The 922,746-nt window shown below is 51.0% G+C and carries 829 protein-coding genes, 3 tRNA genes, 1 other RNA gene, 11 pseudogenes, 2 riboswitches and 1 other annotated feature (2 of these 847 running past the window's edge); of the genes and pseudogenes, 678 read left to right on the plus strand and 166 right to left on the minus strand.

Going from position 1 to position 922,746, the window contains the following annotated elements; all coding sequences use genetic code 11:
• The 3 genes in view from MKY59_RS08820 to MKY59_RS08830 are tightly spaced (at most 3 nt apart) and all read left to right on the plus strand, a layout consistent with a single transcriptional unit that may run on beyond the window.
• Positions 1–125 carry the 3' portion of a lasso peptide biosynthesis B2 protein gene (locus tag MKY59_RS08820; protein WP_339277139.1) on the plus strand. Its footprint begins 361 nt before the window's first position, so the window shows 125 of its 486 coding nt (coding positions 362–486); its start codon lies beyond the left edge, outside the window; its stop codon occupies positions 123–125.
• Complete coding sequence (locus tag MKY59_RS08825; RefSeq protein WP_339277140.1) at positions 115–1,305, plus strand: nucleotidyltransferase family protein; 1,191 nt, start codon at positions 115–117, stop codon at positions 1,303–1,305. Before MKY59_RS08820 ends, MKY59_RS08825 begins: the two co-directional genes overlap by 11 nt.
• Before the next feature lie 3 nt (positions 1,306–1,308).
• Complete coding sequence (locus tag MKY59_RS08830) at positions 1,309–3,228, plus strand: ABC transporter ATP-binding protein (RefSeq protein ID WP_339277142.1); 1,920 nt, start codon at positions 1,309–1,311, stop codon at positions 3,226–3,228.
• 98 nt (positions 3,229–3,326) lie between these two features.
• Here MKY59_RS08830 and cysC read toward each other — a convergent pair whose 3' ends face one another.
• Entirely contained in the window at positions 3,327–3,965 is a 639-nt protein-coding gene (gene cysC, locus MKY59_RS08835; RefSeq protein WP_339277143.1) for an adenylyl-sulfate kinase, read from the minus strand.
• A gap of 225 nt (positions 3,966–4,190) precedes the next feature.
• Between cysC and pdaA the strand changes: the two genes are divergently transcribed.
• Positions 4,191–4,976 carry a delta-lactam-biosynthetic de-N-acetylase gene (pdaA, locus tag MKY59_RS08840; protein ID WP_339277145.1) on the plus strand — a complete coding sequence of 262 codons (786 nt, stop codon included), beginning with the start codon at positions 4,191–4,193 and terminating at the stop codon, positions 4,974–4,976.
• 70 nt (positions 4,977–5,046) lie between these two features.
• Here pdaA and MKY59_RS08845 read toward each other — a convergent pair whose 3' ends face one another.
• Both MKY59_RS08845 and MKY59_RS08850 read right to left on the minus strand, forming a co-directional pair.
• Positions 5,047–5,895, minus strand: a complete 849-nt coding sequence (locus MKY59_RS08845) for a DegV family protein (RefSeq protein ID WP_339277146.1) — start codon at positions 5,893–5,895, stop codon at positions 5,047–5,049.
• Positions 5,896–5,939: 44 nt separating this feature from the next.
• Entirely contained in the window at positions 5,940–6,374 is a 435-nt protein-coding gene (locus tag MKY59_RS08850; protein ID WP_339277147.1) for a hypothetical protein, read from the minus strand.
• 291 nt (positions 6,375–6,665) lie between these two features.
• On the opposite strand from MKY59_RS08850, the gene MKY59_RS08855 reads away from it, so the two are divergent.
• Entirely contained in the window at positions 6,666–7,052 is a 387-nt protein-coding gene (locus MKY59_RS08855) for a DUF423 domain-containing protein (protein WP_236421146.1), read from the plus strand.
• A gap of 70 nt (positions 7,053–7,122) precedes the next feature.
• Here the strand turns inward: MKY59_RS08855 and MKY59_RS08860 are convergent, their stop codons facing one another.
• The gene (locus tag MKY59_RS08860) at positions 7,123–7,632 is read right to left on the minus strand and encodes a hypothetical protein (RefSeq protein WP_236421147.1); all 510 of its coding nucleotides are present in this window, start codon (positions 7,630–7,632) and stop codon (positions 7,123–7,125) included.
• A 352-nt stretch (positions 7,633–7,984) separates the two neighbouring features.
• On the opposite strand from MKY59_RS08860, the gene MKY59_RS08865 reads away from it, so the two are divergent.
• From MKY59_RS08865 to ltrA, 3 genes are all read left to right on the plus strand, one after another.
• Positions 7,985–8,437, plus strand: a complete 453-nt coding sequence (locus MKY59_RS08865; protein WP_236421148.1) for an ATP-binding protein — start codon at positions 7,985–7,987, stop codon at positions 8,435–8,437.
• Positions 8,438–8,509: 72 nt separating this feature from the next.
• A complete protein-coding gene (locus tag MKY59_RS08870; RefSeq protein WP_236421149.1) occupies positions 8,510–8,752 on the plus strand; it encodes a hypothetical protein in 243 nt (80 codons plus the stop codon).
• 578 nt (positions 8,753–9,330) lie between these two features.
• Entirely contained in the window at positions 9,331–10,623 is a 1,293-nt protein-coding gene (gene ltrA / locus MKY59_RS08875; RefSeq protein ID WP_339277149.1) for a group II intron reverse transcriptase/maturase, read from the plus strand.
• 140 nt (positions 10,624–10,763) lie between these two features.
• Here the strand turns inward: ltrA and MKY59_RS08880 are convergent.
• Together MKY59_RS08880 and MKY59_RS08885 are read right to left on the minus strand one after the other, a co-directional pair.
• Positions 10,764–11,038: pseudogene (locus MKY59_RS08880) on the minus strand (hypothetical protein); the annotation flags it as partial.
• Positions 11,039–11,110: 72 nt separating this feature from the next.
• Complete coding sequence (locus MKY59_RS08885) at positions 11,111–11,797, minus strand: aquaporin (RefSeq protein WP_339277150.1); 687 nt, start codon at positions 11,795–11,797, stop codon at positions 11,111–11,113.
• A 214-nt stretch (positions 11,798–12,011) separates the two neighbouring features.
• On the opposite strand from MKY59_RS08885, the gene MKY59_RS08890 reads away from it, so the two are divergent.
• The 3 genes from MKY59_RS08890 (at position 12,012) to MKY59_RS08900 (ending at position 14,172) form a co-directional block, all read left to right on the plus strand.
• Positions 12,012–12,959, plus strand: a complete 948-nt coding sequence (locus MKY59_RS08890; RefSeq protein WP_339277152.1) for an SMI1/KNR4 family protein — start codon at positions 12,012–12,014, stop codon at positions 12,957–12,959.
• 74 nt (positions 12,960–13,033) lie between these two features.
• Positions 13,034–13,516, plus strand: coding sequence for a hypothetical protein (locus MKY59_RS08895; protein WP_339277153.1), 483 nt, complete (start codon positions 13,034–13,036; stop codon positions 13,514–13,516).
• Between the two features lie 353 nt (positions 13,517–13,869).
• Positions 13,870–14,172, plus strand: coding sequence for a DUF1805 domain-containing protein (locus MKY59_RS08900; protein WP_236421156.1), 303 nt, complete (start codon positions 13,870–13,872; stop codon positions 14,170–14,172).
• Between the two features lie 67 nt (positions 14,173–14,239).
• Here the strand turns inward: MKY59_RS08900 and mtnA are convergent, their stop codons facing one another.
• On the minus strand, positions 14,240–15,313 hold the full coding sequence (gene mtnA, locus MKY59_RS08905) for an S-methyl-5-thioribose-1-phosphate isomerase (protein WP_339277154.1): 1,074 nt from the start codon (positions 15,311–15,313) through the stop codon (positions 14,240–14,242).
• Between the two features lie 21 nt (positions 15,314–15,334).
• Positions 15,335–16,552, minus strand: coding sequence for an S-methyl-5-thioribose kinase (gene mtnK, locus MKY59_RS08910; RefSeq protein ID WP_339277155.1), 1,218 nt, complete (start codon positions 16,550–16,552; stop codon positions 15,335–15,337).
• Between the two features lie 274 nt (positions 16,553–16,826).
• On the opposite strand from mtnK, the gene MKY59_RS08915 reads away from it, so the two are divergent.
• From MKY59_RS08915 to MKY59_RS08950, 8 genes are all read left to right on the plus strand, one after another.
• Positions 16,827–17,288: a Dps family protein gene (locus MKY59_RS08915; RefSeq protein ID WP_236421159.1), complete on the plus strand. Its 462-nt coding sequence runs from the start codon at positions 16,827–16,829 to the stop codon at positions 17,286–17,288.
• Positions 17,289–17,393: 105 nt separating this feature from the next.
• The gene (locus MKY59_RS08920) at positions 17,394–17,972 is read left to right on the plus strand and encodes a DUF1802 family protein (protein ID WP_339277156.1); all 579 of its coding nucleotides are present in this window, start codon (positions 17,394–17,396) and stop codon (positions 17,970–17,972) included.
• Positions 17,973–18,339: 367 nt separating this feature from the next.
• Positions 18,340–19,122, plus strand: a complete 783-nt coding sequence (gene sufC, locus MKY59_RS08925) for a Fe-S cluster assembly ATPase SufC (RefSeq protein ID WP_339277157.1) — start codon at positions 18,340–18,342, stop codon at positions 19,120–19,122.
• A gap of 24 nt (positions 19,123–19,146) precedes the next feature.
• Positions 19,147–20,451, plus strand: coding sequence for a Fe-S cluster assembly protein SufD (gene sufD, locus MKY59_RS08930; RefSeq protein WP_236421162.1), 1,305 nt, complete (start codon positions 19,147–19,149; stop codon positions 20,449–20,451).
• Positions 20,448–21,668: a cysteine desulfurase gene (locus MKY59_RS08935; protein ID WP_339277158.1), complete on the plus strand. Its 1,221-nt coding sequence runs from the start codon at positions 20,448–20,450 to the stop codon at positions 21,666–21,668. The genes sufD and MKY59_RS08935 overlap by 4 nt, the downstream gene beginning before the upstream one ends.
• Entirely contained in the window at positions 21,658–22,089 is a 432-nt protein-coding gene (gene sufU / locus MKY59_RS08940) for a Fe-S cluster assembly sulfur transfer protein SufU (protein WP_236421164.1), read from the plus strand. Before MKY59_RS08935 ends, sufU begins: the two co-directional genes overlap by 11 nt.
• A gap of 20 nt (positions 22,090–22,109) precedes the next feature.
• Positions 22,110–23,507, plus strand: a complete 1,398-nt coding sequence (gene sufB, locus MKY59_RS08945; protein ID WP_339277159.1) for a Fe-S cluster assembly protein SufB — start codon at positions 22,110–22,112, stop codon at positions 23,505–23,507.
• 187 nt (positions 23,508–23,694) lie between these two features.
• Positions 23,695–24,417: a M23 family metallopeptidase gene (locus MKY59_RS08950; protein WP_339277160.1), complete on the plus strand. Its 723-nt coding sequence runs from the start codon at positions 23,695–23,697 to the stop codon at positions 24,415–24,417.
• A gap of 147 nt (positions 24,418–24,564) precedes the next feature.
• Here MKY59_RS08950 and MKY59_RS08955 read toward each other — a convergent pair whose 3' ends face one another.
• Both MKY59_RS08955 and MKY59_RS08960 read right to left on the minus strand, forming a co-directional pair.
• A complete protein-coding gene (locus MKY59_RS08955; RefSeq protein ID WP_236421166.1) occupies positions 24,565–25,614 on the minus strand; it encodes an HD-GYP domain-containing protein in 1,050 nt (349 codons plus the stop codon).
• Positions 25,615–25,730: 116 nt separating this feature from the next.
• Positions 25,731–26,486, minus strand: coding sequence for a molybdenum cofactor biosynthesis protein MoaE (locus tag MKY59_RS08960; protein WP_339277162.1), 756 nt, complete (start codon positions 26,484–26,486; stop codon positions 25,731–25,733).
• A 119-nt stretch (positions 26,487–26,605) separates the two neighbouring features.
• Between MKY59_RS08960 and MKY59_RS08965 the strand changes: the two genes are divergently transcribed.
• The 7 genes from MKY59_RS08965 to MKY59_RS08995 all read left to right on the plus strand — a co-directional run bounded on the left by MKY59_RS08965 (position 26,606) and on the right by MKY59_RS08995 (position 33,590).
• Positions 26,606–28,036 carry a bifunctional UDP-sugar hydrolase/5'-nucleotidase gene (locus tag MKY59_RS08965; protein ID WP_339278358.1) on the plus strand — a complete coding sequence of 477 codons (1,431 nt, stop codon included), beginning with the start codon at positions 26,606–26,608 and terminating at the stop codon, positions 28,034–28,036.
• Between the two features lie 104 nt (positions 28,037–28,140).
• Positions 28,141–29,223: an HD-GYP domain-containing protein gene (locus tag MKY59_RS08970; protein ID WP_339278359.1), complete on the plus strand. Its 1,083-nt coding sequence runs from the start codon at positions 28,141–28,143 to the stop codon at positions 29,221–29,223.
• A gap of 213 nt (positions 29,224–29,436) precedes the next feature.
• On the plus strand, positions 29,437–30,576 hold the full coding sequence (yfkAB, locus tag MKY59_RS08975) for a radical SAM/CxCxxxxC motif protein YfkAB (protein ID WP_236421167.1): 1,140 nt from the start codon (positions 29,437–29,439) through the stop codon (positions 30,574–30,576).
• A gap of 48 nt (positions 30,577–30,624) precedes the next feature.
• Entirely contained in the window at positions 30,625–32,010 is a 1,386-nt protein-coding gene (locus MKY59_RS08980; protein WP_339277163.1) for a hemolysin family protein, read from the plus strand.
• A gap of 273 nt (positions 32,011–32,283) precedes the next feature.
• Positions 32,284–32,523: a spore coat associated protein CotJA gene (locus MKY59_RS08985; protein WP_290371506.1), complete on the plus strand. Its 240-nt coding sequence runs from the start codon at positions 32,284–32,286 to the stop codon at positions 32,521–32,523.
• Entirely contained in the window at positions 32,513–32,788 is a 276-nt protein-coding gene (locus MKY59_RS08990; protein WP_236421169.1) for a spore coat protein CotJB, read from the plus strand. Before MKY59_RS08985 ends, MKY59_RS08990 begins: the two co-directional genes overlap by 11 nt.
• A 232-nt stretch (positions 32,789–33,020) precedes the next feature.
• A complete protein-coding gene (locus tag MKY59_RS08995; protein ID WP_236421170.1) occupies positions 33,021–33,590 on the plus strand; it encodes a manganese catalase family protein in 570 nt (189 codons plus the stop codon).
• 146 nt (positions 33,591–33,736) lie between these two features.
• Here the strand turns inward: MKY59_RS08995 and MKY59_RS09000 are convergent, their stop codons facing one another.
• From MKY59_RS09000 to MKY59_RS09015, 4 genes are all read right to left on the minus strand, one after another.
• Positions 33,737–34,729 (minus strand): 3-oxoacyl-[acyl-carrier-protein] synthase III C-terminal domain-containing protein, encoded by a 993-nt coding sequence (locus MKY59_RS09000; protein ID WP_339277165.1) that lies wholly within the window; start codon positions 34,727–34,729, stop codon positions 33,737–33,739.
• Positions 34,730–34,787: 58 nt separating this feature from the next.
• Positions 34,788–35,138, minus strand: a complete 351-nt coding sequence (locus tag MKY59_RS09005) for a hypothetical protein (protein WP_236421172.1) — start codon at positions 35,136–35,138, stop codon at positions 34,788–34,790.
• Between the two features lie 174 nt (positions 35,139–35,312).
• The gene (locus MKY59_RS09010) at positions 35,313–35,681 is read right to left on the minus strand and encodes a carboxymuconolactone decarboxylase family protein (RefSeq protein WP_339277166.1); all 369 of its coding nucleotides are present in this window, start codon (positions 35,679–35,681) and stop codon (positions 35,313–35,315) included.
• 11 nt (positions 35,682–35,692) lie between these two features.
• Positions 35,693–37,330: a thiamine pyrophosphate-binding protein gene (locus MKY59_RS09015; RefSeq protein WP_339277168.1), complete on the minus strand. Its 1,638-nt coding sequence runs from the start codon at positions 37,328–37,330 to the stop codon at positions 35,693–35,695.
• A gap of 408 nt (positions 37,331–37,738) precedes the next feature.
• On the opposite strand from MKY59_RS09015, the gene MKY59_RS09020 reads away from it, so the two are divergent.
• Together MKY59_RS09020 and MKY59_RS09025 are read left to right on the plus strand one after the other, a co-directional pair.
• On the plus strand, positions 37,739–38,710 hold the full coding sequence (locus MKY59_RS09020; RefSeq protein ID WP_339277169.1) for a Gfo/Idh/MocA family oxidoreductase: 972 nt from the start codon (positions 37,739–37,741) through the stop codon (positions 38,708–38,710).
• Positions 38,711–38,850: 140 nt separating this feature from the next.
• Positions 38,851–39,540: an HAD hydrolase-like protein gene (locus tag MKY59_RS09025; protein ID WP_236421176.1), complete on the plus strand. Its 690-nt coding sequence runs from the start codon at positions 38,851–38,853 to the stop codon at positions 39,538–39,540.
• A 177-nt stretch (positions 39,541–39,717) separates the two neighbouring features.
• Here the strand turns inward: MKY59_RS09025 and MKY59_RS09030 are convergent, their stop codons facing one another.
• Genes MKY59_RS09030 through MKY59_RS09050 form a run of 5 tightly spaced genes read right to left on the minus strand, consistent with a single transcriptional unit; the run spans position 39,718 to position 46,102 of the window.
• Positions 39,718–40,953 carry a YheC/YheD family protein gene (locus tag MKY59_RS09030; RefSeq protein ID WP_339277170.1) on the minus strand — a complete coding sequence of 412 codons (1,236 nt, stop codon included), beginning with the start codon at positions 40,951–40,953 and terminating at the stop codon, positions 39,718–39,720.
• Positions 40,954–40,991: 38 nt separating this feature from the next.
• Positions 40,992–42,095 (minus strand): YheC/YheD family protein, encoded by a 1,104-nt coding sequence (locus tag MKY59_RS09035; RefSeq protein ID WP_236421178.1) that lies wholly within the window; start codon positions 42,093–42,095, stop codon positions 40,992–40,994.
• Positions 42,095–43,468, minus strand: coding sequence for a YheC/YheD family protein (locus MKY59_RS09040; protein ID WP_236421179.1), 1,374 nt, complete (start codon positions 43,466–43,468; stop codon positions 42,095–42,097). Before MKY59_RS09040 ends, MKY59_RS09035 begins: the two co-directional genes overlap by 1 nt.
• 52 nt (positions 43,469–43,520) lie before the next feature.
• On the minus strand, positions 43,521–44,705 hold the full coding sequence (locus tag MKY59_RS09045; protein ID WP_339277173.1) for a YheC/YheD family protein: 1,185 nt from the start codon (positions 44,703–44,705) through the stop codon (positions 43,521–43,523).
• A gap of 29 nt (positions 44,706–44,734) precedes the next feature.
• Positions 44,735–46,102 (minus strand): YheC/YheD family protein, encoded by a 1,368-nt coding sequence (locus MKY59_RS09050; RefSeq protein WP_236421181.1) that lies wholly within the window; start codon positions 46,100–46,102, stop codon positions 44,735–44,737.
• 28 nt (positions 46,103–46,130) lie between these two features.
• Here MKY59_RS09050 and MKY59_RS09055 point away from each other — a divergent pair, with 28 nt between their 5' ends.
• The 4 genes from MKY59_RS09055 to MKY59_RS09070 all read left to right on the plus strand — a co-directional run bounded on the left by MKY59_RS09055 (position 46,131) and on the right by MKY59_RS09070 (position 48,631).
• Complete coding sequence (locus tag MKY59_RS09055; RefSeq protein WP_339277174.1) at positions 46,131–46,328, plus strand: hypothetical protein; 198 nt, start codon at positions 46,131–46,133, stop codon at positions 46,326–46,328.
• A gap of 46 nt (positions 46,329–46,374) precedes the next feature.
• A complete protein-coding gene (locus MKY59_RS09060; RefSeq protein WP_236421182.1) occupies positions 46,375–46,722 on the plus strand; it encodes a YlbF family regulator in 348 nt (115 codons plus the stop codon).
• A gap of 98 nt (positions 46,723–46,820) precedes the next feature.
• Positions 46,821–47,105 (plus strand): hypothetical protein, encoded by a 285-nt coding sequence (locus MKY59_RS09065; protein ID WP_236421183.1) that lies wholly within the window; start codon positions 46,821–46,823, stop codon positions 47,103–47,105.
• Between the two features lie 191 nt (positions 47,106–47,296).
• Positions 47,297–48,631: a DRTGG domain-containing protein gene (locus tag MKY59_RS09070; protein ID WP_236421184.1), complete on the plus strand. Its 1,335-nt coding sequence runs from the start codon at positions 47,297–47,299 to the stop codon at positions 48,629–48,631.
• A 124-nt stretch (positions 48,632–48,755) separates the two neighbouring features.
• Here the strand turns inward: MKY59_RS09070 and MKY59_RS09075 are convergent, their stop codons facing one another.
• The 3 genes from MKY59_RS09075 to MKY59_RS09085 all read right to left on the minus strand — a co-directional run bounded on the left by MKY59_RS09075 (position 48,756) and on the right by MKY59_RS09085 (position 50,027).
• The gene (locus MKY59_RS09075) at positions 48,756–49,085 is read right to left on the minus strand and encodes a YtpI family protein (protein ID WP_236421185.1); all 330 of its coding nucleotides are present in this window, start codon (positions 49,083–49,085) and stop codon (positions 48,756–48,758) included.
• A gap of 99 nt (positions 49,086–49,184) precedes the next feature.
• The gene (locus tag MKY59_RS09080; RefSeq protein ID WP_236421186.1) at positions 49,185–49,673 is read right to left on the minus strand and encodes a cytochrome b-c1 complex subunit 9; all 489 of its coding nucleotides are present in this window, start codon (positions 49,671–49,673) and stop codon (positions 49,185–49,187) included.
• Between the two features lie 27 nt (positions 49,674–49,700).
• Positions 49,701–50,027: a YtrH family sporulation protein gene (locus MKY59_RS09085; protein ID WP_236421187.1), complete on the minus strand. Its 327-nt coding sequence runs from the start codon at positions 50,025–50,027 to the stop codon at positions 49,701–49,703.
• A gap of 396 nt (positions 50,028–50,423) precedes the next feature.
• On the opposite strand from MKY59_RS09085, the gene MKY59_RS09090 reads away from it, so the two are divergent.
• The 8 genes from MKY59_RS09090 to MKY59_RS09125 all read left to right on the plus strand — a co-directional run bounded on the left by MKY59_RS09090 (position 50,424) and on the right by MKY59_RS09125 (position 60,189).
• The gene (locus MKY59_RS09090) at positions 50,424–54,149 is read left to right on the plus strand and encodes a DNA polymerase III subunit alpha (RefSeq protein ID WP_339277178.1); all 3,726 of its coding nucleotides are present in this window, start codon (positions 50,424–50,426) and stop codon (positions 54,147–54,149) included.
• 233 nt (positions 54,150–54,382) lie between these two features.
• A complete protein-coding gene (locus MKY59_RS09095) occupies positions 54,383–54,874 on the plus strand; it encodes a phosphatidylglycerophosphatase A (RefSeq protein WP_236421228.1) in 492 nt (163 codons plus the stop codon).
• Between the two features lie 252 nt (positions 54,875–55,126).
• Positions 55,127–55,315 carry a glutamate decarboxylase gene (locus MKY59_RS09100; protein ID WP_236421189.1) on the plus strand — a complete coding sequence of 63 codons (189 nt, stop codon included), beginning with the start codon at positions 55,127–55,129 and terminating at the stop codon, positions 55,313–55,315.
• Positions 55,316–55,733: 418 nt separating this feature from the next.
• Positions 55,734–56,627, plus strand: a complete 894-nt coding sequence (accD, locus tag MKY59_RS09105) for an acetyl-CoA carboxylase, carboxyltransferase subunit beta (RefSeq protein WP_236421190.1) — start codon at positions 55,734–55,736, stop codon at positions 56,625–56,627.
• Positions 56,628–57,659, plus strand: a complete 1,032-nt coding sequence (locus tag MKY59_RS09110) for an acetyl-CoA carboxylase carboxyltransferase subunit alpha (protein ID WP_339277181.1) — start codon at positions 56,628–56,630, stop codon at positions 57,657–57,659.
• Between the two features lie 105 nt (positions 57,660–57,764).
• Entirely contained in the window at positions 57,765–59,192 is a 1,428-nt protein-coding gene (gene pyk, locus MKY59_RS09115) for a pyruvate kinase (protein WP_236421192.1), read from the plus strand.
• 88 nt (positions 59,193–59,280) lie between these two features.
• On the plus strand, positions 59,281–59,787 hold the full coding sequence (locus MKY59_RS09120) for a thioesterase family protein (RefSeq protein ID WP_339277182.1): 507 nt from the start codon (positions 59,281–59,283) through the stop codon (positions 59,785–59,787).
• 6 nt (positions 59,788–59,793) lie between these two features.
• The gene (locus MKY59_RS09125) at positions 59,794–60,189 is read left to right on the plus strand and encodes an FxsA family protein (RefSeq protein WP_236421194.1); all 396 of its coding nucleotides are present in this window, start codon (positions 59,794–59,796) and stop codon (positions 60,187–60,189) included.
• Between the two features lie 84 nt (positions 60,190–60,273).
• Here MKY59_RS09125 and ytvI read toward each other — a convergent pair whose 3' ends face one another.
• A complete protein-coding gene (gene ytvI, locus MKY59_RS09130) occupies positions 60,274–61,392 on the minus strand; it encodes a sporulation integral membrane protein YtvI (protein ID WP_339277183.1) in 1,119 nt (372 codons plus the stop codon).
• 351 nt (positions 61,393–61,743) lie between these two features.
• Here ytvI and MKY59_RS09135 point away from each other — a divergent pair, with 351 nt between their 5' ends.
• From MKY59_RS09135 to MKY59_RS09155, 5 genes are all read left to right on the plus strand, one after another.
• On the plus strand, positions 61,744–62,082 hold the full coding sequence (locus MKY59_RS09135) for a DUF4064 domain-containing protein (RefSeq protein WP_290371507.1): 339 nt from the start codon (positions 61,744–61,746) through the stop codon (positions 62,080–62,082).
• Between the two features lie 727 nt (positions 62,083–62,809).
• Complete coding sequence (gene citZ / locus MKY59_RS09140; protein ID WP_236421196.1) at positions 62,810–63,922, plus strand: citrate synthase; 1,113 nt, start codon at positions 62,810–62,812, stop codon at positions 63,920–63,922.
• 156 nt (positions 63,923–64,078) lie between these two features.
• The gene (gene icd / locus MKY59_RS09145; protein WP_236421197.1) at positions 64,079–65,371 is read left to right on the plus strand and encodes an NADP-dependent isocitrate dehydrogenase; all 1,293 of its coding nucleotides are present in this window, start codon (positions 64,079–64,081) and stop codon (positions 65,369–65,371) included.
• 15 nt (positions 65,372–65,386) lie between these two features.
• Complete coding sequence (gene mdh, locus MKY59_RS09150) at positions 65,387–66,328, plus strand: malate dehydrogenase (RefSeq protein ID WP_339277185.1); 942 nt, start codon at positions 65,387–65,389, stop codon at positions 66,326–66,328.
• A 132-nt stretch (positions 66,329–66,460) separates the two neighbouring features.
• Positions 66,461–66,886, plus strand: coding sequence for a hypothetical protein (locus MKY59_RS09155; protein WP_236421199.1), 426 nt, complete (start codon positions 66,461–66,463; stop codon positions 66,884–66,886).
• Between the two features lie 238 nt (positions 66,887–67,124).
• Here the strand turns inward: MKY59_RS09155 and MKY59_RS09160 are convergent, their stop codons facing one another.
• Entirely contained in the window at positions 67,125–68,687 is a 1,563-nt protein-coding gene (locus tag MKY59_RS09160) for a histidine kinase N-terminal 7TM domain-containing protein (protein WP_339277187.1), read from the minus strand.
• Between the two features lie 361 nt (positions 68,688–69,048).
• Between MKY59_RS09160 and MKY59_RS09165 the strand changes: the two genes are divergently transcribed.
• The 12 genes from MKY59_RS09165 (at position 69,049) to MKY59_RS09220 (ending at position 82,216) form a co-directional block, all read left to right on the plus strand.
• A complete protein-coding gene (locus MKY59_RS09165) occupies positions 69,049–69,918 on the plus strand; it encodes an SDR family oxidoreductase (RefSeq protein ID WP_236421201.1) in 870 nt (289 codons plus the stop codon).
• A gap of 231 nt (positions 69,919–70,149) precedes the next feature.
• Positions 70,150–70,515 carry a cupin domain-containing protein gene (locus tag MKY59_RS09170; RefSeq protein ID WP_236421202.1) on the plus strand — a complete coding sequence of 122 codons (366 nt, stop codon included), beginning with the start codon at positions 70,150–70,152 and terminating at the stop codon, positions 70,513–70,515.
• 24 nt (positions 70,516–70,539) lie between these two features.
• Positions 70,540–72,369: an ATP-binding protein gene (locus MKY59_RS09175; RefSeq protein WP_236421203.1), complete on the plus strand. Its 1,830-nt coding sequence runs from the start codon at positions 70,540–70,542 to the stop codon at positions 72,367–72,369.
• Between the two features lie 118 nt (positions 72,370–72,487).
• Positions 72,488–73,216 (plus strand): response regulator transcription factor, encoded by a 729-nt coding sequence (locus tag MKY59_RS09180; protein ID WP_236421204.1) that lies wholly within the window; start codon positions 72,488–72,490, stop codon positions 73,214–73,216.
• Between the two features lie 164 nt (positions 73,217–73,380).
• The gene (locus MKY59_RS09185; RefSeq protein WP_339277190.1) at positions 73,381–74,583 is read left to right on the plus strand and encodes a methyl-accepting chemotaxis protein; all 1,203 of its coding nucleotides are present in this window, start codon (positions 73,381–73,383) and stop codon (positions 74,581–74,583) included.
• A 214-nt stretch (positions 74,584–74,797) separates the two neighbouring features.
• Positions 74,798–75,553 carry a phosphate ABC transporter ATP-binding protein PstB gene (pstB, locus tag MKY59_RS09190; RefSeq protein WP_236421206.1) on the plus strand — a complete coding sequence of 252 codons (756 nt, stop codon included), beginning with the start codon at positions 74,798–74,800 and terminating at the stop codon, positions 75,551–75,553.
• Between the two features lie 55 nt (positions 75,554–75,608).
• Complete coding sequence (phoU, locus tag MKY59_RS09195) at positions 75,609–76,268, plus strand: phosphate signaling complex protein PhoU (protein ID WP_236421207.1); 660 nt, start codon at positions 75,609–75,611, stop codon at positions 76,266–76,268.
• 256 nt (positions 76,269–76,524) lie between these two features.
• Positions 76,525–79,179: a DNA polymerase I gene (gene polA / locus MKY59_RS09200; protein ID WP_339277191.1), complete on the plus strand. Its 2,655-nt coding sequence runs from the start codon at positions 76,525–76,527 to the stop codon at positions 79,177–79,179.
• A gap of 115 nt (positions 79,180–79,294) precedes the next feature.
• Positions 79,295–80,125, plus strand: a complete 831-nt coding sequence (gene mutM, locus MKY59_RS09205) for a DNA-formamidopyrimidine glycosylase (RefSeq protein WP_236421209.1) — start codon at positions 79,295–79,297, stop codon at positions 80,123–80,125.
• 145 nt (positions 80,126–80,270) lie between these two features.
• Positions 80,271–81,050 (plus strand): MntP/YtaF family protein, encoded by a 780-nt coding sequence (locus tag MKY59_RS09210; RefSeq protein ID WP_339277193.1) that lies wholly within the window; start codon positions 80,271–80,273, stop codon positions 81,048–81,050.
• Positions 81,051–81,059: 9 nt separating this feature from the next.
• A complete protein-coding gene (coaE, locus tag MKY59_RS09215; protein WP_339277195.1) occupies positions 81,060–81,656 on the plus strand; it encodes a dephospho-CoA kinase in 597 nt (198 codons plus the stop codon).
• Positions 81,653–82,216, plus strand: a complete 564-nt coding sequence (locus MKY59_RS09220; RefSeq protein WP_339277197.1) for a lytic transglycosylase domain-containing protein — start codon at positions 81,653–81,655, stop codon at positions 82,214–82,216. Before coaE ends, MKY59_RS09220 begins: the two co-directional genes overlap by 4 nt.
• Positions 82,217–82,315: 99 nt before the next feature.
• On the opposite strand, the gene MKY59_RS09225 is transcribed toward MKY59_RS09220, so the two are convergent.
• The gene (locus MKY59_RS09225; RefSeq protein WP_236421213.1) at positions 82,316–82,534 is read right to left on the minus strand and encodes an alpha/beta-type small acid-soluble spore protein; all 219 of its coding nucleotides are present in this window, start codon (positions 82,532–82,534) and stop codon (positions 82,316–82,318) included.
• 113 nt (positions 82,535–82,647) lie between these two features.
• Here MKY59_RS09225 and nrdR point away from each other — a divergent pair, with 113 nt between their 5' ends.
• Both nrdR and MKY59_RS09235 read left to right on the plus strand, forming a co-directional pair.
• Positions 82,648–83,115 (plus strand): transcriptional regulator NrdR, encoded by a 468-nt coding sequence (nrdR, locus tag MKY59_RS09230; RefSeq protein ID WP_236421214.1) that lies wholly within the window; start codon positions 82,648–82,650, stop codon positions 83,113–83,115.
• 213 nt (positions 83,116–83,328) lie between these two features.
• Positions 83,329–83,401, plus strand: a tRNA-Ala gene (locus tag MKY59_RS09235).
• Positions 83,402–83,697: 296 nt separating this feature from the next.
• Here the strand turns inward: MKY59_RS09235 and MKY59_RS09240 are convergent.
• Entirely contained in the window at positions 83,698–84,174 is a 477-nt protein-coding gene (locus MKY59_RS09240) for a hypothetical protein (protein WP_339277200.1), read from the minus strand.
• Between the two features lie 212 nt (positions 84,175–84,386).
• Positions 84,387–84,797, minus strand: coding sequence for a hypothetical protein (locus MKY59_RS09245; protein WP_339277202.1), 411 nt, complete (start codon positions 84,795–84,797; stop codon positions 84,387–84,389).
• Between the two features lie 499 nt (positions 84,798–85,296).
• Between MKY59_RS09245 and MKY59_RS09250 the strand changes: the two genes are divergently transcribed.
• The 5 genes from MKY59_RS09250 to MKY59_RS09270 all read left to right on the plus strand — a co-directional run bounded on the left by MKY59_RS09250 (position 85,297) and on the right by MKY59_RS09270 (position 91,035).
• The gene (locus MKY59_RS09250) at positions 85,297–86,016 is read left to right on the plus strand and encodes an SDR family NAD(P)-dependent oxidoreductase (RefSeq protein WP_339277203.1); all 720 of its coding nucleotides are present in this window, start codon (positions 85,297–85,299) and stop codon (positions 86,014–86,016) included.
• A gap of 260 nt (positions 86,017–86,276) precedes the next feature.
• Positions 86,277–87,929: an AraC family transcriptional regulator gene (locus MKY59_RS09255; protein ID WP_339277205.1), complete on the plus strand. Its 1,653-nt coding sequence runs from the start codon at positions 86,277–86,279 to the stop codon at positions 87,927–87,929.
• A gap of 114 nt (positions 87,930–88,043) precedes the next feature.
• Complete coding sequence (locus tag MKY59_RS09260) at positions 88,044–89,006, plus strand: iron-hydroxamate ABC transporter substrate-binding protein (protein WP_339277207.1); 963 nt, start codon at positions 88,044–88,046, stop codon at positions 89,004–89,006.
• Between the two features lie 11 nt (positions 89,007–89,017).
• Positions 89,018–90,028 (plus strand): iron ABC transporter permease, encoded by a 1,011-nt coding sequence (locus MKY59_RS09265; protein WP_339277209.1) that lies wholly within the window; start codon positions 89,018–89,020, stop codon positions 90,026–90,028.
• Entirely contained in the window at positions 90,025–91,035 is a 1,011-nt protein-coding gene (locus tag MKY59_RS09270) for an iron ABC transporter permease (protein WP_339277210.1), read from the plus strand. Before MKY59_RS09265 ends, MKY59_RS09270 begins: the two co-directional genes overlap by 4 nt.
• 138 nt (positions 91,036–91,173) lie before the next feature.
• Here MKY59_RS09270 and MKY59_RS09275 read toward each other — a convergent pair whose 3' ends face one another.
• The 3 genes from MKY59_RS09275 to MKY59_RS09285 are packed head-to-tail and all read right to left on the minus strand — an operon-like array spanning position 91,174 to position 92,607.
• A complete protein-coding gene (locus tag MKY59_RS09275; protein ID WP_339277211.1) occupies positions 91,174–91,467 on the minus strand; it encodes a putative quinol monooxygenase in 294 nt (97 codons plus the stop codon).
• Positions 91,468–91,510: 43 nt separating this feature from the next.
• Positions 91,511–92,161 carry a nitroreductase family protein gene (locus MKY59_RS09280; RefSeq protein ID WP_236418441.1) on the minus strand — a complete coding sequence of 217 codons (651 nt, stop codon included), beginning with the start codon at positions 92,159–92,161 and terminating at the stop codon, positions 91,511–91,513.
• A 26-nt stretch (positions 92,162–92,187) separates the two neighbouring features.
• Complete coding sequence (locus MKY59_RS09285) at positions 92,188–92,607, minus strand: MarR family transcriptional regulator (RefSeq protein ID WP_236418431.1); 420 nt, start codon at positions 92,605–92,607, stop codon at positions 92,188–92,190.
• A 385-nt stretch (positions 92,608–92,992) separates the two neighbouring features.
• Between MKY59_RS09285 and MKY59_RS09290 the strand changes: the two genes are divergently transcribed.
• The 8 genes from MKY59_RS09290 to MKY59_RS09325 all read left to right on the plus strand — a co-directional run bounded on the left by MKY59_RS09290 (position 92,993) and on the right by MKY59_RS09325 (position 102,040).
• Positions 92,993–93,514: a TetR/AcrR family transcriptional regulator gene (locus MKY59_RS09290; RefSeq protein WP_339277212.1), complete on the plus strand. Its 522-nt coding sequence runs from the start codon at positions 92,993–92,995 to the stop codon at positions 93,512–93,514.
• A 117-nt stretch (positions 93,515–93,631) separates the two neighbouring features.
• The gene (locus MKY59_RS09295; RefSeq protein ID WP_339277213.1) at positions 93,632–94,588 is read left to right on the plus strand and encodes an SDR family NAD(P)-dependent oxidoreductase; all 957 of its coding nucleotides are present in this window, start codon (positions 93,632–93,634) and stop codon (positions 94,586–94,588) included.
• A 339-nt stretch (positions 94,589–94,927) separates the two neighbouring features.
• Positions 94,928–96,352, plus strand: a complete 1,425-nt coding sequence (locus MKY59_RS09300; protein ID WP_339277214.1) for an NAD(P)/FAD-dependent oxidoreductase — start codon at positions 94,928–94,930, stop codon at positions 96,350–96,352.
• A 216-nt stretch (positions 96,353–96,568) separates the two neighbouring features.
• Positions 96,569–97,042: a hypothetical protein gene (locus MKY59_RS09305; protein ID WP_339277215.1), complete on the plus strand. Its 474-nt coding sequence runs from the start codon at positions 96,569–96,571 to the stop codon at positions 97,040–97,042.
• A gap of 252 nt (positions 97,043–97,294) precedes the next feature.
• Positions 97,295–98,041: a DeoR/GlpR family DNA-binding transcription regulator gene (locus MKY59_RS09310; protein ID WP_236418414.1), complete on the plus strand. Its 747-nt coding sequence runs from the start codon at positions 97,295–97,297 to the stop codon at positions 98,039–98,041.
• 2 nt (positions 98,042–98,043) lie between these two features.
• Positions 98,044–98,961 (plus strand): 1-phosphofructokinase, encoded by a 918-nt coding sequence (pfkB, locus tag MKY59_RS09315; RefSeq protein ID WP_339277217.1) that lies wholly within the window; start codon positions 98,044–98,046, stop codon positions 98,959–98,961.
• Between the two features lie 80 nt (positions 98,962–99,041).
• A complete protein-coding gene (locus tag MKY59_RS09320) occupies positions 99,042–101,009 on the plus strand; it encodes a fructose-specific PTS transporter subunit EIIC (RefSeq protein ID WP_339277219.1) in 1,968 nt (655 codons plus the stop codon).
• A gap of 236 nt (positions 101,010–101,245) precedes the next feature.
• On the plus strand, positions 101,246–102,040 hold the full coding sequence (locus MKY59_RS09325) for a methyltransferase domain-containing protein (RefSeq protein WP_339277221.1): 795 nt from the start codon (positions 101,246–101,248) through the stop codon (positions 102,038–102,040).
• Between the two features lie 104 nt (positions 102,041–102,144).
• Here the strand turns inward: MKY59_RS09325 and MKY59_RS09330 are convergent, their stop codons facing one another.
• On the minus strand, positions 102,145–103,284 hold the full coding sequence (locus tag MKY59_RS09330; RefSeq protein WP_339277222.1) for a zinc-dependent alcohol dehydrogenase: 1,140 nt from the start codon (positions 103,282–103,284) through the stop codon (positions 102,145–102,147).
• A gap of 78 nt (positions 103,285–103,362) precedes the next feature.
• On the minus strand, positions 103,363–104,526 hold the full coding sequence (locus MKY59_RS09335) for an oxalate decarboxylase family bicupin (RefSeq protein WP_339277224.1): 1,164 nt from the start codon (positions 104,524–104,526) through the stop codon (positions 103,363–103,365).
• A gap of 287 nt (positions 104,527–104,813) precedes the next feature.
• On the opposite strand from MKY59_RS09335, the gene MKY59_RS09340 reads away from it, so the two are divergent.
• The 5 genes from MKY59_RS09340 (at position 104,814) to tet (ending at position 110,579) form a co-directional block, all read left to right on the plus strand.
• Positions 104,814–105,716: a LysR family transcriptional regulator gene (locus tag MKY59_RS09340; RefSeq protein ID WP_236418387.1), complete on the plus strand. Its 903-nt coding sequence runs from the start codon at positions 104,814–104,816 to the stop codon at positions 105,714–105,716.
• Positions 105,717–105,918: 202 nt separating this feature from the next.
• The gene (locus tag MKY59_RS09345) at positions 105,919–106,578 is read left to right on the plus strand and encodes a fused MFS/spermidine synthase (RefSeq protein WP_339277225.1); all 660 of its coding nucleotides are present in this window, start codon (positions 105,919–105,921) and stop codon (positions 106,576–106,578) included.
• Between the two features lie 146 nt (positions 106,579–106,724).
• Positions 106,725–108,341, plus strand: coding sequence for a sensor domain-containing diguanylate cyclase (locus MKY59_RS09350; RefSeq protein ID WP_339277227.1), 1,617 nt, complete (start codon positions 106,725–106,727; stop codon positions 108,339–108,341).
• A 241-nt stretch (positions 108,342–108,582) separates the two neighbouring features.
• Positions 108,583–109,044: a GNAT family N-acetyltransferase gene (locus MKY59_RS09355; protein WP_339277228.1), complete on the plus strand. Its 462-nt coding sequence runs from the start codon at positions 108,583–108,585 to the stop codon at positions 109,042–109,044.
• Positions 109,045–109,202: 158 nt separating this feature from the next.
• Positions 109,203–110,579: a Tet(L)/Tet(K)/Tet(45) family tetracycline efflux MFS transporter gene (tet, locus tag MKY59_RS09360; protein WP_339277229.1), complete on the plus strand. Its 1,377-nt coding sequence runs from the start codon at positions 109,203–109,205 to the stop codon at positions 110,577–110,579.
• A gap of 34 nt (positions 110,580–110,613) precedes the next feature.
• Here the strand turns inward: tet and MKY59_RS09365 are convergent, their stop codons facing one another.
• The gene (locus tag MKY59_RS09365) at positions 110,614–111,606 is read right to left on the minus strand and encodes a Gfo/Idh/MocA family oxidoreductase (RefSeq protein WP_339277231.1); all 993 of its coding nucleotides are present in this window, start codon (positions 111,604–111,606) and stop codon (positions 110,614–110,616) included.
• A 227-nt stretch (positions 111,607–111,833) separates the two neighbouring features.
• Between MKY59_RS09365 and MKY59_RS09370 the strand changes: the two genes are divergently transcribed.
• Positions 111,834–111,918 (plus strand) — tRNA-Leu (locus MKY59_RS09370).
• A 62-nt stretch (positions 111,919–111,980) separates the two neighbouring features.
• Here the strand turns inward: MKY59_RS09370 and MKY59_RS09375 are convergent.
• Positions 111,981–112,172 (minus strand): hypothetical protein, encoded by a 192-nt coding sequence (locus MKY59_RS09375; RefSeq protein ID WP_236418351.1) that lies wholly within the window; start codon positions 112,170–112,172, stop codon positions 111,981–111,983.
• A gap of 152 nt (positions 112,173–112,324) precedes the next feature.
• On the opposite strand from MKY59_RS09375, the gene MKY59_RS09380 reads away from it, so the two are divergent.
• The gene (locus MKY59_RS09380) at positions 112,325–113,473 is read left to right on the plus strand and encodes a sn-glycerol-1-phosphate dehydrogenase (protein WP_339277234.1); all 1,149 of its coding nucleotides are present in this window, start codon (positions 112,325–112,327) and stop codon (positions 113,471–113,473) included.
• 308 nt (positions 113,474–113,781) lie between these two features.
• Here MKY59_RS09380 and MKY59_RS09385 read toward each other — a convergent pair whose 3' ends face one another.
• Positions 113,782–114,378 carry a helix-turn-helix transcriptional regulator gene (locus MKY59_RS09385; RefSeq protein WP_236418347.1) on the minus strand — a complete coding sequence of 199 codons (597 nt, stop codon included), beginning with the start codon at positions 114,376–114,378 and terminating at the stop codon, positions 113,782–113,784.
• A 430-nt stretch (positions 114,379–114,808) separates the two neighbouring features.
• On the opposite strand from MKY59_RS09385, the pseudogene MKY59_RS09390 reads away from it, so the two are divergent.
• From MKY59_RS09390 to MKY59_RS09445, 12 genes and pseudogenes are all read left to right on the plus strand, one after another.
• Positions 114,809–115,210 (plus strand): annotated as a pseudogene (locus MKY59_RS09390) (phage holin family protein); the annotation flags it as partial.
• Between the two features lie 341 nt (positions 115,211–115,551).
• On the plus strand, positions 115,552–115,839 hold the full coding sequence (locus tag MKY59_RS09395; protein ID WP_236418340.1) for a Dabb family protein: 288 nt from the start codon (positions 115,552–115,554) through the stop codon (positions 115,837–115,839).
• Between the two features lie 174 nt (positions 115,840–116,013).
• Positions 116,014–116,463, plus strand: a complete 450-nt coding sequence (locus MKY59_RS09400) for a DUF86 domain-containing protein (protein ID WP_236418330.1) — start codon at positions 116,014–116,016, stop codon at positions 116,461–116,463.
• A 24-nt stretch (positions 116,464–116,487) separates the two neighbouring features.
• Entirely contained in the window at positions 116,488–117,426 is a 939-nt protein-coding gene (locus MKY59_RS09405) for a DUF4261 domain-containing protein (protein ID WP_236418327.1), read from the plus strand.
• Between the two features lie 152 nt (positions 117,427–117,578).
• On the plus strand, positions 117,579–117,974 hold the full coding sequence (locus MKY59_RS09410; RefSeq protein WP_339277236.1) for a YtxH domain-containing protein: 396 nt from the start codon (positions 117,579–117,581) through the stop codon (positions 117,972–117,974).
• Positions 117,975–118,199: 225 nt separating this feature from the next.
• On the plus strand, positions 118,200–119,009 hold the full coding sequence (racE, locus tag MKY59_RS09415; RefSeq protein WP_290371471.1) for a glutamate racemase: 810 nt from the start codon (positions 118,200–118,202) through the stop codon (positions 119,007–119,009).
• 282 nt (positions 119,010–119,291) lie between these two features.
• A complete protein-coding gene (locus tag MKY59_RS09420) occupies positions 119,292–120,518 on the plus strand; it encodes a M14 family metallopeptidase (RefSeq protein WP_339277238.1) in 1,227 nt (408 codons plus the stop codon).
• Positions 120,519–120,672: 154 nt separating this feature from the next.
• Positions 120,673–120,927 carry a hypothetical protein gene (locus MKY59_RS09425; protein WP_339277240.1) on the plus strand — a complete coding sequence of 85 codons (255 nt, stop codon included), beginning with the start codon at positions 120,673–120,675 and terminating at the stop codon, positions 120,925–120,927.
• A gap of 145 nt (positions 120,928–121,072) precedes the next feature.
• The gene (locus MKY59_RS09430; protein WP_236418301.1) at positions 121,073–121,375 is read left to right on the plus strand and encodes an iron-sulfur cluster assembly accessory protein; all 303 of its coding nucleotides are present in this window, start codon (positions 121,073–121,075) and stop codon (positions 121,373–121,375) included.
• Positions 121,376–121,395: 20 nt separating this feature from the next.
• Positions 121,396–121,617: a DUF1450 domain-containing protein gene (locus MKY59_RS09435; RefSeq protein ID WP_236418299.1), complete on the plus strand. Its 222-nt coding sequence runs from the start codon at positions 121,396–121,398 to the stop codon at positions 121,615–121,617.
• 89 nt (positions 121,618–121,706) lie between these two features.
• Complete coding sequence (locus MKY59_RS09440) at positions 121,707–121,988, plus strand: hypothetical protein (protein WP_236418297.1); 282 nt, start codon at positions 121,707–121,709, stop codon at positions 121,986–121,988.
• 131 nt (positions 121,989–122,119) lie between these two features.
• The gene (locus MKY59_RS09445) at positions 122,120–122,950 is read left to right on the plus strand and encodes an aldo/keto reductase (protein WP_236418288.1); all 831 of its coding nucleotides are present in this window, start codon (positions 122,120–122,122) and stop codon (positions 122,948–122,950) included.
• Positions 122,951–123,046: 96 nt separating this feature from the next.
• Here MKY59_RS09445 and MKY59_RS09450 read toward each other — a convergent pair whose 3' ends face one another.
• The 4 genes from MKY59_RS09450 to MKY59_RS09465 all read right to left on the minus strand — a co-directional run bounded on the left by MKY59_RS09450 (position 123,047) and on the right by MKY59_RS09465 (position 127,808).
• On the minus strand, positions 123,047–123,778 hold the full coding sequence (locus tag MKY59_RS09450) for a DsbA family oxidoreductase (protein ID WP_236418286.1): 732 nt from the start codon (positions 123,776–123,778) through the stop codon (positions 123,047–123,049).
• Between the two features lie 152 nt (positions 123,779–123,930).
• Complete coding sequence (locus MKY59_RS09455; protein ID WP_339278360.1) at positions 123,931–124,356, minus strand: cytidine deaminase; 426 nt, start codon at positions 124,354–124,356, stop codon at positions 123,931–123,933.
• A gap of 2 nt (positions 124,357–124,358) precedes the next feature.
• Entirely contained in the window at positions 124,359–126,350 is a 1,992-nt protein-coding gene (locus MKY59_RS09460) for an LTA synthase family protein (protein WP_339277243.1), read from the minus strand.
• Between the two features lie 309 nt (positions 126,351–126,659).
• A complete protein-coding gene (locus MKY59_RS09465; RefSeq protein ID WP_236418272.1) occupies positions 126,660–127,808 on the minus strand; it encodes a class I SAM-dependent RNA methyltransferase in 1,149 nt (382 codons plus the stop codon).
• 216 nt (positions 127,809–128,024) lie between these two features.
• On the opposite strand from MKY59_RS09465, the gene MKY59_RS09470 reads away from it, so the two are divergent.
• Positions 128,025–128,657 (plus strand): O-methyltransferase, encoded by a 633-nt coding sequence (locus MKY59_RS09470; RefSeq protein ID WP_339277245.1) that lies wholly within the window; start codon positions 128,025–128,027, stop codon positions 128,655–128,657.
• Positions 128,658–128,805: 148 nt separating this feature from the next.
• On the opposite strand, the gene MKY59_RS09475 is transcribed toward MKY59_RS09470, so the two are convergent.
• Positions 128,806–130,017 carry an asparaginase gene (locus tag MKY59_RS09475; RefSeq protein ID WP_236418267.1) on the minus strand — a complete coding sequence of 404 codons (1,212 nt, stop codon included), beginning with the start codon at positions 130,015–130,017 and terminating at the stop codon, positions 128,806–128,808.
• Positions 130,018–130,462: 445 nt separating this feature from the next.
• Complete coding sequence (locus MKY59_RS09480; RefSeq protein ID WP_339277247.1) at positions 130,463–131,701, minus strand: MFS transporter; 1,239 nt, start codon at positions 131,699–131,701, stop codon at positions 130,463–130,465.
• 169 nt (positions 131,702–131,870) lie between these two features.
• On the opposite strand from MKY59_RS09480, the gene hemE reads away from it, so the two are divergent.
• The 9 genes from hemE to MKY59_RS09525 all read left to right on the plus strand — a co-directional run bounded on the left by hemE (position 131,871) and on the right by MKY59_RS09525 (position 142,045).
• The gene (gene hemE, locus MKY59_RS09485) at positions 131,871–132,935 is read left to right on the plus strand and encodes a uroporphyrinogen decarboxylase (RefSeq protein ID WP_236418256.1); all 1,065 of its coding nucleotides are present in this window, start codon (positions 131,871–131,873) and stop codon (positions 132,933–132,935) included.
• Positions 132,928–133,878: a ferrochelatase gene (gene hemH, locus MKY59_RS09490; protein ID WP_339277248.1), complete on the plus strand. Its 951-nt coding sequence runs from the start codon at positions 132,928–132,930 to the stop codon at positions 133,876–133,878. Before hemE ends, hemH begins: the two co-directional genes overlap by 8 nt.
• A complete protein-coding gene (gene hemY / locus MKY59_RS09495) occupies positions 133,878–135,302 on the plus strand; it encodes a protoporphyrinogen oxidase (RefSeq protein ID WP_339277250.1) in 1,425 nt (474 codons plus the stop codon). Before hemH ends, hemY begins: the two co-directional genes overlap by 1 nt.
• A gap of 265 nt (positions 135,303–135,567) precedes the next feature.
• Positions 135,568–137,016, plus strand: coding sequence for a CapA family protein (locus tag MKY59_RS09500; protein WP_339277251.1), 1,449 nt, complete (start codon positions 135,568–135,570; stop codon positions 137,014–137,016).
• 23 nt (positions 137,017–137,039) lie between these two features.
• Positions 137,040–137,792 (plus strand): glycerophosphodiester phosphodiesterase family protein, encoded by a 753-nt coding sequence (locus MKY59_RS09505; RefSeq protein ID WP_339277253.1) that lies wholly within the window; start codon positions 137,040–137,042, stop codon positions 137,790–137,792.
• A 44-nt stretch (positions 137,793–137,836) separates the two neighbouring features.
• The gene (locus tag MKY59_RS09510) at positions 137,837–138,466 is read left to right on the plus strand and encodes a fumarylacetoacetate hydrolase family protein (RefSeq protein ID WP_236418207.1); all 630 of its coding nucleotides are present in this window, start codon (positions 137,837–137,839) and stop codon (positions 138,464–138,466) included.
• 196 nt (positions 138,467–138,662) lie between these two features.
• A complete protein-coding gene (locus MKY59_RS09515) occupies positions 138,663–139,472 on the plus strand; it encodes a DUF92 domain-containing protein (RefSeq protein ID WP_339277254.1) in 810 nt (269 codons plus the stop codon).
• Positions 139,473–139,485: 13 nt separating this feature from the next.
• Entirely contained in the window at positions 139,486–140,064 is a 579-nt protein-coding gene (locus MKY59_RS09520) for a TetR/AcrR family transcriptional regulator (RefSeq protein WP_339277256.1), read from the plus strand.
• Positions 140,065–140,113: 49 nt separating this feature from the next.
• Positions 140,114–142,045: an ABC-F family ATP-binding cassette domain-containing protein gene (locus MKY59_RS09525; RefSeq protein WP_339277258.1), complete on the plus strand. Its 1,932-nt coding sequence runs from the start codon at positions 140,114–140,116 to the stop codon at positions 142,043–142,045.
• Between the two features lie 337 nt (positions 142,046–142,382).
• Here the strand turns inward: MKY59_RS09525 and MKY59_RS09530 are convergent, their stop codons facing one another.
• The 5 genes from MKY59_RS09530 to MKY59_RS09550 all read right to left on the minus strand — a co-directional run bounded on the left by MKY59_RS09530 (position 142,383) and on the right by MKY59_RS09550 (position 146,502).
• On the minus strand, positions 142,383–143,423 hold the full coding sequence (locus MKY59_RS09530) for a M42 family metallopeptidase (RefSeq protein ID WP_339277260.1): 1,041 nt from the start codon (positions 143,421–143,423) through the stop codon (positions 142,383–142,385).
• 136 nt (positions 143,424–143,559) lie between these two features.
• Positions 143,560–143,916: a lipopolysaccharide assembly protein LapA domain-containing protein gene (locus tag MKY59_RS09535; RefSeq protein ID WP_339277262.1), complete on the minus strand. Its 357-nt coding sequence runs from the start codon at positions 143,914–143,916 to the stop codon at positions 143,560–143,562.
• Between the two features lie 167 nt (positions 143,917–144,083).
• Positions 144,084–145,874: an oligoendopeptidase F gene (gene pepF / locus MKY59_RS09540; protein ID WP_339277264.1), complete on the minus strand. Its 1,791-nt coding sequence runs from the start codon at positions 145,872–145,874 to the stop codon at positions 144,084–144,086.
• A 207-nt stretch (positions 145,875–146,081) separates the two neighbouring features.
• Positions 146,082–146,267, minus strand: coding sequence for a hypothetical protein (locus tag MKY59_RS09545; RefSeq protein ID WP_236418152.1), 186 nt, complete (start codon positions 146,265–146,267; stop codon positions 146,082–146,084).
• Between the two features lies 1 nt (position 146,268).
• Positions 146,269–146,502 (minus strand): hypothetical protein, encoded by a 234-nt coding sequence (locus tag MKY59_RS09550; RefSeq protein ID WP_236418150.1) that lies wholly within the window; start codon positions 146,500–146,502, stop codon positions 146,269–146,271.
• A 163-nt stretch (positions 146,503–146,665) separates the two neighbouring features.
• On the opposite strand from MKY59_RS09550, the gene MKY59_RS09555 reads away from it, so the two are divergent.
• Positions 146,666–146,863 carry a cold shock domain-containing protein gene (locus MKY59_RS09555; protein ID WP_236418149.1) on the plus strand — a complete coding sequence of 66 codons (198 nt, stop codon included), beginning with the start codon at positions 146,666–146,668 and terminating at the stop codon, positions 146,861–146,863.
• Between the two features lie 124 nt (positions 146,864–146,987).
• Here MKY59_RS09555 and MKY59_RS09560 read toward each other — a convergent pair whose 3' ends face one another.
• Together MKY59_RS09560 and MKY59_RS09565 are read right to left on the minus strand one after the other, a co-directional pair.
• A complete protein-coding gene (locus MKY59_RS09560) occupies positions 146,988–148,157 on the minus strand; it encodes an MFS transporter (RefSeq protein ID WP_339277267.1) in 1,170 nt (389 codons plus the stop codon).
• A 40-nt stretch (positions 148,158–148,197) separates the two neighbouring features.
• Complete coding sequence (locus MKY59_RS09565) at positions 148,198–149,535, minus strand: multi antimicrobial extrusion protein MatE (protein ID WP_339277268.1); 1,338 nt, start codon at positions 149,533–149,535, stop codon at positions 148,198–148,200.
• A 179-nt stretch (positions 149,536–149,714) separates the two neighbouring features.
• Between MKY59_RS09565 and MKY59_RS09570 the strand changes: the two genes are divergently transcribed.
• Positions 149,715–150,794 (plus strand): tetraprenyl-beta-curcumene synthase family protein, encoded by a 1,080-nt coding sequence (locus MKY59_RS09570; RefSeq protein WP_236418143.1) that lies wholly within the window; start codon positions 149,715–149,717, stop codon positions 150,792–150,794.
• A 55-nt stretch (positions 150,795–150,849) separates the two neighbouring features.
• The gene (gene pfkA, locus MKY59_RS09575) at positions 150,850–151,821 is read left to right on the plus strand and encodes a 6-phosphofructokinase (protein ID WP_236418134.1); all 972 of its coding nucleotides are present in this window, start codon (positions 150,850–150,852) and stop codon (positions 151,819–151,821) included.
• 86 nt (positions 151,822–151,907) lie between these two features.
• Here the strand turns inward: pfkA and MKY59_RS09580 are convergent, their stop codons facing one another.
• The 3 genes from MKY59_RS09580 to MKY59_RS09590 form a co-directional block, all read right to left on the minus strand.
• Entirely contained in the window at positions 151,908–153,278 is a 1,371-nt protein-coding gene (locus MKY59_RS09580; protein ID WP_236418526.1) for an MATE family efflux transporter, read from the minus strand.
• A gap of 165 nt (positions 153,279–153,443) precedes the next feature.
• The gene (locus MKY59_RS09585; RefSeq protein WP_236418123.1) at positions 153,444–153,632 is read right to left on the minus strand and encodes a hypothetical protein; all 189 of its coding nucleotides are present in this window, start codon (positions 153,630–153,632) and stop codon (positions 153,444–153,446) included.
• A 178-nt stretch (positions 153,633–153,810) separates the two neighbouring features.
• Entirely contained in the window at positions 153,811–154,632 is an 822-nt protein-coding gene (locus MKY59_RS09590; protein ID WP_236418121.1) for a YitT family protein, read from the minus strand.
• Positions 154,633–154,945: 313 nt separating this feature from the next.
• On the opposite strand from MKY59_RS09590, the gene MKY59_RS09595 reads away from it, so the two are divergent.
• The 4 genes from MKY59_RS09595 (at position 154,946) to MKY59_RS09610 (ending at position 158,361) form a co-directional block, all read left to right on the plus strand.
• The gene (locus tag MKY59_RS09595) at positions 154,946–156,511 is read left to right on the plus strand and encodes a DEAD/DEAH box helicase (RefSeq protein ID WP_339277272.1); all 1,566 of its coding nucleotides are present in this window, start codon (positions 154,946–154,948) and stop codon (positions 156,509–156,511) included.
• Positions 156,512–156,732: 221 nt separating this feature from the next.
• Positions 156,733–157,557, plus strand: coding sequence for a DUF624 domain-containing protein (locus MKY59_RS09600; protein WP_339277273.1), 825 nt, complete (start codon positions 156,733–156,735; stop codon positions 157,555–157,557).
• A 49-nt stretch (positions 157,558–157,606) separates the two neighbouring features.
• Positions 157,607–157,797: non-coding RNA, 6S RNA (ssrS, locus tag MKY59_RS09605), on the plus strand.
• 171 nt (positions 157,798–157,968) lie between these two features.
• Positions 157,969–158,361 carry a DUF1499 domain-containing protein gene (locus MKY59_RS09610; RefSeq protein ID WP_236418091.1) on the plus strand — a complete coding sequence of 131 codons (393 nt, stop codon included), beginning with the start codon at positions 157,969–157,971 and terminating at the stop codon, positions 158,359–158,361.
• Between the two features lie 76 nt (positions 158,362–158,437).
• Here the strand turns inward: MKY59_RS09610 and tpx are convergent, their stop codons facing one another.
• The gene (tpx, locus tag MKY59_RS09615) at positions 158,438–158,956 is read right to left on the minus strand and encodes a thiol peroxidase (protein WP_236418089.1); all 519 of its coding nucleotides are present in this window, start codon (positions 158,954–158,956) and stop codon (positions 158,438–158,440) included.
• 149 nt (positions 158,957–159,105) lie between these two features.
• On the opposite strand from tpx, the gene MKY59_RS09620 reads away from it, so the two are divergent.
• Together MKY59_RS09620 and MKY59_RS09625 are read left to right on the plus strand one after the other, a co-directional pair.
• Entirely contained in the window at positions 159,106–159,732 is a 627-nt protein-coding gene (locus tag MKY59_RS09620; RefSeq protein ID WP_236418087.1) for a rhomboid family intramembrane serine protease, read from the plus strand.
• 69 nt (positions 159,733–159,801) lie between these two features.
• A complete protein-coding gene (locus MKY59_RS09625; protein ID WP_236418077.1) occupies positions 159,802–160,710 on the plus strand; it encodes a LysR family transcriptional regulator in 909 nt (302 codons plus the stop codon).
• 44 nt (positions 160,711–160,754) lie between these two features.
• Here the strand turns inward: MKY59_RS09625 and MKY59_RS09630 are convergent, their stop codons facing one another.
• Both MKY59_RS09630 and MKY59_RS09635 read right to left on the minus strand, forming a co-directional pair.
• Positions 160,755–161,435 (minus strand): zinc metallopeptidase, encoded by a 681-nt coding sequence (locus MKY59_RS09630; protein ID WP_236418075.1) that lies wholly within the window; start codon positions 161,433–161,435, stop codon positions 160,755–160,757.
• A 29-nt stretch (positions 161,436–161,464) separates the two neighbouring features.
• The gene (locus MKY59_RS09635) at positions 161,465–161,893 is read right to left on the minus strand and encodes a MerR family transcriptional regulator (RefSeq protein ID WP_236418524.1); all 429 of its coding nucleotides are present in this window, start codon (positions 161,891–161,893) and stop codon (positions 161,465–161,467) included.
• Between the two features lie 349 nt (positions 161,894–162,242).
• On the opposite strand from MKY59_RS09635, the gene MKY59_RS09640 reads away from it, so the two are divergent.
• The 3 genes from MKY59_RS09640 to MKY59_RS09650 are packed head-to-tail and all read left to right on the plus strand — an operon-like array spanning position 162,243 to position 165,508.
• The gene (locus tag MKY59_RS09640) at positions 162,243–163,643 is read left to right on the plus strand and encodes an ammonium transporter (RefSeq protein WP_236418073.1); all 1,401 of its coding nucleotides are present in this window, start codon (positions 162,243–162,245) and stop codon (positions 163,641–163,643) included.
• Between the two features lie 42 nt (positions 163,644–163,685).
• Entirely contained in the window at positions 163,686–164,774 is a 1,089-nt protein-coding gene (locus tag MKY59_RS09645) for a DUF294 nucleotidyltransferase-like domain-containing protein (protein WP_339277274.1), read from the plus strand.
• Entirely contained in the window at positions 164,771–165,508 is a 738-nt protein-coding gene (locus tag MKY59_RS09650; protein WP_339277275.1) for an exonuclease domain-containing protein, read from the plus strand. The genes MKY59_RS09645 and MKY59_RS09650 overlap by 4 nt, the downstream gene beginning before the upstream one ends.
• Here MKY59_RS09650 and MKY59_RS09655 read toward each other — a convergent pair.
• Positions 165,494–165,982: a M67 family metallopeptidase gene (locus MKY59_RS09655; RefSeq protein WP_339277277.1), complete on the minus strand. Its 489-nt coding sequence runs from the start codon at positions 165,980–165,982 to the stop codon at positions 165,494–165,496. The genes MKY59_RS09650 and MKY59_RS09655 overlap by 15 nt on opposite strands.
• A 198-nt stretch (positions 165,983–166,180) precedes the next feature.
• On the opposite strand from MKY59_RS09655, the gene MKY59_RS09660 reads away from it, so the two are divergent.
• Positions 166,181–166,732, plus strand: coding sequence for a TlpA disulfide reductase family protein (locus MKY59_RS09660; RefSeq protein WP_236418058.1), 552 nt, complete (start codon positions 166,181–166,183; stop codon positions 166,730–166,732).
• A 98-nt stretch (positions 166,733–166,830) separates the two neighbouring features.
• Here the strand turns inward: MKY59_RS09660 and cimA are convergent, their stop codons facing one another.
• On the minus strand, positions 166,831–168,450 hold the full coding sequence (cimA, locus tag MKY59_RS09665) for a citramalate synthase (protein WP_236418056.1): 1,620 nt from the start codon (positions 168,448–168,450) through the stop codon (positions 166,831–166,833).
• A gap of 364 nt (positions 168,451–168,814) precedes the next feature.
• Here cimA and MKY59_RS09670 point away from each other — a divergent pair, with 364 nt between their 5' ends.
• From MKY59_RS09670 to MKY59_RS09680, 3 genes are all read left to right on the plus strand, one after another.
• Complete coding sequence (locus tag MKY59_RS09670) at positions 168,815–170,122, plus strand: DNA polymerase IV (protein WP_339277280.1); 1,308 nt, start codon at positions 168,815–168,817, stop codon at positions 170,120–170,122.
• Between the two features lie 117 nt (positions 170,123–170,239).
• Complete coding sequence (locus MKY59_RS09675) at positions 170,240–170,482, plus strand: ferredoxin (protein ID WP_236418054.1); 243 nt, start codon at positions 170,240–170,242, stop codon at positions 170,480–170,482.
• A 220-nt stretch (positions 170,483–170,702) separates the two neighbouring features.
• The gene (locus MKY59_RS09680; RefSeq protein WP_339277281.1) at positions 170,703–172,124 is read left to right on the plus strand and encodes a L,D-transpeptidase; all 1,422 of its coding nucleotides are present in this window, start codon (positions 170,703–170,705) and stop codon (positions 172,122–172,124) included.
• Positions 172,125–172,186: 62 nt separating this feature from the next.
• Here MKY59_RS09680 and MKY59_RS09685 read toward each other — a convergent pair whose 3' ends face one another.
• Complete coding sequence (locus tag MKY59_RS09685; RefSeq protein ID WP_236418049.1) at positions 172,187–172,324, minus strand: hypothetical protein; 138 nt, start codon at positions 172,322–172,324, stop codon at positions 172,187–172,189.
• Positions 172,325–172,600: 276 nt separating this feature from the next.
• Between MKY59_RS09685 and MKY59_RS09690 the strand changes: the two genes are divergently transcribed.
• From MKY59_RS09690 to MKY59_RS09700, 3 genes are all read left to right on the plus strand, one after another.
• Entirely contained in the window at positions 172,601–173,698 is a 1,098-nt protein-coding gene (locus MKY59_RS09690) for a quinone-dependent dihydroorotate dehydrogenase (protein ID WP_236418047.1), read from the plus strand.
• A 249-nt stretch (positions 173,699–173,947) separates the two neighbouring features.
• On the plus strand, positions 173,948–174,763 hold the full coding sequence (locus MKY59_RS09695; RefSeq protein WP_236418045.1) for a GTP pyrophosphokinase family protein: 816 nt from the start codon (positions 173,948–173,950) through the stop codon (positions 174,761–174,763).
• The gene (locus MKY59_RS09700) at positions 174,750–175,253 is read left to right on the plus strand and encodes a DUF309 domain-containing protein (protein WP_339277282.1); all 504 of its coding nucleotides are present in this window, start codon (positions 174,750–174,752) and stop codon (positions 175,251–175,253) included. The genes MKY59_RS09695 and MKY59_RS09700 overlap by 14 nt, the downstream gene beginning before the upstream one ends.
• Before the next feature lie 174 nt (positions 175,254–175,427).
• On the opposite strand, the gene MKY59_RS09705 is transcribed toward MKY59_RS09700, so the two are convergent.
• Positions 175,428–175,973: a thioredoxin family protein gene (locus MKY59_RS09705; protein WP_236418042.1), complete on the minus strand. Its 546-nt coding sequence runs from the start codon at positions 175,971–175,973 to the stop codon at positions 175,428–175,430.
• A gap of 218 nt (positions 175,974–176,191) precedes the next feature.
• Here MKY59_RS09705 and MKY59_RS09710 point away from each other — a divergent pair, with 218 nt between their 5' ends.
• The 4 genes from MKY59_RS09710 to MKY59_RS09725 all read left to right on the plus strand — a co-directional run bounded on the left by MKY59_RS09710 (position 176,192) and on the right by MKY59_RS09725 (position 180,095).
• The gene (locus MKY59_RS09710) at positions 176,192–177,817 is read left to right on the plus strand and encodes an RsmB/NOP family class I SAM-dependent RNA methyltransferase (RefSeq protein ID WP_339277284.1); all 1,626 of its coding nucleotides are present in this window, start codon (positions 176,192–176,194) and stop codon (positions 177,815–177,817) included.
• Positions 177,814–178,560 (plus strand): pseudouridine synthase, encoded by a 747-nt coding sequence (locus tag MKY59_RS09715; RefSeq protein WP_236418040.1) that lies wholly within the window; start codon positions 177,814–177,816, stop codon positions 178,558–178,560. The genes MKY59_RS09710 and MKY59_RS09715 overlap by 4 nt, the downstream gene beginning before the upstream one ends.
• Before the next feature lie 152 nt (positions 178,561–178,712).
• The gene (locus MKY59_RS09720) at positions 178,713–179,519 is read left to right on the plus strand and encodes a Cof-type HAD-IIB family hydrolase (protein WP_339277286.1); all 807 of its coding nucleotides are present in this window, start codon (positions 178,713–178,715) and stop codon (positions 179,517–179,519) included.
• A 21-nt stretch (positions 179,520–179,540) separates the two neighbouring features.
• Positions 179,541–180,095: a GNAT family N-acetyltransferase gene (locus MKY59_RS09725; RefSeq protein ID WP_236418037.1), complete on the plus strand. Its 555-nt coding sequence runs from the start codon at positions 179,541–179,543 to the stop codon at positions 180,093–180,095.
• Positions 180,096–180,247: 152 nt separating this feature from the next.
• On the opposite strand, the gene MKY59_RS09730 is transcribed toward MKY59_RS09725, so the two are convergent.
• Both MKY59_RS09730 and MKY59_RS09735 read right to left on the minus strand, forming a co-directional pair.
• Entirely contained in the window at positions 180,248–181,231 is a 984-nt protein-coding gene (locus MKY59_RS09730; RefSeq protein ID WP_339277287.1) for an MBL fold metallo-hydrolase, read from the minus strand.
• A gap of 90 nt (positions 181,232–181,321) precedes the next feature.
• Positions 181,322–182,722 carry an RsmB/NOP family class I SAM-dependent RNA methyltransferase gene (locus MKY59_RS09735; RefSeq protein WP_339277289.1) on the minus strand — a complete coding sequence of 467 codons (1,401 nt, stop codon included), beginning with the start codon at positions 182,720–182,722 and terminating at the stop codon, positions 181,322–181,324.
• 147 nt (positions 182,723–182,869) lie between these two features.
• Here MKY59_RS09735 and MKY59_RS09740 point away from each other — a divergent pair, with 147 nt between their 5' ends.
• Entirely contained in the window at positions 182,870–184,015 is a 1,146-nt protein-coding gene (locus tag MKY59_RS09740; protein ID WP_339277290.1) for a glycosyltransferase family 4 protein, read from the plus strand.
• A gap of 93 nt (positions 184,016–184,108) precedes the next feature.
• Here MKY59_RS09740 and MKY59_RS09745 read toward each other — a convergent pair whose 3' ends face one another.
• Positions 184,109–185,167 carry a hypothetical protein gene (locus MKY59_RS09745; RefSeq protein WP_339277292.1) on the minus strand — a complete coding sequence of 353 codons (1,059 nt, stop codon included), beginning with the start codon at positions 185,165–185,167 and terminating at the stop codon, positions 184,109–184,111.
• Between the two features lie 199 nt (positions 185,168–185,366).
• Here MKY59_RS09745 and MKY59_RS09750 point away from each other — a divergent pair, with 199 nt between their 5' ends.
• The 4 genes from MKY59_RS09750 (at position 185,367) to MKY59_RS09765 (ending at position 187,197) form a co-directional block, all read left to right on the plus strand.
• Entirely contained in the window at positions 185,367–185,948 is a 582-nt protein-coding gene (locus MKY59_RS09750; RefSeq protein WP_236418029.1) for a xanthine phosphoribosyltransferase, read from the plus strand.
• A 97-nt stretch (positions 185,949–186,045) separates the two neighbouring features.
• Positions 186,046–186,375 (plus strand): hypothetical protein, encoded by a 330-nt coding sequence (locus MKY59_RS09755; RefSeq protein ID WP_236418028.1) that lies wholly within the window; start codon positions 186,046–186,048, stop codon positions 186,373–186,375.
• Positions 186,376–186,518: 143 nt separating this feature from the next.
• A complete protein-coding gene (locus tag MKY59_RS09760) occupies positions 186,519–186,737 on the plus strand; it encodes a hypothetical protein (protein WP_236418027.1) in 219 nt (72 codons plus the stop codon).
• 130 nt (positions 186,738–186,867) lie between these two features.
• A complete protein-coding gene (locus MKY59_RS09765) occupies positions 186,868–187,197 on the plus strand; it encodes a carboxymuconolactone decarboxylase family protein (RefSeq protein WP_236418025.1) in 330 nt (109 codons plus the stop codon).
• 122 nt (positions 187,198–187,319) lie between these two features.
• Here MKY59_RS09765 and MKY59_RS09770 read toward each other — a convergent pair whose 3' ends face one another.
• Positions 187,320–187,784: a C40 family peptidase gene (locus tag MKY59_RS09770; RefSeq protein ID WP_236418023.1), complete on the minus strand. Its 465-nt coding sequence runs from the start codon at positions 187,782–187,784 to the stop codon at positions 187,320–187,322.
• Positions 187,785–187,790: 6 nt separating this feature from the next.
• Positions 187,791–187,922: riboswitch (cyclic di-AMP (ydaO/yuaA leader) on the minus strand.
• Positions 187,923–188,252: 330 nt separating this feature from the next.
• On the opposite strand from MKY59_RS09770, the gene MKY59_RS09775 reads away from it, so the two are divergent.
• The 4 genes from MKY59_RS09775 to MKY59_RS09790 all read left to right on the plus strand — a co-directional run bounded on the left by MKY59_RS09775 (position 188,253) and on the right by MKY59_RS09790 (position 192,933).
• A tRNA-Leu gene (locus tag MKY59_RS09775) sits at positions 188,253–188,337 on the plus strand.
• A gap of 293 nt (positions 188,338–188,630) precedes the next feature.
• Positions 188,631–190,238: an alkaline phosphatase family protein gene (locus tag MKY59_RS09780; protein WP_339277294.1), complete on the plus strand. Its 1,608-nt coding sequence runs from the start codon at positions 188,631–188,633 to the stop codon at positions 190,236–190,238.
• A gap of 702 nt (positions 190,239–190,940) precedes the next feature.
• Positions 190,941–191,768, plus strand: a complete 828-nt coding sequence (locus MKY59_RS09785) for a GNAT family N-acetyltransferase (RefSeq protein WP_339277296.1) — start codon at positions 190,941–190,943, stop codon at positions 191,766–191,768.
• Positions 191,769–191,997: 229 nt separating this feature from the next.
• A complete protein-coding gene (locus MKY59_RS09790; RefSeq protein ID WP_339277298.1) occupies positions 191,998–192,933 on the plus strand; it encodes a divergent polysaccharide deacetylase family protein in 936 nt (311 codons plus the stop codon).
• On the opposite strand, the gene MKY59_RS09795 is transcribed toward MKY59_RS09790, so the two are convergent.
• On the minus strand, positions 192,908–193,681 hold the full coding sequence (locus MKY59_RS09795) for an N-acetylmuramoyl-L-alanine amidase (RefSeq protein ID WP_339277300.1): 774 nt from the start codon (positions 193,679–193,681) through the stop codon (positions 192,908–192,910). The two genes, MKY59_RS09790 and MKY59_RS09795, sit on opposite strands and share 26 nt — an antisense overlap.
• Before the next feature lie 194 nt (positions 193,682–193,875).
• On the opposite strand from MKY59_RS09795, the gene MKY59_RS09800 reads away from it, so the two are divergent.
• The gene (locus tag MKY59_RS09800) at positions 193,876–194,052 is read left to right on the plus strand and encodes a YqzE family protein (RefSeq protein WP_236418013.1); all 177 of its coding nucleotides are present in this window, start codon (positions 193,876–193,878) and stop codon (positions 194,050–194,052) included.
• Positions 194,053–194,114: 62 nt separating this feature from the next.
• Here MKY59_RS09800 and MKY59_RS09805 read toward each other — a convergent pair whose 3' ends face one another.
• The 4 genes from MKY59_RS09805 to MKY59_RS09820 all read right to left on the minus strand — a co-directional run bounded on the left by MKY59_RS09805 (position 194,115) and on the right by MKY59_RS09820 (position 198,605).
• Positions 194,115–194,534, minus strand: a complete 420-nt coding sequence (locus MKY59_RS09805) for a hypothetical protein (protein ID WP_339277302.1) — start codon at positions 194,532–194,534, stop codon at positions 194,115–194,117.
• Positions 194,535–194,585: 51 nt separating this feature from the next.
• Positions 194,586–195,671 (minus strand): hypothetical protein, encoded by a 1,086-nt coding sequence (locus MKY59_RS09810; RefSeq protein WP_339277304.1) that lies wholly within the window; start codon positions 195,669–195,671, stop codon positions 194,586–194,588.
• A 148-nt stretch (positions 195,672–195,819) separates the two neighbouring features.
• Positions 195,820–196,851, minus strand: coding sequence for a YqhG family protein (locus MKY59_RS09815; RefSeq protein ID WP_339277305.1), 1,032 nt, complete (start codon positions 196,849–196,851; stop codon positions 195,820–195,822).
• Positions 196,848–198,605, minus strand: coding sequence for an SNF2-related protein (locus tag MKY59_RS09820; protein ID WP_339277306.1), 1,758 nt, complete (start codon positions 198,603–198,605; stop codon positions 196,848–196,850). Before MKY59_RS09820 ends, MKY59_RS09815 begins: the two co-directional genes overlap by 4 nt.
• Positions 198,606–199,324: 719 nt before the next feature.
• Between MKY59_RS09820 and MKY59_RS09825 the strand changes: the two genes are divergently transcribed.
• Positions 199,325–201,406: an acyltransferase family protein gene (locus MKY59_RS09825; protein ID WP_339277308.1), complete on the plus strand. Its 2,082-nt coding sequence runs from the start codon at positions 199,325–199,327 to the stop codon at positions 201,404–201,406.
• Positions 201,407–201,657: 251 nt separating this feature from the next.
• Positions 201,658–204,234, plus strand: a complete 2,577-nt coding sequence (locus tag MKY59_RS09830; protein ID WP_339278361.1) for a glycoside hydrolase family 2 protein — start codon at positions 201,658–201,660, stop codon at positions 204,232–204,234.
• Between the two features lie 93 nt (positions 204,235–204,327).
• Here MKY59_RS09830 and MKY59_RS09835 read toward each other — a convergent pair whose 3' ends face one another.
• Positions 204,328–205,443 (minus strand): FAD-dependent monooxygenase, encoded by a 1,116-nt coding sequence (locus MKY59_RS09835; RefSeq protein WP_339277310.1) that lies wholly within the window; start codon positions 205,441–205,443, stop codon positions 204,328–204,330.
• A 252-nt stretch (positions 205,444–205,695) separates the two neighbouring features.
• On the opposite strand from MKY59_RS09835, the gene MKY59_RS09840 reads away from it, so the two are divergent.
• A complete protein-coding gene (locus tag MKY59_RS09840; protein WP_236417995.1) occupies positions 205,696–206,178 on the plus strand; it encodes a MarR family transcriptional regulator in 483 nt (160 codons plus the stop codon).
• 133 nt (positions 206,179–206,311) lie between these two features.
• Here the strand turns inward: MKY59_RS09840 and MKY59_RS09845 are convergent, their stop codons facing one another.
• On the minus strand, positions 206,312–206,611 hold the full coding sequence (locus MKY59_RS09845; RefSeq protein ID WP_236417991.1) for a hypothetical protein: 300 nt from the start codon (positions 206,609–206,611) through the stop codon (positions 206,312–206,314).
• Positions 206,612–206,757: 146 nt separating this feature from the next.
• Here MKY59_RS09845 and MKY59_RS09850 point away from each other — a divergent pair, with 146 nt between their 5' ends.
• The 5 genes from MKY59_RS09850 (at position 206,758) to MKY59_RS09870 (ending at position 211,759) form a co-directional block, all read left to right on the plus strand.
• Complete coding sequence (locus MKY59_RS09850; protein WP_339277313.1) at positions 206,758–208,779, plus strand: Na+/H+ antiporter; 2,022 nt, start codon at positions 206,758–206,760, stop codon at positions 208,777–208,779.
• Between the two features lie 152 nt (positions 208,780–208,931).
• A complete protein-coding gene (locus MKY59_RS09855; protein ID WP_339277315.1) occupies positions 208,932–209,870 on the plus strand; it encodes an aldo/keto reductase in 939 nt (312 codons plus the stop codon).
• Positions 209,871–209,984: 114 nt separating this feature from the next.
• Positions 209,985–210,758 (plus strand): polysaccharide deacetylase family protein, encoded by a 774-nt coding sequence (locus MKY59_RS09860; protein WP_339277317.1) that lies wholly within the window; start codon positions 209,985–209,987, stop codon positions 210,756–210,758.
• A gap of 165 nt (positions 210,759–210,923) precedes the next feature.
• Complete coding sequence (locus MKY59_RS09865) at positions 210,924–211,130, plus strand: YwbE family protein (RefSeq protein ID WP_236417979.1); 207 nt, start codon at positions 210,924–210,926, stop codon at positions 211,128–211,130.
• Positions 211,127–211,759 carry a DUF4269 domain-containing protein gene (locus MKY59_RS09870; protein WP_339277320.1) on the plus strand — a complete coding sequence of 211 codons (633 nt, stop codon included), beginning with the start codon at positions 211,127–211,129 and terminating at the stop codon, positions 211,757–211,759. Before MKY59_RS09865 ends, MKY59_RS09870 begins: the two co-directional genes overlap by 4 nt.
• Here MKY59_RS09870 and MKY59_RS09875 read toward each other — a convergent pair.
• Positions 211,728–213,158, minus strand: coding sequence for a hypothetical protein (locus tag MKY59_RS09875; protein ID WP_339277322.1), 1,431 nt, complete (start codon positions 213,156–213,158; stop codon positions 211,728–211,730). The two genes, MKY59_RS09870 and MKY59_RS09875, sit on opposite strands and share 32 nt — an antisense overlap.
• Before the next feature lie 636 nt (positions 213,159–213,794).
• Here MKY59_RS09875 and MKY59_RS09880 point away from each other — a divergent pair.
• The 21 genes from MKY59_RS09880 (at position 213,795) to MKY59_RS09980 (ending at position 243,559) form a co-directional block, all read left to right on the plus strand.
• Complete coding sequence (locus MKY59_RS09880; protein WP_339277323.1) at positions 213,795–215,618, plus strand: sensor histidine kinase; 1,824 nt, start codon at positions 213,795–213,797, stop codon at positions 215,616–215,618.
• Positions 215,593–217,206 (plus strand): helix-turn-helix domain-containing protein, encoded by a 1,614-nt coding sequence (locus MKY59_RS09885; protein ID WP_236417974.1) that lies wholly within the window; start codon positions 215,593–215,595, stop codon positions 217,204–217,206. The genes MKY59_RS09880 and MKY59_RS09885 overlap by 26 nt, the downstream gene beginning before the upstream one ends.
• A gap of 174 nt (positions 217,207–217,380) precedes the next feature.
• Positions 217,381–218,367, plus strand: coding sequence for an ABC transporter permease subunit (locus tag MKY59_RS09890; RefSeq protein WP_236417972.1), 987 nt, complete (start codon positions 217,381–217,383; stop codon positions 218,365–218,367).
• Positions 218,368–218,385: 18 nt separating this feature from the next.
• Positions 218,386–219,294 carry a carbohydrate ABC transporter permease gene (locus MKY59_RS09895; protein WP_236417970.1) on the plus strand — a complete coding sequence of 303 codons (909 nt, stop codon included), beginning with the start codon at positions 218,386–218,388 and terminating at the stop codon, positions 219,292–219,294.
• A 191-nt stretch (positions 219,295–219,485) separates the two neighbouring features.
• Positions 219,486–221,015 carry an ABC transporter substrate-binding protein gene (locus MKY59_RS09900; RefSeq protein ID WP_236417968.1) on the plus strand — a complete coding sequence of 510 codons (1,530 nt, stop codon included), beginning with the start codon at positions 219,486–219,488 and terminating at the stop codon, positions 221,013–221,015.
• Positions 221,016–221,238: 223 nt separating this feature from the next.
• The gene (locus MKY59_RS09905; RefSeq protein ID WP_339277326.1) at positions 221,239–221,931 is read left to right on the plus strand and encodes a hypothetical protein; all 693 of its coding nucleotides are present in this window, start codon (positions 221,239–221,241) and stop codon (positions 221,929–221,931) included.
• A gap of 337 nt (positions 221,932–222,268) precedes the next feature.
• Entirely contained in the window at positions 222,269–224,053 is a 1,785-nt protein-coding gene (locus tag MKY59_RS09910; RefSeq protein WP_236417963.1) for a sensor histidine kinase, read from the plus strand.
• A gap of 42 nt (positions 224,054–224,095) precedes the next feature.
• On the plus strand, positions 224,096–225,715 hold the full coding sequence (locus tag MKY59_RS09915) for a response regulator (protein WP_339277329.1): 1,620 nt from the start codon (positions 224,096–224,098) through the stop codon (positions 225,713–225,715).
• 125 nt (positions 225,716–225,840) lie between these two features.
• Positions 225,841–227,526, plus strand: coding sequence for an extracellular solute-binding protein (locus tag MKY59_RS09920; RefSeq protein WP_339277331.1), 1,686 nt, complete (start codon positions 225,841–225,843; stop codon positions 227,524–227,526).
• A gap of 246 nt (positions 227,527–227,772) precedes the next feature.
• The gene (locus tag MKY59_RS09925; RefSeq protein ID WP_236417956.1) at positions 227,773–228,663 is read left to right on the plus strand and encodes an ABC transporter permease subunit; all 891 of its coding nucleotides are present in this window, start codon (positions 227,773–227,775) and stop codon (positions 228,661–228,663) included.
• A gap of 30 nt (positions 228,664–228,693) precedes the next feature.
• A complete protein-coding gene (locus MKY59_RS09930; RefSeq protein ID WP_236417954.1) occupies positions 228,694–229,572 on the plus strand; it encodes a carbohydrate ABC transporter permease in 879 nt (292 codons plus the stop codon).
• A 37-nt stretch (positions 229,573–229,609) separates the two neighbouring features.
• The gene (locus MKY59_RS09935; protein ID WP_339277333.1) at positions 229,610–230,686 is read left to right on the plus strand and encodes an arabinogalactan endo-1,4-beta-galactosidase; all 1,077 of its coding nucleotides are present in this window, start codon (positions 229,610–229,612) and stop codon (positions 230,684–230,686) included.
• 42 nt (positions 230,687–230,728) lie between these two features.
• A complete protein-coding gene (locus tag MKY59_RS09940; RefSeq protein WP_290371469.1) occupies positions 230,729–232,801 on the plus strand; it encodes a beta-galactosidase in 2,073 nt (690 codons plus the stop codon).
• Positions 232,802–232,973: 172 nt separating this feature from the next.
• Positions 232,974–234,416: an NAD-dependent malic enzyme gene (locus MKY59_RS09945; RefSeq protein WP_236417951.1), complete on the plus strand. Its 1,443-nt coding sequence runs from the start codon at positions 232,974–232,976 to the stop codon at positions 234,414–234,416.
• On the plus strand, positions 234,416–235,138 hold the full coding sequence (locus MKY59_RS09950) for an HD domain-containing protein (protein WP_339277335.1): 723 nt from the start codon (positions 234,416–234,418) through the stop codon (positions 235,136–235,138). The genes MKY59_RS09945 and MKY59_RS09950 overlap by 1 nt, the downstream gene beginning before the upstream one ends.
• Before the next feature lie 231 nt (positions 235,139–235,369).
• Positions 235,370–236,437, plus strand: coding sequence for an aromatic acid exporter family protein (locus tag MKY59_RS09955; RefSeq protein ID WP_236417947.1), 1,068 nt, complete (start codon positions 235,370–235,372; stop codon positions 236,435–236,437).
• 81 nt (positions 236,438–236,518) lie between these two features.
• Complete coding sequence (locus MKY59_RS09960; protein ID WP_339277336.1) at positions 236,519–236,980, plus strand: pyridoxamine 5'-phosphate oxidase family protein; 462 nt, start codon at positions 236,519–236,521, stop codon at positions 236,978–236,980.
• 292 nt (positions 236,981–237,272) lie between these two features.
• Complete coding sequence (gene helD, locus MKY59_RS09965) at positions 237,273–239,648, plus strand: RNA polymerase recycling motor HelD (protein WP_339277338.1); 2,376 nt, start codon at positions 237,273–237,275, stop codon at positions 239,646–239,648.
• Positions 239,649–239,823: 175 nt separating this feature from the next.
• On the plus strand, positions 239,824–240,183 hold the full coding sequence (locus tag MKY59_RS09970) for a hypothetical protein (protein ID WP_236417939.1): 360 nt from the start codon (positions 239,824–239,826) through the stop codon (positions 240,181–240,183).
• Positions 240,184–240,348: 165 nt separating this feature from the next.
• Complete coding sequence (locus MKY59_RS09975) at positions 240,349–242,190, plus strand: adenine deaminase C-terminal domain-containing protein (protein ID WP_339277341.1); 1,842 nt, start codon at positions 240,349–240,351, stop codon at positions 242,188–242,190.
• A gap of 439 nt (positions 242,191–242,629) precedes the next feature.
• Positions 242,630–243,559: a hypothetical protein gene (locus MKY59_RS09980; protein ID WP_339277342.1), complete on the plus strand. Its 930-nt coding sequence runs from the start codon at positions 242,630–242,632 to the stop codon at positions 243,557–243,559.
• 96 nt (positions 243,560–243,655) lie between these two features.
• Here MKY59_RS09980 and MKY59_RS09985 read toward each other — a convergent pair whose 3' ends face one another.
• Positions 243,656–244,570, minus strand: coding sequence for an AraC family transcriptional regulator (locus MKY59_RS09985; protein ID WP_339277343.1), 915 nt, complete (start codon positions 244,568–244,570; stop codon positions 243,656–243,658).
• 171 nt (positions 244,571–244,741) lie between these two features.
• Between MKY59_RS09985 and yicI the strand changes: the two genes are divergently transcribed.
• From yicI to MKY59_RS10005, 4 genes are all read left to right on the plus strand, one after another.
• Positions 244,742–247,060, plus strand: a complete 2,319-nt coding sequence (gene yicI, locus MKY59_RS09990) for an alpha-xylosidase (protein WP_339277345.1) — start codon at positions 244,742–244,744, stop codon at positions 247,058–247,060.
• A gap of 77 nt (positions 247,061–247,137) precedes the next feature.
• Positions 247,138–248,154 (plus strand): aminoglycoside phosphotransferase family protein, encoded by a 1,017-nt coding sequence (locus MKY59_RS09995; protein WP_339277347.1) that lies wholly within the window; start codon positions 247,138–247,140, stop codon positions 248,152–248,154.
• Positions 248,155–248,175: 21 nt separating this feature from the next.
• Positions 248,176–251,064, plus strand: coding sequence for a glycoside hydrolase family 3 C-terminal domain-containing protein (locus tag MKY59_RS10000; RefSeq protein ID WP_339277349.1), 2,889 nt, complete (start codon positions 248,176–248,178; stop codon positions 251,062–251,064).
• A 294-nt stretch (positions 251,065–251,358) separates the two neighbouring features.
• Positions 251,359–252,669, plus strand: a complete 1,311-nt coding sequence (locus tag MKY59_RS10005; protein ID WP_339277350.1) for an MFS transporter — start codon at positions 251,359–251,361, stop codon at positions 252,667–252,669.
• 89 nt (positions 252,670–252,758) lie between these two features.
• On the opposite strand, the gene MKY59_RS10010 is transcribed toward MKY59_RS10005, so the two are convergent.
• The gene (locus MKY59_RS10010) at positions 252,759–254,042 is read right to left on the minus strand and encodes an MFS transporter (protein ID WP_339277352.1); all 1,284 of its coding nucleotides are present in this window, start codon (positions 254,040–254,042) and stop codon (positions 252,759–252,761) included.
• Between the two features lie 6 nt (positions 254,043–254,048).
• Positions 254,049–254,495: a MarR family transcriptional regulator gene (locus MKY59_RS10015; protein WP_236417922.1), complete on the minus strand. Its 447-nt coding sequence runs from the start codon at positions 254,493–254,495 to the stop codon at positions 254,049–254,051.
• A gap of 248 nt (positions 254,496–254,743) precedes the next feature.
• Between MKY59_RS10015 and MKY59_RS10020 the strand changes: the two genes are divergently transcribed.
• From MKY59_RS10020 to MKY59_RS10030, 3 genes are all read left to right on the plus strand, one after another.
• Complete coding sequence (locus MKY59_RS10020) at positions 254,744–255,196, plus strand: RbsD/FucU domain-containing protein (RefSeq protein WP_339277355.1); 453 nt, start codon at positions 254,744–254,746, stop codon at positions 255,194–255,196.
• Between the two features lie 141 nt (positions 255,197–255,337).
• Complete coding sequence (locus MKY59_RS10025; RefSeq protein WP_339277357.1) at positions 255,338–255,808, plus strand: GNAT family N-acetyltransferase; 471 nt, start codon at positions 255,338–255,340, stop codon at positions 255,806–255,808.
• Between the two features lie 59 nt (positions 255,809–255,867).
• Complete coding sequence (locus tag MKY59_RS10030; RefSeq protein ID WP_339277359.1) at positions 255,868–256,488, plus strand: TraX family protein; 621 nt, start codon at positions 255,868–255,870, stop codon at positions 256,486–256,488.
• A 67-nt stretch (positions 256,489–256,555) separates the two neighbouring features.
• On the opposite strand, the gene MKY59_RS10035 is transcribed toward MKY59_RS10030, so the two are convergent.
• Together MKY59_RS10035 and MKY59_RS10040 are read right to left on the minus strand one after the other, a co-directional pair.
• Positions 256,556–260,263, minus strand: a complete 3,708-nt coding sequence (locus MKY59_RS10035; RefSeq protein ID WP_339277361.1) for an amino acid adenylation domain-containing protein — start codon at positions 260,261–260,263, stop codon at positions 256,556–256,558.
• Positions 260,264–260,310: 47 nt separating this feature from the next.
• Positions 260,311–262,050 carry a methyl-accepting chemotaxis protein gene (locus MKY59_RS10040; RefSeq protein ID WP_339278362.1) on the minus strand — a complete coding sequence of 580 codons (1,740 nt, stop codon included), beginning with the start codon at positions 262,048–262,050 and terminating at the stop codon, positions 260,311–260,313.
• A 530-nt stretch (positions 262,051–262,580) separates the two neighbouring features.
• Here MKY59_RS10040 and rpiA point away from each other — a divergent pair.
• The 10 genes from rpiA (at position 262,581) to MKY59_RS10090 (ending at position 272,732) form a co-directional block, all read left to right on the plus strand.
• Complete coding sequence (rpiA, locus tag MKY59_RS10045) at positions 262,581–263,252, plus strand: ribose-5-phosphate isomerase RpiA (RefSeq protein ID WP_339277363.1); 672 nt, start codon at positions 262,581–262,583, stop codon at positions 263,250–263,252.
• A 130-nt stretch (positions 263,253–263,382) separates the two neighbouring features.
• The gene (locus tag MKY59_RS10050) at positions 263,383–263,844 is read left to right on the plus strand and encodes a MarR family transcriptional regulator (protein ID WP_236417913.1); all 462 of its coding nucleotides are present in this window, start codon (positions 263,383–263,385) and stop codon (positions 263,842–263,844) included.
• A gap of 232 nt (positions 263,845–264,076) precedes the next feature.
• Positions 264,077–264,424: a hypothetical protein gene (locus MKY59_RS10055; RefSeq protein ID WP_236417912.1), complete on the plus strand. Its 348-nt coding sequence runs from the start codon at positions 264,077–264,079 to the stop codon at positions 264,422–264,424.
• Between the two features lie 14 nt (positions 264,425–264,438).
• Positions 264,439–265,152 carry a class I SAM-dependent methyltransferase gene (locus tag MKY59_RS10060; protein ID WP_339277365.1) on the plus strand — a complete coding sequence of 238 codons (714 nt, stop codon included), beginning with the start codon at positions 264,439–264,441 and terminating at the stop codon, positions 265,150–265,152.
• 161 nt (positions 265,153–265,313) lie between these two features.
• Complete coding sequence (locus MKY59_RS10065; protein ID WP_339277366.1) at positions 265,314–266,300, plus strand: BadF/BadG/BcrA/BcrD ATPase family protein; 987 nt, start codon at positions 265,314–265,316, stop codon at positions 266,298–266,300.
• Positions 266,301–266,379: 79 nt separating this feature from the next.
• Positions 266,380–266,814, plus strand: coding sequence for a GNAT family N-acetyltransferase (locus tag MKY59_RS10070; RefSeq protein ID WP_339277367.1), 435 nt, complete (start codon positions 266,380–266,382; stop codon positions 266,812–266,814).
• A 208-nt stretch (positions 266,815–267,022) separates the two neighbouring features.
• Positions 267,023–267,481: a MarR family transcriptional regulator gene (locus MKY59_RS10075; RefSeq protein ID WP_339277368.1), complete on the plus strand. Its 459-nt coding sequence runs from the start codon at positions 267,023–267,025 to the stop codon at positions 267,479–267,481.
• On the plus strand, positions 267,478–270,645 hold the full coding sequence (locus MKY59_RS10080; protein WP_339277370.1) for an MMPL family transporter: 3,168 nt from the start codon (positions 267,478–267,480) through the stop codon (positions 270,643–270,645). The genes MKY59_RS10075 and MKY59_RS10080 overlap by 4 nt, the downstream gene beginning before the upstream one ends.
• Positions 270,646–270,885: 240 nt before the next feature.
• The gene (locus MKY59_RS10085) at positions 270,886–271,512 is read left to right on the plus strand and encodes an SGNH/GDSL hydrolase family protein (RefSeq protein ID WP_339277372.1); all 627 of its coding nucleotides are present in this window, start codon (positions 270,886–270,888) and stop codon (positions 271,510–271,512) included.
• Between the two features lie 167 nt (positions 271,513–271,679).
• On the plus strand, positions 271,680–272,732 hold the full coding sequence (locus MKY59_RS10090) for a phosphotransferase (RefSeq protein WP_339277374.1): 1,053 nt from the start codon (positions 271,680–271,682) through the stop codon (positions 272,730–272,732).
• Between the two features lie 89 nt (positions 272,733–272,821).
• Here MKY59_RS10090 and MKY59_RS10095 read toward each other — a convergent pair whose 3' ends face one another.
• Both MKY59_RS10095 and MKY59_RS10100 read right to left on the minus strand, forming a co-directional pair.
• Positions 272,822–273,499, minus strand: a complete 678-nt coding sequence (locus MKY59_RS10095; RefSeq protein ID WP_339277375.1) for a tetratricopeptide repeat protein — start codon at positions 273,497–273,499, stop codon at positions 272,822–272,824.
• A 79-nt stretch (positions 273,500–273,578) separates the two neighbouring features.
• On the minus strand, positions 273,579–274,463 hold the full coding sequence (locus tag MKY59_RS10100) for an AraC family transcriptional regulator (protein ID WP_339277376.1): 885 nt from the start codon (positions 274,461–274,463) through the stop codon (positions 273,579–273,581).
• Between the two features lie 179 nt (positions 274,464–274,642).
• Here MKY59_RS10100 and MKY59_RS10105 point away from each other — a divergent pair, with 179 nt between their 5' ends.
• Together MKY59_RS10105 and MKY59_RS10110 are read left to right on the plus strand one after the other, a co-directional pair.
• On the plus strand, positions 274,643–276,163 hold the full coding sequence (locus tag MKY59_RS10105) for a tagaturonate reductase (protein ID WP_339277377.1): 1,521 nt from the start codon (positions 274,643–274,645) through the stop codon (positions 276,161–276,163).
• Positions 276,160–277,674, plus strand: a complete 1,515-nt coding sequence (locus tag MKY59_RS10110) for an altronate dehydratase family protein (RefSeq protein WP_339277379.1) — start codon at positions 276,160–276,162, stop codon at positions 277,672–277,674. Before MKY59_RS10105 ends, MKY59_RS10110 begins: the two co-directional genes overlap by 4 nt.
• 50 nt (positions 277,675–277,724) lie before the next feature.
• Here the strand turns inward: MKY59_RS10110 and MKY59_RS10115 are convergent, their stop codons facing one another.
• From MKY59_RS10115 to MKY59_RS10125, 3 genes are all read right to left on the minus strand, one after another.
• Entirely contained in the window at positions 277,725–278,408 is a 684-nt protein-coding gene (locus tag MKY59_RS10115) for a hypothetical protein (RefSeq protein WP_236417894.1), read from the minus strand.
• 19 nt (positions 278,409–278,427) lie between these two features.
• Complete coding sequence (locus MKY59_RS10120) at positions 278,428–279,399, minus strand: YafY family protein (protein ID WP_339277382.1); 972 nt, start codon at positions 279,397–279,399, stop codon at positions 278,428–278,430.
• Between the two features lie 404 nt (positions 279,400–279,803).
• Complete coding sequence (locus MKY59_RS10125) at positions 279,804–281,831, minus strand: beta-galactosidase (protein ID WP_339277384.1); 2,028 nt, start codon at positions 281,829–281,831, stop codon at positions 279,804–279,806.
• Positions 281,832–281,962: 131 nt separating this feature from the next.
• On the opposite strand from MKY59_RS10125, the gene MKY59_RS10130 reads away from it, so the two are divergent.
• The 20 genes and pseudogenes from MKY59_RS10130 to MKY59_RS10225 all read left to right on the plus strand — a co-directional run.
• On the plus strand, positions 281,963–282,796 hold the full coding sequence (locus tag MKY59_RS10130) for an AraC family transcriptional regulator (protein WP_236417891.1): 834 nt from the start codon (positions 281,963–281,965) through the stop codon (positions 282,794–282,796).
• A 201-nt stretch (positions 282,797–282,997) separates the two neighbouring features.
• Positions 282,998–283,786, plus strand: coding sequence for an alpha/beta hydrolase (locus MKY59_RS10135; protein ID WP_339277386.1), 789 nt, complete (start codon positions 282,998–283,000; stop codon positions 283,784–283,786).
• 58 nt (positions 283,787–283,844) lie between these two features.
• Positions 283,845–284,507 (plus strand): SGNH/GDSL hydrolase family protein, encoded by a 663-nt coding sequence (locus MKY59_RS10140; RefSeq protein ID WP_339277388.1) that lies wholly within the window; start codon positions 283,845–283,847, stop codon positions 284,505–284,507.
• A gap of 132 nt (positions 284,508–284,639) precedes the next feature.
• Positions 284,640–285,527, plus strand: a complete 888-nt coding sequence (locus MKY59_RS10145) for an SMP-30/gluconolactonase/LRE family protein (protein WP_339277389.1) — start codon at positions 284,640–284,642, stop codon at positions 285,525–285,527.
• A 552-nt stretch (positions 285,528–286,079) separates the two neighbouring features.
• Positions 286,080–289,163 (plus strand): X2-like carbohydrate binding domain-containing protein, encoded by a 3,084-nt coding sequence (locus MKY59_RS10150; protein WP_339277391.1) that lies wholly within the window; start codon positions 286,080–286,082, stop codon positions 289,161–289,163.
• A 503-nt stretch (positions 289,164–289,666) separates the two neighbouring features.
• Entirely contained in the window at positions 289,667–291,220 is a 1,554-nt protein-coding gene (locus MKY59_RS10155; RefSeq protein ID WP_236417883.1) for a response regulator transcription factor, read from the plus strand.
• A gap of 18 nt (positions 291,221–291,238) precedes the next feature.
• Positions 291,239–293,011 (plus strand): sensor histidine kinase, encoded by a 1,773-nt coding sequence (locus MKY59_RS10160; RefSeq protein ID WP_339277392.1) that lies wholly within the window; start codon positions 291,239–291,241, stop codon positions 293,009–293,011.
• Positions 293,012–293,397: 386 nt separating this feature from the next.
• Positions 293,398–294,687 carry an extracellular solute-binding protein gene (locus MKY59_RS10165; RefSeq protein WP_339278363.1) on the plus strand — a complete coding sequence of 430 codons (1,290 nt, stop codon included), beginning with the start codon at positions 293,398–293,400 and terminating at the stop codon, positions 294,685–294,687.
• A 145-nt stretch (positions 294,688–294,832) separates the two neighbouring features.
• The gene (locus tag MKY59_RS10170; protein WP_339278364.1) at positions 294,833–295,720 is read left to right on the plus strand and encodes a sugar ABC transporter permease; all 888 of its coding nucleotides are present in this window, start codon (positions 294,833–294,835) and stop codon (positions 295,718–295,720) included.
• A complete protein-coding gene (locus MKY59_RS10175) occupies positions 295,713–296,543 on the plus strand; it encodes a carbohydrate ABC transporter permease (protein WP_339277395.1) in 831 nt (276 codons plus the stop codon). Before MKY59_RS10170 ends, MKY59_RS10175 begins: the two co-directional genes overlap by 8 nt.
• A gap of 142 nt (positions 296,544–296,685) precedes the next feature.
• The gene (locus tag MKY59_RS10180) at positions 296,686–299,736 is read left to right on the plus strand and encodes a glycoside hydrolase family 2 TIM barrel-domain containing protein (protein WP_339277397.1); all 3,051 of its coding nucleotides are present in this window, start codon (positions 296,686–296,688) and stop codon (positions 299,734–299,736) included.
• A 275-nt stretch (positions 299,737–300,011) separates the two neighbouring features.
• A complete protein-coding gene (locus MKY59_RS10185) occupies positions 300,012–301,124 on the plus strand; it encodes a transposase (RefSeq protein WP_339278365.1) in 1,113 nt (370 codons plus the stop codon).
• Between the two features lie 211 nt (positions 301,125–301,335).
• Positions 301,336–301,629: a hypothetical protein gene (locus MKY59_RS10190; RefSeq protein WP_339277399.1), complete on the plus strand. Its 294-nt coding sequence runs from the start codon at positions 301,336–301,338 to the stop codon at positions 301,627–301,629.
• 99 nt (positions 301,630–301,728) lie between these two features.
• Entirely contained in the window at positions 301,729–302,064 is a 336-nt protein-coding gene (locus tag MKY59_RS10195; RefSeq protein WP_339277401.1) for an AraC family transcriptional regulator, read from the plus strand.
• Positions 302,065–302,110: 46 nt separating this feature from the next.
• The gene (locus MKY59_RS10200) at positions 302,111–302,986 is read left to right on the plus strand and encodes a methionyl aminopeptidase (protein WP_339277403.1); all 876 of its coding nucleotides are present in this window, start codon (positions 302,111–302,113) and stop codon (positions 302,984–302,986) included.
• Between the two features lie 255 nt (positions 302,987–303,241).
• Complete coding sequence (locus tag MKY59_RS10205; protein WP_339277405.1) at positions 303,242–304,177, plus strand: LytTR family transcriptional regulator DNA-binding domain-containing protein; 936 nt, start codon at positions 303,242–303,244, stop codon at positions 304,175–304,177.
• A gap of 179 nt (positions 304,178–304,356) precedes the next feature.
• Positions 304,357–305,202 carry an ABC transporter ATP-binding protein gene (locus MKY59_RS10210; RefSeq protein WP_339277406.1) on the plus strand — a complete coding sequence of 282 codons (846 nt, stop codon included), beginning with the start codon at positions 304,357–304,359 and terminating at the stop codon, positions 305,200–305,202.
• Positions 305,199–305,924, plus strand: a complete 726-nt coding sequence (locus tag MKY59_RS10215) for an ABC transporter permease (RefSeq protein WP_339277407.1) — start codon at positions 305,199–305,201, stop codon at positions 305,922–305,924. The genes MKY59_RS10210 and MKY59_RS10215 overlap by 4 nt, the downstream gene beginning before the upstream one ends.
• A gap of 41 nt (positions 305,925–305,965) precedes the next feature.
• Positions 305,966–308,254 (plus strand): DEAD/DEAH box helicase, encoded by a 2,289-nt coding sequence (locus MKY59_RS10220; protein WP_339277408.1) that lies wholly within the window; start codon positions 305,966–305,968, stop codon positions 308,252–308,254.
• 359 nt (positions 308,255–308,613) lie between these two features.
• A pseudogene (locus tag MKY59_RS10225) lies at positions 308,614–308,849 on the plus strand (SOS response-associated peptidase family protein); the annotation flags it as partial.
• A gap of 159 nt (positions 308,850–309,008) precedes the next feature.
• Here MKY59_RS10225 and MKY59_RS10230 read toward each other — a convergent pair.
• The 3 genes from MKY59_RS10230 to MKY59_RS10240 all read right to left on the minus strand — a co-directional run bounded on the left by MKY59_RS10230 (position 309,009) and on the right by MKY59_RS10240 (position 311,163).
• Positions 309,009–309,503 (minus strand): arsinothricin resistance N-acetyltransferase ArsN1 family A, encoded by a 495-nt coding sequence (locus MKY59_RS10230; protein ID WP_339277409.1) that lies wholly within the window; start codon positions 309,501–309,503, stop codon positions 309,009–309,011.
• Between the two features lie 20 nt (positions 309,504–309,523).
• Positions 309,524–310,324 (minus strand): arsenite methyltransferase, encoded by an 801-nt coding sequence (locus tag MKY59_RS10235; protein WP_339277410.1) that lies wholly within the window; start codon positions 310,322–310,324, stop codon positions 309,524–309,526.
• 389 nt (positions 310,325–310,713) lie between these two features.
• Entirely contained in the window at positions 310,714–311,163 is a 450-nt protein-coding gene (locus MKY59_RS10240) for a MarR family winged helix-turn-helix transcriptional regulator (protein WP_339277411.1), read from the minus strand.
• 137 nt (positions 311,164–311,300) lie between these two features.
• On the opposite strand from MKY59_RS10240, the gene MKY59_RS10245 reads away from it, so the two are divergent.
• From MKY59_RS10245 to coaD, 5 genes are all read left to right on the plus strand, one after another.
• Positions 311,301–311,627, plus strand: a complete 327-nt coding sequence (locus MKY59_RS10245) for a metalloregulator ArsR/SmtB family transcription factor (protein ID WP_339277412.1) — start codon at positions 311,301–311,303, stop codon at positions 311,625–311,627.
• 83 nt (positions 311,628–311,710) lie between these two features.
• Positions 311,711–313,006 (plus strand): arsenic transporter, encoded by a 1,296-nt coding sequence (locus MKY59_RS10250; protein ID WP_339277413.1) that lies wholly within the window; start codon positions 311,711–311,713, stop codon positions 313,004–313,006.
• A gap of 23 nt (positions 313,007–313,029) precedes the next feature.
• Positions 313,030–313,449: an arsenate reductase (thioredoxin) gene (gene arsC / locus MKY59_RS10255; protein ID WP_339278366.1), complete on the plus strand. Its 420-nt coding sequence runs from the start codon at positions 313,030–313,032 to the stop codon at positions 313,447–313,449.
• Between the two features lie 1,133 nt (positions 313,450–314,582).
• Positions 314,583–315,179 carry a 16S rRNA (guanine(966)-N(2))-methyltransferase RsmD gene (rsmD, locus tag MKY59_RS10260; RefSeq protein ID WP_339277414.1) on the plus strand — a complete coding sequence of 199 codons (597 nt, stop codon included), beginning with the start codon at positions 314,583–314,585 and terminating at the stop codon, positions 315,177–315,179.
• Positions 315,172–315,687 carry a pantetheine-phosphate adenylyltransferase gene (gene coaD, locus MKY59_RS10265; protein WP_236417856.1) on the plus strand — a complete coding sequence of 172 codons (516 nt, stop codon included), beginning with the start codon at positions 315,172–315,174 and terminating at the stop codon, positions 315,685–315,687. The genes rsmD and coaD overlap by 8 nt, the downstream gene beginning before the upstream one ends.
• Here the strand turns inward: coaD and MKY59_RS10270 are convergent.
• The gene (locus tag MKY59_RS10270) at positions 315,665–316,987 is read right to left on the minus strand and encodes a nucleoside recognition domain-containing protein (RefSeq protein WP_339277415.1); all 1,323 of its coding nucleotides are present in this window, start codon (positions 316,985–316,987) and stop codon (positions 315,665–315,667) included. The genes coaD and MKY59_RS10270 overlap by 23 nt on opposite strands.
• Before the next feature lie 208 nt (positions 316,988–317,195).
• Here MKY59_RS10270 and MKY59_RS10275 point away from each other — a divergent pair, with 208 nt between their 5' ends.
• A complete protein-coding gene (locus MKY59_RS10275) occupies positions 317,196–318,236 on the plus strand; it encodes a SepM family pheromone-processing serine protease (protein WP_339277416.1) in 1,041 nt (346 codons plus the stop codon).
• Between the two features lie 1,093 nt (positions 318,237–319,329).
• Here the strand turns inward: MKY59_RS10275 and MKY59_RS10280 are convergent.
• Entirely contained in the window at positions 319,330–320,562 is a 1,233-nt protein-coding gene (locus MKY59_RS10280; protein ID WP_339277417.1) for a nucleotidyltransferase, read from the minus strand.
• A gap of 167 nt (positions 320,563–320,729) precedes the next feature.
• Positions 320,730–321,968 carry an NO-inducible flavohemoprotein gene (hmpA, locus tag MKY59_RS10285; protein WP_339277418.1) on the minus strand — a complete coding sequence of 413 codons (1,239 nt, stop codon included), beginning with the start codon at positions 321,966–321,968 and terminating at the stop codon, positions 320,730–320,732.
• Between the two features lie 540 nt (positions 321,969–322,508).
• Between hmpA and MKY59_RS10290 the strand changes: the two genes are divergently transcribed.
• From MKY59_RS10290 to MKY59_RS10385, 20 genes are all read left to right on the plus strand, one after another.
• Positions 322,509–323,015: a DUF177 domain-containing protein gene (locus MKY59_RS10290; RefSeq protein ID WP_236417844.1), complete on the plus strand. Its 507-nt coding sequence runs from the start codon at positions 322,509–322,511 to the stop codon at positions 323,013–323,015.
• 66 nt (positions 323,016–323,081) lie between these two features.
• Entirely contained in the window at positions 323,082–323,255 is a 174-nt protein-coding gene (rpmF, locus tag MKY59_RS10295) for a 50S ribosomal protein L32 (protein WP_090923906.1), read from the plus strand.
• Positions 323,256–323,554: 299 nt separating this feature from the next.
• The gene (gene fapR, locus MKY59_RS10300; RefSeq protein WP_290371468.1) at positions 323,555–324,202 is read left to right on the plus strand and encodes a transcription factor FapR; all 648 of its coding nucleotides are present in this window, start codon (positions 323,555–323,557) and stop codon (positions 324,200–324,202) included.
• Positions 324,199–325,194 carry a phosphate acyltransferase PlsX gene (plsX, locus tag MKY59_RS10305; protein ID WP_339277419.1) on the plus strand — a complete coding sequence of 332 codons (996 nt, stop codon included), beginning with the start codon at positions 324,199–324,201 and terminating at the stop codon, positions 325,192–325,194. The genes fapR and plsX overlap by 4 nt, the downstream gene beginning before the upstream one ends.
• Before the next feature lie 8 nt (positions 325,195–325,202).
• Positions 325,203–326,192: a beta-ketoacyl-ACP synthase III gene (locus tag MKY59_RS10310; RefSeq protein ID WP_236417842.1), complete on the plus strand. Its 990-nt coding sequence runs from the start codon at positions 325,203–325,205 to the stop codon at positions 326,190–326,192.
• 27 nt (positions 326,193–326,219) lie between these two features.
• Positions 326,220–327,155, plus strand: a complete 936-nt coding sequence (gene fabD, locus MKY59_RS10315) for an ACP S-malonyltransferase (protein WP_339277420.1) — start codon at positions 326,220–326,222, stop codon at positions 327,153–327,155.
• Between the two features lie 34 nt (positions 327,156–327,189).
• On the plus strand, positions 327,190–327,939 hold the full coding sequence (gene fabG / locus MKY59_RS10320; protein WP_236417837.1) for a 3-oxoacyl-[acyl-carrier-protein] reductase: 750 nt from the start codon (positions 327,190–327,192) through the stop codon (positions 327,937–327,939).
• Between the two features lie 153 nt (positions 327,940–328,092).
• A complete protein-coding gene (gene acpP / locus MKY59_RS10325; RefSeq protein ID WP_024630176.1) occupies positions 328,093–328,326 on the plus strand; it encodes an acyl carrier protein in 234 nt (77 codons plus the stop codon).
• Positions 328,327–328,498: 172 nt separating this feature from the next.
• Positions 328,499–329,737 carry a beta-ketoacyl-ACP synthase II gene (fabF, locus tag MKY59_RS10330; protein ID WP_339277422.1) on the plus strand — a complete coding sequence of 413 codons (1,239 nt, stop codon included), beginning with the start codon at positions 328,499–328,501 and terminating at the stop codon, positions 329,735–329,737.
• A 13-nt stretch (positions 329,738–329,750) separates the two neighbouring features.
• Positions 329,751–330,449 (plus strand): ribonuclease III, encoded by a 699-nt coding sequence (rnc, locus tag MKY59_RS10335; protein WP_236417833.1) that lies wholly within the window; start codon positions 329,751–329,753, stop codon positions 330,447–330,449.
• 186 nt (positions 330,450–330,635) lie between these two features.
• Positions 330,636–334,205, plus strand: a complete 3,570-nt coding sequence (gene smc, locus MKY59_RS10340; RefSeq protein ID WP_339277424.1) for a chromosome segregation protein SMC — start codon at positions 330,636–330,638, stop codon at positions 334,203–334,205.
• 102 nt (positions 334,206–334,307) lie between these two features.
• Complete coding sequence (ftsY, locus tag MKY59_RS10345; protein ID WP_339277426.1) at positions 334,308–335,324, plus strand: signal recognition particle-docking protein FtsY; 1,017 nt, start codon at positions 334,308–334,310, stop codon at positions 335,322–335,324.
• A gap of 153 nt (positions 335,325–335,477) precedes the next feature.
• Complete coding sequence (locus tag MKY59_RS10350; protein WP_339277427.1) at positions 335,478–336,125, plus strand: hemolysin III family protein; 648 nt, start codon at positions 335,478–335,480, stop codon at positions 336,123–336,125.
• 172 nt (positions 336,126–336,297) lie between these two features.
• A complete protein-coding gene (locus tag MKY59_RS10355) occupies positions 336,298–336,648 on the plus strand; it encodes a putative DNA-binding protein (RefSeq protein WP_236417823.1) in 351 nt (116 codons plus the stop codon).
• Positions 336,649–336,710: 62 nt separating this feature from the next.
• Positions 336,711–338,087, plus strand: a complete 1,377-nt coding sequence (gene ffh, locus MKY59_RS10360; RefSeq protein ID WP_236417822.1) for a signal recognition particle protein — start codon at positions 336,711–336,713, stop codon at positions 338,085–338,087.
• A gap of 58 nt (positions 338,088–338,145) precedes the next feature.
• Positions 338,146–338,418: a 30S ribosomal protein S16 gene (gene rpsP / locus MKY59_RS10365; protein WP_236417820.1), complete on the plus strand. Its 273-nt coding sequence runs from the start codon at positions 338,146–338,148 to the stop codon at positions 338,416–338,418.
• Between the two features lie 23 nt (positions 338,419–338,441).
• Positions 338,442–338,672, plus strand: coding sequence for a KH domain-containing protein (locus MKY59_RS10370; protein WP_236417819.1), 231 nt, complete (start codon positions 338,442–338,444; stop codon positions 338,670–338,672).
• Positions 338,673–338,773: 101 nt separating this feature from the next.
• The gene (gene rimM, locus MKY59_RS10375) at positions 338,774–339,286 is read left to right on the plus strand and encodes a ribosome maturation factor RimM (RefSeq protein ID WP_236417817.1); all 513 of its coding nucleotides are present in this window, start codon (positions 338,774–338,776) and stop codon (positions 339,284–339,286) included.
• 1 nt (position 339,287) lies between these two features.
• On the plus strand, positions 339,288–340,055 hold the full coding sequence (gene trmD / locus MKY59_RS10380; RefSeq protein WP_236417808.1) for a tRNA (guanosine(37)-N1)-methyltransferase TrmD: 768 nt from the start codon (positions 339,288–339,290) through the stop codon (positions 340,053–340,055).
• A gap of 180 nt (positions 340,056–340,235) precedes the next feature.
• On the plus strand, positions 340,236–341,477 hold the full coding sequence (locus tag MKY59_RS10385; protein ID WP_339277432.1) for a hypothetical protein: 1,242 nt from the start codon (positions 340,236–340,238) through the stop codon (positions 341,475–341,477).
• Positions 341,478–341,559: 82 nt separating this feature from the next.
• Here the strand turns inward: MKY59_RS10385 and MKY59_RS10390 are convergent, their stop codons facing one another.
• Positions 341,560–342,495 (minus strand): polysaccharide deacetylase family protein, encoded by a 936-nt coding sequence (locus MKY59_RS10390; protein ID WP_339277433.1) that lies wholly within the window; start codon positions 342,493–342,495, stop codon positions 341,560–341,562.
• Between the two features lie 360 nt (positions 342,496–342,855).
• Here MKY59_RS10390 and rplS point away from each other — a divergent pair, with 360 nt between their 5' ends.
• The 8 genes from rplS to MKY59_RS10430 all read left to right on the plus strand — a co-directional run bounded on the left by rplS (position 342,856) and on the right by MKY59_RS10430 (position 349,819).
• Positions 342,856–343,197 (plus strand): 50S ribosomal protein L19, encoded by a 342-nt coding sequence (rplS, locus tag MKY59_RS10395; protein ID WP_236417803.1) that lies wholly within the window; start codon positions 342,856–342,858, stop codon positions 343,195–343,197.
• 316 nt (positions 343,198–343,513) lie between these two features.
• Positions 343,514–344,131, plus strand: a complete 618-nt coding sequence (gene lepB / locus MKY59_RS10400) for a signal peptidase I (protein ID WP_236417802.1) — start codon at positions 343,514–343,516, stop codon at positions 344,129–344,131.
• Positions 344,132–344,172: 41 nt separating this feature from the next.
• The gene (gene ylqF / locus MKY59_RS10405; RefSeq protein ID WP_236417801.1) at positions 344,173–345,036 is read left to right on the plus strand and encodes a ribosome biogenesis GTPase YlqF; all 864 of its coding nucleotides are present in this window, start codon (positions 344,173–344,175) and stop codon (positions 345,034–345,036) included.
• A gap of 506 nt (positions 345,037–345,542) precedes the next feature.
• Positions 345,543–346,244, plus strand: a complete 702-nt coding sequence (locus MKY59_RS10410; RefSeq protein ID WP_339277435.1) for a ribonuclease HII — start codon at positions 345,543–345,545, stop codon at positions 346,242–346,244.
• Between the two features lie 27 nt (positions 346,245–346,271).
• On the plus strand, positions 346,272–348,317 hold the full coding sequence (locus tag MKY59_RS10415; RefSeq protein ID WP_339277437.1) for a DNA ligase: 2,046 nt from the start codon (positions 346,272–346,274) through the stop codon (positions 348,315–348,317).
• Positions 348,314–348,622: an EscU/YscU/HrcU family type III secretion system export apparatus switch protein gene (locus tag MKY59_RS10420; RefSeq protein WP_339277439.1), complete on the plus strand. Its 309-nt coding sequence runs from the start codon at positions 348,314–348,316 to the stop codon at positions 348,620–348,622. The genes MKY59_RS10415 and MKY59_RS10420 overlap by 4 nt, the downstream gene beginning before the upstream one ends.
• Positions 348,616–349,017: a YraN family protein gene (locus MKY59_RS10425; protein ID WP_339277441.1), complete on the plus strand. Its 402-nt coding sequence runs from the start codon at positions 348,616–348,618 to the stop codon at positions 349,015–349,017. Before MKY59_RS10420 ends, MKY59_RS10425 begins: the two co-directional genes overlap by 7 nt.
• Before the next feature lie 250 nt (positions 349,018–349,267).
• Positions 349,268–349,819, plus strand: coding sequence for a nitroreductase (locus tag MKY59_RS10430; protein WP_339277443.1), 552 nt, complete (start codon positions 349,268–349,270; stop codon positions 349,817–349,819).
• Positions 349,820–349,994: 175 nt separating this feature from the next.
• Here the strand turns inward: MKY59_RS10430 and MKY59_RS10435 are convergent, their stop codons facing one another.
• Complete coding sequence (locus tag MKY59_RS10435) at positions 349,995–351,596, minus strand: YifB family Mg chelatase-like AAA ATPase (RefSeq protein WP_339277445.1); 1,602 nt, start codon at positions 351,594–351,596, stop codon at positions 349,995–349,997.
• Between the two features lie 243 nt (positions 351,597–351,839).
• Positions 351,840–352,268 carry an organic hydroperoxide resistance protein gene (locus MKY59_RS10440; protein ID WP_236417060.1) on the minus strand — a complete coding sequence of 143 codons (429 nt, stop codon included), beginning with the start codon at positions 352,266–352,268 and terminating at the stop codon, positions 351,840–351,842.
• Between the two features lie 192 nt (positions 352,269–352,460).
• Between MKY59_RS10440 and MKY59_RS10445 the strand changes: the two genes are divergently transcribed.
• From MKY59_RS10445 to MKY59_RS10960, 104 genes are all read left to right on the plus strand, one after another.
• Positions 352,461–352,916, plus strand: coding sequence for a MarR family transcriptional regulator (locus MKY59_RS10445; protein ID WP_236417061.1), 456 nt, complete (start codon positions 352,461–352,463; stop codon positions 352,914–352,916).
• A 245-nt stretch (positions 352,917–353,161) separates the two neighbouring features.
• Positions 353,162–354,322, plus strand: a complete 1,161-nt coding sequence (sucC, locus tag MKY59_RS10450; protein ID WP_236417064.1) for an ADP-forming succinate--CoA ligase subunit beta — start codon at positions 353,162–353,164, stop codon at positions 354,320–354,322.
• Between the two features lie 67 nt (positions 354,323–354,389).
• Complete coding sequence (gene sucD, locus MKY59_RS10455) at positions 354,390–355,319, plus strand: succinate--CoA ligase subunit alpha (RefSeq protein WP_339277448.1); 930 nt, start codon at positions 354,390–354,392, stop codon at positions 355,317–355,319.
• A gap of 247 nt (positions 355,320–355,566) precedes the next feature.
• Positions 355,567–356,697 carry a DNA-processing protein DprA gene (dprA, locus tag MKY59_RS10460; RefSeq protein WP_339277449.1) on the plus strand — a complete coding sequence of 377 codons (1,131 nt, stop codon included), beginning with the start codon at positions 355,567–355,569 and terminating at the stop codon, positions 356,695–356,697.
• A gap of 107 nt (positions 356,698–356,804) precedes the next feature.
• Positions 356,805–358,904, plus strand: a complete 2,100-nt coding sequence (gene topA, locus MKY59_RS10465) for a type I DNA topoisomerase (RefSeq protein WP_339277450.1) — start codon at positions 356,805–356,807, stop codon at positions 358,902–358,904.
• A gap of 21 nt (positions 358,905–358,925) precedes the next feature.
• A complete protein-coding gene (trmFO, locus tag MKY59_RS10470; RefSeq protein WP_236417070.1) occupies positions 358,926–360,263 on the plus strand; it encodes an FADH(2)-oxidizing methylenetetrahydrofolate--tRNA-(uracil(54)-C(5))-methyltransferase TrmFO in 1,338 nt (445 codons plus the stop codon).
• A gap of 23 nt (positions 360,264–360,286) precedes the next feature.
• On the plus strand, positions 360,287–360,829 hold the full coding sequence (gene hslV / locus MKY59_RS10475; RefSeq protein WP_236417071.1) for an ATP-dependent protease subunit HslV: 543 nt from the start codon (positions 360,287–360,289) through the stop codon (positions 360,827–360,829).
• A 125-nt stretch (positions 360,830–360,954) separates the two neighbouring features.
• Positions 360,955–362,355: an ATP-dependent protease ATPase subunit HslU gene (gene hslU / locus MKY59_RS10480; protein WP_236417072.1), complete on the plus strand. Its 1,401-nt coding sequence runs from the start codon at positions 360,955–360,957 to the stop codon at positions 362,353–362,355.
• 913 nt (positions 362,356–363,268) lie between these two features.
• A complete protein-coding gene (gene flgB / locus MKY59_RS10485; protein WP_339277453.1) occupies positions 363,269–363,679 on the plus strand; it encodes a flagellar basal body rod protein FlgB in 411 nt (136 codons plus the stop codon).
• A 5-nt stretch (positions 363,680–363,684) separates the two neighbouring features.
• Positions 363,685–364,137: a flagellar basal body rod protein FlgC gene (gene flgC / locus MKY59_RS10490; protein ID WP_236417074.1), complete on the plus strand. Its 453-nt coding sequence runs from the start codon at positions 363,685–363,687 to the stop codon at positions 364,135–364,137.
• Between the two features lie 60 nt (positions 364,138–364,197).
• Positions 364,198–364,509 carry a flagellar hook-basal body complex protein FliE gene (gene fliE, locus MKY59_RS10495; protein WP_236417075.1) on the plus strand — a complete coding sequence of 104 codons (312 nt, stop codon included), beginning with the start codon at positions 364,198–364,200 and terminating at the stop codon, positions 364,507–364,509.
• A gap of 145 nt (positions 364,510–364,654) precedes the next feature.
• Positions 364,655–366,241, plus strand: a complete 1,587-nt coding sequence (gene fliF, locus MKY59_RS10500) for a flagellar basal-body MS-ring/collar protein FliF (protein ID WP_236417076.1) — start codon at positions 364,655–364,657, stop codon at positions 366,239–366,241.
• 11 nt (positions 366,242–366,252) lie between these two features.
• Positions 366,253–367,269: a flagellar motor switch protein FliG gene (gene fliG, locus MKY59_RS10505; RefSeq protein WP_236417078.1), complete on the plus strand. Its 1,017-nt coding sequence runs from the start codon at positions 366,253–366,255 to the stop codon at positions 367,267–367,269.
• Positions 367,262–368,098: a FliH/SctL family protein gene (locus tag MKY59_RS10510; RefSeq protein WP_236417079.1), complete on the plus strand. Its 837-nt coding sequence runs from the start codon at positions 367,262–367,264 to the stop codon at positions 368,096–368,098. Before fliG ends, MKY59_RS10510 begins: the two co-directional genes overlap by 8 nt.
• A complete protein-coding gene (fliI, locus tag MKY59_RS10515) occupies positions 368,099–369,418 on the plus strand; it encodes a flagellar protein export ATPase FliI (RefSeq protein ID WP_236417080.1) in 1,320 nt (439 codons plus the stop codon).
• 11 nt (positions 369,419–369,429) lie between these two features.
• Positions 369,430–369,882: a flagellar export protein FliJ gene (gene fliJ, locus MKY59_RS10520; RefSeq protein WP_236417081.1), complete on the plus strand. Its 453-nt coding sequence runs from the start codon at positions 369,430–369,432 to the stop codon at positions 369,880–369,882.
• A 47-nt stretch (positions 369,883–369,929) separates the two neighbouring features.
• The gene (locus tag MKY59_RS10525; RefSeq protein WP_236417082.1) at positions 369,930–370,868 is read left to right on the plus strand and encodes a kinesin; all 939 of its coding nucleotides are present in this window, start codon (positions 369,930–369,932) and stop codon (positions 370,866–370,868) included.
• Positions 370,869–370,907: 39 nt separating this feature from the next.
• Positions 370,908–372,290 carry a flagellar hook-length control protein FliK gene (locus MKY59_RS10530; RefSeq protein ID WP_339277458.1) on the plus strand — a complete coding sequence of 461 codons (1,383 nt, stop codon included), beginning with the start codon at positions 370,908–370,910 and terminating at the stop codon, positions 372,288–372,290.
• Positions 372,291–372,309: 19 nt separating this feature from the next.
• Positions 372,310–372,876 carry a flagellar hook capping FlgD N-terminal domain-containing protein gene (locus MKY59_RS10535; protein ID WP_236417084.1) on the plus strand — a complete coding sequence of 189 codons (567 nt, stop codon included), beginning with the start codon at positions 372,310–372,312 and terminating at the stop codon, positions 372,874–372,876.
• On the plus strand, positions 372,873–373,256 hold the full coding sequence (locus MKY59_RS10540) for a TIGR02530 family flagellar biosynthesis protein (protein ID WP_339277460.1): 384 nt from the start codon (positions 372,873–372,875) through the stop codon (positions 373,254–373,256). Before MKY59_RS10535 ends, MKY59_RS10540 begins: the two co-directional genes overlap by 4 nt.
• A gap of 81 nt (positions 373,257–373,337) precedes the next feature.
• On the plus strand, positions 373,338–374,153 hold the full coding sequence (gene flgG / locus MKY59_RS10545; RefSeq protein ID WP_339277462.1) for a flagellar basal body rod protein FlgG: 816 nt from the start codon (positions 373,338–373,340) through the stop codon (positions 374,151–374,153).
• 68 nt (positions 374,154–374,221) lie between these two features.
• The gene (locus MKY59_RS10550; RefSeq protein ID WP_236417088.1) at positions 374,222–374,443 is read left to right on the plus strand and encodes a flagellar FlbD family protein; all 222 of its coding nucleotides are present in this window, start codon (positions 374,222–374,224) and stop codon (positions 374,441–374,443) included.
• Positions 374,443–374,895, plus strand: a complete 453-nt coding sequence (locus MKY59_RS10555; protein WP_339277465.1) for a flagellar basal body-associated FliL family protein — start codon at positions 374,443–374,445, stop codon at positions 374,893–374,895. The genes MKY59_RS10550 and MKY59_RS10555 overlap by 1 nt, the downstream gene beginning before the upstream one ends.
• Positions 374,896–374,940: 45 nt before the next feature.
• Positions 374,941–375,939 carry a flagellar motor switch protein FliM gene (gene fliM, locus MKY59_RS10560; protein ID WP_236417091.1) on the plus strand — a complete coding sequence of 333 codons (999 nt, stop codon included), beginning with the start codon at positions 374,941–374,943 and terminating at the stop codon, positions 375,937–375,939.
• Positions 375,929–377,185, plus strand: coding sequence for a flagellar motor switch phosphatase FliY (fliY, locus tag MKY59_RS10565; protein WP_236417092.1), 1,257 nt, complete (start codon positions 375,929–375,931; stop codon positions 377,183–377,185). Before fliM ends, fliY begins: the two co-directional genes overlap by 11 nt.
• Positions 377,186–377,213: 28 nt before the next feature.
• Positions 377,214–377,576, plus strand: coding sequence for a response regulator (locus MKY59_RS10570; RefSeq protein WP_236417093.1), 363 nt, complete (start codon positions 377,214–377,216; stop codon positions 377,574–377,576).
• Positions 377,577–377,584: 8 nt separating this feature from the next.
• Entirely contained in the window at positions 377,585–378,121 is a 537-nt protein-coding gene (locus MKY59_RS10575; protein ID WP_236417413.1) for a flagellar biosynthetic protein FliO, read from the plus strand.
• Positions 378,118–378,873, plus strand: a complete 756-nt coding sequence (gene fliP, locus MKY59_RS10580; protein ID WP_236417094.1) for a flagellar type III secretion system pore protein FliP — start codon at positions 378,118–378,120, stop codon at positions 378,871–378,873. The genes MKY59_RS10575 and fliP overlap by 4 nt, the downstream gene beginning before the upstream one ends.
• A gap of 25 nt (positions 378,874–378,898) precedes the next feature.
• Positions 378,899–379,168: a flagellar biosynthesis protein FliQ gene (gene fliQ, locus MKY59_RS10585; protein WP_236417095.1), complete on the plus strand. Its 270-nt coding sequence runs from the start codon at positions 378,899–378,901 to the stop codon at positions 379,166–379,168.
• Between the two features lie 10 nt (positions 379,169–379,178).
• Complete coding sequence (gene fliR, locus MKY59_RS10590; protein WP_339277468.1) at positions 379,179–379,967, plus strand: flagellar biosynthetic protein FliR; 789 nt, start codon at positions 379,179–379,181, stop codon at positions 379,965–379,967.
• Positions 379,968–379,990: 23 nt separating this feature from the next.
• Positions 379,991–381,073 (plus strand): flagellar biosynthesis protein FlhB, encoded by a 1,083-nt coding sequence (flhB, locus tag MKY59_RS10595; protein WP_236417097.1) that lies wholly within the window; start codon positions 379,991–379,993, stop codon positions 381,071–381,073.
• 24 nt (positions 381,074–381,097) lie between these two features.
• Positions 381,098–383,131: a flagellar biosynthesis protein FlhA gene (gene flhA / locus MKY59_RS10600; RefSeq protein WP_339277469.1), complete on the plus strand. Its 2,034-nt coding sequence runs from the start codon at positions 381,098–381,100 to the stop codon at positions 383,129–383,131.
• The gene (gene flhF / locus MKY59_RS10605; protein ID WP_339277471.1) at positions 383,128–384,489 is read left to right on the plus strand and encodes a flagellar biosynthesis protein FlhF; all 1,362 of its coding nucleotides are present in this window, start codon (positions 383,128–383,130) and stop codon (positions 384,487–384,489) included. Before flhA ends, flhF begins: the two co-directional genes overlap by 4 nt.
• Positions 384,486–385,373, plus strand: coding sequence for a MinD/ParA family protein (locus MKY59_RS10610; protein WP_236417103.1), 888 nt, complete (start codon positions 384,486–384,488; stop codon positions 385,371–385,373). The genes flhF and MKY59_RS10610 overlap by 4 nt, the downstream gene beginning before the upstream one ends.
• A 33-nt stretch (positions 385,374–385,406) precedes the next feature.
• Complete coding sequence (locus MKY59_RS10615) at positions 385,407–386,870, plus strand: chemotaxis protein CheB (RefSeq protein ID WP_339277473.1); 1,464 nt, start codon at positions 385,407–385,409, stop codon at positions 386,868–386,870.
• A gap of 33 nt (positions 386,871–386,903) precedes the next feature.
• Positions 386,904–389,012 carry a chemotaxis protein CheA gene (locus MKY59_RS10620; protein ID WP_339277475.1) on the plus strand — a complete coding sequence of 703 codons (2,109 nt, stop codon included), beginning with the start codon at positions 386,904–386,906 and terminating at the stop codon, positions 389,010–389,012.
• A 41-nt stretch (positions 389,013–389,053) separates the two neighbouring features.
• Complete coding sequence (locus MKY59_RS10625; protein ID WP_236417106.1) at positions 389,054–389,515, plus strand: chemotaxis protein CheW; 462 nt, start codon at positions 389,054–389,056, stop codon at positions 389,513–389,515.
• A 3-nt stretch (positions 389,516–389,518) separates the two neighbouring features.
• Positions 389,519–390,145, plus strand: coding sequence for a chemotaxis protein CheC (locus MKY59_RS10630; protein WP_236417107.1), 627 nt, complete (start codon positions 389,519–389,521; stop codon positions 390,143–390,145).
• Positions 390,138–390,635: a chemotaxis protein CheD gene (locus MKY59_RS10635; protein WP_236417108.1), complete on the plus strand. Its 498-nt coding sequence runs from the start codon at positions 390,138–390,140 to the stop codon at positions 390,633–390,635. The genes MKY59_RS10630 and MKY59_RS10635 overlap by 8 nt, the downstream gene beginning before the upstream one ends.
• Positions 390,636–390,639: 4 nt before the next feature.
• Entirely contained in the window at positions 390,640–391,080 is a 441-nt protein-coding gene (locus MKY59_RS10640) for a hypothetical protein (protein WP_339277478.1), read from the plus strand.
• Positions 391,081–391,095: 15 nt separating this feature from the next.
• Positions 391,096–391,884, plus strand: a complete 789-nt coding sequence (locus MKY59_RS10645) for a FliA/WhiG family RNA polymerase sigma factor (protein ID WP_236417110.1) — start codon at positions 391,096–391,098, stop codon at positions 391,882–391,884.
• A gap of 57 nt (positions 391,885–391,941) precedes the next feature.
• Entirely contained in the window at positions 391,942–393,351 is a 1,410-nt protein-coding gene (locus tag MKY59_RS10650; RefSeq protein WP_339277480.1) for a FapA family protein, read from the plus strand.
• A 51-nt stretch (positions 393,352–393,402) separates the two neighbouring features.
• Positions 393,403–393,720, plus strand: a complete 318-nt coding sequence (locus MKY59_RS10655) for a hypothetical protein (protein WP_236417114.1) — start codon at positions 393,403–393,405, stop codon at positions 393,718–393,720.
• 51 nt (positions 393,721–393,771) lie between these two features.
• Positions 393,772–394,326, plus strand: coding sequence for a hypothetical protein (locus MKY59_RS10660; protein ID WP_236417115.1), 555 nt, complete (start codon positions 393,772–393,774; stop codon positions 394,324–394,326).
• A 3-nt stretch (positions 394,327–394,329) separates the two neighbouring features.
• A complete protein-coding gene (locus MKY59_RS10665; RefSeq protein ID WP_339277482.1) occupies positions 394,330–394,953 on the plus strand; it encodes a peptidase in 624 nt (207 codons plus the stop codon).
• A gap of 227 nt (positions 394,954–395,180) precedes the next feature.
• On the plus strand, positions 395,181–395,879 hold the full coding sequence (gene rpsB, locus MKY59_RS10670) for a 30S ribosomal protein S2 (protein ID WP_236417117.1): 699 nt from the start codon (positions 395,181–395,183) through the stop codon (positions 395,877–395,879).
• A 116-nt stretch (positions 395,880–395,995) separates the two neighbouring features.
• Entirely contained in the window at positions 395,996–396,646 is a 651-nt protein-coding gene (tsf, locus tag MKY59_RS10675) for a translation elongation factor Ts (RefSeq protein ID WP_236417118.1), read from the plus strand.
• Between the two features lie 237 nt (positions 396,647–396,883).
• Positions 396,884–397,612 carry a UMP kinase gene (pyrH, locus tag MKY59_RS10680; protein ID WP_236417119.1) on the plus strand — a complete coding sequence of 243 codons (729 nt, stop codon included), beginning with the start codon at positions 396,884–396,886 and terminating at the stop codon, positions 397,610–397,612.
• Positions 397,612–398,166: a ribosome recycling factor gene (gene frr, locus MKY59_RS10685; RefSeq protein ID WP_236417120.1), complete on the plus strand. Its 555-nt coding sequence runs from the start codon at positions 397,612–397,614 to the stop codon at positions 398,164–398,166. The genes pyrH and frr overlap by 1 nt, the downstream gene beginning before the upstream one ends.
• Positions 398,167–398,255: 89 nt before the next feature.
• On the plus strand, positions 398,256–399,023 hold the full coding sequence (locus tag MKY59_RS10690) for an isoprenyl transferase (protein ID WP_236417121.1): 768 nt from the start codon (positions 398,256–398,258) through the stop codon (positions 399,021–399,023).
• Between the two features lie 16 nt (positions 399,024–399,039).
• Entirely contained in the window at positions 399,040–399,834 is a 795-nt protein-coding gene (locus MKY59_RS10695) for a phosphatidate cytidylyltransferase (RefSeq protein WP_339277485.1), read from the plus strand.
• Between the two features lie 68 nt (positions 399,835–399,902).
• Entirely contained in the window at positions 399,903–401,057 is a 1,155-nt protein-coding gene (locus MKY59_RS10700; protein ID WP_339277486.1) for a 1-deoxy-D-xylulose-5-phosphate reductoisomerase, read from the plus strand.
• A 492-nt stretch (positions 401,058–401,549) separates the two neighbouring features.
• On the plus strand, positions 401,550–401,825 hold the full coding sequence (locus tag MKY59_RS10705) for a DUF4135 domain-containing protein (protein ID WP_339277487.1): 276 nt from the start codon (positions 401,550–401,552) through the stop codon (positions 401,823–401,825).
• Positions 401,826–401,861: 36 nt separating this feature from the next.
• Positions 401,862–403,133 carry an RIP metalloprotease RseP gene (rseP, locus tag MKY59_RS10710; RefSeq protein ID WP_236417125.1) on the plus strand — a complete coding sequence of 424 codons (1,272 nt, stop codon included), beginning with the start codon at positions 401,862–401,864 and terminating at the stop codon, positions 403,131–403,133.
• A 62-nt stretch (positions 403,134–403,195) separates the two neighbouring features.
• Positions 403,196–404,650 carry a proline--tRNA ligase gene (gene proS / locus MKY59_RS10715; RefSeq protein WP_236417126.1) on the plus strand — a complete coding sequence of 485 codons (1,455 nt, stop codon included), beginning with the start codon at positions 403,196–403,198 and terminating at the stop codon, positions 404,648–404,650.
• Positions 404,651–404,796: 146 nt separating this feature from the next.
• Positions 404,797–409,119: a PolC-type DNA polymerase III gene (locus MKY59_RS10720; RefSeq protein ID WP_339277490.1), complete on the plus strand. Its 4,323-nt coding sequence runs from the start codon at positions 404,797–404,799 to the stop codon at positions 409,117–409,119.
• A gap of 189 nt (positions 409,120–409,308) precedes the next feature.
• Positions 409,309–409,770: a ribosome maturation factor RimP gene (gene rimP, locus MKY59_RS10725; protein ID WP_339277491.1), complete on the plus strand. Its 462-nt coding sequence runs from the start codon at positions 409,309–409,311 to the stop codon at positions 409,768–409,770.
• A gap of 124 nt (positions 409,771–409,894) precedes the next feature.
• Positions 409,895–410,992 carry a transcription termination factor NusA gene (gene nusA, locus MKY59_RS10730; protein WP_236417129.1) on the plus strand — a complete coding sequence of 366 codons (1,098 nt, stop codon included), beginning with the start codon at positions 409,895–409,897 and terminating at the stop codon, positions 410,990–410,992.
• A 27-nt stretch (positions 410,993–411,019) separates the two neighbouring features.
• A complete protein-coding gene (locus MKY59_RS10735; RefSeq protein WP_236417130.1) occupies positions 411,020–411,328 on the plus strand; it encodes a YlxR family protein in 309 nt (102 codons plus the stop codon).
• Entirely contained in the window at positions 411,321–411,650 is a 330-nt protein-coding gene (locus tag MKY59_RS10740) for a ribosomal L7Ae/L30e/S12e/Gadd45 family protein (RefSeq protein WP_236417131.1), read from the plus strand. Before MKY59_RS10735 ends, MKY59_RS10740 begins: the two co-directional genes overlap by 8 nt.
• Positions 411,643–414,282, plus strand: a complete 2,640-nt coding sequence (gene infB, locus MKY59_RS10745; RefSeq protein ID WP_339277493.1) for a translation initiation factor IF-2 — start codon at positions 411,643–411,645, stop codon at positions 414,280–414,282. Before MKY59_RS10740 ends, infB begins: the two co-directional genes overlap by 8 nt.
• 25 nt (positions 414,283–414,307) lie before the next feature.
• Entirely contained in the window at positions 414,308–414,667 is a 360-nt protein-coding gene (rbfA, locus tag MKY59_RS10750) for a 30S ribosome-binding factor RbfA (RefSeq protein ID WP_236417134.1), read from the plus strand.
• Positions 414,668–414,686: 19 nt separating this feature from the next.
• Positions 414,687–415,658 carry a bifunctional oligoribonuclease/PAP phosphatase NrnA gene (locus MKY59_RS10755; RefSeq protein WP_236417136.1) on the plus strand — a complete coding sequence of 324 codons (972 nt, stop codon included), beginning with the start codon at positions 414,687–414,689 and terminating at the stop codon, positions 415,656–415,658.
• Positions 415,658–416,581, plus strand: a complete 924-nt coding sequence (truB, locus tag MKY59_RS10760; RefSeq protein WP_339278367.1) for a tRNA pseudouridine(55) synthase TruB — start codon at positions 415,658–415,660, stop codon at positions 416,579–416,581. The genes MKY59_RS10755 and truB overlap by 1 nt, the downstream gene beginning before the upstream one ends.
• Positions 416,582–416,649: 68 nt before the next feature.
• Positions 416,650–417,588: a bifunctional riboflavin kinase/FAD synthetase gene (locus tag MKY59_RS10765; protein WP_339277495.1), complete on the plus strand. Its 939-nt coding sequence runs from the start codon at positions 416,650–416,652 to the stop codon at positions 417,586–417,588.
• A gap of 160 nt (positions 417,589–417,748) precedes the next feature.
• Positions 417,749–418,018 (plus strand): 30S ribosomal protein S15, encoded by a 270-nt coding sequence (rpsO, locus tag MKY59_RS10770; RefSeq protein ID WP_056700672.1) that lies wholly within the window; start codon positions 417,749–417,751, stop codon positions 418,016–418,018.
• A 234-nt stretch (positions 418,019–418,252) separates the two neighbouring features.
• Positions 418,253–420,355, plus strand: coding sequence for a polyribonucleotide nucleotidyltransferase (gene pnp, locus MKY59_RS10775; RefSeq protein ID WP_236417138.1), 2,103 nt, complete (start codon positions 418,253–418,255; stop codon positions 420,353–420,355).
• 201 nt (positions 420,356–420,556) lie between these two features.
• Positions 420,557–421,552, plus strand: coding sequence for a polysaccharide deacetylase family protein (locus MKY59_RS10780; RefSeq protein WP_339277496.1), 996 nt, complete (start codon positions 420,557–420,559; stop codon positions 421,550–421,552).
• 103 nt (positions 421,553–421,655) lie between these two features.
• Positions 421,656–422,939 carry a pitrilysin family protein gene (locus MKY59_RS10785; RefSeq protein ID WP_236417140.1) on the plus strand — a complete coding sequence of 428 codons (1,284 nt, stop codon included), beginning with the start codon at positions 421,656–421,658 and terminating at the stop codon, positions 422,937–422,939.
• The gene (gene dut / locus MKY59_RS10790) at positions 422,893–423,345 is read left to right on the plus strand and encodes a dUTP diphosphatase (RefSeq protein WP_236417141.1); all 453 of its coding nucleotides are present in this window, start codon (positions 422,893–422,895) and stop codon (positions 423,343–423,345) included. Before MKY59_RS10785 ends, dut begins: the two co-directional genes overlap by 47 nt.
• Before the next feature lie 197 nt (positions 423,346–423,542).
• Positions 423,543–424,442 carry a dipicolinate synthase subunit DpsA gene (dpsA, locus tag MKY59_RS10795; protein ID WP_236417142.1) on the plus strand — a complete coding sequence of 300 codons (900 nt, stop codon included), beginning with the start codon at positions 423,543–423,545 and terminating at the stop codon, positions 424,440–424,442.
• Positions 424,439–425,035 (plus strand): dipicolinate synthase subunit B, encoded by a 597-nt coding sequence (locus MKY59_RS10800; RefSeq protein ID WP_236417143.1) that lies wholly within the window; start codon positions 424,439–424,441, stop codon positions 425,033–425,035. Before dpsA ends, MKY59_RS10800 begins: the two co-directional genes overlap by 4 nt.
• A 433-nt stretch (positions 425,036–425,468) precedes the next feature.
• A complete protein-coding gene (gene dapG / locus MKY59_RS10805; RefSeq protein WP_339277498.1) occupies positions 425,469–426,686 on the plus strand; it encodes an aspartate kinase in 1,218 nt (405 codons plus the stop codon).
• Between the two features lie 49 nt (positions 426,687–426,735).
• The gene (dapA, locus tag MKY59_RS10810) at positions 426,736–427,611 is read left to right on the plus strand and encodes a 4-hydroxy-tetrahydrodipicolinate synthase (protein WP_339277500.1); all 876 of its coding nucleotides are present in this window, start codon (positions 426,736–426,738) and stop codon (positions 427,609–427,611) included.
• A 478-nt stretch (positions 427,612–428,089) separates the two neighbouring features.
• Entirely contained in the window at positions 428,090–429,769 is a 1,680-nt protein-coding gene (locus MKY59_RS10815) for a ribonuclease J (protein WP_236417146.1), read from the plus strand.
• 237 nt (positions 429,770–430,006) lie between these two features.
• Positions 430,007–430,744: an ATP-dependent Clp protease proteolytic subunit gene (locus tag MKY59_RS10820; RefSeq protein ID WP_290371462.1), complete on the plus strand. Its 738-nt coding sequence runs from the start codon at positions 430,007–430,009 to the stop codon at positions 430,742–430,744.
• Complete coding sequence (locus tag MKY59_RS10825) at positions 430,741–430,971, plus strand: YlzJ-like family protein (protein ID WP_339277502.1); 231 nt, start codon at positions 430,741–430,743, stop codon at positions 430,969–430,971. The genes MKY59_RS10820 and MKY59_RS10825 overlap by 4 nt, the downstream gene beginning before the upstream one ends.
• Positions 430,972–431,060: 89 nt before the next feature.
• Positions 431,061–433,790, plus strand: a complete 2,730-nt coding sequence (locus MKY59_RS10830; protein ID WP_339277504.1) for a DNA translocase FtsK — start codon at positions 431,061–431,063, stop codon at positions 433,788–433,790.
• Between the two features lie 185 nt (positions 433,791–433,975).
• The gene (sleB, locus tag MKY59_RS10835) at positions 433,976–434,809 is read left to right on the plus strand and encodes a spore cortex-lytic enzyme (RefSeq protein WP_236417149.1); all 834 of its coding nucleotides are present in this window, start codon (positions 433,976–433,978) and stop codon (positions 434,807–434,809) included.
• A 130-nt stretch (positions 434,810–434,939) separates the two neighbouring features.
• Positions 434,940–436,220, plus strand: a complete 1,281-nt coding sequence (locus MKY59_RS10840; RefSeq protein WP_339277506.1) for a pitrilysin family protein — start codon at positions 434,940–434,942, stop codon at positions 436,218–436,220.
• A gap of 2 nt (positions 436,221–436,222) precedes the next feature.
• Positions 436,223–437,503 carry a pitrilysin family protein gene (locus MKY59_RS10845; protein ID WP_339277508.1) on the plus strand — a complete coding sequence of 427 codons (1,281 nt, stop codon included), beginning with the start codon at positions 436,223–436,225 and terminating at the stop codon, positions 437,501–437,503.
• A gap of 39 nt (positions 437,504–437,542) precedes the next feature.
• Positions 437,543–438,274 (plus strand): SDR family oxidoreductase, encoded by a 732-nt coding sequence (locus MKY59_RS10850; protein WP_236417419.1) that lies wholly within the window; start codon positions 437,543–437,545, stop codon positions 438,272–438,274.
• 120 nt (positions 438,275–438,394) lie between these two features.
• Positions 438,395–438,658 carry a DUF3243 domain-containing protein gene (locus MKY59_RS10855; RefSeq protein WP_236417421.1) on the plus strand — a complete coding sequence of 88 codons (264 nt, stop codon included), beginning with the start codon at positions 438,395–438,397 and terminating at the stop codon, positions 438,656–438,658.
• Between the two features lie 186 nt (positions 438,659–438,844).
• Positions 438,845–439,612 carry a DUF3388 domain-containing protein gene (locus tag MKY59_RS10860; protein ID WP_236417154.1) on the plus strand — a complete coding sequence of 256 codons (768 nt, stop codon included), beginning with the start codon at positions 438,845–438,847 and terminating at the stop codon, positions 439,610–439,612.
• 63 nt (positions 439,613–439,675) lie between these two features.
• Positions 439,676–440,755 (plus strand): RodZ family helix-turn-helix domain-containing protein, encoded by a 1,080-nt coding sequence (locus tag MKY59_RS10865; protein ID WP_339277509.1) that lies wholly within the window; start codon positions 439,676–439,678, stop codon positions 440,753–440,755.
• 72 nt (positions 440,756–440,827) lie between these two features.
• A complete protein-coding gene (locus MKY59_RS10870; RefSeq protein ID WP_167666083.1) occupies positions 440,828–440,992 on the plus strand; it encodes a hypothetical protein in 165 nt (54 codons plus the stop codon).
• Positions 440,993–441,154: 162 nt separating this feature from the next.
• Positions 441,155–441,646, plus strand: a complete 492-nt coding sequence (locus MKY59_RS10875) for a YajQ family cyclic di-GMP-binding protein (RefSeq protein WP_339277513.1) — start codon at positions 441,155–441,157, stop codon at positions 441,644–441,646.
• Positions 441,647–441,944: 298 nt separating this feature from the next.
• Positions 441,945–442,532 (plus strand): CDP-diacylglycerol--glycerol-3-phosphate 3-phosphatidyltransferase, encoded by a 588-nt coding sequence (gene pgsA / locus MKY59_RS10880; protein ID WP_236417160.1) that lies wholly within the window; start codon positions 441,945–441,947, stop codon positions 442,530–442,532.
• Positions 442,533–442,641: 109 nt separating this feature from the next.
• Entirely contained in the window at positions 442,642–443,898 is a 1,257-nt protein-coding gene (locus MKY59_RS10885) for a competence/damage-inducible protein A (RefSeq protein WP_236417162.1), read from the plus strand.
• A gap of 241 nt (positions 443,899–444,139) precedes the next feature.
• Entirely contained in the window at positions 444,140–445,204 is a 1,065-nt protein-coding gene (gene recA / locus MKY59_RS10890) for a recombinase RecA (RefSeq protein WP_290371461.1), read from the plus strand.
• Positions 445,205–445,452: 248 nt separating this feature from the next.
• Positions 445,453–446,193: a regulatory protein RecX gene (locus MKY59_RS10895; protein ID WP_236417164.1), complete on the plus strand. Its 741-nt coding sequence runs from the start codon at positions 445,453–445,455 to the stop codon at positions 446,191–446,193.
• Between the two features lie 308 nt (positions 446,194–446,501).
• On the plus strand, positions 446,502–448,037 hold the full coding sequence (rny, locus tag MKY59_RS10900; protein ID WP_236417166.1) for a ribonuclease Y: 1,536 nt from the start codon (positions 446,502–446,504) through the stop codon (positions 448,035–448,037).
• Between the two features lie 123 nt (positions 448,038–448,160).
• Positions 448,161–448,955 (plus strand): TIGR00282 family metallophosphoesterase, encoded by a 795-nt coding sequence (locus MKY59_RS10905; RefSeq protein ID WP_236417168.1) that lies wholly within the window; start codon positions 448,161–448,163, stop codon positions 448,953–448,955.
• Positions 448,956–449,071: 116 nt separating this feature from the next.
• Entirely contained in the window at positions 449,072–449,332 is a 261-nt protein-coding gene (locus tag MKY59_RS10910; RefSeq protein WP_019005392.1) for a stage V sporulation protein S, read from the plus strand.
• A gap of 88 nt (positions 449,333–449,420) precedes the next feature.
• Positions 449,421–450,398, plus strand: coding sequence for a membrane dipeptidase (locus MKY59_RS10915; RefSeq protein WP_339277516.1), 978 nt, complete (start codon positions 449,421–449,423; stop codon positions 450,396–450,398).
• 118 nt (positions 450,399–450,516) lie between these two features.
• A complete protein-coding gene (locus MKY59_RS10920; protein ID WP_339277518.1) occupies positions 450,517–451,089 on the plus strand; it encodes a phosphate propanoyltransferase in 573 nt (190 codons plus the stop codon).
• 437 nt (positions 451,090–451,526) lie between these two features.
• Positions 451,527–453,083, plus strand: a complete 1,557-nt coding sequence (gene miaB / locus MKY59_RS10925; protein WP_236417173.1) for a tRNA (N6-isopentenyl adenosine(37)-C2)-methylthiotransferase MiaB — start codon at positions 451,527–451,529, stop codon at positions 453,081–453,083.
• A 235-nt stretch (positions 453,084–453,318) separates the two neighbouring features.
• Complete coding sequence (locus tag MKY59_RS10930) at positions 453,319–453,768, plus strand: YlbF family regulator (RefSeq protein WP_236417424.1); 450 nt, start codon at positions 453,319–453,321, stop codon at positions 453,766–453,768.
• A gap of 103 nt (positions 453,769–453,871) precedes the next feature.
• Positions 453,872–454,297, plus strand: a complete 426-nt coding sequence (locus MKY59_RS10935; RefSeq protein ID WP_236417175.1) for a PaaI family thioesterase — start codon at positions 453,872–453,874, stop codon at positions 454,295–454,297.
• Between the two features lie 58 nt (positions 454,298–454,355).
• The gene (locus MKY59_RS10940; RefSeq protein WP_236417178.1) at positions 454,356–455,159 is read left to right on the plus strand and encodes an NUDIX domain-containing protein; all 804 of its coding nucleotides are present in this window, start codon (positions 454,356–454,358) and stop codon (positions 455,157–455,159) included.
• Positions 455,160–455,223: 64 nt separating this feature from the next.
• A complete protein-coding gene (locus MKY59_RS10945) occupies positions 455,224–455,790 on the plus strand; it encodes an isochorismatase family cysteine hydrolase (RefSeq protein WP_339277521.1) in 567 nt (188 codons plus the stop codon).
• Positions 455,791–455,975: 185 nt separating this feature from the next.
• Positions 455,976–457,430: a nicotinate phosphoribosyltransferase gene (locus MKY59_RS10950; protein ID WP_236417181.1), complete on the plus strand. Its 1,455-nt coding sequence runs from the start codon at positions 455,976–455,978 to the stop codon at positions 457,428–457,430.
• A gap of 239 nt (positions 457,431–457,669) precedes the next feature.
• A complete protein-coding gene (locus tag MKY59_RS10955; protein WP_339277523.1) occupies positions 457,670–458,689 on the plus strand; it encodes an acryloyl-CoA reductase in 1,020 nt (339 codons plus the stop codon).
• A gap of 156 nt (positions 458,690–458,845) precedes the next feature.
• Positions 458,846–459,322, plus strand: a complete 477-nt coding sequence (locus MKY59_RS10960; protein ID WP_339277525.1) for a hypothetical protein — start codon at positions 458,846–458,848, stop codon at positions 459,320–459,322.
• A 44-nt stretch (positions 459,323–459,366) separates the two neighbouring features.
• Here MKY59_RS10960 and MKY59_RS10965 read toward each other — a convergent pair whose 3' ends face one another.
• Entirely contained in the window at positions 459,367–459,885 is a 519-nt protein-coding gene (locus tag MKY59_RS10965) for a molybdenum cofactor biosynthesis protein B (protein WP_236417186.1), read from the minus strand.
• 177 nt (positions 459,886–460,062) lie between these two features.
• Between MKY59_RS10965 and MKY59_RS10970 the strand changes: the two genes are divergently transcribed.
• The 6 genes from MKY59_RS10970 (at position 460,063) to MKY59_RS10995 (ending at position 466,420) form a co-directional block, all read left to right on the plus strand.
• A complete protein-coding gene (locus MKY59_RS10970) occupies positions 460,063–461,148 on the plus strand; it encodes a GTP-binding protein (protein ID WP_339277527.1) in 1,086 nt (361 codons plus the stop codon).
• 498 nt (positions 461,149–461,646) lie between these two features.
• Complete coding sequence (argS, locus tag MKY59_RS10975; RefSeq protein ID WP_339277529.1) at positions 461,647–463,368, plus strand: arginine--tRNA ligase; 1,722 nt, start codon at positions 461,647–461,649, stop codon at positions 463,366–463,368.
• Positions 463,369–463,380: 12 nt separating this feature from the next.
• A complete protein-coding gene (locus MKY59_RS10980) occupies positions 463,381–464,409 on the plus strand; it encodes an ABC transporter ATP-binding protein (RefSeq protein WP_339278368.1) in 1,029 nt (342 codons plus the stop codon).
• On the plus strand, positions 464,406–465,116 hold the full coding sequence (locus MKY59_RS10985) for a hypothetical protein (protein ID WP_236417191.1): 711 nt from the start codon (positions 464,406–464,408) through the stop codon (positions 465,114–465,116). The genes MKY59_RS10980 and MKY59_RS10985 overlap by 4 nt, the downstream gene beginning before the upstream one ends.
• Before the next feature lie 101 nt (positions 465,117–465,217).
• Positions 465,218–465,772, plus strand: coding sequence for a hypothetical protein (locus MKY59_RS10990; protein ID WP_339277531.1), 555 nt, complete (start codon positions 465,218–465,220; stop codon positions 465,770–465,772).
• A gap of 3 nt (positions 465,773–465,775) precedes the next feature.
• Positions 465,776–466,420 (plus strand): YdcF family protein, encoded by a 645-nt coding sequence (locus tag MKY59_RS10995; RefSeq protein WP_339277533.1) that lies wholly within the window; start codon positions 465,776–465,778, stop codon positions 466,418–466,420.
• A 98-nt stretch (positions 466,421–466,518) separates the two neighbouring features.
• On the opposite strand, the gene MKY59_RS11000 is transcribed toward MKY59_RS10995, so the two are convergent.
• Positions 466,519–468,618 (minus strand): ABC transporter ATP-binding protein, encoded by a 2,100-nt coding sequence (locus tag MKY59_RS11000; protein WP_339277535.1) that lies wholly within the window; start codon positions 468,616–468,618, stop codon positions 466,519–466,521.
• 11 nt (positions 468,619–468,629) lie between these two features.
• Positions 468,630–470,375: an ABC transporter transmembrane domain-containing protein gene (locus tag MKY59_RS11005; RefSeq protein WP_339277537.1), complete on the minus strand. Its 1,746-nt coding sequence runs from the start codon at positions 470,373–470,375 to the stop codon at positions 468,630–468,632.
• A gap of 487 nt (positions 470,376–470,862) precedes the next feature.
• Between MKY59_RS11005 and MKY59_RS11010 the strand changes: the two genes are divergently transcribed.
• Positions 470,863–471,159 (plus strand): HesB/YadR/YfhF family protein, encoded by a 297-nt coding sequence (locus MKY59_RS11010; RefSeq protein ID WP_236417196.1) that lies wholly within the window; start codon positions 470,863–470,865, stop codon positions 471,157–471,159.
• 49 nt (positions 471,160–471,208) lie between these two features.
• Entirely contained in the window at positions 471,209–471,655 is a 447-nt protein-coding gene (locus MKY59_RS11015) for an NUDIX domain-containing protein (protein ID WP_236417197.1), read from the plus strand.
• Between the two features lie 162 nt (positions 471,656–471,817).
• On the opposite strand, the gene MKY59_RS11020 is transcribed toward MKY59_RS11015, so the two are convergent.
• From MKY59_RS11020 to MKY59_RS11030, 3 genes are all read right to left on the minus strand, one after another.
• Entirely contained in the window at positions 471,818–472,330 is a 513-nt protein-coding gene (locus MKY59_RS11020) for an ADP-heptose synthase (RefSeq protein ID WP_236417198.1), read from the minus strand.
• 162 nt (positions 472,331–472,492) lie between these two features.
• Entirely contained in the window at positions 472,493–472,936 is a 444-nt protein-coding gene (locus MKY59_RS11025; protein ID WP_236417199.1) for a DUF441 domain-containing protein, read from the minus strand.
• Positions 472,937–472,941: 5 nt separating this feature from the next.
• Positions 472,942–473,940, minus strand: coding sequence for a YpdA family putative bacillithiol disulfide reductase (locus MKY59_RS11030; protein WP_236417200.1), 999 nt, complete (start codon positions 473,938–473,940; stop codon positions 472,942–472,944).
• 194 nt (positions 473,941–474,134) lie between these two features.
• Between MKY59_RS11030 and MKY59_RS11035 the strand changes: the two genes are divergently transcribed.
• The 5 genes from MKY59_RS11035 (at position 474,135) to MKY59_RS11055 (ending at position 477,607) form a co-directional block, all read left to right on the plus strand.
• Positions 474,135–474,728, plus strand: a complete 594-nt coding sequence (locus MKY59_RS11035) for a metalloregulator ArsR/SmtB family transcription factor (protein ID WP_236417201.1) — start codon at positions 474,135–474,137, stop codon at positions 474,726–474,728.
• A 453-nt stretch (positions 474,729–475,181) separates the two neighbouring features.
• A complete protein-coding gene (gene rsgA, locus MKY59_RS11040; RefSeq protein WP_236417202.1) occupies positions 475,182–476,264 on the plus strand; it encodes a ribosome small subunit-dependent GTPase A in 1,083 nt (360 codons plus the stop codon).
• A 74-nt stretch (positions 476,265–476,338) separates the two neighbouring features.
• The gene (locus MKY59_RS11045) at positions 476,339–476,677 is read left to right on the plus strand and encodes a L,D-transpeptidase (protein ID WP_339277539.1); all 339 of its coding nucleotides are present in this window, start codon (positions 476,339–476,341) and stop codon (positions 476,675–476,677) included.
• A gap of 87 nt (positions 476,678–476,764) precedes the next feature.
• Positions 476,765–477,325: a GNAT family N-acetyltransferase gene (locus MKY59_RS11050; RefSeq protein WP_339277540.1), complete on the plus strand. Its 561-nt coding sequence runs from the start codon at positions 476,765–476,767 to the stop codon at positions 477,323–477,325.
• 129 nt (positions 477,326–477,454) lie between these two features.
• On the plus strand, positions 477,455–477,607 hold the full coding sequence (locus MKY59_RS11055) for a hypothetical protein (protein ID WP_236417205.1): 153 nt from the start codon (positions 477,455–477,457) through the stop codon (positions 477,605–477,607).
• Positions 477,608–477,769: 162 nt separating this feature from the next.
• On the opposite strand, the gene MKY59_RS11060 is transcribed toward MKY59_RS11055, so the two are convergent.
• Entirely contained in the window at positions 477,770–478,009 is a 240-nt protein-coding gene (locus MKY59_RS11060) for a hypothetical protein (protein WP_236417207.1), read from the minus strand.
• 422 nt (positions 478,010–478,431) lie between these two features.
• Between MKY59_RS11060 and MKY59_RS11065 the strand changes: the two genes are divergently transcribed.
• The 18 genes from MKY59_RS11065 to MKY59_RS11150 all read left to right on the plus strand — a co-directional run bounded on the left by MKY59_RS11065 (position 478,432) and on the right by MKY59_RS11150 (position 499,963).
• Positions 478,432–478,752: a hypothetical protein gene (locus tag MKY59_RS11065; RefSeq protein WP_236417209.1), complete on the plus strand. Its 321-nt coding sequence runs from the start codon at positions 478,432–478,434 to the stop codon at positions 478,750–478,752.
• Between the two features lie 55 nt (positions 478,753–478,807).
• Complete coding sequence (gene essC, locus MKY59_RS11070) at positions 478,808–482,806, plus strand: type VII secretion protein EssC (protein WP_236417211.1); 3,999 nt, start codon at positions 478,808–478,810, stop codon at positions 482,804–482,806.
• 16 nt (positions 482,807–482,822) lie between these two features.
• Entirely contained in the window at positions 482,823–483,653 is an 831-nt protein-coding gene (locus tag MKY59_RS11075) for a hypothetical protein (protein ID WP_339277542.1), read from the plus strand.
• Between the two features lie 7 nt (positions 483,654–483,660).
• Entirely contained in the window at positions 483,661–484,209 is a 549-nt protein-coding gene (locus MKY59_RS11080; RefSeq protein ID WP_236417215.1) for a WXG100 family type VII secretion target, read from the plus strand.
• 196 nt (positions 484,210–484,405) lie between these two features.
• Positions 484,406–484,681 carry a WXG100 family type VII secretion target gene (locus MKY59_RS11085; RefSeq protein ID WP_236417217.1) on the plus strand — a complete coding sequence of 92 codons (276 nt, stop codon included), beginning with the start codon at positions 484,406–484,408 and terminating at the stop codon, positions 484,679–484,681.
• A gap of 125 nt (positions 484,682–484,806) precedes the next feature.
• Positions 484,807–486,903: a hypothetical protein gene (locus tag MKY59_RS11090; protein WP_339277544.1), complete on the plus strand. Its 2,097-nt coding sequence runs from the start codon at positions 484,807–484,809 to the stop codon at positions 486,901–486,903.
• Positions 486,904–486,935: 32 nt separating this feature from the next.
• Positions 486,936–487,688, plus strand: a complete 753-nt coding sequence (locus MKY59_RS11095) for a vWA domain-containing protein (protein ID WP_236417222.1) — start codon at positions 486,936–486,938, stop codon at positions 487,686–487,688.
• Positions 487,689–487,708: 20 nt separating this feature from the next.
• On the plus strand, positions 487,709–488,539 hold the full coding sequence (locus MKY59_RS11100) for a hypothetical protein (RefSeq protein ID WP_236417426.1): 831 nt from the start codon (positions 487,709–487,711) through the stop codon (positions 488,537–488,539).
• A 364-nt stretch (positions 488,540–488,903) separates the two neighbouring features.
• A complete protein-coding gene (locus MKY59_RS11105) occupies positions 488,904–489,710 on the plus strand; it encodes an SDR family NAD(P)-dependent oxidoreductase (RefSeq protein WP_236417225.1) in 807 nt (268 codons plus the stop codon).
• 361 nt (positions 489,711–490,071) lie between these two features.
• Positions 490,072–492,579, plus strand: a complete 2,508-nt coding sequence (hrpB, locus tag MKY59_RS11110) for an ATP-dependent helicase HrpB (protein WP_339278369.1) — start codon at positions 490,072–490,074, stop codon at positions 492,577–492,579.
• Positions 492,580–492,712: 133 nt separating this feature from the next.
• The gene (locus tag MKY59_RS11115) at positions 492,713–493,321 is read left to right on the plus strand and encodes a general stress protein (RefSeq protein WP_339277545.1); all 609 of its coding nucleotides are present in this window, start codon (positions 492,713–492,715) and stop codon (positions 493,319–493,321) included.
• Between the two features lie 397 nt (positions 493,322–493,718).
• Entirely contained in the window at positions 493,719–494,840 is a 1,122-nt protein-coding gene (locus tag MKY59_RS11120; RefSeq protein WP_339278370.1) for an acyltransferase, read from the plus strand.
• 406 nt (positions 494,841–495,246) lie between these two features.
• Positions 495,247–495,621 (plus strand): helix-turn-helix transcriptional regulator, encoded by a 375-nt coding sequence (locus MKY59_RS11125; protein WP_236417231.1) that lies wholly within the window; start codon positions 495,247–495,249, stop codon positions 495,619–495,621.
• A gap of 2 nt (positions 495,622–495,623) precedes the next feature.
• On the plus strand, positions 495,624–496,643 hold the full coding sequence (locus tag MKY59_RS11130) for a Gfo/Idh/MocA family oxidoreductase (protein WP_339277547.1): 1,020 nt from the start codon (positions 495,624–495,626) through the stop codon (positions 496,641–496,643).
• A 257-nt stretch (positions 496,644–496,900) separates the two neighbouring features.
• On the plus strand, positions 496,901–497,341 hold the full coding sequence (locus MKY59_RS11135; RefSeq protein WP_339277549.1) for a ribonuclease: 441 nt from the start codon (positions 496,901–496,903) through the stop codon (positions 497,339–497,341).
• A gap of 15 nt (positions 497,342–497,356) precedes the next feature.
• The gene (locus tag MKY59_RS11140; RefSeq protein ID WP_236417237.1) at positions 497,357–497,632 is read left to right on the plus strand and encodes a barstar family protein; all 276 of its coding nucleotides are present in this window, start codon (positions 497,357–497,359) and stop codon (positions 497,630–497,632) included.
• A gap of 244 nt (positions 497,633–497,876) precedes the next feature.
• Positions 497,877–499,163 carry an MFS transporter gene (locus tag MKY59_RS11145; RefSeq protein WP_339277552.1) on the plus strand — a complete coding sequence of 429 codons (1,287 nt, stop codon included), beginning with the start codon at positions 497,877–497,879 and terminating at the stop codon, positions 499,161–499,163.
• A 119-nt stretch (positions 499,164–499,282) separates the two neighbouring features.
• Positions 499,283–499,963, plus strand: coding sequence for a helix-turn-helix domain-containing protein (locus MKY59_RS11150; protein ID WP_339277554.1), 681 nt, complete (start codon positions 499,283–499,285; stop codon positions 499,961–499,963).
• Between the two features lie 223 nt (positions 499,964–500,186).
• On the opposite strand, the gene MKY59_RS11155 is transcribed toward MKY59_RS11150, so the two are convergent.
• Positions 500,187–500,753 carry a TraR/DksA C4-type zinc finger protein gene (locus MKY59_RS11155; RefSeq protein ID WP_339277555.1) on the minus strand — a complete coding sequence of 189 codons (567 nt, stop codon included), beginning with the start codon at positions 500,751–500,753 and terminating at the stop codon, positions 500,187–500,189.
• A gap of 233 nt (positions 500,754–500,986) precedes the next feature.
• Between MKY59_RS11155 and MKY59_RS11160 the strand changes: the two genes are divergently transcribed.
• The 11 genes from MKY59_RS11160 (at position 500,987) to MKY59_RS11210 (ending at position 509,024) form a co-directional block, all read left to right on the plus strand.
• Complete coding sequence (locus MKY59_RS11160; protein ID WP_236417245.1) at positions 500,987–501,364, plus strand: DivIVA domain-containing protein; 378 nt, start codon at positions 500,987–500,989, stop codon at positions 501,362–501,364.
• Positions 501,365–501,405: 41 nt separating this feature from the next.
• A complete protein-coding gene (locus tag MKY59_RS11165) occupies positions 501,406–501,831 on the plus strand; it encodes an Rrf2 family transcriptional regulator (RefSeq protein ID WP_236417247.1) in 426 nt (141 codons plus the stop codon).
• A 39-nt stretch (positions 501,832–501,870) separates the two neighbouring features.
• Positions 501,871–502,365, plus strand: a complete 495-nt coding sequence (locus tag MKY59_RS11170) for a metallophosphoesterase (protein WP_339277558.1) — start codon at positions 501,871–501,873, stop codon at positions 502,363–502,365.
• Positions 502,366–502,594: 229 nt separating this feature from the next.
• Entirely contained in the window at positions 502,595–503,518 is a 924-nt protein-coding gene (locus MKY59_RS11175) for a sugar phosphate isomerase/epimerase family protein (protein ID WP_339277559.1), read from the plus strand.
• Positions 503,515–504,687: a Gfo/Idh/MocA family oxidoreductase gene (locus MKY59_RS11180; protein WP_339277561.1), complete on the plus strand. Its 1,173-nt coding sequence runs from the start codon at positions 503,515–503,517 to the stop codon at positions 504,685–504,687. Before MKY59_RS11175 ends, MKY59_RS11180 begins: the two co-directional genes overlap by 4 nt.
• Before the next feature lie 49 nt (positions 504,688–504,736).
• Positions 504,737–505,834, plus strand: coding sequence for a Gfo/Idh/MocA family oxidoreductase (locus MKY59_RS11185; protein WP_339277563.1), 1,098 nt, complete (start codon positions 504,737–504,739; stop codon positions 505,832–505,834).
• 285 nt (positions 505,835–506,119) lie between these two features.
• Complete coding sequence (locus MKY59_RS11190; RefSeq protein ID WP_339278371.1) at positions 506,120–506,476, plus strand: VOC family protein; 357 nt, start codon at positions 506,120–506,122, stop codon at positions 506,474–506,476.
• Between the two features lie 81 nt (positions 506,477–506,557).
• Entirely contained in the window at positions 506,558–506,929 is a 372-nt protein-coding gene (locus tag MKY59_RS11195) for a VOC family protein (RefSeq protein WP_339277564.1), read from the plus strand.
• Positions 506,930–506,942: 13 nt separating this feature from the next.
• The gene (locus MKY59_RS11200) at positions 506,943–507,725 is read left to right on the plus strand and encodes an HAD family hydrolase (protein ID WP_339277566.1); all 783 of its coding nucleotides are present in this window, start codon (positions 506,943–506,945) and stop codon (positions 507,723–507,725) included.
• 62 nt (positions 507,726–507,787) lie between these two features.
• On the plus strand, positions 507,788–508,012 hold the full coding sequence (locus tag MKY59_RS11205) for a hypothetical protein (RefSeq protein ID WP_339277568.1): 225 nt from the start codon (positions 507,788–507,790) through the stop codon (positions 508,010–508,012).
• A 349-nt stretch (positions 508,013–508,361) separates the two neighbouring features.
• The gene (locus tag MKY59_RS11210) at positions 508,362–509,024 is read left to right on the plus strand and encodes a 3'-5' exonuclease (protein ID WP_339277570.1); all 663 of its coding nucleotides are present in this window, start codon (positions 508,362–508,364) and stop codon (positions 509,022–509,024) included.
• Positions 509,025–509,066: 42 nt separating this feature from the next.
• On the opposite strand, the pseudogene MKY59_RS11215 reads toward MKY59_RS11210, so the two are convergent.
• From MKY59_RS11215 to MKY59_RS11225, 3 genes and pseudogenes are all read right to left on the minus strand, one after another.
• Positions 509,067–509,267: pseudogene (locus MKY59_RS11215) on the minus strand (IS30 family transposase); the annotation flags it as partial.
• 432 nt (positions 509,268–509,699) lie between these two features.
• Positions 509,700–511,091 carry a serine hydrolase domain-containing protein gene (locus MKY59_RS11220; RefSeq protein ID WP_339277571.1) on the minus strand — a complete coding sequence of 464 codons (1,392 nt, stop codon included), beginning with the start codon at positions 511,089–511,091 and terminating at the stop codon, positions 509,700–509,702.
• A gap of 150 nt (positions 511,092–511,241) precedes the next feature.
• Complete coding sequence (locus tag MKY59_RS11225) at positions 511,242–512,030, minus strand: MerR family transcriptional regulator (protein ID WP_339277573.1); 789 nt, start codon at positions 512,028–512,030, stop codon at positions 511,242–511,244.
• 1,113 nt (positions 512,031–513,143) lie between these two features.
• Between MKY59_RS11225 and MKY59_RS11230 the strand changes: the two genes are divergently transcribed.
• The 21 genes and pseudogenes from MKY59_RS11230 to MKY59_RS11330 form a co-directional block, all read left to right on the plus strand.
• Positions 513,144–513,578, plus strand: coding sequence for a ParB N-terminal domain-containing protein (locus tag MKY59_RS11230; protein WP_339277575.1), 435 nt, complete (start codon positions 513,144–513,146; stop codon positions 513,576–513,578).
• A 31-nt stretch (positions 513,579–513,609) separates the two neighbouring features.
• On the plus strand, positions 513,610–514,389 hold the full coding sequence (locus MKY59_RS11235) for a phosphotransferase (protein WP_339277577.1): 780 nt from the start codon (positions 513,610–513,612) through the stop codon (positions 514,387–514,389).
• 165 nt (positions 514,390–514,554) lie between these two features.
• Positions 514,555–515,366, plus strand: a pseudogene (locus MKY59_RS11240) (serine hydrolase domain-containing protein).
• Between the two features lie 68 nt (positions 515,367–515,434).
• Positions 515,435–516,181 (plus strand): class I SAM-dependent methyltransferase, encoded by a 747-nt coding sequence (locus MKY59_RS11245; RefSeq protein ID WP_339277579.1) that lies wholly within the window; start codon positions 515,435–515,437, stop codon positions 516,179–516,181.
• Positions 516,182–516,301: 120 nt separating this feature from the next.
• Positions 516,302–516,766 carry a GNAT family protein gene (locus MKY59_RS11250; protein WP_339277581.1) on the plus strand — a complete coding sequence of 155 codons (465 nt, stop codon included), beginning with the start codon at positions 516,302–516,304 and terminating at the stop codon, positions 516,764–516,766.
• Between the two features lie 75 nt (positions 516,767–516,841).
• Complete coding sequence (locus MKY59_RS11255; RefSeq protein ID WP_339277582.1) at positions 516,842–517,375, plus strand: AAA family ATPase; 534 nt, start codon at positions 516,842–516,844, stop codon at positions 517,373–517,375.
• Positions 517,376–517,606: 231 nt separating this feature from the next.
• Positions 517,607–518,050, plus strand: a complete 444-nt coding sequence (locus MKY59_RS11260; RefSeq protein ID WP_339277583.1) for a GNAT family N-acetyltransferase — start codon at positions 517,607–517,609, stop codon at positions 518,048–518,050.
• A 395-nt stretch (positions 518,051–518,445) separates the two neighbouring features.
• The gene (locus MKY59_RS11265) at positions 518,446–518,919 is read left to right on the plus strand and encodes a hypothetical protein (protein ID WP_339277585.1); all 474 of its coding nucleotides are present in this window, start codon (positions 518,446–518,448) and stop codon (positions 518,917–518,919) included.
• A 200-nt stretch (positions 518,920–519,119) separates the two neighbouring features.
• Positions 519,120–519,602, plus strand: a complete 483-nt coding sequence (locus MKY59_RS11270) for an NUDIX hydrolase (protein WP_339277587.1) — start codon at positions 519,120–519,122, stop codon at positions 519,600–519,602.
• 25 nt (positions 519,603–519,627) lie between these two features.
• Positions 519,628–520,323, plus strand: a complete 696-nt coding sequence (gene uppS / locus MKY59_RS11275) for a polyprenyl diphosphate synthase (protein WP_339277589.1) — start codon at positions 519,628–519,630, stop codon at positions 520,321–520,323.
• A gap of 21 nt (positions 520,324–520,344) precedes the next feature.
• Positions 520,345–521,079 (plus strand): class I SAM-dependent methyltransferase, encoded by a 735-nt coding sequence (locus MKY59_RS11280; protein WP_339277591.1) that lies wholly within the window; start codon positions 520,345–520,347, stop codon positions 521,077–521,079.
• A gap of 33 nt (positions 521,080–521,112) precedes the next feature.
• Positions 521,113–521,610 (plus strand): GNAT family N-acetyltransferase, encoded by a 498-nt coding sequence (locus MKY59_RS11285; RefSeq protein WP_339277593.1) that lies wholly within the window; start codon positions 521,113–521,115, stop codon positions 521,608–521,610.
• Positions 521,611–521,674: 64 nt separating this feature from the next.
• Positions 521,675–522,205, plus strand: coding sequence for a GNAT family protein (locus MKY59_RS11290; protein ID WP_339277595.1), 531 nt, complete (start codon positions 521,675–521,677; stop codon positions 522,203–522,205).
• Positions 522,206–522,251: 46 nt separating this feature from the next.
• A pseudogene (locus tag MKY59_RS11295) lies at positions 522,252–522,449 on the plus strand (hypothetical protein); the annotation flags it as partial.
• A gap of 58 nt (positions 522,450–522,507) precedes the next feature.
• On the plus strand, positions 522,508–522,993 hold the full coding sequence (locus MKY59_RS11300) for an NUDIX hydrolase (protein WP_339277597.1): 486 nt from the start codon (positions 522,508–522,510) through the stop codon (positions 522,991–522,993).
• An 87-nt stretch (positions 522,994–523,080) separates the two neighbouring features.
• The gene (locus tag MKY59_RS11305) at positions 523,081–524,088 is read left to right on the plus strand and encodes a phosphotransferase (RefSeq protein WP_339277599.1); all 1,008 of its coding nucleotides are present in this window, start codon (positions 523,081–523,083) and stop codon (positions 524,086–524,088) included.
• Positions 524,089–524,135: 47 nt separating this feature from the next.
• The gene (locus MKY59_RS11310; protein ID WP_339277601.1) at positions 524,136–524,600 is read left to right on the plus strand and encodes an NUDIX domain-containing protein; all 465 of its coding nucleotides are present in this window, start codon (positions 524,136–524,138) and stop codon (positions 524,598–524,600) included.
• A 441-nt stretch (positions 524,601–525,041) separates the two neighbouring features.
• Positions 525,042–525,878 (plus strand): alpha/beta hydrolase, encoded by an 837-nt coding sequence (locus tag MKY59_RS11315; protein WP_339277603.1) that lies wholly within the window; start codon positions 525,042–525,044, stop codon positions 525,876–525,878.
• A gap of 109 nt (positions 525,879–525,987) precedes the next feature.
• Positions 525,988–526,563, plus strand: a complete 576-nt coding sequence (locus MKY59_RS11320) for a DinB family protein (RefSeq protein WP_339277605.1) — start codon at positions 525,988–525,990, stop codon at positions 526,561–526,563.
• 247 nt (positions 526,564–526,810) lie between these two features.
• Positions 526,811–527,206 carry a VOC family protein gene (locus MKY59_RS11325; protein ID WP_339277606.1) on the plus strand — a complete coding sequence of 132 codons (396 nt, stop codon included), beginning with the start codon at positions 526,811–526,813 and terminating at the stop codon, positions 527,204–527,206.
• 43 nt (positions 527,207–527,249) lie between these two features.
• Positions 527,250–527,465, plus strand: a pseudogene (locus MKY59_RS11330) (GNAT family N-acetyltransferase); the annotation flags it as partial.
• 58 nt (positions 527,466–527,523) lie between these two features.
• Here MKY59_RS11330 and MKY59_RS11335 read toward each other — a convergent pair.
• Positions 527,524–528,057, minus strand: a complete 534-nt coding sequence (locus MKY59_RS11335) for an HXXEE domain-containing protein (RefSeq protein WP_236417295.1) — start codon at positions 528,055–528,057, stop codon at positions 527,524–527,526.
• A 96-nt stretch (positions 528,058–528,153) separates the two neighbouring features.
• On the opposite strand from MKY59_RS11335, the gene MKY59_RS11340 reads away from it, so the two are divergent.
• The 9 genes from MKY59_RS11340 (at position 528,154) to MKY59_RS11380 (ending at position 534,552) form a co-directional block, all read left to right on the plus strand.
• Complete coding sequence (locus MKY59_RS11340) at positions 528,154–528,699, plus strand: hypothetical protein (protein WP_339277608.1); 546 nt, start codon at positions 528,154–528,156, stop codon at positions 528,697–528,699.
• Between the two features lie 47 nt (positions 528,700–528,746).
• Positions 528,747–529,379, plus strand: coding sequence for a bis(5'-nucleosyl)-tetraphosphatase (symmetrical) YqeK (yqeK, locus tag MKY59_RS11345; protein ID WP_236417297.1), 633 nt, complete (start codon positions 528,747–528,749; stop codon positions 529,377–529,379).
• Between the two features lie 37 nt (positions 529,380–529,416).
• On the plus strand, positions 529,417–529,746 hold the full coding sequence (locus MKY59_RS11350) for a hypothetical protein (RefSeq protein WP_339277611.1): 330 nt from the start codon (positions 529,417–529,419) through the stop codon (positions 529,744–529,746).
• A gap of 305 nt (positions 529,747–530,051) precedes the next feature.
• Positions 530,052–531,269 (plus strand): glycoside hydrolase family 5 protein, encoded by a 1,218-nt coding sequence (locus MKY59_RS11355; RefSeq protein WP_339277613.1) that lies wholly within the window; start codon positions 530,052–530,054, stop codon positions 531,267–531,269.
• A 179-nt stretch (positions 531,270–531,448) separates the two neighbouring features.
• A complete protein-coding gene (locus MKY59_RS11360; protein ID WP_339277615.1) occupies positions 531,449–531,976 on the plus strand; it encodes a GrpB family protein in 528 nt (175 codons plus the stop codon).
• Positions 531,977–532,116: 140 nt separating this feature from the next.
• On the plus strand, positions 532,117–532,764 hold the full coding sequence (locus MKY59_RS11365; RefSeq protein ID WP_339277617.1) for a creatininase family protein: 648 nt from the start codon (positions 532,117–532,119) through the stop codon (positions 532,762–532,764).
• 70 nt (positions 532,765–532,834) lie between these two features.
• A complete protein-coding gene (locus tag MKY59_RS11370; protein WP_339277619.1) occupies positions 532,835–533,371 on the plus strand; it encodes a histidine phosphatase family protein in 537 nt (178 codons plus the stop codon).
• A gap of 61 nt (positions 533,372–533,432) precedes the next feature.
• Positions 533,433–533,681, plus strand: coding sequence for a DUF6886 family protein (locus MKY59_RS11375; protein ID WP_339277621.1), 249 nt, complete (start codon positions 533,433–533,435; stop codon positions 533,679–533,681).
• Positions 533,682–533,730: 49 nt separating this feature from the next.
• On the plus strand, positions 533,731–534,552 hold the full coding sequence (locus MKY59_RS11380) for a hypothetical protein (protein WP_339277623.1): 822 nt from the start codon (positions 533,731–533,733) through the stop codon (positions 534,550–534,552).
• A gap of 96 nt (positions 534,553–534,648) precedes the next feature.
• On the opposite strand, the gene MKY59_RS11385 is transcribed toward MKY59_RS11380, so the two are convergent.
• Positions 534,649–535,578 (minus strand): ChbG/HpnK family deacetylase, encoded by a 930-nt coding sequence (locus MKY59_RS11385; protein ID WP_339277625.1) that lies wholly within the window; start codon positions 535,576–535,578, stop codon positions 534,649–534,651.
• 124 nt (positions 535,579–535,702) lie between these two features.
• Between MKY59_RS11385 and MKY59_RS11390 the strand changes: the two genes are divergently transcribed.
• From MKY59_RS11390 to MKY59_RS11520, 27 genes are all read left to right on the plus strand, one after another.
• Positions 535,703–536,440: a GNAT family N-acetyltransferase gene (locus MKY59_RS11390; protein ID WP_339278372.1), complete on the plus strand. Its 738-nt coding sequence runs from the start codon at positions 535,703–535,705 to the stop codon at positions 536,438–536,440.
• 96 nt (positions 536,441–536,536) lie between these two features.
• A complete protein-coding gene (locus tag MKY59_RS11395) occupies positions 536,537–536,884 on the plus strand; it encodes a VOC family protein (protein WP_236417307.1) in 348 nt (115 codons plus the stop codon).
• A 36-nt stretch (positions 536,885–536,920) separates the two neighbouring features.
• Complete coding sequence (locus MKY59_RS11400; protein WP_339277628.1) at positions 536,921–537,490, plus strand: DinB family protein; 570 nt, start codon at positions 536,921–536,923, stop codon at positions 537,488–537,490.
• Entirely contained in the window at positions 537,453–537,926 is a 474-nt protein-coding gene (locus tag MKY59_RS11405) for a GNAT family N-acetyltransferase (RefSeq protein WP_339277629.1), read from the plus strand. The genes MKY59_RS11400 and MKY59_RS11405 overlap by 38 nt, the downstream gene beginning before the upstream one ends.
• Positions 537,927–537,934: 8 nt before the next feature.
• The gene (locus tag MKY59_RS11410; RefSeq protein ID WP_236417430.1) at positions 537,935–538,162 is read left to right on the plus strand and encodes a DUF3977 family protein; all 228 of its coding nucleotides are present in this window, start codon (positions 537,935–537,937) and stop codon (positions 538,160–538,162) included.
• Between the two features lie 182 nt (positions 538,163–538,344).
• The gene (locus MKY59_RS11415; RefSeq protein ID WP_339277631.1) at positions 538,345–539,121 is read left to right on the plus strand and encodes a Cof-type HAD-IIB family hydrolase; all 777 of its coding nucleotides are present in this window, start codon (positions 538,345–538,347) and stop codon (positions 539,119–539,121) included.
• A gap of 220 nt (positions 539,122–539,341) precedes the next feature.
• The gene (locus tag MKY59_RS11420) at positions 539,342–539,623 is read left to right on the plus strand and encodes a hypothetical protein (protein WP_339277632.1); all 282 of its coding nucleotides are present in this window, start codon (positions 539,342–539,344) and stop codon (positions 539,621–539,623) included.
• Positions 539,624–539,651: 28 nt separating this feature from the next.
• Entirely contained in the window at positions 539,652–540,206 is a 555-nt protein-coding gene (locus MKY59_RS11425; RefSeq protein WP_339277634.1) for an HAD-IIIA family hydrolase, read from the plus strand.
• Between the two features lie 130 nt (positions 540,207–540,336).
• Complete coding sequence (locus tag MKY59_RS11430) at positions 540,337–540,861, plus strand: GNAT family N-acetyltransferase (RefSeq protein WP_339277636.1); 525 nt, start codon at positions 540,337–540,339, stop codon at positions 540,859–540,861.
• A gap of 166 nt (positions 540,862–541,027) precedes the next feature.
• On the plus strand, positions 541,028–541,567 hold the full coding sequence (locus MKY59_RS11435; protein WP_339277638.1) for an AAA family ATPase: 540 nt from the start codon (positions 541,028–541,030) through the stop codon (positions 541,565–541,567).
• 19 nt (positions 541,568–541,586) lie between these two features.
• Positions 541,587–542,009 (plus strand): GNAT family N-acetyltransferase, encoded by a 423-nt coding sequence (locus tag MKY59_RS11440; protein ID WP_339277640.1) that lies wholly within the window; start codon positions 541,587–541,589, stop codon positions 542,007–542,009.
• 84 nt (positions 542,010–542,093) lie between these two features.
• Positions 542,094–542,588 (plus strand): hypothetical protein, encoded by a 495-nt coding sequence (locus MKY59_RS11445; RefSeq protein ID WP_339277642.1) that lies wholly within the window; start codon positions 542,094–542,096, stop codon positions 542,586–542,588.
• A 152-nt stretch (positions 542,589–542,740) separates the two neighbouring features.
• Complete coding sequence (locus MKY59_RS11450) at positions 542,741–543,295, plus strand: DNA topology modulation protein (RefSeq protein ID WP_339277644.1); 555 nt, start codon at positions 542,741–542,743, stop codon at positions 543,293–543,295.
• Between the two features lie 210 nt (positions 543,296–543,505).
• Positions 543,506–544,384 (plus strand): class I SAM-dependent methyltransferase, encoded by an 879-nt coding sequence (locus tag MKY59_RS11455; RefSeq protein ID WP_339277646.1) that lies wholly within the window; start codon positions 543,506–543,508, stop codon positions 544,382–544,384.
• Positions 544,385–544,412: 28 nt separating this feature from the next.
• Positions 544,413–544,964 carry a hypothetical protein gene (locus MKY59_RS11460; protein WP_339277648.1) on the plus strand — a complete coding sequence of 184 codons (552 nt, stop codon included), beginning with the start codon at positions 544,413–544,415 and terminating at the stop codon, positions 544,962–544,964.
• Between the two features lie 213 nt (positions 544,965–545,177).
• Entirely contained in the window at positions 545,178–545,720 is a 543-nt protein-coding gene (locus MKY59_RS11465) for a GrpB family protein (protein ID WP_339277650.1), read from the plus strand.
• A 78-nt stretch (positions 545,721–545,798) separates the two neighbouring features.
• Entirely contained in the window at positions 545,799–546,269 is a 471-nt protein-coding gene (locus tag MKY59_RS11470; protein WP_339277651.1) for a hypothetical protein, read from the plus strand.
• Positions 546,270–546,284: 15 nt separating this feature from the next.
• Positions 546,285–546,824, plus strand: a complete 540-nt coding sequence (locus MKY59_RS11475; protein ID WP_236417329.1) for a GNAT family protein — start codon at positions 546,285–546,287, stop codon at positions 546,822–546,824.
• Between the two features lie 26 nt (positions 546,825–546,850).
• Positions 546,851–547,261 (plus strand): DUF6157 family protein, encoded by a 411-nt coding sequence (locus MKY59_RS11480; RefSeq protein WP_339277652.1) that lies wholly within the window; start codon positions 546,851–546,853, stop codon positions 547,259–547,261.
• A gap of 103 nt (positions 547,262–547,364) precedes the next feature.
• A complete protein-coding gene (locus MKY59_RS11485) occupies positions 547,365–547,874 on the plus strand; it encodes a hypothetical protein (RefSeq protein ID WP_339277654.1) in 510 nt (169 codons plus the stop codon).
• 125 nt (positions 547,875–547,999) lie between these two features.
• A complete protein-coding gene (locus tag MKY59_RS11490) occupies positions 548,000–548,551 on the plus strand; it encodes a glutathione peroxidase (RefSeq protein WP_339277656.1) in 552 nt (183 codons plus the stop codon).
• Between the two features lie 156 nt (positions 548,552–548,707).
• Positions 548,708–549,571 carry an AraC family transcriptional regulator gene (locus tag MKY59_RS11495; protein ID WP_236417337.1) on the plus strand — a complete coding sequence of 288 codons (864 nt, stop codon included), beginning with the start codon at positions 548,708–548,710 and terminating at the stop codon, positions 549,569–549,571.
• A 65-nt stretch (positions 549,572–549,636) separates the two neighbouring features.
• Entirely contained in the window at positions 549,637–550,395 is a 759-nt protein-coding gene (locus MKY59_RS11500; protein WP_339277659.1) for an acyl-ACP thioesterase domain-containing protein, read from the plus strand.
• A 111-nt stretch (positions 550,396–550,506) separates the two neighbouring features.
• Positions 550,507–550,746, plus strand: coding sequence for a hypothetical protein (locus tag MKY59_RS11505; protein WP_236417341.1), 240 nt, complete (start codon positions 550,507–550,509; stop codon positions 550,744–550,746).
• 126 nt (positions 550,747–550,872) lie between these two features.
• Complete coding sequence (locus tag MKY59_RS11510; RefSeq protein WP_236417343.1) at positions 550,873–551,499, plus strand: nitroreductase family protein; 627 nt, start codon at positions 550,873–550,875, stop codon at positions 551,497–551,499.
• 129 nt (positions 551,500–551,628) lie between these two features.
• Positions 551,629–553,269: an S-layer homology domain-containing protein gene (locus MKY59_RS11515; RefSeq protein ID WP_339277662.1), complete on the plus strand. Its 1,641-nt coding sequence runs from the start codon at positions 551,629–551,631 to the stop codon at positions 553,267–553,269.
• Positions 553,270–553,392: 123 nt separating this feature from the next.
• Positions 553,393–554,361: an NAD(P)/FAD-dependent oxidoreductase gene (locus MKY59_RS11520; RefSeq protein ID WP_339277663.1), complete on the plus strand. Its 969-nt coding sequence runs from the start codon at positions 553,393–553,395 to the stop codon at positions 554,359–554,361.
• Positions 554,362–554,477: 116 nt separating this feature from the next.
• Here MKY59_RS11520 and MKY59_RS11525 read toward each other — a convergent pair whose 3' ends face one another.
• A complete protein-coding gene (locus MKY59_RS11525; protein WP_339277664.1) occupies positions 554,478–555,035 on the minus strand; it encodes a hypothetical protein in 558 nt (185 codons plus the stop codon).
• A gap of 176 nt (positions 555,036–555,211) precedes the next feature.
• Positions 555,212–555,397, minus strand: coding sequence for a hypothetical protein (locus MKY59_RS11530; RefSeq protein ID WP_236417347.1), 186 nt, complete (start codon positions 555,395–555,397; stop codon positions 555,212–555,214).
• A gap of 95 nt (positions 555,398–555,492) precedes the next feature.
• On the opposite strand from MKY59_RS11530, the gene MKY59_RS11535 reads away from it, so the two are divergent.
• From MKY59_RS11535 to MKY59_RS11570, 8 genes are all read left to right on the plus strand, one after another.
• A complete protein-coding gene (locus MKY59_RS11535) occupies positions 555,493–556,968 on the plus strand; it encodes an FAD-binding oxidoreductase (protein ID WP_339277666.1) in 1,476 nt (491 codons plus the stop codon).
• Positions 556,965–557,507 (plus strand): MFS transporter, encoded by a 543-nt coding sequence (locus tag MKY59_RS11540; protein ID WP_236417349.1) that lies wholly within the window; start codon positions 556,965–556,967, stop codon positions 557,505–557,507. The genes MKY59_RS11535 and MKY59_RS11540 overlap by 4 nt, the downstream gene beginning before the upstream one ends.
• Before the next feature lie 124 nt (positions 557,508–557,631).
• Positions 557,632–557,976 carry a DUF3243 domain-containing protein gene (locus MKY59_RS11545; RefSeq protein ID WP_236417433.1) on the plus strand — a complete coding sequence of 115 codons (345 nt, stop codon included), beginning with the start codon at positions 557,632–557,634 and terminating at the stop codon, positions 557,974–557,976.
• A 176-nt stretch (positions 557,977–558,152) separates the two neighbouring features.
• Positions 558,153–558,719: a hypothetical protein gene (locus MKY59_RS11550; RefSeq protein ID WP_339277668.1), complete on the plus strand. Its 567-nt coding sequence runs from the start codon at positions 558,153–558,155 to the stop codon at positions 558,717–558,719.
• A 178-nt stretch (positions 558,720–558,897) separates the two neighbouring features.
• Positions 558,898–559,755: a heme o synthase gene (gene cyoE / locus MKY59_RS11555; protein WP_339277669.1), complete on the plus strand. Its 858-nt coding sequence runs from the start codon at positions 558,898–558,900 to the stop codon at positions 559,753–559,755.
• Positions 559,756–560,084: 329 nt separating this feature from the next.
• On the plus strand, positions 560,085–560,567 hold the full coding sequence (locus MKY59_RS11560) for a tetratricopeptide repeat protein (RefSeq protein WP_236417352.1): 483 nt from the start codon (positions 560,085–560,087) through the stop codon (positions 560,565–560,567).
• Between the two features lie 30 nt (positions 560,568–560,597).
• Positions 560,598–560,798: a hypothetical protein gene (locus MKY59_RS11565; protein ID WP_236417354.1), complete on the plus strand. Its 201-nt coding sequence runs from the start codon at positions 560,598–560,600 to the stop codon at positions 560,796–560,798.
• 15 nt (positions 560,799–560,813) lie between these two features.
• Positions 560,814–561,557 (plus strand): AAA family ATPase, encoded by a 744-nt coding sequence (locus tag MKY59_RS11570; RefSeq protein ID WP_339277672.1) that lies wholly within the window; start codon positions 560,814–560,816, stop codon positions 561,555–561,557.
• Here the strand turns inward: MKY59_RS11570 and MKY59_RS11575 are convergent.
• Positions 561,554–562,462: a LysR family transcriptional regulator gene (locus MKY59_RS11575; protein ID WP_339277674.1), complete on the minus strand. Its 909-nt coding sequence runs from the start codon at positions 562,460–562,462 to the stop codon at positions 561,554–561,556. The two genes, MKY59_RS11570 and MKY59_RS11575, sit on opposite strands and share 4 nt — an antisense overlap.
• A 131-nt stretch (positions 562,463–562,593) precedes the next feature.
• On the opposite strand from MKY59_RS11575, the gene MKY59_RS11580 reads away from it, so the two are divergent.
• The 3 genes from MKY59_RS11580 (at position 562,594) to MKY59_RS11590 (ending at position 567,446) form a co-directional block, all read left to right on the plus strand.
• Positions 562,594–563,526 (plus strand): DMT family transporter, encoded by a 933-nt coding sequence (locus tag MKY59_RS11580; protein WP_339277676.1) that lies wholly within the window; start codon positions 562,594–562,596, stop codon positions 563,524–563,526.
• Positions 563,527–563,707: 181 nt separating this feature from the next.
• A complete protein-coding gene (locus MKY59_RS11585) occupies positions 563,708–564,766 on the plus strand; it encodes a LacI family DNA-binding transcriptional regulator (RefSeq protein ID WP_236417360.1) in 1,059 nt (352 codons plus the stop codon).
• 121 nt (positions 564,767–564,887) lie between these two features.
• The gene (locus MKY59_RS11590) at positions 564,888–567,446 is read left to right on the plus strand and encodes a glycoside hydrolase family 2 protein (protein ID WP_339277678.1); all 2,559 of its coding nucleotides are present in this window, start codon (positions 564,888–564,890) and stop codon (positions 567,444–567,446) included.
• Positions 567,447–567,532: 86 nt separating this feature from the next.
• Here the strand turns inward: MKY59_RS11590 and MKY59_RS11595 are convergent, their stop codons facing one another.
• On the minus strand, positions 567,533–569,530 hold the full coding sequence (locus tag MKY59_RS11595; protein WP_339277680.1) for a beta-galactosidase: 1,998 nt from the start codon (positions 569,528–569,530) through the stop codon (positions 567,533–567,535).
• Between the two features lie 595 nt (positions 569,531–570,125).
• On the opposite strand from MKY59_RS11595, the gene MKY59_RS11600 reads away from it, so the two are divergent.
• The 19 genes from MKY59_RS11600 (at position 570,126) to MKY59_RS11690 (ending at position 592,920) form a co-directional block, all read left to right on the plus strand.
• Positions 570,126–571,277, plus strand: a complete 1,152-nt coding sequence (locus MKY59_RS11600) for a glycoside hydrolase family 88 protein (RefSeq protein ID WP_339277682.1) — start codon at positions 570,126–570,128, stop codon at positions 571,275–571,277.
• Positions 571,278–571,358: 81 nt separating this feature from the next.
• Positions 571,359–572,291, plus strand: a complete 933-nt coding sequence (locus MKY59_RS11605) for an AraC family transcriptional regulator (protein WP_339277684.1) — start codon at positions 571,359–571,361, stop codon at positions 572,289–572,291.
• Between the two features lie 174 nt (positions 572,292–572,465).
• Positions 572,466–573,446 (plus strand): sugar ABC transporter permease, encoded by a 981-nt coding sequence (locus MKY59_RS11610; protein ID WP_236417366.1) that lies wholly within the window; start codon positions 572,466–572,468, stop codon positions 573,444–573,446.
• Between the two features lie 26 nt (positions 573,447–573,472).
• Positions 573,473–574,342 (plus strand): carbohydrate ABC transporter permease, encoded by an 870-nt coding sequence (locus MKY59_RS11615; RefSeq protein WP_339277685.1) that lies wholly within the window; start codon positions 573,473–573,475, stop codon positions 574,340–574,342.
• 73 nt (positions 574,343–574,415) lie between these two features.
• Complete coding sequence (locus MKY59_RS11620; protein ID WP_339277686.1) at positions 574,416–575,963, plus strand: extracellular solute-binding protein; 1,548 nt, start codon at positions 574,416–574,418, stop codon at positions 575,961–575,963.
• A 114-nt stretch (positions 575,964–576,077) separates the two neighbouring features.
• Positions 576,078–577,511, plus strand: a complete 1,434-nt coding sequence (locus MKY59_RS11625; RefSeq protein WP_339277687.1) for a glycosyl hydrolase family 28 protein — start codon at positions 576,078–576,080, stop codon at positions 577,509–577,511.
• A gap of 49 nt (positions 577,512–577,560) precedes the next feature.
• Positions 577,561–579,222: an RICIN domain-containing protein gene (locus tag MKY59_RS11630; RefSeq protein WP_339277688.1), complete on the plus strand. Its 1,662-nt coding sequence runs from the start codon at positions 577,561–577,563 to the stop codon at positions 579,220–579,222.
• A gap of 120 nt (positions 579,223–579,342) precedes the next feature.
• Entirely contained in the window at positions 579,343–582,045 is a 2,703-nt protein-coding gene (locus tag MKY59_RS11635) for a putative Ig domain-containing protein (protein WP_339277690.1), read from the plus strand.
• Positions 582,046–582,160: 115 nt separating this feature from the next.
• A complete protein-coding gene (locus tag MKY59_RS11640; RefSeq protein ID WP_236417374.1) occupies positions 582,161–582,469 on the plus strand; it encodes a hypothetical protein in 309 nt (102 codons plus the stop codon).
• Between the two features lie 515 nt (positions 582,470–582,984).
• On the plus strand, positions 582,985–584,913 hold the full coding sequence (locus tag MKY59_RS11645) for a BglG family transcription antiterminator (RefSeq protein ID WP_339277691.1): 1,929 nt from the start codon (positions 582,985–582,987) through the stop codon (positions 584,911–584,913).
• A gap of 15 nt (positions 584,914–584,928) precedes the next feature.
• A complete protein-coding gene (locus tag MKY59_RS11650) occupies positions 584,929–585,267 on the plus strand; it encodes a PTS lactose/cellobiose transporter subunit IIA (RefSeq protein ID WP_236417377.1) in 339 nt (112 codons plus the stop codon).
• A 1-nt stretch (position 585,268) separates the two neighbouring features.
• Positions 585,269–585,574 carry a PTS sugar transporter subunit IIB gene (locus tag MKY59_RS11655; protein ID WP_339277693.1) on the plus strand — a complete coding sequence of 102 codons (306 nt, stop codon included), beginning with the start codon at positions 585,269–585,271 and terminating at the stop codon, positions 585,572–585,574.
• Between the two features lie 3 nt (positions 585,575–585,577).
• Positions 585,578–586,870, plus strand: a complete 1,293-nt coding sequence (locus tag MKY59_RS11660) for a PTS transporter subunit EIIC (protein ID WP_236417379.1) — start codon at positions 585,578–585,580, stop codon at positions 586,868–586,870.
• 132 nt (positions 586,871–587,002) lie between these two features.
• Positions 587,003–588,478, plus strand: coding sequence for a 6-phospho-beta-glucosidase (locus MKY59_RS11665; RefSeq protein WP_339277695.1), 1,476 nt, complete (start codon positions 587,003–587,005; stop codon positions 588,476–588,478).
• 91 nt (positions 588,479–588,569) lie between these two features.
• Complete coding sequence (locus MKY59_RS11670) at positions 588,570–589,244, plus strand: SOS response-associated peptidase (protein WP_236417381.1); 675 nt, start codon at positions 588,570–588,572, stop codon at positions 589,242–589,244.
• 471 nt (positions 589,245–589,715) lie between these two features.
• Entirely contained in the window at positions 589,716–590,840 is a 1,125-nt protein-coding gene (locus MKY59_RS11675) for an NADH-dependent flavin oxidoreductase (RefSeq protein ID WP_339277696.1), read from the plus strand.
• Positions 590,841–590,997: 157 nt separating this feature from the next.
• Positions 590,998–591,765: a DeoR/GlpR family DNA-binding transcription regulator gene (locus tag MKY59_RS11680; RefSeq protein ID WP_236417383.1), complete on the plus strand. Its 768-nt coding sequence runs from the start codon at positions 590,998–591,000 to the stop codon at positions 591,763–591,765.
• 45 nt (positions 591,766–591,810) lie between these two features.
• Positions 591,811–592,269 (plus strand): OsmC family protein, encoded by a 459-nt coding sequence (locus tag MKY59_RS11685; protein WP_236417384.1) that lies wholly within the window; start codon positions 591,811–591,813, stop codon positions 592,267–592,269.
• 60 nt (positions 592,270–592,329) lie between these two features.
• A complete protein-coding gene (locus tag MKY59_RS11690; protein ID WP_339277698.1) occupies positions 592,330–592,920 on the plus strand; it encodes a DUF2062 domain-containing protein in 591 nt (196 codons plus the stop codon).
• Here the strand turns inward: MKY59_RS11690 and MKY59_RS11695 are convergent.
• A complete protein-coding gene (locus tag MKY59_RS11695) occupies positions 592,898–593,827 on the minus strand; it encodes an AEC family transporter (RefSeq protein ID WP_339277700.1) in 930 nt (309 codons plus the stop codon). The genes MKY59_RS11690 and MKY59_RS11695 overlap by 23 nt on opposite strands.
• A gap of 176 nt (positions 593,828–594,003) precedes the next feature.
• Between MKY59_RS11695 and MKY59_RS11700 the strand changes: the two genes are divergently transcribed.
• The 16 genes from MKY59_RS11700 to MKY59_RS11775 all read left to right on the plus strand — a co-directional run bounded on the left by MKY59_RS11700 (position 594,004) and on the right by MKY59_RS11775 (position 611,092).
• Positions 594,004–595,086, plus strand: coding sequence for a lactonase family protein (locus MKY59_RS11700; RefSeq protein ID WP_236417390.1), 1,083 nt, complete (start codon positions 594,004–594,006; stop codon positions 595,084–595,086).
• Positions 595,087–595,339: 253 nt separating this feature from the next.
• Positions 595,340–595,870 (plus strand): pyruvate kinase, encoded by a 531-nt coding sequence (locus MKY59_RS11705; protein ID WP_339277702.1) that lies wholly within the window; start codon positions 595,340–595,342, stop codon positions 595,868–595,870.
• Between the two features lie 21 nt (positions 595,871–595,891).
• A complete protein-coding gene (locus MKY59_RS11710; RefSeq protein WP_339277703.1) occupies positions 595,892–596,377 on the plus strand; it encodes an NTF2 fold immunity protein in 486 nt (161 codons plus the stop codon).
• A gap of 99 nt (positions 596,378–596,476) precedes the next feature.
• Complete coding sequence (locus MKY59_RS11715; RefSeq protein WP_339277705.1) at positions 596,477–596,845, plus strand: hypothetical protein; 369 nt, start codon at positions 596,477–596,479, stop codon at positions 596,843–596,845.
• Positions 596,846–597,083: 238 nt separating this feature from the next.
• A complete protein-coding gene (gene hxlA, locus MKY59_RS11720; protein WP_236417399.1) occupies positions 597,084–597,716 on the plus strand; it encodes a 3-hexulose-6-phosphate synthase in 633 nt (210 codons plus the stop codon).
• Between the two features lie 5 nt (positions 597,717–597,721).
• Positions 597,722–598,285 carry a 6-phospho-3-hexuloisomerase gene (gene hxlB / locus MKY59_RS11725; RefSeq protein WP_339277707.1) on the plus strand — a complete coding sequence of 188 codons (564 nt, stop codon included), beginning with the start codon at positions 597,722–597,724 and terminating at the stop codon, positions 598,283–598,285.
• 170 nt (positions 598,286–598,455) lie between these two features.
• Positions 598,456–598,812 carry a helix-turn-helix domain-containing protein gene (locus MKY59_RS11730; RefSeq protein WP_236417404.1) on the plus strand — a complete coding sequence of 119 codons (357 nt, stop codon included), beginning with the start codon at positions 598,456–598,458 and terminating at the stop codon, positions 598,810–598,812.
• A gap of 221 nt (positions 598,813–599,033) precedes the next feature.
• On the plus strand, positions 599,034–600,839 hold the full coding sequence (gene pepF, locus MKY59_RS11735; RefSeq protein ID WP_339277709.1) for an oligoendopeptidase F: 1,806 nt from the start codon (positions 599,034–599,036) through the stop codon (positions 600,837–600,839).
• 45 nt (positions 600,840–600,884) lie between these two features.
• The gene (locus MKY59_RS11740; RefSeq protein WP_236417407.1) at positions 600,885–601,355 is read left to right on the plus strand and encodes a DUF2500 domain-containing protein; all 471 of its coding nucleotides are present in this window, start codon (positions 600,885–600,887) and stop codon (positions 601,353–601,355) included.
• 225 nt (positions 601,356–601,580) lie between these two features.
• The gene (locus MKY59_RS11745) at positions 601,581–603,074 is read left to right on the plus strand and encodes a rhamnulokinase family protein (RefSeq protein WP_339277710.1); all 1,494 of its coding nucleotides are present in this window, start codon (positions 601,581–601,583) and stop codon (positions 603,072–603,074) included.
• A gap of 2 nt (positions 603,075–603,076) precedes the next feature.
• Positions 603,077–603,838, plus strand: coding sequence for a DeoR/GlpR family DNA-binding transcription regulator (locus MKY59_RS11750; RefSeq protein ID WP_339277711.1), 762 nt, complete (start codon positions 603,077–603,079; stop codon positions 603,836–603,838).
• 44 nt (positions 603,839–603,882) lie between these two features.
• Entirely contained in the window at positions 603,883–604,611 is a 729-nt protein-coding gene (locus MKY59_RS11755; protein ID WP_236417410.1) for a (Fe-S)-binding protein, read from the plus strand.
• Positions 604,608–606,125 carry a LutB/LldF family L-lactate oxidation iron-sulfur protein gene (locus tag MKY59_RS11760; protein WP_339277713.1) on the plus strand — a complete coding sequence of 506 codons (1,518 nt, stop codon included), beginning with the start codon at positions 604,608–604,610 and terminating at the stop codon, positions 606,123–606,125. Before MKY59_RS11755 ends, MKY59_RS11760 begins: the two co-directional genes overlap by 4 nt.
• Positions 606,115–606,843, plus strand: coding sequence for a lactate utilization protein C (locus tag MKY59_RS11765; RefSeq protein WP_339277715.1), 729 nt, complete (start codon positions 606,115–606,117; stop codon positions 606,841–606,843). Before MKY59_RS11760 ends, MKY59_RS11765 begins: the two co-directional genes overlap by 11 nt.
• A 200-nt stretch (positions 606,844–607,043) precedes the next feature.
• Positions 607,044–607,604, plus strand: a complete 561-nt coding sequence (locus tag MKY59_RS11770; protein WP_339277717.1) for a glutathione peroxidase — start codon at positions 607,044–607,046, stop codon at positions 607,602–607,604.
• Between the two features lie 305 nt (positions 607,605–607,909).
• Positions 607,910–611,092, plus strand: a complete 3,183-nt coding sequence (locus tag MKY59_RS11775) for a bifunctional cytochrome P450/NADPH--P450 reductase (protein WP_339277719.1) — start codon at positions 607,910–607,912, stop codon at positions 611,090–611,092.
• A gap of 163 nt (positions 611,093–611,255) precedes the next feature.
• Here the strand turns inward: MKY59_RS11775 and MKY59_RS11780 are convergent, their stop codons facing one another.
• On the minus strand, positions 611,256–611,648 hold the full coding sequence (locus MKY59_RS11780) for a hypothetical protein (RefSeq protein WP_236418544.1): 393 nt from the start codon (positions 611,646–611,648) through the stop codon (positions 611,256–611,258).
• A gap of 210 nt (positions 611,649–611,858) precedes the next feature.
• On the minus strand, positions 611,859–613,148 hold the full coding sequence (locus tag MKY59_RS11785; protein ID WP_339277720.1) for a Gfo/Idh/MocA family oxidoreductase: 1,290 nt from the start codon (positions 613,146–613,148) through the stop codon (positions 611,859–611,861).
• A 139-nt stretch (positions 613,149–613,287) separates the two neighbouring features.
• On the opposite strand from MKY59_RS11785, the gene MKY59_RS11790 reads away from it, so the two are divergent.
• A complete protein-coding gene (locus tag MKY59_RS11790) occupies positions 613,288–614,166 on the plus strand; it encodes an AraC family transcriptional regulator (protein WP_339277722.1) in 879 nt (292 codons plus the stop codon).
• A gap of 88 nt (positions 614,167–614,254) precedes the next feature.
• Here the strand turns inward: MKY59_RS11790 and MKY59_RS11795 are convergent, their stop codons facing one another.
• The gene (locus MKY59_RS11795) at positions 614,255–615,199 is read right to left on the minus strand and encodes a glycosyl hydrolase (protein WP_339277724.1); all 945 of its coding nucleotides are present in this window, start codon (positions 615,197–615,199) and stop codon (positions 614,255–614,257) included.
• A gap of 218 nt (positions 615,200–615,417) precedes the next feature.
• On the opposite strand from MKY59_RS11795, the gene MKY59_RS11800 reads away from it, so the two are divergent.
• The 16 genes from MKY59_RS11800 (at position 615,418) to infC (ending at position 632,564) form a co-directional block, all read left to right on the plus strand.
• The gene (locus tag MKY59_RS11800) at positions 615,418–615,864 is read left to right on the plus strand and encodes a GNAT family N-acetyltransferase (RefSeq protein ID WP_339277725.1); all 447 of its coding nucleotides are present in this window, start codon (positions 615,418–615,420) and stop codon (positions 615,862–615,864) included.
• A 128-nt stretch (positions 615,865–615,992) separates the two neighbouring features.
• Entirely contained in the window at positions 615,993–616,439 is a 447-nt protein-coding gene (locus MKY59_RS11805; RefSeq protein WP_339277727.1) for a RidA family protein, read from the plus strand.
• A 7-nt stretch (positions 616,440–616,446) separates the two neighbouring features.
• Positions 616,447–617,040, plus strand: coding sequence for a GNAT family N-acetyltransferase (locus tag MKY59_RS11810; protein WP_236418608.1), 594 nt, complete (start codon positions 616,447–616,449; stop codon positions 617,038–617,040).
• A 28-nt stretch (positions 617,041–617,068) separates the two neighbouring features.
• Positions 617,069–617,878, plus strand: coding sequence for an aminoglycoside phosphotransferase family protein (locus MKY59_RS11815; protein ID WP_339277729.1), 810 nt, complete (start codon positions 617,069–617,071; stop codon positions 617,876–617,878).
• A 48-nt stretch (positions 617,879–617,926) separates the two neighbouring features.
• On the plus strand, positions 617,927–620,167 hold the full coding sequence (locus MKY59_RS11820; RefSeq protein WP_339277731.1) for a class I SAM-dependent methyltransferase: 2,241 nt from the start codon (positions 617,927–617,929) through the stop codon (positions 620,165–620,167).
• Positions 620,164–620,757, plus strand: coding sequence for a histidine phosphatase family protein (locus tag MKY59_RS11825; protein ID WP_339277733.1), 594 nt, complete (start codon positions 620,164–620,166; stop codon positions 620,755–620,757). Before MKY59_RS11820 ends, MKY59_RS11825 begins: the two co-directional genes overlap by 4 nt.
• Entirely contained in the window at positions 620,754–621,443 is a 690-nt protein-coding gene (locus MKY59_RS11830) for a 3'-5' exonuclease (protein WP_339277735.1), read from the plus strand. Before MKY59_RS11825 ends, MKY59_RS11830 begins: the two co-directional genes overlap by 4 nt.
• The gene (locus MKY59_RS11835) at positions 621,436–621,810 is read left to right on the plus strand and encodes a hypothetical protein (protein WP_339277737.1); all 375 of its coding nucleotides are present in this window, start codon (positions 621,436–621,438) and stop codon (positions 621,808–621,810) included. Before MKY59_RS11830 ends, MKY59_RS11835 begins: the two co-directional genes overlap by 8 nt.
• A gap of 187 nt (positions 621,811–621,997) precedes the next feature.
• Entirely contained in the window at positions 621,998–623,011 is a 1,014-nt protein-coding gene (locus MKY59_RS11840) for an ABC transporter substrate-binding protein (RefSeq protein ID WP_339277738.1), read from the plus strand.
• A gap of 105 nt (positions 623,012–623,116) precedes the next feature.
• The gene (locus MKY59_RS11845) at positions 623,117–624,751 is read left to right on the plus strand and encodes a helix-turn-helix domain-containing protein (protein ID WP_339277739.1); all 1,635 of its coding nucleotides are present in this window, start codon (positions 623,117–623,119) and stop codon (positions 624,749–624,751) included.
• Positions 624,752–625,003: 252 nt separating this feature from the next.
• Positions 625,004–626,962 (plus strand): putative PEP-binding protein, encoded by a 1,959-nt coding sequence (locus MKY59_RS11850; protein ID WP_339277740.1) that lies wholly within the window; start codon positions 625,004–625,006, stop codon positions 626,960–626,962.
• 130 nt (positions 626,963–627,092) lie between these two features.
• Positions 627,093–629,030, plus strand: a complete 1,938-nt coding sequence (locus MKY59_RS11855; protein WP_339277741.1) for an LTA synthase family protein — start codon at positions 627,093–627,095, stop codon at positions 629,028–629,030.
• Between the two features lie 165 nt (positions 629,031–629,195).
• On the plus strand, positions 629,196–630,203 hold the full coding sequence (locus MKY59_RS11860) for an LLM class flavin-dependent oxidoreductase (RefSeq protein ID WP_339277743.1): 1,008 nt from the start codon (positions 629,196–629,198) through the stop codon (positions 630,201–630,203).
• Between the two features lie 329 nt (positions 630,204–630,532).
• Positions 630,533–630,856, plus strand: a complete 324-nt coding sequence (locus MKY59_RS11865) for a (2Fe-2S) ferredoxin domain-containing protein (RefSeq protein ID WP_236419627.1) — start codon at positions 630,533–630,535, stop codon at positions 630,854–630,856.
• A 172-nt stretch (positions 630,857–631,028) separates the two neighbouring features.
• On the plus strand, positions 631,029–631,961 hold the full coding sequence (locus MKY59_RS11870) for a manganese-dependent inorganic pyrophosphatase (RefSeq protein ID WP_236418689.1): 933 nt from the start codon (positions 631,029–631,031) through the stop codon (positions 631,959–631,961).
• Positions 631,962–632,072: 111 nt separating this feature from the next.
• Positions 632,073–632,564 (plus strand): translation initiation factor IF-3, encoded by a 492-nt coding sequence (infC, locus tag MKY59_RS11875; protein WP_339277745.1) that lies wholly within the window; start codon positions 632,073–632,075, stop codon positions 632,562–632,564.
• A gap of 99 nt (positions 632,565–632,663) precedes the next feature.
• On the opposite strand, the gene MKY59_RS11880 is transcribed toward infC, so the two are convergent.
• The gene (locus MKY59_RS11880; protein WP_236418702.1) at positions 632,664–633,491 is read right to left on the minus strand and encodes a protein-glutamine gamma-glutamyltransferase; all 828 of its coding nucleotides are present in this window, start codon (positions 633,489–633,491) and stop codon (positions 632,664–632,666) included.
• Positions 633,492–633,655: 164 nt separating this feature from the next.
• Between MKY59_RS11880 and MKY59_RS11885 the strand changes: the two genes are divergently transcribed.
• Positions 633,656–636,163, plus strand: coding sequence for a PAS domain S-box protein (locus tag MKY59_RS11885; protein WP_339277748.1), 2,508 nt, complete (start codon positions 633,656–633,658; stop codon positions 636,161–636,163).
• 210 nt (positions 636,164–636,373) lie between these two features.
• Here the strand turns inward: MKY59_RS11885 and MKY59_RS11890 are convergent, their stop codons facing one another.
• Both MKY59_RS11890 and MKY59_RS11895 read right to left on the minus strand, forming a co-directional pair.
• Complete coding sequence (locus tag MKY59_RS11890) at positions 636,374–636,586, minus strand: hypothetical protein (RefSeq protein WP_236419223.1); 213 nt, start codon at positions 636,584–636,586, stop codon at positions 636,374–636,376.
• Between the two features lie 135 nt (positions 636,587–636,721).
• Positions 636,722–637,417: an LPXTG cell wall anchor domain-containing protein gene (locus MKY59_RS11895; protein WP_339277749.1), complete on the minus strand. Its 696-nt coding sequence runs from the start codon at positions 637,415–637,417 to the stop codon at positions 636,722–636,724.
• Here MKY59_RS11895 and MKY59_RS11900 point away from each other — a divergent pair.
• From MKY59_RS11900 to MKY59_RS11935, 8 genes are all read left to right on the plus strand, one after another.
• Positions 637,404–637,715, plus strand: a complete 312-nt coding sequence (locus MKY59_RS11900; RefSeq protein ID WP_339277750.1) for a hypothetical protein — start codon at positions 637,404–637,406, stop codon at positions 637,713–637,715. The two genes, MKY59_RS11895 and MKY59_RS11900, sit on opposite strands and share 14 nt — an antisense overlap.
• Before the next feature lie 433 nt (positions 637,716–638,148).
• Positions 638,149–639,843 carry a M3 family oligoendopeptidase gene (locus MKY59_RS11905; RefSeq protein WP_339277752.1) on the plus strand — a complete coding sequence of 565 codons (1,695 nt, stop codon included), beginning with the start codon at positions 638,149–638,151 and terminating at the stop codon, positions 639,841–639,843.
• Positions 639,844–640,003: 160 nt separating this feature from the next.
• On the plus strand, positions 640,004–640,864 hold the full coding sequence (locus MKY59_RS11910; RefSeq protein ID WP_339277754.1) for a GNAT family N-acetyltransferase: 861 nt from the start codon (positions 640,004–640,006) through the stop codon (positions 640,862–640,864).
• Positions 640,865–641,206: 342 nt separating this feature from the next.
• Positions 641,207–642,358: an iron-containing alcohol dehydrogenase gene (locus MKY59_RS11915; RefSeq protein ID WP_236419280.1), complete on the plus strand. Its 1,152-nt coding sequence runs from the start codon at positions 641,207–641,209 to the stop codon at positions 642,356–642,358.
• Positions 642,359–642,736 (plus strand): hypothetical protein, encoded by a 378-nt coding sequence (locus MKY59_RS11920; RefSeq protein ID WP_339277756.1) that lies wholly within the window; start codon positions 642,359–642,361, stop codon positions 642,734–642,736. It abuts the gene before it with no gap.
• Between the two features lie 130 nt (positions 642,737–642,866).
• A complete protein-coding gene (locus MKY59_RS11925; protein WP_339277758.1) occupies positions 642,867–644,030 on the plus strand; it encodes a glucose-1-phosphate adenylyltransferase in 1,164 nt (387 codons plus the stop codon).
• 26 nt (positions 644,031–644,056) lie between these two features.
• Complete coding sequence (gene glgD, locus MKY59_RS11930; protein ID WP_236419313.1) at positions 644,057–645,160, plus strand: glucose-1-phosphate adenylyltransferase subunit GlgD; 1,104 nt, start codon at positions 644,057–644,059, stop codon at positions 645,158–645,160.
• Positions 645,161–645,303: 143 nt separating this feature from the next.
• On the plus strand, positions 645,304–647,736 hold the full coding sequence (locus MKY59_RS11935) for a glycogen/starch/alpha-glucan phosphorylase (protein WP_339277759.1): 2,433 nt from the start codon (positions 645,304–645,306) through the stop codon (positions 647,734–647,736).
• A 295-nt stretch (positions 647,737–648,031) separates the two neighbouring features.
• On the opposite strand, the gene MKY59_RS11940 is transcribed toward MKY59_RS11935, so the two are convergent.
• Positions 648,032–648,733: a pentapeptide repeat-containing protein gene (locus MKY59_RS11940; protein ID WP_236419317.1), complete on the minus strand. Its 702-nt coding sequence runs from the start codon at positions 648,731–648,733 to the stop codon at positions 648,032–648,034.
• Positions 648,734–648,921: 188 nt separating this feature from the next.
• Between MKY59_RS11940 and MKY59_RS11945 the strand changes: the two genes are divergently transcribed.
• The 4 genes from MKY59_RS11945 (at position 648,922) to MKY59_RS11960 (ending at position 652,974) form a co-directional block, all read left to right on the plus strand.
• On the plus strand, positions 648,922–649,791 hold the full coding sequence (locus tag MKY59_RS11945) for an effector binding domain-containing protein (RefSeq protein WP_339277761.1): 870 nt from the start codon (positions 648,922–648,924) through the stop codon (positions 649,789–649,791).
• A gap of 43 nt (positions 649,792–649,834) precedes the next feature.
• Positions 649,835–650,290, plus strand: coding sequence for a VanZ family protein (locus MKY59_RS11950; RefSeq protein WP_339277763.1), 456 nt, complete (start codon positions 649,835–649,837; stop codon positions 650,288–650,290).
• Between the two features lie 159 nt (positions 650,291–650,449).
• A complete protein-coding gene (locus MKY59_RS11955; protein ID WP_236419323.1) occupies positions 650,450–652,144 on the plus strand; it encodes an alpha-glucosidase in 1,695 nt (564 codons plus the stop codon).
• Positions 652,145–652,281: 137 nt separating this feature from the next.
• Positions 652,282–652,974 (plus strand): metal-dependent hydrolase, encoded by a 693-nt coding sequence (locus tag MKY59_RS11960; protein ID WP_236419341.1) that lies wholly within the window; start codon positions 652,282–652,284, stop codon positions 652,972–652,974.
• Positions 652,975–653,195: 221 nt separating this feature from the next.
• On the opposite strand, the gene MKY59_RS11965 is transcribed toward MKY59_RS11960, so the two are convergent.
• Positions 653,196–655,025, minus strand: a complete 1,830-nt coding sequence (locus tag MKY59_RS11965; RefSeq protein ID WP_339277765.1) for an ABC transporter substrate-binding protein — start codon at positions 655,023–655,025, stop codon at positions 653,196–653,198.
• 143 nt (positions 655,026–655,168) lie between these two features.
• Between MKY59_RS11965 and MKY59_RS11970 the strand changes: the two genes are divergently transcribed.
• The 5 genes from MKY59_RS11970 to MKY59_RS11990 all read left to right on the plus strand — a co-directional run bounded on the left by MKY59_RS11970 (position 655,169) and on the right by MKY59_RS11990 (position 661,849).
• On the plus strand, positions 655,169–656,467 hold the full coding sequence (locus MKY59_RS11970; RefSeq protein WP_339277766.1) for an MFS transporter: 1,299 nt from the start codon (positions 655,169–655,171) through the stop codon (positions 656,465–656,467).
• A gap of 164 nt (positions 656,468–656,631) precedes the next feature.
• Positions 656,632–658,389: an alpha,alpha-phosphotrehalase gene (gene treC / locus MKY59_RS11975; protein WP_339277768.1), complete on the plus strand. Its 1,758-nt coding sequence runs from the start codon at positions 656,632–656,634 to the stop codon at positions 658,387–658,389.
• On the plus strand, positions 658,389–660,404 hold the full coding sequence (treP, locus tag MKY59_RS11980; protein ID WP_339277770.1) for a PTS system trehalose-specific EIIBC component: 2,016 nt from the start codon (positions 658,389–658,391) through the stop codon (positions 660,402–660,404). The genes treC and treP overlap by 1 nt, the downstream gene beginning before the upstream one ends.
• A 251-nt stretch (positions 660,405–660,655) precedes the next feature.
• Complete coding sequence (locus MKY59_RS11985) at positions 660,656–661,504, plus strand: chemotaxis protein (RefSeq protein ID WP_339277772.1); 849 nt, start codon at positions 660,656–660,658, stop codon at positions 661,502–661,504.
• Between the two features lie 81 nt (positions 661,505–661,585).
• On the plus strand, positions 661,586–661,849 hold the full coding sequence (locus MKY59_RS11990; RefSeq protein ID WP_236419388.1) for a YkgJ family cysteine cluster protein: 264 nt from the start codon (positions 661,586–661,588) through the stop codon (positions 661,847–661,849).
• A gap of 187 nt (positions 661,850–662,036) precedes the next feature.
• Here the strand turns inward: MKY59_RS11990 and MKY59_RS11995 are convergent, their stop codons facing one another.
• The gene (locus MKY59_RS11995; protein WP_339277773.1) at positions 662,037–663,359 is read right to left on the minus strand and encodes an MFS transporter; all 1,323 of its coding nucleotides are present in this window, start codon (positions 663,357–663,359) and stop codon (positions 662,037–662,039) included.
• 104 nt (positions 663,360–663,463) lie between these two features.
• A complete protein-coding gene (locus tag MKY59_RS12000; protein WP_236419407.1) occupies positions 663,464–664,150 on the minus strand; it encodes an O-methyltransferase in 687 nt (228 codons plus the stop codon).
• Between the two features lie 146 nt (positions 664,151–664,296).
• Between MKY59_RS12000 and MKY59_RS12005 the strand changes: the two genes are divergently transcribed.
• On the plus strand, positions 664,297–665,202 hold the full coding sequence (locus tag MKY59_RS12005; RefSeq protein ID WP_339277776.1) for a LysR family transcriptional regulator: 906 nt from the start codon (positions 664,297–664,299) through the stop codon (positions 665,200–665,202).
• 81 nt (positions 665,203–665,283) lie between these two features.
• Here the strand turns inward: MKY59_RS12005 and MKY59_RS12010 are convergent, their stop codons facing one another.
• Positions 665,284–666,003: a YoaK family protein gene (locus tag MKY59_RS12010; RefSeq protein ID WP_339277778.1), complete on the minus strand. Its 720-nt coding sequence runs from the start codon at positions 666,001–666,003 to the stop codon at positions 665,284–665,286.
• A gap of 254 nt (positions 666,004–666,257) precedes the next feature.
• Between MKY59_RS12010 and MKY59_RS12015 the strand changes: the two genes are divergently transcribed.
• The 11 genes from MKY59_RS12015 to MKY59_RS12065 all read left to right on the plus strand — a co-directional run bounded on the left by MKY59_RS12015 (position 666,258) and on the right by MKY59_RS12065 (position 678,771).
• A complete protein-coding gene (locus MKY59_RS12015; RefSeq protein WP_236419636.1) occupies positions 666,258–667,001 on the plus strand; it encodes a GTP pyrophosphokinase family protein in 744 nt (247 codons plus the stop codon).
• Positions 667,002–667,045: 44 nt separating this feature from the next.
• Positions 667,046–668,272: a multidrug effflux MFS transporter gene (locus MKY59_RS12020; RefSeq protein WP_339277780.1), complete on the plus strand. Its 1,227-nt coding sequence runs from the start codon at positions 667,046–667,048 to the stop codon at positions 668,270–668,272.
• A 328-nt stretch (positions 668,273–668,600) separates the two neighbouring features.
• Positions 668,601–669,617, plus strand: coding sequence for an iron-hydroxamate ABC transporter substrate-binding protein (locus MKY59_RS12025; RefSeq protein WP_339277781.1), 1,017 nt, complete (start codon positions 668,601–668,603; stop codon positions 669,615–669,617).
• A 144-nt stretch (positions 669,618–669,761) separates the two neighbouring features.
• Positions 669,762–670,385: a flavin reductase family protein gene (locus MKY59_RS12030; protein WP_236419431.1), complete on the plus strand. Its 624-nt coding sequence runs from the start codon at positions 669,762–669,764 to the stop codon at positions 670,383–670,385.
• Positions 670,386–670,818: 433 nt separating this feature from the next.
• The gene (locus MKY59_RS12035) at positions 670,819–671,973 is read left to right on the plus strand and encodes a type III polyketide synthase (protein WP_339277782.1); all 1,155 of its coding nucleotides are present in this window, start codon (positions 670,819–670,821) and stop codon (positions 671,971–671,973) included.
• Positions 671,960–672,715: a methyltransferase domain-containing protein gene (locus tag MKY59_RS12040; protein ID WP_339277784.1), complete on the plus strand. Its 756-nt coding sequence runs from the start codon at positions 671,960–671,962 to the stop codon at positions 672,713–672,715. The genes MKY59_RS12035 and MKY59_RS12040 overlap by 14 nt, the downstream gene beginning before the upstream one ends.
• Positions 672,716–672,737: 22 nt before the next feature.
• A complete protein-coding gene (locus MKY59_RS12045; RefSeq protein WP_339277786.1) occupies positions 672,738–673,949 on the plus strand; it encodes an FAD-dependent oxidoreductase in 1,212 nt (403 codons plus the stop codon).
• Positions 673,950–673,973: 24 nt separating this feature from the next.
• A complete protein-coding gene (locus tag MKY59_RS12050; protein ID WP_339277788.1) occupies positions 673,974–676,187 on the plus strand; it encodes an MMPL family transporter in 2,214 nt (737 codons plus the stop codon).
• 12 nt (positions 676,188–676,199) lie between these two features.
• Positions 676,200–676,508, plus strand: a complete 309-nt coding sequence (locus MKY59_RS12055) for a hypothetical protein (RefSeq protein WP_339277790.1) — start codon at positions 676,200–676,202, stop codon at positions 676,506–676,508.
• Between the two features lie 7 nt (positions 676,509–676,515).
• Positions 676,516–677,535, plus strand: coding sequence for an alpha/beta hydrolase family protein (locus MKY59_RS12060; RefSeq protein WP_339277792.1), 1,020 nt, complete (start codon positions 676,516–676,518; stop codon positions 677,533–677,535).
• A gap of 117 nt (positions 677,536–677,652) precedes the next feature.
• Positions 677,653–678,771 carry a GDSL-type esterase/lipase family protein gene (locus MKY59_RS12065; RefSeq protein ID WP_339278373.1) on the plus strand — a complete coding sequence of 373 codons (1,119 nt, stop codon included), beginning with the start codon at positions 677,653–677,655 and terminating at the stop codon, positions 678,769–678,771.
• A gap of 153 nt (positions 678,772–678,924) precedes the next feature.
• Here the strand turns inward: MKY59_RS12065 and MKY59_RS12070 are convergent, their stop codons facing one another.
• The 7 genes from MKY59_RS12070 to MKY59_RS12100 form a co-directional block, all read right to left on the minus strand.
• Positions 678,925–679,596: a metal-dependent hydrolase gene (locus tag MKY59_RS12070; RefSeq protein WP_339277794.1), complete on the minus strand. Its 672-nt coding sequence runs from the start codon at positions 679,594–679,596 to the stop codon at positions 678,925–678,927.
• Positions 679,597–679,709: 113 nt separating this feature from the next.
• On the minus strand, positions 679,710–680,102 hold the full coding sequence (gene mnhG, locus MKY59_RS12075) for a monovalent cation/H(+) antiporter subunit G (RefSeq protein ID WP_339277796.1): 393 nt from the start codon (positions 680,100–680,102) through the stop codon (positions 679,710–679,712).
• Positions 680,086–680,370 (minus strand): Na(+)/H(+) antiporter subunit F1, encoded by a 285-nt coding sequence (locus MKY59_RS12080; protein ID WP_339277798.1) that lies wholly within the window; start codon positions 680,368–680,370, stop codon positions 680,086–680,088. The genes mnhG and MKY59_RS12080 overlap by 17 nt, the downstream gene beginning before the upstream one ends.
• Positions 680,370–680,846: a Na+/H+ antiporter subunit E gene (locus MKY59_RS12085; RefSeq protein ID WP_339277799.1), complete on the minus strand. Its 477-nt coding sequence runs from the start codon at positions 680,844–680,846 to the stop codon at positions 680,370–680,372. Before MKY59_RS12085 ends, MKY59_RS12080 begins: the two co-directional genes overlap by 1 nt.
• A gap of 6 nt (positions 680,847–680,852) precedes the next feature.
• Positions 680,853–682,334 (minus strand): Na+/H+ antiporter subunit D, encoded by a 1,482-nt coding sequence (locus MKY59_RS12090; protein ID WP_339277801.1) that lies wholly within the window; start codon positions 682,332–682,334, stop codon positions 680,853–680,855.
• The gene (locus MKY59_RS12095) at positions 682,327–682,665 is read right to left on the minus strand and encodes a Na(+)/H(+) antiporter subunit C (RefSeq protein ID WP_236419454.1); all 339 of its coding nucleotides are present in this window, start codon (positions 682,663–682,665) and stop codon (positions 682,327–682,329) included. Before MKY59_RS12095 ends, MKY59_RS12090 begins: the two co-directional genes overlap by 8 nt.
• A 1-nt stretch (position 682,666) precedes the next feature.
• Positions 682,667–685,633 carry a Na+/H+ antiporter subunit A gene (locus MKY59_RS12100; protein ID WP_339277802.1) on the minus strand — a complete coding sequence of 989 codons (2,967 nt, stop codon included), beginning with the start codon at positions 685,631–685,633 and terminating at the stop codon, positions 682,667–682,669.
• Positions 685,634–685,857: 224 nt separating this feature from the next.
• Between MKY59_RS12100 and MKY59_RS12105 the strand changes: the two genes are divergently transcribed.
• Entirely contained in the window at positions 685,858–686,382 is a 525-nt protein-coding gene (locus MKY59_RS12105; RefSeq protein ID WP_236419470.1) for a hypothetical protein, read from the plus strand.
• 80 nt (positions 686,383–686,462) lie between these two features.
• Here the strand turns inward: MKY59_RS12105 and MKY59_RS12110 are convergent, their stop codons facing one another.
• The gene (locus MKY59_RS12110; RefSeq protein WP_236419472.1) at positions 686,463–687,587 is read right to left on the minus strand and encodes a diguanylate cyclase; all 1,125 of its coding nucleotides are present in this window, start codon (positions 687,585–687,587) and stop codon (positions 686,463–686,465) included.
• A 225-nt stretch (positions 687,588–687,812) separates the two neighbouring features.
• Between MKY59_RS12110 and MKY59_RS12115 the strand changes: the two genes are divergently transcribed.
• From MKY59_RS12115 to MKY59_RS12165, 11 genes are all read left to right on the plus strand, one after another.
• Entirely contained in the window at positions 687,813–694,526 is a 6,714-nt protein-coding gene (locus tag MKY59_RS12115) for a hypothetical protein (protein WP_339277804.1), read from the plus strand.
• Positions 694,523–696,214, plus strand: a complete 1,692-nt coding sequence (locus MKY59_RS12120; protein ID WP_339277806.1) for a DUF11 domain-containing protein — start codon at positions 694,523–694,525, stop codon at positions 696,212–696,214. Before MKY59_RS12115 ends, MKY59_RS12120 begins: the two co-directional genes overlap by 4 nt.
• A gap of 142 nt (positions 696,215–696,356) precedes the next feature.
• Positions 696,357–696,623: a YolD-like family protein gene (locus tag MKY59_RS12125; protein ID WP_236419478.1), complete on the plus strand. Its 267-nt coding sequence runs from the start codon at positions 696,357–696,359 to the stop codon at positions 696,621–696,623.
• A 117-nt stretch (positions 696,624–696,740) separates the two neighbouring features.
• Positions 696,741–696,860 (plus strand): YjcZ family sporulation protein, encoded by a 120-nt coding sequence (locus MKY59_RS12130; protein ID WP_236419480.1) that lies wholly within the window; start codon positions 696,741–696,743, stop codon positions 696,858–696,860.
• A 345-nt stretch (positions 696,861–697,205) separates the two neighbouring features.
• Entirely contained in the window at positions 697,206–698,270 is a 1,065-nt protein-coding gene (locus MKY59_RS12135; RefSeq protein WP_236419482.1) for a LacI family DNA-binding transcriptional regulator, read from the plus strand.
• A 305-nt stretch (positions 698,271–698,575) separates the two neighbouring features.
• Positions 698,576–699,493 (plus strand): ABC transporter permease subunit, encoded by a 918-nt coding sequence (locus tag MKY59_RS12140; protein ID WP_339278374.1) that lies wholly within the window; start codon positions 698,576–698,578, stop codon positions 699,491–699,493.
• A gap of 27 nt (positions 699,494–699,520) precedes the next feature.
• A complete protein-coding gene (locus tag MKY59_RS12145; RefSeq protein WP_236419484.1) occupies positions 699,521–700,432 on the plus strand; it encodes a carbohydrate ABC transporter permease in 912 nt (303 codons plus the stop codon).
• Between the two features lie 72 nt (positions 700,433–700,504).
• Positions 700,505–702,079 carry an ABC transporter substrate-binding protein gene (locus tag MKY59_RS12150; RefSeq protein ID WP_339277809.1) on the plus strand — a complete coding sequence of 525 codons (1,575 nt, stop codon included), beginning with the start codon at positions 700,505–700,507 and terminating at the stop codon, positions 702,077–702,079.
• A gap of 521 nt (positions 702,080–702,600) precedes the next feature.
• A complete protein-coding gene (locus tag MKY59_RS12155) occupies positions 702,601–703,104 on the plus strand; it encodes a ferritin (RefSeq protein WP_236419488.1) in 504 nt (167 codons plus the stop codon).
• A 608-nt stretch (positions 703,105–703,712) separates the two neighbouring features.
• The gene (locus tag MKY59_RS12160) at positions 703,713–704,450 is read left to right on the plus strand and encodes a polysaccharide deacetylase family protein (RefSeq protein WP_236419490.1); all 738 of its coding nucleotides are present in this window, start codon (positions 703,713–703,715) and stop codon (positions 704,448–704,450) included.
• 27 nt (positions 704,451–704,477) lie between these two features.
• Entirely contained in the window at positions 704,478–705,425 is a 948-nt protein-coding gene (locus MKY59_RS12165) for a hypothetical protein (protein ID WP_339277811.1), read from the plus strand.
• Positions 705,426–705,514: 89 nt separating this feature from the next.
• Here MKY59_RS12165 and MKY59_RS12170 read toward each other — a convergent pair whose 3' ends face one another.
• From MKY59_RS12170 to MKY59_RS12180, 3 genes are all read right to left on the minus strand, one after another.
• Positions 705,515–706,114 (minus strand): response regulator transcription factor, encoded by a 600-nt coding sequence (locus tag MKY59_RS12170; RefSeq protein WP_236419494.1) that lies wholly within the window; start codon positions 706,112–706,114, stop codon positions 705,515–705,517.
• On the minus strand, positions 706,111–707,259 hold the full coding sequence (locus tag MKY59_RS12175) for a sensor histidine kinase (RefSeq protein WP_339278375.1): 1,149 nt from the start codon (positions 707,257–707,259) through the stop codon (positions 706,111–706,113). Before MKY59_RS12175 ends, MKY59_RS12170 begins: the two co-directional genes overlap by 4 nt.
• Positions 707,260–707,363: 104 nt before the next feature.
• Positions 707,364–708,428 carry a fatty acid desaturase gene (locus tag MKY59_RS12180; protein WP_339277813.1) on the minus strand — a complete coding sequence of 355 codons (1,065 nt, stop codon included), beginning with the start codon at positions 708,426–708,428 and terminating at the stop codon, positions 707,364–707,366.
• A 301-nt stretch (positions 708,429–708,729) separates the two neighbouring features.
• Here MKY59_RS12180 and MKY59_RS12185 point away from each other — a divergent pair, with 301 nt between their 5' ends.
• Together MKY59_RS12185 and MKY59_RS12190 are read left to right on the plus strand one after the other, a co-directional pair.
• Positions 708,730–709,569, plus strand: a complete 840-nt coding sequence (locus MKY59_RS12185; RefSeq protein WP_236419495.1) for a YitT family protein — start codon at positions 708,730–708,732, stop codon at positions 709,567–709,569.
• Between the two features lie 434 nt (positions 709,570–710,003).
• Positions 710,004–711,692: a hypothetical protein gene (locus MKY59_RS12190; protein WP_339277815.1), complete on the plus strand. Its 1,689-nt coding sequence runs from the start codon at positions 710,004–710,006 to the stop codon at positions 711,690–711,692.
• A gap of 83 nt (positions 711,693–711,775) precedes the next feature.
• Here MKY59_RS12190 and MKY59_RS12195 read toward each other — a convergent pair whose 3' ends face one another.
• A complete protein-coding gene (locus MKY59_RS12195) occupies positions 711,776–712,360 on the minus strand; it encodes an AAA family ATPase (RefSeq protein WP_339277817.1) in 585 nt (194 codons plus the stop codon).
• A gap of 319 nt (positions 712,361–712,679) precedes the next feature.
• Here MKY59_RS12195 and MKY59_RS12200 point away from each other — a divergent pair, with 319 nt between their 5' ends.
• Both MKY59_RS12200 and MKY59_RS12205 read left to right on the plus strand, forming a co-directional pair.
• Positions 712,680–713,015, plus strand: a complete 336-nt coding sequence (locus MKY59_RS12200) for a helix-turn-helix transcriptional regulator (protein ID WP_339278376.1) — start codon at positions 712,680–712,682, stop codon at positions 713,013–713,015.
• Positions 713,012–714,370: an FtsW/RodA/SpoVE family cell cycle protein gene (locus MKY59_RS12205; RefSeq protein ID WP_339277818.1), complete on the plus strand. Its 1,359-nt coding sequence runs from the start codon at positions 713,012–713,014 to the stop codon at positions 714,368–714,370. The genes MKY59_RS12200 and MKY59_RS12205 overlap by 4 nt, the downstream gene beginning before the upstream one ends.
• A gap of 65 nt (positions 714,371–714,435) precedes the next feature.
• Here the strand turns inward: MKY59_RS12205 and MKY59_RS12210 are convergent, their stop codons facing one another.
• Positions 714,436–716,211 (minus strand): ABC transporter substrate-binding protein, encoded by a 1,776-nt coding sequence (locus MKY59_RS12210; RefSeq protein WP_339277819.1) that lies wholly within the window; start codon positions 716,209–716,211, stop codon positions 714,436–714,438.
• Between the two features lie 129 nt (positions 716,212–716,340).
• On the opposite strand from MKY59_RS12210, the gene MKY59_RS12215 reads away from it, so the two are divergent.
• The 3 genes from MKY59_RS12215 (at position 716,341) to yidC (ending at position 719,205) form a co-directional block, all read left to right on the plus strand.
• The gene (locus MKY59_RS12215) at positions 716,341–717,966 is read left to right on the plus strand and encodes a DUF4173 domain-containing protein (protein WP_339277821.1); all 1,626 of its coding nucleotides are present in this window, start codon (positions 716,341–716,343) and stop codon (positions 717,964–717,966) included.
• 82 nt (positions 717,967–718,048) lie between these two features.
• Positions 718,049–718,402, plus strand: coding sequence for a hypothetical protein (locus tag MKY59_RS12220; RefSeq protein WP_236419508.1), 354 nt, complete (start codon positions 718,049–718,051; stop codon positions 718,400–718,402).
• Positions 718,339–719,205 (plus strand): membrane protein insertase YidC, encoded by an 867-nt coding sequence (gene yidC / locus MKY59_RS12225; protein ID WP_236419511.1) that lies wholly within the window; start codon positions 718,339–718,341, stop codon positions 719,203–719,205. The genes MKY59_RS12220 and yidC overlap by 64 nt, the downstream gene beginning before the upstream one ends.
• A gap of 175 nt (positions 719,206–719,380) precedes the next feature.
• On the opposite strand, the gene MKY59_RS12230 is transcribed toward yidC, so the two are convergent.
• Complete coding sequence (locus MKY59_RS12230) at positions 719,381–720,457, minus strand: LuxR C-terminal-related transcriptional regulator (protein WP_339277823.1); 1,077 nt, start codon at positions 720,455–720,457, stop codon at positions 719,381–719,383.
• Positions 720,458–720,582: 125 nt separating this feature from the next.
• Between MKY59_RS12230 and MKY59_RS12235 the strand changes: the two genes are divergently transcribed.
• From MKY59_RS12235 to MKY59_RS12270, 8 genes are all read left to right on the plus strand, one after another.
• On the plus strand, positions 720,583–721,290 hold the full coding sequence (locus MKY59_RS12235; RefSeq protein ID WP_339277824.1) for a class I SAM-dependent methyltransferase: 708 nt from the start codon (positions 720,583–720,585) through the stop codon (positions 721,288–721,290).
• Complete coding sequence (locus tag MKY59_RS12240; protein ID WP_339277825.1) at positions 721,274–722,371, plus strand: saccharopine dehydrogenase NADP-binding domain-containing protein; 1,098 nt, start codon at positions 721,274–721,276, stop codon at positions 722,369–722,371. Before MKY59_RS12235 ends, MKY59_RS12240 begins: the two co-directional genes overlap by 17 nt.
• Before the next feature lie 73 nt (positions 722,372–722,444).
• Positions 722,445–722,738: a hypothetical protein gene (locus tag MKY59_RS12245; protein ID WP_339277826.1), complete on the plus strand. Its 294-nt coding sequence runs from the start codon at positions 722,445–722,447 to the stop codon at positions 722,736–722,738.
• A 71-nt stretch (positions 722,739–722,809) separates the two neighbouring features.
• Positions 722,810–724,102 (plus strand): amidohydrolase, encoded by a 1,293-nt coding sequence (locus tag MKY59_RS12250; protein ID WP_339277827.1) that lies wholly within the window; start codon positions 722,810–722,812, stop codon positions 724,100–724,102.
• 561 nt (positions 724,103–724,663) lie between these two features.
• Entirely contained in the window at positions 724,664–726,499 is a 1,836-nt protein-coding gene (locus MKY59_RS12255) for a UbiD family decarboxylase (RefSeq protein ID WP_339277828.1), read from the plus strand.
• Between the two features lie 249 nt (positions 726,500–726,748).
• Positions 726,749–727,828: an HD domain-containing phosphohydrolase gene (locus MKY59_RS12260; RefSeq protein WP_339277830.1), complete on the plus strand. Its 1,080-nt coding sequence runs from the start codon at positions 726,749–726,751 to the stop codon at positions 727,826–727,828.
• Positions 727,829–727,999: 171 nt separating this feature from the next.
• Positions 728,000–728,479 (plus strand): SRPBCC family protein, encoded by a 480-nt coding sequence (locus tag MKY59_RS12265; protein WP_339278377.1) that lies wholly within the window; start codon positions 728,000–728,002, stop codon positions 728,477–728,479.
• Between the two features lie 15 nt (positions 728,480–728,494).
• Positions 728,495–728,662 carry a hypothetical protein gene (locus MKY59_RS12270; protein ID WP_236419527.1) on the plus strand — a complete coding sequence of 56 codons (168 nt, stop codon included), beginning with the start codon at positions 728,495–728,497 and terminating at the stop codon, positions 728,660–728,662.
• A gap of 32 nt (positions 728,663–728,694) precedes the next feature.
• On the opposite strand, the gene MKY59_RS12275 is transcribed toward MKY59_RS12270, so the two are convergent.
• The gene (locus tag MKY59_RS12275; protein ID WP_339277831.1) at positions 728,695–729,906 is read right to left on the minus strand and encodes an MFS transporter; all 1,212 of its coding nucleotides are present in this window, start codon (positions 729,904–729,906) and stop codon (positions 728,695–728,697) included.
• 227 nt (positions 729,907–730,133) lie between these two features.
• Here MKY59_RS12275 and MKY59_RS12280 point away from each other — a divergent pair, with 227 nt between their 5' ends.
• The 3 genes from MKY59_RS12280 (at position 730,134) to MKY59_RS12290 (ending at position 732,186) form a co-directional block, all read left to right on the plus strand.
• Entirely contained in the window at positions 730,134–730,727 is a 594-nt protein-coding gene (locus MKY59_RS12280) for a TetR/AcrR family transcriptional regulator (RefSeq protein WP_339277832.1), read from the plus strand.
• Positions 730,724–731,809: a hypothetical protein gene (locus tag MKY59_RS12285; protein WP_339277834.1), complete on the plus strand. Its 1,086-nt coding sequence runs from the start codon at positions 730,724–730,726 to the stop codon at positions 731,807–731,809. Before MKY59_RS12280 ends, MKY59_RS12285 begins: the two co-directional genes overlap by 4 nt.
• Positions 731,810–731,922: 113 nt before the next feature.
• Positions 731,923–732,186 carry a hypothetical protein gene (locus MKY59_RS12290; protein WP_236419535.1) on the plus strand — a complete coding sequence of 88 codons (264 nt, stop codon included), beginning with the start codon at positions 731,923–731,925 and terminating at the stop codon, positions 732,184–732,186.
• Positions 732,187–732,470: 284 nt separating this feature from the next.
• Here the strand turns inward: MKY59_RS12290 and MKY59_RS12295 are convergent, their stop codons facing one another.
• On the minus strand, positions 732,471–733,499 hold the full coding sequence (locus tag MKY59_RS12295) for a LacI family DNA-binding transcriptional regulator (protein ID WP_236419537.1): 1,029 nt from the start codon (positions 733,497–733,499) through the stop codon (positions 732,471–732,473).
• Positions 733,500–733,811: 312 nt separating this feature from the next.
• Here MKY59_RS12295 and MKY59_RS12300 point away from each other — a divergent pair, with 312 nt between their 5' ends.
• The 9 genes from MKY59_RS12300 (at position 733,812) to MKY59_RS12340 (ending at position 745,310) form a co-directional block, all read left to right on the plus strand.
• Positions 733,812–734,861 (plus strand): 2,3-butanediol dehydrogenase, encoded by a 1,050-nt coding sequence (locus MKY59_RS12300; protein WP_236419539.1) that lies wholly within the window; start codon positions 733,812–733,814, stop codon positions 734,859–734,861.
• Between the two features lie 239 nt (positions 734,862–735,100).
• Positions 735,101–736,414, plus strand: coding sequence for a hypothetical protein (locus MKY59_RS12305; RefSeq protein ID WP_339277835.1), 1,314 nt, complete (start codon positions 735,101–735,103; stop codon positions 736,412–736,414).
• 338 nt (positions 736,415–736,752) lie between these two features.
• Positions 736,753–738,123, plus strand: coding sequence for a beta-N-acetylhexosaminidase (gene nagZ / locus MKY59_RS12310; protein ID WP_339278378.1), 1,371 nt, complete (start codon positions 736,753–736,755; stop codon positions 738,121–738,123).
• 403 nt (positions 738,124–738,526) lie between these two features.
• Positions 738,527–739,231, plus strand: coding sequence for a response regulator transcription factor (locus tag MKY59_RS12315; RefSeq protein WP_339277836.1), 705 nt, complete (start codon positions 738,527–738,529; stop codon positions 739,229–739,231).
• The gene (locus MKY59_RS12320) at positions 739,228–740,211 is read left to right on the plus strand and encodes a sensor histidine kinase (protein ID WP_339277838.1); all 984 of its coding nucleotides are present in this window, start codon (positions 739,228–739,230) and stop codon (positions 740,209–740,211) included. Before MKY59_RS12315 ends, MKY59_RS12320 begins: the two co-directional genes overlap by 4 nt.
• A 221-nt stretch (positions 740,212–740,432) precedes the next feature.
• Positions 740,433–741,203 carry an ABC transporter ATP-binding protein gene (locus MKY59_RS12325; RefSeq protein WP_339277839.1) on the plus strand — a complete coding sequence of 257 codons (771 nt, stop codon included), beginning with the start codon at positions 740,433–740,435 and terminating at the stop codon, positions 741,201–741,203.
• Positions 741,178–743,124, plus strand: a complete 1,947-nt coding sequence (locus MKY59_RS12330; RefSeq protein ID WP_339277841.1) for an ABC transporter permease — start codon at positions 741,178–741,180, stop codon at positions 743,122–743,124. The genes MKY59_RS12325 and MKY59_RS12330 overlap by 26 nt, the downstream gene beginning before the upstream one ends.
• A 678-nt stretch (positions 743,125–743,802) precedes the next feature.
• Positions 743,803–744,882, plus strand: a complete 1,080-nt coding sequence (locus tag MKY59_RS12335; protein WP_339277843.1) for an AI-2E family transporter — start codon at positions 743,803–743,805, stop codon at positions 744,880–744,882.
• Between the two features lie 23 nt (positions 744,883–744,905).
• Positions 744,906–745,310, plus strand: a complete 405-nt coding sequence (locus MKY59_RS12340) for an Asp23/Gls24 family envelope stress response protein (protein WP_236419553.1) — start codon at positions 744,906–744,908, stop codon at positions 745,308–745,310.
• 34 nt (positions 745,311–745,344) lie between these two features.
• On the opposite strand, the gene MKY59_RS12345 is transcribed toward MKY59_RS12340, so the two are convergent.
• Positions 745,345–746,226 carry an AraC family transcriptional regulator gene (locus MKY59_RS12345; protein ID WP_339277845.1) on the minus strand — a complete coding sequence of 294 codons (882 nt, stop codon included), beginning with the start codon at positions 746,224–746,226 and terminating at the stop codon, positions 745,345–745,347.
• A gap of 161 nt (positions 746,227–746,387) precedes the next feature.
• Here MKY59_RS12345 and MKY59_RS12350 point away from each other — a divergent pair, with 161 nt between their 5' ends.
• The 3 genes from MKY59_RS12350 (at position 746,388) to MKY59_RS12360 (ending at position 750,662) form a co-directional block, all read left to right on the plus strand.
• The gene (locus tag MKY59_RS12350; RefSeq protein WP_339277846.1) at positions 746,388–747,392 is read left to right on the plus strand and encodes an aldo/keto reductase; all 1,005 of its coding nucleotides are present in this window, start codon (positions 746,388–746,390) and stop codon (positions 747,390–747,392) included.
• A 298-nt stretch (positions 747,393–747,690) separates the two neighbouring features.
• Positions 747,691–749,283 (plus strand): AMP-binding protein, encoded by a 1,593-nt coding sequence (locus MKY59_RS12355; protein ID WP_339277847.1) that lies wholly within the window; start codon positions 747,691–747,693, stop codon positions 749,281–749,283.
• Between the two features lie 128 nt (positions 749,284–749,411).
• Positions 749,412–750,662, plus strand: a complete 1,251-nt coding sequence (locus MKY59_RS12360; RefSeq protein ID WP_339277848.1) for an aminopeptidase — start codon at positions 749,412–749,414, stop codon at positions 750,660–750,662.
• A 257-nt stretch (positions 750,663–750,919) separates the two neighbouring features.
• Here MKY59_RS12360 and MKY59_RS12365 read toward each other — a convergent pair whose 3' ends face one another.
• Complete coding sequence (locus MKY59_RS12365; protein WP_339277849.1) at positions 750,920–751,393, minus strand: GyrI-like domain-containing protein; 474 nt, start codon at positions 751,391–751,393, stop codon at positions 750,920–750,922.
• 147 nt (positions 751,394–751,540) lie between these two features.
• On the opposite strand from MKY59_RS12365, the gene MKY59_RS12370 reads away from it, so the two are divergent.
• A complete protein-coding gene (locus tag MKY59_RS12370) occupies positions 751,541–751,717 on the plus strand; it encodes a hypothetical protein (protein ID WP_339277850.1) in 177 nt (58 codons plus the stop codon).
• 52 nt (positions 751,718–751,769) lie between these two features.
• On the opposite strand, the gene MKY59_RS12375 is transcribed toward MKY59_RS12370, so the two are convergent.
• The gene (locus MKY59_RS12375) at positions 751,770–752,402 is read right to left on the minus strand and encodes a nitroreductase family protein (protein WP_339277851.1); all 633 of its coding nucleotides are present in this window, start codon (positions 752,400–752,402) and stop codon (positions 751,770–751,772) included.
• 127 nt (positions 752,403–752,529) lie between these two features.
• Here MKY59_RS12375 and MKY59_RS12380 point away from each other — a divergent pair, with 127 nt between their 5' ends.
• The gene (locus MKY59_RS12380; RefSeq protein ID WP_236419567.1) at positions 752,530–752,769 is read left to right on the plus strand and encodes a hypothetical protein; all 240 of its coding nucleotides are present in this window, start codon (positions 752,530–752,532) and stop codon (positions 752,767–752,769) included.
• Between the two features lie 156 nt (positions 752,770–752,925).
• Here MKY59_RS12380 and MKY59_RS12385 read toward each other — a convergent pair whose 3' ends face one another.
• Both MKY59_RS12385 and MKY59_RS12390 read right to left on the minus strand, forming a co-directional pair.
• Positions 752,926–753,711: a M15 family metallopeptidase gene (locus MKY59_RS12385; protein ID WP_339277852.1), complete on the minus strand. Its 786-nt coding sequence runs from the start codon at positions 753,709–753,711 to the stop codon at positions 752,926–752,928.
• Between the two features lie 173 nt (positions 753,712–753,884).
• Complete coding sequence (locus tag MKY59_RS12390) at positions 753,885–754,259, minus strand: iron-sulfur cluster biosynthesis family protein (RefSeq protein WP_236419572.1); 375 nt, start codon at positions 754,257–754,259, stop codon at positions 753,885–753,887.
• Between the two features lie 202 nt (positions 754,260–754,461).
• On the opposite strand from MKY59_RS12390, the gene MKY59_RS12395 reads away from it, so the two are divergent.
• Entirely contained in the window at positions 754,462–755,073 is a 612-nt protein-coding gene (locus MKY59_RS12395) for a DUF1349 domain-containing protein (RefSeq protein WP_339277853.1), read from the plus strand.
• 145 nt (positions 755,074–755,218) lie between these two features.
• Here MKY59_RS12395 and MKY59_RS12400 read toward each other — a convergent pair whose 3' ends face one another.
• Entirely contained in the window at positions 755,219–755,665 is a 447-nt protein-coding gene (locus tag MKY59_RS12400; protein WP_236419576.1) for an SET domain-containing protein, read from the minus strand.
• Positions 755,666–755,937: 272 nt separating this feature from the next.
• On the opposite strand from MKY59_RS12400, the gene MKY59_RS12405 reads away from it, so the two are divergent.
• The 7 genes from MKY59_RS12405 to MKY59_RS12435 all read left to right on the plus strand — a co-directional run bounded on the left by MKY59_RS12405 (position 755,938) and on the right by MKY59_RS12435 (position 769,105).
• On the plus strand, positions 755,938–757,494 hold the full coding sequence (locus MKY59_RS12405; RefSeq protein ID WP_236419650.1) for an ABC-F family ATP-binding cassette domain-containing protein: 1,557 nt from the start codon (positions 755,938–755,940) through the stop codon (positions 757,492–757,494).
• 489 nt (positions 757,495–757,983) lie between these two features.
• A complete protein-coding gene (locus tag MKY59_RS12410) occupies positions 757,984–763,206 on the plus strand; it encodes a fibronectin type III domain-containing protein (protein ID WP_339277854.1) in 5,223 nt (1,740 codons plus the stop codon).
• Between the two features lie 13 nt (positions 763,207–763,219).
• The gene (locus MKY59_RS12415) at positions 763,220–763,498 is read left to right on the plus strand and encodes a hypothetical protein (RefSeq protein ID WP_339277855.1); all 279 of its coding nucleotides are present in this window, start codon (positions 763,220–763,222) and stop codon (positions 763,496–763,498) included.
• The gene (locus MKY59_RS12420; protein ID WP_339277856.1) at positions 763,452–765,293 is read left to right on the plus strand and encodes an assimilatory sulfite reductase (NADPH) flavoprotein subunit; all 1,842 of its coding nucleotides are present in this window, start codon (positions 763,452–763,454) and stop codon (positions 765,291–765,293) included. Before MKY59_RS12415 ends, MKY59_RS12420 begins: the two co-directional genes overlap by 47 nt.
• Before the next feature lie 55 nt (positions 765,294–765,348).
• Positions 765,349–767,070, plus strand: a complete 1,722-nt coding sequence (cysI, locus tag MKY59_RS12425; protein WP_236419582.1) for an assimilatory sulfite reductase (NADPH) hemoprotein subunit — start codon at positions 765,349–765,351, stop codon at positions 767,068–767,070.
• Positions 767,071–767,443: 373 nt separating this feature from the next.
• The gene (locus MKY59_RS12430; protein WP_339277857.1) at positions 767,444–768,232 is read left to right on the plus strand and encodes an SDR family NAD(P)-dependent oxidoreductase; all 789 of its coding nucleotides are present in this window, start codon (positions 767,444–767,446) and stop codon (positions 768,230–768,232) included.
• Positions 768,233–768,385: 153 nt separating this feature from the next.
• Positions 768,386–769,105 carry a YebC/PmpR family DNA-binding transcriptional regulator gene (locus tag MKY59_RS12435; protein ID WP_236419653.1) on the plus strand — a complete coding sequence of 240 codons (720 nt, stop codon included), beginning with the start codon at positions 768,386–768,388 and terminating at the stop codon, positions 769,103–769,105.
• A 226-nt stretch (positions 769,106–769,331) separates the two neighbouring features.
• On the opposite strand, the gene MKY59_RS12440 is transcribed toward MKY59_RS12435, so the two are convergent.
• From MKY59_RS12440 to MKY59_RS12460, 5 genes are all read right to left on the minus strand, one after another.
• The gene (locus MKY59_RS12440; RefSeq protein ID WP_339278379.1) at positions 769,332–769,799 is read right to left on the minus strand and encodes a DinB family protein; all 468 of its coding nucleotides are present in this window, start codon (positions 769,797–769,799) and stop codon (positions 769,332–769,334) included.
• A gap of 289 nt (positions 769,800–770,088) precedes the next feature.
• Entirely contained in the window at positions 770,089–770,571 is a 483-nt protein-coding gene (locus MKY59_RS12445; RefSeq protein ID WP_339277858.1) for a DMT family transporter, read from the minus strand.
• 4 nt (positions 770,572–770,575) lie between these two features.
• Positions 770,576–771,280: a Crp/Fnr family transcriptional regulator gene (locus MKY59_RS12450; protein WP_236419588.1), complete on the minus strand. Its 705-nt coding sequence runs from the start codon at positions 771,278–771,280 to the stop codon at positions 770,576–770,578.
• A 38-nt stretch (positions 771,281–771,318) separates the two neighbouring features.
• Positions 771,319–771,744: a DMT family transporter gene (locus tag MKY59_RS12455; RefSeq protein WP_339277859.1), complete on the minus strand. Its 426-nt coding sequence runs from the start codon at positions 771,742–771,744 to the stop codon at positions 771,319–771,321.
• A 146-nt stretch (positions 771,745–771,890) separates the two neighbouring features.
• Positions 771,891–772,688 (minus strand): Nif3-like dinuclear metal center hexameric protein, encoded by a 798-nt coding sequence (locus MKY59_RS12460; RefSeq protein WP_339277860.1) that lies wholly within the window; start codon positions 772,686–772,688, stop codon positions 771,891–771,893.
• Between the two features lie 209 nt (positions 772,689–772,897).
• Here MKY59_RS12460 and MKY59_RS12465 point away from each other — a divergent pair, with 209 nt between their 5' ends.
• The 18 genes from MKY59_RS12465 (at position 772,898) to MKY59_RS12550 (ending at position 798,878) form a co-directional block, all read left to right on the plus strand.
• Positions 772,898–774,511: a TerB N-terminal domain-containing protein gene (locus tag MKY59_RS12465; protein WP_339277861.1), complete on the plus strand. Its 1,614-nt coding sequence runs from the start codon at positions 772,898–772,900 to the stop codon at positions 774,509–774,511.
• A gap of 6 nt (positions 774,512–774,517) precedes the next feature.
• Positions 774,518–775,861 (plus strand): ATP-binding protein, encoded by a 1,344-nt coding sequence (locus MKY59_RS12470; RefSeq protein ID WP_339277862.1) that lies wholly within the window; start codon positions 774,518–774,520, stop codon positions 775,859–775,861.
• On the plus strand, positions 775,858–778,074 hold the full coding sequence (locus tag MKY59_RS12475; protein ID WP_339277863.1) for a DEAD/DEAH box helicase: 2,217 nt from the start codon (positions 775,858–775,860) through the stop codon (positions 778,072–778,074). Before MKY59_RS12470 ends, MKY59_RS12475 begins: the two co-directional genes overlap by 4 nt.
• A gap of 210 nt (positions 778,075–778,284) precedes the next feature.
• Positions 778,285–778,395: riboswitch (purine riboswitch) on the plus strand.
• 76 nt (positions 778,396–778,471) lie between these two features.
• Positions 778,472–779,431 (plus strand): DMT family transporter, encoded by a 960-nt coding sequence (locus MKY59_RS12480; RefSeq protein WP_339277864.1) that lies wholly within the window; start codon positions 778,472–778,474, stop codon positions 779,429–779,431.
• 144 nt (positions 779,432–779,575) lie between these two features.
• Positions 779,576–779,998, plus strand: coding sequence for a cupredoxin domain-containing protein (locus MKY59_RS12485; RefSeq protein ID WP_339277865.1), 423 nt, complete (start codon positions 779,576–779,578; stop codon positions 779,996–779,998).
• Positions 779,999–780,109: 111 nt separating this feature from the next.
• Entirely contained in the window at positions 780,110–781,144 is a 1,035-nt protein-coding gene (locus MKY59_RS12490; protein WP_339277866.1) for an SDR family oxidoreductase, read from the plus strand.
• The gene (locus MKY59_RS12495; protein ID WP_339277867.1) at positions 781,141–781,797 is read left to right on the plus strand and encodes a prolyl oligopeptidase family serine peptidase; all 657 of its coding nucleotides are present in this window, start codon (positions 781,141–781,143) and stop codon (positions 781,795–781,797) included. The genes MKY59_RS12490 and MKY59_RS12495 overlap by 4 nt, the downstream gene beginning before the upstream one ends.
• Positions 781,798–782,055: 258 nt before the next feature.
• Complete coding sequence (locus MKY59_RS12500; protein WP_339277868.1) at positions 782,056–784,392, plus strand: beta-galactosidase; 2,337 nt, start codon at positions 782,056–782,058, stop codon at positions 784,390–784,392.
• Between the two features lie 192 nt (positions 784,393–784,584).
• The gene (locus MKY59_RS12505) at positions 784,585–785,373 is read left to right on the plus strand and encodes an N-acetyltransferase (RefSeq protein WP_236419609.1); all 789 of its coding nucleotides are present in this window, start codon (positions 784,585–784,587) and stop codon (positions 785,371–785,373) included.
• 154 nt (positions 785,374–785,527) lie between these two features.
• Positions 785,528–787,597 carry a bifunctional aldolase/short-chain dehydrogenase gene (locus MKY59_RS12510; RefSeq protein WP_339277869.1) on the plus strand — a complete coding sequence of 690 codons (2,070 nt, stop codon included), beginning with the start codon at positions 785,528–785,530 and terminating at the stop codon, positions 787,595–787,597.
• Positions 787,598–787,615: 18 nt separating this feature from the next.
• Positions 787,616–788,875: an L-rhamnose isomerase gene (rhaA, locus tag MKY59_RS12515; protein WP_339277870.1), complete on the plus strand. Its 1,260-nt coding sequence runs from the start codon at positions 787,616–787,618 to the stop codon at positions 788,873–788,875.
• A gap of 257 nt (positions 788,876–789,132) precedes the next feature.
• The gene (locus MKY59_RS12520) at positions 789,133–790,806 is read left to right on the plus strand and encodes a ribonuclease J (RefSeq protein ID WP_236419616.1); all 1,674 of its coding nucleotides are present in this window, start codon (positions 789,133–789,135) and stop codon (positions 790,804–790,806) included.
• Positions 790,807–791,045: 239 nt separating this feature from the next.
• Positions 791,046–792,629: a contractile injection system protein, VgrG/Pvc8 family gene (locus tag MKY59_RS12525; protein WP_339277871.1), complete on the plus strand. Its 1,584-nt coding sequence runs from the start codon at positions 791,046–791,048 to the stop codon at positions 792,627–792,629.
• Positions 792,630–792,647: 18 nt separating this feature from the next.
• On the plus strand, positions 792,648–793,787 hold the full coding sequence (locus MKY59_RS12530) for a pentapeptide repeat-containing protein (protein ID WP_236419619.1): 1,140 nt from the start codon (positions 792,648–792,650) through the stop codon (positions 793,785–793,787).
• 27 nt (positions 793,788–793,814) lie between these two features.
• Positions 793,815–794,333, plus strand: a complete 519-nt coding sequence (locus MKY59_RS12535) for a hypothetical protein (RefSeq protein WP_236419621.1) — start codon at positions 793,815–793,817, stop codon at positions 794,331–794,333.
• The gene (locus MKY59_RS12540; protein WP_236419623.1) at positions 794,334–795,035 is read left to right on the plus strand and encodes a PAAR-like protein; all 702 of its coding nucleotides are present in this window, start codon (positions 794,334–794,336) and stop codon (positions 795,033–795,035) included. It begins immediately after the preceding gene.
• A gap of 20 nt (positions 795,036–795,055) precedes the next feature.
• Complete coding sequence (locus MKY59_RS12545; protein WP_339277872.1) at positions 795,056–798,268, plus strand: contractile injection system protein, VgrG/Pvc8 family; 3,213 nt, start codon at positions 795,056–795,058, stop codon at positions 798,266–798,268.
• Between the two features lie 22 nt (positions 798,269–798,290).
• On the plus strand, positions 798,291–798,878 hold the full coding sequence (locus MKY59_RS12550) for a pentapeptide repeat-containing protein (protein WP_236421564.1): 588 nt from the start codon (positions 798,291–798,293) through the stop codon (positions 798,876–798,878).
• Positions 798,879–799,243: 365 nt separating this feature from the next.
• Here the strand turns inward: MKY59_RS12550 and MKY59_RS12555 are convergent, their stop codons facing one another.
• On the minus strand, positions 799,244–799,486 hold the full coding sequence (locus tag MKY59_RS12555) for a transposase (protein ID WP_339277873.1): 243 nt from the start codon (positions 799,484–799,486) through the stop codon (positions 799,244–799,246).
• A 230-nt stretch (positions 799,487–799,716) separates the two neighbouring features.
• Here MKY59_RS12555 and MKY59_RS12560 point away from each other — a divergent pair, with 230 nt between their 5' ends.
• The 11 genes and pseudogenes from MKY59_RS12560 to MKY59_RS12610 all read left to right on the plus strand — a co-directional run bounded on the left by MKY59_RS12560 (position 799,717) and on the right by MKY59_RS12610 (position 808,001).
• Entirely contained in the window at positions 799,717–800,652 is a 936-nt protein-coding gene (locus tag MKY59_RS12560; protein WP_339277874.1) for a nucleic acid/nucleotide deaminase domain-containing protein, read from the plus strand.
• A 23-nt stretch (positions 800,653–800,675) separates the two neighbouring features.
• A complete protein-coding gene (locus MKY59_RS12565; RefSeq protein WP_236421555.1) occupies positions 800,676–801,188 on the plus strand; it encodes an SUKH-4 family immunity protein in 513 nt (170 codons plus the stop codon).
• A 225-nt stretch (positions 801,189–801,413) separates the two neighbouring features.
• Positions 801,414–801,605: pseudogene (locus MKY59_RS12570) on the plus strand (hypothetical protein); the annotation flags it as partial.
• Between the two features lie 100 nt (positions 801,606–801,705).
• Positions 801,706–801,921 carry a hypothetical protein gene (locus tag MKY59_RS12575; RefSeq protein ID WP_339277875.1) on the plus strand — a complete coding sequence of 72 codons (216 nt, stop codon included), beginning with the start codon at positions 801,706–801,708 and terminating at the stop codon, positions 801,919–801,921.
• Entirely contained in the window at positions 801,902–802,222 is a 321-nt protein-coding gene (locus tag MKY59_RS12580; RefSeq protein ID WP_339277876.1) for a hypothetical protein, read from the plus strand. The genes MKY59_RS12575 and MKY59_RS12580 overlap by 20 nt, the downstream gene beginning before the upstream one ends.
• Positions 802,223–802,261: 39 nt before the next feature.
• Positions 802,262–802,555 (plus strand): annotated as a pseudogene (locus tag MKY59_RS12585) (deaminase domain-containing protein); the annotation flags it as partial.
• Positions 802,556–802,683: 128 nt separating this feature from the next.
• Positions 802,684–803,370, plus strand: coding sequence for an Imm3 family immunity protein (locus MKY59_RS12590; RefSeq protein WP_339277877.1), 687 nt, complete (start codon positions 802,684–802,686; stop codon positions 803,368–803,370).
• 323 nt (positions 803,371–803,693) lie between these two features.
• Complete coding sequence (locus tag MKY59_RS12595; protein WP_339277878.1) at positions 803,694–804,161, plus strand: DUF2004 domain-containing protein; 468 nt, start codon at positions 803,694–803,696, stop codon at positions 804,159–804,161.
• A 168-nt stretch (positions 804,162–804,329) separates the two neighbouring features.
• The gene (locus MKY59_RS12600; protein ID WP_339277879.1) at positions 804,330–806,003 is read left to right on the plus strand and encodes a molecular chaperone HscC; all 1,674 of its coding nucleotides are present in this window, start codon (positions 804,330–804,332) and stop codon (positions 806,001–806,003) included.
• Positions 805,997–807,277, plus strand: a complete 1,281-nt coding sequence (locus MKY59_RS12605) for a hypothetical protein (RefSeq protein WP_339277880.1) — start codon at positions 805,997–805,999, stop codon at positions 807,275–807,277. The genes MKY59_RS12600 and MKY59_RS12605 overlap by 7 nt, the downstream gene beginning before the upstream one ends.
• Position 807,278: 1 nt before the next feature.
• Complete coding sequence (locus tag MKY59_RS12610) at positions 807,279–808,001, plus strand: DUF1266 domain-containing protein (RefSeq protein ID WP_339277881.1); 723 nt, start codon at positions 807,279–807,281, stop codon at positions 807,999–808,001.
• A gap of 95 nt (positions 808,002–808,096) precedes the next feature.
• Here MKY59_RS12610 and MKY59_RS12615 read toward each other — a convergent pair whose 3' ends face one another.
• Positions 808,097–809,176 carry a bifunctional 3-deoxy-7-phosphoheptulonate synthase/chorismate mutase gene (locus MKY59_RS12615; RefSeq protein ID WP_236416751.1) on the minus strand — a complete coding sequence of 360 codons (1,080 nt, stop codon included), beginning with the start codon at positions 809,174–809,176 and terminating at the stop codon, positions 808,097–808,099.
• Between the two features lie 528 nt (positions 809,177–809,704).
• On the opposite strand from MKY59_RS12615, the gene MKY59_RS12620 reads away from it, so the two are divergent.
• The 3 genes from MKY59_RS12620 to MKY59_RS12630 all read left to right on the plus strand — a co-directional run bounded on the left by MKY59_RS12620 (position 809,705) and on the right by MKY59_RS12630 (position 814,369).
• Positions 809,705–810,688 (plus strand): LacI family DNA-binding transcriptional regulator, encoded by a 984-nt coding sequence (locus MKY59_RS12620; protein ID WP_339277882.1) that lies wholly within the window; start codon positions 809,705–809,707, stop codon positions 810,686–810,688.
• Positions 810,689–810,846: 158 nt separating this feature from the next.
• On the plus strand, positions 810,847–812,343 hold the full coding sequence (locus MKY59_RS12625) for a sucrose-6-phosphate hydrolase (protein ID WP_339277883.1): 1,497 nt from the start codon (positions 810,847–810,849) through the stop codon (positions 812,341–812,343).
• Between the two features lie 31 nt (positions 812,344–812,374).
• Positions 812,375–814,369 (plus strand): sucrose-specific PTS transporter subunit IIBC, encoded by a 1,995-nt coding sequence (locus tag MKY59_RS12630; protein ID WP_339277884.1) that lies wholly within the window; start codon positions 812,375–812,377, stop codon positions 814,367–814,369.
• A gap of 221 nt (positions 814,370–814,590) precedes the next feature.
• On the opposite strand, the gene MKY59_RS12635 is transcribed toward MKY59_RS12630, so the two are convergent.
• Together MKY59_RS12635 and MKY59_RS12640 are read right to left on the minus strand one after the other, a co-directional pair.
• Positions 814,591–815,490, minus strand: coding sequence for a manganese catalase family protein (locus MKY59_RS12635; RefSeq protein ID WP_339277885.1), 900 nt, complete (start codon positions 815,488–815,490; stop codon positions 814,591–814,593).
• 211 nt (positions 815,491–815,701) lie between these two features.
• Complete coding sequence (locus MKY59_RS12640) at positions 815,702–817,426, minus strand: cellulase family glycosylhydrolase (RefSeq protein ID WP_339277886.1); 1,725 nt, start codon at positions 817,424–817,426, stop codon at positions 815,702–815,704.
• Positions 817,427–817,789: 363 nt separating this feature from the next.
• On the opposite strand from MKY59_RS12640, the gene MKY59_RS12645 reads away from it, so the two are divergent.
• The 7 genes and pseudogenes from MKY59_RS12645 to MKY59_RS12675 all read left to right on the plus strand — a co-directional run bounded on the left by MKY59_RS12645 (position 817,790) and on the right by MKY59_RS12675 (position 829,078).
• The gene (locus tag MKY59_RS12645) at positions 817,790–819,229 is read left to right on the plus strand and encodes a 6-phospho-beta-glucosidase (protein WP_339277887.1); all 1,440 of its coding nucleotides are present in this window, start codon (positions 817,790–817,792) and stop codon (positions 819,227–819,229) included.
• 384 nt (positions 819,230–819,613) lie between these two features.
• Complete coding sequence (locus MKY59_RS12650) at positions 819,614–820,444, plus strand: PRD domain-containing protein (RefSeq protein WP_339277888.1); 831 nt, start codon at positions 819,614–819,616, stop codon at positions 820,442–820,444.
• Positions 820,445–820,656: 212 nt separating this feature from the next.
• Positions 820,657–822,543, plus strand: coding sequence for a beta-glucoside-specific PTS transporter subunit IIABC (locus tag MKY59_RS12655; RefSeq protein ID WP_339277889.1), 1,887 nt, complete (start codon positions 820,657–820,659; stop codon positions 822,541–822,543).
• Positions 822,544–822,741: 198 nt separating this feature from the next.
• Positions 822,742–823,830 (plus strand): annotated as a pseudogene (gene tnpB / locus MKY59_RS12660) (IS200/IS605 family element RNA-guided endonuclease TnpB).
• Positions 823,831–824,038: 208 nt separating this feature from the next.
• Entirely contained in the window at positions 824,039–824,665 is a 627-nt protein-coding gene (locus tag MKY59_RS12665) for an SMI1/KNR4 family protein (protein ID WP_236416763.1), read from the plus strand.
• Positions 824,666–825,111: 446 nt separating this feature from the next.
• Positions 825,112–826,569, plus strand: a complete 1,458-nt coding sequence (gene abc-f / locus MKY59_RS12670) for an ABC-F type ribosomal protection protein (RefSeq protein WP_339277890.1) — start codon at positions 825,112–825,114, stop codon at positions 826,567–826,569.
• Positions 826,570–826,807: 238 nt separating this feature from the next.
• A complete protein-coding gene (locus tag MKY59_RS12675) occupies positions 826,808–829,078 on the plus strand; it encodes an AraC family transcriptional regulator (protein WP_339277891.1) in 2,271 nt (756 codons plus the stop codon).
• 104 nt (positions 829,079–829,182) lie between these two features.
• On the opposite strand, the gene MKY59_RS12680 is transcribed toward MKY59_RS12675, so the two are convergent.
• The 3 genes from MKY59_RS12680 to MKY59_RS12690 are packed head-to-tail and all read right to left on the minus strand — an operon-like array spanning position 829,183 to position 832,570.
• Positions 829,183–830,691: an extracellular solute-binding protein gene (locus tag MKY59_RS12680; protein WP_339277892.1), complete on the minus strand. Its 1,509-nt coding sequence runs from the start codon at positions 830,689–830,691 to the stop codon at positions 829,183–829,185.
• A 54-nt stretch (positions 830,692–830,745) separates the two neighbouring features.
• Positions 830,746–831,627 carry a carbohydrate ABC transporter permease gene (locus MKY59_RS12685; RefSeq protein ID WP_339277893.1) on the minus strand — a complete coding sequence of 294 codons (882 nt, stop codon included), beginning with the start codon at positions 831,625–831,627 and terminating at the stop codon, positions 830,746–830,748.
• A gap of 19 nt (positions 831,628–831,646) precedes the next feature.
• The gene (locus MKY59_RS12690; protein WP_339278380.1) at positions 831,647–832,570 is read right to left on the minus strand and encodes a sugar ABC transporter permease; all 924 of its coding nucleotides are present in this window, start codon (positions 832,568–832,570) and stop codon (positions 831,647–831,649) included.
• 358 nt (positions 832,571–832,928) lie between these two features.
• On the opposite strand from MKY59_RS12690, the gene MKY59_RS12695 reads away from it, so the two are divergent.
• Together MKY59_RS12695 and MKY59_RS12700 are read left to right on the plus strand one after the other, a co-directional pair.
• Positions 832,929–833,225 carry a hypothetical protein gene (locus tag MKY59_RS12695; RefSeq protein WP_339277894.1) on the plus strand — a complete coding sequence of 99 codons (297 nt, stop codon included), beginning with the start codon at positions 832,929–832,931 and terminating at the stop codon, positions 833,223–833,225.
• Positions 833,226–833,423: 198 nt separating this feature from the next.
• On the plus strand, positions 833,424–834,293 hold the full coding sequence (locus tag MKY59_RS12700; RefSeq protein WP_339277895.1) for a DUF4085 family protein: 870 nt from the start codon (positions 833,424–833,426) through the stop codon (positions 834,291–834,293).
• Positions 834,294–834,368: 75 nt separating this feature from the next.
• On the opposite strand, the gene MKY59_RS12705 is transcribed toward MKY59_RS12700, so the two are convergent.
• Both MKY59_RS12705 and MKY59_RS12710 read right to left on the minus strand, forming a co-directional pair.
• Positions 834,369–835,886 carry an ATP-binding protein gene (locus tag MKY59_RS12705; RefSeq protein WP_339278381.1) on the minus strand — a complete coding sequence of 506 codons (1,518 nt, stop codon included), beginning with the start codon at positions 835,884–835,886 and terminating at the stop codon, positions 834,369–834,371.
• A 4-nt stretch (positions 835,887–835,890) separates the two neighbouring features.
• The gene (locus MKY59_RS12710) at positions 835,891–836,574 is read right to left on the minus strand and encodes a response regulator transcription factor (protein ID WP_339277896.1); all 684 of its coding nucleotides are present in this window, start codon (positions 836,572–836,574) and stop codon (positions 835,891–835,893) included.
• A 187-nt stretch (positions 836,575–836,761) separates the two neighbouring features.
• Between MKY59_RS12710 and MKY59_RS12715 the strand changes: the two genes are divergently transcribed.
• The 5 genes from MKY59_RS12715 to asd all read left to right on the plus strand — a co-directional run bounded on the left by MKY59_RS12715 (position 836,762) and on the right by asd (position 843,059).
• Positions 836,762–839,038: a glycosyltransferase family 39 protein gene (locus MKY59_RS12715; RefSeq protein ID WP_339277897.1), complete on the plus strand. Its 2,277-nt coding sequence runs from the start codon at positions 836,762–836,764 to the stop codon at positions 839,036–839,038.
• Positions 839,039–839,066: 28 nt separating this feature from the next.
• Positions 839,067–840,053, plus strand: a complete 987-nt coding sequence (locus MKY59_RS12720; protein ID WP_236416773.1) for a glycosyltransferase family 2 protein — start codon at positions 839,067–839,069, stop codon at positions 840,051–840,053.
• A complete protein-coding gene (locus tag MKY59_RS12725) occupies positions 840,046–840,480 on the plus strand; it encodes a GtrA family protein (RefSeq protein ID WP_339277898.1) in 435 nt (144 codons plus the stop codon). The genes MKY59_RS12720 and MKY59_RS12725 overlap by 8 nt, the downstream gene beginning before the upstream one ends.
• Before the next feature lie 3 nt (positions 840,481–840,483).
• On the plus strand, positions 840,484–841,365 hold the full coding sequence (galU, locus tag MKY59_RS12730) for a UTP--glucose-1-phosphate uridylyltransferase GalU (RefSeq protein WP_236416775.1): 882 nt from the start codon (positions 840,484–840,486) through the stop codon (positions 841,363–841,365).
• A gap of 81 nt (positions 841,366–841,446) precedes the next feature.
• Positions 841,447–841,729: a binding site (T-box leader), on the plus strand.
• 244 nt (positions 841,730–841,973) lie between these two features.
• Positions 841,974–843,059, plus strand: coding sequence for an aspartate-semialdehyde dehydrogenase (gene asd / locus MKY59_RS12735; protein WP_236416776.1), 1,086 nt, complete (start codon positions 841,974–841,976; stop codon positions 843,057–843,059).
• Between the two features lie 429 nt (positions 843,060–843,488).
• Here the strand turns inward: asd and MKY59_RS12740 are convergent, their stop codons facing one another.
• Positions 843,489–844,457 (minus strand): bile acid:sodium symporter family protein, encoded by a 969-nt coding sequence (locus MKY59_RS12740; RefSeq protein ID WP_339277899.1) that lies wholly within the window; start codon positions 844,455–844,457, stop codon positions 843,489–843,491.
• A 142-nt stretch (positions 844,458–844,599) separates the two neighbouring features.
• Between MKY59_RS12740 and MKY59_RS12745 the strand changes: the two genes are divergently transcribed.
• From MKY59_RS12745 to MKY59_RS12760, 4 genes are all read left to right on the plus strand, one after another.
• Positions 844,600–845,070: a DUF6376 family protein gene (locus tag MKY59_RS12745; RefSeq protein ID WP_339277900.1), complete on the plus strand. Its 471-nt coding sequence runs from the start codon at positions 844,600–844,602 to the stop codon at positions 845,068–845,070.
• Between the two features lie 200 nt (positions 845,071–845,270).
• Positions 845,271–847,685: a polyprenyl synthetase family protein gene (locus MKY59_RS12750; protein ID WP_339277901.1), complete on the plus strand. Its 2,415-nt coding sequence runs from the start codon at positions 845,271–845,273 to the stop codon at positions 847,683–847,685.
• A 527-nt stretch (positions 847,686–848,212) separates the two neighbouring features.
• Positions 848,213–849,958, plus strand: a complete 1,746-nt coding sequence (locus MKY59_RS12755) for an ABC transporter ATP-binding protein (RefSeq protein WP_236416780.1) — start codon at positions 848,213–848,215, stop codon at positions 849,956–849,958.
• Positions 849,955–851,724, plus strand: a complete 1,770-nt coding sequence (locus MKY59_RS12760; protein WP_339277902.1) for an ABC transporter ATP-binding protein — start codon at positions 849,955–849,957, stop codon at positions 851,722–851,724. The genes MKY59_RS12755 and MKY59_RS12760 overlap by 4 nt, the downstream gene beginning before the upstream one ends.
• A 114-nt stretch (positions 851,725–851,838) precedes the next feature.
• Here the strand turns inward: MKY59_RS12760 and cyoE (MKY59_RS12765) are convergent, their stop codons facing one another.
• Positions 851,839–852,768, minus strand: a complete 930-nt coding sequence (gene cyoE, locus MKY59_RS12765) for a heme o synthase (RefSeq protein WP_236416782.1) — start codon at positions 852,766–852,768, stop codon at positions 851,839–851,841.
• Between the two features lie 580 nt (positions 852,769–853,348).
• Between cyoE (MKY59_RS12765) and MKY59_RS12770 the strand changes: the two genes are divergently transcribed.
• From MKY59_RS12770 to MKY59_RS12780, 3 genes are all read left to right on the plus strand, one after another.
• A complete protein-coding gene (locus MKY59_RS12770; protein WP_236416783.1) occupies positions 853,349–854,269 on the plus strand; it encodes an NAD(P)/FAD-dependent oxidoreductase in 921 nt (306 codons plus the stop codon).
• Positions 854,270–854,517: 248 nt separating this feature from the next.
• Positions 854,518–855,108 carry a TetR/AcrR family transcriptional regulator gene (locus MKY59_RS12775; RefSeq protein ID WP_236416784.1) on the plus strand — a complete coding sequence of 197 codons (591 nt, stop codon included), beginning with the start codon at positions 854,518–854,520 and terminating at the stop codon, positions 855,106–855,108.
• 80 nt (positions 855,109–855,188) lie between these two features.
• Positions 855,189–856,652, plus strand: coding sequence for a DHA2 family efflux MFS transporter permease subunit (locus MKY59_RS12780; protein ID WP_236417043.1), 1,464 nt, complete (start codon positions 855,189–855,191; stop codon positions 856,650–856,652).
• A 171-nt stretch (positions 856,653–856,823) separates the two neighbouring features.
• Here the strand turns inward: MKY59_RS12780 and MKY59_RS12785 are convergent, their stop codons facing one another.
• The gene (locus tag MKY59_RS12785) at positions 856,824–859,229 is read right to left on the minus strand and encodes a family 43 glycosylhydrolase (RefSeq protein ID WP_236416785.1); all 2,406 of its coding nucleotides are present in this window, start codon (positions 859,227–859,229) and stop codon (positions 856,824–856,826) included.
• Between the two features lie 385 nt (positions 859,230–859,614).
• Here MKY59_RS12785 and MKY59_RS12790 point away from each other — a divergent pair, with 385 nt between their 5' ends.
• The 6 genes from MKY59_RS12790 (at position 859,615) to MKY59_RS12815 (ending at position 870,619) form a co-directional block, all read left to right on the plus strand.
• Entirely contained in the window at positions 859,615–863,373 is a 3,759-nt protein-coding gene (locus MKY59_RS12790) for an alpha-L-arabinofuranosidase C-terminal domain-containing protein (protein ID WP_339277903.1), read from the plus strand.
• A gap of 169 nt (positions 863,374–863,542) precedes the next feature.
• Positions 863,543–864,448, plus strand: coding sequence for an ABC transporter permease subunit (locus tag MKY59_RS12795; protein ID WP_236416787.1), 906 nt, complete (start codon positions 863,543–863,545; stop codon positions 864,446–864,448).
• A gap of 17 nt (positions 864,449–864,465) precedes the next feature.
• Positions 864,466–865,356: a carbohydrate ABC transporter permease gene (locus tag MKY59_RS12800; protein ID WP_339277904.1), complete on the plus strand. Its 891-nt coding sequence runs from the start codon at positions 864,466–864,468 to the stop codon at positions 865,354–865,356.
• Positions 865,357–865,433: 77 nt separating this feature from the next.
• The gene (locus MKY59_RS12805; RefSeq protein WP_339277905.1) at positions 865,434–867,212 is read left to right on the plus strand and encodes a histidine kinase; all 1,779 of its coding nucleotides are present in this window, start codon (positions 865,434–865,436) and stop codon (positions 867,210–867,212) included.
• Positions 867,187–868,842 carry a response regulator gene (locus tag MKY59_RS12810; RefSeq protein WP_339277906.1) on the plus strand — a complete coding sequence of 552 codons (1,656 nt, stop codon included), beginning with the start codon at positions 867,187–867,189 and terminating at the stop codon, positions 868,840–868,842. Before MKY59_RS12805 ends, MKY59_RS12810 begins: the two co-directional genes overlap by 26 nt.
• A gap of 133 nt (positions 868,843–868,975) precedes the next feature.
• Entirely contained in the window at positions 868,976–870,619 is a 1,644-nt protein-coding gene (locus MKY59_RS12815; RefSeq protein ID WP_339277907.1) for an extracellular solute-binding protein, read from the plus strand.
• Positions 870,620–870,690: 71 nt separating this feature from the next.
• Here MKY59_RS12815 and MKY59_RS12820 read toward each other — a convergent pair whose 3' ends face one another.
• Positions 870,691–870,819, minus strand: a complete 129-nt coding sequence (locus MKY59_RS12820) for a DUF4023 family protein (RefSeq protein ID WP_236416793.1) — start codon at positions 870,817–870,819, stop codon at positions 870,691–870,693.
• Between the two features lie 215 nt (positions 870,820–871,034).
• On the opposite strand from MKY59_RS12820, the gene MKY59_RS12825 reads away from it, so the two are divergent.
• Entirely contained in the window at positions 871,035–871,793 is a 759-nt protein-coding gene (locus tag MKY59_RS12825; RefSeq protein ID WP_339277908.1) for a helix-turn-helix domain-containing protein, read from the plus strand.
• A gap of 95 nt (positions 871,794–871,888) precedes the next feature.
• A complete protein-coding gene (locus MKY59_RS12830) occupies positions 871,889–873,052 on the plus strand; it encodes an MFS transporter (RefSeq protein WP_339277909.1) in 1,164 nt (387 codons plus the stop codon).
• Between the two features lie 216 nt (positions 873,053–873,268).
• On the opposite strand, the gene MKY59_RS12835 is transcribed toward MKY59_RS12830, so the two are convergent.
• On the minus strand, positions 873,269–874,720 hold the full coding sequence (locus MKY59_RS12835) for a glycoside hydrolase family 1 protein (RefSeq protein ID WP_236416801.1): 1,452 nt from the start codon (positions 874,718–874,720) through the stop codon (positions 873,269–873,271).
• Positions 874,721–874,888: 168 nt separating this feature from the next.
• On the opposite strand from MKY59_RS12835, the gene MKY59_RS12840 reads away from it, so the two are divergent.
• The 6 genes from MKY59_RS12840 (at position 874,889) to MKY59_RS12865 (ending at position 880,949) form a co-directional block, all read left to right on the plus strand.
• Positions 874,889–875,857, plus strand: coding sequence for a LacI family DNA-binding transcriptional regulator (locus MKY59_RS12840; protein WP_339277910.1), 969 nt, complete (start codon positions 874,889–874,891; stop codon positions 875,855–875,857).
• 168 nt (positions 875,858–876,025) lie between these two features.
• Positions 876,026–876,322, plus strand: coding sequence for a DUF3817 domain-containing protein (locus MKY59_RS12845; RefSeq protein ID WP_236416803.1), 297 nt, complete (start codon positions 876,026–876,028; stop codon positions 876,320–876,322).
• A gap of 467 nt (positions 876,323–876,789) precedes the next feature.
• Positions 876,790–877,395: a pentapeptide repeat-containing protein gene (locus tag MKY59_RS12850; protein ID WP_339277911.1), complete on the plus strand. Its 606-nt coding sequence runs from the start codon at positions 876,790–876,792 to the stop codon at positions 877,393–877,395.
• Between the two features lie 59 nt (positions 877,396–877,454).
• Positions 877,455–877,985 carry a hypothetical protein gene (locus MKY59_RS12855; protein WP_236416805.1) on the plus strand — a complete coding sequence of 177 codons (531 nt, stop codon included), beginning with the start codon at positions 877,455–877,457 and terminating at the stop codon, positions 877,983–877,985.
• A gap of 449 nt (positions 877,986–878,434) precedes the next feature.
• Positions 878,435–879,712 carry a cytosine permease gene (gene codB, locus MKY59_RS12860; protein WP_236416806.1) on the plus strand — a complete coding sequence of 426 codons (1,278 nt, stop codon included), beginning with the start codon at positions 878,435–878,437 and terminating at the stop codon, positions 879,710–879,712.
• Positions 879,681–880,949 carry a cytosine deaminase gene (locus tag MKY59_RS12865; protein ID WP_236416807.1) on the plus strand — a complete coding sequence of 423 codons (1,269 nt, stop codon included), beginning with the start codon at positions 879,681–879,683 and terminating at the stop codon, positions 880,947–880,949. Before codB ends, MKY59_RS12865 begins: the two co-directional genes overlap by 32 nt.
• A 177-nt stretch (positions 880,950–881,126) precedes the next feature.
• On the opposite strand, the gene MKY59_RS12870 is transcribed toward MKY59_RS12865, so the two are convergent.
• Both MKY59_RS12870 and MKY59_RS12875 read right to left on the minus strand, forming a co-directional pair.
• On the minus strand, positions 881,127–881,261 hold the full coding sequence (locus MKY59_RS12870) for a hypothetical protein (RefSeq protein ID WP_290371458.1): 135 nt from the start codon (positions 881,259–881,261) through the stop codon (positions 881,127–881,129).
• A gap of 110 nt (positions 881,262–881,371) precedes the next feature.
• Entirely contained in the window at positions 881,372–882,208 is an 837-nt protein-coding gene (locus MKY59_RS12875) for an AraC family transcriptional regulator (protein WP_339277912.1), read from the minus strand.
• A gap of 124 nt (positions 882,209–882,332) precedes the next feature.
• On the opposite strand from MKY59_RS12875, the gene MKY59_RS12880 reads away from it, so the two are divergent.
• Complete coding sequence (locus tag MKY59_RS12880; protein ID WP_339277913.1) at positions 882,333–883,793, plus strand: alpha-L-fucosidase; 1,461 nt, start codon at positions 882,333–882,335, stop codon at positions 883,791–883,793.
• 265 nt (positions 883,794–884,058) lie between these two features.
• On the opposite strand, the gene MKY59_RS12885 is transcribed toward MKY59_RS12880, so the two are convergent.
• From MKY59_RS12885 to MKY59_RS12895, 3 genes are read right to left on the minus strand one after another with little or no spacing between them, the layout of a single operon-like run.
• Complete coding sequence (locus MKY59_RS12885; RefSeq protein WP_339277914.1) at positions 884,059–884,670, minus strand: DedA family protein; 612 nt, start codon at positions 884,668–884,670, stop codon at positions 884,059–884,061.
• A 22-nt stretch (positions 884,671–884,692) separates the two neighbouring features.
• Positions 884,693–885,337 carry a hypothetical protein gene (locus tag MKY59_RS12890; RefSeq protein ID WP_339277915.1) on the minus strand — a complete coding sequence of 215 codons (645 nt, stop codon included), beginning with the start codon at positions 885,335–885,337 and terminating at the stop codon, positions 884,693–884,695.
• 17 nt (positions 885,338–885,354) lie between these two features.
• Positions 885,355–885,669, minus strand: coding sequence for a helix-turn-helix transcriptional regulator (locus tag MKY59_RS12895; RefSeq protein ID WP_236416816.1), 315 nt, complete (start codon positions 885,667–885,669; stop codon positions 885,355–885,357).
• A gap of 259 nt (positions 885,670–885,928) precedes the next feature.
• On the opposite strand from MKY59_RS12895, the gene MKY59_RS12900 reads away from it, so the two are divergent.
• From MKY59_RS12900 to MKY59_RS12985, 18 genes are all read left to right on the plus strand, one after another.
• Positions 885,929–886,873 carry a copper amine oxidase N-terminal domain-containing protein gene (locus tag MKY59_RS12900; protein WP_339277916.1) on the plus strand — a complete coding sequence of 315 codons (945 nt, stop codon included), beginning with the start codon at positions 885,929–885,931 and terminating at the stop codon, positions 886,871–886,873.
• 633 nt (positions 886,874–887,506) lie between these two features.
• A complete protein-coding gene (locus MKY59_RS12905) occupies positions 887,507–892,990 on the plus strand; it encodes a S8 family serine peptidase (RefSeq protein ID WP_339277917.1) in 5,484 nt (1,827 codons plus the stop codon).
• A 358-nt stretch (positions 892,991–893,348) separates the two neighbouring features.
• Positions 893,349–894,575 carry a PLP-dependent aspartate aminotransferase family protein gene (locus tag MKY59_RS12910; protein WP_339277918.1) on the plus strand — a complete coding sequence of 409 codons (1,227 nt, stop codon included), beginning with the start codon at positions 893,349–893,351 and terminating at the stop codon, positions 894,573–894,575.
• A gap of 169 nt (positions 894,576–894,744) precedes the next feature.
• Entirely contained in the window at positions 894,745–895,485 is a 741-nt protein-coding gene (locus MKY59_RS12915) for a FadR/GntR family transcriptional regulator (RefSeq protein ID WP_236416822.1), read from the plus strand.
• A gap of 6 nt (positions 895,486–895,491) precedes the next feature.
• Positions 895,492–896,685, plus strand: coding sequence for a M20 family metallopeptidase (locus MKY59_RS12920; RefSeq protein WP_339277919.1), 1,194 nt, complete (start codon positions 895,492–895,494; stop codon positions 896,683–896,685).
• A 15-nt stretch (positions 896,686–896,700) separates the two neighbouring features.
• On the plus strand, positions 896,701–898,269 hold the full coding sequence (locus MKY59_RS12925; RefSeq protein ID WP_339277920.1) for an ABC transporter substrate-binding protein: 1,569 nt from the start codon (positions 896,701–896,703) through the stop codon (positions 898,267–898,269).
• Positions 898,270–898,701: 432 nt separating this feature from the next.
• On the plus strand, positions 898,702–899,619 hold the full coding sequence (locus MKY59_RS12930) for an ABC transporter permease (RefSeq protein ID WP_236416825.1): 918 nt from the start codon (positions 898,702–898,704) through the stop codon (positions 899,617–899,619).
• A gap of 15 nt (positions 899,620–899,634) precedes the next feature.
• The gene (locus MKY59_RS12935; RefSeq protein ID WP_339277921.1) at positions 899,635–900,567 is read left to right on the plus strand and encodes an ABC transporter permease; all 933 of its coding nucleotides are present in this window, start codon (positions 899,635–899,637) and stop codon (positions 900,565–900,567) included.
• Between the two features lie 42 nt (positions 900,568–900,609).
• Positions 900,610–902,607 carry a S9 family peptidase gene (locus MKY59_RS12940; RefSeq protein ID WP_339277922.1) on the plus strand — a complete coding sequence of 666 codons (1,998 nt, stop codon included), beginning with the start codon at positions 900,610–900,612 and terminating at the stop codon, positions 902,605–902,607.
• Between the two features lie 18 nt (positions 902,608–902,625).
• Positions 902,626–903,084 (plus strand): hypothetical protein, encoded by a 459-nt coding sequence (locus MKY59_RS12945; protein ID WP_339277923.1) that lies wholly within the window; start codon positions 902,626–902,628, stop codon positions 903,082–903,084.
• Between the two features lie 187 nt (positions 903,085–903,271).
• Positions 903,272–903,652: a hypothetical protein gene (locus tag MKY59_RS12950; RefSeq protein ID WP_339277924.1), complete on the plus strand. Its 381-nt coding sequence runs from the start codon at positions 903,272–903,274 to the stop codon at positions 903,650–903,652.
• 132 nt (positions 903,653–903,784) lie between these two features.
• Positions 903,785–905,794, plus strand: a complete 2,010-nt coding sequence (locus tag MKY59_RS12955) for a glycosyl hydrolase 115 family protein (protein ID WP_339277925.1) — start codon at positions 903,785–903,787, stop codon at positions 905,792–905,794.
• Positions 905,795–906,202, plus strand: a complete 408-nt coding sequence (locus MKY59_RS12960) for a hypothetical protein (protein ID WP_339277926.1) — start codon at positions 905,795–905,797, stop codon at positions 906,200–906,202.
• Between the two features lie 221 nt (positions 906,203–906,423).
• Positions 906,424–907,101 carry a response regulator transcription factor gene (locus MKY59_RS12965; RefSeq protein WP_236416837.1) on the plus strand — a complete coding sequence of 226 codons (678 nt, stop codon included), beginning with the start codon at positions 906,424–906,426 and terminating at the stop codon, positions 907,099–907,101.
• Positions 907,098–908,108: a HAMP domain-containing sensor histidine kinase gene (locus MKY59_RS12970; protein WP_339277927.1), complete on the plus strand. Its 1,011-nt coding sequence runs from the start codon at positions 907,098–907,100 to the stop codon at positions 908,106–908,108. Before MKY59_RS12965 ends, MKY59_RS12970 begins: the two co-directional genes overlap by 4 nt.
• A 92-nt stretch (positions 908,109–908,200) precedes the next feature.
• Positions 908,201–908,914, plus strand: coding sequence for an ATP-binding cassette domain-containing protein (locus tag MKY59_RS12975; protein WP_339277928.1), 714 nt, complete (start codon positions 908,201–908,203; stop codon positions 908,912–908,914).
• Complete coding sequence (locus tag MKY59_RS12980) at positions 908,911–909,660, plus strand: ABC transporter permease (RefSeq protein ID WP_339277929.1); 750 nt, start codon at positions 908,911–908,913, stop codon at positions 909,658–909,660. Before MKY59_RS12975 ends, MKY59_RS12980 begins: the two co-directional genes overlap by 4 nt.
• The gene (locus tag MKY59_RS12985; RefSeq protein ID WP_339277930.1) at positions 909,657–910,415 is read left to right on the plus strand and encodes an ABC transporter permease; all 759 of its coding nucleotides are present in this window, start codon (positions 909,657–909,659) and stop codon (positions 910,413–910,415) included. The genes MKY59_RS12980 and MKY59_RS12985 overlap by 4 nt, the downstream gene beginning before the upstream one ends.
• 335 nt (positions 910,416–910,750) lie before the next feature.
• On the opposite strand, the gene MKY59_RS12990 is transcribed toward MKY59_RS12985, so the two are convergent.
• The gene (locus MKY59_RS12990) at positions 910,751–912,205 is read right to left on the minus strand and encodes a DHA2 family efflux MFS transporter permease subunit (protein ID WP_339278382.1); all 1,455 of its coding nucleotides are present in this window, start codon (positions 912,203–912,205) and stop codon (positions 910,751–910,753) included.
• A gap of 270 nt (positions 912,206–912,475) precedes the next feature.
• Here MKY59_RS12990 and MKY59_RS12995 point away from each other — a divergent pair, with 270 nt between their 5' ends.
• The 5 genes and pseudogenes from MKY59_RS12995 (at position 912,476) to MKY59_RS13015 (ending at position 919,328) form a co-directional block, all read left to right on the plus strand.
• Positions 912,476–913,087: a TetR/AcrR family transcriptional regulator C-terminal domain-containing protein gene (locus MKY59_RS12995; RefSeq protein WP_339277931.1), complete on the plus strand. Its 612-nt coding sequence runs from the start codon at positions 912,476–912,478 to the stop codon at positions 913,085–913,087.
• 93 nt (positions 913,088–913,180) lie between these two features.
• Positions 913,181–914,305: an FAD-binding oxidoreductase gene (locus tag MKY59_RS13000; RefSeq protein ID WP_339277932.1), complete on the plus strand. Its 1,125-nt coding sequence runs from the start codon at positions 913,181–913,183 to the stop codon at positions 914,303–914,305.
• Positions 914,306–914,399: 94 nt separating this feature from the next.
• Positions 914,400–916,643 carry a hypothetical protein gene (locus tag MKY59_RS13005; protein WP_339277933.1) on the plus strand — a complete coding sequence of 748 codons (2,244 nt, stop codon included), beginning with the start codon at positions 914,400–914,402 and terminating at the stop codon, positions 916,641–916,643.
• Between the two features lie 560 nt (positions 916,644–917,203).
• A pseudogene (locus MKY59_RS13010) lies at positions 917,204–918,305 on the plus strand (class I tRNA ligase family protein); the annotation flags it as partial.
• 351 nt (positions 918,306–918,656) lie between these two features.
• Positions 918,657–919,328, plus strand: a complete 672-nt coding sequence (locus tag MKY59_RS13015) for a hypothetical protein (protein ID WP_236416847.1) — start codon at positions 918,657–918,659, stop codon at positions 919,326–919,328.
• 69 nt (positions 919,329–919,397) lie between these two features.
• Here the strand turns inward: MKY59_RS13015 and MKY59_RS13020 are convergent, their stop codons facing one another.
• Positions 919,398–920,267: an AraC family transcriptional regulator gene (locus MKY59_RS13020; RefSeq protein ID WP_339277934.1), complete on the minus strand. Its 870-nt coding sequence runs from the start codon at positions 920,265–920,267 to the stop codon at positions 919,398–919,400.
• A 208-nt stretch (positions 920,268–920,475) separates the two neighbouring features.
• On the opposite strand from MKY59_RS13020, the gene MKY59_RS13025 reads away from it, so the two are divergent.
• The 3 genes from MKY59_RS13025 to MKY59_RS13035 form a co-directional block, all read left to right on the plus strand.
• Entirely contained in the window at positions 920,476–921,402 is a 927-nt protein-coding gene (locus tag MKY59_RS13025) for a helix-turn-helix domain-containing protein (RefSeq protein ID WP_236416851.1), read from the plus strand.
• Positions 921,403–921,437: 35 nt separating this feature from the next.
• Positions 921,438–922,277, plus strand: a complete 840-nt coding sequence (locus tag MKY59_RS13030) for an AraC family transcriptional regulator (protein ID WP_236416853.1) — start codon at positions 921,438–921,440, stop codon at positions 922,275–922,277.
• 175 nt (positions 922,278–922,452) lie between these two features.
• Positions 922,453–922,746: the start of a glycoside hydrolase family 43 protein gene (locus tag MKY59_RS13035; protein WP_339277935.1), read on the plus strand. The gene runs 690 nt beyond the window's last position; the window shows 294 of its 984 coding nt (coding positions 1–294); it begins with the start codon at positions 922,453–922,455; its stop codon lies off the right edge, out of view.

Genomic DNA, 922,746 nt, shown 5'->3' on the forward strand with positions numbered 1-922,746 from the left:
CCTGGCTGCGCAGCGGCAAACTGATCGTGACCGGTGCCGATACGATGGAACAGTATACGGTGGTAGGCGTGTTTGGCAAACATTGTTCGAAGAAGGAGTCTGGGGAGATTGTTTATGACACATGAATTTGAACGCTGCACTGCCGGTTTTCCACAGGAGCTCAAGCTCATGCTAAGCATGTTGAACGGAGATTTTCGGAAGCTCTCGTCCGAAGAGGGAAGGGAACGGCTGCAAGGCGTGGATTGGAATCTCTTTTTGCAGCTTGCGATGCACCATAGATTGTACGCCGTCCTTTATCTGAACATCACCGCGATGCATGACGTGCCATTTCCTCCGGCTGTTGTGGAAAGCCTGAAGCAGGAATATACGGCAAATACGTTTCGCATGCTGCATTTGACGGCAGAGATGGAACGGGTATGCGGAAGACTGACGCAAGCCGGGATCCGCAATATTACGATGAAGGGTCCTGCCTTGGCCCATGACCTGTATGGAGATGTTTCCCTGCGCACCTCCAAAGACCTGGATCTGTTAATCCCGTTTGACGATGTGGAACAGGCGGAAGCCGTGCTGCTGGATCTCGGTTACATATGCAAGGACGATAAAGGAAGACGAAGTGTAAGCAGCTGGAAGTGGCGCGAGCATCATATCTGTTACAAGCATCCGGTTCGAAAAACGCAGGTGGAGATTCATTGGCGACTAAATCCGGACACGGGCCGGGAAGCCGGTTTCGAAACGTTGTGGCAGAGGAGCAGGGTCAGCGCATATACCTCGACTCCGGTTCGCATGCTGGAGCGCGAGGATTTGTTTGCGTATTTGGTCACTCATGGGGCAAGACACGGCTGGTTCCGGCTGCGCTGGCTGTATGACATTGACCGTATGCTGCGAACGATGCCCCTTGACCTGGATGCTGCTTCCCGGCGAATGAAGCTCGAAGGACGCATGCCGATTGCCGGACAGGCGCTCATTCTCTCCGCAGCGTTGTTCAATACCCCTTTGCAGCGTTGTCAGGGGGAGCTGCAATCAAGTATGGAAGGAAAAGGAGAGCGGCTTGCCCGACAGGCGTTGTTGTTTATGCAAGGCATGCTGGCTGCGCCCGACGATCTCAAGATCTATCGTTCGTATCTGTTCGCTCTCCGAAGCCCTGGCCAGAAGCTTCTCTTTTTCAAAGAACGCTTGTATCCCAGCACCTGGGACGTAGCCCAACTGCCGCTGCCCAAGTCCCTGCATTTTCTATATTTTCCGTTACGTCCGTTTCTATGGTGTTGGCGCCGCATGAAACGCAGTACGATGACGGAAAGGGGGTAAGTCATGATTTCCGAGCTGCGATTTTATATGCGTAAACTGCATGAAATTACCGGACCGATTCTGTACTGGAACCTGATCGGCATGATATGCATCAGCCTGATGGAGGGTATCGGCATTTACATGCTTGTACCCATGCTCGGGTTGATCGGCGTTTTCGATCCTGGCAGCGCAGGCATTCAATTGCCGTGGGCTTCGGAATGGCTCGGCCGTTTCCCCGAACATACACGCCTGAATCTCGTGCTGCTTGCTTTTGTGCTGATCGTAGCCGGGCAGGCATGGTTGCAAAGACTGCAGACGGTGCGGAACACCCGCATACAGCAGCAATTCGTGCGGACGCTGCGTCTCGATACCTATCGTGCGTTGATCATGGCCAATTGGCCATTTTTTCTTCGGAAACGAAAAGCCGATTTCAGCCATGTGCTGACGACAGAGCTTGCCCGCGTAAGCCAGGGAACCGGCATTGTGCTGCAGATGGCAGCATCGATCATTTTTACGGCCATCCAGATCGGTCTGGCCTTCCTGTTATCGGTAAAGTTGACCTTGCTGGTGATTGTCTGCGGGCTGCTGCTGTTCGTTGCCCTGAAAAGGTTTGTCAAGCAGGCCAAACAAATCGGGGACCAGACGACGGAATATTCACAGCATTATTACAACGGGATTACGGAGCATTTCAACGGCATCAAGGATATCAAAAGCAACATGCTGGAATCGTCCCATATCAGCTGGTTCGAGCTGATGTGCAAACGGATTGAACAGAACGTGGTCCAGTTCATTCGTTTGAACAGCAGAACGCAGTTGATTCACCGGGTGTCTGCAGCCGTGATGATTGCTGCCTTTATTTATATTTCGCTGCGCGTTCTTGTCGTTCCGCCTACCAGCCTTTTGCTGATTATTCTTATTTTTTCCAGATTGTGGCCGCGATTTACGTCGATTCAGTCCAATCTGGAATACATCAGCTCCATGCTGCCTGCATTCCGGATCGTTCGCGAGCTGCAGGTGGAGACGGAGAACAGCCGGGAGATCAGCGATGGCATCACCGAAGGCACCTTGCAGAAGGAAGCTGGTGAGCGGGAGCCAACCATCCCTGGACCGCGGAAAAGCAGAGGCAAAGCGGACATGGCTTTCCAAAGCCATACAGCAACGGGCATGACATTTGACCAGGTACAGCCTCTGGAGTTGACGAGAAGCATCGAATGCCGCAATGTCAGTTACCGGTATGCAGGCAGTCCTTCGTACGCGCTGCATCAAGCAAACATTTCGATTCCGGCCAAAGGCATGACGGCGATCGTAGGCAAATCCGGAGCGGGGAAAAGCACGCTGATCGACCTGATCATGGGGCTGGTACGTCCCGAAGAGGGACAAATCGTGATCGACGACCTTCCGTTGTCGGAGGACCGGTTGCTGAAATGGCGGAGCTCGATTGGTTATGTGTCCCAGGACCCGTTCCTGTTTCACTCAAGCATTCGCGAAAATTTGCAGTTGGTCGATCCCCATGCAAGCGAGGAGCAGATGTGGCGGGCATTGCAATTTTCGTCTGCCGGAGCATTCGTCCGCAAGCTTCCTCAGGGCCTGGATACCGTCATAGGCGATCGCGGTGTTCGGTTGTCGGGCGGCGAGCGCCAACGGCTTGTTTTGGCCAGGGCAATGCTGCGCAATCCGTCCGTACTGGTACTGGATGAAGCAACGAGTGCTCTCGATAGTGAAAATGAACAGCATATTCATGCCGCGTTGGAACAATTGCGGGGACGCATAACCATTATCGTCATTGCGCATCGTTTGTCCACGATTCGTACGGCGGACCGGGTCATCGTTTTGGAGGAGGGCAAGGTCATTCAGCAGGGTGGCTACCAACAGCTCTCGGCGGATCCCGTTGGGACCTTCAGCAAACTGCTTAGCATGCAGACAGGCATGGCAGGACAAGGATAAGGATAAGGATAAGGATAAGGTGCGATAGGATTACGTTAAAAGCAGGCATGCGAAAGGCGCAGACTACAGCTGCGCCTTTGCATTTTGCGGAAATAAGTTCATGATGTTGTGCCGCTGACCGATGAGAGTGGCAAAGAAAGGGCCTGAATATGCTCCAAATGCTGCATGATTTGGTCCACGGCGTCCTCCAGCGGCAATAATTCCGTGTCAATGATGAGAGAAGGGTTAGAGGGAATGTCATAAGGGGCTGAAATGCCTGTAAAATGAGGGATTTCACCGTTGCGTGCCTTTTTGTACAGTCCTTTGGGATCGCGTCGTTCACATTCCTCGATCGAACAACGGACATAGATTTCAACAAAATCCCCGGGTTCAAACAGTTGCCTAACCATCTCCCGATCCTGCGCGTTGGGCGAGATAAATGCGGACAGTACCACCAACCCGGCATCCACCATGAGCTTCGAAACCTCGCCGATCCGTCTCAGATTTTCTTGCCGATCTTCGGCATTGAAACCCAGATCCTTGTTCAACCCATGCCGGACGTTATCTCCGTCCAATACGTAACAACGCAGGTCCTGCTGATGCATTCTTCGTTCCAGGGCAAAGGCCAGAGAAGACTTTCCCGCGCCGGACAACCCGGTAAACCATAAGGTGAGGCTGCGATGTCCATTACCGTGTTCCCGTTCCGTTCGACTTAAGCTTGAATGCTGCCAGGTAAGGTTGCGTTCTTGTGCAGACATTGGTATCCCCCTTGTTCCTACTCTGAATATATTATATTTTAACATATTTTCAATATTATAGCGATTTATTTCGTGAGATTGCTACCGTTATTTGGTGGAGGAAAAGGCTGGCTGCACCGTTACCCGTTACATATATTCGAAAGTCCTGTGGCATATTAGCTGTAGATGGTTGTACGTCTGTGTCGGAGAAGGACGCGCCTATACTCAGGAACAGGAGAGAATATGATGAAGCGATTTTTACTTTGCGCCAAATTGACCTTGCTGGCCATTGGCATGTTGGTGGGCACGGGACAAGTGGATGCATCGCCGATTAACGGGGCTTATCATTTTGGTTTCAAAAAAAGCGAGAACGGCCAGCTGCCGTCCATTGATCAAGAAGGCTTCAAAGCCATTTTGCAGCAGAATGATGCCATTTTTTTGGGAGATACGAAACAAAAGGAATTGTACCTCACGTTTGACAACGGGTATGAGAATGGATTTACGCCGGCGATTCTGGATGTTTTGCGTGACAAGAAGGTGCCTGCCGCGTTTTTCGTTACAGGGCATTATTTGAAGGATCAGCCGGAACTCGTGAAACGCATGGCAGCGGAAGGGCATGTCGTGGGGAATCATTCCTGGAGCCATCCGGACATGACTCGCATCTCCAATGAAAAAATAAAAACGGAGTTGGCACAGGTTCAAACGGAGATCCATCGTCTCACGGGCCAACAAACGTCCTATTTGCGCCCGCCGCGCGGCATTTTCAACAACCGTACATTGGCCGAGAGCCGTGCCCAAGGATATGTGAACGTTTTTTGGTCCGTAGCTTACAAGGATTGGGATACGAACGTTCAGCGGGGAACCGATTATGCGCGTCAGCAAGTGCTCAAGCAATTACATCCCGGGGCGGTCATCTTGCTTCATTCGGTGTCAAAGGATAATACGGAGGCGCTGGCATCCATTATCGACGAAGCGCGCAAGCAGGGATATGTATTCAAACATTTGAACGAGCTGAAGACGAAAAGTTATTGATTCATATCAAAAGGGCACCCTGTCCGGCGTACGACGTCCGCGTGCAGGAATGCCCTTTTTCGATGTTTGGTTAGACTACGGTATGATAAATGATGCCGATCGTTTTTGGACCACAATGGCTGCATATTACGCATCCGGCGGTCGTGATTTCTACGCGGGCCCCCGTTTGCTCCTGCAGCGTTTTTTGGAGAGCAAGCGCATCCTCCTTCGCCATGGTGTGCACAACGATGATCAGGTCTTTATCGATCTGCTCTTTATCGGCCAGACTGTTCTGGAGCATCTGATCCATCGCTTTTTCCCGTTTGCCGCGCACTTTGTAAGCCGGAGTCATTTTCCCGTCGGCCACACGAATGACCGGACGGATCTTCAACAGGCTGCCGATCAGATTTTGCATGCCGGAGCAGCGTCCGCCCTTATACAAATATTCCAGGGTGTCAATGACAAACTCTGTTCGCACATGGGGCCGCACGCTTTCCACCAGCTTGGTGACCTCAGCCAAGGTTTGCCCTTTTTCAGCCGCCTGCACCGCCTTCATGACGAGCAAACCAATCCCGGAAGACAGATTAAGGGAATCTACGACGGAAATTCGCCCCTCCGGGAATTCGGTGCTGGCAATTTTGGCGTTCTGATATGTGGAAGAAAGCTCGGAGGACAGGCTGATATACAGGATGTCGTCTCCCTGTTCTATGTAGGGTCTGAAAGCAGCCATGAAATCGGCAGGGGAGGGTGCAGCCGTTTTGGGCAGCCGTCCGTCCTGGTCCACTCGCGCATATAGTTGTTCAGGGGTGATTTCCACCCCATCCTTTAGCGATTCGTCCCCGAAAACGACGTAAAGGGGAATGACGCCGATGTCATAAGTCTGAATCCATTCGGGATTCAAATCGCTGGTGCTGTCCGAAAAAATTTTGATTCGTGGCATGTCGATCTCCTTTGTTCAATTGGAATGTTGAAGACGTTACATCATTAAAGTAGATAGATCCCGGCGAACACAAGAGCTGCGCAGGCCAGAATCATCAAGCCATTCAGCAGGGTTCCAATGACGGCGAATACTTTCCTGCGATTCCGTATGACCAGGCCGACGATCCCGACGATTAAGCCGGCCAGGTTAAGAATGATGCAGGCCAGCATCGAGACGGAGGCCAGGATGATGGCCGGGTGCAATGCAAGCTGTTCCACTTGCTCGGGAGTGAGCGCATGGCCCATGTAGCTGCTTATCGCGGCTGTCACCAGAACAAATATGACGATGTAGGCAAGCAGCGCCGTGATGCCGATCACGAAACTGGCGATTCCGGGACCGGAATGTTTTGTTTTTGGGTTAGATGATTGATCGTTTGCATGATAATCCTGGTTGGGGGATGCTTCAGGGAAGCCAAATTCATGCCCAGGCTTTTGATCCATAACGTAATGTCCCTCCTTATCCGTTATAGTAGGGTTTTAAACTTCATTTTCTTTCATTGACGGAGCTGCAATCCTTAGCTCGCTGCAATTTTACCTTATAACTTTTCCATAATTAACGATAAAAATCAAGGTTTTGTATGCATGCAGCATGTATACGAGATTAAGCCTCATCCGTGCCGGGAGGAAATGAACGGCGTCATTCTGCGCAACTGGCAAATGCCCCGGCATTTCGTTACAATAAACATGGTGCAGAGTGAAAGTGGGAAGACTGAATCAAGAGGAGAGAAGAACATGCAACGAAGATGGATGACGGTTGGTGCCGTATTGACGATGCTGTCTGTAGCCATAGGCGCATTTGGAGCGCATATGCTGAAGGAGTTCGTTGGGGCCGACGCCATCGCCGTATATGAAACCGGGGTGCAGTATCACATGATTCATGCCCTCGGTTTGCTGATCATCGGGCTGACGGCAGGGCAACTCGGTGAATCGGCCAAACTTCGCTGGGCGGCGAGGTTGTTGTTGATCGGCATTATCGTTTTTTCGGGAAGTTTGTATACACTCACCATAACAGGGGTCAAAATGTTGGGAGCCATCACGCCCATCGGAGGCGTAGCGTTCATTCTCGGATGGCTGCTGTTCGCGCTCGATTTGTGGCAGCGCGGAGCAAGCCGAAAATGAAGGAAAAAGCAGCTTACGGGGAAGTGATGACGTTTCCGGCGTAGGCTGCTTTCGTTTGTTTTTGGCGATATTATAAAAACTCATCGATTTCATTGGTTTTAAAAGAATAAACCTGTTTTTCATCCACATGATATACGCTGACCATATCGTTGTCCCGGTCAAAATTTAAAATTCGGCATGGAATGCTCTGATGTTTGCCTTTTTTGTTGTTCACAACGATCCGCGTCAGTCGTTTTTCCTTGATTAGCGTTTCAATCCATGCATCAAACGAATTGCCGGTAGGCGAACCGGTCTCTTTGGAAGCAGGAGCCTCCGGCGGAGCGGTCGGTTGTGCTTGTGCCTGCACTTGCACTTTTTTTCCTTGCCGTGCAATAATGGAGTCTTTTTTCGCTTGGATGGTCGCTTCGATAATTTTGCCAAGCTCGATGCCGGATTGGATCCGAAAATCCGCGATCGGTTCCCCTGCATTTAAGAGTTCCAAGAGGGACTGCATTGCCAAAGCGTTCGAGCGGCTCTTGATTAGAATATCGACGTTAAACAAATAGCCGACGTCTTCACTATTGGATAAGTTTTCTTTCATTGATCCCAGCCCCGTTAAAAGATATGTGTCGTCTGACATTGGCCTTGTACACGATTACATCCAGACATTGCCTTTGCCGAAACTTATGTAAATTGCACTGCGTAGGCAGGTGCCTTGACAAATGCAATGATGAACATCATTAACTATATCATTAAAATTGTAATAATCCTAGTGTTCAATACAGAGAAAATAGGGTGCGTATATGGGGTTTGAGCACACAGACACTAGCATTGAAAGGAGCACGTGATGAAAAAGACGATTTTGGGGACAGAATAAAAGGATACGAAATACAGCTTCAGGCAAGTTGATTGTGGAAAAGGAATCATATTTATTTTTCAAGGGATGAGTAAGCATGGAATGCGTCATTTTTATCGGGATTCAGGCTTCAGGGAAATCAACGTTTTACAGGGAGAGGTTTTTCCAAACACACATGAGGATTAATCTCGACATGTTGAGGACGAGAAATCGGGAGAACTTGTTTATACAAGCTTCGCTGGAGGCCAAGCAGCCTTTTGTCATCGACAACACCAATCCGACCATGGAAGAGCGGCAGAAATATATAGGCTGTGCCAAAGAACATCGATTTAAAGTCATCGGTTATTTTTTTGAGCCCGACTATGCCCTCTCGTTGGAAAGAAACGGGAAAAGGACGGGGGAAGAAAGAATTCCGGAAATCGGCATCAAGAGTACTTTGAAGAAAATGCAATCCCCATCATATCGTGAAGGATTTGACGAGTTATATACCGTTAGGTCGACGGGTGGACATTTCTTCGTTGAGAAAGCAGACCCCAAGCTAGTAGAGTAAACGTTTGTCTCTTATATTTTTTGTGGATTATACCGATGATATAATGACTGACGTAAAAAAAGGATGATCGGCATGCCACCTAGAGACAGCATTTTCGAGAAAATCATGAAATCAAAACGAAGCCAGCTCCCTAAACGGGCTCAGCCGGGCAGAGCTGCCCCGCCTCAGAAGCTTGGTGGTCAAGGACCTGTTGAAATGGATGCGCATCATTTGAATCTGGCGAACGAAGAGCAGACCCGCAAAACGGAACTTGAACGCATATTGGCCATTCGAAAGGAATTATCGGACATAAGGCATATGAAAAAAAAGCAGTAACCAAATTCCATGGGACCACTTCATGATGCTTGAAGTGGTTTTTTCGTTAGGCGCGTGCCCAGAGGCACGTATCTTCTAGCCGGTGAAAGTCCGGTCATGGGAGGGGCCAAGCCCCCATGTAGCTAGGATGCCTGCGTACGGCGAGAGCTTTGCGTAGAAGCGCATCGACAAAAGTCATGTCAGAGACAAGGCGAGCGACATACCAGGCCGTAACATCAAGTGAATCCTGCCGCGTCGTCAAAAAGGCCTCGCAAGAGGGACAAGAGGAAGCCGAACCTCGGCTTAATGGGTGAAGGCCACGGAAACTGTTACGAACTTGGAGCGGCAGTGAAGAATCCTCCGGCGTAAGGGGATCGGCATGGTATGAAAGAGGATACAGTGAACTGGGGAGACCCTCCCCTGCACGGTTTTTTTTTTTGAAACCGTAACGAAGTGGTCCATAAGTCCAAAAGATGAAATGATCAACTTGCAGGAAGGGAGTCCGAGGGGCTCATAGTACTGAGGAACGACAGGACAACACAACCTGTCGGAGGGAAGGAGCCCTGCTTTGTTCATGTTTCTTAAGGAGGTACGAGCTAGTGAATGCCGAAGGGCTAACAACACCAAAAGAAAACGTTCAACAACTCCAAGAGAAGCTAGGTCATGCGGCCAAGGAAAACAAGAAGCGAAGATTCCATGCTCTGTATGACAAGGTCTATAGAAGGGATATTCTGTGGGAAGCATGGAGGCGAGTGCGCGCGAACAAAGGTGCAGCGGGTGTGGATGAACAAACCCTTTCGGACATTGAGAGGCAAGGTGAATTTCAGTTCATAGAAGAGTGCCACCGACTGCTGAAAGAAGGAGACTACCACCCTTCGGCTGTTCGAAGGAAGTACATCCCCAAGAAGGATGGAAAGCAGAGGCCTCTCGGCATCCCAACCATTCGTGACCGGGTCATGCAAATGGCAACGAAGCTTGTCATTGAACCTATCTTTGAAGCAGATTTCCAAGAATGTTCGTTCGGTTTTCGCCCGAAACGGGGTGCCAAACAAGCGCTGGAACGAATCCGTAAAGCATGCAACCGCAAAGGAAACTGGGTGGTCGACGTCGACATCCAAGGCTACTTCGATAACATCAACCAAGAGAAACTAATGAAGCTGATCGCCATGCGAATCAGTGATCGTCGTATCTTGAAATTGGTGAGAAAGTGGCTTGTTGCGGGAGTTATGGAAGAAGGAAGTGTCCGGCGCTCGGATTTAGGCACGCCACAGGGCGGAGTGATTTCGCCTTTACTAGCAAACATCTATCTGAACTACTTCGATCTATTGTGGGAACGCCATGGGAAACAATGTGGAGAATTAACGCGATATGCAGATGACTTTGTGGTCGTATGCAAAACCAGAAAAGACGCTATGCGTGCCTACGAACTCATCCAGAGGATTATGGAACGATTGGAGCTAACCCTGCATCCGACCAAAACACGGATTGTTGGTTTATGGACAGGCGAAGAAGGCTTTGACTTTCTGGGGATGCATCACCGCAGAACGAAAACAGAAACGTCCAAAGCACGAGTGTATTATTCAACACAGCAATGGTTAACTTCAAAAGCGGAAGCGCGGATTCGCGAAGTGGTGAAGGAGCGCTTAGCGCCACCAAGTATGCGAAAGTACGCTTTCCAAGAACACGTTGCATGGCTGAACCCCAAGATCCAAGGTTGGCGAAATTACTACCATACGTTTTACGGTAAACGGATATTAGCCAAATTAGACTGGTATATTCTACAGCGGTTCACAAGATGGTATGCGAAGAAACGGCAACGAGCGAGATGGATAGGGTCCTATTCAGAGGTGAAGTATTTGGCAAAATTACATGGATTGAAGAAGCTCTTGTAGTCCGCACGCTCATGAATGACGAACATCGGAAAGCCGTATGAGGGAAAACCTCACGTACGGTTTGATGAGGAGGGGCTGGGAAGACCAGCCCTTTACTCTAGTACGTACATTTGGATATCGATTTTTAACTGTGTAACGCATCAAATCGTGAGTAAAGAAGATTTTTTTTCAATCACAGCTTTTATTGTTGAAACACTTTGTTCGATGGATTGATGGGTTGTGTCAACAATATTGGATTCATAGCAACCCAAATTGTTAAACTGCTCCCACATGTTCTCTACCAACTCAATGTTGGAGTTGTTGTCCGGTTTGGTGCGATTGATTGCTCTAAGAACCAAGGACCAACAATTCCATCTATAATGACATCGTACCCGCCACGTGCAAAACATTTTGCAGCTTCCAAAAAGGCTCTAACGCCAAATAGCCCCCACCAATTTTGAAAGGAGCGGGAGGGCTATGCGTCAAAAAATTGAAGAGCGTTGTGCCCTTACTTTCCCTTATGGGTGTTCAGACCCTGATACACAGCAACGGCCAATGCAGAACCGACAAGCGGGGCGATTAGAAACACCCATAATTGGGATAAGGCTTGTCCGCCGAGCAAAAGAGCTGGTCCCAAGCTTCTTGCAGGGTTGACGGACGTTCCCGTCAAGGCGATGCCAAGAATATGTACGAAAGCGAGCGTCAGTCCGATGACCAGACCGGTGATGTTTCCATTGCTTTCATTGGAGGTCACGCCCAGAATCGTGTAAATAAATACGAAGGTTAAAACGACCTCGACAATGACCGCCATGAACGCTGTAATCCCGATCCCGTAGCCAGGGCCGAAACCGTTTTGACCGAGCCCCGTCGTGGGCATGCCTGCGGAGACGATGATGGCGTACAGAAGGGCAGAGGCCGCGATCGCCCCAAGGATTTGCGAAATAACGTACCCGATAAAGTCGCTACCCTTTAATTTACGGCTCATGAACATGGCGAGTGAAACCGCCGGGTTGATATGGCATCCCGAAATCGGTCCGATCACGTAGGCCATCGCCACAATAGACAACCCGAATGCCAATGCAATGCCCAAATATCCAAGCTCTCCCCCTGCCGTTGCGGCACTGCCACAGCCGAATAGAACCAGAACAAAAGTTCCAATGAATTCAGCAGCATACTTCTTTAATGAAACGTTCATAACCTACCTCCAAAGAAATAAAAATCCTTTTTGATATTAAACGAAACGAGTATACAAAAACTGTACAAGAAAGAGGGTATGACCAGTTCTCGAAATGAAAAGGCAATCTTCACGGTTTTAAGACGACGGACGTTTGATATCGATCGCCTTTGTGGAGTGTGCAGCACCTAAATGATATAATTTCTACAAAGAATAGGATAGGGAGGCAAGGCCAATGAGAGATGAGCTCTTGGAACGGCTCGAAGCTTGGCATGAAGAGGATGAATTCGAAGAAATCGTGGATTCGATTACAGAGATCAAGGAGGAAGAGCGGGATTATGCCCTGGTCAGCCATCTGGGGAGAGCGCTGAATAATTTGGAGCGTTACGAAGAAGCAGTCGAGCAGTTCTTGTCGGTTGCGGAAGAGGGACAGGATGACCCGCTCTGGCATTATCGCATCGGTCTGGCTTATTATTATTTGGAGCAATATGAGCATGCCCGTGAAGCCTTTGAAAAGGCAGACCGACTGGATCCGGGAGATGAGGATACGCAAGAATTTCTGGAATGGATTCGGAGCAAAACCAAAACCGATGAGAAGGCTGTAGAGACAGCCCAATCTGCCGCCGGAACCCCAATCGAAACGGCAAGCATTGGCGAAGCGGAAATCGGGGATTTTTGGGATGATCACGCAGAAACCGCAGAACAATTTGTGTTGGCCCCGCCGACCGATGAGCAGATTGCTGCCGTGGAGGAACAATTGGTTTTCAAGCTGCCCACATCCTATATTAAAATGATGAAATTACATAATGGTGGAGTCCCCCGTTATCGGTATTTCCCTGTCAGCGATGCGGACGCTACCGAGAAGAGACGCATTGAGATTTCGGGCATGTTGGGCATTGGGCGGGAGAAGAAACACTCGCTGTGTGGAGAAGCCGGCAGCCGATTCATCATCGAGCAGGGAGGCTACCCGGAAATTGGCGTAGTGCTATGCGAGTGCCCGGCTGAGTCAGAGGTAGTGATGCTGGATTATCGGGCATCCGGGAATGCTGGCGAGCCCGAGGTTGTTCATATCGATAAAAACCAAGGTTACAAGATCACTTGGCTGGCTCCCGATGTTGACACCTTTATTCGGGGTTTGGTGAATGAGGAAAATCGTTCTCCCAACTTCCAAGGTTCACTTTAAGGAAACAGGCGAATCTTCAAAAAGCAGGTGATCGGATGAGGTTTAGCACTACGCCATACTTCAGCGTATTCCGGATGGCGCCGGTTCTGGCTCTGGTTCTCTTCATGACGGCGTGCACTTCGTACACCAAAGTGTCTTCGGAAGGGGTTAAAGCTTTCAGGCAGGATATCAAGCAGAATTTCCCACTTATCCAAAAGACGGAGGTTCGTTACTCTACTCCTAGGGTTGAAGTTACTTACAAGCTCAAAGAAGAACTTAATGAAGCAGAGGTGCAGCTTCTTTTTACGAAGACCCAAGCATTCATGACGAGTCCATCCTTTCAAAGCGAGGTGATTGATGGTCAGTACCGTATAAAGTATCCAAGTTGGGGCGACCCGGAGCTTGCAATTACTTTAACGGTTCGCGGAGAAGATGCTGCGGTCTACCGGTTCATCTGCATGCCAGAGAACGTCGAAACGGATAAAGATGAACCAGTGTACACTCACTGGTATGTATACACTGAGGATGATGCGGAAGGAAAGCCTTATCCCGATCAAAAAACGGAAATCAAAAAATGAAGGTGGCCTGAGCCTCTTAACAAGGGTTCAGGCTATTTGTTTTGTCCTAGAGTACTACGGGGGATGAGTCTGTTTCTATTTATACAGATAGTGTATGGGAAGCTGAATTTTACTCTTAGCATGAAACCAGCAGATGTCGCATTTCATATGATTATCCGTCTGGAACGACGAATCCGTATTCTTGAGGTTCGCTTCGAACCGTAGGTGCACAGTAAACCTATTAGATTAATGTTGATAAGTTAGGTTGCGGCCCATCATCGAGATCTTATTAAACCCGGGCAGATGTCCACACAGCCGCCCTGATTCAGGCATACACTTTATCGTGATCTGCGATGAAGAGGAGGAACGAACAGATGGTGACCATGGAACCGATCGTGGTGGAAGGGCATGTTCTGACAGGCGTGGAAGTGAAGCTGCCCAAAACCACTTTGCTGACGATAAATACGTCGAAGGGATACATCATGTGTGGTGCCTTGGACGTTGGGCTGCTGAATGAGAAGCTAGGGGACCGTAAAATCATTGCTGCCCGTGCGGTCGGCGTACGCACGTTGGATCAGCTGCTGCATGCGCCAATGGAATCGGTAACGACCGAAGCCGAAGCGATGGGCATTACCGTGGGCATGAGCGGCGTCGAAGCTCTATTGAAAATGATTTAATTTCGATTTAATTACGACATGATGACAGAAGGCTCCCGGAGGGGAGCCTTCTTTATTTTTATTAATATTAAGCCTGTTCGTCCGCAAACAATGCGGCAAGGTTTTCGTTAAACGGTGCGCGCACGACGCCTTTTTCCGTGATGATGGCCGTTACATATTCGTTCGGGGTCACGTCGAACGCAGGATTGAACACTTTGACGCCTTGCGGCGCCGTGCGTTTGCCAAATCCTTCGGTGACTTCCTCGGCTGCGCGTTCTTCGATCGGAATGAGATCGCCGGACGGCGTGGACAAGTCGATGGTGGACAGCGGGCTTGCCACATAGAACGGAATATTGTGGGCCTTCGCCAATACGGCGAGGCTGTACGTGCCGATTTTGTTGGCTACGTCGCCATTGGCCGCCACGCGGTCCGTACCAACGATAACGGCTTGAATCCATCCTTTGGACATGACCATGCCGGCCATGTTGTCGCATAGCAGCGTAACGTCGATGCCGGCTTGCTGCAGCTCGAATGCAGTCAGGCGTGCGCCTTGCAGCACGGGACGGGTTTCGTCCGCAAATACCTTGAGTTCGATGCCGCGTTCCTTGGCAAGGTACATCGGCGCGGTCGCCGTACCGTATTTGGCCGTAGCGAGTCCGCCGGCATTGCAGTGCGTCAGCACGCCCATGCCGTGCTCGAAGAGTGGCAGCGCATTTTCACCGATCATACGGCACACTTCCTCGTCCTCTTTTTGGATCAACAAGGCTTCCGCTTCCAAGGCGGCGCTGCCGTCATCGATGGAGGCTCCGGCTTGAGCCAATTCCTGCGCTTTGTTCAACATGCGATCCAGTGCCCAGAACAGGTTCACGGCTGTAGGACGCGATGTAGCCAGGTGGGCGCAGATCGATTTGACATGTTCCAGCCATCCTTCGATGGATGAGCCGTCATAAGCTTTGGCACCCAGCACCACGCCAAAGGCAGCAGCGATGCCAATGGCTGGCGCTCCGCGGACCTTCATGGAGTGGATGGATTCCCATACTTCTTCCGGCGTGTACAGCTTCAGCATAACGATGCTTTCGGGAAGCAGTCGCTGATCCAGCATTTCAAGCTTGTCCTGTTTCCATACAAGGGAAGACAGAGGTTGATAATCGGTTGTTGTCATGGTGTTCCCCCGTTCCTGTTTTTAGCGTTCCAGCGTGGATCCCGCCGCAGCCACGGTATCGAGCAGTTCGTCGATCGAATTCAAGCTGCGGTTACTTTTAATCAATGCTTTGCCGATGGCCAGCGATTTGCGTTGGGCCCGCTCGCGGGAAGCGGCATCCTTAATCGTGTCGATATCCGCGACGTGGGCAAGGCCGACGATGCGCCGGACCATTTTGGCGCCGGCAAAACCGGCAGTGTCACGCAGCAGTTTTTGTACATAATGATCCTCATAGCCCCGGGCTTTCGCCACAGGATCGAGCAAATGGGTTGTCCATAAGGCACGGAAACGGGATTCGAATTCGGTCCATACATCCCGTACCATGTCCAGCATTTCGATTTCGCGAGCCTTCCGGGCAGCGTCATCCTGAATCCACCCCGGCACGGCAGCGTAATGAAGCAGCAAATTGGCCAGCACCGCGCCGATATCGAAACCCATCGGTCCGTAATATGCAAATTCCGGGTCGATGACTTTGGTCGATTCCGGGGTAACGAAGATGCTTCCAGTGTGAAGGTCGCCGTGGATTAAAGCTTCGCCATGGGTCAAAAACTTTTCCCGCAGCAGCGCAACTTCAAGATGCAATGCTGCATCCGTGCGAAGGGCTTCGGCCTCATCCTCGATGGAGGCTTCATAGTTGTTTTTTTCCGCAATGCGGTAAGGTTCGTCGAAAATCAAGTCTTCCGTAATCTTGCACTGGTCAGGGTTGATGAAGCGGCCCTGTTTCTCTTTTTTCGATTTCTGATCCATGCCCAGGTCCGAGGTGAAAAACAGCGTCCGCGCCATGAATTCTCCGATATGGCGGGCGAAGAGCGGATAAGACATGCCGTCGATCAGGCCTTTGCGCATAATGGTGTGATCGCTCAAATCCTCCATCACCGTCAAAGCAAGAACGTCATCATAATGGTAGACCGCCGGGACCGATCCCGGACAAATGCGATATTGCTCCTGCAAAATTTCCCTTTCAATCCGGGCGCGCTCCAAGGAAAGGGGCCAAGACTCACCGACGACTTTCGCATAAGGGAGGGCTTGTTTGATAATGATACTTTTATCGGAGTTTCGGTCCGTGATGTGAAAAACCAAATTCAGGTTGCCGTCGCCGATCTCGCGGCATTCCAACTCGGAATCGGCCGTGAATGGACCGGGTATCGTTTTTGCGAGTTCCATCGCGTCTTGGGAAGTCAATGGATGATATTGAGTCAAGGATGCCACCTCCATGGTTAAGAAAACAGAAAACCCACTTCTCTGCTTGGTATAAGTGTCAGTATATCGGAAATACCCGCGTTTTTGTACTTTTTTTTGCTGCAGGGCGTTCAAGCTTGGTTCAACCCGGGGAAGCATGGGTAAAATCAGGATAGGCCCGACGGAGAAAGTGCCCGGGAGATCACGAATCATTGGTAAAGTCTCTGTGGTGCCCGCGCATGAACCCGGGAAGCATGGCATGACAGGCTAATTTTAGATAAAGGATGGGATATGCATGGCTACAACAAATAAAACCAATCAAGCAAAAACCGTTCAAGAAATACTGAATCGTCAGGTGGCCAACCTGAACGTTCTTTACGTGAAAATCCACAACTATCACTGGTACGTCAAAGGTCCGCATTTCTATACATTGCATGTGAAATTTGAGGAATTTTACAACGAAATTACGGCACAGATGGACGAAATCGCCGAGCGTTTGCTGACCCTGAAAGGCAGCCCTGCCGCTACGATGAAAGAGTATCTGGAGCTTTCCACCATTCAGGAGGCATCCGGAAAAGAAGATGCAAACGCGATGGTCCAGAATTTAATCGAGGATTTCGCAACGCTGTCGAACGAGTATCAGGAGGGCATTGACGCTGCAGAGGAAGCGGAGGATCAACCGACCTCGGACATGTTGACCGGCTTTAAGGCCGATCTGGAAAAACACATGTGGATGCTGCGGTCGTTCCTTGGATAATAAATACTCACCCGGCTTGAAGGTTCCTCTTCCGAAAGGATAAGTTGTCAGAAATGCGCCAAGCAACTATACTGCTGACAAAGACCGATTCGGGAGGGGAACGACATGTCACAACCAACGGCTCCGGCTCTGAAGGAATGGGCTTCTGCGATCAAAGAGCTGGAAAGCGGCCGTCAAATTTTGGTGATGCGCAAAGGCGGCATCGTGGAGGAAACGAGGCATTTCGAACTGAAAAGCCCTGCTTTCTATTTGTATCCGACCTATGAGCACCAACGCAAAGAATTGATCAAGCCGGCAGAACAACCGCGTGTAGATGAATCCATGGCGGGGTGGTCCCCGGATCTGCAGGCGATCCAATTGACGGCGTACGCCGAAGTGACGAAGGATCTTGAGATCCGGGATCAGGAAACGCTGGAGCGACTGCAAGAATTTCATATGTGGACTTCGGATTTTGCGGAAGCGCGTTTAAAATGGAAAAGAAAAGATCCGCTTCATGTGCTGCTGCTTCGCGTATATCGTCTGAATGAGCCGATGGAGATCCCTGTGCTGCCCGAATACAATGGCTGCAAATCTTGGATTTCCGTTCCTAATGGTCAGGTGCTGCGCGAAATGACGCCGGTGCTGGACGTTGCGGAATATGACAGACGGGTGAAGCGAATTGAAGAAGCGCTGCGAGCGGATTAACGCGGAAAGGACTTGTCCATAATCTGGATAAGTCCTTTTTTTGGCTTTACAAAGAAAGGGTCCAAGATGCCGTTTGTCAATTTCAGTGATTTTTCTCACTGTTCAATTGCCGCGGCACCGCATTCTAATTTGATTCAAGTCCCGATTTATTATAGAATCATGTAGAATAATGTTTGAAGGAAAGACATCCTTTCTTTAGGAAATGTCTTGATAATCAGTGAGAATCAGATTAGAATTATTCTAAAGTTCTATGCTGATGGTTGAAGACAACCGGAAATTCAGGGGAAGCCCTGTTCAGATACAATGATGGGTGCTTTTTCGTTTTGACAGCTAACATCAATTCTACCAATGGAGGGAAACAATACACATGGCTACGAATTTCGTCATCGAAGGTCTGAAAGCGGAGATCGAAGGCAAAGAAATCCTGAAAGGAATCAACCTGCAAATGAAAGGTGGAGAAATCCACGCGATCATGGGTCCGAACGGAACAGGTAAGTCCACGCTGGCTTCCGCATTGATGGGACATCCTAAATATGAAGTAACCGATGGAACCGTAACGCTGGACGGTGAAGACCTGCTGGAGATGGAAGTGGATGAGCGCGCACGCGCCGGTCTGTTCCTGGCCATGCAATATCCGAGCGAAATCGCAGGCGTAACCAACTCCGATTTCCTCCGCAGCGCAATCAATGCACGTCGCGGCGAGGGCAACGAGATCTCCCTGATCAAGTTCATTCGTCAAATGGAAGGCAAAATGAAAGATCTCGACATGAACCCGGAATTTGCGCATCGTTACCTGAACGAAGGTTTCTCGGGCGGTGAGAAAAAACGGAACGAGATTCTGCAAATGATGCTGCTTGATCCAAAAATCGTTGTACTGGACGAAATCGACTCCGGTCTCGATATCGACGCTTTGAAAATCGTAGCGAATGGCGTCAATGCCATGAAGAGCGAAGATCGCGGTTTCTTGATCATCACTCACTACCAACGTTTGTTGAACTACATCACGCCTGACTACGTTCACGTTATGATGCAAGGCCGTATCGTCAAATCCGGCGGTCCTGAGCTTGCTGAACGCCTTGAAGCAGAAGGTTACGATTGGGTTAAAGAAGAACTGGGAATTACAGACGAAACTGTAGGCCAAGAAGCGTAAAGACTAAACGGAGGAGGAAATTTCATGACTACACAAACCATTCTTCCGGTTGAATCTGAAGCGCTTCGCGCCTTGTCGGAAAGCAATCAAGAACCCGGCTGGCTGACTGAGCAGCGTCTTGAAGCACTGAAGCTTGCAGGCGAACTCGCGCTTCCCAAACTGGAAAAGCAAAAAATCGAACGCTGGAATATCAGCGAATATGGAACATATAAAGCAGCGGAAGCCCTGACTTCCCTGGATGATGCTCCTGCGAGCATCAAAGACCTGGTACAGGATCAAAACGAAGGCGGTCTGGTCATCCAGCGCAATTCCGGCAACGTATACGCGAAACTGTCGGAAGAGCTCGCGGCCAAAGGTGTTATTTTCACGGATCTCGCTACGGCGGCTCGTGAACATGAAAACCTGGTGAAACCGTACCTGAATACGGCTGTCAAAGCCGATGAGCATTCGATTGCTGCGCTGCATGCAGCGCTTTGGAACGGTGGAGTATTCCTTTATGTTCCTAAAAACGTGGAAATCGAAGTGCCTCTGCAAGCCGTTTTATTGACCGATGATGCTTCTGCCACATTTGCGCCGCACGTGCTGGTTGTTGCGGATACGAACAGCTCCGTTACTTACGTGGATAACTATGTTTCGAGCGAGCTGTCTGCACCTGTATTCCATAACGGCGTCGTAGAAGTCATCGCCAAAGCTGGCGCGAAAGTGCGTTATGCGACAGTCCATCAAATGGATGCCCAAGTGACGGACGTATCGTTCCGCCGCGCTGTTCTGGAGAACGACGCAACGATCGAATGGATCGTCGGGGAAATGAACAATGGAGATACGGCGAGCAACACGATGAGCGTGCTTAAAGGCAATGGCTCGAACTCCGATTCCAAAGTAATCGCGGTAGGTTCGGGATCGCAAAAAATCAATTACACGACCGAAGCACGTCACTTCGGTAAAAATACACCATCCCAAATGATCACACGCGCTGTGATGCGCGAAGAAGCTTCGGCGATCATCAACGGAATCACGAAGATCGAAAAAGGCGCAACCAAAGCGGACGGACAGCAAACCGAGAAAGTGTTGATGCTGAGCCCGAAAGCACGCGGAGACGCTAACCCGATCCTCCTGATCGATGAGGATGACGTAACGGCAGGTCACGCTGCTTCGGTAGGCCAAGTCAATGCAGAGCAGGTTCATTACTTGATGTCGCGCGGGATTAACCGTACGGATGCGGAACGCCTGATCATCATCGGCTTCCTAGCTCCGGTGGTGGCGGATATTCCTTTGGAAGCATTGCGTACCCAATTGCAATCCCTGATCGAACGGAAGCTGGGTCGATGAACCCATCCATCCGCGAGCAGTTCCCGATCCTCCACCAGGAAATCAACGGACACCCGCTCGTATATCTGGACAATGCGGCGACGTCGCAGAAACCGCAGTCGGTTATCGATGCGATTAAGCATTATTATGATTTTGAGAACTCCAACGTGCATCGCGGAGTTCATACGCTTGGAAGCCGGGCAACGGACGCCTACGAAGGCGCTCGCGAGAAGGTTGCCAAATTCATCAATGCCCGTCGCACGCAGGAGATCATTTTCACCCGCGGCACAACGACGGCTTTAAATATCGTCGCTTCTTCCTATGCACGCTCCGTGTGCAAGGAAGGCGACGAAATCGTGATTACGGCGATGGAGCACCACAGCAACCTGATTCCATGGCAGCAAGTGGCCAAGGCAACTGGAGCGACGTTGAAATACATTCCGCTTCAGCCGGACGGCAATATCGATCTGGCCGATGTTGAGAAAACGATCACGGGCAATACTAAAATTGTCGCGATCGCTTATGTATCCAATGTGATGGGTGTCATCCATCCAGTGAAACAAATTGCCGAAATTGCGCATCGCAACGGTGCCGTTATCGTTGTGGACGGAGCGCAAAGCACACCGCACATGAAGGTTGACGTGCAGGATCTGGACTGTGATTTTTATGCGCTTTCCGGCCACAAAATGTGCGGTCCTACCGGAATTGGTGCGCTTTACGGCAAAAAGGCGCTGCTGGAGTCCATGGAACCCGTCGAGTTCGGCGGTGAAATGATTGACGATGTCGGTCTTTACGATTCCACCTGGAAAGAGCTGCCGTGGAAGTTCGAAGGCGGTACGCCGATTATTGCCGGTGCAGTAGGGCTTGGCGCTGCGATTGACTTCCTGGAGCAGATCGGCATGGACGAAATTGCCCGGCATGAGAGCGTGCTGGCGGCGTATGCCACAGAACGCCTGTCTGAAATCGGTGGACTGACCATCTATGGACCTGCCAAACGCCATGTCGGAGTCGTTACCTTCAATCTGGGCGACGTTCACCCGCATGATGTGGCAACCGTGCTTGACGCCAGCGGAGTCGCCATTCGTGCCGGACACCACTGCTGCCAGCCATTGATGCGTTGGCTGCAGGTCAGCGCGACGGCTCGCGCCAGCTTTTATCTGTATAATACCGAACAAGATGTGGACCGGCTTGTCAGCGCCTTAATCCAGACAAAGGAGTATTTTGGCGATGCAACTTGATGATCTGTACCGGCGAGTCATAATGGACCACTACAAAAACCCGCGCAACCGCGGAACGTTTGATAATGAAGCCGTCACGGTGGACTTGAACAATCCAACCTGCGGCGACCGGATTTCACTGCAGCTTATGTTGAAGGACGGAATCGTTCAGGAGGCCAGATACACGGGAGAAGGCTGTTCCATCAGCATGTCTTCGGCGTCGATGATGACCGAAGCCATCCAAGGCAAAACGATGGAGCAGGCGCTCGATCTGGCGAACCGTTTTTCCTCACTGATGAAAGGGGAAGAAGTTGATTTCGACGATTATGAAGATCTCGAAGCCCTATCCGGTGTGAACAAGTTCCCTGCACGCATCAAATGTGCCACTCTGGCCTGGAATGCACTGCGCAAAGGAATTGACGATGAGGACAATGTACAATAACGATAGGGAGGTAGAGCAAGATGGCTAAAAAAGCACCAGAATTGGAAGAGTACAAATATGGTTTTCGCGACGAACACAAATCCATCTTTCAAACCGGTAAAGGTCTGACGGCTGAAGTCGTCACCGAAATTTCCCGGATCAAAAACGAACCGGAGTGGATGCTGGAGTTTCGTTTGAAAGCTCTGAAACAATTTGAAAAGATGCCAATGCCGAAATGGGGCGGAGATCTGGACGAATTGGATTTCAACGATATTCAATACTATGTTCGTCCTTCCGAAAAACAAGGGAAAACATGGGAAGAGGTACCTTCCGAAATCAAGGAAACGTTCGACAAACTCGGTATTCCTGAAGCAGAGCAAAAATTCCTGGCAGGGGTATCCGCTCAGTACGAGTCCGAGGTTGTATACCATAACATGCAAAAGGAACTGGAAGACCAAGGCGTGATCTTCATGGATACGGACACTGCGCTCAGAGAGCATCCAGAAATTTTGCGCGAATATTTCGCAACGGTCATTCCGCCGGCAGACAACAAATTTGCTGCATTGAATAGTGCGGTATGGTCCGGAGGCAGCTTCATCTACGTTCCAAAAGGCGTGAAATGCGAAGTGCCTTTGCAAGCCTATTTCCGGATCAACTCCGAAAATATGGGACAATTCGAGCGTACGCTGATCATTGCGGACGAAGACAGCTTCGTTCACTATGTTGAGGGCTGTACGGCTCCGATCTACAGCACCAACTCGCTGCACAGTGCGGTCGTTGAGATCATCTGTAAGAAAAATGCCCGCGTTCGTTACACAACGATTCAAAACTGGGCGCCAAACATCTATAACCTCGTAACCAAACGTGCGGTTGCCGAAGAAAATGCAACGATGGAATGGGTCGATGGCAACATCGGTTCCAAACTGACCATGAAGTATCCTGCGGTTGTATTGAAAGGCCGCGGAGCGAAAGGTTCCGTTCTGTCCATCGCGGTAGCAGGCAAAAACCAACATCAGGATGCAGGGGCGAAAATGATTCACCTTGCACCGGATACAACGTCCACGATCGTATCCAAATCGATCAGTAAACATGGCGGTAAAGTAACGTATCGCGGACTGGCTTCATTTGGCCGTCAGGCTGAAGGCGCCAAAGCCAACATCAAGTGTGATACACTCATTCTCGACAATGAGTCCACATCCGATACGATTCCTTACAACGAAATCATGAACGATAACATTGTGCTGGAGCATGAAGCAACGGTATCCAAAGTATCCGAGGATCAGCTCTTCTATCTGATGAGCCGCGGATTGACCGAAGCGGAAGCGACGCAAATGATTATCATGGGCTTTATCGAGCCGTTCACCAAAGAACTGCCGATGGAATACGCGGTAGAGATGAACCGTTTGATCAAATTCGAGATGGAAGGCAGCATCGGTTAATCGATCGTTGGCATCCAACAGGACCAAGGGATATCCCTTGGTTCTTTTTTGCGTTTCAAATCGGCAGGATAACTTTGTTATTTTTTTGCTTTTCATAGGAAGATGGGGAGTATAATAGGATCAAAAACACAGTCAAATTGTGGGACATGTGCATCTACTAATCGAAAAGGATGGTGATTCCATTTCCATGAGCATGAATCCATTCGAAGGATACCGCGTCACAAGTTCATTTGGCTATCGGATCCATCCTCTTCATGGAGGGCAGACATTTCATCGGGGGATAGATTTGGTCAAGGTGCCTTGGAATGCGCCTGTATTTGCATTTATGGACGGCATTGTGCGCTTTGCTGCCGAGGGGGCTACTGGTTCGGGATTCGGCGGTTACGGCCTTACAGTAGCGTTGGAGGACCATCGGGGCTACCTGCATTGTTATGCCCATTTGTCCAGCATTGGCGTACGGAAAGGCCAAAAGGTAAAACGTGGACAGCGGATCGGCAATCAGGGAAGCACCGGGCAGAGCACGGGCCCTCACCTTCACTACGAAATACGCAAAAATAGCGCCCCTTCCTATGGCTATACGGCTAGTGAAGACGGTGTAGTGGAACCGGAAGCCTACTTGAAATCTGAATACGGCACGAACGGGGAGGAGCATGCGCCCATGACAAATGAAGAGAAGCTGGCCTTTGAGGCGTTGCAGAAAAAGGTGGATGCTCAGGCAGCTTGGGTGGAGCAGCAGAAAAAGTTAGCCAATATGAGCTGTCCGGCCTGGGCAAAAGACGCATATGACTATTATCGTAAATATATGCTGACGGAGACGGGCAGTTATGATTTTTGGCGGATGCTGGTGATCATGTATCGTAAAGAAAAAGGGTTATCGGTGACTTCGCAGTCTGATGGGGGAACAGCCTAAGTAGAGTCCTAAAATCGTCCTAAATTCATCCGATGGACTGCGTGGTATGCAAGTGTGAAGGAAGGGGACGGATTGCGAGTGTGGATTTAAAAAAGGGAAGCCTGTGGTCAGGCTTCCCTTTATAGCGTTTTGCTGGACGGTCATCGATTAATTCGTATAAATTTCAACAATGGCAATATCCCTTTCCTTGGCCAAATCGATAAAAGCGGAGGAAGTTTGAACCAGTGGCCGGAAGTAATCGGCAGGATTATTCATGACGATCAGGCCGTTTTCTCCTGTAGAGAGCAGGACGCGCTTGCCGATAAAATTCGGAAGCATATGCTTGATTAATTCCTGTGTGGCTTCCCCATTCAGTTGTCCGAAACTGAGGCTGTACAGCTCGCACAGAACTGAAATCAGTTCCTGTTTAGTCTGATATACCCTGTTTGTGGTCATCGCGCTGTATACGTCTGCCACAGCCGTGATGCGGGAGTACGGATGAATTTCATCCCCCTTCAGGCCCAAAGGATATCCGCTGCCATCCTCGCGTTCATGATGCTGCAGCGCTACGGTAGCAAGAATTTCGCTTTGCGTGGATTTCTTGATAATCTCATATCCATAAGAGGTATGTTTCTTCATCTCTTCGAATTCTTCGTAAGTCAGCTTGCCTGGTTTATGTAGAATTTCAGCAGGGATTTTTGATTTCCCGATGTCATGCAGGTAGCCTGCCTTGGCTACGGTAAGGCATTCATCCGGATCGTATCCCATCCAGCAGGCGATGTAGAATGATAGCATACCTACTTGCAGCGAATGGTTATATGTGTATTCGTTGTCTCCATCCAGCATCAGGAGAAGGGAAACAACGTCTTTTTGTTTTTCCAGTTGGGTGGTGAGGGGAACGACGATCTCATTCACCTGCTCATCGTCAATGAACCCTTTCTCCAGCGCTTGTTTGAATAACACTTCAGTACCTTTGATCGTATCGTCAAACAGAGTTTGTAACCGACGGGTTTGATCGGAAGGCAAGGTTTGTGCATCAGAGTGTTCGTTGGATGCTGTGTGCTCTACATCTGCATAATCGATTCCATGTTGCAGCAATTTGAAAATATCGTCTTCGCTGAGTGTGGAACCTTTCATCAGCATGTGGAGACCTGTACTGTTGTATACATCGCTTTTTAACAGATCGCCAGGTTTAAGATCAGTAACATGCACTCTCACGTATAAACCACCTTTTCCTCGACTTATATCGACACATATAGTAATAATAACAAGAAAAAAATGGGTTGACAACGACTTATTTACTGATCCATGTGAGCTTTCAAGAGATGGAAAGACTAATTATCAAGGTTTTTGGTAGGGTCCCATGGACCTAGTTGGTGCCCTTTCCATTCAGCACCATCTTCCCATATTTCTTTTTTCCAGATCGGTACGGCCTGCTTCAGCCTTTCGATCGCATAACGGCTGGCATCATAACAATCGCTGCGGTGCGGAGAGGACACCGCAATGACAACGCTAATCTCCTCGACATCCACTTTACCTATGCGATGGCTGATCGCACACTGCACGCCAGGCCAGCGTTCGGAAATTTCCGCTCCGATGGCCGCCATTTGAGATAAGGCCATCGGAACATATGCTTCGTATTCCAGATGAACCGTTCGTTGTTCTCCCGTCATTTCACGCGTCGTGCCGACGAAAGTCAGCGTTGCTCCATGGTTTGCGGTGATCACCAGTCTGGTCGTGGCTTCGACGGATAAAGGGGAGGAAGTGATCATGTACATGCCATCCGGCGTCCGGTGCTCGGCGGCGGTGATGGCGGGCTGGTCAGGCGATGCATCGGAGCCGTCTCCTCCGGATACAGGCGGAATCAATGCAAGCTCATCCTGAGCCTGGATTGCTGCACTCGCCGGGGCATACTGCTGATTGACGGCCAGAAAAGCGGAGCGGATTTGCGCAGCCGCCTCAGGATAGGCGAGGGCAAGGCTTTCTTTTAACGAGGCAGCCGTGGGCTGTTCCCCGGGATAGTCATGTTCAAGGACAGACGTGCCGATTCGTTCGGCAATGCCTGCAAATAACTGAATTTTCAATTTCATGCTGGAGTTCACCTCTTTTTGATCTCTAAACCCTTTCAATATATCATAACGACGCCGAAAATGTTATGCTTATCTATTAGAGGAATATACGCATGTCAAGACCTATAATTGGCGGAAGGATGAGCCTGATGGAAAATGAGCGATTAACGATACTTCATACCAACGACATTCACAGTCATTTTGATTCCATGAGTTCCATCGCCGCTATGATTGAACGGGAACGGCGCGAAGCCGGAGCCTTTTTGGTTTTGGATATAGGGGACCACATGGATCGCATGGCGGTGGAAACGGAAGGAACACTGGGGTCGGCGAACGTCGACGTGATCAATCTGACGGGATATGACGTCATTACGATTGGCAACAACGAAGGTTTGACTTTTACGCCGGAGCAGCTGGCCAAGTCCTATTCGGGTTTGCAGTGTCCGGTCGTATGCGGAAACGTTCTGGATCAACGGACGGGCCTCCCTCCTGCCTGGATGAAGCCCTCCCTGATCGTGGATAAGGGCGGTTTCAGAATCGGCCTATTAGGTGCTACGGCGCCGTTTACGTCCTTTTACGAATTGCTTGGCTGGGATGTGTTGGACCCGGTGGAAACGCTTCGTAAACAGGCCGAGGCGATTCGTCCCGAGGTGGATGTCGTCATCGTGCTGTCCCATTTGGGACTGTCCACGGACCGCAGGCTGGCCGAGCAGACGGATAGCATCGATCTCATTTTGGGCGGACATACCCATCACGTGTTGGAGGAGCCTTTGATCATTGGTGGGACGGCGCTCGGAGCTGGCGGGAAATTCGGTCAGTGGCTGGGTAAAATGGTGCTCGAACGCAAAGCGGAATCGAGAAGGCCGGTTTTGGTGCACGGCGGCTGCGTTCCGCTCGACAGATCGCTGCTGGAGGAAAAGGTGGTGCTCGCGATCGAAACGGACCGGATGGCTGCCAATGAAGCGCTTCGGCAGACCGCGGTTATTAGCGACAGGACGCTAGCCATCGATTACGTGCACGAATCCCCCTTTGCCAATCTGCTGGCCCAAGCCGTGCGCCGCTTCACCGGCGCGCGGGTTTCGGTAGTCAACGCGGGCCAACTGCTGGGTGATTTGCCTTCAGGCGACATTACGAAAGGAATGTTGCATTCCCTATGTCCATCTCCGATCAATGCTTGTACAATAGTGTTAAAAGGCCGTCATCTCCGGGAGGCTTTGGAGCAGTGTCTGCTGCCTGAGTACACGGACAAGCCGATTATCGGATTCGGGTTCCGCGGGAATATTCTTGGCACGTTATGCGTGGACGGATTAGAGATCACTTTTGACCCTGATGGTGGTCCATATGAACGGATCCGTTCGATCTCCCTGGACGGGGAACCGCTTGGCGGCGAAGAGGAAATCGTGATAGGGACCTTGGACATGTTTACGTTTAATGTAGGGTATCCCTCCCTCGCCCAAGGAACAGAGACGAGGTACCGTCTTCCCGAATTCATACGCGATTTGATTGAAACGGAACTGAAAAGACCAGGGGCGCTGGACGAATGTTTGCGAACCCGCTGGCAACATATTTAACGAGACTTGCCTTCTGCTATAACGGCGGCTGTTGGCAATTACATCTACGGAGCGGGAGAGGATAGGCTGTGCGTCTGGTACATATAAACCTATTGCAGCCTGGCATGAAGCTGGGAAAACGAATATTTAGTGAAGAAGGTTTGGTCTTGCTTAGTGAGGGGGTCGAATTAACCAGTCGCTTGATTGCACGCCTCAAAGAGTTGGGGATCGGCTATGTATATATCAAGGACGCGGCCACGGACGACATTATCGTTCCCGACATGCTGCAAGAAGACACGAGGCGCAGGGCCCTGGTGGAGATCAGAAAGCAGTTCCAGAACATGTCGACGGTCAAAACAAAGAGCCGGATGCCGCATTTCGGCAAAGCGTTCAGCGGTTTGATGGATTCAATTCTGGACGATATCGGCGGCCAGAAGGAAGCGATGATCATGCTGATGGACATGAACACGAGCGATTTTGATCTATACAATCATTCTCTCAATGTATGTGTCTATACCCTGGTACTGGGTGTGGCTTCGGGGTATACAAGGCATCAGCTGACGGAGATCGGGCTTGGCGCACTGCTGCACGATATCGGAAAAACCCAGGTTCCGGCAGAAATTCTGCATAAGCCTGCCAGATTGAGTGATGAGGAGTTCAAAATCGTTCAGCAGCACACTACATATGGACACCGCATTCTGAAAGATGAACCCGGAATCCCGCTTCTGGCCGCCCATTGCGCACTGCAGCATCATGAACGGATTGATGGTAGCGGTTATCCTTTCGGTTTGAAAGGAAACGAGATTCATGAGTATGCCAAATGGCTGGCACTCGCCGATTCTTATGATGCGATGACAAGCAACCGGGTGTACCAGCAGGCCTTGCTGCCCCATCAGGCGGTTGAAGTGTTATACACGGGTTCGGGAACGCTCTACGAACAATGGATGCTGGCAAAATTTCGCGATTGCGTGGCCATTTACCCGATCGGTATATCCGTTATGCTCAGTACGGGCGAAGTCGGGGTAGTGTCCGCGATTCATCCGCGCATCCCGCAGCGCCCGCGGATCAGGGTGTTGAAAGATGCCGATGGGCAGATGCTGGCTCAGCCGTATGAGATCGATCTTACTACAGCGCTGTCGGTAATGATTACCGGTGTAGAAGGAGCGGAAAAGATCCCGCCCCAACTGGACTGCAATGAATTTTCCTAATTGCTCACATATGCGATTCGGAGGCGCTCAGATGCAATATCCAGGGCAGGCATGCCTGGAATTGCCGGGCGTTTTTGTCATGTAATGGACAGAGGCCTTCATCCCGAAGCCCGCAAAATTGTGCTATGATTAAAGGTAATTCCCATAAGATACAGATGGGATATGATATGAATCGAACTTTTTAGGTTAAGAAAAGGAATAAGGTGAAGAACAATGACCATGCTAAACTCAGGAGCGCCAGAATCAATCTTGCCGTTATCGCCTGCAAATGATCCGTGGGACCCGATCGTCTCACTTCGTAAATATGGCCGTCATGTACTGACCAGCGTAGAAATGACCGTAACCCATCTTTGCAATATGCGCTGCGAACACTGCGCGGTAGGAGATATGCTGACGATGCGGGAAGCGCCGTCCATGCCCATCTCCCTTATGCTGAAACGGCTGGATGAAGTCGAACACCTGCAAACGATCAGCTTGACGGGCGGAGAGCCCAGCTTCAGCCAGAAGACGGTGGACGAGATGATTATTCCTTTGCTGAAGTATGCGAAGGAACGCGGCATCCGTTCCCAGATCAATTCCAATTTGACGCTGGACATCGGCCGATACGAGAAATTGCTTCCTTACTTGGATGTCATGCATATTTCATTCAATTATTTGAATGCAGACGATTTTCATCAGGTTGGTTTTGCCAACAGCAACAGACCGGTTAAACGCGAGGTTGCTGTGAAAATGTACGAGAAAATGATTGAAAACTCGCGCAAGCTGAGTGAGGCAGGCATGTTCATTTCCGCCGAATCGATGATTAACTTCCGCACGCATGAGAAACTGGAAGGCATTCATCAACTGATTCGCGAAATGGGCTGCGTCCGCCATGAAGTGCATCCGATGTACAATTCCAATTTCGCGTCTTCGTTGCCAGTCCTTTCTCTGGAACATATGAGAGCAGCCATTCACCGATTGCTGGATGTGCGTGACAAGGACATGTGGATGCTGTTTGGCACATTGCCGTTTTTTGCTTGCAGTGCATCGGAGGAGGATCGTAAGTTGATCAGCCGCCTGCGCAGCGAGCCCAATGTGACGGTCCGCAATGACCCTGACGGGAGGAATCGCGTCAATGTCAACATGTTTACAGGGAACGTATACGTTACCGACTTCGCAGACATTCCCGCCTTCGGCAATGTGCAGGACCGGAAGCTGGACGACATCTTCCATGAATGGTCTGCGGAACATCCGCTAAACCAAACCGTCAACTGTTTCTGCGATGAGGCTTCCTGCTGCGGACCGAATCTGCTTGTGGCAGACATGTATTATAAAGGGATCGATTTCAAATCCCGAAAAGCCATTCTGCGTTAGGAATCCAGGTTTAATTCCTGCAAATAGATCATAAAGGGGAGCTTCGACTTGGATATTCATACGGAATTTCATTTCGGACAGCTGCTGTTTAATCTGTTTTGCGTGTTCATGCTCGTTTTTTTGAACGGCGTGTTCGTGGCAGCTGAATTTTCGCTCGTCAAGGTGAGGCAGACCCGGCTGACACAACTTCTGACCGAGGGGCATCGGCTTGCAGGCTACGCGCTCAAAGTCAACAGCAAGCTGGACGCGTATTTGTCTGCAACGCAATTCGGCATCACGCTGACATCCCTCGGGCTTGGATGGCTCGGTGAGCCGGCCATTTCCGAGCTGCTCGTACAACCGTTGATGAGCAAGCTCGGCATCACGGATACCGCATTGATCTCGACGGTTTCCGTCATCGTCGGCTTTTGTATCATTACTTTTTTGCACATCGTTCTCGGAGAGCTTGCTCCCAAGTCGCTGGCGATTCAAAAAACGGACGGCATCGCGATGCTGTTGTCGGCGCCTTTGCTCATATTCTATAAGGTGTTTTTCCCGTTCATTTGGGTATTGAATGCGTCGGCCAACGCATTGCTGCGCTTGGTCGGCATAGAACCGGCGAGCGAAAGCGAGGTCCATTCCGAAGACGAGCTTCGAATTCTGATGAAACAGAGCGCCAAGAGCGGCGTGATCGACAAGGATGAGATCAAATTGATGGACAACATTTTTGATTTCTCGGACATGCTCGCCCGCGAGGTCATGCTGCCGCGAACGGACATGCACTGTCTTTACGCGAATTTGCCGCTTGAAGACAACCTGAAAATCATTAACGAAACGAAGCATTCCCGCTATCCGGTTGCCTTGGAAGACAAGGACCAAATCATCGGATTCATCCATATCACGGACCTGCTATTGGCCGAACCTGAACGGCAGCAGGATTTGGCTTCGCTCGTCAGACCGATCCTGAATGTGCCCGAATCGATGGAAATCAGCCATGTATTACGTTTGATGCAGAGTAAGCACTCCCAGATGACGCTTGTTGTTGACGAGTATGGAGGCACGGCTGGACTATTGACTGCGGAGGAGATTTTGGAGGAAATTGTCGGCGAACTGTATGACGAGTTCGAGGATGAACGTCCGGATGTGGAGCGCAAGGACGGTATCTTTTCCGTGGACGGCCGCTGCCTGATTGAAGAAGTGAACGAGTGGACAGGTTCGGCGATCGAAGATGATGAAGTGGACACGATCGGGGGCTGGCTGTTCAAAGAGCTTGAAGGGAGCCCGTCTAAAGGAAAGGCCAAGAAACTGGACGATTACGTATTTGAAGTGGAAGAGTCTACGCGTCTGCGCATTACGAGAGTGAGGATATATAAGGATCTGCAATCCAAAGGACAGCTTGCGGATCAAGGTTTGGCGGGGCAAAGGCCGTCGCCACCGGGAGATTCCTTGAATTGAAGGGTGCAACGTTACACGGACTCTACTTGCTTGCGGCATACCTTATGAACATATTTGGACCTTTGGCTGTTGCGCATGGAGGCAACAAGCCAAAGGTCTTTTTTACTTTTACGCATCCAGGCGACAGGACAAAATTCCGGTATCTCCAAATCTCAACCCTTAATAAAATTCGGATTAACTTGGTCCGTAACGACATAAGGTTATAGTGACGCAACGGATTCGGCATATAGCGTTGTGCCTAAGAATCGTGTTTATTAAGGGAGGCGAGTTTCTTTGATTGATCCTCAGATTCGCGCATACAGGCCGTTTATTGGACCGTTTGACCCATGCAAACCGATGGAGATTCGAACCTATCTTGTCCCGCCCCAGCTGTTTATTCCGTTTCAGCCCATGGGGTGGCCCCAGTTCAGTCCGTCCGAGGCATTGAGAGCAGGCACGTTGTGGCCTGCGCTGTACAGTCCGTACACGTCGAAAAAGTTTGTGGAAAGCGAGGTGAAGGGGGATGGATGCTGACAAACCGAAGGCTGGCGACCTGAAATATTATGAGCTGCTTGAAGAGCTTCAGGCCTTGGATTTTGTGCTGGTAGAGCTGACGCTCTATTTGGATACGCATCCCGGGGATTATCAAAGCATCGAGCAATTCAACAAATTTGCGCAGGAGCGGATGCGGGTTGCCCATGAATTCCAGCAGTTGTACGGCCCGCTGCAGAACTTCGGCAATTCATTTTCCAAATACCCCTGGGAATGGTCCCAGTCTCCCTGGCCTTGGCAGGTATAATCGATGCCCGGATCGGCTGCTGCATCGTATGGGCTGTTTTGCGGACCATGAAAAAAGGCACTTCAACGATTTTCTTCCATCGGTTGAGGTGCCTTCGCATCGCCAAGTTGAGTTGCTGCTTCTAGCCATTTGCCATACGACATACACATGTTCTGAAGAAATGAAAACGTAGCGGCCCTGAAGCGGAACGGGAGCAAGGAACCACTTTGAACGGTAAAAGGAGGCGTATTGCATGTTTATCTATGAAAAAAAGCTGCAGTATCCCGTGCGGGTAAGCAAATGCGATCCCCATATGGCAAAGCTGCTCATGGAGCAATATGGCGGGGCGGATGGAGAGCTGGCTGCAGCGCTCCGATACATGAACCAGCGGTATACGATTCCGGATAAAGTCATTGGTCTGCTTAACGATATCGCGACAGAGGAATTCGCGCATCTGGAAATGATTGCCACGATGGTTTACAAGCTCACCAAGGATGTTACCGTCGAAGAGCTGGAGAAAGCCGGGCTGGACGCGCATTATGTCAATCACGACCGGGCGCTGTTCTACAGCAATGCCGCCGGCGTGCCGTTCACCGCAACCTATATCCAGGCAAAAGGTGATCCCATTGCCGACCTCTACGAGGATATTGCAGCAGAAGAGAAAGCGCGGGCTACATATCAATGGCTGATCGACATGACGGATGACGTGGATTTGCAGGACAGCCTCAAGTTTTTGCGGGAGCGGGAAATCGTGCATTCATTGAGGTTCCGCGAGGCCGTGGAAATGTTGAAGGATGACCGGGAAACGAAAAAAATATTTTAGCGTCTGCGGCCGAATGCCGTTTGCGATTCCCATCATGGCAAAAATGACTCATATGCACAACATAAAGCCCTCCATGGATCATATAGGAGGGCTTTCTCGTGATATGCTGGCCGTGCGGCCGTGTCGGCCGAATGGGCCAACCCTTTTCAGTATTCCACCACCATGGCAACATTTTGCCACCCTGCGCCGACCGTCCAGAACAGAACCTTGTCGCCGCGCTGGATCTGGCCTGACGTAATGGCCCGATGAAAGGCGATAAATGGACTGCTGGTCGAGGTGTATCCGAACTCATCGCCGATATATACGGCAACATCATCGGAGATTCCGATGTTTTTGGAAACGGCGCGGATGTTGGCGATGGAAAGCTGCGAGAAGCAGGCCGCTTTGATCTCGTCTACGCCGATTTCATTGCGTGACAGCATGGTAATAATGGATTCGGAAGCGGCATCCACGCAGATGGAGTCGTCGAACGGAATGAACTTGACATGAAGCGCGCCTGCATCCACTCCTGTTTGGCCAAGCTTGGCCAAGCCTTCTGCCGGAAACAGGGAGTTGTTGTACACGCAAGTATCCGTCTGATAGATGGAATCGATAAAACCGACAGCATGCTCGTCACGTTCGACGATGACGGCTGCCGCGGCTTCCCCGAAGTTGGCGAAATAGACCGGATCATCCGGGCTTGCATGAGGAGCGACATAATCGGAGCCGATGATCAGTGCCCGTCGTATGCGCGGGTTGCCCAGCATCTGGCGGCTCACCTGTTCAAAGGCCGCGGTCATTCCGGCACAGTTGGCATTGCTGTCGATGCAGATGGTATGGGAAGCTCCGTTGATCAGGCGATGAATCATCAAGGAATTCGTAGGGAAAATGTACTCCGGCGTTTGACTTGCGTAAGCGATAAGATCGATATCGGCGCCGGACAGCCCGGTTTTCTCCAGCACGTTGCTGGCGGCTTCAAAAGCCATGCTGAGCGAGTTTTCATCCTCGTTGTCGATTTTGTAACGCTGATCGCGACCCAGTGCTTTTAACAATCCGCGAATATCCACACCCCTTGCATCAAAATGATCAATGTAAAACGCATTGCCCACCTTGTTTGCTGGATGATAGATATCGATGTCTACGATACGAATTCCGGCCATGTTAATCTCCTCCCGCGGATAGATGACACCAGATGGTTCCGCCTGATTTATTGAGTGTTTAAGAAGTAACGGTCGATATGATTTCTAGATTGTCCAGACCAACGGTGCGTCCGAGACGGGATAGCTGCATTTTCAGAATGGCATTGTTTTCGAGCGTCAGAATAACCTTTTTGAAGCCGTCCTTTTTAAACATGGCCAAGCAGCCTTCCAGAAGGGGGACAATTTCCGGTGCAGTGACGTTCAGCTTTTTGCAATCGATGTGCAATTCGTATTCCGCCGGAGTGAGCTTTGCAACCGTGTCCTGATATGCCGAGATCGAGCGCAGCCCGTCCTCTTCGGAGAAAGAACCCTCCAATTCAATGTTTAACAGCTTTTTGGATACATCGGGTTTCAGAATAAAACTTCCCATAATCGTTCTCTCCTTCAAAATGAGTTAAGCTACCCTGCAGACAAAATGACTGGTCGTAACAATACGTTGAGTACCCATATCATAGGTCAGGATAATTTAACCATATTATAAAGGCGGCCATGTTAAAAGATCAATAATAAAGTCGAATCGTGTATATAAATGTAGAAAAGTGAATCATTGGATTTCCTCCAGCGTAGCCAACAAAACATTAAATGCGCTGATAATGCGCGGAGCTCCTACGCATGGCGCAAGATGCAGCAGTACGCCTTTAAGCTCGTCCACCGTCACGCCAACCTGAAGGGCCATCGCATAATGGACCCCCAGCTGTTCGTATTGTCCTTGCGTAATGAGCGAAGAGATGATGGCGACTTCCTTCCATTGCTCGCTGATTGTGGTCCGTTGAAAAATGTCGCCGTAAGCTGTACCCATAATAAATTCGGAAAGCTCGGGAAAATGCTCTTTAATGGGAGCAAGCGCTTTGGCTCCATAATTTCCGGACAGCTTGGCGAAGCGCTCCAACCCTTGATTCACCTGTTCGTTCATGCTTTGTCCTCCTAGTCCAAATTCAGCGTGCGGTGAGCCGTAGGCGGAATCTCATCGCGATCCGTCAGAAGCTCAATGACAGCGACCTGCTGCAGACGCTGGGCAGATTGCAAGGCGGTAGCGAACTCCGCTTGGGTCTCGGCCCGATATGCCGCCGCACCCAGCGATTCGGCAAACTTGGCTGCATCCATGGGGACTTCGTACAACGTGCCATCGATTCGCCCGGTCGTTTTTTGCATGCCTTTTAAAGCCATGTCCAGTTGTTTATTGTTCACGACGATGAAAATGACGGGAAGCTGGTTGCAGACCGCGGTATGAATTTCGGTACCCAGCATCATGAAGCAGCCATCCCCTGTAATGCAGACGATCGTTTCCTGGCGCGCGGCCGCTTTTGCGCCAATGGCCATGCCGATGGCGTTGCCCATGCAGGCAAAATAAGCATCAAAGACAAAGCTTCCCGGTTTCTTCACTTTATAACGTTGAACCGCATGGAAACCGTGACTTCCGTCGTCAACAAACAGCATATGATCATAGGGGAGAAGGTCGCTCATATTCTCCAATATGGAAGCAAGGGACAGCCCGGTCAGTTCCGGCAAAGGCAATGTGTAGTCAGGGGGAAGCGGTTGTTCTTTTGGTTTCGGAATCGGGTGTCCGGATATCGTGCCCAGCAAAAACTGCAGACTGTCTTGCAGATCACCGGTGATATGTAAGGTATGCGAGTCGAGGATTTTACCGATGAATGTCGGATCCGTATCGAATTGAATCAGATGAGCAGGGTGGTTTTCGCGCTTGAGATTGCATATCGTCATGTCGCTCAAGCGTGAACCAAGCACGATGAACAGATCGCTCCGGTTCAGCATTTCGTCAGCATGGGGAACGCCGCCAACGCCGCATGGGCCGTGGTAGAGCGGGTGGTCCCAGGCGATTGCGCCTTTTCCGCCAGGCGAGGTCACGACAGGGATGTTGAACGTTTCGGCGAAATGCACCAGTTCATCGTGTGCCCTTGCCCGGTTAACGCCTTTTCCGGCAATGATCAGCGGCCGCTCGGATTGCTGCAGCAGCGGAAGTACGCGATTCAGATTGGATACGCTGAGCAATGGTTCGTGTTCCGGCAGGACAATGCGGCAGTCGTTCAAGCGTTCGGTCTGTACATCAAATGGAAGACATAAGTGGACAGGCCCTTTATTAGGACCAAGTGCAATGGATAGGGCATGGTTCAGCAGCGTGCCGAAATGGTCGCCGCGTTCCACAAGCTTGCTGAAGAGCGTTGCAGGTCGGAACATCTCTGCCAGGTCGGCGAGATAGGACGAGGAATCTTGGCATTGGGGGATTCCTAATTCCTGTATAGATTGGTGGCCGGTAATGAACAGCACAGGCAGGTTATTTGCCTTGGCATGTGCAGCAGCTGTAAGCAGGTTGGTGCCGCCAGGTCCCGAAGTGGCAAAGGCAACGCCGAGTTTGCCTGTCTGAAGGGCGTAACCGGCAGCTGCGAAACCCGAGCTGGATTCGTGTCTGCCGGGGATCATTTCAAGTCCGTAATCCACCATTTTCAGAGCAGCCGGGCATATGGATTTTCCGATAATTCCAAAAAAGTGGGTAACGCCCAAATCATAAAGAGTTTTCGCCAAAATATCTGCTACGGTTGTCATGTGAAACACCTCGCTTCGCAAATAGGTTGATAGACCCAAAGGGTGTGTTCTGTGTTCAAATGATCGTCGTGATGAAGATATGAAAGGAAAAATCCTTTGTTAATAGGAAGAGTAGCTTTTTTTGTGGTTTTTTGTCAACTTGTTTTGTGGGTAAATTTTCCTGAATCTAAAGTTGTAAACGGTTTATGCCTTATGGCTGCTGGAAAAAATAAATAGTCGCATAAGCCTGTCTTTCTATTTTGAGAAATTATAATTAATAGTTTTTATGTAAAATAAAATCGAAAAATATCATAATATGGTTGTTTGGCGGAGCATGCTTCGCATGTTCGCATTTCTGTGTTCATTTATGCAATAAAGCCATGTTTCCTACATTTCTGGTATACTGGAGTCTGATTGGAGTGAAGTGGGATGACAACAATTAGAATGGCGATGATCGGCTTGGGCAAAATGGGAAATCACATGCTTGAGCAGGCTGGTCGAAATGACCTTGGCGCTTCGATCGAAATCGTGGCTGCATGCGATACGGACGAGGCGGGGCTGCGTGCTTTTGCGGATTCCTACCCGGGAGCGAGTATATATACAAATTTTAAGGCACTATTGGACGAATGCCAGATCGATCTGTTGTACGTTGCGGTTCCGCCCAAGGTTCATTACCAGGTCGTTATGGAAGCGCTGCAGCGCAAAATCCCGGTATTCTGCGAGAAGCCTCTGGCGAACAGCGCCCAGGAGGCGGCTGAAATGTTAGCCGCAGCGGAAAGCGCTGGGGTGATGCACGCCGTGCATTTCTCCATGCCCCACGAGCCGGCCGTCCTGAAACTGCAGCAGCTGTTGGACCAGAGAACGATTGGTTCAATCCGCAAAATCGAACTGATTCTGCAATTTCCGCAATGGCCGCGGAGCTGGCAGCAGAATGAGTGGATTACGGGGCGCGAGCAGGGCGGCTTTATTCTGGAAGTCGGCATTCATTGGATCCACGTCATCCAGAATGTGTTTGGCAGCATCACCGTCCTTCGAAGCGAAGTGGATTATCCCGAAGATACCCTTGGATGTGAGCGAGAGGTGCATGCGGATATGCGACTGGATGACGGGACACGGGTTGAGCTGAAAGGCATCTCCCATTTTTCGGGCGAGGAACGTGTCTCTATGATCGTATATGGAGCGGAAGGGACGCTGGCTTTGGAAAACTGGGAGGAGTTGATGGGCGGGGCCATTGGCGAACCGCTTATGCCCATCGAGACCCCGGAATCCATGAGCGAGCTGCCTGTGCTGAAACATGTGATTGCGCGCCTTCAAGGCAAGCCCGGCAGAATCTATGATTTCAACGACGGTTACCGGGCCCAGCTTGTGCTGGAAGCGCTGCGTAGTCCGAAGCTTTCCTGATTTCCGGCCAATGTTGCAGGGTACGGCGATTCGTCGATGGTTTGCAAAACAGCTCAAGTTTACATTGGTGAACCTTTAAGTATATCATGGGGAAAAACGGAAAAATCCGATCAACATTTCAAGCCGAAAGGAATTCTGATATGACGAAAGAAACGACATTGCGCAAACCGGAAGCGATGATTTTTGACATGGATGGAACGCTGTTTCAGACGGAAACATTGTTGATGCCCGCGTATCACCGTCTGTTCGATACGCTTAGAGCCGAAGGACATTTTGAAGGAGAAACGCCGCCGGAGGAGCGAATGCTCGGCAGTCTAGGCATGCTGCTGGAGGATATCTGGAAGGTCGTCATGCCGGACGCTTCCGAGGCAGCCCATCGCCGCGCGGACGAACTGCTGCTTCAGTTGGAGATTGAAGGGCTCGATGGGGGCGATTCTCGACTATATCCGCAGGTCAAAGAGACGCTGGAAGCGCTGAAGGAACAGGGCGTGCGCCTGTTCGTGGCGAGCAACGGGCTGGAGGATTACGTGAAAGGCGTAGCTTTTGCCCACGAAATCATGCCGCTGTTTGAAGGTGTGTATAGCGCAGGCCAATACAAGACGCCATCCAAGGTCGATCTTGTGCAGATCTTGCTCAAGAAGCACCACATTCAGGATGCCTGGATGGTCGGAGACCGTTCCTCGGACGTCGAGGCGGGCAAGATGAACGGACAGACCGTCATCGGCTGCGCCTATGCCGGGTTCGGCCGCGATGAGGAGTTGGCCGGATCGGATGTGTTGATCTCCGACTTTACGGAATTGCTGGGCTTGTATCGGAATGCTGCAGAATAACTACGTCATGCACGATTGCTGTATGTTCAGCTTGACCATTGAATCGCGATCATCGCTGTATTGCGATTCGCTTCATTGGACGGCAGACGCGCTTATGGATCGTTGAGGCTGCTTTACTCCAAAAAGGATCGGGAACTCTGGAATGCCAGAGTTCCCGATCCTTTTTCGGTGACGGGGTTATCTCGTTCTTCTCTTCTTTCTAGACGGGGTGCCTCTGCGTATGGCCGGTGTGGCTGGTTTGACTGGTGTGACTGGTTTGACTGGTGTGACTGGTTTGGTCGGTGCGGCTGTTTTTGGGCGCGATGAGGTCGAAGAAACGGGACGATGCCGGTAAAGCCACAAGGCATATTCCAACGGCTGGGTGATGGCTTTTTCATATATTTCGCTTTCCCCGATTCTGGAAAAAACTTCGCGTGCCGGCTTCGGGTTGACCTCGAGCAAGTAGATTTGCCCGCTTTTGTCTATGGCCAGATCGAGCGCCAATTCGCAGAGGGCGCCATAGGTTTCCTCGAGAAAGGAAGCGATAGCAATGCCGAATTTTTCGGCGGTGCTCGCAATTTCGGCCTGCTTCTCCTCTTCCGGAATCCATTGTTTCATGAGCCGCTTCATTTCAATGGCTTGGCCGCCGCCGTGAAGATTGGAGGTGACGCTCTTTTCCGCCCCGATCCTTCCGGCACAACCGGTGAATTCCCATTCCCCCTCGCCGTTTTTCTGAACAAGCATGCGATAGTCGTGCACGCGCTGGTTGGGGAGCTGAAGCTGGATCCCTTGCTGCACGAGATATTTGTCCTTCATGTCCCAGTGCTGCAAAAGGGCTCCGAGGCGAGACATATGCACATTGCGCGGCGTGATGATTTGTCGTTTCTGGTTCCGTCCGCGTACCAGAACCGTGTTGGGCTCCTTGTTGCTGTGTTCGATGCGCAGAATGCCGCGACCGCCCGTGCCGTTGATCGGTTTGAGATAGATTAGCGGGTAGGTTTTCAACATTCGGTTCACGTCCGACATATCCTGAAACAGGCAGGTATCGGGAAGGTGTTCCCGAAAAGCGGCTTTGGTTGCAAGGAGCTGGTGAATGGTCCATTTGTTGCGCAAGGGGCGGTTCAAATACAAAAGATGTCCGTATTTTTTGCGGAAATCCTGCAATTGTACAAACCGGTGGTTTCTCTGGATCCGGCAGCGGTCAAAGATCAGGTCCGGGAATGAACGCCATTCCCTGGACCAGCCTTTTCCCGGATTATAAACCATCGCATTGATATGCTTGCCGCCGGAATGAACGTCTGCCGGCGTGAATACGTACACATCCAGTCCCCGCTTTCGACCTTCCAGTATCATCTTGCGGTAAATGCCTCGCTCCTCCAAGCCGCGATGATCGTTCAAATATAGCGTCATGATGCCGAGAACAGGTGAGGACACAAACAATCACCTTCTTTAGCGGTTATTCCTTTCCAAGTTCATTTGGGTTGGCGGGCCAGGTAAGTGCTGTATTGAAATATGCGTTCCAGCGATCGGCGGCGAATCTGGGGCTCATCGAATTTCATCGGCTTGGCGTTTGCCTCGAAAAACCAAAGCTCGCCAATAACGTCTATGCCGAGATCCATCGACATTTCGCCCAGCGTGCTTCCCGATCCACGCTCGATCTGCTTGGCGATCATGATCGACGTGGATTTGACTCGTTTCATCAGTGTTGCAGTCATTTCTTCTCCAAAGAGATCGGCCAGCAGCTTTTCCGGATCCTCCACGCTGCCTCCGCGGGGAACATGGGTCGTAATGCTGCGGGAACCCGCCAGCCTGGCACCGATTCCGGTTACGCTCCAGTGGCCTTTCCCGTTTTTTTGCACGAGCACGCGCAAGTCGAAAGGACGTTTGCCGGAGGAAGCCAATTCAATGCCTTGCTGCAGGATATAGGGCGTTCGGCCGGACTCCTGGCGCACGCGTGCCCACAGTTTTTGGAGCGTGATGGCCTTATACGTGGTGCTTCGTCTTTTGCTTTGGATTTTGAGTTTGTAGGGAAATTGATCCTTCTCCTGAAACTTGAGCATCATGATCCCTTTGCCCGCTTTCCCGCTTTCCGGCTTCAAATAAAGGTAAGGGTACTGCTGCAGCACTTTGCCCAGACCGGATGCGCTGCGCATCCGGCGGGTGTATGGAACGAGCTGTCGGGTCGTCTTCGATTTTTTCAGCCATTCGAAGAGATTCCATTTATTGAAGTAAAACGGGTTATACAGGCTGACGCCGGATTGAAGGCATTCTGCGATTTTGCGCTGGACAAACGGCTTGCTTTCATCCTCGCGGCTCGGGATGCGATTATACAACACATGAGGCAAAGGAAAGAGCTGTGAAATCCATCGTTTGCTTCCTTTGCCAAGCGTGTAGCCTTTGACGGTGGGACCGCTCATATCCAAGTCGCGGACGGTCACGACGTATGCCAAACAACCCATATTTTCACCGGTGTTTATGATATCCTCGAAATTTTGATGGTTTCCCCTGAACATTCGCTGAGGATCATGCATGGTCAGTATGGCAATGACAGGTTTGAAATCATCGTGCAGGCTCATCAAATGTCGTCCCTCTTCCGGAACTTGCTTAAATACAGGCAGTGTTCCAAAATGTGCTCCACCGACGATTTGCCCTCCATTCGGAGGGAAGGGTGTCGGAATATGGAGCGTCCGGGTTTGGCGTTCGCTTCGAACATCCATACGTGCTCCTCCTGATCAATGCCCAGATCAAAGCCAAGTTCACCAATGAGATGCTGGTGTTGATTTTCGATCGCCTGGGCCAATGTGATGGCGACGGATTTGGCTTGCTGAAGAACCTCGCTTGCGCGGTCGCCGAAATTCTGGCTGAGCGCCTTTTCTGGGGTCATCAGGGAACCGCCGTTCTTGATATGTGTGGTGACGCTGCCGCGGCCAGCCTTTTTGGCACCGATCCCCACAACGACCCATTGGTTGTTCCCGTTCTTGTGCATATGAAAGCGAAAATCGATCGGGCAATGGTCAATCTCGATCAGCCGGATGCCTTGCTGAACGACATAACCGCGCAAGTGTCTGCCATGTTTCCCCTGAAGCATGCGCATGAGGCCGTTGAAGGAACCGAAGCGCATCAGGACATTTCCCTTTTTTGTACGGTAACGTGCAAAATAGCCGCGTTTGGGCGAATAGGTCAGGCGATAGATCCCGTTGCCGAGGCTGCCTGCCGTAGGTTTGTAATATACGAATTGATGGCGTTCCAGCATGTCTTTCATCTGTTCCACCGTCGGATTCGTGATGGATTCCGGGATATGAAGGCTAGCGGCCGGTTCGTTTTCGAGCAATTTGTAGATATCCGATTTATTGAAGAAGCTCCAGTTAAAGAACGGGATTTTGCGCCGGATGAATCGTTCCCGCAGCTGGTTGATTGCAGGGGAAAAGTCCGAACGGCGGCTGGGCAGACGGTTATACACCACGTCCGGCAAAGGCACGGTTTTGCGGGTGAATCCGCCGCTGCTGCTCAGAAAGAAACCGTTCACTGTTTCGTTTTGCCAGTTGATGTCCCGGGGCGTAAAGGCGAAAATATAGGATTTCCGGCTCCCTTCGCGGAGCAGTTGCTTGATGAATGCGGTACGTGAACCGAACGGATTGGAACTGCTGGCCATACCGTCGGTAAGGATCCCGATCAGCGGACCAAGTTGAACTTCGTCATTTTGCAAATTGCGGAGGTAGACGCTGCTCCTCTTCGGAACGTTCATCAGGTTGCGAATGCCTGAGGCAAGATATAGATGTTTGCCTGCTTTTCGGATTGGCTTGATGGTTGCCGGCACCCGGTCCCTCCCAAATCGCAGATGAATCTTTTTTTTGCCGGACAGATTCAGGCTTTTCATTAACGAACTGGATACATAAATCACTTTATCCGGTTGCTGCGTGAAATGCAGGTTGCAAGTGGTCAAACTCATGATTTATCCTCCTATCCTGAAAATATCCTTCAAGGCAAGCCGGCGACACGCCTTAGCTGCCGTGATTCCGGATGGGTTTCAGGCCAGCTATGCTGGATGTATTCGGCATTTTCGTTGGACGGTAAACGTCAGCGAGAACATGTTGCTGCAGCAGATAACGGGCATAGGCAAGCGGCCGGGTATGGACCCTTCGAAATAACTGCGGGTCATCTGCTTTTGCAAACGAGGAGCGGCCCGGTTTGGAGTTGGCTTCAAGCAGCCACAGGCGCCCATCGGAGTCCGCTCCGAAATCGAGGCCCAACTCGGCGAGTCTGCCGAAGTGCCTTTCCAACAGCGGGGGGATCCGGCCCGCGGCCTGCTTTATTTGTTCAAGCAATGCATTTGCTTCGGAAGCTCCGAACCGGTCTTGGAGATAAGGAAGCGCAGGGTAGGCCTTCCCGCCGCCATGAAGGTTGGACGTCAGTGTTTTCTCCGGGCCCTCCCGTACCATACATCCCGTGAGCAACCAGCGTCCGCGGCCGTCTTTCTGCATCAGCGCCCGAATATCGAACGGACGTCCATGATGGCTAAGGTCAAGGTAAGGCTGTATCAGAAGCCTGCGTCGGGAGCTGCAGGCATGAAGCCGGGAGGATACGCGTTCGGGCGTTTGAAATAGCCAATGAAACGGCTCGTTGGAATGGTTGCGGCCGTCGATGACCCAAGTGGACGGCTCGGTGCCGCGAGCCAGGCGAAAGGTGTTTTTCCCGTGTGTTCCGGACACGGGCTTGAAGAACAGGCCCTGCGGCCATCGTTCCAGCCAAGTCTCCCACCGAACGTGCGGTTGAAACAGCGCCGTCTGGGGAAGAAGCTCTTTCGTTTCCGAATCACGGCTTAGAATCTGATGCACCTTCCATTTGCCGGGCAGTGAAGCGGACCAGTACGTCGTTCTTGCTCCAGGGCCAGGAGCGCTCAGCTGCTGTCTCCACGTCTGGGGCAATGGCTGCAGACTGCGATCCATCACCAGCTTGGTTGCAGGCAGAGGCACGGCTCTCCACTGATCATCAACGTAAACGAATCCTTGCTTCGGCAATGCTGCTTGGTTGTCATCAGGCAACGGAAGCACAACGATGCGAATTCCGTAAGGCCCGCTCTCCAGACTAAGCCGGCGGCAGAAGGGTTCATCCGAAAAGGAAGGTGAGCCAGCTGCTTCACGGACCAGAATCGTCAGGATGTCGGGCGGGAAAGTTCGGTTTGGCAACGGTTCAACACCTCCAGCGGAATTCGCCTCTAGAAACCGGCGAGATACGTCGAATATTCAAGCATCGCCTTCACGGAAGGCCGGATCTTGCTATCTTTCAACGGAGTATTATCATTTTTGGACGGCTTGGAGTTGACTTCCAGCAGCCAGACGCGTCCGTTCGTATCGAAGGCCAGATCGACGCCGAGCTCTCCGAAATGGGCGGGAATGGAGCTTTCGATGCCTTTGGCGATATCCAATGCCGCTTGTTTCAGGTTGGCGTAAGCTGAGGATTTGACGGAAGAAGACAATGAGGTCCGGGACACGGCTTCTTTGACCGTGCTCAGCGACCCGCCCCTGGCGAGATTGGAAACATAATGGCTGCCACCCGCAATCCGTGCCACGATGGACGTTACATTCCATTTGCCGGTACGGTTTTTCTGAACAAGTGCACGAAAATCGACGGGTCTGCCGTTATTGTCGATCAGATTCAGGCCTTGTTGGATTTGATATCGCGTGGATTTGTTTTTGCCGGATACGCTGGCATACAATTTATCCAGCGACGAGTACGTTTGCTTCCGTGTACCGCCAACGCCGGTCGTAAGGGTCAGGAAGCTTCCATCATTTTGCCGGGTGACCCGAATGATGCCTTTGCCCAGCGACCCGCGTACAGGCTTCAGGAACACGACCGGGTATCGGCCGCACATGGTTTTCAGCGTGGCCGCGCTTTTGAGCAAATGCGACTCGGGAAGGACGCGTTTGAGCGATGAAACGGACTTCAAGGCATCGAACACTTCGTTTTTGTCCAGAAACTTTTCGTTGAAGGTTTGGGTGCCGTAGAGTGATTTTACTTCTTTGATGAAATGCTGTACGCTAGGTTTGTTCTCGAGTTTCCGGGACGTGAGACGGTTGTTGACGACATCTGCAATGGGCAGCTCCTTTTTTTTCCAGCCGTCATCGTATACCCAGCCCTGCATGCGGCCTTGAATATCTCCGATATCCTCTGTGGTGAAGAAGGATACATAGGCGCCTTTCTTGCGGCATGCATTCACCAATTCCCGGCAAAACATGGTGATGGAGCCGAAAGGCCGATCGGGCTGATCGGGGTAATCCCGGCTTACCAATACACAGATGAATGGACCGAGGCGAAGCGTGCGGCTGCCTGGACGATAGGACATTTTCAAGACTGAACCGTGAATCAGGCCGGTTCTGCTGGCTACAGTTTGATTGATCCGCAGGCCGTCATACTTTGGCACGGGAATTACGGTGACTTCACTGCGGAAAGAACCGAATTGCAGCTTTAGCGGTCGACCAGAAGGGATTTTAAGTGTCTTGAGCACCCCTTCGCCCAGCATGATGACGTCGTCCTGCAGGATGCCCGAGCCGATGACCTGTATCGTTACTTTTTTAGTGGACATCTCGGATCTCCTTCCGGGCGGCAACTTGATGTCTGATGTTAAAGTTGAAGCGGCATCTGAACATGGATGTGCTTCATCATATGAGGACATAAATCCCTTGGTGATTGACCCATTTGGATTAAATGCAATCTATGTATCGAGCGACGCGGCGGTTAGGCATGGACAGGCGCAGCTGATGGATGTGTATCCGCGTGTTGCAGGTGAATGGACGTTTCGATGGAAATGAAAATGAACGAAGTAGGCCGTAACGGCGAATCAAGGAGGAAATGAACATGAACATTTACGACAAGGCCAACGAGTTGGCAAAAGCATTGAAAGAAAGCAGCGAAGTGACGGAGATCACTTCGGCGATGAAGCTGATCGAAGCGGATCCGGAAGCCAAAAGCATGCTGGACAATTTCCGTACGCAGCAGATGGAGCTGCAGCAGCGCATGATGAGCGGTGACATGCCTGCTCCCGAAGAAATGGAGAAAATGGAGAAATTGTTCGAGGTACTCAGCCTCAACTTGAACATTCGCCGCTTGTTCGATGCAGAGCGCCGTCTGAGCGTAATCATCGAGGATGTTAACAAAATTATTTCTGACAGCCTGAGCCATCTGTACGGAGGCCCGCAAGCGTAATCGGGGACGTTTCGTGTACAAACCTTTCATAATGCATGGCCTGCGTTCATAGACTAGAGATATAGAGTCTACCAAGGACGCGAAGGAGCTGTGTAACCGTGAAAAGGTTTAAAAAAGTAAAACATGTTGTCTACCTGCTGATTGCCTTGTCTATGCTTGTCATTGCACTGCCGCGAATTTCCTTTGCAGGCGGAATGGACTGGGTGAACGTTTTCGGCATCGTTTGGGTGCTGTTCTCCCTGCTCGTCATCGCCGCGCATCTTCATTTCATCCTTGGTGTGGATGAGGAGAAGAAGCGGGCGCTGGAAGCCGTACGGCGCGCCAAAATGCGTCAGTGGGAAATTAAACTGCTGGACAAGCAGGAGCAGGGAAAATCGGTATAATCTGCGTATTGCTTGCCTGAAAAAGGCCGGGCTCCCATTCCGTGTGGTAGGGAGCCCGGCCTTTTTCCATATTGCCAAAGATAATCCGGGCACGATGCTTAGGGACAACATGTCGGACATGGGGTTATTTTCCTAAAGCCGTGTTATAATAGATACAGAATAATACAGATTCATCTTCGGGGGTGGTACAGATGGACGGCCAGGAAGAAAACATAACGAAGCACGAGCAGTTATTGCAGCACATCGAACAACTCAAGGTAGGCAGCAAAATATCGGTTCGCGGCCTTGCGCGCGATCTTGGCGTCAGCGAGGGAACGGCCTATCGGGCCGTGAAGGAAGCGGAAAATTTCGGGCTGGTGGTCACCAAAGAACGGATCGGGACGGTACGGATCGAAAAAAGACCGCGCGGCATGTCGGAGCAGCTAACCTTTGCCGACGTCGTCACCATCGTGGAAGGCCACGTTCTCGGCGGGAGCGACGGGCTGGCCAAACCGCTTCACAAGTATGTCATTGGGGCAATGAAGGAACAGGCCATGGCCCGATACATCGATGCAGGAAGCCTGCTGATTGTCGGCAACCGGGACAATGCCCATTCCCTGGCGTTGGAGCAGGGGGCAGGGGTGCTCATTACGGGAGGATTCGGGACGAGCCGTGAGGTCAGGCTGCTGGCGGATGAACTGGGGTTGCCGATCATTTCGTCGCGACATGATACGTTTACCGTGGCTTCGATGATCAACCGGGCGATTTTTGACAGGCTTATCAAGAAAAAAATCATGCTGGTTGAAGATATTATCGGACAGAAGCCAAGGCTTCAAGTCCTTAAAGTGAGCAGCCTGGCTGCGGATTTCCATGCGCTTGTGGCAGAGACGGGAGAACATCGCTTCCCTGTCGTGGATGAGTGGAACCGGGTAATCGGCATCGTCAGCCTCAAGGATGTCAGCGAGCTTCAGGCCGGTCAAAGCATCGAAAAGTGCGTCGTCCGCCGCCCGGTTACCGCCTCGCTGCAGACATCTCTCGCTTCCGCCGCCCAGATCATGACGTGGGAAGGCATCGACTTTTTGCCGATCGTCGATCGGAATCGCAAGCTGATTGCGTCCGTGACGCGCAAAGAAGTGCTGCAGGCGATGCGGGATGCCCAGAAGCAGCCGCAGCTTGGAGAGACGTTTGACCATTTGATCTGGAATGGCTTCGCCGAAGAGCGCGGGGAACAGAACGAACTGATCTTCCATGGATTCATCATTCCGCAAATGGCGACGGATCTGGGTACCATCTCGGAAGGCGTACTGCTTAACATCATGACCCAAGCCGGAAGACGTGCTGCCTGGGACGTGACGGGCAATGACCATGTCGTCGACAATATCACGACCTACTTTGTAAGGCCCGTGCAGATTGAAGACCAGATCATCGTCCGCCCGGTCATCCTGGAAACGAGCCGGCGAACCTGTAAAATGGATATCGTCATTTCCAGCGAGGGCAACACGGTGTGCAAGGCGGTCATGACGCTGCATTCGATCGATCATGCGTAAGTTATTGCGAGAATAAGGGGAGATCACTGGCGAATGCGTATAAAACGCTGAATGCATTTGTTTCGCCTGATCTCCTTACCCGCATTGGAACGCAACCTGCATCCTCTAACGCGCCAGTCCTTTTTCACCGGGGTCCGGTGCCGGCGCCTTGCGCTTGGTCTATTCGTCTCGCATAATGGCTTCGGTTGCGGAGGCCAGCGAACAGATTGAAAGCACCGATAACCAGAAATAGCGCTTCCACAATAACGGACAGGGTGGAGCCCGTAAACACAAACATCAGAATAAGGGCGAGCAGAATTAACATAATGCCCATCCAAATGTTGGTCCACGAACGGTACAATCCCGTTTGGGCGGCGCCGGAAGAACGATGTGAACGAATGCTGTTCAGGGCGGAACAGATCATGGCAAGGGCAAATGCTGCAATGAGGACCATCTTTAAAACTTCAATCAGCATGCAGTGCATCTCCTTTTCTGGAAAACATTCACTGCTCTCAGTGTACCATGCCCTTTTGGACAAGGATATCTTTTTGTTTCCATCCGATCGGCCAACTGGCTAGGTAGGAACATGCAGCCGAATCTGCACCCATACATGCAGCACGCCTTCCATGACCAGCATCGTTTTGACCTGCACGCTGTACTGCTTTTCGCGAACGGTGTACGTTTTTTGATTCAGCATGATTCGGGTCATTTTGCTGTACTCGTCAATGTTAAAGACGTCCCGCCCGCGCAGCACTTCAAGTTCGTCGCCCAGCTTTTGCAGCATGATTTTGAGCGCTGCCTGATCCGGCCCGTTATCGGATTCCTCCGACAGCACTTTGATCTCTTTAATCACGGTTTGCCGTTTGCTGTATTTTTTCAGCGTGATGATATCCTTCTCGTTTTGATGCAGTCGAAGCTGCAATTCCTGATTCGTAAGCCAGAGCTTGTTGTAGCTTAGATGGAAAATCCCGTTATATACGATGCTGCCGGCGATCGCTCCGAGTACAAAAACAGCGGTCATGCGCATCAGCGGCCGATAGCGGGAAAAGGGAGGGATTCTCATACACGTCGCCCCTTCCTCATCCTCATGTCAACTCCGCCCCCCGCAGATCCACTTGACCAATTCCGTTCCCATATGAGCGCCCATGAATGCCGAGATCAGATACAAAATCTGTTTGACCGCCGGAGACATGTTGCCATCGAGGAAATTGCTCTCGATCACCCGCATGGGATCAATGGTACCTCCCACGGCAGCCGCCAGCGCCCATATTTTGATTTTGCTGGAAATGTCAAGCATCGTCTGCGTCGGAGGCTGCATGGACAGAACGGCTCCGATGCCTCCCAACATAGCTCCACCCAGCACGATGCCGAACGCGATGAAAAAATCGAGAATGGCTTTGGACAAAAATGTGCTCACTTGTAAAACACCCCTTTCAGACCCAGCGGCGCACCTCCTGTCTTCGGTCAGAGGCAGGGGGAGCAGCTTGTACTTCTATATGTATGGGCATGCCCCCGAACGTTATGATAAACTTTAAAGATTCGTTCGGGATTCCTTCATTTTCATAGTCGTCGGGACGAACGGAAACGCTTTTCCGCTTTGACTCTGCTGCGCCGATGAATTATGATGGAAACAAGTGTTTGTATGTCCTGATATCATGAATATAGCGATGATGAATAGACGGGAATTTGGGGAGGACAGAAGCTCGATGGAGCGGGAAATCGCCGTCCCGAGAGCGGAAAGCCGAGCAAATAAATTTAACGATAGAGACGAAGGAATGTGGAATAGCAATCCGCGGCGAAAGGAAGACAAGCCATGAGTTCTTTTGTGCATTTGCACGTTCACAGCGAATACAGTTTGCTGGACGGCGCTGCGCGTATTCCGGATCTCGTGAACAAGGCCGCAGATCTTGGAATGACCGCATTGGCGCTAACCGATCACGGCGTCATGTATGGCGCCATACCTTTCTATAAAGCTTGCGTTCAGCGCGGCATCAAGCCGATTATCGGATGCGAAGCTTATATGACGGCAGGTTCCCGGAAGGAAAGGGGAAGCCGGAAAGACCAGCCGATCCATCACCTGATTTTGCTGGCCAAAAACATGACCGGTTACCGCAATCTGATGAAATTGTGCTCCATCGGTCATCTGGAAGGATTTCATTATAAACCCCGCATCGATATGGAGAGTTTGGCCGAGTACCATGAGGGGATCATATGCATGAGCGCGTGCCTGGGCGGGGAAGTGCCGCAGCATTTGCTTCACGGGCGCGAGGAAGAAGCGCGGCGCGCGGCGCTGCGTTACAAAGCGATCTTTGGCTCCGACTTCTATCTGGAACTGCAGGATCATGGCCTGCCCGAGCAGAAACGGGTAAACCCTCAGTTGATCCGACTGGCGGAAGAACTCGGCATCCCGCTTGCCGCGACCAATGACGTTCATTACTTGAACGAGGAAGATGCCGAGCTTCAGGACGTGCTGATTTGCATCGGCACGGGCAAAACGGTGGACGACGACACCCGCTTGCGCATCGGCACCAACCAATTGTACCTCAAAAGCGGACAGGAGATGGCCCGCCTGTTCCCGCATGTGCCGCAGGCTTTGGAAAACACGGTCCGCATCGCGGAAGCGTGCGAATTGGAACTGGAATTCGGCAAATCGATTTTGCCGGAGTACCGTCCGCTTCCCGATGGCATGACACCTTCGGAATATTTGCGTCAGCTGTGCGTGGAAGGCATGCACTCCAGATACGCGGAAACGCCGCGCTGGACCGATCCGGAGCTGAAATCCGAACTGGAGCAGCGGCTTGACTACGAGCTGCAGGTCATCGACAGCATGGGATTCTCGGATTATTTTCTGATCGTATGGGACTTCATTGCGTACGCCCATCGCGAGGGGATCGTGACGGGCCCGGGCCGGGGTTCCTCGGCAGGCAGCCTTGTTGCCTATACGCTGCGCATTACGGACGTTGATCCGATGAAATACAACTTGCTCTTTGAACGTTTCCTGAATCCCGAGCGCATTTCCATGCCTGATATCGATATCGATTTCAGCGACGAACGCCGGGACGAAGTGATCGAATACGTGGCCCAAAAGTACGGCAAGGGACACGTCGCCCAGATCATTACCTTCGGGACGATGGCGGCCCGTGCGGCCGTGCGGGACGTCGGCCGCGCCCTGAACGTGCCGTACGGCGAGGTCGACAAAGCGGCGAAGCTCATCCCTGCCCAACTCGGCATCAGCATCGAGCGGGCGATGGAGGCGTCTCCGGAGCTGAAGGGTTTGTACGAAACCAAACCAAGGACGCGCGAATTGCTGGACATGGCCGTGAGAGTGGAGGGCAAGCCAAGACACGCATCGACGCATGCGGCGGGGGTCGTCATTTCCCGCGATCCGCTGACGGATGCAGTGCCGCTCCAGGAAGGCAGCGAAGGGACGGCGCTAACCCAGTATTCCATGGAAAACCTGGAAGCGATCGGATTGCTCAAAATGGACTTTCTCGGTCTGCGCACCCTGTCGATCATCGAACGGTGTTTGCGGTGGATCGGCGAGACGGGCGAGGTTCCCGATTTCCGCCATATCCCGGATAACGACGCGGCGACCTACGAAATGCTCGGCCGGGGCGATACGATGGGCATATTTCAGCTGGAGTCCGCGGGCATCCGCCGGGTGCTGAAGGAACTAAGGCCCAGCGTGTTCGAGGATATCATTTCGGTGCTCGCCTTGTATCGTCCGGGTCCGATGGAGTTCATTCCGAAATATATTCAGGGCAAGCATGGAGAGATTGAGGTGGAGTATCCGCACAAGGACCTGGAGCCGATCCTGAAGGATACGTACGGCATCATCGTGTACCAGGAACAGATTATGCAGATTGCGTCCCGCATGGCGGGTTTCTCGCTTGGAGAAGCGGATTTGCTGCGCAGGGCAGTATCCAAGAAAAAGAGGGAAGTGCTGGATGAAGAGCGCGGCCACTTCGTGCAGGGAAGCTTGAAGCAAGGGTACGGCGAAACGGAAGCCGATCATGTCTACGACATGATCGTACGCTTCGCGAACTACGGCTTTCCGCGCGCGCATGCGGCGGCGTATGGCGTGCTGGCGTTTCAGACCGCCTACCTCAAGGCGCATTATCCGGTACATTTCATGGCATCCATGCTGACGGCCGTCATGGGCAGCCACCGCAAAGTCGCGGAATATGTCGTGGAATGCCGGCGAATGGGCATCGAGGTGCTTCCGCCTGACGTCAACCAGAGCGGCATTCTTTTTACGCCGGTGTTCGACTTCACAGAAGGCGGGGATAACCGCATTGCCAGTGAAGGCATGCAGGCGCACAGCAAACGGGGCTCCATTCGTTTCGGTCTTGCTGCGGTCAAAAACGTAGGCACGCAGGCGATGGAAAGCATCATGCATGTGCGGAAGGAGCGTCCGTTCGACAGCCTGCTCGATTTTTGTCGCCGCGTGGACTTGCGGGTATGCAACAAACGGGTGATCGAGTCGCTGGTTCAAGCAGGGGCTTTCGACACGCTGCCTGGTCATCGGGCCCAGCTGCTGGCCATGCTGGACGAAACGGTAGAGGCAGCGTTGAAATGGCGGAAGGAACGTGAGGATTTGCAGATCCAACTGTTCGATTTCGTGGAAACGCCCAACTGGGAAATCGATTATCCGGAAATTCCGCCATATTCCGCTACTCAGCAATTGGAGCTTGAACGGGAGCTGCTCGGACTGTACCTGTCCGGCCATCCGCTGGACGATTACGAGGCGCTGCTGGAATCCAGCGGGGCCGACCGGATCATGGAACTGACGGAAGCGGCGGACGATGCGATGGCCGTCGCGGCCGGGATGGTGGTGTCCGTGAAGTCGATCACGACGAAACAGGGCAAGGCGATGGCGTTCATGGAGCTGGAAGACCAGATCGAACGCTGCGAAGTGGTTCTCTTTCCCGAAGTATGGCGGCGGAGCCAGCAGTATGTCGGGAAAGGCGAACTGCTCGTCGTGCGTGCGCGCGTACAGCACCAGGACGAGGGGTTCAAGCTGCTGGCCGAGGAAGTGGCGCCGCTCGGTCCGGCGGCACTGGAGCAGCAGCTGCGCAGCCGCGAACGGCGCGGCCGGTCCGGCAGCGGCAGCGCCTCGCGCCCGGCAGCCGGGGCACGGCAGCCGGTTGGCGCGGGAGCCGCTCAGCAGCGGAGCGGGGCAGGCGATGGCGCTGCAGGGCCGTGCGGCGGAGCCAGCTCAGGCAGCGGCGGCGGAGGATCGGCAGCTGCCCGAGCGGCGGCTGGCCAGGCCGATGGCGGAGCCGTGCAGGAGCGGCGCGCCCCGGCAGCGGAGCAGCGGGTGTTCGTGAAGATCACGCCGCAATCGGAACAGCCCGAGTTGCTGGAGCGTCTGAAGCAGCTGCTGCAGCGGCATCAGGGACCCGTGGCCACGGTGCTCTTCTATGAGCGGCAGCAGAAGCTGCTGGCACTCAGCGATGCTTACCGCATCAAACCTTCGCCGGAATTGTTCGCCGAGATGGAGAACATGCTGGGCAAGGACACGGTCCGAATCAAATGATCCGAGGCCAACGCGGGCCTCAAGGCATCATGTCAAGCCTGTCCGGAAACCGGACAGGTTTTTTGATCCTTGTCATCATCCGGGGTGACGCAGAGGACCGAATCCGTATGGAGAAACAAAGCGCTGGGCGCCATTCGTCGCATTTTTTATGAACATTTCACCGGCTTGCCGCATACACTTGAGAACACCAAAGAACCTGACGGTCCTTGAGGAGCGAGACGGGAGGCCAAATGATGTCATATGAAATTGTCGAAGCGATGCTGTCCAGACGGGGCGTCGGGCTTGATTCCATTGCGAAAATTGTTTACCAGCTGCAAATCGGGTATCATCCTGATCTGACCATGGACGATTGCGTCAACAGCGTAAAGGCCGTGCTGCATAAACGTGAAGTGCAGTATACCCTGTATACGGGAATTGCGCTGGATGAGCTTGCGGAGAAACGCTTGCTGCCCCAGCCGCTTCAGGCCATTATGGAAGCCGACGAATCCCTGTACGGGGTGGACGAGACTCTGGCCCTGGGCATTACCCATGTGTTCGGCATGATTGGTTTAACCAGCTTTGGTTATTTGGATAAAGAAAAAATCGGGGTGATCCGGGATCTGAATGAGCATGGTACAGGCATCCACGTCTTTCTTGACGACCTTGTCGCTGGTCTGGCCGCGGCCGCCTCTGCAAGAATCGCCCACAACAACGTCAAGGCCAAAAAATATCCTGCTGGAGAATGAACATGGATCTGCCGCATTTCTGAAAACAGCCATGGGCGGCATGCGCTGCCCTGCCGGGTAAGGCTGCTCCCCATCAGGAAAATTCAGGATAGATGAGCCGGTCGGACCGTGTTGCAATACAGGACGAATGTCCTTCAAATTGCAGATTTCTTCCGTACAGTCCCGAACCCTTCCTTGCAGAAAAAAAGTGAGGTATGTTATCATTAGTCCAATATACGGGCTCTGAACATTAGCTTAGGGGGCGGACGAGGAATGTGGACGGTGATTTACATTGCACCGACAGCAAAGGTTGCGGACAAGATCAAAACCAAGCTTTCGGAAGAAGGTTTTCTGGTACAGACCCGTCCCATCAGTGTATCCAAGCAACAATACGAGATTCGCGTCCCTTCTGGGGAGTTGGAAGAGATTCAGGAAGTGCTGAACTCGATTCTGCATTCCTGATTCGTTCAATAGAAGACGTGCCTTGGCGCATGAAGGAGTACCGATGAACCGGTACATAAGGGATTGACCGCACAGGGAGAGAGAGGAATCGACTTGCACGTATCGTTATGCTGCTGTCCTTCCTTCTTTTTTTGTTAGGACAAGATCGGACCGATGATGCCGTGCCCTTGCGCCAGCACAGATTCAAGCATTCGCTCAGGCAATCTTTCGGTGATTGCGGCAGCATAGGGCGGTAATGATGCTGACCGCTGGTGGCTGCCCGTGCCGGCGGATTGTTTTGTTGTGGACGGATGAGACAAGCCCCGCGGCACCGTGCTGCTCGTAAGCGGTTTACCGCAGTCGTTCAGACTATTGAGGCATTAATGTGATGGGCTGAGTGTGCTGCGGATATCAAATCAACAGCTGGAGAGGTGTAGTTGTGTTCAAAGATATATTCCAGAAGAAACGGAAGTACGCTACCATACCTTCCGAGCGTGCAGTTCGTGGCGAAGGCCAGGAAACTGAGGAACGCCCAAAACGTGAAATACCCGAAGGGCTTATGAACAAGTGCAGCAAATGCGGCACGATTCAATATAGCAAGGAACTGGAGAAAAATTTGAAAGTTTGCCCTGCATGCGGCTACCATATGCGCTTGAACGCGATGGAGCGCATTGCCATGGTGCTCGATGAGACGGGGTTCGTGGAATACGATGCCGACATGGTATCGGTAGACCCGCTCGGCTTTCCGGGATACAGCACCAAACTGGAGCAGCAGCGGTTGAAGTCCGGGCTGAAGGAAGCGGTGATCACCGGCGAAGGCACCATCGAAGGACTGCCTGTCGTCGTTGCCGTCATGAGCTTTGATTTTTTTACAGGCAGCATGGGCTCGGTAGTGGGTGAAAAAATTACGCGTGCGATCGAGAAAGCGACGGAAAAACGTCTGCCGTTGATCATTTTCTCCACGTCCGGCGGTGCCCGGATGCAAGAAAGCATTCTCAGCTTGATGCAGATGGCGAAAACAAGCGCGGCGCTGTCACGCCTTGACGAACAGGGCGGATTATATATATCGGTCATTACGGACCCGACGACGGGTGGTGTATCCGCAAGCTTTGCGAGCCTGGGCGACATCATTATCGCAGAACCGGGAGCCGTCTTTGGTTTTGCGGGCCGAATCGTCATCGAGCAGACGATCCGCCAGAAGCTGCCGGACGATTTTCAGACTGCGGAGTTCAATCAGCAGCATGGACAGCTGGACCTGGTCGTTCATCGCAAGGAATTGCGGTCCACGCTGGGTAAACTGCTGGATATGCACAGTGAAAAGGGAGGGGTCTGAATGGCGGGTGAGTTGCCATATGAAGCGCCTCTGGTTGAGATGCGCAAAAAGATTGAAGAACTGATCCAGTTCGGCCAGGAGAAAGGCATTGATTTTACGGAGGAAATTGCCAGGCTGGAAGAGCGATATCAACGTTTGGAAGAGGAAATTTATTCCGGAATTACGGCTGCACAAAAAATGCATTTGGCGCGGCATCAGCAGCGTCCGACCGCACTTGACCTGATTCAGCTTGTTTTCACCGATTTCATAGAATTGCATGGGGACCGCATGTTCGGCGACGATTTGGCCGTCGTAGGGGGCCTTGCCAGATTGAACGGACAAACGGTGACCGTGATCGGGCAACAGCGGGGGAAAGATACGAAAGACAACATCGCCCGTTTTTTCGGGAGCGCGCATCCGGAGGGATTCCGGAAAGGGCTGCGCCTGATGAAACAGGCGGACAAATTCGGCCGCCCAATTATTACGTTTATTGATACTAAAGGGGCGTATCCGGGTAATACTGCAGAAGAGAGAGGCCAATCCGAAGCCATTGCCCGCAACCTGCTGGAAATGGCCAAGTTGTCCGTGCCCGTCATCGTTGTGGTAATTGGCGAAGGCGGCAGCGGCGGTGCGCTGGCTTTTGCCGTGGGCAACCGCGTGCTGATGCTTGAGCATGCCATCTATTCGGCCATTTCTCCGAACGGCGCTGCGTCGATTCTGTGGAAGGACGCTTCCAAGGCAGATCAGGCGGCAGAGGCGATGAAAATTACCGCGAGCGACCTGCTCGACATGCAGGTGATTGAGGAGATCGTTCCCGAGCCGCGCGGAGGAGCTCATCGCAATTACGAAGAAACCGCGGAGGTTATTCGCGAAGCCATTGTTCGTCATTTGGGCGAAATCGGCAGCTGGAGCGGGGAGCAGCTTAGACAGGATCGTTATGAAAAATTCCGCAAAATCGGATCCATTTCATTCGAAAAGCCAGCGGAAGCGGAGGCCTCCGAACCGCCCGTGGAAGCTGAACCGGTGAGAAATTTGTCGGGAAATGCGGAATGATGTGACGAAATTCCTATACAAATGCTCAAAAATGTAGTAAATTTAATAGTTGGAAAAAGAAAAAAACAGATAAAGAGAGACCTTTAAAATCGGAGGAAACCCAAAATGCGCAAAACGAAAATCGTTTGTACCATCGGACCATCCAGCGAATCGCTGGAGAACACGAAGAAATTGATTACGGCCGGCATGAATGTAGCCCGTCTGAACTTCTCCCACGGTGATTTCGATGAGCACGGCGGACGGATCAAAAACATTCGCCAAGCAAGCGAAGAATTGAACAAAACAGTAGCTATTCTGCTGGACACCAAAGGACCGGAAATTCGGACAGGTAAACTCGAAGTTGAATCGATCGATTTGGTTCAGGACGAGTACATCACGTTGACAACAGAAGAAATTCTGGGCAACAAAGATCGTATTTCCATTACGTATGCAGATCTCCCGAAAGATGTAGCGCCGGGATCTACCATTCTGATCGACGACGGTCTGATCGGACTTACCGTTGTGGAAGTACAAGGCACCGAGATCAAATGCCGCATCGTTAACGGCGGTACGATCAAAAGCAAAAAAGGTGTTAACGTTCCAGGCGTTGCCATTTCTCTGCCGGGTATTACGGAAAAAGATGCGAACGATATCGTATTCGGTATCGAACAAGGCGTCGATTTCATCGCGGCTTCTTTCGTGCGTAAAGCAAGCGACGTGCTGGAAATCCGCGAATTGTTGGAAAAACACAATGCAGGCCATATTCAAATCATCTCCAAAATCGAGAACCAACAAGGTGTCGACAACCTGGACGAAATCCTTGAAGTGTCCGACGGCCTGATGGTTGCCCGTGGAGACCTGGGTGTTGAAATTCCTGCGGAAGAAGTGCCATTGGTACAAAAACGCATGATCGAAAAATGTAACGTTGCTGGCAAACCGGTTATTACGGCAACACAAATGCTGGATTCCATGCAGCGCAACCCGCGTCCTACTCGTGCGGAAGCTTCCGACGTAGCGAACGCGATTTTCGACGGCACGGATGCCATCATGCTTTCGGGCGAAACGGCTGCCGGTAAATATCCGGTAGAATCCGTTCTGACGATGTCCCGCATCGCCGAAAAAGCGGAATCTGCGCTTCCTTACCAGGAGCTGTACCTGAAACAACGCGTGGCTCAACAAACGACGGTTACGGAAGCGATCAGCCAATCGGTTGCGCTGTCCGCTCAAGACCTGAACGCCAAAGCGATCATCACTTCCACGGAATCCGGCCATACGGCTCGCATGGTATCCAAATACCGTCCGGAAGCTCCGATCATCGCGGTAACAACGGAAGACAGAACTTCCCGCCGCCTGGCGCTTGCTTGGGGCGTTACGCCGGTGAAAGGCAGACGTTGCGATTCGACGGATTCCTTGTTCGAGAACGCAATCGAAGGCGGTCTGAAATCCGGCATTGTCAAAGAAGGAGATCTGGTTGTCATCACTGCGGGTGTACCTCTGGGCCGCTCCGGTTCCACCAACCTGATCAAAGTTAGCCAAATTCCAAACAACGCTTAATGGTTCGTAAGAACATCGAAGCAGCATGAAGCAATGGGGCGTTTTGCGCCCCATTGCTTTTTATTTCGAATCAAAGGAGGCAGGGACAATGCAGCATTCGGGCAATGGCAATTGGTACATGACAAAGCTCCGCGTTCGGTATCAGGAGAGCGACCAGATGGGGGTCGTGTACCATATGAACTACGTGAACTGGTTTGAGATCGGCAGGACCGAGACGATTCGCCAAATGGGGTATTCATATCGTAAAATAGAGGAGCAGGGGTTTCTGCTTCCCGTCACCGGATTGGATGTAAAATATCACAAGCCGGCCCGGTATGATGATGAAATCATGATTTTTACCCGAATTGCTGCGTTTAGCGGCTTGCGCCTGAATTACGAGTATGACGTGAGACGCATGACTTCAGACTCTTCCGGTCAGGCTGACGGCGAGCTGCGGGTATGGTCATCCGAGGAATCGCTTCCCGGAGAACGTTTGGTTACCGGTGCTACCCAGCACGTATGGGTAAACCGGGACTGGAAGCCGGTCAGGCTGGATAAGGCAGCCTCTGAGCTTTACAGCGCGCTTGAGAAAGTGTGGCTTTCAGGAAAGGGGTAATTCGCAATGCGAAGATGGATGTGGGGCATATTATTGATTGTTCCGGTCATCGAACTGTTTGGTTTTATTGTTATGAGCGACTGGATCGGGGCTGGAAAGACGCTGCTGCTCATGCTTCTCACGTCCTTGATCGGTATAGCCATGCTGCAATTTGAGGGACGGAAAGTGCTCTATGACGCAAGAGCAGAAATGGAGCGCGGACAGGTGCCCGGCCGAAAAATGGTGGATGGGCTGTTGGTGTTCGTTGGCGGTTTTCTTTTGCTGATTCCCGGTTTTGTTACGGATCTGATCGGGTTCACGCTTGTCTTTCCGATAACACGCGCCGTATACCGCTTGTTCTTCCTGGGGTGGCTTGAGAAAAAAATGAAAAACGGCAGCATCACATTTTACCGCCGACGGTGACATGAAGGTTGTCCGGAACTGGCGTATTCATTGAAAAGAGGCTTCGTGCTGCAGCATACGCTGCAAGCGATGCCTCTTTTGCGTTCAACGAACCTTCCCGTTGACAACGTAGTTGCGTAAATCACGAAATACGTTGGCCCGGTTGAAGGCATCAAGAATGACCAGACTGACCGGGCCGATGATCAGCCCAAGCACGCCGAACAGCTTGAGTCCGACAAACATGCCGACAAGGGTAGCGAGCGGGTCCAATCCCACGCTGCTGGCCAACACTTTCGGTTCGATCATCTGTCTGGCGACGAGTACGATCAAATAGATCACGGCGATGCCGATGCCCAGATAGGGATCGCCGTTCATAAGCAGATATGCCGCCCACGGAACCATGACCAGACCAACGCCGAGGTAAGGCAGCAGATCGACAAGTCCAATCATCAATGCAATGGTAAAGGCGGATTTGACCTGAAGGACGAGCAAACCGATCATCACGAACAGAGCCGTAATGGAAATCATGATGAGCTGGGCACGGACGTAACCGAACAAAGCCTTTCTCAAATCATTCCAGATGTCAACGATCGGTCTGCGAATGGCCGCAGGAACCCAGCGTGAAACGGTATCGCCATGTCTGGCCCAGTTCTTGCTGATGAAGAAGGCGGCCAGCAAAATGACAATGAAAACTGCGCCCATACTCGGCAAGGAGGTCAGGAAGTTTACGATGCCGTTGAAAAAACCGGTGACGAGATCCGTGACGGCTGTTCCGACCGTTTCCGTCGTTTTGCTGATATTGTTGTTGATGGTTTCCCGATAGTTGGGGTTATCTCTGTAAAAGCTGCTTATTTGCTCGATGAGGTTCTGGATCGTATCGCTTTGGGTCCAGCGAACCAATGCATCCCTGAGTTCGTCGATATGCAAGTCAAAGCTTGCCGTCAGCGAGATAACCTCCCGCACAATGCGGGTGACCGCGGCAGATAAGATGACCATTACGGCTCCGAAGTAAAGAATGAGCGAAAAAGTCGCGGCCAGCCAGCGGGGAAAACGGACTTTCCTCTGAAGCACCGATACAAGCGGGTTCATGGCATAAGCGATGAGCCAGGCAATAAGGAAAGGGTACAAAAGCGGGAACAGCAGATAGACGGACACGGCAGCCAGGAGGGTCGCAATAATGACCCACAGGCCGCGGAGCAGTCGTTTCGCTACAATTTTGTCCACAATCACGTCTCCTTCCGAATGGGCAAGCATCAGGCTTTCGTAGACTGCATGGGAGGCAAGAGAAAACGGAATACGAGGTTACCGATCGATCAGCTCCATTCTTTTCCTGCTTCCTAGAGTATGCCAGATCAGGAAGAAACATAGCAATGGGAAACGGAAGAATTCTCAGATTTGTATACGTACAATTAAATATAATCAATGTAAATCCTTCATGTTGTGTAATTGTGCGATGGCTATAGTCTAGTAGACCTAGGTATTTTTTTATATAATTTTAGAAAAAAGATACATTCTAAAGCAAAGTTGTGATATTATACTTAAGTCTTAATTACTATATAGTAGGAGGAGAAAACATTGTTCGCAATGGGCTTGATTGCCGGTATATTCGGTATTATTGCATCGATTGTCGCTTTGATGATCGGAGGAATCGATGCGGCATTTTCCGAAAGCGGAACATCCAGCGTGACAGGGCTTGCAATTTCAGCACTTCTGTTCAGCATTTTAGGAATTGTAGGGGCAGCGTTCACCAAAAGCAAACCAAAGCTGGCTGGCTGGTTGATGCTTGTTAGTGGGGTTGCCGGGTTTATCAGTATTTCTATGTTCTACATATTATCAGGAGTACTCTTTATTGTAGCAGGGTTCATGGGGATCCTTAGTAAGAAGAAGGTCGTACAGGAAGCGCGCCCGAATTGAAGCTAACAAAAATTAGTTATATGCACTGAGCAAAAAGTCTCTGCCAACACGGACAGAGGCTTTTTGTTATGCTCCAATTTCCATGGGTTTTATTGGTTTGTTGGTTAGCGTTCAAATGGGAGCCATCCAAATGGATTTGGCAGCAGCAGTTAATATCAAGGATTTATGTTATATAATTCGGAATTTTTTATAATAAAATCAGTGATTGCGCACAAAAAAAGCAGGAGACAAGAACCCGCAAATTCTAGTGTTTTTCATCTAGAAAACCACTTACAATCCGGCTAAAACAGGCCAAAACATATAGAAATACAATGGCACAACAAATACTGGAAGAACCTGTTGCATCAATGAAAAGAAACGATAAGACACATATTGAAACCGATTGCAACAGCCAAATGATTATCAGTGTGATAAAGAAGTTTAATGCCCTAATGACACTTGACGATGTTCACATAAACGACAAAATCCAGTATGATGTTATAAGGAAATGACGATTGACAGATAAGAATTGCGTAATTTGGAAATTTTACCAACTTATTTAATGTAAATGTTTTCAAAAGTTTGTTGATGCTTGGCCGTTGCCTGTGAACCCATGGATCGGAGATGTCTGATCTGAGCAGAACGACCTCATGCGCGAGAACCACTCCTGCCAGACCCGGTCTGGCTTCTCTGCAAGTACGACGATAGTTGTTTTTCTTATTTCGCTTATTAAAAGGAGAGATGTAATATGACAGCTACCAAAGGCTTGGAAGGCATCGTTGCGGCGACCTCTTCGATCAGTTCCATTGTGGACGGCGTGCTCACGTATCGCGGTTACAATATTGACGATTTGGCTGAGCATGCAAGCTTCGAAGAAGTGGCCTACCTGTTGTGGTTCGGCAAACTTCCAAACGCTAATGAACTGGAAACCCTGAAGAACAGCCTGAGCGAGTATGCGGCGATCCCCGACGAATTGATTGCGCAAATTCGGCTGTATCCAAAAAGCATGAACACGATGGCGGCACTTCGTTCCGCGATCTCGGCATTGGGCCTTTATGACAGTCAGGCAGACGAAATGACGGCCGAGGCCAATGAGAACAAGGCAGTCAAACTGCAAGCGCAATTGCCTACCATCGTTGCAGCGATAGCCCGTATACGTCAAGGCAAAGACCCCGTGTCTCCAAAAGAAGGCGCTTCCATTGCAGAAAACTTCTTGTATATGCTGACAGGCGAGGAGCCGTCCGAAACGGCTGTTAAAGCGTTCGACCAGGCACTCGTCCTTCATGCCGATCACGAGTTGAACGCGTCGACATTTGCTGCCCGCGTAACGGTAGCGACCTTGTCTGATATTTACTCCGGCGTTACTTCTGCCATCGGAGCGCTGAAAGGTCCGTTGCACGGCGGCGCGAACGAAGCGGTGATGAAGATGCTGAACGAAATCGGTACGCCGGATCGTTTGGAATCCTTCATTCAGGAGAAGCTCAACAACCGCGAGAAGATCATGGGTTTCGGACACCGCGTTTACAAAAACGGCGATCCACGGGCCAAACATCTGCAAAAGATGTCCAGAGAGCTCGGGGAGATGAACAACGATACTCGTCTTTACGAAATGTCCGTCAAAATCGAAGAGATGGTTACGGGCCAAAAGGGACTGAAACCAAACGTGGATTTCTATTCCGCATCGGTGTACACACAACTGGGCATCGATCACGAATTGTTCACGCCGATTTTTGCCATTAGCCGCGTATCGGGCTGGACAGCTCACATCCTGGAGCAGCTTTCCGATAACCGGATCATTCGTCCACGCGCGGAGTATACGGGACCTGCTGAGCAGAAGTACGTTGCGATTGGGTTTCGCTAATTGATGGAAAAACCAGTATAATAAACAACGATGAGGCGAAGGGGCTGCTCATACCGGGTTGAAGAGCCATGCATGGGCTCCCCTCCTTCAACATAAGTACAAGCACGGCATGTATATGCCGGGGATATTATTACACTTAGGGAGGAATTAGTGACCATGAAATTAGAAAAATTTGCTCATCCAACTGAAGGAGAAAAAATTCAGATTGATAACGGCGCATTGCAAGTGCCTAATAACCCGATTATTCCATTCATCGAAGGCGACGGCACGGGCCGTGACATCTGGAAAGCGTCCAAGCGCGTTCTGGATGCGGCTGTGGACAAAGCTTACGGCGGCAGCAAAAAGATTGCATGGTACGAAGTATTTGCCGGAGAGAAAGCATTCAATACATACGGAGAATGGCTTCCAAACGATACACTTGAAGCAATCCGTGAGTACATTGTAGCGATCAAAGGACCTCTGACAACACCGATCGGCGGCGGCATCCGTTCCCTGAACGTTGCGCTGCGCCAGGAACTCGACCTGTATGTTTGCCTGCGTCCTGTACGTTACTTCAACGGCGTTCCATCCCCGGTAAAGCGTCCTGACCTGGTAGATATGGTCATTTTCCGCGAAAACACCGAGGACATCTACGCAGGAATCGAGTATGCGGAAGGTTCCGAAGAAGTGAAAAAAGTGATCCAGTTCCTGCAGCAGGAAATGGGCGTCAACAAAATCCGTTTCCCTGAAACTTCCGGGATCGGCATCAAGCCTGTATCTTCCGAAGGCTCCAAACGTTTGGTACGTGCGGCAGTGCAATACGCCATCGACCACAACCGCAAGAGCGTAACGTTGGTACACAAAGGCAACATCATGAAATTCACCGAAGGTGCTTTCAAAAACTGGGGATACGAAGTAGCTGAAGAGGAATTCGGCGATAAAGTGTTCACTTGGGCTCAATACGACAAAATCAAGGATGAGCAAGGCACGGATGCTGCAAACGCAGCGCAAAAAGCGGCAGAAGATGCAGGCAAAATCATCATCAAAGATGCCATCGCCGACATCGCTTTGCAGCAAGTCCTGACTCGTCCAGCCGAGTTTGACGTCATTGCGACATTGAACCTGAACGGTGACTACCTGTCCGATGCACTGGCTGCGCAAGTTGGCGGAATCGGTATTGCTCCGGGCGCAAACATCAACTATGTGACTGGCCACGCGATCTTCGAAGCAACTCACGGTACTGCACCGAAATATGCGGACAAAGACGTGGTAAACCCAGGCTCGGTTATTTTGTCCGGCGTGATGCTGCTTGAGCATCTTGGCTGGCAAGAAGCGGCTGACCTCATTTACAAAGGCATGGAAACTGCCATCAACAACAAAACGGTTACTTATGACTTTGCACGTTTGATGGAAGGCGCAACCGAAGTGAAATGCTCCGAGTTTGCCGACCAAATCATTAATAACCTGTAAAGGGAGACGATCACGTTGACGATCCAGCGCAAAAAAATCACCGTTGTCGGCGCCGGGTTTACCGGAGCCACGACCGCTCTGATGCTTGCCCAAAAAGAACTTGGGGACGTCGTACTGGTAGATATTCCGCAATTGGAGAACCCGACAAAAGGCAAAGCGCTTGACATGATGGAGGCGAGTCCGGTTCAAGGGTTTGACAGCAATATCATCGGTACTTCCAGCTATGAGGATGCTGCTGGTTCCGATATCGTCATCATCACGGCCGGCATTGCCCGCAAACCGGGCATGAGCCGCGATGATCTGGTCAACACGAATGCAGGCATCGTAAAGTCCGTTTGTGAAAATGTGAAGGTGCATTGCCCTGATTCCATTGTCATCATTTTGAGCAATCCGGTAGATGCGATGACCTACGCGGCGTACCAGACTTTAGGTTTCCCGAAAAACCGGGTTATCGGCCAATCCGGCGTGCTTGATACGGCCCGTTACTGCACATTTATCGCTCAGGAGCTGAATGTATCGGTAGAAGACGTTCGCGGTTTCGTCCTTGGCGGACATGGAGATGACATGGTGCCTCTGGTGAGATATTCCAGCGTCGGCGGCATTCCGATCGATACGTTGATTCCTGCGGACCGCATCGAAGCGATCGTTCAGCGCACGCGCGTGGGCGGCGGCGAAATCGTCAATCTGCTGGGCAACGGCAGCGCCTATTACGCCCCGGCAGCCTCTCTCGTGCAGATGGCCGAGGCGATTTTGAAGGATAAGAAACGAATAATTCCGGTTATTGCATACTTGGAAGGCGAGTACGGCTACAATGATTTGTTCTTGGGCGTACCAACCATCCTGGGCGGCGACGGCATTGAAAAGGTGTTTGAACTGGAGTTGACGGAAGACGAGAAAGCGGCTTTGGACAAATCCGCCGAAGCTGTTCGCAATGTCATTTCAGTCGTGAACCTTTAAATTTGAACATTTCCCAAACAGCAATCAAGAAACCTTCGGAGATTCCGGAGGTTTTCTTTTCTTTGGATAACTTCACCAGTATAATGGGATGTGATGAATAGCACACATTGCTTATTGAGGAGGATGAAGGGTTTGGGTATGGTGATGTATTTGCTCCATATTGTCGGAGCGCTGTCTATGGGGTTCTATTTAATCTTGCCGTTTGTGGTTGGTAAAATTCGCACGCTGAGCTCTGCTGCGCAGGAGGGAACGTTCACAACGCTCCGTTCGCTGAACAAAGTGGCTCAATATGGTCTGATCATTCAACTGCTTACCGGGGGTTACCTCATGACCAAAGGGGAGTACTCCCATCTATGGATGACCATTGTTGTTCTTTTGCTGCTGGCCATTGCGGCGATCGGTGGCATTATGGGCAAACCGCTGCGACTCGCGGCAGAAGGCGCGAGGAGCAATCAGGATGTCCGTTCGTACCAGAGCAAAATCAGTACATTCAGCGCATTGCTGGCCGTATTTTTGCTCGTCATGGTTTATCTGATGGTAAACCCCGGCGTGATCTAAGCCGTCTTACGGCTTGAGGAATGTAGGATTCGAGCGAAGATTGAAGCGTTTGCATCATGCTGGTAAGTCAGGGCCAGGACAAGCTGTCCTGCTCAAAAGTGGATTTCAAAAGGAAACGCAAAAAAACAAGACAGCCTTTAGTCTGTCTTGTTTTTTTGCGTTGTTCGGACAGTGCTCAGCATCCTGGAGATCATAACGACAGGCTGTTGTCCACCCTTATTCCGAATTCATCGTTCTTTCAGGCAGGGTTTGCCGTAAAAGCAAAGACGGTGTTCCGTCCGTTCCGTTTGGATTGATATAACGCATGATCGGCATCACGCAGCAGCGATTCCAGCGAATCCGATGGATTCTGGCAGGACGTGATGCCGAAGCTGGACGTAATGGTGATGTTTGTCCCATCCCACTCCATAGGGTGTTCCAGCAAAGCCATGCGCAGTTGTTCGGCCAGTTGTTTGCCTTCCGCCAGCGTCATCTCGGGGAGGGCAATGACAAATTCTTCGCCGCCGTAACGCGCAAACAGCATATCCTGTCCGAGGTAACGGTTGCAGATTGAAACGACGTGCACGATCGCTTTGTCGCCTGTCTCATGTCCGTAGGTGTCGTTGATCCGTTTAAAATGATCGATATCGAACAAAATCAAGGATAGGGGCTGCCCATTCGCTAAAGCGTTCGTGAGCAATTTTCGCGCATGATGCAGAAATTGGGTTCGATTGTATATTTTGGTCAACCCGTCGAAATAGGCAAGCTGCTTTAGCTGTTCCTGCAAAAAGCGCTGTTCGGTGATGTCAATGAGCATGATGAGGCTTCCCACGGTCTGACCGCCCTTATTGTGGACATAAGACGTACGGACCTGATAACAGACCGTTTGACCGTGCAGTTGCCAATACAAGTCTTGGTGCAGCCCCTCTTTGTCATTACCGAGTGGGAAAGGGTTCCCAGACAGGTTGATCCAAATGTCATCCATTTTCTGACCGATCATGCCCATGTCGAGCTCAGGCAGCATAAGCTGCAAGGCTTTGTTGTAATCGACCAGCCGATTGGAGCTATCCAGCACGATAACGCCCTCTCGCATGCTTTCGAAGATGCTGTCTTTGGCGATCGGCACGATCGTCAGGAGACGGGATGACAGGATCGCCCAGATATACATGGCAGATGTAATACACATCAGAACGGGCACAGGGTCCATGCCGCCGGGAGTCAGCCCGAGCAAGTACACAAAAGCCCCGACCATCGGGATCAATTGGGAAGTAATCAGCGTAAACAGCTGCCGGCGATACGTTTCTTTGGTGTGTCTCCATTGGGCAATCAGGATGAGGCAGGCGCACAGCAGGCAGGAAAAGGTGAAGGCGCCGTGAACGACATACCATTGTCCCGCGGCGATTTCCATGACGGGCACGGTGCTGTTTTCACGCAGCCACACTTTTTTGTAAAACAGATGATGAACATCGTTCGTGGCCACCATAATCAACGTTACGGAAGGGATTACGAACAATGCGGTTGTCATTTTGCGGGACAGGAACCTGCCCGTATATTGAATCATGAGCAGCAGGCCGAGGGAGGCCGAGAAAGGCATGCCCATATATTCCACGACCGTCCAAAATTTCATCTGTTCCAGCGTATTGCTGGCCAGTCCGATGGCGTAACCAAAGGCGTAGACCGATAGTGCCGCCGTGTAGAGAATAAACGTTTTTGCGCTGGGAATCTCCGCTCTGCGAAAATAGGTATACAGGCACAAAAACACGTTAAGGACAGCAGAAGTTGTTACCAGGGTTATATAAGCATTAATGTGCGATTCTTCCATGTTCACTTCCCCTGTTCTTCGATCAGTGTTTTAAGAAGCCTTATGAATAAGCTTTGGACAGCCATGCATACAGCCATGCATAATGTACATTGTACATCAGCCCATCCGGCTTGTGGAATACAAATCGTGACTTAAGCTTTCTTTTTTGGATCGAAATGTGTATATTTCGACTCGCTTTCGATGTAAACCCCGCGGGAGGTTGTTATTTGTCGTTTAATTCATGAGCAGAGTGGTAATAAAATGATGAGCCGACAGGCTATTTGATTGGTGAAATGGACCTTGGAAAGGAATAATATGCAGGGTTCATGCCATCCTACACATGGAGACGTGCAAGAACACCATTTTGAAGGGAGAATGCGAGATGTCAACGACAACCCCATCCAAACAAACGCTGCCGCCACAGCATCAAAATCAGCAGCCAGGCATTGAATCGAAAATGAATCCCAAACCGGAATTCGAGAAGACGAAATATAAGGCGGCCGATAAACTGCTGGACAAGGTAGCTTTAATTACCGGAGGAGACAGCGGCATTGGACGTGCAGTGGCCGTCACTTATGCGAAGGAAGGCGCCGATGTTGCCATCGTGTACCTGAATGAGCATCAGGATGCCGAGGAGACGAAACGCCAGGTGGAGCAGGAAGGACGCAAATGCATTCTGATTGCCGGCGATATCGGCGATGTGTCCTTTGCCAAAAAAGCGGTGGAACAGACGGTCAAGGAACTGGGCAAGCTGGACATCGTTGTGAATAACGCGGCCGAACAGCACCCGCAGCAAAACATTGAAGACATTACGCCGGAACAGCTGGAGCGGACGTTTCGCACCAATATTTTCGGCATGTTTTATTTGACGCAGGCGGCGATGCCGCACTTGAAAAAAGGCAGCTCGATCATTAACACGACATCGATTACGGCCTATCGGGGCAACCCGACGCTCATCGACTACTCCTCGACCAAAGGGGCCATCACTTCGTTCACGCGGTCATTGTCCATGAATGTGGTGGAGAAAGGGATTCGGGTAAATGCGGTAGCACCAGGTCCGATCTGGACACCGTTGATTCCGTCCACGTTCGATGCGCAAAAAGTCAGCGAATTTGGATCGACGCAGCCGATGAAGAGACCGGGCCAGCCGGAAGAGCTCGCTCCTGCTTATGTTTATCTTGCTTCAGACGATTCTTCATACGTCAGCGGGCAAGTCATGCATATTAATGGCGGCGAAGTCGTGAATGGATAGAAACAAGGGTATGATGAAGACGCACTGTGCCGGCTTGTCGGGCAGTGCGTTTTTTATTTTGAACAGGATGAAGGCGTGATCGAACAAAAATAGTTATTTCCTATTTTACATAATCAGCGATTTTAACGGACTTGTACATGATATAGTTGAATTGATCTGTACTCGTATGAATCCGAACAAGCCCTGTGATATGATGTAGTGAACGTTCTATACATACAGGGGGGAACAACGTTGAAAATCAGCAAACAGTATGCGCCGCATTATATCTGGGGAACGAATTGCGATGGATGGCACCTTATGAAGCATGAGGGATTAAGCATCATTCATGAACGGATGCCTGCCCATACGGCGGAGGTTCGCCATGTTCATAACATCAGCCGCCAATTTTTCTTTGTGCTGAGCGGAGAAGCCTGCATGGAGCTTGATGGTGAAGACATGATCCTGGAGGCACAGGAAGGCATTGAAATCCCGCCGGGCAAGCCTCATCAAATGCAGAATCGAAGCAGCGAAGACGTGGAATTTCTGGTTATTTCCATGCCGGGCACGCGGGGGGACCGCATCGAACTCGCTGCTGACCAGACGGATTCATTGAATTGATTATATAACCAAAGGAAGAGATCCATGAGAACGTTTCGCAACCGGCTTTCCATCATCATGATGGCCCTCATCGGCGTGTCCGTCATCGTGGCGGGAATCACGATGGGCAGAGTATTCAAAACAACGCATATCGAAGTATTGGAGCAAACGATGATTCGCGAGATCAATTTGCTCAAAGCCACGTTTCCTTTTCATGATGCAACCGATCCTTCATCGCTCGCCACCCAAAAGTACTACTCGGAAAGGGCGTCGGAGCTGGAACGTCTGACGGATTCCCGCGTCACGTTTATCAATAAGGATGGCGTTGTGATCGGCGATTCGGAAAGTGATCCGGGGACGATGGATAACCACTTAAACCGGGAAGAAATCAAGGGAGCCGCAGAAACGGGATACGGGAGGTCCATTCGATACAGCGAAACATTGGGCGAAGACATGCTGTATGTGGCGTTACCCGTGAATTCCGCGCAAAGCGACATGATCGAAATGCCGAACGGCAAATTCGACGGATTCATTCGCTTGTCCATGAGCCTTGAGGCTGTCAATCAGGGACTGCAGCGGGGATGGATCATCATGTTCATTGCTTTGGGCGTGTTGTTCGTCGTTGTTGCGCTGGTCAGCTATCGGGTAGCTCGTGGGCTGACGTCCCCGATTGAGCATATTACCAAGGTGGCCCATCGGATCAGCAAGCTGGACTACGATGCGAGAGTTAAAGTAACCCGCCGGGACGAGATTGGCCAGCTTGGTTTGGCCATTAACGGCATGGCCGACAGCCTGCAAACGCAGCTGAAAACGATCCGGGATAACGAGGCGCTGCTGCAAAGCGTCCTGGCTAACATGACCGGGGGCATCATTATGATCGATGCAGGCCAGTCGATAGCGCTTGTGAATCGCGAAGCAGAGCGCATGCTCGGCATTCAGGCCGCGCGCGTGACGGGCAAACCTTATACGGAGCTCAAGCGGCATTACGAGCTGACTCACACGATCGAGGAAAGCGTTGAACTGCGCGAACGGATGTCGGAGGAAGTGAGCATTTATAATCCTGAACAGCATTTGCTGCGCATCGACGGGGTGACGATGTCCGAAAATGACGGGGGATACCGCGGCATGCTTTTCCTGCTGCAGGACGTTACCGCCATCCGGCGGCTGGAAAAAATGCGGAGCGAATTCGTGGCCAACGTCTCGCATGAGCTGAAAACGCCTGTCGCCGCGGTGAAAGGATTTGCAGAAACGCTGCTAAGCGGCGGGGTTCAGGACAAGGAGACGGAACGTTCCTTTTTGCAGATCATTTACGATGAAGGAGACCGGTTGAACCGTTTGATCGGAGACATTCTCGAGTTGTCCAAAATCGAATCCAAGCGGGCTCCGCTGGAGTGTTCTCCGGTCCATGTCCATTCCTTCTTGGAGATGGTGCTGGAAACCTTGTCGAAGGTGGCCGAGAAAAAGCAGATCCGTTTGCAGATGATTGTACCCGAGGAATTGTACATCGAAGCCGACGAAGACAAGATGAAACAGATTTTCATCAATCTGCTGTCCAATGGCATCAACTACACGCCTGAGGGCGGACGGGTCAAAGTACAGGTTACCGTTGAAAACGACGGGGAGCGGGAAGAAGTCGTCTTTGCGGTGTCCGATACGGGGATCGGCATCCCCAAAAAGGATTTGCCGCGCATTTTCGAACGGTTTTACCGGGTCGATAAAGGACGTTCCCGCAATTCGGGCGGCACGGGCCTTGGTTTGTCCATCGTTAAACATCTCGTGGAATTGCATCATGGCAAACTGTCCGTAGAGAGCGAGCTTGGCATGGGATCCACGTTCCGTGTCATCCTTCCATTAATTCAGGAAGAAACGGTGTAGCTCGTTTGGAAGCGAAATGTAAAAAGGATGTGCTCACTTTACACAGCGTTAACAAAAGGGTGCTATGATTAAAAAAGTGTTGTGGCAACAGACAACCTATAAGGAGAGAAGGGGTATCATGGCACAGCGTTTGCTCGTCATCGAAGACGAACCTACATTATCAAGATTGCTTACGTACAACCTGACGCAGGAAGGTTATGACGTGACGGCCGAAGATCACGGCTCGGCGGGATATGACCGCGCGGTATCGCAGGAATTCGATCTGATTTTGCTTGATTTGATGCTGCCGGGAATGAATGGCCTGGACATCCTGAACAAGCTCAGATCCCAAGGCGTAACCACGCCGGTGATCATTTTGACGGCCAAGAACGGAGAAGCGGAAGTCGTGCAAGGGTTGAAATCCGGCGCAGACGACTACATCACGAAGCCGTTCGGGGTTTCCGAACTGCTTGCCAGGGTGGACGCCGTACTCCGCAGATCTTCAAGCGGCGAGGACTTGCCGCAGCAGGAGGATAAAGACGGGTCGCGCATCGTGCTCGGCGAGTTGGAAATCTACCCTTTAAAATACGAGGTAACGCTGGGCGGCCAATCCATCAGCTTGCGTCCCAAAGAATTCGAAGTATTGCTCTATCTGGCGAAAAAGCCGGGCGTGGTGCTTACCCGCGACGATTTGATGAATGCAGTCTGGGGCTTCGATTATATCGGCGGGCAGCGGACGGTCGACGTTCACGTCAGTTCATTGCGCAAAAAACTCGAGCTCGATCCCGAATCGGTGCATATCGATTCCATTCGTGGCGTGGGCTATAAATTGGTTGTCAAAAGAAAAACTCCCCATCATTCGAGCTGACAATGATTGGGGAGTTTTATTTTGTCACAATATTTTTACGTTCCATTCACAAAAAGAAAAAGCTTCCTTTACTCAGAAGGGGTAGCATGATACTGTCTGAGTAATACTTAGGTCCTATTAATAGACTTATGAAGCAGCTCATACGTAAAGGAGATTGAGCATTTATGCCTATGTTGCTTGAAGCGAGGCCTGAGCAAGCCGAGGATGCAGCGCTTGTGCGGGAATCTGTAACCGCAAGTGCCGATGTTGTTGCCGACGTTCCGAAGGAACAGCCGGAATCCGGCCCGAAGAAGCGCTTGTTGATCCGGGACTATTGCCGTCAAGTCCCTATAGTCGGAATACATACCACCTGCGGCGAAGCAGCTAACATGTTGAACCATGACAAGGACAATCCCTGCATTCTATTGTGCGACGACCTTATGCAGCCTGTAGGCATGGTGATGAGAGAAACGTTATATCGCCTATTGAACGGCCGTTTTGCCGCCGATCTGTTCTACGACAAACCGCTGATGAAAGTAGCCGATTCTTCTCCTGTCATCGTCGATGTGCATGCCGATGCCAAACACATGATCGATATTGCGCTTTCGCGCACGGAGCAGCATTTCTACGACTGCCTGATCGTCACCGAAGAAGACCGATTGGTCGGCGTGTTGACGGTGAGGGACGTGATGACCCTCTCCCGAAACTTGCAGCACGAGGCCAGCGAAGAACGAACGGCCACGATCACGGAGAGCCGGCAGGAAATGTCCCGGATTCACGAATCGATTACCGGACTTGTTCTAGGCGCCAGCCAGACCCAGAAGGAAGCTAAACGGATCCTCTCGTTGTCGGAGCAAGGGGAGCAGAGCCTGATGAAGGTCGAAGCTTCCTATCAGCGGGTGAATCGGCACATGCTAGCACAGCGTGAACATGCCGAAGATATGCTGGCATCGATTGAGACAGGCTCCAGCATGGCCGGATCGATCCGGTCGCTGGCAGACCAAAGCGGGCTTCTGGCGATGAATGCTTCGATTGAAGCGGCGCATGCCGGGGAATACGGACGCGGTTTCCAAGTGGTCGCCAGTGAAATCCGGGCTTTGGCCAAGCAAACCCGCGAGGTGGCGCAGAACATGTCGGGATTGCTTGAAGGCATCGGCGAATTGACCCGGCAGACCGTTGAGCTGGTGCGCGCAAGCGCGGCCGAGATCGAGGGCAGCTTGGGCCATGTTACGGAAGGGGAGACCGCTTTCAGGGAATTGAACAACGCGGTGGCGGGAATGTCCCGGATTGCGGAAGAGATCGGCGAGGAAGGCAAGCGGTCGGGAGAAGTCGCGGATTATATCCGAAGCAAATTAAATGACATGGTTTCCGGGAATACCCCGGCCTAGCCTGCTCAGGCATCGTTTCGCATCATGATGGCGCAGCATCATGGTCGTGAAAGGATGTCTTTTTACATTCCGTTAACATGAAAATGATACTGGTTTTACAATCAAAAGGTAGGATGTTAAAGATGGCCGGACATGTTGGATTGGCATTAATGGGCCCGGTCTCAACGTAAGGGACAGCAGCTTTGCCCCTGAAACGAAGGAGAAGTGAACATCCATGAAGGATCTCATTCATATCGAAGGACTGAACCTGTACTATGATACGCATCACGCGCTTAAAAATATATCGATGGATTTGCCGGAGCGGACCGTCACCGCATTCATCGGGCCGTCAGGCTGCGGCAAATCCACATTGCTGCGCACGCTGAATCGCATGAACGACATGATTCCAGGCGTGCGCGTGGAAGGACAAGTGCTGCTGGACGGATCGGATATCTACGGCAACGAGATTGAAGTGGAGACGCTGCGTAAACGTGTGGGCATGGTCTTTCAGCAACCGAACCCTTTCCCGAAATCCATTTATGACAATGTCGCTTACGGACCTCGGCTTCATGGGGTCACGCAAAAGGCGGAGCTGGATCAGATCGTGGAACAAAGCCTTGCTCACGCAGCCCTGTGGGACGAAGTGAAGGACGTGCTTAAAAAGTCCGCGCTCAGTCTGTCGGGCGGGCAGCAGCAGCGTCTCTGCATAGCGCGCGCGCTTGCCGTGCAGCCGGACGTGCTGCTGATGGACGAGGCGACTTCGGCGCTGGATCCGATTTCCACGCTGAAGATCGAGGAGTTGGTCAAAGAGCTGCACACCAAATTCACGATCGTCATGGTCACGCACAACATGCATCAGGCCGCGCGCGTGTCCGGACGCACGGTGTTCTTCCTGAATGGCGAAGTCGTTGAGGCTGCGGATACGGAGACGCTGTTCTCCACGCCGCAGGACTCCCGGACCGAGGATTATATATCCGGAAGGTTCGGTTAAGAAAACAATGGATCCCGGCTATGCCGGAGATGATGGACAAGGGGGCAATCTAACCATGATTCGCAGAAAAGAATTCGACCAGGAGCTTGAAGAACTGCGCGTACTGCTTCGGCAAATGGGTGAGCATGTCGGATCGGCACTGGACGGTGCTATTGAAAGTTTGCAAACGATGGATGCAGAAAAAGCGCAGGTCATCATCAAAAACGATGCGAATTTGAATGCCCTTGAAGACAAAATTATGGAGCTCGGCTCCAAGCTGATCATTACGCAGCAACCTGTGGCGAAAGATTTGCGCCGTATTATCGTGGCCTTCAAAATTTCGAGCGATCTGGAACGCATGGGCGATCTCGCGCTGGATATTGCCAAAGTTACGCTCCGCATGGAAGGACAGACATTGATCAAACCGCTGGTGGATATTCCGCGCATGGCTGAAATCGTGAAAGGTATGATCGACGAGTCCATTGAGTCGTTTCTGAAGGAAAATACCGATCTGGCCTACAAAATGGCGCAGACGGATGATCAGGTGGACCAGCTTTACAGCAGCATGATTCGCGATCTGTACGAATTCACGACAGATCATCCGAACCATGGTTCGCAGGCTATGCTGCTCATGATGGTTGGACGTTACATCGAACGGATTGGCGATCACGCAACCAACATTGGCGAGAGCACGGTATATCTGGTCACGGGCAAACGCCCGGATTTGAATCAATAAGTCGATGAACGAATTGGAATTGGGGAATCGTTTCATCGCATCGCAATTGTATCGGTAATAAGTGATCTTCGCGAAACAAAGAGGGACTTTCTTCCGGTGGCCTGCACGACAGGCGACAGGGAGAGGGTTCTTTTTTTGCAAATATGGAATGTGGCGCGAAAAAGATGCGGAATCTTTTTTGTTGTGGAAGTGGTGTATGTTATCATGGAGAAAGATGAAAATTGCTGGGTTTGACCCTGATACGCGAGGTGCTGGAATGGACAAGTTGATTCTTATAGATGGAAATAGCATTATATATCGGGCGTTTTTCGCGATGCCGCCGCTGACCAATTCCAAGGGCTTGCATACCAATGCGGTATACGGTTTCACCACGATGCTGCTGCGGTTGCTGGAAGAGCATAAACCGACCCACATGATGGTGGCATTCGATGCGGGCAAGATTACGTTCCGCCATGAGGGATATCAGGAATACAAAGGCGGACGCGAAAAAACGCCGCCGGAGCTGTCGGAGCAATTTCCGGCCCTGAAGGAGCTGCTGCAAGGATTGGGCATCCCTCAATTTGAGATTGAGGGTTATGAGGCCGACGACATCATCGGCACGTTAACCAAACGCGCGGACGACGCGGGCAAACAAGTGCTCGTCGTTACCGGAGACAAAGACATGCTGCAGCTCGCTTCCGAGAACGTAAACATCGCGCTTACGCGCAAAGGCGTCACCGAGATCGAATTGTACGACCCTGCCCAGATTCGGGAGCGCTACGGATTGACGCCGCTGCAAATCATCGATCTCAAAGGGCTGATGGGCGATGCTTCCGATAACATTCCGGGCATTCCGGGCGTAGGGGAGAAGACGGCGCTGAAGCTGCTTCACCAGTTCGGTTCGGTCGAGGAAGTGCTGGCCGGAACGGGCGAACTCAAAGGGAAAATGAAAGAAAAGATCGAGGCTCATGCGGAGGATGCGCGGATGAGCAAACGGCTCGCGACCATTTACCGCGAGGTTCCGCTCGAGAAGACGTGGGAAGAGATGCAATTTGACGGCCTGAAGGAAGAGCAGGCCGGTCCGGCTCTCGCGAAGCTTGAATTCAAATCGCTGCTGGAGCGCTTGTCCTTTAGCGGAACGGCAGGCTCGGCGCAGGAGCAGGTTCCTGCCGTAGAAATTGAAGCCATCATTGCAACCGAAGATACGATAGGCCAGCGTTTTGCGGAGATGGAGACGATCGACATTTTGCATGTCGAAACGCATGGCGACAATCCCCATGTGGCCGAATTGATCGGCATGGCCGTCGGTTCGGGTTCGGCGTATGTCTTTTTGTCCCCGGAGCTGCTTCGCTCTCAGGCAGCTGCTCCGGTGAGGGAATGGCTGGCCAGCCCCGATCAGCCGAAGCGTGGATACGATCTTCACAAGGTGGATCTGGCATTGCACGCCCATGGCGTGGAATTTGCCGGAGCGGCTTTTGACGTGCAGCTCGCCGCTTATTTGCTGGATCCGACGGAAGCCAATCAGACGCTGAGCGGCTTGACGGCGAAATATGGTCTCCCTTCCCTGGCTGAGGATGAGGCCGTTATGGGCAAGGGTGCCAAGTATAAGGTACCGGAGACGGAGATTCTGGCCGACTTTGTATGTCGTAAAGCCGCGGCAGCGGCAGCCATCGTTCCGCTTCAGGAGCAGGCGCTGGAAAAGGATGAAATGAACGCCCTGTTCCATGAGATGGAGATGCCGTTGTCGCGCATATTGGCCGACATGGAAAAGCAAGGCATCAAGGCTAACGTTGCCGATTTGCAGGCTTTGGGCCGCGAGTTCGAGGAGCAGATCGCCAAGCTGATGGCTGACATTTACCGATTGGCCGGTACTGAATTCAACCTGAATTCGCCGAAACAGCTGGGTGAAATTTTGTTCGATAAATTGGGCTTGCCTGTCGTGAAAAAAACGAAGACCGGTTATTCCACCGATGCCGAGGTGCTCGAAAAGCTGGCGCCGTACAACGATGTGGTGCAATTGATTTTGCAATACCGCCAATTGGCCAAGCTGCAGTCCACGTACGTGGAAGGCTTGCTCAAGGAAATTTCGGAGAAGGACGGCAAGGTGCACACGTATTACCGGCAAACGATTGCGGCAACCGGGCGCCTCAGCAGCCAGTTCCCGAATTTGCAGAACATTCCGATCCGCATGGAGGAAGGCCGGAAAATCCGCAAGGTGTTTGTGCCGTCCGAGCCTGGATGGTCCATTCTGGCGGCGGATTACTCACAAATCGAGCTGCGGGTGCTGGCTCACATTTCGGACGACGAGCGCCTGAAGGAAGCATTCCTGCACGATATGGACATCCATACCAAGACGGCATCGGACGTTTTCGGCGTCAAACCGGAGGACGTGGACAGCAATATGCGCCGCTCTGCCAAAGCGGTCAACTTCGGTATCGTTTATGGGATCAGCGATTACGGACTCTCTCAAAACCTGAACATTACCCGCAAGGAAGCAGCGCAGTTCATCGACCAATATTTTGACGTGTTCCAGGGGGTGCGCCGTTATATGGACGATATCGTGAAGGAAGCGCGCCAGAACGGTTATGTCAAAACGCTCCTGGAACGCCGGCGTTATTTGCCGGAGATCAATGCGAGCAATTTCAACCTGCGTTCCTTTGCCGAACGCACGGCGATGAATACGCCGATCCAGGGTACGGCTGCGGACATCATCAAGCTGGCCATGGTTCAGATGGACGAAGCGCTTCGTACGCGTGATTTGAAGAGCCGTATGCTGCTTCAAGTACATGACGAGCTTGTGTTCGAAGTGCCGGCGGACGAACTGGAACAAATGAAGGAACTGGTGCCTGCGGTGATGGAACAAGCGCTGAAGCTGTCCGTGCCGCTTAAGGCGGAAGTCAGCTATGGAGACAACTGGTACGAGGCGAAATAGATTGGGTTTGCTTTGATTTCCGATATATGGAATTCCTTTTGCACAAGGTTTCGGCACAAGAAGGGTCCCGTTTCGCCTTTTCTTCCGTTATAATAGAGACGAGGTGAATAACACTATGCCGGAATTGCCGGAAGTCGAAACTGTCAAAAGAACGTTGAATCAATTGATCGTCGGCAAAACGATCGATCATGTTACCGTGAATCTGCCGCGAATCATTCAGCGGCCTGATGATATACATGCATTTGCTTTGGAACTTGCGGGGCATACCGTGGTCGGCGTGGAGCGCAGGGGCAAGTTTTTGCGGATTTTGCTGGACGGGCTTGTGCTGGTGTCCCATTTGCGCATGGAAGGGCGGTACGGCCTGTACAAGCAGCATGAAGAGGTGGAAAAACACACACACGTGATTTTCCATTTCACCGACGGCACGGAATTGCGCTACAAGGACGTGCGCCAGTTCGGTACGATGCACCTGTTTAAAGCAGGCGAAGAGCTTGTATCGAAACCGCTGCTGAAGCTGGGGCTCGAACCGCTCGATCCGGCGTTTACGTTGGATGCGTTCCGGGAAGCCGTTGGCAAACGGACAACGAAGATCAAGGCCGTTCTGCTAAATCAGGCATATGTCGTGGGCATCGGGAATATTTATGTGGACGAGGCCTTGTTCCGGGCGGGCATCCATCCCGAAACGATTGCCAGGACATTGAGCGAAGCCCAGCTCGCCAGATTGCATGAAGCGATTGTGGTGACGCTGCAGGATGCCGTCGATGCAGGCGGTTCCTCCATCAAATCGTACGTCAACGGACAAGGCGAGATGGGAATGTTTCAGCATCAGTTGAAAATTTACGGTCGCAAGTCCGAGCCGTGTACCGTATGCGGCACCTTGATTGAAAAAAGCGTGGTCGGCGGCAGGGGCACGCATTATTGTCCGACATGCCAGCCGTCAGAATAAGCTGAGCCAAGCGGCAGGATCAATGAAATCATCCCATCGTAGCACCCATGGACTCCTCTCTCCATATACTGATATGGCAGAAATAAGCGGGCGAATACCTACTTCCGGGTAGGTGGATGTGATCCGCACAGGGGAGGAATCCGGGGTGCTGCCTCATTTTATTTCGTTGTTCGTGCTGGCCTTCGCGGTGAGTCTGGATGGTTTTGGAGTCGGAATTACATATGGATTGCGCAGGACCAAGATCCCGCTCTTATCCATTGCCGTCATTTCGTTGTGTTCGGGATTGGTCATTGCCGTATCGATGCAGGTCGGCGTGCTATTATCCCGTTTTGTGTCTCCGGACGTGGCTTCCGTTGTCGGCGCGGTCATTCTGATCGGCATTGGCGGCTGGTCGCTCCTTCAGCTTGTACGAAAGAAGAGCAAAGATTCGGCCGAAGCCAACACTTCCATTGAACAGGAAGGGATGAGGGCGTCTTCGGGATATGGAACGGAGATCTATGGTGGAGAAGAACAGGTGACCAGAAGGCAAAGTCAGGTCATGGCACTGGAACTGGAGCAATCGGCTTCAGGCGGATCATTGGAACGTATGGTGTTTACGTTGGAACTGCGCAAGCTGGGCGTGGTGATCCAGATTTTGCGCAGTCCTTCCAAGGCGGATATCGACAATTCGGGCAGCATATCTGCCCAAGAAGCGATGTGGCTCGGCATAGCGTTGTCACTGGATGCTTTTGGTGCCGGACTCGGGGCAGCCTTGCTGGGGTTTCCGACGTTCTGGACCGCATTGGTGATTGCGCTGTTCAGCGGGGCGTTTCTCTCGCTCGGGATGAAGGTAGGATTGCGCTTTGCCGACCTGCGCTGGATGCAACGTTTGTCGGTGCTGCCTGCCATTTTGTTGGTGGCTATGGGAATAATGAAGCTGTTGTGAGGTGAAACGATGAATATGGGCTTAACCGGCGGGATCGCAACCGGAAAAAGCAGTGTTTCCGCCTTTCTTGCAAGCAAGGGGGCGTTGATCATTGACGCAGACGTGATTGCCCGGGAAGTTATGCTGCCCGGGCATCCGGTTTTGGCTGCCACCGTGCAGCGGTTTGGACAAGCCATATTGCATGAAGACGGTACGTTGGATCGCAAAAAACTGGGCAGCATCGTCTTCGGGAACCCCGAAGAGCGAAAAGCGCTGGAAGCGATCACGCACCCGGCAATCCGTCAGGAGATGCGGGAGCGTGCCGTCGCATATCGGACAGAATATCCGGACAAGCTTGTGGTATCGGATATTCCTTTATTGTACGAATCGGGATTGGAGAATGGGTTTGACGAAGTTATGGTTGTATATGTCCCCCGTTCCGTGCAAAAGGAAAGACTGATGATTCGGGATGGATTGACGTCAGAGCAGGCTGATGCACGCCTTGGGGCGCAAATGGATATCGAACTGAAAAAGCGGCGCGCAGATATCGTCATTGACAATAGCGGTTCATGGACGGAGACGGAAAAGCAGTTGGCAGCGTTTTGGCATCGTAAGGGTCTGTCATGAAGCTGCTGCGCAAAAAGAGAGTGCTGCTGCTGCTGTTTGTGTCATTTGTGCTCGTGTTGTTCCTGAATACGAACTGGATGGCATGGTTTTATCCGATCCAATACAAAAACGAAATTCGGGCGCAATCGCAGAGTTATGAAGTGGACCCGTTTCTGATCGCTTCGATTATCCGGGTGGAAACGAATTTCAAAACAAGCAAGGAATCCAGAAAAGGCGCCATCGGTTTGATGCAGCTCATGCCCGATACGGCGAACTGGATCATGGAACAGGCCAAAATTCCGCATACCTCGCTGGACGAGCTGAAGCATGAGCCGGACAGGAACATCCAGCTGGGAACGTGGTACTTGAAAAATTTGTCCGAGCAATTCGATGGCAATCCCATCGCGATGATCGCTGCATATAACGCAGGTCCGGGCAAGGTCAACGAGTGGCTTAAGAACGGCGTATGGGACGGAACGTTGGAGTCGATCAAGGATATTCCTTTTGGAGAAACCCGGCACTATGTACAACGCGTTATTTATTATTATAATCAATATGTAGATATCTATGATACGTTCTAAAAGAGACAGAATCCGGATGAAAAGAGCAAGAAAAACAGAGTGGCCGGCATGCTGCCGACCACTCCGTGCTCCTCTGTATTACGTATTCCCGAACGGATATTAGTATTGACCTGCCAATTGCTGTTCTGCAATTGTTACCAGACGCTTCGTGATGTAACCACCGATCGAACCGTTCTCGTAAGAAGTCATGTTACCTTGGTATCCGTCCTGTGGGATGCTAATTCCGAGTTCTTGAGCAACTTCGTATTTCATTTGCTCGAGAGCTGCGGAAGCTCTAGTTACCACCAGATTATTGGAGTTACCATTGCTTTGGGCCATTGCTGTTCACCTCCTCGCGGTTGGTAAAAGTATTATGTGTCCAAGCTTCGATTTTCATTACGAATGTCTATAGGGAATTTGTTCCAAAAGAAAAACATGGGAAGTGATCTGATTTGAAATGTCCTTATTGCGGCTACTTGGGCACTAAAGTACTGGACTCAAGGCCGGCGAACGAATCCAAGTCGATTCGGCGCCGCCGCGAATGCGAGCAGTGCAGCCGAAGGTTTACTACGTTTGAAATGGTGGAGGAGACTCCGCTCATCGTGATTAAGAAGGACGGAAGCCGGGAGGAATTCAGCCGGGACAAAATTTTGCGCGGTTTGATCCGTGCCTGCGAGAAACGTCCGGTTTCCGTCGAAACGTTGGAAATGATGGTTTCCGAAGTGGAGAAATCGCTGCGCAATACGGCGGACGCCGAAGTGGAAAGCCGCCAGATCGGCGAATTGCTGATGGAACAGCTGTTTCCTGTGGACGAGGTGGCCTACGTTCGATTCGCCTCGGTGTATCGCCAGTTCAAAGACATCAACATGTTCATGAAAGAACTGAAATCGCTGCTGTCCAACGAGGACATGGAAGATTGAAGGCTTAAAGTGAAGGGTTGAGGGAGAAGAGCAGTCCAGAGTTATCGTTACACGTTGTGCATAAAGGTTGTTCTTCTCCGATCACTTTAGGGTTAGGTATGGATTGAAATGAATTAATTTTTAAAAAGATGTTGACAACATGGGCTGAATTTTATATGATATAGAAGTCGCCTGAAGCAAACGATATGGCGATGAGGAATAAATACATATCCTGGGGCCTTAGCTCAGCTGGGAGAGCGCATCGCTGGCAGCGATGAGGTCAGGGGTTCGATCCCCCTAGGCTCCATACATATTGAACTGTTGAAACCCTTTGTATATAAGGGTTTTTCTTTTTTTCTGTGATATTAAAATGAGTCATTCTACATTTTTTCTCAGTTGGGGACAGGTTGTGTTTAACTTGCAATTGTGATTTGCATCACGGTTCAATTTTTCAATTGCGTGTGTATACAATATTTCTCGTAGAATCAACCTTTGATTGAGTAAATGAGTATTTTATGTCTGTAGTACGTTGAATAGTGGTGGGCCAATGTCTGTGATTCGAATTTATAGTAGGTAAATAGGAAGGAAAATTCTTCTCCGGTGCTATTTTGGTTCTATGATAAATCGTTGCCAAGAACCAAGACATGGAAAATAGCCTCGTAAGTAGTTTTGACTACTCATATCAACACCAATATAGTGTTGTTGAACTGGTGAAAAGATGACATTCCAGCTAGTTCCATCTAATGTTTCAGTATGAAGTGTGAATTCTTCAGTTGGACCAGCGCCTGCTTCGCTTGCTGTCAACCACCCATACTTTATTGAAACATAACGTTGCATGCTAGGTGAGTACAAATTGAAGAGTCTGCTGTCATTTCCTCCTAATTGTCGCATTTCAAATTCTGCCAATCCATCGGAGTTGGGTTGAAATGCAATAAGTTTGTTGACATTGTTTGCGCCTGGCTCTGCAATGACGTATTGATTTGTTTCACTGAAAAGTATCGACACTTTCCCGTTAATTGGTAAGTCCATTGGTTCTTGCCGATATCCAAAACGAATCCAGTAACGTTGATGGTAATACATTGTAAAAAACCTCCTGAAGCGTATTTTTTACACACTGTATGTATCAGCGCTTGCCTAGGTTCGGGATACTTAATTGTATAAGTCAGGTTCGCCCTCCTAGGCTCCATACCAAAAGAACCCGCTAAACACAAGGATTTCCGAGTGTTTGGCGGGTTTTTGCTATGTAGAAATTTGTTTGATTTCATGGTCGTGGTCATACACTAACCATTTTTTTATTCTGTTATATTTATTTCTTTGGCAAAAGATGTTGGAGGAATCGTATCCAGATGCTCTTTATCAGCAACAAAATTGATTTTCGCCCCGATCTTCAGGGCATTAAAATCATCTTTTCCCGGTGAGATGTTTTTTAGATCCAGCCATTCTAAGTTATATTTATTCGCCTTTAAAATCTCTTGGACGGTCTGACCCGTAATTTCTTCTAGGTTTGACTGTAACTCGGGATTTTTTGTGTCCAACGCAAGAAGAATTTTCTTTTGTCCCTTTGACTCCTGTTTTGCAAGAACAATAGCCTCAGATGTCTTCAGTGCATCTTGCGGTTCTTTTGATTGGTTAGCATGATCACCTTTGCCACTGCAACCTGTAACCATAAGAACCAAAATGAAAACAGACCATATCGATTTCATTTCCCTTTCTCTCCTTCCCCAAAGGTACTTATTACATAAACTGAAAAACATCCACACGTTAACGGAGAGGCAGAACCAATCTGAAGAAGCGTAGCGTTCGCTTAAAAGCTTTCTGAAAGAAAGCTGCATCGGAAGCATAGTCTGTTCACCGGATTTTTCCCTTCAAAAAGGGGATTCGAAAAATCTGGGAATAACAGCGATTGGAAGATGGTACTGCGCTCGCAGTGGTCTAGTGTGATTGATTATTGCGCTTTATTAGACGGTTAAAGGGATACGAAGGTTGCACTCAAACGAAAAGGAGAGTGGTTAAACCAACAACGTGTAGTAAGGTGCAAGCGACACCCCGGGGCCAGGAAGATACGTTAAGCCATCCCTTCCCAAAGATCGTTTCAGTTATCGCAACAACGGTAACGAGGAACGATCTTTCTTTGTACGGAAAATCCATCTGGTTATAATAGATTAGAAATCGACCATATCACTTTCAAAAAAGGAGAAATAAATGAAAAATTATATCATTTTTGGCGCCAGCAAGGGATTGGGGGATGCATTCGTCAAAGGGCTGCCGGAGCAGGGGGATCAAGTATGGATCGTGTCCCGGAGCAAGCCGGGCAGCTTGGCACTGAACGATGGCGTCAAACGGACATGGATCGAAGCGGATCTGGCGCGGCCGGATGCAGCACGGAAAATAACGGATGCTTTGGCATCTGAACCGATCGATGTTCTGATATATAACGTGGGCATTTGGGAGAAGGCAGGATTCGAGGAGCATTACGACTTCGAGAAGGATGACCCGGCAGACATCGCCAACATCGTTCATGTGAATATCACCTCGACCATCACTGCCATTCAGGCGTTATTGCCGAACGTTCGCATGTCGGGGGCGGGAAAAATTATTCTGATCGGATCTACCGCCGGATTGGAGCATACGAACAATGCACAAGTATCGTTTGTGGCCTCCAAATTCGGACTGCGCGGCATCGCCAATGCTCTAAGAGAACATGTTCGCAAAGATGGCATTGCGGTAACCTGCATCAATCCGGGAGAATTGGCTGCCGCAGTCCCTTATGAGGAAGGGGCGGACAAAGCGATTGCCCTGTATGGGGGAACCCGTATTCCGGTTCAGGACATCGTATCCATCGTTAAATGTATTGTCAGTCTCTCCAGCGCAGCTTGTGTTAAGGAAATCCATGTTCCGGCGATCACGGATTTGAATGCATGACGGACTGAAGTTACGCGATCCGCGCCAAAGACATCAACTTAAACACGCTCCCCGCAGCGTGTTTTTTGCCATTCAATCCGTTAGCTCATATCCTGCGCCGAAGCCGCAAAGCGAAAATGATGTATTCGTCCCAAGGTTCGAGTGATAAAATAGATTACGGCTCCGCCAAACGGGATATTCCCGCTCGGGCAGCGCCAAATGAACGGACTAATCCTTAAATCATACACTGACTGTCATTAACGATACGGAGGAAACCCTCAATGAAAAACTCTGAGTGGTCGGGATCATACTTTCCCAATTTTGTGATGGAAGGCATTCAATCCCTATACTTCACTTCCAATCGGCCGCTCCATACCATTCATGAACATGTTCCCGTGCTGCTGGCGGTAAACAGCGGCGCGAGTTCGCTGCAACGGGAACAAGAAACCTATGAATTGTCGCAGGGCACGTCTGTTTTGCTTCCGCCAGGCGCCAAGGCGGTCGTGACGGCCGGGTCTGGACAGCCACTGCACATATATATGCTGACGATTAGCACGCAAGCCCAGGCACGTACGACCCATGAGGGCTCGATGAGCCGGGTGAGCATGATTGGTTCAGCCAAAAACGTGGAGTATTTCATCGACGCACCGGCGATTGCGGCCCTGCTGGAAGAACTGTTTATACATCGCTTGCCCGAAAGCGAGACCCGGCATATGCGCAATCAGATCGTATTTCACCAGGTCTTGCTAGCATTGCTGGAACGTATGGAAAGCGGGGATTCTTTTTCCGATCTGCCCTCGATGGAACGAAGCTTGGCCTATATGGAAGGCCATTTTAACGAAAAAATTACGACAGAGCTTTTGTCCGAGATGGCCGGGGTCAGCCGTTCGCATTACTCCATTTTGTTCAAGCAGATGACCGGATTCTCTCCGAACGAATATTTATCCAAGCTGCGCGTGCATCGGGCCAAAGAATTGATCATTGGCAGCACGTTATCCCTAAGGGACATTGCGTTAAAGGTAGGCTACAAGGACGAATTCTATCTCAGCCGCCGTTTCAAACACCAGACGGGAGAAAGTCCCTCATCCTATAGTCGATCCCGAAACGTTCAACGGTCTGCAGTATGGTTTGCGCCATATGCAAGCCACCTGTTTTTGCTTGGCGTGGAGCCATCCATCGTTATTTCGGAAAGCAGCGAATACGTAAGGGCAGATGGTCTGCTGACTCCGCAAAGCGTGCGATTTATTCATATGGACACCCCTCCCGAGCAAATAAAAGCTGCTTTGCAGGAGGAAAACGTCGATTTGATCATTGCTGCAAAGCAACATCTGCAGGAGACCGGTTTGACTGCCGAGCAATTGAGATCGGTCGCCCCGATCATTGAGGTTCCATGGATGGAACTCGGGTGGAAAGAACATTTGCGTATGATTGCCCACGCGATTCGAAAGAGCGAAATAGCAGAGCGTTGGTTAGCCGATTTCGAACAACAAGAACGACGGGCAAGGGAGACGGTGCAGGAGCAGAAGGTGGTTGATGAAACCGTAACCATTGTCGTCATCAAACCGGAAAGGTTGCAAATTTACGGGGCAAGGAATGCAGGTTATGTCCTGTACCATTCGTTGGGATTGCAGCCTTCGGCAAAGATTGCCCAGGAAATAGAACATTTCGGGGATGAGTTTCATTCCGTTTCCATCGCACGATCCGAACTGAAGGAGTACGAAGGAAATTGGTTTCTGGTTATGGTGTTCCCGGATGAGAAGGGGGCTACCGCCCATGCCGAGCGGATTTTTGCCTCCGAGGAATGGCAAGGTCTGAGCGCGGTTAAACAGAATCGGGTGCATGTGTTGGATCAAGAGGAATGGATTCCGTATAATCCCGTTTCTGTTCGTCTTCAGCTTGAACGGGCGCTCAAGCTTTGGGCGGGGAATCAATAATGCAAGTCATTTTGCAAACAAAAAGGCATGGTTAGCTTCATTCGCCATGCCTATAATTAGCTATGTTAATGAGAATGATTTTCATGTTCAAACAAAAAGGGGAGAGAGTCATCCATGAAAAAGAGTTTTGCGCCTGTATTACTTGCCTTGATGATGCTGCTTGCGGCATGCGGAAACAACGGCAGCGAGGATGCCCAAGCAGGCTCCAGCACAACGGAGGCGGCAACTTCGTCCGCGTCCACCGATTCGGCCAAGTCGGGAGACACCTTTGTATACGAGTCCGAGAATGGACCTGTGGACGTTCCTACACATCCGCAGCGTGTAATCGTGCTGACGCGTTTTTTGACGGGAAATGTGATGCAGCTTGGCGTTCCGCTGGTGGGCGTGGACGAAATGTCCAAGGAAAACCCGAACTTCAAGGAAAAGCTGGCTGATGCCGAAGCGGTGACGGACGAAAGCTTGGAGAAAATCATCGAACTGAATCCCGACCTGATCATCGGCCAGTCGGATATCAAAAACGTGGACAAGTTGAAACAAATCGCTCCCACCGTAACCTACACTTACGGCAAGCTGAATTTTCTGGAACAGCAGCTGGAAATCGGAAAACTGTTGAACAAGGAAACCGAAGCTCAAGCCTGGGTGGACGATTTTGATGCACGCAGCAAAAAAATCGGAGAAGAAATCAAGGCCAAAATCGGTGCGGATGCCACCGTATCCGTCATCGAAACCTTCAATAAACAGCTGTACGTGTACGGCGAGAACTTTGGACGGGGGACCGAGCTGCTGTACGGGCAGTTTGGTCTGGCAATGCCTGAAAAAGTGAAAGAAGCAACCAAAACGGACGGATTTTTCGCTGTATCGACCGAAGTGCTGAAGGACTACATGGGCGACTACGTGATTTTCAGTAAAAACACGGACGAAGACAACACTTTCCAGACCACGGAAACCTACAAAAACGTGCCGGCCGTGCAAAACAACCGGGTGTTTGAGGCCGATGCCAAAACGTTTTATTTCAACGATCCGCTCAGCCTGGAGTATCAGCTTGAATTCTTTGAAAAACAATTCCTGGGCAAGTAACTTGAACCGCCATGAAAAATAAACATGTTTCGAACCGCTTTTGGATCAAGCTGGCGGGCAGCGTGGTCGTGCTCGTTCTATGCTTTGTCCTTGCCATGAAGTACGGGGCGGAGCAGGCGGACTTTCGCAGCATATGGCTGGCCTTCACTGCAGCGGAGCCGGATGATCATGTCATGATTTTGCGCGAGATCAGGCTGCCGCGGGAAATCGCGGCCATGCTGATCGGGGCGGCGCTCGCCGTATCCGGTGCGATCATGCAGGGAGTGACGAGGAATCCACTCGCCGATCCGGGGCTGCTCGGCCTGACGTCAGGCTCCAATCTGGCGCTGGCCATCGCTTTTGTTTTTGTGCCGTCGCTCGGAACCTTTGGCATTATGGCCGCATGTTTCGTCGGAGCCGCCTTTGGCGCAGCCATCGTTGTCGTGCTCGGAGCCTTTGGACGAGGCAGGCTTTCACCGCTCCGCGTCGTCCTGGCGGGAGCTGCCGTATCTTCATTTATGTATGCCATTGCGGATGGGGTGACCCTCTATTTCAAAATATCCAAAGACGTATCCATGTGGGCTGCCGGCGGATTGATCGGTACGACGATGCAGCAGGTGCAGACGATCGGTCCGGTCATCCTGATCGGCCTGTTCCTGGTCCCTTTTCTGGCACATCAAATGAATGTTCTCAGCCTGAGCGACGATGTCGCAACCGGTTTGGGTCAGAAGCTTGTTTTCGTCAAATTGATGCTGTTCCTTTTGGTTATCATCCTCACCGGCGCTTCGGTGGCCCTGATTGGCAATATGGTTTTTGTAGGGCTAATGATTCCGCATATTGTACGCAAGGTGGTCGGCACGGATTATCGGCACATATTGCCGCTATCCATCTTTGCCGGAGCAGCGTTCATGCTGCTGGCCGAAACGTTGGGACGCACGATCAACGCGCCGTACGAAACACCGGTTGTTGCGATTGCCTCCATGCTGGGACTGCCGTTTTTTCTGTTTGTGGTGTGGCGTAAAGGAGGGAAAGCATTCTCATGATGATGTCTGCCCGCCTTCGCAAGCAGCGGCTGATCTTGATCGCATGTTTGCTGCTGATTGCATTAACCATCGTCATCGGCATGAGCTGGGGGTATTCTTCTTTGTCAGTCAAACGGCTGCTGCCCGTCCTTGTAGGACAAGGAACATTCAAGGAAGATTTCATCCTGTTTTCCGTGCGCTTGCCTCGAATCTTGATTACCGTTCTGGCAGGCATGCTGCTTGCGCTCTCGGGGTCCATCCTGCAGAGCGTCACGCGCAACGACCTTGCCGACCCGGGCATTATCGGGATCAATTCGGGTGCCGGGATTGCCGTAGCGGTCTTTTTTCTGTATGCACCCCTTGAACCAGGCTCATTGGCCTATATGCTGCCACTCGCTGCATTGCTGGGTTCGCTGGTTACCGCTGCACTGATCTATCTTTTTTCATACAGCCGTACGCGAGGACTCGATCCCATCCGCATGGTGTTGGTCGGCGTCGGGTTCTCGATGGCGCTCTCCGGTGTGATGATCGTAATCATTTCTGCGGCGGAGCGCACCAAAGTGGATTTTATCGCCAAATGGATCTCGGGCAGCATCTGGGGAACGGACTGGCCGTTTATATGGGCTTTGCTGCCTTGGCTGCTGGTGCTGCTTCCGATTGCGCTGCTTCGTGCAGGGCGGCTGGATTTGCTTGCTTTGAATGAAGAAACCGCAATCGGTTTGGGCGTGCGCATGGAAAAGGAAAGATTGGTGTTGGTGCTGGTCGCCGTAGCCGCTGCCGCCTCGGCGGTATCGGTTACGGGCGGCATCGCTTTTGTCGGCCTGATGGCCCCTCATATTGCCAAAGCGTTGGTTGGACCGCGAAGTTCCTTATTTATTCCGGTCGCCGTTTTGCTCGGTGGATGGCTGCTGCTTGTCGCGGACACCATTGGGCGCAATCTCGTCGATCCCGACGGCATCGCGGCCGGCATTATGGTTTCCTTGATCGGCGTGCCTTACTTTGTCTATCTGTTGTTGAAAAAGTCCTGATCGGGGCAAAGCGCAATGGGAGGTACTAAGCGAAGACACCGTGGATGGACAGGACAGCAAAAGCTGGACAACCCAAAAAAGATCGGTTTGGATCACGTCTGTGTGACCCGAAACCGATCTTTTTTTTGCTCACGGAGATTAGTTTACTTTCTCTCCAGCGAACACTTCCACGTTCATTGGCGCTGCCATGAAAGCAGCGGCTTGCTGCACGAAACCTTGGAAATGCGCGCTTGCGTTATGTGCTTGAGTAGCAGCTTCGTCTTTCCATTGCTCGACCATGATGTATTGGTGTTCTTGCTCGGTGTGTTTAACCAGCGTGTAGGAGATGTTGCCTTCCTCCTGGCGGGTTGCGGCAACCAGCTCCTTGGCGGCAGCGAGGAAAGCTTGCTCTTGATCGGGTTTAACGGACAGATGTGCGTGAATGATAATCATAATGACAACCTCCAGCGTTTTTTTTGTGAAAAGCAGGGGACGATTATGCCCAAGTCGTAATGGTGTCCACAGGCAAGCGGTAAGAAGGATGCCCTTCTTTGGCCGATTTGCCCATCGAAATCAGCATGACCGGTTGGAAGCGGTCTTTGTCCAGGCCGAACGCTTCCGCGATCTGGTCCTTCTCATAACCGCCAATCGGATTGGTGTCGTATCCATGAGCGCGCGCTACGAGCATCAGCTGCATCGAAACGAGTCCGGAGTCAATCAGGTTCACGTCGCGCAGATCGGACGCAGCCATGTTCGCATAATATGGTTTCACTTTTTGCACCTGCATATCCGCGATGTCTTTCGGCATGTATCCGAGTTCCACCGCTTTGCCAAAGATTTCATCCATGTGCTCGATATTGTTGGCATCATAGAATACGGCGATGACCGCCGAGGACGTCAGCACTTGCGTCTGGTTGAAGCGAGCGAGCGGCGCCAGTTTTTCTTTGCCTTCCGCACTGTCGATGACAAGAAAACGCCAAGGCTGCAGATTGATGGATGAAGGTGCCCGGGAAGCTTCTGCCAAAATCTCCGTCATTTCCTCCCGGCTGATTTTTACTTCGGGATCATACGCTTTGACGGAACGCCGTCCCAGCACAATTTCATTAAAATCGTTGGTTTTATGAAATTTGCCTGTCGTTGTGCTCATATTCGTTTCTCTCCTCTGTCTACGGTTTATAAATTGTTCTGCATGCGTTCAAGATACCCCGCCAGGTTATGGATCTCTTCCTCGCTGAAACCTTCAAGGATTTGGCGGATCAGGATATCCTTTTCCGCCTTATAGCCATCGATCCGGTGGCGCCCCTCATCGGTGAGGGAAACGAACGTTTCGCGGTTATCGTCCGGATTTTTGCGCCGGCTGACCATGCCGTCCAGCTCCAGTTGTTTCAGATGGCGGGTAATGGCCGCCCCGTCGATATCGACGTTTTTTTGCAGCGCGGATTGATTGATCTCGTCGACCAAGTTCAACTGGCACAAAATTTCGAAGCGGGATGAGCTAATGCCCGTGCAGCGCTCGAACTTGGGACTGATCTTGTTGCCCAGCCCGTTCAGCAGCGTCAGAATCAGTTCTTCTTTGGAAACGATACGTGTCATGTCTGGACCTCCCGGGTAAATCTCATCCATGGACAAGGGCGTATGTTAACAAATTAATGGTAAAGTGCCACATACAGGGCCATTGCATAATGATGAACAGGGCCATCATCGTTGAGCGCTCAAAATTTGAGGCATCAATGATTGACGGCTCAATCAATATAGCATGGTTCATTTGTTTTTGCAACCAACCTCCAGATGAGACGAAATCAAAGGCCGATATGAAAAGGGACCTCCTCAGTTATTCTATCCGGAGTCTAGGACATTATTATTTCGTTTTTTTCTTTTATTGAGAAGGGTATGGGCCGGAGTATTTTGCAATGGGAGCGGTGATCCGCTATACTTCTGGTTATTGATTCATTCATAACCTATGTGGAGGTGCATTAAAATGGCAAAAGACGGAGCGGCATCGGTCAACCGCCGGAACGAAATTATTTCTGCAGCCATCGAGGTGTTTGCCGAAATCGGATATTACCGGGCCACGACCGCGCTGGTCGCCGAAAAGGCCAGAATCTCGCAGCCGTACGTTTTTCGTTTTTTCAAAACGAAGGAGGCATTGCTGCTCAGTGCGCTGGAAGTATCCTGGACGCGGATCATCGATTCTTTTCGTGCGGTGGTGGAGACGGCATCGGCAGAGGCGCTTGAACACGAACTGATCGAGGCATACGAACGAATTCTGGAAACGCATAAAAATGAAATCCTGCTCCAGATGCAGGCGCAGACGATGCGGGAGGAAGAGATACGGCATGCGATGCAAAAAGCATTAGGCGAGGTACGCAATATGGTGCTGAATGCTTTCACCCAGGCCGGATATGCAAACCCCAAATACAGAACGCTGACCTTTTTGGCGATCGGCATGCTGTGCAACATTTCTTCGGCGTTGGATATGCCTGAACTTAAGGAACGTTAAAGGGACGAAATGCCCTTTTTTTGATTTAGTTATTGATCAATCACTAATTATGCGTTATGATATGGTCATCAGATAAGTAATTGATCAATAACACATCAGAAGGAAGGATGAAAGAAGATGAAAAAAGCGCTGGTTATCGGAGCTACGGGAGGAACGGGAGCAGCAATTACGGAGGAGCTGGTGAAACGAGGTGTAGAGACGATCGTGTTTGGCCGTTCGCGGCAAAAGTTGGAGCAGCTGGTCCACCGTTTGGGGAATCCGGCACATGTTCGCATCCAAACCGGTGATGCCTTCCGCAGCGAGGATATTGTGGCTGCTTCGGGCGGAGCCGATGTTATGTTCCATTGCGCCAATGTCCCTTATCACGAGATGGAAAGCAGGTTGATTCCGCTCGGCGAATCCGTCATGCGGGCAGCAGGGCAGCTTGGCATCAAGGTTGTTGTCATGGACGGCATCTATCCTTACGGGAAAAGTCAGATGGATGAGGTCACCGAAGAGCATCCCAAACGGCCGCATACGCGAAAAGGGAAAACCCGGCTGGCTTATGAGCAGATGTTATTCAGCTACTCTTGGGCGAGAGAACGTCTCATGATTGTGCGCCTGCCCGATTATTATGGCCCGACCGCCAATGAAGCTTCTTACTTGGGTTCCACGCTGGATGCAATCGCGAAGGGGAGAATGGCATTTTTTATCGGAAACATGAGCATTCCCCGCGAATATGTATATTTGCCGGATGCGGCGGCGATGGTGGTGGAACTGGCTAGCAAGGAAGACACGTACGGTGAGAACTGGAACATTCCCGGATCGGGAACGATCTCAGGCAAAGACATCGTGCGCATTGCTCAGCAAGCGGCAGGCGTGAAAAAACCGGTGCTGGCATTGGGGAAAATCGGGTTGTCGCTGCTCGGGCTGGGTGTGCCGGTGATGAAAGAAATTGTAGAAATGCTCTATTTGACAACGGAACCTCTGCGATTAAGCCGAAAAAAATACGAAACAAGGATCGGACCGATCGTATCCACTGCCTTTGAAGAAGGGATTGCGGCAACGGTAAGAGAGATCAGAAGATCGTTGTAACTTTCTAAGTTATTGATCAATCACTAAATTCGTTTGAAGCGTTTAGGAAATAGTCATGATCTTTTGGTTATTCCAGTGCTTCTCAGGTTGGATGCAGACATAAAATCGCTCTTTCCGCCCTTTCGTTTCGATCAACAAGCATGATAGCTATTTTTAGTTTCAATGACAATTAACCTTCCATATACTTCAAATATACCATTCGAGCTTCTATAATAACGCTAATCTATGGATGGGAAATGCAAAAGAACGGTTTATTACCGAATGAACATAACTTATATATAACTCGTTAAGTTATGTTTTTCCTTTGTTGCCATGCTTGTTTGGAAAGGGTGATTAATCATGAGCCTGGAAGCATTGAATGAACGCGTCAAAACTGACCTTGCCTATTTGGCATATGGAGGAAAGGATTGGCTGCAGCCCAAGCAGCACCCCAATGGGCATGTTTATGATGTCATCATTGTCGGCGGAGGACAAAGCGGCCTTGGGGCAGCGTTTGGGCTGTTGAAAGAAAGGATATCCAACATTCTGGTCATTGACGAAAACGAGGCTGGCAGCGAGGGGCCTTGGGAATCCTATGCCCGTATGGTCACTTTGCGTACGCCCAAACACCTGACGTCGATTGATCTCGGCATTCCATCCTTGACGTTTAGGGCCTGGTGGGAAGCCCAGGCTGGACGTGACGGTTGGGACGGCATGGACAAAATTCCGCGCGGAGCCTGGATGAATTATTTGCGCTGGTATCGGCGAGTGCTGAATCTTCCCGTCCTGAACGAAGTGAAGCTGAGGTTGATCGAACCGCTCCCGGACGGAATTCACCAGCTTCACGTGGAAGGTGCCGGCGCGGACGCCAAGGTGCTGCTTGCCCGAAAAGTCGTGTTGGCCACAGGCATTCAGGGCGGCGGGGGATGGCATGTGCCGCCAATGATTGCAGACAGTCTGCCGAAGGAACGGTATGCGCATACGTCCGAGGCGATCGATTTCGAACGGTTGCGCGGAAAACGGATTGCGATCCTTGGCGGGGGAGCATCCGCCTTCGACAATGCCGCCCATGCGCTTGCGGCAGGCGTGACCGAAGCTCATGTTTTCGTGCGCCGGGAGCAGCTGCCCCGCATCAACCCGATTCGGCAGATGGAGCAATCCGGCATGATCGAACGATTCCACGCATTGTCCGTCCCTGACAAGTATGCGGTGATCGCTCATTTTCTCCAATATAATCAGCCGCCGACGAACGATACATTCAACCGGGCTGCCGCGTGGCCGGGATTCGAACTGCATCTGGGGGCGCCTTGGTTAAGTGTGGCGGAGACTGGAAAAGAGGCTATCGTAACGACATCAAAGGGAACGCTTGCGTTCGATTTTCTGATCATCAGCACCGGATTGCTCAGCGATCCCGGATTACGTCCGGAGCTTCAGCTTGTGGAGCGTCATATTGCCCGTTGGGCGGACCGATACGACGCGCCCGAAGGCATACGCAACGCCCTGCTTGACGCACATCCTTATCTAAGCCCAGGCTTCGCGATGACAAGCAGGGATGAAGAAGGGGAGGCGCTGCTGTACGGACTGTTTGTTTTCAATTATTCGGCACTTGCAAGCTGCGGTCTCTCTGCATCGGCAATATCAGGCACCCGCAGCGCCATTCCGAAGTTGGTGGCGGCGGTGGCCGACCAATTGTTTTTGGATGAGCGGGAGTCCATCCTGGAACGGTATTACGGTTATGAGGAGAAAGAGTTCACCGCGACCTGGGGAGAAAGCATCAACGTATGATGATAAAGGGAGCCATGCTCCGATATGCGAACCGTGCAGCATTCTAATGCTGTGCGGTTTGTTTTTTTGGGGGAACGGATCCGGATTGCAGGGATTTTCCTGTGCTGGCCTGTTAGAAGACGTTTTTCTTTGGCGGGACGGTTACGTCGAAACTGTTTTTGTTGTAAAATGTCGAATGTAGGATGTTGAAGGCAGGTGTAAGGAAGTATGAAAGAGATGAGCTATGAACAATTCAGGGCTCACTTGAAAAAGGCATCACGTCAGCGAGATGTACCCATCATTAAAATCATTGCTTTTCAGGAAAAGTATATGAAGCTGGAAGAAGTGCAGTTTTTCGACGTAGAACAAAATTACATGAGTGTACAGGCTTGCAACACCCTGTGGATGAACCTGGAAAACAAATCGTTCCGCAATCTGGTGTCGCAAAAGCTCCAATTGTATAAGGATATGGAGAACCTTGGCCGGCAATCGTTTGAAAATTTGCTTCGGGAATTGTACGATACGGCGGTCCCGCTACTGATCGAGTATGACCCAAATGAGTATTATACGTCAGCACAGTTGGCCGACATTCTGAGCGTTGACGAAACCAAGCTGATTGAAAAACTGGAGATGGGGCGCTTCAAGGGCGCATTCATCAACGAAGAAGGCCAATGGCTCAAACCCAAACCAAGACGTGAGAAGAACCGTTAGCGAAATCTCGCGGATGACGACGAAATGACGGAAGCGGATCCTGCAGCGTTGTGCTTTGCACAGCGTTTGCGGGATTTTTGCCGTTGAAGGGTTTTGAATGAAATAGGCCGCTTGAACGTGTAAAATAAGGATATTGTGTGTACAAATTCGTCAAACCGTGCAGGATGATGAATGTTTTTAGATTATTTTGAAAGAAAATGATTGTTTTTTGCGGATTATATGATACTATAGAAAGCAGTTGGAGGAATGGCTATGTTAACAGAAGAGAGACATGCTGCAATTATAGAGCGCTTACATCAACGGGGTATCGTAAAGCTTCAGGAGCTTGTTGAGGTGCTTGGCGCCTCGGAATCCACGATAAGACGAGACTTGATCGACTTGGAGAACCGACAGGTACTCAAACGGATCCATGGGGGAGCTTCATTGATGAACGAGAAAGCGCTGGAACCCGGCATGGAAGAGAAAACATCCAAAAACATTCAACAGAAAATGATGATTGCCCGTTTGGCGGCGCAAGAGATCAAAAATGGCGAATGCATTTATCTAGATGCGGGAACCACTACATTAGCGATCATTCCGTTCATTGAAGCCACAGACGTCACGGTAGTTACCAATGGTTTGTCTCATGTCGAAGCATTGGTGGGCAAGCGGATCCGCAGCTATCTGCTTGGCGGCATGATGAAAATGCATACCAAAGCCGTCATTGGAAGCATCGCATTGCAAAATATGGACCATTTCCGATTTGACAAATGCTTCCTTGGGACCAACGGGGTGGATCCAGAGATGGGATACACAACGCCCGACCCGGAAGAAGCGATGGTCAAAAGACGTGCCCACCAATTGTCAGGCAAATCGTACGTGCTTGCGGATTCCAGCAAAATCGGAGAGATCACTTTTGCCAAATTGTTTGATTTGGAGGAAGCCGACCTCATTACCGAGCAGATGCCGGAGCATTGGCGGAACGCAATCGCGCAGAAAACTAAAATAATTGAGGGATAACCATGATATATACCGTAACGCTAAACCCTTCCATCGACTACATCGTGGAAGTGCACGATATCCAGCTTGGAGGACTGAATCGCATGAACCGGGATCTCAAGCTCCCGGGAGGCAAAGGCATTAACGTATCGCGTATTTTGAACCAGTTGGGCGCGGAGAATACGGCGATCGGATTCCTGGGCGGATTCACGGGACGTTTCATCAACGATAAACTCCGGGAAGACCGGATCCGGACCGATTTCGTGACCATTGCGGACGATACGCGGATCAACATCAAACTGAAGCACGGAGAAGAGACGGAAATCAACGGTTTGGGCCCGGCGATCACGACCGAAGAAGCCGATCGTTTGGTAAGCAAATTGTCCGCCCTTCATCAAGGAGACATCGTCATCCTCTCCGGCAGCATTCCGCCATCGCTCGGCAACGATTTTTACGAAAAACTCATTGCGGTATGTCGGCAAAAGGGTGCGGAGTTCGTGATCGACACGACCGGGCCGGCCCTGATGGATGCGCTCAAGTATCAGCCTCTGCTGGTGAAGCCGAACCACCACGAGCTTGCCGAACTGTTCGGCGTCAACATCGAAACGCGTGAGGAACTGGTCGTTTATGGACGCAAATTGCTCGCAGCGGGTGCTCAGCATGTGTTGATCTCGATGGCCGGGGAAGGCGCTTTGCTGATTACCGAAACGGATGTTTTTCATGCCACAGTTCCGAAGGGGACGGTGAAAAACTCGGTAGGTGCAGGGGATTCCATGATCGGCGGATTCGTAGGTACATGGGTGCTGAACGGGAATTTGCAGGAAGCATTTCGAACGGGCGTCGCTTCGGGAAGTGCAACCGCCTTCTCCGATGATCTGGCCGAACGTGCATATATTGAGGAGTTGCGTAATCAGGTAGGCATAACGCAATTGCAGCCGTAACGACCTGGGTATGAAATGAAAAGTGAATGACGACCGGTCCGCAAGTGTCGGGCCGGAAGCGATTTAGGGGAGTGTAACCAATGAGAATAACAGACCTGATGATCCAGGAAGCGATGATCATGGACCTGCAAGCCACAACCAAGGATGAAGTCATTGACGAGCTGATCTCCAGCCTGAGCAGAACGGGACGCATCAACGATCCGGTACTGTTCAAAGACATGATCTACAAACGGGAAGCCGAATCCAGCACGGGCATCGGTAACGGAATCGCGATGCCGCATGCCAAAACAAGCGCGGTCAACGAACCTACCGTAGTATTTGCCAAGAGTCGAAAAGGGCTGGATTTCGAAGCGCTGGATGACCAGCCAGCACATGTATTTTTTATGATTGCTGCGCCTGAAGGTGCCGGAAACACCCATTTGCGCACACTTGCGGCTCTTTCCAGGCTGTTGATTGATAACGATTTCATCGCTCAACTGATGAACACGGATTCCCCGGCTGAGGTCAGCGCGCTGTTTGACGCGAAGCAGGAGGAAGCCGAGAAGAAGGAAGCGGCGAAGCAAAAGGCAAAGGCCGATAAAGAGGCCAAAGCGGCAGCGGAGGCAGCTGTTCAGTCCAAGCCTGCCGGAATCATTGAGGGCAACCCGTCCTCGGAAGATTTCGTCGTTGCGGTTACCGCTTGCCCGACAGGCATTGCGCATACATTCATGGCGGAAGATGCGCTCAAGAAAAAAGCACAGGAAATGGGCATCAACATCCGGGTCGAAACCAACGGCTCCGAAGGCGCACAAAATGTGCTTACACCGGAAGAGATCGCACGGGCCAAAGGCGTCATCATCGCAGCCGACAAAAAGGTCGACATGGATCGTTTCGACGGCAAACCTCTGCTGCAGCGCCCGGTCAGCGACGGCATTCGTAAGACAGAAGAACTGATCAGCAAAGCGGTGAAGGGCGATGCCCCGATCTATCGCAGTCAAGGTGCAGGTAAGGCCGGTTCCGATGAAGGCGCTGCCGAGAAAATGAGCGTGGGCAGCAAAATTTACAAAGATTTGATGAACGGGATTTCGCACATGCTGCCATTCGTCGTCGGCGGGGGCATATTGCTGGCTTTGTCTTTCCTGATCGAACAGGTAGCAAGCCCGGATAATCCGCTCTTCCAATTACTGCAGACGATCGGCGGAGGAGAGGGTGCATTCCACTTCCTGATTCCTGTATTGGCCGGATTTATCGCAATGAGCATCGGCGATCGCCCGGCATTGATGCCAGGTATGGTCGGCGGTCTGATGGCGGTCAACTCCAATGCCGGTTTCCTTGGCGGGTTAGCTGCCGGTTTCCTGGCTGGTTACGTCGTTGTTGGTTTGCGCAAAGCTCTTAAAGGATTGCCGAAAGCAATCGATGGCTTGAAGCCGATCCTGCTGTATCCTGTGCTTGGACTCTTGATCGTAGGTGCAATCAGTTATTACATTTTTGATCCGATCTTCGGCTCCATCAACACATGGATGGTGGATGCCCTGCAAAACATGGGTACAGGAAATGCCGTACTGCTGGGCATCCTGCTGGGCGGCATGATGGCGATCGATATGGGCGGTCCGTTCAACAAAGCGGCATATACGTTTGCCATCGGCGTGTTCACATCAAGCGGCAATACGGATGGTGCCTGGATGGCAGCCGTTATGGCTGGCGGTATGGTTCCGCCGATTGCGATCGCGCTGTCCACGACATTCTTTAAATCGAAGTACACGGACCAAGAGCGCAAATCCGGTTTGACCAACTATGTGCTGGGCTTGTCCTTCATTACCGAAGGTGCGATCCCGTTTGCGGCAGCAGATCCGCTGCGCGTCCTGACATCCTGCATTATCGGTTCCGCCTTAGCTGGCGGCTTGACGCAGCTTTGGAGCATTAACGTGCCTGCTCCGCACGGGGGTATCTTCGTAGCCGCATTGGCGAACCATGCACTGTTGTTCCTGCTTGCCGTAGCCATCGGCTCGGTCATCTCCGGCCTGATTTTGGGCGTATGGAAGAAAAGACCAACGGCAGTGAAATCATAAACGTTCGAAATGTTGTGCTGCACACTGCATTTCGGGACACTTCCACACTTTGTTTCCGCAACATTCAAAAAAGCATCGCCCGAGTGGGTCATCACTGGGGTGATGCTTTTTTGTATTGTCCTATTGTTCGGGAAGCTTGACCTATGATAAGCTGAGGGTATACCGATAAATGAAACATAGTTTTATCTGGTGAAACATAATGAGTCGGGCTATATCAAACTAAAGGAGGACGCGAAATGAGTGATGAGATCAAGAGTCGTGTTCGCAAACAATTTGGCGAGAATGCACACAAGTATGTAACCAGTGCAGGACACGCCAAAGGGCAGGATCTGGCCTGGTTGGTTGAGGCGGCGGGAGCCGAACCGGGAATGAACGCCTTGGACGTAGCCACTGGCGGAGGGCATGTAGCCAATGCGCTGGCTCCTCTCGTCAGCAGGGTGACGGCGCTGGACATGACGGAAGATATGCTGCAAGCAGCCGGGCAGTTCATCCGGGGCAACGGCCACTCCAACGTGGATTTTGTCCCAGGGGATGCGGAAAAGCTGCCTTTTCCGAATGAATCGTTCGATCTGGTGACATGCCGGATTGCCGCGCATCATTTCCCGCATGTTCGTGATTTCGTCGCGGAGGCCTACCGGGTAACTCGGACTGGAGGAAGATTGCTGCTTATTGATAATGTGGTTCCGGAATCGGGGGAAGCGGATCGCTTCTATAATGAAATCGAGTGCCGGCGGGACCCTAGCCATGTTCGGGCATGGCGCAAGACGGAGTGGATTTCGATGCTCGAATCCGCCGGGTTTCGTGTGGAGACGATGGAGGTTTTCCGGAAAAACTTCGTTTTCACCGAATGGTGCGAACGGATGGCGCTTCCCCGCGCTGAACAGATCAAGCTGGAAGAAACGATGCTGGCAGCACCGGACCATCTTCAACGGACGTTTCGGTTTCAAAGCCGGGAGGATGGTACATTGTTTGGGTTCGAAGGCGAGAGCATGGGCATTCGGGTTGTGAAGGAGCAAACTTCACTCCCTTAACGCTGAATAAGCAAGCCGGGTTGCGGTTGCCTCGGCTTGCCTATTCGATCGAAGCATTACAGGCCAAGCGGATGTCCGCCCTAAAGCACGAAACGGCCGGAAGGCTACGGTTTAAGCACCACTTTGGTGCATTCGTCTTCGTGCTCGGAGAACATCCGGTAGGCTTCGCTTGCCTGATCCATCGGAACGCGGTGGGAAATGATTTCCGTCGGATCAAGCTCGCCGGCCGTAATTTTGCGGAACAATTCAGGCATGTAATGGATGACAGGAGCTTGTCCCATTCTCAAGTTGATGTTGCGTTCGAACAGGTTGCCGAGGGGGAACATGTTATACAATGAGCCGTATACGCCCGTAAGCTGCAGCGTGCCGAATTTCCGTACGGCCTTCATACCGATTTCAAGGGCGCTCAGGGTACCTCCCTGGAGCTTGAGCTTTTGCCCGATCTGTTCCAGCACCGTTTTTTTGCCATCCATGCCGACGCAATCGATGACAACGTCGGTACCCCCTTTCGTGATTTCACGAATATGTGCACCCATGTCCTCGAACTCTTCGAAGTTATAAGTCTCCACATCGTTCATGCGTTTGGCTTTATCCAATCGATAGGCAAGACGGTCGACGGCAATGACGCGCCTTGCTCCCTTCATCCAGGCAAATTTCTGCGTCATGAGGCCAACCGGCCCGCTGCCGAGAACCGTGACGGTATCCCCGGGTTTGACGTCCGCATTTTCGACGCTCCAATAAGCGGTCGGCAGCACATCCGACAGAAACAGCAGCGCTTCGTCCTCCAATTCGCATGATTCGGGAATGACGAACGGCACAAAGTTTCCGTAAGGGACTCTTAACAGCTCGGCTTGTCCGCCTGGATAATTGCCGTAACGGTCCGTAAATCCGAAATAACCCCCGGTATGGATGTCGGGATTACGGTTGGAGTTGTCGCACTGGCTCTCCATGTCGTGGCTGCAGTAGAAGCATTGACCGCATGCGATGTTGAAAGGGAGGACCACGCGGTCCCCCTTTTTCACGCGCGTAACGTCAGGGCCTACTTCTTCGACGATGCCCATCGGTTCGTGTCCGATGACATAATCCTTCTGTGCAGGCAATGCACCCAGATAAATATGAAGATCGGAGCCGCAAATGGCCGTGGACGTAATCCGGACGATGATATCGTCCTTTTTTTCAATGGTCGGGTCCTGGACTTGCTTGACTTGCACGTCTTTGATGCCTTGAAACGTAACAGCTTTCACGATGCAGCCTCCTTTGTGTTCGGATTCTTTCTTTGTTTACCCAAAAAGATGCTGGCCGATCGACGACATTGCGGATGTTCAAACCACCGGCCATTTGATTTTGCGCAGCGAATGAAGCAGCTCGGGTGAAGCATTGAGGTTGCTTTGCACCAGTTGAGTCGGAGTCAACGCCATCCATTGATTCAGCGAAATATCCTCGAAACGGTCACTGCGGAAAATTTCCAGAAACCACAACGTATCATCTCCGGTATTCTCAATGTAATGCCCCATGGCCACGGGAACGTATCCGACATCTCCGGCCCGGTAATCAAACGTGCGGGCCGTTCCATTGCCGCCGAATACCGTCATTCTGCCTTGCCCCGTCAAATAGTATTGCCACTCATCCGCATTGGGATGCCAGTGCATCTCGCGCATGGCTCCAGGCTTAATCTCGACCAAGGCCGCAGCAACCGTCGTCGAGATGGGGAAATTGCGCGAATCCACGATTCTTACGCTTCCTCCCGGCGTAACGAGCGGCTCCTGCGCCAACAGCCGATGGGTGAATGTCAGCGGAACCGTCCCGTATGGCGACTGGACTGCCTGGCTTTCGATCGAACCCGGTACTTGGTCTGGATAGATATATACCTGGTCTTTCGGAAGGTGGGCAAAGGCATTCTCCGACACTCCGAAATTGCGGGACAATACTTCAGGCGGAGTGTGCGCGAACCAGTCGGAGATGGATAACGTATTCAGGTCCGAGAACGTCCCGTCGTCAAACACCAGCAAAAATTCGCAGCCTTCTCCGAGGCCTTGTATGGAATGGGGAAGCCCTTTGGGGAAAAACCAAAGATCGCCGGGGCCTACATCCGCAATAAAGTTGCGACCGTCCTGATCGACAGAAGTGATCCTGGCGGTTCCCCAAATCATGTATGCCCATTCCGACTGCTGATGCCAGTGGAGCTCGCGCACGCCTCCGGGAATGAGGCTCATGTTCACGCCGGCCAGCGTGGTAGCTACGGGAAGATCCCGCACGGTAATCTCGCGCGACCAGCCGCCTTGATTAAGCTGCATATGGGTGTTCGAGAAAGACATCTTCAGATTGGGCAACAGGCCGGAGTCGGTCGCCGGCGGCACGAGCATGTTCGGATTTTGCCGGTCGAGCATCACGTTGCGCGGTCCAAGGTCTGGTCCGCCAGCCCCGTCCTTACGGATCGGCTGAGGCACGTTCACGTTTTTGAGACGGGTATGATCCGAATTGGTCATTGTTTCTTGTCCTCCTTGCAGGGTTAGTGATTATTTTGGATACGCCTAATTCTCGTTATTTACACCTATGATGGGGGGCCTGCTCAATATGTGGGACAATGACCGGATAAAACATTCTGGCGACGCTTTTTGGGAGAACGTGCCGTGACCCACCGCCCTTGGGTTTGTAAGTTTCGGGTTCTTTCTTTGATGGCGGGTTAAGGCTATTATGATAAAGAGGGATGTGGACGGTTTTTTTGCCTGAGATGTCCCTGAGAACTGGGATACGTTTGAAGGGAGAATCAGGAATGACGCTGCAGCAATTAAAATATGCGATCGAAGTGGCAACGCGCGGCTCGATGAACGAAGCGGCCAAGCGGCTGTTTATTTCGCAGCCCAGTTTGTCGAACGCGATTCGGGAATTGGAGCAGGAGCTCCGTATTACTATTTTTGAACGAACCAACAAGGGGATTACATTGTCCAAGGAAGGCGTCGAATTTCTTAGTTATGCCCGTCAGGTCGTCGAGCAGGCCGAACTGTTGGAGAATCGTTATCTGAATGCCAAGCCGTCTCCGCAGCATTTTTCCGTATCCACGCAGCACTATGCGTTCGCGGTCAATGCTTTCGTGAATTTGGTCCGGCAATACGGGCATGAGGAGTATGAGCTTGCCTTGCGCGAAACGAAAACGTACGAGATCATTCAGGACGTGCGCAGCATGCGCAGCGAGATCGGGATTTTGTACCTGAACGAGTTCAATGCCAAAGTCATCAACAAGCTGCTCAAAGACGCCGGGTTGGAGTTCAACAGCCTGTTTACGGCGAAACCGCATATATTTATCAGCATTCACAATCCGCTTGCCAAGCAAGCTTCCGTAACGATTGAGCAGCTTCGGGATTACCCGTACCTGTCTTTTGACCAGGGGGAGTACAATTCGTTTCATTTTTCCGAAGAAATATTAAGCACGCTCTCTCATCCCAAAAGCATTCAGGTCAATGATCGGGCAACGTTGTTCAATCTGCTCATCGGGCTGAACGGGTATACGATCTCTACGGGCGTGTTAAGTTCTGATTTGAACGGCAACGAGATTATTCCGGTTCCGCTGGAGTGCGAGGAGTCGATCAATGTAGGCTGGATTCGCCATAAAAGCGCCTCCTTGTCCATTCTGGGCGAGGCATACGTCCATGCGCTGCATGAAGCGATCGGCTCCTGATTCGTTCCCGGTTGGAACGGTTTTTGTCATTTTGATGGAGCGGAGCATCCAGTGACTGTTATAATAGAAGTAACGTACTTATATTTAGCGGAATGAGGGAACGTCACACGTGCGAGTGTTATATCGGAATCGGAGCGAACAACATGACTTGGTGGTATACGATATCAAGAAACTTTACGGGGAGAAGGGGCAATTTCGGGTTTTGGAATTTTCAGGCGAGGCCGTTCAAGGAGCGATGGATCTGGAGCAGCCTGCCCGAATGGTGCTGGAGTACCCGCGAGCGATGGTTCATTTAATGGAACGGAACAATCCGGAATTCGAGACGGCGTTTATTATAGGGCATGGCATCGGCACATTGTCTGCCTATTTGGCAAACCGGCGGCTCAAGGTGGCTGAACTGGATGCCGAAGTGGTTGAAATCAGCAGGACGTTTTTTGGTTACGAGGCGAATGATGTCATTGTGGGCGATGGACGGGAACTGCTGGAACAGGAACCTTCGGGGATGTACGACGTAATCGTCGTTGATGCGTTTACGGCAGCAGGTACGCCTGCACAGTTCATGTCCAGCTCTTTTTTTCGTTTGGTGAAGGACAGATTGCGACCGAATGGCCTGTTATTGATGAACGTTTTTGGACGATCGGGCAATGACAGGCAAGTGAATGCCATCTGTGCTACGCTTTCGGAACATTTTGAACGCACACGCCTGTTTGCTTTGCCGACGGAATCCGGCGATGAGATCCAGAATCGCATTCTGGCCGGAAGCGACTCCGCAATTCATTATCAGGCGCGGCAAATGGCCGGGTTCGTGGAGCAGCAGCCTGGTGAAGGGCATGTCATTCAAAATGAAAATCATTGGCTGTAAAACCTCCTATTGGATTTGGAATGGCCCGGCGGCAATGCCGGACATCATGGATGATAAATGTTTGCGAAATAGACATACCTTCTTAACAACTTTCGTGTAAAATATTACGATATGCCTTTCATGAAATTTCGGGGGAACGAACAATCATGATTTCACAGAATGCAGCATCCAGATTTCGGGGGAAGATCAGGAGGTTCAAAAAGATAAGTCTCACCGCATTGCTCGGTGGGCTCGTTACCATTTCGGTTCTGATGACGTTAACCATTATGTTTATATCGTCGTACACTTCCCAGAAACAATCTTTGATCAACACAACGTTATCCTTGAATTATTCGAATGCCGTGCAGATGAGCAATACATTGGATGCGCTATTCAAATCCATGCAGAACAATCTGGCCCATGATGCCAGGTATTTCGCCGATCTCGACTATTCCGATTCGCGAAAGCTGAATTCCGCATTGGACCTGATCAAGAACAGCAGCAATTACTTCAACTCGATGACATTGGTGGATTCGGACGGGCTTGTCCTTAGCATATCGCCGTATTCGGCCGATTCGGTTGGTTACCATGTTTCGTCAGAGGCTGCAAAGACAGCGCTCCGATTACAGGAACCGTACATATCTGAAGCGTACAAGACGCCCCGGAAGAAACGCAGAATCGTATTTGTCAGCGAACCCGTCTTTGACGCGCATGGCAAATTCAAAGGAATGATCGGGGGCAACATCTATTTGCAGGATCAGAATATTCTGAATCTGTTGTTCGGAAGCCAGATGAAAACAAGTCAAGGATCTCATTTTTTCATCGTGGACTCGAAAGGCACGCTCATTTATCATCCCGACACAGCGAGAATCGGGGAGAACATTAGCCGCAATACGGTCGTTTCCAAGCTGCTGAACAACGAGAAGGGCAAGGCACAATACAGAAATCTGGCTGGCGTCGATTCTCTCGCAGGTTACTATAAGGTGCCCACAACGGATTGGGGAGTGGTCGTGGTATCTCCGACCCAGACCGTATATGACCAGTTGAATCATCAAATCGGGCTGCTTATCCTGTACACTTCCGTTCCTTTTTTGCTGCTGACCCTGATCGTCATTCGTGTTGCGAGACAACTCGCTCGTCCATTCGTATCGCTGACCGATCTGGTGCAGCAGGTGGATCAAGGGAGAGTGGACTTGCCGATCATGAAGCCGCATTGGAACCGGGAAGCGGACTTGCTGAATCGTACAGTGCTGTCGGCATTGGCCAATTTCCGCAAGCAAAGGGAGCAGCTCACTTATGATGCAAGAACGGATGTTTTGACCGGAATGACCAACCGCAGAACGTTTGAAGAGGTCATCCAGAATTGGTTGGACGAAGGCATCCGCTTTTCAATCGTGGTGCTCGATATCGACCGTTTCAAATCCATTAACGACACGTATGGGCACCATGCAGGTGACGAAGTATTGAAGCATATCGCCAACCTGATCCGGTTATCGGTGCGCCCGGAGGATGTGAGTTCGCGATTCGGGGGCGAGGAATTCGTGGTATTGCTTCGTGATGCAGATACCAAAGAGGCCTATCAGATTGCGGAGAACATTCGCGTTTCGGTTGCAGGCAGCGTTATGCCCGTGGATCGGCAAGTGACGATTTCGGCAGGCATCGCCGAGCATCCCCTCCATTCTTCGTCCGCGAGCGAGCTGTTTCATCTCGCGGATACGGCCTTGTACAGGGCAAAGGAAGAGGGACGCAACCGTACCGTAACGATAAAGGCTTTGCGAAAATAGCGAAAAAAAAGAAGCTGATCCCGGACGAACGGGGTCGGCTTCTTTCTGTGAAGATCGGCCTGCACGTCCTGCTGTTTGCTCTGAACCTCGTTGGTGACTAGGCGTTGTTGATGAGTTAGACCTTGGATGAAAAGAGTTTTATAATAGATTGAATGAAGGAAAACGATGGATCAAGTCTGCAAGAGCTATTACATAAGGTATCTTAACGGACGATTATGCAAGCGGATAAGGGGGGATTAGCGTGGTATGGGTTGACAAACTATTGCCGTTTACGGAACACAATCTGCCGATGCTGGAGGATTGGTTTAAAGATGCAGAGGTTCAGCAGCGATTGGAGGGAATGCTTCCGTTAGGTGAATGGTACGAGCATGTGGAACGGCATCCCGGTTATCACGTGCGGATCGCGTATGCGGAGAGAGAAGTCGTGGGCATAATTATGCTCGAGCAGGATGAGCAAAATACGGGCAGCATTGCCGTCATAGTCAAACCATCCGTCAGGAACCAGGGATATGGCAGGGCAATGCTTGAAAAAGCAATGCAGCTCCCCGAGCTCAGGACGATTCATAAGTGGTATGCGGGGATCGAAGCTGACAACGTCGCTTGTTTGAAATGTTTTCAGTCTGCCGGTTTTGTATTGGAAAACGAAGCTCCCGATGAAGACGGGTACTACTCTTTATGGTATTGCTCCGATATTCAAGCATAGAGCGACAATGAAGAGCAGCAACTAAAAATGATAAATATAATTAATTTTATGTGGAGGGATTACTTATGAAGTGCAATAAATATAACAGGGTACAAACCGAAGAGGGGAGCGTATCACTGACCCTATAAACTACGCTGCCTCATGTTTGGAGGTAGAATGTGAATACATCTCATTCACAATCAACTTTGCGACACAACCCCATTTTAATTTGGCTTTGTGTGCTTTCTTTTTTTAGCGTATTAAATGAAATGGTTCTGAACGTCTCATTACCTGATATCGCCAATGATTTGAATAAACTTCCAGCGAGCACAAACTGGGTGAATACAGCTTTTATGTTGTCCTTTTCGGTTGGAACAGCGGTATATGGAAAGTTATCGGACCAACTGGGCATCAAAAAACTGCTCTTGTTTGGGATTATCGTCAATTGCTTCGGATCGGTAATCGGTTTTGTTGGTCACTCGTTCTTTCCCATCCTTATTCTTTCACGGTTTATTCAAGGGACGGGTGCAGCCGCATTTCCTGCACTCGTGATGGTTGTAGTTGCGCGCTATATCCCGAAAGAAAACAGGGGTAAAGCATTTGGTCTTATCGGATCCATAATCGCCATGGGGGAAGGGGTTGGACCGGCCATTGGTGGAATGATTGCCCATTACATCCATTGGTCATACTTGCTGCTTATCCCAACGATGACGATAATCACTGTGCCGTTTCTTGCAAAACTGTTGAAAAAGGATGAAGGAACAAAAGCTTATTTTGATAAAACGGGTATTATATTGATGTCACTAGGCATTGTATTTTTTATGCTGTTTACAACGTCATTTACAATTTCTTTTCTTGTCATCAGCATTCTCTCTTTTCTGATATTTGTAAAACATATTAAGAAAGCTGAAAACCCTTTTGTCGATCCTGCACTGGGTAAAAATATTCCATTTATGATTGGAGTCCTTTGTGGCGGGCTAATCTTCGGTACGGTAGCAGGTTTTGTCTCCATGGTCCCTTATATGATGAAAGATGTTCACCAGTTAAGTACTGCGGCTATCGGAAGCGGGATTATTTTTCCCGGAACGATGAGTGTCATCCTCTTCGGTTACATTGGAGGATTGCTTGTTGATCGGAAAGGTCCTTTGGTTGTATTGACCATCGGAGTTGCCTTACTTTCCATCGGTTTTTTGATCGCTGCCTTATTTGCAGAAGCAGCACCATGGGTTATGACCATGGTATTGGTTTTGGTTTTTGGTGGGCTTTCATTTACTAAAACCGTTGTTTCTACAATAGTGTCAAGCAGTTTAAAACAAAATGATGCTGGTGCCGGAATGAGTTTGCTCAATTTTACTAGCTTCTTATCAGAGGGAACAGGTATTGCGATCGTTGGCGGATTATTATCCGTACGTTTACTAGATCGAAGGCTGCTGCCTACAATAACTGAACCGCCTGCGTATTTGTATAGTAATATGCTCCTGCTTTTTCTGGGAATCATGATCATTAGCTGGTTGGTTACCTTAAGAATCTATAAGCGAACTCAGAGAAATATATAATAAAGGCCAATTCGGTCCACCGCTACAGCCAAACCTACAGAATCGATGTCAATATGCGGTCGCATAACGCCATCGTGCCAATGTTGTCTTTCCCGCTGCTAAGAGGGGTTGCTCCGGTACGGCAGCATGCCATGAAATGGGCCATTTCGCCCACGAATCCCCGCAAATAAAGGTCGCGGTATGCACCGGACATGGGCGAGGCTGAAGGAGTGAAGACAGTATCCTGCTCTTCAAGGGATTTCCATGGGATATTCGATGAAGTGCGGGAGGAGTGCACGGTCAGGGTGTTGATCTCATCCGCAGAAGCAAACCCGTTATCAAAGGTGACCAGCAGGCTTTCGCTTTCGCGGGACCATGCACTCATGCCGGTAAAATAAATGCTGCCTGCTACACCGCTGTCGAACGCGATGGAAATGCTCTGGTTGATTTGACGTCCCGTTGTGGCCCGGGTTCCCGTTACCTCTACCGCTTCGCCGAAGAGGAAACGCATCAGATCGACCATGTGAATGGCGGCCAGTTTAATGAACTGTTCTTCATCTTCGCAAAACGGCGTGGAATCCACGGCGAAGCGCATTTGAAACGAACGGGCTTGTCCCAATTCGCGACGGTCGATCAACTCCTTTAATTTCATGTAAACGGGAGCATATCGTTTCATGAAACCAACCATGAGCACAACGCCGGCATCCTCGGCCAAGCGGGATAATTCCTCCGCTTCGGCGGCATTCCATCCCAGCGGTTTATCTACGTATACATGTTTGCCCGCACGAATGCAGTCGCGAACGAGAGCCGTCTGGTCATGCGGCTGTGCAACGACAACGACGCCATCGCAGTTTTCGTTGCGCAGCATTTTGAGCGCGTTGTCATACGCTTGGCCTTCGCTGCCGAATCGAAGCAACGCGGCCCGTGAACGTTCGATGCTGCGGGTGGATATGGCCTGAATCTTGGCTCCTGCTTCTACGGCAGCGGGCAGGATGTTGGTGGTGGCATGGAATCCTGCTCCGATAAAACAAAGTTTGGTCTGAGGCAACGCCAATCTCTCCTTGAAAATTTGATTTGTACATGATTTGGCTAATCTTGATGACATCATGTTTTAAGATAGCGGGTTCGCATTCGATTAAAAAGGACATATGTCCTTTTTTTTGATACAAAAATATATTGCAATCGTGTAGAATAACCTGTATACTCTTAATTACGGTGAAACAAGCAATGGTTTGACCGGAGCATTTTCACATCAATGAAAAAGCTGCATATTATGCGGTCGTGGCGGAATTGGCAGACGCGCACGGTTCAGGTCCGTGTGGGCTAACCCCCCGTGGAGGTTCGAGTCCTCTCGACCGCATCTCAGAAAAAGAATGGAAGAGTTGCACACGCAATTCTTCCATTCTTTTTTGTTTGTTCAACTCAACTTCGTTTTGTCTGCTGCTGTAAGTAATCTGCTGCCCAGAGGCCGGCAATCACGCCGGCCAGACCGCAAATCGCGACCGTGCCCATAAGGTGGTTTGGCTGGAAACGGAACAGGAACGAGATGCCGCTGCCCAGCGTCGTGCCGGCAAGAAAGCCGAGGGCGATGCCGATGTCCTTCGTGAATTTCATAGATTCACCTGCTTCTGTTGTGGTAAGTGGTTGCAAAGTAGCAGAACTAGCGGTAAAGTGTGATCAGGAAAAATATAACATCGTTTTCCTTGTTTTCATTGTGCGCTTTAACCGAAGAAATATGCATGAACCCAGGACAGGAGGATGGAAGAATGAATATGAACGAACGAATTGCGGACTGGAACAGGCGAGCCCAGGAATGCGATTGCGGACATGAGCATCGTGCGGTGGATATCCAGGTGGTCATGGAGCATGGTGCGATTCGCAAGGTGCCTGACTATTTGAGCCGGAAGTCATATCATCATGTGACGGTCGTTTATGATGCGAATACGGGGCCCATTGCCGCTTTTGGCGTGGTGCGGAGCCTTCGAGCAGCGGGAAACCGGGTGGATGAGATCTGTTTGAGACCTGCGGCTGCCGGAGATGTCATTGCCGACGAGGCGGCCATCGTACAGCTGCTTTTGGGCGTGCAGCAGGGAAGTCAAGCGATCATTGCGATCGGTTCCGGGACGATTCACGATGTCGTTCGTATCGTGTGCGCCAAAATGAACAAATCGTTTCTGTCGATTCCAACGGCAGCATCGGTGGATGGTTTTACGTCTGCGGGAGCGCCGCTCATCGTAAACGGGGTAAAGCAAACGTTTCAAGCGGTTCCGCCGGAAATCATTTTTGCCGACATCGACGTGTTTGCATCGGCACCCCAAGAGATGACGGCAGCAGGTTTCGGAGACATGCTCGGCAAATTTACGTCCCTTGCCGATTGGGAAGTATCCCGCGATCTTGGAGGAGAGCCATTCTGCCCTGTTGCATACCGGATGACCAAAGAGGCATTGGACGCGTGCATCGATCAGGTGGATGCGATTGCGGAGGGAAGTCAGGAAGGCGTGACTGCGCTGATGGATGCATTGATCATGTCAGGCATATCGATGCTGATCATCGATCACTCTCGCCCGGCCTCCGGAGGGGAGCATCATGTATCCCATCGCTGGGAGATGGAGCTGATGGAGCTGGGTCGCAAACCGATTTTGCATGGGGCCAAAGTGGGTGTGGCTTGTGCGTTGTTGACGGGGAAATACAAGGAGCTTGTACGTACAACGAACGAGCGAGCCTTTCAGGTATACCACTCATTGCCCGAACAGGAGCAATTGTCTGCATGGTTGGGACAAGTTGGCGGGCCGACCACAACGGAAGAACTGGGCATTTCTCCGGAGATGGTGGAACGCGCTTTTGCGACCGCGCATACGCTTCGTGATCGCTATACGGGGCTCAAATATATGAACGAAGTCCTTTGTTCCAAATAACGGGTGCGAGATACATTTGTTTCGCGATGGCGGGGTTATTTGTCTTTTTGTTAGTTGTTAGTTGTACGTACAATTGTCTATATTTTTAATTTATGGTCGAACAAATTTTTTGGATTGTGTGTAATCAGACTTTTGTATGTATTATTCACAACAGGCTTCAGGTTATTGAAGTTGAATTGCTCGACAAAACAAAATCGACAAAACAAAAAACACGGGATTTGGCCATTTCAGCCATATACCCGTGTTTTCTGTATTTAAGGTGACATTGGTTGTCGCAGGGTGCACTGCACCCGGACAGTCTGCTCCATTTAGTTGCTGCGGCGATCTTTCAAGATGACATCTGCAAACAATATCGTTTTTGGAATGCGGAAAAATTGTTCCGCCTGTTCCTGAAACGCAGCGGAAGGCAGCGTTCCCTGATGCAGCCATTTGCGAAAAGTGCCGGGGTGAACCCCGATCCAGTGGCTGACATCTGTCACCGACAAATCATGGACCATGCATAAGCCTGTCAGAATACGGTTGCTAACCGGAGAACGGGTCACCGTACGCTTCATGAAACGGGAAGGCTCAGGCTGGCAAATTACCGGGCTTTTGCGAACGACTTCTTCATTGAAAAGAATGTGGCGCGGGTAGCCGAGCAATTGGCAGGCCTTGTCCAGATTGGTACTGCCGGGTATCCGCCCTTCGTATACCCAGGCGCTTACGCTCCGGGACGAAATGGACAGGTCTTCGGCCAGCTGGGACAACTTGATGTCATTGGCCATCAGCACGGCAAGAAGAACGCGATTACGGATTTGACAGCGTGTCGGTTTGCGGAATCGTTTCACACGGACGCCTTTACCCAAGTATTTACGGTTGATCAGAGACCACGCCTGGATGGAATGTTGTTCTGGTTGATTAGGCATATTTCCTCCGATTTTTTTAAACAAATACTACAATAAGAACAGGGGTACTTTCAAGTGCCAGGTGCACCGTTTTGCAAACGCGAACCGCGATGGCGCATGGCCGGGGGGGAGTTATGGACTAGAAGTTTGTCCGTGGACTTCCTAGTATATTCCTAGATTACAATGATTCACTAAATTTTCAGAGTTAAAAGAAGCTGTAGAAACATCAAAATGATTCTATAAGACTATTCTTAGGACTATTTTACTTTTTCCGAATTTTTGTTGATATGATGCGGTTTGTTTACCTCTATTAGCCAATGTTTTCCGGATTCACCTTTCACTTTTTAATGTGATTATGCGCAAATCGGCAATCGCATTTCCACGGTTTGCACCAGGCAACTGGTTGGTCAAAATCTCTTAACCGTGCATATCTTGTACAGAGGATCAAGAGATGGGGGGGAGCATTGTGCAACCAGCCGTGAATACCTTTGCAGCCATTTCAGGAGCTATTGTTACGTTTGCTTTTGGTGGATGGGATCAGCTGCTCAGTCTGTTGGCCGTTGCCATGGCCATAGATTACATTACGGGTATTGCTGCAGCTGTAAGGTCGGGTACCGGTTTGAACAGTAATGTCGGTTTCTGGGGGCTTGCCCGCAAGGGGCTTATGCTCACGGTCATCCTTCTCGCTCACCGGATCGATCTGTTAATGGGAATGGATATCATCAAGGGCGGGGCGATTTATTTCTATTTGGTCAACGAGCTGATTTCGATTACGGAAAATTATGCCAAAATCGGTCTTCCGCTGCCCGAGAAACTTCGTCAGGCCATTACGGTACTGAAAAAGAAAGAAGGCATCTCGGATCAGGAATGGTCACGGTCTGGCGCCAAGTCTGAGTCGGAGAGCGAAGCCAAACCGCCGGTTTCTGACCAGAAGCAGCCCGAATCCCGGTTGCCCGAGTCGGAACGAGCGAAGAACGTGAAGGACTCGGACGAGTCCAACTAAATCCCTGCCTGAAATGCTTCTCGTATTCTCTGGGAGAACGTTTCCAGTATCCTTTTACAATAGCAAACGTTATGGTATATTTTGAATACAGCAACGTTGCTCCGATCTTCCGCTTAAGAAGGAAGCACCCGTGGATCAACGATGGATTTACGCAAGGATATGGATTATACGCAGAAGAGGAGCCGTCTACGATGATTAAGCATATTGTTCTTTTTAAAATGAAGGAGCGTTCTCCGGAGAATATTGAAGCCGCTGCGCAAGTCCTTCGAAACCTGGAAGGCAAAATCGACGTCCTGATTTCCCTGGAGGTTGGCGTGGATGTTTTGCGGTCGGACAGGTCTTTTGACATTTCGCTTACAGCGGAATTCGCTTCTTTGGAAGACTTGCAGGCGTATCAGGTCCACCCATTACATCAGGAAGTCATCAAATACATGAACGAAGTAAGAGAACAATCGATTGCGGTGGATTACGAAATCTGATCTTTTTCATTCCATTTACAGAAGTAAAGGGGACTGGATATGAGCGATTTGAGAGACGTTATGGAATTTTTGTACATTTTTATCGTGTTTCTGATCGCTTGTCCAGTCATGCTATTCTGGCTGAAGCGCAGAGGCAAGCGGAACCGATAATCTAGGGAACAGAAGGTGAACGTGTTGTATTACGTAAACAGAGAGCAGATTGCCCATAGGTTGGCTGCAGTGCCGGAAATCGCCGAGGGGCTTCGTCATGCGGTACATTCGTGGGATGGCGGGCTTGTGCTCGGCTTGGTTCAGGAACGATGCCTGCATCTGGCCATCGAAATCGTGACCGATGTAGGAAGTTACCTTATAGACGGGTTTATTATGCGGGATGCAAGCAGTTATGACGACATCATCACGATCAATCACGAGGAAAAGGTGTTCGATACGGCGACATATGAGGTGTTAAGCCGTCTTGTTGCTCTACGAAAGCCGTTAGTACAAGAATACTTCAGCTGGAATCGGTCCGAGCTGCATCCGTTAAGCCGGGAGCTGCCGGACGTTCTCGAACGTTTTGCAGAACACGTCTCCGATTACGTGGACCGGGAACTCGGTCCATTTCAAAACGTGCAGGCAAAGGGTTAGCAGCACAAGGAAGAGGGAAGCAGCATGATGCATGAAAGCAACGAACATTTGCAAGAAAAAGAAAGCGCAAAAACGCCTTCGGGATTTCATCCCGTATATATGGTGGAGCTGCTGTTCAAAACCCCGCCGCATGTCGATCGCCGCCGACTGCATGATGCGATAAGCCGGTATACCGGTCAAGTTCGGTTAGCCGTGAAGCAGCGCCATGATCAGGGTGAAACCGCGGGGGATCAGGAACTCCCCGGAGAGAAAAATGCTGTGCAGCCGGATCCGGAGTACAAGGAAGAGTTGTTGGTCTTCTATCACTTGGACCATCTGGTTTCTTTTGAGGAAGGGGCCGTTCCTTCGCAAACCTGTGTTCTCGCCGTGCAGAAAATCGAGGATCGTTCCCGTTTTAAAGGGGCGATTCAGCAGGCTTGGCATTGGTCCGAAGCAGAGCGGGCTGTGTCGTCTGCCGAATATTCCATGCGGCTGCATGACATGTTTGCGGCGGCGATGCCGCGGAAACAGCGGCTGGAATTGTTTCAAAAAACGCTCCAGGCGATCCTTGAGGTCCTGCCGTGCGAGGCGATCTATTGGTACGGCAGCGACAAAGTGGTTGAACCAGCGGCTTATCGCCAGTCGCAGGAGAGGGAAGAGCATCTGTACGGCGCCATGAACGTGCGGATGTATCAGGCCGGCGGGGATGAGGAACAACGTGAACTTGTGATGGACACGGTGGGACTTTCCGCACTCGGCATACCCGATGTCCAATGTCATTTCACGGGAATTGATCCGGATACGGTTGCCCAAACGCTTCTCGGGGCAGCTTATTACATATTCGATCAAGGCGATGTGCTTCAAAATGGACAGCTGCTCGGCTCCTCCGGCGGCAGGCGTTGGCGGTGCGAGCGCCAGGCGGCATTGATTGCGCCCGGGCGCTATGTCATTGATCTTCAGCCTGGAGAGAAGGCCGAGGCATAGTTGCTTGTACTCCAACTTTTTTTTGTTCAGGGAGTGTCAGGACAAACCGGTGCTGCTTATAATGCATCAACGGAATAGGCATTCGCCCGGTTTAGCGAAACGAAAATGTTGGGTTAAATCGGTAACGACAATTCGAAAGGGAGAGATGCAACGTGAAGGATTCCAACAAAAGCCTGTTATGGGGAGCGTTAATTGGTTCGGTGGTTGGTTCGGTGACAGCTTTGCTGCTTGCTCCGAAATCCGGGCGCGAGCTTCGTCAGGACATTTCGGAAGGTGCGCGCCAAGTCACGGAGAAAGGCCAGGAATTGGTCAGCAAAGTGGGCGAACAGGGCACGAATCTCGTGTCCAAAGTCAAAGAAGCGGCTGATGTCGTGATCCATGATATCCAATCATGGCGGAGCGGCAGCAGCTCCAAGGAATTGCTGGTTTCGGCGATCCCTGCTAATCCAGCCTCAGAAGATCATCTGTCGACTAGAAAAGAGGTTGATGAGATTGGCAAGGATGCGGCCCTCCAGCTTCCCGAAGACGAGTCGAAAAACCAGAATTAAGCAAAAAGGCTTGGGTTTAAGCAGGCTTTCCCTCAGAGGAGAGCCTGCTTTGCTGTGCGGAAGGGAATAAACCCCAGTCGGGGGTTGTATCCGGAATTTGAAGCCGACGATGAAATCGGGTAAGATGTAGGTACCTTTTTGCCCGAAAACTCATAAAGTAGGATGAAAGCTCAGGCAAACATGCATTTCAGAACAATTTTAATCGAAGAAGGAAGCGGTGTGTTCGTGCAACAAGCTATCGCTATATTAGATTCCGGTGTCGGAGGTTTGACGGTCGCAAAGGAAGTGATGCGTCAGCTTCCCAGGGAAAAGATCATTTATTTTGGAGATACTGCCCGGACACCGTACGGACCCCGTTCGTCCGAACAAGTGAAACAATTTACAGAACAAATTGTAGATTTTTTGATCCAATTCGATCCAAAGGTGATCGTTATTGCCTGCAATACGGCTACGGCGGCAGCTCTGGATTATATCCGGGCCAAGGTCCCGATTCCGGTCATCGGCGTCATTCATCCCGGAGCGCGGGCGGCCATTACGGCAACGCGCACAGGTAAGATTGGAGTCATTGGAACGATCGGCACGATCAGCAGCGGTGCGTATACGGCGGCCCTTAAAGAGCTTTCCCCTTATATCGAAGTGGTAAGCCAGGCCTGCCCGGATCTTGTGCCGCTGGTGGAGAAGGGGGAATTCCGCTCCGTCAAGACGACCGGCGTCGTGAAGCGGTCCATCGATCCGCTCAGGCATGAGCCTCTCGATTGTCTCATTCTCGGCTGCACCCACTACCCGTTTCTGATGGATACCATTCAGGAAGTCATCGGTCAGGACGTGAAGCTGATCAGTTCAGCGGATGAGACCGCAAGGGAAATAAGCACGATTTTGTACGATAAACGAAAACTGGCAAGCGGAGACGAGATTCCGGTACACCAATTTTTCTGCACGGGAGACCCGGGCATGTTTCAGAATATTGCCCGTCAATGGCTGGGAGAGCAGATCTCCAAAACGCCAGTAGTATGGCAGGTCACGCAATTATCATAACCATTTTGACGTTCTCGATCATTGCGACAAGGGGTGCGATTGATCCCGGGGCCATGAGGCTCCGGGATCTTTGTCGTGCGTTCATGCCGACCCGTCGATGACTGCATGGCGACCACATGTCGGACGACTTCATGCGCATATACATTATCAATGCTATGCAATAGCATGATGAACCATGCTGCATGCGATTCGTGATGTTTTGAGAGCCTGCAGCTAATCAGGAGAAGACGGGCAGGGGCGACGGTCAGACTTCAAGGGTTTCCTGCCGGGAAAGGGGAGCGCATGGAATCGAAATGGATCATCGTACAGCCGGGAGACACGATTTCCCGCATCGCTGCCGTACATCGCATGACCAGGGAACACCTCGCAGCACTTAATCCGGAGGCCGCGGCCCAGCCCTACTTGTTGGCAGGACAGATGCTGCGGATCATTCCGGGCACGGGGCGTCGCTATGCGGTTCAGCCTGGAGAAACCGCAAGCGGAATCGCGAAGCGCTTCGGGATGACGGAGGCTGAATTGCGAAACGCAAATACCAATATTGCAGAAATGGACGATTGGCACGGACACTGCATTCATATTCCGGATGTAATGGGCCAAACTATAATCAGAATCCAGGGTGAATATGGGTACCGTGACATGAACCGTGACATTCGGGAGCTTGAGAAACGTTATCCATTTATCCATACGGGCACGATCGGTACGAGTGTGATGGGCAAACCGCTGCATTATGTGCGGATCGGTGAAGGAGCCCGGCATTTTCATGTTAATGCCTCCATTCATGCAAACGAGTGGCTGACGACTCCGGTTTTGCTGCGGTTTATTGAGCAGTATGCGGCTGTCGTCGGCACGGGTTCTTCCTGGTATGGTTTCTACCCGAATCAATGGTTTAAGGAAACGACGCTTTGGATCGTGCCGATGGTGAATCCGGATGGGGTGGAGCTCGTTCAGGAAGGTGTTGTGAATGGACACCCTTATGCCGATGAACTGCTTGCATGGAATGCGGGCCGTGCCGATTTCAGGCATTGGAAAGCAAACATTAGAGGCGTGGATCTGAATGACCAGTTTCCGGCTTACTGGGAAGAAGAGGTGGCCAGGAGAGGGGTGGCTTCGCCTGGGCCGCGCGATTATGCGGGGAGAACGCCGTTGTCCGAACCGGAGGCTCTGGCCCTGGCGCAATGGACGGACCAGCATGATTTTTCGGCGGTTGTAGCCCTCCATAGTCAAGGCAAGGAGATTTACTGGAATTATCGCGATCTGGAGCCTGTAGAAAGTGTTTGGTTATCCCGCAGGTTGGCCAAAGCATCCGGATACAAAGCCGTGAGGCTTAGCGGAAGCGATGCAGGATACAAGGATTGGTTCATTCAAAAGTTCGGCAGGCCGGGTTTTACGGTTGAAATGGGATTAGGCGTGAACCCTCTCCCGGTGGAGCAGTTTGATGATCTTTGCATGGAGATCGGCATGCTGCTCGGAGAATTGCTTTCCGGCGAAGGGAAAAAGGGGACGCCGTAAAACGGGTGAAACCTTCAGGTTTCATTTCCGTAACGAAAAAAACGGATGCCGCACACCGCGATCCGTTTTTTTCAATTCAGCTTCCTGATCCATAGAGCATGGGTGGTGCAGGGTCTTGTGCTTTCGGGTAAGGAAGGGATAGGAGGTCATGTCGATGAAATGGAGAAGATTGTTGTCATTTAAGCGGTGGGGAGAGGTATTCACGAGATTGCCTCGTTTGTTGCGGGCCCCCGAGATTCCGCTCTGGGAAAAACTGCTGTTTGCCGTGCCGGCGTTGTTGTATTGGGTGCTTCCCGACGTGATGCCTTTTATGCCGATCGATGATATTGGCGTGACGCTTTTGCTGATGAACTGGTTTGTCAGTCGGGCCGAACGTAAATATCCGGCGCTGCCGCCTGCTTCAAAATAAAGAGTATTGCCGCAAATGGGGCATTATGGCACGATTTTGCATCAATGTTATTGCACAGCGGGTTAACTTTCTTTAAAATAGATGCTGGAGTTTCGAAAATGCTGCAATTGTTGGATCCAGCAATTACGATATAGGAGATGAACAGATGAATTGCAAAATTACGCGCAATGCTGCCAAAGTATTGAAGCTTGAATTGGACAAGCCTGAGAATGAAGGGAAAAAGCTGCGGGTTGTCATTACTCACGCCCATGGCGATCACGCCCATTACGGGCTCGATCTGGATACCCCGGGAGATCACGACGAAGTCGTGTCTACGGATAAAGAGATCGACGTAATTCTCGAGAAAGATCAGCCGATGCTGGATGGCGTTAAAATTGACTATCTGTATTTCCCGCAAGAGGGATTTGTCATTACGAACCCTTCCAAAGGCAATCACGGCGACCATTAAGGCGCAAAGAAGGGGAAATCATGGCTAACGATATCCGCGTCTGCGAGAAATGCAGGCATATTAAATTGAAATCGATCGTACCTAAACTGGAGAAAATGGCTCCAGGCACCGAAATCAAGGTGGGGTGTAAATCGTATTGCGGACCTTGCGCCAAACGTGCATTTGTTTTCGTCAATGGCCGTTACATTAGTGCTCCTACGGAAGAAGAAGTGCTGGAGAAAGTTGCAAAATTCGTGAAATAATGGTTTTGGGCGCGAAAGGGCATAAGGCGGATAAACCTAATCCATCCTAAAGGGGTAACAGGAACATGATTCCCAAGGAGGGTGTATTCATGCCGAAGCGTTACGATTCCAGCTTGCAAGCCAATACGACCGTATCTCAGGCGCAAAATGCGGTCAACAAACTGCATTTCGCCGTTTCCCAGGCGATGTCCCATCCGACCGAGCAAACCATTGAACAAGCCGAACGGCGCTTGGCTCATACCGAGCAGGCGATGCGTCAAGCCGAACGTTCTTTGGGAGGTCAGGGCGTCGAGCTTGCCGAAGAGATGTTGGCCGTGGAGAAGAGACGATTCAGCTCCATCCGCAGCCAGAGCGGCCAAGGGAATTCATAATTCGTTCCTGTCACACCGGAACCCGCAGGGCAGAATGCTTCCTGCGGGTTTTTTGCGCCCGGTGACCGCTTCATTTTTCGCGAGGAGGTTAATAGACCAAGAGCAGGTTAATTCCAATCGGGAGGTATAGGATGACAAAACATATTACGGATTGCACCATACTGAACAATGGAGTCACGATGCCTTGGCTGGGCCTGGGGACTTATCGGGCCAAAGGAAAAGAAGTGCAGGAAGCGGTGGAGACAGCGCTGGAAGTGGGTTATCGCAGCGTGGATACTGCATCCGTGTACGGCAATGAGGAAGAAGTGGGACAGGCGCTTGCGGGCAGCGGGATTGCCCGGAGCGAGTTGTTTGTCACAACCAAGCTGTGGAATGAGGATCAGGGCTATGACCAAACGCTTCGTGCGTTTGAGGCGAGCCAAAAGGCGCTGGGTCTGGACGTCATCGATCTGTATTTGATCCATTGGCCCGGCAGGGACCGATATAAGGATACGTGGAGAGCCTTCGAGCGTCTATATCATGAGAAAAGTGTACGAGCTATCGGCGTAAGCAATTTTCAGATTCATCATTTGCAAGACTTAATGGACGAAAGTGGAATAGTGCCTGCGGTAAATCAGGTCGAGCTGCATCCTGGTCTGGTCCAACAGGAATTGCAGGATTTTTGCGGGGAGCACGGCATCCAGTTGGTTGCATGGAGTCCCATCATGCGCAACAAGCTGGACAAGGAGTCGACCCTGAAGGCGTTAGCCCAGAAGTACGGGAAGAGCACGGCGCAAATCATTTTGCGCTGGGACATCCAGAATCAGATCGTGACGATTCCAAAGTCGGTTACGCCGGAGCGCATTCGCGAGAATGCCGACATCTTTGACTTTGAGTTAACGCCGGACGAACTGAGTTTGATCGATGCACTCGATGCCGACAAGCGAACGGGCCCGCATCCGGACCAGTTGTTTTGGGATTAGATTGACATGGACGGCATTTCGGGGAAACGTAGTTTCATCGATAAAAAAGCAGCAGGTCTTGGAGTATGCCAAGTCCTGCTGCTTTTTCGTCGACGTTCAGTTCGAAGGTTTTTGGGGCAGCTCGCAGCCTTCATCCGTGCAGAGACCTGCATCGGCAGTGTTGTCTCCGGCAGACTCCACCATAGTGAAAGGAGTACGCTCATCCCAGGCTTTTTGCAACGCGTTTCGGAATACGTCTTCCGGTTGTGCGCCGGAGACGGCGAATTTCCGGTCGATGACAAAGAAAGGAACGCCGCGAACCCCCAGCTGCGCAGCTTCGGCTTGATCCGCCCGCACATGGTCCGCGTATTGATTGCTCGCCAGCACGGCAGCGGCTTCCTGGCCGTCCAATCCCACTTCTTCAGCGAGTTGGATCAGCGTGTGATGATCTCCTGTATCTTTGCCTTCGATAAATACGGCTTGGAACAGCCGCTCGCTGAGTTCCAGCATTTTGCCTTGGGTGCCGGCCCATTGAGATAAGCGGTGAGCGGCGAAGGAATTGGTCGGAACCATCGAGTCGATGTCGTATTCCAGCCCCGCGGCTCTGGCATTGGCATTCATTTGGGCATTCATGGCCTGAGCTTGCTCGGCGCTGATGTTATACTTTTCCGTCAAATAGTCGGTGTTGGATTTGCCGCTGTTCAATTCGGCGTTCGGGTCGAGCTCAAAGCTTTTGAATTCAACGGTAACGTCGCCACGATGCGGAAATTGTTCCAGGACTTGCTCCAGACGGCGCTTGCCGATATAACAGAAAGGGCACATATAGTCAGACCATATTTCAATATTCATGTTGGACCTCCAATGTAGTTGAAACTATTTTGGTTACAATTATAAAACAGCCGATCCGTATTCGCAAGTTTCCTTGCGGACGTTTGAATCAAAAAATGCCGAAACACGCAGCGAGGTGCGGCTTCGGCACATTGCATTCACCGAGGGATGCTTTATTGGTCGCGAAAGGCTTTGAACCAATGAAAGGGCTGAATCTCATCCAGCCTTTTGTAAATTAACCGACCCTCCGGATCGTAGATGGCGGCTTTGACGTCTTCTCCCCAAAAAAACAACCGTTCCTGGCAAACGCCGCAAGGCGTCAATACTTTGAATTCGGATTGCTCGTCATCGCGGGCCACGCAGATGGAATGGGTGACGTGTTCGTTGAGCTTGTGAGCTTCCAGAAAGGCTCCGGTCTCCATGCACAATTCGGTCGCGGCATTGATCACTTCGGGAGCAACGCTGATGAGGACCGAGCCTTGTTCGGTGTAGACGGCAGCTGCGCCTCCCCAACCCTGGGGATATCGATGTTTTACAAAGGCGGTTGCCTCATCGTACAGCTTTTGTTCAATGGAATGATGTTCAATATTTGTTTTCATCGTCATTGGGGTTCTCCTTTTTCCTGCCGCAAGCGCGGAATGAGGTCATAGGTAATGACCGTATCCGACACCTGCAATCGTTTCTGCGCTTCTTCATGTCCAGGGCGGCATGCATTGATGCCTGTTGGTGCGCTTGTGCTTATATCGTAACATGAACCGTTCTCGAACAGGTAGTCGTCCGAGGGGATATAAAACAACGAGCCGTCCGTAAATGCGCCGCTGCGCAGCACGACCGTCCGCGGCGACCCGGAGTACAGGTCGTTCCCCATGTGGTAATATGCTTGATCGGAGATGCCGAGCAGGTGCAGCACCGAAGGCGTAATGTCGAGCTGTCCTGCGGGAGCGTCGATGGTGCCTGCGCCTGCGCCGTCCGGAAGATGCACGAGCAGCGGCACCTCGTTCATGATCTGTTCCATGTCCAATGCATTCAACGAGCGGCCCAAAAATTTCTCGTAATCATCCTGTTCAGTGATTGAATTGTCATGATCCCCGTAAAACATAAATATCGTATTGTCCCACCAGCCGCGGCTTTTAAGATCCTCTACCATGCTGCCGAGTGCGGCGTCGACATAATGGACCGATTGCAAGTAATTCCCGAGCATCGTGCCCTCGAATTCGCCGACATCCAGTTGGCGTTTATTCTGCGGAAGGGAGTAAGGGTGATGGCTGCTAAGCGTGATCAGGAACGAATAGAACGGGGCGACGGCCTCGCCGCTCATTTTGTCGACAGATTGACGGAAAAAGGACTTGTCGGATAAGGACCAGCCGAGCGGGTCATCCTCCACAAAGTCGTTTTTGCTGTAAAATCGGTCATATTTCATATTTCGATACATCGTATACCTGTTCCAGAAGCCGCTCTCATAGGCGTGAAACGCGTTGGTGCTGTACCCTGAATCTTTCAGGATGGAGGGCAGCGAGTCATACGTATGGTCGGCGTAGCGAACGAAGACCGAGCCGGACGGCAGCGGATGCAGCGAAATGTTGGCGCCGAAGTCGGCATCCGACGTTCTTCCTTGGCCGGTCTGGTGGTAAAAATGGCTATAGTACTGGCTTTCTTTCATCAGCTCGTTAAAATGGGGCGTAATCTCCTGGCCGTTGATGCTGCGTCCGATCATGAAGTTCATGAAGGCCTCGCCCTGCACGATGATGACGTTGCTGTTTTTGTATTTGCCAAACCACTCGTCCTGCGGCGAACCGGCTTCTTGCCGAGCCGAGAAATAGGAACGAACCTGCTGCAGTTCGCTCTCGCTGGCTTCCGTTCCTGAACCGATGTGGTCCCGGGCGAAGCTGTACAGATCGTAACCGTGAAAGGCGATCAGACCGGTCACGTTGTACATCGATACGTTCCACCAATTATTGTCGAACAAGCCTTTTGCCCAGGTCTGGCTGTAATAATAAATTGGCCCGACAGCCAGGCCTAGTCCAAGCACAAGGGCGATGCAGCCCGACGCGAATCGGCGAATGCGCGTTTGCCTGCGAGTCCCTTTCGTTCGAACTGAAGAGCTCTCGAAGGCGTGCAGGCTGTAATGCCGTGGGGAGCGACGACCAAAGAGAACGATGATGCCATATGGGATGACGAGCAGCCAGTCGGCAAAAAACAAGATGTCGCTAACATGAAGCAGCGTGACGATGCTGTCTCCCAGCGCATTGACTTGTCCGGCTTGCATAAGCACAGGAATGGTCAAAAAGTCTTGGAAATACCGGTAGTAGACCATATCCGCATAAATCAGCGCCGTGAGGAACAGGTGCAGCAGGACAAGTCCTGCCATTCTGCCTTTGGGCGGAAGCCACCAGGTCCAGAAGGAGACAAGCAGCAGGGAACCCACGGCGATCACTTTGTCAAAAAAGTCCATCGTAATGTTGTATGCATGCAGATTGTGATGCAGCCAGATCAGTTTGAATAGGATGAGTGCCAGAAACACAAGGTAAATCGTCAGCGGATGGTTCAGCAGTTTGCGCAGCATGCCGCTCGGTGTTGACCGGGTAAGGACCACGATGATGTTCCTCCTGTAAATTCATTTGTTAACGCAGTGTAAAACGGGACTCCATTCATTATAGCGCGGCCTCACTCCATTTCAACCGGGCGGAAATAGACGAAGGTTATCTCTCCCATTCATAGGATGGGTAACGCTGTGTCTGGATATGTGGAGGAACTCTCAAGGGGAGCAAGGTATGAGAAGATCGCGATCATCGGTGCCGCAGCGGAACGAAAAAAGCCCTTGCCTGAGGAAGGCAAGGGCCGGCTAAGAGGGACCTGCACCGGTTGCGGTTGATCGCAGTGCCAACCGAACCATGCTCTCGTTTTATTCGGGTTTAGGTCCGCGCGGCGGCAATGGGCCGAGATATTGGTAAAATTGGGTCTCAATGCGTCCGTTGAACAGCTTGCGCCGTTTGTCCGCTTTCCGGCCGAAATAATGCTCGAACGATTTGGTGGACGTGATCGCAAAAAAGGACCATGTCGGCATTTCCAGGGCGGAGCGTCCGAGAGAACGAATGAGTTTCTCGACTTCCTTGTCGTCGCCAAGACGTTCGCCATAAGGAGGATTGGTCATTAACACGCCATATTCTCCCTGTGGTCTTGCGCGATGCGCAGGCATCACGCTGAGCTGAATGTCTTTGGCGAAGCCGGCGCTCTTGACGGCTGCTTTGGCGACTTCGATGGCTTCCGGATCGATATCGCTGCCGGCAATTTGCAGCGGCACGTCGTCTTGAACGGCATCGAAGGCTTCCTCGCGGGCCTGTTCCCACAGTTCTGGCGGAACGACGCCCCAATGTTCCGCATTGAAGGAACGGCGCAGTCCCGGCGCAATATTCCAGCCGATCATGGCCGCTTCGATGAGCATCGTGCCCGAACCGCAGCACGGATCATAGAACGGGCGGTTCACGTTCCAACGGCTGAGCTGGATTAGCGCGGCCGCGAGCGTTTCCTTGAGCGGTGCTTCCGTTACCAGTTTGCGATACCCGCGTTTATGGAGCCCTGCACCTGTCGTGTCCAGCGTAAGCAGGGCGCGATCGTTGAGAAGAGATACCTCGATCACGTATCTCGCGCCATTTTCGGGAAACCACTCCGTGCGATGCGTCAGCTTCAGTTTTTCGACGATCGCTTTTTTGACGATCCCTTGGGCCGCGGGCACGCTGCTCAGTTGGGATTTGTGGGAACGCCCTTCGACAGGGAATTCGCCGTTTGCCGGAATCCATTCTTCCCAAGGGAGCGCCTTGGTCCCTTCGAACAATTCGTCGAATGTGGTCGCATCGAATTCGCCCATTTTGACGAGCACCCGATCCGAGCTTCTCAGCCACAGATTGCAGCGGCAAATGTCGATGTAATCCCCTGTAAACGTGACCCGCCCGTTCTCTGTCTTGACATCCTCGTATCCTAGTTCTTTCAGTTCCCTGGCGACAACCGCCTCAAGCCCCATCGCCGAGGTGGCGATCAATTGCAATTGAGCCATTGCTAAATATTCAACTCCATTTCAGGCTGGAAGGAAATATGCCTTTCCGATGCCGTATAGTAGACGGTGCGGCCTTGCCGCTTGCCGTGAAAAAACTTACAATGAGTAATGCGGTATGTATTCAAGCTTAACCGCCTGTATCAATAACAAACATTCATTATAGAACATTGGGATGCAGATGGAAAGCGGTCCAAGTGTCCGAGGGAGGATATTGCGGTGAATTTGACACCTGACGAATATGTGAATCAATTATATCAAGAGGATGAGCTCTTGTTGAAAGTGAAGGAGGCCATTCGGGCGAGCGGGATGCCTGAAGTGTCCATTGCCCCGGCGTACGGCCGTTTGCTGACTTTCCTGGCGAAAACATCCGGCGCTTCGGCCATTCTCGAAATCGGGGCTCTGGGAGGGTATAGCGGCATCTGCCTGGCCCGCGGCTTGGGGGAAGGCGGCAAGCTGACCTCGCTCGAATTGAAAGAAGCTTACGCAGCGATGGCGAAAGGCCATCTGGAAGAAGGCGGTTTCGGAGATAAAGTGGAGTATCACATCGGTCCTGCCGCAGACAGCTTGCAGCGGCTCGAAGAGGAAGGGCGCACGTTCGATTTCGTTTTCATCGATGCGGACAAGGAAAACTATCCGGTTTATCTCGATTACGCAATCCGGCTGGCCCGTCCGGGAACGGTCATCGTAGGCGACAATTGCTTCCTGCGAGGTCGTACGTTGAATCCGGACAAGCAAGGCCCGGCCGTGCTCGCCGTGCGCCGTTTCAACGAACAGATGGCCAGTGACCCGCGCCTCGTGACCACGATGCTGCCGGATTACGATGGTTTGGCCCTGGCCTGGGTGAAGTGAAAAAATAGGTACATCGTTAAGAAAGACCACGCCTGTTCTTCCTGAGGGCGTGGTCTTTCTGCGGGTTTAAACGGTTTTTTAAATGTATGATGGCTGCTGCATGTTCATTAAGATCGTCTATGGGTTGGCCGGAATCGGCGTATCCTTATTATACTTCAGGCGTTCCGTAGGTTTCGAACCATTTCTTGATCGTATCGAAATCGCTGCTGAACGAGAGGGAGAGCATCAGCAAGATCCGAGCCTGCTGCGGGCTAAGGTTGTCTCCGGCGATGATGCCGTCGCTGCCCCCGTATACGCTTCCCGAGCCTGTACGGGTTGTCGTCACGAAAACGACGCCTTCTTCGATCGCTTTGGTGCGTGCTTGACCCATCGCTTTTGAAATGCCGCCTGCGCCGGTGCCTGACGTTACGATGCCCTTGGCTCCGCCTTTAACGAAGCCTTCGATGGCTTCTCCTCCGGCTTCCTGGTAAGAGATCGCGATCTCGACCTTCGCGAGGTCGGATTTTTTGATTTTGCTCAGATCGAAGACCGGTTTGGCTGCCCCGGAAGGCTGCATGGCCCGCGAAGGTGCGCGGTAGATGCGAATGTTGTCTTCATCGATGTAACCGACGGCCCCAAGCATCGGGGTTTCAAAGGTGTCTGTGCGATAGTCGTTCGTTTTGGTTACGCCTCGTGCCAGTTGAATGGTGTCATTCAACATGAGCACGGTGCCGAAGGAAGTGGTGCGACCGCTCGCGGACAATTTGATGGCATTGTACAAGTTGGCCTGCGCATCGGAACCAATCACCGTCCATGGCCGCATCGATCCGGTGATCACTACCGGTTTGTCGCTTTGGACCGTCAAATCGAGGAAATAGGCGATTTCCTCCATGGTATCCGTTCCTGTCGTGACGACAACGCCGTCATATTGTTTGAGCGCTTCGTCTACGGATTGCGAGAGATCATAGAGATCGGCCATGGTATAGGAGCCTGAACCGGAATTGCCGAACTGGAGCGTATTGACATCCGCGATCTTCTGTTTATCGGGCAGTGAATCCACCATATCGGCTATGGCCAGCGTACCGGCTTTGTAGTTTTGAAAGCTGGTTTCGTCCTTGGACTGGCCGGCGATGGTTCCCCCTGTACCGATGACGAGAACGTTAGGCAGCTGGGATTGTTTGGCGGCATCAGTGACAGGAGGAATGGTTGTGTTGCGCGCCGGCGTGGACGATGTCGTCTGCACGGGAGCCGTCGTACCGCTCGTTTCGACGATGGCGGCAGAGGCTGCGTAAGTTCCGATTGGGGATAAGGAGATGGTCAGTGCTGTCAAAGCGGCTGTGCTCCATACAGCCCAAGGGCGAAGATTTGAACGTTTTGTCATAGTAACACGCTCCTTCAGGTCAATGGTGTGTGAGGTATTATGTAATGATTGTAGGGTTATTGTATTATGTGTTAGAAAATATGACAAACGAAAGATTGCATAAGGAAAGCGGTTAAATTGAAAGATTGAAAGAGTATATTGCATATTTATTTGAAATTTTGAGGAAAAATACGACGTTGGAATGATTGGGTTTTCATCTGATTATGTCAGATAATATTCCATAATAGGCTTGAGGTTGTGCTGTCATGATCGGTATAGGCGAGAAATGAAATCGTCTATCGATAAACTCAGAGAGGTTGGGCCGATTATTGGTCACGTAGCTTCGTATATAACGGGCGGATGCAGGACATTCCTTTGAAAAAAAAGAGCTCCCCTCCAAGTCTTCCTGTAAAGGAAGCTCGGAGAGAAGCTGCATGTGGGATTCGTGGTCCGGGGAAGCTGCATGTCAAGGATCACGCAGGGATGCTGGTTTGCCGTACAGCTTGAATCGGACCCAGATCATATTCAGCAACAATAGGGCGCCCGACAAAATGAAAAGTCCTTCGATTCCGATAAAGCCGGCCAGGAAACCGCCGAACACGGCGCCGAGCATGTTGCCCAGTGCAAGCGTGCTCGTATTGAAGCTGAATGCACGGCTGATCATGCCTTCCGGCGAATAGGAACGGATCAGCGCATTGACGCTTGGCAGCAGGCCGCCCATGAACATACCCATGACGAAGCGTACAAGGATGAGCTGCCATACCGTCTGTACAAAGGCCTGCGGAATCAACATGAGGCCCGTGCCGATGAGTGAAAAGGTCAACACCTTGTGGGCCCCGATCTTGTCGCTGAGCTTGCCGAGCACGGGCGACATCGCCATGTTGGACATCCCGGTCACGGCACCGACCAACCCTGCCCAGAACGCTACGTTGACGTCGGACGCGTGAAGCTTCTGCACGTACAGCGGCAGCAGAGACATCGGACTGATCATGGCGAACTGAAGCAGGAACGTTACGGCGAACAATGCAGGGAGCTGCGGAAACTTGTTCAGCTCTTTCAAACCGGACAGGACCGATTGCTCTGGCAGCTTGGCCGCTTTTTCGCGGTCGAATGTCTCCCTAACGAAAAACAGGGCCAGCATCGAGGCCGTAAAGATCAGTCCGCCCGTAATGTAGAAAATCGGACGGAAGCCGACTTGGTCCGCCAGCAAACCGCCGATCAGCGGGCCGAGAATCGTGCCGGCGACCTGGCCGGACTGGCTGATCCCCATGGCGAAGCCCATGCGGTCTTTTGGTGTCGTGCTTGAGATCAGCGATACGGCGGCCGGGTTGAAGCCCGAAATCGTGCCGTTCAACAGGCGCAATAGCAGCAGCTGCCACGGGCTTTGCGCGAGTCCCATCAAGCCGATGACGATCGCCATGCCGAAGCCCGAACGCAGCAGCATGATTTTGCGGCCGTATTTGTCCGACAGCTTGCCCCACAGGGGCTGGAACAAAAAGGAGGTCAGGAAATTGGCCGCAAAGATGATCCCCGCCCAGATGCCGATTTCATGCTCGCCTACCACGCCGAGGTCTTGTGCCAAATAAAGGGACAAAAACGGGGTGATCATGGTCATACCGGAGTTGGCCAGAAATTGCCCGAACCAAAGCACGATGAGGTTTACTTTCCAGGTTTTCAAAGTGCTTTTCACTCCTTTCTGGATCATTTCTGAAACACCTAAAAAAACACGATTCTTTTATTATACCATAATTGGCATATGGGCATCGGGATGTAAGGAATGTCATAGTATTGTCATCCAGACGTGGTTGTTACTGGTCTTCAAAAAGGGCATAATGGTAGTTATGAGTCCAAAACGAGTTGGAGGCATCTTAACAATGAGCTATAATGACCGTCTGATTCGGGCGAGCTTCGGACAGCAGGTGGACCGTGTTCCGGTGTGGTACATGCGTCAGGCTGGGCGTTACGATCCCGATTACCGCAAGATCAAAGAGAAATATTCATTGCTTGAAATTTGCCGCCAGCCCGAGCTGGCTGCTGAAGTGACCCTAATGCCGGTACGCAAACTCGGCGTGGATGCGGCTATTTTGTATTCCGATATTATGAATCCGGTTGCGTCAATCGGCATTGATTTCGATATTGTCAAAAACATCGGTCCCGTCATCGATAATCCCATCCGCAGCGCTGCGGACGTGGATCGGCTTCGTCCCATCGACGTGGAGGGGGATTTGTCCCATATATTAGAGACGATCCGGATTCTGGACAAAGAGCTGGACGTTCCTTTGATTACGTTTGCGGGTGCGCCGTTTACGATCGCCAGCTATCTGATCGAAGGCAGGCCGTCCAAAGGATATATTCGCACCAAAACGTTGATGTACAGCGAGCCTGAAGTATGGCATCGGCTGATGCAGAAGCTGGGCGACATGGTCATTACATATGTACGAGCCCATATCGGCAGCGGCGGCAAAGCGTTCCAGTTGTTCGACAGCTGGGTAGGCGCGCTTTCACCGATTGACTTCAAGACCTATGTCCTGCCAACCATTACCCGTATCTTTGCCGAATTGTCGGATTTGAATGTACCCAAAATTTATTTCCCTGGCGTTGCTTCGGGAGAATTGCTGCCCGCGCTGCTTGAACTGCAGGCGAACGTCATTGGATTGGATTGGCGGGTATCCATCTCCGAAGGACGCAAGAGACTGGGGGGCAAGTTTGCCGTGCAAGGCAACCTTGACCCGTACGTGCTGACCGCGCCGATGGATGTCATCAAGCAGCAGGCCAAAGCGATCATCGACGAAGGCGTTAAGGAGCCGGGCTATATTTTCAATCTGGGTCATGGATTGTTCCCGGAAGCCTCGCTTGATAAATTGAAAGAATTGACGGCGTATATTCACGAATATTCTGCTGAAGCATTGAGAATGGGAGTGAAAGTTACCAATGACTAATACAGTAGGCGTACTGGTGATGTCTTATGGCACACCGGAGAGCATGGAAGGCATCGAAGCGTACTACACGCATATTCGCCGGGGGCGTCCTCCCGAGCCGGAGCAATTGAAGGAATTGACGGATCGGTATGAGGCCATTGTCGGCGGTGTGTTCCCGCTCAGGGAAAACACGGACAACCAAGTGAAGGCCCTGCAGGAAACATTGAACCGGGATGAGCGCACAACAGAGGTGGAATTCCGTTGTTATCAGGGATTGAAGCATGCCCGCCCGTTCATCGAGGACGGCGTTGAACAGATGGCCAAGGACGGCATCCGGACGGCGGTTGGCATCGTGCTTGCTCCACATTATTCCACGATGAGTGTGGGCAGCTACATTAAGCGTGCCCGCGAGAAGGCGGAGGAGCTCGGCATTCAGATGTCTTTCGTCGAAAGTTATCATCTGCATCCGAAGTTGATTCAGGCTTTTGCGAGCCGTGTCAATGCCAAGCTGGATGCGTTTGAGGAAGCTGGCGCAAAACGCGGGGAGGTTCGGGTCCTGTTCAGCGCACACAGTCTGCCCGAACGGATCGTCGGCATGGGCGATCCTTATCCGCAGCAGCTGCTGGAGACATCGGAAGCGATCGCTTCCCGCACGGGGATCAGTAATTGGCAGTTCACATGGCAGAGTGCGGGAAGAACCGCAGAGCCGTGGTTGGGACCGGACATTCTGGACACGCTTCAGAATCTGGCGCGCGAGCAGGTGGAGGACGTCCTGGTGGCACCCGTCGGATTCGTGTCCGATCATTTGGAAGTGCTCTATGATCTGGATATTGAAGCCAAAACGATCGCCAAGGAAATCGACATACGTTTGATGCGCATTGATTCGCTGAACAGTGATCCTCTGTACATGGAAACGCTCAGCGATGTAATTATAGGCCGATGGCGGCAAGGAACAGATGCGTAATGGTTGATAAGAAACGGCGTGTCATAGTCATCGGCGGCGGGTTGACCGGCCTCAGCGCGGCATTTTACATCCGGAAACATTACCGGGAAGCAGGGGTAGAGGCCCAAATTACGCTTGTGGAAAAAAGCTCGTCCATGGGCGGTATGATTCAGACGCTTCATCGTGACGGTTTCGTGATCGAGAAAGGCCCGGATTCCTTCTTGGCCCGCAAAACGGCTATGGTCGATCTGGCCAAGGAACTGGAAATCGACCATGAACTGGTCAGCCAAAATCCGGAATCCAAAAAAACCTACATTATGCAGCGCGGCAAGCTGCATCCGATGCCTGCAGGACTGGTGCTTGGCATACCTACGGAACTGGCGCCGTTTCTGCGAAGCGGGTTGGTGTCTCCACAAGGCAAGCTGCGCGCATTGATGGATTTCTTCATCCCGCCGCGTCGATCGTCAGAGGATGAGTCGCTCGGGTACATGATTGAGCGCAGGCTTGGGCCGGAGGTGCTGGAGAACCTGACCGAACCGCTCTTGGCCGGCATTTATGCCGGGGATATGCGCAAGCTGAGCCTTCAGGCCACCTTTCCGCAATTCGGCGCGGTGGAGCGGGATTACGGCAGCCTGATTCGCGGCATGATGACCGGACGCAAGCCGGCAGAGACCCATACGGGAACGAAAAGAAGTGCGTTTCTTACGTTTCGTCAGGGGCTGCAAAGCCTTGTTCACGCGCTTGTTCATGATCTGCATGACGTGAAGCAGCTGCTGAACACCGGAGTGCAATCTTTTGAGAAGCACGACGAGGGAGAGGCAAGATACCGGGTCCATCTGGATAACGGGGAGTCGCTGGCTGCCGAAGATATCATTGTCACCGTGCCGGCTTTTGCGGCAGCGCCGCTGTTGAAACCCCATGTGGATACCTCCGCGCTCGATGCCATCAATTATGTGTCCGTGGCCAATGTGGTGCTCGCATTCCAGAAAAAGGACGTGGAGCACGTCTTCGACGGCTCGGGATTTCTCGTGCCGCGCAAGGAAGGGCGCAACATCACGGCATGCACGTGGACTTCGACGAAGTGGCTGCATACAAGTCCGGGTGACAAAGTGCTGCTTCGCTGCTATGTCGGCCGTTCCGGGGACGAACAGAACGTGGAGCTTCCGGATGACGTGCTGACTGACCTCGTGCTCAAGGATTTACATGAGACGATGGGAGTTGATGCCGTTCCGCTCTTCACAGAAATTACGCGGCTTCGCAAATCGATGCCGCAGTATCCGGTCGGGCATCTGCAGCATATTGCGGCGCTTCGGCAGGAACTCGGCGACAAATTGCCGGGCGTTTATGTTGCCGGGGCTGCGTATGAAGGCGTTGGTTTGCCGGATTGCATCAAACAGGCGAAGGAAATGTCCATGCAGGCTGCAGCCGCGCTTGCGGCGTTGTAACATTCATCATGGGGCTGTCTCGAACGTTGAAATGGATACGTGGAGACGGCCTCTTTTTTTTCAGGCGGTCTGTCTACTTAGGGAGTGCATCGATAGTTATTTTTCTTTAGATTATGGAATTTCGCGGGTGTGAGCGAAGTTGAAGGCCATAATCGCAAGAAAAATTTCTGCTAAAGGCGGTCTGTCTACTTAGAGAGTGCATCGATAGTTATTTTTCTTATATAATGATAGCGATTGGGTTGAAAAGGAATAGAAGAGGTGGTCTATGTATCCCCCAAGATCCGAACGAGGTGCAAGGAAGAAAAAGCGAAAGCGCATAAGCCCGCAAAAGGTAGTCTGGAGCATTAATCTGCTGCTTTTTGTCTGTATCATCCTGGTCTCGCTCTACTATATTCTCGGGATGAAGGAGCAGCAGGCAAGCACAAACCCGCAAGATGAGATTGTAAGTGAGGTTCCGGCGGATCGCGACAATACCGAGGAGAACCAACCTGCTGGTGAATCAGATGCAAAACCGGTAACTGGCGGAACGTTGGATGAAGAGCCTGACCAAACGCCTCAGCCTGACCATCAGGAATCCCCTGCTGCAAGTGGAGGGAAGCAAGGTTCAGAGCCTGCGAATGCATCCGGAACTTCCGAGGCCGGCAAGACAGACCAACCTGCGAAACAGCCGGAAAAGCCAGAGAAGCCTGCGTCATCCAACGCTTCGGCTGCTCAGGACAACGATAAGTCTTCGGGTAGCAGCGTTGTTGCGCCTCAGCCTTCGGGTACCTCCGGTGATGTCATTATTAATATTGTCGGAGATATGCAATTTTCGGGCAAGGTAGCGGAAGTCCTCGATAAAAACGGCTATGACTATGCCTTTGCTCAACTTGGAGGCATGTTTAAGGAAGACGACCTGACCATCGGCAATTTGGAAACCCCTGTTACGCTTGGCGGAACCGGGGCTGCCAACAAAACCTTTGTGTACAAATCTTCACCCAAAGCGCTTGCCGCAATGGTCGCTGCTGGATTTGACGCCGTAAACCTGGCCAACAATCACATTTTGGATCAGGGCGTGGAAGGTTTGGTGGATACGCTCACCTATCTCAAGGAGTATGGCATCGAACATGTCGGCGCGGGCATGAATCAGGACGAGGCGTATGCTCCTGTATACATGGAACGCAAAGGAATGAAGATTGCCCTGCTTGGTTTCAGCAGGGTCGTTCCGGAAACGAGTTGGAAAGCCGAAGGAAACCGGGCTGGCGTTGCAGAAGCTTACAGCTCGGCCGCGGCTGTAAATGCAATCAAGGAGGCCCGCAAGCATGCCGATTTGGTCATTGTGGTCGCCCATTGGGGAGAGGAACGTGTAAGCACCCCCAACAGTGACCAGACGAGACTGGCTCATGAATTCGTTGACGCTGGCGCGGATCTGATCATCGGGGGACACCCTCATGTACTGCAAGGCGTCGAGCTGTACAAGGGCAAATGGATCGCTTACAGTACAGGCAATTTCATTTTTTCAAGATCGACCACGGAGGAGACCTGGAAAACGGCTGTCTTCCAGGCGCGCTGCAGCGCGGATGCCAAATGCAGCATGAAAGTGGTGCCTTATGAAGCAGGGCTGGGGCAAGCCATTCCGATGGAAGCCGACGCTGCACGGTTGCTTCTGGAACAGATGACCACGCTTTCTCCTGGCATCCGTTTTGAACCAAACGGAGCAGCTGTGACGAAATGACTATCATTTTAGGGGGAAACCTAGTGAAAAACATATGTGTCGCGCACCGCGGATACTCCTCGGTAGCGCCCGAAAACACGATGGCGGCCTTTTTGCTGGCCATGGAGCAGCCGCAAGTGCAATGGATTGAGCTGGATGTTCAAATGTCGCGCGATGGTGTTCCCGTCGTCATTCATGATTTTTCGTTGGAACGTACGACAAATGGCGAAGGTTTGGTCCGGGAGACAGATCGCTCCACTATGGCATCGCTTGATGCCGGATCATGGAAAAGCAAACAATACGCAGGGGAGCGCATACCGACTTTGGCGGAAGTGCTGGATCGCTGCTGCGGCAAAGTACGGCTCAATATCGAATTGAAGACGGTAGGGAACATGTACCCCGATTTGCCGGAAGCGGTCATTCGAGAGGTGAAGAAGCGTCATATGCAGAACGACGTTGTTTTGACCTCCTTCGAACCGACGGCTTTGATCAAAGCAAAGGAGATTGACCCCGGGATTAGGACCGGGTTGATCATTGATGCCTATCCAGCCGATCTTCCCGAGCGTTTGCAGGAAATGAAGTGCAGTTTTCTGTCTATTGGACACTCCCATGTCAATCGCAGCATGATGAACGATTTGCGGAGCAGAGGCATCCAAGTCATGGCTTGGACGGTGGACGATCCGGCCGTCATGCAGCAGCTCGCGGCGGTCGATCCGGAAGTGATGATCTGCACAAACGATGTGCATGCGTGGCAGGTAGCTTTCCGTGATTCGCATGACCGGTTTATCAAACGTTAGAGGCAAAGCTTTGCATAACGAATCCGACAAAGGTGGTTGTATTCATGCTGACAAATATTCGCAACGTATACTGTGTAGGACGCAATTATAAACTTCATGCCGAAGAACTGGGCAATGCCGTTCCTGACGAACCGATGATTTTCATGAAACCTTCCCACGCGGTCATCCCCATGACTGAAGAGGTCATTGAACTGCCGGCCGGAAAAGGTGAAATCCATTATGAGGCCGAACTGGTCATCCGCATCGGAAGCAGCTACGAGCCGGGAGTCAAGGTAGATGAGCTTGTCGATGCTTATGCTTTTGGCATTGATTTCACGCTTCGGGACGTACAGTCCAAAATTAAACAAAAAGGCCATCCTTGGACGGCGGCCAAAGGGTTCCGCAATTCGGCGCCGATTACCGATTTTCAGCCTTTTCCTGGGGTGAAAGACTTGCTGGAAAGCGACTTTACGCTGACCAAAAATGGGGAAACGGTGCAGCGCGGCAACATCCGCAACATGATTTTCAGCTTGCAGGACATCGTGGATTATGTTGGCCATCATTATGGCCTGGGAGCTGGTGATGTGATCTTTACCGGAACACCTGAAGGGGTGGGACCAACGACGGCAGGAGACGTGCTGGAATTGGGCTGGAATGGCCAAACGGTGGGCAAATGTTCCATCGCATTGAAGTAGAGGACACCAACATGTGATCTGTCTATAACGGGAACAAAGCTGCAAGGAGCGCGAAGGCGCTCCTTTTGGTTTTGCGGCATTTCATCAACATTTCGGCATCACGGGAAACCGTGTTATAATCAGTGTACTGTTGATCAACTTTTAAAATGGGAGAGCGTCCGTTGCATTTAACGCATGCTGACGTACAGGAGAACATATGGACTGGATCATCGGCGCCGTGTGCGCCTTTATTGTAGCGGGCGCCGCCTATGCCAAAAAATCGCTTACCCTGTCGGGAGCGCTTGCGGCTGTCATGATGGGAACCATCTATTACGGCGCGGGGAATTTGTTTTGGTTTGGTACGCTGCTGCTGTTTTTCATCACTTCCACGATGCTTTCGAAGTATCGAAAGGATCGCAAGCAGGAGCTGGAGAAATCGTACGCCAAAACGGGAAATCGTGACGCGGGACAAGTCATGGCCAATGGCGGCATCGGCATGATTCTTTGCCTTGCATACTGGCTGTATCCGCATCCGGCTTGGTTGTATGCGTTCATCGGTGTCATGGCGACCGTTACCTCCGATACCTGGGCGACTGAACTGGGTAGTTTAAGCCGCAAGCCTCCTCGTTCCGTGCTGACATGGAAGGTGCTGACACCCGGAGCTTCCGGAGGTGTATCGATGCTTGGCACCACTGCTGCTGCTGCAGGCGGGGCCATGATCGGCGCGGGAGCCTCCTTCTTTGGCTGGATGGCCGGCATGGAACATGCTCATGTGTTGGGCTGGATATGTACGGGACTGGTCGGCGGGCTTGCGGGGGCTTTTGCCGATTCCTATCTGGGAGCAACCGTGCAGCGTATGTATCGCTGCACCGTATGTGGGCGCGACGTGGAGGTTGGAACGCATTGCGGGCATGATACGGTGCGAGCGCGAGGCTGGTCATGGATGAGCAACGATCTGGTGAACGTAATCAGTTCCCTTGTCGGTGCAGGCGTGGCCATTGGATTAGGGAACATTTTTGCGCTATAGGGGGAGTTGCATTTTGAGCAGCGTGCAGGGAGACAAATCGGAAGCCATTTTGGATGCGGCATACACGATATTTGGATCGAAGGGATTTTACGAAACCAAGATGTCCGATATCGCGGACGATGCGGGTATCGCCAAAGGCACGATTTATTTATATTTCAAAAGCAAAGAGCAATTATTTGTGGCCGTATCGAAAAGGGACTGCAATGAATTCATCAGCCGTCTGGGCCGAGCGCTGGAAGCTCATGAAAGCACGGGCGACAAGCTTGGGGCCATTGCCGAAACACATCTGACGTATTATTATGAACGCCGCAATCATACCAAGCTGTTTTTTATGGCCCCGAACAACGATCCGGATCTGATGCAGTTCATGAAAGGGTTCATGCGCGAGTACATGGGCGTGGTACGCGAGGTGCTGGAGCGGGCAGGCGTGCCGGACCCTGTGTTGCTGGCAGAAGCTTATATCGGCATTCTTGACCGCCTGAAAATGGATATCATGCTGAATCCCGAGTTCGGCGAAGAGGATCTGAACAGACGGATTGCGTTTGCGGCAGCATTATTCCTGGATGGGTGCCGTTCTTTTTTGCAAGCATGAGTGGAGCGGGGACACCATCAACTAATTTACGGAGAAGTGGGTAACGAGCATGAATATAATGACTGTGGAGCAAATCTCCAAGAGCTATGGCGAAAAAATATTGTTTAAGGATGCCTCATTCGGCTTGAACGACCAGGACAAAATCGGCATTGTCGGCGTAAACGGGACGGGGAAATCTACGTTTTTGCGCGTCATTGCCGGGATTGAACAACCCGACGAAGGGCAGATCGCGATCGGCAATGACGTGCGCATTCAGTTTTTGGCACAAAATCCCGACTTCAACCCGGATAATACGGTGCTGCAGCAAGTATTTGAGGGTGACAGCCCGGAGATGAAGACCGTGCGCGATTACACGGAAACGATGGAGCTGCTGGAGCTTCATCCTTCCGACACGGCTTTGCAGGAAAGACTGCTGCGACTGAACCAGCAGATGGAACAGCTCCAGATCTGGCAGTTGGAGAGCGAAGCCAAAAGCATTTTGTCCAAATTGGGCATCCGGCAGTTTGATGCACGCATGGGGACCTTATCCGGTGGACAGCGCAAAAGGGTGGCATTGGCGTCAGCGCTTATTCATCCTTGCGAACTGCTGATTCTGGACGAGCCGACGAACCATATCGATAACGATTCGGTGGTATGGCTGGAACAATATTTGCAGAAACGGCGCGGCGCGCTGCTTATGATTACGCATGATCGCTATTTCCTGGACCGGGTAGCGAACGTGATGCTGGAATTGGACCATGGCCGTTTGTATCGCTATGAGGCGAACTACACCCGTTTTTTGGAACTGAAGGCTGAACGCGAGGAGCGTGAGGTTGCTTCCGAGCAGAAGCGGCAAAACCTGCTCCGCACGGAGCTGGCGTGGATTCGGCGCGGTGCCAAGGCGCGTACGACCAAACAGAAGGCGCGGATCGACCGTTTCGAACAATTGAAAGACCAGCAGGGCATCCAGCGTTCGGGGGCAATGGATGTGTCCGTCGGTTCCACGCGGTTGGGCAAAAAAATTCTGGAGATCGAGCATCTCTCCAAATCGGTCGGAGATCGCAAGCTGATCAGCGACCTGAATTACATTGCCGTTCCCGGCGATCGGGTGGGCATTATTGGCCCCAACGGCAGCGGCAAGTCTACCTTGCTGCAGATGATTTCCGGCAAGCTGGAGCCGGATGAAGGCGAAGTGGTCCTCGGACCAACCGTGAACTTGGGTTATTTCACGCAGGAGCATCAGGAGATGAATGAATCCCTGCGCGTGATTGAATACATCAAGGAGGCGGCCGAGAACGTGAAAACAGCCGATGGTTCGGTTATCACCGCCTCGCAAATGCTGGAGCGTTTCCTGTTCCCTCCTGCCTCGCAGTGGACGCCGATTTCGCGCCTGTCGGGCGGGGAGAAGCGGCGGCTCTACTTGCTGCGCGTGCTGATGGGTGCGCCGAACGTACTGCTGCTGGATGAGCCGACCAATGATTTGGATATTCAGACGTTGGCCGTGCTTGAGGATTACCTGGACGATTTCCCGGGCGTCGTATTTGTCGTATCCCATGATCGGTATTTCCTGGATCGGACCATCGACAAAGTGTTGGCCTTCGAAGGCGCGGGCGTAGTGCGGGTGCATGTGGGCGATTACAGCGAATACGCGGAATGGATGGCCCGTAATGCCCCGGCCCCGGCGGGATTGGAAAATGCCGCAGGCGGTGCCAAGGCACAAGCTGAAACGGCTGACGTCAAGCCTGCTTCCGCTTCCAAGCCGAAGCTGAAGTTCAGCTTTAAGGAGCAGCGCGAATATGAACAGATCGATGATCATATCGAAAAGGCGGAAGCCAACATCGCGCGGATCAATACGGCCATGGAAGAAGCTTTTAGCGATTCCGCCCGTTTGCAGGAATTGATGGCTGAGCAGGCGGAAGCCGAACGGCATTTGGAGCAATTGATGGAACGCTGGACCTACCTGAACGAACTTGCAGAACAGATCGAGCAGAGCAAATCGTAACCACGGACACGAATTTGAAGCAAGGATGCCATCTGTTCGGGGCATAAACCGATATGAACACCTTTCTGATCAAGCGCCGCTTTGCTGTCGCACTGAGCAGGAAGGTGTTTTTGCATTGTCCGCTAGTAAGGCGCTCAGCAGAAATTTTGTACCTTTTCCCTGGATCTATTCCGACCTATAGGACTTGATTTGAAACATTTGATATGAGGAGTGCGTGGGGGAGAATGCGCAGCGTGGTGTCGATTTATTTTTCCAAAAGCAAAGGATGCCGCAACGGAATAAGAAAAGTCCGTAGGCATCCTTTTTTGCGGTGTATATCGTCGCGATATTATGGGGCTTAAGGGGTTGTGATATATGCCGTTAGCAGCCTTGCCGTGTTCAGTACCGCATTTTTGTGCGTACGCTCCATGGAATGGGAAGCATGAACGCCTGGACCGATGAGTGCGGCGCGGATATTGTTGCCGCCGCGGAGCGCTGCGCTGGCGTCCGAACCGTAATCCGGATAAATGTCGACGGCATGATCCAGGCCGCCTTTTTTGGCCAATTCAATCAGACGGCTTGTCATGGCATAATCGTAAGGCCCGGAAGAATCTTTGGCACAGATCGAAACGTCGGTTTCTTTGCAGCTCAGATCATCCCCCATGGCGCCCATATCAACGGCGATCATTTCACTGATCTCCGCTGGGATGTGCGCGGCGCCATGACCGACTTCCTCATAGTTCGAAATGAGCAAAAGAACGTCATGCGCCGGCTTCCAACCCTCGCGTTTGGAAGATTCCAACAAGCCGAACAGTGCAGCTACGCTGGCTTTGTCATCCAGGTGTCTCGATTTGATGTAACCACTTGGCGTAATAACGGCCCGGGCATCAAAGGAAATAAAATCCCCGACGCCGATTCCGAGCGCGAGAACGTCCTCTTTGTTGTTCACGAGTTCGTCGATGCGTACTTCCATATGGCTTTCCTTGCGCTCGAACGTGCGGGCGTCAGGGTAGACATGGACCGAAGGATGCAGCGTAAGGATAGTGCCTGTATACGTTCTGCCGTCACGGGCATGGATCGTGCAATATTCGTTTTCGATGCTGTGCATGGTAAATCCGCCAACCGAAGTCAGTTTGAGCGTGCCGTAGGACGTAATGGAGCGGACCATGGCACCCAACGTATCGACGTGTGCGCTGAGGCCGATCGTTTTGCTGTTGTCTTGCCCGGGCAAACGCAGAATGGCGCCGCCTTTGTTGTTCAGTTTGGATTCGATGCCTAGAGATTGGGCTTCCTTGCAGATCATATCGATAATATGATGGGTATAACCGCTGGGACTAGGAGTGTCCAACAACGTTTTCAAAAAATTCAATACGTATGATTCATCGATGGTATGATGCATGGGTCATTTGTCCTCCTTCATTGAAACTCACAATTTAAAAAACAGAAACACAGCCTGGCAGGCGGAAATGCAGTGCATCACCAAGTACCCGGCAGGCTGCTTCGAGTGCTACCATGTATTGTTCCGCTCTAAATCCCTACTCCTTTTTATGCAAGGAATCTGGATCCTCCGTTCCGATCGGAGCAGCTGTTTGAGATGGTTCCGCGGAAGCAAACGAATCAGGCGAGAATGGGCTCGCCGCAGATTGTTCTAGTTCGGTAATACGCAGCTTCAATTGTTTGTTTTCGCGCTGAAGCCGGTATTGGCGGTAAATGCCGTAAGATCCCACGATAACGCCGCCGATCAGCGTGCAGCCGAGAATGAGCAGAATCAACGGAATCTGGAACGTGTTGAACAGCAGGTTGACCTTCACGGCGTTGACGTTAATCACCGCAAAAATGCCAGTTAATAATGCAAAAACGAGACCTGCAATGAGGGACCATTGCATTTTCATGATGTTGCCTCCTTGTTAGGACCGTCCTTTTCCTTGAAGGAAAGGCTATGCAGCATTTTAATTCTTTCCTGGGTCCTGAACGTTTGCAGTCTGATCCGATGATAAAATCCCCTGCCCGACAAGGGCAAGGGATGAACCGTTTCAAACCGTTCAAACAGGGGTCCGCCTTACTTGGTGAGCTGTTCCATCTGCTCGATCAGTTCCTTGAAAACGCTCATGGCTTCGCGAATCGGCTGCGGCGAGGACATATCCACGCCTGCCTTTTTAAGGATGTTGATGGAGAAGTCGCTGCCGCCGCTTTTCAGGAATCCGAGATAACGATCTACCGCAGGTTGGCCTTCCTCAAGAATTTGCTTGGAAAAGCTGGTTGCCGCAGAGAATCCTGTTGCGTATTTATAAACGTAAAAGCTGTTGTAGAAATGGGGAATGCGAGCCCATTCCATCTCGATATCTTTATCAACGACCATGCCGTTTCCGTGATATTTGACGTTAAGGTCATAATAAATTTCCGACAGCAATTGCGGCGTAAGAGCCTCGCCCTGCTCGGCACGTTCATGAATGATTTTCTCGAATTCCGCAAACATGGTTTGACGGAATACGGTGGTGCGGAATTGGTCCGCATAATAAGTAAGCAAATACAGCTTTTCTTTCGGATCTGTCGATTTTTTGAGCAAGTAATCCATCAGCAGAGCTTCGTTGGTCGTGGAAGCGACTTCGGCCAAGAAAATGGTGTACTGCGCATCACGGTAAGGCAGCGCGTTGTCCGAATAATACGAATGCAGCGCGTGGCCCATTTCATGCGCCAACGTGAACATGCTGTTCAAATTGTCCTTGTGGTTGAGCAATACATAAGGGTGCGTGCCATAAGCGCCCCAAGCATAAGCGCCCGACCGTTTGTTTTCGTTTTCGTACACGTCGATCCAGCGATCGTCGTATCCGGATTGCAGGACGGAGGCATAATCCTCGCCCAGCGGCTTTAGCCCTTCTTTCACGATTTTCTTCGCTTCATCATAGGTGATGTCCATTTTGTATTCGTCCACGAGCGGGGCGAACAGATCGTACATGTGCAGTTCGTCGACCTTAAGCAGCTTTTTGCGCAATTCCATGTACCGATGCAGCAGCGGCAGGCTTTCGTGGATGGTGTCCACAAGATTGGTATACACTTCTTTCGGGATGTTGTCGCCATATAGGGACATTTCCAGCACGGAAGGGTACTTTCGCACATTGGCGTAGAACATGTTTTTGGTTACGTTGGCATTTAAGGCTGCGGCGATCGTATTCTTTTGTTTGGCGTACGTTTCGTAAACGGCTTTGAAGGCACGTTCCCGGACCTCGCGGTTCGGATTCTCAAGCAATTGGATATAGCTGCCGTGAGTGAGTTCGACTTCCTTGCCGTTTTCGTCCTTCACTTTCGGGAACTTTAAGTCGGCGTTGTTCAACATGCTGAAAATGGTTGACGGAGCCTGCGAGAGGTTCCCCACCTGGGCCAGCAAAGCTTCCTCGGCCTGGGTGAGAACATGCGCCTTTTCGCGTTTCATTTCCTGTAACGTAAATCGGTAGGGTTTGAGATCGTCGTTGGCAATGAAGGCATCAAGCTGTTCGTCCGGCAGGGACAAAATTTCAGGCGTTACGAACGAAAGCGCTTCGCCGACCTTGACGCTCAGTTTCTGAGCTTTCTGGGAGAGACTCTGGTATGTAGGGTTGGCGGTGTCTTCATCCTGATGCATGCGTGCATAGACAAACAAGCGCTCCAGCTTCAGGCTGACTTCGTCTTCGAGCTCAAAGCTTGCCTTCAGCGATTCGGGTTTGTTCAGCTTTCCCTGGAATTCGGAGGCTTTTTTGATTAAAGCAAATACTTCCTCATATTCCTGATCCCAAGCCTTTTGGTCTGCAAACAAGTCCTCCAGTTTCCATGTATGCTCAGCCGGCACCTCGGAACGTTTCAATAATTGACTCATGGGAATCCTCCTTTGTTGGGATAATGGAAGGGATGTATGTATGGGCCGGTCTGTCCTTGCCACGTTCGCTTGTGCGGGGAGAGGCGAAGGGATCAGACTGAACGCCATCAGAACGAGCAACGTGTTTCGCCATTTCAAGCGGTTTCCTCCTCGTCGGTAAAATACCCGAATAGTATGGCCGGAGGATCGCTGAAATATTTGGGAGCGTCAAGCGCCCATGTTGAACAAGAAGTAAACGATCAGAAAAAAGGCGAAGCCGATCATGAGGGTAGCAATGAGGGCCATGCCCCGTTTCAGCTTGGCCGGGATGGACTCCCGCCCCAGGATCAGTACGATCCCGAGGGAGAAGGCCAGAATAATGAAGATGAACGCATTGCTTGAATCAAGCTGCATATCAAACCTCTTTGAAGGCGGCCATCAGACGCTGCCATTCTTCCTCGCGGTTTTCGAAATCTTCTTTCGGGAAGCGGCGTTCGGCCCACTGCATCAAGGCAGGACGGCTCAGAAACGTATGGCATTCCTCGCCCCACTGGTCGGAAATTTCGCGCAGCACCAAATATTTGCCCTGCACTTCAACGGTCATCATGTTCCACTTGTCGGTTTTGTATATTTCATGTTTTTTGATCATAGGTCGTCTCCAAACTTACGGTTTTGGTAAAATGATACCGTACCCTTAGATGCAAAGCAAATTTTTTCGCATTCTTTGGAAAAGATAAATTGCAATGTGCATGGTCATACAGTATAATGATGGTATTCACCACAGATGGTGATATTTTTAGGAGGTTGTTCATTTGAAAGGTACAGTTAAATGGTTTAACGCAGAAAAAGGCTATGGCTTTATTTCCGTTGAAGGCGGCGAGGACGTATTCGTACATTTCTCCGCAATTCAAGGCGACGGTTTCAAAACTTTGGAGGAAGGTCAAGCGGTTGAATTCGAAATCACTGAAGGAAGCCGTGGTCCTCAAGCAGCTAACGTAATTAAATTGTAAGATCTATCCGCCCGGCGGATCTCTTATAAATGATTGACCGATAGCTGAACATTAGCAATCAAGCACAGTCTCCCTTATGGGTGGCTGTGCTTTTTTTGGTTCGGTTCAACCAAGCCCCACCCGATTACGTGCGGCGGAGCATGTGGAAGAACAGTTGGAGCGCGAATCCGATCAGGGCGGCGAATGCAAAAGCCATCGCCGTCAAATAAAACGTTTCCCTGCCGGCATGTTCCAGAAGCAATCCGCCCAATGTGCCGCTGAGCAGTCCTGATGCGCTGGACCATACAATCGTGAACAGGGCCATGCCGGTCGCCCGGTAATTGTCGGGAACGAGCCGAGTAATGTAGCGGACAGCGGTCACATAGAAAACGCCGAAGGTCAAGCTGTGCAGAAACTGAACCATGATGACGGTAGCGGGCGTATCTGCCATGGACATCAAGAACAGCCGGATCGTGTACATCAGTGCGGCAAGAGCAAGCAAAGGCAGCTCTTTATAGCGGTTGCCGTACTTGCTGAGCAGCAAAAACACGGGAATTTCGCTTACGGACCCAATGAGCAGGGACCAGCCGATGACCCCTTCGTTCGCTCCGAGTTCCTTAAGCGTGATCGTCAGAAAGGCTTCGTTCATTCGGTGGCCCAGGGCAAGCAGGAAGGTACAGCCGAAAAAAAGCAATACCTCCCGGCTCTTCAGAATCGACCATAGCCCGGAAAGCTCCATCTTGCTGCTGCTCGCCACAGGCTGATCCTGAAGCTTGAATCCGATAAGCAGCGTGGTTGTCACGATGGCAATACATATCCACATCGTCCAACCCGGTCCGAAGGAGCCGAGAAAATATCCGATGGCCAATGCAAAGAAGGCATACCCGATCGAACCAAAAACCCGAATGGACGTAAAGTTTTTGCCGTATTTGCTGGCCGTGGTGATCGCCATCGTATCAGCCAGGGGGTAGACCGGATAATAGAAAAAATAAAAAAGGGTGACCAGGACGAACACTTCGCCAAACGTTGTTGCATTGGCAAGCAGCACACCCATGATCAACTGCCCGGCCAGCAAAATGATCATCACTTTCCGCACCGTTTGGTATCGGTCGCTGGCCATGCTCCAAAACATGTTGGAAAACACGGAGATGAGCGGACCGATTCCATACAGGTAGCCAATTTCGGCCCGGCTGAAGCCCAGATGGCTGAAAAACAGCTGGAAATAGGACACAACGAGCACGGTGGACCCGAAAATGGTGAACATGAGTGCCCGCAGCCAGCTTTGATCCGGACGGGCGAGAGGACTTGAATTCATGGTTGACATACTCCAATCTCGTAGTTGAAATCCGTTGTTCCTAAAGGGCGGAGGATTTTCCGCCCCTGCCTGCCGATCTCATCGTAGGCTCCTGCTGCGTGCGACGGATGACCAGCCACACGATGACCAGTTCGGCAAACAGACCCAGGGATTGCGCGATGGCGCCGATCATGCCGTTCCAGGACGGAAACAGGTTAATCAGGATAAGCAGAACAATCATAGTGCATATTGCATTGGCGGCCTGGGATCGGAACATCGTTTTGGTCTGCCCGCGCAGCAAAATGAGGCCGTTGCTGAAATCCAGGAACGGGGAGATCAGCGGAAACAGCACAAAGGCGCGCAGGGTCCATAAGCTCTGTTCCAGCAGATTGCCTTCCACGCTCATGATATGTTCCAAAACCCATGGGCCTAGCGGCGTATAGGCGATAGACGTCGTCATCGCAAACGGAACGAAGCCCGTGACGAGCGCGAACTTTTTGACGAGCGTGGCATTGACCTCATAGAAGTTCAGCACGATCTGGTGAATATAAGTAAAGAAGCTCAGCATGAGCTGCATCAGGCTGCTTGCTACCGCAAAGGAGGAGATCGCCAGTGCGATGCCCGTCGTTTTGCCAAGCGCGATGTTAATGACCGGGCCGATGAACAGCGCGACGAAGCTGGACAGGAGCAAAGGTTTGTAAAAGCGAAATACTTGCCCCTTCGTTTCTACCGGATGATCTTCCAATTTGGCAGGCATGTTCCGTTTGATGCTGTTTCCTTCGACAAAACTAACCAACGCCTCAATAATCATGCCGACCGCAAAAATGATAGCGCCTACACGACCGCTGTTAATGATATCCGTATAGATGAAATAGAGGGAAAGTCCATACATGCCGGCAAGCCGGAACAACATGCCGAACGTTAGCCATTTCGTGCGGTTATTCGTAATGATGATGCCTTGATAGATGTTACGGATGACCGAAAATATGCTGACATACATCAGGATCTCGTATACATCGATGACTTTGGTCAAGAGGTCGGGACTAACGCCGAACAAATATTTGAACACGAGCGTTCCTACGGGGGAATACACGATCGCAAAACCGATCAGAAGCACGCAGGCCAAAAATATTTTCGTGACGAAAGCGAGCGCCTGAAAAGAAAGGCGGTCACGAACCAGCGCAGAGCAGGTTTGCCGCAATAAAGTGGAAGGGCGCTCGGTTAAGGTCAGCAGGCTTCCGGCGATTGCATAACTGGCAATGACCGTTTCCGGGTGCGCCGAGCGCGCCAGCGTGCTGTTAATGATTACGTGAGAAATGGTGACGAGAGAGGCGGAAATGCCGAGCGGCACGAAAAAAGCAAATAACCGTCTCCATGAGAGCGGTTCACCTGACGTCATGTCAACGACTCCTTTTATGGATGAAATAAAGTTAGTATACCACAAAGCTTATGCAGTGGATGCGATTTTTTGCCGTGCCGGCAGGGCAGATCATTTGTACAATTAGGGGGATCATATTATAATAGTAGTGGTTTAAAATCGCTTTATTACGTATTCAATCAAGTGGAGGCACATTTAATTTGAGCCAATTCAATCAAAGCCGCCATCAATATCCGCGGGGACCGCTCGATTTGATGAGGAAGGTGTACAGGAACACCATTCCGGAAACCCGGAAGGAACTGGACGGTTGGAGAGCAGCGGCGGAGCGCATTCCGAACGAGGAGCTGCGCAATCAAGCCTTGGCCAGCCTCAGGGACAAGCAGTTTCACTGCGAAGGGGGCACGGTATATGCCTTGCCCGACATGAACCAGAGGCACATTCTGATCCCGCTTATCGTTTCTTATCAAACCATTAGTGATTATTTGGACAATCTATGTGATCGCAGCACGTCGATGGATCCCGGCGATTTTCGCCTGCTTCATCAATCGATGCTTGATGCGGTTAACCCGGAGGCTTCGCCTGTCAACTATTACGCGCTTCGCGAGGAGCAGGATGACGGAGGATACCTTCATTCCTTGGTGACGCGGTGTCAGGAGCTGACGCGCCAGTTGCCCGGCTACGAGGCCGCCAAACCTCAAATTCAGGATCTGGCAGGTCTATACACGGACCTGCAGGTATATAAGCACATCAAACCCGAGCTGAGAGAAACGGCGCTGCTTGAATGGTGGTCAAAGCATCGTCACCGCACGCCTCAGCTGCGCTGGAACGAATTTGCTGCCGCGACCGGTTCCACGCTGGGCGTTTTCATGCTATTCTTGGCTGCAAGCGACGGGCACCTGACGGAAGAGCAGGCTGCTTTGATTCATAGAGCCTACTTCCCGCATGTGTGCGCACTGCACATCTTGCTTGATTATTTGATCGACCAGGATGAGGACCGTGTGGGCGGAGATCTCAACTTTTGCAATTATTACGATCATGTTGAGACCATGCTGGACCGCATTGCTTTTATCGTGGAGATGGCACGCAGCGATGTGCGGAACATTCCGGGGAATTCGTTCCACCGAATGATTATCGAGGGACTGCTGGCCATTTACCTGTCTGATCCCAAAGTCAGCGAACAGCAGGAAGTTCGCGCCGTATCCAAGCGTTTGATGAAGAAGAGCCCGATGACCCGGGTGTTCTTCTTCGCGTTCAGCCGCTGGATTCGCAAAAAAATGTAAGTCAGGCGTTTTTGTTGCGGGAGCCTGAAGTGAAACTAGAGGAGGAAGAAACATCATGTCAGCAGTAAAAAAAATCGCAGTTCTAACGAGCGGTGGCGACTCACAAGGAATGAACGCAGCTGTTCGTGCCGTCGTTCGCAGTGGTTTGTACCATGGTCTGGAAGTCTACGGCGTGCAGCGTGGATACCAGGGTTTGCTCAACAACGACATTTTCCCTATGGATTTGCGCAGCGTTGGCGATATCATTCAGCGCGGAGGAACCGTCTTGCAATCGGCCCGCTGCAAAGAGTTCTACACCGCTGAAGGACAACAAAAAGGGGCGGACATTCTGCGTGCGCGCGGCATTGACGGCCTGGTCGTGATCGGTGGAGATGGCTCCTACAACGGGGCAAACAAATTGAGCAAATTGGGCATTAACACCATGGGACTTCCTGGAACGATCGACAACGACATTTCGTTTACGGATTACACCATTGGCTTTGATACAGCGGTTAGCGTAGTTGTCGATGCGGTTAACAAATTGCGCGACACGATGTCCTCCCATGAACGTTCTTCCATTGTTGAGGTTATGGGACGCCATTGCGGCGATATCGCACTGCATGCCGGCCTGGCTTCCGGCGCGGAAACGATCCTGGTGCCGGAAGTTCCATTCGACATGGACGAAGTGGCAGAGCGCATGAAAGCAAACTTTTCACATGGCAAACGCCACAGTATCATCGTTGTTGCCGAAGGTGTAGGAAAAGGCGAAGATGTAGCCAAAGAATTGATGGAACGCTGCCCGACCTATGAACCGCGTGTAACCGTGTTGGGACATATCCAGCGCGGCGGGACTCCAACGCCGTTTGACCGCAACCTGGCCAGCCGTCTGGGCGATTTCGCCGTACGCTCACTGATTGAGGGAGAAACAGACAAAGCTTGCGGAATCATCAAAGGCGAGCTTGTATTGACGGACATCGATAAAGTGGTCAACACCAAAAAACAATTCGATTTGGACACTTACGAGCTTGCGATTCGTCTGTCCCAATAAATCCGGCATCATGCAAGAAAGAGCACGGCACCACTTGAAGTGGGCCGTGCTCTTTCTTTATGCACCGCATGCGGAGCGTCATCGGTTTATCGTTGCTGAACGTGGTTGCTGTTCTGCTGCGCCGCCATACGCTGCACGACAAACAGGCGATACAAGAGAGCGACAGCCCCCACAGCAAGACCAGCGATCAGGCCGATCCAGTACCCAAACGGGCCGAAGGATGTGTACGTTGCCATGAGATAGCCGACGGGCAAGCCGATAATCCAATAAGCGACAAACGTAATGATCAGAGCAGGATTTACATCCTTGTACCCTCTGAGCGCGCCTTGCGTCGGGGTTGCGATGGCATCTGAAATCTGGAAAAAAATGGCGTAGATCAAAAAGTGCTGGGTTAGCCCGATGACGTCGGCTTCTTTGGAGTACAGCCGGGCTACCGTTTCGCCGAATATCAGGAGCAGAGCGGCGGTAACCAGAGAAAGCAGCACTGCGCCTCCAATGCCTAGGAGACTGTATTGTTTGGCGTCCTTCACGCGGCCTGCTCCCGATTCATAGCCGACAAGGATGGTAAGTGCCATGCATATGCTTACCGGCAGCATGTACAAGGTTGATGCAAAATTCAGCGCCGCCTGGTGCGCCGCTATGGTTACCGTATCGAATCGGCTCATGAGCAACGTGACGGCGGCAAAGATCGAAGTTTCGAAAAAGGTGGCAAACCCGATCGGGATGCCGATTCGCAGCAATTCCTTCCACTTGCTCAGCGATACGCCACACCATTTTCGGAAAACTCCGTATCGGGCAAACGGCTGAATCCGATGCACAAAAAATATGCTGATCAGAAAAATCAACCAATAGGTGCTTGCCGTTGCAACGCCTGCTCCGACCCCGCCCAATGCGGGAAAACCCCAGCGTCCGTAGATCAGCAAATAATTCAGAACAATGTTGATCGGAAGGGAGATCAACGTAATCAGCATCGTGACTCTCGTTTGCCCCAGCGCATCCATGAAACTGCGGAGCACGGTATACCCGAACAGCGGTAGAATGCCGAAAGCAAGCGCGCTCAAAAATCCATGAGCGACTTCTGCAACCCGGAAGTCCAGAGGCATGGCGTCCAGAACGGGGTTTAGCAGCAGAGCGCCAGCGCCGAGCACAATCAGTGCAACCGCGAGGCCAAGGTATAGGGCCTGCAACGTGCTGCGGCCGATCTCGTCATAGCGTTTGGAGCCAAGAAGGTGCGAAACGATGGGAGTGATCCCCATCAAAATGCCGTTAAGCCCGGTCTGAACGGGCATCCAGAGGCTTGTGCCGATAGCGACGCCGGCCAGATCGGCGGGAGAGAAGCGCCCTGACATGTTCGTATCGAAGAACGACATGGCAGACAGCGATATTTGCGTCGTGAAGATCGGTAAAAATATGATCAAAAACGGTTTGATTTTTTGCGAAAAGCTCGTTGTTAACATGTTCACGTGAAAGGCCTCTCTGTTCTGAATAATATCATCAAGCTGTCGTATTGAAAGCGCACAGCTATTCATTGTAGAGGATTTTCATTCGTTTGAATAGACGGGGAAACAAAAACCGCCTCCAACCGGGCATTCCCGGCTGAAGGCGATTTGTTCATCTTTGAATTATTGAATAAAACTTTCGTTCTGATGTTCGCAAATACTGTATTGAATAATTTCCATTGCGTCCCCTTGCTCCAGAATGCCCATTCCATCCCGGAGGACAATGAGTGAGTCCAGCTCATTCGGTTTCAAGAAAGGGAGCATCTCAGGGCACCATCTGTTGACGATTTCTAACAGTTTCACCGTTTCCATCTCCACAACAATCACCCTTTCCTACTCGAATTCCAAACATGGTAACTCATTCGGCGAGAATTGGAAAAGCATAAGGCCTGTGAAATTGAAGGGCAGTTCCCTGCTATACAATCATATTTAGGAGCTGTGCACCATTATTATACCACAAAGTTACGAATTGTTAATCGGACAGAAACCTTTATCCTCTACGGAACGAGCCCATTACGCCAACCGTTTCCACAATGTTAACAAATGCGTTTGGGTCGGTTTCCTTGATAATGCGTTTGACTTCGACGAGTTCATACCGCGTGGTTACTGTCATTAACATGTCCTTTTCAATGTCGGTGTATGCTCCTTGCGTTTTGATTTTGGTGACGCCGCGCTTGTGTACAAGCATTTTTTTGAGCATGGCCTCGGTTTCGTTGGTCACAATATACAGCGTGACTTTGACATGGCTGATATGGATGAGATCGAGCACTTTGCCTGTAATGTATATCGACAAAATGGAGGCCAGGGCGATGTTCCAGTCATCGTTCAGGTAACCGGCAAGCAAAATAATGGCCCCATTCATGCCGGCCATTACGGTTCCGATCGGAAAATCGCGATTGCGGGTAAAGATCGAGCCGACAATGTCAAGACCGCCGGTCGAGCCGCCAACCCGGAATGAAATGCCTGTTCCCAGTCCGACCAGAACTCCCCCGAAAACACAGCTCAGCAATGGGTCGTCCGCTACGGTAATGATTGGCAGAAAGCCGATAAACCACGAAGTGGCTAGGACCGAAACAATGCTAAGTATAATAAAGCGCCTTCCGAGAATGAACCAGCCTGCAATGAGCAGTGGAATATTCAGGACAAAGTACATCACGCTCAGATTTAATGCCGTAAAGTAGCCAAGAAGCATGGATATGCCGGAAACCCCGCCGCTAAGGAGCTGATGGGGAATCAAGAACCAGTTAAAGCCGCACGCAATGGCAGCCGCGCCAACGATGATCGCCAGAAAATGCCAAATCATTTTGGGCAATTTAATCACCTCATTTTAGTTTTGAATCAGATCGCTGGTAATCTTGATTTGTTTTGTGATATAATAATTTGTGGATATTCTTGAGTAGGAAACTTTTTCCAATTGGAACGGTTAAAATTTAAAGTGTTTCAACGTATGCTATGTAGTTTTAGTCTTATGTTGGGGGCCCATTCACGAATTCGGCAACAAGGTAAAATTGGTGAAATGAAATCGGCGTTGTGGGAAACCCTATAAATATTAACGCTACTTAAGAATACAGACAACAAAGTGGATTGTCCACCATGTCCACCCTATAGAAGGAGTATGAATAATTTTGACAAATTTCTCAGAATTCAATTTGGAACCACTGGTGCTGCAAGCGATCACCGAACTCGGATTTGAAGAAGCGACTCCGATTCAGGCAAAATCGATTCCAGTAGCTCTGACGGGCCGTGATTTGATCGGTCAAGCTCAAACAGGTACAGGTAAAACGGCTGCTTTCGGTATTCCGCTGATCAGCAAAATTTCCAAAAACGACGAAAAAATCCGTGCCCTCATCATGGCGCCTACCCGCGAACTTGCGATTCAGGTTGCCGAAGAGATCGAAAAACTTACCCGCTTCAAGGGCCTGCGCTCCCTGCCTATCTACGGCGGACAAGACATCGTTCGCCAAATCCGTGCCCTGAAAAGAAAACCACAAATTATCATCGGTACGCCAGGACGTCTCCTGGATCACATCAACCGCAAAACGATTAAGCTTGAAGACGTACAAACCGTTGTACTGGACGAAGCGGATGAAATGCTGGATATGGGCTTCATGGAAGATATCCAATCCATCCTGAAGCAAGTGCCGGACGATCGTCAAACCATGTTGTTCTCAGCGACAATGCCTCCTAACATCCAGAAATTGGCTCAACAATTCCTGAACAACCCAGAGCATGTTTCCGTCATTCCAAAACAAGTTAGTGCACCTCTGATCGACCAGGCTTACATTGAAGTGCCTGAGCGCCAGAAGTTTGAGGCGTTGAGCCGTTTGCTCGACATGGAATCCCCGGAGCTCGCCATCGTGTTCGGTCGTACGAAACGCCGTGTGGACGAATTGGCTGAAGCGTTGCAAAAACGCGGTTATTCCGCTGATGGTCTGCATGGTGACTTGTCTCAAAATCAACGCGATACCGTTATGCGCAAATTCCGTGACGGCAGCATCGACGTTCTCGTGGCAACGGACGTTGCGGCGCGTGGTCTGGACGTTTCCGGCGTAACTCACGTTGTGAACTTTGACCTTCCGCAAGATCCGGAGAGCTACGTTCACCGTATCGGCCGTACGGGCCGCGCTGGTAAAGAAGGCGCAGCATGGTCGTTCGTTACTCCGCGCGAGATCGATCACCTGCACTTCATCGAACGCGTGACGCGCCATCGCATTCCGCGCAAACCGCTGCCTACGCTTGCTGAAGCAGTAGAAGGCAAACAGCGCGTAACTGCAGAACGTCTGCTTGAAATCATGCAAACCGGCGAGTTGAACGAATACAAAGGCATTGCCATTCAATTGCTGGAACAATACGATTCCGTTCAATTGTTGTCTGCGGCATTGAAGTTGCTGACTGGCGACAAAAAGGATGCGCAAATCGAATTGACGCCGGAAGATCCGATCCGTGCAAAACGCCGCAGACCAGATGTGCGTTCCAGCGGACGCAAACCATCCGGTTACAACGGCAACCGTAGCGGTGGCGGCGGCGGATATAACCGCGACCGCAACAGCAATGGCGGACGTGGCGGATATAACCGCGATCGCTACAGCAGCGGAAGCAGCAACCGCGAAGGTGGCTATAACCGTGACCGCAAACCGCGCACAAACAACAATGAAGGACGTCGCCCTGCACGGGAGTCTTCTTTCGAATAATAAAGCATGACTAAGAATGGAGCAGGTTTCCTGCTCCATTCTTTTGTTTTGCCTTCGGGCAGGGACTTTCTGAGCCGAGGTTAACGATACGGATGATTTGCTTATGCAGGCAGCTCGCTTAGACAGCTCTTTTCGGGAAGTGCTGGCTTTTCCTATCCAGAATAGAGTATATTAATATTAGAGTTTACGTTAGAAGCAAGGCTGTGGAGGAGGAGAAATGTTTGGAATTTAAAGGAGCTATGGGCGGGATCTATCGGCTGACAGAGTGGATTACGAGACTGGCCGCAACCAACCTGTTGTGGGCGATTTGCTCGTCGCCGTTCTTGTTTTTCTTGATCATGAAGCTGCTGGTGATGCAGCAGAATCTCGCCAACGAATCATTGCAAATGAACTGGGCTATCGGTATTGTGGCACCGCTTACACTTTTTCCGGCGACTTCGGCACTGTTCACGGTTGTCCGGAAGTGGAATATGGGAGATACGGATGTACCGATTTTCCGTACTTTTTTTAAAGGGTACAAGGAAAATTACAAACAGAGCTTGCTCGGGGGTATTTTCTACACGGTGCTGTTTGTTGTCATGTATCTGGATTATACGGTTTACATGACGCAGTTCCGAAACATGCAGCTTGTCGGTATTATTATGTTGATTTTGCTGCTGCTGCTGTTTGTGTCCTTGTTCAACTTTTTCTCGATGGTTGTTCACTATCATATGTCCATCGGACTCATTATCAAAAATGCGGTGCTTTTGACACTGATCAGACCGTTCCGCGTATTTTCCACACTGCTCGGAAGCGGATTGCTGTTCTATATCGGCTTTAGTTATCCTGTATTGTTCATCTTCTTCATCATTAGCATTGTTGCCTGGTTTGCCTTCTTCAACTTCTATGCCACATTTAACAAGATGCAGGAACAAATGCAGAAGATGCAGCTGCAGAAGGAAGAAGAGGAAGCGGCTCTGGCTGAGGAAAAAGGGGACGAACGGGCAGACGGAAATCCGGCCAGTGAGGGACCTGCCGATAAATCCGATCGGGAGCAGGTTAAATAATCTTGATGAGCGGCATTTACTTTTGCCGCGGTTAGGGATATAATAACTGTACATCCTGCGATGTACGTTTCGGTTAATCGTTGTTTTGAACCAATGATGATGTCTTCGGGAGATCTACATAGAATGTTGCTGAAAAGCCCTGTCTATATGACAAGGGGACTTCAAACACATTTTTGCGGTCACCCACCTGCCAAGCAGGTTCATAAGACAATGTAGCCGGACGGCATAGGCGGGTTCTCTAACAGACGTACAGCACCCTGACTGCTTCCTTTGGAAGGAATTCAGGGTGCTTTTTTTGTGCGTAAACCATTCTGGTTTTGTTAAAAGTGCTTCATGCTCTTTTGTTACTACCTGAACAATGATACACTAGTATACATAAATGGAACGGTTACATTTAAAGGGGGAAGGGTCTTGTCATTAAAGAGAACGTTCGTTGGCATCATCCGAAGTATGGAAGGGACCAGTGATCGAGCCAAGGATCCCAAGATGAAAACGCGGTATTATAACATGTCCAAAGATAAAGCCTTTGAAGAAGTGTCTTCGACGCTGAAAAAGATTCCCGGATACCGTGTGCTGCATGAAGTGCCTTCGGTAGGAGAAATTATTCTGGAAAAGCGCACGTCGTTTGGCAGAACGATGGATATTACGGTGTCGATCATTTCGGTAAGTCCGGTACGCAGCGCGGTGGATATGTACTCGGCTTCCCGGGGATCTTTTGGGGATTTGGGCTCCAATTATCGAACGATCCTGAACTTATTCTCGGTGCTCGACAAGAAGCTGGCTCAGTTTAAAGTGCATGAATGAGTGACTGAGGATCAAAAAAACAAAAGCGAGAGAAGGTAAACCTTCCTCGCTTTTGTTCTGAATGCGCAGCATTGTTTTACAGCAAAGCTTTGACGGCAGCAATAGCCTGTTCAAAGTTCGGGGAATCCGCCATCTCAGGCAAATATTCCACATATGTAATTTTGTCGTTGGCATCTACAACAAAAATGGAACGCATGTCCAATTGGAATTCCTTGATCAGGACGCCGTAGCTTTGGCCGAACGAACGCGTTTTGTAGTCGGACAGGGTGACAACGCGATCCACACCAGCAGCCCCGCACCAACGCTCTTGCGCAAACGGAAGGTCAACGCTCACGGTCAACACAACCACATTTTCTCCGAGCTCTCCGGCTTCCACGTTGAAGCGGCGTGTCTGTGCATCACATACTCCGGTGTCCAGGGAAGGAACAACGCTGATGAGTTTGATTTTTCCGGCATAGTCTTTCAAAGTTGCGTCTTCGAGCAGGTTTTTGCTCAGTGTGAAATCAGGTGCCTGATCGCCCACTTTCAATTCAGGGCCGATCAGAGTAATAGGGTTGCCTTTGAATGTGGCTACGCCTGTACGTTCTTGTGACATAATAATGTTCCTCCTTTTAATTGGTGATCCGTGCCAAAATCCATTATAATCTTTTATGAGAGGCATTGTCCAATATGGAGGCCGTTTCATGATTATGATTCGGTTCACCGAATGGTGTTCCGAAAAGGGTGGAGTGAACCTATAGACCTATGATATTTATTCGGTACGAGAACTGGCGGAGTTATTTGAAATTTTTCCCGCTGACATCTTTGTTGTTGTTGGCCAACGTTATTATGTTCATCGTGCTGTCCTTTAATGGCGGTTCGACAGATTTTAGAACGTTACTGGAGTATGGCGCCGTGACGAACGATCCGTCTTTTGAGGGAGAGTGGTGGCGTTATATCACGTCCATTTTCATGCATTCGGGTTTTGACCATTTATTTTTCAACAGCTTTGCGTTGATTGTGTTTGCACCTCCTATGGAGCGGCTGTTAGGATCGTTAAGGTATGGGGTGCTGTATCTTGCAAGCGGCGTGTTAGGGAATGTGATATCGGTGGCATGGTATAATTCCGCAAATATGCTCACGATATCCGTAGGGGCATCAGGGGCGATCTATGGCATCTATGGGGCATTTTTGTACGTCGCCTTATTCCAACGGTCGATGATGGATGAAGCGTCGCGCAAAACCCTGTATACGCTGCTTGTGTTCGGGATCATTTTTTCGATTGCTATGTCGGGTGTTAACTGGATGGCTCACCTCGGCGGTTTGCTCAGCGGATTTTTCATTTATGGCCTAATGATCAGACTATGGAAACCCCGCATGTTGAAGAGGTAGCGTTTAAAGTTTCATGGAGTATACAAAGTAGGATAAGAAGGGTAATAGCAGATTGGAGAGATCAGGCGAGTGGAATTAAGACAGTTGCATTACTTTGTGAAGGTGGCACAGAAAGAGCATGTAACTCAGGCTGCAGAAGAGCTGCATGTGGCGCAATCTGCCGTGAGTCGCCAAATTCACCAGTTGGAGGAGGAGTTGGGTGTTGACCTTTTTATGCAAAAGGGTCGTAATTTGCAGCTGACTCCGGTTGGCCAGCTTTTTTGCAAACGGGTCGAAGGTATTTTGAAAGACCTTGATAAAGCCGTGGGCGAAGTGCATGAATTTCTGGACCCGGAGCATGGCGAGATTCGCATCGGTTTTCCGCACAGTCTGGGCATTCATTTGATTCCCTCGGTTGTGGCGGCATTTCGGCAGCGTTATCCAAACGTTAAATTCAGATTTAAACAGGGCATGTTTCCCACGCTCATTCGCGACGTATTATCGGCTGAAGTGGATCTGGCGTTCATTTCTCCGTTTCCCGAAAAGCATGATCAGGTAGCGGGGGACATTGTGTTGACGGAAGAGCTGCACGCCATTCTTCCTCCGAATCATCCGTTGGCCGGCGAGAATGAAATCGAGCTGCAGCAGCTTAAAGATGACAAATTTGTATTGTTCAGCAAAGGTTACTCTCTGCGCCCGATTGTTTGGCATGCCTGCTTGGAGGCAGGGTTTACGCCAAAAATTGCCTTCGAGGGGGAAGAGACGGACACGATTCGGGGACTGGTAGCTGCAGGAATGGGTGTTAGCTTGCTTCCCGAAATGTCCCTCTTTGAAACCAAACCATTGCAGCCGGCCCATGTGGCTATTTCCCAACCGAAAGTGACGAGAACGATTGGGTTAATTCATCGTGCAGATGACAAACTCCCGCTTGTCGCTCAATCTTTTCGCACATTCCTGCTTAATTATTTCGGCTTGCACAAAAACAATACCCCGTCCTGATCAGGACGGGGTATTGTTTTTGTTGTATGATCTACAAACGACCATTAGTCGCGGTTGTTGAAGATACCGATATAGCGGATCAACTCCAGCAGGGAGATCAGTGCTGCTGCCACATAAGTAAGAGCTGCGGCATTAAGTACCTTCGCTACGCCTTTCTCCTCTTCATTGCGAATGTAACCTTCGGATACCATAATTTCTCTGGCACGGTTGCTGGCATTGAATTCGACCGGCAGCGTAATAAGCTGGAAAGCCACGGTGACCGAGAAAAAGATGATCCCCAGACCGATCAGATTGAATGCGTTGAAGATAAATCCGCCAAGCAGCAGGAAAGGAGCGAGTCCGGATGCAAAGTTCACGATCGGGAAAATCCGGTGACGCAGCGCCAGCATAGGGTAACTTTCCTTGTGCTGGATGGCATGGCCTACTTCGTGGCAAGCGACCGAAATGGCCGAGATCGAATTTTCGTAATATACAGGTTCCGAAAGCCTGACGACGCGGTTAATTGGATCGTAGTGGTCAGACAACGCGCCGCGAACAGGTTCGATCGGAACGTCGTGCAGGCCGTTGGTATCCAACATGTGGCGTGCTGCATCATATCCGGTCATCCCGCGTTGGTTCGGTACGTCAGACCAGCGGTTAAATGTACCTTTAACGCGGAATTGCGCCCAAACAGAGAGGCCGAATGCCAGCATGATCAGTATTAGCATACCCGAGTTAAAACCCATATTCATTCCTCCGTTTTCTTTCTTAAATATTACATCATGGTGTTTTCGAGCAAGATTTTCAACGCTTCCATCGTGCCGGCGCTTTTCGCGAGAAGTCCGGTGATCATCTTGCGTGATTGTGAGGGCTTCATCTCTCCAAGCAGCGGCTTAAGTTCGTTGACTTCCCGCTCGAGCTGTTGAACATGAAGCTCCAGGCTGGACAGTTTGCTTGCAACCTGTTCTTCGGTGCTTACCAGGCTCCACTTTTCCAGCGTCTGTTTAATCTCTTCGAGACTATACTTCTCTTGCTTCATCTGTACAATACGTTCCAGCCTAGTTAAGGTTTCATTACTATAGAGACGATAATTTTTTTCGGTGCGCTCTTCTGGAGCGATCAGGCCCAATTTGGTGTAATAATCAATCGTCCGTTCGCTCACACCAGCGGTCTTGGCAAGTTCGCCAATCCGAAACAGTTTCATATCCCCCAATGATATTCACCTCTTTTGCAGTTCAAATGTAGGGAATTGGTCATTCCGATTGCGGTAAAGCGGCATCCGCCCCATTACGATCTATAGATATGATACATGATTTTTAACCATACAGTCAAACGTTACGCTTTAGCAAAAAGGGATCGTGTTATCTATGTCTATGTGCTTATTGGACATGATTATGTACTTAAGTACAAGAAAAAGACGTAAGACTTTATGGCTATAAAATATTTTCGGATTTGCTGAAAAAACCCTTGTCAACTTTCCTGACTCCTGCTTATAATGACATTAAGAATTTCACGACATGTGAAGAAAACTAACACTTGAGGGAGTGGGGTACATGAGAAAGAAATGGTTGGTTTCGATGTTAGCAATGCTTACCTTGTTGGCTTTCCCGGTCAGTGCTTTTGCGGCAGCCGAGGGGCCGACGAACGTCGAACTCCAAAGCGGGTTGAACTCGGCCTTTACGTTTCTGGCGGTAGTGCTGGTGTTCTTTATGCAAGGGGGATTTGCTTTACTTGAAGCAGGCTCCACAAGAATGAAAAATGCAGGACATATTGCGGGTAAAACCATCCTGACATTGGGAATTTCGGTCATTGCCTTCTGGGCATTCGGATTCGCTCTTGGCTTCGGCAACGGAAATGGATTTTTCGGAACGACAGGTTTCTTCCTGAGCGGAGATCAAATGGCAGCATCTTTTGAATCCCTGGCCTTTTCCGATGTACCGCTGACCGTCAAATTTGTATTCCACCTCGCTTTTGCGGCGGTATCCTTGGCCATTGCGTGTGGTGGCATGGCTGAACGTGCAAAAATGAGCGTATATATCGTATTTGGAGCCCTGTACACCATCATCATGTACCCTGTTGTCGCTCACTGGGTATGGGGCGGCGGCTGGCTCGCGGAACTGGGCATGCAAGACTTCGCAGGTTCCACCGTCGTTCACTTGACGGGTGCCACTGCAGCGCTGGTAGCAACGATTCTATTGAAACCTCGTATCGGTAAATACAACAAAGACGGTAAACCTAACATTATTCCAGGTCACAACCAAGTCTATTCTGTGCTTGGCGTCATCATCCTCTGGATCGGTTGGTTCGGTTTCAACCCGGGCAGCACGCTGTCTGCAATGGGAGACGGATTCTTCGGTTACGTCGCTTTGACGACCAACGTAGCTGCTGCGGCTGGTGGTGTAGCTGCACTTCTGATTTCCTGGGCAGTACTTGGCAAATCCGACATTCCTAGCATGCTGAACGGTGTGCTTGCGGCGCTCGTAGCCATTACAGGTGCTTGTGCCTTCGTTGAACCTTGGGCCGCTTTGGTCATCGGTGCTTTGGCAGGAATTATTACATTCTTTACCGCTCAATGGTTTGACCGCAAAGGCATCGATGATCCAATCTACGCGTTCTCCGTACATGGTATAGCCGGTATGTGGGGCGCAATCTCCACAGGTTTGTTCGCAACGCCGGAACTTGCCGAAACTGTAGGAGTAGGCCAAGCGGGTCTGTTCTACGGTGGTGGATTCCATCAATTGGGAGTTCAGTTGCTCGGTCTCGTAGGCGCATTTGCCTTTGTGCTGGTATTGTCCTTCATCATCCTGGGCGGAATGAAAGCGATTATGGGCATTCGTGTTACGGAGGAAGAAGAGACCATGGGTCTGGACATGAGTGAGCATGGGACTTACGGTTATCCTGAGCAAATGAAAAGTCTGGAAAATAAATCGGGAAGCGGAACGTTCAGCTCCTAAAAGGTGGGCATTGAAATGAATCACGCTGCAAGGAGGCTGGACATGATGGAACCCATTCCGTATATCAATCAATCCTGGTCCTTTGAAGGAATTGACGGTGCTTCTTCTTTTGAAGAACTGCGCCAGGCGCGCGTATTATTGCAGAATGAGCTCCAGGGATTGTTGTCCGCTTCCTTGTCGCCGATCGAGTGGTACCAGACGGTAAATGAGCTGCATGACCGGATTTATCGGAAAGCAGTGGAGCTGTGCATTCAGGGGATGGTAGAGGAGGGCTTCGGTCAGCCTCCCGTCCCCTATGCCTTTATCGTGTTTGGAAGTTCGGGCAGGGAAGAGGCAACATTGTGGAGTGATCAGGACAACGGCATGATCATCGATGATGCCCCGCATGACGGGAAAGAAGCCTATTTCGCGGAATTGGGACTTCGGCTCAGCGATACGCTGGAACAACTAGGTTATGCCAAGTGCGAAGGGAAGGTCATGTGCTCGGAAGCGTTGTGGCGCAAAACGCTGGAGGCATGGAAGAAGCAATTGCATGATTGGCGAACGGATCTGGCTTGGGAACCTGTTCGCAATCTGATCATCGCATCGGATATGCGATTTGTGGCAGGTGAGCAGAGTCTCGCCGAGCAATGGGTTGCCGCGTTCTACGAGGGGTTTAGAACCGTGCCGGAGTTGTCGGATGCCGTGCTTCGCAATACGGTAAAACATAAAGCTACGCTTAACATTCTGGGCCAGGTCGTCACTGAGCGGTTTGGCGAACACGCAGGCGGTTTCGATGTGAAATACGGCGTTTATATTCCTCTCGTGAATAGTGCACGTTTCCTTGCACTTCAGCATGGAATCAAAGAGACGTCAACGCTCAAACGGCTTCAGCGGCTGATGGTGCTTGAAGCCGTGCCGATGACGCTGTCGGATGCGGCACAGCGGGCATTCATGAGCGCGCTCAAGCTGAGGCGCAGCACGCCGATTGCTCTAAAGGACGGGTTGCAGCACAGCAGCGGGTTTTTGGATGAAAAACAGCTAAAGCAAAAACAAGTGCATTTTGAGCTCAGGGAAACGCTGGGACTGGTTAGGAGGGTACATCGTGCCCTTCAAAGACAGCTGCGTTTCACGGAAAGGAGACGTTCATGAGAGAGCCGGCTAGGGGCAGTACTGGATTCTGGAATTCGCTGCGTCAGGGAGGGGTGCCTTCCGCCATCGCTTCCATGATGGGGGCCCCTACGGCGCAACACATGGCCTTTATCCGCTCGATGATGCGGGAGCAGCGGAAGCCGGAGGCGCTGCATACGCCGCTGCGCGAGCTTAATGCGGTCGTGTTCGATCTGGAAACGACGGGTTTTTCCCCGCAGCACGGGGATGAAATTCTTTCGTTCGGTGCGGTACGCATTTGCGGCGGGGAGGTTGTGGAAGGAGAACATTTTTATACGTTGGTCCAATCCAAAACGGCCGTTCCTCCGCACATTACCGAATTGACCGGCATCACTCAGCAAATGACATCGGATGCGCCTACATTGCTCGAAGGGCTTCATGATTTCATGTCCTTTGTGGGCGGCAACGTTCTTGTCGCCCACGCGAGTGCCCATGATCGCGCTTTTCTGAACGCTGCATTATGGAAAACATCCAAGGTAAGGCTGACCCACAGGTTGATCGATACGATGATGCTGGCACGCTGGCTGGAGCCGCAGCGCCCGGGATATGGGCTGGATGAGCTGCTGGAGTCCCGCGGCATTCCGATCCAAGGCCGGCATCATGCGCTTGAGGATGCGAGAATGACGGCGCAGCTGTGGTCATGTTATCTGGAAGACATGACTCGCAAAAACGTGGAAACGTTAGGCGATCTGTATACCCAGTTAAGTCACGCTTAGGGGGGTTGGTTGCAAGGCATACGATTCAGTCGAGGCTGACAGGCTGCCTTTTTCCGGCGCTTTCATGATTTCATAGCCGCCGAGCAGCATCCGGGCATTGGATGAGCTTGCTGGAACGGGTGACCCGATGAGATAGATACGCAGCAGTCCCGCAAACGAGGGGAGGTTGTCCAAGTCTCTCGCCGATGGAATCGGAGAGGTGCGCGGATGGGAATGAAATATGCCGATGAGCTGCTTTTCCTGGAACACGCAGCGTATCCATTCAGCCTCGTCCATGACGAAGTGATGCAGCGGGTCAGGCGCTACGTTGCGAATGGGCTTAAACCGGCTGATTCGCATGCCGCCCGCTGCAGCTTCACCCAGCACAACCCCGCAGGCTTCTTGCGGCAGTGAAGAGAACATGTGCCTCGCCATTTCCTGCTCTATGGAGCGGGGGATGTAGATCATGTTTTGCTGTCCGTGAAGTGCTGCCATTTGTATTCACCCCTCTCTCTTTGGCTCCTGCTTCGGCAGGGGTCCTTTTTTGTCTGGTGTCGATTGTAAAATTTTAAACGAAAAGGGTACAATATAAAAGGACGAATGTCATCGTATTCAAGGAATGCGTTTGCAGCATGGAGGGGACAAGTCCGGATCGTGGCTTTGTTTTGCGATTACAATCAAAGGTGGCTTGCCATGAGAAGAAATCTGTACATCATTTTGGGGGTTGTGCTGTTGGTAGGCATAGCCGTCGCTCAAAATAAAGGTGAAGAGATTGCCGCTGTGTTCAGCCAGGAGAAGCCGTTGCCCACGAAGACCGGGCCGCAGGCCGGTTTGCTGGCGCCTGCTTTTTCGCTTCAGGGTATGGATGGCCGGACGTATACGGCAGGCGGAGCAAAAGAGAAGCCGATCCTCGTCAATTTCTGGGCCTCATGGTGCGAGCCGTGCAAACAAGAGGCGCCTGGACTCAACCAGTTGGCTGCCAAATATCAAAATGATCTCGACGTCTACGGTGTGAATGTAACGCCTTATGACAAACTGAAAGATGCGATGGCATTTGTGGACAACTATAAGCTTACGTTTCCGATTTTACTCGATGAGGATGGATCGGCCTACGCCAAATATAACGGTGTTGCTTTCCCGACGAACGTGTTGATTGATGGGAATGGGGTCGTGCAAGAGATTATTCTCGGCATCCTGCCTGAAAAGGAATTGGAGAAGAAGATCAAGAAATTGATTAAAGGATAATGGCAAGAAAAAAACAAAAACACCTGTTTTCCGAATGGAGAAACAAGGTGTTTTTGTTGTGCAATGCATCATATTTTCCGGGAAATAGCCATTTCGCCTTAATGATTGCTAAGACCATGAGCGGCAGTGTGCACGATGCCGGGCCCGTCCTGCAATTCTTCCTGAAGCAGCGCATAACGGAAGCTGTGTACGAGAGCTTCCCAGGAAGCTTCGATGACGTTTTCCGAAACGCCGACGGTATTCCACGTATCTTCCGTGTTCTTGGATTCGATCAATACACGAACCTTGGCGGCCGTTGCATCTTTTTCATCCAGTACACGCACCTTATAGTCGGACAAGTGCATATGAGCAAGGGAAGGGAAGTACTGCACCAACGCTTTCCGAAGGGCGTTGTCCAGCGCGTTGACCGGACCGTTTCCTTCTGCAGCAGTGTATACGCTTGAACCAGCTACGTTCAGTTTCACGAATGCTTCGGAAACGACCGGCTTGCCGGCTCCTTTTTCCACGAGCATTTTGAACGACTCAAAGGCAAACAGCTCCTGAATGTCTCCATTCGCTTCACGGATCAGCAATTCAAGGGAGGCATCCGCACCTTCGAATTGATATCCTTGATGCTCCAGATCCTTGATTTTGTTAATGATCTGGCGGGAATCTTCACTGTTCGGATCGAATTCAAGACCCAGCTCCTGCGCTTTGGATACGATGTTGCTTTGTCCCGCCAGCTCCGACACCAGCACGCGCTGTTTGTTGCCGACGAGTTCCGGTTCGATATGCTCATATGTGCGGGAATCCCGTAAAATCGCGGAGACGTGGATGCCGCCTTTGTGCGCAAAAGCCGAATTGCCGACATAAGGCTGGTTGGTTGGCATGTTCACATTGGCGATCTCGCTGACATAACGGGCCACATTGGTCAGTTGCTTCATGGATTCCTGGGAAACGCACTCGTATCCCATTTTTAATTGCAGGTTCGGAATGATCGAGGCAAGGTTTGCATTTCCGCAACGCTCGCCATACCCGTTCATCGTACCCTGCACCTGTCTGGCGCCAGCTTGTACGGCACTTAACGTGTTGGCCACCGCCAATTCGCAGTCGTTATGCGTGTGGATGCCGAGATAGGCCTCGGGCAGGCGGTTTGCCATGACGGATACGATTTCATACACCTCATGCGGCATCGTTCCGCCATTCGTATCGCACATCACCAGCCAATCCGCTCCGGCTTCGTGGGCTTTGCTCAGGACGGCTTTTGCATAATCGGGATTATGTTTATACCCGTCAAAAAAATGCTCGGCATCAAAGATGACCTCCATGCCGTTTTGTTTCAGAAAGGCGATGGAATCATATATCATGGACAGATTCTCTTCCAATGTGGTTTGCAGTGCCGTATGCACGTGGAAATCCCATGATTTGCCCACCAAAGTAGCCGCATGCGCGCCTGATTCGAGAATTCGCTTCAGGTTTGCGTCTTCGCTTGCAATGCTGCCTTTGCGGCGCGTGCTGCCAAATGCAACGATTTTGGCGTTGAGATGCAACTCTTTGACCCGTTTGAAAAATTCAATGTCCTTGGTGTTGCTGCCCGGAATTCCGCCTTCAATATAATGGGCACCCAGATCATCGAGCTTTCTGGCAATTTTGAGCTTGTCGTCCGCGGACAGACTGACGCCCTCTCCTTGCGTGCCGTCACGTAAAGTCGTATCGAAGATGGAAATGGCCTTTGACATGAAGATCCTCCTTTAAAGGTAAAGCTACTTTTTTTCGTTATGTTTGGGTGAATCCTTCGATCCTGCAACGCTACACTGTATTAAATTCGCAAGATGAATTTGTCCTACCTTCGGGAATTTGTATAATTTATTATTATAGCACCATTGCCGCCAAATGCCACATGCAATTCTCATTTTGATGTTACAAATGGTTTTGCGTGACGGTGAACACACTTTGCGGCAGTTGAAAAGCATACAATAGGTGCATTCCGATGATTGTGCATGCCCAGCCCTTTCGCTGCATACATGATTTTACATAACGTTCCTTGGTATAATGGGAAGCAGGTCTATAGAAAATAGACGATAGGACCGTACGAAGGGCGGGATGTCATTGTCTTCCGAAAGAACCCGGCATGCTGATGTGGAGCGTTACTATCCTGCAGCCGGAAGGGTTATTTTGCATGTCGACATGAACGCATTTTACTGTTCCGTGCATGAAGCCGAGGAACCGGAGTTGTACCGGGGCAAGGCAACGGCCGTAGCTGGAAGCAGCGAGGTGCGCAAGGGCGTGATCGTGACCTGTTCTTATGCGGCCCGAAGCAAGGGGATTTCTACAGGTATGGTCGTCCACCAGGCACTGCGCAAATGCCCGGATTTGATCGTTATTCGCCCGGACTTTCATTTGTATCGGCAGTACTCGAGAGCATTCATGCAAATTGCATATAGCTTCACGCCGCAGTTGGAAGCCACCTCGATCGACGAGTGTTACCTTGACATTACGGGATCGAAGCAGTTTGGAACCCCGCTTGACATTGCCGAAACGATTCAGCGCCGCATTCGTGACGAACTCGGGCTTCCTTGCTCGATCGGCATTGCGCCTAATAAGCTGTTGGCCAAAATGGCATCCGATATGAAGAAGCCGAATGGCATTTCGATACTGCGCATGAGGGATGTTCCTCATATCCTGTGGCCGAAACCATGCGGGGAGCTGTTTGGCATCGGACGAAAAACGGCGGAAAAATTGAAAAAAATAGGAATCGAAACGATTGGCCAGTTGGCGCAGTCGGATGAACGGATGCTGGTCGACGTTTTTGGCATCAACGGGACCTGGTTGAAAAATTCGGCGCAAGGCATCAATCATTCGCCCGTTCAGCCGGAGCGGGAAGCAAACAAGTCCATCGGGCACACCACCACGCTGCCTGCCGATATCACCGAAATAGACGACGTGCATCGGGTCCTCCTGAATATAAGCGACCAAGTGGGAAGGAGACTGCGCCGGCACGAGATGCTGAGCCAAGGCATACAAATCACCATTCGAACACCCGAGATGAAGACGATTACCCGATCCCGCATGCTGGATGTGCCAACCGAAGACGCAACCGTCATTTACCGCGAAGCCTGTACCCTTTTCGCCAGGCACTGGGGGAACGGAAAGCCTGTCCGGATGCTGGGGATCACCCTTCAGAATCTGATTCCACGCGAGGAGAGCGCGGTTCAGCTGGATTTGTTCGATTATGAGCAAAAGCCAAAAAAGGAAAACCTGATTCGCATCATGGACCAACTTCGGGACAAGTTCGGGGAAAATGCCGTCGTCACGGCAGGCATGCTTGGGGATGACCCTTCCGTCCTGCTTCGAAATCACAAGGTTCGCGGAACGTCGCTTCAAAAAGACAACTTGCAAAGTCCGGAGTAAATGAGGCATAATGAAGTCTTGAGTCGTTAAAATGATTTGTAATTATTCTTGCTTTGTATTAATATGTTTCTAGATAAAATCACTGTTCGTTTTTGAATTTTAGGAGGAGAGATTGTAATGAGCAAATATACTTGGGTTGAAAAAGATACATGCATCGCATGCGGCGCTTGCGGAGCAACGGCACCCGACATCTATGATTACGACGATGAAGGTTTGGCAGAAGTGATTTTCGACGGCGATGCCAACAGAGGCGTGGTAGCCATTCCGGACGACCTGTTCGACGACATGCAGGATGCATGCGACGGCTGCCCTACAGATTCCATTAAAATTGCGGACGAGCCTTTCAATAAAGAAGGTTAATCTTTATCATATGTTGTTTTGCAGAGAAAGCATGTTCTGCTGTCCCGATGACAGCGAATATGCTTTTTTTTTTGCCATTGAAGCTCTTCATTCATATTGGGTCGGCAATTTTTGTCGAACGGGTAAGGGGTCCGGGTACTGAAGTCCTATGGATTTGTTGACTTCTTTTGCCGATATATCTAAGGTATAACCTGAAAAAGGCAAAATGACGGAGGACCGGATGCAAAATACTCATTTGCGAAGTTATGTGAAGAAACATCCAGATAATAAGATGGCCTGGTATTTGCTGGGCAAAGAATATCTTAATGAAGGCCAGGAAGCCAAGGCCAATTATTGTTTTCAGCAGGCCGGAGAGGTATATGAAGCGTTCGAGCGCAGCAAGGCGCCGGCTGACATTTGGGTAGATTACCAGAACAAACTCGTTGAAGCCGCGGAGCAAAAGGAGAAAAAACGCCGCATGCGCAAAATGTGGCTGACGCTGCTTATGCTGCTCATGCTGGCTGGATTGCCACCCGCAGACGCGCCGGGTTTCGCCCGGGATGCGGGCGATGCGTTGGCCGCGGCGCTGGATTCCGCGGAAGACGAGGAAGCGGCCGCGAAAGATCAGGATGCCGCGGCCGCTCTGCAAGCATCCAATACGTTTACCGCTGCCGGCTTCGGCGGCGGCAGCCTGGGGGAAGGTGCACTTGCTTCAGCGATGTCGGATGCGAACGAGGGGGTGCGGACTACAGCGGTGCTCGGGATGAAGGCCTCTGGGGACTGGATGCTGTGGAAACGCGACATGCCCGTAAAATATATCGTGCAGACGACGGGCAAGGGCAGGCTTACCGCTCAGAGCTACGACCCGAAGCAATGCGAATGCGAGCCTCCGGACGTTTCGAATAAAATCAAGCAATTGGCCCAGGCTTGGACGGAGAAACAGGAATCGGCAGCCGCCTTGTCCAGTGCCATCGCTTCCTACCATAAGAAAAACGGGGCATGGCCCAAAAGCTTGGGCAACCTGACGCGGCCGTTTCCAAATAACATCTTGGGTGAAACCATGCCGGGCATGAGCGAAATGTTTCCTGAACTGCTTGCTTTGAACCAGAACGCAAATGCATCGAATCCATCAGGCGGTAAGCAGGGTAATGGCGGCGATACGGACTCCCGAGCAGGCGTTTTTGGCGATACGCTCGGAGGGCAGCCGTTTTTGCAGGAACGATTGCGAATCGTGGTGGATAAGAAAAAGCACAGGCTTGCGGTAATCAGCGGCACAACCATCATCCGCAATTATGAAGTGGGTTTGGGAGGCGAACGAACGCCGGAGGGGAGTTTCGCCATTTCCGACAAAGTCGTCAACCCCAACGGTCGCTCTGACGGCGAATTCGGGACGCGAGGCATGCAATTATCGGATACGAATTATGCCATTCACGGCACGAACGAACCTGACAGCATCGGTCTGGATGAATCTTTGGGATGCATTCGGATGAGCAAGGGGGATGTGGAGGAGCTGTTTGCTCTTGCTCCGCAAGGGACCCCTGTTCAGATCGGGAATGACCTGCTGCCCGAGGAAACGCTCGTTCCTGGCGACAAGGAACGTTACCGGGATACGCTGGTTCCCAAGCAAAACAACCCGAATAAAACGTATCACTGGTTGAATTGACCTGGCAGCAGATCATTCGTGAAGCGTGGTTATGTAGATGAGCAGGCCCTGGATTGGATTGGTCACAGGTTGGCGATAATAATAAGCGCGCTGATGATGATGATCAACCCTACAACGCTTGCTGCCGTCCAAATAATGGCTTTGCGATTGACTTCTTCTTTTTTCTGCTGCAGCGTGGGCGGTTTTCGTTTGGGAGCCATGGGCATATCCTCCTTTATTAACATCGAGCCTTGCAGTCGAGGCCACTGCTTTCATTGTAAATAAATCATCACGTTATTTCCAGTATGCGGTTGTATTTGTTCCCCGGGCGCTGCCGATATGAGACATGGTTTCAGTAGGGCAAATGCCTGCGTCTATGCGCAAACTACTTTCCTTTTAGGTCAGAAACGGATAGACTTGGGAGTAGGGTGTTTTTACATATAAATGGACGGGAAAGCATGTTAACGGCGTACCGGACGAGAACGGAGTGAGTGGATTTGTTATACAAAAGTTTGGCTAAACCCTTGTTGTTCAAAATGGACCCGGAGAAGGCCCATCATCTGATTATCGGGGGACTCAGCGGAATGGGCAGCATTCGCCCGGTTCCTGCCGGGCTGCGAGTGATGTACGGCGTAAACGAAACGGAGGACCTCGCCGTGGATCTGTTTGGCTGCCATTTCCCGACGCCGGTAGGCCTGGCTGCCGGTTTGGATAAAAACGGACAGGCCGTCGCCGGCTTTTCTTCCATCGGTTTCGGATTCATGGAGGTAGGCACCGTGACTCCGCTGGGGCAGCCGGGGAATGAACAGCCGCGTTTGTTCCGTTTGCCTCCGGATGAGGCGCTGGTGAATCGTATGGGTTTCAACAATTTGGGGGCCGAGGCCATGGCAGGTGAACTGGCGAAGCTGAGGGAACGACGGATCCCCGTAGCCGTAAATATCGGAAAAAACAAGGCGACCCCCAACGAAGAAGCTCATCTCGATTACGCCAAATGCATCCGTGCGCTCTATGATTATGCCGATCTTTTTGTCGTGAACATCAGTTCACCAAATACGCCGGATTTGCGTAATCTGCAGCATGGAAACGAATTGAAGGAGCTGCTCGCAGCCGTTATGGTCGAACTGAAGGCACAGCAGCAAAGAGCCGGGGGAACGCTCAAATCGGTCTTGGTCAAAATCGCACCCGACGTCAATGAGCAAGAACTCGAATACATGGTTGGCACCATCGTGGACAGCGGCGTGTCCGGCATCATTGCAACCAATACAACGATCAGCCGCGAAGGACTGTCCCACGAACATGCAAAGGAAACGGGAGGGCTTAGCGGCAAGCCGCTGCGCGAGCGTTCCACGGAGGTCATTCGCCAAATTTATCGTCAGACGGAAGGAAAGCTGCCGATCATCGGATCGGGCGGCATTTTCACGAGCGAGGATGCTTACGAGAAAATAAAAGCAGGTGCCAGCCTGGTGGAAATCTATACGGCACTGATCTACGAAGGGCCCGAGATCAACCGCCGGCTTCACGCAGGGTTGCGGGAGCTGCTGCGCAAGGACGGATACAGCCATATTTCGGAGGCTGTCGGCGCGGATCACCGCTAGTGGTGCATGGGCCGATAAAGGCGCTGAGAAAACAGACCGCGTATTGCGGCTGTTTTTGCTGCAATCGCCCAGACTTTGGGCTGCGAACGGCATGCTTTCTGATAAGATAAAAGACAGTGAGAGCGTGTAATGACTACATCCCCAGAAAAAAGAAGCAGGAAGAGGGCAATATGCGCGGAACTCTTCCCCCCGCCCGACATCATGTATAATGGAACATAGGGGACGCTATAGAGACAGGAGGCATTAAACATGGACGGTAGAGACTGGGGTACATTTTTACTTCCTTATGAACAAACGGTAGAGGAATTGAAAGTCAAGTTCAAAACGATGCGGGCAGAACTCAAAAAGAGAGAAGAATATGCGCCCATCGAATTTGTAACAGGACGGGTCAAAAAAATATCCAGCATATTGGAGAAATCCAAACGTCTGAGCGTGCCGCTTGATCAAATCGAAACAGGAATCGAGGATATTGCGGGCATTCGCATCATGTGCCAGTTCGTGGAGGATATCCGCCGCGTTGCCGAATACATCCGGGCCCGCAAGGATCTGACCGTGCTGATCGAGAAAGATTACATTACCAATTTCAAGGAAAGCGGTTATCGCAGTTTTCATATGATTATCGAATATCCCGTGCAAACGGCGCTCGGACAGAAAAAGGTGCTGGCAGAAATCCAAATTCGCACGCTGGCCATGAATTTCTGGGCGACCATCGAGCATTCGCTCAGTTACAAATACCGGGAGAGTTTGCCGGACGATATGAGAGAGCGGTTGAAGAAAACGGCGGAAGCCGCATTTGTCCTGGACAACGAGATGTCGGCCATTCGGCTGCAGATCCTCGAAGCGCAGAAGGAGTTCGAAGACGATTCCAACATCGTGTCCAAGACGTTATCGATCATTCATCAATTGTACTTCTATCATTTGGTGAAGGAAGCGATCGATGCACAGCAGCGATTCAACGAACTCTGGGAACGCCATGACATGGAGGGTCTCAAGCAGCTATTGGATGACGTCAAAACGCTGCTGAATACGGCCAGGAAGGGCGACAATCCCGATGAATCCCTATGAGCCGTTATATATTGACTATCTGATCTATTTCAACCGCGACCAGGATTATTTCGAATGCCATGAAGCGTTGGAAGAGTTATGGCTTGAGAAGGATCGGGATGCTTTATATAAAGGTTTGCTGCAGGTTGCCGTCGGACTGTACCATTTCAGGAACGGCAATTTGCGAGGCGGCCGGATGATGCTGCAGAGCGCGCTGCAATTGTTGCAGCCGTACCCTGATGATGCAAGGGGAATTGATCTTGGACGTCTTGTGGAGGACGTGAGGGAGTTGGCTGAAGAGCTCTCCGGCCGGCATGATGAACCTGTTCCGTATCGGGATCTTGTGATTCACATCCAGGATGAAGCGTTAATGCAAGCAATCCGGCAGCGTTCCTCTCAGCTGAAGGCGAACGTTCCGCAGCGGCGCAGCCCGACGCGTGGACGCATTTATGAGGAACGAATGAAGGCAATGAAGCAAGGGAACGCACAGTCGGAAGGCCGTCGGAGTTAGGATGCTAGCTAGGCCCATTCTGACGTCAAAGAGCAAGGCAAAAAACACCCCGGGTGGCTCCGTCATGGAGCCGCCGGGGTGTTTGCATCATGCGCCATAATTAGAAGTGCGGTAGGCTTGTCCAAAGATTTTTGGACACGGAATCTTTTCGGACCATGTTGCCCGGAAAATGGTTTAGCTTGCTGCTGGCGTCAGGTTAGCCTTGTATTTATCAAAAAATTGCTTGTAATCATCCAACGTGTACCCGTTGTCGGAATTTTGCTCACTCAATCCGCCAACCATGCGGTCTTTCTCGACGCCTTTCTCGTAATAAACGAGCGTAGGCGTAAACTCGATGTTGTAATCGGTCCAGCCGGACTCGAATTCGCGCAGATTGAACTGCGGCAATTTGATGCCTTCTTCGTCGACGAGCGGCATCAATTGAGGCGTCGTAGCCCGGCAGTGCACGCAATCGGAGGCAAAGAAGTAAACGAAAAAGCTGTCTTTGTTATCGATCTTGGACTTGAGCTGGTCGGGCAAAATGATTTGTTGGTAATTCGGATCGTCAAGCAGTTCCCTGGTCGCCGGATTAAGCTTGGAGGCTGCGATGCCGTAGGGGTTCGGCGTAGCGTCCAACTGCTTTTTGGATTGCTGGTTCACCAAAGCAAGCGCAGCGAGCAGAACGACAAATGCGCCCAAAAAAATAAAAATGGCGGCGCTTTTCTTTTTCTTCGATTTCATCGGACATCCTCCATTGATCATATCAAGATATGGTTTCGGCAAAAATTCTGGGATAATATTCATAAACACCCTGAATTATGCTCGTTCATCAACCTACTTGTCATTATACAACATTACAGTGTGTAGTGGAATACGTGAACAAGATCAATAGGAAAGCAATCGCGGGATATGATAACATAGAGCAATATGCATTTTAACGAGACAGGATGAGTGGAAATATGGCTGTACAGTTGCCACCAAGCTTTGCCGGACGCATGGAAATGCTGCTTGGCGAAGAATTTGAACAATTTATGACATCATATCAGCATTCCCCGTATGCGGGTTTACGGGTGAATACGTTGAAAATATCGGTAGAACATCTGCGTGAGATCATTCCTTACGAATTGAGACCTATACCATGGTCTGAAACGGGCTTTTACGTTCCGCATGGCGTCAAACCTGGACTGCATCCGTATTACCATGCGGGGTTGTACTATATTCAGGAACCGAGTGCCATGGCACCCGTGGAGGTGCTGGGAGTGGAACCGGGAGACCGTGTTCTGGATCTATGCGCTGCACCTGGCGGCAAATCGACGCAGATTGCGGCCAAATTGCAGGGCGAGGGCGTTCTGGTCACCAATGACATTCATGCCGAACGGACCAAGGCGCTTGCCAAAAACGTGGAGCTCTATGGCGTCCGCAATGCTGTTGTACTGAATGAATCGCCGGAACGCATCGCGGAGGCGTTTCCTTATTACTTTGACAAAGTGCTGATCGATGCGCCTTGCTCTGGCGAAGGCATGTTCCGCAAAGACGAGGACATGGTGAAATCCTGGGAGCATCATTCGGTCGAAAAGTGTGTGCTGATGCAGCGCGATATCCTCAAAACCGCGGCCCGTTTGCTCGCCCCCGGCGGAACGATCGTTTATTCAACCTGCACGTTTGCTCCGGAGGAAAATGAAGCGATGATTGCCGAGTTCCTTGCTGCAAATCCCGAATTTGCCGTGAAGCCGATTCCGGCGGAGGCAGGATTTGCCCCCGGCAGACCTGACTGGGTGCGCCGGATGCTGCCTGAAACGGCTGAGCAGACCGAAAGGGTGCTGGATCAGGTGCGGGGTACGGCACGGCTGTGGCCTCATTTGCTCGAAGGGGAAGGACACTATTTGGCGGTGCTGCAGCATAATGGCGAACCGGCCATGACAGCTGACGTCGTGGAGGAAGAAGTCGCGATCCACGCCTCGGCTGCGGGAGAGCCATGGACTGATGCCAGAGATCGGAAGCATGAACGGTTGACCAGGTACGAGGGACGTGATCGCCAGCAGGATTCTGGAGGCAAAAGCGGCGGCAAACATAGCAAAGGCAAGGAACGCGGCGGAAACAAATCCGATCGTGGCACGAAACGTGTCGAACAGGGTGGTGCGGACGCCGGACAAGTGTATTCCCGCTTCATTGCGGAGCATACAGAGATCGAGCTGTGTGGGGAGACGGTGTTCTACGGCGATCGGGTGTATCAATCCGCAGTCGGAGCAGCAAGGCTGGAAGGGTTAAAGGTCGTTCGCCCGGGTTGGTTTATGGGTACCGTCAAAAACGGGCGTTTCGTGCCTTCCCATCCGCTGGCCTGTGCGCTCCGCGCGCAGGAAGCAAAGAGAGTGATCCATCTATCCTCGGCAGACGGCGAAGCGGTAAGATATCTCAAAGGCGAGACGTTAAACGTGGACGAGGATCGGGTCGAGGTGGAAGCTGGTATTGCCCGTAAGGGCTATGCGCTTATATGCGTGGACGGATATGCCCTCGGCTGGGGGAAATGGCTGGACGGCGTTTTGAAAAATGAATATCCTGCAGGCTGGAGGTGGACATCGGCATGAGCAGCAAAGGCAAGAAAACGCAGCGATTGGATAAAATATTGAGCCATATGGGCGTAGGTACCCGCAGCGAGCTTAAAAAAATGGTCAAACAAGGCCGAATCCACGTGGATGGCAAAGCGGTAAAGGACAGCGGCATTCAGGTTGATCCGGATGTCCATGTCATTGAGGCAGACGGGGAACGAATTGTTTACCGCGAAATGATCTATCTGATGCTGCACAAACCTCCCGGCGTGGTGTCTGCGACAGAGGATACCAGAGATCGTACGGTGCTTGACTTGTTGAAAAAAGAGGACCGGAGCTTCAATCCGTTCCCTGTGGGACGGCTGGACAAGGATACCGAAGGTCTGCTCATCCTGACCAATGATGGGCCGCTTGCGCATGACCTTCTATCTCCACGCAAGCACGTGCCGAAAACGTACGAAGCCCGAGTGCTCGGCAACGTGGACGAAGAAGACGTCAAACGTTTCAAACAAGGCGTGCAGCTGGATGACGGATACGACGCGATGCCTGCGGAATTGACCGTACTGAACCATGAGGATACGGAAGAAGGGGTGGTATCCCATATTTCGCTTATTATTCATGAAGGGAAATTTCATCAGGTAAAGCGAATGTTCCAAGCGGTGGGCAAGCGCGTTATTTATTTGAAACGCGTGGCGATGGGCGGCTTGCAGCTGGACCCGGATCTGCCGATCGGGCGATATCGCGAGCTGACCGAGGACGAGTTGAATTTGCTGCGGAAGTAGGCAGAACCAATGTGGAGAAACGAAGCGTTCGCTCAAAAAGCTTTCTGAAAGAAAGCAGCATCGGAAGCAGAGGCACTCGCAGTGGCCTGGTGTGATTGATTAGGCGGTTCACACTAGGAGAACATATTTGAGGATTGGGGATAGAAAGACAAATGACTTACAAATTGATCGCGCTGGACGTAGACGGAACACTTTTGAATGATCATCACGAATTGACCGAGTTCACGCAGGAGACGTTGATTCAGGCTTCGCGTCAGGGCGCAGAAATCGTTCTCTGCTCCGGCAGAGGGCCTGCCAACACGATTCCGTTCATGGAGCGCATGGGTTTGGACGGTTATGTCATTACGCATAACGGTGCAGTGACAGCCGAAGTGGAATCCCGCGAAATCGTGCATCGTTTTGCGTTGGACGGACAAGGTTTGCAGCCCATCATTGACTATTGCCGCAGCAATGCCGTTCATTTTGACATCAACACGGCGTTTGGGCTATATGTAGATCAACCTGAAGGCTTGGCCCTGAACGTGCAGGAGATGTATGCCAATTTCATGATGGAGCCGTTAAAACTGCCGACATGGGCGGATTTGTCGGAGCCATTGGCCAAATTTACCGCATTCGGTCCGCTCGAACAGATGAACGCCGTCCAGCAAGAATGGGAAACCTGGGATCTGCCTTATTACATGACCCGCAGCGGCGACTTTTTCATCGATCTGATGCATCCGGAGGCATCCAAAGGCGCAGCGCTGAAACGTTTGGCCGAAACCAAAGGCATCGCTCCCGAGGAGATCATGGCGATCGGAAACTATTATAATGACATTACGATGCTGACCTTTGCCGGCAAAGGCATTGCAATGGACAACTCGCCGGAGGAAGTCAAGGCGGCTGCCGATGAAGTGACATACTCCAACAACGAGCAAGGCGTGGCGCATGCCATTCGAAAGCATGTGCTGTCCGAAGGTTAAATAGGGAGAGGGAGAGAAGCCATGGAACAACCAACCTATACCATTCAGCAACATGATCTCGGCGAAGCGTTTTACATCGACCGGGCCCATCCGGACGATACCGATGCCATTATGCGCATGCTGGTTGAAATTGCGGAGTGGTTAAACAGCCAGGGGTCGAGCCAATGGGGCGCGCTTCTTCGGGGAGAAGACTCTCATGATACGGTCGGAGCGATTCGCCGGGGCGACGTATTCGTCGTAAAGCAAGGCGATGAGGTGGCCGGGATGGTGACCTTGTTGCGTAGTCCGAGCGAGTGGGACGAGCGACTGTGGGGAGAACAAGCGGGAACAGAGGATGGAGCGTTATATTTGCACCGGTTGGCCGTAAGCCGCAAATATGCCAGCGTCGGGTTGGGTAAACGCATATTGAAATGGAGCAGTACCGGCATCCGGTTTGAGAACAAGGATCGGGTCCGGTTGGACTGCGTGGCCGGCAATGATACGCTGAACGCGTTCTATGCAAGGAACGGATATACATACCTTGGGGAGAACGACGGGTATAGCATTTATGAGAAACTGCTCGGCGATGAAGCTTGACGAAGATCTGCTGATTTGGGCACCAACCTTTGGAGCATGTTTGGGTAAAACTAAAGACGTGACTGGACGGATTGTTGTGAACGATCTGTCCGGTCACGTCTTTTTGCGCTTGTTTTTTATGCCATCAAATGCATCCCTAACCATTTCATCGGTTAACCCCGGGGTTCAGGGTATCTCCACCATGGTTGGCTCGGGTAATCCGCCGTATATAGCCTGACCTTCTCACCAATTTTGGGTGTGGCGATGTTAACCTTCAAGGCTTGTGCTGCCTTGGTGACCCGTTCAACCGGCTCGTTCCAGGCATGAAAGGCCAGCGTAAATGCGGCCCAATGAATCGGGATGAGCAGTTCGCCACCTACATCCAAATGAGCTTGTACCGTTTCTTCCGGCATCATATGAATGTTGGACCAACGCTCGTCATATTGTCCACACTCCATCAAGGTCAGGTCAAAAGGCCCGTATTTTCTGCCGATTTCCTTGAAATGAGGGCCGTATCCGCTGTCGCCGCTAAAGAAAACCTTCGTTTCCCGTCCAGCAATGACCCATGAGCACCACAAGGTGGAATTGCGATCAAACAAGCCTCGGCCTGAGAAATGACGCGCTGGCGTGCAAGCAACAGTGAATCCCATGAAGGAGAACTCATTCCACCAGTGGTGCTCGGTAATCTGTTCCGCAGGAACACCCATTTGGATCAATCGTCGGCGAACGCCGAGCGGGACGATAAATCGTTCTGTTTTATCCTTTAATCTGCGGATGGAGGAAGAGTCCAGATGGTCATAATGGTCATGCGAAATAATGATTGCATCGATGGCCGGGAAATCCTCCGGCTCGATCGGCAAACGGGTGCTGTACCGTTTCGTACCCGCCCAGGATACAGGGGAAGGGCGTTTACCCAGCATCGGGTCAAAAAGCAGCCTGCGTCCTTCCATTTCAAGCAGGAAAGCCGAATGGCCGAACCATGTGACCTGTGGGTTATCCGATGCGTTCAACGATTCGGCAGGTTCACATTTCACGATCGGCATGTTGGCTGCCGGCCTCCGTTCGGCACTGCCTCGGATCGAGTCTCTTAACATGCTTATTAACGAGTTGAAGCTCATGCCTGCGGACGTCGGAATCTGATTTTCGTATTTTGTCATGATTCAACCCTTCTGTTCTCTATGATCAAAAATTGAATTTTTGAAAAAACGTACCGTCTTGCAGACAGGCTGATACCAGCCGAACACGGCTTACTGCATGCGGCGCAAGCCTTTCGGCAGACGGTTCTTCAGCTGTCCGCCACTGGCTTTGCCCCATCCGAGCGGCAGTCCATCCACCGTCACCAGCGTCCAGCCTTTCAACGCGGCATCCGCCGGTAGACTCTCGCCACGCAGATAAGCGGCTGTCAGGTCGCTGTCCGCCTCCAGGGTCACATGCTGCATCCGGGCTGCCGCATCGGGTGCAATGGACAAGGCCAGAGCATGAGCAGGCTCAAAGCGCCCTTTTTTCCAGTCGCCGACATGCAGCCCGGCTCGCGGAAGCTTCAAGCCGCTCAAACGCTCGTCGCTGAGCAGTGCCGCGCCGCTGTCCGGCAGGGCATACAAGGCTTCGCCGAAAAGGAGCGGGCGACCCGTTCGCACAACGTGATCCGGCATATGCTCGTCGCTCCAGGCGATGAACGCGTCCCAGGCGGATTGCGTTTCTTTGCCAGGGTTATTTTGGCGGCCGGCTTTCCCCTTTTTGCCATGACGTTTGGCTGTGGCCATGCTTTCTTCCGATTCGCCGATGTTTGCATGTCGTGCTTCCGCTTTGGTCAGGACCGCAACGAAGTGTCCCTCTCCGCGGTTCAAATGAGGCCAAATTCGCTCTTTACGCACAAGAGTCAAGTCCGGATAGGCAGCGACCAATCGCTCCATCATGCCCTCGTTTTCCTCGCGATTAAAAGTACATGTAGAGTAAGCCATCGTTCCGCCGGGTTTCAGCATCGTATATGCATCCTGCAAAATATCCCATTGCCTGTTGACGCACAGCGTGACCAGATCCTCGGTCCAATCCGTCACTGCATCGGCGTCCTTGCGGAACATGCCTTCGCCCGAACAAGGGGCATCCAGCATGATGCGATCGAACGTTGCAGGGAAACGGGCTGCCAGCTCACCGGGCGCAGCGCAGGTGACAACCACGGAGGCCAGTCCCATCCGTTCCACGTTTTCGGCCAGTATTTTGGCCCGGGCCGGATGGATTTCATTGGAGATCAGCAGTCCCCGGTCTTGGATGAGGGAGGCGATATGCGTCGTTTTTCCACCCGGTGCCGCCGCCAGGTCAAGGATCGTTTCACCGGATTGGGGGTTCAGCATTTCTACGGCCGACATCGCTGAAGGCTCCTGAATATAATAAAGGCCTGCTGCATGATATGCATGCTTGCCTGGCCGTTGGTTCTCGTCATAATAATAACCCGATTCGCACCAAGGCACGGGAGTAAGGGAGAACAGCTCCGTTACCTGCTGCAATCGTTCCGGGGTTGCCTTGAGCGAATTGAAGCGCAATCCATGTGTGCGGGGCTGTTGATAGCTGTTGATAAAAGCATCTGCTTCTTTGCCAAGCATTTGCCGCATATATTGTACATACGCATTGGGAAGTTGGGGCTTGCCCATTTCGAAACATTCTCCTTTCATGAAAAACAGGGGATTAGCAAGGTGGAACGTACAAGGCCGTACTCTCTTTGACTGAAACATACGTTCCAATATATCATGTTTCAAGTTATACTGAAAAGACCGATGCAAGGAAGGGGGAAACTTACGGTGAAATTGCTGCAGGCGCTATTCTTTCCTCCGGAACAGCCCGGAGGTGTATCCTCTATGGTTCCCTATATGCAGGAGAGGTTCACTTCTCCAAGATGGGAGATGGACCTGTTTTCGCTGCCCAAACGGATTCGTAACAAGGGCGTGGAGGAAGTCCGGTTCGAAACGTTCGATTGGACGCAATACGGGGACAGTCCAATCGTGCAAAAATACATGCAAACCTACCGGGACTATCTGTGGTGGACCAAGCTGCGCATCCAGAAGTCCTATGATCTGATCCATGCCCATCACCCGATTGCCGGGCTTGCGATGAAAAAGGTTTTTCCGCAGGTGCCCCTTATTCAAACGATTCACTCCAGTTATGAGCGGGAGCTGATCCTGAACGGGCGCATTGAACCGGATGGACCGGAGCATCGTTTCCTGCTGTCGATCTATGGCGAACTGGAGCATCATGCGGACCGGCTGCTGACGGTATCGAATTCGTTCAGGTCGTATCTGGCACCTCTGCTCCGGAAACCCGAAGCGATCGGAGTGATTCCGAACGGATTTGACGAGAAACGCTTCAAGCCGATACCGCATGATAATGCGATTCCGCAGCTGGTTACGGTTTGCCGGCTCGTTCCGGCGAAGGGGCTGGATATTTTGTTCAAGGCATGCGCCGAGCTGAAGGAGCGCGGCCATGAATATGTTTTACATATTATCGGGGATGGCCCGATCCGGCCCGATCTGGAAGAACTGGCACAGCGGCTTGGCATTTACAATGAGACCATATTTTACGGGTACACGCTGCATCCGGAGGAATTCATGCCGTTTTTCGATATTTTCGTACTCCCATCGCGGGCAGAGGCGTTCGGATCCGTGTTCGCCGAAGCGGCGCTCAGCTGTCTTGCGCTTGTGGGCACCGACGTGGGCGGGATTCCCGAGCAGATTGAGGATGGGAGCAATGGCCTGCTTGTGCCTGCCGAAGACCCGCTTGCGCTTGCCGAGGCATTGGAGAAAGTCATGCTTGATCCTGCTTATCGGTATGAGCTTGCCCGGTCAGCCTGTGCCAAGGCAAAGGCAGAGTACTCCTTGGGCCAATCCGTCAATAAGCTGAAAAAGCTATATTTGCAATTGGATCGCCGGACTTCCGGCATAGAAGATTGAATCGAAAGCGGAGGCGATCCGCCGACGGAAACCGCCAATGAGCAAAGGAGCGAAATGCCGGGTCTGCTGCCCGTTTATTTCGCTCCTTTGCTTTTATTGATTCTTGCCGGGTTTGCGAAAGCTTCCCCAATGGTTCATGATCAATTTGGTTGCCCAGACCAGGGCGAGGCAGCCGAAGATCGGGTACAGAACGGAAAGCAATGAACTGAACCCCAATTGGCTGAGCAGGTAACACAGCAACATGATCGTCAGGATAAGCAGTTTGGGCGGAACCTGGACATGCTGTTTAAGCTGGAGCGTCATGCCATAGATATCGGCAACGAACGTGCTGAAGATTTCCATAAAAATCAGAGACACGTAGATGGATTGCACAACCCATCCCAATTGAAAGGCAATGCTGCCCATCGGAATCTCGAATTGAGTAATTCCAGGCATATAGGCCGACATCGCAAAATGTGCTGCCATCAGCATGAAACCGACGCCAACGCCCCCTACAATGCCGCCCCACTTCAGTACGTTACGATCACGGATCTGACTGCCTAACGGCACGAGCACCGCCTGAGCCAGGGCAAGGTTAAATGACGAATACAGCAAGGGGGATAGCCAGACCCTAACCGGATTAGCATCCGTCGTCAGCGTAATGAACCGCGTGGCGGCTGGATGATGAATGGTGCTGACAATCATGAGCAACGACAACAGAAGCATCATGGGCACCACGATGCTGTTCATCTGCAGAATCGCTTGTATGCCTCGTCCAAGCAAAAGGTATGTACCGACCAGCGTAATGAGTAGTCCGGTTTGGTAATGCATCCCCAGATGCTCCACGAATACCGAGCCTGCGCCAGCAAGCATCACGCTGTTGACGCCAATGAGGACCAGGAGGGTAACCCAGGTAATCCATTTGCCTGCCTGCTGCCCGAACAAATGCTTGTTGAGATCCTCATAGGAGCGGGATTCGGTATCGTGGGCAATCAGCATCATTTTGGTGCCCAGCCAGACAAACAGTATGGTGGATAAACCGATGGTGATGGTGGCCCATTTGCCATACTGGGTGAAAAACTGCAATATTTCCTGTCCTGTCGCGAAGCCGGCGCCGACAACCGTTCCGATGTATGTGAATGCGATCTGCAGTACCCGGAAAGCCTGTTTCATGCGTTTCCCCTCTCAGGCACCAAATTAGTTTGGACATGCGGGTGCCATGGTACAAGGTATGCTTGACCCGAAAAAGTCATGACAAGCGCGTAGAGTCGACAACTTTTTCCTTCGTCATGAAGACTGGGGCGATTTCGCTTGAACTATGGGCAGGATGTATGATACTTTTACCTCATAGGATAGGCTGGGAGGTCAAAACATGGAAGTATTGAAACAACGGATTTTGGAAGAAGGCGTGGTTATTTCGGACCAGGTTCTGAAGCTGGACGCCCTGCTCAACCATCAGATCGATACGGAATTGACGATGGAAATGGGACGCGAATTTGCAGCACGTTTCCGCGAAAGCGGGGTAACCCGGATCATTACGGTTGAATCGTCGGGCATTCCGGTCGCTTTTGCCACAGCGCACGAACTTGGCGTGCCGCTCGTATTCGCAAGGCGCAAAAAAACGCTTTTGGCTGACCCAGACGCCTACTGTGAGCGCGTACCTTCCTTTACCAAAGGAATCGTAACCGATATAATGGTATCCCGCGAGTTCATCCGGGAAAATGATCGAATCCTGTTCATTGACGACATCATTGCCAATGGGGATGCCGCGCGCGGCATCATCAAAATTATAGAGCGTTCGGGGGCTGAGCTGGTCGGATTCGGAGTCGTGGTGGAAAAATGCTTTCAGGCCGGCGCACGCACCATTCGCGAGTTGGGCGTTCCGGTGGAAGCGTTGGTTCGGATCCGTTCCCTGGAGAACGGTACCGTGCAGTTTGACGATTCGGAATGTTGACCATTCGAAGGAAAGACTCATTTTTTCTTAACTATACCTTTGCATGACCGTGCATTTGTTTTATAATGGGGTTATGTTAGGGAGAGGAGGCAACACCATGGGAAACCAACCGGCAACAGAACAGTTTTTTATGGATAAGCTGGCTGAATCAAAAGTTCATTTTGAACGTGCCCTGGATTGTAAACATACGGAATTTGATGACCTTTATCCCTATATGATTGAACATCCGCAGTTTTTCTGGTACAAACGCTACGTTGCCTGGTCAGAGCTGCTGACGATCGTGGGCTTGTGCGAAGAGTTGTCCTTCTCTTGGAAAGAACAATTTACGCCGCATCAAGTGGAGTACCTGGAATCACGCGTGATGTCCGCCAAGGTGCTTGATTTCTGGTTTGAGAAGAACGACAGCAAAGAGCACGCTCAGCGATAATTTTCAGTAGGGAACCACTTAGGAATGACACGGCAGCAGTCACGCGAGACCTAAATGAATTTCATTTAGGTCTCTTTTTGTAGCACGTTGCCGTTTAGCACAGATACAGACCATCATTTTATAGAAAGTCGAGGCCATGAATCATGATTAGCGATGAAGAATTGAATGCGCTCCGCTTGTCGGGAGAAAAAGTGAGGGTGGTGCGCGACGAGTTGGAATCCAACGACGTGAAAGGCATTGTCGTTGCGTGGGACGATGAGCAGGTTCTCATTCGTCGTCAAAATCGGCGAGTGGTCAAGCTGGATCGCCATTACAGCTTCCAACGTTTCAGCGAACCCCGTCGAAGCCCGCTGAAGGAGTAGCTGTCTGCATCAGGATTATTCCTGAGGTTAACTGGATTTACCATGGACGTTTGGGCATAGTTGTCTGCTCCGGGAGACAGGATAAGGTCGGTGAGTGACTGGAACCTATCTGTGAGGGGATGATTGCAACATGACACTGATGAACGATAAAGTCCATGCGTACAAGGATCAGATTGGCGAATTGGAAGGTTTGCTTCCCGGCGTGGTCAAGTCCTATCACGAATTTACGGGCGAGTGTTTTCAGCCAGGCGCCATCGACGCCAAAACGAAACAATTAATCGCGCTGGGCATCGGATTGTTTGCGAATAATGAAGTGTGCACGCTCTACCACGTGCAGGAGGCCCGTGCCAAGGGAGCTTCCGATCAGGAAATACTGGAGGCCGTTGCTGTCGCCGGAGCCGTTGGAGGCGGACACGCCCTGTCTCAAGGGGCTCTTAGGGTTCAGAAGGCACTGCATTAATCCGATAAGCCCATATTTGCACCAAAAAACCAGACAAGGCTCGAGCCCTGTCTGGTTTTTTGGCATTCTTGGTTAGAGTACAATGTTTCTCAAGTGATCTGGATGAACAAGTGCGGTATCGTTTAAATTTTTCCAAGCATTTTGTTATACATGAATTCGCCGGTTACACGGCGTGCAGTGACGTAGCGGTCGCTGAAATAAGGATTGGACAATTTGGTGATGCTGACGCCTTTGCTGCTTGAAGCATGGGCGAAGTTGCCTCCACCGATATACACGCCTGTATGAGAGATGCCTTTTCCAGTGGTATTGAAAAATACAAGGTCGCCTGTGCGAAGGTTGGCTTTGGAAACAGCGGTGCCAGCCTTGGCTTGTGCCTGCGAGGTACGCGGCAGCTCGATGCTGTATTTGTTAAACAGGTATCTCATAAATCCGGAACAATCGAAGCCGGCCATTGTTGTGCCGCCCCACTTGTACGGAATGCCAGTCATGCTGTTGACTACGGTATTGATGCTGCTTGCTTCGGTTGCTGTTGCACCGGAAGTAAATAAAACGGCTGCGCCGAATAAGGACAGGATAAGCTTTTTCAAAATGTTATGTTCTCCCTTCGATGCCTACGGAGTTAGCTAAGGGTTCGGTAGAAGGTTCCCTATATTTCCTATGTATCGGAATAATTCACCCGGTATGGTTCCCCCGTTTTCACTAATGAAACTCGGCACATGAATAATGAATATTTTGTAACCATTTGAAATGATATTGCATAAATACGAAATTGTCAAATCGTTCTGAAACGGTTATCTGCACCGCCATGTTAACGGAATTCTCATTTTTTATGCTCAAATTGCGAAAAGGCTGTCGTTTTTCGGTTACAAAAAAGTAACCACCGTTTCAACAGCTAATGGAATGGACAAATAAATAGTTTGTCGCCTGACTACAGCATCCATTTCCTTTTGCGTCATTTTGCTGTTCATCATGGCTGTTAATGTGTTGACAGAGTTTCGGTTTCTATGATATATTCTTCCTTGTCGCCGTGATATTTCCGGAGATATACCACATATGCGGTCGTGGCGGAATTGGCAGACGCGCACGGTTCAGGTCCGTGTGGGCTAACCCCCCGTGGAGGTTCGAGTCCTCTCGACCGCATCAATACAACCATAAGAAAGCTCTTGAATTTCCTTATTTGGAGATTCAGGAGCTTTTTTCATCTTTAGGAACGCCTGTGTAACGCGGTCACGCTGTACCGGCGTGCCATTGGCCATCATTTCGTCCAGTGCGGCGGGAGAGATTTGCCACGAGACGCTGTATTTGTCCTGAATCCAGCCATACTTTTCACGGAACGGATGTAATTGTCATCTTGGTTATGTTCATAATGGAAAAAATAACCTCGGATACCCCCTAGATTTCAAGACACAATGTACATAAAGGGGTGAACCGTTATGAAGAAAAAAGGGATTCGAATGTGGCCTGTGATCCTTATATCGATCATGCTGATCGGATGCCAGAACTCGAAGCCCAAAGAACAGGATTTGATGCGAATAAATTCCGCCAGTGGAGAAAATGCGAAGAAAGTCATTTTCCTGATGGTAGACTCTTTGATGGTTCAGGCGATTGACCAAGGAATCGGCAAGCAGGAGCTTCCGACATTAAAATTTCTGATCGAACACGGACAATATTATAAAAACCTGGTCAGTTCCTTTCCCACGATGTCCGTCACGATCGACAGCTCATTGCTTACCGGTGCGTATCCGGACATTCACCGTGTGCCGGGTCTGACGTGGTACTCAGCGGAAACCAAGAGAATGATCAACTATGGAACCGGACCGATGGAAGTGCTCAGGCTCGGAGTGAATCGGGTACTTGCTGATGCGCTGATCCATTTGAACGGGAGTCATTTGAGCAAGAATTTGCCTACGATCTATGAGGACTTAGCCCGGCAAGGGTTTAAGTCTGGTTCGATCAACGGCCTGATTTACAGGGGGGCGTCCGATCATAAGTTGTCGATACCCGATTGGATTCAAGGTCCTGCTTCTTTACCGAAAGAGATTCATGTGAAAGGGCCGGACCTGTTGTCCCTGGGTTCGTTGTCTAATCCGTTTCAGGGGATAAAAAACTTGCCGGACGGTGTAACGAATCGGTTGGGCATCCATAATGACTTCGCTATTGAAGCCGTAAAATATTTGATTCACTCCAATACATTGCCGGATTTTTTGTTTGTTTATTTGCCGGACTTGGACCGGGAGTTACATAAAAAAGGTCCCACTGGACTTCATGGAGTCAAAAAGTTGGATCAGCAGCTTCAATCTGTATTGGAAACATTCGGTTCTCCGGAGAAAGCCTTGAAAGAGGCCGTATTTGTCATTGCAGGCGACAGCGGAATGACACAGATTTTGCCTGCCAAGCAAAATCCGGTCATTGATCTGCCTTCTTTGCTCGGAGACGCCACCATTTTGCGTCCGGGTGAAGCCGTATCGGAAGATACGGATATCGTGCTCGCCGTCAATGAAACGATGGCCTATGTATATTCATTGAAAGCGGATCGATCCCTGAGAGACACGGCAAATGTATTGAAGAGCGATCCGCGCATCGATTTCGTTTCCTGGAAAGACCAGGAATGGATATACGCCATTCAGGGGGCAACAGGCAAACAGATCAAATTTAAAGCAGGCGGCAATCTAACTGATCCATACAACCAATCATGGACGGTCGAACAGGATCAAGAGGTGCTGGATTTAAGCATAAACACGGCCACACATTCATTGAATTACGATCAATATCCCGATGTTCTGAAACGTTTGTCAAGCGCGCTCCGTTCACACCAAGGCGAATTTTTGGTTGTCACGGCAAAACCGGGATATGAATTGACGGGCGGCAGTTCACCTGCGCATAAGGGCGGAGGCGGTCATGGTTCCATTCGCAAAATGGAATCGCTTGTTCCCTTGATCATCAGCGGAACAGACCAAAAGCCGGAACACTTGCGAATGGTCGACTTAAAAGCTTATTTGCTTAATCTCGTAACAAAGAAGGCCCAGAAAAGCAATAGGTGAAAAGAGAAGGCGTTTCAAATGCCCTCTTTCATTATTGGTGACCGTGTTGATAAACAAACTCTTTGATGAATTCGTTCAAGGTACCCGCAGATTTTGTAGGGATCTTTGCAGCGTTCATGCATTGATCATGAGACCACCGGTATACTTTTATACCGGTGGTTGTTTGGTGTTTATTGCTGCTGTACTTAGAACATTTTTCGAACAGGCGACATCATTGGACGCCAGTCAATGCTGTTTTATCTTAGCCGCCGTGTAACCCCATAGGTAGCCAATCCAACTCCTACAGCCAATAACGACATTAGGATTCCCCGATTATTTAGGAGTCGCGTCCATTGCATGCCATTTCACCACCTTTTTGAATGGTTATTCTTATCCGAATAACGGTCTTTATTTTTCGTACAGTCCGATCTCTTCATTCATGGGAATGTAACCTTTGACTTCCTGTAACTTCAATTTGGAGTTTGTTGTTCGATAAAAATAGGTTGACCCCGTAATTAATACACGGTATCTTAGTCTTTGTTGCAGGTTCGAGTCCTCTCGACCGCATCCACAAATCATAAGCAAAACTCCAGAGAAACTCTGGAGTTTTTTCATAATATAAGTAGAGGCGGGGAAGCGCATATGACCAATCATAGAATTGAAGCTTTGAGCCAGGAAACTCTGGGGAGCTTTTTAGCATATTGCAGGAAGCACCGTAATGAAGTGGATGATTCGTTTTTATACGAAGAGGACTTGCGCGACTTTGCCATCCATGAAGACAATCCGACCTATATTGCCCTGGATTCGGCGGAGGAAGTGGTTGGCGCAGTTTCGCTCATTAAAGATGCTTATCACCGCAAAGGGCGGCGTGGGCGGTTCCGCATTTTTCACGCCGAAGTGAGTGATCTCACTCTACACGGCCGATTGTTGAAGTCGATTATACAGCATGGGAAAGGGCTGGATCACCTGTTTGTTTTTGTGCCAACCGTACATCACGAATTTATGGAAACGTTGAAAAAGCTGGATTTCAAGCTGGAGCGATATGCCTTTATTCTGGTACATCATCAGCTCGAAAAGCCGGCTTTCGAGGTACCTGACGGATATCGATTGGAAGCTTTCCGTACGGGATTGGACGAAGCGGCATGGGCAGAAATCCGAAACGCGGGTTTCGCCAAGCTGAAAGGAAATGAAACACCGGTAACACCGGACATGGTAACCAAAATGGTTGCGGAGGAGGATTACCTTGAGGGCGGGATGCTGATGCTGTATCATGGGGACCGGCCTGTTGGAATCGTGCGGGGTTCGGACGATGAATTCCAAGGAGCATCGATCATGAACATCGGGCCGGTTGCGCTTGTTCCTGAATACCAAGGAAAAGGGCTGGGGAGAATTCTCCTTAGAGCGGCAATGGCGTTCGCGGTTGAACAAGGGTACTCTCAAGCGATCCTGTGCGTCAATGCCGAGAATGAACGAGCCAAGAACCTCTACCTTCAGGAAGGCTTTCAGCAAGTGGAAGCTGCCGCCAATTTAAGGTATGATCTAACTAAATGACGGATAAGCTGCGGGATATCCGCTCTTGAATCTTTGTTCATTGCTGGGGCGCTAACATAGTGATTCGTCCTTGTATCAGCATAAATATGACATGACAGGCTTGCGTTCCAGCGATATTGGCAAGCCTGTTTGACGTGCAATTTTTTACCGGAAAGACTGGGTCAGCAGCGTACATATTCACTCCTCCAATATGAAACAATGAGTACACGGACATAAGGAGGGGGTTATGATGAAAAAGCAAGATGTAGGCCAACAAGCGCGAATAGGCAAAAACAGGGCCGTAAAAGTGATCATGGCCGGTGCGATGGTGCTAATGCTGCTGCAGGGCTCAGCCGGGGCATTTGGAGCTGCTGCAGGTCGCTCCGACTTGATTGAACATGCCAATGCTGGATGGAACATGCAGAAGCCAGCCGGCAAGGATGGTTCAGGCATTGAATCCTCTGAACCGCATAAGCGGCTTGCCATTATTATCGACGACGCAGGCAACGACATGAAGGGCACGGCGGAAATATTGGCTGTGCCTGCGAAGCTGACGGTGGCGGTCATGCCTTTTTTGCCGACAACGAAAAAGGACGCGGTCGCTGCGCATGAAAAGGGCATGGACGTCATTGTCCATATGCCCATGGAACCGAAAAAGGGAAGACCTGAATGGCTCGGTCCGGGCGCCATCACGTCAGGACTAAGCGATGAGGAGGTCCGGGAGCGGGTAGAAAGAGCAATCGATGACGTTCCTTATGCCATCGGCATGAACAATCATATGGGCTCCAAAATCACTTCAGACAAACGCATTATGTCCGTCGTACTGGATGTGTGCCGGGAGCGAGGGCTGTTTTTTGTGGACAGCCGCACCAATTTCCGCTCGATCGTCGGCGAACTGGCCGTCCAGAAAAACATGCCTCCCATCGGCAATGACATATTTCTGGATGACCGCAATACGCAGCAGCACATCCGTAAACAGATGGACGCTGCCGTGAAACATACGCTCGATAAAACCAATTGCGTGGTGATCGGTCATGTCGGCCATACCGGATTGAACACATCCGCCGTCGTTCATGAGGCGATGATACGCTACAAAGGACAGGTTGAATTCGTCGGTATTGGCGATTTGGCCCGGGAAGTATGGAGTTGGAACGCTTTTCCTACACAGCCGATAGATAAAAAATAATGCCGTCAGCGATAGCCTCTGCGATCCGCTTCTGTCCTTCGGAATCGTTGATCATGGCCAGATCCCCGGCATTGCTCAAAAATCCTGTCTCGACGATAACGGCGGGCTGTTTTACCTGGTTAAGCAAATAAAACGGTTTGCCCCATTCTACGCCATGCCGGGTTCCGTACAAGTCATTGAGCCGGCTTTGAATGGCTTCGGCCAGTAAATAACTGCGGCCTTCCTTTTGGTGCAAGACGACGGGACCGCGGATGGCCGCTTTTTTGCTCCAGTTGGCATGGATGCTGACCACAATGTCGGTACTGACTTCCTCGCTCAAGCTTTTCCGTTGGGCCAAGTCGCGATGGTGCCTGGAACGGCTGTTCAGCCAACGATTATCATCGCTGAGCGCATAATCGCCGAGCCGGTTAATGATTACCGCGTATCCTTTGCTGCGCAGGAGCAGATAAAGTTTCTGACTGATGGCAAGGTTGATGTCTTTTTCCAAAACGCCTTTCGCACTTGTACCGCCATCAATTCCGCCATGGCCCACATCGAGTAAAATCACCGGTGTGGCAAAGGCGTGGTGGGAGGAGCGATAAGCATCCCCGTCCATGAGCGGCAAAAGGGAAGGACTTTCGCTTTGTTTTTCGGTAGATGGTGAAGAAACGGATTCACGCTGGATTCCTGCACTTGCAAAGGCAGTGGAATGGGATAGTGTGGAAAGGCCGATGAGCAGTGCCATCGTCACGGATAACAGCTTTAACATGTTAACGCACACTCCTTATCTAAATAGGCACCTCACGCATGAACTGGATGCAGTGGAACCCTTTGACATTAGGCTGTGCATTCTGACGCTTTTCATACTTTGCGAGCCGGAAAAATGTTTACCTGCCGGATGTCCTGCGCACACTATAACTAACCGGCGGCGATCCGCCGGTAGAATAGTGAGGAGGCGAAAGAATGGCTAAAAGCGATGAATTGGTGAAGTACATTACGCAGCGTGTCGTCCATTATATGGAAACCCCGCGGGAGGAACGAAAGGGACAGCGCAAAACGAAGGAACCGTGGGCGGTTAAATGGTTCGGCATGCTTCCCTACGGCCTATCCATGTGGGTCAGAAGAAAGGACCGTAAATAAGTGGTCGGCGGGCAGCTCTGGCTTCACTTAGATCGTACAAAGAAAGACAAAAAGACGCTTTCCTAGAGTGAGTCTGAGGAATGCGTCTTATTTGTTGTGGATGAGTCGGCAATGTTAACGACATTATGCTGCACCTGAATTTGAATGAATTTCCGGTGCATGATGCGGGTTGTGACGACCGCGGTTTGCCGGCCTTTTTTGAAAAAATAACCCGAACCTTCCTGTCCGGTATACGTCCAGCCTTGTTGGCTCATGCGATCCTGAAACAGTTGAGTGGTACGCTGTAAGTTGTTCCGGGTCAGAAACAGTCCGTGGCCTTGTTCGTCCGTTCCGAGTGCGCCAATGTCCAGGTTGGTTGAATTCAATGTTTGCATCATCCGGACTTGGGGGACACCCACGTTTTGAATAAACGTAACCATCCAAAAAAATCCCGCGGCAAAACATACGATTACGCCAATGCCAACACCGAAGCCCCACCTCATGAATCATGCCCTCCATATCGATAGAAATACTGGATATAATGACCAATTGTATCATTGATGATGCACGGAGGCGAGGGGATCGAACACGTAAAAATGTCCGTCATGGATCAAGGTTTGCAAGGGTACCCTTCGTTGAATGGTCGAACTGCCGCCTATGGCAGCATACGCAATCTTCATCCCGTCCGACAATGATGTCCAGACTTGAATGCCGCCGACCGGCAGCGGGCCGCCATAATACATGTTGCGTTCGCCAGCCGAGAATACGATGGATTGGCCTTGACCCCATAGTTTGAACAGATCGTCAGTTCCCTTCACAGGAATCGCAGGCGAGGTGATCCATGACAATTGTTCAACCGGATCGTACAAGGGGACAGCATGCAGCTGGTCAACCGTAAACGTTGATGCATCCAGGACGTGGGGGTCAGGTGAAGATACGATCTGCTGCTTTTCCTTAAACGAAAGGCTCCAAAAGGAATGGGGATCGCCGGCGGCGAGCCGTTGTTCCGCGGCCTGCACAACTTCGAACGGAAGCAGATCACCTCCTGCAGCGTCGATATATAAAGAATCTCCGTTTTTTTGCTTCACGGACCAGTAGGCCAGCATAGGCGGCATGTAGCGAAGCTCGATTGACCCGCCGCCTGCCGTGACCACCTGTGGATCGAGCTGTTGCCGAAGCAGAGCCTTTTTCAGCAAAGTGAAACTGTACAGCGGTTCTTTGCCTTCACCATATTCGCTTAGAACCAGGTCCCCCTGTTCGCTGGCAACGATGATCATATATCCTAGAGCCGCATCGTCCACATAAGCATGAACCAACCAGCCGTGTGTCCCCGGCCCCAGGGGAAAGAAACGCAGCTCTGCACGACCCCATATATGGGATGATTCGGGTGATCCGGCTCCGAGCACCCGTGCCTGATTACGGGCAAACTGCTGCACGGATTCGGGCGCTTGTACAGAAGAAGGGAGCGTAAATTCGGGATTAGCCGCAGAGGCAGCATATGCCGAGGACTCCCGCTGTTGCTGCCGTTCCGCGCCTTCTGCATACATCGGGAAGGATGACACGAACAGACCGGTCAGGCTTATTCCCAATCCGATCAGAAACCCGTGGAGTATGCGCGGCCTGCAGAGAAGCTTGTTCAATGGACTCACACCTTCTTTTTCGGTTCGATTCGATTCCAGTTCCTATTCTAGGGGACAGGCCGTGCAAAGGGTGCTGCAACCTGTCGTCAGGCGGCTCAGGAATAAACACTACTTTTGCCGTCATTTGCTGGAAAAGTAGCATCCACGTCTATCTTAAATGAAACATGCCGCAACTGATTGCCGTAACCTTCACTTTGGGCTCATACTGCCAGATCATTTCGGTTCGACGTGTTTCATACTGCTGTTTCAGGGCTTCGCGCGCCAATGCGGCTTGCTCTACCTTGTCTTCGTCAGGGGAAGCATCCTTCGCTTCGGCACGTTTGGACGTTGTCGTTTCGCCTTCCTCTTCGTTGAAAACAGCTTCGTAATAGGCATCCAGCACGGACAGCTCCAATTCCAGACGCTGCTTCGCTTGTTCGGCCCAGCTGTAATCCAGCAGCATCAGCTGGTTGGTCAGATGGGTTTCCAGCGCGTCTCCGGCGGCGGCCAGCGACATTTTGGCCGTTTGGACGTGCATGTTTTCGGCCAGCCGCGGGCTGAGGACGCGCCGGTTAAGCTTGGAGCCGAATCGTTCGACGATTTCGCCGGACCGTAAGGAAATGCCGAGGAAATGCAGTTCTTCCCGCTTTAGGTCGCAGGCAAATTCCACCTTGAAGCAGACGCCGAGCCAGGGCTCGTACAGGGATGGGGCAGAAGCGTTCAGCTGCCGCTTGGCAGGCTGCTCGAACAAATTGACATAGGAGCCGCCTTCGCGGGCAGCGCCGAAAATCTGCTGCAACCGCCGGCTGCCGTACACGACATCCTCGCGCAGGATGCGCCCTGGTCCGAGCTGCGGAAGGGCAGGAGCAATGCCGAAATACCGGCCCAAAATGCTTTCCTTTGCTTCACCGCCTGCTGCAGGTGAATTGGGCGCCTGCGAGGCGGCGGAAGCCGCTTCTGCTGCTTCAAGGGAGCGTTGATAGGCTTCGGGATCGAAAACGAAGGTGAACGACATCGTTTCGGCCGGAGCGCCGGTGCGTTCCACAAACCCCCAGTAATAAGGGCGATTCGTCAGGGCTTTGTCTGCCTCCGGAGAAAGCTTGACCGTAACATGGGCCGGGGATTTTTCCAAAATGTCGCAATCCGTTGCTTCCAGATAGGTCAGCACGTAAGCCTGCACTTCGTTTGGCGCCATGCTCATCGTGATCTTCCTCCTTCCCGTAATTCCCGCTCGGGCACTTCACTCTGTACTTCGCGCTGAATGGAATGGAGCGATTGGCCGAGGGAATCCATTTTGCGCCGGATATCGTCTTCGTTTTGGGATTCCAGCATGATTTTGTACAGGCTTTTTTCGATGGATTCTTTCTTTTCCAGCCGTTCCAGAATAACGTCCAGGCCGCCAATAACCATTTCGAACATGTTGATTTTTTCATGAAGCAGGTTCAGGATATGCTCCTCAATGGTGCCTGTCGTCGAAAGGTTATAGATATTGACGTCGTTCTGCTGCCCGAGCCGATGTACACGCCCGATTCGCTGCTCGACCCGCATCGGATTCCATGGAAGATCGAAATTGATCATATGGTGGCAGAACTGCAGGTTGATGCCCTCGCCGCCCGCTTCCGTGGCAATCATGGCTTGCACGCGACCGCGGAAGAGGTCCATCATCCAATCTTTTTTGCCCCGGTTCATACCGCCGCGGTAGGGAACTGCCGTCAGCCCGTTATTGCGGAAATAGTTCAGCAGGTATTCCTGCGTGGCCCGGTATTCCGTGAAGATGATCACTTTTTCGTTCATGCCGCGAATGAGTTCCATCGTTTTTTCCGCTTTGGAATTGGCCTTAATGGCTTTGATGTGGGCAACGAGCTCCCAGATCTTGTCCCGCAGCGGAGAATCCAGCGGAAGCTTTTTGGCCAGGTTGACCAGGGTGACAAAGACGGCATCGCGGCTGCTGCATACTTCACGCTGCAGCGTGACCAGTGACAGCATGCTGTTTAAGTTGCCGCCGGCCTCCTGGTATTGATCCTTCACGAAGGCCGTAACCGCATCATAAAGAGCCTGTTCGTCTGGTGACAGCTGCAGGTTCACGTTGGATACATTGCGTTTCGTGAACTGAACGGGGCCTTCACCGCGCCGATTGCGGATCATGACCTTGGACAGCTCGTCCTTGAGCTGCTCCTGATTTTTCGGTATACGTTTGTCGACGACGAAGTTGGCGGCAAAATCGCCTTGCTTGCCGAGCTGCCCGGGCTTCAGCAGGTTGATGAGGTTAAACAACTCGCCCATGTCGTTTTGCACCGGGGTAGCGGTAAGCAGCAGGCAGTACTTTTTTCGCATTTTGAGCATGAATTGATAGTTCGTCGTCTTTTTGTTTTTGAGCTTGTGGGCCTCGTCGACAATGATCATGTCGTAGTCCGTGCCCAGCAAAATATCCTTATGCGGATCGCGTTTGGCCGTATCCATGGAGGCAACGACGACTTCGGATTGCCAGGAGTAGGCTTTTTTCTGCGCGACTGCGGGAATGCCGAACTTGGAATTCAGCTCTCGCACCCACTGCAGGACAAGGGATGCGGGCACGAGAATAAGCACTTTGGAGACGAGTCCACGGATCATGTATTCTTTGAGGATCAGCCCGGCCTCGATCGTTTTGCCCAGACCTACCTCGTCGGCAAGAATGGCCCGGCCTGACATTTCAAAGAGTACCTTGCGGGCAGTATCCAGTTGATGGGGGAGCGGAGTAAGCCCTTGCAGATGTTTCAGGCAATGGATTTCGTCAAAATTGGGAATGAGATTCGTTTCTTCGGCTTGATTCGCCAGTTGAAAGAGCCGGTAATCGCCCCAGGGACCGCCTTTGTCAAGCCGGGATTCGAGCTGGTTCAACCAGGTGCGGTCCAATTCCAGCGGAACGGGCAATTTCGGTGGTGCAGGTTGATTGTTCTGCGGTTGTTTCCGGTTCATGTTGCATCCTCCCTGCCATGGTTCATGACGTAGTATTCGTAGGTTATAGTATGGACGAACGGGAAGCAGTTCATAACCATATGCGTAATGTACGCGTTTGTCCGGGCATGAGATTTCATAGAATTGCAGAACTTTCATCAATATGCACCTTCTTGGCGATTCCATACGCTAATGCGTACTCTCTCCCTGGTCCTAGGTATCTGGACGCAATTCGGGGCAAAACTTTCAATCTGGCAATAATTCGGTTTATAATGGGTAATGGCTGTTAGACATGGTTTGCAGCCTTTTTTTGTCGGACGAAGTCGGGTTTTCACGACATCTGTGGAAGTGCTTCTGCATTGCGGATGAAAACGCGGCCATGAAATGACAGGTAATATTGTCCAGTACGAGAAAAACATTGTATTAAACGGCGGTTTTGCAGTATGATTTTACAGCTAGTTGAATCTGGCAGAAAAGGTTACATCGTTTCATTGATTTGTAATGGTTGCTGTCATTTCTTCCCGGAAGCATCGGCGTATAATGCTAAACGGGAAGCGATGCGGATTCAATAAATATAGATGCAACGCGAACAGAATATGGCGCGTCTTTGTTGTGTGGAAATGAAGGATGGAAGGTGCAGTACGAATGTTAATGATGTGGATGACAACCAGAAATGCAACAAGCACGGCAACGCTACGGACGCTTTCGGCGTCGGCTCCTGCTGACAAGGAGGGGCTTGCATGTCACAAGTAATGAATGGCAGACGCCACATGAACGGGCTGGATGGCATGAGGGCCATCGCGGTGATGGCGGTCATCGCCTATCACCTGAATTTAGGATTTATTCCCGGCGGTTTGCTCGGAGTAGGCATGTTTTTTGTTTTATCGGGCTATCTCATAACGGATATTCTACTGTCTCAATGGAAGGCGCACGGGCGGATCGCCCTTGGCGACTTCTGGCTGCGCAGGGCAAGGCGGCTGCTCCCGGGCATGCTCACGATGACGGCGGTTGTAATGATCTGGTTGTTGTTTACTGATCCTTCCCGGCTTGCGGCGCTTCGCGGAGACATCATTTCGGGCATTTTATACATAAGCAATTGGTGGTACATTTTTCATCACGTTTCTTACTTTGAGAGTTTTGGGCCGCCATCGCCGTTCGGCCACTTCTGGTCACTGGCCGTGGAGGAACAGTTCTATATCGTTTGGCCTCTGATTCTCATTGCGTCGATCGCATTGTTTAAACGGAAAGGATGGCTGGTCGTATTCATCGTGGTGGTTGCGGAATTGTCCGCCGGCATGATGGCGATCCTGTACGATCCGGATCTCGATCCAAGCCGCGTCTATTATGGAACGGACACGAGGGCGTTTGCCCTTCTCGCAGGCGCAGCTTTGGCTGTCGTATGGCCGAGCCGCAAACTGTCCGCATCGATTGCCGCCAGGGGCAGAATGATGATGGATGCGGTGGGACTGACCGCCTTGGGCGTGCTTGTGGTTATGCTGTTGACCAGCAGCGAGTACGATCCTTCGTTATATATGGGCGGCATGGCATTGCAGGCTCTTGCTACCACGGTGCTTGTGGCAGTGCTGGCCCACCCCGCGTCGTTGCTGGCACGCGTCATCGGCGCAAAGCCGCTGCGCTGGATTGGTGAACGTTCATACGGACTATACCTGTGGCATTATCCGGTCATTGTGCTCACCAGCCCTGCCGTGGACACGGATGGAGCAGACCCTGTACGCATGCTGCTGCAAGTGCTGGCGACGTTTGTGCTGGCATCGTTATCTTTGAAGTATATCGAAAACCCGATTCGGCATAACGGGTTTCGCCATGCGTTTTCCGGATGGTGGGGTAAGGGGCGGCAGAATGTTCCGCAGCACCAATTGTGGGGAAAACGTGCTGCTCTTATGATGGGCTTGCTGTTGTTTTGCTTTACCATTTCGCAGATGATGGTTACATCGGCCGCCAACGTGGATTCCCATTCGGAATCGGTCTCGGCCACATTCAACGGAGATCGTGAATCGAATGAAGAAGAAGGGCATACGCTGCTCCCCAACGATGCGGGCTCTACTCCTGCTGAAGAACAGCATGTAACTGCAAGCGAGAAGCCTTCATCCGGTTCAGACCAATCGGCGAATGGAAGCAACGATCAGGGAGAGCCGCAGTCAAGCAATGATAAGCCGGCCGCTGGAGCGGGTTCCGGCGAAGGAAAACAACCGGTGCAGGAAGATGCGCCGGTCGTTTCGGGGAATGAACCGAAGGGAAACGTCCCCGACTCCAAAGGCAGCAGAGGGGGGAAAGCGCCGGAAGCTCCGTCCAATGAAGCGGGCAAGGAAGATGTCGTTCCACTGTCGGCCAAGGACGGAAAAATTGCATATACCGTGATCGGAGATTCGGTTATTCTGGATGCCAAACCTTATCTTGAAAAAGGCATAGCCGGCGTATACGTGGACGGGCATGTCGGCCGCCAGATGTGGGAGGCTGCCGACGTTCTGACGGAACTGGCACAGAATCGGAAATTGGGCAGCCGGGTCGTGCTTGAGCTCGGAACGAACGGTTCCTTTAACTCGAAGAGTCTGAATGCCGTACTTGACTCCCTCAAGGATAAAGAGCGGGTATATCTCGTGACGGTAAGGGTGCCACGTCCTTGGGAGCGTACGGTCAATAAAGCGTTGAACGATGCGGAAAGCAGCTACGACAATGTATCGCTGATCGATTGGTATAGTGCAAGCGAAGGGCACGACGAATATTTTGAGCACGATGGCGTGCATTTGACGGTGGAAGGGTCGGAAGCTTTTGCCGATCTCGTGAAAAGCAGCATCGAATAAACCGGAATCATATGATCCTAATTTTACGATTCAAAACGAAAGGCGTCTTTGCAGGAGCTCTCGAAGGAGGGCTCCTTTTTTGTGAACGAAATTTTTTGGACGCAGGGCAATGGTCTGTGTTAAGTTAGCTATGTATGCGTTATCTTTGAGTGTTGGGTGAAATCAGAGGCAATATATTTGTATATTTTTCGTTTCATTTTCTGAAAACGGTTTCTGCACGACTATGTTTAATGCTGGGAGAGAGGCACATGATGACGTTGAAGAATTCAGATCTGGATTTGTCGGGAGAATGGAAAATACAGCATTTCGAGGTGGGCGAAAAACGGGCCATGGAATTGGCGGCGGCCGGATTGGACGACCGTTTTTGGATCGGAGCGGACGTGCCGGGGGATGTGCACACAGCCCTGATTCAACGCGGTATTATTGATCCGCCGTATTATGGGCATAACGATGCCAAAAGCCGTTGGATCGAACATAAGGAATGGTGGTACAGAACCAACTTCAACTGCGTGAAGGAGATGAACGCGGAAGATCGCTTTGAACTGGTTTTCGAGGGGCTTGATACCTTTGCAACGGTATACGTCAACGGGCATGAAATCGGCAAAACAGCCAACATGCTGATGTCCCATACGTTCGACGTCACAACGATCATCCGCAATGGATGGAATGCTGTCGCCGTAAAATTCGATCCGCTATCCATCCATCATCGGGATAAGGAGCAGTTTGACTGGTCCTCCTATACGAAGGAACGACCCTGGTTACGCAAGGCGGCCATGAACTTCGGATGGGACTGGGGCCCGCGCATGGTCACTGTGGGGATCTGGGGAAAGGTATGGCTGAAGCGCAGCACCCGTGCCCAGCTAAAGAGCGTGTATGCGCAGACCCGTGCTGCGAGCAAGCAGCAGGCCCTTGTCGATGTTACGGCAGAAGCCGCCTCCGTTGAGTCTTTTCGCAGCAAGAAACGAAGGGAGCATCCGATCTCCCTTACTTGCGATGTACGACTGTTTGATGCACAAGGAAACGAAATCGCATCGGCTCACGGCCTAGCCGTGCTGGCAGGACAAGCGAAGGCTACTTTGTCAGTTTCATCACCGCGTTTATGGTGGACGCATGATCTTGGCGAGCCGTATTTGCATACGCTTGAAGTCGTTCTTTATGCAGATGGCCGGGAAGTGGATCGGTACAGCGAACCGTATGGCATTCGCACGATGGAGCTTGCCCTGCACAATGAGCAAGGAGAATCTTCGTTTGCGTTTGTGCTGAACGGAGTGAAGATATATGCCAAGGGCGCCAACTGGATTCCCGCAGATCATCTGATCGGTTCGATTCCGGAGCACCGTTATCGCGAATTGGTCGAGCTGAGCGTGGAAGCCCATATGAACATGCTGCGGGTATGGGCGGGCGGAATCTACGAGAAAGACGTGTTCTATGACGAATGTGACCGTCAAGGCGTGCTGGTATGGCAGGATTTTGCGTTTGCCAACGCATTGTTCCCGGATTTCAATCAGGATTTCATGGAGAACGTGCGCAGGGAAGTGGAAAACAATGTAGTGCGTTTGCGCAATCGGGCCTCGCTTGCCCTGTGGTGCGGCAATAACGAAATCGATTGGCTGTATGACATGAAATCGGCTAGCGGAGATATAACAAGCCCGTTCTATGGCGAATTGATCTATCACGAGCTGATTCCGGAAGCGTTGGAACGGCTTGACCCGTCCAGGCCATATTGGCCATCCTCGCCTTTTGGCGATAGCCACGGAATGGATGCCAACGATCCCGGCGTCGGTGATCGGCACAACTGGCAGGTGTGGCATGGATCGGTGTATCCGCGAAAACAAGGCGAACCCCCGTTGTTGGACTACAGCGTCGAAGGCGTAACGTTCAAAAACTATAAAAAGGATATGGCGCTGTTTAGCAGCGAATTCGGCATGCATGCCTCGGCGAACAGGTATACGCTTGAAAAAAACATGCCTCCTGGCCAGTTTTATTGGGGGAGCCCTGAGATGGCTTACCGAAATAAAGACACGAACCACCAGAAAGGCATTTTGCTGATGGAAGGCTACACAGGCATTCCGCAAAACATCGATGAATACATGAACTTTTCGATGTTGACACAGGCCGAAGGCTTGCGTTACGGCATTGAACATTTCCGGCGGATCAAACACCGCAACAGCGGTGCGCTGGTATGGCAGCTGAATGACAGTTGGCCGGGCACGAGCTGGTCGATGATTGATTATGAGCTGCTGCCTAAGGCTTCTTTTTATTATGGGAAAGTGTTCTTTCACCCTGTTTTATTGTCCTTGGAGCATGAACCGGGCGAACCGCTTGCCCTCTGGATGGTGAATGATACGCTGGAACCGGTGCGTGGGCAGCTTCAGCTTCGGGTGTATGATTTTGAAGGCGGAAACGTATACTCCAGCAGCTATGCCGCTGAGGTGGGCCCGCAATCGGCGGTCTGCGTGGCGAAGTTGAATGAAGCGGAGGCGCTTATGGGCCGGCGTGCCCAAGACGTTATTGTCGAACTGAGCGCGGAAGGGTTCGCGGCACCTTCCAATCGATATTTCTTGCGCGATCCGAAGGAGGTGGCATTGCCGGAATCCCGGCTGAGCGTGCACGTCAACGAAGAGGAGCTATCTGTCACGGTGACGGCGCATCATGCGATTGCCCGTATGGTCAAGCTGGAACTTCCCTTGGGCCGCGTCCGGTTCAGCGACAATTATTTTGACCTGCTGCCGGGGGAGAGCCGGACTGTGCGCTTGCGCCATCCGGAACGGGGCAGCTTGCCTTTAAGCGAGCTCAAGGTGAGCGCCATGAACGGGCGAGAAGGCTAATTGCGTTTGCCCCAAAAAAACAGCCGGTTGCACTCACAGGCATTCCGGCTGTTTTTTTATTCTTGTTGATGCAGTCAGGCATTTTTGCACACACTAAACCATAAAGGAGGCGTAACGCTCCTGGAAGGAATTCTCCATGTCGACCTGTTTGGCCAGCTGTTGTTTCACTTTCTCCCCACGAGCGAGCTGCAACTGCTGTAATGGAGCCATATCGATAAAGTGGTCATCAGCCATTCCGATCAGCAATTCAGCTAACACGTCGGCATCCTCGATGGCGGCGTTCAGGCCAAAAGCACCCGTAGGCGTCATGGTGTGTGCCGCATCGCCGAGCAGCACAATATTGCCATGCGTCCACGACTCGCAGTAACTGCTTTCCACGGATAATAATACAAAATCGCTCCATGACCGGATATGGGCGGCCACGGAATCCGAAAGGCACGGAAACGCGGCGACCAGTTGCCGGATGAACGGCTCAAAATGCTGCTGCCGCAGTTTCGGATAAGAGCCTTGCGGAATATTCCAGCCAATCTGCACGTAACCGCCGAACTGGGAGAAAAGAGCGAGCTGCTCGCCGTCCATGCTGGCCAGGCGCACAGCCGGTTCCCATGCCGCCGGAGCGGGGATTCGCGCCCATAACAGATCATACCCGTGCTTGCGGACGTCCGGAACCAAACCCGCATGCCTGCGGACGGCCGAATAACGCCCGTCTGCGCCCACGATGACCGAAGCCCGGATGGAGGCGGGCGATCCGTCTTGCCGTACGTGAATCCCGATCACGTTATCCTGCTCGTCTTTCAGCAGACCGGTCATGATCGTATTGAACAATACATGTTCCCGGTTGCCTGGAAGCCGGCCGGACTCGGCAACGATGACGTCGAGCAGATGATGCTGAGGCACATGAATGCCTACATGGGACTCGTGTTCACCTGGATAGACGGTGTGCAGGATGCTCCCGTTTTCCCAGTATTCTATTTTTGCGAGCGGAAGCGTGCCGCTCTGGGCAACGAGAGAATACAGCCCGTATTTGTTCAGGACAGCCTCGCCGTCCTGGTTAAGCACTTCGCCGCGAAATGACTTATGCAGGTTCGCCTGCCGTTCGACCAATGCCGTGGATATTCCTTTTCGGTTCAAAAGATGAGAGAGCAGCGTTCCGGCAGGACCGGCTCCCACGATGCACACATCAACGTGTAACGGAGTATTATTGTTCATGTCTGTAAGTTCCCTTGCATTAAAGTAGCTTGCCATCAGTATATACAATTACTTAATGATAACAAATTTACAAAAATCATTAAGTAACTAAAAGTAACTTAAACGTATATGTTATTATAAACAAATCTTTTGAACGATTGCAACTGCCATTTCATTTTTTTGGCGAAGCCGTAAGGGTAAATTGCTCAAACCGTTTTCGTTAAATATGTTACAATAAAAGACAGGTTATGATTTTAGTCGGGAGGAAAAGGTATGCGCCCAGAACCGGAGCAAAGCTCGCAATTGGCAAATGTGGATCAATTGATTGAAGCTTTTTTCAGATATAAAAACAAAGTGTTGGAGCAAAAACAGAAAACGGACACGAATTGCAAACTGAACCCAACCAAGAGTCACATTCTTGGCATGATTTTGCGCGAAGGCCGCTGCATGGCTGTCGACGTGGCCAGGCAGCTCAGCCTCTCTTCAGGGGCAACGACGATTGTGCTGAACCAGTTGGAGAGCGAAGGCATGATTCGGCGCGTACGCAGCGAGGAAGACCGCAGAATCGTCTGGCTTTCCCTTACGGAAGAAGGAGAACAGCTTGCGCAGGCATTAAATGCAAATCGCGGACGCATGACGTGGGAGCTTTTGCAGGCGCTTACGGAAGAGGAGCAGCAGCAAATGCTGGGTATGCTGAAGAAGATTGAACTGAAGCTGTTGGAGAAAATGAAGCAATTGGAGCACGCGAACCGTTGAACGGGCATGTGCAGAAAGACGTCAGTATTCAGGGATGCCCCGTGCAACGGGGGCCATCCCGAAAACTGGCGTTTTTTTCTTGTTCCCGCACAAGAAGCAGGGGCCGGGTGGAATGGATGAGCGACCGACAGCATTAAAGACGGAAACGTTCAATGTGCTCGGTTAACCCCTCTTCGAGCAGGATTTCCTTTTGCCGCCTGCCGAGCAGGTCAAAGTGTGGGTAGGGCTGTCGCCGGTGGATGTACTGCGGGTCCAATCCGTGATCCCTGCACCACTTCTCCAACCGATCCAGGTCGGCGCATCCCACCTTGGTCACAGTTGTGACGCCGGGGAAACGGGAATCGATCCAATAATGAGTCAGATAAGCCAGCTCGCCTTGAGCGACGCGTTTTTTCCATTCGGCCAGTTCCTGCCGTTTGATTCCGAAGGCCATAACATCAAGATCCTTTCCAATGCAGGTATTGTCCGGTTCTTATTGTAACATCTTATAGTCAGAATCGGTCTTTTGGGTTTGAGGTAAGCGCCAAACGATACAACATGCGAAACGTCAAACTTTTGCCTGCGGAAAGGAAGGTCATCATGGAACTGTTTATCCCTGTGCTCGTGCTTCTTGTGCTGATCGGCTTATCGAATATTTTAAACCGGTTCGTACCGTTTATCCCCGTTCCGCTGATCCAGATCGCGCTGGGCGTTGTCGTTGCTTTGCTACCCCACGGCGTGAAGCTTCCGCTTAGCCCGGAATTGTTTTTTGTGCTGTTCATAGCACCGCTGCTATATAACGATGGCAAACGCACGCCCAGGCACGAGTTGTGGAACCTGAGGGCTCCCATTCTGCTGCTGGCGTTAGGCCTGGTTTTTGTTACCGTTCTGGTTGCCGGATATGCGATTCATTGGTGGATTCCCAGCATTCCGTTACCGGCTGCTTTCGCGCTCGCCGCGATTCTGTCGCCCACGGACGCGGTTGCCGTCGGAGCGATGGCAGGCAGGGTTCATTTGCCGAAAAGCATACATAGGCTGCTGGAAGGCGAAGCCTTGATGAATGATGCTTCCGGTCTGGTCGCGTTCAAATTCGCCATCGCGGCCACGGTTACAGGCGTCTTTTCCCTGGCGGAAGCATCGGTCAGCTTTCTGATTATCTCGATTGGCGGACTGCTGCTCGGGGCGATTTTGTCGTTTTTGCTCATTCGCCTTGGCGTCTGGGTCCGCAGGCTTGGCATGGAGGACGTCACCGTCCATATGCTCCTGCAGATTCTAACGCCGTTCATCATTTATATGGTCACCGAGGAGCTGGGCGTTTCCGGTATTTTGGCCGTGGTGGCGGGAGGTATTATCCATGCGATTGAGCGGGACCGTACCGAATCCGTGCAGATCAAGATGCAGGTGGTATCGGCCAGTACGTGGTCGGTCATTCTGTACATTTTGAATGGTCTCGTCTTTGTCATTTTAGGGGTGCAGATGCCTGACGTATTGGGCAAAATTTTCTCGAGTGCCTCGTTCGACAACCTGCAGGTGCTCGGATACGTCGTTCTGATCTCGGTTCTGCTGCTGCTGCTGCGGTTCGCCTGGATTTATTTGTTCTGGCAAGGCAGCGACGCGCTGCTAGGCAAATCGTTTATTGGCAAACCAAAGGTGAAAGAGACAAGCATCATCACATTGTCCGGGGTGCGCGGGGCCGTTACGCTGGCAGGAGCGTTCTCCATTCCGTATGTTCTTCAGGACGGTTCTCCTTTTCCGGAAAGGGATCTGATCATCTTTTTGGCGGCGGGTGTCATTTTGTTCACGTTGATTGCCGGCAGTGCCTTGCTTCCTGTATTAGCCAAAAAGGATGAATCCGTCGGCGAGGAAACTCCTCAGAAGACGGAGCGCAAAGCGCGGAACATGATGCTCAAGGCCGCCATACGCGCCGTCAAGTCGGAGATGACCGACGACAACAAGGCTGCTGCCCTTGCTGTGGTTTCCGACCTTTCCAAAACCATTCGCCAAGCATCCGGCTTGGATGCACGGAAACAGAAGGAATTTTTGAAACAAGAGGCGGATATCAGCCTGATCGGCACCCGGGCAGAGCGCAAAGAAATCGAAAGCATGATGGATGAACAAGTCATCTCATCCGATGCGGCGTTCAAATGCAATAGTTGGCTGGACAAAAAGGAAATGATGCTCTCCAGCCGCACGAATGCACAGATGATGTATTCGCTCGGCGAGATCGGGCGCATGTTCGGCCATCTGTTTGCCAACCGGGCGGGCAAACCGGATAAACCGTTTGCCATCGAAAATGCGGACCTGTATCGCCAGGTCAAATTGCGGAGCTCCGAAGCGGCGATCAAGGCTATCCGTTCACAGATGAACGACAGCAATCGCTCTGCGGCGTTATCTGTCATCGCTAAATACGAACGCCTCGTTGCGAAGCTAAGGTCATGGAACGAGGATGAGACGGAAGATCCGTTCGATCAGGAAAAGCTGCAGCTGCAAATGGTAGCCGTTCAGGAACAGCGCAATACCGTGCAGCAGCTGTACGAAAACGGCGAAATCAACCGGGACGTTGCGGCGAAGCTGCGCCGCTTCATCAACGATGTGGAGGCAACCGTTTTGAAGAATAGCTGAAACCGATAAATCCGATATTTTAAATCCGATTATGCTTCTGGTATAATCTCATCACAGCCGATCCTCGTCCAGGGATGCTGCGGGTGCCTGATTCATCCGGTTTGATAGATGGGTACCTACATATCAATTTCAATAAAGGAGATGCGTGAGACATGACAGAACAACAGACACGTCTGGGTAAGAGCGAGCTGGTGGTTAATCCCATCGGGCTGGGGGCAAATGCGGTCGGAGGCCACAATATTTATCCGAATTTGCTCAATGACGAAACGGGCAAGGATGTCGTTCGCACGGCACTGGAACAAGGCATTAACTTTATTGATACGGCCTTTATTTATGGACCTGAACATTCGGAGCGCTTGATCGGCGAAGTGTTGAAGGAAACCGGAAAGCGTCAGCAGGCGGTCATCGCCACCAAAGCTGCGCATAAATTCGTGGACGGCAGCATCGTTCTCGACAATTCCCCCGCCTTTTTGAAAGCTTCAGTGGATGAAGCGCTGAAACGGCTGCAAACGGATTACATCGATCTGTTTTACATCCATTTTCCGGATGAACACACACCGAAAGATGAAGCAGTCGGAGCATTGGCCCGATTGAAAGAAGAAGGAAAAATCCGGGCGATCGGTGTTTCGAACTTCTCGATCGACCAGCTGCGCGAAGCGAACCGTGACGGTTACGTCGATGTGCTGCAATCGGAATATAACCTGTTCAAACGGGAGGTGGAGAAAGAAATTCTCCCGTATACGACGGAGCAGCATATTTCATTCGTTCCGTATTTCCCGCTGGCTGCCGGGCTTCTTGGCGGCAAATACACCAAAGATACGACATTCAAGGACGGCCGGGCCAAAAATCCGCTGTTTACCGGGGAAGCTTATATTCGAAATCTGGGCAAGGTGGACCAGCTTCGGAGCATCGCCCAGTCCAAAAACGTGGAGGTCGCGCATCTGGTGCTTGCCTGGTACCTTACCCAACCATCCATTGATGCATTGATTCCGGGCGCCAAAAAGCCGGAACAAGTCGTATCCAATCTGAAAACCTTGGAAGTTCGGTTGTCCGCCGAGGAAATTGCGGTGATTGATCAGATTTTCCGTTAATTTAGAAGCTGCAAGGAGACTGCAGGCACTTGTTTCGCCCTGGTCTCATAGTTCCGCGAATTCGGGAAATGCTAACAGGGAGTTTACGTTTGAACATAAAGTGAGGACAACGACATGAACCTGAAGGCAGCCCGAATGATCGGACTTGTCATGATTTTGCTGTTAAGCAGCAGTACAGCGCAGGCTTCGCCGGTAAAGAAAAACCGCGATTACTACGAGCAGCGCGGCGAGATCGTGTGGGAAGTGCCGACTCAGGGCAAATTGATTGCGCTGACGTTCGACGATGGTCCGGACCCGGTCCAGACTCCGCAGATTTTGGCTTTGCTGAAACGGTATGATGCCAAGGCGACGTTTTTTGTGCTCGGAAAATGGGCGGAAAAGTATCCTGAGCTGATCGTGCAGGAGCAGCGTGAGGGCCATGAGGTGGCCAATCACACATTTAACCACATGTATTCCAACAGATCGACCGGTGCAAGCAAGGTGCTGCGCGAGATGGATGAGGCGGAGAAATCCATTATCGAGGCCGGAGCCGAGCGTCCCGTCTTGTTTAGGCCCCCTGGCGGATTTTACAATGATACGCTGGTGCAAATGGCGAAACAGAAAGGGTACACCATTGTGCTCTGGTCCTGGCATCAGGATACGCGGGACTGGGCATCGCCAGGGGTGGGGCGTATTACCAAAAAGGTGCTGACCAATGCCCGTAACGGGGATATCGTTCTTTTTCACGATAAGGTTGAAGGCAAGTCCCACACGATCGCTGCCCTGGAGCAAATTTTACCTGTCTTGCAAAAGCGGGGATACCGGTTCGTCACGGTCTCCGAGCTGCTCGCCCTGAAAGCAAGGGAAGCTGCGAACGATGACGTTTCGGCGAAGCATCACCGTCCATAAGCATGACAAAGCCGCAGACTCCCGAAAGGGTGCAGTCTGCGGTTTTGTGTTTTTCACAGCAAGCATTCTCCCTTGGCAAAGGCGGGCTGGAAGCTCTACAATAAATGCAGCGCGACGAATGATGTTCTTCATGCATGAACAAATAACGGAAGGAGAGAACGGCATATGAATGGACAACAACGGGCAAACATCAGACCAGGACTTGAGGTGGATATCGTCCTGAAAGAGGATCAGCGGTCCGGCAAATTGACGAGGGGCATCGTCAAGGACTTGTTGACCAACTCCCCCACACACCCTCACGGCATCAAGGTACGTTTGACGAATGGGCAAGTGGGAAGAGTGAAACAAATCATCACGGGTTCACCCGAATGAGCGATGGCGAGATGCGACCGGACTTGACGAGTGCGGCAGGCGTCATGACCCATCTTGCATCAGGCAATGAAAGACAGCGATCCGCTTATCGGGCACTGAAGCAGAGCGGGTTGATGGAGCGGTTGGCGGCGTACCATCCATATCCCGCGGGAACCGTGCCCATCGATATCGATGTGCCGGGCAGCGATATCGATCTCTTGTGCGAAGCCGAGGATCTGGAGCGGTTCAGAGCTGTGGTGCATCAAGCGTTGGGAGAGATGGAAGGCTTCCAATGTACCCTAATAACCCGAGAAACGGGAGTGTCGCCTTACGTCGTCTGCAGCGTGTCTACAGGAGGCTGGCCTGTGGAAATATTCGCCCAATCCATGCCGGTCCGGCAGCAAAATGCCTACAGGCACATGCTGGTCGAATGGGCGTTGCTGACGCATTGGGGACGTGAAGGGCATAAGGAGATACGCAGACTGAAAAATAAAGGAATGAAGACGGAACCGGCATTTGCATATGCGTTGGGATTGAATGGGGATCCCTATGCTGAATTGCTGAATCTGGCGGACAAGAGTGATGAAGAACTGGCTGATCTTGTTCGTTCACGACCAGTTACATCAGAAAAATCGCAACTACCGTTGTGACGATCAATCCCAGCAGCACCGGCTTCAGATTGCGTCGGGCCAGCTCGAACGGGCTAACCCCGCAGATCGCCGCGGCCGGAATTAACGCCCACGGAATCAGCGTACCGCCACCGACCCAGATGGCGGCAATCTGGCCGAGCGCAGTCAGGGTTGGGGCTGCATCCGCCGTTCCGGCAAACATCGATGCCACGGAACCAACCAGCGATATGCCCGAAAACCCCGATCCATCCATGCCGGTGATCGCCCCGGTCAACGTTAGCGTCACTGCGCCCACCGTATGGTTTAATGGCACAAGGCCCGCAAGGGCTACCCCCAAATCGTTTACGATGCCGTGCGATCCGTCCGGAAGCGGACTGCTGAACAATTCGTTGATGGCGGCATCTCCGAGGTAGAAAAAAGCCGCTATGGGAATGACCGGCCCGAACACCTTGAACCCGAATTGAAACCCCTCGATCAAATACTCCGTGGTCTGCTCGGGTCCTTCGTGACGATGCGCCGCGAGGGTTACCGCGATCAAAATGAGGATCGCCGTGCCGCCGATCAGCGCCGTGGCATCTCCCCCCTGCAGCTTCAGCACAAACATGAGCACAACATCGACCGCAAACAACAAAGGAATGCCAATGGCAAATACGTGCCGAAGCCGCGAAGGTAAAGGGCGGACGCCGGCATTCGCTTCGTTCGTTGGAGCTTCCTGCGTCGGCGTGTCCGTTACGGCTTCCGGCGAAGAGGACGGGAGAAGGTTGCCCGTTCCTTGGTTTGAACGCATCTCCCGCTGAAGCATCCAGAACGCAGTGAGCGTGGAGACGGTGCCCATAACGATGACCAGGGGCAGGCTCGCAGACATGACGGAAGTTACGGATAATCCGGCTGCATCTGCGGTCAGCTTGGGCGCGCCTTGAATGATGAAATCTCCCGACAAAGCGATGCCGTGCCCGAACAGATTCATGGCGACGGCCGCGCCGATAGGCGGCAGGCCGACCCGGACCGCGACAGGAAGCAACACGGCTCCCACCAGCGCCACTGCCGGAGACGGCCAGAAGAACAGGGATACCGTCATCATGATGAGCCCGATGCCCCAATACGCAACCTGAGGCGATCGGATAAACCGGGTGAGCGGCGCAACCATCGTCTCGTTGATGCCTGTTCGGATCAGTACCCGGCTCATAGCCACGATGATCGAGATGATGAATATGGTGCTGAGCAGCTCTTTGGCCGCATAAACAAAGCTGTTGAAAATGCCGGTAACCGACCCGCTTAATGTTTCGGTCGCAAGGATTCCGATCGTCATTACTCCGGCCACGCAGATGATCGTTGTATCCCTGCGGCGAATCATGACGGCCATGATCAGGACGATAAAAGCAAGATATACATAATGCAACGAAGTGAGCTGTATATGCATGCTGCAGGCCACCCTTCTTCTTGAAAGTCAACGTATCATATGCTTGGGTGGGCGCTCAGGTGTACGTGCCGAACTACGAATTGTACAACTCTGCTCATGACTGCCGAAGACAAGGGATTGCGTGACCTTGCCTGTTTTCTGCCCTAACCGAAGGGTTGAAGGATTTTTTTTACAAATGGAGAACTATCTATGTAAACCGCAAAAAAACATACACACGTCAACGGAGAGGCAGAACCAATCTGGAGAAGCGAAGCGTTCGCTGAAAGCTTTCTGAAAGAAAGCTGCATCGGAAGCATAGGCTTATCACCGGATTTTCCCCTTAGAAAAGGGGAATCAAAAAATCTGGGGATAACAGCGATCGGAAGATGGTACTGCACTCGCAGTGCCTTGTGTGATTGTTAGTGCGGTAAAGAGAAAGTCGACTTTCGAAGCAACACGAGGCGGCAAAGCGATTCGAAAGGAAAGTCACCATAATGTTCAGAAACAGGTCACGGAATGACATAGACAATGAACAATGACCGTGATTACAATGAAACATGCCATAAAAGGAAGGAAATTGCAGATGCCGTACATTCGAGGTTGACATGCCCTGCGTACAGGCACTTTTGATAACGCTTTCGAAAAGGGCGGGAGACGATGAATTTTATCCGTTCATTACGCTTCAAATTCATAGTTGGATTGACGCTGATCATGCTTCCGCTATTTTTGCTGATGTATTACAACAACGTGTATGCCATGAATGTGGTCAGGGATCAAGTGTCTCTTACCAACATGAACCATCTGGCAAAGAGCGTGGAGCAGAATGAACGCGTGCTGCAGGAAACCAACCGTTATTTATACAGTCTGGGTGAACGCGATCCCGACATCATTTCATTGTTCTTCCTGAAATACGGCAGCGGCGATTACATTATCGCGAAGCAGCGGATCATGAACAAATTTATGACCGATCTCGGATTCTACAGCTTGATCGATTCTTTTTTTCTGTATGACGCCGTGAACGACGACCTGCTGCTCGCCACATCGGGCAATTATGATGTCAAAATGTCGCTGGTCCGCGAAAACATGCCTGCGCAAATGCAGCAGTTCGAAGGTGAAATTCAGCAGCCGGAGTGGGATATCGTGCAAGGACCGACATGGAATGCGCTCGCGAAGACGGTCCGGATCAATCAGCAGTTTTACGCCGGAGCGCTTGTGGATATGAACGCGCTGAATCATCCCGAACAGTTCACGGAAGCGGGAGGGCGGGGTGGCGCCGTCATTGTGGGCGAGGACGGGAAGGCCCTCTCGGATTCCGCCCTGAAAGAGGGTCAGATCCGTCTCGCGGCCGCGCACCTGTCCGGCCTGCAGAGTCCGTATCAGGTTATCTCGGAGGATACGTCCGCGGGAGAGACCAAGCAATATCTTATGTTGGGCATCCCTTCGGCGATGTCGGACATGAACTACATTGTGCTTCTGCCCGAAGAGGACATGATGCGCAACCTTCCGTTTTTTCAACGGATCATTCGCCTGCTGCCCCTGGGGGCGGCAATCATTCTGGTCACTGCGCTCGTGTTTATGCGCCAGCTCCTGTTCCGGCCGATCCACATGCTGATTCGCGCCATGCGGCGGGTGAGCCAGGGGGAGCTTGAAGTCCGGCTTCCGACTCCCTCCTCGTCCGAATTAGCCTTCGTGACGAGCAGCTTCAATCAAATGACGAGCCAGATCCAGCATTTGAAGATCGATGTATATGAGGAGCAGCTGCGAACGAGGGAGGCGGAGTTCAAACAGCTGCAGATGCAGATCAATCCTCATTTTTATCTAAACTCGCTTAATATCATTCACAGTCTGGCCTCGCTGCAGAAGCATGAACTGGTGCAGCAGATGGCAGGACATCTTGCGGATTATTTCCGATTCAGCCTGCGTGCGGGCAAACGCGAAATCCGGCTTGGCGAAGAGATGGAGCATATCCGGCACTACCTGGAAATCCAGAAGCTGCGCTTTCCGAATCGCTTGAACTACGTGCTCGACATTGACCCGGCCATCTCGCAGTACGTTCTCCCTCCTTTGACGCTGCAGCCTTTTGTCGAAAATGCCATTATCCATGGCTTTCAGCGGCGATCAGAGCCATTTGTCATTGAAATCGAAGCCAAATGGGCGCCTCAAGAGGACGGCGGGGCTTCCGTTGCAGCCGGAACGCCTCCCGCCCGCGGCATGCTTGAGCTGTGTGTCAGGGACAACGGCGTCGGCTTTGACCCGGAGCTGTTGGACCGGTTGCAGCAAGGACAATATGCAGAAAATCCGGATGGACAGCACATTGGCATCTGGAACGTTGCCCACCGTTTGCTTGTAAAGCACGGCGATCAGGCCGGCATTTCATTTAGCAATCAGCCCGCAGGAGGGGCGGCTGTCGTCATTCGATTGCCCGCCCAGACCGAAGAGAAAGAAGGAGGAAACTATGCGCAACCTGTTGATCGTGGATGATGAAGTGTACGCGCTGCAGGCCATGATGGAAGGCATCGACTGGAGCAGAGCCGGAATAGACCGGGTGTTCGGCGCAGGTGATGCCGAGGAAGCCAGAATGATTCTGAAAAGCCATGCCATCGATATCATGGTCTGCGATATTGAAATGCCTGGCGAAACGGGACTTGACCTGCAAAGCTGGGTATTGAAACATGATCCGGGCATGCTGACGATTTTTCTCACAGGGCATGCGCTGTTCGACTACGCCCAGACGGCCATCAAGTTGAACAGTTTCGATTATGTGCTGAAGCCTGCACCGGCCGATCAGCTGCTGAAGACCGTTTCCCGGGCGGTGGAAAAAATCCGGGCAGGCGAGCAGAGCAAACATACCAATGAAATCTATGAAACGGCGTATAAACGCTGGCAGGCTCATAAACCGCTATTGACCGAACGATTCTGGAAGGATGCCGTTTCGCAGCGCGCCGCGTTGACGACAAAGCGACTGGAAGAATTGGCTGAGGTTTACGGAGCGGAGATCGATCCCCATGCCCGCGTGCTGCCTATTGTGATTTCGGTAGAGGAGTGGGTGCGCGAGTTCAATCTGCGCGATGAAGAAGTGCTGGAATACGCTTTGCGCAATGCGGCCCGGGAGATGCTGCTCGGAGTACGTCCGGGAGAGGTATTTCAGGATCACGGCGGATTAAACGTCGTTCTCGCCTATGAGCAGGACGGCATCGTTCCTCTGGCGGAAGACATTGAGAAAGACTGCCAGCTGTATATTCAGGAATGCGGCAGCTACTTCTATTGCAGGCTTTCTTGTTATGTTGGCGCCCCTGTGGCCGTGACGGAGCTGCAGGGCATGTTAAACGAATTGATGGACATGGAGCGGCGCAATATCCGGGAGCTCGAAGGGGTTTTTACGTATGACAGGAAAGCCCGCCAAACGGAGGATCGTTTTTTGCCGATCCCTTGGCTCCCGGAACTGTCGATCCTGTTCGAAACGGGCAAAGTCGCGGATTTGCGCACGCGCGTGGATGAAATCTTTGAGCTGCTGGAAACCGAGGAGCATCTGTCGCCGGAAATGCTGAGGCTCTACTACCATGCGATGCTGCATATGGTTTATCCGCTGCTGCACCAGAAAAACGTGTCCGTGCGCAGCTTGTACGGGGATGAGCGGGAACCGGAAGAAGGCGTCGTGACGCGTTCGTTGCCCCAATTGAAGCAGTGGACGTCTGATTTGATCGATCGCGTCATTCCCGTGTTATATCCGGATGACCAGAACCCGATGACGGTGGTGGACCAATTGTGCGTATATATTGAGAATCATATCGGCGAGGAACTCATGAGAGAGGAACTGGCTGCCTTCGCTGGATTCAATCCCGCATATCTCTCCCGCCTTTTCCGCAAGGAAAAGGGAATGTCGCTCTCCGAATTCATCCTGCAGCGCAGGGTGGATATGGCCAAAACGCTGCTTTCCCAATCCACGGTCAAAGTAACGGATATCGCGGGCAAGGTGGGGTATTACAACTACTCGCATTTCACAAAAATGTTCAAGAAGTGCACAGGCATCACCCCGCAGGAGTTCCGGAAACAGTCCCGCACCGTATAAACACTGACGCAGCATGCTGCGTCTTTTGTTTTTGCGGCAAAGTCATAATTTGACCATGAATTGGTAACCACAGCAGATATAGCAGCGACGCTTGCCCGCCGTATACTTGAACCACAGGAGAACCATCCGATGTTCGATCCTGAGGAATTCAAGAGGAGTGAGGGAGACGAAGCCATGATGACACAACCCCGGGCGGGCAAACGAGCCGGAATTTCGGAAGTCCCCGAGAGGACCACTCGGAAACGAAAGTCTGTTTGGTACAACCTCGGAAAATACAAAGTGCTGTACCTGATGTTTTTGCCAGGTGTCCTGTTTCTGCTGGTCAACAACTATATGCCGATGTTCGGCGTGCTGATCGCCTTCAAAAACGTAAATTATGCCGACGGCATATGGGGCAGCCCGTGGAGCGGCTGGGACAATTTCAAATATTTGTTCTCCACCAGCGATGCTTGGGAAATTACCCGCAATACGCTTGCTTATAACACGGTTTTTATATTGCTTAATCTGGTTGTCGGCGTAGGCTTGGCCATACTGCTGAACGAAGTAAAGAACAAGGGCATGTCGAAACTGTATCAATCGCTGATGCTGCTGCCCTACTTTTTATCGATGATCGTGGTAAGTTACCTGGTGCTAGCCTTTCTCGGAAAGGATTCCGGGTTTATGAACTCGACCATTCTGCCCCTGTTCGGCGGGGAGCCTGTAGATTGGTATTCGGAGACGAAGTATTGGCCCTACATTTTGCCGCTGGTGAACACGTGGAAAAACATCGGGTACTACGCGGTGATTTACCTGGCAGCGGTCGTCGGCATCGATGAAGAGTATTACGAAGCGGCCGTGCTGGACGGTGCGAACAAATGGCAGCAAATCCGTTCGATTACGATTCCGTTTCTCGTGCCGCTCATCATCATTATGACCCTGCTGCAGATCGGCCGCATTTTCTACGCGGATTTCAGTCTGTTCTATCAGGTTCCGCTCGAGTCGGGCGCATTGTTCCCGGTCACCAACGTATTGGATACCTATGTGTACCGCACATTCCTGATCGGAGGGGACATCGGAATGTCCTCCGCAGCCGGATTGTATCAGGCGATCGTCGGTTTCGTGCTGGTGCTTATATCGAATTCCATCGTCCGAAAAATCGATAAAGATAACGCACTATTTTGAGAGGAGGCACATCAGCCTGTGAAAACACGTGATCCGCTAGCCATATCGCGGCGTTCGGCCGCGGTCATTCACGCCATGTTCCTTTTTTACGCCATCGCCTGCATCGTGCCGATCCTGCTTGTCTTTGCGATCTCCTTTTCGGACGAAACGACGATTGTGGCGAACGGCTACAAGCTCATTCCCGAGAAGTTCAGCCTGCAGGCTTATGAATATTTGTTCAAGGATATGGATCAGATTATCCACTCTTATGGAATTTCCATTATCGTCACGGTCATAGGCACCGTCACCAGCGTGGCATTGACAGCACTGTATGCCTATCCGCTATCCCGGAGGGATTTGCCGTACCGCGGCTGGTTCGCGTTCTTCATTTTCTTCACCATGCTGTTCAACGGCGGTCTCGTTCCCTGGTATCTCGTCTATGTGAACGTGCTGGACCTGAAAAATTCGATTCTCGCACTCATTTTGCCGCTGCTGATGTCACCGTTCTTCGTGCTTGTCATGCGCACTTTTTTCGCGAATTCCATTCCGACGTCCATCCTGGAATCGGCACGGATCGACGGCGCTGGAGAGATCCGGACGTTCGCGAAAATCGTGCTTCCGCTCTCGCTGCCCGTTCTGGCAACGGTCGCCCTGTTCAGCACATTGAACTACTGGAACGACTGGTACCTCAGCATGATTTTCATTTCCGATAACCGGACGATCAGCCTTCAGTACCTCATGTACCGGACGCTGCTCGATATTCAATATTTGACGTCCAATTCCAACGTGTCTTCACAGATCTCTTCGCAAGGCGGATTGCTGAATCTGCCGAACAAAACGCTGCAGATGGCGATGGCGGTCGTCGGGATCGGCCCGATCGTGCTCGCGTATCCGTTCTTTCAGCGCTATTTCATCAAAGGACTTACCGTAGGAGCTGTGAAAGGCTAACTCCGCCCGGTTAACGGAGGGGAAAATGGACTCAGGCCTGGATGGACAATGAAAGGGCATATACAAACCGACTGTGCATACAGTCCTGCCGACTTAACGGCTATGCTTGGCGAATGAACCCTGTGCGCATCAAGCGGAATTGGGGAAATGCTGCGGGCAGGGTTCTTCACAAATTCATGGGAGGGGTTCATGTGTTGAAATCGATCAAGGTATGGCCGCGAATTGCGGCGGCAATCATGGCGCTCAGCCTGGTGCTGGCGGGCTGCTCGTCCGACAAGGGAGGAACGACTCCGGCAGCGGAAGGCGGCGGAGGGGGCGAAAGCGCAAGCACGCCTTCGTATGAGGTAACGCTTTATTACCCGGGAACGCCGCAGAAGGACGTGGCGTTGGTGGAAGCGGAAATCAACAAAAAAATGGAGCCCAAAATCGGCGCGACGCTCAAAATCAATGCGATCGATTGGGGACAATGGGACAACAAGCTTAATCTGATGATTTCTTCCGGAGAAAAGTCGGACATCATCTTCACCGCGGCGTGGCAGAACTACACCGTAAACGTGGCCAAGGGAGCATTCCTGCCTTTGAATGATCTGCTCGATCAATACGGCCAGGACATCAAGAAAAACCTGGACCCGGCCTTCCTGGAAGGTTCCCAGGTGGATGGCGTGAATTACGGCGTTCCGACCAACAAGGAGCTGGCGGCGACCCGCGGAGTGCTTGTGCGCAAAGATCTCGCCGACAAGTACAACATGGACCTTTCGGCGGTGAAAACGTGGGCAGACCTGGAACCGCTGCTCAAAACGATCAAGGACAATGAACCTGGCGTCACGCCGTTCTACATGTCCAACACCAACGGCAACGGGTTGCTGGAGAATCTGGACTGGGATTATCTGGGCGATGCTTCCGTGCCTGGAGTCATCTCCAAAACGGCCGGAACGACGACCGTGCTGAACGAAGTGGAAACGCCTGAATTCAAGGAAGCCGCGGCGCTCGCCCGCAAATGGTATCAGGCAGGGTACATCAACAGCGATGCGGCGACGTCCAACGTATTCCCGAAAGACCAGGCCAAAGCTGGCAAAGCATTCATGTGGACGGACGGCATGAAGCCCGGCAAGGACAAGGAAGAGGAAGGATACGTCGGATATCCCCTGACTCAGATCGAAATGACGCAGCCGACCATTACGACAGGCGATGCATCCGGCGCGATGCTGGCGATTTCCCGATCGTCCGAACAGCCTGAAAAAGCGATGCAGGTCATCAACCTGCTGCACTCCGACAAAGAAATCAACAACTTGCTGAACTTCGGCATCGAGGGCAAACATTACGTGAAAAAAGAAGGCGAAGACAACATCATCACCCTGCCTCCAGGCGTGGATGCCAACAGCCGTACCTATAATCCAGGTGCCCAATGGCAGCTCGGGAATCAATTCCTGAACTACCTGTGGGATAACGAGGACCCGCAGAAATGGGAGAAATTCAAGGAATTCAATGCCAAAGGCGTCAAATCGCCTGCGCTTGGATTCACGTTTAACAGCCAATCGGTCAAAAACGAAATCGCGGCGGTCAACAACGTGAACAAACAGTTCAAACCGGGCATGACATCCGGCGCAGTCGATCCGGACGAGATGATCCCGAAATATTTGGAAAAGCTGAAAGCGGCAGGCATCGACAAAATCATTGCTGCCAAACAGGAACAGCTGGATGCATTCCTTTCCAAAAAATAGACCGTGAATTACAGGCAGCAATTTCAACGTTAGCCATAAATTCGGCCAGCCAAGGCGTCCCGACATGTTGTCGGGGCGTCTTTGTGTGCAGGACCGGCTTCCCTGCATGCGTGGCTTGTTTCTTGTGCAAGGCTTTTCTCTTTTTTTGCTGAATTCAGTTGGATTATAAATCATTTACAGGAAAAATATGATATAATAGGGCGGATCATTAGGGGGTGTTCCGGTGTCGAGGGCAAGGCTGGTCTGTTCCGCAATATTGTTGATGTTTGCGATTATGTTTACGTTCAAGCATCATCTGGGTTATTCCGTGGGGGATACGATATTGTCGCATTTAGGGGTGTCCCCGTATACCAAGTCCTATATCAGCGGCGTGCACGTTACGTTTTTTGTCGGCATAGGGCTGATATGGTGCGGATATTATGTTGTGCGCAGAGAGTTGATGCAGGCCTACCCTCGTTTGGCAAAGAAACTATGGCTGGTCGTCCTTCTTGTTATTGTTAGCTACCCCTACGTCAGCGACAAAATGATGTATTTGACCAAATGGGGCGCAACCGGCATGGATGGTGTGTATTTCGTTCGGGACGAGAGTTCCTGCATCTACAACGTTCAAGAGAGCGGCGTGACCGGAGCGGCGTGCACGATTACGCTTAAAAACTACGGCAGACATGATGTAAGCGTGGCGCTCAAGCCGGATCTGGCTCGTACGTATGGAAATCAGGATGACCCGTTGTTTAATACGTTAAACTCGGTGGAGCTTAGCCCGGTGCATCTGGATCTAAAGGCACATGCCGCATTTAGCGGCAGATTAGTGTTTAAGGGGCAAGCCAAGGCGCCTTTTCAAGTGGGTGGGCGGCTGACGGATATCGTGTTCGACGTCACGGCCGAGGGAAAAGATATTGTATTGGAAGAACCTTGATCAAAGTGTATTTCTAAAAACAGCAATGGATTTATTGGTTCTATACATAGAAGAAACAAACCTAGAAATGATGTTTATTACTCTGGTTCTCTTGAGAAGAGCTGGCTGCGGCCGGCTCTTTTTTTCGTACGACCGGAAGTTGTATTAAGTGCAGAAATATTGGTTTTGTCGCCTTTAACCGCTTATTGACAACGCTTACCCTATATAGAGACCGCTGCCATGGAAAGGAATAAAGGGGCATGGGTCCTTCAAGAAGGCCGAAAAAAGGAATTGTAATTGGCTTTGGCATCGCTAAAATAGAATACACTGACAAATTAAGCTAAGGTGAGATGAGAAAATGTCGTACCGGACGAACTTGTTTTCCAAAATGATGATACTGATCTTGATCATGCTGATTCCGGTCGTGCTGCTATATGGGTATTCCAACCATAAAACGACTGCCGTGCTTCGCGCCGAATTAAACCGTTCCAACAGCACCCAGCTCGAATTTTTTCAAAATCAGGTCAATACGCATTTCGAGCTGCTGTCCTCGTGGCCCAACCTGCTGATTCACGATCCGGATATCTCGAGCTTTCGCCGGATTTACGTCGACAGTGAATACTTTGACCTGGACATGATCAATTTGGTCAAACGCATTCAAAAAAAGCTCAGCATCCAAGAGAGCTCGTCCAACTGGACGACCAAACTGTATCTATACTCCCCTTCACTGGGCAGGGTGGTGTCGGAACGGGATGCCCGTTCCTATGATCCGAAATCGCTTCAGGGCAACATTGCGACAGGTTGGAACGTGCGAAAAGTCGAGGAGGGCGAAGATACCAAATTTGTGTTCAGTTGGATTACGTCTTCGCCGTATTGGATCAACGACCCGGCTCAAAATGCCGAAACGCTGATCAAGCTTGAGTTCAACAGCGACAATATCCGGGATATGCTGGACAAGTTCAAAGGAGATGGACGCCACGATCCCTTTTATTATCGCGAAGACATGGGCGTCGTATATAACCGGACGTCGGATCGCGAGTTGACGGGTGAACTGATCCGGGAGCTATCTTTCGACAAGCTCAAAAACGTGGACAGCCGGACCGTCGTCATCGATGGCGAGCCCTATATGGTAAATACGGTGAAATCCCGAACGACCGGATTTTATCTGGTGGATTACATGCCGCTGTCCGATATTTTAAAACCGATCCATCAATCGAACACGCTGTTCTATGGCTCGATGATCTTTTTGTTGATCACCGGCGCCCTCGTCGCCTATTTGCTGTACGTACAGGTACAGATGCCGGTCAAACAGCTGATCCGCGGTTTCCAGCGACTGAAGCAGGAGGATTATTCCGTACGGATCAAACCCAAGGGCAAAAACGAGTTCAGCTTTCTGTCCGAACGGTTCAATTCCATGGTGGAAAAAATACAGCAGCTGTTCGAGCATGTCTATCTCGAGCAGATCCATGTGCGGGAAGCGCGCTTGAAACAGCTGCAATCGCAGATCAATCCGCACTTTTTTTATAATTGCTTCTCGTTCATCACTAGCATGGCGAAGCTGAAGCGCGTGGATGCCGTCGTGGCTATGTCCCACAACCTGTCGAGATATTATCGGTACACGACCCGGCAGGAACGCGATCTGGTCCCTCTCAGGGAAGAGATCGAATTTGTGACGTGTTATCTGGAAATTCAACAAATGCGCATGGAGCGAATCCGCTATACGGTAGAATTGCCGGATCGTTTGCTCGGGCAGGACGTGCCCCCGCTGATCGTGCAGCCGCTCGTCGAGAACGCGGTGATTCACGGCATCGAAACAGACGCTGAAGCCGGCCAAATCCGGGTTTCCGGCGAGATCCGGAACGGACTGATGGTGTTGGCTGTGGAGGATGACGGGCAGGGCATGGATGAGCTTGCTCGCGCAGAGCTGCAGCATAAACTGACGGGCGCAATGGATCAGGAGATGGGCTGCGGTCTTTGGAACGTGAACCAGCGCCTGCAGCTCAAGTACGGCGACCGGGCTGGCATGAGCATTGCGGAATCGCCGCTTGGCGGACTGAAAGTGACCTTATTCTGGCCTGCTTCCGATGGCGAGTTATTCGACGAAATGGAGAGGCAGCATGGACAAGCGGAGTTAGACGAGTAACGATGAAATCAAACATGACGATACAGACAGGGAGTGACGAAGGTGATCGACATTTTGCTGGTGGATGATGAAACGTATGTGACGGAAAGTCTGGAAATGACCATTCCGTGGGGAGAGCTTGGCGTAACGACCGTGCTGCGCGCGGCTTCGGGAAACGAAGCGCTGCGGATTCTGGAAGAAAACGCAGTGGACGTCGTGGTCACCGACATCCGCATGCCTGGCATGACGGGGTTGGAACTGATCGCTGAGATCGGCAGCCGCTGGCCGCACATTCGCTGCATTTTGCTTACAGGACATAGTGATTTCGAATATGCAAAGAGGGCCATTCAGCTGCAGGCTGCAGACTACATCCTCAAGCCGGTGAACGACGACGAGTTCATGTCTTCCGTTACGGCTGCCATTACGGCGCTGCGCGGGGAATGGGATGAATTCGACAAATACCACAGACTGCTCTACAGCCGCAAGTCGGACTACAAAATTTTGCGGGAAAATTTGATGCACGATCTGCTGTTGGGGCGCGAAATGACAACCAAGGCGCTTGGCGAACAGTTGTCCGAATACGAAATTCCGCTTCAGCCGGACAAGCCGTCGGTCATGATGCTGATCCGTCTGACGGGACGGTTCGCGGCCATGGATCAGCAATCGCTCGACCTGATGGATTTTGCCGTCGGCAATATCGCCGAGGAAGTGTTCGGGCAGCAATTCAACGTATGGTTCGCACGGGGACCGCACGACTGCCTCGTCATGCTGATACAGGACCCGAAAGGAACGGAAGGACCGTTGGAAGCGTCCGAATTAAAGACATGGGCCGCAAAGTTCCGCGAACATGTCATCCGTTATTTGCAGGGAGATCTGTTCCTTGTCGCCACCTCGCCTTTTCCATTCGGCGAATTGCCGGTCGTTTACCGCAAAAGCCTAGGTTCATTGGTACTGTCCGGCCCGGATCAGGATGCCATCGTTTTGCTGGAAAAAGACATGGACAAGCGGCCGGAGAACGATGCGGCGCAAGTGTTGGAGGAATTGTACAAACCGCCGATGCTGCCCCAATTGTTGGAAACGAAGCAATGGGATGAGGCCGCCCGCAAACTGAACGCGGTTTTTGATGCCGCTGAACGGGTTCGGCTCGCAAGGGAGCACGTTTACGAGATGTATTTGTCGGTCACGAACGCTTTTATGTACATTGCGCATAAACAAGGCCATTTGGTGCATGAAATCGATCATGCGGGCTTTGATCTTCTGCTTGCGCATCAACTGATCCAATCGCCGGAGCGATTGCGCCGCTGGGCGATGGAAATGCTGGCCAAGCTGCAGGAGGAACTGTCCGACCAGGATGGCACGCAGAGCCGCAGGCATGTGATCAAACAAGTGCAGGAATTGGTGGCAAGGGATGCGGGACAAGAGCTGTCCGTCAAGATGATCGCCGACAAGGTCTACTTGCATCCCGTCTATCTGTCCAAAATCTACAAGGCGGAGACCGGCGAAGGCTTGGGCGACTACATGATCCGGATGCGAATGGAGCGCGCGCTGTATTTGCTCAAACACACAAACAAAAAAATATACGAGATCACCAGCGAGCTGGGGTATCAAAATCCCCAATATTTCAGCAAAATGTTCAAAAAACATTACGGTATGACCCCCAACGAATTCAGGGACCAGGCATAAATGTCATCTTTCATTCGTCATATAGGTTGCATAAGGTGCAGAAATCTTGTTTTCGTGACATAGGCTGAAAGCCTTGGCACACCTATAATGAAAGGGTAACCAAAATGATCGAAGGGGGAACAACAATGAGAGCGAATTCTACGAAAAAGAGATGGCTGTCGCTTCTCGCCACAACAACCTGTCTGGCCGTCGTTCTGGCCGGATGCGGAGGGGGCAATGGCAGCGGTGATAGCGCAAGCTCAAGCTCGTCTGCCACCCAAAATGAATACAAAGAAAAATATGATCCGGAAGTGACCATTTCCACGGTATGGGGGATCGATCCGGAGCTGAAATTCAAAAACGGGGAATCCATTGAAAATAGCGTAGCTACCAAATGGGCCAAGGAAAAATTCGGGATCAACATCAATTCGCTGTGGTCCGTGACCGACACCAACGGTGCGTTTGCAACCAAGCTGCGGCTCGCGATGTCCTCCGGCCAAGAGATGCCGGATGTCGTTACCGTCGGGGATAACCTGCTTGCCCAGGATTTGATCGATTCCGGCATGTATCAAGAAGTGGGTCCGTTGTTCGACAAATACGCATCTGATACATGGAAAAAAGCGATGGAACAGGATCCCAACGTATGGAACCAATACATGCGCGACGGCAAACGCATGGGGATCCCGGTACTCGATTATGCGTACAACAACGACTACCTGCTCTGGATTCGCCAAGACTGGCTCGACAAGTTGAACATGGAAGCTCCAAAAACGATTGACGAATTAGAGACTGTTATGGAAGCGTTTAAAAACAAAAATCCGGACGGCCTTGCACCGGATAAAGTGACGCCGCTCAGCATCGGATTCAAAACATCCATGAACACCTGGATGGGGGATCCTTCCTGGATCTTCGGTGCATACGGCACGCTGCCGTTCCAGTGGAATGAAAGCGCAGACGGCAAGCTGGAATACGGGTCCATCCACCCGGGCATGAAAGAAGGTTTGGTCAAACTGAGCGAATGGCTGAAAAAAGGCTACATTCCTCAGGAAGCGGCGCTGTGGGACGAAAATAAAACCGCAGAGCCTGCGGTTGCCGGCACGGCGGGGATTATTCCAGGTCCGTACTGGATGAGCGGTTGGCCATTGAAAGACACGGTTAAAAACGCTCCGGGCGCGGTATGGAAACCGATTCAGATTCCGACAGGCCCGGATGGCAAAGCGATGCGTCATGGCACGCCGTTCGTCAATGGCGTCATCTTGATCAAAAAAGACATGGAGCATCCGGAAGCGTTCTTTACCTATGAGAATTACCTGTTCGACAACTACGCCAACCCTGAACCGGGCAGCCCTTACGATAACGGCTTGTTCGAAGGGTATGATTATCAGCTGGACGCCAACGGCAAACAACTGCCGATCGAAGAAATCGACGGCGGTTATGTCAATGTCGTTCGCTATCTGCTCGTTCGCGACGGCGCACGCATTCCCGATGCACAGATGAAAGCACTGCTTAACCTTGCGGACGGCAAAGAGCCGGAAACGAAGCTGGAGAAGGACGTTGCCGTCAACTACGGCAGCGAAACGCCTGCGGCAGCCAAAGTGCTGCTTTCCCAAGAAGATATTTCGTACAAAAACATGTTTACCGGTCCTACGACCCAAACGATGAAGTCGAAACTGGATTACCTGAACAAAATCGAGAATCAGGCATTCAACGAAATCATCTATGGAAAAAGTCCGGCCGATGCGTTCGACACGTTCGTGCAAACGTGGAAATCGGGCGGCGGCGACCAGATTACCCAAGAGGTCAACGATTGGTATGCTAGCGTGAAAAAATAAGCTTTGCAGCGCGCGGAACTCGGCTTCCGCGCGCTTTTTTTTGCGCATGCTTCCGAGGGCGGAAACGACTTGGAACGCGGATAAAGGCGGGTTTTTCCCCTTTTTGTGCCGATGCCCGAAAGTGGTTGCTTTTGTGCCATTTATATTGCTTTTATGTGCTGTTTGAGCGTCCGGACAGGTTGATATAATCGCACTATAAGCCACCCGGAAACAGCTTGGGTAGGAAGAACTACAGGGGGAGCACTCATGAGAACATTGAAACGAACTTGGCCATTTCACGTAATGCTGCTGCCGGCCGTCATCTTTCTGATCATTTTCAGTTATGTGCCGATGGGCGGCATCGTGATGGCTTTCCAAAATTACAAACCTTGGTTGGGCATCGGCGGGTCAGAGTGGGTAGGACTCGACAATTTCCGCTTTTTATTCGAACGCGAGGATAGCCTTCAGGTCATCTGGAATACGCTGATTATCGCGGTGCTGAAACTGATCTTTAACCTGGCGGTGCCGTTTGTGTTCGCCATTCTGCTGAACGAGGTGCGCAAGATCGCCATACAACGGTCCATCCAGACGTTGGTGTATTTGCCCCATTTTCTGTCATGGGTCATCCTGGGCGGCATCCTGATCGACCTCCTGTCCAACGAGGGCTTAGTGAATCGGGTGCTCGGCACATTTGGATTGGGTCCTTACTTTTTCCTCGGCGATAATAATTGGTTCCGGTTTACGGTCATCCTGACCGACGTATGGAAAGAATTCGGGTACAACACGATCGTGTTTCTGGCAGCACTCGCAGGCATCAATCCGGCCTTGTACGAAGCGGCTGAAATCGACGGGGCGGGACGCTGGAAACAAACGCTCCATATTACGGTTCCTTCGCTCGTGCCGATGCTGATGGTCGTGGGAACGCTGGCGCTCGGAAACGTGCTTAACGCAGGCTTCGACCAAATCTTCAACCTGTACAACCCGCTGGTCTACCAAACAGGCGACATCATCGATACGTTCGTGTACCGCTCGGCGATGGTGAACGGCGAGATGGGCTTTGCGACCGCGATCGGATTGTTCAAATCGGTCATCAGCATGATCCTGATCCTCGTATCCTACGGCTTGGCCAAAAAATACGCCGGATACCGCATATTCTAATCGAATCGAACAGAGAAAGAAGGGACTACGATGTATCATAAATCAACGCCGTACCGCGTGTTCAGCATAGTCAATACTTGCTTCCTGATCCTGCTCGCCATCATGTGCATCATTCCGCTCATCCACGTGCTGGCCGTATCGTTCAGCACGAAGGCGGCAGCGGATGCGAACCTGGTAAGCCTCTGGCCGGTCGGATTCTCGCTGGAAGCGTACAAAAAAACGATGAACAATCCGATTTTCCTCAACTCGCTCTGGATTTCGCTGCTCCGCACGGTGGTAGGCACGGGGATCACGCTCCTCATTACCTTTTTGGCAGCTTATCCCCTGTCGAAGGAAAATAGTGAATTTAAAGGAAGAACGATCTATTCATGGCTGTTTGTTTTCAGTATGATTTTCAATGGAGGATTGGTACCGTTCTACATGGTCATCCAGAAGATCGGCCTGATGAACTCCTTCTGGGTTCTGGTACTTCCCGGCGCCGTTAACACGTTCCTCGTCATCCTGATGCTGAACTTTTTCCGGGGCATCCCGAAAGAGCTGGAAGAAGCGGCACTGATCGATGGCGCGAATCATTTTCGGACGCTGTTCAGCATCTTCCTGCCAATCTCCATGCCGTCCATTGCGACGATTGCGCTGTTCAGCATGGTATTCCACTGGAATTCCTGGTTCGACGGATTGCTCTACCTGAACAACGCCAAAGATTATCCGCTCGCGACCTTCCTGCAGACGGTGATCATCGGACGGGACATGAGCACGATGAGCATGGATCCGAAGGAGATGGATGCGATCTCGCAAACGACCGTGCGCGCAGCGCAAATTTTCATCGGAAGCGCGCCGATCCTGATCGTGTATCCGTTCCTGCAGCGTTTCTTTGTTAAAGGCATGACCCTGGGCTCAGTGAAAGGCTGAGCCCGGTATTTCCGAAAATGCGATGGAGGTTGATGAAGTGAGTAACCACAAGGAACAGCCGTTCATTCTTGGCATGGACGTGTCTTTCATGGACGAAATCGAACAGCACGGCGGCAGTTACAGCGACGTGGACGGCAAAGAACAGGATCTGCTGTCCATCCTGAAATTGAATGACGCCAATGCAATCCGTTTGCGGATCTGGAATGATCCTGTCGGCGGTTATTGCAACCTGGAACGCACGGTGGAGATCGCAAAGCGGATCAAGGCGCACGGCCTGCATTTCCTGCTGGATTTCCACTATTCGGATCGCTGGGCGGACCCGGCCAACCAATGGAAGCCGAAGGCATGGGAAAGCTTGTCCTATGAGGAGCTGCAGCGGGCAGTATGCACGTACACGGCCGATGTGCTGAACACGCTGAAGGATAATGGCGCCCTGCCGGACATGGTGCAGGTCGGCAACGAGATCACGCCCGGCATGCTCTGGAACGAAGGCCGTGTTGGCGGAGAAGAGAACGATACCGATGAGCAATGGGAGCGGTTTGCCGGTCTTGTGAAGTACGGCATCGCGGCAGTGAAGTCGGTGGACGCGAACATTCAGGTCATGATTCATATCGACCGCGGGGGAGACAATGCCGAGAGCGTGAAGTTTTATGACCGTTTCGAGCAGCTTGGCGTGGAATTCGACGTCATCGGCCTCTCGTTCTATCCATGGTGGCACGGCACGCTGGAGGCATTGCGCGATAACCTGCACGACCTGGCCGCGCGTTACGGCAAACCGATCAACGTGGTTGAAACCGCTTATCCTTGGACGCTGGAGCAGCCGGAAGGGCACGAATGGATCTTCAATCAGGAAGAGATGCTGCTGCCAGGATATCCCGCAACGGTGGAAGGACAGCGCAAATACTTGCAGGACTTCCTGCAAATCATCCGCGACGTGCCGGGCGGGCTGGGAGCCGGATTCTATTATTGGGAGCCCGCCTGGATTCCGAGCAAACCGGATTGGTCCGTGGGACATCCGAACAATTGGGGCAACCTGACGATGTTTGATTTCAAAGGACGCAAGCTGGAATCGTTCTCGGCGTTATCGACCGTACGCGAACAGCCAGCGACGTAATCGTGGGCAACATCAAGAAACGCGAAAAGGAGAGTTGTACTCATGACATATAAATATTCACCCGCAAGTTCCAAAGTGCCGCATATGCTGCATGGTGCCGATTATAATCCAGAGCAGTGGCTTCGTTATCCCGAGGTGCTTGAAGAAGACATCCGTCTGATGAAGCTGGCCAAATGCAACGTCATGTCCATCGGTATCTTCTCATGGGTTTCCCTTGAGCCGGAGGAAGGGGTTTATACGTTTGAATGGCTGGACCGTATTTTGGATGCGTTTGCAGCGGAAGGCATTTATGCCTTTTTGGCTACGCCGAGCGGAGCGAGACCGGCCTGGATGTCGGCGAAATATCCCGAAGTGCTGCGGGTAGGGGCTAACCGCGTGCGCAATTTGCACGGTTTCCGGCATAACCACTGTTATACTTCCCCGGTATATCGGGAAAAAGTGAACCAAATGAATACCAGGCTGGCTGAGCGGTATGCCGATCATCCGGCTGTCATTGGATGGCATATTTCCAACGAGTACGGCGGGGACTGCCACTGCGATCATTGTCAGGAAGCATTCCGCGGCTGGGTGCAAAAGAAATACGGCACGCTGGACGAATTGAATCACGCCTGGTGGACGACATTTTGGAGCCACACGATCACGGATTGGAGCCAGGTCGAATCCCCTGCGCCGCACGGGGAAACCCAAGTGCATGCGATGAATCTGGATTGGCGCCGCTTCGTGACGGATCAAACCGCCGATTTCATCGTGCATGAGACCAAGCCGCTCAAAGCGAAAAATCCGAATCTGCCGGTAACGACCAACCTGATGGAGTTCTATGAAGGGCTTAACTATTGGAAGTTTGCCGACATTCTTGATGTCCTGTCCTGGGACAGCTACCCGACGTGGCATGATGCCGACGATGATGCCAAGCAGGCCGCGCGCATCGGCATGATGCATGATATCGTGCGTTCCATCAAGGGAGGGCAGCCGTTCCTGCTCATGGAGAGCACCCCGAGTTCCACCAACTGGCAGGATGTCAGCAAACTGAAACGCCCCGGCATGCATCTTCTATCCTCCTTGCAGGCGGTAGCGCACGGTTCGGACAGCGTGCAGTACTTCCAGTGGAGAAAAAGCCGCGGCTCAAGCGAGAAGCTGCATGGCGCGGTCGTGGATCATGCCGGGCATGAGCATACCCGCGTGTTCAAGGATGTCTCGGATGTGGGCACCGTGCTGGAAGGCATGGATGCCATCGTCGGAACGTCCGTGCCGGCAGAAGTTGCCATCATTTTCGATTGGGAGAATCGTTGGGCCGTCAAAGATTCCCAAGGTCCGCGCAACATTGGCGTGAAGTACGAGGAAACGGTGCAGAGCCACTATGAAGCGTTTTGGAAAAAAGGCGTGGCGGTCGACGTGATTGACATGAATGCCGACCTGTCCAAGTACAAGCTGTTGATCGCGCCGATGCTGTACCTGATGCGGGAAGGCGTAGGAGAGCGAATCGAACGGTTTGTGGAGAACGGAGGCACGTTCGTGGCCACGTATTGGTCCGGCATCGTCAACGAGAACGATCTTTGCTTCCTGGGTGGATTCCCGGGCCCGCTTCGCAAAACGCTCGGCATCTGGTCGGAGGAAATCGACGGCTTGCACGATCGCGACCGGAACGGGATGACCCCGCTGGAAGGGAACGAACTGGGGCTGGACGCATCGTACGATGCGGTGGAATTGTGCGACCTTATTCACCTCGAAGGTGCGGAGGCGCTCGGAACATATCGCTCGGATTTCTACGCGGGCAGACCGGCATTGACGGTCAACCGTCTGGGCTCCGGCAAGGCGTATTACATCGCGGCCCGTTTCACGGAACCGTTCCATGACGATTTCTACGGCAGGCTCATCCGTGACCTGAACATCGAGAAGGCATTGGATACCGAGCTTCCGGCCGGAGTAACGGCCCATGTGAGAACCGACGGCACGGCAGACTACGTCTTTGTACAGAATTACACGCCTGACAGCAAACAGGTCGGGTTGGGCAGCCTGTCTTATACCGACTTGTTGACCGATGAACCGGTGGAATCCAATCTGGAATTGAAACCATACGACATTTGCGTTTTGCGCAGAGCGGCGGAGCGTGTCTAAGCACGCTTCTCCCGGCAGCCCTGCATGTCCTTCACCGGATGTGCAGGGTTTTTGCATGTTCTCTGTTACATGGACCACTTTTTCGGGAAGGATAAAGGAAAAGGGCGGCTATGCATCGAAATGAAAACGGGTAGCAATATAACTCAAGACATTCGGTCTGGGAGGAATAGACATGAATCAGAGAAATCTGGACGGCAACAGCATGATTATTCGGCTGGAAATGACAACAAAGGACATCAAGTTTGGCGAAGTGGCTTCGGCCATCTCGGAAGCTGGGGGCGACATCATTGCTATTGACGTCATTTCGACCAATCAGGATGTCACCGTACGCGATCTTACGGTTGCGGTGACGGACGCTCAGGATAACCAAAAAATCCTTGAAGGGGTACGCCAGCTCAAGGGCGTCTCCATCATTAACGTATCGGATCGCACGTTCCTGCTGCATCTGGGCGGCAAGATTGAAGTCACGCCAAAAACGCCGATTCATAACCGCGAGGATCTGTCGAGGGTGTATACGCCTGACGTGGCGCGTGTATGTACCGCGATTTCCGAAGAGCCCGGCAAGGCTTTTTCGCTAACCATCAAAAGAAATACGGTTGCCGTAGTTTCCGACGGCAGCGCCGTACTGGGACTGGGCAATATCGGGCCAAAGGCCGCCATGCCGGTCATGGAAGGCAAAGCGATGCTGTTCAAACAGTTTGCTGGAGTGGACGCGTTCCCGATCTGTCTGGATACCCAGGATACCGAAGAGATCATTCGTACTGTGAAAGCGATATCACCCGCGTTCGGCGGCATTAATCTCGAGGATATCTCCTCGCCGCGCTGTTTTGAAATCGAGCGCCGTTTGAACGAGGAGCTGGACATTCCGGTATTCCACGATGACCAGCATGGCACAGCAGTGGTGTTATACGCAGGTTTGATCAATGCCTTGAAGCTGGTCGGCAAATCGATCGAGGACGTAAAAATCGTCGTATGCGGCATCGGTGCGGCCGGCGTGGCATGCAGCAATATCCTGCTCTCGGCGGGAGCGACCAGGCTGATCGGCGTGGACCGCGAAGGAGCCCTGGTGCGCACGCAAACTTACGAAAGCGATGTTTGGAACGATTATGCCGCCAGGACGAATCCCGAACTGGTGACAGGGTCTCTGCAAGAGGCGATTCGCGGAGCCGACGTGTTTATCGGTTTGTCCCGAGGCAACCTGCTGACGCGGGAGGACGTGCAGACGATGGCCGCAGACCCGATCGTGTTTGCCATGGCCAATCCCGTGCCGGAAGTCATGCCTGCGCTGGTCGAGGATATTGTGGCGGTTATGGCGACGGGGCGCTCCGATTATCCCAACCAGATCAACAACGTGCTTTGCTTCCCGGGCATGTTCCGGGCGGTGTTGGATTGCCGTGCGTCGGAAATCAACGAAGAGATGAAGCTCGCTGCGGCCCAGGCGATCGCCTCATCCATTTCGGATGAAGAGCGGAACCGTTACTACATCATTCCAAGCGTATTCAACGACAAAGTGGTGAAATCCATCCGCCGCCGGGTCGTGGAAGCGGCCGTAAACACGGGCGTGGCCCGGCGCGTACCGCGTGAACAGGCCCGTGAAGACAAGGAGCGGGAATGATGGACGAGGCATCCAGGAACCTTCCGGTCCCGGGCTTGGAGTCCTCTGCGAATGGAGAGAAGGACGAAACATCGGCAAGGGAAGCCGTGCTTCAAGCCGCTCGAACCTTCGTCCAAGGCGATACAGCAGGCAATGCCGACGGCCATGATTGGCCGCATGTAGAGCGGGTAACGGCGCTTGCGGTCGAACTTGCGCACCGCGAAGGAGCGGATCCGTACATTTGCGAGCTGGCCGCCCTGCTCCATGACGTGCCTGACGAAAAGTTGAACGAGAGCCTGGAGGCAGGCATGGCGAAACTGAATGCCTGGCTGGACCTGCAGCCGCTCGAACCGGGCGTAAAGGAAGCGGTGCTGAGCATCATCCGCACGATTTCCTTCGCTGGGGGCGATCGTGTTCCGGTCAGCTCGCTGGAAGCACAGGTCGTCCAGGACGCCGATCGGCTTGATGCTCTCGGCGCGATCGGCATTGCCCGCACGTTTGCATTTGCTGGTGCCCGCGGCCGCGAAATGTATGATCCTTCCCTGCCGCCGCGGGAGAGCATGACGCGGGAGGAATATCGGAACGGGCGCAGCACCACGATCAATCATTTTTACGAAAAACTGTTCAAGCTGAAGGATCGAATGAATACGACGGTCGGCAAAGAACTGGCACAGCAGCGCCATGACTTCATGGTTCAGTTCGTGGAACGGTTCAAGCAGGAATGGGAGGGCATCGTTCCCTAGTCCTCACCGGAGAACGGGGGGAGATGGCCTGACATGAGACAATCCTCGGTGCTTGCGACGAGCAGGCGGCGGGGATTGTTTGCGTTGCAAGATCAGGAATGGCATCTCTGTGCCTTCCATGATAAAATAAATCTTTCTCTTGAACTTGTCAGGCAAAAAAAGAAATATGGGGTAATAATGATAATGATCATCCAACGAACACAACCGGAACCTGGAAAAGGAGGGGCTTAGATGTCTTTTGGTGCGCGCGTGCTCAAAACGGGTATCGCGGTGACGCTGGCCTTGTACCTGAGCAGCTTATTCCTGAACCCGCAATCCCCGGTTCCCGCCGCGATCGCGGCCATCTTTGCCATGCAGCCGTCCATCTACAGATCGTGGAAATACTTCCTGGACCAGCTGCAAACGACGACGCTCGGAGCCATCGTTGCTCTGATTGGCGGCATGGTGTTATCCAATGAACCGATCGCGGTCGGTCTGATCATCGTGCTGGTCATCATGATCTGTTTGAAATTGAACATGGGAGAAACGGTGGGGCTCACGCTGGTCACCGTCGTTTCCATTATGGAGGCTTCGGGAGACTGGCACTTTGCGCTTAATCGGTTCCTGTTGACACTGGTGGGCATCATTTCGGCTTTTTTGATTAACATTATGGTTTTTCCGCCCAAGCCCAAGGTGCAGTTTGTGAAACAGATCCAAAGCGTATTCAACAACATGTCTCTTCTCCTGCGGACATCCATTTCCGATGAGATCAAGGAAGCGGTTTTTCGCGATCAGAAGAACGAATTAGGGGCAGCCATCAAGTCGCTATCCGACAAATACAATCTGTTCGAGGAAGAGCAGAAGAAGATGAAACGACCGAAATTCAGCGAAACCCGCCAAATGGTCGTTTATAAACAGATGCTGCTTAGTCTGCAAAAGGGATACGACGTCCTGGATTCGGTCGAGCGCCACTACTTTCAAGCACAGCGCACGCCGGAAATGGACCAGTTCTTCGATAACCATTTGGAACGCGTCATCAAGTTTCACGAGCATGCGCTGCTTAAGTTTGAGGACAAGCTGAAGCCCAACGATGAAGAAGCAGCCCAATTCAATGAGGACAACGACCGTTTCATGGAGCAGGCGATTTCCCGTTTCGACGTGAAACAGGAAGGCATGCTGAGACTGTCCATCGCTGCGGCTGCAATCTACGATTACGGCTACCAGCTTGAACGGCTCAACCGACTTGCGGAGCATGTACACAGTGCAGCCGACGACAAGGAGTCTCATGACCATTTGCTGAATTGGCTGAGATGGCCGTAGTGGATTGCACCAAGGAACAAACAACCTGGCCCAGCAGCGGTGCCCAGGTTGTTTTTGCAAATCAACCGAAGAGAGGGAAGTATGATTATGCATGAACTTAACAGCGAATTGGCGGAGTGGCTGAACGGGCGGAATTTGGAAGGCAAACAGCACGAAGCAATGCAATTGCTGACCGTATCCCCGGAAGGCTGGGCACACCAGGCGATGGTCAGCGTCGGCGAAGTCGTGGCATTGGGCCCGGACCGGATCAGATTGGCCTTATGGCCAGGCACGCAGACCAGCCAAAACATGCATCATACGGGAAAGGCGGGCCTGGTGTTGGTATTGAACGGAGAATTGATACATATAAAGCTTGAGGTTGAGCCGCTTCCCCGGCTGAAGAATGCCCGCCATCCGCGAGACCGATTCGAAGCAAAGATAACGCAAGTCAAAGTGGATAAGGCTCCCTATGCGGAGATTACGTCAGGTATCACGTTTGAATTAAAGAACGTGGACGAAGGAGTTTCGCGCTGGAAAGAAACCGTTGAAGAGCTTCGGCAGTAGAATGCAGGAAACGGAGCAGGCTATATTTCAATTCGATGCGGATTATAATAGGAAGGCGTGGTCGGAGCAGAAACGGGAGGTTGAGGCTTTGTGGCGATCATCAACGAGAACGAAAGCAAAAATAACGTCTCCGCTTGCAACGGGACGTTGTGGCTGGTACAATAAAAAAACGACGCATGAATTAGAATTAATTCACAAAATACCAAAATAATTACTTTATTAATTTGACTATAACATGGCATTTTCAGATTGTCAAATTGCCATATTGGGGGATAAAGGGGCGTATGGACAAATGAGTGCAGATCGGCAGTGGCTTGAGGAGCAGCAGCGCGTAGACAGCGTGACGAAGCAGATCGAACGGAAAATTGCGGCGCTTGAACAGGAGGTAAGCACCTTCCGGGAAGAAGTCGTTGAGATGAGAAAGGATTTCTGGGACGAGGTTACGATGAACTTCAGCGAGGCGGACGATGTCGGGGAAACGTCGACGAGCATGCGGCAGCAATCGCAGGTCCTCTCCGACCGGGAGCGGAGCCACCTGAACACGGCAGCTTCCCTCAGCAAAATGAAACGGCTGCATTACTCCCCGTATTTCGGCCGCATCGATTTTACGGAGACCGGTTATTCGGATACAGAAAAGGTTTACCTCGGGATCGCCTCCATGTTGGATGAGAAAGAGGAGAACTTCATCATCTACGACTGGCGCGCGCCGATTTCCAATCTGTATTACGATGGCGCTCCAGGACCGGCCGCATACCACACGCCGGGCGGAGAGATTCGCGGCACTATTGAAATGAAGCGGCAGTTCGTCATTCGGGACGGGCGCATTCGTTTTATGTTCGACACGGGAGTCACGATCGGTGATGAACTGCTGCAGGCCGTGCTGAGTCGAACGTCCGATGCGCAGATGAAAAGCATCGTGGCCACGATTCAACGGGAGCAGAACCGGATCATCCGCAATGACCGGGCTCGCATGTTAATCGTGCAGGGAGCGGCAGGCAGCGGCAAAACGTCGGCCGCCCTGCAGCGGGTAGCCTATTTGCTGTACAAATACCGGGAGCATTTGCGGGCAGACCAGATGGTTCTTTTTTCGCCGAATCCGATGTTCAACAGCTATGTATCGACGGTACTGCCCGAGCTTGGAGAAGAAAACATGCTGCAGACCACCTTCCAGGAGTACCTGGAGCGGCGGCTCGGCAAAGAATATCAATTGGAGGATCCGTTCATCCAGCTGGAATACGTACTGACAGCGACGGCCGACCCGGGATACGCGGCGCGCATGTCAGGGATCCGTTTTAAATCGTCGGAGTCGTTCCTGAACGTTATCACAAAATACAAGGACGGTTTGATGAATGGCGGCATGAAGTTCAAACCTGTGCGTTTTCAGGGACAGGTCGTCGTTCCCGCAGAGGCGATGCTTGAGAAATTTTACAGTTTCGAGCCGTCCGTCAAACTGGTCAGCAGACTGGAGCTGCTGCGCGATTGGATGCTCAAGGAGTTATCGGCGTTCGGCAAACGGCAGTTGGAAGCGGATTGGGTCGATCAGCAGCTCGATGTGATGGATGCAGAGGATTTGCAGAAAGCCTATCAACGCCTGAAACGTAAACAAAAAGGCAAGGTGGACAGTTTCGACGATTTCGAACAGGAACGCGGCATTTTGGCACGCATGGTCGTAAGCGATCGGCTGAAACCGCTGCGCAAATGGATCAAAGCGCTTCGTTTCGTTGACGTCCGCCAAATGTATGCACTCCTGTTCCAGGACCAGGCGCTGATGACGCGTTTGTTGGAAGGAGAAGCGCTGCCGTCTCACTGGCAGGACATTTGCGATGTGACGCTGGGCAGGCTGAAGGTTCAGGAGCTGGCCTATGAGGACATTACGCCGTACCTGTATCTGCGGGAATTGCTGCTTGGATTTCACATTAATTCCGCCATCCGTCACGTCATCATCGACGAAGCGCAGGATTACTCGGCCTTCCAGCTTGCATTCATGAAACGTTTGTTTCCGCGTTCGAAATTTACGGCACTCGGCGACTTCAACCAGGCCATCTATGCGCACTCTTCCGTGCTTAAGGGGACGGGGCCGCTGACAAAGCTATATGGACCTGAAGAGACTGAACTCATTGAGCTGACGCGGAGTTACCGGTCAACGCGCGAGATCGTGGAGTTCACGAAAGGAATGATTCCCGGCGGGGAAGAGATCGTGCCGTTTAACCGTGCCGGAGACAAACCGAAAGTGGTTGTAACTTCTTCGGCACAAGAACATATCGACGCCATGACAAAGGATATCGAGGGCCTGGTGAAGGAAGGTTTCGAGACCGTTGCCGTTATATGCAAAACTGCTGAGGAGAGCAAAAAAGTGCACGAGGCTTTAAGCAAAAGGCTGGAACAGGCACCCAAGCTCATCAAAAAAACGACGCTTTCCTTTGAGCAGGGCGTACACGTTATTCCAGCGTATCTTGCCAAAGGCGTCGAGTTCGACGCCGTGCTTATTCACGACGCCTCTGCCCGCAGATACGGCCAGGAGCATGAGCGCAAGCTGTTCTATACGGCATGCACGCGGGCGATGCATTTGCTGCATGTGTACTGCAAAGGCGAGCCAAGCCCGTTCATTACTTCCCAGCCGGCAGAGCTGTATGCGATGGCAGATGTCCCCATGGCCCAAACGGAGTAAAACGTTGATATGACCCGGCAGACGAATGAATCCTTCGACTGGTATTAATGATTACCGGCTTCCGTACTCTGGGTACGGGAGCTTTTGCTTATGTGCATCGTACAGCCCTTGCACGGTTTCATTGCTGCATATATGCTCGGATGGAAACAGAAACGAACGAAAGAGGAGGATGAACGTGGATTACGCCAACGTCACTTACACATTGGAAAGCAATGGGATCAAATATCAAAATGAGGACATGAATGCTTCATTGTTCGACGAACTCATCACGAACTTAGACTTGATGGACTATCTGGTGCTTGTGCCGTCACAACCTATAGACAAGAGCATCTATTTACAGGCTGCGACCACGGATAATCCGGAGGAATTCGTCGTAGAAGTGCGATTCGTATTCGATGACGAAAGATTCGAACATTACAGTTACATATCTGAGGATCCTCGTAAAGTTATAGCGATTTTCCTGGACTATTGGGGACAGCAAAAGCTGCCGAATCTGGGCGATTGGCAGGATATTACGGAACAATTTCTAACATAGGCATGTCGGAGAAATACCAATCATTGTTTTGGTTCATCATATTTGCCGTGCATTTTATCATCAAAAACAAATCAAGTGAGGGTTCTTTACACACCGGATACGGACTCTTATAATCGTAACAATATACTTTTTTGCAGGGCGTACTGGAACGGAGGAGGAAGGAAATTGAAAAAAACACGTTTTGAGCGGGTGCCATTGGCAGATTGCGTACCCGACCTGGTTGCGACGGCGCGGGGAGATTTGCCAGCGACGCTGGTCATTCGCGGGGGCACGCTGGTAAACGTCATTTCGGGCGAAATTTTACCGGGCATGTCCGTTGCGATTCAAGGCGCACGTATTGCCTATGTGGGCAAAGATGTCAGCCATGCAATCGGCGAGCATACCCGAATTATTGAAGCAGAGGGACGATATATTGCGCCTGGATTGTTGGATGGGCATTGCCATATTGAAAGCACGCAAATGAAGGTATCCGAATTTGCAAGAGCGGTGCTGCCATCCGGGACGACGGGCGGATTCTTCGATCCGCACGAAATTTCCAACGTACTTGGCTTGAAAGGGCTGCGCATGATGCTGGACGAGGCGCGGACAACGCCGCTGGCTGCCTATTTGCAAGTGGCTTCCTGCGTGCCTTCCACCCATCCGGGTCTGGAAACGACAGGGGCGTACATCGGGCCGGAGGAGGTTGCCGAGGCCCTCTCATGGGGGCCTGACATGATTGGCCTGGGGGAAGTCATGAACTTTCCGGGGGTCGTCTACGGCGACGACACGATGCTTGGCGAAATTCAGGCCACGCTGCGCGCAGGCAAAGTGGCCGATGGCCATTTTACGTGGGCAGCGGATGACTGGCGTCTTCCTGCTTATGCGGCAAGCGGGGTTTCGGGGGATCACGAGTGCGTGACGAAGGAAGACGTGGTTGAACGGCTGCGTCTGGGCATGTATGCAAAAATGCGCCAAGGATCGGCCTGGCATGACGTTGCCGAAACGATCAAAGCCTGTACCGAGCTGGGGCTTGATACACGCCGCATGCTGCTTGTCACTGATGACCGGAGTTCGGAGTCCTTGCTCAAGGAGGGCCATATGGATTTCGTTGTGCGTCTGGCCATCTCCCAAGGGGTGAAGCCGGTGACCGCGTTCCAGATGGCGACGATCAACACAGCCGAGAGGTTTGGGGTGGCCCGCGATATCGGCGCCGTCATTCCCGGAAATATGGCGGACATCATTTTGCTGGACGGAAGGCTGGCCGACGTTCGGGTCGGCATGACCATTGCAGCGGGCCAGATCGTTGCTGAGCATGGAAAAATGACGGCAGCATGGGAGCCATTCATCTATCCGGACGAAGCACTGAACACGGTAAAGCTGAACCCGGATCTTCAGCCGGGTGACATGGCTTTGGCCGCACCGATTGCCGAAGGCACCATTGCTGCCAAAGTCATTCAAGTGACCGAAAATCATGTGGATACGAAAGAGAAGCTTGCCCACGTTGAAGTAAAGCAGGGGCTTGTGCAGGTCCCGACCGATGGTGACGTATGCAAGATTGCCGTGCTCGAACGGCATAAGCAAACAGGCAACCGCGCGGTTGCGCTTGTGGGAGGCATTGGTTTTAAGAAACCGGCTGCCATTGCCATGACCGTTGCGCATGATAGCCACAATCTGCTCATCATCGGCAATGACGATGCACTGATGGCAGAGGCAGGAAACAGGGTGATCGGCATGCAGGGCGGCGTCGCCGTGGTGACGGCATCGGGCAGCACGGAGTTTCCGCTGCGGATTGCCGGCCTGATGTCGACCGAGCCTTTCGAGCAAGTGGCTGCACAGTCCGAAGCCGTCAGCGAGGCGCTGCAATCGGCAGGCTGCACGCTGAACAATGCCTTTATGACGCTGTCCCTGCTGGCACTAGTCGTCATTCCCGAGCTGCGTTTGTCCGACAAAGGACTTGTTCGGATCTCGTCGGAAGGCATTGAACAGGTATCCCTGTTTGAGGAGGTCAACGAGGTAAAGGCTCAATGAAGCGGCTTGCATAACCCTGAGGTGTGATCGTGTCCAACGCGAACAGGACGTTAACCATTGAACTGGAGATATGTTGCTACAAAAAAACCTTGCGCTGCATTGCGCAAGGTTTTTTTTGCATGTCAATTTCCATGTCCATGAGGCGAACGTTTACAAGTTTTGTAACTCCTTATTAGAAGAAATCCAGCATGGAATCCGCTCGTCTCTCATCATATGGCTAAAATTCCAGTCCCAAAAATAGGGTCTAAAGAACTATTAATACAGAAGTGTGAACGCCCGAAATATGTTTAAGTGATTCTTTTGTCGTGCGTCTATAAGGTGGTATTGCATATATAAGAAATGCAATAAAGTCCTATATTCGCAGAGGTTCCATGAGCCGGGAGCAGCACATGATCTCCCTGATCGGCAGAGGAGTTAACAAGCAAGGGAGTGTTCAAACATGAAAAAAAACCGGGGTCGTCGTTTTATGTTGTTGTTCAGCAGTCTCTTTCTTCTCATTGGCGCGTCGTGTTCGACGCCAAGCGTCATCGCGGAGAGCTCTCCGGGGGAAATTCCCACGGTGCAGGGAATTGTTCAGAAGGAGGGACCCATAAGGGCAACCTGGTTATGGGATACGATGCAGATCGTCGATCACACCGAAAGCATCTTGCAATTTGCGGCAACCCATCAAATCAGCGCCATTTATTTGCAAATCAACAGGGACGTGAAATTGCCTTATTATAAGGAATTCATCCGCAAAGCAGGTGAACAGGGCGTTGTCGTAGATATTATGGATGGACGTCCTGCATGGGGGCTGAGCGAAAACGTGAATCAGATTGCAGCTTTTTTGGATTGGATAGAGGCGTACCAGTCCCAAGCGGAAGCCGATGAACGGTTTGCCGGAATCCACCTGGATATCGAGCCGCATGTGCTTCCCGAATGGAAGACCGACCAGGAACGGGTCATTTCGGAATGGCAGGGCAATGTGCGTTATATCATGAACCGGGCGGCGAAAATGAACCTGCCTGTGGCGGCCGATTTACCTTTCTGGCTGGATAACTACAAGATTCCGGGATCGGACATGGCCGTCAGCAGCTGGATGATCCGCCAATACGATGCCGTGACCATCATGGCATATCGGGATACGGCGAAGGCCATCTTCGATGTGGCCAAGACCGAGCTCGCCGAATCGGCCGCGCTGGGCAAAAAGCTTTCGATCGCCGTCGAGACGAAACAGAGCAAAGAAGGCCAGTTCATAACGTTTTACGAGGAAGGCAAAGCATACATGGAGAGCCAGCTGAAGCTGGTAGAAAGCATGGCAAAAGGCTACGATTCCTACTCGGGCATATCGGTGCATGAGTATAGCGCATGGAAATCGTTGATCCCTTAATACGTGCTTAAAGCTGTTTGGGCGCAAAAAAGAGGAAGGATCCCGGCAAGTCCGGAATGCTTCCTTTTTCGTTTGTTCTGTTGCCATCTCGGCGTTTCAAATCGGAAGGGGCTCCATGGCCAGTTTTTCATAGAAGAGCTTGCGATATTGGGACGGCGTAATGTTTTTGTGTTTTTTGAAGGTCGTGATGAAATAACTCAGGTGCTCGAACCCGACGTCCATGGCGATGTCGACGATTTTGTGGTCGGTGTTCTCCAATTGGTAACAGGCCTGCTGCACACGGTAATAATTGATGTAATCGACAGGGCTCTTCTGTACCATCTGTTTGAAAAAGCGGCAGAAATGCCCTTCGCTCATGTTGGCTTCGTCAGCCAGCTCTTTCAGCTTGAGCGGTTCCGGATAACGGCGGTGGATGTATCCGAGCACGGATTTCAACCGCTCGATTTTGTCATGGCTGCCGGTCGGGACTGCGCTTTTGAGCGGAGCAGGCTTCATATGCTCGAACATGCGGGCGAAAATCAGATACAGCAATGCTTTGGTCGTCATTTCGCAAGTGTCGGATCCTTGCTCATGCTCGGCAAAAATCCGCTGCAAGTAAAGGAGAATCTCCTGGCCCCACGCCTCATCGGACTTGATATGACAGGGAGGGACGAGCGTTTTGTGCATCAGCGGGCCAATGAACTTCTCCTGAACGGCATCGAACGTGCGGCTGCCGAGCAGCTCCGGGTTAAAGACGATGGAAGAAAACACGCATGGATCCTCGCCCTTGAGGTAGCCTGCATGAATTTCGCCGCGATTGACAAAGATGGCTTCCCCGGCTTGAACTTCAACCGTATTCATATCGATCTGAAAGACGGCGCTTCCGTGAATCATCATCGTAAATTCCATTTCGTCATGCCAGTGGCAGTCAAGAATGCTGTCCCCGTTCAACTGCTGAATATCCGGATAGACGCTGACAGGATACATGGCATTGCCGTGAATGCGGTCCTCCCGCAATCGTTCTCTTTCCATAGAGAAGGCCCCCTCATTTCAGTATTAATGTAATCGTTTCCATTGTTTGGGCATCATGTGGCGGAAATGATCATCAAATATCAAAATCGTGATATATTTGGTCAAAATATGATAAGAAAACACGCTTTAATATCAATATTATTATAGTATAACCAAAGGGGGTAATGATCAATGAAATTTACGGACGGTTATTGGCAAATCCGTGAAGGATACCATGTGCAAAATCCTGCAGATGTTCGAGATATAGTACAAAAAGGCGATACCATGACGGTATACGCGGCAACCAAACGCATTGAACGCAAAGGAGATACCCTGAACGGAACGCTGCTCAAGGCGACTTACAGCTCTCCGATGCCTAACGTTATTCGCGTGCAGCTGAACCATCACAAAGGTCAAGTAAACCAAGGGCCGGAATTCGCGCTGAACACGTTCAATACCGATGTGCAAATTACACGCGATGAGCAGGGTGCCGTGCTGAAGAGCGGCGATCTGAGCGTGACTGTGGACAAAACCAAAGGCTGGGACATCGGCTTCTATTATAATGAGAAACGTCTCACTGGCAGCGGCTGGAGAGGCGCGGGATACATTCAATCCAAAGAAGAAGGCGCATTCTTCCGCGAACAGCTGGATCTGGGCGTAGGCGAGTATGTCTACGGCTTGGGCGAGCGCTTTACTCCGTTCGTGAAGAACGGACAAGTCGTGGATATTTGGAACGAAGACGGCGGCACAAGCAGTGAGCAAGCTTACAAAAACATTCCGTTCTACCTGTCCAACAAAGGATATGGCGTTTTCGTCAACCATCCGGAAAAAGTATCGTACGAGATCGCTTCCGAGAACGTATCGAAAGTGCAATTCAGCGTAGCTGGAGAGTCTCTGGAATACTTCATCATCGGTGGAGCGAACCCGAAAGAAGTGCTTGATAATTACACCAAATTGACAGGCAAACCTGCACTGCCGCCGGCATGGACGTTTGGCCTGTGGCTGACGACTTCGTTTACGACGGATTACGACGAAGCAACGGTAAACCATTTCGTGGACGGCATGGCCGAGCGCGATCTGCCGCTTTCCGTATTCCACTTCGACTGTTTCTGGATGAAGGAGTACCAATGGTGTGATTTCGAATGGGACAAAGACATGTTCCCTGATCCGGAAGGCATGCTGAAACGACTGAAAGAAAAAGGCCTTAAAATCTGTGCATGGATCAACCCGTACATCGCCGAGAAATCCTATCTGTTCGACGAAGGCATGGAAAACGGATATCTTGTTAAACGCGCCGACGGCAGCGTATGGCAGTGGGATATGTGGCAAGCCGGCATGGGTCTCGTGGACTTCACGAATCCTGCGGCTGTGGACTGGTACAAAGGCAAGCTGAAAACGCTGATCGACCAAGGCGTGGATTGCTTCAAAACGGACTTCGGCGAAAGAATTCCGACGGACGTCGTTTATTATGACGGCTCCGACCCTGTGAAAATGCACAACTACTATACATTCCTGTACAACAAAGCCGTATTTGACGTATTGGAAGAAAACCTGGGCAAAAACGAAGCGGCGTTGTTTGCGCGTTCCGCAACGGTAGGCGGACAACAGTTCCCTGTGCACTGGGGCGGAGACTGCTCGTCCAACTATTCTTCCATGGCGGAATCGCTGCGCGGAGGCCTGTCCCTCGGTCTTTCCGGTTTCGGGTTCTGGAGCCATGACATCAGCGGTTTCGAAAGCACGGCAGAGCCTGACGTGTACAAACGCTGGGTACAATTCGGACTTCTTTCTTCCCACAGCCGTCTGCACGGTAACGAGTCGTACCGCGTACCTTGGTTGTTCGACGAAGAAGCGGTGGACGTGGTCCGCGACTTTACGAAGCTCAAGCTGAGCCTGATGCCTTACCTGTTCAATTCCGCGGTGGAATCGAGCGTGCAAGGTCTGCCGATGATGCGTGCGATGGTGCTGGAGTATCCGGAAGATCCGACATGCGCCACGCTGGACATGCAATACATGTTCGGAGACTCGATCCTTGTGGCACCGATCTTCAACAAAGAGGGCGACGTTCGTTACTATCTGCCTGAAGGCACATGGACGAATTACCTGACTGGCGCAAAAATCGAAGGTGGACGCTGGATCAGCGAAAACCACGATTTCAAAACGCTGCCAATGATGATCAAACCGAACACGCTGCTTGCGGTCGGTGCGGTTGACAGCAAACCGGATTACGACTTTGCGCAGGATGTATCCTTGCATTTGTTCGAATTGGCAGACGGCCAGGCTGCAGAAGCTGCCGTCGTGAACCAAGCCGCGGAACAGGAACTGAAAGTACAGGTTTCCCGTCAAGGCGAAGTGCTTGAAGTACGTGCCGAAGGCGCGGGCAAACCATGGAGCATCGTTCTGCGCGGCATCGAGCGCGTATCCGGCGTAGAAGGCGGTTCTTACGCTGCCGGCGAGCATGGCGTGGTTGTAACGCCTGCAGCAGGCGCGAGCAAGCTGACGATCCAGTTGTAATCTGTTATTGTAAGGACGGTACCTCGCAAGGTGCCGTCCGTTTTTAAATTCTTTGAGGGCATAGGAGTTTGATGATCATGAACGCAACAAGAAGCACAGGGTTGCATCAACCCGTTACACCGGAAACGATTCAAATTTTGGTAAAACATCATTTTGGAAACGCTACCAATATAATCAGCCAACACATCATGCAGGGCGGACTTTTTAATACGACCTACAAGCTTGAGCTGGAGCATGAGGTACACCCGCATGTCATCCTGCGACTGGCTCCCGAACGGATCTGTTCTTCTGCCGATCCGGCAGCAGATCCGCTCTTTTCGTTTGAACGGACGATGATGTCCGCTGAACCCGTGATTTACGAGCATTATCGAAACGTAGGTATACCTGCCCCTGATGTCATTGTTTGTGATGACAGCGGAAAGCTTGTACCACGAACCTACATGTTCATGGCATTCATCCCGAGCATGCAGCTGGACCACCCGTCGATTTGTGCAGAGCAAAAGGATCGTTTGTACCGCCAGCTTGGAGCTTATACTGCGGCGATGCACCAAATTAAGGGCCACTCTTTTGGCTGGCCGCAAAAAGACGGAACCATCCGGGGTTCGGAGCGATGGTCGGACGTGCTGCTTGCGTATGCCCGGGAAACTGCCGATAAAGCAGCGGCGGCGAATTACATGCCTGAGGCCGGGGAAGAGATCGTAACGCTGTTTGAGGTGCATCGCGATTTGTTCGATCAAGTCACCCAACCCGTGTTGGTCCATAACGACTTGTGGGAGGCCAATGTGCTGATCCAAACGCCTGTGCAGGATCTGCCCGTTATCGCGGCCGTGATCGACGGGGACCGCTCCATGTTTGCGGACAGGGAATATGAAGCCATCCTTTCCGGCAAATCCGCTTCGTTCCATGCAGGATACGGAATGGAGCTGGACATGTCCCCGGAGGGACAAACGAGGCGGCTCGCTTATCGGATCCTGTCGTCTTTCTTTAACGCATATGTGCATGAGCATCAGGTAAACCAACCCGAGGATGGGGAAGTATACCGCCAGCGGACGCTGAGTTTGCTGAAGGAGTGGAAGCAGCTTCTTGTCAACTAAACAATTGAGGGAGGAATTTCCGTGCACGAATATTACGATTACCCCATGTGGAACGCTTCGCTTTCGCTGGAGGAACGACTGGACGATCTGATCTCAAGGCTCACGCTGGCGGAAAAAATAAGTTTGATTCCGACGCGCGAAGCGGCCGTTCCGAGATTGGGCATTCCCAAATACAACGTGGGCGGCGAGGCTGCGCACGGGGTAGCCTGGAAGGGCGTCGCCACCGTATTTCCGCAGCCGCTCGGACTGTCGAGCACATGGAACCCGGAACTTCTGCGCCGGATCGGTTCCGTCATTGGCGATGAAGCGCGGGCATATCATCACAGGGAGCCCGAGGTTCACGGTTTGACCCTTTGGGCACCCACGGTTGACCTGGAACGGGACCCGCGTTGGGGAAGAACCGAGGAGGGTTACGGGGAGGACCCTGTGCTGACGGGAGAAATGTCGAAGGCACTGGTGCAAGGCATGCAGGGCGAGCATCCGTTTTATCTGAAAATGGTTGCGACGCTGAAGCACTTTTTTGCCAACAACAATGAAAAAGACCGCTTGAACTGCTCATCCAGCATCGATCCGCGCAATTTGCGCGAATATTATTTGAAAGCCTTCGAAGCTCCGTTCGTGGAAGGCGGTGCCTTGTCGATGATGACGGCGTACAACTCCATCAACGGCACCCCGGCCATCGAGAGTCCATATATCAACGATGTCGTTAAAGGAGAATGGGCGATGCCCGGCTTCATCGTGTGCGACGGAGGAGACTTGTCCCAGACGGTCGATTACCACAAGTACCACGCATCCCATGCAGAGTCGGCGGCAGGAGCGATCAAGGCGGGCGTGGACTGTCTTACGGATGAAGTGGACATGGTCGTGCCTGCCCTGGAAGAGGCGCTCCAACGCGGTCTGCTGCAGGAGAAAGACCTGGATCGGGCCATTCGCAACATTTTCGGCGTACGCATGAGATTGGGGCAGCTGGATCGGACGGGAGCGAATCCGTATGCATCGATTTCGGAGGATGTGTTGTGTGCGCCGGAGCATGCCCGGTTGAGTTATCGCGCGGCTGCCGAATCCGTCGTATTGCTCAAAAATGATGGACTGCTCCCGCTGAAACCGGAAAAGCTGCATAAAGTCAGCGTCATTGGGCCGCTTGCGGACGCGGTTTATACCGACTGGTACAGCGGCACGCTTCCGTACAAAGTTTCCGCATTGGACGGATTGCGAAGCCGTTTGAAGAATGTGGAAATTGCCTATGAAGACGGCAATGACCGGATTTCCCTGAAAACTGCAGACGGAAAAGTGATTGTGCATGGAACTCAAGGAACTTTAGCTGCCGTTGAGGAAGAAGGAGCGCAGCCGGCGGAGTTCGTACATCAGGATTGGGGCTGGGGGAGCCATACGCTTCGCAGCAGAAGCAACGATCGTTACGTCACATTGACCGAGGAAGGCATCTATCAGGCTTGTGCGGAACAGATCGGCGGATGGTTCGTCAAAGAAATTGTACGATTCGAGGAAGACGCTTCCGACGGCCATCAGACGCTGCGTTCATGGAACGGATTGCCTCTGGGCCTTCGCGAGCACAAGGGACAGTTGGTTCTCGCACCTTTGGCGGAGGAAGTGGAACAAGGCGCTGCAGTCCCGTTTGTGCGCGAGCTGCGGCTCGACGGGGTAGAGCGGGCGGCGCGTATCGCACAGGATAGCGACGTGTCCATCGTCGTGGTGGGTAACAACCCCTACATCAACGGCAAGGAAGAAATCGACAGACCGGGCCTCACACTTCCGACCGAGCAGATTCGGCTTGTGAAAGAAGTATGCGCGGCCAACCCGAACACCGTGGTCGTCATCATAGGCAGTTATCCGTTTGCCCTTCACGATCTCAAGGATGTGGCCCCGGCCATCGTGTACCTGACTCATGCGGGACAGGAATTAGGCAGTGCCCTCGCCGATGTGCTTACAGGTGCTTATGCTCCGGCAGGGCGGCTCAACATGACATGGTACGAAGATGAATCCCAGCTTCCGGATCTGCTGGAATACGATATTATCCGTAACGGATTGACTTATCAATACCATGAAGGATCGGTGCTCTACCCGTTCGGGCATGGATTGACCTATTCCGAATTCGAATACGAATCGCTGCAAGTGGAACGAACGGTAGACGCGGCAGGTAAAGACGTGCTGAGCGTTGAAGTAAGCATTCGGAATGCTGGCGCTGTTGCAAGCGATGAGGTGGTACAGATCTACGGCTCCGCGCAAACCTCCAGGGTCAGACGCGCCCGCAAGCAATTGCTGGCTTTCCGCCGGCTCCATGTTGCGGCCGGAGAACAAGCGATCGTGCGCCTGACGGTTCCCGTACAGCGTTTGGCCATGTGGGACGTGACCCGTGACCGTTACTGCGTGGAATCCGCCGTCTGGTCCATCATGGCCGGCCGTTCCTCCGCAGACGCCCGGCAAACGCTGGCGTTAACCATTGAAGGAGAGACGATTCCCGCACGGAAGCTTCATCTGCCTACACCTGCGGAGAATTACGACGATTGCCATGCCGTTTTGCTGGATGAATGTTTGGAAGGAAGAACGGCCGTCCGAGCCATCGCTCCGGGAGAACCGCTGTACCGTGAGGATCAGATCGCATGGATCGTGTTCAAGGATAATGGCACAGAAGACGCACGGCAGTTTGAAGCACGTGTATCGGATTTTGCAAACGCTGGCGACGCCCGTCTTGAGATCCGTTCAGGTGCGCCGGACGGCGAACTGATTGGCGAATGCGACGTTCCGAGCACAGCATCTGGTCCGATTCGGTACATGAAAGAGCGTGTCTGGACAACGGTACGATGTGAACTCAAGGCAAGTGATTCCGTGGAACAACTGTACATTGTGTTTAGAGGCGGGGCTGCACTGCAGCAATTTTGCCTGATTCCATAAACCAGCCTCGGCACATTTGGTGCTGCACTGAATGACCATGTTTACGTTGGGCTGAACCGCTTTGCATGCTGAAAGTTATGCAAAGCGGTTTTTTTCTTGCGAGCAACGTGTCTTCGGCTACGAAATGTTAGAGAAATCAAACCCGCCGTATATTAAAGTGAGCAATCATCCACAATAAAACCGTTGTTATTGGAGGAGATCCGTCAGTGGACCAGGCAGTAGCTCCATCCGGAATATTTCGGATGATGGAGTCGCATTGACCGGGGTTTCCTATCTCGTAAAGGTGGTTGTGGCATGAACGAAAAAAAGCGGGACCTTGCTGCATTGGCATCTATACCGGTTATTATGACCTTGGGAAATTCAATGTTGATTCCCATCCTTCCGCAAATTGAACGTCAATTGCATGTATCCTCCTTTAAAGTGAGCATGCTGATCACGGTATATGCGGTCGTTGCCATCTTACTTATCCCGCTTGCAGGTTACCTCTCGGACCGATTCGGGCGCAAGGTTGTCATTATCCCCAGCTTAATCATCGCGGCTGCAGGAGGGGCTGTAGCCAGCGTAGCGGCCATGATGCTTGCCGGCTCTGCCGCATATTGGACGATCCTTGCGGGCCGCTTGCTGCAGGGGATCGGTGCGGCAGGCGCGTTTCCCATCGTGATTCCACTGGTCGGAGACATGTTCGATGACGAGAAACAAGTGAGCAAAAGCCTTGGCATTATTGAGACCTCGAACACGTTCGGCAAGGTCGTTAGTCCGATCCTTGGTGCGGCGCTGGCTGCCTGGCTCTGGTATTTGCCTTTTATCGCCATACCGGTGCTGTGCGTGTTTTCCCTTGTGCTGGTCATCATGTTTGTCAAAGCTCCGAAGAAAAAAGAACGTCCGCCATCCTTTTCCGAATTCGTGGCTTCGGTCAAAAAGGTAATGAAAGAGAATGGCCGCTGGTTATATGCTTTGTTTGCCATCGGCGGCATATGCATGTTTATCCTTTTTGGCGTGCTGTTTTATTTGTCCGAAATGCTGGAATCCAAATACAAGCTCGCCGGGGTGGTGAAAGGCCTTGTATTGGCGATCCCCTTGGCCGCGCTTTGTTTGGCGTCCTTTCTGGCCGGAAAGTGGATCGGCAAAAGCAAAGTACGCATGAAATGGATCGGATTTGCCGGTCTCGCCATTGTGACGGCGTCCCTTGTACTGATGGGATTCTGGAACAACATCTATCTAGTGGTCGGTTTGTTTTCCGCAGGAAGCGTCGGGATCGGGGCCACTTTGCCTTGTTTGGATGCCCTGATTACGGAGGGGATCGACAAAGAAATGCGGGGGACCATTACCGCGCTGTTCAGCAGCATGCGTTTTATCGGCGTATCCCTCGGCCCACCCGTCATTTCATTGTTGCTGGGCAGCGCTCACATGCTCCTCTTTGGCTTGTTGGCAGCCATAAGCGCGGTGGGCGCTCTCCTGAGCTTCTTTGCGGTCAAACCGGAGAAAGAAGAGCAGGAAAAAGGCGGGAAAAGCCAAGATCAGCAGCAGCGAAGCGTTTACGAAGAACCGAAAAAAGGGTTTGAACAAAAGGGAATCCGGTCCAAACGAAACAAGAGCCCGTTCTGAACTGTCAGAAACGGGCTTTTTCCAATGCTTGCCGCCAGAGGCGCATGCTCATTGCATGTAAGGCTGCAACGTTGTTTCGAGGCTTCGCCTCAATCGTTTGTTTCCTTGTCTTTACCTTCGATGTGAGTATGCGCCAGCAGTGGATGAACCTGCACGTCGAAGCTGCCGCTGCGTTTGCCTTGAATGAGATAAATGATCAGGAAGAGCACCACGGCAACGGCCGAGTAACGATACATTTCGGTATAACTTGTCAATGAAGCAATGCCGCCCAGCAGGAGGGCACCCATGGCAATACCGAAGTCGAGCGAGTTCAGGAACATGCCGTTAGCCATCCCGCGCTGCGACGGCGCAACGATTTGAATCATCCACGTTTGCAGCGAAGACTGCATGGACCCATATCCGATGCCGTAGATGAAAGCAGACAACAGCATGAGTGGCATGGAGGTCGCGAACGAAAGAAGAATCAAACCGCCGGCCATGAAGAAGGTCCCCGGAATCAACAGCGCCTTCGGTCCTTTGCGATCATATAACCGGCCTGCAAAGGGACGGACAATAAGAATGGCGATGGCATTGAACAGGAAAAAGAATGCCGGATTGGACAAGTTGGCTTCTTTTCCGTAAAGGACGATAAAACCGACGAGACCTCCATACGTAACGGCCAAGAGGGCGTTCAATATGCTGGGCAGAAACAGTTTCCGGTTGAACGGCAGCTTCTCTCTGGTGCCTGACACCGATGCGGCCTTGGGCTGAGCCTGTGGCACTGAGCCTGCAGAAGAGGCGACTTTGTTCGCTTTTTTACGCGTTAACGATAAACTTAGCGGATAGATGACTGCAATAACGCCAGCCGTGCACAACATAAGCGTTGTGAAGCCTGCGCCTTGTAGGAGGGTGACCCCGATCATCGGGCCAATGGACATGGCCAGGCTTGTTGACAAGCCGAAATATCCCATTCCCTCGCCCATTCGCTTAACGGGAATAATATCCGAGGCCATCGTGGGGAAGGCCGTACTGGTCATGCCAAAGCCTGTGCCGAAGATCATGCGCAGGAGCAGCAGCAGGGCGATTCCGCCGGCAAAATAATAGCCCAGCGTGGCAAGCAGGGCGACGGTCAACCCAAGGTAAATCATGGTGTTGCGAAGCCCTCTTTCCAAAGCTTTGGCCGAATATAGGCGAGCAGCGATGGCGCATAGGGCGAACAGGCACGTAAATAGGCTTACTTCAAAGGCGTTCGCATGAAAACGCTCCTGTACATAGGACGGGAGCGGAGAGACGATCATATGCAGCTGCAAGAAAAGCAGAAAATTACAGAGCATAAGCAAAGTAAAATCGATGGTCCATAGTTTGACGCGTGAAGCTTGTGGCGATTCGTTCATTGGTTGTTATTCCCCCTGAGTGTCTATTCGTTGAAGGTTGCGGTTGATGAGGGAGAGAACAGTTTTGAATGTTTCCATTTGCTCTTCCGGAATGTCGGCGGCGAGGATATCATTCATTCCTTTTTCAATCGGAATCAATTGGTCGAGCAATGCCCTGCCGTCTTCGGTAAGATAAAGAAGGTATGCCCTGCGATCCTGCTTGCTGGTGCGGCGTTCGACCATCCCTTTTTTTTCTAAAAGATCGATGATGCGGGCAGTCGTGGGCTGGTCTTTGCACACACGGGCAGCAAGCTCCTTCTGGTTGACCCCTTCCCCCCGGCCAATGTTAAACAGCACAGAGAATTGCTCTGTCGTGATGTCGTACGGCTTGAATCGATTGGCAAGAACGACAGCAGCCTTTCGATGGGTTAATCCCATGAGAAAACCGACAGATTGGTCCAGTGAATATTCCATGTGTGCGAGGCCTCGCTTCCTTCAAAAAAGTTGTTCGCAGAAATAGTTGTTGCAACAATTATATGTTGACTAAGTAGTTTTGTCAAAGCAAATTTATGCAAAGTGCACCATGCGATGGCAAGCAAAGCCTGTTACAATGTAAATGTGCATCCGCGCGCTGATAAGCCTCCGAACCTACCCAGACATGCAGATGGACAAATTCGATCCGCACCGGTCAATTTGAACCGGGGAGTAAAAGGAGATACGTTATGCTGAAAAACATTCCGGCCATCCTGCCACCCGAACTGCTTAAAATCATGTCCGAGATGGGACATGGGGACGAGCTTGTTTTGGCGGATGCCAATTTTCCGGCGGCGAGCCATGCCAAGCGGCTGATCCGCTGTGACGCCGTGGGAGCGGTCCAATTGCTGGATGCGATGTTAACCTTGTTTCCGCTTGACACTTACGTCGAACATCCCGCAGCAGTCATGCAAGTCGTTCAGGGAGATCCCGTCGTACCTGTCATTTGGGAGGACTTCCGAAAGAGCATTCAGCGCCATGAAGGTGTCGTGAATCCGCTTGAGGAAGTGGAGCGTTTTGCATTTTATGAAAGGGCTTCCAGGTCGTTTGCGATCATCGCTACCGGGGAAGGTGCGCAATATGCCAACCTGATTTTGAGAAAAGGGGTCATTCGTTCGAGGGTAAATAACATTTTCCCCTAAGAGGCATGACTAAACCTGTCGAATGACGATAGATATTACAAACTTTGAGACGGATGATGTATGGGACCAGTGTCGATGCCTTGCTACAATAATGGAAACGATACAAAGGCAGGAATCATCGGAAAAGGGAGGTTGCACGCGATGCAATATAACCTGAAGTTGGCTGGCCCGGATGACGTCGTCCGGCTTGGAGAGCTGTTCAACCAATATCGAATGTTCTATGGGCAGGAATCGGATGAAGAGGGTGCCGTTCGTTTTATCTCAGAACGCATGGAACGCGAGGAATCTGTCATTTTGGCAGCCGTGTGCCCAAGTGGCATTAACGGCGTTGAACAAATAGCGGGTTTTGCACAACTTTATCCGAGCTTCAGCTCGGTATCCATGGGGAAAATATGGATTCTTAATGACCTGTACGTACACCCGGATCATCGCGGGCAAGGCATTGCAGGCATGCTGCTCGACGCAGCACGGGAAATGGCGTATCAGGATAAAGCAATCCGGATCGTGTTATCCACGGCGAAGGATAACGGGCAGGCTCAGCGGATCTACGAAGCCAAAGGGTATGTTCAGGACGCCCATTTCCTGTATTATGAACTTGATCTGCTGCCATAGGATGAACGCTGGCACAGCCGGAACAACGGAACATAACAAAGAGGAGGATTACAGCCAAAATGATGCAATGGATCGCGATGATCACGATGCTGATCGATCATATGGGCGCTATCTTTTATCCCCAGGTGCATGAGCTGCGCATCATCGGCCGTATTGCCTTTCCCATCTATGCTTTTGCCGTCTACATCGGTTACAAGCATACTCGGAATGTACAAAAATACATATGGAGATTGTTCTGGATCGCGGTCATTTCACAGGTTCCGTTTATGGCTGCCTTTAATCATGTCTCGTTAAACGTGGTGTGGACGTTATGGTCCTCCCTGCTGGTATTATTCGTGCTGGATCGGCTTCCAAACCGGTGGCTTGGCATTCCTCTCGTCATCGGGGCCGGGATCATCATGGAGCTTTCGACGATGGATTATGGCATGTATGGTTTGCTGCTGGTGCTGTTGTTCCGTTATTTTACGGGCCCGGTGCTGGTCCTGGGACATGTTCTGATTACGGCAGTCTATATTATGGGATACAGCAGCCCCATCCAGATGTATAGCGTGGCGGCCACGATCGGTATCGCCGTTGCGATGCATTACGGAGCCCATTTCCGGATGCGAGGCCCGCGTTGGGTCTGGCGTTATTTCTATCCGGTACACCTGGCTGTAATTGCCCTGATCAGGTGGGTATAAAAAAGGCCATTCTCCGCAAACATGGGAGAATGGCCTTTTTGGCGTAAGTATAGGAAGAATGAGGTCGTTAATCCAGAGCCGAGGTGGCGTCTGAAGACGGCAGGATGGATGAAGGGAAATATCCGATATCCACCGCGTGCTTCAACATGGTCGTTACAAAGCGGTCATCCGCTTTCGCGCATATAATGCCGGCCGGCTCTACGTATGCTGTCGTTACAGGGCAGGCATACATATATGCCGAATCCTTCGCGCCGTCTCCTTCGAGCTGGGCAATCGCGAGCTGCAGCGCCTCTGCGTCTTTCTCCACGCTGGCGTCGAACAGCCACTGGGTATATTCCGCAAACGGCATCGTTTCCACCTGATATCCGGCACGCCGGATGGAGGCAATCAAGTCATCGTAGCGGATCGGTTCCGGGTTGCAGATGTGGAATACCCGTCCTGCCGTATCTTCGCGCATGGCCAGGTGGGCAATGGACTGGCTGGCGTAATCAATCGGCGTGAAGTCGACCATCCATTCCGCCGCCGGCGCTTTGCCGAGCAGCAGCATAGCTTTGATCATGCGGTAGAAGGCGTTGCTGTCAATATTGGTCTGGAAACGGCCGGTTTCCGAATGGCAAGTGAGATTGCCCGCCCGATAAATGCTTACAGGCACGCCTTCCCGGGCCGCCTGCATCAGAACCTTTTCCGCCTCAAGCTTACTGTCGGAGTACAGGTTGTCTACATGCAGATCTTCCGGGAAGCTGTCGTATTGCAATGAAGATTCCCATTGCCCGCTCAGCGCGAGATCTTCAGGTATGCCCATGGTGGAGACATGGTGGAAGGACGCACCCGGTTTGTGTCGGATCAGGCTGAGCAAGGAAACGGTGCCTTCGACATTGGTCTTGGCAAATTGCTCCGCCTCCCCGAAATGCCGAACGTCTGCCGCACAATGGATGATACGGTCGATGCGGGCCTGCACATAAGCGGCCTGCGCGTCGGACAGCCCCAGTCCTGGACGTTCAAGATCACCTTCTATGATCTCCACTCTCGCGGCAAGCATCGATTCGATGCCGTTTCCGAAATAACCTTTCATCACGCCGTTCAAGCGTTCCCTGGCCGTACTGCCATCGGATGGACGACGCACCAAGGCGTAAATGGTTGCATCGGAGCGCATGAGCAGCTGCTCCAGCACGTGGGATCCGAGATAACCGGTGGCACCGGTCAGCAGGACATGCTCCGGTTTCAATATCTCGGGATAACCCAGTCGGGTCTCCAGCTCCACCGGATGTTCCGCCAAACGGGTGATCGTACCTGCGTTCTTTGCGATCGAAGCCGAATCATCATTGGCAGAAAGCGCCATGGCTTCTGCGCGCTTCGCCAGGGCGCGGATTGTCTTTTCTGCAAAGAAGTCAGCGATTTTCAATTGTGGATAATGCCGCTTCAGGATGACCAGGACGTGGATAACGCGAAGGGAATCCCCGCCTACGGCAAAAAAGCTGTCTTCCACGCCAAAATCGTCGTGTCCCAGAATTTGCTTCCAGGCATCATATAGAATGGACTCTGTCCCGGTTGCAGGCATGACGCGGTCAGGCTGGTTCTCGTGCCGCTCTTCGTTAGGGAAATCCACCATTGCTTTGCGATGGATTTTACCGGTAGGAGCAATCGGCATCTCATCAAGCTGGCACACCCACTTCGGCACAAAATAGGAAGGCAGTTTGGCTGCCAGCTGTGCTTTGATGTCAGCGACGGAAAGGGTGGACCCGTCTTTGGACGTAAAGTAGGCGACCAGCATGTTTTGGCCATCGCTTTCCTTTTTGGGAATGACAACGACATTCTGCACTTGGTCCAGACGGGCAAAATGATCCTCGATCTCCCCGATTTCAATCCGATGGCCCCGGATTTTCAACTGGGAATCGCTGCGGCCGACATATTCGAGCAAGCCATTGTCCAACACTTTGGCAATATCGCCGGATTTATAGATTTTCTCGTTTATGGCAAACGGGCTGTCAATGAAAGACTGGGCTGTACGCTCCGGCAGGTTCAAGTATCCTTTGGCAAGAGCAGGCGTGGCGATATATACTTCTCCCGGCACGCCTACCGGACAAAGCTGTTGCTCTTCGTTGACGATGTACACTTTGTAGTTGTGGATCGGTTTGCCGATCGGAATGTGGACCACATGATCCGGAACGCGTTCGCTAATGCGATGCGTCGTTGTAGCAACGGTGCACTCCGTAGGCCCGTAAACATTCACGATGTCGATTTGATCGCCAAACTTGCGTTGGAATGCACGAACCTGCTCGCCATAGAGAGCTTCGCCCGCAACGGTAATGATTTTGACCTTCGACAATCGGTGGAACCCTTCTTCCGACAAGTACGAAGCCAGCTGATTGAAAAAGATGGTCGGCAAAATCGTAATGATCGTGGTGCCTGTCCGCTCAATGGCGATTGCAAAGTCCTCAACGGACACGCGCTCTTCCGCGGACAGAAGATAAAGCTCTGCCCCGTAGAAGAGGGCCCCGATCGTATCCCACACGGATGCGTCAAAGCTGTATGTAGCAAATTGGGTTAATACGTCGCCTGGTTTAATGTCACAATCCCGCTGCACGACACTGCCCAAGTTCGTCACGCCCCGATGAGCGATAAGCGCGCCCTTCGGTTTGCCCGTGGAACCGGAAGTATAGATGATATAAGCGAGGTCGTCGGGATGGACGTCGACGTTCGGGTTGCTGGCTGCAAATCCGGCGAGACGCCCGTCAACGGCAACAATTTGCCGCACGGTCGAGATGCCGGAGAATAATCGGGTTGCTTCAGCGAACGATGATTCCGTGGTCAGAACGAATGAAGACGAAGTGTCCTCGACGATGTAGCTGTTACGCTCCTCGGGATGCTCGGGATCGATCGGAACGTAGGCACCTCCCGCTTTGAGAATGCCAAGCAGGGAAATGATCGTTTCCAGGCTTCGCTCCATAAAAATGCTGACGAACTCGCCTTTTTTCAGTCCATTGGACAGCAGGACGCGTGCCACTTGGTTGGCCCGTTCGTTAAGCTCGCGATACGTATACCGGCCGGATCTGGACGTGATCGCAGGCGAATCCGGGAATTCGGCGGCAGTGGCTTCAAACCAGCCATGGATCGTTTGGTGTTCCGGCTCGAGCACGGCGGTGTCGTTCATTTCGCGGTACACGAGCCGATCGGAAGCAGACAGAATGTCCACCGAGCCCAGTGCCCTGTCTGCAGTGCGCAGGGCGGACCGCAGCAGGGTTTGGTAGTATTCCGCATAGCGGAGCACGGTGTCCTCCCGGAGAAGGGAGCGGTCATAGAATATATCCAGGGCAAATTGGCCCTGAATTTCGCGCATGTTCCAGCTTAGGACTTGCGGCCTTTGAGGGAGCTGGACGCTATTTAACATAAATAATGTTTCAGGATATTCCGCAGCAGAAGGATCTTGTTCGTGCTGCAGTTGCGCAGAAACCTGATCGTTTAATTCCCGGAACGCCATTTTACCATGAAGTTCCAATCTAAGCGTGGCTGTCCGCTCCGGGCATACCGCCCCCACCGCAATTTCGCGTTCTCCGGACAATCGATACAGCAATGCCGCATAAGCGGTGAGCAAGACAGGATATAAGGAATCTGCTCCAAGCTTTTGGCTCAGCTCTGGGATCAGGGAAGGATCGATCTGAACATGAGCCGATTCATAGGAAAAGGTTTGATGCCGGCGTCCAAAATCCAGTGGAATCTGGAGAACCGGAAGATGAGATTCTGCGGCATGGTTTGTCGTCGTTTGGTTATCAATCACTTATGGGATCCTCCTTGTTTCCATAGTATGCATGTTGGATTTCAGGTTTATTTTTTGACGTTGAATTGTGAAACGAGCTCCTGCAGCTCTTCGGACATGCTGGTCAGGCGGTTCGAAGAATCGACGAGCGTGCTAAGGGAAGACTTCTGCTCATTCACGGATTCCGAAATTCGCACGCTGCTCTCGGCTGTTTTGCTTACGCTGGCGGACAAGTCGTCGGCGGTTGCCGTCATCTCTTCGGTCCCGGCGGAGATTTCCTGGGTTGCGCTGGAAACTTCCTGGATTTGCGAAGACACTTTTCTCGCTGCAGCCAAAATATCGTGGAACAGCTGTCCGGTCTCGGCGGCCACGGCCAGTCCCGTATCCACTTCGGAAGTACCTTGCTCCATGGCGCGTACAGCCTGTTTGATCTCTCTTTGGATTTCTTCGATGAGCACGGCAATTTGACTCGTTGCTTGTTCGGACTGTTCGGCCAGCTTGCGAACCTCGCCTGCCACGACGGCAAAACCTCGCCCTTCTTCACCAACGCGGGCAGCTTCGATGGAAGCATTCAGGGCAAGCAGGTTGGTTTGGCTTGATATCCCCGAAATGATATTAAGAATATCGCCAATCTCTTGCGAGCGGCTCTCCAGCACTTGGATGGCAGATGCCGTGTTTTTAACCGACTCGGTAATCAGCGTCATTTGCTCGGAAACCTGATTAACGACGGCATTCCCTTGCTCGGAGCGGCGTTCCATCTCATAGGCTTCGTCGGCGACATTGGACGAACTGCTGGCAATGGTCTGAATGACGGTAGCCATTTCGTTCATGGCGCGGGCGCTGTCGATGCTGGCCTGCTCTTGGGCGCGAATGTTGGATGTAATATGATTGACGCTGGTGTTGATGATTTCTGCGTTATCGCTATTTCTTTCCGATACATCGTACAATTCTCTTGCAGAAGCATTGACTTCATGGGAAGTGGATTGCACTTTGACGATCGTATCGTTGATTTTGCCGACCATGACATTGAATTTTTCGTTGACAATGCCCAAATCGTCTTTTCCAGTTGGAAGCTGGACATCCAAATTGCCCCGGCTCACATCATCGATACCTTTAATCAGGTGACGGATCGGGGAGAGCGTATTTTTCACGACAAGATATTGGATGATCAAGAACAACAACAGGAAGGCAACCAGAATGATGATGCTGTTTCTAAGCATGGATGCCAGTCCTTCCGGCACGGCCGAAGCATCCGCATCCACGGCAAAATACGAGAAGATTTTCCCGTTGCTGTCCTTGATCGGATAAGCGATGGTGGTCCAGGTTCCGAAATCGTCGTCATAAAACGTGGTGAACGTTGGACGGTCGGTACTCAACATTTCTTTCAAGGCATTGGCCACGGTCACCGGCTGCTCGTACATGTCGCCGATATTGACGCCATCGCTTTGGAAAGCTTCGCGCAAATTGGTCGGCATGGCAATCAATGAAGTTTCCCGTTGGGTGTTCCCGCCGAGTTCTGTTCCAAATATGTAAGCCTGCGCCACGTTAGGATAATACTCATGCATCTCGTCCAGGAAAGCCCGAAGCTTGGTCTGTACAGGCCCGTCGTAACTGCCTTCCGTGATGGCTGCCTGCACTTCGGACGGTTGGATTTCTTCCGACCATTTTTTCGTGATGAGCTCGACCTGATCATGCAACTGCTCAATCAGCACGACTCTTTGGAAATAATAACTGCTTGCGATCAGTGCCACGCCAATGATGACAATGTTGGTGAATGAAAGCAAAAGATTTTTCGAAAAGAAAGACATGTTTTTCCAGCTGAATGATTTCACTAAATTCCACTCCTGATTCTCTTGGTATTGACGCTTTGAATGGCTTGCATGAATGCAGCTAATCAGGTCATGTATATATCCTCCTTCATAGATTAGGTCTGCGACCATGGTCTTGGTTCGTGGTCGTAAATATGAAGATTTATCCCACTTATTAACCATGGGTGTCTAATAATTAAAACACATCCACTTTTAATATGTCGTATAAAATGTCCCCAAACTGAATAGTTTGATTAAAACTTTTTTAATATTCTGCATAAATGCGGATAGATGACCACCACCAATAGGTATATAGCACTATGGATTTGGAGGGTTACCATTTTTTGGCGTTTCATTTGTATTTTATCGCATAGGATCCGATCATGCATCGTTGTTTCCGAGCTGCATTCCGTTCTGCATGACGGCGGCGGGCAGACAGATTGAGCTGTCATGATATACATCGGAAGCGGTTTTATCTATAATAAATACAGTATGTATTTTAAATTCATAAGCAGCGGGGGTCTATGGAGATGAATCTGAAACAGATTGCAGCAGAACGGGCGGCTGAATACATTCAGGATGGCATGAAGGTGGGACTTGGAACCGGATCGACGGCATACTACGCTATTTGCAGGCTTGGAGAGCGCGTGCGCGACGGTTTGCGTATTCAGGCTGTTGCCACATCGGAAGCCTCGGACAAGCTGGCACGGGAGTGGGGAATCCCCATCGTCCCGTTTGACCAGATCGGCCGGCTTGATATTACGATTGATGGCGCGGATGAAGTGGACCCGGATTTTAATCTGATCAAAGGCGGCGGCGGCGCATTATTGCGTGAAAAGATCGTAGCTGCCAACAGCGACAAACTCATCATTGTAGCAGATGGAAGCAAGGCGGTTAAACGGCTCGGCCGGTTCCCGCTTCCGGTGGAAGTGGTGCCTTTTGCCTCCGAGTGGACGTTCAGCGCGCTGGAGAAGCTGGGTTGCCGTCCGGCCTGGAGAATGAATGGAGAGGAACGTTATCTGACGGATAACGGAAACTTGATCGCTGACTGCCATATGGAGGCCATTGAACATGCGGCTGAACTGAACGTTCGCTTGAACATGCTGCCTGGCGTCGTGGATAATGGATTGTTCGTGGATATGGCAGATACCGTCATTTTGGCAAAGGAAGACGGAAGCATCGATGAACTGCACCGTCCCTAGCCTGAAAAGCGAGGCGTGATTCGAGATATGACTGACATCCCTCTTGTGAATCATGAGGCATGCTGCGGGCAGAGTGGCAGACCGCAAAAGATAGCATTACAATGTAAATCAGTGATGGAGGATTAGGGAAATGCCGAATACGGAGGACAATCGGGAACTGTCTTTGCAATTATTTGTGGTTCTTGTCCGAGCATATAATTCAGTGACTTCAAGGTCCAACCGGGACATTCAAAGCCATGGACTGAATTCAACGGAATTCGGGGTGCTTGACTTGTTGTATCACAGGGGGCCGCAGGCCCTCCAGAAAATCGGCGAAAAGGTGTTGATGTCGAGCGGCAACATTACGTATGTCGTGGACAAGCTGCAAAATAAAAAGCTGATTACAAGACGTGCCTCCAAGGAGGATCGGCGCGTTATTTTTGCCGAATTGACTGAGACGGGGAAGGCCTTCTTTGAAGAGGTTTTCCCGCAGCATCATCAAGTCATCATCGATGCCCTGGAGGGGCTTTCGCCGTCCGAGAAGACAGAGGCGATCCGGTTGTTGAAAAAACTTGGCCTGGCTGCTGCAGGAAAAACCGACGTGCGTTCGTAACGCGTCGGTTTTTTTGTTTTTGCTCGGATTGGGAGGACGGCTTTCGAGCCGGCTAAGCTCGGTCAAAGCAGATTGACATCCAATCCCTGAAATCGGAGAATGGGTATATATGGGTTCATTGAAATGAAATGCCTGAACGAACCATTCTGCCCATTAGGGATTCATTGGGATCGGAAGCAGGCTGGCTGCAGAGTGCAATACATGAGTAAGGCTTATGAAAAGGAGGGATTTTATGCCTCGACCAGCAAGGGTGTGTTCGTATTGTCAGCAAGAAATGGCAGAGGACGAATTCAAATGCAAAGCATGCGGCAATCTCGTAGAAACAAAGACGGCGCCGCCTGAACGTGTGTACATGCAGGAAGAGGGAAAGCCACTGGATCGCTATTCCATTGTGCTGCTGGTCATCATGACGCTGTTATTCGCGCCAATCGCGATGACGATCGGGGGAGTGCTGCTGTTTCACGATGATCCCTATCGGAGGGATACGGGCAAATTGATCGTGACCGGTTCGATGGTGGTCATGGCGATCCTATGTTTGGTTTTTGTTGCCGGATCAGGAACGCTAACGGTCCGCTTCTGAAAGGGGAGTGTCTAATGAATCGGGAGCGCTTTAATGCTGCACGCAGGGCGGAGGCCGATTATCATGACAGGTTCTATCGTAATCATGAACTGTTCGCGGAAGGTACCTGGATGGCGAAACCGATGCCCGTCGTGATGGAAATGCTGGAACGACTATTGACCCGTCATTCCAGGTTGAATGTGCTTGATCTCGGATGCGGCGTCGGACGTCATGCCATTGCGATTGCGCAGCGTCTGAAACAGACGGAAAGCAGGATCATCGGTGTTGACCTGATTGATGCGGCCGTAGATGGTCTGTGCACCTATGCGCAGCAATACGGGGTTGATCACTTGATTAAGGTCGAAAAGGCAGACGCAGAGCATTATCCGATACCAAAAGCGCATTTTGATTATATCGTTGCCTGTTCTTGCCTGGAGCACATGTCAAGTAAGGAAGCGTTCCTTGGAACCATTGAACGGATGCAGCAGGGCACGCGGACAGGCGGAATTCATTGCATTGCCATGAGCACAAACGTGAAGGAACAAGAGATACGCACCGGACGGCCGCTTTTGCCTCTGATTGAATTGAACCTGTCCACCGAGGAAGCCATGGATCTGTTATGGAAGAGCTATGCCGGATGGGAGATTCTCCACCAGAAGACGACCGAACACAAAATAACAGAGATGAAGTATGATGAAGAATCGCAGTTTAGTTCTGTTTTTGTCCGTTTTGCGGTGCAGAAGAAATAAACGAATGCCTAAGCAGACCGACCCATTTTCCCGGGGAATGACCCGACGGAAAGAGGGAGAGCTAGATAACAGGCGATGGGAAGATGGTACTGCACTCGCAGTGACCTAGTGTGATTGATTAGTGCGGTTCATATAGACAATGTTGGAGGAGGAAATGAGCAATGGATACATATGTCATCGGGATCGATGGTGGAGGAAGTCATACACGGGTAGCGATCGCAGATCATCAAGGGCATGTCCACTCTTACGTGCAAAAAGGAGGCTGCAATCGTTATCACGATGACCGTGCCGAACAGAATGTGCTCGAAGGGATCGCCGAAGCCATTCAGAAGGCAGGGTTGCAGGTACAGCAGATTGCCTCCTTGACGGCGGGGATGGCCGGACTGGATCAGGACGAACACTATGCATGGGCAGAACAATTATTGCGCAGAACGGGGATCCAAGGCAGCATCCATGCTGTAAACGATACGCGCATCGCCCACACGGCGGCTTTCCATGGCGATCCTGGAATTGTTGCCATCGGAGGTACGGGTTCCTTAATCCTTGCCAAGACCGAGAAAGGGCAGTGGATTCGCAATGACCAGTTCGGACATTATGCTCCGGTGGCGGCGCGTTTCCTGTCTTACGACACCGTGCACTCCATTTTGGCAGGTCGTTATGGTCAGGCGGACATGGCATGGATTGAACTCGTTTTGAATTATTGGAACGTAAACACGATACAGGAACTGGCACGACTCGGCTCAACGGGATTCGGAGGAAACAAGCAGGAAACCAATCGGCGGTTTGGGCAGATGGCTCCATTGGTTACCGAAGCTGCAGGCAAAGGAGTACCGCTTGCTGTAGATGTATGTGATCGAGCGGCCGATACGGCAGTGGTAGGGATCGCGATGCTTGCAGCCTGCTTTCAATCCGATTCGGTTGCCGTCAGTCTGACGGGCAGCTGCCTGGAAACGCCGTATATGCGCGAAGCGATCCGCAATGGGCTTGCTTCCGCAGGCGAGGCAGGAGGCAGGAGCTTCCGGCTTGCAGCTGGCGATCTGACTGCAGTCGGCGGCGCTTTGCTCGAGGCATGGGATACGGCAGGCATTCCGGTGAGTGAAAACATGCTCGCCACGCTTCGATCAGAACTTGCCACAATCCGACCATAAGGAATGCAGCTTGAACTTTGGCGTACGAACGACTACAATACGATGGCGGAAGATAGCAAGCAGTAGGAGGAATGACAAAATGTTGATTGATTTGAAAACGCGCATACAGGAGCCGGTTGTGCAGGAACTGTTATCCTATTCGGTATTTCCGGATCCGGACCGGTTGGACCACGCGCTGCAACAATATATTCTGAGTGATGATTTGCATCTGGAAGGGTATGAAGACGAGCAGCAATTGGTAGGTCTGATCGGTTATGAAAAAACGGGAGACAGCGAGATCACCATTCGGCATATCGCGGTGCTGCCGGAAAATCGGTTCAAAAATTATGGCCGGGGCATGATTGCCCAGGTGCTTGAGAAGCACAATCCGGACTTGCTGGTTGCGGAAACGGATCAGGAAGCGGTCGACTTTTACCGGAATTCCGGATTCGTCGTTTATAGTTTAGGGGAGCCTTATCCTGGCGTGGAACGATTCCGCTGTGTGCTGGAAAAGGATGAGGAAGAAGAGGCGTAATTGCGATATCGGTTGCAATGAAATGAAGATGGACTAGGGCAGGACGTGGGATCGGGTGAATGACCCGAGTAAGGCGTCCTGTTTTTTTGCTTTTTAGGGACGGAAGATGCAGGAAAAAAGTATTGCTTTGGAATAAAGTTTCATTATAGAATAGTTTCGTTATGAAATAGTTCGTTTAGTGAACTTTATGAGAAAGGAGAATTGAACCATGCAGAAACCGGATGCCAAGCACTTGGTCAATCGATATTTGGATGCCTCGTTTTTAGTCACCAAGCAGTTTGAAATTCGTATTCGGGAACAGGTCGGGCAGACGATGTCGACAGATCAATTTTGCGCCCTGCGCCTGATTGATGAAAAACCGGATTGCACGCCCTCGGATTTGGCGGATCTTCTCTGCGTCGGCAAGAGCAGCATTACGGCATTGGTCAACAAGCTGGTGAGCCGAAATCTGGTTCATCGCTCGGGGGATGAACGTGACCGCAGAGTGGTGTATTTGTCTTTGACAGACACGGGGCGCAAAATTTATCAGGAAACGGAGCAGGAGATTCACAAGCTGCTTGAGCCTTACCTGGTGCATTTCAAGCCGGAAGAGATACGAAATTTCATTGAATCTTTCGAAAAATTGGCGCTGCTGCTATCCGATGAAGGAGGACAGGACGAAGCATGAGAACGATTTTGAAAGCAAGATGGTGGCTGATGGGGCTATGGATTGCCGTAGCTGCCGTACTGATGTTCACGGCTCCAGGCATGAGCGACCTGATCCGGGAAAAAGGCCAATTTTCCGTGCCTGACGGGTATTCTTCGACCCAGGCTGCGGCTATTCTGGACGAAGCCGCCGCACAGAAGGGGGAACAGCCGGGGACACAGCTGGCGCTTGTATTCCATAACCCTGACGGACTGGGCACCGCAGGAAAGCAAGAAGCAGAAAATGCGATCAAACAGTTGGAATCCAACAAGGATAAGCTGGGTATTTTGTCCATACTCGATCCGTTTTCCCAGCCCGAGCTCGCCGAGAAAATGATTTCGGCCGACGGGAAGACGATCCTGACGTCCCTTTCCGTGGATCAGGGCAAACGTACCGTCAAAGAGATGAGATCCGACCTGAACGGGGCGCTCCAATCCGTTTCCGTCGAGCATTACATTACGGGCAAAGGACTGATCGATGAAGATACGATCGAGAGCTCCCAGGAGGGGCTCAAAAAGTCGGAATACATCACGGTCGCCTTTATTTTGATCATTTTGTTCCTTGTCTTCCGTTCGTTCGTAGCCCCATTCGTTCCATTGCTTACGGTGGGCATCAGTTACCTGGTGGCACAGCAGATCGTAGCCTTTCTGGTCGATGGGGTCGACTTCCCGATATCGACGTTTACGCAAATTTTCATGGTTGCGGTCATGTTCGGGATCGGAACGGATTATTGCATCCTGCTGATCAGCCGTTTTAAAGAAGAACTGGCCCATCATGAAAACACGTGGGAAGCGATCATTGCGACCTACCGCACCGCCGGAAAAACGGTGTTTTTCTCCGCACTCGCGGTACTCGTCGGTTTCATAGCGATCGGTTTTGCGCAGTTTATGTTGTACCGGTCCGCCGTTGCGGTTGCCGTCGGCATTGCGGTTATGATGGTTGCGCTCGTCACGATCGTGCCTTTCTTTATGGCGGTATTGGGCAAAAAACTGTTTTGGCCTTCGAAGGGTTCGCTGGAGCATGCAGAGAGCCGCATTTACGGTGCTGCCGGCCGCTTCTCTCTCAAACGCCCATGGGCGGCGCTGCTGATTATCGCTGCCATTTGTGTACCGCTTCTTTCCACGTATGACGGCAAGCTGTCGTTTAACAGTCTGGATGAGATCGGCGACAAATACGACTCCGTCAAAGCGTTTAACATCATTTCGGACAGTTTCGGTCCAGGTGAATCATTGCCGGGGCAAATCGTCATTCAAAATGACGAACCGATGGATAACGCAAAAACGATGGCGATCGCCGAAAAAATCAGCCGCGAAGTGGAAAAGGTGGCTGGCGTATCCGGTGTTCGGAGCATGACCCGGCCCACCGGCGACGAGATTAAGGATTTTGAAGTGACCCAGCAAGTCGGAACGCTGTCTGATGGTTTGGGCGAAGGTAAAACGGGTCTGGATAAAATTCGCGACGGTCTGAGCGAGGCCAGCACCCAGTTGAGCAAAAACCAACCACAGCTCAAAGAAGCTGCGGATGGAGCAGGGGAGCTGACCAAAGGAACGGCACAGCTGCAATCCGGGATCACTCAGCTGTCCGATGGGCTTGCACGAATCGAAAAAGGCATCCGTGATGGCTCTTCCGGCGCAGGCGAGCTGAAGGCCGGGCTTCAACAGGCCAAAACGAGCGCCGACCAACTAGCGAAAGCCAGCAATCAGCTTCTTCAGGCCTATCGCCAGGCAGGCAAAGGTGTTGCGGCGATCGGAGACGGGGTTGGCAGCTTGCAAAAGCAGCTCGCCGGAGTGTCTGCGGCCCTTACAAGCTTGAGCGAATCCTTTACGGCGCTTGAGGCGCGTTATCCGGAATTGGCGCAGGATCCGGATTATCAGCGCATCAAGGGAACGATCGGGGAAACCGGCACGGGAACAGCGCAGCTGTCGCAAGGACTGGGACAAATCCAATCCAGCTTGGGCGAAGCGGCTGCAGGAATCAGCCAGGCCAACGAAGGTTTCGCTTCCGCGACTGCAGGCCAGAAAGCTCTCGCGGACGGTTTGGACCAAATCGTCGCAGGCATCGGCCAGCTTGAAACAGGCTTGAAGCAGGCGGCTGATGGCCAAGGGCAAGTGATTCGCGAAATTCCTTCCATTCAGGACGGACTTGGCCAGCTTCAGGGAGGCCAGGAAAAAATAAAACAAGGCTTCACCGATCTGAGTGGGCAATTGACTCAATTGACCGACGGTTTGAACCAGAGCGTGGACGGGATCAGCCAAGTGTCCGGCGGACTTGAATCCGCCCAGGACTATCTGACCCAGCTTCAGCAGTCTCCGGATTCCGATTTGGCCGGATGGCATGTGCCTGAGGAAGCTCTGAACAGCAAAGATTTTGAACAGGTATTCGATACGTATCTGTCCAAAGATCGCAAAACGATGACCATTGATGTCATTTTTGCCGAAAATCCGTATGGGACCGAGGCTATTGATCGCGTACCCGATATCGAGGCTGCCGTGCAGCGCGCCGTTCAGGGAAGCGCGCTCGAAAAAGCCGATATAGCCATTGGCGGAGTAACCAGCACATTCGCGGATTTGCAGGAGATTTCCAACAATGACTACACGCGTACCGTCATGTTGATGCTGGCAGGCACGCTGATCATTTTGATCATTCTGTTACGCTCGGTCATCATGCCGATCTACCTGATTCTCTCTTTGCTGCTGGCCTATTTCTCTTCCATGGCTATCACGGAAGTCATTTTCGTCAACATGCTCGGGTTTTCGGGAATCAGCTGGGTAACGCCGTTCTTTGGATTCGTCATGCTGATCGCTTTGGGCGTCGATTACAGCATCTTCCTGATGGACCGTTTCAATGAAAACAAAGGTATGCGAGTACAAGAAGCGATGCTTTACGCAATGAAAAACATGGGCACGGTCATTCTGTCCGCTGCCGTGATCTTGAGCGGGACGTTTGCTGCAATGTACCCGTCTGGCGTTCTGTCCATGATGCAGATTGCCACGGTCGTGCTCAGCGGATTGATTCTGTATTCCTTGTTGTTCCTGCCATTGTTCGTGCCTGTGATGGTGAAGATGTTCGGGCGCGCCAACTGGTGGCCATTCCCGAGCAAAGAACAGCAGGACGCTGCTTCTTCCGATCGCTCGATTGGCATGTAGCATGCTGCACCAATAAGGACTTGTAACCATCCAATCGCTTTTATGAGGCCCTGTCGGCTTGCCGACAGGGTTTTGTCTCGTTTTTCGTGAGTTCCCGGACTATGGTGCCCGTTGCAGGGCATGTGACATCACCTGCAAAATTAAGGTGGCTGCCTAGGGACAACGTCCCGCGCTTTGATTTCCCATTGTACATATCATGGAACATAATCAGTCAGAGATGGGCGGAAGGGGGCTACAGCGATGGTTTATCGATATGCAGCTATTGGGGACTCGCTTACGGTAGGAACGGGAGCGCTGCTGGGTACCGGCTTTGTTCTACTGTATCGGCGAATGATCGAAATGAACGTGCGCACCTTTGTTTCGGTTGACAATATGGGGGTGAACGGCTTGACTTCCGAAGAATTGCTGCATATGGTATCCAACTATGCAAGGGTAAGGCAAGCCGTGCGAGAGGCGGACGTCATCACCATAACCATCGGGGGGAACGACTTGATTCGCACGTTCAAAGCGAGCGGAGGAATGCCCGGAGCCGAGCGCATGACGCAAGTGCTTGGGGAAACGCGAAACAATGTCACCCAAATCATGAAGCATATTCGCCAACTGAAACGAGGCCATAGATATATGATACGAACGGTCGGATTGTATAATCCGTATCCCCGTTCGGCGGAGGCTGCTTATTGGGTCAAGCAGTACAATTCTTTCCTGAATGGCGCCGGCTCGGGGTATTACGGCTGTGCGCAGGTGTACGACCAATTCGAAGGGCGTGAGCGCGACCTGCTATTTTGGGACAGGATGCATCCCAATTCGAGAGGGTACCGTGTGATCGCCGACCAACTGGGCCGAATGGGATACAGACCTTTTGCCTGAAAGCGATGAACGGAGCGCGAAATGCTGAATAGGAGGAGCGGACTGGACCGCTGGATACGCTTCCGTTAAGATAAACGAATAGCGAACGCGTTTCGAATCTATGAATCATTCGTAAGGACATCCAGGATAATGCAGCAGAAGATACATTAATAAAGGAGATCGATTTAATGCAGCACATTCATTTGCGATCCGAGAAGGATTTGGAATACCAACGGGTACGGCAAGTGCTGTCGGTATACGCCCCCGGCTCCGAGTGGGAGGCGATTCGGGGAAGCGGAGGCATGAACAACTCGACGTATTTGCTGCGGATTGACGGTAATCGCTTTGTGTTGCGGCAGTACGAAACCCATAACGACGTCGCCAAAATTGCTTTTGAGCATGAAATCCTAGATGCGTTGGCCCGTTCCGGTTTTTCGCTTCGCCTGCCTTCGCCTGTGAAGGCGCCGGGGAACGGGCAAACCTTTTATACCCTCGTTAACGAAGCCAACGGGCAGAAGAAAGTCGTCGCCTTGTTTCGTTATCTTGAAGGCCGCAACCCGGTCTGGGGCGACCCGGAGCAGCTCCGCGAATTGGGGATGGCTGCAGGAAAGCTGTCGCAGGCATTAGCGGGCTTGAAAGTGTCGCTTGATCCGGTTTATCCGCCGTATTATCAAATTCAAGACGCTTATCCGCTCTGTACGCCAGACAAGCTGCTGCGGATATGCATTTCCCCGCCGGTCCAGCTGCACGCCGTACGGAACGATATGAACGAGCTGGCACATACGCTGCCTGCGCTTTTTGACGCGTTGGAGGGCATGGAGCATTTACCGCATCAACTGGTGCATGGGGATGTGAATGCGTCCAATGTGCTCGCAGATGAAGAGGGGCGCGTGTGCGCCGTGTTGGATTTTGAATTCGCAACGTGGGACTTGCGCGTTATGGAGCTGGCCGTTCCGCTGTCGGATTTGCTTACCATAGATCGCGGCGAGGTTTGGTTATGGAGAGCACTGGAGAGCTTGATCCGTGGATTTCGTGCACATGCCGTCCTGGAGCCCTCGGAACTGGCGGCTCTTCCTCAGCTTGTGCTGCTGCGAAGCCTGGACGTGGTCATGCATTTTATCAGCCGGATGTTCGAGGAGACGGATCCGCCAGAGGTAGCGGCCGTTCAGATTCGAAAGCTGAGGGAACGCATGGACTGGATGAAGAACAATGAAGCGCGGCTGCGGACGTTGCTGTCCTGAAATGAAAAGGAGTGCCGAATTCAGCCAGATGGCGAGCTCGGCACTCCTTTGATTATTTCGGAATGATGCCAGGCCAACGCAGGCTAACATTACGATCCGTTTTTGCGGAACCAACTGCGAACCGCCCAGCCGCGTTCCTGGCGTTTCTTGTATTTGGGCAGGGAACGATACACGTTCAGCGACTGCTCGTAAGCCTGTTTGGCTTCAGCCGTGCGGCCGAGCGAGCGATAAACCGAACCGAGCAGGTAATATGCTTCACTTGAGGATGAATGCACATTCTGGAAACGGTTTACATAGTTCAGCGCTTTGTCTTGGTCGATGTCCTTGAAAACATTGGCGAGCTTAAGCAAAGGTCGGCCGTATTTCACTCGCGGATTAAGCTCCAGCGCATGCAGGATATGGCGCTCTCCCTCCTGCACTTTGCCAAGATGCAGCTCGGATGTGCCAAGCTCTTCCCAATACTCGGCGGATAGCTCATAGGGCCGCTCAAGCTCCAACAGCAACGCGTAGGCTTCACTGTATTTTTTTCGCTCGTTCAGCAAACGGGCCAGGTCAAGTTTGGCGGATACCTCGTTCGGATTCAGGGCGATTTGCTGCCTGAGCCTGGTGATGCTGCGCATACGCCCAAGCGGCTTCAGGAAGTTGGGAAACAACCCGACGTAACGTCGATCAGCCACATACAGGATGACCAGCAAAATAAGGACGGCTACGAGCGGATTGCCAACAATCTGCCACAGCAAGCCAAAGATGAGAAACTTGGTCAACACGTTCGGGTCAACTCCATTATGATGAAATAAGTATTGCCACGGGCAATGCAGACCTATATTTTATCACATATCAGGAGGATTATGGAAGAGTTGGTCGCGCTCTCGCCATTTTGCGATAAGCCGCAGGCGTGGAGCCGGTCATTTTTTTGAATTGGCGGTAAAAATGGGGCAAGCTCTCGAAGCCGCAGGCTTCGGCAATGGCCGCCATCGTGTCGTCCGTTTGCAGCAGGCATTCTTTGGCCATGATGACCTTCCGGGCCAGCGCATAATCCGTCAGCGTCATGCCCGTATGTTTCTTGAAGGCACGGCTGAAGTGGGCGGGGGAAACGGCAGCTCGCTTAGCCAGTTCATGCAGGGACATCCCTTTTCGCAGCTTGTCGTCGATATTTTCCAGAATGCCGGACAGCCATCCCGGTCCTGAAATGGACCGGACGGGAGGCGAAGCGTCCGACGGCTGCAGGCGTTCCAAATGGATCAGCAGCAGCTGAAGCTGGAGCAGGGCGGCATGCGCGCTCAGGGAATGGTTCAACCTGAATTCGTCCCGGATGGCGTCGATGAGTGCGATTACTTTGGTTCGTTCGTGCATGGCCAGATGGCGCTTGTAGGTTCTGGTTCTCCGGCAATGCTCGAACACGGATAACAAGGCAGCCGCGCTGCCTCCCGCTGCCGACGCCAACAATCCCGGACTGAAGAAGAGCGCGGATGACGTAACCGGGTTGCGTTCATCCGGCAGCGCCCGGTGCACGGTGCTGCCCGGGATAATAAACAGATCCCCCTCTTCCATGTCCTCCAGTCCGGTATCGATGAAAATGCTCCCCTGTCCTCTATACACGTAGATCATCTCGTGCCAATCATGCAAATGATCAGGCAATTCATTTTGAGGGGCCTTGGTATCGGCATAGACCAGACGGAAAGGGATGCCTGAATCGGCGAGAATGGTTGTGCGAACGGGCGAACGTTCCATGAAAGCTCCTTTCTGCTTGCTTGGTTGCAAATGAATGGATTCGAAAACGCACAATAGATCATGAAACAGTATATTTATCGCAATATAAGCAATTTAAATTCCTTTTAATGATGATACAATGAATTTAAAGCGTTTACAACGCGTTGTTGTAAGACCATTAATCAATGAGGTGAGTGTTCATGTCGGCGAGCACCAAACGACCCAAGCTGAAGCTGAATCTGTTGGGCAATGATGGACAACGCAAGTGTAAGGAAATGATGGAGCGTCCCGTTAAGGTATTGCAAATCGGGGAGGGCAATTTTTTGCGCGGATTCGCGGATTGGATGCTGCATGAGAGCGCAAGGCAGGGTAAATTCCACGGAAGCGTGGTCGTTACCCAGCCGCGTCCGGGCGGCAAAGCCAAGCTGGAGCAAATCCGTGAACAGGATGGGTTGTACACGATGATCACACGGGGGTTATCCCAGGGCGAACCCGTGGAGCGCGCGGAGATGATTTCAATCTTTGCCCGCTGCCTGAACCCTTATGAAGAATGGCAGGAGTTTCTGGAGCTTGCGGAACTGCCGTCTCTGGAGTTCGTCATTTCGAACACAACCGAATCGGGATTGAAATACGTGCCATCCGAGTACACGCCCGGGGAACCCGTGCTTTCTTATCCGGGCAAACTGACGGTCTTTCTCCATCGCCGCTATGAACGATTCGCGGGCGACCCTTCCCGGGGGCTGATTCATCTGCCGTGCGAACTGCTCGAAGGCAACGGGGACGTGCTGCGGGATTGCGTGCTCCGGCACAGCGAGGATTTCGGATTTTCCGAGGATTTCCGTACATGGGTCAAGGAGTGCAACCGATTTTTGAACAATCTTGTGGACCGGATCGTGACCGGGGCTCCCTCCAGGGAAGAGGCGGACTTGTTAACGGATCGCTGGGGTTACGAAGATCAGTTGATCAACACGGCCGAACCGTATCATTTATGGGCCATTCAAGGGGAAGAAGCCTTGGACAAACGGCTTCCATTAAAACAGGCGGGGCTGAACGTTCATTGGGTCAAGGATCTGAAACCGTTCCAGCTGCGCAAAGTTCGCATTCTGAACGGTGCGCACACGTTGATGTCGTCCCTTGGCATCCTGCATGGCGTAGAGCACGTCAGGGAAGCGATGGAGGACCCGCGGATCGGACCGTGGATCAAGGAAACGGTGCATCAGGACATCGTGCCGGCATTGAACATGCCGGAGCAGAATCTGGACGAATATGCCGAAGAGGTGTTCGAACGGTTTCTCAATCCATATATCCATCATAAACTGCAGGATATTGCGTTAAATATGGTGGGCAAGTTCAAGGTGCGCGTTTTGCCTACCTTGTTGTCTTACGAAAAGAATCAGGGAGTCTGGCCCGCCCGGTTGATCCGCGGGTTTGCGGCGATGCTGCTTTTATATCGGGCGGTGCCTACACCGGATGGATATCAAGGACAGCGTCTGAACGGCGAACCTGTCGCATTGAGGGATGATCCAGGTGCATTGGCCTCGTTCGCGTCACATTGGGAAGGGTACGATGCTTTGGGGAGTGATCGAAAGCAGCAGTTGAACTTGCGGGTAGGAGCCCTCCTGTCCGACCCGGAACTATGGGGCGAGAATTTGAATGAACGCGATGGCTTGCGCGAGGCGATCGTTGAAGAAATGTTACTGTTGGAAGGGGTTAAGGCATGAATACGACGAGCACGACCAAGGAATGGATTGCCATTCAGCCGCAGGATGACGTCATTATCGCGCTGCGCGATTTTGCCAAAGGAGAAAAGGTTGAACTCGCTGAAGGCGTTTCGCTGGAACTGCTTGACGAGGTGCCCAAGGGGCATAAAATTGCCGTTCGCGAAATTTCTCCGGGGGAGGACGTATTCAAGTACGGTTTTTCCATCGGGGTAGCCAAAGAGCGCATCGAGCCGGGAAGCTGGATTCACACCCATAATCTGAAGACAGGGCTGCACGGTTTGCTGGAATACGAATACCGGCCCGGACAGGCTGCCCAACTGGAAATGCCTCCCGAACGCTTGCTTACCTTTGACGGATATTTGCGCCCCAACGGGGAAGCGGGCATACGGAACGAAATTTGGATCATCAATACGGTGGGCTGCATCAATAAAGTGTGCGAAGCATTGTCTCGCATGGGCCAGGCACAGTTCGGGAGCCGCGTGGACGGAGTCTATCATTTTCCGCATCCTTTCGGCTGCTCGCAGCTGGGCGATGACCTGAAATACACGCAGCAGTTGCTCGCCTCCCTGGTAGAGCATCCCAATGCAGGAGGCGTGCTCGTGATCGGGCTGGGCTGCGAGAACAACCAGGTTGATGAATTTCGCGAATGCATCGCCCCCGAATATCGGGAAAAGGTTCGTTTCCTGAAGGCGCAGGAAGCCGATGACGAACTGGACGAAGGTTTGCGTTTAATGGAGGAACTGGTTGAAATGGCCGAGCAGGCCAAGCGTCAGCCCTTGCCGCTGAGCAAGCTCAAGATCGGGCTCAAATGCGGCGGGTCTGACGGCTTGTCGGGCATTACGGCGAATCCGCTCGTCGGGGCAGTGGCCGATCTGCTCGTCGCTGCCGGCGGAACCGCGATTTTGACAGAGGTGCCGGAAATGTTCGGGGCCGAGACGATCCTCATGAACCGGGCTTCGAATGAAGGGGTCTTTCATGATCTGGTGGACCTGGTCAACGGCTTCAAGCAGTATTTCGTCAATCACGGCCAGAACATTTACGAAAATCCTTCACCGGGAAACAAAGCCGGAGGCATTACGACCCTTGAAGAGAAATCGCTCGGCTGTACCCAAAAGGGAGGACTTTCCTCCGTCGTGGATGTGCTGCGATACGGCAAACGTGTGACCCGCCCCGGCCTCAACATCGTGGAGGCTCCAGGAAACGATCTGGTGTCGGTTACCGCATTATCCGCTGCCGGCGCCCATATCGTGCTGTTTACGACAGGACGCGGAACGCCGTTCGGAGGACCGGTGCCGACCGTCAAAATCGCGACCCAGTCCGACCTGGCGAACCGCAAAAAGCATTGGATCGACTTCAATGCAGGCCAACTGCTGGAAGGAGGAACGATGGAGGACGTAAAAGTGCAGCTGTTCAGCCAACTGATCGACATCGCCTCAGGCAGAAGGCAAACGCTGAGCGAGCAGCATGGATTTCGCGAAATTGCCATCTTTAAGGACGGCGTCATACTCTAAATCAAAAAATCCCGGGACAGGCTGAGGCTGCTCCCGGGATTTCGTCTGCATTAAACGACGTCGATCAAGGCTTTTTTCATTTTTGAGAGGGCCGCCGGTGAAGTATGGGCTTCAAGCTTGCAGAGCAGCAGGGAACGTGCTTCATCTATACTGCCTTCGAAAGGCTTGATCCCCTGACGCTCCATCCAGTGCCGGGTTGTTTCGTAAGCCGAGCTGTTCCAGGCAGCTTTGCCTTCGGCAAGCCCTTCCTTTTCCTTGGTGCCGCTGATGACGATGGCTGTTTTGCTTTGAAGGTCAAGCAGCCCTTGATCGAACGCTTTTTTGTCTTCTTTGGCCCGCAAGTTTGCTTGCGACCTCAATGTCCTGCCATCGATCCCCTCTTTGTTTTCGATCAATTCGTAGAGCCTCAGCGCTTCGCGGGATAACTTACCGGCATCATACTGCTCTGTGACGGAATCGGTGCCGGCCAGTATGCGATGAAACCAGGGAAAACATTCACGGGAGACCAGTACGGCTTTCTTTTTCACGAATTTTCCGTAAGCCGCAATGCCTTCCTCCGCCAGTCTGGAGCGCCATAACCAGGGGTCGAGCTCTGTGTCCCGGTGCCAGTTTTCCTTGGGCGTCAACGAGGATAGGGACGGGTATTCGGGAAAAAGCGGAGCCAGCGGCAATATGCCGGCCTGTGCGATTCGTAAAACAGCTTCCTCAAACGTTACCAATGGTTCATTGATCATGATTTCGTCATTCTCCTCATTAAGGGGATGTACATCCACTCGGGCTGGAAGATTGGTACATGCAGCAAACCTCCTCGGCCTGACGCTTGATCTCCTCCCGAAGTTTTTCCGGCTCCAGCACTTCGGCTTCCATGCCCAGGCGGTAAAAGAAACGAACGGCCCAGTCCCATTCCGAGGGAGGGCAGTGAAACGCGAGTTCCCATAGATCCGGAGCGATCTCCGTCATGCGTTCGCCGATATGTTCGTCCTGCTCGGCTTCAATCATGGCTCTATAGCTCAAGTGGGCCCGAATCGGAATGTCCAGTCCTTCTGGCGGACGCGCCAGGGCCAGGTGTTCGCGAACCGATTCGTTCAATTGCGGCCATTTGCTCTTTTCGATGCTGCGGGCTTCCATGATGCGGTCGACCCGGAACAGACGCACTTCTCCATGTTCCTCGGAATAGGCATCGCAGTACCAAAAGCCGGCAGAAGCATATAAACGTTTCGGATGGATCTGCAGCCAGCGCTGGCGTGAGGCAGAGCGATAAAGAATGGATAGCCAGCCTTGCTCGGGGATGCAGGCAAGAAGGGGCTCCAGATGCTGAAGGCTGTACTGGCGTTGCGGTACATGATGCTGCAGTTGTTTGAGCATCGGATGGATCCGATTCATGACCTCGTCCGGGATAATGCTCTTGATTTTATCAATCAGCGTCCAGCGTTTCTCCTGAAAAGGAGTGTCCGCATAATGACTTAGTCCTTCAAGCGCAAATAGGAGCGTAGCGGCTTCGTCCGGGTCCAATTGCAATGGGGGAAGCACATAACCGTCCATAAGCCTGAAGCCGCCCCCCGGGCCGGAAATGGCGATAATGGGCACATTCATTTCTGACAGGGACTGAATATCACGCAAAATGGTACGGCGGGACACTTCAAATTTTTCTGCCAATGAATGCGCCGTTTCATGACCTTGCTGCAATGCCATCACAATGGCAGCCAGCCGGTTTATCTTGTTCATGTCAGCCACTCCGTTTCGAGGGTTGCGCCGCCGCCGGAAAGGATGATGGTGCAAAGCCATTGTAACAGCAGAACAGTGACAGCTTGCATGTCACTAATGGGACAAGGCTTTTGTTTAAAAATGCAATGATTCTTGGAATCGTCAGGTATTTAAACGCTTTCCGGCAGGTGGCGATAAGTGTTGTCTCGTCCAATTCGCTTCGGGAGAACTTTTTTCCTTCTGACTTGCCGGTCGGCTTTGCTGGTAAAAAAAACCGTATCCGTCTAAACGGATACGGAAAGTAGCGGATTGCAGATATAAATCCCCTTTCTTATGAAACAGGAGGAGCGAAAACCAGATTAGTTGGCAGGATTACTCGGATCCAAAGGGCCGGATTGTAACAGTTTGTATCTTATCCACCGGGTCTATCCCCTTTGCAGCAAATGTACGTCACGACCGGCAATTTCGACCTTGCCGGAAAGCTTGCGTTTCGTCAGCAGCTCATAAGCCGTTTCTTCGCCGAGATCGTAGGTCTGCAGGGAAGCATTATGATTCATGACAAACAAGAACGATTTGCCGTCTTTAGTACGGGCACTAACCTCAACGCCGTCCGGTGTCTCCAACAAGGATTCGACGTTGTTGTCTGCGGCTATTTTGCCCAGCAATACATCCAGGAAACGTTCCTCCGGATCCGTAGCTACGTACCATGCTTTTCCTTTGCCAAAGGTGTTGCGGGTAACGGCAGGCATGCCTGCATAGAAATCGTCGCCGTACCTTGCGATGATGTCGGCACCTTCGCTGTGCAGCAAATCGCACAGCATGCCGCATTCATATTCCTCTTGCAGCAGGCCGGAAGCGGCCTCGACGACAATGCGGTTTTTCTGCTCAGGCAGCAGTGCGTCGATTTCTTCGACCCAGATGCCAAGCAGCTTGCGCAGCTCGCCCGGGTAACCTCCGGTGGTTACGAGATCGTGCTCGTTCACGATGCCGCTGAAGAACGTGGTCAGGAATGTGCCACCGGCAGCCACGAACCGTTCCAGCTTTTCGGCAAAACCCGGCTTGACCATATAGAGCACCGGGGCAAGCACGATGTTGTATTTGCCGAGGTCAGCGTCGACGCTGACGATGTCCACCTGGATGTTGCGGCGGAAGAAGGCCGCATAGTATTTGTGGATCTGGTCGACGTATTTTAGCGCAACGGTAGGTCCGCTTGATTTTTCGATAGCCCACCAGTTGTCCCAGTCGAATACGATGGCCACTTTGGACTCGACGGTGGCATCCAAAGTGGTGTCGCCCAGCATCTGCAGTTCCTGCCCCAGCTGGGAAACCTCGCGGAATACGCGCGTGTTCTCGTGACCGACGTGTTCAATGACTGCGCCGTGATATTTCTCGCAGGCTCCAATCGAACGGCGAAGCTGGAAGAACATGATCGTATCCGCGCCGTGGGCTACCGTCTGATAACTCCACAGGCGCATGACGCCGGGGCGTTTCAGGGAGTTGTACGGCTGCCAGTTCTGCTGGCTTGGCGTCTGCTCCATCAGCATGAACGGCTGGCCGTCCTTCAGGCCGCGCATCAGGTCATGGGCCATGGCCGTGAAGCTGACCGGCGTGGCCAGGCCGGGATAGCTGTCCCAGGATACGATATCCATGTATTTTGCCCACTTGAAATAATCGAGCTGTTTGAAAAAGCCCATCAGATTGGTCGTAACGACGGAATCCGGTACATGTTTCTTGATGGCGTCGTATTCCAGGCGATAACAGTCAAGCATGCTGTCGGAGTTAAAACGCGAATAATCCAGCGAGATGCCCTGGAACGTGGAGTTATTCTCGCCCCAATGCTCGCTCAGATTGCTTGGCAGCACGATTTCGTCCCAATCATAGAACGTATGGCCCCAGAAGTTGGTGTTCCAGGCTTTGTTCAAATGATCCAGGGTGGAATAACGCTGCTTCAGCCATACGCGGAACGCCTTCTCGCAGTTGTCGCAGTAGCAGTCGCCGCCGTATTCGTTGGAGACATGCCATACGAGCACGGCGGGATGATCCTTGTAACGCTCGGCCAGTTTGTCCGCGATTTTCTCGGAATATTTGCGGTACGTGGGGCTGTTCGGGCAGGAGTTGTGTCGTCCGCCGAATTTGCGCTTGCGTCCATCCGCATCCACGCGCAGCACGTCGGGGTAACGTTTGGCCATCCATGCCGGGTGTGCCGCAGTGCTTGTAGCCAGGCAAATATATATGCCTTTTTCATACAGGCTGTTAATGATCCGGTCAAGGCCCTCGAAATCGTAGGTCACCTCGTCAGGCTGAATCAATGCCCAGGAAAATACGTTGACCGTGGCGATGTCGATGCCGGCCAGATTGAACATGCGCAGGTCTTCCAAATGTGTCTCGTGGTCCCACTGTTCGGGATTGTAGTCACCGCCATAGAAAATTTTAGGCAGTTTGCCGCTGATCATGATGCCCACCCCTTGTATAAGAATAATTCTATATTATTTGAATCCTAAAACTATTAAAATATAAGAAAAGTATTGAAGGATATAAGAATATGGAAATACAATTCCGAGGGCGAACCGAGAGGAGGCACCATATGTTGATTTCACCGCAGCATCAGCGGTATTTCATGACGTCAAGGGACCAGCCCTTGCCCTTATACATTGAGAGCATCGGTTACAATGGCAACCAGGAAAATGTGACAAGGCCTGCCGGATATCCTTGCTACCATTGGCTTCAGACGGTGAAAGGGGCAGGCAAATTCAAGTTTGCGGGTTCTACGGTCGTTCTGGCGGAAGGTTCGGGCATTCTTCTCCCGCCCAACGTTCCTCATGAATACGTGCGGTCTCAGGGACGATGGGAGACGCTGTACATCACGTTCAGCGGCTCCCAGTGCCCTGCGATCACGGAGGCGCTGGGCCTGGGCGAACCGGCGCTGCATCAGTGGGAGCTGAACAGCCCGCTGGAGCACTACGGACGGGAGGTGCTGGCGTCCATCGGCAGCGACCAGGATTTGTCCGGGCTGGAGGCGTCGGCGGACATGTACCGATTTTTGATTTTGCTCAAAAAACACGGCATGACCGGCAGCCGCTCATCGATCTCGCATGCGGTGGAACGGCTGGCCCCGCTGATCGCATTCATGGAGCAGCACTATGCCGATCCCGACATCGGGCTGGAACAGATGGCGGCGATTCCGGGCATTTCGCCAAGGCATCTGAATACGCTGTTCAAACAATCCTTCGGCATGACCGCGTACAGCTATTTCATCCTGCTCCGCATCCGCAAATCGAAAGAATGGTTGACGGGTGATACCAAGCTGACCATCAAGGAAACGGCGGCGAAAGTGGGGTTTCGGGATGTCAGCCATTTCGTGGCAACGTTCCGGCGCATCGAAGGAGTAACCCCGGAGCAGTTTCGAACGTTGTACTGATATGCTACGGGTATGGGTGTGAGAAGGGGGATTGTCGAGAGGGCCGATTTTCCTGTAAGCTGTTACAAAGTGAACAACACTCATGCCAGTCTGATATTGCTACACGGCTGTCATTGCCGTTATGATGATATCGATTCTTTGGAAATGGGAGAAGCGCAGGCGGACGCTTAGCGTCCGTTAGCAGAAGAGAGGATGATTGATTTGACACAGACGATACCATTGTGGGATGGCGCTGCGCCGCATGCGGCCCAGGGTCGCGAAGAGGAAATGCCGCATTTGATTCCGTTTATCCAGCCTGGGTCCGATAGCGCTGTCATCGTGTGCCCCGGAGGAGGTTACGGCTTTCTGGCCGACCATGAAGGCGCACCGATCGCCGAACTTCTGAATCGTGCAGGAATCAGCGCATTTGTACTGAAATACCGCGTTGCTCCGCATCAGCAGCCGGCACCGCTGAGCGATGGACAACGCGCGATTCGCCATGTCCGCGCACATGCGGATCAGTACGGCATCGATCCTTCCAAAATTGCCGTGCTCGGCTTCTCGGCCGGAGGACATTTGACGGCCATGCTTGGAACGGCTTACGATCCGGGGCAACCGGACCATGAAGATCCGGTGGAGCGTGCGAGCTCCCGTCCGGACCGCATCATTCTTTGCTATCCGGTCATCACCATGGGCCATTACGGCCACGCCGGATCGCGGGAAAACCTTCTTGGAGCGGATGCATCCGAAGCATTGATTACGGCGTACAGCGCGGAAAAACAGGTTAAGGCCGATGCTCCGCCAGCTTTCCTGTGGCATACCAGCGAAGATGGGCTTGTTCCGGCAGAGAACAGTTTGCGTTTCGCACTGGCTCTTGCGGAGCACGGGATTCCGTATGAACTGCATGTCTTTGAAAAAGGCTCTCACGGCCTGGGGCTTGCCGATGACATGCCTGCTGTCCGCGTATGGGCGGACCTGTGCTTGACTTGGCTTAAAAACCAAGGCTGGTAATGCTGCCGGACAGGCTTGCACCTTTATAATGCCAATGGGCGCGAAGGAGATATCGAAAATGAAACTGCAAAAAAACGATACATTGCTTTTTATCGGCGATTCCATCACGGATTGTGGCCGCCAGCATCCGGTAGGAGAGGGCAGCCATGGACTCGGTCACGGTTATGTGGCCCAGGTTTACGCACTGCTGCGCTCCATCTATCCGGAACTGATGCTGCGTGTTCGGAACGTGGGAACGAGCGGAAATACGGTTCGCGACTTGAAGCACCGTTGGGATCGCGACGTCCTGGACCTGAAGCCGGATTGGTTGTCCATCATGATCGGCATCAACGACGTTTGGCGCCAGTTCGACCATCCGATATCCGGTGAACCGCATGTCTTCCTGGAGGAGTACGAAAACACGCTGCGCGAGCTTGTTGCATCCGTACGTCCGTCTTTGAAGGGGCTTGTGCTCATGACACCGTATTACCTGGAAGCCAATCCGGAAGATCCGATGCGGGCAACGATGGATCTTTACGGAGAGGCCGTTCGCCGGATCGCGAGCGAATACGACGCCGTATTCGTGGATACGCAGGCTGCGTTTGCGCCGTTCTGGGACCATTTCTACACGTCGGTGCTCACGCATGACCGGGTTCATCCGGATGCGACGGGACACATGATTTTGTCCAAGGCTTTTTTGGATGGGATCGGTTTCGAATGGTCGGGCGCGCCGAAAGCGTAACAACAATGAACGAAGCGAGGCGTTGTCGGGCAGCCGGCGATTTGCCGCGGCAATGTTTGCTCGCCATGCTGCGCTGGTTTCATCCCCAAGCATATCTGGCAAATTCAACAATATCCAAAAGGACGTGATTGCATGAGTAACGTGAACGTTGCAATACGAGTACCGGCCTTGTTGGGCGAAGGTCCGAGCTGGGACGCGGAGAACGGCCGTTTGTTATGGGTGGATATCGAAGGCTTCAAGGTGCATGCGTATGACCCGGCTACAGGACTGGACGAGGCATTCGACGTAGGACAGCATGTTGGCGCGGTGGTTCCTTATCAAGGCGACGAGGTTATGGTGGCGCTGCGCAGCGGGTTCCATGCGTTTCATTTGCGCACAGGCCGATTGCAGCTCATTGAAGATCCCGAGCAGGGATTGGATGGAAACCGCTTCAATGATGGCAAATGCGATGCTCACGGCCGCTTCTGGGCAGGCACGATGAGCATGCGAAACGAAAGCGGAACAGGTGCATTGTATTGTCTGGAAGAAGGCCAGCCTGTACGCACATGGGTGAAGGGAGTCTCGACTTCCAATGGGCTCGGTTGGAGCCCGGATCGGACGGCGATGTATTATATCGATACGCCGACGCGTTGCATCGATCGTTTTGATTTCGACCTGACGAGCGGGACGTTAAGCAACCGGACAACCCTCATCAAGGTGCCGGAAGCATTGGGGTTCCCGGATGGCATGACCGTGGACGCCGAAGGCATGTTATGGGTAGCCCATTGGGGCGGAGGCTGCGTGACCCGCTGGAATCCGGACACGGGAGAACTTTTGCAGCGAATCGATGTGCCAGCGGACCAAGTGACCTCCTGCTGTTTCGGCGGAGAAAACCTCGAAGACCTGTACATAACGACTGCCCGAACCGGAATTCGTGAGGAACGGCTGCAAGAAACGCCGGATGCAGGCTCCGTCTTTGTTGTTCGGCCAGGCGTTAAGGGGCAGGAAACACATGCATACGACAAACGGAATAAGGGGTAAATGGGATTGTCCCTGATGGAATGGCTTGTATCGGTACTGCGGAGCGACAGGATGATCACCGCGTAATGCGGGATGGAAGCAGACCGGGTTTAGCATGGCGACAACCATGATGTCCTGGAGCTGAATAGGCTGACCAGCATTTGCTGTTCAGTCTATTTTTTTTGGTTTGGCGTGAGAAGAGCATCGCCTTTAGTTCCATGCGTATGAGTTGTGCGATTGCAGCCAATCGACGGAAAAAGCTGCGCGGACCATCAGTCAATGGCGGGTGGCCAAAAAAATGTTGAATTACGGCAATAAGGCAGAAGGTAAAAGGAGATTTCTATCGAATGTTATTTATTGAGAAAAATATCCATATTCAGTCATCGAACACAAGGTTATGAAAGCGCTTAACGATCGAGAATCCATTGGAATGGAGGTGAGGACTGACAGTTACGGAACATTGCCATATCCGTTTCAGAGCGTGCATGAATCTTCCTGGTTCGGTAGGTTGGGAGAGATTGGATTGCCAATGAACGATCGGCTTGGAATATAACGTAGAGGAGGCTGAATGTAATGAAAACGTTTTTAGGAAAAAAACTGCGGATGGCAGGTTTGGCGGTAGCCTTGGCTGCCGGCTCCTTTGCTGCATTGCCTGAAATGACATCTGCTGCCCCGAGTGAGCCGTATACGTGGAAAAGCGTAGTGACCGGTGCGGGCGGCGGATTTGTGCCTGGCATCATTTTCAATGAATCCGAGAAGGACCTCATCTATGCACGGACGGATATCGGGGGCGCTTACCGTTGGAATCCCGAAAATGAGAGCTGGATTCCCCTAACCGATTTCGTTGGTTGGGACGACTGGAACAAAAACGGTGTGGATGCGCTGGCTACCGATCCCGTCGATCCGGATCGCGTGTATTTGGCAGTGGGTACGTACACGAACTCCTGGGACAAAAACAACGGGTCGATTTTACGCTCGACGGATCGGGGCAATACGTGGCAGACCACAACCTTGCCGTTTAAGGTGGGCGGCAACATGCCGGGCCGATCCATGGGAGAACGTTTGGTCGTTGATCCGAACGACAATCGCATCCTTTATTTCGGCGCTCGCAGCGGCAACGGGTTATGGAAAAGCTCGGATTATGGGGCAACCTGGAGCAAAGTAACGAGCTTTCCCAATCCGGGTACTTATGTTCAGGATCCTGCGAACGAATATCAAAGCGACATCGTCGGCCTCGCGTGGATTACGTTCGACAAGTCATCCGGCCATGCCGGTCAAGCAACCCAAACGATCTATGTCGGTGTTGCAGATACGGCACAGAGCATCTATCGCAGCACGGACGGCGGGGCGACTTGGACGGCGGTGCCAGGACAGCCGACGGGGTACTTGCCGCATCATGGCGTGCTTGATGCGGATGGAAGCCTGTATATCACCTACAGCAACGGCGTTGGCCCGTATGACGGAACCAAGGGAGATGTATGGAAACTGAACACATCCACGGGAGCCTGGACCAACATCAGTCCCATACCGAGCAGCAGCGCGGACAATTATTTCGGGTACGGCGGGCTGGCCGTGGATGCCCAAGAGCCGGGCACGCTGATGGTTGCGACGCTGAATTCATGGTGGCCGGACGCCATTTTGTTCCGCAGCAAGGACGGCGGAACGACATGGACCCGCATCTGGGAATTCGACGGTTATCCGAACCGCAAGTTCCGTTATGCCCAGAATATATCTGCAGCACCTTGGCTGACGTTCGGCACGACCCCGGCACCGCCGGAAGTATCGCCGAAGCTGGGGTGGATGATCGGCGATCTGGAGATTGACCCCTTTGATTCAGACCGCATGATGTACGGCACGGGAGCCACGATCTACGGTACGAACAATTTGACGAACTGGGACAATAATGAAAAGATCGACATTTCGGTCATGGCCAAGGGAGTAGAAGAAATGGCCGTCCTTGACCTGGTCAGCCCGCCGAGCGGGGCCCATCTCGTGAGCGGCTTAGGCGACGTTAACGGCTTCCGTCACGATGATCTGGACCAGCCGCCGGCGAAGATGTTCTCCAGCCCCAACTATGCTTCGACCGAAAGCCTGGATTTTGCCGAGCTGAATCCAAGCACCATGGTTCGGGTAGGGAAAGCGGATTATGCGGCAGACCCGAATGCCAAATCCATCGGCTTGTCCTCCGACGGAGGAACGAATTGGTACAAAGCGAACGCCGAACCGGCCGGCACGGCAGGCGGCGGCACCGTGGCCATTTCGGCCGACGGCAGCAAGCTGGTATGGAGCACGTCCGACAAGGGAGTCCATTATTCGTCAACGGGCGGGAATTCATGGACGGCGAGCACAGGTATTCCCGCACAGGCCAAAGTGATTTCCGATCGGGTGAACCCGAACAAGTTTTACGGCTTCGCTGCCGGAAAAATCTATGTCAGCGTAAACGGTGGAGCCGCGTTCAGCCAAACGGCGGCAGCGGGCTTGCCGGTGGATGGCAATGCCGATCTGGATGCCGTTCCCGGGGTGGAAGGCGAGCTCTGGTTTGCCGGAGGTAACGAAGACGGTGGTCCGCATGGGCTATGGCATTCGACCGACTCGGGAGCGAGCTTCGTGAAGCTATCCAACGTTGAGGAAGCCGACAGCATCGGGTTCGGCAAAGCCGCGCCTGGCCGGAATTCCGTTGCGCTGTATGCCGTTGCCCAGATTGACGGAACGCGCGGGTTTTTCAGGTCGGACGACGGCGGAGTAAGCTGGGTGCGCATCAATGACGACGCGCATCAGTACGCCCGGGTAACCACGATTACGGGTGATCCGCGAATTTATGGCAGAGTGTATCTGGGCACCAACGGCCGGGGCATTTTGTATGCCGATCCTGTTGGCGGAAACAACGGCGGAGGAACGCCGCCGGTGTCCCATTCCGGCATATCGCCCCAAACCGCCGAATTTGACCTTAACGCAGACAAGCAGGCCGACATTCCCGTAGCGCTTACCTTGAATGGAAATACGCTGGCTTCGATCCGAAACGGCAATCATGTGTTAGTGCAAGGATCGGATTATACGTTGTCCGGAAACCAGGTGGTGTTGAGCAAAACGTATCTTGCGACGCTGTCTAAAGGCGTGCAATCGCTCGTTTTCCAGTTTAGCGCAGGCAACGACGCCACGCTGAGTGTAACCGTCAAGGATACTACCCAGGTTCCTCTGCCTGAAGGAAGCATTCGAATCGAAATGTACAATGGAACAACGGCCGCCACCGCCAATTCGGTCAACCCGAAGTTTAAACTGACCAACACCGGAACGGGCCCGCTCCAGCTGGCGGACGTAAACATCCGTTATTATTACACCATCGATGGCGAAAAGCCGCTGAACTTCTTCTGTGATTGGGCCACGGCGGGAAGCGCAAATGTGACGGGCACGTTCAGTGCACTGCCTGCGGCTGTGAACGGTGCGGATCATGTCCTGGAAATCGGCTTCGCCCCTTCGGCAGGCACATTGGCCGCAGGACAAAGCACCGAAATTCAGGTCCGGTTCTCCAAAACCGATTGGACGAACTTTACGCAGACGGACGATTATTCGTTTGCCGCAGGGAGGACCGCCTATGAAAACTGGTCCAAAGTAACGGGATATGTGTCCGGCACGCTGCAGTGGGGGATTGAGCCCTAACCGTCATCCGTAGGAGAAGGTTGGAAGAAGTCATGAAACGCCTGATGTTCCGGGCGGAACATGGCTTCTTTTTTTGGGACAACTTGTTGTAAAATAAGCAAAGGGGAGCATGCAGATTGCCGTGTTCCAGAGTCTTCCGGACGGCTCGATCCAATCTTAATCCCATTGCTTAAACGAATATTTTGGGATATAACAAGATGTACCGACTTGGTATCGGATTTTGAACATATTGTAACCGCTAACAGAAACGGAGGCAGCACCAATCTGGGGAATTGAAGTGATCTCCTGAAAGCGTTCTGCAAGAAAGCTGCATCAGAAGCAGAGACCGATCACGGATTGCCCTCCCTGAAAAAAGGGATTCGATAAAATTCGGAGATAACATCGACCGGGAAGATGGTACTGCTCTCGCTGTGGCCCGGTGGGGTTTATCTGTGGTTTTCTATAGCGTAGAAACGAGTATCGCAGAGACATAGAGGAAACACTAGAATAAGGGGGTTGCGATCATGAACCGTTTGTGCAAGGTACTGATTGTGGACGATGAATTTCTCGTAAGGCAGGGCATCAAGCATCACATGAATTGGGAGGCCGAAGGGTTTCAGATCGTGGGTGAGGCTTCCAACGGCGAAGAGGCGCTTGAACAGGTCCGCAGGTTGATGCCGGACATCGTTATTACGGATATTGTCATGCCGGTTATGGACGGCGAGGCATTCGTGCGTACGCTGAAAGCCAATCATCCGCAGATCGAAGTGATCGTACTCAGCAGCTTCAGCGAATTCGAATATGTTCGTTCAACGCTTCAGCACGGGGCCGCAGATTATATTTTGAAACCAAAGCTGGACACGAACGAGTTGTTGGAGGTGCTGCAGCGGACTGCGGGCAAAATTCCGGAATTGCAATTCGAGCCCGCCGAGGAAGGGTGGAGAATCGGCCATTTGATGGAGAAAATGCTGTCCGGGTTCACGCTGGAGGAAGATGCGGAACTGGATGTGGTCAACGAAGCGTTTCCGCATGGGTCTTTTCGCTTGCTTGCGTGTCCGTGGCCCGAAGAATCGCTTCGGCAGGCCGGTGCCTTGACGGGCCGGGAATATGCAGAATCCGGACTGCGGAAATCTTTGCCGGATGCGGTGATTTCCCTCCTCCCCGCAGAAGGGGAAATGCCTGTCTTCATTTTGAATACGGAAGCGTCCCTCGACGAAAGCCTGGTGAAACAGATCAGGCAATTGGCATTGGGTTCGGGGGCTGGTGTGAACGCTCCTGCTTGGGTGCTGACCGACCGTTTTCCGTCCATTCAGCATATGGGAGCCGTTTACCGGGATCGTCTGCTGAAGCTGCTGGAATACCGCTTTTATTATGAGCATCAGGCCATATTGGTAGAAACCGATCTGCCAGCGCTGCATCCTGCCGGTTACCAGTTTAACGTAAACATGTTTGTCCAGCACGTCAGACGGAACCGCACGGAAGCGGCTAGAGAGTATTTAAAGCAATATGCGCAGTCGCTCGGACGCGATTACATCGCGGACGTATTCGAGATCAAGTCCTTTTTGGGCAACCTGATCTTTAACGTAACCATCGCACTGGCGGATCTGGACGTACAGTCCGGTTCGCTTGACGAGAGCAAGTATGCCTACTTCAAAAATGTGGACGGAGCCTCCAGTTTGAACGAGGCGTTGGACGTGCTCGAAAAGTTCATGCTGGAAGTGGAAGAATGCCTGCAAGGCGGCGGGAGAAAACGCAGCGATCCCAATATGAGCATGCTGCTGGAGTATATGCATCAGCATTATGACCAGCCGCTCGGCCTTGCCGACGTCGCCAAGCATTTCCATTTTAATCCATCCTATCTGTCGAGTTATTTTTCTTCCCACCAAAAAGAGGGGTTCAACGAATATTTGAACAAAATCCGGATCGAAAAGGCGGAAGAGCTTCTTCGCAACGGGGATGTCACTATTTCCGAAATCAGCAGCATGGTGGGATATTCGGACCATAGTTATTTTTGCAAAGTATTCAAGAAATTCACAGGACAATCGCCAAGCCGATACCGTCGCAAATTTTGGGCATAACGTCAGAAGGAATGGACTATGAAGAAATGGATGAACGGTTTTTCCCGCCTTGGCCTGTTTCCGAAGCTGATCCTGGTCATGGTCGTCAGCATCGTCCTCGTATCCGTCCTGATCCTGTGGACGACCATTCACATGTCTACCAAACTGTTTACCGAAACGTTCAGCATTACGAATTCGAAGGTGCTCAGCCAAATCAAGGCCAATTTCGAATCATTCAATGATGCGATCGCGGCAGTGTCCAACAACGTCAGCCAAAGCGGGGCGATCCGCGCTTATTTGACCGAAGGGGACGGGGATTCGCTGTCCATGGCCAAATCCTACTACAACATGAGAGAGACGATGGATCGGGTGCAGTCCATCACCGGGAGTTACGAGGTGGGTATTACCATTGGCGGCATCAATGGGCGGACATATTCGACGGACCAATTACAATATACGATGTTCAAGGACGTATTGAAGGACCACCCGATTACGCGTGAGGCGGCAAACACACCGAACCGCATCATTTTTGACGATTTTACGAGAGAGAGCAATTCCGGGACAGAGCAGATGATTTCAGCGACCAAAGCGCTTGCGGACCGTTCTCAGGGCCGCATTTACGGCACGCTCTACGTCACGATGCGCGAGAGCGTGTTTCGCCAGTTCTACAGCAGTTTTACGAGCAGGGGCAATGACGTCGTCATCCTGAACGAAAAAGGCGAGATCGTTTCATCCAACCGTGAAGAATGGATTGGCACGAGGGAGCTGGACTTGCTGAGCCATGCCCGGAGAATATACAATGAAGGCTTGAGCAGCGGCATCAACGCACGGGTGATGGATCAGGACAGCATCGTGTTGTCCGAGTACCTGCCTTTTTACCGATTCTATATCGTCAACGTGGTGGATAAGGAAGAGTCGATGGGTCAGTTGTTGAACATGAAGGCGATTGCCCTGATTTGCGCCGCCATCGTTGCGGTTGCCCTTATCCTTGTATTTCTGATTACCAATCAGATGACCAAGTCGCTCCGCAGGCTGGTCAAACAGATGTCAAACATCACGAAAAGCGATCTGGATAATTACATTCCGGTAAGCGGCAGTTATGAGAGCCGGCAGCTTAGCCATGCTTACAATTACATGCTTGACGAGCTGCATGATTATGTGGACCAGCTGGTCCAGACCCAGCGCGAACAGCGCAATGCCGAGCTGGCCGCATTGCAGAGCCAAATCAATCCGCATTTTCTATACAATACGTTGGCCTCGGTGAAGGTGCTGGTCCAGCAGGGGAACAAGGACCGGGCGGCAGAGACGATCCATGCGCTCATTTCCCTGCTGCAGAGCACGATCAGCGATGCGAGCGAGACCGTGACGGTGGAACAAGAAGTCGAAACGTTGAAAAACTACGTCTTCATCAATCATGTGCGATACGGCGGACGGATCAAGGCAGCCTTCTACATCGCTCCGGATTGCACGCAATACCATGTGCCGAAGCTGGTTATCCAGCCCTTTATCGAAAATGCCTTTTTCCATGCCTTCATCCGTAAAGAAACCGGAACCATTCACGTGATGGTATCGAAGGATGGGGAATCGCTGATCTGCGAGATTATGGACAACGGGGACGGCATTGAAGGATTGACGATGGGCGAATCATTGCCCAATCCCAAAAACAACCGGCAGCTGTTCAGCGGAATCGGCATACGTAACGTGCATGACCGCATCGAGCTGATGTATGGACCCCCATACGGCGTGACCATCATGAGCAAACCGGGAGAAGGAACAAGAGTGACCGTGACACTTCCGCTCATTGGCGGCTAAACCAAACGTATTTATTGCTATAAGGAAGCCGGAAGCCCATTTGCAGAACATGCAGATGGGCTTTTTCTATGGCTTTTATAACAGGGTTTGGTCTTTGGAAGTTTGCGGGTGCATGGTGGAGAACGGATTCGGCAGCCCTTTTTTGCACTATTTTCAGGTGTACAAATTCCAATATCAAAAGAAATTACAAAAAAACAAATTTAATGCAAGCGTTTTCTGGAAGTGCTTTCATTGAGGCGATAGGATGACAAATCCGCACAAAATTATTACTAACGAATAGCGAAAAGGGAATGATAAGATAAATGCATAGAAAGCAAACGCTTTCAAATAACACAAAAATCACTACACATAATGAGGTTAAAGGGGAGTTGAACGGTTTGAAAAAAATGTGGGTATTGATGCTGGTTACCGTGCTGCTGCTGTCCGCATGTTCGTCTGGCGGTGGAGGAGGCAACGCTTCAGGCGGCGAAGGCGGAAAGAGCGCGAGCGAAATCACGATCTGGGCTTGGGATAAAGCTTTCAACGTTGCAGCGTTGAACGAAGCCAAGGCAGCTTACGAGAAACAGAATCCTGATCTGAAAATCAACATTATCGAATATGCGCAAGCAGATATTATCCAAAAGCTGAACACCGGCTTGAACTCCGGAACGAGCAACGGACTTCCGAACATCGTGCTGATCGAGGATTACCGGGCTCACAGCTTCCTGAACGCTTATCCGGACGCATTCAAGGAAATCGGCTCGGCAATCAACGTATCCGATTTTGCAGACTATAAGCTCGGACCAACTTCGGCGGACGGCAAACAATACGGCGTACCGTTCGATTCCGGCGTAGCGGGTCTGTTCTACAGAACCGATTTGCTGGAGCAAGCGGGCTACAAAGCCGAAGATTTGCAAAACATCACTTGGGACGACTACATCAAAATCGGTGAAGACGTCAAAGCCAAAACAGGCAAACAAATGCTGTCCCTGGACCCGAACGATCTGGGTATCCTTCGTATGATGATTCAGTCCGCCGGTTCCTGGTACTCCAAAGAAGATGGCAAAACGCCGGATCTGGCTGGCAACGCCGCTCTGAAAGAAGCATTCGAAACGTACAAAAAAATGATGGATGCCAACATTGTGCGCCTGCACTCCGACTGGAGCCAATTCGTAGCTGGCTTTAACAGCGGCGATGTGGCTACCGTACCGACAGGCAACTGGATTACGCCTTCCATCAAACAAGAGGCTTCCCAATCCGGCAAATGGGCTGTTGCTCCGATGCCGAAAATGGCTGGCCAAGCCAATTCGGTTCATGCCTCCAACTTGGGCGGCAGTTCCTGGTATGTGATGAACAACGTGCCTGGCGCAGATCAAGCCGTTGATTTCCTGAGCAAAACATTCGGTTCCGACAAAGACCTGTATCAAACGCTGCTTAACAACATCGGCGCCATCGGCACGTACAAACCGGCTGCCGAAGGCGAAGCGTTCAACAAAGCCGACGAATACTTCGGCGGCCAAAAAATCTTTGCGGACTTCGCAAAATGGACGACAGAAATTCCTAACGTAAACTACGGCATTAACACTTACGGCATCGAGGACATTCTGGTTGTCGAAATGCAAAACTACCTGAACGGAAAAAGCATCGACGACGTTCTGGCAGACGCGCAGAAACAAGCAGAAGCACAATTCAATTAAGATGATCCACGGTAACTCATAAAACCCAAGGAAGCATCGGAGCCGTTCCACCGTCTGGCAAGCTTACCGCCGACCGGACCTCGGTGGAGGCTCCATGGGTTTTATGCATGTTGCATGGAGAGAGAGGAGCCATACTGTGAAAGCCATGAATACAGGAGACAGTCTCCATAAAAAAAGCAATTTGACTGGATGGGCTTTTATCGCGCTTGCTGCCATTGGGATCCTCGTGTTTTATTTCTATCCGATGATTCAGGCACTGCTCTTATCTTTTAAGTCGGGTGCGGGTGCCAACCTCGAATTTTCGGGCTTGAGCAACTACAAACGGTTGTTCATCGACACCACGTTCCGGACAGCGCTATCCAACACGTTTATTTATCTGATTATTCAAGTACCGATCATGATCATTCTCGGTTTGTTCATTTCCGTTCTGTTGAACGACAGCACACTCAAATTTCGCAGCTTTTTCCGCGTCGCCATCTTCTTGCCTTGCGTTACATCGCTGGTAGCTTACTCTGTGGTATTCAAATATTTGTTCGCACCGGACGGCATGGTGAACCAGTTCCTGATGGGATTGCACATCATCGGCGAACCGATTCAATGGATTACCGATCCGTTCTGGGCCAAAATCACGATCATTATCGCCATCACATGGCGTTGGACCGGATATAACATGATTTTCTATCTGTCGTCGCTGCAAAACATCGACCAATCCATCTATGAGGCTGCCCGGATCGACGGCGCGAATGCCTTCACGCAATTTTTCAAAATTACCGTTCCACTGCTTAAACCGATCATTCTGTTCACTTCGATTACGTCGACAATCGGTACGCTGCAGCTCTTCGACGAAATCATGAATATTACGAAGGGTGGTCCGGGTAACGCCACCATGTCGATCTCCCAGTACATTTACAACCTTTCGTTCAAATATTCGCCGGACTTCGGGTATGCGGCAACCGTATCGTATTCCATCGTTCTGATCATCATTGTGTTGTCCTTTATCCAGTTCAAAGTGGCAGGTGACCGAAATGGCTAAATTGAAAGTGAAACGTTTCTTTATCTATCTGTTCCTGACGATTGCGGCATTTGTGTCGATCTTCCCGTTCTTCTGGATGGTTGTCAGCTCCACCAATGCCTCGGTCGACGTTACGAAGGGAAAATTGCTGCCGGGTTCCTTCTTTATCGAGAACTTGAACAAACTTATGGATGAAACAAACCTGCTTCAGGCGCTCGGCAACTCGGCCATTATCGCCATTGTTACGACGGTGCTGGCTTTGCTGATCGGTTCCTTGGCCGGATACGGATTTGAAATCTTCCGTTCCAAGTCGCGGGATATCGTGTTCAACATCCTGCTGCTGTCCATGATGCTTCCGTTTGCTGCAATCATGGTACCGCTGTACCGCATGTTTGCCAGCATTTCCGGCATTGCGCCGGGAATCGGCATCAACACGATGGCGGCCGTCATTTTGCCGACCATCACAACGGCATTCCTGATCTTTTTCTTCCGTCAAAACACCAAGATGTTTCCGAAAGAAATGCTGGAAGCCGGACGCATCGACGGTTTGACCGAACTCGGCATTTTCCTGAAAATTTATTTGCCAACGATGAAAACAAGTTATGCCGCTGCGGCGATCATCACGTTCATGAGCAGCTGGAACAACTATTTATGGCCGCTCATCGTGCTGCAAACGCCGGATCAGCAAACGATCCCGCTCCTGATCTCCAATCTGGGTTCAAGCTACGCGCCGGATTACGGGGTCATCATGACAGCGATCGTTATTGCGACATTGCCGACGGCCATCGTATTCTTCCTGATGCAAAAACATTTTGTGGCGGGCATGGTCGGGTCTGTGAAATAATGGTATCGTGGCAGCAACCGCTTCCAAGACTGCAGAGAGAGGGGAGAACGCCACTTGTGGCGTTTCTCTGCCTTTCTGTTTGCATGTAAAGATTATCGTTCAAACATGTAATAACTTCAAAAGACGGAGAGGGAGAGAGTCGATGAAAGCAGCACAGGCAGATTTGAAATGGCTCGGCGATGTAAGCGTATTCGAGGTAAACCGTTTGAAGGCTTATTCGGACCATCGATATTATCGAACAATGGAAGAGGCATTGAAGTCGGACGGGATGGACATGCGCTACAGCCTGAACGGCATGTGGAAGTTCAACTACGCGGTTCGTCCGGATTGCCGTCCGGAGCATTTCTATGCAGCCGATTTCTCCAGCGATGGATGGGATGACATTGAAGTACCCGGACATATCCAGTTGCAAGGATACGGCCAAATTCAATACGTGAACACCCAATACCCATGGGACGGCTTGAATGAATTGCGTCCACCGGCTCTACCGGAAGACAACAATGCGGTGGGCAGCTACATCCGAACGTTTCACCTGCCGGCAGGTTGGGGAAACAGCCCTGTATATATTTCGTTCCAAGGTGTAGAGTCGGCCTTTTATGTTTGGTTAAATGGTCACTTCGTCGGTTACGGCGAAGATAGTTTTACGCCATCCGATTTTGACCTGACGCCATTCCTCCAAGAGGGCGAGAACAAACTGGCCGTCGAAGTGTACCAACGGAGTACGGGAAGCTGGCTGGAAGATCAGGATTTCTGGCGTTTCTCGGGCATTTTCCGCGAAGTGTACCTGTACACTGTTCCAGCAGCACATATCCGGGATGTTCGCGTGCGCACAGACCTCGATGCATCCTATTCGCAAGGTACACTGCAGCTGGACCTGAAGCTTGAGGGAGCAGCGGCTGCAGGGGCTCGCGTGGAGGCTGAATTGCGCGACGCACAGGGCAATGTGGTTCAAACGTTTGGTGTGAATGTACAAGATGGCCAAGCTTCCGTACGCAAAGAAATCGGTGAGGTAAATCTGTGGAGCGCGGAAATTCCTTATTTGTATCGTTTATACCTGCGTGTATACGACTCGGCCGGGGAACTCGTTGAAGTGGTGCCTCAAGCCGTCGGTTTCCGCGTATTCGAAATGATCGACAAGGTAATGCACATTAACGGCAAACGAATCGTCTTCAAAGGCGTGAACCGTCATGAGTTCAACCCGCATCGCGGCCGGGCCATCACCAAGGAAGACATGCTGTGGGACATTCGGACCATCAAGCAAAACAACATGAATGCGGTGCGTACTTCCCACTACCCGAACCAAAGTTTGTGGTACGAGCTGTGTGATGAATACGGCGTGTATGTGATCGACGAAATGAATCTTGAAACGCATGGGTCCTGGCAAAAGCTCGGTGCCGTTGAGCCATCATGGGTTATTCCCGGCGACCGGCCGGAATGGTTGGATATCGTGATGGATCGTGCCGTATCCATGGTAGAGCGGGACAAAAACCATCCATCCATTCTGATCTGGTCTTGCGGCAACGAATCCCATGGCGGCGAAGTGATCTTCAAGGTTTCGGAGTACTTCAGAACGTATGATCCGACCCGGCTGGTCCATTACGAAGGCGTTTTCCATGACCGCCGCTTCAATGACACGAGCGACATGGAATCGCGCATGTATGCCAAACCTGCGGATATCGAAGCCTATTTGAACGACAATCCGGAGAAGCCTTATATCAGCTGCGAATACATGCATGCAATGGGCAACTCGATCGGCGGCATGCACAAATACACGGAACTGGAAGACAAGTACCCGATGTATCAAGGCGGATTCATCTGGGATTACATCGATCAGGCCATTTACAAAAAGGATCGTTACGGCAAGCCGTTTCTGGCCTATGGCGGCGATTTCGGCGACCGCCCGTCGGACTATTCGTTCTGCGGGGACGGCATCGTGTATGCGAACCGTCAAGTCACCGCAAAAATGCAAGAAGTCAAGTTCCTGTACCAGAACATCAAATTGTTCCCGGACCGCGGCGGCGTGCGCATCGTCAATGGCAATCTGTTCGCGAATACATCGCAATATGCGCTAACGTATAGCCTGGAGCGCGAAGGCGTAACCGTATTAAGCGGAACATTGGAAGCAGCCGTTGCTCCGGGCGAGGAAGCGTTCGTGGAGCTTCCGCTCGCTACCGAGCAGCTTGCACCGGGCGAATATGCCGTCAATACGGCGTTCGTGCTTCGTGAATCCACGCTGTGGGCGGAAAAAGGGGACGAAGTGGCATTTGGTCAATTCGTGTTTACGCAGGAAGCCGCTGAAGGGGCGTCGGTAACCACTGATCTGAATCAAGTGAACGCTATTCAAGTGGTTGAAGGCGACGTCAACATCGGGGTTCGTGCAGGAAGCACCCATGTGTTGTTCTCCAAAGCGTTCGGAACGCTGGTGTCGCTGAAGTTCTCCGGTCAGGAGACGATTGCCCAAATGCCTGCACCGCTCTTCTGGCGTGCAACGACGGATAACGATAAAGGAACGTCCATGGGCTTTGAGCTTGGGGCATGGTATGCGGCAAGCCTGCTGCCGAAATGCATCGAATGGAAAGCCGAGCAACAGCAGGGTGAGTACCGGATCGAATTTACGTATAAGCTGAATATTTCCACTGAAGTTAAAGCAAAGGTTGCTTATACGGTTCGCGCGGATGGCAGCGTTCTTGTACAGAACACCTATCAAGGAACAGCGGGATTGCCGGATCTTCCGATCCACGCTCTGTCATTCAAAACATCGCCTGAGTTCGACCGTGTACAGTGGCTGGCATTGGGGCCTGAGGAAAACTATGCGGACCGTGCTTTCGGTGCCCGTCTAGGCATCCACGAAAGCTCTGTCGCCGACACGGTAGCGCCTTACCTTGTGCCTCAAGAGTCCGGCAACCGTACCGGCGTACGTTGGGCGAAGCTGACGGATGCGGCCGGACGCGGTTTCCGCATCGAGGCGGCTTCGGCTCCAATCGAGCTGAACGTGTCGCCGTATACGGCTTTTGAGCTGGAGAACGCGCAGCATGCCTATGAACTGCCGCCAGTCCACTACACGGTTGTAACGGTGGCGGGCAAACAAATGGGCGTCGGCGGCGATGACAGCTGGGGCGCTCCGGTGCATCCGGAATACCGCATCCCGTCGGACGGCGAGCTTCAATTCGAATTTGTCATTCGGGCATTGTAATTCGGTTTTGGGAAGTCGGCAATGAATAGAGTTTTGACTGAGAGGTCTCCGTTACGGAGGCCTCTGTTTTTGTTCTAAACCATGAAGCTCCATTATTCATAACTTCGCATGGGCACAAGCGACTTTAGTCGTGTGAGGAACTGCGCTCGGCATAAGGGCTACCATCGGAAGCTCGAAAACCGAATGTCCATGCTTTCTTCATTTGTCATGGAAAATTAACCGTTGTTCACTGGATACCATGTTATACTTATTCCAATAAAAGACAGGTGAATCCGATACCGACCCTTACAGCAAAAATCCAAATCTATGTCCCATCTGAACATACAGACATACTCAGCAAGACCATCCATACCTACTGTGAAGCATGTAATTATCTTTCTGCAATTGTATTTCAAACCAAAGAATTAAGTCAGCGCACACTCAATGACTTGTATTATCGAGAGCTGCGAAGTCGTTTTCGTTTAAAAAGTCAGATGGCGCAATCGGTGATCAAAACCGTCATCGCCCGATATACATCTACTCGATCCAACGGGCACGATTGGAACTTGGTCAAATTCAAACGACCTGAATATGATCTGGTATGGAATCGAGATTATTCTTTGAACCATGATCGGTTTAGCGTAAACACACTAAACGGACGAGTGAAGCTCCGCTACAAAAAACAAGGAATGCAGCACTTCTTTGACGGCACGTGGAAGTGGGGTACGGCCAAATTCGTGTATAAACACAGGAAATGGTTCCTACATATTCCCATGACCAAAGAGTTTGAATTAGGTTTTACGAATGTCAACCACATTGTAGGCATTGACCTCGGAATCAATTTTCTGGCCACAACCTACGACAGTCAAAGCCGGACCACGTTTTATCCTGGACGAACGGTGAAACACAAACGTGGCCAGTATAAGGCCTTACGCAAACAACTCCAGATGAGGCAAACCCCATCGGCTCGAAAACGACTCAAACAAATCGGTTCAAGAGAAAACCGTTATGTTACGGATGTCAACCATCAAGTAACCAAGGCACTCGTTGAAACGTATCCGAAGGGGACCCTTTTTGTGATCGAAAATTTAAAGCATGTTCGTTCCGCTACTGAAAAAGTATGTGTTCGCCATCGGTATGTGTCGGTATCCTGGGCATTTCACCAATTCCGTGAAATGTTGGAGTATAAAGCTCAACTGAACGGGCAGCGCGTCATCGCAGTAAACCCTAAATATACTTCTCAAGCCTGCCCAAAATGTGGACATATTGAACGAGCCAATCGAAACAAAAAGACACATACCTTTGAATGCCGAACCTGCCACTATCGTTCGAACGATGACCGAATCGGTGCCATGAATCTGTACCGCAAAGGAATCGAGTACATCGGTACAGTTACAGCAGGAGTATAACTCTTGGCGAGGTCAACCGTCCTGATGTTCCAACACACTAAGGTAGGAGCACTGTGTGCGTTTGCACTACCGGTTAGGAATAAGTCTAAAAGGCTTGTGCAAAACGCAAGCACTGTCTACGAAGTAGGCAGAGACAAGCTCGTGACTTTAGTCATGAGTTGTTGCCATGTTATTATCAAGAGGTGGAAATATACTGGGAGGAGGATGGAAGATGGACATGATGACGATTTTGGCGTTTGCTGGCATTTTCGTGATGTTTGGGTTCTATGCTCTCGCTGGTTATTTTCTAATTCCATTCATTTCAAAAAAAGCGTTCAAACGTCCGTTGGATTTTTATCAGATTTTGCAAATCATTATACTTATAGCCATCATCGTTCAGGTTGTGCAAGCGATCTTGTATGGGGGATGGAGAAATTTGGTCACCTCTACAGGAGTATTATTGCCGTTAATGAGTCTGATCCTGGCCCTTCGCATGAGGAAGCGAAACGGAGTGCCAAAGGGCTGAGGTGCTGGCATGCCAAAAACAAACCGCGATATCATTATTGCAACTTAGATCAGGAAACTCGCTAAACCCGTTGATATAATGAGTTGGGGAGTGAGGGAAATGTCAATTCAAACGATGGAATCGATGGTTAAATGGGTCGACGATAACGTCATGCAGAACCCGTCATTGGAGAACATGTCCTCATATGTAGGCTATTCTCCGTACTACTGTTCCTCCAAATTTCGCGAATTTACTGGAATCACTTATAAACAGTACTTGGCTAAACGAAAGCTGCTTTGCGCGGAACAACTGCTCATTTCGACCGAGGATAAAATATTGGATGTGGCACTAAGGTGCAATTACTCATCACCAGAAGCTCTGGCAAGAGCCTTCATTAAAGTATACAAATGCACGCCGACGCAATACCGGGAACGCTATAAACAGAATAAATGTTAAACCAGTAATTCACTCACTCCTAAATTACAGATCAGGGAGTTTAAGAATGATGGATGAAATCGGCAGAAATAATCCGTGCTGGTGCGGAAGTGGACTGAAATACAAGAAATGCCATGCCCAGATTGAAGATCGGATGACTAGTTATGCTCTAAAAGGATACAAAGTTCCCGCTCGCCATTTACTGAAATCCGTATCCCAAATCCATGGCATTCGGGAAAGTGGCAAGATCAATACGGCTATTCTGGATTATATCGGCGATTTTGTGAAGAGCGGCATCCATACCGAAGAAATCAATCGACTGATTCACGAAAAAACGATCGAACTGGGCGGCACGCCGGCACAATTAAATTTCAACGGATATCCCAAGAGCGTTTGCGTATCGGTCAATGACGTTGTATGCCATGGCATTCCTTCAGATAAAATGGTGTTAAAGGATGGGGATATCGTAAATATTGATGTATCTACCTTATATCATGGCTTTTATTCCGATTCCTCTCGCATGTTTTGTGTCGGTGCCGTATCCCCCGAGAAACAGAGGCTTGTGCAAACCACGAAAGAGTGTATGGAATTGGGAATACAGGCCGTGAAGCCATGGGGATTTCTTGGTGATATCGGGCATGTCATCAACGAACATGCAAAACATCAAGGCTATTCCGTGGTGAGGGAACTCGGAGGGCATGGCATCGGCTTGCAGCTGCATGAGGAGCCATGGGTGGGACATGTTGGCAGAGCTAATACAGGCATGTTATTAGTACCAGGTCTTATTTTTACGATAGAACCGGCCCTGAATGTAGGAAGCGCCAAAGTATATACGAGCGAGCAGGACGGATGGACGATGTATACGGCAGACCAAAAACCCTCCGCACAGTGTGAAAGCATGGTCTTGGTTACTCCTGATGGCTGTGAAGTGTTGGCTTGGTAATCCACAAATAGAAGCACGTCGAAACTTGAGAATCCCCCTTAGAATAGACATTGGACCCCCTGGGTTAACCGATGAAATTTCAGGGGGTATTTTTGGGCAGAAGTATAGATGTATTCCATCGCATTGAAAAGGGAAGCCATTCGTCTTTTGTCATGACATATTTGCTGTTGGATTCTCTAATAGAAACTGACAAAAAAGGATTTCGACAGTATAATTGTTTTGAATATCCTATACGGCACTGACCTGGAGGACGGCATGCAATTTCAACCAATCTATGATGATGGGAAAGTACTTTTACCGAAGATCGAATTAAATATGGCATCGGACCAAGCGATTGGCATCATAACGGACTTGAAGCGAAAGCAGCTTTTCATCAATCAACTCGTGGACCATTCCCAATATTACATATTTCGAGCCGGGCAAAATGAATACATACGTTTAACGGTGGAAGAACTGATCCATTTTTTAATCCAAGTATCGGAGAGCAGCGAGCGTGTTGCTTTGTTACTGGATTATTTTACTTTAAAAGAAGAACGAAAAGTAAAAATCAAAGATTTAAGCTCATCTAAAAGGATGTATGTGACCTTGCTGCGCGTCTTTTTTGCGCATCAGCCTACACTTGTCCTGGAGGAACCTTATTTTTACTTGGAGGAAGAAGACCGTCGTCATTTTAAACGGATTTTGGATGACCTTTCGAAACAAAAGCAGATTTTAATGTTAACTTCGAACTTAGAGGATGCCATGATTTCCTGTGACGCCATTTATCGATGGAACGAGCTCGGTTTTCATCCATTGGATATACGGGACTCGGAAGAGGATAAGCAGGAAGCACAGGAACAAGATCGAGCCAATATCACTTTGCAAAAGATTTATACGAAAAGAAATGACAAAGTGATTTTATTTGATCCGCCTGAAGTCGATTACATCGAAAGTATGGATGGTTCGATTGTTGTACATGTAGATGGAGAAAGTTATATTTGTGCTTTGACGCTAACCGAGCTTGAGCAGAGATTGAACCATTTCGGATTTTTTAGGTGTCATCGATCCTACATCGTTAACTTGCAAAAAGTGAGAGAGATTATTACATGGACGAAAAATAGCTACAGCTTGCGCTTAAACACAGGTAAAGATGCGGTGGTTCCGTTATCCCGTTCCAAATTGCAGGAATTAAAAGCGCTGCTTAACATTTGAAATGTTTGCGAAGCAAACATCACTTCGTATGCCTATATCATTTCCGGGGCAATAATCGAACCGATCAAGCATTCCGGGGTACCATTCAGGCGATAAAAGCTACATTTCGGCGGGTTTTGATGGCTGACGGCATGCCATCTTTATATGCTTAAGGCATCAACGCTAAGGAAGTGGTGTTCATGGACGTGATTCAAGTGGAACATATTCGAAAGAGATTTGGAAATAAGGATGCGTTATCAGACGTGTCCTTTTCCATTCCGAAAGGAGAAATTTTCGGTTTCCTCGGTCCGAGCGGTTCGGGAAAAACGACATTAATCAAGATTTTGACGGCGCAATTACATCCGACAAGCGGACGGGCAAGTGTGTTTAACGAGCCAGCGGAGATGATGCAGCAGTCTGCACAGAAGATGCGCTTTGGCATATTAACGGATAACAGCGGACTGTATGAGAGATTAACGATTGAGGAAAATCTGGAGCTGTATCGTAAGTTATACGATCTTCCTAAATCCTCGGTCGATAAGGTTCTGCAGTTTGTAAACTTAAGCGGAGAGCGCAAGAAGAAAGTCAATCGCTTATCGAAAGGGATGCGCCAACGTGTCATGTTGGCATGCGCGGTGATCCATGAGCCGGAATTGTTATTTTTGGATGAGCCTACTTCGGCTTTGGATCCGGTAAACTCGGCACATATTTATAAAGGCTTACGCAGCTTAAATGAGAAAGGCACAACGATTTTTTTAACCACGCATGATATGGCTGAGGCAGAATGGCTATGCAACCGTGTAGCGATTTTGCATCAAGGACGAATCCAAACCATCGGCTCGCCTAAGGAGCTTAAAAAACAGCATCGGGAAAACGTACTTTGTGTGGACTTAATCAATGGAGAAGCTTACGAGCTCCCGATCAATGAGGGAACGGCTGATCTAATCGCAGACTGGATGAAACAAGGGTTCATAGATCGTTTGGAAACGAAAGAGCCGAATCTGGGTGAGATCTTTATTAAAATGACAGGAAGTGAGCTGCTGTGAGTATCTCATTAAAACGTGCGCGAGCGATATTTGTGAAGGATTACAAAGAGTTTTCACGCAATTATGCGCTCTCCATTATGTTGATTTTCCCTATTATTCTCGCGCTTCTTATCCGTGGTGTAGACTCGTCTTTGCCTTTAGCTTCCGTGGCTGGAACTTTCGCTACCGTTCTTAATCTTTCGTTTGTGTTGCTGACCTGTTTCGCCCAAGCATGCTTGATTGCGGAAGAAAAGGAGCGTAACACTTTACGATCATTAATGATGACTCCAGCCACGGCCCTGGACGTTTTAGTCGGTAAAAGCAGTCTGGTCTTTATCATGTCTGCTGTCGTTCTGGCTGTTTCTACGTATATATTCGGCTTTGTGCCAGCTAGTATATGGGCTTTTGCAGCGGCCGTTATTCTTTCGATGATTCTATACATCGCGGCCGGAACGATCTGCGGCTTATTTTCCAAGACACTGCTGGATGCATCGTTATCCATCCTTCCTGTGGCGTTCATATTCACCGGGGCACCATGGGGTGTATTTTTGGCGGATGATTATCCGATCTTCAACGTACTGGAATATGTTCCAAGCAGTCAGCTGGTGCATTTGCTGGGTATAAGCGATACAGGCTTTGCGACGGGAGATGTATTAAAACCCCTCCTTATTATTTTGATATGGACAGTTGCATTAACGATTGTGTCTGTCGTTTTGTATCAACGAAGATTAAAGGATGAGTAGAGTAAATTCGCGTATTTCTACGAAGGAGGGATCCATTTCCGATGAATGCAGCCGTCAAGTTGATGCAAAAGCTCAAAGACCGCGTTACCCGGAACAAGTTGAAGTTCTACCGGGATCAAGTGGAGCTTATCAGGAACCGGAATTTACGTGCATGGGACGATGGGCAGCTTCAAGCGGAGTCCCTCCGGCTGCGGAAAGAAGCACAATCGGGCACGCCTTTAGATGAGCTGCTTGTCGATGCTTATGCGTTAGTGTGCGAGGTGGCGCAGAGAAAGCTCGGATTACAGCCTTACGATGTGCAGATCATGGCTGCCATCGCTCTGCACGACAGATTTTTGATCGAGCAGCATACCGGTGAAGGGAAAACGCTCTCTGCGGTTATGCCTGCTTATCTAAACGCGTTGACCGGCAAAGGCGTTCATGTGCTGACGTTTAACGATTACTTGGCAAAACGGGATGCGGAGTGGATGGGCCCGATCTATCGTTTCCTCGGGTTAACGGTCAATTCGGTCCAAGCAGGCATGAGCCTGTTCGAGAAACGGGAAGCCTACGCCAAGGATATCACCTATGTTACGGCTAAAGAGGCGGGATTCGATTATTTGCGGGACACGATCGCGCTGAGCGAAGCCGATACCGTACATCGTCCTTTCCACTACGTCATCGTCGATGAGGCGGACTCCCTGCTTCTTGATGAAGCGCGGGTGCCGCTAGTCATTAGCGGCGATTTGGAGGTTTCCGAAAGTGAGGGCATTCTTTTCGCAGAAGTGGCCCGGCAGCTGCAGCCTGCAGAGCATTACGACTTCGACGAGTTTCGGCGGAACGTGTACTTGAATGATGCGGGTGCTGCGAAAGCGGAGATGCTGCTGGGATGCGGTAATTTATACGACAGCCGTAACAGCCATTTGTTGACGTCATTGAATTGCGCGCTGCATGTGGAGTCGTTACTAAAAAAAGACGTCGATTACATCGTTCGGGACGGTGAAATCGAGCTCATCGAAGAATATACCGGCCGTGTGGCCGAGAACAGGTATTTGCCGGACGGGCTGCACGCCGCGCTTGCCGCCAAAGAAGGGCTGGAGTGGAAAGCCGGCGGGAAAGTTCTCGGGACGATTACCATTCAACACTTCATTAGCCTGTATCCGGGCATTTGCAGCATGACGGCTACAGCGTACGCTTCCGCAATGGAGTTCAAAGATATTTATGCGCTGCGGGTCGTGCAAATTCCGCCGCATCGACCCAACATCCGGATTGACCACCCGCACCGGATTTATACCCATAAAGAAGCCAAATATAAGGCGCTTGTACAAGACATCGCGTCTGTCCATAGGGTGGGACGCCCTATTCTTGTGGGTACATCAAGCGTCGAGGAGTCTGACATGCTGGCCGAGGCGCTGGCGGTTGCCGGCGTGCCATGCCATGTTCTGAATGCGAAAAACGATGCGAAAGAAGCCGAAATCATCGCCAAAGCGGGAGAAATCGGCGCCGTAACGGTGTCTACGAATATGGCGGGACGCGGCGTCGACATTCGGCTCGGCGGCGGCGATCCTGCACAGGCCGAAGTGGTCGCCAAGCTGGGCGGGTTGTATGTGATGGGTACGCATGTGAACGAAAGCGTGCGAATTGACGACCAGCTGCGCGGACGTTCCGGCCGCCAGGGCGACCCGGGAGCTTCCGTATTTTATATAAGCCTGGAAGACGAGTTATTGCTTCGCTTCGGCACCCATAAAGCAGTTCGCGTTCCCAGGCAGGATGAGGCCCTTGAAGATCCGGCGCTCCGCAGCCAAATTACCCATATTCAGCGCGTGATTATGGGCCAGAACTTCGATATCCAGCAGGAACTGAACGCTTATTCGGATATGGTGGAGGATCAGAGGCGAATGTTATACGCGGAGCGGCTCCGCATTTTGAAAGGTGAGCTGCCGATGAGCCCTTCGGAGCAGCGGGTACGGCTTTTTTATATCGACGAGTTCTGGGCCGAGCATCTGGCATTCGTTTCTTACCTTCGCGAAAGCATCCACTTGGAGAGCCTTGCCAGCCGCAATCCAATCGACGAATTTCATGCACAAATCACTCAGGCTTACGAGCAAATTCCGGCTAAAATCAATCAGGAGTCTGCGAATATGCTTCGCAGGCTCGCAGGTTCAAATGATCCGGCGGAATGGGAAAAGCTCGGTCTGAAAAGCCCTGCCTCTACCCGAACCTATATGATCAACGATCAATACATCCAGAATAAGCGCAGCTCATGGACCGGAACGACCGTATTCGCGTATTTGGGCCGCAAGATTTTGAGGCTGGTGCTGTGGCCGGTATACAGGCTGTCGAAATATTGATGGACGGTAAAAATCAAAAAAAAGCCGATTTTACGTTTTCGTCAACAGCATTCCGATTGATAGCTCGAAGCGATTCAAACGTTGTATGAAAAGACAGGACGCATGATCGGAGCCAGCGGAGGGGATTCTCCGATTGAAATAATTATGTAGAGTTGTAGGGGGACGGAAGGATTATCCGGACGGAACAGCCGTGGAGTTTATGTTTGAGTGAAGGGGTACATATTTACCCGGATACAAGCCATGGTCAGAATGCGGAACTGGACAAAGTCGGGGTTATTACACATCCCAGTTTTCGAGCATTTATATCGTCTCAAAGGAGGCTTCTATGTGCGGTAGATTTACGATAACTGATCCGATACATGGCGGCCGTGGCTGATAGCTTTGAATATAAGCAGAATTACAATGCGGCACCCATGCAGTATGTTCCGACAATCATAAGGGTAGCAACGGAAATCGGCTGGGGTTACGATGGGGCTTAGTACCTTCCTGGGCAAATGACGACAAGATTGGAAACAAGATGGTCAACGCTCGAGCTAAGACACTTGCAGAAAAGCCGGCTTTCAAACTTCCGGTCGGTAACAGGCGTTGCATTGTATTATGCTCGGGATTTTTTTATTAAATGTCAACAAAATCTGTTTTAAAGTATTTGTGATGTACTATCAGATAAAATGTATAACATTTGAAAACGACTTTTCTTCAAATTGAAAAAACCCCTAGATTACCTAAGGGCTTTTCCTCATACCTCGAACCAAATCTATAAGAGTTTCTCCATAATCATAACGTCAACAAACTGACCATCTACTTTCCCTTGCTTCTCCAGTACACCAACATTCCGATACCCGTTCTTGCGGTACAACCCTTGACCATTTGCGTTAGAGGGGAAAGTGAACAAAACGATTTTATAAAAGTTATTTTGTCGAGCTACTTTTTCTAAATGAGGCAAGAGAACACTTCCCACACCCTGACCTCTATAGTCCCGGGCTATATAGATCGACAGATCAGCAACCCCGGCATAGGCACACCGGTGAGAATAGGGATTGAGTGCGGCCCATCCAACAACTTTACTTTCTTTCTCTGCAACCAAAACAGCATATCTCCGTGTATGCTCTTCAAACCATTTTTCCATATATGCTATATCTTTTGGTTCCATCTCTAAAGTTGCAATACGGTCCTCAATCCCCTCATTGTATATACGGAGGATGTCTTCAATATCATCGGATACTGCTTCCCGAATGGTTGTTGCACTCATCACATTCAACCTCCAGATGTCTATGGTTTAATGGCTTTAATCACTGCTGATACGATGTACTGATCTATGTTTGCCCCTGGAACCCAGTCTTTGATAAATGATTTCGATTCGTCTTTAGGTTCAATCGAGATGTCAGTAAAACCACTTTGTTCGAGTAGTTTTTCTATTTCCGTGATCGATGAAGCGCCAGAAATACAACCCGAATACAACTCGTTAATGTCATTTTTTATTTCAGGTGGAAGTTCCGCTGTAGTGACGATATCCGAGATAGCTAGACGACCTCCGGATTGAAGCACTCGAAATGCTTCATTGAATACCTGTTGTTTATCTGGCGAAAGATTGATGACACAGTTAGAGATAATAACATGAACAGAGTGATCTGCAACAGGAAGGTGCTCAATTTCACCTAGCCGGAAATCGGTATTTGTAAAATTACCTTTAATGGCATTATTACGTGCCCGGCTAACCATATCCGGTGTCATATCTACTCCAATGACTTGACCGTTTTCTCCGACTTGACGAGAAGCTAAAAAGCAATCGAATCCGCCACCGCTACCTAGGTCCAATACGGTTTCTCCAGGCTTCAGAGCTGCAATAGCTTGGGGATTTCCACATCCTAACCCCAAATTGGCTCCTTCAGGAACAGCAGTAAGTTCTTCATTTGAATAACCTAGCTTTGAAGAGATCGTATCAGAATCGGATGGTGTCTCACAGCAGCTTTCTGGCTGACAGCAAGAACTCGAACCCACTTCTTTCACAGCAATTTGTTGATATCGGTTGCGGACATTTTGACGAATTTCATCATTGGTAGGTTTTTGCATGATCAAACACTCCTTTAGATTTAAAGTTTGTATGCCTATGTAATCCAATTAGCAACAAGGTACAGGTTCGCAGCAGACTGTGGAATGTAGCTCCTGACGAATAGACAACCTTGGGAATCGCATCGATGTATTTCTGGATGGCATTGCTGACCATTTCCATGCATTACGAGCTTTCTTCTCTAAACCCGTTTGGTGTGCTTTCATCATGTACTCTGCAACATAAATGTTCTCATGCATTGTTTTTTCCTCCTAAGAATTTGTTTATGTTAAACGACGATGCTATAAGTACCCGCCTAGTCTTTTGACAACGAATATGGCATCTGCCCTTACACGCGAATATTTTGCTCCCTCATTATTTGCATTTTGCAAGTAAAAATGTTTAAAATTTTTTACCCTGTTATAGGGTTACAACATTTATCGGACTTGGCCATGGCCTCATTCATCAGTTTGATGGAGCGTATGACCATATCTCTTTCAAACTCGCTCATAAAGGAAAAAACCTCTTCTAAATAAGCATTCATTTGCTGGTCTATCGTCGTTGCTACAAACTTTCCTTCAACCGTCAACGAGAGGGTATAGACTCTGCGATCAGAAGGATCGGGTGTCTTTTGGAGTAAATTCATTTTGATTAAAGACTGTACTTGTCTGCTGAACGTTGTAATATCCGTACCTAGTGTTTCAGCAATTTGTTGCATCGATGGATTATGTTGACGATCCACTTCATAAAGGATATGACTTTGTACAGGTGAAATATCATTACCACCAATGCTGCAGCAATATTTGTTGAGTAACCCGAATCGTCGAGTCATCATTTGAAATAGTTCTCTAGTGTTTTCCATGTCCATTCACCTCTGGTTTAGTTATATAATAATTAATTGCAATTTGCAAATTTTTTTTTATTCACCAAAAGTATTGCTTTTATTTTTATGCTTCACTACTATATAAGCATATGCTTATATGCAGGGAGTGATCTTTGATGGAATCCATTCATGACGCTGCTGAAAGGCTGAAACTCTTAGGAGATAAAACTCGTTTGACGATGTTATCTCTCATGAAGGAGCGAGAGTGGTGTGTTTGTGAATTTGTTGATATCTTGGAGATTTCCCAACCAGGGATTAGTCAACATCTACGCAAGCTTAAAGCTCAAGGCATTGTGAAAGAAAGCAAACGAGGACAGTGGGTATACTACTCCTTAAATGTCGAAGACAAACCTTATATACAAGATGTGCTCAAGCACATGCCTGACAGCAAAACTATACTTTCCGATTTAAATAAAGAAGGGGTTGTATCCGTTTGTCGGTAAACGGTACTCCCTTGGCCTTTATATAAGCATATAATTATATATGTATTTCAAGTGTTGAACGATGCAATTAGGAGGTAAATGTAGTGGTTTCTGTGATCCTGGCATGTATCATCTTTTTGATCACATTAGTTCTTGTGATCTGGCAGCCGAAAAATCTGTCCATCGGATGGTCAGCCTGCGGGGGTGCTGTACTGGCACTTTTGGTCGGGGTTGTAGACCTTCACGATGTCATGGATGTTACCCATATTGTCTGGAATGCAACCCTGGCCTTCATTGCCATTATACTCATTTCATTGATACTAGATAAAATTGGTTTCTTTGAATGGGCTGCGTTGCATATGGCTCGGGCAGCTCATGGTAATGGGCGGCGAATGTTTGTTTATGTCACCCTTTTAGGTGCACTGGTAGCGGCATTTTTTGCAAATGACGGGGCAGCACTAATCTTGACTCCGATCGTCCTGGCGATGGTACGAGCACTTCAATTTGATGAGAAAAAGGTATTTCCTTTTATTATCGCGAGTGGATTCATTGCTGATACCACATCGTTACCTCTCGTTGTCAGCAATTTGGTGAATATTGTGTCGGCGGACTTCTTTGGCATCACCTTTTCGGAATATGCCAGCAGGATGATCGTACCGAATGTATTCTCTCTCCTAGCCAGTATCTTGGTCCTGTATTTCTTCTTCCGTAGAAGTATACCTAAACAGTTTGAGTCTTCTCAGCTAAAACCGCCGGTGGATGCGATTAAAGATATGAAGATGTTTCGCTTATCATGGATCGTCCTGGCGCTGCTGCTGATCGGATATTTTATCAGTGAATTCTTAGCTATTCCAGTATCCATCGTAGCAGGTGTTATTGCTATCTTCTTCTTACTGATGGCTAAAAAAAGCTCTGTCGTACCGACAGGAGAAGTGGTCAAGGGCGCTCCATGGGCTATTGTTTTCTTTTCCATTGGAATGTATGTCGTTGTCTATGGTCTTCGTAATGCAGGGCTTACCGATTTGCTTGCTACAGTAATCCAATCTGTTGCTGACCAAGGTTTGTTTGTAGCCACGATGGGAATGGGCTTCATTGCCGCGATTATCTCATCCGTGATGAATAACATGCCTACTGTCATGATTGACGCGTTGGCCATTGATGCCACTTCGGCTACAGGAAAGATTAGAGAAGCATTAATTTACGCCAATGTGATTGGTTCTGATCTTGGTCCTAAAATTACACCGATTGGATCACTGGCCACGTTGCTATGGCTACATGTGCTTACTTCAAAAGGAGTTAAAATCTCCTGGGGAACGTACTTCAAAACGGGGATTGTACTCACCATTCCAACTCTATTAATCACATTGTTTGGCTTGTATTTGTGGTTGTTCATCATTTGATTTGAATATAAAGGAGATTATCGATTATGAAAAAAACAATTTACTTCTTGTGCACAGGGAACTCTTGTCGTAGTCAAATGGCTGAAGGATGGGCAAAAAAGCATTTGGGAGATGACTGGAATGTGTATAGTGCCGGCATTGAAGCCCATGGGCTCAATCCGAACGCGGTTAAAGCCATGAATGAAGTGGACATAGATATTTCTAACCAAACATCAGATATTATTAATCCTAACCTGCTGAACAGCGCTGATCTGGTCGTTACCTTGTGTGGAGATGCTGCAGATAAATGCCCCGTTACTCCACCCCATGTAAGACGTGAGCACTGGGGATTTGATGACCCGGCAAAGGCAAAAGGAACGGATGAAGAAAAATGGGCTGTTTTCCAACGAGTACGTGACCAGGTAGGCGAGCGTATTAAGAGATTTGCAGATACTGGGGAATAATTAAATCAAAAAACAAGCCGGGCAAATGAAGTGACCCCCAAAAAAACTTATGGGAGTTTACTCAAGATTGGGTACACAAATTTTTTGATAATGAACAATTATGGCCCGCAACCCATAGAAGAAAGAGCAATGAGGCGTGGAGGACGTATAAGTATGACTACAAGCAAAAAAGTAATCTTTTCAATCTAAATGATTTGTATAGACGATTGTCTAAAAAGCCATTCATAAAAGGAAAGAAACAAGAATTAGAAATAATGATGATGTATGATTGGCTTCATGAGATTGAAGGTGACGAAGAGTATTGGGAGGAGTATAAAGCGAAAGTGATCGAGAATTATTAAGTTCATTTTCATTAAGATGTGGTAAGGATGAAAGTTAGTCGAGAGTTAATAATGTAGCTGAACGAATTATTGGACACCACACACTGGAAGTGAAAAGTGAAGGATAAAAGTCGTCCACTGAGAAAACGTAACTACTTTAAGCTAATTAATTCGTACGCTGGTGTAATGAGGATTTTGTTCCTGGGGCAAAGTTAAAAGAAATTGAGGAAATCTGCTGAAATGGAAGACCGAAGCCGCTTGATTATTGATTATTAGGGGCATTATCTGAGCCAGCTTTAGTATTAACGAAGTGTAAAGACCAGTTGTTGGCTGATGTATCAGGCCATCTATAAGATAGTACATGATCACAGTGTCCAGAAGCTAAGGGGTTTGATTGATCGGGTGTTCGATATGATCGAGATGCTTCGCAGAGAAATTGGCTTCGAAAGATAATGAGAAAAATGGTGCCCACTTGGTGCCCATATAGACTTCGGAAAAAAGTAAAAACCCATCAGAAACCTTATCTGACGGGCTTTTATTCGGGGCCCTCTTTCGAGAGCCCCTTTCATGGGAGAGGAGAAACCGGACGAAGAGCTTATGGGGAAACGTAAGTCTTCTCCGCGGTTGTCTACGACACTTTTGATGTCGATAATTATAGAATGGCCGGAACAGGGACACTTTATACATGCATTGCCAAAAAGAGTTTCACTTTTTTGCCTGTCAGGAAGACAGGCCTTTTATTTTTCAAACCGTTCCCGAGTGTGGTACGATAGCTTTATCATTAAACTTACATAGAGAAAAGGTGACTCGTCAGTGAGAGTGGTATCGGGAAGTGCCAAAGGAAGGCCGTTGAAGGCTGTTCCCGGCACGGGAACGCGACCGACGACCGACAAGGTGAAGGAAGCGTTGTTTAGCATGATTGGACCTTATTTTGATGGAGGTACAGCGTTGGATCTGTTTGCGGGCAGTGGGGGTCTCGGCATCGAGGCGCTTAGCCGCGGCGTGGACAAGGCTGTTTTTGTTGATTTGGAACCGAAGAGCATTGAAACGATTCGCGCGAATCTAAAGGCAACCAAACTGGAGGATCAAGCCGCCGTATACCGTAATGATGCGGGGCGTGCACTCAAAGCACTGGCAAAGCGCGGCACGCGGTTTGATCTCGTATTCCTGGATCCGCCTTACCGCATGAAAAACGGGGACGAGCTGATGCAGACGATGCATGATCTGGAGCTGCTGGAGCCGGAAGCGACGATTGTGCTCGAATACGAATCCAAGTATGAATATCCGGAGCAGTTCGGCCCGTTTGAACAGACGCGCAAATCGGTTTACGGCGAAACGGCGGTTTCCATCTACCGTTATGAGCCGGAAACGAAAGAGGACATCACAGAGGAGGCACAACCTCATGACTAACGCGAAAACGAATGGCGAACGGATTGCGGTATATCCCGGGAGCTTCGATCCCGTGACGATGGGACATCTCGATATTATCGAGCGGGCTTCCAAGCAGTTTGATCGCGTCATTGTGGCCGTTCTGAACAATATGAGCAAAAATCCGCTTTTCACCGTCGAAGAGCGCACGGATCTGATCGCGGAAGTTACGGCTCATTTACCCAATGTGGAAGTGGATACGTTCCGTGACCTGACGGCGAATTATGTGCGGGAAAAGAATGCCCAGGCCATCGTTCGTGGCGTGCGCTCGGTGACCGATTTCGAATACGAACTGCAGATCGCTTCCACGAACCGCAAATTGAACCCGGACGCGGAAACGATTTTTATGATGACGAATCCCAAATATTCGTATTTAAGCTCCAGTATCGTCAAGGAAATCGCCCATTACGAAGGGGATGTGACCGACCTTGTGTCGCCGGAAGTGGAGATCGCGCTGCGACGCAAAATCAGGGAGAAACGCGGCGATTGATCCACAGGAGCAGTCCTGACAGGACGGCCATAGCGAACAGTAAAACGGACCAAATGACAAGTGCCGCCGGAACAGCATGCCACAAGGTGTAAGGTCCGTCGGCGTAATGCCGGAACAGGGAATATCCTTGGGACCAGTCCACACCATCGGCATTTGCATGAGGATGGAAGGTTGCTTGCGCTCCCGGGAGGTATCGGGCAAACGGCGTCCAGAGCAGCACGGCAGCTCCAAAAGCAATGAGCCCATGAAGGACGCGGGCTGCCGCAAAACGGAACAGGTGGCCTTTCGTCATGGAAATGGATTTCAAGGCTGCAAACACCTGCAGGTGAGAACAAAGCCCTCCCCAGCCGAGAACGGCAGCGGTCAAGGCAATGAGCACGACTTGATCCAGATGGGATTTGCTTAAATGGTATGCGCCCAGGTGCATCTCAAGAAAAGCGGGCCACATCGCGACCGGGGAGCCGGGCGTCAGGAACAAGCCGAGCAGGCGGATCAGAACAGCAAAAACAATGATGTAACCTCCCGTCATCATCAAGGTTTGCACTGCCTGAGATACGGTATCGCCAAGCAGTTTGCCGAATGAACGGCCGTCGAGAAGGTGCGCCTCCCGGGCTGCATTCAGCATTCGGCGAAGGAGGTTTCTTGGTGGATGGAGGGAGCTTGGGGCAGTCTGAGAGGCTGTCCTGTTTTTGGACCCGATCGCTCCTTTATGGCTGTGCTGCGGCGGCGTTGTCTGTGGAGACGATGCTTCCTGACTGGTCGCCATCGGAGTTAATCGGCTTAAGAGGATGGCCGTGATCCAGGCGCTAAACCAGTGGACGAGCAGCAGAAAATATCCGGCAGCCGGCTGCTGAAGAAATACGGCTCCGATCACCAATACAATGACCATCGGATTGGCGAAATGGGCGAATGACGCAAGCGCTGCGGCCTGCCTGTCGGTTAATTTTCCCTCTTCCGCAAGCCTTGCCGTCATATCTGCGCCTGCCGGGAATCCGCCGATCATGCCAAAGGCAAAGACAAGGCCGGCCTGACCGGGGAGACGAAAGCATGTTTTCATCAACGGCTCGAACAGTACGGCGAGGGCAGCGGTAAAACCGAAGGCATGCAGCATTTGAGATAACATCAGGAACGGCAGCATGGAGGGGAAAATCAGTTTCCACCAAATGTCCAGTCCCTGAATGGAAGCGTCGAAGGCTTGTTTGGGCGAGAGGACAACGGCGACAACCAGCAATAAAGCACCTGTGCTCATAAGTATGGTACGTAATGGGCCGGATCGGGCGGCCTGGGTCTGCATTATCATCGGTTCACCTCAATATGATAATAGGCGTTCGCTTTCAAACGCGTTTGCTTCCGGGGTGGACGGCCGAATAGCGTCCGCAGACGATTCGGCCTTGACCGGACAGGCGGCAAAGCAAGGGCGGCCTACCCGGCCTGTACCATTGTATGCCCGAGCATGAGGGTGTTAGACTAATAAATATCGTAGGAAACGTTAAGAACGGGGGTGTGCAATGAATCGGATTCGGAAATCGGGCGGTTTCAGAGTTTCGATCTTCGTGATCGTGGTTGCTCTGATCGTTTACGTAACGGTGTACATGCCGACGCCGTACATCATTTACATGCCCGGCAGCGCGGATGAGGTCAAACCCATGGTCACCGTGAAGGACGGGGACAGCGAAGAACGCGGGACATTTATGATGACGACGGTATCGGCAACGTATGCCAACGTGTTTTTGCTTGGCGCCTCGTTGTTTAACAAAAATGCCGAGATCGATAAGAAAGAGGATCGGTTGCGGGGCAAAACGGAGGCCGAATATTCGGCGGAGCAAGTATGGTTCATGAGCGATTCGCAGTCTTCTGCCATGGAAGCCGCGTACGAGAAGGCAGGAATCAAATATGCCATCGTACCGGAGCATATATTTGTGTTCGGTTTATCGGAAGATCCAAAACCGCAGGGGGACATCGCGCCGGGAGACATCATCTTGGGTGTAAACGGAACGGCGACCCCGGACAACACGGTGCTCTCGGCTCAACTCAAAAACCTGAAGGTCGGTGACACGGTTGAAATGCAGTTGGAACGGGGCGGCGAGACGATTAGCCGGGACGTGGAGCTGGTGGAAGTAAAGGACAGCAAAACCGGGAAAACCCGGCCAGGACTCGGCGTGATGATCGGCACCGTGCAAAAGGTCAAACCGGAAGATTCCAGCAAACAAATCACGTTTACGGATACCCGGGTGGGCGGTCCATCCGCTGGTTTGATGTTTACGCTGGAAATTTATAACCAGTTGACCCAAGGAGACCTCACCCATGGACACCGGATTGCCGGGACGGGTACGATCACGAAGGATGGCGTTGTTGGCCCGATCGGCGGGGTCGTGCACAAAATCGTGGCCGCCGACCGGAAAAATGCGGAGGTTTTCTTTGTCCCGCAGGACAATTATAAGGATGCTGCGGCCAAAGCCGAGCAGATCGGCAGCAAAATGAAAATCGTTCCCGTAAGCACGGTAGACGATGCACTGGCTTATTTAAAGACGTTGACCGTAAAATCGTAAGATCATGTTCCGCAGATGGACAGTGCCGGAATATAACCTGATTGGGTAAATGTCGCTTCGATAGATCATTTGGGTGTATTCCCGTTTCAGCAAAAAGAGCGATCAAGGAGCAGGCTGCTGCCTGACCTGGTCGCTCTTTATGGTTTTCCAAGGTGCAAGAGGACGCGAAACTGGAGTAAAAGAGGGGGATATGCCGGGCTGAGATCGGAGAATTGCCTGGGACGATTTGCGGCACAGAGGCAAGTTACACAAGTGTCTGAACGCAGCGGAATGGTTCATGCATTACGGCAGCCTTTACTGTGCGCAGGTAGGACGAAATATCCCCTCCTCAGAGACCTTATCTGCCTCGTTTGGCATATTGTGCGCCGATTTTTGCCCTGGAATTTAGTATGATGCGCTGGAGGTCGATGGCGTTATTCATTTCTGACGAACCCTAGGCACGTTATCGGGAGCTGATCGTGGGTTGCAATCTGTAACGAACTTCAGGCACGCTAAACGTGACGAAATGAGCTGGAATGCTGCTAAAATGCGGAAATAAGGTGCGTCAGGTTCGTAAGCCAAAGAATTACGCGAAATATGACGAAATAAGGTGTGTTTGGTTCGTAAGAGCTCGGGATGACTGATAACGAATAACGAATGACTATATAGATTGAACCGGAAATTTACACGATAACGAAGAGGGCAGAAAGAATCTGGAGAAGCGAAGCGGTCTAAAAGCTTCTTGAAAGAAAGCTGCTTCGGAAGCATAGGCTTATCACCAGATTTTCCCCTTAACTAAAGGGATTCAAAAAAATCTGGGGATAACAGCGATCGGAAGATGGTTCTGACCGCGTAGTGTCTCTGTGTAAAAATCTTTGGTTCAACCTATATAATAACCAATGACTAGTGTCCAAAACTGAAAATGATCAAATGGCTGATGGGGTAGTAAGCAAGTGATCAAATGGCTAATAGACCACGAAGTAAGTAAGTGAACCATGACCAAGCAGCAATGGTGTCAATGAACCAATGAAGGCCCGCAATCATACGAATGACCGCGAGCCTTTTTGTCATTGCAGCTCAATAGAAGCATATATGTTTCGGATTTCATGATGGATTACAGCCTTACCGGAGGCTCGAAAAAATCGCTGAACATCATGCGCGAGCTTGTCTGTTCATATGCAAGGGCATATGCTGCCTGTGCTTGGATATCCATTTCCAGGTGAGGGTGCGTGAAGCCGGAAGGTTTCATGACCACAGGCAAGGAGGCCGTTTTTTTCATTTGTTTTAATAACGTTTGGCCAGTGGCATTGAAACCGAGCACGCGCAGATAACCCGGACCTTCGGATAACGACATGGGCGACAACTCTTCCTTGCTATGATTGAGAAGCACATGGGTTAGCATGCGCTGCAGCTTGGTGCGCGTATAACGTTTGGTTTTGAGCGCGGCCAGCAGCGCTTCGACGCTGGGCTCCGGCAGTTGGGCCAGGGCACGGCCCAACCGGTGTTCGAGGCCTTCCGTGACCTCGGCGATGCGCGCCAGCTCGGAGGCACGGCGCGTGGCCGCGATGTGCAGCAGCGGCCGCGCCAGGCGCTCCCAATGCACGGGAGCGCGCCCTTCCTGCCATTCGCGCCGCAGAATGGCAAGCGAAGCCGCCGGCACGTACGGCGCGGCGGCTTCGGGCCCGTCCGCCAGCAGCAGGCGGCGGACGGCCGTGGCACTGGCGATCGCCCCCGGCCCGGGCGTCGCCTCGTGGTAGGCGGCACCGGTACGCGCCGCCGTCAAAGGCGTGATCGCGCTGCCCAGCCGCTGCAGCGCGATCAGGTAGTGCAGCCCAAGCGAATTGTTGGGCTGCCCGAGCAGTGCGGCGGCGGCATCCGCCTCGACGCCGCCGGGCGCCAGCGCTGCCGCCGCGCCGGCGTACGCGGCGGGGTAGCTGGCGCCTTCCCGCAGGCGGCGCGCGATGTCCTCGCGCAGCCCTGCGGGCTCCACAGCCAGCACGCGCGCGATGCGCTGCAGGCTGTCCAGGTCGCCGGACTCGCTGCCAAAGCAGAGCGAGTCCACCACCCCGGTGCGGTCCAGCAGGGACACCGCACCGAAGGCAAACCATTCCGCCGGCTGCACCGCATACGCCACCGGCAATTCAAACACCAGATCGGCGCCTGCGTGCAGCGCCATCTCGGTGCGCGCCCTTTTGCCCACGATCGCGGGTTCCCCGCGTTGAAGGAAAGGGCCGCTCATGACGGCCACCACGGCGTCCGCTCCGCTCAGCCGCCGGGCCTCTTCAAGATGATAAACATGCCCGTTATGCAGCGGGTTGTATTCCACAATGACGCCAACAACCTTCATAGGTTCCCGTGCTCCTTTCTCTGTTTCGGTTGGCTGAACACATATCTTGTTCAATAATAGGGCAATGCCCATGCATGTTCAAATCGGAAGATGCGCAAATGGCAAAAAAGACACGCTCCCGACATCGTTTTCGATGCAGGGCGTGTCTTGTCAGACGTGGCTGAGGGTTATCTGCTCTCTGCTGCAGCTGAGACCAGACTTGCCTTTGGTCCAAAGAATTCGTAATGAATGAGGTCTTCCGCAACTCCTAATTCCCGTAGTGCCTGATACGTATCGCGCATGAACGAAACAGGTCCGCACATGTAAAACGAAGCATCCGATTCAGGAAGGATCGATTTCAGCCAAGCAGCGTCCAGATGACCTTCCTTTTGGAAACGAAGCTGTTCCTTGTCCGTGGACGATGGCTGTGTATAACAGTAGTGTGCTTGAACGTTGGCGTGGGTATCGGCTAAGGTGTCCACATGTTCCCGAAAAGCGTGCAGCTGGCCATGGCGGGCCGCGTGTACAAAAGTAACGGATGCATTGCCGTCCGCTTGCACCAGTGCATTCAACATGCTGACCATCGGCGTAAGTCCGACACCGGCGCTGAGCAGCACGACAGGCCGCGGGTCTGCCAGGTCGAGCGTGAAGTCCCCGGCTGGCGCAGAAACTTCGACGAGACTGCCCTCGTCAAGCTCATCGTGCAGATGGTTCGAGATAACGCCGTCAGGCCGTTCCGAAGTACCTTGCTCCCGTTTGACGGAAATGCGGTAATACGGTTTGCCTGGTGCATCCGAAAGGCTGTATTGGCGAATATGCGTATTGGATTGCCCCGGCGGGGTCAGTTTTACGCTGATATACTGTCCGGGAACAAATGCAGCGATGGCAGATCCATCCTCCGGAACGAGATAAAATGAAGTGATCAGGTCGCTCTCCGGCACCTTTTTCGCGACGCGGAACGAGCGGAATCCTTGCCATCCGCCAGGCTGGCTTGCAGCTTCGGCATACATCTCCCGTTCAATGCCGATGAATGCATCGGCAATGACGCCGTAGGCATCCGCCCAAGCGGAGACAATTTCATCCGTCGCGGCATCGCCGAGCACGTCTTTAATCGCCTGCAGCAGGAATTTGCCCACAATGGCGTATTGTTCCGGCGTGATGCCCAGACTGCGGTGTTTGTGCGCGACTTGGCGAACGGCCGGCAGGATCGAGGGCAGGTTATCGATATGTTTGGCGGCGGCGTAGACCATGTTGGCAAGCGCGGCTTGCTGACGCCCCTGCTTCTGGTTGGCATGGTTGAATACGTTCAGCAGCTCGGGATGGGCGGCGAACATCGTTTGATAGAAATGGCGCGTAATGGCTTCGCCGTGGACTTCGAGCACGGGAACCGTGGATTTGATGACGTTGATCGTATGATTGCTTAACATGGGCAATACCTCCTGGCAAAGGGTTGAATATCACTACATCTTTTGGCGGTACGCATCAGTGCCGCTGGTGTAACGCAAGTATAGTTTTCAAATAAAGGCGTCTGTGTGATCTAAATCACACTTATCATTAACGATCTGTGACCAAATGGATATTCCTATAGAAGAAACAGATGTGTTCGGCATATTCGATACCGTTTGCAACCTAAGCCCAAAACGATATAATAGATCAGGCGTGACGGACATCATCGCGAAAATGTTTCGTGACGTTTGTCTGCAAGGATGTCTTTGGGCGGCATTGGAGGACATCGTCGGGGAAAGCCTGTTTTCAAGAAGGGTGTAAAGTTAAAAGTGTTGACAAACGTCTCGGGAAATCGGTATAATGATTTTTGTTTGTTAAGTCCATTTCATTATGGTTTTCCGGACACATGGTCAGAATACATACAGTAGGGACCGGGAGCGCATGGTGCGCGGGTCCATTCTGTAAATTTGGCAGCTAGTGACTTAGGTTCATAATGAAATTGGTCGTCTGGAGTGATGGTAATGTTAGTGTCGTTTCGCAAAGCGGCAACCAGCGGCAGACCTTTAAGCTTTAATGAGCAGTGGGATGTCACACAACTGGTTTCTGACCGAAAAGATATCACAGCCGTTACCCCGCTGACTGCGGATTTGTCCGTTCAGCCAGAATCGGGGGGCGTGGTGGATGTTCAAGGCACGTTGACGGCAGGAGTGGACATGTTGTGCTCCCGTTGTCTCAAGCCGGTTAACGAACATCTTCATATTGATTTTCATGAGCAATTCAAGCAGGGAGACCAGCCGGAGGACATGGAGGAAGACGATGATATCATCTATGTGGATGAGGATCAATTCGACCTGAAACTGTACGCCGAAGAGGCTTTTCTGCTGAACCTGCCGTTTATACCGCTATGCAGCGATACATGCAAAGGGCTCTGCCCAACGTGTGGCCATGAGCTGAACGAAGGGGATTGCGGCTGCGATAACGAAGTTATCGACCCGCGACTTGCAGGGCTCAAAGATTTTTTCAAATGAGCATCAATGAAAATCGAAAAGTTTGAACTGCCTGTAAAGGTTGATTTTGATAAGGAGGTGGGAATAATGGCAGTACCTCAACGGAGAACGTCCAAGACACGTCGCGACAAACGTCGTACTCACTTTAAATTGGCTGTGCCGGGCATGGTGAAATGTGAACAATGCGGCGAATTGAAGCTTGCTCACCACGTGTGCAAAGTGTGCGGAACGTACAAAGCAAGAGAGATCATCTCTCAATAATAGCAACAACCGGGTAGTATCTCATTTCGGTGAGGTACTACTTTTTTGTTTTCGCCGTAGCGAAAGTGATAGAATGGATACAGTGGACGGTGAATCGGGCCGGAAGTCCCATTGGCAAGCGGATTTAAGATGTGCATCTTTCTTTTTGGCGGCGTATGATATATACTATAGTTTAGTACCAGGTTCTAAGATTTGACGTTACATAGATACGAAAGCGACAAAGCTGCCTTTAGCGTAGGCGGCGATGAATTCAAATATAGCAACGAACAACGAACATTGGAGTGGCAGGATACACCTGAATGGCCTGCTTCGGTACGGCCGGTTTCAGGTACAGATTTCAGCAGGGGGTGTCAGACATCGAACGTTTACCCAAAAAGCAGAGGCAGCAGCAGTTAACCAAAATGATCGAAGACAACCCGTTTGTAACGGATCAAGAGCTAACGCGCCAATTAAAGGTGAGCATCCAGACGATTCGTCTCGACAGGCTTGAGCTCGGAATACCCGAGCTGCGCGAACGGATGAAGCTGATGGCCGAGCTTTCCTATGACCAGGTGCGTTCCCTTCCGCTGCACGAGATCATTGGTGACATCGTGGACCTGCAATTGGATAAAAGCGGCATTTCCCTGTTTGAGATCCGGGAAGAACACGTATTTTCGCGGACAGGCATTGCGCGCGGGCACTATGTGTTCGCGCAGGCCAATTCCCTTGCGGTCGCGGTCATCAATGACGAGATTGCTTTGACGGCTTCGGCGGACATACGCTTTGTGCGCTCCGTTCATTTGGGCGAGAAGTGCATTGCCAAGGCTTACGTAAGATCGATCCCTGGCCAGAAAGGGAAAGCTAAGGTCGAAGTGTTCACGTATGTTGGCGAAGAGATGGTGTTCCAGGGCAATTTTGTGATCTACCGTTCGGGTGGAGAAGATACGGAAGGAGAGGCTTCGAAATGAGAATCGTGATTGATGCCATGGGGGGCGACAACGCCCCTGCGGCAACCGTGGAAGGCGCGCTGTCCGCTGCCGCGGAATGGCCTGACGCACAGATCGTATTGGTCGGCGACGAAGGCAGGCTGGAGCCGATCCTGAGCAAGGCAGCGACGAAACCTGCGAATTTGTCTGTGCGGCACGCATCCGAAGTGATCGGTTCGGACGACGAACCGGTCAAGGCGGTCCGTCGCAAAAAAGACGCTTCCATGGTCGTTGCCGGCCGCATGCTGAAGGAAGGCGAAGCAGACGCCATGATTTCGGCCGGCAATACCGGCGCGCTCATGACGACGGGGTTGTTGGTTGTAGGCCGCATGGAGGGCATTGAACGTCCCGCGCTTGCGCCGATGATTCCGACGATCGACGATGTCGGCGTGCTTGCGCTGGATTTGGGAGCCAATATGGATGCCAAACCGGAGCATCTTGCCCAGTATGCGCTCATGGGGAGCTTGTACCGCCAGAAAGTTCAGGGCATCGACTCGCCGCGAGTGGGCCTGCTTAATGTCGGCACGGAAGAAGGGAAAGGTAACGAGTTGACCAAAAACGCGTATCCTTTGCTGAAGGAACTGCCGATTCGTTTCGTGGGCAACGTGGAAGCGCGCGATGTGCTGACGGCTGAGTGCGACGTGCTTGTGTGCGACGGTTTCGCCGGCAACATTTTGCTGAAATCGATGGAAGGTACGGCTGGAGCGATCTTTTCACTGCTCAAAGAGCAGTTTTCATCTTCTTTAAAAAGCAAGCTCGCCGCTGCCGTGTTAATGCCTGAACTGCGCGGGCTGAAACGCAAACTGGATTACACGGAGCACGGGGGCGCGCCGCTGCTTGGCCTGAGCAAACTCGTTGTGAAGAGCCATGGCTCGGCGGATGGCAATGCGATCAAAAACGCGGTGCGTCAGGCGAGAATCGCCATTCAGAATCAACTGGTGGAGAGCATATCCAAGGAAATTAGCGGGAAGTGAGTGAAGACATGAATAATTTGCGCCCGGTAGGGGTTATTGGAACTGGTAAATATGTCCCAGAGAAAATTTTGACGAATAGCGATTTGGAAAAAATGGTGGATACCAACGACGAGTGGATCGTCAGCCGCACGGGCATCCGTGAGCGCCATATTGCGGCGCCGGACCAGGCGACTTCGGATCTGGCCTATGAAGCCGCCGTCAAAGCGCTTGAAACAGCCGGCATGACAGGCGGCGATTTGGACCTGATCATCGTGGCCACCATCACGCCGGATTCCGCATTCCCGTCGACGGCTTGCATCCTGCAGGATAAGCTCGGTGCCAAAGGCGCGGCAGCGTTCGATCTGTCTGCGGCTTGCTCCGGCTTTGTGTACGGGCTGGCAACAGCGACGAGTTTCATTCAAAGCGGCATGTACAACAATGCACTTGTGATCGGTGCCGATACGCTTTCCCGCATCACGGATTATACGGACCGCAACACCTGCGTGCTCTTTGGAGACGGAGCTGGAGCCGTTATTCTGGGTGAGGTTCCGGAAGGCCGCGGCTTCAAATCGTTCGATCTCGGAGCCGAAGGTGCCGGAGGCGGTTTGTTGAAATTAGAGGGCGGCGGCTCGCGTTTGCCTGCATCTGCCGAGACGATCGAAAACAAACAGCATTACATTTACATGAACGGGCGCGAGGTGTTCAAATTTGCGGTGCGCGTCATGGGGACGGCAACCGTTGACGTGCTTGAGAAAGCGGGCCTGGATCGCACAGATGTCGATCTGTTCGTTCCGCATCAGGCCAACATCCGCATTATTCAATCCGCGATGCAGCGGCTCGAGCTGCCGGAAGAGAAGGTTGTCGTCAACGTGGACAAATATGCCAACACTTCGGCTGCGTCGATCCCGCTTGCCCTCGTGGAAGCAGCGGAAGAAGGCCGCATGAAGGAAGGCGACACGGTGCTGATGGTCGGCTTCGGCGGCGGTTTGACTTGGGGTGCGTCCGTACTCGTTTGGTAAAATTACAAGCTGGGAGAGAAGAATCAGATGGGTAAAATAGCATTTGTATTTCCCGGACAGGGATCACAGGCAGTCGGGATGGCAAAGGACGCTCATGATCACGTGCCTGCATCCGCGAACATTTTCCGTACAGCGGACGAGACGCTTGGCTTTTCGCTGAGTTCATTGATTTTTGAAGGTCCGGATACCGAGCTGAAACAGACATCGAATACACAACCGGCTCTGCTGACGGCAAGCATTGCCTTGCTTGAGGCTTTCAAAGAAAAAGGGATCGAGCCTGACTACGTGGCTGGACACAGTCTTGGCGAATACAGCGCATTGGTTGCAGCCGATGTACTGACTTTCGCGGATGCCGTGAGCATTGTGCGTGCGCGCGGCCAGTATATGGAACAAGCTGTACCTGGAGGTCAAGGAGCGATGGCAGCCGTGCTGGGTGCGGATCGGGAAGCGCTGGGGGTGCTTTGCCGGGACGTATCGGCTGGTGGTCATGCCGTGGAACTCGCAAATATGAACTGTCCGGGCCAGATTGTCATCTCGGGCGTGAAGGAAGGCGTTGCTGCCGTCGCTGAACGGGTGAAAGAAGCTGGCGGCAAACGCGCCATTACGTTGGAGGTTAGCGGTCCGTTCCATTCCTCGTTGATGAAGGAAGCTGCTAATAAACTGGCAGATAAACTGAGTGGCGTTACATTTTCTCCGGCGCGTGTGCCTGTCGTGGCCAATGTAACGGCAAGACCTGCCGAAGACGGTGAAATCCCGCAATTGTTGAAGGAACAGGTCTATTCTCCCGTATTATGGGAAGACAGTGTGACATGGCTGATCGAACAAGGCGTGGATACCTTTGTGGAAATCGGTTCAGGCAGCGTGCTGACAGGTTTGATTAAAAAGACAGATAAAACCGTCAGCCTGTATAACGTGAACAGCCTTGAAACGCTGGAAGCAACCGCGGCTGCGCTGCAATCCTAAGCCGATCGGATACTCTGGGAAAGGAGGACTGACTATGTCCAAACCATTGGAAGGAAAAAACGCGCTTGTTACGGGTGCCTCCCGAGGCATCGGACGCAGCATTGCGCTTGCGCTGGCGGAGGCCGGGGCTAACGTGGCCGTGAACTATGCAGGAAGCCAGGCTGCTGCGGAAGAGGTGGCTGAAGCGATTCGTGCCAAAGGCGTGAAGAGCATAACGCTTCAAGCGAATGTGGGCGTGATGGATGAAGCCGAACAAATGGTGAAAGCTACGATTGAAGCATGGGGCAATGTGGACATTCTGGTGAATAACGCCGGAATTACCCGCGACAACCTGATCATGCGCATGAAAGAGGAAGAGTTCGATCAGGTGATCGAGACGAATCTCAAAGGGGTGTTCAATTGCTTGAAAGCAGTGACACGTCCAATGATGAAACAGCGTTCAGGCAAAATCATCAACATTTCCTCTGTTGTCGGCGTGCTTGGAAATGCAGGGCAAGCTAACTATGTCGCTGCGAAAGCAGGGGTCATCGGTTTGACGAAGGCGTCTGCCCGCGAATTGGCATCCCGCGGTATTGCGGTCAATTGCGTGGCACCGGGCTTCATTGAAACCGATATGACCAAGGAACTGTCACAAGAGCTGGTCGATGGCATGTTAAGCGGCATTCCGCTTGCCCGTCTTGGCCAGCCGGATGAAATTGCCGGCGTGGTGACATTCCTCGCTTCGGATGCTTCTTCTTATATGACAGGGCAGACGCTGCATGTCGATGGCGGCATGTACATGTAGTTCTTCCCGGACTTGAACGCATGCCCGGGGAACAGACGCTGGACGATCCGCAAATGCCGGAAAAAGGTTGGGTTCCCCGGCCGGGGACCGCATATGTCTTCTATGGCATTTTGCTTGCGATTCTCGTATAATACCAAGGAGGAGGTGAACCGGATGTCCGATGTATTGGAGCGTGTAAAACGCATCGTCGTCGACCGCTTGGGCGCAGACGAGGCTGAAGTTACACTTGAAGCATCTTTCAAGGAAGACTTGGGAGCTGATTCTCTCGACGTAGTAGAATTGGTTATGGAATTGGAAGATGAATTCGATTTGGAAATCTCTGATGAAGATGCAGAAAAAATTACGACCGTAGGTGAAGTTGTAAACTACATACAATCTCATACCTAAAGTCAATTTAGTCCCGCACCTGTTTTCGAACGGCGGGACTTCTCATCATTCATCGGTTTTTCTCATTCCGCAGGTGATTACGTCCCGGCGTCTTCGGACAGAGGACCGGATTGCCTGCGGATATTCCCACAAAATACGTGCGTATACGCAGTCGATATAGAGGTGAGTCGGTTTGAAACAAAGAGTCGTAATTACCGGTATGGGCGTCATGACATCGCTCGGAAAGGATTTGGAAACGTTCTGGGGCAACCTGATGGCAGGAAAGTCCGGCGTCTCCAAGATCGAGGCTTTTGATGTGAGTGAATACACCACACAGATCGCGGCAGAGATCAAGGATTTTAATCCGGAAGATTACATGGATCGCAAAGATGCGCGCAAAATGGACCGTTTTGTTCAGTTTGCCGTTGCTGCGGGTTTCAAAGCCGTTGAAGACAGTGGTTTGAAAATCAACGAAAATATTGATGCAGAACGTTTCGGCGTGTCCATCGGTTCGGGCATCGGCGGATTGGGCACATGGGAGGACCAGCATAATGCGCTCCTGCAAAAAGGCCCTAAACGGGTAAGTCCGTTCTTCATTCCGATGATGATCTCCAATATGGCATCAGGTCAGATGTCCATCTCCCTGGGCGCCAAAGGACCGAACATCAACGTGGTCACGGCTTGCGCAACAGGAACTCATTCCATTGGTGATTCCTTCAAGCTGATTGCGAACGGTGACGCCGACGCGATGATCTGCGGCGGTGCCGAAGCGACGATCCGTCCGACGGGCCTTGCGGGATTTTGCGCCATGCGCGCCATGTCCACGCGCAATGATGAGCCGGAAAAAGCAAGCCGTCCTTTCGATACCGGTCGCGACGGTTTCGTGATGGGCGAGGGTGCGGGCATTCTGATCCTGGAATCGCTGGAGCATGCCCAGAAGCGCGGAGCGCGCATCTATGGCGAAGTCATCGGGTATGGCCTTACAGGTGATGCTCATCATATGACCGATCCTGATCCTGACGGCGCGGCACGCTGCATGAAGATGGCTCTTCGCAGTGCAGGCATCGAGCCGGAAGCCGTGGATTACATCAACGCACATGGCACATCGACGCCTGCGGGTGACCTTTCCGAAACGACGGGCATCAAAAAGGCATTTGGAGACCATGCGTACAAGCTGGCGGTGAGCTCCACCAAGTCGATGACGGGCCATATGCTGGGCGCGGCAGGCGGCGTGGAAGCCGTCATTTGCGGTTTGACGCTGGCGCACCAGACGATTGCGCCGACCATCAATCTGGACAACCAAGATCCTGAATGTGACCTGGACTACGTGCCTAACGTTCCTCGCCAAGCGGATATCAATGTTGTTATGTCCAACTCGTTTGGATTTGGCGGTCACAACGCAACCATCATTCTCAAAAAATTCGAAGCATAAGGGGCTAGTTCGTTTGAGTGAAGATCTGAAGCAGTTACAGCAAAAACTTCAAATCAAATTTGACAACAGGCAGCTCTTAAAACAAGCGTTTACCCATGCTTCTTATGTAAACGAACACCGGTTCAGTCAGCATCAGGACAACGAACGCCTGGAATTTCTGGGCGATGCGGTGCTTGAGCTGACCGTATCGGAATACTTGTATCAACTGTATCCTGATCGGCCGGAAGGTGAACTGACCAAACTTCGGGCATCTATCGTATGCGAACCTTCCCTGGTCAAATTTGCTGAAGTTCTCGGTTTTGGACAGTACGTTCTTCTCGGCAAGGGAGAAGAACTGACGGGTGGTAGAACGCGGCCGGCATTGCTCGCTGACGTGTTCGAGTCTTTCATTGGCGCGTTGTATCTCGACCAAGGACTGGAACCCGTAAGAACGTTTTTGGAAAAACATGTGTTTCCGTTGATCGTCCCGGGCGGCAAGCTGCAGGTCAGCGACTTTAAGACGGAACTGCAGGAACTTACTCAGCATCATAATATGGGTGTCCTTGAATACCGCATTGTGGAGGAACGGGGACCTGCCCATGAACGGGAGTTTGTCTCCGAGGTCCTAATGGGTCAAGAACGGCTTGGCAGAGGCACAGGACGATCCAAAAAGGAAGCCGAGCAGCAGGCTGCATCTGCGGCTCTGGAGCGCTTGAAGCTGCCGGAGGCCTGAGCTTGACCGTGTGCGTACAGACAAACGAAGAGCAAAGAGCAGCCCGTGGGTCCGCCCCGGCGGAAATGACCGGCCGGACTGCTTTTTGCTCTTTTTTTTGTAAGACGGACACGTGAAAGCCGGTGAGTACTTGCCGGCGCGAATTTAACTTTTTACACGAAAACGGAGGAGGTGACGGGAAGCCCGATGTTTCTGAAACGTATTGAATTGGGTGGATTCAAGTCATTCGCCGACAAAACGGAAATGGAATTTGTCCGCGGCATTACCGCGGTGGTAGGTCCCAACGGGAGCGGGAAAAGCAACATTTCCGACGGGATCCGCTGGGTGCTTGGAGAGCAAAGCGCCAAATCGCTGCGCGGCGGCAAAATGGAAGATATCATTTTTGCCGGCAGTGATGCCAGGAAAGCCGTCAATTACGGCGAGGTTTCCTTGACGCTGGACAATGAGGATCATGCGCTGTCCCTGGATTTTGGTGAAGTGACGGTAACCCGCCGCGTGCATCGCAGCGGAGACAGCGAGTATTTTATTAACAAACAAGCCTGCAGGCTGAAGGATATTACCGAACTGTTTATGGATACCGGCATCGGAAAAGAGGCCTATTCCATTATCGGACAGGGAAGAATCGAGGAAATATTGAGCACCCGTTCCGAGGACCGGAGAGGCATCTTCGAAGAGGCTTCGGGAATCGTCAAATACAAAACGCGCAAACGGGACGCCACGCGCAAGCTCGATGAAACAGAACAGAATTTGCTGCGCATCCATGACCTGGTCACCGAGCTGGAGGATCAGATTGGCCCGCTGAAGGAGCAATCCGAAAAGGCGATCCACTATAAAGAGTTGCGTGGGCAGTTGAAATCCAAGGAAATTTCCATGTACGTGTACCAAATCGAACAGATCCATGCCTCCTGGAGCAAGGCCAATGCGCGTCTGGAAGCATTGAAGGAAGAAGAAGTCGGATTGGCTGCGATCGTATCCACGCATGATGCCAAGCTGGAGAGCGACCGGAACGCCTTGCGCCTGCTGGAGTCAGAGGTGGAGCAGCTTCAGGCAGAATTGTTGCAATACAGCGAAGCGACGGAGAAAAGCGAAGGGCATGGCGAGCTGTTGAAAGAACGTTTTCGCCATCTGCAGACGAATCGCGAACAACTGCGGACGAGCCTGGAATCGAGCGAGGAAAGACACCGGGAACGCAAGGCAGAACTCATTGCCTTGCGCGAGAAGTACGCTGCGCTGGAACGCGAGCTCGCCGACGTGCGGAATCGGCTTTCCGAAGAGGAGGCGAAGCTGGTCGGCGTTACCGGCGGCATCAGCCAGCAGCAGGAAGAAAGCCTGAAGGGCAATTTGCTGGAGCTGATGAACCAGATGGCCCAGGCGCGCAACGAAATTCGTTACGTGGACCAGCAGAAGGAAAATCTGGAGCGCCGAATGAACCGCGCTTCCGAGGAGTCCGGCAAATGGGAGGGCCAAAAGGAAGTTCTGGAACGCCGCAAGGCCGAAATCCAGAAAAAAGTCGCGCAGCTAGGCAAACAAATCGGTGATCTACGCAGCGGATATATTTCGGAAAGCGAACGGCTGAATTCTTTGCAGAAGCTGCTCGAAGAGAGCCGGGGCACGGTCCGGAAATGGGAGCAAAAGCGCGAGGCGCAGATTTCACGCCGGGATACGATGAAAGAAATGCAGGATGACTTCGACGGATTCATGCTGGGTGTCAAGGAAGTGCTGAAGGCATCGCGCAAAGGCGTGCTGAACGGCGTCCACGGCGCCGTGGCCGAATTGGTTCAGGTGCCTGAGCGGATCGAACTTGCCGTCGAGACGGCCATGGGGGCATCGCTGCAGCATATCGTCATGGAGAACGAATCGGTCTCCAGGCAGGCGATCGCTTTCTTGAAGCAGCGCCAGCTTGGACGGGCCACCTTTCTCCCGCTGGACGTCATCCGGCCGCGCGCGATCGGTGCCGGAGAGCGTTCCATGATCGAAGGCATGGACGGTTATGTCGGAATCGGAGCCGATCTGGTCCATTACGACTCACGTTATGCGGCCATTATAGGCAGTCTGCTTGGCAATGTCATCATTGCGGAGACGCTGGAGCATGCCAACAAAATTGCCGCGCGCTGCCAGTATCGTTTCCGGGTAGTTACGCTCGAAGGCGACGTGGTGAATGCGGGCGGTTCCATGACCGGGGGAAGCCAGCATAAAAAAAATTCCAGTCTGCTCAGCCGAAAACGCCAGCTGGATCAGCTGGATCAGGATATTTTGGATACCGAACAGCAGATCAGGAAGCTGCACCAAGGCGTGGAGGACATAAAGTCCCAATTGGAGCAATGCCAGGACAAGCTGGATGAGCTGCGCCAATCCGGGGACGTGACGAGAAACGAAGAGCAGCAGGCGTCCATGGAGATGAAACAAGTGGAGCATGAGCTTCGCCACGTGCTGGAGCAAGTCGCTGTCGCCGGACAGGAGAAGAGCGGGTTTACCGAGGAGCTCAAAGACCTGGACGCGGCCCGGGCGGATGCAGTCAAAAAGCTTGAAGAGCTCGAAGAAGAAGAGAAAGCGACGCATCGGGCGATCCATGCTGCCGAATTTGCCCGCAAAGCGAACGAATCGGCCAAGGAAGAACTGCAGACCCAGCTGACCGAGCTGAAAGTTCGGGAAGGGAAACTGGATCAGGAGCGTTTCTCGAATGAGGAACAGCTGCGGCGCCTCGAACGGGAAGTTTCCTCCCTGGAGAAGGAATTGAAACAAAATAGCACCTTGCTTGCATCAATGGAAGCGGACCTGAAGAAGACGGAACAGGACAGCGTGAAGCAGATCGAAGACCTGAACCGGTTCAAGCTGAAAAAAGCGGAGTCTTCCCGCGAATTGGACTTTAAGCGCGCCGCACGGAGCGAATTGTCGAAAAAGCTTGAGCTCGCCGAAAGCGAGACGAAGGAGCAGCGGGTTCAGCTCAAAGCGGTGGAAGAGCAGATGCGCCAGACGGAAATATCCGTCAATCGTCTGGATGTCGAGCTGGAGAGCATTTTGCGCAAGCTGACCGATGAATACGAGCTTGGCTACGAGCTGGCCAAAGAGCGATACCCTGTACCTGAAGACGTGGAAGGCACGAGGCAGGAAGTTCAGAAGCTTAAACGGAGCATTGCCGACCTGGGCGATGTCAATCTGGGTGCCATTGAAGAATTCCAGCGGGTCAACGAGCGTTATGAATTCCTGAACGATCAGAAGAATGACCTGGTGGAAGCCAAAACGACGCTGTATCAGGTGATCCGCGAGATGGAGGACGAGATGGCCAAACGGTTCAAATCAACGTTTGATGCCATTCGCCGCGAATTTGGCACGGTGTTCAGCAAATTGTTTGGCGGAGGACGCGCCGATCTCGTATTGATGGACCCTGAACGTCTGTTGGAAACGGGCATCGATATCGTCGCCCAGCCTCCGGGCAAAAAATTGCAAAACCTGCAGCTCTTGTCCGGCGGTGAACGGGCATTGACCGCAATGGCGCTTCTGTTTGCCATCCTGCACGTCAAGCCGGTTCCGTTCTGCGTGCTCGACGAGGTCGAGGCTGCGCTGGACGAAGCAAACGTGGTGCGTTTTGCCCAATATTTGCGCGAGTTCTCGGAGCAGACGCAGTTTATCGTGGTTACCCATCGCAAAGGCACGATGGAAGAGGCCGACGTGCTGTACGGGGTCACGATGGAGGAAGGCGGCGTTTCCAAGCTGGTTTCGGTCAAACTGGAGGACGAAGAGGCCGTAATCGCATAAACGCCGGAAAAGGCAAGCTGTATTTAAAACGAATCAACTAAGGAGCTGCGATGACATTCGTAAGGTATTTCGTCGCAGTCTCTAACACGATGGAGGGGCTTTATGAGTTTCTTTAAAAGGCTGAAGGATAGCATTGCAAACAAAGCGGAGTCGGTGACGAAGCAGTTCAAGGACGGTTTGGAAAAAACGCGCAAAGGGCTTGTGGAAAAGGTAACCGACCTGGTCATCCGCCGCAAAAAAATCGACGAGGAGTTCTATGAGGAGCTCGAAGAGATCCTGATCGGTGCCGACGTAGGGGTGAACACGGTTTTGACGCTGATCGACGACCTGCGCGACGAAGTGAAGAAGCGCAGAATCGAGGATGCGGCAGAGCTGCAGCCCGTGCTGTCGGAGAAGCTGAAAGACCTGCTCCGCGGGGAGCAAAACAGCGAATTGAGAATGAATCCGGATGGGATCACGGTTATTTTGTTTGTCGGGGTCAACGGCGTGGGCAAAACGACGACCATCGGCAAACTGGCCCATCGTTTCAAACAACAGGGCAAAAAGGTCATGATGGCTGCTGGAGATACATTCCGTGCCGGGGCGATTGAACAGCTGGAGGTATGGGGACAACGCGCCGGCGTTGAAGTCATCAAACAGCAGGCAGGTTCCGATCCGGCTGCGGTCATGTATGATGCCGTTCAGGCGGCGAAACAGCGGGGGGTGGACGTGCTGCTGTGCGATACGGCAGGCCGTCTGCAAAACAAATCGAACCTGATGGAAGAGCTGAACAAAATCTATCGTGTCATCCAGCGCGAAATTCCCGACGCTCCGCACGAAGTGCTGATGGTGCTTGACGCGACCACAGGCCAGAATGCACTTAGCCAAGCCAAGCTGTTCGGCGAGAAAAGCGGAGTTACGGGCCTGGTGTTGACCAAACTGGACGGCACAGCCAAAGGTGGAATCGTGGTAGCGATCCGCCAGGAGCTTGACCTTCCGGTCAAACTGGTCGGTTTGGGCGAAAAAATCGATGATCTTCAGCCGTTCGATTCGGAGCAGTTCGTTCATGCGCTCTTTGCCGGATTAATCCAGGAGCAGTCTGCCGACGACGAGAAGAACGAAGATACAAACGAATCGTAGTACAATGATACCTATATTGGTTGATGTTCAACTTATATAGATTACCCTGATTGCCGTTGATGAATGGAAACCTCGCGTGCCATGGACAGCGGCAATCGGTGTATAATGGAACTAAGCAGGAAATGAAAGCCAGGATTAGAAAGGACGGTTGATATGGCCAACACCTATACCTATTCCCGCCGCGAGGAAGTCGCCAATGCCGTGACCCATGGCATCGGCGCCGCCCTTAGCGTGGCTGCATTGGTGCTGCTCATCGTATTTTCAAGCATGAAGGGCACTGTATGGCATGTCGTCAGCTTCACGATTTACGGTATTACGATGCTGCTGCTGTACACCAACTCAACCATGGTCCATGCCCTGAAGGAGGGCAAGGCCAAAGATTTGTTCGAGTTTTTTGACCATTCATCCATCTACCTTTTCATTGCAGGTACCTATACGCCGTTTTTGTTCGTGGCAGTGCGCGGAACGCTTGGATGGACCTTGTTCGGCGTTATTTGGGGCATCGCCTTGGCGGGCGTCATTTTCAAGGCGTTTTTCACGAAACGGTTTTTGTTCATGTCCACGTTGTTTTACCTCGCAATGGGCTGGTTGATCGTTATTGCCTGGCAGCCGCTGGTGGCAGCTGTACCTACCGGCGGCATTACGCTTCTGGTGGCCGGGGGAATCATGTACACGCTCGGAACGCTGTTTTATGTGTGGCGCGGTTTCCCTTACCACCATGCGATTTGGCATTTGTTCGTGCTTGCAGGCAGCATCCTTCATTTCTTCGCGGTGCTGTTATACCTCACGCCACTGCGTTAAAATCGGAGAAAAACGAATCGTTTTCCGTGCCGGAAACGGTTCGTTTTTTGCTTCGTGAAGGAAAAAAGATTGTGACAAGTATTTTTGCTTGACATCCGGTTTTGTTTTGGGTATGATAAGGAACGTTGCAAGAGTGTAAAGTGTTTTTCCTTGACGAAGGGAGTGCCCCGATGTGAGTCAAGAGAACCGGCTGGACAAGACAAACCGGATAAACTTGCTATTTGCTTTCTATGAGCCATTGCTTACGGAGAAGCAGCAAACATTTTTGAAGTATTACTTTCATGATGACTTCTCGCTCGGTGAGATTGCTGCCGAGTTCGAGATCAGCCGCCAGGCGGTATATGAGCATATCAAGCGTGCGGAGCAGGTGCTGGAAAACTACGAAAGCAAGCTGGGCTTGCTGGAGAAGCATGAACGGCGCGGCCGTACTTTGGAACAATTGCGAATGGCATTGGAACGCGCAGGCGTTTCCGTGGATAACGACAAACAAATAAACGATCTGGTTCGTCAGTTAGCGGATTGATCGGCAATCTTGGATGAAACCAAATCGGTATGAAACAGTATAAAGGCTAAGGAGGTGGGATCATGGCATTTGAAGGATTGACGACCCGACTGCAAAATGTGTTCAGCAAGCTGCGCGGCAAAGGCAAAGTGTCCGAAGAAGATGTTGCCGAAGCGATGCGCGAGGTTCGTCTGGCATTGCTCGAAGCGGACGTAAACTTCAAAGTGGTCAAGGAATTCATCGCCAAGGTGAAAGAAAAGGCTGTCGGCAAAGAAGTGATGGACAGCTTTACGCCAGGCATGGTCATCATCGACATCGTTAACAAAGAGTTGACGGAGCTGATGGGCGGAAGCCAGTCCAAGCTGGCCAAGGCCAACAAACCGCCGACGGTGATCATGATGGTCGGTTTGCAGGGTGCGGGGAAAACGACCACATCCGGCAAACTTGCCAAAATGCTGCAGAAGCAAAACAGCCGTCCATTGTTGGTGGCGGGCGACATTTATCGTCCGGCAGCCATCAAGCAGCTGCAGGTGCTCGGTGAGCAGCTGAAGGCTCCGGTCTTTAGCCTGGGAGACCAGACAAGCCCGGTAGAGATTGCTCGCCAAGGTTTGCAGCACGCCAAGGAGAACGGCAATGATTACGTCATTATCGATACGGCAGGCCGCCTGCACGTCGATGAACAGTTGATGGAGGAATTGCGCCAGATCCATAGCACGGTAAATCCGGACGAAGTACTGCTTGTCGTGGACAGCATGACGGGTCAGGATGCCGTTAACGTGGCTGAGCATTTCAACAACCAGCTTGAGTTGACCGGCGTTGTTCTGACCAAGCTGGATGGCGATACGCGCGGCGGTGCCGCTTTGTCGGTAAAAGCCGTTACCGGTTGCCCGATCAAGTTTGCTTCGCTCGGCGAAAAGCTTGATGCACTGGAGCCTTTCCATCCGGAACGAATGGCATCCCGTATTCTGGGGATGGGCGACATGCTCTCATTGATCGAGAAAGCCCAGTCCAACATCGATACCGAAAAAGCGAAGGAAATGGAACGTAAAATGCGTAATGCCGAATTTACGTTCGAGGATTTCCTGGAGCAAATGGATCAGGTGAAAAAGCTGGGACCGATCGACCAGATCATGGACATGATACCCGGCATGGGCAAGATGAAACAAGCCAAGGACCTTAAAGTCGATGACAAACAAATGGGACGCATCGAAGCGATCGTGTTCTCGATGACAACGGAAGAGAAACGAAATCCGGACCTCATCAACCACAGCCGCCGGAAACGGATTGCAACAGGCAGCGGAACTTCGCTTGCGGAAGTCAACCGCCTGATTAAGCAATTCGATGAAATGCGGCGCATGATGAAGCAATTGTCCGACATGATGGGCCCTAAAGGCGGTAAAAACAAAGCGATGAAGCAGCTCAAAGGCTTGGGCAAGGGAATGAAATTTCCTTTCCGTTGATGGCATGGGCAGCTGAATGATAGGCAACAGATTTCGTTGAAGGAGGTGAATGTTCAAAATGGCAGTTCGTATTCGTCTGAAACGTATGGGTGCTCACAAAGCTCCTTTCTACCGCGTCGTGGTATCGGATTCCCGTTCCCCGCGTGATGGTCGTTTTATCGAGGAGATCGGTTACTACAACCCGGTTGAACAACCGGCAGTTGTCAAAATCGATGAAGATAAAGCATTGCAATGGCTCCAAAACGGTGCGCAAGCATCCGACACTGTTCGCAACTTGCTGAGCAAAGCGGGCGTGATGAAAAAGTTCCACGAGTCCAAACAATCGAAATAAGTTGCTGATTCGGAGGGTCATCTATGGAAGAATTAGTAAGTACAATTGCTAAGGCTTTGGTCGATCATCCGGAAGATGTGGCAGTTCGAACGGTGGAGAAGGATCGGCTCGTCGTTTACGAGCTGACCGTTCATCCCGACGATGTCGGAAAGGTGATCGGCAAGCAAGGGCGAATCGCGAAATCTCTGCGTACGGTCGTCACGTCAGCAGCAGTTAAGATGGATAAACGGGTTACCGTTGATATCATATCTTAAAGATATACGAAAGGGGGTTAGGATGCATGTCCTAGCCCCTTTTCGTACATGCTGAAACTTACAATCATAGCGATGGGTTGAATGAAATGCAGGAGGAACGTATGTCACAATTCATGAATGTAGGTAAAATCGTTAACACTCACGGCATCCGCGGTGAACTGAAAATCATGCCCACCACGGACTTTCCTGAAGTTCGCTTTGCCAAAAATGCAGAGCTTTATTTGTTCATGCCTGACGGGCAATCCGTATTGGCAAAGGTTGAAGCGGCTCGTCCGCACAAAAACATGTATATCGTTCGTTTTAAGGAATTTGGCAACATTAACGAGGTGGAGAAATTCAAAGGCGGTATGGCCAAGGTTTCGAAGGAAGACCTTGCCGAGCTGGAGGAAAACGAATATTATTTCCATCAAATTATCGGCTGCTCCGTCGTCACTGAAGAAGGCGATACACTGGGCAAGATTACAGACATTTTGACACCCGGCGCCAATGATGTATGGGTCGTTAAGACATCTGCCGGCAAAGAAGTGCTGATTCCGGTGATTGACGACGTTGTACTGGATGTGGACATCGAGCAGCAGCAGGTCAAAATTCATCTGATGGAAGGGTTACTATAGGATGAAGGTCGATGTACTGACGTTATTCCCGGAAATGTTCGAAGGTGTGTTTGGTTCAAGCATTTTGGGCAAAGCCCAGGCAAAAGGGCTGGTTTCCCTGAATGCCGTCAATTTTCGGGACTATGCCAACAACAAACATCATACGGTGGATGATACCCCTTATGGCGGCGGAGGCGGAATGGTGCTTAAGCCTGATCCGATCTTCGCAGCCGTGGAGGATGTCGTGCAGCAGCGGGGACCTGAAGGGAAACGGCCGCGCATCATACTGATGTGCCCGCAAGGAGAGACCTTCACGCAGAAAAAGGCGGAAGAACTCGTGCAGGAGGATCACCTGATTTTTATATGCGGCCATTATGAGGGTTACGATGAACGAATTCGCGAATTCCTCGTCACGGACGAGCTGTCCATTGGGGACTACGTGCTGACTGGAGGCGAATTGCCGGCCATGGTGGCCATTGACAGCATTGCACGACTTATTCCGGGCGTGCTGGGCAATGAAACGAGTGCGGTGACCGATTCGTTCAGCACGGGGCTGTTGGAGTACCCGCATTACACCCGACCGCCGGAATTCAGAGGCATGAAGGTGCCGGATGTGCTGCTGTCAGGACATCATTCGAATATCGAAGCCTGGCGCAGGGAGCAGTCGCTGCTCCGCACGCTGGAGCGCAGGCCGGACCTGCTCGAAACGGCGGAGCTGTCCAAGAAAGAACGCGAGTGGCTGGACAAGCTTCGTTCGAAGAAACAGGAAACCGGATCAGGGGACCGATGATCGGTCCGAAGATTCTCCATAGCGTTGATCAAAAGAGCACATCTTGCATTGGGCAAGGTTGCTCTTTTTTTTGGATAGGTTGTTCTCCCTTTTCTCAAAAATAGGTTGTAAATAATGGTAAAAATGCTTATCGTTGAATGTGAAGTTGATGGACCGAACAAATGGGGAGGCGGAAATGACATGAACGACCAAACGCATGAGGTGGGCAGAGTCGATATCAGCCAAGCAGGCCTGCGCTGCAAAATGCTGCTTGGTGACCTGAACGGCGATGGCAGGTTGGAGATGCTGTTGGTACAAGCCGATGGCGGGATCGATGATCGTTATGTTCCACATCAGGTACGTTGTTTGACGGCGTATGACCTGACCGGAGAGCTTTTATGGCAAGTAGGGTCTCCTGATCCGGATGCAGGCGGACCGGGATCGGATTATCCGGCCCAAATTGCGGACTGGGATGGAGACGGCAGCAATGAAGTGGTTTGTGTCATGGAGAAGCGATTTCTGGTGTTGGACGGGACTACGGGGGAAATCAAAGAAAGCCATGCCTTACCCGGCGAGCAGGCGCATGATTGCATTATTTTGGCGAACCTTACGGGTGAACCACAGAAAATGGACGTTATTTTAAAAGATCGTTATAAAACGATGTGGGCATTGAACCATGAGTTTGAACTGTTGTGGAAGCATGAGGGCAACACCGGGCATTTCCCGTGGGTGTATGACATCGACGGTGACGGGCGGCACGAAGTGATGGCCGGGTATGACATGCTCGATCATGATGGCACGTTACTGTGGTCCTGCAGGGACCTGGAGGATCACGCGGACTGCATCTGGTTTGGCGACGTGGATGGCGATGGAAAGACCGAGATTGTCATCGGGGGAAGCGTGACGGTAATGATGGATCTCCAGGGTAACGAGAAATGGCGTTATACCGGTTCAATCGAATCGCAGCACGTTGCGCTCGGAACGTTTTGCGATGGCCTGAAAGGCTTGCAGGTGGCGGGATTGGACCGTATTGTTCGCGGGGACGAACAGGGTCTTGACGGCATGTTTTTGCTGGATGCTGCGGGTCAAGAAATATGGAAGGAGAACCGGACGACCCGCGGCTGGCTTACGATCATCGAGCCTGTACGTAAGTGGGACGACAGCGGGCTTGATTATATTTTAGCTTATCGCAGGGGAGGGGGCGTGCTCCCGTCATTGATCAACGGAGATATGGAAACGGTTGCATCCTTTGGCAAAGAGGGGTATGCGGTTCATGCGGACCTCTGCCAAAGCGGACGCGAACAGGTCATTATTTACGATGCTCTGGAAGCTGTCATCTATTCGAGCTCCCCGTTAAGCCTAGAACAGGCCCAGACCGAAAGAGCCCAGCCACAGTCCAAACGACTGTATAGCTCGACTCTTTATCCGGGTGGGGAAGTATAATGATCACGATGCGGGATATGCTCTTTGTAGGAGAAGTATATCCAAATGTACAGACATTTCCGAGTGGTTGGAAAAGGAAGAATTAGTCCCTCTTTTGTTCGGGTTGAAGCAATGCGGATAGCTCCGTGTCTGTTGTTACAGTTAACCTTGGAAGCTTCATGGGATTGTCTCCCGGCCGCACAAACCCGGGACGCACCGAGAACGCCATACGGTAACCGTTTTGTTGAAGCTTATAAATCATTTGCGTGCTGGTGTAACCAAAAGGATAAGCCAGATATGGCGTATCGATCCCGGCAATCTCTTTCATCTGCTCGATGTCGCCGTTCAGGAGGGTGGTATCCAGTCCGACCGGTACGCTTTCGCCGCAGCGCATGAAGCCTTTGTGATGAAGGTTGTAAGTATGGCTGTTGAATTCAAATACGTCCGAAGCCGCTTGCATTTCCTGTTTGGATATGAATGATTTCTTGGCCGGATCAAAATGGACGGGACGCTCCTCGATTTTGCTGCCGATCACGAACTGGGAAGCATGAAAATTGTACTTTTTGAGTATGGGATACCCAAGGGTATAGTTGTTCTGATAACCGTCGTCAAAAGTGATAACAATGGATTTTTGAGGCAAGGAAATCTGGCCCTTCACGTATTGTTCCAACTGTTCCAGCGTCACGGTCTGGTATCCTTCATCGTGCAAAAATTTCATGTTTTGCTCAAAAGCCTCGAGAGTGATGATCGATTTGTTGCCTGGTTCGCGATTATCCGCTTTGGGTTCTATGTAATGGTACATCAGTACCGGAACCTCGGTTGCCGTCCCGGGCTGAACCTTAAATGATGGATCGAGTTTCGGAACATTGGAGTAATCCGGATGGGAGATGAGAAATGCTTTCCGCTTCACCATGTCCCACGAGGTACATGCCTTATGCGATAAAGCATTGGTGGGATGATTGACTGCATATACGTACAATGTCACAAAACATGTAAGTGCAGCGAGCAGGGCGAGCATGATTTTTTTGATTGGTTTCATAATGACAAAGCTCCTTCTATTGAAAATCCGCGCATCGACAAAGTGCTTGTTGCCGACAAGCTCTATCATAGACGAATGAATCGAAGAGAAAGTTACATTATTGTGATTGCTCCACTTCATGGGGAGCGGATATAAGATGGATTCGGGTGTTTATACAGGTTTTTAAGTTGTGACAAATCATTGTTATCAGAATTTTTGGTTTAATATGCATAATTTTTTGGAGATATCCTTGTGTTTTGAATTTGTGCATGGTACAATATTTCTGTTGTGTGGAATACGGCGGTCCTCTATGGATAATGATGGAGACATCGTAGTCTCCGGAAGAAGTATGAACGCCTGTACGGAAGGAGGGAGTCATAGATGAATATCGTCCAAGCGATTACTCAAGAACAACTTCGCAAGGATGTGCCAAGTTTCCGCCCTGGTGACACTTTGAAAGTGCACGTTAAGGTTATCGAGGGAACTCGTGAGCGTATCCAGTTGTTTGAAGGTGTTGTGATCAAGCGCCGTGGTGGCGGAATCAGTGAGACTTTTACGGTTCGTAAAATTTCTTACGGTGTAGGTGTGGAAAGAACATTCCCGCTTCATTCCCCAAAAATCGATAGAATCGAAGTGGCTCGCCGTGGTAAAGTGCGTCGTGCGAAGCTTTATTATCTTCGTGAACTGCGCGGTAAAGCAGCGAGAATTAAAGAAATTCGTTAATATAACGGATAACGGAGAGGGCTTGGAAACAAGCCCTTTTCGTTTTTGTCTGGGAAAAGTTGAACCGGAGGTACACTTCCGAGTAAAATGGTATAGCGACACATGCGCAAAAGTCCGGGAGGCTTTGTAAAATCAGTTATTTTCGTAAGACATGGGGATAGCATCGCCATACAAATGCACGTAGATGCTTACGTTTCGATTTACATAACTGATGGTCGGCATCACTGCTTGCATGGAAGGACAACGATCGTGAGCGGCAGTATGCTGAATGTGTTATTGGCTGTAAACATGTACCGTGAAGAGAGGAAGATCAGTGATGGAACAAGAAGTTCAACAGGACCACGGCAAACCTGCCGAAGAGAATGGCAGTCGATCCAAGAAAGCCAAAAATGAAATCGTGGAATGGATCAAAGCGATTGCGATTGCATTGGTTTTGGTCGTTTTGATTCGTTGGCTGCTGTTTAAGCCGTTTGTGGTGGACGGGCCTTCGATGCAGCCGAATTTTCATACCGGCGAACGGGTGATCGTCAATGAAATTTTGTACGACATCCGCGAACCGAAACGCGGTGAGGTTATCGTCTTCCACGTGCCTTCGGAAGGCCGCGATTTCATTAAGCGCGTCATTGCCGTTGCCGGCGATACGGTTGAAGTCAAGGGAGATACCGTATTGGTGAATGGAGAAAAAGTGAATGAAACCTACATTCAGGGCGCGATTGATGCTGCGGAAGCAAATGGGGGAACCTACAACGTGAAGGACTTCCCGAATGAGCAGTTCCCTGACGGAAAGGTGCCTGAAGGTCACGTTTTCGTGATGGGGGATAACCGTCCGAACAGTACGGACAGCCGAATGATCGGTTATGTGCCGCTTGGCGATATCGTAGGTCGCGCAGACGTGATTTTCTGGCCGATCAGCGACGTGAAGTGGATTAACTGATCCAGGGATGATTTTTAAGTAAACAACGAGGTGAAGACAAGGTGACGATACAATGGTTTCCAGGTCATATGACCCGAGCCAGACGCCAGATTCAGGATAAGTTAAAGCTGATTGACGTGGTCATCGAACTGCTGGATGCCCGTCTGCCTGTCTCCAGCCGCAATCCGATGATTGACGAAATTTTGCAGGGCAAGCCAAGAATGATTTTGCTGAACAAAGCCGATCTGGCCGATCCGAAAGTGACGCAAGAATGGATTGCCTATTTCAAAGAGGAAGGCATTACTGCATTTCCCGTAGATGCCTCGACAGGCACCAATGTGAAGGATATTCCGGCACAGGCCCGATTGCTGCTGAAAGAAAAGATCGAACGCCAGTTGGCCAAAGGTATGAACCCCAGAGCTATCCGCGCCTTGATCGTGGGCATTCCGAACGTCGGCAAATCGACGCTGATCAACCGGCTTGCCGGACGCAACATTGCGGCAACGGGGGATCGTCCGGGCGTGACCAAAGGGCAGCAATGGATCAAGGTTGGCAAGGAAATGGAATTGCTGGATACACCGGGCATTTTGTGGCCCAAATTTGAGGATCAGAACGTCGGTTATCGCTTGGCGGTAACGGGGGCCATCAAAGAAGAAATTTTGAATGCCGAAGATATCGCCTTTTTTGCCATCGGCTATCTCATGCGTTATTACTGGGAGGCACTTGAAGAGCGTTTTGATCTGCAGGAGTTCTCGCGGAATGCGGACGAGTCGGATGACGTCATTGCCATCATGGAACAGGTCGGACGCAAACGCGGCTGCATCGTCAGCGGCGGGCGCGTGGATCTGGAAAAGGCGTCCCGAACGTTCCTGCGGGAGCTGCGTGCAGGCAAAATGGGGCGGTACTCGATGGAAGCACCATACTAAACCATATGCAAGATGCCGAAAGAATCGGCCGTTACCGGATTGTCGGGAACGGCCGATTTTTGCGTTTTATATTCCCCGGGGCTCTCGATCCGGTCTGACAGATCGAGCGTAAATTCAAATAGGGGCAGATTTTGTTCGGCAGGCTTGCAAAAGATGGAAATGGGTCTTACATATATTCAGCGTATTTCCATGCATGGTATGATGAAGAGCAGGGCTGTTCGTGGGAACGAGGGACAGGATATATTCAATTTTAAGCATAAGTGACCGATAAAATAAGAAATTGATCGTGACGGGATGAACGGGCAGAACGAGTCTGGAGAAGCGAGGCATTGCCTAAAACGTTCTGAAGGAAATCTGCATCGGAAGCGGCTGCCGATCCCCGGACTCCCCTTTAAACCATATTTTGTGAAAACAATTGAAAGGATATGGCGTCTAAAGAAAATAGGGTGCCGTAACCGCATATATGATTTGCCAGGAACAAGCATGGGCAGAGGAGAGGATATGAAGTGACTGAAAATATGGAGTTTGACGAGCTGATTCATCAGCATGCCCGAACTGAACCCGCACATAACGATGCAGACAGCGATTCGACGGACTTGCTGTTCTATGAACGGGAATATTGGGCAAGCGGTTTTGAACACATTGCCGGCATCGATGAGGTGGGGCGCGGCTGCCTGTTCGGGGACGTGGTCACTGCGGCGGTGATTTTGCCGCTAGGACTGATTCTGGAGGGCGTGAACGATTCGAAAAAGCTGTCCGAGAAAAAACGCGATGCCTTGTATGAAATCATCATGGAAAACGCAGTGTCCGTCGGGGTAGGATTCGTGGACGCGGAAACGATTGATCGCATCAATATCAAGCAGGCGACCAGGCTGGCCATGAAGCGGGCTGTTGATGCGCTTGACCAGACGCCGGACTATTTGCTGGTGGACGCCGAAAAAGTGGATGTTCAGATCCCGCAGTTGTCGATCGTTAAAGGGGACGCGAACAGCCAATCCATCGCGGCAGCGTCCATTATAGCCAAGGTGACCCGCGATCGGCTGTGCCAAGGGGAATGGAACAGGTTATATCCGGACTATGGTTTGGCTGTACATAAGGGCTACGCCACGAAATTTCATCGGGAGCAAATCATGCTTCTTGGCGCTACGCCAATGCATCGCAGAAGCTTCTTGGGCAATTTGATCGGGGAGCAGCCTACATTGTTTTAATCTAGAAGCACGAAAGGAGGGGGAATCATGAATATCAGCTCGATGATTCGCGGAATTTTAGGGGATAGCAAGCCTGGAAATGCCAAGCCGCTTGAACTCAAGGAAGGCCAAGTGGTACGGGGGTCGGTCGTCAGCGTCTCGGAGGACGGCGGAGATGCCGTCCTGCAAATTCAGGGAGTTCAGGTGCGGGCAAAGCTGGAAACACCGCTTCGTGCGGGTGAAACGACGCTGCTGCAAGTGCAGCCGCCCGGTGAAAACGGCATGACGGTGATGAAGCCGCTGGCCGGTTCGTTGTCTGAACTGCCGCAGGCTTCCATGAATCAATTGCTGCAGGACGTAGGCCTGCCGGACACAAAAGGCAATCGGGAGCTGCTGATCGCGATGCAGCGCAGCGGATTGCCCTTGACCAAGGATAATGTGACCCTGGTTCAAAACATGCTTGCGGCCAAACCCGCCCAAGTTCCGGCAGAGGAATGGGTTCAGGCGACGGGAATTGCATTTCAGAGAGGATTGCCGGTGACGGCGGAAACGGTCAAAGGATTGCATCAGGCCGTGTTTGGGCCGCCGCTGCATCAACTGTTAAGCGGTTTGACGGAGCAGCTCGAATCAATGTTGTCGCAGATGTCTGGCAAAACGCCGGGGAAGAATGGAGAGGCGAACGGCAAGGTTGTGGCTCCGACGACGGCTGCACCGATGACGGGCAGTGCGGAAGCTGCGGATAACGGGACCGCAGCAGGCGGAAGTCGCGCTGCCGGAGGACCGGCTGCGGCAGCGCAACAGGCGGGGGCGGCTCCGGCGGGCGCGGCGACAACGGTAAATGGAGCCGGAGAGGCTCCGGCAGCTGCGGCGAAGCCGGGGACGCAGCCGGGCGTGCCCGGGACCGAAGCCGGAGGCGCGAAGGCAGGGACGGTGGCCGGCGGCACTGAGAACGCCGGCAAAGGCGGTATTCCGGCAGGCACCGGAATACCGGGATCGAGTCCGCAAGATATGGATGCGGACTCGCCGGGGTTGGGCCGTCCGGCGGGAACCGGGACGGCAGGTGAAGCAGCTGGCCGCGTGATCGACGGCCAGGCCGGGGCGGCCGGGCGTGCAGCCGGCCGCGGGGAAGGGCCTGCCGCAGCCGGGGCAGGCCCGGTATCGCCTGCTGCGGCGCAGGCAGCGCCAGCAGCGCCTACGGCAGCGGAGCTGGCGCCCCGGCTGCTGGCGCTGCTGGATGCGCTGCGCGGCGCATCCACGGCCGCACCGGCACAGCCAGGTGCGGCGTCCCAGGCCGCCCCTGCCGCGCAGCAGGGCGGCCAAGCGGCTGCGGCTGCCGGAGGCTCGCCGCAGCCCGTGCCAGCCGGCGCGGATGCGCCGCCGGCTGGCCCCGCCGCAGCCCCTGCGGGCGCTGCGGCAGGGCACGCGCCTGTCACCCACGAGGGGGACCCGTGGGTGGGGCGCGTGCTGAAGCTGCTCGGTGCGGAGCACGAGCAGCAGGCCGTGCACGGCGCGGCTGCGCAAGCGCGCGCCGGAGAGGCGGCGAGTCCGGCTGGCGCGGACTCGCTGAAGGGCCTGCTGCTGCAGCTTGCAAGCAGCGATGGAGCTCCGGCGGCTCTGAAGGATGCCGCCGTCCAAGCCGTTCAATATCTTACCGGTCAGCAGCTGCTGCTGACGACGGACCGGAATTCTACGTTTGCGCAGATGCACTGGTTTATCCCGATAATCGGTCCCGACGGTGAAGAGACGGCTTCCGTACAAATCCAGTCCCGCCGGGGACAACGCGGCGAGCTGGATGCAGCAAATTGCCGGCTGTGGTTTGACCTCAACATGAAAAACCTTGGTCCTACGCTCGTGGACGTACAGGTCGTTAACCATATCGTCAGTTTGCGGGTACTTAACGATCGGGAAGGGATGGGACCGCTGCTGGAAGGCGGACGACAACTCATCCATCAGGCGCTTGATCAGCTGGGGTATCAGCTGCTAAGCTTCCGGACGGAGCCTTGGCCTGCAGATAAAGAGCCTGGAGGCGAACGGAAAATTAGCGCTTCGGATTATAGTCCTGACCGGTACAAAGGGGTGGACGTGAAAATATGAAGGATGAGGTTCAGCCCACGGGGTTGTCCAAAAAAGCCGTTGCGCTGAAATACATTCCGGGAGAGACGGATGCTCCCGTTGTTGTAGCCAAAGGACGAGGCAAAGTTGCGGAAGCCATTCTGGAAAAGGCAAAAGAAAACGGGGTTCCCGTTCAGGAGGACGCCGCCCTGGTGGAAGTGTTGTCCAAACTCGATTTGGACGAGCAGATTCCTGCCGAGCTGTATCAACTGGTGGCGGAAATATTGACTTATATTTACCGTGCCGATCGAATGGCTTCTGCGCAAGAGGATGGAGACGCATGGTAAACGACAAGTCGAATCCATCCAAGGCAATCAGGCTTACGCGCCAACAAAAAGGCAGAATTGGAGAAGAGGCGGCTTTAGCTTGGCTCAAGGAGCAAGGATACCTGATTCTGGAACGCAATTGGCGTTGTCGAAGCGGCGAGATTGATATCATCGCGCAAATGGATGGGCTGGTCATTTTTGTGGAAGTACGGAGTCGAAGCCATGTCTCCAAATTCGGAACGCCCCTAGAATCGGTAGATGCCCGTAAAATGCAGCAGGTTCGTTCAACGGCTGCGGTTTATCTGCAAAGCCGGGAGACGGCATCTCAGCCGCAAGTTCGTTTTGACGTGGTCGCTGTGATGCTGGATCATCGCGGAACGACCGTTTCGGTGAATCATATCGTCAATGCGTTCTGAGAGGCCATGGTGTGACCAAGCGGCACATACGCATAAGAGAATTTGATAGAGGCATGTCCGAGGCAGAATCCTTGTCACTCGGACCAAGCCTCTTTTTGTTGTAGGTATTTTGAATATGCTCGCTGGCTGGGTGTATAATGGAGCAGCATGGCGTACGATTTAAAAAACAGGAAATGATCTCGCATATTTGATTGCCGGACTTCGATCTCAAACCCATTACCATATCATTGGCAGGAGGTATCCTATTTTTATGAACCATTCCATTCAAACCCATAACGTTGTAAGAGAGACCATTCAAAACCGCCGTACCGTCAAAAAATTCAAACAAGAAGCGGTTCCGACTTCCACGATCGTTGAGCTGCTGGACACGGCCGTGTGGGCACCGAACCACAAATTGCGGGAGCCATGGAGATTTGTGCTTTTCAACGGCGAGGGCAAACAGAAGCTTGCCGATGCCATCGATGCAGAGATGGGCGAAGACAACAAGTTTTCGGCCAATATCAAACAAGTGCCTGCCGTGCTTCTGGTAGTATTGAAAGAGGACCCAAGGCAAAACGTATGGGACGAGGATTTCGCAGCCGTGAGTGCACTGGTGCAAAACTTTATGCTGGCCGCCTGGAGTGAGGAAATCGGAACGTTCTGGGTAACGAAGCCGTTCCTTTACGCTCCGAAATTCCGCGAATTATTGGATATTGAGCCGGGGGAAAAAATTATCGGTATGGTTTATCTCGGGTATCCCGAAGTGATTCCACCTGCCCGGGAGCGGACGCCGGCCAAAGAAAAATTAACGCTGTTCGAATAATCTTCGCGAAGGCGATGAGAATAGTGTAACAGCTTCTACTGCTGAGTCTCATTGGTTAAACGCGCAAATCATAATTAGCCCCAGCTTTCTAGCAGCCTTCGGTCATGAAGGTTTCATAAAGCAAGGGGCTTTTTTGCGTTGAATTTTCCTGGGTTAAGCCTTGTATCCCTTCAAATCAAAACAGGTTCATATCCAACTGCCGATATTGAATGGCTTCAGCGACATGTGCCGTCAAGATGACGCCTTCGTGATCGAGATCGGCGATCGTTTGCGCCATTTTGATGATCCGGTCATGGGCGCGCATGCTTAAATGCAATGCTTGCAACGTATGCTGCAACAACTGCTCTGCTTCTTCAGGCAGCCGTACAGAACGCCGAAGCAGCCTGCCGGAAAGCTGGCTGTTCCAGCGAATGCCGCTTCCGGCATAGCGTTTTGCCTGGATTTGATGGGCACGCACGACATTGGCCTGCATTTCGGCGGATGTGGGAGAAGGCGCAGAATGTTTCCATTCGCCGGGTGGCGGCACTTCAATCTGAAGGTCGATTCGATCCAGCAGCGGTCCGGAAATTTTGGCACGGTAAGCCGCGACGCGAGACGGAGGGCAGATGCAGCGTTGTTCCTCGCCTCTGGCGGTTAAATACCCGCACGGACATGGGTTCATGGAACAAGCGAGCATGAACTGGGCAGGGAAGGTGAAGGCAGCCCTCGCCCGGCTTATGGTCACCTTATGATCCTCGAGCGGCTGCCGCAACACTTCAAGCACCTGACGATGAAATTCCGGAAGCTCGTCAAGAAACAGAATGCCCCTGTGGGCCAAACTGACTTCTCCGGGCTTGGGTATGCCGCTTCCTCCAATCAAACCCGACGTCGATATCGTATGATGGGGCGAACGGTAGGGCCGTTCTGTCACAAGTCCCGATGCGGCTTCTTTCAGTTTGCCCGCAGCGCTCAAAATTTTGGTCACTTCCAGCGCTTCTTCGTCAGATAATGGCGGGAGGATGGTTGGAAGCCGCTTGATCAGCATCGTTTTGCCCGTCCCGGGAGGTCCAACGAGCAAAATATTATGCATCCCGGCAGCAGCGATCATGAGCGCCCGTTTGGCATGATGCTGCCCAAGAACGTCGGCGTAGTCATCGCGTAATGCTGCGGATGCGGCATGTTGTCCGAAATCCATTGGCCCCGTGCCATTGGCAGGAGATTCGAGATGCGCATAGTTATGCAGCTCCACCGGACCTGCGTCCGGCGTGGTTCCTCTGCCTTCGGAACCGGGCTCATGTGCATTCGGAGCGATATGCTGAAGATGCCGAATACCATGCACCTGTATTCCGCTGATCAGCGAGCCTTCCGCAAGATTATCGGCAGGCAGGATCACGGAGGTAAAGCCTTGCCGTTTGGCCAGATCAACCATGGCGAGCACGCCGGGAACGGGCCTGACCGATCCGTCCAGAGCCAGCTCGCCCACAATTAATGTTCGTTCTTCTGCTGGAAGCACCAATTGTCCGCTGGTTACGAGAAGGGCGATGGCAATCGCGAGGTCGAACGAGGAGCCTTCCTTGCGAAGGTCCGCCGGCGCCAGATTGATGGTGATGCGCTGCAACGGATACTGGTACCCGCAGTTTTTGATGGCGGCACGAACCCGTTCGACAGCCTCGCGGATCGCCGAGTCCGGCAAACCTATAATCGCGGTAAGCGGCAGGCCGTTGGACAAGTCTGTCTCCACTTCGATGAGCATCCCGTCGATGCCGTACAGACAGGCGCTGTGCAATTTTCCGTACATAAAAAGAAACACCCCATTTCGTGTGTTGGCTGCGCATAAAGCGGCCGATTCGCGAATGAAGGTGCTTCCTAATCATCTATTAAGCATTGTATATAAAAGGAAACCGAGCGTCAACTCCGATTCGGAACCATACTGCGGATCAATCCGGCCGGTTTCCTGAACAGCCGTACATTTCGTATTTCCGTATTCGCAAAAAGAGTAGGCCGGCGAGCAAGATTCCGGGCATATCCTTTGAAATGGTTATTACAGTACGTTCAACTCAACGTCGATGTTGCCCCGTGTAGCCCGGGAATAAGGACATGCTTGATGTGCCGCCTCGACCAGCTTCTCCGCAGTGGCTTTGTCCACGCCTTTTGCCAGTACGTCCAGCGTAACCGCGATGCCAAAACCGCCGTCCTCGACTTTGCCGAAATGAACGGTAGCCGTTACCTCGGAGCCTTCCAGCTTGATTTTTTGCATGCGTGCAACCATGTTGAGCGCACTATCGAAACAAGCCGCGTAACCTGCTGCAAACAGCTGCTCCGGGTTAGTGCCTTCTCCGCCGGCACCGCCCATTTCTTTCGGTGTACGGACATCCAAGCGCAGCTCAGGAACGGAGGACTCGACGTAGCCATTGCGGCCGCCTACTGCTTTCACTGTGGTTTCATACATTTTTTGTTGGATCGTCATCATGATATATCGCTCCCTGTTTTATTATTATATTTTACACAATTCAATTTATCACAATTAAATAGAAAAGTAAAATAATTTGTGTTCAATTATTCTGTTTTATTTTTAATTTGTGATAATATAGAGGTTAGATTCCTGAATCATGTAACACGATTGTTAGGAATGAATGTTTATATAGGCAGGTGAGAGCAACGGATGCAGGAAGACGTTTTGAAGCTGGATAACCAATTATGTTTTGCGATATATGCTTGTTCACGCGAAATTACAAAGATGTATCAGCCTTATCTCGAAGAGCTTGGCGTAACCTATTCGCAATATCTTGTCATGCTCGTGTTGTGGGAGCGCGGAGAATGTACGGTGAAAGAGATCGGCGAGGCGCTGTATCTGGATTCGGGGACGTTGACCCCTTTGCTGAAACGATTGCAATCGGCCGGCCTCATCCATCGTGAACGTTCCGCACAGGATGAACGCAAGGTGCTGATTACGCTGACAGACCCGGGCCGGGAGCTTCGTCAAAAAGCTTTGATGATCCCGGCTTCCATCCAGGGCGATGCTTGCTTGAACAACGCCGAATTTCAGACGTTGCTTGATCAATTCAAGGGGCTGCTTCAAAGGGTGCACGAGACGAACATGAAAGAAGCAAAAAAATAAAGCATCATCCATGACCAAGAAGAGCCTTCGGTAAAAAACCGGAGGTTTTCCAGTTTTATCCAAGTATTCACATTGCGGAATCAAATCCATATCAAAATGCTGTCTATTCACAGCCACATTTTTAAGGAAAGCGTTTTAAAAACATGTTACAATGGACTGGGTTTAAGTAAAAAAAGTCAACAATTGTCTTTTGTTCGTCATCATAACCCGCCTTGTTGCAGTCATGTTGATAGGAGGATTCGAGAATGAATATCCATGAATATCAAGGAAAAGAAGTACTGAAACAGTATGGAGTTGCCGTACCCAACGGGAAGGTTGCTTATACAGTCGATGAAGCGGTTGAAGCCGCAGAGGCACTGGGCAGTCCGGTGACTGTAGTCAAAGCGCAAATTCACGCCGGAGGCCGCGGAAAAGCAGGCGGCGTAAAGGTAGCGAAAAGCACGGATGAAGTTCGTGCCTATGCATCCGAGATTTTGGGGAAAGTGCTGGTTACTCACCAGACTGGACCGGAAGGCAAGGAAGTCAAACGCCTTTTGATCGAAGAGGGCTGCGATATCCGCAAAGAGTATTACGTCGGGGTAGTTGTAGACCGGGCCACAGGACGCGTCGTTATGATGGCATCCGAAGAAGGCGGTACCGAGATTGAAGAAGTGGCGGCGGCAACGCCGGAGAAAATCTTCAAAGAAGTGATCGATCCTGCCATCGGATTGCAGGTCTTCCAGGCACGCAAGCTGGCATACAGCATCGGCATCCCGAATGAGCTGGTTAATAAAGCCGTGAAGTTCATGGTTGCGTTGTACACAGCATTTGTCGAAAAAGATTGTTCCATTGCAGAGATCAATCCGCTCGTTGTTACGGGAGATGGAAACGTTATCGCATTGGACGCGAAGTTGAATTTCGATTCCAACGCATTGTTCCGCCACAAGGATATTCAGGAACTGCGCGACTTGGACGAAGAAGACGAGAAGGAAATCGAGGCTTCCAAATATGATCTCAGCTACATAGCGCTGGATGGCAACATCGGCTGTATGGTAAATGGCGCGGGACTGGCGATGGCGACGATGGACATTATCAAATATTACGGCGGAGACCCGGCCAACTTCCTGGACGTTGGTGGCGGCGCAACGACGGAGAAAGTCACCGAAGCGTTTAAGATCATTCTGTCCGATGCCAAGGTCGAAGGTATTTTCGTTAACATTTTCGGCGGGATCATGCGCTGTGACGTCATTGCCAATGGCGTGGTTGAAGCCGCGAAGCAGCTCGGCCTGACGAAACCGCTTGTCGTTCGCCTTGAAGGAACCAACGTGGAATTGGGCAAACGTATTCTGGGCGAATCCGGATTGAATATCGTTCCAGCCGATTCCATGGCCGACGGCGCACAAAAAATTGTTGCCCTCGTCAAATAAGTTCATTCCTTGGTACCGGAGCCATGTCCGGGACATGAAAAATAACCGTAAGGGGATGTGAAGCAACGTGAGTATTTTGGTCGATAAAAATACAAAAGTCATTACACAAGGCATTACGGGTTCAACAGGAATGTTCCATACGAAGGGCGCTTTGGATTACGGAACCCAAATGGTCGGCGGCGTCACGCCGGGCAAAGGCGGAACGAATGTGGACATCACGCTGGAGAACGGCGAGGTCGTAAGCCTTCCGGTTTACAATACGGTTCTTGAAGCTAAAGAAGCGACAGGAGCGACGGCAAGCGTAATCTATGTGCCGCCGGCGTTTGCTGCGGATTCCATCATGGAAGCCGTGGATGCCGAGCTGGATCTGGTGATCTGCATCACCGAGGGCATTCCGGTCCTTGACATGGTGAAGGTTTCCCGATTCATGGAAGGCAAAAAGACGGTCCTGATCGGCCCTAACTGTCCGGGCGTGATTACGCCGGGAGAATGCAAAATCGGAATCATGCCGGGGTACATCCATAAACCAGGACATGTGGGCGTAGTATCCCGCAGCGGAACATTGACGTATGAGGCCGTACACCAGCTGACAACTCGTGGCATCGGTCAATCCTCCGCCGTTGGGATTGGTGGGGACCCTGTCAAAGGTTCCGAGTTCATCGATATTCTGAAACGCTTTAACGAAGATCCTCAGACTCATGCCGTGATCATGATCGGTGAAATCGGAGGGACTGCGGAAGAAGAAGCAGCCGAGTGGGTTCGCGACAATATGACCAAGCCGGTGGTAGGTTTCATTGGCGGCGTAACTGCGCCTCCGGGCAAACGCATGGGCCATGCCGGAGCAATCATTTCCGGTGGTAAAGGCACGGCGAAGGAAAAAATCGCAAAACTCGAATCTTGCGGCATCAAAGTTGCGCCGACGCCATCCGAGATGGGTTCGACGCTCGTAAGCGTGCTCGAAGAAAAAGGCATTTTGAATTTGTGCACGACACATTAAAACTTTCCCGTTATAATAGAAGAAACGATGCTCAAAAAATGAGTTTATTTGGGTTATCGACGATATTGTGACACGGAAGGTAAGCAACCTTTTGTCCCTCATCCGGACGAAGGGTTGCTTTTTTGCGTTTTTTTGTCGCAAACAGGAAGGATTACATTTCACGACAAAGTAAACGCTTGCAATCCGGGGTCACTTGCCACACAATATGAGGGAAGCTTTTTTCCCTCCAGCGGGAGGAAGTATACATATGAAAGATAAATGGATTTTATTCGGATTGCATGAAATGGAGGGCATTGGACGGAAAACGATCTCCAAGCTGATGTCCGGTGAGCACAAACTGGCAGACATGCTCGATTTTCGTAAAGAGGATTGGTTAAAGGCCGGGCTGAGAACGGATCAGGCACTCCGTTTGGTCGAACGATTAAATCGAAGCTGGATCGAGGAGAGACGAGAGCAGGTTTATAAACTGGGAATTCGGGTGATTACGTATCTGGATGGTGAGTATCCCATATTATTGAAGGAAACGGGATCGCCGCCTTGGGTATTATATGGCATTGGAGATATGGGTTTGCTATGTTCGGATTCTATTGCCATGGTGGGCACGCGAATGCCGACCGTATATGGCCGCAAAATCGGCGAGAAGCTGGCTGGTGATTTATGCCATGCAGGCTTGACGGTGATAAGCGGGTTGGCCAGAGGCATTGATAGCGTATGTCATGAAGCGGCCTTGCGTGCAGATGGCAAAACCATCGCCGTTTTCGGAACAGGCATCGATCAGATCTATCCGGCCGAAAATCGTGGATTAGCCGCAAAAATTGCTGAAAAAGGACTGCTGCTGTCGGAATACCCGCCAGGCACCAAAGCGCGGCAAGGACTGTTTCCCGAACGCAACCGAATTATTGCCGGACTAAGCCTGGGGACGCTTGTTGTCGAGGCCGACCTTCGCAGCGGCTCGCTCATTACCGCAGACGCAGCCCTGGAAGCCGGTCGGGATGTATTTGCTGTTCCGGGACCGATCACTTCCCCGAAGAGCAGAGGAGCCCATAATTTGATTCGTCAGGGCGCCAAATTGGTCACATCCGTTAACGATCTGTTGGAAGAATATCAAATGGGCTTGCCAAATCCCGAACAACTTCCTTACAATAGAGGTCGTTCAACGAAGAAAGGCGAAGGGATTGCACAAGCGATATTTCCCGAAACAAGTCTTTCTTCCGACGAGCAACGCGTCATCACTCTGCTGGAGCATGAGGAGCAGTCTCTGGACCAGCTTGTGGAACGGCTGGGTTGGGATTTTGGACATTTGCATTCAGTTCTGTTATCTTTAATCATAAAAAAGCAGATTAACCAATTACCTGGGTCAAGGTATGTGAGGGTATGACGACGCTGCAGCTGCTGCAGTGTGTGAACATAAACGTTATGAGAAGTTAGTTAGATTGGATGAGTTCGCTTGTTTTAGCAGCTCGTCACTGAGAGGAGGATGAACCTATGGCGGATTCACTCGTTATCGTGGAGTCGCCCTCAAAGGCGAAGACGATTGGCAAATATTTGGGCAGCAAGTTCATCGTAAAGGCTTCGATGGGACATGTGCGCGATTTGCCGAAGAGTCAGATCGGCGTTGAGGTTGAAAATGATTTTAATCCGAAATATATTACGATCCGCGGCAAAGGTTCTGTTCTGAAAGAACTCAAGGATGCACGCAAAAAGGTGAAAAAAGTGTATCTCGCAGCTGACCCGGATCGCGAAGGTGAAGCGATAGCCTGGCATTTGGCCCATGCGCTTGAACTGGATGACACCGAGGATTGCAGGGTTGTTTTCAACGAGATTACGAAGCAGGCCGTGAAGGATGCTTTCAAAACCCCGCGCAAAATCAACATGGACTTGGTGAATGCCCAGCAAGCGAGAAGGATTCTTGATCGTCTTGTCGGGTACAAGATCAGCCCGCTATTATGGAAGAAAGTCAAAAAGGGACTATCGGCAGGACGAGTTCAGTCGGTAGCCGTCAAAATCATCTTGGATCGGGAAAATGAAATCAATGATTTCATTCCCGAAGAGTACTGGAGCATTACTGCCAAGCTGACGGCAGACGGCAGCCCTTTCGAAGCCAAGTTTCATCAGTTGAATGGCGTAAAAACCGAGCTTGGCAGCGAGGCAGAGGTTCAGGCTGTGCTTAAACAGATCGAAGGCGCTCTTTTTACAGTCAAGGAAGTAAAAGAGAAGGAACGCAGCCGCAACCCATCTGCCCCGTTTACGACGAGTTCCCTGCAGCAGGAAGCGGCCCGGAAGCTCAATTTCAGGGCATCCAAAACGATGTCCGTTGCCCAACAGCTCTATGAGGGCGTTGACCTTGGCAAAGAGGGCACCGTGGGTCTTATCACGTATATGCGTACCGACTCCACTCGAATTGCTGCATCCGCGCAGGAAGAAGCCAAAGATTACATCATCAGCAAGTATGGCGATGCCTTTGTGCCGGAAACTCCCCGCAACTATGCGAAAAAGGCTGCCAATGCGCAGGATGCGCACGAAGCGATTCGGCCTACCTCCATTTTGCGCGATCCGGATTCCATCAAGTCGTTTATGAGCCGTGACCAGTTCAGGCTGTATAAGCTGGTTTGGGAACGCTTCGTGGCGAGTCAAATGGCTTCTGCCATTCTGGATACCCTGTCGGTAGATATCGCTGTGGGAGACGCCACGTTTCGGGCGGCTGGTTCGAAAGTCCGCTTCCAGGGATTCATGAAGGTGTACGTGGAAGGCAATGACGACGGTACAACTGAAGAGGATCGTTTGCTTCCGCCGCTGAAAAGCGGTGATGTGCTCGAAAAGCAAGAGATCGAACCGAAACAGCATTTTACGCAGCCGCCGCCGCGGTATACGGAAGCAAGGCTCGTTCGCACGTTGGAAGAGCTGGGTATAGGGCGTCCAAGTACGTATGCGCCAACGCTGGAAACGATCCAGAAACGCGGATATGTCGCGATCGAAGAAAAGAAATTTATGCCGACCGAGCTTGGTGAGCTGGTTATTGAGCAAATGGAGGAGTTTTTCCCGGAAATTCTGGATGTCGAGTTTACGGCCAACATGGAGGGGGATCTCGACCATGTGGAGGAAGGCACGGAAGATTGGGTGAAGGTCCTCGCCGAATTCTATGAATCGTTCGAGAAGCGCCTTGAATTTGCCGAAGAAGAAATGAAGGAAATCGAGATCGAAGATGAAGTCTCGGATGAAACATGCGAAAAATGCGGCAAACCGATGGTTTACAAGCTGGGTCGTTTCGGGAAATTTTTGGCATGCTCCGGCTTTCCGGATTGCCGAAACACGAAACCGATCGTCAAGGATATCGGCGTAACTTGTCCAAAATGCAAGGAAGGTCATGTCGTGGAACGGCGCAGTAAAAAAGGACGGGTGTTTTACGGCTGCGACAGATATCCGGAGTGCGACTTCGTATCCTGGGATAAACCGTCTGCCAAGCCGTGCCCTAGCTGCGGTTCCATGATGGTTGAGAAGCGCAACAAGCAGGGAACTCGCCTGCAGTGTACTTCATGTGATCATCAGGAGCCCGTGGAGGAGCCGGAAGAAGAATCAGCGCAATAGCATAGATGGGGGTAAATGATTTTGAGTAATGAACAACAAGTGACTGTGATTGGTGCCGGATTGGCCGGTACGGAAGCGGCCTGGCAAATCGCAAGCCGCGGGGTGCGCGTGAAGCTTTATGAAATGAGACCCGTAGTGAAAACGCCTGCACATCACACGGATAAATTCGCCGAACTGGTATGCAGTAATTCGCTTCGTGCCAATGGGTTGACCAATGCGGTCGGCGTCCTGAAGGAAGAAATGCGCATGCTGAACTCGCTGGTGCTTGCAGCTGCAGACCGCCATGCAGTACCTGCTGGCGGTGCGCTTGCCGTTGACCGGGACGGGTTTTCGGGTGAAATTACATCTACGCTGCACAATCATCCGCTGATCGAAGTGGTGAACGAAGAGTTAACCGCGATTCCGGAGGATGGCATTGTGGTTGTGGCTACCGGCCCGCTGACTTCGCCTGCATTGTCCGAGCAGATCAAAGCGCTTATGGGCGAGGAATATTTTTACTTTTACGACGCGGCTGCGCCGATTATCGAAAAAGATTCCATCGACATGAACAAAGTATATCTTGCATCCCGCTATGACAAAGGCGAGGCGGCATATCTGAACTGTCCGATGACCGAAGAGGAATTCGACACGTTCTACGAGGCGCTGATTACGGCTGAAGTCGCTCAATTGAAAGAATTCGAGAAGGAAATTTATTTCGAAGGCTGCATGCCGATTGAAGTCATGATGAAACGGGGAAAACAAACCGCGCTGTTCGGACCGATGAAACCGGTTGGCCTCGTCAACCCGCATACAGGGACGCTGCCGCACGCAGTCGTTCAGCTGAGACAGGACAATGCTGCAGGCACGCTGTACAATCTCGTAGGCTTCCAGACCCATCTGAAATGGGGAGAACAAAAGCGGGTATTCTCGCTGATTCCTGGTTTGGAAAATGCGGAATTCGTGCGTTATGGAGTCATGCACCGAAACACGTTCATCAACTCGCCGAAGCTGCTTCACCCGACCTATCAATTCAAAGGGCGTTCCAACCTGTTCTTCGCCGGCCAAATGACCGGGGTTGAAGGGTATGTGGAATCCGCGGCATCCGGACTGATTGCCGGTATGAATGCAGCCAAGCTTGCGCTGGGTCAGGATATGGCTGTGCTGCCTGCGGAAACGACGCTGGGAAGCATGGCTCAATACATTACCACTGCCGATTTCAAGCATTTTCAGCCGATGAACGCGAATTTTGGTTTGCTGCCGAAATTGGCTCAGAAAATTCGCAACAAAAAAGAAAAAAATGAAGCTCTTGCTCAGCGTGCACTGGACGGCATTGCCCGTTTTGCGGCTGAGGAGGGCCTGACGGTTCCTGGACGCGTTTAAATCATACGTAGGAGGCTTATATCATGGACATGTCATTTCACGCGACGACGATCTGTGCTGTGCGCCATAATGGCAAAGCCGCGATTGCCGGGGATGGGCAGGTGACCATGGGACAGAGCGTGGTCATGAAACAAACGGCCAAAAAGGTGCGACGTTTGTACCGGGGGCAGGTCGTTGCCGGTTTTGCGGGATCTGTAGCTGACGCTATTACCTTGTTTGAAAAATTCGAAGGCAAGCTGGAGGAGCATCACGGCAATCTGCAGCGGGCTGCCGTTGAGCTCGCCAAGGATTGGCGTCAGGATCGGATTTTGCGCAAGCTGGAGGCTTTGTTGATCGTGATGGATCATAGCGGCATGCTCCTTATTTCCGGCGGTGGCGAAATTATCGAACCGGATGACGACGTCATTGCAATCGGATCGGGGGGGAACTTTGCTTTGTCAGCAGCAAGAGCATTGAAACGTCATGCCACGGATCTGGAAGCAAAGGATATCGCCAGGGAGGCGCTTCAAATTGCCTCAGAGCTATGCGTGTATACCAATAACAACATTATTGTCGAAGAGCTGTAATGTAACCCCGCAAGCGAGAACCTGGGTCGAAGGTTTGTTTCAAGCGCTATGCGGGGTTACCCCTAGTTTTGGATAAAAGTTAAGATGCCGGAAAAAATCCGGCATAATGGCAGGAGGGAACCGGAATGCAAACTCAATCGTTAACCCCAAGACAAATCGTAGCAGAGCTGGATAAGTACATTGTAGGACAGAAGCAGGCGAAGAAATCGGTGGCGGTTGCGCTTCGCAACCGTTATCGACGGAGCCTGCTGCCTGAACACACCCAGGACGACATCGTACCGAAAAACATTTTGATGATCGGCCCGACCGGGGTCGGAAAAACGGAAATCGCGCGCCGCTTGGCCAAACTGGTAGGCGCTCCTTTCGTGAAAGTGGAAGCTACGAAATTTACGGAAGTAGGTTATGTCGGCCGCGATGTCGAATCCATGGTCCGTGATCTGATCGAAACGTCCCTGCGCATGGTGAAACAGGAGCGTACGGAAAAAGTGAAGGATAAGGCTGAGGAAGCCGCCAATGAGCGAATCGTACATATTTTGGCGCCTTCGACGTCCCGTTCTAAAAACCAGCGTAATCCGTTCGAAATGATCTTTGGCAACAATTCGAGCCAGGAAGACGAACAGGAAGATCGCCAAACCGATTCCGGGCTTGCGGAAAGACGGCGGAAAATCAAATTCGACCTGTTGTCAGGCAAATTGGAAAACGAAATTATCGAAATCGATGTCGAGGATACGACGCCTTCCATGATGGATATGTTTGCCGGGCAGGGGAATGATCAGATGGGCATGAACATGCAAGAGATGTTTGGCAGCCTGCTGCCCCGCCGCACCAAAAAACGCAAGCTGGCCATCAAGGAAGCGCGCAAGGTGCTGACCCAGGAAGAAGCGGGCAAACTGATCGATATGGATGATGTCACCCAAGAATCGGTCCGTCGGGCAGAACAAACGGGGATCATTTTTATCGACGAAATTGACAAAGTAGCCAGCCAAGGGCGCGGGAGCGGCCCGGACGTCTCCAGGGAGGGTGTACAGCGCGACATTCTGCCGATTGTCGAGGGTTCGACGGTGATGACCAAATATGGGCCCGTCAAAACGGATTATATCCTCTTTATCGCAGCTGGCGCATTTCATGTCGCGAAGCCGTCGGATCTCATTCCGGAGCTGCAGGGACGTTTTCCGATTCGCGTGGAGTTGGATAGCTTGACGCTTGAAGAATTCGTATCCATTCTGACAGAACCTAAAAATGCGTTAACGAAGCAATATGTCGATTTGTTGCGAACGGAAGATATTGAGATCGAGTTTTCAGCCGAAGCCATTCGGGAGATCGCAAAGCTTGCCGTGTCCGTAAACCAGAACACCGAGAATATCGGTGCTCGCCGTCTGCACACCATTCTGGAGAAGCTGCTGGAGGATTTATCCTTTGAGGCCCCTGAGCTGACGCTGGAGCGCATGCTCATTACACCGGAGTATGTTCGGGAAAAACTCGGCGATATTGCACAGGATCGCGATTTAAGTCAGTACATTCTATAAGGGAAAAGACACGCACCGGGCGAATGTCCCAATGCGTGTCTTTTTTTTGAAGCTTCGCATATAATTTCGACATTTTTGTTACATAGCAGCTAATGTTTAACAACGTTTTAACCGATAATAGAGTAAAAGCACGATGGGACATGCCGAAATATAGGACTTGTGAAGCAGATCAAGGAGATTGTCTTAGATAAGCATCCGCATATGTTTAAAATTCAATTGGTTTGAATTCCAAATATAGGTTTATTTATTGTCCTAGTCTAGTGATCGGTTTAATGGCAATGGGTCGGTTTTATTGCGCAAATGCGAAAAAAGCCTGAGTAATGGGACATTTTGGATGAAACTGAAAACCGGGGACGGTGCACGGTTTTGTTAACTCTAAATGTTAAGAAATTGTTAGTCTCCCAAGTTCAGAAATGAAGGGTTGTCTTCTGGACGGGGTGTCAATTATGAATTACAACGATACATCGGTTTTATTGCATCCTGGTTTGGAAAGCCTATTGTTACGCCAAATTTTTCATGTTTAACCATGGGAAAATTCGCCGGATAACTCTTCGCTCAATTCGGATCGCTTAAAAATATAGATGAAATCGTGAAGCGAACTTTGAATTGTAAGAGACTAGATGTTAAGTAGATTTAAACAATGTTTTCTTTTGGGTCCCATCGTTTACGAAAAAAATCATAATTTGCTGAAAATACTCAAAAAGCTCTGTCTTTAAGAAAAGATAGGGCTTTTTTCTTATTGTAATAAATGCCAATCTCTAAGAAACTTATGTTATACGACAACATCAGAGTTAATTCTACTTAAGTCCTAGATCGACGGATAAAAACGAACCTGTTTTTGTCGAAAACAAGGATAACTTGAAGAAAAAGGGTTGTAACTTTTTCCATAATTTTAAAAGAGAGGAGGGATATTATGAATCTTTTGAATGATATTAGTTTTAAAAGGTTGCAAGGTGCACTTGATGCGTCGAATATGCGGCAAAATGCCATTGCCAACAACATCGCGAATGCTGACACCCCGTATTTCAAGCGTTCTGACGTTTCTTTTGAAGAAATGCTGCAACAGCAAATGAACGATGGGGATATCAAGGTTTTGAAAGGGAAAGTGACAGATCCAAGGCATTTTGTCATAGGTCCTTCCTCTTCCGTTCCCGCGCCAGTAGTCGAAATGGACCAGAGTACCTCCATGAACAATAACCAGAACAATGTCGATATTGATCGTGAGATGAGTCTTCTGGCGGAGAACCAACTGAGATATAACGCCTACATTCAGCAGGTAAATGAACAGATCAAGATGATGCGAGTCGGAATTGAAGGGAGATAATTCTAGTGAACGTTAGCAACAGCTTTAGTATTAGTTCGTCTGCTCTAACCGCGCAGCGTTTGCGGATGGATGTGATCTCGTCCAACATTGCGAATGCCGAAACGACCCGTGCCAGCGTGTCCAACGGGGAAGCGGTCCCATACAAAAGGAAAATGGTTGTCCTGGAACCGAACAAATCCTCGTTCAGCAGCCTTCTTCAAAGTCAGATGCAAGGAGGGGCTACCGGGAAAGGAGTCAGGGTTTCGGAAATTCGCGAAGATCAGTCACCGCTTAAACCGGTGTACGATCCGACACATCCGGATGCTAACGCCGAAGGTTATGTCATGATGCCCAATGTCGACATCGCCAAAGAAATGGTGGATATGATCTCGGCCTCACGCTCATATGAGGCAAATGTTACAGCACTGAATTCCACCAAAGCGATGTTCACGAAAGCTCTGGAAATCGGAAGAGCCTGATTGAATGTAAATCGGTAGCACCAAGTGAGACAAACGAAAGAGCTGACGGGAGGGACATTAATGATTCAAAATAACATGTTCAGTATACAAGGGGCTCAACCTTTGCAGTTGCAGAGCACGACAGTGGAACGGCCATCCACACCAGCCGAAACGATTCAAAACTTCGGTACATATCTACAAGAGGCTCTTGGCTCCGTAGCGGCCCAAGAGACCGAGTCACACGAAATGACCAACCAGTTTTTGGTTGGCAAAGCAAATATCGATCAGGTCATGATCACGTCTGAACAGGCGCTGCTTAGCTTGCAGTTGACGACCCAGATTCGAAACAAAGTGATCGAAGCATATCAGGAAATTATGCGTACTCAACTGTAATAGCACGCCTGCAATGATGTCGGCGCTGGACCTAACAACTAGCAGACGCGGTACTGATCCTGCCAACATTCTTCCTGCTTTCAAACGAGCGAGCGACGGAGATGGCTTCGGGACAGATTAGCAAAGTTTCGGATGGGGTGACAGAGTGAACGAGAGAATGGCCCGGTACAAGGACAAAACGGTCCAGTATTGGAATAGTTTCAGTAAAAAACAAAAGATATTGCTAGTATCCACTTTTGCATTTTTGATCTTGGCTGCGGTTGTCGTGACGATGCAATTGTCCAAGACGGAATATGAGGTGGCCTTCAAGGATCTGAACGCAAGCGATTCCGCAGGAGTCATCAATTATCTGAATTCGGCGAACATTCCTTACAAATTAAGTGCGGATGGCAAATCGATTTCGGTTCCAAGCACCGACGTGGCCTTGACAAAAGTCAATGTGGGTTCGCAAGGCATCATTCAAAACGGTTCTTTGGGATATAAGGCATTCGAGGAATCCTCGTCGCCGATCGGAATGACCGACAAAGAGTTCGATGTCAAATACAACAACGCGATTAACGGGGAAGTAGAACAGCTTCTTCAACGGATGCAAGGCATTCAAGAGGCGAAGGCTCTGATTAATATGCCGAAAGATAATATTTTTGCAGGCCTTGAAGAGCAGGACAAAGCATCTGCTTCCATTGCATTGACGTTCCAGCCTGGATATCATCCTAACCAGGCAGCTGTAGACGGGTATTTCAATCTCGTGAAAACAGCGGTTCCCAATCTGCCGATTGAGAACATTACCATTACGAATGCCGACGAAGCTGAACTGATTCCGACTGCACGAGGAGGCAGCGGCGGATTATCCTCCGAAGTTCAGGAAAATATGGCGTTGCAGAAAAAGTTCGAAAACGATGTGCGCAACAATGTGAAACAATTCCTGTCCCAAATCGTGGGCGAAGACAAGGTTAACGTATTGGTGGCGTCCAAACTTAACTTTGATAAAGAAACACGCAAGGAAAACCTGGTAACACCGGTAGATACCGAAAATATGCAAGGGATCGCCATCAGCGTACAGGAGATCCAGAAGAGTTATTCAGGTGCAAGCAATCCAACCGGCGGTGTAGCAGGTACCGGTCAAGAGGAAATTCCCGGATACCCGTCTGCCGACGGCGGCTCGGGGAACTCGACTTCCGAAGAGTCCTCAAGCACCAGAAATTACGATGTGAACCGGATTGTGAAAGATATCGTTTCAAGTCCTTATACTGTAAAAGATTTAACCATTAACGTCGCGGTTGAACCACCAGCAGGCCAAACGGAATTGCAGCAGCCTGTCCAGGATGCGATCGAGAACATTCTGGTAAATATCGTCCGTGCTTCCTTGGCTGATTCCGATGTTCAATTAACAGACGCGGATTTGACTAAAAAAGTTTCAGTGATTTCCCAAGGATTCCAAACGACAACTGCGGAAAGCACCGGTTTCCAACTTTCTTCATGGATGTTATGGGCAGCAGGCGGGTTAGTGGCAGCGCTGATCGCTGCAGTGGTGATCCTGCTTGTGCGTCGCCGTCGCAGACAAGAAGAAGACGAAGAAGAGGAGCTTCCTCTCCCTGTAGCAACAGAGTTTCCGTCCATTACGCTGGACAGTGTGACGAACGAAAGTCAAGTGCGCAAACAATTGGAGAGTTTGGCAAAGAAAAAGCCAGACGAATTCGTCAATCTGCTGCGTACGTGGCTGGCTGACGAATAGAGGTGAATGCATTGGCAAAAGCGAGCGGTCAAGGATTGACCGGAAGACAGAAAGCAGCAATTTTATTGATTACGCTGGGACCGGAAGTTTCGGCCCAAATCTTCAAACATCTCAGAGATGAAGAGATCGAACAGCTGACATTGGAGATTGCCAATGTTCGCAAAGTGGATTCTGCGGAAAAAGAAATGATCTTGGCGGAATTCCACCAAATTTGTTTGGCCCAGGAATACATCTCTCAAGGCGGTATTACCTATGCCAGAGAGATTTTGGAGAAAGCGCTCGGCTCTCAAAAAGCGCTTGAAGTTATTAATCGCCTGACGGCCACGCTGCAGGTCAGACCATTTGACTTTGCGCGCAAGGCAGATCCGAACCAGATTCTGAACTTTATCCAGAACGAAAATGCACAGACCATCGCTCTCGTTCTTTCTTATCTTCAATTTGAACAAGCGGCTGCCATCCTTTCATCTTTGCCGCAAGAGAAGCAGGCGGATGTAGCCCGAAGAATCGCGGTCATGGACAGCACGTCTCCGGAAGTCATTGCTCAGGTGGAGAGAGTCTTGGAACAGAAGCTTTCATCAACGGTAACACAAGATTATACGAACGCAGGTGGTATCGAATCCATCGTGCAAATCCTCAACGGGGTCGACCGGGGGACGGAACGCACCATTCTGGATTCCTTGGAAATTCAGGATCCGGAGCTTGCCGAAGAAATCAAAAAACGGATGTTCGTGTTCGAGGATATCGTCAATGTGGACGATCGTTCGATTCAGCGCATTATCCGCGATATCGACAACGCCGACTTGCAGTTGGCATTGAAAGTGGCCAGCGAAGAAGTTCGCGATGTTATTTTCCGAAATATGTCGAAGCGTATGGCCGAAACGTTCAAAGAAGAAATGGAATTTATGGGTCCTGTGCGTCTGCGTGACGTTGAAGAAGCCCAAACGCGCATCGTAGGAACTATCCGCAAACTGGAGGATGCAGGTGAGATCATTATCGCCCGTGGCGGAGGAGATGACATCATTGTCTAATTTGATTAAATCTTTTCAGTATGTGCCTGCTCAGGATCACAAGCGTCTGGAAAACCACCATTATTACGGAGAAGCGGAAACAGCTTCGGATGGTGATGATGATTCGACACATGCCGCATCGTTGCAAGCACGTGTTGATGAGGAATCCAAACGCCTGACGGAAGAGATGCTGAAGGATGCCAAGGAGTTTGCGGAAAAGCAGGTGCGTGAAGCTTCAGAGCAGACGGAGCAAATGCTTCAGGAGGCGAAGGAACAGATCGAGGCCTGGTGGCAGGAGCAACGTCAGCAGGATGAGCATTTAATTGAAGCCATGCGTTCACAAGGCTTTCAGCAAGGCTATGAAGAGGGCAGGGTACAGGCTGAGCATGAGCTCCAGGTGAAAATCGAAGAGATGATGAAGGAAGCCCAGCAAGTTCTCCGAGAGGCATATGTAGCAAAAGAGCAAATCATTCAGGAAGCAGAGCCTTTCCTCGTTGAACTTGCTTGCGGAATAGCGGAAAAAGTGATCGACAAACAGCTGACGCTTGATCCGGAGCATATGCTCGAGCTCATTCGACAGAATTTGTCGCGAAAACGGGAGCAGGGCATCATTACGTTGTGTGTAGCCCCTGAACAATTTGCATTTGTCCAGGCTGCGCGGGAAGAACTCGCGCTGTCGATTGATTCGCAGGCAGAATTGCAAATTCTGCCCGATGCGACCGTGAAGGACAAAGGTTGTGTCATCCGGTCGTCCTTCGGGAGTGTGGATGCCCGAATCGACACACAGCTTTCCGAAATCAAAAAAGAACTGGTCCGCATCGCACTTGAGGATGAGGAGTCGAAAAGTTAAATGAAGATTTTAAGCTCGCAGCGATATATGGAACATTTGCGACAATTTGATCCCGTTCGAGTGAATGGCAAAGTGACTCAGGTCATTGGTCTCATGGTGGAATCGGAGGGGCCGGATGCAAGCATCGGCGATGTATGCTACATCTACCCTGGCAAATCGGCCAAACCGCTTCAAGCGGAGGTTGTAGGTTTTCGAGACAATAAGGTGCTGTTAATGCCGCTAGGGGAACTTCAATCCATAGGTCCTGGCTGCGATGTGGTTGGGACAGGCAAGCCGCTTGGCGTACAGGTCGGTTCCGAACTGCTCGGAAAAGTGCTTGACGGTCTGGGCAAGCCGCTCGATGGTTCGCTTTTGCCGTCAAGAATGCCAACCTACTCGACCTCCAATGCGCCGGTTAATCCAATGGATCGCCCAAGGGTACTTGAGACGATGAGTGTTGGCGTGAGAGCCATCGATGGACTTCTTACGGTAGGCAAAGGCCAACGGGTTGGCATTTTCGCAGGTTCCGGTGTCGGGAAAAGTACGCTGATGGGCATGATTGCCCGCAATACGGCGGCGGATGTCAACGTCATCGCGCTTGTCGGGGAGCGGGGACGCGAAGTTCGTGACTTTATCGAACGCGATCTGGGGCCGGAAGGACTGGAGCGTTCGGTCGTCATCGTCGCGACCTCGGATCAGCCGGCCTTGATTCGAATCAAGGGAGCGGTGATCGCTACGACCATTGCAGAATATTTCAGGGACAGAGGCATGAATGTCATGTTAATGATGGATTCTGTAACGCGATATGCGATGGCGCAACGGGAAGTGGGACTTGCTGTCGGCGAACCGCCGGCCATGAGGGGATACACTCCTTCGGTGTTTGCCAGCCTTCCCAAGCTTTTGGAGCGCGCAGGGACAGGGCCGACCGGTTCCATCACGGCATTTTATACGGTGCTTGTCGACGGGGATGACATGAATGAACCTATAGCCGACGCCGTCAGGGGGATTCTTGACGGGCACATCGTGCTGAACCGTGCCATCGCCAACAAAGGCCACTTTCCGGCGATCGACGTTTTGGCCAGCATCAGTCGTGTCATGAAGGATATCGCACCGGAGGAACAACTGGACGCCGTAAACAACATGAAACGGTTGATGGCCGTGTACAAAGAATCCGAAGACTTGATCAATATCGGTGCCTATCAGAAAGGTTCCAATGCAGCTATCGACGAGTCGATCGAACAGATCGAGAACATATGGAATTTTACGAAGCAAAAAGTGGACGAAAAAGTGACGCTAAGTGAAGTGCAGGAACGTTTGATTTCTGAATTTGCAAGGAGATGAAAAGGTAAACGATGAAATTTCGATATCATTTCCAAAAGGTTGTCGACCTGAAAAGCAATGAAAAGACACAAGCGGAGTGGATGTTATCCACAGCCATCGGCAAACTTCAGACCGAGGAAGAGCATCTGTTGCAGCTGTTGAACGACAAACAGGAAGCCATTGAAGGGATTCAATCCGCAACGGCTGCTAAAGCTTCCGTGTCCAGTCTGCAGGAAATGCAGCGCTACATCCATCATCTCGATGAATGCATTTCCAGGAAAAGCGATGACGTGAAGCATGCTCAGGTTCATGTACAGCGGAATCAAACGTTTTTGAACGGTAAAATGGTGGACGAAAAAGTATGGCTCGAAGCGAGAGGGAAAGCCAAACTCAAGTTTCAGCAGGAGATGCTCCTCCGGGAACAGAACGATCTGGACGAGATGGCTACTGTGCGGTTCGCTGCGAAAGCCGGACGTGCGATTTGATACCGGTTCGCAAAAGCGGAGTTGTCTCGTGAAGGAGGAAATAGAAAATGGCTGTTAAAGACGAAGAGTTGGAAAAGGAGTCCGGCAGCGGTTGGGAAAAGTTTCTCATGATTTCCATCCCGATTGTGTTCACGGTGGTACTGCTCGGGGTGCTCTTGACCCTGTTCAATGTAGATGTTCGAAATAATCTGCTTGAGCTGGCCAACAAGGTTCCTGTCGTAAAAGATTGGGTTCCCGATCCCAAGCTGGATCCTGAAAAAGAAAAGCTTGAAAATAGCGAGAAGCAAGTGGAGAGCGCAGAAGCAACCATTGAGAAATTGAAGTCCGAGGTAGCCCAGAAAGAGACAGAGCTTCAAGCAGCCAAGGAAGCGACGGCAACCGAAACGCAAAAAGCCAGTGAGCTGCAAAAGAAACTCGATGAGGCGAGCAAGGCTGCCGAAGAAGCTGCCAAGTCTGCACCGGAAGAGGAGTCCGACTATCAGAAGCAAATCAAAAGTTTGGCGAAAATGTATGCGGCCATGAGTCCGAGCAAAGCTGCTCCGATTTTGCAAAACATGACGAACGAAGAAATGGTGCTTATGTTAAGTTCCATGCAGTCCAGCGCCCAAACGAAAATTTTGGAGAAAATGGATCCGAAAACGGCTGCCGATGTCACCATGATGATGAAAGACGCCAAACCTTCGGGTGATCTGGCCCTTGACGCATTGCAATCGAGGCTCAAAAAAGAGCAATCGGCATCCCAGACGACGACGGCAACGACATCCAAAAACCTGGACAAAAGCCAGTTGAGCCAAACCTTCTCCACCATGTCTGCTTCAAACGCAGCAACGCTTCTCTTGGAGACGTATAAACTGAGCCCTGACAAAACGTTGACGATTCTGAACTCGGTGGATGATGCCACCCGTTCCCGACTGCTGGAGAGCATGTCCAGCGCAGATTCGGCAGAAACAGCCAAAATTCTGAATCGTTTGATGGGCAACAAATAGAAAGGACCATCTCTCACGGAGAAGGGGGGTGAAAAAGAAATGTCGATGGTATATCAGATGACCTCCACGGCTCCATCGGGCAAAACAGCAGGAGCTTCTAAATCATCCGGAACATCTGCACCTGATGGTGTGACTGGAACGTTTGACCAAACGCTGGCACAGTCCATGAACGGAGGCGTAGCAAACGCCAGCACATCCGAATCACCGGAATCGTTGTCTTCCAATCCGCTTGTATTTTCCTTTGCTTCATTGGAAGAAGGAGAACAAAAATCATTGATGGAACTGCTAAGCTCGTTGTTTGACGATTTGGATTCGCTTGACGAAACTCTCGAGAACGATCCGACGCTCGCCGCGGAATTGCAATCCATCATCCAGCAGCTGTACGTTCTTTTGAATGGTGCTGAGACCGGGGAAACGGCGGATGAAAACGAAACGGTTCCGACGGAAGCGGCTGCGAGCAGCCCGCTTGCGATCCATCTGGAAGAACATCCGGCGGCGGCGCGGTTTGTGCTGCAGGATGTGCTTACGCAAATGGCGGCCAAGTTTACGGAGCCGGATGGCGCTGTTGTCAAAAACACGACCGAACTTAAACATTTGCTCCAAACCTTGCAGGATCGGCTGGATCAAGCAGGAGTTCCTTTGAACAGCAACAAAGGTTGGACCGAGCTGAAATCCATGGTGGATGCTTTTGCAGTAGTTAATGACCAGACAGAGGGAGCTCAATCCAATGCCGGGCAGCTCAAATCCAACGTTTCGGGACCGCAAAGCAATACGCTGACTTTGCAGTCTGCCATGGCGGATAATGCCAGTGAGGCGGGTGGTTCAATCGGATCGGGTGAAAGCCAGCTGGATGGGGCCGATCAGAATCGCATCATTACGGCAGGAGAACTGTCCCTTAGATCGTCCGGAACGCTGGCAGCAAAGCCGGCAGAGCCGGTAATGCAGGCTTCACAATTCAGCAAGGAAATGACGCAATTTGTCATTAACAAACTGGATATCGTACATCAAAAGGGATTCTCGGAAGCGACGATCTCTCTTAGACCAGAGCATTTGGGCAAGCTGGATGTGCAGATTTCGATTCAAAATGGCCAACTCGTCGCCCGCTTCATGACAGAACACGCCATGGCCAAAGACATGATCGAGCAGCAGATGTCGCAGCTTCGGACTTCGCTGGCTGCACAAGGCATACAGGTAGAACGGATAGAGGTAACTCAAAACAGTTCGGTGGGGTCGCAAATGTATCAGGATGGCGGACGTCAGCCTGGGGGCAACTCCCGCGAACAACGGCGCTCGCGTGAACGCGAGGAACAGACCGACGATTCGATAACCGTTGCGAATTTGCAGGAAGAGCTGCGTAACTGGCGCAGCGAGCATGCAGAAGAGAGTGATCTTCCGCGCGATTCGTTTACAGCCAAGGCTTAATCAGGAATGAGGTGAAAGAATGGCTAACGAAATTTTTTCAACCAATGCCACCTGGCCCAACTATTCGGCTGCCAATAAAGCGACTACTAGTGCAGCAACCAAAGAGTTGGGTAAGGATCAATTTCTAAAAATCTTGATTACCCAGCTTCAAAACCAGGACCCGATGCAGCCCATGGAAGATAAGGAGTTCATTGCCCAAATGGCGCAGTTTAGTTCTGTGGAGCAGCTGGTCAATATCTCCTCCAAATTGGAGGCGTTGGGCAAATCCCTGGGCACTGTGTCCAGCATGATCGGCAAGGAAATCAGTTGGATTTCTTCCGGGAATACCAAAAATGACGATCTGAGCTGGAAAGCCGATAAGGACAAGGATGACAACGGAACGTTGCGCCAGGGCATTGTGGATTCCATCATCGTCAGAGATGGGGTTCAATATGCTAAAGTAGGCAACGACGAGATTAAATTGGATGAAATCATCCAGGTGTCAAACCCGAAAGAAGAAGAAGAGGCAGAACCAGATAAAACGGATCCAGATAATAAGCAAGATGCTCCGTCCGAAGAACCTGCATCCGGTGGGAATGCGTCATGACGGATCGGATGACGGTTGGTCAACTCTATGCAGGAGCCTTGACACCAAACTTGCTGCACCGAACGAAGCAGGGGGAGCATGCAGGTCCATCCGAACGGCCTTTTGCGGAGCTGCTTGATGAACATCTGCTCAAATTAAGCAACCACGCTGCGAAAAGACTTGAACAGCGAGGCATTGAGCTTGGAAGCGAGCAGATGGAGCAGATTGGTTCTGCGCTGGATAAAGCTGCTGCCAAAGGTGCTAAAGAGTCTCTTATATTAATGCAGGATATGGCGTTTATCGTTAATGTTCAAAATCGCACTGTTGTTACAGCCTTGGATAGCAAAAGCATGAAAGACAATGTGTTCACCCAGATCGACAGTGCTGTAATTATTTCTTAACCGGCTGGCCCATTCTCGGGAGCCGAAATGCCGCTGACCGACTGATGCGGCACCAAATAGAGGCTGGGAGGTTTTATTAACATGTTGAAATCGATGTACTCGGGCGTTTCCGGGATGCGGGGCTTTCAAACCAAACTTGACGTCATTGGTAACAATATCGCAAACGTGAACACGGTAGGTTTTAAAGGAAGCCGTGTCATGTTCAAAGACATCATGAGTCAAACGACTGCCGGGGTAACCGCGCCAACCGACGACAACGCCGGGGTTAACGCGAAACAAATCGGTCTGGGCGTTTCGATCGGCTCGATTGACACGCTTCACCTGGCAGGAAGTCCGCAAACGACGAACAATCCTACGGATTTGCGAATTAACGGGGATGGATTCTTTTTGGTATCCATGGGCGGAGACCAAGAGGTGCCCTTTTTAACTCGTGCGGGCGATTTTCATGTTGACGCAGCCCGGAATCTGGTTACTTCGGATGGGTTGTATGTGTTGGACAGTGGAGGTCAGCCCATTACGATCGGGGATGACGTGGTGTCTTTTACCATTGCCCAAAACGGCACGATTAACACAACGATGGCTGACGGCACGGTTGAAGGCGAAATTCAAATCGGCATAGGCAAGGTGATTAACCCTGAAGGGTTAGAGAAAATCGGTGGGAACCTGTATCGGATAACGGCAAATGCCAATCCGGAAGGGGCCATCGAAAATCTGACAGCAAACGATCCGGAGAACGGTACGGGAGCCATTATTGCCGGCCAGCTTGAGATGTCCAACGTTGAATTGACGAGCGAATTCACGGAAATGATCGTTGCCCAACGTGGTTTCCAGGCGAATTCGCGGATCATTACGACTTCTGACGAAATCCTTCAGGAAGTTGTTAACTTGAAACGATAATTACGGGATGGCTAATTTGTAGGGTGTGGGGGAGTTGCCTCCTCCACCTCTGATCAAGGGGGCTTGGCATGATTTCGGTTACGCGGTTAAACGGTTCTCCCATGTGGCTGAATGCACTGATGGTTGAGATTGTGGAAGAGACGCCGGATACGTATATTACGTTGGTTACGGGAAAAAGGCTGATCGTGCTCGAGAAGGCGGAAGAGGTCGTTTCCAAAATTAAGGAATATAACCGTGAAATCGGAGTCCAGGCAGCCACCATCAAAGTGCAGCAAACGGAGGAGTCCTGATGAAAAAAGTATTGCCTTGGATCGCTGTCGCACTGCTTGCGATCACATTGATTGTCGTTGTGGCCTTCGTATTTTTGCAAGGACAAAACGATCCGAAAAAAGAAACAAGCGCGGCGGTTGAGAAAAAGTTGACTGCCGACGAGATTGTGGAAGTGTCTTCAGAGATTACCGGAATCAAAACCAATTTGGCGGGCAACAACACCATCGTTTCGGTGAACGTTGTCTTCGAATTGAAAGATGCCAAAGCAAAAGAAGATTTCGAGAAAATCAAAGACCTTGTCGTCAAACCGATCATCATTCAGGCTTTTGCAGATACGCAGCCGGAAGAGCTTGATGGAGCAGAGCGCCGTTCCGAATTCAACAAAAAGCTGACCAAACTCATCAACGAAGCTTTGCCTGAACCGAATTTGACCAAAGCAACTTTCAATGATTTTACAGTGGCACCACTGTAATGAATATGATCAGAACTTGCTGTAAGCCTGTAAGGGGGTGAGAACATGGTGGATGTATTATCACAGAATGAGATTGACGCCCTATTAGCTGCCCTATCTTCTGGTGAGATGGATGCAGAGGAACTAAAAAAGGAAGAAACTCAGAAGAAAGTTAGATCTTATGACTTCAAACGGGCGGTGCGTTTTTCCAAAGACCATATTCGAAGCCTGACTCGTATTCATGAAAATTTTGCACGCTTTCTCACCACTTATTTTTCAGCCCAATTGCGGACGTTCGTTCAGATTAATGTCGTTCAGGTTGAGCAGCTGCCTTATGATGAGTTTATTCGCTCCATACCCAAGATGACGATTTTGAACATTTTTGAAGCAGAGCCTTTGCAGGGACGCATGGTGCTCGAGGTTCATCCTAACGTAGGCTATGCCATGCTGGATCGGTTGTTGGGTGGTCCGGGAACTGCGCCGGTCAAAATATCTTCCATGACTGAAATCGAAACGACCATATTGGAACGGATTTTCAGCCGTGCGTTTGAAAGTTTGCAGGAAGCATGGAAAACGGTGCTCGATATTACACCGCGGTTGGAAGCCATGGAAACCAATCCGCAATTCATGCAGATTGTGTCGCCGAATGAAACCATCGCGCTGATCTCGCTTAGCACCAAAATCGGTGACACCACGGGTATGATCAATTTGTGTATTCCGCATGTCGTTCTGGAGCCCATTATGTCACGTCTTTCGACTCATCAATGGTTTGTTTCCGAGAGGAAAACGAGAGCTCCTGAAGAGTACGAGGCGCTCAAGGAACGCGTAAACAAGGCGAAACTGCCGTTGGTCGCTGAACTGGGAGAATCGCGGATTTCAGTCTCCGAGTTTCTGGGTTTGTCCGTTGGCGACGTAATTACGTTAAACAAGCCGGTTGATCAGGGTTTATCCATTAAAGTGGGGGATCGCTTGAAATATTACGGCAGTCCTGGAACGATAAAAGACCGCGTGGCTGTACAGATCGACGAAATTGTCACCGAAGGAGTTGAAGAGTTTGACGAGTAAGGATTATTTGTCGCAGGAAGAGATTGATGCATTGCTCCGGCAGTCCGAATCCATGAACAGCTCGGAGCCGCTGCCAAAGACCGTGGATGACTTTTTGACTGACCTGGAGCAGGATGCTCTGGGCGAGATCGGAAACATTACATTCGGCAGCGCGGCAACCGCGTTATCCACATTGCTTGGACTTAAAGTAGATATCACGACACCAAAGGTGTCGATCATCAGCCGTTCCCAGTTCGAAACGGCGTTTCCCAAACCGCATGTGGCAGTACACGTCAACTATGTGGATGGATTTGAAGGAATTAATTCGCTGGTCATCAAAAAGCGGGATGCCCAGGTGATTGCAGACCTGATGCTTGGTGGCGAAGGAAATCCGGCGGATGAAGAATTGAACGAGATTCATATCAGCGCCGTACAGGAAGCGATGAACCAGATGATGGGCTCATCGGCGACTTCCATGTCAACGATCTTTAATCGGTTCGTTAACATTTCGCCGCCAGGCATTGATATCCTCAACATGGAAAGCGGCGAAGGTGTAAACAGCTTGCCTGATGATGAGACGCTGATCCAAGTGTCCTTCAGATTGATGATCGGGGATCTGATCGATTCGACGTTGATGCAGCTGCTGCCTGTGCATTTTGCAAAGAGCATGGTCGAAATGCTGATCGGTGGCGCACAGGAGTCCACCGCAGGAGCACCTGTGCAATCGGACCCGCTGCCGGCATCTGCCCCAGCACCGGCTGCCCAGGAACCAGCCGCCCCGGCACCGCAGCCTGCGACACCGCCGCAGATGCCGCCACAGCAGCCAATGCCGGACTATGGTTACGGACAAGCTCCCATGGGGATGCCGCCGCAACAACCATATCCAATGCAGCCGCAGCAACCTTACGGAACGCCGCAGCACTATGGCGGCATGCCGAACCGGAATGTGAACGTGCAGCCCGTGCAATTCGCTAATTTGCAGAATGGCGCATACGGACAGGTTGACGAAAATAATTTGAATTTATTGATGGACATTCCCCTTAAAGTCACCGTAGAATTAGGAAGGACCCAGAAGCAAATTAAGGATATATTGGAACTGTCGCAAGGTTCGATTATCGAGCTGGACAAGCTTGCCGGCGAACCTGTCGATATTTTGGTGAATAACAAGCTGATCGCCAAGGGGGAAGTTGTCGTCATTGATGAGAACTTTGGCGTTCGGGTTACGGATATCGTAAGCCAATGGGACCGGATTCAGAAATTACAATAAGCACAATTTAGGGAGGACTTGAATCAAGATGGCAAACCGAATTTTAGTCGTGGACGACGCTGCATTTATGAGAATGATGATCCGGGACATTTTGTCCAAAAACGGATACGAGGTCGTTGGCGAGGCTCAGGATGGAGCACAGGCAATTGAGAAGTTCAAGGAGCTTCGTCCGGATCTGATCACGATGGATATCACTATGCCTGAGATGGATGGAATCGCGGCTTTGAAGGAAATCAAAAAAATCGATGCCAACGCTAAAGTCATTATGTGCTCCGCGATGGGACAACAGGCCATGGTTATCGATGCCATTCAAGCGGGAGCTAAAGATTTCATCGTCAAGCCGTTCCAGTCTGACCGGGTTATCGAAGCAATCAGCAAGACGCTGGGTTAGGATACATGATGAATTCACAGGACGGGAGTATGGGAGCTGGCGCTGGTCTCAATTATTATATGCAGCTTGTATGGGTAATTGTGGTCCTAGCCGTCATCCTGGTCCTAATCGTTTATTTGCTCCGCTTTTTGAACAAGCGGAATCAGCAGTGGTTTCGAAAAGGCACGGTTCGCATTTTGGGTGGAATTGGTCTGGGATCTCAGAAATCGCTGCAGATTGTAGAAATTGGCGGTCGTGTTTATTTGCTTGGTGTGGGAAATGACATACAGCTGCTGGACAAAATCTCGGATGCCGAAGAAGCGCAAGAAATCATCGACGCTTTTGAGCGGGAAGCCGTGGCACAGCGCGGCAACCTGTCGCCTCTCATCACCAAGCTGGCATCCCGCTTGCGAAAGGAAGAACCTCCGCGAGAGATAGAGCTTGAGGATACGGCGTCATTCCATGAACTGTTTGAATCCAAGCTTCGGCAGATGCCCAATCGCAAAGACAAGATGGAGAAGCTTCTGGAAAAAGACATTACTACAGATCGGTCGAGGGATTCATGAAGAAGAAGATTTGGATAGCATGCAGCCTGATGGCTCTGATCAGCCTTGCATCCGTGACGATCGCTTTTGCGGAGCCGATTCCGAATATCGATATTCAAATCGGCGGAGGAGATGGTTCTGCGCCAGGAACGAGCTCGCTTTCCCTGATCCTGCTGATTACGGTATTGAGTATTGCACCTGCCATATTGGTATTGATGACCAGCTTCACGCGGATTGTGATCGTTCTCGGTTTTGTGCGGACGTCCCTCGGGACGCAGCAGATGCCGCCGAACCAGGTGCTTGTGGGTCTTGCGCTTTTCATGACGTTATTCATCATGTCGCCGACGCTGTCCTCCATTAATCAGGTTGCGCTCCAACCATACCTGAAGGGAGATCTTACACAGACCGAAGCGCTTGAGAAAGCTGCAGACCCCATCAAAAAGTTTATGTTTACCCACACTAGGGAAAAAGACCTATTGCTTTTCATGAAATACAATCAAGCCGAGAAACCTGAGACCTATCAGGATATTCCGATTACCGTAATGGTACCGGCATATGCAATCAGTGAGCTGAAAACAGCATTCCAGATGGGATTCATGATATTCATTCCATTTTTGGTCATAGACATCGTCATTTCAAGTACGCTTATGGCAATGGGGATGATGATGCTTCCGCCGGTTATGATCTCGCTACCGTTTAAAATACTGTTATTCGTTCTCGTGGACGGATGGTATCTGGTTGTGAAATCACTATTGCTGAGCTTCAACACTTGAGCCGGAACGTTAAAGGAGGACGGTCATGACTTCGGAGTTTATTATCGGTCTGGCCGGGAGAGCGGTTTATACTTCACTGCTGGCCAGCGCGCCCATGCTTATACTTGCCCTGGTTGTAGGTCTTATTATTAGTGTGTTCCAAGCAACAACCCAAATTCAGGAGCAAACCTTGGCCTTTGTGCCCAAAATTATTGCCGTATTGCTCGCAGTCCTCTTGTTTGGACCCTGGATTTTGAATATTTTGGTCGATTTTACGTCCAACATTCTTGAAAATCTTTACAGATATATCGGGTAGGCTTTGAACAATGGAGACGTTGCTGCAAAGTTTTCCTGTTGCTCTGCTTATGTTTTGTCGAATTGCATCATTTTTTGTAACAGCACCTGTCTTTTCGTCCCGAAATGTGCCTAACACTTTAAAAATAGGACTTTCGGCGTTCGTTACGTTGACCGTATATCTGGCATATGGCGTGAATCAAACCGTACCTGCTGATCTGAGTTACATCTTGCTTGTATTTAGAGAGATATTGATCGGACTGCTGCTGGGGTTTGTGGGATATTTGTTCATCACGGCCGTGCAGACGGCAGGAGCGTTTATCGATATCCAAATCGGCTTTGGTATGGCGAATGTTTACGATCCGATGACAGGAGCATCTGCGCCCCTTACCGGTAACTTCAAATATGCTTTCGCTGTGTTGTTGTTCTTGACGATGAACGGGCACCATTATTTGCTGGACGCCATTGTATACAGTTATCGATGGATTCCGTTATCCAATGCGTTTTTCCTTACGGTTGCCAATGGAAGCATTGCAGAGTTTTTGATCCGGGCATTGGGTGAGGCGTTCATGCTTGCCTTTCAGATGTCTGCGCCGATTGTCGTTTCCTTGTTCCTGACGGATGTCGGGTTGGGTTTTCTGGCGAAAACCGCGCCGCAGTTCAATGTCTTTGCCGTGGGCATGCCTCTCAAAATATTGGTGGGAATTGCTATATTGTTGCTGGTCGTTCCGAGCTTTTCCTACGTGTTCGGTCAACTGTTCGAAGTCATGTTCAGATCCATGGAGCAATTGCTTGGGACCATCGGACAAAGGCCGGTCTGAGTGAAATGGAGGGCTCAATCCGAATGAAATACCAACTTGATCTCCAGTTGTTTTCAGGGGAAAAGACGGAAAAGGCAACCCCCAAAAAGAGACAGGATACCCGAAAAAAGGGCCAAGTGGCCAAGAGCATGGAAGTTTCGGGAGCGGCTATATTGTTATGCGCATTTTTGGTCATGCTGGTGTTTAGCGATTTTTATAAAGAGCGGATCGTACGTTTGTTTACCGACATTTTTATCAATCGCCTGAGCATGGACATCACTTCCGAAAATGTGGTCGCCATGATGATGCGATACGGGATTGAGGTCTTGCTGCTGCTCGCGCCGGTTTTTCTGGTCGTCGTGCTTGTGGCACTGATCGTCAATTACATACAGGTTGGTTTCCTGATGATCGGAGAAGGGCTTAAACCCAAACTGGAGAAACTTGATCCGATCAAAGGGTTCAAAAACATTTTTTCCTTGCGTTCTTTGGTTGAATTCGCCAAATCCATTCTAAAAATGCTTATCATCGGTTATCTCGTATATAGCACGATCATAGGGTATCAATCGGAAATAGCCTCGCTTGCCCATGTTTCATTGGACGCCATTTTGCATTTTGCCGCAAAGCTGGTCATGGATTTGGGAATCAAAACGGCGGTTGCCCTGATGGTGCTGGCTATCTTTGATTATATCTATCAGAAATACGAATATGAGAAAAACATCCGCATGTCCAAACAAGATATCAAAGATGAGTATAAAAAAATGGAAGGCGACCCGTTGATTAAAGGCAAGATTCGGGAACGCCAGCGCAGAATGGCCATGCAGCGAATGATGCAGGAAGTACCCAATGCGGATGTAATTATTACGAACCCTACGCATTTCGCGGTGGCACTGAAATACGAAGGTTCCGAGATGGAGGCACCCCAAGTGATCGCCAAAGGTCAGGACTACGTCGCTTTACGGATTAAGGAAATCGCCAAGGAGAACGGTGTCATTACCATGGAAAACAAACCGCTGGCACGGGCATTGTTCCAAAGAGCCGAGATTGGCGACGCGATACCGGCCGACTTGTTTCAAGCGGTAGCCGAAGTGCTGGCGTATGTATATAAATTAAAGGGCAGAACGAAATAAAAGGGATCGGAGGCCGTACATTCATTGAAAACTAAAGATATTGCCGTCCTAGCGGGGATCATTGGCATCGTGTTGATGATGATTCTCCCGATCCCACTCTGGCTGCTGGACTTGCTGCTCGTGGTCAACATCTCCATCGCCCTGATGATCTTGCTTGTTGCAATGAACAGCAAAGAGGCGCTGCAGTTTTCGATCTTCCCGGCTTTGTTGCTCATTACAACACTGTTTCGGCTTGCGCTGAATATTTCGACAACCAAGCTGATTTTGGGAGAGGGCGAGGCAGGGTCCGTTGTAGCTACCTTCGGTAGCTGGATTGCCGGTGGACAGATTGCGATTGGTTTCATCGTATTCCTTATTCTCGTCGTTGTTCAGTTTATCGTCATTACCAAAGGTTCAGAGCGCGTAGCCGAAGTAGCTGCCCGCTTTACGCTCGATGCGATGCCAGGTAAACAGATGAGTATCGATGCGGATTTAAATGCCGGTTTGATCAATGAACAGCAGGCGCGCGAACGCCGCTCCAAGATTGAACGCGAAGCGGATTTCTATGGAGCGATGGATGGTGCAAGTAAATTTGTCAAAGGTGATGCCATTGCGAGCATCATCATCCTGATCATCAACCTCGTCGGCGGATTCATTATCGGTATGACGGTCCATGGGCTTTCTTTTGCCGAGGCCTTGTCCACGTATTCCGTTCTGACGATCGGTGATGGATTGGTCAGCCAGATTCCTGCACTACTGATTTCGACGGCAGCGGGTCTGATTGTCACGCGGGCATCTTCGGAGGGCAACCTTGCCGATGATATTACCGGACAATTGTTCTCATACCCGATTCTCATTTACATTGTAGCGTTCGTCGTTGCCATGCTGGGGTTCTTTACGCCAATTCATACCGTTACGACATTGCCTCTTGCCGGGTTGCTTGCTTTCGCTGCATGGAGAATGCAGAACAACCTTAACCTGAAGCAAGAAGCCGAGGTACAGATGGAAGAGGAACAACAGATTGAGGAAGTCCGAAGTCCGGAAAGTGTCATCAACCTTCTTCAGGTGGATCCCATTGAATTCGAATTCGGCTATGGTTTGATACCGCTTGCTGACAACCAGCAGGGTGGGGATTTATTGGATCGGATTATCATGATCCGGAGACAGTGCGCGCTTGAATTAGGGCTTGTCGTGCCAGTCATCCGCATTCGCGATAATATCCAGCTCAGGCCTAACGAATACGTGATTAAAATCAAAGGCAATGTTGTTGGCGGCGGAGAACTGCTGCTGAATCATTACCTGGCGATGAGTCCGGGATATGAGGATGAATCCATCACAGGAATCGAAACGACGGAGCCTGCCTTCGGCCTTCCTGCGCTATGGATTGATGAAGTCGCGAAAGACCGGGCTGAATTGGCTGGATATACGGTTGTCGATCCACCGTCTGTCGTGGCCACCCATTTGACCGAGTTGATTAAAAAACATGCCCACGAATTGCTTGGAAGACAAGAAACGAAAGCGCTTGTGGACAATCTCAGGGAAAATTATGCTGCGCTTGTGGACGAGCTTATTCCTTCCGTTCTTGGCATCGGCGATGTACAGAAAGTGTTAGCCAAACTGCTGCGCGAAAAGATATCCATTCGGGATATGGTTACGATTTTCGAAACGCTGGCTGATTACGGCACATACACGAAAGATCCTGATGTGCTTACGGAATATGTACGCCAATCGCTCTCGCGTCAAATTACCCAGCAATTTTCGCAAAAGGGCGAAACGCTGCGTGTCATTACAGTGGGTCCGGGCTTGGAAAAGAAGATTGCCGAAAGCGTGCAGCAATCCGATCAAGGAAGCTATCTTGCATTGGATCCGGCCTCGACTCAAAATGTGTATCAAAAACTGACCGAACAGGTCAACCGGGTCATTCAATCCGGACAACAGCCTGTCGTGTTGACATCGCCGACGATTCGTATGTATTTGCGGCAGGTTATTGAACGCACGATGCAGGATATTCCTGTGCTTTCCTATAGCGAGTTGGAACCGAATGTTGAAATTCAAAGTGTCGGGGTGGTGAACCTATGAGAGTAAAACAATATGTCGTTGAGACCATGCCCGAAGCGATGCTTCAAATTCGGAAAGACTTGGGAAGCGACGCCGTCATTCTGTCTACCAAAGAAGTCAAGGTTGGCGGCGTTCTCGGAATGTTTCGCAAAAAAAGAATTGAGGTTGTCGCCGCAATAGAAAAGGAAGAGAAGGGGGATGCGGGTCGGCAGGTCACCGTACCGTCCGCGTCTTCGGTCCCCTTGGTACCTCGGACGCGAGTCCCTGAGGCTTATCGTCAAACAGCGAGTTCTTTTGCCCAGGATTTCGAGAAAAAAGTTTCGCCACAGGAAGAAAATCCGGAAATAAAAAGTGATCAAGTAGAAGAAATGCGTTCTGCGCCTGAACAAAACGATTTGGGCAGGGGAGCTGCAGGTGCTGCTCCGGGTTCAGACGCCGAAGATAAACCGCGACCGGAAGGGGCGGATTTTTCGGTTTCAACGTCTGAAACGAATCAGCAATCGGGCGAAACGCATGAACTGATGGCAGAGCTCCGGGATATCAAACGGATGATGAATAGGCTTGCACAGCAGGGAACAGCAGCTGATTCATTTCCGGAAGACCTGGCTTCATTAAAGGATCGTTTGCAGGATCAGGAACTGTGGTCCGAACTCTCGGACAATTGGTTCGAAGAGGTGCTAAATAACGTGGAGGAAAACGAGTTGGATCCAGAAGGCGCAAGGAGAGCGGTTCAGCAGGAAATTGTACGCTTTCTGATTGAGCGCATCGATGAAGGAATCCGACCCGATACCCGCATTGTCTATGTTGCCGGCCCTACCGGAGTAGGAAAAACAACGACGATTGCCAAGCTGGCGGCGGAGCAGATGTTCAACAAGCAGAGGAAAGTAGGTTTCATCACGTCCGATACCTATCGGATTTCGGCAGTAGAACAGCTCAGAACCTATGCATCCATTCTCAATGTTCCGCTGGAGGTCGTGCAGTCACCGGGAGATACGCAACGTGCTATCTCAAGGCTTCAGGAATGCGATCTGATCTTTATGGATACGGCAGGTAGAAACTATCGGAATGAATTGCTGGTTTCCGAGCTCCAGAGTCTGCTTGCGCCCGTGGAGCATAGCGAGACCTACCTGGTCATCAGCTTGACGTCGAAAAGCAGGGACATGATTGAAATTGCGAATCATTTCAGCAAATATGGGCTGGACAAAGTGATTTTCACGAAAATGGATGAAACCGGAAGTTATGGCCCGATGTTCAATCTGCTGCATCAATTTCCGATCAAGCTGGCATACCTGACCAATGGTCAGAATGTCCCGGATCATCTGTTGAAGCCCGATGCGGATCAATTGGCTGACATGTTGTTGGGAGAAACGAAGCAATGAAAGATCAGGCATCTTCACTTCGAAAAATGGCTTCTGCTCCGCAGGACCACAAGGAGCCCGTGCGCGGCAGTCGTGCAGCCAGGCTGATCACGGTGGCCAGCGGCAAGGGCGGGGTGGGAAAATCCAACTTCACGCTGAATTTTGCGCTGTCCCTGCAAACGCTTGGCCGAAAAGTCCTTGTGTTTGATGCAGATATAGGGATGGCCAACATCGATGTTTTGATGGGTGCGTCGTCTACCTATAATTTGTATCATTTGTTATACCGAAAAAAGACCATCCATGAAATCGTGCAGCTGGGAGCAAATGGTTTGCCATATATCGCTGGTGGATCGGGCATGCAAGAATTGTTTTCGTTGTCAGATCGGGATTTGGAATACTTTGCTGCCCAAGTGGATGAGATTGCCCAGCACGTGGATTATATTATTTTTGACACCGGAGCCGGACTTTCCAAGGAAAATATGAAATTTATCGAAGCTGCCGATGAGTGCTTGATTGTCACCACTCCTGAACCAACTTCCATTACCGACGCTTATGCTTTAATGAAAATCATTCATGGTCAGGAAAAGGTGACTCCCTTTCGACTGGTCGTTAACCGGGTGGATGACGAGCAGGAAGCTGGACGGGTGGCAGAAAAGCTGGCAGGGGTAGCCAAAAGGTTTCTGCATGCAGATATTCCGCTGCTAGGATCTATCTCGGAGGATCCCCAAGTGAGCAAAGCGGTGAAGAGGCAGGTGCCGTACTCCTTGGCCTATCCGAATGCCAGAGCTTCAAGGGATATACAGCGCCTTGCACTTCGTTATTTAGCCGTTCCTTCGGCAGCCGAATCCGAAACCTTGACAGGAATCAGGGGATTTATGCAAAAGTGGCTCAGGAAAACAACATGATTTCTGAATAAGGAAACAGGGGTGTGAAACAAGATGGCGGTGTATCAAGTATTGGTTGTCGATGATTCCGCTTTTATGCGCAAAATTGTTTCCGATTTGATTGAAGCGGATCCGGAATTCAAGGTTGCGGCAACCGCTTCAAACGGTAGAGAGGCGATACAAAAATCGTTGGATTTAAAACCCGATATCATTACTATGGACGTTGAAATGCCGGAAATGAACGGGCTTGATGCGCTCAAGTCCATCATGAAGCATTTTTATGTTCCGGTCATTATGTTGTCGGGTATTAATGAACAAGGCATGAAAGAGACCATTATGGCTCTTGAAGCCGGAGCGTTTGATTTTATCCGCAAACCGTCCGTCTCCCAGGATCATGATATTCAGGATGTGGGGAAAGCGCTGATCGAACGGATGCGTGCGGCCATGGATGAGATCAAACAAAGGGAGAAACGCAGGGCGGCCGCTATTCAAAAAAGGGAAGAGGCCCAGATGATCCGTTTGGATCCTCCAACTGTGCAGGCTCCACAGTCAGAAACCAAAAAAGCCAATGAGAAAGCAGGCGATGCGACCAAAAAGCCAGCCATGCAGGCTGAACTGGTCAAACGTGCGCCGAGCGAGAACAATGAAAAGTTACGGATTCCTCCAAAGCCGATCCAATCATCGGCTAAGGATTCGAAGGCGAGTAAGCAACCTGCAGCCCCTAAAAGCAAACCGGCGCTTCAAACGGATGTTACCCGTGAACCAGGCGAAACGCACTCAACCAAACGGTCACAGCCGACTCGGATGCCTCAAGAGATTCGTCCTAATGTATCAACGCGCATTGTGTCCGGTCAGGTTGCAGCTGCTTCGGCAAGCGACAATGCCAAAGGGGCCGCGCAAGCCGTGCCGGCTAGGAAACAGCTTTCCGGCTTAGAGGGGTCCTTTAATAAGATTATCGCAATCGGTTGCTCGACAGGAGGGCCGCGCGCCCTTAAAACATTGCTCGAGCAACTGCCGGCCGATTTGCCCGCACCTGTTGTCATTGTGCAGCACATGCCGCCCAACTTTACACGTTCTCTGGCTCAGCGCCTGAATACATTCAGCCCGCTGCAGGTGGTCGAGGCCGAAGAAGGCATGGTTTTACAAAAAGGAACGGCTTATATTGCACCAGGCGGATACCATCTGAAGGTCAACAAGAGCGTAGACGGAAAGTATGTCGTAAAGTTGACCGAAGAGCAGCCTGTTAACGGGCATAGACCGTCGGTGGATACGATGTTCGAGTCATTGATGGACTTTGCTTCGCTGCAAAGGCATCTGGTTCTCTTGACCGGCATGGGGAGCGACGGAGCCCGGATGATGAAAAAGATGTACGATGCCGGGGTGACGTCTACCTTTGCAGAGAACGAAGAAACATGTGTTGTGTACGGTATGCCGCGTTCGGCAGTCGAGCTGCAATGTGTGCGACATCTTCTGCCACTGCAGGGGATCGCACCGAAACTTGTTCAAGCTGTGAAATAAACGGAGTGTAACTCATGGAGGAGGTGCCTCACAATGGACATGAACCAATATTTATCCATGTTTATTGATGAGTCGAATGATCATCTGCAGTCCCTTAACGAAAATATGCTTCAACTCGAAAGCAACCCGGAGGATCTCGGTATCGTACAGGTCATTTTTCGCTCTGCACATACCTTGAAAGGCATGGCCGCAACGATGGGCTTCGAAGATCTGGCATCCCTAACGCATAAAATGGAAAACGTATTGGATTTGGTGCGTAACGAAAAATTGAAAATGCAGGATTTCATTTTTGACACCCTGTTCAAAGGGTTGGATGCACTGGAAACGATGGTACAGGACATTACCAGCGGTGGAGAAGGAAAAGCGGACGTTTCCTCCATCGTAGCCGCTCTTCAGGCAATCGAAAGCGGTGAGTGGAAAGGTGGGGACACCCCTGCTGCCGATGCAAGCCAATCGAGCGATTCGACAGAATTGGCGGCGGTTGAGCTGGACGAGTTCCAGTATTCCGTGCTCGAACAGTCCATCTCAGAGGGACATCAGGTACATTTTATTGAAGTACATGTCAGTGAACAAAGCCAGCTTAAGGCTGTACGGGCGTATATGGTCTTTGATTTGCTGGAGCGCTCCGGCGAAGTGGTCAAGGCCTTCCCGTCGGTCGAGGATATAGAGCAGGATAAGTTTGAGCGCAGTTTTTCGTTGTATTACATAACAACCAAAGAAGCGCCGGAACTTGAAAAAGCGATCTTGGGCATTTCAGAGATAGACAGTGCCAAAGTGGTTCCGCTGGATCAAGAATCGCTTCAACATATGACCAGTCAGGCTATTGCCGCAGCCGCAGAGTTGACGGCAGCAGTCGAGGCGGCAACGGCCCCGGTTGCTGCAACTGTGGAGGCATCGCCCCAATCAGAGGGGGCCGCGAAAGAAGCAGCCCAAAAAGAAGCAGCCCAAAAAGAAGCAGCCAAGCCGGCTGCTCCCAAGCCGACTGCAGCGCCTTCACGAACCATTCGCGTCGACATTGAAAGACTTGACGTATTAATGAATCTTTTCAGTGAATTGCTGATCGATCGTTCCCGCCTGGAGCAGTTGGCAAGTGAAACGGGAAATAACGATTTGTCCGATACGGTAGCCCACTTGAGCAGGGTCAGCACGGATTTGCAAAATATCGTTTTGAAATTGCGGATGGTGCCGGTAGATACCGTATTTAACCGCTTCCCGCGGATGATCCGCGATTTGGCCAAAACGCTGGATAAAAAAATCGATCTTGTCATCACCGGCGCGGAAACCGAGCTGGACCGCACCGTCATTGACGAAATCGGAGATCCGCTCGTGCATTTGCTTCGAAATGCGGTCGATCATGGCGTAGAGAATGTTGCAGAACGCATCGCAGCCGGGAAGCCGGAAATGGGCACCGTGAATCTGCGTGCATTCCATAGCGGGAACCATGTCTTTATTGAGATCGAGGATGATGGCAAAGGAATCTATCGCGAAAAATTGTTGAAAACGGCGATTTCCCGAGGAGTCATTACCGAAGAGCAGGGAGCCAAAATGAGTGACGATGAAGTCAACCAGCTTTTGTTTGCTCCGGGCTTCAGCACAGCAGATAAAATTTCGGACATCTCCGGACGGGGCGTGGGACTGGATGTCGTTAAATCCAAAATCACCTCGCTTGGCGGCAATGTAACGATTCACTCGACGCCGGGCAAAGGCACGAATTTCTCGGTCCAACTGCCACTGACGTTGTCCATCATTGCAGCGATGCTTGTGCGCCTCGGTTCAGAGAAATATGCCATTCCTCTTTCTTCCATCGTAGAGACGGCCATCGTGCAGCGTGAGCAGGTACGCAACATTCACGGCAACAAGATGATTACGTTCCGGGAATCCCTTATTCCTTACCTTTCGTTAAGCGAGGTGTTTGGTGTACCCGATTTCAATGATGCCGATGAGAAAGAAACCGAAATCGTGGTTATTCGCAAAGGCGATCGCCTGGCAGCGGTGTCCGTTGAAGAATTTATCGGTCAGAGCGAAATCGTGCTGAAATCGATGGGGAATTATCTGCCTGCGATTGAAGGAATCTCTGGAGCTACGATCCTGGGTGATGGACAAGTTGCGCTTATCGTAGACCCCAATGCATTTATCAAATAAACATCATTTCCTAGCCTTACATTAATAAGGAGGTTTTATCCATGGATCAAGAATTGAAAGTCATCGTCTTCAAACTCGGTTCCGAAGAGTACGGCGTAGAGGTGGAAAAGGTTCAGACGATTGAGCGCATGATGCCGATTACCCGGGTACCCAATACGTACTCTTTCGTAAAAGGCGTCATCAACCTGCGCGGCGTGGTCATTCCCGTCATTGACCTCCGCGGCCGGTTTTCCTTGCCTGAAACGGAATATACCGATCAAACAAGAATCGTCATCGTCGCAGTAGGCGATATGCAGGTCGGCTTCATCGTAGACGCGGCCAACGACGTCATTGACATCAAGAGCAGTTCCATCGACAATCCCCCGGAAGTGGTTGGCGGCGTAAAAGCGAGATACTTGCGCGGCGTGGCCAAATTGGAGAATGAACGGTTGCTCATCATGCTTAACCTGAATGAAGTATTAAGCAGAAGCGAAATCGTTCAGCTGGAAAGCGTCGAGGGCTAAACCGTGGAAATATTCAACCGATTTGAGGGTATCCAGTTGGATGTGCTCAAAGAGGTCGGTAACATTGGAGCTGGCAACGCCGCTACGGCGTTGTCCCAGCTTTTGAACAAACCGATCGATATGGGCGTACCGACTGTGGAAATGCTTCCTTTTGAAAAAGTTGCGGATAAGGTCGGCGGCGATGAGCGCATCGTGGTCACGGTGTTCCTCCGGGTGGAAGGTGAGGCGCCTGGCAACCTGTTTTTCATGATGGCTCCGGAAGCCGCCAAAATGCTGTTGAACCGGCTTGCCGGTTTTGAATTGAAGGAAGGTCTCGAGTTTACAGAAATGGAGCAGTCGGCTTTATCCGAAATTGGAAACATGTTGGCTGGCTCCTATCTGTCATCCTTAGCTGACTTTACCGGATTGTCCATGTATCCTACCGTTCCCGGATTGGCTGTCGATATGGCTGGGGCCATTCTTAGCTACGGGCTGTTGCAGTTCGGGGAAATGGGGGACGACGCATTGCTCATTGACACCTCCTTTCTTGAAGGACAGGATCAAGTAGAGGGCCAATTTTTCCTGATTCCCGATCCTGCGTCATTCGCCAAGATTTTTGAGTCTTTAGGGGTGCCGCTGGATTATGATTGAAGACAAAAACATCGTCAAGGTCGGAATGGCGGATTTGAACATAGCCAAACTTCCCGGCATTATTCGAACGACAGGCCTGGGATCTTGCGTGGGTTTAACGATGTACGATCCGCAGCTGAAGCTTGCCGGGATGGCACACGTTATGCTCCCAACGTCGGAAATCGCAAGAGAGGGAAACGTAAACAAGGCGAAATATGCAGATACCGCATTGCCCGAGCTCTTGGAGAAAATGCTGCAGTTAGGGGCTTCCCAGTCACGGATCGTATCCAAAATGGCCGGCGGCTCCCAAATGTTTTCTTTCTCGGGAGCAGGAGAGACGATGCGCATCGGGCCGAGAAATGCCGAGTCTTGCCGGGAATGGCTGGAGAAGCTTAAAATACCGCTTGTTGCCGAAGATACCGGTGGTAATTATGGCCGTACCATTGAAATGGATTGCGAAACCGGGCTTTTGACTATTCGAAGCGTACAAATGGGTGTAAAGGAACTATAAACATATGATTGGAAACTACCGCATTAATCTTGGAGCAGGCATAGTCGGATTTATTCTGACTTTTTTTGTAGCATATAGCAGCAATGTGTTCGTGACCAGTTTAATTCGCGGGTTCATCGGATTCGTAGTCTGGTTTGTTCTTGCATATGGTCTACGCTGGGTGTTGGGCATGCTGCTGGCTCCTTCCCCGGAACATAATGGGTTCGATGTTGATTCCCTGAATAATCAGGCTGTCAAAGGTTCGCAGATGGACATCACACTTGAAGGCGATGGAGAAGAGCTGAACGACTTGCTCAAGAATGGACAGAACGCTTCCGCCGAGGCAGATCTTCCGACATCCGATAACACGAAGACGGATTTCACGCCATTAAACCCGCCGAAACTTGTGCGGACGAAAGAGCCGGAAGAGTTGGCGCAAGCTGTTCGTCACCTGACAGACAAATAAGGAGGGTGAAGGCAATTGAACGAGCGTAAAGCTGCACATTTGAACCATGCTGATCTATGGGAAAAGTGGAAGGAACATGGAGATCTTGATGCGAAGAAAAGTTTGATTGAAAAATATTTGCACATTGTTAATTACGTTTCTGGCAGATTAGCCGTTGGTTTGCCTAAAAACGTACCTAAAGATGATCTCGAGAGCAACGGCGTCATGGGGCTGATCGATGCGCTCGAGAAGTTTGATTATGAAAGAGGCCTTCAATTCGAAACGTATGCTTCCTGGCGGGTGCGAGGGGCCATTCTTGACGGGCTGCGCCAAGGCGACTGGGTCCCACGTTCCGTTAGGGAGAAGGCCAAACGGATCGAAGACGCGTATCAACAACTGGAACAGACGTATCTGCGCTCTGTGACCGATGAAGAAATGAGCCAGTACCTGGATGTGTCCACAAAGGACTTTCAGCATATGCTTCAGGAGGTGGCCGTGATGTCATTGTGTTCCCTGGAAGACCCGATCCGGGAGGAAGAATCCGAAACGCGGCTTTCTTTAATGGTAGATGAAAAGGCCAAAAACCCGGACTACAAAGTGAACGAGTTTTATTTGAAGGAAGCACTGGTGCAGGGATTGGAAAAGCTGACCGTAAAGGAACGGACGGTGGTGTCCCTCTTGTATTATGAGGACCTTTCGCTCAGCGAGATCGCCGAGGTCATGTCCCTTTCCCCGTCGCGGATTTCGCAGCTGCATTCCAAGGCGATATTAAGACTGCGCGGAACGTTGGACAAACAGAAGGAATTGCTGCTGAGCAGGGACTAAAATAGAAAATGATACGAATTTAGGGAGTGGAAGGTCTAATAAGGGGGAAGAGCTGCATTGACACAGCCGAATGCGTTGGAACAATGTCTGAGCGTTGTATTCTCTGAAGACAAAAGCAAAGCTTACTTGGAATTATCGAAACATGAAGAGGGTCAGGAAATCGCTCTGGAAGAACTGGAAATGTTTATCGCAAGTCAGGGGATCAAGTATGGCATCATAAAGGAAGCCCTGCTCGCTTTTGTTGCACAGCCCGAAAAGCATATCCATGTACGTTATTTATTTGCCGAAGGAATCGCTCCGGTTGCAGGCAAGGACGGTTTTATCAAACTGCATGCGGGGTTGGAGGAACACAGCGAACACCGTCCGCTGGAAGCCGAGGATGGCAAGGTGGACTATAAGGAAGTCACTCGCCTTGACAACGTTCGTTCCGGACAGATTATCGCCGAACGGGTTCCCCCGGAAGAAGGCACCCCTGGTACCGCGGTAACGGGTGAAACCATTCCTTTTCGTCCAGGAAAAGAAGCCCGGTTTAAAGTGGGAAAAAACGTCGTTGTTAATCCGGATGGCTCCGCAATGTATGCCGCGATTGACGGGCTTGTGACCAAAACGGAAGATCACAAGTTAAATGTGTTCCCTGTATACGAAATTAATGGCGACGTTGATTATAGCACCGGCAATGTTGATTTCGTAGGGACCGTGGTCATCCGTGGCAACGTGCTGACGGGTTTCAAAGTTAAAGCAGCCGGCGACATACGCGTTGTAGGTGGAGTCGAAGGAGCAGAGTTGGAAGCCGGAGGTTCCGTAGAAATTACGGGCGGGATCATTGGATATAACAAAGGGCATGTGCATGCCGGACATAACGTGAAATGCACGTTTGTTCAGGAAGGGCATGTCGATGCCGGCGAAGATGTTCTCGTATCCCAAAGCATCATGCATTCCAGCATACGTGCAGGCCGTAACGTGATCTGTGCCGGAACGAAAGGGCTGATCGTCGGCGGGACGATCCAGGCCGGTGAGAATGTTTCCGCGCGCATTGTCGGAAACAGCATGTCCACGGTGACCTCCATTGAGGTCGGTGTTTTACCCAAACTTCGCAATGAGCTGAACGATTTGCGCTCGAATTTGCGAACCCATATGGATTCGTTGGACAAAACGAGGAAAGCACTGGCCCTTTTGGACCAACTGGCCGCATCGGGCCAGCTGAGCCCTGACAAAATGGCCATGCGGATCAAGCTTACTGCCACTCAGAAATCTTCGATGCGTCAAAACGAGGAAACGAAACACCGCATCCTGGAAATCGAGAAGATTCTAGAAAATACGAGCATGGCGCGCGTCGATATTTTCAAGACCATCTATGGTGGCTCTAAGATAGTTATCGGCAGATACACCAAATTTGTTAAAGATCCGGTCCATCGAATTTCATTTTATTACAGTGATGGAGACATTGTGACGGTTCCATACGTTTGATCTCACGATTCGAGTTCAGGAAGTTCCATTCGAAACCCAAGAGGTGAGCGCATGAGTTTCAAGGCGGTAGAACTGCAGATCGCGGTGCCTAGAACGAGTGAAGCTGGGCGTTACCAAAATGAGTACCAACAGAGGCCGATGCTGGATCAGCAAATGATTGCGGAGCAAACAGCCAAGGAAGCTCAGGCATCGAGTCAGCGCAGCACTGCGGTGGACGAAACGGCGGATGCTGCGGTGAGGGATGGCCAGTCCCACCAAGGAGAACGCCATGGTGGCACATTGACGAGCGATGTGGAAGAAACCGGGGAGCAACAGCCCAAGCTTGCCGAGCATCCGTTTAAAGGGAAACATATCGATCTGTCCTTCTGAGATGATGGCATGGACTTTTTTTGAAACAGGATGAGCATAAGGAGAGATTCGATGTCACCGTGGATTATTATTGTCATACTGGGAGGCTGTGCCATCGTTTACGCTCTGATTCAGCCGAAGAAAAACAAGAATGAAGTACCGGAACAGAAGCTTGTTCAAGAAATGGAGGCAACGCTTGAGCATTATATGGCCGAAATCGAGAGGGATAACGATACTCTGATTCAGCGCGTTGCCGAAATGAAGGGAGAAGCCGCGGCTGCGGATCAGCGCATGCAGGCCCAGCTTGATGAACTGGAAAAACGGTTGAAGGGACTTGAAGAGGCCCGGGTTGAAGCAGTGAACGAAGTTTATGTCCGGAATGCGATCTCCGAAGCGCCGGCAGGAGAAACCAAGGAGACCGCGTTTCAACCTTCTTTGGCGGCTGCCGAGCAGCCAAAGATGGATGAATTGCCCGATCCCCAACGCGAAACCATCAAAGCGCGGTATGCGGAGTTGTTCCGGCTGCATGGAGAAGGGAAATCCATGGATGCCATCGCAAAACACACGGGGATTCAACGCGGAGAAGTGCAGCTGATCTTACAGCTTGCAGAACGGGAGGAGAGCTGACGCATGGACAAGCGCTCCCTATGGATCGGAATTGGCAGCGGCATGATTGTCGGAGCGGTATTGCTTCAGCTTGCCAACGTGGGACAAAATGCTTTAGCCGATAACGGTTTGGAGCCTAAGCAGGTTTCGTCGTTATCAAGGGAACAGCTGGAGAATGCTGCGAAGAGCATGAATCTCAAGCTGGTTGACAATGATGCAGAGCTCTATACCGAGACCGAATGGGTGGAAAAAAAGAAACAAGAGAGCAGCACGCTGCAGGGAGAGACGGCAACTGCGCCGAAAGAGACGGAGCCGGCCGAAAAACCCGAAACCCCTATTGATCCGCAGCAGCCTTCTGCAGATGCTGCGGATTCGCCAACACAAACGAGCAAACCCGAAACCTCAAAGCCTACCGCCCCTGCGGAACCGAAGAAACAGGTCTCTTTTCGGATCCGTTCGGGAAGCACACTTGTGATGGTAGCGGAAAATCTCGAAAAAGCAGGCATTGTGGATGATGCCGAAAGCTTCATCAAAGCAGGCCGGGAAGCAAAGATTAACACCAAAATACAAGTAGGCACCTACTCTCTTGAAAAAGGTGAAAGCTACCAGTCCATCATCGACAAAATCATCAAAGAACCGTCAAGCTGAGCTTGCTCAGACAGGACGGTTCTTTGCTTGCAGCGGCAGATGCAGGAGCGGATAGAAACATTCGAGGTAAATGTTGCAACCAACAATTTCTTGTGTTATATTAGATAACGGTGTTAAAACACACGCATGGCTAATTTTGTTGAGGGTGCTTTCCTGATGGAGAGTCTTGGCAAAAAATGATGCCTGCGGAGGGACACAATAAAAACCATATTAGGAGGTGTGTGAAGATGGCAGTAATCTCCATGAAGCAGCTTCTTGAAGCTGGGGTACACTTCGGTCACCAAACTCGTCGTTGGAACCCAAAAATGGATCGTTATATCTTCACCGAAAGAAACGGAATCTACATTATCGACTTGCAAAAAACAGTTAAAAAAGTCGAGGAAGCTTACAACTTCGTTAAAGGAATCGCAGCTGAAAATGGTACAATCCTGTTCGTAGGAACCAAAAAACAAGCTCAAGATTCCGTTAAAGAAGAAGCTGAGCGCGCTGGTCAATTCTACATCAACCAACGTTGGTTGGGTGGTACTCTGACAAACTTCCAAACGATTCAAAAACGTATCGATCGTTTGAAACAATTGGAAGCTTGGGAAGAGGACGGCACTTTCGGCGTATTGCCTAAAAAAGAAGTTATCTTGCTTCGCAAAGAAAAAGATCGTCTGGAGAAATTCCTCGGCGGTATTAAAAATATGAAAGGCCTGCCAAGCGCCCTGTTCATCATCGATCCTCGCAAAGAGCGTATCGCTGTTGCCGAAGCTCGCAAATTGGGTATCCCAATCGTTGGTATCGTTGATACAAACTGCGATCCAGACGAGATCGATTATGTTATTCCAGGTAACGACGACGCGATCCGTGCCGTTAAGTTGCTGACAGGTAAAATGGCTGATGCCGTAATCGAAGCTCACCAAGGCGAAGAAACATCCGCTTAATCGAGCTCGCATTATACCTTAAGAATTAAATGAAAAGGGTGGTTGGTAGGTGGATAACCTCTCACTGCCCTTTTTTTAGAGTGTACTTACAAAACTCATTTTGGAGGGAATTAACAATGGCAGTAAATGCGAGTGCAGTAAAAGAACTTCGTGAAAAAACAGGCGCAGGTATGCTGGATTGCAAAAAAGCGCTGGAAGAAGCAAACGGTGACCTGACAAAAGCGGCTGAACTGTTGCGTGAAAAAGGTCTGGCAGCTGCGGCAAACAAAGCTGGCCGTGCAGCAACTGAAGGTACAGTGGAATCCTATATTCATGCCGGCGGACGGATCGGCGTTCTGGTTGAAGTTAACTGCGAAACGGACTTCGTAGGTAAAACAGACCAATTTAAAGAGTTTGTTAAAGATATCGCAATGCAAATTGCAGCAGCAAGCCCTAAATTCGTAAGCCGCGAAGAAGTTTCCACGGAAGAGTTGGAAAAAGAAAAAGAAATCCTGAGAGCACAAGCACTGAACGAAGGCAAGCCTGAAAAAATCGTTGAGAAAATGGTTGAAGGCCGCATCGGCAAATACTACGAAGAGTTCTGTTTGCTGGAGCAACCTTTTGTTAAAGACCCTGACAAAACGATTTCTCAATTGCTGAATGAAAAAATCAGCCAAATCGGTGAAAATATCTCCATCCGTCGTTTCGTTCGTTACGAACTGGGTGAAGGCCTGGAGAAAAAAGTCGACAACTTCGTAGAAGAAGTTATGTCCCAAGTAAACAAGTAAGCAATAACGAATGATTGCCGGTTAGTCAAAATGCTTTTCGAAGATATAAGAATGAACAAACTTCGAAGCTCGCAACTCCCTTATATCTAAGGAAAACAATGCCTTTCCGGATCATCGTTTTTCCTAAAAAGAGTGGAACACAAGCTGTGTTCCTTTCTTTTTAAGCAGGAGGCTACGCGCGAGAAGTTTTGTTGATTGAACGCCGGAGGCGCTCAATTCAAAGTGGAGGGTGAACAATTGGAACAGCCAGTATTTAAACGCGTTGTATTAAAGGTTAGTGGGGAATCCCTTTCTGGCCAAAACGGCTACGGTATTGATGCAGAGACGATCTCTTCGATTGCCCAGCAGGTAAAGGAAGTTGTTGAATTGGGCGTCGAAGTCGCTATCGTATGTGGCGGCGGCAACATCTGGCGCGGTATCGCCGGAAGCGAAAACGGCATTGACCGGGCAACGGCCGATTATATGGGTATGCTGGCAACAGTCATGAACTCGCTCGCCCTGCAGGATGCACTCGAACAAATCGATGTGCCTACGCGCGTGCAAACATCCATTGCGATGCAGCAAATTGCAGAACCGTACATTCGTCGTAGAGCCATTCGTCATCTGGAGAAAGGCCGGGTCGTTATTTTTGCAGCAGGTACAGGTAACCCGTTCTTTTCCACGGATACAACAGCGGCGCTGCGCGCAGCGGAGATTGAAGCTGAAGTCATCCTGATGGCTAAAAACAAAGTGGATGGCGTCTACTCGGCAGATCCATTCAAGGATAGCAAGGCTGAGAAATACGAGCAGCTGACGTACCTTGATGTACTTAATAAAAATCTAGGCGTGATGGACTCGACAGCGTCTTCGCTCTGCATGGACAATAACATTCCGTTGATTGTATTTGCCATTACAGAGCAAGGCAACATCAAACGCGTTGTTCTTGGCGAACGGATTGGAACAATCGTTAAAGGGAGTGTAGATTAATGCCACAAGCAGTTAAAAAAAGTGCTGAAGAACGTATGGAAAAGGCCATTCAGGCATTGCGTCGCGATCTTGCGACTCTGCGTGCCGGACGTGCCAGCTCAGCTCTGTTGGACCGAATTCAAGTTGAATATTACGGCGCGATGACGCCTCTCAACCAGTTGGCCAACATCAGTACGCCGGATTCCCGTACGCTGATGATTCAGCCTTGGGATAAATCTTCGATGAGCGACATTGAGCGCGCGATCATGAAATCCGATCTCGGGCTTACGCCTGCAAATGACGGAAGCATGATTCGCCTGTCCATTCCTCCGTTGACTGAAGAGCGCAGAGCCGAACTTGTCAAACTTACCAAAAAGTTCGGTGAAGAAAGCAAAGTGGCCATTCGAAACATTCGGCGCGATGCAAATGATGACATCAAAAAAATGGAAAAGTCGGACATTTCCGAGGACGAATCCCGGAGACATCAAGACGATATCCAGAAATCGACGGACAAGTTTATCGCTGAAGTCGATAAGGTACTCGCTGCCAAAGAAAAAGAAATTATGGAAGTGTAAGACAAGCGCAGCCCCTCCGATACGGTGGGGTTTTGTCTCTTTTTCCAAGCTTCAGGTGAAGAAACTTCAAGGATTTTGGAGGAACAGGAATGATCAAACGGGTTCGGTCGTGGTGGAATGGGGCTGAAAAGCAGGAAACGCTGACGATTTCCGGGGACAATATCCCGGAGCATGTTGCCATCATCATGGACGGAAACGGACGCTGGGCCAAACGGCTTGGACTTCCGAGGATCGCCGGGCACCAAAGCGGCATGAAAGCCGTCAAGCGTGCGGCCATAGCAGCGGATGAACTGGGGATTAAATATCTGACGATGTACGCTTTTTCGACAGAAAATTGGGCGCGTCCAAAAGAAGAAGTGGACTTTCTGATGCGGCTTCCGCAAGAATTCCTGGCGATAGAGCTGGATGAACTGATCGAAAAAAATGTTCGTATTTCCATGATGGGTCAAGAGGAATATTTGCCTTCCCACACCGTGGATGCTTTACGTGAGGCAATTCAGCGTACGCAGCATAATACCGGGTTGGTATTGAATTTTGCAATGAATTACGGAAGTCGCAAGGAAATGACGGACTGTACCAAGCAGATTGCATTGAAAGTGCAGTCGGGGGAATTGTCGATCGAGGAAATCACGCCTGAAGTGATCGACAAACATATGTTTACTGCAGGCATGCCTGATCCTGATTTGTTAATCCGCACAAGCGGCGAACTTAGACTCAGCAATTTTATGTTGTGGCAGTTGGCATATAGTGAATTATGGTTTACGGATATATATTGGCCTGAATTCGGCAAACAGCATTTGCTTGAAGCCGTGGCCGAATATCAGCGCAGGTCACGGCGTTACGGCGGTTTGAAATAGATGGAGGATGAAGCCGTTGAAACAGCGAATAACGACAGGAATAATAGCAGGCGCGTTGTTTTTGGGTTTTTGCCTGCTGGGTGGACCCTGGTACCATGGATTGGTACTGGTAATGGCTCTCATCGGTTATTATGAGTTTGTGAAAATGACAGGGCTGCCGCCCTTTTCGGGCGCAGCCCTAATCGGGTATGCAGGTGTTTTTGCATTGGTGTTTCCATGGGAAATGCTGTGGGACCATCGCCCGCTAACGTTATTTCAGGTGGGCTGGCTTGTTATGCTTGTGTTGATGGCAGCCTCGGTTGTAACGAAAAACAGAATATCGGTGAACACGGTAGCCATGCTGTTTCTGGGCGTGGTTTACGTAGGGGTTGGCTTTTATTACATTGCGGAATCGAGGCATTTGCCAAACGGTCTTTTTTGGACGTTTTTGCTGCTCGGTTCCATTTGGTCCAGTGATGCAGGGGCCTACTTTGTAGGAAAGCTTATCGGCAAAAACAAGCTGTGGCCATCGATTAGCCCCAACAAAACGGTTGAAGGAGCGTTGGGTGGCATTGCGATTGCAATTGTGACCTCGCTTGTTTTTGCATGGGCTTCGGACGGACTGCTCACTTGGGAAAGGGCGATATTCATCGGGCTTGCCGCTGCGGTGGTAGGGCAGATGGGGGATTTGATCCAATCCGCATACAAACGTATATATAACATCAAGGATTCCGGCAATCTGCTTCCGGGACATGGAGGCATCTTGGATCGATGCGATAGTTGGATCGTGGTATTCCCGTTTGTACATATACTGATGTTATTGCCCTATTAATTACGAATGCAGATCGTGTATGGCGAATGGCCGTACATGTAATGGGATAAATGAAAATGAGGTGCAGCATGAAAAAAATTGCGATTCTCGGTTCTACCGGTTCCATTGGAACTCAGACACTGGATGTCGTAGACATGCATCCAGACCTTTTTCAGGTCGAGGGTCTGGCTGCCGGGGAAAACATCGAACTTCTGATAGATCAAGCCAAACGTTACAGGCCGAAAAAAGTATCCGTCGGTTCCAAGGAGCTTGCAGACAGGATCGCTCCATATCTACCTGCGGGAACGCAGCTGTGTTACGGCGAAGAAGGTCTGATTGAAGTTGCAGCCGGAACCGATGCAGATACGGTAGTCACTGCGGTAGTGGGCAGCGTCGGATTGGAGTCCACGCTGGCAGCGATCGAAGCAGGCAAACAAATCGGCCTAGCCAATAAAGAAACGCTGATTACCGCCGGCCATATCGTTACTTCCCGGGCTGCGGCCAAAGGCGTAGCGTTGCTTCCCGTGGACAGCGAACACTCTGCCATTTTTCAATGCTTGAACGGGGAGAATCGGGATCGCATAAAAGGCATTACGCTCACGGCATCGGGGGGCTCCTTCAGGGACTTGTCCCGCGAACAGCTGGAGCACGTGACCGTTGAAGACGCATTGAAACATCCGAACTGGTCCATGGGATCCAAAATCACGATCGATTCCGCCACAATGGTCAACAAAGGACTTGAAGTGATTGAGGCTCACTGGCTATTCGGCCTTGATTATGATCAGATCGATGTGCTGCTTCACCCGGAGAGCATTGTCCATTCTTTTGTGGAGTTTGAAGACACGAGCATCATTGCCCAGTTGGGGAATCCCGACATGCGCGTACCGATCCAATATGCCCTGACTTATCCCGATCGATTGCCGTCACCTTCCAAGAGACTTTCGCTGGCACAAGCGGGGCGATTGAATTTTCGCGAGATGGACATGGAACGGTTTCCATGTTTAAGAATGGCTTATGAATGTGGAAGAATGGGAGGAACTGCGGCCACGGCTTTCAATGCGGCTAACGAGGTAGCGGTAGCGGCGTTTTTGAAAGGGCTGATTCCATTTTTGCAAATAGAATATATCATCGAGAAAGTGCTTGATCAGCACGTTCTTATTCAGAATCCAGTCCTTGAGGAGATTCATTTGGCAGATCAACAGTCGCGCAGGTTTGCCGAGTCTTTGATTGAATTGAATTCATAAACGGAATAGGGTATTTATGGAATCAACTATATGGTATAATATAGTTGATTTTTTACATTGTTGAGCATCCACCAGACACGCCAAGCGGACCGCTGGGCTTTCGTGTTTTACGAAGCACGGGTCATATCATATACTGTGAACCATCGTATTTCTAAGGTCCCCTTCAAGATCTGTTCTGATCGAAAAGGTGGCCTTTCTACATATTTGAAGGAGGAATCGGACATAGCCAGCCAATGAATGGTTATACATCCCTTGAGAAGAGCAATACACTAAGCTTGCGGAATGGAGTATACGGACGTTAATATAAAAGCTGCAGCGCTAGATGTCAGGATTGTTGAAGGGCGTTACACCTCATGATCAATATGAATGCTACAATGAAGTGTTACTAAGAGACGTTGTATAGGTTGAATCGATACCGGTCATGGATCCGGTTCTGGGCCAAATCCAGGGGACCAACAGCTCGCAGTCTTTCGCTAGTTTAAAGCGTGTGCTATGCCTCAAGAGATTTCGTGCTATGATTATCGTTATGGCGGGTACGTTCCGCTGCTGCATGTTCCGGGTTCAATTGATATTCATTTTGAGAATATTATCGATTATGGAGAATATCCTCTATTCATAGAAATGGAAACCCTGTTTTCAAATGAAGTCGAGCAGAGAAGGCTTGGCCGCTACCCGTTCATGAACCGTCGTTTGGAAGATATCGCACTTGGCAGCGATCCGAGATCCAAAATACTTCTTGGTATTTTTTTGAGAATAATGTTATTCTAAAGCTTGCATACTAAGTTGAAGGAGGTGCAAATGTAGTTGGAAACTCTAAAAATCGCGTTCTATGTGTTCATGATGTTTTTTGTGATTGTTGCCATTCATGAATGGGGCCATTATTATTTTGCGAAGCGTGCAGGCATTTTGGTTCGTGAGTTTGCTATCGGTTTTGGTCCTAAAATGTTTTCATATAAAAGAGGCGAAACTCAGTTTACGTTCCGGTTGCTTCCATTTGGCGGTTATGCCAGAATGGCAGGCGAAGATCCTGATATTTCTCTTATAGACGTAGGGCAAACCATATGCGTTCGCATCAAAGACGGCAGCATCGAAAAGATATTCACCGCCAACCTCGAAAAGTATAAGAATGTCATTAAGGGTGAGGTCCTGCATGTGGATTTGGAGACAAATCTGCAGTTGGAATTGGATGTGGATGGGGAACGTATGGCATTTTCCGTTCATCCTCAAGCCCTTATCGTAGGAAAAGACAACACCATGCAGATTGCGCCTAAAGATCGTTGGTTCAGCAGCAAAACGGTCGGGCAGCGTGCTATGGCTATTTTTGCAGGGCCGCTGATGAATTTCGTGCTTGCGTTTGCATTGTTTATTATCTATATCCAGGTGAGCGGCGTTCCCGTTGAAAATCCTTCTTACATAAAAATAGCCGAGGTTTCGGCTAATGGGCCTGCGCAGCAGGCAGGTTTGAAGGAAGGGGACATCATCAAGTCCATTAACGGTACGGCTGTTGGGGCGGATCAACAGAAACTGATCAGTCTCATCTCCGAATCCAAAGGCAAATCTATGGATTGGATGATAGAACGGGGAGGTCAGGAGGCCTCCGTCTCTGTAACTCCTGCGGACGTTGATGGATCGGGAAACGGCAAGGTAGGGATCTCTCTTGGATATCCGACCAGACAAGCCGGTTTCATCGAAACGCTGTCGCTTTCGGGCAAATATACCATCGAAACATCCAAACTGATCTTTAAAGGTCTTCAGCAGCTCGTGCAAAATTTTGCCTTGGACGATATCGGGGGGCCTGTAAGAACGATTGAGGTTACCGGAGAGATTGCTAAATCTGGTTTGGATCGATTAATATATTGGAGCGCCATGATTAGCATTAACCTGGGTATTTTCAACCTGCTGCCGATCCCGGCGCTGGACGGAAGCCGTCTCATCTTTCTCGGGATCGAAGCGGTGCGCGGCCGGCCTCTGAACCCGAATCGGGAAGGCATGGTACATTTTATCGGTTTTGCGATGTTGTTTGTGCTAATGCTTGCAGTAACTTATAATGATATTCTACGATTAATTAACAGATAATTATGGTTGGACTGTCTTTGCAGCCAGTGAAGATGGTCGTAATGGGAGGACACTGGATTCTTATGTCGAAGGAAAATGATAAACAGTTCGTGACTGAAATTACGCCACAGGGAGAGGACTTTTCCCGCTGGTATATTGATGTGATTAAAAAAGCCGATTTGATGGATTATTCCCCGGTGCGCGGCTGCATCGTGTTCAAGCCGGACGGATTTGAAATCTGGGAGCATATCAAGGATGAGCTGGATCGCCGTTTCCGCGAAACGGGCCATCGCAATGCCTACTTCCCGATGTTCATTCCGGAGAGCTTTTTCCAGAAGGAAAAAGAGCATGTGGAAGGCTTCAATCCCGAGCTGCCTTGGGTCACCGAGGCTGGCGGAGAAAAGCTGGAAGAGCGGCTTGCGATCCGCCCGACGTCGGAAACGATCATCGGTCACATGTATTCGAAATGGATCCAGTCCTATCGTGACCTGCCCGTTCTGATCAACCAATGGGCGAACGTTGTTCGTTGGGAGAAAAGAACGCTGCCGTTCCTGCGTACAAGCGAATTCCTTTGGCAGGAAGGCCATACGGCGCATGAGACCGAAGAAGAAGCACGTGAAGAAACGATGCGCATGCTGGAAATTTACCGCGAAGTGGTCGAAGAGTATTTGGCCATTCCGGTGATCAGCGGTCAGAAGACGCCTTCCGAGAAATTCGCGGGAGCGGTGGACACGTACTCGATCGAAGCGATGATGAAAGATGGACGCGCCGTACAAGCCGGAACTTCCCACTACATGGGCACGAACTTTGCCAAAGCCTTTGAAATCCAGTACCTCAGCCGCGAAAACGTGCTTGAGCATGCCTATACGACATCCTGGGGTGTAAGCACGCGTTTGATCGGAGCACTGATCATGGTTCATGGCGATGATCGTGGATTGGCACTTCCTCCAAAAGTGGCACCAACGCAAGTCGTGATGATTCCGATCGGACCGCCAAAAACGCGTGATGCCGTCGTTGGCCGTGCCGACGAGTTGTTCTCCGAATTGAAAAAAGCGGGCATTCGCGTAAAAATGGATGACCGCAGCGACGTACGTCCTGGTTGGAAGTTCAACGAGTATGAAATGCGCGGAGTCCCTGTCCGTCTGGAAATCGGACCTCGCGACATGGAGAATGGCGTTTGTGTCCTCGTATCCCGCATCACGGGCGAGAAAAAAGTGATTGAACAGGCTAACCTGGTGGAAGAAGTGCAGAACATGCTGGCACAGGTACAAGGCGAAATGCTGGAGCGTGCCCGCAGCTTTATGTCGGAAAACTTCTACTCCGTGGATACGCTGGACGAAATGAAACAGCTCATGGAAAACAAACGCGGCTTTACGCTGGCTGGCTGGTGCGGCTCGGAAGCTTGCGAAGATAAGGTTCGCGAAGTGACGGGGGCAACAAGCCGCAACATTCCGTTCGAGCCAAAGGAACAAAAGCATACCTGCTTGGCTTGCGGTGAAAAAGCGAAACATACCGTTGTGTTTGCAAGAGCCTACTAATCAGGAAGAAAGGGTGAATCCAACGATTCATCCCGCGATGTAGAATGGAGAGCTTCTGTCAGAAAAAATGAGTCGGTGCCGGATCGGATCGAAGACATTTTGGACACAGGAGCTTTTCCTGTTTTGAAGGCACGAGGAGGAACATGATGAGTGGAATCGAGGAAAAGAGAAAACGGTTTGAATTGTTGATGAAGCAGGCCGAGCTTCCGTCCGGTTTGGTAGAGCCTTATTTTCTGGACGGATGGATCGAAAAGGTGGAAACGAGCCGCAGCAATCGCGACTGGAGCATTCTTATCGTAAAGGATACTTTGGTACCTGCGCCGATCTACCGGACATTTTGCCTGCATATTCAAGAAAAGCTGAATCATATCGCCAAAATTACGTTTGGCTTCAAATACAATGAACAAGTACAGCTCGGCGACATCGTGAGCGAGTATTGGAATTTGTTTCTGGAATGGGCGCATCGGGAAATTCCGTCCGTCAATGGATGGATGAGCCGGGCCCAGTTCGAATGCCAGGAGGATTTGCTGCAGCTGACGATGAGCGACGCCATGTCGCTGGAGCTTGCGCGCAAAAAACAGATCGATCAGGCCATTATGACCTTTTATGATAAATACTTTAATACATCGTTGCGCGTAAAAATGGCTGTCGGAGAACGTGGGAACAATCAGGAGGCCATGGAGCAGTTCCAACTTAAGAAGCGGGAAGAAGAGCGGCAGGTCATCGAACAGATGAGGGCTGCAGCCGTCGAATCCGAGATGCCGGAGGAAGAAGATCAGGGCGAGCTTCGCCTGCAAATGGGCTATGAAATCAAAGAACCGCCAGTGCCTATGCAGGACATTCAGGACGAAGAGAAAAAGGTTACGCTGCAAGGGACCATTTTTGGCTTGGAAAGCAAAGAGCTGCGTAACGGCAATACGTTGTTCACGTTTTTCCTGACCGACTTTACCGACTCGATGCAGATGAAGATGTTTGCGAAGACGAAGGAAGATGTCAAGATCCTCAGCCTGCTGGCTAATGGTAAATGGGTCAAAGTCCGTGGGCGCGTCGAATACGATCGGTTTATGCAGGTTCCGGAGTTGGCCATGATTCCTTCCGATCTGATGGAAGTCAAGGCCCCACCGTCCCGCAAGGACAATGCGGAAGAGAAGCGCGTCGAATTCCATCTTCATACAACGATGAGCACGATGGATGCCGTAACCTCCATTGACAAATACGTGAAAACGGCTGCTGCCTGGGGGCATAAAGCGATCGCTGTCACGGATCATGGCGGCGTGCAAGTATATCCGGAGGCGGCCAAGGCGGCGAAGAAAAACGGCATCAAAATGATCTACGGGCTGGAAGCCAACGTGGTTAACGATTCCGTTGCCGTTGTGCTGGCGCCCCAGCCGCTGGAATTAAAAACGGCCACGTATGTGGTATTCGATATCGAGACAACGGGTCTGTCGGTCACTCAAAACAAAATTATCGAGATCGCCGCGGTGAAGATACAGGATGGCAAAGAAATCGATCGGTACGCCTCCTTCGTCAACCCGCATGAGCGAATTCCTTACAACATTCAACAGCTCACCAACATTACGGATGAAATGGTAAAAGATGCGCCAGAGCTTGAACCAGTCATTCGCGATTTTGCTGCGTTCGTGGGGGACGGGGTGCTGGTTGCGCACAATGCTCGATTTGATATGGGCTTTATCCAGGCTTCCCTGAAAAGCCTGGGCATGCCGGAGCTGCCTAACCCTGTCCTGGATACGTTGGAGCTGGCGAGGCTGCTCTACCCTACGATGAAAAACCACCGGCTTAACACGCTTGCGGACAAATATAAAGTGGCGCTTGAAAGCCATCACCGGGCCATTGACGATACGGTGGCACTCGCTGGCATCCTGAACGGTTTGCTGAACGATGCGGCTCAAATGAAAGGGTTGACCATGCTTGACCGTCTGAATGACTATGTCGGCAAAGACCTGTCCAACACGCGTCCGTTCCATTGCTGTATTTACGCGCTGAACGGAGTCGGGAAAAAGAATCTGTACAAGCTGGTATCGTTATCCCATACGGAATATTTCAAACGCGTGCCATGTATCCCGAAATCGAAGCTGGTTGAACTGCGCGAAGGGCTGCTCATTTTGTCAGGCTGCGAAAAAGGTGAATTTTTCGAAGCGGTGCTTAACAAATCGTTGGAGGAAGCCGAGGAGATTGCCCAGTTTTACGATGTGCTCGAAATTCAGCCCTTGACGATGTATATGCACTTGGTCGAGAAAGCTTTGGTCGCTACGCCGGATGAGCTGAAAACGGCCATTCGCAAAGTGGTGGACATCGGCGACAAGTTGGGCAAACCGGTCGTTGCGACGGGGAACGTGCATTATTTGGAGGAACGGGACAAGCTGTTCCGCGACATTACGATTCACGGCATTACCGGCTTCAGCCCGCTGAAGGATATTCGCAAACCGGACGCCCATTTCCGCACCACGGATGAGATGCTGCAGGAGTTCGAGTTCCTTGGCACGGACAAGGCGTATGAAGTCGTTGTGACCAATACGTCCGAATTGGCGGACCGTTTTGAAGAGATCAAGTTGTTCCCGGACAAGCTCTTTACGCCGAACCTGGAGGGGGCCGACGAGGAAATTCGCAATACGTGTTACAATACGGCGAAATCGATCTATGGCGAAGAGTTGCCTGAAGTCATCGTAGCCCGGCTGGAAAAAGAACTGGGTCCGATCATCAAATATGGATTTTCCGCGAACTATCTCATTTCGGAGCGGCTCGTTAAAAAATCCAATCAAGACGGTTACCTCGTCGGATCGAGGGGATCGGTCGGTTCCTCTGTCGTGGCGACGTTCCTGGGCATTTCCGAGGTTAATCCGCTGCCTGCCCATTACATTTGCACCAATTCGGATTGCAAATACAGCGAATGGTTCCTCGATGGCAGCGTGCCTAGCGGATTCGATCTGCCCGAGAAGGATTGCCCGAAATGCGGCAATAGGCTGAAAGGCGAAGGACAGGACATTCCGTTCGAAACGTTCCTCGGATTCAAAGGGGACAAGGTTCCCGATATTGACTTGAACTTCTCCGGCGATTACCAGCCGCATGCGCACAATTATACGAAGGTATTGTTTGGCGACAAGGCTGTTTTCCGGGCTGGCACCATCGGCACAGTGGCAGAAAAAACCGCGTTCGGTTTTGCGAAAAAATACGAGGAAAGCCACCACAAGAAATGGCGCGGGGCCGAATTGAACCGGCTTGCTGCCGGCTGTACTGGCGTTAAACGGAGCACGGGACAGCATCCCGGCGGGATCGTCGTTGTGCCCGATTATATTGAAGTCGAAGACGTTACCCCTGTGCAGTATCCGGCAGACGACGTCAATGCCGAGTGGAAAACGACGCATTTTGACTACCATGCCTTTGAGGAAAACTTGCTCAAACTCGATATTCTGGGACACGATGATCCGACCATGATGCGTATGCTGCAGGATTTGACGGGCGTGGATCCGACGACCATTCCGATGAACGATCCGAAGGTGATGAGCATGTTCAACTCGACGGAGGCGCTCGGCGTAACGCCTGAGCAGATCCGCTCACCTGTTGCTACTTTCGGGGTGCCGGAGATGGGAACGAAGTTTGTGCGCCAGATGCTTGTGGAATCCCAACCGTCCTCTTTTGCGGACTTGCTGCAGATTTCCGGGCTGTCGCATGGAACCGGAGTATGGCTCGGCAATGCGCAGGAATTGATCAAAAACGGAACGTGCACGATCAAAACGGTCATCGGCTGCCGTGACGACATCATGCTGTTCCTGATTTACAAAGCAGGCATGGACGCCAGCCTTGCTTTTAAGATTACGGAAAGTGTGCGTAAGGGACGTGGTTTGCCGCAGGAATGGATCGATGAAATGAAAAAATGCAAAGTGCCGCAATGGTACATCGATTCCTGTCTCAAAATCCAGTACATGTTCCCGAAGGCGCATGCCGCTGCTTACGTGATCTCGGCTGTGCGTACCGCTTTCTTTAAGTTGTATTATCCGATTCAATATTATGCAACGTATTTCACGGTTCGTGCCGAGGACTTCGACATCGAGCTCGTGTGCCAGGGCTACGATGCCATCTATCGCAAAATCGTCGAGATCGAGCAATTGGGCTTCCAGGCTCCGCCAAAAGAAAAAAACATGCTGCCGATTTTGGAGATGGCGCTTGAAATGACAGCGCGAGGTTTCTCGCTCAAGCCGATTGATCTGTATCGTTCCGAAGCGACGAAATTTATCGTGGACGGCAATTCGCTGATTCCGCCGTTCTCGGCGCTGGCCGGGATCGGTGACAATGCTGCGCGCAATATCGCGGCGGCGAGAGAGCATGGGGAGTTCCTCTCCATTGAAGATTTCCAGCAGAAGTCGAAGGCCAGCAAAACGATCGTCGAGCTTCTTACGAGCATGGGATGCTTCCGAGGTTTGCCTGAAAGCAACCAGTTGTCCTTGTTCTAAAGGGCGAAGGTTAGAGCTTACTTGTCACTATTACCAGACTATGTTATAATTTCTGGAGTGAACGAGATAGTACGAATTTCTGAAGAGTGGGGAAACCCACTCTTTAGTCTTTGGTATGAAAGAATCTTGGGTATTTAACAACTGCCGGCAACTATTGGCCGGTGTAACCTAAGTTGGAGGTTATCGGTTTTGAGCACATCGAAGATTAAATCTACTGTGGAAGAAATGATCCAACCCTATTTGAATGAACAAGGCTTCGAGCTGGTTGACATCGAATATGTCAAAGAAGGCAGCAGTTGGTTTCTGCGGGTATATGTCGACAAAGAAGGCGGTATCGACATTGACGATTGCGTCATGATCAGCGAGCAGCTTAGCGCCAAGCTCGACGAGACCGATCCGATTCCGACCGTCTACTTCCTTGAAGTGTCCTCTCCGGGTGCGGAACGTCCACTGAAAAAGCCGGAGGACGTTACCAAAGCCGTAGGCAAAAACGTATATGTGACGACCTACGGACCGGTGAACGGAATGAAAGAGTTTGAAGGCAAACTGCTTTCTTTTGATGGCAGTGAGCTTGTCATTGAGGCCGGCAAGAAACAACATGCCGTTTCTTATGACAAGATTGCAAGCGCGCGCTTGGCCATTCTGTTTTAGGTACCTTGTTCACTTACCTAATGAAAAGACACATCCCTCGCGATAACGGCAAGGTGCCCGGCAGTTTTGGGCCTTCGCCGTTTTACGTATGGGGTGCCATGTTTGAAAGGGGGATCAATTATTCATGAGTATGGACTTTATTGAAGCAATGAATGAATTGGAGCGGGAAAAAGGGATTAGCAAGGATGTGCTGTTTGAAGCCATCGAAGCAGCTCTGATTTCCAGCTACAAACGGAACTTTAACACAGCTCAGAACGTGCGCGTCGACATGAACCGCAACACGGGCGTCATCCGGGTATATGCCCGCAAATTGATCGTCGAGGAAGTATTGGATTCCCGGACGGAAATTTCCTTGCCGGCAGCCCGCGAAATCAATCCTCACTTCCAATTGGAAGATATCGCGGAGATTGAAGTTACGCCGCGCGATTTCGGCCGCATTGCCGCCCAAACGGCGAAACAGGTCGTGACGCAGCGCATTCGCGAAGCAGAACGCGGGTTGATTTACAACGCTTTCGTGGATAAAGAGGAAGATATCGTCACAGGCGTTGTGCAGCGTCAGGATTTGCGCAATATTTACATCGACCTGGGCAAGATCGAAGCGGCATTGCCTTTGACGGAATTGATGCCGAACGAGAAGTTTGCTCACGGCGACCGGATCAAGGCGTACATCACGAAAGTGGAAAATACGACCAAAGGCCCGCAAATCATTTTGTCCCGTACGCATCCAGGTTTGTTGAAACGTCTCTTCGAGCTGGAAGTTCCCGAGATTTTCGACGGCGTGGTAGAAATTCGTTCCGTCGCTCGCGAAGCTGGCTTCCGTTCCAAAATCGCGGTGCATTCCCGCAATGAGGAAGTCGATCCGGTCGGTTCCTGCGTAGGGCCGAAAGGCACGCGCGTGCAGACCATCGTGAATGAGCTGCGCGGCGAGAAAATCGATATCGTTCGATACTCTGAACAAGTGGATGAGTATGTGGCCAATGCCCTCAGCCCTTCCAAAGTTTTGGAGGTTCAGGTATTCGAGGAAGAGAAGATGGCGCGGGTCATCGTTCCTGATTATCAGCTCTCGCTGGCAATCGGGATCAAGGGACAGAATGCCCGTCTTGCGGCCAAACTGACCGGTTGGAAGATCGATATCAAGAGCGAGACCCAGGCAGAACAGGAGTTTGGCAGAGAAAAGGATTCTTCCGCGGAAATGCATCAGGATTCCGTCTCCGTCGACTAGAGCTAAGCACGGGGGGGGCGTTAATGTATGAAACCAAAAAAAGTACCGCTGCGCAAATGTGTGGCGTGTCAGGAAATGATGCCCAAAAAGCAGCTGATTCGCGTGGTCAAAACGCCCGAGGATGAGGTGCTGATCGATCTGACTGGCAAAAAATCCGGACGTGGCGCGTATTTATGCGGCAAAGAATCTTGTTTCAAGCTTGCATTCAAAAACCGGTCCCTGGACCGGGCGTTGAAAGGCAAGGTTTCACCGGAAATTTACGAGCAGCTGGCTGCAGACTTCATTCGCGTGGAGGATGAATTCAAGGCTGCGCAGGAGCGTGATCAGGATGAGTGACCAAAAAGTGTTATCTTACCTCGGACTCGCGATGCGCGCAGGCAAGCTGGCTACCGGTGAAGAAATTGTGCTCAAAGCAATCCGCTCTTCCGAAGCTAAAATGGTTATTGTTGCGGGTGACGCCTCGGCCAATACACAAAAGAAATTTCGCGACAAATGCGGTTCCTACCAGGTGCCGCTCGTCATCGGTTTTGACCGGGATCGCCTGGGTTCAAGTATCGGTAAAGACACGCGGGTTGTTCTTGCAGTAACGGACGTTGGGTTTGCAAAAATGATCTCCAAGCAAGTCGGTATAATGTCGGAGGTGGAGTATATTGAGTAAACAGGACAACAAGGATAAATTGCGGGTTTATGAATATGCGAAGTCCCTTAACATGAGCAGCAAAGAAATCATAACCATTCTTAAAAAACTGGATATTCCGGTGAACAATCATATGAGCGTCATGGAGAATGGTTCGGTGGATAAAGTGGAACAATTTTTTAAAAACATAAAATCATCTGCAGCTACGAAGCAGGGCTCCGAACCAAAGTCCGTTGCCACATCTTCGGTGCGCAGCGACAAAACAGTGGACAACAGCAAGCCGGCCGGCGGAGTGAACACGCCGGGCAATTCAAGTTCTTCCGGCAGTCCCGTACAAACAAAAATACAACAGGAAAAGCAGGTAGGTATGAACAATAGACCAAATTCCAACAATAACAACGGCTCCCAAAGACACAGCGGCCAAGACAGCCGCAACAGATCCAATAGCTCCCAAGGTTCAAACCAAGGGGGACAATCCGGCAACCGCTCCAGACCGGCGCAAAACGGAACTAACGGCAGTGCAGGCTCCCGTCCGCAAGGCGGAACTGGCGGCAGCACCGCATCCCGTCCGCAAGGCGGAACTGGTGGCAGCACCGGATCCCGTCCGCAAGGCGGAGGACAGCGCAGCAACAACAGCGGTGGCGGTCAAGTAAGAAACGCAAATTCAAGCAATGGCGGCAATCGCAGCGGCGGCCAAGGCCAGAGCCAAGGCCAAGGACAAGGACAACGCCGAGGCGGCCAAGGCGGTTCGGGCGGAAACAACAACGGTAACCGTTCCAACAATGGTGGCGGACGTCGTTTCGATGACGGACGCGGCAACAATTTCCGCAACAATCGTGGTGGAAAAAATAACCGTGGCAGAAATCAACACCAGTCCCCGCCGCGCGAGAAAATCGACAATACGCCGAAGAAAATCATCGTTCGTGGTGACATGACGGTAGGCGAAACAGCGAAGCTGCTGCACAAAGACGCTTCCGAGGTGATCAAAAAGCTGATTGGCATGGGCGTTATGGCGACCATCAACCAAGAGCTCGATATTGATACGATTCTTCTTCTCGCGGGTGAATTCGGTGTTGAAGTCGAAGTGAAAATCCCGGTTGAGGACGATCGTTTCGAAACGGTTGAAGAGAACGACGATCCGGCAGATTTGCAGTCCCGTCCACCGGTCGTTACCATCATGGGTCACGTTGACCATGGTAAAACAACGCTGCTTGATGCCATTCGTAGAACAAACGTTACAGGCGGCGAAGCAGGCGGAATCACGCAGCATATCGGTGCTTATCAAGTTGAGATCAACAACAAGAAAATCACGTTCTTGGACACGCCAGGTCACGAAGCGTTTACCGCTATGCGTGCGCGTGGAGCTCAGGTTACGGATATTACCATCATTGTGGTAGCTGCCGATGACGGCGTCATGCCACAAACGGTTGAAGCGATCAACCATGCCAAAGCGGCCGGACTTCCGATTATCGTTGCCGTGAACAAAATCGATAAACCGGGTGCGGACCCAGATCGCGTTAAACAAGAATTGACCAACTATGAGCTCGTTCCGGAAGAGTGGGGCGGCGACACGATCTTTGTTAACGTTTCGGCGAAACAACGCATCGGACTGGAAGGTCTGCTTGAAATGATTCTGCTCGTTGCAGAAGTAAACGAGTACAAAGCCAACCCGAACAAACGTGCCCGCGGTACGGTGATCGAAGCCGAGCTCGACAAAGGCCGTGGCCCGGTAGCTCGCGTTCTCGTACAGCACGGAACATTGAAAGTCGGGGATGCGTTTGTTGCAGGTAACTGTTTCGGACGTGTGCGCGCAATGGTCAATGACAAAGGACGCCGTTTGAAAGAAGCCGGACCTTCGACACCTGTAGAGATTACCGGTTTGACCGAAGTTCCAGGCGCAGGCGATCCGTTCATGGTATTCGAAGACGAGCGCAAGGCACGTTCGATTGCCGACAAACGCGCGATTACGCAGCGTGAGTCCGATCTGGGCACCAACACACGCGTAACGCTGGATGATTTGTTCAAACACATCAAAGACGGCGAAATCAAGGATCTGAACGTGATCATCAAAGGTGACGTGCAAGGTTCGGTTGAGGCGCTGAAAAGCTCCCTTGCCAAAATCGAAGTCGAAGGTGTGCGCGTAAAAATCATTCACAGTGGTGCAGGTGCAATTACCGAGTCTGACATCATTCTCGCGACGGCATCGAACGCCATCGTGATCGGTTTCAATGTGCGTCCTGACAATCAGGCGAAAATCACGGCTGAGCAGGAGCAAGTAGACATTCGTCTGCATCGCGTCATCTACAGCGTGATCGAGGAAATCGAACAGGCGATGAAGGGTATGCTTGATCCGGTCTACAAAGAGAATGTCATTGGGCATGCAGAAGTTCGCAACACGTTCAAAATCAGCAAAGTGGGTACCATTGCAGGTTGTATGGTTACTTCCGGCAAAATCACACGTTCGGCGGAAGCTCGCCTGATTCGTGACGGCATCGTGCTGTACGAAGGCAAGCTGGATTCCTTGAAACGTTACAAAGATGATGCTAAAGAAGTAGCACAGGGCTACGAGTGCGGTATTACGCTGGATAATTATAACGATCTCAAAGAAGGCGACGTGATCGAAGCTTTCGTGATGGAGACCGTAGAACGATAAGCAAGGAAGCATGAGGTGAACAACGATGGCCAAGATTCGTACTGGCAGAGTAGGCGAACAGATCAAAAAAGAGCTTAGCTTGCTGATTCAATCGGAACTGAAAGATCCGCGCATCGGCTTTGTCACGGTGACAGGCGTTGAAGTAACTAACGACCTGTCCCAAGCCAAAGTATATCTGAGTGTTTTCGGGGATGAAGAACAGAAGGATAATTCGCTTAAAGCGCTCGGAAAAGCAAATGGGTTTTTGCGTTCCGAGCTTGGCAAGCGCATCAGACTTCGCCATGTTCCCGAATTGATCTTCAAGATTGATGAGTCGATTGCCTATGGCAGCCGCATTGAAAAGCTGCTCGGGGATATCGGCAGCGATAACAACGAATCCCAGTAATTGCATAAAGGAGACGGCTATGCACACTTATGAACAGGCACTTCAGGACGGAAAGCAATTTCTGCTGGAGCATGACGATTACCTGGTCGTGTCGCATGTACAGCCGGACGGTGACGCAGTCAGCTCTACGGTAACGGTGGGCTGGCTGCTGTCATGTCTGGGGAAAACTTTCACGATGATGAACGAAGGCGAGATTCCGCAGCGCATGCGCTTCTTGTGGAATGCGGACCGCATCGTGAACATGACCGAACAGCCGCCGCAGCGGAAGTACAAAGCAGTCATTTGCGTGGATTGTGCAGATTTTGCAAGAGTGGGCTTAACGAAGCAATATTTTGAAGAAGATGCCCTCATTTTGAATATCGACCATCATCCGACCAATGACGGTTACGGCACGGTGAATATCATTAAACCAGATGCAGCAGCAACGGCTGAAATTTTATTCGATTTTGTCGGACAGTTTCCGATCCAGATGGACAAGGCTGCGGCTACGGCTATTTATACAGGACTGTTAACGGATACGGGTGGATTTCGGTATGCCAACACAAGTCCTAATGTGATGACAACCGCCTCCAAATTGCTGGAGTATGGCGTGGATGGGCCGATGCTGGCCCAAATCCTGTTGGAGCAGGTTACTCTCCCGCAGGTGCGTATCCTGAACAAAGCGCTTTCCAGTCTGAAGATGACCGACGATGGCAAAATTGCCTGGGTAGTGATCACTCCCGAGGACATGGTGGCTTGCGGCGCGGCGAATGAAGATTTGGAAGGGATCGTCAACTATCCCCGCAATATTGAAGGGGTTGAAGTCGGTATTTTTTTCAAAGTCATTCATGACCAGGCCGTCAAAGTCTCTCTTCGTTCTGCAGGCAAGGTCAACGTCGCTGCACTTGCGCAAACCTTCGGCGGAGGCGGGCATGTGCTCGCTGCCGGTTGCCGGCTGGAAGGAAGCTTGGATGATATCGTAGACCGTGTATTGAAGCAGGTGAATGTATGATGGTAAAACCGTTTGAAGGGATTTTGCCGGTGTATAAGCCGGCAGGATTCACGTCCCATGATGTCGTTGCCAAAATGCGGCGAATCTTGAAGATGAAACGGATCGGACATACAGGAACGTTGGACCCTCAAGTCACGGGGGTACTCCCTTTGTGTCTTGGACGAGCAACAAGAGTTGTGGAGTACATGCAGGAACTTCCGAAGGAGTATCTGGCAACGTTGAGACTTGGATTGTCCACCGATACAGAAGATATGACAGGTGAAGTTACCCAGCGGGCAGATGAACCGGTTCGTGTGGCAGAGGCGCAAGTTTTGCAGGTATTGCAGCAGTTTCTGGGTACGATCTCCCAGGTTCCGCCCATGTTTTCCGCGGTCAAGGTCGATGGCAAACGGTTGTACGAGCTTGCCCGTGAAGGAAAAACCGTGGAACGCAAAAGCCGCGAAGTGACTATTCATGAATTGGAGCTGACGGGCATGGACGTCAGAGAAGATGTGACGGACATTTCCTTCCGCGCGCTATGTTCCAAGGGCACCTACATACGGACGTTGTGCGTCGACATTGGCAAGGCGCTAGGTTATCCTTCCACGATGGTGAAGCTGGAACGTACGATATCTGCAGGCATTCCGGCAGACCGCTGCTTGCATATCGAAGACGTGGAGCGGCGTATGGCGGACGGAACGTTGGCCGATGCGCTGATTCCAGTGGATGAAGCTATTGGCTACTTGCCTGCCCATACGGTTGGCGATGCGCAGGCCAAAGGAGCCCTTCAGGGGCAAAAGCTATCGGCAAAGCTGCTCGATCCTCCCGCGGAGAAACCCGGACTTCTGCGTTTGTATGCGCAGGACGGCACATTTTATGGTATTTTCGAACGGGATGAAGCCAAACCGACGGTGAAGGCGGTTAAAGTTTTTTTGCCGGAATAAGGAAAACTTGAGTTTAGGCCGCGGTGATGCTAAGCTCTGTCTATCAAGCGAATTGCAGGTGAATGATTGTGAAAACGGTAATGCTATCGTATCCGCGGACGTTATCGTCCGAAGAATTGCATCCCCAGCCGCAGGTGCTGGCCATCGGCCAATTTGACGGACTGCATCTCGGGCATGCCAGCGTCATTTTATCGGCTGTGCGCATTGCGCGTGAAACCGGCACGCAAGCGGCCGTCATGACTTTTCACCCACACCCGAAAGAAGTCATGCGCAAAGGGGACTATGAGGGATATTTGACTCCTCTGAAAGATAAAGAAGACATCCTTTCAGCGATGGGAGTGGATGTGCTTTATGTCGTTGAGTTCAACGAACAATTCTCCCACTTGTCGCCAGACCAGTTTGTGCAGGATCTGCTGCTTCCATTACAAACGCGAACTGCGGTCGTCGGATTCGATTTCCGTTTCGGCCACAAGGGAGCAGGGGACGAAGCGCTGCTTCGAGAACTGGGGGGCGAGCAAATGAGCGTTGAGACGGTGCCGCCGTTTCTGTTAGGCGGCAAGAAGGTCAGCAGCTCGCTCATCCGGGGGCTGCTCCAGCGGGGCGAAATGGATGAGGCGAGTCGCTGGCTTGGAAGGCCGTACAGCATACGCGGCACCGTGGTGCATGGGGAGAAAAGAGGGCGAACCATCGGCTTCCCTACCGCCAATCTTGAGCTCACGGACCGTTACGTTGCACCGGCTACCGGCGTTTATGCCGTGCGAGTGGAGTATCGGGGACAGGAGCTGCGCGGGGTCATGAACCTTGGCGTGAAACCGACGTTTCATGAGCAGGGCATGAAACCGACCTTTGAAGTGCATCTGCTCGATTTCGAGGGGCAGCTGTATGATGAGGAATTGAAGGTAGAGCTGGTTCATTACATCCGTCCGGAACGCAAGTTTGCATCCATTGATGCACTCATTGCCCAGATTCGCGAGGATGCATTGACTGCCGCAAGGCTGCTCGGTTAACCATTGCATAATAAAATGGATGTTTACATTTACTTTTATTGGGCAACTATGATATAATGTACTACGTTGTCCTTCGGGGCGACATTAACCTTGGCTTGGTTGCTTGCTCTCACCGGCGGTAACGAGGCTAATGGCGATTATTATGAAGGAGGTGAATAGGATGGCATTGACTCAAGAACGCAAACAACAACTGATCGACGAGCACAAAACTCATGAGTCCGATACAGGATCTCCTGAAGTGCAAGTTGCTATCCTTACGGAAAACATCAGAAGTTTGACAGACCACTTGCGTACGCACAAGAAAGACCACCACTCCCGTCGTGGCCTTTTGAAAATGGTAGGTCAACGTCGTAAGCTTTTGGCTTACGTGAAAAACAAAGATGTTAAACGTTACAGCGCACTGATCGAAAAACTCGGATTGCGTCGTTAATTATCGTACATGTCTTCAAAACCAACCTGGCTGTTATCCGCCGTTCTTTTGTCTGAAAGGACAAGCGGGCCCACAGCCGGGTTGTTTTGTAGATGAACGCGGTGCCATATATTTGTAAATGAACGCTCCGCAAGGAGCTTTTGTTTTGCATGAGAGTATATTAGAGCATGCAGGAAATACTGTGAGAATGCAGAATCCATTGATGTAAGATTGATTTAAACAAGGAGGGATTTCATGGAAAAACATGTTGAAATGCAGCTTGGCGGCAGAAAGCTTGTGCTTGAAACAGGCCGTTTGGCGAAACAGGCCAATGCCGCTGTTAAAGTGACTTACGGCGATACCGTTGTACTGTGTACCGTAACGGCTTCCAGCGAGCCTAAAGATCTGGACTTCTTCCCGCTGACAGTTAACTATGAAGAAAGATTGTATGCCGTAGGTAAAATTCCGGGTGGATTCATCAAACGGGAAGGAAGACCGAGCGAAAAGGCGATTTTGGCCAGCCGTCTGACAGACCGTCCGATTCGCCCATTGTTCCCGGAAGGTTTCCGCAATGATGTACAAGTCTTGAATCTGGTGATGAGCGTGGATCAGGATTGCGAACCTCAGATCGCTGCCATGATCGGTACTTCCGCAGCGCTGAGCATTTCGGATGTTCCGTTCAGCGGTCCGATCGGCGGCGTAAAAGTGGGACGCATCAACGGGGAGTTTGTGGTTAACCCGACGATTGCACAGCTTGAAGTCAGCGACATCGAGTTGGTTGTTGCAGGTACCCGCGATGCAATTATGATGGTTGAAGCCGAAGCCAATGAGGTTCCGGAAGACATTATGCTTGAAGCGATCATGTTCGGTCATGAAGAGATCAGAAAGATCGTGACTGTCATCGAAGAGCTGGTAGAGATTGCCGGCAAAGAGAAGATGGCCGTAAAACTGCACGCGGTTAACGAAAACGTAAACCAAGAAGTGCGTGAATTTGCGGCAGGCCGCTTGGTGGAAGCCGTCAAAATTGCCGAGAAGCACGCTCGTCAGGATGCGATTGATGCCATCAACGATGAGACCGTCGCTCATTTCGAGGAAAAATATTTGGAAACTCCGGAATTGCTCAAAGATGTGAAAGAGGTCCTGCATGACATCGTCAAGGAGGAAGTGCGTCGTCTGATTACGCATGACAAAGTCCGTCCGGACGGCCGAGGATTGGCTGAAATTCGCCCGATCGAATGCGACACCTCGCTGCTGCCACGCACGCACGGCTCCGGTCTGTTTACGCGTGGACAAACACAAGCTCTCAGCGTATGTACGCTTGGCGCATTGGGGGATGTTCAGATTCTGGACGGCATCAGTCTGGAAGAATCCAAACGATTCATGCATCATTACAATTTCCCTCCGTTCAGCGTCGGTGAAGCTCGTCCGCTGCGTGCTCCAGGCCGTCGCGAAATCGGACATGGTGCGCTCGGTGAACGTGCGTTGGCCAAAGTCATTCCTTCGGAAACGGAATTCCCGTATACGATCCGTCTCGTATCCGAGGTGCTGGAATCCAATGGCTCCACATCACAAGCAAGTATTTGTGCAAGTACACTCGCGATGATGGATGCAGGCGTGCCGATTAAAGCCCCGGTAGCCGGAATTGCGATGGGATTGATCAAAGATGGAGAACATGTATCCATCCTTAGTGACATTCAAGGCATGGAGGATCACCTGGGAGACATGGACTTCAAAGTGGCGGGAACGGCAGAAGGCGTAACCGCAATTCAGATGGATATCAAAATCGACGGAATCGACCGTAAAATTTTGTCCGAGGCGCTTGCACAGGCTAAAGAAGGCCGCATGCACATCCTCGGCAAAATGAATGAAGTCATTCAGGCTCCGCGCGAGAATCTGTCGCAGTATGCTCCGAAAATTTTGACGATGCATATCAATCCTGACAAAATTCGTGACGTTATTGGTGCTGGCGGTAAAATCATCAATAAAATCATCGAAGAGACCGGCGTGAAAATTGATATCGAGCAAGATGGACGCGTCTTTATCGCATCTTCCAACCAGGAGATGAACGAAAAAGCCAGATCCATTATCGAAGGGATCGTACGCGAGGTTGTTGTCGGAGAGATTTATGTCGGCAAAGTGAAGCGCGTTGAGAAGTTTGGCGCATTCGTCGAAGTGCTTCCGAACAAGGAGGGTCTCGTACATATCTCGCAATTGTCGACCGAGCGCGTTGGCAAAGTGGAGGATGTCGTTGCCGTTGGCGATTCCATTACCGTCAAAGTCACGGAAATCGATCAACAAGGCCGGATCAACTTGTCTCGCAAAGCCGTGCTGACTGCGGAAGCTCCTGCTCAATCCTAAACGTCAGCCAATCGAATACATGTAAAGAAGTTGAAGAGGCAGAAGCTGTATTTCTGGCTCTTTTTTTATATGTCCAAAGCATTCGTTCTCCATGTTCGCACATAAGGAGACGTATTTTTCATCCGATTTTACTCTCGGGATCATTCATATTCCGTCCCTTGTCCTCATATGATGTGGACAAAGACGGCGGGAGGATGAGCTGTGAAAAAACAAACGAAAAAACTGGCTGCTGTCCTGGCAGGTTTGGCAGTGGTCGTGCTGGCCGGACAAGCGGATGGTGTTCGTACATACATTTCGGAGATACGGGAGGGCCCAGGCACTCAAAATGCGTTCGACATGTTTAAAGAAGCTACTGGAGAGGACGCGCTGCTGGAAGCCATTCGGAAAAAGGCGGAAGAGACAAAGGTTGCCCCCATCAATGCCAGGGTTGATCGGGTCTGGAAGGCCATTCCGGGTTATAATGGTTTGGAAATCGATGTGGAGGCCACTTACCGCAAAGCCCTTGGAGGCTCACTGAATACGAAGCTTTCGTATGTGTACCGTGAGACCAAACCCGAAATCGGGCTTGAAGACTTGGGAGCACACCCGATTTATCGTGGGAACCCCGAGAAGCCAATGGTTTCATTTATGATCAACGTAGCCTGGGGAAACGAATACATCAAACCGATGCTGGACACGCTGGATGCCGAAAAGGTGAAGGCGACCTTTTTTCTGGACGGCAGTTGGCTAAGCAAAAACGCGGAGCTGGCCAAGGAAATTCAGAAACGGGGACATGAAATGTCCAACCATGCGTATTCGCATCCAGACATGAGCCGATTGAGCGCGGAGCGGGCGAGACAGGAAATCGCGAAAACGGAAGAACTCCTGAAGCAAACGCTGGGTGTGGACAACCAATGGTTTGCCCCACCGTCCGGGGATTTCAACCAAAAGACAGTCGAGATCGCTTCCAGCATGGGGCTTAAAACCGTGTTGTGGACGCTGGATACGGTGGACTGGCGCAAACCAAGTCCGGATGCCGTTGTTCATAAAATTTCGCAAAAGGTGGAGGCAGGAACATTGATTTTGATGCACCCGACAGCGTCTGCTTCCGGAGCACTGAAGGGCATGATTGACTCCATCCGCGCCAAGGGACTTACGCTTGGAACGGTCAGTGAGACGTTGTCCTCAAACCGGGTGGCGAAGGCGTCGGTTGAGTGAACGATGATTTTTTGTTAATATCAAACAGTTGGAACCAAATGTCGATTTCGATAGATGCGTTTTTCGGGATCATGGCAATTATAGAGATGTAGGAGGGCCAACCGTGAAAAAAATTCAGCTGGGCAATGGCCTCAGAGTAGTGCTGGAACAAATTCCGACCTGTCGTTCCGTGTCATTCGGAATATGGGTCAAAACCGGCTCGCGCAACGAGCGGTCTGAAAGCAACGGGGTGTCCCACTTTATCGAGCATATGCTGTTTAAAGGCACCGATCGTTTTGATGCCAAAGCGATCGCGGAGCAATTCGACGCCATTGGCGGCAACGTGAATGCTTTTACTTCCAAAGAATACACTTGTTACTACGCAAAAGTATTGGATGAGCATTTGCCGATCGCCGTAGATGTGCTGTCCGATATGTTCTTTCGGTCCAAATTCGACGATGAAGAGTTGTTGAAAGAAAAAAACGTCATTCTGGAAGAAATCTCGATGTACGAAGATACGCCGGATGACATGGTCCATGACCTTATGGCCCAAGCTGCATATGGAGAACACCCGCTGGCTTATCCGATTCTGGGAACGGAAGAGCGGCTTAAAGCGATGGATTCGAGCCATCTGCGGGCGTACATGAACGAACATTATACCATTGAAAATACGGTGATCAGCATTGCGGGCAACATTGACGACAGCGTCATCGATTTGATGGAAAAACACTTTGGGGCGTTTGACCTTCATGGAAAAACGGATGAAGTCGAACTGCCCAAATTCCAGAGCGGTCAACTCTTCCATAAGAAGAAAACCGAGCAGAACCATATCTGCATTTCGTTCCCGGGTTGCAAAATCGGAGATCCGCTGCAATTTGCCATGGTTGTGTTGAACAATGCCATCGGCGGCGGCATGAGCTCGAGACTGTTTCAGGAAATCCGGGAAAAGCGCGGGCTTGCGTATTCCGTATATTCCTACCACAGCTCCCATGCAGACAGCGGTCTGTTTACCATATATGCAGGAACCGCGCCAAAACAGACGAAGGAAGTGCTTGATCTTACCAAAGAAGTGCTGCGTGATCTTGCCGTCAACGGACTGTCCGACGATGAACTTCGCAAAGGCAAGGAGCAGCTGAAAGGCAGCCTGATCCTAAGTTTGGAGAGCACGGGCAGCCGCATGAATCGGCTTGGCAAAAACGAGCTGATGCTTGGGCGTCACCATACGTTGGATGAAATGATCGCCAAAATAGAACAAGTAACGATGGACGATATCGATGCCGTGCTGGACCTGATGTTCGCCGAGCCTTTCGCGCTCGCCATGGTCGGTGCCTCCGATCGCTCCATCGCTGGATTAAGAAGGGATGATTTCGTTGCACTACGTTCAAATTCAAAAACTTCCGGGCAATGAGGATATCAAGCTGCCGCAAAAAATGTCGGAGCTGGCCTCCGGCTTTGACGTTGTCGCTGCTTTGCAGGAGGAGCTCGTCCTGCAGCCGGGCGAACGCGCACTGATCCCGACAGGACTTGCCATGGCCATGCCGGCCGGGCTTGAAGCCCAGGTGCGTCCGCGCAGCGGCCTTGCTTTCAAACATGGCATCACATGCCTGAATACGCCGGGTACCATCGATGCGGACTATCGCGGGGAAGTCAAAGTGCTGTTGATCAATCTTGGACAGGAGCCTTTCACGATCGTACGCGGGGAGCGCATCGCTCAGATCGTATTCCAGACCGTGCCTGACGTACAGTTGACCGAGGTTAGCGAATTGTCTGAAACCGTTCGGGGTGCTGGCGGGTTTGGACATACCGGAAAATAAACCTAAATTAGACATGCCGTCCTTCTCCGGGGACGGCTTTTTTTGTTCTTTCGGACGCAGCGCACGCATCACGGGCGTGCACTTTCCATTTCAGGTGGCTCTGGGAAGTGCAGAGCCTTTTTATGCATTGCTTTCACCACGTTGTGGGCGATTGCATACGATAAGGCATATAGCGTGGTGAAAGGAGTGACGTTCCGATGCTGACCGGAGTCCGGATTGTCGTTCTGGGCGGAGATGCGCGGCAGCTTGAAGTCATTCATAAATGTGCGGAGCTGGATGCCACAATCAGTGTGGTCGGCTTCGACAAGCTGGAGCGCCCGATCGAAGGGATTGAGCATCAGCCATTGGAGGACAGCGTATTCGCTTCGGCCGATGTGTTGGTTTTGCCTGTCGTGGGTTGTGATGATCAAGGGAAGGTAAGTGCAACGTTCAGCGATCTGCCGCTTGTTTTGAAAAGGGAGCATGTGTCTGCATTGCCCGAGCATTGCATTGTGTTTACAGGCATGGCTAAGCCGTATTTGCGCGAGCTGTGCCGGGAGAACGGGTTAAGATTGATGGAAGTGCTGGACCGTGACGAGATTGCCCTATATAACTCCATTCCCACGGCTGAAGGCGCAGTTGCGATGGCAATCCGGGAGACAGACTTTACGATTCACGGCTCGAAGAGCATCGTGCTGGGCCTTGGTCGAACGGGATTCACAATGGCGAAAACGCTGCAGGGCCTCGGAGCTGATATCCGGGTTGGCGTGAGGCGTGAGGAGGATGTGGCGCGTGCAGCCGTCATGGGCTGGAAGCCTTTTTTGACAACGGATTTGGCCGCTCAAACGGGGGAAGTCGACTTGCTTTTTAATACGATACCGACTATGATTATCACAGCACAAATCCTGTCTAGAATGCCGCAAAAAGCAGTGATTATCGATCTTGCATCCGCCCCTGGCGGCTGTGATTTCCGATTTGCTGAAAAACGCGGCATCAAGGCGCTGCTGGCGCCAGGTCTCCCCGGCATTGTTGCTCCCAAAACGGCTGGCGGCATTATTGCCGACGCGTTGATCCGTTTGCTTTTGGAAGAACAAAACGCACGGGAGGTTGAACGATGAACTGGCAGGGAAAAACGGTGGGTTATGCAATTACGGGTTCTCATTGTACATTTGAAGAGGTCATGCCGGTGATCAGCCGGTTTGTAGCGGAAGGGGCGAATGTGGTCCCGATCATATCGAATTCGGTATTGACGACGGACACGCGCTTTGGCACGGCTCAAAATTGGCACAAACAGTTGAAGGACATTACCGGAAATGATATCATTTCCTCGATTGTCGAGGCGGAGCCATTAGGACCGTCCAAACTGCTTGATGTACTTGTCATCGCCCCATGTACGGGCAACACAACCAGCAAGCTGGCCAATGCGATGACCGACAGTCCCGTACTGATGGCAGCCAAGGCGCAGATGCGTAATCAGCGTCCGGTCGTGCTGGCGATTTCGACGAACGATGGTCTTGGACTGAACGCCGCGAACATTGCCAAACTGCTCGTGGCCAAACATATGTACTTCGTGCCGTTCGGGCAGGATGATCCGGTGAGAAAACCGAATTCGCTCGTGGCCAAAATGGAATTGATACCGGAAGCCTGCTGGAGTGCACTTGAGGGCAGGCAGCTGCAGCCTATGATCGTGGAACGCTCCGCAAAGGCGTAGGGTGAAAAGCGTGCTTAAAGAACGCAAATTCATGCATCAACGCATTTGAAGGAATGTCTTCGCGATATGGGAACGGCTAAAGGATTAATGGTCATACGCTTGAAGCAACGATAAATGGTCTGAGAAACAATAGAATCATGGGGGACGTTCCTCCCGATGTTGGCATCTGCTTGATGTTTGAGGATGACATGCGGGCATAGGATGCCTGAAGCGAAAGCCGGATGAGTCAACGATCATGCGTTCACGCAGCGTGTACGTTGCAATCCGGGCAACAAACTGCTGCTTCATTTGGATGATCTTCGATGGTCCGAAGAGGGCAGCCGTAGGTAATGTCGTACAAAGACTAGATTTTCACATCGGAGCGCCCCTTATAGATCCATTTGTTCATCCGGCACGTGTCAGTCTTCTTGCGTACACAAATGGAGGAATAAAGATGCGCATCATGGTACAAAAATTCGGCGGCACGTCGCTTTCGACCGTTCAGGCAAGAGAGCACGTGCTCCGTCATGTTAAACGTGAGCTTGAGGCAGGTTACGGCCTTGTTGTGGTCGTCTCTGCGATGGGGCGCCGTGGGGAGCCCTATGCGACGGACACATTGCTCGACTGGGCAGCCCAGAATGGAAACGGACTATCCCCGCGCGAGAAGGATTTACTGCTGTGCTGCGGTGAAATTATATCGGCAACCACGCTGAGCAGCTTGCTCGAGAATGAAGGAATTGCAAATACGGTGCTGACGGGTGCGCAGGCTGGTTTCGTGACGGACGACAATTTCGGGAATGCCCGGATTTTGGATGTCCGTCCTGTTCGTGTACTGGAACTGCTCGAAAAAGGGCAGGTCGTCATCGTTACCGGATTTCAGGGCCAGACCGAGCAAGGGGACTTTACCACGCTTGGACGCGGAGGAAGCGATACCTCTGCAACGGCATTGGGGGCAGCCCTTCATGCCGAGATCGTGGATATTTACACCGATGTTAATGGCATTTTGACCGCAGACCCCCGCATCGTGGAAGATGCACGCCCGCTTACGATCGTAAGTTATGCCGAAATTTGCAACATGGCGCATCACGGAGCCAAAGTCATCCATCCGCGGGCGGTCGAAATTGCAATGCAAGCCCAGATCCCCGTAAGGGTCCGTTCTACCTTTGCGGATACTGAAGGCACGCTTGTGACGCATCCGGAAGGGTTTCAGGACGTGCAAACAGGCGTAGTGGACCGGTACGTTACCGGGATTGCCTACGTAAGCAACGTAACGCAAATTACCGTGGACGTGCCTAGCGACGCCAATCGCCTTCAGCTGAAAGTGTTCAAAACGATGGCAGACAACGCCATCAGCGTTGATTTCATCAATGTTACCCCAACAGGCGTGGTCTATACGGTATTTGACAGCGACTCCGAGAAAGCGATTCGCGTGCTCCAAGAGATCGGACTGAAACCCCAAAGCTTGTCAGGGTGTGCCAAAGTGTCCGTCATCGGCGGCGGCATTAACGGCGTGCCTGGCATTATGGCAAGAATCGTGGAATCCCTGACGCTGGCGGATATTCAAATTCTGCAATCGGCGGATTCGAACACCACCATTTGGGTGCTTGTCAAAAAAGAAGACATGGTCCAGGCTCTGCGGGCGCTGCATGCTTCGTTCGAGCTCCATTTGTAATATCAGACTTGAAGCAGGCGGAGCCAGATTGTTCTGAGGAGGAATCGAATTGGACTTTGGAAGATTGATTACAGCAATGGTAACTCCGTTCAACGAGCAAGGAGAAATTCATTGGGAGGAAACGGCGCGGCTGATCGACTATCTGATCAAGGAGCAAAAGTCCGATGCGCTGGTCATATCCGGGACGACGGGAGAATCTCCCACACTAAGTGATGAAGAGAAGGTACAATTGTTCGAATTTGCGGTGAAGCATGCGGCAGGACGATGCAAAATCATCGCAGGTACGGGCAGCAACAATACTTCGCACTCCATCCATCTGACCAAGGAAGCGGAACGTGTCGGGGTTGACGGTGTGCTTCTCGTGGTTCCGTATTACAACAAACCGAGTCAGGAAGGCATGTACAGACACTTCGAAGCCATTGCCAAATCGACTGCTTTGCCCGTTATGTTGTATAACGTGCCTAGTCGTACGGTGGCGGGGTTGTCGGCGGCAACGACACTGCGTCTTGCCCAAATTTCCAACATCGTGGCAACCAAGGAATGTGCTTCACTGGAACATGTCACGTTGATAGCTGCCGGCGCGCCTGAACATTTCAGGGTGTACACCGGAGACGACGCGTCCGGGCTGCCGGCCATGTCCGTTGGCGCACACGGGATCGTCAGCGTAGCAAGCCACGTGGTCGGTTTCAAAATGAAACGTATGATCGAAGCGTTTGTCCAAGGATTGCCGCAAGAAGCGGCGCAGCTGCATCAGGAAATGTTCCCCATTTTCAAGGGGCTGTTCGAATGTCCTCAGCCGCTGCCGAATCCGGTGGCCGTCAAATATGCGCTGACTCTGCAAGGGTTGAACGTAGGGTCGGTACGGTTGCCGCTAGTGCCTCCAACGGAGCAGGAGGAGCAATTTATTCGCGGCCTATTCGGGTGAAACGTGGTTTGAGTTAGTCCAAGACAAGTGCAGGCATCATTCATTATAAATGGATAAAGAAGGAACCGTCTTTCTTCGGGAAGCACGGTTTTTTTTATGGGACAAGGCACAGCAAGAGTGGCTTGCCGGTCAGCAAAAGAACAGGTTGCTCACAGAGTGACTTGTTTTTTTAGTTTTTGATCATGTATAATGATGTCAAGTGACTGGGTGCGGTATTTTTTTGAAATTGAAAGCGACATCGTTTAATGATGTGGCTTGCTGTGAAAAGGGAAGGGTCGGCTAAGAAGGAATCATTTCAAATCCAACTCGTTGGTGAAGGGGAGTAACTTCGAAGAACTTCTTCCAAATATCGTGAATAAAGGTATTCTTTCACATTCGTATCTAATCATAGATACGTGGTGTATGGACTGCTTTTTTAACTTAAAATACAAAAATAATAAGGTACGACGTCCAACTACCATAGGAGGTTCAGATTCATTTGTCTAAAAAAAATAATAACGATAAACTGATGATTTTTGCACTGGGCGGCGTAGGTGAGATTGGTAAGAACATGTATGTTGTCCAATACGCGAACGATATTGTCGTCGTAGACGCCGGACTCAAGTTTCCGGAAGAAGACATGTTGGGCATCGACATTGTCATTCCTGACATTTCTTACTTGACTGAAAATCGCGATAAAGTAAGAGGCATCATTTTGACCCACGGACACGAAGACCACATCGGCGGTCTGCCATACGTTCTGAAACATCTCAACGTTCCGGTATACGGAACAAAATTGACGCTTGGACTTGTCGAGAACAAGTTGAAAGAAGCGAATCTGCTCGGCGAAACGAAGCGAATTCTGATCAACGTGGATTCCGAACTTCAACTGGGCAATACGCTGAGAGCTACGTTTTTTGCTACTAACCATAGTATTCCGGACTCGGTCGGGGTATGTATCGATACACCGGAAGGTGCAGTGGTTCATACGGGTGACTTCAAGTTTGACCATACACCAGTCAATGGTCAATATGCAGATCTCCAGCGTATGGCTCAAATCGGTGCCAATGGTGTACTCGCTCTTTTGTCCGACAGCACCAATGCAGAGAAGCCAGGATTTACGCCTTCGGAGAAAAACGTGGGCATCGTTTTGGAGGACATTTTCCGCAAAGCGACACAGCGTGTCGTTGTAGCAACCTTTGCATCGAACGTGCATCGGATTCAGCAAGTGATTAACGCTGCCGTGGTAACTGGGCGCAAAGTGGCTGTCATTGGACGCAGCATGGTCAACGTGGTGGGCATCGCTTCCGAATTGGGATATCTCGAAATTCCGGATGGCATGATCATCGAGCCGGAAGAAGTAGGTAAGATGGCAGCGGATCGCGTCGTTATCCTGTGCACGGGAAGTCAGGGCGAACCGATGTCCGCTTTAACTCGCATGGCTCGCTCAACCCACCGCAAAGTGGATATTCTGCCTGGAGATACCGTAATCATTGCGGCGACTCCGGTACCGGGCAATGAAAAGTATGTTGGCCGCACGATTGACGAGCTGTTCCGTCTCGGCGCGCACGTGTTCTACAGCGGTGCAAACAGCGGCGTACACGTGTCCGGCCACGGCAGCCAGGAAGAACTGAAACTGATGCTGAATCTGATGAAGCCGAAATTTTTCATCCCGATTCACGGCGAATTCCGCATGCAGCGTCGCCACGCGGTTCTGGCGGAATCGGTCGGGATCGATCCGGACAACATCTTTATTACGGATATCGGTGAAGTCGTGGAAATTCAGGGCGGCGCAGCGCGCAAAGCGGGCAAAGTCACTTCAGGCAACGTGTTGATCGACGGCCTGGGTGTTGGCGATGTCGGCAATATCGTACTGCGTGATCGCAAATTGTTGTCCCAAGACGGCATTCTGGTCGTCGTGGTTACGCTCAGCAAACAGGATGGCAAAATCGTGTCCGGCCCGGATATTATCTCGCGTGGTTTCGTGTACGTGCGCGAATCCGAAGGATTGCTCGATGAGGCCAACCGCATCGTAAGCAGCACGCTGCAGAAGCTGATGAGCGAAAATGTAAACGAGTGGGCTTCGCTCAAAACGAACGTAAAAGATGCGCTGGGACGTTTCCTCTACGAGCAAACCCGTCGCAGACCGATGATCCTGCCGATCATCATGGAAGTATAACCAAAATAAATATCACATAGATTCAGGCACACAGTCGCCTCTTTTTTACGAGTAATATTGGACGGTTCCTCGTAAAAAAGGGGCTTTTTCTGCATTTTCGGGATAATAATTCGCTCTGGTCGCAAAATGCTGAAGCTTTCGAGTATAAGTCTCTTGGAAAACTCCCCATACTAAGGTAAAAAAATTGTTTGCGGGGAAGGGAGCATGCTTGAAGTGGATCATATTGAACAAGACAGAATGTTATCGAAATCCGAACAACCGGGAGAACATCCCGGGCAGGAAGAAAAGGGAATGGCTCCGGTTACGGAAAATATTCAGCAATTCGGACAAACCCAATCTCCTGCGGGCGAATCCAACATTTATTGCATGACGATCATCGGTCAGGTAGAGGGGCACTTGATTTTGCCGCCCCAGAATAAAACGACAAAGTACGAGCATATCATTCCGCAGTTGGTTGCGGCCGAGCAGAACGCCAAAATCGAGGGAATTCTTATCATTTTGAACACCGTGGGTGGCGATGTCGAGGCTGGACTGGCCATTGCCGAAATGATCGCTTCCTTGAGCAAACCAACCGTTACCGTGGTTATCGGGGGCGGGCACAGCATCGGGGTACCGATTGCCGTAGCTTCTTCGTATTCGCTCATTGCCGGCAGCGCAACGATGACCATTCATCCGATTCGCATGAACGGCCTGGTGATTGGAGTTCCGCAAACCTTTGAGTACATGGAAAAAATGCAGGAACGCGTCGTGCGCTTCGTGACCACTCATTCCAACATCTCCGAGAAAGTGTTCAAGGAGCTTATGTTCAAGACCGGAGAGTTGAACCGGGATATCGGTACGGCAGTCGGCAGTTCGGATGCCGTCAAATACGGGTTGATGGACGCAGTGGGCGGCATCGGTCAAGCCATCGCCAAACTGAATCAGTTGATGGGAGAGCGAAAACAGGAAATTCAGGCAGGAGGGTACACTCAATGACGTTGTATACGGTTATGCCTCCCGAGCAAATTTGGTCAGGGATGTGGAAAGAAGACGAAGGGACGCAGGATGTCAAAATTAACGGGATACTGATGCAAGTCAGGCCCACTTCAGGAAACGAGGCAGTCATCGTCAGGCTGCTTGATTGCCCTTTGGAAGCGTATCTGGAGCCTGGCCATTTGCCAGGATCGGTTATTCGCATTCCGCATGTTGGAGGAACGGCATAAACGACGGGATTTTTACAAATTGAGCAAAGAAAGAACATATGTACGGGGACATTTTTATGGTATAATATTCTTCTGGGGGTGACCTGAATTTGGCCAGAAGAAAAAAGAAGAAAAAAAAGGCTGCTGCGTTTAGCGGCGTTCTCAAATATGAAATTTATGGCATCGTGCTGATTACGTTATCCGTTATCGCGTTATCCGGTGAAGCAACGGTGGGGCGTTCGTTATCCAAAATGTTTGGGCTGATGCTTGGAAAATTTTATTTTGTTATCCCGCTGATCGGTATTTACTACGGTCTTATGGTGATGATTCACCGGAAATGGCCTAACGGGTGGACTACACGCAAGACAGGACTTGTCCTGCTTGTTTTTGCGCTTACACTGATGAGCACCGTTTCCGCCATGCATCAGAAGTTAATTCCCATCGGTGCGCTTGAACCCGGTGCGGTGTTGACGCAGGTACATAACGATATGCAAACCGAACTGCTGCAACCCGCCCCGGAGGGCAAAGACTCCATGCTTAACAAGGATATCAGCGGCGGTTATGTCGGGGCTGCACAGTTTGCCGTATTTTTATGGTTGTTCGGCAGTCTTGGAGCACGGTTGATCATGATCGTGATGTTTGTGATCAGTTTTATGCTTATTACGAGCCTATCTTACGTGGACTTGGTTCGAATCTTCAGGACCAAGGTGTGGGACGCCGGTTCTGCCATGTACAAAAGGGTCCAGGCCCGAATGTCGGAGCGGGCGTCCTCGGCGTCCTCGGTCAAAAAGAAAAGCGTTGCCCGAAAGGCAGTCCCGGTTCCTGCCGATCCGTATGATGACGAGGATGACGACTTCGAGGAAGAAGAGACGCTCCCCAAACGGAAGGCACCCGTTTTCTTCCAATTGTTTGGGAAATGGGGAGCGGAACGCGAAACTGCCAAGCAGGATCGTGAAGAGGAGCACGAGGAAAGCGCGATGGAGCAGGTCTTGTACCGTGCGAACGATGATGATCTGGACGAAACATGGAACAGCCAGAAGATGCCGACGTCCAGCGAGCGACGATCGCTGGACGGTGCGGCCGCAATTCCGTCCAAAGCCAATTCCGCACCCATTATTCGAGACTTCTTCGAACACGTTCGTTCTGAACATAACAAGTCGGATGATCTTGATGAGGTCTATCCGTTCCCTCAGGACTTGAAGGAGCCCGAAATGGAAGAGCATGAACCTCCGCTAACCATAAGGGACGAGCTTGAGGAGTCTCTGGAGTGGCCTGGTCCCGAAAATGTAGGGAATGAATCGATCCCATTGCAGGATGACAACGGTGTTTCTGCTGATGGTGCTCCTGCGCCTCCTGGGAGCGCGGTAGAAGGCGTTCAGGAAGCACAGCCTGTCCAGCCGCCTCCGCCTCCGCCGAAGCCGTACAAGCTGCCTCCGTTCCGTTTGCTCGCCAAGCCGAATAACGGCGGAAAAGGCAAGGATCAGAAGGATTACATGCAGACAGCCCGCAAGCTGGAAGCGACGTTGGAAAGCTTTGGCGTTCGCGCGAAGGTGCTTGAAGTGGTCAGAGGGCCGGCAGTAACAAGGTATGAGATTCAGCCTGACATCGGTGTCAAAGTCAGCAGAATCGTCAGTCTGACGGATGATATCGCACTTGCCCTTGCCGCAAAGGACATCCGTATGGAGGCGCCGATCCCCGGCAAATCAGCCATCGGTATTGAGGTGCCGAATGGAGAGGTATCGCTCGTAACGATGCGAGAAGTGATGGAGACGTCCGTTTTCCAGGAAGCCGAATCCAAGGTTACGATCGCTTTTGGGCGGGATATTTCGGGGCAAACGATCATCGGCAACTTGGCCCGAATGCCCCATTTGCTGGTAGCCGGTGCAACAGGCTCAGGTAAATCTGTATGTATTAACGGTATCATCACGAGTATTTTGTACAAAGCGAAACCTGATGAAGTGAAGTTTCTGATGGTTGACCCCAAAATGGTCGAGCTAAATGTATACAATGGGATTCCGCATTTGATGGCACCCGTCGTTACCGATCCCAAACGCGCTTCGCTCGCCCTCAAAAAAATCGTGGTGGAAATGGAGAAAAGGTACGAACTGTTCTCCAAATCGGGCACGCGCAACGTAGAAGGGTATAATAACCTGATGAAAGACAACCCTGCGGCCATCTTGCCGTATATCGTCGTAATCGTCGACGAGTTGGCAGACCTCATGATGGTCGCTGCCGGCGACGTCGAGGATGCGATCGCAAGGCTGGCGCAGATGGCGCGGGCAGCGGGCATACATTTAATTATTGCAACGCAGCGGCCTTCGGTAGACGTCATCACCGGCGTGATCAAAGCGAACATTCCGTCCCGTATCGCCTTCGGCGTATCTTCTCAGGTGGATTCCCGCACCATTCTCGATATGGGCGGGGCCGAGAAATTGCTGGGCCGGGGGGACATGCTGTTCATGCCGATGGGCGCTTCGAAACCGGTTCGAGTTCAAGGCGCGTTCATGAGCGATGAGGAAGTCGAAAACATCGTGAATTATGTGCGCGGCCAGGGCGAAGCCCAGTATGATGAATCCCTTGTGCCTGAGGTCGAAGAATCCGGCCAGGCGGATGAAGAGGTGCTCGACGAGCTGTACGAACAAGCCGTACAGATCATTCTGGAGGCGAAGCAGGCATCGGTATCGTTGCTGCAGCGCCGGATGCGTATCGGTTACACCCGTGCCGCGAGATTAATCGATTCAATGGAGGCTCGCGGCGTCATCGGGCCGTACGAAGGAAGCAAACCTCGCGAAGTATTGATTTCGCTGGAACAATATCAGCAGAATAAAATGAGTTCTTGATGGATCGACCGCGATGCCGCGGGAAACAAGAAGCCGTTAACCTAAGGGTTGGCGGCTTTTTTGGTTTTCCTGCATTGCCATCCTGTCCAAGGATCGGATGATTTGGTGCATAGGAAACAGGCGGCTTTGTCATAATAACGTTAGCGATTCTGTTAATCCCACAAGAGAAAGGTAGAGCACAGTTGATGCGAAAAATGAACATATGGCTTTTCACTGCTATTTTGCTGTTGTCCGCATTGGGAATCCGATTTTTGGTTCCACACGATCCCAAGCCTCAGGCCTCGAATCAAAGTACGCCTCAAGTGGAAGAACAGGCAATGCCTACCTTCAGCAGCAATACGGTGAAGTATGGAAGCTACGGGCAGGATGTATACGAACTCCAGGGCAGACTGAAGTACCTGGGTTTCTACAATGGTAAAATTGACAGCAATTTCGGCAGCAAAACGCTGAATTCCGTCAAATGGTTCCAGTCCGAGTTCGGCATGAAGGCCGATGGCGTCGTCGGGGCCAAAACCAAGCTGAAGTTGTACAATGCCACCAAAAACTGGGCTCCAACCGAACCGCCTTTGCATAAGGGTGGGGCAGGAAGCGAAGCCGGGGGCAACAACGGTGCCGCGAATGACAATGATCAGGACAACATGGGGTCTGCCAATTCCATGGGTTTGTCGGAGAATGAAATCAAAATCATGGCGAACGCCGTGTACGGCGAGGCGCGAGGCGAACCTTTCGAAGGACAGGTGGCAGTGGCGGCGGTCATTTTGAATCGGGTCAAATCCCCAAGCTTCCCGAATACGCCTTCCGGCGTGATCTTCCAGCCTGGCGCATTCACGGCAGTGGCGGATGGCCAGATCTATCTCGAACCGAACGCCCAGGCCCGCAAAGCGGTTGAGCAGGCGATAAACGGTTGGGATCCATCCGGCGGATGCCTGTATTACTTTAATCCAAAGACGGCAACGTCCAAGTGGATATGGAGCCGTCCTCAGGTCAAAACCATCGGCCAACACATCTTTTGCATGTGATGCCGGGAGAAGCAACCAGAAGGCGTGACTTCGGTTGCTTCTTGTCTTTTGCATGGGTTAAAATGGTTGTTACGCCTTGTCTGGAACATTGTTTTGCCTTACAAATGATGCCGTAAAGGGGTTATGAACGTTGAATACATCCGCCTTTGAACGAGGAAACCGGAAGCAGTTTCGCATTCATGTTCTTCCGACCAAACGATTTAAAACATATGCCATTTCGTTGTACGCAGGGGTTCCTTTACAAGAAAGCACGGTGACCTCTGTGGCGGTAACGCCGTTTGTATTGCGCCGCGGCACCGAATCATATCCGGAAACAACGCAATTCCGCGAGCAGTTGGAGCATCTGTATGGTGCCGGGTTTGGTTTTGACATCTATAAACGCGGAGATTACCAGATCGTGCAATTTCGAATGGACACCATCAACGATGCTTTTGTCGGCGGGGACGAGAAATTGTTGGAACGGTCCTTTGCCTTTTTAGGCGAAGTGCTGACCCGTCCTGCTCAGGAAAATGGACACTTCCGCACGGCCTACGTCGAAGCAGAGCGTGAAACCGTGCTTAAGCAGCTGGAATCCGTGGTGAACGACAAGATGCGGTATGCGGCCGAGCGCTGCATCGAAGAAATGTGCAAGGATGAGCCCTATCGACTGCATGCGCTGGGCCAACGCAAGGAGCTTGCAGGCATTGATGCTCCTTCATTGACCTCGGCATACCGGGATTGGCTGAATCGGTCCGTCATCGATCTGTACGTGGTCGGAGATACCACGCTGGAGGAAGTGGAGAACCTGGTTCAGCGCTACTTTGATGTCGATCGTATCGGCACCGAAGGGTATCATCCTAAACCGGCCGTTTTGGGGGATAGGGCAGTGAACACGGTCGTGGAGCGGATGGACGTGGGCCAGGGGAAGCTGAATATGGGTCTTCGCACATCCATTACCTATGGAGATTCACGGTATGCCGCAGCGCTAATGTATAACGGAATCTTGGGAGGGTACCCTCATTCCAAGCTGTTTGTCAACGTAAGGGAAAAGGAAAGCCTTGCATATTACGCCTCATCGCGTTACGACGGGCATAAAGGCATCGCAACGATCCAATCCGGGATCGAAATTCCAAACTACGAAAAGGCCGTTGCGATTATCAAACAACAGCTTGAAGAGATGAAAAACGGAATGCTCAGCGATCTGGAAATGTCCCAGACCAAAGCGATGATCCGCAATCTGGTCAAAGAGATGCAGGATTCTGCGTTTGAGCTGATTGCTTATGATTTCAATGGTCAGTTGTCGGGAACGGACCGGACCGCCGAGGAGCTGCTGGAACAGGTCGAACAGGTCGGCAAAGATCAGGTTCAAGAGGCGGCGAGTCAGTTCCGGTTGGATACGATCTATTTTTTGCGCGATCAGAAGGGGGAATAACGGTGGAACGCATTCAATACGATGATTTGCAGGAAACACTGTACCATGAAGTGATGGATAACGGGCTGCAGGTTTATGTTCTGCCAAAGCCGGGATTCCAGAAAACCTTTGCAACCTTCGCGACCAAGTACGGATCGGTCGACAATCATTTTCAGGTGGAAGGCCAGGACGAGGTAAAGGTTCCCGATGGCATCGCCCATTTTCTGGAACACAAAATGTTCGAAGAGCCTACGGGCGACATTTTTGCAACATTTGCGTCCAACGGAGCATCCGCCAATGCATTTACAAGTTTTGATCAGACGGTGTACCTGTTTTCGGCGACAGAGCACGTAGGTGAAAATATACAAACATTAGTCGATTTTGTGCAAAATCCGTATTTCACGGATCAAAACGTTGAGAAGGAAAAAGGCATTATCGGACAGGAAATCGACATGTATGCCGATAATCCGGACTGGCGAGCTTATTATGGACTGATTGAAGCGATGTATCAAAAACATCCGATTCGCATCGACATTGCGGGAACGGTGGAATCGATCAGCACGATCACGAAAGAAACGCTGTACACGTGTTATAATGCTTTTTACCATCCCAGCAATATGCTGCTTTTTGTGGTTGGCGGCGTGGATCCGGAGGAAGTGATGGAACTGGTTCGTTCGAACCAGGCCGGTAAAAATTTCAAGTTCCAGGGCCGGATCAATCGTTTTTTCGAGCAGGAGCCTGAAGAGGTAGGGGAGAAGAAAAGAGTAGAGAAGTTGGCGGTTTCCCTGCCCAAATGTTTGTTCGGGTTCAAGGAAACGGATGTTGGATTGACGGGAGAAGAGCTCCACAAACGCGATCTTACGACGAAATTGATGCTGGACCTGCTGTTTGGCGCAAGCACTTCCTTGTACCAGAAGCTGTATGACGAGGATTTGATCTCGGACAGTTTCGGATACGAATATAACAGTTCATCTCAGTATGCTTTTTCTGCGGCAGGCGGAGATACGAAGGATCCGGAGCGGCTGCTCAGCCGTGTACGCGAGGAAGTTGATGCGCTTTTGCAAACGGGGTTTGATCAGACGAACTTTGAGCGCGCCCGCAAAAAAAAGATGGGCGGATACTTGCGCATGCTCAACTCGCCGGAAAACATTGCCCATGAATTTACGCGTCTAAAGTTCAGGGGCGGCGATTTTTTCAATATGCTCTCGGCTTATGAATCCATCACCTTGGAAGATGTGAATCGCAGGTTGAGGGAACATATTAGATGGGAGCAGCTTGCAGTATCGATAGTGGCAAGTCCTTGATACGGAGAGGGGAACGGACGATTGAAAGCGATCGGAGAAATGACCGTGCTGGTCACGGGAGCAAGCGGTGGAATTGGTGCCGCCATTGCAGAGCGGTTTGCAGCTGTGGGAATGAATGTGGCCATTCATTACATGAAATCCCATGAGGCGGCTAATGAAGCCGCGAGAAGATGCATGGAGAAGGGGAGCGGCAAAGTCATGACGGTCTCGGCTGACCTGCGCAGCCGGGAACAAATCGAGCGTATGAAGGAGAAGCTGGAATCCCACGGCATGATGCCCGACATTCTCGTTAACAATGCCGGCATTTCGCATTACGGGTTGTTGTCGGACGTCACGGAAGAAATATGGGATGAAGTGATGGCCATCAACCTGAAGGGAACGTTCTTGTGTACCCAGGCCTTGATGCCGTACATGATTGCACAAAAATATGGACGCATCATCAATGTGTCTTCCATATGGGGATTGTCGGGTGCTTCCTGTGAGGTGCTGTACTCCACGACCAAAGGCGGTGTAAACGCATTTACGAAAGCGTTGGCCAAAGAGCTGGCTCCGTCCGGAGTGACGGTGAATGCCGTCGCTCCGGGAGCCGTGCAGACTTCTATGCTGAACCATCTTGACCAGGACGAGCTGAAAATGCTGGAGGAGGAAATTCCGGCGGGAAGGCTTGCCCAGCCTGACGAAATTTCCTCGTTGGTATACTTTCTCGCGCTTCCCGAGTCGGGTTACATCAATGGTCAAATCATCAGTCCCAATGGAGGCTGGCTGACATAACGTTTTGATTAGCGTATTTACATGCGTCTGGGTAATTTCACCAGTATACAATCGGCTCCCAAATCACATATTACAACTGTTGATTTTAAATCTCATGCGTTTCGCTAAGGAGGATTTATGATGTCAACAGACAAAACGGTAGTTAGCAACTTCGACACATGGAAGAAGTTTTTGGGTGACCGCGTCAAGCAGGCAGAAAAGATGGGAATGACTGAAGAAACCATCAACAAGCTTGCTTTCGAGATTGGCGACTTTCTCGATGACAAGGTAGATCCGGCCAACGCTTCCAACCGTGCATTGAAGGAGTTATGGCAAGTCGGCGACGAGAACGAACGTCGTACGATTGCGGGCCTGATGGTCAAGCTGGCCAAGCAAAACGCATAGGATTAAGGACGGAAAGCTCCCGCAAGGGGGCTTTTCTCTAATGATTACAGACCTGTTCTTGTAATTCATTTTCATTTTATATATCATTAACGTGACCCATTTTTAGAAGATGTCCCGGTTGGTTGTGCGATGGGCACGTTTCGGGAGTGTCGAATAATGTGGAATTTTGCTTTACGGGGTGTTCAAATGGAATCCAAACAATGGTACATGGAATATAAAATACATAAAAACAGACCCGGCCTTTTGGGGGATATCGCCTCCATGTTGGGGATGCTTGAAGTGAATATATTGACGATCAACGGCGTGGAAGGCAAAACGAGGGGCATGCTCCTTGAGTCCGATGACGATGAGAAAATCCGTCTGCTGGGAGAAATGCTTGCCAAGGTCAACAGTATCACGGTATCTGCTCTGCGTGCACCCAAGCTCGTGGATATTTTGGCTGTCCGCCATGGACGCTATATCGACCGCGATTCGGATGATCGCAAAACGTTCCGCTTCACGAGGGATGAGCTTGGGTTGCTCGTCGACTTTTTGGGTGAAGTATTTAAAAGGGAAGGCAGTCAAATTATCGGATTGCGCGGCATGCCGCGTGTCGGGAAGACGGAATCCATTATCGCAGGCAGTGTATGCGCCATGAAACGGTGGACGTTTGTATCGTCGACATTGCTGCGCCAAACGATCCGAAGCCAGCTTTCCGAGGACGAAATGAACCCGAACAACGTTTTCATTATTGACGGGATTGTCAGCACCATCCGTTCCAGCGAGCGGCACTACAACCTGCTGCAGGAAATCATGGCTATGCCTAGCACCAAGGTGATCGAACATCCGGATATATTTGTCCAGGAGTCCGAATATGACTATAATGATTTTGACATTATCATTGAACTGCGCAACAATCCGGGCGAAGAAATCGTATATGATACGTTCACGGCCAGCTATACCGACGAGCTGTAATGCCTGTTCGGAATGATTTGAATAGATGGAAACCATACAAGAGAAACATAAGGAGGAGATGGCATGTCTGAACTGGGTCAGCAGTTAAGAGAGGCCCGGCTGCAAAAAGGGATGAGTCTCGACGACGTACAGGAAATGACGAAAATTCGCAAAAGGTATTTGGAGGCAATCGAAGCGGGGGACTATAAGGTTCTTCCCGGCAGTTTTTATGTTCGTGCTTTCATCAAAACATATGCGGAGACGGTGGGACTGAATCCTGATGAGCTGCTGGAGGGGCACAAAAAGGATGTGCCTGCGGAACAACCGGAAGCCACGATGGAACCGGTCATCCAGAAGCGTTCAAGCCGTCCGGCGGAGCGCAGCAACCGATGGATGTCCGTTGCTTTGATGTGGACGTTTCCGATTTTGATCATCGTGCTTCTATACGTTTACGTCGTCATGAATAAGGATGATGGCAGCACGAATCCTGGAGTGGATCCAACCAAGATCACCGATAGCCAGAATACGCCGAATGATAAGCCTGATGCTACGCCTAGCGATAACGGTCAGGCCTCGACAGAGCAGCCTGGCAGCAATGAGGGCGATGCGGCTGCAGGCGGCAATGGCGGAGGTTCGGAACAAGTGGACAATGCCACGTCTGAGCCGAATACAGATGAAGGAACCGGTCAATCCACCGAGGATACGCCAGAACAAACGACGAATGAAAATCAGAATGAGGAGCCTGCTGGCGAAACGTCCGGCGTAACTGTCACTCAGAGTGGCAAGTCGGGGAATATCACCAATTTCGAGGTGGCGGACAGTGCCGGCAAACCGGTTACGGTGAGCATTACGGCTACGGGTGAAAGCTGGCTTGAAGTATACAAGGGTCAAAACTCCAGTGGAGAAAAGCTGCAATTCGGGATGACCGCAAGCGGCGATACGTTTACGTTTAATTTGGACGACACCGGTTTGTACATCAAATCCGGTTATGCCGCAGCAACGACCATCGAAGTTGGCGGACAAGTCGTAACGGATGGAAAAGCGACGAACCGCATTCGCCTCAAACTGGGTCAGAGTAGCGGGAATGCTTCCACCACGTCCACGGGGACGGATGGGGGATCGACAACCGAAACGAATAGCGACGGCAATGCGGCCAACGAATAGCCAAAAAGACTGAAGGAGACACTAAGGTGTCTCCTTTTGCAATTAACTTTTGGTGAAGGCAGGTGGAAAGCGATGACGGTCAGCTGGATCGTTACGGGGCTCGGAATCATCGTCAGCCTGCTGGGCTATTACTTGACGCCCAGCGCATGGGGTTATGGTATATTGGGTTTTGGGCTTGCCCATATCCTTTTAGGCGTATTGGACATGTTTAGACAACCTAACCGAAGCCGTTACTAATCGTTGATTCAGGATCAAGGCATTTTTGGCAGTATCCTTCCGCTGAGGGTGCCGAAAATGCCTTTTTCTTTTTAAAATCGAATGTTCAAAAATTAGACTTTTGCTTGGGGTATCCACTATAATGTTACACAGAACATAGATTAATTTGAGAGGTGACCGGTTTTGAGTTCAGAACATTCTTTTGATATCGTGTCCAAAATGGACTTGCAGGAATTGAGCAATGCCGTGACACAGGCCGAAAAGGAAATCAGTACACGATATGACTTCAAAGGCAGCAAAAGCAGCCTCAAGCTGGACAAGGACGCGTTGACGATCATTTCCGACGATGAGGTCAAGCTCAAGGCCGTCATTGATGTGCTTCAATCTAAAATGGTGAAGCGGGGCCTTCCGCTCAAGAACATCGACTACGGCAAAGTGGAGCCTGCTTCCTCCGGTACGGTCCGCCAACGTCTTAGCTTCAAGCAGGGAATCGATCAGGAAGCAGCCAAAAAAATCAATGTGCTGATCCGCGATTCCAAACTGAAAGTGAAAAGCCAGATTCAGGGAGACCAATTGCGGGTAACCGGAAAAAGCAAAAATGATTTGCAGGCTGTCATTCAATTGTTGAATGGAGCCAGCTTGCCGTTGGATTTGCAGTATACCAACCTCAAATAAGCAACAGCTGTTGCAACGTGAGCGATCCAAGGCTTCTTTTTGACACTGCAATGGGCGTATATTATACTAAGTGTGCATTGCTGGCAACCAAGCATATAAGCCCAGTCACCATCGTTTGCTGACTTTGTGAAAAGCAGTACATTACGGATGTCGCCGATACGTTTAAAACGGTGCCTGCGTTTGAACGGTTGGCTTTATTTTGCGTTTTTACATACACCTTATTGCCGGCACAGTCAAAATGATGGATGGGATTAGCGTTCATGTTTGGAGTTTTGGAGGATGAGAGGGAGGGCGTCTTGTGAATTTACCCAACCGGATTACGCTTGCACGTATTTGCTTAATCCCTTTTTTAATGGTGTTTCTGCTGGTGGATTTTCCGTTTTATCCGGAGCCGTTGCAGCTCGGAAGTTTCTCGCTTCCTTATAATCAATTGATTGCTGCGGTCATCTTCATCATTGCGGCAAGCACGGATGGCATTGACGGATATCTGGCGCGGAAAAACAATATGGTTACCAATCTTGGCAAATTGCTCGATCCGCTTGCGGACAAGCTGTTGGTAACCGCGGTGCTGATTTCTCTGGTCGAGATGGGCAAGCTGGATTCCTGGATTGCGGTCGTGATCATCAGCCGGGAATTTGCGGTTACCGGTTTGCGCCAAATCGCTTTGCTGGACGGTTCGGTCGTAGCAGCCAGCGCGTGGGGCAAATTGAAAACCGTCGTGCAGATTGCGGCAATCGTGCTGCTGCTGCTGAATAACTTCCCATTCTTCTTCCTGGGGATTCATGTGGACGTTATCGCAGTCTGGGCAGCGGCATTGATTACGATCTGGTCCGGAATCGACTATTTCATCAAAAATAAAAATTTGCTGAAGTTGTCTGAAGTATAACGTTTTACAGGTGAAAAAGGGTAATGAATGGCAGAATGCATCGCAAAGGGCAATAGGGACAAATCCTATTGCCCTTTGATCACTCGCGATACGTACAGGAGGATGTTCAATGAAGGCTGAAATCATAGCAGTAGGAACCGAGCTTTTGCTTGGGCAAATCGTAAATACGAATGCTAGATACCTTTCCCGCGAGCTTGCTGCGATCGGGATCGATGTCTATTTTCAAACTGTCGTTGGGGATAATCTGGGCCGGCTCAGCGAGGCCATTCGGATTGCACAAGGGCGTGCCGACGTTATCCTGTTCTCGGGAGGTATCGGCCCTACGCAGGATGACTTGACCAAGGATGCCCTGGCAGCCGTACTCGGACGGCAGCTTCATATTGACCGCTTGTCCATGGACAAAATCGAGAAGTTTTTCCTGGACCGCAATGTGGACATGACCGAAAATAACCGCCGTCAAGCGATCGTCATCGAAGGTGGAACGCCGCTGGCCAATGAGACGGGCCTTGCTGCCGGAAACGCCATTTCGGATCAGGGCAAACATTATATCGTCATGCCTGGGCCGCCGAAGGAGCTCATTCCGATGTTTGAACAACAAGTGAAGCCATGGCTGTTCCAGCATGTTCTGACGACCGAAATGCCGATTTATTCCCGCATGCTGAAATTTGCGGGAATTGGCGAGTCCGCACTGGAGGATCGGCTGCTGGACCTGATTGATGGACAAACGGATCCGACGATTGCCCCTTACGCAAGCGAGGGCGAAGTCACGGTCCGCGTATCCACCAAAGCGCCGAGCGAGGGCGAAGCAAAGGTGAAGCTGGATGCGATGGAGGTCCAAATCCGGGAAAGGCTGCCTGAGCATCTCTACGCTAATGAGGATGTGCCTATCGAACATGCGATTGTCACGATGATGACGGACATGGGGCTGACGCTTAGTGCTGCGGAGAGCTGCACGGGAGGCCTTGTCATGCAGAGCCTGACATCGATTCCGGGGAGCGCGTCCATTTTGAAGGGTGGCATCGTGTGTTATTCCAATGAGTTAAAAGAGAAGCTTTTGAACGTGCCGCACAATTATTTGGAAGGTGAAGACGCCCCTGGAGCCGTGAGTCCCGAGGTGGCCAAGGTTTTGGCAGAGCAGGTCCGGATGATCGGGGACGCCGATTTTGGCCTGTCGGTGACCGGTGTTGCCGGGCCTGGATATTCGGAGCGCAAACCGCCGGGACTTGTGTTCATCGGGCTGGCCCAGCGGGACAAAGAAACGGAAATCCATGAACTGCGGATCAACGGCAATCGTGAGACGGTGCGGATTCGTTCCGCCAAAGCTATATTGTATCGTCTGTGGCGCAAATTGGTCGATATGGACTAATTTTGGCGTTCGTGATTGCCTTTGTGAGCGTGGACCGGTATAATGGAGAAAGACGGAAGAACCGCACAATCAGGCTTTACAGCCTCGTTTGCGGTTCTTTTTTCTGTTTTGCTGATAGGCTTCATGGAGGAGAGGCGCCTCGTCCATCGTAAAAAAAACGAATGTATGTTCGAAAAAATGCTTGGCAAACGTGTTAAAACAAGGTATCATTATAGTATAAACAGTAAAGGGTGTGAACATATTGTCAGACCGTCGTGCCGCGCTTGATATGGCGCTCCGTCAAATAGAGAAGCAATTTGGTAAAGGTTCCATCATGAAATTGGGAGAATCCACTCACATGCAAGTGGAAATTATCCCCAGCGGATCCTTGGCTCTTGATATTGCATTAGGAACAGGTGGCCTTCCGAAAGGCCGTATTGTTGAAATATATGGACCGGAATCTTCCGGTAAAACAACCGTTGCCCTGCATGCCATTGCAGAGGTGCAAAAAGTGGGTGGACAAGCTGCATTTATCGACGCAGAGCATGCGCTTGATCCGCTGTATGCCAGCAAATTGGGCGTAAACATTGATGAACTGCTTCTTTCCCAGCCGGACACGGGTGAACAGGCGTTGGAGATTGCAGAAGCATTGGTTCGCAGCGGTGCTGTTGACATCATCGTTGTAGACTCGGTTGCCGCCTTGGTACCAAAAGCTGAAATCGAAGGTGAGATGGGTGACTCCCACGTTGGTTTGCAAGCCCGTTTGATGTCCCAGGCGCTTCGTAAGCTTTCGGGTGCCATCAGCAAATCGAAAACGATCGCGATCTTTATCAACCAGCTTCGTGAAAAAGTAGGCGTCATGTTCGGTAACCCTGAAACGACCCCAGGCGGACGGGCCTTGAAATTCTATTCTACAGTACGTCTGGACGTACGTCGCGTAGAAAGCATCAAGTCAGGTAACGATATCATCGGTAACCGTACGCGTATCAAAGTTGTTAAAAATAAGGTGGCCCCTCCATTCAAACAGGCTGAAGTGGATATCATGTACGGCGAAGGTATTTCCAGAGAGGGAAGTCTCATTGATATCGCTACAGAGCTTGATATCGTGAATAAGAGTGGTGCATGGTATTCTTACGAAGGTGAACGCCTTGGACAAGGGCGCGAGAATGCCAAGCAGTTCATTAAAGAGCACACCGAAATTTCTAACGTTATTGAGCAAAAAATCCGTGAAGCAAGCAATTTGACAACGGTAGTTCCGGCTCCGACCAATGAACAATTGAAAGAGGAAGAGGAAGAAGAACAGGAATTGTTTGAACTGAACGAGTAGTCTTTTCCTTTCTCGCGGATGACCGAAGTGAAAATAGGCGTTTGAATTCATCGTACTGTTTTAACAGCCCCTGTCCAATCATTGGACAGGGGCTGTTAGCATGCATACCGCAGTTCATGGTATGTTATTGATATCCATAAAGTTCACATGTGGAGTTAGTTTTTTGCCTGATATTATAGTGGCATTGAAATTGCACTTTTTAAGGAGTCTGGGAAGGGCGTTTTGAAGGAAGGTAGAAGGGAGAGCGCATGGACAACACAGAGAAAGAACAGTGGGAAGCGGAACATGAACCGGAGGGGATCGCCGATTTTCCGGATAACGAGGAACTCGTAATTACACGCGTGGACAGGCTGAAGAGCCGGGAAGCACGGTATCGCATCACTTTTGGGACGTACTCGTTAACCGTACTGGAAGACGTTATGATCAAGTATCGCATGACCAAAGGGAATACGTTTGTGAAGCGGGATTTGGAAAAAATCGTTGTGGCGGACGAGCGCCAGCGCATCTATGTGCAGTCATTGCGATATCTTGAACATAAGCAGCGGACCCGGCGAGAATTGGCCCAGAAGCTTCAACAAAAACAGTTTGAGGTAACATTGATTGAAGATGTGCTGGATCAGCTGGAGCGGGAGAAACTCGTTGATGATCAGTGGTTTGCAAAGGAATGGACGAGACAGCGTATGACAGGCCAGCGGAAGGGAAAACTGTGGATAAGGCAGGAACTGCGCCAAAAAGGCGTATCCAATGATCTCATTGCCGAGGCTTTGCAAGAAGTTAGCGCGCACGATGAGTTTGAAACTGCCCTGCTAGCAGGTCGAAAAAAGTGGAAGCAGGTTAAAGGTGACATTTCCGAAAAAAAACGTAAAACATTTCCCTTTCTGGTTCGCCGCGGATTTCCCATGGATATGGTTCGTCGTGCGGTGAATGTTCTGATCGAGGAAGATGGCGAGACGGACAACGAAGAGCATGAAAGTTGGTTATGGGATTAACAGGACGATGTGCCAGGTTGCATTCTCTTGACAATTTATTTCGTCAAATACTAAAATGGACATGAGTCTGTAAGAATTGGGTAACCCTTTTTCCTTCCAAAAAAGCGGTTTCCGATTTCCAGGACTTTCAACCATTCATTGACTATGGTTCGCTTGAGAAGGCGGATAGTACGTGGAAACATGTACACTTGAAATGAAAATCGGCGGGGGATCGCCGTGAGTATTCGTATTCCCAAAATATGCGAGGTTTGAAAACAGAAAAAAGACCCAAGGAATGCCTTGGAGGAACCAACGAGGAGGTGAACAGTATGATAATCACGATCGTTCTCGTTGTAGCCGCGCTATTCATTGGGTTCGGAGTCGGATATTTTATTCGCAAATCTCTTGCAGAGGCCAAAATTTCCAGTGCGGAACAAGCTGCCGTACAAATCGTTGAAAATGCGAAAAAAGAGGCAGAGGCGCTGAAAAAAGAGACGGTGCTGGAAGCAAAAGACGAAATCCATCGCATTCGCGCCGAAGCTGAAAAAGACACTCGTGAACGTCGAAATGAAATTCAACGACAAGAAAGACGATTGTTGCAAAAAGAAGAGTCGCTGGATAAAAAGATGGAATCACTCGAACGTAAAGAAGAGCAAGTGGCTAACAAAGAGAAACGCATTGATGAGACACAGCAGCAAATTGAAATGATTTACAAAAGCCAGGTTACGGAGCTGGAGCGTATCTCCAACCTCACCATGGAAGACGCACGCAGTATCATACTGTCCAACGTAGAGCAGGAAGTCCGTCATGAGACGGCTCAGATGATCAAGGACATTGAACAGCAGGCGAAGGAAGAGGCGGACAAAAAATCCCGCGAAATTATTACCCTGGCCATCCAGCGTTGCGCGGCAGATCACGTGGCAGAAACGACGGTATCTGTTGTAACGCTTCCGAATGAAGAGATGAAAGGCCGGATTATCGGTCGTGAAGGACGAAACATCCGTGCACTAGAAACCCTTACCGGGATTGACCTCATTATCGATGATACGCCAGAAGCAGTCATTCTGTCGGGCTTTGACCCGATTCGCCGTGAAATTGCCCGTACAGCCCTGGAGAAACTGGTGGCAGACGGACGTATTCATCCGGCACGCATTGAAGAGATGGTGGAGAAATCCCGCAAAGAAGTGGATGAGCGTATCCGTGAATACGGTGAGCAAGCTACGTTCGAGGTGGGCGTACACGGTCTGCATCCGGATTTGATCAAAATTTTGGGCAGATTGAAATTCCGTACAAGCTATGGTCAGAACGTCTTGAAACATTCAATGGAAGTCGCCTACTTGGCTGGATTGATGGCTGGCGAGCTTGGAGAAGATGTTACGCTGGCAAGACGTGCCGGATTATTGCATGATATCGGTAAAGCGCTGGATCACGAAGTGGAAGGATCACACGTCGAAATCGGCGTGGAACTGGCGAAGAAATACAAGGAGCACCCTGTTGTCATCAACAGCATCGCTTCCCATCATGGGGATTGCGAGGCAACTTCGGTTATTGCCATGCTGGTTGGAGCAGCAGATGCCTTATCCGCAGCAAGACCAGGCGCACGCCGCGAAACACTGGAAACGTATATCAAACGACTGGAGAAGCTGGAAGAAATTTCGGAATCGTTCGAAGGTGTCGAGAAATCGTATGCCATTCAGGCCGGCCGCGAAGTTCGCGTCATGGTGCAGCCTGATAAAATCGACGATGCGGAAGCTTTCCGCCTTGCACGTGACATCACCAAGATGATCGAGAACGAGCTCGATTATCCGGGACACATCAAAGTCACCGTGATCCGGGAAACCCGGGCGGTTGAATACGCAAAATAGATCATTTCGAAAAGTGGCCGCGATTGTGGCCGCTTTTCTTATTTATGCACGTTACCGTTGCTTTTGGCGCATAACATGTTTAATCCGGATTCAGATATGGTAAGTAATGAAGGAGGCAATACATTGAAAGTTCTTTTTATCGGTGACATCGTAGGAAACGTCGGGCGCAAAGCGTTGAAAGAAAATCTGCCTTACCTTAAAAACAAGTACAAGCCGCATGTCGTCATCGTCAATGGCGAGAACGCGGCGGCAGGCCGCGGGATTACCGGAGCGATTGCGAACGAATTTTTTAACTGGGGCGTGCATGGCATAACGCTGGGCAATCATACATGGGATAACAAGGACATTTTTGAGTTCATCGACGATGAGCCGCGTATGATTCGTCCTGCCAACTTTCCTCCAGGCACTCCAGGCAGAGGGTACACCGTGGTCAAAGGCGAGGGCAAAGAATTGGCCATCGTGAATCTGCAAGGGCGCACGTTTCTGCCCGCACTGGATTGCCCGTTCCGCACCGCCGACGAGATTGTCGACGAGCTTCGCCAGAAGCACAAGTGTATTCTGGTCGATATGCATGCAGAAGCGACCTCGGAGAAAATTGCGATGGGCTGGCATTTGGACGGTCGTGTCTCGCTTGTCGTGGGAACGCACACCCATGTGCAAAGCAATGATGATCGCATTTTGCCGGGAGGAACGGCTTATTTGACGGATGCCGGCATGGTTGGACCGCGTGACGGCATCTTGGGCATGGAACGTCAGGCAGTATTGCGCAAGTTTTATACCCAATTGCCGGTACGCTTTGTGGTGGATGACGGCAAATGGCACTTCCATGGCGTGTTTGTGGAAATCGACGAAAGCACGGGCAAAGCAACCCGAATCGAGAAAATTCGTTTAAACGAGGATGAGTGGCGCATGGAGTAGCGGGGTGTTCCCGTTTTCTCCGAGCCTCGTCTAAAAAGAAGGAATTTTTTTGCCTCCCGCGAATAAAATCTAGTAAGTGGAAACAAACATTCAACAATCCCAGGGAGGTACTTACCATGGAAGTATTAAAAGTTTCAGCAAAGTCCAATCCCAATTCCGTTGCCGGTGCGCTTGCAGGTGTTCTTCGTGAACGTGGAAATGCTGAACTGCAGGCCATCGGGGCGGGTGCATTGAATCAAGCTATTAAAGCGGTAGCGATAGCCCGGGGATTCGTAGCACCAAGTGGAGTTGACTTGATTTGTATTCCAGCTTTTACTGATATCGTAATTGACGGTGAGGACCGAACGGCCATTAAGCTGATAGTGGAGCCCAGATAATACATGATTCCTGCAAGGAGCCTGTTTACGTCGTAGACAGGTTTTTTTGCATGCCATTTTTTATTTCCAGGCCAAAGGAGGAGCGTTCATGCGTGAATGGCGTGTCGCCGATTTTCATTGTGATGCCTTGAGCAAAATGTTGTTGAAACCCGAGCTTTCGTTCCGAAATGCATCGGAGCTGGATGTCAATGTGCAGCGTATGGAGGAAGGCGGCGTCGGCTTGCAGGCGTTTGCGATCTATTTGCCGGAAGTATTGGGCCGGGGCAAGTTTGAGCACGTCATGGGTCAGCTCGAGTTATACAGAAACCGGGTTCATGGGAACGATGGGCAAGGCCGGGGGATCCAAACGCTGTTATGGCGGGAACAGGTGGCTGACGTCAGGAAGCTTGAGAACCCATGGGGACTTTTGACGCTGGAGGGTGTGGACGGCCTGGAAGGCAGCCTGTTCTACTTGCAGCTATGTTACGAGATGGGCATACGAATCGTAGGGCTGACCTGGAACTATGCCAATTGGGCGGCAGACGGGGTGATGGAGCAGCGAGGAGCGGGTTTGACCGAGAAAGGCAAGGCATTGGTCGGGCGCTGCAATGAAATCGGCATGCTGCTGGATGTTTCGCATTTGACGGAAAAAGGGTTCTGGGAACTGACCGAGCTGAGCGAGCGTCCGTTTATTGCTTCCCATTCGAACAGCTACGAGGTGTGTCCCCATGTCCGCAATTTGAAGGATGATCAAATTCGGGCCATTGTGGCCCGGAATGGGCGGGTGGGATTGACGTTTGTGCCATGGTTCGTGAAACAGGCGGATGAGGTACATATGGAAGATCTGCTGCCGCATATCGAGCGGATATGCACCTTGGGCGGAGCGCAGCATTTGATGATGGGGTCTGACTTTGACGGAATATCGACATATATTCATGGTTTGGAGCATTCGGGGAAATATCCGCAGTGGATCGAAGTGCTGCTGAAACATTATGACGAGCATGTGGTGCGAGGCTGGATGTGGGATAATGCGATAAATTATTTGCATGAACAGCTGCCTTCAGCTGCCGCCAATCAGGTAAAATAAGGGGATTTCATGAATTTTCAACAGTTCGTTTTCATTTCACGCCAAAAAGGGGTATAATACCAAAGGATTGTTATGAGCCTGACCTCAGGCCAGAGATAAACAAGGAGTGAAATTTCAAATGAGTAAAACAGTACCTGTGGGCGTATCCGCCCGCCACATTCACGTATCCCAAGAGCATGTCGACGTTTTGTTCGGCAAAGGTTATCAACTGACTGAGTTCAAACCTCTGTCCCAACCAGGCCAATACGCCGCAAACGAAACAGTAGCGGTAATCGGTTCGAAAGGACAGTTCGATAAAGTCCGCATCCTCGGGCCAGTTCGCCCGGAAACCCAATTGGAAATCTCCATGACGGATTCCTTTGCGATCGGCGTTAAAGCCCCTGTACGCGAGTCCGGAAACATTGAAGGAACTCCGGGAATAACCATCAAAGGCCCTGCCGGCGAAGTAACCATCGACAAAGGCGTCATCGTTGCTGCCCGCCATATTCACTTCCACACTTCCGATGCGGAAAAATGGGGCATTCAAGACAAACAAATGCTGAAAGTGCGCTTGAGCGGCGAACGCGGCCTCGTGTTGGAAAATGTAGTGGCACGCGTATCCGACTCCTTTGCATTGGACATGCACATCGATACCGATGAAGCAAACGCAGCAGGCGCGCGTAATGGCGACACTGCTGAAATCATCGACTAAGGAATTTCGGGGACATTAGCGGTGGTTTATTTCGACGAAATTTCGTCGAAGTCTCTGCCGAAATACAAATGGGAGCTGGTTTCCTTTAAGGCAATCCACTCTTTTTGGAGAATGTAATACCAAGTCCAAAAACCTGAGCACATCCATGGTACGGTCGAAGACCGATGTTATGGAAAGCTCGGGTTTTTGCTTATAGGAAGACCGATGCCGCAACCAAACGAGGTTCAACTGCTCCATCACTCGGCGTTGCATACATAAGGCGTTACGTTTCAGCGATACAAGAGGCGGCAGGCTTTGCGTATGGAACTGCGGTCCAAACCATGTTATAATTTGACGTAATGCTCTTTTGTTGTATAACGGGTGCAAAGAACACCGATCCATATGGTATAACGGATTTTAATGAATATGAATAGAGGCTGTAAGGAGTGACCGCAGGCATGGCTAAAGATTCGAAAAAGGATTACTCCCGATATTTTGATTTCTCCGATGCCAAAGTAATTTCACAAGATGAATTCAGCAAAAAAATTCGGATTCGCGGCCGGGACATTACAATCAAGTCCGAACCGAATCATCGTCAGGAGAAACAGCGGGGAAAGGAAGACATCCAGGTACTTTACGACAATGCCGTCCCGGATGAATTGAAGCATATCGGCGAAGGCAAACATTATATCGTTTACACCTATGGATGCCAGATGAACGAGCATGATTCGGAGACGATTAAAGGTCTGCTCGAATCCATGGGTTACCAGGCCACGGAAGATCGCAAGGAAGCCGACATCATCCTGCTGAACACATGTGCGATTCGCGAAAATGCGGAGGACAAGGTGTTTGGCGAGCTCGGTCATCTCAAAACGTTGAAAACCGAACGTCCAGGCTTGCTGCTTGGGGTGTGCGGCTGCATGTCCCAGGAGGAAGGCGTCGTTAACCGCATCATGCAAAAGCATGGTTTTGTGGACATGATCTTTGGTACGCATAACGTGCACCGTTTGCCTCATCTGATTCAGGAAGCGCTGTTCAGCAAGGAAATGGTCGTTGAGGTGTGGTCCAAAGAGGGCGATATCATCGAAAACCTGCCGAAAAAACGGGAAGGCATGCGCGCATGGGTCAACATCATGTACGGTTGCGACAAGTTCTGTACGTATTGCATCGTTCCGTATACGCGCGGCAAGGAAAGAAGTCGCAGACCGGAAGACGTCATTGCCGAGGTGCGTGACCTGGCAAGGCAGGGCTTCAAGGAAATTACGTTGTTGGGGCAGAACGTCAATGCTTACGGCAAAGACTTTACCGATATAAACTACAGCTTCGCGAACCTGATGGACGACATCCGCAAAATCGACGTTCCCCGCGTTCGCTTTACGACAAGCCATCCGCGCGATTTTGACGACGATCTGATCGAAGTTCTCGCCAAGGGGGGCAATCTGGTCGAGCATATTCATCTTCCGGTGCAATCCGGCAGCACAGAAGTGCTTAAACGCATGAGTCGCAAGTATTCGCGGGAACACTATCTGAACCTGGCTCACAAAATCAAGAAAGCGATCCCGAATGTGGTGCTGACCACCGACATTATCGTCGGTTTCCCTGGAGAAACGGACGAACAGTTCGAGGACACGCTTTCCCTCGTGCGCGAAGTAGGTTATGATTTTGCTTATACGTTCATCTATTCTCCGCGCGAAGGAACACCGGCTGCGGTAATGGAGGACAATGTGCCGATGGAAGTCAAGAAGGAGCGCCTGAAACGCTTGAACGAAACGATCAACGAATACAGCCACCGCAGCAACGAGAAGCAGCGCGGCAAAGTGGTTGAGGTATTGGTCGAAGGCGAGAGCAAACGGAACTCCAACGTACTGGCTGGACGCACACGCAGCAACAAATTAGTGCATTTCGAAGGTTCAAAAGATCTGATCGGGACGTTTGTGCAGGTCGAAATCACCGACCCGATGACGTTCTATATCCGGGGTAACCTGCTCACCGATCCGGTTGCAGCGAATCAGTAAATATACATTACCACCCTGCAAAATAACGTGTTTGAAGTTGGAATCCAGCGCACGCAGCGGAGGAGACGGAGGAAGCGAGAGCGCTCGCCTTTGTCACCGAATTTCAACCTTGAGCAACATAGATTCAGAAATTCGGGGACAACAGCGATCGGAAGAACGATCCGTAACCGTAGCGGACTGGTGGGAGAAAGAACCGTTCATTTTGCCTCATCTCATACGAATTGGAGCGATTACAGTGGCGCAAGAACAAGTGCAATATAACCGTTATGGTATGCCGACGTACGATACGCGCGATCTGGTCATACGCGACGACATTATGAGAAAAGCCAAAGAGTTGGCCAGTATGATCGGAACCAGCGAGGAAGTGAAGCAATTCCAGCAGGCTGAAGCCAAAATCCAAAACCATGAACGCATTCAGCAACTGATCGCCAACATCAAGAAAAAACAGAAGGAAATCGTAGCCTTCGAAAGTTTCAAAAATGCGGCCATGGTGAGCAAAATCGAGCAGGAGATCGAAGAGCTTCAGGATGAGCTGGATAGTATTCCGTTGGTCAACGAATTCCAGCAAAGCCAAAGCGACATCAACTATTTGCTGCAGCTGGTCGTTTCCGTGATCCGGGATACCGTTTCCGAGAAAGTCAATGTGGAGGCAGGCACGGACTCGCCGCCGAGCAGCTGCGGTTAAAAAATGGAAAGGGTGCGGACGCGGTCCGTGCCTTTTTGTTCATATCGGAAAACGAATGCATCAAGAATGAACAGACGAAGGTGCTATGAAGGAGAAATCAAATATGAGCATTTTGGATAAAATGGTGGAGGAAGGCAGCGGCCGGTTCTGGGGATTCCTGGGCTGCCGTTATATAAAAGGGAGTCAAAGCGAAGTACAGATCGCGCTGACGGCCGGCGAGCAGCATACCAATTCCATGGGCATCATCCATGGAGGCGTGCTGACCTCTTTGATGGATCAGGCGATGGGGATGGTAGCTACTGCGGCGATGGACGTGGACAGCTGCGTCACAACCAACCTGAACGTGCACTTTCTGGCACCCATGCATCAGGGGGAGCTGACGGTTACGGCAACCGTATTGCATCAAGCAGGGCGAAGCATTACAACCCAGGCGGAAATCCATGACCAAGCCGGTACGCTCGGGTGCATGGCTACCGCAACGTTTCGCGTCGCGCGTACAAAAAAGCCCGATCAGCAATCAAATGGTTGACAAACGGTATTACTATGTCATAATGAAATTATCAAAATGAAAATAGTCGGTGGTGCCCATGAGCGAAAACAACGAACACTTCAATGCTGAGAACGATGAAGAAATGGCGCGTGCCTATAGTTCCAAAAAATATCGTACCCCGGACGGCGTGCCCGCAGATATCGTCATGTTTACCTTGACCAAGCGGGAACGCAGAACGGTAACCAAAACGTTGCCGATTCGGGAATTGAAAGTGATGCTCATCAAACGCAAAGGTTGGCCTTTTGCCGGCAGATGGGCACTTCCAGGAGGGTTTTGCCAGGAGAATGAATCCATCTATGATGCCGCCAAGCGGGAATTGATGGAAGAGACCGGCGTCGACGGCGGTCACCTGGAATACTTGAATGTGTACAGCCAGCCGGGTCGGGATCCGAGGGGCTGGATTATCTCCCATGCATTTTTCGCATTGGTCGAGGAATGGATGCTGGAACACCGCCAGGCAGCCGATGATGCCGAGGAGGTAGGCCTGTTTACGATTCAGGAGGCATTGCATGAGCTGGAGCTTGGTTTCGATCACCGGACCATTATTGAGGATGCGTATCACCGGATTCAGCAGCAGATGCTGGAAACGACCATTGCAAGGCAATTCCTGCCCCGCGAATTTACGCTTAGCGAACTGTATCAGGTGATCCAGAGCGTCGTACCGGATTTCGAAGAGCCCAACTTCATTCGCAAAATCACATCGACGCGCAGTCGCAAAGGCATCGTCGAAGAGGTCAGGGATGAGGAAGGCAATTTGCTAAGCTCCAATCAGTATTCGCAGCGTCCGGCGCAGCTGTATCGGTTCACCGAGCTTGTGCCGCGTTTATCCATTTACACATAATTGTCAAGAACAGTCACAATGACGAAGTTCATGTACCTACCTCAAACCAAGGGAGTGTGGACGAATGAAAGCATTGATCGTGATTGATTTCACGCATGATTTTGTGACGGGAGCATTGCCCGTAGGCCAGCCGGCCGTGGACATCGCTGAGACTGTCGCTGCAGTGACCGAGACGTATTGCCGGAATGGTCATGAAGTGGTGATGGCCGTTGACTTGCATGAACAGAATGATCCATATCATCCGGAGACGGCGTTGTTTCCGCCGCACAATATCCGCGGTTCGAAAGGACGGGAGTTGTATGGAAGCCTTGCAGAGGTCATGGAACAGTACAAGTCGGAAATCCGATGGATGGACAAAACGAGATATAGCGCTTTTTGCGGCACTGATCTTGAGTTAAAGCTGAGGGAACGAGGAATTACGGACATTGCTCTGATCGGGGTGTGTACGGACATATGCGTGCTTCATACGGCCGTGGACGCCTATAACAAAGGATTTCACATTACGGTATTTGAGGACGCCGTGGCCAGCTTCAACCCTGGGGGACATGAGTGGGCGCTCGGACATTTCCGTTCCAGCCTTGGGGCTCAGGTCATTCAAGCGCGAGAGACGGTATTGGCAGCCAATGAATGAAGCATGAGCCGGCATGCATGTCAGAAACGATGACAGGGCCAATGATTTGATTTAAAACAAACCATGTTAGCGGAGACTCGATTGTTGTTTGGACATACAGCAACAGGATAGAGTCTCCACCATGATGACCCGTGTTTGTGGACAGGATCCATGGACATGAGCGGAAGTCGGAAAGGATGAGACAAATGCAGACTAGCCTGGCGTTACACACGGATAAGTATCAAATCAACATGATGTATGCGCACTGGGTCAATGGAACTCACAAACGGAAGGCGGTGTTCGAAGCGTACTTCCGCAAGCTTCCTTTCGGAAACGGTTATGCCGTATTTGCCGGATTGGAACGCATTGTGAATTATATCAGCCAGCTTCGCTTTACGATGGAGGACATCGAATATTTATCCAAACAACAGGAAAACTACGATCCGGGCTTTCTTGAGGAACTGCTTCAGTTTTCATTCAAGGGAACCATTCATTCCATGAAAGAAGGAGCATTGGTTTTCCCCGACGAACCGTTGATTCGGGTCGAGGGCTCCATTATGGAGGCACAGTTGGTGGAGACGGCCATCCTTAATTTCATGAATTATCAGACATTGATTGCGACCAAGGCATCCCGGATCAAACGGGTGGCGAATCAGGACACTCTCCTGGAGTTCGGCACGCGCAGGGCACAGGAGGCGGATGCGGCCATTTGGGGAGCGCGCGCTTCATATATTGCCGGCTTTCATGCCACGTCCAACATGTTGGCGGGAGAGCGCTTCGGCATCCCGACGGCGGGAACGCATGCCCATTCCTGGGTGCAAACGTTCATGAGCGAGCAGGAAGCTTTTGATGTGTATGCCAAAGTCATGCCCGATCAAGTCACGCTGCTGGTAGATACATTCGATACATTGAACAGCGGTGTGCCTCATGCGATTAAGACGGCCAAAATGCTTGAAAGCCAAGGCAAACGCATGAACGCCATTCGTCTTGATAGCGGGGACCTTGCTTATTTGTCGATTCAAGCCAGACAGATGCTGGATGAGGCTGGATTGGACTACGTAAAAATCGTGGCTTCCAACGATCTGGATGAGAACACGATCTTTAACCTGAAGGCTCAGGGCGCGCGTATCGACACATGGGGTGTGGGTACGCAGTTGATCACGGCTTCGGATCAGCCTTCGCTCGGCGGTGTATACAAGTTGGTGGAGCGTGAAGTGGAAGGCGGCATGCTGCCGACGATCAAAATATCCGCAAATCCGGAAAAAGTATCGACGCCGGGGAAAAAGGAAGTTTTTCGAATCGTCGACCCGAAGCATGGCAAAGCCATTGCCGACTACATTTGTTATCCCGGAGAAGAACAGCCGGTTCAGGGCGGTCCGCTCAAACTGTTCAATCCACTTCACCCTTATCTGAAAAAGACGGTAACCCGCTATGAAGCGGTCAACATGCTGGAGCCCATCTTCGTGGATGGACAGCAGGTTTATGAACTGCCTACGCTGGATGACATTCGCAGATATCATGAAGAACAGCTTGACCTGTTCTGGCCGGAATATTTGCGCAAACTCAATCCGGAAATTTATCGCGTGAACATCAGCCCTGCGGCGTGGAACATGAAGCAGAAGCTGATTGCGGAGCATGTGCATTCGCAGGAAGAGTTTTAATAATCAAGGCTGGGCATGACCTGAAAGCTTGTTAGGGGTCATGCCTTTTTGATATGTGTCAAAAATCATGGACGGGGACTCCACAAAGTACGGTATACTATCCCTTGATTCCACCCTGCGAAACATTTCCCGGGAAAACCCGGCAATGCCTGAAATGTTTCAATCCGGTGCTGCCAGGGGATGAAAGTAACAGAAGCAGTCCATGAGTCCATCATTTAAAATATAAGGAGAAGATCTCTATGAATACATCGTTTCCAGCTTATGTGGTACGTCAGGATGAGCAGGGCCGCGTTCACGCAGCGATCGAGCAGCTCCGAAAAGAAGATTTGCCGAACGGCGACGTCAGCGTACACGTCCAGTATTCGAGCGTCAATTACAAAGACGGCCTTGCTGCCGCTGAGAAAGGCGGAGTGGTACGCCATTATCCGATGGTTCCGGGCATCGATATCGCGGGGGTCGTCGAAGAATCGGTCAGCGGCAGGTTTGCTCCCGGAGACCGGGTCATTAGTACGGGGTATGAACCAGGGGTTTCCCATTTCGGGGGATTCAGCAGATATGCGCGTCTGAGCAGTGAGTGGCTTGTGCCGCTGCCTCCGGGATTAAGCGAGAAGGAAGCGATGGCGATCGGCACGGCGGGTTTTACAGCGGCCCTCTCTGTGGACGCATTGCTGCATGCTGGCGTGAAACCGGCTATGGGGCCGGTGTTGGTTACGGGCGCCACGGGCGGCGTCGGCAGCATGGCCGTTGCGATTCTCTCGCGGTTGGGCTTTGAGGTGACGGCGAGCACGGGGAAAAAGGCAGAGCAGGAACCGCTGCTGAAACGGCTCGGGGCAGCGCATGTCATCTCAAGGGAAGAAGCAGACGCACCGGCCAAGGGAGCGCTTGGGAAACAGTTATGGGCCGGGATCGTAGATCCGACCGCAGGAGCGGGGCTGGCTGAACGGTTGAAGCACGTCCGTTATGGCGGAGCTGCTGCCGTATCGGGATTGACGGGCGGGCCGTCGTTCGAATCGAGCGTGTTTCCTTTTATTCTGCGCGGCGTGCAGTTGATCGGGATCGATTCCGTGTATTGTCCGATGGAGCGCCGGGAACGGATCTGGAAGCTGCTCGGCGGGGAATGGAAGCCTGAACGGGCGCTTGAGCTCGGCATTCAAGAGATTTCCTGGGCACAACTGCCCCAGACGCTCGAAACGATTTTGAAAGGCGGGGCAGTGGGCCGATCCGTGCTGAACACGATGACGGAGCCGCCGGTGGAATAAAACGATGGGACAGCAGGCATGCTAACTCTACCCGAAGTGTACCGATTCAGGTCGCTGGAAAGGAAGAGAGGCATGGATTTCAAGCAATGCAGCAAACGAGCAAAAGCAAGAAAGGGAAGACGGCTGCGATCAGCCATTATTCTAGTGGGAATATGCATGTTGGTCATGTTGGGAGCGTGTTCGTCTTCTTCGCTGAAGCAGGAGCGCAAAATATATTCCGGACAGTCGGCAGAGGAAGGCAATATACGGGCGCAAAATCAAGGCCAAGGATTAAACGGGCCTCTTTTGGAGGAGCTTGAGAAGGAATTCTCGGCCAAAGGCATCAAGCTTATGAACACAATGTCAGCAGATGACGGTCAAGGCGGCGTTGCCTACATGGCTTTGCTTGATGGGGACGGCCGGCATGTGGTCAAGGTGCACATATTTCGCGATGCTGGCATGAGATCTGCGGAAATGTATGAAATGGTAGGTCATGCCGGTGACCAGGCAAACTTGGACAATGTGTTGGGACATACGACCATGCTGAGCAAAGGGCATGTTGCCATGGTTTATACAGCTGGCGGGGGCGAGAGGGACCGGTACGAAAAAGAGGTGCTCGACGTGTTCCATCATGTGCTGGATCAGATCCATTAAACAGAGGGATCCCCTGTGCGAATTACGAAAACCCGTCTGATTTGTCAGACGGGTTTATATATTTCGCGCATGACATGCCGCAGCTCGGGCAAAATGATTTTTTCCATGGCCAGCTTGACGGCCCCTCTCGAGCCAGGCATGGAAAAAACGGCTGTGCGGCCGATCGTTCCGGCAACGGCCCGGCTAAGAATGGCGGCAGAACCAATGTCCTCTGTATAGCTGAGGAAGCGGAAGATTTCCCCGAATCCGGGCAGTTCCTTATCCAGCAGCGAAGATACTGCTTCATACGTCGTATCTCTCGGCGCAATGCCTGTTCCGCCGCTCATCAGAACCGCTTCGATATCATCCCGCACAGACGCATCCTGCAGGATGGCCTGAATGCGCTCCGTCTCATCCGGCGTAATCAAATATTCGACGACCTGATAGCCTGCTTCGGTCAAAAGCTGATGCATCAGCTGACCGCTCGCGTCGGTTTCTTTGGTTCGCGTATCCGATACGGTTACGATCATACACGAGACTGAATCCGGAGCTTCTTGGCGATGTTGTTCCACGGAAGTGCTCATCCTTGTTATCCTCTCCTTAATAGGCTGTATCCCCATAGCATAGACGATTATTGGACATCAGGCAATGAAGCTCGCTTCCGTTTGCATGTTGCGCAGGCTGCCGGGGTTGGTGTACACTCGCTAGGATGGCAAAATCATGCGATGAAACTGTGCTAGTTCGTGAGAGAGGTGCAAAAAATGAACAATCAACCATCGAATCAAAGTCAGGATCGATCCGTTCCTGTATACATATTGTCGGGATTTCTCGGAAGCGGCAAAACGACGCTGCTCGTTCAATTGCTGGAGCATTGGAAAAAGCAAGGATTGCGGCCGGCGGTCATCATGAACGAATTGGGCGAAGTGAATCTGGATGGCCAGGTCGTCGACGAATCCGTGCCGATGGCCGAAATGCTTGGGGGCTGCATCTGCTGTACCGTGCGCGGGGACCTTGGACTTCAGCTATCGGAATTGATTCAGACCGAGTCGCCGGATGTCATCATTATCGAAGCGACGGGTGCTGCCAATCCGATGGAAATTTTGGACGGTGTGACGGAAACGTCGCTGTACATGCGCCTTGAGCTTAAAAGCCTGATCACCGTAGTGGATGCCGCGCACCTATGGGGCCTTCATGCGGAGCAGAAGGGGAAGACGTTCCGCCTGATGCAGGACCAGATTCGCTGTGCATCCGTGCTGCTCCTGAACAAAACGGACCGGGTCAACGACCGCGAGCTTGAAGAGCTGCAGCAATTGCTGGCGAAATGGAATGCGTATGCTCCCGTCATCGGCACGGTGAAATGCCAAGTGGACATGGACATGCTGCTGCGTGCGGGAACAGGCGTGCAGAGCCCATCCCGATCTCTGACGGGGAACGAACCCGATTCCGATCATGGATCGGCGGATTCGCATGTGCATACCGCCGAATGTGCGCTGCACGGCTGCAGTCATGGTCATGACAAACACGATCATGCCGGTCATCGGCATGAAGCGCATGCTTCGCACGAACATGTGATGGTATATACGCATTACTTTACCAAACCCGTCAACAGCGAAGCGTTCGAACGCTTTGTTGCGAATCTGCCACGGGACGTATATCGTGCAAAAGGGATTTTAACGTTCAGCGATACGGCGAGCCGGTTCTGGTTCCAGTATGCCTATCAGGAATCGGATTACATGAAAATTAATCCGCAGGGACAGGTACCCAACGTTGCCGTATTCATCGGGGAGCATTTTGAGCAGGGGGCCATTCGCGAGCAGCTGCTCGCATTGGAAGGCACAGCAGAGTAACATGACGATGCGTTTTTTTCGGATGGCGATACACGGAGCCAGCGCGGAGACGGATTGAATGCACCCAGGCTGTTTCCTTATGGCTTTCGCGAGATAGAACGTGGAGGACGGTTGCCAAACCGGCACATGGTCTGTATAATGATGGAAATGAATTGCATATTGATGATGATCAATGATCGGGAGAGTAACCAGAATCATGCATGACAGCGAGCCGGAGCGGGTGGAAGCCGGTATGCCGTGACCTGTGCGAACCGCACCCGTGAGATGGTCGTCCGAACAGTGCTGTTTTGCGTAAAATGGGGCGGCAGCGGAAGAGGGCGATCCGGTTGGCGACCGTTACTCGCATCGAGCGGAACAGCGAACTCCTGAACGAGGTTCAGGCGTGCTGTTTACTTAGAGTGGTACCGCGGGAACTGTGATTACAGCTCTCGTCTCTGATATGGAGACGAGGGCTTTTTTGTTTTCCGGGGAAGTGATGACGATTAAGGAGTGGTTAACATGTTAAAGAAACAGGCAGCGCTATTGTTGTCTCCCTTGACGGGATTGGACGAAATGGAAGTACGGAATATGCTGGAGGTGCCGCCGCAACCGGAGATGGGTGATCTGGCCTTTCCTTGCTTTGCATTGGCCAAATCGCTTCGAAAAGCTCCGGCAGCCATCGCAGCTTCGATCGCGGAGTCGTTACAAGGCAGCGGGATCGAAGCCGTCAGTGCAGGTCCATATGTCAACTTTCGTTTTAACAGAGTCGAAGCGGCTGCGTCCATGTTGAACGAATTAATGAAGCCCGGATTTGGCAAGCTGGATCTGGGTCAAGGCGAACGAGTGGTCATTGACATGTCTTCTCCCAATATCGCCAAGCCGTTCGGCATCGGGCATTTGCGCTCCACGGTGATTGGGGCTGCGCTGTATCGGATGTACCAAGAGGCAGGTTATGCCCCTGTCAGCGTGAATCATTTAGGAGACTGGGGAACCCAGTTCGGCAAACAGATTGCCGCATATAAGCGTTGGGGAGATGACGAGGCTTTGCTGGCAGAGCCGATCCGGACGTCGCTGGAGCTCTATGTCAGGTTCCATGAGGAGGCGGAACAGGATCCGTCCCTGGAGACCGAGGCACGCGAGTGGTTCCGCAAGTTGGAACAGGGGGATGAAGAAGCCCGTAAATTGTGGTCCTTTTTCGTGGAAGTCAGCATGAAGGAATTCGACCGCATGTACGAACGCTTGCATGTGGCATTTGATTATACGCTCGGCGAGAGCTTTTACAATGACAAGATGGGTGCCGTCGTCGAGGAACTGCGGGACAAAGGTTTGTTGGAAGAGAGCGACGGCGCGCTCGTCGTGCGATTGGATGAAGAGAACATGCCGCCATGCCTGATCATCAAGCAGGACGGCACCACCATTTATCCTACCCGGGATCTGGCTACGGCCGTTTATCGCCATGATGTGATGAAGGCTGACAAAATGCTGTACGTGGTCGGCGGGGAACAGAAGCTGCATTTTCGGCAGGTGTTTGCGGTGCTTTCGCGAATGGGGCATAAATGGTCCGCTCACTGTGTGCACATTCCGTTTGGATTGATGCGGTTTGAGGGACGCAAAATGTCCACTCGCCGCGGAAAGGTCGTTTTCTTGCAGGAGGTGCTGGACGAGGCCGTTGCCCGCGCCTCCCGCATCATTCAGGAGAAAAACCCGGGATTGGCCAATGCGCAAGCCGTGGCGGAAGCCGTCGGCGTCGGAGCCATCGTATTCGGGGACCTGCGCAACAATCGCTTGAACGACGTGGACTTTTCGTTGGAGGATGCCGTAAGTTTTGAAGGAGAGACCGGGCCTTACGTGCAGTACACCCATGCGCGGATCCATAGCGTGCTTGCCAAAGCGAAAGTGGTTGCTGGCCTGGAGCGGGACGACGATTCCGCCGCAACGCCGGAAGCAGGACAGGAGCAACCGGGAGCGGAAGAGATCGGCGATGTCGCATGGACGCTGCTCAAATTGTTGTCCGAATATCCGCAGCATCTGGAAAAAGCCGTTCAACGCAACGAGCCGTCCGTGATTGCCAAATACGCCATCGATGCAGCACAAGCCTTCAACCGCTTCTATCATGCGGAACGAATTGCCGATGCTGCGCCGGAAGTGCGTCGATTCCGCATCGCTTTGGCCGAATGCACGGCCGAGCGATTGGCCCGGAGCCTGTATCTGCTTGGCGTTCAGGCTCCCGAACGGATGTGACCCGGATTGGCCATGAACCGAACAGCAGCGTATAATGACGCAAAAAGGTTGATTTCGCTTCGGCAGGTGGGCAAACGACTCGATGGTTCCCAAGTATTGAAAGATATCGATTTGGAAGTGCATGAAGGACAATGCATCGTGCTGGTCGGGAGAAACGGCTCCGGCAAAAGCACGCTGCTGCGTGTCATCGCAGGATTGCTGAATCCCGACCAGGGCACGATGCATTGCAAACGGGAAGTCCCGGTCAGGTATGCGCCTGATCGGCTCGTGCGGTTGCCGTTTACTTCATGGGAATATCTGTGGCAAATGGGGCGCATTCAAGGGATCCGTCCCGGGGCATTGCGCAAAATCATTCATGAGCAGAGTGACAGGCTTGGCCTTGAAGGAGCACTGGATCAGAAGATGTCCTCGTTATCCAAGGGCACGCTTCAGAAGGTCAATTTGCTGCAGACACTGCTCGCCGGGCCAAGGGGGCTATTGCTGCTGGACGAACCGCTGTCGGGACTTGACGCAGCGGCTCAGGAAGCCGTCATTTCCATCGCAAGGCAATGGAAGGATGCGGGGGCTTCCATCATTACCGCCTGTCATGAGCCATTGTTTATCGAACGCTTGGCCGATCAAGTGGACGTCTTGCAAGCAGGGGACATCATCCGCCGATGGGAGCGTGCCGACTTCATATTGCCAGAGGCTCCGTTCGTTTATATCCATAGCCTGCTCCCGCATTCGGTACAGTCCCAGCTATTCGAAGGTCCGATCCGGTTGGCCGGGCAAGAAGGCGTGCTGCACGTTCGGCCTGAAACGGGCGGCGGGGCATCGGACGGACGCTGGGTGTGGAAGGTAACCCGCCATGCTTCGGACCGGATCATCGCTATGCTGATCGATGCGGGCGGTTCCATTGAGAGCGTACAGCAAGAACGTCAGCAATTGAATATGGAGCGATTGATCAGGGGCGAGCATCCGGCAGCCATGGATGACGACAACGAATCGTGCAATGCCTCCGGCGTGCATGCGGCAAGCCCGATGGACGGAGGTTGCCGATGACTGCGTTGACCGTTTACATGTTGAAGCACTACATCCGTTCACAGCGGTATTTTGCGCCGGTTGTATTTTACTTGTTTGGCATGCTGCTCATCTACTCGTACAAACCCAACCCGGTTGCCGACAGCTATAGCGTTACGGCCATGCTGCTATTTTTCGGCGCAGCCTGGCTCGCCGTGACCGTCATGAACACGGAACCCGCGGGTCAGAAGCAACTGTTGACGATACACGCCGGAAGCAAACGCAAGGTGGCGTGGGGGCAGTTGTTTTGCGCCGGGATAATGCAGTGCGGGCTGGCAGCCCTCACGGTGTTCTATCCGGTTGTGACCGGTATGTTTGAACGTCCCCCAACCGGCGGGGAGTGGGCGATGGCTTGGCTGGGACATCTTTCGCTCTGCATGTTGGGTCTTGGAATCAGCGTTTTCTTTCAAAGGTCATATGTGCCGCTGCTCAGCCGAAGCCTGCCTGCGTTGATTGCCGTTCTGCTGCTATCGAATGTGCAGGGCTCGTTAAGCGATCATTTGCCGCAATCGCTGCAGTGGATCAGCGTTGTTTTGCCACCGGCTTTTTACTTGATCCGGGAGATGATGTTGTTTGAGAATGCGGGGATCGGGACGATGGTGCTGCTGACGCTGTGGGCGACAAGTTATGCTGCGCTGCTGCTGGCCATTCATCTATGGATGTCGGGACGAAGGGATATGCAGCAATAAGTTGGCATACTTCAAAGCTTGAATGTTGCTTCCGGTTTGGTTACGATATAGGAATCATCGATTCCTGCAGACCGTATCCAGGGATAGGAAAGGGGCCATTCATGCCGCACACGGACATTCCGCAAGGCACCATGCTGGACGGGGAACATTCCAGAGAGTTGTTCGCTTATTATGGACTGGCCGTATACTACGGGCAGGCGTTGGAACAACAGTTGGTCAATCTGATCTTGCTGACCAAGATGTCTCAGGGCAAGGGGATGTCCGACGAAGAACTGGAAGACCTGTATGAACGGAAAATGAGCAGCTCGCTGGGACAACTGATCCATGAAGTACGCCATCATTTTCATTTTTCGGAGGATGAGGCCCGGCAGCTTAACGCCATATGGAAACAACGCAACAGCATCGTCCATCATTATTTCAAAGAACGCATTCACGAGACGTTCAGCCCGGAGGGCCGGGGACGCATGATCAAAGAGTTGGAAGAGTTCAAGGACCGCGCCCAGGAGCTCGAGCATACCCTTCAGCAATATACGGGAGCCTGGCTGGCCCAACTGGGATTGAACGCCGAGACTGCGGCGGCACTGCAGCGGCTTGAGCGCATGCATGCCGAAAGCTGCAGTGATTGTGATTATTCGCAAGAAAAGGAAGAGCAGTGAAGCATGACTACCGATGAACTCAGGTTTAGCCATAAGAAAAACCACAAACGCCGCCGATTTGCGCTCATCCTTGCCATCGTGATCATGGCCGGATTCCTGTGGACGGCAGTGACGGCAGCGGGCATCGTCGATTACGCCGATGAGGAGTCTGCAAGACATAGCGATGCAGCCATCATCCTCGGCGCTGCCGTTGCAGGCGATCAGCCTTCGCCCGTATTTCGTGCCCGGATTGAGCATGCGATCATGCTGTACAAGCAGGGTACGGTCGGTAATCTTGTTTTTACGGGCGGCTCCGCCGGTCCAGGGTTGCCCACCGAAGCCGAGGTGGGGCGTGATTATGCTTTGGCGCAAGGGGTAGACCCTGCACGAATTCAAATCGAAACCGAGTCCGCCGTCACGGAAGAAAATTTGATCTACGCGCTTGCTGTCGGAGAATCAGCGGGATTTCAAACGTATACCATCGTTAGCGATCCCTTGCATATGAGGAGGTCCATGAAGTTGGCCCATCAGCTTGGAATGGATGCTGCCGCTTCGCCAACGCGTACGTCGGCTTATGAGACGTGGAGAACCAAACTGCCTTTTCTGGCAAGGGAAACGGTGTTAACCATGGGGTACACGGTGAAAGGATGGATGTCCCCCTCCCGTTAGATACGTTGAATTCAACACAAAAAGACAAACCCGGGTCCTCGTTAAGGATCACGCGGTTTGTCTTTTTGTTTCGGGTCATTCGTTGGATTTCAAGCAGATTAAGCCTTGCCACCCGCGAACGAAGCAGAAGCCGGTACGGCCTGTGCCAGATTTCCGAGATGCTCGGTGTCCCCGGAAGGAGCGGCTGACGCCCCTTGCTGCAGCTGATACATCTGGTAATAACGTCCTTTCAGTTCCATCAACTCATCATGCGCGCCTTGTTCAACGATCCGGCCGCGATGCAGGACGAGGATCTGATCCGCTGAACGAATCGTGGAGAGACGGTGGGCGATAATGAACGTCGTCCGTCCTTTTTTAAGCACCTCCAGCGCGCTCTGGATCAGCGCCTCCGTCTCGGTGTCGATGTTGGCGGTCGCCTCATCCAGAATAAGAATGGCTGGATCGAAGGCAAGCGCCCGGGCGAAAGAAATGAGCTGGCGCTGTCCAGCGGATAGGGTGCTTCCTTTTTCGATGACGGGTTCGTCGAATCCTTGCGGCAGATGTGCCAGAATACGTTCCGCTCCGACGTCGCGCAGCGCCTGCTCGATTTTCTTGCGGCTGATGCGCTCATCGCCGAGACTGACGTTGGAAGCGATCGTTCCCGTGAACAGATATGGGTCCTGCAGCACGATGCCCATATGTTGGCGGATCCACTGTTTGGGCAGGTCTTTCACGTTTTGCCCATCAATCGTGATCCTGCCTTTTTGTGGGTCATAGAAACGGAACAGCAGGTTGATGATCGAGCTTTTGCCCGAACCGGTATGGCCGACAAGCGCTACCGTCTGACCTTGCGAAGCCTCAAACGAGATGTTGTTCAGCACATAATCTTTTTTGTAGGCAAACGATACGTCGTCAAAGACGACATTGCCTTTGTACCTTGGCATGGAGCCATCGGTGACCTCTTCCCCCTGTTCATCCATCAGCTCGAACACACGGCCTGCGGACACGAGGGACGAATCCAGGTTGGCCAATTGGTTGACCATGCCGATAATCGGTTGGAACAGGCGGCCGAGCACGTCAACGAACGCATACAGCACGCCGAGCGATACGATGCTCGTTCCGCCTCCCACTACGCTCGAGCCGAAGTACCAGAGCACTACCGCAAAAGCGAGGTTCCGGATCACATTGACCAGATTGTGCGAGGTGAAGGCATTCAGGTTCAGCATTTTGTTCTGGTGTTTCATATAGTCATCGTTCAAATCTTCGAATTCTTGCCGGGTTTGCTTTTGATGACGGAATACGCGAATGATGGACATGCCTTGGATCGATTCGTTGATGATGGCATTAATCTCGCTCAGCCTGGAACGAATGATCGTATTGTAACGGGTGGCGAACTTCCGGTAAAGGACAATCCAGGCAATCAGCATCGGCACCACGAACAGCGAGATCAAACCTAGACGGAAGTCAAGCAGGAACAGGGCGACATACACCCCTGCAATCGTGATGATGCCCGAGAAGAAGTTGGACAATACCGCCACGAACAAGTCTTTCACGGCTTCGGTATCATTGGTGACTCTGGAGACGACCTTGCCTGCCGGCAGGTTATCGAAGAAATGAACCGGCAGGCGCTGAATATGCGCATATACGTCGTTTCGCAGGCGTTGAATGACTTTGTTGGCCGAAGATTGCAACCAATAGGTTTTGCCGAATTCCATAATAATGGAGATGACGAGGAAAATCAGATAATACACGATCAGTTCATAGATGCCGGGCATTTCCGGTTTATAAAAGGCATACAGTTCACCCGCAGATAACGGCGCTGCTGCGTACTGCCCAACCACTTCGCCTCCCCGTGCAATCGTCAGCACGCCGTCCGCGTAGGTGCGATCGCCATCCGGCGTGCTTACGGCTTCGTTGACAAAGTAAAAGCTCGTTCCGGCTTGAAGCACGCGAACTTCCGCACCTTTGGCTTCGCCCGGTTCAAACTTGCCTTCTCGTTTATAATATTTGCCGTTGTAGGCCGCTGCCTCCGAGGAGGCAGCCGTTTCATAGAATGGCTGCTCGACCGCGAGCAAATGATTGTCGATCATCGATTTGGCGATGAAAGGACCTGCCAGCTCGGCCGCTACGCCAATGGTAAGCATAATCAGAGCGGCAATAAACGTGCCTTTGGCCTTTAGGGCATATTGGAACAGCCTTTTGCCTGTATTGGATTTCAAGTTGTTACCTCCTACGTGGACAGATTGGATTCCACCTGTTGCCGTTCATATTGTTCGCGATACCAGCCGTTCATGGCCAACAACTCTTGATGGGTACCTTCTTCCGTAATTTTTCCGTGTTCGAGCACGATGATCCGGTCGGCATGTTCGATGGCCGACAGGCGATGGGTTGAAATCAGCGTCGTTTTGCCCGAACGTTTGCTGCGAATGTTCTCGATAATTTTAGCTTCCGTGCGGGCGTCAACCGCAGACAAAGCATCGTCCAGAATCAGGATGTCCGGATCGGCGATAAAAGCACGGGCCAGCGATACCCGCTGCTTCTGTCCGCCGGACAAAGCAATGCCTTTTTCGCCCACAAGGGTGTCCAGACCGTCGGACAGCGTTCCGAGATCGCCGTCGAAGGCAGCCGTGCGAATGGCCTCCATGATCTCCTCGTCATTTGCTCCAGGCTTGCCGAACTGGATGTTTTGACGCACCGATTTGGAGAACAGGATTTGTTCCTGCGGAACGTAGCCGATCCAGCTGTGCAGCTGATCCTTGGCGATATGCTGGATCGGTTGGCCGGAAATGGTCAATTGTCCGTCGCCGGCAGGATATTCGTGAAGCAGCTGTTTGAGCAGTGTGGATTTGCCGCTGCCCGTGCGCCCGACAACGCCAAGCGTCTGGCCGCGCTTCAACGTGAAATGAATGTGGCTCAGATTGTCTACCGTCGAAGTAGGATAACGGAACGTCACATCGTTCATGACGATCTCATCCGGAACCTCAATGTGAACAGGACGCTCAATGTCCTGCACGTCAGGTTCGACATGCAGCGTTTCGTTGACCCGGTCGAGAGAAGCGCTGCCCCGCTGCATCAGATTGATCAGTTCGCCGATAGCAAACATCGGCCAGATCATCATCCCGAGGTACATATTGAACGATACGAGATCGCCAAGCGTAATTTCATTGTGGAACACAAGATAGATGCCGTATGCCAGCGCAATGACGTAGCTGAGTCCGACGAACAATCGGATTGTTGGTTCGAACAAGGCATCCATCCGTGCGACGGACAGGTTTTTCTGATACACGTCTTCGGTGACGTCGGCAAACCGTTTTTGGTCCAGCCGTTCCTGAACGTAGGCCCGGACAACGCGGATGCCCGCAATCGATTCAAGCACTTGATCGTTCATGTCCCCGAAGGCGTCCTGCGCAAGCGTGTAGCGTTGATGAACGGCTTTGCCGTAAATCATCATGGCCAGCGCGATGAACGGCAGCGGCAGGATGGCCGCCAGCGTCAGCTTCCAGCTGACGAGAAACCCCATCGCAAAGAGCACGGTTGCCAGAAAAAACGTGGAATCCGTCAAGGTCAGCATGCCAAAGCCGGCCGTCGTGGCGATGGATCGTAAATCGTTGGTGGCCCGGGCCATCAGATCGCCGGTTCGGTTTTTCTCGAAAAAGGGCGGTGTCATCCGCAGCAAATGGTCCATAAATCGCGAACGCAGCAAGCGCTCAACCAGGTTGGCGCCGCCAAACAGCTTATGCATCCATATGTACGTAACCAGATAAATCAAAACGATCGTACCGATAATGAGCAAAATGTAACGGGCCAGCGATGCGCTGGTGATTGAACCGCGTACAATCTCATCAATGGCATTGCCAAGTAGACGAGGGGGCAGCAGCTCGATGACGCCGACCAGGATGAGCAGGATCACGCCGATCAGGTAGCGTTTGCGCTCGAGCCGGAAGAACCAGCCCAGGTTTTTCAGTACAGAAAACAAAGTATAATCCCTTCCTTTCATGGTGTGTACATGCGTTTTTCTGTTCATGTTGACCGAAACATATCCAAAAAAAAACACACCGCACGCAGGCGGTATGTTTGGGATATCTTCCATACGGCAGCATGACTCCGAGAGCAGAGCCACCGCCGTACACCGATTACAATATGAAAAGACAGAACAGCAGTCAGAAATTAATGACCTTCTGTCACGCAATCATAGGTACGAAATAACAACAATTTCGGGGATGCTCCGGTATTCAATTGTGTGTGCAGTCCATCCAATGTATGCAGTATAAACACCGTGATCACCCTTTCATTTGGAAATAAATTCAATGTTGAACTCGTATGTTTGCATCTTACCATCGCCTTTTGCCATCTGTCAAATGATTTTCACAACTTTATTTGCCTATTCGGCGTGCATCGGGTTTGTGTTGAACACATTCTAGCGATATGATGGAATATATATAGAGATAAGGAGCTGACACCGAATGAGTGCCATACATGTATCTGATCGTGCCGCAAAATGGTACAAGGAAGAACTGAGTTTGAATGAAGGGGACAGCATTCGTTTTTTTGCGCGTTACAGTTCGGGGGGCGGTTTGCACCCGGGATTTTCTTTGGGCATCGCCGTCGAGGAACCGAAACACCCGGCCGAACAGACCGAAGTTTCGGGAATCCGGTTTTACATGGAGGAACATGACTACTGGTATCTGAAGGGGCATGAGCTTCATGTCGATGTGGTCGAAGAAGGCCAGGATATCGCATACCGTTACTCCGAAGTTTGAGACGTTTGATGTTCTTCTCATGACTGTCTTGAACAGGAGGGGATAGAAGGTGAATCCGCCAGTCCGTGACTTGGCCCAGTACATTGCAAATCGTTCCCGCATCGTTGTAAAAGCAGCGATTCGGGCAGAGAACGAACAGGGAGAACTGTTATTGATCCAGCATGCCGAGCAAGGACCCTGGGGGATTCCGGTCGGAAAAATGCGTCCAGGGGAAACCGTCGAGGATGCAGCTTCCCGCGAACTGTGGGAGGAGACAGGATGGACGGCCAACGGCATGAGCCTTCAAGGATTATACTCGGGTCCGGAATTTCGGCAGCTGCATTCGAGCGGAGACGAAGATTATTTCGTCATTGCCGTGTTCAGGGCATTCATCGTTCAGGATGAACATGTACGTTCGAGGCTGGATAGTGCAGTGGGCATGAATTTTTTTGCTTCGAATGCATTGCCGCCTCTGAATGAAATCAGCAGACGGCTGCTTGAGCTATCAGACGACTAAGATACAGGAACGGCAGCTCGCTGCACCAAAAAAAGTCCTTCCAGGCCGGAAGGACTTTTTTTGGTGCTTAATGACGCAGCACACCGATACGGAGAAAGGAAGACATTTCAATGCCTGTTCCTCCTGCGTTATCTTCGGAAGGTGTGTCCTCGAATTGGTGTTCTACACCAGATCAAGAGGTTCATCGTCCATGGCAAAATCAAAATCGTCGATATCGAACACTTGCACCGGAGCGGAAGACTCGATGATCCGGGCGATGAAATCAACCTGATCCGTGAGAATCGGGGTGTTCAGACGCTGGGAGGTGAGCAGCAGCTCCGTTTCGATCGGATCGAAGTATTCGCCATACTGGGCGGTGTCCACCGCATTGACGATGGAGATCGATACTTGATCCCCGAACAGGATCGAAGGGCTTTTTCCCCAAGGGACAAGCAGGGCACGCTCTATTTTTTTCTTGTTGAGCGGTTCTTCGAAGTAACTGATCAACTCATTGACCTTGGCTTTGACGTGCAGATCGTCTGCCGTATTGTCCATGAGCGGATCGGAGCTGGTTTGAAACTCATACAATTCCAGGACGGCGGTATATGGAACGATATATTCAACAGGCGCGGGTGGCGCGAGCAATTGACCGTAAATCGCCACCATCACGGCTTCCGTAACAAACTGACGTGACATGGGTTCTTGAATCCTCCTGCGGCCGGGTTAGTAGTTGCAATGACAGCGATGTCGAACAAGGAATATGCTCCAAGCAGTCGACCATGCGATGCATGAATAGAAGTATATCATACAACGATGGAAATTACAGCCAGACTACAGGGGGCAAGCGCCTATTTTCGCTTATGATTTGCCGAGAAGGAGCGAAAGAAGCCCAGCGGCGATGAGCGGTCCTACCGGCACGCCCTTGAAAAAGGCTACACCCAAAACGGTACCGATCAGCAATCCCGCAACGACCGTTGGTTGGGCCCCCATCAGCGTGGCTCCGCGTCCGCCCAGATAGGCCACAAGGATCCCTACGCCGATGGCCAGCAAGGACTTCCAGTGCAGGAAGGAAGCGCCGATGGTCTGCATGCTGATCTTGCCGCTGGCGAGCGGTGCCATGACTCCGATGGTCAATACAATGATGCCCACGGTCAGTCCGTACTTTTCAAGCCAGGGAAAAGCCTGATGCACGTTAAGCACGCGCAGAAGCAGCAGAAACACCATCGCCACCGTGACAGGAGCGTTGCTGCTAATAATCCCAAGCGCGGCGAAGGCGAGCAGCAGGAGGGAAGTCATGTCCATGGCTTTCATTTCCCTTCGGGCTGCCTGCGGTTTTGACGAATGATATGTTCGGCAATATACTTGCCATGCCAACGTCCCGATTCGATGAAGACTTCATTGGCATTGCGTCCGGATGCAATTACGCCTCCGACATAGATGCCAGGCACGCTGCTCTCCATCGTTTGCGGATCATAGACCGGTTTATCCATGTCCTCCGACATTTGCACGCCAATCGAGGTCAGCAGCTGGCGGTCCGGGCGGAAGCCGGTCATGGCCAGCACGAAGTCGTTGTCGAGTCGGCTGGTGGAGCCGTCGGCATGAAGCAGCGTCACGGCGTCGTCCAAAATTTCGGAGACGCGGGACTCAAGATGCAGCGTGATGAGGCCTTTGTTCACCATGCTTTCAAACAGCGGGCGCACCCATGGTTTGATATGCTCGGACAAGCCGGTTCCGCGATAGACCATATCGATTTGCGCCCCTACACGAATCAGCTCCATCGCCGCATCGACGGCCGAGTTGCTGCCACCGATAATGGCGACGCGTGTACGCGTGTACGGATGCGCTTCGCGGAAATAATGAGTGACTTTTTCTTTGTCCTCTCCGGGAATGCCCAGATAATTGGGATGGTCGAAATAACCGGTAGCCACGACGACGTTGCGTCCTTCATGGATGGTCACTTGACCCCGTCGGTTCACCGTATGTACCTCAAAGGTTCCGTCTTCCTTGCGTTTGATTTCCCGAGCTTCTTCATAGTTGTGGACCCGCAGCCCATAATGTGCGGCAACCTTGCGATAGTAAGCGAGCGCTTCGTAGCGGAACGGTTTGTCGTTGGGCGAGCTGAACGGAACGTTTCCGATTTCCAGCAGTTCCGCCGTACTGAAAAACTGCATGTGCGTCGGGTACAAATAGATGGAATGTACGATATTGTGCTTCTCTACAATGACGGTCGACAATCCGAGCCGCTCGCATTCAATGGCGGCAGACAGGCCACAGGGGCCTCCGCCGATAATGATGACGTCTTCCATATTCTATATCCTCCTTCATGTCAAGCACTATTATCCTACCGCAAAAGTAGGAACAATGCCAGTTTGCGCAAGGTTTTTACGCAGAAAAAAGGGCTCGGCGGCATACGTTTATCGATTGACATGGCTTAAAATAAAGACTAACATAAAATTAGATGTTTATCTAATTTGAAGAAAATGCAAAAGGGGGAGATTGGATGCAGCTTGAGAAGATCGTAGCTTACCACAAGGCATTGGCCGATCCAACCCGGCTCCGCATGTTGCTGCTTTTGTCCCAAGGAGAAATGAATGGGCAGGCGCTTGCCGAAAGGCTAAACCTGTCCCAGCCCACGGTGACGCACCATGCCTCGAAATTGAGGGAAGCGGCACTAATTAAGGAGCGCAGGGAAAAAAATACGGTGTATTTTACGTTGAATCCTTATTTTATCAAGGAACATGCGCAAGCATCGGTTGATTTTATTTTCAAAAAGGAGGCTGCAGGGGATATGAGTGACGTCAATGAAACGCTGAAAGCTTCGGTCATGCGGAATTTTTATGCCAAGGACGGGCGGCTGCGGCAAATTCCGGCGCAGTACAAAAAAAAGCTGATCGTGCTCGAACATATGGCGGAGCAGCTTGAATTCGGGCGAAAGTACTCGGAGAAGGAGATCAATGAGTTCATCAAACAATATCACGATGATTTCGCGACCATCCGTCGGGAGTTCATCATGCATCAGTTCATGTACCGGGAGGACGGCGTATACGAGCTGAATCCGAAAGAAATGTGGACACGTTGGGACGAGGTGCGCTAAAAATCGCTTGACAATGACGGCGATGGATGTGTAACATGTTGGATAAATCTACAAGGGAGGCGATGTTATATGACAGCTCTAATTGCAGTATACGCATATGGGAACATGAATATCGTCTCCGGAACGGATCAAGGCATATCGTTTATACGTATGGGCTAAGTAAGTCCCAGTCGTTGTTTGCTTAGGCAAACCATATGCAGCGAGAAGCTACGGGAGACGGCCTGTGGCTTTTTTTGTCGTCATCGGAGTTTGCACGGAAGCAGCAAGTTCTCTTTTCCATGGTATGAATGGTGAAGTTTCTGCTCTCTTCAAGTGCATCTTCTGTCGGCAAGTTTTACAGCCACGGGTTCATTGTGCCCGTGGCTTTTTCTTGTTTTCGTGCCGGAGACGTGTCCGGTCGGCTGTTTCATTGAAATGAAAATCATCGCATGAACATTTGGGAGGAATTTGATTTTGAATAAAGTATTGGATAAGTATGGATGGTCAACGTCGTGGGAGGAAGCGTGGAAGAGTTCCGGCATCGGAGTACCGCCAAGAGTGCCCGCAAGAGTGATCGCAGACCATGGACAGCTGCAGCGACTGCTGACAGAATCGGGGGAATGCTGGGGCAAAGTATCGGGGCGAATGCGTCATGAAAGCGCGGAGAGCGGCGAATTGCCGGCAGTGGGAGATTGGGTTGCGATTACGGGCGAGCCTGGCGAGGAAGCGGTCATTCATGGCATCCTTCCGCGTCGGAGCCGGGTATCCCGGCAGGCTGCCGGTCCGGTGACCAAGGAGCAATTGATCGCGGCGAACGTCGATCATCTGCTCATCGTGGCTGCCTTGAACCATGATTTCAATCTGCGGAGGCTTGAACGTTACCTGATTATGGCTTGGAATGGCGGGGTAAACCCGGTCATCATTCTAAGCAAAAGCGATCTGTGCGACAACGTGCATGAACAGGTTGCGAAAGTGGAGAGCATTGCGCCCGGCATTGAAGTCATTGCATTGTCGGCAGTGACGGACCAGGGCAAGGAGCAGCTGGATCGGCTGCTTCAGCCTGGGAAAACGGTCGCTCTGACGGGATCTTCGGGAAGTGGAAAATCGACCATGGTGAACTGGATCATGGGCAAGGAAGTGCAGCTCACCCAACAAGTGCGGGAAGCGGATAGCCGCGGGCGGCACACGACGACCCATCGCGAGATGTTTGTGCTTCAGCAGGGGGCCGTATTGATCGATACGCCCGGAATGCGTGAGCTCCATTTATGGGATGAAGGAGAGAGCGGGTTGTCGCAGGCTTTCAGCGAGATCGAGCAGTTGGCTGCCGGCTGCCGGTTCCAGGACTGCAGCCATACCCGCGAGACGGGGTGCGCCGTGAAGGAGGCTGTTCAGTCAGGAGTCCTGGATAGCAAAAGACTGGATAATTATCTGAAAATGCAGAGAGAGTTAATGTACCAGCAGCGCAAAGAGGAAACGGCAGCCAAACGAAGAGCCTCCGGCAAATCGTCCTCTTCTCGCAAACCCAAGCATGCCCTGCGTGCGAATGACTGGGATTGATCCGGGAGGATTAGGGTCAAATTGGCGCCAGTACCGGTGCACCGGCATAAGATAGAGCCGGGAGGTGTTTCAGCATGCCTGATTATCGTATTATCGTGGACCTTTCGGATCATATGTTATATCTGCTGGACGGGGATCAAGTCGTGAAGGGGTATCCGGTAGCTATAGGCAAAATGTTGACGGAAACGCCAACGGGGGAATTCACGATCATCAACAAACAGGAAAATCCCGGAGGTCCTTTCGGCGTTCTTTGGATGGGCCTGTCGGCTCCGCATTATGGCATTCATGGCACAAACGATCCTTCGTCCATTGGCAAATCGGTGTCGCATGGCTGCATTCGCATGTATAATAGCGATGTGCTGGATCTTTCTTCCAAAGTTGGCGTAGGCACAGCGGTAACGATCCGGCCTTAGGGCCGGATATGCAGCAAAGCATGCGCACTCATAGGATCATCCACGAACCGACTATAGCAGTAATAACGGAAAAGGAGGAGTGGAACCATGCTTATTCGACGAGCTTGTGCAGGTGACGAACGCCAGATCGCCCATGTACATACCGAGAGCTGGAAGACGACGTATCGGGGGATCGTGCCTGATGCATTTCTGGACCGTCTGACGATCGAATCGAGATTGCCTCAATGGGAGCAGGCGCTCTGCGAGCAAGGCGAGGAACGGATTGTGCTTGTTGCGGAACAGGAAGACGGGACGATTGTCGGCTTTGCTTCAGGAGGAAAGGAGCGCGAAGGAAGCCTGCCTTACGAAGGAGAGCTCTATGCGCTCTACATATTAAAGGCCATGCAGCAAGTAGGAATCGGAAGGCAGCTTGCGACGTCGATGGTTCGGGAATTGCAGCAGCTCGGCATGGGGAGCATGATCATCTGGGCGTTGGAGCAAAATCCGGCTTGCCGTTTCTATGAAAAGATGGGCGGGAGGCCTGTACGCAAGCAGCCGATCACCATTGCCGGACGAGAACTGGTGGAAGTGGCGTTTGGATGGAACCGTTTGGAACCGTTTGGGAAGAGCATGAAAATGGCTGATGATGGCGAGCCTCGAATCGATTAAAGTCGAATGGCGTTGGATGATAGATTCAGGAAAAAAAAGGAATTCGAACCGGTTTGGTTCGAAATCAATCCGGTTATTTATCTTACACGGCCATTCATCCGTTAATCCATGGTAAAGGGGCTTGAATCGATGTCCATCGACCGCTTTATTCTGAGAAAGCTGAGCAACTGTCGGGAAGCAAACACGCGCGACAATCTGGTCCGCCTGTTTCTCATTCGCATCCACAGGGCCGAAGCAGCGGAGGGGCAAGAGAACGTATACGAAATCGGGAGACGGCGTTAAGAAGCATGAAGGCAGACTATGGTAAGGGGTTTGGGGCGTCAGGGATCGATATGAACAAAAAAGGAAGCGCGTCCTTTAAGGATGCCTTCCTTTTTTGGGCTGCGGTTGAGGACGGTCGTCCGAACCGCGGCGTATCATCAAGTTTAGGGGCTTTTGAGTCTGTTAGTACAATGACAGGGCCAGTGAATCATTTTCGCTGCGGCTGTGCAGAATGGCTTCGCAACCGACGATTTCGATGCTGATCAAGGATTGCAGGCATTTTTGCAAAGCTCGTTTACCGTTGCTGATTTTATGCTCAAGGGCATTGCTAAGCAGTCTTAATGTTTTCTGCACAGGTTGTTTGTTTTCTTGATTAAAGTATACAGGGATGGATTTGTTTTGAAATGTAATTAGTGTTCTCACTAGAAATCACCTCACAAGAGTTATTTCATATTGGTAATAGTAAATTCCAATGCTTAAAATTACCTTAAAATCAGCTTATGAAAACATAAAGGCGCTTAATGTTTGAAAAGTGTTCACAATTCGATTGTGGGCAAAGCAATCCCGGCCGACCCGAAACCGGGAAATTCATCCCTATTCCATCGCAGTGGTTTTCAATTTTTCGCATCCCTGCAAACCTAAACGCGTGGCGTGCCACAATAGTTCTGAGACCAATGGACGATATTTTAATGCTGGGATGGGTCATACGTAACAAAAACATAGGGTGTACATTGCCAATACGGATTTTATGTAAGAAAATAGGATTGCAATGCTGATTTGCCGCTTTTTTTTGATCTATTTTGACATTAGGACATTTTACATATGAGACCATCGGAGGGATTACGATGATTCTAACCGTATATTCCGGACGTGCGGAAAGCGAATGGTTTGATGTCGACGTGCCGGATGAATGTACGATCGAACATCTAAAAACGCTGCTTGGTGTCCGCATATATGGACAGGCCCCCGGAGATGGCGTACAGTACATCCTCGAAGCCAAATTTCCCGAAGGGTTATGGTTCACGCCGCACAATGCGCAGCAGTTGATCGAGACAGGCCTGCGTCAAGGGAGCTGCGTGCGCGTCCAACGGGCTTTCTCGACAACGACCGAAGAGGCGCCTGTGTATGGAAGGCGTCCATTGTTCCAACAGGAAAGCAACAAATGAAAGCCCGGAACGTATACATTTCAGGAATGCGCGAACGAAAGGAGGTCCATTCTTCGTGAATGTGTTATATCAGCGTTCCCCAAGGATGACGCCGGTTCTTAAGGAAGAACAGCTTGAAATTCTCAGGCCACCGGCGGAGCCGAGCAAACCGACGTTTTCGTTGATTTCCATTATAATACCCATCATGATGACGACGGTCAGCATCGGTTTTTATGTATACATCAATATGACAGGCAAAATGAGCAACAGCAGCTACATGATGTTCCAGATGATGACGGTCATGATGATGCTGACATCATATACCATTCCTTTTTTCGTGTATTTGAGCAACAAAAAGACCTACGCCAAAAAGATTCAGGAGCGTAAAGCGATGTACCTGTCGCAGCTGGACAAACATCGCGAAGAGCTGAAGGCGGCCCAAGCCGAACAGGTCCGAAGCTTATACGAGGTGCATGGGGATCCGAACGTCTGCATGCAAATCGTCAAAAACCGCAACAGCTCTCTATGGGAGCGGTCGCCGGAAGACGAAGATTTCATGCAGGTGCGCATCGGTTCCGGAGAAGTGCCTTTCCGGATCAAGCTCCAGGTACCGCGCGTGGACGGATATGATAAAGACGAGCTCATTGAAGCGGCCCATCAGCTGGCTGCCGAATTTCAGACCGTAGCGGATGCTTCCATCACCTTGCCCCTGTTCCAATCCAAGGTGATGGGACTGGTGGGGAGCCGTGAAGAAGTGCTTTCCTCGCTGCGCGTCATCGTTGCCCAGCTTGCCGTTCGGCATTCGCCCGACGAGCTGAAAATGGCTGCGTTTTATGAAGAGAAGGAATCCCGGGAATGGGAATGGCTTCGCTGGTTGCCGCACATTTGGGACGAGGATCAGGAGCAAAGGTATATGGCCGACAGGCACAGCGGTGCGCATCAATTGGCGGACAGCTTGTTTTCCGTATTGAACCGGCGCAAGAACAACAAGCAGGACAAGTACAAAAAAAGCGTGCAAACGCCCTGCTACGTCGTGATCCTGTCCGATACGCAGTTGATTGAAGAGGAGCCGCTGCTGCCGCTTTTGCTGGAGTCCGCTCACGAGATCGATGTGTGCACGATCATTTTGGCGAGCCGCAAGGAATCGCTTCCGATGCACTGCCAGCTGATCATGGAAGCTGCCAGGGACAAAGGACTGTACATCAAAAAAACGGAAGACGCGGACGTCATCAAACAGGAGTACAAGCCTGATTTCATTTCCCGGGAAGCTGCGGAGGCCTTGGCCCGGTACATGTCCCCGATCCGGCTCAAACGTTCTTCCGCCTCGGATATCCCGCAAATTCTTCCGCTCTTTGACATGATGGGTATTTCCCGCGTGGAAGAGCTGGATGTGGTGTCCCGCTGGAATCAGATGAGATATCCGGACAGTTTGCCTGTACCGATGGGGGTTCGCGCAGGCGGGAAAAAAATCGCGCTTAACCTGCATGACAAAATAGAACGGCAAGGCCATGGTCCCCATGGGCTGATCGCCGGCACGACCGGTTCCGGAAAGAGCGAGGTCATTCAATCCATCGTGGCTTCCCTTGCGGCTGAATTTCACCCGCATGACCTGGCTTTCATGCTGATCGATTACAAAGGCGGCGGTATGTCGAATACGTTCGTGGGATTGCCGCATGTGGTCGGAACGATCACCAACCTTGACGGCAACCTGATTGAGCGGGCGAACGTTTCGCTTCGGGCCGAGCTTGTAAGGCGGCAGAAAATATTGAATGATGCCGGCAATCTGCAGCATATTGACGAGTATTACAAAATAGCGAGATCGCGGCAGCAGCAGCCTTTGCCGCATCTGGTCATCATTATTGACGAATTTGCGCAATTGAAGCGGGATCAGCCCGAATTCATGGACGAATTGATCAGTATCGCGGCCATTGGCCGAACGTTGGGAGTACACCTCATTCTGGCTACGCAGAAGCCTGCCGGCGTGGTCGATGACAAAATATGGAGCAATTCCAGGTTCCGGATCTGTTTGCGCGTGCAGAGCGAGGGAGACAGCCGGGACATGATCAAGATCCCGAATGCGGCATGGATTACGAAGCCGGGACGCGGCTATTTCCAGGTGGGCAGCGACGAAGTGTTTGAAGAAATGCAATTTGCCTGGAGCGGCGCCCCATATCATCGCGAGGAAGACTCAACAAGCGTGCTGCCTGTCATGGAAGTGCGGTTGAACGGGAAGCGGGAACCTTTGCTTACCGGTGAACGCAGAGCTGTATTGAAGGGCGAGGATGTCCCCAAACAGCTGCAGGCCTTTATCGATTATGTTGCACGTTCAGCTGCGGATGCCGGAATTGCGCGATTGCAGGGCCCGTGGCTGCCTCCTCTGCCGGAGGTGCTTGACTGGGAGAGTCTCGCCATCAAGCAACCCGGGGAAAGCGAGGATCGCGCGTACGAATCGGAAAGCGGTTTGTTAAGGCCCGTCGTCGGTTTGCTTGACGATCTTCCCAACCAGCGGCAGATGCCGCTTGAACTTCCAATGGATCAAGGCCATCTTGTCGTGTACGGCATGCCGGGTTTGGGAAAAACGACGTTTGTACAAACCCTGCTCATGGCCATGGGCAGATTGAACGAGGCATCTTGGCATGGCTATATCATTGATATGGGCAGGATGATGAAGGATTTTGCGATGCTGCCCCAAATCGGCGCCGTCATGATGGCCGAAGAGGAGGACCGGATCAAACGTTTGTTCCGTTATGTGCTGAAACTGTCTGCACAGCGTAAGGATATGATGTCGGAGGTCGGGGTAAAAACGATTTCGGCTTATCGCCGCGTCGCCCGCGAAGCGGTCCCGCAAATTGTGGTCGTGATCGACGGATATCTTTCTTTCCGGAATGCGTATCCCGAAGAGAACGAGTTGTTGGAAACGATTCTCCGCGAAGGCGGCAGCTTGGGCATGACCTTTGTGTTGACAGCCAACCGCGTAACGGACATCTTCGAAAAATTCAGGAGCAACATTCCCAATGCCGTTACTTTTGAATTATCCGATCCGAGCGATTATTATTATGCGGTGGGACGGCCGACAAAAGCGCCGAGCCAGCTTCCGCCGGGACGCGGTCTTGTGAAGGGGCAGGTTCCGCCGCTCGCGTTCCAGACGGCCTTGCCGTCTGCAGGCGAGGATGAGGGCAAGCGTTCGGCGTCCTTGCGCCGGGCGATCGTTGACATTCGTGACAGCTGGTCCGGGGAACAGGCGCCCCAGATCGCGCCCCTTCCGGAAGAAGTGCATCTCAAGGATGTGATTATGCGTGCCGGAACATACGGAAGCAGAAGCCTTTCGTCGGTGAACGTGCCGGTCGGGCTGTATACCGATGATCTGGAGCCGTTCTCGCTTAATCTGAGGGAAGGCCCGCATTTCATGGTGACCAGCCCGATGGAAGGGGGCAAAACGACATTTTTGTTGACCTGGATGCTGTCCCTGGCGTATCATGCTTCACCGGAGCATGTGCAAATGTACACGGTCGATATGCGCTATGGTTCAGGCGGATTGGCGGAAATCGGAGCTTTGCCCCATGTTCGTGGCCATGTGTCGCGAGAAGAGCAATTGGCTCCTGTCATCCAGCAGCTATATGATGAAGTGCTGAAGAGGGGAGAAATCTCCGGCGGTCCGGAAATCGTGCTGGTCATCGACGATGCGGACACATTGTCCAAACAGCTGACCGATTTCAACGTGAAGGATCAACTAGGAGCGATCGTTCGCCAAGGAAGGGATCGGGGCATACATGTCATTTTATCCGGCGTGCCAGCAGATTTCCCAACGTTCGGATCTGACTGGGTAAGCGACGTGAAAGCTTCCCAGAGCGGATTGCTGTTCGGGACCTTGGACCCTAACGATCTCTCGTTCTTCCGTATACCGTATTCCGAATCTGGAGGAAGCACGTCTGGTCTGAAGGTACTACCTCCGGGTCAAGGTTATTATATTAAACGTAAATATTCCAGGGTCAAAGGTGCAGTCCCATGCCATTCGGGCTGGAAAATGACCGATTGGATTTCTGAAATTCGTGACCGATGGCATGTTGTAGTTTGAGGGGAGGTGGCTCATAATGTTGACGGTTCATGATTCCAAGCAAAAGGTAGTCACTTTGCAATTGAAAGAGCTTTTTTTCCTGGCCGGTATACTCGGTTCAGACCGACTGCTTGGCGTGGAGGATCCATTCCGCGGTTATATGGCCGAAGATATCGCGATGGAATGGGAACACGTCAAAACTTCCCTGCTGGACAAAGGGTATTTGATTCAAGATCAGGATAGCAACGAGCTGACCATGACACCGACCGTTTTTTCCCGGGTAGCCATTGCTGGTCTTTCCGACAGGGCATGCTGGATACGTTACTCAATCAACGGCAAGTCACATGAAAGCTACATTCATTGCACGGATGAACGCGTTGTTGAAGTATCCCGGAGCGAAGGAGAAACGGATTCGTTCAGGCTCAGTGATTTGGGGAACGTCCACCAAGCGGTGGATTGCCTGATCGAAAAAATGAAGTGGAGCGGGCGTTCTCCGGCGGAGAAACCTGCGCTGATGTGTTCCAAAAAAAAGTTTTACGATGTTTTGAATGGGCTGCATGACAAACAGGAGCAGACGGTGGCGGACGAGCTCGCACTGGAGACCAATGACCCCGAAGGATCGCTTGCGCTTGCACGGTGCCTTGTCAACAAGGAGTCGGATGGGGAGCTGCGGCTGCTCGTATGGGGCGATGACGGCTGGACGTCACAGTCGGCGGCGTTCACTTCGAGCGCGGTTTCCAATTGGTTGTTCCGCATGAGTACAGCCGCTTCGGATGATTGGTTGGTTGCAGCCTTAACGACGAGAGAACAGTTTCACGAAATGCTGCTGGACTGGCTTAAACAGCCTGCAGAGGAAGAGGAAAGGTGATGGGTAAATGCGCATTCGTGTGGAACCGGATGTGCTTCGGGCACTGAGCAGGCAGATTCAGTATGCGGCGGAGCAAATACAGCAAAAGATGACAGTGTTGGATCAAGCCATTCATTCGCTGGAGTGGGAAGCGCAATCCCGTCCTGCGGTGATGGCCGAATGGGATTATTGCAAGCGCCTTGGCGAGACGGCGGTGCGGCGGTTCGTGGAGCTCGGGACGCAGCTTGATCGAAAGGCGGTCGTGTTTCAGCAAGTGGACATGGAGTATCGCACGATTCTGGGACATGTAAACAAGGCCTACGTCAACGCTGTCAATCTGCTTCAAGTCATGGAAGACAATGAGGCAGGACAGATCCTGCCTGTGCACTCAACGACTTCTGCCGTCGTATCCGATCCTTTTTCTGCAGTAAGGGCAGTATACCAAGTACAGGACACCGTTCCGCCTGACGGTTCCCCGGCCACTCTGGTTCAGGCCATGCAGCCCGAACCGGTGGCATGGAAGTTTACGGATCCGTCCTATCGGGGGACCAGAGGAAGCGAACCTGTCGTATCGTGATGACTTGAATATACAGATGTGATCCGCCTGATGGAATAAAATGAATTTTCGGCGAAAATAGGCTGTTAGGGGAAGATTCAGGTCCTGAAAATGGGGTAAATAGGATTAGGTCCTTCGGCTTTTGTTCAAAGGATTCCAATATAGTACAATTTGAACAAGCAATATTTACTAGCTCTAATCAAGGAGGAATTTACACATGGCAGGACGTATTTTAGTAACCCCCGAGCAGCTTGATCAGGTTTCCAACCAATTCAAACAAAGCGGTGAGCAAAGCCAGCAAATCGTTACTTCCCTGACTCAATCCATCACAAGCATGGAGGGACAATGGGAAGGGATGACCAAGCAGCGTTTCTTCCAGGAGTTCCAGGAAGCGAGCAAGCAAATGCAGTCTTTTGTTCAAACGCTGAACAGCATTAGCGCGGAACTTACGGCAATCGCCAACAAATTCCGCACGGCTGACCAAACTCGTTAATCTGTCATACATACGTGTAGGCAGAGAGCAAGCCAGAAGAGAAACTATTGCGGCAGAAACCGGGCGTTTAACGACACCCGGTTTTTGCTGCACCATCACAGAAATGATCAGAGAGAGGGATGAGCATGTCTTTTCAACCGAATCCAGGGGATGAATTGGTGATCAATGACATTGCCTACACGATTGGGCAGCATCCCGCCGCTCCCGGGCTGGCATACGCCCAGGCGGGGAGGCAGGGGATTGTTTATCAGCTGATTCCCAAAAATGGTTCCATAGATGGTGCTAAGGCACTAAAAGTGTTTTTTCCAAAATTCAGGATTCCTGCCATGGTGTATCAATCGGAACATATGGAGCCTTACAGCGCGCTGCCGGGTATGCGCGTATGCAAACGCGATGTGCTCACTCCGGAAAGAAACGGAGCGCTCATTGGAGAGTATCCGGATCTGTTGTACGCGGTGATCATGCCCTGGATCCAGGGCATGACTTGGTTTGATGTCATCAGCGACCAAAGAACGCTGACAACAGAGGATAGCCTGAGGCTGGCCAAGGCGCTTGCCGGCACGGGCTCTGCCATGGAGCAGCGCGGACTTGCGCATTGCGATCTGTCCGCGCCCAATGTGATGATTCCGTTTTTTTCCGAAGTGCAGGACCCGAATACGGCATCGGCGGTAGAACTGGTGGATGTGGAGCAGATGTACGGTTCCAAAATGGATCGTCCGGATGCTCTGCTTGCCGGTTCCCCGGGGTATGCGGCCCATCGGACAGTGCACAGCGGTTTGTGGAGCGCTTATGCGGACAGGTTTGCGGGAGCGGTGATCATTGCCGAAATGCTGAGCTGGTCCGATCCGGCGATCGTAGACAAGGCTTGGGGAGAAAGCTATTTCGACCAGAACGAAATGCAGGCGGTGAGCGAACGTTATGTCGCGATGCAAGGCTCACTCCAGAGGCGTTGGGGCCAGAAAGTCGCCGAATTGTTCACCAGAGCCTGGGAAAGCCATGATTTGAGCAGCTGTCCAACGTTTGGAGAATGGCTGGTCGTGCTCGCTTCGGCATCCATAGAGCAAGCGGAGGCTGCGGTTGCTCCTTTGATGGCGGAGGAAGAAGCGGCTCCGGCTCCCGAAAAGGCGGGGAGTGCCCCGGTAACGGAAGAGATAACCGGAAATGCAGACGCCCCAAGGGAGGGTGGCTTGGCTTCCAAGTCGCTGCCCGAGCAGGAAGCCGTCATCAACCGTTTGTTCGCGCAGGCGCGATTGTTGGAGGAAGAGGGTAAACCGGGCGCTGCTCTTGAAGTGTACCGGTCATTGTATCATTTTATTCCCGACAAAAGTCCGTTACAGATTGAAGTGGAAGCAGCCATCCAGCAGCTCGATGCCCAACTGAATCCGAAGGAAGAAGCTGCGGAACAGGGCAAAATTCCGTTGTATCGGACCAAAAAGTTCATGATCTCTGCCGCTGCGCTCGTCGTTCTGCTGGCCGGAACGGTTCCGACGGTCAACATCTTGGCCGACCAAGCCGAGGTTAAACAGAAGGAACAGCAGGAAGCCGCCAGATTAGCGGAGATCCAGGCTGCCGAGGAAGCCGAAGCGGCAAAGGCGGCTTTGCTAAAGCAGCAGGAGGAAGAACAGAAAAAGAAAGCCGAGGAGGAGCTCAGGCTGGCTGCCGAAAAAGAACGGCAGCAGGCCGATGCCAAAAAGAAAGAAGAAGAGCGGAAAGCATTGCAGGAAAAATACGATAAACAGGCCAAATATGAGGCCTATTTGGCAGAACAGGAACGAAAGAAGCAGGAGGCGGCCAAACAGGCAGCTCAGGCCAAGTACGACAAACAAGCCAAATACGAAGCATATCTGGTCTGGAAGAAAGAGCGCGACATCAGGCTAGCCAAGGAAGAAGCCGAACGCAAGGCAGCTGAAGAGGCTGCGCGCAAGCAGGAAGCCGCGCGCAAGGCGGCCGAAGAAGCCAGACGCAAAGAGGAAGCGGCCCAAAAGGCGGCGCTCAAGAAAAAACGCGCCCAAAACGTAGTAACCCTGATTGCCCACTATAACAAAGCGTACAATGCCCAAAAAGGCCGTAACATCGAAAATGCCGAAGCTTATGCACGCGATTTCAAAAACTTGTACAATACCGACGCTGCATACTTTAAGGGTGTGGGCAAGGTGGCTGCGCGCATGACTGCCATCAACAAATTCCTGGGCAATACGGACTACGTCCTGCCAGACCTGTAAATCAAACAAATGACGGAGGTGACACATCCCAGATGAACTATACGATTCAAGCATCCCAGCGAACACCCGCACTTATCATTTATTTGATTGATATCAGCGCCTCCATGAATATGGTTCTGGACAATCGCAGACGCATTGACGTCGTCTACGATGCGCTGTCCCTGGCCATTCGCCAGATGGTATTTCGTTCGACCAAAGGCAACCGTCTGACACCCCGCTACCGGATCGCCATCCTGGCCTACAGCGATGATGTGTATGACTTGTTGAACGGGATCAAGGGCATCGACGAAATCGCCGCCATCGGTTCTTTGCCTGACCTTACGCCAAAGCGCTTCTCGGATTCGGCCAAAGCGTTTTTGCAGGCCGAGAAAATACTGCAAGCGGAAATTCCGCACATGCAGGATTGTCCCGCCCCGCTGGTGTGCCACATGACGGATGGCGTGGCGACGGGGGACGATCCCGAACCGATTGCGAAACGCATTATGGGCATGAGCGTGCCTGACGGAAACGTGCTGGTTGAGAATATTTTCATTTCCGACCATCTGCTGGAATCGCCGATTGCCGAGCCGAGAAGGTGGAAAGGCATCCATGCGGAGACGTCTCTGAAGGACGAGCACGGCGAGAAGCTGCGCAACATGTCTTCCGTCCTTCCGGAGAGCTACCGGGAGATGTTGGTCGAAGCCGATTATTTGCTTGCTCCAGGCGCTTTGATGATGCTTCCCGGGACCTGTGCCGAGCTGGTATCCATCGGGTTCCAGATGTCTGCTGCCACACCTGTACGATAGGGGGAAACCGATTGAAAACAATGCGTTTGGTTTCGCTGTCTACCGGGGATAAATTGCCCCGTGCCAGGTCATATCGCGGCTTTCGCTACGTCAGTCTGCAGACGGGAGAACAGCCTCTTACCCGTTACGAGGGCGCCTTCAAATGTCGCTATGGGTACGGGCGAGCCGCCGAAACCGTGAATCAGGGAGATTCCGGGCAGGACTTTGCAGCGGTCAACATGGATGGGGATGTCGTTCATTTTGTGTTGTGCGATGGGGTCGGTATGAGCTATCTTGGTGATTTTGCCGCTCGATTTCTGGGCAATGCCCTGCTCGAATGGCTCGTCAGCACGCCGGTGCCCAGTGCCGAAGGCGTGGAACGTTTGCTTCGCGAACTGACGGTTCCCGCATCCGATCAGCTCTCCAAATTGAAGCCTTTGGACAACTCGCCGCTGCTTCTGCGCGAAGTGCTGATGGAGAAGCTTCGCAGAGGCAGTCAGGCGATGTATGTATGCGGCAGGGTCGAGCTGGCGAAAGGAAACGGAAACAGCCGCATGTGGCTCGCCTGGCAGGGGGACTTGAGAATCCGGATGTGGCGCAACGGGAAGGAACACTCGGCTCCTTTCCAGCAGATGCGCCGCTCCAGCGAGCGTTGGTCCACATTGGAAGGACCGGTTGGCGGCAAACCCCATGTATATGATGCCAAGTTGTCCGGTAAGGAGTCTTTCCGGCTGCAAATGTATACGGATGGATTGAACGACCTGGACGCCATTCACACCTATATCCCGGACGAGCACATTCAAGTGCTTCTTGATGCGGCCCACACGGGAGGGCTGGAAGACGATGCGGCATTGATCGAATTGGAGTGGTAAACGGAAAATTGCGATGTGCATGATTTAAAAAGAGCTCTTTTTGGGTAATCTTGTGAAGAATTGCTTTACATAAGAGACTGCGGCGAAATAAATGCCACTATATAGGTTGAACCAGACATTTACACGATCACGGAGAGGACAGAAAGAAGCTGGAGATGCGAAGCGCTCGCTTAACAAGAACGCTGCATCGGAAGCATAGGCTTATCGCCGGATTTCCCCTTAAATAAGTGGATCAAAAAAATTTGGGGATCACAGCGATCGAAAGATGGTTCTGACCACGTAGTGGCTCCGTGTAAAGATCATTGGTTCAACTTATATCGTTTCCTCGTAGCCTCTAAGACACAAGAAAAAGGAGAGAGGAATCATGACGCATCATCATGACCGTTCCAGGTTTGCAGGCAAGGTGGCGATCATTACGGGAGCAGGTTCAGGCATCGGCAAGGCAGCGGCGCTGAAGCTGGCGAATGAAGGGGCACAGGTCGCGTTGTTCGATCTGGTGAATGACCGGATTTCGGAGACTGCGGCGGAAATCAACGCGCTGCATGAAGGGTCCGCCCGAGCGTTCGATGTGGACATTTCCGACCCGGAACGCGTGGAAAGAGCGGTGCTGGAAACTGTGGAACTGTTCGGCGGCATCGATGTCGTGTTTGCCAACGCGGGCATCAATGGCGTATCCGCTCCCATTGAGGACATTCAGGTGGAAGATTGGAAAAAGATCATCACCACCAATTTGGACGGCACGTTCTTTACCGTCAAATACGCTTTGCCGCATCTGAAGAAACGCAGGGGCGGCAGCATTATCATCACAAGTTCGATCAACGGCAATCAGCGCTTCTCCAGCTTCGGCATGTCCGGATACAGCACATCCAAGGCAGGGCAGGTGGCCTTCGCCAAAATGGCTGCATTGGAACTCGCGAAATTTAAAATTCGCGTTAACGTCATTTGTCCCGGTGCTATTGCGACCAATATTGATCAAAGTACGATCAAAACGGATGATTTGCAGGAGATCGTCATTCCGATTGAATTTCCGGAGGGGCAGCAGCCGCTGCAGGGCGGCCCGGGCAAGCCCGAACAGGTTGCCGACCTGGTTGCGTTTCTGGCCTCTTCCGAATCCGAGCACATCACGGGGGCCGAAATTGTCATTGACGGGGCGGAATCGCTGCTTAGTTAATCGTACTTCGGACTCTGTAAGCAGAGAAGAAATCATATGCAAGCACATAACGGTCGTTCCCCTGGAACGGCTTTTTGTCATGCAGCGGCAAGGGTTAAAGGATGTCACAGGTTGGCACATGGGAATATTCACAGGGGTCCGACAGTCAGTACTCGCAGTTCGATAGGGAATGGCCGAGATGACATCGACGTACGCCCTTGTTTGACGTACGAACGGGTGAGGATACCGTTTCAAGCTGATTTGTAGTATTATATCGCAAGCGAAGGTTTGTCCACGGATCGGGGAAAGAGTGCGGTCTACGCGTGATAAAACCGGGCAGTTGATCGTTTGTTTTAGGATAAGGGAGAGGTTATTCGTGGAAATGGAGTTGCCGATACAACAGATCATTCCCGAGCTGAGACAGCTGTTTCGGGATGGAGATACAGGGGTACTGACCGCCGAACCGGGCGCCGGAAAAACGACGGTGGTGCCGCTTGCGTTACTGGACGAACCTTGGGTCGAGGGACGCAAGCTGATCATGCTGGAGCCAAGGCGGCTTGCAGCGCGCTCCGCTGCGGCCCGCATGGCGGCTTCGCTTGGTGAAAAGGTGGGACAAACGGTCGGATACCGCGTTCGCATGGATACCCGGGTGAGCGCGGAAACACGCATTGAGGTGGTGACCGAAGGTGTGCTGACACGCATGCTCCAGCAGGATCAAGGGCTTGAAGATACGGCGATGGTCATCTTCGACGAGTTCCATGAGCGTCATTTGCATGGGGATCTCGGGCTGGCGCTTGCGCTTGAATCCAGGGCATTGCTGCGTCCGGATCTGAAGCTGCTCGTCATGTCGGCGACGTTGGATCCGGTACCGGTCTGCGGATTGATGGGTGAGGGCACCAGATGGTTGGCGTGTCCCGGAAGAACGTTCCCGGTGGAAACGAAGTATCTGCCCAAACCGGCGGCGGCTTCCGTGGAATCGTTCACGGCACAAGCCGTAGTCAGGGCGCTGAGGGAGCAGGAAGGGGACGTGCTGGTTTTTCTGCCGGGTGCGAGGGAAATTCACCGTACGGAACGGGAACTGGGCATCCTCGGGCTTCCGCCGCATGTTCAGGTGCACGCGCTATACGGCAGCATGCCTGTGGAACGTCAGGATGAAGCCGTTCGTCCGGCGGCGGCCGGCTGGCGCAAGGTCGTGTTGTCCACCTCGATCGCCGAATCGAGTTTAACGCTGACCGGCGTGAAGGTTGTGGTGGATGCCGGATTCAGCCGGGCGTCCGCGTTTTCGCCCCGCACCGGCATGAGCCGGCTCGTTACGCTGCCGGTGTCCAAGGCATCCGCGGACCAGCGGCGCGGGCGTGCGGGGCGCATCGCGCCCGGGGTGTGTTACCGGCTGTGGAGCGAAGAGGCTCACGGCGCGCTGCCGGAGGCGGCGCGTCCGGAGATCGCGTCCGCGGATCTGGCCCCGCTGGCGCTGGAGCTTGCGGCTTGGGGCGTCCGGCAGCCGGAGGAGCTGCAGTGGCTGGACACCCCGCCTGCCGCAGCCTACGGCCAGGCACAGGCGCTGCTGCGCCAGCTGGGCGGCCTGGATGACGCAGGCCGCATCACGCCCTTCGGGCGGCGGATGAACGCGCTTGGCGTGCATCCGCGCTTGGCCGGCATGCTGCTCCGCGCGGCGGAGCTCGGGCTGGCCGGCTACGCCAGCGTGCTGGCGGCGCTGCTGCAGGACCCGGCGGGCCTGCGGGGCAGCGGAAGCGCGGGCACGGACTTGCGCCCGCGCGTGGAGGCGCTGCTGTCGGCCGGCAGCAGCGCAGCGGCGCAGACGGCGGCGGCCGATGCGGCCGCCGTGCGGCGCCTGCTGCAGGAGAGCCGCCAGCTGCGCGCGGCGCTCGGCCCGGCGGCGCCAGACCCGGCCCGGCCGGACGAGGACAGCTGCGGATTGCTGCTGTCCTTCGCATACCCGGACCGGATCGCGCAGCGCCGGGAAGACGGCCGCTACCTGCTGAGCAGCGGCCGCGGGGTGCGGCTCCCCGCCACGGAGGCGCTGAGCCGGTCAGCCTATCTGGTCGCTGCCGATGCAGACGACCAGGGCGCGGACGCGGGCATTCTGCTCGCGGCCCCCGTCAGCGAACAGCGATTGCTGGATGCAAGCCCGCATCTGCTGCAGGAAGAAACACTCGTCGCCTGGGATCGCAGTACCCGCAGCGTGCGCGCAAAGCGCAAATGGCGCATCGGGGCGATCGTGGTCAAGGAAGGCTCCATCGCGCAGCCGCCGGAGGAGGACGTGCTGGAGGCCATGCTGGACGGCATTCGCCTGGAAGGGCCGGGCTGCCTGCCTTGGACGAAATCGTCCAGGCAGCTTGCGGACCGGCTGCGGTTCCTGCACCATCATTTGCCGGACTGGCCTGATCTGGCACCGGCCGCGGACGGACTGTCCGCCGAGCTGCAGGAGCAGCTTCGGCCGTTCGTCACGGGCATGCGCTCGGTCCAGGACCTGAAAAGCTTGTCCATGCATGACATCCTGCTCAGCGGTTTGGATTGGGGGAAACGTCAGCAATTGGATGAGGAGGCACCGACCCATGTTCAGGTGCCGAGCGGTTCGCGCATTCCGGTCGATTACAGCGATCCTGAAGCTCCGACCTTGTCGGTCAGGCTGCAGGAAATGTTCGGCCAGCAGGAGACGCCGCGAATCGCCGGCGGCCGCGTGCCGCTGACGCTGCATCTGCTTTCCCCCGCGCAGCGACCGGTACAGGTCACCCGGGATCTGGCCAATTTTTGGCGGGAAACGTATTTTGACGTTAAAAAGGACCTGAAAGGCCGTTATCCAAAACACTACTGGCCCGACAATCCGCTGGAGGCTGTGGCCACGAACCGAGCCAAACCGCGTACATGACAGCAACAACCCCGTTTGAATGCCGCGAGGGTGGGTAAATACATAACGAACCACTCATAACAGACGGAGCCCCGCTGTACGGTGAAGGTACAGGGCAGGGTGCTGCCGGCTACAAACTGAGGAGGGATTGGTTATGCAAAATAAAATCGTTGGTGTTTTCAATACGGAACGTGAGGCTTCCCAAGCAGTAGAAGCGTTGAAGCAGCACGGATTTCAGCCGGAAGAAATTTCGGTGGTAACGCAAGACCGGGATGAGCTGAGAGCGATTCGCGAGGAAACCGGCTCAAAAGCGCCGGAAGGCGTGGCTGCTGGTGCGGCGACTGGCGGCGTAATGGGCGGCGTGGTCGGGCTGCTGGCAGGCATCGGGGCGCTCGCCATTCCGGGCATCGGCCCGATTCTGGCCGCCGGACCGATCGCCGCTACGTTCACCGGGGCAGCGATTGGTGCAGGCGCTGGCGGACTCGTCGGCGGATTGGTCGGCATGGGAATACCGGAGGAGGATGCCCGGCAATACGAAGAATACGTTCGGGGCGGCAAAATTTTGCTGCTGGTTGATACATCCGATCGCGATTCGGTCGTGTATGATGTGTTTCGGAACAGCAGCGAGCTGAACCGGGACAGATATAACCATTACGAGGCGGATCAAGCCAGGCCCGTAGAACGCACGGACCTGGACATGGAGGAACAGAGGCTGGAAGCGCAGACCAAAGCCGCGAAATACGGAAACAATACGTTCCTGTGACGATCACGGAAACTTCGAAGTTGATCGGTTGCCGCTTGCGATTCTCTAAATGGGCATCTGGTAGATTCACGGCATGCGTGCTCGCGAGCCCATGATTCGAATGTTATGCGGACAACATGAAAGAGAGGCTCGGATCAGCCCGGCCCTCCTGTCTGGCAGTCTACAAAAGCCGGTTTTCCTGTGGGGAAGCCGGCTTCTGTATGGCGTCCGGTGCCAGGCAACCCGGTTATGCGCGGGGGCGTTAGAGGGAAGCATGAATACATAGGGACAACGGATTTGTTTTTGAGATCTGGCCGTTCAAGGGAATATTCCCATCGGTGAATACATGATTTGATCATATCCAATATGATCGTGGAAGGAGGCGGCAGAGATTCCGAGGAAGGAACGAATCGCAGCTATTGAAAGTCTAAGAGGCATGGCTTTTGCCGCCGTTGTGCTGCAGCATGCCATCGCCCATTTTTCGCTTGTGCCGGAAACGCGGCTGGAAGACGGCGTGTTGCTGGCGATTTTGCTCATGGCAACCAAGTTTGCCGTGCCGTTATTTATTTTTATCACAGGTATGGTGCTGTTTTACAACACCGGGGAAAAGCTTCATTACGGACAATTCATGTTCAAACGATGGAAGGACGTCATTATTCCATATGTGATCTGGGCCTTGATTACGTTTGCTCTTACGCCGGGGATCTGGGCCGATTTTGGTTGGCAGGAGATTCCCGGGCTGGCACTCAAGCTGATCACAGGCAAAACAAGCTCGCATTTCTGGTATATCATCATGTTGATTCAGTTCTATCTCGTATTTCCGCTGTTTTTGACAGCCGTACGATACGTGTACCGTCGATTTGACTCGAAGGGGCGGATGGTCGCCCTGCTGGTCTCCGGTGCAGCGTACCTGGTGCTTGCGGGACAACTCGGCAATATTGCGCGCGGCATGGAGAAGTTGAACATTCCGGTGCTCACGGACATGTTCACGACATATGCGGACCGCAATTTCCTGTACTTTTTCTTTTATTTTGTGCTGGGCGCGGCTGCCGGAATGGCCGTTCAGCGCTGGAACGAATGGGTCGAACGGTACCGTGGGGTATACTGGGCGGTGTTTATAATAACGGGTTTGCGGTTTATATATTTGTTACTGCAGGAATTTCAGAAGCCCGAAGGGATCCAGATCACGTTTTATACGGTAAGTCTGATCCGGCCGGACATGGCATTGTTTCTCGTTGCTTCCATCATGGTCATGTATGATCTGGCAAACAAATTGCGGCACCCCCGGACGTTGAAATGGCTCTCATGGATTGGCGGGGTTTCCTATGGCGGTTATTTAATGCACATGTTAATGCTCCGCTACAGCTATATCCCGGATGAACGAATTTATGTGGCGCTGGGTTTGAACCTGGTGATCCGCATGATCCTGACCTGGCTGCTCGCGCTTACGCTGTCATGCATACTCACTTGGATTGTTTCCAGGTTTGCTTGGGGCAGATGGATCGTTGGCACGGTTCCGGATCATAAGAAAAAAAGATAATTTCTTAGAATGATGAATCAATCAACATATGAAAAATTCACAACAAACACACCGCCCGCCGCCCGACCCGGGTCTTGACCAATGCTGCGCGAGAAGATGTTGGCAGTACAGTATCCGATATGCAGGCACGCGAACTGGCCGTTCCGATCGAATTTGTTAAATGACAGTCATCGCTTAAAAACATAAAGAGAACAACGTAATTTCTAAGTGTCAAAATTTAAACATATGAAAAATTCATAATAACAACACAGAGTGCCGCCGTTCTCACCCCCCGATATGACCTGCCTCCTGTCGCCGTTCTTGCGGACGTTTGCCTCTATCCTGAAAAACGGAGGAAGATGGCAGAATGCGAACATAAGTTTTATAATGGAATTAGCAAGTTTTGGACAAAGAGGGGGGAACGGGCATGGCTTTTATGATTGCGCAGCGGGCATTTATCAAGCTCTATCTCATCACAATGGTCGAACAGCATAGAGGATATGGCTATGAGATGCTGGAGGCCATGAAGCAGGAATTCAAAGCTTACGGGTATGTACCGCCTCAGAGCGAGATCTACCGGGCACTGCACGAACTGGTGCAGCAGGGCATTTTTTATCGAACGAAAAAACTGAAAGGCAACGATCCCAAGGTGGATTTCCAGGAAATCGTATTGTACCATTTTACGCCAGACGGCGCGGAGAAAGCGGAGCTGTACAAAAAGCAGGTCAAAGCCGACTTGGACCGCTGTCTCGGCATGCTGCACAAGGCAGAGCAGGACAACTACGGCACGAAAGGAAGATGAGTATGCAGAGGCGGTTACAGTGGGGTGTGCTGGGCGCATCCACGATTGCAAAAAACGCGGTGATGCCTGCGATCCAGCAGTCCGAACGCGGCGAAGTGCTGGCATTGGCCAGCCGCAGCTTGGAAAAGGCCAAGGCCGTTGCGGAAGAGTTGAACATTGCGAGGGTGTACGGCAGCTATGACGAGCTTATTGCGGATCCGGATATTGAAGCCGTGTATGTCCCGCTGCCAAACCATCTGCACAAGGAATGGACGATCAAGGCGGCGGAGGCCGGAAAACATGTATTATGCGAGAAGCCGGCCGCTCTCACTGCGGAGGAATCCATGGAAATGATCGAGGCCTGCCGGAAGCATGGGGTGTTATTTGCCGAAGCGATCATGTACCGATATCACCCCAAGCACAGGAGGGTGGAAGAGATTATTGCCAGCGGAGAAATCGGGCGCGTGCGCGCGATCCATGGCAATTTTACCTGCAATTCGGCAGATGATAAAGACAACGTCAGGTTCAAAGCGGAGATGGGCGGAGGCTCGCTGTTCGACCTGGGGGTATACCCCATATCCGCAGCGCGGATGTATCTTGGGCAGGAGCCCGAAGCTGTTACCGTAAATGCGTTTTTTTCGGAGGAACATGGCGGTGTGGACATGATGGCCTCCGGGCTTGTCGAGTTTCCGGGTTCCGTTTCGCTGACGTTCGACTGCGGCCTATGGGCATCAGGAAGAGCCGAAATGGAAATCCTCGGTACGGAAGGGCGGATTGAACTGCCCAAAGTGTTCGGTTGGGAAAACAGCGACATTCCGCCGCAAATTATTATACATTTGGATTCCGTCAGCCGCGAGGAGCGGGTGTCCGTGTCCAACTCTTACGTATTGCAGGCAGAAGCTTTTGCCGACGCGGTCCTTGACGGTAAACCGTTGCCGTTTACGCCGGAAAACACCATCAACAATATGCGTGTGATCGAAGCGTGCTTGCAGTCGGCCCGTACCCGGCAGCGAATCGTTCTGGACAGCCCGAATGCAAAATAAGCGGCATTCTGCGCCAGCAGGCGGATGCCCATTCCTGAATGTCAGAAAGGTAGACTCCATTCCTTGCGATGCGAGTCTTTTTCTTTTGGTTATCAAAATATCTAAAAATTTACAAATAAATCTATTTATGTTGACCTTTCTCCCTAAATGGCGTGATATAAATGATTTTGGAAGAACTTGTCTATAGTCATCTTGTCAAAGGCAAAACGGCTAAAGCAGTTCTTTCATTTCAATCAAACCGAGGGAGGCTGGTCACAATGAAAAAGTTTTGGTCCACCGTTTTGCTTGCCGTCATGTTTACATTTGTGTTTCTGACGGGAGCACAGTTCGCCCCGGCTGCGCAGCAGAAAGCATCGGCAGCCACATGCACGATCATCAACACGTTTAACGGCGTAGCAAACTATTTAAGCGCCAACGGCACGTTACCGTGCAACTTTATTACCAAATCGCAGGCGACAGCACTCGGCTGGGTAGCATCCAAGGGCAATTTGGCCGTGGTGGCGCCGGGAAAAAGCATTGGCGGCGACGTGTTCAGCAACCGGGAGGGCAAATTGCCTTCAGCCAGCGGAAGAGTTTGGCGCGAAGCGGATATCAATTACACCTCGGGCTTTCGCAATGCAGACAGAATCGTGTATTCTAATGATGGCTTGATCTACAAAACGACGGATCATTACGTCACGTTTACGCGAATGAAGTAAAGAAAGGAAGAGACGATGGGTAGCGTTATTTTGGATGGAACCCAATTTTCCACGAGCTCGGAGCTGCATGAACAATTGAAGACGAAATTGAAGCTGCCGGATTTCTACGGTGCGAATCTGGATGCGCTGTGGGATGGATTGACCGCCATGGCAGAAATGCCGCTCGAACTCAAATGGGTAAATTACGGCATCAGCGAGCAGCGTCTTGGTGCCGATGCCGAACGGTTTCGCAGCCTGATGGAGGAGGCCGAACAAGAGTTGCCCGATTTTAGATTTCTGGTTGAAGACTAATCGTTTGAAAAGCAAAGCAGGGCAACGCAATATTTTCGGTTCCAAACCAATATGGCTCGATGGAGCATGAAGCGAATGGACAGACCTTTGGAGGACAAGGGTCTGTTTTTTTGTTTGCCTTAGTTCGTATTGGCTGCGGCAGGGATCGTTAAATTTTTTTTCACGAAGGGGTTGAACTTTCATGAATTACCATTAAAATAAAATTAACATTAAAATTATTTTCACGTTGAAGGGTGGATGTATGATGAGTGAGAGCACGGTGGTGCAAAAACAAGGTATTTTCGAGTTGCTGCGAAATCGCTCATATGCGCAATTCATGCTGGCAAGGACCATTTCCAGGTTTGGCGATTCGGTAGACTCCATCGCATACGGCTGGATGGTATATCTGCTCACAGGCTCCAAACTGTTGATGGGCACGCTGATGGCCGTGAACTTTTTGCCCAACATTCTGTTTGGTCTGTTTGCCGGGGCGATGGTAGATCGGATGTCTCCCCAAAAAGTCATCATGCTGGCGTACGCCGGCAGGGGAACGCTGGTAGGTTTGACGGCACTGTTGTTTAGTCTCGGTGAACTGCAAGTATGGCATCTGTTTGTCATGACCGTGCTCGTTTCGCTGCTTGAATGTTTTGCCACTCCTGCCGAGACGTCCAGCGTTCCCCGATTGCTGCCTCCCGGTCTGCTGTTGTCCGGAAACGCATTGTCCTCATCCATTGCGCGCATGTCAGAGCTTGCCGGCATCGCCGCGGCCGGTGCCCTGATCGCCGGAGCCGGCATCGCGTGGACCCTATGGATTGATGCGGCCTTGTTCGGGGCCAGCGCTTTCTTCATGGCCAAGGTGGTATTTCCGGGTATTCGGCCCGATGTGGTTCTTGAAGACACGAGTGAACCAGGCGAAGCCGCCGCTCCCCACGGCAGTCTTTTCTCCGAAATTATTGAAGCATTTCGCTTTTTGCGCACGATTCCCGTCCTTTTAATGACCTCCTTCCTGTTTGCTTTCGTCAATTTTTGCTTAATGCCCTTTAATGTGCTGCGCACGCCTTATGTGACTGAAATATTGAATGCCGGGGCCGGCGGATTAAGCCTGCTGAGCGGAATGATGGTTGCAGGCATGGTACTGGGCGGGTTGTGGCTGACGAACTGGGGTTCCAATTACCGCAAAAGCCTGCTGGTCATCCTCGGCATTGTAATGCTTGGGCTCAGTTATGCAATGACCGCGCTGCCTGCCTATATCGGGCAGTATCCGCTGGCTGTGGCGGCCGTTTTCGCTTTGCTGATGGGCTTCGGCATTCCGCTGGCCACCACGCCGCTGGCTTCTTACATGATGGAGGTGACGCCTTCCGGCATGCTTGGCCGAGTGTCGGCGTTTCAAAGCATGCTGTGCCTCAGCGCTGTTCCCCTTGGAAGCTTGCTCTCCGGAGCCATCGCCGAGTGGGTGCCTATGCCCATCCTGTTTATCGGCTTTGGCGTCGCAATGGCATTGTCTGCGGCAGGGCTCATCATGAGCCCTACGTTCCGCCGTGTTTTGAAGTAGGGGAGAACCGTGAAACAACCATGAGTATCTGCAGCAAGCCTTTTGACCGCCTGCGCTTTCAAACGCTATAATGGTAGGAGATTGGAAGACACCAGGTACCCGGAAAAGAGGTTACAGGTATGCAGCGGAAAGTGTTATCAACCATAGAGGAAGTCAAAATATACTCTGATCCTTACCGGATGCAGATCTTGAATATGTATAACAAACAAGGCCGTCCGTCCACCGTCAAGGAAATCGCGGATCTCATGGGCGAGGTACCCGCCAAGGTGCATTACCATGTGAAAAAACTCGAATCCATCGGCCTGCTCAGCATGGTTTCGACGCGCGAAATCAACGGTATCATCGCCAAATATTATGAACCGTTCAAAGGGGAAATCCATCTGCGGCATGAGGACGAGGAGAATTCACCCCTGAAACAGGTGTTTCGTTCCGAAGCGATGAAGCTGCTCAATGAAATGTACGAACAGAGCCGCCGACGGTTTATGAAACAGGCGGAGCATGGCGAAGACATGTTTGGGCAAATTTCGGACATGGCGCTGTACGGAACCCGGGAAGAGATGGAGCAGCTTTTTAAGGCAATCACGAAACTGTGCGAACCGTATGCTGAAAAAGGAAAGCGGGGAGAACAGCAAGCATTCCAATTGTTCGTAACCGTGTCCGAACAGATGGAAGATGCTCCATCGGCGGGTAGCGACGATGTCGAACCTCAAGGGAAGGGCGAGCGTAAATCCCGCTCAGGTTCTCAAGATTCAGGCCATGCCGGGACTCGGTCAGCAGCGTCCGCGAAAAGGAAAAGGTAAGGCATCGATGTTTCAAGCTCATTCGGTCTGCCAGTCACCGCCCGAAAATGAAAGCAAAACCAGATCGAATGGCATGACCAAAAGCCGCCTGCGGGCGGCTTTTGACGGTTTAGCTTTTGGGTGCTTCCGGGTGCGGGTCATCGCGGTTCATCGGCAGGGTGTTGCGCTGCAGATGCGAAATGGCCTAGCTGCGATAAATAGTGGGGGAATGAACGGACTAATGTTACAGGTTCTCCTCGCGGTTTGCACTGCCGCGTCCCGGCACGGTTGTCTCCGAATCGGACGTTCCGTATTCGCTGACGGCTTCCCAAGCGTCTGCATGATCAAACTTGCCTGCATGGCGCTGGCGTGCTTGTCCGGCGCCCCTTGGAGGCAAGGTCATGACATCTTCTTCGACAGGTCGGTCGCTGCTCAGCTCCCGGCTGGGGGTGTCATCGATGCAATAAGCGGTATATGGGATGGCCTCCAGCCGTTCGTAGGGAATATCTTTTCCGCAGATGATGCAGGTGCCGTACGTTCCGTCGTGCATTCGTTCCAGCGCTGCGTTGATCTGGTCGAATTCGTCCGCAAGCGTCTCGTCCACGGCCAGGTCGCGACTGCGCTCGAAGGTTTCGGTACCCGCGTCTCCAGGGTGGTTGTCATAGGATGACAGTTCTCCTGTGGAATCCTTCAGCGACTCTGCGGGAGCCCCATCCTCCATGCTTGAGGCGAAATGGCGCTGCAGGTTCTCACGTTGTTCCAGGAGCGCGTTTTTGAGGTTGGACAGCTCGGTTTTCGTCAATGTACTCATTATGAATGCTCCTTTCAAATGCGTGGTGTAGTTCGTTTTTACCCGAATTTCATGCGGTGCAATCATGCTGCCTGAATGAGGTTGTCCGTGAATAGCGGCATATCCTGGGCATAATGATGGAGATGATTTTATATCTTTCGAATAATGTGTTATAAAAAATATATAGAGATAATGCCGCTGGTTCCTAGCACAGCCGCATGGGACCGCAGCGCGTTCTAATGGAGGGCGTCGAGATGGATGAACATATGAAACGAAGATTGGACAAACAAAAACAGCTGTTCAAACAGCTGGGCGTACAGTTGGACGCATTGTCCATACATGAAAAGCAATTCAACTATAAATTGCGCGGCTACGATCCGGAAGAAGTGGATGCGTATCTGGACATCGTGATCAAGGATTACGAACGCTTCTATGCCAATATTGCCGATCTGATGGACAAATGGCAGGACCAGCAGCTTACGATCCGCGAGCTCAAGGCAACGGCCAAACCGGTGGAGGATCCGAACAAAATCGACCGCAAACAGCTTGAAGACATCGTAAAGCAGCTGGAATACAGCGTGCGCCAATTGAAGCTTAGAGCGCGCCCTGAACAAAATTTGTTTCCGGAATAAGCAAGCGCAACGGGTTTATCAAACATAAAAGGTGGTTAATCATGAGTACTCATTTTTCGGTCAGTGTGCACTGTCTGCTGCTGTTGTCGTGCAGCGCTCCTGAGCGAATGACTTCCGCATTGATTGCGGGGAGCGTCAACACCAATCCGGTTGTGGTCAGACGCATTATGGGCAGCCTGAAAAAGGCGGGCCTCGTCGATTCGTCCCCGGGAACCCGGGGGTTTTATCTGGCTAAGCCGTCCAGCGAAATCACGCTGGCGATGATCTATGAAGCTGCCAAGGACGAGGGGCCGCTATTCCCGATCCACGGCAATTGCAATCCAAACTGCGACGTAGGCATGCGGATCGATGGCTTGCTGACGAACCTGTACCGGGTGGCCGAGGAAAAGGTACAGCAGTTTTTTGCCACGATTACGCTGGAGGATATGGAACGTGCCTGTGCGGACAGCGAAGTCGCGGTCCGGTAACCGCTTTGGCCCGGAACCGCATCGAAAGGAGGACAATGCATGAAAATCGTCGTTATTTCCGACACTCACATGCCCGGAAGGGCAAAGGAATTGCCGCAGCCGCTGCTGGCAGCATTGCCCGAAGCCGATCTTATCCTGCATGCCGGCGATTGGTCGGATTGGAGCGTATATGAACTGTTGAGCGGATATGCTCCCGTGGAGGGAGTTGCGGGCAACACCGATCCGGGCAGCATCGGGAGAAAGTTGGGATATTCCCGGATTGTGGAGGCGGACGGCTTCCGTTTTGGACTGGTACACGGCCACATCGGCTCGAAATCGACGGAGGAGAACGCCATTGCCTCGTTTGCCGGGCAGCATGTGGATGCGGTTATTTTCGGGCATTCGCATATTCCGCTGCTGCGGACGGTGAATGGCCTGCTTGTTTTTAATCCCGGTTCAGCGACGGATCGCCGGCGCCAGCCGCAGTGTTCCTTTGGCATCATCCATACGGATGGAGGATCATTGCAGGCCGAGCACGTCTTTTATGATCGGTAATGTTTGTCCATAACCATGCGATGAACCGTGAAGCATTCCTTTTTCAGAAATGATTTCTGAAATGGGGTGCTTTTTTTTGCTGTATGGGTTTATCTCTGAATGCGCAATCTGGCGCTGCGTTTATCTCTCGTTCATCTGTTTCGCCAAGTGGGTATGGAGGCGCTTCAAGGAATGCTACAATGCGGGTAAACCTTGATTTGAATACGATTACATAAGGGAGATGAGCAAAATGAAGCTGTCCGTATTTACCGTGGCAACCCCGGACATGACGGCAGAACAATTGGCTGCGGCTGCAGCCTCGGCCGGAATCGAAGGGGTGGAGTGGAGATTTCGCGGCATCCCGGAGGCCGCACGGTCCGAGACGCCTTCTTTTTGGGGAAATAACCGTTGTTCCATCGATCCTGCCCGTTGGGAAGAAGACGTACCTGCATTCCGTGAAGCAGCCATTCAACATGGCCGGCGTTCCATTGCGCTTGTACCCTACCTGAACTGTGGCGATCTGCCTGCGACCGTGCAGGCCTTTGAGGCAGCTTCTGCGCTGGGAGCTTCCATGATGCGCGTGGGCGTACCGGGGTACAACCGCCAAACGGCGTATCCAGCGTTGTACGACCAGGCTGTGCGTTATTTGACAAAGGTCCAGGATCTTGCCAAACAATACAAGGTCAAGGCACTGGTGGAAACGCATCATTTCACGATTGCACCGACGGCTTCGCTCGCCTATCGGCTGGTGGAATCGCTGGATCCCGACCATGTGGGCGTACTGTACGATCCAGGCAACATGGTACATGAAGGGTATGAAAATTACCGGATGGGACTGGAATTGTTGGGACCTTATCTGGCACATGTGCATGTGAAAAATGCAGGATGGTATCCGGACGCAAAGGAACAGGCCGATGCTGAATCGAACGAGGGAGGGACCACGTCGGCGGCCTCGTTATCGCTTCGGGCCGGATGGACATCCCGGTGGGCTCCGCTCACAGGTGGGATCGTGGATTGGGTGCAGGTTGTCCGGGATCTTAAAGCGGTCGGATACGATGGATATTACGGTATTGAAGACTTTAGCGGAACGTATGCTTCGGCGGAAATGCTTCAGCATTTTGCCGACGTGATGGCAGGCATTGAACGTCAACTGGAGGAGGAAGTGCGAGTATGAGCTTAGTGAGAGTAGCGGTGATCGGGATCGGAAATATGGGAGCAGCGCATGCCAGAACGCTTGCTGCAGGAGATGTGCCAGGGGCTGAACTAGCTGCGGTATGCGATGTCAGGAGCGAAATGGCGGAATGGGTGACCGCGAATCTTCCGTCATCGGTGGCATTTTGGCAAGAGCCGGAGCAAATGATGTCTTCGGGCACGATCGATGCGGTTATCATTGCTACGCCGCATTACGATCACCCCGAGCAGGCCATTCAGGCGTTCCGCCACGGACTGCATGTCATGATCGAGAAGCCGGCGGGAGTATATACGAAACAAGTGCGTCTCATGAATGAAGCTGCCGCAGCCAGCGGCAAGGTATTTTCCATTATGTACAACCAGAGGACCAATCCGCTCTACGTAAAGCTGAAGGACCTGATCTCATCCGGAGAACTTGGCGAGGTCAGACGAACGAACTGGATCATTACGAACTGGTACCGCTCGCAAAGCTATTACGACTCCGGCGGCTGGCGTGCGACATGGGCCGGCGAAGGCGGCGGCGTTCTGATCAATCAGGATCCGCATCAGTTGGACCTCTGGCAGTGGACGATCGGCATGATGCCTGTCCGCATGCGGGCCTTCTGTGCTTTCGGCAAGTATCGAAACATCGAAGTCGAGGACGACGTGACCGCATATGTCGAGTATGAAAATGGAGCAACCGGCGTTTTCGTGACGACGACAGGCGAAGCACCGGGCACGAACCGGTTCGAAGTGAGCGGCGATCGCGGCAAAATCGTCATCGAAGAGGGGAAGCTGACGTTCTGGCGGCTGCGTGAACCGGAGCCGGAGTTCAACCGTCGTTACACGGGGGGATTCGGTCAACCGGAATGCTGGAAATGTGAAGTTCCCATTCATGGAACGGAGTCCGGTCACCCTGGCCTCATTCGCAACTGGATCAATGCGATTCGAAACGGTGAGAAGCTGATTGCTCCGGGCGTGGAGGGGATTCATGGTTTAACGTTGTCCAATGCGATGCTGCTGTCTACCTGGACCGATAACTGGGTCGATCTGCCGATCGATGAGGACCTGTTCCATGAACATTTGCAGGCGCGAATCGCGAATTCGACGTTCAAGAAAGAACAAGTGAGCCGCAGCGCTCAGCCTGCCGACCTTTCACAGACGTTCAAATAATTGAAGCTGTGGCCACTCTAAATTTTACACGCGAAAGGATGGAAACGGTATGCCGAAAGACGGAATGTTCTATGCTCCCAAAAGTATCAAAAGAGAGGCTGTTTGCGGTCCGGGGGAATTTACGATCGGTGCGGTGGCGTTGGACCACGGACATATCTACGGTATGGTCCAAGGATTGGTCGAGGCCGGTGCCACGCTGAAATGGGTCTACGATCCAGACCCGGCCAAAGTGGAAGCGTTCCGCCAGAAATTTCCCCAAGCTCAAGCCGCATCGTCCGAAACGCAGGTACTGACGGATGATGACGTGAAGCTGGTAGCCGGGGCAGCGATTACCTCCGAACGGGCCCCGCTGGGCATGAGAGTGCTTGCGGCAGGCAAGGATTACTTTACGGATAAAGCGCCGTTTACGACGCTGGAACAGTTATCCCTCGCCCGTGAGGAAGTGAAGCGCACCGGAAAAAAATACATGGTATATTACAGCGAACGCCTGCATGTGGAAAGTGCGATTTATGCCGGCCAACTGATCGACGACGGCGCGATCGGCCGGGTCGTGCAAGTCATGGGTACCGGACCGCATCGATTAAATGCGGCTTCGAGACCGGATTGGTTTTTCCGGCATGCGCAGTATGGGGGCATCCTTTGCGATATCGGGAGCCATCAGTTCGAGCAGTTTCTGACGTTTGCGTCCTGTACGGATGCTGAAGTCAATTACAGCCGGGTGCATAATTTCCACCATCCGCAGTTCCCCGAACTGGAGGATTTCGGCGAAGCGTCGCTGACTGGCAATAACGGGGCCTCCGGTTATTTTCGGGTGGACTGGTTTACGCCGGATGGACTCGGCACCTGGGGCGACGGCCGGACCGTCATCCTGGGCACCGACGGTTACATCGAGCTGCGCAAATATACCGACATTGCCAGAGAGGCGCAAGGCGATCAGGTATATCTGGTGAACCACGAAGGCGAATACCGATTCGGCGTCAAAGGCAAAGTGGGTTACCCGTTCTTCGGCGCGCTCATCCGTGACTGCATGGAACGTACGGAAACGGCAATGACCCAGGAGCATGCCTTCAAGGCGGCAGAGATTTGCCTGATCGCGCAGCAGAAGGCGATGGTAGACCGAGCGGTGGAAAGTCATGGTTCGAAGTGAGTAGGGTAAGAGATTGATGCCAGGAGAATAAATGTTGTACGAGAAAGGCAGCTTGCTGATGCGGTTGCCTTTTTGGTATGGGGGATTAGGAAATTCCTGTTCGCAAATACCACAATATGGGTTATGATATACGAAGGGCAGGAACTTACGAAGTACATGGATTTCATGGATACACAACGTTATGTAAAACCTAACCAATTTTTGCAAATCAATAATACGATTCTAAGGATGAGTGAGGTTAGTATTTTTTTCTGGATATTCATTCCATATGTGGAGGCGTTATTTATGGGGAGAGTAGTATTATTTGAGTTAAGTAGTCAAGACCCGGAACGTGCAGCAGCTTTTTATTCTTCGGTTTTCGGATGGAAGATTGCTGAGCCTAATTGGGGTTACTACCCAGTGACAACAGGCGATGATCATAAACCAGGAATACATGGAGGTATTTCCAAAGGACCTCAAGATTTTCCGCATGGAACAAGGATTCAAATTGAAGTAGACGATATTGAAGAATCCATTAGGAAGTCAGTTGAATTAGGAGCTCAGATTGTAAGAGATAAGATGGAATTCGATAATTTTTATTTAGCCTATTTAGTTGATCCTGTAGGTAATGGAATTGGATTAATTCAGAATAAGTCACAATAGTTTTGAATTTTGGGTCTGCAAAGCAGATCTTTTTTTATAGTGCTAGTAAAGAAAATGCTATTCATTTGGGAGGAATGTATTGTGAGCAGGCTAATTCAGTGTGTAGATCATGTTCAATTACCGGTAAGTAATCTTGAAAAAGCAACGGAATGGTATTCCAATGTCCTTGGATTAGAGATTATGTCTTTAGGGTGGCTGAAATTTGGCGAAGGACCGTTGTTAATGCTTCATCAAAGCAGCAAAGATACAAACGTTTCATGGCTCTCAGAAGAGGATTTTCCGATGCCGGCATTTATGTTTTTGACAAAGGATATAAAGAAACTATTTGAAACATTAAAGGAAAACAAAACCATCATAAGAATGTATCAAGATGAAGGATTTGGATGGGTTATTAAATTCGTTGATCCATTTGGAAACGAGTTAGGTGCATATCAGCCGAATGCTCAAAATTAGAGAGGGGATTTAAATGAAGTTTCCATTAGTAGTTTTAGATTTAGATGGTACACTCCTCAACTCAAATAAAGAAATATCTCAACGTAGCTATAATGCCATTACGGAATGCATCAGTTTAGGAATGAAATTCATCTTTGCGACAGCACGTCCTCCAAGAGCAGTCAGGTCATTTATGAAAGAGGAATTGCTCAGATTAAGTTCTTTTATTTATTACAATGGGGCTTATATAGAATGTGAGCATACAGGAATTAACGATCATGTACCGATTGAATCTGAAACTACAGCTGAATGTCTCAATTGTAACCCTGATCTTGACTTAAGTTTAGAAGTGAAAGATGAATGGATGAGTTTAAGGGAATATGATTACACAACACTCATTAAGGTCAAAGATAACCCTATTGTAAAGCCACTTGAAGATCTCAAACGACTTGAGGCATCAAAGATCCTTTTTTCTGGAAACATTGATATGGTTTCATTCATGGAGAAATTTAATACGAAATTAAATATTCTAACTACAGACAATGGAAAGCTAACTCAGCTTTCATCCATTAGGGCTTCTAAGGAAAATGCAGTAGCGGTTTTATGCAAGGCGATGAACATTCCACTCGAAAACGTCATGGTTTTTGGTGATGATTTTAATGACATAGGATTATTTAATTCTTGTGGATGGCCGGTGGCAATGGGGAATGCCATTGAAGAATTGAAACTGATATCGAAAGAGATTACTGAAACTAATGATAACGATGGAGTGGCAATGATCTTAGAAGACTTTATTTCGGGAATACGAGAACGTTAGATCGAAACCTGTGTAAGGAAAAGAATGTTTGGTGCTGACATTAAAGAATGGAGTCTAGGGCGATGAAAAACAATAGAGTAAGGATATTAACGACACTGCTCTTTGGTATGATATTTACTGTCACTGCTGGAGCAGTTCTATATTTATTAAAGCAAGATAAAGAGAGCATGAATATCAGTTGGTTAATGACGGTCTGTTTATTCTCCATCTTAATTTCAGGTGGAAACCTAACAGTGTTGATTACAAAAAGAATTGAGGGTAGATCAAAACAATCGTATAAGAAATAGAGTAAACCCTATATAAACCGCAAAAAACATACACACGTAAACGGAGAGGCAGAACCAATCTGGAGAAGCGAAGCGTTCCCTAAAAGCTTTCTGAAAGAAAGCTGCATCGGAAGCATAGGCTTATCACCGGATTTTCCCCTAAGAAGAGGGGATTCAAAAAAATCTGGGGATAACAGCGATCGGAAGATGGTACTGCACTCGCAGTGGCCTTGTGTGATTGATTAATGGGGTTAAGTACTGAGGGATTCCGGGGAAGCAGAAGTAGCCAGACACCTAGCACCTTGGTTAGGACAGTGAACATGGGGAACGTTACTGAAACTTTACTGCAATGTTGAAGGAAGGTGTTTCGTTGAAGATAGATATGGTTTCTGAAACGGAGTATATCGTGTCTGAATTGATTATTGAGAGTATTCCAACCCAAAGGTTCTGTATCTTTGATTTAGAGGCCACAGGGCCAAATGAAGAAGAGGACCAAATTATTCAAATTGGTGCGCTGATCATGAATAGCCGTTCAGGCGAAATCGAAAAGACATATGAAACATTGATTAAACCATCTAAACCGATACCTGAAGTGATTGAGCGATTAACTGGAATTACTAATGAAGATGTAATTGAAGCACCGGAATTGACTGAAGTTTTCTCTGAATTCATAGACTTTTGCAAAGGAGCAGTATTAGTAACTCAAGCTGGTTATGAGTATGATTGGCCGTTGCTGATGAATGAATGTAAAAGAAACAATTTACGGATGATTCCTAATAAGATCATTGATACTAAAGCATTATTCACATTTCTTTTTCCCGAGGTTGTTGAAATCATCTCTACAAACTTTTTGATTAAGTACTTTAGCATCGATGACTCAGATATAAGGCGGCATAATGCACTAGGGGATAGTTTCTTGATTGCAAGAATATTCAATGAGCTGATGATAGAACTAAATAATAGAGAAATCGTTGACATCAATATTCAGAATCCCCTAACAATAAAGAGAGTACAACTGCAGAAACTCTTGTAAGTATAACGGGATAAAGCAACAATCTAACCTAACAACATATTCTTATAATGGGCATTCGACCTCGGTCCATGGAGGATAAAAAAACAAAAACTTACGGGGTCTGTTATTGATTAAATCAAGGGAACGGGCAAGCTCTTCATCCTTCACCTCAGCAAGATCCGTACCTTTCGGGAAAAACTCTCGAAGCAGCCCGTTCGCATTCTCATTGGAACCCCGTTGTCAAGGGGAATAAGGGTCCGCAAATAAACGTATAAATATCCTTGCTCACAATTAGAGATAAGAATTAAGAGTAGTTCAAGCAAATGCTTCGAGGGCGGAAACTTTAGTTAAAAACGCATTCACGCATCGGACAGCTCCGCTCCTCCTCGGTCGCCAGAAGAGAACAAGTGCGCCAGTCTATCCAGGCAAGCAATACGCCACCAATTAGTTAAAGCCATATCTGGTAACCGATAAGCAGGTGGGTCAACCAAGCAAGGCCGAATGCGGCTTTACACCCGTATAGTGCATCGGCCGTTGCCAATCCCAGGCCAGATACAAATCCGTACCAGCCTCCTTGAGTCAGTGATCTCCGAATGCAAATCACCACTATCGGCTCCACGGGTGCCGCAAACGCCAAGCAATGATACATCCTTTGAGTAACAAAGGAAATATCCATCGTTTCTTACCTTCCATAAATCATTTCTCGATGCGATCCGCCACGGACTGACCCTCGTGATCATACCAGATAAATTGGAGACTCTTTCCTGCCTCAGTGCCGATGAATTCTAGTTCGGTCGCGGTTTGTTGCTCGTAGAAACGTACGTTACTGATGGGCAGCAATAAAAACTCCATTCCGTTGCCTAGCCGCATATAAAGTTGACTGTGCTTAACATAAACCTTCACAGATATCGATTGTTCCTGTTCATCTGAGAAACAGTATTCACCCAGAAACGGTTCATAGTCTTCCGATGTGCGCGGGATAATGGTGCGGTGGGCCGCTGGCCGCGGCATTTCAATCTGTTCGCCGGCAAGAATCTGTTCAATACTCTGGATCAACTGCTGTGTATAGGCAAATTCCCGTTCCCCATTTTGCAGGAGGATCAGTGTGGTATCCTGCTCGATATAGCGTTTGAAGAGAGTGGCATATCCAGGCCAACCACCGCTGTGCCACACCATTTTGCCTAGCTGATCATGATGCTCGATCAGCCATCCAAATCCGTAGTCAAAGGATTCTCCGTTATTCAGCACTACTGGTGCGAACATGGCTTCGCGCAACTGCGGATGTATAAACTTGTCATCATAAAGCGCACGATCCAAACGAAGCAGATCCATGACCGTACTGTTCACCATGCCATCTCCCTGCAAACCGTCCAAATAGTCGACATAATTCAGTTCCGGCACCATATCCGGCAACACATATCCACCGTGTTCCAGCCGATAGACATAGCCCCAAGCGTAGTCATTCGGAACCGGGCCTGGATCAAAACGTCGGTTGTATACGCGTGTCCGCGTCATACTGAGCGGCTGAAAAATCTGCTCGGACAAAAAGTCTGCATAGGACTGACCGCTTATCCGTTCGATTAGAATAGCCAGCATAATGTAACCCGTATTGCTGTACATCCAACTGTCATTAGGTGCAAACAGTGAGGCGGGCCGGTGAGCGGCCAGCATGTCCATTACATCATTGTTGACAGCCTTCTGTGCAGGATTCCACTTCTTGGCGGATAACTCCATATAGTCCGGCAGCCCTGATGTATGGGTCAGTAAATGACGGATGGTAATACCCGGATAGGGCAAATCAGGCAGCCATCTGGACACAGGATCGTCCCACTCCAATTTTCCCAACTGATTCAAGCGTATGATGCCCAATGCAGTAATCGGTTTGGAGACCGAAGCTAACTCGAACATCGAATCTGTGGTAAGCGTACGCACGCGATCTTTGCTAAATTCTGCGATGCCCATCGCATCACAAAGGAGAGGTATACCCTGTTTGGCAATAAGGATTACGCCATTAAAATGTTCTTGTTCTCTAATATGCTCCATGAGTGCAGACAATTGTGCTGCCCGTTCTTTCAATTCTCCTGTCATTTATGCTCCTCCTTTGGTTCTACAAATACTCCTGCAAACGCAGGGGCTCTTATTGATTAAGCGATGCTGCTCACACTCCTGCTCCGATTGTTTACGATTACAATAGCTATAGCCCGGTCAGCCTGAAAAAAGTCTGTTTCTCTTTTTCCATCACTCCTCTTTCTGCGCTTCCTTCTGCCCATCGATTCCATGAAGGCCGAATTTGCTCGCATAGTGTGCCAACGCCTCATCCAGCCAAGCGCTCTCCCGTTCGTTAAATGGCATATCCACCAACTGGTTCAAACATTCATGCTCCTCCTCTGGAATATGGGCAAAGTTTGCAATCGCCTTGTCATCAAGAAAACCGAGTATCCGCTGCACATAGAAACCTAGCATTTCCTCGGCTTCCAAAGCATCCGGCTCTCCTGCCGCTAAACGCGTAACAGCTTCGGCAAAAGCAAGCATTTCCCGATCCAATTCAGCTACGGCATCTTGAGAGATATCGAACAAGGCAGTTGCCGTTTGCTCTGACAGATGCTCAGCCACCCAACTGCGCTGTTTGTCCTCCCTTAGCATGTTACGTATCAGCAGAAACATCATGTTATGCTCCAGTTCACCTTCACGCTGCAGGATGGTTAGCAGCCGTTCGAGGATCTCCAGCGACTTGTCAAGTTCAGCGCGGGCGGCTTGCAGGGCTTGCTGCTGCATATTCAGTGTTTCGACCAAACTCATCTCCGATTCGCGATGATTAAATTTGCGAATACGTTCCAAAGAAAAACCGAGCGTTTTCAATCCAATGATTTTCTGCAAGGTGATCAAATCACCAGTACCATAGATTCGATGCCCGTTTTCCTGACGACGTGGGCACAGCAGCCCCACCTCTTCATAATAATGAAGCGTCCGTATCGGAATGCCGCTCAATTCGGCAAATTTTCCGATGGAATAATGTGTACTGCCCATCGTCATCTCCTCCTCATGCCTCCATTATATAACCTCCAGTAACTGTAGGAGCAAGCAGAACAAATCACATAAAAATGATTACAGGAACAATGAAATTTTTGATTTCGCGAATCAATACCGTATAGATATCAACAGGCACTTGCTGCGCAAGAAAGGCGAAATTCATCTGCTTGGCGCTGCCGAGATAGAAACAAAGTGTTAGCGGTTAAAGGTTTTTGGCCTTGCAAACGAGAATAAAAGAAGCAGATCCTTCAATTGAGTTGATGTTTGGCTTGACTCGGCTTCTCTGCGTTTCCAGCTTGTTTTGACGACGAGGAATGTTCAAAGCTTCAGCCAGATGTTCGATGGGGCTGAATTTCTCATACTGAGCTTGCAAATCCCAGGCGAACCATTGGACTTACTGGAAAACTACTCGAAATACATACATGGAGACAAGAATAAAAATTACTTTGAAAGCAACACGAAAAAGTGGGTGGCATCTTCTAACATCGAATTCAACGGAAACAATAAGAACGGCTAACTGGTATCGCACTTAACGTATCGAGACTCGTGAATGCAGAAACGTTATTAAAAGATCAGCGTAATGTCTGAAAAAACAAACTTGCTTGAATGAAAAAAACAATTTGAGAGGTACCAAGAAATTAATAAAACTGAAGGGTAGTAAAACTGAGGAAGACATCAGGAGACAATTAATAGGATCGCATGAATCGCTATTCAATAACGAAATAAGATCAGGCTTACTTTCTGTGATAAAGAGGTTTTTTCCGCAAATGAAAACCGCTAGATAATACCTATCTAAAAGGGCTCAGAAAAAATCCTCAGATTACATTAGCGATTGCACTTGAACTTGCAAATATGGATCTTAAAGAAATGACTAATTGCAAAATGGATAATGGTAGATCATTCGGGGAAGACACTGACATCCTGTAACACGATATCTAGGCCGCGGATTCTGTCCTTGCTTCGCATTTAGGTGTATGCGGAGAGTTCGCTTTTTTTGAATTTGAAAAGCTTCTCGGTTTCGTGAATATCGTTATCCGAAATGTTGAACTGGACATTTACACGATAAAAATCACTGGTTCAACTTCTATAATGAGATATGGGGTGCTGACTATGTCTAGATTTACTTTAACGGCTGCAATGAAGTACGCTGCAAACGATGATATTGAAACATGGATACATCACTTTCTGAATGGTGAAGGAGAGAACGTTGGATTATCGAATGGACTTAAGTTAAAAACAAGGTATTGGCTCGGACCAGTCGAAATCGAGACAAGTTATCTTAGCAGAGTTGTTGGGCCAGAATCACATATGGAGTATGTAGAGGATGAGAATTGGTGGAATCATACCATAAATCAAATTTGCGAGCGATTAGAGGCTGGATGGGATATGCCTCCGTTAATTGCTGAAAATCGAAATGGATCTTTTAGTGTACGAGACGGTAATCACCGACTTGGCGCACTGCAAAAGTTAAATAAAGAAAAGTGTCATGTAATTATATGGGACGATCATAGCGTAGATCACATATTAAAGGCTATGCTTCGTTGAAAGGATGCGAAGTACAAGAAAGGAGGAAACGATGAAAATTCAGGACATCCCCATTGAGATCATAGACCAAATCGGAGAAGTACGAAAAATTACTTTTCCCAGGCAAGGTCATACCTCTATCGTTGCTATTTTAGATACACCCGATCAAAAGTACATCATCAAGAAGACAGAAAACGACCTATACAATGAATGGTTATCCAAAGAATATAAGGTACTTCAATATCTTTGCGATACAGGGCTGCCCGTTCCGAAAGCGTATTCATTCTGTGCCAAGAACCAATCAAGATGGCTTCTGATGGATTATATGGATGGAATAAGTTTGAGGGAATTTCTAGCTCGAGAGCCTGATCTCAAAGAAAAGGAAAAAGCCATCTTCAATTTTGGACGTTGTTTAAAGAAAATACATGAAAGTGCTTGCCCGATTGAATTGTTGAAGAAGGATCATTCTTGGTTAGATTCAATGCTACTCCAAGCAGAATATAACCTAACCCACTTTGCTGTAGATGGATCAGAAGAACTGCTTAAACGGTTGAAAGAAGATAAACCAAAACCGATCGAGAATACGTTGATTCATGGCGATTTTACAATAGATAATGTATTAGTGAATGAATGCAATATCGTTGGAGTTATTGACTGGTCAGGAGCTGCGTTCGGAGATCCAAGATATGATGTCGCTTTAGCAATAAGACCGAAACATAATGCTTTTGAGAATGAACGAGATCAAGAAATATTTTTTGACGCATATGGAACGTTGAGAATAACGGATGAAGAATATGATTACTTCGAGAACGGAATATATAACTTCTTTTAGTGCCGCTTCAAAACCGAAAATACGAAGAAGGTGAAGATTGAATTGTTTAACCTTAAAACCTCCCAAAGCGACTCGTTCAAAGAACTAAATAAGTATGTTTCGGACGTAAAGCAGTTCATATCCGCTACCGCTGCTGCAACGTATATTATTCATAATGATCGGATCGTGAATGAATGGTATGCAGGAACACATGCCAAGCCTACAGATAGCCGATTCGTTGATGCCGAATCACGCTTCAATGTCGCTTCCGTCCGGAAGACTTTTTTAGGGTTTGCTATTAGTCTTGCACTCGTTGAAGGTAAGATCGAAAGCATAGACGACCTTGTTGTTGATTATTTAAATGACTTCGACAGAGGAGTATTAAACGATACAACCATAAGGCATTTGTTAACCCATACCCATGGACTGGATAGCCTGCATCATAGGCGGTTTCTCCAAGGAGCAGATTGGAAATACAATAATGTCGGTGTGAATTTGCTTATTGAGCTGTCCGGAAATTATATAAGATGCCTTTGGCACGATTGCTTGAGGACCGCGTATTTTCGCCTTTGGGATTTAACCAAACCGGATGGAGCAAGAAACAGAATGACAAATTAGTATGGCTTAACGAGTCCTACACAGACGATCTGGGGAATGAAGCTAACTTGTTTATGAGTGCGAGAGAATTGGCCTTTTGGGGTTATTTGCATTTAAATAAGGGAGCCATAGAGGGGAAGCAGCTATTTCCTAAAGAAATATTTGAGCAAGTTTCGACGATCATTACGCCTCCGGGTTTGGAACAAAAATTACCGAGAAACGGATTTTTCTGGTTTGTGCAAGATGAACCGCGTTCTTTAACGGAATTAGGCGATACACTTCCATATGGTTCTTTTCAATCTTTGGGTGCTACCGGATGCGCATGTCTTGTCATACCCGAGTATAGAACCGTGGCGGTCAGAATGTATAATCAGAACGGACCAAAAGACGGGAAGTATTGAGAGTCCAACCATCAATAATGACAGGCCAGTGAGCAGCGATCAACATTTATTTTAGAGGAGATGATCTATTGAACAAATATCGTGTGCATGAAACCAACAGATCGTATTGGAACACCAAGGGAAATGACTTTTTGGAAGCCATCGTGCTTCCTTTATATGGAGCATTTGTGTCGGAAGAAAAACACCAGCTTTTTGGCGATGTTTCAGGAAAAAAGCTGTTAGAGATCGGCTGTGGAAACGGTCAATCCTTGCAATATCATGGGGAACGCCAATCAAAAGAACTTTGGGGTTTGGACATGTCGGACAAACAAATTGAAAAGGCAAAGCAGCGTATGGCGGAGAGCGGTCTTTCAGCAACATTGATCTGTTCTCCCATGGAAGAAGAATGCGGCATTCCGTTAGCCTATTTTGATGTTGTTTATTCGATTTATGCCATAGGCTGGACAACCGACCTTGAAGGCACTTTTCGGCGGATCGCTTCATATTTAAAAAAAGACGGCGTATTTATTTTCAGTTGGTCCCATCCTATGCACAAATGTATTGTTGAAGAAAATGAACGGTTTACGTTTAACAAGTGTTATTTCGATGAATCTTGGTATTCGGTATCTCCTGATTTTTGTCAAGGCGACCTTACCTTATCCGACCGCAAACTATCTACCTATATCAATGCGTTGGCTAAAGCAAGGTTTGTTATTGAACAGATGATTGAAGAAACCGACAATGAGATAATACAATTGCGCGATGAAAAACATGATTTGGCAAAAAGAGCGAGGATGTTTCCTGTAACCTTTGTGATCAAAGCAAGAAAACTTTAAAGCATCATCGATTATTTCAACAATGGAACCCGAGGTAATATAACCGACAAGCCAAGATGTACAAATGAAGGAAGAGGTTGCTTAAAAAATATAGTTTCTCAAGTTGGAGGAGGGAGTATTATGACATATTACATTGATAAAATGAATGTGGATTTTGCTAATGAAGTATTAAGGTGGAAGTATGAACAACCATATGATTTTTATGATAATGAACCTTCGCAAGAAGCGTTAGTTGAAATGCTCAACGAAACTTATTATGTAGTTTTAGATAACAAAAATGAATTGATTGGATTTATATGCATGGGTGGTTCAGCTCAAATTGAAAATGAAACGTACGTATATTCCGAAGATTCTATAGATATTGGAATAGGAATGAAGCCAGAATTAACTGGTAGGGGGCATGGGACTGCGTTTTTCACATTTGTACTCAACTACATAAATAAAATGTTCGGGAAGAGTCCCTATAGACTAACTGTAGCAGAATTTAACCAGAGAGCGATTCGTCTCTATGAGAAATTTGGATTTATCAAAGAGGATACGTTTGTTAAGGGAGAAAGCAAGTTCATTGTCATGATTAAGAAATAAAGCAAAAGAAGATTTAAGTCTATGGCGGTACGAGAAACGCCCATATATTGCATTATTTTTCAAGGAGAATACAACATGTCAAAAACAGTTTATATCATTTCCGGTCCCGCTGGGGTGGGGAAATCGACGACCTCAAAGAAACTGGTTGAACAATTGGAGCGCAGTTCATATATTTCTGGGGATGACATTAGTCACCTGCCCGTAAACGGGAGAGGCAAACCTTGGCTATGTGAAGAAACGCATAAGTTGACTTGGAGAAATATATTAAGTTTAGCGAAAAATCTGATTGAGTTTGATTACGATGTTGTTATAGATTATGTGACGTTTCCATCTGAGGCTAACTGGTTAGCGAATGAACTGGGGAGTATGGATGTGAGGATCGTTTATGTTGTGTTTATGGTTGATCCTGCAACCCTTGTTATAAGGGACCGGTCAAGAGATCCATTATTTCAAATGGGAGAACGAAGCGTAATTCTATTGAATGAATTTAAAGAAGCGTTAAAAGACGAAAGACATATCTTAAATACGGAGCAATATTCTGTTGACCAGATCGACGCAGTAGTTGCAGAGATATTAAATAATAATCGATTTTTGATAAGCTACATTTGAAGAGGCTGAGGCCATCGAAAACATCCGACTAGGTAGAAACATAATTGGAGTGGAATAGAGAAGTCAACCTTGAAATATGTTCCATTATAATGATCGATAACTTGAAAGGAGTGATGTGGTATGAACAATACACATTCGAGTAATGCCCATAGTGGTTTAAGAGGTGTTTTGATCTAACACAGAGGAGTGTTCAAGTAGTTCCTCTGTGAACACGTTGAGGAGGAATTGAACATGACAATAAGTTTGAAACCCGTGTCGGTCGATAACTGGTATAGCTGCACCCAATTAGAAGTAAGAGAAGATCAAAAGGAAGTATTCCCGGCCCCGATCGTATATTGGATTGCTGAATCGAAGTATGTCACTGAATTTCAACCGATGGCGATCTATTGTAATGAGAATATTATCGGTTTTATCGTTTATTGTACGATTCCGGATGAGGATGGAAACTATTGGATTCCGGCGCTAATGATTGACCAGAAGCATCAGGGAAAAGGACACGGAAGAGAAGCGATGAAGCAACTGCTAACACTCATGAAAGAAACACTGGACTGCCAAAGAATCATGATCGGGCACAGACCGGAAAACACGGTTGCAGGCGCTTTATATGAATCATTAGGATTCAAACGAATAAGTCGAGAACTGATCGATGGTGAAGTGGTCCGTCTTTTGATCTGAACGTGTTGATTGAACCAGGTCACGATTCATAAAGCGAATGAGCCGATCATCAAAACGTGGCTGCTGTATAAATGGAGAAACAAAGTGATTGGAAGGGAAAAGTGAATTCGTAACAGGAGTGTTACAACAATAGACTGAAATCTAAAACTGAATCAAAAGAAAGTCGAGGCAAGAAGATAGAGTGCTTGTACGGTATTGTAAACGAAGGTAAAATATAGATATCCTATCCAAAGGTAGCGAACTGACACCGATCGGAAGATGGTACAGTGCTCGTAGTACCTAGTGAATTTATTACTGCGGTTTATATCATTGTACTAACCAAGTGTTAACGCACTTGGTTTTTCATTAAGACAGATTGTCAAGCTCCAACGTTAGATGTAAGGGAGGGGGGTGGTTTGAAACCGTGTATTGTTATCATTGTCTTTTTAATTTTTCTCGGATGTCAGTCAATAAAGCCGGTTCAAACTACAGCATCGAGTACAGTAGGTGCTTTGTCTAGTACGACTCTGGATGATTATTCCGCAACGCTTTCGATCCCACAAAAAGTAAAGGTCAACGAGGAATTCACGATCAAGGCTGAACTTAAAAAAGAATTAGAGCAAAAAGTGACGATTTCGAGTAAGCAGCAAATGTTCGTCTACGTGATTAAAGATCGTAATGGGAGACAGATTAATTCCTATGCGATTACGGACAAAGGAAAGAATCGAGAAGTTTCTGGTAAGGTTGTTATTTCGGAAAACTACAAGTATAAGATTAAGCAGCCTGGTATATACGAAATCTCGGCAATAGCAGAATTTACAGTCGTTAAAGACGGAAAGAGTCAAAATTTTAAAATTGAAACCGATTCTAAGCAAGTAGAAATAGAATAATAAACACGAACCCATGCGGCGCTCCTTATGGTCCGTCTTTCTTATTCCGAGCGGCGGCACCAGCATATATAGTATACCCGGTAAGCACGTTGGGCTTGTTCTGCCTGATCGCCTTCGGTAGAAGCTGCACGCTCTAACTCTCGGCAAATGGTCGAAGAATATTGAGTCATTTTGATGATCCGAATGAATGGGGGATAACGATGCCATTTCCAGTACATATCGTGGCAGCAGCAGGTTTTGTCGAGAATAAGCACGGTGAAGTGTTGTTAGTGAAAGATCGGCGGAGTGGGTGGGTCTTTCCTGGTGGACAGGTGGAGGCCGGCGAAAACCTCATCGATGGGTTAATCAGAGAAGTAAAAGAAGAAAGTGGAATAGAAGTTGCTGTATCATACTTGATTGGTGTATATTCCAACACTGCGACGTATGAAGGGCATAGCGGAGTGGGAATGGTGCCTACCAAAGTATTGTTCGATTTTGTATGTGAACCTGTGGGCGGTGAACTAACAACATCCGAAGAAACATCTGAATGTCGTTGGGTTAGAAAGGATGAAGCGCTTAAGATGATATCGGCTCCGGCGATTCGTACGCGGTATCAAGCGTATCTTGATTTTGAAGGCAGCATCCATTATGCGGAGTATATCACCAAACCTGAATTTGAATTAAAGATGAATCGCAAAATATAGCAAGATGAGAGTTGGAGGGTTACCCATGAACATAGAGGGTAAGGGACTTGAGCATATCGCAATCATGATGGATGGCAATGGACGTTGGGCGACGAAACGAGGATTACCCCGAACAGCTGGTCACTATGCCGGTATGGAAACGATGAGGAAAATAATCCGTGATTGTCATGCGATAGGATTAAAATATGTCACGTTGTATGCGTTCTCATCCGAGAACTGGAAACGGCCCAAAGATGAAGTTGAGTATCTTCTGAGTTTGCCGATGAAATTCCTGAATGAAACCACATTAATGGAATTTGATCGGAACCATATCAGGGTCAGGTTCATCGGAGATCTGTCAGGGTTCTCAAAGGATTTGGTCCATTCATTTGACAATATTGAAGAACGAACAAAAAATAATACGGGCATGACCGTAAGCTTCGCCATAAATTATGGTGGGAGAAATGAAATATTACATGCTATGAAACGACTCATTTCGGATGGGATCGATCCTGAATTAATAACGGCAGAGGTTATCGAAAATTATTTATACACTCAAGGGATGCCTGCTCCGGAACTGATTATAAGAACGAGTGGAGAACAAAGGCTAAGCAATTTCCTGTTATGGCAATCATCCGTTGCAGAGCTTTGGTTTACCAAGACATTATGGCCTGATTTTACAAAGGAACATTTATTCGATGCGATCAATGAATATCACAAGCGGAAATCACATGTCAGCTAAACCATGGAGGATTATCAATAGATGAGTTATTATGGAGAATTGTGCACCAGAATGTATGAAAGTGACAAATCATTAGCTGAGGGGAAAGAACTGGAGTTTTATCTTTCTTTTGTCCATCGAAAAGATATGCGCGTACTAGAGCCCATGTGTGGAAATGGCCGTTTGTTAATTCCTTTTATGCAGCAGGGGATTGATATCGAAGGATTCGATATTTCTGATGATATGTTGAAGGTGTGCAGAGAGAAGGGCAAGCAGTTGAATCTTGAACCTCGTGTATATAACCGCGGAATTGAAGATTTTATAAGCCCTAACACATTTGATTTGATCGTCATTCCGTTTGGATCATTCTCCTTACTACCAGACGAACTGGTGAATATGAGTCTACACAATTTGAAAAAAGCTCTAACCGATCAAGGGAAACTCCTTGTTACGATTATGTTGAAGGATAAAGAGGTACATGAACTCCCCGAATGGACGGAATCAGGAAAGGTACATTTCGAGCATGAATCGATTGTGTTGTACAAGAAAACGCAATATCTCAGAGATCGATCCATATTATTTACCGAACTAAAGTATCAACTGCAAAACGATGATCAAATCATAAAGACGGAGATGATGGAATTTCCACTTAAGCTTTATTCGATCACAGAATTTGAAGGTATACTCCAGGACAATGATTTTGAACATATTCGGTTACATGAAGTGAAGGATGGGTATGGGCAAGGGACTTGTTTTCACGTTTTTGAGTGCAGTTAACCAAAATACGAAATCACGAAAGAAGGATGCCATATGATTGCCATTCGCTTGGTTTCAATGGAGGATATTCCGCATATTCAGTCCATTGCTCATGAAACATGGATGTACACATATGGAAGTATATATACCAAAGAGTACATTGATACGTTCCTAAGTAGAGCTTATTCTACCGAGAATTTAAGTCGATCTGTAGAGAGAACACTTCAAAGTGAGAAACGGGATTTTTTGATCGCAGAATGGAATGACGCAGTCGTCGGATATGCTCACACCCGTCAAGTAAACGAGGAAGAGGTTGAATTACTACGAATTTACGTACGGCCTGAGTTTCATAAAATGGGGGTAGGTAAAGCTTTCATCCAAGAATATATTCACGTTTTAAAGCCAATGAAGAAATTGTTTGCGTGGGTAGGAAAAGACAATTCTATAGGCAGGGCATTTTATGAGAAACGCGGGTTCGTCCAAACGGAAGAAATGGTAGATACCACTGGAGGGCAGGAAAAAACACAAATTAAATATGAACTGAAACTGTAGAGGGGGAGAACGTCTTGGATGCAGTGGGAATTTATTAAAATAGACATCTAAAGGAGAATAAGAAATGTTTCCAATCCTAACAACGGAAAGAACAATTTTGAGAGAAGTACAATTTGAAGACGTTGAACAAATATATGATTCCTTTTCTAATAAAGAAACCATGAAATATTATGGTCAAGATCCCTTTACTGAAAAAGAACAAGCTGCAAACCTTATTAATCACTTTCATACTATGTATCAAGAGAAAAAAGGAATGCGTTGGGGAATACAGCTTAAGGGTCAAAAGCATGTGATCGGAACAATTGGTTTTAATCTATGGTCTCAAAAATACAAACGAGCAGAATTAGGGTTTGAGATTCATCCAGGCTACTGGAGAAAAGGCTATGCGTCAGAAGTAATTCCCGAGGTACTTAAATATGGTTTTGAAGAGTTAAAATTGGCCCGTATTGGTGCAATAGTTTTTCTTGAGAACGAGGCATCCAACAATTTGCTATTGAATATGGGATTTGAACACGAAGGAATTCTCAGAAACTATATGTATCAAAATGGACGCTTCTATGATACGAATGTGTACTCAATACTGAACTCTAATTGATCCTTTTTGTAAAGTGATGAAAGTGTCAAGATATAGGCCCAAAGCAGCAAATGCAGGATATCCATCCATAGCTATTCCGTCAGGGTATATGGATAACGGTCGACCATTTGGTATAACTTTTGCGGGAAAAGCATTCAGCGAGTCCACGTTAATTTGCATCGGTTATGCTTTCGAACAACGAACCAAGCATCGTAAAAAACCGAATGGTTATCATCGACTAAATATTACAGATGGATCGGTGTAACTGAAGGTAGTACACGTTAGCTTTATTGGTGCTTGTGAGATGAAAGGGTTGGTTTTTAATGTTCTATGTAAATGCAAGAGCTTTTGTAGAGCGAAAGAATAATGAAGGAATCGAGATCGTTATACAAAGAAGGACTAAGGCAAATGCTGCGTATAAGTTCGAACTTCCCGGGGGGAGGGTGGAACCTTTTGAATCGCAGCTCCAAGCATTGATCAGAGAAGTTAAGGAAGAAACAGGATTGGATGTATATGAAATAGAAGGAGCTAACACTCGGATTGATACGATCGGCATAAATCCTGCATTTGAGGTGGAGTGTCTTCAACCTTATGCAGCGTATCAAACCATTAAGGGACCGATTGATTCCGTCGGTTATTATTTTAGATGCAAGGCCACCGGAGATTTGCTGGAAGCTGGTGACGAAACCGCAGATATTCAGTGGATTGCTATCAAGGAACTTAATGATTTATTTACCCGGAATCCATTGGATTTTTCGGATGTTGATCGTGCTGGAGTGAAGTATTATTTGAAGGACCACGGGTTTTAATTTTTACGTAACTTTACATTTAAGCTTGATTCGGGCGTGTTCTACAGGAGCTTGGTCAGCGGGATGAACTTCCAGGGGGACGAAACAATGAATCTTCAATACAATATACAATTTGAGAAAATGTGTCATACGTTACAGCTGGGTGAGATGCTTAAAACACCTGAAGCTATTTCGGGCGGTTTATTACATAGGATGTTTTCTTTGGAGACCTCTAAAGGGAGATATGCTGTAAAAGCATTAAACCCACAAATCATGGCGAGGCCAACTGCCTATGAAAACTATATTCGGTCAGAAAAAATCGCAAGCCTTGCATCAAATTATATACCTGCTCAACCTGCAAAGGTGTTTAATGGTCATGGACTGCAAAACATAGACAATCAGTTTTATCTGGTTTTTGACTGGATCGAGGGTTACAGTCTTAAATCACAGGAGATTACTACAACCCATTGTACGCAAGTGGGCTCTATTCTTGCTAAACTTCATGAGATCAATTTCTCTCAGATCGAGAATAGCAACAACAATACGAATAACACAAAAGACACAGACTGGCAATTCTATTTAAGTAAGGGGAAAGAACTCGATTCTTCATGGGTAAACCTGTTAGCCGCTATTATTGACGAGTTGTTTTTGTGGACTGATCGAGCGAATCATGCCCTCCAATTATTGGCGGGAGAACGTATATTGAGTCATAGAGACCTGGATCCAAAAAACGTAATGTGGAGTAAAGGCAGTCCCATATTCATTGATTGGGAATCAGCCGGAGTTATACATCCAAAACATGATTTAATGGAGACCGCTATTTATTGGTCAACGGGGGATTCGGGAGAAATAGATCAAGAAAAATTTAATGCTTTTGTCACGGCATACCAAGAGCACTACGGCGTTGTAACTGCAAATTGGAGGATAGTTCTGGAACTTGGTTATTTAAGTAAACTCGATTGGTTGGAGTATAGTCTTAAACGATCATTATGGATTGAATGTGCAGACGCAAAAGAACAAGAAATGGGCACAAAACAAATCGTAGCTACAATTCATGCACTGAAACAATATGAAGAGATGATCTCCATATTAGAGACGTGGTTGAACAACGGATAATATCAAATACTTTCGTGAAATCCAAATCGCATGGAAGGACTGAGACCATGACTAGACGTATTGTTGTAACTGGAGGAGCGATCATTCGAGATGAATTTGGAAGAATATTATTGCAGAAGAGATCGGATTATGGAGATTGGGGATTGCCTGGTGGCGGGATGGAACCTGGTGAATCCATAGAAGAAACGATGCTAAGGGAAGTGATGGAAGAGACAGGTCTTGAAGTCAAACAATATCATTTGAATTCCATATATTCAGGCCCTCGTATGAAATATACATACCCGGATGGAAATGAAGTTGTTTTTGTCATGTTTTTGTTTAATGTTGAGGCGGAATTGAAAGGGAAAATATTAGATGACGGAAAAACGGTGAATTTCAAAGATCAAAATAATGAGTCGTTACAACTCGTGTTCAAGGGACTCGATGAGATTGATTTGGACTCGATAAATGCCGTGCAAAAGCCGGTGTTTGTGGATTTGATAACAAATAACAATAAGTTATTAAAAACATAATGTTGTAATGATACATAGAATTCACTATATAAACGCAAAAACATACAAACACACGTTAACGGAGAGGCAGAACCAATCTGGAGAAGCAAAGCGGTCGCGTTTATCACCGGATTTTCCCGCTAGAAAAGGGGAACCAAAAAATCTGGGGATAACAGCGATCGGAAGATGGTACTGCACTCGTAGTGGCCTTGTGTGATTGATTAGTGCGGTTTATATAGATTTATGTAAAATGTGGTTTTAAGGAAGAAGGCAGATTCAGAGAAAAGATTTATAAACACGGGAAGTACTGGGATAGCATTTGCATGAGTCTATTAAAAGTGAATATACATCTTCTTAAGCATAACCTTCCAAAAGAACATGGCATCTGCTTTACTTAAAAATGTTCATGAAAGGATCATAACGATGGAGAGATATAAGAGCTCGTCCGGAAGAAAATTAATTATGGATTCCTATAACATGCTGCTGCATTCATGGGAAACGGATTTCGTAGAAAAGGTGATCGAGACGACCTATGGATCGACGCACGTGATCATTGCCGGTGACCGTTCGAATCCACCGTTGATGCTATTTCATGGGACAGCAGATAATTCGGCCATGATGTGGATATACAATATTAAGGATTTAGCTAAGGCGTTTTATGTGATTGCGGTAGATGCTATAGGGGGATCTGGCAAAAGCGAACCTAATGATGAATATTTCAGAGCATTCAATCAAATCACTTGGATGGACGACATTGTGACAGCTTTGAACATCCATACCATAAATATTTGCGGAGTTTCATATGGTGCCTATTTATCTTATAACTACACATTGAAGAGACCTGATAAGGTAAATAAGGCAGTCTGTCTTGCAGGTAGAATTCCAAGCAATTCATTTGAAGTGATTTATAAAATGATGGCCGCTTTTTTGCCAGAGGCATTATTTCCGTCGGAAAAAAACTGTGAAAAGCTGCTGAATAAATTGAGTGGGCCTCATCGTTCGCCATTTCAAGACAATGAACTTCTGATGAAGCACTGGTACTACTTGTTAAAGTATTTTAACAATAAATCGATGATGCAGCACAAAATAGAAATACATACGGATCAGGAGGTATCCGAATTAAGGAACAAGGTATTGTTCCTCATTGGTGAATACGATCGATTATCCAATTATCCGAAAGCTATAAAGAAACTTGAGGACAACAGAATGAATTACAAAATCATTCCTGATGCGGGACACGCAATAAATCATGAGCAAGCCGATCTGATCAATAAGGAGATTATTGACTTTCTAAATTGATGGGGCTTCATTTAGCTGTTTGTAGCTCATGGTGCAATCATGGGCTTTTTAATTTATTTTAAGTGATGCCGTTCCTTCAAAACCCAAAATCAAAAAGCAGGTGAAAAATATGAGTATAAGTAAAACGATTACATACATCGATTTTGAACTGTCCAACACATTAAATGAATACCAGCCTTGGTTTGGGCTGAACACCGAAGTGCTTTGTTTTAAACCTAAAGTGGGGTGGAGCATCGGACAGATTTTGGAGCATGTTACATTAACCAATCACTATTTGTTGATATTAATCAGAAAAGGGAAGAGAAAGGCGATTGATTTGGCCGGAAAGAAAGATTTACAAACACTGTTAGAAACATATTCATTTAATTTGCATGAGCTAGATGCAATTGCTAGACATAACTCATTTGATTGGATTAGACCCGAGCATATGGAGCCGACAGGAGATAAAGATCTCGAAGAAGTAAGATTACTGCTTGAGGAACAATTAAAAGAATGTAGAGACATACTGTTCGAAATGAACAAGGGCGAAGGAATACTTTACAAGACGACGATGACGGTAAATAACTTAGGGAAGATTGATGTGTATCAATATATTTATTTTCTGTGCCAACATGCCAAAAGACATATCACCCAAATGCAGAAAGTTCTGAATGAGTATAATGAAATTAATCCATTAGGATTATGAGTACATGTAAATAGAAAGGAGGTCATCCGTACAACATCGTGGAACTTGGAAGAGCAGTAAAAAAAGATAAAATCGAAAGCTGCGTTTCCTGCAACTAAACGTAGTATTTAAGCGTTAGGAAAATAGGGATTAAACGATTGGATTATCTAATCAACCGGACATTTCGCGAGGAACTCTTTTGAAAAAATAAAGATATGCTGTGATCGAGGATCGTATTTTTCAATAAAACGCAAATCGGAGGTATTCCATGGAAAACGGAAAAATCTTGGGTATTGCTTACAATGTGATCCCTGTTGAAGACTTGGAAGCATCCGCAGCCTGGTTTGTTAAGCATTTCGGATTCAACATCAGAAATCGAAGGGAAGGATATTTAAGCCTTTTCAGGGAGAACCGACCTATTTTGGATCTGATCCAAAGCGAACATAAGTCAAGAGCCGTATTCGAAGTGCGAAATCAAAGAAGATGGGTGATTACCTTTTTCACGGACGATATTGCATCGTTACATAACTATTTAAAATCAGAAGATGTTAAAGTCGGGAACATAAGTGATGAAGGAAAGTATGGGAAGTTTTTTGTGATGGAAGATTTGGACGGCAATTTGTTCGATGTTTGGGAACACCATGATTGTGAACTGATTTTTTAACGAGAAAAATAAAGGATTTGGTTTTGTTCACGAACATGTTCCTGAAATTGGCATGGCCTTGCTAAAAGAATATTGCGGCAACGGAATAGGTACCTCCTTAATGAATGAACTATTTAAAGAAGCTAAGCAAAGAGGAATCCGACGCTTATCCCTGAGTGTGGACCCAGGGAATATACCAGCCGTGAAACTGTACGAGCGGTTCGGATTCAAAGAAGTGGGGAAGGTGGGTACTTCCATCACGATGGTGGTTGAATTGTGATCAAATCATCAGTTTGAGAGATAAAAGCAGAGTTTTTGAAAAATGTATGTATACGTAATCAATCAGGAATAACTTTTTTGCCAATGATATGTCCCAACATGACTATAGGGATCAGGATCAGGCCAACAGCCAGACTTTGTATAAATGACCACCAGGTGAGCATGTTCAATTCTGCTAAACGGTAGAATAAATAAACGGAATAGGGAAGAGTTACGAAAACGGCTGTCACTACTCCAGGGGTGTACATTCGCAAGTAGATGCTTTGAAATAGATGAGTGAACACATGGATGAAGAGAACAGCATTAAAACCGATGAATAACAACAAAGAATGATGCTCCGCAGCTATCCACGTTACCGGAATGAACATAATGAATTCCAAAGCAACCGCCACGGCAAATTGAGCAGAGGTAATATGCTGAAAGGAATCGAAACGCCGTCTAAGCGGCTTGGGCAGCGCTGAACGAACCAACCCATGGTTTCGTTTCATCCATTTCTCTACAACAATAATTTCTTCGAAATCATGAATCATAAATGCAGCGAAAAACAGCCAAATCAGCGAATTCAGGCTGATCTGTTCATTGAACCAGTCCATAGCTTCCTCCTGTGAATTTTTAGTATGTTGTTTTAAGTGAGCTTCCCATTTCCTTATTGACAGGTGTGGGTTGAATAAAAAAATGGGGAGAGAAGGATGAAAAAACGAAATTTCTTATTCATGCTAATTGTCTCGAGTTCGTTGTTACTTACAAGTTGCAATGATGCTAACCATACGATGGCTACGCAGGGTGAACATACAAAAACAGTCGATATGGAGCATGCCAACGAACCATCCGAATCCATGTTTAGGATCGAAATGCAATCCCCTCCAACGATTACAGCCGGGGAAACCTTTGAGGTAAAGGGATATTTGGTCAATCAAAGCGAGACTGCTTGGGATATTTTCCATGGTGCGGATATGTTTACTTATACCATTTACGATGATGCAGGTAAACCCCTGCCAAACCATGAGGGGATGATTGCAGTAAATGATATAGGTTTGGGGACAACGCTCCAGCCCAATAGCAAATATAATTACGACGGTGAACAGCATGTTAGTTCCAAGTTATATCAATTGTCGGTAGACCAACCCGGAAAATATAAGATCGTCGGTCAGGCAGAATTCTACATTACTTATGACAATAAATCGCATCGATTTCAAATTAAATCTGAACCACTGGAGGTAAATGTAGATTCATAAATCAAGTGAAGTGAATGGTGTTGGAATTCAACTCGGAAAGGTGATGAATGATGCATCAGGTCCTCGAAACATACTCATCGAATGTGCTACTGTCGGGAAATGTACGAAACGACATTCAAGCCTTTTTTTCAGCTCATCATGATCTTGAAACTTTAAATCATACGTTAATAGTGGCAACCCAGGCAAGGCACATCGCAGAACTTTATGGTGCAGATCCGTGGAAGGCAGAACAAGCAGGTCTGCTGCATGACATCAGTAACGTGGTCCCTGTAAGCGAGATGTTAAATGTAGCCAAGGTACTATCGATCGATATCATGGACGAAGAGTATACCTATGATCGAATTGTACATCAAAAATTGTCCAAAGCTATGGCCAAAGAAATTTTTTATATCACCGACAGTGAGATCTTGGACGCCATAGAATGTCATACCACATTCAGGCCTGAAGCAAGCCTTATGGATAAAGTTCTTTTCGTTTCAGACAAAATCTCTTGGGAGCTGCCAGGAAATCATGCGTATTTACATGAAATCCGAAAGAAGGTTGAAGACGAGCAGCGATTGGATGAAGGGATACTGATCTATCTTAATTACATTTGGGAGCAGCGTTCCAAACTTAAATTAGTACATCCTTGGCTAATCCAGGCGAGAGAAGAATTATTGCAAAAGGGACTTTGTATCTAACAATGTTGTTCCTGTAACGATGTGGGGAGTGAGTGAAATGTCTCTTTGTTTTTACGATAACATAGAAATCAGCGATGAATCGATCGTCAGCATTGATCGGGTGTATGGTCTGGATTTTGGGCAATTTGACGATGAGATGTGGGACAAGTTGTCTGAGATCTATTCCATGCTGCCTGCGCAAATCCAAGTTGACGGCGTTGGACAACCTGCCTGGTTTGGAGAAGAAGACAAACATCACGAATACCTGTGGGCGTCTGTGGAGCCTTCAGGTCTGCAGGTTGTCGGACGATTGAATTCCGCAGATTGGTACGAGTGGGAAAAGACGTTTCATGAGGGAATCATCGCTTTTCCATTTTTCGCGATTTAACGATGAAGACTCGTGTAATATAAAGGCGTTTTCTCACTAAATATGCACGAATAAAAAGAAATATAGTACCTTAATTTCCAATTATATGTTATTCTGAGAAAAGGATGCGCTTTCATCCAAGCGTAGACTTGCTAGTAGGTTTCTCTATCGCTTTTTCTAGCACCGGCAGCTTGGGAATGGCAGCAACGTATACGATGCAGAAAGGAGGGCATCCGGACTTTGATTGCAGTATGGTCAACGAAGTGTGTTCAAGGTAATCGTTCTGCGTGTGGAAGAATCATCATTAAATAAGCGGAGGTTTTGACATGCTGGCCAAAATGAAAAAGTGCGGAATGTACAGTCTGGCTCTTGTATTGTTGTCTACCATGTTCTTAAACGGGTGGAATGCCAAAGTATCGGCGGCAACCCCGATTACATCGGATTTCAGGTCTTTGCAGGCTTCGCAGATCATTAGCGAGATGGGTGCAGGATGGAATCTGGGAAATCAGCTTGAAGCATCATTGAACGGCACGCCAAGCGAGACGGCATGGGGCAATCCTATGGTTACTCCGGAATTGATCAAAAAAGTAAAAGCAGCGGGTTTCAAAACGATTCGAATTCCCGTTTCTTATTTGAATCATATTGGAAGCGCTCCCAACTATACGATTAATTCAGCGTGGCTGGATCGAGTGAAAACGGTCGTTGACTACGCCTACAATGAAGGTTTGTACGTCATCATCAACATTCATGGAGATGGCTACAATACCGTGCAAGGTGGATGGCTGTTGGTCAATGGAAGCAATCAAACGGCCATCAAACAAAAGTATGAGAAAGTGTGGCAACAAATTGCCAACAAGTTTATCAACTATGATGAACGGCTTATTCTGGAATCGATGAACGAAGTGTTTGACGGCAATTATGGAAATCCCAATTCCGCATACTATGCCAACCTGAATGCGTACAACCAAATCTTCGTGGATACGGTAAGGAAAACCGGAGGCAACAATAGCGCCAGATGGTTGCTCATTCCGGGTTGGAATACGAATATCGACTATACCGTTGGCAACTATGGTTTTGTTCTGCCAACGGATACAAACCGATCTTCGTCGATCCCAAGCTCGGAGAAAAGAATCATGATATCGGCGCACTACTATTCCCCGTGGGACTTTGCAGGCGAGGAAAATGGAACGATTACACAATGGGGAGCCACGGCAACGAATCCTTCCAAAAAATCGACGTGGGGACAAGAAGATTACCTGAATTCACAGTTGCAATCGATGTACAATAAATTTGTCACCCAAGGATATCCTGTGGTACTCGGTGAATTTGGTTCCATTGATAAAACGTCATACGATTCGACCAATAACGTATATCGCGCAGCGTTTGCCAAAGCGGTCACCGCAACGGCAAAAAAATACGGGGCGGTGCCGGTTTATTGGGATAATGGCCACAACGGCCAACATGGATTTGCCTTGTTTAACCGATCCAACAATACCGTAACCCAACAAGGCGTCATTAATGCGATTATGCAAGGAATGCAATAAGCCATTCATACGTGTGTTTGTGAACGGCGCGAACCCGCAAACGGGATTTCGCGCCGTTCATATTAATATTGTCCTGATGGAAGTAAGCATTAAAAGAATATAACTTCACATGATGGAATGTTTGGGATAAGATGGATGTTGTGGAAGCAGGTTAATGCCTTCAGAAAGAGGAGATTTCCATGAAAGTTCGTCTTACATCGTATGATGAGAACTGGGCCAGGATGTATGAAGAAGAAGCTCAAGTGTTAAGGGGCATTTTTGGCGACGAAATACGGGCACTCGAACATTTTGGCAGTACGGCCGTTCCGGGAATGAAAGCCAAACCCGTCGTGGATATGATATGTTTGGTGAAAGATATTCAAGTTATTGATGGATACAATGACCGTATGCATGCTCTTGGGTATGATGTGGCCGGAGAATGGGGCATTGCGGGAAGACGGTTATTTCGAAAAGGCGGGGAACAGCGGACGCATCATATTCATTTTTATCCATACGAACATCCGCAAATATTACGTCATTTGGTTTTTCGCGATTATTTGCAAGCTCATCCGGAAGAAGTTGAACGTTATTCAGCGATGAAAGAAGAGCTTGCTCAACGTTACGAGGATACGAGCGACTACAGCAAGGGAAAGAAGCCGTTTGTTCAGGAGATGGAACAGAGAGCTTTGCAATGGCACAGCGAGAAAACGAAATACGGCACTCAGTAACCCTACACTAAACTCACTCGATTAGAACAAGGATGTGAGCGCATGTTGAACTATACGAATACAACGAAAGAGTTAACGGAAAGCGGGATCGACACCGCTATTATTTCTGTAGGTGCTACCGAACAATGCACCTGGACAATTTGATTGCCGAAAAATACGCTGAAGCGTACGGGAAAGTATTGAATGCTTATGTTCTTCCGACAATCCCCTTTAATACATCCGAGGAGCATGCCAATTATAAAGGTACAGTTACCATCAGCCCTAACTTGATCTCTTCGATGATTGAAGAAATGATGGTTTGTTTGATGCGGCAGGGATTCACCAAGTTTGTCATTTGCTCTGGTCATGGCGGGGCTTATTGGGAAGGCGCTTTCATCAAACACATGAATTATAAATACCCGGATATGATCGTCATTCATCCTCATCATAATCATGATGCCTGGCACAGTGCCATTCAAGCAGCAGAATTGGAAGGGCTGGATGAGATGCATGGAGGTTTGCTGTCGGTATGTACGGCAATGTGGCTATGCCCGGATAAGGTGAAGCTTTCATCCATGGGGTCCCATATCCCTGATGAACATAAAAAGTTTGCTGACTTTATGGGATGGGATAAGCTCACATCGGATGGTTGTTGGGGCAGCTTTCAACCCGGGATATACACTGCCGAGCAGTTGGCTTGTAAAGGAGAACTATTCTGGACTACATTTATACAGCGGAAAGCGGAAGGGCTTAAAGCGGTATTGGAAGACGCATATCGTCGAAAAGTTGAAACAGGTACTCAAACGTAAACGGGCATCACTATAAAACATAGCTTTTATATCATTTTGGAATCAAGGAAAAAAGAGTGGGGGTTAAATCATGATCTATGTAGTGCGGCATGGCCAAACGGACCTGAACAAACAAGGCAGACTTCAAGGACGACAAGGGTTGCCTCTAAATGATGCAGGAATGAAGCAGGCGGAATGGCTGCGGGAGCATTTAAGCCGTGTTACTTTTGACTATGTATTTTCTTCTCCACAGGATCGGGCGATTCAGACTGCAGAGATCATTACAGGCCAGAAGGCAGTCACGGATTCCAGGCTGGACGTGTTCGATTTGGGTGAGGCGGATCTATTGTTAAAGAAAGAAGTCAAGTTGGCGGGTGTAATGCCAGATCCCCGTTTTTATCAAGGGGTGGAAGAACTGAATCACTTTGTGAACAGAGTATTTGGATTCATGAAAGAGCTCGAACTTCAACGTGATACCAAGGAAGCCAATATTTTGATATCCGGTCATCGCTGCACAACAGGCTGCATGGGCGCTTATTTCATGGGCATACCGGAAGACGGTAACTTGCTTCAATATTCATCTGGCAATGGGGATTACAAGACGTATACATTTAAATCGGGAGTGTAAGCCCGATAGATGTTCTGAAATGGTAGATTTCCCAAAAGAAATAGATCCTGTGAGGTGAAAAATGTTATATCATTTCGGCGAGGAGCCAGATATTGAACAATTTGTCCCACGAGAGAAACAAAACCGTAAGGATTTTCCGGCCGTCGTATGGGCAATTGATCAAATGAATGAGCATTCCTATTTCTTCCCACGAAATTGTCCAAGAATTGTACTTAAACGAACTCCCGAAATCTCAGAAGAACATCGGAAAATGTTTTTCGGAATGTCGCAGGCGAACAAGATCATTGCTATAGAGAGCCCCAGCTTATGATGGAAAATCACTTCTAGAACTGGGGTATTTTTAGTCAGGAGGAATTCAAATGCGGACACACTTTGGCAAATACGATATACCGCCAACGCTTCAGAAGCTGATTCAATTACAGGAAAGTCTCCAAGACGCTGAACAATTTTTTACGGGATTTCATTTTTATCTAAGTTTAAACGGGTTCAGGTATTTCAACACGCCTTGCGATGTTATTGAGTTTGGAAATATCGGCGCCGATGGCATACATTACGGTTTTCTTACGGATTACGGGACAGTAACGGACCTTGAAGCAGCCCCGATCGTTTGTGTCAGTCCGATGAATTTTGATCGTCCGTCCCGCGTTGTAGCCAACAATTTATCGGAGTTTCTGAACGTTAATCTGAATGACGGAGCATTGTTTTACAATGATTTTGAGAGCGAAGAAAGTTATTTGCTTCAGAAGCGGCAGTGGGCCGAACAAGCGTTGAACTCTCCATATCAGCCTACAGATATTGAAAGGATTACTCGGGAAAGAATTACAATATGGACAGTAAACAATGTACCAACCCCTGCCATTGATAACCCTTATACATATGTTCAGAATGTAAGTCTGGTTCGTCAGAATGAGATTACTCTTCAGACACAGGACGGATTAGGCGTGAAATTTCCTTTTGCTGAAGGAGAAGAACATCTACCATATCGAATCCACGATGTTACGGATCTTGATATGGGTTGGCTTGAGGATTATTTAAATTCAGCTCCCGTAACGTCACGACTTGCATTGATTAGAGATATTCAAAAGAATCACGATATCCGTGACCAAAAAGATCTCCAAGCCATCATTATCCCGGCATTGCATCTGATGAGTCTTGACGATGAGGCTGTTCGAATCATGTAAGAGAATTAAGAATAAAAGATCAAGGGCTCTTCCTGATTGTGCGACATGACAAACAGCCTCTGACGATAAAGTTAGGGGCCGTCTGTTCATACAGGTTTATTTTTTGCTTTTCGTTAGGCGAAAAGAATGACTTCTGTCAAAACTGGAGGAGCCATTTTTTTTGCGCCTGTTCTTAACAAGGATCGATTTTCGTTTCGTGGATCGCTTTGCATGACGTGGCTTTACATGTATACCGGGTGCTCGGAGCGGTTTGTGGATAAGCGGCATTGTTGCTGTTTTCGCTGCGGCAAGCTGGCCGAAATGGATCAAACGAACGCCGTACTTTGCAAGCGCTTGATGAATGCTCCGACTGCGGAAGACGTTTAATTCAAGTTCCCGCCCTTGGGTGTAATTGGATATCTTTCGTGTGGTATCATCGACATAACCGGGATGGCACATGATTTCGGTTGAACCTTTGGGCAGATGGGCAATGGCTCGGATTAAGCGTTTCAAGCTATCTTGTTTGTCGTAGGTGTCAAGTAAAATATAATCTGTTGTCAAAGGCACAGGAGTGGCGGAAACGGCAGAGAGCCGGGATTTGCGCATCGGCACTTGATGGCGTAGGGCAAACGTTGACATCGCTCGATGCACGGCATGATCATGCAAATGCAGATGATGGTGGGAATCGAGGTGGGTCGGTTTCAAACCGGCGGTAACGAACCGTTCCCATTGGGCGGCAAGCTCCAATTCGATCTCGCATTCGTTCCACGATGACATCGTGTGTATACCGTTGAATGTCCCATCTGGCTTTACAAGCGAAGGCACATGCTGTGGATCGGAAATCGGTTTTCCATACGTCAGATTAAAATGCAGGCCGACCCCAAGCTCCGGTAACGTATTAGCCCTGTTCACTGCATCCGGGAAGCCAGGCATGTTGACCATTAACGTTGCGCTGGAAAGCGATCCTGCCCGGTGTGCCTCTTCGATCCCCCGGTTTGTGCCTTCCGACAGGCCGAAATCGTCTGCATTAATAATAAGCCATCTCATTGGCGGCCAACCTCCCAAGGGGTTCGTTTTCCTCCTATATAGATATTTGAAGAAGCGTCCATTGGAAATGGACAGATGCCGATTATGGAATAACCAATCCCATGCAGGAGGTGCAGTAACATTGATGACGCCTCAAGAAATGTTGCACATCGTGCAATCACAGCTTGCTGTCGATCTTCATTGCAGCATTGACGATTTGAATGGGGACAAGGACCACATTATTTATGTGGACGCCCAGGAAAACCCGGGACGCAGGCCGTTTCGGCGAAATGCACGATATTTTGAGATACTGTCAATGGGACAAACGATTATCGTTTCGGCAACGCCGGAGCGCTTGAACATAGCAAAAGCGTATATGGAAGGCAAAACGCGGGATTATATTTTTTCATCGCCTTTTATCAGAGGGTTGTATTTGCATTTTCTTCCCGATCTGAATTCGCTGCAGCGTTTGTCACCCCCGGATTCATTTACATACGAAGTGCTTGGAATGGATGAAGTTTGCGATTTGGCTGGGATGACAGCATTCGATAACGCCGTCATCCATGACCCGACTTGCCCTTATCAAACGGTATTGGCTGTGTTAGCCAAGCATAACGGCTCCATTGTTGGTATAGCGGGAGCAAGCAATTCAGGAGAAAAAATGTGGCAGCTCGGCATCGATGTGCTTCCGGGGTACCGCCGCAATGGGCTTGCTGCCTACCTGGTCAACCGTTTGACGTTCGAGGTGTTAGAACGGGGATGCGTCCCGACATACGATGTCATTGCGAGCAATATCGCTTCACAGCGAGTGGGTGTCCGGGCAGGTTATGTTCCCGCATATGTTACCGATTGGAGATGCGATTTTACGGCGTACGAAGCTTGAGTAAGAGGGCTTACGCCGCCGAAAACAGGGATGTATAATCATGGAAGACGGCTTTGACAATCCAGCCCTATAACGGGCCATTAAGGAGGAATTCCTATGTCTCCCATTCATAATGAGATCGGTGCAGTGTTTATTCCGGTGAAGGATTTGCAGCATTCGCGTGACTGGTATTGCGATATTTTGGGATTGCAGGCAGACGGGGAAATACTGCATGGACATTTGTACATGCTGCCGATGAAAGGACCTGTCCTTATTTTGGATAGCAAAATTTATACGGAGGATCGCGTGTTCAAGACGCCTGCATTTCATTTTAATACCAGTGACATTCAAGCGGCATATGATTATCTCGTTGCCAAGAAGGTTAACATTATGCCGCGGATGGAACCAAATTGGTTGAACTTTGAAGACCCGGATGGGAATCTCTTAATGGTGTGTGAATGTTAATGAGAGGATTTAAATCGGAGTGAGGAGGATTTCAGGATGTTGCACGACTTGCAAGGTGAAGCCGGGATGACGCCGGTAGTGGGCATGTTGTATTCCGCTGTCAAGGAAAATAGCGACCGGTTGCGATCTATCACGGAAGGCATGTCCCAGGAAGAAATCGATTATAGAGGACTCGATGGTCATTATAATAGTGCAGCTCAGTTAATCAAACACATTATGGTTGTAGATTTGAACTGGGTTTACCGGGTAAAAGGAGAACCGCTTCCGTCCTCCCTTCAAAAGCAACATGGTCCTATGATCGACGAAAATAACAGGCTTCCGATGGTTACGGGAGTAGCTTTGGAGGTCCTCTTGGCACAATATGCCGAAGTCATGCTTTGGTTAAAAGAAACATGTGAGAAGCTGGTGGATGCCGATTTAGACAGGGTTGTCACGTTTGGGCATGAGAACGAAAAACAGGCGACGATCCGCTGGGGCCTGTGGCATATGGCAGATCATAACCGGTATCATCAGGCGCACATCAACCAACTTCGGAAATGGTATAAACAATGCAAAGAAGGAGTCTACAATGAGTTTGATTCACATCGTTCCAGTCACCAAAGATAATTGGGAAGAGGCCATGAACATCTCTGTTTATGAAAACCAAAAAGAGTTTGTGCCATCGATTGTGGAATCATTGGCATTTGCCTATATCAAACCTTGGGATGAAGCTTTTGATCCGTATACGTTATTTTGCGAAGGCCAGATGGTCGGTTTCTATTACCTCTCTTACACGCCAGAGAGCAGGGATAATTATTGGATTGGCGGGTTTCAATTGGATCAGCGTCATCAAGGCAAAGGTTTGGGAAAAATAGCATTAAATGAAATGATTAGATTTATTAAAGAAACGCATCCCAAATGCGAGTTGATTTCATTGACCGTTGAAAAGAAAAATGAACACGCCAGGCGACTTTATGAAAGGGCAGGCTTCGTAAGCCAACAAAAGGAAAACGAATTCGGTGAGATCATTTACCAATTGTCATTGAAGGAGAGTACCTTTTGAAGAAATACATGGAGATCGGGTTTGGAAATCGCTGGTTCATTCGAACGGAATTCGAACACGAGGATGGAACGGAGAGCGAACAAAAAGGATTTACCGCTCCTTTTCGCTTAAAGTCCGTATATTTAAGGATATGGATCGGTACGAGCGTGTTGATCATAGATTCCAGAGAAGGCATTAAGCGTGCCCGCAAAAACCGGAAAGCGTTCAAGCTGATCTTGGGGTTTTACGGAATATAAAGCTGAATCTCCGGAAGGAGGGCGAGGTTGACAGGCAAAGAGAATGCTGCCGCAATCCACGTCTATGAAAGCTTGAAGTATATACCCGAAGAAGAGCAGGTGCTGCAAAAAACGCTGTAAAGCTGAGGACACCAACGTGGAACGTGTTATTTATTTGAACTAAAGGAGCTTACTGCATTAGTATGTATAAAATTGTTTTCTTTGATGTAGATGGAACGCTGCTAAGCGAAGTGGATCGAAGTCTGGCAGCGTCAACGAAAGAAGCGGTCACAGCATTAATCGACAATGGCATTGAAGTTGTCATCGCTACAGGCAGGCCCCACAATATGTGCCAACCATTTTTGGAGTTGGGCATAGATAACATCATTTCTGCGAACGGGGCCCTGATCAAATGTAAACATGAAACGATACATCAATCACTGCTTGCACCGGAAACGGTTCGTGAACTATCGGAGTTTGCCAAATTAAATGGCAGCGGCCTTTCCTATTTTACGGATTGTTTGGCCATGAACGGCATGGGCCGTCAAAATGAACGGGTGCAGGAAGCTTTATTTGAAACGTTAGGGCTCACTCAGTATCCTGATGCTATGGGTTCTCTCGTAGACGAAGTATGCTGTATGTGTTTATATGCGGATGAGGATGAAGCGGGGAAGTACGTCGAGCATTTTCCGACCTTAAGGTTCGAACGTTTTCACGGCTACGTGTTGAATGTTTTGGAAGAAACGAAGGTTTGCAAATCAACGGCAATGCGAAAAGTACTGGAGCATTATCAAATTGATGCCTCAGAGTCCATTGCTTTTGGGGACGGTGGCAACGACATGGATATGCTGGCAGCTGCAGGATTGGGGATTGCAATGGGCAACGCGCATGATGCTTTGAAACAGCAGGCGGACTTTATCACTTTAAAGTCAAGTGAAGGCGGGATTGACTACGCATTACGCAAATTCGGCGTCATATAAACCATGTCGCGCTGAACCATGAGTGTCTCAAATACGCGAACAGAGAATAAAGATGATCGTGGGTTGGCTTAAACGTCCTCCTTACACTTTGACCGTGGGAAGCGAGGGATCATTCATTATGGTTGTGCAAGTCGCCTCATTCATCTTTTCGATCCTTATTGGGATCGTGATTTTGTTTCAATTGGCATTGGCTCTCGGTATGCCTTGGGGAGAGTGCGCCATGGGAGGCAAGTTTCCCGGAAAACTGCCGCCACCGATGCGCTTCGCAGCAGTCATACAAATGTTTGTCCTCGGCTTCATTGGCTCCATCGTACTTAGCAAGGCGGGATTATGGCTGCCGGAATGGTCTGATTTCTCGGAAACGGCTGTGTGGTTTGTTATCGCGTTTTGCACCTTGTCAACGTTTCTGAACATCATCACAACCAGCGTATGGGAACGAAGGATATGGGCACCCGTAGCGATGCTGCTGCTTGTCACAAGCTTGATTGTAGCCGTTTTTTAATTCAATAAAATGATGCAGGAGGAGTATGATGCAGGGGATCCAAGCTGCTTTTATCGACCGAGACGGCACGATCGGCGGGACAGGTCATTTTGTTCATCCCACGGAATTCAGCCTGTTTGATGGGGCCCAGGGTGCCATTAACATGCTGAAACAAGCTGGAATCAAAGTATTTGCGTTTACGAATCAGCATCGGATTTCGCGCGGTCAAGCCAAGCTCGAGGAGTTTAGAACGCAATTCGAGCAGTATGGCTTCGACGATGCCTTCATCTGTCCTCACGGTGCTCAGGATCAGTGCGATTGCAAGAAACCGAAACCAAGCATGCTCAAGGAAGCGGCGGTTAAATATGGCCTTGATCTGTCAAAGTGCGTGGTGATCGGAGATGTCGGCGATACGGATATGCTGGCAGCCCATGCGGTTGGCGCAATCAAGGTGTTGGTCAAAACGGGTTGGGGTGAATCATCGCTGTTGGAATACAGGCACCGATGGAACGAGGTTGAACCGGATTATATTGCCGAAAACATTCATGACGCGGCAGCATGGATTCTCCGCAGCCTTCCAAGGAGAATTTCTCCCAATGGATAAATGGTCTGGAGATTTTAACAATATGGGGGAATCAAGGGATGAAGGACATCGATTTCTCGAATTATTTTTGGCAAGATGATGAGATTCGCTTGAGAAGCAGAGGCACAGCAGGCGTGAGGGGAAGAAGAACATGAACAACGGAGTCATCGAATTCCCGCGTCTGGAAACGGAAAGATTGATGATGAGAGAGCTGACGCTTCAAGATGCAGCGTCCATATTGAACCATTTCACTGATCCGGAAGTCATAAAGTTTATGGATATCGAAGCATGTAAGGACATCGCGGAAGCCGAGGAAATCATTGCTTTTCACATCAACGATTCGGGTTGCCGGTACGGTCTGTTCAGCAAAGAAAAGGATGAGCTGCTTGGTACGTGCGGTTATCATTGCTGGATGGCGAACCAGGATGGGACAAGGGCCGAGATCGGGTTCGATCTGGCGCCTCGTTATTGGGGGAAAGGCATCATGCAAGAGGCTTTGCGTGAACTGATTCCGATGGGGTTTGATCTCATGCAGCTGCAATATATCGAGGCAACAACGGAACAAAAAAATGACCAATCGCAGAAGTTGCTAACCAGGTTGGGATTTAAGCAGGAGCCTTTTCTCAAAGACAACTTACTCTATTTTACGTTAAGGCGAGAACAGTACGAAGTATAACCTTGTCCAGCTCAATACCGTAGACTCTCTACTTGTATATTTTCAAAGAGAGTCTTTTTTTGTTGTCGTCATTGTTGCGGCAATAGGATTAAAATCCTTGTATGTTATTGATCATAAAGGTAAAATATAGATGTTTTCGCTAAATCGGAGGTACGGGAGTGTTGGCATGATTATCATGATTAATGGGGCTTTCGGTTCCGGCAAAACTTCGGCGGCAGCGCAGCTGCAGCCTAGAATCGCGAACAGCATGATTTTTGACCCGGAGGAAGTCGGTTATATGCTCAGAAAGCTTATACCGGAAGAGCAGCGGCTTATGGAAGAACGTACGGATGATTTTCAGGATATCGAGCTTTGGAGAGTATTGACGGTACAGACGGCAAGGGAAATCCGGCGTAAATACGGCAAACACTTGATCGTGCCAATGACGATCTATAAAGAAGCTAACTTCCATTACATTTCCAATGGGTTCAAAGAATTCGATGCGGATGTATATCATTTCTCGCTGATTGCTTCGGAAGAAACGATTCACCAACGTTTGGCGAAACGGGGAGATGCACTTGGAGGTTGGACGTATCAACAGGCACCGAAATGTTTGAAGGCGCTTGGTGAACCACAATTTGCGGAGCATATCATTACGGATTCGTTGGACACTGGGGATATCGTAAATATCATTTTGGAGCGCGTGGGAGACAAAGCAGAACGGTAAACGAAGGAGGTGGGCCAGGTTGTTTAAAGCTACTACTCATATTGTAAAAGGAACAAGCGAGGAAGCCCGTTTCGTGAGAAACAAGCTGATCGAATTTAATTCAAAGCATATTCCTGACGGGAGATATGAGGAAGTTTGCTTATGCGTGAAGGATAACAAAGGCGAAATCATAGCCGGACTTAACGGTTCCATTTGCTGGAACTGGATGGAGATTGACTTCTTATGGGTGGATGAGAGTTTTCGGGGACAGGGACTTGGCCAAAAATTGCTGGAGGAAGCCGAACGGCGGGCTGCAGCCGAACAGTGCACTTTCATTCAACTGAATACGTTTAGTTTTCAAGCACCGGGGTTTTATGAGAAAAATGGATTTGCGGCAATAGCCGTAATCGAAAATGCACCGCGAGACCACAAACACTATTATTTCATTAAATATTTGAGATAAGAAGTAAGCGGTTACGTATTTGAAGCAAGTTGATTATTAAACGTTATCTTCTTCAATATGTTCTTATTTTAAAGGGGGAATCCAATGAAAGTTGCACTGCATGCCAATGAACTGGAAAGCGTAGAGCTTAGCTGGTTATGTATTAAACCGATGCTGCACGCGGTACGCGGGAAAGATATGCAAACCAAGCTGGAGATGTATCATCAATTAAGTGAAGCCCAGAAAGGCTTGTACTTATTTTATTCCTACCATAACCACACGGATACGAGCATGGAGTTTTATTGGTTCTCTGCCCACCATATCAATGAGCTGAAATCCTGGGAATGGATCAGGCAAGCCGTGCTGTTTTTTAAAGCAGATGCCTTGATTGAAGTGTTGGATGAGATCCAGCGATTCATACAGAAACGGAGCATGCTGAACAAGACGATCAGCCCAATGGATCTAGAGAGGGACTCTTTTCTCTTGAATGAAGTGAACCAATTACACGAGAAGTATAGTCGATGTTCGGCACTCGCCATACAACAAATGAATGAGTACATATTGGATCATCGGGCGGAATTTTTGGAACCGGATTTGTGAAGATGTGTTTAATGGATAAACCGATTGGTTTGCCAGAGCTGGTTTTTGGCTGGATGAGTTCAGATGTCGCTGGATGCAGAGAACGAAATCGTACACTTTTTACATACAGCCCATGAGGTACAAAAATTCACGTTGTCACCGAGGTGAGCGATATGAAAATCATGGTCATTGGTTCCAGCGGATCGGGGAAGTCGACGTTTTCTCGGGAACTGGGGAAAGGATTGGGTTTGCCCGTACATCACTTGGACCTGTATTACTGGAAGCCTGGCTGGGTTGAAACGCCCCGAGAAGAATGGGAAGAGTTCAACAAACAATTGGTTGCCAAAGAAAACTGGATTATCGACGGGCATTTTGGAAGAACGATGGATATCCGGATGAAAGCGGCAGATGTCATCGTTTTCTTTGATTTGTCGCCGATCGTCACAACCTATCGCGTCATTAAACGCAGAATTCAATATCATGGCAAAACGAGACCTGACTTGAACGAGGGTTGTCCTGAATCCATTGATTGGCCTTTTATCAAGAACGGGTGGAATTTTCGCAGAGACAAACGACCCGCCATTATCGAAAAATTAAAACAACAACCTTCAAACAAATGCGTGATGATCATTGGCAGCTTGAACCAAGCAAAAACGGTATTGAGCGAGATCCATAGGAAGGGGGACCGCTATTTCGAACAATATCGGAATGATGCGGTGAAAGGATAACTGGAAATCGTACGATAGTTTGTCGCAAGGGATTTTTGATTTGGGTCTATAGAGCTTAGCGGTTTATTTCTCAGGAAATATTTCGGCTATATAGGTTGAACTAGACATTTACACGATAACGGAGAGGGCAGAAAGAATCTGGAGAAGCGGAGCGTTCGCCTAAAAAGAACAAAGATAAGGCATGTTGCAAATCATAGGAGGAAACGAATCATGACCGAGTATTACTGGGATACCAAGATCGAATATTTGAGGAACACGCGCTGGCTGTACTACAATGACGATTATCTGGAATTTTTGGTGAAAAGCGTATGGAAAATCGATAAACCGGTTAACATCGTAGATTTTGGATGCGGTTACGGTTATCTCGGTTTGAAGCTTCTTCCGCTTATGCCGCAAGGAAGCACGTATACCGGCATGGACAAAGGAACAGAACTGATTCGCGAGGCTGAGGAAATTTACTCGCATTTAGACTATGATGCAACGTTTATAACGTGTGATATCGATGAAGTGCAGCTGGAGCCAAAGTACGATATTGCCGTAAGCCATGCGTTTTTGTTACATATGACCGAACCTGCTAGGATTGTTCGCAAAATGATGGACAGCGTACGGAATCACGGAAAATTGATTTGCTTCGAACCACACTGGATCGGCAATATGGCCAATTGTTATATGGACGGCGTAGATCAGAGCAGCATCGTTCGTTTAGGCGTTCTGCAAAAGTTGTATGAAGAAGACGAACGGCGCACGCTCAAGGGTGGAAATATCGGCATGGCTCTGCCAGTGATGTTAAGTCAGCTTGGGTTAAAGAAGGTGGAGTGCCGAGTCAGCGACAAAGTAAACTTTTTGGATCAAAACATGGATGCGGACCGTAAAGAACTTCTTTTTCAAGCGCTGCGTGAAGAAGGATTGGGACAGGATCCCGGGGAACTGGATCAGGTCGTGAACAATCTGCTTGCCAGGGGATTAAATGAACATGAGGCCAGAGAGGAATACGAGTCGGAAGCTAACTTTGGGAGGACATTCAATGCGGATTCGTGGCTGACATATGCACCTAATTTCAAAATCTCCTTTGGTACGGTGGAACGTTGACTAACAATTAAAAAAGGATTTGGCATTCATGAAAAAAATTCTAATCATCGGCATCGTTGCCAGTGGAAAAACAACATTAGCCAGAACATTGTCGCAGCACATAAACATCCCTTGGCATGAATTGGATGCCATCGTCCACCACCAGACGGAAAGTGGAAGGATCAAGAGAACGCCGGAAGAACAGATGAACGTCATTCATGATATTAACAAACAGGGAACATGGATTTTGGAAGGAACGGATCGTGCCTCCTATCAGTCACTGTATGATATGGCGGACACGATCGTTTTTTTGGATCCCCCGTTGTGGAAACGGAAAATCAGGATTTTCCTCCGCTTCGCGAAGCAAAGGTTCGGGATCGAGAAAGCAAACTACACTCCCGATCTGACGATGCTGAGAATGATGTACAGATGGACAAGAGAATTCGAGCAAAACCGCGACAGCTTCGAAACCAAACTGAAACGATACAAGAACAAGCTGGTGAGATTGCGTGATAATACGGACTTGGCTTGGGTTGCTCAGCGGCGACAATGCACAGGGGCGGTTGGGGCAGAGCGGCAGGAGACTGCGGCAGGAGATTAATGGGGAGGAACGAAATGAAAATTGAAGGGGACCGTGTGACTCTCTGCCAAATGACCAAAAAGATTTGGATTTGCGAGTGAATTGGAGTGTTATACAAATCTTTCGCTTCAGCATTCATTTTCCCGTGTATAATGGTGTAAATATATGATTTCTTGTACCATGAGTGCGCTTTCGCGTAAGCTTGGGCAAGATCGGGAGACGGGAGGCCAGGATGTGCAGGAGGCCATTATAGTGGTGCCCCATGATCCTTGCTGGGCAAACGAGTTTATGGAAATAGGCAGGCGGATCAGCGCAAGCATGGGGGAAAGTGCCATCCGGATCGATCATATCGGTTCTACTTCAATACCTGGCCTGGATGCCAAGCCGATCATTGATATTCAGATTTCGGTGCGTTCGTTGGATAAGCTGGATTGGAAACCTTTTTTAGAGCAGCTTGGGTACATGCATCGGGAGAATAATCCGGATCAAACGAAGCGTTATTTTCGGGAAAGCGGCAGTATGAGAAGAACGCATATCCATGTTCGAAAAGCAGGCAGCTGGTCAGAGCAGTTTGCACTGCTGTTTCGGGATTATTTGCGGGTACACCCGGAAGACAGCCAATGCTATGCTCGGGAAAAATACAGGTTAAGCGAATTATACCGTCATGAACGGGAGCGATACGTCACGGCAAAAGAACCGATCATCTGGGAGATCATACGCAAAGCAAGCTTATGGAGCCAGCAGACAGGCTGGGAGCCTGGAACAACGGATATCTAGCTTGACGCCCTCTCTTCGTATACTGTCTAAACTGGGGCCTATTGGAATTAAGCGAAAACGGGATTGGAGGTGCAAAATTTGATTCATCCTGTATTGCTGAGGGAAGATATGTTAACGGGATTTCGGGAAAATGTGGCGAATCATGCTTACCATCACGTCGTTCGGGAGGGAACGTTTTATCCGGATTGTGTAAGCCAAAGGTTTACTGTCCCGGAAGCCGATCAACTGGTTGAACGTTTCGCGAACTGTGATTTTCCAATCATATGTCATGCCGGCAGCAAGAGTACCGAGAAGTTTTTTGATTATCATATCGCTTTGCGTTATGGAAAAGGCAGCAGAGAAGCGTACGTTTACGAAATGATTGTGCGTGAAGATCGGGACGACAATGTTATTCGGGGCCTTCAAATGGCCTTTTATTATTTGACGTTGGACCGTTTCGGCCTCGAAAGCATTGTTGTTGCTTGCCCGGCCACGGAGCTTGAGGCCATGAATGATATTCGCGTGGAGGCGGTGCAAGCGAACATCAGCCGATTGACGAAAAATAGTTGAAAAGGAAGAGATGCAATGATCAGACTCGAATATTTTACGACGAACGATATAACCCAATTGATCGAATGGAGCGGAGACGAAGCCTTTTTGCTGCAATGGGCCGGACCGCAGTTTCAATATCCGCTAACGGAAGAGCAGCTGCTGACTTACATGCAGGGCGCCAATGACTTTCAAGAGTCCGACAAGCTGATTTATAAAGTAGTGGACTCCGAAACAGGAGATACCATTGGGCATATTTCGCTCGGGGCCATCGATCGCTATAACCGTTCGGCTCGAATCGGCAAAGTGCTGATCGGCGGATCTTCCGCCAGAGGCAAAGGATTCGGAGTGCAGATGATCACGGAAGCATTACGCATCGGGTTCGACGAGCTGGGACTGCATCGCATCAGCCTTGGCGTATTCGATTTTAATCATAGCGCCATCAAGTGTTATGAGCGGGCAGGCTTCACGAAAGAAGGGCTGATTCGCGATGCAAGAAGGCATCATAACGAATACTGGAGTCTATGGGAAATGGGTATCCTTGAGCAGGAGTGGAGAGAGCGAAAACGTCCATAAGGTCCATAAGGGAGGGGATTTTAAGGATGAAAGATATGAACGAATACAATACGTTTATCGGCGTAGCCGAAGACTGTCCCGTTGCCGCAGCAGAAATTCCGCAGGCCAAAAAAGGCAGCAAAACCGTTCCGGTGCTCCACTACGAAATCATGGCCAATCATCCGTACGAGTATACGCAGATGGACGTTTTGTTCGAGGTTCATGCCCGGCGTAACGGGATTCCTGAAGCAGACCGGCAGGAGGAACGCGAAAGGTTCTTTTCCAAAGGCCAGCCCTGCCTGCGGACCTCTTCATTGGGCAAACGATACGGATGGGGCATACATCATAACGAACAAGGAAAGTTGGCCCTATACGCCATCGAATCAGACGAGTACCAAAGCCTGATTAACGATCCATCCCTTAAGCAGGTCAAGGCCATGCGTTCCCGTCGGGGGTAGTTCACGACCGTGCAATGAAACTCATCCCATCATTCCGTCTGGGAGGCGAATTCATAATAACTTTTATTGGATTTTGGAGGGTAGGGGGCAGATTTTTATACGCATGAAGAGGTACAAGCATAACCGGGAGCGAATACTCAGCACTATTATTGTATTTTCAATTGCTTTGCCATTTTTTTTAGCCAACATGTTTTTTGGATTTTTCCCTGCATGGTTTTACACACGTCTATTTGGAATTGCATTTGGAATAGTGTTCACGGTTTCGGGCTTATTTCTCTCACTGAGACAAATAGGTAATAAATTTAAAAGAGTCTGCTGTAGAGTTCTGTTCGTTGTTGTAGGGGTCGTGGTAATTATACTAATGTATCCGGAGGCGTCTGCAGGTGTACTGGACTTGAAGGCATATTATTTGAAGGACTACAAAACAACCACAGGTGTTCCGGATTACATTGGTTCTATGGGCAAAAAGATGAGGCAACAGACCATTGAATTAAATAATATTGAATTGATCAACACAAAGAGCGATAGTTCCTTGCATGACCGGACGAAGGTCTTAGAGATCACATATTTGCCACACAGCAAGTTTGTTATTAACATTAAAGTAGTAGAGTGACATTCTGACAGAATGATAAGTACCTCGTTTTATCTTAACCAATACAAGAGGATAGATTTCGTATATAATGGATGCACACTAGATGTTGAAACAAATCAACTTACATAAAATCGCGAGGTGCACCTATGGCAACCATTTATGACTTCAGCGTTACCAAAACGAGCGGAGAACGGTTCCCGCTCTATCAATACGAGGGCAAGCCCGTCCTGATCGTCAACACGGCAAGCAAATGCAAATATACACACCAGTTCGACGACATGCAGAAGCTGTACGACAAGTACAAGGACCAAGGGCTGCAGATCATCGGTTTTCCATGCAACCAATTTGCGGAGCAGGAGCCGGGAACAAGCGAGGAGGCGGCATCCTTCTGCCAGATCAATTATGGCGTCAAATTCCCGATGTTCGCGAAGATCGACGTGAATGGGGAGACGGCACACCCGTTGTACGATTTTCTCAAAAAGGCAGGTCCCTTTGCCGGATTCGACGAATCGGACATCCAGGCGAAGCTGCTGAAGCTGATGGTTGCCGACAAGGCGCCGGAATGGCTGCTTGGCGATGCCATCAAATGGAATTTCACCAAATTCCTGATCGATGCCGAAGGACGCGTCATTAAACGATTCGAGCCTATAGCCACGATGGACGAGATCGAATCCAGCATTGAACGGGTTTTGCCGTAACCGGATACCGCCACGAAGGAGCTGCGGGAAATTAGCTGTACTTTATTTCGTCGCAGTCTCCAAAAATAGGGCCATGATATGCACCGTTATGCGGATGACGTCTCATGGTCTTTATTTCTGGCAACGGTCCCATCCTTCCAGCAGGAGGTGTTCTGCATGCCGCGCATACTGAAAATCGGAGCTTCGCTGCAATACAATTACCGTTCCACCACGGCATATTTGCCGGTCGAAGACGGATTTCACTCGCATCCCCAATACGAGGTATACTATTTCCACGCAGGGGAGTGCACATACATTATCGGAGACCGCGTGTATGTTTTGGCGCCGGGCGATCTGGTGCTCATGCACGGCATGACGCTGCATCGTCCGCATCCAATGCCGGATACGACCTATGAACGGACGACGCTGCATTTCGACCCATCCGTCATTCGCGGCAGCTTGCATCCGGATCGGGCCTTTGAGGTGCTTCAACCTTTTGAGGAACTCGGCAATTGCCGCCTGAACCTGCAAGGCGAAGAACGCACGGAATTTGAAGGGCTGTTGTTTGAATTTCATCGAATGTTGTCAGGTAAGGGCAGCTTCCGACAGGAACGATTGAACATTCGGCTCTGCGATCTGTTGTATTTTGTGGCCGACCTTTGCCGAAGCAGTCTGAAGGAGCACCGTCCTTCTTCGGAAAAGGAAAAGCACGTCCAGCACATCCTGCGTTACATTGACATCCATTACATGGACGATATCGGCCTGGATGATCTGGCGGGCGAATTGCATCTGTCCAAGCCTTATCTGGCAGGACTGTTCAAAGAGATGACGGGCAGCACCGTCTTCAAATACGTGTTCGATCGCCGCATCAATCAGGCAAAGCTGCTTTTTCAGCTTGACCCCGAAATTAGCGTTACGGAGGTAAGTCGTTTATCCGGCTTCAAACGGTTGTCCCATTTCAGCCGGATGTTCAAACAATCGGTGGGCTGCACGCCCGATCTGTACCGCACTCGCATCCAAGGCGGTCAAGATATGGCGTGATTTGCTGATCGGGACAAGGCGGACATCCGAACACGCAACATTAAATCGTAAAAGGAGGGAGCTCCGTGCCAACGGAATCATTGTACACCCGCGCATACCGGATCGGCTCAGCCGATTCGGATTACATGTCGCTCTATCGTCCATCGGCGCTGCTCGAACATATGCAGTTGGCCGCAGACGGGGATCTCTCTTCCATGGGCATCACCGTGTCCGAAATGCTGGCGCAGGGTCTGGGCTGGATGCTGCTGACCACGGATCTGACGATACTTCGTCCGGCGCGGCTGGAGGAAGAGGTTTCGCTTCAGACTTGGCATAAAGGCAATAAAGGGGTGATGTGGCTGCGGGATTTTGTGTTGTCCGACAACCAGGAAAACGTCATTGCGGAAGCACGCACCACTTGGGCGCTGGTCGATTTGCAGAAACGAAAGCTGCTGCGTCCAACGGCGCTGCCCTTCGAAGTTCGATCGCATCCCGCCCGATCGCTTGGCGACATTCCTGCGAAGGTATCATTGCCGGATTCTCTGCAAACATGGGAAGCCGATCGATTTAAGGTTCGATATAGCAGCACGGACAGCAACGGTCATATGAACAATGCCCGTTATGCTGATCTTTGTTGCGATACGCTCACGACGGAAGAGCTGGAAACCGGAATCCGACGTTTGCAAATATCGTACCATCGCGAGGTGCGCATGCATGAACAAGTCGTCGTGGAACGAAGCGCCTTTGTGGATAACGGCATTTGGGTTCGAGGAATGGCTCCGGAAGATCGCGGTACGATTTTCGAAGCCCGACTGACCTTAAACGAAGCAGACACGAGTCGTTAATACCATTTGCCGGAACCGAGCCATTCGCATATGCGGATGGCTTATTTGCCGTGTTTAGATCGCGGAAAGAAAAGGTAAAGAATGGGTAACACTTTAGAGGAGGCGTTTCGCATGAAGCATGAACCATCGAAATTACGGCAGGAATCCCCGCAGCAGGCTAACCATGATAATCCCGAGCAGTTCCCGACGGAGGAACGACATATGCTGGACCGGTTCGAGGAGGAGCAGACGGTAGACCCAATCCCCCTTGAGGATCTGAACATGGAGCAGCAGGAGGAACAGGACAAGGACGCGACCAAGGCCAATTCGTCTACCGAAGAGAAATACCGCGCGGATTATCGCAAGCGATAATGGTTATAATCCAGAAGGTAATCCATTGAATGCAACTCGATGTAACATTGGATTTAAATCCAAGGTAAAATAATATAGCTTATTGACTAACGTTCGTTACTATATTATAGTTACCAAGAGAGCATAATGAAAATTTTGGGAGGCGAATGGAAAGTGACCACGTTTATTGACGCTTTGAAAAAAAGAAGATCGTTTTATGGCATTAGCAAAGAATCCACCATTTCGGATGCACGAATTCAGGAAATCGTTGAAGAAGCCGTGAAATACACGCCAACTTCGTTCAACTCTCAGACGTCCCGCGCAGTTGTGCTGCTCGGTGAGCAGCATGATAAATTGTGGAACCATACGGAAGAAATTTTGCGCGAAGTAGTCGGCAACGAAGAAGCATTCCAATCGACTGCGGAGAAAATGGCCTCGTTCCGCGCAGGATACGGTACCGTACTGTACTTCGAGGACAACAATGTCATCGCTCAGCTTCAACAAAACTTCGCCTCTTATGCGGACAATTTTCCGATTTGGGCGAACCAATCCAACGGCATGCTTCAACTGGTGATCTGGACGGCGTTGGAAGAAGAAGGACTCGGCGCCAGCTTGCAGCACTACAACCCGCTGATCGACGAAAAGGTTAAACAAGAATGGAACATTCCGGAGCATTGGAGACTGATCGCGCAAATGCCGTTTGGCAAACCGACAGCTACCCCTGGCGATAAAGAGTTCCAACCGATCGAAGAGCGCGTAAAAGTATACAACTAAGCCACGGATGAAGCCGCTAACGGCTTTGGCGCGGATTTGAATCATTACCAACATTTACACACATACGGCCTCGCTTCAATCTGATACGATGATACAAGATCGTAAACCATTGAAGCGAGGCTTTTGCATGTGAACGAACAACCGATAAAGCAAGTCCGGCGATGGACCCGGACGGCGATAGCCCTGCTGGGCGTATTTTCCATGTCCATATCCACTTTTACGGGTTGGGCACCGAGCGTGCAAGCTGCGGCTGCCAAGACCTTTTTTACGGATACTGCCAACAGCTATGCGAAGGAAGCGATCGATTTGCTCGTAAGCGAAGGCATTGCGACAGGCACATCCAGCACGCGTTTTGAACCGAAAAAAGCGGTCAGCCGCGCGGAGTTTGCCGCATTTGCAGTTCGCTTGCTCGGGTTGGAGCCCGTGAGCAACGACATTAACCCTTACAGCGATATCAGCAAAAGCGCATGGTACTACGGCAGCGTGGCCGCCATGACGAATTTGTCCATATTGGAAGGAAAAGGACAAGGGACTTTTCAGCCCGGTGCTTCCATTACCCGCGAAGAAGCGGCGGCATTGCTGTCCAGAATGCTTAAACGGCAGTCCACGTCCAGCGCTTCGCTGAATGCGCTATACAAGGATGCTGCGAGCATTTCCGATTGGGCGCGGCCCTATGTGCAAAATGTTTATGTGCTGGGATTGATGCAAGGCAGCGACGGCTTGTTCCGTCCGAAGGACAAGGTTACCAGGGAAGAGGCGGCGATGATGCTGTCCGCCGTATTGCAGAAGCCGGTGTGGTACAGCCAATTGAAGGGTACCGTCTCGGAGGGCATTCAATTGGGGTGGCAATATGATTCCACAACGTCCGAATTCAAGCAGCAAGTCGCCCGATCTCCCGTCAACACGCTGGTTCCGCGATGGTTTTTCCTGAATGGCAGCATGCAGCTGACCAATCAGACGGATTCCTCGCTTTTGAATTGGGCAGAGGCAACGGGACGCCAGGTATGGCCGCTGCTCGGCAACCGTTCGAATGCAGCGTTAACCCATCAGATGCTGTCCAGCGCGACCAACCGGAATTTCGTGATTTCCCAAATTACGGCGTACGTGAAACAATACGGTTTGGAAGGCATCAACGTTGATTTTGAAAATGTGCTGCCCGAAGACCGTGCCAACATGACCGTATTTATTACTGCGTTAACCGCTTCGCTGCACGCGGCAGGAGCTGTCGTTTCTGTTGACGTTTCCCCTGACCTGGGCACGGATTGGACAGAAGCTTTCGATTATGCCGCTTTGGGCGAAGTCGCCGATTACATGATCCTGATGGGTTATGAAGAGCATTGGAACGGTTCTCCCAACGCTGGCTCCGTGGCCTCGCTGTCCTGGCTCGAACAGGCATTGGACACGATGCTTTCGCAGATGGACAGCGCCAAAATCATTGTGGCATTGCCGCTTTATACGCGAGATTGGTCACTGCTTACGCCTGCCACGGGTTCATGGGACATCACGCTTGGCGAACAAGGTAGCAGGTCGCGTACCGCAGGCACGACGAAACATTGGGATGACGACGTTTGGCAATATGTGCTCAAATATGTCGCAAACGGCACGTCCAGGGCGATCTGGGCGGAAGAGGCGCGTTCCCTTTCGGTCAAAACCGGCATGATCAGCGAGCGCGGCATTGCGGGTTTGGCGTATTGGTACATGGGCGGGGAAACCGAGGATGTATGGAAGGCCATCTCCAATGCAATTCGCTTCGAATCCTATCGGTTCTAATCCATATTCATTCATAAAAGCGATGAAGCAACCTGAACGAACCTTGAATCATCGGGGCGTTTGGGTTGTTTTCGTTTGGTGTAAAATATATAACAGCGTGCAGAGTGATTGGAGGAGAGAATCATGCGGGATGCGGATTGCATCATCGTGGGTGGCGGCATTGCAGGATTGCAGGCAGCCATACAATTGGGACGGTACAGCGTCCATAAAGTGTTGGTCGTGGATGACGGCCAAGGGCGTTCATCGCGCTGCCGTTCTTATCATAACATCATTGGTTTTCCCGAAGGTGTCTCGGGCGCCGAATTAAGAGCCAAAGGCAGAATGCAGGCGGAACGGACAGGCGTTCTTTTCGAACAGGACCGCATTGTCCGCGCCGAACGGCGAGGGGAACGGATATGGCTTGCAGGTTCTGCGGGACGCCAATACACGGCCTCTGCCGTGCTGCTTGCCACAGGCCTTTCGGACCGGATACCCGACATTTCCGGAATCACGGCCACGCTGGGCAAGTCGGTGTATGTCTGCCCGGACTGCGACGGATACGAAATACAGAACCGCCGAACGATTCTGATGGGATCCGGGGAGCCCGGGGCGAGCATGGCGTTGACGCTCATTGAGCGTACGCGCGAGCTGATGTATATTAACCATGAACAGCTGCCGATCTCCGCTGAATTGCATCGGAGCATGAAGCAGGCTGGCGTTCGATACCTGGAGGCTGCGGTAAAGGAGGTTCGGCATGCGGGAGATGGATGGATTCAAGGCGTGGTGACGGAGGACGGGCAGCATTTTGACGCAGAGCGCGGTTTTGTCGCCTTCGGCGGCAATCAGGTTCACTCCGGTCTGGCCCGCCAATTGGGTGCGAAAATCGCGGACAACGATCATGTCCATGCTGACCCGAGGAGCATGCAAGCTGCGCCGCAGGTGTGGATTGCAGGGGACCTCGGCATCCATGCGGAACAGGCTACCGTTGCGATGGGCGAAGGCGCCATTGCAGCCATCTGGATTCACAAAGCGTTGAAGCAGCTGCGGCAGCAGGAGCAGCAGGAGCTCCAGTCGAAAATGGCGGATGTCCCGGCACGCGCAAAATTCGATTGACAAGCGGCGAGGGTTTCCGGGTACAGCGTTCGTGACATTGAACATTAAATAGGATGGGTGCGAAACCCATCCTTTTTTACGATTTGTTAGACACGCAGCAGTTACAAAGAATGAAATTACGGTATTTGTCCGGCTGCGATATATTTATCTTTTGTAGCGTTCCATGTGTATGTGGCTGCCGCCAAATTCCATCCGCCCTCGGGCAGGTACTTTTTCCAGGATTGCTTGATCTTCCCGTCTTTTTGGATAGCAACCCCTTGATCTCCCATCACAGAGAGCTTTTTCTGCAAGGTGCCATTTTTATATTTATAGGCGTACAGTTGCGTGTTAGACGGAAAGTAACCAAATGTAACGGCTACATGTTTTTCTTTTTTAGAAGCTTGATAGATATGTATACTCGGGGATTCAAATTCTTCGTCACCAACAATACCGGTATCGATTAGCACGACCGTTCCCTTGGCGTTGACGAGATAAAAGTTGCCGGATGCCGTCAGCATAAAATGCTCTTTTTTATTGTCCCCGTTCAAATCTGCGGATTTTAACAGGGTCACTGTTTCACTAGGATATTTCTTTTTCAGTAACGCTTTTGGATCCGTGGCCGCTTCTGCATTCAATGGTGCGAGTGTCAGCCATGCAACGAGGATGGTACAACATAGAACGATCATTTTTCTCAAGATACTCTTCCTTCCTGTTTATCATCTTCGAACATTCTATCAGAACGATGGCGTTTTATCCATTTCAATTGAATGTCTAACCGATCGTCATGCAAAAGCTAAAACCAAAAAGCCCTCCCCATTCGGAGGGAAGGCGACATTAATAGATTTTTATATACGTGTTACCGTAATTATACTTATTGTTTTTCTTTGGAATGGCCTTTTTTACGGTTTGCTCCCGAGATGTTGTCCATAATCTCTCCAACCGCATCCTCGATCATATCCGTAGGTCCCGGATTGTAGTCGTCAGGGTCGGACATCTCGTTGACATTAGGCTTCAGCTCCCATTCGTGCTTGTTATGTTCTTTTTCATGGTTGCTCACTATGCATCCCCTCCTCATTTTGGTTAATCTAGGTATTCCTTAACATCTCCAGCCGTTGTAATCTATATGTATAAACATTAACCATGGTTGTTGCTTTGAAACGTTGGGAAAAGGGAGGAGGGGACGCCCTGAAGAAAACGATCGCCCTTTTGCTGCTCGTATTCCTGTGCGTTTGGACCTATTGGCGGACAGATGGCGATGATCAAAATCCGTTTCTCATTACGGACTATAGCCGCCTGCATCCTGTCAAAGTGGAACGCGTTGTGTCAGGACGGGAGGAGCAGCAGTTGATCCAACTCGTCCGCGAAGCGAAGGAACGGAATTTGACGATATCCATTGCAGGGCAGCGTCATAGCCAAGGAGGGCACACCTATTACGAGGACGGCATCGTCATTGACATGTCCGCATACAATAAAGTGTTGGAGGTTGATCCCGAGGCCCGCACCATTCGCGTTCAAGCCGGAGCTACCTGGGCAGACGTTCAGCAGGCCATTCATCCGTACGGCCTTTCGGTCAAGAACATGCAGTCGCAAAACATTTTTACCGTCGGTGGCTCAATCAGCGTGAATGCGCATGGGCGCGATCTCCGTAACGGGTCGTTGATTCAGAGCGTGCAATCTTTTCGGCTGCTTACGGCGGATGGCCGGGTCAGGGATGTCAGCCGAGCCAATAACGCCGAGTTGTTTCCGCTGGCGCTGGGAGGGTACGGTTTGTTTGGCCTGATCCTCGATGTGACCTTAAGCCTGACTGATGATGAGGTTCTACAATTGACGACGGACCGTTTGCAGGCCGAAGAATACCCCGATTATTTCCGTCGCCAAGTGCTGGGGGACGAGCGTGTACGTTTGCATTTGGCCAGATTGTCGTTGCAGCCAGGTGAAGGATATTTCAGCGAGATGTATGCTCTCAATTACGTTACCGATCCTGAAGCGGACTTGAACGATTATCGTCGCCTTGAAGGCCGCGAGCAAGGGGTGCTTCCTGCCAAAATTCTGTTTAACCTGAATCGCGAATTTGCATGGGGACGGGCCTGGTTCTGGCCGCTGCAGCAGCGGTATTTCGAAGCGCAGGAAGGCAAGCGGTTAAGCCGAAACAATGCGATGGCTTCCGAATCGGCGTTTATGGAATACCATCAGCCAGGGGAGAATGATCTGCTGCAGGAATATTTCATCCCTGTAGATGCTTTTCCGGCATTTGTGCGGGAGATGGGGGAGATCGTTGCAGGAGAAAACCTGGATTTGCTGAACGTCACGGTACGTTACGTTGGAAAAGATGACGAAGCTGTGCTGTCCTACGCGACCGAAGACATGTTCGGACTCGTATGCCTTTTCCATGCCTCGCTTTCGAAGGAGGAGCAGGACCGCTTTCAATCAGGTCTTCGGAAAATCATTGATGCGGCAATCCGGCATGATGGCACATATTATTTGCCTTATTATGCTTACCCGTCATCATCCCAATTTAGGCGAGCCTATACGCGGAGCGGCGAATTTTTTGCGGCCAAGGACCGATATGATCCGCAGCATGTGTTTATGAATTATTTTATGGAACAGTACGGAGGAGAACACCAATGAACAATATCAGATGGCTGGTCCGTTCGCAGAGCATCGTCACGCTGGCGTCCGGCATGATCTATCCCTATTATCTCCTCTTTCTCAAAAATCTCGGCAACAGCTACTCCAAGTACGGATTGGCTTTTGCCGTGTTTACGATCAGTTCGGCTGCCGCTTCGCAGTGGCTCGCTCCGCGAATGGATCGACAGGCCAGGCAGATGCTGGCGGTCAGTGCCTTCGGCATGGCCGCAGCGATGCTTGCATTTCCTTGGGTAGGCTCGTATATTTGGGTATTGTTGCTTCAGATGTTGATGGGGCTGTGCAATGCCATGCAGCGCATGAGCGAGCGGGTACTGCTCGCGGACTACACGGAACCGGGTCGACGGGGGCACGCTGTAGGACATTATCACTTTTGGACCGCGGCCGCTTCGGGATTTGCCGTTATTCTGGGAGGTATGCTCATTGATTGGCTGACGATTGATGTTTTGTTTTATCTGAGCGCTCTTTTGTATGTGATGTCCGGCATAGCGGTATGGCGCGCAAGCCAACCATCCGTGTAAATAAATGGGCAAAATTCGAAATCGCCTGATCGAACCAAAGCTTTCTGATTAATCTTCGCCAAGACGTTTATATTAACGGTATGGGCAAGACCAAATCCGACAAGCTTAGGAGGAATCAACCATGATGAATGAAGACAATCATGTTATTCGCAAAGACGGCCAGGTGGAACTGGGACAAGTAGAGGATGCCGTAAACCGGATTGCTCCGGAACAACGCGAGCAGATTCTGCACAATTTCGAAACTTTTAAGGAGTATCTTGCTAAACGCATTGCCGTAGGCGAAGCGATTGGCCTCGGGGAAGAACAGATGGCTCGCATCGCGGAGAAGGTTGCCGATTATCTTGCGGCCAACGAGGAACCGCGCAATAGCGAAGAGAAGCTCCTTCAGGAGCTTTGGAGCGTAGGCCGCGAAGAGGAACAGCATATGCTTGCACACATGCTGGTTCGTCTGGCCCAACGGGCACATTGACACATTAATCATTAATCGGGAGATTTCTTAAGGAACCCTGGGATTCAATCAAGCACGCCCGGGGTTCCTTGTTCATGGAAGCCGGATTGTAACCATTTTTCAACTTATATGATACTTTTGATCTTTATAACTGAAGTATGATGTAGGAAGTAAAGTGATTAAGGGGAGATGCTGCTATGAAGAACGCGGCAAAACAATGGAAATTTCGGTGGATTGGCGCAGGCGTTGCTTTGCTGGGCATCATGGTGATTGCTGCATATTTATGGACTCCGGCCAAAGCGGAGGGAATCACGGCAACATCGCTTTCCACCGCAAAGGAAACGTTGGCAACCAATTCGGAGACGTACACCGCTTACGTCGATGGCATACAACAGGAGAACGGCAAGCTGTTCCTGATCGTAGACAAAATCGGCTGGTACCAAGGCGAAGAGGCTGACACCATATTCGAGCAGCGCAACCCCGATTCGGGATTGGATGGAGCTCCGGATGGTTATTATATTGTGAATGACAGCAAAGAACAGGAAAAGGTTGAAGTTCAAGCAGATGCCGAAGTGCTGATGCAGCTGTATGACCGGGACGGTACATATGCCGGAGCGGACATTCAGTGGAACGAACCTGTGACTTTGAATAAATTCGAATCGTTGTATGACAACAAAACCATCGTGGATCTGTCCATGTTTCCGTATCATCTGACGGTGAAGGATGGACAAGTGATCAAAATCGTACAGCAATATATTCCATAATATACATGAAGCCTAAAGCTTTTCAAAGAAAAGACCTCCGTTTTCTGAACGGAGTTTTTTTTGTCCATTTTTCACGGAAGACGGTATGAGAAAAATCATAGAAACATTGTAATTGTCAGGAACAGCATGTATCATTATTGGAATGGTGTTTGTATTCCGTTCAGGAGGCTGCTTATTCATGCTTAAAGACATGATTGCACTAACGAAGCCCCGATTGCTGCGGCTGAATGTGTTTGCTGTGGTGGTCGGTTATTGGGTTGCTTCAAAGTGGGATATCGACTGGTTATCCCTGCTGATGGTGATTATTGGCTCTACCCTGGTCATTGCCTCGGCATGCGTCATCAACAACTATTGGGACCGTGAATTGGATCAGAAAATGGAACGGACGAAAAAGCGGATCGAGTACATCAATCATCTAAATCCCGGATTTGTGTTGGGTTACGGCCTCGTGCTGGGGCTGGCCGGCTTTGCCGTATTGTACGTGCTCGTGCATCCATTGTCGGCTTGGCTTGCTCTCGGGGGATGGTTTGCGTATATTGTCGTGTACACGATCTGGCTTAAACGCAGCTCCACATGGAGCACCTCGCTCGGCGGAATCGCGGGCGCGATGCCGCCTGTCATCGGTTATTGCACAGTGACCGAACAGGTGGATGCCGGCGCCTGGCTGCTGTTTGCGCTTCTGTTCCTGTGGCAGCCGCCACATTTCTGGTCGCTTGGCATCCGCAGAGTTGAGGAGTATCGCGCAGCCGGATTCCCGCTTTTGCCTGTAGTGAAAGGCATCAAACGGACCAAAATTCAGATGATTCCTTACGTGCTGCTTTTGCTGCCTGCAGTTATTCTGCTTTATCATTACGATTACGTTGGAATCGTTTTTCTCATCGTGTCGACGGTGGGGGAATTGATTTGGTTGGTACATACGCTCTCCGGGTTACGCTCCCAGGATGATGAGAAATGGGCGAAAACGAATTTCCTCATTTCCGTTAATTACCTGATGCTGGTATTTATCGTTATGGTAGCGAATACAACTTGGGCTTAACATGCGGGGGAACGATGGCAGTTACGACTGCGACGCTGCCTTCGTCCTGCGAGACCACCGAATGATCGAACATCCCGCAACAAGGAAGAGGGTGGATTTCAGCCCGTGTCCTTGCTCACGGCGGGGTGTTTTTGGTTTGTTCAAGAAGCAGAATCAATCTGAAGAAGCAAAGCGGTCGCTTAAAAAAGCTTTCGGAAAGAAACCTGAAGCGGAAGCATAGGCGGGTCACCGGATTAATATAAAATGCACCAGATTTTTTTCATGGTAATGACCTGATAAGGAATTTTTTGTATAATTAAAGAGATCGACGTGGAAAGGGTTGTGTCAGAATGGCGACATTAGAGCAGGCTATTTTGTTAAGAGAGCAGGGGAAGGCGGAAGACGCCATTAAATCCATGCAGCAGATTGCGCTGCGCGAACCCGACAATGCGCAGGTATGGTATCAATTGGCTTGGGCGCATGATTCACTTGGTTTGGAGCGGGAAGCCGTTCCTTATTATGAGAAAGCGTTGAATCTTGGCCTTGTCGGAGAAGATCGTGCCGGAGCCATGCTTGGCCTTGGCAGCACCTATCGCACGCTGGGTCAGTATGAGGAAGCAAAAGCGTGGCTGGGGCGGGGGATCGATGAATTCCCGGAACGTGGCGAGTTCGAGGTATTTTACGCGATGGTGCTGCATAATCTTGGCGAGCATGCCGAAGCGATGAAGCGGCTGCTGCTCATGCTGGCCGACACTTCAAGCAACGCAGGCATTCAAGCGTATAACAGAGCCATTCGCTTTTACTCGGAGCAACTGGATCGGGTGTGGGAATAGCAAGTCCATTAGCGGAGGGGAGACGAAGGAATGGACAAGGAAACGCAACAAATCCACGAAAGACTGGATCGGATGGAACGAAAACTGGATGAACTGGCTCGAAACAGGCAGGACTTTGGACCGCAGCGTTCCGGGGCTGCCAGGTTTTTGATCGGATTTGGCGTTGTCGTTGCGGTGCTGTTCGTTTTAATGACATTGATCGGAGTTCTGCAATTCGTAAGCAATGGATGAGAGAGGGGGGACGGCATGCCTTTTTTGAAAAGAGTGCTGCTGGACTGGTCGGCACGCCCACCCATGAACCGCGATAATTTCCCTTATAACATCGCGGCTTTGCGTCAGATCGAACAATTGGAATTCTCGCACAATGTCACGTTTCTTGTAGGTGAGAACGGATCAGGCAAATCGACGCTGTTGGAAGCGATGGGTGTATCCTGCGGCTTCAGCATTGTCGGCGGCAGGGATCTCGTCATTCGTCGTGACAAGGATGATGCATCGTTGTCCGAGATCATGACGCTGCAATGGCTGCCCAAGGTGAATCAGGGCTTTTATTTTCGGGCAGAGACGTTCGACACCTTTGCCAAATATATCGATGAACTGGCTGAAGAGCCATTTGTGGGGCGTGCGGCGTATGCTCCGTACGGTGGTGTTTCCTTGAATGAACGCTCTCACGGTCAGGGTTTTCTGGAGTTTTTTGCAGGACGATTCAGCGAGAAGGGATTGTATTTGCTGGACGAGCCGGAATCGGCCCTGTCGCCGCAAAATCAGCTTGTTCTATTACGCATGATGCATGATCTGGAACGGAGCGGCAAAGCCCAGTTCGTCATTGCCACGCACTCTCCAATCCTGATGTCTTATCCCGGAGCGACCATCTATCATTTCAACGAAAATGGTGTGGAGTCCATGGACTATGAAGAGACGGAGCATTTTCGCTTGACCCGCGATTTTCTGAACAATCGGGAGGTATACCTGAATCGTCTCTTTGAAAGTTAATGTTCTAAGGCAAGCCAATCCTGAACTGCTGCAATAAAGCGGTGAGCTGCTGGAGAAAGATTGTCGAGCGACGGGCAAGTCAGGCCAATCGTGCGGAACGGATCCCCTTCCAGGGGAATCAGCGCGAGCTCATGCTCGTGGCCTCGCAGGACCATTTCCGGCAGCAAACTGATGCCAAGGCCGTTCCGCACCATCGCCATGATGGCTTGATCTTCGGCTACCTCATATATGATGTCCGGTTTGGCAGCATATTGTCTGATCAGTCGTTCGATTTCGTTATCACCGCCCCATTTCGGCATGATGAACGGCTCCGAGAGCAGCAGCTCGAAGGGGAGCGTTTCGGCGGTCGAGAGTGGGTGATCCAGGGGCAGAATGCACATCATCCGATCTTTGCGCAGCTCAATGGAGTCGTAAGGGAGGGAGTCTCCCAAAGAAAGAAAACCGAGATCGATGGCTCCACTGGCCAGCCAAGCGGATATCTCCGCATAATCTCCCTCCCATAATTTGATTCCGATGCCCGGATGCTGCACGCGGAATTGTTTCAAAATGCCGGGCAGCCACTGCGTCGACACGCTTGCAAACGTTCCGATGCGTACCGTCCCCGTTTCTGCCCCGCGGATGAGCGACATTTCCTGATTCAACAGCTCGGCCCAGCGCAAAATCTCCCGGATGTACACGATCATCCGTTCTCCGTCGGCCGTCAGGCGTACCCCGGAGCGCCCGCGATGGAGCAGGGAGAATCCACACTCCGATTCGAGGCTGGAAATGGCGTGACTCACCGCGGATTGCGTAATATTTAGCGCCTCTGCAGCCCTTGTTAGACTTCCATATTCAATGACGGCATTCAGAATTTCATATTTAACCAGCGACATGATGGAGACCCGAACCTTTCCTGAATAATACATGAAATGATTTCATGTTATCCATTATAAACATTCGTTTTCATAATGCAAAAAGATCGGATATACTTGCCAAGGCGAGAATGCCAAATACATATTCCGCATCACAAAATATATGGGACGAAGGTAGAGACAGAATGGATTCATCATCACGGGGAAATCGGGGCCAGGCAGCAAGAAGGGCCGATCTGCAAATGCTGCTCGCCACGATCATTTGGGGATCATCGTATTTGTTTATGAAATCAGGGCTCGCATCGATTCAGGAACTGAATCTGATTGCTTTGCGTTTCGCCATCGCGTTTATCGTTGCAGCCGTCATCTTTCACCGGAGGCTGCTGCGGGCGGATCGGAAAACGTGGATCGCGGGAGCCGTGATGGGTACGGTATTGTTTGCGGCGTTTGTGCTGATTACGTACGGGGTGCAGCGGACCAGTGCGTCGCAGGCAGGTTTTTTGATTAGTCTCGCGGTCATTTTTGTGCCGATTCTGATGACGATCATCCATAAAAAAATGCCGGATGTACGGCTCGCTGCAAGCATTGTTTTGGCCGTGAGCGGGCTGGGGCTGCTTACGCTGCAGCATGAGCTTCGTTTGCACATCGGAGACGTGCTGTGCATTTTGGCCGCATTGGTTTATGCCATTTATATCATCATTGCCGGTAAATACACGCCGAAACATGATCCGCTTACCCTGGGAACGATTCAGCTCGGCATGGCCGCCGGATTGGGCATCGCTGCAGCAGTTCTGTTCGAAACGCCGCACCTTCCTGACAGCGCGGAAGCGTGGGCAGCGATTTTGGGGCTTGGCATTTTGTGCAGCGGGATCGGGTATATTCTGCAGACGTTGGCCCAGCGCCATGCTTCTCCGGCGAGAACAAGCCTCATCTTTTCGCTGGAACCGCTGTTTGCCGCAGCTTTTGCGTTTATTTTTCAAGGAGAACAATTAACGTTGCAAGGATATACCGGAGCAGCTTTAATGCTGCTTGCCGTGCTGGTTGCGGAGCTTAAAGGATTGGATGCGATGTACCGACGGCGGAAAAGGAGCACGTCTGCGAACGAAATGCATATATGATGGAAACGGATGAAGTCCGGGAGTCGCCTCTGCCAAAGGCCGCCCTCGGCCTTTTTTTTCATTTAATGATTGCTGTTAGCGGGAAAGAACATAACAAAACAAACAAAATGATAACTTGTTTTGTTGTGTATAATGTTTTGTGCTACACTGGAAACAAAAAAAGGAAAACAGGGTGAATGGGATGGGCAAAAAAGTAACGATGCAGCAGATTGCCGATGCGGCAGGGGTATCCAAATTTGCAGTGTCCCGCGCGTTGACCGGCAAACCGGGCGTAAGCGAGCAAACCCGGGAGATGATTATGCGGACCGCTGCGCAACTAGGCTATTTCAAGGCCGAGCCGAAGCGTTCTTCATTGGGGGGAGAGCCTGAGCGGGACGCCAAAGGGGAGCAAGGCGGAACGGTTCTCATCTTGTTTCCCAACATCCGCTCCCAGAACCGTTCATCCCTATATTGGGGACCGGTCTTCGATGGCATCTCGGCTCGCCTGAACGAGCTGGGCATGGACATCCTGACGCTGACCGAACCGTCCTCGGAGCGCATGTTCTCGGTGCTGAATCCCGAGGCAATCAGCGGCGTCATTACGGTCGGTTCGATTTCGACCTCCATGCTGCTGGAGGTATACAGGCTGCACATCCCGCTGGTTATGGTTGACCACGAGGAGCCGGCGATCCATGCCGATTCGATATTCACGGACAACATGAAATGCATGAGGGAGTTGGTCCTGATGCTGATCGGCACAGGGTACAAGCGCTTCCAGTTTGCCGGGAAACTGCCGGATGCCGCCAGCTTCAGGGAACGTTGGCTCGGCTATCGTTCCATGCTGGAAGAAATGCAGATCGAGGGGCAGCAGCGGACGGAATTGCTCGGACCGGATCATGGACATATTGAGGCAGCCATTGGCGAAATGCCGCTCGAGGAACTTCCGGAAGTCTTCGTTTGCGACAACGATCTGACGGCTTCCATCGTGCTGGGTGCATTAAGAAAGAAAGGGGTGCCGGTCCCGGAACGCTGCGCGGTAACCGGGTTCGATGACACCCGAACCGACGAGCCGATTGTGGCTACCGTCCGCGTCGACAAGGAGAACCTGGGAAAGCGGTCCGTGGACCAGTTGTTATGGCGCATGGAAAACCCTGACGTGCCGGCAGAACGTAAGCTTATATATTCCGAACTTGTGGTAAGGAAAGAATACCATGCGACACTTCATTCAGAACAATTGCAAAACGCCAACAAAACAGATTGACTGAATAGATAAAAACATGTTAATTTTGTTTTGTAAGTTATTTCGTTTTATAATAACAGAACCATAACAAAATAACCGATATAAACCGCCAAAAAACAAACACACGTTAACGGAGGCTGTTATGAGCAAACAATCGCTGATTTTTGAAAATTGGACCTTCAAGGCTTGCGACGATCAGGAGTGGCTGCCCGCTAAGGTGCCGGGCTGCGTGCATACGGATTTGCTGAGACTGGAGAAAATTCCGAACCCTTTCTACGGAACGAACGAAAAAGAGGTTCAGTGGATCGACAAGAAAGATTGGGAGTACCAGACGGAATTCGGCGTCGAGGATGCTTTGCTGTCCCAAGAGCATCTGGAACTGGTATTTGACGGGCTGGACACTTACGCAGACGTATATTTGAACGGCCAACATGTGCTGGCCGCAGACAACATGTTCCGCGTATGGAACGTCGATGTAAAGCCTTACGTCAAAGCGACCGGCAACGTGCTTCATATCCGGTTCAGATCTCCGATCCAGGAGGATCTGCCGAAACTGGAGAAGCTGGGTTATGCATTGCCTGCATCCAATGACCAATCCGACGTAGGCGGACTGGGTGACAAACGAGTGAGCATCTTCGCCCGTAAGGCACCATACCATTACGGCTGGGATTGGGGTCCGCGGTTCGTAACGAGCGGCATCTGGCGCGAAGCACGGCTGGAGGGCTGGACGGAAGCCAAAATTCACGACGTATTTATCCGTCAGGATCAGGTAAGCGCTTCCCTCGCCTCGCTGACTGCCGTTGTGGAAGTAGAAATGCCGGCAGCATCCGAAGCGGTCATTCGCATTCAGACGGATGGACAGAGCTGGGAGAAATCGTTTTCGCTTCAGGCAGGCCTGCAAACCGTTGAGATTCCGGTGGAGATCAGCGAACCGAAGCTGTGGTGGAGCCGCGGATTGGGCGAAGCGCATATGTACAGCTTTGCAGCCAAAGTGCTCGAGGGCGAGCGGATTCTGGCGAATGCCGAAGTGAAAACGGGATTGCGTTCGATCCGACTCGTTCGCGATAAAGACGAAGCAGGAGCCTCTTTCTACTTTGAATTGAACGGCGTTGCCGTGTTTGCCAAAGGGGCAAACCATATTCCGAACGACAGCTTCACCACCGAAATCACGCGGGAACGCTACCTGCACGAGATCGTTTCGGCGGCTGAGTCCAACATGAACATGCTTCGCGTATGGGGCGGCGGCATTTATGAAGAAGACGTCTTCTACGAATTGTGCGATGAATACGGCCTGCTCGTATGGCAGGACTTCATGTTTGCCTGCAGCATGTATCCGGGGGATGAAGCATTCCTGAACAGCGTGAGACATGAAGCCATCGATAACGTGAAACGTCTGCGCAACCATCCAAGCATCGCGCTGTGGTGCGGCAACAACGAGATCGACTCGGCTTGGGCCCACTATATTGAAGAAGGCGGATGGGGTTGGAAAAAAGACTTTACGCCAGAACAGCGGGAGAAAATTTGGGCCGACTATGAAGCCATCTTCCATGATCTGCTGCCGGAAGTGGTGGAAGCGTACGCGCCGGGCGTCGATTACTGGCCTTCCTCGCCGCTCGTCTCCCTGACCGGAGACGCCAGCCAGCATGCCAATCCGTCCACGTCGGAAGGGGACATCCATTACTGGGGCGTGTGGCACAGTGTCGAGCCATTTGAGAACTATAACAAATACGTGGGACGTTTCATGAGCGAGTACGGCTTCCAGTCGTTCCCGGAATACAAATCCGTCCGCACCTATGCGGAGGAAGTGGATCTGGCGCTGGAATCCGAGGTAATGCTGGCTCACCAGAAAAACGGAGCAGGCAACCGTTTGATCAAGCAATACATGGACATGTACTTGCATGAGCCGAAGGATTTCCCGTCATTCCTGTACATGAGCCAAGTGCTTCAGGCCGAAGCGATGAAGATGGCGATCGAAGCCCATCGTCGCCGCAAGCCGTATTGCATGGGGACATTATATTGGCAAATGAACGATTGCTGGCCGGTCGCTTCCTGGGCGGGCATGGACTACTACGGACGCTGGAAGGCGCTGCAGTATTATGCCAAACGCAGCTTTAGCGACGTATTGCTCTCCGTGGACGGTACGAAGGATAACGTCATCGATATCCATTTGATCACGGATTTGCTTAAGCCGGTACAAGGCAGGCTGCGCCTTCGCCTCATCGGTTTTGACGGCACCGTCTATCGCGAGGAAACGCATGAAGTGTCCGTGGCTGCCAATGCCGGGCAAAACGTGCTGACGTTGAATCAGGCCGAATGGCTGCAGGGACGCGATGCGTCTGCAACGCTGCTGCGTCTTGATCTGACGCAGGATGGACAGGAGGATATCGTGCAAGAGCATTATTTTGCCGCCTCGAAGGATATTGCGCTGCAACCGGCGAACCTTCGTGTGACCGAAGTGCAAGAAGCCGATGGCCACTATTTGGTGTTGGATAGCGACGTGCTGGCCAAACAGGTGTGGATCTCTTCCGAAAACGAAGGCGTCTTCACGGACAACTTCTTTGACGTCATCCCAGGCATTCCGGTGAAGGTGAAATTTGTGTCCAGAGCCGAATTGCAGGGCGCAGGCGGGAATACGGGGCCAGGCGCCGTTCAGATCCGTTCGATGGCCGATTTCATCAAACTGACGTCCCAGCCGGTCTAATTCAACGTTCATTCGTTCATCCCAAAAAGCGAGGGTACACACATCATGTGTGCACCCTCGCTTTATTTGCATCTCCATGGATCCGCTTATGGTCGGACCTCAATAATCTCCACACCGTAGGGAGGAAGCTCCAGCTTCGGCCCAAGGCGGGATGCATCCAATGCAGAAAGAGCTTCTGCACCCAAGTCGACGATGGCCGCTTCAGGGCTGAGATTGAGGATGAAACGGAACGTTCCGCCCGGCCCGGTGCGGGTCGTTATTTGTACGCCTTGAGGCAGGGACTGTACTTCTGATAATCCGTGTTCTTCAGCAATTGATCGAAGGAGTTGACTAAGGTAGGCCTGCTCCGGTTGCGTGGCCATGTAATAGACGTTCCCTTGTCCCCAGCGGTTCCGGGTTACGGCAGCGGTTTTCGCATAAAACTGGTCGGCGTACACGGCGATGGCTTCTGCCGTATCCAGCTCCAAAACGTCGGCCCATTGCGAGGCAGAATATCGCTCTCCTTGGTCTCCCAATATTGTAGCAGAGTCGCTGCCGAGTGGATCGTATTCGATGACCCGGACCCCCGCACAGGTCGACAGCAAGCCGGGAAGAGGAGACATGGTGCAGATGTTGCTGTTATTTTTGACGCCCGAACGATGGGTAAGCACAAGCGTGCCGCCCGCAGCGGCAAAGCTTTGCAGCCGTTCAGCGCTGTCTTGGTCCAGCAAATACAGGTGCGGGGCGATGACGACGCTGTACCCGTCCAGCGATTCGGCTTCGTGAATGACATCGGCTCCGATGCCGAGTTGAGTTAATGTGCGATGCCAGACTTTGATGTTCTCGTAGTAGTCCAGACCCTCCGCCTGCTTCTGAATGTGAAGCGCGTTCAGTTGGTCGTGCGAGTGCAGTATCGCTACTTGATGCTGCAGGGTTGATCCTTGCAAACGCTCGCCAAGCCGATTCACTTCAGCGCAGAGCTGCTGGAACTCCCGGAATCTGCGGCCGGGAACGTTGCTGTGGTCGATCAGCCCATGCCAAAACTGTTCTGCGCCCGCGACGGCGCTGCGCCAGCGAAAATGCACGACCGCATCGGCTCCGCGAGCAATGGCCTGCCAGGAATGGGCGCGCAGGAAGCCCGGCTGGGGCGCTCGCCACATCGGGAACCAGCATCCCGGCGGTCCGCTGAGCTGTTCCATGATCCAGAAATTGCGGCGTTTAATGCCTCTGGTGAGATCCAGGGACAGCGCGCCGCTGTAAGGAGATGTCTCCGTTTTGCCCGGCGAAGGGTTCGGATAATAATCGAAAGACGCGAAATCCAGCTCCCGACCGATGCTGTATTGGTCCGCTTTTTGCGGATACGTGTGAAAATTGTGCGTAACCGCATGACCTGGGCAGTTCCGACGGATCAGCGCGATTTGGATCTGCTGGAAGGCAGCGATCGAATCCGACTGGAAGCGGGTGTAATCGAGCAGCAGCGAAGGATTCTGGAACGGGGAGCCCCCGTACGGCGGCGTAACTTGCTCCCAATCGTTGTACTCTCCGCTCCACACGACCGTTCCCCAAGCCTCATTGAGCTGCTCCAATGTATCGTAACGGGAGCGAACCCAGTCCCGGAACGCGTCGGCGCAGGCGTCGCACTGGCAATCGGTGAAGCTGAATTCGTTGTCGGTCTGCCAGCCGATGACCGCGGGGTGTTGGCCGTAGCGCTCGGTCAGTTTTTGCACGATCCGGGCGCTGTAAGTTCTCATGCTGGGGCTGTTATAACAGCGGTGGCCCCTGACGCCTTCGTGATTGATCTGTCCGTTTGGGAGAACAGGCAGAATATCCGGGCACTTTTCGGTAAGCCAGCGAGGCGGGGTCATCGTTGGCGTGCCAATAACGACCTGCAGCCCGTGGCAGTGAAGTGTATTTAGTGCTTCGTCTAACCAAGTCCAATCGAACTTTCCGTCCGAAGGTTCCATCCGGCTCCAGGCGAATTCACCGACGCGCACGATGCGAACTCCGCTTTCGGCCATCAGCCTGGCATCCTGTTCCCACATGGCAGGCGGCCAATGCTCGGGATAATAATCAACGCCCATCTGTACGGGACGGTTCAATGTCATGTCGGTCAGCTCTCCTTTGCAGGCAAAAATGTAGGGAAATCGTTCTTGCGCCTCACCGCTATAGAAGCGGAATCGCGCATCTTCCTCATTGTATATTGCTTGGGACCAGGGAGATATAACAATATGTTGCGATAAGTTAGCATGATGTTGTTCTACGAAGAAAGTCGCCAAATGATCAAGTTCATTTCCCGAGCGGGGAAACAGGTCTTTGTGACCCGGCATCCCTGCTTTTGGATGAAGCGTAAACCCCGTGCCGCAATACTGCAAGAAATCAACATTTCATTACTTGTTTTCAAAATTATTTCTTACTGAACGAACTACAATAACTATATAGATTGAACCGAAAATTTACACGATAACGAAGAGGGCAGAAAGAATCTGGAGAAGCGAAGCGGTCGCTTAAAAGCTTTCTGAAAGAAAGCTGCTTCGGAAGCATAGGCTGATCACCGGATTTTTCCTTTGAAAAAGGGAATTCGAAAAAATCCGGGGATAACAGCGATCGAAAGATGGTTCTGACCGCGTAGTGTCTCTGTGTAAAAATCATTGGTTCAACCTATATAGTTAAAGTTATCGTCTACAGAAAGAAGGAATGCAAATGTTGAATGTTGAAGACCAGTCATGGCTGGAGCGTTTAATCGCCAAGTTTGATCATAAATTGGCCTGGGTAAGCGAAAAATCAAGGGATAAAATCCCTTATACGACCATTGGCGGGACACATGACGATCGTTCTGTACATAACCCCTCAGGGACAGTCACCGATGGAATCAATTGGTGGACCAACGGTTTTTGGGGCGGCATGATGTGGCTGATGTACCATGCTACGGGACAGGAAAAATATAAAGATATTGCTTCGGTGTCAGAGGAAAAACTGGACAAATGCTTTGATGATTTTTATGGACTGCACCATGACGTTGGTTTTATGTGGCAGCTCACGAGCGTAGCCAACTACAAACTTACGAATAATCCAGATTCCCGCAAGAGGGCCCTGCATGCAGCAACCCTTTTGGCAGGGAGATTCAATCCCGTCGGAGGTTTCCTCCGAGCCTGGAACGATATCGAAGGGGAGGATACAAGGGGATGGGCAATCATTGACTGTATGCTCAACATCCCGCTGCTGTATTGGGCGGCAGAAGAAACGGGAGACCCTAGATTCAAACACATTGCGAATATGCATGCGGATACAGCCATAACGGCGTTTGTTCGATCAGACGGGTCTGTGAACCACATTGTAGAGTTCGATCCCTTCAAAGGCGGGATCATCAGAACGCATGGCGGTCAAGGTTATCAAGCAGGCTCTTCGTGGACAAGAGGCCAGTCGTGGGCGCTATATGGATTCATGATGAGTTATCATCATACGGGGAACATCGAATACCTGAATGCGGCCAAGCGGATCGCACATTACTTTATATCCAACATTCCTGAGAACGGGGTGATATCTGTGGATTTCAGGCAGCCGTCAGAACCACGGCTGGAGGACGATACAGCTGCAGCCATTGCGGCTTGCGGTCTGATTGAAATGGCCAAGACGGTTGAAATGCACGACAAGAACATTTATCTCAGAGCAGCATTAAAGCTGTTAAAGGCATTGGAGTCACGAAGCAATTGGACGAACCAATCGGATGCCATCATTCAAAACGGTTCAGCAGCATATCATGCGAATGTTCACCATCAACCCATGATTTACGGGGATTTCTTTTTTTTGGAGGCTGCGCTCAAGCTCAAAGGAAAAGATCTTTATCTTTGGTAAATGACGCAACGCAGCAGGTAAGGTCAACTTGAACATTGGAATGATGCCAGGCTCGAATGAACTCGGATAGGGGGCAGTGATATGAAACGCATGTTTGAGGCTGTCATTTTCGGAGGTTCCAAGCTGTTTTGGGACTACCGGCTTACGAATACGACTCATTACAAAGGCTACTATCATTGGCACCAGTGCTGCGAAGTATTATACGTTCATGATGGAACGGGGCACGTCGTGGTCAACGGTAAAACATACCCGATCCGCCGCGGGATGCTGTTCTTTTTCCGGCCGTATCAGCTGCACCATGTATATGCCAGCGTGAATTCGGATAACCCCTACGTCCGAACCATTTTTCACTTTGACATGCAGCTGGTTAACGATATGCTGCAGTCCTTGCCTAAACGCAAAGCGCTGTTTACCTCTTTATGCAACGGCAACTCCATCGTTCAAGCGTTTGACCTGTTATCTTTCGAGTCCGTTGTCGAACGTAATTTGCAAGACTATCATCATTCAAGGCAGGAAGGCAGGGGGGAAGATACGGAAGAGATCGCTATGATGATTCTGCGGCTTCTGGACATTCTCATTCGTGATCATCATTCGGGGATGAGCGGACCGATCCCGGCGGAGGATCGCAAATCAAACGGCTACGCGCAAAAGGTAATGAGTTGGATCGATGAACACTATCAGGAATCCTTTCGTTTGGATGACCTTTCCGAAGTCATGCATTTATCCAAATTTTATTTGTCCAAACTTTTTCATGAACAAACAGGCAGCACCCTTAAGGAATATGTTACGGCCAAACGGATGAGGCATGCATGCCGATTGCTGGAGACTTCGGCAAAGTCGGTCGAATGGATCGGATCAGAGGTAGGCTTCGCAAACCCGTCATACTTTGTCCAAGTGTTCAAGCAAGAAGTGGGTACAACCCCGCTTAAATACCGAACAAGGTTCTTGCAGTTCGATGACGTACAAGAAGATGGCAAACCGGCGGGAGCGGGTTTTTCATACAACGAAAAGTGAGAAGCACCACAATAAATAAACATTTTGTTGCATTCTTTCACCATTATTGAAAACGGATAACAGATAAAATGAAAATATACATCGTTAGATGAGGGTGAAGACACCGCACTAATCAAGGGGAAGACCATACCGATCGGGGATTCGTCTCCTAGAATCGCTGGAAGGAAGTGCAGCATGTTGAATAATCCGAACATGATCCGAGGAAATGAAAACGGTACCAACGTTGTGCTGAAAAGGCCGAACAAATGGAGGGAGACTTTAAAAGAATATAAAAAAAGCAAACACTTGTTTATTATGCTTTTTCCCGCATTGATCTGGTTTGCGATTTTCCACTATGGCCCTCTGTACGGGATTCAACTGGCTTTTAAAGATTTCAGTCCCGTAAAAGGAATCTGGGGAAGTGAATGGGTGGGATTGGACCATTTCCGGTTTTTGTTTTTTCAGTCGCCAGACTTCGCGAGGATTTTTACAAATACGTTGTTGATCAGTCTTTACAACCTTATTTTCGGTTTTCCGGCTCCAATCATTTTGGCACTCCTGTTAAATGAGTTGCGTTCCAACCTGTTCAAGCGGTTCGCGCAGTCTATTTCCTATATTCCGCATTTTTTCTCTTGGGTCATTCTCTCGGGAATCATTATCGTCATGTTATCGCCGTCCGAGGGACCTGTGAATTTTATATTGCAGATGTTTGGCATGGAACCGATCTACTTCTTGGCAGACCCCAATTATTTCCGGCCGGCTCTGGTTGCAACGGGGATATGGAAAGAGATCGGCTGGGGGACGATTATTTATTTGGCAGCGCTCTCAGGAGTCGACCCTACTTTATACGAAGCAGCCGTCATTGATGGCGCAGGGAGGTGGAAAAGAATTTTTCACATTACGCTTCCGTCGATTCTGCCCGTTGTTTCCATCATGTTTATCTTATCGCTCGGCGGGATCCTTAATGCGGGGTTTGACCAGATTTTCAATTTATACAGTCCGGCTGTTTATGAGGTTGCCGACGTCATTGATACGTATGTCTACCGTGCCGGTATCGTACAAGGACAGTTTGGATTGACGACGGCGGTCGGATTATTCAAAAACGTCATAGGCATTGCGCTGGTGCTCGGCACAAACTATGCGATGAAGAAAATGGGGCAGGAAGGCGTCCTCTAACAAGGGAGAAAGGAGGTTTTTCGAATATGAGACTTACGATGGGAGAACGTATTTTTCAATGCATCCTGATCACGATCATATCGCTGCTGTGCCTGATCACGATTTATCCTTTTTTGCATATTGCTTCCTTATCCCTTAGCAGTCCAAGCGAAGCGAGCCGGTTCGGTTTTCATTTTTACCCTCGGGAGATTGATTTCTTCGCGTGGAGTCAAGTGTTAAGCCAAAGCAAAATTTGGACCGGATTCGGCAACTCGGTGTTTAGGACAGTCGTGGGAACGACGTTGTCGCTGATTGCCATGTCTATGTGCGCGTATCCTTTATCACGCAAATATTTGCCCCACCGCAGTTTCTATACCATGTTTATTCTGTTTACGATGTTCTTCGGAGGGGGGATCATTCCTACCTACTTATTGATGAAGTGGCTGCATTTGCTTGACAGCCGGTGGATCTACATTCTGCCTGGACTTATCCCCGTCTTCTCCATGCTTGTACTTCGTAATTTCTTTATGTCCATCCCAACGGAATTGGAAGAATCGGCGAAAATTGACGGTGCCCATGATATCAGTATTTTGTACCGGATAATCCTTCCTCTATCGAAGCCGGTGCTCGCTACTTTGGCGCTCTGGTCCGCTGTAGGACACTGGAATGCCTGGTTCGATGCCGTGCTCTACGTATCGGATCCGGAGAAACAAGTTTTGCAATTCTTTTTAAGAGAGATTGTTATAACCAATACGGACGCTGAAACTTTCGGACGGTCGGCGGTGGGGAACTTCCAATATACGTCCTCTATCAAAGCGGCTACCATCATGTTTGCTGCTCTTCCGATTTTGATCGTTTATCCGTTTCTGCAAAAGTATTTTGTGAAGGGAACGATGATTGGTTCATTAAAAGGATGACGGTGATGACCCGGGCAGGTGTCCGCCGCTCTTGTTTGTACAGCAAGTGGATGATATAGAGGAGGGTCTGAATATGAAAGTATGGATGAGATTCGGCATGGCGGCAGTATTGTCCGTTTCCTTGGCAGGGGCAGGCTGCAGCTCAAGCGGCGACGAAAGCAAGGATGCAGAAAATCAGGGGAAAGATGACCCCATTGTCATCATGACCAATGCTTCGACTTGGGATATACCTACGGAAGATGGGAACCCAACGCAAAAGTATCTGGAGGAGCGGTTTAACGTCAAATTCGTCAATATGAGAGGCAATGATGAGAACTTCAAAATCAAGGTCGCATCGGGCGAAATCCCGGATATATTCCCGCATAACATCAGTGAAGCGGATATGACGAATTGGGCCAGACAAGGTGTCATTGCAAGCATTTCTGTGGATGAAATCAAACAATATATGCCTACCTATGTCAAGGAAGTGGAAGAAATTGACCCGAATGCCTGGGATGTCGGAATGATCGATGGAAAAAATTACGGCGTTCCGCGCATCTGGCTAAACGGATCATACGGCTTTATCCCTACCTATAACGGCAAGTGGTTGAAAGCGATCGGTTATAATGAACCGCCAAAAACATTGGAAGAATTGGAAGATGTATTTACCAAATTTCGCAATAACGACCCGGATGGCAACGGCAAAATGGATACTTACGGTATGAGCGGACGCGGAAAGGACGTAAGGGCACAAATGTTCAACTCCATATACGCGGCATATGGCGTAAACCCGTACCAGTTTGTGTTGACGGATGAGGGGAAAGTGACTTGGGGCGGCATTACGGATGAGGCCAAGGAAGCTACAAAACTGCTGAGAAAATGGTATGCAGCAGGGCTCATCGATCCGGAGTTTATGACGGATAACGGGGAGCTGATCGGTCAAAAGTGGGGCAGTCATAAAATCGGATACATGGACAACATGATGTACCATCATCTCTTTGGCGCCCAAGAAAGCGATAAAACGAATGGAACTTTTCCGGTCTATGGCAAAGGTCTCATCGGTCCGGCCGGCGAATCACTCGTGATGTCCAATGGTGCTTTGCAGGTCCCGTTAATTTTCGGCAAACAAGTCGAGGAGGACGACGAAAAGCGTATTCGAATCCTTCAAATGCTTGAAGAATTGACCTCGGTCGATGAAGTGTATCTACGTACCGTCTTTGGTGAAGAAGGGGTATCTTATGACTTGGTCGATGGTGCCGTTGTTATGAAAGAACCGTATGCAAGTTCTGCCGATGACGCGCGTCTGATGGGGTACGGCGGTTATTACAATCCATTGGTGGAACGCGATGTAAGTATGTGGAAGTACCACTTCTCGAAAGAAAAAATGGAGTTCAGGGAAAAGGTTAACGAGGGAATGAAGACAATCTCGGATGTTCTCGGACCAACCTCCCTGGAGAGTAAGGGCATGTATTGGGCGACGCTGATCACTTTACAGGATGAGTTCTATACAAAGGCCATTATCGAAAATAATGATCTCGATGCCGCATTCCAGAACTTCAAAGATCAGTGGCTCAAGAGCGGTGGCCAACAAGTATTAGATGAAGCGATGAAAGTGTATGAAGCCCGTCAACAACACAAATAAACGACGAATAATACACCGTAGTCAGGGAACCGCATTTACCTTTTCTGAAGGCAGTTCAAATCTGGTGGAACCCTGTCTTTCGGTGTATTCGATTCTATGGGAGGAGAGGTTCGATTGTCGGCACATACCGTAAAAACATACCCTGCACCCGAGGGTGCAGTGGGCAATTCGGATTATTCCGTAAGGCTGCGGACGGCAGATGGCGAATGGCAGTCCTTATTCAGCTATAACGTTAAGGTGGATATGCATGATGTTCGTAATGCATCCATGGTTATGTTCGATTGTTCGGGCGAAGTTGAAATGGAGGTGCATTACCATGTTGGACGGGTCCGGAATGCCGTTGTTCGTCCGCTTTCCTACGGCATAAAGTGCGATATCAAAGAGCAAGTGATTACGTTTAAAATCGATCAGCCAAGGTTGTTGTCTTTAGAAGTGAACGGGGGAAAATTTAATAATCTCCATATATTTGCAAATCCGTTAAGCGATGACCCGGTCCCTGTAGAATCGGAAGGCGAAGAGACTATGGTGTTAAAGCCCGGGATGCATCAGGTTAGAGAGCTTAACAAAGCCTTGAAAAATATGTCCAGCCCCCGCATTATATTTGGCCCCGGAATACATCGTCTGGACGAATCCCGTCTGGAAATCCCTTCGCATACGACGGTTTGCGTTGCAGGCGGGGCAGTCATTTACGGCGGATTGATCTGCAATCATGTACAGGATGTAACCATTAAAGGCCGAGGGATATTATATATGTCCGACTTTGAAAAAACGACTTATTACAGAGGCGTCGAAGTTAAATACTCAAGCCGCATCCATATTGAAGGAATTACGGTGATTGATCCGCCTCACTATACGGTTCTCCTTGGTCAGTCGGACAACATCCGAATCCGAAACCTGAAGACCTTCAGTACGCGCGGCTGGTGTGACGGTATAGATATGATGGCATGCCAAAATGTCCTCATCGAAGGCGGGTTTTTACGTACATCGGATGATTGCATTGCGGTATATGCCTCCCGGGGAGAATTTCAGGGAAATACCCAGGATGTCACCGTGAAGGGTTCAACCTTATGGGCTGACGTTGCTCATCCGATCAATATCGGCACACACGGCAATTATGACAGTGAAGGCGATCATATAGAGAACCTTCATTTTGCGGATATCGATATTTTGGAGCATCATGAGCCGCAGCCGGACTATTGGGGATGCCTGGCCATCAATGCAGGCGACAACAACACGGTTCGGAACGTAACCTATGAAGATATCCGGATTGAGGATTTTGAACTGGGCGAATTGTTTAATCTTCGCGTGTTGAAAAACGAAAAATATAATCCGGCTCCGGGCAAACGAATTGAGAACATTCACTTTAAAAATATTCATTACAGCGGGACCTGCAACAATCCCTCGCATATCGAAGGCTACGATGAGAGCAGAACGGTAAGCTATATTACGTTCGAAAACGTGACGGTAAATGGCGAAAAATTTGCATTGAATCATGACTATGTCGTGCTCGGAAATCATGTGCATGGCGTGAAGCTAATCAACCATTAATTTTGAGAGAGAGGATTGAGGGGTTGTCATTAATCTAAGGAGATGATGCATGATGAGAAAATTTTGGTTCATGGTCTTGATTTTCAGCTTTATAGGAAGCATGTTTTGTTTCGGAATGAAAGATAACATCGCTGCTGCCGAACCGGATTTTGTGCATCCCGGACTTTTGCATACTGAGGAAGATTTGGTTCGTATCAAGCAAATGGTGGCGGCCGGGGAACAACCCTACTTGGACGGATGGAACCAGTTAGTGAACAGCCCGCTTTCTGCGGCAGGTTGGACTCCCCGGGCCACGGCCACGATCATTCGAGGCGGCACGGGCGATAATGTGAGTTTGCTCTACAATGATGCAGCCCGTGCTTACCAGAATGCACTGCGCTGGAAAATCACCGGAGACACGGCACACGGAGATACGGCACGGGACATTTTGAATGCATGGTCATCCACGCTTACAACGGTTACGGGCAATGCCGATCGCTATTTAGCTGCGGGTTTACAAGGATATCAACTGGCTAATGCGGCTGAGCTTATGCGAGATTACCCTGGATTTGATGTACAAGGAATGCAGGCTATGCTGCTTAACGTGTTCTATAAACCTCTTAACGAGCGTTTCCTGATCGGTAATGAATTTGGCCGGGACCACAACGACGCCTACATTCAAAACTACTGGGCAAACTGGGATTTGAGCAATATGGCAGCAACCATTGCCATCGGAGTGTTCTGTGATCGCCAAGATATCTATGAGATCGGGATAGAATATTTCAAGCATGGAGCTGGAAATGGCTCGATTTACAATGCGATCCCGTTTCTGCATCCGGATGGGCTCGCCCAATGGCAGGAGTCCGGACGTGATCAGGCACATACCCAGCTCGGCATCGGCTTAATGGCCACGATCAATGAAATGGCATGGAATCAGGGCGATGACTTATATGGATGGGCGGACAACCGCTTTATGAAAGCTGCCGAATATGTGGCAAAGTACAATAATGGAGATGATGATGTTCCCTTTGCATCCTATGAATGGGGTTCCGGAACCAATGGTGCCGTTCAAACCCACACGGTCATATCCGGTGCCGGACGCAATGAATTTCGCCCGATCTGGGAAATGATCTACAATCATTATGCGAATCGAAAAGGCATGAACGTTCCAAACATTGCGGCCCGCGCTGCTTTGATGAGAACGGAAGGTGGCCCAAACCCGCAGTATCCTTCGACATTCGATCACCTTGGATTCGGAACATTGCTATACACGCGTCCGGCAGGCAGCGGAGGATCGGCAGTGCTCCCCTCTGAAAATATTCCCGATGGCACTTACCGATTCACAGTACGACTTGATGGCAAATCGATGGAAGCCAGTGGCAATCTTGTGCGGAAGTCGACATATACGGGGGGGACGCATCAGCAATGGGCCGTAACCCACATCGACGGAGGCCAGTACAGCATCAAAAATGGTGAGAGCGGTCTTTATTTAGGGATAGCAAATGACTCCCTTGCTCGTGGCGCCCAATTTGAGTTATCCGCGAGTACGGGAGGAAATAGTCAGAAATTTGCGTTCATCCCCGTCGGTGACGGCTATTACCGGATTACGCCTATACACACGAACCTATCGGTCGACGTTCTGAACGCATCCTCTGAAGAATCAGTACCACTCATCCAGTGGCGATACTTGCTTGGAAAGCATCAGCAATGGAAGCTTGAATCTGTACATTGATTCATCCGATATATAGCAAGGGGATTTCTGCAAGTAGAGATCTCCTTTTTCGTGTAGCAATCACAGCAATGACTTTATAGTTTCAGGCATATTTTGGACGTTACTATGAGGAGGTTGGGGATGAAAAAGCAAAGAAATCGAATATGGAGAGCGCCAACGACGGCCATTGGCATGTTTCTGCTTTTGATTATGATTGCATCCTATCTGCCCATGGGGGGTGACACCGCTTTTGCGAATGAAATACCGGCCGGGACAGAGAAGGTAATCATTACAGAGGTCGTTTCCGATGAGGGATTTACGCATCCCGGCATAGGATTAACGAAGGGAATACTGGAAAATATGCGTGAGCAGGTCGTTGCCAAAAAGGATCCGTGGTATACCTACTACGTTTGGATGTCCCAATCCGGATATGCTTCCAAGGCATTTGCATCCAATATTTACGCAGGTTCCAATCCGGATGGCACGGATCGCCCTAAAACACGTGCTGTGAACAGTAAAGGAGCATTCGTCGCAGACGGTTTGAGAGCGTACACCCAAGCCATTATGTATTATATTACCGGGGACGAAGCCTATCGGGCCAATGCGATGCGAATCATACGTTTATGGGAGCAGATGGATCCCGATCAATATACCTATTTTACGGATTCCCATATTCATATGGGCATACCTCTCCACCGGATGGCTGCTGCAGCAGAGCTTTTGCGCTGCTCGGGTGCAGAGAATGAAGACCCGAAATGGGCGTGGACGGAAGAGGATACGGCCCGGTTCACTACGAATCTGATTATTCCAATGACGGAAACCTTTTTGCACTTTAATGACAAGTTCATGAATCAGCATCTTTACCCATTATTAGGTGCCATGTCCGGTTATATATTCACGGATAACTTCGACAGATATGAGGAGGGCGTGGAATGGTTTACCGTGAACAGAACCGCAATAGACCAGGGACAAAACGGTTCAATCAAGCAGCTGTTCCGATGGGTGACTGAGGATATTACGACAGGGGAAGCGGTAACCCCTCCAAGAGTCCAACACGTGGAAATGGGACGGGATCAGGCGCATGGCGCCGGCGATCTTACCAACGTGGAGATTCTGGGACGATTGTTGGAGGCTCAGCGAACAAAAGTTGATCCCGTTGAAGGGACGCTGTCGACGGCGCAAGACGCAGTCAGTGTTTACGAGTTTTTGGACCATCGTATATTGAAAGCGGCCGATTATTTCGCACAATTCATGATAGGCTATGATCCGCCTTGGACACCGGTCGCAGCCCATACGGATATCGAAGGGAATCCGACGATTATTTATAAAAATATATCGGGGGCATACCGAGGCCGCATTGGCGGCAACGTTTATGGTCAGTATTACTATTATAAGTATCAGCTGGGATTGGACATGGAGCAGGCTGCGCCCTACTATACCGACATGTTTAACAAACGTCATCCGTTCTGGTGGGAGTCGCCGGATGGAGGAGCCGATTATTGGATGTTTATTCCTAAAGAGGCCGAAGGCGAAGGAACCGCGACTCTTCCGAAGGTATCTCCTGATCCGAGCTTGAATGAAATCGAGCTGCGAACGACTTCGCTGGATCATTATTCAGAGCTTGGTCAAGAAGGCGACACTTCCTATCTAAGGATCACCGCAACAGAACATGGCAGCAGAGCTGCGGTCGTTGCTTCCGGCACGGGAGAAAAAACAGTCGGGATCAAAGTGCGGACCGACGGTACAGCGAAATTGGAGATCAATGGATGGACGGAAAACGCAGTGGTGCTGCCTGATACAAAAGGCCAGTGGAAATACGTGACGTTTACGATGGATGCATTTCAGGGTCTGGGTGATCTGATCTATATCAAAGTTACGGGTTCCGGAACCCAAGTAGATATTGACCATTTTCATTTGAAAGCAGCGGAACGACTAACACCGCCCGTTTTCGATACAGGGAACCCTGCATTGAATCTATATGCGTATACCGGATCCGAAGCTTCATTGCACTATGACTTTTCGGCCACTGATTCAGGACCGGGTGAAGTGTTGTCTTATCAGCTTGATCACAAGCCGGAAGGCGCGGTATTTGATGAGAGTACTGGAGCTTTTAGCTGGCAGCCTGATCAGGCCGGAACCTATTCCTTTGTTGTGAGCGCGACGGACGGAACTACGGTAACCGCTAAATCTGTAATCGTTACAGTAACTTACGACCGTCGATCTGCGATAGAAGCCGTCATTGCGCCATATGATCAGGAAAAGTCCTACATTTCATCGTCTTTGAGAGCGTATAGGACAGTGTATGAAGATGTAATGAATGCCTTAGATACTGCCTCGGATGAACAATTCTATCAAAAACTAGTGGAGCTGAACGCGGCAGTTGAAAGTCTGGAAGAATTAACCCCTCTCATGCAGGATGGCAGCATCAATTACGTCGATATGGTTGTTGCCTCTACCTTCGGAAACCAAATCATCAATCTGGTGGATGGTGCCTCCGACAGCTTTGCGGGATATTATTTGGCGGATAATCTGAGTTACACGATGGATTTCGGAAGTGAGTTCAACATCTCGCTGGATAAAATAGCTATGCAAGTCAGAGCGAGTTTTCCCGAAAGAATCGGCGGTGTGGCCGTGTTCGGCTCTAATGATATGACGACGTGGACCCGGTTAACGCCGGAACTTACCGTAGTCACAGAGGATATGCAAGAACTGGAAGTCGGCGAAGAGCATAAAAACGCATCGTTCCGCTTCTTGAAATTACACATGATCGATCCGTCAAGCACGATGTTTGAAATGGCCGAGCTCAGGCTGTTCGGAGAGCGGAAAGAGACGAATAACAACTGATTTTTGTCTCCATTCGTTCTGCCGATAGTGAGAATGGACGGGTGCGAGGAGTTCATCCAAGGGCATGGGGCCAGTATCCTGTATTTTACAAATGGATCAAAAGGAGCTGTGAGAGATGGGCAAGATCAGGGAGTTCAATGGTTTTCAATATCGAATAGACCAAGAATACTTGCATGTATTTTTTGAACCCACAGTTCATAAAAAAGGGTATATTAGTTCTTTCAGGTTGCTGCCTCGTCCTTTTACCAGTTTTGAAGAGTTTATAATAAATGGCAAAACATACGAATGTAATGACATTCAAACATTTGAGTGTTTTGATCCAGAGAATTCAGAGCATTTAGAACGTACAGGCATAGGCTTAAGCTGGCCCAATAGTGGATTGAAAAAATTTTATGAACTGGTAAATGTCATTGAAAATAGGTAAAAGAAAAGGCATTCTGCGATCGCAGAATGCCTTTTGGTAGTTAAAATACAGTGAAGGTGATGTCACAGTCGGGCATTACCCATGATATTGTTCCGTTAGTATCAACACACCATCCTGTTATTACTGGAGACTTAGTTCGGGATTTACTGATCAAAACATTTCCCCGTCATCCCAATCTTTCGACTGAGGATGACTGATCTTGGGAAGGAGGAAAATCTTGGGCTGAAACCGGGACAACTAAGGATACTGAAATCAGACATGATAAAAATAGAGACGACATTTGTGAAGTGGTTCTGCATACCTCATTCCTTGCGCGTCCTTTCTTGTTCTTTTTTTCACATTACATTCAGGAAGGGGGGGATTGTTATCGCTGCAGGAAAGGGGGTATGCTGTACTTTTTGCCGTTTCACATGGCAAATTACACACTTTTCTACGGGGAGCGCTTTCACCTATTATTACGTTAGAACCAGCTGGGGTGGCTTGACCGATACTAGTATCAAAATGAGGGATTTCAAATGAGGCAACACAAACTGATGATGCTGCTCCATGACAGCACGACGCCTGTGCACATGAACGAATTGATCGCGGCGCTCGGCGTGTCCGAACGGACCGTCCGCCAGTCGATTCGCCAGCTTGGCCAGGCAGGCGAGCGGCACGGCTACTGCATTCGCATGATTCGCAATCAGGGTTACGCGCTCGAGGTGACCGACCCTGAACGATTCCGATCATACATGGCAAACGAAACGGCAGAGGAACACCGCATCGATCTGAACGACAGGTCGGCGAGACAGCAGCAAGTGTTATTCTGTCTGCTGCAGAGCCAGGATTACGTCCCGATGGATCGGCTTGCCGACGAAATGGGCATCAGTCGATCAACGCTGCTCGCGGATTTGAAGGAAGTGGAGGAACGCTTGGCCGTCTTCCGATTAAACCTGACCCGCCGAGCGCACTACGGCATTCGGGTGGAGGGAAACGAAGAGAATTTCCGCAAAGCGTTTTCTCACTACGTACTGCAATCCGACCAGCCTGTCGAGCAGAGCAGGGAGTTTTACGACTTTAGCCGCAAGCTGGACAAGGATCGACTGAAAAACCATTTGCTGCACGTGCTGAAAACGAAAGCACTGAAAATATCCGATGTGTTTCTGAACAATCTGGTGACACATCTGCTGATTCTGTTATATCGCATATCCAAGCATAATCACATCGTGCCGGGACAGACGTCGCTTCCACAGCCGGAGGCTCTGTACCGTGACATTGCGGAGGAGCTTGCGGCGTGGATCGACGAGCATTTGAACATGAAGCTGCCCGAGGACGAAATCAACTATTTGGCGCTGCATATTTCGGGCAAAACGATCGTGGAGCATGTGTCCGAACAGTCGAAGCTGCAGCTGCGCAGAGGTATCCTCGAAATATTATCGCAGCTGGATCAGGAGTTTCTCACTGGTTTCAGCCGGGATGACGATCTGCAAAATGCGCTGCTGCTGCATATGTTCCCATTGCTGAACCGTCTCTATTACAATCTGCAGCTCAGCAATCCGCTGGTCGAGGACGTGTACAGCCAATATGCCAACGTATTTCTCATTTCGTTCCGATTTGCCGAGTTCATCGAGGCCAGGTACGGCTTTAAAATGTCGCGTGACGAAGCCGGTTATGTCGCCCTTCACTTCGCTACGCATTTGGAACGGATGAAGCAGTCGCGTTTGGAGCAGCTGAAACGAATCGTCGTCATATGCTCGTCCGGCGCGGGCAGCGCGCATTTGATCCGGCTCAGGCTGGAGGCACTGTTTCCAAAAGCGTCGGTGGTCACGGCCTCCGTCAACGAAATTGCGGATATCATGAAGCAGCCGGTGGATCTGATTTTAACGACGGTCCCGCTTGAACAGGAATTTCGGGATATGGCGGACAAACCGGTCATCCACATTAAAAATTGGCTGGACGATCAAGAAATTCAGCGCATTCGCGAAATGGTTTCCCTGCAGATGGCCACGGTGCAGACCTCGTATAAGCTGCTGGATTTCAAGGAGCTGTTCCGCAAGGAGCTGTTCCATGTAACGGAAGGCGGCGATTATATGCAATTGCTGCAAAACCGCTGTGAGGAGATCGTATCCAAAGGATATGCAGCGGACGATTTCCCCGAACAAGTGCTGACGCGGGAGAGCAAATTTACGACCATTTACAAAAACGGCGTCGCCGGTCCCCATCCGATGCGTATGGGTGCGATCAAGGATTGCATCAACGTCACCGTGCTCAAACGGCCGATCCTGTATGAGGGCAAGCCGGTTCAGCTTATTTTCCTGATCAACTTGCGGCCAGGGCAGCTCTTTTTGCACAAGGAAATCAGCAAACTGCTACTAATCTTCATGGAAAAAGAAGAAAGCCGCAGCCGCATTTTGCAGGCGGGCACGTACGAACAATTTATCAAAGAAATAGAGAGTCTTATATAGGAGTGGAGAGAACCCATGGATTACGAACAAACCGTCATGCAAATCATCGCCAATAGCGGCGAGGCAAGAAGCTACAGCCTGAAAGCGATTCGCGTTGCGAGAGAAGGCAAGCTGGAAGAAGCCGAGGCGCTCATTAAAGAGGCGAAAGGCAGCCTGACCAAAGCCCACAAAGTGCAGACAGGCTTGATTCAAGCCGAAGGACGCGGGGAACGCACCGAAATTACGCTGCTGATGATTCACGCCCAGGACCATTTGATGAATGCGCTGACGGTCCGCGAAGTGGCCGCCGAATTAATCGAAGAGATCAAAGCCCGCAAGGAGCTCGAACAATTGGTGAAAGGATTGGTGAAATAAAATGAAAAAGATTTTGCTTGCATGTGCCGGAGGATTCTCGACAAGTATGCTGGTGGAACGTATGAAGGAATCCGCGCGCGGACGCGGAATCGAAGTGGTCATCGATGCAGTGGCGGAGAGCGATATCGCCAGCCAGACGCCGTTTGACATCATTATGCTCGGACCACAGATGGGACACGCCGAAGATGAGTTGGCGGCAGCATATCCGGGTATTCCCGTAACGACGATCGACATGATGGATTATGGCATGATGAACGGCGACAAAGTGCTGGATACGGCCATCGAGATGATGAACAAGGAGGCTTAATGCATGGCTGGCGGTGCAGAATGGAGAACGCGAATACAGAAAGTGAGCACCAAGATTCAAAAGAATACCTATATTAGCGCCATTTCCAATGGTCTGATGGCCTTGATGCCGATTCTCATTCTGGGAGCGATCTTCTCCCTGATCAATGCGCTTCGCATCGAGCCTTACCAGAACTTTCTCGTCGAAACAGGACTGAAGGATTACACTTCGGTTCCGGCTTCGGTCACGACCGACCTGATTGCGCTGTATGCGGTGTTTTCCATTGCGTACAACTTTGCGACACAGCATAAACAGCAAGGGTTTTCCGCGGGGATTTTGGCCCTGATGAGCTTTCTGCTCGTCACGCCGAAAGGCCTGCTGGAAGATGGGGTAACCAAAGCGTTCGGATACTCGTGGTTGGGTGCCAAAGGTTTGTTTGTAGCCATCATCATTGCGTTGATCGTGGGTAAAATTTATACCTTTGTATTGGAGAAAAAGCTTTACATCAAGATGCCGAAGGGCGTGCCGCCAACGGTTGAGAAGTCGTTCGCCGCGCTGACGCCCGGTTTCCTGATTGCCATTTTGATGCTTGTTTTGACAGCGATCTTTGCGGCCACGAAATACGGCAACATGCATGAATTTGTCTTTTCGATCATTCAGGTTCCACTCACGAATCTTGGCGGTTCCTGGTGGGCGATGCTGGTCTGCGTGTTTGTCATTCACCTGTTATGGTTCTTCGGCGTTCACGGCACACTCGTCGTCTATTCGGTTGTGGGACCGATCTGGGTGGCCCTCGGTTTGGAAAACCTGGAAGCATACCAAAACGGCTTGGACGGGGTCAACATCGTAGGTTCGCCATTCTTCCCGGTTTACGTTCTCGTGGGCGGGGCCGGAGCGACGCTCGGTTTGATCATCGCGATGCTGTTTGCCAAGTCGGCACGTTATAAAACGCTCGGGCGTTTGGCTATCGTACCGAGTTTTATCGGTGTCAATGAGCCGGTGATCTTCGGCTTGCCGCTGGTCCTGAACGTGCGGCTGATGATTCCGTTCATCCTGACCCCGCTGATCACGAGCGGATTGGCCATTCTACTGACGGCCATCGGTGTGCTGCCGGTACTGAACGGGGTGCAGGTGCCGCTGGGCATACCGATCCTGTTCAATGGCTGGATGACGGGCGGCTGGCGGGTCAGCGTGTTCCAAGTGGTGCTGATCGCAATCAGCTTTGCGATGTACTACCCGTTCTTCAAAAAGGCCGATGCCGAGGCATTGCAGCAAGAGCAAGCCGCAGCCGAGGCAGCGGAAGCATCCAAAGCCTAATCGATGGAACGGTTGGCACATGCCTCAAGGCCGTAGGTCAACGTTTTACGAATACGAAACGAAAGGAGCCGGAATGCCGGAGCCCTGGGGGCTCATGGGTTTCGGCTTCTTTAGCAGAGAGGGGAACATCAGATGAAAACCGTTTTTCCAGAGCATTTTTTGTGGGGAGGGGCCGCTGCGGCCAACCAGGTGGAAGGAGCCTATCGTGAAGGAGGCAAGGGGTTGTCGACGGCAGATGTCGTGAAATACTGCTCGCCCGAAGAGCGGGGCACGTTGGACGAGCTGTTATCCATGACCCGCGGACAATTGGAGGCGGCGATCCAGGATGAGCAAGGCAATTATCCGAAGCGCCGGGGAATCGATTTTTACCATCGTTACAAGGAGGATATCGCCCTGTTCGCCGAGATGGGCTTCAAGATGTTCCGGTTGTCCATTTCCTGGCCGCGCATTTTTCCGCAGGGCGACGAGCTTGAGCCGAACGAGGCAGGCTTGCGTTTCTATGACGACGTGTTCGACGAGCTCTTGAAGCATGGCATCGAACCGCTGGTTACCATTTCGCATTATGAAATGCCCGTGCATCTGGTGCAGAAGTATAACGGCTGGGAGTCGCGCGAACTGATCGAATTTTTCGTCCGTTATGCCGAAACGCTGTTCGAACGTTACAAAAACAAAGTGCGGTACTGGCTTACCTTTAACGAGATCAACTGTACGCTGAAAGCGCCGTTCCTCGGAGCGGGCATCATTACGGAAGGGCGGGAGCATCCGCGGCAGATCGCTTTTCAGGGGCTGCACCATCAGTTCGTGGCGAGTGCGCTTGCGGTGAAGCGCGGCAAGGAGATCCAGCCGCAAGCCCGGATCGGCTGCATGCTGGCGAGAAAACTGCTGTACCCGTATACCTGTCACCCGGAAGACGTGTTGAAGGCGCAAACCGAGAATCAAATGGCGCAGTTTTGCACGGACGTGCAGGTACGCGGTTCATATCCTTCTTTTATTCGCCGCGTCTGGGATGAGGAACGCATTCAGGTGCGGATGGAGCCGGGCGACGAGGACGTGCTTCGCAATCATACCGTTGATTTCCTTTCGTTCAGCTACTATATGTCGATGACAACCAGCGCAGATCCGGCGGTGACGGGAACGGCGCAAGGCAATCTCTCATCAGGATTGAAAAATCCGTACTTGCCGGCATCCGATTGGGGATGGCAAATCGATCCGATCGGGCTGCGCGTGGTGCTGAGGGAGATGTACGACCGGTACCAGGTGCCGCTGTTCGTGGTGGAAAACGGACTCGGTGCGCTCGACCATGTGGAAGCGGACGGCAGCATCAACGACGATTACCGTATCCATTATCTTGCAGAACATATCCGGCAAATGGGGGAGGCCATTCGCGACGGCGTGGAACTGATGGGTTATACAAGCTGGGGCTGCATCGATCTGGTGTCGGCATCGACCTCCGAAATGAGCAAACGTTACGGGTTCATTCACGTCGATCAGGACAACGAGGGGAACGGCACGCTCAAGCGTACGCGGAAAAAGAGCTTTTACTGGTATAAGGACGTCATTGCGTCCAATGGCGGCCAGCTTGATCCCGGTTCCATCACGGAAGGTTGACTTAAGAACGGATTTGCAGCATTTCATGCATAATTTCCCTTAAATTACAAACAATACATGAAACACCAAGCAGGGAAAGGATGCGATTTTCATGTGCAACCGCTTTTCGTTAGCCGCCGATCTGGATGAGGTCAGGGATCACTTCAAAATCGAGCGGGTAATGTATTATTACAAAAACCGGTACAACATCAGCCCGACTCAACATACGCCGATTATTTTGCATCAGGATGGTGAACGCGTACTGGATGAATTCCGGTGGGGTTTCATTCCGTTCTGGGGACGCGACGCCGTAAACGCCAATCTGATGACGGTGCACGAGAACCCTTCCTACGAGAAAATGGTCGAAACCAAACGCTGCGTCATACCGTGCAACGGTCTGTACTACTGGCGGAAGGAAGGCCGAAAGAGCTATGCCGTCCGTGTCGTCATGCCCGATCGTGGACTGTTCGGCATCGCAGGTCTGTACGAAGTGTGGAAAGATACCCGTAAACAGCCGCTTCGCACGTGCACCATGATCATGACGGGCGCCAACCTGATTACGCGCGAATTCGGCAATAAAATGCCGGCCATCCTGTCCGATGAGGAAATCGACGCTTGGCTGGATCCGGCCAATACACGCGTAACGCAGCTGCTGCCGCTGCTCAAATCCTACAATCGCACAGAGATGAAGATGTATCCGGTGACGCCGATGGTAGCCAATGATGATCATGACAGCTACGAGTGCGTGGAGGAGATGGAACTGAAGCTGGCTTATGTACGCCACTGACGGGTGCGAGTTAAAGAGCACATAGCGCGCGTATGCCGCACCTTCGGTCTCGCTGTCGGTCAGCGATGGCCAGTTACATCACTATAACATCACTTATAAGGCGGAGTGCCTGGTGCCTCCGTCCTTTTGGCATGATTTCAAACGAAAACTTGAATTGTGTTTGAATAGTAACTATAATAATTACAGTATTTGAAATGCATATTCGTATATCTATAAAAAAAGATATATATAAACCGCAAAAACATACACACGTAAACTTAGAGGCAGAACCAATCTGGAGAAGCGAAGCGTTCGCCTAAAGGCTTTCTGAAAGAAAGCTGCATCGGAAGCATAGGCTTATCACCGGATTTTCTCCTTAAAGAAGGGGAATCAAAAAATCATGGGGATAACGGCGATCGAAAGATGGTACTGCACTCGCAGTGGCTTTGTGTGATTGATTAGTGCGGTTTATATAAGAGGAGGAAACCATTCATGAATCCCAAATACGCTCCCTTATTCGAATCTGTGGCGCTGCCGAACGGCATTACGCTGAAAAACCGCATCGTGTTAGCTCCGATGACGCATATGTCCTCCAATCCGGACGGCACCGTATCGAATGCGGAACTGGAATACTACGCACGCCGCACAGGAGGCGCAGGCATGTCCGTTACGGCGGTTACATACGTTACGCCGAACGGCATTGGTTTTCCGGCACAGTTTGCCGCGTATGACGATCGTTTCATTCCAAGCCTCACCCGCCTTGCCGAGACGATCAAACAGCAAGGTTCCAAAGCAGTGCTGCAAATTTTCCATGCCGGCCGCTTGACGCCCGAGCAGGCCGTTCCCGCGGGTCAGGTCGTGGCACCGAGCGCGGTAGCAAGCGAACGCCCGGGATCTCCGCTGCCAAGAGAATTGAGCGATGAAGAGATTAACGGCATCATCAAGGACTTCGGTGAAGCGACTCGCCGTGCCATCGCAGCCGGTTTTGACGGCGTTGAAATTCATGGCGCGAATGGATATCTTATCCAGCAATTTGTTTCCCCGCATTCCAATCGCCGCGAAGACCGCTGGGGCGGAAGCATCGAGAAACGTCTGACCTTCCCTCTGGCCGTGATCGACGAAGTACAGAAGGCTGTGGCCGATCATGCCAAATCGCCATTCATCGTTGGCTATCGATTCTCGCCGGAAGAACCTGAAACGCCAGGGCTGACCATGACGGAAACCTATGCTCTGGTAGATGCACTCAAGGAGAAAAACCTGGATTACCTTCACGTTTCACTGAACGAATTCTGGTCCAAACCAAGACGCGGCGAAGCTGATACTCGTTCCCGCATCGAATTCATCCTGGATCGCGTTGGCGGCAAATTGCCGGTCATCGGGGTAGGTTCCATTCATACGGCGGACGAGGCGGCAGAAGCGCTGCAAACCGGCTTGCCGCTGCTTGCTCTCGGCCGCGAACTGATCATTGAGCCGGACTGGGTAGAAAAAATCGAAAGCGGTCGCGAAGAGGATATCGAGACGGTGCTGACCAAATCGGACCAGGAGCGGCTTGTCATCCCAGATGGCTTGTGGCAGGCGATCATCAATACACCAGGATGGTTCCCGGTAGCTGAATAAGCGCTCCCTTCGAGAGGTATATGGAGGGAATTATTGTAACTGAAGGGGGCAATGTCCCCCTTTTTTTGTACTTCCTGAAATTTTCCGTAGGCAAGTGCTGTGGTATGATAGGGTGAACAGGCTTGGCCATGGAAATTATCGATGTGGAGTGAAGAACATGCTCGTTGCAGAACGTTATGAAAAAATTGTGGAATGGGTGGATGCGCAAGGCAGCATGCGCGTAACCGAGCTAAGCGAGCGCTGCGGCGTAACGGAAGAAACGATCCGCCGCGATCTGGACAAACTGGAGCAGGCCGGTCGGTTGCGGCGATCCCACGGCGGTGCGGTCAGCATCAAATACAAGGAAGATTCGCAGCAGGAAATTCCGTACCCGGAGCGGGCGGTTACACACGCGGACGAGAAGCGGAGAATCGCGAACGAAGCCGTGAAAATGGTACAACCAGGGGACCGCATTGCACTGGATGCCAGCACAACGGCATGGTATATGGCTGCGGGACTGCCCAACATTCAGCTTACGGTGCTGACCAACTCGATCAAGGTTGCTGCCGAGCTAAGCAGCAAGGAACAGATCCGAGTCATTTCGACCGGTGGGCAGTTGGCCTCCAAATCGCTGTCCTTCGTCGGGCCTCTGGCCGAACGCTCTTTGGATGCCTACCATGTGGACAAGCTGTTCCTTTCTTGCAAAGGCGTGCACTTAACCAAAGGGATCAGCGAATCGAACGAGCTGCAGGCGCTCGTCAAACAGAAGATGATCAGCATTGCGGACGAAGTGATTTTGCTTGCGGATTCCAGCAAATTCAATATCCAGGCATTTACGCGAGTGACAAAGCTCAGCAGCGTGGCCACCATCGTGACGGATCAAGGCATTGACAGCCAGATCGTCGAGAGCCTGGCCGAACAATCCATCGAATGCATACGCGTATAGTCGGGTAACACTCCGATGCAGCAAACACAGGAAGGAATGAATATAATGAAGCATCCTTTTCACTTGAAAGCGGTATGGAACGGAGGCCGCAACAGCGAGGGGCACATCGACGCGGGCGGGCTGAAAAGCGTTATTTCGATTCCGCAGGAAATGGGCGGTCCGGGTACGGGCACCAACCCGGACGAAATGCTGCTTGGCGCCGCATCCACTTGTTATTTGATTACGCTGGCTGCCATGCTGGAGCGAGCAGGCATTACACCTGCAGAGCTGACGCTGGAATCGGAAGCGACGGTGGACGTGACCAACAACATTTTCACGTATGAGCGGATCGTTCACAAACCTCATGTCGTACTGCAGGCCGATACAGCACAGGAGCAGCTTGAGAAGGCAGAACGGCTCGCGCACAAGGCCGAGGCATCCTGCATGATTTCCAGAGCGGTCGCAGGCAATGTAACGATCGAGACGCAGCCTGTCATCACTACGGCAGAAGCGGGAGCGGTGTGATATACTGAGAAGAAGACGACGGGATTTGTCGTTATTTGTCGAACTAAGGGGAAGCACGGCATGAACACACAAAAACGGAAATCGACCCGGTTGGCCCGCCTCGGGCGTGCGCTCAAGCTCAATTTCGTGAAGCTTTTGCGTGCACCGGGAGGCGCCCATAAGGTGTCCATCGGATTTGCTCTTGGTTTTGGCCTGGAGCTGATTGTCATATCGACGGCATCCCTGATCTACCTTGCATTTTATCCGATCGTACGGTTGTCCGGCGGTTCGTTGCCGGCAGCTATCGTTGGCAACGTGATCGGCAAACTTACGTTTTTGCCCATTTTGCTTATGCCTTTGGCGAAACAGATTGGGTCATGGATTTTGCCTGCCCATGGCATGGGACAGGGAGCTTTGCATGAAAATGCTTTTATGGAGCTGTTCCGCGGCAATTGGTTTGCATTGAAGGAACTGTTGCTTGGGGGGTTGGACATTTTGGCAGGCATGTCCGTCTTCGGGGTGTTATTGGGATTTGTTTCTTACTTCGTGGTGAAGATATTGTATGTACGGGCGCTCAGACGGCGCCATGAACGCAGGCTGGAGAAGCGGCGCCAGGCGGCGGCTTCCCACTCGCCCGCATCATTGCTGATCAGGAAACAGCCACAATCATAAAGGGCAGGATGGCCATCGAAGCAATGGTTGTCCACAAAATGCAGCGGGAAACGAACTGCGGGGACGCATTGAATTGCTCAGCCAAAATGACGGCATTGACTGCCGTCGGCATGGAGGACAGGATGAGCAGCACGCTGAACAGCGTCCCTTCCACTTGGAGTGCTTTCAAGATCGCGTAGGACAACAGCGGCGCCGCAGCCAGGCGCATGGCAATACCCGTCCAGAAGGCACGGCGCACGTTGGCGGGCCAAGGTTCTGACGTACCGCGCGGGCGCAGCATTTGGGCACCCAGAATGGCTAGTACGACGGGTGCATAACCTGTAGCGATCATGCTAACGCCGCCGTCGACGGCTTCGGGCAGATGCAGATCAAACGTCCTCAGGATGACGGCGATGACCGCCGCATAGATGGATGGCATGCGAAAGACGGACAATGCGGCTTGTTTGACCGAAAATTCCGATCTTGCGGCAAAAAAGATGCCCAGCGTATTCACGATGATGATCTGTCCGATGACGTATACGGAGGCTTTGTCCAGCCCCAGTTGTCCGAAAGCAAGCAGCACCAAAGGCAGCCCGTAGTTTACGCAGTTGGTAAACGTGGATACGAGCGTGAGTCCTGCTTTTTCGCTGGCTTCCAGCCGGAACATGCGGCTCAGCAGGGCGGCGAGCAGCCACAGGGCAAGCAGGTTGAGAATCGAGAACCAGAGGGTTCCCCACACGTCGGTCCACGTAATTTCGGCATGTAGCAGTGTATCAAAGATGAGCGCCGGGCTCAAAATATACAGGGAAAAAGCGGACAGGGGACGCGTATCCCAATTTTTGAATTTTTTCAGCAGCATGCCTCCGATGACCGGAAGCGAAATGGGCAAAAATACGTGGTACAGTGTCAATAAAAATGAGTGCAACAAATCCGTTTCAATCCCTTCTCTAGTTGGAAAAGCCTATCCCATCATAGCAGAAAACGGGCTTTTTTCACACGGCCGATCAGGGTGTTCACCGGGAGTCGGATTGCTATTTTGATATGGCAGATTTATTATAGAAGAGGTACAACGAGATTACATACACATACTAGGAGGATACCGTAATGAGTGAAAACAAACGCTTGCTCGTGATCGCCGGCTCTTATGCCGAAACTGAAAATGAGGGCATTTATGCATACGAATTGAATGAGGATACAGGCAGCTTGTCGAAGCTGGACGGGATCTCCGGCGTAAAAAATCCAACGTTCGTCAACGTGGATGCAGCAAACAACAAAGTATATGCCATCGGTGAAGCCGTTTCTGCCGAAGGAAATAAAATGTCCGAAGCGGTAGCGCTCAGCATTGACCCGTCCACGGGCAAACTGGCTCTCGTTAACCGCAATAACTCCTTGACCGCTCCGCCTTGCCATATCCAGCGCGATCCTTCCGGTCGTTATCTGATTCTGTCCAGCTACCATGGTGGGCTTGTTGGGCTGCAATCGGTGACGGACAACGGCGAAGTCGGCGTTCTTCTGGATGAGAAAAAACATGAAGGCCATGGCGCAAACCCTGCACGTCAGGAAAAACCGCATGTGCACTCCGCATTTTTCTCGCCGGATGGTAAATACCTGATGGTACAGGATCTGGGTGCCGACAAAATTGCCATCTACACGATCGATGCGGACAAAAACGAACTTGTGCTGCATAGCGAAACCAAAACGCATCCGGGCGCAGGACCGCGCCACCTGGCATTCCATCCGAACGGCCAGTTCGCGTTTGTGATCAACGAAGTGGATTCCTCGATTTCTTCGTATCGCTATGATGCGGAAGCAGGCACTTTGACCGAGATCGCCAGCGTGTCGACCTTGCCAGACGGCTATGACGGCGCTGAAAATACGACGGCTGAAATCGTCGTTTCCAACGACGGACGTTTCGTGTACGGTTCCAACCGTGGTCACGACAGCCTGGTCGTATTCGCGGTGAACGCAGAGACGGGCCATCTGACGCATGTGGAGACAGTATCCGTTGAAGGGCAGCATCCGCGTCACTTTGCTTTGACCCCAAGCGGCAAGCTGCTGATCGCGGCTAACCGCGACACCAACAACATCGTTACCTTTACGGTGGACCAAGAATCGGGCCGCCTGAAATATACAGGCCACAGCACAGGGGTATCCAAGCCTGTATGTGTTAAACCGGTATACCTGTAAGCAAGTTTGAGCATATAACGCTTAGATGAGGTACCCTGCCTAAAAGGCAAGGGGTGAATTATTCAAGAGGCCGCTCTCTTCCATCGTGAAGGGAGTGGCCTTTTGTGTAGATTCATTTGAGATGTATCCAAAATGTAAATATCAGGTCAATTTCATTGTGTATGGCATAATAGATTGTTAATATAGAAAATGTTGGTAGTCGTTTTCTAATAATGATTATACATATAATATGTAACTCGAAAAGAGGAATGGCATGATGCAAATCGATATCGAGAAGCTCTATCAGAAATACCTGACGTTGGATATTCCAAACCCGTTAAACTTGGACCAGATCCACGATCGGTTAACCAAGAAGTATCGTGCCGAAAAGGTCGATTTGGAGCGGTTCTCGTACTTACGCAATGATCCTTATGCCGGATTTGATCAGGCCGTAGGGGCCTATGTGTTTGAGGACAAACAGGCCATCAAGGAATTGATTAAATTGAACAAGGATGATGACATTGATTATGAAACGATGGAATTTGCCTGGATAATGGGATCAACATTATGTGGAATATCGAATTTGTTGGTTTTTGAAATCGATGTATTTTACGGTATGGAAGAAGAGGAAATGGTACTCGGCAACTTGCGTTTTGAGGAATATTTGATCGTCCTTTATTTGACGGGGTACATTCAGTTCGACAATGATCCACTTTTGGATGATTTGATGGCCCGATGCAGAGAAGGATATTATCTCAGGCACTTCGGGATGCAAGATGGTTTCGAGAGATATTTGTACAAATAAAGCTCTAGAGGGTGATTCAAGATGGATTTCATGGAACATTGGGAGCGAATGATCCAAGAGCAAGAGTTGGAGCGCGATCGTCTTCGAGTCCATCAAATTACGGTACAAGTCGACGATAAGAAAAAAAGCAAACATCACGTCCGCAAGAAAAATTCGGTCATCGAATACGGTTTGGTGGAACGGGATTTACACGATGAAAATTTGCTTGGCAGACACCAGCTTTATTTTGCCGATCGGGAAACTCTTGTCCAGCAGGACCGGATGAAGGTGAAAGCTGCGTTTGGCGAGCTGGGTAATGAACACACTGCTGCATCTGCTATCTTTCCATATTTGGCGGAGCACTTTCCTCGCTTTCTGGAGGAGACACCGTTCGCGATTAGCTATAATCTGGTTGCGGAAGCATGGATAATTGAAGGAACACTCCCTCCAGGAACGATGGGAGGCGTCATTTACATTGCTCTGGCCAAAGAGGACGGAACATTGCTTATGATGTTTGGTACCAAATAAAGACGAGAGAACGCTTTACATGAATAGAAGACTGCCGTAATCCATTATCGGACCCCACTCCGCGTTCCGAAACAATCGATACGAAGGAGAGGAAAAGGGATGAAAAACATTTGCGCTGCTTGCTTCATAGTTATGTTGATGATGTTCGGAGCAGGCTGTTCCAGCTCCCATGTGTACACGTATGCAGGTGAAAGCGAGAACTGGCGTGCCAACAGCACAATACAAGGAAACGACGATATCCTGAGCTATCGCTATACGATTCAATATATCGGGGAAGACGCTGGCACGATCGAACGGATCAAATACAAATTCATCAGCAGAAACATCAGCGTGCGAGAGGATTTGCCTTTTGACCCCGTGATCGAACGGCGAGGCGATAAAAACGTTGCATTGCTGGATGAACCGGAGTTTGTTCTGGAGATCGATTGGAATGGACGAACGGAGCGAATCCAGGTCCAGAAGCAATAATGGAAGGCATGAGTTCGAAGTGAACTTGTGCGCTTAATCGTTTCGTATAACAACGCAATATGGTCAATAGTTTCGTGCAGGTAACTACATCACTTCAAAGTGCGTACTTCCAGAACGGAAAGTTCGGTCCTACAATGATGAAGTGAACCAAATGAACATTGCATGCATCGGGTGAACGTTCAACGTGCAAGCTAACCCATTACCCATTATAATCGAACGACAAAAGGAGACCATACTTATGAAATTGCAATTGGCACTGGACCTCGTAAACATCCCTGACGGAATCGCGCTTGTGAAAGAAGTAGAACAATACGTGGACATCGTCGAAATCGGTACGCCGATCGTCATCAACGAAGGTTTGCATGCCGTAAAAGCTATGAAAGAAGCATTCCCGAACCTGGAAGTGCTGGCTGACCTGAAAATCATGGATGCGGGCGGTTACGAAATCATGAAAGCAGCTGAAGCAGGTGCCGATATCGTAACGGTTCTGGGCGCAACGAATGATTTGACGATCAAAGGTGCCGTAGAAGAAGCGAAAAAACAAAACAAACAAATTCTGGTGGACATGATCAACGTGGCGGATCTCGAGAAACGCGCGCGTGAAGTTGACGCTCTTGGCGTAGATTACATCTGCGTGCACACAGGCTATGACCAGCAGGCTGCCGGCCAAAGCCCGTTCGAGGATCTGCAAACGATCAAACGCGCGGTAACCAACGCGAAAACGGCTGTTGCAGGCGGCATCAAACTGGAAACACTTCCAGAAGTCATCAAGGCCGGACCGGATCTTGTAATCGTGGGCGGCGGCATTACAGGCGCGGCTGACAAAGCAGCGGTTGCGTCCGAAATCCAACGTTTGGTCAAACAAGGTTAAGCGGAATGGGCAGCAGACAACATGCGGCTGACATTCTGAAGGAGCTGGAGCGCACGCTCAGCCAAATCGACGATGCCGAAATGCAGGCCATGGCCGAGCACATTCTTCAGGCCGGGCAGGTGTTCGTAGCCGGGGCAGGCCGCTCGGGACTCATGGGCAAAGCGTTTGCTATGCGGCTTATGCAGATGGGAATGCAAGCCTATGTGGCCGGCGAAACCGTGACGCCAGGAATTGGCCCGAATGATCTGCTGCTGCTCTGCTCCGGATCGGGTGAGACAGGCAGTCTGACGCTGATGGCAAAAAAGGCTGCGGCCGCCGGAGCGAGAGTGGGGCTGATCACGATCAAGCCCGAATCCACGATCGGCCAATGGGCTGACACGACCGTTCGAATCCCCGCCTCGGCCAAGGAAGAGACGGCCTCGTCCGGATCGGCTATCACGAGCCAGCCGATGGGTTCCCTGTTTGAGCAGGGACTGTTGTTAGGCATGGACGCGTTGGTGCTGACACTGATGGACATGAAGGGTATGACCGGAGCGGACATGTTCGGCAGGCACGCGAACCTGGAATAGCATAAAGGCGGATCGGAATCCCGAAAAAAAGTCGGGGCTCCGATCTTTTTTTGCGTCCCCAAATAGCAAGGGGCATGAACGACGACGGCGCTTTGCATCCGCTGCTTGCTATAGTAGAATGAAGATACTGTTTTTATTCGCATAACGAAAGAGGATGGGAGGCTCGGAGAATGGCAGCCGAAGTCAAGGAAAGAATCAACTTGAAGGAAATCAACTGCGAAAAAGAGCTGACCCTTGCCGTGATCGGCGGCAAATGGAAGCTGATAATATTGTGGCATCTCGGCTTGGAAGGCACCAAGCGTTTCAGTGAGCTGAAGCGTCTGATCCCCCACATTACGCAAAAAATGCTGACGAACCAGCTGCGCGAGCTGGAGGAAGACCAATTGATCGAGCGCAAGGTTTATGCGGAAGTTCCTCCACGGGTGGAATATTCATTGACTGATCATGGACAGAGCCTGATGCCCGTGCTGCACGCCATGTACGATTGGGGCAAAAATTACGGGGAAAACGTCATTTGGAAATCGTGAGCCGTCATCACAAGTCGGATTTATAGAGCAACGAAGCGCGATAAGCAAAGCCGCAGGAGGGGATTCATTCCCGTGATCCTGCGGTTTTTTTCATTAACGTGACCAATGAGCTGCAGCAGCCGTGCCGAATTTCAGAGGGTTCAATGTAGTAATGTCAGGTATTCATGATCCGAATATGATAGGATGAGAGTATTGGAAATAAAAGGAGGATCAGATATACAATGGACAAGATACGTACACGAGCTGAAGTAAGCCTGGAATCGACATGGAATTTGCAGGATTTGTTTGCCACCGACGAAGCATGGGAGAAAGAAATCCGTTCGCTTCCGGAAGCGGCGACCGCGATCATCGAAGCGTTCCAGGGACGCCTCGGCGAAGGCCCTGAACAGCTGCTTGGCTGCCTGGACGCCCGCGAAGCGCTGCAGGAACGGATTGGCAAGGCTGCGGCCTATGCCCGTCTTAAACAGTCGGAGGACAGCACCAACCCGGTGAATCTCGAAAACGCTGCTATAGCGGGCGATATCGTATCGGGCCTGTCGTCCTCGTTGTCGTTCATTTCTTCCGAAATCAGCGATCTTCCCGATGGAACGATTGAGAGGTATATCCGTGAATTGCCGGCGCTTGAGCCGTATGCCCGCAGTTTGGAATTGCTGCTGAAGGAAAAGAAGCATCGCCTGTCGGCAGAGACGGAGAAGGTGCTTGCTTCGCTCGGAGAATTCATGGATTCGCCTTATCGCATTTATTTGCGAGGCAAACTTGCCGACATGACATTTGACCCCGTGACGGACGGGGAAGACAATGAGCGGCCGCTTTCCTGGTCATTCTATGAAAATAATTACGAGATGTCCGCGGACACTGAGCTCAGACGTTCGGCATATGCAACCTTTGGGGCGAAGCTGAACGAGTACAAAAACACGTTTGCCGAGGCATATGGTGCCGAAGTGAAGAAACAGGTCGTTTTGTCCCGGTTGCGCGGATATGAAGACGTCACGGAGATGCTTCTTCATCCGCAGCAGGTAAGCAAAGAGATGTACAATAACGTGCTGGACATCATCCAGGCAGAGCTGGCACCGCATATGCGCAGGCTAGCCGCGCTCAAAAAGAGGGAGCTCGGCTTGGACAAACTGATGTTCTGCGACCTGAAGGCGCCGCTTGATCCGGAATTCAGCCCTGCCATTAGTTATGAGGAAGCTTGCGAATTGATTCAAGAAGCGCTCGCTGTGCTTGGTCCCGAATACAGCGAGATCGTATCGCGGGCATTCAGCGAGCGTTGGGTGGATTATGCGGACAATGCGGGCAAATCGACGGGGGCATTCTGCTCTTCCATTTACGGCGCGCATTCCTACATTCTGGTCTCCTGGGCGAACAACATGCGCGGAGCATTCACGCTGGCGCACGAAGTGGGCCATGCCGGTCATTTCATGCTGGCCGGTCGTTACCAGCGAATCACGAATACCCGTCCGTCGCTCTATTTCATTGAAGCTCCATCCACGATGAACGAAATGCTGCTGGCAGACCATTTGCTGAAGCGTTCCGACAATCCGAGAATGAAGCGCTGGGTCATTTCGCAATTGTTGAACACGTACTACCATAATTACGTGACCCATCTGCTCGAGGGAGAGCTGCAGCGTCGGGTGTATGCACGCGCAATGAAGGATGAGCCTGTAACGGCCAAGCTGCTGAGCCAGCTCAAAGGGGAAGTTTTGTCCGAATTCTGGGGGCCGGATCTCATCGTGGATGAGGCCGCCAGGTTGACCTGGATGCGGCAGCCTCACTACTACATGGGATTATACCCGTACACCTATGCGGCAGGGCTGACGGCATCGACGTCTGCAGCGCAGCAGATCCGGGAGCAGGGACAGCCTGCGGTGGACCGCTGGCTCGAAGCACTCAAGGCAGGAGGCAGCCTTTCTCCGCAGGAACTGATGAAGTTAGCGGGCGTCGACATGACCAGTCCCGATCCAATCCGTACCGCGGTAGCTTACGTAGGCAGCCTGGTGGACGAACTTGAACGTCTGTATTCCTGATTAGGCTCATATAGTTATACGGACAAGATCAGCAGGGAAGGGACGATGATCATGGACGGTTTCGGCGTTTTCGACGATATGAATGATGTTCCCGGTTTTGAAGGCAATGGCGGCTTTTTTTCCCAAGTCAACGAGTTTAACACCATGCAGACGTTCGGCACGATCTTTATCGGCGCTGTGTTCGTGATCATCGCAGTCACGATCGGTTATGCCATTATCTCCGGATTGCGCAGCTGGTCTTCCAACAATGCGTCACCTCTTCTGACCTTGCATTCCACCGTCGTGGCGAAGCGTACAAATGTCAGCGGGGGGGCCGGGGACACAGGGACATCGACCTCGTACTTCCTGACCTTTGAGCTGGATAACGGCGAGCGAATAGAATTTCGCGTCAGCGGCAGCGATTACGGCCGGATCGTTGAGCAAGACCAAGGGATGCTGACGTTTCAGGGGACCCGCTTCAAGCATTTTGAACGCGAGGAACAGACGCAATCCGATGTCGGACATGGACAATTTTAAGCCAATGGTTGGGACAAGAACGGCTCTTCTTTGGAAAGGGCCGTTTTTGTGATGCCCAAAAGAAAACAAATCGCAGGGTATTCAAACGCTTACAATGATGTTATACTCATAAAATAAAGTCAAACAGTATTAAACAAAAACAAACAAACAATAAATCACAGAAAACGTAACAGAATGAAGACTGATTTTTCTGAAATCAAAGAATGAGAAAGGGCGTGGAGAGCAGTGAGTGTGCTGGCATACGATTTGGGCGCCGGCAGCGGGAGAGCGCTGCTGGGTCATCTGAATGACCGGGGAATGGAAACGGTGGAAGTCCATCGTTTCAAGAACGAGCCCGTAAAGGTCGGGGACCGGATGTATTGGGATATTTTGCGTTTGCATCATGAACTGCTGACCGGGCTTACGCTGGTCAAGCAGCGCGGGGAACAGCCGGAGAGCTTGGGAATCGATTCATGGGCCGTCGATTTCGGGCTGATCGGGAGCCACGGCGAACTGCTGGGCAATCCGTATCATTACCGGGATACGCAATTTGGCGGCATGATGGAACAAGTGTGCAAGGAGCTTGGTCGGAAGGCGATTTTCGAAAAAACGGGCATTCAGTTCCTGAGCTTCAATACGCTCTATCAACTGGCTGCGCTGCGCCGCGGCGGTTCGCCGCTGCTGGATGGCGCGCAGCGATTCCTGATGATCCCTGACCTGCTGCGTTATTTCCTGACCGGAGATGCAGTGAACGAGTTCACCAACGCCACGACGACCCAGATGTACAATCCCGTCTTGGGAGATTGGGATCGCGACTTGCTGGCGCACATCGGTGTGGCAGAGCATTTGTTCGGAAAAGCGGTCATGCCGGGTACCGGAGTTGGACAGCTGCGCGGCAGCATCAGCGGTGATCTGGGCATTGCACGCATTCCTGTCGTCGCCGTAGCGGAGCATGATACGGGCTCTGCCGTCGTTGCAGTCCCCGCTACGGAGCGTTCGTTTGCGTATCTGAGCTGCGGAACATGGTCCCTGATGGGGACGGAGCTCGATCGGCCGGCCATTAGCGAAGAGAGCTTGGCGCTTAACTTTACGAATGAAGGCGGTGCCGGGGGCACATTCCGGCTGCTCAAAAACATTATGGGTCTGTGGATTTTGCAGGAAAGCATGCGGGAATGGGAGCGCGAGGGGCAGGCGATCGGTTATGCCGAATTGTTGCAGCAGGCGGAGAATGCAGCTCCGTTCGCGAGCTTGTTCGATCCCGACGATGATCTGTTCCTGCCTGCTGGCGATATGACCAGCCGCATCCGTGAATACTGCCGCCGCACAGGCCAGGTTGAACCGCAAGATCAAGGCGCGGTTGCGCGTTCGATCCTGGAGAGCCTGGCCCTGAAGTACCGCATCGTGCTGGAATGGACGGAGCGATTGTCCAAACAAACCTTTGGCGGATTGCATATGGTTGGCGGCGGCATCCAGAACCGGTTGTTATGCCAGTGGACGGCCAATTCGATCGGCAAGCCGGTATGGGCAGGGCCGGCCGAAGGCAGCGCGATCGGCAACATGGCAATGCAATGGATCGCCAGCGGAGCGTTTAAGGATATTTGGGAGGCACGCCGAGTCATTCGGGATTCGTTCCCGGTGAAGGAGTACGAGCCGGAGCAGCGCTCCGTCTGGGACCATGCATACGGCCGATTCCTGCAGGTGACCGGCCTGGCCCAATCGCGTACCGGGAGCGAGGTGTAGCCATGCTGGCGGCAGAGCGATACGACCGGATCGTCGAGCTGGTGAACCTGAACGGCAGCATGCGCGTATCCGAACTGAGCGAGCGCTGCCGCGTCACGGAGGAAACGATCCGGCGCGATCTGGACCGGCTGGAACAGGCCGGACGGCTGCGCCGGTCGCACGGCGGCGCCGTCAGCGTCAAAGAAGACCAGCCTGAAATTCCTTACCGGGTGAGGGAGACAACGCAGGCAGAGGAGAAAAAGCGGATTGCCCATGCGGCGGTCTCCATGATTGAACCGGGGGACCGGATTTTGCTGGATGCCAGCACCACCGCCGGGTACATGGCCGCCAGCATGCCGGACATCCCGCTGACGGTGCTTACCAACTCGATTCAGGTGGCGACGGAGCTAAGCAGCAAGGACAAGATCGAGGTCATTTCCACCGGTGGACAGCTGGCGCAGCGGTCGCTGTCCTTTGTCGGGCCGCTTGCGGAACGTTCGCTGGAGACGTACCATGTCGACAAATTGTTTTTGTCCTGCAAGGGCGTTCATCCGGAAAGCGGCAGCATCAGCGAGTCGAACGAACTTCAGGCCAGGCTGAAACAGAAAATGGTTGGCATATCCGATCAAGTCATTCTGCTGGCCGACGCCAGCAAGTTCGGCGTTCGGGCTTTTGCCAGAGTGACCGGGCTGCAGGCCGTGCATAACATTATTACGGACCAGGTGCCCGATCCTGAAATGCTCGAACGGCTAAAGGTTTACAACATTACGATCACCACCGTATAGATGCGGTGCAGGAAATTATCAATCCATAATGGGAGCGTGTAATCATGAAGGTCTCCTTGTTCATTACCTGCCTCAGCGATGCCATCTATCCCCGTGTGGGGGAAGCCATGGTCAGATTGCTCGCCGCTCACGGCATACGGCTGGAGTTCCCGCCGATACAGACGTGCTGCGGCCAGCCTTCCTACAACAGCGGGTATTGGGATGAGACGCGGGCAGCGGCCAAAACGATTCTGGAGGCGTTTGACGACAGCGATTTCGTCGTATGTCCTTCCGGGTCGTGTACGTATATGATCCATCATTATCCGGAACTGTTCGCAGACGATCCGGTATGGCTGGAGAAGGCCAAAGGTTTGGAAGCAAAGGCTTACGAGTTCACGCAATTTCTGGTGAACGTGCTCGGCATCACCGATCTGGGGGCCCATTTTCCCCACAAAGTCACGTATCATCCGTCCTGCCATGGCAGCAGGCTGCTCGGGGTGAAGAATGAGCCGTTGGCGCTGTTGAAGGCGGTCAAGGGGCTTGAATTCGTCCCGCTTCCGTTTGCGGAGGATTGCTGCGGCTTCGGGGGCACGTTTGCCGTGAAAATGCCGGACATTTCTGGCGCGATGGTCACGGAAAAGGTCGACCATGTGAAAGAAACCGAGGCTGAGGTGCTTGTCGGATTGGACATGGCCTGTTTGATGAACATTGCGGGCAATTTGCGGTACCGGAATGAGCCGGTGCGTGTCATGCATCTGGCCGAATTGCTGTATGAGGGGGTGAAGACAGGATGAGCCAGGCAGGACCTATGGAAGTGACGGTCAAGGAGCGGGCGGAGCTTGCGCTGAACGACGACTTTTTGCGAAAAGCGGTCAAGTTCACGACCGAGCGATTGCGCAATGGCAAGAAATCCGCGTCGGAGGAGCACGGCAATTGGGACGAATGGCGTGAGCGCGGACGGCAAATCCGTCTGCATACGATTGCCCATTTGGACTACTATCTGAACCAATTCGTGGATAATGCCCGGGCGAACGGCGTCCATATTCACTTTGCGGACACGTCCGCGGAGGCTGCCGCGATTGCCCTGAACATCGCGGCCCACAAACAGGCGTCTTCGGTCGTCAAGTCGAAGTCCATGGTTTCCGAAGAAGTGCATTTGAACCATGCGCTGGAATCGGCCGGCATCGAAGCGATCGAGACCGACCTTGGCGAATATATCATTCAACTGGCAGGGGAAGCGCCCTCGCATATCGTCATTCCGGCCATTCACAAAAACCGATACCAGATTGCCGAGCTGCTCTCGAAGGAGGCTGGCGAGACGCTGGAGCCGGATACGACCGTGCTTGCAGGATTTGTGCGAAAGAAACTGCGCGAGAAGTTTTTGGAAGCGGATATCGGCATGACGGGTTGCAATTTTGCGATTGCGGAGACGGGTTCCATGGTGCTGTTCGAAAACGAGGGCAATGCCCGCATGGTATCGACCGTGCCGAAAACGCAAATTACGCTGATGGGCATGGAGCGGATCATTCCTTCCTGGACCGATCTGGAGGTCATGGCAACCCTGCTTCCGCGTTCGGCAACGGGCCAGAAGCTGACGATGTACATGTCCGGCATTACGGGCCCGCGCCGCTCTGAGGACGGCGACGGTCCGGATGAGATGCATATCATCATCGTCGACAATGGCCGCTCGCTGCAGCTGGGCAATCCGGAGTTTCAAGAGCTGCTGAACTGCATACGCTGCGGCGCTTGCCTTAACGCGTGCCCGGTATATCGGCACATTGGCGGTCATGCCTACGGCGGCACATACAGCGGACCGATCGGCGCGGTGCTTACGCCTGCCCTAAATGGCAACATTGACGAATGGAACGATATCGCAAGCGCATCCAGTCTGTGCGGGGCTTGTTATGAGGCCTGTCCGGTCAAAATACCGCTGCACGACATGCTCGTATACCTGCGCAGGCGCAAGGTGGAGAGCGGGAATGGCAACCGGTGGGAGGGCCTTGGCATGAAGGGCTTTGCCGCGGTTGCCTCCAACTCCAAACGGTTCGCTGCCGCAGTCCGCATGGGCCAGATCGGCCAGAAAGCCGTTGTGCGCAATAACGGCATTTCGCTCAAATTGGGTCCGCTCAAGGGCTGGAATACGTATCGCGTTGCGCCAAGCCTGGCCAAACGATCCTTCCGCCAGGAATGGAACAGGTTGGATGAGGAACTGAACCGGCAGCCCAAAGAAATGAATGCCTCTGTCAAGCAGCGCATGGAACGGATTTTGCAGGAACGCGAAAAAGGAGGCGGGGGGCATGCACACTGAGCATCAGGATTGGCTTGCCGCTTTGGAGCGAAAGTCGCGCGAGAAACAGGAGAAATTCATGAACGGCATCGCATCCAGGCTGGGCAGACCGAGGCAGATGCAGGCGCCTGTCCAGCCTTTCCGCGGCGCTCCGGCATTCTGGAACAAGCTGGAGTGGGACACGGAGAAACGCATTCAGGCGTTCACGGACAATTTTGTCAGCGTCGGGGCCCATATTGCGAGAGTGCCGAGCATGGAGGAAGCGGCAGGTTTCATCGTTGGCAAGGCGCGGGAGCTTGGCGCAAAATACATCATTCGGCAAAACGAAAAAGAGCTTGAAGATTTGGCGCTTGAATCGAGCCTCGAGCAGGGCGTTAGCGTATCCGTATGGAATTCGCTGCCTGAAGAAAACTGGAGAGCCCGCGCCGCCGAAGCGGACATCGGCGTGGTCATGGCGGATTATGCCACGGCGTATACCGGCTCGGTGACGGTGTTGTCCTCGAAGGACAAAGGGCGTTCGGTCAGCCTGTTACCCACGGTTCTCATCCTGATCATTCCTGTGGATCGTCTATATACAAGGCTGGGCGAGACGCTGAGTCGATTTGACGAAGTCGGAAGGGAAAATCTCCCGGCAGGCATTCATTTCATTTCTGGGCCAAGCCGTTCATCGGATATCGAAAATGACCTGACGATCGGCGTGCATGGACCGGGCATCGTATACGGACTCATCGTAGGATAGGACTAAGCAGATTACGGACGTTTTTGAAAAAACAAATGAAAAACGAAGCAGCCTATGAAGCAGCGAAAGTCATGCTCGGTAGGCTGTTTTGTTAATTGATTTATAGGTTTTGTCTATTATAATTATATATTATATATATTTTACCTATCATTAGAAAAGGACTACAATGAGCCCATGATCATTGGAGGAGGTTTGATTTCATGGACTTATATTCCAGCGAGGTGGCTTGCATGGACGGTAGCACGACGACGCTGTCCTCGTTTCGCCACAAGGTGCTGCTCATCGTCAACACGGCCAGCAGATGCAGTTATTCCAGCCAATTTGCTGCTTTACAGCAGCTCTATGACAAATACCGGGAGCAGGGGCTGGAAATTTTGGCATTCCCGTGCAATCAGTTCAATGGCAAAGAACCAGGCAGCAATGCGGAGATTGCCGAGTATTGCCGGAACGAATTCCGGGTGACGTTCCCCATGCTCGGAAAAATCGACGTCAGGGGACCAAAGATGCATCCTTTGTATGAAAAATGGATTGAACAAGCCCCTTTTGCAGGATTTGACCTATCTACGGAAAAGGGCCGATGGATGGACGAATTTCTCAAGGAGAAGCACCCTGACATTTATGCAGGGGATGGAGTCAAGTGGAATTTCACCAAGTTTCTGATCGGCCGGGATGGGAGGGTCGCTGCCCGTTATGAAACTCCGATCGAACCGGCAGCAATGGAAAGCATGATCGAGAGGTTACTGAACGAAACCGGAAATTGATTAGCTCCAATCGTCCTAAGACCATGGGCCTGTTGAAGATTGATGATGGGAATGGTAGGGTAAAGGAAGAGGCGGGATCGTCTCTTCCTTTTTTTAGGATGAAATGACCGTTTTACCGAAATGGTCAGTTGGTTCTATCGTAGGCTCAGCCTTTCGTCATCATGATCTTTCATCGAATGGATGAGATTGGTCGGATTGCGAAAAAATAGGGTATAACTATGAGGAGAGTCAGAACCAAACGAACCGTCTGCAGAATCGATGTACCGTATTGGAAGAACATTACCTTGAAAGAGGAGTGAACAGAAATGGTGCAACATTCAGTGCCTCAACCGAAAACCTTTGGACCTCTGGGCAATTTGCCGCAGTTGAATTTTGAAGAGCCGGTTCAATCTCTTGTGCAGCTGGCGGGTGAATACGGCCCCATTTTCCGCATGGAGCTGCCGGGACGAAGCGAGCTGTACATTTCGGGTCACGAGTTGGTTGCCGAAGTATGCGACGAATCGAGATTTGACAAGCGGGTATGGGCACCCTTGGAGAAGGTAAGGGCTTTTGCCGGCGACGGATTATTTACCAGCTGGACGGAAGAGCCGAACTGGAAGAAAGCTCATAACGTGCTTTTGCCGAGCTTTAGTCAGCGCGCCATGCAGGGGTATCATCAGAAAATGCTGGATTTAGCCGTGCAGCTTGTGCAAAAATGGTCGCGCCTCAATCCTGACGAAACGGTCAACGTGCCGGAAGACATGACCCGGTTGACGCTGGATACGATCGGCCTGTGCGGGTTCAACTATCGGTTCAACAGTTTTTATCGCGAGGACCCGCATCCGTTTATTACCAGCATGGTGCGTTCGCTTGATGAAGCCATGAGCTCGCTTCAGCGGCTGCGGCTGCAGGACAAACTGATGTTTGCGAAAAAGAAACAATTCGAACAGGACATTCGCACCATGTTTTCGCTTGTGGATCACATCATCGCTGAGCGAAAGGCAAAGCCGGTCGAGGGGGCAGATGACCTGCTGTCACATATGCTTAGCGGCAAGGATCCCGAAACCGGAGAAACGTTGGATGACGAGAATATCCGTTATCAGATTATCACGTTTCTGATTGCCGGACATGAGACGACGAGCGGGTTGTTGTCGTTTGCCATTTATTATTTGCTGAAAAACCCGGACAAGCTTGCCAAAGCGCAGGCCGAGGCAGACCGCATTCTGAAAGATCCGCTCCCGAGTTATAACCAGGTCCGGGAACTCAAATATGTGCGCATGGTCCTGAACGAAGCGCTGCGGTTATGGCCGACGGCTCCCGCATTTTCGTTATACGCGAAGCAGGATACGGTGCTCGCAGGCAAATATCCGCTGCAAAAAGGGGACAGCGTCAGCGTCCTGATTCCCAAGCTGCATCGGGATCGCGAGGCGTGGGGCGAAGATGTGGAGGCATTCCGCCCGGAACGGTTCGAAGACCCGAGCAAGGTGCCGCATGATGCGTACAAACCGTTCGGAAATGGCCAGCGTGCCTGCATCGGGCAGCAATTTGCTTTGCAGGAGGCCACGCTCGTACTGGGGATGGTGCTGAAACATTTTGAACTCATCGATCATGCCGATTACCAGTTGAAAGTGAAAGAAACGTTGACGCTCAAGCCAGACAATTTCACCATTCGTGTGCGCGTGCGCGAAAGCCAGCCGGTCATGGCCGCTCCTGGCATCGCCGTCCAGGAACCGGTCTCAGCGACGATTGCGCCTGCAAACAAAGAGCCGAACCTGATGAATGCGCATCGCACGCCCATGCTTGTCCTGTACGGATCGAATCTGGGTACCGCGGAAGGCATTGCCCGGGAGATTGCTGATACCGCCAGGTATCAAGGCTTTCACAGTGAAGTGGCCGCACTGGATCAACGCGTCGGCAAGCTGCCGAAAGAAGGCGTGGTCATCATCGTCAGCGCTTCCTACAACGGCCAGCCTCCAAGCAATGCAAAAGCGTTTGTCGAATGGCTGGAGCATGCGGATTCGGGAGAGTTCAACGGCGTGCGTTACACGGTCATGGGATGCGGGGACCACAATTGGGCCAGCACATATCAACGCGTTCCGCATCTTATCGATGAGCTATTGTCCGCAAAAGGGGCCGAGCGCCTTGCCCCGCTTGGCGAGAGCGATGCCAGCGGTGATTTTGAACAACAGGTCGATCGCTGGAATGAACGTTTATGGCCCGAACTGGCAGAAAAGCTGGGTCTGGAGCTGAACGTCAACTCCGAGAGCGAACGCAGTTCCTTATCCGTGCAATTTGTCAACGGTTTGGCTGTCACCCCGCTGGCAGAAACCTATGATGCACATATCGCAACGGTCGTGGAGAATCGTGAACTGCACGATGCGGGGAGCGACCGCAGCACGCGCCATCTGGAGATTCGTTTACCGGAAGGCGCGGTCTACAAGGAAGGCGACCATCTGGGCGTACTGCCGCATAATCCGCCCGAATTGGTGGAGCGTGTGCTCCGCCGATACGGTTTCAACGGCACGGAGCATTTGGTACTGGACGCTTCCGGGCGCAGCGCGGCTCACCTGCCGTTGAACCAGCCGGTCAATTTGTTTGACCTGCTGACCCACAGCGTGGAATTGCAGGAGGCTGCGACGCGTGCGCAATTGCGCGAATTGGCCGCATATACGGTTTGTCCGCCTCACAAGAAAGAGCTTGAAGCACTGCTGGACGAAGCGGCTTATTTGGAGAAAGTGCGCGGCAAACGCGTTTCCATGCTGGATTTTCTTATCCGGTACGAGGCATGCGAGCTGCCGTTCGAGCGTTTTCTGGAGCTGCTCCCTCCGCTGAAGGCCAGGTACTACTCCATCTCCAGTTCACCCCGCGTTCAGCCGGGTCAGGCGAGCATTACGGTAAGTGTAGTGCGTGGACCAGCCTGGAGCGGAGAGGGCGAATACAAAGGCATTGCCTCCAACTATTTGGCCGGGCTGCAGCCGGGCGAAGAGATCGTGATGTTCGTGCGCACGCCCGAGTCGGGCTTTGAACTGCCGGAGCAGGCAGGCGTGCCGATCATCATGGTCGGCCCGGGCACCGGAGTGGCGCCGTTCCGCGGATTTTTGCAGGCTCGTCGCGTTTTGAAGGAACAGGGAGCCGAGCTTGGCGAAGCACACCTGTACTTTGGCTGCCGCAATCCCGAGCATGATTATTTGTACAAACAGGAGCTGGAGCAGGCTGAGCGAGAAGGGCTTGTGACGCTGCACACCGCTTTTTCCCGGATTCAGGGAGAGGAGAAATGTTATGTCCAGCATCGGATGAATCAGGATGCATCACGATTGGTTTCGCTGCTGGAGCAAGGCGGACACTTGTACATTTGCGGCGACGGCAGCCGAATGGCTCCGGACGTCGAAGCGACATTGAAGGAAGCCTACGCCACCGTAACCGGCAGCACGGCTCAGCAGGCGGAAGCATGGCTGGAACAACTGCAGCAGCAAGGGCGATACGCGAAGGATGTATGGACAGGGATTTAAAAAGATACTGTGAATAAAGCAATTGAAGAAGTGGATGCTCATCAGGCTGCCGCAAATGTCTGAAATGGATGGGGCAGCCTCGAGCATTGTTGTAATTTCTTGATTTCAGGCTTTGGAAGGGCCAACCTGCATGGTTGCGGATATAAAGGATTCAAGCCTGTGTTCATTTTCCCCTTACAGGCCGATAGATGGATTCGACTTGCTTCAGCGGAAACAGGATGCGGGAAGGGAACTTCCCCCTGGCCTGCAATTCAATATAGTTCAATCCCACCGCGACAAGGCGGAGATTGCGAAATGCATTTCGGGTAGGGAACGCGGTACGGACGCCTACGAATATGCCGCGCCGCGTGCGAGGGATGCCGAACACCCGGATGGAATTCAGGCTTAGCGGCACGAAAAGTTGACCGTTTACTTTGATGAAATTGCGCGGGTACACCCGGTCGATCCGTCCTGGTTCAAGGCCGGACAGGGGGGCGTTCAATTCGGCGAGATGGCCCTGCAATTCGGCCAGGCGCTGCTGAAGCGTTTTGCCGGTTTGAAGCTGGTGCACGTTCATGCGAACTCCTCCGTTTTCCGTTTATACCCAGTATATGAGCGGAGAACGCCAAGGTGAGTCCGAGGATGCATCGATTTGACATTTATATGGTGCGGTGCACCTCAAAAACGCTCCTTCCTCAGAAGGAGCGTTTTTGAGTCGATATCGTAAAGGCAGCAGCTAATCCGATCTTTATATCAGACCGCCGTTGAATACGGCAGTATGCGTTTGTCAGAAACGAACGAGGCTGCCGATCTGTACGGGCTGGCCCGTGGCGATGGCCCGATTGGCTGCAATCCCGGTCAAGATGGATTGTGCGCCATCGATATGGTTCGCCGCGCGGTTGAACGGATCTTCTTCCGGATGGCCGAACAGGTCGTTCAGCAGGACCGGATCGCCCCCGCCGTGGCCGCCTTCGCGTTCTTCGACCTCCACTTCGTAAGGTGCGCCGAACATGGGCAGTACGCGCAGCGTTTTGCCGATCAGCGCTCCTTCCAGGTTTTTGTCGCCGAGCGAATTGACGTACGATTGTTCGACGATCGACATTTCGATGCGTCCTTTCGTGCCGTTGATGGCGATGCGGTATCCCTCCCAAGGTTGGTAAGCGACAAGGGAATAAGTCAAGATAGCCTTGTTCTGGTATTGAACCAGGACGCCCATCGTGTCCTCAATGTTGATGCCGTCGCCGAATACGCTCTGGTCGCGTTGATAGCCGTCCTCTGCTTCGGCGTCCAGATACATCGCTTTCAGATGGGCATCCGAATCCAGATGCAGGGCGAACGGATCGCCTTCGGCAAGCGGACTGCCCGTTGCACGCGTATAAAATTGGGTTACCCCGCGCTCCTCGGCATTTTCGCGGCCATAGAACATCAAATCCCCGAATGCAAATACCGTTTGAGGCTGGGAACCGATCCAGAAGTTAACAAGGTCAAAATGGTGCGTCGATTTGTGCACGAGCAGACCGCCACTATTCCGTTTATTGCGGTGCCAGCGGCGGAAATAGTCCGCGCCATGGCGAGTGTTCAGCAGCCATTCGAAATGCACGGACGTGACGCGTCCGATGGCATCGTTCATGACAAGCTCCCTTACTTTGGTGTGATGGGGAGCATAACGGTAGTTAAAGGTCACGCGCACGTTCCGCCCGGTCCGTTTGGTAGCGTCGAGAATGTCCTGACATTTTTGCTCATCGATGGTCATCGGTTTTTCGGTGATGACGTCGCATCCAAGTTCCATGGCGCGAATGATGTATTTGTGGTGCGTGCGGTCAATGCTTGTCACGATCACGAAGTCGGGTTTCTCGCTGGCGATCATTTCATCGAATTGATCGGCACGGTATGTAGGCACTTCGTTATATTTGTATTTGTCGCGCAGCATTTGATTGGCATAGTTCATCCGGGTTTGGTTGATATCGCAAAATGCGACCAGCTCCGATGTTTCGCGGAAATCGCGGGCCAGCGATCCGTAGAAGAATTCGGCACGACCTCCGGTACCGACCAATGCATAGCGTTTTTTGTCACTCATGTCATCGCCTCCTTGAATATGCTTCTAGCCTATAACAAGGAAGCACGTTTTTCGCCGCCTTTATTGCGAAATCGCTTTCAAATGCCGCCGATTTTGCTATAATCCAAGGGAAACCTTTTTAAAAAAGGAAGGGATGCCCGTGAACAGACCATATCGCGCGGACTTTCATGATCCGACCGGGCTGCTCGCAATCGAATATGATCGGCGCATCGGTTATTTTTCGATGCATGCGGACCATCTGCACGATCATTATGAGCTGTATTACCTGTTGTCGGGCGAGCGCATTTACTTTATCAAAGATCGATCCTACCGGGTTATGGCAGGGGACCTGGTTCTGGTAGACCGCAACGTGGTCCACAAAACGCTGGATAGCGGCAGGCCGGATCATGATCGGGTGGTCCTGTACCTGAAGCCGGAGCTGTTCGCAGGCATGGGCGTACCCGCAGATTTGGCCGCTGGTTTGATGCAGCTGTTTCGCGGCAGTCCGCCCGTGCTGCGGTTTCCTTCACGCATCCATGCTCAGGTGGAACGATTGGCTGTGGAGATCGTGGACGAGATGGTGGACCCGCAGCCGGGCAGCGAGCTGCTGCTCCGCCACAGGGCGGTGGAATTGCTGCTCTGTGCCTGGCGCAACCGGCACCTGGCCGTAGCGGATGCCGAAGATGCAGAGCCGGTCCTTCATCCCAAAACGCAGGCCGTCGTGCATTATTTGAACGAAAACTTTCGCGAATCGCAGTCCCTGACGGAAGTGGCGGACATGTTCCGTATAAGCCCGCACTATTTGAGCCGATTATTTCGGCATACAACCGGATTTTCGTTCAGCGATTATCTGAACTTGCTGAGAATCAAGGAAGCGCAGCGTTTGCTGCGGGAAACGGACGATCCCATTACGGACATCGCTTTGCGATCCGGGTTCGGGAACTTTTCCCATTTCGGCAAAATGTTCAAACGGATGGTGAATGCATCGCCAAGGCAGTACCGCCAGCAGCATACAAAGCAGGATCGAAGGCAGCCATAAGCGTGAAAAGCCCCGGAAACGACGCAGCGATGGCTGCCCATCATGCATTTCCGAGGCTCATTGCTTTCTTCGAGAATGTAAACCTGTTTTACGAGCTGCGCATCGGCGATTCGTTCTCCGGCCGCAACTTCATCCGAAGCTCTTCGTTCCGCGGGCAGATCATGATCCCGTCCACGACGTCGAGCCGTGCTGCCTGAATGGAGCTGCGGCGTGCAGGTTCGCTGGCATGTTCCACGCCCTCCCGTCGATCCGGATGCGTGAAATAAAAAATATAGGCCTGATCGTCCTGTACAACGACGTCGGCATGCAATCCGATGACGCCGTCATCCTCCCGGGTGCCCGGCTGATCCAAAATGAGGCTGTTCCACGCCCAGTGTTCCAAATCTTCGGAACGGTAAACGGCCTGTCCCCTCCATTCGTCCACGATCATCCAATAGCTGCCCTTAAAACGAAATACGTTCGGGCCCTCATGAGGCCGACCTGTTATGACAGGACCGATCACTTTCCAATGGTACAGGTCCGCGCTATCCGCGGCATAGGTATGGGAACCGTTCGCTTCATCCTTGTACCACATGCGGAAACGGCCATCCGGCAGCGGGTAGACGCAGGCATCGATCACGTAGTCCGAGCTGAGCTCCAGCGTGCCGTGAAACGTCCATGACAACAAGTCGGGGCTCGTATAATGCAGGATATTCCGCTTATGTCCAGGCCAGTCGTGCGGGACGCCTTGGATGTAGCTCACGTACATGTGGTACGTGCCCTCATGCCAGAAAATTTCCGGTGCCCAAAACGTGTTATGACCCCATTCGTGCTCCAATCCCGTCAATGTGCCGCGGTACGTCCAGGTGCTGCCGCCGTCAGTGGAAGAAGCAACGCCAAGATCGGTGCCGTGCACCCAGGCGAACTTCGGTCCGCCCGCCGTTGCGCGGCGGTTGGTATATACCATCCACCAAGCCTGTTCGGCGCGGTTCCATATCAATACCGGATCTGCTGCACCATCAAAGATGGGATCTCGAAATAAAGGTGCGCCCATGAAACTTCCTCCCTTGTTTTTTATCAAAGTGGAAACGTGTTCTACTATCGTAAAAGAGTTTGATTGAAATTACAATATTATGTTTTCTCATGATTTGAATTCGTATATATATTAATCCGAAGATGTTATAATACGCCCAGCAGTTGACGCATGCCAACCATCGAAATTAAGATTAGGGAACTGAAACCAAACATACCCAAAGAAGGCAGGAGAGCAGAATGTATACATACAAGCCGATGTCGATTGAACACTATGACCAGGCTTTGCTGTTATGGGCCCGGACACCGGGGCTCGGCATCAGCATGGAGGTGGATTCGGAAGAGGGAATCGCGGCATATTTGAAACGTAATCCGGGAATCAGCCACGTTTGCGTGGACGATGAAGATCAGTTGGTCGGTACTGCGCTGTGCGGACATGACGGCAGACGCGGATACATGTATCACGTAGTTGTAGATACGGCCCACCGGGGGAATCAGGTGGCGACGACCTTGGTCAGGCATTGTCTGGAGCAGCTGAAGAAGGCAGGCATATTCAAGTGCCATCTGATGGTGCTGGACAACAACGAGACCGGCAAGCGGTATTGGTCGGAGCATGGATGGCACTATAGGGACAACATATTGCTTTATTCGGCCAATACGCAAACCTTTTCGGAAGCCGGGGCGTAGGGGAAATGGCGGCAGCGAGCAAATATATAGGTTGACTATATACCGCAAAAGATACACACGTTCACGGAGAGGGCAGAAACAAAACGGAGAAGCGGAGCGTTCGCTTCAAAGCAAAGGGGAAGATCTCGATGATTGAACAGCGACTGGAACAGCTTGGAATCGTATTGCCGCGGGCCAGCGCGCCGGCGGCCAAATATGCGAATGCGGTTATTGTGAACGGCATGATGTACGTATCGGGCAAAGGGCCGAATACGGCCGAGCGCGGGAAGCTGGGAGACCCGTTCACGACGGATCAAGGATATGCATTTGCCCGGAATGCAGGCATTGAAGTGCTGGCCGTTGTGCAGGAGGTGCTCGGTTCACTGGACAGGGTGGAACGTGTGGTCAAAATCCAAGGGTTTGTTAACGCTACCGCATCCTATGACGAGCATCACAAGGTGCTGAACGGCTGCTCCGACCTGATGCTCGACGTGTTCGGCGAACGCGGAGTACACGCCCGATCGGTGTTTGGCGCGGCATCGGTCAGGGATGACCTGCCGCTCATCATCGATTCCATTTTCCAAGTAAAGGAGTAGAGGACAAATGACGCAACCCGATCATTCAATCGACCCGATTATGCTTGAATTTCCCGAACGTTTCGAAACGGAGCGGCTGATCATTCGTGCTTCGCAATGGGGAGACGGCCGGATGGTGAACGAAGCCGTCCACGAAAGCGCCGACCAGTTGGCGCCATGGCTGCCTTTTGCCAGAACGCTCCCCACGCTCGAACAATCCGAGATCCGCGCTCGCAAAAACAGGTTGAACTTTATGGAACGCACCGATATGGTCCTTTATTTGCTGGACAAGGAGACCGGCGAATTCGTGGGCAGCAGCGGTTTGCATCGCATGAACTGGGAAGCCCGTTCCTTCGAAATCGGTTACTGGATCAGAACGTCGCGTTCCGGACAAGGATTAATGGGCGAAGCCGTTAGAGGCATCGAGCAGTTTGCCATTCGGCATCTGGACGCCAATCGCCTTGAAATCCGCTGCGATGCCCGCAATCGAAAGAGCGCCAAAGTCGCCGAACGGGCCGGATACACGCTGGAGGGCATTTTGCGGAGAACCGGACGCGATCCGGACGGCGTGCTGGTGGACACGATGGTTTTTGCCAAAGTAAGAGGTGTCGAATTCAACTGATTCCCAATCCAATGGGGGAGGAAACGTTTTGAGGCTGATCGGGCAGGGAAGAACCGCGGATATATATGAATATTCGCCAGGGGAGATCATGAAGCTGTACCATGCGGATTTCCCGGAGGCTGTCGTGCGGCACGAGTTTCGGATCACGGAGATGGTCGGCAGCAAAGGTTTGCACATCCCCGAGGCTCGCTTATTACATAAAGAAGGAAACCGTCTTGGCATCGTTTTTGAACGGATCGAAGGGCAAACGCTGCTTGCTCTGCTGCTCGGACAGATCCTATCTGCGGAGGAGACGGCCAGAATGATGGCGGAATGCCATTACGGGCTGCATATGCAGAAGGATGAAGAACGGGCCCTGCCTGGGCAAAAACATATTTTAGAACAGGCGATGATGCGTGTGCCCATGCTTGGGGAATCGGAAAAACAAAAGGTGCTGGCCGATCTTCGGGCGCTGCCGGAGCACAGCCAAATCTGCCACGGCGATTTTCATCCGGACAACGTCATGCTGGAACGGGTCGGCGGGCGCTGCCGGGTCATCGACTGGATGACAGGCATGTCCGGGGACCCGGCAGGGGATGTGGCGCGGACATGGGTCATATTGAAGAGCGCCAGCCTGCCGGAACAGGCGGCTGCAGAGCTGCATCAGGCGTTCGAGACGGCGCGCAGCCTGCTGCTGGACGGCTATATTGAGCATTACTTACGTTTGTCCGGCATGACATGGGAGCAGCTGGAAGCTTGGATTTTACCCGTTGCCGCCGCGCGGCTGGACGAAAATTTGCCGGAAGGGGAAGCAAGGCATGTGCTGCGTTTCGTGAGGGAGCGTCTGGCGTCCCATTGAACCTGGATGGTCATGTAAGAATTGGAATAGGTGAATGAGGTGGATGCCGTGTTAAAAGCGTTGAAGGCGATTCAAACTTGGAAATCGGGGGACCTGTCTGTAGCGGGACAGTCTCCGTCGTGGCTGCAATTATTGTTGGCCGCCGAAAGGCCGAACATCAATCTGGAGCGTGTCCGTGCCATCGCCGAGCTCGAAACGAATAATCCGGTGCTCGACTATGTGGAGCGAACGCTTCAGGTGCTGGACGGTTTGCACGTTTCCTTTTGGGTACGCGAGATCGTGGAGGAAGTGCTGGCCTGGTCCGAAACGGCGAAGGCAGGAACATTGCAGCAGCGCAGGATGTGGCTGTCCGAAGGCATCAATTTGTTTGTGCACAACATCGGTTCCGCCCAACTGTACGTTCGGTATGCCGCAGCGCCAAACGCCGGTTCTGCGGTTCTGCGCGAAAATGAGGATGGGGGCACATACGCCGGAGTTCCGGGCGATTCATCGATCCTGGGAACTTCGGGTTCTTCCGCCCAGCATGAACAAGGAGACGATGTCCCGGCATTGTCGCCAAGGCAGGAAATGGTCCGCACGCTGATCGCGACGCATGGTTTGATCGGGCAGTACATCCGCGGGGAAATTCCGTTTGCCGAGAACCTTCCGGTACGTCGACTGTTTGCGGCAGGATGGGTGGACAAAGACGAGCTCAGGACACTGCTGCTGGCGCTGAATGAATGCGTGATTGCGGGTGTCGATCCACAGCTTTGGCAGGACGTGCAATCCGAGGTGCGACGTATTGTCGGCTGGATCATCGAAGAGCCTGAACGCCATGAATGGACCTTGAAGGAACGGCTGTCCCGGCTCAGAAGCGCCTCCGTCAAACAGGGCGAACCGCTGGACGAGGCTTATGCACGATTGGAAAAGTCGCTGGACGTCGAGGCGGAACTGGCGCCGCTCGCGGATCGCACGTTATGGTACGTGGAGGCAGCTTTGCAGCACTTTTCCTTCAATGAAATGGTGCAGATTTTCCGGCTCGCCCTGAGGGACCTGGAAATGCACAAGCCTGACGGCGGCAGGACGGCTGGATGCGTGCGTCATATCAGCTTCGAACCCCTGATGAACACGATGTATTATGACCACAAAGGTGCCAAAAAGCTGAATGTGTACAAAAAGCGCATGATTGAAAAGTATTTGGAGCAGTGGTCCTGGGAGCAGATGGCATCAGGGGAGGCCATAGATTATCCGCATTTGACCCATCGCGTGCAGCGATACGAGGACGTGCCGGATACGGCGTTCGTGACGTTCGAATTTTCGCCGGCTGCGGAGAAGCTGATCGCTTTCTGCATCGAAGCCGAGAAATCGCCGCTGTACGAACGGGCCGTGCTGATGCTGTTTGATTTGTTCGGCTTAAGGCGCGATGCTTACGACCGTTTCCATAACGAAGAAGCATATCTGGCCGACATGAACGGCTCGGGGGATTACAAAAAAGTGCTGCTGGACTATATCGCGGGCCGGCGGGTGCTGGACATCGGGCCCGGCGGAGGCGTGCTGTTGGATTTGATCGAGCAGGAGAAGCCGGATGTAGAGCCGATCGGCATCGATATTTCAGCCAATGTGATCGAAGCGCTTGAACGCAAGAAACAGCGGGAAGGCCGCCGCTGGCAAGTGATGAAAGGAGATGCTCTGCAGCTGGATCAATACGTGCAGCCTGGCACGGTGGATACGGTCATTTTTTCATCCATATTGCATGAGCTCTACTCCTATATTGAACACGAGGGCAGACGATTCAACCCGAATACGGTGGCGACAGCGCTTCGCAGCGCCTTTGACGTGATGACTCCGGGGGGCCGGATTCTGATTCGCGACGGAATCATGACGGAACCTGAAACGCAGAAACGGCGCATCCGTTTCATGGAGCCCGACGGGATGCAGTGGCTGGAGCGGTATGCTGCCGATTTTCAGGGAAGGTCCATTGCATTCGACCGGATATCCGATAACGAAGCGGTGCTCAACGTGAATGATGCGATGGAATTTCTGTATACGTACACCTGGGGGCCGGATGCTTACGTCCATGAAATCCAGGAGCAATTCGGCATATTTACTCCGTCCGCCTACGAACGCTGCATCAAAGAAACGCTTGGCGACCAGGCAGACATTATCCTGTTGAAACACTTTTTGCAGAAAGGGTATACGGAAGCGCTGAACGATCGCATTGTTTTCATGGACGAGGACGGTATGCCTGCTTCGCTGCCGGACAGTACCTGCTTGATCGTGATCAAGAAGAAGGAGCGTGCAGAGCAGTGAACCCAAATAAGGAAGCATTCAACACAACGTTATATTTTGTCCGGCACGCGGAGTCGGTCTATGTGGAAGGGCAAGAGCGGGAACGCGGGCTCACGGAACGTGGCATGCTGGATGCGGCGAAGATTGCCGATGTGTTGGTCCAGGAGCGAATCCGCTGGTTTTATTCCAGTCCTTATCGGCGTGCGGTGGATACCTTGCGGGTACTGGCCGGCCATTGCGGATGCGAAATCACGATGGAAGAAGATTTGCGGGAGCGAAAGCTGTCGGGAAAGGATTTGGGGAAAGAAAACTTTCGGGAAGCCAAGCAGAGGGTGTTTCTTGATCCCGAATTTGCTTTCCCGGGCGGCGAATCGAGCGTGGAAGCAGGCAAGCGTGCCGTGGCCGTGCTGGAACGGATCTTGCAACAGCATGCGGGAGAAAAGGTGGCCATCGGCACGCACGGGGATATCATGACCCTGATGCTTAACCATTACGATCCCGCCTACGGCTATGAGTTTTGGGAAAGCACCTCCATGCCGGACATATATAAGCTGGAAATGGATGCGGAACGTCGGTTGGTTGGCATCGAACGGTTGTGGGTGAGCTCATGAACATTACGTTTATGCAGGATCGGTATTTCATTGAAGGGCTTCAGGTGTTGGATCTGCAGCGGCAGAAGTATTGCATTTTTGATTTGGAAGGCACGGGCATACGCCCGGAAACGGAAAGCATTACTCAGTTTGGAGCGCTTCATCTGGAGTTGGGGTCGACGGAGCAAGCGGAGTTTACCTCCCTTGTTCGGGCAACGAAGCCCATTCCGGATGCTGTCGCCCGATTGACCGGCATTTCTAATGAGGACATGTGCGGCGCTCCCGGGTATAAGGACGTTTTTCCGTCCTTTTTGCATTTTGTTGGTGATCGAGTGCTGGTTACTCAGGCAGGATATGAGTATGATGTGCCGATGCTAAGACGCCATTGCGCAATGAATGGCTTGCCGATGATGACGAACAAGGTGCTGGATACCAAAGCATTGTTTACCTACATTCATCCGGAGATCGATGCTGTTGTTTCCACTGATTTTCTGGTGAGTTACTACGGCATCGACACGGCGGGTTTGCAGCGGCATGAGGCATTAGCGGATTGCCGCTTGATCGCCCGCATTTTCGAACAGGTGATGACGGAATACGAGCAAATGGGGAAAATGCATTTTATCGCCGATCCGAAGGTTTCCATGAGGAGATTTGTTATACCGGCTATGTATCAAGCAGAGGGGAAAGAAGGGGTTGACCTTGAGTAAGGCAGAAGCTGAACGTTTTTTGTCCAAGCTGAAAGAAGGTACAGTGATTACGGAACAGACCTTTGCAGAACTGGATGTGGACGATTATTTGGCAGAGAGGGAGGACGATGAGTTCTCCGGACAGTGGATGCAGGCGTTCGAGCGTGTGCAGGGGAGCGGCACCGAGGCAGAAGCTGAGGATATTCGTTCCGGTCGGGAGATGGCGTTTAAACAGGTATTTTCGCTGACAGGTGATCCTGATTTGGCGGGTTACGTGAGCGATGACATCGGTTTGATCTGTACGGCGCTTGCGGGGGACGAGGTGCATGACGGCTTTGTGCACACGTTGCAGGAAAGCTATTTGAGTGGCAGATTGCCTTTGAGGTAAAGGGGGGGCTTGTCTTTCTGTACATGTCGGATGCTCGTTTGTATAAAAAAATGGCTGCATCTGTGCATTGAGACCATGCCTGAGATGCCGTAAAATTCACCTTAGCGACAAATGAGAATGATAATCATTATGATAGAGACATTCTCAGGTCACATACTACAAAGATTACATAGGGGTGAAGGGGATCATGGCAAGACCAGGCAAAGGATTAAAAGGGTGGTTGATTTTGGCGCTGCTGCTGACGACCGTTATTGCAGGTTGTGGAGCAAAGGCCGAACCAACCGCGCAGCAGAATACAACGGCAGAACAGAACACGACGACGGAAAATACGGCTTCAGAACCACAAGCGGCAGCAGTGAATGAGCCAGAGACTCGGGTAGTAAAAGATGAGTTCGGAGAGGTCACCATCCCGACGAAGCCACAGCGAATTGCAGGCATCTACGTGGAAGATTACTTGAAGGCATTGGGAATTACGCCAGTGATCCAGTGGTACCATCCGAATTGGGGAATCCAGGAATACCTCAATCTGGACGTTCCCCAGTTTGACATCACGGGTAACATGGAAGTGCTGCTGGAGTATGACCCGGACCTGATCATCGTAGATGGAGGGGTAAATGCCGAGCAATATGAGATGTACTCTAAAGTGGCGCCTACCTACCGTTTGCCGGAACGTGTGCTGCAGGATTCCAAACAGATTTTGACGACGATTGCGGACGTTGTTGGACAGCCCGAGAAGGGAGCCGAGGTGCTGGCGCAGTTCGAGAATAAAATCGAAGATGCCAAAACGAAGTTGAAAGAAACGATCGGGGACGAGACGGTTGCGGTTGTACGCCTGGATGTACAAGATAAAGGGCTGGCACTCTTTGGCGTGAAGAACCGGTACACCGGGTTTATCTATTCCGATCTTGGATTGAAGCCGCATCCGCTGGCAGCGAATATGGAAGAATATCAACAGGTGATTTCCGAAGAAGCAATTCCAGATCTGGATGCCGACCACATTATTATTTTCCCTTCCAACGGGCACTGGAACTCGCCGGAAAACCAGGAAGCGCTCAAGATGCTGGACAATAAGTTGTGGAAAAACCTGCCGTCTGTCAAAAATAACCATGTGTACATGATGGAGAGATCACACTGGCAATCCGGGGCCGTGACGGCCAACTCGATGAAAATGGACGATTTGCTGCAAAAAATGATGCCGTAATTACGGATCATCAAAAAGAAAGTTCTTCAACGAGGGTTGAAGAGCTTTCTTTTTTCGTTTACACTCATTTAAATGATAACAATTCTCAATTGAGGGCGATGAAATATGAGTTTTACCATGGAACAACGATTGCCCGAGCCTTGGCTCTGCTTACTGGAGCATTTGCAGGAAGTGGACCACGGGCAAGACGAACTAGGCTTCTGCATGAAATACGATGTACTGAATGCACATCAGTTATTTGTGATTACTGCAGGCGAGGGAGAGGCCGTCTGCCCCGATCGATCTTGGAAGCTAAAAAAAGGCGTAATCCTGCTGGTTCCGGAAGGAATAACGATTATGATGGAATCGTCGCGAAAACCGAGGCAGAAGCTTCAATATTTCAAGCTGGATCTGGCACGATCCGGTCAAGCGAGAAAGTCGGAGGCATTCGTTCCTTCGCCGGGCTCCCGTTCAGGAGTCGATGCCGTGACAGAATTGTATTATAGTCCGTGGAGTTCTTGCATCCGTGCTTTGGAACAAATGCTTGGCAGGCAACAAACGTCTGACTCGTGGATGGCACGTTGGGAACAACAGCTTGCGTTCCAGAATTGGTTCAGCATGCTGATCAAATATAACGAATCATCCCACGAACAACCGGACAGCCGCAGGCGAATCCAGACATCCGTACGTTATATCCACGAGCACTTTGACCAACCTATGACGGTGGATGAACTTGCCGGCAGCATTCAGCTTAACCGCGCCAGCTATACTCGGCAATTCAAGGAAGCGACGGGTCAACTGCCGCTGGACTATGTGAACGAAATTCGGCTGGAGCGGTCCAAACAGCTGCTGCAGATGACGGATGACCGTCTGCATGACATCGCGCAGAACGTCGGTTTCAGCAATGAATACTACTTTAGTCGCCGCTTCAAACAATATACGGGGGTTTCTCCGGGCGTGTACAGGCGACATCAGCGCCAGGACGTTCGCGTGTTTGCGCCATTTCTGGAGGACTTCGTGCTGGCGCTCGGGATCACTCCCGTGATGCAGTATTCGCATCAAATATGGGGCAAACAAGGTTATCTGGAACTGCATCATGTGCCCGAATTTGACGTAACCAGCCAGGATGCCAAGCTGGATGAACATGAACTACCGGATTTCATTATGTTGGACGATGGTCATGTTCGTTGGAACCTGGAACGTTTGGAGCGGCTCGCACCGACATATTACTTGAAACATCAGGGAGAGGACTGGCGCGGTATCCTGAAATCAACAGCCGATGTTCTGGGTAAGGGCAATCGTATTCAGGAAGTCATTGGTACATACGAAGAGAAGGCATATGAAGCGAAAACAAGACTGCAACGGAAAATAAAAAGTCAAACCGTGGCCTTCCTGCGTATTTCGGCAACGACCATTGCCCTTTATGGTGCAAACAACGGGTATGTGGGGCCGATTATGTTTCAAGATCTTGGTCTTAAACCGGATTCATGCGTTAGCCAATGGGCCGGACAGCAGCGCCGAATTAACATTGAGCTGGAACAACTACCCGGTTTGAATGCTGATCATCTTTTCGTGACGTTTGACGGGGAAAAATCGACGTTCCCTGGCGAAGAGCGGGGAATCATGGACAGCAGGGAGTGGAGCCAGCTTAAAGCCGTTAGAAACGGCTGCATATACGAGGTCGATTTCTTGACATGGATGAATTACGGAATCCTTTCGCATGGCAAAAAAATTGACGATATACTGCGATATTTGGGATGAGTGCTGCGCAGGGCGGATCTCCCATAATACCGATGAACGATATCAGCAAATCCTTCTGATCCCCGCAAGCTCATTCGGGACCAATCAGAAGGTTTTTTCATATTTTGAGCCGGCGCAGGGAAAGACCGAATATTGCCAAAGAACAGTCCTTGAGCCGGAGAGTGCGACATACGATAAGAGAAGGTGTGATCATCTACCAAGCACCTTGTCTAAAGTACAGCCATGATGTCAATGGCAGATGGGAGAGCGGCAATGACGAAACGGATCATTCTGCTGGAAGAAGGTACGGCAGCGTTAAAAGAGCTAATGGGCCCGAAGGCGGCGGGACTCGCAGACATGGTACAGGCAGGTTGGCCCGTTCCCGCAGGCTTCGTAGTGGCGGCGTCTGGTTTCGGGCAGGCGTGCGCTCACTCGGGGCAACCGTCCTGCGACAGGGACGATGAACTTGCTGACGCCATACGTTACCTGGAGCAGCGCTCCGGTAAAAGGTTTGGTCATGCTGCCAATCCGCTTCTGCTCGCCGTAAGGTCGGGAGGGACGCTAAACGGCCAAACGATGCCTGCCCCGCTCCTGCATATCGGGCTGAACGACAGGACGGTCGAAGGGCTGGCCCAAGCAGCAAACCATCGAATGTATGCGCTTCAATGTTACCGGAATGCGCTGCTGCAGTACGGAAGAACGGTGCGAGGCATCATGGACAAAAGGTTTGAAGAAGAAGCAGGCAGCGATGTCATGCAGGATGAGGCTGAGCTGGAACGGAGCATTGCACGATGCAAAACGTGGATTGAAACGCTGGGAGGAACGCCTTTTCCCCAAAGTCCGGAGGTGCAGCTGGAGGAAGCGCTGCATGCGATGCAAAATTTCGTGCAGGAATCAGGGGAGCGTTTTGCAAATGATGGGAACCAGGCTCTTCCGGATCCTTTCAACAGGAAAAATCCTGCTCTGATTCAAGCCATGGTTTATGACGGACTGGACGTACAGAGCGGCAGAGGCATGCTGTTTATAAACCAACCGGATCCAGGACGGAAAGAAATGCAGGGATTCTATCTGGCGTCGGACGCCGATCGATCGGACAGTACGGCATTGGAGGAGTTGTGCGGGACAAAACCGGACGTATACCGGATGCTGCTGGAGATGCGCAGCGAGCTGGAGCAGGGAGGCGAGTCCGGGCAAGCGGTCGAGTTCGTCGTAGAATCAGGTCAGCTTCATGTGCTGCAAAAGAGCCGAGTTGACGACGCCAATGACGCTTTGGTGAAAATGCTGGTTGAAATGGTTAAACAGGGAAGCATGACAAAGGACGCAGCCCTTCGGTGCGTCAATTCTGTTCAAACGGCGGAGATGCGTAATCGCAACGATACCATCGGGAATATTCCACTTTTCCTGAATCCGAATTGGCGGATCCTGCTGGGTTGGGCTGATGAAATAAGGGAACAAGCGGTGTTTGCGCATATCCGGCACCCGGGCGAAGCCAGGCTGGCCAGAGAGTATGGCGCCGACGGGGCCTTTTGCCGGATCGAAGATTGTCTCCGATCACCGATGAGATGGCCATATGCGCAGAAATGGATACAAGCGAACGGCATACCGGATCGCAGACAGGGCATGTGGCGGTTGTTGCCGATGCTGCAGGCCGATCTGGAACAGGTATTGGAACCGATGAACGGTTGCCCTGTCGCGATCCAATTGCTGGATAGAAGGTGGATCGAGCAACAAATATCCAACCTGGAGAGCGTCAGCGAGCGTGATGAACAGGGGCGGACTTCGAATGTGCCGGCCATGGACGAGGAATGGTTCCGCGAATGGACGGATATGCAGCTGGAAGCGGTTTTCCGCGCCGCATTAAAGATCATACGCGAGAATTGGCGGGCTAGGCCGGAAATCTTGCTCATGTTCGCGAATCATCATGAAGAAATCCAGGCTATGGCGGAACTGGCTGATGATGTCGCCGAACAGATTCTGGGTATGGAGAAGCGCCACTGCCGATACCGGCTTGGTCATGGCCCGGAGCATGCATCCCAAACCGCCGGCTCGGAAAAACGATCAAACCTGTATTATGGATTGGGCCTGGATCACGACCGGCGGAACGAAACGAATGTTGTAAATAGTCCGGTGGAGCAGCTGCCCTTTACCCGGATCGCGGCTGCCCAGACTACCTTGGCAGAAGAGGCCGCGAAACGATTGTATTCAAACGGTAATATAACGACAACGGCGTAGCAAACGCAGATCGATCTGCTGGATGGAAGTCTCAGCACGACTTCATGGAATAGAGGTCGCGAAACTGTTATACTGGAATATGCGTTATGTAAAATGAACGTAAAATTTCAGATAAGGGTTGAAAGCGACCATGTTTACATTCAAGAGCGAACGGAACTCTTCACGGCTTTTATTTGCCGTATTATTTGTTCTGATGCTGCTGAAGCTGACGCTTCTGCGGTATTTCTTTTTCCAGGGTTTGTCCGGAGTAGGTTTGGTGACGGACGCCCTGGCTGCGCTGGCCTTGGTATGCGTCCTTGATCTCATTGTGCCGAAAAGGTGGAAATGGGTCGTATACGGCGGCTTTAACTTGTTGTTCTCTTTTTTATTATTCGCAGCCACGTTATATAACGTGCATTTCAGTTCCGTGCCGACGTATACGGCGCTGAGCGAATTGGGACAGGTGGCACAGGTGCGCGGCAGCATTGGACCTCTAGTGCGGCCTGCACACTTCCTGTTCTTCGCGGATATCGTGCTCGTGCTGCCGGTCTGGCTGCTGACGCGCCGCCGCCGTTCGGCCATGGGCTATGGCATCCGCAATACCGACGGACTCACGTTTGGCAGCAACCGAAAAAAATATTGGGGCAAGTTGGGCGTGGTCGTTACCGCCGCGTTCTGCATGGTGTTGTCCGGTACATTTATCGTCAAGGGCGAATCGATCGACAATGAACTGGTGCGTGCGGAGAACCTTGGATTTTTGAATTATCAAGTCTCGTCGGCCATTCTGACCAGCAAGGAAAACGAAGCCATCGCGAATGGCAATATCCAGGACACGATTGCTCGCGTCAACGAATTGGTGAGCCGATTTGGATATCAGAATCCAACGAAACAAGGGCAGGCGATCCAACCGCGTTATTTCGGCCAGGCCAAAGGCAGTAACCTGATCGTGCTGCAGCTGGAATCGTTCCAGAACTTTCCGATCAATGCTTCTCTGGATGGCCAGGAACTCACGCCGGTCCTGAACGATTTGGCCAAAGAGAGCTATTATTTCAATCATTTCTTCCAGCAAATCGGTCAGGGCAACACGTCGGACGCAGAGTTCATGTCCAATACGTCGATCTATCCGACAGGGGTTGTTCCGATGTCCGCGGGATACAGCGACCGCGATCTGCCGTCTTTGCCGAAATTGTTGAGCAGCGAAGGCTATCAGTCCGAAACGTTCCACGTCAATGACGTATCGTTCTGGAACCGGAACAAGATGTATCCCGCACTGGGTTTTGAACGTTATTTCGACAGAGCCAGCTTCGAGAATGACCGGTTTAACGATTTTGGCGCATCCGACGAGGAACTGTACCGGGTTGGCGTCGAAAAAATGGTTGCCCATCAGACGGCTAATCAGCCGTTCTATGCGCAGTTTATTACAGCTTCAAGCCACTCGCCGTTCAAAATTCCGGAAGATCGCGCCCGGATCACGATTCCGGCTGCGATCACCAATACGCTGCTGCATGATTATTTGCAGGCGATCAATTACACCGACTATGCCGTCGGCCAACTGATCGAGCAGTTGAAGGCGAACGGTCTGTGGGACAATACAACATTGGTGATTTACGGCGATCACTTCGGTCTGCCTGCCGAGGAAGAGATCACGCAGCAGATCAGGGATAACTTGAACGTGCCTTATGACGGCAACGTGAGCCGATTCAACATCCCGCTCCTGATCCATACGCCGAAACAGGCCAAAGGTCAGGTGATCGAGCAACCGGGAGGCCAGCTTGATATTTTGCCGACCGTCATGAATCTGATGGGCGTCTCGCTATCGGAAGAAAAATTCACGGCATTTGGGCACGATCTGCTGAATATGGACCACAACGCTTTCGGGATTCGGTATTACCTGCCTACCGGCTCGTTCGTCAATAACGAGATTTTGTTCATCCCGGGTGCCGGCTTCGAGGACGGTAAGGCGTATTCGCTCAAAACCTATGAGCCCGTTACCGATCTGGAGCCTTATCGTGCAGATTACGAGCATGTGCTTCAATTGATGAAATTGTCCGACGAGTACGTAAAACTGCTGCCGAAACGGGCACCGTAAATATAGCTCCCTCCATATCGGATTTCGGAATGAGCTCGGTTAAATAGTAACGCCACCCTGCGAAATGATGCATGCAGGATGGCGTTATTTTTTTCGATTTTGAAACTGTAATCAATAATGTTACAATGGAAGGAAGAGCAAAGACAGAGAGGATGGATCGACGACATGAAGCTTAGCGTATTGGAACACGGCCACATTAATGAAGGAAGAAGCGTACAGGATACGCTGCAGGAGACGGTGACCCTTGCAAAGCATGCGGAGGAGCTCGGATATTCCCGTTTCTGGATGTCAGAGCATCACGGAGGGGGAGCGCTCTCGTTTTCCAGCCCGGAAGTGATGATTGCACATGTTGCCGCGCATACGGAGCGCATCCGGGTCGGATCGGGCGGGGTAATGCTGCCCCATTACAGCGCCTATAAAGTGGCCGAGAACTTCAGATTGCTGGAGGCGCTGCACCCCGGCAGAATCGACCTCGGCATCGGGCGCGCGCCGGGAGGCATGCCGCTTGCGAGCCGGGCTTTGAATGAAGGCAAGGCATCGAACGTACAATTTTTCCCGCAGCAGATCGCGGATCTGGGCGGATACTTCCACGAGCAATTGCCGGAGGACCACCGTTTTGCTTCGCTCGTGGCAGGTCCCTCCGTCCCAACCGTACCTGAGGTATGGCTGCTCGGTTCCAGTTCCGAGGGAGCCAGAATTGCGGCTGCCCAGGGAACGTCCTATGCATTTGCCCAATTTTTCGGCACGCCTGGCGGAGAAGAAGCCATGAAATACTATCGGAGACACTTTAAACCGTCCATTCATGGAGATCAGCCCCACTCGATGATCGCCGTGGCGGCATTCTGTGCGGATACGGAAGAAGAGGCCGCCGAATTGGCGCGCAGCAACGAACTGTTTTTCCTGCGGCTTGGACGAGGGCTGGAGCAGCGTTCCTTTCCGTCGCTTGAAACGGTGCGCAGCTATCCGTATACGGCTATGGAGATGGAGCAGATTCGCCAGCGCCGCTCCTTTTCGATCATAGGCACGCCGGAACAAGTCAAGGAGAAAATTGAAGCGCTGGCGGAACGGCATGAAGCCGACGAAGTTATCATCGCCTCGGCCATTCATTCGTTCGAAGCGCGCTTGCGCTCATTTGCCTTGATTGCCGAAGCTTTTGGCCTCAAGAAGGAATAATGCCGACGAAGCGGGAATAAATACGATGAACCAGGCCGGAGTCTTGCCAGACGGGACTCCGGTTTTAATTTGGAAACATGTCTTCGTTTTCGGAACGAACTGCCATTGATGCATGAAGTAGCGGGATACGTGTTTATGCATGCAGGCATAAATCCCGAGATCCAGGACCGAGGCAACCCGTGGACCATGTTGAAGATGACACGATTTGAATTGCGCAACCCGTGACGGTGTGCTAAGTTATATTTTTCAGCAGTATTGCAGGAAACGCTCGGAGAAGCGGTTCTGGCGTGCTTATACATACGATTTTTAAGGATAAGGGGATGGACGGACTGGCTATTTATAATTTGGATCATCTGCAGCATCATATATTGCTGTGCAACGGCGGTTCTTGCATGCGTAAAGGCGGAGAAGAGGTTACCCAGGCCGTGCGCGACGAGATTGCGAAGCAGCAGGCCGGCGAATTCATCCACACCACGCGAACGCGCTGCAACGGACGGTGCGATGATGCTTGCGTGACCATTGTGTACCCGCAGGGAGATTGGTACGGGAACATGACGCCCGAATCCGGCAGAGAGCTTGTACGTGCGCTGTGCAGCGGCGAACAATTGGACCGCCATCGGATCGCCAACGTCACAAAAACAGCAGTGAATTAGCACGGTTACTCCAACATTTTTTTTTGGAAAATGAGCATTTGAGAATGAATTGCATTGAATTCGTTGTAAAGGGATTGGAATGAACTCATATTGACGCTATAATCAGTAAAGGTATGATACCTTATAGAATATGGTTATAACGACAAACCATCATTGACGGAGGGCTATGAACATGGAAAAAGCGTTAATCTTCGGACATAAAAATCCGGATACGGATACGATCTGTTCTGCGATCGCTTATGCCGACCTGAAAACAAAATTGGGACAAAACGTCGAAGCGGTGCGCCTGGGAGAAGTAAATGGCGAAACGCAATACGCGCTTGATTTCTTCAAAGTGGATGCTCCGCGTTTGATTAGCACGGCCGCCAACGAAGTGAACAACGTAATCCTCGTCGACCACAACGAGCGCCAGCAAAGCGTTAGCGACATTGCGGACGTTACCGTGGTTGAGGTCATCGACCATCACCGCATCGCGAATTTCGAGACAAGCCAGCCGCTTTATTTCCGTGCAGAGCCTGTCGGTTGCACCGCAACCATCCTGAACAAGCTTTACAAGGAAAACGGCGTGGAAATCAGCGCGCCGATCGCCGGCCTGATGTTGTCCGCGATCATTTCCGACTCCCTGCTCTTCAAATCGCCGACTTGCACCGAGCAGGACGTTGCAGCAGCTCGCGAACTGGCAGCCATCGCTGGCGTGGATGCGGACAGCTACGGCCTGGATATGTTGAAAGCCGGCGCAGACCTGAGCCAAAAAACGATTGCCGAGCTGATCTCCCTCGATGCCAAAGAATTTTCGATGGGACAAGCCAAAGTCGAAATCGCTCAAGTCAATGCGGTTGACGTGAACGACGTGCTCGTGAAGCAGCCTGAGCTTCAAGCTGCGATCGAGGCGATCATTTCCAGTAAAGGGCTGGACCTGTTCGTATTTGTCGTAACGGATATTTTGAACAACGATTCTGTTGCCCTGGCATACGGAGCTTCCGCCCATGCTGTCGAGAAAGCATACAATGTCACGCTGAACGACAGTAAAGCGCTGCTGAAAGGCGTTGTATCCCGCAAATCGCAAATCGTACCGGTGCTGACCGAAGCATTCAACAACCTGTAATCGGATTCGGTACAAGCGCGATCTGTCGCGTATGTAAGCCTGCTCTGATCCTCAAAGGGTCAGGTCAGGCTTTTGTTTTCATTTCATGAATGATAAGGAGGCTGGACAGGCATGATCAAAAACGAAAAAATCAAAGCAACCGAAGTGGCGTTGACCGGGCTGAACGGAGAAGACCTTGGCATCGTATCCACTCGGGAAGCCCTCGCACTGGCTAAACAGCATAAAGTGGACCTTGTCTGCATGTCGCTGATGACAAGCCCCCCGCCTTGCCGGCTGATTGGAGCAGGCGCGGCCAGGCAGGAAGCTGAGCAAGAGAAGAAAAAGGCCGGGAAATCACCGGATAAACGCAAAGTAAAAGAGATCCGGCTCAATCTGCAGATGGAGGACCATGACCGGGACGTAAAACAGACTCAGGCGGAGCGGATTCTTAAAAATGGCGATTCGGTCAAACTGGTCATTCAAGTGAAAGGCGGAAAGGAAGGTACCGCCGGCAAGGAATGGGCAGAGCAGTTGTGCAAGTCATTGGCAGAGTTTGGAATCCCAGCAACCGGCATTCAAGTCAGCGGCAAGCAGGTTGCCGTCCAGATCGACCCCCGAACGTAATGGGAGCGCATTGTGCAAGGCATAACGGATCAACCCCCGGAGGAAGCAGTCGTTTTGCTTTCCGGGGGTCTTTTTCAATATGAACTTGCATCACGTATGCTACACTCTCAAATAACGGCTTCTACCCACGCGTACGTACAGCTGCCCAGGCAAGACCGGGGTGGTTGCCTCCTGGGCGTTGTTCGACGGGTTACTTTTGGCAAAGCGCGAAAGGTACAGGAAATCCGGATAAATAATCATATCCATCAAATAGGCGGAGGTTCTGCTGCCGGGAACACGGTTCTGGTTCAAAATGTGAATGATGTCTTGGCCCGACGCGATGCCGATGCCATGTCCATAATACCAGTCCTCTCGAAGCATGATGGTATTTTCGCCTTGCCACTCCGGCGTTTCCGGAGAAACATCGGGATTTTTGAAGTATAATACGTCGCCGGGGAGAGCAAACTGCTTGCCGTTTTTTTCGGTCAACCGCAGGTCGCTGTCATAATGCCAGTCGAACAGGAGCAGATCGTGAAATAGCGAATTGAAAGCGTCCTCCCGTATGCTGCCCAGTACCCCGCCATAAAGGACGATAACGGCAGCGGTCGCGCATTCAAATCCGTACAAATGGCCATTCTGCCAAATATCCCGAATACCGGCGGCAGGGGTCACGTTTGGTTTCAGCTCAAAACCACCTTGCCGGGTACGATTCCAAAACATCGGATTACATCGCGAATTTTCGAACGTGGAGAAGCTGGCGCCGCTGGCATTCAAGCCTTCTGCGGCTTCTACAAGGGAGGATCTGAGGTCCCATTCAAAGTGAAGATGCTCCATGGACTGATAAGCATAGACGTGGGGGCTGTCTTGGAGCTTCTGAAGCCAGTGCCATTGGAAATCCGTCCATTCCTGCCGATCCAGATGGATGGGCCGATTGGCTACGAGAATCATGCGCTTTAACCTCCTTCAATCCCGTAATGTCGATTCATGCAAAAAAAATGCCTTCTGCTCGTTTAAGGACAGCCAGGGATGGGGTACTACTCTATAGATGATGTTATGTTTGATCCTGACAGTTGATTACGGAAAAACCGATTCGGAAAGAAGGGGGATGAGCAATGTCGAATTCGATTAGCGAAAACCGTTCGCTCTTTGAGCAGTTATATAAGCATGCACCCATCGGCATTGCTGTGGCATCACATGTGAATGGACTGTGGCTTCAATTGAATCCCGCATTCTGTCAAATGCTTGGATATGAGGAAGCGGAGTTGACGGATACTCCGGTTACTGATCTGTTGTTTCCTGAAGATGTCGACATGGAGCGCTTTCGCTGCGAATGCTGGGACATGGCGAATGGACTCACGCAAATGTTTGAAACGGAACTGCGATTGATCCGAAAAAACGGAAGCTTGGTATGGGCGACGGTTCGTGCCTGCATCGTCAAAGATGAAACATCCGGCAAACCGCTCTATTTGCTTGTGCAGGCTGTAGATATCACCAAGCAGAAGGAGGCGGAGAAGCGAATGTGCGAACAACGTGGGCAGCTGGAAGAGAGCGGCCGAATCTCCCGTATGCTCACGGAGGTTTCGCCAGACCTCATTGCCATTCATCAAGCCGATGCACAGCGGACCTTCAAATACGTATCGCCAGCCTGTCGCCATATGCTCGGATATGAACCTGAAGAGATGGTGGGCATGCCTGGCATGTTCTGCATTCATCCGGAGGATATATCGCTTGTGCAAACGTATCTTAATGCGCAAATTCAAGGCCTGGTTCCCGAACGGATCACGTATCGCCTTGTCCGAAAAAACGGAAGCTGTATTTGGGCGGAGACCATCACCCATTACGTCTACGGTTCAAACGGGGAGCTGAAGGAAATTATAGCGGTGACTCGGGATATTACGGCGAGCAAACAACAACAGCTCAGTCTGGAAGAATATCGGTCCTTGTTCGACTGCAATCCGCTTGGCGTCGCCTCATTGGACTTGGATGGCAAACTGCTCAAAGCCAATATGGGGCAGGAACAATTGACAGGCCATACCCGCGAGGAATTATTGATGAGCTCTTTCGAACAACTGATCGACCCCGCTGACCTGGACAAGACGAAATACCATTTTGAAGAGACCGTAAAGGGAAAGGCCCAGCGCTATGAAATCGGCTTGATTCACAAGGATGGCCACCGGATTGAAGCGAGCGTGATCAACTTGCCGATTGTGATGGAAAACAGGGTGGTCGGCGTATACGGCATTACCAGTGACATTACCGAATCCAAGCGGTATGTGGAAGAAATCGAAAATTTGAGCTATGAACGGGCGTTGATCCTGAATGCGATGTCTGAAGGGGTCATCGGCCTGGATCAGGATGGGCATTTGATTTTTGCGAATCCGGCCGCGGTTCAAATGATGGAATTTTGCCCCTCAACGCTGAACGGCAGACCGCTTGAGGAAATTATGCTGCAGATGCAAAGCGCGGGCATTCCGTATTCGGCACGCTCCAACCCGATCTTGCAGGCCGTGAAGAACGGCCGGAGCCTGCCTCGGTCGGAGGCAATATTTTGGAGGCAGGACGGGTCCAGTTTCCTGGCCGAATTCCAGTTGAAGCCGATTATGGACCAAGGAAAAGTTCGCGGAGGGGTGCTCGTTTTTCGCGACATGACGTCGGTGAACGAGATTATTCGCGCCAAGGAAGCGGCCGAGCATGCAGACAGGGCTAAATCGGAGTTCCTGGCCGTGATGAGCCATGAGCTTCGAACACCGCTTAACGGAATTATGGGCATGGCCCATCTATTGAAAGACACGGAAATGAATGAGGAGCAGCAAGGCTATGTGGATATTATGATCCAGAGCGGGGAATCTTTGCTGCACATTCTTAACGAAATTCTTGATTTCAGCAAAATCGAGGCAGGTCGGATGGAGCTGATCCACGACGTTGTCGACATTCGAGCGATGCTTCGGGGCGTCGTGAATCTGTTCACTCCCAAGGCGGCCGAAAAGAAAGTCGCCATCGGTTATGAGATCGGGGAGGACGTTCCGGATGCCATGTTCGGTGACGAGACGCGCATTAAACAAGTGCTGATCAACCTGCTCGGCAATGCCGTCAAATTTACGGATCGAGGTAACATTCAAGTGAGCGTAGATCTGCATGGTAATGGCTCGGATGGAAGCAAGGCACGGCTTGTCTTTAAGGTCAAGGACACGGGCATCGGCATTCCGCTGGACAAACAGCACCAGTTGTTCCAATCCTTTTCGCAGCTGGATCCGGCCATTAACCGGAAATACGGAGGAACCGGACTTGGGCTTGCGATCAGCAAAAAGCTGGTGGAATTGATGGGCGGCGCCATCGGCGTGCAGAGCGAAACCAACAAAGGAGCCGAATTTCAATTCACGCTGGAATTGGAGCGATGGTCCGACGACCGCTGCGAAACGGAATCCGTTTCAACAGGTGCGAAGGAATCTGAAGCAGATCGACGGCAAGCTGCTTTGCCTGAGCAAAAGCAAAAATTGGAGTCGCATGCACCCGAACTCCATATCCTTGTTGCGGAAGACCGGTCCTTGAAACGTCCGTCTGAGGAAGAAATGCTTCCCAAACCGGGTGGGATGTATGACATAGATGCAGAGCAGCTTTAAGGCACATATGCATATCTGCGCAATCAAAAACCAAGCCGATCGCTGAGGAGATCGGCTTGGTTTTTGCGTGGTCAGTCCGGCATGCAGAATGACGGTTTGGAAGTCAGGACTAGCGCCGCATACGGGCTGCATTGCCCAACGGATCTTGCATATCGTTTGGATAAAGGGACATTGTCCGGCAGCATCTCTCAGGATGCGATCATCGTGGATTTAGGACCAGCCTCCGATAAGCCCGGAGAGCGTTACGCATTCGTCGTCCTCCAATTCCGCGATGAGAGTAAGCTCGTCCTGGTCGTCCGGATCGACTGCAAACAATTCGCGTCGTCCGTCTTCATGTTTGATGATGACCAGCTGGTTGCCGCTTTTGGTGGAGAATTGATACTTTACTCCAATGCCAGGCAATGGGCATTCCCGGATGTTCATGAAAAGGTTCACCTCTTTTTAACGATTCCTTCATCGATTGACCGTTCACACAGTACGGGTGTATTCTACTATTCCTTACAACGTTTGGCAAGTCGCAAATCGAATGCTGTCATTCTCTTGCATTTTTCGGTTAACCTAGCTTTGATGCCGGCCCTTGTTTCGTTTGCGTCGAACCAGCCACCACGTGAGCAGTCCTGCGATCAGAGCCAAGCCGATGGCGGTGATGATGATGATATTGCGGATGTTCGGGACCTGCACGGTCATGTCCAGTGTATTCGTTCCAAGGGGATCGACGTGCCAGACCAGTGTCTTGCCCCGATCTTCGACTTCATCGGCATTGGAATCCTTGGCTTTGATCGGCAGGGTTAACTTGAAATCGAAGTTGACGTCTTTCAGCAATAGCTTTCTCAGAAATTCGGGCACTTTGCTGATCTGATCCTTGATTTCTCCGTCTGGCATGGATTCCATGGGGTCAGCAACCGCGGAGATATGATAGCTGTTAAAGAAGAAGCCGGGCGTTACGGAATGGTCAATCTGAATTCCGGTAGGCAGGTTCGACAGGTCAAAGTCGGTCGAGCCTTTGCTCTCGTAATGGGCCTTGGCCGTCAACTGGCTGCGTTCCTTCTCGGTAGTGACTTCGGTGGTGAAACCGTTCCGTTTCAGTGCATCTCCGAGCAGGGGCAGCAAATTGTCCTGTCCGAGCTTTCCAAGCGCGGAGTCGGTTACCCCAAGCTTCAGGGTCAGGTCGGAGGAACCGTCCAGATTGACGTTCAAATGAGCCTCGCCGTCGGCGCAGGCCGACAAGAGGATCACCGTCATGGAAAGCAGCATTGCAAAACAACATTGGCGCAGTGATAAGCGAATCGACATTGCATTCACCTTTCTGATAAAATCATTCGTATATAAGTTCGGGGATGAGGAAATGGCCATTTCCCCGATCCAGACATCCAGTATACACCGTTCACGGACCGTATGGAAATTCGCGCATGATGCCGATTTGCTTGAAAACAGGGTAGAATTCCTGCGAAAAGGGAAAGATACATCATGGTCTACCGCATTTTTGCAGCGGATTTTCCGTCTGATTTTTAATAAAATTGCAGATGTCGCATTTTTGTCAATGTTCGGTTAAGCCAGATGTCGTTTCCCCGTGTAAACTGATATTATGTATGTTGAATAAACGGATGCAAGGAGGGTCATTCATGGGTTACATCATTTTTTTGGTTGCCATTATGGTCGTGGGCATGGTTGGTATGGGCTGGTTCTTCCAGATGGTCGACAAGGAGAAACACTAGTGTTATCTGTTTGAAAAGTTGAAACAGGGACAAGCTTATAAAGCCGGCTTCGCGATTCATGCGAGGGTGGCTTGTTTGCTATGCGAAAAGTGCGGGTCTATCGATGAATCTGACATGAAAGCGTAAAAGAAATCACCCTGCATGTCCGAAGATTTGACCTTTGGATAAATATTTTTCGTAAAGATGGGATTTTTAGGTTTCTCTTTTGTATAATAGGGGGAGTCACTCGGGGTTTGCCCGAAATATTCCCATTTGGAAAGGGTGTACATAATGAAATTCAGTGAATATACGTATACGCGTCCCGATCTCGAGCAGATCAAAGAGTCCTTTCGGGAACTGTTGAAAGGGTTTGAACAATCGGAATCTTTCGAAGAACAGAGCGGCTACATGGATCGAATCAATGCATTGCGCAGTGATTTCGAGACGCAGGCACAGCTTGTTTACATCCGTCACTCCATTGACACCAATGATGAGTTCTACAAAGCCGAGCAGGATTTTCTGGATGATAGCGCGCCGATCATTCAGGAGTATGTAACCGATTTTTACCGCGCATTGGTGAATTCCAAGTTCCGCAGCAAGCTGGAAGAGAAGTGGGGCACGCAATTGTTCCGCTTAGCCGAGCTTTCGCTCAAAACGTTCAGCCCGGAAGTCATTGAAGACCTGCAGAAGGAAAACAAACTTTCGACCGAATACAACCAATTGATCGCGTCGGCGAAAATTCCGTTCGAAGGCGAAGAGCGCACGCTTCCGCAGCTGCTTCCGTTCGAATTGTCGACGGACCGCTCCATGCGCGAACGCGCTTCGGCAGCCCGTTATGCTTTCATGGCCGAGCATGAAACGGAATTCGACCGCATCTATGACGAATTGGTCAAAGTGCGGACGCAGATCGCCAAAAAGCTCGGATATCCATCGTACGTGGAGATGGGCTATGACCGCATGAACCGTACGGATTACAACGCCGACATGGTCGCGAATTTCAGGGCCCAGGTCCGCGATTACATCGTGCCGGTGGCTTCCAAGCTGAGAGAGCGCCAGCGCAGCCGGATCGGCGTGGATACGTTGTATTTCTACGATCAGGGATTCAGCTTCCCTACAGGCAATCCGACGCCGAAAGGCGACCCGGACTGGATTATCGAAAACGGCAAAAAAATGTACAACGAGCTGTCGCCGGAAACGGGTGCATTTTTCGAAATGATGACCGAGAACGAACTGATGGACCTGGTCAGCAAAAAAGGCAAACAAGGCGGCGGCTACTGCACGTTCCTGAATGACTACAAAGTGCCGTTCATTTTCTCCAACTTTAATGGTACATCGGGCGATATCGACGTGTTGACCCATGAAGCGGGCCATGCCTTCCAGGTATATGAGAGCCGCAACTTCGAAGTGCCGGAATACAACTGGCCAACCTATGAATCCGCAGAAATCCATTCCATGAGCATGGAGTTTTTCACCTATCCGTGGATGGAATCGTTTTTCAAGGAAGATACGGACAAATACAAGTTCGACCACTTGTCCTCCGCGCTGCTGTTCATTCCGTATGGCGTAGCCGTGGATGAGTTCCAGCATTTCGTGTATGCGAACCCGGACGCGACGCCTGCCGAGCGCAAGCAGGCGTGGCGCAATATCGAGAAAACGTACCTGCCGCATATCAATTACAAGGATAACGAATACTTGGAGCGCGGCGGATTCTGGCATAAGCAGGGCCATATTTTCGCCTCGCCGTTCTATTACATCGATTACACGCTTGCGCAAATTTGCGCGTTCCAATTCTGGAAGCGCAGCAACGAGGATATGGCTTCTGCATGGGCGGATTACCTGACCTTGTGCCGAGCTGGCGGCAGCCGTTCCTTTACAGGTCTGGTCGAGTTGGCCGGATTGATTTCCCCGTTCGAGGACGGATGCGTTTCCTCCGTCATTGGCGATATCGAAGCTTGGCTCGATGGAGTCGACGACAAAGCGTTGTAAGGTAATGGAATGCCGAATGCGGCAAGTTGAATGGACGATTATCCCGTATAAAGGGGTGAACGGATACGAAAGATAACACGAAAGCATTCTGAGGCATAGACGGCTGATCAGCCTTTTTTATCCCTGAAGCAGCTCATGCAAAGAATGCGAGGTTATTCGAATGTTAGTTGAATTGATGACTCCTGCCGACCGGGCACGGGTACTGCCGCTCATATCGAACACTAATGGTCAAGTGGTCATGGGCGGTGTGGCGTCCGGGTTACAGGCCGGCCGGGTCTATGTGGACGATGCCAGGGCCCCCCAAAGCGCCTTGGTGTGGGCGAGAAATGAAATGTTTTACCTGGTGGGCCGATCTGGTCACGAACGCTTTAATCGGCTTGCAGAGCAAACGATCGTATCCAGGCTTTTGCCGGAAGCTCTGCATGCCGGTGAAGATACCTTGAATCTGGAAACATATCCGCTGCCCGGACAGGAATGGGACGCTGTGGTCGGCAGAATGTTCGGGGGAGCACTGCGGCAAGGATGGAGGATCCCGTTTTGTTTCCGTGAGGAGATGTTCGAGAAATTTAGCTATGATTATGAACACGGTCCTATCGAATCATCCCCGAAATACCAGCTTCGCATGGTTGATCCAGAGAGCGTTCGTCAGGATGCTGGTGGTGTGATCGTGACGGAGATCCTGAAATTTTGGCACTCCTTGGACGATTTCTATCGCTATGGATTCGGCACTTGTGTGTTATATCGTGATCAGGTGGTGGGCACCTGCATTTCGGTATTTGTTCACGAAAGCAATCATGAGGTCGGCATTGTGGTGTACGGTACGGAACATCGGGGGCAGGGGCTTGCTACGGCGATGGCTCACGAGTATGTGCGGACTTGCCTGAAACATGGGTGTACGCCGCATTGGACGACAGAACATTTTCGTCACGACTCTGCCGCGATAGCACGCAAATTGGGATTTGAGCAAGGAGCGTCATATCCTGTGCACTATGCGCCGATCCGAGAGTTGTTGGCAAAATAAGAAAAGTATTCATGATGGTTTAGCGGCATGGAAGCATAGTCTTCGGTGCCGCTTTTTTCGCGTCTATAAAAACCACAAAAACATACACACGTTAACGGAGAGGCAGAACCATTCTGGGGAAGCGAAGCGTTCGCCTAAAAGCTTTCTGAAAGAAAGCTGCATCGGAAGAGGGTACTGCACTCGCAGTGGCCTAGTGTAATTTATGATTGCGGTTTATATAGTACCCATAATTCCCGAAAGTGTAACATTTGCAGCAATGGTTGTGATTTATTTCACTATAGTTGAAAACGGATTCAAGTACAATGAAAACAGTAAATCAGGGGATACAGGAGGCTGGTTCAGATGGCAACCCATGCATATTATGTTCCGCCCGTGAACTTGATGGGCAGAGGCTGCTTGCAGGATGCAGGCAACATGATTCAGGAAATGGGAATTCGGAATGCGCTTGTCGTAAGCGATCGCGGGCTGATGTCTTCCGGCGTAGCTGATCAGGTGCTGTCTATATTAAGAAAAGCCGGGCTAAACTACATCGTATATGATGCAGTTCAGCCCAACCCGACATGTCACAATGTGCATGAGGGGCTGAAAGTGTACCAGAAGCATGGATGCGATGCCATCATTTCGATCGGCGGCGGCTCCCCGCAGGACGCAGCCAAGGCGATCGGCATCGTGGCAACCAACGGCGGGCATATTCGGAATTATGAAGGCATGCACCAATCGAAGCACAAATCCGTGCCGATCGTGGCGATCAACACAACGGCCGGCACGTCAAGCGAGGTGACGATTAACTACGTGATTACAGATGAAGAACGCAAGGTTAAAATGGTGATGGTGGACCCGAACTGTCTTGCCTCCCTGTCGGTGAACGATCCGGAACTGATGCTCAGCAAACCGTCCAGCCTGACGGCCGCCACGGGAATGGATGCTTTAACCCATGCCGTCGAGGCGATGGTCACGCCGGGGGCATTTACGGTCACGAATGCAACCGCTGCTGCGGCAGTGGAACTGATCTTTGAATATCTTCCCCGTGCAGTGAGGGACGGTAACGATCTGGAGGCGCGCGAGCATATGACCTATGCGTGTTTCTTGGGAGGCATGGCCTTCAACAATGCGGGTTTGGGTTACGTTCATGCCATGGCTCACCAGCTTGGAGGCGTATATGATTTGCCTCACGGCGTATGCAACGCCATGCTGCTGCCTTACGTGGAGGAACTGAATGCCAAGCATGTGCCGGATAAATTTCGCCATATCGCCAAAGCGATCGGCATGGATGTGAGAAACAAATCGGACGAGGAATGCTCCGAATACGTGATCGAGGCCATAAGGCAGTTGTCCAGGGAGGTTGGCATTCCGGAAAAGCTCTCAGAACTCGGAGTGAAGGACCCTGATATCGAACTGTTGGCCGATAATGCCATGAAGGACGCTTGCGCACCGGGCAATCCGTACCAGCCGAGCAAAGAAGAAGTGATGGAGTTGTTCCGCAAAATTGTATAAATGACGCAAGAAAGCTGCCGGGAGAAATCCCGGCTTATTTTTGTGAATTACTTATTTTTCCAGTTCGGTTTCGGGATGAACCAAAAGGATTTTGAAATTCCTTACCGAATACTTACATTTAATCACCACGGCAAGAAGAAGGGAGTGATCCTGACTGACCCAAACGATTGCCTGATCATCCATCTGCATGTTTATCCTCTGCAAGTCCGGTTTAATGTTGAGAAAGCAAACATCGCGATTTCCCACAATGCAACTACACCTTGTGCTTTGCTCCCCTTTTCTATTTTAAGCGAGTTTCTGTTCCAGGTTTGCTTACCCGATTTTATTCATCCCGATCCACTACAGTCACAAACGCAAAATGGTCCCGCTTTTCTTTGAACTCTTCGCATGGATTATAGACTGCACGGCTCGTGCGGAAAATTCAGATCATCACATCAGCGTCCACACATCGGAAAAACGTAGCAAGGCTTGAAAGATGCGTAAAAATGAACGTGGAGGAGGCTGAACGATGGCAAAAAAAGAAGTTGTAGCCATGCTGCTCGCCGGAGGGCAGGGCAAGCGTTTGAAAGGGTTGACGAAATCTTTGGCCAAACCGGCCGTGTTTTTTGGCGGAACGTACCGGATCATTGATTTTCCCCTGAGCAATTGTTCCAACTCGGGCATTGATACCGTCGGGGTGTTGACCCAATATGAGCCCATGGTGCTTCATTCATATATAGGAATCGGCAGCGATTGGGACCTGGACCGAAAAAACGGCGGCGTTTACGTTCTGCCTCCCCATGAGCGTGAGAACGGCAGCAACTGGTACCGCGGCACCGCCGATGCCATTTACCGCAACCTGAATTTCATCGAACAGTTCGATCCCGAGCACGTGCTGATCCTGTCAGGCGATCATATCTACAAAATGGATTACGAGCGCATGCTCCAGTATCACAAAGAAAAGAATGCCGACTGCACCATCTCGGTGATCGAAGTGCCTCTTGCGGAAGCGAGCCGCTTCGGCCTGCTCAATACGGACGAGACGTATCGCATCCATGAATTCGAGGAAAAACCGCCCGTGCCGAAAAGTACCCTGGCTTCCATGGGAATCTACCTGTTCAAGTGGGACGTGCTGAAACGGTTTTTGATTCACGATGAACAGCAGCCATCTACTTCCTATGACTTTGGCAAAGACATCATTCCATTGCTGCTTGCCCATGATAAATCGTTATACGCCTACCCTTTTAAAGGCTATTGGAAGGACGTCGGTACCATTTACAGCCTGTGGGAGTCCAACATGGATTTGTTGCATGAAGAAGCGCCGCTGAATCTGAATGATCCCGATTGGCGGATTTATACGCGGAATCCCAATCAGCCGGCCCAATACATTTCTCCATCGGCGAAATTGCGCAGCTGCATCGTTAGCGAGGGCAGCGTTGTGCATGGAGAGATCAACCATTCCGTGTTGTTCTACGGGACAGAGGTGGGAGAAGGCAGTTTGATCGTTGATTCCGTAGTGATGCCTGGAGTTCGGATCGGACGCAATGTACGCCTTCACAGAACCATTGTTGCCGAAGGATTGGTCATTCCTGACGGCGCGCGGCTGTCTCCGGAGGATGAGAGAGACGTGCTGCTCGTCGACCAGGAAGAGCTGGAACGACGTTTGCGGATAAGCATGGCAGGCAAAGCCTAATTTGATGACAGGGGACGGTGCAAGCGATGAAACCATTGATCGGCGTTATCAATCTGGACCACGAACTGGAAGAGCTGAAGGAATTGACGTACTTTCGCTGCGGTGCCGCGGTACCTTATGCCGGGCGTTACCGTCTGATCGATTTTGTGTTGTCCAACATGATGAATGCAGGCATTGAAAGCATCGGCGTATTTGTGCGCCGCAAATACCGGTCACTCATGGATCATTTGGGAGATGGCAAACCGTGGGATCTGGACCGCAAGCACGGAGGCATGTTCATCCTGCCGCCGGATTGGAACGATCCAACGGACAGCTCGCTGGGCGATTTGCAGCATTTTCACAACAATCTGGACTTCTTCCGTCGGGGAGCGGGCCAATATGTCGTTCATGCCGGCAGCCGGCATGTCACCAAGGCGGATTTGCAGGATGTTTATCAATTTCATATACGCAAAGGCGCAGACGTTACACTGGTTTGTAAAAAAGTAGACCGGCTGCTGCCTGAACACGAAGCTTGCATCAAGGTGGAAGATGACGGGGACGGCAATGTGCTGGACATTCACCAAGAAGCTGGCCACCCGAATATATATACAGAAATTTTCGTCATGGAAAAGGAGTTGTTCCTGCGCCAGGTGCAGCGATGCATCGAGCATGGCGAGAGCCATTTCTTCCGTGACGCGATCCAGAGGAATCCGGATGGCTTGAGCATTGCAGCGTACGCCTATGAAGGCTATCATGCCGTAATCAACTCCGTGGACAGTTACTACCGGAACAGCATGGAATTGCTGAATAACGGGCTGTATGAGCAATTGTTCAAGGAACAATCGGTGCATACCAAAATCAAATACGAAGCGCCTGCAAAATATTTGGATACCGCAGAGGTGAAGCATTCGCTGCTTGCGAACGGCTGCATCGTCGGCGGCGAAGTGGAGGATAGCATACTGTTCCGTGGCGTACATGTGGCCAAGGGGGCAAAAATCAAGGGTTCCATCATCATGCAGAAATGTTATATTGGTGAAGGAACCGTGCTCGAGAACGTCATTCTGGATAAAGACGTCAGGCTCAGCGGAGGGCAGACGTTGATCGGCAACGAGAATAGTCCTTACGTTTTGGCGAAAAGCACCAGCCTTTAAAATTCAGGCCGAACTTGCTGAACCTTTACAAAATAAAATCCTGCATATGCTTGGGAAAGACGAATGGAGGGCGGAGTTCATCCGGCGCACAGCGAGGCGAACCCCCTCCGCATATACAGGGTTTCACCGGGAGGAACCTACTTTTGTTTGACAATAAGGAAGCATTCAAAAGCATTTTTCAACGGAATCTGATCAGCAAATTGGGCAAACTGCCGGAAGAGGCAACGTTGGATGACGTATACCACGTGCTCGGGAGCATGATCCGTGAATACGCAGGCCATGATTGGGCGGCGTCGAATCAGGGATTCAAGCAGCGTCAGGATAAACAGGTGTACTACTTCTCGCTGGAATTCCTGATTGGACGTCTGCTCGGCAACAATTTGCTCAACGTGAATGAATTGGAGCTGGTACGCAGCAGCTTGGCCGAGCTGGGAATTTCGCTCGAACAGGTGGAGGAACAGGAGTCCGATGCAGGGCTGGGCAATGGCGGTTTGGGAAGGCTCGCGGCCTGTTTCCTGGATTCGCTGGCTTCGCTCGGTTATGCTGGCCATGGATGCGGCATCCGATATAAATACGGTCTGTTCGAGCAAAAGATCATCAATGGCAATCAGGTCGAACTGCCGGACAATTGGCTGGACAAAGGCAATGAATGGGAAGTGCGCCGTCCGGACAAAAAAGTGGAGGTTCAGTTCTGGGGTCGGGTGGAGGCGTACGAACAGGATGGCCGCATGCAGTTTGCCACCAGAGACGCGGAATCGGTCGTAGCCGTGCCTTACGATACCCCCATCATCGGTTACGGCCAGCCCCATGTGAATACGCTGCGGCTCTGGAGCGCCGAACCGAAGCGCGAAACTTCTTTGGATACGCCGTCGAACTACTACGGCTATCTGGATTACAGCCGGTCCGTCGAATCGATCTCGGAGTTTCTGTATCCGGACGATTCGCAGTACGAAGGCAAATTGCTGCGGCTCAAGCAGCAATACTTCATGTGTTCTGCCGGAGTGCAGAGCATTTTGCGCACGTTTAACAAACTAGATCTGCCGTATGACCGCTTACCGGACAAAGTCGCCTTCCATATTAACGATACCCATCCCACTCTGGTCATCCCGGAGTTGATGCGCATCCTGATCGATATTCAGGGTTACGGCTGGGATGAGGCATGGGATATTACAGTAAGGACCGTTTCATATACAAATCATACGACCCTGAGCGAGGCGCTGGAAAAATGGCCGGTGTCCATGGTCAGCAAGCTGCTGCCACGCATTTACATGATCATAGAGGAAATCAACAAACGGTTTTGCGCCATGCTGATCGAGCGTTATCCGGGAGATCAGAACCGCATCGAGCAGATGGCGATCATCGCGAACGATCAGGTACGCATGGCCAACCTGGCCATCGTCGGCAGTCACAGCGTGAACGGGGTGGCCGCCTTGCATACGGAAATTTTGAAAGAGCGCGAGATGGCCCCGTTCTATGCGCTCTATCCCGAGCGGTTCAACAACAAGACCAATGGCATTACCCATCGCCGCTGGCTTATGCATGCGAACCCGAAACTGTCCGCCCTCATTACGGATACGATCGGAACGGACTGGATCACGCAGCCGGGCTTGCTGAATGAACTGGTGCCTTATGCCGGGGATGCGGCTTTTCAGCAGCAATTCCATGCGATCAAGCGGGCCAACAAGGAGCGGCTGGCAGCATACATTCTGGATCATGCGGGAGTTACCGTGAATCCGGATTCGATTTTCGATGTGCAGGTCAAACGGCTTCACGGATACAAACGTCAGCTGCTGAACATTTTGCATGTCATGCACTTATACAATCGTTTGAAGCACGATGCTTCGTATGATCTCGTACCGCGCACGTTCATCTTTGGAGCGAAGGCAGCGCCGAGCTATTATTTTGCCAAAAAAATCATCAAGCTGATCAATACGGTGGCCGATACGATTAATCAGGATCGTTCGGTTCAGGACCGTTTGAAAGTGCTGTTTCTTGAAAATTATTCCGTCTCGTTGGCCGAAAAGATCATACCGGCTGCCGATGTCAGCGAACAGATTTCGACCGCAGGCAAGGAGGCCTCGGGTACGGGAAACATGAAATTCATGATGAACGGGGCGCTCACGATCGGTACGATGGATGGCGCCAACGTGGAGATGGCGGAGCAAGTCGAGGAAGAGAACATGTTCATCTTTGGTTTGCGTGCAGAAGAAGTGTCCGAATATTATCGTTCCGGGCAATATCGGCCGCGCGAGGTGGCACAACAGGACGAACGTCTCGGCCAAGTGGTGGAGCAGCTTGTGCATCCCGGTGCGTTCTGCTGCCGGGACGGCGAATTTTGGGATATCTACGACTCGCTGCTTGCCCATGGCGACGAATACTTCGTGCTTCGGGATTTCGCTTCGTACGCAGACGCGCACGCAGCCATTGATGCGGCATACCGGGATGTTCCTGCATGGACCCGCAAAGCGGTGTTGAATACGGCGAAATCCGGCATCTTTTCGAGCGACCGCACGATCAGCGAGTATGCCACCGATATTTGGGGCATTGAACCCGTGTCCGGATTTTGGAGAGGCTGATGCTAAGCGGTCCACATTGTTGAATGATGGAGCGTATGTCTAAATGTGGTGCATGTTCATATCCCCATATTTCAGCACGAGTTGTTATCGTGTACAGGAATATGGGGATCTTTTTGCCGGTTAACACGGGGAGGATCGGGATTCGGGTCGCCGGAATCATTTGAAGGTATTGGCAGGTTGATGAGCTCGTTCAATTGGAAAGCGTGTCCCTTTTGCATCCACCTTTTGCATCAACGCAAAAAATGCTCTCTAAGCACGAGTGCATTTTCGTTTCCGATAGGGTGGAATGACTCAGTCATTCATCTTTCACCACAAGGCCAAAGATTTTGGTGAAAAGGATGGCCTGCGGGGGCGAGATGATGCAGCCTTGCAGATCTTCCAGCGTAATGCCGAGATTGTGGAATTCGCAGGTGCTGATGTCGATGTCCCGCAGCGGGGTGCTGGAAAACTGGGCTTTGTCGATATTGATCTCGTGCAGCCTGACCTTGCTCAGCGTGGCACTGTAGAAATCCGCTTGGGTAAACGAACTGTTTTCCATGGCGACCTGTTTCAGATTGGCAAAACGGAAGGTCGAATAATCGGCCAGGCAATGCGTGAACCGGATGTTGCGGAGCGTTGAACCCAACAGGTCGAGCCCGACCATTTTGCAATGGATGAAATGGGTGCGATGCATGATCGCATCGGTCAGGTTCACGTTGGACAGGTCGCATTGCTCAAAGATGACGTCGGTGATCTCCGCTCCGGGCAGGGAAACGTCGTCGAAAACGATATGTTTGAAATGCGTTTGCTCCAGCATCACTTTACCCGCTTCGCCCCCGGATATCGTTCCGTTTTCATACAAGCCAGGCAGGATGGTGCCTTCGTCATGAAGAATAAGTGAGTCTAAAGAGCGCGGCTCAAGCTGGCGCGGCAGTTTGGGGCGCTGGATTTTCATTTCGGCTGCTGCCGCTGCCGGCGAGGCGAGCGAAGTCGCTGGTGGACGGGATTTTCGGCTCATGTCGGACTCCTTTGCATTGAAATAGAATTCGGACGCGCGATACATATCCTGTTATTACCATAACAGCAGAACGGATGTTTGCCAATACAGGTTCGCACGCAAAATCAAAAAACGCGTTAAACCATCGGCCATAATGATGTAGAGATCGTTAAACCCATTCGTCCGATACAGAAAGGAACCAATTTGGTATGGACCATTACACCAGAATTCAGCTCGCCATTCACTATTTGGAGCAGCACTTGCAGGAGGAATTCGACATACGGGCCACGGCTGCGGTTGCCGGGTTCTCGGCCTTCCATTTCCAGCGGCTGTTTCAAGCCATTACGGGATTCACTGTGCTGGAATACGTTCGCAGGAGGCGACTGTCCGAAGCGGCACGCCATTTGCGCGAATCGGAGCACGGGATTCTGGATATTGCGCTTGCATGGGGGTATCAATCCCAGGAAGCATTCACGCGTGCATTTGCAGGACATTGGGGGATGACACCTGCGCGGTTTCGAAAAATGCAGGAGGAGCCTTGTTCCTTGAAGAGCCAGTCGGTCATTGATTTTAACGATTATCGCTCACGGCTTGGAGGAGATATGTATATGAGAGCACCCCGTTTATTAACGCTGAATCCGATCCGGATTATCGGCTACGAGTACATGACCAACCTGAACAATGACCAGCATTATTCGGAAATCCCCGGGTTCTATCAGGAGTTCGGCGCATCGCAGAAATTTATGGACATCCCCGAACGGTCGCGTCCCGATCTGGCGTATGGCGTTGCGTGCCGCTTCGCCGACGATGGCGGGTTCTCGTTCATCGTCGGCGAGGAGAGCGGGGCAGCCGATGGGCAGAACCTGAAACCGGGTTTCACCTGGATAGAACTTCCCGGGGGCCTATATGCCGAATTCACGGTCGAAGGGTCGGGACAGGATATCCGCAAAATGATCTATGGCAGCTGGCTGCCCCAATCCGGTTATGAACGCAGGGAGGGACCGGACTTCGAAGTGACGGATGTATGGAAATCCACGCCGCAGCAGTTGGACATGAAAATCTATATTCCGCTAAAATGAAGTCACCGGTTTGTTGAAAATTCAGGCAGAAAGGACTTCGCCCATGCCAAAGAAAACATGGACAGGCTCACGGAGATGGACGCTTTGCGTTGCGCTGTTTGCCGCTGCCTACCTGCTGTTCATGGGCAATCTGCTGTTCGCGAACGGAAGGGTGCCGGGAGAAAGCTATCGATACAATCTCATTCCGTTTGAGACGGTCAAACCGCTGCTGCTGGAAAAGCATAAATTTACGACCGAAGCTTGGGTGAAAAACCTGTTCGGCAACATCGTATTATTTGTCCCCCTCGGCTTATGGATTCCCGTTCTGTTTCGCAGCTTCCGGACGTTTTTCCGGTTCACGGCAGCGGTGATCGTGCTGCTGCTTGCGGTAGAATTTACCCAGCTGCTCACCCGCGTCGGGACATTTGACGTGGATGATCTCATGCTGAATACGCTGGGTGCTTGGCTGGGCTATGCGATGTGCAGAGGGTGGGTCAGATTAAGGTTCGGCTCGCGGTGATGAAATACCGAAATTAGGCCTCTGCCCGGGAGGTCTTTTTTTCATGCATTCATAAGGGGGTGTTTATACACCAGGCATTTCGGCTAAAACATAATCAAGGGCATCCGATCAGCTCGCGGAGTTCACGCTCCTATGTTGATTTGCAATCGTTGAAATGAGGTGGCGGTTATCGTTTGGTGGAAGGAAAGCGTCGTATATCAAATCTATCCCATCAGCTTCAAGGATTCCAACGGAGATGGGCAAGGTGATTTGCAAGGCATCATTGAAAAAATGGACTATTTGGTTTCGCTCGGCATCGACGTCATCTGGATCTGTCCGATCTATGAGTCGCCGGGCCACGACAATGGCTATGATATCAGCGATTATTATTCGATCATGCGCAAGTTCGGAACGATGGACGATTTCGATCGTCTGCTGGAGGAGGCCCATCGCCGCGGGCTCAAGATCATGATGGACCTGGTGCTCAACCACACGTCGGACGAGCATCCCTGGTTCGTGGAATCGCGTTCCTCCAAGGAAAATGCAAGGCGCGACTATTACATTTGGCGTTCGGGCAAAAACGGGCAGGTACCGAACAACTGGGAATCGTATTTCAGCGGTTCGGTGTGGAAGCATGATCCGGAAACGAACGAGTATTACCTGCATCTTTATTCCGAGCATCAGCCCGACCTGAACTGGAACAATCCCCAGATGGCACAAGAGATGTACGAAATGGTGCATTGGTGGCTGGAAAAAGGGGTCGACGGCTTCCGCTTCGACGCGGTTGCCCATATCGCGAAGGCCGAAGGATTGCCCAGCGCGCACAATCCCGGTAATCTGCCGGTCGTCCCGGCATATCAACTGTTTTCCAACCTGGAGCAGGTGCATTCCATCCTGAAACAGTTGAACGACAACGTCCTCAAACCTTACGGCCCGATGACTGTTGGCGAAACGTCGGGGCTGGGACCTGAGCAGGCTTTGGCGTATGTGGGCACAGACCGGGACGAATTGAACATGGTGTTCCAGTTCGAGCACATGTTCGTGGACGCCCAATCCTCCGGGACGGGAAAGTGGGAGTACCGCAGCTGGAAGCTGCCCGAGCTTAAAGAAATCATGAGCCAGTGGCAGACGGTGCTGCACGGCCGGGGATGGAACGCCAATTATATGGGCAATCACGACCAGCCGCGGCCGGTTTCGCGTTTTGGCGATGACGGCAAGTACCGGGTTCGATCAGCCCAAATGCTGGCTGTCTGGATGCTCACGCTGGAAGGCACGCCGTACATCTTTCAGGGCGAAGAGATCGGCATGACCAATATTCGGTTTTCCGAGATCGACCAGTATCGCGACATTGAAACACTGAATTATTATCGGCAGCAAATCGGTCAGGGCAGGCCGAAGCATGAGGTCATGGAGGCGATCTGGCGCAAAAGCCGGGATAATGCCCGCACACCCATGCAGTGGGACGATACGGAATATGCCGGGTTTTCGGAAGCGGAGCCATGGATTCAGGTCAATGACAATTACAAGGAGATCAATGTGGCAGAGGCGGAGCTTGATCCGCAATCTGTTCTGCATTTTTACCGCAAAATGATTGCGCTTCGAAAAAAGCACCGCGTGCTGATTTATGGAGAATACGAACTCCTGCTGCCTGATCATGAGCACATTTACGCGTATACCCGCTCGTTGGAGAACGAGCAGATGCTGATCATCCTCAACTTCAGTTCCGAGGAGCCGGTCATGCAATGGCCGGAAGGATGGAGCGAAGGAGAAGCCAAGCTGCTGATCAGCAATGTCGGCAAACGCTATTCCACAGAGGAAGGTGCCATCCTGCTGCAGCCTTACGAGGCCAGGGTATATCGGATGAACAAGGCATGAAAGGTGCCGGCGTTGTCGCTTTTGCGCTTAAAAGGCGTTTTGCACTATAATAAGTAGTGAGTTTGCCGCAAATGTGGCGACAACGTTGGGTACTGGCCCGCAACTCTCAAATTCACTCAGGTCGGGAGGCTTCAGCAATGTTAAACATTACTTATCATGGACACTCCAGCGTTCAACTGGGCACGGAAGGGAAGTCTTTGCTCATCGATCCGTTCCTGCGCGGCAATGAACTGGCCGTTACGAAGCCGGAGGACGTCAAAACCGATGTCGTTCTGCTGACTCATGCACATACGGATCACATCCTGGATGCAGAACCGATTGCCAAGGCCAATCAGGCCAAAGTGGTGGCGATCGTGGAGCTGGCTACATACATGTCATGGAAAGGGCTGGACACGATCGGCATGAACATGGGCGGAACGGTGGATCTCGGCTTTGCGCAGGCGAAAATGATCCAAGCTTTCCATACGTCGGGCATTGTGCTCGAAGAGGAGCAGCGGATCATGTATGCGGGCGTTCCCGCGGGTTACATCATCAACATCGGGGGCAAAACGGTCCTGCATGCCGGCGATACATGCCTGTTTGGCGACATGAAAATGATCGGCGAGCGCCACTCGATCGACGTGGCGTTTATACCGATCGGCGGCCACTACACGATGGGGCCGGAAGATGCCTTGCAGGCTGCGGAGTGGTTTAATGCCAAGCTGACCATTCCGGTGCATTACGATACGTTCCCGGTCATTCGCCAGGATGCCGAACGCTTCGTGCAGCAATTGGCTGCCAAAGGACGGGAAGGACGCGTCATGGCACCGGGGGACTCCATCACCTTGTAAGGGCTGTAGAATGGATTCGGGTGAACATCCCCAGAATGCGTTTAAAAGGCGAATATCACGTCAGCAATTTTGGCGGATGTTCGCCTTTTTTTCGGATTGAGGTGCCAAAATGAGCATGAAGGAACGGCAACAGCAACATCGAGCGGGCTGTTCAACGGTTGCCTTTTCTCACGCTTCTATGATCATGCGAAAGGGTGGCCATCTCCGGGATCGGTCCGTTCCTAAAGTGCATCTCCGTGCTTGATCCATACTTGAGACAGGTCGATCAGGCCGAAAGAGTCCATTTGCAATCCTTGCAGCGCAGGATGCAGATGGTTTTTTTTGTGGGTATGGCTTCCGTGCAGCAGCCAGAGGTTTTCCTTTAATAGCTGCTCTGCGCGCAGCAGGATGTTCCAGCGTTCCTGCTCGCCTTGCTGCACGAATCCTTCGAGGAGCGTTCCCAGCTGCCGCAGTTGCTCCACCTCCAATAAATGATGGATGTAGTTGGAGCGGTTCATGAAGAAGCTGAACATTCCCCACTGCAGATCTTTTTCCAACAGTTCGTCCGCCTGCATGATGTCCGCCTCCTGCTGAATCCATGATGAATCCACTTGCTGCATGGGATGGAGCGACAGGTGGATGCCCATGTCGGCGCAGCGCTGCCTAAGCCACTCTGCCTCGGAAGTTTCCTCCTCTTTAGCCAGAAAAAAGAGACGGATTTCCTGCCCGTTATACCCGCTTTGTTGAAGTAATTTGCGTACCTCGTCGGATGAAAAGGTTGGAAATGGCGCCGTTTCGCTAACTTCCGGCAGGAAGCTGTCGGCAGGGCGCATCGTATTTTTTCTTAACTGGCTAACCAACGCTTTCTGATCGTACAGCATGCGTATCACCTGCCTGAATGCGCGGTTATGCTGGATGCCCGGCCTGTGGAAATTAAACAGCAGATAGCGGGCACCGTGGGCTATGGGGAGCATGGTGCGCTGCCATTCCGTCGTTTGCGGCCAATGAACGCGCTCAGCTTGTTTGCCCGAAGTTTCCAGGCTCGTGCCGGGGCCCGGAGTCCGGGGATCGGGCAGCATGTAGTGTCGTTCGTTCGTGTACACATCCGGCAGGAACCAGAGTTCCACCCGGTCGAGCAGCGGGCGAAGGCCGTAATAGCCGTCAAAGGCGTCCAGGCGCAGCATTTGCTTGTCCTGCTCCGCGATGCGGTATGGCCCTGTTCCGATCAACCGGCTTTCCCCGGGCATCCAATCGGAAGGCAGGATGGACATCTGTATGGAGCCTGCGAAATGAAGCCAGAAGCGATTGCTTCTGTGGAAGCGGAATTCAACGGCATAATCCCCATGCAGCTGAACGTTTTTCACGTACTGGCTCTCCGTATACGGCCCAGGCAATGCATCGCGCAGCCGTTCCCAGGTGGAACGTACATCTTTCGAAGTCAATTCATGGCCGTGGTGGAAGGACACCTTTTTGCGCAAGTAGAACGTCCATGAGGTGTAATCCCCGTTATGTTCCCAGGCATGGGCAAGACGTGGAACGAAGCGCTGTACGTCGGGTTCGTATTCCACAAGCGTGCTGCATATATTATCGATCAGGTAGGCTTCGAATACGGTAAACACCGCATGAGGGTTCAGCGATTTCAGTTCTCGGTTCTGCATGACCCGCAGCACATCGAGCGGTGCTCCGGACGCGGTTTCTACCCGCAATCCCAGCTGGCGGGCAATTGTGGATTGCGCCATTTGCTTTACGGAGAGAGGGAGCGACGCATCGGATGCAAGCGCGAAGGCGTCTTTGAAACGCGATTCCAGCAGCAGGGAATGCAGTACGGGAAGGACCACGTCTGCGGGTTCGCCAATCAGGGCAAGCCTCGACGGGTTTCCCCTCCCACGGCCGGGCTGCCAACGGATATATTGCTGCTGCTCAAGCTTGCGCAGCACAAGCTTGACGTTTCGCGGCGTGCAGTGAAACAGCTTGGCAAGCTGTTCGATCGTGACGGCATACGAGCCGTCCGGAGCAGTATCGCTATGCTCCCGAAGCTGATGAAGCTGCATGTAATATTCATGAATTTGCATGGATAGATCTCCTGTTATGGGATAAAAGGTGAAATTACGTTGCAATAAGGTACACTTTTTATTCTCCTTTTGCCAGATACAATTATACATGAGAGCGCCACGATGCGCTCGACCTTGTATGTACTTGGCAAAGGAGAATGAACATGAGCTTGAAGCAATTGCACCCCACGATACGTATTCGGATTTTGACGGTATTCATGACACGAACGATCGAAGCGATGATTTTTCCGTTCATGGCCATTTATTTTTCGGAAAAGCTGGGAGAGAAAACGGCTGGCCTGCTGATGGTCTTGCTCATCGTTTTGCGTATAGCCGCAAGCTTCTGGGGTGGGTACCTGGCAGATCGATATGGACGGAAAAAAGTACTGATCTATGCCGAAGGCGTGCTGTTTGCGGCCGCTGTGCTGATGGCGGCAGCCAATGCGCCGGGGATCGATTCGGTCTGGCTGACCTTTGCCATGGTCATGCTGCATGGGGCGGCGAACGGCATTGGAGCTCCTGCGGCGGATGCCATGCTGATCGACGTCAGCACGCCGGAAACGAGAACGCTGATGTACAGCATCAATTATTGGGCCATCAACCTGTCGATCACGCTCGGCACGGCCATCGGCGGGTGGATGTTTAAGGATTACCGGTTTGAGCTGTTTATGGCCATGGCTTTGGTGAGTCTGTGCATCCTTCTGTTGACCGCGTTTCGGGTGAAGGAGACATATCAACCTCGACCGATGCAGGGGAAGCGGGGAATGCGCTTTAGGGGGGCGGCAATGATGCTCCAAACGTACCAGTCCGTTTACAAGGACAAACGTTTTATGGCATACAGCCTTGGCATGCTGCTGTTGTTATCGACCGAGTTTCATCTCACCCAATATATCGGCGTCCGATTGGAACGAGAGTTTGTTCCCCTTACGGTAGATCTTCCTTTCCTGCCTGCGATGGAACTCCATGGCATCCATATGTTTGGGCTGATCCAAATGGAGAATACGATTCTGATCGTGGTGATGGCGCTGGGCATCAATGCATTGCTCAAACGTTATGACCGGCCATGGCAGCGGGTGAAATGGCTGACGCTGGGTTCGGTGGCGTACGTTGCGGGTTTTGCGGTCATCGCCTATACAAACGAGCCGTTGCTGCTCGCGTTGTTCATGCTGGTTGCCACCGTCGGAGAGCTGATTCACACGCCCTTGCGCCAGCGGGAGCTGGCTGAAATGGTCAGCGTGGAAGCACGCAGCTCCTATATGGCCGTGAACGGCATGATGATGCAGGGTGCGCGCATGATTGCCGCAATGGGCATTACCGTCGGCGCTTTTCTGCCGTCCGCCGGCATGGCTGGGCTCATATTTGCCATCGGTATGACGGGTACGTTGTTGATTAGGCGAGTTGTTGCCAAGCCGCTGAGGGAGTTTTCCCAACCGGAGAAGACGATGCGGAAATATGGAACTTAAAAGACTCGCTGCATTAATCAAAGGGGACCGGCGTAAATTCCGATGACTGCGGGCTGCGATGCCTTCCATACGAAGAGGTTGGTGTTACGGTTGCCCGGTTTTTGGGGTAAGGGATACCAGAGGCGGAAAATATAACACCCCCACACGGAAATGGAGGCGGCAGCATGAGTTCGGAAAACACAGCACTCTCATCGTGGTGGAGAACGTCCACGGTGTACCAGGTATATCCCAAAAGCTTTAAAGACACCACAGGCTCTGGCACGGGAGACATCCCCGGCCTGATCGAAAAATTGGACTATTTGCACGATTTGGGGATCGATATCGTCTGGCTGCAGCCCGTATACATATCCCCGCAGCGGGATAACGGCTATGATGTAGCCGATTATTACCGAATCAATCCCGAATATGGCAGCATGGAAGATATGGATGCGCTGCTGGAAGGGCTTGACGCACGGGGCATGAAACTGATGATCGACATCGTGGTGAACCATACGTCCACAGAACATGAATGGTTCAAACAGGCCCGCTCGTCCCGGGACAACCCGTATCGGGACTACTACATTTGGCGTGACCCTGCGCCGGACGGCGGCGTGCCGAACAACTGGCAGTCCAAGTTCGGGGGCCCGGCCTGGCAGTATGACGAACAAACAGGGCAGTATTTTCTCACCTTGTTCGACAAAACGCAGGCGGATCTGAATTGGGAAAATGAGCAGGTGCGTTCGGAAGTGCGGAAAATGCTCAAGTTCTGGGCGGATAAGGGTGTGGCCGGTTTCCGCATGGACGTGATCAACCTGATCTCGAAGGATCAGCGCTTTCCCGACGATGACGGCAGCGTGCCGCCCGGGGACGGACGCCGTTTTTACACGGACGGCCCAAAGGTGCACGAGTACATTCGCGAAATGTACGAGGAGGTATTCGGGCCTTACCAGCTGGTTACGGTAGGGGAGATGTCGTCCACGACGCTGGAGCATTGCATCCGGTATTCCAGGCCGGAGTCGCGCGAATTTTCGATGACGTTCAGCTTTCATCATTTAAAGGTGGACTATCCAAACGGGCAGAAGTGGGAGCTGATGCCTTACGATTTCGAGGCGCTGAAGCGACTGCTCAGCGATTGGCAGACAGGCATGCAGGCGGGGGGAGGCTGGAATGCATTGTTCCTGAACAATCACGATCAGCCCAGGGCGTTGTCGCGCTTTGCCGACGATGGCGAATATCGGACGGAAAGCGCGAAGATGCTGGCGACGACCCTTCACGGACTGCAAGGAACTCCATACGTTTATCAAGGGGAAGAGATCGGCCTGCCGAATCCGGTATGGCAGGATGCGAGCGAGTTCCGGGACATCGAGTCCACGAATATGTTTAAGCTGCTGCAGCAAGAGAGCGGCAAGTCGGCTGCCGAGGCGTTCGAGATCGTAAAAACGCGTTCAAGGGACAACTCGCGCATACCGATGCCATGGGACGACACCGAGCATGCGGGATTCACGACAGGCACGCCTTGGATCAAAATCGATGAACGATACCCCGAGTTGAATGTGAAAAGACAATTGGCCGATCCGGAATCCGTGTATTACCACTACCAAAAATTAATTGCCTTGCGCAAGCAAGTGCAGGTGCTGACGGATGGATTGTACGAACGGCTGGATGAAGGGCATCCGGAGGTGTTTGCCTATGCCCGCTCGAACGGGAAGGAAACGCTGCTGGTCGTTTCCAGCTTCAGCAAACAGCAATCCCGCTTCCGGTTTCCGGAGGAGGTCTGGCAGGCGCATGTGGCAGACAAGCGGCATGAACTGCTGATCGGCAATACGAAAGCGATTCCCGAACTGGAACCAACGCTTTGCCTTGAGCCTTTTGCATCTTACATGTGGCTGATTTCCCAAGAGGAACCGCCCACGAATCACGGCACAGGAAAGGAGCGAAGCTGATGGATCGCAAACAAGTCGAAGATATCGTGAAAGCGGTCGGGGGCAAAGAAAACATCGAAGCAGCCACGCACTGCGTGACGCGATTAAGGTTTGCCCTCATCGACGAAAGCAAGGTCGACAGCGAGGCGCTTGACCGGAACGACCTGGTCAAAGGGCAGTTTTCCTCGCAAGGCCAATTCCAGGTGGTCATCGGGCCCGGTCTCGTAGACAAGGTATACGATGAGATGATCGGGATTACGGGCGGCGACCGTGCTTCCAAGGACGACGTAAAAGCCGCCGCGGGCAAAAAACAGCATCCGATCCAGCGCGCCATCAAAACGCTGTCGGACATCTTTATCCCGATTCTGCCGGCCATTATTACGGCAGGTTTGCTGCTCGGGATCAACAACATTTTGACCGGCCCCGGCATCTTTTTCGATGAGCGTTCACTCGTTGACGTTTATCCGGCCTGGAAGGATCTTGCATCGATCATCAACACCATCGCAAGCACGGCGTTTACGTTTCTGCCTGCGTTGATCGGCTGGTCGGCCGTGACGAGATTCGGCGGAAGCCCGCTGCTGGGGATCGTGCTGGGTTTGATTCTGGTGCATCCCGACCTGCTCAGCGCTTACGGGTATGCCGATGCGGTCAACGAAGGCACCGTGCCGACCTGGAACCTGTTCGGCTGGGAAATCGAGAAGATCGGCTATCAAGGTCAGGTGCTGCCTGTGCTGGTATCGGCGTATTTGCTGGCCAAGCTGGAGACGTTCCTGAACAAAAGGGTTCACGATTCGGTGAAACTGCTCGTCGTTGCGCCTGTTACGCTGCTGATCACCGGATTTCTTGCGTTTACGATCATCGGTCCGGTCACGTTTGCGATCGCAAACGCGATTACGGACGGACTCATGTATATCTACAATTCGTATGCGGCCCTTGGCGGATTGATCTATGGCGGATTGTATGCGCTGCTGGTCATTACCGGCATGCATCATACGTTTCTGGCCGTGGACGTGCAGCTGATCGGCAGCCAGGGCGGTACCCTTCTATGGCCGATGCTGGCTTTATCCAACATCGCTCAAGGTTCAGCCGCATTGGCGATGATGCTGGTGCTGCGCGAACGTAAAATGCGCGGCCTTGCCGCCACGTCTTCGATCTCTGCTTTCCTAGGGGTCACCGAGCCGGCAATCTTCGGCGTGAACATCCGTTACAGATATCCGTTTATTTTCGGGATGGTCGGTTCGGCCATCGGCGGCGTGCTGCTGACGATGAACGACGTTCAGGCCACGTCGATCGGCGTGGGCGGCGTGCCCGGATTTCTATCCATTTTTCCGAATAAATGGGGTGTGTTCTTCATTGGCATGGCGATCGTGCTGATCGTGCCGTTTGTGCTCACGGTGGTCTTTGGCAGGATGAAGGTCCGAAGGGAAGGGCGTGTCGCGAACGCTTCGGCAACTTCGGAAGCACAGGCAGAAACGGCAACCGCGCCGACAACCGAAACCGGGCGGGCCGAGGTATCGCAGGCCGCGGCAAACGGCGGTGAACGCGAAAAAAACGCAAACGACGAATCGATTAACGTGCTTGAAGTACGTGCACCGCTAAGCGGTACGGCCGTGCCGCTGGAACAGGTGCCTGATGCGGCATTTGCGGAGAAGCAGATGGGAGACGGGGTCGCGATCGAACCTTCCGGCAGCAGCGTGGCAGCTCCGTTCGATGCGCAGGTCGCCCACGTCATCAAGAGCAAGCATGCCGTCATTTTGGAGCATGCGAGCGGGGTGCAGATGTTGGTCCATGTCGGCATCAATACCGTTTCGCTCAAGGGCGAAGGCTTCCGAGTGCATGTCCAGGCAGGAGACCGCGTCAAGGCAGGACAAACGCTGCTGGAATTCGATCGCAATGTGATAGAGGCTGCCGGCTATCCGCTCATTACCCCGATCATCGTGCCGGATGGACAGGATATGGTGGAGCGGGTAGAGTCGTTTACGGGCAGTGTCGTTCACAATCGTGAAGACGTACTCCATATTCATCTGAAAAAATAAAAGAGTTTAACCGCAGTCGTACGCAGGCGAACCGGATGGGAGCATATGATTCCCAAGCCGGTTCGTTTTGCGTTGCCGGCATGGTACACTTAGGAACAAGGATGAAGAATCACGAATGTTCGTCCAGCTTCTCAGCAAGGACCGGAATGTCATTCGGGACGGAATGTGCATGTTTGTCCCGTTTCGCTCATAAGGTTCAACAAACGCCGATCAGGACACATGAATCGATGGAATAGCGGAGGAGGAGTGCCATGACACGCGTGGCGGTAATGGTCATTCACGGACTGGGCATGCAAAAGGAGGATTATGCCGATACCTTGATCTCCCGGCTGAACAAAGAATTCGATCAGGTCATGGTATTGCCTGGGGCGGCTGCCGCCTGCCTCGATATCGAGCCGGTGTTTTGGGCGGATGTGTTTGCCGAAAAAGAGGAGGAGCTTTACCAAAAGCTTGTCAAGGACCAAGGGTTGAATTATCAGCTTTTGCGCCGCTTCATCATTCACTATCTGGCGGACGCCGTGGCTTATCAGCCTGTAGAAAACCATGGGCATCATTACGATGCCGTACATGCCACGTTATCCAGAGCCATGCACGCCTTATCCGGCCGCAATGGCCCGGAAACGCCGCTTTGCGTCATCGCACACAGCTTGGGGGCGGTGATCGCCAGCAATTTTTTCTATGATCTGCAATTTCCTTCCGACCGGGTGCCCAGCATCATTGATCCCAATTCTGCGCTGGAACGCGGAGATACGTTAACCGCCTTTTATTCCTTTGGAACAACGCTGCCGCTCTGGAGCCTGCGATATCACGAATTCAATCGGCCCATTGCCGTGCCGTCTCCCCTGGCGGATACCTATCTTCCAGGCATATCAGGGGAATGGGTGAACTTTTATGATCGGAACGATATTTTGGGTTATCCGCTCAAACCGATCGATCCTGCCTATGAAGCGGCAGTCAAGGAGGACATCGAGATCCATGCGGGAGGATGGCTTGTCCAATGGAGTCCGCTTAGCCACAGCGGTTATTTTGACAGCAGTACGATGAATCGCAGGATTGCGCAAGGGTTGGCACGGATCTGGACATGGGTGAATCGATCGTAGCCCCAGACGGGACAGTTGTACGGTTGATCGACATATGAGGAGAAAGCAGGTACAGCAAACATTTAAAGGAGGCGAGATGACATGGAATGCAGGACAGGTTGCGCCGCATGCTGCATCGCTATTTCCATCAGTTCACCGATTCCAGGTATGGAAGGCGGCAAACCTGCGGGGGTACGCTGCGTGCAGCTGACGGATGACAACCGATGCCGCTTGTTTGGGCGCGAGGAACGGCCTGCCGTATGCGGCGAGCTGCAAGCTTCGATGGAGATGTGCGGCAGTACGGACCAGGAGGCATTCGACATTTTGACCTGGCTGGAACGGGAGACGTCCCCCATCGGACAATAGGACTGAAAACACTCCTGTAATGATCATGACCAAAGAGCATCCTTCGGCACGTTCCGGGGATGCTCTTTGGTCATGCCTGAACAATAAAACGGATCGTCACGCTGGGTGTGGGCCTGTGGATCTTTTCATTTGGCGTGACTCCCATGGTTAGTTACTACTTCTGACTGGAAAATGGCCCATGCATTGTTTATGTGTTGAATTTGTACAGGCTCTTGGCCGAAGGTTTGGGCTCTCTGAACATCATGAAGTATAGCAAGGACGAGAGCACGTATAACCCGCCCGTAATGCTGAACGTGACGGCATACCCCCAGTATGTTCCGTACGTGGTGACCAGATAAGATTGCACAGGGCCCATCGTGGCCCAGCCGATCATAAAGGCGGTTTGCATCAGGGAATTGGCAATGCCGCGCCGCTCGTCGGATACTTTGTCCACAAGGATCGCCGAGTGGATCGGGTTGGCCGCATTCATGAGCGCTTGCCGGAACAAGAAGCTCACCGAAGCAACGAACAGCAGGTTGGTGAAACCGGTCAGCAGCAGAAACGGCAGCGACATGACCTGAAAGAGCACGACGGCACGAACGCTGCCAACTTTGGCTGCCAGCGTAGGTCCGATGAGCATCGACACAATCGTCATGATCTGCCCGAGCGAAATAAGCAGACTCATGCCGCTCACGGATACCGAGAAACGGTTGGTGAAATACAGGTTCAGGTAAGGCACGACAAGTCCGGAGCCAAAGCCGATCAACAGCTGCGTAACAACAAACTGACCGATCAGTCGAGAATCCTTCTTGAGCATTGCCTTCTCAGGGTTGATCGATGCTGGATGACGATCCTTGTATCCGGACGTGTCCGGTCCAGCTGCAGAAGAAAGCGGCTCAGGCTCGGAAGCCGAAGGCAGCTCCTTGTTTTCCGTGACAAATAACAGCGGGATGAACGCAGCAAAGGTGGCGATGCCGCCAGCGATCAGCACGGTCTGCAGACCGGCGACCTTGGCCATGCCCATGGAATGAAACAGATCGGCAAGCACTCCGCCGCCCAAGCTGCCGAGCACCTGTGAAGCCAGAACCAAGGATGAATAATAACTGAACATTTTGAGCCGTTCGCTCTTTTTCACGTTTTCGGCCAGAAAAGGAATGGCCAGCACCTGAAACACGGCTGCGAACAGGCCGGAGCATACCGCGAACCACATCTGGCCGCTATCCGAGTAGTCGAACGAGCGCCCGACCAAAAAAATGCCGCTGAACAGCGCGCCGGCAATCAGCAGCAGCTTGCGGCTGAAGCGGTCGCCGCACAGCCCGATCGGCACGAACATGATCGCCGTTGCGAGCGATTGCACGCTAATGATTTGGCCGTTCATCGTATCGTTGTAGCCAAGCCCCTGAATATATAAGTTATACAGGACGGAAAACATGCCGTTTCCGATCTGGTACAGCAGGCTTGCCAGAAAAAAAAGCTGGATGTTGCGGGACCAACCCCGAATTTCAGATGTAATTTGTCGTGGAATTCTCAAGCCTTCTCCCCCAGTCATCTCCCATGCGATCATTCAAGTGTAACAGGATTAGGGGGATTTCGGAACAATTGACCGGTGTTTATTTTTCGGGGCGGGTCACGGCATCAGATTACGCGTGCTATGACAAAGCCGTCATATCCTTTGCTGCCCACGGTTTGCAATGCCGTTGCTTCCAGACGGGGGTGATTTCCGATCATGTCCAGGAAGGTACGCACGCCTTGCACGCGCGGATCGGTACTGTGTTTATCGGCAACTTCGCCGTTTCGGACGACGTTGTCTCCAACGATCAGGCTGCCCGGACGGGTCATGCGCAGTGCCCACCGGAGATAGTCCGGGTTACTCGGTTTGTCCGCGTCGATAAAAACGAAGTCAAAGGGCTCGCGGTAGTCTTCGCACACGTCCGGCAAGGTCGTTAGCGCAGGTCCGACGCGCATGTCAACTTTGCCTGCGAGTCCTGCACGCTCAAGATTGGTGCGAGCGACCTCGGCGTGATGGGGCTCCGATTCCAATGTGACGATCCGCCCATGCTCCGGCAGTGCCCGAGCCATCCAGATCGTGCTGTATCCGCCCAACGTGCCGATTTCCAGCACGCGTTCGGCATGCTGAATGCTCAGCAGCAGCTGCAGCAATCGTCCCTGATTCGGGGTTACGTCAATGGTCGGCAAGTCGGCCTGGGCATTGGCAAGCAGTGCTTTTTCCAACAAAGGATCAGACGGGATCAGGATATGATTGAGATATTCGTCAACTTGCGTCCAGGTTTGCTGTGAGACAGATTCATGCGGATGGTTCATGGCTCATCTTCCTTTCTGCGAGCAAAGAAGCTGTTTTTGTTTTCCTGATACCACTATATCGCTTGATTGAATATAAATAAAATATATATTATATATGTAAACATATATTAAAGTTATGGTTGAAAGGATGTAAGGAGGCCCAAAGGATGAATCTGCACGGGTTGCGATTGTTTCATGCTGTCGTCAAGCACGGCGGCATTACGAGGGCGGCGGAGGAACTCAGCATTAGCCAACCGGCCGTTTCTTCCCAGCTTCGCAAGTTTGAGCAGGAACTCGGAGTTACGCTTTTTGTTGCCGTAGGCAGAAAGAGGGAGGCCAGCGACGCGGGAAAACAACTGATGGAGTATGCGGAACGGCTGTTCAAGCTGGAGCAGGAAGTGGACGGCTATGTTGCGGGTATTCGCTCAGGCAAAAAGGGACTCGTCCGGATTACGGCAACGTATCTGCCTTCCAATTTTTTGCTGCCAGCCTGGATTGCCCGTTTCAAGCAATTGTACGAAGACGTGGAATTGGTGATCAGCACGACCAACACCCGAAAAGCGTTCGACGAGCTTCTCAGTTATGAAGCCGAAGTAGCGCTGTATGGCGGAAGCGGAATTTCGCAACCAGGCGTGCATTGGGACGAGTTGTTTGAAGACGATATGTGGTTCGTGGTCCATCCGGATCACCGGTATGCCGGGCAGGAGGTGGAACTTGGCGATATGGTGGCAGAGCCGTTCATCATGCGCGAGGAAGGCAGTGCGACGAGGGAGCGTTTATTTTCCCTGTGCAGTACGTTTAATGTGGCGGCGCCCCGCATCGCGCTGCAGTTCAACGGACTCAACGAAACCATCAGTGCTGTCAAAGCGGGGTACGGAGCCAATTTCATATCTTCACTGGTGGTGAAGGAGGATGTGAGGCACGGGAGGCTGGCCCGCGTGCGGGTAAAGGGCGTACATTTGAAAAACAAACTGGCCGTCTGTACCCGGGCCGGGGAGAAGCTGTCTCCCGCCGCCCAACATCTCGTGGAACTGATCCGGCAGGAGGCAGCCAAGCTGCATCGGAAAGAGTGATGAACCCCGGCACATGCTTATGCCGGTGGAATCCAACCTCGTGCTTGGACTGTAGATGCCAGCTGCTTCATGCGTAGTCCGTTAGTTGCCCGAACCGGATGGTTGCCGCCGATCCGAGCCAAAGCCCGTTCGGGCCCGGATCGCAACGCCGCCGACGAGCAGAACGGGCAGCCAGACTGCCGCTTTCGGAACATGGTGGAACAAAAATGCTGCGATGATGACGCCTGTCAAATAAATGGCTACGGCCATAACGCGCAGGCTGTCGTCTCCTGACAGACGGTTTCGCGCAGTCTCTCTGTCCACCTTGCCGAAACGCCGGAACATGTTGGCCGCGTCTTCGACGACCGCAGCCAAATTGTTGGTCAGCACCGTCGTCGAAATGCCGGCCATGCCGATTTTGCGGGCTGCCGTCGTCTGCATGCCCATGGCTGCGCCGAGCACAACAATGACCAGACCCGGCCAGTGCGTGCTGAAGTGAGTCATCATAACGATCGCAAAGAAAAGCAGCAGCAGGCTTTCCGCGATCAATACACGCGTAACGCGTTTGGACCAGCCGCTTTGGCCCGGACCGATCAATTTTGCCGCAAATGCGTTGCCTGCGATAAAACCTGCCAAAGCGAGCAGGGAGCGGATCACGACGATTTCCTGGGCATGGGCAATCGCGATGCCGAGCAGCACGATGTTGCCTGTCATGTTTGCCGTGAGCACGTGTCCAAGTCCAAGATAACCGATAACGTCAGCCATCCCGGCTGCCATACATAGGGATAATAGAGCGAATTTTTGCTGAGCCGTTCGGGACATGCCAATCTTCCTTTCCTGAGAAGCGGTAACCATTCAAGTATACCGCAATGAGGCCCAAAATAAAGGCTGGTGCAAACTGTCGGTGATCTCTCTAAAGCAGGAAGGAGAGGGCGCATCATCGGCCTTGGCGGGGAGCTGGATGACGCTGTAAATTCGTTTATTGGCTCAAGATGTTTTATAATAGAGCGGGAGAGAAGCGTGCTGGCTTGTCTCCAAACCATTTTGCGTGCTTAAAGAAAGGAAGAGCTATCATGATGAACGCTCCAAATCCGATTGACCAGTTCAAGAAGTTTAAATACGAAATTACGAGATTTATGATGATCTATAAATTCGCCCTGGATCAGATGGAAACGAAAATCGAGGTGCTGAAGGAAGAATTCCAGTCGCTGCATGACTACAGCCCGATTGAGCACACCAAGTCCAGACTGAAATCGCCAGAGAGCATCATGAACAAAATGTTCCGCAAAAATCATGAGCTGACGTTCGAGAGCATCAAAAAGAACATCAAGGACATTGCGGGGGTGCGCATTACCTGCTCGTTCATTTCCGACATTTACCGGATCAAAGATATGTTATGCAACCAAAGCGATCTGCGCGTGCTGGAAGTAAAGGATTACATCAAAAACCCGAAACCGAACGGCTACCAAAGCTTGCACCTGCTGGTGGAAATTCCGGTCTATATGTCCAACGGGGAAGAGCGCGCCTGCGTGGAAATCCAGATTCGTACCATCGCCATGGATTTCTGGGCCAGCCTGGAGCACAAAATTTTTTATAAATACAACAAAGAAGTGCCCGAGCGTCTGCTCAAGGAACTGAAAAGCGCGGCCGATTCGGCGAATGCCCTGGATCAACAGATGGAACGGCTGCATAACGAAATCCAGGAGATCAAGGATGCCGAGAGCGAACGCGACGAAGAACAGATGCGGCGCATCATCATCAACAATCAGCAGTTTACGCTGCCTTCCAATTTGCTGAGATTGCTCGGAGACGGGGAATAGCACAAGCAGGAATGGTGACCGCGGAAAGGAATTTGTAACAATTGATGAAAAAAACGTTGGTTTCATTAACTCCACAGCCTGCGTCGCGGGTACGCATGGCACTGATTTTGGGAACCTTGTCCGCCTTTGGACCGTTGTCCCTCGATATGTATTTGCCTGCGCTGCCCGTGCTGGCCGAGGATTTTCAATCTTCGCCGTCCTATGCCCAGCTTAGCCTGACGGCCTGCATGGTAGGTTTGGCCGCAGGGCAGCTGCTGGCCGGACCGATGAGCGACGTTCGCGGACGACGCACACCTCTTATTTTCGGACTGATTCTATATACGCTCGCCTCCGTGCTGTGTCTGGTTAGCCCAACGATGGGTTCGTTCATCGTACTGCGGTTCATCCAGGGAGCTGCCGGGGCTGCCGGCATCGTCATCTCCCGCGCGGTGGCCAGGGATGCTTACGAGGGACCGGAACTGACCCGGTTTTTCTCGCTGCTGATGCTGGTTAACGGGGTGGCTCCAATCGCGGCGCCTGTTATCGGCGGGCAATTGCTCGCATTTACGTCATGGAGAGGCGTATTCATATTGCTGTCGCTGATCGGAGTCCTCACGCTGCTTGCCGTCATTTTCGGTTTGGGCGAAACGCTGCCGGCCGAACGCAGGTCGAGCGGCGGCCTGAAACAAACGCTGTCGACCTTCGGCAATATTACGCGTGACCGTCTGTTCATGGGTTATGCCTTGACGCAAGGTTTTGTGGGTGCAGGCATGTTTGCGTACATATCGGGTTCGCCGTTTGTCCTGCAAAAGGTGTACGGCATTTCTCCGCAGATGTTCAGCCTTTGCTTCGCCATTAATGGGCTGGGCATCATCATCGCCAGCCAGGTGGCCGGCCGTTTGGCTGGAAAGGTGAGCGAAACGCGTTTGCTCGTCGCCGGATTGGCCATGGCCGTGGTCGGAGGGATTTCCCTGCTTGTGGCGATATTGCTGGGTGGACCGCTGTTCAGCGTGCTGATCCCGCTGTTTTTGGTCGTATCCAGCGTCGGGCTTGTCAACACCGCTTCCTTTGCGTTAGCCATGGCCAATCAGGGGAAATCCGCAGGCAGCGCTTCAGCGCTGATCGGCGTCATGACGTTTTTGTTCGGCGGGCTTGTGGCCCCACTCGTCGGTTTGGGCGGGGAAGGAACGGCGGTGCCGATGGCGATCGTCATTGCCTGTGCGGATCTGGGCGCATTGCTGATCTATGCATGGATGGTCGGTGCTCGCAGCAAGGTAGCGTCCATCCGCTAAACGAAAAGCGTTCCAACTGGCAGCCTGGTCTGCCTGTCGGAACGCTTTTTTTCTCGGCAAAGCGCAAACAAAACCTGCGTGTTGGGCAGCATACCCGTTGTCGGGAAAAGACGGAAACCGAGAACAAAGCCGAATCGATGGATCAACGGCCTTCTCCCCGGACGCCAATGGAGCGGGATTGACAATTTAGTTGATAACAATTATCATTGTCAATGGGTTTGGACAAGAATGATGTACATATAGGAATATATGTGATTAGAACAATCCTGTCCCAATTTCGCATAATCACATTCCAATGTTCGGGGTCATATAGAAGGGGGTCACTACCTTGTTCGGAAAAAAACAAAAGATGATCATGCTGCTGATTACGGTCATGGTCATGTCCATCTGGCTGGCAGCATGCGGGTCGAAGCCGGCAGAGAACGGCGCGGCAACCGGTGAAAATTCGTCGACAGCCACAGAGAACAATACCGCTTCCGAAGGAGAAACGAAGACTGAAGCTCCTGCAGAAAAAACGATGACGGACGCCATGGGTCACGAAGTCGTCATTCCGGCCCATCCGGAGCGCATTATCGCCTCTTATCTGGAAGACCATTTGGTAACGCTTGGCGTGAAACCTGTTGCTCAATGGTCCGTGACCAATGGCACCCAGGATTACTTGGCTAAGGATCTGGACGGCATTCCGACGATTTCCTTCGATCTTCCTTTTGAGGAAGTAGCGGGTTACAGCCCGGATCTGATCATTATCGGTTCGGAGAGCCAGGTTGAAGGCGGCAAATATGAACAATACAGCAAAATCGCTCCGACGTATGTGCTTGGCGACGAAATCAACAGTGATTGGCGCAAAGCGCTGCTGAAAATCGGCGAAATTTTGAACAAGAGCGCTGAAGCTCAAAAAGCGCTTGATGACTATGATGTGAAAGCCAAAGAATACAAAGAAAAAATCAATGCGGTAACCGGGGGTACGAAATCTGCTGCAGCAGTTTGGCTGGTGGGCGGCAAGTTCTTCATCGTCAGCGACAATGTATCCAGCGGTGAAGTGATGTACAACGAGCTTGGCTTGTCCGAGCCTGACGTGGTGAAAGAAATTTCGGCTACGGCTACAGGCAACTGGTCCTCGATTTCGTTGGAGAAGCTGGCAGAGATGAACGTGGACTACCTGTTCTTTGTGAACAGCGACAAGGATGCGGGGGCAGAAGCGCTGAAAGATCCAGTGTGGCAGAGCATCCCGGCGGTGAAAAACGGCAATCTCTTCGAATTTACGCGTTCCAGCAGCTGGCTGTACAGCGGTTTGCAAGCCAACACGCAAATCATGGAAGATATTCAAAGCAGCATCGTAAAATAAGATGTGTTTCCTGCATGAACGGAACAAACAAAGCGAACTCCTTGGCGCATGACGCCAGGGAGTTTTTTGCGCGAAATGGCCGAATCCCGGCAGCTGCATGTATAATGGTGAGACCATCACTACAGGCCAAGAAAGGAAGATCACATGACACATACTTTAGATCCACAGCAATTGACGCAGAAGGAAAATTACAAACTGATGAGCGGATCGGTCGTGCCTCGTCCCATTGCCTTTGTCACAACGAGGACAGAGGACGGGCAGACGATCAATGCCGCGCCGTTCAGCTTTTTTAATGTGGTGAGCTCCGATCCGCCGATTCTGTCGATATCGATTCAGCGCAAGGCAGGGGGCATGAAGGATACGGCAAGGAACGTGCTGGCCGGCAAGGAACTCGTTGTGCACATTTGTGACGAATCGATCGTCCCGGACATGAACGAAACGGCAGCGCTGCTCGAGCCGCATGAGAGTGAGCTTGAGCGGACCAGCCTGACGACCGTACCGAGCAAGGCTGTAGATGTGCCCGGCATCGCCGAGGCATTGATCCGCATGGAGTGCCGCCTGCATCAGCACATTCCGATTTTGAATGATGAAGGCACAGTGGTCACTGACCTGCTGCTTGTGCGGATCGTTCAATATCATTTTGACGAGAAGGTATACGATCCGTCGACCGGGTACATTTTGATGGACCACTTGAAGCCCGTGAGCCGGCTAGCCGGAAACGATTATGCCAAGCTTGGCGAGCGGTTTACGGTGGTAAGACCGGTATAGTTTCAGCGTTCGGATCATGCATCCGAAACGAGAAACAGATTATCCGCATATTAGTTGTTGAAGGGGGGGAAGCACATGCCGCAAGGCATGTGCTTCCCCCCCTTTTTGCGCTGGAAACATAATACGGCTCAAACGCGAATAGACTTGTACCATATCTTACGCACGAGTGATCTATATAGGTTGAACTAGCATTTACACGATAACGGAGAGGACAGAAAGAATCTGGAGAAGCGAAGCGGTTCTAAAAGCTTTCTGAAAGAAAGCTGCTTCGGAAGCACAGGCTTATCACCGGATTTTACCCTTGAAAAGGGATTAAAAAAATCTGGGGATAAGGGCGAACGGAAGATGGTTCTGACCACGTAGTAGCTCCGTGTAAAAATCATTGGTTGAACTTATGTGTCAGAATAAGGCGGAATGAAGGGGGACAAGCGACATGAACCAGCATGCAGGGATGGCGAGCGCCGGAATTCTGGGCATCGGGACGGCGCTGCCGGAGCATCGCATCGAACAGAAGGACGTTGCGTCAAGGTTAGCCGTGGCATTGGCGGACGAGCCTGATTCCAGAAGGTGGGCGAAAAGGATTTTCAATCAGTGCGGCGTTGAAACGAGGTATACGTGCGAGCCGAATTTGCTTGAACCGGTGGAGGGGTGCCGGTATTTGTATTCAACCTCATCAGAGAACGTTCCGCTGACCCGGGAACGCATGGACAAATACAAGGCGGCGGCCATTCCGCTTGGGATGGAGGCTGCCACCCGCGCGCTGGAGGACGCCGCGGTGGCTCCTGCCGAGATTAGCCACCTGATCACGGTGAGCTGCACAGGGCAGTTTCTGCCCGGCCTGGACGTACGGATCGTTCAACAGCTGGAGCTGCATCCCGGCGTACAGCGCATTCCGCTTGTGTTTCAAGGCTGCGCTGCCGGACTAAAGGCCATTCAAATGGCCAATGCCATCGTAAGATCAGACCCGAACGCCAAGGCGTTGATCGTGTGCGTGGAGCTCTGCACCTTGCATTTTCAACCATCGGCCAAGCGGGACGACCTGTATGCGGCATCGTTTTTCGGCGACGGCGCATCGGCGTGTATCGTGGGATCAGCGGACTTCGGAAACGGCGACCTGTTCGAATTGGGCGAGGGAGACTCCGTGCTTCTTCCTGCCTGCTCCGAAGAAATGATATGGGAAGTCGGCAATACCGGCTTTGATCTGTATCTGTCTCCGCAAATTCCAAGGCTGTTGGAACATCATCTCGGGAAGGCTGCGGAACGTGTGCTGGCGAGGGGTGAACGACCGGACATTTGGGCGATCCATCCGGGAGGCCGGGGCATCGTGGATGCCGTGCAGAAGCTGTACGGCTTGTCGGACGAGCAGGTTTCGTACAGCCGGAGCATATTGCGGGATTACGGCAACCTGTCGTCGGTCACGATTATGTTTGTACTTCATGCGATCAGAGAGGGCTACAGAAATACCCTCCAAACTTCCCGCGGCATTGCGCTTGCGTTCGGGCCGGGAATTACGGCCGAAATGTTGCCTTTTACCTACGTTCCATCCCGAGTGCCCGAACCGGAGCCTGTCCATCATGGCCGGCTTTAACTGGTTGGCAGAAAGAGCGACCCGACCGGAACTCATGGATGAACCGGCCATGGGTGCAGGAACGGAACTCAGGCAGGCTCACCGCCATCTGCGGTGGCTGAATCACATTTTTGCCGCTTCGCGCCCCACCTTGTACGGCATACAACGCCTTTGGGTGCATGCTGGTAAACCGGAGACGTTGTCCATCGCAGATATCGGCGCAGGTGCCGGAGACATCAACCGCCGCATCTTGCGCTGGGCAGACGGCAACCGCATTGACATGACCATCGAGCTGATCGATTTGACCATGGAGGCCTGTGAAGAGGCGAAGGTTTTATTCGCCGATGAACCGCGGATCAGGGTCAGGCAGCATGACGTTTTCGAGCTGGACAAAGGCAGTGCCGATATTGTGACCTGTGCGCAATTTCTGCATCATTTTCATGAGGAAGACGTTCCGCGCGTAGTCACTCGTATGCTGGACATATCCCGGATCGGACTGGCCATCAACGACATTCATCGCCACTGGTTGGCGTGGGCCGCCGTGTGGATGACAACCAGGCTGATTTCGCGAAACCGCTATATCCGTCACGACGGTCCGCTATCGGTGGCCAAAGGGTTTCGCGGAAGCGACTGGGAACGATTGCGTGCCGTCCTGCCTGACGGTCAAGCCATGCAATACGCTTGGCGGCCGTTGTTCAGATATGCGGTCATTCTGCCAAAGATGAGCACAGCATGGGGGAAGGGAGCCGGAATTCAACAGTGAAGGGCGAAAGAAGGGAACCTGGATGACAAAACAGGTGGACGCGGCCATCATCGGCGGCGGCATTGCCGGCAGCAGTCTGGCCATCGATTTGGCTCGCAAAGGCTGGAGCACTTTAGTGCTGGACCAGAAGGTGTTCCCCAGACACAAATCGTGCGGGGAGTTCATGAGCCCGGAAACCGGGCAGATGCTGGCCATGCTGGGGCTGGCCGAGCTGTCTCGAGAACTGCAGCCGGCCATCATTCGGGAGGCTGCCTTGATCTTTGAACATGGAGCCCGCGTCAGCATGCCGCTCCCTGGGGAAGCATGGGGCATAAGCCGCTACGCCCTTGACTTGAAGCTGCATGAGGCTGCTTTGGAGGCGGGCGCGGAGATATGGGAAGGATGCAAGGTAGAAGGCATTGCCGAAATCCGGAGTGAACGGAGCAGGTATCCTTTGGAGAATACGGCGTACCGGTTGAACGTTGACCATCATGGACAATCGTGCATCATCGAAGCGCGGGTTGCATTCGGTGCGTGGGGCTCCCGCAGACCGAGCCGTCTGCTTCCGGCCAACGATAAGAACGCCGTAAAGGGAAAAACGGCCCGCAGAACGACAATGGGCCAACATCCCGACCAGGTTGGGGTAAAACTCCATTATGAAGGGATCACGGGCGGCGAGGCCGTCGAATTGTATTTCTGCGAGGGCGGTTACGTCGGAATTGCTCCGATCGAAAAACAGCGGCTTAACGTCGCCGCCCTGCTGGATCTGCGGACCGTTCAAAAATGGGGGAAAAGCGTGGCCGAAATCATCGATGCGGCAGCATCCACGAATAAGGCCCTCGCCGACAGGCTCGAAGGAGGCATTCCGATTGCGGACACGTCCACGGCCCAGTCTCCTGTCCGGATCACCTCCCGCCCGGAGCCATGGGGAACCGTGCCGCATATCGGTGATGCCGCCATGGTCATCCCGCCGCTGTGCGGGGACGGGATGTCGATTGCGCTCCGCTCGGCGCTTCAGGCAAGCAGCGTCGCCGAGCTGTATTTAAACGGAAGCATTTCGCATGACGGTTGGAAACGAAAGCATATCAGCCGATTGCAGCGCGAGTTTGGAAGGGTGTTAAAGGTTGGCGGACTGCTGCAAGCAGCTAGCCGGGTGCCGATTCTAACAAAGATGGCTCCCGGAGCCCTTCGGCTGTTCCCTCCTCTGCGCGGCTGGATGGTGAGGGCAACACGTCTGAAAGAAACGGAACGATGAATCTGATCATGAAGGAGCATGGATATGGTTTATCGCCGCCTTGCTTTCTTGATATGCCGATATCCGTGGTTCATCATGGTCTGTTGGGCATTCATTATCGCGATGTCAGCGGTCTGGGCGCTGCGGCTGCCGGACGTTGTGCAGGATCACGGGTTGAAGGTGGTTAATGGTGAGGGGGAACGCGTGCAGCGTGCTTTGAAGCAGGAGTTCGGCATGCCGATGGAGCCCGTCATCGTTGTGTTTGATAAAAATGCCAACACGCCTCATGCCGAATTCGTGGAATGGATCAAGCAGCATATCGAGCGAATGCGCGCTCTGCCGGACGTAAAATCGGTCATTTCGCCTTTCGAGCTTGGCGGAAACCGGATGTTTCAGGAGCACATGGCAGTGGTCTTTCTCGACTATGGCGATCTACCTGCCCGGCAAATGAGGGCACCGCTTGCCGAACTTCGCTCGGTCATGAAACAGGATGCGCATGGAACGATCAGTCTCACCGGCAAAAAGGTGGTGCAGCAGGACGTAAACGCCCTGAGCTTTCGTGATCTGGAGCATGCCGAATGGTTTGGGCTGCCGCTTGCCTTGCTTGTTCTGTGTTATGCATTCCGTGGACTGCGTGCAGCCTGCTTGGCCGTATCCATGGGTATCGCCGCCGTCGTTGTTGCCATGGGAGCTCTGGCTTTGCTGGGTCATTGCATGGAATTATCGAATTTTGTCATTAACGTCATTCCTATGGTCGGCATGGCGCTGAGTTTGGATTTTGCGTTAATTCTGCTGGGACGGTGTCGGGAAGAGTGGCACGGGGAGGGAGGCCTGGGGCAGTCAGGCATGGAGCGAATGATGCAGCAGACGCTTCGGACCGCGGGAAGAGCCGTCCTGTTTTCCGCGGCATGCGTACTGCTCGGCCTGATCGGATTGTTATGGATCCGGCTGCCGATGTTCGCAAGTGTTGCCCTTGGAGCCATCGCCGCGTTGATTGTATCGGTGCTGTTGAATTTTACCTTGCTGCCGGCGATCGCATGTTTGTATGCGCGGCATATGTTTGGCAGTAAACGCGGCGTAATCCTTCCTGATAAAACGGCTTCCAAATCCGCATGGCAGCGCTGGTCCGGTTATGTCATGAAACATCCTGTTCGCATGGCGCTGCTTGGCTCGGGCGCGCTGCTGCTGTGCGTGCTGCCGGTTCAGCACATGGAGCTTTCGGTACCCGATGCCGCCTCGTTGCCCGTATCAGCGGAATCCCGCATCGCGGCAGAACGTTTGCAGCAGTCATTTTCGGATCCGGATGTCTCGGTAATCGATATTCTGATCGGAGCAAGGGAAGAGAGATTGACCGCGGCGGACTGGAGGGCAGCTGCGGAGCTGGTGCAGCGGCTCTCCCGGGATCACGGCGTGGTTGAAGTCGAGAGCGCGTGGGGGAAATCGGCCGTCGCTTTTCCTGAATACATGACCGGGAAGCCGGGGGTTGCAAGTTCGCGGAAAGTGTCGGCGGAGCAGCGGAAAACTTGGCTGCGCAGCCATGCCTCGACCCATGCCATCCGTATGTCCGCCGTGATTCGAGGAGTGCCCGGTTCCACGGAAGCCACGGATTGGATCGAGCGGATGAAAACGACGGATGCGCAGGCGATCCCCGCAAACGTTAACGTTCTTTACGGGGGAGAAGCCGTGTACCAGGCGGAGATCATGCAGCAGGTGAAGGCCGGTTTGCCCAAGGTGCTCGTGTTTGTCGTCGTTTCCAATTACATCGTGCTGCTCGCGGCATTTCGTTCATTGTTGATTCCGATCAAAGCGATCCTGATGAATTTGCTTAGCCTGGCCGCATCCTTCGGGATTCTTGCCGTCGTATTTAATCAGGGGCACCTTGGTATAGAGGCTACGCCGATTGCCATCATGATTCCGGCATTCATCGCCGGCCTCGTGTTTGGCATTTCCATGGATTACGGCGTGTTCATGCTCTCTCGAATCCAGGAAGCCTATCGGCTTACGGGGAACAGCGACCTGGCGGTACAGCGCGGACTGGCTTCTTCGGGACGGCTGATTACGTCGGCCGCGACCATTTTGCTGGCGGTGACGATTCCGTTTGCCTTCGGGGACGTGTCGGGCGTGAAGCAATTGGGCGTCGGCATTACGGCCGCGGTAATCATCGACGTAACCGTCATCCGGCTGATCCTTGTTCCGGCGTTGATGAAACTGATGGGCAGATGGAACTGGTGGCTGCCTGGTTGTATCCCGGGACGTTAAGCTGAATTTTTCATGCTGCAAGGGGAGCTTGGAACAGGAACAAGGATGATTTACGAGAAAAGGCATGGAGTTATGTTGGGGGAAAAGGAGCTGTGTCCAGGCAAGGACATAAAGCTCCTTTTTGCGCGGGATTTCGGGAGAAAAGACGGTGATGGAGCAAAGTGCGTTCCGATGCCATCAGCTAACTTGAATTTACCGGATAAGAGGGCAACGATGTTCAACTTCCGCCGCCGGCATCTGTTCTATAATGATTGGAAAAAGAGGGTAGGCCCATGTCTTGATGTTCAAAGAGGGCTTCCGGCCGACCTGAGGAGGGAATGAAAAAACGATGTCGGATATTGAAGCTTACTTGCAAAGACACACTCGTTCAGGCGGACGATTATCTTATCAACCCGAACAGTCTGTTCAACGTTGGAGCAGCCTGCTGCGCGAAAGCCTGGTAGCGAGGCTGGGCGGATTCCCTGCGGTTCACGCCGAGCTGGACCCTGCCCTGCTGGAACGCACGAAGTGTGACGGGTATACGCGGGAACGCATCGAAATCACGACGTTTCAAGGCCTGCGCATGCCGCTGTATCTGTTGATTCCCGACGAAGCCGTCGCTTCCGGTACCCCGCGTTCGGCGATCGTGGCGTGCCACGGGCATGGATACGGGAGCCGTGAAATATCGGGACTGGAACCGGATGGGTCCGATCGGGCGGGGGACCCCGGGCTGCACAAAGATTTTGCGGTTGCGTTGGTGCGTAGAGGGCATGTCGTGGCTGCACCGGAGCTGCTTGGTTTCGGCGATCGCAGACTGAAGGAGGATCGGGACGCGCCGCCGGGAACGAGTTCCTGCACGCGGATTGCCCTTCATCTGCTTATGGCCGGGCACACGCTTGCGGGCCATCGGGTGTATGAAACGAGCCGGGTGTTCGATTACTTGTCTACCCGTTCCGAGGTGGATGACCGGAGAATCGGCAGTATGGGCATATCGGGCGGTGGATTGGTCACGGCTTTTACGGCGGCGGTGGATGAACGATGCCGCGCGGCCGTTGTGAGCGGGTATGCCAGCACGTTCCATGGCAGCATCCTGGACAGAAACCATTGTCTGGACAACTATATTCCGGGCATTTTGCAGGATGCGGATTTGCCGGACTTGATCGGCCTGATTGCGCCAAGGCCGCTCTTCATTGAATCGGGCGACGAAGATCGGGTATTTCCGCAAACGGCCGCAAGGGAGGCATATGCAAGATTGAAGGAAATCTATGGTCAGGCGGGTGCCGAAACCGTGCTGGATGCGGATTTTTTTGCGGGTGGGCATGAAATTGGCGGGACAAGGGCATACGACTGGCTTGATCGCGTTTTATGATGCTGACGTGAAATGGAAGTGGAGCAGTCGCGTTATAACGAAAAAACGAGGGGAGATGTTTGGATGAAACGGTTCCGTTGGAAAACATGTTTGCTTGGCGTGGCCATGGCGGCTGTCATGTTAAGCAGTCCATTTGGTGCAGGCGGATCAGGCATTATGCACGCGGCAGCGGGCGAGTACAAGTTCGATTTCGGCGCAGGAAGCGTTGAGAACGGTTACATTGGCGTGTCGGCGACAGAAGCTTATACCGCCGCTAAAGGTTACGGATTCAATATACCCGGGAATATGCGCAATGTGTCCGCATCCGGAACAGGCGTTGCGAGCGATGCCGTACAGTTCCTGACGTATGGTACAAAGAGCACGAATACGTTTAACGTGGATTTGCCGAATGGATTATATGAAGTAAACGTCGTATTGGGTAACACGGCCAGAGCAAGTGTGGCCGCCGAAGGCGTGTTTCAATTGATCAACATGACGGGCAACGGTGCTGTCGATTCATTTCAGATCCCGGTGACGGATGGCCAGCTTAATCTGCTCGTGACGGAGGGGAAGGCAGGAACGGCGTTTACGCTGAGCGCATTGGAAATCCGGAAACTGTCCGACCAGGCCGTAACCAACCGGACCATTTATATCGGCGGGGATTCGACCGTTGCCAATTATTATCCGTTGGACACCAGCGTGCAGGGCGGGTGGGGACAGTTATTTCCGGCGTATGTGGACGAAAATGTTTTCCAGGTGCGCAACTTGGCCTCAGGGGGACAGATTGCGAGAGGTTTCCGGGATGATGGACAGATGGAGGCGATTCTGCAATATTTGAAGCCGGGCGATGTTTTTATTTTGCAGCTGGGCATCAATGACACCAACACCAAAAACAATACGACCGAAGCCGAGTTTAAGGAGATCATGCGCGACATGGTGCAGCAAGCGAAGGGAAAGGGCGCAACCGTGGTCCTTTCGACGCCTCAGGGACGTGCGACTGACTTCGACGCGAGCGGCGTGCACAGAGCGGAGGGCCGCTGGTACAGCAATGCCACCCGTGCGTTGGCGCAAGAGGAAGGCGTGATGCTGGTGGACCTGAACAGGCTTAGCTCGGCATATTTCACGGCCATCGGGCCGGATGCCACGCTGGCTTTGTACATGGCCGGAGATACGCTGCATCCGAATCGCGCAGGCGCCGCCCAGTTGGCACGGATCGTTTCGGAGGAGCTGGCTAGGCAGGGGCTAAACGGATTTTAATGTTTATCAACATCGTACCCTTGAAATTTGGAGCACCGGTCACCACCTATGCTTTTAACAAAAAAAGCTCCAGCCAAGTACCGACGATTCGCGTCGGCATCTTGCTGGGGCTATCTGTATGACGGAGACTTTACTGCAATTGCAGTATTCCGTTCACTGCGAAATATGGAGATACTGGCCTTGGCCGGGGATGATGGTAAGATGGTCAATCCGGACGTAGTAATTCCAGTGAAAGGGTACGTTTGCGGGATAAACGGTAATGTATTCAGGATGTTCGGCAGCGTAACGTTTATGCAAAATAGCGTTAATCGTTCCGTTGGAGATGCTTAATGCGGTCACAAACAGAATGACAAGCATGACAGCGATCGTGGCGGCAGGAGGTCTTTTTTTCCATATCACCATGCTAATGACCGCAATACCAAACAATATGGAGATGATAAGTTCGTTCATTTCATTCAAAATGCTAAAGTTCTGTTCTTCGTGAACGAACGGATACAACAAATTGACTCCATTACCGAGAAAGTCGATCAACAGATGGCCGATGAACAAGGCAGCCATGGCGCTGACCCAAGCCGCCATCCAGCGGACGTGCAATGTTTTTCGGATAACCCATGCAAAGGCTGCACCGACGAAAGGCACGGTGATCAGCGAATGGAGGTAAACGTCTCCGAAGAACTTTGTGATATCGGGAGTAATGGAAATAAGCGCGCCAAGCATACCTGCATTGATGTACGTTTTGAGTGAGGACAACCATTTATCAAGCGTGAGAAGAAGGATTGCAGCACCCGTAATCAAATGTACTCCCATGTGAAGAATGATGCTCATCGTATTACATGCCTCCGAATATTAACGATATCGAACAATGGTATGCCTCTATCGTACTATACCATTATTCCAAAAGATAGATGATTTGGGATTTATCCTATTGAATCCATATCTCACTCTATCCTGTCTTTCGCTTCATGATTCATCTTTTTGCCTTTGAGCAAAGGCTCCAGTTCATCCTGTACGCTTTGTTCCCATAACGGCACATCGGAGCGGTATGCTGCACGTCCATTCAGATGCCCGGCAACAGGGGCTGTAAGGAAAACGAACACGATGCCGAGCACTACACGTGCACTGATGTATCCATCGTAAAACCAGAAGAACAGGAACGTGCCGCCAAGCACGCACAGCACGCCGAGCGTGGTGCTTTTGGTCGCCGCATGTGCCCTGAGATAGACATCAGGCAGACGGATGAGGCCAAAAGCGCTGAGCGCACTGAGAACTGCGCCAAGCAAAACGAGAAACCCGATGACGAATCCGGCTATTCCGTTAACGATCCCGTTCATGTTTGAACACCGCCCCTCGTTCAATGTAACGCGCGAAAGCTACCGTGCCAAGAAAAGCCAGAATGCCGATCAGCAAAATAATGTCCAGATATGCCTGCGTGTGCTGCATCATGGACAGGACGGCAACCATGGCGATGACGTTGATGCCGATCGTATCCAGGGCGGTTATGCGGTCCGCCATGGAAGGACCGCGCAGGACACGGTACAAGCATCCCAAAATCGCGAGCGACAGGATAAGCAGCGATATGAACAATACCGTCGATAACATTAGCGCGTCACCTCCATGATGGCTTTTTCGAACGTACTGCGAATGTTTTCTCTTAGCTGCTGTTCGTCCTGAATATCCAGGGCGTGGATGAACAGGGTGCGCTGGTTGCCCGAAATTTCGAGCGGAAGGGAACCGGGAGTCAGCGAAATCAGTAAACAAAGCAGTGTAATTTCCCAATCGGAGGTCAGCTGTGTCTGGTACGTGAAAATCCCGGGTTGGATGCTTAACTTCGGTTTAACGATTTCCCGGATCACCCCATAGCTGGCCCGGATCAGCTCCCTGAGCAGCAGGAACAACAATTTGACGATGGCCCACACCCGCACGATGTAGAAGCGTTGGGGAAAGAAACGGCGCATGCTGCCGATGAGCAGTAGACCGAGCAGGTAACCAGCGAGAAAGCCAACCCCGCTCCAGGAATTGTTGAGAAACATCCATACAAAGGCAATGATCAGGTTTAGTACGATTTGGAAGGCCAATGGCATCTACTCCTTTGCCAGTACGGCATCGATGTAAATATTCGGATGAAGCAGAATGTCGCCAGCGCGTGCCGTCAATCGAAACATTCCTTCGGCACCAATGCCCATGGACAGAATGAACACGAACAGCACCCCTGCAGGAATCAGCAGTCCGTTCACGGCGTAAGGGCGCCTGATGGATCCTTTGGGCGGCTCCCCCCAGAAGGCCTGAATGAAAATGCGCAAGACGGAGTACAGCATCAGCAGGCTGGAGAGCACCGCAATTCCGGTCAAGCCGTACAATCCGGCTTCCAGCCCTCCTTCGAACAGCAGCAGTTTGCCGGGAAACCCGCTAAAGGGCGGAATGCCCGCAAGTGCCAGCGCGCTGACAAAAAACATCCAGCCCAGCAGCGGATAACGACGGATCAGTCCGCCCATGCGGTCAAGCCTGGATGTGCCCGCCACCGCAATCAACGCGCCGCCGAGCAGGAAGAGCAGCGTTTTGATCAGCATGTCATGCAGCATGTAGAACAGCAGTCCTTCCAGCGCCGGGCGGCTTGCCGACGCCATGCCGAAGGCGACGAAACCGACGCCGGCGACGACGTTGTAGATCAGGATTTTGTTGACGTCCCGGTAAGAGATGGCACCGATGACGCCTAGCAGCATCGTTGCTCCTGCCATCCATCCGATGAGGGCATTGAAAAAATCCGGGTCATGGTAAAAAATGAGCGTAAACGTACGCACGATGGCGTAAAGCCCGACTTTGGTGAGCAATCCGGCGAATAACGCCGTGACGACAGCCGGCGGGGCAGCATACGAACCCGACAGCCAAAAAAACAGGAACAATCCGGCCTTGATGCTGAACACGATCAGAAAGAGTACGCCGATGACCGTAATGATGCCGCTCTGGCCGATTTCCACGATGCGATTGGACAGGTCGGCCATGTTGAGCGTCCCCGTGACCGAATATAGGAACCCAATGGAGGCCACGAACAGGGACGAAGAAACGATGTTGATCAGCACGTATTTGATCGTTTCGCGCAGCTGCCTTTCCGTTCCGCCGAGCACGATCAGGGCATACGAGGAAATCAGCATCAGTTCGAAGCAGACGAACAGGTTGAAGAGGTCTCCGGTGAGGAACGAACCGTTTACGCCTGCAACCAAAAATGCAAAGAACGCATAGAAATGGTGCTCCTCCCGTTCCTCGTTCAAGCTCCGGAATGCATAGAGCAAACAAGCCAGCGCGATCACGGAGGCGGCGACGACGAGCAGTGCTGCAACCATGTCCGCGACAAGCACGATACCGTAAGGGGGCTTCCATCCGCCTACCGCGAGAGTCTGCACGCCATGCTTTGCAACTTGCGTAATGAGCATGAAGGAAGCGACAGTCGTCAGGAGCATGCCCGCTGCGCTGAGTAATTTTTGAACGCGAACGCTCCGAAAGCATAAAATGACGGCGATGCCAGTCAGTAATGGCAGCAGGATCGGAAGTACGACGGCATTATTCATAGGCCCGCCCCCTGACCTCTTCCAGGTCGTCCGTTCTCAATTTCAAATAGGATCGGTAAGATAACACAAAGAAAAAGGCGGTTAAGCCGAAATTGATCACGATCGAGGTCAGAATCAACGCCTGCGGCAGCGGATCTACGTATCGTTCCGCTTGCTCCCCAAGCAGTGGGGGCGCCCCGGTTTTGAGGCTCGGCATCGTGATCAGCAGCAGATGCACGCCGTGCGTCAGGACGGACATGCCGAGCACGATCCGGAGCAGGCTGCGCGACAAGATCAAAAACACGGCAACCGCGAACAGAATGCCCACGGCAACACACATCAATAGTTCCATATCAACGGTCCTCCCCAATCTGCAAAATGATGGTCATTGTGACTCCGAGTACGGCAAGGTAAACGCCAAGATCGAATAACATCGCGGTAGTGAGCTCGGTTTCGCCGAGCAGCGGCAGTTCGAAATATCCGAAGGTTTGGCTAAGAAAAGGCGCGCCGAACAGGAAAGAGCCCGTTCCGGTCAACGCGGCGATCCCGAGGCCAATGCCCGTCAACGTCCGAAAGTCGATGGGCAGCGCTTTGCGGATCGTTTCGGTACTGAAGGCAAGCGCAACAAGCACGAGGGCAGCGGCGGTGACCAGCCCGCCAATGAAACCTCCGCCCGGATTGTGATGGCCGGCAAAGAACAGGTGCAGCGCAAACGTCAAAACGATGAATGTCACAACTTTGGTCGTCGTTTTCAATAACACGTCATTGCTTTGCAACGGAACGGTATCCCAAGCTTGGGCCCGCTTGTGTTCGTGACGCCCGTATTTGCGAGCTTTGCGGTGTTCTTCTTTGTTCCCTTCCGACGGTTCAACGGTTCTTGTTGCTTTTTCTTTTTTGGGAAACGTGAGTCTTGCCCCAAGGTCCCTTGCTTCCAGATTCAGGTTGACCATGGCATAAATGGCCAAGGAAGCAACACCAAGAACCATGATTTCGAGCAGCGTATCGAAGCCGCGGAAGTCGACCAGCAATACATTGACCACGTTTTTGCCGCCGGCAAGATCGTAGCTCTCCCTGATGAAATAATCGGCGATGCTTTGCGGGGAGGCCGTGCCGCTTGCCGCGAGTGCAACAAAGGTCATCGCCACGCCGACGGCGGCGGATACAAGCAGATTGATCCGAAGATAGCCGCGGCTTGACTTGCCTCGCTTCAGTTCGGGCAAATGATAGAAGCAGAGCAGAAACAATGCGACCGATACCGTCTCGACGATCATCTGCGTAAGAGCAAGGTCCGGCGCCCTGAACAGAACGAACAGCAGCGTGACGAGATATCCGACGGCACCGGTCATAATGACTGCCGAGAGTCGGTTTTTGGCAAAAGGAATCGTGACTGCGCCTGCGATGAGCGCGATAAGCAAAACGGCTTCATAGAAGGAAAAGGGAGCCTTTCCCTTGAGATTCCAGACGATGTTTTCGCCCGAGCGGAAAAATGCATAGCCGAGCAAAGCGACGGTAAAGGACAAAATGTAAACGAGATAATTTCTGACCGAACCGTTCATATAGGTTTCCGTCCACCGGCGCGCGTAATGCTGCAACGTATCCAGTACGACGCGATATATATGGTTTATGGTCAGTCCTTGAGGATAGTGGTCGTACACGGCGCGCCATCTCGGAAGCATGCTGTACAATATCACGCCGGACCCAATGACGCCGATCGTCATAAAGAGTTCGGGAGTCCAGCCGTGCCATAAGGAAAAATGTACGTCAAACCGCTCCCGCCCTTGCAGAAGGGAAGGGAGTACCGAAGCCAAAGCCGGTTCGATCAAAGGCCCGCCAACGAGGTTTGGAAGCAATCCACACAGAAGGACCAGGACACCAAGCACCATCGGAGGGACAAGCATGCCCACGGGAGCTTCGTGCAGCTTTCCGGACGGCATGTCGCTGCGAACGCGACCCAGAAACGGTCTGAACGTCAGGATCATTGCGTAAATCAACGTAAATACGCTGGCCAGCCATGCCAAGACAGGCAGCAGCACAGCCCACTCACCAAGCCCGAAAATGCGCAAGTGCGTGACTTCAACCATCGCCTGGAAAAACAACTCTTTGCTGATGAACCCGTTAAACGGGGGAAGCCCTGCCATGGAAAACGCACCAACCAGCGCGATCGTAAACGTTACGGGCATAAAGGAAGCGAGCCCGCCCAGTTTGCGGATGTCTCTTGTGCCCGTTTCGTGATCCACAATGCCTGCTACCATAAACAGGGCAGCTTTGAACGTTGCATGGTTGAACAGATGCAGCAAAGCGGCAGAGGTCGCAACCACATACACTGCGGACGAATCTCCTTTTCCGAAATACAAGGCTGCCGAGCCGATTCCGAACAGGGACATGATCAGCCCGAGTTGCGAAATGGTGGAATAGGCGAGGATGGCTTTAAGATCGTTTTTCTTCACGGCGAGAAACGAACCGTAGCACAGGGTAAGCAGACCCACGCCAGTGACCAGCCAGAACCATACGGCCTCCCCGCCAAAAATGGGCGTGAACCTGGCCACGACGTAGAGACCGGCCTTGACCATGGTCGCCGAATGCAAATATGCGCTGACGGGCGTCGGCGCCTCCATCGCATCGGGGAGCCAGATATGGAACGGGAACTGCGCCGATTTGGTGAATGCGCCAATGAGGATGAGGACCAAGGCCGGCACAAACAGGGCGCTATCTTGGATATTGCCCCATTCCGAAAAAGTTGCCCTGATGCTGAAGGTGCCTGTCATCAGATACAGCATCATGAATCCGGCCAGCATGGCAAAACCGCCGAAGACGGTAATCAGGAACGATTTTTGCGCCCCGGCGGTGGAGGCTTTGCGTTTGTGGTAGAAGGCAATCAGGAGAAATGAAGTAATGCTGGTCAATTCCCAGAAACCGTAGAGCACGATCATATTATCCGACAGCACCACGCCAAGCATGGCTCCCATAAACATGAGCAGGTACAAATAAAAACGGCTTAGCGCATCTTTGCGGTCCATATAATAAATCGAATACAGCACAACCAGCGTTCCGATTCCGCTAATCAGCAAGGAAAGGAGCAGGCTGAGCCCGTCCAGGTACAGATTCAATCCGATATCGAGCGAAGGAATCCATGGAAGAGACCCGGAAACCGGATTTCGGTTCGATACGTCGGGAACGCGGCTTGCGAAATAAGCAAATAAACCGAGCGGGACGAACATGACCGGCCATCCCGGATGTATGCTGCGGATCAAACGGTAACAAGCGGCAAGCGCAACGCCTGCGACGAAAGGGAATAAAACGGCGATGTGAAGCAGGCTCAAAGTTTGCACCTCCAAATCTGGTATGGGACATGTTCTCAGGGCAACCTGCTGAAGGATTGCATGGAAGGCAGGTTGCCTTCTATATTCATAACCAGGTGGGGCGATACAGAATCTTTTCCATGATCTGCATGGGGTGACCTTTACTTCGGATTTGCATGCGGAGGATCGAGCATAATAAAATCAGGGGAAGATGGAAATATGTTCAGCAAAGGAGGAAAGGGAACATGACAAGCACGTACAAGACGGTTCCTTTCGGTTATGAACCGCCCCCGGCCAGCCGGAAAGGCACGCTGGTGTTTTACGACTCGTTTGAACACATCACCGATGAACAGTTGGAGCGGGCCGCACAACTCGCCGAATCGCGTTCGTTCCAGCAGCTGGTGCTGTATCCGCTGCATGAAAGCACCGTTAAACGATGGAGCAAGGAAGAAGTGCGGCCGTATTACAAAAGGGAAGATCGGCTTCACGGCTGGAGAGTTGAGCATAATGACTCCAGCATCAAAGTGGAGGGCCTCGAAGGCAAGCGGAAAAAATATACGCCTATGGATACGGCATTGCGCCATCTGACGGATCTGTACCCTGCGCCGATCTTTTTGATATTAACCACAGACATGGCCAATCGTTTTGCGTCATTTGATTCATTTGAGGAATGGATCAAGCGGCTGCGCATCATCATCGACGGCTCTCCCGAAACGGTTCATCCGCGGCTGGAGCAGTTTCGGAACCGATGGGAATGGGCGGAACCATAATCGGGAAGAGATTCAAAACAAAAAGTTGTGCTGCACACCGTTATTACGGCGAGCATCACAACTTTTTTTGGTGAAAACATTTATGCGCTTTCCAGCGAAGTAACGGTTTTGTTCTTTCCCGTCCGCTTGGCGATGTAAAGGCAGGCATCAACCTCCTCGAACAGCTTGTCCTTGGTTAATTGATGATTATAGCTTTGCAGTCCGGCGCTAACTGTGACGTAAGCTCCTCCGAGTTCCGCGAGAACCATTCTGGCCACGCCCTTGCGGATTTTCTCGATGACCGCATAGGCCTGTTCGAACGATTGCTCGAACATCAGAACCGCAAATTCTTCGCCGCCGTACCGGGCAGCAATATCGCTGGAGGTGATTTGTTCCTGAATAACCAGCGATACCTTCTCCAAAATGATGTCGCCGACGCGATGGCCATATGTATCATTGATGGATTTGAAATTATCGATATCGATCAGTGCGAGATGAAGACTCATGCCATCGTTGGCATATTCATATGCTTTTTCGAAATAATCTTTGAAAGAACTTTGATTGTACAGCTTGGTCAATCCGTCCGTCTTGGATTGTTTGGCCATGATGGCATTTCTTACGATCAGTTCCTGCTTGGCGAGCATGCTTTGCCTGAGGTCTTCCAGCACCTCCATTTGACTGGTCACGATCAGTTGGGCCACGTAGGTGCCGATGATGAGGAAGGCAGGTATCGAAACCATGTCAAACGACGAGAGGTACGCTCTGTATCCCGGGTCGAACAACACGATAATGTATCCTGTCAATTGCATGAGAAAAGTTGTCCAGACTCGTTTCTTGCTCAGAAAAAGGACGGAGGAGAGGATCGGCAGCAAACAGATCGCCAAAATAATCCGAATGTCATAATTGACGCGAATAATGGTCCAGGCGACCACCGTGCCGGCGACAGTCATTGCGTAGAACGAAAAGGTTAGCGTTTTGAAACGCCGATTGACCCAGGCGGCCAGCAGATTGGATATACCACCCGCAAGGGTGGGCCATATCAGCACATTAAGGATGAAATCTTCGGGTGTGCGATCATAGACCATGAACAGATAACATGCTACCTGGATTACCGCATGGCTAATGACGACTACCCAGTAGGAACGCAACATCCTTTTGATCCAAATGGCATGTTTGAATTCGTACTCCGCGGGTATGCGGCTGTTACGCGTATTGGGTTTTCTCAATATATCACCGCTGACTGCATCATAATGATACGACAGAATGGACTCTCGTATAGAGTAATTATAAAGCACAACCGAAGAAACGCAAATGATTATATTTCTTCGTTCGAAGATCGATCAGGGAGACAATTCTCCACGTTCTCATAAAGGACAGACAAAAATCATGATTACCGTCATAACCTAAGATGTAGGCTCCAAGACATGATGATTCCAATTAGATGAAGGGGGGTGGATTCAATTCCTCTTATCGTCCGTTCAACAGTCAATGCAACAGGAGCGATTACATTTACGGGAAATACCCTTGGTCTAAGCCGGTCCGATACGGCTGCGGTTCCAGGTACCCAGGATAGCATCGGCGCGTTTACGACCGTGAATACCAGTTTAACCTATGGCACCTATCCGGCAGGCACGACAAGCCAGTACCAGAGCAACAGCTCTTCTGCAACCCTTGTCCTCCCCGCAGGCAGCACGGTGCTGTACGCCGAGCTCATCTGGGGCGGAAGTTACATTAACGGAACGATCAATCTTAGCGCATTCATCAACAACCCCGTCACCTTCACGACCCCTGCAGGCACAAACAGCGTCACTCCGGACCCAGCCACGTACAATCAGTTTGATCTTGGAAACGGCGCCTCCGGCTATGTGCGTTCCGCCAACGTAACGACGCTGGTTCAGAATGGCGGGGCGGGTACATATACGACAGGCGGGGTCGTAGGTACGATCGTCGTTGCAAACGATCCGACGGCCAACCATGCCGGCTGGACGCTTGGCGTCATTTACCAGAATCCGAATCTGCCCTTCCGCAACATGTCATTGCGAGCCGGGGGAGTACTGGTTCAATCCACTTCCGCACCTGTAGTAACGACCATTACCGGATTTGCAACGCCCATATCCGGGGCGTTGGGCGGAAGAGCCTTGTTTAGCGCACAGGAGGGGGATGCGAACCGAACGGGAGATCAGGCACTGTTCGGTCCGACATCGGCGACTTCCGTTGCTTTGTCAGGTCCTAATAACTTTGCCAACAACTTTTTCGCTTCTCAGATAAATGGGGATACGGGAGCTTTAAACACAACAGGAACGTTCGGAACGAGAAACCAAACCAATGGTGCGCCGGGCACCAATATCATCGGAGGCCGGCAGGGCTGGGACATTACGAATGTGGATGTGTCTGCCCGGCTGGTCAATAACCAGTCGACCGCAGTCCTGACGCTGACCACGTCCGGGGATGCTTACATCGTCAACGGTAACGCCATCCAAGTGGACATCAACGCACCGAGGATCACGCTTTCGAAATCTACGGCAGCGACGGGTGCGGCGGCCGGAGACAGCATACTGTACACCGTGACGGTCAACAACTCGGGAACGGCCAATGCGGCCAGCGTTGTTTTGTCGGATTCGCTTCCTTCCGGACTCACCTTTATCCCTGGAAGCGTTACTGTTGCGGGGGTATCTCGACCGACGTATGACATCAACGCGGGGGTTCCGCTCGGTTCCCTGAATCTGTCCGGCAGCATCGTAGTCACGTATCGCGCGCAAATTGCTTCGGATTCCAGCATCTTGCAGCTGGTGAACACCGCGAACGCGGCCTTCACGTTTCAGAGCGTTGCCGGGGGATCCATCATCACAGGGGTGATCCCGTCCAATGCCAATACGCTTACGGTGTATTCTCCTAACTTGGCGCTGATTAAATCAGCAAACACCACCAACGCAACGGTGGGAGACCAAGTCACTTATACCATCCAGGTCAACAATGCCGGGAATACGGCTGCAACGGTGACGCTGACCGACAATATTCCTAGCGGGAGCTCATACGTCGCGGGAAGTTTTCGCGTCAACGGGACGGTCGTCCCGGGAGCCAATCCCGCGACGGGCGTTAATATCGGCAGCGTTGCGGCCGGAACGACGAGCACGGTGACGTTTCAGGTTCTGGTCACTTCCCTTCCCGCACCGCCCACGCTTACGGATCGGGCAACGGCCGCTTATTCATTCACTACACCGGATAGCCGCGCCATAACAGGCTCCGTTTCTTCCAATACAATTACCATTCCAGTAGCGTTGCCGAATGTAACTGTGAGCAAAACGGCGACAGAGACCGATGTAGCGGTAGGAGAGACGTTTACGTATAACCTGAGCGTATCCAACGCCGGCATTCAGACCATCAACAATGCAATCCTGACGGACAGTCTACCTTCCGGCGCTGCGTTTGTTGCAGGCAGCGTCGTGGTGAGGGGGATTGCAGCTCCTTCGGCCAATCCAGGCAGCGGCATTTCGCTCGGAACCATTGCTGCCGGTGCTTCAGTCGCCGTTTCCTTTCAGGTTGCCGTACAATCGTTGCCTGCTTCGGGCTCGCTATCGAACCAGGCTTCGGTGTCCTATAGCTCTGGCGCGTTCTCCGGAATTTCAAATTCGAATACGGTAAGCACTCCGGTCTATCAGCCGGTCATCAATGTAGCCAAGTCTGCAAATGAAACAAATGCCACATTGGGCGATCAGATTCAGTATACCTTCGTTGTTACCAATAGGGGCAATATCGCAGCGCAAGTTACCGTGACGGATACGATTCCCTCCGGGACGTCGTTCATTACCGATTCGGTGACGGTCAACGGGACGGCCCGTCCGGGCAGTTCGCCGCTTACAGGAATATCTTTAGGGATCGTAAACCCGGGCTCGACGTTTACGGTTACTTTCCGGACGTCGCTTACGTCGATTCCCGAACCGCCGATCCTGCGCAACCAAGGGACGGCCGATTACACGTATCAACTCCCAAGCGGCAGAAATTTATCGGGCAGCGCCGTTTCCAACACCGTTGTCATTCCTGCTTCTGCGCCGAACGTTACGATTGCCAAAACGGTAAATGCCGCAGATGCCACTGTAGGTGATGCACTTACATATACGGTTAACGTTACGAATGCAGGCTCCGGCGCAGTCCAAAACGTCATCCTATCGGATGTGCTGTCAGAAGGCCTTCAGTTCATTTCGGGCACGGTGACCGTCAATGGGGCATCGGTAAGCGCCGCCAATCCGATATCCGGCATTACGCTAGGCACCTTGCCCCCTCCAGCCCAGACTACGGTAACGTATCAAGCCAGGGTTACGTCTGTGCCCGGTACGGGAAACGTAAGCAATCGCGCCAGCGCCGCGTTCACTTCGGGCAGTTTCAACGGTACGTCGTCGTCGGTCGTCGTCACCACGCCCGTGTATCAGCCTGTCATTACGTTGGCCAAGTCGGCGAGCACCACGAATCTGACCGTAGGAGATACGTTCAACTATGCGATCCAGGTCAGCAATACGGGGAACATCGCTGCCAACGTCACGTTGAATGATCCTGTTCCCGCCGGAGCGATCTTCAACACGAACAGCGTGATCATAAATGGCGTTCCGACACCCGGCGTCAGCCCGAACACGGGAATCCAGGTTGGAGCTGTTACGCCGGGAGCGAACGTAACGGTCACTTTCGTGGCAACGGTAACGAGCCTTCCGGCTGCTCGCCAGTTGGTGAATCAGGCTGCGGCAGGATTTAATTACACATTGCCGAGCGGCAGGACTGCTGCAGGAAACGCTATCTCCAATACAGTAACGACCCCTGTATCGTTGCCGGACGTATCGGTCCTCAAAAGCGTTAATGTGAGCAATGCGGTAACCGGTGACGTCATAACGTACACATCGGTGATTCGCAATAACGGAGCAGCGGGAATCGGCAGCGTTGTGCTTGCCGACCCACTGCCAGCGAATGCTACGTTCGTATCCGGGAGCGTCATTGTGAACGGGGTTTCAATCCCGCAATCCAATCCGTCCGCCGGCATTCCAATCGGTACGTTGGCCTCAGGAGCCACGGCTACCGTAACTTTCGAGGTGAGGATAACTATGCCCGTTCCTTCACAGATCAACAACCAATCGACGGTAAGTTTCACGTCCGGCGTATTTTCCGGAACGTCGTCGTCCAACACAACGACGACCCCGGTCATTCAACCCCAGATTTCGCTTGCCAAGACGGCAAACACGAACAACGCTACTGTTGGAGATACGGTTGTCTTCACGGTAAACGTCAGCAACAGCGGAAATTTGGCGGCCAATCTTACATTGACGGATGCTATTCCTTCCGTAACCACGTTTGTGCCCAACAGCGTCGTTGTGGCAGGGACGCCATTGCCAGGGGTATCGCCGGTAACCGGCATTCCTGTTGGAACGGTGGCGGCCGGCGCCACGGTGGTGGTGACCTTCGCTGTCGTGGTGGATTCGCTGCCTTCTCCGCAGCAGATCAGCAATCAGGCCACGTCCACGTATACATTCACCCCGCCGGACGGGCGGACGCTGACGGGTACGGCTACGTCCAACACGGTGACGTTCCCGGTATCGTCCCCGAACGTTGCCGTGGTGAAGAGTACGGCCTCGACGGCTGCCGCGATCGGCGACACGGTCACGTATTCCATCGTTGTGACGAACAGCGGCATCGCGCCGATCAACAACATTCAACTTTCCGACCCCGCCCCTGCAGGCTCGTCTTTTGTCGCAGGGTCCGTGACGGTCAACGGAACGCCTCAGCCTTCGGCGAATCCGATCGGCGGCATCGCACTTGGATCGCTGGCTCCGGGAGCTTCAACGACGGTTACCTTCAGCATCACGGTCGATGCCATTCCGCCGAACGGCCAGCTGAGCAACCGTTCTTCCGTGACGTTTACGTCAGGGGCCTTCTCGGGATCTGCCTTCTCGAATACGCTCATTACGCCAGTTTTCCAGCCGATTCTTACGGCGCAGAAACGTGCCAGCACAAACCATGCAACGGTAGGTGATACCGTCAGCTATACCATTACCGTAAACAATCAGGGGAACTTTCCAGGCACGATTACGGTAACGGATAATTTGCCGGCCGGCACAACGCTTGTACCCAACAGCGTCATCGTGAACGGCCAACCGCAGCCGGCAGCCGACCCAAGTACAGGCATTCCGGCAGGAAGCGTTGCCGCCGGAGCTGCGACGACCGTGACGTTTTCCGTCGTCATTGTTTCATTGCCAACGCCGCAGCAGCTGGTCAACCAAGCAAACGTAGCCTATTCGTTCACGCTGCCGGACGGAAGAACGTTGACGGGAAGCGTGCAGTCCAATACGTTAACCATTCCCGTATCGGCCCCTGACGTCGACGTCGTCAAATCGACGTCCTCCACGGCCGCATCTATCGGCGATACGGTCGCCTACACCGTCACTGTCACGAATAACGGGATCGCCGCCGTCAACAACGTGGTTTTTACCGATGCGCTTCCGCAAGGCACATCCCTCGTGCCCGGCAGTGTATTCGTCGATGGCGTTCAGCGTCCAGGCGCGAATCCCTCGACGGGAATTATCCTGAATTCCATTGCAGCTGGAGCCACCGTCACCGTTGCCTTTAGTGTTAACGTCAATGCGCTTCCGCCTACGGCAACCATCAGCAATCAGTCGTCGGTCAGCTTTACATCGGGTTCATTCTCCGCTACCGCGTTTTCCAATACGGTCACCACGCCGGTATACCAGCCTATCTTATCGGCAGCCAAAAGCGCGAATCAAACGCTCGCCACGGTGGGAGACACGATCGTTTATACGATCCTGATCTCCAATGCCGGGAATTATGGTGCTTCCGTTACATTGACCGATACCATTCCGGCGGGCACGGAACTGGTCCCGAACAGCGTCATCGTGAACGGGGCTCCCGTTCCCGGGGCCGATCCGGCATCGGGTATACCGCTTGGCACAGTAACCACCTCCGCTACCGTGACGTTCTCGGTAGTCATCGTCTCTTTGCCGTTAAACCAGCAGCTGGCAAACCAGGCGACGGCGACGTTTACGTATACGCTGCCGGATGGACGGACATTGGGCGGCACGATCTCGTCCAATACACTGCTCATCCCGGTGTCTGCACCGGATGTCGAGATTGTCAAAACGACGGCTTCTACGGATGCGGTGGTCGGGGACACGATTGTGTATCAAACGGTGGTCACGAACAGCGGCATCGAGAATGTGGATAATGTGGTGCTGACGGATCCGATCGATCCGTCCACCAGCTTTGTCGCCGGAAGCGTGCAGGTGGACGGAGTCCTGCGGCCTGAGGCCAATCCGGCCCTGGGTATCGCGCTTGGCACGATTGCTCCCGGCGCTTCGGTTACCGTATCTTATGCGGTCAGAGTTAATGCGCTTCCGACCCCGCCGCAAGTCAGCAGCCAGTCGGCAGTCAGCTTTACTTCCGGCGCGTTTTCGGGAACGGCGTATTCCAATACGGTGATCACGCCGATTTACCAGCCCATCGTTGCAGTAACTAAAACAGCCAACACCTCGAACGCCACCATCGGCGATACCATCGTATACTCGTTCACCATCACGAACACGGGCAATTTGCCTGTTCAGCTCACGTTAACCGACTCCATTCCGGACGGGGCCGTGCTGGTCCCGAACAGCGTTCTGGTCGACGGCGTTCCGCAGCCGGGAGCAGATCCGAATACGGGCATCGTCGTGGGTACCATTCCGGCAGGAGGTACGGTCAACGTCACCGTCACGCTTCAGGTTACGGTGGATACGCTGCCTCAGAACCAGCAGCTGACCAATCAGGCGGTAGCCAGCTACTCGTATAGTCCGCCGGATGGCCGTCAACTCACGGGTACGGTATCTTCCAACGTGCTTGTCATTCCGGTATCCGCTCCGAACGTGGTTGTCAGCAAAAGCACAAGCGCCGTAGACGCCGTCGTGGGGGATGTCATTACGTATACGATAACCGTAACGAACAGCGGAATCGAAGCCGTCAACAATGTGGTCATGGTCGATCCGATACCTGCGGGAGCGGTGTTCGTGGCAGGCAGCGTAACGGTGGACGGTACGCCTCGTCCGACAGGCAATCCGGACACCGGCATCACGCTCGGCACGATTCAGCCAGGCGCATCCGTAACGGTTACCTTCCAGGTCCGGGTTGTTGTCATATGAGTCCGGAATCCAGATCGTTGTCCTTTAATCTGCAGAACCGCTCGCTCGTTCGTTTCAACACGGATGTGGACGATCCGGAGCAAATTTCGTATTCCAATACCGTGGTTACGCCTTGGATCGGTCCCAAATTGATGATCCGCAAACGGTGCAACTTGTTCAAGGCTGCTCTAGGTCAAACGTTGATCTATGACATCGAGATCGAGAACGAAGGTAATCTTGATGCGAGGGTGCGGGTCATTGACCCGCTGGCCCCGGGTATCGCGTTCTTTCCCAATTCGGTATTGCGGGACGGGGTGCCGCTTCCCGGCGCGTCGCCGGCGGAAGGACTTCCATGGTTGGAGATCGCTGCAGGAGCGCTGCTGCGGCTCCATTTCCAGGCGATCATTGTGGCTGTTCCCCCCGACTTGAAGCTGGTTAACCAGGCACAGGTGCAGTATGTCTTTTTGACGCCGGAGGGCAGGGAAGGCACGGGGGAGGAATACTCCAACACCGTCGAGGTCATGTTGGTTTCGGCAAAATTGCTGGTTGCGCTGCAGGTGGACCGCGCCCAAACATTTGTCGGCGATATCGTGAAGTACAGTGTTTCGGTGCGAAATCCCGGATTTGTAGCCGCACAGCAGGCAAGGGCAATCGTTTCGTTGGCGCAAGGATTGTCTTTCATTCCGGGGAGTGTCGTGATTGATGACATGTTCGCGCCCGAGGTGACACCTGATGGCGGGATCGATCTCGGGGAAGTGCTGCCCGAGGCCGCCGTCATCATTCAATTCCGCGTGCAGGTTACCGGGGCCGGAACGGATGGGAAACTTAGTGCGCAAGCCATCCTTCACTATGCATCGGGTGGGGAAGCGGAAGCTTCGGATTCCAATGTGGCAGTGCTGCAGGTCGTGAACCCTCACATTTCGTTCAGCAAAAAGGCAACGCCGGCAATTGCCACCTTCGGGAGCAAAGTCCAATATGAGTTGATTGTATCCAATGAAGCTTCGCTCGCCGTAGATGCCTTTATCACCGACGCGCTTCCGCCCGGCATGATTTATGCGGAGGGAAGCACTCGCTTAAATGGCGTGAGACGTCCAGGGCTCGACCCGGGAAGAGGCATACATCTGGGCACGCTCACCGCCCGTTCCAACGTGCATGTGGAATTCGAGGCACGGATTGCGGCTGAGCGTCAAAATCCGATTCCGTTCGAGCTGAGCAATCAGGCTCGATTGAATTATACGTTTCGTTTGCCCGATTCCCGTTCCGTTCGCCGGCTGCTAACCTCCAACGAAGCCGTGGTTGAGCTGAAGGGACCGATCATTGGCGTTCATGTGGACGTAGTGCCTGATTTGGTTGAACTGGGAGGAATCGTAACCTTCCATGTAGGTGTGGCTAACCGAGGCAATGTGGCTGCCCGCGTGCAATTGTTCGACTTTCTTCCGCCGGAATCGACCTGGCGCCTTGAACTTGGTCCTAACGAAGGAGGCGGTCCACCCAAACATGTTGCGCCCAAATTTCTGCATGTGGGCGAAGTGCAGCCGGGTTCCGAACGACGCATCAGCTACAAAGTCCAGATGTCTGCCCGTACGCAGCCGGGCTTGGTGCAGGGCGTGCTGCTCGGAGCCTACACCTACGAATGGAACGGGGAGCGGCATGCAGGAGAGGAAACGTCCAATGCGTATTCCATACAGATCGAAGACATGGATGAGTAATCGGTAGGTTTGCATGGGAAATTTGGGAAAAAGTTCATCGCAGCATTACAAGAATCGGGAATGAATGGTATACTTGTACCATATGTCCTCGGCATGTCATTGCAGATCGGGACGTCTGAATAGCTCTAGAGGAGGCTGCATATTGGCAAAAGCAAAAGTGGCAAAAAGACCTACCCGCGATGAATTCGAACTTGAGGAACTGGGCAATCAACTGGTGGAAGCCTTTCGTGAACGGTCGGTCGTGGTGTTAACGGTGTGGGGAAAGGAAGAACAGCTGCAGGGCGTCATCGTTAAACTGGACTCGCGCACAAGGCTCGTGCATGTGGAAGACTTGGAAGAAGAGTTCATGCCGAAGGTGGCCAAAGTCCCTTTCCTTGACATCATGCGTGTGGACTATCCACGGTATTGAAACGACATTTATTTGAACGAATTCCAAACATCTTTTGAACAAATAGGGCATCCGCCCTGTCAACGGTATCTCTCCTGCATATGATAACCCATACCTGTTGCAGAGGAGGTACGTTGAATGAGCGAAGTATTGAGCGGAGACACAAGAGGCTACGGCTATGGTGGTTTCACTTCCGTCGGAGCGATTCTGGTTCTTTTCATCCTGCTGGTCATCATCACCAAAGCGTTCTTGGTATAACGGCCTGTAAACGTAGATGAGGAAGCTGTTACGCCTTGCCGAATTTGTCGAATAAAGCATTAAGGAAAGCGGTGTTCGGGAGAAATGTCCCGGCATCGCTTTTTCTCGTTCACAATAAGCAGAATAGGGTAGAATTTACGAACGAATAGTCTTTTTTTGTTATAATATGGTATGGGAGCGCGAGAAAGGAGATATCACCGCAGATGGACGATTCATTGAAAATGCACATTGCGCCCCGCAAAATGAAAGCGTATAATAACTCACAATCTCAGCATTGAAAGCCGTTACATAACCCTGTTGAAGACGTCGTCATGCAGGGAATCCATGAAGGAATGAGGAGTACGAATGCGGCCGGTTACTGTATACGATATTGCAAGAGAAGCCAACGTTTCTGTTGCCACGGTGTCCCGGGTGCTGAACAATACCGCTCCCGTCAAGAAGGAGACGCGCGAAAAAATCGACGCGTTGATCCGAAAACACCAGTTTCAGCCCAATGCGCTGGCACGCAGCCTGCTCCGAAAGGAAACGGGAACGATCGGGTTTATCCTGCCGGACATTACGAACCCTTTTTTTCCGGAAGTCCTGGCGGGATTTGATCGGGAAGCAGGCAAGATGGGGTACACGTTCTTTTTGTGCGATACGATGTCCTCGGATCGGGAAAGTCATTTGCAATACGAACGCGAGTCACGATACCTTAATCTGCTGATGGAAAAACAGGTCGACGGCATTGTCATCATTGGAGGACGGGTGGACCTGGCGAAGCCGGGCCAGACCCTCGTCGACGAAATCCAGGAGGCGGCCAAGCGGGTTCCGGTATTGCTGTTGAACGGCTCGCTTCCCAAAACCAAACTTCCACGGGTGGCCGTAGACCAGAAACGGGGCATGGAGCTGGCCGTTCAGCATTTGATCGACCTGGGGCACAAGGATATTGCCTTGATCGGCGGTTTTGAACAGATGAGCAATACCCAGCAGCGGCTCCAAGGATTTCGTTCAGCGATGAAGCAGGCCAATCTTCACATCCGGAAGGAGTGGATTCTGGTCGGCGGATTTTCGGTCGAACGCGGTCTGGAATTAACCCAAAGGCTGCTGCAGAGGGCCGAGCGTCCCACGGCCATTGTCTGCTTGAATGACCTGATCGCCATCGGGGCGCTCAAAGCCGCACACCAGCAAGGAATCGCCGTTCCTCACGAGCTGTCGATCGTGGGGTATGACGACATTCCGCTTGCTTCGTACAGCATCCCTGAATTGACGTCGGTTTCACTGCGTTCCCAAGAGCTGGGGCGCCAAGCTGCGCATACGCTTGACCGCCTGATTTCGGGCAAAAAGGTGCCGCAGCTGCAGACGATCCTGCCAGAGCTCATAGTCAGGCAATCGACCGCACCATTTACAGGAGCGGGAAATAAAACTTGAATAAAAGTGATTGACAACGGACGCGTGAGGGCTTATTCTCATTTCAAGAAAGCCCTTACATTTTTGGCCTCGAGTGAAACCCGTTTCATAAATGGGTGTGGTTTTGGACGAAATCCGGCAGAGGTTACCTCATTCACTCATTCATTTCCAACGCTGCGCAGACCGAATGATCTTCCTGTTGGCATTGTTGATCCGCCCATTCATGAAATCGGTTTCATTTGTGGTTGCCGTGCAATTACAGAAGGAGGGGAATGCGATTGTCCACAGTATCGGAAAGGGAAATAGGGGTTAGCCGGGAAAGCGTAATGCAGCGACGTTGGAAAAAATGGAGAAACAACCGGACGCTGCTGATCATGTGTTTGCCGGCGATTGTCTTTTTTATCATTTTTGCTTACTTCCCCATGCCGGGCATTTACTTGGCATTCGTCAAGTACAACTACACCGACGGCATCTTCAAGAGCCCGTTTGTCGGCTTGGAAAACTTTCGCTTCCTGGTGATGACCGGAGACCTCTGGCGATTAACGTTCAACACGATCGCGTACAATCTGGCATTTATCCTGCTCGGAAACGTGCTTCAAATTTTTTTGGCGGTCCTGCTCAATGAACTCCGTTCAAAGTGGTTCAAAAAAGTTTCCCAAACGATCATGTTTCTGCCCCATTTCGTGTCTGCCGTATTGATCGGCCTCATCGCGTACAACATTCTGAGTTATGACTATGGTCTGCTGAACTCCTTGCTTCGCACGCTTGGTTTCGAACCGTTCAAAGCATATTCAAGCCCTGAAGCCTGGCCGTTCATCATCGTACTGACGTATCTCTGGCAATCGACGGGTTATGGTTCCATCGTATACTTCGCGGCGATCATGGGACTTGACAACGAAATTGTGGAGGCTGCCGAAATCGATGGCGCCAACGCTTTCCAACGCATTCGATACATCATCCTTCCTTGGTTAAAACCAACATTCATCATTCTGCTGCTGTTCTCGCTTGGAGGTATCCTAAAAGGCAACTTCGGCCTGATCTATAACTTGGTCGGCGCGAACAACACCGCGCTGTACGCAACGACGGACATCATCGAAACCTACGTATTCCGTTCACTCATGACCAACTTTAACTTCTCGATGGGCAGCGCGGTCAGCCTGTACCAGTCGTTGTTTGGATTCTTCATCGTCCTGGGCGCCAATTGGCTGGTCAAGAAGCTGTCCCCGGAAAATTCCTTGTTTTAAATCGATGGGAGAGAGGAGCGTTGTTTCATGGATGAACAGTTCGAGCATGATCGCCTGCGGTCGGATCGCAGCAGTATCTTCCTTCGTTGGTTCAGCTATATTTTCATCGGAGCGTTTGCCCTGTTATGTCTGTTTCCGTTTTTGCTGGTCATAGGGACGTCCTTCACTTCCGAGAATGCGATTAAACAATTCGGGTTTAACATCTGGCCGAAAGAATTCAGCCTGTTTGCCTACAAAATCATTTTTGAGAACCCTAATTTGATTATCGGCTCTTATCTGGTCACGATCGGAATTACGGTGGTCGGTACGGTGATCGGTCTGCTGATTGTATCCATGACGGGATACGCGCTTCAGCGTCCGGATTTTCAATACCGCAACAAAATTTCGTTTTTTATTTACTTCACGACCCTGTTCTCCGGCGGATTGGTTCCGTTCTACCTGCTTATCACCCAATACCTGCATCTAAAGGATAATTATCTTGCCGTGCTTCTTCCCGGCTTGCTCAGCCCGTTCCTGATCATTATGATGAAAAGTTTCGTGCGTTCCATTCCCCATGCCATCACGGAATCTGCGAAAATCGACGGGGCCGGCGATTTCACCATTTTCGTCAAATTGATCCTGCCCATGGCCACGCCTGCGCTTGCCACCATCGGATTGTTCATTGCGCTCGGCTACTGGAACGAATGGTACAATTCGATGCTGTTCCTGTCGGCGGACATGAAATACCGTCCATTGCAGCTTTTCCTGTACAACGTGGTCACAAGCGCCGATTTTGTACGCAACTCCGCAGCGGCCTCCAACGTGCAGCTTCGCGACGTTCCGCTCGAATCGATGAAAATGGCCGTAGCCGTCGTGGCGACGGGACCGGTCATCCTGTTTTATCCTTTCGTTCAACGCTACTTTATTAAAGGCATTACAGTGGGAGCGGTGAAAGGCTGATGCATCGCAGCCGGCAGTCGCCTTGCTTATGCATAGGATTTTCAGGTCATCCATAATAAAGGGGGAGTTCAAATGGGTAAATTCAAAACGTTATTATCCTTCCTCATGGTTGCGGTGCTTTGCCTTCTGGCCGCGTGCGGAAGCAGCGGAACAAGCGACGGCGGGGGCGAGGGGGCTTCAGGTGGAGCCAAAACGTATAACGGGATCGATGTCTCCAAATTTGTGAAGATCAGTTATGTCGTTTTGGGCGATAAGCCGAAGAACGATCAGTTCGACAAGGTGCTCGCCGAAGTCAACAAACTCATGAAAGAGAAGATCAACGCCGAGCTGGAGTGGAAATGGGTGGAGTGGGCAGACTGGCAAACCAAATACAATCTGCTGCTCGCATCCGGCGAACCGGTTGACCTGATTACGATCGGCACAGACTGGCTGGATACATGGGCCAACGCGCAGCGCGGAGCCTTCATGAACCTGGACGAACTGCTGCCGACCTATGCGCCGATCACATGGAAAGAAGTAACTGAAGACCATTGGAACGAAAGCAAATATAACGGCAATATCGTGCTGATTCCGGAAGACCAGTACACGCAATGGGTTAACCATGGCTTTTTCTATCGCGGAGACTGGGCGAAGGAAGCAGGGTTGACGGAACCGATCAAAAACTGGGAAGAAATCGGCCAGTATCTGCAATACATCAAAGACAACAAACCTGATGTCATCCCTTGGGATATGGCTTCCGGCGCAATGACATGGGGCGGTTATGTCCAATCCTACACGGATAATCTGGAGCTTCCGATCTCGACGGGTTACATGCCGGTATTTACGGCCAAATCGGATGCCGAGAAATACACGGTAGCCGAGCCGGTATTCGACGATACGTTCCTGAATTATGCCAAACTGATGAAAGATTGGGCAGATCGCGGCTTCTGGCGCGAAGACGCGCTCAACAACAAAAACAACAACCGCGATGCGCTAAAAGCAGGGCTGTCCGGACTAGACCAGCATCATACCCAAACCTTCTCCGGCCTGCGCGTAGACATGGATAAAGCACAACCGGGTTCCGAGCTGCAAATGTTCCCCTTCAACCGTACGCGCGGCACCAACCTGATGGAGCTGTCGATCACCCATGGCGGTACGTCGGTCGGTTCCCACAGCAAAAATCCGGAACGAGCGCTGATGGCGTATGACCTTATTCGCAACGATGAGCAAATCTATCACCTGATCAACTACGGCATCGAAGGCGTGCAATATGAAATCAAGGACGGAAAACGAACTCGGCCGGAAGGCTATGACGAGACCCGCGACAATTTCTACTCCGACTTCTGGGGAGGACGGGTCGACAAATTCGAGATTCCAAGCGATACGACTTGGGATCAAATCGATACATTATACGACGAATACGACAAAATCAAAATTGCGTATCCGTATGGACAATTCGTATTTGACAAAACGCCGGTGGAAAGCGAATTGACGGCGATTTCACAGGTTGCAGGCGAGCTTGGACCGGCGATCAACTTCGGTAAAGTCACCGACCCCGAGCAGGCCGTGAACGAATTCCGCGAAAAGCTGAAGCTGGCGGGGTATGACAAGGTCAAAGCCGAGCTGCAAAAACAACTGGATGCCTACAAGGAAAAAATGGCGAAATAAGCATGCATGAAGCACTCATAACGATTTCTTCAGCCTAACAGCGATCGGAAGATGGTACTGCACTCGTAGTGGCCTTGTGTGATTTAATATTATGGCTTATATAAACCGCAAAAAACATACACACGTTAACGGAGAGGCAGAACCAATCTGGAGAAGCGAAGCGTTCGCCTTTATCACCGGATTTCCCCCTTAGAAAAGGGGATTCAAAAAATCTGGGGATAACAGCGATCGGAAGATGGTACTGCACACGTAGTGGTCTTGTGTGATTGATTAATGCGGTTTCTACAGATAACCAGAGAAACGGTTCCCGGGGAATATGGAAGACTTGTCTTTCATGCCGCAAGGAAACCGTTTCTTTTGCTTTTGAAGGGCATGATTATTTATGCGGTTGCCCAATTGCCCAATATATGAATCCACGGTCATTCTCCATTGGCGAAATCCATATATAATCCATGTCCGCATGACAGCCGATATGATATGATGTAGCTATTATTACAGAAAGCATGAGGTGTATCTACAAAATGAGCAAAGAGTTGACGGATACTTTGATTGAGCAGATGAACTTTGAGTTTTATTCGGCCCATGTGTACATGGCGATGGCGGCTTATTGTTCCGGCGAAAGCCTGGACGGGTTTGCTAACTTTTTCCTCGTGCAAGCAGAGGAAGAACGTTTCCATGGCATGAAAATCTATAAATTCCTGAACGATCGCGGGCATCGTGCCACGTTTGCCGCACTGCCCGAACCGAAAAACGAGTATGCTTCCATGCTCGACGTGTTCGAACACGGTTATGCGCATGAGCAGCAAAATACGAAAAGATTTTACCACCTTGCCGATCTGGCGCTGAACGAGCGCGAGCATGCCACGATGTATTTCCTGAAATGGTTCATCGATGAGCAGGTGGAGGAAGAGGCATTGTTCGACAACATCATTCAAAAACTGCGCCGCATCGAAAAAGACAGCAACGCATTTTACATGCTCGACGCGGAGTTTGCGCAGCGTTCGTTCACTGCGCCTGCCGAGTAATTTCGCGCCTGTAGACGAAAGGAGCGAAGCGATCTTTTCCTTTGATATGGAATCGGGTCGCATAATAGATAAACCGCAAAAAATACACACGTTAACGGAGAGGCAGAACCAATCTGGAGAAGCGAAGCGTTCGCCTTTATCACCGGATTTTTCCTTTGAAAAAGGGAATTAGAATAAATCCGGGGATAACAGCGATTGGAAGATGGTACTGCACTCACAGTGCCTCGTGTGATTGTTTAGTGCGGTTTATATAGATACATATGTAAGCAGTGATTCGAACCTTTCCTTTGGATGAACATGAAGCCTGCCTCGTGCAGGCTTTTTTCGTTGCGTGCGTAAATCCTATCTCGTAAATCTATCAAAGGACGTCAAACGGGTTAATAAGGATTATGTCAAAATTGATTTATCCTCAGTGGATGTACTTTCGGACAAAATCTATCAAAATCGTTTTATTTTCAGTGCTATTCTGACAAAAGTGTAACTCGAACGTAGCCTTTGAAGCTAGAATGTGGAAAATTCGATTTGCTAGAATTAGGATTATCGCCGAAGGATGCATGACGTGAATTGCAGACAGCTGGGGAAATACACCAACAAGGGAGCTTTATTCTATGCAACAAATCCGCAAATCTTTGATGATCACACTCGCTATTATACTGATGATTCCATTGCTTCTGCCGCAGTCGGTTTCGGCCAAAGCCGCATCCAGCACCAAGCAAGCGAAGACCGGTGCCAAAGTCATCTATCTGACATTCGATGATGGACCGACGGCTCATACAGGCCAATTGCTGGACATTCTGGACAAATACAAGGCAAAAGCAACCTTTTTCATGCTTGGACCTGAGATGGAGAAATTCCCTAAAGCAACCAAACGCATCGTTGCGGACGGACACGGATTGGGACTTCACGGCGTGACACATGTTCCTGGCAAGTTCTACCTTTCCGCCTACAGCGGTCTGAAAGAAATGCAGCAGGCGAACAACAGCCTGAATAAAGTGGCTGGCGTCAAAACAACTCTGATTCGAACGCCTTATGGCAGCAAACCTTATTTGAAATCGACTTATCGGGATGTATTGCTGGGTCAGGGCGGGTTCCATTTGTGGGACTGGAATGTGGACTCCGAAGACTGGAAATACAAAAAAGATCACCAAAAAGTGTATAACAGCGTCATGAAGCAAATTCATACCGTGCAAAAAAGCGGCAGAACGCCGGTTGTCCTGATGCATGATCAGGAAGCCACGTTGAAAGTGCTGCCGATGGTATTGAAATCGCTCAAGGCGGAAGGATACAAGTTCGAAATTTTAACCAAACAGGTAGAGCCGGTCAATTTCTGGAATGACAAACGTTAAACGACCAACATCAAGGAGGACGACAACATGAAAAAACAAAAGGTATGGGTAACCATCCCGGTCACAACGGCGGTTCTTCTCGCTCTCGCCGGTTGCGGCGGACAGGATACGAAGCCCGCCGAAGCCAACTCGTCCTCATCTGCTGCGGCAGGACAACAAACATCCGAATCGTCAGCCAATCCATCCGGCAGCTCGGATTCCGGTGCGAAGGATGCCGCGTCGACAAACACAACAGACACTGCGGGAACAGTGGTTTCGTCAGACAGTGCCAATACCGGAAAAGGAGAGAGCGGCAGCGCGGGACAATCCGGCGGGAATGCATCGTCTTCCTCCGAGTCAAGCCAATCGAAGGTGATCAAGGAAGTGCGCAGCCAGTTGAAGCTGAACGGTGCGCTGCTGCCGACTTCTTTCCCGCTCGACAAAGGAAAAACCTTGGCGGCTTCGATCGATTCCAATACGTCAAATGCCTTCCAAGTCACGTTCTATGCCGTGGATCAGCCGGTGGCCCTGAACGATTCGTCCCTGACAAAATCGGGCAGCAAGGCGGCTGTCATCGCAACGTTTGAGGTAAACACATACAAAGATCCGAATAGCACGGATATCTTCCCGGATGAGGAAACGGGTAATGTGCCGGACGACATGAAAGTGGATTTGGGGCACAGCATTCAAGGCGTTGCCGAAGGCGCGGCCGGATCACAATATTTGACCTGGAATGAGGGCAGATGGACGCTGCGCATCCAGTCGATCTCCGAGGATCAAATGAACAACCCGGGCATTGCGAAAAAAATGGTGGGATTTTTGGAAACGCACAAGCTGCCTGCTCCCAAAGACAAAGGTTTTGTAGACGTACACTATCCAAGCGGAGGCAAGTCCGTAAATGTCGCCATCTCCTGGCAAGCGGGCAAACAGATCTATCAGCTCAAAACCAGTCAGGTGCCGAACGAAGCGCTTGGCATGGTAGCGTCCGTTAAATAGACTTGAGTCGAGTTTCTATGACAGTCGGGTCGCAACGAAAAAGCTTGGCCGGAACATAAACCCCGGCCAAGCTTTTTTTTGGAATTGTATTATTTGAACCAGCCTTTTTCCTTCGAGCGCGTGATGGCTTCGATGCGATTGCTTGCACCAAGCTTACCCAGAATGATGGAGATATAGTTGCGAACCGTGCCTGTCGTAATGAACAAGTGGCCCGCAATTTCCTTGGTGTTTTTGCCGTCGGCCATCAAACCGAGTACGGCATGCTCGCGTTCGGTTAAAGGGTTTTCCTCAACATAGGCTTCGTCTACCAGATCCGGGGCAAAAATGCGCCTGCCGTTCATGACCTGGCGGATCGATTCGGCAAGTTCTTCGATCGGACTGTCCTTCAGCAGGTATCCGCGCACGCCGCCCTTCAGGGCGCGTTCGAAATAACCGGTTCGGGCAAACGTGGTCAGAATGATCACCTTGCAGCTCATGCCTTTCAGTTCCTCCGCAGCTTCAAGGCCGCTTTTCACGGGCATTTCGATGTCCATCAGGCAAATGTCGGGAGCATGCTCGCGAACAAGCTCGAGCGCTTCTTGTCCATTGCTTGCTTGTCCGACGACCTGCATGTCATGTTCAAGATTGAGCAGGGAGGACAGGGCGCCAAGCATCATGCGTTGGTCCTCGGCGACGACGATTCGTATCATGTTTCTTCCTCCTTCATCGGTTTGCGCGTCAGTTTCGGGACGCGGATCACGAGTGTGGTCCCGTCCTGATCCGCACCGGATTGAATATCCAGGCAGCCGTTGACGAATTCAAGCCGTTCCTTCATGCCGAGAATGCCCGTGCCTCTGCGGTCCTTGCTCATGGTTTGTTCGATGCCGACACCATTGTCCTGCACGCTGAGCAGGTTATCCGACGGCGTTTCGTCAAGCCGGATGCGGCAAACGGTGGCCTGGCTATGTTTGACGACATTGGTTACGGCCTCTTTGAGGCACATGCCCATGACGTTTTCGTTGAGTTGAGACGTATCCTGCAATTTGGGATTCCCTTCAAACACATACGTGATCGAAGCGGCTCTCAATATTTGTTCGGCACGATGCAGCTCATCGACCAGCTGTGTGCCCCGCATCGTGGTAACCATCTCGCGCACTTCCTTGAGTGCGGTCGTCGCGGTTTGTCTCAGGTCGTTCAGCTCCGATTCGGCCTGATCGGGATTGATGCGCAGCAGTCGTTTGGCCAGATCGGTTTTCAGGCCGATCAGGGACAGCTTTTGACCAAGCGTGTCGTGCAGATCCCTCGCGATGCGCTGCCGCTCTTCCATTTTCACCAGCTCATCCAGCCGTTTATTGGCGCTCTCCAGTTGATCTTCGAGCTGTTCGCGCTTGTTTTTGTTATACATGTTGATGGGCAGCAGGATGGAGGCCACGAGACTGATAAAGACGAACGGCAGCTGGCTGAGCAGCAGAGTGCTGCGGTTGATAACCGCATAGTTCACCGTCATGAACATGGTCACGAGATGAATCAAATAGAGGGAAATAAAGCCGGCCCTGTTTTTGATCGATCCGATAAAAAAGGCCAGAAACAGCGAGAAATACGCATAATCGTAAACAATGGTCATCGTGATGGAGATGGCAATCAGCAGTCCGATCCACATGTAAACCTGCCATCCCCGAGTGATGGAGGCCAGCAGATAACAGGCAAAGAAAACCAGAATCATCACAATGCCCGTAATCATCGTCCATAGCTCGGAATATTGCGATATATAATAGAAGGGTAGGATAAAAAAGACAAGCCAGACGTACGGGTTCAAGCCGGTGTTTTTATAAAAAAGCTGCGTCCACTTCTGAATGAAACTCTCCTCCTCGAAACGTTAAACTGCATCAAACGCAACCGAACTTAGCCTGACTGTAGCATGACTCGGCCTCGAATACAAGCAAACGAAACGGACAGAGATTAGGATTTCTCTGTCAGACTCGCTTGCGTGGTTACGCGTATGGTGGAAGTGGAACGTGCCGGGAGAGCTCGGTTGTTTCGCTTTAGATCGGCAAAGGTCATGAAACGTTTGCTGTCCTCGTCCCATAGACGAAAGCGCAATGCGGCCAGGCTGGTGCGCAGGGTGATCGTTGTCGCTTGCTGCAGCGGCGGCGTGGCATTATGCGCGTCTTCCAGGTAATAATTGGGGACGCGCGGACTCAGGTGATGGACGTGGTGAAATCCGATGTTTCCGCTGATCCACTGCAGCAACCGCGGCAGCTTGTAGTATGAGCTTCCTTCAACAGCGGCCTTCACGTAGCTCCATTCATCCTCATGCTCGAAGTACGTATCTTCGAATTGATGCTGAACGTAAAACAGCCAGATGCCGAAGAAACCGGAAAAGAAAAAGATCGGAGCTTGGACAAGCACAAAAGCCTGCCAGCCGACGGCCCAGCACATCAGCGCGTACAAGGCCACAATCAACACATTGGTCAAATACGTGTTCATCCGCTCTTTGCGGCGGGCCCCCTTGCGATTGAACCGGTAGGACAGCAGAAAGACATAGAACGGACCAAGTCCAAACATGATGAGCGGGTTACGATAAAGGCGGTAACGCAGCCGCAGCCACGGGGAGGCCTCCCGATATTCCTGCGTGGTCATGACCCAGATGTCGCCGATGCCGCGTTTGTCCAGATTGCTGCTGGTCGCATGATGGATGGCGTGCGTTGCTTTCCACTGCTGGTAAGGGACATGGGTTAATACGCCGGTGATCGTTCCGAGCCAATCGTTGGCGCGTTTGTTTTTGAAAAAGGAGCCGTGGCAGCAATCATGGAAAATGATGAATGTCCGCAGCACGAAACCGGAAGCGACGATCGCGATCGGCAGCGTCAGCCAGTAGGACACGGACAGGCTGAAGTAGGCCGCCGCCCATAATAGAAAAAGTGGAAGCAATGTATTGAACAATTGGCGAATGCTTAGATGCATATCATGTTTTTCAAACGGAATGACTTCTTTTTTCAATGCAAGTTCTTTGGTTCTGTTCATGATGAATGCCCTCCTTGAATCGAATCGCTTTCATTGTAAAGGGAAAGGCGTATCATGGGTAAGTCATAAACGTCAGCGCCTGATCATGATAAACATCAAGGACGGAGCATGACATTTGTCATGGGTGTAGGGCTAATAAGAGAAATCCTTTGCACAAATCGCGCAACATTTTGTATTTTGTATACAAATTTTGCGCGGGACATGATAGAATCAATGCTTGGGTATACGTGGTAATATGACAATGGATTAAAAATAACATGACAGCGAGAGCTGATTTTCTGATGATTGGAAGGAATGTTGGATGAAAAAACGAATAACGGATATCGCTTATCTGATGGTCGGTGCTTTCTTGTTTGCGCTGGCCGTAAACCTGTTCATTATCCCGAATGATTTGGGCGAAGGCGGCGTAACCGGAATTACCATCATTTTATATTACTTGTTCGAATGGTCGCCAGGGTTGATGAACCTGATTCTGAACGGCATTTTGCTCGTCGTTGGTTATAAGTTTCTGGACAAAACGACGACGGTGTATACGATTATTACCGTGCTGTTCAACTCGTTGTTTTTGCATCTCACGGAGAGCTGGACGATCGATTCCAACGAGCTGTGGATTAATACGATTTTTGCAGGGGTATTTGCCGGTCTCGGCATCGGATTGATCGTACGCGTGGGCGGCACGACGGCGGGAACGGTCATTCTGGCGCGAATCGCCAACAAATATTTGGACTGGAGCATCAGTTACGCATTGTTGTTTTTTGACCTGATCGTGGCGTTTTCGTCGTTCTTTATTATTGGGGCCAAAGGTTTGATGTGTACGATCGTTCTGCTGTTTGTCGGGACAAAAATGATGGAATTCATCATTGAAGGACTCAATCCGAAAAAGGCGGTAACGATCATTTCGACCAAACAGGACAATATCGCCCGTCAGGTCATCGAGAAAATGGACCGCGGGGTTACGGTGCTTTCCGGGCATGGGTATTACACGAAAAACCCCAAGGAAATTTTGTATATCGTCATCAGCAAACAGGAAGTGCCTATGTTGAAAAAGATCGTGCGGGCAGAGGATACGGATGCCTTCATTACGATCCATGACGTGCGCGACGTATTCGGGGAAGGCTTCATTGAGTTGTCGAAAACGTAAGTGGAACGAAAAATAAGTGGATTTTAAGGAAGCCCTGGCGCAATAACGCCACGGCTTTTTTGCTTAAGGGATAGATGGATACGATAATAGCTGCTTGCGGCGTTTTGGGGATGTTTTTTCGCATGATGGCGTCCATTTGTATTATCAATTTCGCCGTTATTCGTTACAATTGTAGCTGTACCGGACTCATCGGCTAAAAACCGCAAAGGACATACACATGTTAGCGGAGAGGCAGAACCAATCTGGAGAAGCGAGGTGTTCGCCTTTATCCCCGGATTTTCCCCTTAGAATAGGGGGATCAAAAAAATCCGGGGATAACAGCGATCGAAAGATGGTACTGCCCTCGCAGTGCTCTTGTGTGAATGACTAGTGCGGTTTATACGAAGGGTCTGGATACGAAGCCCGGATTTTAACCGTAGAGGGGAATGACAATCATGGCCGAGCGAACGATGGAACGGATGTCCAAGGAACAGCAGTATTTGGTGAAACAGTCCATGGCGATGATGGACCGCTTTTATGACGAACAGGCAGGGCTGCTCCTCAGTTTTGAAGAGAATTCCGCGCAGTACAGCACGCGTGCCAGCGCGCATTATGCGCTGGGTTTGCTGATTCGTAATGAAACAGCCGACTTGGACCGTGCGATTCGTCTGCTGCATAACGTACTCGATATGCAATTCGATGCTCCCGAAGAAATTTATCACGGAACCTTTCGGACGAGGCCGGATGCGGCAGACCCGCCAAAGGGCAATTATCAATGGAAATCCTTTGCGCCGGGAACAGCACATTTTCTGGAGCAAACGTTCGATCGAATATCGGCGAAGCTGGCTCATGACTTGCAGGCAGAGGGAGTCATCCACGCTGACGCGGCTGATGCCAAACGCCTGAAACAGCTGTTCAGGAAGGCCGTGAATCAAGTACTGCCGCCGGTTTGGATCAGCTATGACCCGAACTGGAGAGAGTTCATTGCCTGCGTCTGCGCGGTCGCGACGGCGGAATTTGCCGATGTGCTGCCTGAATCTCTTTTGCAGCGCATGGACCATGCGATGGAACTGGCTGTGCAGGGTTCCATCGATCGCAGATTGTCCGATGCGATCCCCATGAACACCAACATCGAACTTATGCATATGTTCATCACCCATTATTACGGACATCGCTTCCAGCGGGAAGATTGGATGGAACACGCAGACAGGCAAGCAGAGGCGCTGCTGCGGGAATTTGATCAATACGGATCGTTTGCCGAGTTTAATACAACGACGTATTACGGGGTGGACCTGACCGTGCTGGGCATGTGGAGAAGATACGGGATCACCGAACGTTTCAGAGGGATTGGCGCCAAGATGGAGGCAGGACTCTGGAACAATATCGCGCTTTATTATAATGCCAACCTTGAAAATTTGTCCGGTCCTTTTGCCCGGGCGTATGATATGGAGATGAGGGAACACAGCTCCATCGGCGTATTTTTATATATGGTGCTTGGCGAAGGCTACGAATATCTCGCAGGCATGAATTGCGAATCAGGGCATGATCCGTTAATTGCGCTGGTTGGGGTGAACGTCCCGGATGAAGCGCTTCCATTTCTTCGGTCCCATCCGGGAGACCGCTTGGTGGTCAAGCAGTTTTTGGAGTTATGCGAGCGCAACGATCCAACAGACAATCGCACGCTTTGCACGGCCAAGGCCTGGATCGGCGCAAACCGCATGGTCGGAGCGATGTCCGGGAGCCGCAATACGAATGGCCAGATGCATCCGGCCACCGTCCATTGGCGGACGGATCAGGGCGAGAAATATTATTTGCGACTGATCCGGCGCGAGGTCGGCGAAGGATGGAACACCCATCTGCGAGGCATTACCTTTGATGCCGATGTCAGCGATAGTGCGCTGACGGTCGAGGTCGCGCTGGACACGACGGAGGAGATCGAGGTGTACTTCGAAATCCGAGGTCCCAATCTTCGTCCTGAGGACTTTACGCCGGCACGGTGGAATATGCCTGGCTTGAGCTGTGAGGTGCAGGCGGCCGCACCGGAACCGGAAATGTTGTTTTTTACGGAGCATGCCGAAATGGTTTACAGGTATGTGCCTGGAAAGACATCGAATCGGATGAGCTTTGCATTGAAGTTTTGTTGAGCGAATGGAATGATGTGAGAAACAAGTATGCCAAAAGGGGATGCTGCTGTCTTGATATGTTCAGCACATCCCCTTTTTGGCGTTTACGCATACATGCTGCGTTCAACCTCGTTCAACGCGATGGAGATATCCTCGTTTGAGTTATCGATGTAGGCTACGGAAGAGTAGGGAAGCGGCCATGCAACCTGCTTGCGTGCCAGCGAGGCTGCAAACTTGTCCCAGTTGGCGAGTTTCCATTCATCTAGAGGAGATTGCCTGGCCGTAATCCGTTCTTTGTATAGTGCTTCGCTGTTCAAATAAATGTATGCTACGCGCACGTCGGTATCTTGCAGCGAACGCCCGATGCGAGCCAATTCCTGTTCGATCCAGTCCGGAGTCTGTGTTTCTTTGGTAAATGGTCCGACAACGATGGTGTCGATGCCAAGCGCTACGTTGTCTAGAGCGGCATCCATCGTGATGCGATAGCCGAGATCCCGGCAAAGCCGTTTGTATTCAGGCGAATCGCGGTCTGTCGGGTCCAGTCCCTGTAATGTCATGATCGCTTCGGCTGCTGGGCGCAGCAGGATGTCCATATCGAAAAATGCAGCTTTGCGCTGGCGGGACAACGCTTTGGCGAGCGTTGTTTTGCCGCTTCCGGCACCGCCAAGGAAAAAGATCAGTTTGCTCATGGGCATAGGCCTCCCTTATGAATCTAAACGACCGTTGTGTCAGCATAAACGACAATATTTGCTGATGATCGGCCGATTATCGTTGATGTGCGAGTGTGGATACGTGGTCTATTCCACAATGATTCTTTCTATTTTGTTTATTATATCAGGACAAAAAGAGGATAGAATAGTTTTCATGGTGTGCGAGCTAGACAGAATAGGGAGAATCAGGTAATATCATACCTAGAATATCTATGCATAGTTTTCCGAGGTATGTATTTTGAAATTCATTCTGATGCAGAAGGAGCAGAACGAGTGGAGAAAGGGGCGGGTGAATACGTTGAATGTCAACAAACAGATGATCAAAGGCAGTACGGAAACGCTTATTCTGACATTGCTGCAGGATAAGCCCCTGTACGGTTATGAGTTGATCAAAGAGCTGCATCGCCAATCCGATGGCGTATTTAATCTGAAGGAAGGCACGTTATATCCGATTTTGCACGCGATGGAAATCGCAGGTTGGGTGGAGTCCTATTGGCAAGAGGTCGAGGGCCGCAAACGCAAATACTACTCGATCCGCAAAGAAGGCATTCAGGCGTTGGAGCATAAAAAAGCGGAGTGGCGTCTGTTCCGGCGCGCCGTCGATCGGGTGCTTGGAGAAGGAGGGCTGACATGAGCCATAGAGATGCGAGAATCGAGTATTATTTGGATCAAGTCTGCCAGCAAGTCAAGGCTCGTGAGGTTCATCCGGATCTAAGGGATGAGATCGGCAGCCACCTTGACGAGATTTTTTACGAGCGGCAGCAGGAGGGGGACACGCCGGAGCAAGCAGCATCCTATGCGATTGCACAGATGGGAGACCCGTTGACCATCGGCAAAAGCATGCACCGGCTTCATCGGCATCGCATCCATTGGGGCGTGGTGTTGGGTGTGCTTGCCTTGTTTTCGGTGGGATTGCTGTTAATGTGGATTTATTCAACACGTTTTTCGGTTTCAAAAGTTGAGGATTTTTCTGTTATTTATGGACAATCATTCGTTAACTACATATTTTATAGTGTATTAGGTATTTTTGCTTTGATATTCTGCATGTATTACGACTACAGAAAATGGAGAAATGCAGCTTGGGGCATTTACATTCTGTTCAATCTGCTGTTATGGATAAATCCATTTACAACTCCAGTCATAAATAGTTCGCGATGGCTTTCCCTCTACGGCATTAGCTTACATCTTTCTGGATTCGCAGTATGGGTGTTACCACTCGCTATTGGAGCGATCATGCTGCGTAAATTGCGGACTAAATGGGGGATGAAAAGTGCTCTACAGTATTGGGTGCTTGCCGCAATACCCATGACTCTGTTTGTCTATATGGATGATTGGGTACGCCTAACGTTATTTGTTGCCGTTTCTATTGTGCTGTTTGGATGGATTTCACGAAGATGGAAATTAACTTTGCTTGCAGGCATGTTTGTTGTTTCTGGAGCAACTGTGTATTTGTTTCAATCCGAAGCCCACAAGCACTTGGAACGTTTTGCGGTAGTGTTGGATTTGCAAAATGATCCTTTAAATACTGGTTATTATAATCGTTCCATCATAGATACTACTCAGTCTGCTGGTTGGTGGGGTCATGGTTTGAATGGAATCACTTTTGACAAATTTGATATATGGCATACCGACTATCCCGGCGTTGCGCTCATTGACGTGTTTGGTTGGACGGCAGGGATTGCGATGTTTATCGGTATGATCTGGTTTGTGGTTACGATGTTAAAGGCAAGCCTGCGCGTTAAGGATGAGTTTGGTCAAATGATTATCTTGGTGATTACGTCTGTATTTGCTTTTCAACTGCTCTATTCGCTAGCTATGACTACGGGAAGGGTTCCTATTCTGAGTATTAAGTTCCCAATTATTGGTTATGGTGGGTTTCTATTAACTCTTGAATATGCCATGATTGGCTTGCTGCTCGGCGTATATCGTCGCAAAGACACAATTCCTCTGGTTCAAAGCGATACGAGAGGGTTAACCGAAAGCAAGTAACATTGATGTTAATATTTGGCGTTACATAAGAGCATTCAGGTGAAGCAACTGCTGCAGCAGCGGCTTCACCCTTGCGTCGATGTAGACGGGAACCAAATGTGCCTTAAATTCACCCATCCTTGACTGTTAAAGGACAATCCCCGAACGGAAGGCAAATAGGCCGTTTCCATTGGTTTTTCGGAAAGGGTGATGAGTAAATGTTCTTTGGCGAGTTCTTCCTCGATCTTATCCAGAACGGACATGCGTTCATCTCCTTCCGGTGAGGTCATGACGAATCGCAGCATGTTCTGGATAACGTGTTTGGCTGTATCGTGCAAATGCTCCGACAAAGTGAGGTACAGGTCATACCTGCGCAGCTCTTCGTCCCGGTCGCGGATCAGCGAAAAGAGGATCAGATCCGATTCCAGCCGCAGTTCTCCTTTGAATTGTTCCATGGGCGCGGAACGAACGGTACAGTTGAAACCATGCTGCTGCAGCTTCTCCGCAATGATCGCAGCGTTTTGCCTGTACTGCGGAATGGTTGCAATGACGAGTAGGGGCGCAGAGCCATCGGCAGCATCTTTCGCTGAAGTGAGCTCATCCATGAACTTGTGCGAAGCGGAAGACGATGCTGTCTGAATGTCATTTCTCTCGGATAGAACGCCTGTAAGGCAAGCGTATACGCGTGCCCGTACGGCCGGATCGCGAAGCGGTCCGGTTTTTTGCGTATTGCAGGTCATCAATTTGCGCACGGTTACGCCTGCTCCAACTTGACTCCATTCGTTCCCGGAAGGGTTGGACGGATTATGCACCAGATGGAAAAATGGGGTTTCTTCGTTATGATGCTCTGCCAGTTCATGGCGCGAACTCCAAGGAATTTGCAAGATTTCAACCCGGTCCAGATGAGCCCTGCCTTGAAAATAAGACGGGAATGCTTCCAGCATGCAAACATGCCGGTCCCAGCGGGTGACTTTGAATGGCCCGGTTCCGATGGGGATAGACATGGCGGTCGGATCATCCGCCGCAGTCTCCGCTTCCGATGGAAACTGCCCGGAAGGCACGATGGCAGCCCGACTCGTCGATAGAAAGGGCAGGAACAGTTCATGCGCCGTATGTAACTTGAAGCGCACGGTTAAGGGATCAAGCGCATCGATCGTCTGAATCTGCCTGCTCACATCCCGGTAAAGAGTGCGGCGTTCGGTACGCTTTAGCCGTTCGAAGGTAAACACCACGTCGCTTGCGCCAAATGTCCGGCCGTGGTGGAACGTAATGCCTTTGCGCAAATAAAACGTCCAGGTTGTCCGATCCGCGCTCACATCCCAAGTATGGGCAAGGCAAGGAGAGATTTCTCCCTGTTCCCCGCGCTGCACGAGGCCATCAAAAATATGGCTCGTCACAAACGATTCGGCCAGCAAATTGATATAGAGCGGATCGAGTGCGTGCAATTGCTGCCTGAGCGGCAGTCTCAGCGTATCAATCGGTTGGTTGTTGCTGCCCGCCTCGGTGTGGTGGCCCAAATAACCGAGCAGCCACTGGTTCAGCTGTTCCTGCAGCAGGCCAGAATCGACAAACGTGCCAATCTGCTCGGCAGCCTGTTTTACATCGCGGCGGTTCATCGCTTGCAGCATGTACTGGGAAGCGATTTGTTCCGCAGGTGCAAGAAGGGTGAGCGTCGATCGTTGTCCACGGCCACGGCGGGAGGCCCAGTCGATCCAGCCGGCGGCTGCCATTTTCTTGACGATCGTCAGGGTGCTCCGATGCGTACAGTCCAGCAGCTCGGCCAGCTCGGCGAGCGTCACTTCATTTCTTGCCGCGTGACCATATCGATGATGCAGCTGCAAATACTGTTGCTCGAGTTTCATGATGGAATGCCTCCAGTCCGAGAAATAGTAGTTTGTAAAATAAGAAGTTTTCCGAATCGAATTTTCTATTTATCTTCTTATTTTACCATCTAGAATGGAGAGAAGAACATCTAAATGGAGGGCATTTCCATGATTGAGAACATGTTGTCGTCTCCCAAAAGGGCGCCGATTACGCTATTGGCAGCGATCGTGCTGGCTATACTACACCAGTATTTGTTTTTTGAGAAAACGCCGGGGATATCCTATCCGCTCTTTGTCATCCTGTTTTACGGCTTTATGTTGTCCTTTGCCAAAGACCGGTTGCGGGCGAAGACGTATATGGACTTATTTTTCGCCGGGAGTATTCTACTTTTATCGCTAACGCTTGTGTTATTTGATAACCCGCTGTTCCGCATTCTTAATGTTATGGCCGTACCTGGGCTTGTTTCTTTACATATGGCATATTTGCTTGGACGAAAAAAGCGGAATTGGTGGGAGCCCGGCTTGATCGGAACGGCTTTGGACCATTTGCTGCCGCAATCCATCCGGCACTGGAAAACGCTCGTCCTGATGGCATCCAAAACGGGCGGTAAAGGTAAAGGCATAAACCGGTCGCAAAAAGCGATTGTGCTGAAAATATTGGCAGGGCTTGCGATATCTTTTCCGATCCTGATCATCGTTTTGTCATTGCTCAGCTCGGCGGACGGCATTTTCAGCCAACTTGTTTCCGGCATTCCGCAATGGCTGGATCAATTATCGTTTGGGGAAGGTTTCCCGCGAATCGTATGGGTGGTCGTTGCAAGCTTGTTGTTTTTCGGATACGTATGGGGATTTGTGCAGCCTATGACATATGAGGCCGAGAAAAGAGAGAATGCTCATTGGAAAAACGGAATGAAGGTTTACGGACCAATGCCGCTTGAAACGGGAACGGAAACGGATCCAGCGGGAGACGCAGCTACTAAAAAGGCAGTGGCAGGCCAGTTTTATGGAGCTCAGTCAACCAATCCGCAGCCCGTGAAGCTGGATCCGCTGATCATGGGGACAATCCTTGTGGTTATTAACAGCGTGTATGTACTGTTTGTGTTCGTGCAGTTTGCGTACCTGTTCGGGGCGGGGGAAGGGAACCTGCCATCGGGAATGACGTACGCGGAATATGCTCGCAGCGGCTTTGCGGAGCTGGTATTGGTCACGGGCATCAATTTTGTCATTTTGACGATCGCTTTGCAGTTCACCAACACGGTTGGAAGCGTGGGCACGCGTGTCCATCAAGTGCTGTTGTTTATTACGGTTGGATGCTCAGCCATCATGCTCTACTCGGCATTTGCGCGTCTGCTGCTTTATGAGCAGGCTTACGGCTACACCTACATCCGTTTTCTGGTACATGCGTTTATGATCTTTCTTGCGTTTCTATTGCTGATTGCCAGTTTGCGTATTGTACGCACAACGTTTCCGATGTGGCGCTGGGTTCTGGCGCTCTCCTTGACGGCCTATGTCGCAGTCAACTATGTTGGCATGGATCGAATCATTGCCGAGCGGAATATCGAGCGTTACCATCAGTCTGGGGACGTGGATGCATCTTATCTGGCAGGATTGTCTGCCGATGCCGTTCCGCTGCTGAGTGACTTTGCAAGGAAAGAAAACGAAGAATTGAAAGCATTGCTGCTGGAGCGGCGGCAGCAGCTGGAGGCGGATGGCTCGGTTCATTCATGGCCTTCGTTCAACATTGCCAAATATCGGGCCCTGCATGAATTGCAAACATTGGCAGCAGAAGAGTAACACAAATGTTGCCGTGATTTTATGCAAAATCGATATGTAAGTGTTATAATGTAAAAACGAATATATGAAGGGGGTGAATCTCTTGTTTGAGCTTCACGAATGGTTGCCGTATATTTTCTCCATCGGCCTGATCGTCACGGTGAGTTACGCATATATTGCGCATTTGCACTGCGGACTGGCCGAGTTCTGGGTGAAGGGCGGAGCCGGTGATTATTGGGGCTCCGGCCCGCCGGCGATGCCGATCGAAACGCAGCATAAGCCCGAAAGTTTTTGTCGCAAGGTCAGACGCAGACAGGCCCCGGATGACGATGAACCCGATTGTCACTCCTCGTTGAATGGACGGATGGACAACACACAACGAGGAGGATTTAAATGGAGCATCAATCGAACAAGAGATTCACGCTTAATACGGGACGGTTACGTATACTTGGTTTAATGGCGGCGCTGCTGGCGGTATTGGTATTATCCGGCTGCAGCGGCAACGTGACGGAAATCAACTCATCGACGCCTGGCTTTTTCAATCACTACGTGGTCTTCCCGCTGTCCTATCTCATTCAGCATATCGCCACTTTTTTTGACGGAAGCTATGGGGTAGCGATCATTCTGCTTACGCTGGTCATTCGTCTTGCCCTGCTTCCGCTTATGATGAGACAGGCCAAGTCCCAGCAGGGGACACGGGCGATCATGAACAAAATGAAGCCGGAGCTGGACGCCCTCAAGCAGAAATACGAAGGCAAGTCCGATGCGGCCAGCCGCCAGAAGCTCTCGGAAGAAACGATGGCCTTGTACAAAAAGCACAATTTCAATCCGCTGAATATCGGCTGCTTGCCGCTCTTGATCCAGCTTCCGATCTTGTCAGGCATCTATACAGCCATCCGGTTGACGCCGGAGCTGTCGTCGCATTCGTTTCTCTGGTTCAAGCTGGGGTCGCCGGACATTGCGCTCGCCATCGTGGTAGCGGTCATTTATTTGATCCAGTCCAAAGTATCGCAAGCCAACATGCCGCCTGAGCAGCGAAAACAGTTTGCGATCATGGGATACATTTCTCCGCTGATGATGGCCTTCTTTTCGTTCTCTGCTCCTGCCGCAATGCCGCTATATTGGACAGTCGGCGGATCATTCCTGCTGCTGCAGACACTCCTGTTCCGCAAGCTGTATCCGGTGGACGTTCCGGAAGAGCCGGCAGAGGTGCCAACGAAAAAGGTCAAATCGGGAAAAGCGAAACCGGCGAAATCCTAAGTTGTTTGGCATAGGCGCAGTACAATATGAAGAACAAGTAATCCAATGGCTATAGCAAAAAAGCCTGGTCCGTGATGGATCAGGTTTTTTTTGTATCCCCTCATTGCCACCTGGTTTGACTGAAGAATCAGGATCGATGGTTTCGGGATAACATATCCTTTCTGGCAATTGACCATCATGCAGACCCGTCGGATAACTGGAAGCGGGAGACAAAATGCCAAATCAGCTCCCGCCGCGAGGAGACGCCCGTTTTGGAAAAAATCGATTTCAGATGATCCTGCACCGTGTATGCCGATATGTGCATGGCTGCGGCAATGTCTTTGGACGAATAGCTGCGCAGGACAAATCCGAGCAGCTCCCGTTCGCGGGTTGTGAGCCCATGACGCTCCGCCAGCAAAGGCAGCAGTTCCTGCGGCATCGCCTGCTCCAGCCTAATGGCAACCTGGTCAGGACCGGACGACGTTTGCATACGGCTTGCTTGCAGCACCAAATAACGTCCGTCCGGAAGCTGAAAACAGGTTTTGGAAGGGGAGGCAGCGGTCTCACGGCAAATGACGTGGGAGCTGACGGCCCGAACCGGGCGAGGCAGGACGTCGGGGCCAATCTGCTCAAGCAGCCGCATCTGGGTTAACCAGTATCGGGCGGCCATGTTAATAGACAGCAGGTCGAGTTTATGCGATACGATCATCAAACCCGGCTCGACGGGGCTTTCACTACGGATTTCGTCCAACAGGGTCAGGCTGGTCAAGCGCAGCATGCGCGCCATCGATTCTGCCGCTGCCGCGATGAACTGTTGTTCTTCTTCGGTAAACCATGGTTGACCCGCTCTGCGATAAAGGGTCAGATATCCCCAGCATGCGCCTTCGCTGACCAGTACGGTGCGCAGCTCGTCTCCGAATCCGGCAGGCAGCAGAATGCGGTCATAGCGGGGACTGTATTGCGATCGTTCGTGAACCGCTTCACTCAAGTGGGCCGCGTGTTTCCCCGTACGGATCATATCCGCGTATTTATGGTGGTCCTCTTCGGCATATTCGTTCAGAAACAGTTGGTTATGGATCGATTCGATGCCGGCTTCCGTCACCGCCCCTGTGGACAAAAGCGTCTGGGGATCTACGGTCGTAAAACAGTAGGCATCATAGGGAACGATGTTTTGAATTCGATGCAATACGGTTTCCCGATAGGTGCGCGATGTCCAGGTTTCTTTTTCGAGAGAGGTGATGCGATTTAAACTGCGGTCCGGGTATGCGATCAAACGAAGACCTCCTTTATCGGAAATATCCCAGCCTTCTGGGATGGTTGTTCATATGCATCCTTCTATAATGAATTTAGGGCATATAGCCGTCAAGCCGAACTTACAACCGAAGGAGGGTGACACCCATGAAAGAACAATCTGCCCCGATGAGTTGGGATACCGTTGACGGACGTCGCTACGAGCAATCGATCGCGCATAAAATACCGGGGTACGACCGGATGCATCAGCTGATGGAGCGGCTGCTTGCCGCAACGCTGGAAAACCAAACCGCTGCCAGACTGCTGGTAACCGGAGCGGGAGGAGGGAAAGAAATCACGCTGCTCGGGAAACGGCATCCAGGCTGGACGTTTGTCGGCGTGGATCCCTCGGCTCCGATGATTCGCCTTGCGCAGCAGCGGGTTCACGAAGCAGGCTTGGAATCCCGGGTTCAATTGCACGATGTGACGCTGGAGGAACTGCAAGCGGGCGATCGGTATGATGGGGCAACAAGCATGTTGATGCTGCATTTCATCCAGGGCCTGGAAGCGAAGCGACGATTTTTGAACGAGGTGGCGAATCGGCTTAAGCCAGGTGCACCCTTGATCGTTTCCTCCGTGAATGCAGATCTGGCCTCGCCAGCCTACCCGGCCGTCATGAATGCTTGGAAAAGGCACATGCTTGAAGCAGGTGTTCCCGCCTCGGATTGGGAGCATTTTGCTGCTTCATTAGGTCATGAATCCGATCCCGTCTCGGGCGAAGAGCTGGTTCGCTTGCTTAGGGACTGCGGATACAAAAATAGTACACGCTATTTTGGAGCGTTCTGGGTGGAGGGGTACTATGCCATCCGTGCATGATTATCAGGCCGAAAAAGATCAAATTTGGGTCATCGGCGGTTATGGCCAAGTCGGCAGCATGGTTTGCACTGTGCTCGCCCGTTCGTTTCCAGGCAAAGTATGGGCGGCAGGCACGCGGCTGGAAAAAGCCATAGAATTCAGCCGCTCCACGGGCGGAGCAATTCAGCCTTTGCTGTTGGACGTAAGAAAGGGAGTCGATCCCGCCAAATTAAAAAACGTCAAGCTGGTGGTCATGTGCGTCGACCAGATGGATACACGATTCGTGGAAGCCTGCGCGCAGGCCGGGACGGATTATATGGACATATCGGCAAAAGGAGATTTTCTGGCTTTGGTGGAGCCTTTGCACCAAAGATTGCAGAAAGGCAAAGCGACCGCGATGCTCAGCGTCGGGTTGTCGCCGGGGGTGACCAATTTGCTGGTGCGCGCAGCCGGAGCCCATATCGACGAAGTGCTTGAGGTGGATATCACGGTCATGCTTGGTCTGGGGGAGAAACACGGCAAAGCAGCCGTGGAATGGACCGTAGATCAGTTGAATGCCTCGTACCAGGTTATGGAGAACGACAAACTCGTGCTTGTTCGCAGTTTTATGGACGGCAAATCCATTGATTTCGGGCCAAAGCTCGGGAAGCGCAAAGCCTATCGCTTTAATTTTTCCGACCAGCACACGGTTGCCCGCACGCTCGGAATTCCGACGGTATCTACCCGGCTGTGCCTGGATTCCCGCTTCATGACCGGATTGATGTCTTTGGCGCGCAATATTGGCATGTTCCGTTTGCTAAGCGTACCGTCGATCCGTAACGGCACGGTCAAAGCGTTTGACCTGCTGCCCGGCGGTGAAGAGATGTACGCCGTCAAAGTCGATGCCAAAGGCAAGCTGCACGGGAAAGACGTTCAGGTGGAGCAGCTTCTGGTCGGACGCCGGGAAGCGGATGCGACCGCAGCCGTGGCAGCGGCCGTGGCCGAACGCATGTACAGGGAGAGAGCGCCGCATGGCGTCTATCATCTGGAGCAATGTTTTACGCTGGATGACATTCAGAAGGAGCTTGCCAAACCTCTAGAAGTCACGACTAAGGTAATTTAAGCGCAAACATGTTTTTGCCGCCGTTCCCGATCTGTTATGATGGGACAAAGAAGACAGGGGACGGGGGGAGAACGTGGAACCCATTGCGGTATTGCCGTATTACAAAGTGCAGCGCGAGGTGACGGGCATCTCGCAGGAGGTGCTCCTGAGCCATCGTTTCATGGTGTTATATGCTGATCGAATCGTGACGAAATACCGGGAATTCGACCTCGTCAACGTGTTCGATATGTCTTTCCGGCGAATGGGAAAGGAAGGCGGTTTCTTTTATTTGCACACAAGCACGGGAGTGTATCCCTACATGGTGCATGTAGACCCCAGACCCTTCATTCAACGGTTTCATTTAATCAAAATGAAAAAGCGCCCTTGACCTTTCCGCTGCGTCAAGGTTTATCCTCGGTTTAGAGCATCGACATTCTAAACTAAAGGAGCCGTGAAACGATGGGGATATTGATCAGGCAGGTCAACATTCTGAGCATGAAGGATGAGGAAAGTGCCTATTTGGGAGATATCCGGATGGAGGGAGACCGGATTGTCGCGATGGGTTCACAAGTCTCCGCCGAGCCGGGAGACGACATCCTGGAAGGGAACGGAATGCTCGCCATGCCGGGATTGATCAACGCGCATCAGCATACGCCGATGAGTCTGCTGCGGGCGTTCTGCGACGATTTGAAGCTGATGGACTGGCTGGATCGCAAGATGCTGCCCGCGGAAGCCCGGATGACGCCGGAAGACATTTACTGGGGCGCCAAGCTGTCCATGGCCGAGATGATCCGGTCGGGGACGACGGCTTTTGCAGACATGTACATTCATATGGACGAAATCGCGGAGGCGGTTGCCGAGACAGGCATGCGTGCTTCCCTTACGCGGGGCATGGTATTTATGGAAGACGATGGGGGAGCCCGGCTGCGGGAGGCGGTGGACCTCGTACAGCGCTGGTCCGGCCAGGCAGAAGGCCGCATTACGACAATGTATGGCCCGCATTCCCCGTACACTTGCCCGCCCGGGCCGCTGCGCGAAGTGATTGAAATGGCGGGGAGCGAACAGGTGCCGATCCATATCCATTTGGCCGAAACCCGGGAAGAAACGGTCAAGATTCGCGAAAAGTATGGCATGACGCCTGCCGAGTATCTGGAGAACACAGGTTTGTTTGAAAAAACGCATGTGCTGCTCGCCCACGGGGTGCACTTGAACCGCCGCGACATCGCCAGGTTAAAGGGCATGCGCGGCGGCGTCGCCCATAACCCGGTCAGCAATTTGAAACTCGGATGCGGCATCGCTCCGATCACGGACATGGTGGCCCAAGGCGTTACCGTGGGGCTGGGCACGGACGGTGCCGGAAGCGCAACGACGGTGGACATGTTCGAAGGGATCAAGGCTGCGACGTGGCTGCAAAAGCTGGACCATGGCGACCCTACGAAGCTGCCGGCACGGGAGGTGCTGCGGATGGCGACGAGCGGCAGCGCCTATCTGCTCAACCTGCATGAAGACGTCGGCGTGCTGGACGTTGGCCGCAAAGCGGACCTGATCCTGATCGACCTGCGAAAGCCGCACCTTCAGCCGATGCACAACGTCGAATCGCTGCTCGCTTACAGCGTAAATGGAGCCGACGTGGACACAACGATCGTGAACGGACGCGTGTTGATGAGACACCGCGAACTGTTGACGTTGGACGAAGAGATCGTGCTGCATGAAGCGAGAAAACGGGCAGCGCGGATCGTCGAAGGAATATGATAGAATCATCGTTATGGTGCAATTTCCTATTGTCGCAGAGTATGCTCCGGGCCTTAAAGGCTCGGAGTTTTTTGGTGTTTCAAGTCATAAGCGTTTGAGCGCGAGGTTTGAATGCGCCACATCATGAATTTTTATGCAGGATATATCCCGTTTGTCGAAGCAGAGGATCATCTGATAATATAGATGTGATGTGATGTGATGTTGAAAGAATCGATAGGATGCAATGATAGATAAACCGCAAAAACATCCACACGTTAACGGAGAGACAGAACCAATCTGGAGAAGCGAAGCGTTCGCATTTATCACCGGATTTTCCCCTTTGAAAAAGGGATTCAAAAAAATCTGGGGGTAATAGCGATCGGAAGATGGTACTGTACTCGCAGTGGCCTGGTGTGATTGATTATTGCGGTTTATATTGATAAAATATTCAATTTCGCAGGACAAGGTTCGTCTGGCGAATGACCGCATCGATAACGCAAGTGATGCACCCCTATGTGAATCGTTGAACATGTTTTTCAAGGCAACCAATGAACACTATTTTATCAAGAATGGAGTTATCCGATGAAATATCGCAGCATGGAAGATTGCATTATCGATTTGGAACGGCACGGGCATCTTGTCCGGGTCAAGGAAGAGGTTGATCCCCATCTGGAGATGGCTGCCATCCACCTGAAGGTTTACGAGGCGAAAGGGCCGGCGCTGCTGTTCGAAAATGTGAAAGGCTCCAAGTTCCCGGCCGTATCGAATTTGTTCGGAACGATCGAACGCAGCAAATTCATGTTCCGCAGCACGCTGGACGACGTACAGCGTGTGATTGGCGTAAGGAACGATCCGATGAAGGCGCTCAAGTCGCCGTTTCAACACGTTCGCACAGCCCTCGCAGCTTGGCAGGCGCTGCCCAAAGAGAAGTCGATCAGTTTGCCGGTGGCCGCACAAGAGATCCAGATTTCCGATCTTCCGCTGATCAAACACTGGCCCATGGACGGCGGGGCGTTTGTCACGCTCCCTCAGGTGTATTCGGAGGATCCGGACAAGCCGGGCATCATGAACTCGAATCTTGGCATGTACCGGGTGCAGCTGAGCGGGAACGAGTATGAGATGAACAAGGAAATCGGACTGCATTACCAGATCCATCGCGGCATCGGCATTCATCAGGCGAAGGCCGTGAAAAAGGGAGAGCCGCTGAAGGTCAGCATTTTTATCGGCGGTCCGCCTGCGCATACGCTGTCGGCCGTGATGCCGCTTCCGGAAGGGCTCAGCGAAATGACCTTTGCCGGCCTGCTTGCCGGCCGACGTTTCCGCTACAGTTACAAGGACGGGTATTGCATCAGCAACGACGCGGACTTTGTGATTACCGGGGAGATCCACCCAGGTGAGACGAAACCGGAAGGCCCGTTCGGTGACCACCTCGGCTATTACAGCTTGACGCATCCATTTCCGCTCATGCGGGTGCACAAAGTATATGCCAAACCAGGTGCAATTTGGCCATTCACCGTGGTTGGCCGTCCGCCGCAGGAGGATACGTCTTTCGGAGAATTGATTCACGAAATAACGGGCGATGCCGTCAAACAGGAAGTTCCCGGCGTCAAAGAAGTCCATGCGGTGGATGCCGCAGGGGTTCACCCTTTGCTCTTTGCCATCGGAAGCGAGCGGTATACGCCGTATCAGAAAGTGAAGCAGCCTACGGAGCTGTTGACCATCGCCAACCGCATTCTGGGTACAGGGCAGCTTAGTTTGGCGAAGTATCTTTTCATTACGGCCGAGGACGAGCAGCCGCTCGACACGCATCGCGAGATCGAATTCTTGTCCTATATTTTGGAACGCATGGATTTGCAGCGCGACATCCATTTTCAGACGAATACTACGATCGATACGCTCGATTATTCCGGGACGGGACTGAACAGCGGCAGCAAAGTCGTGTTTGCGGCATACGGGGACAAGCGGCGCGAATTATGCAGAGAGGTTCCCGAATCGCTGAAAGAGATTCGCGGATACGAGAACCCGCGACTCATCATGCCGGGAGTGGTCTGCATGCAAACGGACGCATTCGTCGATTACGCAGACGCGGAGCAGCAAATGCGGCAATTGACCGATGCACTCCAGGAACGGGGAGCGGAAGACGGCTGTCCCATGATCATCCTGTGCGATGACAGCACCTTCATGAGTGCGAATCTGAGCAATTTTTTATGGGCTACATTTACTAGAAGCAATCCTTCCCATGACATATATGGTGTGAACAGCAGATATAGCCACAAACATTGGGGCTGTGATCAGGTCATTATCGATGCACGCGTCAAACCGCATCAAGCTCCGCCGCTGATTCCGGATCCCGCCGTGGAGAAAAGCATTGAACGACTTTTCGCCAAGGGTGGAAGCCTGGCTTCGGTCAACATTTGATTCCGCGAAAAAGCCCAGACATGTAGGTTTGGGCTTTTTCCTATGGTCCCAATGACCTGTGTAGACCCGGGATTTATTTCAAATTCGAAATGAGAATAAAGTCTTACTCGTTCATATTTCCCACCGTGATTAAGGTCATTAGAACTATGGAGAAACCTCGCTGAATATTCGATATTAAGTAATATAGATGTTTCGAGGCCCTGTTGCATTGGGGACTGTACTATAATGATCGTTCAGGGGGAAGCGGATTTGAGAATACATATTTTGAGTTTGCAGGATGGCGATCGTCTCTCTGCAGATACATTTAGCGATGCAGGACTGCACGTTCTGGGCAAGGGGACGGTTCTCAAAAGCGATGACATCACCCTGCTGATGCAGCATCGGGTGGAGTACGTCGACATTGTGGACCGCGAGCAAGGAGAACCTGTTGCAAATGGCGATACAGCAGCTGTGGATGTCCCTGGAATCAGCAAGGAAGAACCGCCGGAAGAGGAAATGAAGCCCCAATTTGTTCAAACCGTACATAACTATCAAAATGCTTTTTTGGAAGCACTCACCGTAGGCAAATTCAACGCCACGATGGTGGACGATGCGCTTCAACCCATGGTCGACGGATTGGACGAGCAGAAGGATGTCGTTCATCTGCTGATGATGCTGGAGCGGGATGACGTCAACAACTATACGCACTCGATTCAGGTTGGACTGTTGTCGTTCTATATTGCGACCTGGCTTGGCTATTCGCAGGCAGAGAGCTATGTCATCAGTCGCGGCGGGTATTTGCACGATATCGGCAAATGCAAGGTATCCCACCGGATTCGCAACAAGCTGGAACCTTTTACGCTTGAAGAGCAGCTTGAATACCAGCGTCATACGATCTACGGGCACGATATTATCAAAAGCTCCATGACCGACGAAACAACGGCGCTGGTAGCCCTTCAGCATCATGAACGTGAGGATGGCTCGGGTTATCCGCAGATGCTTGACCACAAGGACATCCATCCATACACTCAAATCGTATCCGTGGCCGATGTGTATATCGGCATGAGATCCGGCAAACACGGCAGCAGCAATCCAAACCTGATCAACAATTTGCGTGATATCTATGCGATGGGTTTCGGCAAACTGAACGGGAAGGCCGTTCAAGCCTTGATGCAGCACTTAATGCCTAATTTCATCGGCAAACAGGTGGTACTGAGCAATGCGGAGAAAGGTGTTATTATCATGAATAACAGCTCAGATATTTTCAAACCGCTTGTCAAGGTCGAATCCGGCCAATATCGCGACTTGTCCAAGGAGCGTAATATCGACATTAAGGAATTGAAGATCTAGCAAAGGAACGCTTCTCGGCACTGGCTACTTGCTTCATATGAAACGGGACTCCTGCACCAAATCAGGAGTCCCGTTTTTGGCTTGCGTGCCTGGGGTTCATTGTGTTTGCTTCAGGGCAAGCACTATACTAGGAGAAACCAGGAAATGGAACCGGTGGAGGGAGTTGTTCCGATGATTGAAGTCCAGACAGAAACGATGATCCATGCTCCGATGGAGCGTTGTTTTGACGCGGCCAGAAACATTGACTTGCATACCCGAACGGTCTGGAAACATACGCGGGAACGAGCAGTCGCAGGAGTGACCACAGGCCTGATCGGCGCAGGGGAGAGCGTCACGTTTGAAGCAACCCACTTCGGCATCCGGCAGCGGCTGACTTCGCGCATTGTAGAATTTGACCGGCCTTTTCTATTCGTGGACCAAATGGAGAAAGGGGCCTTTAAGAGCATGCGCCATGTGCACTCGTTTGAACAACGGGATAATCAGGCCACCTGCATGAGGGATACGCTAATATTTGAGGCGCCTTTAGGCGTTCTGGGTATGATCGCCGAGCGATTGGTCCTTCGGAAATACATGCATGCCTTTCTGAAAAGCCGAAATGCCCGGCTGAAAAACGTTTTGGAAAGTGAATGGTATATTACGTCAAATGATTGAAACGGAGGCTAACCTATGGAAAATGAATATTTCGTCGGTTGGGGTACGTTAGCTTTGATTAATGCAGGGCTCGCACAAGGCAAAAACCGAAGCGGGCTGAACCGGTTTCTGATCTCGCGGCTGTGCGGCCCGCTCGCAACACGGTTTATCGTGGTGTGGAACAAACTTGAGAAGCAGGTATGACATCGCGTGATGGAGAATGCAGAGCCGTGTTACTATTTTCGTTGGCGTGTGCGCTCATAACCCCATACGAACAAGGCTAGGCCGCTTACGGAAGCGCCAAGCCAACTAACCCCGCTCCATCCTGCCCATGCGTACATTTGCGTAGAGGCGATGGAGCCTGTGGCGCTGCCGATGGAATAAAACACCATGTATGCGGCAGTGAGGCGGCTTTGGGCTTCGGGGCGCTCCTTGTAGATCAGGCTCTGGTTCGTCACGTGAATGGCTTGTACGGCGAGGTCCAGGAGCACGACGCCGACAATGAGGTAGCCAATGGAGTGATACAGCAGACCTATTGGCAGCCAAGAGGCCAGAAGAATGAGCACCGCGATCAGCGTGACGCGCTGGCCGTATCCGGCGTCCGCCAGTTTGCCGGCCTGAGCCGCGGCGAAAGCTCCGGCAGCACCGGCGAGGCCGAAGGCGCCGATGGCCGTATAGGATAAAGACAGCGGTGCCGTGCTCAAAGGCAAAACCATCGAAGTCCACAGAATGCTGAAACACGCAAAAATAAGCATGGCGAGCAGAGAACGCACGCGCAGCACCGGCAGTTCGCGATACAGCCGGAATACGGAACGAACCGTCTGCACATAACTCAGCTTTGACTTGGGGAGCTTGTGTTTTGGGAGCAAGACAAACAAAGCGATGCCGCATACAATCGTGAAACCTGCGGAAAAAAGGTAAACGGACCGCCAGCACAGCCAGTCGTTCAACGTCCCGGCAACGGTGCGTGCCAGCAATATGCCGATGACGATGCCGCTGGTCACCAAACCTACCGTGCGTCCGCGTTTGGCTTCCGGGCTAAGCGTCGCTGCGGCAGCAACCATCGTTTGTGCAGCGACGGCAAGTGTGCCGACCGCGGCGATGCCGATGAGCATGGCGGTTATGGACGTAGAAGCCGAAACCCACACCAGGGCCAGAGCCGATATGCCCATTTGAACGGCAATCAGTGTGCGCTTGTCAACCAAGTCGCCGAGCGGTACCAGCAGCAGCAGACCTGCAGCATAACAAACCTGGGTTACGGTAACGACGATACCGATCGCGGAAGCCGAGACATGAAAGTCGCTGGCAATGGAGTCCAGCAGCGGCTGGGCATAATAAATGTTTGCGACGGAAAGGCCGCTGCAGAGGGCTAACAAAAGAACGACGTATCCGGGCAAAGCAGCAGGGGTTTCCCTGGAAATACGAACTTGTCGCACCGAATTGCTCATGATCAAGCTCCCTTCTGGATGTGAATATAGTAAGGATTCACCTTATAATGTACCGATCGATACATAATAAAGCTGGATAAAACGATAAGGCATGATCGGATATAATGTCAATAAAAATCTAGGTGACCAGTTCTAATCATCAAAAATGGATGGTAAAGACTTGACGGTGAACGTCAAAATTTTTAAAATATGAATTATACTGAACGGTAATAAAAGGTGGGTTGTCAATGGTTAGAACACGCGAGTTTGATACCGAAAAAGCGTTGGATGCGGCCATGCATGTGTTTTGGGAAAAAGGATTCGAAGCTGCATCGCTGAGCGATTTGACCAGCAGCATGGGCATTCAGCGTCCCAGCCTCTATGCGGCTTTCGGGGACAAAAAAGAACTGTTCGAAAGCACGCTGCGCAGATATAACGCCCTGCATGCATCCCGAATCAAAGCCAAGCTGCAGCAGGAGTCCTCCGTTCGAGCTTCGTTCCGCACCTTGTTCGAAAGCATCGGGACTGCTGAGGAAGAAACGGGGATAAATAGAGGTTGTTTTTGCATTAATACGATGGTTGAACTGGCTCCGCATAATCCGAGGTTTGCCGTGCTTACGCGTGAGCATCAGATGTATCTTGCCGCCATTTTTAAAGAAGCGATCGCGAGGGGGCAGGAAATGGGGGAACTATCCGGTACGCTGGATGCACATGCCGTGGCTCAATCGCTCGTCGTTTCGATGATTGGTCTGACGATCATGATGAAATCCGGACCGGATCAGACGTTTATTCGGCAGAGCATCGATATGGCGCTGTCCGTGCTGGAAGGTGGAGAGCGATGATCCAAACGACGAGCAAGCTGCTTGAGCGATTGAAATCAAACACAGCCCCTGATGCGGCGATCATTGACGCCCATTGCAAAGTGATTTCAAATTACGGGGATCGGTCGGACGCTGCCGCATTGCTGCGAGTTTTTATGGAGCGGCCCGAGGATTATCGTTATACCGCGCTGCTTGGACCAGTGATGCGATGTGGTGACCGGGATTTGGCGGAACAATTGTACCGATTCGCTTTCGAACACGGAAGATTGAAACCGGAGATGCCGTCGGAGCTTCTGCATGTTCTTGGTTATATGGAATATCCCCTGGATACGAATTACCTGGTAGATTGCGTACTTGAAGGGGATTGGTACCTGTCGAAAGATGCGTGCCTTGCTTTGCTGCATTTGCCTTGCGAAGAGCAACACCACCGGCTGGAAGAGGCGGTGGAACAAGTGGTCGGGCAGGCGATTTTCTCGGAATTTTTGCCTGCATTGTGCGTGAAATGGGCTCCTGCGGCGGATATGGTTCCCCGACTTGTCGAGTGGGGGAATCGTGCATCGACCGACTGCAATGCAGGATTGGTTCTGGGAATTGCCCTGTACGGCCCCTCCCAGAAAGAGGTGCTTAAACGTCTGTTGTTGGAGCCTGGCTGGGATTTGTGCCAGAACGGAACAGGCAGTCACTGGTGGGCATATATGGCGATGCCATTGACAGGATTGAGTGTTCGTGAATTGATCGCCGAGCTGCGGCTAAGCGAAACGAACACGGCTTCAGATCATCCGGCGTCTGCACCCTGTGCAAACAGGAGCGATTCTGCCCAATTTTCGGCAGTGCACCGATATCAGGTGCTTCATGATTTGTTGCAATTCACAATGGAGGCTCCGGATCATCCGCTTCGGCATGCACAAAAGCTACAGGAATCGATGGAAGATCTGTACCAGCAGTTGTTTGCATGGAGCACGCCGCATGAAGATGATTCCATTATGGGCCGGATTGGATTTGATTTGGGCATAAATCATTTCATGATTGACCGTTATAGCGATCTTCGTTCCAAAATGGAAATGTGCATAAGCCGGGAACTGGAACAGGGTGAACGCCGCTGACTCTCTTACCCTTAATCTGTAACTTTATGAAACTTTATGTATATTCAAACGTATGAAAGGCATAGACGTGTATCTTTCCCGAATAACGTTGAATGCAGATAAGGAGGGGGAACATGCGGCTGGTACTTAACCGAATCATGTTGATTGCATTTTACTTGGTAGGCGTGCTTTCCACGACGTTGGGCAATACGGGCATGGTCACTTTTGGGCTGGTCACGCTGGGCGTGCTGGCGCTTGTCGTGATTGAGGCAACCTTGAGAATGACCGACCAATCCAAACAGGATGCTTTGTATGCCAAGGTTCGTGCCATCGTTCAGGTACTGGTGGCCATACTCGTTACGGCAGCTTTGTTCAAACTGGTTTGGTATTTCTTTTAGATCACAGCAGAACGTTGGAGCAATGCCGATTGCACGACGATCACAGACACAGACCGGGTAGAGCTCAAGTTTTCAATCATTACATAGGTACGAAGGCAATTGCTGCTTTTCAAACGAGTTGGCAGGGGGCCAAGGAAACGCCGTAAGGCATAGCATTTCAAAGTAGAGAGAACGACAAACAAGGTGTTCTTCGACGGGTTGACCCGCGTCGGGAGCACCTTGTTTGCGTGATGACCGGCGTTTTGCCGGGAAGGGCAGCATGAACGCTTCATGCCTTCATCGCCCTATTCCCTCAGCGTCGAACGTGTCATGCTGACGCTTGACTCGCGTACGATAAGCCTGGGCTCGAACTGAATCCGTTCGTAGTCGCTGGAGCTCATGTCCCGAATGCGTTTAAGGAGCAATTCCGTTGCCAGCCTGGCCACTTCTTCGCCCATGATCGACACGGAACTGATCTTCGGCGAGCTGACCGTGGTCCATTGGTTGTTATCCACGCCAACGACGGCTACATCCTCCGGAACGCGAATGCCCAATTCCTTGAAACGGTTGACCAGGCCGATGGCCACCATGTCATTGATGGCATAGACGGCGTCCGGCATACGGGTCAGGCCGTAAAAATAGTCCGCCGCATTTGCGCCGGTCTGCAATGAAAAATCCTCCCCGAAGTAAACCAGCGAGATGTCGACATTCCCCAATGCTTGCTCGTACGCCCGATAACGTTCCTCGATAATGTCTTTGGGAGCGCCGGCATAAGCGATGCGGGTCCGGCCGATTTTGATCAGATGGTCCATGATCAGTTTGCCTTCAGGTTGGGAAAGGGAGACGATATCCGCATGAATGCCCTGTTCCAGTTTTTTGCCGTAATTGATCAGGGATATGGGTAATGGCGCTTTGTTGATCAGGGACGGCAATGTTTTGGGGTAGGCCAGGGGCATCATGATCAGCCCGTCGACATGCAGTTTTTTAATATGACGGATCGTTTCCAGCTCCGTGCGTGCATTGCCGGCGGTGTTAATCTGTACCACATGGTAACCATGCTGTTTGGCGGTCTGCTCGACCGACCACGAAATTTCCGGAATAATGGCATTGCGTATATCGGGCACAACGAGCGCGATTTGGTTGGTTTGGCGAATTTTCAGGCTTTGCGCGGACGTATTGGGAATAAAACCGAGTTCTTCAATCGCGAGCATGATTCGTTCCCTCGTTTTGCTGCTGATGCCCTTCGAGTTGTTGATGGCGCGGGAGACGGTGGCGATGCCTACGCCAGCCCGCTCGGCCACATCCTTGATTGTCACTTTATGTTCTTTGCTCACGTTAAAATCTGACCTCATTTCACCGGAAACGATTCCGATTTTTGGTTCGAAGTAATATATGGAACGATGGATATATATAGATTATAACACTTGCCGCGCGAATGTATCCGCATAAATATTGCAGCTGTGGGGAAAATGAATAGGCTTCAATGAAAGTGCTTTATTTCACATGGAGTTCATCGCGAGAATGGTTCAACTTTTAATTAAATAAAAGGAAATTTAAGTTTGACATGTTATCTAAAGTGTGACATATTTAACTACGGAAACGTTTCCGGAATTAATTTAAATCAAATCATCTGGGAGATGAAAGAAATGAAAGCACTTCGTTGGCATGGAGTTAAAGATTTGCGTCTCGAAAACATTGAAGAACCCCGCCCTGTCAAGGGAAAGGTTAAAATAAAAGTAGAATGGTGCGGGATTTGCGGCAGTGATTTGCACGAATATACAGCCGGGCCGATTTTCATTCCCGCGCAGGATCCGCATCCGCTAACAGGGGAGAAAGCACCGATCGTTATGGGCCATGAGTTTTCCGGTCAAGTGGTGGAGGTTGGCGAAGGCGTTACCCGCTTCAAGGCAGGCGATCGCGTGGTCGTTGAGCCGATCTATGCTTGCGGACACTGTGAAGCCTGCAAACAAGGACGATACAATCTGTGCGATGAGATGGGCTTCCTGGGTCTTGCCGGCGGCGGCGGGGGTTTCTCCGAATATGTGACGGCATGGGAAAACATGGTCCATCCGATTCCCGACTCCATTTCGTACGAACAGGGTGCCCTGGTTGAGCCTTCAGCCGTGGCGCTGCACGCAGTACGCCAAAGCAAACTGAAAGTAGGAGACACCGCAGCCGTGTTTGGCGCAGGTCCGATCGGTTTGCTCGTCATCGAGGCATTGAAAGCATCTGGCGCTTCCGAGATCTATGTGGTCGAGCTGTCTGAAGAGCGCAAAGCGAAGGCAGAAGAGCTTGGCGCAATCGTCATCGATCCAACCAAGTTCGACGTGGTGGATGAGATTCATCAACGGACGAATGGCGGCGTCAACGTAGCTTATGAGGTTACAGGCGTTCCTCCTGTTCTGCAGCAGGCGATTAACTCCACCCGCATTGGCGGCGAATTGATGATTGTTAGCATTTTCGAAAAGGAAGCGCCGATCATGCCGAATTCCATCGTCATGAAAGAACGTACCGTAAACGGCATCATCGGTTATCGCGACGTGTTCCCGGCCGTCATCAGCCTGATGGATAAAGGGTTCTTCCCTGCCGAGAAGCTCGTTACCAAACGGATTTCTTTGGATGAAGTCGTGAGCGAAGGGTTCGAAGCGCTTTTGAAAGAGAAAAACCAGGTTAAGATTCTCGTAAAAGCAGAGTAATGTCCTTGCAAGACGGGAATGACGCGGTACAGCTGTCTATCAAGTAGGCGGGTATCACGTATATTGCAATCGTTACAAGAGGCAAAGCTATCGGCGGCAGCGGATAGTTTGCCTCTTTTTTGCGCATCGTGGGCGGACTTTGTTGCAAGCATGTACGGTTTCACATAGTATAAAAGGATACAAAATGTATCGTTTATAGCTCGGAATCAATGAGAATACGCAAGAAGGAGGAAGTGGACATGCAGAGCAATAGCAAGTGGATTGCGTTCATGTTGACCATTGCCGCAGGCTTGGGATGGTTGGCGGCAGGGAAATTTCAGACGAAATCACATGTACCGCAGGAACTGCCGCCGCAGGGAGAGCAGGTAATGGCTAAGGCAAAGGTATCCAGCATTCCGGGGCCTTCGTCCGACGTGACTTCCAAAATCGAATTTCTGGGCAAACCGTTCAACAAAGCGCCTTATGCCAACAACGTTTGGGATATGCAGCTGTACAACGGGAAAATTTATTTGGGCTTTGGGAACAGCAGCAACACTGGTCCATCTCCGAATGCGGGGCCCATTCCCATCATCTACTATGATGCCGCAGGTTCGTCGTTTACGACCCAATCGGTAAAAAGCAGCAACCCGTCCCTGAAGTCTGCGCCCAAAAAGACAGTCGACGAAGAGCAGATTGACATATTCAAAGTGCTTGACGGCAAACTGTATATTCCGGGAAATGATTCGGACGGGGAAGAATGGTCATTAGGCAATTTCTATCGATTGGACGGGGACGTTTGGACGAAATACCGCAATTTGCCTTCGGGCATTCATGTATATGACATGGCATGGTATCAAGGAAAATTATTTGCCGCCATCGGTACGGATCGTAAACCGACAGTGCTTGTTTCCCACGACATGGGCGAAAGTTGGCAGGTGTTTGCAACGATGAATGCGCTCGGAATGCGTGCCTATTCGCTGTTCGAAATCAACGGCAAGTTGTATGCTTCCGCCATGTTGTATCCGGACAACAAAATATGGGGCGACAAAACAAACATTCTGGAAATCAACGCAAAGCTGGAAAAGAAAGAAGTGGTGGTGTACGGGAAAAACCTGCTCCCTGGGCTGACGTACCAGCAAGGGACAGTTCCGTATAACAAAATCGGCAAAAAGGTCAATTTCAACGGCAAACTGGTCTACATTATTGGCAGCGTATTCAACGACCATCAACTGCTGCCCAAATCGTTGAACGTTATGACGGATATCCATCAGGCCCGAAGGGTTGCGCTGCCTGATGCAAAAGCTTTGCCGACGGATGTGCTCGCTCGCGACGGCAAAGTGTACGTTTTGACATATACGCGGTTAAGCGCCAACTCATATATCAACCGGGTATACCAAACGACCGATTTGGGCACATGGAACGAGGTGCTGCGTTTTAAACAGGACACGTACGCCAAATCGTTCGAGGAATATGACGGTGATTTCTACTTCGGCCTGGGCACGGATCCGGATGTGCTTTCTCCCTCGTCGGGAAAATTGCTGCGGGTTCGAAGCCAGTATATTCCGAAGATATAATTTAACCCGGATGAAGGATTACGATGGAATTAAAGGAAAACCAACGTACAGCCGCCGTATTGGCGGCTATTTTACGAGACTATAATGATAATTTCAATATATGAAAAATTCATAATAGAAAACCAAGCTCTCGCGCACGCTCTTGCCCACATTCCGCCAGGGATCGGTTCCCGCGCTTCGAATAACGTGAATGTCTGCCAGACCGTTACACCTATGCAACGTGTTGGTCAGGTGGAACAAGGGAGATTGGTTTTGAAAAAACGGATACATATGATATGGTAGGCCTGAACCTTTGATTCGCTTCACGATACGCACAAGGAGGCAAACATACATTGAATATGAAGCCACATGAGCAGAACCACCGCACGAGACAGAGATACAGGGGTTTCGTTCTATTCCTGCTGCTGGGCACGATGATTATGCTGGCAGCTTGCGGACAATCCGGGCAACCCAATCCTTCGGCCAGTCCCGATGCCGGTACAGGCCAGGAAGGAACCGGGAACAGCAGCGGCCAAGCCGGATCTGCCGGGAGCGGCTCCCAACCGGAAGCGGGGAACTCGCCCGGGAACGACCCAGAGGAAGGCACGACGCCATCCCAGGAGAACCATGATCCCGTTCAGGAGCAGTTGGATCAGATGACCCTGGAGGAAAAAGTGGGGCAAATGATCCTCGCCGGCGTTCAAGGCACTGTGCTGGATGACCAGGCTCGCCGCATGATTGCCGACCAAAAGGTTGGCGGCATTATTTTATATGCGAACAACGTGACAACGCTGGATGGAACAGCGAAGTTCGTGCAATCCATTAAAGAAGCGAACCGTTCCAATCCTGTTCCCATTCTGATGGGTGTAGACCAGGAAGGCGGCAAGGTAAGCCGCATGCCCGATGAAGTGAAGTCGATTCCTTCCAATGGAAAGGTGGGCAAAACCAAGGACGCAGGCCTTGCAGAAGAGATGGGCACGCTGCTGGCAAGGCAGGTGAAGCTTGCCGGATTCAATCTCGATTTTGCCCCGGTGCTGGACGTAAACAGCAACCCGAATAACCCGGTCATTGGCGACCGTTCATTCGGCAGCACGGCTGAGCTGGTGTCCCGTCTGGGCGTGGCCGAGATGAAGGGGCTGCGCAGCGAAGGCATCATTCCGGTCGTGAAGCATTTTCCCGGTCACGGGGATACGTCGGTCGATTCCCATTTGGAGCTGCCTGTGGTAAACAAAACGGAGCAGCAATTGGCAAAGCTGGAGTGGATTCCTTTTGAAGCGGCGATCAAGGAGAACGCCGAGGCGGTCATGGTGGCCCATATTTTATTTCCGAAGCTTGATTCCAAGTACCCGGCATCGCTCTCTAACGTCATTATCGGCGAACATCTGCGCGGCAAATTCAATTATCAAGGCGTCGTCATCACGGATGATCTCAGCATGGGAGCCATCGCCAAAAACTTCAAGCTGGATGAAGCCGCCCTGGCAACTGTTCGTGCAGGCAGCGATATTTTGCTCGTCGCCCACAGTTACGAAAGCGCAAAGACGATTTTTGATACGCTGATCGATGCGGTAAAGAAAGGCAAGCTCGACGAATCCCGCATCGACGAAAGCGTCTATCGCATTTTGGCATTGAAACGGAAGGCGGGCCTGTCGGACGAAAGGCAGGCTTCCGGCGATCTGACCCAGTTGAATAAAGACATTACGAACTGGCGCAAACAGGTGGAAGCACGTTGATGTAACATTTGAGGAAATCCGATGAGGATATGGAACGAAGGCATTCGTGCCGGGCAGCTTTCCGCGTGCATGGGGGGGCTTGTTCGGCCCTTTTTGTTATGCGCACAGGGGCTCCTTCGCTTATTTATTTGCGCTGTTAGGTTGCCAGATGGGACAGTTGTGATATGATTTGTGCTGGAGTGGATTGCGAAACATCTTCCGATCGCTATTATCCCCAGATTTTTTTGATCCCCTTTTTCAAAGGGAAAATCCGGTGATAAACACGAAGCGTATGCTTTCGATGGAGCTTTCTTACAGAAAGCTTTTAGCTCCGCTTCTGCAGATTCTTTCTGCCCCCTCCGTTTTTGTGTAAATTTCTGGTTCAACCTATATAGATGATATAAGTTAAAGGTGGTACTGCTTGATGTATACCATAATGGTTATCGAAGATGATCCCAAAATTGCGGGTTTGTTATGTTCGCATATTGAACGATACGGGGACAGGGCCGTAAAGGCGCTGGATTTCGAAGGAATATTGCAGCAGTTTGAGCAACTGCAGCCCCATCTTGTGCTGCTCGATATCAATTTGCCAAGCTATGACGGGTTTTACTGGTGTCGGCAGATCCGCACGGTTTCCACATGTCCGATCCTTTTTATTTCGGCGCGTAGCGGCAAAATGGACCAGGTCATGGCGCTCGAAAACGGAGCTGACGATTATATCACCAAACCTTTCGAGCATGAGATCGTCATGGCCAAAATCCGCAGCCAGCTGCGGAGGGTCTACGGCGACTACGCGGCAAGGCATGAAGAACGCACCGTGGAACTGGACGGTCTGAAATTGTACCTTGAAAGCATGGAGATTCAATGGGGCGACGCCAAAGTCCAGCTCACGAAAAAAGAAACGATTTTGCTGGAGACGCTGTTGCGCCGCAGTCCCAAACTGGTGAGCCGGGAGACGATTTTGGAGAAGCTGTGGGACGATTCCTTTGTGGACGACAATACGCTTAGCGTTAACGTTACGCGTGTTCGCAAACGCTTGGCAGAGCTTGGCATTTCGGACGCGCTGGAAACGGTAAGGGGTTCCGGTTATCGGTTAATCAACCATTGGAAAGCGGTTCAGGAACCATGAGGCTGTTCATCCGGGAACATATCGCGTTGACGGTTTGGATCTTTGCCATATTGCTCGCCGTCATCGCCGTATTCTGGTATGACGGGTATGATCACTGGCTTACCGCTGCATATGCGGCTTTTCTGGGTTTGTTTCTGTATGCGGGCTATCTGTGCTATCGTTATTTATCGCATCGCCAGTTTTATCGGCGCATGTCCAGACCGATGACTTCCTTGCAGGAATTCGTCTCTCTAAACGAAACCGCCCCGTTGACGCAGGCATTGGACCGACTGATGGACTCCCAATACGGCCATTACCATGCAAGGCTGCACGGGATGGAGCAAAGACAGCAAGAATATTTGACGTTCATGAACCAATGGGTGCATCAGATGAAAACACCGCTGTCCGTCATCGAGTTGACCGTGGAGGGTCAGGAGGATGACGATCTGCGGCTTGCAAGCATTCGCGAGGAAGCCGACCAACTCCGGCGAGGATTGGAGAACGTATTGTATGTCGCGCGTTTGGAGACGTTCGAACAGGATTTCAGCGTCGAACCCGTACGGCTGAAGGCGGTGGGCGAAGACGCTGTTCATGAACTGAAGCGTTTTTTTATTCGCAGCCATGTTTATCCCGACATGCAGATCGAAGACGATCTGGTCGTACAGTCTGATGCCAAATGGCTGCGCTTCGTTCTGGTCCAATTGTTGTCCAATGCCATTAAATACTCCGCAGGCAGCGAACAGAAAATAAAGCTGCGAGCTTACCGGGCGGAGCATGCCATGATTTTGGAGGTGCAGGATCGGGGCGTGGGCATTCCGAAATCGGACCTGAACCGGGTGTTTCAACCTTTTTTCACAGGGGAGAACGGCCGGCACTTCAAGGAATCTACCGGCATGGGATTGTACATCGTCAAGGAAGTGCTGACCCGCATGAATCATTCGGTGGAGCTGGAATCCGTCCGGGGAGAAGGTACATTGGTACGGATTCGTTTTGAAAGTTAAAGCGGTTAGGAAACACGCTGTCCAAAAAGACGTCAGTGCCTATACAAGGCGCGGACGTTTTTCTTTTGTGGCAACCTTACAACAATGTCATGATCGTGAAAGGTTAATCCATAGGAGAATAGCGGAAACTTCGATAGACTGGGATCAGCAAAGAAAACTGCGTTTCGATAAAACGGCGGTTTGAGTCAAGCCGATTTTTGGAAAGAAAGGGGTTCTAAATCATGGAAATTTGCTCGGTCAAGCAAATCAGCAAAATTTATAAAGGCATCGTATCTCACGAAGCGTTATCCGGAATCGATCTGAGCATTCAGGAGGGTGAGTTCGTAGGCATTATGGGGCCGTCCGGCAGCGGCAAAACGACGCTTCTGAACATGATCTCGACGATCGACCGTCCGACCTCGGGCGAACTGAACATTGGAGGACGTGATCCGTTTGCGCTGCATGCCGATGAACTTGCCTTGTTCCGGCGCAGGGAATTGGGATTTGTATTTCAATCGTTCAACTTGCTCAATACGCTCACGGTGAAGGAAAACATCGTATTGCCGCTCACGCTGGACGGAGTATCCGTCCAAGAAATGAACGAACGTGCGGCGAGGTTGGCTGACAAGCTGGGAATTGCGGACATTCTCGATAAGCGTACTTTCGAAATATCGGGCGGGCAAGCCCAACGGACGGCGATCGCGCGTGCGCTGATTCACGGGCCCAAACTGATTCTTGCGGACGAACCTACCGGAAACCTCGATTCGAAGGCCGCCCGCGACGTGATGGAGATGCTGGAACGCCGGAACCGCGAGGACCGGGCCACGATGCTGCTGGTTACGCATGATGCGGTGGCCGCGAGTTACTGCAGCCGGGTCGTGTTCATCAAGGACGGGCAGCTGTACAACGAAATTCATTACGGGGACAACCGGCCTGCGTTCTACCAGCGAATCATCAATGTGTTGTCTTTGATGGGGGGAACGGGACATGAATTTTCGCCAGTTCGCCATTAACAACGTCGTTCGGAACAAGCGCATCTATCTCGCTCATTTTCTCAGCAGCACGTTTTCCGTCATGATTTTTTTTACCTACGCGCTTTTGTTGTTTCATCCGGACTTGAAAAGCGGATTGCAAGGTTCGAACAGCACGGTAACGATGCTGGCGAATCAGGGAATGATCGTAGCGGAGATCGTCATCTTTGTGTTCTCGTTTCTGTTTTTGTTATATTCGGTCGGCTCGTTTCTGAAAACGCGCAAAAAGGATTTTGGAATTTTTCTGATTCTGGGCATGACCAAAAGGCAGATGAATCGGTTGCTGTTTTTGGAGAACATGTGCATCGGGGCAGCGGCTACGGTGGCGGGCATCGGTTTGGGTGTGATCTTTTCCAAGTTGATTCTGCTCATTTGCGGCTCCATGCTGGCCGTGGAGAACGGTCTGCCCTTTTATTTTCCAGGCAAGGCCATTCTGCTCACCGCATTTGCCTTCCTTGTTTTGTTTGCGGTGATTGCGCTGTCCTCTTCGTTGTTGATCCGTAAGGGGACGTTGATCGACCTTGTCAAATCGGAAGAAAAACCGAAACCGGAGCCAAAAGCATCGCCTTGGTTAGCATCACTATCCCTAATGGCCATCCTAGCCGGTTATGCGGGGGTATTTGTTTTCGTATGGGACAATCCTTCCTTCCCACTGCTGCTGGGCAGCGTGGTGGCCGTAATTGTCGGTACGTATCTGCTCTTTACGCAGCTCAGCGTATATGTGATTCGTGCGTTGAAAAGACGTCCGGGCCTGTTTTTTCGCAAAACGAACCTGCTCTTTCTATCAGAACTGACCTACCGCATGAAGGATAATGCAGTCATGTTTTTTATGGTGACCGTGATTTCGGCGTCTTCATTTACGGGGATTGGTACGATGCTGGCTTTGGCGGATCCGGGACTGTCGGCCATGACCAATCCATATGGATTCAGTTATGAGGCGGCCGGCGATCCCGCGGCGGAAGCGAAACATATCCGGATGGTAGAGGAAGCGCTGGTGGATCATGAACTTTCTTATCAAAAGGGAAGCTATGTCCCTATGTACACGTATGATGGGGAGATCTTTATCAAACTTGAGGATTATAACCGATTATCTTCCGCGCTTGGGTACGGGGAAAGGCAGTTGGGGGAACAAGAGGCATTTTTGACGCCAGGCAGCTTGCAGCAGCGGAAAAAAATTCGGGCTGGTGAGAACAGCTTTACGGGCGAAACGCTTGAATTCAATGTGGAGGACATTTGGCAAAAAGTAACGTTAACGCTGCCCGGCACGGAGATCGTGCTGCCGTTTGAGGGCAATTCGTCCATCTATGTCATTTCGGATAAGTTATACGACAGGTTGTTCCCCATTTATATTGGCGGCGATTCCAGCGAATATAACGGGGTGACCATCACGCAATTCGTGGTCAAGGACTGGATGCGTACACGCAGCTTTGCAGCAGAATTGCTGGAGCAAATCCAGAACACGCCAACTTCCGAGGGGTACTTCTATCCGACCTCGCTCGTGTTGGATTGGCTTCATTCGAAGCAAACGAACGGGATCATTCTCATACTTAGCAGCCTGGTTGGCATCGTGTTTTTCACCTTTGCGGCCAGCTTTACTTACTTCCGGTTGTATGCAGACCTGGATCGGGACGAGCAGCAGTATCGTATGGTCGGAAAGATGGGGCTGAGCCGTCCCGAATTGCGAAAGATTGTGACCAGTCAGCTCGTATTGATGTTTTTCCTGCCATTACTGGTTGCTGTGTTCCATAGTTCCGTCGCCTTTGTGGCGCTGCAGCAGCTGGTCGATTTCTCGGTGCTGGGACACAGCCTGCGCATTTTCCTGGTGTTTGCGTCCATGCAGCTCGCGTACTTTGCGGTTGTGCGCTGGCGTTATTTGAGAAACATGTACACCAAACTGGTTTGAACCCGTCGGGGCAAATGCAGTTGGTAAAGAAAAACATAAAAGGCGCCCATCATGTCATGGCTCCACGCCGAGGCAGAAGTGGCGCCTTTTTGGTTTGCCTTTGAATGGGCGATGGGGATCGGTTTGGGGAAAAGGAATTTGCTAGTGGATTATGTTACAATTATTGGGGAGTTCCGGATATGTTGATCATGATGCCGCTTCATCCAAATACATATAAAAAAAGTAGTAGAATCAAGAAAAAATGAAGGTGAATTCGAACGAAATGGAGAGACTGTGGTGTGAAAATAGGATATTTCAATATTGACACAAAAAAAAGAGAGACCAGACGGACGTTCAAACGTAGAAGACAAGTGACCCGAATGGGATAGGTAAAAAGGATAGATATATAAACCGCAAAAAACATCCACACGTTAACGGAGAGGCAGAACCAATCTGGAGAAGCGAAGCGTTCGCCTAAAAGCTTTCTGAAAGAAAGCTGCATCGGAAGCATAGGCTTATCACCGGATTTCCCCTTTAAAAAAGGGATTGGAAAAAAATCCGGGGATAACAGCGATCGGAAGATGGTGCTGCACTTGCAGTGGCCTAGTGTGATTACTGTTGCTGTTTATATAGGAAGGCCATACAGAAAAGAAACGCATTGGCCGATAACCATAAAAAGGATAGCTGGAGGGGAAATGTTTGTTTAAAGGAAATTCATTCGTTCGTATCAGCATCGGACTTGCCCTGGTGCTCATCAACATCTACCTGTTGTCACGGGTGAGCTTTATTTTTCAGCCACTCGTCACCATGGTGACGGTCATTACAATTCCGATGATGCTGTCGGTATTCTTCTATTATTTGCTGCGGCCGCTGGTGAATTATATGGAGAAGAAAAAGATCAACCGTACCGTCAGCATCCTGCTGATCTATCTGGTCTCCGCAGCCATTCTGGCCTTGTTCATCGTTGGATTATGGCCGTCCTTAAGGGATCAGCTGAAAAATCTCGTGGACAACGCGCCTAACATGATTAATGCGTTGAGCGCACAATTAAAGGAACTGGAGCAGAGCGGGATATTTACAACCCTGTTCCCTGAAAGCTCCAATCCGTTGTCCCAGATTACCGAATATGTAAACAAGGGATTCAACTTCGTCACCGATTATGTTTCCAGTGCGATCTCGCTCATTTCGAGTTTTGCGATTATTTTGTTTACGTTCCCGATCATTCTGTTCTACATGCTGAAGCAGGGGGAGAAATTCGGGCGCAAGCTGGTTCATATCGTGCCGAAACGGTTCCAGAAGGACAGCCGCGAAGTGGTATTGGAAATCGATCAGGCTCTAAGCGGCTTCATTGTGGGCCGAGTGATCGTGAATCTGGCTCTTGGCGTGCTGATGTATGTCGGGTTTCTGTTCATCGGTTTGCCGTATGCGTTATTGTTGACCGTCATCGCGGTGATCATGAACTTCGTTCCGTTCATCGGGGCGATTGTGTCGGCGATACCGATCGTCATCATCGGTCTCATCCAGTCGCCTTCAGTGGCGATCTGGTCGCTTATCATTATTTTGGTCGCTCAGCAGATTCAAGATAATCTGGTTGCACCTTATGTATTTGGCAAGAAACTGGACATTCACCCGCTGACAACCATTATTCTGGTGCTGGGCGCCGGGGATCTGGGGGGCATCATCGCCATTCTCATCATCATCCCGGTCTACATGACTTTCAAAATTATTCTGGTTCGCATCTATCAATTATTCTTTAAAGACAAATGGGAAAATGCCTAAACGCAGAAATGGAGTGGATAATCATGAACGAATTAACGCAATCGATCCTTAGCGAAGAAGAGAATACGAATGGACTGGCGGCACAGGAAACACAACCTTTAAAGGCGGGTACGATCCATGTCACGAATGACGTCGTATCGAAAATAGCGGCCATGGCCGCACAAACGACGGTTGGCATCGCATCGATGTCGGCCGGTTTGTCGGAAGGCATCGCCAAGAGCGTTCTGGGCAAAGGCCTGCAAAAGGGAATCGACATTAAAATGGATGAATCCGGCGTCTCCATCCATCTGCGCGTCGTTGTCGCTTACGGTTGCAAAATGCACGAGGTATGCCGGAAGCTGCAGCAAAATGTCTGCGAGCAGGTTCAGGACTTCACCGGGCTGCACGTAAACGAAATTCGGGTACATGTCGTGGGCGTGTCCATGTAATCTTTCAACTATTCATCAAAGCAGCACCTCCCCGTCAACCGTTTCGTTGGGGGAAGGTGCTGCTTTTTAGTTCACGGTAGCGCGAAGGGGCGCTGCCCATCACTTTTTTGAACATTTTCGAAAAAAGCAGCTGATCGTTGTAACCGACGGAACGTGCGATATCGCCGATCGTGAATCCTTGATCCAAAAGCAATTCCGCCGCCCGGCGCATGCGATAGTGGACGAGGTAAGACTGGATGCTGCTGCCCATTCGCTCCTTGAACAAGGAGCACAAATAACTTCGCTGCAGGCCGACTTGGGAAGCGATGGATTGCACGGTAACGGCATTGGCATAATTCGTTTCAATGAAATCGATGACCTGCGTGACGTAAGCGTCTTTCGTAAAAGGTTCTATCTTGCTCTCATGGCGTTGTTCGGAAGACGCGGCCAAGATGGAGAACAATTGGTAGAGCAAACCAAGCATGCCGATTTCCCAGCCTTTTCGGGTGTCGCGGGCGTGCACGATCCGATGCAGGCAGGAGCGCATTTCTTCATCATGCTCCAGGCTGAACACGGGCTGATGCTCGGAGAGCCCCGCTTGACTGAGCAGCATTTCGCAGGTGTTTCCTTCGAAAGCAACCCAGCTGTACTCCCATGGATCGTCGGCATCGGCTTCATAATAAACGACCGAGTGAGGCACGATGAGGAACCCTTGTCCTTTGCGCAGCTCATGGGTTTGTCCGTTGACTCTGAAGATCCCTTTGCCGCCCAGGATGTAATGGATTTTATAATAATCTCTCATCGCCGGACCGAAGTGATGGCGGGGAGTACAAGGTTCTGTTCCGTAATGGAGCAGCTGGAGATCCTGAAATTGATCGTTTCGAAACATGTACGTAATCAAGGCTGCACGCTCCATTATAAAAGAGTGATCTTGCATTTTGACATATGTATTATCATATAATGTTTATCATTTATCGGTATTATAGTACTTTAACGATCATTTTTCCATATGAATATAGCGTGATGCCATACCGTTGTCCCGGGTGGAATGTCTAAGATAAAAGTAGCTTCCATTCCGAAAAGAAAAGAGAGATGCTCATGACTTATATTTCCAATGAACAACGATACGATGAAATGAAATATGCCCGCTCAGGCAGAAGCGGCATCCGATTGCCCCAGATCGCGCTTGGATTATGGCAAAATTTCGGCGGCAACCGCACCTTGGATATTCAGGAAGAAATGATTTTGCGTGCGTTCGACCTGGGCATCAATCATTTTGACCTGGCGAACAACTATGGTCCGCCGCCCGGATCGGCTGAAGAAAATTTCGGCATTATTCTCAAAAAGCATTTGCGGCCTTATCGCGACGAATTGCTCATCTCTTCGAAGGCTGGTTATTATATGTGGAAGGGGCCTTACGGCGAATGGGGGTCGCGCAAAAATTTGATTGCGAGCCTTGATCAAAGCTTGAAACGCATGGGCCTGGATTATGTGGACATCTTCTATCATCATCGTCCGGACCCGAATACGCCGCTTGAAGAAACGATGGCTGCATTGGACCATATCGTCAGACAAGGCAAGGCGCTGTATGTCGGGTTATCCAACTATAATGCGGAGCAGACCAAGGAAGCGGTAAGCATTCTGCGTAGTCTGGGAACGCCATGCCTTCTGCATCAGCCGAATTATTCCATGCTGAACCGCTGGATCGAGGATGGCCTGCAGGATGTGCTGCACGAGCAGGGCGTGGGTTCAATTGCCTTCTGTCCGCTGGGACGGGGGCAGCTGACGAACAAATACGTGGACAAACTGAAAGAGGAACGAGCAAACCCGTCGGGCAGCCTGCGTCCGGAAGCGTACACGGATGAACGCATTGCCAAATTCGAAGCGCTTCAGGATATCGCTGCCCGCAGAGAACAAACGATTTCGCAGCTTGCATTGAACTGGGTGCTGCGCGGGGACCGGGTCACGTCTGCCTTGATCGGCGCGAGCCGTGTATCCCAGATCGAAGAGAACGTGGCTGCCTTGCAGGCGCCGGAGCTGACGACGCCGGAGCTGCAAGACATTGAAGCGGTATTGGACGGAATCGGAAACTATGCATGGTAATTAGAATGACGTGCGTCTAGAACGATTTTGGCGAGATGAATGAGTATTTATCAGAAGCGGCCTGTAACGGCTGCTTCTTTTATGTTGAAACGATGGTTTTCAAATGAATTTCTCTAACATGGCTTTAATATCATTCTTTTCGAAACCATATTTGTAAGATCATGCAGGCATGTATTTGACCGGTGTTTATTTTTTTGCGGATTAGGCACAGTTCATGGCACCAGGTCCTAGCATTTAGGGTATAATGGAACAATGTACACCGATTCATACCACGGAATTACAAAGGAGTGGCTTCACCATGAATTTTCAACAGTGGATTTCGCCGGAAATCTATAACATGACCTCGGAGATGGAGAACCACCCGCAGGATCGGGTTGCCCTTCGCTGGATCAGCGATCAGGCTGAAATGGAAGAGATCACGTATGGTGACCTGCTTAAACAGGCGAACCGTCTTGCAGCCGGACTGAGCAGCCTGGGTCTCGTCAAAGGCGACCGGGTGCTCGTCATGGTTCCCAGACGGATCATCGCATACGTTATATACATTGCTTGCCTGAAGCTTGGCATTGCCATTATTCCTTCTTCGGAAATGCTGCGTGCCAAAGATTTGGAATATCGTCTCCGCCATTCTGAAGCCCGCGCCGTCATCGTGTGGAACGAAACGACGTCGGAAGTGGAGAAAATCGACGCCGACTTGCCATCGCTCGCACACCGTATCGTTGCCGGACCGCAAGGAGACGAAGCTGTGCCTGGCGAAGGCTGGCTGCATGTTCAGCAGCTGATGCAGGGGCAGCCGGATGTGCTGCCTGCCGTGGAGACGCATCGTGATGATATCGCGATTCTCGCATATACTTCCGGAACGACAGGTAACCCGAAAGGTGTCGTTCATAGCCATGGCTGGGCATATGCCCACTTGAGGATTGCGTCAACGCTCTGGCTGGACGTGCAGCCTTCGGACGTCGTGTGGGCTACGGCTGCGCCGGGATGGCAAAAGTGGATTTGGAGCCCCTTCCTGTCCGTCTTGGGAAAAGGCGCTACCGGCCTGATCTACAGCGGGTCATTCCATCCGCAGCGTTACTTGCAGTTAATGCAGCAGCAGCGCATCAACGTACTCTGCTGTACGCCGACCGAATATCGGCTGATGGCCAAAACGGATGACCTTGGACATTTCGACTTGTCCAGCCTGCGCAGCGCGGTATCGGCAGGCGAACCGCTGAACCAGGAAGTGATCGAAATTTTCCAGCGTCATTTCGACTTGACGATTCGGGACGGGTATGGACAAACCGAAAGTACGCTGGTGATCGGCAGTCTTTCCGGGGCTCCTGTCCGGATTGGCTCCATGGGACAGTCCATTGCGCCAGGTCTGGTCGTGGTCATTGACAAAGACGGCCATCCGCAGCCAGCCGGAGAGGTAGGGGACATTGCGGTACATAAAGACATGCCTGCGCTGTTCCGTGAGTATTATAAAGATGAAGGCCGCAAGGAAGCGAACCTGCGCGGGGACTACTTCGTAACCGGGGATCGCGCGAGCGTGGATGAAGAGGGTTATTTCTGGTTCGAGGGCCGCAGCGACGACATCATTATCAGCTCAGGATATACGATTGGGCCGTTCGAGGTAGAGGAAGCACTCATGAAACACCCGAGCGTGAGGGAATGTGCCGTGGTGGCGAGTCCGGACGAAATCCGCGGCCATGTGGTCAAGGCGTTTGTTGTGCTGAAAGACGCTTCCCAATCTTCGCCCGAGCTGGTGAAAGAGCTGCAAAATCATGTGAAGACATGGACGGCCCCTTACAAATATCCGCGTAAAGTCGAATTCGTGGCCGACCTGCCCAAAACCAATTCAGGCAAAATTCGGCGCATCGAGCTGCGCGAGCAGGAAAAACGCAACGGTTAATCTGTAAACAAACCTACACACGTTAACGGAGAGGCAGAACAATCCGGAGAAGCGAAGCGTGGTTTCTATAGACGCAGTTTTTGGGTGTCTTAGCAGCCCAGACTACTACCATCAGGAGTGAAATGATCATGAGTACATTTGAACAAAGCTTTGAACAATCTTTGGAACAATATGCGGAACTCGTCGTGCGAGTCGGCGTCAACATTCAGAAAGGACAGGTGCTGATCGTTACGGCTCCGATTGAAACGTTGGATCTGACCCGGCTGATCGTACAGAAGGCTTATGCCGCAGGCGCGAAATACGTGCAAGTCGATTTCGAGGACGACATCATTACGCGCAGCCGTTTCATCCACGGTTCGGATGACAGCTTCGATTATTATCCGTCCTGGAAAACGGAGATGCTGGAGAAGTTCGCGGCCGAAGGCGGCGCAACATTGACGATCAAAGTCCCTGATCCGGATCTGTACAACGGCATCGATTCGGACAAGGTGTCGCGTGCAACCAAGGCTGCGGCAACCGCTCGCCGCGGATTTTCCAAATACACGCGCAACCACGAAATCAGCTGGTGCTTGATCAAAGCGCCGACGAAAGCGTGGGCGAACAAAGTGTTTGCCGACATTCCGGAAGAAGAACGGATCAGCGTCATGTGGGACACCATTTTCAAAATGAATCGCGTCGACGGCGGCGATGCCGTGGAAAATTGGAAAAATCACCTGAAAACGCTGAACGACATGAACGCCATCCTGAATGCCAAAAACTATAAAAGCCTTCACTATCGCGCGCCAGGCACCGATCTGAAGATCGAGCTTGTCGACGGGCATATCTGGCATGGCGGAGGCGGCGAGAATAAAGAAGGCCACTATTTTGTCGCCAACATGCCGACCGAAGAAGTGTTCACCATGCCGAAGCGCAGCGGGGTCAACGGTTATGTCAGCAGCACGATGCCGCTGAATTTGAATGGCCAATTGGTTGATCAGATCAAGATCACATTTAAGGATGGACAGGTCGTTGCGTTCAGCGCCGCATCCGGCGAGGAGCATCTGAGAAACCTGTTTTCCACCGATGAGGGTGCGCGTTATCTGGGTGAAGTGGCGCTTGTGCCGCATGATTCCCCGATTTCGAACCTGAACCGCATTTTCTACAATACCGGCGTGGACGAAAATGCTTCTTGCCATCTTGCGGTGGGGAGCGCATATCCGTTTTGCATGAAGGACGGCACCACGATGAACAACGAAGAGCTGTTAAAGCATGAATGCAACGTCAGCCTGACCCATGTGGACTTTATGATCGGTTCCGCAGAACTGGATATCGACGGGGAATTGCCGGATGGCACGATCGAGCCGGTATTCCGCAAAGGCAACTGGGCGTTCAACAACTAATTCTCGCATGCTTGTCACCCAAAGAGCGGATCACGTAGGCCATCCTGCCTGCATGATCCGCTCTTTTTTTGATTTAGTGCGGTCTGCGAAACGCTTCCTGATCTTCTCTGATGAGAAGAGGCTGCACTATCTATTGGGCAAGTGAAGTTATCGCATGTTCATTTTCCTTGGAAAGCGGATTTAGGCCCCTGACCGAAGCCTTCGATAAATTCCACAACTTCGCGCGCCTCGATGACTCATGTTTACATGGGAATTGTTCACATAAGGTTAGCGTCCTTGCGCACCGGAATGCAAAGCTCGCATTGATGCCGCAGAAGAAGTTCCCCTTTATATCGTTCCATCACGGGGCCATCTGCGATCGCATGCCCGTGATCCCGAACCAAACCGGGAATGCTGGTCCAGGCATGCATCACGGCTTCCGCAGTATGCGCGATTCGGTATACGAGATAATCTCCGCCGGCCAATTCTCCTTCCTTTACGGGATCGTTTCCGGAGAAAACGAAATCGTCGCTGATCACGATGCACGCGTCATATCGACATGACTCAGGTGGAGTTGTTGCAGGGTCATCTTGCGGAATGCCGAACAATACGGAAGCTTCGGTTAACAAATGCTGAACGTGAGCCCAGTTTTTTAAGGTTTCCATTGCCTGTTTGTTGGCAGGGCCATAGGGTCCGATTTGACGAACATAAGCCATTCGGGTACGTGAGATCGTTTCGAGAGAAATGGACATGCGTGGTTCAACCCTTTCCGAAAGTATATGGACTTGTGTGTATGTAAGCCCACTCGGATACTAACATGGACTAAAATGAATTTCATGCACTTTTTTTGAACTCACGCACGGCATCGCCATTCAGGGCGAATTGGAACACATTGCGCAGTGCATCCCGATGAGGACGTTGACGAACTGATTTTGGCAGAGGTGGCGTTCGAAGAAAACGGAAATTTCCGGCTCGGATTCGACGCAGGGGAAACGCCTGCGGGGCAATTGTACCTGTTTGCGGAGTTTGACGAAGCATTTCATCTGTCGGAGCAGCTTATATATGAAACGTATTAAAGCCACGATGATCGTGGCTTTTTGGCATGGTTTGTTTTCGGTTTGTTATTCATTATTCCACGTTTAATTTGTTGAAACTCACATACTCGTTAATCGGTTTGCGGTAACCGCGCGGACGCTGCTTGGCTTCGGATTTTTTACCGATCGTGATGACCAGGGAGATCACATAGTGATCGGGAATTTCAAGGCTTTTTTGCAGCTCCTCGGCATCGAAACCGATCATTGGACAAGTGTCCCAGCCTCGATCCTGGGCAATCAGCATGAACTGCATGGCAGACAGGCTGGCATTGCGGATGGCATCCTCGCGTTGGAAAAATCTGCCGCGGGCTTCGTAAAATTCGGTGACGCTTTGTGATTCCTGCTCGTATTGAAACGGCGTCATAGCGCCAAGATTCAGCAAACCTTCGTTGATCGTGCGGATGTGATGGTGAGCGTTGATATCGCCGAGTACGACGATGACGGCAGAAGCCGTTTTTACTTTGTACTGCTGGGAAGCTTCATGGACTTTTTCGATCTGTGCCGGGTCCGTCAGCACGAGATAATGGGTGTGCTGCAGGTTAAAGGCCGAAGGCGCGAATTTGTTCAAAGCAAACATCTCATGGAATTCCGATTCGGGGATGTCGACGCCTTCTTCGAAAATAACGGCAGACCTGCGGTTTTTGATAATGTTCTCCAAATCACTCATCGTATGTACCTCGCTTGGTTGAATTATAAACTCACTATAGCACACTTGGTTACTTTTTGTATGTATAATTTTTGCATAAGACAAGTCGGTGCTGCCATACGCTGAAAATAAACCGTGGAGGTGACCGATGAAGGCATGGCTGTCTCAAGTTAAAAGCAACGCATTCTCGCGTGAATTTCGGGTATACGTGATCGAATCCTCCACGTTGAAGCGGTTTGTCATCGTGGAAATCGTGCTGGGTACGCTGGCGTACCATGCAGCTTTTTACCTGGTTCATAATGCCCTGCTGGCTGGGGTCGGCTCCTGGGCGGGGACGGAAGGGATGAAACGGCTCCCGGCAGTTGTCAAACGCATCGTCAGTGCGTAGAGTGGTTTGGTTTGACGCACTCTGTCAAAAGAAGCGTTGCAGGAGAGCAGGAAGGCGGATCGCCGACCTTTCTCTCCCTTTTTTTTTGTGGTAACGATCAGACCATCATAGGATCATTTCTATTCACCGAGAAAAGTACTTGATTCACAGTCACTTTTACTTGGCACGCTCCAAATATTGCTCCAGCGTGAGGTTCTGTTTCGTCATTTCGCCTGCGATGTATACGCCGACGTAGCGGACATGCCATGGCTCATACGCGTATCCGGTCAGTTTTTCCTGATCCTTGCCGTAGCGGATAATAAAGCCGTATTTCGGGGCATTGGCTTTCAGCCATTTGCCTTCTTTGGTGCTGCCGAAGCTTTGCTGCAGGTCGTAACCTGCGGATGCGCTGGAAATGTCCATCGCGAGCCCGGTCTGGTGTTCGCTTTGTCCAGGGCGGGCGCTGGTTTTGTTGGCCACGGCTTCGCCTTTGATGCTGGCATTGCGTTCAAAAATCGATTTTTGCGTGGCATAGGAACGGTAGCCGGACACGGCTTTGATATCGATGCCGTCTTTTTTGGCCGCTGCGAACAGCTTCTCCAGCGCGGTGGCGGCTGCTTTTCGCATCTGCTTTTTCGGGCTGGAGCCGGAGAAGCTGAACGGGATGTTCGGCACGACGAGATCCTTCGGTTCATAGCTTGCCGGCAGGTTTCTATTTTTGTTGACCAGCACGACGGTGCTCGTGAGATTGGTTACCGTGGCTTTGCCGTTGCCGTCTGTTTTGATCGTGCGGGATGGTGCATTGTCGTGCAGGAATTGGGCAAAGCTGGAGCTCGCAGCTTCTGCTGCCGTGCCGAACGTGAAAGGTACGGCGGCGAGTGCCGCCCCGGCAATGACGGATCCGGCCAGAATGGCGGAGATGATGGATTTATGTTTGCGTGTGCGATTCATTGATGTGGTCATGCTGCATCCTCCTCGGTTCTATCAATCTATAAACCGAGTATACTAGAGGATGATGTCAATAGTTTCTCCAAATGTTTCCGACTTGTAAACAAAATGTGTGAAAATAAAAAAACGGCCCTGCGTCGCCGCAAAAGCCGTTTCGTTATGGGCTAGGCCAATGGCTGGCAGAAAGATCATCTGCTGGATGGCAAGGCACAGGCATTCATGGCTGCGGGCGTTCCAACCGCGCTGGCACGAGCGTCCCGTACGCGAAGGTTGCCGTTAAGCACCCCTGAGTCGCTGCTGAGCTTGAACGAAGGATAGTTGGGCTCGGTATCCAGCTTCATGCTCTCCTCCAGGTTAAGCTGTTGTTTGGGGTCCACGTAGAATGTGCCCAGATTCGTTTCGACGGGTTCATCCAATGCTCCAGGCTGGTCTACGATGTCGATGACGAGCACGCCGTTGCATCCGCAATTTTCGGTATCATAAAAAAGCTTGAAATAACCCGGCTGCTCTCCGAGGCCTGCGGTCAGGCGCTCTGCAGCAAGATCGGTAATGGATATGCGCATATTGCCACGCTCCTTTGGATCGGAATCGAAATGTTTTACTTTCAACAATGTAAAACTAACTATATCTATAGTATACCATTCCTGTCAAAGGCAGCCGCATCACGTTGATGCACACATGCGCGCAGAACATTGGATGGATGGTATACTGAACTTGGGATGTTGGGCAGAAATGCCGGAAGTCGATTGAAGGGATGATGTACATATGTCAATGGATCATTTTGGGCAATGGCCGGAAGCAGCCTGGACAAGGGAGCCCGCATCTTGGGCTCTGCAATCCGATCGGCTGATCGTCGAGGCGGCAGAGGGAAGCGACTTTTGGGAAAACACGTTTTACGGCTTTTGCCACCGGAATGGCCATGCTTTACTTGCCGCATGGGACGGAGACCGTGCCGTCGAGGTATCCTTTGACTTAAAATCGTTTACCGAATTGTATGATCAGGCGGGCTTGATGTTGTGGCATGACCAGCATCAGTGGATCAAAGCGGGCATTGAGGTCAACGACGGCGTACCCCATGCAGCGGTGGTGGTGACAGACCATTTTTCCGACTGGTCGTTATCTCCTGTGCCCGAGTGGGCAGGTCAAATTGTAACGATCCGGGCTTCCTGGAGCAACGATGCCGTCATTATACGCGCGAGAACAGACAAGCATCCATGGCGCACGATCCGGGTTGCGCGGTTTGCCTATGCGACAGGCAAACAGGCGGGGCCTTTTCTATGCTCTCCGAAACGTGCCGGCTTCAGCGTGGAATTCCTCCGCTGGAAGCAGACGGCACCGGACGTGGACTTGCATGCTGATCCGCCGATCGAGGAGTAGAACCCTCCGTTTGATATAGGTGCACAGACGGTACACGAAAGAAGACAGGCGAGGAATCATCGTACGATTCCGCCTGTCTTCTCTGAGGTTCATGTGGGCTTTGTGCTGTCCGGACTTTCCGCCCTTTCCCGGGTTCAGAAGGCCGTCATTCAGCGTTTTTTTCGCGCTCGGCAGCTTGCTCGGCTTGATTCAACTGCTGCATGCGTTCTTCGTAATCATCGAGAAACCATAGCGGGTCCATGTTAGTTTCATCGCCATTGTAGTTGATCAACACTTCTTCGCCCGCCCGAATATCCCGATAAGCGTAGAAATCGAAGGAATGATTGTCGAAATTGATGACATAAGTCGCGTTGGGTTCATAGGAGTGGTTAATCAAACTGCCGTAACCCAGCAACATCGCAGTATGGTTCGTGCCGTACTCGAATACGTAATCTCCGAGTATGGTCTCATCGATGTGATGGTGATCTTCATTCGGATAGGCAACGACCGGCGCCTGATGGATCAGCTTTCCTTTTGGAATGTCCTCCGTGGCGAATACGCCGCGGTTAAATTCTCCGCTTCCTCCAATGGGGGAACGTTTTACTTCAATCATTGCTTTTCACCTGATGCTCGTTCAGAAGAGCTCCGTTCTGTATTAGTGTGTATACACCTTATTTATTGTTCCAGTGACAGCTTAACGTATACAAAGAAAAATTTTAACGGATTCCGATGATTTAGGCAAATGGGCAGAGGAATTTCACGGTGATGAAGGTGGAGGGAACGGCGCGATTCTCGACAAGCTTGCCATTTGAAGTTGCCATTGAGTTGAGCGGCCCATAACGCTTATAATATACAAGAATAAGTCTATATAGAAAAGGTGTCATGATGAGTATATTAAACGTGGAAAAATTGAGTCACGGTTTTGGCGACCGTGCCATCTTTAACAATGTATCGTTCCGTCTGCTCAAGGGTGAGCATATCGGTTTGATCGGGGCCAACGGTGAAGGGAAATCCACCTTCATGAATATCATTACGGGCAAGCTGCAGCCGGATGAAGGTAAAGTGGAATGGTCCAAGCGCATGCGCGTCGGTTATCTGGACCAGCATGCCGTGCTCAGCAAAGGACAGTCGATCCGCGACGTGCTGCGCAGCGCGTTCCAATACCTGTTCGACATGGAGCAGGAGATGAACGACATGTACGGCAAAATGGGAGATGTGACTCCCGAGGAACTGGAGCAACTGCTCGAAGACGTCGGCACGATTCAGGATACGCTGACCAATCAGGATTTTTACTTGATTGATGCCAAGGTGGATGAGACCGCCCGAGGACTGGGTCTGACCGACATCGGCCTGGACAAGGACGTTAACGATCTGAGTGGCGGACAACGCACGAAGGTGCTGCTGGCCAAGCTTTTGCTCGAAAAACCCGATATTTTGCTGCTTGACGAGCCGACGAACTATCTGGATGAACAGCATATCGAATGGCTGAAACGTTATCTGCAGGATTACGAGAATGCGTTTATCCTCATCTCTCACGATATTCCGTTCCTGAACAGCGTCATCAACCTGATCTATCATATGGAAAATCAGGATTTGACCCGTTATGTGGGCGATTATGACCACTTCCAGGAAGTTTACGAGATGAAAAAGCAGCAGCTCGAATCGGCGTACAAACGCCAACAGCAGGAAATTGCCGACCTCAAGGATTTCGTGGCCCGGAACAAGGCGAGCGTGGCAACGCGCAATATGGCGATGTCCAGACAAAAGAAGCTCGACAAGATGGAAGTCATCGAGCTGGCGGCCGAGAAGCCGAAACCGCAGTTTAATTTCCGCGAAGCGAGAACGTCGGGCAAACTGATTTTCGAAACCAAAGGCTTGGTGATCGGGTACAACGAGCCATTGTCCAGACCGCTTGATCTGCGTATGGAACGTGGACAAAAAATTGCGCTCGTCGGTGCGAACGGGATCGGTAAAACAACGCTCATGCGCAGCATTTTGGGCGAAATCCCGGCGCTGGACGGAACGGTGCAGCGCGGCGACTTGCTGGAAATCGGTTATTTCCAACAAGAGATCAAAGAAGCGAACTATAACACATGCATCGAGGAAATTTGGCAGGAGTTCCCGTCCTTCACGCAATTTGAGGTGCGTGCGGCTCTGGCCAAATGCGGTTTGACGACCAAACATATCGAGAGCAAGGTTGCGGTGCTGAGCGGTGGCGAAAAGGCGAAAGTACGCCTGTGCAAGCTGATCAACAACGAAACGAACCTGCTCGTGCTCGACGAGCCGACGAACCATCTGGACGTGGATGCGAAGGATGAACTCAAACGCGCGCTGAAAGCCTATAAAGGCAGCATTCTGCTGATTTCCCACGAACCGGAATTTTACCGCGACGTCGTGACGGATACGTGGAACTGCGAATCGTGGACGACGAAAGTATTTTAAGTCCGGAAGCCGCTCGGCATATCAGTGAAGCGAGGGGAGGATCTCATCGCCTCAAGGGCTGGATGAATAATACAAATACACCATGGCGTAGAGATGCTCAAAGATGAAATGAAAAGCACGCATTGCACGGATGAACTTCCGCGTAATACGTGCTTTTTCGCCTGGTGTGACGAAATATGTTGGCATGGAAATAATGATTGACAGCTTCGTTTTGCCGATACTATAATTCAGGAAAGCACTTACATTTGCATAAAAATGAAACCTGTTTCACGATATAGGCGCAAGGAAAAGGCGGATAATTATTATTTGCACATTGCTACTAGTATGGGAGACAGGTTTTTTTTGCGCCTAAATGAAACCGGTTTCATGAAACTGGGAGGTGATCGGACCCTCGCCCTTGGCGCGCTTGAGTGTTGAACACAGGCCGGAAACAGCACCGTGCCCTTATATCCATGTTTTGATCTTCCGAGGCAAAGGAGAGATACGGATTTGAACTCATTGAAGAAACCGATTACATTCGTGTTGGCGGCTTCATTGGCACTGTCTTCGGGACCGTGGATGCTGCCAGGCCAGGTTTTTGCCGATGTGGACCGCATGCCCGCAATACTGCTGCAGGATGACTTTTCGGATGGGGATTATACCGTGTCGCCTGAGTGGATCGTGAGTTCAGGAAATTGGAGCATAGCTGCCGATCCGCTCGATGGTTCCAACAACACGCTCTATCAGAGCGATACCGGGGAAGGCATCATTTCGACTGGTGATAGGATGTCCGACATGACCGTGACCACAAGTGTTTATACGGGGGCGGGGCAGGGATATCCAGGCATTTTGCCGCGTTTTCAGGACAAGAACCATTTTTATTATTTTCAAATGCAGGTGCCTGCCAACAAACTTGTGTTTTCCAAGCGGGTGAACGGCACGGATACCACGTTGAAAACGGCGGATTTCACTTTTGCCAAAAACACGTGGTACACGCTCAAGCTGGTGCTGTCGGGCACGTCCATTCGGGCCTATATTACGGAAAACGGAGCCGATCGGCTCGTCTTTGATCTTGCGGACGATACATATGCCGCCGGTACGGTCGGCATTCGCAACAAGTGGCAGACGGTGCAGGTCGACGATGTTATCGTCGCCGAGCCGCCGCCCGCCAATGACATTGCGCTGACTGCCGCCGAGCAGACGGCCTCCTCGGTATCGCTGCAATGGACGGAAGCGGAAGGCGCGACCGGCGGTTATCGCCTGTATCGTTCCACATTGCCGGACAGCGGTTATTCCTTTGTGGCAAGCACAATGTCTCCGGGTTATGTGGATGAGGGATTAAGCACGGATACGAACTATTACTACAAAGTGGCTTACGAATATGGCGGCTTAACAGAATCGTTGTGGTCTTCGCCATTGGAGGTTCGGACGGCAGCCACGGCGCCGCAGGCACCTGGCAACTTGACGGCGGTCGGGCTCGATGCCACCAGCGTAAAGCTGTCATGGTCTGCGGCAGACAAGGCGACCGGCTACCGTGTATCACGTGCTTTGCTTGGCAGCGAATCATACGAGCAGGTGGTTGAGGGGACTTCGCTCAGTTACACGGATCAAGGTCTGGAGCCTGGCAGCAGCTACAGCTATCGCGTCACCGCGTATAACGCAGCCGGGGAATCCGCGCCTGCAACAACGGAAGCGAGAACGTATGATATCAACTCCCCGACCGGTTTTGCCGTTTCGGATGTGACGGATACGTCGATTTCTCTTCGTTGGGACGTTCTACCCGGTTCGAACGTGACTTATACGGTGTCCAGAGCAACAAGTGCAACAGGCACGTTCCAACAGGTGTATCGCGGTGGCGACACTGCGTTTACGGACAGTAAATTATCGATGGGGACCGGTTATTTTTACAACATTCAGGCGGAAGTTGACGGCGTTGTTTCCCCGGTTTCGACGCCGCTTGGGGCCGCCACGATTCGCACGAGCTTTACGCCAGGCCAATTATGGCCGGACCTGGGCGGCAAGGCGATCGATGCCCATGGCGCCGGGTTCTTTTACGATGAGCAAACGGAGAAGTATTACTGGTACGGCGAATACCACACGGGAGGATGGCCGGCGACGGGAATTCGCGTATATTCGTCGACAGACTTGATGAACTGGACGGATGAGGGAATGGCGCTCACGATGATCCGATCCATGGACGACTTCGACAACGATCCGCTGATCTCGGAACTGTACGCGGGCCGTGAAGACAGGGTGGATATCTGGGCCGATATCCGCAGAGGCCGGATCATCGAGCGGCCAAAGGTCATTTACAACGACAAAACGAAAAAATACGTCATGTGGGCCCACATGGACGGAGACAAGGACCCTTACAACGACAACGCCAACTACGGCAAGGCGCAGGCTGGTTATGCCATCAGCGATTCGCCGACGGGTCCGTTCGTCTACCAGAAGAGTTACCGGATGGATCGCGCTCCCGAAGGGGAGAAGGATTACCAACCAGGCAATCCGGGCATGGCACGAGACATGAACTTGTTTAAGGACGACGACGGTACCGCATACCTGATTTACTCCAGCGAGGAAAATCTGACGTTGTATATTTCCAAATTGACGGATGACTACAGCGACGTCACGGGATGGCACAAGCAAGGGTTGACCGACGAGAAAGGCAATCCCGTGCGCGATTCTACCTATCAGGCTGAATACGGTGTAGACTACGTGCGCGTATTTCCTGGCGGACAGCGCGAAGCTCCGGCCATGTTCAAATATCAGGGCAAATATTATATGCTGACCTCCGGCGCAACCGGCTGGTCGCCGAACGAAAACAAGGTGACCGTAGCGGACAACATTTTCGGGCCGTGGTCTACGATGACGAATCCGTTCGTGCGCACGCTGCCTAGCGACCCTGATCCGGGCAAAGCGTTTGGCACGCAGTCCACGTCAGTGATTCCGGTGGATCCGGCCAAGGGCAAATTCATTTATGTGGGCGATACATGGAACGGCGGAAATTTCTCTAATGACGGGGCCAAATACGTATTCCTGCCGATCGAATTCGGAATAGGTTCCGATATCGCGATCCGGTGGTATGACAGTTGGACGCCTGATTTGCTGAATTCGATGGGGAAGGTGGATATTACAGATCCGCTGCCGGAAGCAGTACCGCTCGGCAAGGTTCCCGCGTTGCCAACAACCGTTAATGTGCGCGACGGAGAAACCTTGGTGCCGACGCCAGCGGTCTGGACGGTGAACGACCGTGTGATGACGGCCGAAGATTTTGCGAAGCCGGGTCCGCTCACGTTACAGGTGAGGACGCCGGAGTTCGGCAACAAAAAACAGGCGGTGCGCGTATACGTCGTCCCCGAGAATGCCCTTTATTTTGTCAATAGCGGGGGTTACGAGACAGCCGATTACAAATTGATGGGTGCTTATATGAAAGGAACGCTGGCCAACCCGGGAACGGCGGACCAGATGTATGCGCCGGGCGAGGGACGCGACTGGGGATATGTCAGCGCGGATGCGCTGCCTTCCGGTTCGAATGGTGGAGACATATTTTCGACCGTGCGTTATTTGAACGGCGGCAATGTGACCAATTCGCCCAAAGGCACGGATCTGACTTATCGCTTTGACGTACCGAACGGAACATACGATATCTATGCCGGATTCAATGATCCATGGACAAACACGTCGCGCCGAGCCAATTTCTATATTAATGGAGAGAATACCGGTGCAGTCACGTATACGCCATCCAGTGTGAGGGCTCATCGAGGCATTGCCGTTTCGAACAACAAGCTGGAACTGACGGTACGCAATACGGCAGCGCAGGATCCGCTGATCAGTTGGATCGTCATCGCCAAACCGGACATGGCACCTTCCGTGGACGAAAGCGCCGGGTTGCGAGCCGAAGCGGTGACGGGAACAGACGTTACGCTCCACTGGGATGCCCGTCTTGGGGCGGCGGGTTACAAGCTTTATCGTTCAGAGCGTGAAGACGGGGAGTACAGCATCGTTTATAACGGGAGTTTGCGGCAATATACGGATCGCGAACTGACGCCGGGTACGCATTACTATTATAAAGTGGAAGCGCTCGATGCGGTGGGAGGATCACTGGGCGGTTTATCGACGGCCTGCGAAACGGAGACGGTGGAGCTCACTGCCGAGGAAGTCGCCGCTTCCATCACAGCACTGGAGCAGCCCGCCAAAGGCGCGAAAACATTGAAGCTGCCGACCGTTCCGAAAGGGTTCAGGATTGCGATCGCTTCGAGTTCGCTGCCGGACGTTGTACGTGTCGATGGCACGATCGTGCCGCCATCCGAGGAAGCTACGGTCACGTTGGAATTGGAGATTACACGCATCTCTGACGACAGCAAGGCATTGACGGTACCTCTTATCGTCAAAGTGCCTGCACAGGCTTCTTCATCCGGAGGTACGGGAAGCGACGGTTCAAGCGGCGGCACAGGAGGAAGTGCGGGCGGCAGCTCTGGCGGAACTTCGGGTGGCACGGGAGGTCAAAACGGCAGCTCGAACACGTCAGGAGACCGTTTGGTACCTCAACCGCAAAAAGACAGGGCTCTTCTTGAAGTGAAGGCCGAGACCGGCAAGGATGGCGTCGCGCAAGCAGAGGTGAAAGAATCCGCAATGGAAGCGGCTTTTGCGGCAGTGCCTGCCGCAGCTTCGAACAGACCGCTGGTGGAGCTTCGCTTGAAAGCGAGTGCAGAGGCCGGTGCATATGAGCTCCGTCTGCCTGCCGCCTCGCTGGTGGATGACGGCAAGGCCCGCCGGATCTTGATCGTGACCGCTTTGGGGTCGCTGGAGCTTCCGACCGATTTGCGCAAAAACGTTGCTGCAGACGGCGATATCGTAACGGTGCGGTTAACGCAAACAACATTGGCGAAGCCGACTGCACGGCAGCTTGGCACACAACAGGGGCTGCGACTGGATCTTGACGTGAATGGAGAAGTTTGGCCATCTACTAGTGTCTTGACGCTTCGAATGCCTTATGGGAAGCTGCAAGGCGCGCACCCTGACGCCATTGTTGCGTTCAAGATCGGGGCGGACGGAGTGGCAGCACCGCTGCCACAAAGCCGATATGACGAGCAGAGCGGCGAGGTTGTATTCACCACTTCATCAGGTGCAGGAGAATATGCCGTAGCACGGGTGGAGAGCACATTTGCCGACGTGGGAAGCGTTCCATGGGCCCGAACAGCGATCCATGCGCTGGCTGCACGCGGAATCATCCATGCAGATGGAACTGATGATGCAGGGCATCTGCAGCCGAAACAGGATATGACGCGTGGTCAATACGTGCAATGGCTGGTCGCGGCGCTTGGTTTGGATGCCCCAGCGGGCGACGAATTCTCCGATGTGAAGGCAGACGCCCCGTATTACGAGGCGGTTGGAACTGCGCGTTCGCTCGGCATTGCCACCGGTACCGGCAACGGGCGTTTCTTGCCAGAGGCAGCCATTACCCGGCAGGAAATGATGACTCTGACGGTAAGAGCGCTTGAAACGGCTGGACTGCTTCAACCGGGTTCAGTAGAAACAGAGAACGTCCTGACACGTTTCCACGATGCGCATATGATCCGTCCTTATGCCGGGCAAAGTGTTGCAACGCTTGTGCAGCTTGGCGTCGTTGGTGGTTATAACGGCGAGGTCAAACCTTTGGCTGCAGCTACGCGTGCCGAGTCGGCGGTGTTACTGTATGCGATGATGAATGAGCTGGTATGGCCTAAGTAACGCGGCAAACGGAATGCCTAAGGCTTATTTCAACCTGATTGCAGGCTGGAATAAGCCTCTTGGCGTTGTAAAAATCATCAAGCATGAATTTGCGGTTTTTTGTCGTTTATCAGCGAAACTGATAAATGGTATAAAAGGTTTGAAATTGACCGCCAACAGCGGGTGTGTTAGGTTCTTAATATCAGAAATAAATGTGATCTTTTTAGTAGGAATTAAAATTGAAGCAATGCGCGAGGTGGCAAATGGTGGAACTTCAAGTGACAAACAGCCCTTTTACTCAGGAACAGGTTGAGCTGCTCAACCGCCTGCTTCCTACCTTAAACGAAGGACAACGGATCTGGCTGAGCGGATATCTTACGGCATCGTTCGGCAGTGCAGCAGCATCGGTTCCGGCGGCACCGCAGCAGTTGGCAGCGTCGGGATCGGCGGCCGCAGCGCCTGAAAGCGTACCTGCAGTACCGAAGGAAGTAACGGTTCTTTACGGTTCGCAAACGGGGAATTCAAGCAGCCTGGCGAAAAAGCTCGCCAAAAGGCTCGAAGGGCAGAACCTTCAGGTAACCTTGTCCTCCATGGGGGATTTCAAACCGAACGGACTCAAAAAAATCAATAATCTCCTCATCGTGGTCAGCACGCATGGCGAAGGCGAGCCGCCGGACAATGCCATTGCGTTCCATGAATTCCTGTTCAGCAAACGGGCACCCAAGCTCGACGGATTGCAATATTCCGTATTGGCGCTTGGAGATACTTCATACGAATTTTTCTGCCAGACCGGCAAAGACTTCGACCAGCGTCTTCAGGAACTGGGAGGGACGGTGCTTGTGCCGCGCGCGGACTGCGACGTCGATTTCGATGAACCTGCTGCGGCGTGGATCGAAGAAGTGGCTGCATCGCTCGGAAATGCTTCGGCCGGGGCGGTTAGCAGCGCCAATGCAGCTGCGAATCCGCTTGCAAGCAACGTGGAGTCGGAGTACAGCCGCACGAACCCTTTCAAGGCAGAAGTGCTTGAGAACCTCAACCTGAACGGCAGAGGATCCGATCGGGAGACCCGCCATATCGAGTTATCGCTTGAAGGGTCCAACCTGCAGTATGAGCCTGGCGACAGCCTCGGCGTATTTCCGGAAAATCACCCGCGTCTCGTGGATGAGCTGATCGCAGCGATGGATTGGAATGGGGGCGAGCTTGTACAGGTGAACAAAAATGGAGATCAGGCTTCCGTCCGCGAAGCATTGCTGCGAGTTTTTGAAATAACAGCCGTTACCAAGCCGGTTGTAGAGCAGCTGGCGAAGCTGAAGCCCGAGAGCGGCCTGTCCGGGCTGCTGGCGGATGAATCGGAGTTCCGCAAGGTCATGCATAGCTGCGACCTGCTTGATCTCGTGCAGGACTATCAACTTGCCGGCATCCCGGCAGCTTCATTCTTGGCCGTGCTGCGGAAAATTCCGGCCCGCTTGTACTCGATTGCCAGCAGCCTGAAATCATCTCCGGACGAAGTGCATCTGACCGTGCGAACCGTACGTTATGAGTCGCGCGGCCGTGAGCGTTATGGCGTATGTTCCGTACACTTGGCCGAACGGATTGAAGCCGGAGACAGCTTGCCCATCTTCGTTCAGCATAATCCGAACTTCAAACTTCCCGCCAATCCCGATGCGCCTGTGATCATGATCGGACCGGGCACGGGCGTGGCGCCATTCCGGGCATTCCTCGGAGAACGCGAGGAAACGGGCGCCGAGGGCAAAACATGGCTGTTCTACGGCGACCAGCATTTTGCAACGGACTTCCTGTACCAGACGGAATGGCAGCGCTGGTTGAAGGATGGCGTGCTGTCACGCATGGACGTAGCCTTCTCGCGTGATACCGAGCAGAAGGTATACGTGCAGCACCGGATGTTGGAACACAGCAAGGAATTGTATCAATGGCTGTTGGAAGGCGCTCATGTGTACGTGTGCGGCGACGAGAAAAGAATGGCCCATGACGTCCATCATGCCCTGGCGACCATCATTCAGCAGGAGGGCGGTTTGACGGAAGAAGAGGCTTCGGAGTACCTGACACGTTTGCAGCAAGAAAAACGTTATCAGCGGGACGTGTATTAATCCGCAGTGCAGTTTGACGGAAACGGATCCCGAAGTAGCGAGAGGAGAAAGCGGTATGGCTTATAACAATTTACTCAACCCGCAGCGCCAAAACAGCGATGTGGAAGACATAAAGATCAAGAGCAACTATTTGCGCGGAAGTTTGACCGAAACGCTGGCAGACCGGATCACCGGCTCCATTCCCGAAGACGACAACCGTTTGATGAAACACCACGGCAGCTACATGCAGGACGATCGCGATCTGCGCAACGAACGAAACAAATCCAAACTGGAGCCTGCGTACCAGTTCATGCTGCGCGTGCGAGCGTCGGGCGGTATCGTAACGCCTGAGCAATGGCTTATGATGGACCGGGTTTCCCAAAAGTACGGGAACGGCACGATTCGGTTGACGACGCGTCAATCCTTTCAGCTGCACGGCGTGCTGAAATGGAATTTGAAGCCCACGATTCGTGAAGTGAACGACGCCCTGCTCAGCACGTTGGCTGCATGCGGCGACGTCAACCGCAACGTTATGTGCAATCCGAATCCAAACCAATCCGACGTTCATGCCGAAGTGTATGAATGGGCTTGCCAGGTGAGCAACCATCTCGATCCGCGTACGCGGGCTTACCACGAGCTCTGGCTGGACGGCGAGAAAATCATCGATTCGCGCGACAATGACGAGGAGGTTGAACCGATCTACGGCAAAGTTTACCTGCCGCGCAAATTCAAGATCGGCATTGCCGTGCCGCCGTCCAATGACGTGGACGTTTTTTCCCAGGATTTAGGTTTTATCGCCATCGTGGAGAACGGCAAACTGCAGGGCTTCAATGTGGCAGTCGGCGGCGGCATGGGCATGACCCACGGCGATTCCAAAACGTATCCGCAAGTGTCGAAGGTGATCGGCTTCATCACGCCGGAGAAAATGATCGACGTGGCGGAGAAAACGGTCACGATCCAGCGGGATTACGGCGACCGTGCGGTGCGCAAGCATGCACGCTTCAAATATACGATCGACGATCGTGGCCTCGCTTGGTTCGTGGAGGAATTGCATAACCGTCTTGGCTGGGAACTGGAGCCTGCGCGCGAATTCCATTTCGAGCATAACGGTGACCGTTACGGCTGGGTTAAAGGAAGCAATGGCCGCTGGCATTACACCCTGTTCATCCAAAACGGCCGCGTCAAAGATTTTGAAGGTTACCCGCTGATGACGGGATTGCGGGAAATTGCCAAAGTCCATACCGGCGATTTCCGTCTGACCGCGAATCAGAACTTGATCATTGGCAATATCTCGAGCCAAAAGAAAAAAAAGATCGAAGCGTTGATGGAGCAGTACAACTTGACGGATGGAGCGCATTACTCCGCTTTGCGCCGCAGCTCGATGGCTTGCGTGGCCCTTCCGACATGCGGTCTGGCTATGGCGGAGTCCGAGCGCTACTTGCCATCCCTGATCGACAAGCTGGAGCCTGTGCTGGACGAAGCAGGCCTCAGAGACGAAGAGATCGTCATTCGCATGACGGGCTGCCCGAACGGCTGTGCACGCCCGATGTTGGCCGAGATTGCCTTTATCGGGAAAGCTCCGGGCAAATACAATCTGTATCTGGGCGGCAGTTTTACCGGACATCGACTCAATAAGCTTTATAAAGAAAACATCGGCGAAAAAGAGATTCTGGATACGTTGACGCCGATCATCCATCGATATGCGAAGGAACGCAGCGAAGGCGAGCATTTCGGCGACTTTGTCATCCGTTCCGGCTATGTGCCCGAGGTATTGGACGGACAGCAGTTCCATGCCTGATAAAACGTGAATATTAGCCAAGAGAGAATGAGCACTTCCCGAGGGGAGTGCTTTTTGGCGTGTATGTTTTCGTTTCATTCGACCTGAACGGGGTAAGAAGAAAGGAGCAGCTATTATAGACCGCAAAAACGTAGGCACGTAAAACGGAGACGCAGAACCAACTCCGAAGAAGCAAAACGTTCGCTTAAAAGCTTTCAGAGAGAAAGCTGCATCGGAGACATAGGCGTTATCCCCGGATTTTCCCCTTGAAAAGGGGTTCGAAAACATCCGGGGATACAGTAGTGCTGGAAGATGGTGCTGCACTCGCAGTGGCCTATTGTGATTGATTTGTGCGGCTTTAATAAATGATCCCCCGGGACAGGAGATGATGAACATGAAAATCATGCAGGACAAAATCGCGATCATTACGGGAGCAGCATCCGGAATCGGCAAGGCTGGTGCCATCCGTCTGGCCCGGGAAGGGGCAAAGGTCAGCCTGATCGACCGAAATGCCGAGCGGCTCGAGGAAACGGTATCCGAACTGAACGAAATGGGTGCCGAGGCGCTCCATTACGCGATAGACATCCGTGATGAGGATCAGTTAAAGGAAGCCATCGGGCATACAGCCGATCGTTGGGGAGGACGGATCGACACAGTGTTTGCCAATGCGGGCATTCTTGGAACCGTTTCGCCGATCGAGCATTTTCCACCCGGCGAGTTCGAGCGCACGTTGAAAAACAATTTGCTCGGCACGGTGGAGACGGTCAAACATGCCATCCCTTATATGAAAGAACACGGAGGAACGATTACCGTCACCAGTTCCGTCAGCGGCAACCGCCAATTTGCCCAAGCCGGGTTCTCGGCTTACAGCACGTCCAAGGCAGCCATCTCGGCGTTTGCTAAAATGGCCGCGCTCGAGCTTTCCCAATACGGCATTCGCGTCAACGCAATCTGCCCCGGCATGATCGACACGAACATTTTCGAGTCGAAGGAGCAGGAGGAGCATACGTCTGAGATTCGCTTTCCGTTCAACATTCCCGATTACGGCATTCCGCTGACGCGCAAACCCGGCAAACCGGAGGACGTGGCCGGATTGCTGCTGTATCTTGCCTCAGACGAAGCGAGGCACATTACCGGGACCGAGGTATATATCGACGGAGCGGAGGCGCTTATTAAAGGATAGCGGAGAATGTTACCGTTCACGGGTCCGCACAGTCCGCACAGAGAACGGTTTACCGGTCAATCTTTTCCCCTCAGAAACTTGTTGAAGCCCTCTTAACAAGATATAATGACAGAGTAGAATGCAGATTACATGTTGAAAGTGAGCGGAAAAGATATGGGGCGCAAGTGGAATAATATCAAGGAAAAGAAAGCTTCAAAAGATGCCAACACGAGCCGGGTGTATGCCAAATTTGGCGTTGAGATTTACGTGGCTGCCAAGAAGGGCGAGCCGGACCCGGAAGCCAATCGCGCGTTGAAAGTGGTTCTGGAACGGGCCAAAACATATAATGTGCCAAAAGCGATCATTGACCGCGCCATGGAAAAAGCCAAAGGCAGCGGGGACGAAAACTATGAAGAACTCCGTTACGAAGGCTTCGGACCCAACGGAGCGATGGTCATCGTTGACGCGCTGACGAACAACGTAAACCGTACAGCGCCTGAAGTGCGCTCCGCGTTCAACAAAAACGGCGGCAACATGGGCGTCAGCGGTTCTGTTGCCTACATGTTCGATCCGACGGCGGTCATCGGCGTGGAAGGCAAAACCTCCGAGGAAGTGCTCGAAATAATGCTCGAAGCGGACGTTGACGTGCGTGACATCGTGGAGGAAGACGAAGCGGTGATCGTATATGCCGATCCGGACCAATTCCATGCGGTGCAGGAAGCGTTCAAAGCAGCGGGCGTGACCGAATTCACGGTCGCCGAGCTGACGATGCTGGCGCAAAACTATGTGCAGCTGCCTGAGGATGCGCAAGTGCAATTCGAGAAGCTGATCGATGCGCTGGAAGACCTTGAGGACGTGCAGCAGGTGTACCACAACGTAGAATTCGAAGATTAAGGCGTATCCTAGCCATTTCTCTAGGCATGAGACGGAAATTTGTTCTTAAAACCGCCAATTGTTTCAATAAGTGAGGATGTACATGTCTTTGCTTGGTGGATTTTTATGATGATGTACGTTTTGGTGTCCGAGTTATGAGGATGGTGTAACTCTAAACTCACTTTTTGTATGGGATATCTATTACAAAAAGTGAGTTTTTATGTTGTTCGCTCTATGTGCTGATGAATCAGCTTGAAAACAGCCCTCTGCCAATTACATTTGCTGATACTGGTTGAATCCCGAGTTCTCTTGCCCATATGGATAGTTGACCCATATGATGAATTTCGTGAGCAATGACATGGCGTAGTATTTCACCTTTGGTATAACGTCCTTCAGTCCATGGAACTATAACCGTTTCGTATTCGAAATTATCTGACCAAGTATCCAGAAATGCCTTTGTTTCTTGCATCCAACAATGAGAAAGTTCTTTTACTTGTTCCAGTGACTTGCAGCTCTCAAATTGGACTTGGAGATCAGGTTGACCTTGTATTCCACGAATCCAGCTATATTCCACATCTGAGATATGGAAAAGGGTATAAAGAATGCTGCCTGGCCCACCAATTCGATGACGAAGCAATTCTTCATTTGAGAGTAGCGTACATCGCTCAAACCATTCATTTCTTACCATCCAGTTATAATTAAATAACCTTATCAACATACTCGCCCCCTTAACAGCATTCAGCATGGAACATCTTATCACATTCTCTTATTGAAGCCTTCCTTCATGCATTCGAAAAATCGTATATTTCCTTAATTTGATTTTCGGGAGAAGATATAGTCTTAAGCGAATGTTCTTGAGGATTATGTAAACAAAGACTGTCTGTTGAATCGGAACAGACAGTCTTTTTGCGTGCGGCTCTATGCCTGATTGCACATGATAGAACCACTCTTCTTACGCCACAACCGAAGGAAACGGGCAATCTTTCGGGTTGCGGCGTTTTCGGTTACTGTCCCTCGCGGCTAGGCGCCACCGCATTTGGTTTCTCGCTCTTGCCACCGAGCTTGAACAACAGAATACCTGCGACGATGACCAGTACCCCGACAAGCTGATTCCAGGAGAAGGGGATCTTATCCAGGCCAAGCCAGCCCATGGAGTCGAACAGCAGCGCAAAGCTCAGCTGGGACGTCAACACAATGGAAATGGCGTAGGTAGGTCCAAGCAGCTTAAGCGCCTGCATGAGGCAGAACACAACGCCGACGCCGATCGCTCCGCTAAAGCAGTACCATGGCTTCATATGTTGGATGCTGAACGTATCTTTTCCTTCCACCAATAGGGAGATGGCAAACGAGGCGAGAAAACCGGTGAACAGCACCAATGCGGTAGATGACCAGGGACCCGTTCTTTCGTTGACCTTGCTGTTGAAAATGGTTTGCAGGCTGACAAGCGCTCCAGCGAGCGCTGCCAGCAAAATTCCGGTGATGACCATTGCATTAACTCCTGTCATATATATTGTGCCCTGCTAAGGCTCGCAATCCGTCCTGATCCTTGACCAGCAACAAGCCCTGTTTTCGTTCGATGAGGCCGTCTGCACACAGTTTCTGAATAACCCGATTCAGATGGCGGTAACTTGTGCCGATCAGATGGGCAATGTCCGTCATATTGAAGGCATCCAGCTCTTCGTGGACGATGTTGCCGGCTTCCTCGGTCGAGATGGATAACAGATAACTGGCCAGCCGGACCTCGACGGGATACATCAGATTGAAATTGGAAAAATTGGAATCGATGTAAAATTTGTCGGTCATGATTTTGAGCAAAAATCGGAGCAGCGGCGCATGGTCGCCAGCGTGCTCAGCCAGCCATCGGTAATGGATGCGCAGCATCGTCACGGGCGTCACGGCCTGCACGGTATTCACGATATTGCTTTCGCGCACAAATTCCACGTCCCCGACAACCTCAAGGGGTGTTTTGAAACAAAGAACGAGCGTTTTATCTTGCGCGGACGTCGTGAAAATTTTGATTTTCCCCTGCACGAGCACATAAAGATACTCGGAGATTTCACCGGCTCGGCAGATCAGCTCGCATTTGTCAAAGCGGCATATATCCATGTTCGGCCGCAGTTTCTCTTCAAATACTTGTTCCAGGTTGAATTGTTTCAAATAGTGAAGCAGCTGCTGCTCATCGTAAAATGCCTCCACGGCTTTGATGCACCTCCGGTCTGAATAGGTTTACCTGTTCACAGTTTAATGATAATCACGCCGGCAACCATCAAGGCAATGCCCAAAAACTGCGGCAGTTTCATTTTTTGCTTTTCCACGCCAAACCAACCGTTGCCGTCCACGACGAACGTAAGAAACAGCTGAGCGATGAGCAGCGCAGAAATGGTGAACGTTACGCCGATGCGCTGAATCGCGGTCACCTCGCTGAAAATAATGAGCGCAGCAAAGGCGCCGCCTGCCAGATACAACGGATTGACCTGTTTCAAGCCCGTCCAATTGGCGTCCCGTACAAACACAAGAATAAGGGCAGCCAGGATAAATCCCGTAAGTTGCGTAATCGTCGCGGCCTGCCAGGTACCTACATCGCTGCTGATTCTGGCATTGGCGACCCCCTGCAAGGTGATGCAGGCCCCGCCGAGAATAGCGAAAATAATTCCTTTCATTGTATAAGCTCTCCTTATCCATTCACTTCGAAATCTATTAAATGACAAATGAGCCCCATTGCCAAGGACATATGTCCTCAGGGGGGGCGATGGGCGTAAAACGTAAAAACCCCCTTAAACAGAGGGTTCCAGTTCCATAACCTTCTTTAGAATACCCGATAAACCGGCTCATTCGGCACGAATTGCACGTTTAATTCCTTAAAGGCGACCTTCAGCCTGTCCGCCAGCATGCGCATGCCCGGGATTTCGCTTTCGGCATGGCCCATCATGATCAGGGCCTTGTGCAGGCCTTGTCCGACGGCATCGCGGACGTATTCTGGCGTTTCCCATTCAAACCCTTCCCCGGCGATAATGAGGTCGAGTCGTTCCTGCTGCATAAGGGGAATCGTCAAATTGCCGTTGCCGCGAAATCCAACGAGTATGGCGGCACGCCTGCAAACCATCCCAGGATCGCCGACTGCCCGGAGGTACTCGATGCCGGTCGCATTTCGGATATGGCTTGCCATGTCCCGCAGGGTCCACTCTTCGGGAAAAGAGAGCACGTGCGCTTCTTTCATCCTCTTTTCAACATGAGGCAGCCAACCGAGCGCGTGCACCAGTCCTTCCGTTATGCCGTCCGGCGACGATTGATGAATGGAGTCATGACAACGGAAAATAGCAATTCCGGCATCCTCGATGAGCCTGCGTTTATGTTGATAGACAGGATCGTTCGCAAGCCAATCCGTGTGACCATGATGACTATAGAACGGGGATTCGTGCGAGATGATGAGGTTGGCGCCCAAGCGGATCGTTTCTTCGATGACATGATGGGTGGGCATGAAAGCCGTGACCACGCCTTTAACCTGCTGTTCGGGCGAACCTGCAATCAGCAGGTCAACCGTGTTTTCCCGTTGTTCCGCTCCGACGTTCAGGTGGCGCATGATGTCTCGTACAGTGAAATTCATCCTGATTTCCTCCAGTGAGAGATAATGTTCTGTCCAGTGTACCATGTTCGGGTGCAGAAACGGAGGGGGGGTTGCAATCTCGCCCGATGAATGTCGCATCCAAGCAAGCTTTCATTGATAAATGGATCTCGACGAAGCAGGGGCAGATGTTATAATGGGTGTATGGATACACGTGTTCGCATGTTTGCGGGAGAAGGTGAATGATGGAGATGAGAAACAGAGATGCGGGCCAGTTGGAGTTCATGGAGATCGATCTGCGAGAGGAAGGCGAAATACCTCGTGTCCCGATTCCGGATCGTTCCGCTCTGCGCCAGACAGGGGCGTATCCTGCACGTTCGGGCGGAGGAATCTTGTTTTCGGAAAAAAAATTTGTGGAGGAAGCGAAACGGCTGGTCGACATGAATGTCGCGGCCGCCGAGCGGGTTCCTTTCATGAGCTACTGGCCGACGTATGGCGTCATGGACGATGCCCAAAGGCAATGGTATTTTTTCTGGAGATCGGAGGTAAGGCAAGGCAGATATCCCGATACGGATCTTTCCTATGTGTTCGTCCATGTATACGAGCTGATCAACGGAATCGGCTGGCAGCGGCCCGAAGCGGGTTATGGTCAATTGAAGGAGCTGTGGTCCCAATATCAAGCGCGTTTGCCGCAACTTGATGCGTATATGCAGGATTGGTTGGTGGATTATGCGTTGATCCATCGTCTGGACGGTTCGTTCGGAGAGCTCGTGGACCTTGCCGATGGCAGGCTGCCCGCAGAGGTGCTCGATATGGAGATGTGCAGGCTGCTGAAGCAAGCTGAGCCTCATATCCCTTTGAAGCTGCTGCAGCGATATGTTGAATACGACATCACGCTCAGCAAATTTTACAGGGACGGCGGCCGCGAAGCGTTGGCCGAGTTCGTTCCGGGAACGATCGCTGTCGTGAATGCCTACATGACCCGTACCCGGGGTGGGGGAATCTGGGAATTGTACGGACCAAGCGGCGAGAAAACAACAGAACGAGTGTTGTTCCGCAAAGCGGTATACGATGACGGTTTGTATGGAAAAAAAGCGCTGCTAACCTACAGCCCGATTGGAGAACAGCCTGAATTCGTCCGTTTGGCCACGCAGCTATTCCGCTCGATCGAGAACAAACTGCGCGAGCTGTCGGGTTTCCGGGGGAGGCTGCGCGGCAATTCCCTTGAACCTGAACTGGCGAAGCTGGTCGAGCGTTACCTGGACAAGGCTTATTCGGCCAGACAGGAGAAGCCCGGCGAGCGAACCATCATCGCCATTGATGCGGACAAACTCGCGGTGCTTCAGGAAGAGAGCGAATATGTGCGCCAAGCTTTGACGGTAGAAGAGACTGGAGACCCCGCCTTGCTTGAGGGTGATTTTGGAACGTTTGCGGAAGACCAGCCGGATCTGCCTGCGGAAACAACAGCAGGTTCTGCTGCGGGTCTTCATCCTGCGGCAGAGGTCTTCGAAGCCGAAGATATACCGGGAATGCATACGTTTGAAACCCAACCAACGACCGCTTCCGGTCTTGCCGGCGCCGAAACGCTTTGGGACGAAACGACGCTCCGAGAGCTGGATGAAGAATGGAAGCAATTTGCCGCAGCGCTTGCTCCAAGGCATGTGCTGGCGATTTTGGCGCTGCTGGGCGAACAGCCTGACGCTGCCTTGATGCAAGTCGCCGAGCAATGCGGCACGATGCCTGCGCTTCTGCTGGACGAAATCAACGACGTCGCCATGGAGACGATCGGAGACTTGCTGGTGGATGGCGACCGCATCATGGATGAATATATGGACCCATTTGAACATGTAAAGAGCATGAGGTGAAGCTGAATGACAGAACTTAAAATCCCCAAGCGGCTGACTACCGCGCTGGTGAATTCCTTGACGGCCGGCGTCGTGCCGCGGATCGGCCTGGAGCAGATCGCGGTCGGCCGCAAGCCGGAAGTGGAGGCGATGCTGCGCGACATGGACAACATCGCCGAAGGCGGAGCCGCCTTTCGGTTGATTACGGGCAGGTACGGCAGCGGAAAAAGCTTTCTTTTGCAAATGATCCGCAATTACGCGATGGACCGCGAGTTCGTGGTGGCCGATGCGGACCTGTCGCCCGAGCGCAGGCTGGTTGGAACGAAGGGGCAAGGGCTGGCTACGTATCGCGAGCTTATGACGCGCATGTCCACGCGCACCCGCCCCGATGGCGGCGCTCTGGAGCCTTTGCTGCAGAAATGGATCGCAGGCCTCCAGCAGCAAGCGATGCAGAACTTGGGACTGCGACCGGATGATCCGGCATTGACGAGCGAGGTCGAGACGCGGATCTACGCCGTGACGCAGGAGCTGCAGAACCTGGTGCACGGATTTGATTTTGCCAAGGTGCTGGCCGCGTATTGGACCGGATACAAGCTCGGCGACGACGAGCGGAAACAAGCCGCCTTGCGCTGGCTCCGTGGAGAATACGCCACGAAGACCGAAGCGAAAAAAGAACTGGCCGTCGGCGTCATCATCGATGACGACAACTGGTATGACTATTTCAAATTATGGTCCGAGTTCATGGCCCGGATCGGATATAAAGGGCTTTTGTTGTTCATTGACGAGGCCGTGAACCTGTACAAGATCAGCAACAGCATCGCGCGCCAGAGCAACTACGAGAAGCTGCTCACCATGTTCAACGATACGATGCAGGGCAAGGCGGAGCACCTGGGCATTTTCGTGGGAGGCACGCCGCAATTCGTCGAGGATGAGCGCCGGGGCCTGTTCAGCTACGAGGCGCTGCGTTCCAGGCTTGTTGACGGTCGGTATTCAGCCAAGGCGTACGCCAACTACACCGGACCGATCCTGAAGCTGGCGATGCTGTCGCACGAGGAAATTCTGATCTTGCTGCAGAAGCTGCGCCAGATCCATGCCCTGCATTTCGGATATGCGGCAAGCCTGACGGACGATGACCTGGTCGGTTTCATGCAAATGGCCGTGAATCGCCTTGGTGCGGACGAGCTGCTCACGACGCGCGAAGTCGTTCGCGATTTCATGGACGTGCTCCATACGCTGCATCAGAATCCTCACGTGAATTATGCGGAACTGCTGGGGGAACGTGCGGCGAAGGCTGGAAATGCCGGACAGGGGACGAATGCGGAAAGCGACCGGGACGATATGGACGACTTCCTGGCGGAGTTCGAGTTATGAGCGGCCAGAACCAGCGCGAAAACCCGTTTTACAGGCTGGCTCCGTTCGTGCAGGAGTTCATTTACAAAAAACGATGGGAATCGCTGCGTCCTGCCCAGATCGAAGCGTGCAACATCTGTTTCCACACCCCGCATCACATGCTGATTGCGGCCGGCACGGCTTCCGGTAAAACGGAAGCGGCTTTTTTTCCCGCGCTCACGGAGCTATACGAACGTCCGTGCAAATCGGTAGGCATCCTGTACATCGGACCGCTCAAGGCGCTGATCAATGACCAGTTCGAACGGCTTAAGTATTTGCTGGTCGAAGGCAACATCCCGGTGTGGCACTGGCACGGTGACGTGCCGCAGGCGGAGAAGACGCGGCTTGTGAAAAATCCGTCCGGAGTGCTGCAGATTACGCCCGAATCGCTGGAAGGCCTGCTCATGAACCGGCCGAACGCGATTCCTGCGCTGTTCCATGATCTGCGGTACGTCATTATCGACGAGGTTCATGCGTTCATGGGCGCAGACCGGGGGATTCAGGTGCTGAGCCAACTGGCGCGCCTGGAACGGATGGCCGGCTGTGCGCCGCGCAGGGTCGGATTGTCGGCAACGCTCAGCGATTACGAAACGGCCACCGCGTGGCTTGGTGCCGGAACGGGACAAGGGGTTGACGTGGTCACTTCTCCGGGCGGCCGCAAGCTGAGGCTGCGTGTGGAGCATTTCTCTTTTCCTGACGCCAGGGACGAGGAGCAGGCCGAGCAGCTGCATCATGCGCGCAAGGCGTACTACGATTTTATTTATGAGAGCACCCACCGCAAAAAAGCGCTGATCTTTACGAACAGCCGTACCGATGCCGAGGTGACGATTCTTGAGATGCGCCGCGTGGCTGCCCGAAGGGAAGAACGCGACGTCTTCCACGTGCACCATGGCAGCATATCCGCCATGCTCAGGGAAGAGACGGAGGCGGCGCTGCGAAGCGGTCCGGGTCCTGCCGTGGCTGCAGCCACGGTGACGCTGGAGCTCGGCATCGACCTTGGCGAGCTGGAGCGGGTGGTGCAGCTTGGGGCACCGTACAGCGCATCGAGTTTCGTGCAGCGTTTGGGTCGCTCGGGACGGCGGGAGGACATGGCCTCGGAAATGCTGTTTGTCTGCCCGGAAGAAGAGGACGAAGAAGCCCAGCTGCCTGCCCGCATGCCATGGACGCTGCTGAGGGCCATTGCCGTCATCGAGCTGTACGTTCGGCACAGATGGGTTGAGCCGCTGCAGTCGCGACGGATGCCGATCGGCGTGCTCTACCATCAGACCATGAGCATGCTGAAAAGCATGGGCGAGGCCGAACCGAGGGAACTCGCCGACGCGATTCTTTCGTTGGCTCCCTTTGCGGAGATCACGCTGGAGCAATATGATGTTTTTCTGAACTATCTGATCGATACCGACCATTTGCAGTGGACCGAAGAGCGAACGCTGATCATTGGTTTGACCGGGGAGAAGACGGTGAACAATTATCGTTTTTATGCGGTATTCAAGGATGATGAGGAGCACAAGGTGCTGAATGGCTCGGAAGAAATCGGCTCCATTACGACCGTACCGCCTCCGGGGTACTGCTTCTCCTTGGCCGGCAAGCTGTGGAAGGTGGAAGAGGTGGATCACAAGCACAAGTCGGTCTATGTGAAGGCGGCCAAGGGAAAAGTGGACACTTTATGGCTTGGCGCGGGCGGCGACATCCATACGGCAGTCATCCAAAAGATGCGCGAGGTGCTGTCGGAATCGGCGATCTACCCGTACTTGTCGCCTCAAGCGGTGAATCGGCTGGAACGCGCCCGGCGTCTTGCGCGGGCAAGCGGGCTGCTGAAGCAAGTCGTCATTCCGGCGGGCGGAGACTCGCTCTATGTGCTGCCATGGGTAGGAAGCAAGGCATTTCGCACGTTGGAGCGGCTGATGAAACATAACCTGTCCGGCAAGCTAAGCTTACGTTCGGTCGTGCCGATGGAGCCTTATTATTTCGTGGTATCCGGCAAAGTGGATGAACGGACTTTGCTGGCGGAAATCATGAGTGAATGCCGGATGGCCTCTGACGCATCTGCGCTATTGGCAGAGGACGAAGCGCCGTACCTTGGCAAATATGACGAATTCGTGGCCCCCCCGCTAATTCGTGAAGCTTTCGCCGCAGATGGGCTCGACTTGCCTGGCTTACGGGATGGGCTGCAGAAAACGCTGGAGTGGGATGCATAACGAGGGGCTTCAAGAAATATTCATCGAATAACATTACGTTATTGCGTCATGTAAACAGGGTTGTGTAATTTAGGCCTCAGAAGCGCCTGTAAATCAAAGCTGCCAGAAGAGGCTTGACACCACCTCACCTGCCATGTAATATATGAATCGTTGTCATCAAAGGACTGTGGCCGAAGGCTCGGATAAGCCGATGCAGGCTCAGTCGAACGTATAACAAATCCATATTCCATTCGTATAACCTCGCAGGCCGTCAGTGTACACAGGGCGAGGGTTTCTACAGGAAGCCTTAACTTCCTAACTACGAAGCTGAAGAATTGGCTCACAGCTGATTCCCGGCGACGGAGTTAGGATTTTTTGCGTATTGACATCGAACGAAACGGCAGGAGGTTTATCGGCAATGAAATATTATTTGGCCGTTCTCGCGGGAGCGCTGAGTTACGGCATTTTATCTACGATCGTTGTTTTGGCCTACGGACAGGGGTACCAACTTGGCGAGGTGGTTGGCAGCCAGTTATTTGTAGGCTTCATCCTGTCATGGGCGCTTGCTTTGTATACCAAATTCCGGATGAAACGAAGCGGTGCAAAAGCTGGCAAAGCATCGGCAGCGGCGTCTGATGCCAAATCCGGAGGATTTCAGTCCTTGACGTGGAAGCACCGCCTGATGCTGATGGCTGCAGGTACGCCAACCGTCATGACCGGACTGGTTTATTATCAGTCCTTGCGGTATATTCCGGCATCGCTGGCGATCATCCTGTTATTCCAGTTCACATGGATCAGCGTACTGATTCAAGCTGTAAGCAAACGCGAGCGGCCGGACAAAGTCATGTTTTTGACACTATTGGTGTTGTTCGGCGGCACGCTTCTGGCAGCAGGGTTTCTGGAGCATGGGTTAGGCGAATTCAGCGGCTGGGGTATCGCCCTTGGTTTGATGTCGGCCGTGAGTTATTCATTGTTCCTTCTCTTTAGCGGTAAAGCAGTCCCTGCCGCGCATCCGGCATTTCGCAGTGCATGGATGGTTACCGGCGGTTTGATTTTGCTCTGCATTCTGTTTCCGCCGACGTTTTTGTTTAACGGATTGATGTGGGGACAGCTGCTGGTTTTCGGCTTGCTGCTTGGATTTTTCGGCGCGTTTATCCCGCCTGTGCTTTTTGCTTTCGGCGTACCGCATACCGGCGGGGGCATGGCGGGCATTCTCGGAGCTGCGGAGCTTCCCGTCGCCGTATTGATGTCTTCCATTGTATTGCATGAGCATGTGAGCAGCTTGCAATGGTTCGGCGTCATCCTCGTATTGCTTGGCATAGCATTGCCGGAGCTGTATAAATTACGGGCGGCACGATCCAGGACGCTGTATTCCTGACAACGGGTTATGTTCCTTTTCCAAAGAAGTCTAGCAAGACCATAGCCCAGTGGGGCCATTTTCATCGGGATGTAAATCGGTTATGCTAATAGGGTTGTGAATCGTTGGATTTGCGTACGTAGAACGGAAAGAGGAGCGTTACCTATGAACATGTTGAAAAAAGGATGGCCTTACCTTGTACTGGGACTTGGTGTCATTGTCGTGCTGGGAGCGTTCGCCGTGTACTTTTTGGGCAAAGATATGTCCCCGGGTACAGGAACGGCGGCAGTTGCCAAAGCGGACACGGCGGAGGATTTGGCCGGATATGAAGTGATCCATGTCAGCGTAAGCAATGACGGCTTCGTGCCGAACGTCATCGAAGTCAAAGCTGGCGTGCCGACCAAAATCAACTTTAACCTGACCCGGAAAGTCACGCATATCAATTCGGTGCTTTCCAGCAAGCTTGGCATGGATTTTTATTTGCAAAAAGGCGACAATTACTATACGATCGATCTCAACGTAAAGCCGGGGGAATACGAATTCAATTGCGGCATGTACATGGAATATGGGACGATCAAGGTCCTCTAAGCAGGACTGGCCAGGATAGGAGCAAAGATTCGGGTTCGCCGGCGCTTTGCTCCTATTTGCTATGCATGATATCATGGAATGGTCCGGACAATATGCAGGAGGTGGCATGAAATGAAAGCGCTATTTATCGGTGGGACAGGTACGATCAGCACGGCGATTACGAACCAGCTTGCCTTTGAGGGATGGGACCTTTATTTGTTGAATCGGGGGAATCGGAATGAGGACCTGCCCGGTGAAGTAAAGGTGCTTCAAGCAGACATCAACGACGAGGCCAAAGTTGCGGAGCTGGTTGCAGATCTGGAGTTCGACGTGGTGGCCGATTTCATTGCATTTGTGCCCTCACAGCTGGAGCGGGATTACCGTTTGTTCAAAAACAAAACAAAGCAGTTCATGTTTATCAGCTCGGCATCGGCGTATCAGACGCCTTTGGCGGACTACCGGATTACGGAAGGCACGCCATTGTCGAACCCGTACTGGGAATATTCCCGCAATAAAATCGCTTGCGAGGAATATTTGATGAAGCTGTATCGGGACGAGGGATTCCCGGTAACCATCGTTCGTCCGAGCCACACCTATGGCGATCGGTCCGTCCCGCTGGGCGTTCATGGCGCCAAAGGCAGCTGGCAAGTGTTGAAGCGCATCCTCGAAAACAAACCGGTTATCATTCACGGCGACGGCACGTCGCTCTGGACGATTACGCATAACCGTGATTTTGCCAAAGGGTTCATCGGCCTTATGGGCAATATTCATGCCATCGGCGAGTCGGTACATATTACTTCCGACGAGTCGGTCACCTGGAACCAAATTTACGGCATCATCGCCGATGCACTGGGCAAACCGTTGAATGCCGTCCACGTTTCGTCCGCATTCCTGGCGGCATGCAGCGATCAGGACTTGCACGGAAGCCTGCTGGGAGACAAAGCGAATACGGTCGTGTTCGACAACAGCAAATTGAAAAGGCTTGTTCCCGATTTCGTGGCAACGACGCGGGCGGATCAGGGAATCAAGCGCACGATCGAGCATATTTTGGCGCATCCCGAGCTTCAGGTCGAGGACCCGGAATTCGATGCATGGTGCGATGATGTCATTCAGGCGCTGGAGACGGCACTGTCCCAAGTCGGGAAAAGAAGCGAGGTCGTGCAATGAGCCAAACGGCGAACCGATTGACCAAACAGGTTGTCAAAACGGTTTCGATCGAATATTTGCTGCATATCCCGAAGGCCGCCAAGATGTCTACGGACAGGACGTGGCCCGTCATTCTTTTCCTTCATGGATCGGGAGAACGAGGCGATGATGTGGAGAAGGTAAAAGAGCACGGATTGCCGGCCATCGTAAGCAAGGATGATGACTTTCCATTTATCGTCATTTCGCCGCAGTGCCCGGAGGATGACTTTTGGGCGATGCAAAAGGAAGTGGTCATGGCCGTGCTTGAACATGTTCTTGCGAACACGCCTGCGGACCCGAAAAGGGTGTATTTGACGGGACTCAGCATGGGGGGATACGGCGCGTGGGGACTTCCCGCGGATTATCCGGGCGTGTTTGCGGCGGTCGCACCGGTATGCGGCGGCATTTCTCCTTCCAAGGCGGAGCGATTAAAGGATACCCCGATTTGGGCGTTTCATGGCGCGAAGGATGATGTCGTTCCATTGTCCGAATCCGAAAATATCGTTGATGCCTTGAAGGCATTGAATGCCGACGTGCGGTTGACGGTATATCCGGAAGGCAACCATAACGCCTGGGATGAGACGTATGCCAATCCGGAATTATACGAATGGTTTTTAAAGCATACGCTGGCATGAACCCGGTACGCCGGTCAAGGCGAACGGATGATATATCAACAATATAAAAGATTGAACAGGCGCCTGGGACGTACAGCACAAGTTGTGCTGGCTCAGGTGTTTTTTTGCATTTCACGGTTTGCTTTTTGGTCCGATGCGAGCTAATCCGAAAATCGTCCATGATAAACCTCTGAATGTCAATGTGCAGGCAGGTGCATGTGCCGTATGATCAGCTTATACGAGGGGAGCTATCCCCATTTTCAGTCGAGGTGATTATGAATGAGTTCAGGCATGCACACGGGAGATTCCGTTATCCGTTATACGCTGAATCAACCGGACAAGCAGATTCGCCCGGGAATGATGTCCGGCCGAGGCGGCAGAAATCCGCACGGCGATTTTTATGATTTTACCAACTATTATATGACCCGAAACGGCAAACCCCATATTCCGGTGGTGGGCGAATTTCACTTTGCCCGATTTGCGCATTTGCAATGGGAAGAAGAACTGCTGAAGATGAAGGCAGGCGGGGTCAACATCGTGGCTACCTACGTTTTCTGGAACTTCCATGAAGAAGAGGAGGGTGTGTTCGACTGGGCGAACCACCTGAATTTGCGTCATTTCGTGGATCTTTGCGGCAAACATGAGCTGGCCCTGATCGTCCGCATCGGTCCGTTCTGTCATGGAGAAGTCCGCAATGGAGGCATGCCCGATTGGCTGTTCAGTTATCCTTTCGAAGTCAGATCGAACGATTCCGGATACCTGCACTACGCTGCGCGTTTGTATCGACAGATTGCACGGCAATTGAAGGGACAGTACTTTCAGGAAGGCGGGCCGATCATCGGTGTTCAGTTGGAAAACGAGTACATGCATGCCGGAGCGCCCTTGGACGCTTGGGGATATAAGGCTGGCAAATACATTACTTCCGGGCGGGACGGGCAGGAGCATTTAGCCAAGCTGCGCGAAATTGCGATGGATGCAGGCATTCGCCCATTGTTTTTTACCGCTACGGCTTGGGGAGGGGCCGCCGTGCCTGAAGGAGGCGTGCTGCCCATGCTGGCAGGATACGCCTATACGCCGTGGATTCCCGATCAACCGCCAAGCGGGGAGTATTTGTTCCGCGACTTGCATGAATCTCCGATGGAGCGGGTGCAGTATGACAGCCGCGAATACCCCGCAGCCTACTGCGAGCTGGCGGGAGGAATGCAGGTCAGCTACCATGCCCGGCCTTACGTCGACGCAAGCAGCGTGGAAGCGATGACGGTGGTGAAGCTGGCGAACGGCAGCAACCTGATCGGTTTTTACATGTATCACGGGGGGACCAATCCTGCCTCGCAAAAGGGTTATTTGAACGAGCATGCCTTGCCCAAAATGACGTACGACTACCAGGCACCGCTCGGCGAATTCGGACGGGTTGGCGAATCGTATGACCGCATCCGCATGTTATCCATGTTCCTGGAAGCTTACGGCGAAACGCTTGCGCCGATGGGCTGCGTCATTCCCGAAGAGCAGCAAACGTTGACGCCGGACGATACGACAGGGCTGCGCTGGTCCATGCGCCAGCAAGGCGGTTCGGGATTTGTTTTCCTGAACAATTATCAGGATCATGTGCAGATGCCGGATCGGCAGGTACGCCTTGAGTTGGATACACCCCACGGCATTGTGAATTACCCATATGAGGGAAGCCTGCAGCTGAAAAGCGGGTGCGCCGCCATTTTGCCGTTCCATCTCGATCTATATGGCATCAGACTGGTCAGTGCCACGGTGCAGCCGCTTACCCGTTTCGCATCGGAAGAAAACGACGAGGTTACCGTTGTATTTTATGAGCATGAAGGGATGAAAGCGGAATATGTTTTTGAAGCTTCTTCCATAAACAGCCTTGAAATGGAGAGAGGAAGCTTCCAGGAACAAGACCGGATGGTTGTGATCTACCCCGAGCCGGGCAAGGATAGTGATATCAAGGTGACCACGGCCAATGGACGCATCATCCGCATGTTCACGCTGACCCGCGAGGAAGCGCTGCAAACGTATCGTTTTCGGTTAGGCGGTCAAGAACGTCTCATTATCGGCAAGGGTCATCTTTACGTCAAACACGATCAGTTGATCTGTACTTCGCCGGGTTCGGCAGAAACGGAATTGGCTATATATCCCATGCCGGATCAGGTTGCCGCGTCCGCCTTTGCCGAACTGTCATGCGGAAAACAAGGGCAGTTCGGACTCTACAGGCTGAAGGTTCCCGTCTACACCCCCGAATTGCAGATCGAGTATCCGAAGGAGCACACGGCCGTCCTCCATATGAATACCACATGGCCCGAACAGATCGAGGATGTGTTCGTGGAAGTGGATTATGAGGGAGACGTGGCACAGGCTTATCTCCACCGGCGGATGCTGACGGATCATATTCAATACGGGGATACATGGAAAATCGGATTGAAGGAGTTCGTTATGGAGCTGGACGAGCGCCCGCTAAGATTAATCATTACGCCGATTCGAAAGGGAACGGTAACGAGCTTTGTCAATCAGGCTTACGTCGAACAATTTGATGGGATCGAGCTGGGGGAATTCCGCCGAATCGAGGCTGTACCTCATTACCGGGTTGGTTTGACCGTGAACGGATAATGTGTAGAGTTTTAGAGGGATACGAGAAGGGTGCGTTATTTTTGCTGTGCCTAGATTGGAAAAGTTCAAAATAACAAAACGATCATAGTAGGCAGGCTGCCTGTTATGATATGGTAAAGACATGCCGAATGCATTCGTGCATGTCTTTTGGCTTGGGCAGCGAATGATGAATAAAGAGTGGGGGTGAAATGCATGGAGATAACGCTTGTACGGAATGAAGTTCGGAAACAGGGAGCCTACTGCATGCGCAGCATGCAGCAATCCCCCGGTTACGTGAGAAAAGTCGAATGGACGGAGAAGCAGGCGAGTGCCGGACTGAACTATCTCCAGTTGAAACGAGGAAAAAAAACGCTTGGATTCATCGAATATGCTCCAGGCGAGCAAGCGTGGAGAGTCGTTCATGCGGACGGGTACTTGGTAATCCACTGTTTGTGGGTGGGCGAGACCGGAAGCGGGCTTGGAACAGAGCTGATCCGGCATTGCATCGAAGATGCCCGGCAGCAGGGGAAACGGGGAGTGGCCGTGCTGACCAGCACGGATTCGGGATGGGCGCCCGACCCGGCCATATTTGTCAAAAACGGCTTTGTACCGGCGGATCAAGCCATGGATTTATTCGGGCTATATGTATATCCGTTACGCGGAGATGCGGAAATGCAGCAATCCCCCGCCCGGTTTCCGGACAATTGGCGTGAAAGGCTGGACATGTATCCGGACGGCCTTACCGTGCTGCGCACGGATCAATGTCCTTATCTTGAAATTGCCACCCACAACCTGCTCGCAGCGGCAAGATCCATCGGTATTGAGCCAAACATCATCGAGATCGAAACACGCGAGCGCATGATGGAATTGGCCCCAAGTCCTTACGGCGTCTTTCATGTCGTTTATCGCGGGGAATTGATTTCGTACCACCGGATGACGCCGAAAGGTTTTCTGAAACGGATCAGCGAAATCGACCGGCAACAGTCAAAGCAGGCACCTTGACACCCTTGTCAGGGTGTTTTTTGCATTAAAGCGCATACTTCAACGTATTTCTTTTGAATATTTCCGTTTATTTTTAAAATCTATTGTTTTCAAAACAAAACAAAGATGTTACACTCTGATTATGAACAAAACAAACATTATCGGAGGGAAATGAATGGTACAGAGTTTATGGAATTCAGCGCAGGCTTCGGAGAAAACAACGGGACTCGAACAGTTGGTCTACCGTTCCAACCTGATCGGAGCAGACCGCAGCGTATGTAATATTTATGGCGGCAACACGTCCACGAAAACAACCGTGAAGGATTTCCGCGGTCGCGATATCGAAGTGATGTATGTCAAAGGCAGCGGTTCCGACCTGGGTTCCATGGAAGCGAAGCATTTTACGGGGCTGGCGCTGGAGGATATCCGCCCGCTGATCGAACGCGAAGCGATGACCGATGAAGAGATGGTAGAGTATTTGGGGCATTGCATGATCGATGCGAAACATCCGCGTGCTTCCATCGAGACGCTTTTGCATGCGTTCCTTCCATATAAACATGTGGACCATACACATCCGGATGCGATTATCAGCCTTTGCTGCGCGGATAACGGCAAGGAGCTGGCCAAAGAGATTTACGGCGACCGTTTCGTATGGGTCCCATACGTGCGCCCGGGATTCACGTTGTCCAAGATGATTGCTGAAAGCGTATTCTCCAATCCGAATGCCGAGTTGGTGCTGATGGAGAAGCACGGCCTGGTTACATGGGGAGAAACCTCCGAGGAATGTTATGCGCAAACGATCAAAATCATCAATGAAGCCGAAGCGTTCATCGAAGCACGCGTGGATGAAGGCAGCCTGTTCGGCGGCGTGAAACATACGGCACTGCCCGCAGAGGTACGTCGCCAAATCGTGGCCCAGGTCATGCCTACACTGCGGGGTGCCGTTTCGGACAGTAAAAAAATGATTCTTTCCTTCGATGACCAGGACGACGTGCTCGCTTTCGTCGGCGGTGCAAATTCCCCGAAACTGTCTCAAGTGGGAGCGGCTTGCCCGGATCACCTCGTTCATACCAAAGTGGTGCCTTTGTTCATCGATTGGACGCCAAACGCGGACGACGTGGACGGCTTGAAAGAAAAGCTCGTGCAAGGCGTGGCCGCTTACAAGGAGCAGTACAAGCAATACTTTGAAGAAAACAAAAACGAAGGCGACGTCATGTTCGAAGCGGCGCCGCGCGTCATCCTCATCCCGGGCATCGGCATGATCAACACAGGCAAGAGCTGGGCGCTCTCCCAGGTCAGCGGCGCGCTCTACCATCGCGCGATCGCGGTCATGCGCGGGGCAACGAGCCTCGGCGAGTTCGTGTCGCTTAGTGCGAACGAATCCTATAACGTGGAATACTGGCCGCTCGAGCTGTACAAATTGTCCCTCGCTCCGGCAGAAACCGAATTTTCGCGCAAGGTGGCCTTCATTACGGGCGGCGCGGGCGGTATCGGCAGTGAGACGGCGCGCAGACTCGTGTCCGAAGGCGCTCACGTCGTATTGGCGGACTTGAACCTCGAAGGTGCGCAAAAAGTAGCGCAGGAGATCAATGACCAGTATGGTGCAAACCGTGCTTACGCCCTTAAAATGGATGTAACGGATGAAGCAGCCGTTCAGGCCGCATATGCTGAAGTTGCCGTGCAATACGGCGGCGTGGACATTATCGTGAACAACGCAGGGCTGGCAACGTCGAGCCCGTTTGACGAAACGTCGCTGAAAGAATGGAACCTGAACATGAACGTGCTCGGCACGGGATATTTCCTGGTGGCCCGCGAAGCGTTCAAGCTGATGAAACAGCAGGGTATCGGCGGCAGCATGGTGTTCATCGGTTCGAAGAACTCCGTCTATGCGGGCAAAAGCGCGTCCGCTTACAGCGCAGCCAAGGCACTGGAAGCTCATCTGGCCCGCTGCATCGCGGCGGAAGGCGGCGAATTCGGCATTCGGGTCAACACGATTCTGCCGGATGCCATCCTGCAGGGTTCGGCGATCTGGAACGGTTCGTGGAGAAACGAACGTGCAGCTGCTTACGGCATCGAGCCGGACCAATTGGAAGAGTATTACCGCAAACGTACGACATTGCTCGTGAACATTTATCCAAAAGACATTGCCGAGGGCATCGCTTTCTTCGCTTCGTCCAAATCGGAAAAAACGACAGGCTGCATGATGACGATCGACGGCGGCGTACCGGCAGCATTCACGCGATAAGAAGGGAGAACGATCGGTATGGACAATCAAGTCAAACAGGCTTACGAAGCGGCCAAATCGCTTTATGCCCAACATGGAATCGACACGGACGAGGTGCTCAAAAAACTCGCGGACATCAAGGTCTCGGTGCACTGCTGGCAAGGCGATGACGTTAAAGGTTTCCTTAACAAGGATGGGGAGCTGACCGGCGGCATTTCGGTAACGGGACAATATCCCGGGGCGGCTACGACGCCTGCGGAGCTTCGCAGCGATTTGGAAAAAGCCTTCTCGCTGATCCCTGGCAAACATAAAGTGAACCTGCATGCCATCTATGCGGATACGGACGAGCAGGTGGAATTGGATCGGCTTGAACCGAAGCACTACGAAAATTGGGTGAAATGGGCGAAAGAACAAGGGCTTGGATTGGATTTCAACCCGACGTGCTTCTCTCATGAAAAATCCAGCGACGGCTTTACGCTGAGCCATCCCGATCCGGAAATCCGCCAATTCTGGATTGACCACTGCAAAGCATCGCGCCGCATCGGCGCTTACTTCGGCGAGCAGCTCGGGCAAACTTGCGTCACGAACGTCTGGGTTCCCGACGGCTTCAAAGACAATCCGGTCGATCGCATGGCACCTCGCAAACGGCTTAAAGAATCCCTTGACGAAGTATTTGCGGAGAAGCTTGATCCAAAGCATCATTTGGATGCGGTAGAGAGCAAGCTGTTCGGTCTGGGCTCCGAAGCGTACGTGGTCGGTTCGCATGAGTTTTACATGGGGTATGGCCTGCAAAATGATACGCTAATCTGCCTCGATGCCGGGCATTTCCATCCGACAGAGGTCATCTCGAACAAGTTGTCTTCTCTCGCTTTGTTTACGAGCGGCATTTTGCTGCACGTCAGCCGTCCGATGCGCTGGGATAGCGATCATGTCGTCATTATGGACGATGAGCTGCTGGAAATCGCGCGCGAGCTTGTCCGCCATGATTTGCTGTCCACGACGCATATCGGCCTTGATTTCTTTGATGCAAGCATCAACCGCGTAGCTGCCTGGGTTGTCGGTACGCGCAATACGATCAAAGCGCTGCTGCGAGCCATGCTGGAGCCTGTGGACGCATTGAAACAAGCTGAACTGGAAGGCGACTATACCATGCGTCTGGCGCTCACCGAAGAGTTCAAGTCTTATCCGTTCGGTGCGATCTGGGATTATTATTGCGCACAGCAAGGCGTGCCGGTACGCGAGCAATGGATTGCTGACGTTCAATCGTACGAAAAGGAAGTATTGTCGCAGCGGCAATAAACCGGCCTGAGTTTCTGAAAGGTTTACGTGGTTAGGCAGCAGTTTGCAAAGGATTTGTAAATAGTATACCCGCTATCCTAAATTTTCATTTCGGCCACCTGGGAACATCTTTCCGGGTGGCTTTTTTGCAGCCTCCAAGCCGTATCCCGCGATCTTCATATCCTTCGCCATGCATAGTTGCAGCGGATTTTTCCATAATAGGAATAGGTGTGTCCAGCGATACGTAGCCTGGACCTAGATGAAGAGGAGGCTGTGACGTGAACCCTGATGACAACAAATTGTTCGTTGCCGCGCTTGGCGGCGTAAATGAAATCGGCAAAAATATGTATATTATCCAGTACCGCCGCGATATTATCGTGGTGGATTGCGGTTCGAAATTCCCCGACGAAACGCTGCCGGGGATCGATCTGATCGTTCCGGACGTAAGCTATTTGCTGGAAAACGAAGAGATGGTGAAAGGGCTAATCGTTACGCATGGTCATGAAGACCATATTGGGGGGATCCCGTATTTTTTGAAACAGCTCAACATTCCTGTTTACGCTTCCAGATTGACCAGAGGGTTGATCGAGTTAAAGTTGAGAGAGCATAGAATGCTTCGGGAAACGGATATGCACACCATCGACGCAAAGTCGAACATTACGCTTGGTGAATTCGACGTTTCATTTTTTGCAACGAGCCACAGCATTCCGGATTGCCTGGGTATCTTTTTCCGTACGCCTGTTGGAAATGTTGTGCACACCGGGGATTTCAAGTTCGACATGTCGCCCGCAAGCGGGCCTTATCCGGATCTGCATCGCATGGCCGAAATCGGCAAACAAGGCGTGCATCTGCTGCTTTCCGAGAGCACCAATGCCGAACGTCCCGGATTTACGCCATCCGAGCGGGTGGTCGGGGATCACATTTTGGATGCATTCATTCGTGCCAAGCAGAAAATATTCATCTCCACGTTTGCGTCCAACGTCAGCCGCGTGCAGCAGATCGTCAACGCTACGTTCCAGACCGGTCGCAAGCTGGCGCTGCTCGGAAGAAGCATGGTGAACGTGGTCGATGTGGCGAGTGAGCTTGGGTATTTGGACGTGCCGGAAGGTTTGCTTATCGAAGCTGTCGATGTGGAACAATTTGCGCCGAGTGAGGTGGTCGTCCTCTGTACGGGCAGTCAGGGGGAACCGATGGCAGCGTTGTCGCGCCTCTCTTCAGGCAAACATCCGCACGTTAGAGTTGCCGCTGGTGATACGGTCATCCTTGCAGCCGGAGCCATTCCGGGCAACGAACGCAATCTCGCTCATGTCATTGACAACCTCTATGTGCTTGGGGCCAAGGTTATCTATGGCTCTGGCGGCAGTACAGGCATGCATGTGTCGGGGCATGGCAGCCAAGAGGAATTGAAGCTGATGCTTACGCTGATGAAGCCCGAATACCTCGTTCCCGTACACGGCGAATTCCGCATGCTGTACCAGCATCGGCTGTTGGCCGAATCCGTCGGCATGGACGGGGATCACGTCTTTATCGTCAACAATGGGCAGATGGTGCAGTACAAGGATGGCACCGCTTCGCTGGGACCGAGAATCCCGTCCGGCAACAGTCTCGTCGACGGCCTGATCATGGGAGATGTGGGCAATGTCGTGCTGCGCGACCGCAGGCAGCTATCCTCGGACGGCATGCTCGTGATCGTCACCACGCTGAGCAAAACCGAGAAACAAATGGTGACGGCCCCGGAAATCATTTCGCGCGGGTTCGTCTTTGTCAAAGACTCGGAGGAGTTCATGAACGAGCTGCATGAGCTCGTCACGGGCCGCATGGAAGAGTTGACCGAAGCGGGCGTGAACCAGTGGAACGTCATCAAACGCAAACTGAAAGACGAGCTTGGCAACTATATCTATGCCCAGACCAAGCGCAGACCGATGATTTTACCGATCATTATCGAGGTCTAAGCCTGGGACGGCAGAACCATTTTCCGCGTATGAAAACATGAATGAATATGTAGGTTGGAAGAAGGGGCAGTAGCGATACTGCCTCTTTTTGGTGCGCGGTTATGAAGGAGAGATATGTATATAAAGTCTTATTTTTTATCCTTTTTATTGAAAATAAAGATAAAATATTAATTTATTTACTGATAAAGACGATAAATAGTAAATTAAAACATCTAAGAGAAAAGAAGGTGTTTGGTGTTATGTCTTCACTAACGATCAGTTATGAGCAATTGCAGATTCAGCCGTTTGAAATCCGGATCCATGAAGTTTCATTCCATGCGAAGGTGCACGAGCACGGAAGGCTTGCTTTTACAGGAGTGATTCCGGAAGAAAAGGAAGAGCAGTATGTGCGAATGGCTGATGAGAGCACGCCTGTGGAATTGTTGTATACGGACGATCAGGGCCGAAAACAACGCTTGTTTCACGGAATCATTCTGAAGCTCCGCGTGAGGGTGGAGAACAAGGTGTATTGGCTTGAGGGGGAGGCGGTGTCTCATTCACACGCCATGGATCTTCGGCGGGAAACCCGTTCCTTTCAGAACGCTTCGCTGTTGATTCCCTATGTGATGCAGAAAATATGCGGCCTCTACCCGGATGGACAAGTCTTCAATACATTTACCGAGAAAAAAAAGCTCGGTGGTTATACGCTGCAATATCAGGAGACCGATTGGGAATTTCTGAAACGGCTCGCTTCGCATTACCACACGGTAATTATTCCCGTATCAACGGAGGAACGCATCCGCATCTATCTCGGACTGCCCGAACATCGCGATGCGGGCAAGCTTGAAGCCACGCATTACCGGATGTATAAGGACATGCTTGCCTATCAGAAAGAAGCCAAATCGGGAAAGGGCGATCTGAACGAAAAAGACTTCATCCGCTATGAAGTCCAGGTTCGCGACCGTGTGCTTCAGCTTGGCGACATCGTTCAGTTCAAAGGAAATTCGCTGCATGTATTCGAGATTCGAACCGAGATGAAGCAGGGGCTGCTTGTCCATCACTATGTGCTGGGTCACAGGGCATCGGCATATCGTCGGAAGCGTTACAATTCCCGACTGGTCGGCGCGTCGATTTCCGGAAAGATCATGGGCGTGGTGAGGGATGAGGTCCAGGTTCACCTGGACGTCGATCAGGAATGGAGCCTGGCCACGGCCCATCTGTTCCCGTATTCCACCATGTATGCATCGGAAGATCAGACCGGATGGTACTGCATGCCTGAGAAAGGCGACAGCATACGCCTCTATTTCCCTAATGCCAGGGAAAACGAAGGCATTGCGCTAAGTTCGGTTCGCCAAAAACTGCCTGCTGAAGAAAGTGCGGGAAGTACGGCATCTCCGGCATCCGGCGTGTCATCGCATGCCGGCGGGAGCGGGAGTCCAGGCAGCGGTGCCGCAGGGGGCGGCACCACAACCATCGTGCAGCAGCAGCAGTTGCAACCGATCGTCAACTTCGACAAGGACCTCAAGGAAGATCTGATGGCGAATCCCAATACGAAATTCCTGCTTACGCCGACGGGACAGAAGATTACTTTTGAAGAGGATCGAATCACGATCACCGGGGCGACTGGAGGAGCGACGCTGACATTGACCAGTGCGGGAACCATCATCCTGAACTGTGAAAACAAAATTACGCTGCAGGCCGGCAAACAGGTGGAATTGGTCGCGGAGACGGTGACCCTGCAGGCCAATCAAATCGATATGTCCACAAAGGATGGCAACGGGGGTTTGAAGATTGATCAGGGACAAGTCGTCATTAAAGGCATCGAGATTTTAATGAACCAATAAATACGCGGGGGTTGAACGATGCATCAGGTAGAACTATGGCAGCAATTTCTGGAGCAAGAAGCACTGCCGTGGCGGAATGCCAAAATACGCGAGCTGCATGAATATTATACGGCGAACAGAGGCGAGATCAGGGAAGGTCTCGTTCCGTTATTCGGCGCGTTATGTGAGAATATCAAACTTCAGCAGGCACGCGGAGAGCTTGGAGATTGCAGCACGATCCACGTTTCGCTGATGCGGACCAGGCTTAGCCAAGGGGACCCTGCGTACATGCTGCATGCGAGCGATCGACGCCGGGAAAGCGAAGTCCCTTTGAGCGGATTTCTGTATGATGCCGGCTGGATCTATCGCTTCATGAACGAGTGGTTTGAGGCATGCGAGCTTGGGCGCAGACGTTATATGAATCGCATTGACCAGGCGGCATTGGATTCATGGCAGGCAGGACAGTTGTATCCTTTTCACGTGTATATGGTTCATGCCGTTCGTCATGCCATGGAACCGATTCGGACCTTGGATTCCTTTGAAGGCATCCGAAAAGACGGCCACTTTGAAGTCCGCGTGGGGGAATATCTGGATCATGATGTCACCGAATCCGTGTATCGTGTCAACCGAATCCAGAGGAGTTCCATCACATGTAAAGGCTGGTTGGAAAGCCGACTGCCGTCCGAATATATTTACGAGCATATTGCCGGAGTGGATCTCCAACACGGAAATTACGCGGAGCTGGATTTCAATTACGCCAGATTCGAGGAAGCGGATCTGAGCGGCAGTCATTTTGAAGGGGCAAGCCTGCTTGGCACACGTTTCGAACGATGTCGCTGCATGCAGGCCGATTATGGGCAAACGCTGCTGTTCGATGCGGATTTTCGGGAGTGTGACCTGACGGGTGCCAGATTCGATGGGGCACTGGGCGGTCGGGATTCTTTTGTGGAGACGCATGGGCTTGTTTATGGCATACATGGTGTTCTGTTTCAAGGTGCCAATCTGAGTCATGCAACATTCAGATATGCCAGAATCGCGGGTGATTTCGCAGGTGCAATACTGGAAGGAACGGATTTTACGGGAGCGGACCTATCCGGCAGCCGGATGCTGGCACAGGATCGATTTCGAGTTGGATTAACCCCCGAGCAGCGGGCTTCCGTAGAGTGGATTGAAGCTTAGGAGAATGAGGAGAGGGAGAGGGATGGGATGGAGCATTACATCATCGAGCATGACCGTCGTCTGCTGCAGCAAGCGCAAAGCATACAATGGCCGGAACGAATGCTTCAAGGGTACAGTGAAGCGGCCAATGAAGAAATCGTGTTTGTGAAATCAGGCAAGGGTTATACGTGTCCCTGTGTCATCGACCATTATCCGGTCCAGCTATTTACGGAGAATATTGCCACAATCATGCTTAAAGCCGAACCTGACCTTCAACGGAAACGAGTGGTCGTCATGAACCTGGAGCAGCAGAATCAAACGTTCTACGACTGGATCGCTCTGCCCAAAGTGTCTGGAATGGACCCGGAGCGAATTCGCGTTCAGGCCGGGCAAGTGACAGGGTTGGAAATGAATCTCCGGAGCTTAGAGGAAAGTTCAATCTGGTGTATTCCTTATTACCGTTCGCATCTGGTTATAGTTCGGCTGGACGTTGCAGAAAAGTTATTAAAGGCGGGAATATACGGCTTAAACATAAGACCAATTCGGATAACAGAAGGGGAAGAGTAGATGGGGATTACAGATACCATTCTGAAAAAGGACACACGGAACAAATTGCTTGCTTCTCCTTGGAGAAGCGAGGATACCTACGTAACTGCGGGTGCCTATATGCATTGTACGTTCGGAACCCATGAAGAGGTACTTAACAAGCTGGAGCCGAATGGAATCTATATTAACGGGAGCCCGATGCTCACGGTGGATGATTGTGTGCCGTCGACCTCCGAACCCGGAACCATTCATGGCATTCCTTTTGCAAAAATGGGGCAGGAAATCGACGGAAACTTTTATTCATTCGGTTATTGCCGGAGTGAGCTGCATCCCATGAAGCTTGCTGAAAAGATAACAGGACCGATGTCGGATCCGTCTTATATGATTGATCCTGATCCAACAGAACCTACGATGGGAAAACCCATATATCCATGCTCGCCGCAACTGATGCCCACGGCATCGGCCGCGGCTCCGACACAGGCTCCGTTTACGGCGAAGGCAGCCTTGCAGCAAAGTGCCCTGATTGCACTTCCTATGCTTGATTCGCTGGTAGATGCATTAACCGGAGCGAAAGCTCAATGGACCAACGGCAGTCCCAATGTATCCATTCAAGGGGTACCTGCGCTCACGAGCAAGTCCTGCCTGTATTGCAAATGTGGCGGAAAGATCGGTTTGCTCACGAATGGCATGGACCCGGCTCCCCCTGAATTTTCGGTCAGGTAACGGTAAAGGGGGAATGATGGGTGGAGGTTATTTATCAGGGAGATGGATACGAGTTAAGCTGGCCGTATAAAATTAAGGACTTGCGAAGCTTTCGGGTTGAAAGAGCGTTTAACGCACATGCGAAGTGTGTGTTTTCCGTTCGCATGAGTGAAGAAGAGGCAGAGCAATGCCTGTTGCATAGCAGCTTTAGCGACAGTCTGATTTTGCAAAAAATGACGGATTCCAGGCCGGAGAGCTGGTTTGCCGGAGGAATTACGAAGGTAGACATCCAAATGGAGGACGGAATTCCGCTGGTGGAGGTCCATGCTCTCTCGCGGAGTTATGTGATGGATATGACACCGAAGAGCCGTTCCTACCAGAATAAACGCCTGACCTATACGGAGGCGGTTCGCCAATTGGCTGGAAGGTATCCCGGAGGGGACGCCCAGAACATGGCTACGAGCGATCAGTCATCGATCGGCGCCTTGCTGGTGCAATATGAAGAGACGGACTGGCAATTTCTCCAACGTCTTGCTGCGCGGGTAGGAACCGTGATTTTGCCGGATGTCACGATGGATGCGCCGAGGGTGTTTTTCGGTGTACCCGATTTGTCGTGGGGCACAGAGATTGTGGCCATAAGATATACGACTTTAAAAGACAGGGAGCTGTATAAGCAGCTGAAAGCCCATGCCGAAGGAGATGACGCCAATCAACTGATCGAGTCCGATTTTGTGAGCTATCGGGTCACGACGGAGCAATTCTGCCAAGTTGGAGATGATGTTTCTTTTAAAGGACAGATCTGGGTGGTGTCCGAGTCTGTGATCAGTTATCTATCCGGCAGGTTGAGATATGAGTATTTGCTGGTCAAACGGCAAAGCTTGCGACGTAAATCCAGGCGGAATGAACAGCTTCAGGGCAGGTCCCTGGAAGGGCGCGTCATCAAACGGGCAAACAACATGGTGAAGGTTCATCTGGATATCGACGATCAGCATGATGATCACGCCAATTGGTGGTTTCCCTATTCGGGCGAAGGCAACAATATCTTTCACTGTTTGCCGGAGGAAGGCGCACGAATCAAAGTGTACTTCCCGAGCGGAACGGAGAAGCAGGCGATGGCCATTAACTCCGTCCGGGGCAGCAGCGAAGAGATGAAAGGCCGAACGGTTTTTCAGAAGCCGGAGACCAAAGTGTTCGAAATGCCGGGAGAAGCCCGGATGCAGCTCGGCGACGACGGAGTCCTGTTCAAGAAGGGAAGCGTCAGCCTGCATTTGGATGCGGGAAACATTAGCCTGAACGCCACGGAAGATTTGCTGGTTGTGGCGAGTAGTCAGATTGAGGTCGGTTCGGGAAGCGACAAGGGTATGCTGGAGTCCTTCCGAATTCAGGCCGAGCAGCAGATTGTGCTGCAAACCAATGTGGACCAATACGTAGTTCTGAATGGAAACCGGGTAGGAATCCAGAGCAAAAAAGTGGATCTGCAAAAGGTCGACGTGGATTTCATGGAACTGCTGACCGAAGAAGAACTGGAAGAATTGTATTTGGACATGCTGGCCGATGGCGAGATCATGAAAGAGGAACTGGATTTGTCGCTGCAATTACGAACGGCGGTCCAGTTAACGGATGCACAACGTGCAGACATTCGCAGCAAGGTTGCCGAGACGGCCAAAAACGATCCCAATCTGTCGGATCAGGCGAAGACCTGGATGAGCAGCAAATCGGCGGAGGAGCAAAAAAACGTCTATCAACAGAAGTACGTAAACCAGCCAGCCGCCGAGCCCGAAAAGAAAAGCAAAGAACAAAAGCAAGCGGAGCTGGAACAGCAGCAGCAGACATACGATCAGATGGATCGCGACCGCACGGCTATTCACAACTGGCAGCAGCAATCCAAGGAGATGTGGGCGAAAGAAACGGCAGCAGGGAAAACGGAAGCCGAAATTCAGGCGATGCTGCCGCCGCCTCCGGTACTGAGTACGAAGTCTTCGTCTTCTCAAGGGAACGCCGGTGGCAAACCAGGACTGATGGAACGCATCATGGATTCCACGGGGCTAGGGAATGTATTGAATCAGATGAGTCCATGGCTGGAGCAGGTAGAGCTGAATGACGTGATTCCGCAAAAGCCGGATTATTTGAGCAAACAAACGCAAAAAACGGTATACTTATCCAGATACACATTTCAAGTATTGATCATTGACCCGCAAATGCTGATCGCCGAGTTTAACGTTATTTTTGGCGTGGTGGCCATTATTGCGGCCATTCCGACAGGCGGAAGCTCCTTGTATTTGTTGGCTGCCGCGGATGCGGCTCTAGGTGCGGCGATGATCGTCGTCAATGTCAAGAAACTGAATGACTTAAAGAACGGGGATGCGTATACGAACCCCACGTTCTTGGGTATGGACCAGCAGCTGCTGGACAACCTAGGCGTCGCCCTGATGCTTGTCAACCTCGCCATCTTGGCCAAACATGGCTTAAATAAGGCAGCGGACAAGCTCGTAAATAGCAAAAATATGTCCGCGCTGGACGAGACATGGACGACATGGAAGCAGCAGACTAAAGATCGTCTGAACAAAAGCGTAGACGATATCACGGATTATGTATCTGATTCGATAGAGCGGATGCGAAATACTCGTTTTGGCCAAGAATTTGCAATGGATGGACCAACTGGTGTCTATTTCACGAAGCCGAAAAAGCCAATTCCGCCCAATAGCCAGCAGCAGCGCTTTTGGAGTGAAATGGAAGCAGGCAAGGATGATTTAGCGAAGAAGTTGGATGAGTGGACGGGAAATGCTGACTTAGACAAAATTAGAGAAACTGCTCCAGATTACTATAAAGAATTGATAGACAAGTATGGGGATGAGGGAAAATACTACGCTAGATCTCCAGAAGAGTATGAGAGTTTGGCAAAAGATCCAGCAAAAAACTTTAAAATAAACGAAAAGACAAAAATTGAAAGACTAGCAGGCTTGGAGTTAGAGGCGAGAGGGGACCTACCTGGTCCTATAGTTAGAGATACCAATCCAGCAGGTGCAGAATTTATTGACGCAACAGGTGTATTGTGGGACGTTAAAGGATGGTATTCAAAATTTGCGCCAAAGGGTTATACACTGGAAAAGGCAATTGCTGATATAGAAGAATCACTTTCAAAAGGGGAGAATGTTATCATCGATTCATCAAAAATGTTCCCAGAACATATAGACGAAGTACGCAAAGCGGTAAAAGAATTAGGTTTAAGTGATATGTTGCTGTGGTGGCCATAAAGTATGTGAAAGGAAGAATTACATGGATGATAATATGTTTATAAAACATCATAAATGGGCAGAATCGGATGGTAATATTGGAGAAAAAATAGAAATTGTAAAAGAAGAATTACAACAACTGAATCTTACAGGGATGAATCTGAGTTGTTCAGAGATTGTAGAGTCAAATATGAGTAGTTCGTTTTTTGCTAATAATGATATGAGTGATTGCTATTTTTTAAGTACATCATTTGAAAGAACGATTTTCTCGGAATGCATACTGAGTAAAACGGTATTTGACTACACTTCCTTAAAACATTCAAATATATTAAATTGTGTAGGGATAAAAGCGTCTTTTGATGATGCAGACCTCAGCTTCGCTAATATATCTGGATCTGACTTGAGGCGAGCATCATTTCGAAGAGCAAATTTAAGCTGCTCAAAGTTTTCTAATGTTGATTTAACAAATGCTATATTTGATGGGGCACTTCTCTATGAAACTAGTTTTGAAGAAATAAACGGGATTGATGAAGTGTCTGCCAAACATATTTTTGTTGGAACTGAAGAGGAACCAATAAGGCTGGACGGTGATGATATTAAAAAGTGGTTAATGGAGCAGATGAGTGGATAATATCTTCATTAGCGAAATCTCCCTAACAACGAGATCGCAAAACACAACCAATCACTATATAATTCAAACACTTGTTTAAATTTCAAAAGCTCATTCCAACTTATTTAGTAGGAGAGAGCTTTTTTTCATGTTCAAAATTAAAGGAAGAAAAAGGGGATGGAAAAACGTGGATAAGTAAGGCGAGAAGAGTTGATAAACTAGGGGTGTCTTCAAACTCAAGCAAGCCACACCATAATGGATGCCGGAGTCGAAAAAGCCTTGAACGTACACGCTAATTTATCGTAGCGAGTTGCCAGACGACGATTGCTTTTGACTTTATTGAAAAAAAACACTCCACTAAATGGCGTTCTCTATAGATATCTCGGTCAACGGGTTGTATTTCTCGGCGTTGGAATCACCGGGATCGCTTGTTCCTCGTTCAGAAGCGCCCTGATCGCATTCGTATCATAGACTCGATCAGCTAATACTTGTTTCATCGTCGGTTCGATGGCTTGCAGAAGTTTGTAGCGCTGAACCGAGTCATGAGCTTCACCACCCGTTAATTCGAAATGAAGTGGATTTCCGAGCGCATCGACGATGGCATGAATTTTGGTGCTTAAACTACCCACGGGAACGTTCGATCGCTTGCTTGCTTTGCCCCCGCTCCGTGCTGGTGAACGCGCACAATCGTGGCATCAATCATAATGCTTTCCTCATCGCTATATAGGGAGACAACCTTTAGCACCTTATCCCGAATTCCCGCTTTCTGCCAACGTCAAAAGTGAGTGTAGACGGATTTCCAGTGGGGAAAGTGGCCAGGAAGATCACGCCATGGGGCGTCTGAATGTGCGCCCAAAGGATGGTTGATTTATGGTTAGATACCATCGTAATTAACCTGTTTTTGTTATTTTCGTTTTTGTCAATGTCAAGAAACGATTTGAAGAACGGGGATGCGTATACGAACCCCACGTTCTTGGGTATGGACCAGCAGCTGCTGGACAACCTAGGCGTCGCCCTGATGCTTGTCAATCTCGCCATCTTGGCCAAACACGGACTCAATAAAGCGGCAGACAAGCTCGTGAATAGCAAAAATATGTCCGCACTGGACGAGACATGGACGACATGGAAGCAGCAGACTAAAGATCGTCTGAACAAAAGCGTAGACGATATCACGGATTATGTATCTGATTCGATAGAGCGGATGCGAAATACTCGTTTTGGCCAAGAATTTGCAATGGATGGACCAAACGGTGTCTATTTCACGAAGCCGAAAAAGCCAATTCCGCCAAATAGCCAGCAACAGCGTTTTTGGAGTGAAATGGAAGCAGGCAAGGATGATTTAGCGAAGAAGTTGGATGAGGGGACGGGTAATACTGAATTTGGTTTAAGCCGTTCAAAAGTTGTTGGCTATGGTGAATCAGATTTAAGTAGAATGGTAATTGATTATAGAATGAAAAATGGTGTTCAGGGGACAAGGAATATTGCGATCTTAGAATACGAGGATAACGGAATACTCAAGTATGAGATTGCTGAAAGTAATAGGGAACTAGGAGTACACTCAGAAGAAATACTTCATCAGAGAGTGACTGAAATGGGAATTGATTCTTCTAAGATAAAAAGGATATATACCGAAAGGCAACCATGTAATCTTGAGCCATATCATCACTGTGATAATTTGATTTATAAAAATTATCCGAATGCAGAAGTAACTCATAGTTTTGAATACGGAGACTATGATTCGAGAAAACGTGGTAATGACGAAATGAAGAAGGCTATTAAGGCGTTATTTAAGTAATGAAAGTAAAGGGGGAATATCTAATGATTGAACTATCAAAGGATTTTTGGAACTGTGATTTTTTTAGGTACAGTATAGATGAGTTGGGGATATACGGTTTTTCAGAGGAAACAATGGAGTTTTTATTGAATTATGGCTTACCTAAAAATCATACAATCTTTGAAATGAAAGGTATCAAGTTCTTTGATTCAATTAATTTTGAAAGAATCACCTTTAACGGAGAAGAGTTCATTAACATAGGACAAAGTCGGGGGGCTTTCATTTCAATTAAGAAAACTACTCAAGAAGTATTTGCACTTCTGGAAAGTCGAGAGGATAGGATATTCATTAATTCAAGTATAAAATTGTTTTTGTTATTCCATCAGCTATTTTATACTGAGCTTAGAAAAGTTGATGACATAGACGATGATGAGCAGTGTGAAAAATTTGGGAAAATGATGCGAGAGGAATTTGAAAAAATCGACTCTACAGCAATGTTGGACAAAGAGAGTACATGGCCAAGACTTGTAGAGGAGTATGAAAACTGCTCTATCTAATCGAAGCTCTCAAATAATTAAGTCATTAGGACTACCTAGTATCGAATGAAACGACTTTTCCTATCCTTACCAACATAACCTTTGTTCTATTTGTAAGAAAATTTTCATGAATTAAGATGTGCGTACTGAATGGCTGTAAAAAGTATCTCTATTAACATAATAGCGTTACATCAAACAGGTTGATTATGGTCAGATACCACTATAATCAACCTGTTTTTTTGTTATATTCCGCAGGATGATACCGACTCGATCGTGAACGGCGAGACGAAGTTCTTCGTTTTCCCGGATGATCGCCATTGGGGCTTCTACGTCCTGCCGGTTGCCCGAAAGAACGAACAGCTCTATCTTGGTCCGCAGAAGCTGTTTCCGTTCGAGCCAGATCTGCCCGAATTGGACTTTTTTGATGGGAGGAAGTAGAGAATCGGACCGAGAGAAAGGCGCAAAATGAAGTGCCCGAGAGGATTACCCGGAGTACGTCGTAAGGCGCTGACTCTGGTTCGAAGGGAGGGAGAAGTTGATGTTCACGCATGTGTACCCGCATTTCCAGAAAGGCCGTATTCTCAAAACCGCCATGCTGGAACAGCTTCCAGATTATCCGCGCGACTATCTGGAACTCTGCTACCGCAACTATGCGAACGCATTATTGCCAGGGCGGAGGTCGAAGTGTTCCGTGGCGTGTTCGGAAGGTACAGTTAAGCAACGGACAAACCGTGATGATGTTTGTGAAGAATGACAATCATGGTTCATCAAGCCACGGAGAAGCAGGAAGTTCATCTTCTTCGAAGAAAACTGGATCACAAGGGGATTTAGTTGGTAAGACAAATAGTATAATAGAGAATCCTTATAACCCAAAGGATCATAGTATCGAGAGTGACTTTCATTCATCCAAACATAAATCGAAAGATGAAACAAGTGAAATTGAGAGTACTGGAGAGACGAAACCAGGTACACTTGATTTCAATAGAAAATTTCCTACAAGGCTTATTAAATTAGAGACTGAAGGATATATTATTGATAGAGTTGCAGAATTATAACAAAGACTTTCAAATAGTGCATTAAATAAATCGGGGGCAAATATGGAAGTTGATATTCCGAGTAAGCCTAAAATAAAATCCGAATTTTATGCACATAGCCAAGTTAATGGTTTTCCACCTGCTCACCAACAAAACGTAAATTATGATGGTTTTTCAATTATGCCAGAAGATGAAAAAATAAGGTATCCTGCAAAAGATGCACCTAATAGTGAAGGTATTATAATTGATCGAATTAAAGACACTGAATATAAAATGATAAATGATTTAGCCTTTCAACTTGGTCCACCCGATCCAAATCTTAAAGGGCAAAGTAAAATTGTTTACCGAAAATGAAACTTGTGGGAGTTGGAATGATATAATTTTTAATTTTCCCAAAGATTATCCAGGTATAGAGATTATAGAGATTCATAATATTGGAGACAAGATACCTAAGAAATCAGCAATATAAGGAGTTGAGAAATATGGCATGGAACTATCAAGAATTAATAGAGTCATTTATTGAAGAGTGCGAAGAATATAAAAATATTTATCATTTGAGTCACTATGAGGCCGTATCTCAGGCGTTTGATGAGAATTATAGCGAAAAATATTCTGATGATATGGAAAAGGCAGTTCTTTGGGTTATTGTAGCTGAACTAAGGTTACAACAGCCTCGAATATATAAGAATGCTAAGGAAAATTACATTTTTAAACTTAAGTCAATAAATTTTCAAGTGGTAAAAGAATATATAGAAAAAAAGCAATTAACAAAAGAAGAATTTGAGGATCTTTATTTAAGAAGAAACAGAGTACTTGTGGAAATTGAAAAAATGCCAACGGATCTTTGCCCGAAAGCAAGATGGTTTTATGAAGAAATCACAGATGAAGTGAATGATTTATTTGCGAAGTCTGTAAATATTGAGGAAACTACCGATCATGTAATCGCCTATTTTAAGAGTGAATTTCGAAATAAAGCATGTGCCAAAAAAATTGTTTTTGTATCAATAGCTGAAAATTTAATGCGACGCAATTATAAAGTACCTGACTATGTCATAAACGAGATTACAGATAATTACATCGATAATTCCCAATTTGAACTTTCCCAAGAGGAAAGTCTAGATTTATTAAATAGAATCGATAAGATTCTTGAATTACTTGAATTTAAATAAAATGACTGATATAGAAAACAAATTTTTTGCTTAGGTAAAACACGAGAACGATAGTACTGCAAAAAGTCGCAATAATGGTATTATCCCCTTTTAGTAGACAAGAAAAAAACATCTAGTAAGACGGACTTAAAAATTCTTTGAAATGCTGACAGAGGAAGAAGTGTGACTTTGGTGATGTTCAGAATTTAATTCCTATTAATGCATGATTATTTGATGTTCTAACGAAGAAAAACTACACAGTTGGATCTCTTGGTATGAGGACTTTTTGAGGTGAATGGCGGTATGTTTGTGAATAAATGTTAAATTAGGGAAGGATTCATTTCATGAAAATTTATGATGTGGTGTTTGGCGAACTCGACTATGATTATATTTGGTCCAAGGATACGACTATGAATTATTTTGGAGTTAAGACACCAATATCCCTTATTATTGAAGGAGATGAGGACGGGGTATTCGATGATGATCAATATTCGGCTTACCAAAGTTTAATGGAAAATTGGGAGGAAATACAACAGAATTTACTGCAACCTATTTTAAACTATTATCTACAAAAACGTCATGAGTTAGGCTATGACATAGCTTTTAATGAAAGTTATCCTTTCGTGGATACAACTGAGCAATTAAAAAAAATGATGACCTTAGATAGTATTGTTGTTTCGTATGGAGATCTTAATAAAGAACGGGATATTGGATTTCTTTTTAGTTGTACGTGGGATTCAGAAAATGGCTTAGGCATTCGTTTATTAGATGAAAAAGTAGTTGATGTAGGATACCAAGATGTTGCGATATGAAACTTAGGGTTAATTCAATATCACTTCGTGGAGATGAACATGGGGAGCGGTATTGAGGTTCCCATCAACATTAAGAGCAACATAAATAATAGATATACATAAATTTGAATTTAATTCCGATAAAAATATGATAAGGGTGATTTTTACATAATATTGGGGTGGAATACGATGACAATTATTGGGATCGACTTGGGGACGACCAACAGTTTGGTGAGTGTTTTCTTGAACAATGAATGCGTGATTATTCCGAATGCACTCGGAAACCGATTAACTCCTTCAGTTGTAGGCGTTATGGATGATGGAGCAGTCATTATTGGAGAAGCAGCGAAGGAACGATTAATCTCTCATCCCAACTTAACGGAAGCGGTATTTAAGCGTCACATGGGATCAAAAAAACAGTACAAACTTGGCGAAAAGTTATTTTCCCCTACGGATCTTTCAGCTCTGTTACTCAAAGCACTTAAAGCGGATGCTGAGGCTTTTTTGGGTATAACGATCACAGAAGCCGTGATTAGCGTGCCTGCGTATTTTAATGATCATCAAAGGCGTGCTACGAAGGAGGCCGGCTTGCTGGCAGGGCTCAAGGTGGAACGGTTAATTAATGAACCAACAGCGGCAGCATTGGCGTATGGTATTCATCAGGCTAATGAAGAAAAACAATTGCTCATATTTGATTTGGGCGGAGGAACATTTGACGTATCCTTACTGGAAATGTCCGATAATGTAATGGAAATTCGAGCGATAGCAGGAGATAATTTTCTCGGTGGAGAGGATTTTGATGAAGCCATTTTGCATTATTTTCTGGAACAGCATTCATTGAAATTGGAAGTTGTAAAAGGAAAATGGTATTCCATGCTGAAAAAGCAGGCGGAGTCATGCAAAGTGATGCTAACAACAGAAGATCAAGCGGAAATGAGCTTTGTCTATAATGGACATACATACAAGACGATGTTTACTTCAACGGATTTCGAGACCATTTCTACAGAATTATTAACAAGGCTGAAAGTCCCTCTCAAAAAAGCATTGAATGACTCAGGCATACAACCTAAAGAACTGGATCATGTTGTTTTGGTTGGCGGATCTACTCAGATGCCAATCATTCGTTCGTTTGTGGCTCGGTTATTTGGACAGTTACCGCTTTCACATATTAACCCGGACGAAGTCGTTGGAATAGGCGCGGGTATATATGCGGCGATGAAGGAACGAAATGAGTATTTGCGGGAGTCCGTGTTGACAGATGTATGTCCATATACATTAGGGATTGGGGTTGTAAATGATGTATACGCTCCGATTATCGAGAGAAATTCGGTTATTCCGTGCAGCAGGGTTCAACGGTTTATTAACGCCAAAGACTATCAAGATGTCATAGAGGTAGATATCTATCAAGGAGAAAGCAGAGACGTCAAAGAAAATCTCAAACTGGGCTCTGTACTCGTTCCGATTCCACGCGTGAAAAGTGGCGAAGCGGTTATTGACGTGAGATTTACCTACGATATTAATGGTTTGTTGGAAGTAGACATCTATTCGCATTCCACAGGTGAAACAAAGTCGCTTGTGATACAAAATAATGAAATTCATTTGTCTGAGGCAGAGATTACTATTCGGTTACAAGAACTGGCTATGCTTAAGATTCATCCTCGGGATGATGCTCGTAACCAATTATTGTTGGCACGGGCAGGTCGATTATATGAAGAAGCGTTGTCAGAAAGCCGTGAACACATCTCTCAAGAGATGGAGCGATTTGAACGTGCACTTGACACCCAGGACCCTGAAAAGATTAGAAAAGCGAGTGTGAAATTGAGTCAATTCATAGATCAACTGGAGGCTCAGGGACTGTGGTAAATCCTTGGTTGTTGTTAGAACTGGAGCCTACTCCGGATAAGAAAATCATTAGGCGATCTTACACCAGACTGTTAAAAAAATATCATCCTGAAGATGATCCAGAAGGATTCCTTCAACTGCGAGCGGCGTATGATGAAGCCCTTCGTTTGTCGGTTGATATGATACCAGATTCGAGTGAAGCGTTCCCGAGTTTTCAAAGTGATAGAGAACTGTCGAGAGGGAATTCAACCTTTGTTGAAGGTGAAGCTTCGCTTTTATCTGTGCATACATTGCTTGAAGAAGAAAAGCAGAATGGGCCACATCAGCAGGGTGTTCGTACAACCATTATTCTCAATGAGGAAGAAGGAACGGATGGCCCGTATTTTAACAGCTTTTCTACAATCCGAGACGAAGTTGTCCTGGGGCAGAATGGACTTGAGCTCCTATATGAACAATTGCATGAATTGTACGCTGATGTGTTTAGAAGAAGGGATATTGTTGCGTGGAAAACATTATTTGTGGGACGTCCTTTGGAAGATGACAGTGGTTATGAGGAAAAAGTACGTCATTTTTTCACCGGAAATGCACATTTACCACATGATGTGTGGCAATATCTTGATGAAGAGTTTGAGTTGATACAAATGGAGAATTTTCCTTGGAAGCATCTAATTCAATGGGATTATGGTTTATCATTTGACTGGCTTAGTTCGGAAATAGACGTGGATTATAACTCATATGCAGCAGGACGATTCGAAGCATTTCTGTCGTTACAGCAAGGAATGTATGAAGATTGTATCGACATCGCACAAAAAGCGGCAGGTATATATGATCAGGATCCGGTACTTGATCGTTTGATCGCAGAGGCTTACTACAGGTTAGCGAAATATCTGGAGGCATGCGGGTATTTCTCCCGTGTGCTGCATCATATCCCCGATGACAGGGATGCCTTGAAATATGAAATCTTTGCGCGGCAATGGCTAGGGCCAGTGGCTGACTTCACAACTTTCCATGGAATTTCAACATCCGAAACTAATTTGCTAAAGGACAGACTAGTGCGAGGGGCAGACGATTGGTTGTTTCAGTCTCCAAAGATGCCTAAGTATCCGATTGTGGCTTATGTAAAACATAATTTCAAAACGTTGTTTAGGATGGGCTTGGATATCTTCATTGGAAGTTTCTTAACAGGAGTGATCGTGAAATACGGTTTCTTAGGGTTTCCTACATTGATGATGTTCCCAGTGATCTTGTTCTGCGTTGTGCATTGCATTTATTTATGTCATGAATTGGAGAGATAACATGAGCATGACTATTCCAACATGGATGGGAATTTCCTTAAGCCTTTTATCCAATTTTGATGCGTTTCAGGATTACGATTATTTGGCTAAAAACCCTCATTTATGGGAGGAGACGGGACGACAATCATGGACGGCACCATTAGAGTTATTACACGGACTGCCATCGACCAAAGGATTGGAACGTGCCCAGATTATGGGACAGATCAGCTCCTATATGTGGGATAATCATCGTGTACGTAACGGGGATGATCTTAAGGCTCGCTTATACGATTTGTTAGACAATCCCAGTGAAACTTGCCTTAGTTTTGAAAACATTCGTTCAAAAATCCGAGGTTGTTCCTTTAATGTGAGGGAACAGATGCTTACAAATTTAAAAGGAAAACCAGAGTATGATAACTACCTTATCGTCAATGAATACGACTTGCTGATTCCACTTACTGGTATTAGAGCCTATGACTTTGCCAATGCTTCTGCGCTTTGCAGACTAGGAATGTACCAGAGCATGATATCCGAAGATGAGGGTAACAATTGGCTGCAAGCGATATGGAATTCGACGTGTAAGTCCTACACTAACGTGGAACAATTCGCATTATCCAGTGCAGTGGGTCTTTTGTTTGAAAACCAAGGCAGCCGTTATGAAGACATACTGCGCCGTTATTATAACGCTCTTCATCATCCACAAGGATATTGGAGTAATCTTGAATGGACGCCTAGCCTAATATAGTGAAACAATTACTAGGCTAGAACTTTATAAATATCGTTTTTTAAATGAAACCGTCTCTACTAAAAGAGGCGGTTTCATTTTTATCCTACTTCCAACTATCCCTTCAACAGCCCCGACTCCCTCACGGTCGCGAGGAACTCGTTGAACTGCGGGATGTTCAGCTGCTGCGCTGCATCGGAGAGGGCTACCGCCGGGTTCGGGTGCACCTCCACCATGACGCCGTCGGCGCCTGCGGCGAGAGCGGCTTTGGCGCAAGGGGCAAGGATGTCTTTGCGGCCCGTGGAATGCGTGACATCGACAAGCACCGGCAGATGCGTTTCCTGTTTCAGGATCGGCACGGCCGAAATGTCGAGCGTGTTGCGCGTTGCTTTCTCATAGGTACGGATGCCGCGCTCGATCAGCATGACTTGTTTGTTGCCGCGGGAGACGACGTACTCCGCCGCATGCACGAACTCGTCGATCGTCGCCGCCAGACCACGTTTCAGCAGGATCGGAATGTTGACATCGCCTGCGGCCTTGAGCAGCTCGAAGTTTTGCATGTTGCGCGCGCCGATCTGGATGACGTCGATGTAATCGCCGGCAAGCTCGATATGATCCGGGTGAACGATCTCGCTGATCGTTTTCAAGCCGAACTCATCGGCAACTTCCTTCAGTATTTTCAGCCCCTCAATGCCCAGTCCCTGGAAATCGTATGGCGAGGTGCGCGGTTTGAAGGCACCGCCGCGCATGACGCTGATGCCTGCGGCCTTGAGCGCTGCAGCGACTTCGCGCACTTGTTCGTAACTCTCGACCGAGCAAGGCCCGGCGATCATGATTGGCGTTCCCGCACCGACCTGCACGTCGCCAATGGAGACGATGGTATCTTCTTGCTGATTTTTGCGGCTGACGAGCAGATGCTTTTTGTGTTCGTCGACTTGCAAATTCAGCGAAGCCTGGAAGATTTGCTTGAATAAGAGCTTGATCGCATCGTTATGGAACGGCCCCGGATTGGCTGCGGTCAGTTCCTCCAGCATTTCTTTTTCACGCACAGGATCGAATTTGGGCACGCCTTGTTTTTCTTTGATTTGCCCGATTTCCTGCACGACGCTGGCCCGTTCGGACAACAGGTGAAGCAGGCCGTGGTTGATTTCGTTCAAGCGGCTTCTTAACGTTTCGAGCTCGGTATTCTGTTCCATGGACAATGCACTCCTTCGACATTTGGATTGGTTCTGATTCGCAAAAAACAAAAAAAGCCCTTCATCCGCAAGGGACGAAGAAGCCGTGGTACCACCCTAATTAGAAACGGCAGCGCTGCCTTGCAGCGAGCTGTTTCTCACTTAACCTTTTAACGCAAGGATACGGATTGTCCTAGGAGCTGTAGAAACCCTGAAAAGGTTAGCCCTTCAGCAATCGGCTCGGGAGTGAACTTCGGCGGCATGCTGCTTTCGGGTGCTTTCAGTCTCCGGCACCGCGTCCCTGTGATGAACATGTAATCCGCGTACTCTTTCCGTCATAGCTTTTATAAAGTAATTTTATTCTGATCCCGTCAATAGGTGACATGAAATGAATTGAAGTCATAATAGCATGCTCCGGAATTGATCGCAAGATGACGGATTGACGCATTCATGTGATAAAGTAAATAGACTCATTCGCCATGGGACAGGGATTCGCAGTATAATATAAATAATGACGATTATTATGCAATTTCTGCAAAAGGGGTAATTATGAACAAAACGATTTCGGATATCGCCCAATTGGCGGGAGTCGCAAAGAGCACGGTTTCCCGGTTCCTCAACGGTGGATCGGTCAGCGAGGATACCCGCCAACGCATTGAGCGGATTATCAAACAATACAACTACGTCCCCAACACCTTTGCCCAAAGCTTGAAGGCCAAGCGGGCAAGCATCATCGGCACAGTTGTCCCGCGCCTGGACTCCTTTGCCACGTCCCAGACGCTGATCGGCATCGATGAGGAACTGCGCAGCAACCAATACCAGATGCTGATTGCAAACACAAGCCAGGACATGCAGCGGGAGATTGACGCCATTTACGATTTTGCCAGACAGAAAGTTTCCGGCATCATCCTGCTTGCGGCCGAGGTGACGGAAGCACATCTGAAAGCGGTGGACGACATCGCCATTCCGGTCATTTTGGTCGGACAGCAGCATGAACGGCTTCATAGCGTCGTACATAATGACGACCAGGCCGGTTATGAAATGGGCAAGCATGTGCTGCAAAACGGACATCGCGAGATCAGTTATTTGGGTGTAACCGAACGGGATCAGGCCGTGGGCATTCACCGGAAGCAAGGGTTTCGGCGTGCCATCGCGGAATGTCCAGGATGTAATGTAACCTACCATGAGTCGAGCTTTAAGATGTCGGAGGCAGCACATACGGCTGAGCAGGTGTTAAACAACGATAGGTCATCGATGGTTGTATGCGCAACAGACAATATTGCGTTGGCCGTGATGAAAACGGCTTTTGCCGCCAAAAGGCAGATTCCGCAGGATATATCCGTGAGCGGTTTCGGTGGATATGACATCACGGAGATGATCAATCCTGCGCTGACCACGGTACGATACCATTATACTCAGGCCGGGAGAATCGCGGCCAGCCACATTATCCGGCTTGTTGCGGGAGAACCGGTGGAGAAGTGCGCCGTGCTCGACGTGGAGCTGATTTCCCGAGAAAGCGTTGACAAATTATAAAAAAATCCTTTATGATAGTCCCATCGAACCGGTTCCAAACTTCTGCGGAAAAGCAGGAACCTTGAGAAGAATTCCTGATGGGATTATTTTTTTGCGTTGTTCGGAACCGGTTCCGTTCTTGGACGAAAACAGCAATGGCAAGGGTGGGAGTACTCGATATGAAAATGACCCGAGAACGGCTTTACCGTCGGCTTGAACAGGCCGATCCAGGTGAATTGCGCAAACTTGAAGCGCTCATCGCCGCATGTCCGTGGCGGCAGCAGTATCATATTCAGCCCCAAACGGGGCTGCTGAACGACCCGAACGGTTTTGCCTTTTACCAAGGCTATTATCACCTGTTCTATCAATGGTTCCCGCTTGGAACGGAGCATGGCATGAAGTATTGGTACCACGTTCGCTCCAGTGATCTCGTGCATTGGGAAGACAGGGGAATCGGCATCCATCCGGGCGATCCACAGGATTCGCATGGTGCCTATTCGGGCAGCGCCATCGAGAAGGATGGCAAACTGATGCTGATGTATACAGGCAATACAAGGGATGAACGATGGATCAGGCATCCGTACCAATGCCTTGCGGTCATGGATGAAGATGATGTGGTGATTAAACTCGAAACCCCTGTTATCCCGGCCGTGCCGCCTGGATACACGGACCATTTCAGGGACCCGAAGGTATGGCAAGACGGAGAATGGTATTACTGTATCATAGGAGCCCAGCGCGAGAACGAGACCGGCTGCGCCGTGTTATATCGCTCGCACGACATGTTGGAATGGACGCTTTTGGGCGAGCTGCGGACGAATTTGAATGAATTCGGATATATGTGGGAGTGTCCGGATTATATGGAGCTGGATGGCCAGGGTGTACTGATTTTTTGCCCACAAGGGTTGCAACCGGAAGGGGATCGATACAACAACATCTATCAATCCGGCTATCTCATCGGTGAAGCGCTCGATCCGGAAACGTTAACATTCAACCACGGCGATTTCAGGGAACTGGATCGCGGGTTTGATTTCTATGCACCCCAGACGATGGCAGCTCCGGATGGCAGACGCATACTTGTCGGATGGATGGGATTGCCCGATCTGGCGTATCCGACGGACGGCAGCGGTTGGGCGCATTGCCTGACGATTCCGCGGCAGCTGAGCATTAGAGACGACAAACTCATTCAACAGCCCGTCGATGAAATGGTGAAGCTGCGCATGACCGAAACGAAGCAGACCGTCGGCGTGACCCTTGAAAACGAAACCAGAACAATCCCTGGCTTCGCCGGCACGGCGTTTGAACTGGACTGCATCATTGACAGCTGCGATGCCGATCGTTTCGGTATCGAATTCCGCTCGAGCGAGCAGGAAAAAACGGTCATATGGTATGACCGGGCGGAGCAGAAGCTGGTGCTGGATCGTTCGTCGTCCGGGGCAGCGCTGGCCGAAGCCAACGGCAGCGTGCGTCGATGCTCTCTAAGCGGCGAAACGATCCGGCTTCGCATGTTCGTGGATACGTCATCGGTCGAAATCTTCGTGAACGAAGGGGAAGAAGTTTTCACGAGCCGGATTTTCCCAAGCCAAACGAGTGATGGCATCCGTTTCTTTGCCCACGGCGGCAGAGCGACATTTAAAGCAAGCAAGTGGGATTACGAGCATCAAAATGCAAAACGTTAAACAATCATCAGGCACGAAGGGAATGAATTCCATGTCCGACAATCAACAGATCGCTCGCGAAGTCATCCAGGCCGTCGGCGGCAAGGATAATATCGCATCGTTTGCGCACTGCGCAACCCGGCTTCGCATCATGGTGAACGACAAGGACAAAATCGACCAAAAACAGGTCGAAACCATCGACAAGGTCAAAGGTGCATTTTTTAACTCGGGGCAGTACCAGATCATTTTTGGCACGGGAACGGTCAACCGGATCTATGAGGAAGTGGAGAAGCTCGGGATCGAAGGCACATCCAAGGAAGATTTGAAAGGCCAAAGCAAAAAGCAGGGCAACGTGTTTCAGCGAGGGATCCGGACCTTTGGCGACGTGTTTGTGCCCATCATTCCGGTGCTGGTGGCAACCGGGCTATTCATGGGTCTGCGCGGCCTGCTCACCCAGAGCGAAATTCTGGCGTTGTTCGGGGCTACGCCTGATGATATTTCGCCAAACTTTTTGCTCTTTACGCAAGTTCTGACCGATACGGCCTTCGCGTTTTTGCCGGCACTCGTGGCGTGGTCCGCATTCCGCGTATTCGGCGGCAGCCCCGTGCTCGGTATTGTGCTTGGTTTGATGCTGGTCAATCCGGCGCTGCCGAACGCGTATGCGGTCGCAGACGGATCGGCAAAGGCGCTGCACATGTTCGGCTTCATACCGGTCGTCGGTTACCAAGGTTCGGTCCTGCCCGCCTTCTTCGTGGGCTTGATCGGCGCCAAATTTGAGAAGTTTCTCCGAAAGCGGGTACCTGAAGCGCTGGATCTGATCCTTACGCCGTTCATTACGCTTGCTGTCATGATCACGCTGGGTTTGTTCGCCATCGGCCCGGTATTCCATTCCCTGGAGGAATGGGTGCTGCACGGCACAACCGCCGTTCTGGATCTGCCGTTTGGCATTGCGGGGCTTGTGATCGGATTTTTGCATCAAATCATTGTGGTCACCGGCGTGCATCATATATTCAATTTTCTTGAGATACAATTGCTGGAGCGAACGGGTGCCAATGCATTCAACGCGATTATCACATGTGCCATTACGGCACAGGGGGCAGCTTGTCTGGCAGTTGGTTTGAAAACGAAAGATACGAAGTTAAAGGCGCTTGCCTTGCCTTCTTCATTCTCGGCTTTTCTAGGCATCACTGAACCGGCGATTTTCGGGGTCAACCTTCGTTTGATGAAACCGTTTATTATGGGTCTGGTCGGCGGCGCGGCAGGAGGCTTTCTGGCATCCCTGTTCCATTTGCAGGGCACGGGCATGGCGGTTACCGCGATCCCGGGAACGTTGCTGTACCTGAACAGCCAGCTGCCAGTGTACATTTTGACCAATGTAGTAGCGATGGGCATCGCGTTTGCGCTGACCTGGATGTTCGGTTACAAAAACAAGCCTGCAGCTTCGGAAAACGGATCTTCGAACGGCATGTCCGGTAACGGGGAGTCGATGGCAGATTCGGTAATTGCCTCGGACTCGGCATCCGCATCAGCTCCGTCACCTGTTCCAACAAGCATGGAAAAAGTGCAGGTTGACACGATGGATATAGCGGCCCCAATCACGGGTCAAGCCGTTGCTTTGGCCACCGTTCCCGATCCGGCCTTTGCGGAAGGGCACATGGGAGAAGGAATCGCTATCGAACCATCCGATGGCAAAGTATATGCTCCGTTCGAAGGCACCGTGGCACATGTCATGCACAAAAGCAAACATGCCGTCATTTTAGAGCATGCGACGGGAGCGCAAGTGCTGATTCACGTCGGCATCAACACCGTTGGTCTGAAAGGAGAAGGTTTCACGCTGCACGTGAGCAATGGCGATCATGTCTCGAAAGGACAGCTGTTGTTGGAATTTGATATGGAGCATATCCGGTCAGCCGGATTGCCGCTAATCACACCCGTTCTTGTGCCTGGTGGGAACGAAGAGATCGAGAGTGTGACGGTTGCCCGATCAGGGCCGGTGCAGGCAGGGCAGGATACGGTGCTTATAGTCAAATTCAAGAAGACAACATAGATCAAGAGAACTTGTTCCTTAACGACAGAGACAGGTGTGGTGAGGCATCTAGACCTACAGACCTCCAGTAAATGGAACTCATATTCCCGAAGGCAGGGCATGGTCATGCAGTGGACAATCACTGCATTGACCATGCCTTTTTTCTTTACTTTTGGTCTTTGAATCAAACTTGCCGCAATGCTGTGGGAAAGGACTAGCTGACCCCGTGCCTACGGCGCTGATTACAACCCCGCAGACCGTTTCAGCCGCTCCGCGATTTGCTGCAGGTCTTCCTGAGAGATGCCCGGAGCGAACTCTTCCGACAACTCCGGAAGTTCAGGGATGGGCCCGCTGTAACCGGGGAGCCCCGCATACGCTTCCAGTTTGCCGCCGTCGCGGGGATGGGTTCCTTTCCAGATCTGCGCAATCTGTTGGTAATCCTTGTCGCTGAACGTATACAATCTGCGGTGTTCGCCCAAGGCCTCCCATTTTCGGGTTGCATCGAACACGCTGTTATCGAGGTTCGGCACAGGCAGCATTTTGGTGACATCCACGCCGGTCGCAATTTCGAGCGCTTTTGCATAAGCCAGAATATGTACGCCGCCCCGGACAAGCAAATAACCGGTCATCGCCCTTGCCGTCGGATGATCCGTCATTTCGTACACTCTCATTTTGTGGGTCCTTGCATTGCATTCCAGAAAAAAGTTATGCAGCAGATCAACGATGAGATTGCCTGTGCTGGTTACGTAAGAGCCGTTCCAGGGTCTGCCCATGGAGTCATAAGGGAGGGCCGTTTGGGCCGATTCGATAAACAGGGAGGACATGCGAAGATCCTTGGTGTTGCGAAGCGGGGTCGCATCTGGATCGCCCGGCGAAGTCGTGCCGACGAGCATCAGGTTGATTGTGTTGGCCACGAGCTCCACATGCCCGAACTCCTCGGCGGTTATGCTGGCAACAATGTCGTAAAAGGGTCTCAGCTTGGTTTTGCCTCTGAAGTTGAACGACTGGAACAAGTAATTGTTCAGCGTGGACATTTCCCCGAAACGCCCGCCCATCAGCTCCTGAACCGCAGAGGCTCCGTTAGGGTCGGGATTGCTGCCGATCGGTAGTTCAATGGCAAGACGGTCTACCCGTTTAAACATGCGTTTCCCTCCTTATGCGTAGTTACATTACTGTTAAGGTATGAACCACGACTTGTACGTTATGCGGGAGGCAGATGCATCAAGCCCGTTTCGTGCTGGGGGAGGGTGAAGAGAAAGTCGTTCCGCCAAAAAAAACGCTCCCACGGAACATAAGCTCCGAAGGAACGCTTTTGGCAAAAATATGCTGGGCAGCATCTCTGCTTTGGTTGAATCAGGCGGGTTCGCCGACAATGCTTGAGCCTTTTTTCGTTATTTTGTACGATACCACGTCCCCGTTCCAGAAATGGAACTTCAGAATGATTTCGCCATCGTTGGTTTCCTTGAAAAACGCCGGCTTCAGCTCAATGACCTGACGATCATAATCCGGGCTGAATGTGTAAGCGAACTCCTTGAAGGAGGTCCAGTTTTGCGGTCCGGCGATCTCTCCGTTGGTATAATTCGCTTCCATGGTAGCCAATTGGTTGCCGTTAAAGGCCACCGGAATGGCGAACGATTCCGTCGTACCCGAGGCTTTGCTCAATACAGGCGTGGTGCTCGAAATGATATGGAACGTCCAGTCGGCTCCGTTGTTGAATTTGGCCGTAAGCTTGGCATTAACACCAAGCTCGCCGGAGGACGCAAGCTGTTTCAGGAGGTCGGCCTTGAGCGTCAGCGTGTCGCCTTTTAGGGTATAATGCTTCACTTTGATCAGTGACGTGCTGCCGTTCGTGAGCGAACGAAGTTTGTTGCCGTTCAGGTTCAGCTTAATGGTTCTGTCTTGCACGGCTTCGCCTGCGTTCAGGTAAATCAGATCGGTCTCCGCTGTGGCGGAGCGGCCTTCCCAGCCAGCTTTCATGACATTGTACAGCTCCGGGTCTGACCAGGTATAATCCGTACGGCTAAAGTGCTGTCCATTGTCCCACAGCATGGTCGTCATTTGTTTTTGATGCAGGTAATGGGCGATGAATTCGAAAAATTTGAGCTTCTCGCCTTGTTCGATGACGCCCGTATGCTGGTCGAAACCGAGCAGGCCGTATTCGCCGACGATGACGGGAATGCCTTTGGCCGTGAAAGCATTGTACACACGATCAAATGTATCCGTGATATCTTTTTGTACTTCTTCATTAAACGTCGTGTAACCGGCAATGTTCACGCTGAATGGCCAGAAACCGTAATAATGCACCGTTGCAATGATATGGGGATCATTCAATTTGGAGATCGTTTGGTTCAGCGCATCCAGATCGGCCTGGTCGGAGGACGTATGAAGCGTAGGCAGCACCAATGGACGATTGGCGTTGTTGGCACCGGAAGATCTGACGATCTTATGGAACGAAGTATTCAGCTCGTCGAGCATTCGGTAGGCTACCGCCTCATTGGTTGTCCCACCTTCGGTGAAACGTGGTTCGTTGATGCTTTCGAACATCAGCTTGTTGGACGAATGCTTGAATTTTTCGGCGATTTGCGTCCATACGGCATTGTAACGGGCCAGTACGTTGTCGTGGTCTTTTTCCATGTAACTGACCCATCTCCATGAATCATGGTGAACATTGAGCATGACATAGAGATTAGCATCCAACGCCCAATCCACAACTTCTTGTACGCGATTCATGTAAGCGGAATCAATTTTGTAGTCAGGTGCTTCGCCGATATGTGCTTCCCAGGTCACCGGAATGCGAATGCTTTTGTAGCCCTGTGCGGCGATGTTCTGAATCAATTCTTTGGTGATGCGGGGATTGCCCCAAGCCGTCTCATCTTCGCCGACCGCGTCAAGGGAGTTTCCGAGATTCCAGCCCGGTTCCATATCACTGACGTAAGCCTGAATTTTGCTCGGAGCTGCAGTTTCATTGGCACTGCTGTTTTCGGCGGCATCCGCCGAAGCGACGGCAGAAGAGAGAAGGGAAAGGATCATCGCCGTGACCAGGGTGAAGTTCAAAAGTTTGGTTCGTTTTCTTTTCATTCAATTCTGTCTCCTTTGTGGTATATGTATTCGAATGACTGAAAGCGTTTTCGTAATATAACGTAACATAATATGGAAGGGGAAAACACCTTTAAAATTAGTTATGATTTCATATAAAAATTAGTGGTTTTTGACATGGGTATTACACGTCCCGCCAATCATTGAATTGACAAGAGCCCTAAATCTTGGTACAGTTTTATGCAACCGCATAATGCATTCTGGGAATGTTACCGATATGGGCATAACCTGAGCTGGCTTGTTTACATGACATGTGTAGACACGCTGGTTCGGGTTTTTTTGTTGCCTGGAATCGGAAAGGCGTGGTTGGACATACTTCACGAAGAATCGAAAGGAGAACTGGGCATGAGCAATTTCAAATTTCCCGAAAACTTTCTGTGGGGAGGAGCTCTCGCAGCCAATCAAGCGGAAGGAGCATATCTGGAAGACGGCAAAGGACTAAGCATTGTGGACCTGCTGCCTTCCGGGGAGAATCGCAGAAGCATCATGAAGGGCAATGTGCCTGGATTTACGCCGCAGGAAGGAGAGTTCTACCCTTCGCACGCAGCCATCGACTTTTACCATCGTTATCCGGAGGATATCGCTCTATTCGCGGAAATGGGATTCAAAGCGCTTCGTGTTTCCATTGCGTGGGCGCGCATTTTCCCAAGCGGGGAAGACGCGGCAGCGAACGAGGCCGGACTGCAGTTTTACGACAACCTGTTCGACGAAATGCTGAAGCACGGCATCGAACCCGTCGTGACGCTGGCTCATTTCGACGTGCCGGTTAACCTGATCGAAAAGTACGGCAGCTGGAGAAACCGCAAGCTGGTTCACCTGTTCGAAACGTATGCTAAAACCGTATTTACCCGTTACAAGGACAAGGTTAAATACTGGATGACCTTCAACGAAATCAACATGCTGCTGCATTTGCCGTTTCTGGGGGCAGGCCTGGCCTTTAAGGAAGGCGATAACGTCAAAGAAATCCAATACCAGGCGGCTCATCATCAGCTGGTCGCAAGTGCGTTGGCCGTCAAAGCATGTCATGAAATCATTCCGGGCGCCATGATTGGCTGCATGCTGGCAGCGGGCAGCTTCTATCCGTATACATGCAATCCGGAAGACGTGTTCCAGGGCATGGAGAAAGACCGGGAGTCCTACTTCTTCATCGACGTGCAGTCGCGCGGTGAATACCCGGGTTATGCCAAACGTTTCTTTAAAGATCACGGCTTAAACATCGTCATGGAAGCAGGCGATGCCGACATTTTGAAAAACCATACCGTGGATTACATCGGATTCAGCTATTATTCCAGCCGTACGACAAGCACCGATCCCGAAGTGGTCAAAAACATGACCAGCGGCAACGTATTCGGTTCCGTCGCGAACCCGTACCTGCAAAAATCCGATTGGGGCTGGACCATCGATCCGAAAGGTTTCCGGATCACGGCCAACCAGCTGCATGACCGTTACCAGAAACCACTGTTTGTCGTCGAAAACGGTCTTGGGGCCAATGACGTCGTGGCGGCCGATGGCGAAATTCACGACGATTATCGCATTGATTACCTGAAGCGGCACATTGCCGAGATGGGCGAAGCGATTCAGGACGGCGTCGATATTATCGGTTATACGAGCTGGGGACCGATCGATATCGTCAGCGCCTCTTCCGGCGAGATGAAGAAACGCTACGGTTACATCTACGTGGATCGCGACAACGCCGGTAATGGGGATTTGAAGCGGATCAAGAAGAAAAGCTTCCATTGGTACAAAAAAGTGATCGCATCCGGAGGAACGGATCTGGAGGCATAGGCGATCGCCGGTTCAATTTGGAAGGTTCGTCGTACCTGGCGAATCTTCTGGGTTTCGGACTTCCGGTGAAAGCGTTGACATCCTTGCGAGTTCGCGCTATACTTGACGCAATTATATCGTTATGGGATTGTTACTACACAAGTGTAGGCAAAACCTAAGCATCCAAAAGCAGACGTCGGAGGCTTTTTCAGGCATTTCGGCCGATCTTGGTCTCATGGGTTTGTTTTCCCGTGCAGCGAGTTCGCCGCGCCGTATGAAAGGTTACGACTTGCCGCGAATGACGTTCGCCTGAACGTTTTTTCCTTTGCGATGCTTGAGGTTTTTTTTGCGTGCCCGGGTAACGATGGTTTGCAGTTACGAGTGGATCGTGAATGGGGGATGGAAGTGAAAATAGCCAAGGTCATCAACAACAATGTAATCAGCATCTATCAGGCAGACGGGGCTGAGCTTGTCGTTATGGGGCGCGGAATTGCCTTCAAGAAAAAGCCGGGAGACAGAGTAGACGAGACCCGCATTCAGAAGGTGTTTGCCCTGAAGAACAAGCAGACCTCCGACAATTTCAAAATGCTGCTGCGCGAGGTTCCGATCGAGCTGGTCGAAATCGTCGAAGAGGTCATCACGCACGCGAGAGATAACATGGGCAGAAACCTGAATGAAAACATCTATGTATCCTTGACGGACCACATCAATTTTGCGATAGAACGATACCGCGAAGGCGTCGAGATCAAAAATGCGATGCTGTGGGAAATCAAACAGCTGTACAAGTCCGAATTCGCGCTTGGACTGCGCACGCTGGAACAGATCAAGTCCCGGCTCGGGTATGAGCTTCCGCAGGACGAAGCGGCCTTTATCGCGCTGCATATCGTGAATGCCGAAATGAATGAAGAAGTCGTGACCACGATGAACATGACCAAATTCATTCAGCAAATTATCAATATTGCGAAATACCATTTCAAGATGGAGTTCGATGAGGAATCGCTCAGTTATTACCGCTTCATTACCCACTTGAAATTTTTCTCGCAGCGTGTGCTGAACGGAACGCATTACGACAATAACTACGACCACTTCTACGACATGATCAAGGAGAAGCATCGGGAAGCGGCGGCATGCACGGAAAAGATCGAAATGTTCGTCAAAAAGGAATATGACCACGAGCTGACGAACGAGGAAAAGCTGTATCTGACCGTGCACATTGAACGAGTGGTTAATCGTTAATAAATAATTGTTGACAGAAATGGTTAAATAATTATATTATGTGATTAACAGGAATTAAATACGATTGAACTGGGATTGTTACTGGTTATGCAGGCAAAACCTAAGCCATGAGAAGGTGTATGCTCGTTTGGGCACCTTTCTTCAAGGCTTAGGTTTTTTGCGTGCAAAAAAATCGAAATACGCCTGTCGCAGAAAACATGGGGGTGCAGAGGATGAGTCATGAAAAGCTGGCCAAAGAAATCGTACAGCTGGTCGGTGGGGAGAAAAACGTCGTTTCCCTGGTGCATTGCGCAACGCGTTTGCGGTTTGTACTGAAGGACGACGCCAAAGCCGACAAAGCAACATTGGAAAAAACGGAAGGCATCATTGCCGTGAAAGAAAACGGAGGACAATTTCAAGTCGTCATCGGCAACACGGTGCCTGAGGTGTATAGTGCCATCGGCAAAGTCAGCAACATTCTGGACGATGGCGATTCCAAAGAAAAAAAGGGCAAGTCCATTAAAGGCCTTGGTGGCATTATCGACGTCATTTCGAGCATCTTTGCTCCACTGCTCGGCGTTATGGCCGGAGCCGGGATTTTAAAAGGGCTGCTGCTGATTGCCACCAACGCCGGCTGGCTCGCAACGACGGATACAAGCTACATCATTCTGTACGCGGCTGCGGATAGCCTGTTTTATTTCCTGCCGCTGCTGTTAGCGGTTACAACTTCGCGTAAGTTCCAGGGCAACACCTTTGTCGCGTTGACGATCGCAGGCGCACTGATCTATCCGACCATCATTACGTTAAAAAATGAAGGCACGCCAACCGACTTTTTCGGCATTCCGGTGGTCCTGATGAGTTATTCATCCACGGTCATTCCGATCATCATTTCGGTTATCGTGATGAGTTTCCTGGAGAGATGGCTGAACAAAGTCATTCATCAAAGCGTCAAAAACTTCATTACGCCATTGCTGCTGTTAGTGATTATGGTTCCGCTGACGCTGATTGCGTTCGGACCGTTCGGCGTATACGTCGGTAATGCCATTGCATCTGCGCTGGTAGCCGCATTTGGTTTCAGTCCGCTGCTGGCTGGAGCGGTCATGGGTGCGGGCTGGCAGCTGTTCGTCATCTTCGGCGTGCACTGGGGCTTGGTGCCGATCTTCATCAACAACGTTGCGGTTCACGGCCGCGACGGCATCAAACCTGCCGCAACGGCATCCGTATTCGCCCAAACGGGCGCGGCTTTTGGAGTCATGCTTAGAACGAAAAACAAAAAGCTGAGAACCCTGGCCGGGTCCTCTACGCTCACGGCTCTGTTCGGCATCACCGAACCGGCCATCTACGGGGTAACGCTGCCCCTGAAACGGCCATTCATCGCAGGTATTATCGGCGGAGCGATCGGGGGAGCGATCATCGGCCAAGCGGGAACCCAAGCGTTTGCATCCGGTGCGCCGGGACTGCTCACGCTGCCGATCTTCTACGGTCCAGGTGGACAAGGCTTCCCGGGCCTGATTATCGGGATCGTCGTTTCCTTTATCGTTTCGGCCGTATTGACGTATATTATGGGCTTCAAAGATCCGGTGGAGGAAGAAGCGGCCAAAGGCGAAACAGCCAATAAATCCGCATCATCCGCACAAGCATCGACATTGACTGCTGCGGCAGACCAACTGGTGCTTAGCCCGATCCAAGGTACGATCGTGGATCTCGCAGAAGTTCCGGACCCGGCATTTTCGTCCGGTGCGATGGGGCAGGGCGTTGCCATCGAGCCAAGCGTAGGCAGAGTGGTTGCTCCGTTCGACGGAACGGTAACTGTAGCCTTTAAGAAGAAACACGCATTGGCGGTCGTATCCGACAGCGGGGCTGAAATCCTGGTGCATGTCGGCGTGGACACCGTCAAGCTGGACGGACAGCATTTTGTGTCCCATATCAAGGAAGGAGACCGTGTAAAGGCAGGAGACCTGCTGCTCGAGTTCGACATCGCACAGATCAAGGCTGCCGGATACCATACGGTTACGCCGATTATCGTCACGAATTCTGCAAACTATGAACAAGTATTGCCTGCAAGCACGGGAGAGGTTCAGACGCAGGAGCCGCTCTTGAGCCTTCACGCTTCGAAATAGTTAGCATCTCAAATGTACAGCCATTTCCTAACTCGACAAACTTCGGTTTGTTCGGTAGGGAATGGCTTTCTTTATCGTTGAAGGCGAGAAGACTCCCTCCTCAAAAGCGTCAGCTTTAGGTGGGGGATGATAGCCATCTTTTGTATTCGGAACCGAACATATGTGCTATAATAATTGCAAGGAACGGAGGTGTATGGCATGCTCTTCCATAAAGCATACAAGTATCGGATCTACCCCGATCGTAAACAGCAGCAGTGGATCCATCAGATGTTTGGATGTTGCCGTTTTGTGTTCAACTATTTTCTGGGACAATGGAAGGATACGTTGGCTGCTACGGGCAAGGGCTTGTCGTACCATGCTTGTGCCACTCAGCTTCCAGATCTAAAGCAAGAACATCCTTGGTTGAAAAAAACGGATAGTATTGCTCTACAATCGGCTGTTCGGCATGTAGCCGATAGCTTTGATCGTTTTTTCAAGAAGCAGACGCAGACTCCGCTTTTCAAAAACCGTAAACATCCGGTGCAAAGCTACACTACCCGATATACGAATGGAAATATCGCTGTGAATGGGAGGAAGCTGAAGCTCCCCAAGCTGGGTGGCTGCGGTTTGCAAACTCCCGCCCCTGTGAAGGACGCATTCTCTCGGCGACGGTACGGCGAAATGCCGCGGGGAAGTATTTTGTTTCGCTCGTCTGTAAAGTGGAGATGGAGCCCTTACCGCATAACGAGAAGTCGGTAGGGATCGATCTGGGACTTAAAACGTTTGCGGTATCCTCCGAGGGTATGCGGGATACTCATCCGAAAGCCTGGAGCCGATATGAAAAGAAGTTGGCAAGCTGGCAGCGGAGGCTGGCCCGGCGTACGAAAGACGGTTCCAATGGGCAAAAAGCCAAACGGAAGATCGCCCTGATCCACGAGAGAATGGTGAATATCCGCCATGACTTTTTGCACAAGCTGTCCACCAAGCTGATTCGTGAAAACCAAACGATCAGTACCCTAGGACTTAAAGGTGTCTAACATGCTCAAGAATCACAAGCTGGCCAAATCGATTGCCGATGCGTCCTGGAGTGAGTTCAGAAGGCAGCTCACGTATAAAGCGGAATGGTACGGGCGCACCCTCAAGATTGCGATTACGTTTGCTCCGACAAGTCAAACCTGCCATGTATGCGGAGTGCTACACCGAGAAGTGAAAGATCTTGCGGTACGGCAATGGGTGTGTCCATCCTGCCAGACCCTCCATGATCGGGATGTCAATGCAGCCCGAAACATTAAGGATGTTGCCATGTAGATCGTCATATCGCCCGAGAACTGTGGGGACCACAGGGATCGCTTGGTCCACTTCGAACCAAGAGGTTCGATTACCCAAGAATCCCCCACTTCAAGCGAAGGCTAAGTGGTGGGAGTGTTCAATTGGAAAACATGATATCATTCAGAAGACCGCTTCAAGGTTGAATCATCTGGCAACTGGACTATTTTACATAAAGGGAGCCATTCTAATGAAGGAATACTTACAAAACATCGAACAGTGGTTAAGTGCGAATGCAGACAAGATTATTGAAAGTTCGTTGCAACCTCCGGCAAGCGAGCTTCAACTGTTAGAATTGGAAGCTGAACTAGGGAAAGCTTTGCCGAACGACTTTAAGCAGCTTTATTTGTGGAAGAATGGATTAACGGACGATGAAAATCTAGGCAGCTTATTTTATGGAATGGACTTTTATCCATTAGATCGGGTTAGGCAAGAATTTGACAGAAGAAGGGAATCTGACGGGAACTCCAATTTTGAACTGTTGACCGTCGACAAGGAGATTGATCCTTCCAACATGTATAATTCCGATTGGCTGCAGCTGGGCTTTGACGGATCGCACACCGGGTTGTTTCTGGATTTAGCACCCTCGATAGATGGACAATATGGACAGGTTATATTCATTGATGATGAATACCGCGTGGGGATTCTGGTAGCATCTACGATTAGAGAACTGGTAGCCCACTTCTCAAATGACCTCGTGAATGGACTATATCGCTTGGATGACGACGCATTGGATGAAGAGAATCATTACTTGGTGCCCGATGGGAAAATCAGCCTTGTGAACTGGAAAAATAGCGAAAGATGGGCTCGTTCATGAACGGCTTTTGACTTTTTTTCGTTGGAAAAATATAATATAGTTATTATTTCAATTGACATACGGAAGGAGCATAGACCGAAAATGACACATGCGATGAGACTGCGTTTCCTGACTTTGACCCGCTAATTAAATATGGTCAAGGCTCTGTTCGTTTGATCGGATCAGAGTAAACGGAATCAGTCTGTCCTTTTTTTCGGAAATGCTCATTTTAAATATAAGGGATAACGATGTCTTATTCCCGTTTACGTTGAATCGCAGGCGATGGTTTGCGATTTTTTGCGTTTTTTATCCATGCAGCGTTAAAAGCTCAAAACAAATCCAAGGACAGGAGGCACGTAAATGTTCAAAATGATGTTGTTGTTCTATTGATACGGGTCGGCACGAATCGGCTCGTATCGATACAGCGCTATCGATACGAAATATCAAACATTTCGGAGGTAGCGAAGATGGAAAAAATGTGTTTTGAAGTGGAACAAGTGGAGATCTCCTTTCAGGATAGAGTGTTACTGAATATTGAACGCTTGGCCGTGCATCAGTTTGACCGGATCGGGATCGTGGGGAGAAATGGCCAAGGCAAGAGCACGCTGCTTAAATTGCTTGCAGGACGGCTCATGCCAACAGCGGGCAGGGTAAAGCGTTATGTGGACTTTGGATACTTGGAGCAGATGGCCGCACCTGAAGATAAAAGTGAGATGGAGATTGATGCCAAATTGCTTTCGAGGCTGGCGATCCCGTCCCATTCTGGTTTAAGCGGCGGCGAAGAAACGCGGTTGAAGTTGGGGAATTTGCTGGCGCATTACCATGAGGCTTTACTGATCGATGAGCCCACCACGCATCTGGATCGTGACGGCATTGCTTTTATGATGGATGAGCTGCGGTTCTACTATGGTGCATTGATTCTCGTCAGCCATGATCGCGCGGTGCTCGATGAGCTCGTAACAACGATCTGGGAGGTCGAAGACGGCCAAGTGCATGTGTACACCGGAAACTATAGCGACTATAAAGCCCGTAAACAGCTGGAACATGAACAGCAAAATCAGGCATACGACCAATACGTGAAGGAAAAGAGGCGGCTCGAACGCGCTGCGCAGGACAAAATGGAGAAGGCAGCAAAAGTGACCCAGCCAGGCCGCACTTCGAAACGGGAAGCCAAGGCCAAGGCCAATCGCATGTTTGAGACGAAGTCAAAAGGAACAAGCCAAAAAGCGGTTCATCGCGCGGCCAAAGCCATCGAGCAGCGAATGGATCGGCTGCAGGAGGTTCACAAAGTTCAGGATCGCCAGCCCCTTGTCTTTCGTCAATCCGCTGCGCTGAAGCTGCATAACCGTTTTCCGATCATGGCAGATCGTTTGACCCTTTCGGTGGAGGGTAAAATGCTGCTACACAATGCAAGCTTCCAGATTCCTTTGGGGAGCAAAGTAGCCATTACGGGCGCAAACGGCAGCGGCAAGAGCACGCTGCTTAACCATATCGCCAAGGGAGGGCAAGGAATCATGTTGTCCCCCAAAGCCCGGATCGGGTATTTTCGGCAAATGAGTTATCGTTTTACGGCCGATGAAGGTATCCTGGCATTTTTGCACAAACGGACTACGGCCGAGGAAAAGCAAATCAGATCCGTGCTGCATGCGATGCGATTCAGTCATGCGGACCTGCAGCGCAGCGTGATGACCCTGAGCGGAGGTGAAGCGATCCGGCTTCAGCTGTGCCGGCTCTTTCTGGAGGAGTATAATATTTTACTGTTGGACGAACCGACGAATTTCCTGGATGTAGACGCCCTCGAGGCATTGGAGAACTTTGTGAAAGCTTATGAAGGAACGCTGATCTATGTAACGCACGATCAAGCGTTTGTACGCCATACCGCTGATATGGTTCTCCACATGGAGCAGGGCAGGTTAAGGCAGTAGGAACGAATAAGCTTCATCAATGCTTGTCAGACATGGAAGCCGCCAGCGTGAGTGCTGTCGGCTTTTTATGGCGATGTTCGCTGGAGGGTCCCTCCATCGTTCATGAAACATCGGTTGCGTCTGTCCGGAACCCGTATGTTTCTGTATGGAATCCGCAACGATTGGGATAAAATGGTTGACTCGATCCTGTGAATTAACTAATGTAGGGTTATCGCGGTTGGAACATAGAGGAGGCGCAATGAAGCTAAGGTCCCTTTCTTTCTTATGGAAACTGTTATTGTTCTCGATTGTAATAGGCACGCTGCCCGTGATTGTGCTGGGCGCTTTTTCATATTACAATTCTTCGCAAACCGTGCAAGAAAAGGTGAATGAGGGCAACAAACTGTTGTTGCGGCAAATGCAAACAGGCGTCGAGCAGATGCTCCGGACGGTGGATAACTCGGCAACGCAGTTTTTGCAATCCCCGGTGGTTAATCAGGTGTTTGCGAAGCCGATTACCAATCAGGATTTTGAAATGGTTCATGAATTATACAAAGGCATTGCCACGATTCAAACCTATGAGCTGGGCATCCGGGAAATTTATTTGTATAGTCTGGATCATCATTGGATGGTGACGAGCACCGGCGTGAATGAATATGCATCTCCGGGCTTTGGACCACAGCTCGAATCTTTCTCCCGTGAGCAGCCAGGCTCTTTTTGGAGTATGGTGCGATCCAATGATGCGGTGGATTCTGCGGGAGCCGTGTTTTTTGTAAAAAAGGTACCGTTTAATGCAGCAAATCCGAAAGGCATCATTGGCGTTGAACTGTCCCCGGACGTCATCCCAAGAAGAATGGCTGTTCAGAACGGTAATTTGGGAAACGCTTTCATATTGGATCAAAGCTTTCATCCGATCACGGTAGGAAATAGGGACATGGTACCCGTAAATGGCAGCGACGAATCCTATTTGCAGCAGCTTCAGGAAACGAAGTCGGCCGCAGGGCAGTATGTTTCCAAGCTGGAAGGCAAGGCGGTAACCGTCACTTATCGCAAATCGTCCTACAATGGCTGGATTTACGTGTCTGTTGCATCGAACGAACAGATCAATGAACAGAACCGGATTATCGGATGGATTACCTTGCTCGTCTGTTTGGCTATTTTGGCCATGACGTTGATTCTTGCCTGGTTTGGTTCCAGACGGATGTACCGTCCGATCCGTTCCATCCACGCAGCGCTGGCGGCCATTGGCACTGCGCGAGAGTGGGAGGAGCCTCTCGGGGAGCTGCAGGTGATCGGAGAACGCGTGAATGATTTAATACGCAACCAATCACATATGATGAACGAGCTTCAAGGGCAGCAGATACAGCTTAAAGAATTTTTCATGCATAAGCTGTTGGCTGGAGAGATTGGTCATGCAGACTTTGAAGAAAAATTGGGTTGGTACGGAATCGGCCAGGCGTGGCCGTGCATGAGTTTGCTCGCGATTCAGATCGATACGTTGCAGGATACCCGTTATGAAGAGGCAAATCGGGATTTGCTTATGTTTGCCATCAATAACATGGTTGGTGAACTGGTACCGCAGGCGAACCGATTGGAGCCGGTTGTTATAACGGACATGCAAGTCACTTTGCTGGGTTCAAGCAAAACAGGCCAAGAATTGAAGGAAGAACTGTTTATATTGGCGACGGGAATTCAAAGGACAGTCTCCAAGTATTTAGGGATTAAAGTGAGCATCGGAATAAGTCGACCGTTCGGTTCGTTTGCACGAACTCGGGAAGCATTGCATGAATCTGAGACGGCGCTTAAATTCAGCGTAGGACTTGGACAGGAATCGATTTTGTTCATTGAGGATGTGCAGCCGAAGACCCATGATGTGGGCATGTTCCCTCAAGACAAGGAACAAGCTTTATTTGATGCCATGCGGTCAGGCAACATCGTGCAGGCAGAGATCGAATTGAAACAATTCATTATGGAGCTTTTTCCGTCAAATACGTCATTCCAGGATTACCACTTGTCTTTGCTGCGTTTGTTGGTCGACATTCTCCGTTTCGGTCATGAACTGTCCATCTCGGCGGAAAGCACAACGGAAGACGAGTCTTCGCTGATCCAATCCTTGTTCAAGCTGCGCAATGTCAAAGAGATCGAGCACTGGTTCTGGTCATTGTTTGTTGAACCGTATACATGTGAGCTGGAGCGTCGTCGCGAAACGCAATTCAAACATATTTCAGAAGCCGTCATCGATATGATTCATCGTGAATATGACCATGATCTGACGCTGGAAAACTGTGCTGCCCGGATCAACTACCATCCTCATTACGTGAGCCGTGTGTTCCGTCAGGAGACAGGAATCAATTTTGGGGAATATTTGACGCAATATCGAATGGATATGGCCAAAAAGTGGTTAAAAGAGACCGATATGAAGATTTCGGAAATTGCAGAACGATTGCAGTACAACAACTCCGCCAACTTCATCCGTTCTTTTCGGAAAATTGTAGGGATGACACCTGGAAAGTTCAGGGGAGAGAGCTAGTGTGATCATCGTTGCCAGTAGAGTAGAAGAAAAAGCCCCATGGAATCGGCAATCTCCGATTGATGGGGCAGTTGCGTTTGTCTGGAATCTCGGTTTCCAATGATCTATTTGGTGGATTTGGCGTACTCCGCATTGATTTCTTCAATAATTTTGCTGCCGCCGCTTTGCAGCCACTGATCGACTGCTTTTGACCAATCGGCCTCGCTGGCCGTACCCATGATGAATTTGACGGTCGCGTCCTGAATGATTTTATTCAGTTCATTGCCGAGTTCGATGGCCGTATTCGAGATGAACGGTGCAGCAGGATTGGGTATGGCAAACGTAGCATTGTCCTTGAACAATTCCACGCTGCGCTTTTCCAGCTCGGTGCCGTAGTTTTCAACCTCGTTCTGCAAAATCATGAACTGGCTGCTGTCCGTCATTTCGGCCCGCAATTTCGGGTCCGGGTTCTGTACGTATTCCCCATTTTCAATCGTAAACTGTTTGCCTTCGATGCCGTAACGGAGCAGGTTTTGAATGTCTTTTTCAGACACGCTGTCGAAGTAGGCAAGAATTTGTTTGAGTTCTTCTTCCGTTTTCACGCTTGTTTTCGGGATCATATACATGCCCAAATAACCTGTTCCCGCTCGTGTAGCATCCCCATTTGGTCCGGCGATCCGGTTGATCAGCTGTATTTTAGCCTCGGGAGTCACTTTCTTGATATTGTCTTCAATGTTTTTGCCGTCAACCATGTTGTCGATCCATAGCCCGGCTTTGCCTTTATACATCACGGATCGCCCGTCTTGAACAAGCGCGAAATCCTGATTGATGAGTTTTTCATCATACAGTTTCTTATAGAACTTCAATGTTTCCAAATAGGCTTCGGTCATATGAGCGGGAATCAATTGGCCGTCTTTCAACTCCCATTCGTTGGGACCTCCGAGAAATACAAGCACATCCTTGAAGCCTGCGATATTGTTTCCCTGCATACCGACGGCAAGCCCGACTGTATCCTGGCGGCCGTTTAGATCCGGGTCCTCCGTGGCAAACGCTTTCAATACATCGTAAAGTTCATCTACGTTTGTCGGGGCATCCAATCCAAGGTGCTCAAGCCAATCTTGGCGAATCATTAACCCGAAGCGGGCGATATCCCGCTCACGGTAAAGGCCGTAAATTTTGTTGTCGATGGATGAATTGCTCAGTACGGTTTCGGACATCTTGCTCAAATTCGGGTAATCTTTCAAATAAGGTCCAAGCTCCCAGAACATGCCCGACCTGGCGGCATTCACGATAAAGGAGGCTTTGGGCTCCAAAGCTACGAAAGTTTTCGGAAGCTCGCCCGATGCCACGGTAGCGCTCAGTTTGTCCGTGTAGGACGAAGAGGGCACCCAAGATACGGTTAAATCGGTATTCGTTTTTTCCTCCAGTGTGGTGAGAATGGAACTGTTTGTGCTCATTTGCTCTGCACTATACGTAGGCAGCATCATCGTTAAGGCAAGTGGACCTGGGCTGCTTGAGCCCTGTTCTCCTTGGGTAGAAGCGGGTTCGTTTCCGCCGCAAGCGGTCACGGTCATAAGCATTGTTGCGATCAGAGCAGACGTAGCCAGCCGTGCTTTCCGATATCGTTTGTTCATCTTATTTCCCCCTACAACATAATGGTTGAATGAGCTGAATTCATTCGGGAGCGGTTAGCCTTTCACGGAGCCCAGCAAGACCCCTTTGGCAAAATGCTTTTGCAAAAACGGATACACCAGCAAAATCGGCAGCGTGGATACGACAATGACCGCCATCTTGATGGATTGTTCCGGCGGCGATACGTAATCCGACTCCATGGCCGCGGAATCCCCGATTCCGCCCGAAGCCAAAATGACGAACTGCCGCAACAAAACCTGTATGGGCCATTTGGCATTATCGTTGATATAGAGTACGGCGCTGAAATACGTGTTCCAGTGACCTACGGCGTAGAACAACGAGAAGGTCGCAATGGCAGGCATGGAAAGCGGGATCACGATCCGAAAGAACACGCCGAGATCGTTACATCCATCGATTTTGGCCGATTCCTCCAGGCTTTCGGGGAGCTGCTGGAAAAAGTTGCGGATAATGATCAGGTTAAATGCACTGATTGCTCCCGGAATGAGCAAAGACCAATACGTATCGATCATGCCCAGTTGTTTAACTACGAGGAATGTGGGAATCATGCCGCCGCTGAACAGCATCGTGAATACGACCAGCACCAGAATCGGTTTGCGAAAATCCATGTCTTTGCGCGCCAACGGATAGGCCATCAAGCAGGTAAAGAAGATGTTAATCAACGTGCCGAATGCCGTAATGTAAATGGTCACGAACAGGCTTTTGACAAGGGTAGGGGTAGAGAAGATGTACCTGTATGCATCCAGTGTAAACTCTGTTGGGAACAAAATGAAGCCGCGAAGCAGCAATTCCTTCTGTGTGGCGAAAGAACCGGCAACCACGTAAATGAAAGGAAGCACGGTTAACAAAGCAAATGCGGCCAATAACGCGATATTCAAACTGTCAAAAATGCGGCTTCCCAAGCTGGGTTTGATCATCATTCTTTCCATGCTCCTTTCCTTAGTAAATGCCTTCTTCACCGAATTTTTTGACCATATGGTTGGCGGTCACGACCAAAATCAGTCCAATCAGCGACTTGAATAGCCCAACGGCTGTGCTGAAGCTATACTGTCCCTGGCTAATTCCGACGGAATAAACATAGGTATCAAACACTTCGCCAACCTCGCGGTTCATGGCATTGAGCATGAGGAAAATTTGCTCGAACCCCGTATCCAGGAAATTACCCAAACGAAGAATAAGCAAAATGATGATGGTGCTGCGGATGGCCGGCAGCGTAATATGCCACAGCTGACGGAGCCGGTTAGCGCCATCCATGCGCGCGGCCTCATACAATTGGGGATCAACGCCCGATAATGCAGCCAGAAAAATAATCGTCCCCCATCCGGTCTCTTTCCATATCACTTCTGCGGTAACGATCGTGCGAAACCACTCATTGCTTGCCAGAAAATTGATTTTCTCCTGACCGAAATAGGCGAGAATATCATTCACGATTCCGCCTTCCGTGGTCAAAAAAATATATGCGATGCCGACAACGACCACCCAGGACATGAAATGGGGGATATATACCAAGGTCTGAACCGTTCGTTTGAATAGTTGGTGCCGCAGTTCGTTCAACATCAGCGCAATGATAATCGGCAGCGGAAAGAAAAATAGAATATTCAAAGCAGCAAGCACCAACGTGTTCCGAAACAGGACGATGAAGTTCGGATCGTTAAAAAAACGTTCGAAATGTTTGAAACCGGCAAACGGGCTATCCCAAAATCCGAGGAACGGCTGATAGTCTTTAAATGCGATGAGCACGCCATACATCGGCCAGTATTTGAACAGTAGGAAATACAAGAGGCCGGGAAAAAGCATGAAATACAGCCATCGGTTCTTCGCGATTCTTCCTAACCGGGTCGGTGCTCTGGATACCGGGACCATGAGCGTCGATTTTTTTGCGTGATGGATCATGTCATTTTCATCCCTTTCTGAGGCGGTGTCTTTGGGAGGAGCATAGCTGCATCATAGCGGGAGAGAACAATTGCCGTCGATAGTCCCTGATTGTCTAGTTGGCCGGGGAAGTGCGATGCAAAGGGATATTTCATGCTGTAGTCATTCGTTGCGCCAGCAGTCAATTGTTGCGCTATGGGGTCATAACCTCCATTTTTTCTGGGGAATGCATGTGGGCAGCGAACGATGCTTCCAATACCCTGTCTTTGCCAAAGACGCGGAATAATTTCTGCCCATACTGTTTAAAATAAAGACGTTTTTCCAGATTCCAACAGAGAGGAGAAGGATGATGAAAGACAAGTTCCTGCCGGAAGAAAGGCGGCCGTATACGGATGTCTCAACGGTGGAGTCCCAGCGAAACGACCTGACGTTTGAGGAATTCCCGGAAGGGCCGTACGGGTCTTCGCTCTTGTCCGAATCTTTGGGGAAAAGCTCGCCTTGGCGCGCCGATCAGCGTACGGCCCACCGGTTCGATTACGAGTATCACGAGCTGCATGAAGGTGAGGACCGGGATTATCCCGGACAGGATGTGTTTGACGAATCTGTTCCGGATGATATGCATAAACCGCAATATCCTGTGGAATAGCCCGGGGATATGGAAACATCTCCAGCATGCATGGACCATGCAAAGAGGCATATTTTATAAGCGCAAAAACCCATTTCCATGGATCTTCTGCTGGCGATGGGTTTTGTGTTGTTGGTGTACCATGTCTTATAATTTAAAAATGATGGACGTACCTTATCTTCCAAAGAAACCCAAAGATACATATGAAGGAGAGAATGAATGAAATATTTGACCAAGGAATGGTATGAGCTTTGTCAAAAGACCGGATTACACTTCGGTAAAAGAGTACACCGTGGGGCTGAGAAACGGGACGAAGCATTATATAAACGGCTTTACAAAAGAAAAGAGAATGAATTCATAAAAATGCAGCGTGAAATCTATGATGTGGATCCCCGCTTCATGCTCGAACAGGAAGGAACATTGATGATTCCCCTTGAAAAGTTCGTTACAGGTGAGGAGGTTTCTTCTGAGGAAATGAAGATTTACGAGATGACTCCCGAAGAAAGACAAAGAATACAGACATATATTGATGAGTATGATGCACGACCACCCTTTGATGAGGTGAACTCCAAACAGCAATTCAGTGACAATCATGAGTGGAGCTGCCGAGAAGAAATACGAAGGCTGCCCCCTGCGCTTTCCAGTCAAATCGCAGATGAACGGGTATTCGCATTGGGCTACTGTACAAAGGAAGTTATGCGGCAGCTAAAGTTATTGAGCAAAGAGAACGAAAAGAAAATGATGCGTACCCTGGATGAATATCGGAAAGTAAGGCAAAATGAACAAATTCCTGAAGATATCCAACGTAAATTCAGTTTTCACGATTGCAGAGTGATCCGCGTAGATTCTGGCGAAGCCGTGGTTATTCGACTTGATACAGAGGGAGGATTTACAAACCTCAATCACATTACGTTTGTTGGGGCTGAAATTATAAAGCAGGATGAAATTGTAGGAAGCTGCTGGCTCTATGAGGAGCTTTATCGTATAGACCATGGGTATGAAGCGCACGTGCTTTTTGAGGATGGAAGTGAACTCATTATTCGTTGTAATGACATCATCATTGTACAGGACCCCGTCGGAACGGACTAACTTTTTACCCCATTTTAAAATTAAAATACGTTGTTGCTGAAGCCTGCCCAAAAGGACAGGCTTTTTCGTTTGGATCTACCTCATCAGCGGCAGCAGTACCTTGAACGCAGTCCCCGATCCCGGTTTACTGGTTACCATGATGCTGCCGCCGTGCATCTCGACGATCGAACCCGTGATGGCAAGCCCTAGCCCGGCACCGCCCTGTTTACGGGAGCGCGAAGAGCTGGTGCGGTAGAATCGTTCGAAAATATGGGGAAGATGCTCCTGATCAATCCCGATTCCGTTATCTGCGATGCTCAGCTCCGCATACCCTTCTACGGCATACAGGTTCAGGGCAATTCGACCGGACGTCGGGTCCGTATGCTGAACAGCATTCTGGAACAGGTTGAGCACCACTTGCTTCAGCTTGTGGGGATCGGCGGACACATGCAGGTCGGCGGTCAGATCAAAATGCACGGTGCGTTCGCCGGCCATGATCAGAAGCTGCGGCTCCATGTCCCGGAGCAGACCGTCAAGTCGGACATCGGCATGTTCAAGCCGGGGAGCCTGATCCAGTTTGGTGAGCATCAGCAGGTCTTCCACAAGTTTGTTAATGCGCACCGATTCGCCGTGCATGCTGTTCAGCGCGAGATGCAGCTGTTCTTCATTATTGGCTGCACCCCGCTGCAGCACTTCGATGAAACCGTGGATGGACGTGAGCGGCGTGCGCAGTTCGTGGGAAGCATCCGACAAAAAACGCTGCATGCGTTCTTTGGAAGCACGTTCGGCTTCAAATGAGCGTTCCAGCCGTTCCAGCATGCCATTGAACGACTGGGCAAGCTGATCAATTTCCCGCTGTCCCTGCACGGCAGGCACACGCTCGGCCAGACTGCCTGCATCGATGCGCTGCACCGTATCGACCATGTTGGACAGCGGAACCAGCGTTCTGCGCATCGCTTTGGCGTATAAAGCAAGACCGGCAACCAAAGCCAGCAGCGAAAGCGCGATAAAAATCATCAGCTGTTTCAGGATCAAATCCTTGAAAGGCTTCGTTTCGGTCCCCATTTGCACGAGCGGAAAGCCGTGGTTGCGTGGTCCCGGCGTGGAAAAGACGATCAGCTGTTCCTTGCCGGATGCATCTGTAACGATGCGGTAGGTGACGTGCTGTTGGTCGTTCAATTGATCCAGAATGGCGGAATAGTCCGATTCCTGCAGCCGTGGAGCGGCCAGCCCGTCCGAACCGAATACGTCCTGAAATTGGCCTGATCCTTCAATGATCGCGAGCGAGCGATCGGGAATGAACAGGAAACGGCCTCCATTGCCCCTGTCATCGGGACTGCCCTGGCCGGAAGGGAATGCTCGGAACGTCTCGTTCCGGGAAGATATGCCCAGCCAGACGGGGGGCATGGATCGCAGCTGCTGCTCCATCGTTTTGGCCTGGCTGCGGTAGAGGAAACTTTCCATGATCCAAAACTGAACAATGCCGATCAGGAGCAGCAGCACGGCCAGAATGATCAGGGAGCGGGCCAGAAGTTGGGAGCGAAGGGAGCGAAGACCGGACCATTGCCGCAGCCGATCCATCCACTTCAATTCATGGGTAAGCATACGCTTCATCATGTTATAAGTCCACCCGGTATCCGACGCCGCGCAGCGTGCGAATTAACCGATGTTCCTTATCGCCAAGCTTGTCCCGCAGCGAACGAATGTACACTTCGACGATATTTTCTTCCCCGCCAAAATCATATCCCCATACCCTGCTTAGTATGGTGGCTTTACTTAGTACAATGCCGTGGTTGTGCACGATGAATTTGAGCAGTTCGTATTCGGTTGGCGATAGCTCCAGGACTTGTCCCTGATAGGTAAACTCCTTCCGCAGATCATCGATGCGGAACGGGCCGTACGTGACGGCTCCCATTAAGAGCGGAAACTGGTTGCGAAGTCTGGCCTGAATTCGTGCGAGCAGCTCGTCGAAAGCAAACGGTTTGATCATGTAGTCATCGGCACCGAGCCATAACCCTCTGACCCGGTGTTCCACTTCATCCCTGGCAGTAAGCATAATGACCCCGACCGGATGCCCTGCGCTGCGCAGTCGTTCCACGACCTCAAAACCGTCCATTTCAGGCATCATTACATCAAGAATGACCATATGCGGCTGGAATTCGGATGCGACTTCAAGCGCCGTGGCGCCATCGGGAGCGGTGCGTACGTCGAAGCCTTCATTGCTCAAACCCAGCTCCAGAAATTGCAGGATATGCGGCTCATCGTCAGCCAGCAATATTTTCACAGCAGTATTCAGCTTCATTCGTGGATAGTCCTCCTGTGTTATGCATGCCCAATAGGCAGAATTATGATCTATTATTGCGCTCCAACCTGAAAATTAGCTGAAAGATCAACCATTGATCCTCAGTTAACATTCAGCGGGCGCTCATCCTGATTTTATTTTGGCGTGCAACAATATGAGCATGAAGAACTTGGAGGAGTGATGCTTTTTGAATCAAGCGAAACGAAGGATCGATCCGGTTCTGGTGCCGATCCTGCTGCTGGCGGCCATATTGAACGGATACGGCATCTGGAACGATCAATACGCCAATTCCTATTACACTACGGCCGTAGGAAGCATGCTGCGAAATTTCCACAATTTTTTCTTTGCTTCGCTGGATTCCGCCGGATCGGTTACCGTGGACAAACCTCCGGTGGTCTTCTGGATTCAGACGGCATTTGCTTATGTATTCGGATTGCACGGTTGGAGCGTCATTTTGCCGCAGGCGTTGGCGGGCATCGGCTCGGTGCTTCTGATTTATTTCATGGTCAAACCAACATTTGGACTTGCAGCAGCCCGCATCTCGGCGATGGCGATGGCAACGGTGCCTGTGGTGGCGGCCGTCAGCCGGACCAACAATATCGACAGCATGCTGGTATTTACTTTGCTGCTCGGATCATGGTTCCTGTTCAAAGGTGCGGGCAAGGGCAGCATTTGGCGGCTTCTCGCTGCGTTTGGGCTGATCGGACTGGCCTTCAACATGAAAATGCTGCAAGCATACATGATTTTGCCTGCATTTTATCTGTTTTACCTATTGGCATTCGGCGCCCCGTGGAGAAAAAAGCTGTTGGCCTTGGTGGGCGGCACGGCCGTGCTGGCAGCCGTTTCGCTATCTTGGGCGGTGACCGTGGATTCGATTCCGGCAGACGAACGTCCGTATATCGGCAGCAGCGAAACGAATTCCGTGCTGGAACTGGCCTTTGGTTATAACGGCCTTTCGCGGCTTACAGGGCAGCAAAATACGGGCAATCGCGGAATGTCCAATGCAATGGGAGCCGGAAATGAGCGCGGCGACAGATCGGGGGAGACTGCGGCGCAGGAAACTAACGGTGGCGCTGGCAGAGCAGACCGTTCCGGCATGGAAATATCGCCGGGCACACCCGATGATGCTTCGAATGCGGGCGGGGATGGCGACGGCCGGAGCAATGGCATGAACGGCACCGGGTTCCCGCAAGGACAGATGCCAAATGGATTCGAAATGCCGACGGGCATGGATTTCGCCGGTTTTAACGGCGGCGGAGGCATGGGCGGCATGTTTGGCACAGGTCAGAAAGGGCCGCTGCGGCTCTTCCAGACCGAATTGTCCGGACAGGCCAGCTGGCTGCTCCCTGCAGCCTTACTTGGAGCGGTTGTGCTTCTGGCCGGAATTCGGCGCAGGAATGTCACAGAGCAGCATAAACAGACGCTGTTCTGGTTAGCTTGGTTGTTCCCGGCAGCTGCATTTTTCAGCGTCGCCGGCTTCTTCCACCAATATTACCTGATTATGCTGGCGCCGCCCGTTGCGGCTCTTACAGGTGCCGGATTCGTAGCCATGTGGAAGGCGTATCGCGAACGCCAAGGATGGATGGCGTGGCTGCTGCCGTTGTCCGTGCTGCTGACGACGGTATTCGGCTGGTACATCATGCAGGCATACAATGACACCATTGGCGCAGGCTGGTCCATCGGCGAGCTGGCGGCTGGCGTCCTGATCTCGCTAGTTCTGGTCGTGATGCTGCAGCGTGCGCATTCGCTGAAGCAGCCGCTGGCGATTGCCGGGTTCATGGTGATGCTGATCGGTCCTGTCTACTGGGCGTTCACGCCGATTACGTATGGCGGCAACAGCATGATTCCGGCTGCAGGACCGACAGGTTCGAACGGCATGTTCGGCGGCGGAGGTATGGGCGGCCGAAACACTGGCATGGCACCTCCAAACGGAGGAGGCAACATGAACGGATGGCAGCTTTCCATGGGCGGCAATAATGAGGATGCTTCCGTTCCGACAGGCGATTCCTCTGCGGATGCTTCAGGCATGAGCAACGGTGCTGAAGATCGGAACAGTTCTTCCATGAGAGGCAGCGGAGGGCCGGGTAACCGGAACGAACAGGTGGACGAAACGACGTTGAACTATCTCAGGGAACATAACACCGGAGAAACTTATTTGTTTGCAACGACCGACTACAATCAGGCTGCACCGTACATCATTGACGAGAATGAAGCGGTCATTACGTTGGGCGGTTTCTCCGGTTCGGATCCGGTATATACCACGGAGAAGCTGGAACAACTCGTGGAGAGCGGACAGGTGAAATATTTCATGGTCGGCGGCATGGGCGGCCGCGGCGGCAATTCGGAAATCACGAACTGGATCAAGGAACATGGAACCGAGGTTCCGGCTTCGGAGTGGACTTCGAACGCGGAAGGTGGAGATTCGGGTTTTGGCGGACAGACGACCCTATATGAGGTGCAATGACAGAACCATTACAAAGGAGGGAGCGGACATGGCTCAAACTTGCCGTTACAGCATTATTATCCCGATGTATAACGAAGAAGCAGTCATAGGCGAGACCTATCGGCGCCTGAAAAAAGTGATGGGCGACACGGGAGAAAGCTATGAATTGTTATTTGTCAACGATGGCAGCGTCGATCAATGCGCGCAAATGATTCGTGATTATGCACGCTGGGACGACAGCGTCAAGCTGATTGATTTTGCCCGCAATTTCGGGCATCAGATTGCGATCACGGCGGGCATGGATTATGCCGCAGGCGATGCGGTGGTCATCATCGACGCCGACCTGCAGGATCCGCCGGAGCTCATTTTGGACATGATTTCCAAATGGAGAGAAGGCTACGAGGTCGTATATGCCAAACGGACGAGCCGAAGTGGGGAAACCCGCTTCAAAAAGTGGTCCGCCAGCCTGTTCTATCGCGTGCTTCGCGCTTCTACCGATACGGATATTCCCGTCGATACCGGAGATTTCCGTCTTATGGATCGCAAAGTGGTCGACGAGATGAAACGCTTGCCCGAGAAAAACCGCTTCGTGCGCGGTTTGGTCAGCTGGGTCGGTTTTCGCCAGACGGCCATTGAATACGAGCGCGACGAGCGGTTGGCCGGTGAAACGAAGTACCCGTTAAAACGCATGCTGAAGCTGAGTCTGGACGGAATCACCTCTTTTTCGCACAAACCGCTCAAGCTGGCCGGTTATGTTGGTGCAATTTTGTCTGCGGCAGGATTCATCTACATGCTGTCGGTGTTCGTTTCGGCCATTTTCACGGATTCAACGATCAAAGGCTGGCCGTCCATTGTGAGCATTATGCTGATGTTTAACGGGTTTACGCTGCTTATGCTGGGTATTCTCGGGGAATATGTCGGGAGGATCTATGATGAAACGAAAGCACGCCCGCTCTATATCGTGAGAGACGTCTATCCGGTGGAGAGCCAGTCCGGGCCTGTTCGTTTGACGAGCAGAGCTGTGCGACATGATTAAGCGCCTGGCTACGATCCTGAAGTTTGGCGTGGTGGGATTGATGAATACGGTCGTGGATGCGGCGGTATTCCTGATATTGACGGCGGCTGGCGTGCCGGCACTGGCCGCTCAAGCCGTATCTTATGGATGCGGAGTGTTGAACAGTTATTGGTGGAACGGCCGCTGGACTTTTCGGGATGCCGATCGGCGCGGAGGCGGATCGGAGCTGGTTCGTTTTATCATCATCAATGTGCTGGTGCTTGCGGGCTCGACGTTCCTGCTGTACTTGCTGAACAGCGTTCTTGGCTGGAACCTGTGGACCAGCAAAGCGGCAACGACGGTTGCGGGCATGCTTTTCAATTACATGGCGAGTCGGTATTGGGTGTTTGGTACAGGGGCCGAAAAGAACGCTCGCAGAACACCCGATACCCATGAAAGGAGGGCCTGACATATGCACATTAAAAAAGCAGTTATTCCGGCGGCGGGTCTGGGCACCCGCTTCCTTCCGGCAACGAAGGCGCAGCCCAAGGAGATGCTGCCCATCGTGGATAAACCCGCGATTCAGTATATTGTAGAAGAAGCGGTGCAGGCAGGCATCGAAAGCATCATCATTGTAACCGGACGCAACAAAAAATCGATCGAGGATCATTTCGACAAGTCGGTCGAGCTGGAATATTCCTTGTTTGCGAAGGGAAAAAAGGCCCTGCTCGAAGAGGTGAAGGCGATCAGCGAGTTGGCTGACATTCACTTTATTCGTCAAAAGGAACCGCTCGGGCTGGGACACGCCATCGGGTGTGCACGGCAGTTTGTAGGCGATGAACCTTTCGCCGTCCTGCTTGGGGACGATATAATGGTATCCGACCCGCCGGCGCTCGCCCAAATGATTCATCTGTACGAGCGGACTGGCAAGCAGATTGTCGGCGTTGGTGAAGTGAGAGCGGAAGACGTGAGCAAATACGGCATCATCGCATCGGACGGTGCCGCGGATCGCGTGCATCAAGTGAACGATCTGGTCGAAAAACCTTCCATTGCCGAAGCGCCTTCGCGCACGGCGGTTATGGGCAGGTACATTTTGAAACCTTCGATCTTTCCGATCCTGGATCAGCTTGAACGGGGTGCAGGCGGCGAATATCAATTAACCGATGCGTTAAAAAAAGTCAGCTACAATGGAGACTTGCTCGCGCTGGAGCTCGAAGGGCGTCGTTATGATATTGGAGACCAATTCGGCTACATCCAGGCCATTCTGGAGATTGGCTTGATGCGCCGAGATTTGCAGCCGATGCTGAAGCCGTATTTGCAGCAGCTCGCCACGCAGGCGGTGACCTGTTCTTGACAGCTGCCAATAACTTTATTCGGCAAAATTTTAAAAATGTATTTACTTCACGCCCCAAGGTTTGATATTATAGTCGCAATATCAAATGCGATGAAGAGACGAGTAAATAAAAGCGTTCTTTCACAGAGAGCTCCGGCAGGCTGAAAAGGGGCAAAGAATTTTTATTGAACAAAGACTCAGAGCAGCGCATCGGAACTGGCGGCAAGCAAGGGATGGTGCGACAGGAGCTCCTGTTACAGAGCTGGAGTAAGGAAGAGGATGAGGCTTTAATGCAAGCTGCACGTATCCCCTTACTCGACGAGGCAGATATGGCGACATATCGGCGAATCCGGGTGGTACCACGAGTATATATCTCGTCCCTGAGACTTCTGTCTTGGGGGACGGGATTTTTTGGTTTTTCCATATGGTGCATACACGATTTGGAATGGCCTGAATAGTGTTTAATAAGGGAAGAAAACGCGATTTCCCGGCACTGATTACACAAACCAAATATATTAGTCGCAATGAACCGATACCTGGGTACTGCAATCGAGCGGTGTCGTGTGTATTACCAATTCGGCTTATATAAGACCAAGCATTCAACCTACATCGAAAGGAAATGATGATTCATGTCAGCAAGATTGAAAGTGGGTATTGTCGGAGGAACGGGCATGGTGGGTCAACGCTTCGTGGAGCTGCTGGACGGACATCCATGGTTCCAGGTGACTGCGATTTCCGCAAGCGCCAAATCCGCAGGCAAAACGTATGAGGAATCCGTGCAAGGACGGTGGAAACTCGCGACTCCGATTCCTGAAGAGGTGAAAGGCATCCTTGTACAGGATGCTTCGCAGGTTGAGGCATTTGCAAGCCAGGTAGACTTCATTTTCTGTGCCGTGGATATGAAAAAGGACGAAATCCAAGCGCTGGAAGAAGCGTATGCGAAAACCGGAACGCCGGTGGTGTCGAACAACTCCGCGCATCGCTGGACGGCAGACGTGCCGATGGTCATCCCTGAAATTAATCCGGGGCACCTTGAGGTGATCGAAGCTCAGCGCAAACGTCTCGGTACCAAAACAGGCTTCATCGCGGTGAAACCGAACTGCTCCATTCAAAGTTATGTGCCGCCGCTGCATGCGCTCCGCGATTTCAAGCCGACGCAAGTCGTGGCATCGACATATCAAGCCATTTCGGGCGCAGGCAAAAACTTCACCGACTGGCCGGAAATGCTGGACAATGTCATTCCGTACATCGGCGGGGAAGAAGAGAAAAGCGAGCAGGAGCCTCTTCGCATCTGGGGAAGCGTCGACAACGGCCAAATCGTCAAAGCGGCATCGCCTCTCATCACGACGCAGTGCATTCGCGTTCCTGTAACGGATGGCCATCTGGCTACCGTGTTCGTCAACTTTGAGAACAAACCGTCCAAAGACGAAATTTTGGAACGTTGGCTGCAATTCCAAGGCCGTCCGCAGCAATTGGAGTTGCCGAGCGCGCCGAAGCAGTTCATTACGTATTTCGAAGAAGAGAACAGACCGCAAACGAAACTGGATCGGGACATCGAGCGCGGTATGGGCATCTCGGTAGGCCGTTTGCGCGAAGATTCGTTGTACGATTACAAATTCGTGGGTCTTTCCCACAATACGCTGCGCGGTGCGGCGGGCGGCGCGGTTCTGATCGCAGAACTGCTCAAGGCGGAAGGGTACATCCAGCCGAAGTAATGATCTCGGGTACATCTGGTACGTTTTGTCATATTTCGCCGTAGTCATTTTGTGATTCGAGCTTGCACGAAGTATATTCTGTTTGCAGAGTAAAAGTAAAAGCTATATAGACCGTAAAAAAACATACACACGTTAACGGAGAGGCAGAACCAATCTGAAGAAGCGAAGCGGTCGCTTAAAAGCTTTCTGAAAGAAAGCTGCATCGGAAGCATAGGCTTATCACCGGATTTTCCCCTTTAGAAAAGGGGATTCGAAAAAATCCGGGGATAACAGCGATCGGAAGATGGTACTGCACTCGGAGTGGCCTTGTGTGATTGATTCGTGCGGTTCATATAACGTATATATGTATTGTGCCAAAAAAGCCGACAATTCATGTTGTCGGCTTTTTATATTGTTTTTTTTCATAAAGTTTTTTTCATAAAAACCTTTCTACGCTGCGGTCGTTTTATCCGCTTTTTGCAAAATTTGAAAGCGCCGGTTCAGCAAATATCCCGTGAGGGAGGCAAGCATCTGCTGGAAAACCATGCCCAGCACCACCGGAACGGCAACGGGCGGCGGAAAATACGATACGGCAAGCACGGCTCCGGCACTGATGTTCCGCATGCCGCCGTTAAATACAAGCGCCACCTGGTCCGCTTCGTTCCAGCCAAGCAGCCGGGCAATCAAATAGCTTAACGCATAACCGAGTCCCGCGAGCGTAATGATCACTACGGCGAGGCCAACCAGCCTCCAGTTCAAGTTAGCCAGATAAGGGGCAACGACCGAACCGTTGATGGCAACGACGGCGGCCATAAACAATTTGGTGAACGGATTGAGCCGCGGCCCCCAAGTTTTCACGACTTTACCCTTGGTCCACTCATTCAGCAGCATGCCAAGCAATGATGGAACGACGATCATCCAGAAGAGGCTGCTCATCATGGCCCATATATCCAACTGAACGCTTGCGCCGACGAGCAAAGACAGAACGCCTGGTACGATAAATGGTGCAAGCACCGTATCCACCAAAATGATGGACAGTGTCAACGCGATGTTACCTTTGTAAATGCTGACCCAGATAAAACTGCTCACGCCGGTCGGAATGACTGCAGCAAGCACCAGACCCGTGATGGTATATGCATCGGTTGGAAAGGTCATATAACCCATGCCGAGCGCGATCAAAGGCATGAGGAGGTGCAGAATGAACAAACAAATGAATAGCGGAAACGGCTTCTTGAGCACATTCAGAAAATCACGAAATCCGAGGCTGATGCTTCCTGCAAACGTCATGAACGCGAACAGCCAGGGGGAAAGAAACGTATAGGACGAGAGTACGCTTCCGCATAACACGCCGATTATGATGCTAGTCGGAGTAATCAGAGGCATGAAACGATTCAAACGGGCATTTAGAGTATGAAGCATATGAATGACATCCCTTTACCATGTGATTCCTATATTATACATGCAAATATGGAAGCATGCAGACACATTTGCAATAGGGGGGCCCGAGCGGCTATCATAAATTTGAAATATTCCAATTTCAACGATGTGAGGAGAGGGTGACATGTACAAAACAAAACGCAGGCATACCGTGATGTTGGCAAGTTTGGCTTTGACGGGTGCATTAATCTTGTCGGCATGTTCGCTGGTAGACCAAGCCAATGAAAGTTTGAATTACGTCAGCGGAGCGAGCGAATATATAAACGGAATCACAAGCGCAGGTGCAGAACTGCAGGAGCTTGCATCAGGCGCGATGAACAATCCGGAGACGACTGCGCAAATTCAGGAGAAAATCGATCAAATTCAGGCACATGCGAGCGAGTTCTCCCAGCTTTCGGTGCCGGCCATCGGGGAAAGCATTCACGAAAACCTGGTGAGTTACAATGACCAGCTGACGGCGGTCGTGAACGAGTGGGAGAACAACATTGCGGAGCAAGGATTTACGGTCGAACAATGGGAGCAGAGCGGAATTCCTGAATTGATCTCCAACATCAACCAATTGCAAGGCGCCATAGAGGGATTGAGCGGGAGTTAGGTTGGGAAATACGGGCAGAGCCGGAATAGCAAGCAGGATTGAATAAGGTCAGGACAATATCCGCTGTCACTGTTCAGTCGGGCATATTGTCCTTTTTTTGTTGTTTTGTCCGAAACGGCACATATACATAGAAAGACAAATTCGTAACCAAATGCAACGAGTGCCGTATAACATGTTTAACATTATGAGAAGTTGAGGTCATGCATCCGATGAATAACGAACTGGCAGCAGTACAATTGAGTTTCAGACATGAAGATCGCGCGAATCAAGCCTATGTTCAAGCCGAACAGAAGGCAGCCGGATATTTTGCTTCACTGCAAGAGCAGCTGGCTGCCGGCTCGCATGTCCCTTTACTTGCCCAGGATTTTCAAATTTGGCAAAAGCATCACGTTCAACCTTTTTCATGGCTCTCCTTGCTGGTTCGCAACCAAAGAAAACCGGATTCCAAGGATGTTCATAGATATCTTCAATGGTTAGACGCAGCTGGCAAACTGGATTCTTATCTGGATCGCAGCATCTCCTATATTTTCATGCGTGATTTGGGAAAAGCCCTTCATTCTCCCGATACAAGGCAGCGTATCGACCGTGTCATACAGGATACAAAGAAATACTTCCTGAGCACCAATGACACCCGGCGGAAGCCCGGTTTGGTTAGTCCGGCGCTATTCTACCGCTGGGGAAAAAAAGAAAAGGTGGAACCGGCGGTCATCTGGGTCATGAACAAGCTGAAACGCGTCGCCGCCAATCTCCCCAAGGAGCTTGATGCGGAACAAGCGCAGCGGAAGCTGCTCAAAATCATTCTCGGCGTGATCCTTCACGTCGATGACGAAATGAACGAAATGACGCCTGCGGATGAGCGGGCGAAACGGTTTGATGCAGCGATCAGGCTCGGCTACTCCTACGGTTTGACCTATCCGTTCATCGACGATCTTTTGGATTCCCAAGCGTTGAATGCGCAAGAGAAGCGCCAGTATTCCGAGTTGATCCGTGAAGCGTTGTTAACCGGCCAAGTGCCCGAGATCGGGCAGTGGAAAGGAACGAACGTTTCCATGATCCGGTATGTTCATGCAGAGCTTCGCGAAGCGTTTGAGTATATAAGTCATTACCAAAAAAACGAAATGCAGCAGACGTTTTTTGATCAGGCTTATGTTTTCTTTCAATCCCAGGAGACGGACCGGGCCAAAACCTTATCCAATGCGCATTATACGAATGAAGAATTGTATATTCCGATCATTATCAAGTCTTCATCCTCCAGGTTGATCGTTCGTTCGGTGTTAAGCTCGCCGCTTGATGAAGGCTTCGATCTGCGAACGTTCTATTACGGGATTTATAACCAGTTGGCAGACGATTTTGCTGATATGAACGAGGACATGCAGGCAGGAGCGGTCACGCCTTATACGTATTATTTGAAATACCGCGACCTGCGGCCGGACCTTATTAATCCCTATGAATTATATTGGGCGGTCATCGCCTATTTGATCCATGAAGTGTACCAGTCCGATCCCAAAACGCGCGAGGTCATTCTCGCCAGGGCCGTGAACGGTCTGAAACGTTGCAAAGAACGCTTGGGGCAAGAAGAATACGACAATCTGATGCACACTTTTGCTTCTGGACAGCCAGAGCTGAATCGTCTGGTGCAGAATATGGTGCGCAAAGCGAATGATGTCGATTTTCTGGACAAATTGCTCCGGGACGAGGTCGTCGCTCATTTACGAGCCGACAAACAGGAAAAAGCGGAGTTCCAGCAAACCATTCGCGAAGTTCGCGAGCAAATCAATGTGGAGCTGCAAATCACGAAACCTGCGGGTACACCCGGGATGAAAGCGACGTTAATCGATGCCGCCAACTACAGCCTTCAGGGGGACGGCAAACGCCTCAGGCCGATCCTGACGTGGGTGATGGGTGTGCGGGAATACGGAATGAACCCGTCCGCGATTGTCCCGCTGCTGAGATCGCTCGAGTACATGCACACTGCTTCCCTGATCTTTGATGATCTGCCCAGTCAGGACAATGCGGATGTGCGCCGGGGACGCTCGACGCTCCACCAGGTACACAACAGCGCTACGGCGGAATTGACCGGGCTTTACCTCATTCAGCGCGCTATCGGAGAGCAGTCGTCGCTGGAACGATTTGATCCGGAAGCCGTGCTCTCGGTGATTCGCTACTCTGCCGAGAAGGCGGAAGACATGTGCATGGGGCAGGCGATGGATTTGAACTCCCGAGGGAAGATGCTGACCCTTGAAGAGCTGAACATGATTTCGTTTTACAAGACAGGCCTTGCCTTCGAAGCTGCGCTTGTGATGCCTGCCATTTTGGCCAAGGTAGATGAGCGGGAGATGGCCTGCTTGAAAAAATTTGCCTATCATGCAGGCATCGCTTTTCAAATCAAGGATGACCTGCTCGACCATGAAGGGGAATCATCCGTGCTGGGCAAGCCGTCTGGGCAGGATGCCAAAAACAACAACTCCACCTTCGTATCCATCCTGGGTTCGGACGGTGCGCAGAAACAGATGTGGGAACATTTTTGCAGCGCCTCGGATGCACTGGACGAAATGTCGAAACCCGTTCCTTTCCTTAAGCATTTACTGGATTATATTGTCGGACGCGAGCGTTGATGGAGATGCAGGTTTTGAAACAATTAACATTCGAGGAAATATGTTCTTGACGGATTGCGTGATAGCGCATAAAATTAAAAAACAAATAAGTGCGAAGGGTGGTTAATGAACATGTTGGTGCCTCCAGTGAATTCCATAACGATAACTGAATAGGCATGGACATGATGACTTAACTGAGAATGCACCCGTCAAGTTGGGCGTTTGGACAGTCTGTTTATGCCAACCTGTTCTTTGAACGCTCATCCATATTGCATGCAGGAATTAAGACTTCATTCGCCGAGTCAAGGTCTTCTTGTGGTCTGAAGCTGTAGATGAACATTCATCTACAGCTTTTTCGCGTGCATATCCCCAGTCCGCACTTATTTAAAATGAATGAAAGGTCGGTAATGAAACCATGACAAAATTCAAAAGCAACGCTGCTCGTTTAATGCTGTTCAAACCCATCGCGTCAGACACGTCATAGCTTTCAAACGTGATCCAAAGGGAACCCTTTTCACAGACAAAGCTAAAGCATTGGGGGGAACGACGTGTCCAAACAAGAAAAAAGCTCCATGTTCTGGCTGCTGAAATATTTGAGGCCGGTCAAAGGAAAGCTCGCGCTGCTGCTCGTACTGCTCCTGACGTCAACGGGCCTTCAACTGCTGAATCCCCAGATCATTCAGCGATTCATTGATACTGCTGCCGAGGCAGGCCTGGTCGGGCAGTTGTTACAGCTAGCAGGGTTGTTTCTGGTCGTCGCGGTGGCGAACCAGTTAATAACGGTAGCGGTAAGTTATATGGGGAATGACGTCTCGTGGCGGGCGACCAACAAGCTGCGGGGAGACCTGCTTAAACACTGTCTGCGCCTGGATATGAGATTTCACAATGTCAAAACACCCGGTGAGATGATTGAACGGGTGGATGGGGATGTCACGCATATCTCGAATTTCTTCGCGATGTTTATCGTGCAGGTCATCGGCAGCTTTGTGCTGCTGGGCGGCATTCTTGGATTCATGTTTTCGGTCAATGTGCCGATTGCGCTTGTTATGACCGCATTTACGCTGTTATCCGTGCTGTTTATGGTGCTGATCCGCAATCTTGGTGTCAATCCTTCCAAAAACGAACGGGAAGCGAGCGCGTCTCTGTTCGGTCTGATTGAGGAACGGATTGCAGGCATTGAGGACGTGCAGGCGAATGGTCATGTTCCGTACGTCATGAACCGTTTTTATCGGTTGATGCGAATGGTTTTTCTGAAAGGGCGCCGGGCCTGGATGATGCGGGTTGTGCCTTGGAATACCACGGTTGTATTGTTTGCCGTTGCAGTAACGGTCGTGCTGCTGCTGGGAATTCGGGATTTTATGGAAGGCACCATCAGCCTGGGGACCTTGTTCCTCATTTATCAGTATACGCAGATGCTGAACGATCCCATTGAACTGTTGGGAGATCAGGTGCAGGAATTCCAGAAGGCCAAATCCGGCATGCTTCGTTCCAGCGAGCTGTTGTCGCTTCGCAGTGAAATTACGGACGGAAGCGAACAAGACTTGCCTGAAGGCGCGCTGGGATTGGAATTCGACCAAGTCTGCTTCAGCTACAATGAAGATAAACCCGTACTGCGCAATATCAGTTTCAAGCTGAAACCAGGCGAACGGCTTGGGATCATCGGACGAACGGGAAGCGGGAAGTCCAGCCTCAGCCGTGTTCTGCTGCGATTGTATAACATCAATAGCGGAACGATTCGTGTGGGGGGCAAAGACATCACGCAGTTAACGCTTCCTGCATTATACAGAAGGGTAGGGATGGTTACACAGGACGTGCAGCTGTTTGACGGCACCTTGCGTGACAATCTGACGTTGTTTAATCGCGAAGTGTCGGACGAACGCATTCTGCAAACGACGGCCAGGCTGGGCCTTCGTCGCTGGATCGACGAACAGCCGAACGGCCTGGATACCCACTTGTCTGCGGGAGGTGCGTCCCTGTCTGCCGGGGAGGCGCAATTGTTTGCGCTGACTCGCGTTTTCCTGACCGAGCCCAGTCTCGTTATTTTGGATGAACCGTCTTCCCGCTTGGATGCGGCAACGGAGAGCATGCTGCAAACGGCCGTCGACGAACTGATGAAACGGTGCACGGGAGTCATTATTGCCCATCGTTTGGCGACGCTGGAACAGGTGGATCAAATCATGGTGCTGGGGGACGGAAAAATGCTGGAATTTGGCCCGCGGGAAGAGCTTGCGGGCAGCCCGTCATCCCATTACGCCCGCTTGCTTGCGACGGGAAGAGAGGAGGAACTTGCATGACCATTACCGGATTTATTTCCCGATTATTTCGGTTTAGGCCGTTTCTATTTATCATCAATGGCTTGTTGTGGACGGTTTTTCACTCGCTTCCGCTGGCGATCGGATTGGGCGTGCAGTGGTTTTTCGACCGCACAACGGCGGGATCGAACGATTATCTGTGGCTTGCCGTTCCGCTTATTTTCATTGCGCTTACCCGGATCGTCAGAGTAGGATCTTTTTTCGTGGCTTTCTATGCCTGGATCACCTATGTGTATCATATTCAGGCGATTCTGCGCACCAACATGCTGGCAGGCATCATGCGCTGGCCTGGCCGCAATCTTCCGGCTTCGCCCGGCGAGGCCATGAGCCGTTTCCGAGAAGACGTGGACGAATCGGTCGAATACGTGGAGTCCTGGGTCGATTTCTGGGGCAGGCTTGTGTTCGCGGTCGTGTCCATTGCGATCATGTGGAGCATTAACTGGAAAATTACGCTGGTTGCCGTACTTCCGCTGCTGGTCGTCACATTGCTTAACAATTTGTCTGGCAATCGTGCCCGCCGTTATGCACAAAGCAATCGGGAAGCGACCGGTCGGATCACCAGTTACATTGCGGAAAGCTTTGGGGCAGTCCAGGCGCTGAAGCTTGGGCAGGCCGAAGATCATGTGGCGGCGAGATTTGACCAATTGAACGAGGAGCGCCGCCAAGCTGCATTGCGTGACAATTTGTTCAAGCAGTGGATGAGATCGCTGAACCAGCATGTGCTCAGCATTTCTACGGGATTGATTCTGCTGATGTGTGCGGCGGAGATGAGAGCCGGAAACTTCACGGTCGGCGACTTTGCCCTGTTTACGTCCTATCTCGGCAATATCGGATTCAGCATATCTCTGTTTGGATACATGGTTTACCAGCATAAACGGCTGAAAGTATCCTTTGACCGCATGCGCACCTTGTTCCGGCCCGGGGAAGAAGACCGCATTATGGAATTCAGGGAGACTTACTTGCAGACAGACCCGCCTGAACTGGAAGAGGTTTCAAGTGTAACGGGAGACCGGTTGAAAGAGCTTGAAGTGCAAAAGTTGACGTACCGCTATCCGAATTCGCCAAATGGCATCGAAAACGTCTCCTTCCGTTTAAAACAAGGACAGTTTCTCGTCGTGACGGGACGAATCGGCTCGGGAAAGTCGACCCTTGTCCGAGCGCTGCTGGGACTTCTGCCTATGCAGCATGGGGAGGTCACCTGGAATGGAGCGAAGATTGATCCCGCTACATTTTTGATGCCGCCAAGAGCGGCCTATACGCCTCAAGTTCCTCGCTTGTTCAGCGATACGCTGAAAGAAAACATCGTCCAAGGCAAGCGCGGAAACACGGATGAAGCGTTGGCTGATTCGATTCGGCTTGCCGTCATGGACCAGGACATTCAGCAGCTGGATCAGGGGTTGGAAACGTCCGTGGGTCCAAGAGGCGTCATGTTGTCCGGAGGACAGATCCAGCGTGCGGCAACGGCGCGCATGCTGATGACGGGCGCAGACCTGCTGGTGGTGGACGACTTGTCCAGCGCGCTGGACGTGGAGACGGAACAGCAAGTATGGGAGGGGCTGTTCAAGGAAACGGACATGACATGCATTGCCGTTTCTCATCGGCGCGCCGCGTTGTCCAAGGCCGATCATATCATCGTCATGAAGGATGGGCAGATCGAAGCCGAGGGTACATTGGAACATTTGCTGGCGACCAGCACGGAAATGCAATTGTTGTGGCAGGGCGAGGAACTGCCTGTCAAAGCAGGCTGATTTTTGGAGTTATGAATAACGGACTCGATGGATAAGCGTTAAAATGCAAAAAAGCCGTACAGGCGACTCGTTGCGGAGTTGATCTGTACGGCTTATATATGTTATGAACCTGGATTATTTGATAAGCAGGGCAATCAGCGAGTACGCAATGATCACCAGGAACACGAGCGTAATATGGTTGATGGAGAAAATGAACATGTTTTTGGACCATTTTTGCGTCTCATTGCGATCAAACGTGGCCACGCTGAGAATGAGCCAAACCAGGCTGACCAAAAAGGCAAAGATGGCGATGAACGGGCTCATTGGCCAGAACAAAAAGCTGGACAGCACGAGCAGGACCAAGTAAACGTTGGTTTGAATATACGTCCGGCGAATCCCTTTGACTACCGGAAGCATGGGAACGTTCGCAGCTTTGTACTCATCGAATCTGCGAATGGCGATCCCGTAGAAGTGAGGCATTTGCCATAACAGCATCGTAACGACCAGTGCCCAAATTTCAAAATGACCCAGGTCTGAAGAAATCGCAGCCCAACCGATCAAAGGAGGGACGGAACCCGAAAGACTGCCGACCTCGGTATTGTAAACCGTAGTACGTTTTGTCCACATCGTGTAAGGGAAAACATAAAGTAAAAGTCCCAAAATCCCGAAAACGGCCGCAAGCGGGGAAGCGACGTATAACAGGATGCCGCCGATAATGGTAATGCTTATCCCCAAAATCAGGCCGGATTTCGTGTCCACTTGGCCGGTAACGGTTGGCCGTGTTCTGGTCCGCTCCATGATGGCATCGATGTCGCGGTCGTACAGGTTGTTGAATACCCCGGCTGCGCCAATGATCAAGGAAGAACCGATAACCGACAAAATGATCGGTACGATATTGTCCAGGAAAGAGGCATTAAACACATACAGTGCAAGGCTCAAACCGGCAAGCATGGCGATGAGGTTGGATTTGATGATGCCGACTTTGATCGTATCGAAAAAGACTTTTGGAACCGAGCTATACTCTAATCTGATTTTGGGTTGTGACCCGTTATTTAGTGTTTTCAAATACTCACTTCCTATATCCATACTTATATATCTCGGTACTTATTATAACATCATGTTTAATATGTGAAAGAAATTGCGTTTTAGTATTAAAAATAATGTCATTTGATTGTGAACAATTTAAAAACAACACTTTTTTTAATTGTTAAAAACGAAATTCTGTGTTAAGTGATTCTTATCTCCATCAGTTGAACGAAGTTTTTTACACGGAGCCACTACGAGGTCAGAAATATCTTCCGATCGCTGTTATCCCCGGATTTTTTGAATCCCTTTAGTTAAGGAGGAAATCTGGTGATAAGCCTATGCTTACGATGCAGCTTTCTTTCAGAAAGCTTTTAGAACGCTCCGCTTCTCCAGATTCTTTCTGCCCTTTCCGTTACCGTGTAAAATGTATAGTTCAACTTATATCGATAAAAGGGTATAGATAATGATGGCTAAAAAAAGCTTGCGAGTCATGCCTTTTATGTTTATTATAGACTTAAAATATCTTTAATAGACATTATAGTCGTTTGAAAAAAGAACAAAAACGACTTATTTTTTGTTCTAAATTAGAGATATTAAATATCTGTAAAGGGTGATATGTGTGAGCAAAGTTATAGATGTAGCTATCATCGGCGGAGGGCCTGCCGGGTTAAATGCAGCGCTTGTGCTGGGCCGTGCAAGAAGAAATGTTGCGGTGATTGACGACGGGAAGGCCAGAAACCGGATTACTCACGCGACGCACGGTTTTTTGACGCGCGACGGGGTAACGCCTGCAGAGTTCCGTATCGTGGCCAAGGAGCAAATCGCCGCGTATCCATCGGTGCAATTCATTGAGGACACTGCATCCTCCATTACGGGTGCGGATGGCATGTTTGAAGTAGTGACCGCCGCAGGCACGGTTATTCACAGCAAAAAAATACTGTTTGCCGTGGGCAAAAAGGATAAACCGCTCGGCATAAAGGGATTGCAAGAGGTTTATGGGAAGAGTGCTTTCGTTTGCCCTTTCTGCGACGGATGGGAGCTCCGGGATCAGACGCTTGTCCTGATATCAGACGGAGCCAAGGCGATGCACATGGCCAAACTGCTTTTGGGATGGACAAGCCGGGTTACGCTTTGCACCAATGGTCCTGATGGTCTGACGGATGAAGAACGTCATGATTTGGAGCGCCACGGCATTCCTGTGCTGGATTCTCCGATTGAAGCGATTGAATCCAACGAAGGAATCGTTGACCATGTTCTTCTCAAAGACGGTCGACTCATTCCGTGCAGAGGCATTTTCTTTGCCCCGACCTTGGTTGCCGGATCGGAATTGCCGGGAACGCTGGGCTGCGAGATGACCGAAACCGAGTCGGTGGTGGTTAATGAACAAGCGAGAACGACGGTGCCGGGCGTATTCAGCGCTGGAGATGCCGCATCGGATATGTATCAGGCCATTGCAGCCGCGGCGCAGGGATCTATGGCGGGTGCAATGATCCATAGTGAGCTGTGCGGTGAAGAATGGAACGGCGTCAGCAGCCAATAAACGATGCTCTGTATTATTCGAAGTGATCCCGCTGTTGATTACGATGTGTAGAGATCATGAACGGATTGCATTCTTATAGTAGAAACACGTTCCGAAGGGCTTTCCCGGAATTTTTTTCGGCGGAAGCCCTTTCATTTTAAATTTTGAATATTCTTTTTTTAAAGGATTGACATCGCTGGGCGAAGCGGTTTTAATTATATAGACCGATCGTTATAATTTTTAAAATTGCTTTAAGGATGTGGCCGTTTTTGAGTGAAAAGTCCAATGCCAGAGAAGCCATCGTTAACACAGCCGCCCGACTGTTTTTTTCACAAGGGTATCATGCGACAGGCCTGAGCCAGATCATCAAGGATAGCGGAACGCCGAAAGGTTCGTTGTACCATTATTTCCCCCATGGCAAAGAAGAGCTTGCTCATGAATGCATCCAGAAAACGAATGAGCATATTTTGCAAAAGTTTGAAGAAACGTTTGCAGCTCATGACAATACGGGGGAGGCGATTCTGCAATTCGTTCAGGACATGGCCGAGGATACCGAAGCTGCCGGGTTTACGGGCTTTTTGCCTTTCAGCCTGTGGGCTGCGGTTGAGACCTCCTGCATTAGCCATGACCTGCGTCAGGCTTGTCAAGGCGTGTTTGCGGACTGGCAGAACGCGATCACCAAACATCTGGTGCTTGACGGAATTAACGAGTCCAAAGCAAAAGAGCTGGCCCTGCTCATGATTTCCTTGATGGAAGGAGCACTGATTATCAGTTTGACCAATCAGGACAAACAGCCTTTGGTCACGGCTGCCGAATATTTGTCCGCGGTTGCAAAAAATGCGAGACAAGCCAAAGCATAAATTTGGTTTGTACAAAAGAGAGAGTTATATTGGTTGAGGAGGATGGGATTTTGGAGGCTTCCATGAAAGCTGGTTCAGCAATGAACCAACAAGAAACACAGCAGTACAAAGTGCTGCCGATTTTGTTCGCGATGCTGCTGAGCGGTTTTATCGGGCTATTCGGAGAAACTGCGCTGAACGTGGCATTGACGCCATTGATGGAATTGCTTGAGGTAGGACCGACAACGATTCAATGGTTGACGACAGGTTACCTGCTCGTTCTGGGTATTCTCGTTCCGGTGTCGGGGCTGCTGCTGCAATGGTTTACGACAAGACAGCTGTTTACGACATCGTTGATTTTCTCCATTGCAGGCACGCTGGTGGCCGCGATGGCTCCAAGCTTTGAAATGCTGCTGGTGGCCCGCGTTCTGCAAGCTGTGGGTACGGCCCTGTTGTTGCCGTTGATGTTTAATACGATTTTGGTTATTTTCCCTGTAGAACGACGCGGTTCCGCGATGGGGCTGATCGGTCTTGTCATCATGTTTGCTCCGGCCAGCGGCCCGAGCATTTCCGGTTTGATTTTGGCTAATTTGAGCTGGCACTGGATCTTCTGGATTTCGCTGCCGTTCTTCATTATCTCCTTGGTATGCGGATTGATGTTCCTGCCGAACATTTCGAAGTTGACCAAGCCCAAAATCGATGTGTTGTCGATCATTTTGTCCACGCTCGGTTTTGGCGGTATCGTATATGGCTTCAGCAGCGCAGGCGGTCATGGAGACGGCGGCGGAGGCTGGTCCAGCCCGGTTGTTATCGCCACACTGGCCGTAGGTGCGCTGTCCTTGCTGGTGTTCAGCATCAGACAGCTCAGAATGAGAGAGCCGATGATGGATATGCGCGCGTTTAAATTCCCGATGTTCACCATCGGTCTGATCCTGATCTTCATTTGTATGATGATGATGCTGTCGTCGATGCTGATCCTGCCGATGTATCTGCAGCAAGGGATGGCTGTGACGCCGTTGATGGCGGGTCTGGTGCTGCTGCCAGGCAGCTTGCTGAACGGATTTTTGTCGCCGGTCATGGGACGCCTGTTCGATAAATTCGGACCAAAATGGCTGGTGACGATCGGCCTTGCGATCGTTGCCGTTGTTCTGTTCATGTATACACGGATCGAACCGACAACATCCCTGGGCATGATCATCACGATGCATATCTTCATGATGATCGGCATTTCGATGATTATGATGCCTGCCCAAACGAATGGTCTGAATCAATTGCCGCCGGCGTATTATCCGCACGGTACGGCAATCATGAACACGCTGCAGCAGGTTTCGGGTGCCATCGGCACGGCCGTCGCTGTCAGCATTTTGGCTGCAGGCCAGCTGAGCTACCTTAAAGGCGTAAGCAATCCGGAAAGCCCGGAAAGTCAGCTTGCTGGTTTCACGTCCGGCGTGCAGCATGCGTTTATCTTTGCGCTTGTGCTTTGCTTGCTCGGCTTCGTGATCTCGTTCTTCGTAAAACGGGTGAAAGTGGGCGCGCAGCAAGGACAGCAAGGGCCGATGCATTAATACTCATCAGCTACCATAAGCAAAACGATGCTTTCCTTTAAAAGGAGAGCATCGTTTTTTGTGTTTTGAGAATTTAACGGAGGACCGTTCTTCACACCTTGGTATCGGTTTGGGCAATCGTGCGACATAACTAGCTATCTGTCAAGAATACATCTTGGGGATGCTTCCAGGTCAAGGCTTGGCAGCAGCCTGCGCCTTGATTTCTTTCTCCGTTAACGCTTTGTTATACACTTTGACCTGATCCAGAGATCCTTTGAAGTACGGATCTGCCTGATAACGGCTTTTGCCCAGGTAAGCTTCCGTCACGCGCAGCTGTTTCGGATTAAATGTAATCTCGGAGCTGCTGGCGACGAGTTGGCCATCCACGTACAGCTTGCCCGTATCTCCTTGCAGCGTTACCGTCACATGAACCCATTGGTTTGCCGGAAGCGCTTGATCCGCAATCAGGCTTTGGTCCCGGCCTTCGTCATGAATGGTGAATTGCAGCTTGCCATTATGCTGGGAAGGGGTGAGGAACATGTGCTGCGTCAACCCGCTGCCAAAGTCGAAAATGCGCTGCCAGGCGCCGCCGCTTTCCCAGTTCACCCAGGCGCTGAACGTAAAGTCCTCGGTATCGGTGATGATTCCCGGCAGATCGATGTAGCTGTCGGTGCCGTTGAATGCGGCAGCCTGGTTTTTGCGGCTCGCCGCCGAGCTTGTAACGTTATGAGCCTGACCGTGGTACCCGTTTTTGCTGATATCCTGAGCGATTTTATCCAGTTTCTTGTGATCGAATGCATATTCTGCGAGCAGAGGCCCTTTGACTTGTGCTGGCACGGTGATGTTAAAAACTTTGCTTGCCGACGCATCCCCGTTCTGAATCAGTGCGGTCAGTTTGACCTTGGCATCACCTTTGCCTGCTGCCGGACGTTTCACGGTACCCGTAGCAGACACAACGGAAGCGTTTGATGTTTTCCAAGTGATCGTCGTATTGTGTGTGCCTTTTACCGGAAGGTTCAGGTCAAAAAATACGTTTTTGGTATCGCCGAGATCGAGATCCGATTTGACCGCATTAACGATCTCCTCATTGTTCATGTCAGGGACTTTGCTGCCCCAGACCGCAACGCCGGTAGAAGAGAGGGCGCTGAACGTAAGGACCGTCTTCTCCGAACCTGCGTCCCATTCTTGCGTGAATACGCCTTCATAAGTTTGTCCGTTGGTTGTGAGGGTTACCTTGTTGTCTGCGCCGAGAGACCATGTGCCTGTGACAGCACCGGTTATTTTTCCGTCAGTCGTCAATTGCACGTTCTGGGAAGTTTTGATCGCAGCCGTGATCTCTTTCCCGTGATCCACCCATTTGTATTGTCCGGCAATCTTGTCGTTGCTCAATGACAGGGTTGCTTCCTGCGTCCCGGCATAACGATACGGGGAAACCACAGGCCATCCTTGGGAATTCATGTGCATCTCGTGCACCCGGACTTCATGCTCTTCGCCGCGACCCGGGAAGCGGGAGTGGAAGATCAGGAAGTGCTTGCCGGTTTCTTCGTCGTAATATGCGGAGTTATGTCCCGGCGAAACGTAGCCGATCCCTTGACCGGTGCCCGGGTCGCCAAGCTCTCTTTCGAACAGATAGTTGCCGACCAGTTTGACCGCATATGGCTCAATGGATCGATCGTCGAATAATGGTTTCTCTTTATCAGCTTTTACTTTGATCATATCGTTGCCTTCCGCATCGTAAAATGGCCCATCCGGTGTTTTGGAGCGTGCGATCCGGATGTTGTATCCGCCGTCCGCGCTTAGGCCGCCATAGGAAAGGAAAAGATAATAATAATCGGTTTCCGGGCTATATAACATATACGGAGCTTCAATCCGGCTGTGGTTGCCTCCCGTTAACTTTTTGCCGTATCCTTGCCCTGGGAGAGGTTTTCCGGTAGCTTCGTCCATTTCCAAAATAAAAATGCCGCCGGAATACGAGCCGTATACCATCCACAGCTTGCCGTCTTTGTCGTAAAAGACATCGGGGTCTACCACGTTCGGATGGATTGTGGCATCATATATGGTACCATCTTCGCTCGCTTCGCCCCACATGCCGGATTTCAGGATCAGTCCCTGATCCTTATAAGGGCCTTCGATGTTGTCGGCGACGGCTACACCCATGGCCGAACGAGGGGAATCTCCTTTGCATGCGTTATAATACATATAAAATTTGCCGTCCGACAACTGGATGACATCGGCCGCCCAGAGCGTATCGGACTGGGCCCACTCCAGCGCTTCGGCGAACTCCTTCGTGACGTTCGGAACGACAGGATTGCTGTCCGTAACCCCGGATGCAACCTCATCCCATTGGATCAAGTCTTTGGACTTGGCCACTTGCAGGTGAGAACCGAACACATAGTACGTATCGTCAACTTTGATCACGGAAGGGTCATGGACAGAGACATTACGGAATGCGGGTACCTGAGTTTCGCTGGTTTTGCTGGCAGCCTGCGAGGTTTGCTGGCTGGAAACCGGTGCCCCTTCTCCCAGTGCGGCAGCGGTGGACAAGGCAGGTGTGGCAAGTAATGCAGTGCTGAGTGCGACAGCCATATAACGTTTCATACGTTTCCCCTTTCTTGATGTGCAGTGGATAAAACCATTCGGCCGAACATGGCCAGAAATAAAATTTACGTGACTCCTCCTCCCAAAACTTGTTACTCAAGCGCTTTCATTCGTAGTGTACCAATTGATTTATATATTTGTAAATGATGAATTTTTTATAGCCTCAATCGAACCGGACGAAGGGTGATTTTCGAAATTCAAACGATTTCAGGGCGAAAACGACAAATTAAAGGCAATATTTGTGTTGAAAAACGATCCTGAAATGAGTAGTATAACTTGTGTGAAGGATATTTATATTTTTATTAATGATTTATGTTTATGTAAATTAAAAAAAGAAAAAGGATTCATTCATCCTTTCATTTGAGATCTGTACAGGAGGGCAATCATGAGCAATTACAAAGATCAGATCATTGCGCATTACAAGTTTGAGGACACGACGGGCATCGGCCAGGACAGCACATCCCGCGGGAATCACGCGGTACCTTCAGGCACCCACGAGCCGGCGCTTTCCGTAATCCAAGGGCGGACGGCGCTGTCCTTTGCGGGCGGCTCCAACGGTACGTCGTATTTGCAGCTGCCGCCCGATTTGCTTCGCGGTGTAAGCGATCACACCGGTTTGACCGTATCGGCATGGGTATACCTGGGCAGAGGCAGCAGCGTGTGGGAACGCCTGATCGATTTCGGCGGAGGAGATCAGCAGCCTTACCTGTTCCTCACCAGACAGATGCGCAGCGTGCTCAAGGCCGGCGACGAAATGATGATTCATCCGACCAAAGGGTTCGCCAACGGGGAATGGATGCATGTCGCCGTGTCGGTTACGGGTACGGAGGGCGGAACGCGAAGCCATGCCGGGGCGATCGTATACGTCAACGGGGAAATCGTGGCTAATGGCTCATTCAACCAAACCTCCAGCGGAAACTATGCCAAGTTAAGAAGCTGGTTTGAGACATTCTCGAATCCGGAATTCTACACGCAAAACTATATTGGCCGCTCCCAATTTGTCGATGATCCGGATTTGGAAGCAGCGATTTCCGATGTAAGGATTTACGAAGCAGGTTTGACCATGGATGAAGTCATCGAAGTGATGTGCGAATCGCTGACCGATGCGGAGATCGTGAAGCTGGCGGCAGAGAAATATCTGGTTTCACCCGCCAAAATCATCACCAATGACATTGCGCTCCCCGACTCGCTTCTGGGCGGGAAAGTACAGGTCGAATGGTCTTCGAGCAGACCTGAAGCCATAACGGGCCAAGGGAAGGTTCTTCCGATCGAGTCGGCTCACAGCGTCACGTTAAGCGCAGCATTGCGCACGGGCGAGCAGACATTGGAACGAAGCTTCGGCGTCTCGATCGTTCCGAAACATGTGCCGCCATACACGATTACGGTCCATGGGGATCAGAAGGTCGCCGATATTAGCGAAGTGATGTACGGTTTGTTTTACGAGGATATTAACAATGCCGCCGATGGCGGAATCTATGCGGAGCTTGTGCAAAACCGTTCATTCGAGTCGTTTGCATTCGATACCTATTCCTCCGCTTCCGGAGCATGTGGATGCTCAACCGGCCGCAATCGTGAGCCGTTGTTTGCATGGTCCGGAGATACCGACAAAATGATCATACAGAACAAAGGTGGATTAAACGAGCATTTTGGCGTCAAAGATCCCGAGGTCAACGCTTATTATGTGACGGTGCAGGGCGGTGCGGTCATTCGAAATCGCGGATTCGCGGATTCCAACCAGCATTGCGCCATGTCCATTCAAGCTGGGAAACAGTATGATTTCACCGTATGGGCCAAAGCTGAGGCTGCGGGACGGATCACCATCCAGCTGCAGGACGAAGCGGGGAATGCGGTGAGCGACGAGGTGTCCGTGCAGATCGAAGGTGGGAACAAGTGGAAGAAATATGGCGCCTCTTCCGATGCCGAACTGGTACTCACGGGCACGCAGAACGTATTGGGGCAGCTGGTTCTCACCTTCAGCGGCGATATTTCCGTCGACATGGTGTCCCTGATTCCGCGGGACGTGTGGGGGGAGGATCCCGATGAGCCAGGAATCTCCGCTTCGGCGCATGCCAATTACAAAGGGAACCCGAACTATAGACTGCGCAAAGATTTGGTGCAGGCACTCGTCGACATGCATCCCGCATTCCTGCGTTTCCCGGGCGGATGTATCTCCGAAGGTTCGTTTATTTGGGACAACGTGTACGACTGGAAAGATTCCGTCGGTCCGGTGGAGCTGCGGAAGGAAAATTACAATGTTTGGGGTTACATGATGACGATGGGCCTTGGCTATATGGAATATTTCCAATTGGCCGAAGACCTGAATGCCCTTCCGGTTCCGGTCATGGCATGCGGCGTTTTATGCCAGGCCCGTTCCGATTATGCCCATCCGGCAGGCGGCAAGCTGAGGGAATATTATATCAAAAACTTTACGGATTTGATCGATTTTGCGATCAGCACGGATATCGAGAACAACGAGTGGGCTGCAATTCGCAGCGAGATGGGGCACCCCGAGCCGTTTGATTTGCGTTATTTGGGCGTCGGGAACGAAAACTGGGGCACCGAGTTTTTTGCCAACTTCGAAGCGTTCAAGGCAGCGATCGACGACTACATGAAGCAGAACTACCCGGATCACGAACTGCACATCATTTCCACCGTCGGAGCTCAAGCCGATGACGATGCTTATCAGGAAGGATGGAAGTTCCTGAGCGGCAATCTGCAAGGATCGGCGCAAATCGCATTTGCGGACGGCAAGGAGATCATCGAAGAGAACGTCACGTGGTATAGCCGGCAAAGCAACTACATGGATACGATCGCCGACGAGCATTATTACCGTTCCAACGAATATTTGCTGAACAATGCCGACCGTTACAACTACTACAAGCGCGCCTATCATGAAGACGGCAGCATCAACTGGAAAGAAACGTCCAAGGTATTTGTGGGCGAGTATGCCTCCACGGACAAAAACACGCTGGCAGGTGCCGTGGCCGAGGCGGCCATCATCACCGGTTTCGAAAACAATGCCGACGTCGTGCGCATGGCCGCATACGCGCCGCTCTTCAACAAGGTGCTGACGGATGGAACATACCGCTGGACGCCGGACTGCATCTGGTTTGACGACGAGACGGTCTGGTTTACGCCGAATTACTACGTGCAGCAGCTGTTCGCCAAACATGTCGGGGAGCAAGTATTGGGAACGTCGTTCTCAACGTATAACAAAGGCAAAGAAGTGCAGCTCCAGCCGCGCGGCGGCATCGAGATCGCTACCGGCAGTGCAGACATCCTGGTGAAACGTGTCAAAGTGACGTCCAACGAGGATGGCCGCGTATTGTTCGAAGAACATTTTGCGGAATGCTCCGAGCCAAGCCGGGCCTGGGAAGCGATTGCCGGATCGGCAGGATACAGCCTGCAGGCCGGAAAAGGATTGCTGCTCAAAGCGCAGGACAGCGGACTTAACGGTCTCGTGATTCTGAACGAGGAATGGACCAACTATACGCTTGAAGTGGAAGCCAGCAGACTTGCGGGCGAAGACGGCTTCTATGTAGGCGTCGGTCTGACGGATGCTTCTCCGGAACAGAAGGATGTCATCGAATACGCCATCGGATACGGCGGCAGCGCGACAGGTGTCAAAGTGTACAAACAAGGGATCGAAGGGTACACGCTGGGCGACTATTCTTCCAGTACGGCAGCCGGCAACCTCAGAGCGGCGAATTACGAACCGCTGGAAGACAACACAAACTATGTCATTACGGTCAATTATGGCGGAGAAACAGGCAAAAACCTGATCTGCTCGTATACGGATGGCCGTACAACAAGCAAAGTGCTCGACTACAAGCTTGAAGCCTATAACCGCGATGTGTTCCATTCCGTAACGCGTGATGCAAACCATGTCTACGTGAAACTGGTCAATGCCGACGGAATGGAGAAGGCGACCAAAGTGGTGCTTGAACATCTGGATGTCCAGGCATCGGCACGATTAATCACCTTGAGCGGGGACGAAGAACTGGTGCATGTTCCGAATGTCAACCAAAAGAATGCGGAAAAAGTAGTTCCTCAAGAGAGCACCATCGAGCTTGACGGCGACTCCGTCGTTCTGCAATTGCCGGCCCAATCGGTCAGCGTATTGGTGCTTGATCGCAAGCTGTAATCGTTTCAATCGTTTCATAAGTTTGATGCAAAGGAACCGCGAATATCGCGGTTCCTTTGCGTTTTCACGACTCGAAGCGTGGTCAACAGAAGATACCCAAAGTCAACAGCCTCCACTACCTGCGGTTCCGGGTCTGCTCCTATAATTAGTGAGAAGGAGGAGACAGCATATGCGTTTGAATCACAAACAATGGGTACGTAACATCCCGCTTCATCTCATGATTCTGCCCGGATTGCTCATCATCATTGTATTCGGTTACATTCCGATGGCAGGACTCTCCATTGCCTTTCAAAACTTTTCTCCGATTGCCGGTTTCAAGAACATCAACTGGGTCGGAATGGACAATTTCAAGTACCTGCTCGATTTGCCCGGGTTTTGGCAGGTGGTTTGGAACACCGTGTTTATTTCCCTGATGAAAATCATTTCCGGCCTTGTCGTGCCGGTGCTCGTAGCTCTGCTCTTGAACGAAGTGCGCCGCAGCGGATTCAAGCGGACGATTCAGACCGTCATTTACATGCCTCACTTTTTCTCCTGGGTCATTTTGGCCGGCATCATTGTGGATGTGCTGTCCCCGAGCAGCGGGATCGTGAACATGTTGTTGAAGGCCATCGGCATGGAGCCGATACAGTTTCTGGCAAGCAATGACTGGTTCCCGTACATACTCGTCATCACGGATCAATGGAAAGAGTTCGGATTCGGAACGATCATCTACCTTGCGGCACTGACAAGCATCGACAAATCGTTATACGAAGCAGCCGTCATGGACGGGGCGGGCAGATGGAAGCAAACGTGGCACATTACGCTGCCCGGCATACGCCCAATCATCATTTTGATGGTTACGCTCAGTCTGGGGAACGTGCTTAATGGGGGATTCGACCAAGTATTCAACTTGTACAATCCGCTCGTTTATGAATCCGGAGACATTCTGGACACGATGATCTATCGCATCGGTTTGCAGGATGCGCAGTATTCGGTGTCCACCGCACTCGGACTAATCAAATCGGTGGTATCCTTCGTATTTATCGGACTTGGTTATTACCTTGCATACAGGTTCGCCAATTACCGGATCTTTTAGAAAGGGGGCAGAGCACCATGCACCATACGTCGAGAGCTTATCGTTGGTTTCTGGGATTCAACTATGTCATTCTGACCCTGCTTGCGCTGTTGTGCCTGTTTCCCATCGTAAACATATTGGCCATTTCCTTCAGTTCAAGTGATGCGGTCAAAGCAGGGGGCGTGACGTTTTGGCCGGTCGATTTCACCTTCTCATCGTATCAATACATTTTGGAGAACAAGCAGTTTCTGAATTCGTTCGGAACAAGTTTGCTTCGCGTCGTGCTCGGCGTGGCCATCAATCTGATTTTTACGGTGCTCGTGGCCTATCCGCTCTCCAAGGAGGCTGCCCGTTTTCGTTCGAGAACGGCGTATGCCTGGATCTTTGTATTTACGATGCTGTTCAGCGGCGGCTTGATTCCAGGGTATTTGGTCGTTAAGGAAACAGGGCTGCTGGACTCCATCTGGGCACTTATTCTGCCGGGAGCGGTTCCGATCTTCAACGTGCTGCTCATGCTCAATTTTTTCCGGGGATTGCCGAAGGAATTGGAGGAAGCCTCGTGGATGGATGGCGCAGGCCACTTCCGAACGCTGTGGAGCATATACTTGCCCATCTCGCTTCCAAGCATCGCGACCATTACGCTGTTTGCGATGGTAGGGCATTGGAATGCCTGGTTTGACGGCATGATCTACATGAAAAATCCTGAGCATTATCCGCTCGCCACCTATTTGCAATCCATGCTGCAGCAGGTGACGATGATTCAAACCGATTCGATGACGCTGGAGGATGCCACGCTGCTGAGCCAGGTATCGGACAGGACTACGCAGGCGTCCCAGATTTTCTTATCCGTTATTCCGATTTTGCTCGTGTATCCGTTCTTGCAAAGGTATTTCGTGCATGGACTTGTTGTCGGCAGCGTGAAGGGATAAGATCGGGAAGAGGAGAAGCACAGGAAGGAGCCGATACCCGGCTCCTTTTTGGTCCTTGGAGGGGGGCTCATGAACATATGAGGCATTTTTGGGGGAACTGGCGGAGCCGGTCCATCGTGGTAAAGCTGATGATTGCTTTTGTGCTTGTCATGCTGCCGCTGTATGTGATTAGCATGGTGATTACGTACAGCAGCTCCAAACAGATGCAGTCCGAGGTGGAAACGGCACATGAATCCAAACTTCATTTCTACCACAATCATCTGCAATTCGAATTGGAGCGGATGAGCGACCTGATCAACGAATTTTCATTTGACGAACAAATGTCCACATTAAGCACGAGAGCGGCCATTATGAGCGGATACGAAGTAACGGCGAGCTTAAACAACATTCATCAAAAACTGAAACAGATTATGGTCACGAGTCCTTACATCAACGATGTGGTGTATTATGTGCCAGGCCTCCACAAACGAGTCAGCGCGGTTGACGGAATCCGCAGCGTGGAGGATGAAGAATGGAAGGAGCTTTTGGCAACGATGGGCAACTTGAACGGCGAGCTCTCTTCCTGGAATGACGATCTTTACTTTCTCAAAAGCAACCCCTATAACATGAATCATGAGGAAGCGCCCAACTTTATTTTAGGAATACGTTTGTCTGCCGATGAATTCAAGCATAGACTGCAGCAGCTGTCCGATAGTGGCGGAAGCGAGCTTACGTTAAGCTTTGGCCAAGGACGGGACATGTTTATTTCTTCTGCGGATGATGCGATCGACGCTTTGGAAGTCCATTGGCCGGACGAGCTGCCGGTTCAGGATTCACCGCTGGTGACGAGGTCTGCGGCAGGTGACATGCTGCATTATACGCTGTATGATGCGGAGCATTATTTTGCATTAACCTCAAGCATTGCCGAATCGGTGCTCGAAGCCCCGCTTGAACAATACAAACTCTGGTTGTGGGTGACAACCTTGATTTCCATTGTCATTATTATCGCGTTCTCGCTGTCCATCTACAAATCGATTCATAAACCGTTGTCTGCGCTGGTCAAAGGGTTCAGGATGGCGGAGCAAGGACAAACCGACGTGCGCATTCCGCACTCCCGCAGAGATGAATTCGGTTATTTATACTCCCGCTTCAACCATATGATAGAGCGCTTACATGCTTTGATTGAAGAAAATTATGTAGCGCGAATCCGGACAAGCGAGGCCGAGCTGAAGCATCTTCAGTCCCAGATTCAGCCTCATTTTCTGTACAACAGCTTGTTTAGCATCAAACAGATGGCCGAGGTGGAAAACGTGGAGCTCATTCAGGAGTTCACGGATTATTTGGGGCAATACTTCCGTTATATGTCGCGGGATTCGCAAACCGAGGTTTCGTTAAAAGAGGAAATTCAACATGCGCAGATTTACGCAGCGATTCAGAAGATCCGGTTTGGTCCGCGAGTGCAATTGCAAATGGAAGAAATGAATCTCGAATATGGGAAAATCGCGGTCCCCAGGGTTACGATCCAACCTATTGTCGAAAACGTCTTTGAACATGCATTGTCGAAACGCAGCCGTGGCGGCATCTTGAAAATGTCTTACCAAACCTCGCCGGACAAGCTATCGATCCTCATTGAAGACGACGGGGACGATTTGAGCGAAGTGGCCATGGATCGGCTGCGGCTGTCGCTGCAGCACACCGCGGCGAGGCATGATGAAGGAGAAATTACGGGGTTGCTCAATGTCAATCAACGACTGCGAATCAGGTTTGGACCGGAATACGGGCTGGCAGCCGAGCGCAGTGACCTTGGCGGATTACGCATCATTATAAGCGTTCCATGGAAAGGAGAGAATCATGATGCAGCGCATGCTGATCGTTGATGATGAACCTGTCATATTGGATGGACTTTATGCTTATTTTCAGAAAGCCGAGTTTCAAGATATGGAAATTATTAAAGCGTACTCTGCTCTGGAAGCGATTGAATGGTTAAATACGGTGAAGATCGACCTGGTACTGAGTGACATATGTATGCCAGGCATGGACGGAATGGAGCTGATCGAACAAATCATGGACCGCTGGCCGAGATGCAAAATACTGCTGCTGACCGGCCATAACGAGTTCGACTACGCCCATCAAGCTATTCGCAATCCTTGTGTTGTCGATTATTTGCTCAAGACAGAGGGCATGGCGCAGATCCGTGCCGCCGTGGAGCACGCCCTGCAATTGATCGCTGAAGAGAACGATTTCCGTTACCAGAATGCCTGGTTCCGCAGCAAGCTGCCCCGTGCACTGCCTCAGCTGCAGCGCCAGCTGCTGGTCGACGTCATCAAAAGAACCGGGCGGCAAGACGCTGCGCTGCAGGAGGAGTTCGATGCCGTGCAGCTTCCGTTCAGATCGGATGAGCCAGTCGTCCCCGTGATCATCCGCGTGGAACAGTGGAATACGTATCAAACCCAGACAGACCGCGGTCTAATTCGATATGCGGTAGCCAATGTCGCCGAGGAGCTGCTGATGGATAAATCGGTGGTCAAAGCCGTTGAGCTTGATTACCAATGCATCGTTTGCCTTGTGCAGCCACCGGCGCAGCAGCCCGCTGTGCCAAATGGGCAGATGCTGCGCGAGCGAACCCGGCGTTTCGTCAACGGCACGTTGGAATCGGTGCAGCAATCCTGCGCGGATTGCCTGAAATTGTCCGTTTCCATTATGGTGAGCGAGCAGGAAGTGGAGTGGTCCGAACTTCATCAGGCGATTCTTCAATTAAGGCTTTCCATCCATGAAAGCCCAGGCTTCGGTATGGAGAAGCTGCTTCGTGTCGATGTAGCGCAGCAGTTGAGCCAAACGCAAAACCTGTTGAACCAGCAAGCCGTGACGGCATTGCATTTGGAACAGACGAGCCAACGGATTGCGAGCGGAGACAGAGAGTGGGCGGCATCGTTTCACAAATGGGTGGATTCGGCCAAAGACGGTATCCAGGATCCGTTCTACCGTTTGAAGGTTTACACGGAAGCGGCGCATCGGCTGCTTGATCTGCTGCATGATTTGGGACTGCATGACTCTGCCTTGCAGGAGATCTCGCTGTCCCGCATGCTGGATTTCAATATAGATACGCCATGGCCGGAGTTGGTGGCCTTCTATGAGTCTGCCTTCGAATGGATCATTTCCAAACGAGTCGATACACGCGTGAATGATCAATCGCAAATTTTGAATACGATTCATCATTATATCCGGCTTCATTTGGAGCACGATCTTTCTTTAACCCGGATTGCCCAAGAGGTTTCGCTTAACCCGTCATATCTTTCCCGTTGGTACAAACGCGTGACAGGAAAGGGGATTTCCGATTACATTCATGAACGGAGAATCGCACGAAGCAAAGAGCTGCTGCTCGGTTCGGCCTGCAAAATGCATGAAATCTCCGCCAAGGTCGGCTTTAGCGACCAGCATTATTTTTACCGTTTTTTCAAAAAAGCCGTCGGCTGCACCCCGCAGGAGTATCGGGACCAGAAAGCATAACGAAAGATAGCAGGCTCAGTCTGAAATGGTCAATCAAAGATACCAGATGTCAACGCTGCCCACTCGAACTGACAGCGCTTTCTTAATACAATGAACACATACCTCGGGAGAGGACACACAAAGGGGGATATGCATGAACAAGTCTTTGAAGAAACTATCGCTATTGACGTTATCCATGCTTCTGGCCACTACGCTTGCTGCCTGTTCATCGGGTGCGGGGTCGGCGGAAAATGAAACGGGACAAAGCGCACCGCAGGATGCCGGCGGACCGCTGACCAAATACGATCCACCCATCAAGCTAACCTCAACGATGAACGAAACGGGAAAAGAATCGCTGGCCGAAGGAGATACGCATACCGACAACATTTGGATCAGGGGCTACAAGGATGAGCTCGGCATCGAGGTGTCCTACGACTGGATCGTGCCGGATGCCAACTATAACGACAAAATGAACGTGACGTTGGCCAGCGGCGATCTGCCTGACGTATTGAAAGTCAGCGCGGTTCAGTTCGAGCAGCTGTACGAAGCGGGCATGCTGGAAGATTTGACGGAAGTGTACGACAAGTATGCATCCGACTTGGTGAAAGAGTTTATGTCTGCGGAAGATGGAGCTGGACTCAAGCCTGTAACCAAAGACGGCAAAATTTACGCCATGGTCAGCTTCCCGGGTTCCCTGGACTCGTCGGACATGATCTGGATTCGCCAGGATTGGCTCAAAAAGGTCGGGCTTGAAGCACCGAAATCGATGCAGGATGTCATCAAAATCGCCGAAGCCTTCACTTTTGAAGATCCGGACGGAAATGGAAAAAACGACACTTACGGCATTGCGCTGAACAAGGATTTGCCGATCAACGGTTTCCTGCTCGGTTACCACGGTTATCTGGAAACCTGGATCAAGGATTCGTCCGGACAGGTCGTTAACGGAACGATTCAGCCGGAAGTCAAGGCAGGTCTGGCCGAGCTGCAAAACCTGTACAAAAAAGGCGTGATCGATCCGGAGTTCGGGGTTAAAGATTTCGCCAAAATGATGGAAGACGTCAACGCGGGCAAAGCCGGCATGTTTTTCCTGCCGCAGTGGGCACCATTCCAAGTAAGCAGCATGATCAAAAAGGATCAAAACGTCGATTGGATGCCGTATCCGGTACAATCGATCGACGACCAACCGGCAAAAACGCAAAACCATCTAAGCTTGGGCGGCATCTTTGCCGTGCGTAAAGGGTACGAACATCCTGAAGCACTGGTGAAGCTGCTCAACTTCCAGGCTGAAAAAATGTTCGGCGAGTCGGCCGAGAAGGAACGGGCAGCGTACTTGAACGGGCTAACGGGTCTGGGCTTCCACAATGCGACCGTATCCAATCTGCCTGCCAACAAAAACGTCGTAGCCCAGGATGAAGTCGAAAAAGCGATTGAAACGGGCGACACGTCCGGTCTTGGACTGGAAGCGAAGTTGTTCTATGACGACATTATGGATTACCGGAACGGCAATCTCGATAAATGGCATATGGAACGCATTTTTGGACCGGAAAGCTCTCAGGGCGTCATCAAATATTATCGGGATAACGACCTGATCGTCATGAACGAATTCATCTACGCGCCAACAAAAACGATGAATACCAAATCCGCGACGCTGGATAAACTGCGGGCCGAGACGTTCCTGAAAATCATTTACGGCAACTTGTCCATCGATGAGTTCGACAATTTCGTGGCGAACTGGAAAAAGCTCGGCGGGGATCAAATCACGCAGGAAGTGAACGAAGTCATCAATGCGAGCAAATAACAAATGGATCGGGAAAAAGGGGCGCCGCGACTTGCGGAGCCTCCTTTTTTTGAGGCTAAGAAAAGAAAGGCCTACTTGTTCGTGGCATGCTGCTTGGAGGGAAGCTTGTCTCCTGGCGTACCTTTGCCGTTATTTTTGTTGCGGCGGGCTTTTTCCTGGTTTTCATTTACTTTTTGCACGAATTCCCGGGTGCTTTCCATGTGCAGGTTCAGCTCCTTTGGCATGTTGTATTGGCGTAGGTGTAACAGGATTTTAATATAACCTGATCATGTTCATTCTATGAGAAGATCGAACGTTTTCATGCGGATGAGGAGCAAACACAGACCCTGGGAAATGGATGGAAACTGGACTTTCATGGACAGGCCGTCTACACTGGATGTACCGAGTTATATAAAAGGGAGTGCCCATAAATACGATGCTGCAAAAATTCGGTTTTACCCAGTACGAAAGCCAGGTCTATGAAGCGATCATGGCTCGCGAAGAACCGCTCGATGCAACAACGATCGTCAACTATTCAAACGTGCCCAAGGCCAAAATTTACGAAGTGCTGAATCGGCTGATCGACAAAGGCGCGGTTCTGACCACGATGCATGGCAAGAAAAAATTGTATATGGCCGTTGATCTGCAATCCATCATCCTTAAACTCAAGACTGACTTCGAAAAGGACCTGGAGGAGCTGAAAAGCTATCACGTCAAACGCAGTTTTGACGACGAGCACATCTGGACGCTGAAAGACGAAAGCGCCATTGCTTCCCAAATCGAACAGCTCATGATCGAAGCGGAATCGTCGATTATTTTTCTCGCTTGGAACGAGCATATGGAAAAGTATAAATCACTGTTGGAACAGAAAGAAGCTCAGGGGCTTCATGTTGAAGTGCTGGCCGTTGGCGGGTTGCAAACGACGCTGGCGAACCGCTATTCCCTGATTCATACCTTGGAAGGGAACAGGCTTGAGCCATTGCAGCTGCTGATCGTGGACGAAACGTATTTACTCTTTGCGGGCATGGAGCATGATGCGTGGAAAGCGATCAAAACGATGTCCAAGCCGATTGTCAAAGCGCTGACCGATTATTTCTATCATGACGTTGCGCTGGCGCAAATCACCAAAAAATACGGGGAACAATTGCTTCAGGATGAAGAAATATCCAAGCTGCTTGCACGTCTCATTTATTGAAAAGTTATTCCGCACAGGAATAGCTTTTTTTAGTTGTTGAAATCCTCCGGATGTTGGGTTACTATCGTAGTTGTAACTTTATAGGGGGAATCGTTTTGAATAAAAAAGTATACGTTCTGGCCATTGCGGCGTTTGTGGTGGGAACCGTTGAACTCATTTTGGGCGGAATTTTGGATTTGATCGCTGAGGATCTTCATATTACGCTGACGCAAGCAGGATACTTCATCTCGATGTTTTCGCTGGTGTATGCAATCTCGGCTCCGATCTTGCTTAACGTAACAGCAAAATACGAGCGTAAAAAGGTCTACATGTGGAGTTTGTTCATGTTTATGATCAGCAATGTGATCTCGGGGCTCAGCCACAGCTTTGGGATGCTCATGTTGGGCAGGGCGCTTGGCGCAGCTACGGGATCGCTTATTTTTGTATTGTCGCTGACAATGGCGGCACGCATCGTCAAACCTGAATACAAAGGGCGTGCAGTAGGGACGATTACGATGGGGGGAAGTGCTTCTCTGATTGTAGGCGTGCCTTTGGGCATATTTATCGGCAATGCGGCGGGGTGGCGCGAAGTGTTTCTGCTTATTGCGGTGCTGACAGGAATAGTTATGGTTGCGGTGGGATTCACGATGGGGAGGATGCAGCCGGTTCCGGCCGTGCCGCTTCGAAAACAGTTCACTGCACTGATGAATCCCAAAATGGCCGCGATCCATCTGACCACCTTGCTGGTGCTGGCCGGGCACTTGACGATGTATGCGTACTTTACGCCGTTTCTACAGGAAACGATCGGTGCGAGTTCAACGATGGTGACGTGGGTTTACGTCATGTTCGGCATTGCAGCCGTTGCCGGCGGCGGCATGGGCGGTGCGCTAAGCGACCGTATTCATCCTGCCAAAGCCATTGTTGGCGTGCTTATTCCTTTTATGGCAAGCATGGCGATTGTGCCGTTTAGCGGAGAGATGCCGCTGATTCTTTGTATGCTGCTCCTCGGCGTATGGGGGGCGTTAAGCTGGACGGTTACGCCTGTGCAGAACAGCTTGATCATCAAATCCGCACCGGCAGAAGCCGAAACGCTGATCAGCACCAACTCGGGCATTGCGCATGCAGGCATTGCGCTCGGAACCTTTATCGGCGGCCAGGTGATTGAGCGTTCATCTGTCGTTTATACAGGATGGGTCGGAGCGGTGCTTGTACTGCTTGGCCTGGGAGCTGCATTGTTTGCCATTAGCTGGAAGGAGCATGCTGCCCAGACGGTGGCTTGAGTTGAGTAAGGTTAGTACACAAGTTTATCCCATTGTTGGTTCAACCATATTTCTCTGGCTGCTTCGGGCTCCTGATGGTAATTAATGTTTTTAGCTGTGTTTAGAAGCCAAAAGTTGAATCAATGGCGTAATCGAAAAATAATAAAGCGCAGTTCCAACCTATATGGCGGAACTGCGCTTTGCTTTTGTAGTTCAATGCTGAAACCCTACGGATCATTAAGCTTTCAGGCTTTTGCCGTTTGTTGCAATGACTTCTTTGTACCAGTTGAACGATTTCTTTTTGTAACGTTCCAGTGTGCCGGAGCCATCGTCATGACGGTCTACGTAGATGAAGCCGTAGCGTTTTTTCAGCTGCGCCGTCGATGCGCTGACGAGGTCGATGCAGCCCCATGTCGTATAGCCCATGACTTCGACGCCGTCTTCGATCGCTTCGCCGACCTGCACGAGGTGATCGTTCAGGTAGTTGATGCGGTAGTCGTCTTCGACGGTTTTTTCGCCCTTGTCGTTCACGATCAGCTCGTCCACCGCGCCAAGGCCGTTTTCTACGATGAACAGCGGTTTCTGGTATCTGTCCCAGAACGAGTTCAGCACGTAGCGCAGGCCTTGCGGATCAATTTGCCAGCCCCATTCGCTTGCCTGCAGGTGAGGGTTCGGCACGCCGCCAAGCAGGTTGCCTTCGCCTTTGATTTTTTTCGCAGGATCGGCCGTCTCGCAGATGCTCATGTAATAGCTGAAGGAAATGAAATCAACCGTATGTTTCAGCGCTTCCTCGTCCCCTGGCTCGAAATGGATCTGGATGCCGTTTTCACGCAGGTAACGCTTCATGTACCCCGGATATTGGCCGCGAACGTGGATGTCGGCGAAAGCCATGTTTTTGTGGTCAGACTCCATCGCTTGAATGACATCGTCCGGGCTTGGAGTCAGCGGGTAGATCGGCATGCTGAGCACCATGCAGCCGATCTTGAATTCAGGATTGATCTCATGACCGATTTTGACCGTTTTCGCGCTGGCTACCAGCTCGTGGTGGATTGCTTGGTAAAGGTCCTGTTTGCTCAGCTGCTTCTTCGGCGTAGAGATGCCTCCGCTCATGAACGGCGCTTCGAGAATCGAGTTGATCTCGTTGAACGTCAGCCAGTATTTGACCTTGTCCTTGTAACGCTTGAATACCGTCGTTGCATAGTTCACGTAGAAGTCGACCATTTTGCGGTTGACCCAGCCGTCGTACTCGCGGGACAGGTGCAGCGGCGTCTCGTAGTGGGAGATCGTGACCAGCGGCTCGATGCCGTATTTATGGCACTCGTCGAACAGGTCGTCGTAGAATTTCAGGCCTGCTTCGTTCGGCTCCGTCTCGTCGCCTTTAGGGAAAATGCGGGACCAGGCGATGGAAGTACGGAACACTTTGAAGCCCATCTCGGCGAACAGCTTCACGTCTTCTTTATATCGGTTATAGAAATCGATGCCGATCAGCTTCATATTGTCTTCTGTCGGCGTCTCCGTGATCACCGGGTCGCCATCGTGCGCCCCGATGCCGCCTTTTGGCGTGACGTCCTGGATGGACCAGCCTTTACCGTCTTGTTCGTAAGCGCCTTCGAGCTGGTTCGCCGCTACCGCGCCGCCCCACAAAAAGTTTTCGGGAAAGTTGTATGTTTTGTTTTGCGAGTTGCTCATCAATATCTCTCCATTTCGTCATGAAGTCATCTTGGTGCAAATCACTGCACAAAAAAAGCTTAAACGTTGTAACGGGTTCCACGTCAAGTTTTACTTTTACTTTTTTTTTGAGGCATACTTAAGGTATGCTAAGATACGACAAAGTAAGGTGGCAAGAAAGGAGCCGGGATGTCGAAGTTTAACGAAATTATGAAGCGGTCGGGATATTCCAAGGCGACCGTATCCAGAGTCATCAACCATTCGCCTCATGTTAGCGATGAAGCCAGACAGAAGATTACGGAAATCATGAATCAACTCAATTATATTCCTAACCGAAATGCCGTCTCGTTATCCACGGGACGTACCAAACAGATCGGGATTGTGACTTCCGCCACGGGAGATGTCATTCTTTCATTCATGAATCAATTTGTGGATACGGCTATGGATTACGGTTATCAAACTATTATCTATACTTCCCGCGGGGATAAAGAAATCGAGCTGCAGGCGTTTGAAGATCTGCGCAGCAAAAGGGTGGACGGTATCGTCATCATCGCCTGCGTCAATGATCCGAGAATGCTCAAAAAGTATTGCCAATATGGTCCCATCGTATCCTGGCAGCGCATGGGCAATGACGAGATCACTTCCGTTGCGATGGATCAAGCCGAAGGGTACCGGTTGGCGCTGGAACATCTCGTATCCAGGGGGTACACGCAGATTGCCAATATGTTCGGCAGAGTGGAGAGTCTTAACATTCAGAGCAGACGCAGGGCGTATGAAACATTTATGGAAAGCCGGGGTCTGCCCGTGCGCAAGGACTGGTACCAATATTCCGTATATTCGGCATCGGACGGCGAGCAAGCGCTGCGCCGGCTTCACGAAAGTCGGGAAATGCCCCAGGCGATTCTGTGCTCCAATGATTATGCGGCGATCGGCATTTTGAGCGAGGCTCGCAGAAGGAACATCAAGGTGCCCGAACAACTGGCCATCGTGGGATTCGACGACATCGAGCTGTCCCGGGTGCTTGGCATCACGACGATTCGCAACCCGATCGCAGCTCAAGCAACGAACGCTTTCTACCATTTGTGGGCCGTGCTTGGCGGGCAAAAGCTGACACACGAAAGCCTGAAATACGAACTGATCGAACGCGAAACGAGCTGACATTCAACAATTATTCAAATTTGAAGCATTTCCGGGCGGTTGTGATGCGGTATACTGAACTGGAGTTTCACGATGCTGACTTTTATGGAAGGCTGGCAAGTGAAACTTAAGCATCATGTTACAAGTTACATATTTCACAAACCCCGACCCGGAAAGGTGAGATTGAACGTGTTGAAGACCGTGACAGGCCGTTTCAGAATTGCAGCGTTATTGGAAGGAATCTCTTTTTTACTCTTAGTCGTTGTGGCGATGCCGCTTAAGTATCTGGCCGACATATCTTCCCCGGTCGCCATTGTGGGCGCGATCCACGGCATTTTGTTCCCATTATACTTGATTGCCCTTGCACATTTGGCTGTCGTTCATCGTTGGAAGGCTTCATATTGGATCATGGGGCTGCTTGCGGGCGTGCTTCCGTTTGGCACGTTTGTGTTCGATTCCTATCTCAAAAAAAGAGACTGGAAATAAGGACAGACGGAATTAGTCTTGTTCATATGAAACTAAAAAAAAACGGAATAAAGGTGACTATATACCCTGATTTGAACGGTGTTAGTCGCCTTTTTTGCGTGTAAGGCATCTATATAGGTTGAACTAGAAATATACACGAAAACGGAGAGGGCAGAAAGAATCTGGAGAAGCGGAGCGTTCTAAAAGCTTTCTGAAAGAAAGCTGCATCGTAAGCATAGGCTGTTCACCAGATTTCCTCCTTAACTAAAGGGATTCAAAAAATCCGGGGATAACAGCGATCGGAAAATGGTTCTGACCACGTAGTGGCTCCGTGTAAAAATGATGGGTTCGATTTATTATGTCGAAAATAAAGAAATTGACTTTCCCGGACGTTTGTGCAGGTGCTTGACAGGGGTGTGTTATATTAAGGGAAACGTCGATTGGCGTGCGTTTTAAGATCAATCAAGATCGTATTGTGGGAGGATATCGTGTATCAGTACAAGGATCGGGAATACGAAGACGTCCGTTTTGACGGGCAGGATTTGAGATATGGAGAATTGACAGGCTGTATTTTCATCAAATGCACCTTCATGAATACCTCGCTCGAAGAGATCGAGACGAACGGATGTCGTTTCATCGAGTGCGATTTCAGAGGGGCCGCGCTGAATGGATCGTTCCATACGGAGACTGCTTTTGAGAACTGCTCGTTTGGCGGTGCGAACCTGTTTGTTTCCAAGTTTACCGACTGCAAAATGACCGGCTCCGACTTTTCGGGCGCTCAGTTGGATGGTATTACGTTGGCGGGAGGCGACTGGTCATATACCAATTTCAGACATGCCCGGCTGGGAAAACAAGATTTGCGGGGCATCCGCTTCTATGAAGCCGATTTATCGGATGTTGACCTGGGCAAAGCGGATTTGCGGGATTGCGATTTGACGCGCGTTACGCTAAGCAGGGCCAAACTGACAGGTGCCGACCTTCGCGGCGCGAATCTGGAGGGCATCGACCTGAAATCGCTCGATATCAAAGGCACGCGGATGGATCGGGAACAGGCGGTACTGTTCATGCGTTCCTTTGGCGCGAAGGTCGATTAACGATACTTATCCGAATCCGATGAATGGACATCAACGAAGAAGATGGGAGGCGGCAAATCATGGAACAGGCACGGCAGCTACTTTTTTATCCCTTATACGGAGCGTGCATATTGGAGAGCGTAGAACAGCAAACGGATAAGGTGGGAGAAGGAAATGGAGATCAGGTATTTCATCTCTATTTCCCCAAGCAGGAACTGCGCATGATGATTCCGAAACAGCGGGCACAAGAAAGAGGGATTCGTCCATTGTCCGATGTAGACACCTTGCTGCAGGCGAGAGCCGAATTTTTCGGAAACCATGTCGAGCTGCCTCTTGATGCTTCGAAACGCCGAGAGCATTTGCAAGCGAGAATCGATACAGGGCTCCTGCGAGAATATTTCGGTGTCATTCGCGACCTGTTATGTGCCAAAGTTTACGCGTTGAAACTGAACACCCATGATCGATCAACGATGAATACGGCGCGCGATATGCTGATCAGCGAACTGACTTTGGTATTGAATTTCTCCGCCGAGGATGCCAGTGCTTACCTGAAGCAGGATATCGAGAAGCGGCAGCAGGAAGCAGACTCTTCCGATTATTTTACAGGCTGAATGTTCAGTATATTTAAAGTTTTCGGGTCGGCCCAAAGAAAAAAAGTTTCCCGGTGCAACCCGAAAGGAAGGGATGGGCTTGAAAAGTGGGAGACAAGCCGCCATAGCGGGAAAGTCGTAGATGGATCGTTACGGATTTCTGCATCAGTCTCCCCCGGGTTACGATCTCATTCAATCTTGTTGGATAATAATGACATTGACATTCGCATGCTTTTCCAAAATAATAAAACGTAATTGAATACTGGTACCTTTAATTCAGTCCAGAGAGGCTGGCAAGGGCAGCGGATTTTTATAATCACGCGTGAAGCGGGCGATTCCAACCAGGGATGCTCTGTGTCTTCGCGCGGGTTATGATGCAAAAAAGAGGCTACTTGTCAGGTGCGCGTTCTGATGAGTAGCCTCTTTTTTCTGCTTTTTGGTATCAGGAGACTTTAAGTGGAGGTATTCTGATGAGTAAACAAGATCAAGAGTTTTCATGGCAAGAGGTGCCAAAAACGCAGAGAAACCATTTCTGGAAGACGTTATCCGTCATGCTCGGCTTCACCTTTTTCTCGGCGAGCATGCTGGCTGGAGGGACGCTGGGCGTAAGCTTGACGTTCATGGAATTTATCGGCATCGTGCTTGCGGGCAACCTGGTGCTGGGCATCTATACGGGAGCGCTGGCGCATATCGCCGCCAAAACGGGCTTGTCTACACATTTGCTGGCCAAATATGCGTTTGGGGAAAAAGGATCGTACCTGCCATCGTTCTTGCTCGGCTTTACCCAGGTCGGATGGTTCGGCGTCGGCGTAGCCATGTTTGCGGTCCCGGTCGCCAAAGCGATGGATTGGAACGTTTACCTGCTTATTTTCATTTTTGGTCTTGCCATGACAGCCTCGGCCATCTTCGGCATGAAGTCGCTCGTCATTCTGGGTTATATCGCAGTGCCGGCCATCGCCATTCTTGGCGGATATTCCATGCTGAAAGGCGTGGACACGCTCGGGGGTCTGCAAGGACTGCTTGATTACTCGCCCTCACAGACGCTGACCGCGGCGGCGGCACTGACGATTTGCATCGGATCGTTCATCAGCGGCGGCACGCTGACGCCGGACTTTGCCCGGTTTTCCCGGACGTCCCGGCAAGCGGTAACGGCAACGGTCATCGCGTTCTTCCTGGGTAACTCGCTCATGTTCTTGTTTGGAGCAGTTGGCGCAATGGCGTACAATCTGGCCGACATCTCGGAAGTCATGTTCCTGCAAGGATTGCTCGTTCCGGCGATCATCGTTCTGGGACTGAATATCTGGACGACCAATGATAATGCCTTGTACGCTTCGGGGCTGGGCTTTGCCAACATCACCAAAATTTCGAAGAAGTTCTTTGTTATCGTCAACGGGATTGTGGGAACGGTCCTTGCCATGTGGATGTACAACAATTTCGTTGGATTCCTGAATGTGCTCGGCGCCGCAATCCCGTCCATCGGGGCGATCATCGTTGCAGATTACTTCTTCGTGAAACGCAGAAATTACAAGCCGTTTGCCGACATGACGTTCAAAAAGGTAAACTGGATTGCGATGCTGGCTTGGGCCATCGGCGTTGCTTTTGCCCAGCTCGCTCCGGGCATCACGCCATTGAACGCCTTGCTTGGCACAGGGATTGCATACATCGTGTTGATGCTGATTGTTCCTGCGAAAGAATCCACAGAAAAGGGGAAACGAAATGATTATACAGAACGCAAAATTGCGGGGTAAAGAAGGATTATGGCATATCGTCGTAAGAGACGGAAAATTCGAACAAATTACGCAGACGCTTGAAACTACAACGAATGACGAAGTGATGGACGTAAATGGCGCGCTGGTGCTGCCGCCTTTTATCGAACCGCATATTCACCTGGATACGACGCTGACGGCAGGGGAGCCGGAATGGAACCTTAGCGGAACGCTGTTCGAGGGCATCCAGCGCTGGTCGGAACGCAAGGCATTCCTGACGCATGAAGACGTCAAAACCCGCTCCAAAACGGCGCTGAAATGGCAAATGGCACAAGGCATCCAGCATGTCCGCACTCATGTGGACGTGACCGATCCAAGTCTGACCGCCGTGAAAGCGATGCTTGAAGTGAAAGAAGAAATGGCGCCATATATCGACATTCAACTGGTCGCTTTTCCGCAGGAAGGCATTCACTCCTATCCGAACGGCGCGGAATTGCTGGAGGAATCCCTGAAAATGGGCGTCGACGTGGTCGGCGGCATTCCGCACTTCGAATTTACGCGAGAATACGGCGTCGATTCGATGAAGGTTGCGTTTGACCTGGCCGAAAAATACGACCGTCTCATCGACATCCACTGCGATGAAATCGATGACGAGCAATCCCGTTTCGTGGAAGTGGTCGCTAAGGAAGCGTATGAACGTGGGCTGGGCGCACGCACGACGGCGAGCCATACGACGGCGATGGGATCTTACAATGACGCGTATACGTACAAGCTGTTCAGACTGCTGAAGATGGCGGACCTCAACTTCGTTTCCAATCCGCTGGTGAACATTCACTTGCAAGGACGTTTCGATACGTATCCGAAAAGAAGAGGTTTGACTCGCGTCAAAGAACTGCAGGAAGCCGGTTTGAACGTGTGCTTCGGGCATGACGACATCTTCGATCCATGGTATCCGCTCGGTACGGGCAACATGCTGCAAGTGCTGCATATGGGTATCCATGCTTCGCAGCTGCTCGGTTACGATCAGATCGTGAATTCCATGGACCTCATTACGAAGAACAGCGCAAGAACGCTGCATATCGAGGATGTATACGGCATTGAAGAAGGCAAGCCTGCCAATTTTATCGTCCTTGAAGCCGAGAACGAATATGAGGCGATTCGCAAACAAGCCGGCGTGCTCTACTCGTTCAGAGAGGGCCGCAAAATCGCGGAAACGAAACCGCGCGAAACGTCGATCGTCCTGGAAGGCGGTTCCGAGAAGGTTACGTTCAATAAATAACGGGTTTCCCTTTAAAATTGCGAACGAGGTAAGACGAGCAAAACGTGTGTGAACAATAACATCCCCTCACCAAAGCGGCGTATGAGAGATCATGGAGGTCATGACATCATCGCTGCGGAGGAACGGAGGGGATGTTTTTTTCATGATGCAGGCAAAGGAAGGACTGAAAGCATTACCTTACCACTTGACGGTGCCCGTTTGGCGGTCGGACAGCACGCTGAACTCGCCTTCGGCAGGAGAAGCAGAGGCAAGAGCCGAGAAGGAGCTTAGTGCAAACAGTACCGTGAGCAGCAACAGCGTTTTTCTTTTCATAAAAACAACCTCTTTTCTTGTGGAATGATATGACCACCATAATTGTAACAAACAGCCATAAGTTCGGTAAACAATTAAAATTCGCAATCCAGATTTCGTGTCAGAACGTATTACAATGGAGCGTGCACGGCATGCTGCCTGCGGTATTCGGTCGGCGTCAGCCCCGTATGTTTCTTGAATTGCCTGGAGAAATAAAACAAATCCCCAAAGCCTAGTTGATCGGCGATCATCGTGATCGTGCTGGAGGAGCCGATGAGCTGCTCTTTGGCTTTATCCATTTTTTTGCGCGTGATGTACTGGATGGGAGGCACGCCAAGCTGCTGTTTGAAAAAGCGAATAAAATAGTTGGGGTGCATGCAGGCGATGCCGGCCAAATCCTGAATTGTCATGTTTTCTTCGATGTGGGCATCGATATAAGCCAGAATGGCTGTCATTTTTTCCATGGCAGGCATGTTGAGAACGGAAACGTCGTTCAAGTCAATGTGCTCGATGAAATGCGCCATAAGTTCGGTCAATTTGCTTTTGGCCATCATGTGGGCGTAAACCTTGTCAGACCGTGAATGGTGCAGCAGGTCGCCAAAGAGTGCGTCTAATCGTTCGGGATCCCGGACGGTAACGACATGCGGGAAGCGAAGCAGCTGGAACAGGTTGATCCCGCCCGCCTTCAGGCTGAAGTGGCACCAGTATTTCAGATAAGGACGGTCGCTAATGGCAGAATACGATTGGGTGATGCCTTCAGGCATAAGAACCAATTGACCAGGAATGGGAGCGTATTCATCATTGCCGATTTTGAGCCAACCCTCGCCTTCACGTATCCAATAAAACTTGCTGTAATCCGGGGTATAATCCAAATCCCGCCATTCGGTACCGCAGCAGTTATAGTCCGCCACGATCAGCTCGGTTTGCAGGTTCGACAACATGTTTGCGAGCAGTGGTTCACGATTCATCGTCCCGCTCCTTTCAGGTTATTATTGTGCATTCAAAAGTTAATCTTCTGCATGTTGATTTTTCGGTCATGCCTCTAAAATACGTTATGAAGAGGATCAGAACATAACAGGAGGCATACAGCAGATGGTAAATCCAAGTGAGTATCTGCAGCAGATCGATTCCGTGATTGCCGCAGGCAAATTCAAGGACAACTGGGCGTCGTTGAGCAAGTTCGAGGTGCCTGAATGGTACAGACGTGCCAAATTCGGCATTTTTATTCACTGGGGCGTGTATTCCGTGCCGGCTTACGACAGCGAATGGTATTCACGCAATATGTATATCGAAGGTTCGAAGGCGCATGAGCACCACTTGGCCACCTATGGTCATCCGCGGGATTTCGGGTACAAGGATTTCATTCCGATGTTCCGAGCGGAAAAGTTCGATGCCCAAGCGTGGGCAAGCCTGTTCAAGCAGGCAGGGGCGCGTTATGTCATGCCCGTAGCCGAGCATCATGACGGATTCCAGATGTATCGCAGCTCCATCTCCCACTATAACACAGTTGAAATGGGGCCCGAACGGGATCTTTTGGGCGAAATGAAGACCGCGTTTGAAGAACAGGGGCTAACTCTCACTGTTTCTTCGCATCGCGCCGAACATTGGTTTTTCATGTCCCATGGCAAAGCATTCGATTCGGACATCAAAGAACCGCTTGCGCGGGGGGACTTCTACTGGCCGGCCATGCCTGAGCCGGATCACCATGACCTGTATGCTTCGCCTCCAGATCAGGAATTTCTTGAGGATTGGCTGATCCGCTGCTGCGAGTTGGTCGACGAGTATCGGCCGAGCGTGTTTTATTTTGATTGGTGGATCCAGCATTCCGCTTTCAAGCCGTATCTGAAAAAATTCGCGGCGTATTACTATAATCGCGGGGAAGAATGGGGCATCCCGGTAGCTGTGAACTACAAGCATGATGCCTTCATGTTCGGCTGCGCGGTACCGGATGTGGAGCGGGGGCAGTTTGCCAATCTGAAACCGTATTTCTGGCAGACGGACACAGCGGTAGCCAAAAATTCCTGGTGTCATACCGAGAACAATGACTACAAAACGGCGGGTGAGTTGATTCGCGACCTGGTGGATATCGTCAGCAAAAACGGCAGCTTGCTTCTCAATATCGGGCCAAAGGCTGATGGAAGCATCCCTGACGAGGACCGGGAAATCCTGCTTGCCATTGGCGAATGGCTGCGGGTGAACGGCGAGGCCATCTACGATACGACGTATTGGCGGACGTACGGCGAAGGACCGACCGAGGTCAAGGAGGGACAATTCACCGACGGGGTAACAAAGTCTTTTACAAGCGAAGATATCCGGTTTACGGTCAAAGAAAACGCATTGTATGCCACGGTGCTGTCGTATCCGGAAGACGGCATCGTCACGATCAGATCGCTGGCGGAGAAGAGCCGACATTTTCAGGGGATCATTACCTCGGTACGCGTGCTTGGCCATGACGAGCAGCCGGTGTGGGAGCGGGCAGAGGAGGGGCTTCGCGTCGTTGCCAAAAACGTCAAGAGCGATTTGCCTGTCGTCATTAAAATCACGCTGGATTAGGAGTCCGAAGAGGTTGTCCCATAAGTACTTCTATGGCGCTTCATAAGACCGTTCACTTCATGAAAAAATGAGCAAAATGAAAGAAAGGGCGTTGTTAGGGAGGTCATCCCTGCACCGCCTCTTCGCGCTTGTGGTTTATTATCGCTGGTCTATTACGCCTTCTTGAGCAGATTGTGGGCGAGCGATAGCCACCCGATCTCAAGGCTCACTTTTTGGAGGTCTCGAGGCAGAAAAAACGTCTGAATCCCCGATTGTATATCAGGTCCTAGCTTTTGAGCACCCGCTTGCGCAGAAATAATACACCAATTACGACTGCTCCCAGTGCCAGAAGGGCATATACGGCATTGGAATACAGGTCCATGTAACCCACGATCTTCTCCCAGGAAGCTCCGACTGCCGAACCCAAATATACGAGAGCCGTATTCCAGATCAGTGAACCGATCGTTGTCAGGACAAGGAAAGGCAGAAAACTCATCCCGGTGCTTCCGGCAGGAACGGAAATAAGGCTGCGAATCAACGGTACGAGACGACCCAGAAAAACGGCCCATGATCCATGCCGATCGAACCAGTCATATGATTTCCGGATATCTTCGGATTTCAGACGTAAAAATTTTCCATATTTCAAAATGAGTATTTCCAGCCTGTTTACAGATAACATTTTCCCGACCCCATAGAGGCAGATTGCTCCTGCGACCGACCCGGCGGTTGCGGCAGCGATGACTCCGAACACGCTCAGACCCGATTTGGTAGTCATGAACCCGCCCAAGGCAAGAATGACTTCCGAAGGAATGGGGGGAAACAGATTTTCCAATGCGATGAGCAGAAAAACGCCCAGGTAACCATACGCTTCCATGATTTCGGTTATCCACTGTTCCATATCGGCACGCCCCTTAGCTTTTTTAAGAAAAATACTGCTTCACTTTCTGATAAAGGAATTTATCGAACGTTTTATATAGAACAAACAGCGCGATGAAGCATACGCCGTAAACGGCCAACACAACCTGCATAATATACAGGAACAAAATATGTTGGGTAGTCGTCTGATCAATGATGGATAACAAGAATGCCGCGGCGAACGCAAGCAAAGCGTAACCCATCAAATAATGATGCCCGTGGGTTTCGAAAGGCCGCGTATGTTTGGACATCGACAGAAATTCTTTGACTTTAAACTGGTTAATGGCCTCCTTGGCGGCCTCCTCTTTCGACCTTCCTTGACGCTCCAGATCCGCTGCGAAATCCTCCAGATAATTCTGGAGCTCCAGTTTATCCTCTTTATTTAAAGCAAGCTGGGCAACGTAAGTATGAATATCATTTTGCCTGCGGTATAGACTATTCATCCGAATATGTCTCACATAGTTCGCCAAACTCCACACCAATGCCAACGTGAAAGAGACATAATAGGATAACGCCAGCCAAATTTGGTCCTCAGGATTAAAATGCTCGTCGTAAAAGAACGTAATGCTGCAGATCGCGATCGAGAGCAGCAATATCCACCCGAACCTTATTTCTCCCAAACTGAATGCTTTCCGTAAAAAATTCGCCATTATATTCACCTCCCGGTTTAAATGAACCGATTCACGATCTCGGTCGTAGTTTTCCAGTCCGCAATGAACTTGGCAAGCAATTGCTTGCCATCTTCGGTGACCGAATAATATTTGCGTCGGCCTCCATGGCTTTGATCCCCCCAATATGCTGAAATCGCCCCCTGCTTTTCCAGACGCTTCAAAGAAAGATACAGCGTGGCTTCCTGGATTTCGAATGCTCCCTCCGTTTGTTCTTTGATGGCCTTTGAGATTTCGTAACCGTAATTGTCCTGCCTGACCAAGACAGACAAAATGAGGAGATCGATCGTTCCTTTGAGCATTTCCGCATTCATGGCATTCCCTCCAGATTAATTACTCAATATTATTGAGTACATAATGATCTTAAGATATATTACTTAATAATGCAAGGTACTTAAAGACACTTTTCTTTATGATTTTCCAAAAAAACAATCCATGGGCCGATGTGATTCTTCTGCTAACTTGACAGGTTCTATACAAGGGCAATTTTATTTTTCGGATACCTATTGGACGGCATTGGTTTGACCGATAATGAAAGAGCACATATTTTTTTCACATCAGGAGGAGTCGTCAATGAAAAAAACAGTCATCATGTTAACCGCTGTGGCACTGCTGCTTGCAACCGCCGCGGGCACAGCCTCAGCCAAACCGGGAAACGCTTCTGCTGGAAACGGAAAATCGAATAACGCAGCATCGTCAAAACCAATCAAAGACAATGAAACGCAAGCGAAAGAAACTCAGGGCGGGGAAGTCGAGTCTGCTGTAACGGCCGACAAGGAAGAAGAGAAAGTCGAGGATTCTTCATCCGCGGAGACGGAGAGCACGGATCACGACACAACCGATCAAACCGAGTCCAAGAACAAAGGTCACAAAGGATACAAAGGTTTGCTTAATGCCATTCAGCATACTGAAGACAAACCGGCTGGCGCAGTTCTGGCCAATCTTTTGCTTACCAAATATGAAACTGAGCTGACGGACGAACAAAAAAAGCAATTGGAAGCCATCCTTGAAGAGGGCAAGGCGCTCGAAACGGCAGCGAAAATGCTTGAAGAAAACGGCAGTGTAACTGACGCCGTGTATCTGCAGGAGGAAGCCATTAAAGCCGATTTCAAAAACCTGGATCTGTACAAAACCATGGACAAGCTCACCAAAAAGGCGGGTAAAGCCAGCGGGGTGAAGCTGTATGTGAACGGGGAAGCTTCCAACTCGGAACCTTTTGTCAAAAAAGGCAATACGTATGTTCCATTTCGCGCTATAGCCGAGGCCTTAGATGCCGAAGTGGCATGGAACCCTGAACAACGCTCCATCATCGTTACGAAGGATGGCGTGAGCATTAAACTTGTGGTTGACAGCAAAACGGCAACCGTCAATGGCAAGCAGGTCTCTTTGGATGCTCCAGCCACCGTTACCCAAGGCAGCACTTATGTACCGGTACGTTTTATAAGCGAGGCATTGGACGCGACCGTCAAATGGGAAGAGGAAAGCAAAACCGTTGTTGTCTATGAAGAGGTAAAATAGCCAAGAACAATCGCTTAGGAAGAGGATGTTCCAAAGTTTACTTTGGAGACACCCTCTTTTTTATTATTTTGCACAATGACGCAAGATGCGCCGGAAGTTCGATAAAGGAGTGACATGAAAAATCATCAAAAAGGTTTATTTTCTATTTTTTTCAAAAAAAGGACTTGTGCAACTCCGATGTTGAATCTATAATAACCATAAAATCCCAAGTATCTTCAAACCGAAAACGTATGCTTCCATTTACCTCAGGTCCTTCCTTACCGTCAACCGGACAAGCATCCTCTCTGTGTAAAATTGTTGCAATACCCCTAATACACCCTTGATTTGCAACTCTCCCGACACGCCAACACCAAGAAAACCTCCCTGTTAGACAAGCTGCATGGATTTCGCGGATTTCCGTTTGCCTATTAAATTCTAACGAAAAACCTCAGACCTTTCGCCATCGTGATTTTGAACGACTTACACTGCTGAACCGAATCCTGTTTTCACAGCGGTACATGGATCGACACTTCTATCGCAAAGGGGGTGGTGCCAGATGTAATCGACAATCGTAAGGGCTTCAATGTTGTAACCATGCTGAAAAGCACGTGCTATTCGCCAAATTAAAAAACCGGGTAAAGGGAGTGGAAAAGTTTGATAAAGATGAATCGGCTGCGCAAGCCTCTATCTATGGGTCTATCGGTTCTCCTTGCGTTATCTATCATTCAACCGGTCTCCGCACAGAACACCCCCTCGCAGAAGCTGGATATGAAATCGAGTCTGAACCAGCTGGCGACCGACAAGGTCAGTTCCAAACTCAGCAAACAATTTGATGGCAACGAATACGTGACTTACCTGGTTAAAATGAAAGAACAGACGGATACGGCACGCGTTTCGAAGCAGGCCATGGAAAAGGCAACCACCGATAAAATGACGGCTTCTTCCGCCAAATTGTCCGTGCGAAGCTCTGTCGTCAGCTCATTGCGGGAGACGGCCTCACGCACCCAGTATTCGCTGGAACAATACCTGGATCAGCAGGTTGACCAAGGCAAAGTCAAGGAATATAAAAGCTATTTCGTCGTGAACGCGCTGATGGTAACGAGCACGAAGGACGTGATGGAGCAGATTGCCCTGCTGCCGGAAGTCGGTAAAATTTTGCCGAATGAGACGCGTTATCTGGACCGGGCCGAGGTCAGCGGCAAAACCGAAGCGGCCGCTCCGGACAAAGCTCTCGCACCGGCAGCCGTGCCTGCCAAGGATTCCAAGGAGCAGGCGGCATCGCCGAGCGTTGAAAAGGGCGGATCCTCCACGGCTGTCAGTGACGCTTCCAAGCCGAAGACACAGACGGAGAACGTGGAATGGAACATCGACTACGTTGGCGCTCCGGCCGTCTGGGATAAAGGCATTGACGGCACCGGCATCGTTGTGGCCAATCTTGACAGCGGAGTCGATTACACGCATCCGGCCCTTTCCCAAAAGTGGAGAGCGCGCGACGCTTCCGGCAATATCGTCAGCCCCGAGCTGAGCTGGTATGATCCGCACAGCGGTTCAACGCTTCCGGCAGACGGTGACGGACACGGGACGCATACGATGGGCACAATGGTGGGATCCGAGCCGGACGGCACCAATCAGATCGGTGTTGCTCCTGGCGCGAAATGGATCGCCGTACGCATTTTCAATCCCGAAACCACCGATGCCATCATCCTGGATGGCGGGCAGTGGCTGTTAGCTCCTGTGGATGCCCAAGGCAATTTGCATCCAGAGCTTGCGCCCGACGTGGTTAACAACTCATGGGGCGGCGGTGCCGGCCTGGACGAGTGGTTCCGTCCGATGGTGCAAGCTTGGCGGGATGCGCAGATTTTTCCTGAGTTTTCGGCAGGGAACGTCAGATTGACGAATCCGGGCGGACCGGGCTCCGTCGCAAATCCGGCAAACTATCCCGAGAGCTTTGCGACAGGCGCAACGGACATTAACGGCAATCTTGCCTCCTTCTCCCTTCTCGGACCCTCCCCGTATGGAGAGATCAAACCCGAAGTGTCCGCACCGGGCGTAAACATCCGCTCCTCCGTTCCGGGCGGAGCGTATGAAGGAGGATGGAACGGCACATCGATGGCTGGGCCGCATACAACCGCTCTTGCCGCTTTGCTCCTTCAAGCCAACCATTCCCTGACGGTGGACCAGCTTGAAGAGATCATCACCGATACGGCGACGCCCCGCACGGACAGCCAGTATCCCACTTCTCCCAACAATGGATACGGTCACGGCATCATCAATGTTTTGGATGCGGTAGGCTCCGTGCTTGAAGGGATCGGTACGGTATCCGGAAGGGTGGTCACCGCAGGCGACGACCTGGAAGAACCCGTACTGGAGCATACGCCGGTGAATGCGGCGTTCGCGGGATTTGACGTGCCGCTTTCGGCTCGCGTAACCGATGATGTCGGCGTTGTATCCGTCGAGGCTTTTGCGAGAACGAAAGGCACGGCTTCATACGTGTATCTTCCCATGACGCGTGTATCCGGCGATGCCAAAGACGGTACATATACGGCGACCGTTCCGGCATTCCTGATCGACGAGCAGGGGCTGGAATACTACATTCGCGTCAGCGATTACGGCAATAACGGCTTCGAAAGCGACGTATACCAAGTCTCTGTCTCGAACGGCGTACAGCCGGGCTATTTCCAAAATTTCGAGCAGGATCAGCTCGGGTTCACCTCTGGCGGAGAAGGCAATACGTGGGCTTGGGGAGTGCCGACAAGCGGGCCGGGAAGCGCTTTTTCAGGCGAAAAGGTGATCGCGACCAATCTGGAAGGCAACTACGCAGCCAACAGCAATGCTTACTTGGTAGCCCCACCGATCGACCTGACGGATGCGCCGGATGGAGCGCTGCTCACCTTCAAGCATTGGTACGATTTCGAGAACAATATCGATTTCGGCAAGGTGTACATCGCTGCCGAGGATAATGATTTTGTGTTTGAGGAGGCACTGAGCTTCACGGGCACAGGCGGCGATTGGAAAACGCAGTACGTTGATTTGCGCGAGTATGGAGGCCAGCGTGTATTCGTACAGTTCAACGTAACCAGTGACAATTCCGTGCAGAAAGCAGGCTGGTATATTGACGATTTTGCCGTGCAGGAACTGGACGACACGGCTCCGGGTGCACCGAATTCGCTGACGGCGGATGCAGATATCCTGGGGAATGTATCTCTGTCATGGCGTGCACCGGCTGACGAAGACCTGGAATCCTATGTTGTTTACCGGTCCGAGGCATCCGGTACCGGATATGAAGCGATAGGCAGCACAACGGCGACCGCTTTTACGGATACGGCAACGGTTACAGATGCCACTTATTTCTATGCGGTGTCCGCCGTGGATTACAGCGGCAATGAGGGAGAGAAATCCAACGAGGTTTCCGTCGCCGTAACCGTGCCGGAAGAGATCTATGTCGACCATTTCGACGGAGATACAGATGGTGGCTGGACGCATTCGGGAACGAAGGACGAGTGGGAACGAGGTATACCGGCAAGTGGTCCTGCCAGCGCCGTGTCGCTGCCGAACGTATGGGCCACCGACCTGGACAACACCTATGAGAACGGATCGAATTCCTCGCTGGTATCACCTGTCATTGATTTGAGTGATGTATCCGAAGCAACGCTGACCTTCAACCATTGGTACGAGATTGAGGGAGGATACGACTATGGTTACGTGGAGGCAACCGCGGATGGCGGCGCGACGTGGACCGAACTGGGCAAGTTCTCGCACAGCACCAATGGCAAACAGTGGACACCCGTGTTCTATAATCTGGGAGCGTTCGCGGGCCACGAAGTCCAGTTCCGTTTCCGTCTAACCTCGGACAATAGCGTTGTGAAAACCGGATGGTACATCGACGATTTCCGCATTCTCGCCCTGGGTGCGCAGAACGTGACGGCAGACGATGTCGTGCCCAGCAGCGACAAGCCGAAGCCGGTGTACGATAATCCTTGGTTCAAAGTGACGAGCACGGACAAATTCGAATTTAACAGGAACGGCCAAACGGGTGAGCGTCCAGAAGCGGACGCAGACGCCGCAGCTCCGGTAACTCCGCAAAGCCTTCCGGCCAGCGCGACAGTCACGGTGCTGGAAACGGGGCGCTCGGTCAAAACCGATCCGGCAACCGGAAAGTATAGTTTCACGCATGTTGCCGGTGAATACACGCTGAAAGCGGAAGCATACGGTTTCTATCCGCGGACCCAGGCTGTGACCATCACCGATGGCAGCGGAGCCAAGGCGAATTTCAATCTGGAGGCCATTCCGGTTGGGCAGATTGAAGGAATCGTGACCGATGAACGGACAGGGGAACCCGTGTCCGGGGCCACCGTGCTGGTGCAGGAAGATGCGCGGGTGCCAGCCGTTCAGACCGGGGAAGATGGCCGATTCGCCCTCGAAGTACTTGAAGGGGACTATACACTTTCCGTTCGGGCCGCGGATTATTACGGTGATACGATCAGTATCAAAGTTCCCGGCAACGGGACGGCCCAGGCAAATTTTGCTTTGAAGCCATTCGTTGGATTCCCGGGAGAGATCGCCTATGACGACGGAACCGCCGAGAACGCCAGAGCGTTCGTGTCGGCCGGAAATGCGTGGGCCGTGCGTATGACGCCGGAGCAGGATTCATCCCAGCTGACAGGAGTGTCCCTGCGCTTCTGGAACACGGCGTGGCCGCAGCCGGGAGGAACAGCGTTCCAATATGCCGTATACGATGCGACCGGAGCAGATGGCGCGCCGGGCCGTTTGCTGGCCGGGCCATTCGATGCCGAAGCGCTGCGCAACGACCAGTGGACCACGCTGAGTCTCCCCGAACCGGTCGTGGTGGAAGGAGATTTCTACGTTGTATATGAACAGACCGCTGCCGGAACGAACGCACCGGGTCTGGCGACGGACGAAAACGGTACTAATGCCGGCCGAAGCTGGCAGCGCGTGAACGGAGCATGGAGCACATCCCCGGCAGAAGAGGGCAATTACATGATTCGTGCCGTAGTGCGGTATCCGGTGAACGCGCCGGTAATCACTTCGCCGGCCAACGGGTCGTATACGAAGGATTCCACGGTTCTCGTGAGTGGAACTTCACCCGCATCCGGAGCGGAAATCCGCATCTATAATGGAGATGAAAGCATTGGAACGGCAGCCATTGAGAACGGCCAATTCGAGCTGGAAGTGGAAGTCCAGCCTGGAGAAAATACACTTAGCGCGGAAGTGGTCGTCAATGGCAAAACGACGGAGCGTTCCTTGCCAGTCACGATTACGCTGGATCAGACCGCACCGGAATTAACGATAACTTCGCCGGAGGACGGAGCTCGCATCAATACAGAAGTCGTGCATATTGTCGGCAATGCGCTGGATGCTTATCTGGACAAGGTTACCGTCAACGGACAAACGGTACAATTGGACGGCGAGGGTGGCATTAGCCATCGGGTGCTCGTCGATGAAGGGGAAAACCTTATCACGATTACGGCTGCTGATCTTGCTGGTAACGAAACGACGATCACACGTACCGTATACGTAGAAACAGCCTTGCCTGTACTCAGCAACATTGCACCTGCTGAAGACGTTCGAATCCGGGCAGGCGAAGTGGTGAATGTCTCGTTTGACAGCGCACCGTCTCTGCAGGCTTCCTTCCGGATCGAGCTGCCGCTTGGCCTGAACGGTTCAGCTCGTGCCGAAATTCCGCTGATCGAAACTGAACCGGGTCATTATGAAGGGACGTATACCACTCCGTCCTCGCTGGTGCTTGAAGGCGGGGTCATCGTGATCCGGGCGTGGGATGCCGCAGGCAATGAACTGGAGACGGACGCTCCGGGCAGACTATTTGTCTCTGCGGGCGGAGAAGAGCCGGAACCGCCTGCTGGCGCAGAGCCTGTCGCGATCATTGAAGCGCCATCCACAGCCAAAAAGAAGAAAAACGTTGAGTTCAACGGAGGTTCTTCTTATGTGGAAGGTGGCAAAATCGCCAGTTATGCTTGGGACTTTGGCGACGGGGAAACGGCTTCAAAGGCCAAAGCGAAGCATAAATTTACCGCCCCGGGCGTCTATACGGTCCAGTTGACCGTGACCGATAACAATGGGGTACAGAGCAGCGCAAGCCACACGATCACCATTGAATAACCTGCAGTTGGCTCGTATTGTCGCCCATGAGTTTGAAAACTGACCACAATCAATGAAGGAAAAGGATGGCACAATTTAATCCGCTGGAAAATCGGACAGGTCGACGGCGCAGCACTCACGCCGTCGGCTTGTTCGTTTTTGGTTTCGTATCTGGTGTGACATAATCTAACTTTTATCGCGTTGTAATGTCTTATCTTCATTTGAATTTCAAAATTGCGTTAATGTTATTGACGTAAAATAACCGAACCTATATATTGAGAAACAATACAAATATAAATGGTTTAAGGTTTATACCATATACTGTAGTTCGGGTGAATCGTTAAACGTGAAGCATTAAACATTGGAATGGAGAGATTTCATGCAAAAAGAGTGGAGATTCGATACGGCTGCCGTACATGTGGGGCATCAGCCGGATCGTGCAACGCGAGCAGTCTCGCAGCCGGTTGTGCCTGCCGTGGCATACGCTTTTCCCGATGCGGAAACGGCTGCGGCCGTTGTCGCCGGGCAGATGGATGGCACGTACTATGGCCGGTACGGCAATCCGACGACGCGTTCGCTGGAAGAGAAGATCGCCTATATGGAACGCGGCGAGGATGCGATCGGCCTTAGCAGCGGCATGGCTGCAATATCGTCCGTGCTGCTTGCTTTTCTCCAGCATGGGGATCATGTCGTCGTCACGAAGGACATTTACGGGGGCACCTATAATTTTATCACGCAGATGGGACCTCGCTTTGGAATCCAACACGATTTCGCGGATTGTTGCAGCGTGAAGGCGCTGGAAGCGGCCATTCGTCCCAACACCAAAGCGATTTACGTCGAAACGCCTTCCAATCCGCTGCTGACGGTTCTTGACCTGCGTGGGATCGCCGCCGTGGCCAAGTCGAGAGGCATCCCCTTGATCGTGGACAATACGTTTATGACGCCGTACCTGCAAAGGCCGTTGGAGCTTGGTGCCGATGTCGTCGTGCACAGTGCCACCAAATATTTGAACGGGCATGGCGACGTCGTGGCCGGGTTCGTGGTAGGTACGAGTCAAGTCATCGATTTTATCCGCAAACGGATCTCCGGCGATTTGGGTCAAAATCTGAATGCGTGGGAAGCATTCCTTATTCTGAGAGGGCTCAAAACGCTGGGTCTGAGGGTGCGCACGCATTGCGAAAATGCCCGCCAGGTTGCGGAATTTCTGCAGAGCCATCCTCGGGTGCGGGCGCTCCATTACCCGGGTCTGCCCAGCCATCCCCAGCACGAACTCGCCAAATTGCAGATGGACGGGATGGGGGGCATCGTGTCTTTTGAAGTAGAGGGCGGTATTCAGGAAGCCCAAACATTCATGAATGCGCTAAAGCTGGCGATGATTTCGTTCAGCCTGGGCGATCCAGAAACATTGGTGCAGCATCCGGCCACCATGACCCATTTTTCTGTTCCGAAGAACGAGCGGCTGCGTTTTGGGATAACGGATGGCCTCATTCGACTGTCCGTCGGGTTGGAGGATCCTTCGGATATCATTGCAGACCTGCGCCAAGCGCTGGAATCATTGGCGGGTTTGATCACAGGGGGAGAGACAACAGCATTAACCGGCCAATAGGGGAAAAAGAGGGGATTTGAGCTCTTTTTGTTGTCGAATGACGTGTTTATTCGTTGGAACGTGCATGTTTTTGAAAAAAACTATTGCATATGTGTTTACTCGGAATTATAGTATGAGTATAACGTTTAATGGTATAAGGTTTAGACATTATATCGATCGGAGTGTTGATATGCAGGGTCAGCTGACTTTCCAGTTCGAGAAAGTATCTGCGAAAAAGGTCAGTGAATTTATTCGCGAGCAGTTGGAGGAAGCGATTATCCTCAAGGAAATCATGGGTGAGGACCAACTTCCGTCCGAACGCGAGCTGGCCGAAATCTTTAACGCGAGCCGTATTACCGTTCGCGAAGCGTTAGCCGCGCTGGAAGCAAAAGGATTGATCGAAAAGCGGGTCGGCGCCAAAGGAGGCACGTTTGTTCTGCCTATTACGGCTAACGCGCATAAAAGAACCAAAGAAGAAATCATGCGTGACTGGGAACAAATGCTGCACGTATTCGAGTACCGCACGCTCGTCGAACCTGAAGGCGCATTTCTGGCTGCTGAGCGGATCACCGCAGGCGAGCTGGAAGTGCTGGAAGGCTACGTGATGCAGAGCAGGGAACCCGATTGCTCGCGTGAATGGTTTCGGGCGCTGGACGTCAAATTCCATTTGGCGATCGCGAAAGCGTCCGGCAACCCGTACATAGAGCGAGCGGTTCGCGAGATCCGGACCAAAATCAATCCGGCCTTGGACTTGATGCCTTACGATGACCGGATTCGTTCCCTGAACCACGGCATACATATGGACATCCTGGAAGCGTTGAAAGCTCATGATCCGATACGGTCTCGCGATACGATGAAGAAACATATCGAATCCTCTGCGGATGCCATTTATGCCCGATTGAACGCAACGGAACCTACAGGAAAGGATTGACAAGCAATGGAACAAGCAAAATTGATCGAACTCGCGCAGGCGCTGCAGCCGCGCCTTACCGAATGGCGCCGGGATTTTCACCGCAATCCGGAAATCGGTTATGAAGAGGTAAGGACGTCGTCCATCGTAGCCGAGCATTTGGAGCGTTTAGGGCTGGAAGTCACCCGTAATGTAGGCAAAACCGGCGTCGTTGGTGTGCTCCGCGGAGAAACAGACGGACCAACCATTGCACTGAGAGCGGACATGGATGCACTGCCGATCCAGGATCTGAAAGGCGCGGAATATAGCTCTCAGATCGAAGGCAAAGCACACCTGTGCGGGCATGATGCCCATACGTCCATTCTGATGGGAGCGGCGGAGCTGCTTACGAGCCTTGGGAAGCCCAAAGCGGGCAACATCAAATTTGTATTCCAGCCTGCTGAAGAAGGTCTTGCGGGGGCACGTGCCATGATCCATGATGGCGTGCTGGAAAATCCAAAGGTAAGCGCGATTGCGGGCCTTCACATGACGCCTGGCATGGATACGGGCACCGTGGGCGTAAGCCGGGGCGTTGCTTTTGCTTCGGCAGACCGTCTGGTCATCAAAATCTTCGGCAAAGGCGGACATGCGGCAAGACCGCATGAAGGCATCGACGCGATTGCGGTATCCGCGCAAGTAATCACGGCGCTGCAAAACATCGCCAGCCGTTTGGTGGACCCGCTCGAGCCTGTCGTCGTAACGATCGGCAAAATCAACGGCGGATACATGGGAACGGCGATTGCCCCGGAAGTCGAGATGATCGGCACGGTTCGTACATTGTCTCCGGCTCTGCGCGAACGAATGCCAGCCTTGATCGAGCAAGTGGTCAGCGGGGTCTGCAGCTCGTTCGGCGCAGGGCATGAAGTAGTGTACGGCGACGGTTACCCGGTCGTCGTGAATGATGTGGGCATGGTTGATTTTCTGACGGAAACGATCGACGGCTTGGATTGGGCCAAAGGCTGGACCAGCATCGTGCCTTCCACGGGCGGCGAGGATTTTGCCTTCTATTGCGAGCAGGTTCCGGGCGTATTCTTCAGGCTTGGTTCGGGCAACGAAGAAGAGCGGACGCGTTATCCGCTTCACCATCCGATGTTCGATCTCGACGAATCGGTCATGCCATATGGCGTGGGTATGCTGTCGGCAGTAGCACTTCGCTTTTTGGAAAAACATACGAATCAATAAGGGGGAGCAGGCAACATGAAAAAGAGAACTTGGGCAAGCATGTGGTTGACATTACTCGCAGTTGTATTGGTGCTCAGTGCTTGCAGCGGGCAAAGCGGAAGCGGAACGACGGCAACCGGAACCGAAAAGGGCAGTGAGAGCGGCGCATCCAGCAAAACGCTGACGATTGCGACGCCTACGGACATCGAGAGTTTTGATCCGCACAACAACAACAACACGGCCAGTGAAGCGGTACTGGTCAACGTGTTCGATTATCTGCTCAAAAATGACAGCAACCAGAACAAGGTTCCCGGTCTTGCAACGTCATGGGAGCAAGTGAACGATACCACGTGGAGATTCAAGCTTCGTGAAGGCGTTACGTTCCATAATGGAGATCCGTTCACATCGGCTGACGTGAAATACACGATCGAACGTGTCGCTAAAGACGAAACGCTGAAACAAAACAGCTACTTCAAAAACATTGTTGAAGTGAAGGAAGTGGACGAGCACACTGTCGACATCGTTACAGACGGTCCTGACCCGCTGCTGCTGAACCGTTTGTCCAAAATGGGTGCAGGCATTCTGCCTGCCAAATACATTCAGGATAACGGCTTCGATGCTTTCCTGAAAAATCCGGTCGGCACAGGCCCATACAAGTTCAGCAAATGGACGAAAGACGACCGTGTCGAGCTTGTCAAAAACGAAAATTACTTTGATGGCACGCCGAAATGGGATCAGGTTGTATTCCGCGTCGTTCCAGAGGCCTCAACGCGGGTATCCGAGCTGCTTGCTGGCGGCGTCGATGTGGCTGCTTCGATTCCATCCACGGACATTGCGCGCATCGAAGGCGAAGCGGACAAAAAAATCGTCAAAGCACCGATCCAGCGCGTACTGCAGTTGATCTTCCGCCAAACGGAAGGAACGATCACCGCAGATCCGAAAGTGCGTGAGGCTGTCGAACTCGCCATCGACAAACAAGGTATTGTCGATAGCATCGCCGGAGGCGCAGGCGTCGTTACCCGCACTTCCGTAACACCGGGCAACTTCGGTGCAGACCCATCGTTGTACCAGACATCCCTCTATGATCAAGAGAAGGCTAAACAGCTGTTGAAAGAAGCAGGTTATGCCGAAGGCGAAGCAGAAATGACGATTTCGGTTTCCTCCCAGTACAAAGAGCAGGCTGAAGTTGTGGCGGCGATGCTGGAGCAAGTCGGCTTCAAAATCAATCTGGACGTGCTTGAGCCAAGCGCTTTCAGCGAACGTTACAGCTCGAAGTCGTTCAAAGAGATTTTCATGATCGGTATCGGAAATTCCTTGTTCGACGCTTCGAACAACTACAATCGTTACATGCTTGAAGAAGCCAAAGGCGAATCGGATTACAACAATCCGGAAGTCGAGAAATTGCTGCAATCCGCGCTCGTGAATATGGACCCGGCATCGCGCGAAAAAGAGTACCAGCAAGTACAGCAAATTTTTGCGGAAGACCGTCCGGCCGTATATCTGTACCAGATGGAAGGCGTGTACGGAACAAGCGCAAGCGTGAACTTCGAACCGCGCAAAGACGAGATGTTCTACGCCGATGAGATTACACCTGTGACTCAGTAACGTCGGACAGAATGACCTGTCCAGGCAAGGATCGGCCGTGAACGGCAGGGACGGAAAGATCAGGTTCCTGCCGTTCTTTCTTCATATTAAGAAATACATCCTATATAAACCGGACGAATCAATCACACAAGGCCACTGCGAGTGGAGAACCATCTTCTGAATCGCGTTTCGCTTGTCCCCAGATTTTTTCGATCCCCTTTTTTCAGAGGGGAAATCCGGTGAACAGCGTATGCTTCCGATGCAGCTTTCTTTCAGAAAGCTTGTGGATCGCTTCGCTTCTTCAGATGGGTTCCGGCTCTCCGTTAACGTGTGTATGTTTTTTGCGGTGTATATAGGAAGGTGATTTGGTTTCATGAGAGTGGTTTCTGATGATGCTCGACTTGAAGCATGGTGGTAAATGAGTGATTTTGGTTTATTGGAGGTGAACGGGGAATGGGGAAATACGTATTGAAGTCTTTGCTGCAGGTCATACCGGTACTGTTCATCGTTTCCCTTATCGTGTTCATTCTGGTAAGGGTTACGGGCGACCCGGTCGCCCTGATGCTGCCCGAGACGGCCACCGCCGAGGATCGTGCGGTACTGACAAAAGCGCTGGGGTTGGACCAGCCTTTGTACACGCAATATGTAAAATTCCTCGGCAATGCGCTGCAGGGGGATTTCGGCGAGTCTTTCCGGTATGGGGAACCTGCGCTGCAGCTGGTGTTGGAGAGATTGCCGGCCAGTTTCGAGCTGGCCGTGGCGGCGATGATTTTTGCCGTCTTGCTGGCGATTCCGCTGGGGGTTGCATCCGCAGTCAAACGGAACACGTTTACGGATCTTGTCATTTCGGGGTTGTCGGTCATCGGCAAGGCGATGCCCAACTTCTGGATGGGAATCATGCTGATCCTGCTGTTCTCGGTTATGTGGGGGGTTCTGCCGGTATCCGGTCGAGGCGGATTTTCCCATCTGATTTTGCCCGCGTTCACGCTCGGCATCGGTCTTGCCGCGCAGATGACACGGCTGATCCGGTCCAGCATGCTGGAAATTTTGAGCCAGGATTACATCCGCACTGCACGTGCCAAAGGACTGGCGCGCATCGTTGTCATCGGCAAACATGCTTTCCGGAACGGGCTTATTCCGGTCGTGACGATTATGAGCTTGCAGTTTACGAGCCTGATCGGCGGTACGCTTATCACGGAAACCGTTTTTTCATGGCCGGGATTGGGACAATTGCTGGTCGTTGCCATCAATACGCATGACATGGCCATTGTGCAAGCCGCCGTATTCGTCATCGCACTGATCGTGGTGCTCACCAATATTTTGACGGACGTGGTCTATAGACTGCTTGATCCGCGGATCAAATACGACTAAAGGAGGTGCATTCCCATGACAGAAGGCAACGAAATGCAGGTGCAGGGCCCGGAAGCCGCGGTGGAGAAAGGTTTGCCCGCTTCCAGCGGGTTCCGATACATCTGGAGACAACTATGGGTTAGCAAGACGGGAATGGTAGGGGCTGTCATCGTTTTAATCGTATTGTTGACGGCGGTCTGCGCACCTTTGATATCGTCGCATGATCCGGCGGCCGTCGATCCGCTCAAACGTTTGAAACCTCCGGTATGGATGGATGGCGGTTCATCGGAATATTGGCTCGGCACGGACAATTTGGGCCGGGATATGTGGACCCGCATCGTATACGGAGCCCGCGTTTCATTGATCGTCGGCCTGGGCGCCGTGCTCGTTTCCGGCTTCATCGGCGCGGTGCTTGGCCTTCTGTCCGGATTTTACGGCAAATGGGTTGATGCGGTCATCATGCGTGTCGGAGATGCGTTCATGGCTATTCCGACCATTTTGTTCATGTTGGTGGTGATGGCGATCGTCGGTCAGGGTTTGACCACGCTGATTTTTGTCATCGGCGTCACCAACTGGGTCGCATATACCCGTGTCGTGCGAAGCGAAGTGCTCAGCATCCGGGAGAGGGATTACGTGCATGCGGCCAAAGCAATAGGCGCACGTAACGGCAGGCTGATCATCAAACATATCGTGCCGAACATTCTTTCTTCCTTTATCGTGATCGCGGGTATGAACGTGGGCACGACCATTATTGCGGAAGCTTCGCTCAGCTTTTTGGGGATGGGCATTAAACCGCCTGACGTTTCGTGGGGCGGGATGCTTAGCGATGGTCGGCAATATGTAGCTACGAGCTGGTGGGTGGCAACGTTCCCCGGACTTGCCATCACATTCACCGTACTCGGCGTCATCTTCCTTGGGGATTGGCTGCGCGACATGCTTGATCCTCGCACAGACAAAACGGAAAAATGATTCGGGCAGAATTACATCGCATTGCGGAGAGGAGCAACGGAAATGAACAAACGGCCGATTACCCCGGAGGATTTGTATGCATACCGCTGGGTCACCGATCCTGTCGTCAGCATTCGTGGGCGGGCAGCCTACGTGCAGCAGACCATCGATCGGGAAAAGAACGAATATCAAACCCATATTCGCACCATCTTGTTGGATGGTTCGGAAGATACAGCCGTGACCGCAGGCATGAAGGATTCGTCGCCTTCTTGGTCACCGGATGGCAGCATGCTTTCATTTTTGCGTTTGGAAGAAGGCGGAAAGGGCCTGTGGGTTATTCCTGTGGATGCCGATAGCATAGAGCCGAAGAGGCTCGTCGCACCGGAACGCAAAATATTGCAATATGCCTGGTCTCCGGCGGGCACGCATATTGCCTTTACGAGCAAGGTACAGAAAGATTCGGCAGGCACGGATGCCGAAAGCTCCAAAACAGTGCCATTGCGAGGAAAGGTGTATGAGCGCACCACGCCGAAGGCGGAAGGCTCAGGCTGGTGGGACGGATTGTACAGCCATTTGTTCGTATACGATATCGAAAATGATGCCATTACCCAGCTCACCGCCGGTTCCTGGAATGTGAGTTCACCGGTCTGGTCGCCGGACGGGACCGAAATTTCTTTTGTCTCCAAGCAGGTTGAAGATGCTTCGCTGGATGCCGATTTGCTCTATTTTGCGGATGTATACACGATCCGGCCTGGAGAAAGGGAGCCGCGCAAGGTCACTGATTCCAGCCTGCTGATAAGCCAATTTGCGTACACGCCTAATGGTGAAAGTCTGATGCTGCTGGCCAGCGACCGTGAATTCGGCAGCGGAAGCCATAACCGGCTGTACGAGGTGCCAAGCGCCGGAGGGCAGCCGACGCCGGTTGCGCCGGGGCTGGACATGCAGCTCGGCAACGCGGCGCTGGGCGACATGAAATCCGCCGGCGCTTCGCCCTCTCCGCAGATGGCAGCGGGAGACGGCGGCGCATCCATGTATGTGCTGGGAACGCATGACGGCACCGTAGACGTGTACCGAATCGGAGCAGATGGAACAGCCGAAGCGGTTACCCTCGGCGGGGAACGGGATGTATATCAGTACGCGATTTCATCGGACGGTCAAACGCTCCTGTTCGCCGCATTGACGGATGAACGTCCGGGCGAGCTATACGCCCTTAATCTGAAAAGCGGGCAAGAAACCCGGCTGACGCACCATAACGACGAACTTATGGACCAGCTCCAAGTAAACAAGCCTGAACGGATCGAATTCGTTTCATCGGACGGATGGCGGATACAAGGATGGCTGCTATTGCCGGAACAGCGGGAAGCAGGAGCGAAGGTTCCTCTTATTTTGCAGATTCACGGGGGGCCGCATGCGATGTACACCGGGGTGTTCAGCCATGAAATGCAGACGCTCGTTGCACAAGGGTACGCGGTGTTGATGGTCAATCCTCGCGGCAGCATGGGATACGGCCAGCAATTTGCGAAAGCTTGCCGGGGAGATTTTGCCGGGGGAGACTGCAATGATTTGCTGGAAGCCGTGGATGTTGCGTTGGCCCAGTATGATGTCTTGGACGATACCCGGTTGGGCGTTGCCGGCGGCAGTTACGGCGGGGTGATGACCAACTGGATCGTGGCACACACGAACCGTTTCAAGGCTGCGGTCACACAGCGCAGCATCTCCAATTGGCTGTCCATGTACGGAACGAGCGACATCGGCATTTCGTATGTCGAAGGTGTCATCGGCGGCAATCCGACCGAACACGCGGACATGTTGTGGTCCCGCTCGCCGCTCGCGCATGCGCACAACATCGAAACGCCGCTGCTGATCATGCATGGGGAGCAGGACTACCGTACGCCGGTCAGTCAGGCGGAAGAATTGTACACGACCCTCAAACGGCAGGGGAAAGTGACCAAGCTTATCCGCTACCCGGGTTCCAATCATTCCCTGCTGAAGAGCGGCAAACCTTCTTTGCGGGTGGACAGCTTTGAACAGGTCAATGCCTGGTTCAGCCAGTATCTCTAAAGAAGGGGGAGAATGAACATGAGTTTGACGCAGTTGTCGATTCCGGTCGGCTTGCTTGTGGAAAATGTGCTGACAAGCGGCGAGCCGGTCGAAGTCATCATCGATTGCTTGCGGCGCAAGGATTTCGATCCATTGCTGCCCAAGATCAAAGAGCCTGCGATGGATCTCGAACCCCGGCTCGATACGGCAGCAGAGATCGGCGAAGATTGGGAAAAGGCGATTCGCGAAGGATACGAATTCAAGTTTTTGCATATTAATGGTGTGAAACGTCTACTGGATTTCAGGTTTGACCGAAAGGTTGATCGCGATTTCGTCGAAACCGGCCTTGCTCTGCAGCATGTCCGTTTGACCCGGGAAGAAATCGGCGTGCTGAGAACCCTCGTGGGCAGACAATGGGACGTGTACGAAGAAGCGGAACAAAACGATGCCGCAACGGACGGGGTCCGCTTGGCAGGTATTCGCCTGAAATTTGGTTGATCAAACGGCAGGTTAAGCCGTACGCTACAAGGCCTCAACTCAACATCAGCATGATGAAGAGTTTGAGGCCTTTTTTTAGGGAGGAGCGGCCTTATGGCAGTGTTTTGCGATGCTCTTAATGTTTGCAGGAATTGAGCGGGAATAACGAGAAGTGTTGGGAGAAATCCATGCACGAAAGGGGAAAACGATGTTGGCGGTGTTCATTTCGATACTGGTGGTCATTTTCGGAAGCATTACGGGTTTGATTACGATCTTGGTGGTGATGAACACGATTCGCGCGAAACAGGGAGAGCTGAAACGGCGAAAAGAGATTTTGCTGGGCGGAATTCCGGCTAAGGCAGTTATTCGGCATATTGCCGAAACTTCATCCAGCATGGACGGCAGGCCAGGTGTGCGTATGGATCTTACGGTGACGCCGGATAACGAAAGCAGCTTCGACGCCGTGGTGGAAACCTACATTTCCGTGCTGGCGGTACCCCGTTTCCAAAAAGGAAGTGAAATCGACGTAAAGTACCAAGTGATCGGCGGCAAAAAGATCGTTGAGGTGGCGGAAGCGTATATTCCCTAGACGTTTCCGCCTGGCAGCAATCGGTTTATCACTGAAATAAGCACAATGACCACGGTTTATTCCATGGTCACCGCGATGACCGTATGCTTTACTCTTCCTAGAGCGAATTCTTCGAATAGGAGGAAACACAGCATGTTTACCTTGACGGCACAGACGAAAATACATAGCGATCTGGACTCCAGGCCGGTGGAACGGGCCATCCGACGATTTTATCGCGATTTGGGCATGACGATGGCAGGGGAGACCGAACCGGGTTCCTCGGATTCAATCCGGATTAGTCGCGATGACAGCTTGAATGAAGAAGCTTATATCATTGAAGTGAAAGATCGCCGGATGGATATACGGGTTGCGGATGAATTGGGATGCATTTACGCATTGAATTACATCAGCCGGGAGTATCTCGGCATTCAGCCGTTGTGGTTTTGGAATGATCAGATGTTTGAAAAAAGAGAGGCCAGGTCGATCGACGAAACCACGATCTGTTCTTCGGCCGCGGCGTATCGCTTCAGGGGCTGGTTTGTGAACGATGAAGTTCTGCTTCACGCTTGGACACTGGAGGGGAGCAAAGAAAAGCCTTGGGAAATGGTCATGGAAACGTTGCTCCGGTTAGGCGGCAATCTCGTTATCCCCGGCACCGACCACAATGCCAAAATATACTCCGATCTGGCCGCCGACATGGGCTTGTGGATCACCCATCACCATGCGGAACCGCTCGGTGCGGAAATGTTTTTGCGGGCCTATCCCGACCTGAATCCTTCGTATGCGGAACATCCCGACCTGTTCAGGCAGTTGTGGGAAGAAGGGGTGCTGAGGCAGCGGAACAAGAAAGTGGTCTGGAACATCGGTTTTCGCGGGCAGGGGGACCGTCCGTTCTGGCTGGATGACGAAAGATATGCGACCGATCGGAGCCGGGGGGAGCTGATTGGTTCGATCATGGAGGAGCAACGTTTGATTGTGCAGAAGCACGTTGACCATCCGGTATTTTGCACAAATTTGTACGGGGAAATGGTTGAACTTTATCAACAGGGGCACCTCCGCATTGCAGACGATACGATTAAAATCTGGGGAGATAACGGATACGGCAAAATGGTCGCCCGCCGTCAACATGGCGTCAATGCAAGGCCTGTTGCGCTCCCGGCTGAGGATCGCCAAGGAGAAGCGCATGGCGTGTATTATCACGCCTCGTTCTATGATCTGCAGGCGGCCAGCCACATGACGATGCTGCCCAATTCTCTGGCGATGGTGCGGGACGAGTTAGTTAATGCGAGGCAGCGCGGTGTACGTGAATTCATCATCGTAAACTGCTCCAACGTAAAACCTCATGTGTATACGCTGCAGGCGATCGCGGAGTTATGGTCCCAAGGAGACGTGGACACGGCATCGTATCCAGAGCGATACGTGAATGATTATTTTGCAGGCGAGAACGGAGGCATTGCCGAATTATTCGATGCCTACGCATCCTGTGCACCGAGATACGGGGATCATCCGGATGAAGGCTGCGGAGACCAGTTTTACAATTACACGACCCGGCAGCTGCTGTCGCAATGGCTGCGATCAGATACGCAAAGTGCTGTCGAAGGCATGCGCTGGGCATGTCCTGAACAAGGCTTTGCCGAACAGGTGTCCTGGTATGCACGGATATGTGAACAGGCGCTGGAGCAGTACGGGGAGGCCTTGTCTCGTACGCATCAGGTGAGGCAAGAAGTATCGAACCAAAGGTTGCTGGACGAAAGCATCGGGCTGCAATATCGAATGTATTACGAGTTTGCCCAAGGCGGATCTGCCTTTTGCCGCGCATTCGAGCGTTACTGCGAGAACAATTACATGGCTGCCTTTTACGAGCTGGGCAAGTCCAAGGAAGCGTACGAAGCAGCGGACCAGGCTATGCGCGACCGGGAACACGGTCATTGGCAAGGCTTTTACTACAATGATTGCCTGACGGACGTCAAGCAGACGGCCTACTGGCTCGGCATCCTGATGGGCGTTGTGCGCAACGTGGGGGAGGGGCCGCATTTTTTCAGATGGCAGCGAGAAGTGCTGTATGCTCCCGAAGACAGAAACGTCATCCTGATTACCAACTTCGAAAATCATCTGACCAATGAGGAATTATATGAGGCGATGAAAGCGAAGGGAGAAGGGTGATTGAATCATTTTGAATGGAGGAGAGAGATGTTATCCAAATATGCATACCTGATCTTATTATTTACTGTAATGTCATTAAGCATAATTGGTTGTACATCCGAAACTAGCGCTACCGAACAAATGGCTCAGAGCGTGATGAAAGAAGACAATAATAGCGATATTTTTATAATGGAGTCGATCCTATATAAAAAGGTTAAGGTCGTTAATGAAGAAGAGTTTAAGTCCGTCAAAACGACCTCCTATGGAGAAATATCTATGAATTATCAAAAAAATAAAAAGTTTCAGGAAGGTATGGCTTCTGTATTGCCTCCGGGTACCAAATTGTATCGCTCTGTAGCTCATCCTGAATATGTATATTCAAATGAGAATCAGAGATATACTTTATACAAGTCTGTTCCTGAAGGTTAATTTTTTATAAAGAATACGATATATGCGAAGGAGACACATTCTACGAATCGAGTGTGTCTTTTTTTTATTATAAGACTCATACATTCGCTTGGGTGAAGGATGAAGACCTTGCCTCGCACTTGCTTGACAATCCGTCGAATAAATGGAGTTAACTGGATAGCATTTTTTGAATTGTGTTAATCTGTCTTATAATGGACTGCATTTAGAGAGAGGGATGTTACTTGAAAAGAAACATTTTATATATTGAAGATAACGAGAAGATCGGCAGTTGGGTAAAGGAAGAATTGGAACAGCGAGGATTCTCGGTTCAGTGGCTGCTTTCTGGGGAAGGAGCCGAAAAAGAAGTTCATGAGCATGAAATCGTTATTTTGGATATCATGTTACCCGGTATAGACGGATTTACGGTGGGAAAACGATTGAAAAAGGCAGCTCCTGATGTCCCTATTTTGCTGTTATCTGCTCGAACATCCATAGATGATAAGGTAGACGGTTTACAATTTGCGGATGACTATGTAACGAAGCCCTTCCATATGGATGAATTAGTTGCAAGATTGGAAGTATTAACCCGTCGAAGTGGCGGAATACGTTCCGAACGCATTTCGTTAGGGAATCAGATTGAAGTCGATCCGGAAGGTCAAATGATATTTGACAAGCGGACAGGTGAAGAAATTATATTGACGGGGAAACAGCATCAAATCTTAATGTACTTTTTACGGCACCCCAATCAAGTTTTACCCAAAGAACAAATTTATGAAGCGATTTGGGAAGAAGCTTATATAACGGGTGATAAAACATTAATGGTGCATATCCACCGACTGCGTCAAAAGTTGGAACGTCATCCCGATTCCCCGGAGATCATTGAGACGTTGAAGGGTATAGGATATCGGGTGAAATTATGAAGCAAAACAAATCATTATTTCGTCGATTTCTAAAAGTGCATTTTCTATTTATCTTTTTCCCTCCGATGATGCTTATTTTCATCAGTGCGTTTTTCGGTGTTTCAAGTACTCATGAAAAAAATGTAAATGCATTAAATCTGTTTTACGTTTCGGTGCTATTGTTTGGTTTTATTATGGTCGCATTTGTGATCTTATCTTGGGTGTTCTTTATGAAACTTCAAAAACGTCTCGCTCGTTTACAGGAAGTCATGTCATCTTCAGCTAAAAATAACTCATTCCCTAAACCCCTATCTGTTCAAGCGGATCGTATGGATGAGATAGACCAGTTAGGAAGCTCTTTTAATTGGATGATTCAGCAGCTTGAAGACAGTCGAAAACGAGAATATGAAGAGGAGTTGTTACGACATCGGCTGATTGCGAATTTATCTCACGATTTACGAACGCCGCTTACCATTTTGCGCGGACACGTCACCAGATTAAATCAAGAATCCATGAGTCTAGAAGGGCAAAACTCGTTAATAGAGATCAACCATACGATTACAAGAGTCGGAGATCTAATGGATGATTTACTGACCTATACATTGCTTACATCAGGAAAACATCCTTTTGGCCCCGTTTCAACAGATATTGGGCGCTTAGTAAGGGCTTCTGTTGCTGCGTGGTATCCTGTATTTGAAGAAAAAGAAATTCAGCTCGATGTTGATTTACCAGCAGACGAAACTTTTTATTGGGAAACAGATCCTTCGTGGATGACACGGGTTCTGGATAATTTGTTTCAGAATGTTATTCGCCATGCCGCAGAGGGGAAGTATGTAAACATTGCTGTTGACGTAGAAAAAGAACGGATCATTATTGCAGACAGAGGTCCGGGTATGGATCATTCTTCCTATGGGCGTGGGGCGGGAATTGGTTTATCAACTTCAAATTATATGTTGGAAAAAATGAAGCTGAAAGCTGACTTTACATCCAATGAAAATGGCACAAGTGTAGCTATTGGTAGAGCGTAACCTAAAGTTAACCCAGAAGTAAACAGCAGAATAACCGGGATGTAACTTTGCCTCTTTATACTTAGAACCATAACAGAAAGGAAGTGTTATGGTTGCTTACATTTAATAATCTCGTCAAACATCGCGGGACTCATGAAATCTTATCAGGTATCAGTTTTACAGCCAGATCGGGTAGAGTAACCGGTTTTTTAGGCCCAAATGGAGCAGGAAAAAGCTCTACACTTCGCATCCTGCTTGGATTAGACCGTGCAACCTCGGGGAATGCACTAATTCATGGCAAGCCATTCGCTGAATTACATCATCCTCTAGCAACAATAGGCGCCGCACTGGATGGATCTGGAGCTCATCGCGGGCGAACAGGACGGGCCCATTTACGTTGGATTGCTCGTGCTGCAGGATTGCCACGCTCACGTGTCGAGGAAGTTCTGGAAATCGTGGGTCTTACTAATGCGGCGGGCAAACGAGTTGGGAGTTATTCCCTTGGTATGGCGAAAAGACTTGGAATGGCAGCTGCACTGCTCGGAGATCCCGAAATATTGGTTTTGGATGAACCCGTAAACGGGCTCGACCCGGAAGGAATTCGCTGGATTCGGACGTTTTTACGTGAACGTGCGGAGTCTGGAAACACGGTGTTACTATCCAGTCATCTAATGGGAGAGCTTGCAGAGACGGTTGATGATGTGGTGATTATTAAGCATGGAAAAATCGTTGCAGATGGAACATTGAAAGAAGTAATAGGTTTTCATTCGACGCTGGAGGAAGCCTTTTTTGCCCTGACATCTGACAAAGCAGGTGTCGTTGTATGAGAGCATTCAACGCGGAACTGTCTAAATTGTTCTCTCTGCCGGGCATTTGGCTTGCCTTTCTTATTGGAGCATTTGCCCCAGCGGTCATTGCTGCCCTGGACAGTACAGCACAAAAAGAAGAGATTATTGCCGGAGTCAGCACAAGGCTATCGGAAGTTGGCTTTATTGGATTAGGTCTTGGTGTGCAAGGTGTCATTATTCTAGGTGTGCTTGCCGTCAGCAGCGAGTATTTGACAGAGAGCAGCGAATCTGGTGGAGGACAACAGATAACAACAAGTTTAACGGTTGTTTCATCCCGGCTTTATGTATTGCTGGCAAAAGCGGGGGCTGTGACAGTAATCAGCATACTTTTTAGTATTGTTGCTATTATAACAACGTTGTCGGCCACACATCTTATTCTTGGTGAATATACCCCTGTATTTGAATGGTCTAAACTGATCGGTGTAGTTTGTTACTGGATACTCACTGCTCTTTTGGCTTTTGGGATTGCTGTTCTAACGAAGAATGGCATGATTCCGCTGGCTGTGCTCATCATAAACACATCCGTTGTATCATTCAGTTTCCTGCTTTCTAAGGTTACAAAGTTGGCGTTATACTTACCGGATCGGGCTGGCCTTGAAATGTTTATGTTTATGAGCGACAGATTTCTCACCCCGTTTACAGGCGGGTTAGTCATGCTTGCTTGGGTTATCGTTCTTTTCATTGTTGCAGCTATTGTATTCCTTAGGAGGGACGTTGCAGCATGAGTGTCCCTTCTAGTAAAAAGATACCCTTAATTCTTGGTGCTGAACTGGACAAATTACTAACATTACCCATGACATGGCTCACTCTTATGGGCACATTCATTCTTAATTTAGTTTTAGCCGCGGCTTTTACTTCAATTGGTCTACAAGGGGCAGCAGGGACGCAAAGTTTGCTGAATATAGGTTTTTCTTCTATGGGATATCTTCAAGCAGGATTTGTTATGCTGGGGATCTTAGCTGCTTGTTCCGAGTATGCTGGTGGCCAGATCCGAACTACCTTAACTACGATGCCTTGGCGGGGGGCTCAATTATTCGCGAAGCATCTGGCATTGGGCATTATAACCATTCCTGCGGCGTTTATTATGGTTGCATCAGGTGTGCTATATACTTTTATTATGATGAGAGACACGGTAGCAGTGATTGAGATAGACACCATAATAAAAACGGTAATAGGTGCAACAGGTTATTTAACATTAACTACACTTCTTAGTTCAGCTATGGGAGCTGTATTGAGACGAACCACTCCTGCATTAGTCATTATGCTTGGTTATTATTACGTTGTCAGTCCATTGATGAGTGATTATCCATCTAGCCTTAGAAATTATTTTCCCGATACGGCAGGATATTATATGTATATGCCGTCATTCTCTGATGAAATAAATGTCCTCACACCCATGCAAGGCGCAGGCATTTCAATGTTATGGACACTGTTCTTTATTACAGTAGCTATTGTGTTTTACTGTAAAAGAGATGCCTAATTTTAAAATTCATCAAATCAAGGTGGTGCACCAATGACAACGGAGGTACTATATAGGTTGAACCGGAAATTTACACGATAACGAAGAGGGCAGAAAGAATCTGGAGAAGCGAAGCGGTCTAAAAGCTTTCTGAAAGAAAGCTGCTTCGGAAGCATAGGAGATTATATGATTGTAAGGGCGGAACAATCGTTCTGGAAAAAGTACGCTGCTCCGAATTGTAGGTGGGCTAATTCCAATACGGTGCGGTGAATCAAAAAGGCGGCAGCTCTGACGAAACGGTTCGTCGGAGCTGCCGCTGTTTGTGCTGCAAACGTATAGCTGGCTGCCAATCAAATTTAATTGGAGTTCAGCTGAACTTTTTTGCCTACAGGTTGTTGTCCCGCTCTTGCAGGGGCCTCTTCTTCCTGTGCAGGCTTCGTGCGTTGGATGAAGAATGACAGCACCAGAGCGACTGCGGATATACCGATAATTACGATGTAGGCGTCGTTGATGCCTTGAATCATCGAATTGGTCATCATCTGCTGCTGATTGGCTGCCTGAGCTGCACCTTCTGCCATCATGTCTTTGAAATGGGTGGCAGCACGGTTGGTCATCACGCTGACGAGCAAGGACGTACCGACGGCGCCGGCCACTTGTCGGATCGTATTCGAGATCGCCGTGCCGTGCGCATTCAATCGTGCAGGCAGTTGGTTCAAGCCCGCCGTTTGGATTGGCATCAGCAGCAACGCCATACCGATCCGCCGTCCGGTAGACATTAATACAAGGTAGGTATAGCTTGTCGAATCCGTCAAATCGATAAATCCAAGCGTCGTGACAATGACGATCACCATTCCGATCACGGACAGCCATTTTGCGCCGAAACGGTCAAACAGTCTGCCGGTGACCGGCATCAGGAATCCCATGACAAGTGCGCCCGGCAGCAGCAGCAAACCGGATTCCAGCGCGGTGTAACCGCGAGCGTTCTGCAGGTACAGCGGCAGAAGCATCATGTCGGCATACATGACCATCGTGATGGCAATGCTGATGATCGTTGTCAGCGAGAACATGTTGTACTTGAATGCCCGCAGGTCCAGCAAAGGCGATTCCGATGTGAGCTGACGCCAAGTAAACAGCGCGAGGGCTACTACGCCGGCTGCAATGAAACCAAGCACTTCACCGCTCGACCATCCGAGGCTGCCAGCTTGGCTGAATCCGTACAACAGGGCGCCGAAACCGATGGTGGAAAATAGAACGCTGAGCGTATCCAGCTTGGTGCGGATGCGTTCGGATACGTTTTTCAAATAAATGAATCCACATACGATGACGACGAGCGTCAATGGGATCATGCCGTAAAACATCGTTTCCCATGCGTAGTTTTCAAGAATGTAACCTGCCAGCGTAGGCCCGATGGCCGGGGCGAAAATAATGGCGAATCCGACCATGCCCATGGCGGCTCCCCGTTTTTCGGGAGGGAAGAGCGTCAAAATGACATGCGTCAGCAGCGGCATGATAATGCCCGCGCCTGCGGCCTGAATCATGCGTCCTGTCAGCAATGTGCCAAAGTTGGTCGCGATGGCCGATACGATCGTTCCGACCAAAAAGATAAGCATCGACGCCTGAAAAAGCTGTCTCGTCGAAAAACGCTGCATGAAATAGGCCGTGATCGGAATGAGCACGCCGTTCACCAGCATGTAGCCGGTTGTGAGCCATTGCGCTACGGCTGCCGTGATGCCGAAGTCGTTCATCAGCTCCGGCGTGGCAACGCTCATCAAGGTTTGATTCAAAGTGGCCAAAAATGCGCCCAAAATCATGATGAACAGTATGGGTCCTTTTTTTACATTTTGTAGTTCTGTCTGGCTCAATCCATTCCATCCTTTCAATCTTCGTGACTAAATTTACAACGTGTTGTATAGTTGACATTGTATTTATTGAATTATATACATATTCTTCTGAATTACAATTGACGCATTTGCACAAAGCTGTTGTTTAATTTACATTTAAACGACATACTGTTGCATAAGTTTAAAATAATCGACTGATTAATTAAAATTGTAATCTTTCAAAATAAAGGAGATTTGCCAATGACACACAAAAAGAAGTCCGCGACCGATCCGCGAATCATACGAACGCGGCAATTGATTCGCGAAGCGTTTGTGGAACTGCTGCAGGAGATGGATATCGAGAAGCTGTCCGTGAACCGGATCGCGGAGCGGGCAACCATCAATCGGGTCACGTTCTACCTGCATTATCGCGATATAACGGACATGATGGAGAAGATGGCCGACGAAATGATCGAAAACATCGAAGGGATCGTGCTGGAGCATTCGCTTCAAGAGGGCCAAGGGCCTGAGAAACCAAGTGATCCGTGGCCGGTGCTGGTGAAGTTGCTGGAGCATTTCGCCGAGCAGTCTTCCTTCTATAAAGTGGTGCTGGCGACCAAACGCACCCCTGTTTTTACGGATCGTTTGTTGAAGCTGTTAAGCACGCTGGTCCGATCCAAAATCGAAAGCATGGGCGGTGAGCGCAAACTTGCGAAAGCAGGCATTCATGAAGAGGTTGCGGTCTGGTATGGATCGGCTGCTTTGATCGGAACGATAGTAGCGTGGTTAAAAAACGACATGCCTTACTCGCCGCACTTTTTGGCCAAGCAGTTTTCGCTGATTCGCTCCCATCCCTTTCAAGAGTTGATTTAGATGTGAGAAACCAGTGAGGTCACGGCACGATGCAAGCCATTTGATGTATGATGTATAATGGACAGATATGCAAATCAGGAAGGGAATGCAGTCATGAAGAAAGTCATCGTCATCGGAGCAGGAATTTTGGGAGCATCGACCGCATATCAGTTGGTCAAAATGGGAGCGGACGTGCTCATCGTGGACCGCAGGGAGAAGGGACAGGCCACAGATGCTGCCGCAGGCATCATCTGCCCATGGGTTTCCCAGCGGCGAAATCAAAAATGGTATCGGTTAGCCAAAGCGGGGGCAGGTTTTTATCCGGGATTGATCGAGGAATTGCAGGCAGAGGGAGAAACGGACACAGGCTACGCCAGGGTAGGCGCACTCAGCATTCATCACGACAGGGATAAGCTCGTCAAAATGGAAGAACGGGCAGCAGCGCGCAAACAAGATGCGCCGGAAATCGGAGACATTGCCATGCTTGATGAAGCCGAAACGCTGGCACGGTTCCCGCTGCTGTCGGAAGGGTATCGGTCCGTGTTCATCGGTGGGGCGGCTCGCGTGGATGGACGCGCCCTGCGCGATGCATTGCTTCGGTCCGCGCAGCGCGGAGGTGCCACGATGATCGAAGGAGACGCGGTCATTCAGCATGAATCCAATCGCGTTTCGGGCGTAAGGGTCGGCGAAGATTTTTATGCGGCAGACGAAGTCATTGTTTGCGCCGGTGCATGGGCGAAAGCCTTAATGCAGCCGCTGGGCATTACGTTTAAGGTTCATTATCAGAAAGCACAGATCATGCACTTCATACTGACGGACGACAACCAGGATACCGGAAATTGGCCTGTCGTCATGCCGCCATCGGATCAATATTTGCTTGCATTTGACCAACGTAAAATCGTCATCGGGGCTACGCACGAAAATGATGTTGAAGGATATGATACCCGGGTCACGGCTGCAGGCATGCAGGAAGTGCTGAATAAAGGACTGGACATCGCAAGCGGTTTGGCTGATGCAGCCTTACAGGAAGTCCGGGTCGGTTTCCGTCCGTTTACGCCGGGATTTCTGCCTGTCATGGGGCCGATCCCGGGATGGGAAGGACTCGTCGTAGGGAACGGGCTTGGCGCTTCGGGCTTAACGATGGGGCCGTTTATTGGCAGTCAGCTCGCGAAATGGGTGCTGGGGGCGAAAACGGACATCGACTGGAGCGACTACGATCCGGCCCAAGCGATGGACTGAATGCATCGTACTTTGTAAGAAAGCTGGGGATGAGGCTTGGAACTCAGCTTAACGCAAAAGGGCTATTTTAGCTTGGCACTTGGGGGAGAGGAGATTGAGGAAACTTTCATTATTGGTATTTTTCATTCCGGCCATCGTATTAAGCGTGATGGTATGGAATGATTACACCGATGATTTGCAGGGAAACGAGGATCCATATTCGTCGATCGCGGGCATGTTTTATTTGGATGAAGGGGAAGAAGTGGTCGTTTTATCCAAAACGCAGGACTTTACGTGGGCGAGACTGGGGGTCTTTGATGCCCAAACGGGAGCGATACTTAAGGATGTGATGGTTCAGGCGGAGATGCAAGGCGTCATCCCGGCAGTCGTTTATCAGGATCAGGGGATTATTATTCCTACATATAGTGATGGGTCGGGTTTGCAGTTGAATCATGTCTCGAATAGCGGAGAGGTTAAGGAACACGCGCAAAGCACGCTTCATGTACCCGGATCGTTGAGTTCGAATGTGGCAGCTTGGAGAGGCCATATTCTGATCACCGGGGAGACGATAGGTTCTGCCTATTATGTGGCTGAAATTCAAAACGGGATGAAGAAGTTTGCATTGCTGAATACCGATCTTCTGCCTTCCGATCCAATACGGGCAAGTTTTGTGGGCAGCAGCTTGAACAACGAACAGGGCGTGCCATTGCTCGAAGTCGATTTGCAAAATGGACAAACGGCGTTGGTTAGCGGCATTCTGGATGAAGACGAACGACCTGAAGTCAAGATTCAATCCGAAGAACAAGGAACCTTCGACGCGCGTGACGAGGCTGGTTTACAATTTGCCAAACCATTCGGAATCGACGTCTCTCGCTTAATCCGTATCGATGGTGCAAAAGGGAATCAAGCCCGATTCTATAATGCACAGTCTGAGGAGTGGGGAGAACTTGTTCCAACCCCAAAACCGCTGTATCGTGCCAAGGTTGTATTATTGAATGACGAAGAAGTTTTGATCGCCGGCACGGATACAGAAAATGGGCAGGAACAACTTGCGGGTTATGTGTACAACGAAAAAAACGGCAGCTTCACTGACGCTTCGGCACTTGTAAGTCGACTTACATACAAAGACTTTGCTTCCTCGGATAGCGAATTTTACAAAGAGTCGGGGAGTGACAGCCTGTATTACTCGGACATGGAGAGCGCTGCAGGATGGATGAATATAAGTAACGGTCAAGCAGGCTGGATCGACTCGAATACGTTGGTAAATTGGAGAGAGGCAGCAATGACACAGCGCATCTCGCTTTCCACCTTTATGGCATACGTCCGTGAGGGAGGCGCCCTCATCATCAACTGGATGGCCTGGCTGTTGATTCCAACGCTTATGTTTTTGGTGCCTGCCATCGCCGGACCACTGCTTCGCCAGAAACACTCTCGCAATCTCAAGGAAGGCAGGCTGGTTACGGGGACGATCGCAAGTATGCAGGAGACAGGCGTCTATGTGAACAACTTGCCGCAGGTCAAATTTGTTGTGCAATTTGTGGAAGCTGGACAGCACAAGCAGGTCGAAATCAAGAAGGTCATTTCCTTGGTAAACGTACCAAGGCAGGGAGATGACGTGCTGATCAGCTACAATCCCCGAAACAACAAGGCCATGTTTGTAACGGAAGAGGATGTGAACGTGGAGAGCGACCCGCCGCAAACTATCCCCGATGCCTTGTTAGATCGAATTGAATACCGGGAGCCATTTAGGCGTGGGCAAGCACTGGTGCTGCATTTTGTCACCAGGGAAGAAGATTACCCGGTTCCCGTGATCCAACCGCCAGGGTTCGAATATCGTACCGGACGGCGTGCGAACCTGATCGTCTCCGATGGAGTTGCCCGTATTCGCAGCTACGACGGCACGGGTCGGGAAGAGGAAGCGCAATTGGCATTGGAAGCGGAAGTCGTTAGCGTGGAGAAGGCGAATCTTGAAATCGAAGGGCGCCAGCTTCTGGTTATGGACCTGCTAGTATCCAGGGGTGACGACCGTTTGCGCAAGAGCAACAGCCTGTTTGTATCTGAACGATATGCTGTGCAGACAGGCATTCGTATCCCGATGCAGATGGGCGAACAAGATTTCGAGCGTGAACTGCGTTTGTCGAAAGGCAAACAAGGTGCTGCCATCGTTCGTACCGTAACTTATGAGGGGCATACGGTTGGGGAGCGCCCGGTAGCACGCATTGACGTTGAACGGGGCGGTAAACTATACCGGATCCGCCAATCGATTGAGCCGGTGCACGGGGTACAGGTTGGAGATGAGATATGGATTGCATATGACGCAAATTCACAGGAAGCAATGATTGTGAACTATGCATCTTGATCGATAACTGCCATAAATAAGCATGGGTCGAAAGTAGAAGCGCAAAGCTGCCGTGCATCCCCATTAGAACGGGTTATGAATATATAATATGGACAGCCGACCAATTAACCGGCTGTCTTTTTCATTAAGATATAACAGGCAGGATAGTTGTAAAGGTTATGTGCGGAGAACCGTATCAACCGGGCATTGTGGAATCGTAGAAGCCTCCAAGGCGGGAAAGAAAAGTGTTAGAAGTGTCGATGCTGGCAGAGAATTCGCTTCTGACTTTAGTTTCGTGTGGAAGAACGAGAAAGGCTCTAACAATTAATGACTGTATTTCTCCATGATTTATCTGAATTTAATCGTGACTTTGAGGGTCTATTTGAATTGATGTATTGGATTGGTTTTTTGAGAACCTTGACTTTGGAAATGATGTCCAAGGGTATACACGCGAAAAGCGTCGTACCTGAAGAGGTGAATGCCGTGAGGCATTTAATAAAATTGGGTGGTACCACGTGAGCACAACTCTCGTCCCTTTGGGATGAGGGTTTTTTTGTTTGTCAAAAAATGAGGGAGGGAATGATTTGTACACGCGCACCGATCAACAATTTCATCATCGCGTAGTCCAAGATTTGTTTTTGAGACTTCTGGAAAATGGCCATCTTTATAAAAAAACGTTCTGCAGACATATTGTGAAACCGATCAACGATTTTTACCAGATCGATATGTTGAAGGGACTTGCCCCGTATGTGGTAATCGAGCCAGAGGTGATCAATGCGACTTTTGTTCAACATTGCTCGATCCGGCGGATTTGTCTGAGAAGACATGCAAACTTTGTGGAAATCCTCCGATCGAGCGACCAACAGAGCATTTTTACCTTGCACTGTCTGGGTTCCAAGCTGAATTGACCAAATATGCACAAAAGGCTCGGGGATGGAAAGAATTTGGCCCGCTCTGCTCTTGGGAGTAGGAGGGCTACATTTACCGGATCGAATGATCTCATGTGAGTACATGACACTAGAAGGGAAAAAGTTTTCAACAAACCGTAACTGGGCAGTCTGGGTGCCGGACATTCTAAAAAGGTACCAACCGGACTCCATTCGGTACTTTCTGATTGCAAATGGACCAGAGAAGCGTGACACTGATTTTTCGTGGAGGGAATTCATTTACAGTCACAATGGAGAGTTGCTAGGCGCGTTCGGAAATTTTGTTAATCGAACGTTGGCCTTTATCGGCAAATCCTTTGGAGGATGCGTTCCCTCAGGGGAGCTTAGTGAGGGATGGAAAAGGGCAACTGAAGAGATGTATCGAGATTCTGGAATTCTAATTGAAGAAGGTCGTCTAAAAGAAGCGATCGAGTTGATTTTCACCTATGTTCGTCAAGGAAACAAATATTTTGATGAGCAAAAACCATGGGTGCAAATCAGGGAGAATCGAGAGGCATGTGAACATACACTACATTCTTGTGTACAGATTATTGCCAATCTTGCCAATTTGCTTCAACCTTTCATCTCCTTCTCGTGTGAGAAAATAAGAACATTTCTAACGCTTGAAAGACCGAACTGGCAGTTAACTTTTGTTCCAGATGGCTTACAAATTCAAAAGTTGGAGCTTTTGTTCGAGCGCATTGATGTCAGTCGGATTGAAGAAGAGCTGAGTTTATTGGAGAAGCAAACACTGTAGCCTGGAAAGGGAAGGGCCATCCATCGGATGGCCTCTCTTCAAAACTTGCCGTTACAGACAGCGCGGAGGGAAGCGTATCACAAGTAATGATATAGTGTAGAGTTGTGCTGCATCTCGAGAGAGGTGCTTTTTTATTGTAAGCTGCCTTACGAACTCTTCACGAATACAGCAAGATCTGAAAAGTAAGTCCAGAACATATTTGTTAAGTTAGATTCAACAAACTAAAACAAACCAAAATCCAATAAGAAAGGGGCTGAACACAGAATAACTCATCGGATGTTTGCGTGATAGAGAGAAAGGAACAAGCAATAAGCAACAATAGTATTAATACCTAATAGTGGAGGAATCAATGTGAATAGAGAGCACAATACAAAGGTGAATAAATCAACGATAACAGCACATCTTCTACATCAATGGTCAGGATTTATGGCAATAATAGCAGGGATTCTATACATTGTCATTCAATTGATCCACCCGATAGATCATATTTCCTCTGTGAACACGAACTCTTGGCAGGTGGTTGCATGTTTGACTATGGCGATGTCGCTCTTTACACTGATCGGTATTACGGCATTCTATATAAGGCAAGCGAAAGAATCGGGATGGCTTGGCTTGATCGGGTTCCTTATGTTCAATTTGTTCTGGTTCATCTCCATAATTTTTAGTTTCATTGAAGCATTCGTTTTGCCGTTGCTGACGAGTGATGCTGAAAAGTTTGTGGGAGGAATGGTTGGACTCTTTGGAGGAACAGTTAGCGAAGTTAATCTGGGTATCTTCCCAATATTAGCGCCGCTCGCGGGATTGTTGTATATGTTAGGAGGTTTGCTGCTGGGCATCGCCACATTAAGGGCCAGGGTCTTTCCTCGCCCAGCAGCCATTCTGCTGGCCTTCGCTGCTGTAGTGACCGTAGCTGCTGCAATTATTCCCCATCCACTTGATCGGGCATTGGCAATACCTATGGGATTAGCGCTCATATGGATTGGATATGTTATTTGGTCGGAACGTAAGCAAGCGTCGGTTTAGAGGTTTTTTGATATTACCAAATGGGATGAAATGAATAGCTCCTCTGACGGTTGGTTCCTCGGTGCAGTATTAAATTTCCATATCGTCAGGGAGTTTTTTGATAGGTGCATAAATATGGTAGGTTGAATTCAAATTGTGAACATCTTCAAAGACTTGAATCAGTTCAATATCGGATTGATTAGACTCTTGCCTGGAAATCTTTAAGAATCTTGCATAGTCGGTTTTGAGGACTTCTCCAATGTCTAGCAGGTCACCACAATAGTTAAACCTCGCACAAAAAATAGTCGGTACATCAACCGTGAAATAAAAGGGTTTATGAATTTGAACATCACTTGGGATTCCGAACAGAACTTTGAACCGTGTTGAGTTTGGTTGACAGTTTGAATAAATGACAAAACAGGAACCATTTATATGGTCATCAATGTGGTTCAACAACAATCTTGAATGGGAGTGGATCTTCTTTTTGTAATCATCATCAGCCAGGTCTACTTCAAAGGCAATCCCGCTTATTCGGGTCTCTTTGAACTCTGTCAGCGTGAAATCCGTGACGATATCCCCATTTATATTTTTAAATGGTCTTTTGACCACTGCAGGTATTGGAGTCGGATCGATTTTTTTGAACCCTGCTCTTAGCGAACTTGGAGCTACGCCGTAATGTTGTTTGAAGGCCCGGGTGAATGAGGCTTGCGTACCAAAAGCGAATTGATATGCAATGTTGGTTAAAGATAAGTTGTTTTCATAAATAAGTGATAAAGTGGCATTTAATTTTCTAGATAGAATGTACTGATTTAATGAACAGCCCATCATGGCAGAGAAAAGCCTATGAAAATAATACTTAGACATATTGAAATTAAGGGCAACGGATGCCACGGATAAAGGTTGTTCTACATTTTCCTCGATATGAATCAATGCTTGTTCTATTATCCTATGATGGTTCATACTGACTCCCTTCATCACGCACTTTAATTTATTGTGCTAAGTATATCACAAGCGTTCCATTGCTATAAGGCAATTCGCAATTCTAATCACCTGGGATGTCCAATGAATATAAAGGGAGTAGTACTCTTTTTTTATGCGCTTACATTGTGCTTCTCCGCCGTTTTCAGTAAAATATTTGTAATTTCAATGGTTAAAGGAGAGCGGACACGTGCTGGAACTCAGCTTTGACGACCCTGAACGATTGGCCGGCGTTGCCCATGCCCTATCGGCCCGTTCGCGCATCGATATTCTCCAGCTGTTGCAGTTCGGCAGACTGAATGTCATCGAAATCGCGGAGGCGCTGGATCTTCCCATCTCAACGGTGGCTAACCATGTGAAGGTGCTTGAGGCGGCCCAATTGATCCATACGGAAATGCTGCCGGCGACCCGCGGGGCGATGAAGCTGTGCAGCCGCGTCTGCGACGCCGTACACATGGAACTGAGACGGACGGGGCGAACCGCCGAAGTGGCGAGCTATGAAGTGCAGATGCCGATCGGGCACTACAGCGACTGCGAAGTGACGCCTTCTTGCGGCATGGCCAGTGCGGAAGGCATCATTCTGAAGGATGATGATCCGGCCAGCTTTTACCATCCCCTTCATATCGATGCACAACTGATCTGGTTGCAGAGAGGGTATGTGGAATACCTGCTTCCGGTCGACATTCCTGCGGAGGCCAGGATCCTTTCGTTGGAACTTTCCATGGAAATGTGTTCGGAGGTGCCCAATTACAACAATGTTTGGCCGTCGGACATCTCCGTGTGGATCAACGGCGTAGTCATCGGAACATGGACCAGCCCCGGGGATTTCGGCGATCGCCGCGGCAAGCTGAATCCCGCGTGGTGGAACAACACGTTGACGCAATACGGACATCTTAAGGTTTGGCAGGTTAACGAGAGCCATACCAGCCTGGATCATGAGCGGATTTCCAGCGTGAACCTGCATCATCTGAGGGTGCTGGAAAGCCCCAAGCTTCGCCTGCGCATCGGCATCGACCCCAATGCGGTGCACCAAGGGGGCATGAACCTTTTTGGCAGCGGGTTCGGGGACCATGCGCAGCACATTCGGATGAGCGTGATGTATTCGACAAAACCCTGAAGACAGGAGACGGACGGGAATGAGGTTGCAAAAACATGGAAAACGCAAATATGCCATTCATTGTCAGTATCGAACGCTTTAAACCGCATACGTATCAGCTGGAGCAGGGCGAAGGTTTCTTTATGTCCCACTCGCACGGGTACGATGAACTGACTCTTGTGCTCGAAGGTGAAGGGTATTACAGTTCCCCCCAACAAAATATTAAAGTCGCTGCCGGGGATATGATCGTGATCCCGCCGGGGCTTCACCATGGTTTTGTATGCACTACGCCTTGGCAGGGCATATCCGTGCATTACCGCATGGACATTTTACCTGTGCAGAGCCGCTATCCCTTTCACCGGTCGGACCAGGAAGGAGAGCGCATTCATCACGCCCATCTGACGCAGGATGATCTGCAGTGGGCCAATTTCAGTCTGGCCCGGTTGGAAAAAGAATGCTTGTCGGACGATCGGGACATGGATGGGCTGCATCTGAAACAGCTTGCATTGGAGACGGTGCTGCAATTGTTTCGGCGCAATCTTGTCCGTGAGCAGTCCAGTGAGGCAGGCCGTTCGGAGCAGAGGGTCATTCAGGACATTTTGAAGGAGATCCACATGAAGTATTTCACCTCCTTAACCGTAGGGGATCTTGCCGCCAAACATTTTATGTCCGAAAGCCATTTGCGCAAAAAATTCGTGGAGGCCGTCGGGGTCTCGCCCAAACAGTACATCATCAACTTGCGGATCAAAGAGGCGAAACGGCTGCTGAGGCAGTCGAGCAAAGCCATTGAGACGATTGCCGCCGAGGTCGGATTTACTTCATCGAGCCGTTTCTATGATTCGTTTGTGAAATCGGTAGGCGCAACGCCGCTGGAATGGCGGACCAATCAGCAATAATATAGCGATTTGATCGAAAACCGCCCTTGGGGCGGTTTTTTTCGACCGACGAAACCGATCAAAGGTGTTCTTTTTTTGAGCTTCAAATGAAGCGTTTTCATAATTGTTTATGAAACAGGTTTGCCAGATAATGAGAGAAGAATCGCGATATTACACATAACAAAGGGGAGGGCACATGAATTTGATCAACGAGAAAAACGTCTTCCGCAATCCAGTCGTTGCGCAGGCAGCCGATCCATGGGTGATGAAGCATACGGACGGTCAGTACTATTTCATGCACACGCGGTCGGATCGGTTGGAACTGGTGCAATCGGCATCTTTGGCCCGCATCGGAGAAGGCAAAAGGAAGGTCATTTGGAACCCAGAGCCGGGCGGTGCCTATAGCCGCAACTTGTGGGCGCCGGAGATCCATCATGCAGCGGGGAAATGGTACGTCTATTTTACCGCCAATGATGGGGGTGGCGATGAG

It is taken from the genome of Paenibacillus sp. FSL W8-0426 (genome assembly GCF_037969725.1).
GTDB lineage: Bacteria > Bacillota > Bacilli > Paenibacillales > Paenibacillaceae > Paenibacillus > Paenibacillus hubeiensis.

Excerpts from the sequence above, each read along its gene's own strand:
- MKY59_RS12700 (WP_339277895.1), top strand. The coding sequence starts at position 833,424 with ATGAAATATTTGACCAAGGAATGGTATGAGCTTTGTCAAAAGACCGGA.
- pdaA (WP_339277145.1), top strand. The coding sequence starts at position 4,191 with ATGAAGCGATTTTTACTTTGCGCCAAATTGACCTTGCTGGCCATTGGC.
- MKY59_RS08960 (WP_339277162.1), bottom strand. The coding sequence starts at position 26,486 with ATGAAATTGAAAATTCAGTTATTTGCAGGCATTGCCGAACGAATCGGC.
- MKY59_RS12580 (WP_339277876.1), top strand. The coding sequence starts at position 801,902 with ATGATGTTTGTGAAGAATGACAATCATGGTTCATCAAGCCACGGAGAA.
- yfkAB (WP_236421167.1), top strand. The coding sequence starts at position 29,437 with ATGACCATGCTAAACTCAGGAGCGCCAGAATCAATCTTGCCGTTATCG.
- MKY59_RS10240 (WP_339277411.1), bottom strand. The coding sequence starts at position 311,163 with ATGGAAAACACTAGAGAACTATTTCAAATGATGACTCGACGATTCGGG.
- hemY (WP_339277250.1), top strand. The coding sequence starts at position 133,878 with ATGGTTGATAAGAAACGGCGTGTCATAGTCATCGGCGGCGGGTTGACC.
- MKY59_RS11800 (WP_339277725.1), top strand. The coding sequence starts at position 615,418 with ATGTATACATACAAGCCGATGTCGATTGAACACTATGACCAGGCTTTG.
- MKY59_RS12855 (WP_236416805.1), top strand. The coding sequence starts at position 877,455 with ATGGAACAGGCACGGCAGCTACTTTTTTATCCCTTATACGGAGCGTGC.
- MKY59_RS12535 (WP_236419621.1), top strand. The coding sequence starts at position 793,815 with ATGGAGCATTACATCATCGAGCATGACCGTCGTCTGCTGCAGCAAGCG.
- MKY59_RS10985 (WP_236417191.1), top strand. The coding sequence starts at position 464,406 with ATGACTGCGTTGACCGTTTACATGTTGAAGCACTACATCCGTTCACAG.
- MKY59_RS10145 (WP_339277389.1), top strand. The coding sequence starts at position 284,640 with ATGAGTAACGTGAACGTTGCAATACGAGTACCGGCCTTGTTGGGCGAA.
- MKY59_RS12575 (WP_339277875.1), top strand. The coding sequence starts at position 801,706 with ATGTTCACGCATGTGTACCCGCATTTCCAGAAAGGCCGTATTCTCAAA.
- phoU (WP_236421207.1), top strand. The coding sequence starts at position 75,609 with ATGATTCGCAGAAAAGAATTCGACCAGGAGCTTGAAGAACTGCGCGTA.
- MKY59_RS10615 (WP_339277473.1), top strand. The coding sequence starts at position 385,407 with ATGGCGGTGTATCAAGTATTGGTTGTCGATGATTCCGCTTTTATGCGC.
- MKY59_RS11200 (WP_339277566.1), top strand. The coding sequence starts at position 506,943 with ATGAAGTTTCCATTAGTAGTTTTAGATTTAGATGGTACACTCCTCAAC.
- lepB (WP_236417802.1), top strand. The coding sequence starts at position 343,514 with ATGGAACAAGAAGTTCAACAGGACCACGGCAAACCTGCCGAAGAGAAT.
- MKY59_RS10275 (WP_339277416.1), top strand. The coding sequence starts at position 317,196 with ATGAATCGGATTCGGAAATCGGGCGGTTTCAGAGTTTCGATCTTCGTG.
- mtnA (WP_339277154.1), bottom strand. The coding sequence starts at position 15,313 with ATGACAACAACCGATTATCAACCTCTGTCTTCCCTTGTATGGAAACAG.
- proS (WP_236417126.1), top strand. The coding sequence starts at position 403,196 with ATGTCGAAGGAAAATGATAAACAGTTCGTGACTGAAATTACGCCACAG.
- MKY59_RS10870 (WP_167666083.1), top strand. The coding sequence starts at position 440,828 with ATGACGGTCAGCTGGATCGTTACGGGGCTCGGAATCATCGTCAGCCTG.
- MKY59_RS09110 (WP_339277181.1), top strand. The coding sequence starts at position 56,628 with ATGGCGGGTGAGTTGCCATATGAAGCGCCTCTGGTTGAGATGCGCAAA.
- uppS (WP_339277589.1), top strand. The coding sequence starts at position 519,628 with ATGAACATAGAGGGTAAGGGACTTGAGCATATCGCAATCATGATGGAT.
- MKY59_RS09745 (WP_339277292.1), bottom strand. The coding sequence starts at position 185,167 with ATGAAACAGGCTTTCCGGGTACTGCAGATCGCATTCACATACATCGGA.
- MKY59_RS12345 (WP_339277845.1), bottom strand. The coding sequence starts at position 746,226 with ATGCAAGATCACTCTTTTATAATGGAGCGTGCAGCCTTGATTACGTAC.
- MKY59_RS09700 (WP_339277282.1), top strand. The coding sequence starts at position 174,750 with ATGAATCCCTATGAGCCGTTATATATTGACTATCTGATCTATTTCAAC.
- MKY59_RS11550 (WP_339277668.1), top strand. The coding sequence starts at position 558,153 with ATGAAGAACGCGGCAAAACAATGGAAATTTCGGTGGATTGGCGCAGGC.
- MKY59_RS12360 (WP_339277848.1), top strand. The coding sequence starts at position 749,412 with ATGAGTACATTTGAACAAAGCTTTGAACAATCTTTGGAACAATATGCG.
- mnhG (WP_339277796.1), bottom strand. The coding sequence starts at position 680,102 with ATGAACGGGATCGTTAACGGAATAGCCGGATTCGTCATCGGGTTTCTC.
- polA (WP_339277191.1), top strand. The coding sequence starts at position 76,525 with ATGGACAAGTTGATTCTTATAGATGGAAATAGCATTATATATCGGGCG.
- MKY59_RS11095 (WP_236417222.1), top strand. The coding sequence starts at position 486,936 with ATGAACTATACGATTCAAGCATCCCAGCGAACACCCGCACTTATCATT.
- MKY59_RS11100 (WP_236417426.1), top strand. The coding sequence starts at position 487,709 with ATGCGTTTGGTTTCGCTGTCTACCGGGGATAAATTGCCCCGTGCCAGG.
- MKY59_RS09640 (WP_236418073.1), top strand. The coding sequence starts at position 162,243 with ATGAGAAAGAAATGGTTGGTTTCGATGTTAGCAATGCTTACCTTGTTG.
- MKY59_RS08995 (WP_236421170.1), top strand. The coding sequence starts at position 33,021 with ATGTTTATCTATGAAAAAAAGCTGCAGTATCCCGTGCGGGTAAGCAAA.
- MKY59_RS11395 (WP_236417307.1), top strand. The coding sequence starts at position 536,537 with ATGTCTCCCATTCATAATGAGATCGGTGCAGTGTTTATTCCGGTGAAG.
- rny (WP_236417166.1), top strand. The coding sequence starts at position 446,502 with ATGATAATCACGATCGTTCTCGTTGTAGCCGCGCTATTCATTGGGTTC.
- MKY59_RS11305 (WP_339277599.1), top strand. The coding sequence starts at position 523,081 with ATGAATCTTCAATACAATATACAATTTGAGAAAATGTGTCATACGTTA.
- MKY59_RS10700 (WP_339277486.1), top strand. The coding sequence starts at position 399,903 with ATGAAAAAAATTGCGATTCTCGGTTCTACCGGTTCCATTGGAACTCAG.
- MKY59_RS12885 (WP_339277914.1), bottom strand. The coding sequence starts at position 884,670 with ATGGAACAGTGGATAACCGAAATCATGGAAGCGTATGGTTACCTGGGC.
- MKY59_RS10125 (WP_339277384.1), bottom strand. The coding sequence starts at position 281,831 with ATGATCAGCGGCAAACTGCCTAAAATTTTCTATGGCGGTGACTACAAT.
- MKY59_RS10860 (WP_236417154.1), top strand. The coding sequence starts at position 438,845 with ATGGAATCCAAACAATGGTACATGGAATATAAAATACATAAAAACAGA.
- MKY59_RS11805 (WP_339277727.1), top strand. The coding sequence starts at position 615,993 with ATGATTGAACAGCGACTGGAACAGCTTGGAATCGTATTGCCGCGGGCC.
- MKY59_RS09735 (WP_339277289.1), bottom strand. The coding sequence starts at position 182,722 with ATGGGCAAGCCCCAACTTCCCAATGCGTATGTACAATATATGCGGCAA.
- MKY59_RS11755 (WP_236417410.1), top strand. The coding sequence starts at position 603,883 with ATGAAGGTCTCCTTGTTCATTACCTGCCTCAGCGATGCCATCTATCCC.
- MKY59_RS09910 (WP_236417963.1), top strand. The coding sequence starts at position 222,269 with ATGTCGTACCGGACGAACTTGTTTTCCAAAATGATGATACTGATCTTG.
- MKY59_RS11125 (WP_236417231.1), top strand. The coding sequence starts at position 495,247 with ATGGCTTTTATGATTGCGCAGCGGGCATTTATCAAGCTCTATCTCATC.
- MKY59_RS10055 (WP_236417912.1), top strand. The coding sequence starts at position 264,077 with ATGCCTCGACCAGCAAGGGTGTGTTCGTATTGTCAGCAAGAAATGGCA.
- MKY59_RS12190 (WP_339277815.1), top strand. The coding sequence starts at position 710,004 with ATGGCCGAGCGAACGATGGAACGGATGTCCAAGGAACAGCAGTATTTG.
- MKY59_RS09955 (WP_236417947.1), top strand. The coding sequence starts at position 235,370 with ATGTCTTTTGGTGCGCGCGTGCTCAAAACGGGTATCGCGGTGACGCTG.
- MKY59_RS11190 (WP_339278371.1), top strand. The coding sequence starts at position 506,120 with ATGGGGAGAGTAGTATTATTTGAGTTAAGTAGTCAAGACCCGGAACGT.
- MKY59_RS10755 (WP_236417136.1), top strand. The coding sequence starts at position 414,687 with ATGCACACTTATGAACAGGCACTTCAGGACGGAAAGCAATTTCTGCTG.
- MKY59_RS08830 (WP_339277142.1), top strand. The coding sequence starts at position 1,309 with ATGATTTCCGAGCTGCGATTTTATATGCGTAAACTGCATGAAATTACC.
- rbfA (WP_236417134.1), top strand. The coding sequence starts at position 414,308 with ATGGCCAAGATTCGTACTGGCAGAGTAGGCGAACAGATCAAAAAAGAG.
- yicI (WP_339277345.1), top strand. The coding sequence starts at position 244,742 with ATGAAATTTACGGACGGTTATTGGCAAATCCGTGAAGGATACCATGTG.
- MKY59_RS09050 (WP_236421181.1), bottom strand. The coding sequence starts at position 46,102 with ATGTCCACTAAAAAAGTAACGATACAGGTCATCGGCTCGGGCATCCTG.
- MKY59_RS12055 (WP_339277790.1), top strand. The coding sequence starts at position 676,200 with ATGCTGCAAGGGGAGCTTGGAACAGGAACAAGGATGATTTACGAGAAA.
- MKY59_RS12455 (WP_339277859.1), bottom strand. The coding sequence starts at position 771,744 with ATGAAAGGAATTATTTTCGCTATTCTCGGCGGGGCCTGCATCACCTTG.
- MKY59_RS12685 (WP_339277893.1), bottom strand. The coding sequence starts at position 831,627 with ATGATGATCAAACCCAGCTTGGGAAGCCGCATTTTTGACAGTTTGAAT.
- MKY59_RS09755 (WP_236418028.1), top strand. The coding sequence starts at position 186,046 with ATGGGAAACCAACCGGCAACAGAACAGTTTTTTATGGATAAGCTGGCT.
- MKY59_RS12560 (WP_339277874.1), top strand. The coding sequence starts at position 799,717 with ATGGTTGATTTATGGTTAGATACCATCGTAATTAACCTGTTTTTGTTA.
- MKY59_RS11940 (WP_236419317.1), bottom strand. The coding sequence starts at position 648,733 with ATGAGCCGAAAATCCCGTCCACCAGCGACTTCGCTCGCCTCGCCGGCA.
- MKY59_RS09440 (WP_236418297.1), top strand. The coding sequence starts at position 121,707 with ATGCCGAAGCGTTACGATTCCAGCTTGCAAGCCAATACGACCGTATCT.
- MKY59_RS10070 (WP_339277367.1), top strand. The coding sequence starts at position 266,380 with ATGTTGATTGATTTGAAAACGCGCATACAGGAGCCGGTTGTGCAGGAA.
- MKY59_RS08965 (WP_339278358.1), top strand. The coding sequence starts at position 26,606 with ATGAGCCTGATGGAAAATGAGCGATTAACGATACTTCATACCAACGAC.
- MKY59_RS13000 (WP_339277932.1), top strand. The coding sequence starts at position 913,181 with ATGAAGAAAGTCATCGTCATCGGAGCAGGAATTTTGGGAGCATCGACC.
- MKY59_RS08990 (WP_236421169.1), top strand. The coding sequence starts at position 32,513 with ATGGATGCTGACAAACCGAAGGCTGGCGACCTGAAATATTATGAGCTG.
- MKY59_RS11895 (WP_339277749.1), bottom strand. The coding sequence starts at position 637,417 with ATGCTGCTTTCCATGACGGTGATCCTCTTGTCGGCCTGCGCCGACGGC.
- MKY59_RS12380 (WP_236419567.1), top strand. The coding sequence starts at position 752,530 with ATGAAGGCATGGCTGTCTCAAGTTAAAAGCAACGCATTCTCGCGTGAA.
- MKY59_RS11605 (WP_339277684.1), top strand. The coding sequence starts at position 571,359 with ATGAAACGCATGTTTGAGGCTGTCATTTTCGGAGGTTCCAAGCTGTTT.
- MKY59_RS12105 (WP_236419470.1), top strand. The coding sequence starts at position 685,858 with ATGACAAGCACGTACAAGACGGTTCCTTTCGGTTATGAACCGCCCCCG.
- MKY59_RS12740 (WP_339277899.1), bottom strand. The coding sequence starts at position 844,457 with ATGCTTCATACTCTAAATGCCCGTTTGAATCGTTTCATGCCTCTGATT.
- MKY59_RS08855 (WP_236421146.1), top strand. The coding sequence starts at position 6,666 with ATGCAACGAAGATGGATGACGGTTGGTGCCGTATTGACGATGCTGTCT.
- MKY59_RS11560 (WP_236417352.1), top strand. The coding sequence starts at position 560,085 with ATGGCGACATTAGAGCAGGCTATTTTGTTAAGAGAGCAGGGGAAGGCG.
- MKY59_RS09845 (WP_236417991.1), bottom strand. The coding sequence starts at position 206,611 with ATGGCCTTCGGAATCAAACGGCAGGAACTGGCCGAATGGAAAAAACGC.
- MKY59_RS10540 (WP_339277460.1), top strand. The coding sequence starts at position 372,873 with ATGACGGATCGGATGACGGTTGGTCAACTCTATGCAGGAGCCTTGACA.
- MKY59_RS11970 (WP_339277766.1), top strand. The coding sequence starts at position 655,169 with ATGAGCTTGAAGCAATTGCACCCCACGATACGTATTCGGATTTTGACG.
- MKY59_RS11385 (WP_339277625.1), bottom strand. The coding sequence starts at position 535,578 with ATGAGATGGCTTATTATTAATGCAGACGATTTCGGCCTGTCGGAAGGC.
- MKY59_RS09445 (WP_236418288.1), top strand. The coding sequence starts at position 122,120 with ATGACAAAACATATTACGGATTGCACCATACTGAACAATGGAGTCACG.
- MKY59_RS10155 (WP_236417883.1), top strand. The coding sequence starts at position 289,667 with ATGAACCGTTTGTGCAAGGTACTGATTGTGGACGATGAATTTCTCGTA.
- MKY59_RS10010 (WP_339277352.1), bottom strand. The coding sequence starts at position 254,042 with ATGAACGAATCGCCACAAGCTTCACGCGTCAAACTATGGACCATCGAT.
- MKY59_RS09620 (WP_236418087.1), top strand. The coding sequence starts at position 159,106 with ATGATATTTATTCGGTACGAGAACTGGCGGAGTTATTTGAAATTTTTC.
- MKY59_RS12940 (WP_339277922.1), top strand. The coding sequence starts at position 900,610 with ATGAACAAACGGCCGATTACCCCGGAGGATTTGTATGCATACCGCTGG.
- MKY59_RS11505 (WP_236417341.1), top strand. The coding sequence starts at position 550,507 with ATGAAGCATGAACCATCGAAATTACGGCAGGAATCCCCGCAGCAGGCT.
- MKY59_RS12675 (WP_339277891.1), top strand. The coding sequence starts at position 826,808 with ATGAAGCTAAGGTCCCTTTCTTTCTTATGGAAACTGTTATTGTTCTCG.
- MKY59_RS11320 (WP_339277605.1), top strand. The coding sequence starts at position 525,988 with ATGAGTATAAGTAAAACGATTACATACATCGATTTTGAACTGTCCAAC.
- MKY59_RS09095 (WP_236421228.1), top strand. The coding sequence starts at position 54,383 with ATGTCATATGAAATTGTCGAAGCGATGCTGTCCAGACGGGGCGTCGGG.
- MKY59_RS12340 (WP_236419553.1), top strand. The coding sequence starts at position 744,906 with ATGAACGAATTAACGCAATCGATCCTTAGCGAAGAAGAGAATACGAAT.
- MKY59_RS10800 (WP_236417143.1), top strand. The coding sequence starts at position 424,439 with ATGAACTGGCAGGGAAAAACGGTGGGTTATGCAATTACGGGTTCTCAT.
- MKY59_RS09795 (WP_339277300.1), bottom strand. The coding sequence starts at position 193,681 with ATGTTAAAGCTGTTATCCGTGACGATGGCACTGCTCATCGGCCTTTCC.
- treP (WP_339277770.1), top strand. The coding sequence starts at position 658,389 with ATGGATCGCAAACAAGTCGAAGATATCGTGAAAGCGGTCGGGGGCAAA.
- MKY59_RS10140 (WP_339277388.1), top strand. The coding sequence starts at position 283,845 with ATGAAACTGCAAAAAAACGATACATTGCTTTTTATCGGCGATTCCATC.
- MKY59_RS10120 (WP_339277382.1), bottom strand. The coding sequence starts at position 279,399 with ATGAACAAGATAAACCGGCTGGCTGCCATTGTGATGGCATTGCAGCAA.
- MKY59_RS12435 (WP_236419653.1), top strand. The coding sequence starts at position 768,386 with ATGGGGCGCAAGTGGAATAATATCAAGGAAAAGAAAGCTTCAAAAGAT.
- MKY59_RS10060 (WP_339277365.1), top strand. The coding sequence starts at position 264,439 with ATGAATCGGGAGCGCTTTAATGCTGCACGCAGGGCGGAGGCCGATTAT.
- MKY59_RS12275 (WP_339277831.1), bottom strand. The coding sequence starts at position 729,906 with ATGAGCAATTCGGTGCGACAAGTTCGTATTTCCAGGGAAACCCCTGCT.
- MKY59_RS12485 (WP_339277865.1), top strand. The coding sequence starts at position 779,576 with ATGAACATGTTGAAAAAAGGATGGCCTTACCTTGTACTGGGACTTGGT.
- MKY59_RS09005 (WP_236421172.1), bottom strand. The coding sequence starts at position 35,138 with ATGGGAAGTTTTATTCTGAAACCCGATGTATCCAAAAAGCTGTTAAAC.
- MKY59_RS10025 (WP_339277357.1), top strand. The coding sequence starts at position 255,338 with ATGCAATATAACCTGAAGTTGGCTGGCCCGGATGACGTCGTCCGGCTT.
- MKY59_RS08915 (WP_236421159.1), top strand. The coding sequence starts at position 16,827 with ATGGCTACAACAAATAAAACCAATCAAGCAAAAACCGTTCAAGAAATA.
- MKY59_RS11130 (WP_339277547.1), top strand. The coding sequence starts at position 495,624 with ATGCAGAGGCGGTTACAGTGGGGTGTGCTGGGCGCATCCACGATTGCA.
- MKY59_RS09225 (WP_236421213.1), bottom strand. The coding sequence starts at position 82,534 with ATGGCCCAAAGCAATGGTAACTCCAATAATCTGGTGGTAACTAGAGCT.
- MKY59_RS11285 (WP_339277593.1), top strand. The coding sequence starts at position 521,113 with ATGATTGCCATTCGCTTGGTTTCAATGGAGGATATTCCGCATATTCAG.
- MKY59_RS08825 (WP_339277140.1), top strand. The coding sequence starts at position 115 with ATGACACATGAATTTGAACGCTGCACTGCCGGTTTTCCACAGGAGCTC.
- MKY59_RS11595 (WP_339277680.1), bottom strand. The coding sequence starts at position 569,530 with ATGACATTGAACCGTCCCGTACAGATGGGCGTTGATTATTATCCCGAG.
- MKY59_RS09870 (WP_339277320.1), top strand. The coding sequence starts at position 211,127 with ATGAGCGATGGCGAGATGCGACCGGACTTGACGAGTGCGGCAGGCGTC.
- MKY59_RS11585 (WP_236417360.1), top strand. The coding sequence starts at position 563,708 with ATGGGCAAAAAAGTAACGATGCAGCAGATTGCCGATGCGGCAGGGGTA.
- MKY59_RS12465 (WP_339277861.1), top strand. The coding sequence starts at position 772,898 with ATGAGAAACAGAGATGCGGGCCAGTTGGAGTTCATGGAGATCGATCTG.
- MKY59_RS12235 (WP_339277824.1), top strand. The coding sequence starts at position 720,583 with ATGAAAGAACAATCTGCCCCGATGAGTTGGGATACCGTTGACGGACGT.
- MKY59_RS11410 (WP_236417430.1), top strand. The coding sequence starts at position 537,935 with ATGGAGATCGGGTTTGGAAATCGCTGGTTCATTCGAACGGAATTCGAA.
- MKY59_RS10385 (WP_339277432.1), top strand. The coding sequence starts at position 340,236 with ATGAACGACCAAACGCATGAGGTGGGCAGAGTCGATATCAGCCAAGCA.
- fliI (WP_236417080.1), top strand. The coding sequence starts at position 368,099 with ATGAAGATTTTAAGCTCGCAGCGATATATGGAACATTTGCGACAATTT.
- MKY59_RS11085 (WP_236417217.1), top strand. The coding sequence starts at position 484,406 with ATGGCAGGACGTATTTTAGTAACCCCCGAGCAGCTTGATCAGGTTTCC.
- MKY59_RS09185 (WP_339277190.1), top strand. The coding sequence starts at position 73,381 with ATGCCTATGTTGCTTGAAGCGAGGCCTGAGCAAGCCGAGGATGCAGCG.
- MKY59_RS12510 (WP_339277869.1), top strand. The coding sequence starts at position 785,528 with ATGGTACAGAGTTTATGGAATTCAGCGCAGGCTTCGGAGAAAACAACG.
- MKY59_RS12285 (WP_339277834.1), top strand. The coding sequence starts at position 730,724 with ATGATCCAAACGACGAGCAAGCTGCTTGAGCGATTGAAATCAAACACA.
- MKY59_RS12135 (WP_236419482.1), top strand. The coding sequence starts at position 697,206 with ATGCGGCCGGTTACTGTATACGATATTGCAAGAGAAGCCAACGTTTCT.
- MKY59_RS12155 (WP_236419488.1), top strand. The coding sequence starts at position 702,601 with ATGAGCAAAGAGTTGACGGATACTTTGATTGAGCAGATGAACTTTGAG.
- MKY59_RS08900 (WP_236421156.1), top strand. The coding sequence starts at position 13,870 with ATGGTGACCATGGAACCGATCGTGGTGGAAGGGCATGTTCTGACAGGC.
- MKY59_RS12955 (WP_339277925.1), top strand. The coding sequence starts at position 903,785 with ATGTTTACCTTGACGGCACAGACGAAAATACATAGCGATCTGGACTCC.
- MKY59_RS11850 (WP_339277740.1), top strand. The coding sequence starts at position 625,004 with ATGACGAAACGGATCATTCTGCTGGAAGAAGGTACGGCAGCGTTAAAA.
- MKY59_RS11160 (WP_236417245.1), top strand. The coding sequence starts at position 500,987 with ATGGATGAACATATGAAACGAAGATTGGACAAACAAAAACAGCTGTTC.
- MKY59_RS09695 (WP_236418045.1), top strand. The coding sequence starts at position 173,948 with ATGGACGGTAGAGACTGGGGTACATTTTTACTTCCTTATGAACAAACG.
- MKY59_RS09500 (WP_339277251.1), top strand. The coding sequence starts at position 135,568 with ATGTATCCCCCAAGATCCGAACGAGGTGCAAGGAAGAAAAAGCGAAAG.
- rimM (WP_236417817.1), top strand. The coding sequence starts at position 338,774 with ATGTCACAATTCATGAATGTAGGTAAAATCGTTAACACTCACGGCATC.
- MKY59_RS09530 (WP_339277260.1), bottom strand. The coding sequence starts at position 143,423 with ATGCATCATACCATCGATGAATCATACGTATTGAATTTTTTGAAAACG.
- MKY59_RS10090 (WP_339277374.1), top strand. The coding sequence starts at position 271,680 with ATGCAGCACATTCATTTGCGATCCGAGAAGGATTTGGAATACCAACGG.
- MKY59_RS11750 (WP_339277711.1), top strand. The coding sequence starts at position 603,077 with ATGCTGGCGGCAGAGCGATACGACCGGATCGTCGAGCTGGTGAACCTG.
- MKY59_RS10690 (WP_236417121.1), top strand. The coding sequence starts at position 398,256 with ATGATCAAACGGGTTCGGTCGTGGTGGAATGGGGCTGAAAAGCAGGAA.
- citZ (WP_236421196.1), top strand. The coding sequence starts at position 62,810 with ATGACAGCTACCAAAGGCTTGGAAGGCATCGTTGCGGCGACCTCTTCG.
- MKY59_RS12760 (WP_339277902.1), top strand. The coding sequence starts at position 849,955 with ATGACCATTACCGGATTTATTTCCCGATTATTTCGGTTTAGGCCGTTT.
- MKY59_RS09180 (WP_236421204.1), top strand. The coding sequence starts at position 72,488 with ATGGCACAGCGTTTGCTCGTCATCGAAGACGAACCTACATTATCAAGA.
- MKY59_RS12865 (WP_236416807.1), top strand. The coding sequence starts at position 879,681 with ATGATTATACAGAACGCAAAATTGCGGGGTAAAGAAGGATTATGGCAT.
- sleB (WP_236417149.1), top strand. The coding sequence starts at position 433,976 with ATGCGAAAAATGAACATATGGCTTTTCACTGCTATTTTGCTGTTGTCC.
- fliE (WP_236417075.1), top strand. The coding sequence starts at position 364,198 with ATGATTCAAAATAACATGTTCAGTATACAAGGGGCTCAACCTTTGCAG.
- MKY59_RS12330 (WP_339277841.1), top strand. The coding sequence starts at position 741,178 with ATGAATTTTCGCCAGTTCGCCATTAACAACGTCGTTCGGAACAAGCGC.
- MKY59_RS09985 (WP_339277343.1), bottom strand. The coding sequence starts at position 244,570 with ATGGAAAGAGAACGATTGCGGGAGGACCGCATTCACGGCAATGCCATG.
- MKY59_RS09375 (WP_236418351.1), bottom strand. The coding sequence starts at position 112,172 with ATGAAATTCACGAAGGACATCGGCATCGCCCTCGGCTTTCTTGCCGGC.
- MKY59_RS09920 (WP_339277331.1), top strand. The coding sequence starts at position 225,841 with ATGAGAGCGAATTCTACGAAAAAGAGATGGCTGTCGCTTCTCGCCACA.
- MKY59_RS09280 (WP_236418441.1), bottom strand. The coding sequence starts at position 92,161 with ATGAGCACAACGACAGGCAAATTTCATAAAACCAACGATTTTAATGAA.
- pepF (WP_339277709.1), top strand. The coding sequence starts at position 599,034 with ATGGACAAGATACGTACACGAGCTGAAGTAAGCCTGGAATCGACATGG.
- MKY59_RS11310 (WP_339277601.1), top strand. The coding sequence starts at position 524,136 with ATGACTAGACGTATTGTTGTAACTGGAGGAGCGATCATTCGAGATGAA.
- pyk (WP_236421192.1), top strand. The coding sequence starts at position 57,765 with ATGCGCAAAACGAAAATCGTTTGTACCATCGGACCATCCAGCGAATCG.
- MKY59_RS09265 (WP_339277209.1), top strand. The coding sequence starts at position 89,018 with ATGAAAAATAAACATGTTTCGAACCGCTTTTGGATCAAGCTGGCGGGC.
- MKY59_RS09010 (WP_339277166.1), bottom strand. The coding sequence starts at position 35,681 with ATGAACGAACAGGTGAATCAAGGGTTGGAGCGCTTCGCCAAGCTGTCC.
- MKY59_RS09925 (WP_236417956.1), top strand. The coding sequence starts at position 227,773 with ATGAGAACATTGAAACGAACTTGGCCATTTCACGTAATGCTGCTGCCG.
- MKY59_RS11220 (WP_339277571.1), bottom strand. The coding sequence starts at position 511,091 with ATGACAGGAGAATTGAAAGAACGGGCAGCACAATTGTCTGCACTCATG.
- MKY59_RS12280 (WP_339277832.1), top strand. The coding sequence starts at position 730,134 with ATGGTTAGAACACGCGAGTTTGATACCGAAAAAGCGTTGGATGCGGCC.
- MKY59_RS12010 (WP_339277778.1), bottom strand. The coding sequence starts at position 666,003 with ATGTCCCGAACGGCTCAGCAAAAATTCGCTCTATTATCCCTATGTATG.
- MKY59_RS12595 (WP_339277878.1), top strand. The coding sequence starts at position 803,694 with ATGAAAATTTATGATGTGGTGTTTGGCGAACTCGACTATGATTATATT.
- MKY59_RS11010 (WP_236417196.1), top strand. The coding sequence starts at position 470,863 with ATGAGTGCCATACATGTATCTGATCGTGCCGCAAAATGGTACAAGGAA.
- MKY59_RS11890 (WP_236419223.1), bottom strand. The coding sequence starts at position 636,586 with ATGAACATCCGGGAATGCCCATTGCCTGGCATTGGAGTAAAGTATCAA.
- MKY59_RS12325 (WP_339277839.1), top strand. The coding sequence starts at position 740,433 with ATGGAAATTTGCTCGGTCAAGCAAATCAGCAAAATTTATAAAGGCATC.
- MKY59_RS11135 (WP_339277549.1), top strand. The coding sequence starts at position 496,901 with ATGAAAAAGTTTTGGTCCACCGTTTTGCTTGCCGTCATGTTTACATTT.
- MKY59_RS10955 (WP_339277523.1), top strand. The coding sequence starts at position 457,670 with ATGAATACATCGTTTCCAGCTTATGTGGTACGTCAGGATGAGCAGGGC.
- MKY59_RS10065 (WP_339277366.1), top strand. The coding sequence starts at position 265,314 with ATGGATACATATGTCATCGGGATCGATGGTGGAGGAAGTCATACACGG.
- MKY59_RS11425 (WP_339277634.1), top strand. The coding sequence starts at position 539,652 with ATGCAGGGGATCCAAGCTGCTTTTATCGACCGAGACGGCACGATCGGC.
- fliP (WP_236417094.1), top strand. The coding sequence starts at position 378,118 with ATGAAGAAGAAGATTTGGATAGCATGCAGCCTGATGGCTCTGATCAGC.
- MKY59_RS11645 (WP_339277691.1), top strand. The coding sequence starts at position 582,985 with ATGAGGCAACACAAACTGATGATGCTGCTCCATGACAGCACGACGCCT.
- MKY59_RS09165 (WP_236421201.1), top strand. The coding sequence starts at position 69,049 with ATGTCAACGACAACCCCATCCAAACAAACGCTGCCGCCACAGCATCAA.
- MKY59_RS09075 (WP_236421185.1), bottom strand. The coding sequence starts at position 49,085 with ATGCTGATTGAAGTTTTAAAGATGGTCCTCATTGCAGCATTTGCCCTT.
- MKY59_RS10625 (WP_236417106.1), top strand. The coding sequence starts at position 389,054 with ATGGATCAAGAATTGAAAGTCATCGTCTTCAAACTCGGTTCCGAAGAG.
- fliM (WP_236417091.1), top strand. The coding sequence starts at position 374,941 with ATGGTGGATGTATTATCACAGAATGAGATTGACGCCCTATTAGCTGCC.
- MKY59_RS11950 (WP_339277763.1), top strand. The coding sequence starts at position 649,835 with ATGCCAAAGAAAACATGGACAGGCTCACGGAGATGGACGCTTTGCGTT.
- MKY59_RS11270 (WP_339277587.1), top strand. The coding sequence starts at position 519,120 with ATGCCATTTCCAGTACATATCGTGGCAGCAGCAGGTTTTGTCGAGAAT.
- MKY59_RS09705 (WP_236418042.1), bottom strand. The coding sequence starts at position 175,973 with ATGAAATCGAAGAAAAAGAAAAGCGCCGCCATTTTTATTTTTTTGGGC.
- MKY59_RS10075 (WP_339277368.1), top strand. The coding sequence starts at position 267,023 with ATGCAGAAACCGGATGCCAAGCACTTGGTCAATCGATATTTGGATGCC.
- MKY59_RS11715 (WP_339277705.1), top strand. The coding sequence starts at position 596,477 with ATGAAAAACATTTGCGCTGCTTGCTTCATAGTTATGTTGATGATGTTC.
- fliR (WP_339277468.1), top strand. The coding sequence starts at position 379,179 with ATGGAGACGTTGCTGCAAAGTTTTCCTGTTGCTCTGCTTATGTTTTGT.
- cysI (WP_236419582.1), top strand. The coding sequence starts at position 765,349 with ATGGCTTATAACAATTTACTCAACCCGCAGCGCCAAAACAGCGATGTG.
- MKY59_RS09250 (WP_339277203.1), top strand. The coding sequence starts at position 85,297 with ATGAAAAATTATATCATTTTTGGCGCCAGCAAGGGATTGGGGGATGCA.
- MKY59_RS09060 (WP_236421182.1), top strand. The coding sequence starts at position 46,375 with ATGAACATTTACGACAAGGCCAACGAGTTGGCAAAAGCATTGAAAGAA.
- MKY59_RS12900 (WP_339277916.1), top strand. The coding sequence starts at position 885,929 with ATGAAAAAAACAGTCATCATGTTAACCGCTGTGGCACTGCTGCTTGCA.
- MKY59_RS12160 (WP_236419490.1), top strand. The coding sequence starts at position 703,713 with ATGCAACAAATCCGCAAATCTTTGATGATCACACTCGCTATTATACTG.
- MKY59_RS11615 (WP_339277685.1), top strand. The coding sequence starts at position 573,473 with ATGAGACTTACGATGGGAGAACGTATTTTTCAATGCATCCTGATCACG.
- MKY59_RS09285 (WP_236418431.1), bottom strand. The coding sequence starts at position 92,607 with ATGACACGTATCGTTTCCAAAGAAGAACTGATTCTGACGCTGCTGAAC.
- MKY59_RS11540 (WP_236417349.1), top strand. The coding sequence starts at position 556,965 with ATGAACAATATCAGATGGCTGGTCCGTTCGCAGAGCATCGTCACGCTG.
- hxlA (WP_236417399.1), top strand. The coding sequence starts at position 597,084 with ATGAAATTGCAATTGGCACTGGACCTCGTAAACATCCCTGACGGAATC.
- MKY59_RS11030 (WP_236417200.1), bottom strand. The coding sequence starts at position 473,940 with ATGGAAGACGTCATCATTATCGGCGGAGGCCCCTGTGGCCTGTCTGCC.
- MKY59_RS12120 (WP_339277806.1), top strand. The coding sequence starts at position 694,523 with ATGAGTCCGGAATCCAGATCGTTGTCCTTTAATCTGCAGAACCGCTCG.
- hmpA (WP_339277418.1), bottom strand. The coding sequence starts at position 321,968 with ATGTTAAGCAATCATACGATCAACGTCATCAAATCCACGGTTCCCGTG.
- MKY59_RS11765 (WP_339277715.1), top strand. The coding sequence starts at position 606,115 with ATGCACACTGAGCATCAGGATTGGCTTGCCGCTTTGGAGCGAAAGTCG.
- MKY59_RS12270 (WP_236419527.1), top strand. The coding sequence starts at position 728,495 with ATGGAAAATGAATATTTCGTCGGTTGGGGTACGTTAGCTTTGATTAAT.
- fliJ (WP_236417081.1), top strand. The coding sequence starts at position 369,430 with ATGAAATTTCGATATCATTTCCAAAAGGTTGTCGACCTGAAAAGCAAT.
- MKY59_RS12525 (WP_339277871.1), top strand. The coding sequence starts at position 791,046 with ATGTCTTCACTAACGATCAGTTATGAGCAATTGCAGATTCAGCCGTTT.
- MKY59_RS09825 (WP_339277308.1), top strand. The coding sequence starts at position 199,325 with ATGTCACAAGTAATGAATGGCAGACGCCACATGAACGGGCTGGATGGC.
- MKY59_RS12655 (WP_339277889.1), top strand. The coding sequence starts at position 820,657 with ATGAGTCATGAAAAGCTGGCCAAAGAAATCGTACAGCTGGTCGGTGGG.
- MKY59_RS12350 (WP_339277846.1), top strand. The coding sequence starts at position 746,388 with ATGACTTATATTTCCAATGAACAACGATACGATGAAATGAAATATGCC.
- MKY59_RS11620 (WP_339277686.1), top strand. The coding sequence starts at position 574,416 with ATGAAAGTATGGATGAGATTCGGCATGGCGGCAGTATTGTCCGTTTCC.
- MKY59_RS12035 (WP_339277782.1), top strand. The coding sequence starts at position 670,819 with ATGAACCAGCATGCAGGGATGGCGAGCGCCGGAATTCTGGGCATCGGG.
- MKY59_RS10230 (WP_339277409.1), bottom strand. The coding sequence starts at position 309,503 with ATGAGTGCAACAACCATTCGGGAAGCAGTATCCGATGATATTGAAGAC.
- MKY59_RS08850 (WP_339277147.1), bottom strand. The coding sequence starts at position 6,374 with ATGGATCAAAAGCCTGGGCATGAATTTGGCTTCCCTGAAGCATCCCCC.
- MKY59_RS10165 (WP_339278363.1), top strand. The coding sequence starts at position 293,398 with ATGTGGGTATTGATGCTGGTTACCGTGCTGCTGCTGTCCGCATGTTCG.
- MKY59_RS12355 (WP_339277847.1), top strand. The coding sequence starts at position 747,691 with ATGAATTTTCAACAGTGGATTTCGCCGGAAATCTATAACATGACCTCG.
- MKY59_RS09310 (WP_236418414.1), top strand. The coding sequence starts at position 97,295 with ATGTTAACAGAAGAGAGACATGCTGCAATTATAGAGCGCTTACATCAA.
- MKY59_RS12320 (WP_339277838.1), top strand. The coding sequence starts at position 739,228 with ATGAGGCTGTTCATCCGGGAACATATCGCGTTGACGGTTTGGATCTTT.
- MKY59_RS12915 (WP_236416822.1), top strand. The coding sequence starts at position 894,745 with ATGCAGGGTCAGCTGACTTTCCAGTTCGAGAAAGTATCTGCGAAAAAG.
- glgD (WP_236419313.1), top strand. The coding sequence starts at position 644,057 with ATGAAACCATTGATCGGCGTTATCAATCTGGACCACGAACTGGAAGAG.
- MKY59_RS11450 (WP_339277644.1), top strand. The coding sequence starts at position 542,741 with ATGAAAATCATGGTCATTGGTTCCAGCGGATCGGGGAAGTCGACGTTT.
- pnp (WP_236417138.1), top strand. The coding sequence starts at position 418,253 with ATGGAAAAACATGTTGAAATGCAGCTTGGCGGCAGAAAGCTTGTGCTT.
- MKY59_RS09300 (WP_339277214.1), top strand. The coding sequence starts at position 94,928 with ATGAGCCTGGAAGCATTGAATGAACGCGTCAAAACTGACCTTGCCTAT.
- MKY59_RS09425 (WP_339277240.1), top strand. The coding sequence starts at position 120,673 with ATGAAATGGAGAAGATTGTTGTCATTTAAGCGGTGGGGAGAGGTATTC.
- MKY59_RS12840 (WP_339277910.1), top strand. The coding sequence starts at position 874,889 with ATGTCGAAGTTTAACGAAATTATGAAGCGGTCGGGATATTCCAAGGCG.
- MKY59_RS11630 (WP_339277688.1), top strand. The coding sequence starts at position 577,561 with ATGATGAGAAAATTTTGGTTCATGGTCTTGATTTTCAGCTTTATAGGA.
- MKY59_RS10865 (WP_339277509.1), top strand. The coding sequence starts at position 439,676 with ATGTCTGAACTGGGTCAGCAGTTAAGAGAGGCCCGGCTGCAAAAAGGG.
- MKY59_RS08950 (WP_339277160.1), top strand. The coding sequence starts at position 23,695 with ATGAGCATGAATCCATTCGAAGGATACCGCGTCACAAGTTCATTTGGC.
- MKY59_RS12460 (WP_339277860.1), bottom strand. The coding sequence starts at position 772,688 with ATGAATTTCACTGTACGAGACATCATGCGCCACCTGAACGTCGGAGCG.
- MKY59_RS12080 (WP_339277798.1), bottom strand. The coding sequence starts at position 680,370 with ATGTTATCGACGGTATTGTTCATATCGCTGCTTATCCTGTCGCTCGCG.
- MKY59_RS10965 (WP_236417186.1), bottom strand. The coding sequence starts at position 459,885 with ATGAGCACTTCCGTGGAACAACATCGCCAAGAAGCTCCGGATTCAGTC.
- MKY59_RS11035 (WP_236417201.1), top strand. The coding sequence starts at position 474,135 with ATGCAGCTTGAGAAGATCGTAGCTTACCACAAGGCATTGGCCGATCCA.
- MKY59_RS12165 (WP_339277811.1), top strand. The coding sequence starts at position 704,478 with ATGAAAAAACAAAAGGTATGGGTAACCATCCCGGTCACAACGGCGGTT.
- MKY59_RS12045 (WP_339277786.1), top strand. The coding sequence starts at position 672,738 with ATGACAAAACAGGTGGACGCGGCCATCATCGGCGGCGGCATTGCCGGC.
- MKY59_RS11880 (WP_236418702.1), bottom strand. The coding sequence starts at position 633,491 with ATGATTCTCGTAGCCAATCGGCCCATCCATCTGGATCGGCAGGAATGG.
- MKY59_RS09815 (WP_339277305.1), bottom strand. The coding sequence starts at position 196,851 with ATGAGCATGGCGCCAAACGAAGTGCAGGCTTACGTGCTGACCTATCTG.
- MKY59_RS11965 (WP_339277765.1), bottom strand. The coding sequence starts at position 655,025 with ATGCAAATTCATGAATATTACATGCAGCTTCATCAGCTTCGGGAGCAT.
- coaD (WP_236417856.1), top strand. The coding sequence starts at position 315,172 with ATGACTAACGCGAAAACGAATGGCGAACGGATTGCGGTATATCCCGGG.
- MKY59_RS09055 (WP_339277174.1), top strand. The coding sequence starts at position 46,131 with ATGTCTGATGTTAAAGTTGAAGCGGCATCTGAACATGGATGTGCTTCA.
- MKY59_RS10660 (WP_236417115.1), top strand. The coding sequence starts at position 393,772 with ATGTCACCGTGGATTATTATTGTCATACTGGGAGGCTGTGCCATCGTT.
- MKY59_RS12495 (WP_339277867.1), top strand. The coding sequence starts at position 781,141 with ATGAGCCAAACGGCGAACCGATTGACCAAACAGGTTGTCAAAACGGTT.
- MKY59_RS11370 (WP_339277619.1), top strand. The coding sequence starts at position 532,835 with ATGATCTATGTAGTGCGGCATGGCCAAACGGACCTGAACAAACAAGGC.
- MKY59_RS09930 (WP_236417954.1), top strand. The coding sequence starts at position 228,694 with ATGTATCATAAATCAACGCCGTACCGCGTGTTCAGCATAGTCAATACT.
- MKY59_RS12070 (WP_339277794.1), bottom strand. The coding sequence starts at position 679,596 with ATGAGCATCATTCTTCACATGGGAGTACATTTGATTACGGGTGCTGCA.
- MKY59_RS11375 (WP_339277621.1), top strand. The coding sequence starts at position 533,433 with ATGTTATATCATTTCGGCGAGGAGCCAGATATTGAACAATTTGTCCCA.
- MKY59_RS09125 (WP_236421194.1), top strand. The coding sequence starts at position 59,794 with ATGCGAAGATGGATGTGGGGCATATTATTGATTGTTCCGGTCATCGAA.
- MKY59_RS12895 (WP_236416816.1), bottom strand. The coding sequence starts at position 885,669 with ATGAATGCGGAAATGCTCAAAGGAACGATCGATCTCCTCATTTTGTCT.
- MKY59_RS12140 (WP_339278374.1), top strand. The coding sequence starts at position 698,576 with ATGCAGCGACGTTGGAAAAAATGGAGAAACAACCGGACGCTGCTGATC.
- MKY59_RS09455 (WP_339278360.1), bottom strand. The coding sequence starts at position 124,356 with ATGAAAACAAATATTGAACATCATTCCATTGAACAAAAGCTGTACGAT.
- MKY59_RS11180 (WP_339277561.1), top strand. The coding sequence starts at position 503,515 with ATGAGCTTAGTGAGAGTAGCGGTGATCGGGATCGGAAATATGGGAGCA.
- MKY59_RS12695 (WP_339277894.1), top strand. The coding sequence starts at position 832,929 with ATGAAAGACAAGTTCCTGCCGGAAGAAAGGCGGCCGTATACGGATGTC.
- MKY59_RS11580 (WP_339277676.1), top strand. The coding sequence starts at position 562,594 with ATGGATTCATCATCACGGGGAAATCGGGGCCAGGCAGCAAGAAGGGCC.
- MKY59_RS11520 (WP_339277663.1), top strand. The coding sequence starts at position 553,393 with ATGCGGGATGCGGATTGCATCATCGTGGGTGGCGGCATTGCAGGATTG.
- MKY59_RS11795 (WP_339277724.1), bottom strand. The coding sequence starts at position 615,199 with ATGGGCGCACCTTTATTTCGAGATCCCATCTTTGATGGTGCAGCAGAT.
- pepF (WP_339277264.1), bottom strand. The coding sequence starts at position 145,874 with ATGAGTCAATTATTGAAACGTTCCGAGGTGCCGGCTGAGCATACATGG.
- MKY59_RS11685 (WP_236417384.1), top strand. The coding sequence starts at position 591,811 with ATGAAGCATCCTTTTCACTTGAAAGCGGTATGGAACGGAGGCCGCAAC.
- MKY59_RS08970 (WP_339278359.1), top strand. The coding sequence starts at position 28,141 with ATGAAGCTGGGAAAACGAATATTTAGTGAAGAAGGTTTGGTCTTGCTT.
- MKY59_RS09875 (WP_339277322.1), bottom strand. The coding sequence starts at position 213,158 with ATGCATATACAGCTCACTTCGTTGCATTATGTATATCTTGCTTTTATC.
- MKY59_RS11740 (WP_236417407.1), top strand. The coding sequence starts at position 600,885 with ATGATCATGGACGGTTTCGGCGTTTTCGACGATATGAATGATGTTCCC.
- MKY59_RS12250 (WP_339277827.1), top strand. The coding sequence starts at position 722,810 with ATGGGGATATTGATCAGGCAGGTCAACATTCTGAGCATGAAGGATGAG.
- MKY59_RS09380 (WP_339277234.1), top strand. The coding sequence starts at position 112,325 with ATGAATATGAACGAACGAATTGCGGACTGGAACAGGCGAGCCCAGGAA.
- MKY59_RS09515 (WP_339277254.1), top strand. The coding sequence starts at position 138,663 with ATGGACTGGATCATCGGCGCCGTGTGCGCCTTTATTGTAGCGGGCGCC.
- MKY59_RS11445 (WP_339277642.1), top strand. The coding sequence starts at position 542,094 with ATGAAAGTTGCACTGCATGCCAATGAACTGGAAAGCGTAGAGCTTAGC.
- MKY59_RS11090 (WP_339277544.1), top strand. The coding sequence starts at position 484,807 with ATGTCTTTTCAACCGAATCCAGGGGATGAATTGGTGATCAATGACATT.
- MKY59_RS09270 (WP_339277210.1), top strand. The coding sequence starts at position 90,025 with ATGATGATGTCTGCCCGCCTTCGCAAGCAGCGGCTGATCTTGATCGCA.
- MKY59_RS09710 (WP_339277284.1), top strand. The coding sequence starts at position 176,192 with ATGGCTGTACAGTTGCCACCAAGCTTTGCCGGACGCATGGAAATGCTG.
- MKY59_RS09080 (WP_236421186.1), bottom strand. The coding sequence starts at position 49,673 with ATGAGAATCCCTCCCTTTTCCCGCTATCGGCCGCTGATGCGCATGACC.
- smc (WP_339277424.1), top strand. The coding sequence starts at position 330,636 with ATGTTTCTGAAACGTATTGAATTGGGTGGATTCAAGTCATTCGCCGAC.
- MKY59_RS09725 (WP_236418037.1), top strand. The coding sequence starts at position 179,541 with ATGGAACAACCAACCTATACCATTCAGCAACATGATCTCGGCGAAGCG.
- MKY59_RS10115 (WP_236417894.1), bottom strand. The coding sequence starts at position 278,408 with ATGATCAATGAACCATTGGTAACGTTTGAGGAAGCTGTTTTACGAATC.
- MKY59_RS12995 (WP_339277931.1), top strand. The coding sequence starts at position 912,476 with ATGACACACAAAAAGAAGTCCGCGACCGATCCGCGAATCATACGAACG.
- pfkA (WP_236418134.1), top strand. The coding sequence starts at position 150,850 with ATGTCAGCAGTAAAAAAAATCGCAGTTCTAACGAGCGGTGGCGACTCA.
- MKY59_RS12395 (WP_339277853.1), top strand. The coding sequence starts at position 754,462 with ATGTCAATGGATCATTTTGGGCAATGGCCGGAAGCAGCCTGGACAAGG.
- MKY59_RS11570 (WP_339277672.1), top strand. The coding sequence starts at position 560,814 with ATGCCTTTTTTGAAAAGAGTGCTGCTGGACTGGTCGGCACGCCCACCC.
- MKY59_RS10130 (WP_236417891.1), top strand. The coding sequence starts at position 281,963 with ATGTTGATTTCACCGCAGCATCAGCGGTATTTCATGACGTCAAGGGAC.
- MKY59_RS10945 (WP_339277521.1), top strand. The coding sequence starts at position 455,224 with ATGAAAGCATTGATCGTGATTGATTTCACGCATGATTTTGTGACGGGA.
- sufU (WP_236421164.1), top strand. The coding sequence starts at position 21,658 with ATGCAACTTGATGATCTGTACCGGCGAGTCATAATGGACCACTACAAA.
- MKY59_RS11480 (WP_339277652.1), top strand. The coding sequence starts at position 546,851 with ATGAAAGATATGAACGAATACAATACGTTTATCGGCGTAGCCGAAGAC.
- MKY59_RS09805 (WP_339277302.1), bottom strand. The coding sequence starts at position 194,534 with ATGAGGTGGGGCTTCGGTGTTGGCATTGGCGTAATCGTATGTTTTGCC.
- MKY59_RS12970 (WP_339277927.1), top strand. The coding sequence starts at position 907,098 with ATGAAGCAAAACAAATCATTATTTCGTCGATTTCTAAAAGTGCATTTT.
- MKY59_RS10350 (WP_339277427.1), top strand. The coding sequence starts at position 335,478 with ATGGCCAACACCTATACCTATTCCCGCCGCGAGGAAGTCGCCAATGCC.
- MKY59_RS09545 (WP_236418152.1), bottom strand. The coding sequence starts at position 146,267 with ATGCAGCTTGATTCAAGCAATGCGTTCATCTTCATTATTCTGGCCTTC.
- MKY59_RS10895 (WP_236417164.1), top strand. The coding sequence starts at position 445,453 with ATGGACAACACAGAGAAAGAACAGTGGGAAGCGGAACATGAACCGGAG.
- MKY59_RS09245 (WP_339277202.1), bottom strand. The coding sequence starts at position 84,797 with ATGAAATCGATATGGTCTGTTTTCATTTTGGTTCTTATGGTTACAGGT.
- MKY59_RS11430 (WP_339277636.1), top strand. The coding sequence starts at position 540,337 with ATGAACAACGGAGTCATCGAATTCCCGCGTCTGGAAACGGAAAGATTG.
- MKY59_RS12825 (WP_339277908.1), top strand. The coding sequence starts at position 871,035 with ATGCTGCAAAAATTCGGTTTTACCCAGTACGAAAGCCAGGTCTATGAA.
- MKY59_RS09260 (WP_339277207.1), top strand. The coding sequence starts at position 88,044 with ATGAAAAAGAGTTTTGCGCCTGTATTACTTGCCTTGATGATGCTGCTT.
- MKY59_RS09585 (WP_236418123.1), bottom strand. The coding sequence starts at position 153,632 with ATGGAAACGGTGAAACTGTTAGAAATCGTCAACAGATGGTGCCCTGAG.
- flgB (WP_339277453.1), top strand. The coding sequence starts at position 363,269 with ATGAATCTTTTGAATGATATTAGTTTTAAAAGGTTGCAAGGTGCACTT.
- MKY59_RS09940 (WP_290371469.1), top strand. The coding sequence starts at position 230,729 with ATGACATATAAATATTCACCCGCAAGTTCCAAAGTGCCGCATATGCTG.
- flhF (WP_339277471.1), top strand. The coding sequence starts at position 383,128 with ATGAGAGTAAAACAATATGTCGTTGAGACCATGCCCGAAGCGATGCTT.
- MKY59_RS09040 (WP_236421179.1), bottom strand. The coding sequence starts at position 43,468 with ATGAGTTTGACCACTTGCAACCTGCATTTCACGCAGCAACCGGATAAA.
- MKY59_RS10050 (WP_236417913.1), top strand. The coding sequence starts at position 263,383 with ATGCCGAATACGGAGGACAATCGGGAACTGTCTTTGCAATTATTTGTG.
- MKY59_RS12910 (WP_339277918.1), top strand. The coding sequence starts at position 893,349 with ATGCAAAAAGAGTGGAGATTCGATACGGCTGCCGTACATGTGGGGCAT.
- MKY59_RS11925 (WP_339277758.1), top strand. The coding sequence starts at position 642,867 with ATGGCAAAAAAAGAAGTTGTAGCCATGCTGCTCGCCGGAGGGCAGGGC.
- MKY59_RS09780 (WP_339277294.1), top strand. The coding sequence starts at position 188,631 with ATGAAGAAAAAAGGGATTCGAATGTGGCCTGTGATCCTTATATCGATC.
- MKY59_RS12145 (WP_236419484.1), top strand. The coding sequence starts at position 699,521 with ATGGATGAACAGTTCGAGCATGATCGCCTGCGGTCGGATCGCAGCAGT.
- MKY59_RS11300 (WP_339277597.1), top strand. The coding sequence starts at position 522,508 with ATGTTCTATGTAAATGCAAGAGCTTTTGTAGAGCGAAAGAATAATGAA.
- MKY59_RS09670 (WP_339277280.1), top strand. The coding sequence starts at position 168,815 with ATGTCATTGTCTTCCGAAAGAACCCGGCATGCTGATGTGGAGCGTTAC.
- MKY59_RS09865 (WP_236417979.1), top strand. The coding sequence starts at position 210,924 with ATGAATGGACAACAACGGGCAAACATCAGACCAGGACTTGAGGTGGAT.
- MKY59_RS11770 (WP_339277717.1), top strand. The coding sequence starts at position 607,044 with ATGGACTTATATTCCAGCGAGGTGGCTTGCATGGACGGTAGCACGACG.
- topA (WP_339277450.1), top strand. The coding sequence starts at position 356,805 with ATGGCGGATTCACTCGTTATCGTGGAGTCGCCCTCAAAGGCGAAGACG.
- MKY59_RS10425 (WP_339277441.1), top strand. The coding sequence starts at position 348,616 with ATGGTAAACGACAAGTCGAATCCATCCAAGGCAATCAGGCTTACGCGC.
- MKY59_RS08895 (WP_339277153.1), top strand. The coding sequence starts at position 13,034 with ATGGCGCCGGTTCTGGCTCTGGTTCTCTTCATGACGGCGTGCACTTCG.
- MKY59_RS09790 (WP_339277298.1), top strand. The coding sequence starts at position 191,998 with ATGAAAAAGCAAGATGTAGGCCAACAAGCGCGAATAGGCAAAAACAGG.
- MKY59_RS08890 (WP_339277152.1), top strand. The coding sequence starts at position 12,012 with ATGAGAGATGAGCTCTTGGAACGGCTCGAAGCTTGGCATGAAGAGGAT.
- MKY59_RS09120 (WP_339277182.1), top strand. The coding sequence starts at position 59,281 with ATGCAGCATTCGGGCAATGGCAATTGGTACATGACAAAGCTCCGCGTT.
- MKY59_RS11355 (WP_339277613.1), top strand. The coding sequence starts at position 530,052 with ATGCTGGCCAAAATGAAAAAGTGCGGAATGTACAGTCTGGCTCTTGTA.
- MKY59_RS11145 (WP_339277552.1), top strand. The coding sequence starts at position 497,877 with ATGAGTGAGAGCACGGTGGTGCAAAAACAAGGTATTTTCGAGTTGCTG.
- MKY59_RS12255 (WP_339277828.1), top strand. The coding sequence starts at position 724,664 with ATGAAATATCGCAGCATGGAAGATTGCATTATCGATTTGGAACGGCAC.
- MKY59_RS11920 (WP_339277756.1), top strand. The coding sequence starts at position 642,359 with ATGACGCAAGAAAGCTGCCGGGAGAAATCCCGGCTTATTTTTGTGAAT.
- MKY59_RS11340 (WP_339277608.1), top strand. The coding sequence starts at position 528,154 with ATGAAAAAACGAAATTTCTTATTCATGCTAATTGTCTCGAGTTCGTTG.
- MKY59_RS11150 (WP_339277554.1), top strand. The coding sequence starts at position 499,283 with ATGCAGCGGAAAGTGTTATCAACCATAGAGGAAGTCAAAATATACTCT.
- hxlB (WP_339277707.1), top strand. The coding sequence starts at position 597,722 with ATGGGCAGCAGACAACATGCGGCTGACATTCTGAAGGAGCTGGAGCGC.
- MKY59_RS12790 (WP_339277903.1), top strand. The coding sequence starts at position 859,615 with ATGAGCAATTACAAAGATCAGATCATTGCGCATTACAAGTTTGAGGAC.
- codB (WP_236416806.1), top strand. The coding sequence starts at position 878,435 with ATGAGTAAACAAGATCAAGAGTTTTCATGGCAAGAGGTGCCAAAAACG.
- mutM (WP_236421209.1), top strand. The coding sequence starts at position 79,295 with ATGCCGGAATTGCCGGAAGTCGAAACTGTCAAAAGAACGTTGAATCAA.
- icd (WP_236421197.1), top strand. The coding sequence starts at position 64,079 with ATGAAATTAGAAAAATTTGCTCATCCAACTGAAGGAGAAAAAATTCAG.
- MKY59_RS12210 (WP_339277819.1), bottom strand. The coding sequence starts at position 716,211 with ATGAAACTCGAGCAACAGTATTTGCAGCTGCATCATCGATATGGTCAC.
- MKY59_RS12205 (WP_339277818.1), top strand. The coding sequence starts at position 713,012 with ATGAGCCATAGAGATGCGAGAATCGAGTATTATTTGGATCAAGTCTGC.
- MKY59_RS12385 (WP_339277852.1), bottom strand. The coding sequence starts at position 753,711 with ATGACCACATCAATGAATCGCACACGCAAACATAAATCCATCATCTCC.
- MKY59_RS09385 (WP_236418347.1), bottom strand. The coding sequence starts at position 114,378 with ATGCCTAATCAACCAGAACAACATTCCATCCAGGCGTGGTCTCTGATC.
- hemH (WP_339277248.1), top strand. The coding sequence starts at position 132,928 with ATGACTAATACAGTAGGCGTACTGGTGATGTCTTATGGCACACCGGAG.
- MKY59_RS12300 (WP_236419539.1), top strand. The coding sequence starts at position 733,812 with ATGAAAGCACTTCGTTGGCATGGAGTTAAAGATTTGCGTCTCGAAAAC.
- MKY59_RS12240 (WP_339277825.1), top strand. The coding sequence starts at position 721,274 with ATGCCATCCGTGCATGATTATCAGGCCGAAAAAGATCAAATTTGGGTC.
- MKY59_RS12745 (WP_339277900.1), top strand. The coding sequence starts at position 844,600 with ATGTACAAAACAAAACGCAGGCATACCGTGATGTTGGCAAGTTTGGCT.
- MKY59_RS10390 (WP_339277433.1), bottom strand. The coding sequence starts at position 342,495 with ATGAAACCAATCAAAAAAATCATGCTCGCCCTGCTCGCTGCACTTACA.
- MKY59_RS11730 (WP_236417404.1), top strand. The coding sequence starts at position 598,456 with ATGGCAGCCGAAGTCAAGGAAAGAATCAACTTGAAGGAAATCAACTGC.
- MKY59_RS12680 (WP_339277892.1), bottom strand. The coding sequence starts at position 830,691 with ATGAACAAACGATATCGGAAAGCACGGCTGGCTACGTCTGCTCTGATC.
- MKY59_RS08860 (WP_236421147.1), bottom strand. The coding sequence starts at position 7,632 with ATGAAAGAAAACTTATCCAATAGTGAAGACGTCGGCTATTTGTTTAAC.
- MKY59_RS12050 (WP_339277788.1), top strand. The coding sequence starts at position 673,974 with ATGGTTTATCGCCGCCTTGCTTTCTTGATATGCCGATATCCGTGGTTC.
- MKY59_RS09025 (WP_236421176.1), top strand. The coding sequence starts at position 38,851 with ATGACGAAAGAAACGACATTGCGCAAACCGGAAGCGATGATTTTTGAC.
- MKY59_RS09000 (WP_339277165.1), bottom strand. The coding sequence starts at position 34,729 with ATGGCCGGAATTCGTATCGTAGACATCGATATCTATCATCCAGCAAAC.
- MKY59_RS10175 (WP_339277395.1), top strand. The coding sequence starts at position 295,713 with ATGGCTAAATTGAAAGTGAAACGTTTCTTTATCTATCTGTTCCTGACG.
- MKY59_RS12185 (WP_236419495.1), top strand. The coding sequence starts at position 708,730 with ATGAAAAAACGAATAACGGATATCGCTTATCTGATGGTCGGTGCTTTC.
- MKY59_RS09890 (WP_236417972.1), top strand. The coding sequence starts at position 217,381 with ATGATGACACAACCCCGGGCGGGCAAACGAGCCGGAATTTCGGAAGTC.
- MKY59_RS09680 (WP_339277281.1), top strand. The coding sequence starts at position 170,703 with ATGCAAAATACTCATTTGCGAAGTTATGTGAAGAAACATCCAGATAAT.
- MKY59_RS11250 (WP_339277581.1), top strand. The coding sequence starts at position 516,302 with ATGACATATTACATTGATAAAATGAATGTGGATTTTGCTAATGAAGTA.
- MKY59_RS12750 (WP_339277901.1), top strand. The coding sequence starts at position 845,271 with ATGCATCCGATGAATAACGAACTGGCAGCAGTACAATTGAGTTTCAGA.
- MKY59_RS10415 (WP_339277437.1), top strand. The coding sequence starts at position 346,272 with ATGAATATCAGCTCGATGATTCGCGGAATTTTAGGGGATAGCAAGCCT.
- MKY59_RS09320 (WP_339277219.1), top strand. The coding sequence starts at position 99,042 with ATGAGAATAACAGACCTGATGATCCAGGAAGCGATGATCATGGACCTG.
- MKY59_RS09800 (WP_236418013.1), top strand. The coding sequence starts at position 193,876 with ATGGCTAAAAGCGATGAATTGGTGAAGTACATTACGCAGCGTGTCGTC.
- MKY59_RS12090 (WP_339277801.1), bottom strand. The coding sequence starts at position 682,334 with ATGAATAATGCCGTCGTACTTCCGATCCTGCTGCCATTACTGACTGGC.
- MKY59_RS11115 (WP_339277545.1), top strand. The coding sequence starts at position 492,713 with ATGCAAAATAAAATCGTTGGTGTTTTCAATACGGAACGTGAGGCTTCC.
- MKY59_RS12040 (WP_339277784.1), top strand. The coding sequence starts at position 671,960 with ATGGCCGGCTTTAACTGGTTGGCAGAAAGAGCGACCCGACCGGAACTC.
- MKY59_RS10850 (WP_236417419.1), top strand. The coding sequence starts at position 437,543 with ATGACCGTGCTGGTCACGGGAGCAAGCGGTGGAATTGGTGCCGCCATT.
- MKY59_RS10100 (WP_339277376.1), bottom strand. The coding sequence starts at position 274,463 with ATGGAACGTTCGCCCGTTCGCACAACCATTCTCGCCGATTCAGGCATC.
- MKY59_RS09220 (WP_339277197.1), top strand. The coding sequence starts at position 81,653 with ATGAAGCTGCTGCGCAAAAAGAGAGTGCTGCTGCTGCTGTTTGTGTCA.
- MKY59_RS10990 (WP_339277531.1), top strand. The coding sequence starts at position 465,218 with ATGCCGCACACGGACATTCCGCAAGGCACCATGCTGGACGGGGAACAT.
- MKY59_RS12930 (WP_236416825.1), top strand. The coding sequence starts at position 898,702 with ATGGGGAAATACGTATTGAAGTCTTTGCTGCAGGTCATACCGGTACTG.
- MKY59_RS09100 (WP_236421189.1), top strand. The coding sequence starts at position 55,127 with ATGTGGACGGTGATTTACATTGCACCGACAGCAAAGGTTGCGGACAAG.
- dut (WP_236417141.1), top strand. The coding sequence starts at position 422,893 with ATGATTTCGTTGCACTACGTTCAAATTCAAAAACTTCCGGGCAATGAG.
- MKY59_RS09720 (WP_339277286.1), top strand. The coding sequence starts at position 178,713 with ATGACTTACAAATTGATCGCGCTGGACGTAGACGGAACACTTTTGAAT.
- MKY59_RS10935 (WP_236417175.1), top strand. The coding sequence starts at position 453,872 with ATGAGCATTTTGGATAAAATGGTGGAGGAAGGCAGCGGCCGGTTCTGG.
- MKY59_RS09350 (WP_339277227.1), top strand. The coding sequence starts at position 106,725 with ATGATTTCACAGAATGCAGCATCCAGATTTCGGGGGAAGATCAGGAGG.
- MKY59_RS11205 (WP_339277568.1), top strand. The coding sequence starts at position 507,788 with ATGAAAAACAATAGAGTAAGGATATTAACGACACTGCTCTTTGGTATG.
- MKY59_RS12980 (WP_339277929.1), top strand. The coding sequence starts at position 908,911 with ATGAGAGCATTCAACGCGGAACTGTCTAAATTGTTCTCTCTGCCGGGC.
- MKY59_RS10020 (WP_339277355.1), top strand. The coding sequence starts at position 254,744 with ATGCTGAAAAACATTCCGGCCATCCTGCCACCCGAACTGCTTAAAATC.
- MKY59_RS11050 (WP_339277540.1), top strand. The coding sequence starts at position 476,765 with ATGCTTATTCGACGAGCTTGTGCAGGTGACGAACGCCAGATCGCCCAT.
- MKY59_RS11165 (WP_236417247.1), top strand. The coding sequence starts at position 501,406 with ATGAGTACTCATTTTTCGGTCAGTGTGCACTGTCTGCTGCTGTTGTCG.
- MKY59_RS10445 (WP_236417061.1), top strand. The coding sequence starts at position 352,461 with ATGCAGGAAGACGTTTTGAAGCTGGATAACCAATTATGTTTTGCGATA.
- MKY59_RS08870 (WP_236421149.1), top strand. The coding sequence starts at position 8,510 with ATGCCACCTAGAGACAGCATTTTCGAGAAAATCATGAAATCAAAACGA.
- MKY59_RS12005 (WP_339277776.1), top strand. The coding sequence starts at position 664,297 with ATGAATCTGCACGGGTTGCGATTGTTTCATGCTGTCGTCAAGCACGGC.
- MKY59_RS09175 (WP_236421203.1), top strand. The coding sequence starts at position 70,540 with ATGAGAACGTTTCGCAACCGGCTTTCCATCATCATGATGGCCCTCATC.
- MKY59_RS11075 (WP_339277542.1), top strand. The coding sequence starts at position 482,823 with ATGTTGACGGTTCATGATTCCAAGCAAAAGGTAGTCACTTTGCAATTG.
- cysC (WP_339277143.1), bottom strand. The coding sequence starts at position 3,965 with ATGTCTGCACAAGAACGCAACCTTACCTGGCAGCATTCAAGCTTAAGT.
- MKY59_RS09855 (WP_339277315.1), top strand. The coding sequence starts at position 208,932 with ATGACAGAACAACAGACACGTCTGGGTAAGAGCGAGCTGGTGGTTAAT.
- MKY59_RS11905 (WP_339277752.1), top strand. The coding sequence starts at position 638,149 with ATGAAATTCAGTGAATATACGTATACGCGTCCCGATCTCGAGCAGATC.
- MKY59_RS10440 (WP_236417060.1), bottom strand. The coding sequence starts at position 352,268 with ATGATGACGATCCAACAAAAAATGTATGAAACCACAGTGAAAGCAGTA.
- MKY59_RS09430 (WP_236418301.1), top strand. The coding sequence starts at position 121,073 with ATGAATTGCAAAATTACGCGCAATGCTGCCAAAGTATTGAAGCTTGAA.
- MKY59_RS09630 (WP_236418075.1), bottom strand. The coding sequence starts at position 161,435 with ATGGGTTTTAACTCGGGTATGCTAATACTGATCATGCTGGCATTCGGC.
- ffh (WP_236417822.1), top strand. The coding sequence starts at position 336,711 with ATGGCATTTGAAGGATTGACGACCCGACTGCAAAATGTGTTCAGCAAG.
- MKY59_RS12445 (WP_339277858.1), bottom strand. The coding sequence starts at position 770,571 with ATGGTCATCACCGGAATTTTGCTGGCAGCGCTCGCTGGAGCGCTTGTC.
- MKY59_RS08885 (WP_339277150.1), bottom strand. The coding sequence starts at position 11,797 with ATGAACGTTTCATTAAAGAAGTATGCTGCTGAATTCATTGGAACTTTT.
- MKY59_RS08935 (WP_339277158.1), top strand. The coding sequence starts at position 20,448 with ATGAACCCATCCATCCGCGAGCAGTTCCCGATCCTCCACCAGGAAATC.
- MKY59_RS09435 (WP_236418299.1), top strand. The coding sequence starts at position 121,396 with ATGGCTAACGATATCCGCGTCTGCGAGAAATGCAGGCATATTAAATTG.
- MKY59_RS12780 (WP_236417043.1), top strand. The coding sequence starts at position 855,189 with ATGAACCAACAAGAAACACAGCAGTACAAAGTGCTGCCGATTTTGTTC.
- pstB (WP_236421206.1), top strand. The coding sequence starts at position 74,798 with ATGAAGGATCTCATTCATATCGAAGGACTGAACCTGTACTATGATACG.
- MKY59_RS11225 (WP_339277573.1), bottom strand. The coding sequence starts at position 512,030 with ATGGGCAGTACACATTATTCCATCGGAAAATTTGCCGAATTGAGCGGC.
- MKY59_RS09465 (WP_236418272.1), bottom strand. The coding sequence starts at position 127,808 with ATGGCTCAATTGCAATTGATCGCCACCTCGGCGATGGGGCTTGAGGCG.
- MKY59_RS10015 (WP_236417922.1), bottom strand. The coding sequence starts at position 254,495 with ATGGAATATTCACTGGACCAATCTGTCGGTTTTCTCATGGGATTAACC.
- MKY59_RS09675 (WP_236418054.1), top strand. The coding sequence starts at position 170,240 with ATGAGCAAATATACTTGGGTTGAAAAAGATACATGCATCGCATGCGGC.
- MKY59_RS11760 (WP_339277713.1), top strand. The coding sequence starts at position 604,608 with ATGAGCCAGGCAGGACCTATGGAAGTGACGGTCAAGGAGCGGGCGGAG.
- MKY59_RS09945 (WP_236417951.1), top strand. The coding sequence starts at position 232,974 with ATGAATCAGAGAAATCTGGACGGCAACAGCATGATTATTCGGCTGGAA.
- fliQ (WP_236417095.1), top strand. The coding sequence starts at position 378,899 with ATGACTTCGGAGTTTATTATCGGTCTGGCCGGGAGAGCGGTTTATACT.
- treC (WP_339277768.1), top strand. The coding sequence starts at position 656,632 with ATGAGTTCGGAAAACACAGCACTCTCATCGTGGTGGAGAACGTCCACG.
- MKY59_RS11960 (WP_236419341.1), top strand. The coding sequence starts at position 652,282 with ATGTTAAACATTACTTATCATGGACACTCCAGCGTTCAACTGGGCACG.
- acpP (WP_024630176.1), top strand. The coding sequence starts at position 328,093 with ATGTCCGATGTATTGGAGCGTGTAAAACGCATCGTCGTCGACCGCTTG.
- MKY59_RS11665 (WP_339277695.1), top strand. The coding sequence starts at position 587,003 with ATGAAAACCGTTTTTCCAGAGCATTTTTTGTGGGGAGGGGCCGCTGCG.
- MKY59_RS11590 (WP_339277678.1), top strand. The coding sequence starts at position 564,888 with ATGAGCAAACAATCGCTGATTTTTGAAAATTGGACCTTCAAGGCTTGC.
- MKY59_RS12710 (WP_339277896.1), bottom strand. The coding sequence starts at position 836,574 with ATGAAGCTGAATACTGCTGTGAAAATATTGCTGGCTGACGATGAGCCG.
- MKY59_RS11885 (WP_339277748.1), top strand. The coding sequence starts at position 633,656 with ATGTCGAATTCGATTAGCGAAAACCGTTCGCTCTTTGAGCAGTTATAT.
- cyoE (WP_339277669.1), top strand. The coding sequence starts at position 558,898 with ATGCTTAAAGACATGATTGCACTAACGAAGCCCCGATTGCTGCGGCTG.
- rpsP (WP_236417820.1), top strand. The coding sequence starts at position 338,146 with ATGGCAGTTCGTATTCGTCTGAAACGTATGGGTGCTCACAAAGCTCCT.
- MKY59_RS12805 (WP_339277905.1), top strand. The coding sequence starts at position 865,434 with ATGAGGCATTTTTGGGGGAACTGGCGGAGCCGGTCCATCGTGGTAAAG.
- MKY59_RS11280 (WP_339277591.1), top strand. The coding sequence starts at position 520,345 with ATGAGTTATTATGGAGAATTGTGCACCAGAATGTATGAAAGTGACAAA.
- MKY59_RS11170 (WP_339277558.1), top strand. The coding sequence starts at position 501,871 with ATGAAAATCGTCGTTATTTCCGACACTCACATGCCCGGAAGGGCAAAG.
- sufC (WP_339277157.1), top strand. The coding sequence starts at position 18,340 with ATGGCTACGAATTTCGTCATCGAAGGTCTGAAAGCGGAGATCGAAGGC.
- MKY59_RS10940 (WP_236417178.1), top strand. The coding sequence starts at position 454,356 with ATGAGCGAAAACAACGAACACTTCAATGCTGAGAACGATGAAGAAATG.
- rplS (WP_236417803.1), top strand. The coding sequence starts at position 342,856 with ATGAATATCGTCCAAGCGATTACTCAAGAACAACTTCGCAAGGATGTG.
- MKY59_RS09275 (WP_339277211.1), bottom strand. The coding sequence starts at position 91,467 with ATGATTATCATTCACGCACATCTGTCCGTTAAACCCGATCAAGAGCAA.
- hemE (WP_236418256.1), top strand. The coding sequence starts at position 131,871 with ATGAGCTATAATGACCGTCTGATTCGGGCGAGCTTCGGACAGCAGGTG.
- MKY59_RS12030 (WP_236419431.1), top strand. The coding sequence starts at position 669,762 with ATGACACATACTTTAGATCCACAGCAATTGACGCAGAAGGAAAATTAC.
- MKY59_RS11780 (WP_236418544.1), bottom strand. The coding sequence starts at position 611,648 with ATGAACGTGCACCAGCTTCAAACCGGCAAAACGCTTCAGCAGCGCCTG.
- MKY59_RS12725 (WP_339277898.1), top strand. The coding sequence starts at position 840,046 with ATGATTAAGCGCCTGGCTACGATCCTGAAGTTTGGCGTGGTGGGATTG.
- MKY59_RS09550 (WP_236418150.1), bottom strand. The coding sequence starts at position 146,502 with ATGATCAAAAAACATGAAATATACAAAACCGACAAGTGGAACATGATG.
- MKY59_RS11495 (WP_236417337.1), top strand. The coding sequence starts at position 548,708 with ATGCCGCGCATACTGAAAATCGGAGCTTCGCTGCAATACAATTACCGT.
- nagZ (WP_339278378.1), top strand. The coding sequence starts at position 736,753 with ATGAAGCCACATGAGCAGAACCACCGCACGAGACAGAGATACAGGGGT.
- MKY59_RS11360 (WP_339277615.1), top strand. The coding sequence starts at position 531,449 with ATGAAAGTTCGTCTTACATCGTATGATGAGAACTGGGCCAGGATGTAT.
- MKY59_RS12430 (WP_339277857.1), top strand. The coding sequence starts at position 767,444 with ATGAAAATCATGCAGGACAAAATCGCGATCATTACGGGAGCAGCATCC.
- MKY59_RS10950 (WP_236417181.1), top strand. The coding sequence starts at position 455,976 with ATGCAGACTAGCCTGGCGTTACACACGGATAAGTATCAAATCAACATG.
- MKY59_RS09980 (WP_339277342.1), top strand. The coding sequence starts at position 242,630 with ATGAAAAAAAACCGGGGTCGTCGTTTTATGTTGTTGTTCAGCAGTCTC.
- MKY59_RS10740 (WP_236417131.1), top strand. The coding sequence starts at position 411,321 with ATGAGTGACCAAAAAGTGTTATCTTACCTCGGACTCGCGATGCGCGCA.
- MKY59_RS10435 (WP_339277445.1), bottom strand. The coding sequence starts at position 351,596 with ATGTACGGAAAATTGCACAGCGCCTGTCTGTACGGCATCGACGGGATG.
- MKY59_RS09835 (WP_339277310.1), bottom strand. The coding sequence starts at position 205,443 with ATGAACAATAATACTCCGTTACACGTTGATGTGTGCATCGTGGGAGCC.
- MKY59_RS12640 (WP_339277886.1), bottom strand. The coding sequence starts at position 817,426 with ATGAAAAGAAAACGAACCAAACTTTTGAACTTCACCCTGGTCACGGCG.
- MKY59_RS09580 (WP_236418526.1), bottom strand. The coding sequence starts at position 153,278 with ATGTTAACAACGAGCTTTTCGCAAAAAATCAAACCGTTTTTGATCATA.
- MKY59_RS12400 (WP_236419576.1), bottom strand. The coding sequence starts at position 755,665 with ATGATTGAAGTAAAACGTTCCCCCATTGGAGGAAGCGGAGAATTTAAC.
- MKY59_RS11315 (WP_339277603.1), top strand. The coding sequence starts at position 525,042 with ATGGATTCCTATAACATGCTGCTGCATTCATGGGAAACGGATTTCGTA.
- MKY59_RS10705 (WP_339277487.1), top strand. The coding sequence starts at position 401,550 with ATGCCTCAAGAGATTTCGTGCTATGATTATCGTTATGGCGGGTACGTT.
- MKY59_RS11565 (WP_236417354.1), top strand. The coding sequence starts at position 560,598 with ATGGACAAGGAAACGCAACAAATCCACGAAAGACTGGATCGGATGGAA.
- MKY59_RS12690 (WP_339278380.1), bottom strand. The coding sequence starts at position 832,570 with ATGGTCCCGGTATCCAGAGCACCGACCCGGTTAGGAAGAATCGCGAAG.
- fapR (WP_290371468.1), top strand. The coding sequence starts at position 323,555 with ATGGCCTGCTTCGGTACGGCCGGTTTCAGGTACAGATTTCAGCAGGGG.
- flhB (WP_236417097.1), top strand. The coding sequence starts at position 379,991 with ATGAAATACCAACTTGATCTCCAGTTGTTTTCAGGGGAAAAGACGGAA.
- MKY59_RS13030 (WP_236416853.1), top strand. The coding sequence starts at position 921,438 with ATGGAAAACGCAAATATGCCATTCATTGTCAGTATCGAACGCTTTAAA.
- MKY59_RS09395 (WP_236418340.1), top strand. The coding sequence starts at position 115,552 with ATGATTAAGCATATTGTTCTTTTTAAAATGAAGGAGCGTTCTCCGGAG.
- MKY59_RS10220 (WP_339277408.1), top strand. The coding sequence starts at position 305,966 with ATGAATGCAGCCGTCAAGTTGATGCAAAAGCTCAAAGACCGCGTTACC.
- MKY59_RS12635 (WP_339277885.1), bottom strand. The coding sequence starts at position 815,490 with ATGTTTAAACGGGTAGACCGTCTTGCCATTGAACTACCGATCGGCAGC.
- sufB (WP_339277159.1), top strand. The coding sequence starts at position 22,110 with ATGGCTAAAAAAGCACCAGAATTGGAAGAGTACAAATATGGTTTTCGC.
- MKY59_RS11020 (WP_236417198.1), bottom strand. The coding sequence starts at position 472,330 with ATGTCACGTCAGTTTGTTACGGAAGCCGTGATGGTGGCGATTTACGGT.
- MKY59_RS11435 (WP_339277638.1), top strand. The coding sequence starts at position 541,028 with ATGATTATCATGATTAATGGGGCTTTCGGTTCCGGCAAAACTTCGGCG.
- MKY59_RS11405 (WP_339277629.1), top strand. The coding sequence starts at position 537,453 with ATGAGTTTGATTCACATCGTTCCAGTCACCAAAGATAATTGGGAAGAG.
- MKY59_RS11775 (WP_339277719.1), top strand. The coding sequence starts at position 607,910 with ATGGTGCAACATTCAGTGCCTCAACCGAAAACCTTTGGACCTCTGGGC.
- MKY59_RS09635 (WP_236418524.1), bottom strand. The coding sequence starts at position 161,893 with ATGAAACTGTTTCGGATTGGCGAACTTGCCAAGACCGCTGGTGTGAGC.
- MKY59_RS10915 (WP_339277516.1), top strand. The coding sequence starts at position 449,421 with ATGCGTGAATGGCGTGTCGCCGATTTTCATTGTGATGCCTTGAGCAAA.
- MKY59_RS11855 (WP_339277741.1), top strand. The coding sequence starts at position 627,093 with ATGTTTACATTCAAGAGCGAACGGAACTCTTCACGGCTTTTATTTGCC.
- MKY59_RS09655 (WP_339277277.1), bottom strand. The coding sequence starts at position 165,982 with ATGGCAGCACTTCACGGACAGCAAAACATGATCTACATCCCCCGCTCC.
- MKY59_RS10620 (WP_339277475.1), top strand. The coding sequence starts at position 386,904 with ATGGACATGAACCAATATTTATCCATGTTTATTGATGAGTCGAATGAT.
- MKY59_RS12490 (WP_339277866.1), top strand. The coding sequence starts at position 780,110 with ATGAAAGCGCTATTTATCGGTGGGACAGGTACGATCAGCACGGCGATT.
- MKY59_RS11290 (WP_339277595.1), top strand. The coding sequence starts at position 521,675 with ATGTTTCCAATCCTAACAACGGAAAGAACAATTTTGAGAGAAGTACAA.
- MKY59_RS10105 (WP_339277377.1), top strand. The coding sequence starts at position 274,643 with ATGTCGGCGAGCACCAAACGACCCAAGCTGAAGCTGAATCTGTTGGGC.
- MKY59_RS12870 (WP_290371458.1), bottom strand. The coding sequence starts at position 881,261 with ATGAAAAGAAAAACGCTGTTGCTGCTCACGGTACTGTTTGCACTAAGC.
- MKY59_RS10825 (WP_339277502.1), top strand. The coding sequence starts at position 430,741 with ATGACGTTGTATACGGTTATGCCTCCCGAGCAAATTTGGTCAGGGATG.
- MKY59_RS11610 (WP_236417366.1), top strand. The coding sequence starts at position 572,466 with ATGTTGAATAATCCGAACATGATCCGAGGAAATGAAAACGGTACCAAC.
- MKY59_RS10555 (WP_339277465.1), top strand. The coding sequence starts at position 374,443 with ATGAAAAAAGTATTGCCTTGGATCGCTGTCGCACTGCTTGCGATCACA.
- MKY59_RS09405 (WP_236418327.1), top strand. The coding sequence starts at position 116,488 with ATGATGCATGAAAGCAACGAACATTTGCAAGAAAAAGAAAGCGCAAAA.
- MKY59_RS12015 (WP_236419636.1), top strand. The coding sequence starts at position 666,258 with ATGAACGCTCCAAATCCGATTGACCAGTTCAAGAAGTTTAAATACGAA.
- MKY59_RS08845 (WP_339277146.1), bottom strand. The coding sequence starts at position 5,895 with ATGCCACGAATCAAAATTTTTTCGGACAGCACCAGCGATTTGAATCCC.
- MKY59_RS10420 (WP_339277439.1), top strand. The coding sequence starts at position 348,314 with ATGAAGGATGAGGTTCAGCCCACGGGGTTGTCCAAAAAAGCCGTTGCG.
- dapG (WP_339277498.1), top strand. The coding sequence starts at position 425,469 with ATGCGCATCATGGTACAAAAATTCGGCGGCACGTCGCTTTCGACCGTT.
- MKY59_RS10190 (WP_339277399.1), top strand. The coding sequence starts at position 301,336 with ATGGACATGATGACGATTTTGGCGTTTGCTGGCATTTTCGTGATGTTT.
- MKY59_RS09960 (WP_339277336.1), top strand. The coding sequence starts at position 236,519 with ATGATTATGCATGAACTTAACAGCGAATTGGCGGAGTGGCTGAACGGG.
- MKY59_RS10170 (WP_339278364.1), top strand. The coding sequence starts at position 294,833 with ATGAATACAGGAGACAGTCTCCATAAAAAAAGCAATTTGACTGGATGG.
- MKY59_RS10525 (WP_236417082.1), top strand. The coding sequence starts at position 369,930 with ATGGCTGTTAAAGACGAAGAGTTGGAAAAGGAGTCCGGCAGCGGTTGG.
- MKY59_RS12785 (WP_236416785.1), bottom strand. The coding sequence starts at position 859,229 with ATGAAACGTTATATGGCTGTCGCACTCAGCACTGCATTACTTGCCACA.
- MKY59_RS11065 (WP_236417209.1), top strand. The coding sequence starts at position 478,432 with ATGATTCTAACCGTATATTCCGGACGTGCGGAAAGCGAATGGTTTGAT.
- MKY59_RS11900 (WP_339277750.1), top strand. The coding sequence starts at position 637,404 with ATGGAAAGCAGCATTGCAAAACAACATTGGCGCAGTGATAAGCGAATC.
- hslU (WP_236417072.1), top strand. The coding sequence starts at position 360,955 with ATGCAAACTCAATCGTTAACCCCAAGACAAATCGTAGCAGAGCTGGAT.
- MKY59_RS08865 (WP_236421148.1), top strand. The coding sequence starts at position 7,985 with ATGGAATGCGTCATTTTTATCGGGATTCAGGCTTCAGGGAAATCAACG.
- MKY59_RS11390 (WP_339278372.1), top strand. The coding sequence starts at position 535,703 with ATGACGCCTCAAGAAATGTTGCACATCGTGCAATCACAGCTTGCTGTC.
- MKY59_RS10720 (WP_339277490.1), top strand. The coding sequence starts at position 404,797 with ATGAGTGGAATCGAGGAAAAGAGAAAACGGTTTGAATTGTTGATGAAG.
- trmD (WP_236417808.1), top strand. The coding sequence starts at position 339,288 with ATGAAGGTCGATGTACTGACGTTATTCCCGGAAATGTTCGAAGGTGTG.
- abc-f (WP_339277890.1), top strand. The coding sequence starts at position 825,112 with ATGGAAAAAATGTGTTTTGAAGTGGAACAAGTGGAGATCTCCTTTCAG.
- MKY59_RS12365 (WP_339277849.1), bottom strand. The coding sequence starts at position 751,393 with ATGTCCATTTCTCTCGAAACGATCTCACGTACCCGAATGGCTTATGTT.
- yidC (WP_236419511.1), top strand. The coding sequence starts at position 718,339 with ATGGAGCATCAATCGAACAAGAGATTCACGCTTAATACGGGACGGTTA.
- MKY59_RS11650 (WP_236417377.1), top strand. The coding sequence starts at position 584,929 with ATGGATTACGAACAAACCGTCATGCAAATCATCGCCAATAGCGGCGAG.
- MKY59_RS10920 (WP_339277518.1), top strand. The coding sequence starts at position 450,517 with ATGAGTAAAACAGTACCTGTGGGCGTATCCGCCCGCCACATTCACGTA.
- MKY59_RS09480 (WP_339277247.1), bottom strand. The coding sequence starts at position 131,701 with ATGATCCAGAAAGGAGTGAAAAGCACTTTGAAAACCTGGAAAGTAAAC.
- MKY59_RS11635 (WP_339277690.1), top strand. The coding sequence starts at position 579,343 with ATGAAAAAGCAAAGAAATCGAATATGGAGAGCGCCAACGACGGCCATT.
- rpsB (WP_236417117.1), top strand. The coding sequence starts at position 395,181 with ATGGCAGTAATCTCCATGAAGCAGCTTCTTGAAGCTGGGGTACACTTC.
- MKY59_RS12925 (WP_339277920.1), top strand. The coding sequence starts at position 896,701 with ATGAAAAAGAGAACTTGGGCAAGCATGTGGTTGACATTACTCGCAGTT.
- MKY59_RS09160 (WP_339277187.1), bottom strand. The coding sequence starts at position 68,687 with ATGGAAGAATCGCACATTAATGCTTATATAACCCTGGTAACAACTTCT.
- MKY59_RS09995 (WP_339277347.1), top strand. The coding sequence starts at position 247,138 with ATGAACGCAACAAGAAGCACAGGGTTGCATCAACCCGTTACACCGGAA.
- MKY59_RS12480 (WP_339277864.1), top strand. The coding sequence starts at position 778,472 with ATGAAATATTATTTGGCCGTTCTCGCGGGAGCGCTGAGTTACGGCATT.
- MKY59_RS10205 (WP_339277405.1), top strand. The coding sequence starts at position 303,242 with ATGCAATTTCAACCAATCTATGATGATGGGAAAGTACTTTTACCGAAG.
- MKY59_RS12630 (WP_339277884.1), top strand. The coding sequence starts at position 812,375 with ATGTCCGACAATCAACAGATCGCTCGCGAAGTCATCCAGGCCGTCGGC.
- MKY59_RS12290 (WP_236419535.1), top strand. The coding sequence starts at position 731,923 with ATGCGGCTGGTACTTAACCGAATCATGTTGATTGCATTTTACTTGGTA.
- MKY59_RS10150 (WP_339277391.1), top strand. The coding sequence starts at position 286,080 with ATGAAAACGTTTTTAGGAAAAAAACTGCGGATGGCAGGTTTGGCGGTA.
- MKY59_RS11830 (WP_339277735.1), top strand. The coding sequence starts at position 620,754 with ATGAACATTACGTTTATGCAGGATCGGTATTTCATTGAAGGGCTTCAG.
- MKY59_RS12950 (WP_339277924.1), top strand. The coding sequence starts at position 903,272 with ATGTTGGCGGTGTTCATTTCGATACTGGTGGTCATTTTCGGAAGCATT.
- MKY59_RS09830 (WP_339278361.1), top strand. The coding sequence starts at position 201,658 with ATGACGTTGAAGAATTCAGATCTGGATTTGTCGGGAGAATGGAAAATA.
- MKY59_RS09340 (WP_236418387.1), top strand. The coding sequence starts at position 104,814 with ATGACGCTGCAGCAATTAAAATATGCGATCGAAGTGGCAACGCGCGGC.
- MKY59_RS11705 (WP_339277702.1), top strand. The coding sequence starts at position 595,340 with ATGATGCAAATCGATATCGAGAAGCTCTATCAGAAATACCTGACGTTG.
- MKY59_RS12800 (WP_339277904.1), top strand. The coding sequence starts at position 864,466 with ATGCACCATACGTCGAGAGCTTATCGTTGGTTTCTGGGATTCAACTAT.
- MKY59_RS12020 (WP_339277780.1), top strand. The coding sequence starts at position 667,046 with ATGAAAAAAACGTTGGTTTCATTAACTCCACAGCCTGCGTCGCGGGTA.
- MKY59_RS12530 (WP_236419619.1), top strand. The coding sequence starts at position 792,648 with ATGCATCAGGTAGAACTATGGCAGCAATTTCTGGAGCAAGAAGCACTG.
- MKY59_RS12215 (WP_339277821.1), top strand. The coding sequence starts at position 716,341 with ATGATTGAGAACATGTTGTCGTCTCCCAAAAGGGCGCCGATTACGCTA.
- MKY59_RS11455 (WP_339277646.1), top strand. The coding sequence starts at position 543,506 with ATGACCGAGTATTACTGGGATACCAAGATCGAATATTTGAGGAACACG.
- MKY59_RS11845 (WP_339277739.1), top strand. The coding sequence starts at position 623,117 with ATGAGTTTTACCATGGAACAACGATTGCCCGAGCCTTGGCTCTGCTTA.
- MKY59_RS12550 (WP_236421564.1), top strand. The coding sequence starts at position 798,291 with ATGGATGATAATATGTTTATAAAACATCATAAATGGGCAGAATCGGAT.
- MKY59_RS09565 (WP_339277268.1), bottom strand. The coding sequence starts at position 149,535 with ATGACGTCAGGTGAACCGCTCTCATGGAGACGGTTATTTGCTTTTTTC.
- MKY59_RS09295 (WP_339277213.1), top strand. The coding sequence starts at position 93,632 with ATGAAAAAAGCGCTGGTTATCGGAGCTACGGGAGGAACGGGAGCAGCA.
- MKY59_RS11335 (WP_236417295.1), bottom strand. The coding sequence starts at position 528,057 with ATGGACTGGTTCAATGAACAGATCAGCCTGAATTCGCTGATTTGGCTG.
- MKY59_RS10640 (WP_339277478.1), top strand. The coding sequence starts at position 390,640 with ATGATTGGAAACTACCGCATTAATCTTGGAGCAGGCATAGTCGGATTT.
- MKY59_RS10085 (WP_339277372.1), top strand. The coding sequence starts at position 270,886 with ATGGTTTATCGATATGCAGCTATTGGGGACTCGCTTACGGTAGGAACG.
- MKY59_RS09860 (WP_339277317.1), top strand. The coding sequence starts at position 209,985 with ATGAACCTGAAGGCAGCCCGAATGATCGGACTTGTCATGATTTTGCTG.
- MKY59_RS09255 (WP_339277205.1), top strand. The coding sequence starts at position 86,277 with ATGAAAAACTCTGAGTGGTCGGGATCATACTTTCCCAATTTTGTGATG.
- MKY59_RS10885 (WP_236417162.1), top strand. The coding sequence starts at position 442,642 with ATGAAGGCTGAAATCATAGCAGTAGGAACCGAGCTTTTGCTTGGGCAA.
- flgG (WP_339277462.1), top strand. The coding sequence starts at position 373,338 with ATGTTGAAATCGATGTACTCGGGCGTTTCCGGGATGCGGGGCTTTCAA.
- MKY59_RS12195 (WP_339277817.1), bottom strand. The coding sequence starts at position 712,360 with ATGAGCAAACTGATCTTTTTCCTTGGCGGTGCCGGAAGCGGCAAAACA.
- MKY59_RS11675 (WP_339277696.1), top strand. The coding sequence starts at position 589,716 with ATGAATCCCAAATACGCTCCCTTATTCGAATCTGTGGCGCTGCCGAAC.
- MKY59_RS09560 (WP_339277267.1), bottom strand. The coding sequence starts at position 148,157 with ATGAATTCAAGTCCTCTCGCCCGTCCGGATCAAAGCTGGCTGCGGGCA.
- MKY59_RS09750 (WP_236418029.1), top strand. The coding sequence starts at position 185,367 with ATGGAAGTATTGAAACAACGGATTTTGGAAGAAGGCGTGGTTATTTCG.
- hrpB (WP_339278369.1), top strand. The coding sequence starts at position 490,072 with ATGGAGTTGCCGATACAACAGATCATTCCCGAGCTGAGACAGCTGTTT.
- MKY59_RS12985 (WP_339277930.1), top strand. The coding sequence starts at position 909,657 with ATGAGTGTCCCTTCTAGTAAAAAGATACCCTTAATTCTTGGTGCTGAA.
- MKY59_RS11235 (WP_339277577.1), top strand. The coding sequence starts at position 513,610 with ATGAAAATTCAGGACATCCCCATTGAGATCATAGACCAAATCGGAGAA.
- MKY59_RS11490 (WP_339277656.1), top strand. The coding sequence starts at position 548,000 with ATGGCAACCATTTATGACTTCAGCGTTACCAAAACGAGCGGAGAACGG.
- dpsA (WP_236417142.1), top strand. The coding sequence starts at position 423,543 with ATGCTGACCGGAGTCCGGATTGTCGTTCTGGGCGGAGATGCGCGGCAG.
- MKY59_RS11985 (WP_339277772.1), top strand. The coding sequence starts at position 660,656 with ATGACACGCGTGGCGGTAATGGTCATTCACGGACTGGGCATGCAAAAG.
- MKY59_RS12625 (WP_339277883.1), top strand. The coding sequence starts at position 810,847 with ATGAAAATGACCCGAGAACGGCTTTACCGTCGGCTTGAACAGGCCGAT.
- MKY59_RS10570 (WP_236417093.1), top strand. The coding sequence starts at position 377,214 with ATGGCAAACCGAATTTTAGTCGTGGACGACGCTGCATTTATGAGAATG.
- tsf (WP_236417118.1), top strand. The coding sequence starts at position 395,996 with ATGGCAGTAAATGCGAGTGCAGTAAAAGAACTTCGTGAAAAAACAGGC.
- fabG (WP_236417837.1), top strand. The coding sequence starts at position 327,190 with ATGTCCAAACCATTGGAAGGAAAAAACGCGCTTGTTACGGGTGCCTCC.
- MKY59_RS09660 (WP_236418058.1), top strand. The coding sequence starts at position 166,181 with ATGAGAAGAAATCTGTACATCATTTTGGGGGTTGTGCTGTTGGTAGGC.
- MKY59_RS09885 (WP_236417974.1), top strand. The coding sequence starts at position 215,593 with ATGCGCAACCTGTTGATCGTGGATGATGAAGTGTACGCGCTGCAGGCC.
- MKY59_RS12600 (WP_339277879.1), top strand. The coding sequence starts at position 804,330 with ATGACAATTATTGGGATCGACTTGGGGACGACCAACAGTTTGGTGAGT.
- MKY59_RS11945 (WP_339277761.1), top strand. The coding sequence starts at position 648,922 with ATGGACCATTACACCAGAATTCAGCTCGCCATTCACTATTTGGAGCAG.
- MKY59_RS12835 (WP_236416801.1), bottom strand. The coding sequence starts at position 874,720 with ATGAGCAACTCGCAAAACAAAACATACAACTTTCCCGAAAACTTTTTG.
- coaE (WP_339277195.1), top strand. The coding sequence starts at position 81,060 with ATGAATATGGGCTTAACCGGCGGGATCGCAACCGGAAAAAGCAGTGTT.
- MKY59_RS10180 (WP_339277397.1), top strand. The coding sequence starts at position 296,686 with ATGAAAGCAGCACAGGCAGATTTGAAATGGCTCGGCGATGTAAGCGTA.
- MKY59_RS12610 (WP_339277881.1), top strand. The coding sequence starts at position 807,279 with ATGAGCATGACTATTCCAACATGGATGGGAATTTCCTTAAGCCTTTTA.
- MKY59_RS09765 (WP_236418025.1), top strand. The coding sequence starts at position 186,868 with ATGACACTGATGAACGATAAAGTCCATGCGTACAAGGATCAGATTGGC.
- rpsO (WP_056700672.1), top strand. The coding sequence starts at position 417,749 with ATGGCATTGACTCAAGAACGCAAACAACAACTGATCGACGAGCACAAA.
- MKY59_RS10080 (WP_339277370.1), top strand. The coding sequence starts at position 267,478 with ATGAGAACGATTTTGAAAGCAAGATGGTGGCTGATGGGGCTATGGATT.
- MKY59_RS10110 (WP_339277379.1), top strand. The coding sequence starts at position 276,160 with ATGAATACGACGAGCACGACCAAGGAATGGATTGCCATTCAGCCGCAG.
- MKY59_RS11400 (WP_339277628.1), top strand. The coding sequence starts at position 536,921 with ATGTTGCACGACTTGCAAGGTGAAGCCGGGATGACGCCGGTAGTGGGC.
- MKY59_RS11350 (WP_339277611.1), top strand. The coding sequence starts at position 529,417 with ATGTCTCTTTGTTTTTACGATAACATAGAAATCAGCGATGAATCGATC.
- MKY59_RS09535 (WP_339277262.1), bottom strand. The coding sequence starts at position 143,916 with ATGAAAATGCAATGGTCCCTCATTGCAGGTCTCGTTTTTGCATTATTA.
- MKY59_RS10970 (WP_339277527.1), top strand. The coding sequence starts at position 460,063 with ATGAACAATCAACCATCGAATCAAAGTCAGGATCGATCCGTTCCTGTA.
- MKY59_RS10200 (WP_339277403.1), top strand. The coding sequence starts at position 302,111 with ATGATGGATGAAATCGGCAGAAATAATCCGTGCTGGTGCGGAAGTGGA.
- asd (WP_236416776.1), top strand. The coding sequence starts at position 841,974 with ATGTCAGCAAGATTGAAAGTGGGTATTGTCGGAGGAACGGGCATGGTG.
- MKY59_RS10910 (WP_019005392.1), top strand. The coding sequence starts at position 449,072 with ATGGAAGTATTAAAAGTTTCAGCAAAGTCCAATCCCAATTCCGTTGCC.
- MKY59_RS10370 (WP_236417819.1), top strand. The coding sequence starts at position 338,442 with ATGGAAGAATTAGTAAGTACAATTGCTAAGGCTTTGGTCGATCATCCG.
- MKY59_RS12815 (WP_339277907.1), top strand. The coding sequence starts at position 868,976 with ATGAACAAGTCTTTGAAGAAACTATCGCTATTGACGTTATCCATGCTT.
- sucC (WP_236417064.1), top strand. The coding sequence starts at position 353,162 with ATGAATATCCATGAATATCAAGGAAAAGAAGTACTGAAACAGTATGGA.
- MKY59_RS12500 (WP_339277868.1), top strand. The coding sequence starts at position 782,056 with ATGAGTTCAGGCATGCACACGGGAGATTCCGTTATCCGTTATACGCTG.
- MKY59_RS12475 (WP_339277863.1), top strand. The coding sequence starts at position 775,858 with ATGAGCGGCCAGAACCAGCGCGAAAACCCGTTTTACAGGCTGGCTCCG.
- MKY59_RS09525 (WP_339277258.1), top strand. The coding sequence starts at position 140,114 with ATGAATATAATGACTGTGGAGCAAATCTCCAAGAGCTATGGCGAAAAA.
- MKY59_RS10995 (WP_339277533.1), top strand. The coding sequence starts at position 465,776 with ATGACTACCGATGAACTCAGGTTTAGCCATAAGAAAAACCACAAACGC.
- MKY59_RS10195 (WP_339277401.1), top strand. The coding sequence starts at position 301,729 with ATGTCAATTCAAACGATGGAATCGATGGTTAAATGGGTCGACGATAAC.
- MKY59_RS11255 (WP_339277582.1), top strand. The coding sequence starts at position 516,842 with ATGTCAAAAACAGTTTATATCATTTCCGGTCCCGCTGGGGTGGGGAAA.
- MKY59_RS11045 (WP_339277539.1), top strand. The coding sequence starts at position 476,339 with ATGCCTGATTATCGTATTATCGTGGACCTTTCGGATCATATGTTATAT.
- MKY59_RS09305 (WP_339277215.1), top strand. The coding sequence starts at position 96,569 with ATGAGCTATGAACAATTCAGGGCTCACTTGAAAAAGGCATCACGTCAG.
- MKY59_RS11545 (WP_236417433.1), top strand. The coding sequence starts at position 557,632 with ATGAATGAAGACAATCATGTTATTCGCAAAGACGGCCAGGTGGAACTG.
- MKY59_RS12060 (WP_339277792.1), top strand. The coding sequence starts at position 676,516 with ATGTCGGATATTGAAGCTTACTTGCAAAGACACACTCGTTCAGGCGGA.
- MKY59_RS12705 (WP_339278381.1), bottom strand. The coding sequence starts at position 835,886 with ATGAAGCGTATGCTTACCCATGAATTGAAGTGGATGGATCGGCTGCGG.
- ftsY (WP_339277426.1), top strand. The coding sequence starts at position 334,308 with ATGAGTTTCTTTAAAAGGCTGAAGGATAGCATTGCAAACAAAGCGGAG.
- MKY59_RS11700 (WP_236417390.1), top strand. The coding sequence starts at position 594,004 with ATGAGTGAAAACAAACGCTTGCTCGTGATCGCCGGCTCTTATGCCGAA.
- MKY59_RS12645 (WP_339277887.1), top strand. The coding sequence starts at position 817,790 with ATGAGCAATTTCAAATTTCCCGAAAACTTTCTGTGGGGAGGAGCTCTC.
- MKY59_RS12415 (WP_339277855.1), top strand. The coding sequence starts at position 763,220 with ATGCCTAAGGCTTATTTCAACCTGATTGCAGGCTGGAATAAGCCTCTT.
- MKY59_RS10530 (WP_339277458.1), top strand. The coding sequence starts at position 370,908 with ATGTCGATGGTATATCAGATGACCTCCACGGCTCCATCGGGCAAAACA.
- plsX (WP_339277419.1), top strand. The coding sequence starts at position 324,199 with ATGAGAATCGTGATTGATGCCATGGGGGGCGACAACGCCCCTGCGGCA.
- rhaA (WP_339277870.1), top strand. The coding sequence starts at position 787,616 with ATGGACAATCAAGTCAAACAGGCTTACGAAGCGGCCAAATCGCTTTAT.
- yqeK (WP_236417297.1), top strand. The coding sequence starts at position 528,747 with ATGATGCATCAGGTCCTCGAAACATACTCATCGAATGTGCTACTGTCG.
- MKY59_RS10610 (WP_236417103.1), top strand. The coding sequence starts at position 384,486 with ATGAAAGATCAGGCATCTTCACTTCGAAAAATGGCTTCTGCTCCGCAG.
- MKY59_RS09510 (WP_236418207.1), top strand. The coding sequence starts at position 137,837 with ATGCTGACAAATATTCGCAACGTATACTGTGTAGGACGCAATTATAAA.
- MKY59_RS12720 (WP_236416773.1), top strand. The coding sequence starts at position 839,067 with ATGGCTCAAACTTGCCGTTACAGCATTATTATCCCGATGTATAACGAA.
- fabD (WP_339277420.1), top strand. The coding sequence starts at position 326,220 with ATGGGTAAAATAGCATTTGTATTTCCCGGACAGGGATCACAGGCAGTC.
- MKY59_RS11640 (WP_236417374.1), top strand. The coding sequence starts at position 582,161 with ATGGGCAAGATCAGGGAGTTCAATGGTTTTCAATATCGAATAGACCAA.
- MKY59_RS09880 (WP_339277323.1), top strand. The coding sequence starts at position 213,795 with ATGAATTTTATCCGTTCATTACGCTTCAAATTCATAGTTGGATTGACG.
- MKY59_RS12170 (WP_236419494.1), bottom strand. The coding sequence starts at position 706,114 with ATGATACGAATCGTCGTCGCCGAGGACCAACGCATGATGCTTGGCGCC.
- MKY59_RS09685 (WP_236418049.1), bottom strand. The coding sequence starts at position 172,324 with ATGGCTCCCAAACGAAAACCGCCCACGCTGCAGCAGAAAAAAGAAGAA.
- MKY59_RS11080 (WP_236417215.1), top strand. The coding sequence starts at position 483,661 with ATGCGCATTCGTGTGGAACCGGATGTGCTTCGGGCACTGAGCAGGCAG.
- MKY59_RS11325 (WP_339277606.1), top strand. The coding sequence starts at position 526,811 with ATGGAAAACGGAAAAATCTTGGGTATTGCTTACAATGTGATCCCTGTT.
- MKY59_RS09070 (WP_236421184.1), top strand. The coding sequence starts at position 47,297 with ATGGACGGCCAGGAAGAAAACATAACGAAGCACGAGCAGTTATTGCAG.
- MKY59_RS11870 (WP_236418689.1), top strand. The coding sequence starts at position 631,029 with ATGGAAAAAGCGTTAATCTTCGGACATAAAAATCCGGATACGGATACG.
- MKY59_RS12315 (WP_339277836.1), top strand. The coding sequence starts at position 738,527 with ATGTATACCATAATGGTTATCGAAGATGATCCCAAAATTGCGGGTTTG.
- MKY59_RS12150 (WP_339277809.1), top strand. The coding sequence starts at position 700,505 with ATGGGTAAATTCAAAACGTTATTATCCTTCCTCATGGTTGCGGTGCTT.
- MKY59_RS12935 (WP_339277921.1), top strand. The coding sequence starts at position 899,635 with ATGACAGAAGGCAACGAAATGCAGGTGCAGGGCCCGGAAGCCGCGGTG.
- MKY59_RS10550 (WP_236417088.1), top strand. The coding sequence starts at position 374,222 with ATGATTTCGGTTACGCGGTTAAACGGTTCTCCCATGTGGCTGAATGCA.
- MKY59_RS11230 (WP_339277575.1), top strand. The coding sequence starts at position 513,144 with ATGTCTAGATTTACTTTAACGGCTGCAATGAAGTACGCTGCAAACGAT.
- MKY59_RS11175 (WP_339277559.1), top strand. The coding sequence starts at position 502,595 with ATGAAGCTGTCCGTATTTACCGTGGCAACCCCGGACATGACGGCAGAA.
- MKY59_RS11260 (WP_339277583.1), top strand. The coding sequence starts at position 517,607 with ATGACAATAAGTTTGAAACCCGTGTCGGTCGATAACTGGTATAGCTGC.
- MKY59_RS10030 (WP_339277359.1), top strand. The coding sequence starts at position 255,868 with ATGATGCAATGGATCGCGATGATCACGATGCTGATCGATCATATGGGC.
- miaB (WP_236417173.1), top strand. The coding sequence starts at position 451,527 with ATGGCTAAAGATTCGAAAAAGGATTACTCCCGATATTTTGATTTCTCC.
- MKY59_RS10960 (WP_339277525.1), top strand. The coding sequence starts at position 458,846 with ATGTTGGTCATGTTGGGAGCGTGTTCGTCTTCTTCGCTGAAGCAGGAG.
- MKY59_RS12390 (WP_236419572.1), bottom strand. The coding sequence starts at position 754,259 with ATGCGCATATCCATTACCGATCTTGCTGCAGAGCGCCTGACCGCAGGC.
- MKY59_RS12505 (WP_236419609.1), top strand. The coding sequence starts at position 784,585 with ATGGAGATAACGCTTGTACGGAATGAAGTTCGGAAACAGGGAGCCTAC.
- MKY59_RS10235 (WP_339277410.1), bottom strand. The coding sequence starts at position 310,324 with ATGCAAAAACCTACCAATGATGAAATTCGTCAAAATGTCCGCAACCGA.
- MKY59_RS08920 (WP_339277156.1), top strand. The coding sequence starts at position 17,394 with ATGTCACAACCAACGGCTCCGGCTCTGAAGGAATGGGCTTCTGCGATC.
- MKY59_RS09450 (WP_236418286.1), bottom strand. The coding sequence starts at position 123,778 with ATGAATATTGAAATATGGTCTGACTATATGTGCCCTTTCTGTTATATC.
- sufD (WP_236421162.1), top strand. The coding sequence starts at position 19,147 with ATGACTACACAAACCATTCTTCCGGTTGAATCTGAAGCGCTTCGCGCC.
- MKY59_RS12920 (WP_339277919.1), top strand. The coding sequence starts at position 895,492 with ATGGAACAAGCAAAATTGATCGAACTCGCGCAGGCGCTGCAGCCGCGC.
- rpiA (WP_339277363.1), top strand. The coding sequence starts at position 262,581 with ATGAATCTGAAACAGATTGCAGCAGAACGGGCGGCTGAATACATTCAG.
- MKY59_RS11840 (WP_339277738.1), top strand. The coding sequence starts at position 621,998 with ATGGCAAGACCAGGCAAAGGATTAAAAGGGTGGTTGATTTTGGCGCTG.
- MKY59_RS11140 (WP_236417237.1), top strand. The coding sequence starts at position 497,357 with ATGGGTAGCGTTATTTTGGATGGAACCCAATTTTCCACGAGCTCGGAG.
- MKY59_RS09015 (WP_339277168.1), bottom strand. The coding sequence starts at position 37,330 with ATGACAACCGTAGCAGATATTTTGGCGAAAACTCTTTATGATTTGGGC.
- MKY59_RS09420 (WP_339277238.1), top strand. The coding sequence starts at position 119,292 with ATGGAATCGAAATGGATCATCGTACAGCCGGGAGACACGATTTCCCGC.
- MKY59_RS09020 (WP_339277169.1), top strand. The coding sequence starts at position 37,739 with ATGACAACAATTAGAATGGCGATGATCGGCTTGGGCAAAATGGGAAAT.
- MKY59_RS11910 (WP_339277754.1), top strand. The coding sequence starts at position 640,004 with ATGTTAGTTGAATTGATGACTCCTGCCGACCGGGCACGGGTACTGCCG.
- MKY59_RS11785 (WP_339277720.1), bottom strand. The coding sequence starts at position 613,148 with ATGAGTGACAAAAAACGCTATGCATTGGTCGGTACCGGAGGTCGTGCC.
- MKY59_RS10980 (WP_339278368.1), top strand. The coding sequence starts at position 463,381 with ATGAACCGAACAGCAGCGTATAATGACGCAAAAAGGTTGATTTCGCTT.
- MKY59_RS12000 (WP_236419407.1), bottom strand. The coding sequence starts at position 664,150 with ATGAACCATCCGCATGAATCTGTCTCACAGCAAACCTGGACGCAAGTT.
- infC (WP_339277745.1), top strand. The coding sequence starts at position 632,073 with ATGATCAAAAACGAAAAAATCAAAGCAACCGAAGTGGCGTTGACCGGG.
- truB (WP_339278367.1), top strand. The coding sequence starts at position 415,658 with ATGGTAAAACCGTTTGAAGGGATTTTGCCGGTGTATAAGCCGGCAGGA.
- MKY59_RS13020 (WP_339277934.1), bottom strand. The coding sequence starts at position 920,267 with ATGAACCATCATAGGATAATAGAACAAGCATTGATTCATATCGAGGAA.
- MKY59_RS10210 (WP_339277406.1), top strand. The coding sequence starts at position 304,357 with ATGGACGTGATTCAAGTGGAACATATTCGAAAGAGATTTGGAAATAAG.
- MKY59_RS09035 (WP_236421178.1), bottom strand. The coding sequence starts at position 42,095 with ATGAGCCTGCACGATGATTTCAAACCTGTCATTGCCATACTGACCATG.
- MKY59_RS11510 (WP_236417343.1), top strand. The coding sequence starts at position 550,873 with ATGAAAATTTTGGGAGGCGAATGGAAAGTGACCACGTTTATTGACGCT.
- MKY59_RS12620 (WP_339277882.1), top strand. The coding sequence starts at position 809,705 with ATGAACAAAACGATTTCGGATATCGCCCAATTGGCGGGAGTCGCAAAG.
- hslV (WP_236417071.1), top strand. The coding sequence starts at position 360,287 with ATGGACATGTCATTTCACGCGACGACGATCTGTGCTGTGCGCCATAAT.
- MKY59_RS11990 (WP_236419388.1), top strand. The coding sequence starts at position 661,586 with ATGGAATGCAGGACAGGTTGCGCCGCATGCTGCATCGCTATTTCCATC.
- cimA (WP_236418056.1), bottom strand. The coding sequence starts at position 168,450 with ATGTCAAAGGCCATTTCCATCTTCGATACGACTTTACGTGACGGCACG.
- MKY59_RS11810 (WP_236418608.1), top strand. The coding sequence starts at position 616,447 with ATGACGCAACCCGATCATTCAATCGACCCGATTATGCTTGAATTTCCC.
- MKY59_RS10290 (WP_236417844.1), top strand. The coding sequence starts at position 322,509 with ATGTTAGTGTCGTTTCGCAAAGCGGCAACCAGCGGCAGACCTTTAAGC.
- MKY59_RS12810 (WP_339277906.1), top strand. The coding sequence starts at position 867,187 with ATGATGCAGCGCATGCTGATCGTTGATGATGAACCTGTCATATTGGAT.
- MKY59_RS11860 (WP_339277743.1), top strand. The coding sequence starts at position 629,196 with ATGAAGCTTAGCGTATTGGAACACGGCCACATTAATGAAGGAAGAAGC.
- MKY59_RS11055 (WP_236417205.1), top strand. The coding sequence starts at position 477,455 with ATGTCCATCGACCGCTTTATTCTGAGAAAGCTGAGCAACTGTCGGGAA.
- MKY59_RS10040 (WP_339278362.1), bottom strand. The coding sequence starts at position 262,050 with ATGTCTTTCTTTTCGAAAAATCTTTTGCTTTCATTCACCAACATTGTC.
- MKY59_RS12945 (WP_339277923.1), top strand. The coding sequence starts at position 902,626 with ATGAGTTTGACGCAGTTGTCGATTCCGGTCGGCTTGCTTGTGGAAAAT.
- MKY59_RS12880 (WP_339277913.1), top strand. The coding sequence starts at position 882,333 with ATGGTAAATCCAAGTGAGTATCTGCAGCAGATCGATTCCGTGATTGCC.
- MKY59_RS11710 (WP_339277703.1), top strand. The coding sequence starts at position 595,892 with ATGGATTTCATGGAACATTGGGAGCGAATGATCCAAGAGCAAGAGTTG.
- frr (WP_236417120.1), top strand. The coding sequence starts at position 397,612 with ATGCCACAAGCAGTTAAAAAAAGTGCTGAAGAACGTATGGAAAAGGCC.
- MKY59_RS11915 (WP_236419280.1), top strand. The coding sequence starts at position 641,207 with ATGGCAACCCATGCATATTATGTTCCGCCCGTGAACTTGATGGGCAGA.
- helD (WP_339277338.1), top strand. The coding sequence starts at position 237,273 with ATGAGTGCAGATCGGCAGTGGCTTGAGGAGCAGCAGCGCGTAGACAGC.
- MKY59_RS09325 (WP_339277221.1), top strand. The coding sequence starts at position 101,246 with ATGAGTGATGAGATCAAGAGTCGTGTTCGCAAACAATTTGGCGAGAAT.
- MKY59_RS11415 (WP_339277631.1), top strand. The coding sequence starts at position 538,345 with ATGTATAAAATTGTTTTCTTTGATGTAGATGGAACGCTGCTAAGCGAA.
- MKY59_RS11690 (WP_339277698.1), top strand. The coding sequence starts at position 592,330 with ATGAACACACAAAAACGGAAATCGACCCGGTTGGCCCGCCTCGGGCGT.
- MKY59_RS12540 (WP_236419623.1), top strand. The coding sequence starts at position 794,334 with ATGGGGATTACAGATACCATTCTGAAAAAGGACACACGGAACAAATTG.
- MKY59_RS11475 (WP_236417329.1), top strand. The coding sequence starts at position 546,285 with ATGATCAGACTCGAATATTTTACGACGAACGATATAACCCAATTGATC.
- MKY59_RS10655 (WP_236417114.1), top strand. The coding sequence starts at position 393,403 with ATGAGTTTCAAGGCGGTAGAACTGCAGATCGCGGTGCCTAGAACGAGT.
- MKY59_RS09650 (WP_339277275.1), top strand. The coding sequence starts at position 164,771 with ATGAGAGAGCCGGCTAGGGGCAGTACTGGATTCTGGAATTCGCTGCGT.
- MKY59_RS09715 (WP_236418040.1), top strand. The coding sequence starts at position 177,814 with ATGAGCAGCAAAGGCAAGAAAACGCAGCGATTGGATAAAATATTGAGC.
- MKY59_RS10160 (WP_339277392.1), top strand. The coding sequence starts at position 291,239 with ATGAAGAAATGGATGAACGGTTTTTCCCGCCTTGGCCTGTTTCCGAAG.
- MKY59_RS09290 (WP_339277212.1), top strand. The coding sequence starts at position 92,993 with ATGGCAAAAGACGGAGCGGCATCGGTCAACCGCCGGAACGAAATTATT.
- MKY59_RS11420 (WP_339277632.1), top strand. The coding sequence starts at position 539,342 with ATGGGAGGCAAGTTTCCCGGAAAACTGCCGCCACCGATGCGCTTCGCA.
- MKY59_RS12065 (WP_339278373.1), top strand. The coding sequence starts at position 677,653 with ATGTTAAGCAGTCCATTTGGTGCAGGCGGATCAGGCATTATGCACGCG.
- MKY59_RS12305 (WP_339277835.1), top strand. The coding sequence starts at position 735,101 with ATGCAGAGCAATAGCAAGTGGATTGCGTTCATGTTGACCATTGCCGCA.
- MKY59_RS12405 (WP_236419650.1), top strand. The coding sequence starts at position 755,938 with ATGAGTATATTAAACGTGGAAAAATTGAGTCACGGTTTTGGCGACCGT.
- galU (WP_236416775.1), top strand. The coding sequence starts at position 840,484 with ATGCACATTAAAAAAGCAGTTATTCCGGCGGCGGGTCTGGGCACCCGC.
- MKY59_RS09475 (WP_236418267.1), bottom strand. The coding sequence starts at position 130,017 with ATGACAAAACGTTCAAATCTTCGCCCTTGGGCTGTATGGAGCACAGCC.
- MKY59_RS12990 (WP_339278382.1), bottom strand. The coding sequence starts at position 912,205 with ATGATTTTGGGCGCATTTTTGGCCACTTTGAATCAAACCTTGATGAGC.
- MKY59_RS10820 (WP_290371462.1), top strand. The coding sequence starts at position 430,007 with ATGTTATCGAAATCCGAACAACCGGGAGAACATCCCGGGCAGGAAGAA.
- MKY59_RS11485 (WP_339277654.1), top strand. The coding sequence starts at position 547,365 with ATGAAGAGGTACAAGCATAACCGGGAGCGAATACTCAGCACTATTATT.
- MKY59_RS12375 (WP_339277851.1), bottom strand. The coding sequence starts at position 752,402 with ATGAGTGATTTGGAGAACATTATCAAAAACCGCAGGTCTGCCGTTATT.
- MKY59_RS12470 (WP_339277862.1), top strand. The coding sequence starts at position 774,518 with ATGACAGAACTTAAAATCCCCAAGCGGCTGACTACCGCGCTGGTGAAT.
- MKY59_RS09760 (WP_236418027.1), top strand. The coding sequence starts at position 186,519 with ATGATTAGCGATGAAGAATTGAATGCGCTCCGCTTGTCGGGAGAAAAA.
- nusA (WP_236417129.1), top strand. The coding sequence starts at position 409,895 with ATGAGTATGGACTTTATTGAAGCAATGAATGAATTGGAGCGGGAAAAA.
- MKY59_RS09090 (WP_339277178.1), top strand. The coding sequence starts at position 50,424 with ATGAGTTCTTTTGTGCATTTGCACGTTCACAGCGAATACAGTTTGCTG.
- MKY59_RS09730 (WP_339277287.1), bottom strand. The coding sequence starts at position 181,231 with ATGACAAAATACGAAAATCAGATTCCGACGTCCGCAGGCATGAGCTTC.
- MKY59_RS10005 (WP_339277350.1), top strand. The coding sequence starts at position 251,359 with ATGAACGAAAAAAAGCGGGACCTTGCTGCATTGGCATCTATACCGGTT.
- MKY59_RS10635 (WP_236417108.1), top strand. The coding sequence starts at position 390,138 with ATGATTGAAGACAAAAACATCGTCAAGGTCGGAATGGCGGATTTGAAC.
- MKY59_RS12265 (WP_339278377.1), top strand. The coding sequence starts at position 728,000 with ATGATTGAAGTCCAGACAGAAACGATGATCCATGCTCCGATGGAGCGT.
- argS (WP_339277529.1), top strand. The coding sequence starts at position 461,647 with ATGTTAAAGAAACAGGCAGCGCTATTGTTGTCTCCCTTGACGGGATTG.
- MKY59_RS09950 (WP_339277335.1), top strand. The coding sequence starts at position 234,416 with ATGGACGAGGCATCCAGGAACCTTCCGGTCCCGGGCTTGGAGTCCTCT.
- MKY59_RS10855 (WP_236417421.1), top strand. The coding sequence starts at position 438,395 with ATGTCAACAGACAAAACGGTAGTTAGCAACTTCGACACATGGAAGAAG.
- MKY59_RS09645 (WP_339277274.1), top strand. The coding sequence starts at position 163,686 with ATGATGGAACCCATTCCGTATATCAATCAATCCTGGTCCTTTGAAGGA.
- MKY59_RS11025 (WP_236417199.1), bottom strand. The coding sequence starts at position 472,936 with ATGGACATGACTTCCCTCCTGCTGCTCGCCTTCGCCGCGCTTGGGATT.
- MKY59_RS11460 (WP_339277648.1), top strand. The coding sequence starts at position 544,413 with ATGAAAAAAATTCTAATCATCGGCATCGTTGCCAGTGGAAAAACAACA.
- dprA (WP_339277449.1), top strand. The coding sequence starts at position 355,567 with ATGAAAGATAAATGGATTTTATTCGGATTGCATGAAATGGAGGGCATT.
- MKY59_RS10575 (WP_236417413.1), top strand. The coding sequence starts at position 377,585 with ATGAATTCACAGGACGGGAGTATGGGAGCTGGCGCTGGTCTCAATTAT.
- MKY59_RS09820 (WP_339277306.1), bottom strand. The coding sequence starts at position 198,605 with ATGAACCGGAAACAACCGCAGAACAATCAACCTGCACCACCGAAATTG.
- MKY59_RS12095 (WP_236419454.1), bottom strand. The coding sequence starts at position 682,665 with ATGGAACTATTGATGTGTGTTGCCGTGGGCATTCTGTTCGCGGTTGCC.
- MKY59_RS11680 (WP_236417383.1), top strand. The coding sequence starts at position 590,998 with ATGCTCGTTGCAGAACGTTATGAAAAAATTGTGGAATGGGTGGATGCG.
- MKY59_RS11575 (WP_339277674.1), bottom strand. The coding sequence starts at position 562,462 with ATGTATTATTCAGGAAAGGTTCGGGTCTCCATCATGTCGCTGGTTAAA.
- MKY59_RS12615 (WP_236416751.1), bottom strand. The coding sequence starts at position 809,176 with ATGGAACAGAATACCGAGCTCGAAACGTTAAGAAGCCGCTTGAACGAA.
- MKY59_RS11155 (WP_339277555.1), bottom strand. The coding sequence starts at position 500,753 with ATGAGTACATTGACGAAAACCGAGCTGTCCAACCTCAAAAACGCGCTC.
- MKY59_RS12130 (WP_236419480.1), top strand. The coding sequence starts at position 696,741 with ATGAGCGAAGTATTGAGCGGAGACACAAGAGGCTACGGCTATGGTGGT.
- MKY59_RS12795 (WP_236416787.1), top strand. The coding sequence starts at position 863,543 with ATGCGTTTGAATCACAAACAATGGGTACGTAACATCCCGCTTCATCTC.
- MKY59_RS12665 (WP_236416763.1), top strand. The coding sequence starts at position 824,039 with ATGAAGGAATACTTACAAAACATCGAACAGTGGTTAAGTGCGAATGCA.
- MKY59_RS11185 (WP_339277563.1), top strand. The coding sequence starts at position 504,737 with ATGCCGAAAGACGGAATGTTCTATGCTCCCAAAAGTATCAAAAGAGAG.
- MKY59_RS11380 (WP_339277623.1), top strand. The coding sequence starts at position 533,731 with ATGCGGACACACTTTGGCAAATACGATATACCGCCAACGCTTCAGAAG.
- MKY59_RS10430 (WP_339277443.1), top strand. The coding sequence starts at position 349,268 with ATGAACCATTCCATTCAAACCCATAACGTTGTAAGAGAGACCATTCAA.
- MKY59_RS10245 (WP_339277412.1), top strand. The coding sequence starts at position 311,301 with ATGGAATCCATTCATGACGCTGCTGAAAGGCTGAAACTCTTAGGAGAT.
- MKY59_RS09850 (WP_339277313.1), top strand. The coding sequence starts at position 206,758 with ATGGAACTGTTTATCCCTGTGCTCGTGCTTCTTGTGCTGATCGGCTTA.
- MKY59_RS11600 (WP_339277682.1), top strand. The coding sequence starts at position 570,126 with ATGTTGAATGTTGAAGACCAGTCATGGCTGGAGCGTTTAATCGCCAAG.
- rpmF (WP_090923906.1), top strand. The coding sequence starts at position 323,082 with ATGGCAGTACCTCAACGGAGAACGTCCAAGACACGTCGCGACAAACGT.
- MKY59_RS11660 (WP_236417379.1), top strand. The coding sequence starts at position 585,578 with ATGGCTGGCGGTGCAGAATGGAGAACGCGAATACAGAAAGTGAGCACC.
- MKY59_RS12820 (WP_236416793.1), bottom strand. The coding sequence starts at position 870,819 with ATGGAAAGCACCCGGGAATTCGTGCAAAAAGTAAATGAAAACCAGGAA.
- MKY59_RS10310 (WP_236417842.1), top strand. The coding sequence starts at position 325,203 with ATGAATAATTTGCGCCCGGTAGGGGTTATTGGAACTGGTAAATATGTC.
- MKY59_RS09240 (WP_339277200.1), bottom strand. The coding sequence starts at position 84,174 with ATGTATTACCATCAACGTTACTGGATTCGTTTTGGATATCGGCAAGAA.
- MKY59_RS12890 (WP_339277915.1), bottom strand. The coding sequence starts at position 885,337 with ATGGCGAATTTTTTACGGAAAGCATTCAGTTTGGGAGAAATAAGGTTC.
- MKY59_RS10280 (WP_339277417.1), bottom strand. The coding sequence starts at position 320,562 with ATGAAGGTTGTTGGCGTCATTGTGGAATACAACCCGCTGCATAACGGG.
- MKY59_RS09335 (WP_339277224.1), bottom strand. The coding sequence starts at position 104,526 with ATGACCAATTCGGATCATACCCGTCTCAAAAACGTGAACGTGCCTCAG.
- MKY59_RS12180 (WP_339277813.1), bottom strand. The coding sequence starts at position 708,428 with ATGAACAGAACCAAAGAACTTGCATTGAAAAAAGAAGTCATTCCGTTT.
- MKY59_RS10270 (WP_339277415.1), bottom strand. The coding sequence starts at position 316,987 with ATGATAATGCAGACCCAGGCCGCCCGATCCGGCCCATTACGTACCATA.
- MKY59_RS09840 (WP_236417995.1), top strand. The coding sequence starts at position 205,696 with ATGCGCCCAGAACCGGAGCAAAGCTCGCAATTGGCAAATGTGGATCAA.
- MKY59_RS10535 (WP_236417084.1), top strand. The coding sequence starts at position 372,310 with ATGGCTAACGAAATTTTTTCAACCAATGCCACCTGGCCCAACTATTCG.
- MKY59_RS11655 (WP_339277693.1), top strand. The coding sequence starts at position 585,269 with ATGAAAAAGATTTTGCTTGCATGTGCCGGAGGATTCTCGACAAGTATG.
- pfkB (WP_339277217.1), top strand. The coding sequence starts at position 98,044 with ATGATATATACCGTAACGCTAAACCCTTCCATCGACTACATCGTGGAA.
- tpx (WP_236418089.1), bottom strand. The coding sequence starts at position 158,956 with ATGTCACAAGAACGTACAGGCGTAGCCACATTCAAAGGCAACCCTATT.
- MKY59_RS12590 (WP_339277877.1), top strand. The coding sequence starts at position 802,684 with ATGGCATGGAACTATCAAGAATTAATAGAGTCATTTATTGAAGAGTGC.
- MKY59_RS11105 (WP_236417225.1), top strand. The coding sequence starts at position 488,904 with ATGACGCATCATCATGACCGTTCCAGGTTTGCAGGCAAGGTGGCGATC.
- MKY59_RS10735 (WP_236417130.1), top strand. The coding sequence starts at position 411,020 with ATGAAACCAAAAAAAGTACCGCTGCGCAAATGTGTGGCGTGTCAGGAA.
- MKY59_RS12875 (WP_339277912.1), bottom strand. The coding sequence starts at position 882,208 with ATGAATCGTGAACCACTGCTCGCAAACATGTTGTCGAACCTGCAAACC.
- MKY59_RS12565 (WP_236421555.1), top strand. The coding sequence starts at position 800,676 with ATGATTGAACTATCAAAGGATTTTTGGAACTGTGATTTTTTTAGGTAC.
- MKY59_RS11670 (WP_236417381.1), top strand. The coding sequence starts at position 588,570 with ATGTGCAACCGCTTTTCGTTAGCCGCCGATCTGGATGAGGTCAGGGAT.
- MKY59_RS10665 (WP_339277482.1), top strand. The coding sequence starts at position 394,330 with ATGGACAAGCGCTCCCTATGGATCGGAATTGGCAGCGGCATGATTGTC.